Source organism: Arthrobacter sp. PvP103 (assembly GCF_017833075.1).
Taxonomy (GTDB): Bacteria; Actinomycetota; Actinomycetes; order Actinomycetales; family Micrococcaceae; genus Arthrobacter.
The window spans coordinates 3,483,533-4,406,278 of sequence record NZ_JAFIBQ010000001.1 but is presented as its reverse complement, the minus strand read 5'-3'; the positions used below and the strand labels follow the sequence as shown (position 1 = coordinate 4,406,278).

Sequence of the window (922,746 nt, the reverse complement as noted above, 5' to 3'; positions counted from 1 at the left end):
CCCGGCGGGCAGCTCACCCACGCCTCCGCGCGGCACGAAACACCCTATGGGACCGCAAGCATTTCCTGGACTTTTGGTGCCGCGGGCCTGAACGTGAACGTGGAGGTCCCCACCGGTTGCACCGCCCGCGTGGAACTCCCCGGTCAGACGCCTTTGGAGGTGGGGTCGGGGGCGTTCAGCTACGCCGTGGAGCCTGTCGCCTAAAACTTACGGCGGCGCCGGGGGCGGAAGCCGCCCCCGGCCGCGGTAAAGCCGCTTGCCAGGCGTTAGCGGCCCAGAGTGCTGGCGCGGGCGAACAAGGTAGGTTCGAGCATCAGATTGCGATGCACGTGCTGGCCGGGCTGGCTGATTTCCTCCAGGAGGAGTTTGGTCGCAACCCGGCCCATTTCGTGCCCCGGCTGGCCGATGGTGGACATAGGGATGGCGGCTTCGGTAGCGAACTGGTTATTGTCGTAGCCGATCACGGCAATATCCTGCGGTACGCGGAGCCCATATGTGCCCGTCAGCTCATGGATGATTCCGGCGGCCAACTGGTCCGACGGGGCAATGATTCCATCGGGCATCCTGCTCCGGCCCCGGCTGGCCAGGTCCCCCGCGATACGGCGCCCCTCCGGGCTGTTGAGGCTGCGCCCGAGGATCACCTCAAGGGAGACGGCTCCCCGGGTCTCCGACGTCGCGCGCATGGCGCCCTTGCGCCGGTCGTTCACGGCGTGCAGGTCATCGGGACCGCCGGCAAACACCAGCCGGCGGCGGCCCAGGTCAATGAGGTGCCGGGCCGCGAGATAGCCTCCATGTTCCTCGTCGACCAGCACACAGCAGCAGTCCGTGCGGCCGCCGGCGTAGTTGACGAGGACGATGTTCCGCCCGTGGCGGCGAACCCGGTCCACGCCGTCCAACGCAGCGTCCAACGGCGCGAGAATGATGCCGGCAACCCGGGCCTCATCAAAAATATCGAGGTAGCCTTCCTGCTTCTGCAGGTCGACGTCACTGTTTGCCAACAGCAGGGAGTGGCCGTTTTCGTGCGCGGCACTCTCGGCGCCGCGGGCAATATCCACAAAGAGGGAGTTACCAACATCGGTCAGTACGAGGCCAATCGTCCTGCTGCTGCCGGCCGCCAGGGAGCGCGCGGCGGAGTTGCGGACGAAGCCCAGCTCATCAATCGCGGCCTGGACCCGCAACCGGGTCCGTTCCGCCACGATTTCGGGTTTGTTTAGCACATTGGACACAGTGCCCAGCGAAACGCGTGCGACGCGGGCCACATCGTTCATGCTCGGTGCAGAATCGACCCCTGCCTCCGCGGCGATTTCTTTAGGCACGTTTCCCGCTGCTTCCTCTGTAGAACTTGTCCCTCATTTTTTCATACCTTCGGGCCGATACCGCACCGCTCAGAGCATGGTGTTGAGGGTTTTTGTGCGACATCTCGTCCACTGCCACTGGTTCACGCCTGAACTCTGAGCGACCTCAGAGGCACGCACAAGAGACGTAGGCAACCGATGCCGGGCATGCGTCCCTCCTGCGACAGTCGTCTGGCGCCTCTGCGCCTCAGCCATCCAGCCGCCCTTTCGCTTGAGCAACTGGGCCGAGCAAGCACTCGAGACTGTGCGGAGACGACCACCGTCCTCCTGTTTTGAACCGTTGTACAAGTCTTCTTCAGCATGCGGACCTGAGGCCCGGCGTTCACTGCCTTCGCCTGACCCAAATGAGGTTGATGTACCAGCAGCATCGCTTGGTCGACGTCCCGACGGAGATCCCTGTTCATAGTCTCCACTGGGACAATAGAGGCCGCTTTCAGAGCACCGGGCAGTCCGCTGCCCCTCCTGCGTGGACTTGTGAGGGGACGCCCGCCGTCCGGCCGACGCCGTTACGGCACGGCTGATAGAAGGCATCCATGGCAGGGGCCAGCGGCTCCAGCCGAGGAAGGCTGCAAGGTCAAACTCACTGAGGAGTCATACGGCAACACCCCACGATGACGCCGGCCTCACCAGCCGCATCATCGGACTGCTCCCCGACGCGCCACTGTTGGCCGGGACCGTTTTCGCCTCCTGGATGCGTCAGCACCCCGGCCTACTCTAGTTCACCTCAGTCGAAGGAACAGGTCGTCGCGGGTGATCGACCAACGCAGTGGCAAGGCGACCCGAGCCCAGGTCGCGGGACTATGGATTGCGGCCTCCGGCCTAGCCCTGGCGCTAGTTCGCACTGTGTTGGACGTTTTCGGTGGAATTGTCAGGCGGGCGCTCAGATCCGGGAGCCGTTGGTGGCCAGCCGGCAATTAGGGCCTATTCCGTCGGTGGCTGCCCCGTACCGGTATGGGCGGCGGCGTTCTTTGCGTCTTCTGTTTTCGTGCGGCGTTTGCGGCGCCTGCTCATGCCCGCTATCCCGGCCGCCGCTACAGCGGTCCCGGCCAGCATGGCCGCTACACCCTGGACTGGATGCTTGGGAAGGTTGCGCACGGCAACCCCGGCCAGTCCCCAGCTCACGGCGGCAGCGTAAGCGAGGGAAACCGGCCGAAGCCACGCCACGCCAGCAGCGGCTCCCCCGGCTGCGATCAGTGCCGCGGCGTTCCAGGCCTCGGCTCCGGGCCAGGGGGCGCGAATACCGCTGGCGATGAGGGCTTCCCCGCCCCCTGCAACCATCGCTACCGTAATCCAGCCACCGAACAGGCCCAGAGGAACTCGCACTAGCCACCGGTCGCGCCGCGGATGGGCGTCGGCCTCTTGCCCAGGACTCGCCCGGACGTACGCCGTCAGGGCGGCCGCCGTCGTCATGACGATGAGCGACAGTTCGACGCCCGGAATGTCTTGGGTCCACACCCAGAATCCGGACAGGCCAACTGCGCAGGCCGTAGCCCACCCGGTTCGGCGCAGAAGCGGATCGAAGCGCTGTCCCGGCAGCGCCTGGTAGATTGCATGGCTAAACAGGCCGACGTATATCGGCGTCCAGATACCGAACGCGTATCCTGCCGGCAGAACCAGGCTGGGACTGGAGACACCGTCCCCGTAGTCTCCTGACACCCCGACCAGAAAACCGCCGCCTATCGCTGCGGCGGTAGCTATCTGTCGCACAAGGTCACGATCGGGCATTGCTGGCCTGCTCTCCTCTGAACCCCTCCATGATCCCTCTCTTACCGAACCAAAGGTAGACCCCTGTCCAGATTCCCGGGCAGGCGTTCAGCAGGTCCTTAACTTCGAGTAGGACCCGGTCCAAGGTGTTGACAGTCACGTCGTAGGAGCCGGTAATCTCGTTGGCATACGTGAGGTACCGGTATACCAAGCCTTGGGATGTCCACTGATTCTTAGCGGTGAAATCTCCGGAGTACAGGGTGCTTCCGAACAGCGTCGGCGAACCACCGACCAGGAGCGTGAGCAGCTCTTCCGGCCGCCCGCGTTCCTCCAGGCTCCGCTGCACGGCGGGCATGCTGGTCCTGGTTGACGGTTCTGGTCAATCAATGACCATAGTGACACGCGCCCGAAACGGCTGAATCCATCTTGATTCCATCCGACTTCCCGCGGACCCGCTCGTTCGGGACCGGCGCGACAGTCCGGCGGCCGGCGTCGGCTCGGTGAAAGGAACCGCACGGCCCACCCTGCGGCGGTGCCCTGCCCCCAGAGCAAGAGGACCGGGCCGTGGAACAGGCCTGATCCCAGAACATGGACCCGCCGCAAGACCATGGCCAGCCAACGCCGGCCCGCCGGTGGTGACCGCTGCACGCTCTTCGCGCCGAAGGCTGGATGGAAGGCTTCTGCACCACTGCCTGCGGCGGGCTCAATGACCGAAAGGTCCGTCCTGTGAACCCGATATGCAGACACAGGGACCCTGAACGGCTGGAACCGGGAAAGCACCGGAAGTTGGTGCCCTGACGCGCCGCACCCAAAGGAAAGCAGCCATACACGGCCACCCAGTCCGTCACCACGAAAAACATGGCGAAGGCCGGCAATAGCAATAGAGCCGGCAATAAACACGAGGACGAGGGTGGTTTGTAAGTCAAAATTGCTCCCTCCCCCATCGGGGCTCAAACAAAAAGCATGTCGAAGCGACTAAACAAATCCGGGGCCAGAGCGAATTCGCCCTAGTCCCTGCTTGTGATTCTTGTAGCTGCATCCTGCCAGATGAAAACTATTGCGCCAATGTCAGCCAGAAATGCATGAAAGTCTGATCACGGCGTCCGATCAAACCTGACGCACGCCCGGTAAGCGATGGCTGGGAGCAAAATTCTTCACATGTACTCCTGCCTCTTGTGGCGTGCGGCTAGTTATCGTATGAGCCCCTCAGGGAAGCGTTCGGGATGCTAAGGGGTCCCTGCCAGGTTCGCGCCAGTACTCATCGCGTTGCCACAATGAATAATCATTGCCAAGGCCAAGGCTGACCCCTAGTAGGTGAGGCGGCGGCGGAGCCTGCGCCTCACCTCAGGGCTTGCGCTGACCGGAGGCTTGCCCGTCGTCGGCTTTCGTGGGGATCGCTCTGGCATCCCCCAGCGAAACGGTCATCGAAGAGTCCGTTCCCCAAGTAGGTCCAAGCCCCGAGTCACGGATACGACTGGAAACAGCGCCGAGTCACGTGACCGAGGCGCCCAGTACTTCTCACCTGAACGGCATCGGTCGCGCGAATAGCACCCTGAGAGGTATCTGGTACTCGCGGAGGGAGAACTCCTGGCGCCGCAGCGAGGCAACCGACTGACGCTAGGGTTGACGTTTAGCAGAGCTACCGGTTGAAGGATCATTTGGGGGAGCATGAAGCAGCCATCAGCGAGCGGAATCGGCTTTCGGGAAGTAGACCAGGACGAGAATCCTGCGGTCCACGCGCGGGACATTGCGCAGGGTTCATCCCGTCAACATAGGCACTGGTCCGTCAATCCATTTATCGCCGTGTTGTGGCTGTTGGCCGCCGTGCTGGTCGTCGGCGGCATCTCAGTCCTGTCGACCGTGACCTTCAATCCGGGCCCTGTGGGTGGGCCGCCGGCCATTTCATTCCTGATGATGACATTCGCGCCCCACGCGCTGCTCGTTGGACTTGTTGTCGTTCTTTGCCTTCTGTTCTGGCACGCATGGCAATGGCAGCGGCGCCACGCGGAACGGCCAATGCGCTAGCCTCGAACCGACCCTCCGATCGGCTGTGTCCTTCTTATCGGCCCCGAGCGCGGGGAAGTGGAGATCGCCTAGTTAGCCCCTGGGTAGGCGGAATACCCGGACGGAGTGAAAAAGGATCAACCCCACTCCAACGCTCACGAATTTGGCGTCTGGCAAGCGGGGCGGTTCTGTGGCAAGCCTGTATATGGAATTCCAGCGAGTCAAATTTTGCAAATGATTATTAAGAATAGATAGGGGTGCGCTCAGTTTTCACTCAAGGCTTTGTCCAAACCTCCATTATCGGGCACTAGCTGCCAGCCATCGGCACCTTTCTCCCGCACGAAGGGCGACAGACGACATGTCAGCCTCCGTGCAAGTGGATGATGGCTGTGACGGGCATTACCGTGTGGGTATGGAACCTGATCACAAGCCCTCAGTCATAAGCCGGCTACTGGACGAGGTGTCGTGGGAGGGCAGCAACGTGAAGCGTTACCGGGAAGGCGGTCGCGGCATGGAAAACCCGCTGACTGCAGAGGTTTTTCAGGGCCTGTCTAACCTCCCGCGAGACCTGTTTCTCGGGGAAGTCCTGCGTTGTGCCCATGGCGCCGACCAAACCCGACTTGCGGCCGCCAATGAGGCTGAAGCTGCTGACCTCGACGTGCTGCCGGGCAGTCTCCAGCTGCCGGCCCTCAAAATTGACGTTCAGCCGGACGTCTGGGTGACCGGTCCTTCAGTCCAACTGTTAGTGGAGGCCAAAGGCTTCAGGAGAGGCGCGACGTTCAATGTCGAGCAGCTTCCTCGAGAGCTGCTCTGCCTGCAGACGCACAGCGGTAACCTCACGCCCTTGCTCCTGCTGGTCCTGACCACTGCCCCACCCATCAGGCTCGCCGGCAGCGGTCGCCACGAGGTCGACGCCGGTGTTGCCGTGGGTCTTGAGTCCCTGTGCGCCCGTGCGGGAGTGACTGCTGAAGACTATGAGGCTTTGCTCGCCTCAATTCCATTCTGTCTCGCCTGGATAACCTGGTCTGAGATCTACACCATTGTCATGCGACAGAAAGGTGCTTTATCGGGTCTCCCCTCCAGCATCGCTGCGTCCCTTCACCGGACCGCTGACGGCGTGGCCCAAGCCATCAAATGGCACTCGGGTGGCCTTGGATGCGAATCTGTGGCGGTCGTTGATTAGCCCTTGGTTACCGATGAAGCACAAGGCTCGGAAGTGTGAGTTGCTGCGTGCAGGCCAATAGCGGAGAATATGTCCTGTAGTTGGGCAACTAATCAATTTTTGCCCGATCCGGCAGCCGACTGAGCGCTACTCTTCCCCAGCAGAGGACGTTAGCCGACACGGGCAGCCCGGGATCTTTGAGTGGTCAACAGTCGCCGGAATACCATCACATTGGGTCCTTCGCCCGTGTGTTCTCGGTCAACAGGTACAGTCGCCCGGTTCGACGACACGCACAAATCTTCACAAAACTCATCGAGCGCGGTGGGAGCATGGAAGAAGTCGGATGCTGCGGCGGAAGCGACGGGGGACGGGCCATCTACGCAGTGGGTCGCCTCTTTACTGTTACCCCATGACCTGCTCCCGTCGGTTCTGCTCGGCAGCGCGCTAGGGGTTGAAGATATTTGCAGAGCGCAACTCAAATCCGAGACCTTGGACCTATTCCAACGCACTTGTTTGGGAGCTATCGATGAAGCCTTTGGCGCATGACATTATCGCCGGAATTATCAGTGGGCTAGTGAGCGGTACACTTCTTTCGGTCGTGGCGCTCACGTGGGACAACAACATAGCAGTTCGTCAAGAACGAGCTGAGGATTTGAGATTTGTAAGAGACGTCTACCTTCAAGGTGACGTACCCGCGATGCCTTTCCAAGGCGTGGACCTCGAAGGGATGAGCCTGAAAGGTCTTCACTTCGGGTGCAAAGACAAAGAACTGGTGGAAAGATGCTTCGTTTACGCCGACTTCACCGGTGCCAAGCTTAAGAACGCCAACATGTCCACGATGGACTTGTCCTGGGCGGATTTCTCCGGCGCGGACTTGGAAGGAACAAATTTCAGCAACTCAGACCTGGGCGGTGCGAATTTCCGAGGCGCGCGCAATCTGGATAAGGCCAACCTTACGAACACTTGCAATGGAGCAACACAATGGCCAGAAGGATTCCATGCTCCTCCGGTCCAATATGAGAATTGCATCCCGCAAGGCTTCTAATGTGCAAGCTTCGAAGGGGTCCCGGAGTTTTTCGGGACCAACGCCAGAGTGCTGGTCCCGCTCTCGCCGACCGAGCAAACCCACCGCTAATTAGCCGGGAACACCCGGAGCGCCTCATTCATACCGGGCAACGTGTCAACGGCACTAAACGTCTGGGTTCCGCAACAGATCGAAGGCGTGGGCGGCTCGGAGGCTGCTGCTGCCACCGTCGGTATCACCGACACTGCGATGGATCACGCTGACAAACGAGCCGACGGTGATGCGTGCGCAACGATGCCGCCGAGCGTGCGGTCCAGGCTCGAGACGGAAGCGCTTAACCCGCCTGCGCCTCCGCCTGACTAGCCTCCTACGGGTGGGCAGGGATGCCCCGGGATCACGGCCGCAAGGGCTCCAGCACTCGCCATTGCCCCAGCCAGGCTTTTGCTGCGTAGTGCGGCGCCCCTTGAAATCGGCTATCCCCAGTGCCACACTGCCCTTATTCCAAGGGGGCTGGGGTCCTGCAGGAAGAAAGGACCTCGGATGCGCAGACAACCAGGCGCCAAGCTCGTTGTGAACCGTCCCGGGTTTGATGCCGCTATCTTCTGTGAGAAAGATAGTGATTATGCCCAAGCAGTTCCCGCCCGAAGTCCGTGACCGTGCAGTGCGCATGACCTTGGATCGGTTGTCCGAATACCCGTCTGTCTATGCTGCCTGCAAGGCACTGGCGCCAAAGCTCGGCGTCGGCCCTGAATCGCTGCGCCGCTGGGTTGTCCAGGCCCAGGTCGATGCCGGTGAGAAGACCGGTCCGAGCAGTGACGAGCTGGAGGAGATCAAGCGGCTGCGGGCTGAGGTGCGGGACTTGAAGGAGTCCAACGAGATCCTGAAGCAGGCCTCGATTTTCTTCGCGAGGGAGCTCGACCCTCGCCGCCGCTGATCTGCCGGTTCATCGATGAAATGCGCGCTGTTGGTTATGCGGTCGAGTCGATCTGTGCCGTCCTGCGGGAGCAGGGCGTGCAGGTCGCCGCACGAACCTACCGGGCGTGGAAGAAGCGTCTGCCGGCCCTGCGCACCTTCGAAGACGCGCGCATCATCGACACGCTCCGCAGTCTGAAAGTCCTGGATGTGAAGCGACGGCCCCGGCCGGAGATCATGTACGGGCGGCGGAAAATGACGCAGTGGCTGCGGCGGAACGGCTTCCCGGAAGCTTCCAAACACACCGTGGACCGACTCATGCGCCAAGAGCGCATGAACGGGCTCATCAGGGGCCGCCGGACCCGCACCACCATCCCGGGCAAGGACGGCCGCCGTGCCGGCGACCTGCTGAATCGGGACTTCACGGCCGAGGCCCCGAACCGGATCTGGGTCACTGATTTCACCTATGTCCCGGTCTACTCCGGATTCGTCTACGTCGCCCTGGTTATCGACCTGTACTCCCGGGCGATCGTCGGTTGGGAAACCTCCACGATCAAGGACACCGCGTTCGTCGAACATTGCCTGCGGATGGCCCTGTGGCGGCGCGAACACACCGGCCGGCCGGCGCCGGCGGGACTGATTCACCACTCCGATGCGGGAAGCCAATACACCTCGATCCGTTACACCGACACCTTGGCCCTGGAGGGCCTGCAGCCCTCGATTGGCAGCGTGGGTGATGCCTATGACAACGCCGGCGCCGAGACCGTGATGGGGCTGTTCAAGAACGAGGCCGTCGCGAAGAATTCACCGTTCCGCGCAGGGGCGTTGAAGACCGAAACCGACGTGATGGAGATCGTCTTCGAGTGGGTCCACTGGTACAACAACGAACGCCTGCACTCCGCCCTGGGCCACCAGACGCCAGAGGAATATGAGCAGACATACTACGATCTACTAACCGGCTCGTTGCCCGACGACGCCGCCAACAAACAGGCGGCATGATTCCCGGGACGGTTCATTGTACTCACGGCCGTGACAATCGCTCTTACGGGATTGGCGCGCTACAACACCGGAGAACGAGAGGCTGCCGTCCAGTTGGCAAAGGGCGCTGTATCCAAAGTATCCAGCTCACTAGGCAGAGAGACCGCCGAAATCAAGGTCGCCTCATCGGATGTTTCCAGCCTTGCCTCCTGGTACGGCGCGTCTGCCGAGGAGGTGACGGCCGTCGCCGGCCAAGCCGACACGTACCAAGGCTGGTCGATGCCGCGGGCACGCGTGGACCGGATGGCAGAAGCTGCCAAAGCCGAAAAAAACGATAAGGCAGTTTCCGCAGGCGTCGGCGTAGCGTGTGACTCGATGGCAGGGAAAATCACGAGTCCGGCACAATTCCAGAATTCTGTGACCAGCGCGATCGGAATGACTTACACGGATGCAGTTGCATTCCAGGAGGCCACCACCGACCTCGCCGAAAAACTGGCAACCATCAAGGCCCAAGGGTCACCCGAAGACAAGGCTGCGGCAGCCTTACTGTGCTACGCCTACCCGGTTGTCCCAGTAAAGTAGCACCCGAATGCGTCCCCTCCCGCCGGCCAGAGCCATCCTGCATTCACTCACCCTCATCCTCGGACTGTCCCTGGTATCTGTCCCGAACCCGGCATCGGCGCAGGTCTACGCCCAGAGTGCCGTCGTCCCCGTGTGTTCTACCGCAGAAAATCTAGTGCGCAGGGGACTTCCAGTCCACGCGTTGGCCCTCATTATTGAAGCCGCCGAAGCCTCGGCGGCCAATACCCCCAGGCCCTGCGCCGATGAAACACGCCTTGCCACACAACGGATCGACGAATCCGCCACAAAAACTCGAGAAGCACAAGAACTCCTCAAGGATCACAAATGGGCGGATGCCCAAGCGGCCGCAGACGCTGCACAAGTTGCCAATAGGGACAATGAAGCTGCACGGACAGCAGGTCAAGCGGCCAAGGACGGCGCCAAGCAAGCGGAGAAGTCCGCATTCCAAGAACTCCAAGAGAGCTGGAAAGACTTCATCGACGATGAGCTCACGCCTTTAGCCGCTCTCCTGGCCCCCTTTCTGGCTACCTTACTAGTTTTGCTTCTGGCTGCCCGGCTGCTCGTTCTCCTGATCGTGAAGTGGCCCGCACTGGAAGGCACCCCGACCGGCACCAGGCGCCGTATGGTCCTAATTGTCGGTCTACTACAACTCGTCTCCAGCTCGGCAATGCTTACGTTTGGCCTTGCCGGGCTGTTCAAACAGGGGATTTGGGTCCTCGGCTTGATCGCCCTGGTCACGACCGCTAGCGCCGCGTTCGCATTACGGGCCGACGACGACGCGCACTTCCCACTCCGACGCCGGAAGCCGCCGGAGTCACTTCGTGCCGGACTTCTGCTCGCCGCACTCATCCCCACAGGACTGGCAACCGTGCTGTACCTTCAAGGCTCGTCAGCAACGCGAAGCACCGCATTTATCCTCGCCGTTGTATCTGGGCTTCTCGGTCTTTTCTTGACAGCCTGGTGGCTCGCCACCAGGCTTCGCCTCGAAGTCAAAGTCACTCATGAGGACGACCAGGACAAACGAGCAGAGGCTGCCCTCGTCACGGCCCTGCTTTACGAACTGGGCACCAAAAAACCTGAAGGGCTGGAAGTTCCCCGTGGTGCCGACGTAACAGCACTCACGGACGCTCTAGCCGCCCTTCCTGAGAGCACGCTGGGCAAAAGCATCAGGAGTTTTCTCACGGCCTTGGCAGGTACGACTCCGTGGGTAGCTGCTATCGAAGGCGAACAAAATGGACGCACGGTGTCAATCAGCCGAAACGGCCGCGCCGTTGGGTCTGCCGTAATCGATTCTCATTCGTTTGCCTGCATCGCTGCCAATGCTGACACGAAGGACTCGGCTGACGATCGGTTGAGGGACGCTCCCCTGCACCTGGCGTCCGCATTCATACTCATGACCCTGGCCAAGGCTCACCCGTCAATAACGAATGGTCTGGCGGGCGCAACCAACTGGCAGAGCCTCGGACTCCAGTTCATCGCCGGCACGCGGCTGCAGGAAGACTCACACAAGGAACAGCGCCGGCAGGTTCTGGGTCAAGCGCTGGACCTGGACCTGAACAACGTGGCCGCACAGCTGGCGTTCCGCCATGCAATGGACCGGGATTCGACAGACCCGAGAGTACTCATCGAGTACCGGGAGTGGCTTAAAGGACGAGAGGACGAACTTACCAACATCGGGCTGTCCAACACCGCCATTCAGTTACGTACGTGCTACACCCGAACGGTCATCGCCACCAACGCGGTATTCGCAGAGGAGCCCCCAGACCCCGAGAAGACATCGGTCCGGGTAGCTAAGGCACGCACAGCCCTCGCGGACCTCGATGCACTCGTGGCCAGAACAGGACATATTGATGAACTCCAGCCGATCGTTGCCTCGATCAAAGAAAGTTCCGGCGGTCTGAGACGACTGTTTGCCCATTTGGAGACGATGAGCGGCACAGAAAAGCCGGAAGAGAAACCAGCTGAAAGCCCGACAGGAGCCTACAACGACGCCTGTTACTTCGCTTCCAAACACAGCTGGAAATTGCTGGACAGTGACATTATTCCGGGGCCCAAACCGATAGAGACGACGAACGACGATAAAGCCGCCGTCACCCTACTCCAACGCGCAGCCGTAGACCCGCGCCTGGCGAACTGGATGCTGACTGATCCGCAGCTCAGGGAATTTCGACAGCGCCATGCCTACAGGGAATCCTTCCTGCAGGATCCTGCTGCTGACCTATTTTCCTGCGGCCCAGTCAAGCCTCACACCGACCGGCTGCGCTGCGCGGGCTACGGCAACGCCTCGATCCTCGCAAAACTCCACAGCAATCCCGACCCCCTCGCTGATGTCATCCCAGCCGATGCGATGATCAGACGAGCCATCATCGATATTGCTTGCCTTCAGACCTCGTTCACAGCGGACCTCAAAAGACGCAAATGGGCTTCACAGACACTGGATGAATTGGCATCCCTGGGCCTCGCCAGTTTCGCCGCTCTTCGAGCACTGAACGACATCGAAAGGGACAGGGTCGCGAAAACCGTAGCCGAAAATATCGTAAAACGATACAAAACCGGTGAGGACCTCGCCCACCTGTCTTACAAGAGCGTCATCGAAGTGCTCAAAGTATCCATTCTGGAATGGCTCAAGTCGCTCACAAAAGGCAGAAGGACTTCGCAGCCAGCATCCGAGGACTAGAACAAAGGGTGCTTCTGGCAGCAACGCGGGCACCCGCTGGTCAGCGCTGGCGCAGCCCCGCCGCTGCGGTTTCAGTCTGGTGTAGACAGATCGGAAAAACTTGACCGATTGGTCCAAGGGGCACCGTCACCGCCCTCGGCTTAAAGCGCACATCCAAAGGCGCGGAAGAAGAATTCCCCAGCGTCCTGCCGGTGTGCAGACGGGGGAATATTCGGGCATAACTTTGGGGTGTTGCTAGCCGCGCCGCGAGGCTAGCGCGTATTGATCGGCAGCTCTCCGAGTACTACGGGCCACTTCTCACGCTGGCCAGCGCACCTGGAATCGCACCTGGAAAGAGTTCAGCGCCAAGTACCGCCCCTCGGGTCAGTTCTGGGATCAAAGATGACCGCCTACTCTTGCCGACGCCGCCGCATGGCGGTTGTGGATGAAAACGGGTGTTCATGCCAACTAACCGACGGATTCGCGACGTCATCACGGACAAGGCTGATCTGATGCTCGATGAGGAAATTCCACCGGAACTCCTAACCGTATGCGCCCAAGTGGCGTCGTACGAAGCCATCTTGAAATCTTGGTCTCACAACGACTTCAGGGAACACAAGACAGCAATTCAATAAACAGCTACGACTTCTGGAGAAGCGCTGGCTCCGAATTCCCGGCTAGTTTGACGCGAACAAGGATCAAAGAAATCGATCCAATTTCGACGCTGATAGTTGCGATTCTGTACGGTAGGACCGTTAATTAGGCGCAACGTAAATCAGGACCGGCAGTAGTTTAGCCTCCGGTCCTGATTCTCTTGACTTATGCCAAGACTCAGGGCCGCCTTCCCCCTTCCGGAGGAACGATTCCTGACAACGACGCGCTAGTGCGCTGCTGTGTAGAGTTCCATCACGTCCGCCTGAATGCGGCCCCGGCCATTCACGGGGATACCGTTCTCTATCGCCCATGCGCGGACCGCTTTGGGATCGTTGCCCCCGCCCGCACTTGCGCTGGCACGCCGTGCCGGCTTTGGGCGTCCGGCGCTCTTTCGTGCCACGGCGGTGTATCTGCTAATGACCTCACGCAGTTCGACGGCGTGGGCATTATTGAGATCAATCTCCTATTCAGCACTGTCAATGGAGAAAATGATTGTTTCATTCGCTTCGGAACCGTCAAGATCGCCTTCAAGCGTTGTTATTACTCGTTTCGCCATGCCAAATAGGTTCTCACTCAGAGTCAATTTCAAATCCGGCACTTTTCTTGCCAAATTTGTGAAACAACTCGATAAATAGGCGGAGTCGGACCGACGGAACTCATCACACCCGGCGCTAAACGGACGGGAACGGGCGAGCCGGGGTCGCCGCACATTGCAGCCGTCCACCGAGAGCTGTCGATATCTTCCTGTGGCGTCGCCACAAACCCTGGAGACCCGGTACGGAGGCGTTATCTGGATAGTAAGTCCTCCTATGTGGTTGCGTTATCCGGCCGTTAGGACGCATGAGCCATGACGCCGGGGCTCACGAGCCCCGATGCCGCCCGTCTGGCTCCACGGACTATGCAGGGTCAGGAGTTTCCTTAGGACGGACTCATCCGGACGGGCACTCAGCCGCCGGCCGGGACTTCGGTGGTCACTTTGTTGCTGTAACCGAGTCCCGGGCCGCCCCCGATGACGAATTTTTTCTCCTTGCCCGATGAGCCCGCAACACGAATGCTAAGACTACTTGCTTAATTCGCCGGGCCGACCGGCTGGCGGGTTGCGGGTCGTTCGAATGCCCCGGTTTCCGCAGTCAGGTGTTAACTGAGTCATGTTCTGCGACAGGCGTTGACGAAGATCAGTGCAGTGAGCGGTTCGAGTAGTTGGTACCCGCAAGCAAGTAGAGCGGCCTGTGTCATGAGGAAAGACGAGTACTGACACGTGTTGTTCGCCAGCTCATATCCCACCAGCATTAGGGCCATCGATCCACCGACCGGCGCCCGAAGGACTGGGGCCATCCTGGGGGAACGCATTGCCAGTCTCATCAAACGAGGAGTCTTTCCCATGCGCAAAATGACCAAGAAGAACAAGATCGCGGCCGTAGCGGCTTCCGTGGCCCTGGTGGCTGTCGGCGGCGGCGCCGCATACGCCTACTGGAGCACCACCGGTTCCGGTTCGGGATCTGCCGCGGCAGCCTCCGGCACCAACCCCGTCACCATCAATGTGACGGTCGACCCCGGGGTTGTTCCCGGCGGTCCGGCGAAGACCATCACCTACACGGCGGACAATTCGGCGAACACCAGCAGCACTCCCGTGACACTGACCAACCCTGTGGTCAGCACCACGGCGGCCGGGTGTGACGCCGCATGGTTCACTGCCACCGTTCCTGCGGGAACCACCACCGTACTCGGCGGCGCCACCAGCACAGCCCTGGGCACCGGAACCCTCACGTTCAACGATGATTCCGCCGTCAACCAGGACGGCTGCAAGAACGCCACGATCACTGTGAGCGTCAGCAGCAAGTAGCCAACCAGCGGCCGGGGGCGGGGAGTACACCAGCCCCCGGCCCGCGATCATCGAACCAGAGAGAAGGGGCACGGGGTGCGCGAACACGACGGACACCCGCGGCATCGCTTGCGTCCGGCCATCAAGGCGGCACTGATTGGCCTCGTCGTCATGCTGGCCAGCGCAGGAGGGGTATTCGCCGCCGCAGCCCAGAACCCCAAACCCGGCATCACCGTCCAGGCATCCCCGGCAAGCCAGTCCGTCCAGCAGGGCCAGGGCGCCAGCTACGTTCTTACCCTGACATCCACCGGTGGCTTCACCGGGCCGGTCGGACTTGCGGTGGCCGGGCTGCCCTCCAGCTCAACCGCCACCTTCTCACCGGCCTCGCTCACGCTGGCCGCCGGCGGCACATCGTCGGCCACCATGAAACTCACCACCGCACCAACAACGCCCGCAGGCACAAACGAACTCACAATCACAGGTACCAGCGGCAAAATCAGCGGCAGCGTCCCAGCCGGTCTCACCGTGAACTATAGGATGACCACAGCCTTTTCCCTCGGCACCGCCCCGGCCTCGGTCACCGTCCCACCGGGGGCGACAGCCGTTTACACGGTGCAAGTGACCCGGAACAACTTCACCGGCCCCCTCACCTTCAGCGTTATGGGTGGATTGCCGGCCGGCGCGACCGCATCGTTCTCCCCCAATCCGGTCACGGGCGGCGCCACGTCACTGCAGATTTCCACGGCTGCTGCTTCCCCGGACGGAAGCTACAACCTGTACCTGGTCAGTTCCGGACAGGACGCCGCCGGTAAGACCCAATACGCCTACGCGAACACCGAACTGGTCCTGGACTCCACAAAGAAGCAGTTCACGCTCTCAGCAAACACGCCAGGATCCCTGTCCCCCGGAACGTCGGCGGGCCTGGATCTTCGGATAAGCAACCCCAACACCAAACCGCTGTCGCTGACCAACATCTCCGTGGCCCTGGCAGGAGTAACCCGGAGCGCGGACGCCCTCAACCGGAACCTCCCGTGCACCGCTGCTGATTACACCCTCACCCAATACAACGGCCCCTACCCCCTGACCGTGCAGCCCGGCAGCACCACCCTTTCCGGACTCGGCATTGCACCGTCCAACATTCCCCGCGTCAGCATGCTCGACACCCGCACCAATCAGGACGGCTGCAAAGGCGCAACCCTCCAGCTCACGTACTCAGGATCAGGACAGGGGAACTGAGATGACCACCGCCGGACACACGATCCGCGCCGGCCGCCGCGGTCTCACAGCCGCATCCCTGGCCGGCACCCTCACCCTGGCCCTCGGGGCAGGGACCGCCTACGCCTACTGGACCAGCACCGGTACAGGCACCGGGTCCGAGTCCGCCGGCACGATGCAAACCGTGACCGTGGACGCCTTCATCTCCGGCGACAACCCGCGCTCAGCACTCATCCCCGGCGGAACCGCGGACGTTATCCTGCGGGTCACCAACCCGAACTTGTACACGGTCCAGGTCTACAGCGTCTCCCCCAACGGCCCCGCCACCGCCGATGACGCCCACCCAGGATGCACCACCACGGGCGTGACTTTCGCCGGGACCGGGACCCCTCTCACACCGGCGACCTTCGTCCCCCCGAACTCAACGGTGCTGATCAGTCTCCCGGCAACGGCCGCGATGGACTCCACATCACAATCCGCGTGCCAAGACGCCACCTTCCACCTCCCAGTCACCATGGCGGTCCGCAAATGAGCCCTGAACCCGAGCCCTCAATCCCCGGCCGCGGGCCGCGGCGTCGCATGCACCTGCCCTGGATCATGGGGATGGTCCTGTTACTGCTGGGCACCGGCTCGGCCGCCTATGCCTTCTGGGGATCGGTGAGCAGCAGCAATTACGCCGCCGCCAACGCGGACGCCGTCACACCGGGAACAAAACCGACCGTGACCGCCAACGGCACGGCACTAGCCGTGTCGTGGCCGGCAGGCACAACCGCCGCCGGACAGCCCGCCACAGGGTACACGGTGACCCGATACGCGACCGCCACCGGCGGAACAGGAATCCCGGCCACCGGCGCCTGCGCGGGGACTGTCACGGCCCTCAACTGCACCGAACAGAACGTTCAGGGCGGCATCTGGTATTACACCGTGACCCCGGCCATCGCCCTCTGGAAGGGCGCGGAAGGCCCCCGCAGCAATGGCGTCAGCAATGACCCCACCGCCCCCGTCGCGTCCGTGGCCTCGATCTCGCCCACGCCCAACCTCGGCGGGTGGAATAACACCAGCCCGGTCACCGTAACCGTCACGGCCGATGACGGCGCCGCTGGATCCGGTGTCTCCTCCGTCACCTACACCGTCGACGGCGGCGCGCAGCAGACGGTGGGCGGCGCCGTGGCCACGATCCCCGTCAGCGGTGACGGAACGCACACGGTGTCCTTTTCTGCCACGGACAAGGCAGGCAACGCCGCGTCCGCTAAGACGCAGACGGTCTGGATCGACCGCGCGGCTCCGGGCGCGCCGGGGTTCAGTAGCGTTCCTACCTATGTGAACTCCGCCAACGTGGCAGCGGTGCCCATCACGGGCACGTCAGAAGCCGGCGCCAAAATCACCCTTACTGCCAGCGATGCGGGCGCTGCCCACTCCGTAACCGCGACGCCAGCGCCCACCGCCTCCGGCACGGGAAACTGGTCCGCCAGCCTCGACCTGAGCAGCCTCAACCCCGGAACAATTACCTACAAGGCGACCGCGACCGACGCCGCCGACAACACCAGCCCGGGGACCACAGTCACAAACACCAAGGACACCGCAGCCCCGCTCCCGGCGCAGGGCCTGGTTGTCCCGGCCTACATCAACGTATCCAACGCCTCCACTGTCCCGGTGTCCGGATCCGCGGAGACCGGCGCGACCGTAACTGTCACGGCCTCTGATTCCGGCGCCCCCCACACGGTTACAGGCACTGCCGCATCAGGGACCGGTACATGGTCCCTCACCCTCGACCTCAGAACCCTGAACCAAGGAACGGTCACCTACACCGTCACGGTCAAGGACGCGGCAGGGAACACCAGCACCCCAGTTATCCCCATTCCGACGAGCTCGAAGGACACGCTCGCCCCCGCTCTGACGATCAGCGCACCGGCCTATGTCAACAACAACACCAAGTTCATTGCCCCCGTTAGCGGCAACACTGAGGCTGGCACCATCGTCAACGTCACCGTAAGGGATGCCGCTCTCAATAGTGTGACCAAACAGGCCACGACTTCGGGCACGTCGTGGTCGACAACGATGGATCTGTCCACGCTCGGCGAAGGCGCCCTCACCTACACCGCCGCCACTGCCGATGCGGCCGGCAACAGCACCACAACCACGGCCACGGGACCCAACACTAAAGACATCCTGGCACCGGCACTAGCAGCCAACGCAGCCATAAAACTTCAAGACAACAACGGGGTTGGTGTAGCGGCTTTGGGCGACACCATATCTATCGAGTACTCCGAGCAAATGGACGCCAGCAAGTTCTGTGCCAGCTGGAGCAACAACGGATCCGCTCAGACGCTCGGCGGCAACAACGACATCACCGTCACCATCAGCACAGCCAACGTATTGACGGTCACTAGCGCGACCTGCACGCTAAACATCGGCTCCATCCCCCTGGGGGGCAACGCCAAGTACGCCTCGACAACCGCGCTCACCTTCAGCGGCAACGGAAACAACGCAAGCTCCGTTAGCTGGAACGGGTCAAAAATCCTCACCATGAGGTTAGGGAAAGCCGCCAGCGGAACTTCAGGCACCACCACCGTCAAGGACGCACCTTCCTACACTCCGGCCCCAGGCCTTACCGATCTAGCCGGCAACCCTCTTGGGACAACCACCGTGGGCACCAACTTCGCATCGATGTTCTGACTACCGTTGTAGAACAGGCTGGCGTCAGGCCAACTCCCGATAGGCATGCCGGAAGAATCGGGTGATTTATCTGGTTCTGCCGGGGATCTACCGGAAGGTGTCACGCCGAACTCCAGCAACGGGGACAAACAAGCGCCCGATCGCGTCTGTTGGATCGCCTGATTGGGTGCTTGACGTGGACGTGGACGAGGCGCCGGTTGTGGAGGTGCCTGCGTAGTGGGTTATGAAGAACCACCCCGAAAGATATTGCTTCGTCATGTCGTCACCGCAACTCCTGACCATGAACGAGTGAAGGCCAACATCTTGTCACCGGAACAGCAAGAAGGGACGGCACATGACCCCACATCCCAGCAAGCAGAGCGCCCTGCAGCCACGGCTCTGACCCCGCCACCCACATAACTTCACAGGCGACCGCGGCGCCAGGCACAGACCGCGGACAGCGTCAGAGGGACCCAACGAGGGACAATATCCACACATTAAAGCAAAAACCCCTCTGACGAGAGGTCATGCGTGCCCAAGGTGGGACTCGAACCGGGTTCCAGCCCTTGCATTTCCGCCACTCCCCCGCAAAATCCGCAATCCGGCCCAGTCCGCCACCAGTACGACCCGATCCGAAGCTGTTATGAACCGTCCCGGGTTTGATGCCGCTATCTTCTGTGAGAAAGATAGTGATTATGCCCAAGCAGTTCCCGCCCGAAGTCCGTGACCGTGCAGTGCGCATGACCTTGGATCGGTTGTCCGAATACCCGTCTGTCTATGCTGCCTGCAAGGCACTGGCGCCAAAGCTCGGCGTCGGCCCTGAATCGCTGCGCCGCTGGGTTGTCCAGGCCCAGGTCGATGCCGGTGAGAAGACCGGTCCGAGCAGTGACGAGCTGGAGGAGATCAAGCGGCTGCGGGCTGAGGTGCGGGACTTGAAGGAGTCCAACGAGATCCTGAAGCAGGCCTCGATTTTCTTCGCGAGGGAGCTCGACCCTCGCCGCCGCTGATCTGCCGGTTCATCGATGAAATGCGCGCTGTTGGTTATGCGGTCGAGTCGATCTGTGCCGTCCTGCGGGAGCAGGGCGTGCAGGTCGCCGCACGAACCTACCGGGCGTGGAAGAAGCGTCTGCCGGCCCTGCGCACCTTCGAAGACGCGCGCATCATCGACACGCTCCGCAGTCTGAAAGTCCTGGATGTGAAGCGACGGCCCCGGCCGGAGATCATGTACGGGCGGCGGAAAATGACGCAGTGGCTGCGGCGGAACGGCTTCCCGGAAGCTTCCAAACACACCGTGGACCGACTCATGCGCCAAGAGCGCATGAACGGGCTCATCAGGGGCCGCCGGACCCGCACCACCATCCCGGGCAAGGACGGCCGCCGTGCCGGCGACCTGCTGAATCGGGACTTCACGGCCGAGGCCCCGAACCGGATCTGGGTCACTGATTTCACCTATGTCCCGGTCTACTCCGGATTCGTCTACGTCGCCCTGGTTATCGACCTGTACTCCCGGGCGATCGTCGGTTGGGAAACCTCCACGATCAAGGACACCGCGTTCGTCGAACATTGCCTGCGGATGGCCCTGTGGCGGCGCGAACACACCGGCCGGCCGGCGCCGGCGGGACTGATTCACCACTCCGATGCGGGAAGCCAATACACCTCGATCCGTTACACCGACACCTTGGCCCTGGAGGGCCTGCAGCCCTCGATTGGCAGCGTGGGTGATGCCTATGACAACGCCGGCGCCGAGACCGTGATGGGGCTGTTCAAGAACGAGGCCGTCGCGAAGAATTCACCGTTCCGCGCAGGGGCGTTGAAGACCGAAACCGACGTGATGGAGATCGTCTTCGAGTGGGTCCACTGGTACAACAACGAACGCCTGCACTCCGCCCTGGGCCACCAGACGCCAGAGGAATATGAGCAGACATACTACGATCTACTAACCGGCTCGTTGCCCGACGACGCCGCCAACAAACAGGCGGCATGATTCCCGGGACGGTTCAGTTATGTCTCGCGACATGGGTGACAGTTGTGCATCAGGACATCGGTGACAGTTCAGGGATTCTTGGTGGTGACACTTCTGCCATTTTGATGGGTGGATGAGTGGATTTGAGCCTGTTGATCCTCGTGTCCGTTTAGCGATCTCGCAGTGGCCGGATGATCCGCCGCGGGGTGCCGTCACGTCGTTCTGTAGCGAGCATGGCATCTCCCGTAAGACGTTTTACGTGTTGCTGGGCCGGGCCCGGGCCGAGGGCCCGGCCGCGGCGTTGGAACCGCGGTCCCGCCGGCCGCGCACGAGCCCGTCCAGGATCAGTGATGAGGCCAGGGAGCAGGCACTGCGGGTGCGGGCGGCATTGGAGCGCTCGGGCCTGGACCACGGACCGATCAGCGTGTTCGAGAAGATGAAGTCCATGGGCCTGGAACCGGTGCCCTCGGTCGCGTCGCTGGCCAGAATCTTCCGTCAAAGCGGTGTCGCGAGGCTGCAGCCGCGGAAGAAGCCCCGGGCCGCGTATCGCCGGTTCGTTTACCCGGCCCCGAACTGTCTGTGGCAGCTGGATGCGACCGAGTACGTCCTCACCGGTGGCCGTAAATGCGTGATTTTCCAGCTCATCGATGACCACTCCCGTTTTGCGGTCGCCTCCCATGTCGCCGCTGGGGAGACGTCCGAGGCCGCGATCGCGGTGGTGAAGAAGGGCATCACCGCGCACGGGGTACCGCAGAAACTGCTCACGGACAACGGGGCCGCGTTGAACCCTTCACGGCGGGGCCATCAAGGCCAGCTCCTCACGTACGTCACCTCCCTGGGGATCGAGGCGATCACCGGGAAACCGTACAAACCAACCACGCAGGGCAAGAACGAACGCTTCCATCAGACCCTGTTCCGGTTCCTGGACAAACAACCCCTCGCCGGGACCCTTGAACAGCTCCAGGAGCAGGTCGACGCGTTCGATGAGCTCTATAACACCGAACGCCCGCACCAGGGCCTGCCCGGGCGGATCACCCCGCGACAAGCATGGGAGGCCACACCGGCCGCCGAGGCACCACACCCGAAACCTGTCCCGGCCCTCACGCAGGACGGGACCCGCGGCATCGGACAGGCCACCCGCATCGCCTACCCCAACGGTAGAGTCACGATCAACAGCGTGGTCTACATGATCGGCAGACCCTACGCCCGGCAGGCCATCCACGCGCTCTGGGACCCCGCGACGATCCAGTTCTTCGATGACCAGGGCACCCACATCACGTCCTACCCCTACCCGCCGGCCGGGACCAAAGCAGTCGGAAACGGCAAGCCCCCAGGACGCACCGTGAAACAACCCGCAACTGTCACCGAAGTCCTGATACACGAAATGTCACCGATCTCCTGATACAGAACTGTCACCCATGTCCCGAGACATCACATTTCCGGCCCTTTTTTGCTGGTCCAGAAGTCTGCCGTGACTCTGATCACCGGAACATCGGTTACCAGCAGCATGCTTCCCACGGCGAACGAACCGAACATAGTCCGAATCAGCGGTAGGTGCCGGTTTCAATGACCAGCAAAGCGGCGAGGCCTTCTCTAGCTCGGACTGGGCGGGTCTGCTTACCAGGACGGCAGTGCCGGCGCCGGACCGTCAATATCCACATGTTCAGCGTCCCCGCGCGCCAGCCACTGGAGCAGGCCCTCACGGTCGGACACAACGCGCAATTCGCCGTCGCCGATGACCCACTCATCACGCTCTTCGGTCACCAGCGTCATGCCGGGAGCACCCTTGGCGCGCAGGGACCGCACTACGGCTTCGAGGGCGTTCAGCAGCGAATCCGGATCGGCCTCTTCGACGGTCCAGGCGGTGTTGAGGTCGTGGTGATGCACCACCACCTCGGCAATCCGGAGCGCCACGATGGACGTGGCGGGGACCGGCTTGCCGCTTACCTGCACTTCTGTGGCCGCGAGTTCGCCGCTGAGCCGTTGTGCCTGCTCAGCAAAGTTCCGGGCGGACTCCCGCAGTTCCCCGATGAGTTCCTCCCGCGGCAGGGCGGCCAAAGCAGCGATCTCCAAGGAGCGGGCCTCTCGTGAGGCGTACAGGGGACGTTCCTCGCCGGAGGTTGCCCAGTCGATGAGATTTACCAGGGCGCGTCCACTGGATGCGACGTGGGCAATAACGTCGGCACGGCTCCATCCCTCGCACAGCGAGGGAACCCTCAGCTCGTCGTCGGCAAGGGACTCAACGGTAGCCAGAAACATGTCCGTTTCCCTGCCTAGGCGGGACAGGTCCGAGTAAAGGCGTGAAGGGTTGATCATTGTGCCAGCCTACCCACGGGCCAGTTTTCAAACCACCGTTCCTGCCCCGTCTTTCCATATCCAGATCGTCTCGACTCAGAGGGGCAGCACTGCCGAGGGCTTAACTCCGCAAAGAGAGCGTTTCAGATCCACAGCATATGAATCGCCCCCGGGCGGAAAGCCGGGTATTCCCCTCATATGTCACGGGTCACACCTCTGTCAGGCTGAGAGCACCCGGAGGACGGCCCCTCGGATCCTCCCGGCGCCGCAGGCCTCCACTTGAGTCAGAGAGGACTTAGGGACCATGCCACAACCGCACGCCGTTCTAGCCGACAATCCACAGAAGGAGGCACGCACCGCCAACTGGGTGGCCTTCATTATCTGCACAGCCCTGCTGTTTGACGGCTACGACCTTGTCATTTACGGCACCGTCCTGCCAGGGCTGCTCGCGGACCCGGGCCAGATCGGAGCGTTCGATGCAGTCACCGCCGGGCTCCTCGGCTCCTGGGCTCTCATCGGGGTACTCGTCGGCTCACTCGTTTGCGGCGCTGTCGGCGACTTTTTCGGCCGACGCCGGCTGATGCTCCTGGGAATAGCCTGGTTCTCCATCGGCATGTTCGCCACAGCCTTTGCCACCAGCGTCCCTGCCTTTGGTGCCCTGCGGTTTGCGACCGGACTTGGCCTGGGAATCGTTATCGCCAGCGCCGGCGCCACCATGGCTGAATTCGCACCAGCAGGAAGGCGGCAGTTCTACAACGCAATTGTGTACTCCGGCATCCCGGCAGGCGGCGTCCTGGCCTCCATTCTGGGCATCCTTTTCCTCGACAGCATCGGCTGGCGCGGGCTTTTCATCATAGGCTCACTGCCGCTGGTCATCCTCCTGCCCATTGCCTGGCGCAAGCTCCCGGAATCACCGCGATGGCTGCTGTCCCGGGGGCGCGAACAGGAGGCCCTCGCTGCCGCACAACGCACCGGCGTCCCGCTCATCGAGGAGCGGATCATCCGGCAGGTAGGCGCCGCGCCGCAGAAATCAGGCTTTGCGGCCGTGTTTTCCCGCCAGTTTGCCGTGGCAGCGATTCTGCTGGGCCTGATGTCCTTCTGCGGTCTTCTGCTGACATATGGACTCAACACCTGGTTGCCCAAAATCATGGAGGGCTACGGTTACGGGCGGACGTACTCGCTGTTCTTCCCGCTGGCACTGAACCTCGGCGCAGTGGCGGGCGGCCTGCTTGCGTCCCGCCTCGCGGACAGAAGCGGTCCCCAGCGGGTCGTCGCGGCCACCTTTGCGCTGGCGACCATTTCCCTGATGCTCATGACCTTCAGCTTTCCGCTGCCGCTGCTTTTTGCCTTTGTCGCCCTCGCAGGCGTGGGAACGCTGGGAACCCAGGTGCTGATCTACGGGTTCCAGTCCAACTACTTCACCACCAACGCACGGGCCGCGGGCGTCGCATGGTGCGCAAGCGTGGGACGGCTGGGCGGCGTGCTCGGTCCGATTATCGGCGGGTGGTTGGCCGCCGCCGGCATTGGCGGATCCACAGCCTTCTACATCTACGGGGCCGTGGCCCTGGTCGGCGCCGCGGTCACCGTGCTGGTGCCGCGTCAGCCGAAGCTGGAGGAGGCCGAGCACAAGGTCGAAGAAATCGCAGAGGGTCGGGCAGAAGACAGCATTCCTGCTGAGCAGTTCACAACGTCTACGCGCCGCGCATGATCCACCGGCATCGCAGCAACATTACGTGGCTTGGATATCCTAGTGAGGCTTATTATGGTTATTATTTGAATAAATAAGCCACGGCCGCATCGCCGGGCCGGTTAGCTGAAGGACGGCACCACCGTGGACATCCGCCAACTGAACTACTTCATTGCGGTTGCTGAAGAGCGGCACTTCGGCCGCGCGGCCAAGCGCCTTCACATGGCCCAGCCACCACTCTCGCAGCAGATCCGCCAGCTGGAAGACCAGATCGGAGTCCAGTTACTCAACCGCACCACCCGCAGGGTGGACCTCACGGCGGCGGGGCAGCTCCTCTTGGATCGGGGACGGCAGATAGTCAATGACGTGGCGACTCTTCAGGCTGATGTTTATCAGGTGGGAAGGGGCGCAACCGGCGTCCTGCGGGTCGGCTTCTCGGGCTCGGCAACGTATGGTGTCATGCCCCAGGTAGCCCGACTTGCCAAACAGCTGCTGCCGGGCCTGTCCCTGGCCCTGCACGGCGAAATGCTCACGCCGTCCATGGAAGCGGGCCTGCGGAACGGTACTCTGGACGCCGCGTTGCTGCGGCCCCCGGTCGCAGCACAAGACATCGACTATCGGACTGTGGCCCGTGAGCCGCTCGTCGTCGCGCTCCCCTCCTTCAGTGCCCTGGCCGTGGATCGGCCCGTGGCGATGCACGAGCTGCAGGACCAGGACTTCATCGCCTACCCGCCCGAGTCCGTGCTTCACCGCACCACCGCGGACCTGTGCCGCCAGGCGGGCTTCCAGCCACGCATTACCCAGGTGGTTGGTGAGACCTCGACGATGCTGGCGTTTGTAGCTGCAGGCGGCGGGGTGGCGGTGATGCCGTCCAGCGTGCAGGCCTTCCAGCTTGAAGGCGTGGCCTACCGCGAAATTGAAGACGTCCCCGATGTGGAGCTCGCGGTCGCCTGGATGCGCGGGCATCACTCTGCGCTGCTCCGTAACTTTCTGGACATCGTGGCCACCGCAACTGCGGGACCGACGGTGCCTGCCCCGGCCCCCGACCCTGTGCCGCTTCCCACTGATGAAAGGCTTTCTCGCTCATGAAGATCGCAGCCATTGAGGCGATTCCCTACTCGATCCCATATCTTCATCCACTGCATTTCGCTTCCGGTTCCGTGCACGAGGCAGATCACGTGCTCGTCAGGCTTCGCACCGACGACGGCGTGGTGGGAACCGCTGATACCCCGCCGCGCCCCTACACCTATGGTGAGACGCAGAAGTCGATCGTGGCGGTGGTGGAGGACATTTTCGCTCCGCAACTGATCGGTGTCGATATTCTTGATCGGGAGAAGGTTCAGTCAATCCTGCACAGGACCGTTCACAACCAGACGGCTAAGGGCGCCGTAGACATCGCCCTGTGGGACGTCATCGGCAAGACTCTCGGGCAACCGGTGACAAGGCTGCTGGGCGGGTACACCGACTCGCTCCGGGTCTCCCACATGCTCGGTTTCAAGCCTGCCCGGGAGTTGCTGGCATTGGCGTTGGAGTTCCGCGAGACCTATGGCATCAACACGTTCAAGCTCAAGACCGGCCGCCGCCCGCTTAACCTGGATATTGAGGCCGCCAGGGTGTTACGCGAGGGTCTTGGCGAGGACGCTGAGCTGTACATGGACGCCAACCGCGGCTGGTCAGCCAACGAGGCCGCGGAAGTGCTACGCCGCACGGCAGACCTGGGTCTGCAGTTCCTGGAGGAGCCCGACGACGCCCGCGAAGTCCTCGGCCGCCGTCGCCTCGTGACCAACTCCGCCATCCCGATCGCCGCGGACGAATCTGCTGCCAACCTTGGCGAGGCCGCTCGGGAGATCCTCACCGGCGGTGCGAACCTCCTGGCGGTAAAGACTGCCCGGTCCGGATTTACCGAGGCGGCCAAAATCGTTGGCATGGCCGAGGGTATGGGCATCGATGTCTATATAGGCAACCAGATCGACACTCAGGTCGGCACGGTAGCCTCGGTGGTCTTCGGCGCCGCCTTTGCGCATTCAGCCAAGCGGGCAGCGGAGCTGTCCAACTACCTGGACATGGCCGACGACCTCTTGGCCGAGCCCTTGGCCATCACCGGCGGACGCATCCGTGTTCCCGAGGGCCCAGGCGTGGGCACCGCTGTTGATGAAGAAAAGCTCTCGCGCTACCGCACCGACCGCTAACAACCGCTTTACCGAAAGGACATTCATGAAGTATCTGGTCCACATGGACGTAAACCTGCCCGCAGACCTTCCCGCCGGCGAAGCCGCGGAGATCAAGGCCAGGGAGAAGGCCTACTCGCAGCAGTTGCAGCGCTCGGGCAAGTGGCCGGAAATCTGGCGGGTGGTGGGTGAATACGCCAACTATTCGATCTTCGACGTCGATTCGAACGACGAACTCCACGAGATCCTGCAGAACCTGCCGCTGTTCCCGTACATGGACATCTCGGTGGTCCCGCTCGCGAAGCACCCATCCGACGTCAAGTAGTCACCGCCGCGAGGCCTCCAAAACCGGCCGTGTTCCGGGATCAGTCCCTGGCCCGGAACACGGCCGCGAGCTCGCTACGGGAGCGGATTCCCATTTTCCGGTAGAGCCGGGTCAGGTGGTACTGCACGGTCTTCTCTGCCAGGAACAGGGTCCGGGCCGCTTCCTTGTTGGTGGCGCCGCCTGCTACCAGTTCGGCCACGGCGCGTTCCTGGGCTGTGAGCTGGCGGTGCTGGTCGCTGACGGCGGTCAGCACGGGGTCGGCAGGGTCAGGCAGGCTCCCGACGTCGAGCCCCGTTGCCTTCAGCTCCCGGTCGCACCGTTCCACATACGTGGCCGCCCCCAGGGAGTCGTAGAGGTCGCGGGCGGCCCGCAGGACCGAGGAGGCCAGGCGCCGTTTGCCCGCCCGGCGCATGCTCTGGCCGAAGGCAAAACTAATCCGTGCCCGCAGATACGGCCGGTTGAGCCCCCTAAGGTGTCCCAAAGACGCCTCAAAATGTTCCCTCGCAGTGTCCGGGTCTCCCTGTGCGGCCACGAGCCGGCCTCTTGCCCACGCCATCCGCGCCATATCCGAGGGCACTTCCCGCTCGCGCGGCACGCGTTCGAACGCCGTAAGGAATGAGTCGGCGGCGTCGAGCTGGTCGGTCATGACCAGGGCGTTGACATAGGTGTCCTGCCAGGGCCAGAAGGACACCCTGTTCTCGGTCCATGGGTCCAGCTCCGTCAGCGGCTGCAGGACAGCCAAGGCCCCTTCATAATCCGCCCTGGCCTCGTGGAAGCGGGCGCGGGCGAGGCTCGCGGGCACCTGCATGGCACGGTACGTCCCTGGCTGCACAGCCGCCTGGGAAACGTAGTACCGGGCCCGCTCCCAGTCTCCCCGCATGGACCATAGCTCCGCCGCAGTCCAGTAAAGCAACGGGCGGATCAGCGGCATCCGCGAAGTCTCAAGGCGCACGGATGCGCGCGCCACGGTGGCGGCCGCCGCATCCCAGTTTCCGAGTACCAGGTGAGTGCGGGCCAGCCAGGCCTCGGCCCACAGCGAAATCCGCATCGAGCCGCCCCGGTACTCAGTGGGAGCCGCCGACTCGAAGTTCACCAACGCTGTCTCAACGTTGTCAAGGCGCAGCGCCAGCCAGCCAGCGCCCATCTGGACCCGTTGTTTCTGGGCGTTCTCGGCAGCATGTTCGAAAGCCCGGTGATACGAGGCCTCCGCCTCGGAAAGCCGGCCCTGTGCGTACAGGCCGAGGCCGTAGATGGCCTCTGATTCTATATGGGCGGGGGTGCCCGGCTGGGTAAGTTCCATGGCCCGTTCTGCCCAGGTGGTAATGACCGGCCCGTCCCACGACGCCACGCCGTGCAGTACGAAGCGCTGCGCCACCTGCGCGGCAGCCGTTGGATCACGCTGCGGGTTGGAGGTGCGCCAGGCCATCTCCAACTGCTTCTGCGCGCTGTCGTTCTGTCCCGATGCGGTGGAGAGGTAGCCCAATACGGAGGAGCGAAGAGGCGACGGCGGCAAGGCGTCCACTGCCGCCGTCCACATCTGGGCCTGGGCGATATTGCCGGAACCCACCAGGGCATCCACGGCCCCCAGGAGCCTGTCGTTCCGGGAACGGATGTCCTGGGAAAGCCGGGAGGCGGAGAACAATGCTGTTGACGCGTCCTGCCAGGCTCCAACGAGGGCTTGGCGGCGGGCAAATTCCTCCAGCTCTATGGCGAGCGCCTCGTCCGCGCCGGGTGTGGCGGAGACACGGTGGCCCAACCTCTCGCCCTCGGGTTGCACGGCCTCGACGGCCAGCCGATGAAGCCCAATGCGCCGGCTGGGAGCGATCTGTTCATAGACGGCTGCGTCGGTGCCTGGTTCAAAGAACACGACGGCGGAACGTGCCTGGTCGACTGACAGCCCTAGCAGCCCGGCACGGTGGCCCTCGTCGAGTGCCTCCATCAGGGGTTCCACTCCGCTGACCTGGGAAACCTCTGCCATGCTTGCGGCCCGCCCGAGCACGGACGCTGCCTCCGCGACGGCAACCAGCGCCGGGGACGCTGCTTCCAGGACACTGCGCACCCGGGCGCGGACGCGGGACGTCGGAGGCAGGGAGGGAAACCACGTCTGCCAGGTTTCCGCCGGCAGCTCACGGAGCAGCTCCACGATCGGTTGCGCGAGTCCCCGGGTGTGCTGGACCAGGCCGTGTGCGGCGGTCGCGCTGAGGTCGAGGCCGAGCATCCTGCGGGCGAGATCTTGAACCTGCTGCGGGGTTAGCGGATCCAGTGGGATACTGGCTATTTGGTGGCCAGTGAGGAAGTCGAGCACACTGCTGGGGACGCGTAAAGCGTCATCGGGGTTGAGGGTGAGCACGAACAAAATCCGCTTCCCGTACAACCGGCGCATGACGAAGGTGAGGATGCGCAGGCTCTCCACATCGAGTTTGTGGACGTCATCCACGGCTACAACTACGCTGCCATGGGCCTGCAGCCCTTCGAGGTGGGTGCTGAGGGTGGACGCGTAATTAACCACCTGGGCGGCGGTAAGAGCCGGAACGGGACCCGCGGGCAGAGCAGGGCCGCCGTCGTAATCCTTTGCCGAGCGCAGCGGCGGGGTGAGCATAAGCTGGGAGTAACCCGCGAGCGGAAACTGAGCCTCCCATTCATCGCCCATGGCGGATAACACCCGGACACCGCGGGCCACAGTGCGGCAGTGCTCAAGAAAGGACTCCAGCACGGCGGTCTTCCCGGAACCGGACGGGCCGGTGATCACCACTGCGCCCACTTTGCCCTTGCGGACCGTGCGGAGAATTCCCAGCAGTTGCTCAAAGACCCTTGACCGGCCGGCCAGGGGAAAGCCCTCCGCAGTATCGCCTTGCATGGAGCCCGCCGTCATGGCCGCAACTCTACCCGAGCCGGCCGGCCGGACCTGATGTCGGACATCCATCGCAGTGGGCTCAGCCCAGGTCCCCGCCAGCAACCGGAAGGATGGTGCCGGTCAGGTATGACGCCTCATCTGATCCGAGGAAGACTATCGGCGCGGCCTGCTCGTCCAACGTCGCGTAGCGCTTCATGAAGGACGACTCCACGGTTTGGTCAACGATAACCTGGTACCAGGCCTTCTCGGTGGAGGATTCGGCCTCCGGCCCGCGCTTGACCTTGCGGGGTGGCGCCTCGGTGCCGCCGGGGGCTGTCGCCACCACGCGGATGCCGCGCCCTCCCACCTCCATCGCCAATGACTGGGTCAGGGCATTGACACCCCCTTTGGCCGCCGCATATGGCACTCGGTGCAGCCCGCGGGTGGCCACCGAGGAGACGTTGACGATGGTGCCCGAGCCCTGCAGGAGCATGGCCGGCAGAACGGCCCGGCAGGTCCACAGGGTGGGAAAGAGGGAGCGCCGGATCTCTTTTTCGATCTTGTCTTCGTCATATTCTTCGTAGGGGCGGGCCCAGATGGTGCCGCCGACGTTGTTAACCAGCACATCCACGCGGCCGTGGGCGGCCAGTGCCGCGTCCACGGCCTGCTGTGCTCCTGCGAACGTCTCCAGATCCGCAGTCACCGAGGTGGCCGAGCCACCTGAACCGGAACCCTTTGCCGCCTCCTGTATCCCGCTCGCCACCTCATGGACCAACTCGGCCCGGTCTACGAGGACGACGGCGCCGCCCTCGGCACCGATGCGCTCGGCCACCTTCTGGCCGATGCCCTGGGCGGAACCCGTCACAACAACTACCTTGCCGGCGTACCGGCCGGGAGTAACGAACTGTCCTGCATACGGCTGTGTCATCAGCGGCCGGCCTTGGCCTCGATGGCGCCGGCCATGGTTTCCTTGGCATCGTGGGCGTGGGCCATGATGACCTCCCGGACCCGCGCTTTGTCCTGGCGCTCAAAAGCCTCAACGACATCGAGATGGTCCTGTATGACCCGCTCGAAAATCCTGGTTCCCGTTTCGAAGGCCGCCGCCATCTGCGCGTGGACGTCCAGCCGGCGGTAGGACTCGAGCAGCATGGGGTTGTCGCAGACCATGAAGAGGTATTCGTGGAACTCCTCATTAGTCCGCGCGAACTCTTCCGGTTCCTGGATGGTGCCGGCAATTACAGAGCGCTTGGTTGCCTCGGCGAGGCGGCGGAACTGGTGCAGCTGCTCCTCGCTCAGGCGGCCCACCATCAGTTCGCTCACTGCGAGTTCCAGGCCCATGCGCGCGTCAAGCTGTGCGAAGCTGTCCTCTTTACGGAAATCCAGCCGGCCGGTCTCCAGGGACGAAACGGCCTCACTGCGGCTCATCGTGTCGCCGTCGGCCGCAATCTTCTCGGCGGCTGCCGGCGCACCTGTCTCCGCGTCGCCGCCAGTGGTCTCCTTCGGGGCAAAGCGCTCGAAGTAAAAGTTGGCGGGCTTGATTCCCTCGGAGTCCAGCCATTTCGACACCGCGTTGACCATGGGAGGGGGGCCGCACAGGTAGATGTCAACATCGCCGTCGTTCAGATGCTTTGGCTCGATAATCTGGGTGACATAGCCCGTGTGCGGAGCCGACGTGCCAGGTTCGGAAGCAATGTAGTCCCACGTAAATCCCGGCAGCTTCGCCTCATAGTCCCGCAGCCACTCAAGGCCAACGATGTCCGCCTCACGGGTCAGGCCATAAATCAGATGGACCGGTACCGACGCCGGGTTCTCGGAAAGCTTCTCGAGGATGGACAGGAGTGGCGCCAGGCCGGTACCTCCAGCCAGGAGCAACAGGGGCCGCTTGGGTTCACGCAGGAAGAACGATCCGTAGGGGCCCGTGAATTCGATGGCGTCTCCCACTGCCGCGCGATCGCGCAGGTACTCGGACATCGCGCCCTGTGGCGTCACCCTCACCATGAATGAGGAATCCTGAACCTCGGGGCCGCTGCTGAACGAATAGGAACGCTCCGCGTCGGTTCCGGGGACCTTGATGTTGACGTACTGGCCCGGCAGGAAGGCAAGGGCGTCCCGGTTTTCCACCTCCAAGGTAAACGACACCGTGGTTTCCGAGTGTTTGTTGAGTTCCTTCACAGTTGCAGTGAAGGAACTGGCTCCGGTTTTCGCCGATTCGGACGTGGCGGGGATTTGAATGGCCAGATCAGACTCGGGAACCGCTTGGCAGGTAAGCATGTAGCCCTTGTCGAGCTCTTCCTCCGTCATGGCGTCGTCGATGTAGTCGCCCGGATCGAAGGAGCCGGAATCGCAGAAGGCCTTGCAGGTACCGCATGCGCCGTCACGACAGTCCGACGGAATATTGATGCGGGCCTTGTACGCGGCGTCCATCACGGTCTCGTAGTCGCCGACCTTAATGACTTTGGTGACACCGTCTTCGAAGCTGAGGGCAACTTTGTGGCCCATGGTTTCCTCCTGGCTGGGGGCCGCCTCAACGCGACCCGGGAATAGTTCTGGCGTGCCCGGCGGGCACGGGTGTGGGAACCGCCGTGCGGCGCCCGGGAACTCCCGGGCGCCGCACGGCAGGTCAGATCATGTAGACGTCCACCACGTGGTGGATGTAATCGTTCTTCAGGACCACTTTCTTCTTCAGGATCACCGGCTCCGGTCCGCAAAGGTCGATCGTGTAGAAGCTGGTGCCGAAGTACGTGTCCGTCGTGTTGTATCGGAAGTAGAGGGTTAACCAGTTGAAGCGCACCTGGACCTGGCCGCCGTCGTTCGCCAAAACCTCGATGTCCGTGATGTTGTGGCCCGTGCGCGGCTCGGGAAGGGAGGTGGCAGAAGACCGGTCGGTCTTGATCCGGAACACCCGGTCCTCGATGCCGCCGCGGTTGTCGTAGTAGATAAGGGAGATTTCGTTCTGGGGATCCTGCGTCAGCCGGTCGTCGACGTCCCATGCCGGCATCCAGAACTCGGAGTCCGGGTGGTAGCACTCAAGCCATTCATCGAACTGGCGGTCGTCCAGCAGGCGGGCTTCCCGGTAAAGGAACGCCCGGACGGTCTCGAGGGTTGCGATCTCCTCCGCGGTCTTCAGGACCGGGGCGGTTTGGGTCAGGTTGGTCATGGGTTCTGCGCTCTTTCTGGTCGGCGGGCTCTGAGTCAGGCTTGGACTGGAACAGCGTCCAGTGCGGAGGTCTCCTCCTCCGCCAAGGCCCGGTCCATGACTTCCTTCCAGTACCCGTGCTGAATGGGGTAAAGCCCCTCGTCCTCGGTTCGTACCCCGGAAGCGATGACCCTGGTCATTCCCAGCGCCTGGGCCTGCTCGTCAGGGCCCGCAATCTCGTGGGTGGACCCGCGGGTCATATCGTTCCAAGGCGCAGAAGTAGCCCAGTAGGTTTTGTTGCAGGACCGGAACTCCTCGAGATCGTCGGGAGTGGCCATGCCGGTGGCGTTGAAGAAGTCTTCATACTGGCGGATGCGCTTGGACCGGTTCTCCTGTGACTCGCCCTTCGGGGCGATGCAGTAGATCGTCACCTCGGTCTGGTCCGCCGAGATGGGACGGAAGTGGCGGATCTGCGAGGAGAACTGATCCATGATGTAGACGTTCGGGTAAAGGCAGAGGTTCCGCGAAATATTGATCATGAAGTTAGCCATCTCCTCGCCGTACTTGGCGACGAGCTCCTCGCGGCGGTCCCACAGCGGGCGGTCCTCCGGGTTTGTCCATTCCTGCCACAGCAGCAGGTGTCCATGGTCATAGGAATAGAAACCGCCCTTGACCTTGCCCCACTTGCCGGCGTCCATGGCCTTGGTCTTGTTCGCGGAGTCTCCGGCGGTGCGGCGGGCCGTAGTGGCAGCGTAGTTCCAGTGGACCGCGGTCACGTGGTAGCCGTCGGCGCCGTTCTCCGCCTGCACCTTCCAGTTGCCGTCGTATGTGTAGGTGGAGGACCCACGCAGCACCTCCAGTCCCTCCGGGGACTGATCCACGATCGAATCGATCACCTTGGTGGCGTCACCCAGGTGCTCTTCGAGAGGAAGAACGTCAGCTTTCAGCGAGCCAAACAGGAAGCCCCGGTAAGACTCGAAACGGGCAACCTTGGTGAGGTCGTGGGAGCCCTCTTTGTTGAACGTCTCCGGGTAGCCCGCATTGCGGGAGTCTTTAACCTTGAGCAGTTCACCGGAATTCTTGAACGTCCAGCCGTGAAACGGACAGGTTAACGTGGTGCGGTTGTCCGTCTTACGGCGGCACAGCATCGCACCGCGATGTGAGCATGCGTTGACGATGCAATTGAGCTTTTCGTCCTTGTCACGGGTGATCACCACAGGAGTACGGCCGATGTTGGTGGTGAAGTAGTCCCCCACGTTGGGGATCTGGGATTCGTGGGCCAGGTAAACCCAGTTGCCCTCGAAGATGTGCTTCATCTCCAGTTCGAAAATCTCTTCATCCGTGAAAATCTCGCGCTTGGCCCGGATGACGCCGTTGTCACGGTCGTCGATCACGGCGTCGGCAAGGACCTCGCGGAGATGGGTCATGTTCTCGGTCATGGCTGCTCCTTCATTGGAGAGTGCTGGACGGATGGGCGGGTGGTCCGGCTAGCGTCGCGGAACGCCCAGGACGTTGTCAGGTAAGTCTTGTCCACCGTGACAGCTCTCACATCAGGCAAATACCTAGGTTCGACCTAGGGTGCCTTTATGTCGCCTTTTTGACTAAAAACAGGCTAAATCGATATTTGTAGCGTCCTTATTTGAAGCCTACGATGAGACGGACATCACCCGAGGTCGCGTGGTGGCAGGTGCAAGTCCAGCCGCCCGCCTTCGCAATGGCACAGGAGCACTTCCTGTCCTTTATTCAAAGAGGAGTATGGACATCACCATGACCGAGACCCGAGCAGACACCCGCAAAGAGGACGAAGGCACTGCCGTCGAAGCAGGCTCCAAGGCCACCGAACGCTTCACCGCCTCAGGCAAGCTCTCCCGTCTGGATGTGCCGAAGGAAAGAGTGAGCCTGCTGGCGGGGGCACTCATCAAGGCCGCCAACGACATCGTCGTCGAACACCAGGTCACCTACGAGGAATACAACGCACTCAAAGCCTGGCTCATCAAAGTGGGAACTGACGGGGAATGGCCGCTGTTCCTCGACGTGTGGCTGGAGCACACCGTGGAGGACGTCAACTCCCAGGACCGCCCCGGCACTGTGGGCACCATCGAAGGGCCTTACTACGTGCCGGGCTCCCCGGTGCTCCAGACCCCGGGCACCGTCGAAATGCGTGAGGACGAGGAGGGCACCCCGCTGCGCTTCAGCGGCCGCTTCACCGATACGGACGGTAATCCCATCCGGAACGCCCAGGTGGAAATTTGGCACGCCGACAGCGCCGGGTTCTACTCCCAGTACGCGCCGGGCCTCCCGGAATGGCTGTTCCGAGCAACGGTCAAGGCGGACGACGACGGCCGCTTCGAAATCAACACGATGCGCCCGGCGCCGTACCAGATTCCCACCGACGGGGCATGCGGGCAGCTGATCAGCGCGGCAGGCTGGCATGCCTGGCGCCCGGCACACATCCACATCAAGGTTTCCGCGCCGGGATTCCAGCCGGTAACCCAGCAGCTGTACTTCCCGGGCGACCCGCACAACGCGGACGACATCGCCTCGGCCGTCAAGCCTGAACTGATGCTCGACCCCAAGCCGCGCACGGATGGCGGCGCAGGCGAAGAAGTGGTCTATGACTACGTCCTCGCCAAAGAAGGCCAGCACAAGTAAGGACCACCGCCAATTGGTGCCGGTTCCCTCCGGCGCCACAGGGGCGCTCCGGAGGGTCACCTCCGGGGCGCCTGTATCTTGTGCACCCGTTCCCAGGAGCCAGAATGCAGCCATCCCGTCAGGACCCGCCCACCGTCCCCGCAACGGAAACTGCTGCGGCCCATGTACGCCAGCCCCTGCTGGAACGCCCGGGTGTCCGTCCCGCAGGCGTGGGACAGGTCTTCCGTGACCTCGGCATGCCTTATGTCTCCAACGGGGTGATCGGCCTCATCTTCTCCGCTTCCGGCCCGATAGCTGTAACCCTGGCAGTGGGAGCTGCGGGAGGACTTACCGAAGCCCAACTCGCGTCCTGGGTGTTTGGCATCCTATTCTCCGGCGGAGCAGCAACGCTGGTCATGTCTCTCCTCTACCGGCAGCCTCTGGGCTTCGCCTGGTCCATTCCCGGGACGGTGCTCCTGGGGCCGTCCCTCCAGCACCTGTCCTTTGCGGAAGTGGTGGGGGCCTTCTTCACGTCCGGCGTGCTCGTCCTCGCGCTGGGCGCCACCGGCGTAGTCCGCCTCATCATGGCCCGCGTGCCAATGCAAATCGTCATGGCCATGGTGGCCGCCGTGTTCCTTAAGTTCGGCACAGACATTGTTGCCTCAACGCAATCCAATCCGGCCATTGCCGGCCCGATGGTGGCAGCATTCCTGCTGCTCACTGCCGTGCCGGTCCTTGGGCGCTTCGTTCCGCCGGTACTCGGCACCCTAATGGCCGGCTGCGTGGCCGTGGCGGTAAGTGGCCAGTTCGTCCTCAGCGAGGCAGGACCCTTGCTGGCCGCACCCGTGTTCACAGGTCCCAACTTCACCTGGGCAGCCCAGCTTGAGCTGGTTATTCCCCTTGCCCTCACCGTGTTGTTTGTCCAGAACGGCCAGGGCATCGCCGTCCTCCGCGCTGCCGGCCACCGGCCGCCCGTTAACGTTTTTGCAGTCACCTCCGGAGCCTTTTCCGTGCTCAACGCTTCATTCGGCGCGGTTTCAGCGTGTGTCACGGGCCCTACCAATGCTTTGTTGACATCCTCCGGAACCAAACAGCGCCAGTACTCGGCCGCCGTCGTCTACGGCATACTGGCCGTTGCCTGCGCCGTACTGGCGCCCTTGCTCACGAGGCTGATGCTCGCCAGCCCCAAGGAGTTCGTCCTCACCCTGGGCGGAATCGCGATGCTACGGGCCCTTCAGCAGGCCTTTGTGACGGCCTTCGCCACTGCCTTCACGCTGGGATCACTGGTGACATTCGTGGTCACGATTTCCGGTCTGAACCTTTTCAACATCCACTCCGCCTTCTGGGGACTGGTAATCGGCTACGCGGTGTCCAGGCTGCTGGAGCACGCGGACCATCTCGATCTCTAGGGCGGGTCAACCCGCGGCGCCCTCCTCGTACCAGCCCACCCAGGCGGACTACGTCAATGTCGTTATGGGTCCGATATCTCAGCCTCCCACGACGCCAGGTCCCACGTACGGGACAACTGGAACAGCAGTCCTAGGTAGCGAAGCCGCACCCTCTCACGAGCGTCGCGGCGGTGGCCCGCCCCCGCGATGAACCCAGACCGCGTCTGATTCTTCGGGGTGTTCCGGGTGAGACTCTTTGGGGCGTTCACGTTGACGTTGCTTTCGGGGCCCCTGCTAGGTACACGCCAACCTGACGTCAGCTGGTCCCCCGCCACCTGTCAGATTAGGGTCGAAATCAGCATTTCAGCACACACCCGTGAGAGGGACCTAGACTTCAACCGGACCATCTTGGCTACCAGGACCGCAACAGGACCCATTCGTCGACAACCCATTTCACGGTCGCCTCAGGTGTCCGAACCGCTCCCGGGCAGTTCGAGCGGACGTGCCAAGGGCGGTGCCGATAACCTCCCAGGAGTCTCCGTTTGCACGGGCGGCGCTGACGGCGGCGTCCAGCTCGGCCTCGGCCTTCGCGGCAGCCGTACGGGCAGCAGTGATGCGGCGATAGTCCGCGGCGCCCCTGTCAACGTGAGGAGCCGGGCTCAGGCGAAGGAGCGTGCCATCCACCCGCAGCGGCACGGCTAGGTGCTCGACGTGCAGGACGTAACCTTCTTCGGGAACGCGCTGAATGTAGAGGGTGAGGACGGTCTTTCCCTCGCCGTCATCGAAGTCCACTTTCCCGTAGCTTTCAGCCGGGCCAACAGGCCAGGGGCGGGGCCTTAACCGCCCTATAGCTTCGTACTGTGTCGGCTCGTAGACGTTCTCGCCGACCCGGAAGTTGGGGGCTTGTGTTTCGCGAGGGCTCATGCCGGCCGTTCTCCTTCAGTTGTCTCGCCGCTGCGCCCCGATACGTAGGGGCCACAGCAAGGGCTCCCACCAGACGCGTGATGCTGCCTCATATTCGATTCCCCAATCCACTTCATCCTTGGTGTTCGCAGCGGCATACGGACAGTGCTCTAGTACAGATACCAGTACAAGCTGTTGCGAGTTGAAGCACACGAGTATCGGGTACTCGATCTTCCCCGGCCAAGGGGTAGACGACCATGCACGGAAGAAAGTCCGGATCCCGCACACCTTCACTCTGTCGACGGATCGTGCGCCGGCGCCTCAAACACGCCATAAGACGTGCCCGCTAACAGGAACGTCCTACGAAACCGACGATCCAGGCCGCAAAGTCATGTCGCCTACAACAGAGAACTGCATGAAGTGATGCCCGCAGAACCGGAGGAAGGGATCAAAATGCAGGTCGAAAAGCCGGATTTGGACAAGGTGGGGACATTGTCCACACCTTCTTTGGCCGGACAAACTCACGATGAGCGGACTCTCCCCGGTTCGCAGAGCAGCTATCCGAGGAAGATCATCGAAGAGAATTCGCCTTCGTCATGTCGTCACCACAACCCTTGGCGATGAATAAGTGACGGCCAACAACTGGCCACCGGAACACCCAGATAGGACAACCCATAACCCTAGCTTCCAGCAGGCGGAGGGCCCACCGCCAGGACCCTGACCCCGCCACCCACACAACCGAACAGGCCACCGCGGCGACAAGCACAGACCGCGGCCAACGTCAGAGGGACCCGCAGAGAGTAAATGTCCACACATTAAAGCAAAAACCCCTCTGACGAGGGGTTATGCGTGCCCGAGTTGGGACTCGAACTGCATTCCAGCCCTTGCAAACACTGGCAACCCGCGGAAACATGCGGAATCCGAAGCAGTCCCAAGCCAATAGGAGCCGATCCGAAGCCAAGAGTGTGGACAATGTCCACACTCTCTTCTGAGCAAATTTCAATCCGTTCGGGGTAGGAATAAGCCTCCGCCCGTGGACCGCTTAGGCGCCGCTTGGGACGTATACACTGGCAGCGCGTGCAGGGGGCCGCCGATGACGCGTGTTCCGACGCCGTTCAGCTATCCTTCCCATAAAGGACCAGCAGGTCACGGCTGAACTGGTGTGGCGAAGTTTCGCAGGGACTGTGCCCGCCGCGGTAGACGGCGATCCGGGCTCCGATCGCCTGCGCGAAACACCGGTGCAGGTGCAAGGGCCATAAGTCATGCTCACCGACCGCAACGAACTTCGGGAGTGCGGCGTCGGCCAGGAATTTCCTCAGGTCCGGTGCATTCTTCATTAGTCCATAGATGTCCCGGACAGAGGCCCGGCGGGTAAAACGGAAGCGGTAGTTGACGAACCGCCGGCGCCCCTTGGGAACCGGGACAAAACCCCTGCGAATGCCCCAAATCAGCAGGGCTGCACCGATCCGGTCATTGGCCCAGCTGCTGAAACGGCCGATCCGGCTGACGCCACGGAAGCCTTGCCCGGGCTCCGGCGGGCAGCTCAAAAGGGTTAGGGTCTTGAACAGGTCCGGTCTCTTCGAAAAGGCGATTTGGGCAACAATGGCGGCGAAGGAGTAAGCCACTATGTGCACGGGTTTGCCGGCGGCCTCGATGACTGCAAGGAAATCCTCGGCAAAGAGTTTGTAGTCGTAACGCCGCTTTGGTGGGACCAGCTTCTCCGGCCCCGCTGCTGCTGACTCATACTGACCGGCCAGGTCATAGCTCAGTACAAAAAAGCCCCCGCCGGCCAGGTCCGGCATCATGAGCGAGAAGTCCTCTTTCGAGCCAGTAGCGCCCGGAACCAGTACGATCCATGGATCGTCGGGGTCACCCATTGCCAAGGCCGCAAGTTGACCGCTGGGTACGGGGATGCGCATGGTCACGGAACCAGCAGGCGGGATGGTCCAGTCTACGTCCCCCAGTTGGGCATCCCGCAGGGCAGCCGCATCAACCCTCGCGGAGCCATTCCCCTCTGGATCGACCCCGGACGGTTCCTGACCCTGCCTCTGCGCTGCCATGGTCCAAACATAGCCCGGACGGCTGCCTATGGTGCGGGGTCATGGTCAACAGGCTGCTGTGAGACATTCCGGACGAAAGCGCGCAGGCGCCGGTATACCTCCTGGGATTCCGGATAGCGGTAGTCCTGCTGCCATGTGTGTTCAGTGTTGGCATTCGCCCAGGAGTAGATCAACATGTCCACTGGCACGGCGTTCTGTTGAAGCCGTTTTATGAAGTTCACGTTCGCCTCGTAAAAGAAGTCGCGCTCGGACGTAGTGACGAACACCGGTGGGAAGCGGCCGTCGAGCCACTCAATGGGAGACACGAAGCCGGTCGCGGCCCTTAGCCGTTCCATGCCCGGGCCAGTGGAGAAGGCCCTCTGCATCCAGCCCCTAGCCTTGCCGGCCGATGGCAGCAACATTCGGACGAAGTTCAGGCTGAGGACAAAGCCGCTCTTGAAAAACACAGAGAAATCAACCACGCTGCAGTGCTGAACCAGTCCCTTCAGGTGCTTCCCGGGGACAGCTGGCTTCAAGGAGTAGTGCGCGGCGAGCTCAGGCCTGAAGATGGTAGCGGTGAGCAAAGCCGCGATCTGACCGCCGGCGGAGTCACCCCCTAAGATCACGCATTCCGGATCCCCGCCGTATTGGCCTATGTTGGCACTTACCCACGCCAAGGCTGCATTTGCATCCCTCAGAACATGGCCCATGTGGAAACGGGGAGGCTGGCGGTAGTTGACGTTGACCACAACCATCCCGCCGAGCGCCTGGTTCGCGCAGTACTTGGTCAGCGCTGACTTGTCCCCGGACGTCCAGCCTCCGCCGTGGAAATAGACGTAGACAGGCAAGGACTTTTGGTTCCCGGCTCTCCCCTCAGGGCTGTCCACAGCCGGAGCAGCAGGGGTGAGCACGTCCAGGTGGTGCGCCCGCACATTATCGCCCAGGTAATTTATGTCGTGGACGTAGTCCACTTCCGTGATGGGTTCGCTGTTAAACCTCGTCCGCTCACGTGAGCTCACCGAGCGCATGAGGAGCCGCCATGTCCAGACCGGGACGCGGCGCACCACTCCTCGCGCCCGGCGTGCCAGCGAGAAGGCATTTTCGGAATGATGGACCGCAGTGGTCATCCAATAATGCTAGCCGGAAGACCAGAAATGCCGAACGTCGGCGGGCCCGGGGGCCTTTCGTCCTTGTTGCCTGTTTCGCCCGCCGTATCTATTGGAGGGACACCGGTCCGCTGAAGGCCCTTCCTTGCCCAGGGTCTGGGGAAGCTGTCATGTCTGATCTGCTGAAATGGTGTCCTTTCGCGACGACCCGTTGGACCTTGCTATCCAACACGCCTATGCACCCCGTCTGGGCTGGTGCACTCCCTGGACAGACTGTTTGATTCCCAGCGCTTCCGGACCGAATTCCGGTACGGACCCTTCAGCCGCAGCGTCCCGCTTCCCGACGATGTTAAGGAAGGAGTTATCAAAGCCACCTACTCCGACGGGGTATTGGAAGTCCCTCCCCACCTTTCGTACCAAGCAGCACAGCCGGCGGCCCGGAAGACACCGGCAGTGGTTCATGGACCATACCGGCGCAGCCGACCCGCCCACACCATCACCGCCGTGCTGTTCCAGGCAGCTGGCCAACTCCTGTCCCCGGGATTCACGGCCAAGTCCGGCTCGCCGCGGACGACATGCTGTTCACGCGGAACCGGGCCCAAGGCGCCTTCGCCGTCCATGACACCGAACGGCTCTTTGAAAGCTGCATTAGAACGGCCTCAGCAGCGGTCGCCACGCAAATATGCTGCCGGAGACCTGGTAAGCACACAACAGTGGACGCCCAATGGCAATGTCGAGCACAGCAGGTATGGCACCCGATTGCGATGACAGCGGCCGAGGGCCACCACCTTGGTCGGCCAAGTTACCTTGAGCCGTGGCTGGCCAGGTAGTTGACCCTGCCGTCAACCGTTGCCACGGCCGGATAGTCACGTTCCGGAATGTCCACGCCCATGGTCTTTGCGATGATTTCCACGAGGTGGAGAAATGTCGAGTGAGTCGAGCTCTAGGTCCTGTCGCAGCCGGACGCGGCCGGCGAGGTTTTCAAGCTCGACGTCGGGGGGCACCTGGCAGATAGCTGCCTGCACGGCCTGACGGGCGTCCTGTCCTTCATAACCTCCGGTGACTGCATCCTCCGGTGACTGCAGCAATTCAGTCCCTAAGGGTCGTGTCCGGCCGGTCCCGCGGGAACGATGCGAGGGGGTGGCGAGGGCCCCTCGACGCGGACGGGCAGCTCGTCGTCCCCCCGAAGAATGGCGCGGAGCAGCCGCCGCTCCTCTCCCCTGAGCGACATGAGCGCGTCGCCGCGCCGCAGTACCAGACCCCCGTCCGGGGTGGCGTAGCGCTTCTGCAGATCTCCCAGCTCCTCGGCTCGCAGCAGCGCGACCGTGCTAGCCCCAGCCAAGTCGACCACGCGGACGAGCGAGGAGGGTCCCGTCAGATCCGTCGCAACGACGCGCCGCTCGCTCTCGGCGAGTATCGTCTTCTGCGCTGCGCGTGTCACGACCAGGGGACGGGACGGCCCGTCCAGCAGTCCGGTCAGCACGTCCGCTGCAGCGTTAGGGCGGCCCGTTCTCTGCGCCGCCGCCTGCATCCGCTGCAGGCGACCCGGCTCCCGCAGCAGCTCGTCGATCTTCCAGCCGATCGTCGCGGGAGTGTTGCAGCGGACCGCCGCCCCCTGTTCCATCAGGTAGTCGCCGTTGCGAACCTCCTGCCCCGGGATGGTGTTCACAAGCACCATGGGCAGTCCTGCAGCCATGCACTCCGACGCCGACAGGCCGCCCGGCTTGCCCACAAACAGGTCGGCGCGGCGCAGCAGCTGCGGCAACTCCGCCGTGAAGCCGAGCACGCGGTAGCGGTCGCCAGCGGGCGCCACCAGCTGCTCGATACGCTGCCGCAGCGCATTGTTGCGTCCGCACATGACCGTGGCCGTGAAGGACGAGCGCATGTGCAGCGTCTGCCGCACGACCGAGACGGCATAGTCGCCGCCAGTCGCACCCGCCGAGATCAGCAGCATCGGGGGCTCGTTTGCATCGCGCGCAGGCGCTACGTTCAGCTGGGTAGCGATAGGGATCCCCGTGGCCGCGACGCGGTCGGGGGGCAAACCCAGCGCCATCAGTTCCACCCTCCCCTCCTCCCTGGCCAGGAAGAGCGCGTGGAACGCGCCCGTAAGCCATAGGCCCTGGAAGTCGTAGTCCGTTGTAACGACGGCGGTCCTCGCGTCAATCACGCCGCGAAGGAGCAGTGACGCCAGCAGTTGGGCTGGCAGGAAGTGCGTGCAGATGATCGCGGTCGGCCGGAATCGCTTGATCGCACCGATCACCGGAAGAGCGTTCACCCGTGTCCAAGGGTCTACTGGGCCCCGCCGCCGGAACGGACGGTCGTTGATGTCGTAGCCCCACTCGACCAGCCAGGGCAAGTCCTCGACCAGGACGAAGTAACCCCTGCCCAGCAGTGTGCGGTAGAGCACGCTGCTCACCTGCAGCACGTCCAGCACCTGCACCTCGTCGATGTCGGCGCGCGCGGCACACGCCTGCCGCACCGCCGCCGCGGCGCTGTTGTGCCCCGCTCCTACACCTGCTGACAGGATAAGTACGCGCTCCCTCCCAGCGGCGTCGGGGCCTCGTGCCAACGTTCTGCGCATGAAGAGAGTCTAGATGAGTAATTCCTATTGCGTAGGGCGGTGGGGACCTGGATGGGGGCACTGACGGCAGACTGTTTGGAAGGCGGCCGCGCTGGAAACCCGGCCCTGGCCTCGCGCTTCACCCCGGCCAGAAGTGAACCCGCGAGGCCCATGTTCGTTTGGCACAGGGCTGAGACTTGGAGGGATGGTCCTGGTTCAAGCCGTCACACCTTGAGTGAATTATCGGCAGTTTCCAGATGGCGGCGAAGCAAAGTCCGAAATCATGCCGCCCCGCTCCCCCGCCTCCATGAAACACCAGAAGCAACTTCGCTGTTTGTCATTCTGATCCCCATCATCGCTGGGCGGGTCCTCCACGCAACCAGGGCGCCATGCGCCGGGCTCGATCCAAAGTTTCGTTCGGCGCTCCTCCGTCGCTTATTCCCTTACGAAACGTTGAACCGCTCCCGGTTCCCCAAGTTGCACTCCGGACCCTCAAACCCAGCGCTGACTCCATGTATCAGAACGACGCACACATCTGACAGACACATCCGGTGCCCGCCAGCCGCTGAAGGAGAAGGACCATGGAACCGCTCACCATCAAAACCCCAGCCGACGTCCTCCGTTTCGTCGGGCACACCCTCGGGTTCTGACCACACGAGAGCCTCGTCTGCATCACCCTGGACAACAACCGCGTCGGCGCAACCCTCAGAGTCGACCTCCCCACACCCGGGGGCGGACTCAGATACGCCCGCACAGTCGCCGACTACCTCGCCCACGACACCAGCGCCGCCAGCGTCCTCTTCCCCGTGTACACCTCCGAAACCCCAAAACCCGGGCAACCCAAACCGCACGCAGCCACCATCGCAGCACTGACCTGCGCGCTGGCCGAACGCGCAATGACCATCTGCGACGGACTGCTCGTCGGAGACAACACCGTCTCCCGTACGACGGCGACCCCCACGACGGACTGACACTACCCCTGAAGGCAACCCAGTCCAGCCAGATCAACGCCGAATTCGTCTACCGCGGCAGCACCGTCGCACCAACAAGCCACATCACCCTGCCAGCCTCGACAAAAGAAAACCGCACAGCCGACGCCGTCGATGACCGCGTGAACACCATCCACAGGATGAACCCGGGCGAGGCCCTCGAACAAGCCAGAACACTCTGGGACGGCATGCTGGACGCTATCAGTTATCCCAACGACGACCAGACCATCGACCTGATTGCCAACTTCCAGGCCCCCGCGATCAGAGACCCATCCATCCGGATCGGAATTCCACTCCTGCGTGTGCTCCGCGGAAGGAAAAGCGAGCAGCGTTGCCAGCTCGGGTCGCCAAAGTCAGGCGGATCAACCAAACCAGGGCTGCCCGGAAGAAGAGTCCGGATCCCACACACCTTCACCCTGCCGCCGGGTCGGACGCCACAGCCTCCGATACCCCCAGACGCTCCCGTTGAACCCGGGAGCGTCCAACGACACCGGCGATCTGGCCGCGAAGTCATGTCGTCGTAGACAGAGAACTTCATGAAGTAGTGAAGGCAGAGCCAGGAGGAGGGGCATCACAATGCAAGCTAAAGAGCGGCCTGTGGACAGCGTGTGGACAATGTCCACACCCCTTTGGCCGGACAACCGGCCACATCCCCACTCCCCTACGCCACAGAAACCGCCATGCCAACAAAAATTCCTGAGGAAATGTCTCGCAAAGTCATGTCGACAGCACAACCCAGGCCCATGAACAGTTGAAGGACCAACCCCAGCCAACACAGGAGCAAGAACGGAGACCCGGATGACCGCACATCCCAGCAGGCGGAGGGCCCACAAGCCAGGACCCTGATCCCGCCACCCACATAACCGAATAGGCCACCGCGGCGCCAGGAACATACCGCGGACAACGTCAGAGGGACCCGCGTAGGGTCAATGTCCACACATCAAAGCAAAAACCCCTCTGACGAGGGGTTATGCGTGCCCGAGTTGGGACTCGAACTGCATTCCAGCCCTTGCAAAGACCGAGAAGCCTCGAAAACATGCGGAAACCGAAGTAGATCGAACCCAGTACGCCGCACGTAGAGTCGAAAAGTGTGGATAATGTCCACACTTTTAGCCGTAGCCTCCAAAGCCTCATGCATTCAAACCCGGCCCTGTCCTGTGCGGCGACCGGTCCCCCAACTTGCACTCCAGCCCTCAGCCAAGCAGCAGGCCGCCACCGTAGAACGACGCTCCATTAATGGCCGCGAGGTGGACCGCCCCCTTGGGCTCGATGCTTTTTCGAAGTAGTGGGCTCCCTCCGTGACCACCAGCGAGTCCACTGTCGTACCCCGAATAACCGTGAAGACGGGCTGTAGTGCTTAGTTAGGGAGTTGCTTGCATAACCGGGGTGGGGCCTTCCACGGGATTGGTGCCGATCCGCACCCGGGGGTCGAAGGCGATGGCTCCGGGCTCGACCGCGATCAGTCCCCCGTCCACCGGGATCGTGGCTGCGTTGACGTACGAGGCCTGATCGGAAAGCAGCCAGGCGATGACATCGGCGACCTCGGAGGATGCGGCCGGGCGCCGGCTTGGGACGAACGCCGTGGCAAGGCTATAGGCTTCCTCGCGATCGATGCCCCTGTGTTCAGCGAATTCGCCCATTTCCATGTCGGCCATTTCCGTCCGGGTCCAGCCAGGACATACTGCGTTAGCGCGGACTCCGAGCGGTCCGTAGTCGACCGCCACGGACTGCATCAACATGGCAAGGCCGGCCTTCGTGGCATCGTAACCGGCGATTCCGGCGGTAGCCCGAAGTGCTGCCGCCGATGCCACGCCTACGATCGAGCCATTGGACCTGATCAGGTGGGGCAGGGCGGCCCTGACCAGAAAGAACGGCCCGGTGAGGTTTGTGTTGACCATCGCATTCCAGTCCCCATCGGACAGCTCGCCGGCACTGCCGGCGCGGACAATTCCGGCATTCAGTACCAGGCCGTTGATGGTGCCGAATTGTTTCACGGTATCCACAACCAGCCGTTCCATATCCGAAACCGAGGCGACGTCCGCAACAACAGCGTGGGCGCCGGTCGTTTCAGCGACCTTGGCGATAGCTTCCCGCCGGCGTCCACAGACGACCACATCCCACCCTTGGCCCCGGAGTGCTGCGGCGGTGGCGGCTCCGATTCCGGTTCCTCCGCCGGTAATAACTGCGACTGGTGTGGGGGTCATTTGGATCTCCCGGTTCTGTTTCGGAGTGTGTGGTGTTGCCGTCTCACAAAGGACTATCCGTTCGAGTTGAACAACCGTGCGGCGCACCTCTATTACGCCACCCTGGTGGATTTCAATGCCAAGACATCGACACCCGGCCGATGGCGGATACCTTGCTGCCGCCAGAGGGGCGGCAGCATGGTATTCCGCGTCAGATAACTTCTTTGGCGTAGTCGATGTCGCGCTTACTCCTGCCGAACACCAGGCCGCCAAGCATCGCGGCAGGAATGAGAACGAGCAGCCACTTCGCGGCGGCGTTGTCAGGCCCAATGAGGGAGTCGTAGTTCTCGATCGTCACGTAGCCGATGTAGGAGAGGATCAGGGTGGAGAGCGTAGGTGCGATCTTGGTCGCCCAGATACTGGTGTTGTCTTTGGTCCGGACGAAGAACACGACGATGGATACGGACGCCAGGATGAGGATGGTGATGAAGGCTGCCGTTGCCAGGGCGCTGAACCAGGCGAACACGACGGTCAGTGGGTCTGCGCCGAGGATCAGGAAGGTAACCACGACGATGCCGACGGCCACGCCGTTGGACAGAGCTGCGGTGGCGGGACTCCCATTTTTGGAAACGGTGGCCAGCCTGGCCGGCAGGACTCCGGCACGGCTGAGGGCGAAAAGGTAGCGGGCGAACATGTTCATCAAGCCCAGCAGCATGGCGAGGTAACTGGTCACCACGAGGACCTGCATGGCCATGCTCAAGACGCTCCCTCCACTTTCGGAGGCGAGGTTGAAGATAAATCCTGCAGGGTCATCCGTTGCCGCCTGTTGGATGTTGTCCACCCCGATGGCCCCTCCGATAACCCAGATGGAGAGCGTGTAAAAAATTCCGACAAAGGCGATCACGGCGTAGAGGGCCCGCGGGATCGTCTTGCGGGGGTTGATTGCTTCTTCAGAAAACACCACGGTTGCTTCGAAGCTGGTGAAGCACAGGAAGGCGAACAGCAATGCAATGCCCAGGCCCGGGCTGAAGAGGTTTTCTGCCGTGAAGCCAGAGAATGTGAAGACTCCTGGCCCCTTGCTGGCAACGAGCACAATGACCAGGGCAGCCACTACGAGCGTTTCACCGATGATGAGCACGGCCAAGAGTCGGATGCTCGTGTCGACGCCCCGCATGGTGAGTGCCGTGGTGATCAGAAGCAACGCGACAATCCAGACGAGCGGGGGCACGGAGAGTCCCGTGATGCTCTCCAGCAACTGCCCGGCGAAGACGCCGAACTGTGACCAGAGCCCGACCTGAAGGCTTAGGTACATCAGCAGCGCCAGACCAGCTCCTGCCGTGGCCCATGGTGTACCTAGGCCTTTGGCGATGTAGGCGACAAAGCCGCCGGCGTTGGTGACATACCTGCTCATGCGCAGGTATCCGACGGCGAAGAGTGCGATGAGCAGGGCAGCGATCGCGTAGATCAAGGGGGCAGCCGGTCCTACGGCCGCAAAAACGACGGGACCGGTGCCGACGACGGCCGCCATGGGGGCCGCCGCTGCGATGACGAAGAAGGCGATGGCGAAGACGCCGAGTTTATTTGCGCGGAGATGGCCGGCTTGCGGCTGGACAGGTGTGTTGGACGGCGTCGTTGCCGGCAACTCGCTGACGTTATCAATCATGGGTTTTCTCTTTCGGGCAGATATTGGCCGTGGCCGTGCTTAAGCTTGCTCAGACGAGGAGCCGTGCCTTGAGTTTGTTTGTGAGCGCCGGCGTGATGCCGAGTCCGTCTTCCAAGTAGGAGTGACGTGATCCCCAGGCGTGCTCCACGCCGTGCCATGCGGCTTCAAGGTACGCTTGCCGCGCTTCCAGCAAGGGCGTGATGACTGTCCGCAGGTGCTTGTCGATGCGGGTGATACAGCCTGTGGAGTCTCTGATGAGGTATTGGTTTTCCGGTAACGAACTCTGAACGTAGTCTTCGAGAATCGCGGCTTCAGGTACTCCGAGGATGGTCAGAAGGATGGCTATTGCCCATCCGGTTCTGTCCTTCCCTGCCGAGCAGTGGACGACGACAGGCAGCTCGACTCGAACCAATGACTGAAGGAAGTTGGCAAATACCGATGGGTTGCCTGCTATGTCACGGGCATAGAGCCGTTGCATTGCCTCTTCAGCCTGCGCAGCCGTCAGCATCTTGCAAAGCTCGCCCACGCGGCCTTCGCGAACCGCAGACCACAGGTCCGCGTCCCTGCCGTCTTTAGCCTGAAGCGGCGTCTGTACAGCCTTCAGCGCAGGCACGCACCGGTCTTCGGCTTCGGATTCCCACGGACTTCGCAGATCCATGAAGTGGAGGCCAGCGGCCTCCAGCCTCTGACGATCGAGGGCTGTGGAGTATCCGAAGTGTCCACTCCTGTACACCAGGCCTTCAGCCACACGGGATCCTCCGTGCGCTGGCAGTCCTCCGAGGCTCCGGAAGTTCCGGACGCCCTCAAGGGAGTTAGGGCCAGTCAAGCCTGGTGTGACCTGTTTCATACACAAAAGGTAAACACTGAATGCTCAGTACGGCAATAGAACACACCAAATGTTTCTTAGAGGACTAGTTCAAACACTAGACATGATGTTCAATGTTTCCGACCCGATCATGCGAGCAGGCCCGCACTCCCCAAACTTTGTACAGACTGTTCACTTTTAGGAATCGATGTGCAATGATGTGAAGCAGATCACCGGCATACACACGCGAAGGACCAAAAATGAGTGCCTCCAACAAGCCCCTCTCCCTTCGGGAACGCAACCGTATGAGAACCCGCGGCGACATCCTGGACACCGCAGCTGAGCTGCTGAGTTCGGAGGGGTACGCCTCGACCGCCATCGAGGTCCTCAGCCAGATGGCGGGTATTTCGAGGGGCACCATTTATGCCCATTTCCCCGGCGGAAGGGACGAAATTGTCCGTGAAGTGTATGTGCGGGTCGCCGACGCAGTGTACGTACGAGGGATCAGCCTGCGGGATCCCCTGACGGACCCCGGCGCAAGAATCACGGCGCTGGCTACCGCGCTGGTAGAGGCGACAAAGGAGCCCAAGGGCCGGTTCTACGGGGTGATGGGACCGGACCTGGTGTCAGCACTATCGGACGTCATGGGATCGACTTCCCGGTCTTTTGAAGAGCTCATCGCGCGCGATCTGAAGGATGCCAAAGACAGCGGCAGTTTGCCTGAGGACGCGCCGACAGAGGCGTTGGCCGCAACGATAACCGGGGCAATCCGCGCTGCCGGGGCTGCTGCTGCACGTAAGCCGGAGGACGCCGAGCCGGCCGTCACGGCTATCCGGCTACTCATGGACGGACTTCTCGTACGAGCCACGGTCTGACTCACCGGGCAGAAAAAACCATCAACGGAGGAATTTGTGTCAAAACAACACTACGACGTCATCGTCATTGGATTGGGCCCCTGGGGTTCCTCAGCGGCATGGCACTTGGCGGCCCGCGGCAAGTCCGTGCTCGGCCTGGACAAGTTTGCACCACCACACATGCACGGTTCGCACGGAGGAGCCACCCGGCTGGCCCGGCAGTCCAGCAGCGCAGGAGCCCAGTACACCACCTTCACAAAGCGGACCTTTGAGTTATGGGACGAGTTGGCCGCGAAAACCGGGACCCGGCTGTTGGAACGTTCGGGAACTGTGTTCGTCGGTGAACCCGGATCGATGTGGTTCGACAAAACGGTGGCCTCCCTAAGCGCGTCCGATTTTGAGTACGATGCCCTTGACGCGTCGACGGCACGGAAGCGGTTCCCTTGGGCCACCATTGAAGACGACGAAGTCGCCGTATGGGAGCCAAACGGCACCGTTGCCCTCGTTCACCCCGCCATCAAGGCCCTGCAGTCGGAGGCTCGCCGGCTCGGCGCAACCCTGCGCACGGGAGAAGCGGTTCAAGGCTGGGATGAGAGCACTTCGGGCATCGTCGTGAGCACCGATCAGGGTAACTACTCGGCCGACAAGGTCGTCGTCACCGTGGGTGCCCGCGCCAACCATTTGATGCAACTGGATCTGCCCTACAAGGTCGACCGTCAGGTGCTGGCCAATTTCCGCCAGGACGGGCCACCGAAGCCGGCCATCTACTTCGCCAAGCCCCCAGGATCGGACGAGGCACCGGCTTACGGTTGCTCCGAGCCTAACGGTGAATGGAAGTTCTCTGTCCCCGGGAAGGGAAACTGGATCGACCCCGAGGACCTCAGTCAGGACCCCAGGCCCGGAGACCTCGAACGGATTCAGGAAGTCCTCAGCGCCAGGCTCCCGGACATCGACACCAACCCGGTATCGACCACCGTATGCATGTGGTCTGAGGTGAAGGACGGCCATTGGGTCATCGGTGGACACCCGGAGTCGTCCAATGTCGTCATCGGCGCCGGAGACATGGGCCGAGGGTTCCGCTATGCAGCGGTTGTTGGTGAAATGCTGTCTGATCATGTCGACGGCATTTCCCGCCCCGAAACAAACCTGTTCCTGCCTTCACGCTTCGCCACAGCAAAGGCGTAAACAGTGACACCGGCAGACGTCCTGACCGCACCGTTACAGAGCTTGTGGGAGCTCGTGAAACAGTGCGAACAGTGCAGCCAGGACAACCTCCGACCCCAACACAGTGCACCTGCATTCGAACATCGAAGGACATCCAATCCTAATGACCATCGTCCCTGATACCGAAATCACCAGCATTGAGGCGGTGCTTTCGACGAACCCCGACTGGGGTGGCTGTCACGTCACCGCACATTCCCTCTCCGGCGGCCAGGCCCATAAGAACTACCTCGTCGAGGACGGTTCCCGTCGTTGCGTCGTCAAGCTCTGGAACAACTACTGGGAAACAGTAGGAGTGCTGCCCGCCGCCCACGTGGTTCTGGAAAACACGAGAATTGCCGCCGAGATCGGCGTAGGCGCGCCCGTCATAACAGTCTCAAACGAACCCTTGGCGTTGGCCCTCGACTTTGTTCCGGGAGGCCACCCGAGGCTAAGGGACGACGATGACTCCGTCACCCGACTCGTCCCTGCCCTTCACCGGCTTCATCACTCCAGCCGCCGGTTCCTCAACGACATCAACCCCTTCAACCTGGCCCGGCAAAGGATGGAGGCCGCCAGAAGACAAGGTATCGAGCTGCCGCCCGGAACGTCAGCCATCCAGGCCCTGATGGACCGCCTGGAGACCGTCCTGGCCCTGGATCCTTCCCAGTTTGTTCCCTGCCATCTGGACATTTGGGATGCAAACATCATCGAGGACACCTCCTCGATGACCTACAAAATTATCGACTGGGACCTCGCCGGCAACTCGGACCCGTGCTACGAGATTGGATTTATTGCAGCGCAAAACGGATTCGGGAAAGACAAGGCACAGGCACTCTTCGAGGCCTACTTCGGCAACACTGACCCAGTAAAAATGGCCCGCGCCAGGCTCTTCATGGCGGTGGCTCATTGGTCCAACAGTGGACTGTGGATCACCGCAATGGGCAACGCTGCGCCCAACGACGACGCCGACTACGCAGGGGAACTGCGTACATGTTGGGAAGGGTTGATCTCTGAAATAACAGCCCCTGACTTCCCCGACTTAATAAAGGCAGCCGCAAAACCGGCAGCTCTCGTCTAACAAAACCCCGGCGCGCGCGTTAGCGCCTAACCAGGGCTGGCTCTACGCCAGTCAATACAACTACGCCCTTAAACAGGAAGAGATTTCGGAGCAAGAGATGAACGACATCACGCAGCAAGAAGCACACAAGATAGTTGAAACGGCACGAGAGGCAGCCCTGTCCTCGGAAACCCTGATGAACATTGCCGTTGTGGACGCCGGCGGAAACCTCAAGGCCTTCACCCGCATGGACGGTGCGTGGCTCGGCAGTATCGACATCGCCATCAAAAAGGCACGCACGGCGCGCTACTTCGACATGCCCACCGGAGAAATCGGCTCCATCTCGCAGCCCGGCGGACCGCTGTTCAACATCGAAGTATCCAATGGCGGCCTGATCACCTTTCCCGGAGGCATCCCACTGACCAAAGACGGGGTCACCATCGGCGCCATCGGTGTAAGCGGCAGCACCGTTGAAAACGACCACCTGGTCGCTACTGCCGGCGCCAACGCCCTCTAACCGGTTGCCGGGGCCGGCCATCGACCGTCCGACCCCGGCAACATCCACCGATTCATGTTCCGGACTTAGATCCGCACCAACGGCCAAGGACAGCAATGACACTCGAAACAGCCACAGAACCGGCGCCCGACGCGCTCCTTCAGGAAAGCCTCATTGACCGCCGCGAACGCACCATCGGGCGCCACTCCCCGCTGTTCTATGCCACTCCCCTGGAAATCGTGGCCGGCGAAGGCGTGTGGGTCCACGACAAAGCCGGCAATACCTACCTGGATGTCTACAACAACGTTCCCCACGTCGGACACTCCAGCCCTGTCGTCCGCGAAGCAATCACAGCCCAGCTGCAGACCGTCAACCTCCACACGAGGTACCTCAACTCCCGCGTCGTTGAGTACGCGGAAAAGCTGCTGGCGCTCTTTGATTCCCCGCTGGAGCGGGTGTTTTTCACCAACAGCGGATCAGAAGCAAACGAGCTCGCCCTGCGAATCGCACGGCAACACACCGGCAACACCGGCATCCTTATTTCGGACCACAGCTACCACGGCAACACAACCACGCTTGCCGAACTGACCACCGGTCTCCAGGTCAAAGAACCCCTCGGCGCCCACGTACGCGCCATTAGCATTCCTGACGCAGCAGGGCTGACACCGGCTAAACGAAAGCGCCTCCTCCAGGAAGCGCTGCGCGACGTCGACGCAGCCATCTCCTCGCTCCAGGCCGAAGGCTACGGAGTCTCAGCCATCCTGTATGATCCGTTGTTCTCAACCGAAGGACTCCTGCAGACACCCGACGGCTACATCGAGGCAGTCACCGAACGGGTCCATACCGCCGGCGGGCTGATCATCGCGGACGAGGTCCAGTCAGGTTTCGGACGGACCGGCAACCATATGTGGGGCCACCAGGCTTTCGGCACCACCCCTGATCTGGTGACACTTGGCAAGCCGATGGGCAACGGCCACCCGGTAGGTGGCGTCATCACCACGCAAGCACTGATGGAGGAATTCGGGGAAAACAACACCTACTTCAACACATTTGCTGGCAACCCTGTCTCGTCAGCAGCAGGCCTTGCTGTGCTGCAGGTCATGGAAGAGAACGGGCTTGTCGACAATGCACACCAGCTCGGCAGGTACATCGCTGACGAACTCGCAGCCCTCGCCAAGGGCAACCCCAGGATCAAGAGCGTACGCGGCCGGGGTCTGTTCTTTGGCCTGGAGATCGTCAATCCTGACGATTCGACGCCGGATCCTGCCGCCACCAGGGCACTCACCGAAGAGATGCGTTCCCGCGGCGTCCTCATTGGAAAGATCGGTCGCCACGAAAATGTCCTCAAAATGAGGCCACCGCTCATCTTCGAACTCAAACATGCCCAACACATGATCGAGCAGCTCCGCCTGGCACTGGAAACACTCGACGGCCCAACTGACCAACCCCAACGGTGACCATCCCGGATCCACCGGGGACCGCAACTAACCGCTCAATGAGGAGAAAGCCATGAACACCACGCCAGTCCTTACCCAGGACTCCGTTGCCACCCGAACCATCTTCAATCCCGCCACCGGGGAACCCGTTGGAGAAGCCCCGGTGCATACGGTCGCGGACCTGCAGCACGCCATCGACGTGGCAGTCGCCGCCCAGCCCGGCTGGGCCGCGCTCGGCCACGAGGCACGGTCCGCTGGACTGTTGAAGGCCGCCGACGCCATCGAAGCCCGCGCCGAAGAACTCGCCCAGCTGCTCTCCCGCGAGCAGGGCAAGCCGCTGAACGGCCCGAATGCCCGCTTCGAAGTCGGCGCCTGCGCGGCCTGGCTTCGCGCCGCCGCCGGGACACCGCTCGAAGCGGAAACCCTGGTCGATGACGGTGAAACACGCGCCGAACTGCACTACCGGCCCATCGGCGTCGTCGGGGCCATCGGGCCGTGGAACTGGCCCATGATGATCACCGTCTGGCAGGTCGCCCCCGCCCTGAGAATGGGCAACGCCGTAGTGGTCAAACCCTCCGAATACACCCCGCTCAGCGTGCTTGCCCTCGTCGAAACCATCAACGAAGCCCTGCCCGAAGGGCTCCTCACCGTGGTCTCCGGCGGACGCGATGTAGGCGAAGCTCTCGCCTCCCACCCCGCCATCGGCAAGATCATGTTCACCGGCTCCACCGCCACCGGCAAAGCGATCATCAAATCCTCCGCGGACACCGTCAAGCGGCTCACTCTGGAGCTCGGCGGTAACGACGCCGGCATCGTCCTGCCCGACGCCGACCCGAAGGCCATCGCCGAAGGCCTGTTCTGGGGCGCCTTCATCAACACCGGCCAAACCTGCGCTGCCCTGAAACGCCTTTACGTCCACGATGACATCTACGACGCCGTCTGCGACGAACTCACCAACGTGGCCAAGGGCATGCCCATGGGTAACGGCCTGGACGAAAACAACGTCCTCGGACCGCTGCAGAACAAGGCACAGTACGAGATCGTCGCGAACTTGGTCGAGGCCGCCAAGGCCTCCGGCGCCCGCGTCCTCCTCGGCGGAAACCCGGACACTGACCAGCCCGGCTACTTTTACCCCACCACGTTGGTCGCCGACGTCGACAACGACAACCCGCTCGTCGCCGAAGAACAATTCGGCCCCGCCCTGCCCATCATCCGCTACAGCACCATTGCCGAAGCAATCGAGAAAGCAAACGCCCTCGACGTCGGACTCGGCGCCTCCGTCTGGTCCTCAGACCTGGCAGCGGCCCGGGAAGTCGCGGCCCGCATCCAGGCAGGCACCGTATGGATCAACAAGCACGGCGCCGTCGACCCGCGCATCCCCTTCGGCGGAGCAAAGCAATCCGGCTACGGCCTCGAATTCGGCGTCGAAGGACTCAAACACCTCGGCGTGCCCCAAATCATCAACGGCTAAAACACGACTCGAGGGTGGGGCAGCGCCGAACAATGGCTGCCCCACCCTCAAAGGCCAAGGCTGGGGCCCGCTTCGTAGTTACAGCGACCGGTAGTGCCAAGCGATATTGCGGAGGATTCCATGAACCGCCACGCCCATGCAGTTGAAGTAGAGGACTGGTCCATGCTCCAGGCCGGCGACAGGGTAGCCGTCTCAGAAGACCTCTTCTACCAGGACGGGCTCCAAGTAGAAGAAACAGCAGCAGACATCGGCGTCATCTGGGTACGCAGAATCTCCAGTGGTGACCGCCAGCTTCTCAGCGTCGGGACCCACAGAATTTGGCATCTCGGCACCAGAGACATCTGATCCGCCCCGGTTCAACAGCAAGAACGCAAACGAAGGTACGCATTCATGGTTCATAAAGTCCAAGCAGTAGTGGTTAAGGAAAAGAACGCGCCGGTTTCGCTGGAGACCATACTGGTGCCGGATCCGGGTCCGGGTGAGGCGCTGGTGGACATCCTGACCTGCGGTGTCTGCCACACGGACCTGCATTACAAGCAGGGCGGCGTCGGCGATGACTTCCCGTACCTTCTGGGCCACGAGGCCACTGGTGTGGTCAGTGCTGTCGGCTCGGATGTAACGTCCGTGGCTCCCGGGGACCGGGTCATCCTGAACTGGCGTGCCGTGTGCGGCGAGTGCCGCGCGTGTGCCAAGGGCCAGCCGCAGTACTGCTTCAACACCCACAACGCCAAGCAGAAGACGACCCTCGAGGACGGCACGGAACTGTCTCCGGCTTTGGGCATCGGTGCCTTTGCCGAGAAGACCCTGGTGGCTGCCGGGCAGTGCACCAAAGTGGACCCCGAGGCGGACGCTGCCGCCGTCGGCCTGCTGGGTTGTGGCGTGATGGCCGGCATTGGCGCCGCGATCAACACCGGTGAAGTCAAGCGCGGCGAATCCGTGGCAGTGATCGGCTGCGGCGGCGTGGGCATCGCGGCGATCGCGGGTGCCAAGCTGGCGGGTGCGACGACGATCATCGCCGTGGACATCGACGCCAACAAGATCGAAATGGCCAAGTCCCTCGGCGCCACCCACGGAGTGGACTCCAGCAAGGAAGATCCCGTCGAAGCCATCCGGGCCCTCACCGGCGGCAACGGCGCCGACGTCGTGATTGAAGCGGTGGGCCGCCCCGAGACATACAAGCAGGCCTTCTACGCCCGCGACCTCGCCGGCCGCGTGGTGCTGGTGGGCGTTCCGACACCGGACATGAAGCTGGAGCTGCCGCTGCTGGATGTTTTTGGCCGCGGCGGTTCCCTGAAGTCCTCCTGGTACGGCGATTGCCTGCCCTCCCGCGATTTCCCCATGCTGGTGCAGCATTACAAGCTGGGCAACCTGGACCTGGACGCGTTCGTGACCGAACGCATCACCATCGACCAGGTGGAAGAGGCGTTCGCCAAGATGCACGAGGGCAAGGTGCTGCGTTCCGTGGTCGAAATCCACCCGTCCGCCGAAACCGTCACTGCCGCTGAGACTGCCCCGGAAGCGGCCGCCGTATGAGCGTGACCATCGAGAACCTTGTCACCTCGGGCACATTTTCGCTCGACGGCGGCACCTGGGACGTGGACAACAACGTCTGGATCGTTGGCAACGACGAGGAATGCGTCATCATCGATGCCCCACACGACGCCGCCGCGATCATCAACCAGGTCCGCAGCCGCAAGGTCAAAGCCATCCTGCTCACCCACGCGCACAACGACCACATCGGCGCCGCACGCGAGGTGGCAGAGGCACTGGGCGCACCGATCTACCTGAACTCCGAGGACCTGGTGTTGTGGGAGCAGGTCTACCCAGACGCCACACCGGACCAGTACCACTCAGACGGCGACGTCTTCCAGGTGGGCGGGTCAACCCTGCGTGCGATCAACACCCCGGGCCACTCGCCGGGATCCACCTGGTTCTACCTGGAAAGCGAGGGGACGGTCTTCACCGGGGACACGCTGTTCAACGGGGGCCCGGGCGCCACCGGGCGGTCCTACAGCGACTACCCCACCATCTTCGCCTCCATCAGGGGGAAGCTGCTGACCCTGCCGGCCGACACCGTGGTCCGCACCGGCCACGGCGAAGACACCACCATCGCGGCAGAGCAGGAAACGCTCAAGACATTGATGTAGAACCTGGACGTCGCTGCTGCTGCGGCAACGGTGGCCAATTTGTCAGGAGCTGTACCCGCCGAGGTCTTCGCCGAACGACAACGCCATCGTTCCGCTGCGCTTCAACGCGTCTACCACCACGGCCGGCTCGATGGCCTGCGCCCGCGTGGCCCACTCAGCCCCTTTCAGGTATGTAGAAAGTGCCGCGCGGCTGGGAAAGACGGCATCGACAACAAGCTGGAAGTCACCGGCGAGGACCGCGGCATACCGCACTGACGAAGAAGGAAGCATTTCCGCTTCCACACGGTCCAGTTCCGGAAACGGCACCTTGACCCACAGCAGAACCTCTACCGGCAAACCGAGCAGCGCAGGCTCGAAGACCGCACGGATGAACAATGTGCCCTCGCGCCGCATCCGCTCCACCCTGCGCTGGGCGGTCTGCACCGAGAGCCCAGTGATACGCGCCAGTTCCTCATAACTGGCGCGGCCATCGCGTTCCAGTACCCGGAGAATCTGCCGGTCCTCTTTGTCCAACTGCTCCACGTGCTCCAGGGCGGTGGGAGCCTCCGAGTACCGGGTTCCGCCCATCGCCTCAATCTCCGCCGGTGTCAGGACGCCGGGATTCCACTGATGCATGGTCCTGGGATAGCTGAGGACCGGATACGTGGCGGCCGACCTCACCCCCGGGATGCTCCCTATGTCCCGGATGAGCAGCTCTGCAAACTTGGAAGCAGGGCTGGAAAACTCCGCCGCACAGTCCGCCGAACCGGTGAGGATGTAGGTGTACAAGGTCTCCGGCCGTCGCGCGAGGGCCGCAGCGGCTATTCCTGCTGAGCCCGGATTGCAGGCAACCTTCAACACAAACTGTTCCAGATGCCTGAAGCGGCTCGGATTGGGCAACGCGCGTATCCGCACCCGCCCGTCCCGGAGGAGCTCGGAGCCCCTCCGCGCCACCGTCCGTTCGGCCTCCCCCAATGCTGCGGCCACTTTCGCCCACGAGGCGCGCCCGTCTACCTGGAGGGCGCCGACAATCCGTTGGTCCAGCTCATCCAGCACATCCATGTCCAGCCCCCTGTTACGACTTCTTTGTCACCTCCAACTCTAGACTTCCCGCCAGACTTTTGGCTGATTCTTCCACTTTTCCAGAAATCATTGTCGGAAACACGTGACGCAGCACACGATTGTTGACGAAGTCGATACCTAGTGAAGGAAAAGCAATGACAGGCACAGTCGCAATGACGCGTCAGGGAGCAGTTCGCGGGGTCACGAACGATGGCACCATCAGCTGGCGCGGGATCCGGTACGCCGCTCCCCCGACCGGACTCCTGCGGTGGCAGGCTCCCCAGCCACCAGAGCCCTGGGAGGGCATCCTTGACGCGGGCACGTTTCCAACGCGTGCCCCGCAGGTGCTCGCCGCCGAGCTCGTGCCGCCTGGCGGGGCAACGCCGTCGGACGATGACTCGCCCATGGGTGAGGACTGCCTCTTCCTCAACATCACCGCGCCGACGCAGCCGACAAACTCGCCCTGTCCGGTTCTGGTCTGGTTCCACGGCGGCGGATACACCTGGGGATCAGGAGCCAACTTCATCGGCGACGGGAGGGCCCTCGCCCTCGAAGGCACCATCGTTGTCACCATTAACTACCGGCTGGGAGCCCTCGGCTTCCTCAAGCTGGACCACCTCCTCGGAGAGCAGTACGCCTCGTCGGCAAACGCAGGGCTGCTGGACCAGATCGCTGCACTGAAATGGGTCCGGGACAACGTGGCCGCATTCGGAGGTGACCCCGCCCGCATCACCATCGCCGGTGTTTCCGCCGGCGCCAAAAGCGTCGCCAATCTGATGGCCGCGCCAATGGCCGACGGCCTGTTCCACCGCGGAATCATCCAAAGTGGCGGCGAGCACCTCAACACCCCCGCCACCGCAGAGCTAGTCACCGCCGCGCTGCTTCGCACCCTGGGCGTCGACCCGGAGGATGCGTCGGCGTTGCTGACAATGCCCGTTGAGGCAATCCTCGCCGCACAGCAGGAGATTGCCGCCGGCGTCAGGGCAACCTGGGTCTGGCGCCCAACCGTAGACGGACTCATTCTTCCCGAGGCCCCGGTCCACGCCTTCGCCAAGGGCCGCGCCAATGGGATCAACATCATGGCCGGCGTGACAGCCAGCGAGGCCGGAAGCTACGACCTCGCCGACCCGAGTGCATCGCAACAGTCACCACGCGTCCTACAGGAGATCTTCGGGGACAAAGCAGAACAAGTGCTGGACATTTACCGGAGCACCTTCCCAGAGGCGGACGAGCGCCGCCTCCACTGCGCCGTGCTTGCGGACGAACGGTACGGCATCCCCACCATTCGGCTGCTCGACAGCCAGTCCGAACACGCGTCCTGCTGGCGTTACCGCTTCGATGCTCCAAGCCCCGGCGCCCCCAAGGAGAAGTGGGGGTTCCATGGCGCCGACGTTCCCTTCGTCTGGGACATCGGACTCGAAGCGGCAGAACCGGCGTTACAGACTCTGGCATCAGGAATCCGGCAGGCATGGACAACCTTCATCCACCACGGAAAACCCGAAAGCCAGGATCTGTCCTTCTGGCCGGAATACCGGCAAACAGAACGCTGGACAATGTTGCTGGACACCACCTCTACAGTGGTAGCGGACCCCCGGCAGCAACAACGGCAGGCATGGGAAACGGCAAAATGGCAGCCCGACACCTGGTGGAAATTCCCCGCCCTGCACCCAACACACAACACCACCACTGACGAGTGAAAGAGTCCGTACAATGACGTACACCCACAACACAGCTTCCGAAGGCACTGGGGACCTGCCAACGACCCTTTACAAGAAGCTCGCCTGGCGGATTCTGCCCCTGGCCTCCATCTGTTACGCCGTGGCCATCATCGACCGGGTCAATATCGGCTTCGCAAAACTCGAAATGAGTGCCGACATTGGTCTCTCGGCCGCGGCCTACGGCCTTGGCGCCGGCATCTTCTTCCTCGCCTATATCTTCTTCGAAGTGCCCAGCAACATGATCCTCGAACGTGTTGGCGCAAAAGTGTGGATCGCCCGCATCATGGTCACCTGGGGCGTTGTCACCATCGCCACCGGGTTCGTTCAAAACACTGAACAGTTCTACATTGCCCGGATCTTCCTAGGCATTGCAGAGGCCGGCTTCTACCCAGGCATGGTCTACTTCCTGTCCCAGTGGTTCCCACGCAAACGCCTCGCCCAGGCCCTGGCACTGCTGGTCATCGCAGGACCCATAGGCAGCATGTTCGTCGGCCCCCTGTCCGGCTGGGTCATGTCCAGCCTGGGGGGACTCGCCGGTATCGCAGGCTGGCAATGGCTCTTCGTGATCCAGGGCATTCCGGCAGCCCTCCTTGGCATTATCTTCTTCTTTTCCGTCGCCAGCACACCGAAGGACGCCGCGTGGCTCACCAATGAGGAAAAGACCGCCATTGCGGCAAGCCTCGGCCCGGCCGGCGCGCGTGAGAAAGCAACAACGCAGTTCAAGAAGGCCATCACCAACAAGCGGGTCTGGCTCCTCGGCGTCATCCTGGCAGCCAACTACATAGGCATCTACGCCGTCGTCTTCTGGATACCAACCATCATCAAAAACACCGGCGTAACGGATGTAATGACGATCGGCTATCTGTCCTCCGTCCCGTTCGCAGTCGCTGTCGTGGCGACCATCGCCCTTGGCATCTACTGCGACCGCAGCCAGGCCCACCGGCGGGTACTGGTCACGGGCATGGTACTGGCCGCACTGGGACTGGTCGCCAGTGTGGCCACCGGCGATCAACTGGTCCCCACCCTCATCGGCATATCCCTCGCAAGTGCACTCTTCACCGCCACCGGCCCCATTATTTGGGCGGTCACCAACCTCCAGCTCAAGGGCATGACGGCGGCCGCCGCAGGCATCGCGTTGATCAACACCGTGGGCTCCATAGGGTCCTTCCTTGGCCCTTACGTCATGGGGCTCGGCCAGGACTGGACCGGCAATGTCATCGTTCCCCTCTTGTTCATCGCAGGCGTCGCGGTAGCCGGGGCACTGGCTGCCCTTGCAATCCCCCGCACCCCAACTAATCAGGAAAACATCGAAGAAGGGCATGACAGCGGCCTGAAACCGGCACCCCAAGGGAAAGCAGGAGCGGCGTCGTGAGCACCCTCTCCGAAACAGTCCGAACCGTGATGGCGGCCTACAACAACGGGGACCCGGAACCCCTGATCGCCACTTTCCACGACGACGTTCAATACAACATCGTCGATCTCGACAAGACATACCGAGGTCTGGAGGAAGTTAGCGCCTTGGCCCGCGAGGGGGCCGGACAAACCCGGTTTCACCTGCACGATGTCGCTTCGAGTGGGCCACTAATCGCCTTCACCTACGACCACCACAACCCTCTAGCCGGCATGAGCTACCAAGGCCCAGGACTGGCCGTCCAAAAGTACGATGACGACGGGCGACTACTCGCACAGTGGGCCTATCGGGCTTGAAAACCAACGCAAGGGACGACGGCGGGATTCCCGCCGTCGTCCCTTGTCGCACTGGCCGTTGTCATCGCAGCAGCCCGGAAGCTCGTAGGCCCGAGGATCTAGTGCTGTCAAGCTTTGTCAACACTACTCGCGCCTACAGGCCCTTGACCTGCGGAAACGTTGTGCCCGAGGTGGACTCGAACCGGGTTCCGGCCCTTGTGAACACTGGGAAGTCCCGGAAACATGCGGAATCCGGCCCGATGCGACCCCGGTACGGCCCAGTCCGAAGCCCAGAGTGTGCACATTGTGCACACGCCATATTCACCGCACCAAGGCTCCGGATCCCATTTGAAGGGATGCGGCGTTTGCTTGTTCTGACAAGTTCTCGGTGAAACATGTCCAGCAGACCCCACGACCGTAAAAGCGTTGGGGCGGTAGAGGCCGCGGTCACGGGTCGCAGTATCTGAACGGCCTGCACGACACCGCCTGATGGGGTGGGAAGGCCTTCGTCTCCGGTGGCCACCCCACAACCAGAGTCGAACACGCCGTCCGCACCGTAGTTTTTTGCGCTAGCCGTTGATCCAGCGCACCAGAGAACCATACGTGCCTGGACCCATCTTGCGGTCTGTTCCAGGTTTGAAAGGAAACGGCACCGAGATCAACGAGGCATTCTTGGAGTCCCGGCGAAGTAGCCGCCATCAGAGGGAGTGTTCCGAACCGCGGATGTTCCCCGAGTCATGACCCTGCTTGCAATCCTGTGCCGGTAACGGCAGGCAGCGCCCGCACCGGGACGCGCGTGCACCACTGGGTAGCGCGCTCGTAGGCATAAGCGATTGCAAGCACGGTGACGTCCGAGTGTTCGCGTCCCGTGATGTGCAGGCCCACAGGCTGCCCGTTGTCAAAGCCGCAAGGCACACTGACGCCGGGCATCCCGGTGAGGTTCGCAGCGGAAAGCATGCGCAGTGCAGCTGCCAAGGAGTCTTCGCCGGTGGAGCCGGTGAGTTCCGAGGACATCGCGGACGCAATCGGCGCAATCGCCGGCAGCGTGGGCGACACCAAGCACTCCACCCCCGCCCGGCCCATGGCTTCAGGTATAAACGACCGGAGATAGTTCCGGACCTGCCACGCCAGGTGAACATCGTCCCTGGATACCAGGGCGCCGGTTTCGAGCATGATGCGCGTGCCCGGTAGATACCGCCCGGCCGCACGCCCCAGACGCTCACGGTGGTGGCCAGCCGCCTCCGAGAGCGAAATCGCGACGCTCGCGTGCAGGGCCAGGTCCAGTTCGGGGAGCCGTAGCTCCACGATCTCCATCCCCAGCCCCGCGAGCAGGGACAGTGCGTCCTCGACGGCGGCCGTGACCCCGGGGCTCACGCCCCATTCAGACCACATCCGACGGTCAACACCGAGCCTTGCCGGAGCGGGCACGTCCCCAAGCCGGGCAGACACCGGCCCGCCAAGCCGGGCAAGCGCCTGCGGCTCCGCCATTCCATCCAGGAGTGCGGCGCAGTCTTCCACGCTCCGGGAGATCGGGCCCACATGGTCCATCGTGTGGCTGACATGCAGGACCCCGGTGGAAGGCACGACGCCGAAACTGGGCTTGAGGCCCACCAAGCCGTTGACGGACGCGGGGTTCCGGACCGAGCCCCCGGTGTCCGTGCCCAGAGCGCCGGGGATGCTTCCGACGGCGACGGCGACTCCCGATCCGACGCTGGAGCCGCCGGCATACCGACCGGGATCCCAGGGGTTGCGCGACGGCGGCCTCCCCTGCCCGAAGGCGAACTCATGGGTTTGAAGCTTGCCGAGGATGACGGCGCCGCTGGCCCGTAGTCGATGGACGACGCCGGCGTCGTCCATCGCGATGTTCCCGTGCAGGCTCTCGGAGCCGCCTTCGCTCGGCATCCTGCGGACGTCGATGACGTCCTTCACCCCCAGGGGAATGCCGTGAAGGGCACCGCTGAACTGACCTCTGGCGGCCTGCCGGTCGGCCAGCCGGGCCGCTTCGCGGGCCCCGTCCTCGTCCACGAAAGCCCAAGCGTGGGCATAGTCCTCGGTATCGCGCAGCCGCTCCAGGACCGAGCCGAGCAGTTCGACCGCAGACAGCTCCTGCCGGCGGAGGCTGCCGGCGGCCTCGGCGATGCCGAGCTCCCATGGTTCGCTCACGGTTTCACCTCTGCGCGCGTCAGCCGCTCGAATGACACCTTCAGTTCAGCCATCCCGGCGCGGAAGTCCGCATACGCTGCCTCCAGCGCCGGCAGATCCTCCCGGGAGATCTCATCGCCCACCAGCTCACGGATGACCACCAGCTGTTCACTGCTCAAGGCCGCCCCAGGGCCCACCACTTGGTTCATCGGTGGGCCTCCGGAGTGAGCTGCTTATCCCGGACCACGCAGATGCCATCCACCAGGACGGTCCGCACATCGCGGAAGTCATCCATGCGGGCCACCACCACGTCCGCCACGCGGCCGGCTTCAAGCCTTCCGCTGCCCGGGGCGATGCCCGGGATGAGGTCGGCAACCGCGGAGCTTGCCATAGCGACGGCGCCGGCCAGGGAGCGGTGCCCAGCTGCGGCGATGTCCTGGACGGCGGTGATCAGCTCGTCGTGGTCGCCGTTGTGCCCGTAGTCCGTACCGATGACCGAAATGAGGTCCGGTTCCCGCAGCAGTAGGTCCCAGTGTTCGCGCGTGGTGACGGTGTGTTTGCGGTGCAATAGGTCGAACACGGAGGCCTCCGCGGGCCAGCCCATTTTCCGGCCCAGGACGGCCAGCTGCTGGGCTTCGTCGGGGGTGTGGGATGGGTGGTTGGCATGGGCGGCAATGACCGTGGCCCCGCTGCCGTCGAGCTCCAGCATGAGCTCCCGCAGGACGCCGGCGGTGGCCGACGCGCTGTGCACGATGGCCGGCACGCCAAACTTCGCCCCCGTACGAACGCCTTCCCGGATCCCCTCGATAGCCGGGACGAAGGAGGGCATCACGGAGTCCGTAACGAGCTTTGCCAGCTGCGTGGCGGTGAAGGCCTCCGCGAGTCCGGCCTCCGCGGCCGCCTCCGCAAGAGCAACAACGTTGAGCGCGCCGGCATCGATGAACCGACCCAGCACGGCCTCCTTGATGCGTCGCGCCTGGCCGATGGTGATGCGGACGCCGGAAGCCCTGTGGATGGCCGCGGGAATGTATACAAGGTCCTGGCCCCCGCCACCAAGCGTTTGGCCTCCGCCCAGCTCTCCGATGGCGACAGCACCGTCGTCGAGCATCCGCTCAACGGTGAGTTCACGGGCCTCAACCGTCAGCCCTTGGCCGTCGGCCAGGGCCGCTGCCTGCAGGCAGCGCGGCAGGTGTGTGGTGGCGCCGCGTACATGCACGGCATGCCTGCGGTCGGCTTGGCGCACATCGTCCATGGAGGCAAAACCGCAGAGACTCAGGACGGTGGTGGTTCCGGCCAGGAGGTGCCTGTCCAGGTTGCCCATCCACCGCTCCGCGGACAGTGCCGGGGCGGCACTGGGGAACAGGGCACCGGGGGTCACGCCGTGGGTGTGGCTGTTGATGAGGCCCGGCATCACCACGCAGCCCCGGGCATCAATGACCTCGCCGTCGAACGGCCGGTCCGCGTCCCAGCGGCCTAGGACGTCCGCAATGCGGCCGTCGCGGATGACCACTGCACCGCCCTCAATGACGGTGTCCCCGGAGCCCGTTACAACGGTGCCTCCGTGAATGAGCGTAGACATTCGCTCCCCTCTCGGCTATTTTCATCATATCGAAGTTTGCTTCACTATAACCGCAACGCTGCGGTGTCGGAACCCCGGAGGGAAATACAGATGGCACTTCCGCAGACGCAAAGGGACTTTCTGGGATATGGCGAAACTCCGCCCGATTTCCGCTGGCCGGGAGATGCCCGTGTGGCCGTTTCACTGGTCATCAATGTTGAGGAAGGTGCCGAGCGGAGCATCCCCCGCGGCGATGCCGCCAATGATCTGGGGGCGCACTGGATTCCGGCCCGCGCCTCGGCCACGCGGAACCTGACCCTGGAATCGGCCTTCGAATACGGCTCCCGTGCAGGCATGTGGCGGGTGCTGCGGATGCTGCGGAAACACGAGGTCAGGGCTACCGCCTTCTGCTGCGCCGTGGCCCTGCAGCTCAACCCGGAGATCGCCGCGGCGCTGGTCCGCGACGGCCACGAGATTGCCGATCACGGCCACCAGTGGGACACGCATACAGAGCTCGACGCCGACGTCGAGGAACGACTCATCCTCGCCTCCCTCGACGCGATCGAGGCCAGCACCGGCCAGTCCCCCACCAGCTGGTACTCGAGGGACGGGCTCAAGCCGGGCACCCGCAAGGTGCTCGCCGGGAGCGGATTCGCCTACGAGTCCAACAGCTTCAATGACGACCTGCCGCATTGGGGCTCCGGTCTGGACAATCCCAGGCTCCCGGTGCTGCCCTATGCGGGAGACACCAACGATTCCGGGCTGTTCAGGCAGTTCCCCACCGCAGCATCGTTCGGCAACCACCTCATCGCAGCGCTGGAACTGCAGCTCGACGACCCCCGCGGCGGCCCCTCCGTGATGAGCGTGGGGCTGCACCCCCGCCTCATCGGACGTCCGGCGTACGCCGCCGCCCTCGACCGTTTCCTCGCGCATGCCCACGGCAAGCCCGTCTGGTTCGCCACACGCGAAGAGATTGTGAACGCCTGGAAGCGCACGACGGCGGAGCGAACGACGGCGGACGGGTCACCGGCGTGGTAGTGGCGCTGCAGCCGTCGGGCTAGTGCGCTGCGAGCAGCGCACCCCACCCGGGGATCGGGCGTGAATCGCCCGCCAGGTGAAGCAGGTGCCACAATGTGGCGATGGCGCTGTCCACGACGGGGATGCCGAACTCCTGCTCGAAAGCCTCCACCAGGTAGCCCGAGCGCAGGTTGGTGCCGACGCACACCACCGCGTCGAGGCCGTCCACAAAGGCCGGGCGCATGATGGCACCGATGGCGGCAGCGTCCAAACGGGCGATCTCCGGGTTGCTCATGACAGCCTCCGGAACCGAAACTGCGCGCACGTCGAAGCCGTGGCCGGAGTACTCGCGCTGGATCCCGGCAGCGATGGATTCGGGGCCCGGAAAGACGAGACCGATCCGGCTCGCAGACAGCGCATGGAGGGCCTCGACGACGGCCACGGAGGCGGTGGTCGCGGGCGCGCTGCTCACCGCCTTGAGCTCGGCACAGAGAGCCCGGTCGCCGGCAATCCCCGTCCATGAACCCGAGGTTCCGTGGAACGCGATGGCCTGCAAATCGGCGTCGTTCAGCAAGGCAGGAGCGTCGCCCAGAACGCCCAGGTCCACCGTGTCATCAAGGCTCGGAGGCAGGCGGAAGCGGCTGTAGTGGACCCCTAGGTCCGGCTGTCCGGCAAGGATCGACGCCGTGAGTGTCTCCGCGTTCGAGTTGCTCGAGGGGACAAGGATTCCCAGCCGCGTCCCCGGCCCGGGAACGCCCACGCTAGTGTGCCTTGCCGAGGGAGGGCGGCGTGGAGATGGCGAGCATCACCGCGGCCGAATTCGTGTGGTTGCTCCACCAGTGCGGCAGGGAGGCGTCGTAGGTCAGGCTGTCGCCGGCTTCCAGCACAAAGTCTTGTCCGCCAATGGTTGCCACCAGCGTGCCGGCCTGGAGGATGACGCATTCCTCGCCCTCGTGGGAGTGCGGAACATGGGCGCCGTCGAAATTGGCCGGAATGGTCATGCTGATGACCCCCAGCTTGCGCTCCGAGTCGGGAACGATCAGCTCCATGATGATGCCCTGCGAGGGGATTTCGATGCGGCGCCGGTCAGCTTTGCGGACCAGCATGTGGTCCTGGCCCTCGTTGGGATCCGTGAACATGCTGGACAACGGCAGTTCCAGGGAGTTTGCCAGGCGCAGGAGGGTGGCAAAGGACGGGTTGCCGATCCCGCGCTCGATCTGGCTGATAAGACCGGCGCTGACACCGGCACGTTCGGCGAGCTCCTCCACCGTGAACCGGCCGAGGCGCTGATGCTTGATCATCGTGCCGAGATGGGCGATCCAGAAGTCGCGTTCCAGGGAACCGGTTGCTTCGCTATTGGCTGTTTCCGCGGCTTCCACAACGACTCCTTCATTAGTCCTTGGTTTTGCGTCAGTATATCGAAGATGATTTCGCGTGGAGGGTTTCTTGTCGACCCTGGATTCGACGGGCGCTACACACCTGCCGGTGGCGCTCATGCGGCCCTCAGATCGGCGTAGCCGGTGAGCATGGAGGCGAGCTCCTTTTCCCAGTACACCGCGCAGCGGTCTGCTCCGCGGTCGAAGACACTGGGCGCGGCGGCCATCCCGGGCGCGGGAAGTCCGATGCTGCAGCCAGCGCCTGCGAGCACGTCTACAACCCGCTGGATGGCCTCCTGCAAGGCTTCCGGCCGCCCCTCCCCGTGGCGGAGCAGGTCGGCAGCAAGATCCGTGGGACCCACCCAGCCCCCGCCAAACGCATCGCTGCCGACGAATTCCTTGACACGTTCCACGGCTTCCACCGTCTCGAACAACACCGAGATCACGGGAGCCAAGGAGTAGTCCCTGCCGTAGGCCGAGGCCGGTGTCACCTGCCTCGGCCTCGATCCCTCCGGAGCGTAGTGCGTGGCCTCGTAGGCGCGTTCCAGCTCGTCCACTGTCCGGAGCTGCGGGAGGACGATCTCCGCCACCCCGGTGTTGGCGAAGGCCACCAGCGTGTTCGTGGCCAGGTCCGGCACCCGCACCGCCACCTTCACTCCGGAGCCGGCCAGCCGCTGCACCACATCGGCGCACTGCTGGACAGTGATCCCGGTCTGCTCGGCGTCGAGGACCAGGAAGTCCACGGTGGCGTGGGCGAGGAGGGCCAGCAGGGTCGGTGTGGGATCGGCAGTGATGATGCCGACGCTGCGCTCAAGCGGTGCGGCTGGTTCCTGGGGCATGGGAGGTTCCTCCTGGAGGTGTTGGCGCGAGGTGGCGGCGCGGAAGGGACAGCGGCTGGTGCTGGTGAGGCGGTTACTCGTCCGGGACGAACTGCCAGTCCGCGGGCTTGCTGACGCCCACAATGAGTTCCACATCATCTTCGCCGTCGTTGGTGAGTCCATGGCTGGTTCCGCGGGGGATGTAGATGCCATCGCCGGGTTTAGCCCGGTAGTCCGTGCCGCCGAGGTGGACCATGGGTGTTCCGCTTAGGACCACGTAGAACTCCGAGGCGTCCGGGTGGTGGTGGCACAGGTGGTGCTGGCCGGGCAGGATCTTTCCCCAGCTGACGCACAGGTCATCCGAACCGCTGAGGTCCCGGGAGATGAGCGTGCTCACCAGGCCCTGGTCCCGCTGCCCGTTGAGCCCGATCTTGTCCAATGCCGTGAAGCCCTGCTCGTGGACGTTGTGGACCAGGCGGGCGATGTCCACCGCGGCCGTCCCTGCCTCTCCTGCGGGCGTCATGCCGCACCTTCCAAGGCGGCTTCGGTCTTGGCCGGCACGGGCGGGTGTGCCATCCACCAGCGTGCGATCTCCTCGCGGGTGGCAAACCACACCCCCTGCTGGGACAGAGCGTATTCGAGGAAGCGGCGCACGCCGTGGGCCACGCTGGGCCGGCCGCCGATCCTCAGGTGCAGCCCCACGGACATCATCTTGGGCACGGTCTTGCCTTCGATAAGAAGGCAGTCGAGCGAGTCTTTCAGGACGTTGAAGAAGTCCTCGCCCGTGCCCAGGCTGCCGTTGCCCCAGAAGCGGGCGTCGTTTGTGTCGCCCGAATACGGAATCACGAGGTGACGGTGCGGGCCGGCGTCTACATAGTACGGAAGGTCGTCGGCGTAGGAATTCGAGTCGTACAGCACGCCTTCCTCGGCCAGGATGGTGCGGGTGTTCTCCGTAATCCCCTCGCGGACGTACCAGCCCACGGGCCGCACTCCGGAGACGGCCTCGACGGCGGCCAGGGACTTGCGGATCTCCTGCCGTTCCTCGTCCGGTTCCATCCCGACGGTTCCGCGCCATTTGTAGCCGTGGGCGCAGATCTCGTGGCCGTCCCGCACCATGGCCAGGGCGGCGTCCGGGTTCCGTTCAAGGGCGGCGCCGCAGGCCATGACGGTTGCCTGGACGTTGTACTCGCGTAGCATCCCGAGGTAGCGCCAGATGCCCACGCGGCTGCCGTACTCGAAGAAGGACTCCTTCATGAGGCTGCGCCGTGTGGGGTCGGCGGACCAGCCGCCGAAGATCGAGACGTCCTCGTCCCGCTCGTCGCCGGCTTCGATGGAGCTCTCGGCTCCTTCCTCGTAGTTCAGCACCATGGAGACAGCAACCCTTGCGCCGTGCGGCCAGGTGACAACCGGAGGGTTCTCCCCGTATCCAATCAGATCGCGCATTGGCTTCTCCTTGCTTGTTCATTAACTTGATAAGACTTCACTTCAGAGCGCCTGCCCTTCGTAGACCTTCCGGTGGGCGGCCAGTGACGTCCTGAGCATGCTGTCGACGTCGTCGATCACGTTTCCGTGGGCGGGCCCGATCATCAGGGCCGGATAGGACTCCAGGGTGTCCTCGATGGCCTGGAACGCCGTGCCGACGTCGACAAATTTGGTCCAGTAGAGCGCGCGTCCGGTGCCGTAGGCGGCCTGTTCCACCGAGGGCGGTTCAGGCATTTCGCTGGAGAGCAGGCGGCACTGTCCCGGCAGGTGCACCGGTTCGTCGTCGTCCTCCGGCCCCGGAATGTCGTGGATGTAGGAGAAGCCGTCGGAGACGAACATGATCCGTGCACCTGCGTCGTAGCCCCAGAGCGTGTTCTCCAGGTCCCGGATGTACGCCGGGAAGAAGCGGAACTCCCTGTCCCCGAGGTCCAGCGACTCGCCCGCGGCCCTGGCTTGCAGCCGCTCCCGATGCTCCGGGAAGTGGAGGGCGTAGTCGCGGACATCGCCCACCACCACAGCGGAGGGGTACGTGGCCAGCAGTGCCGGGAGATTGCCCGCGTGCGGGATCTCCGGGTGCGTCGGGAAAATGTAGTCAAGCGTCCGCCCGCCCAGTGCACGGTCCAGCTGCGCCAGCACCGTCTCCCGGTGTGCCGGATCGCCTGTATCCACCAGGATCGACGCTTCGGAGCCGATCACCAGGTAAGAGGAGACGTGATAGTGGACTTCCTGGCCTTCGGCGCTGGCCGAAAGGCAGCCACCCAGCCAGTGGACGCCGTCGGCGAGGACTCGGCCGGTACTGAGGTCGGGACTCATTGGATGCCCACCTTCCTGATGGCCTCGGCCAACGCCGTGGCCTCTGCCGCACATTCGCCTTCGCCGGCAAAGGGTTCCCCGTAGCCGGGTCCGATGGCCTTCACCCGGCGTTCGCGGATGATCTCTTCGACGTCTTGCGCAATGCCGCGCGTATCGGCCTCGGCAAACCACTGGAACTTCTGCAGGCCGGCCGTCGCGTTTGGGCTGCCGTAGGAACCGTGCGTGAAGGCATCCGAGGTCAGGAGCGCCCCGGACACGGTATCGAAGATCCACAGCGTCGGCAGGAGCCGCATCAGCGGCGACACGAACTCCAGCGTCATCCCGTCCATGACCTCCACCTCAAGCGAGGTCCCCGGGTTGACCATGATGCGCCGAGGAGTCGCCGAACTCCTCGGAACCGTGATTCCGCCCGTGTACCAGACGGATTCGACGTCGAACCGCGCCTCGATGGCGGGAAGGTTCAGGCAGCATTCCATCTCCGTCCGTGTAAGGACGACGGCGAGCCGTTCCCCCGGCTCGAGCAGGTATTCCAGCTGGCGGATGATCTCCCCCTCGTGGAGCCGGATGCCGGTGTCCACGAGCACCGAGCCGGCGCTTCCCTTGATGAGGTAGCAATTGACGGGCTGGGTGGTGCGGATGCCGGGCGGGCACCAGCTGACCTGCCCGTCCAGGGCGATGTCCGCCCCAAGGCGATGGATGCGGTCTCCGATGAGGCTGTGGACGCCGTTGACGGCGGGCGCTGCCTGGGCTGTATGCGGATTCAACGACTTCTCCTCTCTCGTTTCCGAATGGGCTTGTTCTGAACCGGCCGGCCTAGGAGGCGCTGGCCGAGTCCCAGACGGCGATGGCCTCGTCCAAGGTGGAGACATCGTGGCGTGCCCTCATGACGGTCAGCGCGGCCTCGTGGACCACGGTGTCATAGGCGCCCACGGCGTCCTCGAGCAGCACGGCGTAGAAGTCGTTGTGGACGGCGTCCCGCAGCGTGGCCTCGACGCATCCGCCGGTGGAGACGCCCACCAGGGCCACGGATTCGATGCCCTGGCTGCGCAGCAGGAGCGCCAGCTCTGTGCCCACGAATGCGCTGGGGCGGCGCTTGGTGATGATGACCTCGCCGTCCTCGGGCAGGCACTCTGCACAGAACTCCGTGGCCGGATCCCCCTTGAGGCTGAGCTTGCCCAGGTCGATGGGCCGGCCGTTGGCGGCCGTGTACAGAGCCCGCAGCCAAGCGGCAGGTGAGCTGCCGCCGTCGGGCAGGTTTTCGACCCGGATGTGGAAGACGGGAACGCCGTTCTTCCGGGCCGCTTCGATGGCCCGGCCGCAGCGCTTGGCGACGTCGGGCATCATGCTGAGGTCGTGGCCGGAGTCGCCGATCGCGCCGCCGGCGTTCACGGCACCTTCCTGCATGTCGATCACCACAAGGGCGGTGGTGGCAGGGTCAAGCAGTTCCTGCAGCGTGTCGCGGACCTGCTTTCCGCAGATTTCAATCATGGGAGGTTCCTTCTGTGGGGTGGTGCCTGTGGGGTGGTGCCGGCCGGGTTCGACATCTGCCGGCCGGCACCACGCGGGACTGCCGGCGGCCTAGCGGCCGAGGGCGTTGAAGTGGATCTGGCCGTTGGTGAGGGGCACGGCCCCGGACAGTCCGGTCTTGGTGACCAGCACTCCTCTGGTTTCGACGAGCGACAGGATGGCTGCGCCGTCGTCCACAAGTGTGGTCATCTTCTTTAGGAGGGTGCTGCGCTTGTCCGCTTCCGTGTCCGGCGTGGCGGCAAGTTCGCTGCGTGCCTTGTCGAACTCAGGGTTGGACCAGCCCGTGGTGTTGCTCGGGGCGCCGGTTCCGTAGAACGCGTAGCTGTAGAACGCGGGGTCGGCTATCACGATGGGCTCGGAGTAGAGCACGGCCTGGTAGCGGCCTTCCAGCAGCGCCGTGGAGAAGTCCGTGGAGCTGGCCACGTTCTGCAGTTCAACGCTGATACCGACGTCCTTGAGCATGGACTGGATCAGTACTGCCGACTTGGCTGCCACCGGGCCGGGGCGGGTGGCACTGTAGCTCAGTGTCATCGGGAACCCGTTCGCATACCCTGCCCCGGCCAGGAGCTTCTTGGCCTCGTCCTTGTTGAACTTGTAGATCGCCGAGTCCTCCACCATGGGGAAGATGGATCCGGCCGGTTCGCCGAAGCCGGCGTAGGCGCCCTTGATCAAGGCTTCACGGTCGATCGCCATGGAGACGGCGTGGCGGACCTTGGGGTCGGCCAGCGGACCGGTCTTGGTGTTGATCATCATCGTGTCGCGGGTCTGGCTTGGGCAGTTGAGGACGGTGACACCCGGCGCCTTCTCCAGGGATTTGTACTGGTCGTATTCGAAGCCGTTGGCCACCTGGACCTCGCCGGATTCCACCAGCTGGCTGCGGGTGGCGGTGCTCTGGACCGCCTTGACGGCCACGCGTTTCACCGTCCCCCGGGTGCCTTCCCACTTCGGATCCGCCGTGACGGTCAGCGAGGCGCCCGGCGTGAATTCTTCAAGCTTCCAGCCGCTGTAGTCGGCCAGGTTCTTCGACAGCCAAGCATTCGCCGTCGGGTCTTCCGTGGTGACGTGCTTCTTGGCCTCAGTGCTGTCATGGACGTAGAACAGGTTGTTTTGCAGGGATTCCTCGGTGTAGGACGTCAGCGCCGTGGTGTTGAGCTGGAGGGTGTGCTCGTCGATCACCTTGACGAGGTTGTCCACGTTGAAACCGCTGCTCTTGAGCGTTCCCTTCATGACCGGCTGACGCTTCATGCCGATATCGAAGCTCCAGCGGACGTCTTCGGCCGTGAGAGTGTTCCCGAACTGGCTGGTGAGCTTGCGGAGCGTGACCACGACGCCGGTGCCATCCGGGCTGGGCTTGACGCTTTCTGCCAGACGGCCGTTCAATTCCGTGGACGGCGCGGGGCAGGTCTTGCCGTCGCTGTCGGCCGCTTTGTACTCGAGAAGCTGCGAGCCGAGGCCGCTGAGCACTACGTGCGAGGCGCTGCCGCCCCAGGGCGATGGCGTGAGGCTGTCCGGCAGGGATCCGACGGCAACAACAACGCTTTCGATGGAGGGGTTGACGGCGGCCTGCGGTGAACCGCCGCAGGCGACAAGGGATGTGGCGAGGGCGACAGCGGCGCCCCCGGTGAGCAAACGCAGACGTTTCATAACAGTGACTCCGTTTATTGGGGAAAGCTACGGCTGAACAGTCTCGTAGCGGTAAGCCTGCTTGTGGCCGGCCCGGATGATGGGCTCCACATCGAGGATGTTGCTGATGAAGTTGCCGTGGGTGGGGGCCACGGATTTGACGCCAATCTCATCAATAAGATGAAGAACGCGGTCATAGACTGCGTCCGCGTCATTGGCGAAACGGGCCCAGTACAGGGCGCTTCCGGTAAAGAACGCAGCATTCTCGACGGCGATGGGCACCTGCAGTTCGCCGGTGGTCAGTCCGCATTCGCCCGGGAGGTGTACCGGGTCTTCGTCGTCGAGTTCGGGGCGGTGCATGTAGCAGAAGCCGTCGGCCGTGAAGAGCACTCCGGCTTCAGGCGCGAAACCCCATTGGGTGTTGGGCAGGTCCCGGATGAGGGCCTCCAACACCAGGAACTCCTGCCCGCCCAGATCGATCCGGTCTCCAGGCACCTTTGCGTGGAGGTTGGAAACGATCTGAGGGTAGAAGAGGTGGTAGTCGCGGATGTCGCCCACCACCTGGATGTCCGGGTACTTCTCCACGAGCCGCGGCAGGTTGCCTGTGTGGGGAAGCTCGGGGTGGGTGGGAAACACGTACGTCAGCTGGCGGCCGTCCAGCAGCTCGTCGAGCGTGCTCGAAATGATGGGCCAGCTGGACGGGTTGCCCGTGTCCACCAGGATGGACGAGTGGTCGCCCTGGACCAGGTAGGTGGAGTTGTGGCCGTGGATCACACGGTCCGCCAGGTGGAATGGGAGGCAGGAGCTCATCCATGTGACACCCTTCGCGACGCTGCGCGGGAGGTCGCTGCTCATCGTTTCTACAAGTTGTTCTTCCATGACGGTCTCCTAAACCAGCTGCGGGGTGAGCGCGTCGAGCATGAAGTCGAGGTGGCGCCGGACCACGTCGCGTCCCTTCAGGACGCATCCGCGGGACGGAGCGATGACCTCGGGGTCCAGGGTGTCGAACCTGTCCTGGAGCCATTCCCTCAGGGGCTCGCACGTAGAGCGCGGGATCCATTCGTATTTCGCATAAAGGTGACCGGCCACTTGTTCCACGGTGGTGGTGTCCTCCACCGTGGAGTCGATGATGCGCTGGCCGTCGGGCCGGTCCATCACGCCGTGGGTGAAGGTGTCAGAGGTGAACAACGTGCCCGTTTCCTTGTCCCAGCCCCAGAAGGTGGGCAGGAGGCGCAGTAGGGGCGATTCAACTTCCAGCACGCGGCCGGGAGCTATCTCGATCTCCGCGGCCCGGGCCATGGAGTCGCCCTCCGCGGTCCGCTGGGCGTCGATCTGGTGGCGGCGTCCGCGCAGTGCCAGCCGGCTCAGGTCATCGAAAGCGTCGAAGGGGTTGATGACACCGCCGGTAAAGAGCCGTTCGATGTCGAACCTGCCGGCGATCGGTTCGAGGTTGGATACACAGTCCATCTCGGGCCTGGTGAAGAAGATGGAAACTCCCCCGCCTTCGCCAATGAGCCCTGCCAGGCCGTCAAGGATCTCTTCCGTGTGGACAGCCAATCCGGAATCGACCAGGAGCCGGGAGGAGCCCTCGGTCAGGAGGTAGGCGTTGGACGGCTGGAATCCTGTCGCACCCTGCGGAACCCAACTCACGCGGCCGTCGAGCGGAATGTTTCCGCCGAGGACCGCCAATTTGTCTGCATGCAATGAAGTGAACATATCTTCAATCTATTGAATATTGGGGGAAAGTCAAGGATTTTCTTGCGGAGCTGGCTATTTAGACCCGCTTCACGGCCGGTTCCGCCGCAGGGCGGATCTTGGACGGGCTCTTTACGCCACGGATGACGTTGTTGCGCGTGCGGGGGTCCAGAAGCGTGATGAGGGCGTCCAGCAGCACATAGCCCAGGAGGCTCGTGGCACCCATGATGAGGACGAACCCCTGAATGACGGGCACGTCGCCCTTGAGGACACCGTCCAGGGACCAGCCGCCGACGCCGGGCCAGGAGAAGACGCTCTCGATGATGGCCGCGCCGCTGAGTGCCGCAGCGAACAAGAGGACCATGTAGGTCATCAGGGCCCCGCGCACATCGCTCAGCGCGTAGCGGAACACCTGCAGCGGTTTCAGTCCGCAGGCCCGGGCGAATTCGATCTGGGGTGAATTCAGGACCTGGAGGAGACCTGTCCGCACGGTCTTCCCGAACGGGGCCGCGAAGAACAGTCCCATAGTGATAATGGGCAGGACGGCCCTGCTGAAGATGGATTGCACCGTTCCCCATTGACCAGCGATCACCGCGTCCAGGGCAAGGGATCCAGTGATCTTGGGAGGAGGAATGTCCGCGCTGGACAGCATGCCCAGCGGCGCAGGCGCCAGATGGAGCTGCTGGTAGAAGATAAACAGCAGCAGCAGGGCCAGGACAAACTCCGGCATGGCCATGAGGAACGAGACTCCGGCGGTGAAAGCTCTGTCCGCTCCCCGCCCGTATCGGTAGGCCGCCAGTGTGCCCATGCCCATGCCGATGAGCAGGGCCAGGAACAGTCCGGGAACCAGGTAGACCAACGTGTTGGGCAGCCGGGTCCAGATCTCTCCCGCCACCGGGCTTCCTGTGAAGAACGAATTTCCCAGGTCACCGCTCAAGGTGCGGCCCATGTACTCCAGATAGCGTTCCCAAAATGGTTTGTCCAGGCCTAGCTGAGAATTGATTCGGGCGATGTCCGCCGGGGTGGCATACTCGCCCAGCAGCGCGATGGCCGGGTTGCCGGGAAGCAACGAGACCAGGCCAAAGCTCAGGGTGATGAGCCCCAGGAGAAGCAGGAATGCAATGACAAGGCGGGACAGGACGTAGCGGATCATGCCATGGCCTCCCTTTCTCCGGGAACGTACGGGATGGGAGGCATGGCCGCGGCCATGAGTGCCTGCGTGTAGGGCTGCTGCGGACGGGAGAGAACGTCGTCCGTGGTGCCCGTTTCAACGAACCGCCCCCGGTGCATAACCGCCACATGGGAACAGAAGTGCCGGACAGTCTCGATGTCATGCGAGACGAAGACGTACGTCAGCCCCCTGGCGAGCTGCAGCTTCGCGAGCATCCGTAGGATGGACGCCCTGATGGTGAGGTCGAGGGACGACGTGGGCTCGTCCAGCACCACCAGGGTGGGGTTCGTGACGAGGCAGCGGGCGATGCCCACCCGTTGCTGCTGCCCGCCGCTGAGGTTGGCCGGGCGACGGTCCAGGAAATCCTGCGAGAGCCCCACCTCTTCCAGGGTGTCCGTGACCCGGCGTAGGCGCTCGGCGCGGGACCCGTACGTCTTAGCGACGATCAGGGGTTCTTCGACGATCTGGCGGATGGTGAGCCGCGGATTCAGGGAGGCGAACGGTTCCTGGAAGACAATCTGCCAGCGCCGGCGCCGGTTCCGCAGCTCCGCCTTGGACAACGCACGAATGTCCTCGCCTTCGAGGAGTATCGTGCCGGAATCGGCCTCGCTGAGCCTGAGGATGAGGCGGCCGAGGGTTGACTTGCCGGAGCCGCTTTCACCGATGATCCCCAAGGTCTCGCCCTTTTCCACAGACAGTGAAATACCCTCCACTGCTGCCACGGGCAGTCCCTGCGGACTTCGGAACGTCTTCCGGACGTCCTTCAATTCAATGATGGGCATGGTCATATGCTCCTGGATTCGGAGAGTTCGGTGGGGAGTGTTGGGCCAGCCGTGTGGTGCACCGCGCCGGCAGAACCAGCCTTCGGCTGGACAGCGTCCGGGGAACCAGCCTTCGGCTGGACCACGGAATTGAGCAGCGAGACGGTGTAGGGATCCTGGGGCCGGACGAACACTTCGGACACCGCCCCCTGCTCAACGATGCGGCCGCGGTACATGACCAGGACGCGGTCGCAGTAATTGGCCACCACCCCAAGGTCATGGGTGACGATCAGCATCGAGCGGCCGCTCCCCTTCGTCAGCCGCGTAAGGGTGTCCAGTACCTGCCGCTGCACGGTCAGGTCCAGCGCCGTCGTCGGTTCATCCGCGATGACCAAGCGGGGGTTCAGGTACAAGGCCATGGCGATAACCACGCGCTGGGCCATGCCGCCGCTGAGCTCGTGCGCGTAGCCGCGCATGACGCGTTCCGGATCGTTGACGCCGGAGGAGGCCAGCAATTCGAGGGCCCGGCCGCGCGATTCGGCGTCAGCCTTGAGCCCGTGCGCTTTAGCGATGTTCGCGAACTGCTTTTCGATGCGCACCACCGGGTTCAAGGCGCTGAACGGGTTCTGCGCCACGAAGCCTATTTCCCTGCCCCTGAGGTGGCGGATCTCCCGTTCCGGCAGGCGGATCAGATCCTGGCCGTGGAATTCGGCGGTGCCATCCATGACGCGCCCGGGCGGCATGAGCAGCTTTACCACCGAGCGGACCACGGTGGACTTGCCCGATCCGGATTCGCCCACCACGCCGACGATTTCGTTTGCGCCGACCTCGAAGGAGATGCCGTGGAGGACACGGGTGACGCCCTCCCGGGAGTGGAACTCAGTCACCAGGTCCCGCACCTGAAGTCCTGTGGTCATCGTGCCCGCTCCACTCGCTCGATCTTGGTTTCTATTGCTCCGGCAATGACATTGAGTGAGCCAATGGCCAGCAGCATGGCGGCGGTGGGAAATGCGGCCGCCCACCATTCGCCGCGGATCAGCATGCTGACGCCGTCGTTGATCATGGCCCCCCACGTCGGCGTGGGCGGCTTGACCCCAACGCCAAGGAAGTTCAGTGCGGCAATGGTCCCCAGGGCGTTGGCCGCCGTCAGTGTTGCCTGCACCAGGACCACTCCATAGGCGTTGCGGAAGATGTGGTTGAACGCGATACGGACGGGCGAGCACCCGATCGCCGCAGCAGCCTCCACATAGCGCGCGGAGCGAAGGGCCATGGCCGCCGCCCGGGATAGGCGCACGAATCGTGGCGCCGCCACAATGGCGATCGCCAGGACCACATCCGTTGCGCCGCCGCCCATGAGCTTGATGGAGACGACGGCGATGACGATGATCGGCAGTGCAGCGAAGGCATCAATAACGCGCATGATGGCCTCGCCCAGCCTGCCGCTGGTGGCGAACAGGCCGAGCGGGACGCCCACCAGCAGTGACAGCGCCGTGGCTGCCAGGGCGACGGGAAGGTCCAGTTTCGCGGCCTCGATGGTCCGGGAGAAGATGTCCATCCCGTTTCCATCCGTGCCGAACCAGTGCGTCCCGTTCGGCGCGATGCCGATCGCATCGGTGTCCGGGCGGAGGGGGTCGTGCGGAAGCGGCGCCACCACGGCCATGAGGGGCAGGCCCACAATGATGGCCACCGCGATGGCGGCCATCATCGTGTTTGACCGGCCGACCAGGAGGGTCTGGCCGCGGCGGGCCCACGCCGTGGCACGGAGGCCGGGTGAGGTGCGCGGAAGTCCTTGGATACTCATGGGGCCCCCTCGGGGAATCGGCCGGAAACGACGTGGGAGACGAGATAGACGCCAGGACTCCTCGCAATGAGTCCACTCGCAATGTAATGAAGATCGTCCTGCTTCAGGACCGGTGGCTGTTGCATATTCAGCTCCTGTATTCAGCTCCTGTTCGGACCTTGATCGGCAATCGCCTCATATCAAAGTCTCATCACTTTATTGAATGTGACTGTAGCGCCAAGTGTGACGAATTGCACTCTTTTTCTCGGAAAACAGGGAACCGCCCGAAAGTGACTGCCGCCTCTCCGGGTTCTTAATGGCACACGGGGAGCCGAAACTGAACTCGGCAGGACACGGGCGATTCGTAGGCAGGCCATTGACACCACAGTGGAGTGGCTTCAATATAGTGAGCAAATGCCGACTGCGATGAAGCTCACGTGCTGCCGACGGCCCACGGAAACAGATGAGGAACGGAACCCAATGCCCAACTTTCAAGAATCAGCCGCTGCAGTAGCCCCCCAGCCGACCGCACCGGGACAGCCGGTGAAGTACCTGCTCCACGACGGCGAGCTGGTGGACTATGCCGACGCCCGCCTCCATGTGCTGAGCACCTCTCTGAAGTACGGCGTCGGAGTCTTCGAAGGGTTCCGCGCGTACTGGAGCGAGGACGAGCAGCAGCTGTACGCGTTCAGGGTGGGCGACCACATGAAGCGGCTCATCGACTCCATGCGGGTCGTGGAGATTGACGGCCCGCAGGACATCGACGAACTCCGCGAGCAGCTACTGGGGCTGATCCGGGCCAACGAGCTGCGAAGCAATCTGCACATGCGCGCCCAGGTCTTTGTTGATTCCGGTGACGGCAAGCCCGAGGACACCGGTCCCTCCACCGTATTCATGGCCGCCATTCCAATGGGTAACTATTTCGGGAGCACGGGACTCGATGTCCAGATCAGCAGCTGGGCCCGTCTCTCGGACCGGTCCATGCCGCCACGGGTGAAGTCCATCGCCAACTACCAGAACGGCAGGCTTGCCCTGTTGGAAGCCAAACGCAACGGCTATGGCGCTGCGCTGCTGCTCACAGAGAGCGGACACGTCGCCGAAGGCGCCGGCTATAACGTCTTCATGGTCCGCCAGGGACGACTCTGCACTCCCCCGGTGACGGACAGCATCCTCGAGGGCATCACCCGGGACAGCGTCCTGCACCTGGCCCGCACGGAGCTGGGCATCGACGTCGACATCCGTCCCATCGACCGCACCGAGCTGTACTCGGCCGACGAAATCTTCGTCTGCGGCAGCGCGGCCGAGGTCAACCACGTAGCATCCGTGGACCGCACCGCGATCGGCAAGAGAACGGCAGGCGAGATCACGCGCAGCCTCCAGGATCTGTACCGGCAGGCTGTCGTCGGACGCGTGGCCGCGGACCAGAAGTGGGCCACGCCCGTTTACCCGTCATGAAAGGAGACACCATGCTGGAAACACAGACGCTGCAGGAGGTGCCCTCCGAGGAATTGGCACGCGCCGGCTTCGAAGACGCCTCCCTGTCCTTTGAGGCGAGCGCCGAGCCGGTCCTCACCGTCTGCCAGGGCGAGCACTTCTGGCTGGACGCCCGGAGCCTGCTTACCGGCGGCCTCTTCGAGGAGACCGGCGAGTACGAGAAGCTGTCCATTCCCGTCACCGGGCCCGTCGCCATCCGCGGGGTGCTTCCCGGCGATGCGCTGCGCGTGGACATCCACGAGATCAGGATCGCCAGCCGCGGTGCCATGGTCACCCTGCCCGGACGCGGGGGCTTCACCGGCGGTCTGGGACGGGCCGGCCACGTGGTGGAGATCGTGGACGGCCAGGTGGTGTTCGACGGCCACATCACCATCCCCGTCCGGCCCATGGTGGGCAAGCTGGGGGTGGCGCCTGTTGGCACCGGCCCGAACTCCAGCACCGTGGGGATCCACGGAGGCAATATGGACTGCAAGGACGTGACGGCGGGCTCCGCCGTCGTCCTCCCCGTCCAGGTGCCCGAAGCGATGCTGTACGCCGGGGATCTGCACGCGGCCCAGGGCGACGGAGAGTGCTCGCTGACTGCCGTTGAGGTCGAGGGCAGCGTGCGGCTCTCCTGCACGGTGGTTCCCGGGGCTGCGGTTCCGGAGGCCGACGCCGGCCTCCGGCGGCCGGTGGTCCTGAGCGGTGGTTCCGTCATCACGATCGGCGACGGCGACACCTTGGACGAGGCGGCCCGGCTCGCCTTGGATGACATGCTGGAACTGCTCCAGACGGACCGGCATTGGTCGCGGGAGAAGACCGCGATGCTGCTCAGTGCGGCCGCGGATGTATCCGTCTCGCAGCTGGTCAACGCCCGCGTCTCGGCCAAGGTCACCCTGGCTTCGCGCTATTTCAGCGCCGAACCTTTCACCCTTGACTCTTCCGACGCAATTTCTTCCGACACTATGAATGCGCAGGTCTCCGATGTTTGATCTCCTCCTGACCAATGGACTGGTCGTCACGCCCTCCGGTGCAGCGCGTCTGGAGATCGGGATCGTTGGCGGCAAGATTGTGTCGCTCCGCGCCTCAGGTGCGTCCGGCCCGGACTCGCCCGACGAGGGCCGCCGGGTGGTGGACCTGAAAGGCCAACTTGTGGTCCCGGGCGGGGTGGACCCTCACGTGCACACCAACTCGGTGCTTCCCACCGCGGCGGAGAGCGGCATCATGTGCTTCGGTCCGGACCGCGTCAGCGAGGGCGCCATCTATGGCGGCACCACCACCCTGGTGGACTTTGCCCACTGGAAGCCGGGCGACGAACTGTCCGAGTCGTTCGCACGGAAGTCGGCCGAGTGGGCCGGCTCCACCTACACGGACTACGCGCTGCACGGCACCTTCAAGGAGCCGGAAATCCCCTTTGACGTCCTGGAGCAGGTCCCGGACGCGGTGGCCAACGGGCATGGCAGCTACAAGGTGTGGATGACCAACACGACGCCCACGCGGCCCAAGCAGAAGACGGACCTCGGCAACATGTGGGGGCTCATGGAACAGACGGCGGCCGCTGGCGCGATGCTTGCCGTGCACGCCGAGGACGACGACATTGTCATGTACTCGTATAAGAAGCTGCAGCACCAGGGCAAGACCGACCTCGCGTACATGCACCATGCCCACAACAATCTGTCCGAGAAGCTCTCCTTCCAGCGGGCCATCACCCTGGCCCACCATGTGGGGGCTCCCATCTACCTGATGCACGTCAGCGCCCGCGAGGGCGTGGACGCCATCCGCGAGGCACGCGGCCGCGGCCAGGCGGTGTACGGGGAGATCCTTCCGCACTATGCGTATTTCACCGCCGAGGACTACAAGCAGGAGAACGGCGCAATCTACCACACTTACCCCTCGCTGAAGTCCGAGACGGACCGGGATTCAATGTGGGAATCGTTGCTGGACGGCTCGCTGAGCACCCTGGCCACCGACGGCGTCTGCACGGATTTGGAGGTGAAGACGCGCGGCAAGACCATCCTCGACGCGACCGGTGGCCACGCCGGCGTCGAGATGCGCATGGCCGTGGCGTACACCGAGGGCGTCAAGAAGCGGGGCCTGGACCTGACGCGCTTCGTGGACATCACCTCAGCGAATGCCGCCAAGATCTTGGGCCTGTACCCGCAGAAGGGCGTCATCGCCGTCGGCAGCGACGCGGACCTGGCCGTACTGGACACCAACGTGGACCGCCGGATCACGGCTTCGGACCTTCACGAGGCGGACTACACGCCATGGGAGGGCTACCGGGTGGCTGCCTGGCCGAGTATGACCGTGCTGCGCGGGACCGTCATGGTGGAGGACCGGAAGCTGCTGGCCGGCCCGAGCGGATCGCTGCTCAAGCAGCGCGTATCCAGCGACGTCCTCAACCGGCCGGCATGCTGACCGCCTCCGCCATGGCTCACTAGACCGGGGCTTAGGGCACTGCTGCCAAGAACGGTTCCCTACGCCCCGGGATCTCTACATTTCCGCTGGCGAGGCCATCCACCCTCGAGCATCCACGGAAGGACCCAGACAGCCAACAGCCAGGACTTGGCACCGATCCTGACGAGATTAGGGACTAATGACCATTTCAACAGCGCTCAACAGCCTTCTCACAGCCGTTGAGAGGCGAGACGACTTGGACGCCGCATTGGACCAGGCAATTGACGCCTGTATCAATGACCGAACGAGTGGGCATCCTGATAACACGGCCCGGCCCGGGCCGCTAAGAGGTTCGGCGCAACGCTAATGTGTCGCCCGGAACGACAAGGGAACGCTGGGGCGCATTCTCCGATGGACCGAGTTGGCTTTGGCACCTCCTGGACGTCGAGCGACATCTTGATGCCGGGAGCATGCCAGACAAACAGGGGAAGCCACCTGGCATGTGCGTGCCTGTTTGCCAGCGTCCCTGATTTTGTGCGGCTACAGAAAGGACTATGACTGTCAAAGGCTATGTGCAAGATTATGAACCACGCGGCTGTCGGGTCAGAGATATAGGGGCAGTGCATTCCGCTCATGTACAAGATCTAGCCGAAGGCAGCGCCGCGGTGCCAGAGTTCGGTTTGCTCAGCCAGACTCAGAGGCCTCCGTCGTATTCGATACGAGACTGGCTGCTCTGGTCCCGACAGGGCGCGTTCAGCGATGCTGTGGCCGCTGACCCGGCCAAGACGTTACGGCCTTCACAGCCGGGCTATTCAGGTCCTTTGCCAGGCCCCTAATATATGGCCTCGGTTGTCCACCCAATGCGCCAGTTGCAGACCGTCAGACACGGACAGAACACAGTGCCGTCGGGTAGATCCTGCTGGCGGTGAGCAGCGAGCGATTCAACCGGGTAGTCACAAAATGAATCCAGGGCGATCGGTATACCAAATGGCATTTTTTGCTTGACTTGCGTAGCCAGGCCAGACACTATAAGGGCTGTGGAATTAAGATTCCGCAAAATGAAATAGGGACTCATTGCGGGCCATCCCCCGGCACGTCCCGCTCATCGTGGAAACACCGCCGGGCAAAGACGCCAGACCGGTAATTTCACCCCCAAAACTTTCCTTTCGGCCCGCAGTGGGCGCGCCCCGCCTCGGGGAAACGAAGCGCGCCCAAGGCCGCCGACGGCTATGAAAGGCGATATTCGTGTCACTAGAACAAAACAGGGAGCGGGACGCATCGTTCCCCGCACAACACTTCAGCCCGCGCCTCAGCAACGAAGATCTCTTACCTGTAAAGACAAAAACGTGGGGAACCTACAGCCTCTTCGCCATGTGGATGTCAAATGTCCACAGTGTGGCGGGGTATGTCTTTGCCGCGAGTCTCTTTGCTCTGGGCATTCCGGGCTGGCAGGTCCTCATCGCCCTGCTGCTGGGCATCGGAATCACCAACTTCTTCGTCAATAAAGTGGGCAAGATTGGACAGACTTACGGCATCCCCTTCGCCGTTTCCTGCCGCCCTAGCTTTGGTGTTCTTGGCGCCAACATTCCCGGCATCATTAAGGCAATCATCGCCACGTGCTGGTATGGCATTCAGACCTGGGTCGCTTCTACAGCGATCGTCGTCGCAGTTCTCCGCTTCTTCCCGGACTTGGAGCCACTGACCAAGGATTCCTTCCTGGGTCTGTCCACTCTCGGTTGGGCGGCGTTTTTGATCCTTTGGGCCATTCAGTTCGTAGTCTTCTATCGGGGAATCGAGACTGTAAGGCGCTTCTGCGACTGGGCTGGCCCGGGCGTCTATGTGGTCATGTTCCTCCTGGCCGGCTGGATCGTGATGAAGGCCGGCCCTGGAAACATCAGCTTTACACTCAGTTCCGAGCAGCTCGGCGGAGGCCAAATGTGGGCCATGTTCTTCACTGCAGTGGCGCTGGTTGTATCCTATTTTGCCGGGACGACATTGAACTTCGCCGACTTCTCCAGGTTGCTCAAGTCACCGAAGAGCATGACGCGCGGAAACTTCCTCGGACTGCCCGTTAACTTGATGATCTTCGCTCTCGTAACCGTCATCACTACTTCGGGCGGCTACCAGGTCTTCGGTGAGATGATCATGGACCCCGTTCACCTAGTCGCACGCATCGACCACACGACAGCCGTCCTGCTCGGAGTCCTGACTTTTGCCATCTCGACGGTGGCAACGAACATCGTCGCAAACTTCATTTCGGCAGCATTCGACCTGGCCAACCTTATCCCCAGCAAGATCAACTTCCGCCGCGGAGGCATCATCGCATCCATTTTGGCGATCGTGGTCATGCCCTGGAATTTGTACAGCAACCCGACCATGATCCAGTACACCTTGGGAACGCTCGGCGCTCTGATCGGTCCACTTTTTGGCATCCTCATGGCCGACTACTACCGCGTCCGTAAGCAGTTCATCGAGACGGAGGCTCTGTACACGGATAATCCGCGTGGCGCCTATTGGTATACCAAAGGGTTTAATCTGACAGCTGTTCGGGCACTCGCAATTGCTGCAGCTTTGTCGGTAAGCGCCGCCCTCGTTCCGGCCTTCAGTGTGGTTGCGCCCTTCTCCTGGTTTGTAGGCGCTGGTACGGCGTTCCTCGTCTACCCCTATCTGGCGAAGCATCCCAAGTACGGCCTTGCAGCCCAATCAGCCGTGGAAGATGAGCCCGCCGCCGTGGTCAGTTGAAGCGTCTACGAGAACTCTAACCACGACGAATCGTCAGAAAAAGGTCCGCCTCCTAGATGGAGGCGGACCAAGAAAGGAACTTAGATGGCCTACAGCAAAGCCTTGGAGAGAGCACTTTGGGAAGCCGAGGCCGGCGCTGCCGAAGGAGGCATGCCTTTCGGGGCAGCGCTCATTGTAAATGGCGAAGTGGTGGCGAGCGGCCGGAACCGCCAGATCCAGGACGGCAGATACTTCTCCCACGCCGAAATCAACTGTTTAGGGGAAGCCGTCCGGCGGCCCTTTGGTCGTAACGAAGACGTCGTCATGGTCGCAACTGAAGCGCCCTGCCCCATGTGCGCCGGCGCGATCGTGGTAAGCGGAATCCGACACGTAGTCGTCGGGGAGGATGTTCACTACCCAGGTGCCCTGGACTGGCTAAGGGGACGGGACGTCAACGTCCGGGTCGCCGGGCACCAGGGCTGTATTGATCTAGTGGGCCAATTCAAGAATGCCCATCCTGAACGGTGGGACGCGTTCAGCGCAGGCTAGACGCCCCTGGCTTGCTGAGCCAGATAGGACCGGATTGGACCCCCGTCTATCTCGGGCGGGGGTCCAATCCGCAGCCACTAGTTGTCCTAGTAACAAGCTGCCAGTGGCATCGCCCAGTGGCAGCTCTTAGCCACCAAGAAAGGATCAGAAACACCATGCTGCTCGAGCACGACCACATAATGGTATCGGTGCGGACCCGAAGGGAGCTGGACACCGCGCTTGACAATGCCGTGGACTTCCTGAGGCCCACAGCAACGGCTGAAAAAGTGGGCATCTCGGTGACACGCCTGGGATTCGGCCGCTATGTGGCCTCCCTGGACCGGAATGTTCCACCCGGCACAATCATGGAGAGTTGGGGCACGTCCGCGGGGTCGCGGTAGTGAACAGTCCATCGTGGCTTAGAAGCCCCGCCGTTGTTCCGGGCCAATGCCCGGCCCTCGGACGAGAAGCATGCTCACTGCACAAATCAGCCATACGGGCAGCCTCTGGCAGGAAAGGCAACAAACATTCGCTCACCGGATGCGAAATAGAAGTCTTTCTCTCGATAGCTCCTGGCGAACGCATTGCCGCAAGCAATCACGACACAGGAGAACTTTGGAACGGGCATGTCGACCTGATTTCCCAGGATCAGGGAATCGCTTGGATAGTTACCGATCTCGGCGAACGAAAGCTGGTAGACATCACTGTCCACACAATGTGGCGTCCTGGCGCGGCTTTGAAATGCTAAAGACGACATTTCTTGCCTTTCCGGCGCGGCTGGCCCGGCCCTCATTCTCCACCTGCCAAGAAACAACGGACACCTCAGGGACGCTGCCCGAACACATGCCGGGCAGCGTCCCACGAGAGATAGGCGGAGTCGGACCGACCGAACGCACCACACCGGTCACTGAGAGGAGCCGGAACGGGCGAGTTCGAGTCTCTGGACATCGCAGCCGTCCACCGAGAGCTGTCGACATCTTCCTGTGGCGTCACCGAAAATCCTGCGGTCAATCCGACCGCCGAACCAGGTTGTGTCCGCTACGGTGCAGGCATATCCGGGGAGGAGGATGCCCGGGGTCTGGAAGGTTCTGTCCTGGCAAGATCGCACGTCAAGCAAGGCGACATCCTTCGCACGGAAGTGCCGGCAACCGCGCGCCCCGGAGTTGAGCAACGAAACCGATATACGATGTCGGCCCTTGCACGGTTCCGCGACGTGCCTATTTGCCGGCGCGGACACGGCCTGCCTGGGCTGTTAGCTCAGTAAATGTTGCCTGTGGATTGTCCGGCGGAACCTTTTGCGGTACTGGCTGCCTGCGGCAGTCTAGATACGCATCCGCGACGCCGGGCTATGCGGCTTGAGCATCCGATCGCCTTCGGCGGGATCCGCTACAGGGTCGTCTTGCCGCCGCTGGTCATGGCTCTCCCTTGGACTAAGAACGTTCCAAGGTTTTGACAGCAGATTATTTGGAGTGTTCCTGGGAGAGCTTCCGGGCTTCCGGAGGCGGAAGCCTAGGGATTATCAAGGCGGATCAGGCCATATACTCAGGGGAATCGGCCCTCCTTAGGCGCCGTTAGAACTTTGGGGGAACATTGAACAGGTCACTCGTACTGCCCGCTGTCGTCGCAGCTGCACTGCTACTCTCTGGATGCGGATCAGGAGCGGCCGCGGCGGGATCGGGTTCTAAGACCACCATTCCGACGCCAACGCTGACCCCCACGCCGACAGCGACTGTTTCCCAGTACGCCAGCATTATTGCGGAGCATGAGATGGGCTGGAAGGACTACGAGGACAAGATCACGGACTGTGCCTTCGCCAGCGTGGGCACTAAGCCAATCGACCAGGTGACCAGGCTGACCTGCAGTATGACGGTTCAGACGGCAACGATTACAGCCAAGACTGCGGCCAAAAACTTGCGTGCACTCGCGAAAGCGCCAGCAGAAATCACTTCGCTCCTCGACCGGACCTTGAGAGTGCTGGATCCCCTGGCCGACAACGACGCGGCGAAGGTCTGCAGCGACGCAGAGAGTAAGGCATGCGACGCAGCCATCACTAAGGCCAACGGCGATGTGCGGTTTGTGACGAGCGTGCTTGACGCTTAGAAGCCATATCTCTAGGCGATCGCGACCTGTCTGCTAGCCCACTGTTCTCAGGTCGGCACGTGCGTAGGCGCCATCATCATGGGCCAGGAGCCAAAGTGACGGATTACAAATGGCGTGATCCGCCGCTTACCCACCGGAAAGTGAACGAACTGCGATGAGACCGACAGACATTGTACTCAGCACCATTTCGGGCGGGACGTCGGAATCAACTGAGGCTTTGTGGCTCGGTGTGTTCCTTACTGAGATCAAGCGACAAGCGGAACTCGGCAGTCGCTACGTCAAGAGGGCGTGGACGAGGGCCATGTCCGACGGGGTCGCGAGTAACGACAACATGGTCTGGGGTGACCTGCAAGCAGCGTTGTTCTCGGCGATAGTCATACAGCGGATACTCAAACCTGGGCACGTGCGTCCCTATCCGAAGGAATCGCGAGTTGCTAGGCAAACACAGGCAGACCACCGGGGCGCTCGACTTCGCGAACTTCTCGAGATCGACGACAGTTGGCCGCTATTCCTTGCCAAAGACGTAAGGGATGCCTGCGAACACTTCGATGAGAAGCTCGACGCTGTAGTCCTTGACGGCATGGTGTCGCTGATCGACTGGCACATCAGCCACGACGGAAAGTTGTTGCAAACTCCGCCGGCGCCGACGAACGGCCAGAAACTTGCCGCCGATTTACGGGCCTTCTATCCGAGAGGCGGAATCTTGCGCTTCTCGGCCCAATACGAGCTCGACATTTTCAATCTGGACGTCGCCTTCCTCAATCTTCTGGAACCGGAAGGGGTGGACCGCGCCGAGGCGAAACTGGCCGCGAGCGTGGAAGGGCCCATGATGTACGGATCGACTCAGTACATCTACCTAATGTCCGAGGAACACGAAGACTTGCGTGTCAACCAATGGCTTGCCGTTCGAGAACAGGCTGGCGTTCCCGTTGCTACATCCTTGGCGGCCAAGCGCTTCCCCAGGGAATGAACATTGTTTCACTTGTGGGTTCAGCGCCAGCGGATCTATTACAAGTAGATTCGCCGCTCGCCTGTGCTGACGCGGGTTCCGGGTCCGCGGTGGCGACAAGCTAAGCCCCCAGAACCGTGCCTGAGCAAAAAGAAACCCCACAGAGTCGGGGGCGACTCAAGCGTGGGGTTCCCTAGGGCTGCACCGGAAATGGGGGAATGCGGAGACACCGCCCCCAAACGTACCCTCGATGGCGCCGGCAGCAACTAACCTGCAAGTCCCAGACGGTTCACAGTTTCAGCGCGTATGTTCCTGCGTAGCCACAGCCGCATGGGGTGCCCACTCGCGGCCGTGGCAGGCGGCCCGCCCGGTTCTGTTGGGGGCCGGCCCGGGCCGCCAACCATCAACGACGAAATAGCCCCGCACTCCGGAGAGGCCAGGGGCCGCCGGCACGACAGCCCGGCACGCCCTGAGTGGCACGCTTGGGCAGCGAGCCCGCGACGAGATACGCGGCAACCTGGGTGACATCGGCACGGGCCGATGCCGCGGTTTCCGCGTAGAGGAACACTCTCAGGTACGACGCCGAGCTGGAGACCTGCATCGAGACGCACTTCCACATGAAGCCATCTTGTAACTGGGGCACCGGCCCGGTCACCATCGCCCTGTCGGTCGCGATCGCCGCTGCCGTCACCCTCCTCAGCCCTTCCCGGAAAACGCCCGTCGAACGGCACGTTTAGCGGTGAATTCGCGGGCTGGGGCGGATTCAAAAGATGCCCGGCTGGCCACGGTGCGACTGACCTGAATTGTCCAAAGCGCGCTGGACAATTCGTTGACCAGACGTCTCCACCCAGCGTCAAGGACGAAGTCAGCCGGCCACAGACGGAATGTGTCGACCGGTTAGGCCCTATCGGTCGCACCTTCGACTGCTTCGGTGTCCGGTTCGGCCCATTCGAGGGCGGCGACGATGTGTCCTTCATCGGGGAGGGCCTGTTGTTCGGACTGCGGAAGTTTGTCGTAGGTGTAGGCGGCGACGGCAATGGGCGAGGTTGAGCGTCCCAGGCTGTATCGGACGCTGCGGTCGTTCTTGGTGCCGCAGATGAGGATGCCGATGGTTTCGTTATGGTGCTCGCGGCGGAGTACGTCGTCGACGAGGGCGACGTAGAATTTGAGTTTGCCGGCGTATTCGGGCTGGAACTTGCCCGCTCGATGACGACGTAGCCCGTAAACCGCACTAACGACTCAGGTCTCAGTTCCTTCCTGCACCGCTCCCCGCGAGGAGTCTGCCAATCTGTGCACTATCTCTGAGGGGACCTGAAATTACGGTTTGCCCGTGAGGGATGACGCGGTCACCAGGCCCGGCATTCTGTCACTACCGCAGTCTGTAAGTCCGTTCCTGCAACTGATAATGGAAACTATGTCTTGTCGCCGGACAATGTATCGGAGCTATTGGGTGCGGAGGAGGTTCCGGGCGGCATCGGTGATATGGCGGGCGGAGATGCCGGCTGCGTCGAGCAGTTCCTGCGGTGTGCCGGAAGTGGGCAGTGTTTTGACGGCGAGCAGGGTTGCGTGGAGTTCGGGAGTGTCAGGGCCGGCCAGGGTTTCGAGCACAGCGGCTCCGATGCCGCCTTCCGGGTAGTGGTCTTCGGCGATGACGATCCTGCCCCCGGTCTCCTGACAGGACCTGAGCAGGGTTCTCGTGTCGATGGGTTTGATGGAATAGAGGTCGATGACCCGGGCATTGATCCCTTCGGCGGCGAGTTGGTCGGCGGCAGTCAGGCATTCGTGCAGAGTCACCCCGGCGCCAACAAGTGTTACCGCGTCCTCGGGTCCGGAGTGGTGGACTTTACAGCCGCCGAGCGGGAATTGTTCGTCGGGACCGTAGATGACCGGGTAAGCGCCGCGGGTGGCGCGCAGGTAGGAAATGCCCGGGGTGTCGGCCATGGTCTTCACGAGGTATGCCGTGGAGGGAGCATCGGCCGGGTAGAGCACGCTGGAGGTGTGCACGGCCCGCATGGCGGCGATATCCTCCAGAGCCATTTGCGATGGACCGTCCTGGCCGATCTCCACCCCGGCGTGTGTACCGACGAGCCGGATGCTGACTTGGGAGACTCCAGCCATCCGGATGAAGTCGAAGGGCCGGGATATCAGGAAAGCGGCGAAACTCGAGGCGAACGCGATGTAGCCGCGGACTGAGAGCCCGACCGCGGAAGCGATGAGTTGCTGTTCAGCGATGAACATCTCGAAATACCGTTCCGGAGCTGCCTTCTCAAACTCTCCGGCATGGGTCGAGTTTCCCACCTCGCCGTCCAGAACAACGACTTCGGGCCGGGCGGCCAGCGCGGACACGGCAGCGCCGAAAGCGGCCCGGGTTGCCACCTCCTCACCGACCTCCCACCGGGGCAGGCTGATGGCCGCCTGTGGATTCGGCGTGAGCGCAGGTACCCCCGGGGCGGGTAAGGCTGTGGTGATCCGCAGGTTACTGGGACCGCCGAGCGCTCCCACGGCACGGTCGGCCATTTCCTTCGGGAGCGCCTTGCCGTGCCAACCGTTTCGGTCTTCGATCTCAGGAACGCCCTTCCCTTTGATCGTCCTGGCGAGAATGACTGTTGGCTGGTCGGGCCGGGATAGTGCCCGGGTGAACGCGTCGTCGATCGCGGCAACGTCATGGCCGTCGACGATGAGGGGAAGGGCGCCAAACGCCTCAACCCGCCGGGCGTAGCGTTCCATGTCCCATTGCAGTTCGGTGGGACCGTCCTGCCCCAGGCGATTGACGTCCACGATGGCTGTCAGGTTACCCAACTTGTAGTACGCGGCCTTGTCCAGAGCCTCCCAGATGGACCCCTCGGCCAGTTCACTGTCCCCGCACAGGACCCAGGTCCGGTAGGGCAGCCGGTCCAGGTACCGTCCGGCCAGTGCGACTCCGACCGCGTCCGGCAACCCTTGGCCCAACGACCCTGTGGCCACGTCAACCCACGGCAGGGCAGGAGTGGGATGACCCTGGAGCCGGCCGCCGAACTGCCGGTAGGTGCGGATCAGTTCGTCCTCGCCGACCACCCCGACCGCCCGGTACATGGCGTACAGCAGCGGGGACGCATGGCCCTTGGAGAAGATGAGGTGGTCGTTGGTCGGCAGTGACGGCCGGTCCCAGTCATAGTGGAGGTGCCGGTCGAGCAGGACCGCCATGAGATCCGCAGCCGACAATGACGAGGTCGCGTGGCCGGAACCGGCCTGTGTGCTGCACCGGATGGAGTCCACCCGCAGCTGCGCCGCCAGCCGTCGAATGTGCCTGTCCGGCTCAGCGGTCATCGGAACTTCCGGTTCCTGAGATCCGGTCATTGCGATCACCCTTCCCGTTCAGAAGACTCCCCGGCTCTCTTGAGGCCGGACGGGCGGTCGACGATGGGCCCCATACCCGCACATGAAGTACCGCGGCGATGGCTGCCAAGGCGGAAGATTTGTCGCCAAGCCTTTGGAAATTGCCATCAGGTTTCCCTGGCGCTGTAAGCCGGAATTTGATGCACGACTGGGCGTCAGCGAGCAGCTTAAATCGGCCACAAGTGTCCTCCCGTTCTGCGGGCTCCCTGCTTCGCGGGGGGGGGTCGACGGCGGCCTCCGGTGAGCCCGGGAATGATTCACCAAGTAAAGCAACAGATTGCCTCCGGCAACCGGCCTTGCGCAAGTGCCCGGGGAAAGTCCTCGAGTATCGTCCCTGGAATCATGGGATGTGCTGACGGCCACCCGGCAGGGACGGGCGCCGGCGCACAACGTGCCCACGACGAAGCTTTCATCCGTTACCAGCGGTATGCAGGCATGGAACCTGATTGCGCTTCGACGCCCGTCAGCATAGGGATTCATTAAGGTGGCGGACATCAAGAGCCGCGTTGTCGAGAACCGATGGTTTTCCGATGAGGAATCCGACCGCACACATCGAATCTTCCCCGGAGCAGATGTGCGGTTTCCCCCTGGCGGTTGCGACCTGGTTTTGCAGGTGCTCAGTGATGATGTTGATAATGGGCGGGGAAGAAGTGCAGCTCCCGAACGATTCAGACACCCGGGACTGCGCTTCTTTTCTATTTCACAGGTTGGCGTGACTGCACTGGCAGTCCGGTCCGCGGCGGCCGCCGCTGTGATTCCCCGAGGCGACGCCTGAATCGATGCACGAGACCCACCCCGGCCAACAGCCCGGGGTGCCGCCTCTGTGTTTCCGCATCCCACGCCGGCGGCCCACCGTCCGGAATCGCGGACGGGTATGCGCTCGTGCGGGACATGCTCCCCCGCCAGGCCTGGCAAGAACCGGCCAGGTACGGTTCATGGTTCCCGTTCATAATCGACGACCGTTTCCGAGCACTGCAATTAGTCAGGCCCCTAGCCAAACCAGGCCGTGTTGAGGCGGGATTTATTAATCATTCTGCCTGATAGCCTTTTCGCATGGCAAAACGCGTAATAACAATGCTAGAAGATGATCTCGACGGTTCCGAAGCAAATGAAACAATCACATTCTCCATTGACGGCACCGAGTATGAGATTGATCTCAACGACGCCCACTCAGCAGAACTGCGCGCGACACTGAACGAATATACTGCCGTTGCCCGCAAAACAGCGGGACGCACCAAGCCGGCACGCCACCCTGGAAATGCAGGCGCTCCCGGTACCAAGACCATCCGCGCATGGGCACTTGAGAACGGAATCCCGGTCAGCACACGCGGCCGCATTCAGGCCGATGTGATGCAGCGCTACACCGCGGCACATTAAGATTAGCCCTCCGAAATACCTGCTGGCATTCCATCGCCATCGTACTGATTCGTTGAAAGAACAAAACGAAATCAGGGTCGTCGCCAATTCATCACGACCCTGATTTTCGTTTATCCCGATCGACACTTCAGATGTCTATAAGCCGTTTGACACCGAGAGACGAGTGCCCGGATGGCCGCGCCTGGACCATGCATTGCAGCAGCTCTGAGGGACGGTGACGGGCGGCGACTGACCGAACTCACTCTGGACCCGCCTCATAGCCCCATTGCTCAGCGCCCTGGTACTGGAACTCGTCTGCGTACTAACCTTCGTAAACTTTGACGTACTCATCGGCTCCTCAGGCTCCTCACCTCGTTCCTGGATCCTCCCTGCGATTGCCCTCCTGCCAGGAGCCGCTGGGCTGTGGTGGGGGCACCACGTCAAGACAAAGCCGCCCGACAGCATCGGACACGACAGTGAAGGAGTCCCTGGCCGAGAACACCCTTCCCGCCAGCCAGGATCGGATAGCGAGGTCCTGCGGGTCAACCAGACGGCGCTGACAAATGTCGGTGACGGTCGAAAACTGAGCCATTATGACGGCGGGCGGAATTCAGCGGTCGTTGCAACGGTTCATGGTTCTATCGCCGGTGAAGTCAGTCTAGCCAGGTGCTCCATGGGGCTCTTCCAACCCAGGACTTCGCGTGGCCTGCGGTTGAGTTCAGCGGCGACCATTGTGAGGTGTTCGGGGCTGTGGACGCCCAGGTCTGTTCCTTTCGGGAAGTACTGGCGGAGTATGCCATTGGTGTTCTCGTTTGATCCGCGCTGCCAGGGGCTAGCCGGGTCACAGAAGTACACCGGGATTAGCGTCTGCCGCGTGAAATCCTGGTGGCAAGCCATCTCAGTGCCCTGATCCCAAGTCAGGGAACGGCGCAGATGGGCCGGGAGGATGTTCATCGTTTCTGCCAGCCGGTCGCGCAGATTCTCAGCACCTCGGTTTCCCGCCAGATGCACGAGGATGATGAAGCGAGTGGTCCGTTCGTCCAGTGTGGCGATGGCAGAGCGGCTGCCCTTTCCAATGATTAAGTCACCTTCCCAATGCCCTGGTACCAATCTGCCAATCGCTTCTGCAGGTCTGTCCCGAATCATGACCATGTCCGGGAAGCGCCTGGTCCGGTGTTCCTTCCGGCGGCGTGGCCGGCGACCGGTACGTCCGCTGCGGAGGGAGACGGCCGGGTCCACGGCCAGGTCCAGGCTTCCGCGCCCGTAGAGGGCCTGATAAGACGGTCTCAGGCACGATATGCATTTCTGGTTGTCCCGGGAAGTCGGTGCGTAGGCGGTTGCTGATCTGGCGGGGGCTCCAGCGTTGTTTCAGGTGTTCGCGCACGAACTCCCGCAGCTCCGGGTTGCTCGAGATCTTCCCGTTTCGGTGACGGCTCCGTCTGCGCTCGGCACTGCGCTGGGCCGTCCGTGGACGGTAGTTGCCAGAGGGTTCGTGGATGTTCCGGCGGATCTCCCTGCTCACGGTAGACGGACTACGCCCCAGCTCCAGGGCAATGGCGCGGATGCTGCGCCGGGCATGCAACAGGTCCGCGATTGTGATCCGTTCCGACTCGGAGAGAAATCGGGCGGAGATCACGGCCGGTTTCTGATGGGAGATGGGAGCGTACTTCTTGATGTCTCCGGACTTCAGAACGACCGTGTGGCCGTGCCGCCAGCGAGTGCCCGAACTACGGCTGATTCCTACGATCCGGCACGCTTCGGAATTGCCCATTCCCTGTTTCATCAGCTGATCATAGTGAGCCCGGGCAGCGTTCTTTGGAGGGGCGCCCCGGGACTTTCTTGGTCTTTTCATGTCTGCCAATTGCAGCTCCTAAAAGCTCAGGTGTTGCAACGACCACTAGACGCCAAGGCGACGAAACGGCTCACTTTTCGACCGGCGCTGACAACAACTCTTAGATCGCAACCTGATGCGCCCCAGACGGAGGCGCGACGTATGGCTCAATATAGACGTTCCAAAATTCCCCGGAACCCGTGGGAGAAGTGTCCATGCCAGCCGTTTCGGCGGCCTATCCTTTGGGAGCCCGCTTTAGCCTTTGGCTCTGGGTTTGGAAGATGCGGTCGCTGAGGTCTTTGCGGGCATCAGAACCGCCTGCGGAGCGGTCAAGCGCATCGATCAGTTGCCGCCCCAGGTGCCCCTTCGGCCCAGTTGCGACGTCTCCTCGAGTTCTTCCGCCGTCAGTCGGGCCAGCACCGCATTGATTTCAGCCATGACGCACCTTCCCCAGTTGTGCAGGCGCATGTGCTCGCGCCTTGTCAGCTCGACCCCGGTTGTTGGCACCTGAGCGAGCCGGAGGCGAACAGTCCTATATGGCGTCACGCCACCACGGCAATCGCGAAGCCACCACACGCGTGCTTCCTCCTAGTCTCGCGACCGAGCTCATGCTGTTCGACGAGCGGACGCGGGATCGGAGGAGTTCGGGTTCAGCTCCCGCTCGGGGCACCTACGTTCATGTCAACAGAGCTCACTGAGTATCGGCTTCCAAGACGTCATGCCGCCCCGCTCCCCCATGTCCATGAACCACCAGAAGCAACTTCGCTGTTTGTCATTCTGATCCCCATCATCGCTGGGCGGGTCCTCCACGCAACCAGGGCGCTACGCGCCGGGCTCGATCGAAAGTTTCGTTCGGCGCTCCTCCGTCGCTTATTTCCTCGCGAAACTTTCGATCGCTCCCGGTTCCCCAAGTTGCACTCCGGACCCTCAACCCCAGCGGTGACTCCATGTATCAGAACGACGCACTGAATCTGACAGACACATCCGGTGCCCGCCAGTCGCTAAAGGAGAAGGAACATGGAACCGCTCACCATCAAAACCCCAGCCGACGTCCTCAGTTTCATCGGGCACACCCTCGGATTCTGGCCGCAGGAAAGCCTCGTGTGCATCACCCTGGACGCCAACCGCGTCGGCGCAACACTCAGAGTCGACCTCCCCACACACGAGGGCGGACTCGGATACGCCCGCACAGTGGCCGACTACCTCGCCCACGACCCCAGCGCCGCCAGCGTCCTCTTCGCCGTCTACACCTCCGAGCCCCCAAAACCCGGCCAGCCCAAACCGCACGCAGCAACCATCGCAGCCCTGACGTGCGCGCTGGCCGAACGCGGAATGACCATCCGCGACGGACTCCTTGTCGGAGACAACACCGTCTCCCCGTACGACGGCGACCCCCAGGACGGACTGACACTCCCCGTGACGGCGACCCAGTCCAGCCAGATCAACGCCGAATTCGTCTACCGCGGCAGCACCATCGCACCCACAAACCACATCACCCTTCCCGCCTCGACAAAAGAACGCCGCACAGCCGACGCCGTCGATGACCGCGTGAACGCAATACACGCGATGAACCCGGGCGAGGCGCTCGAACAAGCCAGAACCCTTTGGGACGCCATGCTGGACGCGATCAGTTATCCCAACGACGATCAGACCGTCGATCTGATTGCCAACTTCCAGGCCCCCGCCATCCGCGACCAGCTCATGGCCGACATCCCGGGAATCGACGAACCGATGGACCGGGTTCTCCTGGCCCAAACACACGGCGGACCTCAGTGGTCCCGGGTCGAATGGGCACAGCAGCTGCTGCTCCACGCCTACACGCACAGCAGCACCAAACACTCCGCCCCGATCCTCACCGCCATCGCCTTCGTCAACTGGTGGGAAGGCCGAGGCAGCAAAGCCCACCAATTCCTGCAACTCGCCCTCGAAGCAGACCCCGCCTACCGTCTGGCCAGGCTCAGTGATCTCATGATCGGCTCCGGAATGGTCGCCGGGTGGAACATGGACAAAGACCGGGCCTTCCGGCCCTGGGGCCTCGAAGCGTCCTGACCCGCAGTTATAGGGATATGGACGACGACGGCGGGACGTTCCGGAGCCAGTTCTCCACCGCCGCGTCCCATCCGTCCGGGTCGGAATTCCACTCCTGCGTGTGCTCCGCGGAAGGGAAAGTGAGCAGTGTTGCCAGCTCGGGGCGCCGGCTGACGAAGTCGCGGGAAATGGCAAAGGGTGTAGAGCGGTCCCCTTCGTTGTGGATGACAAGGATGGGAGCACGCAGTTCATCCGCCCGGGCCAAAAAGTCCAGGGCATGAAAGTTCAACGGCGCGTCCAGGCCCGTGACCCAGCGCGTTCCGGATGACCCCAGCATCTGCAGTCCCAGCCGGGCAACCCAACCCGGAAGCATGCTGGACCGGGCGTTTGCCACCAGAGTGCTTCTCCAGTCAATTACAGGTGCATTGAGCAGCAGCCCGGAAATGCGCTCCCGAAACTCCGATGATGCCGCCATCTGCAGGGCAATAGAGGCGCCGAGGGACCAGCCGAAAAGCACTATCTGGCGCGCACCCTGGCCCACGGCATACGACACCGCTGCTTCAACGTCGTGCCATTCGGTCTGCCCCAGGTGATACCGGCCGTCCGCGGAAGCAGGCGCATCCCGGTCGTTCCGGAGCGAAATAACTAAGGACGTGTATCCCAGCCGGTCCGCAACAGGCACGCCGCGGAGTGCGCCTGCTTTCGAACCGCCCAAGCCATGGATATGGATAGCCCAAGTGGAAGAGTCCCCGGACGGCTGCGCCGGTGTGAACTGCCAGGCGGGCGCCATGCCGTTCTCGACTGGCACCTGAACGTCAGAGTATGGCAGCCCTAACGGTTCCGGCGTCGCATAGACGTATCCGCTCCAGATGCCGGCCCTAGCAGTCCTGAGATCGCCGGAGTCAACCCGTTCAACGAGGCGGGTCACCGTCCCCGCAGCATCGTCAGCGGACATGACCTCTCCAATGCAGGCATGCCCTGTGCCGTTGGCAAACCAGATGCTGTAGCGGCCTGGAGCCGTCGTCCGGGCTGACGCAGGCAACTCCACCATGAGCGTTTCATCAGCGCCGTGAAACACACGACGGATTTGCAGGTCTTCCCTCCGCAGAGACTTGGGCACGACAACTTCCCGAGCGAAATAGGCCGCGGCGAGGAAGGCGGCAGCGCCGGCAGTGCCACAACCCACGGCGACAGCTGTAGCGGCCCTACGCATCGGCGTCGTCCTCAGGAGCTTTCAAGCGATCGTCTATGGCTTTGCGCAGGCGCAGTAGGGTCTCCGGAGAAATCCCCTGCAGTTGCCTTGCAGCAAAGTTTCTCACGCGGTTTTCGCGCAGGGTACGCAGCAGTTCGAGCTGCGCGTCCACCAAGTCAGGAACCTCGCCGTCGTCGTCCAAAAGGTATCCGGGGTCAACGCCGAAGAATTCGGAGAGGTTCCTTAAAAGCTGCGGGTCCGTCGCCATGGAACTGTCGCCGGCACGCATGTAGGCCCAGCGGGAGCGAGACAACGGCGTTCCGCGGTCTGACATGTGCTTGCTTATCTGCGGATACGTCAGGGGCGATGATCCCTGAGCCTCGAAAAGGTCCAGGAGCAGATTCAACTTCCGCGCGAGTTTCGCCTGCGGCTGTTCGGGGATCCCGGCGTCGCTAACGGTCACGAAGTCGTGTCCCCTTTCTGTAACAACCTCGGTCGTCGATGTCCGGATGCTGCCAACCTGGCTCCGAGATGCTGCTCCGCTTCCCGGAGTACATCCAGATCATTTTGAGTCAGCAATTGGGCAAGGTGTGGGTCCACGAACAGTGCGTCTTGGATCTCCACCAACATCCGATGCAGCCGGCGCTTGGGGGCGTCGTGGCGATCGATCGCAGTTTGAGCCAAGTCAAGTCGGAGCCCGGATCGCTCAGACGTGATTCGGTTCCAGGGCCCAGCCAGTCGCTCGACGAGGACAGCGGCGGCCCGGGCATCAGACCGGCGCTGCAGCCGACGTGCGACGGGTGGCAAGGCCAGGCCCACGCAGAGGAATACCATGGCGCCCACCTCGGCTGCGTCATAGACGTAGGAGAGACGCGTCATTGCCTCGAGCTCACCCATGAGATGAAGAACGTCCATCCCCAGCACCGCAAGGACCAACACCACAGCCAGAGCGCAGCCGAGACCGATGAACATGAAGGCGACCCGGAAGTACGGCCTTGCCATCTCGCCGCGGAACCTGAAACAAGTAAAGCCGGTGATGGCTACCACCGCGCCGATGTAAAGGAACTGAACACCCGAGTACACGGCCGCCGACCACTGGCTTCCAAAATCCCTCATAAAGGAGGTGGAAGTCCGCGGAGCATCAACCAAGCTGAAGCTGATAATCAAGGCCACAACCACAATCCCAAGGATCGAAAGCCCTGCTCTGTTGTGGATGTCCACCGTCTCGCTGACGTCGGCCGCCCGCAGGATCGCACGGGACAGGAAGTAGATACCGACAACCATAAAGATATTGGCTATGAGGTCCAGCAGATTGCGGTTTCCGAGTAGCTGGTCCCCTGCGATGTAGATTCTGTCAACGTTGAGCGTGAGTGCAGTGGCAATTGTTATGGCCGCCACCAGGATGCTCTGGTCCTTGCGCCGCTTCAGGTCCGGCAGGAGGCACAGTGCCAGACACCAGATCGCGACGGCGGAAATGTCCTGAATCATCCGAAAATCCGTTCAAAGGACCGCGGCTCGAGGCTGCTGTCCCGGATTGCAGCAGCAAAGAGATCCGCCAGGGTTTCTGCTGAAGCCTCGATATGGTCCAGGAAGTCACTTCGTCCAAGGATCCGCGACACCTTCTCGCCGGAAAGGTTCGGAAACAACGTCTCCGAATAGTTTGAGGACACCACCAGCTCATCATGACGGAGCACCATGTGGCCCAGTTCGTGGAGGATGAACTGCTGGCGATGGAGTGCCGACGGCGTCGGCGCGTGCAAGATTATCTCCGTGCTGTCCGTGGACAGCCACAGGCCACAGACCGATCCTCCGTTTAGGGATTCGGAAACGTCGACCTCGATCCGCCGATGACGGAGGTTCTCAACAATCGATATGAGCCGTTCCAACGAAAGACGGCTCGGCAGATTGAGTGCGAGGAAACCTTCTGCAGCGCATCGCGCCGGCGAATATTTGGCGGAAGCTGCACCGTCCATCGGAACCCCATCCTGGCGTCCCCCGAGCGCTGCCGCTTTGGCCGCCATCTGAAACTATCGGTCCGCTCTTCCTGGACCCTTCGAGAATCGCCTCAATTCCATTGAACGCCTCGGCTCTGGACATGTCCAGAGCCGATCAGACCCATCGACTACCCGTCATGCTGATTCCCGGCGACTCAACCCTCGGACGGGACGTAACCCCCCAAGAACCTCACACCTCTGGCATCCAAGGCACTCACCGTGAGCGCGGACTCACGGCAAGTCATGTCGTAACCAGAGCTCTCAAAGATGAACCAACGTGAGCGGGAACATTTGCGGGGAATGTGGTGAGAGCTTCGCGCCGTCGCGCTCCTCTCAGCGCTTCTGTTCCACGCGCTGCGCAAACAGACAACGCGATCGACGACGGCGGCACGCAGGTGCCGTATCGAGCCAGGCTCCCGCTGCCTCGGTTAGAGGCAGATACCTCGACAAAGAGTCCGGCCCTATGGAGACCCACCACAAGGCGTCTGCAAGGCTGGCCGCCGATCTAGCCAGAAGCCGGCAAGGCCAAGATTCCCTCCGCAGCCAACTCCGATCCCAAGCCGAGGACATCGACCGTCTCGAAGCCGAAAACACCGAGCAGCGTGACGTCATCAGGAACCTCCGTGCAGACCTGGTACGACTCCAAAATATCCAGCAAACCGATGCGCACGACCTGGTCCACCTGGCCGGCAGGCTCCTGGCTGTCTCCCAGACCACCGGCGTCGAGCTCCACAGCAGCACCAAGGCACTGTTCCGACGCCGAGGGTGGACGGCCACCAAACGGAACCCAGAAACCCAAAGCCAATGACCATGTCCATTGCCCGGCTCTCCGCTCAGTCGGGCCTGAAGTATCTCTTCAAGACCACCATGATGGACGATCTGACAATCACCCCCGCCGACGCGACCACGTACTACATGAAAGCCGGAACACCGCAGGGCCGTTGGCTCGGCTCCGGCGTGCGAGGCATCAACCGGACCGCCGGAGACGTCGTCACGGAATCGGACGCCAAGGCAATCTTCGACCACGCCACCCACCCGGACACCGGCGCTTTCCTGGGACGACCCCACGGACAACCCACGGTTGTCCAGAACAGCCACGGCCGCGCCGAAACGCGCCACGCCGTCGTCGGATTCGACCTGACCTTCAGCGTCCCCAAATCGGTCTCCATCCTCTGGGCCCTGAGCCCCCGCACACTTCAAGATCAAATCCTCGAGACCCACCACCAGGCGGTCGACGCCACCCTTGAGTGGCTCGAGACTTACGTCATCCACACGAGGGCTGGCCGCAACGGTGTCGCCCACCTCGGCACGCGCGGTGCTATCGCTGCTGCCTTCGACCACTGGGAGTCGCGGGCCGGGGATCCGCAGCTCCATACGCACATGGTCATCGCCAACCGCATCCAGCGCATCACGGACGGCGCATGGGTCACGCTCGATTCGCGGACTCTATACAAGGCGGCGGTGGCCGCCAGCGAGCACTACAACGGTCTCCTCTTCGACGCCCTCCACCGGAACCTCGGCACCGATACGGATGTCCGGGTGCCAGCCGCGAACACACACAATCCCAGCCAGCAACTGACCGGCGTCGACGAAGCGCTGATCCACGAATTCTCCAACCGCTCGCGTCTTATCGATCTCGAAACAGACCGGCTCGTGGCCGAATGGACCGCCAGTCACGGCACTCCCCCAACGGCGACGACCACCATCAAGCTCCGACAGCAAGCCACACTTTCCACCCGGACCGCCAAATCGGAAACAGCCGTCCCGCTCCACCAGCTCTCCGCCCAGTGGCGCGCAAGGGCGGCCGCCAGGGGCTTCGAATCCCGAGAGGTGCTCGCCAACACCATTCGGCGCTCCCGGATAGCGCCCTTCCGCACTTGCGACTTCACCCCGGACTGGGTGGACGCGGTGGGTTCTCTGACCCGCGAGCGCGTCGCCACCAAGCGCGCCACCTGGAACCGGTGGAACCTGCTGGCAGAAGCCGAACGTGTCTGCGCCGAAATCCGCTGCCACACACCGGCGGACCGACATACCCTGATCGATGCGATCGCCAGTGCTGCCGAAGCACAGTCCGTCCCTCTCAATGAGTATCGGTACACCCTCCCTGCGAACGCCCAGGCCGATCTCCGCTTCGCAGACCACAGCATCTTCGACTTCCACGGCTCCCGCCTCTACACGGACGCTGCCACACTCGCCAATGAGGACGTCGTTTTGGGAGCAAGGAACGACGACGGCGGCCCAGCCGTGAGCGCCTCCGTCGCCATGGAATCGCTGGCCAGCTACAAACACGGAGGTCGCCTCGACCTGCACAGCGACCAACGGGCGGCAGCAGCCAACGTCCTACTCAGCGGCCACCGGCTCGACGCCGTCGTCGGTCCTGCCGGAACCGGCAAGACAACCACCCTCGGCGCGGTCAAGGCAGCCTGGGAATCGGAGTTCGGGGCCGGTACCGTGGTCGGTTTGGCGCCGGCGGCTGCGAGCGCCGAAGTTCTTGGACGGGAGCTTGCACTGACCACGGAGAACGTCGCCAAGTGGCTCTACGAATCTGTCGGTCAGGGCGCCGGCAACCGGGCCGCACAGTTCTTCGACACCGAGCAACGGCTTACCAAGCTTGTGGCTAACGAAGGCCCGCACGCCACTCGCCTCGTTCAGAGAGCCACCCGGCTTACTGCCGAACAGGACAGGTGGCGTTTTCATCCAAATCAATTGGTCGTCATCGACGAAGCCTCCATGGTGTCCACCCTGCAACTGTCTGCACTGGTACAGCAGGCCCGGGATGCCGGAGCCAAGGTGCTCTTGGTGGGAGACCCGGCGCAGTTGGACGCCATCGACGCCGGCGGTGTCCTCGGCTGGCTGGACCGGCAAGGCAAGACAGTGCGGCTCAGCACGATTTGGCGGTTCGAACAGGCTTGGGAGCAAGACTCCTCGCTGAGGCTTCGTGCCGGGGACTTCGCGGCCATTGCTGACTACGACAGCCACGGGCGCATTCAACACGGCGCGTACCTCGACATGGTCGACCAGGCGTACCTCAGATGGCAGACCGACATCCACGCTGGCAAGTCGTCCATTCTCATCGCAGCGGACAATGACACGGTGGGCATGCTCAACCAGCGCGCCCAGGCCGATCGCCTGGTCCAAGGCGCCGTGGATGCGGAAAGCTCGGTACGGCTCAGCGACGGACTTCGTGCCGGCACTGGCGACACCGTCATCGCCCGTCACAATGACCGCGCCATAACCGACAGCAGCGGTGACTTTATCCGAAACGGAACCATGCTCGACGTCGTCCGTACAGGCAGGCACGACGGCTCACTGACCGCGGTTCGCAGGGACACCGGCGCAACGATCAGCTTGAGCCGTGACTACGTTGGGGCTTCAGTTGAGCTGGGATATGCGACGACGGCCCACCGCTCGCAAGGCATCACAGTGGACACCGGCCACACCGTGGTGACACAGGGCCGGCTGACTCGTGAGCTGTTGTACGTGAGCATGACGCGGGGACGCACAGGGAACCACGCGTACGTTAGCGAGAATGATCCCTTGGATGACGAGCCTACGGATCCCGCTATGCAAGCCTCGTGGCGGCAGATCCTGGGCGAGGTCCTTGCCGCCGAAGGCGCCGAACGGACGGCTCACGAAGTCCGCGACGCTGAGCAGTCCAAGGCGGACAGCTTGGAGCGCCTCAGTGCTGAGTACGACTACCTCGCACAACTGGCAGCGGCTGAGGATTTGAGGGAGTTCCTTGAAGCGCACTCGCCGGGAGGGGCCTCCGAGCTTCAGCAATCCCCCTCGTGGGGTGCGGCTTTAGCTGCGTGGCGCAGATCTGTTGGAGTCAGCCGGCCGAGCGCGCAACGGGTTGTTGCCGCCGCCCTAGATACAAGCTCATCCACTCGAGACACTGCGGCAGTCCTCCACTCCCGGCTCCGGCAGTTCCTGTCCGTGATGCCCGCGGGCGGAATCGAACCCTTGGCCGAGCAACTATGCAAAGCTCGTCCCGACCTTGACAACATGATCAACCAAGTACAGGCGCGGGTACACCACAGGATGGACCAAGTCACCACGGCCGCCATGATGAGTGACGCCGAATGGAAACGGAACCTCCTTGAGGCCTTGGGACCCTTCGTCACCCCCGAAGAGGCAACTGGGGTGCTTCGCCGAACTGCCATCTACAGGGACCGGTGGGGCATAGACGAATCGCCGCTTCCTCTCGGGCCAGTTCCTGCGGCATACGAGTGGGAGCAACAGGAGCAACGCGCATATATCGATCGCCTCGTTGAGAGAGCAGGCGTTTCCTCCCCCAACCCCGTAGACGCGCCTACGTGGGCTGAAGACCCGGTGACTTGGGAAGACCGCCTTATCAATGTCGGCTGGCAACTCTAAACTGGTCGGGAAGGTAATCCATGGATACGAACCCAGTCCTGAAGCCGAAGCTGGCGACACCTGCGCTGATTCTGAGCAGCGTGGCAATCACTGCGTGCGTCGTGTATCTCATCGGAGCCGCGGCCGCCAGTGGGCCGGATAACTTGTTCCTACTACTCACCGCGGCCATTACACTCCTCGCGGCTGTCGTCGCCGGGACGGTCTGGTTGGTCCGAGCACGCCGGCTGCGTTCATGGATGGCTGGCGCTGACGAACTGTGGGATCACTTCAACGAAATGAGAAGAAGCAGTGGCACGACGGCAGAGATCACAGTTGTGAGCATTGACGCTCTCGAACCCACGGGCTCTTGGATCACCATCAAGTGGAACCGCTTCGACCACGTTCAGCGCGCCTGGATCGAGGCCCTACCGGAGCCGATCTGGCCTGGATCGGTTTTGCTCATCTCACCGGATCCGGCGCAAGTCAGGCCCGGCGAACCATGGCCGGCAACTTATTACGTACGGGCTTCAGACTCCCTGGCCTGGGCACCGGGCAGCGAGGCTTGATCAAGGCCGGAGCCCAACCCTGGGGGCGGGCGAACGGCTTAAGCTGTCAGAATCCTCTGTCAGTGGCCATTACGTTCTGTCCATTGGCGGCCTGTTGATGTGCCCGCTGGTGGCCAGTAAAACTGCCCCGTGATGGCCAACAGATCTGCCCACTGATTGGTTCGGCGGGGTCGGTCATCGTTGGGGTGGATAGTTCAGGCGGGTGATTCCTTTTTCCGGCTAGGGCCTGGGTGAGGCGGACGGAATCGCCGCTAGTTTGGCAGACGTGGGCGTGGTTGACGACCCGGTCAACGGTGGCGGTGGCGAGTGTTTTGGGCATGATTTCGTCGAAGCCGGCAACGTGGTAGGGAAAACCGCTCGGCCAGCGATCTGCCGGGGCAGGAGCTTTGGGATGCCTGGTGTTGGGGCACCTCGCATTTGTCGTAGTCACGCTGCCTATGCATGCGGAACCGCGTGGCGCCGTTACCACTTACATTGCGGCTATATCTCTCTCGATGGTAAGTCTGAGCCTGCCCACTCCACCAGGACGGTCCCGCTTCGGCCCTTGTAGCCCTGACCTGTTAGGGCAAGCCGCCCCGCTTTGGTCTGGCTCTCGATAGTGGCGACGCTGGCAAGTCGCTGCCCAAAGTTGGCCACGCCACCCTATGTCTTTAATACTCCGCCGACGTCGGACGAGTCGATGTTGCGACGTTGATCAATTGGATCGGCGATCCGATAGCCCGAACGCAGGTCTGTATTCGGTCAACGTACCAGTGGCAGCGCGAAGAACCAGGCAAGGGTGGCTAGCCTCCGTGGGCAGTGGACTCAGTCGCCGGGAAAGGACACGCGCGGATACGTCGTCTTGAAATACTCGACCACGCTTTGACTCGTGTTGTGAAGCACTATCTCTGTAGTGGGTGGAAGGTCGACAATGCTCGGCTCTAAATCGGGGCCATCGCTGAAACTCAACCGGCGGTGGGGGAACACATGCACAGTAGAGCATCCTTTGAGGCTTCCTAGGACGCTTGCGAAGCCTGCTGGCGAGGTCTCAACCGCGCAGGGGTGACCCGGTCCAGCGATTCCCGCGTCTATCAGTTGGGCGGTTGCAACCGCCCCGTTATGACGGAATTTGAAGGACAAGCTGTTCCCGAATACCTTCGTCAGGTGATGCATTGCTGCCGTGCCGCCTCTACCTTGCCGCAACAGCAGTCCGCCAGGGTGGAAGTCTGTTCCATTGTGGACCAAATCGATGCGGTATCCGCGTGATCTCAAATAGACCCTGTCGGCGCCTCCGTGCTGTGTTGCGTTCAAGATCAATTCGTAGAGTGCTAGCGCGACCGCCTCGTGGTGGGTCTCGTCCCAAAATGCTGGGGCACCTGAGTCAGAAAGAAAGTTTGAAACGAAGCAAGAAATCTCGTCTCGACTAGTCGGGAGCTTGAGCCACCGCGTGAGACGGATGAGCTCCTCTCGCCGACTTGGGCGCCATGCTTCAGGTCTTCCGCGAGCGGCAAGGGCGCGTGCGCGTGCTCGCCGCTTCCACTTGTGCAGCAGATGAATGGGAAAGCGATTTTCGTCGACGTCAATCTCTCTGGCATGTGTATCACATAGCCAGAGACCGTTGGCTGCAGATTTGCGAACGGCCGGATCCATCTTCGGAAGCCACCGCGCGGCGCCCGGGGCAGCGGCGGAGATATGAGCTGCTTCGCCGACCTTTCCGACGCCGAGTTTCGTGCTGCCTGCGGCAAATGTCGGAGCACAGCAAGATGGGTTTGCGCACAGGTATCCCGTTTCGGCGGCAAGTTCTAGCTTCACTGGATCGGTGAAGTCAGCGGCCTTACGCCCTCGGACTTTGGATGCGGTATTCATGTCGAGAGTCTATGGCGGGCACTGTTGATCTCATATTCGGCGAACAACCGCAAAGCTAAGGAGGTCTTGGACGGTATCCTCACCGTAGAATTACAGGCCGTACGGAACGTCCAGAGCAACTGCCGGCCCTACTTCGCACCGGCTCGCTCTACGACTCTGCCGCCACAAAGACACTGTATATGCCGCTCGGTGTAACGCCAGCCGGGACGACCCATCTGACTGACATCGTTGGGGCCTGTCCGCTCGGCGAAAGCGGACAAGGACCTCGGAAAGATTCTGCGCCACCGGCTCTCACTGGCCCGTGCTAGGCAGGGAAATCCCTCCGATGCGCTTTGTCAGAAATCGGGCTATGGCAAGGCTCCTCGGCACTCGCTCCTCCAACGATGGTGACCACAAAGGTCAGGGCGTCTTCTTCCCTGGCCTCGCAAACCCCGGCAACCACGACACAAGGGAAAACCACCATGGAAGAACCTTAAAAGCCAGGCGACGTACTGGCCGGTCAGCCGGGGCAGTCCCAAGAGCACCCCGCGTGGCGATCTCGGGCAAGAGAATTCCGCCCTATCGCGAGTAGCAGGTGTCTGGCCGGGGCGGCGCCCCGCGCCACATATAGCACTTGGACGGGGTGGGGTCCCAAGCGCTTGACCGCATTGGTGGTGCGTAGCGTCAGCCCGTAGGGCCCAGACCCGTGTCGAAGATTGAATGGCCGGAACTTACCCCCACCATCGCCGAAACGCGCACTCGGCGCAACGCATCGGCCAGGAGATCCACATCCACCTCGGGGAACAGACTCTCCGGGCCGGCGGGAGCCGCGTCGCTGTAGGGAGACTCGTACAGCGCGCCGACGTCCACGACGCCGTTCTCGGTGAGTTGCTGGACGATCATGTCAACGAAGTGCAGCTGGTTGGCGTTGAGGGTCTTGTCCCCCACGAATTCAGACAAGGAATCCAACGCTGCCTGTCGATCCATACCCACCAGAGACCGGACGAACAGCCCCAGACCCTCAGCTTGTATGGTGGCCGCTTCAAGTTCCTCGGGTGAACCCGCCCCGCTTTCAATCAGCATACGCTGAAGTTCAGCAAGGTCCGTTTCGGTCAGGGGTAGGCCGCGGCGGAGGCGGTGGATGGCCACGTGGTCCAGGAATCCCTGCAGATACATCCGAGCCTTCTCGCGGTACCTGGCCAGATCCACTGATCCGGTCACGGTCCCCTTCAGCTCACCTTCCACGATGTCTCCGAGCGTGTCCTCGAAGTTCGTGTAGACCACCTTGCGGCGCTTCTTCTCGATCAGGTGCACCAGCCCCCGGAGCCGCACCCGGATCAGTTCAAGCCATTGCGGCGAGACCCGGCCCCATTCCTCGCCCTCCAGGATCGACTGGATCAGGAGCATCTGGGCCGCGATGGCGGGAATGTTCGGCTGATCCTGCAGGGCGGACGCAATCTCAACGATTTTTTTGCGGTACGGCTCGACGGCGGCCGCAGAGCTCAGCGAAGCCAGCTGCGCCTGGTACATCAGCAGGTCGAAGCGTTTGGCTTCCTCCATATCGGCGGCGGAAGCCAGCGTCGCCAACGGGGCTAGCTTCGTCTGCAGGTCCGTCAGATCCTGCGTGCCAAGTGTGCCCCACGATTTTGGCTGCGAGTACTTTTCCACCCACTCCATCTGCGGGCGGACCAGGAAGTTCTCCCGGGGCAGCCCCGCTATCTGGCCCACCAGGCCGGACTGGAGCGCCGGCACGTAGTCGCCGTCGAGCCCGGCCGTGCGGGCTTCGGCCAGCAGCTGTGCCCGGACGGCGAAGCTGCGGTGCGCCAGGGACTGTCCTAGGGAACCTTCGGAACCGGGCAGCTCGGCGTTGAAGTATTCAACGTTTTGGCAGACGTCGAAGATGAAGAAGTCCTGCTTGTCCTCACTAGGTCCGTACAGTTCCGGCCTGAGCCGGGTGCCCCGGCCGATCATCTGCCAGAACTTAGTCTTGGAACGCACCACCTTGAAAAAGAGCAGGTTGACCACTTCGGGCACGTCGATCCCGGTGTCCAGCATATCCACGGATACGGCGATGTGCGGGCTGTCCTCCGCGCGGGCGAAGGCGTCGATCAGGGTGGAGGCGTAGTTGACGCTGTGCGTGATGATCTTCGCGAAAGTGCCCCCGTACTGGGGGTAGTTGATGTTGAACCGCTCGGCGATGAATTCGGCATGCTTCTGGTTCTTGGCGAAAACGATCGTCTTCCCGAGCCGGTCTCCGCCGGCGACCTTGTGCCCACGGGTCATTAGCACCTCGAGTGCCTTATCCACGGTGTTGGCGTTGAACAGCCAGGTATTCAGGATGGCCGGATCCACGGCGTCGGGGACCTCCCCGTCCTCGTCCCATTCGGCGGAGTCCCACTCCTCCTTTTCCTCCTCCGAGAGTTCCTCGTAGCGGATTCCTTCGACCGGGAACTTCAGCGGAATGGACACGGTCCGGGGCGGTACGAGGTAGCCGTCGGAGATGGCCTGTGTCAGCTCATAGGCGAACGTGGGGACGTGGTCCTCGATGCCGAACAGGGAGTAGGTGTTGCGGTCCACTTCGGACTGCGGCGTGGCTGTCAGGCCCACCAGATACGCATCAAAATAATCGAATATGGCCCGGTACTTCTGGTACACGGAGCGGTGTGCCTCGTCGATGATGATCAGGTCGTAGTGGCCGATCCCGAACCGTTGCTTTAGGACCGTGCCGTCGTCGGTCCGTTCGTTGATCAGGTTCATCATCGTCGGATAGGTGGCGACGTGGATGCGGCTGTCCGCCTCCACATCGCGGCCCAGTACCACCGGGGAAGATCCGGGGAGGTTGGTCTTGAAAGCGCGGGCGGCCTGGTCGACCAAGGCGACGCGGTCGGCCAGGAACAGTACACGTTTTGCCCAGTTCGCCTGCATCAGCAGGCTGGAGAGCGCGACGACGGTGCGCGTCTTGCCGGAGCCGGTCGCCATGACGAGGAGCGCTTTACGCTCCTTATCGGTTTCTAAGGCGCGGGTGACGGCCCGGATGGCGGCCTGCTGGTAGCTGCGGCCTGCGATGTCGGTATTGATGGCTGCCGCGGCCAGGTGTTTCCGGGTGGTGCGGCGGTCCACCATGAGCTGGAGCTGGTCCAGTGTGTGGAAACCCTGGACGGGGCGGGGAGGATAGCCGGAGGCGTCGTCCCAGATCCAGTGCTCGTAGCCGTTGCTGTAGTAAATAACCGGGCGCTGGCCCTTCTCTGTCTCCAGCGCATCCGCGTAGAGTTTGGCCTGCTGCTGCCCCTCGTAAGGCGACTTGGATGACCGCTTGGCTTCGACGACGGCGAGGGGCTTGCCGTCCGATCCCCAGAGGACGTAGTCCACGAACCCGGTCCCGGTGGCGGCCCCAGCGTGGGTGGGCATGTGGTGGACCTCGAACTCACGGTCCTCGGCCTTGTCCAGGGCCCAGCCTCCTTCACCCAGGTACAGGTCGATGTAGACCCGGGTTTCCGCTTCAGAGTAGTTATGACTGTCCGGGAGCTTCCTGTTCTCCTCCTTCGCCCGGGCGATCTCTGCACGCAGGGCCGCAAGCTGGGCCTGAAGCTGCTCGTTGTCCTGCTTCTGCGCGGCCAGCGCAGCGTCCTTAGTGGCCAGTTCTTCGGCGAGTTTGGCCGTCTGGTCCGCGGTACGGGGCTTCTCGGCTGGCGCCGGAACGCCCGGCTTCGGCGTCGGGCTGAGGAACTCACCCTTGAAAGCGATGGTGGAGGCCGGACGGTTGGCCGGATCCCGGGTGTAGCGGAGCGCCAGCCAGATGCAGACGTGGAAAAGTTCCCGAATGGTCTGCTCAGAGTGCTGGACGGTGATGGCAGCATTGGTGTGGATGGCGCTGTTCGCGACCTTGCGGATGAGGTGGAACTTGCTGACGATCGTCTCGCCCGCGAGCCGCTTGAACGTCGGTTCCGACATCAGAGCGTTGAGGTCACCCTTGTAGGGCATTGTGAGAGAGCCATCAGCTTGGTAGAGCCAATCCAATAGCCCTTCAATTGACCTGCGGGCGTAGAGCAGAGATGACCGTGGGTCCTTGCGCGCGTACAGCTCGGCCAGCCGCGCTTCTTTGGCAAGTACCGGCCACTCCGCCTGCAATACGGCGAAGTTGCTGTTCACATCCCCCAATGCCACTCCTCTGTTGATCTTCTCCATGGAGCCTAGATGATGTTGCCCTCCACGCGGCCGGGCGACACCGGATTCAACTCAACCCAGGGCAATGCGAAATTGGGTTCCATGGGCCGCGGCTACTCAAAGAAGTCCTCGTCGAGCTCGACAATGTCGTAGCTTTGCTTCACCTGGACGCCCACCCGGTACTTGATCATCAGCCCCACAAGCCGGGCACCGTCGATCAGAATGACCCGCGACGGAACCGCCTGCACATAATCCCGTGCACCCGAGGTGAAAGCACTGGTAGTGATGAAAACACCACGCGAGGCACCGACACCGTGCAGGGCCCCGACGAACGCCTGGATAGCTTCACGGCCCACAGTATTGCCATCGGCATAGCGCTTGGCCTGCACATAGATGCGGTCAAGCCCCAGGGCGTCCTGGTCGATAACCCCGTCCACACCCCCGTCGTTACTGCCGCCGATACGCTTCCCCCGCTGCTCGGCACCGCCGTAACCCATCCTGAGGAGCAGATCGACAACGGCCTGCTCGAAGAAATCGGGGTGGCTCTCCCGGAGGCGGGTGAGGAGCGCGTCGCCAACGTCGGAGTGGATGCGGTTGATCCCGGATTCGATCTGCTCGATCGGGTCGACGTCCGTCACGAGCGTCTCCTCGGTGACTGACACCACCGGTTTCCGGGCATCGGACTGCGGCCAGAAAGGCGCGAAAAGTGTCCGTGCCGTGGAGAAATCACTAATCCCCTCGGGGTGTGCCGCCAACCATTCCCGCCCGGCCTCCGTAATGCGGTAGTTGGCGCGCACCGGCCGCTCGATCCATCCGGCTTTAAGTAGATTACTGATGGCCCAACCGAGGCGCTGCTCGGAACGGAGTCCACCAGTATTCAGGGTCTCCGCTCGCGCTGCCTCCGACAGACCCGCAGAGTCAATAGCACGGCTAACGATGTCGCGGCGGTGCAGCGTTTCACCGGCGGAAAGTGCGCCAAGCACATGGGTAACAAAGAGTGGCCAAATGGGCACCTCAGAGTCTGCGACTACAGAGGTTGCCTCGCTCATCAAAGTTCTCCCTCAAACGCGCGGTGCTGCAGGGAAGTGAAAAGTACGTCAAGCTCAGCGAGCTGGATACGGTGGCTTGCCCTGAGTTGATCGACTGCCACGACCCGTTCCGCGAAGATGTTCTGTCTAGACATGGGCGGTTCCGGCAGCAGTATTTCGCCAATCATAGACTGATTGACTTTGAACGTTCCATTAGTCGTCCGCGCCCGGTTCTCGAGTTGCGAGCGTGTTTCAGACGAGTTCCAAACATGCGCCAGAAAAGCACGTGTTACACGAGAAAAATCCGGCTTCGCTGCAATGACCGTGTCAGGAAATACAACATCAAGATGATCCATGGGCGGAAAATGACCCCGCCCGACGAGATTAAGGTTGCCGTTGCCTCGACAGATCAACAACGACGACGATGCGACTCGTTGCTCAATTGGAGTAGGTCTGTCAAACATGCCGATTTTGTTTGAGCCGACGTCAAAGGCCTCACCTGTAACCGCAGACAGTGTGAGAACCCGCTGCTGGACTAACCCGCGTGTAGAAGGTGAAACACCATTCCGAAAGTCTCCCCGGCACAGCTCATCGAATGCAACCTTCGGCCATTCCCGCAAGTCACCGAACACGGTGTCAAAGATGGATTGGGTAAGAACGTCGAGGTGGGCGAGGGCTTGACGGCGTTTACTGCGGAGCTCGACCGCCTTGTCCAGGATGGCCGCAATCCGCCGCTGCTCATCAAGGGGCGGGAGAGGAAGCGTGAGAGACGCTGATCTCTTCAGATCCAAGTTTGAAATGTTGGTTGTTTGATTCCCAAAACTACGGATTGTCCTCTGCACCCGGGCTGAGGAAAACCAGTGAAACAGATAGCGGGAATCGACCGAGTCGTCCCGACGCCGTAGAACTGTGACAAAGCCACCGAAAGCGGTAGGACGTGCGAGCCGCGGAACCCAACTGCATTTCCCTACGAGGTTCCAACTGTTGGCGCTTGAAATGAGTATGTCACCCTCGGTGACGTACTGATTTGGTCGCTTTACAAACGACGGGTCGATTGCCCAGACGTCTCGGGTATCAAGAGTAGCCTGGACGTTCTTCGTGCGAAGGCAGTCGACATTTGTATCAGTAGGCCCATCCTCGATGTCATCCGGCTTGAACGTGATTCCCCGGATGAACTCGGCTACATCTCCAAGGGTAGCCACGCGTGTTTGGACGATCTCAACCACTGATGAGGTCCTTCAGTTCGGCCATTCCCTGAGTAATTTCCTGCTCAAGCTTTTCAAGGTCGGCAATGATGTCGGCCGGATCCTTGTGGTCGATCGCGTCGTGCTCAACTTCCTTGTACCTGTTTAGGGAAAGGTCGTAACCGTTCGCGGCAATCTCGGCCTTGGGGACGAGGAAGGACTGGTCCGTCCGCGCGCGTTCTGCCTCCGTCGTCGTCCGCTGCTGCCAGCGGGCCAAGACGTCTTGGAGGTCAGAATTTTCCAAGGGGGTGCGCTTGTCGTCGAGGCTGAAGCCGTCCGCGGTCACGTCGTAAAACCAGACATTGTCGGTGCCGCCGGAATTCGTCTTGGTGAAGAACAGGATTGCCGTGGAGACCCCGGCGTAGGGTTTGAAGACGCCGGAAGGGAGTTTGACCACTCCGTCGAGCTTGTGGTCCTCGACCAGCATTCTCCGCAGCGTCTTATGCGCCGTAGACGAGCCGAACATCACGCCGTCGGGCACGATGACCGCGGCACGGCCGCCGGGCTTAAGCAGCCGAAGGAACAGTGCAAGGAAGAGCAACTCTGTCTTCTTCGTCTTGACCAGGGAGAGCAGGTCCTTGGCCACGTTCTCGTAGTCCAAGCTGCCGGCGAAGGGCGGGTTCGCGAGGATGACGTCGTATTTTTCCTCCTCGGTTCCGTGCAGGTCAGCCAGGGAATCCCGGTAGGTGATGTCCGGGTTTTCAACCCCGTGGAGGAGCATGTTCATGGACCCGATGCGCAGCATGGTGCTGTCGAAGTCGTACCCGTGGAACTGGCTGTGGTGGAAGAACCGACTCAGCTCCGGGGTGGTCAGCAGGTTCGGGTTCTGCTTCCGAAGGTATTCCCCTGCCTGGACCAGGAATCCTGCGGTGCCGGCGGCCGGGTCGCAGATAGCCTCCATCGGCTGGGGTGCCGTCATCTTCACCATCAGGTCGATGATGTGGCGGGGTGTGCGGAACTGGCCGTTGGTGCCGGCCGAGGCGATCTTGCCGAGCATGTATTCATAGAGGTCGCCCTTGGTGTCGCGCTCGTCCATGGGGATTTCGTCAATAATGTCGACGACTTTTTCCAGCAACCCGGCGTTGGGGATGGTGAAGCGGGCGTCCTTCATGTGCTGGGCGTAGGAGGATTCCTCGCCGCTGGCTAGCTGGACCAGTCCGGCGCGCAGGAACGGGAAGATGTGCTCGGCGAAGACGGTATACATCTCGTCGCGGGAGAAGTTCTTGAACTTGCTCCAGCGGAAGTCCTGGTATGAACGGCCCTTCTCATCCAGGCCCGCGGGGAAGACAGCGTTTTCGACAGGCTTGCCCGTGCGGTTCGCTTTGTTTTCTGCTCGGGTCTGGTTCTCGTCGAGGCGCTTTAGGAAGAGCAGATAGGTGATCTGTTCGATCACTTCCAGAGGATTGGAGATGCCGCCAGTCCAGAACGCGTTCCAGACCTTGTCTACCTGAGATTTGATTTCGCCAGTTATCACCGCCTAATCCTAATAGAGCTACAGCGACCTTCCGCACCCCAGTTCTTCGAACGATCGCGCCGCACCGTCGTATTGGAAAAAGAAATCGCCCTGAGCTGCAACGCGCCTTGGTTGCCAACCTTTTGCCGGAAACATGCGTTTTGCCAGCATCAGCTTCTGAGGAGATATGAGTGCCCAGAAGCCTGTGGCTGACTCTGCACTCCAGCCTCGCCGCATGGGAAAGCCGGTTGGTGTGCTCACCAACCGGCTTTCCCCGCCGCGCGGACTGCCCCAGCAGCTGTCAGTAGCTCATCTCACTCCCCGCCGCCGCCCCGAAAGGGGGCACCACCACCGGACTCTTCGAACTGACGTTGTACGCCGGCGCACCAACCTCAGCCGCGACGGGCGCCTCGACACCTGCACGCACTTCAGCATCCGGCGCTGCCACTGTCCCATGCGACATGCGCTGATACACCGCGGTGCCGAAGCGGAGGTCCGGTCCGATGGTGTCGGCGACAATGCGTCGGGCTTCGCGACGTTCGCCATCCTTCTCGTATGAGCGGAATTCCAGCTCGCCCGCCACAGTGACCGGGTCCCCCTTCCGCAGTGAACTCGCCGAGTTCTCCGCCAGCGTACGGAATGCAGAGACATTGTGGAAGACGGGCTCTCCGTCCTGCCAAGTGCCGTCCGCGCCCTGGATTCGCTGGTTGACGGCGACCCGGAGCTTGGCGTGAGCCACTCCGCTTTCGCCGACGCTAAGTTCGGGATCAGCAACCAGGTTGCCGGCGATGCTGATCGGGATTTTAGTGCCCATGGTTCTTGTCCTTTCCAAAGCCGGAGGGACTCTCCCGCCGGACAAATTGTTGCCAGTCGGGCTCATGGCCCGGCCATTACAGGTCCGTCAACGGACCGCAAAGGTTGGTCAACGCCCACAAAGGACGCTGAAAGGTTCAGCCGTGGGTCCGCGTCCACAGCGGTGATCTTGCCGCCGAAACTTGGCGGGCGCGTGATTTCGAGAATTCCCTTGCTGGCAGCAGTGACCCGTCCCAGTACTGACTTCGCAATATCCGCACGGGACGCCGGGGGACGACGGCCGCCGTCGTGGGCCTTCACGTCCTGCTCCGCTTCAATGACGGCGTCAGCCCATCCGGCGAGATAGGTCGCGGACTGAGGTCCGCGGTCGATCCCGTGGGCCTTCAGCACTGTGTAGGCCACGGATTCGGCTTCCACCTCAGCCAGTCCCCGGTGGTCTGCGCTGCTGCCATACAGCCGGCCGACCGCATCGTTGGGACCATGAAGCAGCACGTGTCCAAGTTCGTGTGCAAGGACGGCCGCACGCTCTTCTGGGCTGAGCCAGGCGCCCACCTGGACCCGGCGGTGAGTGAAATCCGTAAAACCGCTCGTCAGCCCATACTGGGCGTCTGCCACGTCGACGTTGAAGCCATGCCTGCCCGCCACCGCGGTAAGAGATCCGCACAGCTCAGCTACGTCCAGCACAGACTCGGCGCCGCCGCGGGGAACGAGCAGCGGTGTGCCCTGCGTTTGTGAGACGTCGAAGACTGCCTGGCCTCTCCAGCCAGTGATGACCGTCTTCTTTCCGTCGTCGACGGCGCCATGGGGCACGTTCTCACCCGCGGGGATGCGCTGCCGGGTACCGTCAGGAAGCGTGACCTGCTGGAGTCGGGCTGTGCGGGGAGCTATCACCCAGAGTGCATGCTCACCTCTCAGCACCGTACGGCCGTGGCGGGCCCATTCCTTGTACCCGGCCACCAGGGTGGGTTCGTCGGTACCGCGCTGGGCCATCTGCATCACGAGTAGGGCAACGTTGCCGCCCGAGTAACGCCACAACGTTGCCGAAGCGTCCAGCAGCACCTGCCACTGCGACGGAGATTCAACTGCCCTTTCCAGGATCCGGTGGAGGCCATCCGTCAAGGCAGAGATGCGCTCCTCGGCCGTCATGTGGGACTTGCCCGATTCATTCCGGCCAAGCGCAGCATCTGCTGCCACCGCACTCGATACGTCTTCAGATTCAGGGGCCACGACAGCCGCCCTTCATACTTCTTGGAATCCGGCCGGGACCACCCCGCGGATACTTGTTCATGTCCTGAGGCGGGACAACTGCATGACTTCAGAATTCGATGCCAACGTGGTGGGAAGCCGACTGCCACTCAACGAAGTCCGGTGCGTCGATCCGCAGGGTCCTCGACGCGGACTCCTTGTGCGCCTGCAGGCCGACACAACCGGCCGTCCGGGTATGGATCCGCAGACGCTCGACAGCGTGCGGCAGCCGTTCGTGAAACGCCAGCGGCCCGAACCCGGAATCGTCGCTGGCGTAGGAGGCCAGTTCCGCCCGCTGAAGAGCGTAGAGCTCGGCCACGATCTCGGAATGACGCCACCAGCAGTCCGGAACCACCGACGTCGTCAGCTGATAGGTGGTAACAAGCCAACGGACCCAGACCGCCAAAGAACGCCACACGCTTCCGGCCTGCTCAGCTGTCATTTCCCGCCAACGGTATGTCACGCCGGATGCCCGCCCCGGTGGCCGGGAGGCAGAGCGAAAGAGCTCCGCCGTCAGCTCATCGTCGTCCGCTCCGGCTGACGGGATCTCAAAGCGTTCGACGTCGTCATGGCTGGCCATCGGCCGGCTCCTCCGTTGCTGCCTGTCGCAGACGGTGCCCATCAGCTAGAGTCCGTTCAAGCTCCAGCTTTGACCGACCGAGCTCGGCAGCGTCTTTTCGTTTGTGCCATTCGCGCAAGTCCAAGAGGATCGGCCGGGTTCGACGTCCTAGCATGAGGGCCGTGCCGACGGGCAAACGCCTGATCTCATTAAGCGGCAGGACCGGGCTCTCCCTGATCTGTTCGCCGTCCTGCCGGCCCTGGGCAGACCAGGAACGGGTATTCAGGGTCAGGCTCCGCTCCCCCAGCAGCCCGGCCAGCGAGCGCAGGTCACGCTCGTCCGAGCCTCCGCCGAAGATCACTTTGATGATGGCCGAGTCCCAAATAGTGGCCGCCTCATCAATTGACCAGCCAGTCCGGGCCTGGGACAAGGATTGGAGAACCACCAAAGTTGAGATGCCGATGCCGCCGCCGTCCGAAAGGGCGATGGGCAGGCCCGGCCATGGGGCCAGATTGGCAATCTCGTCCAAAACTAAGGACAGCGGCGGATCCAGCCTTCCTCCCGGAGCGACGAACGCCATTTCACGCGCGGCATTGTCAATGTCATCGATCAGAGCCGAAAGATACGGACCCGCCGCAGCCGCTCCCGCGCGGGTGCCAATCAAGTACAGGGTCCCGCAGTCCCGGATGAACGTCTTTGGGTCAAATTCCTCAGACTCGTCCCGGGGATCCAGCGCGGCCAGCACTTTCGGTGACGACAGCGGTGCGACAGCAGCCGACACACCAATCCAGGAGTTGGACGTATTCCGGGGATCATCCTCAAGGATGCCCATGAGATCGGCCTGCCACCCTAGCGCCGCCGCCGGTTGGCTTAGGACCTCCAACGCCTCACGTGCCAAGACCGGGCTCGAAGACCAGCGCCGAAACGCACGGACACCCTCGCCGGACAGGGCCGCTGCATGTAGGAGGCATTGCAGGATGATCAGCGAGCGCTTTTGCCATGCAGCGTTCTCTCCCTTCATCTCCGTGTCCGCTGTGATTACGAGAGCACGGCGCGTCGCGATATCCGGGTCCTCGCAGCCACGAACGGGAGACCAGCGAAGTGTCGAAGGGAGTCCGGACATGCCTTGCGGATCGAACACTGTGACCGGCCTGCCGCGTGTAGCGCGGGCTTTCATGGTGACCACCAAGTTGTCGGCGCGGGTGGATGTCGTGACAACAGCGCCCGGCGCATCGAGGATGGCATTGATGACCACATAGAGACCCTTACCGGATCGCGGAGCACCCTGGATGACCATCGATTCCTCCGTGGAGACATGAATCGTGACACCGCGGGAACGGCCCAGCGTCCAGGCCACGTCCTGGATCCGCGGTTTGGCAAGGCCCGGCCGCGTGAACTTGCCGCGCTTCAGAACGGCCCTCGCTCCGAAATCTTGGAGGATCTCGGTACGACGCGCGATGCCCTCGCGGCTCAGGATGTCCTGGCGCAGCCACGCGCCGGATTGCTTCCACCGCCTCCAGGCAGAAACAGACCCGACGGCGAGCGCAGCCGCCAGAACGAGGACCGGGCCAACGATCCACCAGATACTGCCGGTCCCGACGTCGCATCCCTCCGGTACGGGTACCACCCAGTTGATCCGGTCGATGAAAAGTCCGACGGCGGCGGCCGGGTTGAACGGCGACGGCAGACTGCCGCCGCAGCGCCAGGCCACGACGACGTTAGCTGCCCCCTGGACCAGGAAACACAGACAGACATAACCGGCCACGGCGATAAGCCCGGCCGTGACCAACGGACTGTCGGTGCCTCGCCGCGAACTCATCTGTGGCATTCAGATCATCCGGTCGTCGGTGCCGAAAACTTCAAGCTCATCGGTCGTGACCCGGTTCGCCACAATGAAGGAACGGTTCCCGACCTTCCAGAGGCCAACACCTTTAGGTAGGTTCTCTACGTGCTCGCACTCGGCCTCAGACAACCCCAGGGCTTCTTTCGTCAGTCGCATGGCGTCGTGCTTCTGCCGATAGATAATTCTCGTATCTGCCTCGGTCAGCAGGCCGAGCGCCTTCTGTCGGTGCCCGCTGGAGCTGTCTCCGATTTCATTGAGATCCGCCACTTTGTGCATGATGAGCAGATTCGCAATGCCATAGGTGCGGGCTAACCGCCACTGCTCGCTCATTTTGGCGAGCATGTACGGGTCGGCCAGCATGCGCCAACCTTCGTCGTACACCACCAGCCGTTTGCCGCCGTCGGGATTGGTGACAGCTGCCTCCAGCCAAGTGGCACCGCACGCGGCGGCCAGCGACAATGCTTGCTCCGAGGCTCCGATGAGCGCAGAAGTGTCCATCACCATCATGGGCGCATCGGCGTCGAAAGCGACCGTAGACGGGGCGTCAAACATGCCTTCCAGGTCACCGGAGACCGTCCGCCTCAGGGAGTGGCTGACCGCCAGTCCCCCATCCTTGCCCACCAGCCCGATCGTTTCCTTCGACGGGTTCAACAGATGGTCCAGAACCATCGGCAGCGTCGGATTCGAGTTCTCGGCTACCGTCTCCATCAGAGCCATGTCCAGGGCAGTGTGCTCCACCGGACGGAGGGGCATGCCCTGCCGCATGAGAGACACCAATGCCACCAACAGGTAACGACGGCGCTGGCGCACCACCGCCTGCCACTGCGCCTCACTCAAGGCGCTCGAACGCGGCCCCGCGTCGAGTGGATTGACGCGGGCAGAGCGGCCGGGGCCCACGGAAATGACCTTGCCGCCAACCGCATTGGCGACGGCGACCCATTCACCTTTGGGATCGGAGGCAACGGCGGCCTTCCGCCCCAGCGTAATGGACCTGGCCACCAGGGACTTTCCGCACATGGATTTCCCGGTCCCCACGGTGCCGATGACAACGATCGAGGGTCCGCCAATAACGCCCTTGTCATAAAGAATCCACGGATCGTAGGAAAACGCACCCGAGCCGAAGACGTCTGTGCCGATATAGGTGCCTTCGTGGCCGAGCCCCGATTCTGTGATGAACGGATACGCCGCGGCGAAGGTCAGGGTCGACGCGCGATGCGGTGCCGGACGCAGGCGGTGCGGGCCACGCAGCGAGACAGGTTCCCTGCTCCCCCAGTCTCCGCCGTGTTCGGCGGTCTCCAGCCGGGTGCCGACCATCTCGCCAGCCCGATTTAGGGCGGCCGCCCATGGTCCGCTGTCGGCGGCACCCGACCGCCGCCGTCGTTCCTTCCGCTCCTCACGACTCCCGCCCGACGGCATGTATTCAACGGATTGGCTTGTACGCGTCATCGCAGTCCCCGCCCGAACGGGAGCGCACCGGCGACGAATGCAGCCCATTGCTGCCCGGCCAGCAGGCGCAATTCGACGAAGGCTCCCGCGGCCGCCGACTCCAGTTCCTGCCTGTGCCGGGCCAGGTCCTCCAGCGTCCCTGCAGTAACCGTCACGTAGGCAGCGGGCCTTACATCTCCGTGTCCTGCAACGATCTCCTCCTCGCGCTGGGCGACCTCTTCTTCCTCAGCCCGTTGCTCGCGGGTCAGCGGCCTGTCGAAGCGGGTATTGATACGGCGCCTGGTTTCATGGGCCTCCTGGGCGGAGCGGATATCCCGCAGCGCCTCAGTTGTGGGCACGGCCCGAATCACCTCCGTCACCGTATGCCGGAAGTCGCCCACATAAATCAGCGGATGGAGGAAACCCGGAAACACCTTCTGCCGTGGCCACTCAGCGATCCAGAACGTTTGATGAAAGCCGGAATCGGTTCGTACGTATGTCCAGTGCTCTTCCACGGCCATGGGCCCCGCAGGCATGTTGGGCGGCACGGAGTCTTGCGGTTGTGGTCGCTGCTTGGTCAGCTTCCCTGCCCCGCTTGCGACGGCGGCAGGGTCGAAGGCACCCCGAATGACGTCGAGGATTCCGCCCTCCGGCAGCCATTCCTCCACCTTGACGCTGTGCGTCCCCAGCGCGGTCGTCATGGCCTCGACCTCCAGACGAAGCACCCGTTCGACGCCGAGCAGTCCCCCGCCTGACTCTCTGATCCGGCGTCGGGCCTTGGCCGTATCCACGACCAGTGCGATCAGGAGATCGTGGCTCATCGTGGATCCCGCCGCCGAAATCAGATCCTCGTACGCACGTTGACCCCAAGTGAGTTCGCTGGCGTCGCCCGCCGGCCGCGGTGACGCGGTTTCGTAGAAGTCCCGCAGTGCGGTGGACGGATACGGAACGGTGAAGTCCTGCACTGCTATTCTCGCGAGGCTTGTTCGCTGGGCCATACCGGCCTGTACGCGGGACCAGGCCTGCACGGCCCATGCTTTGTCGTCGCTGTCTAACAGCGCAAATGACCGGGTGCTGCAGCGAAGGACGGCTATCGCCTCCCGGCCACGGGCGTCCACGATGAAACACTCCCCTCGCGAAGTCCGGCGCAATTCCAGGTTCCCCAGTCCTCCCGGAAGTGCCAGCCGTCCGGCCAGGAGTGCTCGTTCGGGCCTGGTGAGGAACCTTGTTTGTCCGGCCATGGATCGGTAGAAGAACAGGACTGCATGGCTAGCCCAGACCGGGTAGGGAATCCGTGAATACTGCAGCAGGCCGAGGAGCATCAGCCCCAGCCACAACGGTCCCGACGCGAACAAGCCGATCGGTCCTTGAGACGCCGATGCCAGACTTGCCACGACGAAGCCGGCCGCGAGCAGCAGCAATTGATACCACTTCAGTCCCATGAACAGGCCGCGGCGCTCGTAGCGGGGAAATTTGACTGCCTCGAGGGTGCGTGAAGTTTCAGACATGGAAATCACCGTCGGTTGGGGGCCGGATTACTGGTGGCCGATGGATGGGAGGCTTTGCCGTCGGGACGATCGGCGGCTCGCCGTTCGGTCGCTTCGACGACGACGGCTTTGGTGGCTCGCTAGGGGCTACGTCCCCACTTCCGCTTCCCGACGCCGGTGCGCCCGGGGCCTGGAGTGGCGGTGCGCTGCTTCCCGATAGCGAGGCTGGGCTGGCGGCCGAGGCGCCGGCGTCGAGCATCAACGCACTGGCATTGGCAGCTTGCGCCGATGACGGCGTTACACCCGTTGGCCTTCCCGGAAGAGGGGCTCCCGCCGGCAAGGTGCGTGTGGGGAATTGATGACGGCTCGACTGGATCGGACGGGTCATCGCCGAACGGTCAGCCATTGCCGCCAGGGTCAAACGGCCACCGGTCTGGCGGCTGATCTGCCGGGCAGTGAAACTAGAAGTCCGAGAGAGGACGTGACCGCCACCGGCAGTTTGTGCGGCCGCGGCCAGCTCACCTCCGGCGAAGCTCACCAGCCGCAGTGACATCAGAGGCGTACCGCAGGCCAGAGCCATGCCCACAACGCCAGCGGCCAGCCCGGCGAACGACTTCGACTCGGCAAAGAGCTTGATGGCCACGGCCAACACCGTTGCGGCAAGTGGTTTGGCGAGCAGCAAGGCAACGACGATCTCGCACCACCGACGGGCCCAGGTTTTCGTCTTCTCCCATGGCATCAGCATGAGAGCGACCGGAGCGACGGCGGCGAGCACGATGAGCGCGAAGGACCGGAAGATCATCGAACACATCAGGATGAACGCCAGGATCCACACGACGATCACGGCCATCACGGTGACCACCACCGCCCCGGCCGCGCCGCCAGTGGTTCCCGGGGCCAACGACACGACGTTCCATTCCCTGCCGGAGTCCGCAGGGGCCCGTTCGAAGCCAAAGAGCCGCATGAACACCAGGTAGGGATCTGTCCCCATGGAGTTGAGCAATGCCGTAGCTGCGGAATCGCCTAGCTTGGTGAGCTGGCGGACAAGGTAAACGGCACCGGCCACCAGGGGAATGGCTGCGGCACCTCCAACCAGGGCTCGCACCAGGCGCCGGGGCTGCTGGCTGATCAGACCGGACAGCAGCTGGAGGATCATGGCAATGACGAGTGGCGTCATCATGACGATAACCCACCAACTCGTCAGGCCTTGGACGGCCGTCCATTGCGAATCATCAACATCAGAAACACTGAACGCGCCCGTGATAAAGGACCAGATCCAGGACGCGGCGCTCTGGAGAATGTTCGCGAAGAATGACGTGATGGAACCTTGAACGCCGTCGTTCGCTTGTGAGACGAGACCGCAACCTGGCGGCCACCATCCGTCCAGGTCGCATTGAACCGGCATGACTGGCAGGATCTAGAATCCGAGATTGAACGCCGACTGGGACCAGAGGATGTAGCCATTGATGCCGCCGAGTATCGCGGCCACCGGTCCTGTCCAAAGCAGGATCATGCCGCCACCCGAAGCGAGCCTCGACGACTGGCTGAGCTTGCCTGCGAGGAGCATCGCGGCCCCAACGATCGCCACGATCGCGATCACAATGAAGGCCCCAACCAGGATGCCTCCGCCGATCTGTTTGAGTGATTCGAGAAAGGGGAAGTTCGTGTTTGGGGTGATGCCAGGATCCACTGCTGCCAGAAACATCGCGCGCTCCATCTGTCGTTTTCCAGGGGAAATGAGGGGTTTGGGCTCACGACTTCATGGAGGTGGTGGGGCGGGGCTACATGACCTCGTGCATAGGCTGATAGATGCACTCGCGCAATGTTTGCCCGGATCCGCTTCCTAAACCGGCTGGGGCCTCGCCGAACAGGAGGCAGTTTCTGCCGCACGGGGACCAGGCCGCCGCTTTTGGGGTTGCAGCGGCGCTAGGGTCATGACTTTCGTAGTCCTCGGCTTCGTCAAAACTAGTGAGGATAAAGGCAAAAGGAAATCGAAGTGGATCAGCAACTCGAAGTTGAACAGTCACGAGCGCCTTGTGGGGACGGACGCCGGCAGCGGCATGCAGCGGCTAATGTCTGGGGCCTCGATAAAAGTCGAGAAGCGTGAAGTCCCGTGGGGAAGCCATCTACGAGGAGTACAGCATGGACGTGCGGACGGATTCGAACATATGTTCTATAATTAAGACCGTGATCAAGAGTGGTTCCCCTGAGGACGTCGAGCGCATGATGGCGCGTATGGAGGCCGACAAGAGCCGCCCGATTGACGACCCAGCTCCCATCAGAGACTTCCCAAAGTATGGCCGGCCCCTTGTGTACGTAAGCGGCATCTACGGTAAGGCTGTGGCGTGGACACACACCTACGGTCTTATCGAGTGGCTTGACTCATCCGGCAAGTACCACATGGGCTGGGCACACTCATCAAGAATCAAACGGGCGACGCCGGAAGAGTGGAAGGGCAGCAGCGCGTTGTAGGGCAACAAAAGGACGGCTCTCGCATGGCCTTCCTTCATGTTTAGTTGCCCTCCCTCAGGTTGCTTGCCCCGTCCCGGAACATGCCAGCTGTCACGTTCGCGTTGGCTTCTGCATCAAAGACACTTGCTCCTGCGTAGCCGTACTTAGTTTGCTCGTGCTGGCCAGTAGCCGCTTAGATGTTGGAACAAGCCGCTAGGGTTGCCGTTCTCGCTATTGCCGTAGTTGACGGCGTTGGGATTCATCGTGCTTTTACACATGGCGCTGCCGACAGAGTAGTTCTCATCCAGGCCGAACTTACGAGCTGCTGCACGAACTATCTGTTCTACACTGCCTGAGGCTTCTGGAGAGGCCGGTTGCGGCTGTTCTGCCACGATCAGCGGCTCAGCAACCGTCTTTGGTTCTTCTGCTTCTACTGGAAGCTCTGGTGGCGTTGCAACCGTCTTGATCTGAACAGCGCTGGTAGCTGCTACTGGTCGACGGTCTTTTGAAACTATTGTCACGTCTTGGACGACTGCCTTGGCGCGCCTCTGCCTGAATGTTGGTGCTGGCGAAGTACCCAAACGGTCATCAAAATCCGCGAATTGTGGAAGCAGACGATCGCGGGAGCAAGAGTCAGCCAAAGTACCGACGCTAGTGTTCCAAGCGGCAACGAAGTCCTTGCCCCACGGCGCTTCAGCGACCTAGTAGACCTCATCGCAGAGACGAAGCGGAGTCGCGTCGAGATCAAAGCCTCAAAGAGCCCGTCATCATGACCGGAGCTGGCGAGATCGTAAAACCCGCGGACATCAAAGCCGGGCCCTCCTGCACCGAGTGGAGCGAATGCCATGGCGGCAACATGGTGAGTCCTAGATGGGAATGCAGAGCTTTGATGGGTGTCTCTAATGTGACCGATCGAAAGACTCTCACTCTTGTCCGAAGCGCCTTATATGGTCGTTGAGTGCCACAGAGTTAGCCACTTCTTGAGCTGACATGGGCTGGAACGAGACTTCAATATCGCGCCATAGCACTGATGTGGCGGCATGCTGCAGCGCTTGGCCCGCGTCCGCAGATACCGGCTTCTCGACGTTGACCAAGACACGGCGATCATCAGGGTAGGTGGTGACAACCTCCCCCAACTCGTGCAACTTTGCAGCATCACCGATAGCTTTAGCGACCACCCGCTTTTCCTCGCTATCTAGCCGCTGTTCGGCCACCCCCGTGGACCAGTTGCGCACGCTGCCCGCTCTAGAAAGCCCACGGACAACATCAAGTACCTCGTCGATCTTTTCTGAATCAGTCCGCTCCACAACCTGAGTTGATGACTGACTCTCCTTGACCTTGCGGACTTCCTTTTCAATGTCCACCCAGACGAGCTCAACACGAGTACGAAGAATCTTCTCGTTGATGTGCGGACCAAGCTCACAGGAGTTGAGATCCTTCATGATGGAGAAGAAACCATCTAGTGTCGCCATCTGCATCTGGAAGCCCGTTACGGGGCCTTCAACCTCGTTCATGGCGTCGAAGTCGATCAGCAGCACGGGCATGAGCTCACGCTTGGCGTCCACGCGGCGGGACAGAGCGCCGGCCTCGAAGTTCAACCAGGGCGCATGCTGGTTTGCCTTGGTGACGCAAATGATTCCAAAGTCGGTGTCTGTGAGCTGCTCGTCTATGGCAGGCAACCAGATGGACCCTGATCGGTTCTCCGTACTGATCCAAGGGCTAGCCTTGTCGAAAAGCGAAGGGAGTGCCTTGTTGATGGCCAGCGCCACACCCTTGCTGTTGCCTGACCAGCTAATAAAGACCTTCAAGATTTACCCCATGCTCGCTCTGACAAGACACGTAAGGCTACCAACTGGAAACGCTAATTCAGCTCATCCTTGCGGAAGACCTCGCGCCCCGAAACGTGTCGCCAGATCACGTGGTCGAGCTTCCTCGGCTGAGTCGGATAAAGCTCAGCAACTTCACGAATAAGAGTTGCCCCCTGCTTAGGGGTTATCCGTTTTCCATCAAGACCCGCATGTTCCTTAATAAAGCGGATGACCATCCGGTCGGGCTTTACTGACTGAAAGCCGGCCAGGATCAGTACGTAATCGTATGTCACGCCAGAGGACTGGCTGGGAAGATCAAGCCAGACGTCTTTGACCCGTGTCAGCTCATTGTCCTTTACGTACTCCGCGTGCATATCAGCTGTCGTCAGGATTGGTCCGCCTTCGAGATCTTTCAAGGCCAAGGCGGCTTGGTGTACAACCTCAGCCTTTAAGACAGCTCCCGGCTTGGTGTGTGCTGGCTTGTGGTTGTCAACAGCTATCGCCCATTCTGCGCTGCCTCCTGCGTTCTCAAACGACGCTAGGAGCTCTGTAACACCATCACGATTGGGATCTGCCCCCTCCGCTCTCCTACGTGCCCTGTAGGCGTTCACGACGTTGACGACGCTCTGGTAGCTCGACCCGGTCGAGAAGATGGAATCTATAATGCCCAATGCCAGGCTGTCGGGATAACCATTGGCTACAATCCACCGGGATTCGTCGCCAAAGATTGTTCGGCAGACTTCGGTCAGTCGGATTGCTTCCGCGGAATACTCACTCTTCATTTTTGGACTGTAGCAACGTTTCGTCGCAGTCATCTACAGAATTTAGGTACGAGTACCAACGGAACGTGTCTAGGCTGCGTTTGTTGATGGCGAAGCCATTGTCAGGGTCGAACGTACAGGCTGGCTCGTCGTCCCAGGATTCAACCGAGCTCGCACCGCCATCAAGAGGGTTAGAAGCCTCAGCCATCGGAACGCAGACCTGGATGCTTGACGCGCCAGTTACCCGGTGTCCAGCTCCTAAGGAAGATGTCGTCTCCTTGTGTGCCGGCAAGGCCCCACATGTTGCTCTCACCAACTCTATTCAACAAGGCTTTGATGTTGATGGGCTTCATTGAATGCAGCACGTCAAATGCTATGTCGACTTCAAGCTCATCTATGGCAATCAGCAGCGGCACGTGGTCAGGGGTTATCCCCCGCACCGTGAGCTGGAATGGAACAGCACGGGGACCTGTAAGAGTGACACCATCGCTCTGTCGCTGGAACCCATAACTTTGCGACCCCGCGGAGACATTCGCTTGCTCCATCGGAGGCACCACATCGAGCTCAAACTTCTCCCCATTTAGGGCAACTTGGCCCCGCATACCGTGGGCAGGCAAAGTGACGATGCCGCTGCCGTTATGTTCTACGTATAAGCGCATTTGTCCTGTGCACGTCAGCTCCTCTGTGTTTGAGCTGCCTGAGGACGGCGGGAAATACTCGGAGCGGAGATCTACCTCCAGTAAGACGACCTGCGGCAATCGTACCGTCGGGATCAGCATGCGAAGGAGCTCATCGCGTCGGGCACTTCTAGTCCCAGTGCCTTCACGCATTGGCACCTCAAGGCTTGGATTCGCGCTACCAGTTTTGACAACATACGGGGCACGGTCGGAAGCAACGGCAACAGCCACCACGTGTTGACCAGCTTCGCCCACCTGGACATTCAGATGTCGTACGAGTTCTGGCGGTGTGTGGTCGAACTGGGGAATGATCTGAGACCACCAGTCGAGGATGTCGGTGCCAGAGACGTCGTGGATCTCACCTGTTTTCTCGTCGATGCCAATGATGTACACCACGGGATCACCTCCCGCCCGATTCAGGCTACCGGCCAGCTGCCGCGCTTTCTTTTCTTGGGGCCAGCTTCGCTTACATTCGATCAGGTCGTGCTCCACGGGTTGACGCGCACGGATCTGATCTACAGCAGTAATTACTCTGGCTTCAAGGTCGATGGCACGCATGTATCAAACGCTACCTAACAGAGGGGAAGTTATCCGTCCCCTAGCCGCATGAAACGGAGTGTCCAAAAATGACCACTCCTAAAGCATCGACGCCCTGCCCCTTGGAAGCACGGCACAAGATACAGTGGCGCACCAGTCTAGGGGTGACTAATGGAGTCACGCTTTCTCTTGTTCGACAGCCGCTTGGTTCGATCTCGCTGCTTGTGAGAAACCTTCAAGCTTAGCAGTCTTTTCTTCAGCCACTTTTTTCGCTCGGAGCGTGAACCACGAAGGGGAGCAACAAAGTCGCCATGAACTACGGGCCACATCCCCGACCCGTCCACTAGAGATTCATTACTCAGTCCACATGCGTAGAACGTATTGATGGTGTTTCCTTGACGAGGCTCTTCGAGCTGCGTGAGGTCCCCGACAGGAGCACCGGACACAAATGGAGGAGAAGCCACGACGGACTGTCCGCTTGGCGCACATGTACCGACGCCCTCCCTGTTATAGGTGAACACGAAGGTCTGATACGCGGACGGTCCGCCAAAGTACCTACATTCTGCATAGGTGTACGCATGCGCTCCTTGTTCCTCATACTGCCCGTCGTAACGCTCTATGGATTCGGCAAAAGTCGTGTGACCAAGTTTTCCTCGGACAAGTCCAAAGGTTAAGTCCTGCAGATCAATCTTAAATTTGGCGTCTGTAACCGTAATCGACCACTCAAGGACCACCCCATCCATTTCCCTCGTCACTATCCAGGCGTGATTAGTCATGTAAAAGTAATCAACAGCACCAGTGACGCCCGGCGACTTGTTCTGCATGACGGGGACGCCGAAGAGGGACCGAACATGATCTCCCGTAACACCTACGACCATCTTGGCTACCCGTCGTTTTAGTTCCCAGCGGCTACCTACGGTCCGACGAAACCCTGCTCGGATCGTAGCGACAAAGGGAACGGCAGCCGCAATAGCTGCGAAAACTGAGGCGAATTGGCCAAGGAGATTTAGAGTCGCTGCATCCACAGCACTAAGTCTCCCGTATCGGGAGACTCCCTTGAAATTACTGTCCCGCGTCGTTATTGGTAACGCCAAAGCCCTCGGCCGGTTCCTTGAACCTACGCTGTGCCTCCTCTTGTGCCGCTCGCTCCGCCTGACGTTCCCTCCTGTACTCGGCGTCCCTTGCGTCCTTCGCATCTCCGTCCCGTGTGGTCACGCGAAGACTCCTGAACTCCGTCCACGTCTTCTGATTGTCACGGATCTCTTGCAGGGCACGAGCCGCGTGATGGACGCCGAGAACCTCTGTGAAGATGCGTGCCTTGTAAGGATGAAGATCAAGGACGACATCGCTTGTTTGCGCTTCACCGTCAATACCGTCGTAAGTAACGACGCCCTTGTAGGTCATGGGTAAGTCTTCGCGTTTGGCTCGCTCCCTGGCGAAGTCAAACACGGTCCGCCATTCCTGCCCCGGCGCCATGAAGGAGATTACCTCCGGCAGTTCCACAGCTTCGTCACCGCCATAGTCATCAGTCCGGTTGAGAGTGGGCTCGAAAGAGAGACGAACATTTCGGCCAGCGGTTTGCCCAAAGTTCTTCACGACAAGGTCCATGACATGCGAGCCCACAGCGTTCTCTTCCAAGAAGGCGACTACATAGGGCTGCGACTTTTCGCGCTCCAGTGACTTCGATTGCCGACGAGCTGCGGCCGCTTCCCGCAGCTGGCCGCAGGCAACCACGAGGGCAATTGCAGCGATGATAAACGTCAGAAGGGATGCTCCTGCCCCAATCCAGTCTGTAAGGCTGGGTTCGTTGTCCTGGATTGCTTGCAGCAGCTCGGCAAATTGCTCATCGGTCATGGGAGTAAGTCTGCCAAAGACCACTGACAGTCAACGGCAGCGCGGACTTGCTGACAGGTGTGGTGTGCCCTAGATTTGACGCCTCGTCAAGGAATAGCATTCCCCGATGCTTCCGCTAGGCGGCGCCGGCAGGGGATGGGACCGATCCGCGCCGACGAATACCCCAATCCTGGACAGCGTCCGCCGCTTCGCACAATTGACGACTCGTGTCCGGCGTAATTCATCGGCATTAACTATGCTCATATCGAACTCCCCCGAGGCAACCGCTCAGGCCGACAAGTCGATTGGAATCAAAGCGACCCGAAGCCACCGCTTCACTCCTTTGAGTTATTCCTTTTAAGGTTAGCCGCCACCGTGAAAGACACCCTAGCGGACGTGCTGATGGGGGCCGAAGGACAAGTCCGTCAAGGCGGATGCCTAGTCGGAGGAGAATGCAGGGTCTCACAATGACCATCCGCCGCCACAGGACCTCTGTTCTCTCGCAAGCTTGAGCATGCTGGGATCAGGCGGACGAAAACATCGATGCCTGGAGACGGCCATACGCCCCGGTGCCGGGACGGGACGGTACGGCGTCGATAAGGTTGTCAAGCCAGTAGATCAAAATAGGCCGTATCTGAATTCCAGGCGATCGGATGCAGCCGCGTCCCCACAGAAGGGTTTAGCGCGCTGTACATCATCCCGTCGCCGGCGTAGATGCCAACGTGTCCCCAGTTGTCCGGACCCTGAGCGTTCTGAACGACCAAGTCCCCTGGCTGCGGATTGTCCGTCCGCTTCCCAACCCTCCATTGCTCCACCCTCGGGAGGTTGATTCCAGCTTGCCGGAAGATCCATTGGACAAAGCCGGAGCAGTCCCACGCTTTGAAGGCCGTCCCGCCCCACACGTACGACCCGCCGACACCGGCTTGGGTGAACCGCAGGATATCCTTTCGGATCTGACTCAGATCTGCCGGCGCTGTTGTAGGCGCCGAGACGGGAGCCGGATCGACGCAAGGAGCGGGTGCCATACCGCCGTCGAGAACGTCAACGATGGCCAACGCTTCCGGCTCCCACCGCGCATACAGCTCAGGAAACGCCGACACCTGAACCGCCTGGGCAGCCTGGCCTTTGCTCATGGTTTGCCATCCGGGAATGTCCAACAACCCGCGAGGGCTCCCCTGGTTGGGACCGGCCGGTCCGCCATAGAAGGCCCGTACGTTATAAATGGGATTCATCAGCTCCTCAACACTCCCCCAGCCGGCAGTCGGACGTTGCTGCGCGGTGCCAAGGGAGTCGTGGTCGTTTCCAACACCGTCGTGCGGGAAGCTGAGCGATCCGGGGACGTTCACGTTGGCGAGCATTCTGAGGCTGGATTCTTGCAGAGCCATCATGATTGCGATGATCTGGCCACTACGTGGCACGCCCAGCTGCTTGCCGACGGAAACGTATCCCTTTGCAAGATCCAATTGCCGGGCCGTCAGATTGGCCGGCGCCTGGTTGCTATTGCCAAAGCTCAAAACACCACCCGCGTCGGCGCCTCGCTGACCACTCAATCCGGCTGAAGAGCAGATCGAGCCGGTGCTCATCGCATTGGCGCCGAGCACCGCAACAGCCGCGCAGAGCGCGAAGGCGCCCGCCAGGATCGCCGCCGTAACCGCGGCAACCAAAGCCCGCACGATCGTGCGCCGCCTTGCCAGAAAGGCCAGCGTCGCTGGTGCTGGCATCAGTAAAGCACCCTGTTCGGCGCGGCATAAAAGCCGACCATGATGCAATGATCCGCGGGAGCACTGGCGGCTGGCGGACAGTTGACCATGACGCTGACTGGGGCCGTATACATGTTGCGGGCAGAAATTGACTGGTCCAAGATGCGAAGAGAGATAGTGCAAACGTGGAGTCCTGTCCAGGGCGCCGGGCGCTCTCGTACCTTGGCCAGCTCACTGTCACACATCACGGATTCCGCCGTTGCCGAACGGTACGCCCGCTGCCCGGCCAGAAACTGATAGGTTCCGGCGTTGATCCCAGTCGCCTCGAACTCTTGGACAAACACGGCCAGCGGATTGGATCCGTCAGGGAGCACATGCCACCAGTTGCGGAGGCCGGAGTAAACCTCCGAGTACGACGCCCTACGCGTGTCCCATGTGTATATCGCTGTAGCCGCCGCCGCGGCCAGCTTGCGGAAGTCCATAGTGCGAGGCGCGCCATAGCTGTCGGGTGCTTCGACGGCGGCAGCCGTCTTCAGAGTTTCTGGCTGCGCCCCACCAGAGGGGGCCGCCGACATCTGGGGAGTGGGCGCCCTCGACAGCGCTGGACCCGGCTCAGATGCGGGAGTCAGGGTAGGCCGCGTCAAAGCGAACAACACCGTCGCAACACTCAAGACTACGAACACTACGAACAACCATCGCCGTCGGCTGCTTGAGCCAGGCGTTGCAATTCTCCGGGTCAACGTCATTCCACCCTCCTCGCCAGTTCATTGCAATTTGAGCGGCTGAGGACATGACTTAGCGTGGAGGTCGCCTTGCACTCTGGAGAATCCGCCAGGCGGTTTGATACAGACGCCGGGCGAATCCAATCTGGACGGCAACATAGCGCTCCGTAACGCCGAGTTCAGCGGCCAACGCCGCCAACGCCCTGGCGCGGTCCGGCCCGCTAACACCCGTACGAACGATGGTTGCCGCAGTTCGACGGAGTACCGGCGTGGGCAGGCATTCTGCCGCACGCTGGCACACGTCCCCGATGTTGCGGATCTCCTGCGGCTCAACTTCCAGCGCGCTTTGAACAGTCCTTGCCGTCTGGCGCACCACCGTCGCCGCATGCCAGCGGCGCCTGTCCTGCGGCGAAGGCGGACCGTACTGGCGTGGCCCGGTCAGGCTGTCAACGGCAAGTTCCCAAACGCCGTCCGGCACACTTGCCCCGGTCAGTTGGATAATTTTTCGCGCCCATTCCTTGTCGATGATTTTCTCAGCACTGCGATCCACACCGCCGACAACTAGCATCGCCAGAGCATCGAGCGACGCCGATCCGTCCGGATCTCCGGCTTCAATCAGCAACGGCAGCGTCGGATGGCTCAGCTCCCGGCGGATGTGCGCGGCGCACACGTTGATGCACACTCCTTGGACCCAGGCACCGAAAGGGACTCCCGGAAGCTGGCGATATTGTCCTCGGTTCACTCCATCCCACACCGCAACCCGGATGTCCTGCATAACGTCGTCCACGTCGCAGGCCCTGCCGAGCCGGGACAGATGCGAAATGACATATCGGCGCACACCGTCAACGGCGACCATGATCTGATCCACCGGGACTGCCAGCACTGCCGGCGCTGGTGGTGTGCGCAGGGAAACATCGACGGTAACTGCATTTGGTTCGTCATGTTGGGCCTGATTTGCTCTGGCTTCGACTCGCATTGGTCTTCACCGCTTCGACTAAACGCTTCCGATAAGTCCGGTGACGGCATGCCCGACACCTCAAGAATGGCCGCTAAACCAGGGCCGACCACGAATGCAATAAGGCTATGCAAACTATTCTCAAGGATAATTAAAGTATCGTCAAGACGACGAGTCTTACTTTTCTTCGAACTGTAGATAAGAATGGTTCCATGCCAAGGATTACGCAGCCTCATGACGACGCCTGGTCGGCCGACGTCGAGGCCGCCGTCGCGACCTTTGGCAACCGATCACGGAACGAGATCCTCCGCTACCTGTCGGCGCACGGCCCCGCTTCCCGTGGGGACATTGCGGCATCTGTCAGCGCCGGCGAACCGAGCGTAGCCAAGCACCTGCTCGCGCTGGAGGAATCGGGCGCAATCCTAGTCGACGTGGAACCAGGCCGTCGTCACGGCCGCTCGCCGCGCTATTCAGCCAACCCGGAACGGATCAAGGAGCTACTGGCGGCTCATCTTGAATATCTTCTGGAGGGCTAGCCGCCGCCCGCTCCCCACCAGGGTGCCGGCCAATATCCTTGTTGAGATACTCAGAGATGGCCTGCAACGTCTCCGGTGATACGTCCCCAAGAGTTCGTGCGGCGAAGGTCTTCACGCGAGCCGCACGCAGGGACTTAACGAACTCAAGCTGCGAATCGATTCGCTCCGGCAAGGTAGAGTCATCGCCAACCAGATAGGACGGGTCAACCTTGAAGATGTCGCAGAGGCCAGCCAGCAACACAGGATCGCTGACCAGACGGCCGGTCCCCTCTTTCATGTAGAACCATCGTGCCCGCGACAGCTTGATGCCCCTGCCGGCAAGGTCCGCTTGAACTTCCCTGAACGTGACCGGCTTCCCTCGTTCGGCAACAACTACATCGAGCAGCAGATTCAGACGACGAGCAAGCTGGCCCTGAGGCGACAGGCCTTCACCATGCCCTGTCTCGTCAATCCGCATAACCGCCCCTTGATCAGCCTCTTCAACACCGGCGGCCCCGCAAGCTACTTGCGGCCACCCTACCGCCCAGTATTCCGCGAGTCTCATAGCTCGGCAATCGGGCTCCACTTACTTTAGAAGATTCATGAGCAGAAATAGGCCCTTCCATCATGACCTCGGCAGGGGTAACCTGCTCCTGTAGACCCGTCTACAGCAACGCACTCCCTTCATTCCTTAGGTTCCGGTCTCCATGTCGAACATCCTGATGAACCGAACGCGAAGCCAAATTGTCCGCTTCTTACTCAAGAACGGCCCGTCAACGTGCAGCGAAATCGGAGCCGGGCTGCAGGCATCGCCGTCGACCATCCGACGGCAGCTCAGCTGCCTTGGAAACGCCGGTCTCGTCCAACGAGCCTCGAGCCAGTTCACGGCTTCTCCGGAACAAGTGCGGCGCCAGACCGATGACTTTGCAGCGACTTTCCACTGCCCGGTCATGCAGCCGGATGGCCTTGCTCCAATGAACTAGGCAGGACTCAGCATCACCCCTGCCGCAGCAAAATCACGAAAGGACCGAAGAAGGCATGAAACTCGAATTCTTCGAACCGGCCGAGGCCGCCTCGGTCCTCAAGTGCTCAGAAGCCTGGCTCCGTGACGGGGCCGCCAAGGGAGAGTTCCCGCATTCCGTCTGGGGCAAGGGAAAGATCGTCTTTACGTCTGTCCACCTGAAGGAGATTGCCCAGCTGCGCGAAGTCCGGTTAACGAGTACATCCCCCGCCTCCGTCCGAATGATCGGCACCCGGGCCCAGTCGCGCCAGAAATACTCCTAGTTTGGCGAGTGCCGCCGGCTAGCCACGCCAGACAACGGCGGACCGCTCGACGGCGTCTGCGGCATCTTGAAGAGCTTGAGGCATCAAGTGGCCGTACACCTCCTCCGTCGTACGCGTGGAGGCGTGCCCCAGTCGCCTGGACACGGTGAACAAGGAAACTCCGTCCTGGATCAGCCAGGACGCGTGGGTATGGCGCAAATCGTGAATCCGGGGCGACTTGGTCAGCCCACGGGCTTGGGCGGCCTTGACTGCGGGAACCCAATAGTGATGCCAATACAGCTTGTGAATGATCCGCTCACCCTTAGGGGTGGTGAACAAGAGATCCGAACCGGGCCTGCTGGCCACCAGGGGAATGAGCACCTCCACCAAATGAGGGTTCAGGGAAACCGTCCTCTTGCCGGCACCCGTCTTGGTGGCACCGATGTAGTACTCGGAATCAGTACCGCGCTTCCATGCCTTATTGATCCGAATTGTGGCGGGCTTGGACATGAGGTCCACGTCTGCCACAGTCACGGCAGTGGCCTCGCCAAAGCGCGTGCCGGTCATAACCAGGAACTCCGTGAACGCCCTGTACCGGTCCCCCATCGTCTCAAGGATCATCCCAAATTCGGCGTGTGTCAGGAACCGGGCTTCATCCTCTGCCTTCTCACCTGACGGGAGCTTTACGCCGCGGCAAGGATTGTCTTTCCGGTAGCGGAGCATAACCGCTGTCTCCATGGCCGCATAGATGAGGCCGTGGTTGTTCTTGATCGTTTTCGGAGACCTGCCCTTCTTCTGCATCGTCTTGATCCAGTAGGTCAGGTGACGGTAGTCGAGCTTGTCGACAGGTATGTGACCGATGACGTCAGCGATGTGCAGCTTCAACATCGTCTGGTAAGTGTGGACAGTCCCGACGGACGGGCGAACCAGAAGGTCGATGTGTTCCTGGATCACCGCAGCAACCGTGGGCTTCTTGGTCTGGTTCTTGACCATCGCATGCTGTGCGATTTCGAAGGACTGATTGTTCGCGTCAAGAAGGCGTTTCAGCGTCTGGGCTTCGGCTGACGTGGCGAGGGTGATCCCCTCTTGCTTCTTCGTTTCGGGGTTACGCCAGCGGACCGTGAACGACGTGGATCCGTCCGATTTTTTCCGTTCCCAAATGCTGGCCATGCCTCAAATTCTAGGCTTCGTGTGCACAAAAAACGAGATTTTGTGCACACTCCGGGGGTCGAAACCCCGCTGACCTGCGGAAACACTGTGCCCGAGGTGGGACTCGAACCCACACACCTTTCGATACCGCATTTTGAGTGCGGCGCGTCTGCCAATTCCGCCACTCGGGCGCGGATTACACGGAGTAACAATCTTAGGCTCACAGCTACGTTGTGAGCAACGCGATCGCTTCCAGTGCGCGAAATTACTCTACATGCAGATAGGCTGAATTCCAGAATCGCGCCAGTGAAGCCGCAACGAACCCAAGCAGTTCCAAGTACAGCGGCGGGCACAACTAAGATGGACTAGTTCCCGCCGTACCTTTCAAGGAGTTCCCGTGTCAGAACAGACGGAGTCAAACCCCAACACCCAGCCGGCGCGCCGCGTTATTGTCGCCGAGGACGAGACCCTTATCCGCCTGGACATCATCGAAATCCTCCGGGGCGAGGGCTATGACGTTATCGGCGAAGCGGACAACGGCGAGAAGGCCGTCCAGCTCGCCGAGGAACTCAAGCCTGACCTCGTCCTGATGGACGTCAAGATGCCGGTCATGGACGGCATCTCCGCCGCCGAGAAGATCGTCAAGGCCCGCATCGCCCCCGTAGTCCTCCTTACGGCCTTCAGCCAGAAGGAACTCGTGGAGCGGGCCCGGGACGCCGGTGCCATGGCCTACGTGGTCAAGCCGTTCACCCCCGCGGACCTGATCCCCGCCCTGGAAATCGCACTCTCCCGCCATGAGGAGATCAAGGCCCTGGAAAACGAGGTCTCGGACCTCCAGGAGCAGTTCGCCACCCGCAAGCTCGTGGAGCGCGCCAAGAGCCTGCTCACCACCAAGATGGGCCTTACCGAACCCGAGGCCTTCCGCTGGATCCAGAAGACCTCCATGGACCGCCGCCTCAGCATGCGCGAGGTCGCCGAAACCATCATCAACCAGGTCAACTAACTTCAGGACCCGGCAGGGCAAGTACGACGACGGCCTGCCGGGTGCCTGCCGGCCGTCACCACCCGGCGCTGGGCAGTTAGATGCAGAGACAAAAAGGGAGGATCCCCGCCATACGGCGGGGATCCTCCCTTTTTGGTCCTTAGACCTAGGCCTTCTTCTTCTTTTCCGGCCAGGGTCCGAGCTTTTCCTTGTTGCTAACACCTTCGCCGGAGCGGCCGGTGTCGGACAGGTCGCCCACCTTGTGCACCTTCAGCGAATTGGTTGAACCGGCCTTTCCGGGAGGGGAACCGGCAGCGATAACCACCAGGTCGCCGTCTTCCACCAGGTTCAGTTCCAGCAGGCTGCGGTCCACCTGCGCGGTCATCTCGTCGGTGTGGTCCACCATGGGGACCAGGACCGGCTGGATGCCCCAGGTCAGTGCGAGCTGGTTCCACACGTGCTCCACCGGAGTGAACGCGAAGACCGGACGGACCGGACGCAGGCGGGAGAGGCGGCGGGCCGAGTCACCGGACTGGGTGAACGCACAGATGTACTTGGCGTCCAGCTGGTCGGCAATTTCGACGGCGGCACGGGTGATGGCGCCGCCACGCGTCTTGGGCTTGGTGCCCAGCGGGGGTACGCGCTCCAGGCCGTGGACCTCGGTGGATTCGATGATCCGTGCCATGACCTTGACGGTCTCGATCGGGTACTTGCCCACGCTCGTCTCGCCGGAAAGCATAACTGCGTCGGCGCCGTCGAGCACTGCGTTGGCGCAGTCCGAAGCCTCTGCACGGGTGGGGCGCGGGTTGTCGATCATCGACTCGAGCACCTGGGTGGCAACGATGACCGGCTTGGCCCAGCGGCGGGCCAGTTCGATGGCGCGCTTCTGGACGATCGGCACCTCTTCGAGCGGCAGCTCCACGCCGAGGTCGCCACGGGCCACCATGATGGCGTCGAACGCGTCGATGATCTCGTGCAGCTGCTCAACGGCCTGCGGCTTCTCGATCTTGGCGATCACCGGCACGCGGCGTCCCTCTTCGTCCATGATTTCGTGGACGCGCTTGATGTCCGAAGCGTCACGCACGAAGGAGAGGGCAACCATGTCCACGCCGCGGCGCATGGCCCAGCGCAGATCGTCCTCATCCTTTTCGCTCAGCGCGGGGACGTTGACGGCAACACCGGGCAGGTTGATGCCCTTGTTGTTGGAGACCATGCCGCCGACAGTCACCTGGGCGACCACCTTGACGTCGTCGACCTCGAGGGCGCGCAAGGCGACCTTGCCGTCGTCGATCAGCAGCGCATCGCCGACGTTGACGTCGTCGGTCAGGCTCTTGAGCGTGGTGGAGCAGATGTCCTTCGTGCCCGGGACGTCTTCGGTGGTGATGGTGAAGATGTCGCCGACAGCCAGCTCGTGCGGGCCGTCAACGAAGCGGCCCAGGCGGATCTTGGGGCCCTGGAGGTCAGCCATGATGGCCACGGGCTTTCCGAGCTGCTTGGATGCCCTGCGGACGTTCTCGTACGTCACGTCGTGCACCGAGTAGTCGCCGTGGCTCATGTTCATGCGGGCAACATCCACGCCGGCTTCAACAACTGCGAGGGTGTTCTCGAAGCTGGAAATAGCCGGTCCGAACGTTGCCACGATTTTTGCGCGTCTCATATACCTACCCTATTGGTCTGTTTCTGGATTGAAGTTGTACCGCTGGTGAACTTCCGTGGTCCCCCGATTGTGACTGCAGAGTCGCGACTAGAGAACGGCGATCGCCCGGTCGGTTGGGGCAACCGGGGCAGGCAGGATCGTAGTTCCCATCAGGAATTTATCTACCGCTGCAGCACAGGCGCGGCCTTCGGCGATGGCCCACACGATGAGCGACTGTCCGCGGCCGGCGTCACCGGCAACGAACACACCCTCGGTGTTCGTCATGTAGTAGCCGTCACGCGCCACGTTGCCGCGGCCGTCGAATTCGGCGTGGACCTGATCAGTGATGCCAGCCGGCTCCGCACCGGTGAAGCCCAGGGACAGGAACACCAGGTCCGCGGGAATGATCCGCTCGGTGCCCGCCTTGGGGAGTCGCTTGCCATCCACGAATTCGGTCTCGGCAACCTTCACGCCGGTGAGCTTGCCGTTTTCGCCGACGAACTCCACCGTGGAGGCCAGATACGTCCGCTCGCCACCCTCTTCATGCGCACTCGCCACCTCGAAAAGCGTGGGGAACGTGGGCCAGGGCTGGTTCGGGGTGCGTTCCACGGACGGCTGCTTGCCGATCGCCAGCGTGGTCACGGACGCGGCGCCGTGGCGGTGTGCAGTGCCGAGGCAGTCCGCGCCGGTGTCACCGCCGCCCAGGATCACCACATGCTTGCCCTTGGCGTGGATCTGGTTCTCCACCTGCTCCCCCGCCACCACACGGTTGGCGGGAACGAGGTAATCCATCGCGAAGTGGACGCCCTCAAGCTCGCGACCCGGAATCGGCAGGTCGCGCGGCACGGTAGCGCCGGTGGCAACCACCACGGCGTCGTAACGCCGGCGGAGCTGCTCCCAGGTCACGTCGCTGCCCACGGCCACTCCGGTGCGGAAACGGGTGCCTTCGGCCTTCATCTGCTCAAGGCGGCGGTCAACCTGCTCCTTCTCCATCTTGAAGTCGGGGATGCCGTAACGCAGGAGGCCGCCGATCTTGTCGTCACGTTCGTACACAGCAACGGTGTGACCCACGCGCGTCAACTGCTGGGCAACTGCCAGGCCGGCTGGGCCGGAGCCAACCACTGCCACGGTCTTGCCCGTCAGGCGGGTCGGCGGCAGCGGGTTGACCCAGCCGTTGTCGAAGGCTTGATCGATGATGGAAACTTCAACCTGCTTGATGGTCACCGCGGGCTGGTTGATCCCCAGCACGCAGGACGCCTCGCAGGGTGCCGGACACAGGCGGCCGGTGAATTCCGGGAAGTTGTTGGTGGCATGAAGCCGCTCAATAGCTTCCTCGCCCTTGTCCCGCCACACGAGGTCGTTCCACTCGGGAATCAGGTTGCCCAGCGGGCAGCCCTGGTGGCAGAACGGTACGCCGCAGTCCATGCAGCGGCCGGCCTGGCTCTTCAGGACACCCTTTTCCTGGGCCTCATAGACTTCCTTCCAGTCCATGATGCGGACGGGAACGGGACGGCGCGGCTGGGTTTCACGCTGACGTACTTTCAGAAATCCGCGTGGATCAGCCACCGGTCACCTCCAGGATTCGAGACCACACTTCTTCGCCATCGGGGTCCAGGCCCTCTTCGATCGCGTCAAGACGGGTCTGCAATACGGCCGCGTAGTCGCGCGGCAGGACTTTGGTAATGCGGGCTGCGGTGTCGTCGAAGTTTTCGAGCAGACGCTGCGCGTGCAGCGATTCCGTCTCTTCGACATGCTTGACCAGGAGACCGTGCACGATGTCGCGGTCCTCGGCATCCAGTTCGCGCAGCTGCAGTTCGCCGGACTCCAGCGCCTGCTTGTTGACGCGGGTGGTCCGCAGGTCCAGCACGTAGGCCGTTCCGCCGGACATGCCCGCACCGAAGTTGCGGCCCGTGCGGCCGATGATGAGCGTCTGGCCGCCGGTCATGTACTCGCAGCCGTGGTCGCCGATGCCTTCGACAACTGCCGTGGCGCCGGAGTTGCGGACCAGGAATCGTTCGCCCACCTGGCCGCGCAGGAACATCTCGCCGCTGGTGGCACCGTAACCGATCACGTTGCCGGCGATCACGTTGCTCTCGGCCTGGAACACGTTGGTGCGATCCGGCCGGACGATGATGCGGCCGCCGGAGAGGCCCTTGCCCACGTAGTCGTTCGAGTCGCCGAACATGCGCAGGGTGATGCCGGCAGGCAGGAAGGCGCCCAGCGACTGGCCCGCGGTGCCGGTCAGCGTGATGTCGATCGTGTCCGTGGCCAGCACGTCCGTGCTGAACGTCTTGGTGACGACGTGGCCCAGCATGGTGCCCACGGAGCGGTCCGTGTTGATGACGTCCACGGCGATCTTCACCGGGGTGCGGTCGGTCAGCGCCTCGGCGGCCATGGTGATGAGCCGCTGGTCGAAGTGCTTGTCCAGCTCGTGGTTCTGGCCGGTCAGGTTCCGCAGCGGGGCGTCGTCGTCGAACTCGAGTCCGTGCAGGATCGGGTCCAGGTCCAGCCCTTCGGCCTTCCAGTGATTGATCGCCTCACGGGTGTCCAGCACTTCGGCGTGTCCGATTGCCTCTTCGATGCTCCGGAAGCCAAGCTCCGACAGGATCTCGCGGACCTCTTCGGCCAGGAACTCGAAGAAGTTGACCACGAACTCGGGCTTGCCGCTGAAGCGGGCGCGCAGTTCGGGGTTCTGCGTGGCCACACCCACCGGGCAGGTGTCCAGGTGGCAGACGCGCATCATGATGCAGCCTTCAACCACCAGCGGTGCCGTGGCGAAACCGAATTCCTCGCCGCCGAGCAGCGCGGCGATCACGACGTCGCGGCCGGTCTTGAGCTGGCCGTCCACCTGCACCACCACGCGGTCGCGCAGGCCGTTGAGCATCAGGGTCTGCTGGGTCTCTGCGAGCCCCAGCTCCCACGGGACACCGGCGTGCTTGAGCGAGTTCAGCGGCGAGGCGCCGGTACCGCCGTCGTGACCGGAAACCAGTACGACGTCGGCCTTGGCCTTGGTGACACCGGCGGCAACTGTGCCGATTCCCACCTCGGAGACGAGCTTGACGTGGACCCGGGCCGAAGGATTGGCACGCTTCGCGTCATAGATCAGCTGGGCGAGGTCCTCGATCGAGTAGATGTCGTGGTGCGGGGGCGGGGAAATGAGTCCGACGCCGGGGGTCGAATGGCGCGTCCGGGCAACCCAGGGGTACACCTTCTGCGCCATCAGCTGGCCGCCTTCGCCGGGCTTGGCGCCCTGCGCCATCTTGATCTGGATGTCGTCGGCGTTGCTCAGGTACAGGCTCGTGACACCGAAACGGCCGGAGGCAATCTGCTTGACGGCCGAACGGCGCTCGGGATCCAGCAGGCGGTCCACGTCCTCGCCGCCCTCACCGGTGTTGGACTTGCCGCCCAGCCGGTTCATGGCGATCGCCAGGGTCTCGTGGGCTTCCTTGGAGATGGAGCCGTAGCTCATGGCGCCGGTGGAGAAACGCTTGACGATGCTGGAGACGGGCTCCACTTCCTCAAGCGGCACCACGGGCCGCACACCAGTCTTGAACCGCAGCAACCCGCGCAGGGTCATGAGGTTTTCGGACTGGTCGTCCACGCCCCGGGTGTAGGACTTGAAGATGTCGTAGCGGCGTTCACGCGTCGCGTGCTGCAGCCGGAAGACCGTCTCCGGGTTGAACAAGTGCGGCTCACCGTCGCGGCGCCACTGGTACTCGCCGCCGCCGAGCAGCGGTCGGTGCGGCTGCTCAATGCCGCCCTCCGGGTAGGCCATCTGGTGCCGTGCGGACACTTCAGCGGCGATGACGTCGAGTCCGACGCCGCCGAGCTGGGAGTGGGTGCCGGCGAAGAATTCATCCACCAGTTCCTGGCCGAGGCCAAGGGCTTCGAACGTCTGCGCACCGGTGTAGGAGGCAACCGTGGAGATGCCCATCTTGGACATGATCTTCAGGACGCCCTTGCCGAGGCCCTTGATCAGGTTGTAGACGCCGTCCTGCGGGGTCACGCCAACAACGTCGCCGCTGCTGATGAGCTGCTCCACGGACTCCATGGCCAGGTACGGGTTCACGGCGGAGGCACCGTAACCAATCAGGACTGCCACGTGGTGCGTCTCGCGGACGTCGCCGGCCTCGACCACCAGGGCGGTCTTGGTGCGGTTGGCGCTGCGCAGCAGGTGGTGGTGCACGGCGCTGACCAGCAGCAGCGACGGGATGGGTGCCCACTGGGCGTTCGAGTCGCGGTCCGAGAGCACCACGTACTGCACGCCGCGGTTGATGGCGCCGGACACCTGCTCGCAGATTTCCGTGAGACGGGCACGCAGCGCGTTTTCGCCGCCTTCGGGGCGGTACAGGCCGCGGACCTTCATGGCGATCCTGTCGCCGTCAGGGGTTTCGATGTTGGCGATCTTGGCGAGCTGGTCGTTGTTGATCACCGGGAACGGCAGCGAAACCTGCGGCTGCCGGACCTGCTTGGTGTCCAGCAGGTTGCCGTTCGGGCCGATGGCGCACATCAGGGACGTGACCAGCTCCTCGCGGATGGCGTCCAGCGGCGGATTGGTGACCTGTGCGAAGGACTGCACGAAGTAGTCGAAGAGGAGCCGCGGGCGCTTGGACAGCACGGCCACGGGAGTGTCCGAGCCCATGGCGCCGAGGGGCTCGGCACCTGTGCGGGCCATCGGGCCCAGCAGGATCTTCAGTTCTTCGGTGGTGTAGCCGAAGGTCCGCTGGCGGATATTCACGGACGCAGCGGTGTGCACCACGTGTTCGCGCTCCGGCAGGTCGTTAAGGTCAATCAGGTTGTCCTTGACCCACTCCGCCCACGGGTTGGCGGCGGCGACCTCAGCCTTGACCTCTTCATCGTCGATGATCCGGCCGGCCTCGGTGTCCACCAGGAACATCTTGCCCGGGGAAACCCGGCCCTTTTTGACCACCTTGGAAGGTTCGACGTCGATGACGCCCACCTCGGAGGCGAACACCACCAATCCGTCTTCGGTGATCCAGTACCGGCCGGGGCGCAGGCCGTTGCGGTCAAGTGTTGCGCCCACCAGGCTGCCGTCGGTGAAGGAGACGGCGGCAGGGCCGTCCCACGGTTCCATCAGCAGGGAGTGGTATTCGTAGAACGCCTTGCGGGCAGGATCCATTGTGGCGTGGTTTTCCCAGGCCTCGGGGATCATCATCATGATCGAGTGCGTGATGGGCCGGCCGGAGAGCCAGAGCAGCTCAGCCACTTCATCGAACGACGCCGAGTCGGAGGCGCCCGGGGTGCAGATGGGGTACAGCTCCTCCGGGGAATCACCCAGGAGCGGGTTTGCGAGCTGGGACTGGCGGGCGCGCATCCAGTTCCGGTTGCCCTTGACGGTGTTGATTTCACCGTTGTGGGCGATGGTGCGGAACGGCTGGGCCAGGGGCCAGGACGGGAACGTGTTGGTGGAGAAACGCGAGTGGACGATCGCGAGCTTGGTCTTGAAGCGCTTGTCCGAAAGATCCGGGTAGAACGGCTCCAGCTGGGCGGTGGTCAGCATGCCTTTGTAGACGATGGTCCGGGAGGACAGCGACGGGAAGTACACGCCGAACTTGTTCTGCGCGCGCTTGCGGATCCGCCAGGCCCGGGAGTCGAGTTCGTTGCGCTCCAGCACTTCCCCGGTGCTGGAGGCAAAGAACGGCTGGGAGAAATACGGCATGCAGGCCCGCGCCATGGCACCGACAAGATCGGCCACGATCGGGACCTCGCGCCAGCCGAGGACCGTAAGGCCTTCGTCGGCTGCAAGGCCTTCGATGCCGGCCTTGGCGGCATCTGCTTCACGCTGCTCGGCCGGCAGGAAAGCCGTACCCGCTACGTACTGTCCGGGCGCCGGAAGCTCAAACTCGGTGACGGCGCGGAAAAACTCGTCCGGGATCTGCATCAGCAGTCCGGCGCCGTCGCCCGTTCCTTCGTCGGCACCCACGGCACCGCGGTGCTCAAGGTTGCGCAGGGCGGTTAGGGCGGCGTCGACGATGTCATAGCCGGGCTCCCCGCGGAGCGTGGCAATGATGGCCAGGCCGCAGGCGTCCTTCTCCTGCTCCGGGTTGTAGAGCCCACCGGCCTCCGGCAGCGCCGCGAACCGCTTAAACGGCGACATGGCTGCTGCAGGCTGGTTCGGTTCGGACCAACTGGGGCTGTGAAGAGTTTGGGTCATGGGAGACGTCCTTCCTCCTGATCGAGCGTATGGAAGGGACAACGTTGGCCCCACTCGCGGTGCCTGTGTGATGGGCACAACAAAGTGTTACTTACTGGAAATTGTAGGTCAGCCCGGCCTGCTGAACTAACAGTTACGCAGGCCCTGACCTGGGCTTGACCCGTCGGCAGCTCTGTGCTGACGGGAATGGGGCCCTGGTGCCACGACGCTGTGGGAACGGGCGCTGCGGGCGGTAGCCCTGCTGCCCGGTTTGCCGGCCCTGACTACTTGGTGCGGTCAGTGTCCGGCGCGGATCCGGAGTCCTGGTGAGCGGAGTTGCCGGCTGCCGGCTGGCTCTTGGCGGGCCTGGTGCCGACGGCTGGTTCCGTCACCGCTTCAGTTGGGGCGGAAGTGTGCCCCGGACCGCTTTGGTTATCAGGGAGATTATCACGTGACCCACTATCTGAGACACTCTTGTCCGAATGCCGGATGCTTTTGCCGTCGACCGGAACAGCCGCCAGTTCGCCGTCTTCGCGGTCCCCGGCCTTGGTGGCGCCGTCACTGACGGCCGCTGTAGCGCCGTCGCTGTCGGCGTCGCCGTCCGTGGCGGCCGGGACATGGCCGGCCAGGTACGGGGTGTCCGGTTCATCGCGCTTGCGGAGCCCCAGTGCAATAAACACGATCAGCGCCGCAACGAAGACGAAGATGCTGGTCCACACGTTGAGCCGGGTGGTGATGCCGAACAGGCTGATCTGTTCGGCATCGTCGATCCGCATGGCTTCGATCCAGACCCGGCCCAGGGTGTAGTACATGGCGTAGAGCCAGAACAGCCGCCCGCGGCGGAAGTGGAACTTCCGGTCCAGGGCCAGCAGGATCAGCACGCCTGCGATATTCCAGAGCGACTCGTAGAGGAACGTCGGGTGGAAGAGCGTATCGGCCGGCATGCCGGCCGGGAAGTTCGCGTTGTCGGCGTCGATCTGCAGGCCCCAGGGAAGGGTGGTGGGACCGCCGAAGAGCTCCTGGTTGAAGTAGTTGCCCCAGCGCCCCAGCGCCTGGGCGAGCAGCAGCCCGGGAGCGGCGGCATCGAGGAATGCGGTCAGCTTGACGCCTGCGCGGCGGCAGCCGATCCATGCGCCCACGGCGCCGAGCAGGACGGCCCCCCAGATCCCCAGACCGCCGCGCTGGATCTGCGGGATCAGGGACAGATCACCGGTGCCGTCAAAGCCGGGGCCGAAGTAGGCGTCCGGGGATGAGAACACGTGGTAGAGGCGGCCGCCGATAATGCCGAACGGGATCGCCCAGATGGCGATGTCCCACAGGCTGCCCTCCGGTGTACCGCGCTTGGTCCAGCGGACCGACGTCAGCCACAGGCCAACGACGATTCCGGCAAGGATGCACAGCGCGTAGGCGTGGATGCGCAGGGACCCCCACGGCAGCGGGATGTCGAATCCGGACCAGTCCGGGCTCGGAATGCTGGCGGGGAGCATGGCCGCCGCGTGGAGGACAGTCTGCATTGTTTAGGCTTCTTCCCTGGTCAGGCCGGTGCTGAGGTCTTTGGTCAGGGCGGCGACAGCGTCCACGCCGCCGTCACGGATGGCGGCGACCAATGCCGTGCCCACGATTACGCCGTCTGCATAGGCCGCGATCTCGCGGACCTGGCCGGCATTGGAGACTCCGAGGCCCACGCATACGCGTTCGGCTCCTGCAGCACGCGCGGCGGCAACGACGCCTTCCGCAGCGCTGCTGACGGAAGTCCGGGCACCGGTGACGCCCATGATGGACACTGCGTAGACGAAGCCGCGGCTGGCATCCACCGTGCGCTTCATACGCTCCGGGGAAGAGGACGGGGCGACAAGGAACACACGGTCCAGTCCGTACTTGTCCGAGGCACCCATCCATTCGGAGGCTTCGTCCGGAATCAGGTCGGGGGTGATGAGCCCGGCTCCCCCGGCTTCGGCCAGCTGGCGGGAGAACTCGTCCACGCCCATCCGGACTACGGGGTTCCAGTAGGTCATCACCAGGACGGCGGCGTCGGTCTTGCTGGTGATGCCGCGGACCACGTCGAAGACCTGGCGGACGTGGAAGCCCTTGGCGAGGGCCTCCGTGGTGGCAGCCTGGATGACCTGCCCGTCCATGACGGGATCGGAGTACGGGATCCCGATCTCGATCAGGTCGGCACCGTTCTCGGCCAGCGCGATGCCGGCGGCGATGGTGTCCTCCACGCTGGGGAAGCCGGCGGGCAGGTACCCGATGAGGGCGGCCCGCCCTTCAGCGCGTGCCTTGTCGATGGCGGCTGCCGATTTGCTGGTGCTGGTGATGTCCTGAACGCCGGTCACAGCTGTTCCCCTTCTTTGCCGATCTCGGCCTCAACGGAATCCTTGTCCAGCAGGTCGAACCATTCGGCGGCCGTGGCCACGTCCTTGTCCCCGCGGCCGGAGAGGTTAACGATCACGATCTTGCTGTCCGCGGGCTGGCCTTCGGCTGCAGCTTCGGCGGCGAGGCGCTGCCCCACCTTGATGGCTCCCGCCAGGGCATGTGCCGATTCGATGGCCGGAATGATGCCCTCGGTCCGGCACAGGACCCGGAAGGCATCCATGGCTTCGGCATCCGTGATGGGTTCGTAGCTGACGCGGCCGATGTCCGAAAGGTAGGCATGCTCCGGGCCGACGCCGGGATAGTCCAGGCCCGCGGAGATGGAGTGCGACTCGATGGTCTGCCCGTCGTCGTCCTGCATCAGGTACGAGCGCGCACCGTGGAGCACACCCGGCTTGCCCAGGCTGATGGTGGCGGCGTGCCGGCCGGTTTCCACGCCGTCGCCGCCGGCCTCGAAGCCGTAAATCCGCACGGAAGGATCGTCCAGGAAGCCGTGGAAGATGCCGATCGCGTTGGAGCCGCCGCCGATGCAGGCACAGACGGCGTCCGGCAGCCGGCCGGCCTGTTCCAGGATCTGGGCGCGGGCTTCTTCACCGATGACCTCGTGGAAGTACCGCACCATCGCCGGGAACGGGTGGGCACCGGCGGCCGTGCCGAGCAGGTAGTGGGTGTGGTCCACGTTCGCCACCCAGTCGCGGAGCGCCTCGTTGATGGCGTCCTTGAGCGTCTGCGATCCGCTGGTCACCGGAATGACCGTGGCGCCCAGGAGCTCCATGCGGGCCACGTTCAGGGCCTGGCGCCGGCAGTCCTCGGCGCCCATGTACACCACACACTCGAGGCCCAGCAGGGCGGCGGCCGTTGCGCTGGCTACGCCGTGCTGGCCCGCACCGGTCTCGGCGATCACGCGGGTCTTGCCCATGCGCTTGGCCAGCAGGGCCTGGCCCAGGACGTTGTTGATCTTGTGCGAACCGGTGTGGTTCAGGTCCTCGCGTTTGAGGAAGATGCGGACTCCCCCGGCGTGCTCCGCGAAGCGCTTGGCCTCGGTCAGCAGGGACGGACGGCCGGAGTAGTTCTTGTTCAGGTCCTTGATCTGGGCGACGAATTCCGGGTCGGCCTTGGCCTTTTCGAAAGTGTCTTCCAGCTCATCCAGGGCCGCGATAAGGGATTCGGGCATCCAGCGCCCGCCGTAGGAGCCGAAGTACGGACCCGGCGCGTGGCGCAGGGACCGGTCTCCTTGCAGAAATGCGTCCGCGGTGCCCTCATCAGAGCCGGTTGTTGGCGCGTCGACCATCGGTCTCACCATCCTGTTCCACTGTTCATAAGAAAAATCGGGTGGCACCCGGCGTCAGCAGACTGATGCCGGGCGCCCCGGTCGTCAGACCCGTGCTGCGATGGCTTCCGCCCCGGCTGCGGTAAATTCGGCAATCCGCTCACGCGGGGTTGCGTCGCTCACAAGGGCTTCACCCACGAGGACGGCGTTGGCGCCGCTCGCGGCGTAATGCCGGACGTCGTCCACGCCGCGGACACCGGACTCGGCAACGATGACCGCCTCCGGAGGGATGCCGCCGGAAAGGGAGGCAAAAACGGAACGGTCGACGTCGAGCGTCTTGAGGTTGCGGACGTTGACGCCGATAATCCGGGCGTCCGCCGCTACGGCGCGCTCGATTTCTTCTGCCGTGTGCGTCTCCACCAGGGCGTTCATGCCCAGTTCACGGGTGAGCTGGCTGAAGTCGCGCAGTTCCGCATCGGTCAGCGAAGCGACGATCAGCAGGATCAGGTCCGCACCGTGCGCGCGCGCTTCCCAGATCTGGTATTCGTCGACGGTGAAGTCCTTGCGAAGCAGCGGAACGTCGACGGCTTTCCGGACGGCGTCGAAATCGGCGAGGGACCCACTGAACCGGCGCTGCTCGGTGAGCACGCTAATAACGGACGCACCGCCGTCGGCGTATTTGACGGCCAGCTCGGCGGGATCGGCGATGCTCGCCAAATCGCCCTTGGAGGGGCTGCGCCGCTTGATCTCCGCTATGACCTTCAGCTGCTTCCGCGTCGAGTCATCCCCGCCGAGGGCTGCCCAGGCGTCACGTGCGGGCGCGGCCGCTGCGGCGCGGTCCTTCAGTTCGGCGAGGGACACCAGGCGCCGGCGGGCCTCCATGTCCTCCCGTGCACCGGCATTGATGTCATCGAGAACAGTCACTGCTAGTGGCCGGAGTTCTTCAGCTTGCTGCCGTCCACGCCGTAGCCGGCCTTCCGCATAATCCAGCCGAGCAGCAGGCCGATCACCATAACTGCCGCGCCGGCAATGAAGATCGGGGTGCTGGCGATGACAAAGGCGATGGACGCAATGAGGGCGCCCACCAGCATAACGATCACGCACGTCCAGGCGGCCGGGCTGTTGCCGTGGCCGAGGTCTGCGCTGTGGTCGACGCCGGTGTTGACGTTCTGGGCAGCAGCGGATTTGGATGCGGAAACAGTGGCTTTGCTCATGGAAATCTCCTCAGGATGAATACTGCTTACATTCTGCCATTTTTTGGCGGCACCTTGGACATCGGCCGGGTACACCGGCGGTCCCGGCTTACGTGGGATCGTCGCCCCGGGACAGCCTGTCCCAGCTGTCGATCTCGTCCGCGGGGCCATCGGAAGCACCGGCCGCTGCGGCGTCATATTTGGTCCGCGCTTTCCAGTGCCGGCCCGCCGGAATGATCAGCAGGGCACTTAGCCCCAGCAGGACGCCGGCGACGACGGCGAGTGCCGGGAAGGCTGAGACGCTCACCTGGACGCTGCTGCCGGTGATGCCGGTGGCGGCGGCGATGGACCCCTGGGCTGCTGCGAGGGGGTCCGCCATCACGGTCACGGCTGCTGCCACGATCCCCACCGATGCCAGGACAATGATCGCCGTGATGATCCAGCGGGCAATCCGGCCGGCGATCGAGGCGGCGAGGCCGCCGGCCAGCGCCACGAGTGCCAGCGCGGTGACGGTGGTGGCCGCTTTGCTGCCCTGTACCTGCAGGCCGTCCTGGCTGTTGACGGCCTGGCCCAGCTGGGCCGGGTCCAGGTGGACGGTCAGCCACGTCTGGGTTGTGGTGCCGAAGGCGGCCAGGGCCATCGCGGCTATAACCAGGACCAGCGTGGACTTCCGCGCCCACACCGGAGCGCCGGTCCGTTTCCTGGCGGGTTGGCTTGCCTTGTCTGCCATGACGCCCATCAATGGGCCGCTGTGTCTGTGCCGGCAGCATCGCCCGGCTCCGCAACGGAATCGGCCGTGATGTTGTGCAGTGACCCCGCCGTGTGGACGGCCCGCAGCGGCGCGGCAGCCTTGTTGACCGTTTCCAGGGCTTCCGTCGGGTTCACCGAGTCGGCAACGATGCCGCCGCCGGCCTGGACGTAGGCGCGGCCGTCGCGGAGCAGCGCAGAACGGATGGCGATGGCCATGTCCATGTCGCCGGCAAAGTCCAGGTAGCCCACTACGCCGCCGTAGATGCCGCGGCGGTGCGGTTCCAACTCGTCGAGGAGCCGCAGGGCACGGGGTTTCGGGGCGCCGGAGAGAGTCCCGGCCGGGAACGTTGCCTTCAGCACGTCATAGGCTTTGGCGGTCGGGGCGAGTTTGCCCACCACCGTGGACACCAGGTGCATGATGTGGCTGAAGCGCTCCACTTCCATGAACTGCGTGACATCCACCGTGCCGGCTACGCACACCTTGGAGAGGTCGTTACGGGACAGGTCCACCAGCATGAGGTGCTCGGCGCGTTCCTTCTGGTCGGCAAGGAGCTCCTCGGCAAAGGCCTTGTCCGCCTCCACGGTCTTGCCCCGGGGACGTGATCCGGCGATGGGGTGGGTGATGACCTCCTCGCCGGTGACCGTCACAAGGGCCTCAGGGGAAGAACCCACAATCGAGTACTGCCGGCCGGCGGCGTCTTCGAGGCTGAAGATGTACATGTACGGGCTGGGGTTGGTATTCCGCAACACCCGGTACACATCCAGCGGATCGGCACCGCACTCCATTTCGAAGCGGCGGGAGATGACCACCTGGAACACTTCCCCGTCAACGATCGCTTCCTTGCCGCGGTCCAGGGCAGCCAGGTAGTCGGGCTCATTCCAGCGTTCCTGGACACTGGAGGCAAAGTCCAGGGCGGCCGGTTCCAGCACCGAAATCGGCTGTTCCACGGGAGTGCTCACCTTGGCCAGCAGCGCCTTGACCCGGGCCACGGCATCGTGCCAGGCCTCATCCACGCGTTCCGTGCTGTTGTCGAAGTTGATGGCGTTCGCGATCAACAGGACAGTGCCGTCCATGTTGTCGTGCACTGCCATGTCCGTGACCAGGTTCAGGGCCAGTTCCGGAAGTTCCAGGTCGTCCTCGGGCGGGCTGGTGAGTTTTTCCCAATGCCGTACGGTTTCCCAGCCGAGGAAACCGACCAGGCCCGAGGTGAACGGCGGCAGGCCTTCGAAGCGGTCGGTGCGCAGGGCTTCCACGGTGTCACGGATGGCATCCACGGGGTTCCCGTCGACCGGCACGCCGGCAGGCGGCTCTCCCAGCCAGTGCGCCTGCCCGTCCTTGGTGGTCAGGGTGGCGCGGGACTTGGCGCCGATAAAGGAATACCTGGACCACGAACCGCCCACGGCCGCGGACTCCATCAGGAAGGTGCCGGGCTGGCCGTTCGCCAGCTTGCGGTAGAGCCCGATGGGGGTCTCGGCGTCGGCCAGGACCTTCAACCGGACGGGGATGACACGGCTGTGGCTGGCGAGCTCCCGGAATTCCTCGAGGCCCGGGCTGATGATTCCAAGGTCCTGCATGGCTATGGTTTTCCGCCTGTTCTTGAGTGGTGCCTGAATCGTGTGGTGGGGGTCCGGCGCCTGCGCCGCACCCTGCCTGAACGGTGCTAGCTGGCGTTCCCGGCGGCGCCGGCAACGACGGGAAGCCCTCGGCCGTCGAAGCAGGTGCGCGTGCCCGTGTGGCAGGCCGCTCCGACCTGGTCCACGCGGACCAGCAGGGCGTCGCCGTCGCAGTCCAGTGCAACGGATTTGACCCATTGCACGTGGCCGGAGGTGTCTCCCTTGCGCCAGTACTCCTGGCGGGACCGGGAGTAGAACGTCACCCTCCCGGAGGTCATGGTGCGCCGCAGTGCCTCGTCGTCCATCCAGCCGAGCATGAGCACCTCGTTGGTGTCGAACTGCTGGACGACGGCGGCTACAAGCCCGGCGGCGTCGCGCTTCAGGGCGTCCGCCACTTCGGCAGGCAGGACAGGTACGGGGGCGGGGGCGGGCTGCTCAGACATCAGACCAAGTCTAGTGCCTCACCGAAGTGTGACGATCAGGGTCAAAATCGGAGGCGCTTCCACTGCGCAACTCGCGGCCTCTCGTGCTAGTTTCACAAGTGATGCATTTCGTCGATCCGTCCCGAGAAGTCCTGGCCGAAACCCTGCTGGCGGCCGGCCCTGACTCCCCCACGCTCTGCAGGGGCTGGCGCACGCGCGACCTCGCCGCACACCTCTACCTGCGCGAACGCAAGGCAGGCGTCGGGCTTGGCCTGATCATCAAGAGCCTGGCCAAAGCCTCCGACGAGGCCACCGCGAAGCTTGCCGCCAAACTCAAGACCACCGAGGACTACACCCGGCTGGTCAACACCTTCCGGGCCGGTCCCCCTGCGCTGTCGCCGCTGAGGATCAAGGCCCTGGCGGAGAGCTCCAACCTCATTGAGTACTTTGTGCACACCGAGGACGTCCGCCGGGCCGTGGACCGCTGGGCACCGCGTGCCCTGGATGAGGAATACTCCGACGCCCTTTGGGATGAGCTCATCAAACGCGCAGCCATTCTGTACCGCGGGGTGGACCTGGGCATCGTGCTGGTGCGGCCTTCCGGTCCGCGTCACGTCGCCAAACGCGCTCCCGTGTCGGTGGCCATAGTCGGCGAACCGGGCGAACTGCTGATGCACGCCCATGGACGCACCCACCATGCGCTGGTGACCTTCGAAGGTCAGCCGGACGCCGTCGCGCTCCTCCAGTCAGCCGAAGTCGGACTCTAGCAGCGGCCCGTTGGTTATGTTGGTCGAAATCAAGGTTTCGGCAAGCCCAACCGCCGGAGAGCCCCAAGCTCAACCAGTGGTGGCTAGCGGACCTCGAATCCTGCTTCGCGGATGGCGGTCTTAACCTGCGAGATCATGTCCACGGGACCGAAGTGGAAAATCGACGCCGCCAGCACGGCGTCCGCTCCGGCCGCGACGGCGGGCGGAAAGTGTTCGGGCTTGCCTGCCCCGCCGGAGGCGATGATGGGCACCCTGACGGCGGCACGGACCAGCCGGATCAATTCGATGTCGAAGCCGTCCTTGGTTCCGTCGGCATCAATGGAGTTGAGCAGGATCTCCCCGACGCCACGGTCCGCGGCTTCGCGCGCCCACTCGATGGCGTCGATCCCGGTCCCCTGCCGGCCGCCGTGTGTGGTCACTTCAAAACCCGAGGCCGTGGGTTCTGATCCGGGGCGGGTACGCCGGGCGTCCACGGACAGGACCAGGACCTGGGACCCGAAATGCCGGGTGATTTCGTCAATGACGTCCGGCCGGGCGACGGCCGCCGTGTTGATCGAGGCCTTGTCCGCGCCGTAACGCAGGAGCTTGTCCACCTCGGCCACACCGCGGACGCCGCCGCCGACGGTGAGCGGAATGAAGACTTCCTCGGCAGTGCGGCGGACCACGTCGAAGGTGGTTTCGCGGTTGCCTGAGGAGGCGGTGACGTCCAGGAAGGTCAGTTCGTCCGCCCCGCCGTTGTCGTAGCGGTGGGCCAGTTCCACGGGATCGCCGGCGTCCCGGAGGCCCTCGAAGTTGATGCCTTTGACCACGCGGCCGGCATCAACGTCCAGGCACGGAATGACGCGCACTGCTACAGCCATGATGTCTCCTGAGGGTTTCGCTGGTGGGAGATGCGGTGGAGACCGCAGAAACGGGCAGGGCCTAAACGGTCAAGCTCAGATCCGGCAAGCGTGGATGCTGCTGACCAGGATGGCGCGGGCGCCCAGATCGTAGAGCTCATCCATGATCCGGTTGGTTTCCTTCTTCGGGACCATGGAGCGCACGGCAACCCAGTCGGAGTCGCGCAGCGGGGAGACCGTGGGCGATTCCAGGCCCGGCGTGAGCGCCGCGGCCTGCTCCACGAGTTCCTTGCGGATGTCGTAGTCCATCAGGACGTACTGCCGGGCCACGAGCACACCCTGCAGCCGGCGGATCAGGACCTCGATCTCCTTGGCCGTGCCGTTCGCGGCGCCTTCCTGTCCGGTGCGGCGGATCAGCACCGCCTCCGATTTCAAGATCGGTTCGCCGAAGATTTCCATCCCGGCCGCCTTGAGCGTGTTGCCGGTTTCGACGACGTCGGCAATCGCGTCCGCCACGCCGAGCCGCACCGAGGATTCCACGGCGCCGTCCAGGCGGACCACCTTGGCATTGATGCCGCGCTCGGCGAGGTAGCCGCGCAGGAGGCCGTCATAGCTTGTGGCCAGGCGCTTGCCTTCGAGCTCTTCCACCTTGGTGAAGTCACCCACGGGACCGGCGAACCGGAAGGTCGAGGCGGCAAAGCCCAGCGGCAGCAGTTCCTCAGCCTCCACCTCGGCGTCGAGGAGGAGATCACGGCCGGTGATGCCGACGTCGAGCGTTCCCCTGCCGACGTAAACCGCGATGTCGCGCGGGCGGAGGAAGAAGAATTCAATGTCGTTGTCCGGGTCCACCATGACCAGTTCGCGGGTATCGCGGCGCTGGCGGTATCCGGCTTCGGACAGCATGGCCGAAGCCGCTTCGGACAGGGATCCCTTGTTGGGGACGGCAACTCGCAGCATGGGGGTCTTTCTGGGTTAGGAAGTCTTGGTTACAGGCAATCGGCCACGCTCAGCATGGCTACAGATGCTTGTAGACGTCTTCCAGGGTCAGGCCTTTGGCGAGCATCAGAACCTGCAGGTGGTACAGGAGCTGGGAGATTTCCTCGGCGGCGGCCTCATCGGATTCGTATTCGGCAGCCATCCATACTTCGGCGGCTTCCTCCACGACCTTTTTGCCGATGCCGTGGACTCCGGACTCCAATTCTGCGACGGTGCGGGAGCCTGCCGGACGGGTGGCTGCCTTCTCACTCAGTTCTGCGAACAGCGTCTCGAAATTCTTCACGCCCTCCAGCCTACTTGCTCCGGGCCTGGCCCCGCCTCTCGGGCCGTTCCATGACGGCGTCGAAGTGAGGCAACACACAGCCACCGCGGCACCGGAGCAAGCAAGGGGCGCCTAGCTGTACTGCTTCAGGATGACTGCAGTGGCCAGCGCGGCGGTGACGGCTTCGTGGCCTTTGTCCTCCTTGGACCCGGGCAGGCCCGCGCGGTCCAGGCCCTGCTGCTCGGTGTCGCAGGTGAGCACACCGAAGCCAACCGGAACGCCGGTGTTGACGCTGACGTCGGTCAGCCCCATCGTGGCCGCTTCGCAGACGTACTCGAAGTGCGGGGTTCCGCCGCGGATCACCACACCAAGGGCCACAACGGCGTCGAAGTGCTTGGCCAGCCGGGCCGCGGCCACGGGGAGCTCAAAGCTGCCGGGAACCCGCAGGACGGTCGGTTCGCTGATCCCGGCGTCCTTGGCAGCGCGCAGCGCGCCGTCCAGCAGCCCGTCCATGATCTGGGTATGCCAGCTGGCGGCCACAATGGCCAGCTTCAACTGCGACGTCTCCGCCGGGTTGAGGGTTGTGAGGTCAATCTCCGGTGCGCCGTGTCCACTCATCTAAAGTCTCCTGCTTCGTTCTGTTTTCGTCAGTCTTATTGGTGCTGATTCAGTCTTGTTCGTGCTGGTAGGGCCCTTGGCCGGCGGCCGGCAATGCCGTCACCGGTTCGCCGTCCCGGGTGCCCAGGACGAGCCGGTGATCCATCCGGTCTTTCTTGGTCTGCAGGTACCGGATGTTCTGTTCGCGTGAAGGAACCTCAGTGGGAACCATCTCGACGACGGTGACGCCGGCATCCGCCAGCCGGTTCTGCTTGTCCGGGTTGTTGCTCAGCAGGCGCACTTCGTGCAGTCCCAGCTCGGCCAGGATCTGCGCAGCGGCGTTATAGCAGCGCGCATCGACGGGAAGGCCCAGCTGTTCGTTGGCTTCGACCGTATCGAAGCCGGCTTCCTGAAGGGCGTAGGCCTTGATCTTGTTGGCCAGGCCGATGCCGCGGCCTTCCTGCCCGCGAAGGTACAGCAGCGTGCCGCCTTCCTCGTTGATCTTCTCGAGGGCGTAGGCCAACTGCTCTCCGCAATCGCAGCGGTAGGAGCCGAAGACGTCCCCGGTAAGGCACTCCGAATGGAGCCGCACCAACGGTGCTTTGCCATCCACAGGCGGAATGGGTGAACTCACGGCGAGGTGCTCGGCACCTGTCACCAGGTCAGTCCAGGCCTGGGCCACGAAGTCCCCGAATTCACTGGGCAGCTGGACAACAGGTCCGCCGCTGACCGGGTGCGGCCGGCGTCCGGCCTTCACGTCTTTTCGTGCCTCTGAAGCCGTCATCGCATCTCCTCATTCCCCGCCGGGACCGGCGCCTGTCCGTCGGGCCGCCCTGCATCCAGGTACGCCACCAGATCCTCTATCGAGATCAGCGGGCAACCATGCTGTGCAGCGAAGCCGCGAAGTCCGTCCAGACGCATCATTTCTCCGTTGTCGTACACCACCTCGGCGATCACGCCCACCGGCTCCAGCCCGGCAAGCCGGCACAGGTCCACGGCCGCTTCGGTGTGGCCCGGGCGTTCACGCACTCCACCGTTAACGGCCCGGAGCGGGAAAACATGCCCTGGACGGGTGATCGATCCGGGGCGGCTCGCGGGATCTGCCAGGACCCGGGCGGTGAGTGCCCGGTCTGTTGCCGAAATGCCCGTGCTGACGCCAACGGCCGCATCGCAGGAAACCGTGTAGGCGGTGCCCTTGGAGTCTTCATTGACCTCGACCATGGGCGGCAACAGCAGGGCATCCGCCCGGGCTCCGTCGAGCGGTACGCAGATTACCCCGGAGCTGTAGCGGACTGTCCAGCCCATCAGTTCGGGCGTGGCGTGCTGGGCGGCGAAAATGATGTCGCCTTCGTTTTCACGGTCCTCGTTGTCCACCACAAGGACGGGGAGGCCCGCAGCCATGGCCCGGACGGCGTCTTCGATCGGGTCCAGCACCCTGCCCGTCGTCACTGCCACAGGGATGTCGAGTCCACCGCTAAATTCATGATGGCTCAGTTCATCGGTGTGCAGTTTGGGTGTGTTCTTGAGCTGGCTCACTTGGAGTCCCCCGTTCCGGCTGTGACGTTGGCGGTGCCGGCACCGCTGGTGGAGCCGCCGGCGAAGGCGAGCAGGCGTTCGGTGTACTTGGCCAGCACATCAACTTCGAGGTTGACCCTGCTGCCGAGGCTCTTCGCGCCCAGGCCGGTTTCAGCCAGGGTGGTGGGAATGAGGCCCACTTCGAACCACTGCGCCGGTTCCGACGCGTCGCTGACTGCCGTCACGGTGAGGGAGACGCCGTCGACGGCGATCGAGCCCTTTTCAGCGATGTAGCGGGCAAGCCGCACGGGCACTCCGAACCGCAGGCGGTCCCAGTTGCCGAGTGCCTCGCGCTCGAGGAGTTCCCCGACGCCGTCCACGTGCCCCTGGACAACATGTCCGTCCAGGCGTCCGCCTGCAGGAACGCAGCGCTCCAGGTTCACGGTGTCGCCCGCATCGAGCTCTCCGATGGTGCTCCGGACCAGCGTCTCGCCCATGACGTCCACGCTGAAGTCCTTGCCGTCAATCGCGGTGGCGGTCAGGCATACTCCGTTGACGGCGATCGAGCCGCCCAGGGCCAGCCCTTCGGTGCTGCCGGGCGCATGAAGGCGCACCGTGGCGCTGACGTCGCCGTTGCGTTCAACGGACAGGACCCTGCCCTGTTCGGCAATTATTCCGGTAAACATCAGTTGCCTCCTGTGGCGGTGCCCGCGCCGGTGCGGTGCGGTAAGGATTCGGGTGAGCTGGTCAAGGATAGAAAGGATTCGGGCGCGGCCGGTGCTGCCGGCAGATCTGCTTCGGCCGGGTCCGTGGACGCGGCCGTTCTTGCTGCCGGTTCGACGCTCCCTGGAAAGAGGTGGAGCCTAAGGTCCCGGCCCAGGCTCTGCACGGCTCCCCCGGATGCCTGATCCCAGTCCCAGGCCTGGGCGTCGGCGAGGGTCGTGATGCCGAGGTCGCCAAGGGCGGCAGTCCCGGATCCGAGCAGGGTGGGCGCCAGATAGACGATCAGTTCGTCCACGAGGCCGGCGGCGAGGAAGGCGCTCAGGATGCTGGATCCGCCTTCCACCATGACGTGGCGGACACCGGCGGAGAAAAGCCTCTCCAGTGCCTCGTGCGGGTCCCGGGTGGGCAGGTGCAGGACGCGGCCGTCGTCGCCGTGGATAGCGGCGTCGTCGGGAATTCCCCGGAGCCCCATGACTGCGCGCAACGGCTGGTTCCCGGCCGGCTTGCCGGACGCGTCCCGGGCCGTGAGCCGGGGGTTGTCCACGAGAAGCGTTTGCGTACCCACCAGGATGGCATCCACCCGGCTGCGGAGCCCATGGTTGTCCGCGAGGGACTCCGGGCTGGAGATCCATTGGCTGGTACCGTCCGCTGCCGCGATGCGGCTGTCCAGGGTCTGGGCGATGTGGAGTGTTACGAAGGGGCGCTGGCCGAGGACGGCTTCAAACCAGCGACGGTTAAGCTCGAACGCGGCGCGGGCGGACAGGCCGGAACGTACGCTGACTCCGGCGGCCCGCAGCGTTGCGGCTCCGCCGGCGGCGGGGTCATGGGGGTCGTCTACTGCGTACACCACCGAAGCAATGCCGGCGTCGATGATCGCCTGGGCACAGGGGCCGGTCCGTCCGCAGTGGTTGCACGGCTCGAGGGTGACCACCATGGTTGACCCGGTCAGGTCCAGGCCCTGCCTGCCCGCCTGGGCAATGGCGTCAGCCTCGGCATGCGCCGTCCCGGCGCCGCGGTGATAGCCGGTCACCAGTTGCCGGCCATCAGGGCCGATGACGACGGCGCCAACCAGCGGGTTTGCCCCGCGCGGCCCCAGGAGCGCAGCGTCGAGGGCTGCATCCATGGCATCGGTCTCGGCAGCACTGAACCGGTCGGCAGTCTGCGGCGCTGTTGTCTTCGGCGTCAAAGCGTTCGTCGTTCCTTCCCTCGAGAACCGCGTGGGCTCCGGGGGTATACGACAGCGCAATACCGCACCGCCCGAAGGGCAGTGCAGTAACAGCTGTACGTGCTTCTCTCATCCAGACTTTAACTGTCGGTACCGGAATTTCACCGGTTCAACCGTCCGCCGGAACAGTTCCTGGAGAGGATCTGTGCCGGCTCGCGGGTCGCGGACTGTCACCGCCGGTTCGGACTTACACCGACCCCGGAGCACGTAGTGTGTGTTGTTATTCTGTCACAACTGAGTCACTGGTCCGTGTATTCCCGTCAGACTCCGTCATGATTCCGAAACAGAGCGTGCCACGGCCGGAACCGCGCGTGAGCCGGCTGCCCGGAGGCGGTCAATCGCTGCAGCCGGGTCCTCCGCACCGTACACCGCCGAGCCTGCCACGAAGACGTTGGCTCCTGCCTCGGCCGCCCGGACAATGGTCTCCTCGGTGATGCCGCCGTCCACCTGCAGCGCCACCCCGGTGCCGGAACCGTCGATCGCCGCCCGGGCACGCCTGATCTTCGGGAGGGTCAGGTCCAGGAACGACTGGCCGCCGAAGCCTGGTTCCACGGTCATGATCAGCAGGAGGTCCAGTTCCGACAGCATGTCCAGGTAGGGTTCCACCGGCGTACCGGGACGCAGCGCCATTCCGGCCTTGGCGCCGCGTGCGCGAAGCTCCCGTGCCAGTTTGATGGGCGCGATCGACGCTTCAACGTGGAACGTGACGGAGGCGAGTCCGGCGTCGGCGAAGGCTGGCGCCCAGCGGTCCGCGTCGGCGATCATCAGGTGTGCATCCAGCGGCACCGGGCTGACGGCCTGGATGCGCTGGACCACGGGCAGTCCGATGGTCAGGTTCGGCACAAAGTGGTTGTCCATGACGTCAACGTGGACGGCATCGGCGTTGCTGATTCTGTGCAGCTCCGCCTCCAGGTTGACGAAGTCGGCGGAGAGAATGCTGGGGTTGATGCAGCACTGAGCCATGTCGGCTCCTTTCACTCGAGCGGAGGGATCAGGATTCGCGAAGGTGTCAGGATTTCTTGTGGATGAGGGCCAGGAACATGGCGTCAGTCCGGTGCACATGCGGCCACAGCTGGGCCGTCATTTCGTGGCCGGCCTCAAGATGCCCGGGCAGGCTGACTTTGTCCAAGGCGGCGCCGGCATCGAGCAGTTCCAGGTCGTCGCGTTTGCGCAGCGCGTCGGTCACGACGGCGGTGGTTTCGGCGGGGTGCGGCGAGCACGTCACGTAGGCCACCACGCCGCCGGGCCTGACGGCATCCAAGGCTGACTTAAGCAGTTCGCGCTGGAGCGGGCCCAGGTCCGCGAGGTCCTTGGGTGTGCGCCGCCACCGCGACTCCGGCCTGCGCCGCAAGGCGCCAAGTCCGCTGCAGGGTACGTCGACGAGAACGCGGTCGAAAGTCCCCGCCATTTCAGTTCCGACGTCGCGGCCGTCCCCGGTCCGGACATGCCAGACCTCGTGAGGGACCGCGGCCAGCGCCTGCCGGACCAGCTTGGCACGGTGCGGGGCGGGTTCGTTGGCCAGCAGGGTTGCGCCCTGCTGCCGGGCGAGGGCACCCAGCAGGGCGGCCTTGCCGCCCGGTCCGGCGCAGAGGTCCAGCCATTTTTCGCCGCCCTTGGCGCCGGACTGTCCGTCCGCACTCTCCGGACCCGGGGCATGCAGATCCCCGGAATTCAGGTCCACGGCAGCCATGGCGCGGGCAACCAGCTGCGAGCCCACGTCCTGCACCCTGGTGCTGCCTTCACGCACCGACGCCAGCCGGCCGAGGTCCCCGCCGCTGGAGAGCGCCGAGCCTTCCACGAGTTCACCGGCCGTGGCCCCGCCCTCCAGGGCTTCGTCCAGGCTCCCCAGTCCGGGCAGCGCAACAAGGTTCACTACCGGCGCAGCGTTGTCAGCTTCAAGGAGTTCGTTGATTTCGGTGACCGGGCGTCCGTGCGCCACCAGCGACTGCCGCAGGGCGCGGACAATCCACTCCGGGTGGGCGTAGCGGATGGAGGCCACCCGGGTTTCGTCCTGCTCGTCGCTGAGCAGCAGCTCCAGCCACTCGTCCAGCGTGTGGGCCGAGACCTTGCGCAGGACGGCGTTGATCAAGGCTGATGGGCCGGCGCCGATGACCGCACGGGCCAGTCCAACGGTCTGGTCCAGGGCGGCGTGGGCGGGCACTCGCATGGCCAGCAGCTGGTGGGCGCCGATCCGCAGGGCATCCAGGATGGCAGGATCCAGTTGGTCCAGCGGCCGGTCGACGCAGCGGGCCAGGACGGCGTCATAGGTTCCCTGCCCGCGCAGCGCCCCGTAGCTCAGTTCGGTAGCGAACCCGGCGTCCCGCTTGTCCAGGCCATGGTGGCGGATCCGGGCCGGCAGGACGAGGTTTGCGTAGGCGTCTTCCGATGCGACGGCACGCAGGACTTCAAAAGCCACCAGGCGGGCGGGGTCGGCACGCCGCGTACGCTGCGAAGGGGCGTTCTCGCTGAAATTCCGCTTCGGCCCGCGGTTGCGCTCCCGGCCCTGGGCGTCGCGCTGGCTGCCTTGGCGGCGACCGGAGGAAGACCCGCCGGACTGCCCGCCGCCGCTTGCTCCCCCCTGACGGGGACCCCTGCCGCGGCCGCTGCCGCCCGTTCCGGACTCGCTCATTCGAATACCACGCCTTCCAGTGCCACTTGTCCGCGCGCCCAGTCGGCGGCGGCCATCATCTTCTTGCCCGAGGGCTGTATCCGCGTCAGTTCAACGGGATGGGAACCCGTACCCACCAAAACGCTCTTTCCGTCGAGCAGCACCTGGCCCGGCTGCAGTGCCGGCGCATCGGTCCGGAGCGCAACAGGTTCGAGTTTGACCCGCTGTCCGTCCAACGTTGTCCAGGCGCCGGGTTCAGGCGTGACGCCGCGCGCCCTGCGCCCGATGGCGAGGGCGGGCGCGTGCCAGTCGATCCGGCCGTCGTCGATGCCGAGTTTGGGAGCCAGGGACACGTCCCCCGACTGCGGAAGGGCTACGGCCCGTCCCGCCTCTATGGCGGAAAGCGTCTGGGCGAGCAGCGCCGCACCGCTGTGCGACAACCGTTCCAGGAGTTCACCGGAGGTGTCATCGGGCCGGACCGACTCGGTGAGGGTCCCGAAAACCGGGCCGGTGTCCAACCCTTCTTCGAGGAGGAACGTCACGGCGCCGGTGATGTCGTCGCCGGCCATCACGGCACGCTGCACCGGGGCAGCCCCCCGCCAGGCGGGCAGCAGGGAAAAGTGCAGGTTGATCCAGCCGTGCCGCGGAACGTCCAGCGCTGCGCGCGGGATGAGGCCTCCGTAGGCCACGATGGCGGCTGCGTCCGGCGCTGCGGCGGCTATCCTGGCAGTCACTTCAGCGTCCACCTTCGCGGCGTGGATCACCTCAATGCCGAGTTCGGCGGCGCGCGCCGCAACGGGCGACGGCGTGAGCACGCGCTTGCGTCCGATCGGTGCGTCCGGCCGGGTCAGGACGGCAACGACGTCGAAGCCGGCCTGCACTAGAGCGTCCAGGGACGGTACCGCGACAGCCGGCGTACCGGCGAACAGCACCCTCACTCGGCGGCGCCGAAGCTGCCGCCGCCGAAGCTGCCGCCCCCGAAACTGGAACCGACAGTCTTCGCCCGCTTCGACGTCGTCCGTTCGGTAATCGCGTCGTAGTTGGCATTGCGGATGGAACGCAGGGCAGCCTTGCGGTCTTCGCCTTCGAGCCTGTCCGTGAAGAGGATGCCGTCGAGGTGGTCTGTTTCGTGCTGGAAGCAACGGGCCAGCATGCCCTCGCCGTCCACGGTGACGGGATGTCCATGGAGGTCGACCCCGGTGACCCGGGTAGCGCGGCGGCGCCGGACGGGGAAGCCAAGGCCGGGGATGGACAGGCAGCCTTCCACTTCGTCCGGCTGGAAGTCCTCGCTGTTTTCCAGCACCGGGTTGATGATGTGGCCTTCCACCCCGCCGATGCGGTAGGTGAAAACCCTCTTGCTGACGCCAACCTGCGGGGCGGCCAGGCCCGCGCCGTCCACGTCCTCCATGGTCTCGGTCATGTCGGCAACGAGTTTTGCGAGCTCCGGCCCGAATTCCGTCACGGGGTCGGCCACTGTGCGCAGCACAGGGTCGCCGATGATGCGGATATTCAAAATGGCCATGTGCAATCTGTCCTTCGGTAAAACGGCGGTACGGGATCCAGTCCAGTTTAGTTGGCCGGCTACCTGCCGGGCACAGCCTGCAGTGCGGGCGGTGCCACGGGCAACGATGGCGGCGCCACCGGAAGGAGGGCGGTCCCGGCGCTGGAGGTGTCCGCCGACATCTCCCAGACCCGCCGCAGGGCGCAGAACTTCCACCAGTGGTGCTTAAGCACCTCCGGGTTGGCACGCATCGGCCGGACTTCCGTCTGCCCGATTGCCACCGCCAGCAGGATGGGGGAATCGCCGTGCTGCCAGGGCTCCCACTCCCCCGCGACAGGATCAACGAGGCTTTCCTCCGCCTTCATTCCGGCCACCAGCTGCATGACCACTTTGTCGTCCAGCGGCTTGACAGTTCCGTCCCGGGTGGTGCCTTTGGTCTTGTAGTCGATGATGCAGGTCCGGCCGTTGATCCTTGCCACGAGGTCAAGGGTGCCGGCATAGCCCACGGTCTTGTTCCAGACGGTCACTTCCGGGGCAACGGGCTCCACGCCAAAGAGTTCCCACCACTCATCAAAGCGCGCCGCGAACGCTTCCTCGCCGTTTGCTGCCAGTGCCTCCCGCATTTCCTTCATCTGGTGGGGCCGGCCGAGCGCCCGAAGCGCAACCTGTTCGCAGTAGTTGTGCACGCGGTCTCCGCGCTTGGCGGCGTCGTCTCGGTAGGTTTCGGCGGCCTTCGAGGCACGGCTGACTGCCTGGCGGACCTTGGCCGGACTTCCCAGGATCCCGGGAAGCAGCGGATCGCTGGCAAGGCTGTTCGCCCCCATGTACCCGAACCACCCGTCGAGGCCGTGCGGCTGCTGGCCGATGACGGTGGTTATGGACGGAACGGAAAACGACTCGGAGGTTGAGCGTGCATACATCCGGCCATATTCCGTGGCGTGGGCAAGGAGTGGATCAGTCATGCAAACACTCTTTCATGAAGGGCCGACAGGATTGCAGGGCGCAGGAACCGTGACCGGAAAGCGAAATGGCCCGTCCCGCTGAGTCAGCGGAACGGGCCATTCATGGGTGGGCGATACTGGGTTCGAACCAGTGACCTCTTCGGTGTGAACGAAGCGCGCTACCACTGCGCCAATCGCCCCAATGCCATTGAATGCTAGCCCACCCGGGCGGCATTTGGAAATCGAAGCCTTCGACGCCGCGCCGGCACCGAATCGCGTCGCTGGTGCACCTGCCCGGCGGCGGCCTCCGGCGCTTCCGAGAGCGGCACCCTCCGCATGGCCGGGGGCGTGAATTACACGCCTGTAATTAGCAAAATCCCCTAGATTTCAACGAAGCAGGGCCATCCGTGGCAGATGGCGACCTCCCGATTTGTAAGTTCCCAGAACCTCCTATAGAGTTCTTACTCGTTGGAACGCGAGGAAATGCCGAATGCGGCACGGAAATGCTGACAATATGCGGACGTAGCTCAGCTGGTAGAGCACCACCTTGCCAAGGTGGATGTCGCGAGTTCGAATCTCGTCGTCCGCTCGCAGGACACTGTCATGGCAAAGGTTTTTCGGAACCTGGCTTACACGGTGGGTTGGCCGAGAGGCGAGGCAGCGGCCTGCAAAGCCGTATACACGGGTTCGAATCCCGTACCCACCTCGGTGAAAACCTTGGTATCCGGTGTATTCCGGAGAACAATTTGGGCGATTGGCGCAGCGGTAGCGCGCTTCCCTGACACGGAAGAGGTCACTGGTTCGATCCCAGTATCGCCCACCAGAGCAAGGTAACTTGCTTGTCGAAGTACCACCGGCCCGGCTGGCGTGTACTGAATGCGGACGTAGCTCAGCTGGTAGAGCACCACCTTGCCAAGGTGGATGTCGCGAGTTCGAATCTCGTCGTCCGCTCTCTTTTCTACAATTCCACTCCGGATCCTTCCGGTTGCGGGCGATTGGCGCAGCGGTAGCGCGCTTCCCTGACACGGAAGAGGTCACTGGTTCGATCCCAGTATCGCCCACCACGAAGCAGCTCTCCGGAGCTGCTTTTTTGTTGCCCGGATCCGGCCGACATCGGCGAAATAGGGCCCCTGGACCCTAGACAAGTCGCGGCGCGCGCCCTTGGCACGTTCAGGGACTCCGGATAGGATCGGAAGCGGAGGAGCGATCTGGCTCCGCGACAGAAGGGAGGTGCCCGTGGGTATTCTTGACGATCTAAAGGGCAAGGCTCAGCGACTGGTTGGTGGCAATGAACAGGCCATCAAGGACGGCATCGGCAAAGCCGGTGATTTCATCGACTCAAAGACCGGCGGAAAGTACGCCGACAAGATCGATACCGTCCAGAAAGGCGCAGCCGGCCTCGTGGACAAGGTCGACCCGAAGCCGCACCCGGCTCCGGTCGAAGAACCTCCCGTCGCCGGAGAGCCCCCTGTAGCCGGGGAACCCCGGCCGTAGGGCCTCTAACCCAGGAACGTCAGCGAGGTGCCGGTCCCGCCGTGAGGCGGCGCCGGCACCTTTGGCGTTTAAAGGCTAGGACGGTTCGTGGTTCTGGCCTTCGCGTGCCAGCGCCGTGAGTCGGGACACCGCGCGGTAGTACTTCTTGGTGTAGCCTCCGGTCATCATCTCTTCGGTGAAAAGCTGATCGAACGGGACCCCGCTGGCCAGGATGGGCACGTCCTTGTCATACAGCCGGTCCGCCAGCACCACGAAGCGGAGGGCGACAGCCTGTTCCGTGATGGTTTCCACATCACGCCACACAACGCCCTCGATGCCGGCCAGGAGTTGCCGGTACCGGCTGGGGTGGACGCCGGCGAGGTGGTTGATAAGGGTCTTGAAATCATCCCGCGCCACGGTCTTGCCATGGAATTCGGCCTGCATGTGGTGCGTCAGGTCTTCGTTCTTCAACGGCGCCGGCGCCGCCGGGAGTCCGCGGTGGCGGAAGTCCTCGCCGTCGATCCTGACGACGTCGAACTGATCTGCCAGAACCTGGATCTCACGCTGGAAGTCGACGGCAGCGAACCTCCCGTCCCCAAGGGAACCGGGCAGGGTGTTGGACGTGGCGGCGAGCTTGACCCCGGCGTCGGCCAGTTCCCGCATGAGCCGTGACATCAGGACTGTGTCGCCCGGATCGTCGAGTTCGAATTCGTCGATGCACACGAGCTTGTAATTGCTCAGCGCTTCAACAGTCTTACGGAACGAGAGTGCGCCAACCAGATTGGTGTATTCAACGAAGGTGCCAAAAGCCTTCGGCCCGGGTGACGCATGCCAGAGCGACGCCAGCAGGTGCGTCTTGCCCACGCCGAAGCCACCGTCCAGGTAGATGCCGGCGCGGGAGGTGTCCTTCTTTGCAAACAGTTTTTTGAAAAGTCCGGAGTTTCCATTGGCGCCGACGCCGGTTGCGAAGGATTCCAGGGCCGTCACCGCAGCGGCCTGGCTCGGCTGCGAAAGATCGGGCCGGTAGCTGGCAAAGGAAACCTCTCCGAACCGCGGGGAGGGATAGAAACCCTTGAGGAGTTCATCCACGGAAACCGACGGTGTCCGCGCGGAGAGCTGTTCGATCTGTACCAAGGTGGTCCGTTCTGCTGGTCTCGTGTCCCCAGAAAGGATACCGGCAATGCAGCACCGGCCTCATAACGCGGCGAGCCCACGTGACCAAGGCCATATTTCCCTCTGTGAACGCAGTGGCCCATTAGCGGCGGGGCGTGGTTAGTGTTGGAACTGGCCCGGCCGCAGCGACGCCTCCCGGCAGCGGGCCCCATGACCATTTCAGTGAAAGGCCATCCACATGTCCTACCCAGTTGAAGAGAACGAAAAGTTCGCAGCGTACGCGCACCCGGAGCGCCTCGTGTCCACCGAGTGGCTGGCGGCAGCGCTCGACGGCGGCGCCCTGGCCGACGGCAAGCTCGTGGTGGTGGAGTCTGATGAAGACGTCCTGCTCTACGAAACCGGCCACATCCCGGGGGCCGTCAAGATCGACTGGCACACCGACCTGAACGACGAGGTCACCCGCGACTACGTCGACGGCAAGGCGTTTGCCGCACTGGCCTCGGCCAAGGGCATTTCCCGGGACAGCACCGTGGTGATCTACGGCGACAAGTCCAACTGGTGGGCTGCCTACGCACTGTGGGTCTTCACGCTCTTCGGCCACGAGGACGTCAGGCTCCTCGACGGCGGCCGCGACAAGTGGATCGCCGAGGGCCGTGCACTCACCACGGATGCCACTGTCCCCGCACCGGCCGAATACCCTGAGGTCGAGCGCAATGACGCCCCCATCCGCGCCTTCAAGGAGGATGTGCTGGCCCACTTCGGCAAGCCGCTGATCGACGTCCGCTCCACCGAGGAATACACCGGCCAGCGCACCCACATGCCGGCCTACCCGGAGGAAGGCGCCCTGCGCGGCGGCCACATCCCCACCGCGGCCTCCATCCCCTGGGCACGCGCGGCGGCCGAGGACGGCACGTACCGCAACCGCGCTGAACTCGAGGCACTCTACCTCGGCGAGGCAGGACTCACGGAGGGCGACGACGTGGTGGCGTACTGCCGCATCGGCGAGCGCTCCAGCCACACGTGGTTCGCCCTGAAATACCTGCTGGGCTTCGACACCGTCCGCAACTACGACGGTTCCTGGACCGAGTGGGGCAACGCTGTCCGGGTGCCCATCGCCAGGGGAACCGAGCGCGGAACGGTACCGGCGTAAACTGGGCTTGATGAATACCCACGCCCTTCCCGCCACCCTTGCGGAAATAGTTGACGACTTCCAGGCCCTGACCGAACCCGAGCGGCTGCAACTGCTGCTGGAGTTCTCGCAAGGGCTTCCCGAATTGCCGGACCGGTTGAAGGACCATCCGGAACTGCTGGAACAGGTAGTGGAGTGCCAGTCGCCGCTGTTCCTGACCATTGAGACGGAAAAGAACGACGCCGGTTCGCCGGACAGCGTGCGGCTGTACTTCAAGGCGCCGCCAGAGGCACCCACGACCCGTGGGTTTGCAGGTGTCCTGCACGAGGGGCTCGACGGCCTCACGGCACCGGAGATCCTCGCAGTTCCGGACGACATGCCGGAGCTCCTGGGGCTCACCCGTGCCATCACTCCCCTGCGCATGCGGGGAATGACGGCCATGCTGGGACGCATCAAGCGCAAGGTCGCTGCGACAGCCGCTCCGACGGCCTAGGCCCAGGCACGGCGTGGCGCGCAAGCAGGTTTCCCAGGGAACGCCGGCAACAGCAGCACTCGCTGCTGCCGGCGTTCCCTTCGTGCTGCATCCGTACAGCCACGACCCCTCGGCTGCCAGCTATGGCATGGAAGCCGCCGAAGTTTTGGGCGTGGATCCCGCCAGGGTCTTCAAGACGCTGATGGTGGACGTGGACGGCCGGCTCGCGGTGGGGATAGTTCCCGTGCACGGAAACCTCGACCTGAAGGCAATTGCCGCTGCCCTGGGCGGCAAGAAGGCCGCCATGGCGGATCCGGCCACCGCCCAGCGGAGGACCGGGTACGTCCTGGGCGGAATATCACCGCTGGGGCAGCGCCAGCCCTCCCCCACTGTCCTGGATGACAGCGCCCTGGGGCAGGAGAGCATCCTGGTGTCCGGCGGCCGGCGCGGCCTGGACATCGAACTGCACCCGGACCACCTGGTGAAGCTGACCGGCGCCATTACCGCCCGCATCGGAACCGGGCCGAAAGCTACTCCGGACCGTTAACGTCGGGCCGGGCGGGGTCGGGGCCCCGGGTGCGGGCGCCGGGATTGGCGCGCGGCGCCAGCTGCCGGCGGAGCCAGGCGGTGACCAAGCCTTCCCAGCGCTCCGGATCGACATTCCATTCCTTGGTGTGCCGGGCTGTCTGGAAGGTCTCGAAGGTGACCATCTCAGGGTTCTTCTCTGCGATGCCGGCAGAGGGTCCGTAGGGTACATATTCGTCGTCGACGCTGTGCAGGATCAGCGTGGGCGTTCTGAGTTCCACGGCGCGGGAGACCCAGTCCATCGATTTCAGGTCCACCGGTGCCGCCAGCCCGGTCAGGCGCCTGCCCAGCGGGTGGCCCATCATCAGCTGTCCGTAGCGTCCCACGGCAGAGGGGATCCGGTTCAGCTGCGCATGGTGCGCCAGCACGTTCACCCAGTCCACCACCGGAGCGTCAAGCACCATGGCCCGGATCAGGTTGTGGTGCCGTGAAAGGTCCGCCGTCTGCAGGCAGATCGCCCCGCCCATGGACCAGCCGAACAGCACCACTTCCCTGGCGCCGCTGGCTATGGCAAAACTGATGGCTGCCTCGACGTCGCGCCATTCGGTGGAACCGAGGCCGTACCGCCCGTCGGGGGCCGAGGGCGCCAGCCCGTCGTTGCGGTAGGAGATCACCAGGCTGGTCAGGCCGAGCTCCCGGGCCGGGCGCAGGGCGCGCAGGCACTCCTGCCGGCTGGCGCCGCGGCCGTGGACCATGATGGCCCAGACGTCCGACGGTGCCGCCGCGCGCACCAGCCAGGCGGGCGCAGTCCCTCCCTCGACGTCGACTTCCACGTCCTCGGCCGACAGCCCGATGGACGCGGCATCCGGATAGGCGGCGCCGCTCCAGTAGCCACGGCGGGCCGTGGTGAGATCGCCGGCATAGACGGCCTCGACCTCGCGCAGCACGGTGCGTTCCGCAGGTGAGTAGGAAACGATCCTGCCGATCCGGGCGTGCCCGCGGCCGCCGTCGAAGAAGAAGCCGTACACGCCTTCCACGGTGGCGTCGTCGGTGGCGGCAAGGATGACCTGGAGGCCGTCCCCGGCACGGATAACGGCCAGCACCTCCTGGTTCTCGTCCCGGACCCGCACCGGCGTTATGACGCGGCGGGCGAAATAGAGGGCAAGGGCAGAGGATCCGGCGCCCAGCAGACCCGCAGCCGCACCTCCCGCGATGACTCCGCCCACGGCCCACTTCGCGCTGGAAGACATGCCGTCGCCGGCGGCGGTTCGGACCCTGTCCAGGGCAGGGGGCGGATTCGCTGGGGTGGCCGGGCGCAGCCCCGGGATGGATGCCATGGATCCATTCTTACTGCTGGCGGCCCTCGGGACATATTCGGGCACGCCATCAGCGAAGGGACAGCGTGCGGGAACCCCCGGGCCGGGACTAGGCTGGGGGCATGAGCGATCCAATCGTCATTCTGACAGAAGAGCCGCTGGGTGCGGACGACCGCGTAAACATCGAACGCCTGGTGGACGGGGGTGACGCGCCCCTCGTCGTGCTGGTCCCGGCCAACACGGAACGGCACCTCCTGGTGGACTTCCTCGAAAACCTGTCCCTCCTGGACGTCGCGAAGGCCTTCCGCGAACTGACCTCCCACGCCCCGGATCCTGCAACCGAGCGCGCTGCCGCCGCGGAAACCCTTGCGGTATCGCTCAACGCACTGGCAGGAATCGGCGGCGGAATCACCGGCGAGGTGGTGGACGGCGGTGCCGTGCAGGGACTGGTGGCCAAGGTCAAGGAAGTCGGTGCCGGCCAGGCCGTCGTCATCACGCGCCCGCACGCCATTGCCGACACGCTCCACACCGACTGGGCCAACAAGGCCCAGGACCAGCTGGGGCTGCCGGTGCTACACCTGTACGCCGGCTCGGGATTTATCGGGGACTCCTGAGCGTTGTTGAATCCATGAGCATCTTTAGCAACAAGCCGAAAGTATCGCCCGTCCAGGTCCAGCCGGAGGCCGCCGCTGCGGAACATGCCACTCCGCGGGTTGAAAAGACCGACGAGGAATGGCGGCAGGAGCTGACGCCGGAGGAGTACCGGGTGCTCCGTCAGGCTGGCACCGAGCGGCCCTACACCGGCGAGTACTGGGACACCCACACCGCCGGTGTCTACAAATGCCGCGCCTGCGGTACGGAACTGTTCACCAGCAATGAAAAGTTCGATTCGCATTGCGGTTGGCCCTCGTTCTGGGCACCGCTGGCGGACGGCACCGTCCGCTACATCCATGACCGCACCATGGGCATGGACCGCGTGGAGGTCCGCTGCGCGAGCTGCGATTCGCACCTGGGCCACGTTTTCGAGGGCGAAGGCTACGGCACGCCCACTGACCAGCGCTTCTGCATCAACTCCGTCTCCCTGACGCTGGTTAAGGCGGACGACGCCAGGTAGATGAGCGGCAGCCCTGCGCCCGCTAGGGCTGGGGCAGGGCTGCTGAAGCAGTTGCACAAGTCTTTCTTATGCTCAGGCTGATTTTGCATTAGCAGATCTGTTTGCTTGCTACGCTCGCCGTAGAAGCTCCAAGCAACCAGAAAGGCGATCGCCGCGATGACTACGACCGCTCTCACCGCCCCTGCCCGGCTCACCGAAAACCACCCGGAGTGGCTGCGTCTGAAGGCCGCTGCCACGGCACTCCAGGCGCTCCAGGTCCAGGACGGGTCCGTCCCGGATACCGCCAACCATGAAGCGGCTGCCGCGCACGTCAGCACCCTCTGCGCGGCTGTGGAAGCACTGGCCCCGGCGTTTCCGCACGACGCCCGGTACCTCGAACTGCTGGTCAGCGACTTCGGCCGGTGGGCCGCCGGCGGCTTCGGCGTGCCGGATTTCCTGGACTCACTGCTGGCCTTCCAGCCGCAGCAGCACCGCATCAACGGGTTGCAGCACCTGGTGGTCTTCCCGATGTACACCCAGAACGGCAGCAGCAGCCGCCTCGTGGAGGCGGTCCTGATCGAGGTCATCTGGCCGGAGTTCATTGCCGGCCTCGAGGACGGCGAGTACTCCAACAAGCTCTTCGTCCCGATCCGGTTCCTTGACTTCACGCCCGGCTACGACACCAACTCCGCGGTGCTGTTCCCGGAAACAGTCGCCGTCCGGGAAACCCCGACGTTCACCTGGGGTGCCATCTTCGCGGACCGGGAAGCAGCCCGTTTCCGCCGCGTCCTCGCAGCCGCGGCCGACATCACCCGGCTGGAGCTCCCGGCAGAGGCGGCGGAATTCCTGGAGAACCAGGAACTCACCCAGGAAACGTTCGTGATGTGGGACCTGATCCATGACCGCACCCACATGCGCGGCGACCTTCCCTTCGATCCGTTCATGATCAAACAGCGCATGCCGTACTTCCTGTACTCACTGGAGGAACTCCGCTGTGACCTGACGGCCTTCCGCGAATCCGTGAAGATCGAAAAGGACGAAGAGGCTGACCCCGAAGCGCGCCGGCACGCCAAGCTTGTTCAATATGCCGTCATCTTCGACCGGATCTTCCGCTTCGCCATCACCGGCAGCCGGGTCCGTAATTACGACGGCCTCGGCGGCCAGTTGCTCTTCGCCTGGATGCACCAGCACCGCGTCCTGCACTGGACCGACAGCAAGCTCAGCATTGACTGGGCCGAGGTCGCCGACGTCGTGGTGGAGCTCGGCGCCAGGATCGAGGAGCTGTACTGGCGCTCCATCGACCGCCCGAAAATGGCCCACTGGCTGGCCGCGTACGAACTGATCTCCGGGACCGTCACCCCGAACCCGGCGTCAGTCTGGGCCAAGGGCCCGGGCGCGCTGCCGCTGGCCGGACCGCCGCGCGGCCTCACCGACCAGGTGCTCGACGACGAATTCCCCCTGTCCATGTTCTACGAAGCACTTGAGAAGAAGATGCGTCCTGTCATCGAGTCCACTGCCGGCATCACCGGATCATCAGACACCGGCAGCGGCGCCGCCGGCGACACGCGGGCCCTGAACGCCGGATGAGTGGCGGACACCCCCTGAACGTGGTGGTCACCGGCGGCAGCGGTCCGGCCGGGATCGCCACCGCACGAGCGCTGCGCGAAGCCGGCCATACTGTCTTTTTGGTCGGTTCGGACGGTCCCCGGATCGAGGCTGCCGCCGCGGAAGCGGGCGACGGCGTCACTCCCCTGGCCTGCGACCTCGCCAGCCTGCCCGACGTCCGGGCGCTGCACGCCACCATCTCCGGCACCGCCGGAAGGGTGGACGGCGTCATCCACCTGGTGGGCGGCTGGCGGGGCGCCAAGGGCATCACGGACCAGAGCGACGAGGACTGGGATTTCCTGGAGCGGTCAGCCGTCACCACACTGCGGAACGTTACGCGGGTGTTCTACGACGACCTCGCGGCCTCGGAAACCGGCCGTTTCGCCATGGTGACCTCCGCTGCTGCTGGAACCCCGACGGCGGCGGGCGCAAGCTACGTTGCGGCAAAGGCTGCCGCCGAAGCATGGACCCTTGCGGTTGCCCAGGGCTTCAGCGGGGGGACGCACAGCGCCGCGGTCATCTTCGTGGTGAAGGGACTCGTGGATGATGCGATGCGCGAACGGTCCCCGTCCCGCAACTTCCCCGGCTTTACCGATGTTACCGACCTGGCCGCTGCCGCCGTCGGACTTTTCACCGCTCCCGCAGCGGAACTGAACGGCCGGCGGCTGGTCCTTAGCCGATAGCGGCGCACATCCCTAGACTGAAAGCGTGACCAAAGCGATGACAACCACAGTTGAAACTGCCCCTGCCGCCACCGCGGGCCGGCTCCATGACCCTGCCGTGCGGGGTTTCGCCTCCGACAACTATTCGGGCGTCCACCCGGAAGTCCTGGCGGCACTGGCAGCCGCCAACGAGGGCCACCAGGTCTCCTACGGCGAAGACGACTACACGGCACGGCTGCAGGTCCTCCTGGAGGAGCACTTCGGCGCGGGCATCGAGTGCTTCCCCGTCTTCAACGGAACGGGGGCCAACGTCCTCTCGCTCCAGTCCCTGCTCCCCCGCTGGGGCGCCGTCATCTGCGCTTCGACGGCGCACATCAACATGGATGAAAACGGCGCCCCCGAGCGGATCGGCGGCATCAAGCTGCTCCAGGTCCCCACCACCGACGGCAAGCTCACTCCTGAGCTGATCGACAGGGAGGCCTGGGGCTGGGGCGACGAGCACCGGGCCCAGCCCCTGGCCGTGTCCATCACCCAGACCACCGAACTGGGCACCTGCTACACGCCCGAGGAGGTGCGCGCCATAGCCGACCACGTCCATGCGAAGGGCATGAAGCTCCACATGGACGGTGCCCGGCTGGCCAACGCCGCAGCCCACCTCGACGTGCCGCTGCGGACGTTCACCCGCGACGCCGGAGTGGACATCCTCTCCTTCGGCGGCACCAAGAACGGGCTGCTGTTCGGCGAGGTGGTGGTGGCGCTGAACCCCGGCGCCGCACAGGGGTTGGTCTACCTCCGCAAGATGAACATGCAGCTGGCTTCCAAAATGAGGTTCATGTCCGCCCAGTTCATCGCCCTGCTTGAGGGCGACCTGTGGCTGCGCTCGGCCAGGCACGCCAACGCGATGGCTGCCCGGCTGCGTGCCGCAGTCGACGGGATCGACGGCGTGGAACCCACCCAGAAGACGGAATCCAACGGAGTGTTCGCCATCCTGCCGGAAGGCGTTGCGGACCGGCTGCGGGAATCCTTCCGCTTCTACGATTGGAACGAAGCCGCCCGGGAAGTCCGCTGGATGTGCTCGTTCGACACGAGCGAAGAGGACGTCGAGTCGTTCGTCGCCGCCATCAAGCGGGAGCTGGCGGCCGGTTGACCGAGGCGGCCGGGGCGGCGAGCCTGCCGGGATCGGCGCCACATTTTGCGTAACCTGCGAATGTGAACGAACTCGCCCAGGTTCCCGCGGAGTTCCTTGCCGCTTTGGGATCCCTTCGAAAAGCACGGTGCCGCAGTGAGCTGCATCTGGACGAGATCCCCGCGCCCTCGCGGCTGGCGCCCTTTGCAGTGGCCCTCGGAGCAGAGGTCATCGGTCCGGTCCCGGGGCCGGCCCCCGCCGCCGTGCACGGGCCGGTTTCCGCCGCCCTGGTCCGCGCTACGGGAAGCAATGACGACGATGCTGAGGAACTCGCCACCGGCAGGTTCATCCTGCTCTACGATCCAGACGGCTCGGCTGTTTGGGACGGGGAGTTCCGGATCGTCACCTACATCCGCGCCCAGCTGGAGGCTGAGATGGGCAACGACGAAATGCTCGGCTCGGTGGCCTGGACCTGGCTGGTCGAGGCGCTGGAAAACCACGGGGCCCCCTACCGTGCGGCGGGCGGAACAGCCACCAGGATCCTGTCCGAAAGCTTCGGCACCCTCGCCGACCGGCCGGGTTCCATCGACATCGAACTGCGGGCGTCGTGGACCCCCGAGGGGCCGGATATCCGGTCGCACCTGGAGGCGTGGTCGGACATGGTCTGCACGTTCGCCGGACTCCCTCCGCTGCCGGAGGGTGTCACCGCCCTGCCCCGCAGGCGGCGCAACTGACCATGGCTGGCTACGGCGGGGCGCCCTCCAGCGCGATGTCGGTAAACTGAAGGCATCATGACCCCTCAAAATCCGGAACACACCACAGCCGGCGTCCCGGCTGCTGACATTACTCCCCACATCACGGTGGAAGGCTTTGACAGCCTGGTCCCCGAGGTCATCGACCTCGACTCCCCCCGCGACGGAGTACCGCTAGTCATTGAAACTCCCGCGGGGCTGGAACGCTGCGCCGCCGCGATAGCCGCCGGAACGGGGCCGGCCGGGGTGGACGCGGAACGGGCGTCGGGCTTCCGTTACGGGCAACGGGCCTTCCTGGTCCAGATCCGCCGCGAGGGCTCGGGCACGTGGCTCATCGATCCTGAACCCTTCGGTGACCTGCAGATCATCAACGACGCGCTGGAAGGCGTCGAGTGGATCCTGCACGCAGCGAGCCAGGACCTTCCGTGCCTGTCGGAACTGGGCATGTGGCCGGACAAACTGTTCGATACCGAGCTCGCAGCGCGGCTCGCGGGGCTGCCTAGGGTGGGCCTGGCAGCAGTCATCGAGCAACTGCTCGGGTTCGGCCTCGCGAAGGAACATTCCGCCGCCGACTGGTCCACCCGCCCGCTCCCTGAACCATGGCTGCGGTACGCGGCCCTGGACGTAGAAGTCCTCACGGAGCTGCGCGAAGAACTCATCGAGCTGCTCCAGGGCGACGGGAAGCTGGAATACGCCGAGCAGGAGTTCGCCGCCATCCTCGCGGCCGGCCTCGCCCCTCCCCGCGTGGACCCCTGGCGCAAGACCTCCGGACTGCACCAGATCAGGGACCGCCGCCAGCTGGCTGCGGTCCGCGAACTGTGGCTGGAACGGGATTCCCTGGCCCGCAAGCGCGACGTTGCCCCGGGCCGGCTCATCCCAGATTCAGCCCTTGTGGCGGCCGCGAAGGCCATGCCCTCCACCGTGCCGCAGCTGCTGGGCACCAAGGGGTTCCACGGCCGGGCCGCACAGCGCGAGGCTCCGCGCTGGCTGCGGTGCATCGCAACGGCCAGGACAATGGAGGAGCTGCCGCCGCTGCACCTGCCGACCAACGCGCCGCCGCCGCCGCGGGTCTGGGCGGACAGGGACCCGGCTGCGGCCGAACGCCTGGCTACTGCCCGGCCCCTCCTGCAGGACAAGGCCGACGAACTGAACCTGCCTGTCGAAAACCTGCTCACGCCCGATTTCCTGCGTCGGGTGGCCTGGCGTCCGCCCGCCGAGCTCAGCGAAGAAGGGATCGCCGAGGAGCTCGGTGAACTCGGTGCCCGGCCGTGGCAGATCGAACTGACGGCTCCCCTGATTACTGCCGCGTTCCTCAATCCGCAGCCCCTGCCGCCTAAGGAACCCAAGGAACCCAAGGCCGCTCCCGGCACCGGAAGCTAGGCTTCCCGGACCTCCCCGCCTGGTGCCGGCGGCCCCCGGGCAAACAGTCCGCCGGGGTCCTTGCCAGCTAAGTTACTCACGAGTAACATTGAGATCAATGCCGCCCGGACCGCCGCTGCCATAGGCGTGCGTCCGGCACCCATGTCTCGATGAGGAGTATCACGTGAGCCAAGCCCACAGCGGAAAAGACAGCAGCGGAGCAAATAGCAGCAGAATCCCCCGCGCCGTCCGCGATGTCGTCTTTGTGGACGGAGTCCGCACCCCGTTCGGGCGCGCGGGCGAGAAGGGCATCTACGCCGGGACCCGTGCTGATGACCTTGTGGTCAAGTGCATCCGCGAACTGATGCGCCGCAACCCCTCACTCCCCGCGGACCGCATCGATGAGGTGGCCGTCGCCGCCACTACGCAAACCGGCGACCAGGGGCTTACCATCGGCCGCACGGCGGCCCTGCTGGCCGGACTCCCCCGCACCGTGCCGGGATTCGCCGTGGACCGCATGTGCGCCGGTGCAATGACCGCAGTGACCACCACTGCCAGCGGCATTGCCTTCGGCGCCTACGACGTCGTCATCGCCGGCGGGGTGGAGCACATGGGCAACCACCCGATGGGCGAGAGGGCCGATCCCAATCCGCGCTTTATGTCCGAGCGCCTGGTGGATCCCGCCGCGCTGAACATGGGAAATACCGCGGAAAACCTGCACGACCGTTTTCCGGCCATCACCAAGGACCGCACGGATGCCTACGCGGTGGCGTCCCAGGACAAGCTGGCAGCTGCCTACGGAAAAGGCCAGATCCAGCCGGACCTGGTGCCGGTGGCCACGATGAAGCCGGGACAGGGCTGGACGGTCAACACTGTTGATGAGCCGCCCCGGCCGGGAACTTCGCTCGAGGACCTCGCCTCGCTGCGCACGCCCTTCCGCCCCCACGGCCGGGTAACTGCCGGCAACGCCGCCGGGTTGAACGACGGCGCGACGGCGGCGCTGCTGGCCTCGGCGGATGCCGCCGCCGAGCTTGGACTGCCGGTGAAGATGCGCCTGGTCAGCTATGCCTTCGCCGGGGTGGAACCCGAAGTCATGGGGATCGGTCCGGTCCCTGCCACCGAGAAGGCACTGAAGAACGCAGGCCTCGGCATCGCGGACATCGGGCTGTTCGAGATCAACGAGGCGTTCGCCGTCCAGGTGCTGAGCTTCCTGGACCATTTCGGTATTTCCGACGACGATCCCCGCGTCAACCGCTATGGCGGCGCGATCGCCGTCGGGCATCCCCTGGCTTCGTCCGGAGTACGCCTGATGAACCAGCTGGCGCGCCAGTTCGAAGAGGACCCCTCGGTCCGCTACGGCATGACCACCATGTGCATCGGCCTGGGCATGGGCGCCACCGTCATCTGGGAAAACCCGCGTCACTCGGAATACACAGACAACAGCGGCGTCCCTTCACCAGCGGACGATGCCGCCGCAGAATCTTCCACCACCGAGACTGAAGGAGCCGCAGCATGAGCGCCGCAGATTTCCGTAAGCTTGCCGATCTTTTCCCCGACGAGACGGTCACGCATTCGTATGTGCAGGACATCCAGCTGCCGGCATCCGGCGGCAGGCCCAGCCCGGGAACCTTCGCGCTGATCACCCTGGACAACGGACTGGACCACTCCAAGCCCACCACGCTGGGCCCGAACACCCTCGTGGAGCTGGGGACGGTCCTCGAGGGCCTCAAGGACCGTGCCGCCCGCGGCGAGATCGTGGGCGTCGGCGTCACCGGGAAGCCTTATTACCTGGTGGCCGGCGCGGACCTGTCCGCCGTCAAGTCCCTCAACAACCGTGACCACGGCCTCTGGATGGCCCAGCTGGGCCATGACGTCTATGCCACGCTGGCCAACCTGGGAGTGCCCAGCTTCGCCTTCATCAACGGTGTGGCCCTGGGCGGCGGGCTGGAGATCGCCCTGCAGTCCACCTACCGCACGGTGTCCACCGGCGCCGGCGCATTGGCACTTCCCGAAGCCTTCCTCGGCCTGGTGCCCGGCTGGGGAGGCGTATACATCCTGCCGCGGCTGATCGGACCCGAAAACGCGGTCAAGGTGATGATCGAGAATCCGCTCAGCAACAACCGGACGCTCTCCGGTCCGCAGGCCTTCAGCCTGGGAATTGCCGACGCCATCTTCGAACCCGCGGACTTCGTGGAACAGTCCCTGGCCTGGGCCGCAGGCGTCATCTCGGGTGAGGCAGCCCCGGAACGGCCCAACGCCGTCGAGCCTTCCGACCCGGCCGTTGCCGAACGCTGGGCGGCGGCCGTTGCCGCCGGACGCGGGTTCGTGGAGTCCAAGACGTCCAACGCGTCGCCGGCGCCGGCAAAGGTGCTGGACATCATGGAGGCCAACAGGACCATGAGCCAGTCTGACTCGGCGGAGCTCGAGTGCGAGACCCTGTCCGGCCTCATGCAGACTGACGAGTTCCGCTCCACGGTCTACGCCTTCCTGGACCTCGTGCAGAAGCGCTCCAAGCGTCCGGCGGGTGCACCTGACCGCAAACTGGCCCGGCCGGTGACCAAGGTAGGCGTGGTGGGCGCAGGCCTGATGGCCAGCCAGCTTGCCCTGCTCTTCGCCCGGCAGCTCAAGGTCCCCGTCGTGATGACTGACATCGACCAGGCCCGCGTGGACAAAGGCGTGGGCTATGTCCACGCTGAAGTGGACAAAATGCTGGCTAAGAAGCGGATCAGTGCCGACGCCGCCAACCGCACCAAGGCGCTGGTCACCGGATCGGTTTCCAAGGATGCATTTGCCGATGCGGACTTCGTCATCGAGGCCGTGTTCGAGGAACTGAACGTCAAAAAGCAGGTGTTCGCGGAGGTGGAAGCGATTGTCTCCCCCGAGTGCATCCTCGCCACCAACACGTCCTCGTTGTCCGTCACCGCGATGGCTGCGGACCTGGCCCACCCGGAACGCCTGGTGGGATTCCACTTCTTCAACCCGGTGGCCGTGATGCCGCTGCTGGAGATAGTCCGCGCCCCCAAGACCGACGACGCCGTGCTGGCCACCGCGTTTGAGCTCGCCAAGGGCCTGAAGAAGACCGCAGTGCTGGTCAAGGATGCAGCGGCGTTCGTAGTCAACCGCATACTGCTGCGCCTGATGGGCGAAGTGACCGCCGCGTTCGACGAGGGGACTCCGGCCGAGGTGGCGGACAATGCGCTGCGCCCGATGGGGCTGCCCATGACTCCGTTCACGCTTGGCGCGATGGTGGGCCTGCCGGTGGCGCAGCACGTCCAGGAATCCCTGCACGCCGCGTTTGGAGACCGCTTCACCGTTTCCCAGAACCTGCAGAAGCTGATCGACAACGGCGTGACATCCATATGGGCGCCGGACAGGGGACCGGACGGCAAGCCGTTCATTCCGGCGGAAACCCTGGCGCTGCTGTCCTTCGGCACGTCCCCCTCGACGGGTGAGGAAGTCCTGCGCCGGACGCAGGATGCGCTGGCCGAGGAAATCGGACTCATGCTGGAAGAGGGCGTGGTGGCCGGACCGGAAGACATCGACCTCTGCATGATCCTCGGGGCAGGGTGGCCGATGTTCCTCGGCGGCATCACCCCGTACCTGGACCGGGTGGGAGCCTCCGAGCGCGTCAACGGCAAGCGGTTCCTGGCTCCGGGTGTCGCCTCCGCGGCGGCCGCGGCCTAGCGACAGGCTCCGCTGTCAGCCGGCGCCGCCGCCCGCACCACTCCGGTGCGGGCGGCGGCGCTGCTGTGTTTAGCGGCGGTCACAGTTCCCGCAGCGTGCCGTTCCTGAGGTCCAGGATGCGGTGGGCCGTGGCACGGGCATAGTCGAGCTCGTGCGTGACCATTACGACGGCGGCGCCCCGCTTCGCAGCGGCGCACATGGCTTCATCGAGGCGTTCGAGGCCGTGCCGGTCCAGCCCCACGGTCGGTTCGTCCAGTGCCAGGAGCCGCGGCTCCCGGGCGAGCACCGTGGCGAGGGCCAGGAGCCGCTGGCGGGAGGACGGCAGCTCATACGGATGGATATGAAGCTGATCACCGAGCCCGACTGCCGCCAGGGCAGCCCGTGCCTTCGTGTCCGCCGCCGCCCCGAACGTGCGGTCCAGGCCAAAAAGCACTTCGCGCAGGACGGTCCGCTCGAAGAGCTGGTCCCGCGGATGCTGGAACAGCAGGCCCACCAGGTCTGCGACCCTTCCCGTGGGAATGCCGGCGATGTCATTGCCCTGGATCCGGACGGAGCCCAGGTCCGGTCGAAGTAGTCCGTTGAAATGCCGGAGCAGGGTGGACTTGCCGGCACCGTTCGGGCCCGTCACCGCCACGATCTCACCTGCCGTTACAGCGAGGCTTAACCCGCCCAGCACACCCTGCAGCGTTTCCCGGGTTCCTCGGCGTGCCCGGCGTCCGGCCGGATAGCCGAACGTGACACTCTCCAGGTCCAGGACAGCAGCAGGGGCGTCTGCCCCACCGGGACGGCAGCTTGCCGCGGCCGGGAGCGGACCAGCGGCCGGGAGGCGCGGGCCGGAACGGAAGCCCGCCAGCGCGGGAACGACGACGCCGGATCGCAGCAGCGCGGGGCCGCCCGCCAGCTCGCCGGGCGTGCCCCGCGCGGTGACGGTGCCGCCGTCGAGCACGAGCCAGTGCCCCGCTGAGAAGGCAAGCTCATCTGCGGCCTGGCTCAGGACGATGACGGCGGTGCCGGAGTCCAGGAGGCCGCGGACCAGCGCGCGGACCGACGCCGCACCGGCGTTGTCCAGTGAGCCGAACGGTTCATCGAGGACCAGCACACCGGGGCGTGTAATGGCGGAACAGGCTACAGCCAGCCGCCGCAGTTCGCCGCCGGAGAGGGTGGCGGGATCGCGTTCCAGCAGGGCCGTCAGGCCCGCTGCGTCGGCGGCACGTGCCACTTCAGCGCGCATGAGCTGCCTGTCCATCCCCCGGTTTTCCAGGCCAAACGCCAGTTCCTCGGCAACCGTGGACGCCACGGTGGACAGCAGGGCCGCGGCATCCTGTGGAACGAAGCCCACCTGCTCCGACCAAAGCGCGGGATTGATACGGGGATCGTCCGCGCCGCCGTGGAAGTAGAGGGGCCCGCTGTCCCCCGCCGCCCCGCGGGACGCTGCCGGCAGGTGCAGGCTGCCCGTGAAGCGGCCTGAGTTCCCGCCGGACAGCCAGCCGGCCAACAGCCTGCCAAGCGTCGACTTCCCGCTTCCGGACCCGCCCAACACGGCGGTGAGCGTGCCGGGCCCCGCGGCCACCGCGAAGTCGTGGAGAACGGGCCGGTCCTCACCGTGGTAGCTGAATGCCTCAATTCTGGCTTCCAACAGCGCAGCTGCCGTCATCCGGGGACTCCCCCGAACGGCTTGACTGCCAACCACTTGACGGCGAACCACCCGATGTCGATCGCCTGGACATCCGGCCAATGGCCGGAGATCCGCAGCACCACCAGGATCAGGGCCAGCAGCAGGGCCACGGCCCGGAATCCACGCTGGCCGGCAGTATCCGGCACCTCCCGGTAGCTGGTGCGCGCCCTGCCGCCGTTGAAGCCCCGCGAATCAAGCGCCTGCGCCCGCTCCCCGGCATCCTGGATGAGCGACAGGACCAGCGGCACCATCTGCAGCCGTGCCGCCGCCAGCCGCGGCAAGGGGCCGCCGCCGAGCACCAGTCCCCGGGACTCCTGGGCCTGCCGGATCCGCGCCAGCCTGCCGGTGATGGCCGGCGCCAGCGTCAGGGTGGACGCCAGGACGAAGCCGAGCTGCGCAGGCACACGGCGCGCTGACATCACCGCCACCAGGTCCGGCACCCGCACCGTGAACGAAAAGAGCAGGAATACCATGACGTAGGCGGCCGTCCGCATACCCATGTCCAGCGCGAAACCTAGACCCTCAGCAGTAACCCGTGCGACGCCCCACTCAGCCAGCACTGTCTTACCTTCCGGGAAGAACAGCCCGTGCATGATCAGCAGCGACAGCCAAAAGGGCGCCAGGATCACTGCGGCGGCGGGCGCCATCCGCCCTGCAACCCCGGCCCGCGCCGCCAGCAAGGCGCTGCCAAGGGCCACGGCAAGGGAAACCGCCCAACTGGACACCGCCGTCGTGATGGCCGCGGCCGATACGGCCGCTGCCAATGCGGTCAGGGGGTGGAGTGCTGACGGGGCGTTCGGCACGGCGGGTTTACTCGACGGGGCAGGCACGGAATCAGGCGTCCGGAGTTCCCTGCTTCTTGCCGCCCAGCACGTTGAAGCGCCGCACAAAAGCGAACTGCAGCGCGGTCCGGCGCGGCAGGGCGTACACCAGCAGCGCGACTACTGCGAAGACAATGGCCTTGTCCATGGGATCCGAAATCAGTGCCTGCTTGGTAATGGCGGACAGGAGCGTATCGCCCATGGCCCGGAAGGCGCTGACAATGGCGCCGGTACCAACGCCGGAGGTGCCGCCGAAAACAAAAGCCGCAATAGGTGCGGAGACGACGCCGGCCAGGATGCCCGTCACGAAGCCTGCCACCGGGGCCAGGTAGAAGCGTCGGAACAGCCCGTATCGCGCGGCGAGGCCCGCCAGGAAACCGATGAGCGCCGCGCCGGCGGCGAAGGGCAGCACCGTGGGATTGATGAAGGACCAGACAACGCTGCTGAGGGCGCCTGTTGCAGCGCCCGCCGCCGGACCCGCCAGGACGGCGATGAGGACCGTGCCGATCGCGTCGAAGTAGAACGGCAGTCCAGTGGCTCCCATGATCTGGCCAAGGGCGATGTTGAGGACGAGCGCCACGGGGATCAGCACCAGCGTGGAGGTGGGAAGGGTGGGCAGCACGCCCACGATCAGGAGGAGGGCTCCCAGCAGGAAACCGCCCAGGGCCACCAGGGCGGAACCGCTCGCCAGCCCGTTGGTGATGTCCGCGGGCTGCGTCAGGACAAGGAAGATGAAGGTGGCTGCGATGGATGCCGCGCCGAGCGCTTCGAGCAGGCGGCGGCTGCGGGGCGCCGCCTGTCCAGGGGCGTGGAGGGTCCGGGATTGCTGTGACATGGCTGTTCCTTAGGCTGTGGGTTGCGTTCCGCGGGTACACCCGTACCGGGATCGGCAATCGTGCGCCTATGTCACCTCGACGCAGCTACCATCTTAGGCCAGCCGCCTGGCCAGTGCGCCCACTGAATTGATGAGCTCATCAAAGCACTGCTTCGGATTGTTCGACGTCACAATCCGGGCGTTCGGCGGCAGCCCCCACAGTCCGCGGTAATCGGCGACGGTGGTGCCCATCAGCAGCGCGGATCCGGTCTCGACGTCAACCGTTGCCAGCCGGGCGGTGTATTCCGTCCGGCCCACGGCCACACAGGCAGCGAAGGCGTCGTGCACGTGGGCCACGAAGCCCTGCTCGTAGAGCCGGTGGAACTCCATGTAGAAGCGGATGGCATCGGACAGGCACGCCACCAGGGGGTTGCCGGAGCTGCTGCGGAGTCCCTCCGGCTGGTCCGGAAGGACGAGTTCCGGACCAGTGCCGGCGGCTTCGGCCAGTCGCTGCAGGTGTTCGGGCCGCATCTCGATTAGTTCGGTGGTCTCCAGGGCACACACCACCGGCAGCTTGTCCTCCGGGAGGCCCCGGTAGGCGGCAAAGACTTCCTTCGCGGCATGCGGATCGACCGAGACGTTCCACTCTGCCGTCGGGGTGGTGTTGCCCTGGTAGTAGAAGCAACCGCCCATGATCACCAGCCCCTTGAGCAACTGCGGCAGTTCCGGTTCCCGGCGGAGGGCGAGGGCGAAGTTGGTCAGCGGGCCGGTGATAAGGCCCGTGATCTCGCCCGGGTGCTTGCGCACCTCGTCCACCCAGACGTCCACGGCGTGCCGCTCCGAGATTTGTTGCGCGGGCACCGGCAGCTCGGCGTAGCCGATTCCCTGCGGTCCGTGGGTTTCCTCCGTGGTGACCAGCGGGATCTCGAGCGGCACTTCGGCCCCGATCGCCACTTCGACTCCTGATGTGCCGCACAACTCGAGCAGGGCAAGGTTGTTCAGTGCCACCTGGCGCGCGCCCACGTTTCCGGCGGTGCAGGTGATGGCCTGCAGCCGGACGTCGGGGCGGGACAGGAGGTAGACCAGGGCCAGGGCATCGTCGATCCCGGTGTCCACGTCCATCAGGACCGAATGCATCAGAAAAGTGCCACCTTGGGCGTGCGGGGGAAGATCTCATCCAGCTCGGCGCGTTCGTCCGCGTCGGGCACCCAGGCCACAGCGGCAGCATTTTCACGGATCTGTTCCGGCCTGGTGGCGCCCGCGATCACGCTGCTGACCGACGGCTGGGCCGCCAGCCAGGAGAACGCCACCTGGATCTCACTGAGGTTCCGCTCGGCGGCAAACTTGCTGAACTTGTCCAGCTGCTCCCAGTCGGCGTCATTGACCAGGTTGGTGCGCGTGTGGCTGAGGCGGGAGCCTTCCGGAGCCTTGCCCGGCGCGTATTTTCCGGTCAGCAGCCCGTTGGCCAGAGGGAAGTACGGCAGCACTCCCAGGCCGTAAGCTTCGGCGGCAGGCGTGACTTCGAGTTCAGCGCGGCGGTCCAGCAGGTTGTAGTGGTTCTGGGTGGAGATGAACCGGGCGCCTCCACGGGCGCGGGCCACAAATTCTGCCTCGGCGATCTGCCAGCCGGCCCGGTTGGAGTGGCCGATATAGCGGACCTTCCCGCTGGTCACCAGGTCGTCGAGGGCGGCAAGGGTCTCGTCGATGGGGGTCAGCGGATCCGGGGTATGGAACTGGTAGAGGTCGATCCAGTCGGTGCCCAGCCGGCGCAGTGACGCTTCGGCTGCCTGGACGATGTAGCGGCGCGACCCGCGGGCACCGAAGTCCTTGCCGTTGGCTCCGCGCATGTCCATGCCGAATTTCGTGGCGACAATTGCGTCCCCGCGCCGGCCGGCCAGGGCCTTGCCGAGCATGGTTTCACTGACGCCGGGCTCCCTGCCGTAGGTGTCCGCGACGTCAAAGAGCGTAATACCCGCGTCCAGGGCGGCATGAACGACGGCGTCTGTCCCCTCCTGCGACTCCGTCACGGTATTGGCCCGGCCCAGGTTGTTGCAGCCGAGTCCCACCACAGAGACGGTCAAACCGGAATTTCCAAGGCGTCGGTATTCAGTCATGAAATCAGCCTATAACGGCCGCGACGAAGGTCCGGACGCCCTCTTGCCCGGGCAGTCAAAGGCAGCGCCAGGGTCAGGAAGACTGGTCAGGCAACAGGGAACTCGAGTCCGTGCTCGTCCATGGCGTCCTCAAGCTGGGCCATGGTCTTAACGCCCATTCCGTGCAATTTCAACAGTTCCCGTTGACCGAACTGGACCACCTGTTCCAGCGTTTCCAGTCCGGCATGGGCCATGGCCCGGCGGGCAGGCGCGCCGATTCCGCGGGGAATCGGGGTGTGGCCTGGTTGAACGGATTTTGGCGCCATAACGGATGCCTCCCAGTGAGTCGGTTGCCCCCTCTTAGAGAGTAAAGCCCGAAGCCGGTTTCGGCGAGTGCTTGAGCTTAAACGCTGCCGGATCTCCGAACGGTGCCGCCGCGATGCTGAGTTTCGTGAAGTCCAGGTCCTCGCCGCGGATGCAGACCTTGATCGCGTTGACAGCTTTGTTGACGTCCGGGCACAGGCAGAAGATATTGAGTTTGGCGTCGCTGAATTCACTTCGTTCCACGGTGCCGAGGCCGCGCCAGGCGAGGTGGCTGATGAGGGCGTCCTTGGCTTTTTCTTCCAGGTAGCGGTCACGGTCCGTGCCGTCCTTGGTCTTCAGGGCGTACTGCGCCACCACCCAGAACTGGTCTTCGTCGGCAAGCTCGGCATAGCCGTCCTCGGCGCACTGCACCGCGAAAGCGTCCATGAGGCCCTCTGCGGCCGCAGCGTCGGCAACATCCGTTTCGTCCGTCTTGCTCTGGTGCCCCACCACGCCGTGATTCATCACGAACTGGCTGTAGTCCTCATCGAACCAGGCCTCCCGGAACAGCAGGACCCCTTCGTCGTCGCGTTTGTAGACCCTGATAATTCCGCTCATGCCCGTCCTCTCCTGAACCACTCGGCGTCTGTGCCGTCGAACGGTGCCTGCTGCGCCTTAACGGCCTGGTAAAGCTGTTCTGTCTCCGCGAGCATGCGGTCCACGAGGTCCCGGGGGTACTTCATGCTCACCTGGTGTTCCGCGAATTCGTCCTCGTCGTCGATGTACACACCGCGGGTCACGGACCGGATCACGTCCAGGTCCATGTCAATGACGTGGAATTCCATGGTGCCGGGCCGGATGCCGTTCCAGCCGTGGCCCACGGCGAGGTCCACGTACACCCGGAAGTCCCCCGGGTAGGTGTCGTCGTAGAACGTGGCCACGTAGTCGCCCGTCCGGGGAACGAGGAGGACGGCATCGGACCTGGCATGGAAGGCTGCCCCGGGCCGTGAAATGAAGGACCCCTTGGGCTGGAAGATCCACCAGCCGTGGACGTCCTCGCCGAGGTAGTTCCCGGGTACCACCCAGTGGGCGCCGCCGTCCCATTTACGGTTCCGCGCCACCACCAGGTCTCCCGGTTTGAGGCTCTCCGGGGGTGTGGCCTCGTGCAAAATCACAGTTTCGGCAGGCTGCCCGTAGTCGGGTGTTCCTGGCCGGGCAGGGGACGGGCGAAAGGCACCTTCGTCCCCAATACCTGCGCAACGACGTCGTGCGTGATCTGGCGGGCGGTCAGTCCGACACGTTCCAGAACCTGCGCACGGGTGCCGTGGTCCAGGAACTCCACGGGCAGCCCCACTTCGTTAAGGGCGGTGTCCACCCCGGCGGCGCGCATTTCCTGGCGGATGCGGGACCCCACTCCGCCGGCCCGCACGCCGTCTTCGATGCAGATGACCAGCCGGTGGCGGGCAGCCAGCGCAATAATGGATTTCCGGACCGGCAACAGCCAGCGGGGGTCCACTACGGTGGAGCTGATGCCTTGGGCTCCCAGGCGGTTGGAAACGTCCAGGGCGAGTTCGGACATGGCGCCGACGCTCACGATCAGCACGTCGTTTTCGCTGGAGCCGGCAGGGCGGCGGGCCAGCACATCCACGCCGTCGCTGAGGCGCTCCAGGGCTTCCACTTCGGCGCCCACGTTGCCCTTGGAATACCGGACTACGGTGGGCGCGTCCTCGATGGCCACGGCCTCGCGGAGCTCCTCGCGGAGCCGGGTTGCGTCCCGGGGGGCAGCCAGGTGGAGGCCGGGCACAATCTGCACCATGGCCATGTCCCACATGCCGTGGTGGCTGGCGCCATCAGGACCGGTGACGCCGGCGCGGTCCAGGACGATGGTGACGCCGGCCTTGTGCAGCGCCACGTCCATGAGCAGCTGGTCGAAGGCACGGTTCAGGAACGTCGCATAGACGGCGACCACGGGGTGGAGCCCGCCGAAAGCCATGCCCGCGGCCGAGGTGAGCGCGTGCTGTTCGGCAATGCCGACGTCGAAGACGCGTTCCGGGTGCCGTGCGGCAAACTTGTGCAGGCCCACGGGAATGAGCATGGCACCGGTGATGCCCACGATGTCCTTACGCTCATCGGCGATGGCTGCGATTTCGTCGGCGAAAACGGACGTCCACGATTGGGCGCCGCCCGCCTCGGTGGGCACGCCGGTTTCGGGATCAATGATGCCCACGGCATGGAACTGGTCAGCTTCGTGGGCGCGTGCCGGCGCGTAGCCGTGGCCCTTTTCCGTCATTGCGTGCACGATGACCGGGCCGGCGTAATTCTTCGCGGTGGAGAGTGCGTGCTCCATGGCCTGGAGGTTGTGCCCGTCCACAGGGCCGATGTATTTCATGCCGAGGTCCTCGAACATGCCCTGCGGCGCCCACCAGTCCTTGATGCCCTTCTTCATGGCATGCAGGCTGCGGTACGTAAACTGGCCCACTGGTCCGCCGTTTTGGAGCTTCCGCTTCCACCAGTCAAGGGTGCCCTCGTAGGCCGGGGCCGCACGGAATGAATCGATGGTCGGGCGCAGCGATGCGAGATAGTCGGCGAAGCCGCCCACAGTGGGGGCATAGGACCGGCCGTTGTCGTTCACGACAATGACCACGCGGCGGCGTTTGTCCGCAGCGATGTTGTTGATCGCTTCCCAGGCCATACCGCCGGTCAGCGCCCCGTCGCCCACCACGGCAATGACATAACGGTCGCCGTCGCCGGTCAACTGCCGGGCGCGCGAGATGCCGTCGGCCCAGGAAAGCGATGAGGAGGCATGGGAGCTTTCCACGATGTCGTGCTCGGACTCTCCACGGTCCGGATAGCCGGACATGCCGCCTTCCTGCCGGAGGGTGCTGAAGTCCTGGCGTCCGGTGAGGAGCTTGTGGACATAGGACTGGTGCCCGGTGTCAAAGACAATGCTGTCGCGGGGGGAATCAAAAATACGGTGCACGGCCATGGTCAGTTCCACAACGCCGAGGTTCGGTCCGAGGTGGCCACCCGTCTGTGACACGTTGCCGATCAGGAAACTCCTGACCTCCGCAGCCAGCTGGGACAGCTGTTCTTCGGTCAACTTGCTCAGGTCCTGCGGATTCCGGATGGTGTCCAAAATTCCCAACGGGGCCTCCTTCGGGTGGTAGACATGCCTTTTAACTCTAACGCCTCGAAAGCGGGCCGGACGCAGGGACCGGCCGCCCGCAACGCAAAAGCCCCGGCCTGTCAGTGACAGGCCGGGGCTTTAGGCGGTGCCGGTTGTGACCTTCGCCGCTAGTTGCCGGAGATCTGGCGCAGCACGTACTGCAGGATGCCGCCGTTGCGGTAGTAGTCCGCTTCGCCCGGGGTATCGATGCGGAGGACCGCATCGAAGGACTTGGCGGAGCCGTCTTCAGCCGTGGCCGTGACCTTGAGGGTCTTCGGAGTGGTGCCTTCGTTGAGGGCGGTGACGCCCTCGACTGCGAAGGTTTCCGTGCCCGTCAGGCCCAGGGTTGCGGCAGATTCGCCGGCCGGGTACTGCAGCGGCAGGACGCCCATTCCGATCAGGTTGGAGCGGTGGATGCGTTCGTAGCTTTCAGCCACCACAGCCTTGACGCCCAGGAGCGCGGTTCCCTTCGCTGCCCAGTCACGGGACGAGCCGGAGCCGTATTCCTTGCCAGCCAGGACCACCAGCGGGGTGCCGGCTGCCTGGTAGTTCTGGGCAGCGTCGTAAACGTACGCCTGGGGACCGTCCGCCTGGGTGAAGTCGCGGGTGAAGCCACCCTCGACGCCGTCGAGCAGCTGGTTCTTGATGCGGATGTTCGCGAAGGTGCCGCGGATCATGACTTCGTGGTTGCCACGGCGCGAACCGTAGGAGTTGAAGTCCTTGCGCTCCACGCCGTTTGCCAGCAGGTACTGGCCTGCAGGGGTGTCCGACTTGAAGGAACCGGCCGGGGAGATGTGGTCGGTGGTGACGGAATCGCCGAGCTTGAGCAGCACGCGGGCACCGGTGATGTCCGTGACGGGCTCAGGCTTGGCCTTCATGCCTTCGAAGTACGGGGGCTTCCGGACATACGTGGACTTCTCGTCCCAGGCGAAGGTGTCGCCGGCCGGGGTGGAGAGGGCCTTCCAGCGGTCATCGCCGTCGAAGACGCCCTCGTAGCCGCGGGCAAACATTTCCTTGTCGATCGACGAGTCGATGACCTGCTGGACTTCAACCGGGTTCGGCCAGATGTCCTTCAGGAAGACGTCGTTGCCTGCTTCGTCCTGTCCGAGCGCATCCGTGTCGAAGTCGAAGTCCATGGTTCCGGCCAGGGCGTAGGCGATGACCAGCGGCGGGGAGGCCAGGTAGTTCATCTTCACGTCCGGGTTGATCCGGCCTTCGAAGTTGCGGTTGCCGGACAGCACGGCGGTGACGGAAAGGTCGTTGGCCTGGATAGCCTCGGAGATTTCAGCGTCCAGCGGGCCCGAGTTGCCGATGCAGGTGGCGCAGCCGTAGCCCACGATGTAGAAGCCGAGCTTCTCCAGGTACGGAGTGAGGCCGGACTTCTCGTAGTAGTCGGTGACCACCTTGGAGCCAGGGGCAACGGAGGTCTTGACCCACGGCTTAGCTGCCAGGCCCTTGTCCACGGCGTTGCGTGCCAGCAGTGCTGCGGCGAGCATCACGGAGGGGTTGGACGTGTTGGTGCAGGACGTGATCGAGGCGATGGAAACCGCGCCGTGGTCCAGTTCGAACTCGCGGCCGTCCGCGGTGACAACGTGCACCGGGGTGGACGGACGCCCGTGGGCGCCGTTGGCGGCGGACTCAACCCTTGCCGTTTCCGTGGTGTGGGAATCAGCGTGGGTGAACGAGGGCGGATCGGAGGCCGGGAAAGACTCTTCCAGGGACTCGTCCACGCTGCCGTCTTCGATGCTCACGTAGTTGTGGATGTCCTTGCGGAACTGCTCCTTGGCATCCGTGAGCTCGATGCGGTCCTGCGGGCGCTTCGGGCCGGAGATCGACGGAACAACGGTCGACAGATCCAGCTCGAGGTACTCGGAGAACTTGATCTCCTTGGAAGGATCGTGCCACAGGCCCTGTTCCTTCGCGTAGGACTCCACGAGGGCCACGTTCTCTTCCGAGCGGCCTGTGAGGCGCAGGTAGTCAAGGGTGACGTCGTCGATCGGGAACATGGCGGCCGTGGAGCCAAACTCCGGGCTCATGTTGCCGATGGTGGCGCGGTTGGCCAGCGGCACTGCGGCCACACCTTCGCCGTAGAATTCCACGAACTTGCCCACAACACCGTGCTTGCGCAGCTGCTCGGTGATGGTGAGGACGACGTCGGTTGCGGTAGCACCGGCCGGGATGGATCCGGTCAGCTTGAAGCCTACGACGCGCGGGATCAGCATGGACACGGGCTGGCCCAGCATTGCCGCCTCGGCTTCAATGCCGCCGACGCCCCAGCCCAGCACGCCCAGGCCGTTGACCATGGTGGTGTGCGAGTCGGTGCCGACGCAGGTGTCCGGGTATGCCCGGACGACGCCGTCAACTTCGCGGGTCATCACGGTGCGGGCCAGGTACTCGATGTTGACCTGGTGGACGATACCGGTTCCCGGCGGGACGACCTTGAAGTCGTCGAACGCGGTCTGGCCCCAGCGGAGGAACTGGTAACGCTCCCCGTTCCGCTGGTATTCGATCTCCATGTTGCGCTCCAGTGCGCCGGAGTTGCCGAATGCGTCGATCTGCACCGAGTGGTCGATCACCATTTCGGCGGGTGCCAGCGGGTTGACCCGCTTGGGGTCGCCGCCGAGTTCCTTGACGGCCTCACGCATGGTGGCGAGGTCCACTACGCAGGGCACGCCAGTGAAGTCCTGCATGATCACGCGCGCCGGCGTGAACTGGATTTCAGTGTCGGGCTCGGCGTTGGGATCCCAGCCGGCCAGTGCTCGGACGTGATCGGCCGTAATGTTGGCGCCGTCCTCGGTCCTCAACAGGTTTTCAAGCAATACCTTGAGGCTGAACGGAAGGTTTTCTGCACCTTCAACGGAGTTCAACCGGAAAATTTCGTATTCGGTACCGGCTACATTAAGTTTGCCTTTTGAACCGAAGCTGTCCACAATGCTCATCGCAGGACTCCTCTCGCAACAGTTTCATCTTTGTCGCGCGGTAGACCGCTTGCTAGTTAGGTCATCCTAATTAGTACAAGGTCATACAAAAGAGCATGGGGTCAGCCGAGAATTCGGCGCGCGACGTGGGACTACTACGCCCATCCTAGTCACATCATGCCGGGGGCGTCAGCAACGCCACTGTCTCCATGTGGTGGGTGTGCGGGTACAGGTCGAATGCCCGCAGCCCCGCGAGCTGCCAGCCTCCCTGCCGGAAGTACCCCAGGTCCCGGGCGAACGACGCCGGATCGCAGGACACGTAGGCGATGGCCCGGGGACCGGCCGCCATCAGCTGGCTGACCACTGCCTTGCCCGCGCCGGCGCGGGGCGGGTCCAGCACCAGGGCATCGAAGTTACGTGGCTTCTGGCGCAGGACCCGTTCCACGCGTCCTTGCACAATTTCCACCTGCGGTGCCCCGTGCAGGTTCTTCCGCGCGTCCCGGCTGGTGCCGGGGGCACCCTCAACGGACAGCACGGAGCCGGTCACGCCAACGGCGTCCGCAAGCGCTGCGGTGAATAGCCCCGCCCCGGCATACAGGTCCGCAACCACCGCGCCCGGCTCCAGGTACCCGCCGTCGTGCAGGAATCCCTTCACCGCCCCGACTAGTGTCTCCGGAGCATCCCGGTGGATCTGCCAGAAGCCCTCCCCCGTGACCCGGAACTCGTGCCCGGCGGCCGACTCCTGCACCCAGGTGCGGCCCCGCAGCTGCAGCGCCTCGCCCTTGGCCGGATCGAAGCTCGCCACCGAGACCTCGTCGGGAAGCTGCGCGAGGATCCCGCTAAGGCGCTTCGCGCGGGTCCCTTCGGCCGGTGCCAGCAGGACCAGCGGGCGCGAGCCGTTGGCTGGCGCGGCCACTTCAACGCGTTCGACGCCCGTGAGGTCGATGTCCCAAAGCCTGAGGTCGTTGATGGCGGACACGGCCAATGGCATCTCGCGGATGGCAATGACCTGGTCGGACCTGTGCGCGTGCATGCCCAGCTTCCCGGCGGGTGTCACGGCAAAGCTGGCCCGCGTGCGCCAGCCCAGCCCGGGCGCACCGGGGCTGTGGTCGCCTGCGGCGGCGGCCGCGCCGACAGCTTCCACCTCCGTGACGCGTTCGACGCCGGCGAGCCGCTTCAGCTGTTCGGCCAGGACGTCAGCCTTGAGGCTGCGCTGACGTCCAAGGGATACGTGGCCCAGCTCGGCTCCGCCCACCGGAGGGTGCCCGTGCGACCATGCCCGAAGCGAATCCGCCACATGCCAGAAATGGGGCATACGGTCGGGCGATGCTTCGAGCACTTCCACAACATCCGCTCGCCAAAATTTGGAGTCCTCGCCGGCATCCGTCAGACGGATCCGGACCTTCTCGCCCGGGATGGCGTGGCGGACAAACACCACACGGCCCTCGTGGCGGGCAACGCAGTGCCCGCCGTGGGCGATGGGCCCGATATCCACCACAAGTTCGGTATGCGTGCGGGTCTGGGTCTCGGGGTTCATTGGATATCCTGCAATTTCTTGGCTTCTTCGGACGATTTCAGTTGCCACGGCACGCTGGCCACCATGACTCCCGGCTCGAAATGGAGGCGGGTTTTGATCCGCAGGGCGGTCTGGTTATGGACCAGCTGTTCCCACCATTTGCCCACCACGTACTCGGGGATGTAGACCACGATCAGGTCCCGGGGCGAATCCCGCCGCATGTTCTTCACGTATTCCATGATGGGGGTCACCGTTTCGCGGTACGGGCTGGCGAGCACCGTCAGCGGCACCGGAATTTCCAGTTTCTCCCAGTCGGCCAGGGTGTGCGCGGTCTCTTCGGAGTTGATGTCCACCGTGATGGCATCAAGCCGGGAGGGCCGCGACGCCCGGGCGTAGGCGAGTGCCCGCAGAACGGGTTTGCGGACGTGGGAAACCAGCAGCACGGCGTGGACCCGTGACGGCAGGGCGCGGGGCGAGGAATCCTCATCCACGGCCAGTTCCTTGGCCACGTTGTCGTAGTGCGCGCGGATGCTCCACATGATGAGGAAGAGCACGAACATCGCCAGCAGGGCGATCCAGGCCCCCTGTTCGAACTTGGTGATCAGCACGATCACCAGGACCAGAGCCGTCATGCCGAAGCCGATCGTATTGATGATGCGGGACTTGAGCATGCGCAGCTTGACGGCGGGGTCCCTGGCGAGCTTCAGCTCCCGGCCCCAGTGCCGGATCATGCCGAGCTGGCTCATCGTGAACGAGATGAAGACTCCGACGATGTACAGCTGGATGAGCTTGGTGACGTCGGCGTTGAACGACAGGATGAGCACGAGGGCGCCTGCGGCGAGGGCCAGGACGCCGTTGCTGAACGCCAGCCGGTCCCCGCGGGTGCGCAGCTGGCGCGGCAGGTAGCCGTCCTGGGCCAGGATCGAGCCCAGTACCGGAAAGCCGTTGAACGCCGTGTTGGAGGCAAAGACCAGGATCACGCCGGTTGCTGCAACGACGATGTAGAACAGCACTGAGCCGGGTCCGAAGATGGTCTGGGCTATCTGGCTGATGGCCGGGCTTTGGATGTAGTTTTCCGGGAGCGGCTGCCCGTTGAGCAGGAATTCCGTGGCGGGGTCCAGAACGATGTGCACCTTCGTGGCGTTCGCCAGGTAGATGATGCCGGCCAGCATGGAGGCGGCGATGACGCCGAGCAGAAGCAGGGTGGTCGCGGCGTTCTTGCTCTTCGGTTTCTGGAAATTGGGGACGCCGTTGCTGATGGCTTCCACCCCGGTCAGGGCGGCTGCGCCCGAGGAGAACGCCCGCAGCAACAGGAACGCCCCGGCCAGTCCCACCAGACCTTCGTCGAATCCGGCGGCCGGAACAATCGTGAAGTCGGCGGACGGCGCCTTTCCTAACTGGCCGGTGAGGGCCTGGAAGACGCCGACGGCAGTCATCCCGAGAATGGAGGCCATGAAAATGTACGTGGGGACAGCGAAGACGCTTCCCGCTTCCTTGATGCCGCGCAGGTTCACCAACGCCAAAATGATGACGCCCACGGTGGCAATCAATGCCTGCTGGCCGTGCAGCGCCGGGACCGCGGTGGTGAGGTAGGTTGCAGCGGACGACATGGAGACGGCAACCGTGAGTACATAGTCCACCAACAATGCGGACGCGACTGTCAGTCCCGCGTACTTGCCCAGGTTTTCGTTGGCGATCTCGTAGTCGCCGCCGCCGGAGGGGTAAGCGTGGACGTTCTGCCGGTAGGACGCGACGACGGTCAACAGCACTACCATGACGGCCAGCCCCACCCAGGGTGAAAACGCCACGGCGCTCACACCCGCCAGGGCCAGGGTCAGGAGGATTTCGTCGGGCGCATAGGCCACCGAGGACAGGGCGTCGGAGGCGAAGACCGGAAGCGCGATCCGCTTTGGCAGCAAGGTATGGGCCAGCCGGTCATTGCGGAATGGCCGTCCCACGAGAACCCGTTTCACGGCATTCAATATTGTCAGCACTCCACAAAGCTAGTCTGATTCGGACGCGATGTCATGACAGCATCCGGCTGTTGGCTCCGCGGTTGCCCGCGGGGCCGCACGCGGGATCTGCCGGACACCGGAACGGGCAGCCCGGACGGCCGGTAGAGTCTTACGGAGCAACAGGAAAAAGACTGAGGAGGCACGGGTGGCGCACTTCGTGATCATGGGTTGTGGCCGCGTGGGAGCAACGCTGGCGCACACCCTCGAGGATGCGGGCCATTCGGTGGCCATCATCGACCAGGACGACCGTGCCTTTCGCAGGCTCCGCACCGGTTTTTCCGGCCGGAAGGTCACCGGAGTCGGGTTCGACCGGGAAACCCTGAAACAGGCCGGCGTCAGCGAGGCCTACGCCTTCGCAGCAGTGTCCAGCGGAGACAACTCGAACATCCTGGCCACGCGGGTTGCCCGCGAAACGTTCCATGTCCCCCACGTCGTAGCCCGGATCTACGACCCCGGCCGCGCCGAGATCTACCAGCGCCTGGGCATACCGACGGTGGCGGCAGTGCGCTGGAGCGCCGACCAGGTGCTGCGCCGGATCCTCCCCGAGCAGCACCTCGCCGGAGACTTCCGTGAGCCTTCCGGGCGGCTGGTCCTCGCCGAAATCGACCTCGATCCGTCCTGGATCGGGCACTCAGTGGCCGAAATCGAGAAGGTCGCCGGCATCCGGATCGCCTACCTGACCAGGTTCGGCGAGGGGATGCTGCCCGGCCCCGGCACCTCCTACCAGGAGGGCGACACTGTCCATGCCATGCTGCGGGTGGACCGCAGCGCCGAGGTAGGCCACATTCTTGCCAAAGAACCACCCAAGGAGCAGTAAGTGAAAGTCGTCATCGTCGGGGCAGGGAGCGTCGGTTCCTCGATCGCCCGTGAGCTTCTTTCCCACAAACACGAAATCCTGCTGATCGACCTGAAGCCGGAGGTGATCGGCCGCAGCGGGCTGCGCGGCGCGCATTGGCTGGTGGGCGATGCCTGCGAACTGAGCACCCTCCAGGACGCCAAGCTCGACGACGCCGACGTCGTGGTTTCGGCCACGGGAGACGACAAGGTCAACCTGGTGGTGTCCCTGCTGGCAAAGACCGAGTTCGGCGTCGGACGCACGGTGGGACGCGTCAACAACCCCAAGAACGACTGGATGTTCAACGACTCCTGGGGCGTCGACGTCGCGGTCAACACACCGCAGCTCATGACCGCCCTCGTTGAGGAAGCCGTGGAAATCGGTGACCTCGTCCGGCTGCTGACCCTGCAGACCGGGGTTTCGTCCCTCGTCGAGTTCACCGTGCCCCATGACTCCCACGTCATCGGAGTCACCGTGGGAGACATTGACTGGCCCGAGGATTCCACGCTGGTGGCGATCCTCCGCGACCAGGCCCCCATCACGCCCAGCCGGGATGACGTGCTCGACGGCGGTGACGAACTCTTCTTCGTCACCACCATCGCTGCCGAAGACGGTCTCAGGGCGCTACTGTCCCCCGAACGGCAGCTGGACCGGGAAGCGGACCTTCTGGAAGGGCAGGAGGACGGCCAGCCCGTCCGCGAGCAGGAGCAGCAGGCCCCCGAGGACGACGGTTTTGACGGCTAGATCCGACGGCTAAGGCAGCGGCGGAGGTCCGGGCTGCGGACGTGCGCCCGGGTCCGCCGGCGCCTGGGGCTCCACCGGAACTGCCGGCCTGGTGATGAGCCATGCCACCCAGATCCCCAGGATGTACAGCGGGGCACCCATGATGAGCCTGGTGGTGGCGAGGCCGGCCAGTCCCTGTTCGCCGAGGAGGTACAGCGGCACCTGGACCAGCAGCCGCAGGGCCAGGACACCCACGATCACCCACGTGCCCAGGCGGTAGGCCCTGACGCGGGCCGGGTCCTTGCGCCAGTCCAGGCCCTCGTTCCGGATAAAACCGAACAGCAGGCCTGCGACGGGCCAGCGGAGCGCGATGGACACCACCATTCCGGCAATGTAGGCCGCATTGGTGAAGAACCCCGGAACGTAAAAGTCCTGTGCCTTACCGGTGGTGTTCGCGAGCCAGGCGGAAATTCCGACGCCGGCGATCCCAGCCAGCGCCTGTGTCAGCGGCCGCCGTTGGACGAGGCGGGCAACAGTGAATGCGGCGGCCGCAGCGAGCGCACTTATCAAGGACAGGGTGAGCTCGCGGGTGATGGTGAACGCCACGAGGAAGACGAGTCCAGGGACGATGCTCTCCGCGATGCCCTGGACGCCGCCTGCGCTCTTGACTACGTCGATGCTGCCGTCCTTGGACCGGTGCAGGCCGGCCTTCACGGCGTAGCCTTCTGCAAGGTCGGCCACGGAAGGCGGTTCCGGGGTGGGCCGCGGCTTGCCCGGGCCCGCAGCGGGGTCCGGGTTCTCGGACGTCGTCATTCGTTCTCCTGGCGGGACAGTATTTCGTAGCGGGGATTGAACATCGTGGGGAGGCCGTCGCGCACTGTGAGCATGCCTTCGAGCCGGAGTTCGCAGCCCGGGTCGACGCCGGGTACCCGCCGCCGGCCCAGCCACACGACCCGCAGCCGGTCGCGCCGGCCCGATCCGCCGGGCTTACGGGCCGACGGCGGTTCCGCGGCAACCGGGGCAAGTCCGCCCTTGGTGCGCGGGAGGTCATGGTCCGTGACGATCGCGGTGAACGTGGCAATCTGGGCGGCCGGAACGTACGTGACGGACTCTATGAAGCCGCGGCACAGCACCCGTCCACGGTCCGGCAATCCACTAATGGAAAGTTCGGGCCGGGGATATTCGCCGGCCGGATCAGCCAATCTGGGTGATCTCCGGTCCGCGCTCGGGCTGCTCGAATTCCGGTGCGCCCTGCTGCGGTGCAGGAGCGGAATCCTTCGGCAGGCGGAGCTGGAGCAGGTCGCGCGGGGGCATCGGGCTCTCGCCCCGGACCACGACGATCTGCCGGAACAGGGATTCAAGGTTCGCGGCGGCGTCGCGGTCCAAGGCAGCTTCGCCGCCCAATACGCCGCGGAGGAACCAGCGGGGACCGTCGACGCCGATGAAGCGGGCTACGCGGTAGCCGCCCGCGCCGTCGGCGGTTCCTGCCGGAAGCTTAGCCACGAGTTCGGTGCCGAAAACACCGGGGATCTCTTCGACCTGACCGCCCTGGCTTCCCACGGACTGCCCGATCTGTTCACGGATCTCGTCCCAGAGTCCCTCGGTGCGCGGGGCAGCGAAGGCCTGGAGCTGGAGGCTCGAACCGTCAAGGTCCATAGTGACGGCGACGACCCGCTGCGTGGCTTCCTCAATCTCGAGCCGCAGCTGGAGGCCTTCCCGCGGTGCAATCAGCAGGGCGCCGAGGTCCACGTAGCCGTCGGTGCTGTCGATTTCCGAGACGTCAAAAGGTCCCGTGGCTTTCCGGCCGGTGTTCTCCTCAGCGGAGTCTGCAGTTTCCAGGCTTTCCCCGGGCTCTGCTGCCTGGTCCTTCTTGGCCTTCTTGCCACGCCCAAAAACCATCGGGTTGTCTCCTTAGTTGTGATCTTGTCCCGCCGTACCACCTGGGCCGCGCGGTAAGCCATGCAGCACCGGCACAGCCGGGCGGCTCGCGGCGGCTAGGCCTGAGGTGTAGCGACGCCGCCGGCCACACCGAATCCGCCGGTGGAACCGAAGCCGCCGTCACCGCGGACCGAGTCGCTCAATTCCGCAACGGCCACAAACTGTGCGTACTCCACGCGCTGAATGACCATCTGTGCAATTCTATCGCCGCGACGAAGCTCAATGGACTTCTCCCGGTCCGTGTTCAGCAGCGTCACGGCGATCTCTCCGCGGTATCCGGCATCGACCGTTCCGGGGGCGTTGACCACTGTCAGTCCGTGCTTGGTGGCGAGCCCGGAACGCGGGTGGATAAGTGCGACGAAACCGTTCGGCAGGGCGATCGAGACTCCGGTGGGCACCAGCCGGCGTTCACCCGGTTCGAGGACCACATCCTCGCGGGCCCGCAAGTCGGCTCCGGCGTCGCCGGGATGGGCGTAGGACGGGGCTTCGAGGCCGGCGTCAAGCATTTTCAGCTGTACGGACAGCGTGGGCGATCCGTAGGCGGCGGCGCTGCCTTCCGGGGAGTCCGACGGCAAAGTACTCACGGCTGCAGTTTCTTCAGTCACAGTCATTCACTCTAACGCCAGCGGCGCGTCGGGGCCTAGCCGCGGCTGGCGCCGTCGGGCACCCGGCCAAGGTGAAATACCCCGGGAAAAGTGGAAAGCTGGGCCTATGCCGGAATCTAGTGCAGCTGTGCCTGCCCCCAACAGCACACCCCGCGGAACAACCGTTGTATACAGCGAGAAGCTCCGCCCCAGTCCGTGGATCTGGCTGGTGGCGGCCGGGCTGTCCGGCGCCGGAATCCTTGTTTTCGCCCCGATCAGCATGACGGCCGGCATCACGGCGGCGCTGGTGCTGTTCGCCATCATCACGGTGCTGCTGGTCCTGTCCACGCCCTCCATCACGGTGACGGCGGACACGCTGCAGGTGGGACGGGCCACTATCGAGCGTCGCTATGTAGGCAGTGTGACCCCTTTTAGCGGGAAGGACGCGACGGCTGAGCGCGGCCCGCGCCTGAACGGACTGGCATACCTATGCATCCGCGGCTGGGTGGACCCGGTGGTGAGGATCGAGATCACCGATCCTTCCGATCCGACTCCCTACTGGCTGGCTTCCACACGGCGCCCGGCGCAACTGGCGGCCGCACTGACCAAGGCTTGAGGACAACCCCGGCTGTCAGCCCTCGCAATCCTTACAGAACAGCAGGCCGTCCTTTTCCCGGGCGATCTGTGAGCGGTGACGGACCAGGAAGCATGACGAGCAGGTGAATTCATCCGCCTGGGCGGGCAGGACGCGTACCAGGAGTTCCTCGCCGGACAGGTCCGCACCCGGCAGTTCGTAGCCTTCGGCCAGGTCGGATTCGTCTTCATCCACTACCGCCGTCGGTTTGTCCGCGCGCCTGGTCTTCAATTCCTCGATGGAATCCTCGTTCAGTTCCTCTTCTGACTTCCGCGGCGCATCGTAATCTGTCGCCATTAGTTTCTGTTCACACTCCGCTTTGTTCGGTGGGTTCGCCGGTTCGGGGGTACTGCGCTTCGGGAGCGTTGGCTCCCGCTGGGTGGTCCGCGGTCCGGTTCACCGATGTAAACGCCGGGTGGCCTGGTTTTGTGCCCGGCTCAGGCGCCCATTTTTCCCCAGGCGGTCCTTGAAAGCGAGAGCTTCCTCGGTGGATTCCCGGCGAACGCCTGATCAGGACGGAACGCAGGCAGGCCAGGGGCACAGGAAACCCCGGAAAGTCGCGGAATATCGCGGCGCGCCCTCTCCCCTCCCCGGAAAAGCTACTGCCGGGTGGCAGAGTTTCGAATGTCAGTAATGCCAGGGTGGAGGATTTGTATGCAGGATCTACGGCTTGTAGGCGTCCACGACGACGGAGAGCATCTCCTGTTGAGCGGCACCGGCGGCGAGATGTTCCAGCTGCCGATCGACGAAGCTCTCCGGCTCGCGGCCAGCCGCTCTCCGGCGAAAGTTGCCGCTTCGGTGGCGCCCGTCGCCATGTCCCCGCGGGACATCCAGGCGCGCATCAGAGGCGGTGCAACGGCCGCCGACGTATCAGAACTCTCAGGCATTCCCCTGGCCAAGGTCCAGCGTTATGAGGGCCCTGTGCTGGCTGAACGCGACTACGTGGCACAGCAGGCCAGAAAAATCGAAGTGGCCTCGCCGGCACCGGGCCACGACGTCTACCGCTCCGCCTTCGGGGACAACCCCGCCACGCTCGGTGACATGGTGGCTCACCGGCTCAACGCCCACGGCATCGAGTCCTCCACCGTCGAATGGGACTCCTGGCGGCGCCCGGACGGTACGTGGACAGTGGTTGCCCGCTTCGAGACCAATCCCGGCCGACACACCGGCATCGGCGAGGAACCGCCGGCCATGTGGACGTTCAGTCCTGCGCGCAAGTCGCTGCAAAACGCCAACCGCTGGGCGCAGCAGCTCAGCGAGCTGGAACCGCTCGACGGCCCGGTACCTGCCCGCCGCCTGTCAGCGGTTTCCGATCGCCCGTTCGACTTTGAGACGGACGCAGAGGCAGCGGCCGCACGGACGGCGTCCGGCCAGCCCGGAAAGGACCCGGACGGCCTGCTCGACATGCTGCGGTCACGCCGCGGCCAACGGCTGGGCGTAGACGAAGACGGCGACGACGCCTTGGCTATGCTCCTCACCAACGGTGTTCCGGCGGCCCATCCGCGTCCGTCCGAAGTAGCTGGCGAACCCGAGGCAGACGAGAGTGCGGCCGGGGCGGAAAGCGGCGAAGAAGCCGCTGCACCTGCCGCCCAGGGAGATTCTTTCACCCGCAAGCGTGAGATGCGAGCCTCCATGCTGTCCCGCCTGAGCCTGGCTCCCCGGCACACCGGCGACGACGATGAACGGCTGAAACTCCACGACGGCGTCAGCACGGAAACCCGTGAAATCACCATCGTGGCCTCACCGCTGCGCCCGGTGACAGGTCCGGACGAACAGACCGCCGAAGAGTCCGGCAGCATGCCGGAAGCACCCGGCGGCCCGCAGCGCGATGAAGCCCCCGGCGCAGAATCCGCTCCCGTGAGGGAAACGGCGCCCGCCCGACAGTCCGGCTGGAACCGCGAATCCGCGCCGAACGTGGGCCTGGATGAACTGCTGGGAGGCGGGAGCCCCCGCCGCTCCCGTGAGGATGCACCGGCCGCCGCCAGGAATGACGCAGCCCGGAGTGACACTGCGAGGAACGACGCCGCCCGGAACGACCGGGAAGCCGATCAGCCGGAACGGCAGCCCTCAAAGCCCAAACGCTCCAGCGTGCCCAGCTGGGATGAAATAGTTTTCGGCGCACGCGGCGACTAAGCCGTTCCGCCCTGCCTGAGACCGCATAGGGCCTTATGGCACCTTCCCGCCAGCCGAGTTTCCATGAGACTGGAGAACGGAAGGTAGGAGGCCTCATCGTGACCGTTCTCATCGCTTACGCGAGCGCGATGGGTTCCACCCGGGAGATCGCTCAACGGGTGGCGACCCGAATGGCGGCGGGACTCGGCGAGGTTGAGTGCCTGTCCGTGGAGGAAGTCGGGTCTGTCGCCGGCTACAAGGCTGTCGTCGTCGGAAGCGCCATCCACAACCAGGCGTGGCTCCCCCCTGCTGCATCCTTCCTCGCACGCCATGCGCCCGAGCTGGCCAAACGACCCGTGTGGGCCTTCAGCGTGGGGATGGCGGATGCCCTGCCGAAACCGTTCCGCAAGCGGGGTGCGGCGCTACAACAGGCACGTCTGGCCGGAGTTCTCTCACGGGACATTCCGTTTCGGGGCCACAGACTCTTCTCCGGCGTCTACGAGGCCGCCCAGATGCCGGCACTGCTACGGCTGGTGTTCCGGCTCACCGGCGGCCGATTCGGGGATTTGCGGGACTGGGCGGCTGTGGACGCCTGGACGGATGAGATCACTGACCAACTCAAAAAACCTGCCCGGTGAAGGCCGTCTTCGCAACTGTGGGGCCGGCGTCGGGGATCCACCCATAGTGCCTTCCCGGTCTCACGGGCGAAGGCACGGAAGGCAAATCCGGTGTGTGCTGATGACCGCGGACATCGATGAAGCCGTGCTCATTGACTCCATCCTGGCCGGCGCGTGGGGGTGCCTGTCCAAAGAGGACGGGAGCAGTGGACAGCTCGGGCTGGTCCGCCGGGCGCCCGATCAGCCAGGAGATGCTGCCTGCTTCCGAGGCACTGCCGTGCTTGGTCAGCTGTGCCGGGTTTCCCCGGAGCCGTGCCACAGGCAGGCGTCCACCTCGAACGGCAGCAACTGGTCCTGCTGGGCCATGACATTGGCTCCGTGGGCCGTGACCCGCCGCATGAAATGCCGCCGGCACAACGTCTCGTAGCCGACTACGGGGGCGTGATCCGCTGAGGCGGAGGCCGGGTCTCCGGCCATGTCGACGTCGCCCACCACCACTTGCGCCCCTTCGGTCACCATGACGCCGTCAACGGTGCGCGCGTTATGGGTGGCGCGGCGTCCGCACCAGCACAAGGCTTCCACCTGCAGGACCTGGACACGGTCCGCGAGCTCAATAAGCCGCTGCGATCCCGGAAAGAGCCGGGTGCGGAAGTCCGCGCTGATTCCGAACGCAAACACATCGACGTCGATCTCGTCCACAATCCGGGCCAGCTGTTCCACCTGCAGCGGGGAGTAGAACTGGGCTTCGTCACAGATGAGGTAGTCCACCCGGAGGCCGCGGGTGCGGCGCTCAATGACCTCGTCCCAGAAATCCGTGGTGTCCAGGACCTCCACGCAGTCCGTCTCCAGTCCGAGCCGGCTGGAGATCCTTGCCCCGCCTGCCCGGTCGTTGCGGCTGAACCGGACACCGCCGCGTCCGCGGGCCCGGTGGTTGTGATCCATCTGCAGGGCCAGGGTGGATTTTCCGCAGTCCATGGTGCCGGAGAAGAAGACAAGTTCAGCCACGCGCTCCCTTTCTGCCTTGGGCCTGGAAACAAAGAAGCGGAACCTCTCGCTCCGCTTTGGTCAGCGACCCGTGCTGCCCAACAACGTCCAACGCGGCAGCACGCACGCGGCGGGTGTCGTAGAACGCCAGGGCATCCCGGGCGGCGATCATAACGTCTCCGATGCGCGCGCTGACCTCCGGCCTGACATCGCCGAACAGCCCGGCGGCGACGGCCTCGTCCCGGGTGAACGCCCAGATCCTGTCGCCGAACCGATCCCGCCACGATTCGATCAGCCTGGCCCGGTCCTGTTCACCGGCGTCCGGCTCTAGGTACAGGTGGACCATGCGCGGCTCCCCCGCTGTGTGCCGGACTCCGGCGATGAGGGCCGGCTCGGACGAATAGTCGAGGCGCTGTGATTCAGGGACGTCGAGCATGCCGTGATCCGCCGTCAGCAGGACCGTGGTTCCCGGCGGAAGGGTTGCGTTCAGCCGCTTCACGGTGGCGTCGAGTTCTTCAAGCTGGTGTTCCCACTGGGCCGACTGGCACCCGTAACGGTGCCCGGCTTTGTCCAGGTCGTTGACGTAGAAGTACATCAGTGAGCTGTCGGCGGCAAGCATGGCGTCCGCCGCCGCGGCAGTCCGTGCGTGCGGGGTGGCGGCGGCGATGAAGCGGCCTCCCCGCAGCGCGGCCTGCGTCATGGGCGACGCGCCGAACTGCGGAAGGCTGATGGTGGTCACATCGGTGTGGGCGGCCGCGCGCTCGAACACCGTGGGAAACGGCTGCCATTCGCGGGGGTCCACGCCCGCATCCCAGTTGCCCAGCATGTTGACCACTTTGTCCTGCCCGGGATCGAGGACGTCATAGCCCACCATTCCGTGCTGGCCGGCCGGGAGCCCCGTCCCGAAACTGGCGAGCGAGGACGCCGTGGTGGAGGGAAAAGCGGAGTCCAGCGCCACCGGAACGGAGCCCTGGCCCTGCTGCATCACGGACCGGAGGAATGGGGTGTGCGCCGACTTCTGCTTGAGCAGGCTCCGGCCCAGGCCATCGGCCAGGACCACGCACACCCGCTTGGCTGCAGGCAGTTTCAACCGGTTCTCGAAACCCTCGATCCCGAGGCTGGCTGCCGCGCTGGTGAGGACCTCGGCGATGGAGCGCTGGCCGAAGGCAGGCGCCGGGGGCATCAGCGACGGTACGGAGGTGCCTTCAACGATGGCTACGGCTGACGGTTCGGAGTTGTTTCCGGACGTCATCTCAGCGCTGGTGCCCGCGGCTAAGGCGGTTACCGAAGACACCGGTACGGGGGCGCGGAGCGGGAACGGGGCTGTGCGGCACGGGCGCCGGCGAACCGGTGTTCACGGCGCGAAGCGCCCGGGCGAACAGTTTGGCATCCTGGACAGCCTGAAGACCGTCAGCTTCGGCGCTGATGCGCAACACAATGTCTTCCTGTGCGATGGTGCCGCTGTAGCCGTGATCCGCTTCGCACTGCGGATCACCGCAGCTGGCGGGCCCCATGTCCAGCCGCTGGCCCCCGGACCAGGCGATGGAGAGAGTGAGTTCCCGGACGGGGTCGGAAGGCTTGTAGTTCTGCGGCTGGGCATACATGTAGCTCAGCACCACGGAGCGGATCTGCGCCACGGGCACCGACTCCGTGGAGATCTGCGCAACGATCTGTTCTCCGGCCTCGTCCAGCTGCTGGTCGTCAACGTGGGCGATGACCAGCATGTCGTCTGTCAGCACCAGCACGGTGATGTGCCGACGCACTTCGGCCCGGTCGAAGTGGGTCTCAAGGTGCACAAGGTGCGCCATGCAATCGCGGCCGTCCAGTGCGTCGTCAACAACATCGGCGACCAGCCGGGGGTAGAAGCCTGCCTGCTGGAGGGCCCCTTCAAGGCTCTGGCCCTGGGCACCGTGGTCATGCGCGTTAGGGCTGTGGGGGGCCTGGTGACCGGTTCGGGGTGCTTGCGGCTTCGACGTGGGAGGCTGGGGACTCATTACCCCATTTTCACAGATCGGCTGGGCACTTGCTAACTGTGCTAGCTGCGCATCGCACGCCGGGCGCTGTCGGTCCGCTGGGCAGCGTTCGCGATCCGGACATCGGCCGCCAGGATCGATGCACCCCGCTGGCCGGCCAGCACGGGATTGAACTCAATCAGCGCTATTTCGGGATGGTTGTCCTTGAGGCGGGTCAACCGCGCCGCGATGTCCTCCAGTGCCGCCACATCCACGGCGGGCAGGCCCTGGTAGCCGAACAGTTTCCGGGCGGCGCGCGGCGCGCGGATGAAGTCGTGGACATCGGCGCCGGACAGCGGCGGTACCCGGTGGGCCCAGTCTTCCAGGAGGTTCACGGCATCACCGGCCAGCCCGAAGGAAACCACCGGGCCCAGCAGCGGATCCTCGATCGCCCGGAACGTGCAGGCCTGCCCTACCGGCGCCATCGTCTGGACTTCCATGGACGGCGAACCGTACGGCGCCAGCGCGCGGTGCATTTCAACGATGTTCCGCCGCAACGAATCGGCGTCCTGAATGTCCAGCCGCACGCCGCCCAGATCCAGCCGGTGGCGAAGTGCGGGGTCCGTGGTCTTCAGCACCACGGGCCAGCCCAGCCGCTCCGCGGCCGCTACAGCCTCGTCCGGCGTCTCAAAGCCTTCGGAGGGAACAACATGGATGCCGTAATGGGCCAGCAGCGTTGATGCCGTGGCCGGGTCAAGCTGCACCAACTGTTCCCCGGGGACGTCATGCAGCATGTCCTCCAGCTCCGTCCTGACACTCTCCGGGTCGCAGCCCTCCGGCTCCACGAACAGGCCCTGGTCGCGGTCCACCCACTCGGCGTACTTGACCACGGCGGCGAGCGCTGCGACGGCGGCCCCGGGGTTGGAGTAGCACGGCACTGATCCGCCTGCGGATTCGGCCTGCCCCGGTTCGGCCTGCCCGGATTCGGCCCCCACCATGCCCTCGACGTAGACGGACGGGTCCAGGATCCCGGTAAAGGCGGCGACCACCGGTTTTCCGGCCGCCGCGGAGCATTCCGCCAGGACTCCGGCAATCTTTTCCACGGTCAGGCCGCGCGCCGGCAGCAGCGCCACCACGACGGCGTGGATGGAGTCGGAGGCAAGCGTCCCGGCCAGGCTCTCGCGGAGGGCCGGCAGCGCCAGTGACATGCCGGCGTCGAGATCCACGTCGGTGACGATCCGTTCAACGCCGAGGCCGTTGGCGGCGGCACTGTCCGCCACCACTTTGCCGAGCGCCCGGGAGTTGCTGAAAACGGCGATGTCCGCCCCTGCGGGCAGCGGCTGGCCGGCGACGATCTGTGCCACGTCCATGAGCTGCTCGATTGTTTCCACCCGGATCACCCCGGACTGGCGCATCATCGCGTCCAGTGCGCCTGCGGGCGCCTGCGTGGTCCGCACCGCATGCCCGGGGGGCAGCTGGAGGCCCATGGCATCCGATTTCGCAACAATGACGGGTTTGGTGCGGGCCAGGCGCCGGGCGAGACGGGAAAATTTGCGCGGATTGCCGATGGATTCGAGGTAGAGCCCCACCGCGGCAGTGTCGGCGTCGTCCTCCCAGAACTGCATCATGTCGTTGCCGGAGACGTCCGCCCGGTTACCGGCCGAAAGGAAGGTGGAGAGGCCCAGCCGGCGCCGGCTGGAGGCTGCATACAACGCCACTCCGATGGCGGCGGACTGGCTGAACAGGCCAAGGCCGCCCCGGCGCGGCAGGCTCGGAGCCATGGACGCGTTCAGGGACACGGCCGGGTTGGTGTTGACGATACCCAGGGACGCCGGACCGATCACGCGCATTCCGTTGGACCTGGCCTGGCGGACCAGCTCGCGTTGCCGGGCCAGCCCGCGTTCGCCGTCGTCTGCGTATCCGGCTGTCGCCACCACCACGCCCTTGACTCCGGCGGCCGCGCAGTCAGCCACGACCTTGGGGACTTCTCCATACGGGACGGCGATGATGGCCAGCCCGACGGGGTCCGGCACGTCCGAGAGCCTCGCGAAGGACAGCATGCCCGCAAGTTCCAGCGCCTCGGGGTTGATGGCGTACACGGGCCCGGTGAAGCCGCCTTCGATGATGTGCTCGAGCAGCTGGTAGCCGACGGTCCCCCACTTGCGGCTGGCACCGATCACGGCGACCGACGACGGCGCCAGGAGTTCCTGGATGCTTCGCGCCTCAGCGCGGTGCTCACGTGCCTCCATCACGGCCCGGGACTTTTCGGTGGGGTCGATGTTGAATTCGAGGCTCACGACGCCGTCGTCGAAATGCCTCTTGACGTCGTAGCCGGCGTCGGAGAAGACCATCAGCATTTTGCGGTTTTCCGGCAGCACTTCGGCGCTGAATTTACGGATCCCGTTTTCGCGGGCGGCGGCGGCCAGGTGTTCCAGCAGGATGGAGCCGATGCCGCGGCCCTGGTGGGCGTCGGCTATATTGAAGGCAACCTCGGCTTCTTCGGGATCGGCCAGCCTGTCGTAGCGGCCGATGCCCAGGATTTCGCCGCCAATGGTGATCACCAGCGCCACCCGGTCCTTATAGTCCACCTCCGTGAAGCGCTTCAGCTCCTTGCTGGAGAGCCGCGCCTTGAAGGCGAAGAACCGCATGTAGATGGACTTCTGCGACTGGCCGGTGTGGAAAGCCTGCACGGCGTCGGCATCTGAGGGGTGGATCGGGCGCAGATGAGCCGTCCCGCCGTCCCGCAGAACGACATCGGCTTCCCAATATTCCGGATATACGCCGTCCCCGGGCTGATCCACCATAGGCTTAGCCTAGCTAAAATTCGCCAGTAAACCGTTAAGGATCCACCAGCCCCATGGCCCGCCGCCAAAGTTCCGCCCCGGCAGGGGACGCCGTCCAGGACTACACCGAGAACATCGTTGACATCGACGTCACGTCGGAAATGGAAGGCTCGTTCCTCGAGTACGCCTATTCGGTCATCTATTCGCGGGCCCTCCCGGACGCCCGCGACGGCCTGAAGCCGGTGCAGCGGCGCATTCTCTACATGATGAGCGAGATGGGCCTGCGTCCGGACCGTGGCCACGTGAAAAGCGCCCGCGTGGTGGGCGAAGTCATGGGCAAGCTGCACCCGCACGGCGATACGGCGATCTACGACGCCATGGTCCGCATGGCGCAGGACTTTTCGCTGCGGCTGCCTTTGATAGACGGCCACGGCAACTTCGGCTCGCTCGACGACGGCCCGGCGGCCCCGCGGTACACCGAGGCCCGCCTGGCGGCGGCAGCGCTCAGCCTCACCGATCACCTCGACGAAGACGTGGTGGACTTTGTCCCCAACTACGACAACCAGCTGACCCAGCCGGATGTCCTCCCCGCGGCCTTCCCCAACCTGCTGGTCAACGGCGCCACCGGCATCGCCGTCGGCATGGCCACGAACATGGCCCCGCACAACCTCGTGGAGGTCATCTCCGCTGCAAGGCACCTGATCGCGAACCCGGAGGCCACCCTCGAGGACCTCATGCGGTTCGTCCCCGGACCGGACCTGCCCACCGGCGGACGGATCGTGGGACTGGACGGCATCCGCGACGCGTACGCCACGGGCCGTGGCTCGTTCAAGACACGCGCCAAGGTGGAGGTTGAACAGCTGTCCGCCCGCCGCACCGGGCTGGTGGTCACCGAGCTTCCCTACATGGTGGGCCCGGAGAAGGTGATCGAGAAGATCAAGGACGCCGTCAACGGCAAGAAGCTGACCGGCATCAGCGACATCGTGGACCTCACGGACCGCAAGCACGGCCTGCGGCTGGTCATCGAGCTCAAGAACGGCTTCAATCCGAACGCCGTGCTCCAGCAGCTCTACCGGTACTCGCCCATGGAAGATTCCTTCGGCATCAACAACGTCACCCTGGTGGACGGCCAGCCGCAGACGCTGGGACTGGTTCAGCTCCTCTCCGTCTATGTCGACCACCGCATCAACGTGGTGCGGCGGCGCACGGCCTTCCGGCTGGAGAAGAAGAAGGACCGCCTCCACCTGGTAGAGGGCCTCCTGATCGCCATCGTGGACATCGATGAGGTCATCCAGATCATCCGGTCCTCCGACGAGGTCTCCGCCGCCCGCGAACGCCTCATGTCCATCTACGATCTCACCGAAATCCAGGCGAACTACATCCTGGAACTCCGGCTCCGGCAGCTGACCAAGTACTCCCGGATCGAGCTCGAAAAAGAGCAGGACCAGCTGAAGCGTGAAATCGCAGAGCTGGAGGCCATCCTGGGGTCGGACCAGCGCCTGCGCGAACTGGTGTCCGACGAGCTTGGCGAAATCGCCGAGAAGTACGGCACGCCCCGCCGGACGGTCCTCCTCGAGTCCGAGGCGGTCTCCCCCACCGTCGCCGCGCTGGCTGCTGCACCCGGCGGCAAGGGGAAGGCTGCCCCCCTCGCACTGGAAATAGCCGATGACCCCTGCTGGGCCATCCTGACCGCCAGCGGACAGATCGCCCGGACCTCCAACCAGGAGCCGCTCACCGAGTCCGGTCCGCGGTCAAAACACGACGTCTTCCGGTCCGTGGTGAAAACCTCCGCGCGCGGCGAGATCGCCGCCGTCACGTCACTGGGCCGGATGCTGCGCCTCCAGGTCATGGACATGCCCGTGCTCCCGCCGATGTCGGGGCTTCCCAACCTGGCCGGCGGCGTCCCGGCCAAAGACTTCATCACACTGCTGAAGGGCGAAACGCTGGTTGCGTTCGCTCCGCTGGACACCGTGCTGGCGATCGGTACGGCGCAGGGCATCGTCAAACGCGTGCAGCCCGACTATCCCCTCAACCGCGAGGACTGGGAAGTCATTGCCCTCAAGGACAAGGACACGGTGGTGGGCGTAGAACCCGCCGGGGCGGACGACGTCGACCTCGTGTTCCTGACCCGGCAGGCCCAGCTGCTGCGCTTCAGCGCGGCAAATGTCCGTCCGCAGGGCCGCACCGCGGGCGGCATGGCGGGAATCAAGCTGGGCGCCGGGGACCAGGTGCTGTTCTTCGGCACCGTCGCCCCCGGTGACGAGGACGCCGTCGTGGTGACGGTGTCCGGGACCGAAGGCGCCTTGCCGGGTACGGCTCCGGGTGCCGGAAAGGTGACGGCGTTCGCGGAGTACCCGCCCAAGGGCCGGGCCACTGCGGGAGTTCGTGCGCACCGGTTCCTGAAGGGCGAAGACACCCTCCTTATCGCCTGGGCAGGACACGGTCCGGCCAAGGCGTCCTCGCTGGCTGGAGTGGCGCGGTCGCTTCCGCAGGAACATGGCCGCCGGGATGGCTCCGGCATCCCGCTGTCGCAGGCAGTGGACGCCATTGGGCCGAGCATGACCTGGGCCTAGACTACTGGCATGCCTATCATCCCTGACGAAAAGGACTGGACCTGGGTGCTGACCCGGGCCTGCCCGGAATGCGGTTTCGACGCCTCAACGGTCACTCCGGCCACGGTTCCCGGGAGCGTCTCCAACATGCTTCCCCGCTGGCGGGCCGCACTTCGCCGCCCGGACGTGGCGGAACGCCCGGATGACGCCACGTGGTCCGTGCTGGAGTACGCATCGCACGTCCGGGATGTCTTCAGCCTTTTCGACCACCGGCTCAACCTGATGCTCACCGAAGACAACGCCCGGTTCGAGAACTGGGACCAGGACAAAACTGCGGTGGAGCAGGACTACGCCAATGCGGACCCCGCCGTGGTCAGTGCTGAACTGACCGCCGAGGGGGAACAGATCGCGGAGTCATTCGCCGGCGTGCATGAGGACGAATGGGGCCGGAAGGGCTTCCGGAGCAACGGATCGGAGTTCACGGTGATGACCCTCGCGCAGTACTTCCTGCACGACGTCGTCCATCACCTGCACGACGTCGACGCCTGATCTTCGCAGCTCGCCGGGTCAGCCGGGAACGGGAAATTCCTTGTCCCAGGCCAGGCTCCGGTTGACCGCGGCGTAACCCATCTTTTCGTAGAGGGCGAGCGCGCCGGTGGGATTCTCCGAGTCGACGTCCAGGGATGCCCGGTCCATCCCGGCCGCCGCAAAGCGCCGCATCGCGTCAGCGAGCAGGGCCTGCGCGATGCCCCGTCCGCGGTACTCGCGGCGGACGCCCAGCAGATCCGTGTAGCCCTCGCTGTATCCCCGGGACACCGCGCTGTCCGGGTCATGGCTGGCCAGCTGGTAGCCCGCGACGATCCCGGACGCGCGGTCCAGGACCACTGCGCTCAGGTCGGGCCTGGCCTGCGGATCATTCATCGTGAAACCCCAGGACTCCTCGTCCCTCGGCTCGCTGCCCCAATGGTCACGGAAGGCCGCGTTGTGGGCCTGCCGGACGCCTTCACTGAGCTCCGGGCGCATGGTCACGAGGGCCAGCCCGTCATCGAGCTGCACCTCGGGAAGTGGGACTCCGTCCAAGTGCCGGTGCATCTCGTTGAAATAGCGCACCACCCGGAACCCGGCTTTGCGAAGCAACTGCTGCTGGTGCTCATGCTGCTGCTCCATATGGATCCGCAGCCGCGGGACGGCGCCGCCGCCCCCGGCCGGGCTGTCCTCGGCGAAGCGCCGGACGGTCCGTTCGCTGAGCCATTCCAGCAAGGCCGTCCCGATCCCCCGGCGCTGCCAGCCGGGGTCGACACAGCCGAAGCCGTACGCTTTGTCGCCGTCCATGTTTTTCGTGATGCGGGCATAGGCCCGGGGAACCGCCCCGCGATCCAGCACCAGGAGGGTGTTGGCGGCGGGATGGTTCTTTTTCGATTGCAGGATCTGCTCGAGGTCGGCGGCCCGCTCGAACCACACCGGCTTTTCCGCCTCGGCCGTCCGGGCGATCAGGGCAGCCCACGCCTCAATGTCACCCTCCGCCGCAGGACGCCACTCCATGCCCGCGCCGGCCAGGGACGTCCGCCAGGATCCGGGCATCGGCGCATCGTCGTTCAGCATGGCAACAGGCTAGCGGCCGGTCCCGGCCCGCGCCAGAACCGTCCCGCTTTGCCGGGATGGTCCAGTCAGTGCACGCTCGTCACCGTCCCGCGGTGGCCTCCGGGCCGGGGAACGACGCCGGTGTCCGCTACTGCGTCAAGGTCCAGCCTGCGGTCTGCCGGGTCAATGTCGTCAGGATTGTGGGTGACCAATACCACGGTCCGTCCGGTGAGCCCCTTGCGAAGGTCAGCCAGCATCTCCCTGCCCGCCTCAGCGTCAAGGTGTGCGGTGGGTTCGTCCAGCAGGATCACATCCGCCCCGGTCATGAGCGTCCTGGCAACAGCGAGCCGCTGACGTTCCCCGCCGCTCAGGAACGCGCCGCCGGGCCCGATCCGGGTGTCGGCGCCATGTTCCAGCCGGCGCAGCAGGGGGTCCAGCCCCACGGCGGCCAGGGCGGCAGCCATGTCCTGTCCGTCATCGCCGGCCGTGCCTTCCGGGCGGCCCAGCACGAGGTTGCCGCGGATGGTGGAATCGAAGAGATGCGCCTCCTGTGGACACCAGGCCGCCCGTCCGCTGACTGCCAGCCGGCCGGAATGCGGCAGCAGGAACCCCAGCATCACGGCGAGCAGGGTGGATTTTCCGGATCCGGAGGCGCCTGTCACAGCCAGCCAGCGGCCGGGTTCCGCCGTCGCGGAGACGCCGGTGAAGACCTCCGGGCTGCCAGGCCACGCTGCGGACAGTGCCTGAAGCTCCAGGCCGGGCAGCCCGCCAGGGCGTGATGCGACCGGCTCCAGCCCGCCGGTTCCGGCAGCCGGCCCGGATGCGTCCTGCCGGGGACCGTTGGCGCCTGGGTCCGCGGCAGCGGGAGCGTCGAGCACGCCCGCTTCGCTGATCCGGTCCAGGACCTGGCGGAGCGCCGGATACTGGCGGACCGCCGTCGTGATGGCGGCGTACGGATCCACCAGTGCCAACTGCAGCAGGACCACGACGGCGGCGGTTGCCGGGGCCACAGAGCCGTCCATGACCGCGGGTCCGGCCAGCACAGCACTGGCCAGGGCCGCCGAGCCGCAGGCCAGGACAGTGAGCGCCTGGCCCAGTCCTTCCGCCCACGCGGACCGCTGCGAGGCAGCTGTTGCCTCCTTGTCGGCGTCGCCGATGGCGGCCAGCACCGGGCCCGCAACTCCGTTGGCGTGCAGTTCGGCCCGCGCATCCAGCGCCGCGGCAACGTCACGCAGAACCCCGGAACGGAGCCGCTGCTCGGCCTGCGCGGACATCCTGTCCGCCAGGAGGGCCGCCGCCGGTGCGGCAGCAAGGGACACCAGAGCTGCGGCGATGGCCGCCGGCAGCGCGGCCGGCAGCAGGAGGGCTGAGGCAGCCACTGCTGAGGCGCCCACTGCCACTGCGGTCACGGGCGGCAGGACCACCCGGGGAAGCAGGTCCCGGACGGTGTCGACGTCGTCGATCACCGCGCCCAGCACGTTGCCGCCCTGCAACAGGCGGCGCAGGGACAGCGCCCGGCGGCTTAGCGAATCCCACAGCCGGCCGCGGAGCCTGGTGAGCGAGGCGAAGACGGCATCGTGCAGCAGGAGCCGCTCCGTGTAGCGCAGGACCGCCCTGCCGATGCCGAAGAACCGCACGCCCACGATGGCCGTGAGGAGGTACAGGATGGGCGGCTGCTCGCTGGCCCGGATGATGAGCCAGCCGGACAGTCCCGCCAGGGCTACGGCGAAGAGGGCTGCCAGGACTCCCATGATGCCGGCTGAGCCGAATTTGAGGGACTCCGGCTGCAGGAGTCTGAAGATCCGGGCCGGCGTGTTGCCACCGGATTGTCCCGGGACGGCCCTACCGTCATCCGCGGGCGTTCCGGTGGCGGGAGCGGCGGGGGTACCGATTGGCGTGCGGCGCTCGGGGGCTTGTTTCGCCCCGGCTTCCGCCGCCCGCGCCGTCATTGCCGGCGCTGTTGCCGTTGTTGCGGGGACCTCCCGGAACCCGGCAGCGTTGTCGGGGTCAGTAACCGGCCGGGCCGTTGCGGAGCCTGCGCCCACGGCTACCAGGTGATCCGCCAGTTCGCGGGTGAGACGGTCGTGCGCCACCAGCAGGACGGTGGCCCGGCCGCGCAGTTTCCGGATGGATTCGTTGACCACGTTGGCGGATTCACGGTCCAGGTGGGCAGTGGGTTCGTCCAGCAGCAGCAGCGTCGCGCCGGCCTCAATCCGGGCCAGGCCGCGCGCCAGGGCAACCCTGCGCAGCTCCCCCGGGCTGAGTTCGGCGGGGTGCTTCCCGGCCAGATGGCCGGCTCCGGCTGCCTCGAGGCAGCGTTGTGCAGCGGCGGCAGTGCTGCTGCCGGAAGAGGCTGTGGCGGCACCATCCCCCAGGTAGAGCCGCACCTCGGCCAGAACGCTTTTCTCCACCATGACCGGATGCTGCGGCACCCACGCCACTTTCGATGGCGAAAACCCCGCAATGCGTCCGCCCACCACGGCACCGCCGCCGGTGCCCACGGTTCCCGCCAGGACGCCCAGGATGGTGCTCTTACCCGCCCCGCTGGCGCCGTCGAGGGCGGTGATCCGCCCTGCGGGCGCGTCAAAGCTGAGCGGCCCGACGGCGGGCTCCATCCGTCCGCCGTACACCACCACAAGATTGCTGACGGTTACCGCCGGAAGGTCCGCGCCGCCGTCGGACGCCAATTTTTCGGGGAGCAGGCCGTCTTCGGCACCGATGCCGGCCTGCGGCTGCAGGGGCTGGACTTCGGGTGCGTCCATGACCGCGGTGACCTCGGCCAGGGCAACACGGCCGTCGTCACTGGCGTGGTGGGCGGTGCCCAGTTCCCGCAGCGGCAGGTAGCAGTCCGGCGCCAGGATCAGGGCAAGCAGCCCGGCCTCAAGCGCCATGTCCCCGTGCACCAGTCGAACACCGATGAAAACGGCTACAACGGCGACTGAGATCGTGGCGATAAGTTCCAGGGCGAGGGCGGACAGGAAGGCTGTCCGAAGGGTTTCCATGGTGCGGGACCGGTACTGCTCGGAAATGTCCTCCAGTGCCTTCCGCTGGGCGGTGGCCCGGCCCAGGCCCACCAGCACGGGCAGGCCTTTGGCCAGTTCCAGCATGTGGCCGGACAACCTGGCCAGGGCCGATTGCGCGATCCGCACCCGGTCTTCGGTGTAGCGGCCGATCAGCACCATGAAGACCGGAACCAGCGGCACAGTCAGCACGACCACCACCGCGCTGACCCAGTCGGCGAGCAGGATCCGGGCGCCAAGCAGGAGCGGGACGGCGGCGCAGTTGACGAGGGCCGGCAGGAACTGGGTGTAGTAGCTGTCCAGCGCGTCCAAGCCCCGCGTGGCCAGGATGGCCAGGCCGCCGTCGGAGGGGCCCGCCGCACGGGTGCCGTTCCTCAACGCCCGTTCCAGCAGGGCCGTCCGCAGTTCCTCCTTGACCCCCAGGGCGGCCCGGCGGGACGCCACGCCCTGGGCCCAAACCGTCAGGGACCGAAGGACGACTCCGGCCATTCCCCAACCCAGCTGCTCGGCCCAGGCCGGGTTCTGGGCGACCAGTCCGGCAAGGACGGATGCCACGGCCTGGGCCATGAGCACCAGCGACAATGCCTTGAGGGCCGCAAGGAGGCCCAGCCAATAGAGCGCGAGACGGTTTGCGGGGCCGGCCGGGAACTGCGGTCTCATGGGGTCCTAGTCTTTGGGGGCCAGTGCCCTGGCGGCGATGGCAGGAAGGAAGCTGTGGGCTTCCGGAATGTGGGCGGCGCTGACCCGGCGGCGGAACACCCAGTAGGTCCAAGCCTGGTATGCCAGCACCAGCGGCAGTCCCACGCAGGCCACGATGCTCATCAGACCCAGCGTGTAGTCGGAGGAAGAGGCATTGGAAACGGTCAGGTTAAAGTCCGCGTTGATGGTGGAGGGAAGCACCACCGGGAAGGCGGCACCGAAGATTGAGGCGCTGCCGAGGAGCAGGAACACCCCCAGCGACACGAACGCCTTCCCTTCCAGGCCGTTCCGGCCGAATTGCCAGGCCAGCACTGCGGCCACAACCGCAGCGGCAACCGCCGCAATGGTCCAGGCCTCGCCGCTGAGAAGCTGGACGCTGATGGCCCAGCCGGCAATCGGGAGCAGGAGGACGGGCAGGAGCCGGACAAACCAGTTGCGGGCGCGGTGCCTGACGTCACCGTCGGTTTTCAGTGCCAGGAACGCCAGCGCGTGCAGCAGGGAGAAGCACACAACGGCAAGCCCGCCCAGGACGGCGTAACCGCTGAACCAGGCGAACGGTCCGCCCTCGCGGTCACCGTTCGCATTGATGGGAAGCCCGGTGGTGGTCAGCGCAAGCGCCGCACCGACGCCGAATGCAGCGACGAGGGATCCGGCCGCAATGGCCCAGTCCCACACTGCGCGCCAGCGGTCGGTGTCCACCTTGCCGCGGTATTCGAAAGCCACGGCACGGAAGATGAGGGCCACGAGGACCACCAGCAGGGGAAGGTAGAGGGCGGAGAACAGTGAGGCGTACCAGAGCGGGAAGGCGGCGAAGGTGGCACCGCCGGCCGTCAGCAGCCAGACCTCGTTGCCGTCCCAGACGGGTCCGATCGTATTGAGCAGGACACGGCGTTCGGTGTTGTTGCGGGCGAAGAGCTTCATCAGCATTCCGACGCCGAGGTCGAATCCTTCGAGGAAGAGGTATCCCGTCCACAACACCGCGATGGCCATGAACCAGATGGTGGGCAGCAGTTCCATTGTCGAATTTCCTCTGCGCTTAGTAGGCGAATGCCAGGACGTCGTCGGAGCCGCCGGGTTTCCCCGTGCCGGGGCCGGGTGTGGCGTCCTCGTTTTCGTCGGCCGGGGCGTGGGCGAGTTCGGGCATGGCGGACACGACGCCGCCGCGGATGTACTTCACGAGGAGCTTCACTTCCACCACCAACAGCACGGCATACACGGCGGTCAGGACCACCAGGGAGGTGAGCAGTTCCCCGGCGGACACGCCCGGTGAAACAGCCGCGGCGGTGAACATGAACACCTGGTCGATCCCACTGGGGTCGGGGTTGGGCGCCACCACGAACGGCTGGCGTCCCATTTCGGTAAAGATCCAGCCGGCAGCGTTAGCGCCGAACGGTGCCATGATGCCGAATACTGCGAGACGCATCAGTCCACGCGACGCCGGCACGGTGCCCTTGCGGGTCAGCCAGAGGGCCACAAGTGCCGCGAGGGCAGCCAGGCCGCCGAAACCGATCATCATCCGGAAGCCCCAGTAGGTCACCTCCATGACCGGAACGTACTCAATTTCCTGCCCTGCCCGGTCGCCGTAGATGGGGTTGTCCGGTAGGTGGGTTCCGTAGTCGGCCTTGTACTGGTCCAGCAGGCTGTTGACGCCCTTCACCTCGGTGGTGAAGTCGCCCTTGGCGAGGAAGGACAGGATCCCGGGAACCTCGATGACGGCGACGATGTCGTCACAGTTCTTCGAACCGAGGTTGCCGACGCTCAGGACGGAGAAGCCGGTGCCGTCGTGGCACGCGGCCTCGGCCGCGGCCATCTTCATGGGCTGCTGTTCGAACATCAGCTTGCCTTGGAGGTCGCCGGTGAGGGCCGTACCGGCGAATGAAATCATGGCGACGACGGCGCCGATCCGCAGCGAGCGGAGCCAGACCTTGTGGTCAGCCTTGTCCCGGCCGGGGATGTCCGCTTCGCCGGGAATGACCTTGCCGTCCGGGCCAACGGTGTCGATGCCGTCGTGGCGCCGGCGCCAGAGGTGGTACCAGGCAATGCCCAGCAGGAAGCCGCCGGCTACGGCCAGGGCGCCGAAGAGGGTGTGCGGTACCGCGACGAGGGCGGTGTTGTTGGTGAAGACTGCCCAGGCGTCAGTCATGACCGGGCGGCCGTTGATCATTTCCACGCCGACGGGATGCTGCATCCAGCTGTTGGCCACGATGATGAAGTACGCGGAGAACACGGATCCCACGACGGCAATCCAGAGGCAGGCCAGGTGGACTCCACGCTTGAGCTGCTTCCAGCCGAAGATCCACAGCCCCAGGAAAGTGGATTCCACGAAGAAGGCCAGCAGTGCCTCGAGCGCCAGCGGCGCCCCGAACACGTCACCGACGAAGCGGCTGTACTCGCTCCACGCCATCCCGAACTGGAACTCCTGCACGATGCCGGTGGCGACGCCCATGATGAAGTTGATAAGGAAGAGCTTCCCCCAGAACTTGGTCATGCGCAGGTACTCCGGCTTGCCGGTGCGGTACCAGACCGTCTGCATGACTGCCACCACGAGGCCCAGCCCGATGGTCAGCGGGACCATCATGAAGTGGTAAACGGTGGTGATTCCGAATTGCCAGCGTGCGATTTCCAAAGCGTCCAAGGCAGTCCCTACTTTTGGCTAGGCTTTCATCAGTCCAAGTCTTCTACGCTTCGTAGAAGACCAACTTCTACAGAGTGTAGAACACTTTGGGCATGCAGTGTAAACCAACAGTTCCACCGGCCGCAGGCCGTGGCAAGGGTGCGGCGCGCCGATTGTTCTACCTCATGTAGAAAGAATCTGCAAAAAGAGGTAAATTTAGAACTCAAGTATTCGAACTACGTTCCGCGAAGGCTGCTCCGGCTTCGCGGATCGAAACGTTAAGAAGGATGTACGGAATGGCAAGTCTTGGTGAACTGGAACGGGCAGTGATGGATCTGCTCTGGGCAGGTCAGGAAGCGGCCACCGCGAACACCCTGAGGGACCTGCTGGCGCAGAGCACCCAGGCCCAGGGCGGCACCGCCGGCCACGAAGGCAAGGATCTCGCCGTGACCACGGTCCTGACTGTGCTGTCACGCCTGGAGAAGAAGGGGCTTGTGGAACGCGAACGCGGCACACGTCCCCACCGCTATCAGGCCGTATCCAGCCGGGCGGACCACACCGCCGAACTCATGCATGAGGTTCTGGGATCGGCGCCGGACCGCGAAGCTGTCCTCGCCCGCTTTATTGGGTCCGTCACCGAAAGTGAAGCCGAAACGCTGCGCAAACTGCTTGGCCACATCTAATAGCGCATGTTCTGGACCTCATATTTGCTGGCGGTCCTGGCGATAGTCCTGGCTTGGCCGGTGCCTATCCTTCTTTCGCGCGCGCAATGGCCGGCCCGATCACCTTTCACCGCCATGCTGCTCTGGCAGGCGATCGGCCTCGCCGGCGGCCTGTCAATGATCGGCGCCATGCTGGTTTACGGGCTCGAGCCGATCGGTGACAATCTCCTGGCCGGACTGCGCGGTCTGGCCGGCATGGTCCTTTTCGATGCGCCCACGACGGCACTGGGGTTCTGGCACCTTTTCGCGCTGTCGGCAGCGGCCCTCCTCACCGCGCACCTCGTGTTTACCCTGCTGCTGACCTACTACCGGATCGAACGCCAGCGCAGGCGCCACCGCGAACTCCTGGCGCTTCTGGCGTCACCGTCGACGGACGGTCCGGGAACCGTGGTCATCAACCACGATTCACCCGTGGCGTACTGCCTCCCCGGCGGCGCCCGCTCCGTCACCGTCCTGAGCGACGGCCTGATGGCGGCGCTGGAGCCTGCAGAGCTTCGCGCCGTCCTGATCCACGAGAACGCCCACCTGAGCCAGCGCCACCACCTCCTGCTGTGGGCTTTCGCGGCGTGGCGCCAGGCCCTCCCCTGGCTGCCGACCACCCGACTAGCCCAGGAAGCCGTGAGCTCCCTGATCGAAATGCTCGCTGACGACGTCGCCCTGAAGACCGAAAGCAAAGCCACACTGATCAAGGCGATCGCCATCGTTGCCAGCGGACCAAGCGGTGTGCCCGCCAGCCGGGTGGGGTTCAACGGCGCCGGACTTCCGTCGGCAGCAGATGGAATAGTCGACGGCGGCATCCAGGGAGCGTCCGGCGGGGCCGGTTCTGCTGGCACCACGGCATCCAGGGTCAGCCGGCTGCTATCTCCCAAGGACCCGCTGCCGGCTCCGCTGCGGGGCCTTGTCCTCGCAGGCTGCCTGCTGCTGCTGGCACTGCCCACAGCCCTGCTGATTGTCCCGGGGCTGCTCGGCTAGCAGGACAGCCGGCCGCCGCCGGCGTCAGGCGTCGATCCGCTCCCGGTCCAGGCCCGCAGCACCGGCGATGATAAAGTCCTTGCGCGGCGCGACATCGGAGCCCATTAGCAGGTCGAACGTTTCCTCCGCCTGTTTGGCGTTTTCGATCCCCACCTTGCGCAGTGTCCGGTGGCGCGGGTCCATGGTGGTCTCCGCCAGCTGTTCGGCATCCATTTCACCCAGGCCCTTGTAGCGCTGGATGGGCTCCTTGTAGCGCTTCCCCTCCTTGGCCAGCCTGGCCAGCAGGACGTGGAGTTCGGCCTCGGAGTAGGTGTAGATCATCTCGTTGGCCTTCTGCCCGGCATTGATGACCTCCACCCGGTGCAGCGGCGGCACGGCGGCGAACACCCTGCCCTCATCGATCATGGGCCGCATGTAGCGGAAGAAGAGGGTGAGAAGCAGCGTGCGGATGTGGGCGCCGTCCACATCGGCGTCGGTCATGAGGATCACTTTGCCGTAGCGTGCGGCACTGATGTCGAAGCTGCGCCCGGACCCGGCACCCACCACTTGGATCAGAGCCGCGCACTCGGCGTTGGACAGCATGTCCCCCACCGAGGCCTTCTGGACGTTGAGGATCTTGCCCCGGATCGGCAGCAGTGCCTGGAAGTCCGAGGAACGAGCCAGCTTTGCGGTACCCAGTGCGGAATCGCCCTCGACAATGAACAATTCCGAGCGCGCCACGTCATCGGTGCGGCAATCGGCGAGCTTCGTGGGCATCGATGACGTCTCCAGCGCGTTCTTGCGCCGCTGCGTCTCCTTGTGCACCCGCGCCGAAATGCGGGACTTCATCTCGCTGACGATTTTTTCCAGGAGAAGGGCGGACTGCGCCTTGTCATTGCGGTTGGCCGAGTTCAGTTTCGCGTTGATTTCCTTCTCCACCACCCGGGCAACAATCGCCCGGACCGCGGACGTGCCGAGGATCTCCTTGGTCTGGCCCTCGAACTGCGGCTCAGCCAGGCGCACTGTCAGCACAGCAGTCAGCCCCGCGAAAATGTCATCTTTTTCGATCTTGTCGTTGCCGGCCTTGAGCTTGCGGGCGTTCGTCTCCACGGCCTTGCGGAAGGTCTTCACCAGCGCCTGCTCGAAGCCCGACTGGTGCGTCCCGCCCTTGGGAGTGGAGATGATGTTGACGAAGCTGCGGACCGTGCTGTCGTAGCCGATTCCCCAGCGAAGGGCGACGTCCACTTCACAGTCGCGCTCGACCTCGGCCAGCTGGCTGTGGCCGCGCTCGTCCAGGACCGGAACGGTTTCCTTGAACTTCCCCGAGCCGTGCAGCCGCCAGGTGTCGGTGACCGCGGGATCCGCTGCGAGGAAGTCGACGAACTCGGAGATGCCGCCATCGTGGTGGAAGATTTCCTCGTGGCCGGCCAGCTCGCCCGGGGTGCCCGCAATCCGCCGTTGATCGCGGACGGTCAGTTTAAGGCCCGGGATGAGGAAGGAAGTCTGCCGGGCCCGGGCGGCCAGCTCGTCATAGGAGAATTTGGCGTCCGGGGTGAAGATCTGGCGGTCGGCCCAATAGCGGATCCGGGTGCCGGTGACGCCGCGCTTGGCTTTGCCCACGACATCGAGGACGGAGTCATTGACGAACGGTTCGAATGCCGCCGCGGGATCGGGCTTCGTGCCCGGGTCCTTGAACCGCCCCGGTTCGCCGCGCCGGAAGGACATTTTGTACGTCTTGCCGCCGCGGTCCACTTCCACGTCCAGCCGGGAGGAGAGCGCATTGACCACCGAAGCGCCCACGCCGTGCAGGCCGCCGGACGCCGTGTAGGAGCCGCCGCCGAATTTTCCGCCGGCGTGCAACTTGGTGAACACAACCTCGACGCCGGTCAGTCCGGTCTTGGGTTCGACGTCAATGGGGATACCTCGTCCGTCATCATGGATCTCCACCGAGTTGTCGGCGTGCAGGATGATCTTGATGTCGTGCCCGAACCCGGCCAGTGCCTCATCGACGGAGTTGTCGATGATCTCCCACAGGCAGTGCATCAAGCCTCGGGAGTCGGTGGAACCGATGTACATGCCCGGGCGCTTGCGGACGGCCTCGAGGCCTTCCAGTACAGACAGGTGCCGGGCGGTGTAATCAGAACTTGGTGCCACGGGTTGTGAACTCCTTCAGTGACGGACAACTAATGCTTTTGGCGCTCTTCCTAGGTTAGTCGGCCCGCGCGGGCCCGTCCGCCAGCCACTCCAGCAGCGGGGCACGATCGGCGCACCCCGTTACGGAACGGTGATACGCGCACAGCGAAAGTGATCCATCCTTGTCATGGTTTTGCTACGAATGCTGGTTATATAGATATACAGATCTACTAAGGAGGCCGAAATGACAACAGCAGTTGCGGACCGCACGCTCAACGCACTGGACCGGTGCGATCGTTGCGGAGCACAGGCGTACGTCCGGGTTGTTCTCGAGTCCTCCGGCGGGGAGCTGCTCTTCTGCGGCCACCACGCTCGGGCAGTCGAAGCGACGCTCAAGCCGCTGAGTTCCGACTGGCACGACGAGACCGGCCGGCTCCACGAGAAGCCCACGGTATCGGTGGACTAAGCAACTCTCTGATGACAAAACAGGGCTCCTCCGCTTGGGAGGGGCCCTGTTTGTTTGCCATCGTCTTCCACACGCTGCCGCGTCATGCGAAAGGCCCCGCCATCGGCGGGGCCTTTCGCTGTTACTGACCCTGGAGCGGCCGGGCAAACGCCGGCCGCCGCCAGTCGGGGCTAGGGCCGCTTAGTCCAGGTAGTCCCGCAGGACCTGGGACCGGGACGGGTGCCGCAGCTTGGACATCGTCTTGGATTCGATCTGGCGGATACGCTCGCGCGTCACTCCGTAGACCTTGCCGATTTCGTCTAAAGTCTTCGGCTGTCCGTCGGTCAGGCCGAACCGCATGGCGACAACGCCGGCTTCGCGCTCGGACAACGTGTCCAGAACCGAGTGGAGCTGTTCCTGCAGCAGGGTGAAGCTGACCGCGTCGGCAGGAACCACAGCCTCGGAGTCCTCGATGAGGTCACCGAACTCGGAGTCGCCGTCCTCGCCCAGGGGGGTGTGCAGCGAGATCGGCTCGCGGCCGTACTTCTGGACTTCCACGACTTTCTCGGGGGTCATGTCCAGCTCGAGGGCCAGCTCCTCAGGCGTAGGTTCGCGGCCGAGGTCCTGCAGCATCTGGCGCTGGACACGGGCCAGCTTGTTGATGACTTCCACCATGTGCACCGGGATGCGGATGGTGCGGGCCTGGTCGGCCATGGCACGGGTAATGGCCTGGCGGATCCACCACGTGGCGTAGGTAGAGAACTTGAAGCCCTTGGTGTAGTCAAATTTCTCGACTGCACGGATGAGGCCAAGGTTGCCTTCCTGGATGAGATCCAGGAACAGCATGCCGCGGCCGGTGTAGCGCTTGGCCAGCGAGACAACGAGACGGAGGTTGGCCTCCAGCAGGTGGTTCTTGGCGCGCTTGCCGTCGTGGATGACGAATTCGAGCTCACGCTTGAGCTTCGGATCCATGGAACCGTCGTCCGCCGCGATCTTCTCTTCGGCGAACAAGCCCGCCTCGATCCGGAGCGCAAGGTCCACTTCCTGTTCAGCGTTCAGCAGGGCAACCTTGCCGATCTGCTTCAGGTAGTCCTTGACGGGGTCGGCGGTGGCGCCGGCCGACATGACCTGCTGGACCGGGGCGTCGTCGTCATCGGCATCGGAATACACGAAGCCGGTGCCGGTGGCGGCAGCGCCGGTCTTGCTGGCGGCTTCCTCCTCGGTCAGCTCCGATGGATCCGGAGTCACGTCGTCCAGATCTTCATCCAGTTCGACGTCCTCTGTATCGTCGTCGTCCGACGTGCGCGTCTTGCCGGCGGCCTCGGCGGCAGCCTTGGCGCCGGGCTTGGGTCCGCGCTTTTTGGGCTCGGGTTTTGCCGGGGCGCCGCCCTCGGCAGAAGTAGCATCTTTGACAGCCTTATTGGCTGCACGCGTGGCGGCACGCTTGGCGCTCGTCGCCGCCTTCTTCTCCTCAGGGGACAATTCGGCCTGGTCGGCGGGTTCCTTCTTCGCGGAAGACGGGGTCACAGAAAACCTTTCTAGCGGCGGTCTGTGGAATCACCATACGGGCAACACCACTATGACCCTGTCAAGTCCGTGATTCACATCAGGTGCGATCGCGGCCAGCAGAGTCATTAAGTAGAACTGCCGGTACGGCCGTAATGTTCCCGTTTCCGGTCATCATTACATGCACTTGATTCACGGACCCAACCGGGTCTCGGCATCCATTGTCTCATGATTTTCCCAATCGGCGCCTCACGGCGGTCAGCAGGCCCGAATGTTTCGGCCGGCCGGCCGCTCCTTGCCGGGCCCCACGCCCCGGGTAGCCCGACCCCTAGGCCGCATCCGTTTCGAACTTCTGCCAGGCGGCATCACGACGCCCGGCCCATCCGCACAGCGTCCCCCGGCTGATGAGTTCCGACAGAAGTTCAGCCAGCCGGTATCCGGGGTGCACCGCGAGGGCCTGGTCCAGCAGCGCGTGCGCAAACGACCCCCTGCCGCGGCACCACTCAATCCAGCCCCGTCCTGTCAGGGTCGCCGCACAGGCTTCGCCCCCGCCCGCCGCACCGAGCTGCCGCAGGATGACCTCCAGCGACCGCATCCCGTCCCAGCGGGGGGAACCCGGCGCCATCCCCAGCAGCACATCCCCGTAGCCGGGAACCGGGCCGGCGGCACCCTCAGCCGGGACCGCCGCCGGTAGTCCTCCCAGGGGCGGCGACACCACCGGCAGGTCGCCGTCCGGCTCGAAGATCCCGAAGTCCTCAGCGCCCTGGTCCGCGGCCTGCCGGCCCGCCGCACACATCACCAGCACAGCGTCACGCCAGTGGGGAATACGAAGGGAAGCACGCAGGTACCCCGCCAGCCCGGCCGGAAGCAGCCAGCCCGCTTCAGCCGCCAGCACGCAACCCCAGACATCCAGGACCTTCGCGAACTGGGACCGGCTCCCCCGCAGTGCCGCAAGTTCCTTGGCCCACCGCTGCTCGGATTCCAGCACTGCCGCATCGGCGTGCGCCGCCGTGGGCGGGCAAACGGCTGCGGCAGAAGGGTCCTCTCCCACGCTGCTCCCCCGGAAGACCATCTCGGCGTTTAGCCGGCTGTCCCTGATGTCGTCCAACGAACGCCCGGGAAACGGGCAGCAGGACGGATCAAAGCAATACGCGTTCCGCCAGAAGGCCTCCCCGACATACCAGGCGTCTCGGACAGGACGCCCGGACAGTTCCAGCTCGACCTCCAGCTCTACCAGCAGCCACGCCAACGTGCCCTCCACCGGCTCCCCGGCGGGGACGGCGCCAGGGCCGGCATCCGGGCCCTCAGTCCATCCTTCGTCGCTGAAAAGCACCAGCAGGGAACCGTCGGCGTCTTGGTCGGCTTCAAGGTAGTCCCTGACAGTGCGCGCAAAACGGCGCAGCCCGGAACGGGAATCGAATCGGGGCAAATCCACGCGCAGCGTGGCGCCCAGGCGTTTGCCCTGCATGGTCATGGCCACCAGGCTGTTGGCCGGCCAGTACCCAAGGGAGTGCGGAATGAAGCCCAGGATGTCCTCTGGGCCTGAGATGGTCAGTCGTTCTGGAGTCGGTCGTTCCGGAGGTGTCATGCATCCAGACTGGAACCGGCGGCGCCTGAGGTTAAGCCCCGGCTTTAGCTATGTGGAAACAGCTCCTACTCAGCCCGGCGCTCCAGGTTACGCCGGCGCTGCTGTGCGAGGGCTTTGAGCAGCGGCGGCACAACGACACCCTGGGCGGCCATCTGGCGCCGGACTTTCCTTCGGGTGGCGAGGATGGCCGCGGCTCCGATGCCGATCAGCACGAACTGGACGCTCAGCGCGATCCGGAACGGACCGAGGCCATAGAGCTCGCCCTGGGAAAAGCCGGTGGCGTGGAGGACGTCGAGCACGAGTCCGACGAGGTAGATTGCGACGAGCGCCGCAATGAATCCGCCCACGTTGACGATTCCGGTGGCTGTTCCGATCCGATGGGCCGGATTAAAGGTGCGGGCAAAGTCGAACCCGATCATGGAACCCGGACCTCCGATGGCCAGCACCACCACCAGTCCGGCGAGCATCCAGAGCGGAGACCGTCCCGGCATGAGCAGCACGGCGGCCCAGGCAGCCGCCGTCGTGGCTGCAATCAGGAGCACCATGGTGGAGCGGCGGAGGGGATGCCGCGATACGAACCTGCCGATCAACGGACCGGCGGCGATGGCCGCGGCAACGTAGATGGACATCAGGCCGGAAACCGTGGCTGCATCGAGTCCCTGGGCGGAAATCAGGAAGGGGTATCCCCAGGTCATGGCAAACACCGTGCCGCTGAACTGGATCGTGAAGTGGCTCCATAGTCCCAGCCTGGTGCCGGGCTGCCGCCAGGCGCTGGACAGCGAGATGCCGGTGGCCCTCAGTCCCTGGCCGGTTTCCGCCCGGGGGTGGCCCGGCGGCTGGTCCTTCAGCACGGCCAGCACCAGGACGACGGCGAGCGCGGACATCGCGGCAAGGGTCAGGAACGCAGGGGTCCAGCCGGCGGAGTGGAGGATCATGGCAAACGGCACAACGCTGAAGAGCTGTCCCAGCTGGCCGGACATTCCTGTCAGCTGCGTAATGAGCGGGACCTTCGTCGGAGCGAACCACAGCGGAATCAGCCTGATCACTGAAATGAACGTCATCGCGTCCCCGGCGCCCACCAGCACCCGGCCAAGCACTCCGCCGGGAATGTTGTCCGCAAAAGCCAGCTGAAGCTGTCCAAGGCCCATCAGGACAGCTCCCCCAGCGATCATGGTCCGGGATCCCAGGCGGTCAACGAGGACCCCCACCGGGATCTGCAGCCCGGCGTAGACCAGTAGCTGAAGCACCGTAAAGAACGAGATCTCCGCTGCGGTGGCGTGGAACCGCTCTGTCGCTTCGAGTCCCACCACGCCAAAGGAGGTGCGCTGGCTGACCGCAACCAGATACGCAAATACTCCGACGGTCCAGATGAGCCAGGCGCGCGGTGCAGTCACGTCTCCATTATGCCCGGTGCCCGCTTAAGTCCTATTTATTGGCGGGGCTCTTCGCGGGCGAGATAGGCCTCCACTGCGGCGCCCAGCGCATCAGCATTCGGCAATTCATCGTTTTCATCGGCCAGCAAGGACCGCCGTACCGTGCCCTCGGCCTTCTCGTCGTAACGGGTCTCCAGGCGTGAAACCACCTGCTGGACTTCTTCGGAGGCCTCGAGCTGCTCGGCAATCTGGCGCCCCACTTCGCGGCCGGCCTCCCGCAGGCGGTCAGTCGGCAGCATCAGTGACGTGGCTGCACCGAGATACTCAAGCCCGGCCACCGCTGCGTTGGGGTATTCGGCTTCGGCGAGGTAATGCGGAACGTGGATGACGTACCCGGCAATATTGCGGCCGGCTTCGCTGAGGCGCAGCTCAAGGATGTGGCCCACCGCTGCGGGCACCTCCACCGTGGGCTTCCAGACCGATATCCCTTCGATGAGCTCCGGACGGTTGCCGTGAACGGTGACTCCCACCGGCCGGGTGTGGGGAACAGGCATCGGGATGGAATGGATCCAGGTCACCAGGTTTACATCAAGGTGCTCGACGATCCGGACGACGGCGCGGGCGAACCGCTCCCACTGCAGGTCGGGCTCGAAACCGGCCAGGAACAGGAACGGCTTGCCCAGCCCGTCCACCAGCAGGTACAAGGCCAGGGTGGGGGCCTGATAGTCCTGGAGGTGGTCCTCCACGAACGTGACGTGCGGCCGGCGCGAGCGGTAGTCGATCAACTGGTCGGCATCAAAGACGGCCACGACCTCCGACTCGAGAGTGTCCAGCAGCTCGGCGGTAATCTGTTTGACCACGTGGCCGGCGTCCGCGAATCCCGTGAATCCCATCACCAGATTGAGCCCGCGGAGTTCCGGGTTGTCGAACAGCTCGGCGTTGCTCACGTAGAGAGCATCGGGGTCCAGCAGGGAGCCGGAAATCCGTTCAAGCACGGCATGTTCCTTTCGCAGTGGCGGCGGAGGCGGGTTCGTCAACACTATGGGTGGGGGGATCCGCGCAGATCCGCCGGATAATTTCTACAACGCACCGGCCGGCCGAAGCATTCCGCCCCGGCGGCGCGCAGCGGCAATGTGCTGCACGTCTCATCAGATTCAGCGCGGCCGGGAGGGAGAGACTACGATCGGAACTGGTCCTACGCACGGCCTTGCAGACACCGGGTTGCGTCTCAAGCCGACAACGGCCTGTCCCATGGCGGGGCGCCAAACATGCGATTCCTGCCGAAAATCACAGAGAATTGAGGACTGATCCTCGTGGTCAAGAATACTGAAATCAAACTTAGCGTCATTGCGCGTGACGTTAAGAAGTCGCCCACGGACGCCCTGGTCATTGGTGTGGCCCAGGGCCCCGACGGTCCCGTGCTGCTGGACAACCCGCTGACGGCCAAGTCCGCCGAGGCCATCGCGGAGTCCCTGAAGGTTCTTGGCCTCACCGGCGCGGCCGACCAGGTCCACAGGCTACCCGGCCTTCCGGAAGCAGGCGCCGCCGTCCTGGTGCTGGCAGGGGTCGGCAAGCCCGGCGCCGGAGGAAAACTCACGGAGGAGGCACTGCGCCGCGCCGCCGGCTCCGCAGTCCGCCAACTTGCAGGACTCACTACGGTGACGCTGGCGCTTCCGACGGCGTCACCCGCCGACGTCGCCGCCGTCGCGGAGGGCGCCGCCATGGGTTCGTACTCGTTCACCGAACACCGCTCAGAGGCCAACGGCCGCAAGGAACCGGTGAAGAACGTGGTGATCTTCACCGACTTTGCTGCCGACAAGGACCTGCAGCCCCTGCTGAACCGCGCGGCCCTGATCGGGAAGGCCGTCAACGCGACCCGTTCGCTCGTGAACCAGCCGCCCAGCCACCTTTTCCCCGAGTCCTTCGCCGATGCCGCCAAGGAACTCTCCAAGGGCCTGCCCGTCAAGGTCACCGTGTGGGACGAGAAGCGCCTCGAGAAGGAGGGCTTCGGCGGGATCATGGGTGTCGGCAAGGGATCCACCCGGCAGCCGCGGCTGGTCAAGGTGGAGTACGCGCCGTCCAAGGCCGCCGCCAAGATAGCACTCGTCGGCAAGGGCATCACTTTTGACACCGGCGGAATATCCATCAAGCCCGCCCTCGGCATGGGTGATATGAAGAGCGATATGGCAGGCGCCGCCGTCGTCCTTAATACGGTGCTGGCGATCGCCGGCCTGGGCCTTCCCGTGAAGGCCACCGCGTGGCTGTGCATTGCCGAAAACATGCCTTCCGGGGCAGCGCAGCGCCCGGCGGACGTCCTCACCATGTTCGGGGGCAAAACCGTCGAGGTCCTTAATACGGATGCCGAAGGCCGCCTGGTCATGGCCGACGGAATCGTCGCGGCCAGCCAGGAGTACCCGGACGCCATTATCGACGTCGCCACTCTCACCGGCGCCCAGCTGATCGCGCTGGGCAACCGGACGGCCGGCGTCATGGGCTCGGACAGCGTCACCGGCCCGCTTAAGGCCGCGGCCGACCGCGCCGGGGAACTCGTATGGCCGATGCCCCTGCCGGAAGAGCTCCGCGCCAGCATCGATTCCGAGGTTGCGGACCTGGCCAACATCGGAGAGCGCCACGGCGGCATGATGACCGCTGCCGTATTCCTGCGTGAATTCGTCGGCAAGGGCAAGGACGGCGAGCAGATCCCGTGGGCCCACATCGACATCGCCGGTCCGTCCTTTAATAACGGCAGCCCCTACGGCTACACCCCGAAGCAGGGCACCGGCTGCACAGTGCGCACCCTTGTGGCCTACGTGGAAGACGTCCTGGCGGCCTCCGCGTAACCGGCTCCGCCTCACCGGCCCTCCGCAGGGTCGGTGAGGCAGTTGGCGGCTTTGCGGCGGGTCATGATCCGTCCGCCACATAGCCGCGTGACACTGGACACAAGCCCTCCACAAACGCCGTGACAAGGTGGAGCATGGATAAGTGGTTCGCTAAGGTGAACTGCGGTAGTCACAAATGCAAGAGAACCTGCCTGCTGGCATAATCACGGCAGAGCAAGTTCCAAGACCAGATGATGCGTACTCTCGTGTCATCGTTCACGCGAGGGAGCGTCTAAGTGGCCGATCAGGCAACTGCGCAAGAATTCGACATCCTGGTACTCGGTGGTGGCAGCGGCGGATACGCCGCGGCCCTCCGCGCCGTTCAGCTTGGCCTCACCGTGGGCCTCGTGGAGAAGGGGAAACTCGGTGGCACCTGCCTGCACAACGGCTGCATCCCCACCAAGGCACTCCTGCACTCCGCCGAGCTCGCCGACCACGCCCGCGATTCCGCAAAGTACGGCGTCAACGTCACGCTGGACAGCATCGACATGGGCGCAGTCAACGCTTACAAAGACGGCATCATCGCGGGCAAGTTCAAGGGCCTGCAGGGCCTGATCAAGTCCAAGGGCATCACCGTCATCGAAGGTGAAGGCAAACTGCAGGGCACCGACACCGTCGTCGTGAACGGCACTGCTTACAAGGGTAAGAACATCGTGCTCGCCACGGGCTCCTACTCCCGCACCCTGCCGGGCCTGGAAATCGGCGGCAAGGTCATCACCTCCGACGAAGCCCTCACCATGGATTACATCCCCAAGAGCGCAATCATCCTGGGCGGCGGCGTGATCGGCGTCGAGTTCGCCTCGGTCTGGAAATCCTTCGGTGTGGACGTCACCATCGTGGAAGGCCTGCCGTCGCTGGTCCCCAATGAGGACGCTGCAATCGTCAAGAACTTCGAGCGTGCGTTCAAGAAGCGCGGCATCAAGTTCTCCACCGGCGTCTTCTTCCAGGGCGTTGAGCAGAACAACGACGGCGTCAAGGTCACCCTCGTTGACGGCAAGACCTTCGAAGCCGACCTGCTCCTCGTGGCCGTCGGCCGCGGACCGGTCACCGCCAACCTTGGCTACGAAGAAGCCGGCGTCACCATCGACCGCGGTTTCGTCATCACCAACGAACGGCTGCACACCGGCGTCGGCAACGTCTACGCCGTGGGCGACATCGTTCCGGGCGTCCAGCTGGCCCACCGCGGCTACCAGCAGGGCATCTTCGTGGCCGAAGAAATTGCCGGCCTGAAGCCGGTCATCGTTGAGGATGTCAACATCCCCAAGGTCACCTACTCCGAACCTGAAATCGCCACCGTGGGCTACACCGAAAAGGCTGCCAAGGAAAAGTTCGGCGACGACCAGGTGGAAACGCAGGAGTACAACCTCGCCGGCAACGGCAAGAGCTCCATCCTGGGCACCGGCGGCATCGTCAAGCTGGTCCGCCAGAAGGACGGCCCCGTGGTGGGCGTCCACATGATCGGTTCGCGCATGGGCGAGCAGATCGGCGAAGCCCAGCTGATCGTGAACTGGGAAGCATACCCGGAGGATGTGGCGCAGCTGCTGCACGCCCACCCGACCCAGAACGAGGCCCTGGGCGAGGCCCACCTCGCCCTGGCGGGCAAAGCCCTCCACGGCTAAATCCTCCGCCAGTACCACCGCAAGAACCCTGAGCTTAGTGCACCCGGCATGATCCGCAGGGTGCACTAAGCTCGAACACGGCAGCAATCATCCGCACTAAAGATCAATAAGGAGAACGGGGACGACATGTCTGAATCCGTTAACTTGCCCGCCCTCGGTGAGAGTGTCACCGAAGGAACCGTCACCCGCTGGCTCAAGCAGGTAGGTGACCGGGTAGAGGTGGACGAGCCGCTGCTCGAGGTTTCCACCGACAAAGTAGACACCGAAATCCCCTCTCCGATTGCTGGCGTGATTGAGGAAATCCTCGTCGCCGAAGATGAGACCGCCGAAGTCGGCGCTCCGCTCGTCCGCATCGGTGACGGCTCGGGTTCCGCCGGCGCTGCCGAGGAAGCTGCCCCCGCAGAGCAGGCACCGGCTGAAGAAGCACCCGCCCCTGAAGAGGCGCCCTCCACTGAGGCGCCCGCACCGGCTGAAGCCCCCGCCGCGGAGGCTGCCCCCGCAGCTTCCGGCGAAAGCCATGAAGTCACCCTTCCGGCTCTCGGCGAATCAGTCACCGAAGGCACCGTAACCCGCTGGCTTAAGGCCGTCGGCGACTCCGTCGAGGTTGACGAGCCCCTGCTCGAGGTATCCACCGACAAGGTGGACACCGAGATCCCGTCCCCGGTGGCTGGCACCCTGCAGGAAATCCGCGTCAACGAAGACGAAACCGCCGAGGTTGGCTCCGTTCTGGCCGTTATCGGCTCCGGCGCTGCTGCACCGGCCGCCGCTCCGGCGGCTCCGGCCCCCCAGCAGGAAGCCCCCGCTGCCGAAGCTCCGAAGCAGGAAGCCCCCGCCGCAGCTCCCGCGGCACCGGCTGCCGCTCCCGCCAAGGAAGAAGCACCGGCTCCCAAGCAGGAAGCCCCGGCTGCACAGGCTGCAGAATCCGCGGCCCCGGCCGAGTCCGGCTACGTCACTCCCCTGGTGCGCAAGCTCGCCAACCAGCAGGGCGTGGACATCTCCTCGCTGACCGGCACCGGAGTGGGCGGACGCATCCGCAAGCAGGACGTGCTTGCAGCCGCCGAGGCCAAGGCTGCTCCGGCCGCCGCAGCGCCGGCCGCTTCCACGCAGGGTGCCCCCGCGTCTGCTCCGACGGCCGCCGAATCCTCACTGCGCGGCACCGTGCAGAAGGCACCGCGTATCCGTCAGGTCATCGCCCGCCGCATGCGTGAGTCCCTGGACATCTCCACCCAGCTGACGCAGGTCCACGAAGTGGACATGACCAAGATTGCCAAGCTGCGCCTCAAGGCCAAGAACTCGTTCCAGGCACAGAACGGCGTGAAGCTCACCTTCTTGCCGTTCATCGCCAAGGCAGTCGCGGAGGCCCTGAAGCAGCACCCGAAGGTGAACGCTGCCTACGACGAGGACAAGCAGGAAATCACCTACCACAACGCCGAGCACCTGGCCATCGCCGTGGACACCGACAAGGGCCTCCTTGTTCCGGTCATCTCCGACGCCGGCAGCCTGAACCTCGCCGGCCTGGCCGGCAAGATCGCAGACGTGGCAGGCCGTACCCGCGATGGCAAGATCGGCCCGGATGAACTGTCCGGCGGCACGTTCAGCATCACCAACATCGGTTCCGTTGGCGCACTGTTCGACACTCCGATCATCAACCAGCCGCAGGTCGGCATCCTCGGCACGGGTGCGATCGTCAAGCGTCCCGTGGTGGTCACTGACGAAAACGGCGACGACTCGATCGCCATCCGCTCCATGATGTACCTCTCCCTGACGTACGACCACCGCCTGGTGGACGGCGCCGACGCAGGACGCTTCCTGCAGACCCTCAAGGCCCGCCTCGAGGCCGGCGCCTTCGAGGCGGACCTGGGGCTGTAGCCCCCGGCAGGGTCTGAACAGCAGGGAATAAGCAGTCGAAACAACGGCGGCGCAGGCACCGGTGGCCACACCGGAGGTCCTGCGCCGCCGTTGTCGCAGGGACCACATTTTGGTTACCAAATCGACGCCGTTGCCTTCCGCGGGGCTTACTACGATGCGTAGAACCAACTGGCTAGACTGGGCCCATGAACATCGTTTACAACGTCATGGTCTTCCTCCACATCATCGGTGCTGCCATGATCGTCGGCATCTGGATCGGCAACATGAAAAAGCCCACGGTGCATCCCCGCCAGTTCGACGGCGCCGCACTGCAGCTCATCACCGGCATCGTCATGATGGGGCTCATCCCTGCCCTGGACATGAACGCGAACTACGCCAAGCTCGGCGTCAAGTTCGCCATCGCACTTGCGGTGGCCGTACTGGCCTTCATCGGAAGCCGGAAATACAAGAAGAATGAGCCGATCAGCAAGGGCCTTGCGCACAGCGTGGGTGGCCTTGCCCTGCTGAACGTGGCAATCGCCACTCTCTGGCAGTAAGACTCCACACGCCCGACGACGACGGCGACGCTTCCCGCGAGGGGGCGTCGCCGTCGTCGTTTCCGCAGGGAGTCGCCGTCGAACTCCCTGGCGCCCGTGTGGACGGTCATAATCCTCTGACAGCGGACACCCCGTGCGCCGCACGTCCTGAATCCATAGGATTGATCCGGAAGGTCCGGGCGGAAGCCCGGACCGGATCGAATCTAAGCTGAGGAGTGGATATGGCAGCAACACGCACCGCGCACACCGTATGGAACGGCGACCTGTTCGAGGGGTCCGGCAACACGACGCTGGACAGCTCCGGACTGGGCACCTACGCCGTCACATGGAAGGCCCGAGCGGAACAGTCCGAAGGGAAGACCAGCCCCGAAGAGCTGATCGCCGCAGCGCACTCGGCCTGCTTCTCCATGGCGTTCAGCCTGGCGCTGAGCCAGGCCGGCTTCACCGTTGAAGAGGTCCACACCAAGGCGGATGTCACCTTCGTGCCCGGCACCGGCATCACCGGAAGCCACCTGACGGTGAACGCCACCATTCCGGGTATTTCGGAAGAGGAGTTCCAGAAGATCGCCGGGGAAGCCAAGGTCGGCTGCCCGGTCTCAGGTGCCCTGGCCAGCATCGACATCACCATGGACGCCACGCTCGCAGCCTCCTAGGAGCGGTCGGAAGCGGCCGCTCCTAGGAGCTGCCGCGCCGCCGCACGGCGAAGGCCCCGCTCCTGCCCTTGTTATTGGGGCAGGAGCGGGGCCTTCGTTTGTCCGGGGAGGGCGGACCTAGTCCTTGAGGGTGCGGGCCGGCAGGGGCGCCGGCAGCAGCCGCCGGTAGCCTTCGCGCAGCGGAGGCCGGTCCGTGGGAAGTTCCTGGATCATTTCCTTGAGCGCACCGATGCCGTACTCCAGCTGGGGGTCCCTGCCGGCGGCGTAGGCATGCGGCGGGAAGGTCACCTCGATGTCCGGCGTGACGCCGTAATTCTCGACGTTCCAGCCTACGCCTCCGCTGAACCAGGTGGCGTAGCGCGGCTGCGTCACACCGGTGCCGTCAGCGAGGGAGAAGCGGTTGTCGATGCCCACCACGCCGCCCCAGGTCCGGGTCCCGATGACCGGCCCGATGCCGCGCAGCTTGGACACCTGCGTGATGATATCCCCGTCCGAGCCGGCAAATTCGTCCGTCAGGATGACGACCGGCCCGCGTGGCGCGTGGTGCGGGTACGTCCGCGGCCTCTCACCGCGGGGCATGCTCCATCCGGTCACCTTGCGGCCAATGAGTTCGGCGACAAGCTGGGACGTGTGTCCTCCCCGGTTGCGCCTGACGTCCACGATCAGCCCGTCCAGTGCCGTCTCGGTATCGAGGTCACGGTGGAGCTGGGCCCAGCCGTTCGCCATCATGTCCGGGATGTGCAGGTAGCCGTAGGTTCCTGCCGACGCTTCGCGTACAGTCCTGCGGTTGCCGGCCACCCATTCCTGGTAACGCAGGCGCTCCTCGTCCTTGACCGGCACCACAGCAATGCGGCGTTGCCTGCCTGCGGCTTCGCCGTGGGCGGCGCCGTTGCGCAAGGTCAGCTCCACAGCCTTACCTGCGGCACCGACCAGCTGCATGGCAGGTGTCAGCCCTTCGGACAGCTCCACGCCGTCGATGGCGAGCAGGACGTCCCCCGCCTTTGCGTCTGCGCCGGGCCTGGTCAGGGGTGAGGTTGCCAGCGGGTCTGACGACTCCCCCGCCAGGATGCGGGTGATTTCCCAGCCTTTCCCGGTGAAGGCCAGATCAGCACCCAGGCGGCCCTGCCCGTTGCTGCCGTTCTCGGTGACGGCGGCCGGACGAACATAGGCGTGGGATGTCCCTAGCTCGCCGTGCAGCTCCCACAGCAGGTCCACGAGGTCGTCATGCGAGCCGAGCCGGTCCACGATGGGGCGGTACCGGCGGTGCACGGATTTCCAGTCCTGTCCGGCCATGTCCTCGGTCCAGAAGAAGTCACGCTGAAGCCGCCAGGCTTCATCGAACGCCTGGCCCCACACACTCAGCGGATGCAGGAGCACCCGGATGCGGCTGACATCCACCTTCACCAGTTGGCCGGAATCTTCGTCGCCCTTGGCATCCGCGGGCGCCACCCGGATCTGCTTGTCGTGCAGGAAGACCACCTTCCTGCCGTCGCCGGACACGCGGTAGCTGTCCAATGCGTCCACGATGGTGGTTGTCTTGCGCTTCGCCATGTCAAAACGCACCAGGCTGGGGGCGGCATCTTTGTCGTCGGTGCTGGCCCGGCCGTCGCCGGTCACGCCGGCCAGGGCGTTGTCCAGCCACAGCAGCGCTCCGGGCGTGGCCTCAAGCGCAGAGTAGTTGCCTTGGGGCACCGGAACTCCGATCACCCGGTGCGCCAGCCCGTCAGCGTCCACCCGGACAGCGGGCACGTCGGAACCGGTGCCGGTTGCGTCGGCGTTGCCGGCCGCGGAGCCGGAGGATTCACCTTCCGGACCGTCCGCGAGGTCAACCGAGGGGCCAAAGGGCGACGGCGTCTCGGCAGCAAGGGCCACGAGGTAGGGCTTGATGGGGCTGGGGAAGGACAAATCAAAGGAATGTCCGTCGTACACGGGGTCGAAACTGCGGTTGGACAGGAACGCGAGGAATTTGCCATCAGGAGTGAACGACGGCGACGCATCGCGGAATCGTCCGTCGGTGACGTCCACGATCCGGAATTCCGGATCGTCCACGTTAACGATCCGGAGACGGCTGCGCGACCCAAAGGATGTGACCGGTTCGGACCAGCCCAGCCAGGCGGAGTCCGGAGACCAGCAGAGCCCGTCGATGGTGCCCTCGCCGATGCTGGTGACGAGCTTGATGGTCCCGCTCCGGGTATCAGCCAGGTAGACGTCGCCGAAGGCGGTACCGATGGCAAGGGTGCGCCCGTCCGGGCTGGCCTCTATGGCACTGGCCCGGGTGGGCTTGGGGAAATCGATCTTTCGCAGGCGCGCGGACCCGGCCCGGTTTGCCTCCACGGCCGTGCGTTCCGGCACACCGCCGGCGACATCGCTTCCACCTTCTGCACTGTGGGGGGCGACCTGAACGGTGGCGTTGGCGTCACGCCCCGGGGCCGCGGGCTGCAGGGAATCATCGCCCGCCGGTGATGCCACGGCGGGAGTGTTCGTCCCGGATGCCGGAACGGGCCTCGGCAGGGACGTTGCGGTTTCCTGCTCCTCGGCCGCCTGGGGGCGCGGGGCCGGCGCCGGCCCGTCACCGGCCACCTGCGGTGCGATTTCCTTGATGTACAGGGCCTCCGCGCCGTCGTGGTCGGCGACGTAGGCAATTCGGCCATCGATGAGCGGACGCGGCAGGCGGGCGCGAACACCGGGAGTGGCCTCCACAACCCGCGAAGGCCCGTCCTTGTGGCGGAGCCAGTGAATGGTTCCGTGCGCCTCCACCGCGCTCGACGAGCCGCTGTGGTCGGGAATCACGCCCCCAAGGTGCCGGGTGGTCTTGAGGAGCGCCGGTCTCCGCCCCTGGGAGGCCGATCCCAGCGAGATATCAAGCTTGACTGCTTCTGAACCCAGGTCAGGGAGCACCCAGAGCTCTCCTGCGGATTCGAACACCACCCGCTTGCCGTCCGTGGCGGCATGGCGCACATAGAAATCTTCGTGATCGGTGTGGCGGCGCAGTCCGGTGCCGTTCGGCAGCACCGAATACAGGTTTCCGTAGCCTTCGTGGTCGGAAAGGAAGGCGATCCGCCCGTCCACCCACATGGGGTCCGCGAGGTTGCCGTCCAGTTCCGGGACGAGGCGTTCGAATTCCCCGTTGCCGTCGGCGTCGATCCAGAGCTTTCCGGCGGTTCCGCCGCGGTACCGCTTCCACCAGGCCGGCTCGCGCGAGAGCACACTGGCCACGACCACCGGGCGTTCATCGCCGATCTCCGGTCCGAATGCCACCGATTCGACGGGCCCGAACGGGAGTTCCTCCGACCAGCCACCCTCCAGCGGAACACTGTACGCATGCGTATGGCGGCTTTCGGCCTGCCGGAAAGCGCTGGTGACCAGGACATCGCCGGCAGCGGTGAAGCCCTTAACCCTGGTTGAAGCATGGCCGAAGTACGTCAGCTGACGGTACCCTCCGCCGTCGACCTCCGCAGTGACAACCTCAGGCGCTGTACCCTGCACGACCGTCCACACCAGGCGCTTGCCATCGGGCGTGAAGCGGGGGTTGCGGGCCGGCAGTTGAAGGGAGGAAACCCGCCAGGCGCGGCCGCCGTCCAGAGGCGCAATCCAGACGTCGTCTTCGGCCACGAAGGTGACCAGATCGCCGTGCAGATGCGGGAAACGAAAGTAGCTCGAGGAGGTCATCGTACGATCATAGTCAAAGTACGTGGGCCGGACGGGAGGTTCCGCCACCGTGCCGGACATGGTGAGATGGATCATGCGAATCATCATGGCCGGCGCCTCAGGCCTCCTCGGAAGCGACATGTCCGCCCATCTGCGTTCGGGTGGCCACGACGTCATCCGGCTGGTTCGCCGGGCACCGGCTGATGCCAACGAATTGCGCTGGGATCCGGCGGCCGGACAGCTTGATCCCGCCCACCTTGAGGGCGCCGACGCCGTGATCAACCTGGCCGGAGCAGGGATCGGAGACCGTCCCTGGACCCGCGGCCGCATTGATGAGCTGTTCCGCTCACGGCTGGACCCCACACGCACCCTCGCAGCCGCAATGGCAAGAACAGAACAGCCGCCAAAGGTCTTCATCAGCCAGTCCGGCTCCAACTATTACGGCGACCGCGGCGCTGCCGTGCTCCGGGAGAACTCTCCTGCCGGCTCCGGAATCATGGCCAGGATCTGCCAGGAATGGGAAGCCGCCGCACATGGGGCCCCCGCCGGCGTCCGTGTCGTCACCCCGCGGACGGGGGTGGTCCTCAGCAGGTCTGGTGGCGCTTTGGGCCGCCTGCTGCCGTTGCTTCGGCTCGGACTTGGCGGACCACTGGGCAACGGCAGGCAATGCTGGCCCTGGATCACGCTGCCGGACGTGTCCTCGGCCTTCAGTTTCCTGCTGACCTCCCCCTTGTCAGGTCCGGTCAACCTCTGTGCCCCCGAAACAGCGGACGTCAATGCACTGGTTGCCCAGCTGGCCGCCGCACTCCACCGGCCCGCATTCTTCCGGGTGCCCGCGCCGGTGCTGCGGCTGGTCATGGGCAAGCTGGCCGACGAACTCCTGCTGGGGAGCCAGCGCATGGAGCCCGCTCTGTTGGCCGAGGCCGGATTCGAGTGGATGCATCCATCACTTGCGCAGGCCGCGGCCTGGGCGACCGGCAAGGACTAGGCACTTTGGCGCCTACGCCGCCGGCAGGATCTCCTGGATCCTCCACCGCCCGCCGGAACTAACCAGGACCAGGCGAAGCTGCTCCTCCGGACCGGCGGGTTCCACCGCCACGACATTTCCTCGGGTGTCCGTTTCCCGGTATGCCGAGTTGGCCACAGTGATTGCCACCACCGCGCGTGAATCCGACGCGCCTGGCTCTGCCTCGGCACGCGTCAGGGTCGTGTCAAAGCCCGCCAGGACATGACCGGCATCCCTTAGCCTCCCGCTGATTCCGGCATCGGCAGCGGCCGCCGGGGAGTTGGCCTGGTTGACCTCGTCCAGCAGTTCGAAGTGCCCTGAGCTCAACGCTGCCGACCGCAGCCCCGCCAGCCCCCGTGCGGCTTCTTCGGGCTTTTGCGATAGCGCCAGCTGCCGGGCGTCAGCCGGAGCCGGGCCGGCAGCGGCCTCCGGCGGAACGTCAGAGGCCGCTGGTGCCTGCACTGACAGGGGTGCCGCCGCCTGCTGCGGGGCCTGTTGCGGCCCGGCCAGGAACCATGCCGTGGCGATTCCCGAACAGGCAAGAGCTGCAGCTGCGGCGCCGATCCACCGCCGGCTGCTCCCGGCGTGACGGCCCGGTGCGCGGCCCTTTGGCCGGAGGGGACGGCCTGAGATGCCTAGGCGCCGGCGCCAGGTGCGCAGCTTCGCCGCACGGCGGGCATTGCGTGACGGCGGAACGTTACGGCGTGTCAGCAGCTGGGGAAGCACGGTGGGGTGGACGGACCCGGAAAGGTCCACCGGGGCGGGGTCTGCGCTCCGATAGACAGCACCGGCGAACTCCAGGGCTGTCGGCCGCTCCCGCCGGTCCTCCTTCAAGCCGGACTCCAATGCGGCGGCGAGGGCCGGCGGCACGCCCGGAACCAGCAGTGATAGCGGCGGACGGCTTTGGCCGTGTTCGGGTGCCTTCCCGGTCAGGCAGTACCAGCCGATCGCCGCCGCCGAATAGAGGTCCCGCTCGGGCTGCAGCCCCGCCCGCAGTGCATCGACGGGTGCGGGGTCCACGAAGCCTTCCGTGCCGGCCGGGGCGGAATCCGCGGCGTCGCCCACCATGCGAGTGACGCCAAGGTCCGCCAGCAGGGGCTTGCCATGGGCCGTGAACAGTACGTTGCCCGGTGCGACATCCGAGTGCATGAATCCTTTGCCGTGCAGATACCCCAGCGCCTGCGCGAGGGGCGTCAGCACCGTCACGGTTTGGCCCACGCTCAGCGGGCCGCGGCAGCTGACCAGTCGGGCCAGGGATCCCCCTGCTGCGTAATCCATGATGAGCCCCAGGCCGCCATCCGCTGCGCCTTGGAGCCTGACAAGGTCGTGCGCCTTCACCAGGTGGTCGTGATCCAGTGTGGAGAGAATCCGCAACTCACGGCGCACGGCTTCTTCCGCGGCCCGCTTCTCTCTGCCGTCAGCCCCCGTGCCGGGCGCGTACCGGGCAGGGAGTTCCGGCGGGGCGAAGCACTTCACGGCAAACTCGCGACGGGTCAGCTGTTCCCGGACAAGCCATACCCTCGCGCTGGCGCCGCGGCCAAGCTCCCGTTCAACCTGGTAGCCCGGAACCTCCGGGGCCGCACCGGCGGGACCCCCGTCGGGGGCGTCCGGGGATACCGGAGCCGCCAGGGGTGCCGGACCGCCCTCGTCTGAACCGCCGTCGTACGCGTAATCTTCCATACCCAAGGAATAGCGGAATCGGCGAAATTCCGCAGAAGTTATCCACAGGCCCTGCAATGAGAGGTTAAGCACAGAACCCGGCTCCACGGCGGACGGGGTCTAAGCTGGATACCATGACTCTTGAGTTTTCCACGCTGGGTCTTGCTCCGGATTTCGTTGATTACATGAAGGGCTGGGACACCCAGCGCGAACTCCATGACAAAGTCGTCGCAGCTGAGGCACCCAGTACAGTCCTCCTCCTCGAGCATGCCGCCGTATACACTGCCGGCAAGCTCACAGAAGACCACGAACGACCGTTCGACGGGACTCCCGTTGTAGCCGTGGACCGTGGCGGCAAGCTGACCTGGCACGGGCCCGGCCAGCTGATCGCCTATCCGATCCTCAAGCTGAAGAACCGGTCCGGCATCCGCGACTACGTTGAACGGCTCGAAGCCGTCATGATCGCCGTCATGGCCGACTACGGCATCAATGCCGAGCGGATCAAGGGACGTGCCGGCGTCTGGATCAAGGCCGACAGCAAGGGCCCGGACCGCAAGATTGCCGCGATCGGCATCCGGGTCCTGGACGGAGTCACAATGCATGGCATCGCCATCAACTGCAACAATGATCTGGCGCCCTATGCCCAGATCATTGCCTGCGGCATCACAGACGCCGGTGTCACCACGATGTCCATTGAGGCCGGCAGGACCATTACCCCCGGCGATATTGCGGAGCGGGTAGTGGAAGAATTCCGTAAGCACGAAGAAGCACTCGTTTCAAGCCCCGAAGGAGCTCTACTGTGACACTGGCACCAGAAGGCCGGAAGATGCTGCGTATTGAGCAGCGCAATGCGGCTACTCCGGTGGAGCGTAAGCCGGAGTGGATCAAGGCCAAGGTCCAGATGGGCCCGGAGTTCGTCCAGCTCAAGAACCTGGTGAAGAAGGAAGGCCTGCACACCGTCTGTGAAGAGGCCGGCTGCCCGAACATCTTCGAATGCTGGGAAGACAAGGAAGCCACTTTCCTGATCGGCGGCTCCGAATGCACCCGGCGCTGCGATTTCTGCCAGATCGATACCGGCAAGCCTTCACCGGTGGACATGTTTGAGCCCACCAAGGTGGCCCGCTCGGTCCAGGCCATGCAGCTGCGCTACGCCACCGTGACCGGCGTGGCCCGGGACGACCTCGCCGACGAGGGCGTCTGGCTCTACGCCGAGACGGTCCGCAAGATCCACGAACTGAACCCGGGCACCGGCGTCGAACTCCTGATCCCGGACTTCTCCGGCAAACCCGAACACATCGCCGCGATCTGCGACTCCAAGCCCGAGGTCTTCGCGCACAACGTCGAGACCGTCCCGCGGATCTTCAAGCGCATCCGCCCCGCGTTCCGCTACGACCGGTCCCTGGACGTCATCACGCAGGGCCGGAACCTGGGCATGGTCACGAAGTCCAACCTGATCCTGGGCATGGGAGAAACCCGGGAGGAGATCTCCGAGGCCCTGCGCGACCTGCACGAGGCCGGCTGCGACCTGATCACGATCACCCAGTACCTGCGCCCGTCCGAACGCCACCTGCCGGTGGACCGCTGGGTCAAGCCGCAGGAATTCGTCGACCTCGCCACGGAGGCCGAAGAGATCGGTTTCCTCGGCGTGATGTCCGGGCCGCTGGTCCGCTCCTCCTACCGTGCCGGCCGGCTCTGGGCCACCGCGATGCGCAAGAAGGGCTGGAACATCCCGGCCGAACTCGCGCACATCGAGTCCTCCGGCAGCACCCGCCAGGAAGCCAGCTCGCTCATCGCAGCACACCACTAGGACCTTTCGTAACATTTATGCCTGAGGGCCGGCACCGGAGTACTTCGGCGTCCGGCCCTCAGGCATAAATCACGTAGAATTAAGGCACTATGGCGAATTCCCCTGATTCCAGCAAACCGACTCCGGCAGCCTCCGACGCTCCGAAGCGTGGCCTCTTCTCTCGCAAGCCGAAGGAAGCCAAGGTCAAGAAGCCCAGCAGGCTGAAGCAGATCAACGAAGTCTTCCAGATGACGCGCCGCCACGACCCCATGGTGGTCTGGATGATGCTGCTAGCCTTCCTTGGAGTCGTAGCCGTCAGCTTCCTGGTGGGCTTCCTCCTCGACAACTGGATCACGGGCCTGATCATCGGCATCCCCCTTGGGCTGCTGGCCGCCACCCTCATCCTCTCGCGCCGCGCTGAACGGGCCGCTTTCGCCCAGATCGAAAACCAGCCCGGCGCTTCCGGGGCCGCCCTGGGCACGCTGAAGCGCGGATGGATCACCGAGGACCAGCCGGTCGCGGTCAACCCCCGCACCCAGGACGCCGTCTTCCGCGCCATCGGCCGTCCCGGCGTCGTGCTTGTCAGCGAAGGCCCCACCCACCGGGTCCGGCCCCTCGTCGACGCCGAACGCAAGCGGCTGGCGCGCATCCTGCCCAACGTCACTGTCCACGTGATTGAGAGCGGCCGTGGCGAGGGCCAGGTGCCCATCAGCCAGGTCGCCAAGAAAATGAACAAGCTGGACAAGGAACTGACCAAACTCGAGGTCAACGCTGTTTCGAAGCGCATTTCCTCGCTGGGAAACCGACTCCCCATCCCCAAGGGAATCGACCCCTACAAAGCCCGGCCGGACCGCAAAGCAGCCCGCGGCCGTTAGCAGCACAGGCAACGCCCCGGAAACCGGCCATCTGGCCGGCAACCGGGGCGTTTGCTTTGGGCCATGTGCCGGCCACGCCGAAACGTCGTCAAAAGAAACCGGAGCACCGTGAAACTTCCCTCGAAAACTACCGTCACCCGGGTCTTCCGGGCCCTCGCCGTAGCCGAAGCCTTCAGCTGGGCGGCGCTCCTCACCGGAATGTACTTCAAGTGGGTGGCCCGGACCACGGAGCTTGGCGTGGAAATTGCCGGACCCCTACACGGCGCCCTGTTCGTCGCCTACGGCGTAGCCGCGCTGGCCCTGTGGCGGCTGCAGCGGTGGCCCTTCCGGGTGGCCTTCCTCGCCGGGATCTCTGCGGTGTTTCCCTTTGCCACGGTACTGTTCGAGCGCTGGGCAGGCAGGCGCGGCTACCTGACGGCAGCGGGCACCGAGCGGCGCGCAGCCAAGGAACACGAAACCGCCGGCGTCTGAGCAGGTCCCGCCGGACGCAGCCGCAGGGCGGCCTTCCGCCGAGGCGGGGCCGCCGGGCCTGCTACATGCGCACCAGGATGGTATTCATCGCTTTATCGTGCAGGCCGCGGTGATCCGGATCGAAAATTACCGCCGGGATCACCAGGCACAGCAGCAAGGTGCGGACCAGCGCAGCCAACGGCCCAGCCGGAGCGCCACCGAGGCGCACCACATGAATGCCCAGAAGCCGGTGGCCAATGCTGTAGCCAAGAGTGCCGATCAGTAGGATCTGTTCCGCCGCAAAAACGGCCAGCGTTGCCCACGGGTCCCCGCCGAACGCGTAATTGCTGATCAACAGCGCCAGTCCCCAGTCAATGCAGATGGCCAGGATTCTACGACCGGCACGGGCGATGGACCCCCGGCCCGCCTCGGGCAGGCCAAGGCGCTCCCCCGGATATTTCGAAATGCCGGAGGTGTCCGGCCCGCTCAGCCAGGAGCCTATGTCTCTGCGATCAACCACGGATCAAGCCTATCCGGTGCACGGCGCCCGTCGTTCATCGGATCTCACCGGAACTCCCCGTGAAAGTTCCGGACAAGTTCACTCTATGGATGCGGATGGACCACAGTGTGGACACCGTATAGCGTTTACATATCAGGCGGTTCTGTAACCTGCCGGAAACATAGCGGACATGGCCGGGAAATCCCGTGTCCCTAGGGTGGTAACAGTTGCTAGCGAGCTAGGAGCGGGGACACTTTTGTGTTTTCGCGCCGTCGGATTGCGCTGGACCACATGGCTTTCCAGCCAGTTATTACTTATGCGTAAGGAGCATAGATGTTTAAGACTGCGGACGAGGTCCTCAAGTTCATCAAGGACGAAGATATTAAGTTTGTCGATATCCGCTTCACCGACCTTCCTGGCGTGCAGCAGCACTTCAACGTGCCGGCTAAGAGCGTTGATGCAGACTTCTTCATCAATGGCCAGCTCTTCGACGGTTCGTCCATCCGCGGCTTCCAGGGCATCGCCGAGTCCGACATGCAGCTCATCCCGGACGTCACCACGGCGTTCCTGGACACGTTCCGCATGGAGAAGACGCTCGCATTGAACTTCTCCATCGTGAACCCCCGCACCGGTGACCCTTACCACCGCGACCCCCGCGGCGTGGCAGAGAAGGCAGAGGCCTACCTCGCGTCCACCGGCATCGCCGACACCGCGTTCTTCGCGCCTGAAGCCGAGTTCTTCGTCTTCGACAACGTCCAGTACCAGTCCTCGCCGCAGGGCAGCTTCTACAAGATCGACTCCGAAGAAGCGCACTGGAACACCGGCCGCGAAGAAGAAGGCGGAAACCTGGGCTACAAGACCCCCGTCAAGGGCGGTTACTTCCCGGTATCCCCCACCGACAAGCAGGCTGACCTGCGCGACGCCATGTGTGTTGCGCTGGACGAAGCCGGCCTTGAGGTCGAGCGCAGCCACCACGAAGTCGGCTCCGCCGGCCAGGCTGAGATCAACTACAAGTTCACCACGCTGACCCACGCGGCAGATGACCTGCAGAAGTTCAAGTACGTCATCAAGAACACCGCGGACGCCTGGGGCAAGTCGGTCACCTTCATGCCGAAGCCCGTCTTCGGTGACAACGGCTCGGGCATGCACTGCCACCAGTCGCTGTGGAACGGTGGCGAGCCGCTGTTCTACGACGAAAAGGGCTACGCCGGTCTCTCCGACATGGCACGCTGGTACATCGGCGGCCTGCTGAAGCACTCCTCCGCCGTCCTCGCCTTCACCAACCCGACGGTCAACTCATACCGCCGCCTGGTCAAGGGCTTCGAAGCTCCGGTCAACATGGTTTACTCGCAGGGCAACCGCTCCGCCGGTATCCGCATCCCGATCACAGGCTCCAACCCGAAGGCCAAGCGCATCGAGTTCCGCGCTCCGGACCCCTCGTCCAACCCGTACCTGGCGTTCGCTGCCCAGCTGATGGCCGGCATTGACGGCATCCGCAACCGCATCGAACCGCCGGCTCCCATCGACAAGGACCTCTACGAGCTCCCCGCCGAAGAAGCCAAGGACATCCCCAAGGCTCCGGGCACCCTCGAGGAAGCCCTTGATGCCCTGGCCGAGGACAACGAGTTCCTCCAGGCCGGCGGCGTTTTCACCCAGGACCTGATCGACACCTGGATCGAGTACAAGTACGAGAACGAGATCCGTCCGCTCTCCCTGCGCCCGAACCCGTACGAATTTGAGCTCTACTACGGCGTCTAGTCGCTAGCGGCTTTCCGCCACCGGATTGCACGACGACGGCCCCCACCTTTTGGTGGGGGCCGTCGTCTTTTTGTTGCATCGGCTTTTACTGCACCGGACGCCTAAGGCGTTGCCGGCTGCGAATACCGGTTCAGCGCTTGCCGTACTTCTTATGGACGGCTTGCTTGGTGACGCCGAGGCACACTGCGATGGCCTCCCAGGAAAGCCCCGCCCTACGGGCGCGGAGCACAGCTTCCGTTTCGGTGCGCGCCAGCTCCTTGTGGAGCTCCGCGACGGTGTACAACGCTTCCGCCGGACCCTTGCCGTCCATTGAACCGATCAACGTCTTCATGGCCCACCTCCTTCGTCAACCTTAGTTGACAGAGGGCCGAGCGTCAACCCAGGTTGACAAAAGGGCCAGCGCTTGAGGCGGCTTAGAAGGCCCGGTACATGGTCCGCTGCGGTCCGGCGTTGCCGCCAAGATACTGTCCGCGGTCCTCGAATCCCGCTTTGCGGTAAGCCGCCTGGCCGGCGGGGTTTCGTTCGTTCACGGAAAGGACGACGCCGGCCTCTCCCCCGCCCAGCCTGGCCGTCAGTTTAGCGGCCTCCCGGACCGCTGCGGAGGCGGCGAGGGTGCCCAGTCCCTGGCCTTGGCGGCGGCGGTCGATCAGGAATCCGCGCAGCAGCCACACTGACTCGTCGTCAGCCCAGCCGGCCAGCGAAGCCGCGCCGCGTTGCAGCGTCAGCACACCAACCGCCGTACCGCCGGAGTCCACCACATAGGGAACGCGAGAATCCTCTTCCAGGGCCACGAGCATCATCCGCAACGGATCGCCGGCGAAGTCCTGCTGGTCGGCAGCGAGCTCAAGTTCCGCGATTTCGCCGAGCTTGATTGCCCTTGCATCGTCATCGAGGTTCTTCAGGGCAATGAGCCACACGTCTTCAGGCATGCAAGAAGCCTATCCAAACCGTCCGCGGTAACCCGCCCCGGGCCGTCCGCCCGGGCCCCGGCCGGCACCACAGACCCGCCCGGAGGCGACGGGCGGGTCAGGCCACCGGATCCTTGGGTGGCCCGGCCGGGTCCATCCAGAAGACCTCCCAGAGGTGGCCGTCCGGGTCCTGGAAGCTGTGCGTATACATAAAGCCGTAGTCCTGGGCTTCTTCGGACGGGGTACCGCCCGCAGTGAGCGCCGTCCTGACCAGCTCGTCCACAGCTTCCCGGCTGTCCAGGGAGAAGGACATAATGGCCTCCGTGGCGCTGCGGGCGTCGGCAACGGGCCTGGAGGTGAATGTCTTGAAGTAGCCCTCCACCAGCAGCATGACGAAGGCGTTGTCGTTGATGATCATTGACGTGGCGTTCTCGTCCGTGAAGTCAGGGTTGAAGGAAAAGCCCAGTGCGGTGAAGAACTCCACGCTCTTGTCGAGGTCCTTGACGGGGAGGTTCAGGAACAATTGCTTGGCCATGGGCTCCAAAATAGCACCGTGGTCAAGGCATGTCAGCCCCGGAACGCTCCCCGCCGGGCCTCCCGAATTACAGCACCTTGGAAAGGAAATCCCGGGTGCGCTGCTGCTGGGGGTTTCCGAACAGATCCTCCGGGGGTCCCTGCTCGCAGATGACGCCGTCGGCCATGAACAGCACGCGGTCGGCCACTTCCCGGGCAAAGCCCATCTCGTGGGTGACCAGCACCATTGTCATCCCGTCGCGGGCCAGGTCCTTGATGACCTGCAGCACTTCGCCCACCATTTCCGGGTCAAGCGCGGACGTCGCCTCGTCAAAGAGCATGATGTCCGGGTTCATGGCCAGCGCCCGGGCGATGGCCACGCGCTGCTTCTGGCCGCCGGAGAGCGACGCCGGGCGGGCATCCGCCTTCTCGGCTAGTCCCACGCGCTCCAGGAGCTTCAGGGCACTGGCCCGGGCCTCATCCTTGCCCTGCTTCCCGGACTCCACCGGCGCCAGCATGATGTTCTCGATCACGGACATGTGCGGAAACAGGTTAAAGTGCTGGAAGACCATGCCGATGTGCCTCCGGACCTCGTTGATATCCACCTTGGGGTCCGTCACGTCGAAGCCGTCCACTGTGACGTGGCCGCCGGTGATGTCCTCCAGCTTGTTCAGGCAGCGCAGGAAGGTGGACTTACCGGAGCCGGAAGGCCCGATCACGCAGACCACCTCGCCTTCGGCGACCTCGGCGTTGATGCCTTTGAGCACCTGGTTGGAACCGAAGGACTTCGTCAGTTCCCTGACGGAGATCTTGCTGGGGGCAGTGAGTGCCGTGCTCATTTGTTGAACCTCTTATCCGCGACGTTGGCCAGTTTGGTCAGCAGCATGATGACCACGAAGTACAGGACCGCGACAATCAGCAGGGTTTCGGTGATCCGGAAGTTCCCTGCGTAGATCTGCTGGCCCTGGTAGAGCAGTTCGGCGAATCCGATGGCGAGCAGCAGCGAGCTGTCCTTGAGCATGATGATCAGCTGGTTGATCAGGGAGGGCGTCATGATCTTGAACGCCTGCGGGACCACCACTTTTTGCATGGACTTCGCGTATCCGAGGCCCAGGCTGCGGCTGGCTTCGAGCTGGCCGGGGTCCACCGACTGGATGGAGCCGCGGACGATTTCGGTGATGTAGGCGCCGGCGTTGAGGCTGAGCGTCAGCACGCCCGCCACCCAGATGTCGATGGGCTGGCCGGTCAGTTGGGGAATGCCGAAATAGAAGAAGAAGGCCCAGACCAGCAGCGGGGTTCCCCGGAAGATGCTGACGAAGGTGGTGGCGATCCCGCGCAGCACCACGCTGGTGGAGATCTTCAGGAACCCCATGAAGAGGCCGATCAGCATGGCCAGGGCGAAGGAAATCGCGGTGACCAGGACAGTGTTGCCAAGGCCCTTCATCAGTGCCGGGAAGCTGTTGGCCAGGAGGTCCCAGAAACTGGACTCGGCGGCCTGCGTGGGGTCCTTGAGGTACTTGTCCAGGATTTCCTGGTACTTGCCGCTGGACTTCAGCTCCGCCAGGCCGGTGTTGAACGCTTGGAGCAGTTCCGGGTTCTGGCCCTTGTTGACGGCGAAGCCGTAGGAGCCGCCTTTTTCCTTCTCGGACACGGCCTTGAGTCCGTTGTTCTGGCTGATGCCGTAGGCCAGGACCGGATAGTCATCGAAAACGGCGACGGCGTTCCCTGACTTTACGAGCTCGTACATGGTGGCCGACTGGTCCAGGGCCTTAACGGTAAAGCCGTACTGGCCGGCGATCGACTTGGCGAACGTTTCGCCCTCGCTGCCGGTTTTGGCCGTAACCGTCTTGCCCTTGAGGTCTTCGTATCCCTTAACGTCCGTGTTGGACTTGGCAACGGCCATCTGCACGCCCGACTCGAAGTAGGGGTCGGAGAAGTCGTAGATCTGCTTGCGGGGTTCCGTGATGGACATGCCGGCGATGACGCCGTCCACTTGGTTGGAGGACAGCGCCTGCAGGGCCGCGTTGAAGCCGAGCGATTTGATCTCGACGGCGAATCCCTGGTTCTTGGCGATCTCGCGGATGATGTCCATGTCGATGCCGGTCAGTTCACCGCCGGCATCACGGAATTCGAACGGGGCGAACGTGGTGTCCGTGCCGATGACGAAGGTCTTTCCGGAAAGGCTCGACGGCGCGGCGGCCGGATGCGATGAACCGGCAGCCTGGTGCGCTGCGCCTGCGGCGCCTGGTGCGTCCGCCGGCGCCGCGGCGGCGCCGGCGGCACCGAAGAGCATCGCGGCCAGGGCCAGCATGGCTCCGATGACTGTGGCCGTCCGAGGCCTGGCGGCCTTGGTCTGCTGGAGTCCGGGCAAGTTGATACAACTCCTAGGTAAATGCGGCAGCCGGTCCCGAAGACCGGCAAAGTACCCCTAGAGGCTACCCGCATTTCTCCATCAGGCCTGAGAAGCCTGCCTCACTGACGCTTACTGGCCATAAAATACACGGTCAAAGACCGCACGGGCCTGCCTGCTGATCCGCAGGTAGTCCTCTTCCAGCGCCGCAGCGTTGCCGGGCTGGTAGCCGCACCAGCGGGCCACGGCTTCAAGGTCCCTGCGGGAGGAGGGCAGCAGGTCGGAGGCGCGGCCGGTCCAAATCACGTTTGCCGACCTGATGCGGCTCGCCAGCCGCCAGGCTTTGAGCAGCAGTTCGGCCTCGTCCGGTTCAAGGAATCCCAGGGAGGCCGCCGCTTCCAGCGCCGGCACGGTGGACGTGGTCCGCAGTTCCGGATGCTGTCCCGCATGTTGCAGCTGGAGCAGTTGAACGAGCCACTCGACGTCGCTCAGGCCGCCGCGGCCCAGCTTGAGGTGCCGGGCGGGATCTGCACCCCGGGGCAGCCGCTCTGCTTCAACCCTGGCTTTGACACGGCGGATTTCCCGCACGTCCTTCTCCGAGAGTTCCGCCGGATAGCGGATGGGGTCTATCAGCTGTACGAAGTCCGCGGCAAGGTCGTCGTCACCTGCGATGGGCAGTGCACGCAGCAGTGCCTGGGCTTCCCAGACCAGCGACCACCGGCGGTAGTACTCCGCATAGGATTCCAGGGAACGGACCATGGCGCCGCTCTTGCCCTCGGGCCGCAGGTCGGCATCCACCATCAGCACCCGCTCGGCCAAGATGGCGGGCTTGAGCGGCTGCGTCAGCAGATTCGAAATGTGGCCCACGATCTGCGCAGCCTGGTTCTGCGCCTCTTCGTCGGAGACCCCCGGCAGGCCGCGGTGGACGTACATGACATCCGCGTCCGAGCCGTAACCGATTTCACGGCCGCCCTGCCGCCCCATGGCCACCACCAGGACGCGTGTCTTGAGGGGACCCGATGCGGCGACAATTCCCTCTGCCACCCGGAGGGCTCCAAGCACGGCTGCACGGTCCGTGTCCGCCAGGGCGGCGCCCACCTGGTCCTGGTCCAGCAGGCCGGCGCTGTCTGCAATGGCGATCCTGAGGATCTCCCTGCGGCGGATAAGCCGGATAAGCCGCATGGCGCTTTCCGGATCCTCATGCCGCGACATTTTCGACGTGATTTCCAGCCACTGGGCTTCAAATTCCAGCGGGGCCAGGTCCTTGTCGGTCCCCAGCCAGGCGACCGATTCCGGGGAGACCTCCAGGAGGTCGGCCATCAGCCGGGAGTTGGAGAGCACATGGCACAGCCGCTCGGCGGCGGCCGTCGAGTCCCGTAGCATCCCCAGATACCAGTGCGTTGTTCCCAGTGCCTCGCTGACGCGGCGGAAACCCAGCAGCCCGGCGTCGGGGTCCACACCGTCCGCGAGCCACCCGAGCAGGATGGGCAGGAGCTGGCGCTGCAGCGCCGCGCGCCGGCTGACGCCGGCGGTGAGGGCCTCGATGTGCCGCATGGCGCCCCGGGGGTCCAGGTAACCGAGGGCGGCCAGGCGGCCCTGGGCGGCCTCCGGTGTCAGCCGGGCTTCCTCGCTGCTCAGCTTGGCGGCAGTGTTCAGCAGCGGGCGGTAAAAAATGCGCTCGTGCAGTTCTCGCACAGAGCGTTTGGTCTTCTGCCAGGCGGCCAGCAGGGCATCGGGGTGCGGGCGTTCACGGGCGAACGGGCCAAGCACGGCCTTCGCGAGGGCGCGGAGCGCGTCTTCCCGCACCGGCATCAGGTGGGTGCGGCGCAGCTGGAAGAGCTGGATCCGGTGCTCCAAGAGCCGCAGATAACGGTAGGCGTGGTCGAATTCGGCGGCGTCCGTCCGTCCGATGTAGCCGCCGGCGGAGAGGGCGGCTATGGCCGAGGTTGTGTCCCGGTGACGAAGGGATTCGTCGGCCTTGCCGTGCACCAGCTGCAGCAGTTGAACCGTGAATTCGATATCGCGCAGGCCGCCGCGGCCCAGTTTGATCTGGCGCTGCTCCTCATCCGCCGGGATGTTGTCCGTGACCCGCCGGCGCATGGCCTGTACGGATTCCACGAAACCTTCCCTGTTTGCCGAACCCCAGATCAGGGGTAGCACCGCGGCCTCGTACCGGGCACCCAGCTCCGCATCCCCGGCAATGGTCCGCGCTTTCAGGAGCGCCTGGAACTCCCAGCTCTCGGCCCAGCGGGCGTAGTAGCTCTGATGGGACGCCAGGGTCCGCACCAGCGGACCGGACTTGCCTTCGGGCCGCAGGTTGGCATCCACCTCCCAAAGGCCGGGCTCCCGGCCAATGGACATGATGGCCCTCGAAATCCCTGTAGCAAGGGCAGTACCGATGGTGTTGGCACGGGCGTCGTCGAGTCCGTCTGCCTCGATCACGTAAATGACGTCGACGTCGGAAATGTAGTTGAGTTCGCGTGCACCGCATTTGCCCATGCCGATGACGGCCAGCCCGATGTCGGCGACCTCCGCCGCATCGAACTGCTCGCCTGCTTCGGCCCGGGATACGGCCAGGGCCGCTTCGATGGCCGCACCGGCGAGGTCGGCCAGTTCGGCGCCGGCAGCGGGCATAAAGTCCAGCGGATCGGCGGCACACAGATCTTTGACCGCCAGGTCCACTACCCCCCTGCGGTAGGCGGTGCGAAGCGCCACATAGGCCTCGGGACCGGACAACCCGGCCACCGGCCTGCGCGCCTTCGGGTCTGCCTGCACGGACCGCAGAAGCCGCGACCTTAGCTCCCCGGCATCCGCCGCGACCGGTTCCGGGCTCGCGACCACGTCGAAGGCGTCAAGGTGCTCCGGGTGGCGGATCAGGAATTCACCCAAAGCTTCGGAGGCGCCCAGGACCCGGTAGAGCGGCTCGCTCGTGTCGATGTCTGCGGCAGCGAGCTTCCGAAGATCGGGATGCTTTTCGATCAGCCGGACCAGCGACTGCAGCGCGGTGTCGGGGTTGGCGGCAAGGTGGAAGCCCGCGAAGAGCGCCTCCTGGTCGATGCCTTCCAGTTCCCGGGCAGCCAGGAACCGCTCCCCCTTTTCCAGGTCACTGAAACCGGCGGAGATCAGGCGACGGGCAAGGCTCACCGTTGCCCCTTACAAAATGCCGAGATTGCGCTGCAGCTCGTAGGGCGTCACCTGGAGACGGTAGTCCTGCCATTCGGCGCGCTTGTTGCGCAGGAAGTACTCGAAGACCTGCTCACCGAGGATCTGCGGCATGAGTTCGGAATCCTCCATGGCCCTGATCGCGTCATGCAGGCTGGCGGGCAGCGGATCGTGTCCCATGGCGCGGCGCTCGGCCGAGCTCAGTGACCAGATATCGTCCTCGGCGGCGGCAGGAATCTCATAGCCCTCTTCGATGCCCTTGAGCCCGGCTCCCAGCAGCACCGCATAGGCGAGGTAGGGGTTGGCCGCGGAATCGATGCCGCGGTATTCAATGCGCGCGGACTGGCCCTTGCCCGGCTTGTACAGCGGGACGCGCACCAGCGCGGATCGGTTGTTGTGGCCCCAGCTCAGGTAACTCGGCGCTTCGCCGCCGCCCCACAGCCGCTTGTACGAGTTCACGAACTGGTTGGTCACGGCCGTGAATTCGGGGGCGTGCTTGAGGATGCCCGCGATGAACTGTTTGGCCGTTTTGGACAGCTGGAATTCGGCACCGGCTTCGTAGAAGGCGTTCGTATCGCCCTCGAACAGCGAGAAGTGGGTGTGCATGCCCGAGCCCGGGTGGGCTGTGAACGGCTTGGGCATAAACGTGGCGTAGGTGCCCTGCTGCAGCGCCACTTCCTTGATGACGGTGCGAAAAGTCATGATGTTGTCCGCGGTCTGCAGGGCATCCGCGTAACGGAGATCGATCTCGTTCTGGCCCGGACCGGCTTCGTGGTGGCTGAATTCGACGGAGATCCCTACGGATTCGAGCATGGTGACGGCGGTGCGGCGGAAATCCTGTGCGACGCCGCCGGGGACGTGGTCGAAGTAGCCGCCCTCGTCGACAGGGACGGGCGAGCCATCCGGGCCCGGCTCCTGCGACTTCAGCAGGTAGAACTCGATTTCGGGGTGGGTGTAGCAGGTGAAGCCCATGTCGGCTGCTTTGGCGAGGGTGCGCTTCAGGACGTTACGGGGGTCCGCCGCGGAGGGTTCGCCGTCGGGCGTCAGAATGTCGCAGTACATTCGCGACGTCTGTTCGGTTTCCCCACGCCACGGCAGGATCTGGAAGGTGGACGGGTCCGGCTGCGCCAGCATGTCCGATTCGAACACGCGGGCCAAGCCCTCGATCGCGGAACCGTCGAAGCCCAGGCCTTCTTCGAAGGCACCCTCGACTTCGGCGGGGGCAAGCGCAACAGACTTGAGTGAACCCACGACATCCGTGAACCACAGACGCACGAACCGTACATCTCGCTCTTCGATCGTCCGCAGGACAAACTCTTGCTGGCGGTCCATTATGGCCTCTTCTCCGGATCAACATTTTGATGCCCCGGGTCCGTATTCCATAGAGCCGGCGGCAGCTCACGATTCACTTTACTAAGCATTCGCGCCGAATGTTGGTGCCGGACCTCTGCGTAACACAGCGTTAACACGCACAGCGGCACGCTGCGGCGGGCTTCGGGGATGCGACCGGCTTTCGGGGGACGTTGCTTTGTGACGCGATTCACCGGAACGGGCGGACCGTCCGGTAGCTAGGACGCACAGTACCGCATTACGCTCTAGCCATGGCCACAAGCAACAGTTCCGATTCCAGCATGTCCGCTGAAGTACCTGCTCCCTACGGCAACGGGCCCGCCAATGCGCCCGCAACGCCGTCGGACACCGCCAAAAAGCCCGTGGCACGAATCCGGACCCACCACCTGCAGCAGGCCAAAGACAAAGGTGAACACTTTGCCATGCTGACGGCTTACGAACAGTACACGGCAGAGATCTTCGACGAAGCGGGCATCGAGGTGCTCCTCGTGGGCGACTCCGCGTCCAACAACGTCTTCGGTAACGAAACCAGCCTTCCCGTCACCGTGGACGAGCTCCTTCCGCTGTGCCGGGCCGTGGCGCGGTCGGCCAAACGGGCGCTTGTGGTCGCGGACCTTCCGTTCGGAAGCTATGAGGTTTCAGCCGAGCAGGCCGTGGCCACCGGAGTCCGCTTCCTGAAGGAAGGACTCGCCCATGCCGTGAAGATTGAAGGCGGCAAGTTCTACGCTGACACCGTCCGGGCCATGGTCCAGGCCGGCATTCCGGTGATGGCGCACATCGGCTTCACCCCGCAGAGCGAGCATTCCCTGGGCGGCTACCGGGTCCAGGGCCGGGGCGATGATGCGCAGAGGCTGATCGATGACGCGGTCGCACTCGCCGAGGCCGGCGCCTTCAGCGTCCTGATGGAAATGGTTCCGGCCGCCACGGCTGCGGCCGTTGACGCCGCCATTGCAGTTCCCACCGTGGGCATCGGCGCGGGTAACACCACAACCGGCCAGGTCCTGGTGTGGCAGGACATGGCGGGACTACGCGGCGGCAAAATGGCCAAATTCGTCAAACAGTATGCTGACCTGCGAACGTCGCTGAGCAACGCGGCCAAGGCCTACGGTGACGACGTCCGGACGGGCCAGTTCCCCGGCCCCGAGCATTCGTTCTAGCCGGACTCCGGCCGGGCCGCCCGGCTGGTGCCTCAGTCCTCGTCGCCCTTTTCCCATGACTCGTTGCGTGCCCTGACCTTCTCCAGTGCATGCTCGGCTTCAGCGCGCGTCTTGTATGGCCCGATCAGCTGCGTCCAGTCGGACATGGCGTCTTCTTCCACCTCATGGGTCTTGACGTTGTACCAGTACTCGGTCATCGCTGCTCCTCGCATCGTGCAGGCTCCGCGCCCGCTGAAAGTGATCCGCGTAACGTAGGGCGCCATCGGGTTCCGATCCGGCTGTCCGTTACATGGGCTTCTGTGCCTGCTTATATGATCAATCTATGCCTTCTCTTGCCTCGACTGCACCCACCGGCACCCTGGTCCCCGGAACCGTCAGCCCGCAGCTGCCTGTCCCGGCGTCAATTCCCCGCCCCGAGTATGTGGGCAAGCCGGGTCCGGAGAAGTTCACCGGCTCGGAGGTGAAATCCGCCGAGACCATCGAGAAGATCAGGATCGCCAGCAGGATCGCGGCCCAGGCAATCGTTGAGGTCGGCAAGCACATCGAGCCCGGCGTTACAACGGACCAGCTGGACAGGATCGGGCACGAGTTCCTGCTCGACCACCAGGCGTACCCGTCGACCTTGGGTTACCGGGGCTTCCCAAAATCCCTGTGCTCCTCGCTGAACGAAGTGATCTGCCATGGAATACCGGACAGCACGGTGGTCCAGGACGGCGACATCCTGAACATCGACATCACCGCCTTCATCGGGGGTGTGCACGGCGACACAAACTTCACGTTCCTGGTGGGTGACGTCGATGAAGAGTCGCGGCTCCTCGTGGAGCGCACCAGGGAATCCCTGAACCGTGCCATCAAGGCCGTGGCCCCCGGACGTGAAATCAACGTGATCGGCCGCGCCATCCAGTCCTACGCCAAGCGCTTCGGCTACGGCGTGGTCCGGGATTTCACCGGCCACGGTGTTGGCGAGGCTTTCCACACCGGCTTGATCATTCCGCATTATGATGCCGCTCCCGCCTACAACACGGTCATGGAAACGGGCATGGTGTTCACCATTGAACCGATGTTGACCCTCGGTACGGTTGAGTGGGACATGTGGGCTGATGACTGGACCGTGGTGACGCGTGACCGCAAGCGCACTGCCCAATTCGAGCACACCCTGCTCGTTACCGAGTCCGGCGCAGAAATCCTTACCCTGCCCTGATCACCCCTCCCGGCATGTGCCGGAACCTTAGCCCACAACCCTTTGCCCGCCCACAGCCACGAACGGAATCACATTGGCCAAGAAGGACGACAAGTCAACCAAGAACGCCCCGCTGATCGGAATCGACATCGGCGGAACCGGAATCAAGGGCGGCATTGTCGACCTCAAAAAGGGCAAACTCGTGGGCGACCGCTTCCGCGTTCCGACGCCGCAGCCCGCGACGCCGGAGTCGGTTGCCGAAACGGTCGCAGCGGTGGTCGCTGAGCTCGACGCCCGGCCGGACGCGCCGTCCCCCGATTCGCCGATCGGCGTAACGTTCCCCGGCATCATCCAGCACGGTGTGGTTCATTCCGCAGCCAACGTCGATAAGTCCTGGCTCAACACGGATATTGACACGCTGCTGACCAAGCGCCTGGGCCGCCCGGTGGAGGTCATCAACGACGCCGACGCCGCGGGTCTCGCCGAAGCCCGCTACGGAGCGGGAGCGGGTGTCTCCGGGACCGTCCTCGTGATTACCCTTGGGACGGGCATTGGCTCGGCCTTCATCTTCAACGGCAAGCTGGTCCCGAACGCCGAACTCGGACACCTCGAGATCGACGGTTTTGACGCCGAGAGCAAGGCCTCCGCCGTGGCACGTGAACGCGACGGCCTAAGCTGGACCGAGTACAGCGTGCTGCTCCAGCGCTACTTCTCGCATGTTGAATTCCTGTTCTCCCCCGAACTGTTCATCGTCGGCGGCGGCATCTCCAAGCGGGCCGACGAGTACCTGCCGCACATGAAGCTGCGCACGAAGATCGTCCCGGCCGAGCTCAAGAACGACGCCGGCATTGTGGGCGCCGCCATCGAAGTTGCACTCACGCACAAACTGGCCAAGTAGGCGGGCTGCCGGTTCCATGACTGCCTCAGCGGGGGACGTTGCCCTGGTCACCGGGGCCAGCCGTGGAATCGGCGCCGCCATCGCCCTCCGCGCGGCTCGGGCCGGTTACGCCGTCCTGGTCAACTATTCCGCGGACTCCGCCGGAGCTGCATCCGTAGTGCAGGAAATTCGGGATGACGGCGGCACGGCGCTGGCGCACCAGGCAGACGTCAGCGATCCGGAAGCAGTTGGATCAATGTTCGACCAGGCGGCTACTTTGGGCGCCGTCACGGCTGTGATCAACAATGCGGGGATTACGGGCAACCTGATCGGCAACCTCTCGGACGTTCCTCCGGCAACTGTCCGACGTGTCATGGACGTCAACGTGTCAGGGCTGATCTATGTCTGCCAGGAAGCGGTGCGGCGGCTCAGCACAGCCACTGGCGGACCCGGCGGGTCCATCGTCAACATTTCTTCCACCGCGACGAAGGCCGGGTCGCCGGGCACTTGGGCGCATTACGCAGCGTCGAAGGGTGCTGTTGATGTACTCACGGTGGGGCTTGCCTCGGAAGTCGCTGCGCAGGGAATCCGGGTCAACTGCGTCGCCCCCGGGAGCACCAACACCGGCCTGCACGCAGCAGCGGGAATGCCCGACCGGGTGGAGCGCCTGAATCCGACCATCCCCATGGGCCGGGGCGCCGAACCTGACGAGGTTGCGGCTGCGGTGCTGTGGCTGCTGTCCCGCGACGCCGGTTACATTACCGGAGCCGTACTCCCAGTGGCCGGAGGCCGCTGACCGCAATCGTCCCCGGGGTTTGGTGCCGGTGGTGGCTTCGGCTTCCCCTCCGCTGCCACCACCGGAGTCTAGAGTGGGCTCTTCTCGGAGCTCTTGCCCTTGGCGGCCTTGGCTTCGACTTCCGCTTCATGGCGGAGGATGGAAATAGCTGTCTCAAAATCTTCCAGGGATTCGAATGCCTGGTACACGCTCGCGAACCGAAGATAAGCGACTTCGTCCAGTTTCTGGAGCGGGCTGAGGATGGCCAGGCCCACCTCGTGGGCCTCAATTTCCGCAGCGCCGGACGCGCGGATCGTTTCCTCGACTTCCTGCGCCAGCATGGCAAGATCGTCTTCAGTCACGGGGCGGCCCTGGCAGGCTTTCCGTACGCCGTTGATCACCTTGCTTCGGCTGAATGGCTCGCCGACACCGGAACGCTTGATCACCGTGAGGCTGGTGGTCTCCACGGTGGTGAAGCGGCGGCCGCATTCAGGACACTGCCGGCGGCGGCGGATGGCGGAACCGTCGTCGGCCATGCGACTGTCCACGACGCGGGAATCAGGGTTGCGGCAAAACGGACAGTACACGTTGCTTCCTTCCCTGGCCGGCGCTGATCGGGCCGAACGTCATTCCCAGGACTTCGATCCTGGGATACATTCGCCCGATCCCAGTTTACGACTACATGTAGCTGAATAACAAGCCTGTAATTACTACATGTAGTGGTTATTCCGTTCCGGCGAACCTCGCCGTCACGGCCTCGCCGTGGGCAGGCAGGTCCTCTGCGCCCGCGAGGCTGACGATGTGCCCGCTGACCTTCTTGAGGGCCGGCTTGCTGTAGTTGACCACCTGGATGGCACGAAGGAACGTGGTGACATTAAGGCCGGAAGAGAAAGCAGCCGTGCCGCTCGTCGGCAGCACGTGGTTGGACCCTGCACAGTAGTCCCCCAGGCTGACGGGGCTGTAGTCCCCCACGAAGATCGCTCCAGCGTTGCGGACACGGGCAGCCACAGCCGAGGCATCCGCCGTCATGATTTCAAGGTGCTCCGCGGCGTAGGCATCACAGGTCGCGATTCCCTGCTCAAGGTCGTCCACGAGCACCACGCCGGACTGCGGGCCGGACAAGGCTTCCCGTACACGTTCGGAATGCTTGGTCAAGGCAGCCTGCACGGCGAGCTCGGCGCGGACGGCCCCGGCAAGATCCTCTGAGTCGGTGATGAGGACCGAGGCGGCCTTCGGATCGTGTTCGGCCTGGCTGATGAGGTCGGCCGCCACCAGCGACGGGCGGGCGGTCCTGTCCGCAAGGATGGCGATTTCCGTGGTGCCGGCCTCGGAATCGATGCCGACAACACCTTTGACCAGCCGTTTGGCCGTGGCAACAAAGATGTTGCCCGGCCCGGTCACTACGTCCACCGGATCCAGGGCTGCCTCCGCGTCGTCGGCGGGAACACCGTAGGCAAAGGCCGCGATGGCCTGTGCGCCCCCGATGGCGTATACCTCATCAATGCCAAGCAGCGCCGCCGCGGCAAGGATGGTGGGGTGCGGGAGCCCCCCGAAGTTTTTCTGGGGAGGAGAAGCCAGGGCAATGGAGGCAACGCCGGCCGCCAGCGCCGGGACGACGTTCATGATGACCGACGACGGGTAGACAGCCAGTCCGCCGGGCACATACAGCCCCACGCGACCAACCGGCACCCAGTTCTGGCTAACGACGGCACCCTCGCCCAGTTCGACGTCGACGTTTGCCGGCCGCTGGCTGTCTGCGAACTTGCGCGCCCTGCTGATCGATTCTTCGAGGGCCGCCCGCACTGCCGGGTCCAGCTCCTCCAGCGCCGCGCGCAGCGCGGCGCCCGGCACCCGCGGGTGTGCCTGCTCGACGCCGTCGAACGTTCTTGCGAACTCACTCAGGGCGGCGAAGCCCCGGGACCGGACCGCGGTAATGATGTCGGTGACCTTCTGCTCGGCATCCGCCATGGTCTGGTGCCGGGCACGCGGGACAGCCGCCCGGAGTCCGGCGAGCGAGAGCCGCTGACCGCGCAGGTCAATGGTGCGGTAGTTGATGGCCGGGGCTGTGGTCTGTACGGGGCTGTCCGGAGAAATGGTCACCCGCCCATTTTACGTGCCGTCGGAGGACCTTCGTTCCCTGTTAAGTTGGCTCAGGAAAGGACGGCCGCCCGGGGACCGTAAGCCTACGTGTCCTGCGCCGGCGGGCTACCCAGGAGGCTGAGCAGGTTTGCCACGAAGACCGCTATTGCCACCGCCGCGGGCCAGATGGCCAGAACGGCCAAGGCGCGGAGCGAGAACGCGATGCTGGCATTCCGGGCAGTGTCTTCGGCCGGGCCCCACCATTGCCCCGCCAGCACCCCGGTTTGCCAGGCGATAAGTGCGCCGAGCGCCCCTCCCACTACGGCGAGGAGGACCGTCCCGGGCGCGGGGGCTCCGGTGCGTTTTCCGTTCAGGAGGAATCCGGTCACGCAACCCGCCAGCAGGAACAGGCCCGCCAGCACGAGGTCCCGGGGAAGCCAGCCTTCAACATTCGTACCGGTGGCCAGGGAAGGATCGCCGGACAAAAGGTTCAGCCCGCCGGGCGCCAGCAGCCACCACACGAGTCCTACCGGTATCCCTGCAGCGGCTGTGACCGCCGGCACACGCCACGAAGGTGGGTCACCACGGTAAAGTTCACCATAGGCGGGCGGGTTGCCAGCGTCCCCGGAAAACTTCGGATTCTGCGGAACCGGGCCGGTGCCTGATGGCTGTGTCATGAAACAAAGATTAACAAACGTTCACCGCCGTTAAACAAATGACGCGGCAGGTAACCAAGTCATCCACAGCATCGGGCGCCCCCTACGCTGGGCAAGCAGGACCCAACCACGATATTTTTTCAGCAGGGAGTTAGATCACAGTGACCTCAGACAACGCAGCCTTCGAAGGCACGTTCAAGGAGATGTTCCGCCGGCATGCGGCCGGCGTGGCAATTATCACCGTGAACTACAACGGCACCCCGTACGGATTCACCGCCACCTCTGTTGCGTCCTTGTCCGCCCAACCCCCGCGCTTCACCTTCAACATGGCCCGCAGCTCCAGTTCATGGCCGGCTATCGCCAACACGACCCACATCGGCGTCCATATGCTCGGACTCGACAACCAGGAACTGGCAGACCGGTTCGCCCGGACCAAAAACAGGTTTGAGGGCGACCACTGGGAGCTCGGACCGTACGAAGTGCCCATCCTCAAGGACGTGGCCGGCTGGCTGATCGGCAAAATCCAGATGCGCCTGTCCTTCGAGAACAATGCGGTTGTTGTGGTGGAAGTCGTGGAAGGACAGGTCGGCGAAGACGGAACGCCGCTGCTCTATCATTCGGGCGCCTACAGCCAGCCCGTGCCTCTCGACTACGAAATCTAGGACCCTACCAGGGCAGGGACGCGGACGATCCCAGTTCGAAGAACCGGGGACTGCCGCCGCGGCGTTCGGTGAACTCGTGCAGGAGCTCCCTGGCCGCCGTCGCGGGCTCCTTCGACGCGCCGGCCCGTCCCATTCCCGTCTTCAGTCCGCCGGGATGCACGGACCATGCGTCGAGTTCCGCGCCAAACTCTTCGTGAAGGCTCAGGGTCAGCATGTTGAGGGCAGCTTTGCTGAGGCGGTAGCCATAACTCGTCCCGAAACCGGCAAACGCGCCCTCCGCCTGCAGTGCTGCCGAACCCAACCTGGATGACACGTTGACCACCAGTGGCCTGCGACTGCCCGGACCCGGCCGGAGCAGTCCGGCGAGGGACACCTGGGTCACCCGGACGGCGCCTGCGACGTTGTTGTCCAGGAGCTGCGCGAGGGAGCCTGAATCAACTGAAGACAGCGTCTTCTGGCTGCTGCCAACCGCCGCATTATTGACCACGACGTCGATGCAGGCATCTGCCAGGACCCTGGACACGTCCTCCGGGCAGGAACGGGCGATATCCCATTCCAGGTACCTCACGCGGCCGCTGGCCCCGGTTGCTGGCGCGGATCCCGGACGGACGATGCCATACACCGTCCACTGTTCAGCTGCCAGAACGGTGGCCAGCGCTGCGCCGAAGCCCCGGCCGGCCCCCGAGATCACCGCCGTGCCCGCCGCCGCCAGAGGTCCGGGCACCTAACTGTCCAGGCAGGTCGGTCCGAGGAGCACCTTCAGGTCGCCAAAGAGTGACGGACTCGGGTTGACGCGCAGATGGACCGGAAGAGCCATCACTTCCACCCGGGTGTCGCCCTGCAGGTGCAGCCTGACTTCCGAGTTGCCGCGGTGGGTCCTCAGCACGTCACCAAGCTCGGTCACCACGGCCTCGGTGGCCTTGTGCGTCTGCATGGTGATCACCAGGGGCCCGTTCAGGCCCTCGCTGAGGTCCGGGACGGACAGCTCCATGCAGTTCAGCGCGACGGCGCCGTCGTCGCGGCGCTGCAGCCGGCCCTTGACCACGACGACAAGGTCTTCGGCCAGCACGGAGGCGATCGGACCATACACCTGGCCGAAGAACATGACCTCAATTGAGCCGCCCAGGTCTTCGATCTCCGCCCGGGCATAGGCGTTGCCGCTGGCCTTCGCGATCCGCCTGCTCAGCGAGGTGATCATGCCTGCAATGGTGATGATGGCGCCGTCGTGCGGGCCGTCCTCCGCGATGATCGAGGTGATGGACTGGTCGGCGTGCTGGCTTAGCAATCCTTCGAGGCCCTGCAGCGGGTGGTCCGAGACGTAGAGGCCCAGCATGTCCCGTTCGAAGGAGAGCTTGTCCTTTTTCTCCCATTCGGGAAGGTCCGGGATTTCGATGCTCAGGGACGCCTCGGATTCGGCTTCGTCGAAACCGGCGAAGAGGTCGAACTGACCGATCGCCTCGTTGCGCTTGAGCGTGATCACGGAGTCGATGGCTTCTTCATGGATCATGGCCAGCGCGCGCCGGTGGTGGTTCAGGGAGTCGAACGCGCCCGCCTTGATCAGGGATTCAATGGTGCGCTTGTTGCACACCACTGCGGGGACCTTCATGAGGTAGTCCTTGAAGGACGTGTAGGCGCCTTCCTTTTCGCGCGCCGCCACCATGGCTTCCACGGCGTTAACGCCGACGTTGCGGATGGCGCCCATGCCGAAGCGGATGTCGTTGCCCACAGGGGTGAAGTTAAGGGCGGACTCATTTACGTCGGGCGGCAACACCGTGATGCCCATACGGCGGCATTCGTTGAGGTAGATCGCCGACTTGTCCTTGTCGTCGCCCACGGAGGTCAGCAATGCGGCCATGTACTCCGGCGCGTAGTGCGCTTTCAGGTATGCGGTCCAGTAAGAGATCACGCCGTAAGCGGCCGAGTGCGCCTTGTTGAAGGCGTAGTCGGAGAACGGGAGGAGGATGTCCCACAGGGTCTTGACCGCGGCCATGGAATAGCCGTTGTCCTGCATGCCCTGGGAGAAGCCGGCAAACTGCTTGTCCAGCTCGGATTTCTTCTTCTTGCCCATGGCGCGGCGCAGAATGTCGGCCTGGCCGAGGGTGTAGCCGGCCAGCTTCTGCGCCACCGCCATAACCTGCTCCTGGTACACGATCAGCCCGTACGTGCCGCCCAGGATTTCGGAAAGCGGCTCCTCGAGCTCCGGGTGGATCGGGATGACTTCCTGGATCTTGTTCTTGCGCAGCGCGTAGTCGGTGTGAGCGTTCGCACCCATGGGCCCTGGACGGTACAGGGCCAACACCGCGGAGATGTCTTCGAAGTTGTCCGGCTTCATCAGCTTGAGGAGCGAACGCATGGGCCCGCCGTCGAGCTGGAACACCCCCAGGGTGTCGCCCCGGGCCAGCAGCTCGTAGGAGGCGGTGTCGTCAAGCTCCAGGGTTTCGAGGTCGAGATCGATGCCCCGGTTCATCTTGATGTTTTCCAGGGCATCCGAAATGATCGTCAGGTTTCGAAGGCCCAGGAAGTCCATCTTGATCAGGCCGAGTCCTTCGGACGTCGGATAGTCGAACTGGGTGATGACCTGGCCGTCCTGGAAGCGGCGCATGATGGGAATGACGTCGATGATGGGGTCCGAGGACATGATCACACCGGCGGCGTGCACGCCCCACTGCCGTTTCAGGCCCTCGATGCCCAGGGCCGTTTCGAAGACTTTGGCGGCCTCCGGGTCGGTGCTGATCAGCTGGCGGAAGTCGCCGGCTTCGCTGTAGCGCTTGGCTTCCTTGTTCTGGATGTCGGCCAGCGGAATGTCCTTCGCCATCACGGCCGGCGGCAGCGCCTTGGTGAGCGTTTCGCCCATGCTGAATGGGTAACCCAGCACGCGCGAGGAGTCCTTCAGGGCCTGCTTGGTCTTGATGGTTCCATAGGTGACGATCATGGCGACGCGCTCGTCGCCGTACTTGCGCGTGACGTAGTCAATGACTTCGGAGCGGCGCCGGTCATCGAAGTCGACGTCGAAGTCAGGCATCGAGACGCGGTCCGGGTTGAGGAAGCGTTCGAAGATCAGGCCGTGGTGGAGCGGATCCAGGTCGGTGATGCGCATGGCGTACGCAACCATGGAGCCTGCACCCGAGCCACGTCCGGGACCCACCCGGATGCCGTTGTTCTTGGCCCAGTTGATGAAATCGGCCACCACGAGGAAGTAGCCCGGGAAGCCCATGGAAGTGATGACTTCCAGCTCATAGTCGGCCTGCTTGCGGACCTTGTCCGGGATTCCCTGGGGATAGCGGTAATGGAGTCCCTTGTCGACTTCCTTGACGAGCCAGGACGTCTCGTCCTCACCCTCGGGGCACGGGAACCGCGGCATGTAGTTGGCGCCGGTGTTGAAGGAGACTTCACAGCGTTCGGCGATCAGAAGCGTGTTGTCGCAGGCCTCGGGGTGGTCGCGGAACAGTTCACGCATTTCCTGTGGCGACTTCAAGTAGTAGCCGCTGCCGGAGAAGGCGAAGCGCGAGCCGCCGTTGTCGTAGGTGGGCTCCAGGAGTGTGGAACCGGACTGGATGGCCAGCAGCGCCTCGTGCGCCTTCGCATCGTGCTCGTGCGTGTAGTGCAGGTCGTTGGTGGCCACCAGCGGAAGGTTCAGGTCCTTGGCCAGGCGCAGCAGGTCGCCGGTGACCCGCCGCTCGATGTCCAGGCCGTGGTCCATCAGCTCGCAGAAGTAGTTCTCGGCCCCGAAAATGTCGCGGAACTCCGCCGCCGCCTCGAGCGCTTCGCGGTACTGTCCCAGCCGAAGCCGGGTCTGGACCTCTCCCGACGGGCAGCCGGTGGTGGCGATGAGCCCTTCCGAGTACGTGTTCAGCAACTCACGGTCCAGCCGCGGCCATTTGCCGAAGACCGAGTCCAGCGACGCGATCGACGAGGCCCGGAACAGGTTCCGCATGCCCACGTTGTTGTAGCTCAGCAGGGTCATGTGCGTATAGGAACCACCGCCGGAGACGTCGTCCTTGCGCTGGCTTTCCTCGCCCCACCGCACGCGGCTCTTGTCACCGCGGGCGGTGCCGGGAGTCACATAGGCTTCGACGCCGATGATCGGCTTGATGCCCTTGTCAGTGGCCTTGCGCCAGAAATCGAAGGCGCCAAAAAGATAGCCATGGTCCGTTGTGGCCAGGGCGGGCATCCCCAGGCGTTCGGTTTCGTCGAACAACTCCCCCAGGCGGGCCGCCCCATCCAGCATGGAGTATTCGGTATGGGTGTGCAGGTGGACGAACGAGTCATTGCTGGAAGTCACCGGACCATTCTAGTGCCGGGCACCGACAGTTCTGCTCAGGCTTCCCCGGAGGCCAGAACTTCGAGTGCGTATGCAAGATCCTGCGGGTAATCGCTCGTCACCGTCACGCGCTCACCCGTCCTGGGGCTGTCAAACCCAAGCTGCCGGGCGTGGAGCCACTGACGGGTCAGGCCGAGGGTCGCGGCCAGCCGCGGATCTGCCCCGTACGTCAGGTCGCCCGCGCAGGGGTGGCGCAGGGCGGAGAAGTGGACACGGATCTGGTGGGTCCGGCCGGTTTCAAGGTGCACCTCAACGAGGGAGGCCTTGCCGAAGGCCTCGAGGACTTCGTAGTGGGTGACGGATTCGCGGCCGTCTTCGATAACTGCGAAGCGCCAGTCATGGCCCGGGTGGCGGCCGATCGGCGCGTCGATCGTGCCCGCGAGGGGATCAGGCAGCCCCTGGACCACTGCGTGGTACACCTTGTCCACCGTGCGCTCCTTGAAGGCACGCTTGAGCGCTGTATAGGCGCGTTCCGATTTGGCGACCACCATGGCGCCGGAGGTGCCGACGTCGAGGCGGTGCACAATGCCCGCACGTTCGGGGGCGCCCGACGTCGAGATCCGGTAGCCCAGCCCGGCGAGGCCACCCACCACAGTGGGTCCCACCCATCCGGGGGACGGGTGCGCGGCCACACCCACTGGCTTGTCGATGACCACGAAGTCCTCGTCGTCCAGCAGTATTTTCAGGCCTTCCACAACTTCCTCCACGATTTCCAGGGGGTCCCGCCGTTCAGGGACAACGACCTCCAGCACAGTGCCGGAGGCCAGCTTCAGGGACTTGCCCACGGCCTTTCCTCCGGAGCTGACGTTGCCCTCGGCGATCAGCGTTGCCGCCTGCGAGCGGGATATCCCCATCAGCCTGGCAAGGCCCGCATCGACGCGCGTGCCGGCAAGTTCCTCGGGAACGGTAAGTTTCTCAGGCATCCTGGCCCTCCGCCGGTTTCTGGAGCCGTGAACCGTCAAGGGATATACCCCGCAAGGTCAGCAGGCAGATGATCACGACGGCGGAGACAACAGCGGAATCGGCGATATTGAAAATGGCGAAATTCGGCAGCTGGATAAAGTCCACCACGTGGCCCATGGCGAACGACGGTTCCCGGAACAGTCGGTCAGTGAGGTTCCCCAAGGCACCGCCAAGAAGCAGGCCCAAAGCCAGTGCCCACCACGCCGAACCGAGCTTGCGCAGCTGCAGGAGAATGGCAATCGACACGGCCGCCATGATGATGGTGAACACCCACGTCACGTTCTCGCCAATGGAAAAAGCGGCTCCGGAGTTGCGGATGTAATACCAGTGCAGCAACGGGGGCAGCACGGGAATACGCTCCCCCTCCACCATGGTGCTGGTCACCCACAGCTTGGTGAGCTGGTCGAAGACGTAGGCGAAAACAGCGAAGCCGGCGAAGAGCGCCAGCAGGAACGCCTTACGCGGCCGGGCATGAGTCGTTGCTGGCTGCGCTGCGGCAGGTGCTGTTTCGTCAGTCATAGAGCTTTCATTCAAGAGCCGGTCCCGGGACAGGAAGGAAGTTGCTGGTGCCCGCCATGTGTCACACGGGTGGCGGTTAATGGCAAAAGCCGGCGGCCGAGGAGTCCTCAGCCACCGGCTTTCAGAATACTTGCTAAACGGCGGGGCTGCCGTCGCTAACCTCGGGCGCAGCCACGGAACCGCGGGCGTCCAGGTCGCGGAGCTGGCCTTCGATGTAGGCCTTCAGGCGTGAACGGTAGTCGCGCTCGAAACCGCGCAGCTGCTCCACCTTGCGTTCCAGGACGGACCGCTGCTGCTCCAGGGCACCGAGGATCTTGCGGGACTTCTCCTGCGCGTCGTTGACCAGGCTGCTGGCTTCGATCTGCGCCTCGGCGATGATCTTGTCCTTCTGCTGCTGGCCGTCGGCGACGTGCTTGTCGTGCATCTGCTGCGCCATGGCCAGCAGGCCGGCGGCGGATTCCGCCGTCGGGTTTACCGCGGCGGGGGCAGCCGCGGGAACCGGAGCGAGTGCCGTTGCCGGCTCGGGAGCCTTCTTCTTGGCTTCGGCGGCCTTGGCCTCGGCTTCCGCCTTGGCCCGGGACTCGTCCTTTTCAGCCTTGACCGGGGCGGGAACCTTCTCCACCACCGGCGCCGCTGCTGCGGAGCTGGCGGGCGTGCCTGAGCCGCTCTCGGCAAGCTTCTTGCGAAGCTCGTCGTTCTCTTGGTTCAGGCGGCGCAGTTCGACGACGATTTCGTCCAGGAAGTCGTCAACTTCGTCCTGGTCGTAGCCTTCGCGGAACTTGGTCGGCTGAAAGCGCTTGTTGACAACGTCTTCTGGCGTCAAAGCCATCTGGTCACCTCGTTGGTCTAGTTAGTCAGTAGGCCTTCCGGCCGTCAAAACTACGGTACCTAAATATGGTCTGGTTCCTCTAATTCAACACTGAGGTGTCAAACCGGAGATTCTACGCGATGCCGTGGACGGCGGTTTCCCGCCCTGTCAGTGCGCCGCAAGCTGTAATGAAAATTACGCGAGATTCTTCACGATTGCCATAGCCACGCTGATAGCGATGAACAACAGCAAAAAGCCGAGATCCAGCGAAATCCCGCCCAACCGCAAGGGCGGAATGAGGCGCCTCAGCACCTTCAGCGGCGGGTCTGTGACCGAGTAGACAGTGTGGGCCGCCACCAGTGCAGCGCCTCTTGGCCTCCACTCCCGGGCAAACATCTGTACCCAGTCGTAGACCAAACGGATGATCAATGCCACAAACACGAATAATAAAGCGATATAGATAAGTCCGAAAACAATTCCCATGAGTTAACTCATATCTCCATGTTCATTCCGGATACCCCAGTGTCCTGTTGCCGTTCTTATCTATTTCAGCACAGATGCCAGACAGGTCGCCTGCCTGGCATCCATACACGCCCGCTGCTAGCTCTGGTTGAAGAAGCTGGCCTGCGTCTCGCTGACCTTCTTGTCGTCGCCGATGACCTCAACGTACGACGGCGAGAGAAGGAACACCTTGTTGGTCACCCGCTCGATGCTGCCGCGGAGGCCAAACACCAGCCCTGCCGAGAAATCGACCAGGCGCTTGGCATCGGCCTCGCCCATGTCCGTGACGTTCATAATGACGGGGATGCCATCACGGAAGCTTTCGCCGATCAGTTTGGCGTCGTTGTAGGACCGCGGGTGGATCGTAGTGATCTGACGAAGTCCGGTGGTCTCTTCGCGGCTCGAGGCCGCGCGCTTGATAGGTGTCACAGGTGCGCGATATTCCTCTTCGGCGGCGTGTGGAGTCGGAGTTTCACGGGCGATCTCGCGGACGGGCGCCGGTGCCCGGCGTTCCTCGCGGTCATGCTCCATTGAATCGTCCTCGTCCTTGTGCGGTGTGTGGTGCTCAGACTCGTAGTGTTCATCGCCATCGGCGAGCCCAAGATAGATCATTGTCTTGCGCAGAGCGCCAGCCATGGTCGACTCCTAATCGTGTCCGTAAGCGGGCCGCTGAGTTGACTTGACAGCATTGGAATCCCCGCCATTCTCTTCCAATACTTTGACGCTACCGCAACGCAGGACGCGAACCCAATATATCCGACCCTATTCTCAGGTGTGTCGCACCCGCCCTGATGGCGGATTCCAGATCCTGGCTCATGCCGGCGGATATCCCCTTAGCCGACGGGTGCTCGCGGAGCAGCTGCGCCGATATTTCCGCCAGCTTGCCGAAGGCCGCATCAGGATCCGAACCCAGCGGAGCGACCGCCATGACGCCGGCGAGGACAAGCCCCGGCGATCCTGCCAACTGATCCGCCAGCGGGGCAACCTCCAGCCGGCTTGCGCCACCCCGATGGCTTCCGGCGTCCTCGTCCAGGCTTACTTGGATAAAGCACTCAAGCGGTGCCCTGCCTGTCCGCTCCTGCTCCGCGGCAATGGACTTGGCCAGGGCTGCTGCCAGTTGCGGTCGGTCCACTGAATGGATGGCGTGGGCGTACCGGACCACAGACTTCGCCTTGTTGCTCTGCAACTGACCCACGAAGTGCCACCGGAGCCTGAGATCACTAAGGCTGGCGGCCTTCTCCGAAGCCTCCTGGTCGCGGTTCTCCCCCACATCGGTCACACCCAGTGCTGCCAGCCTGCGCACATCTGCGGCGGGGTGGAACTTGGTCACCACGATCAGCTCCGGCGGGTTGTCCGGACGGCCTGCAGCTTCCGTGGCGGCCGTGATCCTGCGCCGGACTGCAGCAAGCCGTGACCCGATGTCGATCAGGCGGGGGTCATCCGCGGCCGTCACGTCAAGGGGCTCACTCACTGATCCACACCAACCCCGCGAACCGACCCGTGTCCGGGTTTCCGCGGTAGGAGAACAATTCTTCGTTTTCGAGGGTGCAGGGTCCGGAATAGTCCACGGTGACCCCTTGGGCTTCAAGCTGGCTGCGCGCACCGGCCGGAAGGTCAAGCCCGGGGGTGCCCCAGGATGTTGTTGACCAGGTGGCCGGTACGGCTGCGGCTACGTCAGCCCGCATGCCCTCCGGCACTTCGTAGCAGGATCCGCAGATGGAGGGACCGATCCAGGCGTGGATGTCCTTCGCTCCCTCAGCGCGCATGCGCGCCACGGTTGCCGGGATGACGCCGCTGGCCACACCCGGGCGGCCCGCGTGTGCAACGGCCAGGATCGGCTTTCCCCCCGGCGCCGAGCCTGCGAGGACCACCGGGACACAGTCCGCCACCATGACCGCGAGCGGGCGCCCGGAGGACACCATCCCGTCCGCAGTGGGACCGCCGGGTGCGGAGCTGTCCGCCGCATCACCGACATAGGCCACTGCATTGCCATGAACCTGGTTCATGTACTGGAAGCTGCCTGCGGGGAGGCCCGCTTCGGCCTCCAGGAAGCCTCTCCGGCGAAGGACTTCGGCCGGATCGTCTCCCACGTGGAGGGCGAGGTTGCCGGCCCCGGCGTCAGTGAATGCAACCCAAACGCCGGGCCGGACTTCGGTTCGCCACCAAAACAATCAAAACACCGCTAACTGACGAGCTGACAAGACGTCCCGCAAGTCCTACTTCAGGAAGTCGGGAACGTCCAGGTCGTCCGAGCGGCTGCCGGAAAGGTCCGGCTCCACAACAGACGGAAGGTCGACGTCGAATCCCGAGTCGGCGGGGACGGCCGAGGGGCGCTGCTGGCCCCAGTTACTCAGGCCGGAAGCACCGATCCCGGCGTGGACCGGCTGGACGTGCTGTGCCGGCGCCTGGGCGGGCGCGGGAGCCGAGGTAGGCGCGGCCGGGCGCTGGGGAGCGGCCTGCGGCTGGGACTGGTCCATCGAGGGCGAGGTGGCCTTGACGTCGTCAAAGCCTGCTGCGATCACTGTCACCCGGGCCTCGTCGCCGAGGGCGTCGTCGATGACGGCACCGAAGATGATGTTGGCCTCCGGGTGGGCAACTTCCTGAACCAGGCGGGCCGCCTCGTTGATCTCGAAGAGCCCGAGGTCCGAGCCGCCCTGGATGGACAGCAGGACACCGTGGGCGCCGTCGATCGATGCTTCCAGGAGGGGGGAGGCGATGGCGAGTTCCGCGGCCTTGACGGCGCGGTCCTCGCCCCGGGCCGAACCGATGCCCATGAGGGCGGAGCCTGCACCCTGCATCACCGACTTGACGTCCGCGAAGTCAAGGTTGATCAGGCCCGGCGTGGTGATGAGGTCGGTGATGCCCTGGACACCGGACAGCAGGACCTGGTCGGCAGAGCGGAAAGCGTCCAGGACGGATACATTGCGGTCGCTGATGGACAGGAGGCGGTCATTGGGGATCACGATCAGGGTGTCGACTTCGTCGCGGAGGGCGTCGATGCCCGCCTCGGCGGAACCTGCACGACGGCGGCCTTCGAAGGTGAACGGGCGTGTGACAACGCCGATGGTGAGGGCGCCGAGCGAGCGTGCAATGCGGGCCACCACGGGGGCGCCGCCAGTACCGGTGCCGCCGCCCTCGCCGGCCGTCACGAAGACCATGTCCGCGCCGCGGATGACCTCTTCGATCTCGTCGGCGTGGTCTTCGGCCGCCTGCTTGCCGACCTCCGGGTTTGCGCCGGCCCCGAGACCACGCGTCAGCTCGCGGCCTACGTCAAGTTTGACGTCGGCGTCGCTCATGAGCAGAGCCTGGGCATCGGTGTTAATTGCGATGAATTCGACACCGCGGAGACCGACTTCGATCATGCGGTTGACTGCGTTCACGCCACCGCCGCCGATGCCGACGACCTTGATGACGGCCAAGTAATTCTGCGGAGCTGCCACGTTACGTGTCCCTTGTTCGTGTCCTATTGCGAAAACTGATGGAGTCCTGCTTGAAGCTTTTAACCTTAACCTTCGACTTGAGGGTTATAGTTATGTCAAGTAACTCATGCTGTGACGCTATTTCCTATGCCTGAGACATTCAATGACCTGCTCCGCGTGTCGTAGGAATACCCGCGAAATAGAGCGGAAATCGCCTCTGACCACACCGCCGGTCCGCTGATTCCCCAGCGCGGCTGAATGTTCGTCCCGGGGTTGTCCCCGGGGGCTCGCCCACTATCGTGTCACGGGATGCCGTGGCACGCTGACATCGTAGACCTGGACGGGGTTTTTGGGGTCCGCGGGCGCCTTCAGCAGGGCAGCGAGCACCTTGGCTTTGAGCTCCTTCTCCCCCGCATTTCCCCAGACAATGGTCTGGCCGTCCACTAGTTTGAGTTCGACGGCGTCAACCGACTTCGCCGAGGCATCGGACAACCTGGCGAGTACGTCGGCGGGCAACGCGGCCAGCACGCCCGTGATGGCCTTGAAAAGGTCCTTGCCGATCACTCCGGCTCCGCCGTCGATCACCGGCAGCTGGATGCTGCCCGGGTCCTGGGTCGTGCCGAGCTGCACCCCGTCGACGTCGACCAGCTGGAACACTTCTCCCTGCTTCACCAGGGCGACTGGTGTGCGCTCATGGATGTGCACCACCAGTACCGACGGCGGCCGCGCCTCCGTGGTCACGTCCTTGACCTGGACAAGGGGCTGCAGCAGTTGCTTCACCTCGTCGTCATCCACCTGCGGCAGGGGTTTGCCATGCAACGGCTTCAGCATCTCCTGGACCTGGCCGGGAGTCAGCATTTTGGTGCCGTCCACCGAGACCGTCTGGATGGCGAACAACGGCGAGTAGACGGCTGCTGCCAGCAGTCCGGCCACCAGCGCGGCAACAATGCACGCAGCCAGGATGATGTTGCGCCGGATCCGCCTGCCCTTGGGCTCCGGGAAGGACAGCACGTTATCGGTGGCGGAGGGACGGGATGCTCCCGCGGCCGCGGCCGCGGGTGCGGCCTTGGAGGCCGATATTACGTCCGCGCGTCCGCCTCCCTGGTCGGACTTTCCCTGGTGGGACTTTTCCTGGGCGGACTTTCCCTGGGTGCCAGGCGAGCCGGTCTTGTAGGTGGGCCGGCGCGTGCTAGCCACCCGGCGCCTCCGCCAGCAGTGCCTCCACAATCAGCGGACCGTAGGCCGTGACGTCGCCCGCTCCGGCCGTGAGCACAATATCGCCGGCGGCTGCGTTGGCCACGACGGCCCGGACGGCGTCTTCTGCGGCCACCAGCCGGCCGCCCGCGGAAAGCCGGTCACCGATCAGCTTGCTGCTGACCCCCGGGATGGGATCTTCCCGGGCCGGATAGATGTCCAGGACCAGGGCGGTGTCCGCGGCGTTGAGCGCCTCGGCAAAATCGGCTGCAAACTCCCTGGTGCGGGAAAACAGGTGCGGCTGGAAAAGCACGTGCACCTTGTGGTCCCCCGCTACGGAACGTGCCGCGGCCAGCGCTGCCCGGACTTCCGTCGGGTGGTGGGCGTAGTCGTCGTAGACCCGCACTCCCCTGCCTTCTCCCTTGAACTCGAAGCGGCGTGATGCGCCGGAGAAATGGGCCAGGGCCCCCGAGGCCGCGTCGGGTGCGACGCCAAGTTCCAGGGCCACGGCAAACGCGGCTGCAGCGTTGAGCGCGTTGTGGCGCCCTGGCACCTGGAGGTCCAGTGCAAACCTTCCCGCGCCGGTGGACACCCACACGTCTCCCGGGCCGCCGTCGTGCAGCCGCAGCTGCGCGTCTTCAGCGGTGCCGTAGGTAACCACCCTGGTGTTGCCCCGTGTCCTGGTCCGCTCCGCAAGCGCGCGGGCACCGGGATCGTCGGCGCAGGCCACCAGGACGCCGTCGGCCGGGAGCAATTCCGTGAAGCGGTCGAACGACTCGTAGACGGCTTCGGCGGTGCCGTAGTAGTCAAGGTGGTCGGGTTCCACGTTGGTGACAACCGCAATGTGGGGTCGGTAGTTGAGGAATGACCCGTCGGACTCGTCGGCCTCGGCAACAAAGATGTCCGAAGTGCCGCTGGCGGCGTTAACCCCCAGGGAAGGGACGTTGGCCCCGATCGCAAAAGTGGGATCCAGGCCGGCACCCTGCAGCAACACCGTGACCATGGACGTCGTGGTGGACTTCCCGTGGGTGCCGGCCACCGTAACCACGCGGTCACCCGCCATAGCCGCCGCCAGTGCCTCCGAGCGGTGCAATACGGGCAGCCCGGCGGCACGTGCGGCCTGGAGTTCCGGATTGTCCGCGCGGATGGCGGAGCCGGCCACCACGGCCTCGGCCGCGCCCAGGTTGCCCGCGGAATAGCCCACGTGGATGCCTGCGCCGGCCGCAGCGAGGTCTGCCATGACCGGAAGGTCTTTGGCATCGGAGCCTGTCACCGGGACACCGCGGGCCACCATGATCCGGGCCACGGCGGACATGCCCACGCCGCCAATGCCGATGAAATGCACGCGGCCAAGGGATTCCAGGCTCCGCACGGCCGTGCGTGCTGTGGACATGGTCATTTGCTTACCGCTTCCAGGACCAGATCAGCCATACGGCGATCTGCGTTTCGGATACCGAGGGCTTCAGAACTCGCCGCCATTTTCGCCAGCCGGGCAGGGTCTGAGAGCAGCGGGATGATTTCCCGGCTGACCCATTCGGGCGTGAACGATTCGTCGTCAACCACCAGGGCGCCTCCCGCTTGCACCGGACCGGCGGCGTTGAGCGCCTGTTCGCCGTTGCCGATCGGGAGCGGAACGAACACGGCCGGGATGCCCACAGCAGCGGTTTCGCAGACGGTGGCCGCTCCTGCACGGCCCAGCAGCAGGTCGGCGGCCGCATAGACGTTCTCCATCCCGTCGACATACTCGACCTGGCGGTAGCCGTCTGCGGCGAGGGGTTTGCCTTCGCCGTCAAGGACCGACTTGCCCTTCCCGGTGATGTGCAGGGTCTGGATCCCGGCCTTGGCCAGTGCATCCAGGGACGCCGCAATGGTCCTGTTGATGCTCTGCGCCCCGGATGAGCCGCCGGTGACAATGAGCGCGGGCTTGTGCTGGTCCAGCCCCAGCAGCTCACGTGCGGCATGCCGGGAAGCAGCGCGATCCAGCCCGGAGACTTCCCGTCGCATCGGCATGCCGACGTGACGGGCCCCGCGCAGCTTCGTGCCGGCAAACGCGACGCCGACGTGGTGGCTGAAGCGGGCACCCACTTTGTTGGCCAGTCCGGCCCGGGTGTTGGCTTCGTGAATGACAATCGGAATTTTCCGGCGCCGGGCGGCGAGGTACAGCGGGGTACAGACGTAACCGCCGACGCCCACGAGGACGTCCGCGTGAGCGTCGTCGAGGATCCTTCCGGCCTGCTTAACAGCGCCGGCCAGCCGTCCCGGCAGCCGCAGGAGATCCAGCGACGGCCTGCGGGGAAAGGGCACGCGGCTGATGGTGGCCAGCTCGAGGCCGGCTGCGGGGACCAGCCTGGTCTCCATTCCGCTGGGCGTTCCCACAGCCAGGAGGCGAACGTCCGGACGCACGTCCCGCAACGCGGCCGCGATGGCCAGCAGCGGACTGATGTGCCCGGCCGTTCCGCCGCCGGCAAGGACTACTGACAAAGACTCGGCATTCATTAAGTGCTATTTACGCTTTCGTGTGGGGTGCGGGCGGCCGCCCTTGGTGCGGAACTTGAGCAGCCGCTTGGGCTGCACGCTTGGCGCCATCTGTTCCCGGGCCAACGACAACACTACGCCGACGGCACACAGCGACATCAGCAAGGCCGAGCCGCCATAGGAAATGAACGGCAGCGGCACGCCGATGACGGGAACGAGTCCGGTGACCACGGACATATTGACCGTGGCCTGGCCGAGCAGCCACACCATGATGGTCCCTGCAAGGACGCGGTGGAAGAGGTCCTCCTGCGCCACCACCACCCGGTAGATCGCAGCACCCAGGATGGCAAAGAGGATAAGCACGACGACGGTGCCCACCAGGCCAAGTTCCTCGCCGATGATCGCGAAGATGAAGTCGTTGTGGGCTTCCGGGATCCAGCTGTACTTTTGCCGGCTTTGGCCCAGCCCGACCCCCAGCCAACCGCCGGAGGCGAGCCCGTACAGGCCGTTGGTTGACTGATAGTTGGCGTCAATGCCTTCGCCGCAGGAGTTTCCGGTCCACCACGAAGTGATCCGGCACATCCGGTTGGAGCTCGTCACGGCCATGAACCCGGCCCCGGCCACGGCGACCAGGGCCGCGATGCCGAACATGTAGAGCGGGACCCCGGCAAAGAACAGTGCGGCGGCCATGATCATCATGATGATCATGCCTGTACCGAGGTCATTGCCGGCCAGGACCAGCCCGATAATGCCGGCGGCGGCAGGAAGGACCGGAACCACCACGTGCTGCCAGCGGTGGAGCAGTTTTGACTTGACCGCCAGCACGGTGGCCATCCAGAGTGCCAGGGCGAGCTTGGCCGCTTCTGACGGCTGGAAGGTGATGCCGCCGAATTCGATCCAGTTCTGGTTGCCGTTGGTACTGGTGCCGATCAGGAGAACGAGGACCAGGAGCACGTAGGCTCCGGCGATCCCCGGCCAGGCCAGGCGCTTGAGCCAGACCACGTTGACGCGCGAGAGGACGAACATCAGGAAGACCCCGATGGCGGCGAACATGCCCTGCTTGAGTGCTGCCGTGTACGGCGACTCCCCCGCTGCGATCGCCTCGACGCTGGACGCGGACAGTACCATCATGATGCCGATGGCCGTGAGCGCGAGGGTGGCCCCGAGGATCAGGTAGTACGTGGAACCGTTGCGTGACTTGCCGGTCCCTTCCAGCTTCGCCCAGAAACTCCGGTGCCAGCCGCGAAGCCTGGCCAGCGGCGGCACGTGGCCGGTTCCGCGGGCCTGGGTCTTGGGCGATGGCGGTTTCGAACCTGCCGCGTTTCCTGTCCGCGAAGCCGGCGGGAGCGGGGTTGCGCCCCGCTGCCTGGCAGCCGGGGCACGGGTGGGCGTGCTGACCATTGTTACTCCTCGCCGGTCTGAGCCTGCCCTTCCACGAGCCCGCGGACAGCTTCAATGAAGGCGTCGCCACGGTGAGCGTAGGAAGAGAACTGATCCATGGAAGCAGCCGCCGGGGCCATGAGCACAGTGTCTCCCGGAGAAGCCAGCTGTGCCGCTGCGGCGACGGCCTGGGCCATCACAGTTTCCCCGTAAATCGGCGAGGGCACTGTGCCGGCATCGCCCGTCCCGGCAGACTGCACATTTTCAGTGTCGCCCTTCGTGCGCCCGATCACGGGGACATCCGGTGCGTGTCGTTTGAGGGCGTCCGAGAGCGCGGTGGTGTCCGCTCCGATCAGTACTACGGCCTTTAGCCGCGGCGCCTGTTCCTGGACGAGTTCGTCATAGCTCACGCCTTTGGAGAGCCCGCCGGCGATCCAGATGACGTTGGTGAAGGCGGACAGCGACGCAGCCGCCGCGTGCGGGTTCGTGGCTTTGGAGTCGTTGATCCACAGCACATCGTTGTGCCGGGCTACAAGCTGGATGCGGTGTTCTCCCGGAATGTAAGTCTTCAGTCCCTGGCGTACCGCTTGCGGTTCCACGCCGTACGCCCGTACCAGTGCCGCCGCCGCCAGGGCGTTGGCGACCATGTGGCGGGGGGCCACCGGGCCGAGGTCCGCCATCGCGGCAAGCTCAGCAGCGCTGTCTTTACGCTCGGGGATGAAGGCACGGTCCACCAGGAGGCCCTCGACCACACCGAGCATGCTGATGGCCGGCGTCAGCGTGGTGAAACCGACGGCGCGGCAGCCTTCCACGACGTCCGCGTTCTCCACCATGCGTTCGGTTTCAATCTGCTCGGCGTTGTAGATGCAGGCCTTCTGCGTGTGCTCGTAGACCTTCGCCTTGTCGGCCAGGTACGAGGCGTAGGATCCGTGCCAGTCCACGTGGTCCTCAGCAACGTTGAGGCACACACTTGCGACCGGGGAGACGGAGTGGCTCCAGTGCAGCTGGAAGCTTGAAAGCTCTACGGCAAGGACGTCGTATTCAACCGGGTCGCGCAGGGCGTCCAGGATGGGCGTTCCCACGTTTCCGACGGCAATGGCTTTGAGCCCGGCCGCCTGCAACATGGATTCGGTAAGGCCCACCGTGGTGGTCTTCCCGTTCGTTCCGGTGATGGTCAGCCAGTCAGCGGTCTTGCGGCCCTTCCGCTCGCGCACGCGCCAGGCAAGTTCCACATCACCCCAGACCGGGATGTGGGTCCGGGCAGCCGCAGCGAGAAGGGCCTGGTCCGGGCGCCATCCCGGTGAGGTCACAATCAGGTCCGGCTTCAGCCCGTCAATTTTCGGCATCGAGTGCACGGCGTCCTCGCCGAGGAGGACATCCACGGCACCCACGATCTTCAGGGTGTCCGCCTGGGCCCGCGCCGTGGGACTGGTGGCGGCGTCAACCACCACCACCCGGGCACCGAGTTCGATCAGGGTGTCTGCGGCGGCGAAGCCGGACACGCCGATTCCCGTCACGACCACCCTGAGGCCGGCCCAGTCCGAGTCCCAGCTCACAAGGTTCTCGAGCCGGGGAGACGTCGCCAGCGGCGAAGGTATAGGGCTGCTCACAGCAGGACCACCCATTCTGCGTAGAAGATGCCCAGACCCGCGGCGACGAAGAGGCCGCCGAGGATCCAGAACCGGACCACCACGGTGACTTCCGCCCAGCCCTTGAGTTCAAAATGGTGCTGGAGCGGAGCCATCTTGAAGAATCGCTTGCCCTTCGTGATCTTGAAGTAGCCCACCTGGATGATCACAGAGAGGGTGATGAGGACGAAGAGTCCGCCGATGAAGGCGAGCAGCAGCTCGGTCCGGGACAGGATGGCGAAGCCGGCGACGGCCCCGCCGATGGCCAGCGAGCCGGTGTCGCCCATGAAGATTTTCGCCGGGGAGGTGTTCCACCACAGGAAGCCAACCAGGGCCGCACTCAAGATCGCCGCCAGCAGTGCCAGGTCCAGCGGGTCCCGGACTGAATAGCAGCCGCCGCCGGTCTGCCGCGGCGAACCGCAGGCCTGGTTGCTCTGCCAGATGCCCATCAGCGTGTAGGCGCCAAACACCATCACCGAGGCCCCGGCCGCGAGCCCGTCCAGGCCGTCGGTGAGGTTCACGCCGTTGGTGGCAGCCGTCACGATCAGGTTGGACCACAGCACGAACAGAATGGCACCGAGGACGGTGCCGCCGAAAGCGAGGTTCAGCCACGGGATGTCCCGCACCAGGGAGATCTGGGTGGATGCGGGGGTGACGCCGTCGGCGTTGGGAAAGTTCAGGGCCAGGATCGCGAAAATGATGCCGACGGCGCCCTGCAGTACCAGTTTGGCTTTGGCGTCCAGGCCAAGGCTGCGCTGCTTGGAAATCTTGATGAAGTCGTCCAGGAATCCCACCAGGCCCATTCCCACCATGAGGAACAGGAGCAGGAGCGCGGAGGCCGACGGCCCGGGTGACCTTGGATTCATCATCCACATGATGAGGTGGGTCAGCGCATAGCTCAGAAGGACCGCGAAGACCACCACGGTGCCGCCCATGGTCGGGGTGCCGCGCTTGGTGTGGTGCGATGTGGGACCGTCGTCGCGGATGAACTGGCCGTAGCTCTTCCGCACCAGTAGACGGATGAACAGCGGGGTTCCCACCAATGCAAACAGCAGGGCCAGGCCAGCGCCGATCAGCAGTGCAATCACAGCGACTCGCTCCCTTCATTGGCGGTTGCTCGGACTTGTGGGGGTAATGCTATCCGATCACCCAGATGCCTCAGCCCCACACTGTTGGAGGACTTGAAGAGGACAAGATCGCCTGGTTCCAGCTCGCGCTGGAGGAGGTCGTAGGCCTCGTCAGCCGACTCGGTGAAGACGCACTCGTCGCCCCAGGAGCCTTCGTTGACGGCGGAGACGTAGAGTGAACGGGCCTCCCGGCCAACCACCACCAGGCGGGAAATGTTGAGCCTCACCACCTGCGTGCCGACTGCCATGTGCTCTCGAATGGACTCGTCGCCCAGTTCCAGCATGGCGCCCAGAACGGCCCAGGTACGGCGTCCGCGGCCGAGGTCCGCCAGCGTCCGCAAAGCCGCGCGCATGGATTCCGGATTGGCGTTGTAAGCATCGTTGATGATGGTCACGCCGTCCGGCCGCTCGGTGCGTTCCATCCGCCAGCGGCTGGCCGCGGTCTGCGTGCTGAGGGAGGCCGCGATCCGCTCACCTGTGACTCCGGCAGCGTAGGCGGCTCCGGCCGCTGCCAGGAGGTTGGTCACGTGGTGCGCACCGATGAGGCGGCTGCGTACCTGGTGCCCTTCGGCTTCGCCGGGGAAGAAAAGTTCGAACTCGGGATTTCCGGCCGGGTTCGTTTCGACGTGGACGGCGCGCAGGGCGGCACCCGGGACGTCGTCAGCCGGCTGTGCCGAAAAGCCCAGGACGTTCGCCGTGGTCCTGCTCGTCATCGCGGCAACACGGCCGTCGTCGAGGTTGATCACAGCGGTCCCGCTGTCCGGAAGGGCTTCAAGCAGCTCGCCCTTGGCAACGGCAATATTGTCCACGCCGCCGAATTCACCGGCATGGGCGGTTCCGATGCCCAGGACCACTCCGATGGAGGGCCGGACCATGTCCGCGAGATAGCGGATGTGGCCGATCCCGGTGGCGCCCATCTCGATCACCAGGTAGCGGGTGTCGAACCCGGCCTGGAAGACAGTGAGCGGTACACCCACTTCGCCGTTGTAGGAGCCCTGGGGTGAGACGGTGTTGCCTTCGGCGGAAAGGATTCCGGCGAGGAGGTCCTTGGTGGTGGTCTTACCGGCGGAACCGGTGATGCCGATGACGGTGAATTCCGTACCCTCAGCCGCGCGGCGGGCACGGATACGGCGAACGGATTCGGCGGCCAGTGCGCCCATGGCTAGGACGGCGTCCTTCACCACGATGGCGGGGTACGGCGCGCCGGCGCCGTCGGGGCCTTCCCGTTCCACCAGGGCCAGGACGGCGCCGCGTTCAAAGGCTGCGCCGATGAAGTCGTGGCCGTCAGCGCTTTCGCCGGGCTTGGCCACATAGAGGGATCCCTCCGTGGCTTCCCGGGAATCGGTGACCACTGCCGAGGGCGTGATGGTCGGATCGGCGGCAAGGCGGCCGTCTGTAATTTCGGCAATTTCCGCCGCAGTAAATGCAATCATCTCGGTCTAGGACTCTATCCGCTCGTCATTCAGAACGGTGAATCCGCGGGCTGTCAAGGCCTCGCGGAGCTCCACCCTGTCGTCGAGCGCCAGGTTGACGCCTTTGACTTCCTGCCAGACTTCGTGGCCGCGTCCGGCTACAAGGATCGTGTCCTGCGGCTGTGCCATGTTGACGGCCTCCCGGATCGCCACGTCGCGCGGGTAGGATTCCAGGATCGTGCAGCCAAGGCCGCCGGATTCCTTCGCCTCACGCGCGCCCGCCAGGACGTCCGCGCGGATGGCGGCGGCGTCCTCGTCATGGGGATCGTCATCGCTGATGATCACCACGTCCGCAAGCCGCGCCGCGATGGCCCCCATGGCCGGGCGTTTGCCCTGGTCCCGCTGTCCGGTGGCGCCGAAGACCACGATCACCCGCGAACCGGGCTCGGTTGAGCGCACAGCCTCCAGCGCACGCTGCAGGGCGTCCGGGTTATGGGCAAAGTCGACGACGGCGGCCGGCGCCGTGGAGACGAGCTGCATGCGTCCCGGAACGGCAACGGTGAACGGATCAGCCTCGTCCAGGGCAGCCTGCAGCGTGGCCGGCTCGACGCCGCTGGCCAGGACCATTACGGTCGCGAGGGCGGCGTTGGAAACATTGAAGCTTCCCGGCAGCCCCGTGTGTACACGCAGTTCGCTGCCGTCACGGTGCCGCAGCCGGAACTCCGTGCCAAGGCCCCGGGGGGCGGCGGCCGTGACTGTCCAGTCAGCAGCCGGCGCGGCGGGATCGTTGCCTTGGGCGGTCGCCAGGGTGGTGACCGGAATGCCGGCAGCGGATGCGAGGCGCCGGCCCCATTCATCATCTACGGTGATCACGGCAGACTTGGCGTGCCGGGGCGTGAAGAGCCGGGCCTTGGTCTGGAAATATTCGTCCATGGTCCCGTGGAGGTCCAGGTGGTCCTGGGTGAGGTTGGTGAAGCCGGCGACGTCGAACTGCACCCCGTCGACGCGGTGGAACGATACTGCGTGCGAGGAAACCTCCATCGACGCAGCGTCCAGCCCGCGTTCGCGCATCAGGGCCAGAAGCGCGTGAAGGTCGGTGGACTCAGGCGTGGTCAGCAGGCTGGGAATAGGGGCACCGCCCGCCAGGATCTCGATGGTGCCGATCAGGCCGGTCCTGCGGCCCAACGCCTGCAGGAGCGCATTAATAAAGTACGTGGTGGTGGTTTTGCCGTTGGTGCCAGTAACACCGAACAGCGACGGCGAAGTTCCGCCTTCCGGCCTGCTCTGGTAGATCAGGGCCGCGAGGCCGCCCACAGCGCTGCGGGGTTCGTCAACCACCAGGACCGGTACGGGAGTGTCCGCTGACAACGCAAGCAGCCTCGCGCCGTCGTCGTCCGTCACTACCGCGACGGCGCCTGCCGCGACGGCCTGCGACACGAAGTCCGCGCCGTGCCTGGCGGCGCCGGGCAGGGCGACATAGAGATCGCCCGGCTGCACGGTCCTCGAGTTCAGGGAAATCCCGGTGACGGGGACGGAGCTGGATGCCCCGGGAACGACGACGCCGACGGACTCGCCGATGGTGCCAAGGGGCACCGCGGCAACGGCGGTCGGCCGGAACCCGGAACCGGGAACCCTGCCGCTCGTTGTTTCGGTACTGCCTGGGGCATGGTGCTCTGACAAGTGGATCTCCGTTGGTGCTAGTGGATCACACCGGGCGTAGGGGAAGTTCCCCTCGTACGAACGATGCTGTGGACGTGCTATTTGACGTATTGGGGCAGCCTGACCGGCTCGCCCGTCGATGGCGGAACGTTGTAGGTCCGCAGCGCCTGGCTCATCACGGAGCGGAATACCGGACCGTTGGTGATTCCGTAAATACTGCCCTTGGGACGCTGCAGGACAACTTCAACAATAAACCGCGGATCGTCCATCGGCGCCATCCCCACCATGGAGGCGGTGTAGCCGCAGTATCCGGACTTGCCGTCGTCGCACGGTGATTCGGAGGTTCCCGTCTTGGCGCCGACGCGGTATCCGTCGATGGCCGCGTCCTTGATCTGGCCCTCGGTCACGGCGCTCTCCAGGATGTCCCGCACCTGTTTCGCAGTTTCCTTTGACACGATTTGGCGGCTTTCCTTCGCCGGGACTTTCTCCTCGGTTCCGTCCGGGCTGATGTAGCTGTCGATCAGGCGCGGCTGCAGCATGACTCCGCCGTTGGCAATCGACTGGTAGGCGCGGACAGTCTGCAGCGTGGATTGCGACACGCCCTGGCCGAACAGGACGGTGTACTCCTGCCGGCCGTCCCACTGGTCGGCCGGGGTGAGGATGCCGCTCGCTTCTGCGGGCAGGCCGATGTCCGGTGCTTCGCCGATCCCGAACTTCTGCAGCCAGTCGTGGCGCTGTTCCTTCGTGAGGCGCTGGCCGGCCATGACCGTTCCCGTGTTCATGGACCAGCCCAGGATGCCGGCAAGGGTCCGTTCCTCGGTCCCGTGATCAAACGAGTCAGTAAAGACCTGTCCGTCCACCACGTAGGAGGGCGGGATGGTGAAATGGTCCAGCGGGCTGGACTTGCCTTCTTCGATGACTGAAGCGGCGGTGATCATCTTTTCCACGGAACCCGGCTCGTAGGCGGCCGTCACCGACCGAACGCCGCGGTCCTTGGCTGCCACTTTCCCGGGGTCGTTGGGATCCGGGGCGTTGGTGTCTGCCATGGCGATGATGTTGCCGGTCTTGATGTCCTGGACAATGATGACGCCCCACTCGGCGCTCAGCTTGTCCGACTGGTTCTGGATGGCCTGCTGGGCAAAATACTGCAGGTCGGAGTTCAGGGTAAGCCGGATGTCCTTGCCGTCGACAGCGGGCGTCAGTTCGTCCACGCCGACAGGGATGCGCAGGCCGTCGGCACCGATTTCGAAGAGCCGCTTGCCCGGAGTTCCCTTGAGGATCTCGTCCTGCGTCTGCTCCAGCCCCGCCTGACCGGTTGTGCCGTCCTGCAGGAAGCCGACGATACCGCCTGCCACTGCGCCGTTGGGGTAGACGCGCTTGCTGGTTCCAACGGTGACGATTCCCGGAATCTGCAGCTTGGAAATCCGGTCCTCCATGTCAGGCTTGAGGTCCTTCGCCACGATGTAGTAGGGCTTTTCCCCCGTCAGTGCGTCTTTGACGTCTGCCGGATCCTGTCCCAGCACGGCGGCCAGCTCCTGGATGCCCTTGTCCCTGGAAACGGTGACAAGCTCTTCCTTTTCGCCGACGGTGTCCAGGCGTTTGAATGACTCCGTCTTCGTGTTGACGCGCTGATCCACCACCACGTTGTAGCGGATGACGCTGTTGGCGAGGACCGTCCCGTTGGCATCCAGGATGCTGCCGCGCTCGGCCGGGAGTTCTATCGGGGTGAGCCGGTTGTTCAGCGCGGCCTCGGCCATTCCGCCGATGTCCAGCCCCTGTACCATGAACAGCTTTCCGCCGACCACGAGCAGCAGTGCCAGCATCATACCCAGGCCCAGGCGAAGCCTCCTGGTGGCGTTGGGCACTTTTGCGGTTGTCTTCTTGCCGGTGCTCTTCGCCACGGTGAGTCCTTGCTGGTTGCGTACTGGTGAGCAGTCCTGTCAGTTACTGTCCGGGCGTCTTTTGCTGCGGAGCCGGCACGGATCCTCCGTGGAGATTAACCGCGGGCTTTGGGGCAGCTGCGGCCGGCGCCGCCGCCGCAGGGGCCGGAGCCGCAGGAGCGGCGGCCTCAGTCGGCTTTCGGACAGCCAGCGGTTCCTTGGTCGTGGCGGGCGGCACCACCGTCAGCTGACCGGCGACGGCCGGCGCTGCAATGATGGCTCCCGGCTTGTCCCCCTTGACCGCGGGCTTCGGGGTGCCGCTGACGGTCAGTGTGGACAGGTCGATCTGGCCCTTGCCGGTGGAAGCCACCATGCCCAATTCCGTGGCTTTGGCGGCCAGGTTCTGGGGAGCGTCGAAGTTCTGGACCTGCTGTGTCAGGTCCTGGTTTTGTTTCGTCAGCGTGGACTGCTCACCCCGGAGCTGCACCAGCTGGTACTGGGCCGTGGAGACGGAAATGTTGAGTACCAGGACCGCCATGAGCGCCACGGCGAGCAGCGCGAAGCAGAGCACGACGAAAGGGGCCCTGCGCTTGCGCGGCGCGGAGCGGACCACCGACAGCGGGGTCCGCAGTTTGCGTTCGGATCCTTCCGAGGGCTTGATCCCCGTGAGGGCACGGGCCGCCGTACCTGACACGACTGGGAAGTTCTTAGCAGCGGCGGTGCTCATGCGGCCCTCCTGGCTCTGATTCGTTCAACGGCGCGCAACCGGGCGGATGCTGCACGTGGGTTTTCGGCGATTTCGTCTGCCGTGGGCACCTCGGTGCCTTTGGTCAAGGTCTTGAGCTCGGGCTTGTGCTCTTCCAGTTCCACCGGGAAACCCAGCGGCGCTGAGGACTTGGAGCCGGTCTGGAAGACTTTCTTGACGATCTTGTCCTCCAGAGAGTGGTAGGACATGACCACGACGCGGCCCCCCATGGCGAGTGCATCCACAGCGGCGGGCACCGCACGCTCCAGGACATCAAGTTCTTCGTTGACTTCGATCCGCAGGGCCTGGAAGGTCCGTTTGGCCGGGTGTCCCCCGGTCTTTGCCGCGCCGGCCGGAACGACCGCCCGGATGGTGTCTACCAGTTCACCGGTGGTGGCGAACGGCTTCGCCTCGCGTGCCGCCACGATGCGGTTGGCGATCCTGCCGGCGAACTTCTCTTCACCCCACTTGCGGATGATCCGGACCAGGTCCTCTTCGCTGTAATTGTTGACCACGTCAGCGGCTGTCTGGCCGCGGCTGGTGTCCATTCGCATGTCCAGGGGCGCATCAAAGGAGTAGGCAAAACCTCGTTCGCGCTCGTCCAGCTGCAGGGAGGAAACCCCCAGGTCCATGAGGACCCCGTGGACTTCGCTAACGCCAAGATCCCGGAGAACGTCCGGGATCTCGTCGTAAACAGCGTGGACCAGGTCGGTCCTGTCCGCGAAGGGCTTCAGACGCTCCCCGGCGAGGGCCAACGCTTCTTCGTCGCGATCGATCCCGATGAGGTGGAGGTCCGGAAACCGCTGGAGCAGGGCTTCGGAGTGGCCGCCCATTCCCAGGGTTGCGTCGATGACCACGGGCGTCTCGCCCCGCTGGCGGGCCGCTTCGATTCCCGGGGCCAACAAATTGATGCACCGGTCCTTAAGGACCGGTACATGGCGTTCGGACGTGGGTTTTGGCTGGTTGGGATCGCTCATACCTTCGTCCTTTCGTGCCGTTGTCTGCCGTGCTGGGCCTCGGTGTGTTTCTTGAACCAGATCCCCATCCGCGCCTATCCGGACGTCCGCCTGGCTCCGGGGAAGTGAGCCAGGACAACGTTCGGATGGGCGGCTGGAGATCTCATACAAGAAACGTTGCCGTTGTCGCCTCCGGGCCTCAGAAGATTCCCGGGATGGCGTCGTCGGTTTCAGAGAAGGAGGTTTCCTTCTCTGCCAGGTACTCGTTCCAGGCCTGGGCATCCCAGATCTCCGCACGGGAGCCGGCGCCGATGACGGCAAGCTCCCTGCCAAGACCTGCGTATGCCCGGAGTGCGGGAGGAATTGTCACGCGCCCCTGCTTGTCAGGTACCTCGTCCGAGGCTCCAGAGAGAAAAACCCGGATGTAGTCACGAGTCTGCTTGGAGGAGATGGGCGCCTCCCGCATTTGCTCGTGAATCCGTCCGAATTCCCGTTCACTGAAGACGTAGATGCAGCGTTCCTGGCCTCTGGTGAGTACCAATCCGCTGGCAAGTTCCTCGCGGAACTTCGCTGGGAGGATGATCCGCCCCTTTTCGTCCAAACGCGGCGAATGAGTGCCAAGAAACATGGCCACCCGCCTGTCTGTCGTCAGGAGCTGCACGTCCCCTGTGCTGCCACTACCCTCTTACCTGCTCCACTTTACTCCACATCGCTCCACAGTCAACGCGACACGGAAGTTTCCTCCCGGGATTGGAGGAATCTTGGCCCGGAAATCCGGGGTTTCCAGGTGGTGGTGCAAAGTGGAGGAATTGTGGCGTCCTTGGCGCGCATCCCGCGTGCCAGGGAATATACGACGGCGGTCTGCGGGGATCCCGGTCGTCCAGGCCCGCATTGGGGTGCTTAAATGCGAAAGACCCGCCGGGGCGGGTCTTCCTGCAGGCCTGCCCGTGGGCAGGTGGTGTGAAGTGGAGAGTTACTGGATGGCAGTCACGGGCCGGCTGTCAGGACCGGCCGGTCACGGTTCGCCGCGGCGGCGTTCGTCCCAGCGTTCTTCCAGGCCGCTCATGAACGAACTGCGCCCCTTGCCGGCCTTCTTGCCTCCGGCCGGTTTGGCTTTGCCGGCAGCGGAACTACGCATCGTTGCGAAATAGACTCCGGCTCCCATCACGACAAATCCGAGGACACCAACAAAAATGCTTTGAAGTGATACGCCCACCAGCAGGAGGAGGACACCGGCCAGGGTGGCCAGCACGCCTATCACTATATGGCGTGTGGACCAGTTACGGCCCGGATCCGATCCCATTGAGTTGGCAAACTTCGGATCGTCCTCGTGCAGCTGCTTCTCCAACTGCTCGAGCAACTTCTGTTCGTGCTCCGAGAGCGGCATCACGACCTCCTTAAGTCGGCCAACGTCCGGACCTGCCGTGGCCATTATGTTGTCAATCCAATAACGACCGGCATGCGCAGGAGGTTCCCGGCCACCGTATACCGGGCAACCGGATTCCACGCATTCGGACGGCGGGCTGATACAGACGGCTTTTGGTATGTCCAGACGTTCGAAATCTATGTATATCTAAGGATAGTTTGTTGCGCCCTGTTCTGAAAGATACTCTGACCCGGCGCACCCGCCGTCGGAGGCGGTGCATCCAAGGGCGAGGGGCGCACCGGGGGACAGCTTTTGGCGGCCGTCAGCCGGGGGAAAGTCAGTCAGCGGCGGTGTTCGGGTCCAGCAGCCGGGCAGGGAGCACCGACTTGGAACCGAACTTCTCCGCCACCCTGTCCAGGGCCTGTTCCGCGGCCCGCCAGTTGTCATCGCGGCGGTCAAAGCTCAGCTGCAGCGAGGTCTGGGCTGCATCCTCTAGCTGCTCCGCCCTTACGCCGACAAGGCGCACTGTCATGGCCCGGGGGCCGAGCGATTCCAGGAGCTGAACGGTCACGGCGTAGATCAACTGGGCACTGTCAACCGGGGCATGCACCGTCCTGCTGCGCGTGATGGTGGAGAAATCGGTGTAGCGGAGCTTCAGGGAGATGGTCCTGGCAACCATTCCTGTGCTTCTGAGCCGCTCGGCTGTGCGGTGCGACAGCCGCAGCAGCTCCCGGTGCAGGAGGGCGTCGTCGGCCGTGTCCACGGCAAACGTCTCCTCGGCACCGATGCTCTTCTCGAGGCGGACCGGAGTCACAGGCCGCGGATCAATCCCCCAGGACAGCCGGTAGACGTGCTCGCCTGACGCCCCGAGCAGCTTCTTCAGTGCGGACGGCGGGGTTGCGGCAACATCCGCCACGCTGCGGATCCCCATGCGTGCCAGCACCTCCCCCGTTTTGGCACCCACGCCCCACAGCGCATTGACGGGAAGGCTGTGCAGGTAGGCAACGGTCTCGTCCGGCCCGATCAGCAGGAGACCGTCCGGCTTACAGCGGGTGGACGCGATCTTGGCCACGAACTTGCTGGCGGCGATGCCAACGGACGCGGTGATACCGAGTTCGTCCCGCACACGCCGGCGAATAATCGCCCCGATCTCCCGCGGACTCCCCAGCCGCCGGATAGCTCCGCCGACGTCCAGGAAGGCTTCGTCGACGCTCAGCGGTTCCACCAGGTCCGTGATCGAGCCGAAGATGGCCATCAGCTGCGCGGACACCTCGTAGTAGAGCTTGTGCCTCGGCTCGATGATGACTGCCGAGGGGCAGATGCGCGCAGCCATCGCCATGGGCATAGCAGACTTGACGCCAAATTTTCGGGCCTCGTAGGAAGCGGACAGCACCACCGACCGGTCCGCCGGATAACCCACAATGACCGGTTTTCCGACCAGTTCCGGACGGCTCCGGAGTTCCACGGAGACGAAAAATGCGTCCATGTCCACATGCATGATGCTGCTTCGACGGAGCTCCCGGAGGGTCGCTTCGAGCTGCTGTTTATCCTGTTCCGACCCCACGCCTTCAATCCTATGCCGTGGGACTGACTAAACTGGAGGCTGCATCCGGCGTCAACACCAGGAGGACTGTCCCTGTGAAGGTAATTGGAAAGCTCAAGCCTGCGGGCTGCGCCGTGATTGTGGCTGGCGCGGTGCTTGCCCTGGCTGCGTGCACCCCGGCCGATTCCGGAGCCAAGGCCACCGGGACCGCCAGCGCTTCAGCTTCCGCCACCGGACAGGTATCCACCACGGCACCGGCCAGCCCTTCGGCGTCGCCGGGTACCACTGCGGTCGTTGGTGCACTCGTCGACGGGTTCCCGGAAAAGCTGTTGCCCGTAATGCCGGGGGCCAGGGTGGTTTCAAGCAGCTTCGACAAGACGTCCACTCCGGCCACTGCAGCGCTGGTGGGTAACATCAGTTCGCCGGCCGCCGCCGTCGTGGCTTTCTATACAAAGGAGCTGGAGGCCCAAGGCTTCAAAGCGGTGCCCGGTGAGAACGTGGGCGCAGTAGCGTCAAAGGACTTCCTCCGCGGCGACAACGAAACAGTGAACGTTGCAGTGGTGGAAACAGGCGGGGTCTCCACATTCACCATCGGCGCCAACGTCGCAGCTGAGTCCGCGAAGTGACGGTCGCAGAGCAGCTGCGCCTGGAGCAGGCGGCATTCGTAGCCGCCGTCGCCGGCAAGCTCAACGACTTCCTGGCCACGCGCCAGTCCGTGATGTCCGCCATTTCACAGGATATTGATCCGCTGATGGGCTCCATCTCCAACCTGGTGACCGGCGGTAAGCGGCTTCGTGCACTGATGTGCTACTGGGGCTGGCGCGGCGCCGGCGGAGAGGCTGCTGCCACCGAGGTGGTCACTGCCGGATCCGCCCTGGAGCTTTTCCAGGCGGCAGCGCTGATTCATGATGACATCATCGACCGCTCGGATACCCGGCGCGGAGGCCCCAGCGTGCACCGCCGGTTCAGTCAGCTGCATGAAGACCAGGGCTGGGCCCTGGACAGCGAACGGTTCGGCCATGCCGCAGCCATCCTGACCGGCGACCTCTGCCTCTCCTTCAGCGAAGAAACGTTCACGGACATAGGCGAAGCGGCAGCGTCGGGAAGCCAGGCCAGGCTGATCTTCAACCTGATGCGGGCCGAAGTGATGGCGGGTCAGTACCTTGACATCCTGGAAGAAGTCGCCGGTCCCATGCGCGACCGGGCGGGAGCCGTCAGCAGGGCCCAGTCAATAATCCGGTTCAAGTCGGCGAAGTACTCGACGGAGCACCCGCTCGCCCTGGGAGGTGCCTTGGCAGGTGCTTCCGACGAATTGCTTCGCGGCTATTCAGCGTTCGCCCTGCCGCTCGGGGAAGCCTTCCAGCTCCGGGACGACGTACTCGGTGTCTTCGGTGATCCGGTTACCACCGGTAAGCCCGCTGGCGATGACCTGCGGGAAGGGAAGCGTACGGTCCTGGTTGCCTTCGCCCTGGACCAGGCTTCCCCGGAGGAGTCCCGTTTCCTCGATGCGAAGCTCGGAAGCCCGGACCTGTCCGATGACGACGTGGAGGAAATCCGGCGCATCATTGTGGACTGTGGCGCGCTCCAGGCTACTGAAGTCCTCATTGAGGAATTCGGCCGAGCCGCCTTCGCCGAACTGGACCTGCTGCCGCTGGACGATCTCCCCAAGACGGCCCTGCGGAAACTGGCCGAGGCAACCGTTAGCCGCGCCGCCTGATTGTGGCGGCGCGGCCACCGCGCTCAGCCCGCATTGCGGGGATCCTGGAGGGTATTACCAGGCGAGGGACTGGGCGCGGCGGCGGATTTCGGTCTTCCGGCCTTCGCGCAGCGCATCAATCGGACGGCCCCGCAGAGATTCATCCGGGGTGAAAAGCCAGGTAATGAGTTCTTCATCGGTATAGCCGGCGTCCGAGAGGACCACGACTGTGCCTTTCAGGCTCTCTACCGGATGGCCGTCCTGCATAAAGTCGGCGGGAACGGACCTGATCCGGCGTTCGCCGACCCTGAGGGCCACCAGCGCCTTTTCGTCCAGCAATCCATGGACCTTAGTGATGGAAACGTTCATCATTTCTGCAACGTCGGGCAGCGGCAGCCATTCGCCTACAAGGCTTTCTACAGTACTCACGGATCAAGATTGCCACGGCGGGCGCTAATGCGCCTAGTCAGCGCAAAGCGGCGGCATGAACCCGCGAATCGACACTCCGAAAAAAGGCATATATCCGATGCCGCACATTTCTTGTGCTAATCGGCAATTCGTGAGAGATTCACATAGATCACATTTGCATCAAGACTAACTTTAGTAACACTAGTACCATTCGTAACAACGGCCTGACCGACAGCACTTGCCGCTGAGAAGAGGATCACTCCCATGACGACGCCCCGATCGCCAAAGCAGCACACCAGGCCGAGCCTGCCCATGATTGCGGCAACCACGGCCGCCCTCCCGGCGGTCGTCCTTTCCTCGCTGGCCATCGCCCAGCCGGCGGCGGCTGAATCCCGCCCGCGGACCGTGCCGGCGACCCTCGCGGCTGCAATACAGGCCCAGGAAGCCGCCCTGAAGGCCGGAGTCATTCCGGCAGCCTCGGTTTCGACGGCCCTCCCCGCATCCCTGCGGCCCGCCCAGCCCTCCGCACCGGCCGAATACACCATTGCCCGCGGTGACACCATCAGCGGCATTGCGGGTCGCTACGGCCTGGACACCAACGCCATCCTGAAGCTGAACAACCTGCAGCCGAACACCATCATTTATCCGGGGCAGAAAATTAAGCTGACCGGTTCGGCACCGGCCCCCTCCGCTCCCGCGGCCAAGCCGGAGGCTCCCGCTCCTGCCAGCTCCGCCGGCAGTGTCTACACCGTTAAGTCCGGCGACACGCTGGGCGCCATCGCGGCACGGCACGGCGTCAAGTTGTCCGAGGTGTTGAGCTGGAACGGGCTCAATATGAACTCCATCATCTACCCGGGCCAGAAGATCAAGATCGGCAGCGGCCAGGCACCGGCTCCTGCGCCGGCGGCTACCCCCGCTCCGGCACCGGCTCCGGCGGCCAACTCGGGCTCCTACACCGTGAAGTCAGGCGATACCTTGTCCGCCATCGCCGCAAAGCACGGGGTCAAGCTGTCAGACATCCTGTCCGCGAACAAGCTGACCATGACCAGCGTTATCTTCCCGGGCAACAAGCTGGTCATCCCCGGCGCCTCGATCCAGCCGGCAGCCAGCGTTACTCCCCTGGTGCCGAGTTCCTTCCTCGGATTCACGTACCCGGCTGCCGTGGTCTCCTCCGCCAACCAGAACAAGGCACTGCTAAACTCGTCGCCCGTGCCCACAAGGGAGCAGATGAAGTCGATCGTCGCGGACACCGCGCGTCGGATGGGCGTGGATCCCTCGCTTGCCCTTGCCTTCGCCTACCAGGAGTCAGGCTTCGACCAGCGCGCAGTCTCGCCTGCCAACGCCATCGGCACCATGCAGGTCATCCCGACGTCGGGCGAATGGGCCTCTGATCTCGTGGGCCGCAAGTTGAACCTGCTCGATCCCTACGACAACGCAACCGCAGGCGTGGCCATCATCCGCCAGCTGATCCGCACCAGCAAGGACTTGGACAACGCCATCGCCGGCTACTACCAGGGCCAGTACTCGGTCAGCAAGAACGGCATGTTCGACGACACGAAGGCATACGTCGCAGCGATCAAGGCGCACAAGAAGAACTTCAGCTAAACCGCGCCGGCGCTCGGGAAGCGGGTGCCGGGAGGGTAACGATACGGGTCCGGATTGCATGTCGATTCGGGCCCGTTTCCGTGTAGCACTTAGGATCGTAGGGTGCAGGATAAAGTGTCGGACCCCCTCGTTGGAACGCTGGTGGACAACCGTTACCGGGTTCAGTCCAGGCTGGCGCGCGGCGGAATGTCCACCGTTTACCTGGCGACGGACCAGCGGCTGGAGCGCGACGTCGCACTGAAGGTCCTCCACCCGCACCTGGTCAATGACGGTAACTTCCTGGACAGGCTGGGCCGTGAGGCCAAAGCTGCGGCCAAGCTGTCCCACGCCCACGTGGTGGGCGTCCTTGACCAGGGCAGCGACGGCCACACTGCCTACCTGGTGATGGAGTACATCAAGGGCCACACACTCAGGGACGTCATCAAGGAGAAGGGGGCGCTGTCTCCCCGGCTGGCACTGGCACTGATCGACCCCGTCGTTGAAGGGCTGGGAGCGGCGCACGCCGCAGGACTCATCCACCGGGACATCAAACCGGAAAACGTCCTGATCGCCGACGACGGCCGAATCAAAGTCGGTGACTTCGGGTTGGCCCGTGCGGTCACCACCTCAACGAGCACCGGGGCGCTGATCGGCACCGTCGCCTACCTGTCACCGGAGCTCGTTCTCGGCCGGCAGGCGGACGCCCGCAGCGACATCTACTCCGTGGGCATCATGCTGTACGAAATGATCACCGGCAGTCAGCCCTTCGACGGCGACGTCCCCATCCAGGTGGCCTACCAGCACGTGAACTCCTCCGTGGAGGCCCCTTCGGCGGTCGTTCCGGGGCTGGCAGCTGAAGTCGACGAGCTGGTGCAGTGGTGCACGGCAAGGGATCCCGAACAGCGCCCGGTCGACGGCAATGCACTCTTGTCTGAGCTCAGGCATATCCGGACCAACCTGACCGACGCCGAACTGGATCTTCAGCCCCCGGCAGCGATCGCCGCCGTCGCCCATGCTCCGTCGGAGCTCCGCCCGCCTGCGCACCCGCCGACCAGTCGTCCCTCCGAGGCACGGTCCCCGGCGCGCCAGGACCAGACGGAGATCCTGTCGGCCGGACAGCATCCAACGGAAATCATCAACCGCCAAAGCAATCCCACCACGGTGCTGTCGGCCGGGCGCCGGCCGGGCCAGTTCGGTGCACTGGCCGCCCCGGCAGAGCCGGAGCCCGCCTTCGGGGATCCGGGCGACGACGGGCCGGACACTGCGGTTCCGTTGAGTAAGCGTGCGCAACGCAAGCTGGACCGCGAGGCCGCCAGGGCGGAGTCCAAAGCAGCATCCACTCCGGTGCGCTCGCTTCGCGAAGGCAACCCGCGTCGCCGCGGCCTTCTGTGGATCATCATCCTGGTGATCGCAGCTTTGCTCGCCACCGGCGCCGGCTGGTTCTTTGGCATGGGACCCGGCTCCCCGGGGACCATTCCCCGGGTTGCCAACAAGACCGTCGCCGAGGCCCAGCAACTGCTCGGAACAGCTGGATTCCAGTCCACCACGAAGGATGTCTTTGACGACGACATCCGGGCAGGCCTCGTCGTGGGCACCGAACCTGAAGCCGGCCGGGAAATCCGCAAGTTCCAGATGGTGTCGCTGTTCGTGTCCAAAGGCCCGCAGCTCTTTCCGCTGCCCGGAGTGAGCGGCAAATCGCTGGATGAGGCAAAGAACCAACTCAACAGCGCCGAGATGGCCCTGGGCACCGTCACAGAGACGTACAGCGAAACTGAGCCGGCGGGTACCATCCTCGCCCAGGACCCCGCAGCGGGCACTCCGGCCAGGCGCGGCACGCCCGTCAGCCTCACTGTCTCAAAGGGGCCCGAACCCATTCCTGTACCAGACGTGCGCGGACAGGAACAAGGCGCCGCAGTCAAAGCGCTGGAGGCCGCGGGGTTGAAGGCTGTGATCTCACCCGAAACGGTAAACGACAAGAAGGTCCCCAAGGGCGCCGTGGTGGCCCAGGAGCCATCCAACGGCACCCTCACCAGGGGTGCGACGGTCACCCTTACGGTATCGAAGGGGCCCAAGCTCGTGAATGTGCCCAGCTACATCGGCAAGCAGGCCAATGATGCACGCAAGGCGCTGGAGAAGCTCGGTTTCGAGGTCCGCGTCAACAACATCCTGGGCGGTTTCTTCGGAACCGTGCGGGACCAGGATCCGGTGGACACCCAAGTGCCCGAAGGTTCCGTCGTCACCCTCACCGTCGTCTGAGCGCAACCGTACCCCGCTCGCAGCAGCCGCCACACCAAAAAGCTCCGCCGGCTGGACCAGCCGGGCGGAGCTTTGTGGTCAATCAGGGCAGCGGGTCAGCGCTTGCCAGCGGGTCAGCGCTTGGCCAGGGCTCCTGCGACGAGGAACGCCATTTCCAGGGACTGCATGTGGTTCAGGCGCGGATCGCAGACCGATTCGTAGCGGTCCAGGAATGCTTCCTGGTCGATCGGGTCCGCGCCGCCGAGGCACTCCGCGACGTCGTCGCCGGTCATTTCGACGTGCAGGCCGCCTGGAATGGTCCCCAGCGAGTGGTGGACTTCGAAGAAGCCGCGCACTTCGTCGATGACGTCGTCGAAGTTCCTCGTCTTGTAGCCGTTGGGCGACGTGACCGTGTTCCCGTGCATGGGATCGGTCACCCAGAGGACCTGCGCGCCGGACGCCGTGACTTTTTCGACGATGGCGGGGAGCTTCTCCCGGATGTTGCCGGCACCCATCCGGGTGATGAAGGTCAGCCGGCCGGGTTCGCGGTCCGGATCCAGCTTGTCGATGAGCCGCAGGGCGTCGTCGCCGGAGGTCTTGGGCCCCAGCTTGACGCCGATCGGGTTGCGGACGCGGGACAGGAAGTCCACGTGGGCGTGGTCCAGTTCGCGGGTGCGTTCGCCGATCCAGAGGAAATGCGCCGACGTGTCGTACGGAAGTCCGGTGCGGGAATCGATGCGGGTCAGCGCGCGCTCGTAGTCCAGCAGCAGCGCCTCGTGGCTCGCGAAGAATTCCACCCGCTTCAGGGCTTCGAAGTCCGCCCCGCAGGAAGCCATAAACTTGATGGCCCGGTCGATGTCACGCGCCAAGGACTCGTAGCGGGCGTGGGCGGGGTTCTCCGTGAAGCCCTTGTTCCAGTGGTGGACCAGGCGCAGGTCAGCGAAGCCGCCCTGCGTGAACGCGCGGATCAGGTTCAGGGTCGATGCGGAGGTGTGGTACGCCTTCAGCATCCGGCCGGCGTCGTGGGCCCGGGATTCAGGGGTGAAATCGTAGCCGTTGACGATGTCGCCGCGGTACGCCGGGAGGGTCACGCCGTCGCGCGTTTCATCGTTTGAAGAGCGGGGCTTGGCGAACTGTCCGGCCATGCGGCCCATCTTGATGACAGGCATCGCTGCGCCGTACGTCAGGACGACCGCCATCTGCAGGATGGTCTTGACCCTGGCGCTGATCTTGTCCGCAGTAGCGGCTTCAAACGTTTCTGCGCAGTCCCCGCCCTGGAGCAGGAAGGCTTTGCCCTGTGCGGCCGCGGCGAGCCGTTCACGGAGGATGTCCACTTCGCCGGCAAACACAAGCGGCGGAAGGACGGACAGTTCCTTCACGGAGGCGTCAAAGACCTCTTTGTTTTGCCAGCTGGGCTGCTGGGAAACCGGCAGTTCCCGCCAATGGTCCAGTCCCGGATAGTTGGCGGCACCGCTCTGGGCGGTACTGGTCAGCAGGGAGGCAGGTTTTGCAGATAGCTCAGTCACACTACAAGACTAGTTCCCGTATCCGGGTTTCCGCACCGTAACCGTCATTAGCCCCAAACCGCCGTCACAGAACCGGCAGCACAAAGGCGGCGTCACGCGTTTCCGGGCTCCCCGGGACCGCTGTCCCTAGGCTCTCCGGGACTGGTGTCCCCGGAGCCGGAGGGACCGGAGCCTGCGGAACCCTTGTCCCCGGAGGGACCGGCGCCTGCGGAACCGTTGTCCCCGGCACCGGTGGGGCCGTCTGTGGGTTTCCCCGCCAGCCGCAGTTTGACCACCGCCGCGTATTCGTCGACGTACTCCTGCCCGGACAGGCGCATGAGCTCGTACATGATTTCGTCGGTCACGGACCGCTGGATCAGGCGGTCGTCTTCCATGCCGTAGTACCGGCTGAAGTCCAGCGGTTCACCGAAGATCATGCCGATGCGCCTGATGTTCGGCATCCGTTTGCCAATGGGCTGGACCTTGTCGGTCCCAATCATGGCTACCGGAATCACGGGAACCCTCGCCTCCAGGGCGAGCTTGGCGACACCGACTTTGCCCCGGTACAGCCGCGAATCGGGGCTGCGCGTGCCTTCGGGATATATGCCCAGCAGCGAACCATGCGACAGGACGTCCATGCCGGCATTGAGCGACGCCGCCGAAGCCGCTCCCCCGGAACGGTCCATGGGCAGCTGGTTTGTCAGCCGGAAGAACAGTGCGGTCAGCCTGCCCTTGAGGCCGGTGCCGGTGAAATACTCCGACTTCGCCAGGAATACCACCGGACGCGGAACCATCAGGGGCATAAAGATGGAGTCGGAGAACGACAAATGGTTGGAAGCCAGGATGGCGGCGCCTTCCGCGGGCACATTGTCGAGCCCCTTGACCCAGGGCCGGAACAGGAGCTTCAGCACCGGTCCCAGGACGAAGGTCTTCATGAACCAATAAAACACGTGGTGAACCTCTCCGGAAGGCGTCTGGCCGGCCCTCCGTCGGGTCCGGCCAGGACTTCAATGCAACCCTACTCTAGTGAGATTTGCGGCGAATGGTGACACGATGGGCACATGAGAGAAAGCAGCAAACAGACTGTGCCTGCCGCTTTCAGCTACCCCGGCCACGGACCCAACGCCCGGATCGGCGTCGCCATCTGCCACGGCTTCACCGGGAGTCCGCTCAGCGTCATGCCGTGGGCACTCCACCTGGCGGAGCAAGGGTTTGCCGTCTCCGTCCCGCTCCTGCCCGGGCACGGGACCCACTGGCGCGAACTGGCCCGGTCGGGCTGGCGTGAATGGGCCGGCGCATTCGAGAACGCCTACCTTGAACTCGCCGGCCGGACCGACGCCTGTTACGTCGCCGGGCTCTCGATGGGCGGCGCTGTCGCGCTGCGCACGGCGTCACGCCACCGTGTTGCCGGTGTAGCCGTGGTCAATCCCGGACTCAGTTTCTACGACCGGCGGGTTCGTATTGTCGGCGTCCTGAAGTACTTCCAACCGACCACGCTGCCGATAGTGGAGGCCAACCCCACAGCTGCCACCACTGAGGACGGCGACTATTCGCAGACGCCGCTCTCCGCCGTCCACCAGCTGAAGAAACTGTTTGCCGCCGCCCGCCGTGGATTGCCCCGTGTGACGGCCCCGGTCCTGGTCTTCAAGTCGGACACCGACGAGGTTGTGCCGCCGTCGTCGCTCGAGCTGATCCGGCGGCGCCTGGGGTCGGCCGAACTTCGCGTGGTGCCGCTGCCCAACAGCGGCCACGTGGCCACGCTGGACAACGATGCGCCCGCGATCTTCGGGCATTCCACCACCTTCTTCCATGAGCACGCACCGCACCACGTATCCTCGGAGACATCATGAGTATTGCCGCCGACCACAGCCCTTTCAGCAGTCCCTTTACCGGCGACGGTCCCTCGATCGGCGTCGCCGTTTCCCATGGCTTCACCGGAAGCCCGCACGGTGTGCGGGCATGGGCCCGCTCGCTGGCCGACGCCGGATTTGCCGTGCGGATGCCGCTCCTGCCCGGACACGGCACCAGCTGGCAGGAACTTGCCAGGACGCGTTGGCAGGAGTGGTATTCCGCCTACGACAAGGCCTACCTTGAGCTCGAAGCCGAATGCGACCACGTCTTCACGGCCGGTCTGTCCATGGGAGGGGCCCTGGCGTTGCGGGTGGCGGCATTGCGTCCCGTGGCGGGCACTATCGTGGTCAACCCCGGCCTGGTCATCGATGATCCCCGCGCGCCGCTGGCCGGCATCCTGAAGCTGGTCCTGAAAAGCACTCCTGCCATTGCCAACGACATCCTCAAGCCGGACACGGATGAAGGCGCCTACCCCCGGACACCCGTGGCCGCGGCCCACGAGCTCAACAAGATGTTCAAGGACACCAGGCGGCTGCTGCCGCAGATCACGGCACCTGTTCGCGTGTTCCGCTCCACAGTGGACCACGTGGTGTCCGACTCGAGCATCGTGGCGCTGCGCCGGGGCCTCACCAATGCCCGGCTCGAACTGAGCGCCTTGGAAAACAGCTACCATGTGGCCACCCTGGACAACGATGCCGCAGAGATTTTCAGCGGGACCACGGACTTCATCCGCACCGTGGTCCCGGGAGCACCGGCTCCGGCAGACGTGGACGCCTCGCCCGCCAGCCCCGAAGGACACGGCCGATGACCAGATCCGACTCCAATTCCTCGGACCAGAGCGCCAACCAGGACGACGCCGTATGGCTTGACCTGGTTTCCCGGCTCGAGGGCACCGACACGCCAGCTCCTGCCGGCGACAGCAGCGAACCGCACAAACGGCCCTTCCGCGACTTCGACCCGCTGGGCCTCTCCGGTACTGCTCCGACGGAGCCATCGGCGGCCGAACGCGGGGCCGCCGTCCGTGGACCGCAGCCCGGGACGGGCCACGCAGGCGCGGACCCCGCGGAGCCAGCCAGCGGGCCCCGCGACTACGAGGCCGACGACGACGAGCCTTTCGTTCCGGAGGAACCCCCGAGCCTGGCCGGCAGCGACCCGCTGACCGTGCTGGCCTGGCTGGGCGCCGTGGGGGGCCCCGTCGCACTGGTGCTGTCCGCCATGTTCTGGCGGTCTGCGCCGCTCATGGCTATTTTGGGGATCGTCGCCGCATTCGTCGTCTCAGTGATCTACCTGATCATGCAGCTGCCGCAGGAAAAGGACGAGCACGACGACGGCGCCCGGGTCTAGCTTTCGGGCTTTGCCCGCCGGGTCCGCTGTCAGCCGTGCATCCTGCTGCTGACACGGGACAGGTCTGCGGCCCCGATCAGCCCGGCGTTGGGGCCCAGGGCTGCGAGCGCGATTTCGGCAGCCGGCCGGAATCCGCGCCCTGTCAGGTTCCGCGCAAAGGCCTTCCGTGCCGGCGCCACCAGCAGTTCACCCGCATCGCACAGGCCTCCACCGATGACGAACTTTCCAGGGTCCAGCGCGGCAGCCAGGTTGGCCAGCCCCAGGCCCAGCCACTCCCCAACGTCCTCCAGCAGTTCCCGGGACGTGGGGTCCCCCGCCTTGGCCAGTTCCGTCACGATGGCCCCGGTGATGCGGTCCACCTGACCGTCCACGGCCTTCAGGAGTTCCTGCGCCACGGGCGAATTGGCAGCAGCCAGTTCGCGGGCTTCGCGGCCCAGCGCGTTTCCAGACGCATACTGTTCCCAGCAGCCGCGGTTTCCGCATTCGCAACGGTGCCCGCCGGGCATGATGATCTGGTGGCCGAATTCTCCCGCAACCCCAAAGCGGCCGCGTTCCAGCCGGCCGTCCATCACCATGGCACCGCCGATCCCCGTGCCCAGGGTGATGCAGACGAGCCTGCTTTGCCCCTGCCCGGCACCAAAGCGCCATTCCGCCCACGCGGCGGCATCGGCGTCGTTGGTCAGCAGGACCGGACGGCGCAGCAGTCGCTGGAGGTTGTCCCGCAACGGTTCGTTGCGCCACGCGAGGTGCGGGCTGAACAGCACCGTGCCGCCGTCGAGGTCCATCCACCCGGCCGCGCCGATTCCCACCGACCAGATGCGGTGGCCGCGGCTCAGCTCCTCCACGAGTTCGACGATCACCTGTTCCACGGCCCGGGGGTCGTTCCCGGGTGTGGAGCGCCTGGCCTGGCTGAGGATCCGGCCGTCGGCGTCCACCACACCGGCCGCGACCTTGGTGCCTCCGATGTCCACACCGATCGCCAACCCTTTGCGCCCGAGCCGGAGGTGCTCCCGGAAGCCCTGGCTGGCGGCCAGCGCATCCTGCCCGGAAGGCTTCCTGCGCCGCCACGCGGCCGTCCGTCGGTAGGGTCTGGGCAGGTCGCCGGGCGAAGGTGTGTGCATGGTTGCCCATTCTATTGCCGCACCAATTTGCGGTGATGCCGGACATGCGGAAAACGTCCACTGCAACGGCCCCATGCACAGGCCGCGGCGGACCGGAGTAGCGGGTTTCAGGCACTTAACCGTAAAGTTACTCGCCAGTAGGTGAATCAGGACACACCTCCGCAGAGGGCGTACTAGTGTTAGCAGTACCCCCTGCGGGTCTATGGATAACAAAGGAGCTATCGTGCGCGAATTCAGTGTTCCGCCCTTGGTGAATGTACCCCCGGAAACCAACATCACCGACCTGGTGTTGCGGCAGGCCGCCAAGGCCTCGAACCCGTCCCTGTTTTCGCGGCTCGATGCCGCCGGACAATGGCAGGATATTTCTGCCATGGATTTCCTCGCCGACGTGCGCATCCTGGCCAAGGGCCTCATGGCCAGCGGAGTGGCAGCAGGCGACCGCGTCGGCATCATGTCCCGCACCCGCTACGAGTGGGCGCTGGTCGACTTCGCGATCTGGTTTGCCGGTGGCATCTCCGTTCCCATCTACGAAACCTCCTCCCCCAGCCAGGTCGCCTGGAACCTGGGCGACTCGGGTGCCGTCGCGGCCTTCGGCGAGTCGGCGCACCACGAGGACATCATCCGGCAGGCCGCAACCTCGGAAGGGCTTTCATCCCTGGCCCACGTCTGGCAGCTTGAGGGCGCCGGGCTGGACGAGCTCCGCGCGGCCGGCACTACCGTCAGCGACGAGGAGCTCGAAGCCCGCAGGAGCCTGGCTTCGCTGGCCGACGTCGCGACGATCATCTACACCTCCGGCACCACCGGACGGCCCAAGGGCTGCGAGCTGACGCACGGGAACTTCGTGGAGTTGTCCGAGAATGCACTGGCCACCTCGCTCTCAGGCATCGTCCACGAGCAGGCACGAACCATCATGTTCCTGCCACTCGCACACGTTTTCGCCCGGTTCATCTCGGTCCTGGCCGTGGCTGCCGGCGTCACTGTGGCGCACACCCCGGACATCAAGCACCTCCTGCCGGACCTGCAAAGCTACAAGCCCACGTTCATCCTCGCCGTCCCGCGCGTATTCGAAAAGGTCTATAACTCCGCGCTGACCAAGGCCGAGGACAGCGGCAAGGGCGCCATCTTCCACAAGGCAGCCGACACCGCCATCGCCTACTCGCGGGCCCGGCAGGCCGGTTCCATCGGCTTCGGCCTCAAACTCCGTCACGCGCTGTTCGACAAGCTTGTCTATAGCAAGCTCCGCGCGGCCATGGGCGGCCAGGTGGCACACGCAGTGTCCGGCGGCGGTCCGCTGGGTGAACGCCTGGGGCACTTCTTCCAGGGCATCGGCATGCAGATCCTTGAAGGCTACGGCCTGACCGAAACCACCGCGCCGATCACCGTCAACACTCCCTCGCTCATCAGGATCGGGACGGTGGGCGCTCCCCTGCCGGGGAATGCGGTGAAAATAGCCGACGACGGCGAGATCCTCGCCAAGGGCGTCTGCGTGATGCGCGGCTACTACAAGCGCGACGACCTCGCAGCCGACACGTTCGTGGACGGCTGGTTCCGCACGGGCGACATCGGACAAATGGACGCCGACGGCTTCCTGACCATCACAGGCCGCAAGAAGGAAATCATCGTGACGGCCAGCGGCAAGAACGTGGTGCCTGCCCTGCTGGAAGACCAGATCCGGGCCGACGCCCTCGTCTCCCAGGTGCTGGTTGTGGGCGACAACATGCCGTTCATCGGAGCCTTGGTGACACTCGATGAGGAAGCCCTGCCGGGATGGCTGCAGCGTCACGGACTTCCGGCCGGCACCACGGTCGCGGAAGCGGCAGGCCATCCGGTGGTCAAGGCTGCCGTCCAGGACCTCATCACCCGCGCCAACCAGTCAGTGTCCCAGGCGGAAGCCATTAAATCGTTCCGGATCGTACCGTCTGATTTCACCGAGGCATCCGGCCATCTCACCCCCTCCATGAAGGTCAAGCGGGCCCAGGTGATGAAGGACTTCGACGCCGTCATCGCGGACATGTACGCTACACCGCGGCCGGCCCGTACGGAGCCGTCCGGACAGCACTAGCGCAAGACACCAAAAAGGGGCCTCCCGGCGGGAGGCCCCTTTTCGTGTGTGTGGTTACTCGACGACGAGCAGCAGGTCTCCGCCCTGGACCTGTTCCACGGCGCCGACTGCGAGGCGCCCGACCGTGCCGGCCACCGGCGTCGTAATTGAGGCCTCCATCTTCATGGCCTCGATGGTGGCAACGGTGTCGCCGGCGTTCACGGCGTCGCCCACCTTGACCGTGAGCGTCACGGCTCCGGCGAAGGGTGCGGCGACGTGGCCCGGCTGGCTGGCGTCCGCTTTTTCAGCTGCCTTGACGTTGCTGACGACGGAACGGTCGCGGACCACCACCGGCCTGGACTGTCCGTTAAGCGTGCACATCACGGTGCGCATGCCCTTTTCGTCCGGCTCCGACACGGCTTCGAGGGAGGCGATCAGGCGTACGCCCTTCTCCAGCTCGATCTCGTGCTCGGCTCCGCGTTGGAGGCCGAACAGGTAGTCACGGGTGTCGAGGACCGAGAGGTTGCCGTAGGTTTCCACGCTCTTCTGGTAGTCCTTGGTGGGACCTTCGAAGAGCAGCCGGTTGAGCGTCTGCTGGCGGGTTTTGGAATCGCCCTTCAGTGCGGCGCTGTCCTCGGGGCTAAGCTCGGCGTCGCGCACCTTGATGCTGCGGCCCTGGAGGGCTTTGGTGCGGAACGGCTCGGGCCAGCCTCCGGGAGGATCACCGAGTTCTCCGGAGAGGAAGCCAATGACGGAATCCGGGATGTCGTAGTTCTGCGGGTTTTCGTTGAAGTCCGCAGGATCGGCATTGAGGCCAACGAGGTGCAGGGCAAGGTCTCCCACAACCTTCGAGGACGGGGTGACCTTCACGAGGCGGCCCAGGATGCGGTCGGCTGCCGTGTACATGTCCTCGATGGCTTCGAAGCGTTCGCCGAGGCCGAGGGCCATGGCCTGCTGCCGCAGATTGGAGAGCTGGCCGCCGGGGATCTCGTGCTGGTAGACGCGGCCGGTGGGACCCGGCAGTCCCGACTCGAAGGGAGCGTAGACGCGGCGTACAGCTTCCCAGTAAGGTTCCAGCGAGCTGACCTTGGCCAGGCCCAGGCCGGTGTCACGCGGGGTGTGGGCCAGTGCCGCAACCAGGGCGGAGGCCGAAGGCTGGCTGGTGGTGCCGGCCAGTGAAGCAGACGCGACGTCCACTGCGTCCACGCCTGCGTCCACTGCCGCCAGGAGCGTGGCCAGCTGGCCGCCTGCGGTGTCGTGGGTGTGCAGGTGGACCGGGAGGTCGAACCGTTCCCGCAAGGCCGCCACAAGCTTGGCGCCGGCCGCGGGACGCAAAAGCCCTGCCATGTCCTTGATGGCGAGGATGTGGGCGCCGGCGTCGACGATCTTCTGGGCCAGCTCCAGGTAGTAGTCCAGCGTGTAGAGTTTTTCGTCCGGATCGAGCATGTCGCCGGTGTAGCAGAGGGCAACTTCTGCGACGGCGGTGCCGGTGGCCCGCACGGCGCGGATGGCCGGAGCCATCTGGTTGACGTCGTTGAGGGCGTCGAAAATGCGGAAGATGTCGATGCCGGTTGCGGCGGCCTCGTTGACGAATGCCTCGGTGACTTCCTCGGGGTAGGGCGTGTAGCCCACGGTGTTGCGGCCCCGGAGGAGCATCTGCAGGCAGATGTTGGGCAATGCCTTGCGCAGCGCCGCCAGCCTGTCCCAGGGATCTTCGCCGAGGAACCGCAGGGCGACGTCGTACGTGGCACCGCCCCAGGCCTCCACTGACAGCAGTTCAGGAAGCAGCGCGGACACGGCGGGGCCGGCCGCCACGAGGTCGCGGGTACGGACCCGGGTGGCCAGCAGTGACTGGTGGGCGTCACGGAAGGTGGTGTCGGTGACGGCAACGGCCTGCTGCTCGCGCAGGGCCTTGGCAAATCCCTCGGGACCCAGCTCAAGCAGTCGCTGGCGCGAACCCTTGGGGGCGGGGGTGTCCCCGACTGCGGGCAGCTTGGCCGCCGGGTCGGAATGGACGGTGAGGTCGCCGTTGGGCTTGTTGACCGTGACCTCTGCCAGCCAGGTCAGCAGCTTGGTGCCGCGGTCCGCGGAAACGCGGGCCTTGAGCAGCTCGGGGCGCTGGTCGATGAAGTTGGTGGCCACGTCGCCGGCGATGAAGTCCTTGTCATCCAGGACGGCCTGCAGGAAGGAAATGTTCGTGGAGACGCCGCGGATGCGGAACTCCGCGAGGGCCCGGCGCGCCCTGGCCACTGCTGCAGGGTAGTCGCGGCCGCGGCAGGTCAGTTTGACCAGCATGGAGTCGAAGTGCGGACTGATTTCGGCACCCGAGTAGACGGTGCCGCCGTCGAGCCTTACACCGGCGCCGCCGGCGGAACGGTAACCGGTGATCTTTCCGACGTCGGGCCGGAAGCCGTTGGCCGGATCCTCGGTGGTGATGCGGCACTGCAGTGCGGCGCCCTTGAGCTGGACGGTGTCCTGCGACAGGCCGAGGTCAGCGAGCGTCTCGCCCGATGCGATGCGGAGCTGTGCCTGGACGAGGTCCACATCGGTGACTTCCTCGGTGACAGTGTGCTCCACCTGGATGCGCGGGTTCATCTCGATGAACACGTGCTGGCCGGCGCGTTCGCCGACGGTGTCCACCAGGAACTCCACGGTGCCGGCGTTGACGTAGTTGAGGGCCTTGGCGAACTTCACCGCATCCCTGTACAGCGCCTGACGGATGCCTTCATCCAGGTTCGGCGCCGGCGCGATCTCGATCACCTTCTGATGGCGGCGCTGGATGGAGCAGTCGCGTTCGAACAGGTGCATGACGTTGCCCTCGGCATCGGCCAGGATCTGGACCTCGATGTGGCGGGGGCGGAGAACGGCCTGCTCCAGGAACATGGTGGGATCACCGAAAGCGGCGTCGGCCTCGCGCATGGCGGCCTGCAGCGCTTCGGGCAGAGCCTCGCGGGTGTCCACGCGGCGCATGCCGCGGCCTCCGCCGCCGGCAACGGCCTTGGCGAAGATGGGAAAGCCGATTTCGTCCGCTGCGGCGATCAGTTCATCCAGGTCCTTGGAGGGCTGGCTCGACTTGAGGACGGGGACGCCGGCGGCGCGGGCGGCTTCGAGCGCGGCGACCTTGTTTCCGGCCAGCTCAAGGACCTCGGCCGGCGGGCCAACAAAGGTGATGTCGGCCTCTTTGGCGGCCCGGGCCAGGCGGGGGTTCTCCGAGAGGAATCCATAGCCGGGGTAGATGGCATCGGCGCCGGATTCCTTGGCCACGCGGACCACTTCGTCCACGTCAAGATAAGCCCGGACTGGGTGGCCCTCTTCGCCGATCAGGTACGCTTCATCAGCCTTCTGGCGGTGGATGGAGTTTCGGTCCTCGTTGGGGAACACGGCAACAGTCTTGGCGCCCAGCTCGTAGCCGGCACGGAAGGCACGGATCGCGATTTCGCCGCGGTTAGCCACCAGAATTTTGGAAAACATACTTCTCCTGCATCATTGCGGGTGTATCGATAAGTGGTCACAGTGTGTAAGACGGGCGCGTGGAAACACAAATCATTGTGTCGACCATCACAAGATTATCCGTCATCTCAGCGGGATTAGGCAGGGCCGACCGGTGATGCCCCGGCCGGCAGCGTGGGATGCGCCGCACACACGCCCGATGAAACGGGATTCAACACTGCGGCAACATATGATGGGTCGGGGGTGCTTACGCGCGCCCTCCGCTCCGGGGAGCCGGAGCCGGCACTACCCCAACACGGCAACCGGCGTTAGGTATTGGTTTTTCAAGTGCAAGTAGTCAGCATCAGCAGCCTCAAAGGCGGGGTCGGCAAAACTTCCGTCACCACCGGATTGGCATCTGCGGCCCTGGCCGCCGGCATCCCCACCCTTGTGGTGGACCTTGATCCGCACGCGGATGCCAGCACGGCCCTGGGTGTCCAGCCGGATGAGCAGCTGGACATCGGCCGGATGCTCAAGAGCCCCCGCCGCGCGCGGCTTTCGCAAAACGTGGTCACCAGCGGCTGGGTGGCCCGGGAAAACTACAACGGAGCCCGGCCCGCCGTCCTGGACGTCGCTGTTGGCTCCGCATACACAGGCATTTATGACCGGCCGGACCTGGGCCGCAGGGACCTGCGCAGGCTCTCGGCTGTTCTGGCCGGTCAGGACAAGTACCAGCTGATCCTGGTTGACTGCCCGCCCTCGCTGAACGGACTGACCCGGATGGCATGGTCCGCCAGCGACAAGGTGGCCCTCGTTGCCGAGCCCGGACTGTTTTCCGTGGCAGGTACAGAACGCACCATGCGCGCCATCCAGCTGTTCCGCCAGGAGTTCGCCCCGAACCTCTCCCCCGCCGGTATTATCGCGAACCGCGTACGGTCCGGGTCGTCGGAGCACGCCTTCCGCCTCGCCGAGATGCAGTCGATGTTCGGGGAACTCTTGCTGACACCGTACATTCCGGAGCAGGCGAACTGGCAGCAGATCCAGGGTGCGGCCCATTCCGTGCACCACTGGCCGGGCGATTCCGCGAAAAATGCGGCCAGCCTCTTCAACACGCTTCTTGACAACCTCATGGCTTCCAACGGCGCGGGTTCCGCCGGGGCGCTCCGCGAACGCAGCCTTCGGTAGCGGACACCCACGGAACACGGCCCGCGATGCCGGGACACGAACTGCACAGAAAGGCCGCCTTCCGGATGGAAAGCGGCCTTTCTTTGCGTGCGGGTGCCGGCTATGGAAGTGCGTCAGCCGGTGCGGCAGCAGCTTTAGCCGGTTTTGCGGGCGGCCCTGCGCTTGCTAAGTTCGTCGTCCGGAAAGGACTGCTCGACGGCGTGCTCGCTGGGAAGCGCTGCGAGGCTGCCTTCCACTTCGCGCCACACCCGTCCGACCGCGATCCCGAAAACGCCCTGGCCGCCCTGGACCAGGTCGATGACCTCATCCGCAGACGTGCACTCGTAGACGCTGGCGCCATCGCTCATGAGGGTAATCTGCGCCAGGTCCTCAACGCCGCGTTCGCGCAAGTGCTCCACGGCGGAACGGATCTGCTGCAGTGACACTCCCGTGTCCAGCAGCCGTTTGACTACCTTCAGCACAAGGATGTCCCGGAAGCCGTACAGCCGTTGGGAGCCAGACCCGGCTGCACCACGCACGGCAGGCTCAACGAGGCCGGTGCGTGCCCAGTAGTCGAGCTGGCGGTAGGTGATGCCCGCAGCTTTGCAGGCGGTCGGTCCGCGGTAGCCCGCGTCTTCGTCCAATACCGGGAGGTCTTCCGTGAAGAGGAGGCCCTGAGCACCGCTCGCAGGCAGGGCAACGCCTGCCGTTGAAGCCTGCTTTAGCTCGCCAGCTTCGCCTTTCGGACTCACGTGGACCCTCCTCGTCTTTTGCTCCCCTAAGGAAGTCACAGCAACAGCGATCACAGATCTGAAATTCACCTGTGTAATTCAGCCGGGGCTGCACATTCCAGTGTGACTTGCGCGGCTGTTGTATGCAATGGGAACTTGATATCTTCGACGTTAGGCCTGCCACGCCCCAAGGTCAAAGACGTTGGCCCCATTTCAGGGGCGTGTCGAAACTTTCAGCCTCAACTTTAACCTTAACGTGATCTCAGCCGTCGAAATCTTCCGGCTCCACGTCGTCCAGGAACTCCCGGAAGCGCCGCAGTTCACGCTCCTCGTCCACCGTGGGGCCCGGCTCGGTGTCTTCGCCCTCATCATGCTCGGTGATCCTGACGCCGGCCTCATCCATCACCGAGTCGGCGCACCAAATACGGCATTTGGCCCGCAACGCCAGCGCAAGGGCGTCCGAAGCCCTGGAACTGACCGTAGTCCCGTCTTCAAACTGCAGCTGCCCGTAGAAGATATTGTCTTCGACGGCGACGATGTTCACGCTGACAATGGAGTGGCCCAACGACTCCACGACATCGATGAGGAGGTCGTGCGTCATTGGCCGCGGCGGCACCACCCCCTGCTGGGCCAGCGCAATGGCGCTGGCTTCAGGGGTGCCGATCCAGATGGGCACATGCCGTTCTCCGTGAATCTCCCGCAACAGCACCAGTGGCTGGTTCGACGGCAGTTCGATCCGCACACCCACGATCTCGACTTCAATCATCAGATATCCATTCGCGATATACGGTCCTGCACCAGGGCACGGTGCAGTGTCAGGCAGAGATCACTGATTTCGCGGGCAGCCTCGGCGGCCCGGGCGTGCGACGCCGCATCCTTGCGGGAAGTCAGCGGCGCTACGGCCCGCTCCACCAGTCCGAACTCCCGTTCCGCGGCGGCCTGGAACGGCCGAAGGTGGCGTGGCTCCAGGCCGTGGCTTTCCAGCTGCACGCACGCGCGGGCCACCTGCAGGGCATGTTCATCGAACTTCCCGTTGACGTGTCCGATCAGGCCGAACTCGAGGAGGGACCTCAACAGCGGCACGCTGGCGCCGGATTCGGCCCGCAGCTGGTCCTCGCTGAGCCGGCGCACCTTGTTCTGCAGCTCAGTGGCGAGCTCGTCCGACACGATCCGCGGCGACACAGTGACGCCCGGCGGCAGGTTCTCCGGGCGTTCGCCGCGGTCAATGGCGTCGAGGTAGTCCTTAATGACCTTCAGCGGAAGATACTGGTCCCGCTGCAGGGCCAGCACGAACCGGAGCCGCTCCACGTCGGTGTCCGCATACTGCCGGTAGCCGGCCGGGGTGCGTTGCGGATTGATCAGGCCTTTTTCTTCAAGGAACCTGATCTTGGACGCAGTCATTCCAGGAAAGTCGTCGCTCAGCTGCGCGAGTACTTCCCCTATGTTCAGGACTTGGGGTCCGCGCCGTTCCGGTTGTGCCAGTGCCACAGGCAACTACCCCGGGATCAGACGTTGCCTGCTGCGCGGGCAGGGCTGAGGTAGAAAGTGAGCCGGAACTTGCCAATCTGGACTTCATTACCGGACTTCAGTTCCACGCTGTCCACGCGGTCGTGGTTGACGTAAGTTCCGTTGAGGCTGCCCGTATCGACAACTTCGAAGCTGCGTGCCGTCCGACGGAATTCCACGTGGCGGCGGGACACCGTGACGTCGTCGAGGAAGATGTCCGCGTCAGGGTGGCGTCCGGCGGTGGTGACGTCGGAGTCCAGCAGGAATCGTGCACCGGTGTTGGGACCGCTGTGGGCAACCAGGAGCGCTGAGCCGTAGGGAAGGGCCTCTACGGCAACCCGTTCCTCCGGAGAGAGCTTGGGCGCGATGTTGGGCTCGTCACGGATTGGCGTGAGGTGGATTGAGGTGGTCTCCGAAGCCTTCACTCCGCCCGTGCCGTAATCACCACCGCTGTGGCTATTTTCGTGACCAACCATGGATTCCTCCTCTTCCGTTGCAGATGTCCCCCTGCAAACAACGCGTGCCCTCCGGAAAAGCCTGGCAGATCCGGTCCTACGGCGTGTTGTCCGGCTGTTAATCCCTCAACAGCCGGACCTCCATGCCGGTTATCTTTAGCCTACCTGTTGTTCGTACTCCGATGCACTGAGCAGGGACTCCACCGCGTCAGCCTCAGCGAGCTTGACCTCGATCAGCCAGCCCTCGCCGTAGGGATCGCTGTTAATAAGCGCCGAGTCGGTGTCCAGGGCTTCGTTCCTGGCGACGACTTCCCCGCTGACGGGAGCGTAGATGTCGCTGACGCTCTTGGTGGACTCAACCTCGCCCACGACCTCGTTTGCCGTCACTTTGGTGCCGACTTCGGGCATCTGCGCGTACACGACGTCGCCCAGGGCGTCCTGGGCAAAATCGGTGATGCCCACCCGCACCACGCCGTCAGTGTTGGGGGCGGAAACCCACTCGTGCTCGGCAGTGTAGGACAGGTCTTCGGGAATGTTGCTCATCAGGGGGCCTTTCATCGGGTCAACCAGGAATGTTGGTCAATCAGCAATGTCAACGGAGGTCTGCAGAACAAGCCGCCGCTGAAAGTATATGCACATCGCCCTTCCCCGCAGGGAGCGCCTTGGCGGACCCGTGTGGCACAGTAGTGCCATGCCAGAACTTCCCGAAGTGGCCGGGCTGGGCGCCTTCCTGGGCGACCGGCTTCGCGGAGCTGTGCTGACGAAAATCCAGATCGTTTCGTTCGCGGTCCTCAAAACGGCGGACCCGCCATATACGGCGCTGGAAGGCCGCACCATTTCCGGCGTCCAGCGCCGGGGCAAGTTCATCATCATTGATGCCGACGGCATCTATCTCGCGTTCCACCTCGCCAAGGCCGGCTGGCTGCGGTACACCGAATCGCCGTCGAACGCCCCTTTGCCACGGGGCAAAGGGTATATAGCCGCAAGGTTCGAGTTCTCCAGGATCCGCCCTGATGCCGACGGCGGCGAAGCCCATCTGGGGATCGACCTCACCGAGGCGGGAACAAAGAAAAGCCTGGCCCTCTACGTAGTCCGCGACCCGGAGGATATCCCCGGCATCGCAAGCCTCGGCCCGGATCCGTTGAGCGCCTCGTTCACCCTTGACGCCTTCGCTGAAATTCTTTCCTCGAGCAGCCAGCAGATTAAGGGACTGTTACGAAACCAGGGGGTGATCGCCGGCATCGGCAACGCCTACAGCGACGAAATCCTCCACGCTGCCCGGATATCCCCCTTCGCCACCGCGAAGTCACTCGACCCGGAGTCCGTCCGCGTCCTGTACGACTCGGTGCACAACATTCTGGGGGCCGCCGTGGCGGAGGCTGTGGGAAAGGCTCCGAACGAATTGAAGGACGCGAAGCGGAGCACCATGCGGGTCCATGGCCGGACCGGCCAGGCGTGCCCGGTCTGCGGGGACACGGTCCGGGAGGTGTCATTTGCGGACAGGGCGCTCCAGTATTGCCCGCGCTGCCAGACAGGCGGCAAGATCCTCGCCGACCGGCGGACGTCGCGTTTCCTGAAGTAGGGCGCTGGCAGGAATGCGGTCTCGGCGGAGGGAAAAGCATAAAGAAAAAACCGCCCCGCTCCGGGATACTTCCCGGAAGCGGAGCGGTTATCTTTGCTGGTCGGGCTGACAGGATTTGAACCTGCGACCCCTTGACCCCCAGTCAAGTGCGCTACCAAGCTGCGCTACAGCCCGTTAGTTCCGCCGTTCTCCGCCTCGGTTGTCCTCCCGGGTTTCCCCGGGATTTTTACCTCAGCAGTCCGGCCGAACCACCTCCAAAAGCTTACACGATTCCGGAGGGTGCCAGTGACACTTTGCGTGTGACACGGGCGAGGTGTGTCGTAATTAACGCTTCTTGCCACGCTTTTCGCGGACACGCATGTTGACCTCGATCGGCGTTCCCTCGAAACCGAAGGTTTCGCGGAGGCGTCGGGTGATGAAGCGACGGTATCCCGGATCCAGGAAACCGGTGGTGAACAGGACGAACTTCGGCGGACGGCTGGAGGCCTGGGTGCCGAAGAGGATGCGGGGCTGTTTGCCGCCGCGGACCGGGTGCGGGTGCGCGGCCACCAGTTCGCCAAGGAAGGCGTTCAGGCGTCCGGTGGGGATGCGCTTGTCCCAGCTTTCCAGTGCGGTGTCCAGGGCAGGAACGAGGCGGTCCTTGTGCCAGCCGGTCAGGGCTGAAATGTTGACCCGCGGAGCCCAGGCCACGTGGGCGAGGTCCTGCTCGATTTCGCGCTCCAGGTAGGTGCGGCGTTCGTCGTCCAGCAGATCCCACTTGTTGAACGCGAGAACCAGTGCGCGGCCGGATTCGATGGCCAGTTGCAGGATGCGGACGTCCTGCTCGCTGAGGACTTCGTCCACCGCGAGGAGCACGACGGCGACCTCCGCCTTTTCCAGTGCGCTCTGCGTACGCAGTGAGGCGTAGAAGTCGGCGCCCTGTGCCATGTGCTGGCGGCGGCGGATGCCGGCGGTATCGACGAAACGCCAGGTGCGGCCGCCGAGTTCGATGAATTCATCGACGGGGTCGCGCGTGGTGCCGGCGGTGTTGTCCACGACAACGCGCTCGGAACCGGCCAGCTTGTTCAGCAGCGAGGACTTGCCGACGTTCGGACGCCCGATGAGGGCGATGCGGCGCGGGCCGCCGGAGCGCTCCAGGCCTTCGATGGTGGAGTACTCGGGCAGGGTGTCCATGACGTGGTCCAGGAGGTCAGCGACACCCCGGCCGTGCAGTGCCGATACCGGGTACGGTTCACCGAAGCCGAGGCCCCAGAGCGTTGCCGAGTCGGCTTCCTGCGCGAAGTCATCCACCTTGTTGGCCACCATGATGACCGGCTTCTTGGACTTGCGGAGCATCTTCACGACGGCTTCGTCCGTGGCGGTGGCGCCTACGGCGGAGTCGACGACGAACAGCACGGCGTCGGCGAGCTCCACGGCCATCTCGGCCTGCTCGGCCACGCGGGCGTGGATGCCGCGGGCATCATGCTCCCAGCCGCCGGTGTCGACGACCGTGAAGTTCCGGCCGTTCCAGGTGGCCGAGTACATCACCCGGTCACGCGTGACGCCGGGGGTGTCTTCCACCACGGCTTCGCGGCGGCCGAGGATACGGTTTACCAGGGTCGATTTGCCCACGTTGGGACGGCCGATGATGGCCAGGACCGGATCGAGCTTGACCGGACCGTCGAAGTCCTGGTCGTCGTAGCGGCCGCTCAGGAGGGCGGCGTCTTCTTCATCCAGTTCGTAGTCGTCCAGGCCCGCCCGGAGCGAGGCAGCGCGGAGCTCGGCCTCGTCATCGTCCAGGGCAGCAAGATGTTCCGCCACCTGGTCCGTGCCGGTGGGCGTGTATTCGTCTTCGCCGGCGCCAAATTTGCCGGAGGTTTGAGTCGTATCGCTCATTGCACTTTCCTTAGTGGTGATCTGCCGGCGTCCCGGCTACTTCTTTATGACGTTTTTGCGGGGAATCCGCGCCGGGCAAAGCCTGCCCGCTGAGTTGAATCGTGTGCTGGACATGCCGTGCCAGTGCAGCGCGGATCTCGTTTCCCGCCCTGTCCATTGAAACACGCCCTGTCTCGCCGGGCCTGCGCCCTACAGCCACGGCCTTGCCGAAGCTGACGTGCAGCCTCCGGCCCGGCCGCGGAACGGCGTCGAGGTGTTCACCGGCGATCCGGGTGCCCAGGATGGCAACGGGAATCACGGTCGCGCCGGAGTTCAGCGCGAGCCAGGCCACCCCGTTGTTAATGGTGGAGGCTTCGCCGCTCCCCCGTGTTCCTTCGGGAAGGATGCCGATGCAGCGGCCGGCGTCGAGCGCGCTCTTGCTCAGCTGCAGCGCGGCACGGTCGCCCGAGCGGTCCACCGGGAACTGGCCTGACGCCGTGAGGACCCGCCCGAGGATCCCCTTGAACATTTCCTGTTTGACGAGGATGTGCATGGGCCTCGGTGATGCTCCGAACATCACCGGCCCGTCCAGGAAGCTGAGGTGGTTGCCGGCGAAGATGACGGGCCCTGCTGCCGGAACGTTTTCCCGGCCGCGGACTGTTGTCCGGTAGACGACGTGGTCCAGCAACCAGCCGACAGGCCGGCTCCACGCCATGGTCCAGGCACCCGGAAGGGCGCCCCCCGCTTGGAGCTGGCCCGGACGGCGGCTGCCGGCGTCAGTCACGGTTGAGGACCTTGTTGACTATGCCCAGGGCCGCGTCAACGGTGCCGTCGAAGTCCAGATCCGAGGAATCCAGCGTGACGACGCCATCCGCCGCCGTGGTGAAGTTGACCACCGTGGAGTCCTTGGCGTCACGCTGTGTGACCTGTGCCGCCAGCTGCTCGGCGCTCTGCGTGCCGCCCAGCTGGACGCCCCGGCGGCGAAGCCGGGCCTCCTCGCTGGCGGTCAGCAGCATGCGTACTTCAGCGCCAGGCGCCACGACGGTGGTGATGTCCCGTCCCTCCACCACGATGCGGCGGTGGTGGACCTCAATCAGTTCACGCTGCCGGCGGACCAGTTCCTTCCGCGCACCGAGGGTGGTGGCGATGGCACTGACGGCCGAGGAGATGGCCGGTTCCCGGATTGCCTGGGTGACGTCCGTTCCGCCGACCCTGACGTACTCTTCGTTCGGGGTGGTGCTGACGTCCAGCGGCAGGTCCTCGGAGGCCTGTTCGATGGCCGCGGCATCGCCCAGGTCGATGCCCCGGTCAAGGCAGTACCAGGTCAGCGCCCGGTACATGGCGCCGGTGTCCAGGTAGGCGAGGCGGAGGCGTCGCGCCACTTCCCTGCTCACACTGGATTTTCCGGATCCCGAGGGCCCGTCGATGGCAACGACCAGCGGCCTGCCTTGGCGAAGCATGGGCACGGTTTCGATGAGTTCCTGTGTCATTACTGGAGTACCCGCCATCCACGGTCGTTGAGGGCTTCGATGAGCAGATCATGTTTGTTGGGCAAAACGGACAGTTCCACCATGCCTACATTCTGCCCGGAGGAATGATCCAGCCGCAGGTCTTCGAGGTTGACCCCGATTTCGCCGATCTCCGTCAGGAGGCGGGCGATCTGGCCCGGCCGGTCGTCCACCAGGACGGTCAACCAGGAATAGGCCTGCGGTGGGCCGCCGTGCTTGCCCGGAATACGGGACTGCCCGGCGTTGCCCTCACTGATGAGCTGCGCCAGGTCGAGGCGGGCACCGGGGGCAGCCGGATCTTCGAGGGTTCCGATCAGGCGGTTGAGGTCCTCGCGGACCCCGTGCAGGATTTCCACCACAGGGCCGGCATTCGCGCCGAGGATCTGCACCCAAAGTGTGGGGTCGCTGGCAGCGATGCGGGTGACGTCACGCAGGCCGTTTCCGGCCAGCGAGAGGGCATGCATGGGCGTACCCTGCAGTCGGCTGGCGACAAGCGAAGACATCACCTGGGGAAGATGCGACACGAGCGCCACGGCGTGGTCATGTTCCTCGGCGCCGAACTGCGTCACCACGGCGCCCAGGTCTGTTGCCAGGGCTCGGGCGGCCTGCAGTGCACCGGGGGATGTTTCCCCGGAGGGGCAGACCACCCACGGCATGGAGGTGAACAGCTCACCCCGCGCCGCCACCGGCCCGGACTTTTCCCGGCCGGCCATGGGATGCGTGCCCACATAGCGTGCGAGGTCCACTCCGCGGCCGCGGAGGTCGGCCAGGATGCCGGCCTTGACGCTGGCAATGTCCACCACCGTTGCGGCGGGGTAATCAGCCAGTGAGCGTTCCACCACGTCCGCTGTCACGTCCGGCGGCGCGGCCACGACAACGAGTTCGGGCTGCTCGTCGCCAAGGCGCGACAACGGAAGGCCTGCCCCGATATCGACGGCGACCGCCTGGTTGGTGGGAGACGGGTCGGACAGGAACACGGATACTCCCCGGCCCCGAAGGCCAAGGCCGATGCTGGTTCCCAGCAGCCCCGTGCCGATAACCAGGACCGGACCGTTCAGGTGCCCGCGACCATGGGTGCGAAAGGCAGACATGCGCTACAGCCCTACGGATGCCAGCAGGTGGCCGACTTCCTGCTTGCCGAGGTTGCGGATGCTCCCCTGGCGCTGGTCTCCCAGGCCGATGGGTCCCACCTTGACGCGCACGAGCCGGAGTACCGGGAAACCCACGGCGTCAAAGAGGCGGCGCACGATCCGGTTTTTGCCGGAGTGCAGCACTACCTCGATCAGCACGTGGCCCGGGGTGGAGTCCACCAGCTTGAAGGAGTCAACCGAGGCCATTCCGTCCTCAAGCTCGACGCCCGCCTTCAGCTGCGCGCCGATTCCCTGCGGGAACGGGCCGCGGACCTGGACCAGGTACGTCTTGGGTACCTCGTAGGACGGGTGCGTCAAACGGTTGGCCAGTTCGCCGTCGTTGGTCAGCAACAACAGCCCTTCGGTGGCGACGTCGAGACGTCCCACGTGGAAGAGGCGTTCGCCGTGGGTATTGCGAACGAAATCGCTGATGCACGGACGGCCGTCCGGATCCTCCATGGTGGATACAACGCCCTTGGGCTTGTTGAACACCATGTAGACCATGTTTTCGTCCAGCTGGATGCGCAGGCCGTCGACGTGGATCACTGCCGTCTTCGGGTCGACTCGGACGCCGAGCTCGGTGACGACCTTGCCGTCCACCTCCACACGGCCTTCTGAGATCATTTCCTCGCAGACGCGCCGTGAAGCGACACCGGCTGAGGCCATGACTTTCTGCAGGCGGATGCCGTCGGCGTCGTGCATTTCGGACTGCGGCACGTCCCCGCGGGGTCCGCGTTTGCGCGAAGGCTTGCGGACGGCACCGAGGTTCTGGCCGAACCGTTCGCCGCCGAAGGCGCGCGTACCGAACGTCTTGGCTGCGGCAGACCGCGGCTTGGGCTTCAGCGCGCCGGGAGTGCCGGGCACCTTGCCGGCGCCGGGCTTGCGCGAACCGGGCTTCCGGGCAGCAGGTTTGCCCGGCTTCCAGTCGCCGGCTGCCGGGCGGTCCGCCGGCGCGCCGCCGGGGCCCTGCAGGTCCGGATCGACGAATGCCTCTTCGCGAGGCTTGGGGTGCTTGAAGGGACGGTCGCCGCCGCCCTTGAAGCCGGCGCCGCCGGCCCCGGCAGCACGGCTGCTGCCGCCCCGGGCCGGGTTGCGTCCGGCCCTGTTTTGGCCATCTTTGGCCTGTCCGGCGCTGTTGCGTCCCGAACTGTTACGTGGTGAACCCTGGCGTCCCGCCTGTGTCATGACCCGTCCTTCGTTATGTTGGCCGGCATTGGCTGTCTCCCGACAACACCAGCCAGCCGGGCGAATTGCTTCCGCCCTGGTGGATACTCGTGCGCAGGCATGGATACTGCCTACATTCTTCCGGCGTCGTAGAACTCTTCGATGCCTTCAAGCCCCGGAAGATGGGGTGAAAGCTGCGGCAACTCAGCCACCGAGCCGATTCCCATGCGTTCCAGGAAATACGACGTCGTGCGGTAAAGGATGGCTCCGGATTCGGGATCGGTCCCCGAATCTTCGATCAGTCCCCGCTGCATCAGCGTCCGCACGACAGAGTCAACATTAACTCCTCGAATTGCAGACACCCTGGCCCTTGATACGGGCTGGCGGTAAGCGATGACGGCGAGCGTTTCCAGCGCCGCCTGCGTCAGCCTGGCTGTCTGTCCTTCCAGAACGAATCCGCCCACGACGTCGGCAAAATCCGTACGGGAATAGATGCGCCAGCCTCCGGCGATATTCCGCAATTCAAAACCCCGGGGTCTGGATGTGGTGCCGGCAGTGTTCATATGAGCAGTGTTGGCAACGTCCGAGTCCGGGGCATTAACAGTATAGCCGTTATACTCACGCTGAAGTTCCGCCAGGAGCTGCTCGACGGTGTCCACCGTGAGATTGAGCCCGGCGGCCAGTTCGACGGCGGTGGCCGGCTGGTCAATCACCATCAGCACCGCTTCGATGGCGGCATGTGCGCCGCCGGGCAGTTCGGTGACGTTCAAATCGCTGTCATTGTCAGCGCTGGTGGCGGGATCCGGGGCGTTGGCGCTCACGGCTGCTCCTCGTATTCCTCGGTGAGATTTTCGCTGCTCCAGTCATCGCGGTCCGCCGTCCAATGAACTGTCAGGTCGCCCAGCGGGAGGAGCTGGTCGAACGCCACCGCCTTGTCCCTGAACATTTCCAGGAGCGCCAGGAACCGGGCCACCACAACCAGCGTCGATTCGGCGTCCGCGATCAGTGCCCGGAAGGACAACGGCCGTCCTGCCTGGAGCTTCAGTCCAAGGATTTCAGCCTGCTCCTTCACGCTGACGGCACTGCCGTGCAGGTGCGCCAGGCCAACCTCGCTAGGGGCCGCTTCCTTGGGCTTCAGCGCGGCTTCGGCCAAGGCAGCGAACTGCGCGGGCGTGTGCCGCCACACGAGTTCCGGAAGCAGCGCCGCGAAGTGCTCTTCCAAGGCAACCTGGCGGGGGTAGCTGCGGGCTTCGATCTCTAAAGTGGAGTTGATCAGTCCTGCCACCTGCTTGAATGCCTTGTACTGGAGCAGGCGGGCGAAGAGGAGGTCGCGCGCTTCGAGCAAGGCGACGTCTTCGTCGTCCTCAACCTCCCCTGCCGGCAGGAGCCGGGCGGCCTTGAGGTCGAGGAGCGTGGCGGCGATGACAAGGAATTCGCTGGCCTCGTCAAGCGCCCACTCCTCGCCCAGCTGCTGGAGGTTCCTGATGTACTTGATGAATTCATCGGTCACCGTGGCCAGTGCCACCTCGGTGATGTCCAACTGGTGTTTGCTAATCAGGCCGAGCAGCAGGTCGAAGGGACCGGTGAAGTTGGCGAGCCGCACTTCGAAGCCGGGTTTCTTCCCCGGCCCGGTTTGCGCGTCAGCCGCCGGGAGTTCCGCCGGGCCGTTCCGCCGGGCGGGAGCGAGCGGGGTGCCTGCCAGTGCCACGGCCTTGGCTAGGGCGCGCCGCCGCGCGAAATCAGCTCCTTGGCCAGGCGGCGGTAAGCGTCAGCACCGATATGGTTGGCGGCATAGCTGGTGATGGGTTCCGCGGCCACCGTGGCATCGGCAAACTTGATGGAGCGCTTGATGACGGTCTCGAAGACTTTGTCCCCGAAGGCTTCCACCAGCCTGCTGATGACCTCGCGGCTGTGCAGCGTGCGGGCGTCGTACATGGTGGCCAGCACGCCGTCCACCTGGAGCCTGGGGTTCAACCGGTCCTGGACCTTGTCGATGGTTTCCACCAGCAGCGCAACGGCGCGCAGCGCAAAGAATTCGCAGATCAACGGGATGATGACGCCGTGCGCGGCCGTCAGTGCGTTGACAGTCAGCAGGCCAAGCGACGGCTGGCAGTCGATGAGGACCACGTCGTAGTCGTCTTCAACCTTCTTCAAGGCCCGGTCCAGCACCTGTTCGCGCGCCACTTCATTGACCAGCTGCACTTCCGCGGCGGAGAGGTCGATGTTTGCCGGCAGCAGGTCAACGTTTTCGACGCCGGTGTGCTGGATGGCGTCCCGGATGTCCACTTTGCGGTCCATCAGGACGTTGTACACCGTCAGGTCCAGTTCGTGCGGATTGGTCCCGAGGCCTGCGGACAATGCGCCCTGGGGGTCAAAGTCAACCAGCAGGACACGGCGGCCGTATTCGGCGAGTGCGGCAGCCAGATTAATGGTGGACGTCGTTTTGCCGACGCCGCCCTTCTGGTTCACCATGGCGATCACACGGGCGGGGCCGTGGGACGACAGGGGCGCAGGCTCGGGAAATTCGCGGTAGGGGCGCCCGGTAGGACCCATGACGGCGTCTTCCAGATCGAGTTCGGTGCCTTCCAGAGTTGCTGAACCCTGTTCGCTGCTCACGTATCTATCCACACTTTCGATGACGTTGATGTCCTGCCGCTGAATGTTCAGCGCCTATGGTTCTTCCCACCAAGGTTACAGCGCCGCATCCGTGATTCAACGGAACTTGACACGTGCCCTTGATTGAGCCTTTACCTTCTGGTAAAGGTCGAAGGTTGTCGGGCCGGACACAAAAGACCGCCCGTGCAGGATGCTCCTGCACGGGCGGTTCGAATGTCCCTCAAGCCGGCGGTTGAAGCCGGCCCTTCAGGCGGGGGCGGTTCAGGCGCGGGCCGGGGCCGGGGCCGCTACTTCCTGTTCGACGTGGTGACCGGCGATCATGGTCTGCTCGTCGAAGGGCTCTTCGCCGGACAGGACACGCTCGACCTGGCCGCCGTCGATCTCCTTGACCCAGGTGCCGATCAGGACCGTGGCCACGGCGTTACCCGTGAAGTTGGTCAGGGCGCGGGCCTCGGACATGAAGCGGTCGATACCGACGATCATGCCGACGCCGCCAAGAAGCTCGGGCTTGTGGGCCTGCAGGCCTGCAGCCAGAGTGGCCAGGCCGGCACCGGTGACGCCTGCTGCGCCCTTGGAAGCGATGATCATGAAGACCAGCAGGGAAACCTGCGCTCCGAGGTCCAGCGGGGTGCCCATGGCGTTCGCCACGAACAGGGATGCCATGGTCAGGTAGATGGCAGTGCCGTCAAGGTTGAAGGAGTATCCGGTGGGAACCGTCACGCCCACGACCGGCTTGGACACACCAAGGTGTTCCATCTTGGCGATGAGGCGCGGCAGTGCGGCTTCGGAGGAGGACGTGGAGAAGATCAGCAGGTATTCGCGGGCCAGGTACTTCATGAGGCGGAAGATGTTGACGCCGGCCACGACCTGCAGGAGGCCGCCGAGGATGACGACGATGAACAGTGCGCAGGTGATGTAGAACGCCAGCATCAGGGTGAACATGCTCACGATCGCCTGGAAGCCGGTGGCACCGACAACTGCGGCGATGGCACCGAAGGCACCAACCGGCGCCAGCCACATGACCATGATGAGGATACGGAAGACAAGCGCCTGGCCGTGGCCGATGGCCTTGAGGATGGGGGCACCCTGGGGGCCCATTTTCTGCAGGGCGAAGCCGACGAGGATCGCGGCCAGCAGGGTGGGCAGCACCGGAATGTCGCCTGGGATGATGCCCAGCAGGAAGTCAACCGTGCTGTCTGTGGCGGCCTTCTTATTGGGATCGTACGGCGTCAGCTTGAGGCCTTCACCGGGGTGGATGAGGTTGCCCACCACGAGGCCGATGGCCAGTGCGAAGGTGGACATCACGATGAAGTAGCCCAGCGCCAGGCCGCCCACCTTGCCTACAGTGGCAGCCTTCGCGATGGAGCCGATCCCCAGGACGATGGTGCAGAAGATCACCGGAGCGATCATCATCTTGATCAGCTTGATGAAGCCGTCGCCCAGCGGCTTGAGGGATTTGCCGACCTCCGGGAACATGAGGCCAATCACTGCGCCGAGGATCACGGCAACGATGACGGCAATGTAGAGGTAGTGCGACTTGTCGAGTCCTTTGCGCTTCGCCTTGACTGGCGCAGCTGACTCTCCTCGTTGAGAAGCCATGATGTGTCTCCTTATGGATAATCTGGAAGACGTTGCGGCACAGTCTCTGGGCTCTGCACGTCCGTCCGGTGTGATATCCATCATTGGGCATGGCGTGACCTGGCTCACCGTTGCGTTCATATTGGTCGTGGAAGGTTGGAATGAGGCACAAGTGGAGCATCGCGCGCCGGCTGTTCGTCGCGCATTTGCTGTTCATGCTCGCGCTGACCGCGACAGTCGGAACAGCCACCTTTATCGACGCCCGGGATCACGCCTACGACGAGGCCGGCCGGCGGATGTCCGGCATCGCCACGGCCATTGCCGACAACCCCCTGGTCCTGCAGGCAGCGGCGTCGCCCGACCCGTCTGCCGTGCTGCAGCCCTACGCCCTGCACGTGATGAGCGACGCCGACGCGGATTTCATCACCATCATGGCTCCGGACCGGACCCGGTGGACGCACCCGCGCGACGAGGAGCTCGGCAAGCCGTACATCGGATCCATTGATGCCGCCCTGAAGGGACAGATATTCACCGAAATCACGGCCGGGACATTGGGCCCCTCGGTACGGACGATTGCGCCGGTCAAGGACCAGTCGGGAAACGTCAAGGCCCTGGTGGCAGCGGGGGTGACGGTCCGGACGGTGGACGTTGCCGTCTCCGGCCGCCTGCCGGCGCTGCTGGCTATCGCCTTTGCCCTCCTGGTGGGCGGCTCGGTGGCCTCCTGGCTGCTGGGCCGGTATCTGCGCAATGTCACGCGGGGTTGGGGGCCCGAGCAGCTCGCCCAGCTGTTCGCGTACTACGAGTCCGTCCTGCACTCCGTCCGCGAGGGGGTGATCCTGATCGATCCCAAGGGCCGGGTGGTGATGTACAACGACCAGGCGGCCGAGCTCCTGGGCCTCACACCACGGCCGTCCGGGGCCGATCCGGGCGACGCAGCCCTGCTCCGCGACCTCCCCTTGGCGCCCAGCTTGAAGGACCTGTTCGAGTCCGGCCGGGCAGCCCAGGATGAAATCCACCTGGCCGGCCCGCGTGTCCTGGTGGTCAACCAGGGACCAGCGGTGGGGCCGGCCTCATCCGCCGGACGGCAGCGACCTGCAGTGTTCGGTACCGTGGCAACCATCCGCGACCGCACGGAGATCGAGTCGCTAGGCAGCGAACTGGAAACCATGCGTACGCTGTCGGACGCGCTGCGGGCCCAGACCCACGAGCACGCCAACCGCCTCCACACCATCGTTTCGCTGATGGAGCTGGGGCGGGCGGACGAGGCCCTGGATTTTGCCACCAAGGACTTGGAGCTCAGCCAGCAGCTCACCGACGAGATGGTGGGCGCCATGGAAGAGCCGGTGCTGAGTGCCCTGCTCATGGGCAAGGCGGCCGAGGCGCACGAACGCGGCGTTGAACTGGGCCTGCAGGCGAACAGCACAGCCGGGACCGCCGGTGTGGCCGTCCAGGACCTGGTGACGATACTTGGCAACCTCCTGGACAACGCCATCGACGCTGCGGCCGACGCTCCGGCGCCCAAGTGGGTCGAGCTGTCGGTGGAGTCGGGCGTCAGGGGTGTTGACATCACAGTGGAGGACTCGGGACGCGGGATTGACCCCGGCGCCATGGACGATGTGTTCCGCCACGGGTTCAGCACCAAAGCGTCCGGTTCCTACGGCCGGGGGCTGGGCCTGGCGCTGGTCCGGCAGGCCGTCCACCGGCTGGGTGGCACCGTGGCAATAACCAACCCCCGCGGGGCGCATTTCCATGTTTTCCTACCCGCAGCAGGCACCACCAAGGAGACTTCATGAGCGATATCCGAGTCCTCGTCGTTGAGGACGAGCCGGTGGCCGCGGCAGCGCACGGCGCCTACGTGGGGAGGCTCCAAGGCTTTTCCCTCGCCGGCACGGCTCCTGACGGCCAATCGGCGCTGCGGCTCCTGGCGGAATTTGCTGCCGCCGGCAACCCCGTGGAACTGGTCCTGCTGGACATGAACCTACCCGATCTCCATGGCCTTGACATCGCCCGGCGGATGCGGGCATCAGGCCTGTTGCCGGACATCATCGCGATCACGGCCGTGCGTGAACTCAATATCGTGCGCAGCGCAGTGTCCATCGGGGTGGTTCAGTACCTCATCAAGCCGTTTACCTACGCCACTTTCGCCGACAAGCTGGCCAGCTACCGGCAGTTCCGCGAGCAGCTCGCCGCCGGCGTGGGCGGAAGCAGGTCAGGCGCGTCCCAGAGCGACGTCGACCAGGCGTTCGCGAGCCTGCGGGCGCCCAGTGAGCTGCCGCTTCCCAAGGGCCTGTCGACGTCGACCCTGGACGCCGTGCAGGAGTTCATGAAGCAGCAGGCTGATGCTGTCTCCGCCACGGAAGTCATGGACGCGCTCGGGATGTCCCGCGTGACGGCCCGGCGGTACCTCGAGTACCTTGCGGATGCCGGGACCGTCTCCCGGACCGCCCGGTACGGTGCGCCGGGCAGGCCTGAAAACGAGTACCGCTGGATCAGGAGCTGACGATGGCCGGCGCCGGCGAGCGCACGGCTGGTACGTCCCCGGGCTAGTTCCGGGGCCCGGCCGGACGCAGCGTTTCGATCAGCTGGTCGATCACCCCGGCGTCCTCAATCGTGGACGGCACGACGTACTCTTCGCCGTCCGCAATCTGCCTCATGGTCTTGCGAAGGATCTTGCCCGAACGGGTCTTGGGAAGGGCATCGACCACTGCCACGTGCTTGAAGTCCGCGACGGCTCCGATGTCCCGGCGGACCAGCGCGATCAGGTCCTTGACCAGAATGTCCTCCGGCACGTCCACCCCCGATTTCAGCACCACGTAGCCGCTGGGCCGCTGGCCCTTCAGCGGATCCGCCAGGCCGATCACCGCGCACTCGGCCACGGCCGGGTGCTGTCCGATGACCTGCTCCATGGCGCCGGTGGACAGCCGGTGCCCTGCCACGTTGATGATGTCGTCGGTGCGGCCCATCACGAACACGTAGCCGTCCTCGTCCCGGTAGCCGGAGTCGCCGGTGGCGTAGGAGCCTTCAAAGGCCTGGAGGTAGGAGGAGACGTAGCGTTCGTCGTCGCCCCAGAGAGTGGTCAGCGTTCCGGGCGGCAGCGGCAGCCCGAGCACAATGTTTCCTTCCGTCCCGGTTTCGACGTCCTCCCCTAGTCCGTCCACGATGTTGAGCCTGAAGCCCGGCATCGGAACGCTGGGCGAGCCTGCCTTGATGGGGAGCTCTTCCAGCCCGCGCGGGTTGGCGCAGATGGCCCAACCGGTCTCGGTCTGCCACCAGTGGTCCACTACCGGGACACCCAGGGTCTGCGCGGCCCAGTGGAAGGTATCTGTGTCCAGCCGCTCCCCCGCGGCGAAAAGCGTTCGCAGGCTGGAGATGTCGTAGTCCCGCAGCAGTTTCGCTTCGGGGTCGGCTTTGCGGATGGCGCGCAGCGCTGTCGGGGCGGTAAAGAGGACATTGACCTTGTGGTCCCGGATAACCCGCCAGAAAGCGCCCGCATCAGGTGTTCCTACCGGTTTCCCCTCATAGAGGACGGTGGTGGCGCCGGCCAGCAGCGGCCCATAGACGATGTAGGAGTGTCCTACCACCCAGCCGACGTCGGAAGCGGTCCACATGACGTTCCCCGGGCCGATGCCGTAGACGTTTTCCATGGTCCAGCTAAGCGCCACGGCATGGCCTCCGTTGTCCCGCACCACCCCCTTGGGTGCACCCGTGGTTCCCGAGGTGTAGAGGATGTAGAGCGGGTCAGTAGCTTTGACATCCACCGGCGCCGCCGGTTCTGCGTCCGCCATCTCGGTGTCCCAGTCCAGCCAGCCCGGGTGGTCAGAGACCGAGGAGGCAAACCCCTCCCTGGCCGCGACGATCACGGGGAGCCCCGGAGCGCCGGCGAGGCGGAGTGCTTCCTCGACAGCGGGAAGGTATTCGATCCGGCGCGATGGCTCGATTCCGCCGGATGCCGTAACCACCACGGCGGGGGCGGCGTCCCGGATGCGGGCCGCCAGCTCCTTGGGCGCAAAGCCTCCAAAGACCACCGAATGGACCGCTCCGAGCCGCGCAGTAGCCAGCATTGCGATGGCGGCTTCCGGGATCATCGGCATGTAAATGACAACCCTGTCCCCCTTGCCCACACCGCGCCGCCGCAGAACCCCGGCAAAGCGGGCCACAAGCTCCGTGAGTTCCGCGTAGCTGAAGCGCCGCTGGATCCCGAGCATGGCGGAATCGTAGATCAGCGCATCCTGACCGCCACGCCCGGCTGCCACATGACGGTCGAGGGCGTTGTAGGACGTGTTGAGGACGCCGTCCGGAAACCAGCTGTACAGCGGCGCCCGGGCGGAATCAAGAGCCCGCGTCGGGGGCGTCGACCAGGAGATCTTTCCGGCAGCATCCAGCCAGAACTCGTCGGGCCTGTCCAGGCTCTGTGCGTAGCTGTCCTGATAGCTCTTGGTACCCATGAAATGCATCCCGTCCACGACATTGTGATGAGGGCCATGCTAGTCCCGGTCGGGAAGCAGATACAAGGTCTCGTGTATACAAATTTGGAGAAAAATCAACAATCTGAGGCATTTACTGGGCAATCAAGTCTTCTATGTATACACTGGGGAGCGTCAACCAATGAAGGAGGCAGAGATGCGCGCCAGCGACAGGGCCTATGCGGCATTGCGCGATGACATCATCGAATGGCGCCTCCTGCCCGGGACTGTCCTCGCGGAAGTGGAGCAGTCCGAGCGGCTGGGCATCTCCCGCACACCTCTGCGGGAGGCCCTAAGCCGGCTGACCGCGGAGGGCTTGACGACGGCGGCGGGCGGCCGCGGCGTCGTCGTCACCGATATTTCCCTTGACGACATCGACGAGCTATTCGAACTGCGCGAAACCCTTGAAGGCAAGGCCGCCGCCCTGGCCGCCGAGCGCGGCGACTCCGCGACCTTTGAACAACTCCGCCTTGAGCTCCTCCAGGCTCCGGAGCTGATCAACGGCAGCGATCCTGGACGCCATGCCTACTATGAGCTGGCGGGCCGTCTCGACGCGGCTATCGACGCGGCGATTTCCAACTCCTACCTGGCCCAAGCCATGCGCAGCCTCCGCGTGCACCTGGTCCGGGTCCGCCGACTGGCCGCCGACGACACACAACGGCTCACCGCGGCCGCCGCAGAGCACGCCGCCATCGCGGAAGCGATCGCCGCAGGCAATCCCCGGCTGGCCGAAGCGGCCACCACCCTTCATCTGCACCGAAGTCTTTCCCACGTCAAAGTCACGCATACACCTCACTAAAAGGAGCACCATGGTCAAGGAACACCACGTCCGCGTTTACAAGAGCGAGGAAAACCTGCCCCGCGAGGACCAGCTCGCGTACAAGATCGCCAAGGTTGCCACCGATCCTGTCGCCGTCACCGACGAGGTTACCGACATGGTGATCAACCGGGTCATCGACAACGCCTCGGTGGCCATCGCCTCCCTGAACCGGGCCCCCATCGTTGCCGCCCGCGCACAGGCACTCACCCATGGACCCACCACGGGCGGCAAGGGATCCAAGGTCTTCGGCATCGACGAGCGCGTGGCACCGGAATGGGCCGCCTGGGCCAACGGCGTTGCTGTCCGTGAACTCGACTACCACGACACCTTCCTGGCAGCGGACTACTCCCACCCCGGCGACAACATCCCGCCGATCCTCGCCGTCGCCCAGCACGTCGGCTCCAGCGGACACGACCTCATCCGCGGCATTGCCACCGGCTACGAAATCCAGGTGAACCTGGTCAAGGCCATCTGCCTGCACAAGCACAAGATCGACCACGTGGCCCATCTCGGCCCCTCCGCCGCCGCCGGTATCGGCACCCTCCTCGGGCTCGACGTCGAGACCATCTTCCAGTCCGTGGGCCAGGCCCTTCACACCACCACCGCCACGCGCCAGTCGCGCAAGGGCGAGATTTCCACCTGGAAGGCGCACGCCCCGGCCTTCGCCGGGAAGATGGCCGTAGAAGCCGCGGACCGCTCCATGCGCGGCCAGACGTCGCCGGTCCCGATCTATGAGGGTGAAGACGGCGTCATCGCCTGGATGCTGGACGGCCCCGAGGCTTCCTACATGGTGCCGCTGCCGACTCCCGGGGAAGCCAAGCGCGCCATCCTGGACACGTACACCAAGGAACACTCCGCCGAGTACCAGGCCCAGGCCTGGATCGACCTCGCCCGGAAGCTGCACGGCGAGCGCCCCGAAGTCACCGACCCGGCCAACGTGAAATCCGTGCTGATCAAGACCAGCCACCACACCCACTACGTGATTGGTTCCGGCGCCAACGACCCGCAGAAGTACAGCCCCACCGCGTCCCGTGAAACGTTGGACCACTCGATCCCGTACATCTTCACCGTCGCGCTGCAGGACGGCTCCTGGCACCATGTGGACTCCTACGCCCCGGAGCGGGCCGCGCGCCCCGACACCGTGGAGCTGTGGCACAAGGTCACCACGGTGGAGGACCCGGAATGGACCCGCCGCTACCACTCCCTCGACATCGCTGAGAAGGCTTTCGGCGGTACCGTCGAAATCACGCTCAACGACGGCACTGTTATTACCGACGAGATCGCCGTCGCCGACGCCCACCCGCTGGGTGCCCGGCCGTTCGCCCGGGAGCAGTACGTCAACAAGTTCCGCACACTCGCAGCTGGCCTCGTCGCCGAAGACGAGATCGAACGGTTCCTTGCCGCAGCGGCCCGGCTCCCGGAACTGGCCGCCGGGGAACTGGACCAGCTGAACATCAAGGCGGCCGACGGCGTGATCGACCTCGCTGCCGCACCGAAGGGACTTTTCTAATGCTGTATTCGAAGGTCACGCCGGAGCAGAAGCGGATCCGGTTCCGCGAACTCCTGGCGTCCGGCACCCTCCAGCAGTTCCCGGGAGCCTTCAACCCGCTCTCGGCCCGGCTCATCGAGGAGAAGGGCTTCGCCGGGGTTTATATCTCCGGCGCCGTCCTGGCCAATGACCTGGGCCTGCCGGACATCGGCCTGACCACGCTCACCGAGGTGGCAACGCGGGCCGGGCAGATTGCCCGGATGACCGACCTGCCCTGCATTGTGGACGCCGACACGGGCTTCGGCGAGCCCATGAACGTGGCCCGCTCGGTGCAGGAAATCGAGAACGCAGGCCTCGCCGGCCTGCACATCGAAGACCAGTTCAACCCCAAGAGGTGCGGCCACCTGGACGGCAAGAACGTGGTGGACCTGGACACCGCCACCAAGCGCATCCGCGCCGCAGCAGACGCCCGCCGGGACCCCAATTTCCTCATCATGGCCAGGACGGACATCCGGGCCACGGACGGGCTGGAGGCGGCGCAGGAGCGTGCGAAGGCGCTCGTCGAGGCCGGGGCGGACGCCATCTTCCCCGAGGCCATGAAGGACCTCAGCGAGTTCCAGGCGATCCGCGACGCAGTGGACGTGCCCATCCTCGCCAACATGACCGAGTTTGGCCAAAGCGATCTTTTCACCGTGGAGCAGCTGCAGGGCGTCGGCGTCAACATGGTCATCTACCCGGTCACGCTGCTCCGTAGTGCCATGGGGGCAGCTGAGCGTACTCTGGAATCGATCAGGTCCGACGGCACCCAGGAGGCACAGGTAAAGAGCATGCTGACCCGTGCGCGGCTGTACGACCTTGTGGACTACGAGGCCTACAACCGCTTCGACACCGGAGTCTTCAACTTCAGGATTCCCGGTACCAACTGACCCCCATCCATCCCGGACTTCCGGCTCCGGCCGGCACACAGCATAAGGAACGAAGGAGTTTCAGCATGGCTGAAAATGAGATCAAAAAGGGCCTCGCCGGCGTCGTGGTGGACTACACCGCGGTATCCAAGGTCAACCCGGACACCAACTCACTGCTGTACCGCGGCTACCCCGTCCAGGAACTTGCCGCCTCCTGCAGTTTCGAAGAAGTGGCCTACCTGCTCTGGAACGGCGAATTGCCCACTCCGGAGCAGCTGGCCGAGTTCACGGCCAAGGAAAGGGCCGGACGCCGGCTGGATCCGGTGGTCAAGCAGGTGATCGACGCGCTGCCCATCACGTCCCACCCGATGGACGTGTGCCGGACTGCGGCGTCCGTGATGGGAGCGCGGCATGAACTTGCCGAGGACTCCTCGCGCGAAGCAAACATGCAGAAGGCCATCGACCTGTTCGCCGCCATGCCGGCCGTGGTGGCTTACGACCAGCGCCGCCGCCATGGCCTGGAACTGGTTGAGCCCCGCGACGATCTGGGATACGACGCCAACTTCCTCTGGATGACCTTCGGCGAAGAGCAGGTGCCCGAAGTCGTGGACGCGTTCAACGTGTCCATGATTCTGTACGCCGAGCACTCCTTCAACGCCTCCACGTTCACGGCCCGCGTGATCACGTCCACGCTGTCGGACCTGCACTCGGCCGTGACCGGAGCCATCGGTGCCCTCAAGGGTGCGCTCCACGGCGGCGCCAATGAAGCCGTCATGCACACCTTCGATGAAATCGGCATCCGCTCCGAGGAATCCCTGGAGGACGCCGCCGCCCGGGCCAAGGCCTGGATGGAGGATGCCCTGGCGAAGAAGAAGAAGGTCATGGGCTTCGGCCACCGCGTCTACAAGCACGGCGACTCCCGCGTCCCCACCATGAAGGCCGCACTGGACAAGATGATTGCCCACTACGGCCGGCCGGAGCTCCTGGGGCTCTACAACGGGCTGGAGTCAGCTATGGACGAGGCCAAGGGCATCAAGCCCAACCTTGACTACCCCACCGGCCCCACCTACCACCTCATGGGTTTCGACACTGCCACGTTCACTCCGCTGTTCGTCGCCAGCCGCATCACCGGCTGGACCGCGCACATCATGGAACAGCTGGAATCCAACTCCCTGATCCGTCCGTTGAGCGAGTACAACGGTGTGGAGGAACGGCACCTGTCGTAAGTCCGCACCCCCGGGAGCGTACGACGGCGGGCTGGTCACCCTTCACAGGTGGCCAGCCCGCCGTCGTTCTTTAAGGTTATAGGTTCCGCAGGACGGTCACTGAGGACGCCACCGTTTCGTTGTCGGCGTTGAGGGTGACCACGATGTCCACTGTCCCGCCTTCCAGTACCGGCGGCAGCCAGTGGTCAGCGTCCTGCCACATGCGGTCCACCGGCAGCGACAATGCATCAAACCATTCGGGGTCGATCTCCGGACTTTCCGCCGGTTCGCCGTGCCACTCACGGGTGGTGAACAGGGTGGTGTGCATGTTCCATTCCGGGCGGTGGGGAAAGACAAACTCCACCACGCCGGCAGGGCGCAGGTCCCGCTCAAGCACCGTTACGCCGGACTCTTCCTGCACCTCCCGGCACGCCGCTTCGGCGTGGCTCTCCCCCGGCTCCACATGACCGCCAAGCCCGACGATCTTGCCCCTGCCGAAGCCGGTCTTCTTAAGGCCGAGGAGGACTTCCGTTCCGCCGTCGGGCCGGTCCCTCAGCAGGAAGCACAATGTGACGGGCGTCGAGGTCATGGACACCAGACTAGCGTTGCCGGGCTCAGCCCAGCGCCCTCGGGTGGGCGGCGGCGTAAATCTCCCGCAGGGTATCTGCCGTCACCAGGGTGTAGACCTGGGTGGTGGTGACGGAGGCGTGGCCGAGAAGTTCCTGGACCACCCGCACGTCCGCTCCGCCCTCCAGGAGGTGGGTGGCAAAGGAGTGGCGCAGGGTATGGGGAGACACGTCCTTGGTGATGTTGGCCTTGTCCGCTGCTGCCTTGAGGATGGTCCAGGCGCTCTGCCTGCTGATCCGTCCGCCGCGGGCGTTCAGGAACAGCGCCGGCGTGCCCTTGCCTTTGGCGGCCAGCAGCGGCCGGCCGCGCACCAGGTAGGCGTCAAGGGCACGCGCTCCGTAGGACCCAAGCGGCACCAGGCGTTCCTTGGACCCCTTGCCGAAGAGCCGGACGATTGCCGGGCCGGCCTGATCTGCCTGGAGCGATATGTCGTCGACGTCCAGGCCCACGGCCTCGCTGATGCGGGCACCGGTGGAATAGAGGAACTCCAGCAGTGCCCGGTCCCTCAAACCTGTCGCCGTGTCCGTGCCGGCCGCTTCCAGGATCCGGGTGACCTCGTCCACGCTGATGGCCTTGGGCAGCCGCTTGCCGGGCATGGGCGGGTGGACATCGCTGGCGGGATCCGCCGTCGTAATTCCTTCCAACGCCCAGAACTTATGGAGGCCGCGGACCGCCACGACGGTCCTGGCAGCGGATCTGACACCGAGTGCTGTCCCGCCGTCGGAACCGTCGGACAAGGCCTGTACGAATCCGGTGACGTGCCGCCGGGTGACATCGCCAGGGCGGGAGGGACCGCACGCGGCGAGGTAGTTTGCATACCGGGCAAGGTCGCGACGGTAGGCGGACAACGTGTTCGCCGCCAGACCCCGCTCCACGCCCATGTGCTGGAGGTAGTCGTTCACGGCACGGTCTATGGCGTTGCGTGGCCGTGCGGAGCCTTCTCCCTGGGGCTGTCCGGCCCGGGGCGGTTCAGCACGGACTGGTTCAGCACGGACTGGTTCAGCACCGGCACGTTCCGGCGCGGGAGTGACGGTGCTGCCCATTAACGCTGGCTGGGATGGGCGGGCCAGGGGGCATTTGCCGGACGCAGGTGCCCGAAGCCGTCCGCGCGTGCTGCCGCGGCGGCAAGAATTCCGACGACGGCGGACGGGTTGTGCAGCCGGCCCTCCAGAACGGCCGCCACCGCTTCGTCCAACGGTGTCCAGTGCAGTTCGATCTCCGCTTCCTCATCCGTACGGACGTGGAGTTCATGATCCGGCACATCGCTCAAATCCCGGGCCAGGTAAATGCGGATCGCCTCGCTCGAGGATCCCGGGGAGTTGAAGAAGTCGGCCAGCACGTTCCATGTGGCGGCCACCAGGTCTGCCTCCTCGGCGAGCTCACGTGCGGCGCCCACCACGAAGTCCTCACCCTCAATGTCCAGCAGCCCGGCCGGGATCTCCCACAGGTCCATGCCGACGGGATGCCGGTACTGCTTCATCAGCAGAACTTCGCCGGCATCGTTCATGGGCAGGACTGCTACCGCACCCGGGTGGTCGATATAGTCGCGCACCAGCTCGTCGCCGTGTTCGCTGAGCTGGAAACTGTCGCTGACAACGTCCCAGATGCGGCCTTCGTACACCTTCCGGGACGACAAAAGACGGCGCGGGCTCGGCGCATCCGAAACCTGCCGTGCAGCATTGGGGGTTTCAGGCATACCGGGCATCGCGCCGTCCTTTGATTTAGTTGGTGACTACTTGGCCGAGACCTTGCGGGCGGAGCCGCTGGCCTCAGCCGGCGCATCCGCACTGGTTGCTTCCGCACCATTGGCGGCGGGGAGGATGTCCCCGCCCTTCTGGTGATCCAGCGCGGCCTTGACCAGGCCCGCGAACAAAGGATGCGGCCGGGTGGGACGGGAGCTCAGCTCCGGGTGCGCCTGGGTAGCGACGTAGTACGGGTGGACTTCGCGGGGAAGCTCCACGTACTCCACCAGCTTGCCATCCGGGGACGTTCCGGAGAACACGAGCCCCTTCGCTGCAATCTGGTCGCGGTACTTGTTGTTGACTTCGTAGCGGTGGCGGTGCCGCTCGCTGACCTTGGTGGTGCCGTAGGTCTCGGCGATGACGGAGCCTTCGTCCAGCTTGGCCTCGTAGAGGCCCAGGCGCATGGTGCCGCCAAGGTCGCCCTTGCCGTCAACGATGTCCAGCTGCTCTTCCATCGTGGCGATGACCGGATACTTGGAATCCGGTTCAAATTCGCTGGATGATGCGCCTTCAAGGCCCACCACGTTCCGGGCGTATTCGATGACCATGCACTGGAGGCCCAGGCACAGGCCAAGGACAGGCAGCTTGGTTTCGCGGGCAAACTTGAGCGCGCCCAGCTTGCCTTCGAGGCCGCGGATACCGAACCCGCCGGGCACGCAGATGGCGTCAACCCCGGAGAGCGAGTTGACTGCGCCCTCGTGGGTTTCGCATTCGTCCGAGGGGACCCAGCGGATCTTGACCTTGGTGTCGTTGGCGAAACCGCCGGCGCGCAGTGCCTCGGTGACTGAAAGGTAGGCGTCCGGCAGGTCGATGTACTTGCCGACCAGGGCGATTTCCACTTCGTGCTTCGGGTTGTGGACCGCTTCGAGCAGCTTGTCCCAGCTGGTCCAGTCAACATCCTTGAACGGCAGGTCCAGCGCGCGGACGATGTAAGAGTCCAGGCCCTGGGAGTGGAGGGTCTTGGGGATGTCGTAAATGCTCGGTGCGTCCGGGCAGCCGATGACGGCGTCGATGTCGACATCGCACATGCGGCCGATCTTGTCGCGCATGGCCTGCGGGACTTCGCGGTCCGAACGGATCACGATTGCCTCGGGCTGAATACCGATGGAGCGCAGTGCGGCAACGGAGTGCTGCGTCGGCTTGGTCTTCAGCTCCTGGGACGGTCCGATGTACGGGACCAGGGACACGTGCAGGAAGAAGACGTTGCCGCGGCCGATATCCTGGCGCACCTGGCGGGCTGACTCGAGGAAGGGCTGCGACTCGATATCGCCGACGGTCCCGCCGATCTCGGTGATGATGACGTCCGGTGCGTTCTTGCCTTCGGCAGGAAGCCGCATCCGGCGCTTGATCTCATCCGTGATGTGCGGAATGACCTGGACGGTGTCGCCAAGGTACTCGCCCCGGCGTTCCTTGGCGATAACCGTGGAGTAGACCTGGCCGGTTGTGACGTTGGCCGAGCCTTCGAGGTTTTCATCGAGGAAGCGCTCGTAGTGGCCGACATCCAGGTCAGTCTCGGCACCGTCGTCAGTCACGAAGACTTCGCCGTGCTGGAAGGGGTTCATCGTGCCCGGATCCACATTCAGGTAGGGATCGAGCTTCTGCATAGTTACAGACAAACCGCGTGCCCGCAGCAGGTGGCCGAGGCTCGAAGCCGTCAGTCCCTTGCCTAGCGAGGACGCCACACCACCGGTGACGAAGATGTGTTTGGTCGTCTTGGACGAGCCCGGGAACCGGGAATTTACACGGGAATTTGATCGCTGCACCACGGAATTCGAGCCTATCATCAATTGAGCCTTCCACGGGTCGAAAATCGGATTCCCCAAATGACTCAGTCTCCCCCGGCGCTGGACACTGATCAAGTTTTAGCTGCAAACCGCGGGCGGCGGCCCGGCCGGTGTGACGGTTCTCGCAGTGCCGTTCAGGCCCGCTGCGGCAGCAGCTTGGCGTCGTCCAGCAGCTCCTGGGCGTGGGCCTGGGCTGTTTCGGAGTCTTCCTGCCCGGCAAGCATTCGTGCCAGCTCCTTGACCCTTTCCGGGCCGTCGAGGAGACGCACGTCGCTGGACGTGAACCCGGTGGCGGTGCCGCCGTCGGCGCCTCTGACCGATGTTTTGGTGACGGTGATGTGCTGGTCCGCGAACGCGGCAACCTGGGGAAGGTGCGTGACCACCAGGACCTGCACATGCTGCGCCAGCATGGCCAGCCGGCGGCCGATCTCGACGGCGGCCCTCCCGCCCACTCCGGCGTCCACTTCGTCGAACACGAAGGTGGGCACCGGATCCACTGCGGCGAGCACCACCTCGATGGCCAGCATCACGCGGGAAAGCTCACCTCCGGAGGCACCCTTGCCCAGCGGACGGGCGGGCGCACCGGAGTGGGGCTGGAGCAGGAACGAGATCTCGTCCGCCCCGTACGGCATCAGCTGGGCGGCGGGCTCGATGGTGATTACCAGGGTCGCGTCGGCCATGGCCAGCGCCTTCAGTTCGGCGCTGACGCGTGCAGAGAGATCTTTGGCGGCCTTGCCCCGGACCTTGCTGATCGCGGTGGCCTGCTTCTTCAGCTCCGCCTCGGTCCGGGCGACTTCCGCTTCCAGCGCCTCGATCCGGGTGGAGTCGTCCTGCAGTTCGTCGAACCGTACGCGGGCGTTCTCCGCCCACGTCAGGACCTCGTCGATGCTGGGGGCATACTTGCGGACCAGTTTGGCCAGCGCAGCCCGCCGGTCCTCGATTTCCGCGAGCCGCTCCGGCCCCTCTGAATCCAGCCCGGCCTGGTAGCTCGCCAGTTCCGTGGCGATGTCGTTCAGCAGGAAGCCGACCTCGGCCAGGCGTGCGGCTGCCGCGCCGAGTTCGGCATCGTGCTCGGCCACATGTTCCAGTGTCCGTTTCGCCGCATCCACCAACGTGGTGGCGTCGCCCTCGTCACCGTAGTCTTCCGCGATAAGCGCCTGGTGGGCGGTGTTTGCCGCAATCCTGAGTTCTTCGACGTTGGCCAGTTTCACGGCCTCCGCCTTAAGTGACTCGTCCTCACCCGGCTGCGGGTCCACCTCATCGATTTCTGCCAGTGCGATCTCCAGCGACTCTGCTTCCCGCAACCTGTCACGAGCCGCGCCCCGCAGCGCGTCCAGCTCCGCCTGGCTGGCTTTCCAGTGGCTGTACAGGGCCTGGTATGTACCCAGCGGGCCGGCCAGGGTGTCGCCGGCAAACTTGTCCAGGGCACCGCGCTGGGCAAGCGCCCCCTTCAGCCTGATTTGGTCCGACTGGCCATGGACCACCACCAGGCTTTCGCCGATCTCCGCCAGGACCCCTACAGGGGCGGCGCGGCCGCCAAGGTAGGCGCGGCTTCGTCCATCCGCACCCAGGCGGCGGGCAAGGATTAGCTCAGCGCCGCCGTCGAACTCCTCCACCTCGGCGCCCGCCTCCAAGGCGCGTAAGACGGCTGCGTGCCCGGCGTCCAGTTTGAGGACGGCTTCCGCCGAGGCGCTCTTCGCACCGCTCCGCACGGCACCCGCATCCGAGCGGGCACCCAGCAGGAGGCCGACGGCGGTGACCACCATGGTCTTACCGGCACCCGTTTCGCCGGTCACCACGCTAAGGCCCGGGCCAAGCGGAAGGGTTGCGTCGGTGATGACGCCGAGGTCGCGGATTCTCAGTTCTTCAAGCATGATTCACTTCGCAGTCGTCGGATCAGTCTCGGACGTCCCGGCGTGCCGGGCACCCGGAGGCGGTGCCATGGGCCGGGGTGTACGGATGACGGGTACGGGCCCGGTGTGGACGGACTCGGCCAGGGGCATGGGACCGCGCCAGCCGTGGATGGGAAGCTGGAACTTACGGACCAGCCTCGCCGAGAACGGTGTCTGGTGTGTCCGCGCGAGCCGCACCGGCGTGGCCGATCGGGTCACTTCCACGCGGGCGCCCGGAGGCAGGTCCACGGACCGGCGTCCGTCGCACCACAGCACACCCTGGGCGTCGGTCCGGTTCAGGACCTCCACGGCCAGCCGGGACCGGGGAGAGACCACCAGCGGTTTGGCGAAGAGCGCGTGGGCACTGATGGGGACGATCACCAGTGCTTCCACTTCCGGCCACACCACCGGACCGCCGGCCGAGAAGGCATAGGCCGTCGAACCGGTGGGGGTGGCCATCACCACGCCGTCGCAACCGAACGACGTCAGCGGACGCTCGTCGACTTCCGTGACCACCTCGAGCATCCGTTCCCGGTTGCCTTTCTCGATGGCGGCCTCGTTCAGCGCCCAGGTATGCCAGATCTTTTGTCCGCGGACCCAGACCTGGACATCGATGGTCATCCGTTCTTCCACCGTATAGTCGCGGCTGGCGATCCATTCGACGGTCTGCGCAAGGTCTGCCCGCTCGCTCTCGGCAAGGAAGCCCACATGGCCCAGGTTGACCCCCAGGAGCGGCACGTCCACTTCCCGGACGAGTTCGGCGGCGCGGAGGATGGTGCCGTCCCCGCCGAGGACCATGACCAGCTCGACGTCGGGGAGCTGGATGTGGTCGTGAAGGATCTCAACGGGGTCTTCGAGCCGGCCGAAAAACCCTTCCATGTCTTTGAGTTCGGATTTTTGCATCACCGGAACAATGCCTGAGGCGTGCAGCTGGATGCACGCCTCCCAGGCAGCCTTCAGTGATTCCTCGCGGCCGGTGTGGGCAAGGACCAGTACACGCCTGCTCATCGGGTTCCGCTTTCTAGTTGTTCGGCCAGATTGTTCCGAGCAACGCAGCAACGGCTGCGTCCCGCTCTTCGATCTTAGGCAAGTCTGAGGTGATCCTGCGCTTTATCCACAGGAAGTATTCGACGTTTCCGTCCTGGCCGGGCAAGGGGCTTGCCGCGAGGCCGCGAAGTTCGAGCCCCGCGTCGAGCGCTGCCTGGGCGACTTTTTCCACCGCCATCCGGCGTTCACGCCCGGAATTCACCACACCGGTGCGGCCCAGCCGGTCCTTGCCGATCTCGAACTGCGGCTTGACCATCAGGACCAGGTCGCCGCCGGGCTCCGTGCACGCCGCCAGCGGCTCCAACACCAGGGTCAGCGAAATGAACGACAGGTCGGCGACCGTCAGCGCGACCGGGCCGCCGATCTCTTCCGGCGTCATGTAACGAACGTTGAGGCCTTCGTGCACCGACACGCGGGGGTCGTCCCGGAGCTGGGGCACCAGCTGGCCGTGTCCGACGTCGACAGCCACCACATGATCCGCGCCGCGCCTGAGCAGGACCTCGGTGAAGCCGCCGGTGGAGGCGCCGGCGTCCAGGCAGCGTTTGCCTTCCGCAATGACTTCCGGAAAAGCTTCCAGCGCCCCGGCCAGTTTGTGGCCTGCCCTGCTGACGTACGTGTCCTGCCCGTCATCAGCAACGTCCAGGGGCGTCAGGTCATCCACCTGGGCGGAGGCTTTCGCGAGAACGGTGCCCTCCGAGCTGACTTTGCCTTCGGCAATCAGGCGCGCGGCGTGGGTGCGGGATCTCGCCAGCCCCCGGGCGACGAGCATCTGGTCAAGCCTGGCCATCCTCAGGCGTCACCCGCAGCGGACGGGTCATCGTCGTTGAGCGCATCCAGCAGGGCATCGTGAAGTGCCGCGTAGGCCTCGGCGTGCCCGCCAACCGGAAGCCCTTCGATGTCAGCCAAACGGTCCAGCGCAGCGTCGACTGACGCGTCACCGACCGGGCTCATGCTGCGGCCGGCTTCCGGGAAGTTGTTCAGCTCGGTCATGTTTCCAGTCTAGTGATCCGGTTTAGTCCGTCAGCCACTCGATGGCCGGGGCCAGGGCAGCGTCTGCCTGCGGATTGGCCGTCCACCACGCCGAGCAGGCTGCCCGCCACGAGTCGAGGTCTCCCGGGATTCCGCTGATGTGGACCGACTCTCCGCGCACGACGGCGGAGGCCGAACCGCAACGGAACGTGCCGCCGTCGTGCTCTTCCACAGCGGGGTACGGGCGGTACAGATCGCTGAGGTCATTGATGAGGAAGTCCGGCCGCTCGGCCGTGCGGGCGGCGAGGATGGATTCCCGGGTGTCGACGCCGGTGAGCACTGCCACGGTGGCAAACCCGGCGTTGTTCCCGCCGAGGATGTCGGTGTCCAGCCGGTCGCCCACGACGAGCGGCCGTTCGGAGGTGAGCCGCTTGGCGGCGGTGCGGAACAACGGAGCCTCGGGCTTCCCGGCCACCAGGGGCTGCTGTCCGGTGGCCGCAGCAACGGCAGCCACCAGGGTTCCGTTGCCAGGAGCCATGCCGCGGGCCTGCGGGATGGACATGTCCGTGTTGGTGGCAACCCACAGGGCGCCGCCGGCGATAACGTACGAAGCCTCAGCGAGGTCCTTCCAACCGATCTCGGGATTGAATCCTTGGACCACCGCCACCGGCTTTTCCTTGGCGCTGTGAACGGGTGTCAGCCCCACCAGCTCCACCTCATGCGCCAGCGCCGGGCTTCCGGTCACCAGGACCCGCGCCCCCGCCGGAAGAAGTCCCGCCAGCAGCTCGCCGGCAGCCTGCGAGGAACTGACCACCTGCGCGTCTTCGGCAGGCGCGCCAAGCTCGCGCAGGTGCGCCGCCACCTGCGCGGGAGTCCGGGAGGCGTTATTGGTCACGTACCCAAGTCCGACGTCGATTCCCGCCAGTTGGCGGAGCGCCTCAACGGCGCCCGGGATGGCGTGAGGACCGGCATAGACAACCCCGTCGAGATCGGACAGCAGGGCGTCGAACCGGGAGATCAATGAAGCACCGCTCATGCGCAGTTATTCCCTTTCGCGGTCCGACTGTGCGATGTCCGCATCGCCGGCGTCATGGACGGCGTCCTCGGTGGTGCCGTCTCCGCTTGTGCCCTCTTCGAGTTCGTCCTGCTCAACTGAGTCCTCGTCGGATTCAGCGTCGTCGGATTCAAAGTAATCCGCTTCAGCGTCGTCGGAGCCTTCGTCCAGGGCAGCAGCGTCCGAAGCGGCAGCCTCGACGACGGCCGACTGGCTGTCGTCACGTACGCCCGGCGACGGGGCAGGCGCACTGGCAGCCTGCTGCTGCGCGAGCAGGCGGCGCCTTGCTTCCTCTTCACGGGCTTCTTCTTCCTCGTCCCAGCCGAGGTCGATGATGTCAGGTTCCTCGTCCTCGCCGAGGCCCAGGGCGTTTTCAGCAACAACGGCCTGGCGCTGCCACTTCGCTGCTTCCTCGGTCCGTCCTACTGCCGCGAGGGCGTCACCGTAGGCGCGGAAGAGGCGAGGGCTGTAGGAGAAGGCGCGGTTGATGTCCAACTGGGCAATTTCCAGTTCGGCCACGGCGGCGTCCAGCTGGCCCAGGTCGGTGCGCGCGCCTGCGGCAACGATGGCCAGTTCAACTTTGCCGGGTGCGTCGAGGTCGTTGGCTTCCTCGGAGCGCGCCACGTCAAGGGCACGATCCGGCCGTCCCAGTCCGCGTTCGCAGTCGGCCATGACCGGCAGGTGCACGTTGGAGCCGCTAATCCGGCGGTAGGTGCGGAACTCGCGCAGGGCTTCACCGTAGTGGCCTGCGGCGTAGGCGGTCAGGCCTACAGCCTCGCGCACTGCGGAGAGACGTCCGCCGCGGCGGCTGGCCGCCAGGGCATGCTGGAAGGCGAGCTCCGGTTCTTCGTCGATGAGGCGGCCTGCCATCACCAGGTGGCGTGCAACCCACTCTGCGCTCTTGGGCTCGAGGGTTTTGATCTCGTGCTTGGTCGCGCGGTCCAGTTCCTGGCCCGTGACATCTTCGTCGATCTCGGGAGAGCGCTCACGATCCGGACGGTTGGCGCTGCGCAGGTCGCGGGCGTTCGGTACGCGTGCGGGACGGTCCTCGGGGCGGTCGCGTCCGAAGTCACGGGGGCCTGAATCGCCACGGTCAAAGCTGCGGGGCGCCCGTTCCTGGCGGTCACCGAACGGCTTGCGGTTGTCCCCGCCGCCGAAGCTGCGACGTTCGCCATCGCCTTCGCGGCGCGGGCGATCGCTGTAGGGTTTACGGTCGGCGCCGGCGCCACCACCGAAGCTGCGACGCTCCCCACCTTCACGGGACGGGCGGTCACCGAAGGGCTTACGGTCACGGTCGCCGCCGCTACCGGCGCCGAAGCTGCGGCGCTCCGCGCCTTCACGGGACGGGCGGTCACCGAACGGCTTACGATCGCGGTCGCCGCTACCGGCGCCGAAGGGCTTACGATCGCGGTCGCTGCTGCCGGCGCCGAAGCTGCGGCGCTCCCCGCCCTCACGGGACGGGCGGTCACCGAACGGCTTACGATCGCGGTCGCCGCTGCCGGCGCCAAAGGGCTTACGGTCACGGTCGCCGGCGCTACCGGCGCCGAAGCTGCGGCGCTCCCCGCCCTCACGGGACGGGCGGTCACCGAACGGCTTACGATCGCGGTCGCCAGCGCCAAAGGGCTTACGGTCACGGTCGCCGGCGCTACCGGCGCCGAAGCTGCGGCGCTCCGCGCCTTCACGGGACGGGCGGTCACCGAACGGCTTACGGTCACGGTCGCCGCTGCCGGCGCCGAAGGGCTTACGATCGCGGTCGCTGCTGCCGGCGCCGAAGCTGCGGCGCTCCCCGCCCTCACGGGACGGGCGGTCACCGCGATCATCCTTTGCACGGAATCCACGGGGATCGCCACCGGAATTATTCGAGGCGCGGAACGGTCCTCCGCCCGAAGGCCGGCCGCCCCCGGAGCTGCCGCGGTCCTTACCATTTCGATTTCCGCCGTTGTGCTCAGCCATGTTGGATTCCTCCCGTTATGAGCTGACCACTGGCGCGATTGCAGCCGCTCTTGTTTCGTGTTTCGTTATGCGACGCAACCCGAAATCAAGCGCTTCGAAGTCCGTACATCTCACCCAATTCTAGGCGAGGCAAAGCCCGGCGGGCACCGGGCCGAGGACAGGAGGCAGCAACAGTGAGCATCATCATAGGTTGACGAGTCAGAAGCCGGCCTTCTTCGCGAGAGCCACCACCATGTCCTTCGCACTGGTGCCCTCAGGCACCGCCGTGCCGGAGGGCACGGAGACGAGCAGCTTGGAGGCGGTCTTGTCGAGGACAGAGACCACAACGTACTCGGTGCTTCCCGTCAGCGTGTTCACACCGTACTGGGCGTCCCCGCGCAAGCCCGATATTGCCTCCGCCTTCATCAACAGGCCGAATGGAGCGCTGGCAGCCAGGTCTTGTGGGGTCTTGAACTCCCTTTGCTCGATGACAGCGCTGTGATCCGTCCCGGCTCCCGACTCCAGCGCGTAGACGCAGGAGTCTATGGCCGTTCCATCACGGTCCGTTGACACTTCTCCCTGCCCGGGCTGTAGCCCGGTGGCCCATGAGGACAACGCACCTTTGATGTCTGATTCCGCCAGCAGCGTGCAGGATCCAGCCTTGGCAGCGGGATCAACAGTCCGCCCGTCCTTGCCTACTTGAGCCGTGTTTGAGTTGGTCGGGCTCGGGCTGGCCGACGATCCCGAGGAGCCTGCCTGCGCCCCGGACGATGTTATTGCGCCGCCCGACAACGGTCCCTCGGGCGTGCACGAAACAAGCGTGGCACTGCCAGCGACAAGCGCTGCCAGGGCTGTCAGGACAGTCCTCCGGATGCGGGAGTTATTCGAAGACATCGTTGCTCACCCCCATGATGAGTCGATCCCCGGAGCTCGCTGTCTGGAGGTACTTGATGACGTTCGCCTCGCTGAGGGAAATACATCCCCACGTGGGCACCGGGTTGGCGTGAAGGAAAATTGCGAATCCGGCGTCCATGACGATGTTGGAATCCGGCGGCCTGTTGTAGTTAATGACCGCACCCTGGCGATAGTCGCCGGACGGACGGGTGGCATAATACCACATGTTCTCGTCAGGGAAGACGTCCGCACTGGACTCGAAATACTTGTTGTAGTTCGCGTTGAGCCGACCGCCCCAGCGGGAATAGGGATTGAGTGTCTGGTACGGGAGCGACGTTCCCGGGTTGGAGAGACCGAACGCCAATGTAATGGAAAATGATCCGGTCGGAGAATACTTCCCCGTTGTCGGTCCTGTTGCCACCCCGGGCCGGGCGAATCCGCTTTCGCCGGCGTACCCACCGCTTGTCCAATCATGAACATATTTTCCATCTCGCTTCACGCAGTTAGTGAAGGTCACGGGCGTGGTCCCATAGCCTTGGGACACCGCGAACGAAACCCTAGCCGCGCCGCCGCCGGAATACTTGGTCGCCCCCACATTCAAAGCGCGGCAGTAACCCCACTCAGAATACCGGAGCGACGTTCCCTGGCCGGCAGTCCAATGAATGGCACCGCCCTCGAACCGCTGGACACAGGAACTCACCTGGCAGGACTCCTCGGTTACGGGGTAACCCAGGGCTCCGTTTTGGGCCCTCTTGGAGCCCCACAATTGGCCGTAGACGCCGTACACGGAATGGAAACCGATGCCTGCGGCCCAATATACATAGCCACCCTGAAACGACTGGACGCACCCCGGACCGGAAAGTCCGCACTGCTCATTGGATACCGGGTAGCCCATACGACCGGCTTCCCTGCCGTACTGGTTCCAGATCTGTGCATAACCTCCGTACACCGCGTATGCGCCATTGCCGGCGTTCCAGTAGATGGAGCCACCAGTGAACCTCTGGAAGCAACCGCTGTTGACCAAGCCGCAGGCTTCCGCCGCTATCGGCAGGCCCAAGCGGCCGGATTCACTACCGTTGGTGGCCCAGACTGAGGAATAGATCCCGGTCAGCAGCGTCGTGCCTACCCCCGGGACCCACGCAGCATAGCCCCGCTGAAACTGCTGCACACATCCGCTTCCGGTGGGCGTGCAGCGTTCGTTGGAAACCGGGTAGCCGAGTCTTCCCGCTCCCATCCCGTTGGCAGCCCAAACGCTGTAGTAAGGATCGTAAAGGGCTACGGTGCCGCTGCCTGCCGCCCAGACGATCGAGCCGTGCTGGAACCTCTGTGAACAGCCAGCACCGCCGACGTCGCATTTTTCAGCTGAAATGGGCACTCCCAACCTCCCCGCCGCAGCACCATAGACGGTCCAAACCGCCGAGTACGGGGAATAGACGGCGAAAGCCCCGACCCCGCCGCTCGAAACGATGAACCCTCGCTGGAAGCTCTGCTGGCAGATGGAAGGGCTGGGCTGGCAGGCCACCGATCCTACCGGGTAGCCGATTCGACCGGCTTCCTCTTGGTGGACAGCCCAAACAGCACCGATGTCCCCCGCAGTCGCGAATGCGCCCGCGCCAGCAGTCCAATGGATCTTTCCATTCTGGAACTGGCGTCGACATCCGTCCTGGCTCAGTCCGCACTCTGCTGCGCTGACGGCATTGCCCAGTGCGCCCGCCGCGCCGCCCAGGCGTTGCCACTCTGCCTCGATGGCATCCTGTCCGGGTGTCGCGACTGTGGCCTCCGGAACGGTGGTCAGGGAGGCGCTACCGTGCGCCTCTGTATTTGTTGTTGTGGGCGTTACTGTGGCGCTCGGAGTTGAAATGGGTTGAGAAGGCGGGTTCGACGGTGAAACGGTTGGGTCCCCCGTCGGCGTCGCCGTGGACGGACTCAAGGTTGTCGATGGAGCGACGGCGGCCGGCTCCGCCGTCACCATCGGCGACGACGGATCAACTACCGCCGAAGCAGCGGGTGGCACCGCCAACGCCAAACCGAGCGCAAACATTGCCGCCGTAGACCAGATACCCCGATGCTTCATCGAACCACATCCCCCAAAGTTGTAGTCAGGAACGCCGCCGCAGCCACAGTGGAGTCGGTCAGCAGTCCGAACCCGAGGATATCTTAAACGTCTTCATTGCAGTGCGGACGCTCGTACCTGATATTCATTCGAGATGCACAAAAAGGTTCCACCGATTCGTTTGAGGTGAAAGAGCGTCGGTGGGGAGGGGTGCCGGATCTGAGACAAGGTCTGCGGTCGTATGGTTTTCTGAGGCCGCTTGACGGGAGCTTCACTTCAGATGACCACGCTCAGAAAAAATACGATGCCGCTTTCCATGAGGATGCGGTCCGTCTGGATTTATCCTCGGACCGGTCGGTGAAGCAGGTCGCCGAGGAGATCGGGGTGAAGAAAAGCACGCTGGGAAACTAGCTTCACCGACATCGGGAACAACAACCGAGCGCCCCTGTTCCACCCGTGGACACAGGCCCGGTTGCATGGGATGAGCACGAAAAGGCCCTGGCTGAAAACAAGAGGTTGAAGGCCGAGGACGAGTTCCAGGGAAAAGTCAGCGCCTTCTTTGCCGCGAAGCAAAAGTAGAGGGCTTCTACGAGTTCATCGAAGCGAAGAAGGCTAACCATTCCGTGGTGTGGCTGTGCCCCGCGTTGAGGGCCTCCCGGCCTCGTTGTACCGGTGGCGTAAACCTGCGTGCCCCTCGTCCCGCGCTGTCCGGCATTAGGAATAGGTCACCACGATCACCGACCTCTACCACGCGGAGGCTGGCCGGGCCGGCCGGGATCAGCTGACCCTGCTGCTGAACGCTCGCGGGTTGAAGCTTTCGGCCGCGACGTGGGGGCCATCTTGCACGCGCAAGGTTTGCGGGCCGTGCGCGCCCAGGCTTGGAAAAGGACCACGGTCCAGGACCCTCAGGCCAAGACGGCCCACATCGAGAACCACCTGCTCGATGCCCATGGCAAACGTGACTTCACCTCCGCAGTGATCTCTTCTCCGGCATGGTGATCGGCTTGGCCATGACTGAACATATGCGAGCCAGCCTGTGCACAGCCGCCCTGCGGATAGCCCGGAACCGCGACCATTTCGCTCAGCAAACAGCCGTGCTCCACTCTGACCGGGGGGCACCCAAGACACCTCGGACCGAGTTTCAGAGATGGTGCGCCGATCACAGGGTCACTCAGTCGATCGGTCCCTTTGGGGTGTGCTGGGACAACGCGGTCGCTGAGACCTTCTTCTCGCACCTCAAAACCGAGTTTTACCACCACGAACGCTTCGGTTTCAGACTCGCTGCCCGGACCGCCGTGATGGATTACATCGAGGGCTGGTACAACCGCCGCCTACCCAACCGCAGGCCGGCGGCCTCATGCCAGCGACGGCCCACGCAGACCACAGAACACGAGTCCAAGACCCCCTGGCGCCTAACCGAAACAAAGAATGAGCTATCGAACGAACTTGACGACCGCAGTCTGCCTGAAGGCGTGCAAGATGTGAGAGAGCGTGGGCAGGAAGGGGGGCCGGATGTGAGAGAGCGTCCCAGGGGGCGGTGGGGGTTTGTGGGTGGGTGTGGGGTTTTGGTGGTTAACGTGGGAGAGCCCCGACCAGTTGCCTGGTTGGGGCTCTCGACCTGAATGATGTTCCGGCGGTGACCTACTCTCCCACACCCTCCCGGGTGCAGTACCATCGGCGCTGTGGGTCTTAGCTTCCGGGTTCGGAATGGGACCGGGCGTTTCCCCCACGCTATGACCGCCGTAACCCTTTTACCCGGACCCCCGGTGCGGGGGTTGGGAAAATTAGTGGTTACAACATGCTCCTGCCGCTCAGGGCAGGTGTGGTGTTGTTATGTTGTTGTGTTTGTTCCTCAAGCAACGGGTTTGTTGTTTGGGAACCACATAGTGGACGCAAGCAGTCTTATTTTTCTTTGTACCCTTTCCATGGTGTGAACGTCTTTTGAATCCGTTCACGAAAAGGGTGTGTGGTGTAAGTTATCGGCCTATTAGTACCGGTCAGCTTCACGAGTCGTTAGTCCTCGCTTCCACATCCGGCCTATCAACCCAGTGGTCTGGCTGGGGGCCTCTCACACACAAGGTGTATGGAAATCTCATCTCGAAGCGAGCTTCCCGCTTAGATGCTTTCAGCGGTTATCCCATCCGAACGTAGCTAATCAGCGGTGCACTTGGCAGTACAACTGACACACCAGAGGTTCGTCCGTCCCGGTCCTCTCGTACTAAGGACAGCCCTTCTCAAATTTCCTGCGCGCGCAGCGGATAGGGACCGAACTGTCTCACGACGTTCTAAACCCAGCTCGCGTACCGCTTTAATGGGCGAACAGCCCAACCCTTGGGACCTACTCCAGCCCCAGGATGCGACGAGCCGACATCGAGGTGCCAAACCATGCCGTCGATATGGACTCTTGGGCAAGATCAGCCTGTTATCCCCGAGGTACCTTTTATCCGTTGAGCGACGGCCATTCCACAATGTACCGCCGGATCACTAGTCCCGACTTTCGTCCCTGCTCGAGATGTCTCTCTCACAGTCAAGCTCCCTTGTGCACTTACACTCGACACCTGATTGCCAACCAGGCTGAGGGAACCTTTGGGCGCCTCCGTTACTTTTTAGGAGGCAACCGCCCCAGTTAAACTACCCATCAGGCACTGTCCCTGACCCGGATTACGGGCCGAAGTTAGATGTCCAAAGTGACCAGAGTGGTATTTCAACGATGACTCCACCCGAACTGGCGTCCGGGCTTCAACGTCTCCCACCTATCCTACACAAGCCACTCCGAACACCAATACCAAACTATAGTAAAGGTCTCGGGGTCTTTCCGTCCTGCTGCGCGTAACGAGCATCTTTACTCGTACTGCAATTTCGCCGAGTTTATGGTTGAGACAGCGGGGAAGTCGTTACTCCATTCGTGCAGGTCGGAACTTACCCGACAAGGAATTTCGCTACCTTAGGATGGTTATAGTTACCACCGCCGTTTACTGGGGCTTAAATTCTCAGCTTCGCCTTGCGGCTAACCGGTCCTCTTAACCTTCCAGCACCGGGCAGGAGTCAGTCCGTATACATCGTCTTGCGACTTCGCACGGACCTGTGTTTTTAGTAAACAGTCGCTTCCCCCTGGTCTCTGCGGCCCCGATCCCCTCCGGACAGCAAGTGTCCATCAAGGTTGGGGCCCCCCTTCTCCCGAAGTTACGGGGGCATTTTGCCGAGTTCCTTAACCATAATTCTCTCGATCGCCTTAGTATTCTCTACCTGATCACCTGTGTCGGTTTGGGGTACGGGCGGCTAAAACCTCGCGTCGATGCTTTTCTAGGCAGCATAGGATCACCGAATCCCCCCCTAAAGGGGTCCCGTCAGGTCTCAGGCATCATGAACGGCGGATTTGCCTACCGTTCGCCCTACATCCTTGGACCGGGACAACCATCGCCCGGCTCGGCTACCTTCCTGCGTCACACCTGTTAATACGCTTACCTCCCAGGATCAGGTCCCGCGCTCCACCAAAACCCTCACACCACAAGGGTGATCGGGCAGGTCTCGGGCGGTTAGTATCCCCTGTTCAGCATGGGCGGTTTTTCGCCGGTACGGGAATATCAACCCGTTGTCCATCGACTACGCCTGTCGGCCTCGCCTTAGGTCCCGACTTACCCAGGGCAGATTAGCTTGACCCTGGAACCCTTGATCATTCGGCGGACGGGTTTCTCACCCGTCTTTCGCTACTCATGCCTGCATTCTCACTCGTGTAGGCTCCACCGCTGGTTTACACCGCGACTTCACTGCCCACACGACGCTCCCCTACCCATCCACACTCCTGAACCAACCCCACAAAGGAGGCGGCTTGGATAAAATGTGAATGCCACAACTTCGGCGGTGTACTTGAGCCCCGCTACATTGTCGGCGCGGAATCACTTGACCAGTGAGCTATTACGCACTCTTTTAAGGATGGCTGCTTCTAAGCCAACCTCCTGGTTGTCTTCGCAACTCCACATCCTTTCCCACTTAGCACACGCTTAGGGGCCTTAGTTGGTGGTCTGGGCTGTTTCCCTCTCGACTATGAAGCTTATCCCCCACAGTCTCACTGCTGCGCTCTCACTTACCGGCATTCGGAGTTTGGCTGACGTCAGTAACCTTGTAGGGCCCATTAGCCATCCAGTAGCTCTACCTCCGGTAAGAAACACGCAACGCTGCACCTAAATGCATTTCGGGGAGAACCAGCTATCACGAAGTTTGATTGGCCTTTCACCCCTACCCACAGCTCATCCCCTCCATTTTCAACTGAAGTGGGTTCGGTCCTCCACGACGTCTTACCGTCGCTTCAACCTGGCCATGGGTAGATCACTTCGCTTCGGGTCTAGATCACGCCACTGCAACGCCCTATTCAGACTCGCTTTCGCTACGGCTTCCCCACACGGGTTAACCTCGCGACGTAACACTAACTCGCAGGCTCATTCTTCAAAAGGCACGCCGTCACCAGAATCAGACTGGCTCCGACGGATTGTAAGCACACGGTTTCAGGTACTGTTTCACTCCCCTCCCGGGGTACTTTTCACCTTTCCCTCACGGTACTGGTCCGCTATCGGTCATTAGGGAGTATTTAGGCTTATCAGGTGGTCCTGACAGATTCACACGGGATTTCTCGGGCCCCGTGCTACTTGGGATACTCTCCAGGCGGTACACAACATTACGGTTACGGGGCTCACACCCTCTCTGGCCGGCCTTTCAAGACCGTTCACCTATGCCTGCACATCACACCTCACCAGTCCGGCAGAACTGATACGGAAAGTCCCACAACCCCGACCATGCAACGCCCGCCGGCTATCACACATGGAACGGTTTAGCCTGATCCGCGTTCGCTCGCCACTACTAACGGAATCACTATTGTTTTCTCTTCCTGCGGGTACTGAGATGTTTCACTTCCCCGCGTTCCCTCCACGCACCCTATGTGTTCAGATGCGGGTCACCAGGCAACTCGCGTCCCTGGCGGGGTTTCCCCATTCGGACACCCTGGGATCACAGTCCGGTTATCGACTCCCCCAGGCTTATCGCAGATTCCTACGTCCTTCTTCGGCTCCTAATGCCAAGGCATCCACCGTGTGCTCTTAAAAACTTGACCACAAAAGATCAAAAACGCTAATTTTCGAGAGAACCACAGAAACCACCGCTCCATCCCGAAAGACAGAACAACAGATCCAGGTTCATATTCTTGGAAATTGCTTCTTATAAAAGATGCTCGCGTCCACTATGTAGTTCTCAAACAACAACCCCGTACCACACACCCCACACACACAAACATGCATGATCGGTGCAGCCAGGAAACCAGAAACAAACAAACCCACACCACAACCGCATCCCCCGCAAAGGAAACCCGGCCACGCCATGGCCCTGTTGCCTCAGGACCCAACAGTGTGCCAAACACTAAACCGGAACCCCTCCCCCCGAACCCTTCCAGGACACCCTCCACACGTGAAGAACATCCGTACTAAGTCAGGAAAAAGAACCACCGGCCGCTATTTGCTGATATTCCACCCGTGAGCACCCGCCGCAGAACTTACGTCTGCGCAACGGGCGTACTCCTGACAACACCACCACACAGGCATCACGCCCGGCAGGGTTGTTGTAGGTGCTCCTTAGAAAGGAGGTGATCCAGCCGCACCTTCCGGTACGGCTACCTTGTTACGACTTAGTCCCAATCGCCAGTCCCACCTTCGACAGCTCCCTCCCACAAGGGGTTAGGCCACCGGCTTCGGGTGTTACCAACTTTCGTGACTTGACGGGCGGTGTGTACAAGGCCCGGGAACGTATTCACCGCAGCGTTGCTGATCTGCGATTACTAGCGACTCCGACTTCATGGGGTCGAGTTGCAGACCCCAATCCGAACTGAGACCGGCTTTTTGGGATTAGCTCCACCTCACAGTATCGCAACCCTTTGTACCGGCCATTGTAGCATGCGTGAAGCCCAAGACATAAGGGGCATGATGATTTGACGTCGTCCCCACCTTCCTCCGAGTTGACCCCGGCAGTCTCCCATGAGTCCCCGCCATTACGCGCTGGCAACATGGAACGAGGGTTGCGCTCGTTGCGGGACTTAACCCAACATCTCACGACACGAGCTGACGACAACCATGCACCACCTGTGAACCGGCCCCAAAGGGGAAGGACTGTTTCCAGCCCGGTCCGGCCCATGTCAAGCCTTGGTAAGGTTCTTCGCGTTGCATCGAATTAATCCGCATGCTCCGCCGCTTGTGCGGGCCCCCGTCAATTCCTTTGAGTTTTAGCCTTGCGGCCGTACTCCCCAGGCGGGGCACTTAATGCGTTAGCTACGGCGCGGAAAACGTGGAATGTCCCCCACACCTAGTGCCCAACGTTTACGGCATGGACTACCAGGGTATCTAATCCTGTTCGCTCCCCATGCTTTCGCTCCTCAGCGTCAGTTAATGCCCAGAGACCTGCCTTCGCCATCGGTGTTCCTCCTGATATCTGCGCATTTCACCGCTACACCAGGAATTCCAGTCTCCCCTACATCACTCTAGTCTGCCCGTACCCACCGCAGATCCGGAGTTGAGCCCCGGACTTTCACGGCAGACGCGACAAACCGCCTACGAGCTCTTTACGCCCAATAATTCCGGATAACGCTTGCGCCCTACGTATTACCGCGGCTGCTGGCACGTAGTTAGCCGGCGCTTCTTCTGCAGGTACCGTCACTTTCGCTTCTTCCCTACTGAAAGAGGTTTACAACCCGAAGGCCGTCATCCCTCACGCGGCGTCGCTGCATCAGGCTTTCGCCCATTGTGCAATATTCCCCACTGCTGCCTCCCGTAGGAGTCTGGGCCGTGTCTCAGTCCCAGTGTGGCCGGTCACCCTCTCAGGCCGGCTACCCGTCGTCGCCTTGGTGAGCCATTACCTCACCAACAAGCTGATAGGCCGCGAGTCCATCCAAAACCACAAAAAGCTTTCCACCCCCCACCATGCGATGAGGAGTCATATCCGGTATTAGACCCAGTTTCCCAGGCTTATCCCAGAGTTAAGGGCAGGTTACTCACGTGTTACTCACCCGTTCGCCACTAATCCCCCAGCAAGCTGGGATCATCGTTCGACTTGCATGTGTTAAGCACGCCGCCAGCGTTCATCCTGAGCCAGGATCAAACTCTCCGTTGAAGTAAAACAAAAACAGACACAACCACCACCCCCGGGAAAACGGAAGAAAGCGGCTGCACAAAATTTGAAACCAGCTGTAAAAACCAGACCACACCACGGGGTGGCGGATCCAGTCAATTCAACCAATCCATAAAATAAATTGGTATCAACAAACTTGGCACACTATTGAGTTCTCAAACAACAGACACATTCGACTACTTTTCAAACAATTATTTGAATTCCAGTGAATTCTTTGTTATCATTTCTTCGCTGCGATGTTTCTAGCTTATTTCATTCATTTCCACTTTGCAAATCCGGTTATTCTCCCGGAATTCACTTGGTGGATCGAATCCGCCCAGCAAAATGCGAAGCAATTTTTCATATCTGCGCCTTGCGCATGAAGAATTGCTTCTCATTTGTAGGGGGTTTGTCACCACTCAGCGGCGGCGACTCAGAAAACATTACACGCTCCTCCCCGGCCGCGCAAATCAGCCGGAAAGGAGTGTGTAAATGACTTCTTGGGTGCGCCCGTTCCTAGGAAGCTGCCACTTCCACGGTTGCCAAGTTTTTCTTCCCGCGGCGCAGGAGCAGGTAACGCCCGTGCAGGAGTTCGCTGCCCGGAATGACTGCATCCGGATCGGTGACCTTGGTGTTGTTGACGTAGGCGCCGCCTTCGCCGACCGTCCGGCGGGCGGCCGACTTGCTGTCCGCAAGCCCCGAGGCCACGAGCAGATCCACAATGCCCGTCCCGTCCGGGTCAACGCGCACCGAGGGGAGTTCGGCGGTCGCGGCCGAGAGGGTTTGCTCGTCCAGCGCCGCGAGATCGCCTCCGCCGAAAAGTGCCGCCGAGGCGGCGATGACCTTCTCCGTAGCCTCCACGCCGTGGACCAGCGAGGTCACTTCGAACGCCAGCCGGCGCTGGCCTTCGCGGGCGAAGGGGCGCTCGGCGATGGAAACCTCCAGGGCTTCTATCTCTGCCCGGGTCAGGAAGGTGAACACCTTCAGCCGCGCGGCAACGTCGGCATCAGCGGTGTTGAGCCAGAACTGGTAGAAGGCGTAGGGGCTGCACATCTCCGGATCAAGCCAGATGGCGTTGCCCTCGCTCTTTCCGAACTTAGTGCCGTCCGAGTTGGTGATGAGCGGCGTACCAAGCGCATGCACGTGCTTGCCCTCCACCTTGCGGATAAGTTCGGTACCGCTGGTGAGGTTGCCCCACTGGTCCGAGCCACCGGTCTCCAGGACACAGCCGTAGTCACGGAAGAGCTGGAGGTAGTCCATGCCCTGCAGGATCTGGTAGCTGAACTCGGTGTAACTGATGCCCTCATCCGAACTGAGACGGGAGGCAACGGCATCCTTGCGGAGCATGGTGCCGACCCGGAAGTGCTTGCCGATTTCGCGAAGGAAATCAATGGCGCTAAGCGGGGCAGTCCAGTCGAGGTTATTGACCATCCTGGCGGCGTTGTCGCCGTCAAAGCTCAGGAAGCGGCGCACTTGGGCCTGAAGGTAACCGACCCATTCAGAAACGGTGTCCTTGGTGTTCAAGGTGCGCTCCGCCGTCGGCCTCGGATCACCGATCAGGCCGGTGGATCCGCCAACCAGGCCCAGCGGCTTGTGGCCGGCGAGCTGAAGGCGGCGCATCAGGAGCAATTGCACGAGGTTGCCCAGGTGCAGGCTGGGTGCGGTTGGATCGAACCCGCAGTAATAGGTGATCGGGTCCCCGGCGAGCAGCTTTTCCAGTTCCACTTCATCAGTGGATACGTGGACCAGGCCGCGCCAGTTGAGCTCTTGCCAGATGTTGGCAAAGGTCGGATCGTTCTGCTGGGACTCGAGATCATTTAGTTGGGACACGTGATCTAAGTTAGCAGGATTGCCCGGGCCACAGCGCTGCGTGACAGCGCCTCCGGGGTGGCGGGAGTCCGGGACAATCCGGTCCTCCCGCCCCCGGGGTTCAGCGTTCGATGCCTGCCGGCACCGGGGCGGCAGCGATCAGCCGCAGCCGCTGGGTTGGCCGGGTCATGGCCACGTAGAGGTCGCCGACGCGTCCGTGTTCATGGTTGAGCATCATGGACGGCTCCAGCACCACCACGCCATCGAATTCCAGGCCCTTGGCTTCCCGCGGGCTGATAACCACAATGTCCTGCTCGTAACTGCCGGCCCCGGTACCGACGCGGCGGCCGTAGGCAGCGCGCAGGGCCGAAGTGGCCTGCGGCAGCAGTTCGCCGTCGGCAATCACCGCAAGCAGGCCGCCGTCGAGCGCGTCCAGCTCATCCGGAAGGACCTCAACGAGCCTGCTGACGATAGCCCCGTCCTCCACCCGGTCAATGATCGGCGACCAGCGGCCCTCGCGGACGGCCTTGGGAGCAGAGATCACCAGACCGGCGGCGGTGGCCATCCGTGCCGCCGCCTCCGCGATCTGGGATGGCGTGCGGTAGTTGACGGTGAGCTCCTCGAGCTGCCAGCGGTCGCCGAACATCGGCTCCAGCGCGCTCTGCCAGGACTTGGCCCCCGCAACGGAACTCGTCTGGGCGATGTCGCCCACGATCGTGAACGACTTCAGCGGGCAACGCCGCACCAGGAGCCGCCACTGCATGGGCGACAGCTCCTGCGCCTCATCGACGACGATGTGCCCGAAGGCCCACGTGCGGTCGCTGGTGGCCCGCTCCGCCGCGGTGAGCCGCGCTTCCCGCTCCTGGTTCTGGTCGACGAGTTCCTCGGCCGTCATCAGCACGTCCACCCCGGCCGTTTCCATGTTTACCAGGGTCTGCTTGGCGTTGGCGATATCCCGGGCACGGTCGTGCTCCTGCTGTGCCAGTCCGCGGCCGGCGGCGGGATCAAGCTCACCCAGCAATTCGGCCGCTTCATCCAGCAACGGCACGTCGGCTTCGGTCCAGGGGCTGTCGGCCGGGCGGCTGAGGAGAGCGCGTTCAGCATCTGTCAGGTGGGGCGTGCAGGCCTCCAGGATGGCCGGCTTGCTGAACAGCTCGGAGATGAGCTTCTCCGGGGTCATCGGCATCCAGCACAGATTGAGTGCAATCCGGACATCGCGTGCAGTGCGGACGTCCTCGGCGAGGTACGAACGGTCGGCATTGTTGCCGATGCTGCCGGCCTCGACGAGCTCGGTCATCTGCTCGGTGAGCTCACGGAGCAGGATCTTCACGAACGTCAGGCGCGCCTCGTTGTGCGGCTTGTGGGTGGCACGGGCTTTTTCCCGGGCCCGCCGCACCTGCCGGGGAGTCAGGACCAGCTTGCGGCCGTCAACTTCAAGGATCCGGTTCTCAGCCGGAATGCGCTGCCGGTTGGAAACGGCGTTGGCAACCACCTCGGCCATATCCAGCCTGCCCTTGACAGCAGCGACGTCCGCTTCCTGTTCGGGCACAGCGTTGATGCCGGGCATCAGCCGGCCGACACTTGCCATGACCACGCCTGTCTCGCCGAGTGACGGCAGGACGCGCTCAATGTATTTCATGAACGACGACGACGGACCCACCAGGAGCACACCGGCGGTCTTCAGCCGGTCACGGTGGGTGTAGAGGAGGTACGCTGCGCGGTGCAGCGCAACCGCCGTCTTGCCTGTACCGGGGCCGCCCTGGACGACCACGGCGCCGGAGATGGACGAGCGGATGATCCGGTCCTGCTCCGACTGGATGGTGCCCACGATGTCCGACATGCGTCCGGTCCGCTTGGAGTTCAGGGCGGCCAGCAGCGCGCCCTCCCCCTGCAGGGACTCGTTGTCGGCCAGCATGTCGGCGTCGAGGACGTCGTCTTCTATGGCCTTTACCTCGCGGCCCTGCAGAATCAGGTGGCGCCGGCGGCGCACGCCCTGGCGGTCGAAGGCAGTGGCCTGGTAGAAGTGCCCGGCCTCGGGCGCGCGCCAGTCGACCATGAGCCGCTGGAGGTCATCAGTCGTCAGACCGATACGGCCGATGTACTGTGCCTCCCCCGAGTCCAGGTCCAGGCGGCCGAAAACAAGCCGGTCGTCCACAGCATCCAGCTGTGCCAGGCGGTCCTCATAGAGCGCCGCAAAGGCATCCCGTTCGGAAACATTTTGCATGGTTCCCACGGCACCGGCACGGCGGACCTGGGCAAGTTGAGTGCGCTTTTCCTCGCGCAGCTCATCAAGGCGGGCATACAGTCCGGCAACATAGTCCCGTTCATGGGCCAAATCAGCGTCGAGCATCGAGACTTTCCCCTATCGCAAAAGACAGACCGTCCATTCTACAACCATTTTGATGAACGCGTCTGAAACATTTCAGTGAGCCCTAGAGCCGGAGGAGTGAGCGGACCCGGTGGCCGGTGAGTGCCGAGCGTCCGCGCAGTTCACCAAGTTCCATAACCACGCCCACACCGGCCACATGGACGCCGCAGCGTTCAAACAGCCGGGCGGCGGCGCCGAGCGTACCGCCCGTGGCCAGGACGTCGTCGAGAATCAGCACACGGCTCCCGGCTGGCAGATCCGCGGTGTGCAATTCCAGCGTTGCCGTCCCGTATTCCAGCGCATAGTCTTCCGAGATCACCTTGCGTGGGAGTTTTCCGGCTTTTCGCACCGTGATCACCCCAGTGTCGGTGGCATAGGCAGCAGCGGCTGCCAGCAGGAAGCCTCGGGCTTCCACCCCGGCCACGGCGTCGAATTGTCCTTTGAACGGCTCGACCAGTGCGTCCACCACCGCACGGAGGGCGGCACCGTTGGCGAAGACCGGCGTCAGGTCCTTGAAGATGATTCCGGGCTTGGGATAGTCCGGCACCGTGGCGCACAGGCTGTTGATCAGCTGGTCCACGGGAACGCTTCTTCTGGTTTGGCCCGGCTCGCTTTGATTCACGCATCCACCCTATGCCGGTGGCGGCCATTCTTCACGATCCGGGCGCCGAAGCCTGGCCCGGGCGGCCACGCCTGGGCCGCAGCGGCGGCGCCTAAGCCGGACGGGCCTTCGCGGCCTTGTAGCGGGAGACCGTGGGATCGCCGGTCAGCCAGTACCGCCACGGATAGGCGTGGCTACCGCCGGCGCCCGAAACCCCCACCCGCGGCCCGGTGCTGATGTCGCGTGCCCGCGCCACCGGCAACTCCAGCCTGAACGGCTCACCGAGCGCGTCCCGCCCGCTGTCCGCCGTCGTCAGTCCCAGTGCAGTGGCCAGCCTGGCGGGCCCGCTGGCCAGGTCTTTGGAGGATTTCGACGTCGGGCGCCGGGTACGTGCCACGTCTTCGCCGGCCACGATTTCCCCGCCCCGCAGCAGCAGGGCCGACGCCGTTCCGGGTGGTCCGCACACGATGTTGGCGCAATAATGCATGCCATAGGTGAAGTAGACGTACAGGTGCCCGGCGGGCCCGAACATGGGCTTGTTGCGGCCGGTCTGTCCGCGAAAGGTGTGGGAACCGGGGTCCGGGTGCGGGGAGTCGTGCGGGCCAAGATAGGCCTCCACCTCGGTGATCCGTACGGAAACCGCCCCCTCGGGACTGTTATGGGTGAGTACGGCGCCAAGGACCAGGGGCGCCACGTGCCGGGCGTCCCCGGAAAGTAACTCCCGCACGGCATGTTCGTGGCCAGGTCGCGGCGGACTGCTGCTCATGCATCGACTTTAACAAAGAGCGGCCTTACCGCCCCACGGCCGTGTCCGATTTCCGCTAGCACCCGGTTCCCCGAGCTGACAGGATGGAGCCATGGACTTCTGGCAGCGGTACCGGGCAATCGATGCCCGCGACCCCCGTTTCGACGGGCAGTTCTACACAGCCGTCCGGACCACAGGCATCTATTGCCGACCCTCGTGCCCGGCCCGGACCCCCAAGGCGGAGAACGTCACGTTCTACGAAACCTCCGCTGCGGCCCACGACGCGGGGTACCGGGCCTGCAAGCGCTGCCTTCCCGAAGCCGTGCCCGGAACGCCGGCGTGGAACATCCGCTCAGACATCGCGGGGCGGGCCATGCGGCTCATCAACGACGGCGTCATCAACCGCGACGGCGTAGAAGGGCTCGCGTCGCGGCTCGGCTACTCTTCGCGGCAGCTCAACCGGATCCTCACCCACGAACTCGGCGCCGGTCCGCTGTCGCTGGCACGGGCAGGCAGGGCCCAGACGGCCCGGACGCTCCTGGTGTCCACGCAGATGAAGCTCGCCGACGTGGCGTTCGCGGCCGGGTTCAGCAGCGTCCGCCAGTTCAACGAAACAATCGGCGAGGTCTTCGACATGACGCCGACGGCCCTCCGGGGCACCGCGCGCCACCACCGGACGCCTACTGCGACGACGGCTCTGACGCTGAACCTGCCCTACCGTGAACCGTTCGATCCGGGCATCTTCCAATTCCTCGCCGTGCGCTCCATTCCCGGGATCGAGACCGGCACCGGCACCTCCTACGCGCGGACCTTGCGGCTGCCGCACGCTGATGCCCGCTTCAGCGTTGAGTACGACGCCGACGCCCCGGGGCGGCCGCTGGTTCTCACCATCGGGGCCGTGGACCTAAGGGACCTGCCGTCGCTGCTGAGCCGTGTCCGGCGGCTCCTGGACCTCGACGCAGACCCCGTGGCCATCGACAACGCGCTGGAAGCCGATCCTCGGCTGGCACCGGCGGTCAAAGCCTTTCCGGGCATGCGGATGCCCGGGGCCGTGGATCCGCAGGAATTGCTGATCAGGGCGATGATCGGCCAGCAGATCACGGTCGCGGCCGCCCGGACCGCCCTCACCCAGCTCTCCGCCTGCGGAAGCGAGAGCCTGGTGCCGGCGGACGGCCTGCACCGTCTCTTCCCCACTGCGGCCCAGATCGCCGACCCGGGATTCGGCCTGCTGCGCGGTCCGCAGCGGCGGATCGACTCGGTAAGGGCCGCTGCCGGCGCCATGGCCGCCGGAAACCTCGACTTCGGTTACGGAGACGACCTGGCGGGCCTGCAGTCCAAGCTCCTGCCGCTGCCCGGGGTGGGACCCTGGACGGTGGGGTACGTTGCCATGCGCGTGATCGGTGCACCGGACGTGTTCCTGGCCAATGACGCCGCCGTGCGCAACGGCATCCTCGCCCTCGACACCGGCCCGCAGTCGGGTGAACGGCCGCCCGGCGTGCAGCCCGCGGACTTCACGGACGTGAGCCCCTGGCGTTCCTACGCCACCATGCACCTCTGGCGTGCTGCCGCCATGCGCCCTCAAGCCAGGCCGAGGCGGCAGGCTGAGTCTGCCGCCTCGATGAGTTAACCCTGAAGAGTTAATCCCGGAGATTTAACCCAAGAAAGCGAAGAAATGAAAGCCCAATTGCTGACCATGTCCACCCCGGACGGACCGTTCACCATCATTGCCCGCGACGGCGCCGTCCTGGCGTCCGGCTGGACCGCGGAGGCTGCGGAGCTGACCGGGCAGATCCATCCCGAACTGATGCCGGATGAATTAGTCCCGGTCCTGGAACTTGGCGATATCTCGGACGCCGTGGTTGCCTTCTATGCCGGCGACCCGGAGCCTGCCATGCGTGTGCGGGTCCTGCAGAAATCGGGGCCGTTCCGCAGCCACGCCTGGGATGTCCTCCGGACGGTGAGCCCGGGACGCCCGGTGACCTACACGGAATACGCGGAGCTCTCCGGGAACCCGAGGGCCGTGCGGGCCGCGGCGAGTGCCTGCGCCCTCAATGCGGCGGCCCTTTTCGTACCGTGCCACCGCGTGGTGCGGACAGACGGCACCCTGGGCGGATTCCGGTGGGGGCTCGCCGTCAAGGAAAGTCTGCTGGGACGCGAGAAAGGCTGACGGAGCCGGCAACGCTACTTGCTGGCCGGAACGCCCGCGGGCCACGGCAGGAGTTCCGGAAGATCCACATCGTCGGCAGCAGCAGACGCGCGCAGGCTGCCCAGCGAGGGCTCGCGCCCCGCCAGCCAGGCCGCGATGTCCGTCAGCATTCCGCTAATGACGGTGGACCGGTTGCCGGCGCCGATGGTCACCGGCGGAAGGCCGAGTGCCTGCAAAACGAACCGCTGCCCGTCAGGCACACGTGCTGACAGGAAATCGAACAAGTGCTCGCAGAAGGGCCGGCTCCAGGATTCCGGGCCACGTCCGGTATTCAGGTCCGAGGCATGGATCACGAGCTCCCGCCATAGGGCCATGCCGCCGTCCAGCGCCACTCCCCCGCGGTAGGAGATCGGCGCCTGCCAGCCGCCGGCATCCAATGAATCGAAGGCCCGAAGGGCGCGCTCCAGCGCAGAATCCACATCCGCCCGGTGTTGCTCCAGGGTGTGCCCGGCGGACATTTCGATGGCTTTGGTGCGGCCTTCAAAGCCGCCGTCATAAAGTTCAACTGTCTCGCCGCGGCCGGCGAACTCAAGTTGCCGGGCCATGGCATTCGAAATGCCGGCCAGGTGCGCAAGCACGTGGCCCCGGGTCCATCCCGGCAGTAAGGAAGGGGCCGTCACGTCTTCTTCGGTGAGTTTGCCGGCCTGGGAGGCAACGACGTCGGCAGCTTTGTGGAGTTCGGCGAGCAGCGCGTCCGGTGTGATTGCGGTCATACCCGCCATCGTAGCGGACAGTTAATCGCCCTTAACGCAGGTCCCTGCCGGAATCGCGACCGTCAGTGCCGGCACCGTAGCGATGGCGCACGTGGCGCCGGTCGTGCCGGGCCTGCCAGAACTCGATCTCGTGCGGCCGGACGGCGTAGAGCTGCCAGTCTGGATTGCCGCTGCCATCCGCCGCCGGCCTGGCGGCCCAGTCCGCTGCCGAGGCCTCTGCGGACAGCTCCACGACGCCGCCTGCCACGCGGACCTGCCGGCCCTGCAGCGGCCAGTAGAAATTCAGGGCCGCCTTTGGGGTCGCCGCGAGTTCCTTGCCCTTGCGCGAGGTGCGGGACGTCGCGATGCGCCAGCCGTCGTCGTCGATGTCCTTAAGGATCAACATCCGCGACGAGGGCTGGGCGCCGGCCCCGACCGTAGCCAGGCTGCACGCATGCGGCTGGGGTTCTCCGGCGGCCAGCGCCTCTGCCAGCCATTGCCGGAACAGCTGGGCCGGGTCAGCCGGCGCATCCGCCGGATCAAAATCCGGAAGGTCGTCGGGAAAGTCCGGCAGGGCACGAAGGTACTGGCGGAAGGATTCGCTCATGCACCCACCATAAACGCAGAACGCTCTCTCAGTTATTGCGGGACCATCGGCAACGCTCTCTCACTTTCTTGAGGAAAGTGAGAGAGCGTCGGCCAAATAGTTGCAACAAGTGAGAGAGCGTGCGGCTGTTAGCCTGCGTACTCCCGCACGCCGGCCAGCTCGGCTTCCAGCGCGATGAGCTGGCGCTCGACGGCGGCAGGTGCCGTCCCGCCCTGGGAGTTGCGGCTGTTGAGCGAACCTTCAGTGGACAGGACCGTGCGGACCTCCGGCGTCAGGTGCTCCGAGATGGCGGCGTATTCCTCGTCCGTCAGGTCCCAGAGTTCCACGCCGCGGCTTTCCGCCTGCTTCACGGCCGCGCCGGAGAGTTCGTGCGCCTCGCGGAACGGAACCCCTTGGCGGACCAGCCATTCGGCGATGTCCGTGGCCAGCGCGAAGCCCTGGGGTGCCAGCGACTCCATCCGTTCGGTGTTGAACTTCAGCGTGGCGATCATGCCGGAGACGGCCGGAAGCAGGACCTCCAGCGTGTCGGCGGCGTCGAAGACCGGCTCCTTATCCTCCTGCAGGTCGCGGTTGTACGCGAGCGGCAGGCCCTTGAGCGTGGCCAGCAGCCCGGTCAGGTTGCCGATCAGGCGTCCCGCTTTGCCGCGGGCCAGTTCGGCAACGTCCGGGTTCTTCTTCTGCGGCATGATCGAGGAACCGGTGGAGTACGAATCGTGCAGGGTGACAAAGGAGAATTCCTTGGTGGCCCACAGGATGACCTCCTCCGACACGCGCGAAAGGTCCACACCGATCATGGCCGTGACCCACGCGAACTCGGCGAAGACGTCGCGCGAGGCGGTGCCGTCGATCGAGTTGTGGGTCGCGGAGAAGAAGCCCAGCTCCGCGGCCACGGCTTCCGGGTCCAGGCCCAGGGAAGAGCCCGCAAGGGCGCCGGAGCCGTAGGGCGAGACGCCCGCACGCTTGTCCCAGTCCGCCAGCCGCTGCACGTCGCGCAGCAGCGCCCAGGCATGGGCCAGCAGGTGGTGGCTGAGCAGGACGGGCTGCGCGTGCTGAAGGTGCGTGCGTCCGGGCATAGCCACGCCCTGGTGTGCCCTGGCCTGGTCCACAAGGGCATCGATCGTGGCGAGCACGCCGCGGGCGATGATCCGGGCATGGTCACGCAGGAACATCCGTCCCAGCGTGGCCACCTGGTCGTTGCGGGACCGGCCCGCGCGCAGCTTGCCGCCGAGCTGGGTGCCCGCCCGCTCGATCAGTCCGCGTTCCAGCGAACCGTGGACGTCCTCATCGGACTCCGCGGGCAGATAGGCGCCGGAGGCAACGTCTGCATCCAGCCGGTCCAGGGCGTCCAGCATGCCCTCCAGCTCGGCGTCGTTCAGCAGGCCGGCCTTGTGCAGCACGCGGGCGTGCGCCTTGGACCCGGCAATGTCGTAACGGGCCAGCCGCCAGTCAAAGTGCGTGGACTTGCTCAGCGCCGCAAGGGCGTCGGCTGGGCCGCCGGCGAACCGGCCGCCCCACAGAGCGCCCGTGTTGGTCGCTTCAGACTTCGGGGTTTCGACGGACTCAGCCACAGGGGCTACTTTCCGGCGACGCGGATGTCGCGGCCGGAGGCAACCTTGGCGGACATGCCCCACAGCTCGATGAAGCCGCGCGCCATCGACTGGTCGAAGGTGTCGCCGGTGTCGTAGGTGGCGAGGTCGAAGTCGTAGAGGGAGGTCTCGGAGCGGCGCCCGTTGACCACGGCCTGGCCGCCGTGCAGCGTCATGCGGATGTCACCGGAGACGTACTTCTGGGTGTCCTCGATGAAGGCGTCCAGGGAGCGCTTGAGCGGGGAGAACCACTGGCCGTCGTAGACCAGCTCGGACCAGCGCTGCCCGACAGTGGCCTTGAAGCGTGCCTGTTCGCGCTCAACGGTGATGTCCTCGAGGTGCTTGTGCGCGGTGATCAGCGCCATGGCACCGGGGGCCTCGTAGATTTCGCGGGACTTGATGCCGACGAGGCGGTCCTCGACGACGTCGATCCGGCCCACGCCCTGGGCGCCGGCGCGGCGGTTGAGTTCCTTGATGGCCTGCAGCGGGGTGACCCTGACACCGTCGATGGCGACCGGCACGCCGGCTTCGAAGGAGATGATGACCTCATCCGGCGCCGGCGGGAATTCCGGGGTGGCGGTGTAGTCGTAGATGTCCTTGGTGGGGGCGTTCCAGATGTCCTCGAGGTAGCCGGTTTCGACGGCGCGGCCCCAGACGTTCTGGTCGATCGAGTACGGGTTCTTCTTGGTGGTCTCGATCGGCAGTCCCTTTTCCTCGGCGAAGGCGATGGCCTTGTCGCGGGTCAGGGCGAGGTCGCGGACCGGGGCAATGCACTTCAGGTCCGGGCCGAGGGTCTGGATGCCCACTTCGAAGCGGACCTGGTCATTGCCCTTGCCGGTGCAGCCGTGCGCCACGGTGGTGGCACCGAATTCACGGGCGGCCTTGACCAGGTGCTTGACGATCACCGGGCGGGAGATCGCCGAGACCAGCGGGTAGTGGCCCTGGTAGAGGGCGTTGGCCTTCAGCGTGGGCATGCAGTACTCGTTGGCGAATTCGTCGCTGGCATCGGCCACGTAGGCTTCGACGGCGCCGCAGCCCAGGGCACGCTGGCGGATGGTCTCCAGCGACTCGCCGCCCTGCCCGACGTCGACGGCCACGGCGATGACCTCGGCACCGGTTGCTTCACCGATCCAGCCGATCGCTACGGAAGTATCCAGGCCACCGGAGTAGGCCAGCACAATACGCTCAGTCACTTCAAATGCTCCTTAGTTGTTTGGTTCTTGGTTGTCTTCAAGCTTATGGCCGGCTTCTTCAGCGAACTGCAGGAAGCGGGCGGCCACTTCCCCGCCCCCCTGCGGATCCCGCGTGACCAGCAGCACGGTGTCGTCCCCGGCGATGGTCCCCAGGATGGAGGGCATGACCGAGTGGTCGATGGCCAGGGCCAGGAAGTTCGCCGCCCCCGGAGGGGTCCGGAGCACCACGATGTTCGCCGATGCCTCGGCGGTAACCAGCAGTTCCCCGCACAGCCGGGCAAGCCGGGCGTCCAGGATCTCCTGGGTGACGCCGGCCTTGGCCGCACGTTCACCGCCCTCCCCCGGGACGGCGTACACGAGCACGCCGTCCTTGCCGCGAACCCGGACCGCCCCGAGTTCCACGAGGTCGCGGGACAGCGTGGCCTGGGTGACCTGGACGCCGTCGTCCGCCAGCAACGCGGCAAGCTCGGCCTGCGAACGCACTGACTCACCGGTCAGGATCGCGGTGATCCGCGCCAGCCTGGCGGTTTTGGTCGCCGGGCTCGGGCCCGGTACCGACGGGTTGGTGGACACTAGAACGTGCTCTCCCCGGTTCCTTCAACGGGCGAGAGACCGTCGACGAAGGCCAGGCCCGACCGGTGCATGAGCCACGCCATCAGCGCCTTCTGGGCGTGGAGGCGGTTTTCCGCCTCGTCCCAGACGATCGACTGGGGACCGTCGATGACTCCTGCGGAGATCTCATAGCCCCGGTACGCCGGCAGGCAGTGAAGCACGACGGCGTCCGGCGCCGCGAGCTGCATCGCTGCTTCATCAACGGAATAGTTGCGGAACAGCTGGAGCCGGGCTTCCTTTTCGGTCTCCTGTCCCATGGACACCCAGGTGTCCGTGGCGACGACGTCGGCCCCCTTGAGAGCTTCCGCGGCATCCGTGGTGATCAGTACCGAGCCGCCCGTTTCCGCAGCCCGCTCCTCTGCGGCGGCGACGATATCCGCGGCCGGCAGGTAGCCGTCCGGACCTGCAATGCGCACGTGCATCCCGGCCGTCACCCCCGCCAGCAGGTAGGAGTTCGCCATGTTGTTGGCGGAGTCACCGAGGTAGCTCATGGTGAGGCCCTTGAGCTCGCCCTTGTGTTCCTTGACGGCCAGCAGGTCGGCGAGCAGCTGGCAGGGGTGGTAGTCGTCGCAGAGGGCGTTGATGACCGGGACTTTGGAGTTTTCGGCCATGGCCACCAGACCCGAATGGGCGCCGGTGCGCCAGACGATGGTGGAGACCATGCGTTCCAGGACTTTGGCGGTGTCCTCCACGGACTCCTTGTGGCCGATCTGTGCCTCGCCCGGGTTGATGATGAGGGCGTTTCCGCCCATGTCAGCCACGCCGGTGGCGAAGGACACGCGGGTCCGGGTGGACGTCTTGTCGAAGATGACCGCGACCGTTTTGCGTCCGCTGCCTTCTGCCGCGAACGGCTGGATGCTGTAAGGCGCGGCTTTCATGCGGACGGCGAGGTCCAGGACCTCGGCCTGTTCTGCCGGGGTGAGGTCGGTGTCCTTGAGGAAGTGACGGGTTGTTGCGGAGCTGGTCACTGGGCATCCTTTGCGGTCTGGAGGAGCGTGGGCAGTGCCTGGATGAAGCTGTCGGCCTGTGCGGCCGTCAGGATCAGCGGCGGAGCGAGGCGGATGGTGCGCGGACCCGGGCTGTTGACGATGAACCCGGCATCCAGCCCTGCGGTCACGACGGCAGGCGCGATGTCCGCGTCCAGGTCAAAGCCGATCAGGAGGCCTTCGCCGCGGACTTCCGTGACGCCGTCGACTGCCGCGAGCTTCGATCGGAGGTGATCCCCCACGGCACGGACGTTGTCCAGGACGCGCTGGCTCTCGATCGCGTGGAGCGTGGCCAGGGCGGCTGCCGTGGCCACCGGGTTCCCGCCAAAGGTGGTGCCGTGCTGGCCTGCGGTGAGGAGCGAGGAAGTTTCGGGACCGAAGGTGATCAACGCCCCGATCGGGAAACCTCCGCCCAGGCCCTTGGCGAGCGTCACTGCATCCGGGACGATACCGGCGTCTTCGCTGGCCAGCCATTTGCCGGTGCGGCCGATGCCGGTCTGGACCTCATCGAGGATCAGGAGCGCGCCCGCCTTTGTGGTCGCTTCGCGGGCAGCCTTCAGGTAGCCGGCGGGCAGGGGCCGGACGCCGGCTTCACCCTGGATCGGCTCCAGGAAGACAGCCGCAGTGGTCTCATCGATTTCCTCGATCAACGCGTCGATGTCCCCGAACGGGATGTGGACAACGCCACCGGGCAGGGGTTCGAACGGCGCCCGGTAGGCGGCCTTGGCGGTCAACGCCAGCGCGCCCATGGTGCGGCCGTGGAACGCCCCCTCGAGCGCGACGATCTTGGTCCGCCGTTTGACGGTTCCGCCCGGGCCGGCTGACACCTCGGCGCCGGAATTGCGGCGCGCCAGCTTGAAGGCGGCCTCCACGGCCTCGGTGCCGGAGTTCGCGAAAAATACTTTGGAACCCGCCGGCGCCTTGGCCAGTTCGAGCAGCTTTTCGGCCAGCGCAATCTGAGTGGGGCTGGTGAAGAAGTTGGACACGTGCCCCAGGGTGGCGAGCTGGCTGGAGATCACCGACGTCACGAACGGGTGGGCGTGGCCCATGGCATTCACGGCTATGCCGCCGAGCAGGTCGAGGTACTCCTTGCCGTCGGCGTCCCAGACCAGGCAGCCCGCTCCGCGGACGAGGACCCGCTGCGGCGTCCCGAACACACCCATGAGGGACGAGGAATAGCGGGCCAGCCACTCGGCTCCAGTCGTATGGCCTTTGGTTTCGACCAGCTCAACCACCGGGGACTTTTCTATCTGGCTCATGCGTTCGTTTCCTCGTCCGGGACCACCTGCGTGCCGATTCCGGCGGTGGTGAATGTTTCCAGCAGCATGGAGTGCGGCAGGCGGCCGTCCACAATGTGTGCGCGCTCCACTCCGTCGTCAACCGCCTGCAGGCAGGCGGCCATTTTGGGGATCATGCCCGATTCAAGCCTCGGCAGCATCTCCCGCAGCTCTGAGGCCGTGAGGGATGAAATCAGCGACGACTTGTCCGGCCAGTTCGCGTAGAGGCCCTCGACGTCGGTCAGGATGACCAGCTTGGAGGCCCCCAGCGCCGACGCGACGGCGGCGGCCGCGGTGTCGGCGTTGACGTTGAGCACCTGCCCGGTGGTGGATCCGTCGTCAGCTATTTCCGGGGCAACAGTGGAAATCACCGGGATCCTGCCGGCCGCGAGGATATCCACGATGCCCTCGGGGTTGACGCCCACGACTTCCCCGACAAGGCCCAGGTCCACTTCCTCGCCGTCCACGACGGTGCCGGTCCGGACGGCACGCAGCAGCCCGCCGTCTTCTCCGGACATGCCGACGGCGTACGGGCCGTGGGAGTTGATCAGGCCCACAAGTTCGCGGCCCACCTGGCCGGTCAGCACCATGCGGACCACGTCCATGGCCTCGGGGGTGGTGACGCGCAGCCCGCCCTTGAACTCGGACTCGATGCCGAGGCGGCTGAGCATGGCGTTGATCTGCGGACCTCCGCCGTGCACCACCACCGGGTGGATGCCCACGTGGTGCAGGAAGACGACGTCCTCGGCAAACGCCCGGCGGAGTTCATCGTTGACCATGGCGTTGCCGCCGTACTTGATCACCATGGTGGTGCCCGCGAAGCGCTGGATCCACGGCAGGGCTTCAATCAGGGTGCCTGCCTTGTCCTGGGCATCACTCATGGAGGTGGTCTCGCGTGTCTGGGTGTTCATGGTGCTGTCTCCCCGGAAGGTGGGTCTGCCACCTAGCTTGAGTAGGCGCTGTTTTCGTGGACGTAGTCGTGCGTGAGGTCGTTGGTCCAGATCGTTGCTTCGGATTCTCCGGCCTGCAGGTCGATCCCGACGTGGACCTCCCGGGGCTCCAGATCCACGAGGCTGCGGTCTTCGCCGATGCTTCCGTTGCGGCAGATCTGCACGCCGTTCATGGAAACATTCAGCTGGTCCGGCTCGAACACGGCGTCGGTGGTGCCCACGGCGGACAGCACGCGGCCCCAGTTCGGGTCCTTGCCGAAGATTGCAGCCTTGAAGAGGTTGGAGCGGGCCACGGCCCTGCTGACAATCTCGGCGTCCTTTTCGCTGGCGGCGTTGAACGTCCGGATGGCGATGTCATGGCTGGCGCCTTCGGCATCACCGATCAGCTTGCGGGCCAGTTCGGCGCAGACCTGCGTCAGTCCGGCACCGAATTCCGTTGCCGAGGGCACGGCGCCCGATGCACCCGATGCCAGCAGCACCACGGTGTCGTTGGTGGACATGCAGCCGTCCGAGTCCGCCCGGTCAAAGGTGACCCTGGTGGCGTCGCGAAGCACGACGTCGAGCATTTCCGGCTGGACGTCCGCGTCGGTGGTGATGACCACCAGCATGGTGGCCAGCCCGGGGGCGAGCATGCCGGCGCCCTTGGCCATGCCGCCGATGGTGTATTCGTTGCCTTCGGCATCCTTGCCGGTGAACACTGCTTCCTTGGACACGGAATCCGTGGTCATGATCGCCGTGGCCGCAGCCGGGCCGCCGTCGGTGCCGAGGGCCGCGGCGGCCGCGCTGATGCCCGGGACGATCTTGTCCATGGGCAGCTGCTCGCCGATCAGGCCGGTGGAGCAGACAAAGATGTCGGTGGCCGAGACGCCCAGGGCTTCGGCGGTCTTTTCCGCGGTGGTGTGGGTGTTTTGGAAGCCCTGCGGGCCGGTGCAGGCGTTGGCGCCCCCGGAGTTGAGGATCACGGCGTCGACGCGGCCGTCCTTCACCACTTCGCGCGACCAGTGGACGGGGGCCGCGGCCACGCGGTTGGACGTAAACACCGCCGCTGCGGCTTTGGACGGGCCGTCGTTGACCACAAGGGCAAGATCAGGATTCCCTGACGCCTTCAGGCCGGCTTTGACCCCGGCGGCGCGGAATCCTTTGGAGGCGGTGACGCTCACGGGGCAACTCCCTGCAGGTTGAGGCCGGCGGTTTCCGCCAGGCCAAGGGCGATATTCATGGACTGCACGGCGCCGCCGGCGGTCCCCTTGGTCAGGTTGTCGATGGCGCAGGTAACAATGACGCGGCCGGTGTGCGCATCGAACGCCACCTGCATCACGGCGTGGTTGGAGCCCTGCACGGACTTGGTGGAGGGCCACTGGCCCTCGGGAAGCAGGTGAACGAACGGCTCGTCGTCGTACGCCCCTTCCCAGGCGCTGCGCAGCTCTGCTGCGGTGACGCCGGGCTTCACCTTTGCCGTTGCGGTGGTGAGGATGCCCCGGCTCATCGGGGCAAGGGTGGGCGTGAAGGATACCGTCACAGCCTCGCCCGCGGCATTGCCCAGCCCCTGCTCGATCTCCGGAGTGTGCCGGTGGCCGCCGCCCACGCCGTAGGGGCTCATGGACCCCATGACCTCGGAGCCGATGAGGTTCACCTTCGCAGCTTTCCCGGCGCCAGAGGTGCCGGAGGCAGCGACAATCACGACGTCGTCAGGCTGCAGGAGGCTGCCGGCGAACCCGGGCGTCAGGGCCAGCAGGGCCGACGTCGGGTAGCATCCCGGTACGGCAATCCGGTTCGCTCCCTTGAGCTTTTCCCGCTGGCCCGGAAGTTCGGGCAGCCCGTAGGGCCACGTCCCGGCGTGCGCGGAACCGTAGAACTTTTCCCAGGCGGCGGGGTCTTCCAGCCGGTGGTCGGCGCCGGCGTCGATCACTACCGTGCCTTCGGGCAACTGGGCCGCAATGTCCGCGGAGGCACCATGCGGCAGGGCCAGGAACACCACGTCGTGGCCGGAGAGGTTCTCCACGGTGGTGTCCTCGAGGATGCGGCTGGCCAGACCATGGAGATGCGGCTGCAATTCGCCTAGTCTGGAACCGGCGTTGCTGTGTGCTGTGATAGCGCCGATAGTGACGTCGGGGTGTCCGGCCAGAAGGCGAAGCACCTCACCGCCGGCGTAACCGCTCGCACCGGAAACGGCAACAGAAATAGTCATGGAAACGACTATACAGGAAGACTATGCATAGAACCCGATATTTATGCATACGCTCATACCTGCCCTTGTTAGGCCAGCCAGCGTATGCTTGAAGAAGGGTGATCCTGACCGTGCGGTCCGAATGTCGGCTGCAGCGTTGCCCGTAACAGTTACGAGGCCCCGAGTCCATGACCCCCACCACCACTTCGGAGCGACCGCAATCGCGTGTCCGGCAGCCCAACCAGGTTGTCCTGAGCTACTCCGAACTCCTCAAAACCGTCAAGGCCGCAGGGCTGCTCGAACGGCGCGTCGGCTTCTACATCACGGTCTTCTCCGTCCTGGTGCTCCTGATGACAGCAGCCTGGTTCGGCTTCGCGCTCATCGGTGACAGCTGGTTCCAGCTCCTCATCGCCGCCGCCATTGGCATCCTCTGCACCCAGCTGAGCTTCCTGGCCCACGAGGCCGGGCACCGCCAGATCTTCGCCTCCCGCCGTGCAAACGACTGGGCGGCCAGGCTGCTGGCCACGTCCGTCGCCGGCATGAGCTACTCCTGGTGGGAGCAGAAGCACGGCGCCCACCACAACCACCCGAACGTCATTTCCAAGGATCCCGACATCGCGCCCGGGCCCATTGCCTTTCACACCGAAGCGGTTGCAGACCGCCAGGGACGGTTCGCATTCCTTACCAAGAAGCAGGGCTGGTTCTTCTTCCCGCTGCTGTTCCTGGTGGGCCTCGGCCTGCAGATCGATTCGGTCAAGTTCGTCTTCCGCCGCGCAAAGGTCACGCACCGCTGGGTTGAACTCCCGATCCTGCTGGCCCGCCTGAGCCTGCTGCCGGTCCTTACCTTCACGTTCCTGCCGTGGGGCATGGCGCTGGCGTTCATCGGCGTCCAGCTCGCTGTCTTCGGTTTCTACATGGGCGCTTCCTTCGCCCCGAACCACAAGGGCATGCCGGTCCTGCCGGCGGACAGCCGCGTGGACTTCTTCAGCCGCCAGGTCCTGACGTCCAGGAACATCTCAGGCGGCCGCTTCATGGACATCCTGATGGGCGGCCTGAACCGTCAGGCCGAACACCACCTCTTCCCGGACATGGCCCGCCCGCAGCTGGATAAGGCCGCAGTCATCGTCCGGGAGTTCTGCGCCAAGCACCAGGTCCCCTACACGGAGACCACGCTGCTGCAGTCCTACGGAATCATCGTGCGTTACCTCAACGACGTGGGCCTCTCCGCCGGGCGCCACTTCGAATGCCCCATGGCCACTGTTACCCGCCGCTTCTAGGCACACCCCCGATTCACCCTTGAGACGAAGTGACGGCCGGTTACCGGCCGTCACTTCGTCGTTGACGGCCGTGTCCCTAGGATGGTTCCTGTATCCGGGCCTGGAAATCCCAGCCCAGGGAAGGAGACATATGATGCACGCAATTGTTGCCCGCCAGGCAGGCGGCCCTGAAGTGCTGCAGCTTGCCGAAGTGGATCGTCCGGTGCCTGGTCCGGGCCAGCTGCTGGTGAAGGTCTCCGCCACGGGCGTGAACTTCATCGACACCTACAAGCGCAGCGGCACGTACAAAGTCGCCTATCCATTTACCCCGGGTTCCGAGGCCGCCGGCACCGTCGAGGAAATCGGCGACAACGTCACGGTGTTCTCACCGGGCGACCGGGTGGCCACCGCCGAAGGAGCCAACTGCTACGCAGGCTACATCCTCGTGGACGAGGACAAGGCCCTCCCGGTCCCCCGCGGCGTGGACGATTTCACGGCGGCAGCCCTTCCCCTGCAGGGGATCACCGCGCACTACCTGGTCAATTCCTCTTTCCGGGTGGAGCCTGGCCACACCATCCTGCTTCACGCCGGGGCCGGCGGGGTGGGCCTGCTGGCGATCCAGCTGCTCAAGGCAAAGGGAGCCCGCGTCATCACCACCGTCTCCACCGATGACAAAGCGAAACTGGCCCGCGAGGCCGGCGCCGACCACGTCATTCCCTATGACGGCTTCTCCGCCAAAGTCCGGGAGCTGACCGACGGAACCGGCGCGGATGCGGTCTACGACGGCGTCGGCAAGGACACCTTCGACGGTTCCCTGGCCGCCCTGCGGGTCCGCGGCACGCTGGTTCTCTTCGGCGCCGCATCCGGACCGGTTCCGCCCTTCGATCCGCAGCGCCTCAATGCCGGCGGCTCACTGTACCTGACCAGGCCGACCATAAACCACTTCCTCCGCAACGCCCAGGAACGCCGCTGGCGCTCAGATGAGATTTTCGCGGCGGCCGCAGACGGGAACCTCAAGGTCCGGATCGGCGGCCGCTACGACCTGGCCCGTGCAGCACAGGCGCACGACGACCTTGAACAGCGCCGCACCACCGGCAAAATCATCCTGGTCCCCTGAACCAGGGAACAGAACAACGAAGCAGGGACCGGGTAGCAGGAACCCGTTAACGGGACACAAACCCCCGGCGAACGCCGGGAGAACTGCGACACCTTCTGTTCATCTTGTGCGGAAAGAATGACCCCCGTGACTGAACAACCGCAAGCCTCCGGATCCGCGCCCGCGCCGGAGTCCGAGTCCGGCCCCCTGGAAGGACGCTCTGCTCTTCCCGCCGTCCGGAACGTGCATCTGCCGCAGCTGCCGGGCGCCGCCGCGGCACCGCCGGAGCGGACGCTGATCGACATCCTGGAGGACACGGCCCGGAAGTATCCCGAGGCGTCGGCCCTGGACGACGGCCACCGGCGCCTGAGTTACGCGCAGCTGATGGCCGAGGTCCGGGCCACGGCACGGGAGCTGCATCTGGCTGGCCTCGGCGCCGGCGACAAGATCGGCGTCCGCATCCCTTCCGGCACCAACCGCCTCTATATCTCGATCCTGGCCATACTGCTGATCGGGGCAGCGTACGTTCCGGTGGATGCTGATGACCCCGACGAACGCGCCAAGCTGGTGTTCAGTGAAGCCCGCGTCGGCGCGATCCTCAGAGGCAATGGCGAGATCGTCACGGACAGCAAGCGTCCCCGGCCGTTCCCGGCGCCGCGGAAGCCGCAGGCCGACGACGACTCCTGGGTGATCTTCACCTCCGGCTCCACGGGCACCCCCAAGGGCGTCGCCGTCCAGCACCGCTCCTCGGCGGCGTTCGTGGACGCCGAAGCCCGGCTGTTCCTGCAGGACGAACCCATCGGCCCCCAGGACCGGGTGCTCGCCGGACTGTCCGTGGCCTTCGACGCGTCCTGCGAGGAGATGTGGCTGGCCTGGCGCTATGGAGCCTGCCTGGTTCCTGCCCCTCGGTCGCTGGTCCGGACCGGCATGGACCTCGGCCCGTGGCTGATCAGCCACGGGATAACAGTGGTGTCCACTGTGCCCACCCTCGCGGCCCTGTGGCCGGCAGAAGCGCTGGAGAACGTGAGGCTGCTGATATTCGGCGGTGAGGCCTGCCCGCCGGAGCTCGCGGATCGCCTCGCCGTCGACGGCAGGGAGGTGTGGAACACCTACGGCCCCACGGAAGCCACCGTGGTTGCCTGCGCGGCGCAGCTGGGCGTGCCCGGCCCGCTTCGGATCGGCCTGCCGCTGGACGGCTGGGACCTTGCCGTGGTTGACGCCGGCGGCATTCCGGTGGAGGAGGGCCAGGTGGGCGAGCTCATCATCGGCGGCGTGGGGCTGGCCCGGTACCTCGATCCCGCCAAGGACGCCGAAAAGTACGCGCCCATGCCGTCCCTCGGCTGGACCCGGGCCTACCGGTCCGGAGACCTGGTCCGCTATGAGGCATCGGGGCTCGTCTTCATGGGCCGCGCCGACGAACAGGTGAAGCTCGGTGGCCGGCGGATCGAACTCGGAGAGATCGACGCCGCCCTGCAGGCACTGCCTGACGTTGCCGGAGCGGCGGCCGCGGTCCGCACGACGGCGGCCGGGAACCAGATCCTCGTCGGTTACCTTGCCGCCGCGGGCACCGCGGAGATCGATCTCGCGGCGGCCAGGGAGCTGCTGGGAGCCAGCCTCCCGGCGGCGCTCATACCGCTCCTCACTGTTGTGGAATCACTGCCCACCAAGACGAGCGGAAAGGTGGACCGGCACGCCCTGCCCTGGCCGCTCGCCGGCGCGGGGGCAGCAGATGCGGACAATGCACCCCTGAACCTGCCGGACGACGCACGCTGGATCGTGGAGCAGTGGGTCAGCGTGCTGGGGACACCGGCGTCGAGCCTGGATGCCGACTTCTTTGCCCATGGCGGCGGATCCCTGGCAGCCGCGCAGCTCGTGTCCGCGCTCCGTGTCCGCTATCCCACCATCACGGTGGCCGACATCTACGCCACCCCGAGGGTGGGCGCGCTCATCGACGTTGCCCGGCAATCCCTGCCCGAGGGGGCGGCCGGACCGGCGCCGGAGCGTGAGGTCCGTCCCACAGCCCTGAAATCGCAGGTCTTCCAGACTCTGATGGGGGTCCCCCTGCACATTCTGGTGGGCATGCGGTGGCTGACCTACGTTATGGCGGCCAACAACCTGTTGGCCGCCCTTGCCGGCTTCACGGCCGCTCCCGTTGTTTCCTGGTGGTGGGTGGCCGCTTCCTGGCTGGTGTTCGTGAGCCCGGCCGGCCGGATGGCCCTCTCGGTCCTGGCCGCCAGGACCCTGCTCCGGCGCGTGGTCCCCGGGACCTACCCGAGGTCCGGCAAGGTGCACCTGCGGCTGTGGCTGGCAGAACAGATCCAGGACTTGTCGGGCGCCATCAGCCTGGCAAGCGCCCCCTGGGTTCCGTACTATGCGAAAGCGCTCGGGGCAAAGATCGGCAACGACGTCCAGCTGCATTCGCTGCCGCCCGTCACCGGAATGCTTTCGCTGGGGCGCGGCTGCAACATCGAACCCGAAGTGGATCTCTCCGGCTGGTGGATTGACGGCGACACCGTCCACATCGGCCGGGTGCACGTTGGCGCCGGCGCCACAGTGGGAGCACGCAGCACGCTCATGCCAGGCGCCAGTATCGGAGCCGGCGCCCAAGTGGAGCCGGGCTCGGCGGTTCTCGGCAAGGTCAAGGCCGGGCAGCTGGTGTCCGGCTCCCCCGCCGAGCGGATCGGCAAAGCCAAACATGCGTGGCCGGACACGCCGCCGCCGGCGCATGCGCTGATCGGGCGGCTCTGGTTCGCAGGCTTTGCCGCAGCCTCGGCGGCGCTGGCCACCATCCCCTACCTGTCCGCTGCCGCCGGGGCGCTGGTGGTCTTCCTGTTCATCCGCGGCAGCGAATCACTTTCGGCAGCCATCCCCCAGGTGCTTGCCTCGCTCCCGCTCGCGGCGCTGACGTGGTTCATCACCAACCTCCTGCTGATCCTTGCCACCACCCGGCTGCTGGGTGTGGGACTCAAGGAAGGCTACTTCAGGGTGCGGAGCCGGATCGGCTGGCAGGTCTGGGCGACAGAACGGGTGCTGGACCTGGCCCGTGACGTCCTGTTTCCGATCTACGCCAGCCTGTTCACCCCGGTCTGGCTGCGCCTCTTGGGAGCCAAGGTCGGCAAGAACGTTGAGGCCTCCACCGTCCTCCTGCTCCCCAAGATGACAACCGTCGGCGAAGGCGCGTTCCTTGCGGATGACACCATGGTGGCCTCCTATGAACTTGGCGGCGGGTGGATGCGGATTGCCCCGGCCAAAATCGGCAAACGCTCTTTCCTGGGCAACTCCGGAATGACGGGGGCCGGGCGAAGCGTGCCCAAGAACTCCTTGGTGGCCGTCCTCTCCGCCACCCCGGCCAAGGCGAAATCCGGCACGTCCTGGCTGGGCAGCCCGCCGGTCCGGCTGCGGCGTACAGCAATTGCCACGGACAACACCCTGACCTTCCAGCCACCCCGGCGGCTGAAACTGGCCCGCGCCCTGTGGGAGCTCTGCCGGTTCATTCCGGTGGTGCTCACGGTGGGCCTGGCCGCCGGCGTCATGCTCGCCTTCGACCGGCTCGCCTCGCTATGGGGCTACGGTTTCGCTGCCATCCTGGGAGGCATCGTGGTCCTGGTGGCAGGAGCCGTGGCCGCGGCCAGCGCCGTTGCGGCCAAATGGCTGCTGGTGGGCAAAATCAGGCCGGGCGAACATGCGTTGTGGAGCTCCTTCATCTGGCGGAACGAGGTAGTGGATACGTTCATCGAAATGGTGAGTGCGCCCTGGTTCGCCCGCTCGGCTTCGGGCACTCCTGCGCTCGTGTGGTGGCTGCGCGGGCTGGGAGCGAAGATCGGCCGCGGCACATGGTGCGAAAGTTACTGGCTGCCCGAAGCAGACCTTGTCACTCTGGGGGAGAGCTCAACAGTCAACCGGGGCTGCGTGGTCCAGACCCACCTGTTCCACGACCGGATCATGAGCATCGACACTGTTACCCTCGAAGACGGAGCCACGATGGGGCCGCACGGTGTCATCCTTCCGCGGGCACGCATCGCGAGGGGCGGCACGGTGGGGCCGGCATCCTTGGTCATGCGCGGGGAGACTGTTCCCGCCGCGACCTACTGGATGGGCAACCCGGTCAGCCCCTGGGCGGGTCCGGCCGTACCGGCTCCGCGGCTAAAGTAGCTCCCACACGGTCGGCTCCGGCTCCCGCCATCCGCAATTCGAAGGCCAGTCTATGAGTTTTGCAGCACCAGCCAGTCCCGGCGATACACGCCGGCCGGGCGAACCGTCGGGCTCCCCGGATCCCTACGTCCCCGGGCATGGCACGAACGCCTACCGTGTCACGCGATACGAACTGGAACTGGACTACAAACTGGCCAGCAACAGGCTGAACGGGAGGGCAGTCCTGCACGCCGAGGCGGACCGGCCGTCGTCGGCCGTTGTCCTGGACCTCGCTGGACTGCGCGCCGTCAAAGTCTCCCTGAACGGCCGAAGGCTGCGGAGATTCAGCCAGCGGGCCGAACAGTTGGTGATCGTCCCTGACGCGGCGCTGCTGCCGGGAGACCGCTTCACGCTGGACATCCGGTATGAGGGGAATCCTTCTCCCCGCCGGGGCCTCTGGGGCGAGGTGGGCTGGGAAGAACTTACCGACGGCGTGCTGGTGGCGGGCCAGCCCAACGGTGCCGCCTCCTGGTTTCCCTGCAACGACCATCCGCAGCACAAGTCCAGCTACCGGATCGCCGTCACCACGGACGCAAGCTACCGGGCGGTTTGCAACGGTCTGCTGATCTCCCGCAAGACCGGCTCCAGCCGTGAAACCTGGACATACGAGCAGGCCGAGCCGATGGCGACATATCTCGCCACCGTCCAGATCGGCCGGTACGACGTTCTGACCCTGGACACCGCGTCGGTACCCGGCAGCGTCCCCCAGCACGTCGCAGTGCCTGCCTCCCTGGCCGACGCAGCACGCCGGGGCCTGGCCCGCCAGCCGGAGATGATGCGCACCTTCGTCAACAGCTTCGGCCCTTATCCGTTCCAGGAGTACACCGTGGTGGTGGCAGAGGACGAACTCGAGATTCCGCTCGAGGCCCAGACGCTGTCCATCCTGGGCCCCAACCATTTGGATACGGGATGGGAATCGCAGCGGCTCATTGCCCACGAACTGTCCCACCAGTGGTTCGGCAATTCCCTGACGGTTGCGGCCTGGTGCGACATCTGGCTGCACGAAGGCTTCGCGTGCTACGCGGAGTGGATCTGGTCCGAGGCTGCCGGGGTCATGAGCGTTGCGGACCGCGCAGCGGCTGCCTGGCGGAAGCTCGACGCCGGTCGCCAGGACCTCATGGTCGGTGACCCCGGGCCGGAGCTGATGTTCGACGACCGGGTCTACAAACGCGGCGCCCTGGCGCTGCACGCGCTCCGGATCCGGTGCGGAGACCTCGCCTTTTATGCGCTGCTGCACGAGTGGGCGGCCAGCAACCGCCACGGATCCGTGTCCACTGCCGGGTTCATCCAGACAGCGGACCGCGTGGCCGGAATCGATTCAGAAGCCCTGCTCCACCCCTGGCTGTTCGAAGAGGCACTGCCGGCCCTGCCCGAGCGGTAGCCGCCGGGGGTGGCCCTGACCGAGCGGTAGCTGCCGGGGCTTCACCCGAAGGCGACGGCGGCCGCCAAGTGGCCCGGCAGCCCCGACTCGGCTGACGCAAGGTCACGGATGCCGGCCCGGTCAAGCACGTCAAGAGTCTCAGGCGGCCGCCTCAGGCCCTCCCCGGTCATCTTCAGGAAGGCCTCCTTCCGAGCCCAGAGCCGGGCACGCTCACGCAGCAGGGCGGTCCCGCGCAACGGGGCCGCGGCCTGGCGCTCCGCGGGGGTCAGCGCCACCGCGTCGAAGCCCTCGAATTCCATCCGCTGCGGATCCTCGGCGTCGACTCCCAGCCGCTGACCCGGCACGGGAGATGTCACGGCCGCCAGCAGGGTCCAGCCGCCAGCCCGTGAGAGGCTCAGGAGCAGGGGCACCGGGACTCCGTCCAGGGTGTAGCCGGGCCTTCCATGGGGGACGCCCGGTCCAGTGCCGCATTGCGGGCAGCTGTAACTGGCGGCAAGATCATGGGCGCGCACCCCGAGCAGCTCCGCGGCGAACAGCCGCTGGGCCAGACGGCCGGCCAGGAAATCCTCGCGCGCCCCGGGCACCATGGCGCGGGCCCGTTCCAGTTCAGTCCGTTCCAGGAGCCGGCGGGCTCCGCGTTCCAACTCCGCACGTGCCGTGGCCGGATCCTGCCCGGCTGCGCGAAAGGGCGGGCAGGCACGCACAACAAGTTGTGATGCCATGGCCCGCCCTTCTGCGTGCTTAGCGCCGTTGGAACTAGCGCTGAACGGCTCCGAACCGTTCGGCGGCCACCGTCACGGCGCTTTCACGGGCAGCAGAGGCCTCATCGGCTGTGAGCGTCCGGTCAGCGGCACGGAAGCGCAGGCCGAATGCCAGCGACTTCTTGCCGTCCTCAATGCCCTTTCCTGCGTACACGTCGAACAGCGCCACGTCTTCCAGCAGCTCGCCGGCTCCTTCGCGGAGGGCGGCCAGGACGTCGTCGGCGGGAACATCCTTGGGAACCACCAGGGCCACATCCTGGGTGGCCACCGGGAAGCCGGAAATGTGCTTGGCCACGATGACATCCGCGGCGGCTTCGAAGAGGGCATCGGCGTTGAGCTCGAGTGCCACCGAGCGTGCCGGCATGTCGTGCGCGGCCAGCAGCTTGGGGTGCAGTTCACCGGCATAGCCGATGACTTCGCCCGAGCGCAGCGACAGTTGGGCGGTCCGTCCCGGGTGGTAGGCCTGGTGGTGGCCCTGGCTGATGACGATTTCGACACCCAGGACATCGCCGGCGAGGCGGGCGATGTCCAAAGCGTCGGCCCAGTCCCAGGCACGCGGTGTGTGCGACGCTGCGGCGGGCGAGTCGTGGCCCGTCAGGACCGCCGCGATGTGCAGCGGCTGGTCGGGAACGCCGTCGTACAGGGCATCCAGCACCTCATCGGAGGGCTTGACGCCAAGCGGCGGAATGGAGGGAGTACCCAGGGTGTCCCCCGGCAGGAAGACAAGTCCCGCCTCGAAGACCGCCAGGTCGCGGAAGCCGCGCGAGTGGTTGCGCTTGGCTACCTCGATCAGTCCGGGCAGGATGGACGTCCGCAGGTAGCCCTGTTCTTCGCTGATCGGGTTGGCAAGCTTGACGGCCTTGCGGCCGGCGCCCTGCTCAGCCACGCCGAAGGTGTCATTGGCGGCCTTGGACACGAACGGGTACGCGAGGACCTCGGTGAGCCCGGCGTCGGCGAGCGCCTGGACCAGGCGGCGGCGTTGCTGCTGGACGCGGGTCAGGCCGCGTCCCGGAGGCGCCACCGGAAGCGTCGCGGGAATCTGGTCGTAACCTACCAGCCGGGCGATTTCCTCGGAGAGGTCTTCCTTGGTTTCGAGGTCGTTGCGCCAGCTCGGGGCCGTGACTGTCCAGCCGGCGTCGTTCCTGGCCACGGCAGCGCCGAGGTCCTCGAGCGAGGTGACGATCTGTTCGTCGGTGAAGTCGATGCCGATCCGGGCTGCGGCGAATGCCGCCGGCAGCTCGATGGTCACGGCGTCAGGGGCCGTGCCGACGTCGGTGCCGGCTTCATCGGCCGTGCCGCCGGCCAGCTCGACGAGAAGGTCGACAACCCGCTGGGCGGCGATGCCGGCAACCTGCCAGTCCACGCCGCGTTCGAAACGCTTGGACGCTTCGGAGGGCAGCTTGTGCCGGCGGCGTGACCGTGCGATCGATACTTCGTCGAAGTGCGCCGCTTCAACCAGGACGTTCGACGTCGAATCGCTCACCTCCGTGGCAGCACCGCCCATGACGCCGGCGATGCCGATCGCGCCGGAGTCGTCGGTGATCAGGAGGTCCTCGACGTCGAGCTTCCGCTCCTTGTCGTCAAGGGTGGTGATCTTCTCTCCCGCCACAGCGCGCCGCACCACAATGTCGCCGGACAGCTTGTCCAGGTCGTAGCAGTGCGTCGGCTGGCCGAGTTCCAGCATGACGTAGTTCGAGATGTCCACCGGCAGCGAGATGGAGCGGATGCCGGCCAGCCGCAGGCGCGAGACCATCCACGGCGGCGTCGGCTTGGTGGCATCGATGCCACGGACGGTGCGTGCCACGAAACGGTCGCACCCCGGCTTGCCGTAAATGGGGGCGTCGTCATTGAGTTTGACTCCGTACCCGCCGGCCAGTTCAGCCGGTACCTGCACCTGTGAAGCCGGGTCCGTGAAAGCGGTACCGGTGGCGTGGGCATATTCACGGGCGACGCCGCGGATGGAGAACGCGTAGCCGCGGTCCGGAGTGACGTTGATTTCGGCGGCCTGGTCGTAGAGGCCGAGCAGTTCCATGGCGTCGGTGCCGATTTCGGGATCCAGCCCGATCCGGGAGAGCACCAGGATGCCGTCGTGGTCCTCGCCGATGCCCAGTTCACGGACGGAGGCGATCATGCCGGCGGACAGGTGGCCGTAGGTCTTCCGGGCGGAAATGTGGAAGTCTCCGGGCAGCACGGCACCGGGAAGGGTGACCACTACCTTGTCACCTTCCACGAAGTTGTGGGCGCCGCAGATGATGCCCTGGACACCCGACGGGTCAATGCCGTCGCCGGTGAGGGTCTGTTCCTGGCCCTCCGGGACCACTCGGACCTGGCACCAGTTGATGGTCTTGCCGTTGGTCTGCGGCTCCTTGACCAGGCTCAGTACCTGGCCCACCACAACGGGGCCGCGGAGCGCGTCCGTGGGGCGGTGGACTGCTTCTTCTTCAAAACCGACCTTGACCAGTTCTGCCATGACGTCTTCGGCCGTTGCTTCGGCCGGTACCTGCGCGAACTCACGCAACCAGGAAAGTGGGATACGCACTGTTAGATCTCCATCCCGAAGTGCTCGCTGAAACGTACGTCGCCTTCGATCATGTCGCGCATGTCGCCCACCTCGTTGCGGAACATAAGGGTGCGCTCGATGCCCATGCCGAAGGCAAAACCTGAATAGATGTCCGGATCGATGCCGGCGGCGCGGAGGACGTTGGGGTTGACCATGCCGCAGCCGCCCCACTCGATCCAGCGCGGACCGCCTTTGGCGCCCGGGTGCCAGATGTCCAGCTCTGCCGACGGCTCGGTGAACGGGAAGTAGTTGGGGCGAAGGCGGATCTGGGCTTCGTCGCCGAACATTTGCCGGGCGAAGTGCTCCAGCGTGCCGCGGAGGTCCGCCATGCTGAGCTTCTTGTCGATGGCCAGGCCCTCGAACTGGTGGAAGACCGGTGTGTGCGTGGCATCGAGTTCGTCGGTACGGAACACCTTGCCCGGGCAGAGGACATAGATGGGCACTTCGCGTTCAAGCATGGAGCGGACCTGAACCGGCGAGGTGTGGGTGCGCATCAGCAGGTGGGCCTCGGGGGGCTCCACGAAGAAGGTGTCCTGCATTTCGCGGGCCGGGTGGTCCGGCTTGAAGTTCAGGGCATCGAAGTTGAACCACTCGGATTCAACCTCGGGGCCTTCGGCGATTTCCCAGCCCATGCCGACGAAGATGTCCGCCACCCGGTCCTGAAGGGTGGACAGCGGGTGGCGCGCACCGGCACGACGGCGGCGCGGAGCTGCAGTGACGTCGACGGTCTCCTCAACGAGGATGCGTGCATCGTTCTCAGCTTCGAGTTCGGCGGTACGGTCCGCGAGCGCCTTATTGACGCGTCCGCGGGAAGCACCCATGAGCTTTCCGGCGGCGGCCTTCTGATCCTTCGCCAGGCCGCCGATTTCGCGGTTGGCAAGGCTCAGCGGCGACTTCTCACCGGTGTGTGCCAACCTCACGGCCTTGAGCTCGTCAAGGGTGGCGGCAGCGGCAATGGCGGCAACGGCGTGGTCTACGGCGGCAGTAATGGCGGCTTCATCCAGAGGATTCGGGATGGCAGCGCCCGGCAAAGTTTCAGTCATCTACTGTTCTTAGCTACGAGTCGGGTATCGCCAGCGAACTGTCCGGCTGCATTCGGGTCCACCGGCAGCGTGTCCGTCACTGGCTTGTCTTTCCGCGCGGCCGGGTTCAGGGACCGCGTGAAGCGACAAAGGGCAGGGCTCGCCGGAATTCGTCCGGCGGGCACTCTCCCCCAGTCTAGTTGAACGCGCCCGGCGGAACGCGCCACAGCCCGCAACGTGACTGCCCGCGGGCCGGAGAAGCGGGGCGGCGCGGCGGTTGCCGGCTCCCGATACCATGGCCTCATGACCGGCCCCATAACCCCAGGACAGCGGTTGCGGCAGATCACCAACGTGCTGAATGCAACGACGCTCATGGGCCTGCTGCTGGCAAGATGCGCAGGCACGGCCGTCCATGTTGGCCCGCGCGGCCTGCTCATCGCCACGGGTTACCGGTGGCGGCTCCCCGCCGCCCAGGCGTTCGCGGTGGGGAACGTCGTGCTGTTCCGGGCGGCGCCTGCGGAGGCTCTGTCCAACCCGGTATTGCTGGGACACGAGGAACGGCACAGCAGCCAATATGCCTGGTGCCTGGGCCTGCCGTTCCTGCCCCTGTACTTCATCGCAGCCGGGTGGTCTCAACTGCGGACGGGAAACCCGGGCTCCGCCAACGTCTTTGAACGCCTGGCGGGGTTGGAGGCCGGCGGCTACGTGGATAGGCGCCGCCGTGAAACGGGCAACCGCGGCACGAAAAAACCCCGGAAGGGCAGCGTTGCCCACGATGGAATTGAGGGATGACATGACCGAAAATGCGAGGACTGTAGCGGTGACCGGCTCGGGCACTGCCGAGGCAGTGCCCGACCTGCTGACTGTTTCCATCGGAGTGGAGTGCCGCCGGGAGGACGTGGGTGCCGCGTATGCGGCTGCCGGGAGGGCCGCGGCCGGGATATCGGCGGTACTGCGGGAGCACGGTGTACCCGATCCGGACATCAGCACCTCGGGCTTGAACGTCCGCGCGGACGTGGTGTGGAAGGAGGGCCAGGGCCAGACCGTCGCGGGCTACATTGCCTCAAGCATTTTGGGCGTTCGGCTGCGGGATGTTGCCGGTTCCTCGGAAGTCATCGCGGCTGCGGTGGCCGCCGGCGGCAATGACGTGCGGCTTAACGGGCTGGAGCTCGGCTTCGCGGATCCTGCCGCCGTCACGGCGCAGGCACGGGAGGCCGCCTGGCAGGACGCCCTGGCCGCGGCCGGGCAGTTCGCCTCGCTGGCGGGCGCCGAACTCGGCGCGGTGGTTTCCGTCACTCAGCTGCCCGGACCGTCAGGACCGATTCCGGTGGCAAGAATGCAGCGCGCCATGGCCACGGACTCCGTAGGGATCGAAGCGGGGCAGTCCCGCGTCTCCGCCACGGTGGACGTCGTCTGGGAGCTCCGATGACAGGCTAGTGAACGCTACCGGCCGGCAGCTTGATGTCCGCGGTGGTCGCCAGCGTGGTTCGTACGATGACGGCGAGCGCCTCCGCCATCACGGCGGCAGGCAGCGACGGGGTACCGCTGCCCCGGGGCACCTGCTGCGTCTCATACGGAACATGGATGAATCCGCCGCGGGCCGCAGGCGGACCGTTGCTGCCGGACTTTCCGCCTGCCGGACCGCTGTTTAACGCGTGCATGAGTGCGTAGAAAACGTGGTTGCAGACGTAGGTGCCCGCGCTTTGGGAAACCTCGGCCGGTATCCCCGCAGCACGGAGGGCCTCAAGCCCCGCCTTCACCGGCAACGAACTGAAATAAGCTGCCGGGCCGCCGCGGACCACTTCCTCGTCCACGGGACGGTTTCCGGCGTTGTCCGGGATGCGGGCGTCGTCGCAGTTGATGGCGACCCGCTCCAGGGAGATCCGCGGCCGGCCGCCGGCCTGGCCGGCGCAGACCACCAGCTCCGGGCGGTAACGCTGCAACGCATCCTCAAGCACCGTGATGGACTGCCCGAACACGCACGGCAGTTCCAGCGCCGCAACGGCGTGCCCCTCTTCCAGCAGGATCCGGGAGGCCTCTTCCGCCGCTTGCCAGGAAGGGTTGATGGTTTCGCCGCCAAAGGGTTCGAACCCGGTGAGGAGGATCATTGCCTCAGCCTAGCAACCCGGCACGTACGATGGTTTCCCCAGCGTCCTTGACTTAAATTCGAACATACCTTCGAATTGTATCCATGAGATGGGACGCACAAGCACTCCGGCCGGCGTTGGCGGACACCACCGCCGGCAACGCACCGGCCTCCGCCCCGGCCACCCAGGCGCTGCTGCCCCTGGCAGGGCTCATCCGTTCAGTTTCCACTCCGGAATTTGCCGGGGTCACTTTCCATGAGGTCACGGCCAAATCCGTGCTCAACAAAGTGGCGGCCGGTTCGCGCATGCCGTTCGAATGGACCGTCAATCCCTATCGTGGCTGCAGCCACGCATGCGTTTACTGTTTTGCCCGCAAGAGCCACACGTACCTGGACTTTGATGCAGGCCTGGATTTTGACAGCCAGGTGGTGGTGAAAATCAACGCAGCCGAGGTCCTCCGGAAGGAACTGGCCAAGCCTTCGTGGGGCCATCATCACGTGGCCCTCGGCACCAACACGGATCCGTACCAGCGGGCCGAGGGCCGGTACCAGCTGATGCCCGGCATCATCCGTGCGCTTGCCGATTCAGGGACTCCCCTGTCCATCCTCACCAAGGGGACGCTGCTGGCCCGGGACATCCCGCTCCTCAAGCACGCGGCCACCCAGGTGCCCGTAGGGATCGGAATTTCGCTGGCCATGACCGACGAGCAACTGTCGGAGGCGGTCGAGCCCGGCACTCCGGGGCCCAGGGCGCGTCTCAAGCTCGTCTCGAGGCTCCGCGATGCGGGGCTGCCGTGCGGCGTGATGGCCATGCCCATCCTGCCGTGGCTTTCCGACAGCGATGAAGCCTTGGACTCGCTGTTTGGCGCACTGGCTGCGGCTGGCGCCACCGGCGTCACCGCCGGGGCGCTCTACCTCAAACCGGGCACGCGTGAGTGGTTTATGCAATGGATCGCTGCCAGGCACCCCGAACTGGCGGGCCGCTACCGCCGGCTGTACGGGACCGGCTCCTACGCGTCCAAGGAATATCGCGAGTGGCTCGGGGGACGGATCCGCTACTTCAAGTCCCGTCACGGTTTTTACGGCTCGCACGGGTTCAGCCACCGAGACCTCGCCGGGGACCCCAGGGAAGAGGAAGCTCAGTACCCCGCCGGCAGCATCCCCGCAGCAAGAACGGGCGCGGGACCCGGCCAGGGTGTGGAGTCCGCCCAGCCCACGCTGTTCTGACCGTTCGTTACGATCCCGGCGAAAGGCGCTCCGAACCGGCAACGGCCGCCAGCAGGGCGCGGACAATCGGGAAATCTGCGGGTATCCACGGCAGGGCCAGAGCTTCGTCATTTCCCGCCAAGGCAATCCAGCGCAGCTCGTCGTGGTCTTCCAGGGGGCGGGGTTCTCCGTCGGCGATCTCGGCAAACCACACGCGCATCGAGGCCTTGGCATTGAGGGGCCAGCCGGCAGCTGTTTCAGCCGGCAGTTCAGCCCCGAGCCTGACCCCGATTCCCAGTTCCTCGCGGAGCTCCCGGTGCAGGGCGTCTTCCGCCGTCTCACGAGGCTCCACCTTCCCGCCCGGGAATTCCCACATGCCGGCAAACTGGGGTGGCGCCGTCCGCCGGGCGACGAGGAGCCGTGCAGGGGAACTCAGGGAATCCACAACGGCTCCGCCAACAACATTGATCAGTCCAGTCACCGCACCAGTCTATAGGGGACAATAGGGGTGGCTGGTTCCGTCGGCGAGCCGGAACGGCACTCACCGACAACGCGTTCACTCCGGAATACGGCCCCCTCCCTCAACGTTGAAGTAATCAGATTTTATGCTGCTTCCTGACTGAACCTTTGATAAATCAGAACTTTCGAGAAACAGGCCAATGACCTCCACGCCCACCATCAGCCCCGCCAAGTCCAGGGCCGGAACCAATCACCTCGCCTTAGCCATCGTGTCCCTCGCGATGGGCGGGTTCGGTATCGGCGTCACCGAATTCACCATGATGGGACTGCTCAAGGAGGTGGAACAGGGCCTGAACATCGGCACCCCGGAAGCCGGCCACCTCATCTCCGCCTACGCGCTCGGCGTCGTGATCGGCGCGCCGCTCCTCGCGGCGGTCGGCGCCAAACTCCCCCGCAAACACCTTGCCCTGGGCCTCATGCTGTTTTTCAGCCTGGCCAACCTCACGTCGTTCATCGCCCCGGATTACGGCACCATGCTGGTGTCCCGGTTCGCGGCAGGTCTGCCTCACGGAGCGTTCTTCGGCGTCGCCGCGGTGATTGCAGCTTCGCTGGTCGCTCCGACCAAGCGGGGCTGGGCGATTTCCATGGTGATGGCCGGGCTGACCGTCTCTAACGTCATCGGGGTCCCCTTCGCCACCTGGGTGGGCCAGGCATTCGGCTGGCGCCTGCTCTTCGTGCTCGTCGGCGTAATCGGGCTGGTGACGCTCGCGATGATCTGGAAGTTCGTCCCGTTCCACGAAGCGCACCCGGACGCCAGCATCCGCCGCGAACTTGGCGCCCTAAAGCGGCTGCAGGTGTGGCTCGCCATCCTGATCGGCATCGTTGGCTTCGGCGGGTTCTTTGCCACCTACACGTACATTGCGCACACCATGACCTCGGTGGCGGGAATCCCGCCCGCGTTCCTGCCCCTGGTCGTGGCTCTCTACGGCCTGGGCATGGTGGCGGGAAACATCGTGGGCGGGCGCATTGCCGACAAATCCGTGATGGGCACCATCTATTGGGTCCTGCCCGGCATCGCCGTCGCCCTGGTTGTCTACGCGGTGGCCGTCCACTGGCCGTGGTCCGCCTTCGTCATGGTGTTTGTGGTCGGCGGTGCCGGCTCGTTGCTGGTGCCGGCACTGCAGACGCGGTTGCTGGATGCCTCACCCGATGCCCCGTCCCTCGCGTCCTCGCTCAACCACGCGGCCCTGAACGTCGCGAACGCCCTGGGCGCCTTCCTCGGAGGCCTGGTGATCGCATGGGGATGGGGTTATGTTGCGCCCGCACTTGTCGGTGCCGTCCTGGCAATCCTGGGCCTCGGTGTGGCGGTAATCAGCGGCCTGCTGGAACGTAAAAGGCCGCTGGTTTCCTAGCCTGCGCCAGCAGGCAAGGAAACCAGCAGCCTTCCGCGGAACACGGCAGCCCGCGGCCGGGGTCAGACGTGCGCGCGCTCCACGTCCGGTTCAAGGTAGATGACCCGCGCAATGGGCACGGCGTCTCGGATGCGGCTCTCGGCGTCGTCAATTGCCGTGGCGATCTCCGCTCCGGTGGCGGCGGCGCCGACGCTGATCTTGGCAGCCACCAGCAGTTCCTCCGGGCCGAGGTGCAGGGTCTTCAGGTGGATGATTTTGGTGCCGTTGGCCTCGAGCGCGCTGCTGATCCTCACGACATCCGCCTTGGTGGCGGATTCGCCGAGCAGCAGCGACTTGGTCTCCATGGCAAGGACGATTGCAATAGCCACCAGCAGGAAGCCGATCATCGCGGTTCCGAGGGCGTCCCAGATACCGTTGCCGGTGACCAGCGTCAGGCTCACCCCGAACAGCGCGAACACCAGGCCCAGCAGGGCGCCCAGGTCCTCCAGCAGGATGACGGGGAGCTCGGGCTGCTTGGCATTGCGGACGAAGCGGACCCAGCTCTGCTTGCCCCGGATGTGGTTTGACTCGATGATGGCTGTCCGGAACGAGAAGGATTCCGCCATGATTGCACCGATCAGGACTGCCAGCGGAACCCACCAGAAGTCGCCTTCGATGGCATGGGGATGTTGAAGTTTCCCCCACGCCTCGTACAGGGCAAACAGGCCGCCCACGCTGAACAGCACAATCGAGACAATGAACGCGTAGATATAGCGCTCACGTCCGTAGCCAAAGGGGTGCTCGGGGCTCGCGGCACGCTTGGCCCGCTTACCGCCAATCAGCAGGAGCAGCTGGTTGCCGGAGTCGGCAACGGAGTGGATGGCCTCGGCCAGCATGGATGACGACAGCGTCAGGATGAAAGCGACGAACTTCAGTACAGCGATGGTCAGGTTTGCAGCCAGAGCCGCGACGATCGCCTTGGTACCGCCATTTGCAGCCACGTGAGCTTCACCTCTTCAGGGATTGCCGGAAAATTTGCAGGTTCGATCACCGCACAATGCTGATGCCCGCAAGGAATACCGTACCCGCCTGCCGCTGCCGGCCACACCACGGGCCACAGCGGATGACACCAAAAACATTGAAACTAAGCCTGCTGACAAGCAAACACACCCTGTGTTAGCTTGAATCCATAATCGGGACCCGTAGAGAGTTCCGACGAATATGTAGGAGGAGAAATGGGCTTCATTGGCTGGATCATTCTCGGACTCATTGTAGGAGCTATCGTCAAGGCGATCATGCCTGGCAAGGTCGGCGGCGGCTGGGTCACCAGCCTCGTTCTTGGTGTTGTCGGCGCCATCGTCGGCGGCTGGATTGGCGACCTGTTGTTTGGCGGCGGCAAAATGGAATTCTGGAACCTTGGTTCCTGGCTTCTTGCCATCGTCGGCGGCCTGGTAGTAGCCGGCATCTACGGCTTCATCACCGGCAGAAGCAAGACCACCTAACGACACCCACCACCGCTTAAGGCGCCGAGGTGCCTGATGGTGGAGATTGCGACGGCGGGGGCCCACCGGAAGGTGGGCCCCCGCCTTTGCGTTCACGCGCGCTTCTGCGAACGCGCACTTGCGTAGAGGCACACCGTGGCTGCGGTGCCCACGTTTAGGCTTTCCGCGGCGCCGTAGACGGGAACGGCCACACGGTGGTCGGCCAGCGCGAGTTCGGCGTCGGACAAGCCTTGGGCTTCATTGCCGAACAACCACGCGGTGGGCCGGCCAAGATCGTATGCCGACTCGGCGCCCGGGTTGCCCAGCCTCCGGGCAGCATTTTCGTCCTGGAGCTGGTCGAGGTCCAGCTGGCCGTATCCGTCGGCGGCCAGGACGCCGATCCCGCGTTCGCGGCAGGCAGTGGCGAGATCGGAAAGGTCCACGCCGAGGACTACGGGGAGGTGGAACAGCGAGCCGGCGGTGGAACGGACGGCCTTGGGATTGTAGATATCCACGCTCGAGGCCGTCAGGACGACGGCGTCGGCCCCGGCGGCGTCGGCTGCCCGCAGGACGGTTCCGGCGTTGCCGGGGTCCCGTACCTGGCACAGCACGGCAATCAGGCGGGGCCCGGCGTCGAGCACGGCTTCAAGGGCCACGTCCACAAAGGCGCAGACGGCGATAATGCCCTGGGGATTGACAGTGTCCGCCATGGCGGCGAGCACCTCGTCAGTGGCGAGCCTGGCGTTAACGCCCGCGGCCAGCTCCTCGAACTCGGGATAGCGGTCCAGGCAGGCCTCACTGGCGAATACTTCGTGGACCACGCCGGGCTCCCCCGCCGCCATCCTTTTCTGGTGGAGCACCAGGGCTTCGCGGACGGCCTGCGGCCCCTCAGCCAGGAACTGCCCGCGCTTTAAACGGGCCGGGCGCCCGGCAAGCTTTGCCACATCCCTCACCCGATCAGCTCGGGGGTTGGAGAGTGGAAGATCTTGCGGGCGCCCGGTTTCGTTCATATAAGAACTTTAGTGGCTATTGCCACGGGTTCTTGAACTACCCAAAGCTGGTACTACTTGGCAGCCTCTTCAGCAACAGGCTTCTTCGCTGCGGCCTTCTTGGCGGCGGGCTTCTTGGCAGCCTTTGCCTTCGGGGCGGCTTCGGCCGAGACGGCCGGCGCGGAAGTGTCGGCAGGCAGCGAGTCCTTGGCAACCTGCACCAGGGCAGCAAAAGCATTGGCGTCAGAGACAGCCAGCTCGGCCAGCATACGGCGGTCAACCTCGACCTCAGCGGCCTTCAGGCCCTGGATCAGACGGTTGTAGGTCAGGCCGTTGGCGCGGGATGCAGCGTTGATGCGCTGGATCCACAGGCGGCGGAAGTCGCCCTTCTTCTTCTTGCGGTCACCGTAGCTGTACACAAACGAGTGCAGCAGCTGCTCTTTGGCCTTGCGGTACAGGCGTGAACGCTGTCCACGGTAGCCCTTAGCGCGTTCAAGGATAACCCGGCGCTTCTTGTGGGCGTTGACCGCCCTCTTCACACGTGCCACGTGCGTACTCCTTCAGAATTCTTATCCCAAGCGACTACTGCCGGAACAACCGGCTGGCCTGAGAAGCCTTTTTGGTAGTTGACCGCTGCCAGGTGGCGAGCAGTCAGAGAACTTGGAACTTAGATGCCGAGCATCTTCCGGATGACCTTGGCGTCGCCCTTGAAGACGATCTTGTCGCCGGCAAGGCGACGGGTCAGCCTGGATGACTTGTGCTCGAGGTAGTGGCGGCGGTTGGCCTGCTGGCGGCGCAGCTTGCCGCTGCCGGTCAGCTTGAAGCGCTTCTTAGCACCACTGTGGGTCTTCATCTTCGGCATGGGAACCGATCTCCTTACGTATCCGCAGACAAGTCTGCAGTCTTTCGTGCAGCCACCCCTGCGGGCGGCGTGCTGGTTGCTTGCTGCGCTCAGGCGGTGCTTCGCGCAGCTTTGAACTAGTTGGTCTTCTTGGTACCCGGCTTGGGAGCAGCCGGCCGTGCCGCAGGCTTCGGCGCTGCGGGCCGTGCTACCGGCTTGGGCGGCGGCGACGGCACTCCTGCCGGCTTCGGCGCCACAGGGGCGGCCGCTGCAGGCCTGGGCGATTCAGGCGCCTTGGCCGCTGCGGGCTTGCTTACCGCAGGACGCGGTGCTGCCGCTGCCTTGGGGGCTTCGCGTTTCGGCGCTGCCTGCTTCGGAGCTTCCTTGACCGGTGCCGCCTTGGGAGCTTCCTGCTTCGGAGCTTCCTGCTTCGGAGCTTCCTCAACAGGTGCTTCCTGCTTGGGAGCTTCCTGCTTCGGGGCTTCCTGCTTGGGAGCTTCCGTGGCCGGAGCCTCGGCTTCCGGTGCCGCAACCGCTTCGGCGGGTGCCTGAGCGCTGGTTGAAGCCGTAGCAGCCTCGGCGCTAACCTCCGGCGCTGCCTCTTCAGTGTTCACAGCGAAACCCTCAGGAAGCAGGTCCGCCAGGGACTGCGTCATGGCGGGCTGGTCGCGGCTGACATCAACGCGGCCGCCGGCCTTGGCTTCGTTTTGCGCCTTCGCTTCAGCGCGCTGCGTTGCACGGCGCGCTTCTGCCTTGGCCTCAGCCTTGTTCTTCAGCGGACCCACGACCATAACCATGTTGCGGCCGTCGATGCGGGGGCTGGACTCCACAACACCCACTTCTGCGACGTCGTCAGCAAAGCGCTGGAGCAGGCGGATGCCCATTTCCGGACGCTGCTGTTCGCGGCCGCGGAACTGGATCATAGCCTTGACCTTGTCCCCGGCACCGAGGAAGCGGAGGGCGTGGCCGCGCTTGGTCTCGTAGTCGTGGGTGTCGATCTTCAGCCGGAAACGGATTTCCTTCAGAACCGTGTTGGTTTGGTTCTTCCGGGCCTCGCGTGCCTTGACGGCGGCTTCGTACTTGTACTTGCCGAAGTCCATCAGCTTGCACACCGGAGGCTTGGCCTGCGGTGCAACTTCAACGAGATCAAGGTCGGACTCGGCAGCCAAACGCAGGGCGTCCTCAATACGGACGATTCCTACCTGTTCACCTGCAGGGCCGACCAGCCGCACCTCGGGGACGCGGATACGCTCATTGATTCTTGGCTCGCTAATGTTAGAACTCCTGTTGTTGAGATGAGTATTCCACCGGCAAATAGAGAAGGCCCCCAATTGCCGGAGCAATCGAAGGCCTCGAAGATCGGATGTGCACTACCTCCGGAGAGGCTGTACGCGTTCCAGGCAGCTGACGCCGCCGTGGTTCGCCCGACCAGGTACCCGGCAACCTTGCTTCCATGGAAATAATTTCCGGGAAAACGGCTGACGCGGGTGGGAGAGAACTCCGCTTGCAAACTGAAGCCAATTCTACAGACAGAACCCCGAATACTGCACATTGGCAGCTGCGGGTTCCACATAGCAAAATAACGACATTCAGTCGGTCTGTGACAAGCTTACCAGTATGAGCACTTCAGACAGTAATTCACACGTTTTCGAGCCCGCCGCCGGTCAGCGGGAGGGCCAGGAGCAGGTATCGCAGCAGATCCGCGATATCTCCGAGGTCCCCGCCATCGAGGTCATCACCACCGCCGCTGTGCACCTCATGAGCGCGTCGGCCGTTAAGCTCGGCCTTGCTGCCGAGGAAAATGCCGAGGAGCTCAAGGACCTGGATGAGGCCCGGAAGCTGATCACCGCGCTGGCCGGGCTCGTGACCGCCGCAGCCCCGGAGATCGGTTCCCAGCACGCAGGCCCGTTGCGCGACGGACTGCGCTCCCTGCAGCTGGCGTTCCGCGAAGAGTCGATCATTCCGGACGCTCCGGGCAAGGGGCCGGGGGAAAAATACACCGGGCCGGTCAACTAGGCACTTCACCGGTTGCACGACGGCGGCGGCGGGCGGACCATTCCGGTCCGACCGCCGCCGCCGTCGTGTCTGTCCGGGACTTGAGCCGGCCTAGGCAATCGCGCCGCGCCGGCGCCGTCGATGCTGCAGCCCCAGTCCGAACAGGCAGAGGACAACGCCGGCTGCACCCACCGAGACAAACCCGGCGGACGGTCCGATTCCGTCGATGAACAAACCGGCCAACGGGGCGCCGAGGGCGACTCCCGCCGTGAGCGCGGACCCGTACCAGCCCATGGCCTCACCGCGGCGGGCCTCCTCCACGAGGTCGGCCACCTTTTCCGATGCAGCGGACAGGACCGGCGCACACAGCAGGCCGGGCAGCAACGACAGCAGGCACAGCGTCAGCGTGTCCCGGGCGAAGCCCATGGGGATCGTGAGGGCGGCCATGCCGAGCAAGAGGAGAATCGGTGAAACCGGCCTGTGCATGGCGCCGTAGAGAAGGCCGCCGACCACGGAAGCCGCACACCAGAAGACGAAGACCAGCCCGATCTCCGCCTGATGCCCGCCGGTCTCCAAGGCGGCCACGATCCCCACGTCCGTACCGCTGAGCACCATGCCCGCCCCTGCGGCCACGGCGAAGACCGCTGCCACGGCCGCGGTAAACCAGACGAAGTTGTGTGCCACTTTGTGCCGCAATCCTGAGCGACGGAGCTCACCTGCCGCTACTGGGGCGAGTTCCGCAGCAGCTTCCTGCAGATGCGCCGGAGCCGCCGCGACGACGGCCACTTCCGCGCCCTCCTGCTGGTCCGTTTCGTATTCGTCATCCGGCACCGCGCTGCGGGTGGGCGGGTTGAACCACATCAGGAAGAGTCCGGCCACGGAGGTGCACACGCCCACCACAGTCAACCCGAGAACCGAGTAACCGGCAGTGGCCACAATTGCGCCCGCTGCGGGGCCGAGCATAAAGACCAACTCCGTGGCGATCGCGTCCAGTGCGAAGGCCGTCCGACGCTGCTCACCGCTCGCCAGTACCCCCAGGGACTGGCGCACCACGCTGAAGATGGGCAGGGTGAGCAGGCCGCCGACGAAGACCAGCGCCAGCAGCCACTGGTACGAAACATGCGGCACCACAGACCAGATGACGGTCTCGGAAATGACGGAGGGCACAAGTGCCTTGCGAAGGCCTACGGTGTCAACCCTGCGTCCGCGCCACGGGGCGCCGAGGGCGATTCCAATAGTCATGACCGCCGCCGCAGCACCGGCGGCGGCATAACCCTCACCGAGGGTCAGGACGATGTGCAGCGTCAGGAGTACCCCGGCCGCTGAGTGCGGTATGCGGGCAATCATTCCGACAGTCAGCAGGCGCCTGATGGGCCTGACTGCCAGGAGCTCCTTGTAGAGAGCGAAATTCACGGGGTACGTCCTTCGTCCTGCCCAGGGCAGAACCGGGGTGTGACCCGCCTGCCGCCGACTACTTTGCTGCGCGCTGCAACTTTACCTCGATCGAATCAACCCGCTCGGCGAAGACCGCATTCCGGGACCACTCGGCGTTAAGACCTGCCACGATTGCCTGGACACCGGCCGCGTCCAGTCCGTCTGCCAGATACAGCACCACCCGGAGCTCCGGGCCCGGACCGCCGCCGGGCACAATGGCGCCGCCGGCTGTTGCCGAAGCGACACCGCCTCCCGCTTCGAGTTCCACACGCCTCACGGACGGGTAGCCGGCCGTTGCCTGGGCCATGGCGCGGGCAAGCTCCGGATCCGCGTAGGACGGCAGCCAATCCTGCTGCCGGGCGAGGGCCCAGACGGCCGGGCGGCGGACAACGAATGTGTACTCTGAACCGGGGTCCAGAACCAGGAGTTCAGCGCCTTCGGCCACCGCGGACAGCGCCGCCCGGGCGGCGTATACCGCCACCGGCCGGGCTTGCGGATGCCACGCGGACAACGCTGCTGCCGAGGTGAAGACCGGCATCGCCGTCCGTCCGTCCGGCGCTTTCAGTGTTACCAGCGCCATGTCTGCCTGCTTGTCCCCGTGCAGCTGGTCACCGTGGGCCTCGTCGCCATGGGCCCCGCCGCCGTGCGGGGTGTTACCTTGCGGAGCTGCCGGATGAACGCTTTCTTCGGCCAGCTGGGCAACGATCGGAACGAACACCCGGGCAGCGGCCAGCGACTCCACCACGGCAGCTTCGTCGCCTGCGGCCGAGCGGAGAGCCGCAACCGCGGCGAGGTAACCGGCGTCGGCCGTGCCGTCGTCGTCCTCGAAGTTATGGATCCTCGCATCCTCGCCGGCGAGGCTGCGGCCCGCCCAAGGCTGCCCGGCCGAATCCGTGGCGCCCCCGGAGCCAGCCAGTGCGGCTGCGATGTGGCCGGGCAGTTCCCGTGCTGGAGGTCGCTGTTCCATGATGGCTACCTGCCTAGCGGCGGCCTGCGACATCCAGCGCTTCCGGCAGCGTGAATGCACCGGCGTAGAGTGCCTTGCCAACGATGGCGCCTTCGACGCCCAGGGGAACTAGGGAGCGCAGGACCTTGAGGTCTCCCAGACTTGAGATGCCGCCGGAGGCCACCACCGGCTTGCCGGTCCGCTCCACCATCTTGCGGAGCAGCTCAACGTTGGGACCCTGCAGGGTGCCGTCCTTGGTGACGTCGGTGACCACGTACCGGGCGCAGCCGGCTTCTTCGAGACGTGCCAGCACGTCCCAGAGGTCGCCGCCTTCCTTGGTCCAGCCGCGGCCTGCCAGAGTGGTTCCTCGCACGTCGAGGCCGACGGCGATCTTGTCGCCAAAGCGGTCGATGGCGCGTGCCGTCCATTCCGGGTTTTCCAGCGCAGCAGTGCCCAGGTTGACGCGGGCAACGCCCAGGTCCAGGGCTTTCTCGAGTGACTCGTCGTCGCGCAGGCCGCCGGAAAGTTCTACCTTGATGTCCAGCCGGCCCACGACTTCGCGGAGCAGTTCCGCGTTCGAGCCGCGGCCGAAGGCGGCATCCAGGTCCACCAGGTGCACCCACTCGGCGCCCTGTTCCTGCCAGTTGAGCGCAGCTTCCAGCGGAGTGCCATAGCTTGTCTCGCTGCCGGCTTCGCCCTGGACCAGGCGGACCGCCTGGCCGTTCACGACGTCGACGGCGGGCAGCAGTTCCAGTACGGGCAGCGGCGTTTCGGTGGTCATCTTCAGGTCCTCAGGTTGTAGTGAAGCTGCGTAGATCGGGAGGTGCGGCGCCGGCTAGCCGGCCGGCAAGGTAAGCAGGTAGGCGGCCAGCAGCGCCATTCCGGCCAGAACGTAAAAAACAATTTGCGTCCAGAGGGGCTTCTGCTGCTGCCTGAAGGACAGCGCCCCGCCGACCAGCAGGCCGGCGAGGCCCATCAGGGCAATCGACCACATCTAGGCGGCCGGCCCGGCACTGGCGGGGGCGGCTGCGGCGCCCTGGCCGCGGCGCAGGCTGTTCACCCAGTTGCGGAGCAGCCGGGCACCGGCGTCGCCGGACTTTTCCGGGTGGAACTGTGTGGCGCACAGCGGTCCGTTCTCCACGGCGGCGATAAATGGTGCGCCGTGTTCGGACCAGGTGACCAGCGGCGCCGCCATGCGCGGCTGGATGACATCGAAGTCCCAGTGCTGCACACCGTACGAGTGGACGAAGTAGAACCGCTCGTTTTCGACGCCCTCGAAGAGCCTGGATCCTTCCGGAACCGTCACGGTGTTCCAGCCCATGTGGGGCACTACTTCGGCAGGCAGCAGTTCCACTTTGCCGGGCCACTCCCCCATGCCCTCCGCTTCGGTGCCGTGCTCGACACCGGCTTCGAAAAGCACCTGAAGGCCTACGCAGATGCCCAGGACGGGACGGCCGCCGGCGACGCGCCGGCCGATCATCCGTACGGCGTCCACTGCCTTGAGTTCGCGCATGACAGTTTCGAATGCCCCGACCCCGGGCACGAGCAGTCCGTCAGCATTGAGGACGTCTTCCGGCCTGGCGCTGAGGATGACCTCGGCGCCCGCACGCTCCAGCGCACGCACGGCTGACCGGACATTCCCGGAACCGTAGTCAAGGACGGTGACCGTGGGCTTGCCCTCGGGCGAAGCAGGCTTCACGTTCGCGGCGGGATCAAAAATGGCTCCGTCGCGAAGGACCGGCCCGGTCACAGTGCGCCCTTGGTGGAGGGGATGCCCTCCACGCGGGGATCCGGTTCAACGGCCGCGCGAAGTGCCCGCGCAAACGCCTTGAACTGGGCCTCCACAATGTGGTGCGGGTCCCGTCCCGCAATGACGTTCATGTGAAGGCAAATGCCGGCGTGCAGGGTGATGGCTTCGAAGACGTGGCGGGTCAGCGAACCCGTGAAGTGTCCGCCGATCAGGTGGTATTCCTGGCCCGCAGGCTCTCCGCCGTGTACCAGGTAGGGACGCCCGGAGACGTCAACCACGGCGTGTGCCAAGGCTTCGTCGAGGGGCACGGTGGCTTCGCCGAAGCGGCGGATGCCGGCCTTGTTGCCCAAGGCAGTCCGAAGGACCTCGCCAAAGGTGATGGCGACGTCCTCCACCGTGTGGTGGACGTCAATGTGAATGTCCCCGGTGGCCTTGACCGTCATGTCGATGAGCGAGTGCTTGGACAATGCGGTCAGCATGTGGTCGTAGAACGGAACCGAGGTGCTGATGTCCGAGACGCCGGTGCCGTCGAGGTTGATTTCGACGAGCACGGACGATTCGCTCGTGGAACGCTCCATGCGTGCGGTCCTGGCCTCGGCAGCAATGGATCCGTTGGTGCTCATGTGTTGTGTCCTTTGGATGTAAGGAGAAATAACGTCTGGTTACGGGGGGCGTGGGACTGGTCCCTGGGAACCGGGGGTCTGACTCCAGTTTAGGCCGGGACGCTGGGCTGGCCGGTCAGGATCAGTTCAAGGGCTTCCAGGAAGGCTGTGGTTTCCGTCTCAGTGCCTGCCGTGACGCGCAAGTGCCCGGGGATCCCAACGTCCCGGATCAGGACCCCGCGGTCGAGCAGCCCCTGCCAGACCTCGTGCGGGTTCTCCAGGCCGCCAAAGAAAACGTAGTTGGAGTCGGACGCGGCAGGCTTCAGGCCCATTCTGGTCAGCTCCGTGACAATCCGGTCGCGCTGCCGCTTGATGTCTTCGACGTCGGCCATCAGTGCCTCGCGGTGGGTCAGGGCAGCCAGCGCAGTGGCCTGGGTGATAGCGGACAGGTGGTACGGCAGCCGCACCAGCCGCAGTGCATCCGCAACCTCGGGCGCGGCAGCCATGTAGCCCAGGCGTGCTCCGGCCAGCGCAAATGCCTTGCTCATGGTTCGGGAGACGATAAGCCGCTCACGGCCCGGAAGAAGGGTGAGGGCGCTGGGCGTGCCGTCGTGCGCGAATTCGTGGTAAGCCTCATCGACGATCACGACGGTCTGGCTGGCCTCGCCTGCCGCATACACGGCCTCCACCACATCCAGTCCCAGCCCGGTGCCGGTGGGGTTGTTGGGTGAACACAGGAAAACGATGTTCGGCTGCAGTTCCCGGACCTGCTGCGCAGCGGATTCGGCACTGAGGCCATAGTCGTCCGCACGCTGGCCGACGATGTATTCGGTGTCGGTCCCGCTCGCCAGGAGGGGATACATGGAGTACGTGGGCGGGAAACCAAGTGCGGTACGTCCCGGACCGCCGAATGCCTGCAGAATCTGCTGCAGCACTTCGTTGGATCCGTTGGCGGCCCAGATGTTCTCCGCACCCAGGCCGTGGCCAAGGTACTCGGCCAGTCGCTCCCGGAGTTCGGTGAACTCACGGTCCGGATAGCGGTTCAGCCCCGCAGCAGCCGCGGTCACGGCCTCGGAAATGGCCACGAGGACATCGGCCGGAACGCCATGGGTGTTTTCGTTGACATTGAGCAGGATGGGAACGTCCAGCTGCGGCGCACCATACGGGGTGAGGCCACGCAGGTTGGTCCGGAGGGGAAGTCGGTTCAGGCGCTCTAGCTGGTCAGTCACTTCAACAGTTTAAGTGAGGGTGGCCGGGGCATTGAAACTGTGACGCTTCCGGCCCGCCGCCGGGGCTTGTCTCCGGCCCGCCGCCGGTGCGGAGCGCGGGGCGTTGGCGGCTGGGCAGGTTCCGGGGCGTCAGCGTCGGGCCTTAGCTTGCGGGGACAAAGATCTGCTGGCCCGGCATGACCCTGCCGCCGTCGAGGTTGTTGAGCTGAACGATATCGGCAACAACGTCCCGGGTGTCTCGTTCCGGCGCCACGGAGCCGGCAATCTCCCACAAGGACTGGCCCGGCTGCACCGTCACCGACACTGTGGGGGTCACGGAAAGCTCGGACGCGGAATCCGCCGCCTTCGCCGGCGAGTTCAGGAAGCCGGCCAGCGAGATCAGCAGCACCGTCAACAGGATCAGCGGCACTCCCACCAGGACGATGCGCCCCCTGCGCGTCAGGCGGAGGGGCGGCTGCGTGGACCTTGCCCTCGCCGCCTTCACGGCTTTCGCCGCGGGACGCTCCTCCCAGTTGAAGCCCTGAATTCCCGGGGCCCCGGCTTCCTGCCCGGTGGAACCCGGAAACTCCGATACGTTATCGCCGCGGCCCCGGCCGGCCGAACCCTTGAAACGCGAACCATGAATAGCGCTTGTTGCTGACATGAACTGAGCCCTCCTGGACCTGACTGTGCTGCCCGGCATGTTCCTGAAGCTGCCATCCGCCCGCCCGGTCTTCGAACATAGGACCGAACCGGGTTTTGGACTAGAACACATATTCGAACGTTGCTTGTTCTTTTCTAGCACTTATTAACGAACATTGTCGAGACTCACTAGAACAAATGTTTGAAAAAGCTGTGGGGCTGGCCTACGTTTGAGCTACAGATCAACCACTTCTGCAGTTGATCAGCAGGGTCTGACATTTTCAGGCCGGAAGTTCCCGGCAGCTGCAGCCACGGAGGCCGGGTGGAACGGAAAGGCGTTGGCGAACATGGCAGCACAAGCCACCGGCGGCAGGGCTACGCAGCGGAGCCAGCAGTCACCAGCGAAGCCGAAGGGCCTCACGGTACGGCAGAAGAAGATCCTGGAAACCATTCAGCGGTCCGTCAACGACAACGGCTATCCGCCGTCGATGCGTGAAATCGGCGACACCGTGGGCCTGGCCAGCCTCTCCAGCGTCACCCACCAGCTCTCGCAGCTCGAGAAGCTGGGCTATCTCCGCCGCGACCCGAAGCGTCCACGGGCCATGGAAGTGCTCATGCCGCTGACCCTGGATGAAGGTACTGCCAAAATCTCAGGTGTAGAGAAGCCTGCGCGGCTGCGCACTATTGGCGGACTGGCCGTCTCCGAACTGGCCACCGCAACCGACACGGCCATGGTCCCCCTGGTCGGCCGGATCGCCGCAGGCGGCCCCATCCTGGCTGACCAGGTGGTGGAGGACGTGATGCCGCTGCCACGGCAACTGGTTGGCCACGGTGAGCTCTTTATGTTGAAGGTGACCGGCGACTCCATGATCGACGCCGCCATCTGCGACGGCGACTGGGTTGTGGTCCGCCGGCAGAGTGACGCGGTCAACGGCGACATTGTGGCAGCCCTGCTGGATGATGAAGCCACAGTCAAAACGTTCCGGCAACGGGACGGCCACACCTGGCTCCTGCCGCAGAACACGCAGTATGAGCCCATCCTCGGCGACCACGCCAACATCATGGGCAAGGTCGTCTCCGTGCTTCGCTCGCTGTAGCCGCTGGGCAGCCCGCTTTCGGGGACCCGTCTTCGGGCCCCCGAAACGGTCAGGTGCCGGCGGCAACGGCACGCGTTGTCAGCCTGTGGCCGCCGCCGTCGGGGCCTGGGCCAACCTCGACAGCGCAGCAACCGCAATCGCCGGATCGGTGGTGGGCCAGAAAGGCGGCAGGGCGGCCCGCAGGAAGCCCCCGTACCGCTCCGTGGACAACCGGGAATCAAGGACAGCCACAACGCCCTTGTCGCCCGTGGAGCGGATCAGCCGGCCGGCTCCCTGCGCGAGCCGGATCGCCGCGTGGGTGGCCGACACCGACATAAAGCCGTTGCCGCCCGCCTGGGCCACCGCCCGGGATCGCGCCGTCATGAGCGGATCGTCCGGCCGCGGGAAAGGAATCCGGTCAATGACCACCAGCCGGCACGAGCCGCCGGGAACGTCGACGCCCTGCCAGAGGGACATTGTGCCGAAAAGGCAGGTGTCCGGCTCGTCCGCAAACTGCCGCACCAGGGCCGTCATCGTTGATTCGCCCTGACACAGGATGCTGACATCCAGCCGCGGGCGCATCGCCTCAGCCGCCTCCTCCGCCGCCCGCCGCGAGGAGAATAGGCACAGTGCTCCGCCGCCGGACGCCCGGATCAGCTTCTCCAGCTCATCCAGGGCTTCGGGCGACGTCCCGCGGCCGGGCTTGGGCAGATGGCTGGCAACGTACAGTATCCCCTGCTTGGGGTAGTCGAACGGGGACCCGACGTCTACGCCGGTCCAGCTGGGAGCGCCCGGCCCCACCAGCCCAAGCCCTCCCGCAGCCGGCTCGAACGCCGCTCCGATCGCGAGGGTGGCTGAGGTGAGGACCACTGTGTGGCCGGCAAAGAGCCCGTCACGGAGCTTCCCCGCCACGCTCAACGGGGCGATGTTGATCAAGGCCGGTGCTGCGTCGTCCGGCTGCGAATAGCCTTGCTGCGGGTCAAAAGTGCTGTTCCGCGAGAACCAGACCACTTCCCGGTTTTCCCGGGCGGCGATCAGGCGTTCACAGAGCTCGAGGATGACCATAAGGCGTGAGCGCGCAAGCTGGCGACCGCCGTCGGCCGTATTCGCACTGTCACCTTTCGAGTCCGAAAGGGCCGCGCGGCAGGCTTCCCGCAACTGATCGACGCAGTCGAGCTGTTCGTCGTTGAGGCCGTTGGGCAGAAGGCCGCTGGGGACTCCGGCGATGGCCAGTTCAAGGTTCGCAGCAGCGTTATTGAGTGCATCCACCGTGATTCCGGTATTTTTCCGGGCGCCGGAGGCGGCGGCGTGGACCATGGCCACGGACAGCTGGCCGGAGACCGCTCCCGTTACCCGGTCCTGCAGCTCGTGCGCCTCGTCGACCACCACGACGTCGTACTCCGGCAGGACTGCCAGGCCTTCGAAGGCGCTGACGGCCAGCATGGCATGGTTGGTGACCACGACGTCAGCCTCGGCGGCGTCCTGGCGGGCCAGTTCGCTGAAGCACTCGGCAGCCATGGGACATTTCTGCGCGCCCAGGCATTCCATCGACGTGACGGACACCTGCCGCCAGGCACGGTCCGTCACCCCCCGGCATCAGTTCATCCCGGTCCCCCGTGGCCGTTTTCTCAGCCCACTCCCGGAGCCTGACCACTTCCTTGCCCAGCTGCGAGGCCGGACCGCCCAAGGACGCGGCGAAGTGCGGGACGCTGGTGTCCTCGCCCAGGGAGAAGAGCTGTCCCTCCGAAGGCTCTTCGGAGGGGAACCCGCCGTCGAGCTTGTGCCGGCAGACGTAGTTTGCCCGGCCCTTGACGAGCGCGACCTTAACGGGGCGCTCCAGCGCGGGGGTGATGGTTTCCAGCAGCCGGGGAAGGTCCCTGCCCACGATCTGGGTCTGCAGGGCCAGGGTGGCAGTGGACACCAAAGTGGGTTTGTCGCTGACCTGTGAATGCGCAATCAGCGGAATCAAGTATGCCAAGGACTTGCCCGTGCCGGTGCCGGCCTGGACCAGCAGGTGGTCGCCGCTGTCGATAGCGCGCGCCACCTGCCTGGCCATCTCGTGCTGGCCGCTGCGGCTCTGTCCGCCCATGCCGGACACTGCCCGGTCGAGAAGTTCGATGACGAACTCCTCGCCGGCGGAGCCGCTGGTTTCTCCGGCCCCGGGATCAGACATTGCTGATGAAGGATTCCAGTTCAGCGGCGAGCCCTTCGCGCACCATGACGAGGGCGCGGGTGCCCTCCTCCTCATGATCCAGGCGAAGGATTTCGGCGTCCGTTTCGTGGAGTTTGCTGATCAGGTCCCCGCGGTTGTAGGGAATCAGCAGCTCCATCTTGACGCTCGGCCGCGGAATGGATTCGCTGATCGCCTTCAGGAGCTCCGCGATGCCCTGCCCGGTGCGGGCGGAGACCACCACGTGGCGGGGTTCGCGCTGCTTGAGGCGTTCCACGACGAAGGGATCCGCGGCGTCGGCCTTGTTCAGCACGATGATCTCCGGGACCTTGCGTGCGTCCACTTCGCTGAACACTGCCCGAACCGCGGCGATCTGGCCTTCCGGATCGGGATGCGAGACGTCCACCACGTGCAGGATGAGGTCCGAATCGGCCACTTCCTCCAACGTGGAGCGGAACGCTTCCACCAGCTGCGTGGGAAGGGAACGGACGAAGCCCACGGTGTCCGCCAGGGTGTAGCCCAGGCCATCGGCTGTTTCCGCTTTGCGGACGGTCGGATCCAGCGTCGCGAACAGGGCGTTCTCGACCAGGACCCCGGCATCGGTCAGCCGGTTAAGCAGCGAGGACTTGCCGGCGTTCGTGTACCCGGCGATCGCTACGGACGGCACGGAATTACGACGGCGGTTGGCCCGCTTGGTTTCCCGCGCCGGCTTCATCGCGGCGATTTCGCGCCGCAGTTTGGCCATCCTGGTACGGATCCGGCGACGGTCCAGTTCGATCTTGGTTTCACCGGGGCCACGGGAGCCCATTCCGGCTCCTGCGCCGCCCACCTGGCCGCCGGCCTGGCGGGACATGGATTCGCCCCAGCCGCGCAGGCGCGGGAGGAGGTACTCGAGCTGCGCCAACTCCACCTGGGCTTTGCCTTCGCGGCTCTTGGCATGCTGGGCAAAGATGTCCAGGATCAGCGCCGTGCGGTCGATCACCTTGACCTTCACGATGTCCTCGAGTCCGCGCCGCTGTGAAGGTGCCAGCTCGGCATCCACCACTACGGTGTCGGCACCAGTGGACATCACGATGTCCTTGAGCTCCTGGGCCTTGCCGGAGCCGAGGAAGGTACCGGGGTCAGGCTTGGCGCGGCGCTGGACGATGCCGTCGAGGACTTCCGAACCCGCTGTTTCGGCAAGGGCAGCGAGTTCGCGGAGCGAATTTTCCGCGTCGGCGAGGGTGCCTTCGGTCCAGAGGCCGGCCAGCACCACGCGTTCGAGGCGCAACTGCCGGTACTCAACTTCGGTGACGTCTTCGAGTTCGGTGGAAAGGCCGGCGGTACGGCGCAGGGCCCGGCGTTCCTCGAGGTCCTGCTGGTCCCCGTCGAAGATGCTGTGTTCGCTGTCCTGGCGGGAAATCGCCTGGGCCGAACCCAGAACTCCGCGCGGATTTTCCGGGGCGGAGCCGGCGGCACGTGCCGGGACATCCTTGGACAGAATCCGGTCGATGACAGCCTGGATTTCCTCAGGACTCATGTCCTGGGAGGCTGAATCTGATCCGGTATTGGGCTGGTTGGTCATGTTCTCCTTTGAAGATTCGACACTTTCAGAATAATGCTGATTGTTTGTCTGCGGGGCGGTATTCGCGCTGGGCTGACGACTATGGGTCATTCGGGCTCCTGGAATGCCGGCGGCTGCGGGGCAGCGGGCGGCTGTACGGGCGGTAACGGAGGCGGACGCCTGGAAGGCAGTCGGGGGTTGCGGATGCGCCTGTCCTGAGGGGATGCGCATGGTCAGATGATCAGCATTGCTGGACTCCAAGTAGTACGGGCGGGATGTCAGGCCGGAGAATCACGGCAGGACGGCGCACAGAGCGGAAGGTGAATACCTGCGTCGCTGCGGGACGGGCTGTGGCCCGTGCCGGCTACTCGAAGATCAAGAACATGGATTAAACACTAGCAGACCGGTGTCCGTGCTCGGTTCCCGTCCCCGTTTCCCATCGGCGCGTACGGCAACTAATCTGGCGAGTTATGGAGTCTGCACACTATTTCAGCGCCCAACCCGCCGGGCCGTTCACACGCAAGCCGCTAACCGTGGAACTTGCCGGTGAAACCCGCAGGCTGCAGACGTCCGGCGGCATCTTCAGCCCCGACGGTATCGACAAGGGAACTGCCGTGCTGCTGGCCGACGTGCCGGCCCCTTCACCCCAGGGCAACCTGCTGGACATCGGCTGCGGCTGGGGTCCGATCGCCCTGACCATGGCCCTCCGGGCGCCCCATTCGCATGTCTACGCCGTGGACGTGAACGAACGCTGCGTGGCGCTGACGAATGAAAATGCCGGCCTGCTGGGCTTGAACAACGTGACCGCGAGCCTGCCTGACGACGTCGATCCCGGCCTCCGCTTCGACACGATCTGGTCCAATCCCCCCATCCGGATCGGCAAGGACGAGCTGCACTCCCTGCTGCTGCTCTGGCTCCCCCGCCTGGCGCCGGGCGGATCCGCCTGGCTGGTGGTCCAGAAGAACCTGGGCTCGGATTCGCTGCAGCGCTGGCTGGGCGCCGAACTGGACAGCAGCTTTACCGTCACCCGGGAAAGCACCTCGAAGTCCTTCAGGATCCTTCGGGTCAGGAAAGCGTCCCGCTAGCCACGATCACAGCCGGACCGCTGAGCTCCACATGTTCGTGGCCTTCCGGCCCGGCAAAGAACTTCACGCCGACGACGCCGCCGGGAACCTTGACGTTCCAGGCGTCGGGAGCGCCCTGCCCGGCCCAGTGGCGGATGGCCACGGCCGCCGCGCAGGCGCCGGTACCGCAGGACTGCGTCTCCCCTACGCCGCGCTCGTGGACGCGCATGGTGATTGTCCCGACGCCATCGTGGACCAGGGGCTCGGACGGGACGACAAACTCGACGTTGGTGCCGTTGGCCGGCTTGGGATCCACATGCGGTGCTTTGAATAGCTGCGTTGCCTCGAGCTCGCTGAGTTCTGCGAGGGCCACCACGGTATGCGGGTTCCCCATGCTGACGGACAGGGCCGGCCGCGGTACTTCCAGGCCGTCGGCCGTCACGAGCGAGTCCATGGCCCGCGCCGTGGCCTCCCCCGGGAAAATAAATTCCCACGGGCCCATGTCCACGGCGTAGCCGTCGTCGGTCCGCACCACCGTTTTCGCGCCCGCGCGTGTTCCGATTGTCAGGGCATCGCCCACGTCCAGGCGGACAAGGCCTTGGGCGACGAGGAAGTGCACGAACACCCGCACGCCGTTGCCGCACATTTCCGACAGGGACCCGTCGCCGTTGCGGTAGTCCATGAACCATTCGGCATCCGGGTGGACTGCCTGCAGCTCACGCCCTTCGGGAAGGTAGCGCGACGGCACGGCGCGGATCAGCCCGTCGCCGCCGATGCCGCGGTGGCGGTCGCAGAGTTCCGCCACCTGTTCGGGAGCAATCGGCCAGGTAGCCTCGGGGTCGGCGACGAGCACGAAATCGTTGCCGGTGCCGTGGCCCTTGGAGAAGGCCAGGCCGCTCAGCCCCTGGAGTGTGCGGTCAGGGGCGGGTGCAAGGGTTTCGTCCATGGTCCAAGGTTACCGTCACGGCGGGACGGGCCGGAAAACCGTGCGGCCCGAATCCCAATGGACACGCGCCACAGCGCACAGCCTCGTCAGCGGCAGACAGCCAATGCTTTGGCCACCAGGTCCGGGTCCTGCCAATCGAACCAGTGGATGCGGGGGTCTGCCCTAAACCAGGTGAGTTGCCTGCGGGCGAATTTCCGCGTGGCCACGATGGTGTCCTCCGTGGCCTGGCCGGTATCCCATTCGCCGTCGAGCACCTTCAGGAACTGCGAGTAGCCCAGTGCGCGGGAGGCGGTTTTGCCGTGCCTCAGCCCGGCGGCGTCCAACCGTTGCACTTCGGCCTGGAGTCCGTTGGCGACCATGCCGTGAACGCGTTGCGCCAGCCTGTCCTTCAGCAGCTCCCGGTCCACCTCGAGCCCGATCTGGACCGCCGGCTGGTAGTACTCCCGGACGGGCATAAAGGAGCTGAAAGCGCGCCCTGTCAGTTCGAAGACCTCGAGGGCGCGGACAACCCTGCGGGCGTCGCCCAAGCGGGCGGCGGAGACGGGATCGACCGCTTCCAGCCTGCGGCGCAGCGTGGCCAGGCCGGCGTCGTCGAGCTCCTCTTCCAGCCGGCGCCGGATGCCCGGATCCGTGCCGGGAAACTCGAGGACGTCCAGGGCGGCCCGGACGTACAGGCCGGACCCGCCCGCCAGGATTGCCCGCTTCCCGCGCCCGTGGATCTCCGCGATGGTTGCCCGCGCTTCCCGCTGGAAGGCGGACACACTGGCTTCTTCGGTGACGTCCAGGGTGTCGAGCAGGTGGTGCGGGACTCCCCTGCGCTCCTCCGCCGTGATTTTGGCGGTGCCGATGTCCATTCCACGGTAGAACTGCATGGCGTCGGCATTAATGACTTCGCCGTCCAGTTCCAGCGCCAGCGCCACGGCGAGGTCCGACTTGCCGGATCCCGTGGGGCCGACCACCGCGATAACGGGAGGGACGCCCCGAGGCTGCGTTGTGGGGCCGGAGTGCTCCTGCGGGCTGGCCATCGCCTAGCTGCGGCGGACGGGGAGCGCCGGCATGCCGAGGGACACTCCGCCCTTGCCGCCGTTGCTGCCGGCACCGCCGCCGGCCACGGGCGCTCCGCAGGAGTCCGCCTGGGACCTGTCCCAGGCGTCGCCGGCTCGCGAACGGCGCAGGGAGTAGTCTGCCGCCGACGCGGGATCTGCCACCAGGTGGAAAGCCGCGGCTTCGGTGATGGTCACCGTGACAAGGTCACCGGGGCGGGGCTTCTCCGCACCCTCCGGCACCGAGAAGTGCACCAGGCGCTGGTCCTGCGACCGGCCCGACAGGCGGTGTGTTTCCTCGGACTTGCGGCCCGACTGTGCCGTGACCATGACCTCCACCCGGCGGCCCAGCTGGCGGGCGTTCTCCTCGGCGGCGATCCTGTCCTGCAAGGCGGTCAGGCGCTCAAAGCGTTCCTGGACCACGGCCTTGGGAAGCTGGTCAGGCAGGTCGGCGGCGGGGGTGCCGGGGCGCTTGGAGTACTGGAACGTGAATGCCGTGGCAAAACGGGATTTCTCGACGACGTCGAGCGTGGCTTGAAAATCCTCTTCCGTTTCTCCCGGGAAGCCCACGATGATGTCCGTGGAGATGGCCGCATGCGGGATGCGCTCCCGGACCTTGTCCAGGATGCCGAGGAACTTGGTAGAGCGGTAGGAACGCTTCATGTCCTTGAGCACCTTGTCCGAGCCTGATTGCAGCGGCATGTGCAGCTGCGGCATGACGTTGGGTGTTTCGGCCATGGCGTCGATGACGTCGTCAGTGAACGCGGCGGGGTGCGGACTGGTGAAGCGGACCCGCTCCAGTCCTTGGATTTCGCCGCAGGCGCGCAGCAGTTTGGAGAACGCTTGGCGGTCGCCGAATTCCACACCGTAGGAATTCACGTTTTGGCCCAGCAGGGTGACTTCGATGGCGCCGTCGTCCACCAGTGCCTGGATTTCGGCGAGGATGTCGCCCGGGCGGCGGTCCTTTTCCTTGCCGCGCAGGGCCGGAACAATGCAGAACGTACAGGTGTTGTTGCAACCCACGGAAATCGAGACCCAGCCCGAATACACCGAGTCCCGCTTGGTGGGGAGGGTGGACGGGAAAACGTCCAGCGACTCCAGGATTTCCAGCTGGGCTTCGTTGTTGTGCCGGGCGCGGTCAAGGAGTGCGGGCAAGGCTCCGACGTTGTGGGTGCCGAACACGGCGTCCACCCACGGGGCCTTCTTCAGTATTGTTTCGCGGTCCTTCTGGGCCAGGCAGCCGCCCACAGCGATCTGCATGCCGGGGTTGGCCGCCTTGACCGGCGCGAGCATTCCCAGGTTGCCGTACAGCTTGTTGTCGGCGTTCTCCCGGACAGCGCAAGTGTTGAAGACCACCACGTCAGCGTGCTCCCCGGACGCCGGGACGTAGCCGGCATCCTCCAGCATGCCTGCCATCCGCTCGGAGTCGTGCACGTTCATCTGGCAGCCGAAGGTACGCACCTGGTAGGTGCGTTGCGGGGCAGCTGCGGGTGCTGTATCGGTGGTGGCGGAAGTGCTGGTGCCGGACGCTGGGGAGGGAATGGTCAAACTCACCTGTTAAGGGTACCGGTTCACAGGAATTCCGTTGCCGCCCGTTCACCGGCGGCGGCCTCCAGGACCTCCCCCACAATCCGGAAGGCCTGCGAGGGCTGGTATCCCTTCCGGGCGAGCATGGAGGCCAGCCGACGGGTGACTTTGTCCCGTTCGGCCCGCTCCGTGAGGTCCGCTGAGGCCTTCAGCTTGCGTTCAACGAGTTGGCGGGCAGCCGACTCCTCTGCTTCGTCGCTGAGCTGCTCCAGGGCCCGGGCTGCAACGTCCGGCTCGATGCCCTTGTCCGCGAGCTCACGCCGCAGCGCCCCCCTGGCAAGTTTCCGGGTCTGGGACCTGCTCCGGACCCACATGTCGGCAAACTCCGCGTCATCGACGAGCCGGACTTCTTCGAACCGGTCCAGCACGGACTCAGCCACATCGTCCGGAACGTTGCGTTCAGCGAGCTTGCGGGCCAGCTGCAGCCTGCTCTTGGGCGAGTTGGTGAGCTGCCGCAGCACGATAGCCCGCGCCACCGAAGCTGGATCCGGTTCCGAATCCTGTCCAGCCTGCGGCGCCGGGGAAAACCCTGCTCCGGCAAGACCGTCGACTTCCTGCGCGGCGTCGCCGAATTCCGCCGGGCCAGGCTTCCGGGAACGGAACCCTGGCCCGCTGCGCCTGCCTCCCCCGGGCCGGTTTCCCCTAGAAACCGTCAACGGCCTTGAGCTTCGGCGACGCTTCCTTTTCAGCCTCGGCGGGCTTGACGCCGACGCCGAGCTTCTCCTTGATGAGGCGCTCCAGCTCCGCGGCAAGCTCGGGATTGTCCCGCAGGAAGCGCCGGGAGTTCTCCATGCCCTGGCCCAGCTGGTCGCCGTCGTACGTGAACCATGAACCCGATTTCTTGATCAGGCCGTGCTCCACGCCCATGTCGATGATGCCGCCCTCGCGGGAGATGCCCTGACCGTAAATGATGTCGAATTCGGCGATCTTGAAGGGCGGGGCCATCTTGTTCTTGACGATCTTTGCCTTGGTGCGGTTACCCACCGAGTCGGCGCCTTCCTTCAGCGTCTGGATGCGGCGGACATCGATGCGGATGGAGGCGTAGAACTTCAGTGCCTTACCGCCGGTGGTTGTCTCGGGTGATCCGAAGAAAACGCCGATCTTCTCGCGCAGCTGGTTGATGAAGATGGCCGTGGTCTTGGTCTGGCTCAACCGGCCGGTGATCTTACGGAGTGCCTGGCTCATCAGGCGGGCCTGCAGGCCGACGTGGCTGTCGCCCATGTCGCCTTCGATTTCCGCGCGGGGCACGAGGGCTGCCACGGAGTCGATGACGATGACATCGAGGGAGCCCGAGCCGATCAGCATGTCCATGATTTCCAGAGCCTGCTCACCGGTATCCGGCTGCGAGACCAGCAGCGCGTCAGTATCGACACCAAGCTTGGCGGCGTATTCCGGATCCAGGGCGTGCTCGGCGTCGATAAAGGCGGCGATGCCTCCCTGCCGCTGGGCATTCGCGACGGCATGCAGGGCGACGGTGGTTTTACCCGACGATTCGGGGCCGTAGATTTCCACGACGCGGCCGCGCGGCAGGCCGCCAATGCCGAGGGCAACGTCCAAGGCAATGGAGCCGGTGGGGATTACTTCGATGGGAGCACGTACTTCGTCGCCCAGCCGCATGACGGAGCCTTTGCCGAACTGCTTGTCGATCTGGGCCAGCGCTGCATCGAGCGCCTTCTGACGATCCGGGGCTGCCGCCATGGTTCACACCTCTAGTTTTCTCGCTGTGGAGTGGCCTGAGCGGCCCTTTGTCTGTCATCACCGACGCTAACGGTACCCACCGACATTGTTGCCGGATGACATTGCGTATGTGGAAAACGGTCTGAAAAAAGCATAGCCCGACCCGAACAGATATTCGAACAATTCTACGGCGTGTCAGGCCACGGACGCTCAGCTTCGGGTCGGCTTAACGTCCCTGCCGAGACGTCGATCAGCCGGGACGTCCTGCACGTCGCACATGGCAAGCCAGACCTGCCGCGGGGGAACACCCGCCGCCAGTGCCTGGTCAGCCGTCCGCCCGCCCACACCTGCGAGCACCAGGGAACTGCTGAGGACACGGGAGTATCCCGCACCGAACTCGTCGTCCATGAGCCGCCAAAAGTCGCTGATTCGCACGGATAAAGTCTCTCACGCCTGCGGCCAATAGAATGGTTGCCATGAGCAACCCAGCCGTGGAACCCGATGCTTCCGGGGCCACCGAAAACAGCGTCGACGCGGCCCTGCGAACCGTGGAGAACCAGATCAGCCTCTTCTGGCGCCGTGGACGCTCCCTCTCCCAGCAACTCTCCCGGCAGGTCCACCCGGACATGGAGCCGGCGGCCTATGGCCTGCTCACCGTGATCCGCCGTGAAGGTCCCATCCGGCTTACCGAACTGGCAACGTGCATCGGAGTCGGCAAGCCGTCCGTCAGCCGGCAGATCGCGTTCCTTGAGAGCATCGGCCTTGTGTCGAAGGAAGCGGACCCTCTCGACGGCCGGGCCCAGACGATCCGGCTGACGCCCAAGGGTGAGGAAAAGATGCACCAGGTGCAGGACGCCCGGCGTGAGGTTTTCCGTGAGCGGCTCGGGGAATGGCCGGTGGAGGACCTGCAGGCTCTCGCCGCTTACATGGCCAAGCTCAACGCGACCTATGAGCGCGACGGCTTCCCCAAGGATGAGCCGAAGTAGGTCCCGACGGCCGGCGCTCCCGCCGGGCCCGCACAAGCCTCTGGCAGCACGCATCACGACGAGGGGCCTCCGGCACAGCCGGAGGCCCCTCGCGTCTAATACGAAGATCTAATATGTGCGGGTCAGCGGGCGCCCGAGAGCAGTCCCTTGGCCAGTTCGTCAGACAGTTCAGTATTGAGTTCGCGGTCAAGGTAACGCTGCGAGAATTCCTGCGGAACGGTGTCCGGAACAGCAACGCCCTCAGCGACGGCAACGCGGTCGCTGACTTCGCGGAGCATGCTGGACAACGGGACGTCCAGGGCCGAGCAGATCGAAGACAGCAACTCCGAAGAGGCTTCCTTCTGGCCGCGCTCCACTTCACTAAGGTAACCCAGGGAAACCCGGGCACTGTGTGACACTTCGCGGAGGGTACGGCCCTGACGCTGGCGAACGTCGCGCAGCACATCACCGATTTCGTGACGAAGTACTACCATCTTGCGCTCCTTCTGTTCGCTCTTTGCCTGATCGGCGAGGCCCACATCCTTCCAGCGGACAACGCCGTTCACGGATACGGGCTGCTTTACCATCTGTATCGCCTTGCTCCCTCGTACGTCAGGTCCGCCCTCGTCAGGCGAACCATAATTATTTATTCATCCTAGGCGCCTCACTGATTCCGAAGCGACACAATGTAACAACTATTAGGAATCAAATTTTGTTCCCGGCAACTTTACGCCGGGTAAGCCTCGGAAGATAGGGCCTCCAGCAACCGCTCCAAAGCAGCCGCACATGCCTGGCCGCGGATGTCCGCGCGGTTTCCCTCGAAAACGTAACCGAACGACGTCGTACCGTCCGCGGTGGCGATGCCGACGAAAACCGTTCCCACGGCTTTCCCGCCGTGTGGTTCCGGACCTGCGACTCCTGTGGTGGACACGCCAATGTCCGCCCCGCAGACTCGCCTCGCCCCCTCGGCCATCGCTTTCGCCACGTCACCATCGACGGACCCGACGGCGTCGAGCAGTTCGCCGGGGACGCCCAGGACGTCCGCCTTGACGGAATTCTGATAGGACACCACGCCGCCCTGGAGCATGCCCGAGGCGCCGGGGGTGTCCGCGAGTACCGCCGCCACCATGCCTGCAGTCAGCGACTCGGCTGTGGCAACGGTCAGTCCGCGCGAGATGGCACCGGTGACGGCCTGTTCTGCGATGCGGTGCAGATTGCTCATGGCTGCTCTCCTTGTACGTGCTGGCTGGCTGCGCGCCTGCCGTTTGCCCGCAGCTTCAGCGCTTCTACGACGTATTGTCCACCGGTCCAGACGGTGATGGCCACGGCGGCCAGCATCACCAGGAAGGCAACCACACCCAGCCACGGAGCCAGTGACGCGAGCGGGACCACATACAGCAGGATCGCGACGGTCTGCACCACGGTCTTGAGCTTGCCGCCGCGGGACGCCGGGATGACGCCGTACCTGATCACGAAGAACCGCAGTGCCGTGATCCCCCATTCGCGGGCCAGGATCAGGATGGTGATCCACCACGGCAGTTCGCCCAGCAGCGAGAGCATCACGAGGGCGGAGCCGGTGAGCAGCTTGTCCGCGATCGGATCGGCGATCTTACCGAAGTCTGTGATCAGCCCCCTGCTGCGGGCGATGTCGCCGTCGAGCTTGTCCGTGTAAATGGCAACCGCAAACGTCAAGGCCGCGGCCCAGCGCCAGATGCCGTTCTGGCTGTCAAACCCCGGTGCGTCCGCAACGAGGAACCAGACGAAGAAGGGCACCAGGACAATCCGCAGCATCGTCAGGATGTTCGGAAGGTTCCAGATCCCGGAGGAGGAGCCTGAGCTGTTGGCTTCAGTGCTAGTCACTCTCCTAGGCTACCGTCCGGTGAGCGACCAGGCGTCTTCGGAGCCGTCTTCGTCATCACCGTAGCCTCCTGCACTGGCGTCGGCGCCGTCGTAGTACTCGACTTTCTGGGTGCGGTTGTCCAGGTCTGCCGCCACGAGGTCCTCGGCGTAGCCGCCCTGGGCGATGTTCGCGTTGGCGTTGTCGCTGAGTGCTGCGGTCTGCGAATCCGGTGCAGCAGGGGCGTCCTGGCCCTTCATGGCAGCGAGGACGGCGGCGAGGTCGTCCGGCTTCACGAGCACGTCGCGTGCCTTGGAGCCCTCGGAGGGGCCCACCACTCCCCTCGATTCGAGCAGGTCCATGAGCCGGCCTGCCTTGGCGAACCCCACGCGCAGCTTCCGCTGGAGCATCGAGGTGGAGCCGAACTGGGTGGTGACCACGAGTTCGGTGGCCTGCAGCAGCACTTCGAGGTCGTCCCCGATGTCGTCGTCGATCTGCTTCTTCTGCGCCTCGGGCGCGACGTCGTCGCGGTAGACGGCCTTGAGCTGGCCCTTGACGTGCTCAACGACCTTGTGGATTTCCGATTCCGTAACCCACGCGCCTTGGACGCGCATGGCCTTGGACGCGCCCATCGGCAGGAAGAGCGCGTCACCCTGGCCGATCAGCTTCTCCGCGCCGGGCTGGTCGAGCACCACGCGGGAGTCGGTGACCGATGAGGTGGCGAACGCCATGCGGGACGGGACGTTGGCCTTGATCAGGCCGGTGACGACGTCGACGGACGGACGCTGGGTTGCCAGGACCAGGTGGATGCCGGCAGCACGGGCCAGCTGGGTGATGCGGACGATGGAGTCTTCGACGTCGCGCGGGGCGACCATCATGAGGTCGGCGAGTTCGTCCACGATCACCAACAGGTACGGGTAGGGACGGATGACGCGCTTGGAATCGACCGGCGGGTGGACCTTGCCCGCCCGGACCGCCTTGTTGAAGTCGTCGATGTGCTTGAAGCCGTAGTTGGCGAGGTCGTCGTAGCGGGCGTCCATTTCGCGGACCACCCATTGCAGGGCCTCGGCGGCCTTCTTGGGGTTGGTGATGATGGGCGTGATCAAGTGCGGGACACCCTCGTACGCCGTGAGTTCCACGCGTTTGGGGTCCACCATGACCATGCGGACCTCATCCGGGGTGGCGCGCATCAGGATCGAGGTGATCATGGAGTTCACGAAAGACGACTTACCGGCACCAGTGGCACCGGCGACGAGCAGGTGGGGCATCTTGGCGAGGTTCGCCACCACGTAGCCGCCCTCGACGTCCTTGCCGACGCCCATGACCATCGGGTGGTCGGTGCGGCGGGCGTTCTGGCTGCGGAGCACATCGCCGAGGGACACGGTTTCGCGGTCCGTGTTGGGGATCTCGATGCCGATGGCGGACTTGCCGGGGATCGGGCTGAGGATACGGACGTCGCTGGACGCGACGGCATAGGAGATGTTCTTGGACAGCGCCGTGACGCGTTCCACCTTGGTGCCCGGGGAGAGTTCGATTTCATAACGGGTGACCGTGGGGCCGCGGCTGAAGCCGGTGACCTGGGCATCCACGTTGAACTGGTTGAGCGTTTCGGTCAGTGACGCCACGATCGCATCGTTGGCCTCCGTGCGTTCCTTCGGGATGGAGCCCGGGGTCAGCACATCCGACGACGGCAGGGTGTACGTAACGTCACCCGCGAGCGAGAGCTGCTCCGTGCGCTGCGGGATCGGCGTGGGCGGCGGGGCCGGAGCGACGGGGCGCGAGGGCACCTGCGCGGCTGAGGCAACGGCGGCAGCACCGGCTGCCGGATTGAGTGAGCCCGCAGCCACCATTCCGGGCGTCACCAGCGGGATGGCCTCGGTGGCGTTCTCGCCGTTTGCATCCTGTCCCTTGGTGCCCAGTCCCTGGGCTGCCTTGATCTTTTCGACGGCGATTTCGGCCTGCGTGGGCCGGCGCACACCAGGCGCCGGACGCGGGCCCCTGCCTGCTGCCTTGGTGCCGTTGGCGATCTCGGCCGCTTCGTCGTCGTCGATGACGGCATGTTCGAAGGCCTCGTCGCCCACATATCCTTCGAGGCGGGGGTCGGTCTCCTGGTCCTTGCCGAACAGCCTGCTGCGCCTCTTCTTTTTGGGCGCATCCTGGCCCGCGTTCTCGTAGAGGTAGCTGCGGTCGTGAACGTCGCCGGGTTCCTGCAGGTCGATGCCCATGAGGTGCTCATAGGCATCCCTGATCCGGCGGGGAATCGCGCCGAAGGGCGTGGCGGTCACGATCAGGAGGGACGTGAAGGCCAGCAAGCCGTACACGGCCACCGGCACCGCGGTATGCAGGGCAGCCAGCGGCGAGGCAGCCAGGAAGCCGAGCATTCCACCGGCCTGACGCAGTCCGTCGAAGCCGTCCGTTACGGTGGGCTGGCCGCCGATGACGTGTGCCAGGCCGCAGCCGGCAAAGGTCATGATGAGGAAGCCAATGCCGATCCTGTTGTTGCCCCGCCCGTCCGACGGCTGGCGGAACAGCCGGAAGGCACAGACGAAAAGCATGAGCGGCAGCAAAAGAGACATCCAGCCGAACGTGCCGTTGACAATCGCGAACACAGTATCGGGGAACCATCCCTTGAAACCCCACCACGCGAACGTTGCAACAAAGACGCCCAGGGCGAGGTTGAAGAGGGCGGCACCGTCCCGGCGGTCCTCGGGGGCAAGGTCGCTGACGTCGTGGCCGATCCGGCGGATGCCGCCGCCGACAACGTGCCCTATTCCCAGCCAGGCGCCTGCGGCCACCCGCACGAGCCACGGCTGCCGGGGTTCGACGGCGGCCATCTGGCGGGTGCGTGCCGTGCCCGATGATCCTCCGGTCCGGCCGGTTTTGGACGTAGCGGAGCCGGAGCCCCTGCCCGCTGAGCTGCCTGATTTGCCGCTTGAGTTGCCTCTAGGCGCGGAGGAGGTACGTGTCGCCATACCCGCCACGGTACCCGAAGTGCGGCCAAAAACCCCGGATTTCCGGGGCGTTCCGGCATGCATGTTGCGGACGGGACGGCTGGGCCCAGCGACTCCGGGGCCTCGCCCGGCTTAAACGACGGGACCCTCCCCGCAGTCCGCGGCCCGGGGGCCTGCTTTCCTGCGGGGAGGGACCCGTCAAACAATCCCAGGCGCTTACGCCTCCAGCACCACCGGAATGATCATGGGCTTGCGGCGAAGCTTGCGGTTGACCCACGTGCCGACAACACGGCGGACAACCTGCTGGAGCTGGTGCGTGGTGTGGTCCGTATGGTTCAGCACGGCCTCTTCCAGCGCAGCATTGATCTTGGGAATGATTTCGTCGAAAACGGAATCGTCCTCAGCCACACCGCGGGCGTGGATTTCCGGTCCGGAGACCACCTTGCCGGTGGCGCGGTGGATCACGGTGATAATGGAGATGAAGCCTTCATCGCCAAGGGTCTGGCGGTCCTTGAGGTCAGCTTCCGTGACTTCGCCGACGCTGGAGCCGTCAACGTAGACGTAGCCCACCTCGACCTGGCCCACGACGTCGGCCTGGTGGTCCCGGAGGTCGATCACAGTGCCGTTGTCCGCCAGCAGGATGCTCTCGTCCGGCACGCCGGACTCGAGGGCGATCTTGCCGTTGGCAATCAGGTGCCGCGTCTCGCCGTGCACCGGCATCGCGTTCAGCGGTTCCAGGATGTTGTAGCAGTACAGCAGTTCCCCGGCTGCGGCGTGGCCGGACACGTGGACCTTGGCGTTGCCCTTATGGATGACATCGGCGCCGAGCTTGAGGAGGCCGTTGATGATGCGGAAGACCGCGTTCTCGTTGCCCGGGATCAGGCTGGAGGCCAGGATCACGGTGTCGCCCTGGCCGACGACGACGCGGTGGTCACCGTTGGCCATACGGGACAGGGCAGCCATCGGCTCGCCCTGGGACCCGGTGGACATCAGCACCACGCGGTTGTCCGGCAGGTTGTCGATGTTCTTGATGTCAACCAGGATGCCCGGGGGCACGTCGAGGTAGCCGAGCTTCTCGGCGATGGCCATGTTGCGGACCATCGAGCGGCCCACGAACGCAACCTTGCGGTTATGGTTGGCCGCAGCGTCCAGGACCTGCTGGACCCGGTGCACGTGCGAGGAGAAGGACGCGACGATCAGGCGCTTGGACGCCTGGCCGAAGAGACGGTCCAGGGTGGGGCCGATTTCCTTCTCCGCGGTGGTGAAGCCCGGCACGTCGGCGTTTGTGGAGTCCGACATGAACAGGTCCACGCCTTCTTCGCCCAGCTTGGCGAAATGGCGGAGGTCAGTGATGCGGCCGTCCAGCGGAAGCTGGTCCATCTTGAAGTCACCGGTGTGCAGTACGGTGCCGCCGGAGGTACGGAGGAACACTGCCAGGGCGTCAGGGATGGAGTGGTTGACGGCCACGAATTCGCATTCGAACGGGCCGAACTTCTGCACCTGTCCCTCGGTGACGGTCTGGGTGATCGGCTTGATCCGGTGTTCCTGCAGCTTCGCCTCGATAAGGGCGAGCGTCAGCTGGGAACCCACCAGGGGGATGTCGGCGCGGAGGCGCAGCAGGTACGGAACGGCACCGATGTGGTCCTCGTGGCCGTGCGTCAGGACGACGGCGACGATGTCATCGAGGCGCTTCTCGATGTAGGAGAAATCGGGCAGGATCAGGTCGACGCCGGGCTGGGTCTCCTCCGGGAAGAGGACACCGCAGTCGACGATCAGCAGCTTGCCGTCGATTTCGAAAACGGTCATGTTGCGGCCGATCTCCCCCAGGCCGCCGAGCGGAACGATCCGCAGGGTGTCCTTGAGAAGTTTCGGTGGCGTGACAAGGCCGGGAAGGGCGGTTTGGGTCATAGTGCACTACTTTCCGGGCGGAACAGGAATGGTCTTTGCCGATCAGGAAAAGACCATGCCTGCTTCCGCCAAATCCTCGCGGATGATTGCGATCTCAGCTTCGTCCGGCTCCACGAGGGGCAAACGGACAACCGAGTTGGGCAGGACTTCCTGCCATTTAAGAATCTGCTTGGCCGCAACGGCCCCCTGCACGCGGGTCATCGTGGCCCGGATGACAGGTTCGAGTTCAAAATTGATCTTCCGGGCGGTGCCCAGGTCGTTCGCGTTCACGGCGTCGATCAATTCACGGAACCGGCGTGTGGCGACGTGGGTGGTGACGCCCACGAGCCCCACGGCGCCCATCGCCATCCACTGCAGGGTCAGTCCGTCGTCTCCGGAGTAGAACAGGAGGTCGGTCTGGGCCATGACCCGCGTGGCGGCGGCGAAATCGGCCTTGGCGTCTTTGACCGCAACGATGTTCGGGTGCTCGGCAAGACGGATCATGGTGTCCGGAGCAATCTGGATTGAGGAACGGCCGGGGATGTCGTAAAGCATCACGGGAACGTCGGTGGAGGACGCAATGGTCTCAAAGTGGGCGCGCACGCCGGCCTGGCTGGGCTTGTTGTAGTAGGGCGTGACGAGCAACAGACCGTCGACGCCAACCTCGGCTGCCTGCTTGGAAAGGTGCACGGAGTGTGCGGTGTCGTTCGTTCCGGTGCCGGCGATGATGGCGGCGCGGCCGCCGACAGCTTCCTTGACCGCACGGAACATGCCCACGTTCTCCTCGTCGGTGAGGGTGGAGGTTTCTCCCGTGGTGCCGGTGACGACCAGGCCGTCGCAGCCGTCGTCGACAAGCTTTACGGCCAGTTCCGCCGCCTGCTGGTAGTCCACTTTGCCGTCCTCAGTGAACGGCGTGACCATGGCGGTCAGGAGGGTGCCAAAAGCAGGGTTATTCGCGGAAGTGTCAGCCATAGGAAAAACGTTACCCTGTCCCCGCCTTGTTAGGACAATGGCGGCCGCGTGATCGTCGTCAAATTCACACCACGAACGTCACTTGTCAGTGCGGCGGGCCGGGCGCACCGCAGTAGCGGGCAACAGCATCCTCCCGCAGCGCCTCCGCCCACGAGGCCAGCCGCTGGGCGGCACGGACGTAGTGGAACAGCTCTGTGGGCGTGAGGGCCTCAAGGTCGCATTCAGAGAGCCGCCGCGCCAACTCGGCGCCGGGCGGCTGGGCGGACAGGGCCACGCCCTCTCTCCCCCACTGGGTATCCTCGGCCGGGTTTCCGGCCACCAGCTGCCGAAAGAGATAGTCCACCACGCCGGGGCTCATCGCCTTGAGCGGGCCAGGGGACGTCTCGCGTTCCGGGATTCGGCGTTCCGGGAGTTGGCGTTCCGGGAGTTGGCGTTCTTGGATTCGGCGTTCTTGGATTCGGCGTTCCGGCGCATCGTTCATACACCGATGCTATTCGAACATATATTCGAATACAAGAGCCTGCGGGCCGGATATGAGACGATCGGCTCATGACCTCCCGTGGCATTGTTTCCCCCTCGCGGACTGCCAAAGGCACCGGCACGACAACGAGGCTCACCGGAGTCGACGCGGCCCGGGGGCTGGCACTTCTTGGCATGATGGCCACCCACCTGCTTCCCACGTTCGAAGCAAACGCGCAGCTGACGCCCACGTGGATCGGCCTGACCTTCTCGGGGCGTGCGGCCGCGCTGTTTGCCGTGCTGGCCGGCATCGGACTTGCCCTGTCCACCGGAAAGCAGCGTCCGCCGCAAGGCCAGGAACTGAGCGGCGCACGCCGCGGCATAGCGCTCCGCGCCCTCGTGATCGCCGTCGTCGGGCTCTTCCTGGGCGGGCTGGACGTCAACGTCGCGGTGATCCTGGTCCACTACGCCGTGTTGTTCCTGTGTGTGTTGCCGTTCATTGGCCTCGGCATCAAACCGCTCTGTGCACTGGCTGCCGCCTGGGTACTGGGCTCGCCGGTGCTGGCCTACCTGCTGCGGCCTTGGCTCCTGGCCCCTTCGCCGCCTCTGCACCTGGGCCACAACCCCAGCTGGGACGACCTCACCACGCCGGGCCGCCTGCTGGGCGACATTTTCCTGACCGGGTACTACCCCGTCCTGCAGTGGATGAGCTATCTGCTGATCGGGCTGGTCATCGGCCGGCTGGCACTGACGAAGGCGCCCGTCCAGATGCTCCTGCTTGTCGGCGGGACCGTGGTGGCCGTGCTGGCCAAATGGCTGGGGGTGCTGATGATGGATGAGTGGGGCGGCAAGGAAGCGCTCCGGGCCCAGCTGGCGGACCCCCGCTACCCGCTGGACAGCCTCCTGCAGGTGAACCTCGCCGGGGTGGAGCAGTCCGGCTCCTGGTGGTGGCTGGCAGGGAGCGCCCCGCATTCGGGCACGACCCTGGACCTGCTCCACACTTCGGCCGTAGCGGCAGCCGTGGTGGGCGCCTGCCTGCTCCTCGGGAGGCTGGGCGAATGGCTTAGCCTGGACCTGCTGCTGCCGCTGCGGGGTGCGGGCGCTATAACCCTCACCCTCTACACGGCGCATGTGTGCCTGGTGGCCGCCATGTACCTGCAGCCGCTGCCCGCCGGATGGACCCGCGAAGGCGTCTACGCGGCGCAGGCACTGACCGCCGTCCTCATCGGAGGGTCCTTGGCAGCGCTCAACTGGCGGGGGCCGCTGGAGTGGGTGGCCCACGCCGCCAATGAAGTGGGCCGGTACCGGCGGGCGGGGATCCGCTAGGCGGACTGGCGGAACAGCTTCAGGGCGTCACGCATGGATGCCCGGGCGCGCTTGCGGTCGCCTGCGGCGTCATAAGCGCAGCTCAGCCGGAACCAGGAACGCCAGTCTTCCGGCGCTTCCTCGGCTTCGGTCCGGTACTTCTCAAACTCGGCGTCTGCCGATTCGCGCACAATCCGCCCCGCAGGTGTGCGCTGCAGGTTGTCAACCGGCAGCCCGCCTTCCGCCTCGAGGACCTTGGCCATCTGTTCCGTCCGTGCGCCGAACAGCAGTTCACGCACCAGGGCCCAGGCCCCGATGACCGGCAGGACCAGGTAGGCGGCACCAATGGCCTTTGCCACGGGATTGGGGTCCGCGAGGAGCAGTACGGACCGCTGGAAGGACACCACCAGGTAGAAAACCAGCAGCAGCGTCACCGCGCCGACCCAGATCTTGGTGCGGTTCTTCTTAAAGCCGGCTAGGACATTGCCCATTGCCGTCAGATTCCGAGGTCCAGGTAGCCGTCCAGGCCCACGGTCAGTCCGGGGTGGCCGGCAACGTTCCGCACCCCCAGCAGGACACCAGGCATGAAGGAAGCCCGGTCGAAGGAGTCGTGGCGCAGGGTCAGCTGCTCCCCCGGTCCGCCGAGGAGGACTTCCTGGTGGGCCACAAGGCCGCGGAGGCGCACGCTGTGGACGCGGATGCCGTCCACGTCACAGCCGCGGGCACCGGCAAGTTCAGTAGTGGTGGCGTCCGGACTGGCGCCTACGCCAGCGGCGGCGCGTTCAGCCGCGATCAGCTGCGCGGTACGGACGGCGGTGCCGGAGGGTGCGTCAACCTTGTCCGGGTGGTGCAGCTCGATCACCTCGACGGACTCGAAGTACCTGGCGGCCTTGGCGGCAAAAGCGGACGCCAGGACGGAGCCGAGCGCGAAGTTCGGGGCAATGAGAACGCCCACCCCGGCATTCCGGCCCAGCAGTTCCTCAAGCGCACCGAGCCTGGAGGCGTCCCAGCCGGTAGTGCCGACGACGGCGTGCATGCCGTGTTCGACGGCGAAGCGGACGTTCGCTTCGGTGCTTTCGGGGACGGTCAGGTCCACCACGAACCGGGCGCCGGCATTGACCAGCTCTTCGAGTGAATCACCGCGTCCGAGGGCCGCTACAAGCTTCATGTCGGGGGCCGCTTCAACGGCTTTCACGGCCTCGGCGCCCATGCGCCCGTTCGCGCCCAGGACGGCGACGGCAAGTTGTTCGGTCATGGACTTAACCCTACCGTCGGCCCGGCTGCGAGGATGAACCGGGACAGGAGGTTACTGGCCTCCGGCCCCTTGCTTCAGGCTCCGGCCCCGACCCATTCAACGGTCCCGTCGGTGAAGAACTGTTCCTTCCAGATGGGCACCTGCTCCTTGATCCGGTCAACGAGCTCCGAGCACACCTCGAAGGCCTGGCCGCGGTGCGAGGCGGACACGGCACACACCAGCGCGGGGTCGCCGATTTCCAGCATGCCCACCCGGTGCGCCGCCCAGATCCGCACTGTTTCGCCGCCGTCGCCCGCATGTTCGGCGACGAGCCGGGCAACGACGTCGGCCATCACCTGGTGGGCGGTGGGATGCGCACTGTAGCTGAGCCGGTCAACGGGCTTGCCGCCGTCGTGGTTCCTGACCACGCCGCTGAAGCTGACCACGGCGCCGGCCGTGTCCGATTCCACAGCGGCGATGGCCTGCGCCACGGAGATGGGCTCCGCGCTCAGCACGGCATTTACGATCTCGAATCCGGACTCAGTGGCCTTGTCAGTGCTCATGGCTGCCTTCCAACTGGTCGCAAAGGTGGCTGATGACCGGATCCAGCACGCTCAGGCCGTCCATGACGCCCTTGGGTGATCCGGGAAGATTGACAATGAAAGTGCGTCCGGCCGCGCCCGCGTGTCCGCGGCTCAGCATGGCCATGGGCGTCTTGGCCAGTCCGGCCTGCCTGATTCCTTCCATGATCCCCGGAATTTCGCGGTCCAGCAGGGGGACCGTCATCTCCGGAGTCAGGTCATCCGGGCTCAGGCCGGTGCCGCCGCTGGTGATGATCACGGCGGGCTGCTGTGTCAGCAGGGCGCGAAGCGCGGCGCCCACGGGTTCGCCGTCGGGCACCACCATGGCAGGGAATGTCTCGAAACCGTGCTCGGTCAGCCAATCGGTGATGACCGGTCCGGTTTCGTCGCGGTAGATGCCCGCAGCGGCCCGGTTGGAGGCAATCACGACGCCGGCCTTCCGGCCGGTGGCCTCTCCGTGCCGGTGCGGTTCGGGCTGCTGTCCGAAGGTGCTCATGCTGTCCAGTCCCCGCTCTTGCCGCCGCTTTTGGCCAGCACCCGGATATCGGTCAATACGGCATGCTTGTCGACTGCCTTGATCATGTCGTACACGCTGAGGGCCGCGACCGACGCCGCGGTGAGCGCTTCCATTTCGACGCCGGTCACGCCGCGGGTCTTGACGGTTGCCAGGACCGCAACGGCATCCAGGCCCAGTTCGAAATCGACTGTGACTTTTGAGATGGGCAGCGGGTGGCATAACGGGATGAGTTCGGGAGTCTTCTTCGCAGCCATGATTCCTGCGACGCGGGCAACCGCCAGCGCGTCGCCCTTGGGCAGGTCGCCTGCACCCAGGAGGGCGAGGACCTCCGCGGTGGTGCGGACCGTGGCGGTGGCTGTTGCCTCCCGCGTTGTCTCGGCCTTGCCGGAAACATCAACCATCTGCGCTGTCCCGTCCCGGCGCAGATGCGTCAGCCCGGCAACGTTGTCTTCATTGTTCACAGCGTCCATACTTCCACTTCTGCCCCCGCGGCGAGCGCAGATGTCCCCACCGGGACATGGATCAGGGCGTTGGAATTGGCCAGGGCATGGACCAGGTGCGAGCCTGCGCCCCCTTCGAGCCGGACCGAGCCGTCCGGAAGGAGCGTGCCGCGCCGGAGCTGGTGCTTCCCCTCGGGTGACTCCAGCGGTGCCGCCAGCCTGGCCCGGATGGCCGGCCGCGGCGCCGGTGCCCCGAACAACGAGCTGAGGACCGGGCGCAGGAACATTTCGAAAGAGACCAGGCAGCTGACCGGGTTACCCGGGAAACCCACGAAGGGGACACCGTCGAACCGCCCGAGGCCCTGGGGTCCACCGGGCTGCATGGCCACGTGCAGGAACTCCACGTCCTGTCCCGCGGCTGCCTGCCTGACCACCTCGTAGGCTCCTTTGCTGACACCGCCCGTGGTGACGATCAGGTCCACCTGCGGGGCATGCCTCCGCAGCGTGGCAGTCAGCGCGTCCGGACTGTCCGTTGAGATCGCAGCCCGCAGGACCTCCAGCCCGGCCTGGCGCATGGCGGCTTCGAGGAGTGTGCCGTTGGCGTCGTAGATCTTGCCGGGCTCCAGCGGGCTGCCGGGCTCCACCACTTCGTCGCCCGTGGTGGCGAGGAGCACCGTCAGCTTCCGGTGCACCGTGACCCGTGTGATGCCCAGTGCCGCCAGCAGCCCCAGCTGGCCCGGGCCCAGGAACGTTCCGGCGGCGAGCGCGAGCTCCCCGGCCGGGATGTCGCTGCCCGCACTGCGGACGTATGTGCCTGCTTCCGTTGCCGGCAGCCGGACGGTGGCCGCCGCTCCGGGTTCCGGGAAGGAATCCGGAACGGCTTTTTCAACGGGTACGACGGCGTCGGCTCCGGCAGGAATCATGGCTCCGGTCATGATCGGCGCGGCCGTGCCCGGTTCCAGCGCCGCTGCAGTGGCACCGGCCGGGATGGGCGCCACCACTCTCAGGTCCGTCCCGCCGTCGGGAATGTCCTGGCTGCGGACGGCGAAGCCGTCCATTTGGGAGTTCGCAAAGGGCGGCAGGTCCACGGGCGCGGGGATATCCGCTGCGAGCCCGCGTCCCAGCGCCGCCTGGAGCGGCAACTCTTCTGTACGGCCGGGACCGCTGAAGTCCGCCAGGAGCTCACGCACGGCCTCACGGTGGGCCTCCACGGTACGGGCCTGGTGGCCGTGCCCGGAGAAGCCGCGATGGCGGCCGCTGTGGGTCTGGCTGCCGCCGGTGGCGTGCCTGTTGTCGGTGCGGTGCATACGTTCCTTACCTCGGTCCGGGCGTACTGCTGTGTGTGGGTACTGCTTGTGTCTGAATACTGCTGTGTCTGAATACTGCTGTGGCGGTGTGCTGCGGGCCCTGCCCGCGGGAATTCGGCCCCGCTACGGCGTCACGTCAACTCTAATGGTGTGGAATCCGGTAGCGCCGTCCGGGGCAACCCGGGACGGCTTTTCGATCTGCGGCACACCGTTGAGGTCCGTGGCCCGGACCTGGATCTCATACTGCCCGGGCGTGAGGGGCAGTGAGAGCTGCCACTGGTACCAGGTGTCCCGGGAAATGCCGGGTGCAAGTTCCGCCGTCTGCCAGCGGCCGCGATTAACGCGGAGTTCCACTGTGCCGATTCCGGTGTGCTGGGCCCACGCGACGCCGCCGAACGCCACCGTTCCGGCACGCACCGGACGGCCGGTGCGCGGGACGTCGATGCGTGAGGACGTCTTGATGGGTCCGCGCTCACTCCAGCCGCGGGGTGTCCAGTATCCGGCGTCGTCGGCGAACCTGGTCACTTTTAGTTCGGTGAGCCATTTGGTGGCGGAAACGTAGCCGTACAGGCCGGGCACGACGAGCCGCACCGGGAAGCCGTGCTCCAGCGGCAACGGTTCGCCGTTCATACCGACGGCGAGCAGTGCGTCCCGCGTGTCCGTCAACGCTTCGAGGGGGGTGCCGGCCGTCCAGCCGTCACTGCTGCGGGACAGCACCATGTCCGCGCCGCTCTGCGGCCCGGCCATGGCCAGCAGCTCCCGGACCGGCCAGCCCAGCCACAGCGCATTGCCGATGAGGTCCCCTCCCACTTCATTGGAGACGCAGGCGATGGTGATGTGGCGTTCCGTCATGGGTTTCGAAAGCAGCGTGGCGAAATCGAGCTCGATGTCCCGTTCCACCATTCCCGTGACCCTGAGGACCCAGGTGTCCGGATCCACCGCCGGAACAGTGAGGGCAGTGTCGATCCGGTAGAAGTCCCGGTTGGGCGTGACCAGCGGACTGATGCCGTCAAGCCCCAGCTCAGCACCGGCCGGAACCGGCGGGACCGGGGATGCCGCGGACGGCAAGGCAAGTTTGCTACGGAATTCACTGACGCCGGCCGCGGCGCCGCGCAGGGCAACAGCAAGCGCGCCTCCAAGGGCCGCGACGACGGCGCCTCCGCCCAGTGCCTGCAGGAACCGGCGCCGGGCCGGGCCGGCCGTCGGCGTGCCTGCCGGGTCCCGGTTCCGGAGGCGTGACATCAGCCAGCGCAGGACAAGGATTCCGGTTCCGGCCGCAAGAAGGGGCAGCACAACGGCGTTGCCGGTTGCCTGTGCCCGGCCAAGGACCGCCGCCAGGCCCGCCACGCCAAATAGGGCGATGACTGCAAACCCGGCAAAGCGGCGCCGCCACTCAAGGATGCCGGCTAGCGCAGCGAGGGCCGCCATGGCCAGTCCCATGCCCACGAGCAGCGCCAGCTTGTCCGCCGTGCCGAACACTGAGATGGCCCAGTCCTTCACGGCCGGAGGAACAGCATCGATCACTGCACCGCCGACGCCCGTCAGGGGCGAAAGTGCGGGGCTCACGAGGGCGGCGGCGAGTTCGCCGGCCACGACTCCGACGGCCACGGCGACAACGCCTGCGGCCGCTGCCCACCGGCGGGCTACAGCGGCGGGGGCGGGGGCAGGAACAGCCGCGGGAGGCACTTTCACGGCCGCCCTTTCCTGCGGATCAGTGTCCACGGGGGACCCTCCCTTCTTTCACGTCCGGGCTGCCGGTTGAACTCCGGCGCGGGGCTTCCGTCGGGCGCTCCCTGTCCGGGGCGGGCAGGCGCAGGGAGAACCGGCAGCCGCCGTCGACATTTTCCACCGTCACGCTTCCCTCGTGGGCCCGGATGATTCCTGCAACCATGCTGAGCCCGATCCCGGCCCCGCTGTAGCCCGCGGCTTCCGGTTCTGTTCCGGAGAGGCCCGCGCCGCCGGAGCGGCCGCGCGAGGGATTCTTCTGCCATCCCGTGTCGAAGAGGTGGGGGATGTCCTCCGGTGCAATTCCGCCGCAGCCGTCCGTCACCGTAACCACCGCATCTTCCCCCTCCCTGGTGACTTCAACGGTCACGCCGGTACCGGGCTTGCTGTACAGGATGGCGTTGAGCACCACGTTGCGGACCGCCCGCCCCAGGGAGGGGCCGTCCGCGAAGGCCAGGCACTCACGGACCCCGCCGCCGTCGAGCCTCATCTGCCGCCGGGCGGCCAGCGGGGCCAGATCCGCAATCGCGTCACTGGCGAGGTCGTAGAGATCCAGCGGTTCGGCCTTGAGCCGCAGGGTGCCTGCCTGGATCTTGGAGAGCTCCAGGAGATCATTGACCATGACGGCCATCTGATCCGTCTGGCTGATGATCTTGCGGTAGTAGCCGCTGACGTCGGAGGCCATTCCGTCTTCAAGCGCTTCCGCCATCGCGCGCATGCTGGCCAGCGGCGTGCGAAGGTCGTGCGAAATCCAGCTGACGAGTTCGCGGCGGGAATTCTCCACGGCGGCCTCCCGCTCCCGGGATTCAGCCAGCATGCGGCTGCTGCGTTCCAGTTCATCCGCCAGTTCCGAGAGCTCGGAACTCATGAGCGGCGCCGGCAGCCCCGGGTGCTCGCCGCGTCCAATGCTCCTTGCGGCAGCTGCGAGGAGTTTGGCGTTGCGTGAGACACGCGCCCCGAGGACCAGTGAGATGGCCACAGCCACCGCGGACGCGATGGCCAGGACGTACCACATGACCTCCAGGTCCCGGGCGGAAATAACCATCGCATTGAAGGCGCTCACCATGCCTGCGGTCAGGACCGCAACGGTGGACAGCACCACCACGCAGATCTGGACGGCGATGGACGTTCTGCGAAGGGGTTTGAGCAGCAGCAGCGATGCTGCTCCGATGACTACGGCCCAGAGCAGCGCCCAGGCGACGATGGCGAGAAGTTCAGCTGTTTGCACCGTCAGCCCCGTCCGGGGTGTCCAGCCGGTAGCCCACGCCCCACACCGTCTTCAGGAGGGCCGGCCGGGTGGGATCAGCCTCGATCTTTTCGCGCAGCCGCCGGACGTGGACGGTGACCGTGGAGAGGTCCCCGAAGTCCCAGCCCCACACGGCCCTGATCAGCTCCTCGCGGCTGAACACCTGGTTGGGGCGGCGCAGGAAAAAGGCCAGAAGGTCGAACTCCCGGATGGTCAGCGCGAGCGGAGATCCGTGGTGCGTCACGGTCCGGGCTGCCGGGTTGAGCTCGAACCCGGCAACTTGCACCGCCGGTTCGGGGCTGAACTCCTGCACGCTGCGCCGCAAAACAGAGCGCACCCTGAGCACCAGTTCCCGGGGCGAGAAAGGCTTGGTGATGTAATCGTCCGCACCGACCTCCAGTCCCAGGATCCTGTCATCCTCCGTCCCCAGGGCCGTCAGCATAATGACGGGGACGCTCATCGTCTGGCGGAGCCTGCGGCACACTTCCACGCCGTCCAGGCCGGGCAGCATGCGGTCCAGCAGGACGAGGTCCGGGTGCCGCTCCGCCGCGAGGCGCAGGGCCGTGAACCCGTCCGCAGTGAGGTCCACCTGGAAGCCCGCCTGCACAAGGTAGTCACGGACCACTCCGGCGATGGTCTGTTCGTCTTCGACGAGGAGTATCCGCCGGTTTCCGACTGCGGCCTGGACCGGCGCCGGCTGGGACTTGTTCACTCCTCCAGCATAGGTTCGACGCCTGGGCGTGGCGCGGCTTTGCCGCCCGCCGTGGCGATCCGTAGGGATTCCGTAAGATCCGCGGATGTCATAGGCGTGATGGTTGACCCCAAGGTGGCGTAGCCTGAATTTATGAGTGTTCAGCTTGGTATGCCGCAACCCCGGGAGGGGGCAGGTTCCGACCCGGGAGCACCGTCGCTGCCGTCGAGGCCGGCGGGCATGCCCGCGGGCCTAATGGACCGGTACGGACGCCGCGCCACGGACATGAGGTTGTCCCTGACGGACAAGTGCAACCTGCGCTGCACGTACTGCATGCCGGCCGAAGGTCTTGAATGGCTGGCCAAGCAGGCCGTGATGTCCGCCGAGGAAATCGTCAGGATAGTGCGGATCGGCGTCGACATGCTGGGGGTGCGCGAGTTGCGCCTCACCGGCGGCGAACCCCTGGTCCGGGCCGACCTCCTCGACATTATCTCCGCCTTGCGCCAGGCGCACCCGGAGCTGCCGATCTCCATGACCACCAACGCGGTGGGGCTGGATAAGAAGGCGGCCGGACTGAAGGCTGCCGGTCTTTCCCGGATCAACGTTTCGCTGGATTCCCTGCACGAAGAGACGTTCACCAAGCTGACCCGGAGGCCTTTCCTGGACAAGGTCCTGGCCGGTGTGGACGCCGCGTGGGCCGCCGGGCTCGGTCCCGTGAAGCTCAACGCCGTCCTGATGCGCGGAATCAATGACGCCGAGTCCCCGTCGCTGCTGGCGTGGGCACTGGACCGCGGCTACGAACTCCGCTTCATCGAGCAGATGCCGCTCGACGCCGACCACGGGTGGACCCGCCGGAACATGATTACCGCGGCCGAAATCCGCGAACTCCTGTCCGTCGACTACGTCCTCAGCGCCGATCCGAGGGACCGTGACGGCGCACCGGCCGAACGCTTCGAAGTACGACGCCGCGCCCCGGGTTCCACGGAGGCCTCCGGACCCGTGCTGGGAACAGTTGGAATCATCGCCTCCGTCACCGAACCCTTCTGTTCGGACTGCCGCCGCACCCGGATCACGGCCGAGGGCAAGATCATGAGCTGCCTGTTCTCGCGCGAAGAAGTCGACCTTCTGGGGCTGCTGCGCGAAGGCGCCACGGATGAGCAACTCGCCGAGCGCTGGCAGGACGCCATGTGGATCAAGCCGAAAGCCCACGGCATGGACCACGTCGGTTTGGACGCTCCGGACTTTGTCCAGCCGGACCGCAGCATGAGCGCCATCGGAGGCTGAAGCATTGAACGTACGTTATTTCGCTGCCGCGCGCGCTGCCGCAGGGGTGGAAGAGGAAGGCTTTGAGCTTCCCGCCGGCTCCACTCTGGAGGCACTGTTGAGCGCTGTGCTCGACGTCGACCGCCCGGTTCCGCCGGCCGGCACCCCGCCGCTCGCGCGGCTTCTTTCGCGAAGCAGCTTCCTGCTTAACGAAGTGGCCGTCCGCGACCGGTCCGTGGTCCTGGGGCCGGATGACGTCGTGGACGTGCTGCCGCCGTTTGCCGGCGGCTAGGGATTGGGCAGCTTATTACGAGGGGCCGGCCCGCTCCGTTCCGAGGGCCAAAGCCAGCAACGAGTTCCTGCTCCGTACGCCGCAGGCAGCAAAAACCAGCTTGAACTGGTCCTGCACCGTGTAGGGGCTGATCCGGAGGGCCGCCGCCAGCGCCGCGGTGTCCAGTCCGCCTGCGGCGAGTTCCAGCAGGCTGCGCTGCCTCGGCGTCAGGCCAAAGCACCGGGCGAACACGTCGAGCCGTTCCCCCGCCGGGCATTCCTGGATGGTCACTGCCAGCCTCGCTGCCCCGTTCTCCCCCGGATCCAGCCGGAATGACCTGAGCACCGCCCACCGGCCGGAGCCGATGCTGACTCGGGCAGACGCCGGGTGGGAATCCACTCCGGCCTCCCGTGCCAGGAGTTGCGCGGCCACGTTGAAGACCTCGGCCGGTATCGCTTCAAAAGGGCGGGGCCCCGGCTGCAGCAGGCCGAGCCAATCGGCTGCGGACGCACTTCGGCTGGTGACTCCCAGCTCCGTGTCCAGCGTCAGCACCGCCTGTTGAGGCAGCCCCGCCGCGGGCAGCAGGTTGCGGCGCGGCTTCGCATCGAGCCTCATCCGGGCTGCCCTGCTTCGCCGCAGGCCAGCCGCGATGACGGGCGCCGCAGCCGCCAGGTGCTTCGCTTCGAGGTCCGAAAATTGCCCGTCATCTGCGGTCCGCCACAGGTCAAGCCAGCCCCAGCAACCGTATCTGTCCGCGAACACCGTGGACAGGACATCCACCACCCCGTACCGCCCAAGGACACCGTTCCAGAGCGGGCTCCGGACAAGGTCTCCCCCGGTTGCCGTCTGCAGCGTCACCGTGGGCGGGCCGTTCCCGATGAGCGACGTCCACCGGCCGGGCGCCGTCACGTACTTCAGCCTGATCAGGGCCGGCAGTTCCTGGGGGCAGGGAATCCGGGCCATCGGTGAGATCCCGGTGCACGTTTCGGGGTCGGTCAGGGGCCACACAAACGAGCTGAACGGGACAATGCCGGCAATCTCCGCTAACAGGGCTGCGCGCAGGTTATCGTCCTCCAGCGGCGAACCGCAGAGGTCACCGATCCTTTCCAGGCTTCGGCCCGCTGCCCGATGCGTGGTCATGCAAACAGTATGGCCCGGGAGCCCCCGCAAGTGCGGGTCACGGGCCCCCGGCCATCACTGCCCGGCCAGGGTCCCGCCCAGATTTCTGGGATACCGGCCCTTCCCGCGGTGTGCCTACCGTTGGCCCAGGGGCACGATCCGGACGGACGGCATCGGCCCACAGAAAGGAATGACATGTACACGCTCCAGATTGAGCACGGCATCAAGGACTTCGGGATGTGGAAGGCCGCCTTCGACAGGGACCCTGTCAACCGGACAGCCTCTGGCGTACTGGCCCATCGCATTAGCCGGCCAGTGGACGATCCGCACTACGTGGTGGTTGAACTTGACCTTGCCCGCCGGGGACAGGCCGAGGAACTGCTGGCCAGGCTCCGGCAGCAGGTGTGGAACTCGCCGGCCGCGGCTCCGGCCCTGGACGGTGCGCCGAAGGCGCGGATTCTGGAATCAGCAGGCTGATTCTCCCCGGGCGGGCCACAGGTGTCCGGTTGCGCTGTCAGGTGCGGCGGCAAACGGAGGTCATGAACGGCGCGAAGGCTGTGGCGCCGGCCAGGCGGACTTCGGACGTGTGCGTCAGCACGCCGTCGTCCACCCGGTACGTGTGCCGGGAGGTATCCCTGCCGGTTCGGCGTTCCACGGTGAGGACTCCGCCGTGCCAGCTGCACCGCGTAGGGGGTTCCCGGGGCAGCCCCACACTGTCCACGTGGTACCAGACCGTGTCAGGGTGGTCGGGGTCCATGGTGAACATGCCATGGCGCTCAAAACGGATACCGTCGAGTTGGGTATGCCGGTAGCTTTGCAGCACCGCGTAGCCGCCGGCGGCCTTGGTGAAGGTCATCTCTGCCGCCGCAGTCCTGGCAGGCCGCCGGGGTGTCGCCTCAATATGGGTCGTCCCCGTCCAGTGCCCGAGGAAAACCTCCAGCTCTGCCTGCGCAGTGCCCGGGTGCGTACGGTCCATTGCTCCTCCAGTGTGGCCCCGGGTTCATCATCACGCCCGCGGATGGAGTTGTCCAGCGAAGGGCGGGCGGGTTCAGAGGCCGAAGGTTTCGCGTTCCTCGAACGGACCCACCACTGTCACCGTCCGGGGTGCCGCCGCAAGCTCCAGCGCCAGTTCCCGCACCTGCTCCACGGTAACGCTCTTGATCTGCCGGAGCGTCTCCTCGATGTCCTGGTATTCGCCGGACACCAGTTCGGCCCTGCCCAGCCGCGACATCCGTGATCCGGTGTCTTCGAGCGCCAACACGATCCCGCCGCACAGCTGACCCACGGCCTTCCTGAGCTCGTCCTCGGAGATGCCGTGCTCCGCCAGCTTGTCCAGTTCGGCGCCCAGCAGCTCAACGACCTGGCGGACCTTCGAGGGCGTGCAGCCGGCATACATGCCGAAATAGCCTGCGTCGGCATAGGACGAGGCAAAGGAATAGGTGGAGTAGACCAGGCCGCGCTTTTCCCGCACCTCCTGGAACAGGCGCGAGGACATGCCGCCACCCAGCACGGCGTTAAGCACGCTCATGACGTAGCGGCGTCCGTCCGTGGCGACGATGGTGGGGCAGCCCATGATGATGTTTGCCTGCTCGACGGGCCGCTTGACCACGTGGAGTCCGGCGGTTCCGGTGATGTGGGCCCGTTCGGTGGAGCGCCGCTCCACGGGTGCTGCACCGGGCTCCAGCGCCCAGCCCGCCTGGTGGAGGGCATCCACCACCAATCCGCAGACGACGTCGTGGTCCAGTCCGCCGGCGGCGGTGATGACCAGCTCGTCCGGGCGGTAGTACCGGCGGTAGTGGTCCCAGACGGAATCGCGGGCAACGGCCCGGATGGCCTCCGGTGTTCCGCCGATCGGCCGTCCAAGCGGATGCGTTCCCAGCACTGCGGCAACAAAGTGCTCGTGGGCGACGTCCGTGGGGTCGTCGCTGTCCATCGCGATTTCCTCCAGGATGACGTCGCGTTCCTGCTCCATCTCCTGCGGGTCCAGGACTGCGCCGGTAATCATGTCCGCGATGACATCGATGGCCATCGGAAGGTCCGTGTCGAGGACCCGGGCAAAATAGCAGGTGCTTTCCTTGGCAGTGGCCGCGTTGGACTCCCCGCCGACCTCATCAAACGCGGAGGCAATTTCCAGCGCGGTGCGCCGCTTGGTGCCCTTGAACAGCAGGTGCTCCAGGAAGTGGGTGGACCCGTGCTGCCCGTGGGCTTCGTCCCGTGAACCCACGCCAACCCAGAAGCCGATGGTCGCGGACCGCTGGCCGGGCATGGCTTCCGTCAGTACACGCACGCCTCCGGGAAGTACGGACCGGCGAACCACGGACCCGCCGTCGGCTCCGTGGATCAGGGTGTCTCCGGGATGGTTCTGCACGAGCGGCAGGGGTACGACAGTCATCAAGGCCTTTCAGGAAAACGGTGCCAAATCTGCCTGCAATCGTACCAGCGGACCACTGCCGCCATGTCCGGGGAAATGGCGATTCAATCGGGCGGCTTAACGGCGGCGGGGCCGGTGGAAGTTCCACCGGCCCCGCCGTCACGCTGGTACTACGAGGTGCGCTGCAGATTACTCTGCGGCTGCCTCGGCGACCTCGGCGTTTTCAGCGCCTTCTTCCTCGGCGATGACCGGGGAGAGGGACAGCTTTCCACGATCGTCGATCTTGGTGATCTCGACCTGGATCTTCTGGCCCACGGAGACGACGTCCTCGACGTTGTCAACGCGCTTGCCGCCGGCGATCTTACGCAGCTCGGAGATGTGCAGCAGACCGTCCTTGCCCGGGGTGAGGGAAATGAAGGCGCCGAAGGTGGTGGTCTTGACGACCGTACCCAGGTAGCGCTCTCCGATTTCCGGAACCTGCGGGTTGGCGATGGCGTTGATCGCGGAGCGTGCGGCGTCGGCGGACGGGCCGTTGGTGGCGCCGATGTAAACGGTGCCGTCGTCCTCGATGGAGATGTCCGCGCCGGTGTCTTCCTGGATCTGGTTGATCATCTTGCCCTTGGGCCCGATGACCTCGCCGATCTTGTCCACGGGGATCTTGACCGCGATGACGCGCGGAGCGAACTCGGAGAGCTCGTCCGGGGTGTCGATCGCGGAGTTGATGACCTCGAGGATGTGCAGGCGTGCTTCGCGGGCCTGCTTCAGGGCGGCGGCCAGGACCGAGGCCGGGATGCCGTCGAGCTTGGTGTCCAGCTGGATGGCCGTGACGAACTCGGAAGTACCGGCGACCTTGAAGTCCATGTCGCCGAAGGCATCTTCGGCGCCGAGGATATCGGTCAGTGCTGCGTAGCGGGTCTGGCCGTCAACCTGGTCGGACACCAGGCCCATGGCGATACCTGCAACGGCCGCCTTCAGCGGCACGCCTGCGTTGAGCATCGACAGCGTGGAGGCGCAGACGGAACCCATCGACGTCGAACCGTTGGAGCTGAGAGCCTCAGATACCTGGCGGATGGCGTAGGGGAATTCCTCGCGGGACGGCAGGACGGGCACGAGTGCACGCTCGGCCAGGGCGCCGTGACCGATTTCGCGGCGCTTGGGCGAACCCACGCGACCGGTTTCACCGGTGGAGTACGGCGGGAAGTTGTAGTTGTGCATGTAGCGCTTGCGCGTTACCGGCGACAGCGAGTCGATCTGCTGTTCCATCTTCAGCATGTTCAGCGTGGTGACACCCATGATCTGGGTCTCGCCGCGTTCGAAGATGGCCGAACCGTGAACGCGGGGCAGGACCTCGACCTCGGCGGTGAGCTGGCGGATGTCCGTCAGGCCACGGCCGTCGATGCGGATCTGGTCCTTCAGGATGCGCTGGCGCACAACGTGCTTGGTCACCGAGCGGAAAGCTGCGGACAGCTCCTTCTCGCGTCCCTCGAACTGGCCGGCGAGCGACGAAGTGACGTCGTCCTTGAGCTGGTCCGAAGCGGCGTCGCGCTCCTGCTTGTCAGCAATCTGGAAGACAGCAGCCAGCTTCTCGGCCGCAGCGGCTTCAACAGCGGCGTAGGCGTCGTCCTCGTAGTCGAGGAAGACCGGGAACTCGACGGTCGGCTTGGCGGCGCGGGCGGCAAGGTCTGCCTGGGCGTCGCACAGTGCCTTGATGAACGGCTTGGCGGCCTCGAGGCCCTCGGACACAACCTCTTCGGTGGGGGCGGTGGCGCCCTGTTCCTTGATGAGGTTCCAGGAGTTGTCCGTAGCTTCGGCTTCGACCATCATGATGGCGACGTCGTCACCGGCAACGCGGCCGGCAACGACCATGTTGAACACGGAGTTCTCGAGCTGGGAGTGCTTCGGGAAAGCAACCCACTGCGAACCGTGCTCGTCGGCGACGAGGGCAACGCGGACGCCACCGATCGGGCCGGAGAACGGCAGGCCGGAGAGCTGGGTGGACATCGAGGAGGCGTTGATGGCCACGACGTCGTAGAGCTCGTCAGGGTTGATCGCCAGGACGGTGACGACGATCTGGACCTCGTTGCGGAGGCCCTTGATGAAGGCCGGACGCAGCGGGCGGTCCATGAGGCGGCAAGCCAGGATGGCTTCGGTGGACGGGCGGCCTTCGCGGCGGAAGAACGAACCCGGGATGCGGCCGGCGGCGTACATACGCTCTTCGACGTCAACGGTCAGCGGGAAGAAGTCAAAGCCTTCACGCGGGTGCTTGCCGGCGGTGGTTGCGGACAGCAGCGCGGTGTCTTCGTCGATGTACACCATGGCTGCGCCGGCTGCCTGCTTGGCAAGGCGGCCGGTTTCGAAGCGGATTACACGCTTGCCGAAGCGGCCATTGTCAATGACCGCTTCTGAGAACTGGATTTCGGGACCCTCCAAGAGAGTCACCTCCGTTTCTTGGTTAACGGAAGTCCAGCCGCATCAACCCAGTCCAGCATCTGTCTACTGGCCTGCACTGCACCCGGTCATCGATCGAGACCCACGGGCCGGGCTTCATTCTTCGAAGCCGTTCCCGGGAATCACTACCGAGGACCGCGAATGCGTGATGCGGTTGATCCTCCTGTTTAGTTTTGGTTGAAGAAGGCGGCCCTTTCCGTCACGGAAGGGGCCGCCCCTCAGGTCTGACTAGCGGCGCAGGCCGAGGCGCTCGATGAGCGCACGGTAGCGGTTGATGTCAGTGTTCTTGAGGTAGGTGAGCATGCGCTTGCGACGACCAACCATGGCCAGCAGACCGCGCTGGGTGTGGAAGTCGTGCTTGTGCTCCTTCATGTGCTCAGTGAGATCCTTGATCCGCTGAGTCAGGACTGCAACCTGGACCTCCGGTGAACCGGTGTCGCCCTCGGACGTTGCGAAATCCTTGATGATGGACTGCTTTACAGCGGCGTCAAGTGCCACAATAACTCCTAGAGATGTGCCGTGAGGCCCGAATCAGTAACTCACTGCCGGGTGTGCCAGTGCCCGAAATCCGCGGTAACCCGGGAAATCCTGCACATAACAAGAGCCAGCCGCCACGGACTGCAGCCGGATCCAACGTTTAGTTTACCGGCCCGGCCGCAATCTTGTCGAAACACGCCGTGCAGCACGACCGCTGCGGGTGGCCCTGCTAGCGGCGCGCCAGCAGATCCCGGACGGCGGCAACACCGCGGTACACCTCCATAAATGAGGTGCTGAGCGGCGAGAGCCCGATCCGGATGCCGTGCGGTGCCCGGAAATCCGGGATGACGTCCCGCGCCCAGAGCTTCGCCGTCATCTCCCGGAAGTCCGGATGGTCCACGGTGATGTGGCTCCCCCGGCGCTCCGGATCCCGCGGCGTTGCCAGCAGGACTCCGGCCGGAGCCAGCCACGCGTCATGGAGCTCGAGCGCGAACGCCGTCAGCTTCCGGGATTTTTCCCGGAGTGCGGACATGCCGGCTTCTTCAATCAGGTCCAGCGTGCCCTGCATGGCGATCATGCCCAAAATTGCCGGCGTTCCGCTGAGGAAGCCGCGGATCCCGGGAGCCGGTTCGTAGCCGGGTCCCATTTCGAACGCGTCCTTGCGGCCCATCCAGCCCCAGATCGGCTGGTTCAGCTCCGGGAGGTGCCGGGAGTTGATGTAGGCGAACGCCGGCGAGCCCGGTCCCCCGTTGAGGTATTTGTAGGTGCAGCCCGCAGCGAAGTCGACGCCGGCGGCGTCCAGGTCGATCTCCACCGAACCGGCGGAATGGCACAGGTCCCATACCACCAGCGCGCCGGCGTCGTGCACTGCCGCCGTGATCGCCGGCAGGTCGGCGAGATAACCGGAGCGGTAGGCGATCTGGCTGAGGACCACGACGGCGGTAGCCGGCCCTGCCGCCTCGCGCACCTGGTCAACGGTCACCCCGGCAGCGGGATCGGCCTCGATCCATCGCAGCGTCAGCCCCTCTTCCCGGGCGATGCCTTCGAGAAGGTAACGGTCCGTGGGGAAGTTCTCCGTATCCAGCACGATCTCGGTCCTGGCGGGGTCCTTGACCGCAGCGAGGGCGGCACGGATCAGCTTGTACAGGACAACCGTGGTGGAGTCGGCAATGATGGTCTGCCCGGGTGCGGCGCCGAGGACTGCCCGGCCCAGCTGGTCGCCGATAGCTTCCGGCAGCTGGAGCCATTCCTCGTCCCAGCCTCGGATCAGCCTGTCGCCCCAGCTGTGCTGGATGAAGCTGCCGATGTCCGTAGCTGTCCGCTTGAGCGGACGGCCCAGCGAGTTCCCGTCCAGGTAGGACAGCTCGGTGTCAGTTCCGATGAAGTGGTCGCGGTAGCCTGCCAGCGGGTCGGCGGCGTCAAGTTCGACGGCGCGCTGCCGCAGGGCGTCTGTGGCGTCCGCCGTATCCGGTGCCAGCGGGCTTGTTGCCCGCGGATCAAGTGCGTTCACTGGCCGATCTCCGTCCGGACGGCGAAAAGTTCGGGAAAGAACGTCAGTTCCAGGGCCTTCTGCAGGAACGCGGCCCCGCTGGATCCGCCGGTGCCGGCCTTCATGCCAATGGTCCGCTGCACCGTTCGCAGGTGGCGGAAACGCCACAGCTGGAAGTTGTCTTCCAAGTCCACCAGTTCTTCGCATGCCTCGTAGGCACCCCAGTTGTCAGCTGCGTTCTCGTAGATGTGCTTGAACACCGGCACCAGTTCCGGGCAGAACTGGTGAGCCTTAGTGACGTCGCGCTCCAGCAGGGACGTCGGGATGTCGAAGCCCTGCCGGTTGAGGTAGGCGAGGAATTCGTCGTAGATGCTTGGCGCCTCAAGGACGTTGCTCAGCTGCTGGTAGGCCTCAGGATCGGATTCGAACACCGGGAGCATCTTGCGGTTCTTATTGCCCAGGACGAACTCCACGGCCCGGTACTGGCTGGACTGGAACCCGGAGGAGTTGCCCAGGAACCCGCGGAACTGGGAATACTCGGTGGGTGTCAGCGTGGCCAGCACGGACCATTGTTCGGTCAGTGTCTTCTGGATGTGCTTCACTCGCGCGATCGCTTTCAAGGCGGATCCGAGGTCGTCGCTGCGGAGCCAGGCCGCGGCGCTGCGCAGCTCGTGAAGGACCAGCTTCAGCCACAGTTCAGTGGTCTGGTGCTGGATGATGAACAGCATTTCGTCGTGGTGTTCGGGGTTGCTGACCGGTTGCTGCGCGCTGAGCAGCGTGGGCAGTTGCAGGTACGACGCGTAGCTCATCCGCGAACTGAAGTCCCGGACAATGTCCTTCTCCAGTTGCCTCGTGTTCTTCTCAACGGACACAGCGGTGCCTTCCTTGCCAGTGACTGGGGTCAGCGCCGGAACAGGATGTCGTGGGCCTGGACGACGTCCAGGCGCATCTGTTCGACGAGCGCCTCCGGCCCACGGTACGCCACCATGCCCCGTAGCCGTGCAACGAACTCCACAACTACTGTCTGGCCGTACAGATCGAAGTTTTCAACCGGTTCTTCCGGACGGTCAATAACGTGTGCTTCAACCTGACGGCTGACGCCGTCGAATGTGGGGTTGGACCCGACGGAGATGGCTGCGGGCCATCTGGTGCCGGCCTGGTCCACGAGCCAGCCGGCGTAGATTCCATCGGCGGGGATGTAGCCGCTGGCTTCGGAAGCCAGGTTGGCGGTGGGGAATCCGAGTGCACGGCCGCGGGCAGCACCGTGCACCACCTCGCCTCGCATCCGGTGCGGGCGGCCCAGCACGGCACCCGCCGTGGCCACGTCGCCGTCCCGCAAGGCCTCACGAACCCAGGTGGACGAACAACGGCGGTCCTTGCCGCCGTCGTCGTGGATGGGAAAACCTTCGGAGCCGAATTCACTGATGACCTGGACGGTGAAGCCGAACTTCTCCCCCAGTTCCTGCATAGTGGAAAGGTCGCCGGAGTTGCCGCGGCCGAAGCGGGCGTCATGGCCGATCACCACGTGGCTGGCCTTGAGGCTGCCGACGAGGACGCCAGCGACGAATTCTTCCGGCGTCAGGCTGGCCAGCTCCAAGGAGTACTTCATGACCAGGACGGCATCCAGGCCCAGCTCGCCGAGGGCCACGAGCTTGTCCTCCAGGCCCATGATGAGCTCAGGAGCGGACTCGGGCCGGTGCACCTGCGCGGGGTGGGGATCAAACGTCACCGCCACAGCACGCGCGCCGTTAAGGCGGGCTGTGCGGATGAGCTGGGAGAGCACCTGCTGGTGCCCGCGGTGTACGCCGTCGAAATTGCCAAACGTGACAACGGTAGGGCCGAAGTCCGCGGGGACCTCGGACGGATCGTTCCAGATGTGGACCATCAACCTCGCCTTTTGCTGCCTGCCATTGACTCGTCCGAAACCGCGCCGGGCCCCGGAACTCTCTAAGATTACCCGCAATTGCCTCTGGAAATTACCCGAAATCACCCTGCGGCGACCGACACCGCGGCCGGTCCCGGGTTCCGGCCTACCGCGGTCCGGGGTGCCCGGCTAGGATGCAAGGGCAGCAACCGGCGCCGCAGTTGCGCGCCGCAGCCAACGATGCCCGCGGCCCTGCGCCGGGCTGAAGGAGAGCGCTATGACTGACCTCCGCGAGATTTTGGAACAGATACCCGTTGACCAGGTCGCCGGTCTGCTGGGCACGGACACGGAGTCCGCCCGGGCCGCAATCGAGGCTGCGGTTCCCACCCTCCTCGCCGGCTTGCAGAGCAACGCACAGGCGCCCGGTGGTGCCGCCTCCCTTGAGTCCGCTCTTGCCCAGCACCAGGACGGGCTGGCAGAAGGTGGCATCGACGCTGCGCAGGTGGATACCGCCGACGGCGAGAAAATTGTCAGCCATGTTTTCGGCGGGCAACAGGATCAGGTGGCACAACAGCTCGCCGGCACTGCCAACCTGGGCGGCGTGGGCGGCGACCTCGTCAGGAAGCTTCTGCCAATCCTTGCGCCCATCGTGATGTCCTATCTCGCCAACAAGATCCTCGGCGGGCGGAGTGCACAGGCTGGCGGCGGGGCAGGGGGTGGCGGGGCAGGGGGTGATGCGGCCGGCAGCCCCGGCGGAATCGACCTCGGCAGCATCCTGGGCGGCATTCTCGGCGGTTCACAGGGCGGCGCGGGTGCCGAAGGAGGACTGGGCGACATCCTCGGCGGCATTTTGGGCGGGGGCCCGCAGGGCGGTCAGCAGTCCCGCGATGCAGTCGTCCCCGAGGCCAACAAGGACTCGGCGCCGCAGCCCCCCACCGGACCACTCGGTCAGCCGATACCGCAGGCGGGGGCGCCCGTTCCGGGAGATGTGATCGACGTCGACCTCCCCGGCGACGGTTCCGACAACCGTTCCGAGGACCGCCCCGAAGAGAAAAAGAACGCCGACGGCGGCGGTCTGGGCGGCCTGTTGGGTGGACTCTTCGGCAAGAAATAGCCGTCCCGGGTCGGGCTCCTAGTGGTGCTGGCGGCCGGAACCTTCAGCAACATCCCCGGGACGTGAAGCCGCTGCTGCGACCTCCGCCAGCCAGTCGTCGAGGTCCCTGGGCCTGCGAAACGCCATCACCGGCGGCATGTCCGGGCTGGCCTGCCATTCCTTGAACACACGTCTCTTCCTGGCGAATGAATTGAAGTGCCAGTAGAAGATCGAATCCCTCGCGCATAGCCTCGCGAGCGTTTCGACGTTTCCGTTGCAGACGGGTTGCCGCGTGATAATCCGTCGCAGGGAGCGGCGGACCAGTCTGGACAGCGACAGCCAACGGGGATAATCCAAAGCGATGACCAGCTCAGCCCGGGGTACAACGATGTCGCGCCAGTGGCCATAGGCGCTGTCCAAGACCCAGCGCTCGCGCGCCGCAACATCAGCCGCGAGCTCACGTTGCTGCTCGACGCTGCGCTGCTGCCAGCCGGGAAGCCAGCCAATGTCGTCGTCGGCTGAAAACTCGGGAAGTCCCGACGCTGCTGCATAGGCGCGGGCTGCCGAGGACTTGCCGCTCCCCGTCACTCCGTAAAAGAGGACACGTGACGGGTTTACCGGGATGGGTTTCATGATCTGCTCCCCGTTTGCTCGGCGGTCCGGCCTCCCCAGAAGTCTGCACCGCGATTTGCCACGATAGCACCCGGCCGCAACAGTCGTTCCCGCAGTTGGCTCCGGCTGGCTTTGGCTACCGCGACAATCCTTCAACGAGCCAGGCCAGCGTGCGTGCTATGGGGCCCTTGGGATTCACCGAAGGCTGGGATTTCAGGCCGGAACCGCTCAGGATGTTCGCTCGTTTCCGATGGCCAATACGAGGGCACGGGTTAACTGCCGGAGTCTCACTCGAGTCTGAAGTAGCGGTTTCTTCTGGGTTGTTGGTGTGGGTCGATGTGGGGTGGCGGGATGAACCAGGTGATCCCGGTTTTGACCTGGATGTGCCACTGTTCCTTATGCATCAGGTGGTGGTGATGGGAGCAGAGCAGTGTGCCGTTCTCGGTGCTGGTGGTTCCGCCGTGTGACCAGTAGGTGATGTGGTGGGCTTCGCACCACGGGGCGGGGATGGTGCAGCCCGGGAAGGCGCAGCCCTGGTCGCGGGCGGTGAGGGCTTTGCGGATGTGGGGCGGGAAGATCCGGGTGGTGCGGCCGATGTCCAGGATCCGGCCCTGGCCGCCGAGCAGGACGGGGATGATGTCCGCGTCGCAAGCGATCTTCCGGACCGTGGCGGCCGTGACGGGCCCGGTGAACGTGAACGAGCCGGTGCCCCTGCCTGGGGTGCCCTGTTCGAGTGTGTCGAGGAGGTCGCGGTAGTCGATGGTGACCATGACCTGGGGGCGCAGGCCGCCCGCGGCGGGGAGGTTTCCGGTGGCGAGGGCGGTTTTGGCGGCGCTGACGAGGCCGTCCAGGAGTTGCTGGGGCCGGGTCCGCCGGTCCAGGTCGCCCTCGCCGCTAATGGTTCCGTCGTTGCCTTCAGCCGCTTCTGGTTGGGTGCGGGGGTTGGTGGCGGTGTTCATCACGGTCAGGAGGGGTTCGTACTGGTCCGGGGTGGCGAAGAATTCCACGTGCTGTAGTCCGCGGCGGGGTTTCCGGATGAACACGCCCTGCCGGTGGCGGAGTTCCTCCTCGGAGGGTTCGCTGCCGTCCTGGTCGATCGCCTCTGTCCACTGCCGGGCGATGCGGGTCACGAAGTCGGTGTCGTGCTCGGCCGCGGTGCGGGTCAGGGCGTGTTCCATCCGGCCGGTAACTTCCGCATCCGCGTGGTGGCGGACCCGGTCCAGGGCGAGGGTGATGATGGTCGCGGACCGGGAGCCCACGGACCCGGACGCGACGGCCGCGGCCAGGTCGGGCCGTTCCGGTTCTTGGGGGTGGCCGGTGATCCCGGCCCGGGGCAACACGGCTTCGGTCAGGGCGAGCCGGCGGCGGGCTTCGCCGGCACCGATCCGCAACCTCATACGGAGGAACTCGGTAGTGTTCCGGCACCCGTCATCGGCCGGATCCGGATCGTTCGTCTTCGGTGTTGCCGCAGGTATCCCTTCAGCCGCGTCACTTCCGGCGTCCGCGGGCTGGGCCTCCGTTCCGGCAGCCCAGCCGAGGGGTCCGTGGAGGTCCGTCTCGTTGCCCCACCCGGTGGTCCAGCCGACCGCCGCGCCACGGCCCGCACCAGCCCGTGCAGCAGCAGAAATAGCCTCCCGCCGGGACCGGTCCACAGCCCCGGCAGCAACCACCTGCAAATATTCAGCGGCGCGGGAGATGTCCTCGACCCGGGAAGCGAAGTCAGCAGCCTCCCGGAAGCGCATCCCCGCAGCGTCCGCGACCGCCGTCGAACTAATGGCCTCCAGCAGCTCAAGGCACCGGGCCAGACCACAGGAACCACCGCCGTCGAACGCTAACGGCTTCGGCTGCTGCCCGGAGGGAACACTTCGCAAACCGCGCACCGACGCGGGGAAAGCATCAGACGCGGGAGAAGCGTCAGCGGCAGCGTCCATTTTGGCCCACCGCAACGCCCCTCGTGCTGCTGCAAGTTCCCCCATAACTTCCATGGCATAACTCTGCCAAAGACCTACGACAAAAACGGGACACCGGGGTCAGAACGGCCGGACGGATGCGTCAGACCGTGCGACTCAAACCTCCCGAGGTGCCGGCCTGCGCCTGTACAGCCACACGAGGCCGAGGATGGGAAGCAGAAGCGGGATAAACGCATAGCCGCGGCCAAAGAGGGACCAGACCGTTTCGTGCGGGAAGTTGACGGAGTCGAAGATGCTCAGCGCTCCGACCACCACCACGCCCACGAGTTCCACCAGGACAGCAGCCACGGACACCGTGAACCAGGTCCTCCCGGCCTTCGCCAGGGAGACCGTGGCTACGACGTAAACGAGCGCCGCGAACGCCGAGAGCAGGTAAGCCAGCGGCGCTTCGGAGAACTTCGTGAGAATCTGGTAGCCGGCCCGGGCCGTGGCGGAGATGGCGAATACTGCATAGACCGCGATCAGCAGCCGCCCGGGTCCGGTGTTCCGGGTGTCCTTGGACTGGGCCTTGGGAGCCGCGTCGGTCTTGTTGACGGGGGTTTGCGGAGTCACGTCGTGTGCTTCTTCCACTCAGTACCAGATCTGGTTCATGCGTGCGGCCATCACAAGGGCGGTGACACCCACGGCAGCCAGGACAAAGTTGCTCCACCGGGTGCGCTCCAGGATGGACCAGTAAACGGCGCCAACCGGCAGGACCAAGGCAGTGACCAGGTAGCCCCAGAACTCCCACGGTTCCCCGGCTATCCGTTCCCCCGAGGCTACGCGGACGATCGAGCCCACAAGGTAAACCAGGAGCGCCAGTTCGACGGCGGCAACTGACAGGATGGTGGCATCGTTGGGAGCTTTCTTCATGATCCCCGCGACTGCGCAGATGACCGTGGAAAGCAGGCCGACGGCCAGAATGATATAGAAGTACGCGTCCACGCTATTTGCCCGGCTGTTCGTTGCTCGGGGCGAAGACCAGCACCGGCTTCGCGTAGCCGCCGGCGTCGGCCAGCAGGGCCACCAGCGAGCCGTCGGGAGCGAAGGCCGCGGCGGGATTGTCTGCGGTGGCAGCTTCCGGTGTTCCGGCTCCGGCGCCTGCGGCTATGCGCCGGCCGAAGGAGATTTCAGTGGCTTCGTCCTCGCTGAGCTCACGGTTCGGCATGAGCGCCCGCGCCGCCTGGGACATCTCCAGCACTTCCAGTTCCTCGGCCAACTGCTCCAGCGTCCGGGCCTGGTCAAGGGTATAGGGCCCAACCTGGGTCCTTCGAAGCGCCGTCAAGTGGCCCCCGGTCCCCAGGGCTTCACCAAGGTCGCGTGCCAAGGCACGTATATACGTACCGGACGAGCATTCCACGGTGACGTCCACGTCCAGCACTGCCCCGTCACGCTCAGGGCGGAACGCGTGGACATCGAAGCGGTGGATGGTGACCGGCCGGGCGGCAAGCTTCACGTCTTCGCCGGACCTGACGCGGGCATAAGCACGCTCGCCGTTGACTTTGATGGCGCTGACGCTGCTGGGGACCTGCTGGATCTCGCCGGTGAGGGCTGCAACGGCGGCCCTGATGGCTCCCTCCGTGACTGCAGCGGCGGAGTGGCTGCCCACCACCTCGCCTTCGGCGTCGTCCGTCACAGTGGATTCTCCGAGGCGGATGGTGGCGGTATATGTCTTGGATGTTCCCACGATGTACGTCAGCAGGCGGGTGGCCTTGTTGATTCCGAGGACGAGCACACCCGTGGCCATGGGATCCAGCGTGCCGGCGTGTCCCACTTTCCGGGTACCGGCCAGCCGCCGCATCCGTCCAACCACATCGTGGCTGGTCCATCCTTGCGGCTTGTCCACTATTACCAGTCCAGAAAGCACGCCTCCCAGTATATCCGCGCCTGCGGCTCTCCTTTTTCGTCCGCCGGCGTGCTGCCGGTCCGACGGCGGGCGGACACTCCGACGGCGGGCGGTGCCACAGCCGGGGGTCCGACAGCGGGCGGTTAGGATGGCAGACATGCCCGAGCTTGCCGCACACATCCACGACTTCCCCGTCAACCAGATCCGTGAGATCACCGAAGCCGCGTGGGGCACGCCGGGTGCCATTGTGTTGAGCATCGGCGAACCAGGCTTTGAGCTCCCCCGCCATGTCCTCGAAGCGGGCATGGCATGCCTGGACCGCGACGAAACCAACTACACGCCGAATGCCGGGATCCCTGCCCTCCGCGAAGCCTTCGCAGCCAGATTCCGCGAGCACAATGGCGTTGAGATCGGGGCCGAGCGCGTCTATGTTGTGGACGGCGCCCAGCAGGGCCTCCACTTCGCCATGAGCCTCCTGCTCTCCCCCGGTGACGAAATCCTGATTCCCAACCCGGGCTACCCCACGTTTGCGATGACCAGCCAGCTGCTGCATGCAAAGCCCGTACGGTACCCGCTGTACCCGGAGCACGACTTCCAGCCAAGGATCGAGGACATTGAGGCCCTCATTACTCCGCAGAGCAGGGTGCTGATCCTCAATTCGCCGTCCAATCCGCTGGGCGCGGTCCTGGGCGGCGACCTCACCCGGGGCCTCGTGGACCTGGCCCGGCGCCACGACCTGTGGATCATCTCCGACGAATGCTACGAGGCCTTCACGTATGACGTGCCCCATGTCAGTCCGGCCCGCTTCGACAGCGATGTCCCCGGGGAGGCCAGGGTCTTCACGTCGCTGACCCTGTCCAAAACGTACGGACTGACGGGGCTCCGGATCGGGGCCTTGGTCTGCCCGCCCGGGCTGGAACGGAAGATGAATAACGTGATGGAGTCGATCGTTTCCTGCGTCGCTTCGCCGTCCCAGTACACGGCGATCGCGGCGCTGACGGGACCGCAGGACTACGTCAGCCACGCGCACGCCCACTACCGGTCGAACCGGGACGCTGCGTCGGCGGTGCTGGCGTCCAAGGGCATTCCGTTCCTGTCGGCGCAGGGGGCGTTCTATCTCTGGGCGGATGTTTCCCACGTCAGCGGCGGTGATGTACGGTCCTGGGTCCGCACGTTCCTGGCCGATGCCGGAGTTTCCTTCGCTCCGGGCACCGCCTTCGGTTCCATCGGCGAAGGCTGGATCCGGATTGCGCTCTGCGGTGCCCAGGCGGAACTCGTGGAAGGCGTGGGCCGCCTGCCTTCCCGGGGATGATGAAACGACGCCCAAAGTGGGGCACTGAGCCCCTAGTGCAGACGCCTGCCGGGCCCTAACCTGTCCACAGGGGCGGCACCGGAGAGGAACAACATGTGGTGGCAGGACCTGCTGTGGGGCTTTTGGAACGGTTTTACGGCGTGGATCGTGCTCATCGCGCACGTGTTCGGCGCCTGGGCTGAGTTCCCCTTCTACAACAACGCACGAGCCGGTAACTGGTATGACTTCGGTTTCCTGCTGGGCATGGGATCACCGCTTCTCGGCGGGCTGGGCGTGCGCGGCGGCCGGCGGTCCCGAAGGTAGCGGCGCTCCCGAAGCTAGGAAGGCGGTGCCGCTAGGGCACGATCTCTTCCTCGAGTGGTTCTTGCTCGGGCGACCATGACATCTTGACGATGAAGTGGGCTTCAGTAACGTTCCTCGCGATGATGGCCCCCGCCGCGCCGGCCAATTTCACGCCGAACTGGATTTCCAGGTGTTCCGGCGCAAGGTCCCCCAGGACTTCCGCTGCTGCCTTGGCGGCCGGCCGTACGGAGGCCAGCGCATCTTCGAGCCTGCGCCCGGTGTCCTGGATCCCCTGCTCGTCACGCGACGGGTGTTCCACTCCGAAGCTGCTCTCCTCGGCTTCCACCAGGACCACGCCGGATCCGACTTCGTAGCGCAGTATCTCTGTCATGCTTTCCTCCCTGTGCCGAACTTTGCCGAATGTGTGCCGAAAATGACCCCTCTGGGCGCAGCCTGGGTTGGTTAGCTCAGGGTCGAGGACAGCGCGTGTTCCAGCCAGGTCCGCAGGGTCGCCGCGGGCGCGGCACCCGCTTGCCGGGCAATCACGATCCCGCCGACGATCACCATGAGCGTGGGGATCGCCTGCACCGCAAATCTCGCTGAGAGCCCGGGAGCGTGGTCTACATCCACTTTCACCAGCTTGATGCGGCCCGCTTTCTCGGTGGCCAACTGGTCCAGGACGGGGCTGACCAGGCGGCAGGGCCCGCACCATTCAGCCCAGAAGTCGATCAGGGCGGGCACCGTTGACTCTTCCGCGATGTGCTTGAAGTCCGAGTCTCCGGCGTCGACGATCCACGGCAAGTCATGGCTGCAGTTGCCGCAGCGGGGACGGCCGGGAGCGGCTGCCGGAATCCTGTTGGTCTTCCCGCAGCCGGGACACCTGATGAGCCTCGGCTCCACTGCCCCGCGCTGTCTTCCAGTCGCCCCTGAAGTCATGGGTTAATCGGACGCCTGCCTTCATAAGCCGGATAGAGTCGAAGGTCCCGCCGGCTCCGGCTGCCGGATTCCCCGATGCCGGAGCCGGGAACGAAGGTCAGTATTCGGTGCGGTCCGGGTTGGCGTCCCAGGCTTCAAACGGGGCGTTCGACGTCGGGACATCGGTTTGGTTGACCGGCATGAGTTCGGGCCGGACGCCCTCAAAGTATTCGTAGAACAGGGCGTCGTCGAAGCCGGCGGCTGCAGCGCCGTGCCTGTCCGCGGCAAAATACACGCGATCGATCCGCGCCCATAACGCGGCTGCCAGGCACAACGGGCAGGGCTCACAGCTTGCGTAGAGCACGGCCCCGCTGAGATCGAAATTGGCGGATTCTGCCGCTGCCGTCCGGATGGCCACAACCTCGGCATGCGCGGTGGGGTCGTTGTCCCGCGTCACCCTGTTGACGCCGAAATGGCGCGTCCCGTCCGCGGTGACCACAAGTGCCCCGAAAGGACCGCCGCCGGCGGCCACATTCTGAACGGCGAGGTCGACGGCCTGGCCCAGGAATTTCTGGATATCAGCGGCTGAGGGTGGGGCATCCATGCACCGATCATAGCGAGCGGGCGCGGCTTTCCAAGGAAGCCGGATGCCGGGTTTGCGGAAGCCATCGACGTTGTCGAAGGCTAAGAAATAGAATGTGCGCAGTGGGGGCGGCAGTGTTTTCCGCCAGCCGAATCCGTGGTCTCAATGAATCCTGGTAATCATCTTTGGGCATTTGGAGACCACCATGAGAAAGCACGTTCCGCTTGCCGCGGCCGCCATCAGCGCCGCGGTCTTCCTGGCGACCGGCTCTGCAGGCGTCGCCGCCCCGCCGCGAACCGAACCGGTCACCCTCGCCGACGGGCTGGTCGGTCCGCTGCACGTAAGCGCAGGCCGTGACGGCACGGCGATTGTGAGTGAGGAATTCGCCAGCCGACTGACGCGGGTAGCTTCCGACGGCACCAAGACAGTCCTGTATTCCGATCCGGAATGGGACGTGGCCGGAAGCGTGCAGCGCCGTTCGACCATCTACTTCGTGGAGAGCCAGGGGGCCGGCCCCATGGATCCCCGTCCGCTGGCCGGTCATGTCCGGACCATCGCAGCCGATGGGACACAACGGACTTTTGGTGACCTGGCGGCCTTGGAGAACGAAAAGAACGCCGATGGTGACGTCAGGTACGGATTTGAGGACCTGCCGGATGCATGCGCGGCGCAAATTCCGCCTGAGGTGCCCGTCTCCTACACCGGGACTGTTGACTCCCATCCGTATGGCGTCGCCCTCTCCGGTGACACCGTCTATGTGGCCGATGCCGGAGCCAATAGCATTGTGGCCATCGACGCCGACTCCGGAGACGCTGAAACAGTGGCGGTCCTGCCGCCGCGCCCCTTCGAAATCACCGCAGAAGCGGCCGCCACGCTGAAGCTTCCGGACTGCGTTGTGGGCCTGACCTATGTTTTTGAACCCGTTCCCACGGACGTCGCAGTGGGACCCGACGGCTGGCTGTACGTGTCTGTGCTCCCGGGCGGACCGGAGGACCCCGCACTGGGTGCCCGCGGGGCCGTGTACCGGGTGAACCCGGACAATGGCCGGGTGCGGCTTGTCGCTGACGAGGTCATGTCACCCACCGGGCTGGCGGTGGACGACGACGGCGACCTGTACGTCGCCTCCCTGTTCGGCGAGGGTGTGCTCAGGATAGATGGCAACGACAGGCAGCGGGCTGTGCTGGCAGGCAAGCTCACGGCCGACGTCGCCCTCAGGGGTTCGACCCTGTACGCAACGACCGATGCGCTGCCTGCAGAAAACCAGCCGCCCAACGGCAAACTGGTGACCGTGTACCGTGACGGCCATTCCCGCCGTTGATCCGGGTCCTTAAACGCCGTGTGGCCGGTCCCTTGCGGGTCCGGCCACACTGATGTTTCGACGGCCTATTTGTTGCCGTCTTCGTCGAGTTCTTCGTCGTCGATGAGGTCTTCGTCCTCTTCGTCGAAGTCGTCCTCGTCGATTTCCACGTCCTCGGGAATGTCGCTCTTGTACGGATCGGCATCCCCGGCGTGCTTGGCGCCTGCAGCCAGGGCGGCCACTTCAGCGTCACGCTTCTTGGCGGCGCGGAGCAGTTCTTCGAGGTTGGAAGCGTTGACCGGAATCTGGTCGGCCACGAACTCGAGGGTGGGAGTCAGCCGGACAGTAATGTTGCGGCCGACTTCCTGGCGGAGAACGCCCTTGGCTTTCTCCAGGCCCTTGGCAGCATCCGCCTGAACCACCTGGTCCCCGAACACGGTGTAGTAGATCGTGGCGTGCTGCAGATCATTGGTCACACGGGCATCGGTAACGGTGATGCCTTCAAGCCGCGGATCCTTGACCTTCCGGCCCAAAGCCTCTGCAACAACAACCTTAATCCGCTGCGCCAATTTGGCAGCGCGTGCCGGATCAGCCATTTCCACTCCTAAATATTTGGATGTACGACGGCGCGTTAGCGGCTTGCGTACAAAGGTTCGGTTAATTGCCACGCACCTAAAGCGAGTCTACGACGGACCCGCGTTGGATTTTTTCCGGCGGCCCGGGAGTGGCATCCAAAGAGCTGGCCGAGGGCCCCGACCCGAGCTTGCGAGGGTTGGGAAGGCCAGTTCCGCTACCGGAGCTGGGCGGCACAGGATCGCAGATCCAGTGCCGCCCAGCGTAGGGGCGGGGCCGCCGGAAAACTCCGACGCCCCCGACCTGTATAGCTCAGACTAGACGCGCGGCTTCTCGCGCATCTCGAAGGTCTCGATGATGTCACCCTCGTTGATGTCGTTGTACGAGCCAAGACCGATACCACACTCGAAGTCCGTGCGGACCTCGGTGGCGTCGTCCTTGAAGCGCTTGAGCGTCTCAACGGTGAGGTTGTCACCGATGATCTTGCCGTCGCGGCTGATGCGGGCCTTCGAGTTGCGTCGGATAACACCCGAGCGAACGATGGAACCGGCGATGTTGCCGAACTTGGAGGAACGGAACACTTCGCGGACCTCGGCGGTGCCAAGCTGGACTTCTTCGTACTCCGGCTTGAGCATGCCCTTGAGGGCCATCTCAATGTCATCGATTGCTGCGTAGATGACGGAGTAGAAGCGCATGTCCACGCCTTCGCGGTCTGCCAGTTCGGCAACACGCTCGGCGGGCTTGACGTTGAAGCCGATGATGACGGCGCTGTCCACCGTTGCCAGGTTGACGTCGTTCTGCGTGATCGCACCGACACCGCGGTGGATAACGCGGAGCTGGACACCTTCGCCGACGTCGATCTTGAGCAGCGCGTCTTCGAGGGCTTCCACGGCACCGGACACGTCACCCTTGAGGATGAGGTTGAGGGTGTCGATCTTGCCTTCGGCGACGGCCTGGTCGAAGTCTTCCAGGCTGATGCGCTTGCGGCGCTTGGCCAAAGCGGCGTTGCGGTCTGCTGCTTCACGCTTCTCGGCGATCTGGCGGGCGGTGCGCTCGTCAGCGGTCACAAAGAAGGTGTCGCCGGCGCGCGGGACGTTGGACAGACCCAGTACCTGCACGGGGCGGGACGGGCCGGCCTCGGTCAGGACGCTGCCGTCGTCGTCGAACATCGCACGGACGCGGCCGTGGGCCGTGCCTGCCACGATGGTGTCGCCGACGTGCAGCGTACCGGACTGAACCAGGACGGTAGCAACCGCACCGCGGCCCTTGTCCAGGTTGGCTTCGATCGCAATACCGCGGGCGTCCTTGTTCGGGTTGGCGCGCATGTCCAGGGCTGCGTCTGCGGTGAGCAGGACAGCCTCGAGCAGCTCGTCGATGTTGAGGTTCTGGCGTGCAGAGACCTCCACGAACATGGTGTCGCCGCCGTATTCTTCCGGAACGAGCCCGTACTCGGTCAGCTGGCCGCGGACCTTGTCCGGGTTGGCGCCTTCCTTGTCGATCTTGTTCACGGCCACGACGATCGGCACGTTGGCGGCCTGCGCGTGATTGAGGGCTTCAACGGTCTGCGGCATAACGCCGTCGTCCGCTGCGACCACCAGGATGGCAATGTCGGTGACCTTCGCACCACGGGCACGCATGGCGGTGAACGCCTCGTGGCCCGGAGTATCGATGAACGTAATCTTGCGTTCGGCGCCCTCGTGCTCGGTGGTGATCTGGTAAGCACCAATGTGCTGCGTGATGCCGCCGTGTTCACCCGCGACGACGTCGGAGTTACGGATGGCATCCAGCAGGCGGGTCTTACCGTGGTCAACGTGACCCATGACGGTGACAACAGGAGGACGTGCCTCGAGTTCCTCGTCGCCTTCGGCCTCCAGCTCGGCATCGAAGTCGATGTCGAAGCCGGAGAGCAGCTCGCGCTCCTCGTCCTCCGGCGACACGACCTGGAGCTTGTAGCCAAGCTCCTCGCCGAGCAGGGCGAAGGTCTCTTCATCCAGCGACTGCGTGGCCGTGGCCATTTCGCCGAGGTGGAAGAGCACGGTCACCAGTGCAGCGGGGTTTGCCTCGATCTTGTCGGCAAAGTCCGTGATGGACGAGCCGCGGCGGAGCCGGACTACGGTGTTGCCGTCGCCGCGGGGCACACTGACGCCACCCAGCGACGGAGCACTCATCTGCTCGAGTTCCTGGCGCTTGGCACGCTTCGACTTGCGCTGCTTGCCACGGCCTGCGCCGCCCTTACCGAAGGCACCCTGGGTGCCACCGCGACCGCGGCCACCCTTGCCGAAGCCACCGCCGGCCGGAGCACCGCCGCCGGCGCCGGGAGCGCCGCCGGTACCCGGTGCGCCACCGGGGCGTCCGGGACCGCGGCCTCCGCCGCCGGGACGGCCGGCACCAGCGGGTGCGGGTCGTTCGGTGCGGTTAGGCATCATGCCCGGAGTAGGACGGTTTCCGCCGCCTGCACCGGGGCGTGCACCGGGAGCACCGGCCGGACGCGGAGCGCCGGGACGTGCACCCTGGGTGCCGCCGGGACGCGGAGCACCCGGACGGGGCCCTCCTGCGCCGGCTGCCGGACGCGGGCCGCCGGGGCGTTCGCCCTCGGTGCGGCTTCCGCCCGGACGGGGCATGCCCTGGGAAGGAGCGAACGGGTTGTTGCCCGGACGCGGCGGACGCTCGTTGTCGCCGCCGCGGCCCCGGGGCATGCCCTGGGACGTGGCGAACGGGTTGTTGCCGGGACGGGGGCCGCCCGGACGGGGTGCCGAGCCCTGTCCGCCGGAGCGGGCCGGGGCAGCCGGAGCTTCAGCCTTGGGGGCCGGGCGTGCGCCGGGCTTTGCACCGGTGGACGGTGCGGCCGGAGCAGGCGCCGACGGAGCAGAGGCTGCCGCAGCCGGGGCCGCGGGAGCAGGTGCTGTCGGAGCAGGCGCCGACGGAGCGGAGGCAGCAGCCGGAGCTTCTGCCTTGGGTTCCGGAGCCTTGGGTGCTGCCGGGCCTGGCGCGGGGGCCGGTCGGGTAGCTGCGGGGCTGGCGGGCGCCTTGGGCGCTGCAGCGGGAGCTTCGGACTTCGAAGCGCCGGCGGCGGGGTATGCGTTGCGGAGTTTCCTCACAACGGGGGCCTCAATGGTGGAAGAGGCAGAGCGAACGAATTCGCCCAGTTCCTGCAGTTTGGTTACTGCATCTTTGGAAGTAATACCGAGCTCTTTAGCAAGCTCATGTACGCGGACCTTGGCCACATTTCTCCTGTCTCGGTCCGCACCGAGCCAGGCACGAACCGTCTACTTCTTACTGCGGACCTTCGCCGCGATAGCAGCTGAAAGGTCCATTGCAGAGCGCAACAAAGTTGTCATCGTTGCGCACTCATCGCTGGGAACTCATCGGGTTTCCATCAGTTTTCTGACCCGCTTTCAGGTTGGACGGTTGTTGCTGCGGCCACCGGAGTGTCCACGGCTTGCGTGCCTGCCGTTATCCGGCGTTCGACGGCGGCAGTTCCGGTGGTGCCCGGTAGGGCACGTCCGAACGCACGCCGCTTGATTGCCAGCGCCAGGCACGTTTCGCTGGGGTGCAGCCATGCACCCCGGCCAGCCATCCGGCGTCGTTCGTCCACCACGACAACGGGGGAACCGTTGCGTTCGGCGACGAGCCGGAGTAACTCAGACCGCGGGCCCTTCTTCCGGCATCCGATGCAGGTGCGTTGCGGCTGATCCTCAAGGTGTTGCACTAGCGCCACGGTGAGTATCTTCCTGCCCCTACAAATCTGCTGCCCCGAACCGGCCTGCACGTTCCGCGTTCGTGACGAACGCCGATTATGCGGGCACGCTCAAGGCGCACGAATACCGGCCATCAGGCACGGTCAATGTCTATTCTAGCCCCTCAAGTGCCCCGGCCCCGAAACGACGGGTCGAATCCGGGCGGAACAATCCAAGGGGCCGTCCGCCGAGGCAGTTCAGTTTTCGCGCGAAACCGCCGCGTCGGAGACGATGTCAATCCGCCAGCCGGTGAGCTTGGCGGCCAGGCGGGCGTTTTGGCCCTCCTTGCCGATGGCCAGCGACAGCTGGTAGTCCGGGACGACGACACGCGCGGAACGCGTTGCCTCATCCGTGATGGTGACGGAATTCACCCTCGACGGCGACAGGGCACTGGCGATGAAGGTCGCCGGGTCCTCGCTGAAATCGACAATGTCGATCTTTTCGTCGTTGAGCTCGGTCATAACGGCCCGGACGCGCGAACCCATCTCACCGATGCAGGCACCCTTGGCATTGATGCCGGGGATGTTGGCCTTGACGGCGATCTTGGTGCGGTGCCCGGCTTCGCGGGCCAGCGCCACGATCTCCACCGAGCGGTCGGCAATCTCCGGAACTTCCAGTTCGAAGAGCTTCCGGACCAGGCCGGGGTGCGAGCGGGACAGCGTAATGGACGGGCCCTTGGTGCCGCGGTGCACGTCGATCACGAAGGCGCGGAGCCGGTTGCCGTGGATGTACTTCTCGCCGGGTACCTGCTCAGGCGGGGGAAGCAGCGCCTCAACCGTTCCGAGGTTCACCTGGATCATGTGCGGGTTGTTGCCCTGCTGGATGGTGCCGGCAACCAGTTCGCCCTCGCGGCCCTTGAACTGGCCCAGGACGTTGTCGTCCTCCGCGTCGCGCAGGCGCTGCAGGATGATCTGCCGTGCCGTGCTGGCAGCGATGCGGCCGAACCCGGCCGGGGTGTCTTCGAACTCGCCGATGGGGGCGCCGTCGTCGTCGATTTCAGTGGCCCAGATGGTCACGTGGCCGCTCTTGCGGTCCAGCTCTGCGCGGGCCTTTTCAAAGGCTCCCGGAGACTTGTGGTAGGCCACCAGCAGTGCCTGCTCGATGGTCGGGATCAGGAGGTCCAGCGGGATTTCACGCTCACGCTCCAGAAGTCTCAGTGCGCTCATGTCAATATCCATCAGGCCTCCTCAGAAGGTCCATTGTTTTCATCTTCCAGACCGACCTCATCGAGGTGGCTGAACTCTATCTCGACTTTTCCATTGCGGATCCTGTCGAAAGGAATCTTCTCGGGCTCGCCTTGCTTGGGCTTCATACCCTTTTTGGCCGCGATCTCCGGAACCAGGGTCACGCCGTCGTCGTCAACGGACTGGATCCTGCCGGTGAGGTTCTCACCCTGGATGACATTCACCTTGACCATGCGGCCGCGGGCGCGGTGCCAGTGGCGCGGTTCAGTCAGTGGACGTCCAACCCCGGGCGAGGAAACCTCGAGGTCGTACGGGCGGCTGTCGTAGCTGGGATCGCCGTCCAGGATGCCGGAGAGCTCCTTGGAGATCTCGGCAATAACGTCAAGGCTTACTCCGCCGGTTTCTTCCTGCGGCAGGTCCACCACCACGTGGACCACCCGGTTGGCACCGGCGACGTGGATAGACACGTCCTCCAAGTACAGCCGGTGTGCCTGGACCGAGGGCTCCAGCAGCGCCCGGACGCGCTCGGCCTCCGGGTTATGCACGGATTCGGCCTCAGCCTTGCCCGTCCCGGTCCGGTCTGATGAAGTCGTGGCTTCTGCATTACTCACGATGCCGGCCGCCTCCCGCTAGATGATGTTGTGTGTACTAGCGTAGCGATTTTATGGGCGCCATGGTGCACTCGCTTGCTGCCGGGCATGACAACATGGTCTGTTGTGAAAGACGACACCAAGGAAAAACGCCGGCCGGGCCGCTATTTCCGGTACGGCATCCTGGCGTCATTGGCGTTGCTGGTCATCAGCCTGGGGCTGGCGCTGACACCGGGGCAGCCTCCGGAGGCGCCGGAGCCGTCGTTTTCCGAGCGGGCGCGGGCCTCGGCCCTTGCCGAAACGATGCACCTGCGCACGGCCGGCAGCCTTCTTGCGGATTCCGTTTCCGGGGCCGAGCGCCAGGCGCTGCTGCGCACTGTGACTTTGCTGACAACCCAGGCGAGGGCACTGTCCGGTCCCGACCAGAAGCCGCCTCCCGCGGCCACTGCCGCTGCATCCGGCACAGCATCAGGTGAGCCCTCAGCTTCCGCGCCCGTAAACGGAGAGCCCGTGGTGGCGGACTCCCCCGCCGGGCTGGTCGCCGCTGTATCGGCCAGCGGCAGCCGGCGCCTCAAGGACGCGGAAGCCTCCGACGGCGGGATGGCCCGGCTGCTCGCCGCCGTCGGCACCGCCCAGCTTATTCAGGCGTCCTCGCTGGCGCCGGCGGTGGGGGCAACGGCCCCGGAACTGCCCGTGCTTCCGGCGCCGGCTCCGGCACCTGCGGCGGCGGCAGCTGCATCGCCGTCGGCCGCATCTCTGCCTGCTGCCTCGCCGGCCGCCGGCGAAAGTTCGTGCCCGCCCGCCCCGGCCGCGTCCGGGCCGGCCGCAGGGTCGGCGACAACGGCAACTGCCCTGGCAATGACAGTCAAGACCGAGGCTGAGACGGTCTACGGCTACCAGGTAGCTCTTGCCCGCCTCGACGGCGCCGCCGCCGGCTCCGCGTCACAGCTGCTGGCCCGGCATGAATCAGTCCTGGCCGAAGCAGAGGCGCTGAGCCGGGCACAGTGCGTGGACATTCCCCCGCGGGAGGCCGGCTACACCCTCGGCCCGCTGTTCCTCGAGTCGCCGGCAGCCGGCCTGGGCAGCCTCGAAGCAGGCACCCTTCCGGTGTACGGCGACCTGGTGGCCTTGAGCGACGGCGGCATCCGGCAATGGGCCATTGCGGGTTTGCTGGCCGCCGCCAACCGCGCCGCGCAATGGGGCGCCGACTCCGGCCCCCTGCCGGGCATCGTGGTGGACACCGCGCAGCTTCCCGAACTCGCCACGGACAGCCCGGCTCCGGAATCCACGGCGCCGGGTGCTTCGCCGCCGCCGTCGGACGCCGGCCAATAGGCCCCGGGCCAAAGCGTGCCTTACCTTCCTTAGCCCCGTATTACTGGCAAGCCACGAACACCAGTGATTTGCTATAGGCATGGACAGCGCCCGAGTAGCAACGCAGCATGAGAACGAACCGCACCACAACGACATAGCCCATCGGCTCAACTGGCTGCGCGCCGGCGTGCTCGGGGCCAACGACGGCATCGTTTCCGTCGCTGCGATCGTGGTGGGCGTCGCCGGTGTCACCACCGATTCCGGCCCCATCCTCATCGCCGGTACGGCCGGCGTGGTGGGCGGCGCCATTTCCATGGCGCTGGGCGAATACGTGTCCGTCAGCAGCCAGAAGGACAGCCAGCAGGCCCTCATCGATAAGGAAAAGCGCGAGCTGGCCGAACAGCCGGAAGAAGAGCTCGAGGAGCTCACCGCCATCTACCAAGGCAAGGGCCTCAGCCCCGCTACCGCCCGCACTGTGGCCAAGGAACTCACGGCCCACGATGCCCTGGCCGCCCACCTGTCCGCCGAATTGCACATAGACGAAACCGACATCGTCAGCCCGTGGCATGCAGCCTTCGCGTCTGCGATAGCCTTCCTGGTCGGAGCGATCCTGCCCATGCTGGCAATCCTGCTGCCCCCGGAAAACATCCGCGTCCCCCTGACCTTCGCGGCCGTGCTGGTGGCCTTGGCGGCAACCGGTGCCCTGGGGGCCTGGATCGGCGGAGGCTCGAAAATGAAGGCCGCCGTCCGGGTGGTGGTAGGCGGCGCCCTGGCGCTTATCGCGACTTTCGCCATCGGCACCCTGCTCGGGGCCAGCGGCGTCGTGGCCTGATCCCCGGCCTGCCGGGGGCGGTCCAGCAGTTACGCTGGATCCGATGAAACCGCCCGCAGATGTCCCGATCCCGCCCGACCTTAGCCGCCGCTACAGCCGGACCAGCGGCGGACGTGCCTGGCTGGGGTCACTCCAGGGACTGATCTGCGGACGCCTGGAGCGGTGGGACCTTGAGGTGGACCTCGAACCGGGCCAGTTGCCGTGGAACGGCCACGGCGGAGTGGTTGTCCCGGTCACCCGGAAGGGCGTCCCGGCCGCCCTGAAGGTTGCCTACCCGCACGACGAAGCCCGGGTTGAGCGTTTCGCCCTCCGGCTCTGGGATGGCCAAGGCGCGGTACGGCTCCTGGAGTCCGACGCCGGCACCTGTTCCATGCTGTTGGAGAGGCTGGACGCCGGCTGCTGCCTCCAGCAGGTTCCAATGGAAACGGCCGTGGAAGTGTGGGGCGGCCTGACACGGCAGTTGAGCCTCATGCCGGACCAGCGCCCGGAGTGGCAGGAATTCCACCATGTGGCCGCCCGCGCGGAGCAGTGGAGCGATGATCTTCCGGCGGACTGGGAGCAGCTCGGCAGGCCCTTTCCCCGTTGGCTCCTGGAGGCCGCCTTGGAAGTGTGCCAGACCCGCGGAGCCGTGGGCCGCCGTGGCGGGACCGATGTGCTGGTCAACACGGACTTCCACTACTTGAACATCCTGGCCCGGCCGGAGGGCGGTTTTGCCGCAATTGACCCGCAGCCGATGATCGGTGAAGCCGAGTTCTCCGTGGCGCCGCTCCTGTGGAACCGCATCCGCGACCTCCCCCGCAGCAACCCCGGCCGGGGATTGCTGGACAGGTGCCGTGAGTTCAGCGCCGCCGCAGGCCTTGATGCCGAGGTGGCCCGGCAATGGAGCCTCGCCCGTGAAGTTGAAAACGCGCTCTGGTATGCCTCGCGCCCCCTCCACGATGGCGACCTTGCGCGTTCACTCTGGGTGGCGAGCACGCTGGCCGGGCGAACCCTTGGCGGACTGCCGGCAGCCCATGACCTTCCGGCACCGGGGGAAGCAGCACCCGGCCAAGCGGCCGGACAGGCTTTGTCCTAGCTCCGGACTGCTGCCAGGGCCTTCCGCACCGCGTCGACCGCCGCTTCGACATCGGCGTCGTCGGTTGTCCAGTTGCTCACCGAAATACGCAGGACATCCCGCCCCTGCCAGCGGGAACCGGACATCCACACGAGGCCGTCCTCGATGATCCGGGCCGTCACCGCCCGCGTGGTGGCGTCGTCGCCGAACGCCAGCGAGACCTGTGTGTAGGCGACGTCGTTGAGCACTTCAACACCGTCCAGTGCCGACAGCTGCCGCGCCAGCTGCGAGGCCCGGCTGACCAGGTTCCGCACCTGCTCAGCAACACCGTTCCGGCCAAGGGACTTCAGCGCCGCCCACACCGGAACGCCGCGTGCCCGGCGGGAAAGTTCCGGCACGGTCTGGAAGGGGTCCGGCGCCGAACCGGCATCGCGAATCATGTAGCTGGGGTTGACGCTCAACGCCGCCTCCAGCGCTTCCGTGTCCCGCACGGCAACGATGCCGCAGTCGTAGGGCACGTTGAGTGTCTTGTGCGCATCGGTGGCCCACGAGTCCGCCAGGTGCAGCCCGGCGGTGAGGGCGGCGAGCTCCGGCACCGCGGCCGCCCAGAGCCCGAAGGCACCGTCAACATGCACCCATGCGCCGTGTGCCTTCGCCACGGTGACCGCCTCGAGAAACGGATCGAACGCACCGGAATGCAGGTTTCCGGCCTGCAGGCAGACGATCGGCGGTGCAGGAGCCGTTCCCCCCGCACCGCCCGATGCTTTGACCAGGGCGCGGTCCAGGGCACAGTCCAGCTCCGCCGGATCGATGCGGCCCTGCCGGTCCGAAGGCACCGCGACGGGGTGCCCCATGCCCAGATACCGCAGCGCGAGGTCGATCGAGTCATGGCGTTCCTGCCCCACCAGGCAGCTGACAGCCGGAGCTCCGGCAAGCCCGGCGGCGTTGACGTCCCAGCCGGCTTTCTCCAGGACGCGCCAGCGCGCGGCGGAAAGGCCGGCGAAGTTGGCCATCGTCGCTCCGGTGACGAATCCGACGTCGGCCGTTTCGGGCAAGCCCAGCAGGTCCAGGAACCAGCTCCCGGCGGCCGCCTCGATGACCGCGGTGGCCGGCGTGGCAGCGCGGAGGAACGAATTCTGGTCCCAGGCGCTGACCAGCCAGTCTGCCGCCATGGCGGCGGGCAGGGTGCCGCCGATGACCCAGCCGAAGAAGCGGCCCGAGGGCATTGCCATGAGGCCGGGTTCCGCCTTGGCTGCGAGGTAATCGATCACGTCGCCCGCCGGAAGGCCGGTCTCGGGCATCGGGCCGCCGAAGTCGGCTTCCAGCTCCCCCGCTGTGGCCCGCGGCCCGACGTGGCGGGTGGGCTGGCTTTCCAGCCATTCATTGGCATGCCGGGCTGCGGCGCCCAAGGCGGCCCGGAAAGGTTCGTCCCCTGTTGACATAGGAGCATGGTACGCCCGCTCCCCTCAGGCCGGGAGGGTCTTTTCTGTCACCTTCGGCTTAAGTGCCTAGGCGAAGGTGTCCTGCCAGATGTCGTAGCCCAACTTGAGGATCAGGGCGCCGACGACGGCCATGAAGACGTTGCGGATGAAGGTGCTGCCCTGCTTCACCGCGGTCCGCGCCCCGAGGTAGCCGCCTGCCATGTTGGCGAGCCCCAGCACCAGTCCCACGCCCCACATCAGGGAGCCGTGCGGCAGGAAGAAGATGAGAGCGCCGGCGTTCGTGGCCATGTTCACGATTTTTGCCTTGGCGCTGGCTTCAAGGAAGGCGTAACCCATCGCGGACACCAGGGCGATGATCAGGAATGATCCCGTCCCGGGCCCGATCAGGCCATCGTAGAAGCCGATGGCCGCTCCAATGAGGCAGGCCACCACGTAGTGTGTCCTGCCGTCGTGGCGGAGCGAGGTCAGGTCGCCGACATTGGGCTTGAACGCCGTGAACAGCGCGACGGCCACCAACGCCGCCACGATGATGGGCTTGAAAACACTCGCCGGCAGGGTGGCGGCCAGCACGGCACCGCCGAAGCTCCCGGCCAGCGCGATAACGGCCATGGGGATGGCCGTCCGCAGGTCGGGCCGGACGCGACGGTAGTACGTCACCGCGCTGGTGGTGGTCCCGAAGATCGACCCCATCTTGTTAGTGGCAAGGGCCTGGACCGGGCTGATGCCCGGCACCAGCAGCAACGCCGGGAGCTGGATGAGCCCCCCGCCGCCCACCACGGCATCAATCCATCCTGCGGCGAAGCCCGCCACGATGATCAGGATCAGCGTGGCGGGCTCCAGCGACTCGAATCCCGAGATCACTCCTTCAGCCGCGCGGGTTACTTGCTGCGGACGGCGTTGACGACGTAGTCAACAGCCTTCTCAACTGCCACGTTCTCTGCCTCACCGCTGCGGCGGTCCTTGATCTCCACGACGCCGTCCACCAGCCCGCGGCCAACGGCCAGGATGGTGGGCACGCCAATGAGTTCCGCGTCGCCGAACTTGACGCCCGGGGACACCTTGGGGCGGTCGTCGTAGATGACCTCGAGGCCGGCGGCTTCGAGCTCGAGTGACAGCTGTTCGGCGGCGGCGAAGATTTCCTCGCCCCGGCCCACAGCCACAACGTGGACATCGGCAGGAGCCACTGCACGGGGCCAGACCAGGCCTTTGGCGTCGTGGTTGGACTCGGCCAGGGCAGCGACGGCACGGGTGACGCCCACGCCGTAGGAACCCATGGTGACCACCACCTGCTTGCCGTTCTGGTCCAGGACCTTCAACTCAAGGGCCTCGGCGTACTTGCGGCCAAGCTGGAAGATGTGGCCCATCTCAATGCCGCGTGCGGTTTCCAGCGGGCCGGAACCGTCCGGGGCTTCATCCCCGGCGCGCACTTCCGTGCACTCGATCACTCCGTCCCAGCCGAAGTCGCGGCCGGCCACAAGGCCGAAGACGTGCTTGCCGGCCATGTTGGCTCCGGTCACCCATGCGGTGCCTTTGACGACTCGGGGATCCACCAGGTACAGCAGCTTGGCGGCACCTTCCAGGCCGAGAAGCGGCGTGCCGAGGGACATTCCCGGGCCGAGGTATCCCCGGACGATCAGGGGGTTGCGGGCGAGGTCTTCCTCGCCCGCGGCTTCCACGGTGATCTCGCCGGCGACCGGCAGGTAAGCGCCGATGTTGGCCTCAACCCGCTTCAGGTCAACACCGCGGTCACCGGGTACGCCAATGACGACGATCTGGCGCTCACCGGTGGGCAGGGTGACGGCCAGGACGACGTTCTTGAGCGTGTCAGCGGCCGTCCATGCGCCGCCGTCGTTCTCATCGCGCGGAACCAGCTGGTTTGCCGCGTCCACAAGAGTGTCGATGGTGGGGGTGTTCGGGGTGTCCCGGATCTCGGCTGCAGGCGCATTGCTGAAGTCGATCTCAGCCGGGACCACAGTGGTGACGGCTTCAACGTTGGCCGCGTAGCCGCCGGCGGACCGCACGAAGGTGTCTTCGCCGATCTCGGTGGGGTGCAGGAACTCCTCGCTCCGGGAGCCACCCATGGCTCCCGCCGTGGCAGCCACCGGAATGACCTCAAGGCCGAGGCGTTCGAAGATCTTCAGGTAGGCGGCGCGGTGCGCGTTGTAACTCGCGTCCAGGCCGGCGTCGTCGACGTCGAACGAGTAGGAATCCTTCATGATGAACTCGCGGCCGCGCAGCAGGCCCGCGCGGGGGCGGGCTTCGTCGCGGTACTTGTTCTGGATCTGGTAGATGCTCAACGGAAGGTCTTTGTACGAGGAGTACAGGTCCTTCACCAGGAGGGTGAACATTTCCTCGTGCGTCGGGGCCAGGAGATAGTCCCCGCCCTTACGGTCCTTGAGCCGGAAGATGCCCTCGCCGTACTCGGTCCAGCGGTTAGTGGCCTCGTAGGGCTCCTTGGGCAGGAGCGCCGGGAAGTGCACTTCCTGGGCGCCAATGGCGGCCATTTCCTCGCGAATGACCTTCTCCACCTTGCGCAGCACGCTCAGGCCGAGCGGCAGCCAGGTGTAGATGCCCGGTGCTGCCCTGCGGATATACCCGGCGCGGACCAGGAGCCGGTGGCTCGCCACTTCGGCGTCGGCGGGATCTTCGCGCAGGGTGCGCAGGAACAGCTTGGAAAGTCGAAGGACCACGGGTAGGAATCCGTTTCTTGGGAGGTGCCTGTTCAGATGACGGGCTTGGCAAATTCGTCTGGGTACTAATCTACCGTGGCGCGGCGGGTGCCGGGTTCCCGTCGGCAGGCCGCCGGGAACCGGAGTCAATGACCCTGCCGCCCGCGCGTTCCCGCGCCGGACGGAGAAGAGCCACGCCAGAACTGAAAGGAAGCCCCTGGCCGTTGCCGGCTGGTCATCCTGTTTTGGCGTGGCTCTTACGGCCCGTCGGACCCAGAAGTCCGGAGGAAGCGCTAGGCGTGCCTGCTGGGAAGGTCAACGTCCAGTGCCATCTGCTGATTTCCCCCTGAGACCGCACGCACCCCATCGGCGCGGCTAGGAAGAACTTATGTGATCCACGGCACCATTACAAGAGTCGTCACGCAGTTTTCGGCTGTTGACTCTGTGTTACCGCGTGCGTCCCGGTGGACGGTCCGCTAGTCAATGAGGGTAGCCGCCTGGTCCAGCAGGGCTTCAGCCGACGTCAGGTCGGACGAGGTAACGCCCGTCCCGGAGGCCTGCGCCGAGATCAGGACGCCGCCTTTGACGGCAAAGGACATCACCGTTCTCTGGGTGGCGCCCGTGGGCAGCGTGACGTCCGTCTGCATGGCGATGGCGCCGGGAGTGGCGGCACTGCTGTCAAGCCGTGTGGTCTCGGCTGTCATGGACATTCCCTGGATGTTCATGATGATGCTGCTGCAGTCCTCGATCTCGCTACTGCGACGGGCAAGCGTCTGGTCCAGTTGCTCCTTCGCCACCCCTGATACCAAGGAGAGCGTCTGGGTGAGTTCCGCCGATGAAGAAGTGGAGGCACCCACCGCCATGGTGGTGTTGCTGTCCGGCTTGATGGCAGCCCCGGTGGCGATGGAATTGCACTCGGCCGGTTCCACCTGCACATCGGTCATGAGGGACATCATCTGGTCGAGCGCCTGCGAGACCTTGTCGGCAGGCAACACGGAGAGGGGTGCGCTGGCTGAGTCTTTGACGGATCCGGCGATCTCCGCGAGTTCGTCAGAGGTCAGCATGGTGAATGCAGCTTCCGGTGGCGTGGGGCTCGGGGTGACAGAGGCGGCGGACGTTTCCGGGGACGCCCCGGCGTCAACAGGGGCCGCAGGACCGCCGCAGGCGGACAGGCCAAGCACCAAGAGGGCAGAGGCCCCAAAAAAGCGCACAACGGACGTATTCATTTATCCCCCAATAAGTTCGAACGCCGGCCGTTGGGGCCAGCTAGAACAGAACTGTAGCGAACGTGCCTACCTGGTGGAAGCCAACTCGTTCGTAGGTGGCCCTCGCCCGGGCGTTGTAGTCATTGACGTACAGGCTGGTGACCGGCGCCAATTTCTGCGCCAGCAATACGACGGCGGCCATATAGCCGGCGCTGAGTCCAAGCCCGCGGGAGGAGGGGTTCATCCAGACGCCCTGGACCTGGGTCACGTCGGGAGTGACGGCGCCCAGTTCGGCCTTGAACATCACCTGGCCGCCCTGGTCGAGGTGGACGAGGGAATGACCTTGTCGGATGAGGCCTTCCACGCGCCTGCTGTAGAACTCGCGGCCGCCCAGGAACGGCGAATAGCCGACTTCTTCTTCGAACATGGCGGCGCAGGCGGGAAGGATCCTGTCGAAGTCGGCGAGCTGGCCGATGCCCAGGCTCGTGTTCGCCTGTACGGCCGGCGGCCCGGCGATGGTCATCAGGGGCTGGTCCGCCCGGACCTCGTGTGCCTGCTGCCCGAGCTGCTCCAGTTGCTCGTACATGGCCAGGACAGTATCCGCGGGGCCGAAGATGGAGGCGAAGCGGCGGCCGGAACGTTGCGCATGCTCGGCGACAAGACCGGCGAGTTCCGGGTCCAGCTGGACGGGAACAAGGTTTGCCCCGGCCCAGCACGCGCCCACCAGGGCGTCGCCGTCGAACACGCCAAAAATGCTGGCCCCGCCCACGGTGGGCGCGGCCGTCCCTGTCGCGGCCAGGTGCGACAGGATGAACACGTTGGCCACAACGTCTGCCCGGGCCAGTTCCCGCAGTTCGGCAGTGTCCGGCCCGGACAGGACCCGGATTGATATGCCGGGCCCGGCAGTCTCCTTACGAGACGCTAACCACGGGGCTACCCTTGACAGCATCTTCGCCATCGGCCTCCCCCATCTCTTCAGCGATTCGCATGGCCTCTTCGATCAGTGTCTCAACAATTTCGCTCTCAGGGACAGTCTTGATGACCTCCCCCTTCACAAAGATTTGTCCCTTGCCGTTACCGGAGGCCACGCCGAGGTCGGCTTCGCGCGCCTCGCCCGGGCCGTTGACGACGCAGCCCATGACGGCCACGCGCAACGGGATCTCCATGCCTTCCAGCCCCGCTGTGACCTGCTCGGCGAGGGTGTAGACGTCCACCTGGGCGCGGCCGCAGGACGGGCAGGAGACAATTTCGAGCTTGCGGGGGCGCAGGTTGAGGGACTGCAGGATCTGGTTGCCAACCTTGATTTCCTCGACGGGAGGGGCCGAGAGGGAAACGCGGATGGTGTCGCCGATGCCCCTGGACAGGAGTGCGCCGAAGGCGGTGGCGGACTTGATGGTGCCCTGGAAGGCCGGTCCGGCCTCGGTAACGCCGAGGTGAAGGGGCCAGTCGCCCTTTTCTGCCAGCATCTCGTACGCGGCGACCATGATCACGGGGTCGTTGTGCTTGACGGAGATCTTGAAGTCGTGGAAGCCATGCTCCTCGAACAGTGAGGCTTCCCAGACCGCTGACTCCACTAGGGCCTCGGGGGTTGCCTTGCCGTACTTCTTCAGGATCCCGGGCTCCAGGGATCCTGCATTGACGCCGATCCGGATGGAGGTGCCGTGGTCCTTGGCGGCGCGGGCGATCTCCTTGACCTGGTCATCGAACTTACGGATGTTGCCGGGGTTGACGCGCACCGCAGCACAACCCGCCTCGATGGCGGCGAAGACGTACTTGGGCTGGAAATGGATGTCCGCGATGACGGGGATCTGGGACTTCCGCGCGATGATCGGCAGGGCTTCCGCATCATCTGCGGAGGGGCAGGCCACGCGCACGATGTCGCAGCCCGAGGCCGTCAGCTCGGCAATTTGCTGCAGCGTGGCGTTGATGTCCGTAGTGGGCGTGGTGGTCATCGACTGCACGCTGATGGGCGAATCCGAGCCGACGCCCACCGAGCCCACCTTGATCTGGCGGGTCTTCCTGCGCGGGGCAAGGACGGGCGGCGGTGCTGACGGCATTCCCAGGCTGACCGAGGTCACGTGGACTCCTATTTATATCGAAGTTCGATGGTGTGTGGTGCCGGCGGGCTAGGCGGCGTGCTCGGCCAGGAGGCCGGTCACCGGGTTCCATTCCGTGGTGCGCGTGCCTGCGATGACGTTGCCCGAGGCGAAAGGATCCTGCTTGAGGATACCGTTCAGTGCATTTTCGTCTGCGGCCTTGAAGATCAGCAACGCACCGGCGCCGTCGCCGTAGGGTCCGCTGGCCAGGAGCGCGCCTTCACGGGCAAGCCCGGCGGTCCATTCCCGGTGTGCCGGACGGGCGGCGTTCCGTGCTTCGGTGGACTCGGCGGCGTATACGTACTCAACAGCAAAAACAGTCATATGGATACCCTATCGCCATGCCCGCCCGAGTACGTATCCGGTTCAGCCGAGGAAGAGGATCTTGGCGAGGGCGGCAACCCCGGCGGCCCACAGCATGGACGTCAGCGTACCGATGATGAACCTTTCCGCGGCAACGGGAGTCTCCTTCAGCTCTGCGAAGCGTCCCAGGCCCTTGATGGCCACCACATAGGCGATGGCCACCGGCTGGCCCGCCAGGATGGCCAGGCACACCGCCAGCCTTTCCAGGACGCCGATAATGGCACCGCCACGCAGTATCCGCGTGGTGGTCGCCAGCTGGGCGGAGGCCTTGTCCGCCGCGGCCTTGTGCGCCGCGGCATTGTCCACCGTGACATCCGCGGCGGGGTCGTCAGCGGACTCGCTGGCCGCCCGGTCTTCGGCTGCCCTGGCCGCGTCCGCTTTGTCGTCGATGGTCCGGGCCAGCCGGAACACCAGTGCCGTGACTGGCCAGCCGGCGAAACCCGCAGTCAGCAGGGCGAGCGTAATCCAGAGAGCGTTCACCTGTGTCCTTCCAGGACAGCATCATGGGCAAGGGCCAGGAGCATCTCAGCGGCAGGCCTCGCCGCCCATTCTTCCTGCCAGCCGGACCTCAGGACGGCACGGCTCACCGATTGCTCCGTGATTCCGAGTTGTGCGGCTGCGAGCTTCTGGCTGCCGTGCCTGGCTGACCCGTCGTGCTGCAGTCCGCGGAGGGCGTCCACCACTTTCCATTGCGCCTCCGTGCGGTCCTGCACCAGCCGGCCAATCAGACGCAGGACTGCCTCGGCGTTCGCGCAGGCCCTGATGCCGGGCCCGGCCTCAGGGTTAGCCGCTCCGCCGCGGTGGAGTCCGCCGGACACCACGGACAACGGAACATGGGCGGCAGCGGACTTGGCTTTTTCAACCGCCAGCCGGGCGGCGACGAATGCGGGCCCGGATCCTTCCCGCGGGCTGGCCGGCAGCGGGAGGTCGACGGCGCCGACTCCGATTCCGACGTACCACTGGCCGCTCCGCAGGCAGTGAAGGGCGATGTCCACGACTTCCGCCGTTTTTTCCACGACGCCCTGGACTTCGTCCCCGACGGAGCGTTCGAACCTGCCCGCGGTGGATGTCCGGTACAGCTCGGCAAGGAGGCCGGGCACGCGGTCCCGGTCACCGGTGCTGCCCCGCTGGTCGATGGTGAGCACGTACATGGGGCAACCATAACCGACTGATTTTCCAATATCAATCGTTTTCAGCTGATTTATGAAAATAAGTCAAAAGGAGCTGATGTTAGGAACAAAGCCGCTTGGAGCTGATTACCCGAAGAGATTGACGGGCTTGACGATGTCCGCATAGATCAGCAGCGCACTCATGCCCATGAGCAGCGCGGCGACCACGTACGTCACCGGCAGGAGCCTCGCGATGTCAAACGCACCGGGGTCGGGCCGGCCGAACAGCTTGGCCACCCGCCGTCGGGCTCCCTCATACAGCGCCCCGGCCACGTGGCCGCCGTCCAGCGGCAGCAGCGGAACCAGGTTGAACACCGCCAGCGCGAAGTTCAGTCCGGCAAGCAGGCCCACCAGCGCGGCGAGCCTGGACTGCAGCGGAACCTCCTCCATGGCGGCGACTTCACCCGCTACCCGGCCCACGCCAACCACGCTGATGGGTCCGTTCGGATCGCGCGGTTCTTCGCTGAAGGCCGCCTTCGCAACGCCCACCACCCGTGCCGGGAGATTCAGGACGACGCCGGCAACCTGCCGGATGTTTTCTCCCGCCATGGGCAGGACGGACGACGCCGGCTGGGCAACCAGCGCTGTTTGGGCACCGATCCCCAGGAACCCGACTTCCTGGTACTGGAGGGTTCCGTTGGCATCAGTGGCCTGCCGGCCGTCGGCGCCGACGACCGGCCGGGCCGAAAGCACCGGAGTCACCGTGGTGGTGACAGGCGAGCCGTCACGTTCCACGGTGATGCTGACTTCCCGGCCTGCGGACGCACGGATCCAGCCGGTGAGTTCATCCCAGCTGGTCACGGCTTTGCCGTCGAAGGAGGTAATGGTGTCGTTCGGTTTGAGTTGCGCCGCAGCCGCGGGCGTGGGCTTGCAGTCGGCGGAGTCCGGATCCACGGTCTCCCCGGCCTTCACCTGGCACTTGGAAACGTCCGCGATGGTGGTGGTGGGGGTGCTGATCCCGAAGCCCATCAGCAGCACGGCCGTCAGCGCCACGCCGATCAGCAGGTTCATCGCAGGCCCGCCAAGCATCACGATGACTTTCTTCCACACCGGGAGCCGGTAGAAGACCCGTTTCTCGTCGCCGGGGCCAACTTCCTCGTGCGCCATGGAACGCGCCTCGGTGGCGAGGGTCTGGAACATGCCGGTGCTGGAGGGCCGTACCGTGCCGTCGTCCTTGTTCGGCGGGTACATCCCGATCATGGACACGTAGCCGCCCAGCGGGATGGCTTTGACGCCGTACTCGGTTTCCCCCCTGCGTTTTGACCACAGGGTGGGGCCGAAGCCGATCATGTACTTGGTGACGCGCACCTTGAACAGCTTGGCGGGAACGAGGTGACCCACCTCGTGCAGTGCGATGGAGACGGCGATGCCGATCGCCACAAAGACGACACCGAGAATGAAGAGAATGACGGGACTCATGCGTAGATCTGCTGCTTCCTAGAGACTGCTCACTGCTAAACGTTCGTGGGTGCGCGCTCGTGCCCACGCTTCAGCATCCAGCACGGACTCAACTGTCAGCCCGGAAGATCCTGGGTGTTCGCTGAGTACCGCTTCGATGGTATCCACAATGTCCGTAAACCGGATCCGGCCCGCGTGGAAGGCCATCACGGCCTCTTCATTGGCCGCGTTGAAAACGGCAGGGTATGTGCTCCCCTGCTTGGCAGCGTCTTTGGCAAGGTTTACGGCCGGGAATGCCTCGGCGTCCAGGGGTTCGAAGGTCCAGCTGGTGGCCTGGGTCCAGTCGCACGGTGTGGCAGCCTTCGGCACCCGGTCCGGCCAGCCGAGGCCGAGGGCGATGGGCAGGCGCATGTCCGGCGGCGAAGCCTGGGCGATGATGGAGCCGTCCACGAACTGCACCATGGAGTGGACCACGGACTGCGGGTGGACCACCACGTCGATCCGGTCCAGCGGGATATCGAACAACAGGTGAGCCTCGATTACCTCCAGCCCTTTATTCACCAGGCTGGCGGAGTTGGTAGTGACCATCAGCCCCATGTCCCAGGTGGGGTGCGCCAGGGCCTCCTCCGGCGAGACGTTGTGGAGTTCCTCGCGGGTCCTGCCGCGAAACGGGCCACCCGAGGCGGTCAGGATGAGCCGGTCCACCTCGGCAGCGGTCCCGGAACGCAGGCATTGCGCGATCGCCGAATGTTCGGAGTCCACCGGGACGATCTGGCCATCGCGCGCGGCCGCCTTCACGAGGGCGCCGCCGACGATCAGCGACTCCTTGTTGGCCAGCGCAAGGGTGGCACCGGATTTCAGGGCCGCGAGGGTGGGTGCCAGGCCGATGGAGCCGGTGATGCCGTTGAGCACCACGTCGGCTTCGATTTCCGCGATCCGGGTTGACGCGTCCGGCCCGGTGATGATCTCCGGTCGGTAGCCTGCCACGCCGGTGGCGCGGGCGGCGTCGTCAATCAGGCGCTGCAGGGCGGTGGCGTCGCCACTGGCCGTACCGACGGCCTTGGCCTTCGTATGGACGGCCTGGCGGGCAAGGAGTTCCAGGTTGCCGCCGCCTGCGCTCAGTGCCACAACCTCGAAAAGGTGCGGGGCGCCGTCGACGACGTCAATCGCCTGGGTGCCGATGGAACCGGTGGATCCGAGGAGAACGATTCTGCGTGGCTGCATCCGTTAAGTATCCCGCACGTCAGCGCACCCGCGGGCGGCACGGACTCGGGACACCGCATCCGCCGGCGGCATGTGCCGCGGGACATTGACGCGGTGCGCGTCAGGCGTAACGTGAACAACGTGGAGTGGGCCGCATGGTTCGATGCGCCGGAGTACGAATTCGCCCGGCAGGTGCTGCAGCGCGGCGTTGCCACACTTTTCCTGGTGGCGTTCCTCTCCTGCCGCAACCAGTTCCCGGCGCTGCTCGGAGAGCGCGGCCTGCTCCCTGTCCCGGACTATCTGGACAGTTTCAGGCGCCGCCGCCGGCCCAGCCTGTTCCTGTGGCGCTATTCGGACCGGCTGCTGCGGCTGGTCTGCTGGTGCGGCATGGCCATTTCGGCCACTCTCGTCCTGGGGCTTCCGCAGCTGGGACCTCCCTGGCTGCCGATGATCGCCTTCCTGGCCCTCTGGCTGCTGTACATGTCGATCGTGAACGTGGGACAGACTTTCTACGGGTTCGGCTGGGAGATGCTTCTGCTGGAGGCCGGCTTCACTGTGGCGTTCCTCGGCTCGGACCAGACGCCGCCGCCGCGGACGATCCTGATCCTGCTGGTCTGGCTGCTGTTCCGGCTTGAGTTCGGTGCCGGGATGATCAAGATCCGCGGTGGCAGCGAGTGGCGTGACCTGACCGCACTGTATTACCACCACGAGACCCAGCCGATGCCCGGCCCCTTAAGCCGGCAGGCCCACCTTCTGCCCAAGCCCCTGCATCGGATGGAGGTCCTGGGCAACCACTTCGCCCAGCTGGTGGTTCCCTTCTTCCTTTTCGCCCCGCAGCCGCTGGCCGGCGTCGCCGCGGGCATCGTCATCTTTACCCAGCTGTGGCTGGTGGCGAGCGGAAACTTCGCCTGGCTCAACTGGATGGCCATCCTGCTGGCCTTCGCCGCAGTCAGCGATCCGGTGGCCCATGCGGTGCTGCCCGTTATCCCGCTGGACTGGCATACGTACGGTTCAACAGACAGTTCCGGCGCCGGTGCGCAGACCCCGGTGTGGTGGCTCGCCGTCGTGCTCGCCGTCACCGTGCTCCTGCTGGTGCTCAGCTACTGGCCGGCCCGGAACCTGCTGCAGCACCGTCAGCTGATGAACGCCAGCTTCAACCGCTGGCAGCTGGTGAACACTTACGGCGCCTTCGGAACGGTGACCAAACTGCGGATCGAGATCGTGGTGGAGGGCACCCTCGACGCCGAGCCGGACGACGACTCCGACTGGCGGGAGTACGCATTCCGCGGGAAACCCGGTGACGTCCGCCGGCTGCCGCGCCAGTGGGCCCCGTACCATCTCCGGCTGGACTGGCTGATGTGGTTCCTGCCCCTGCGCACCGTCCACGAGGAGTGGTTCTACGCCTTCCTGGCCAAGCTCCTGGAAGCCGACGGTGCTGTGCTGCGGCTGCTGCGCCAGGACCCGTTCGACGGCGCCCGCCCCCGGTGGGTGCGCGTCCACAGCTACCTGTACCGCTTCGCGAGCCGGGCCGAATACCGCGAGACGGGCCAGCGATGGATCAGGACCCTGCTGTACGAGGCCATTCCGCCGCTGTCCCTCCCGCCGGGGTCACGCTGACTTGAGGGCGTAGCGGCGCTCCGGACGGCCAGCACCGTATTTCAGGCGCACTTCGACCCTCGCCTCATCGTGGAGGTATTCGAGGTAACGGCGGGCGCTGACGCGGGATGTGCCCAGCAGGTCCGCGACTTCGGCCGCCGAAAGATCCGCTTCGGCGGACTCCAGTACGTCCACCACCCGGCTGAGGGTCTCCGGGCTGCACCCTTTGGGGAGGCGGTTTTCCGTGCGTTCCCCGCGCTCGGTGCGCTCCAGCCCGAAGACCCGGTTGACGTCGGATTGCTCGGCGACGTCCTTGGCAAGGTCCAGGCCCTGGTAGGCGCTGCGATAGTGCTCCAGCCGCTCCTGCAGGTCCGCCTGCGAAAACGGCTTGATCAGGTAGTGGACGATGCCGCCACGCAGCGCCCGGCGCACGGTTTCCACCTCGCGGGCCGCGCTGATGACCAGTACGTCCAGTTCCGGCGCGGTTGCCCTCAGCCTGCCCATGAGGTCGAGGCCGTTGATGTCGGGCAGGTGGATGTCCAGAAGGACAAGGTCAGGCTGCAGGCGTGCGGTTTCCGCGATGGCCTGGGCTCCGGTGTGCGCAACCCCGACGACGGCGAAACCCGGCGTTCGCTGGATGAAGCCGGCGTGGACTTTTGCCACCATGAAGTCATCATCGACGATCAGGACATTGATCATGCCCGGGTCCCCTTTCCTGTGGCCGGAGCCGTGCGTGCCGGCCCGCCTTCTGCCGGCGTCCCTTTCAGCGGCGTACCTTTCAGCGGCTTCCTTTTCAGCCGCGCCGTAAAGACTGCCCCGCCGTCGTTGGCCACTGCAAGGTCCCCGCCGCTACGCCGGCAGACCACCCGCGAGAGTGCCAGGCCAAAGCCCCGGCCGCCGGCCGGGCCGGGCTGCTTGGTACTGAATCCCTGCCGGAAGATCTCGTCGGCGGCCGCGCCGTCAATGCCCGGCCCGGTGTCCCGGACGGTCACGACCACTTCCTCGCGACGATCCTCGACGAGGACCCGGACCGATGCCTCGGCGGCTCCCGTGACGGCGTCGAGTGCGTTGTCCACGAGATTCCCCACAACGGTGGTCAGGTCACGCGAGAGCTCGTCGCCCACCGGCGACAGCGACGAAGCGGGGTCCAGTTGCAGCGGCACGCCGCGTTCCGCCGCGAGGCTTGATTTGGCGATCAGCAGGGCCGCGAGCGCCGGGTCCTGGATGCGGCTGGTCACATCATCATTCAGGCGCGTCCGGTCCACCGTGACTCCGTTGACGAACTGCACGACGGAATCGTACTCGCCGATCTGGATCAGCCCCGAAATAACGTGCAGCTGGTTGGCGAATTCATGGGCCTGCGCCCTGAGCGTGTCCGTTGCCGTCCGTGTGGTGCCCAGTTCGCGTTCCAGGGACGAAAGCTCAGTCCGGTCACGCAACGTCGCGACAGAACCCATCACCCTGCCCCTGGAACGGATCGGCACCCGGTTCAGCACCACCAGGCGCTCCCCCACGAGCACCATCTGGTCCTGCCCGGGCTGCTCGCCGGTCAGCACTTCCTTGAGCGCCGGCTCAACGGGCAGTCCGGCCAGATCTTTGCCCACGCAGTCTGCCGGCAGGCCCAACAGTGCCCGGGCGCTGTCGTTGGCCACGGTAATCCGTCCGTGGAGGTCCAGCGCCACCACGCCTTCCTTGAGTCCATGCAGCATCGCTTCGCGGTTCTCCACCAGGCCCGAGATTTCGCTTGGCTCCATGCCGAGGGTCTGCCGCTTGACCCTGCGGGACAGCAGCAGGGAGCCGGCAACACCCAGGACGCTGGCAACTCCCAGATAGGTCAACAGGTTGGGGACGGCATCCCCCAGGCGCTCCCACGTGGACGGGTAGTTCCGGCTGATGGACGCAATGCCAATCATGGTCCCGGAGTCGTCAAGGACCGGCACGTGGGCTGAAAGCACGGGGGTGGCCGTTCCGCCCACCACGCCGGTCCAGGCCCGGCCTTCCATGACCCGGCTCGCACCGAGTTCCAACGGCCGGCCGAGCAGTCCAGGATCGGACGAGGCCACCACGGTGCGGTCAGACCGGGCGAGTGCCACCTGCGCGGAACCGGAAACGGTGCGGACCGACTCGGCGACGGCGGACAGTGCCGCGCTGCCGCGCGGTTCGGCCGAGGGAAGAAGCGCACGAACGGCGGGATTGCTGCCCAGCGCCTCAGCCGCGGACAGTGCCCGGCGCCCCTCGATCCGCTCAAACGCGGCGGCCGACTGGGCCAGCGAAATGGCAACGACGGCGACGAGGACCGCCAGGACAATCAGCAACTGCAGGACCAGGTACTGCCCGGCGAGGGACATTCCTCTTCGTCGAGTCACTGTGGTTCTTTCCTCTGGTGGGTGGGGTACCGGAACTATACCCCAGCGTGCCCTGCCGGGCAGACGCGCAAGCCGCCCGTCCGGAGCCTCCGGTGGGACCGCGGAAACGTGAACGAAATGAACTTAACTTTCTCTGCGTACACAAGAGTGATGCCTGTCACTTCCGCGCCTAGCATCAGAGCACCGGTCAGTCTTGCTGACTAGCTTTACCGAGAACTTTACTGAGAAGAGGAACACCATGCGCCAGAACCGCGCATTGCGAATTGCCGCCGTCGCTGCCGGCATCGCCCTGATGGCCACCGGCTGCGGTGCCACCGGCAAGAGCTCAACGAGCGGCAGCTCCAGCGCCGCTGCCGGACCCGTCACCGGGCTGCAGATCCTGGTCCCCAATACGCCCGGCGGCGGCTACGACACCACCGCGCGTGCCGCCGCGAAGGTTCTCGACGACGAGAAGATCGCCACCAACACTGAAGTCTTCAACCTCGCCGGGGCCGGGGGCACCGTGGGCCTGGCCCGCGTGGTCAACGAAAAGGGCAACGGCGACCTCACGATGCTGATGGGCCTGGGCGTGGTGGGTGCCAGCTACACCAACAAGTCCGCGTCCAAGCTGACGGACACCACGCCGCTGGCCAAGCTCATTGAAGAGCCCGGCGCCATCATGGTCAGCAAGGATTCGCCCTACAAGACCATCGATGACCTTGTGAAGGCCTGGAAGGCGGATCCGGGTTCCATCGCCGTCGGCGGCGGCTCCTCGCCGGGCGGCCCTGACCACCTGCTGCCCATGCAGCTCGCAGGCGCCGTGGGGATCGACGCCACCAAGGTCAACTTTGTTTCCTACGACGGCGGTGGCGACCTGCTCCCGGCCATCCTCGGCAACAAACTCGGCTTCGCTGCCTCGGGCGCCGGTGAATACCTCAAGCAGATCGAATCGGGCGAAGTCCGTGTGCTGGCTACCAGCGGCGCAGAGCGGCTGGACGGCGTTGACGCCCCCACCCTGAAGGAATCCAACATCGACCTGGTCTTCACGAACTGGCGCGGCATCGTTGCCCCTCCCGGAATCAGTGACACCGACAAGGCAGCCCTCATCGCAGCCCTCGAGAAGATGCACGGTACCGCTGCCTGGAAGGAGACCCTGAAGACGCACAGCTGGACCGACGCTTTTGTCACCGGTGACGAATTCAAGACCTTCCTGACCGAGCAGGACAAGCGGGTGGCGGACGTCCTCACGAAGCTTGGCTTGGCGTGAGTTCCTCACCCACGGTGGCCTCACGGCTCAAAGGCCGCTCCGAGCTGGGGGTCGCCCTCCTGCTCGGAGCGGCCGGGGTCATGGTCTTCCTTGACGCCTACGGCCTGGCGACACCCTATTCCAAGTCGGACCCGGTGGGTCCCAAAACGGTCCCCTTCATCGTGGCCGGCCTGCTCATCGTCTGCGCCGTGCTGCTGGCAGTAAATGTAATGCGCGGCGGCAAGGGCGAGGCTGAAGGCGGCGAGGACGTTGACCTGGCGCACCCGGCGGACTGGAAAACCGTGCTCCCCCTGGTTGGCGCCTTCGTCGCGAACATCCTCCTCATCGACTGGGCCGGCTGGGTGATTTCCGGGACGGTGCTGTTCTGGGGCAGCGTGTGGGCCCTCGGCGGACGGCACTACGTCCGTGACGGCCTCATCTCACTGGCCCTGTCCATCCTGACCTTCTACGGCTTCTTCCTGGGCCTCGGCATCGCATTGCCCGCGGGCTTGCTGGAAGGGATCCTCTAATGGACGTCTTCTCCTCCCTCATGGACGGGTTCGCCACCGCGCTAACCCCCATGAATTTCCTCTACGCAGTCATCGGTGTGGTCCTCGGTACGGCCGTGGGAGTCCTCCCGGGCCTCGGCCCGGCAATGACCGTGGCCCTGCTGCTTCCGGTCACCTACGCCCTGGAGCCGACCAGCGCCTTCATCATGTTCGCCGGCATCTACTACGGCGGCATGTATGGCGGCTCCACCACCTCCATCCTGCTCAACACACCCGGTGAGTCGTCATCGGTGGTCACCGCCATCGAAGGCAACAAAATGGCGAAAGCCGGGCGGGCGGCACAGGCTTTGGCCACCGCCGCCATCGGTTCCTTTGTTGCCGGCACCATCGGTACCACGCTGCTCGCCGTCTGCGCGCCGATCGTGGTCCAGTTCGCCGTCAGCCTGGGCTCCCCCAGCTACTTCGCGATCATGGTGCTCGCCCTGCTGGCCGTCACCGCCGTGCTGGGTTCCTCCCGGCTGCGCGGGTTCGCGTCGCTGGGCCTGGGCCTGGCTATCGGCCTCGTGGGCATGGATTCAGTCACTGGCCAGCAGCGCCTCACGTTCGGGATGCCGCTCCTGGCCGACGGCCTGGACATCGTGGTGGTGGCTGTGGCCATCTTCGCCGTCGGCGAGGCACTGTGGGTGGCTGCGCACCTGCGACGCACTCCGATGAACATCATCCCTGTAGGACAGCCCTGGATGGGCAAACAGGACTGGAAGCGGTCCTGGAAGCCCTGGCTCCGCGGTACGGCTTTTGGGTTCCCCTTCGGAGCACTTCCCGCGGGCGGCGCCGAGATCCCCACTTTCCTGTCCTACGTGACGGAGAAGCGGCTCTCCAAGCATCCCGAGGAATTCGGCCACGGCGCCATCGAGGGTGTTGCCGGGCCGGAAGCCGCCAACAACGCCGCGGCGGCAGGCACGCTGACCCCCATGCTTGCCCTTGGCCTGCCCACCAACGCCACGGCCGCCGTCATGCTGGCAGCTTTCACGTCCTACGGCATCCAGCCCGGGCCGCAGCTGTTCGCCAGTGAGGGGCCGCTGGTCTGGGCGCTGATTGCCAGCCTCTTCATCGGCAACTTCCTGCTCCTGATCATCAACCTTCCGCTGGCACCGGTCTGGGCAAAGCTCCTGCAGCTCCCTAGGCCGTACCTCTACGCCGGGATCCTGTTCTTCGCTACGCTGGGCGCCTATTCGGTGAACCTGCAGGCATTCGACCTGGTCCTGTTGCTGGTGCTGGGTGCGTTGGGCTTCATGATGAGGCGCTTCGGGCTCCCCGTCCTGCCGCTGGTCCTGGGTGTGATCCTGGGGCCGCGCCTGGAAGGCCAGCTGCGCAAGACCCTCCAGCTCAGCGCCGGCAATCCGGCCGGGCTGTGGAGCGAACCGATCGCCGTCGGGATCTGGGTCATCGTGGCGATCATCCTTCTCTGGCCGCTGCTGTTCATGCTGATCCGCCGCAACCGCCCGATGCGCAGCCCACTGCTTCCCGCCACTTCCGGCGCAGCCGAACCGCGGGAAGTTAGCGGCAGCGTCAGCCACGCCAGCCGCCGTGCGGACAGTTCGTCCGGCGACGGCCACAGCGACGGCGACGGCGACGGCGACGGCGATGGCGATGGTTAGTCAGGGCCGGCCACACGATGAACCAGTGACAAACAAGTACAGCTAACAAGGAGCAACCATGACGATCGTGGTGGGATACGTCCCGACACCCGAGGGTGAAGCAGCGCTCGCCCAGGCCATCGCCGAGGCGCGGAATCGCAACGGCAGGCTGCTGGTCATCAACTCCTCCAAGGGTGATGCACTGGTGGACAACCGGTACGCACAGGAACCTGAGATCCAGAGCATCGAGGACCGGCTCGCTGCGCAGGGCATTGACCACGTGATCAAGCAGCCGGTCCGTGGCCACGATGCGGCTGCGGAGGTACTGGATGCCGCGGAAGAGCACAAGGCCGATCTGATTGTGATCGGTCTGCGCCGCCGCACCCCCGTAGGCAAGCTGATCCTGGGAAGCACGTCCCAACGGATACTGCTTGAGGCGGACTGCCCGGTGCTTGCAGTGAAGGCGGGCTAACGCCTCACGACCGTCCAGGCCGGAGTGGCGCGGAATAGCCGCAGTCCGGGAGTCCTACGACTCCCGGACTGCGGCTTTCCGCTTTGCGGGGCGGTCAGGTGTCCCGGTCTAGCGGGCGGCCCGCCGCAGGGTTGATTCAGCGTGTTTGAGGATCGGGCCGTCGATCATCCTGCCGTTGAACTGGAACACTCCGCTTCCTGCAGCAGCGGCAGCCGCCAGGAGCTCCTTGGCCGCGGCGACGTCCGACTCCGCAGGGGCGTACGCTTCACGGACCACGGCAACCTGGCTGGGGTGGATGCAGGCCTTTGAACCGAATCCCGAAGCAACAGCGTCGCGTGACTCAGCTGCCAGCCCGTCAAGGTCCGGAATGTTGACGTACACCGCATCGATGGCTTCCTTGCCGAAGGCCCCGGCCGCGAGCAGCACCGAGGACCTGGCATGCAGCGCCACCGCCCGGTAGCTGCCGTCGTCGTTCCTGCTGGACGTCCCGCCCAGCGACGCGAGCAGGTCCTCGGCACCCCACATCAGGCCCACCACGTTGGGTTCGGCGGCGATGGCCGCGGCGTTGATGATTCCCGCGGCCGTCTCGCACAACGCGATGACGCTGTAGTCCCCCAGCGCCTTGAGCTGGCCGGCACTTTCGGCCTTGGCAAGCATCACGTGGCGGTACGGGGTGTGCTTGAGGCAGTGCAGGTCCTTCTCGAATTCATCTGTGCCGGCCGGGTTGATCCGGATGATCGTCCGGCTGGGGTCCAGCTCCGGAACGTCGCCGGTGGCGCCCAGCTGGGCGAGGATGGCCCCGCGGGCGCGCTGCTTGTCAGCAGGCGCGACGGCGTCCTCCAGGTCCACGATCACTGCGTCGGAACGCTCCGCGGCCTTTTGGTATCGCTCGGGACGGTCGGCAGGACAGAAGAGCAGGGCGGGACCCATCAGGAAAGTCATGCTTCGATTGTCCCCTTTTCGGTGGCTTCTTTCTGCGTGTCCGTGTGCGCCTCGCGCGTCCACATCAGGCAGCTCCGCGAGGCCAGTGCCACCACAACGCCGTCCTGGTTCCGGCCCGTGTGCTGCATGGTCACGATTCCCTGGCCCGGCCGGGATGCGGACAGCCGCTTGCCGGTGATGACCGTCTCCGTGTAGAGAGTGTCGCCGTGGTACAGCGGATGCGGAAACGACACGTCGGTCAGTCCCAGCTGCGCGATGATGGTCCCCTGCGTCAGCTGCGGAACGGACTGCCCCACCACAGTGGCCAGCGTGAACATCGAGTTCACCAGACGCTGGCCGAAGGGCTGCCCGGCGCTCCAGGCCGCGTCAAGGTGCAGCGCCTGGGTGTTCATGGTCATGGTGGTGAACAGGACGTTGTCCGTCTCGGTCACCGTCCGGCCCGGGCGGTGGGCGTAGACCACTCCCTCCTCAAGCTCGTCGAAGTAGAGGCCCCGCTGTTCAACGACGCGCGGGCTGCCGGTGGTTGAGCCGGTCGAAACCCCATCAGCATTCGTCATACGGTCAGTTCCTGGTCCTCTTCGAAGAGTTCCGCACCCGTGGCCGCGGCGACTTCCTCGGCCGTCACGTTGGGGGCCAGTTCGCGCAGTACGAGCCGGGAGGAGCTGCCTTCGGTGACGACGTCGATTACGGCGAGGTCGGTGATGATCCGGTCCACGCACCCTTTTCCGGTCAGCGGCAGGGTGCACTGCTGCACGATCTTGGGCCTGCCGCTGCGGTCCACGTGCTCCATCATCACGATCACCTTCTTGGCCCCGAACACCAGGTCCATGGCGCCGCCCATGCCCTTGACCATCTTGCCCGGGATCATCCAGTTGGCCAGGTCTCCGTTCTGGGCCACTTCCATGGCGCCGAGCACGGCCACATCCACATGGCCGCCCCGGATCATGCCGAACGAGGCGGCGGAGTCGAAGAACGCGGCGCCCTTGTTCACGGTGACGGTTTCCTTGCCGGCGTTGATCAGGTCCGGATCCACCTGGTCCTCGGCGGGGTACGGCCCCACGCCCAGGATGCCGTTTTCCGAGTGCAGCACCACTTCTATGCCCGCCGGGATGTAGTTGGGGATCAGCGTGGGCATCCCGATGCCGAGGTTGACGTACTGGCCGTTCTGCAGTTCGGCAGCCACCCGGGCGGCCAGTTCGTTGCGGGTCCAGCCTTTCGTTTCGGGGCTGGTGCCAGCCGGATGCCCGACGGCGGGCGGCCGGTATTCATGGCGTACGGCTTCGGGACGGGGCGGGGCTCCCGGCGTGCTGTTCGATTCCACGGCTATGCTCCTGCCTGGCCAGTTGTTTGCTGGCCGGTTGTCTGGCGCTCAGTCCCCGGGGAGGGGTTGCCGGCGGAGGACACCGCGACCGTCCGCTTTTCGATGCGCTTCTCGCCCCGGGGGGCGAGGACGACCCGCTGGACGAAGATGCCGGGAACATGAACATGCTCCGGATCCAGCTCGCCCGGCTCCACCAGTTCCTCGACCTCGGCGATGGTGATCCGTCCGGCCATGGCGCACAGCGGGTTGAAGTTCATCGCCGTGGCATGGAAGACCAGGTTCCCGTGCCGGTCCCCCTTCCAGGCATGGACCAGGCCGAAATCCGGGGTCAGCGATTCCTCCAGCACATAGTCGGTGCCATTGAAGGTGCGGACTTCCTTGGGCGCCGAAGCGATGGCGATCGTGCCGTCGGCGTCGTACTTCTGCGGCAGGCCGCCGTCGGACACCTGGGTGCCCACACCGGCCGGGGTGTAGAACGCCGGGATGCCGGCGCCGCCGGCGCGGAGTTTCTCCGCGAGCGTGCCCTGCGGGGTGAGCACCACCTCGAGTTCGCCGGAGAGGTACTGCCGCGCGAATTCCTTGTTTTCCCCGACGTAGGAGCTGATGGTGCGGCGGATCCTGCCGTCCTTCAGCAGGATTCCCAGCCCCCAGTCATCGACGCCGCAGTTGTTGCTGACGGTTTCCAGGCCAGTGGTTCCGTGCCGGTGAAGGGCATCGATCAGGGCGACCGGGATGCCGCACAGCCCGAAGCCTCCGACGGCGAGCGAGGCGCCGTCGGGGATGTCGGCAACAGCGGCCTCGGCACTGGCAACAACCTTGTCAATCATCGTTGATCCTTCCTGGTTCGCTCCCTGGCGGGAAGCTAAAGGCCGAGTTCGCGGGCGATCAGCATCAGCTGGACCTCCGTGGTGCCCTCCCCCACTTCAAGGATCTTGGAGTCGCGGTAGTGCCGTGCCACGGTGAATTCGTTGATGAAGCCATAGCCGCCGAACACCTGGGTGGCGTCCCGCGCGTTGTCCATGGCTGCCTCACCTGCGACCATCTTAGCGATGGCCGCCTGGGTCTTGAACGGCTTCCCGGCAAGCATCCTGGCCGCGGCGTCGTAGTAAGCCAACCGTGCGGTGTGGGCCCGCGCTTCCATGCGGGCGATCTTGAACGCGATGGCCTGGTACTTGCCGATGTTCTGCCCGAACGCACTTCGTTCCTTTGCGTACTTCACGGACAGGTCAACACAGCCCTGGGCCGCGCCCGTGGCGAGCGCGGCGATGGCAATACGGCCTTCGTCCAGGATGGAGAGGAAGTTGGCGTAGCCGCGCCCCTGCTCGCCGAGGAGGTTTGCCTCCGGTACGTGGACGTCCTTGAGCGTGAGCGGATGGGTGTCAGAGGCGTTCCAGCCCACCTTGTTGTAGGCCTTCTCCGCCTTGAAGCCTGGCGTGTTGGTGGGCACCAGGATGGTGGAGATTTCCTTCTTGACGGTGCCGTCCTGGCGTTCGTGCTTGGCCGTTACGGCCGTCACGGTGACCAGGCGGGTGATGTCAGTCCCGGAGTTGGTGATGAATTCCTTGTTGCCGTTGATGATCCACTCACCGCCTTCGAGCCGGGCCGTGGTCTTGGTTCCGCCCGCGTCGGAGCCCGCCTCGGGTTCCGTCAGGCCGAAGCCGGCGAGCGCCTGGCCGGACGCCAGCGACGGCAGCCATTCCTCCTTCTGGGCGTCAGTGCCGAAGCGATACACAGGCATGGCGCCGAGGGACACGCCGGCTTCCAGCGTGATGGCCACGGACTGGTCCACCCGCCCCAGCTGCTCCAGCGCCAGCGCGAGGGCAAAGTAGTCACCGCCCATGCCGCCGAACTCTTCCGGGAACGGCAGGCCAAAGAGCCCCATGTCCGCCATCTGCTTCACGACCTCGTAGGGGAAGCTGTGTTCCTCGTCGTGTTTGGCGGAAACCGGCGCCACCACTTCATCGGCGAATTCGCGGACGGTGTTGCTGAGGTCCTGGTATTCCTCGCTGAGCTCAAAATCAGCCATGTTGGGACTTCCTTGTCTTAACTCTGTATCGGGTGTGTTTGATGTATTTGGTATTGACGCGGGGGCTACTCTGCCGCGCCCATGGCGATGACGGATTCTTCCACCGTGTCCTCCGCCTTCGAGGGCTCTTGCGGGTGGATGCTCGCGACGACCTGGTCCGCCTTGACGAGGTCACCGGACGTGACGCTGATATGCACGGTGCCGGCGAGCGGCGCCACGAGCTGGTGCTCCATCTTCATGGCCTCCACCGAAAGCAGGATCTGGCCGGACTGCACGGCATCGCCGTTGCTGACGTTGACGGATACCACGGTGCCGGGCATCGGCGAGCGCACGGCCGGGTCAGCGGCGCCTTCTTCGCGCTCGATCGCCGCGAGCACCCGGGCCAGTCGGGCTTCGCGGGTAAGGATGTCCAGCCGGCAGGACCAGCCGTCGTTGCCGAGGAACAATTCAGTGGGGACGCCCGGCTGCGGGTTGTACCAGTCCGGCGTGACAGGCCCTGAATAAACCGGCGCAAACGAGTACGTCCTCGCCTCGCCATCCAGCGCGACCCGGGCACTGCGACGGCTCGAGAAATCCGCGGATGCAGTCTGCCACGGGCCGCCGTCCACCGACACGGCAGTCTCCCTCGTTGCTGCCCCGCCGCGCAGTGCCACCGTGGCAACACCGCCGTCGGACGTTCCAAGGCTGATACGGCGCGGTGCGTGCCCGCCGGGCCGCCACCCATCCTTCCGTTGCCACACCCCCGCCGGGGCCTGCTGCCTGTCCTGCTCCGTTTCCCGTGCTGCAGCGAACAGAGCTGCAGCCACCAGTTCGAAGTCGCCCACGCGGCGGAACACGAACTGCGGCATTTTGCGTTCGATCAGGCCCGTGTCGAGGCGCCCGGCGCGGACGTCGGCGTCGTTGATCAGAAGCCTCAGGTACTCGACGTTGGTGTCGATGCCCAGCGCCGTGTACCCGGCGAGCGCCTCGTCCAGGGTGTCGAGGGCGGCGGTGCGGTCCTGGCCCCAGGCGATCACCTTGGAAATCATGGGGTCGTAGCTTGACGAGATCTCGAGGCCATCCATGAGCGCCGAGTCCACGCGGACGCGGCCCCGGCCTGCCCCGACCTCGTTGCGGGCAGGGGCGCTTGGCCGTTGCACGGGGCCGGGCACTTCGTCCAGGAGAAGGACATGTCCGGTTGACGGCAGGAAGTTCCGTTCGGGAATTTCGGCGTAGACGCGCGCCTCCACCGAGTGCCCGTTAAGCACGACGTCGTCCTGGCGGACGGTGAGTTCCTCGCCGGCGGCGATCCGCACCTGCCATTCAACGAGGTCGACGCCGGTGACCATCTCGGTGACCGGATGCTCCACCTGCAGTCGCGTGTTCATCTCCATAAAGAAGAATTCGTCCGGAGCGTTGTCCGAGACCAGGAATTCCACGGTCCCGGCGCCGCTGTAGCGGACGCTGCGGGCGGCGTTGCAGGCCGCCTCGCCGATCCTCGCTCGGACGGCTTCGCCGTCGGGGAGGGATTCCAGCAGCGGCGAGGGGGCTTCCTCAATGACCTTCTGGTGGCGGCGCTGCAGCGAACACTCGCGCTCCCCCAGATGGACGACGTTGCCGTAGTTGTCCGCCAGCACCTGGACCTCGATGTGCCGCGGGGTGGTGACGAGCCGCTCCAGGAACAACGTGTCGTCGCCGAAGGCGCTGGCCGCGACGCGGCGGGCGGTAGCCAGGGTGGCCTCCAGCTCGTCGGGGCGCTCGACAATATGCATGCCCTTGCCGCCGCCCCCGGCGGAGGGCTTGATCAGCAGGGGGAAGCCGACGCCGGCCGCGGCCTCGATGAGCTGCGCGTCGGTCATGCCGGGCTCGGCGATGCCCGGGACCACGGGGACTCCGTAGCCGGCGACGTGGTTCTTGGACCGGATCTTGTCCCCCATGACATTGAGCGACTCGACGCCGGGGCCGATGAACGTAATACCGGCCTTCTCCAGTTCGCGGGCGAAGTCGACGTTCTCGCTCAGGAAGCCGTAGCCCGGGTGCACGGCATCGGCGCCGGTCTCGCGGCACGCCTGGATCATCGCCTCGATCTTGAGGTAGCTCTCTGCGGCGGCGGCCGGGCCGATCCGCACGGCGAGGTCGGCTTCCCGCACGTGGCGGGCACCGGCGTCGGCGTCGCTGTAGACGGCCACCGAACGGATACCGAGCGCGCGGAGCGTGCGGATCACGCGGCAGGCGATCTCGCCGCGGTTGGCGACGAGCACGGTGCCGAAGAGCGGCTTCGGCGCGGAGTCCCGGGCGGCGGTGCGGGCCCGCGCCGGCTGCTGGGGAGCTGAAGAAGTAGTCATGGCTGTCACATCCGGAAAAGGCCGAAGGAGGTCTCCGGCAGCGGGGTGCGGGAGACGACGTCAAGCGCCAGTCCCAGGACGGTGCGGGTGTCCGCGGGGTCGATCACGCCGTCATCCCACAGGCGCGCCGTGGAGTAGTAGGGGCTGCCCTGGTCCTCGTACTGCTGCTTGATCGGGGCCTTGAACGCTTCCTCATCCGCGGCGGACCATTCCTCGCCGCGCGCCTCGTACTGGTCGCGCTTCACTGTGGCGAGCACGCTGGACGCCTGGTTGCCGCCCATCACCGAGATCCGGGACGCCGGCCACATCCACAGGAACCGTGGCGAGTATGCCCGCCCGCACATGGAGTAGTTGCCGGCGCCGAAAGAGCCGCCGATCACCACTGTCAGCTTGGGCACGCGGGCGGTGGCGACGGCGGTGACCATCTTGGCGCCGTTCTTGGCGATGCCGCCCTGCTCGTAGTCCTTGCCGACCATGAATCCGGAGAGGTTCTGCAGGAAGATCAGCGGGATGCCGCGCTGGTCGCAGAGTTCGATGAAGTGGGCGCCCTTGAGGGAGGATTCGCTGAACAGCACGCCGTTGTTCGCCACGATGCCCACCGGGTGGCCGTGCAGCTTCGCGAAGCCGGTGACGAGGGTGGTGCCGTAGTTCTTCTTGAATTCGTGGAAGCGGCTGCCGTCCACCAGCCGTGCGACGACTTCGCGGACGTCGTACTGCGCGTTGACGTCGGTGGGGACGACGCCGTAGAGCCCGTCCGGGTCAGCGACGGGTTCGACGGCGGTGTCCACGTCCCAGGCGGGGAGGGCCGGGCGGGGCAGGGTGGAGACGATGTCCCGGACAATCTGGAGCGCATGCTCATCGTTCTCGGCCAGGTGGTCGGTGACACCTGAGATCTTCGAGTGCACCTCGCCGCCGCCGAGCTCCTCCGCCGTGACGATCTCGCCGATGGCTGCCTTCACCAGCGGCGGGCCGCCCAGGAAGATGGTGCCCTGGTTGCGGACGATCACGGTCTCATCGCTCATCGCCGGGACGTAGGCGCCGCCGGCGGTGCACGAGCCCATGACTGAGGCGATCTGCGGGATCCCTGCAGCGGACATCTTCGCCTGGTTGAAGAAGATCCGGCCGAAGTGCTCCTTGTCCGGAAAGACCTCGTCCTGCTTCGGCAGGAAGGCCCCGCCCGAATCCACGAGGTAGATGCAGGGCAGCCGGTTCTCCAGCGCGATTTCCTGCGCCCGGAGGTGCTTCTTCACCGTCATCGGGTAGTACGTGCCGCCCTTGACGGTGGCATCGTTGGAGATGACCAGCACCTGGCGCCCGTGGACGAGGCCGATCCCGGCGATGACGCCGGCTCCGGGTGAGTCGTCGTTGTACATGCCGTTGGCCGCCAGCGGCGCGATCTCGAGGAAGGGACTGCCGTCGTCGAGCAGCCGGTCGATGCGTTCGCGGGGCAGAAGCTTGCCCCGCGCGACGTGGCGTTCACGGGACTTCTCCGGGCCGCCCAGGGCGGCCGCGGCGAGGCGCTCCTTCAGCTCGCGGGCCAACCCCAGCTGGGCCTCGCGGTTCGCGGCGAAGGCGTCGCTTGACGCGTCCACCTGGCTGGCGATTGTCTCCATTGACTGCTTCCGTTCCCGGACGCCCGGCGAGGCCGTCCTGAGCGATTCGGTTAGTACCGTATAACTGAGATTTAGGTTAGTCTCTATTAACTGTGATGTCCAACACGCGTTTGCATTGCTAGGATTTGCAGTTCCAAGGAGGAAATGTGCCGATCATCGAGCGCGACGCCGGCAGCCCGGCGGGGCAACGGGCCCAGACAACACTGCCCGTCCAGACAACACAGCGCAGCCAGGCCAAAGAGAGCCGGCGGCAGGCGCTGCTGTCCTCGGCCGCCACCCTTTTTGCCCTCAACGGCTTCAACCGCGTTTCACTGGAGGACCTTGGTGCCGCAGCCGGAGTTAGCGGACCCGCCGTTTACCGCCACTTCGCCGGCAAGCAGGCCGTTTTGGGTGCGCTGCTGCTCAGCGTGAGCCAAGAACTGCTGGACGGCGGCCGCCGGGTGGTGGCCGACGCCGGCGATCCCGCCGCAGCGCTGGCCCGCCTGGTTCAGTTCCACGTGGATTTCGCCCTGAGCAATCCCGACGTCATCCGGGTCCAGGACCGCGACTTCAGCAACCTGTCCGACGACGACCAGGCTGCGGTCCGGACCCTGCAACGGAACTATGTGGAGCTTTGGGTGGAGGTGCTGCAGGCGCTGCATGCCGGCACGGATACCGCCGAGCTCCGGATGCGCGCACATGCCGCTTTCGGCCTCATCAACTCCACCCCGCATTCGGTCCGCAGCCACGGCCGGAGGGTCGCGGCCAAGTCGGCCCGGCCGCTGCTGGAGAGCATGGCGCTCGCCGCCCTCCTGGTGACGGCCAGCCCCGTACCCGGCGAATAGACGCACAACTGCCGGCTGCCCGTTCCCTCGGCGACCCGGCTCGCGGCCTAGCCGGGGCACTTAGACACGGACACGCCCAAAACTGTGGCGCCGCCGTCGTAAATTGACCTCAAAGTGCCCCACGACGGCCGCCCCCGCGCCCGCGGGCCGCAACGCAGGAACGCCGCGGCCCGAGGAGGGCGCAACCCAAGAAAGCTGCCGGCCGCCAATTCCTTTCGGAAGTGGCGGCCGGCAGCTTCGTTGGCGTCAGCTTGTCGAGGTCCGCTGGTCAGACCATCGCCAGCACCATTCCCGGGTCAGCGAGGATCGCACCGATGTCTGCCAGGAAGCGTGATCCCTGCTCGCCGTCGACCAGGCGGTGGTCGAAGGAGAGGCTGAGGGTCATGACCTGGCGTAGTGCCACCTCGTCCCTGTACTCCCAGGGCATCTTCCGCACGGCACCCATGGCGAGGATGGCAGCCTCGCCGGGGTTGAGGATCGGGGTGCCGGCATCGATGCCGAACACTCCGATGTTCGTGATGGAGATGGTGCCGCCGGTGAGCTCGGCCGGGCTGGTCTTGCCGGCGCGGGCAGTCTCGGTCAGGGCGGTCAGCGCCGTGGACAACTCCGTTAGGGACATGCTGTGGGCGTCCTTGATGTTCGGCACGGTCAGTCCGCGGGGAGTTGCCGCGGCAATGCCCAGGTTCACATAGTTGTACTGCACGATCTCCTGGTTGGCTTCGTCCCACCGCGAGTTCAGCGACGGCTGGCGGCGGAGGGCGATCAGCAACGCCTTGGCCACGAGAGTCAGCGGCGTCAGCTTGAAACCCTCAAAAGTGCGGCTGGCCTTGAGCCGGGACAGCAGTTCCATGGTGGGCGTGACGTCGATGGTCAGGAATTCCGTGGCGTGCGGCGCGGTGAACGCACTGGACACCATGGCGGCCGCCGTCAGCTTGCGGACACCCTTGATGGGCGTGCGGGTTTCGCGTTCACCCGGCGCGCCGCTTGCTGCGCCGCCCGCGGCCTCCGCTCCGGCCAGGGCCCGGGCAGCAGCGGGAAGGTCTCCCCCGCCGACGAAGTTGCGCACATCGTCGCGGGTGATCAGGCCGCCGGCGCCGGTACCGGTCACCGCCGTGAGCTCAACGCCAAGGTCCTTGGCCAGCTTCCGTACGGGCGGTGTGGACCGCGGACGCTCGGCGGCGGCTGCAGGGGCCGCACTGGCCGCCGGGGCACGGGTTTCGACAGGCTCAACCACCCGGGCGGCCGGGGCAGCGAACGTGCGGGCACGCCGGGCCGGCCGCCCTGAACCTTCGACGACAGCGCCGTAGCCCACCAGATTGGGCTCCCGCTTGGCGGCCTCTGCCGGGGCCGGACTTGCTGCGGAAGGACCGCCGTCGTCGCCTTCAACCTCGAAGGAAACGATCGGCTTGCCGACCTCCACCACGGTTCCCGGCTGCTCATGCAGGGCGGTGATCACACCGGCGAACGGCGACGGCAGTTCGACGACGGCCTTGGCCGTTTCCACTTCCGCAATGACCTGGTTCAGGGCCACGGTGTCGCCAACAGCAACTTTCCAGCTGAGGATTTCCGATTCCGTGAGCCCTTCGCCAAGGTCCGGGAGCCTGAATTCCTTGATCATGGCGGCGCTCATCCTTCCAGCCCGCTGAGGGAGTTGGGACGGCCCAGGGCACGGTCCACACCGTCCAGGATTCTGTCCAGGCCCGGCAGGTGGTGCATCTCAAGCTTCGAATAGGGGTACGGGATGTCGAAACCGGTGATCCGGACGGGGGCCGCTTCCAGGTGATAGAAGCAGCGTTCGGTGATGCTCGCCGCCACCTCGGCACCGAGCCCGCCCGACTGGCCGGCCTCGTGCGTGATCACCAGCCGTCCTGTCTTGCGCACCGAGGCCTCCAAGGTTGCGAAGTCCACCGGGGCCAGCGAGCGCAGGTCGATGACCTCGACGGAGACGCCTTCATCCGCGGCGGCCAGGGCGGCGTCCTTGGCGGTTTTGACCAGCGGGCCGTAGGCGACGAGAGTCACGTCCTTGCCCTCGGTGACCACCCGGGCCTTTTCCATGGACAGGGCGGTGGCTGGATCGATCGACTCGTCCACCTCGCCTTTGTCGTGGTAGCGGCGTTTGGGTTCGAAGTACAGTACCGGATCGTCCGAGGCAATCGCCTGCTGGATCACGGTATGGGCATCCTGCGGGTTGGACACGCTGACCACCCGCAGTCCGGACGTGTGGGTGAAGTACGCCTCAGGAGACTCTGAATGGTGCTCCGGGGAACCGATGCCGCCGCCGAAGGGGACGCGTACCGTGATGGGCATCTTGACGGCGCCCTGGGTGCGGTAGTGGAGCTTGGCCACCTGGGACACGATCTGGTCGAAGGCCGGATAGATGAACCCGTCGAACTGGATTTCCACCACCGGCCGGTAGCCGCGGTAGGCCAGGCCGACGGCGGTGCCCATGATGCCTGACTCGGCGAGCGGGGTGTCCACCACGCGGTGCTTGCCGAAGTCCTTTTGCAGGCCGTCGGTCACGCGGAAGACGCCGCCGAGCGTGCCGATGTCCTCCCCCATCAGGATGACCTTGGGGTCGTTTTCAAGGGATTTGCGGAGGCCGGAGTTGATTGCCCGGGCAAAGGTCATCTGCGTCATCAGCGAGCACCTTCTTCTGAGTTGGCGGCTGCGGGATCGCCGAAGGACGCCAGGTAACGGGAGTAGTGGTCCTCCTGGCGGTCCAGCCAGGAGTTGGGGGTGCTGTAGACGTGTTTGAAGATGTCCAGCGGCTGCGGGTCCGGCATGTTGATGCAACCGGCCCGCATGTCCCGGGCCACGGCGTCCGCTTTGGCAGCCACCCTGCCCTCAAGCTCGTCCGTCAGCAGGCCCTTGCGTTCCAGTAGGCCCCTGACCCGGGCAATCGGATCCTTGGCCGCCCAGTCTTCCAGTTCGTTGGCATCCCGGTACCGTGTGGGGTCGTCTGCAGTGGTATGCGGGCCCATCCGGTAGGTGACTGCTTCGATGAACGTGGGCCCGCCGCCGTGGCGGGCCCGTTCGAGGGCCTCCCGCGTGGCCGCCATCACCGCCAGGACGTCATTTCCGTCCACCCTTATGCCGGGAATCCCGAATCCTGCCGCGCGGTCGGCGATCCTGATGTGGGACTGCAGGCGGACCGGCTCGGAAATGGCCCAGTGGTTGTTCTGGCAGAAGAAGATCACCGGTGACTGGAAGCTGGCGGCGAAGACCATCGCCTCATTGACGTCGCCTTCGCTCGTGGCGCCGTCGCCGAAGTAGGTGATGGCCACGGAGTCGGCGCCGTCATTCTGGATGCCCATGGCGTAGCCGGTCGCATGGAGCGTCTGGGCTCCGATGATGATCTGCGGCGTGGCCATGTTGATGGTGTACGGGTCCCAGCCTGCCGACGCATTCCCCCGCCACACCTTGAGGATGTCGGCCAGGTCCACGCCGCGGCAGTAGGCGACGCCGTTCTCGCGGTAGCTGGAAAACACGAAGTCATCGTCCCGGAGCGACCTTGCCGACCCTATCTGGGAGGCCTCCTGGCCCAGCAGCGGCGGCCACAGACCGAGCTCGCCCTGGCGCTGGAGCGCCGTGGCTTCGGTGTCGATCCGCCGGATGACCACCATGTCCTCATACAGGGAACCCAGCTGCTCATCACTGACATCCCGGACCCACGCGTCGTACTGCGGATGGCTGACGCGCTCACCGCCGGGAGTGATCAGTTGAACCAGGTCTTCGCCCGCCCCGCCGTGATGTCCTGCACTGTTGTCCGGGCCACCGGCGGCGTTGCCGCCCTGACCCAACTCGTCTGTAAACACAGTTGCACGCAACCTTCATACGTCGTGTCACCGGCGCTCAAGGAACTCGTGATCCCCGTGCACGCCAGCCGCCCGGGCGCCGTTGCCCCGGATAATTGTGACCATACTCACAATGCTCATTGGGTACAACCACTGTCCAAAAAACTGAGCACTATGCCCTGTCTCAGGGCCAGCTCCCGTGCTAGCCTTGCGCATTATGCAAGCTTTGGATGGCACTGACACCCGGCTCCTTTCCGCCCTCGCGAAGGACCCGAAACGGACGGTGGTTGCCCTGGCGCAGAAGCTCGGGCTCTCCCGCAACACAGTGCAGGCCCGGATGGCCCAGCTGGAGAAAAAGCACGTCTTCCTGTCCTTTGAGCGGCGGATCAATCCGGCGGCACTGGGATATCCGCTGATGGCCTTCATCTCTGTCCACGTGCAGCAGCAGAAACTGGGCCAGCTGGCAGTGGACCTGGCCGGCATCCCGGAAATCCTGGAAGGTTACGGACTGACCGGCTCCGCGGACCTCCTGCTGCGGGTAGCGGCGCTGGACGCCGAAGACCTCTTCCGCATTAACGGCAAGATTCTGGCCTGTGAGGGAGTGGACCGGACGGATACGGCGCTGGCCATGGGAGAGCTGATCCCGTTCCGGATCCAGCCGCTGCTCGAGCGCGGCCCCGCCGAAGGCTGAGGGTCCGCTTCCGGCTGAGGGGACGCCGGGGTTATAGGCTGGGTAGAGACGAACGAATCGCGGCCGTGAACGGCCCGTGCAATCAGGCACTGGCCAGGCCGGCTGCCGGAAAGGCTTGATCTTGAGCAATCCTCAGGAACCGTCCCAGCCGGCCGAACCGGGCGACGGCGGGCGGCGCCGGCGGCAGCCTCCTGCGGTCCCGCCGCGCGCGGCCTCTCAACCAGGGGTCCCTGGACAGCCGCCGCTCCCGGCGCACGAGCCTTCAGGCCAGCAGGCACCCGCTCCGCACTACGGGTCACCCGAGCTGGGAGTTCCGGGACCGCCGCCGGTCCCCCATTACGGGGAACCGCAGTACGGGCAAACGCAGCACGGTCAGCCGCCGTACGGGCCGCCGCCATCCGCGGCTCCCGGCGACGGAAACCGGCAGCTCGGGCATCCACAGTACGGAAGCGCGCCGTACGGCGCTCCTGCAGCCCCCGGACCTTACGGTGTTCCGGGCCAGCAGCCACCTGCCAGAGACCGAAAGAAACTGTGGATCATTCTGGGCATAGTCGGCGGAGTCGTGCTCCTCGCGGTGGTGGGCGTGGTGCTGCTGGTCAACCTGGTGGGCGGCGCAACCGCCAAAGCCAAGGGCCTGGCGGAGGATTTCACCCAGCTGGTCATCTCCGGGGACACCGACACCGCCTATGACGACTTCCTCGACCCCGCCCTGCAGCAGAAGCTCTCCAAGGAGGAATTCGCCGCCGGCGTCCAAAGCCTTGAACTGGACGAAACCTGCAAGCCGACGTACAACGACTTCAAGGTGAGCACCGAGAACGGCAACAACGCTGCCGACGTCGCCGGCGTCATCAGCTGCGGCAGCAAGGAAGTGGATCTGGCCTACCGCTTCGACGGCAATAAGGACATGAAGATGATCAACATCAAACTCCGTCCGAAGGCCTGATCCCCGGACAGCAAGACAAACAACAGGAGCTCCCGTAATTCACGGGAGCTCCTGTTGTTTGTGTCAGCTATGTTCAGACAGAGCAGGTTGTCAGTGGTCGACTGCCTTCTCGGCGCCCACGCCGGTCAGGGAGCGGACTTCCATTTCGGCCTGCTTGGTGGTGTCTTCCAGCGTCTTGTCCAGCACCGACCCTAGCCAGCCCAGCAAGAATGCGAGCGGGATAGAAACGATGCCGGGGTTGCTGAGCGGGAAGATCGCGAAGTTGGCGCCCGGGATCATGGACGTCTTGGCCCCTGAGACAACAGGCGACAGTGCGATCAGGATGATCGCTGAGCCAAGTCCGCCGTACATGCTCCAGATGGCACCCTGGGTGGTGAACTTCCGCCAGAAAAGCGAGTACACGATGGTGGGCAGGTTCGCCGAGGCCGCCACAGCGAAGGCGAGTGCCACGAGGAACGCCACGTTCTGGCCGTTGGCGAAGATGCCGCCGGCGATAGCCAGGAGGCCGATGACCACCACGGTGCGCCGGGCGACCTTGACCTCCGTGTCGGCGTCGGCCTTCCCCTTGGCAATCACGCTGGCGTAGATGTCGTGCGCAAACGATGCCGCCGCGGTGATGGTGAGCCCGGCGACAACCGCCAGGATGGTGGCGAAGGCCACCGCAGAGATGAAGCCCAGCAGCAGCGGGCCGCCAAGGTGGAACGCCAGCAGCGGTGCGGCCGAGTTGACTCCGCCCGGGGCACCCTTGATGGTGTCAGCGCCGACCAGTGCCGCGGCACCGTAGCCCAGGACCAGGGTGAACAGGTAGAACAGGCCGATCAGCCAGATGGACCAGACCACGGACTTGCGGGCTTCCTTGGCGGTGGGAACAGTGTAGAAGCGCATCAGCACGTGGGGCAGGGCGGCGGTGCCGAGCACCAGCGCCAGGCCCAGGGACATGAAGTCCAGCTTGGAGGTTTCGGTCTTGCCGTACTGCAGGCCCGGGTTGAGCATGTTCGGGTTGCCTGACGTTTCCACCGCTCCGCCCAGCAGGTCGGAGAGGTTGAAGCCGTAGATGGCGAGGACCCAGAAGGTCATCACGGCGGCGCCGGCAATCAGCAGCATGGCCTTGATGATCTGCACCCAGGTGGTGCCCTTCATGCCGCCGATCAGTACGTACATGATCATGAGGGCGCCGACGACGATGATCACCAGTGCCTGTCCGCCCCAGTCGCTGATGCCGAGGAGCAGGGAGATCAGGCTGCCCGCGCCGGCCATCTGCGCCAGGAGGTAGAAGAAGCAGACCGCCAGGGTGGAGATGGCGGCCGCGATGCGCACCGGGCGCTGCTTGAGCCGGAAGGAGAGCACATCGGCCATGGTGAACTTGCCGGTGTTGCGGAGCAACTCGGCCACGAGCAGCAGGGCGACGAGCCAGGCGACCAGGAAGCCGATGGAGTACATAAAGCCGTCGTAGCCGTTGACGGCGATGGCGCCGGTGATCCCGAGGAACGACGCCGCGGAGAGGTAGTCTCCGGCAATGGCGGTGCCGTTCTGCGGACCGGTGAAGGAACGTCCGGCGGCGTAGTAGTCCGCCGCCGTCTTGTTGTTGCGGCTTGCCTTGATCACGATGACCATGGTGATGGCCACGAACAAGCCAAAGATGCCCATGTTCAGCAGGGTGGTGTCCTTGAGATCCGCAACGTTTACTGCGGGAACCATAAGCGTCATTTTGTTACCCCGCTGATTTTGTTGCCTGCTTTATCAAACTCGTGGCCTTCGATTTCATGGCGGATTTCCGCCGCGATGGGATCGAGCCGCCGGTTGGAGTAGCTCACGTACCAGCCGGTGATGGCGAACGTGGAAACAAACTGCAGCAGGCCCAGGATCAGCCCGATGTTGATGTTGCCCCAGACCTTGGTGGACATAAAGCCGACGGCGTAGTCGGCCAGGAGGACGTATGCGAAGTACCAGAGCAGGAACGCAACGGCCATTGGAAAGACAAAGCTGCGGTGACGCTTGCGCAGTTCCTGGAACTGCTTCGTCGATTGGACTTGCTTGAAGTCCACGGACGCCGCTGCGTCCGGAGTTGGGGCATCGTTACCCATCATTCCTCCTCATTGAGACTTGCCGTCCACACCGGCTGCCCCGTCCACCCGCAGACAGTCCCAGCCAATGTGACTGCAATCACTGTCTCCCGTGATGCGGCTTACATCCAGAGAACCGCGCCCCGCCGTCGCTCAGCGGTCCCGATGCTGCGCCAAACGGTGCCCCGCGGCTACGCCGGGCACGTTACGCTGGGCCCATGCCGGACTCCCCCCTGTTCACCGCCGCAGCCATCGCCGTGATCGCGATGGCGATCGCCGTCGTCGTCGGTGTCGGCCTCAAAGTCCTACGGTCCTTCCGGGAGCTGGGCACGGATGCCGAACGCGCCACGTACAAGACCCTGCACGCGGCCTCGAGGGCCGGCCAGCACCTGCGCACCGGGCTCAACCCCGCGGGCGCGGCCAAAGCCAGCAGGCAGCTCCGCACCATCCTGGGCTGCGATGCCCTGGCCATCACCGACACTTCCGGAGTGCTCGCCTGGGACGGCGCCGCGGAGGAATTGAAGCCGTCCCTGATGGGACTGGCGGCCAAGGTGCTCGACGGCGGCCACACGGCAGTGATCCCGGCCGGGGAAATGCAGATGCTCGCCGGTGATGCGGCTTCCGGCGCGATCACGCCCGACATTGAACGCGCCGTCGTCATCGCCCCCATCAAGGCCGGCGCCCGCGTGGTGGGCGTTATTGCGGCGTTCGCGCCGTCGGCTGGCGCCGGGCTGGTCCGTGCCACCGGCGAAGTGGCAGACTGGGTGGCAGCCCAGGTTGAACTCGCCGAACTCGACGCTTCCCGGACCCTCCTGATGGAGGCCGAGGTCCGTGCCCTCCGCGCCCAGATCAGCCCGCACTTTATCTACAACTCGCTCAACGCCATCGCGTCCTTCATCAACACGGACCCCGTGCGGGCCCGGGAGCTGGTGGTGGAATTCGCCGACTTCACCCGCTACTCCTTCCGTCGCCATGGCGACTTCACCACCCTGGCCGAAGAGCTCCGCTGCATCGACCGCTACCTGTTGCTGGAGCGTGCGCGCTTCGGGGACCGCGTCCAGGTGAGCCTGCGGATCGCCCCCGAGGTGCTGAGCACCGTAATTCCGTTCCTCAGCCTGCAGCCCCTGGTTGAAAATGCCGTCCGGCACGGCCTGGAGGCCAAGGAGGGTCCGGGCCACATCACCATTTCGGCGAACGATTCCGGCGCCTTCGCGGAGGTCACAATAGAGGACGACGGCGTGGGGATGGATCCCGAACAGCTGCGGTCCATGCTGGCCGGGCACAGCGACAGTGACCACGTGGGGCTGCGGAACGTGGATGCCCGGCTCCGCCAGGTCTACGGCGAAGACAACGGCCTGGTCATCGAAACGGCACCCGGGGAGGGGACCCTGATCACCATGCGTGTTCCCAAGTCCCAGCCCGGCCACGACGCCTGAACCGCGGCAGTACTCTAGAACCATGATTAACGTCCTCGTCGCTGACGACGAGCTGCCCGCCGTCGAGGAACTCGCTTTCCTGCTCGGCCGGGACGGCCGGATCGGTACCATCCATCGGGCATCGTCCGGCGCAGAGGCCCTGCGCGTGCTCGACGCCGAGGCCGTGGACGCGGTGTTCCTGGACATCCACATGCCAGCTCTGTCCGGCCTTGATATCGCGCGGGCCATCTCACGAAGCAGCAACCCCCCGGCGGTTGTCTTCGTGACCGCGGACGAAGAGTGCGCGCTGGAAGCCTTCGAGCTCGCCGCCGTGGACTACCTGCTGAAGCCAGTGCGCGCCGAGCGACTTGCCAGGTCGGTGGGCCGCATCAGTGAACTCATGAAGGACGGAGCCGCGACACCGGAAATGATCACGGTGGACCTCGGCGGCACCACCCGGATGATCCGGCGCGACGACGTCACGTACGTCCAGGCCCAGGGCGATTACGCCAGGCTCCACACGGCCGATGCCAGCTACCTCATCCGCGTGCCCCTGGCCGATCTCGAGCAGCAGTGGGCCGAGGCCGGATTCATCCGCACGCATCGGTCCTACCTCATCGCCCTCAACCATGTCAGCCACATGAAGCTCGCTGCGGCCCGGCCCACCGTCACCGTGGCCGGGGCTGAGCTGCCCATCAGCCGCCGCCACCTGCCGTCTGTCCGGGAGAAACTCGAAACCACCCGGATCCGGCCGCAGGCATGACCCGGGTCAGGGTGACGGCCCCGCGGTCAGCCGCAAAGCCGGTGAGGGATTCGCGCGAAGCCGCCGAAGAGTCCGATGTGGGCCAGGTATTCGTCCGGTCCCTGATCCGTTCCCAGCTGCGCCTGGCACTTGTCGTGGCGGCGGGCTTCCTGCTGATCCTGCTGGCTTTTCCGCTCCTGCTGGGACTGGTTCCCGGTTTGGCGGAAGCGAAGATCGCGGGAATCCCGTTTGGCTGGCTCCTCCTTGGGGCCGGGATCTACCCCGTGATCGGACTCAGCGCGTGGCTGTACATCCGGACGGCCGCCCGTAACGAGGCCCGCTACCGGGACCTGGCGGAGGGCGCGTGAGGCGGCCGTGAACCCGGTGGTCGGCATTGCGGCCTTCGTGGCGGTTTCCGTGGCCACCGCCGTCATCGGGTTCTACGGGTTGCGGATTTCACGGACCACAGGCGACTTCTACGTGGCATCCCGGACGGTCCGCCCCTGGTGGAACGCTTCCGCGATTGGCGGCGAGTACCTTTCGGCCGCCAGTTTCCTGGGCGTGGCAGGACTGGTCCTGCTCTCCGGGACCGATGCCCTCTGGTTTCCCATCGGCTACACGGCGGGGTACCTGATGCTGCTGCTCTTCGTTGCCGCGCCGCTGCGCCGCTCGGGCGCCTATACGATTCCGGATTTCACGGAGGTGCGCCTGGACTCCCGGCCCGTCCGCCGGGTCACCAGCCTGGTGGTTGTGGTGGTGGGCTGGCTTTACATTGTGCCGCAGCTGCACGGCGCCGCCCTGACGATCCGCATCACCACAGGGCTGCCGTCCTGGGTGGGGTCCGTGGCGGTGGTCGTTGTGGTGTGCGTGACCGTAGTGGCGGGTGGCATGCGCTCCATCACCTTTGTACAGGCGTTCCAGTACTGGCTGAAGCTGACAGCCATGGCGGTGCCCCTTGTCTTCATAGCCCTGGTACTGGCCGGCAACGGGGTCCCTTCGGTGGCCGAAGCCAATACCAACCCCACCGGCCTGGCACCGACAGGACCGTACCAGAACATCTCACTGCTCGTGGCGCTGCTCTTTGGAACGCTGGGGCTGCCACACGTGCTGGTGCGGTTTTACACCAACCCGGACGGGCAGACGGCCCGCCGCACCACGCTGATCGTGCTGGGACTGCTGTCTGTCTTCTATCTCTTTCCCACTGCCTACGGGCTGATCGGGCGGATGTTCGCCCCGGGCCTAGCGCAGGGCGGCAGGTCGGATGCGCTGGTCCTGCTCCTGCCGGGCCGGCTGATCGGCGGCCCTGCTGGCGAGCTGCTCTCGGCGCTGGTGGTGGCGGGGGCATTTGCCGCCTTCCTGTCCACCACCTCGGGGCTGGTGGTGTCCCTGGCGGGCGTCATCAGCCAGGACGTACTGGGCGGAAGCGTGCGTGGCTTCCGGCTGGCCGCACTGATCTCGGCCACAGTTCCGCTGGGCTTCGCGTTTATGACGGACTCCCTGGCCTTGGCCGGCAGCGTGGGCCTCGTGTTCGCGTTTACGGCTTCAACGATTTGTCCCGCGCTGCTGCTGGGAATCTGGTGGCGGGGCCTCACGGATGCCGGAGCCATCGCAGGGATGGTGACCGGCGGGGTCCTGTGCGGCGGCGCCCTGGTTGCTGGTGCCTTGTCCGGTCCGGCCGCATCGGGTGCCGCGATGCCGCAGTGGCTGGCACAGCCGGCGGCCTGGACGGTGCCGGCCGCCTTCGCCGTGATGATAGTGGTGTCCCGTGCCACGAAGGACCGGGTGCCGAGGACGCTCACGAAGGTCATGACCAGGCTGCACACGCCGGAACGTCCGCTGGCCACCGAACGACAGGGAGCCGCCGAGCGCTAGGGGAACTGCCAAACGCTAGGTAACCGCCGAGCGCTAGGGGAGCTGCCGGACGCCAGGGAACCGCCGAAGGGCCGGGAACATCAGTCGATGGCCGCCATGAGCTCGACGACACGGTCCAGGAAGGCGTCCACCTGGGTTTCCTCGTAGCCATCCTTGCCCTTGGCCTGGCGGAAGACGGCGCGGCGGACATTGTCGACGCTGAGCGGTTGGTCGTGTTCAAGGTAGCCGATGAGGTCGTGGCACAGGTTGTCAACGTCCACGGAGTTGTAGCTCCGGACCCGGCCGCCGGCCGGCCGGCGGAACCGTTCGCCGTCTGGGCGGTGGAGTCTCCCCCGCAGGAGACCGGACAGCTTGCCGATTTCGCGGAGCCAGGCGTCCTCGCCGCGGGCTTCGATGAGCTCATCGCGCTCGCGCCGCGCGAAGGCGTCTTCCAGTCGGTCCAGGGCGGCGTCGACCCCGGCCGCGGCATAGCCGCCTTTGACCGGATCGAAGCAGACCGCCCGGACATCGGCGCTCTTGATGACCTGTGCGGCAGCCCCCGGATTCTCGAACGAAACCCGTGCGCGCTGGAGGAACTGGTCCACCTGCTTGGCGTTGTAGCCGTATTCGTTCCGCTGCACGCGGTCAAAAGACGCAGGTATCTGCCGTTGAATGTCCACTGTCACTTTGCTTCCTTCAGTGCTGTTCAGCTGTTTTGCTCCGCACCAGTCTAAGGTGCCGGGTTGTTTGCGGGCAGGACGCCTTTAGGCGCCGGAGACAGCCGTGAACAGGATAAACGCCGCCGGTGAGGCGAACACGATTGAGTCCAGGCGGTCCATGACGCCGCCATGACCAGGCAGGATGCTGCTCATGTCCTTGATGCCGAGTTCACGTTTGACCATCGATTCGGAGAGATCGCCGATGGTTGACGCCGCCACCATGCCCACGGCGAGAACGACACCCACCCACCACGGCTTATCCAGCAGGAACAGGCATGCCAGGACACCCACGGCGATGGCCCCGCCGATGGAGCCCGCGAACCCTTCCCACGATTTCTTCGGACTGATCTTGGGCGCCATGGGATGCTTTCCGAAGGACGCTCCCACCAGATAGCCGAAAGTATCGTTGGACACGACCAGCAGGAGCATGGTGGCGATCTGCCAGGCGCCGTGCGGAATCACGCCCCCGGGCCAGAAGCCCACCGGCGTCACGCTCCCCACGCCGTGCAGCGGCAGGATCGCGAAGCTGATGAAGAACGGCACCCAGGCCAGCGTGAACACCCCGGCGAAGATGCTCCGGGCGGACCCGGCGGCGCTCTCGATGGTCCGCCATAAGAGCACCGCCACGCTGCTGGCCAGCAGTGCGAACAGCAGGCTTTCCAGTCCGCCGAAGTAAGCAGCCAGCGGCATGCCGACCGTGCCTATCATCACCGGGACTATGGGCAGGCGGGTGCCGCTCACCTCCAGCGCCCGGAAGATCTCCCAGACGCCGAACACCGCGAACGTGGTGGTGACCAGGACAAACCCGAGCGGCAAGAACAGGAGACCCCCCAATACGGCGAAAAGCATCGCGAGGCCCACCACCGTGGCGGCAGGAAGGTTCCTTCCGGCCTTGGGTGTTGGGTTGGAGCGTTGCTTCCCCCGGACCCGGACCCTGGGTCCGGGTGCCTGCTGTGCCTGATCCATCAGACCTCGAGCAGCTCGGCTTCCTTGCGCTTGAGCAGATCGTCAATGCCATCAACGTGTGCCTTGGTGAGGGCGTCGAGTTCCTTCTCGCCGCGCGCTCCCTCGTCCTCGCCCGCTTCGCCGTCCTTGACCAGCTTGTCCAGGGTTTCCTTTGCCTTGCGGCGGATGTTCCGGATGGACACCTTGGCGTCCTCGCCCTTTGCCTTGACGATCTTGACGTATTCCTTGCGGCGTTCCTTGGTCAGCTCCGGAATGGTGATCCGGATGACGTTACCGTCGTTGGACGGGTTGGCGCCCACCTCGGAATCGCTGAGGGCCCGCTCGATGTCACGCAGGGCCGTCTTGTCGAACGGAGTGATCAGGATGGTGCGGGCGTCGGGAACGGCGAACGATGCCAGCTGCTGCAGCGGGGTGGGCGAACCGTAATAGTCCACCAGCACCCGGTTGTAGAGTCCCGGAGTGGCACGGCCGGTACGGATTGACGCGAAGTCTTCCTTAGCTACCTCGACTGCCTTGTCCATCTTGTCCCCGGCTTCGAGCAAGGTCTCTTCGATCACGGTCTCTCCTCAGAAATTGGTGCATTCCGGCTGGCCGGAGAAATGCACGGTTCGTTCCGTCTTTGCGGCCCGCCCTGCGGGCCGGCCTTCCTCAAATCATCCTAGCCGTTGCTAGGGGGTGACCACGGTGCCCAGCTGCTCTCCACGGATCGCCCGGGTCACGTTGCCTTCGCCTTCCATGCCGAAAACCACCATGGTGAGGTTGTTGTCCTTACACATGGTCATGGCAGTCTGGTCCATGACGCGGATGTCACGCCGCAGTGCCTCGTCGTAGCTGAGGTGGTCGAGCTTCTCGGCTTCAGGGTCCTTCTTCGGGTCTGCGGTGTAGACGCCATCCACGCCGCTCTTGGCCATCAGTACGACGTCGGCGTGCACTTCCAGTGCCCGTTGGGCAGCCACGGTGTCAGTGGAGAAGTACGGCAGTCCGGCTCCTGCGCCGAAGATCACGACGCGGCCCTTTTCCATGTGGCGGATGGCCCGGCGCGGGATGTACGCCTCAGCGACCTGGCCCATGGTGATGGCGCTCTGAACGCGGGTCTCCACTCCCGCCTGTTCCAGGAAATCCTGGAGCGCGAGGCAGTTCATCACGGTCCCCAGCATGCCCATGTAGTCGGCACGGGAACGGTCCATGCCGCTCTGGGAGAGTTCCGCGCCGCGGAAGAAGTTGCCGCCGCCCACGACGATCGCAACCTCGACGTCGGGAACTGCTGCGGCAATCTGCTTGGCGACTCCACGGACTGTGTCCGGGTCAACGCCCAGCTTTCCGCCGCCGAAGACCTCGCCGGAGAGTTTCAGGAGGACGCGACGCCGGCTCTTCTCTGACTGGACAGAATTGTTGACGGTTTCCATGGTGCCTTCCCGTAAATGAGCTCTGAGCTAGGTTATCGTGCCGGATGGCCAAAGGTGTCATTTCCCAGGGCCTGATGTGCAGCCCGGAAGGCTGCGGTTGCATGCAAAAGGGGCGGCCACCGAAGTGACCACCCCTTTGCGTGTCTAACTAGGAACCGACGCGGAAACGCGCGAATGCGGTGCCCTTGACGCCAGCCTCTTCGAGGACCTGCGCCACAGACTTCTTGGCATCCTTGGCGAATGCCTGGTCAACCAGCACCTCACCCTTGTAGAAGCCCGTCACGCGGCCTTCCACAATCTTGGTCATGGCTGCCTCGGGCTTGCCCTCGGCCTTGGCCGTCTCCTCGGCGATACGGCGCTCGGACTCAACCAGGTCAGCCGGAACGTCTTCGCGGGTCAGGTAGTTCGGAGCCATGGCGGCGATGTGGACGGCGACGTCGTGTGCTGCGGTGGCAGCTGCTTCGCCTTCGCCGTCAACAGCGAACAGGACGCCAACCTGGGCCGGGAGGTCCTTGGAGGTCTTGTGCAGGTAGGCGTCAACCGTGCCGCCCTCGAGGCGGGAAATACGGCGGACAACAACCTTTTCGCCCAGGATTGCGCCCTCTTCGACGACAACCTCGGACAGCGGCTTGCCGTCAACTTCGGTGGCCAGCAGGGTTTCGATGTCGGCTGCGCCGGACTCGACTGCGACGGCCAGGACCTTGTCGGCCAGCTGGATGAACTTGTCAGCCTTGGCCACGAAGTCGGTCTCGCAGTTAACTTCGATCATCACGCCAACGCCGCCGGCGACCTTGGCAGCTACCAGGCCTTCAGCGGTGGAGCGGCCTTCACGCTTGGTAGCGCCCTTCAGGCCCTTGATGCGGATGATTTCGATGGCCTTCTCGGCGTCACCGTTGGCTTCGTCAAGAGCCTTCTTGACATCCATCATGCCGGCGCCAGTGCGCTCACGCAGAGCCTTGATATCAGCGGCAGTGTAGTTCGCCATGTGAACCCCTCTGTCTAGAAATTTTGTGTGGTGTACGGACTGACAGGACGGCAGCTCACCGAGTGAGCGGCCATCCTGTCAGAAACCCCCGGCACTGCGGACAGTGCCGGGGATGGTCCAGATTTACTTGTCTGCCTACTTGGCAGCGTCGGCTTCGCCGGCTGCAGGCTCGGTTGCCTCGGCAGCTGCCGGGGCTTCCTCTGCGGCGGCGGGAGCTTCTTCTGCAGCAGCCGGAGCAGCAGCTTCTTCAGACTTGCTGCCTTCGAGGAGCTCGCGCTCCCACTCGGCCAGCGGCTCTTCCGGAGCTTCCGTGGTGCCGGTTGCGCGCTGGTTACGGGCGATCAGGCCCTCGGCAACAGCGTCAGCAACAACGCGGGTCAGCAGGTTGACGGAGCGGATGGCGTCGTCGTTGCCCGGGATCGGGAAGTCGACTTCGTCCGGATCGCAGTTGGTGTCCAGGATGGCAACAACCGGGATGTTCAGCTTCTTGGCCTCATCGACTGCGAGGTGCTCCTTCTTGGTGTCCACGATCCAGAGCACGGACGGTGCCTTGGTCAGGTTGCGGATACCGCCGAGGTTGGTCTCGAGCTTGGTGAGTTCACGGCGAAGGAGCAGCAGTTCCTTCTTGGTGTAGGCAGAGCCGGCGACGTCGTCGAAGTCGATCTCTTCGAGTTCCTTCATGCGCTGGATGCGCTTGGAGACCGTCTGGAAGTTGGTCAGCATACCGCCGAGCCAACGCTGGTTGACGTACGGCTGGCCAACGCGGGTGGCCTGCTCAGCGATGGATTCCTGAGCCTGCTTCTTGGTGCCGACGAAGAGAACGGTGCCGCCGTGTGCAACGGTGGCCTTAACGAACTCGTAGGCACGGTCGATGTAGGACAGCGACTGCTGCAGGTCAATGATGTAGATGCCGTTGCGCTCCGTGAAGATGAAGCGCTTCATCTTCGGGTTCCAACGACGGGTCTGGTGTCCAAAGTGGACGCCGCTGTCAAGCAGCTGGCGCATAGTTACGACGGGCATGCCGACGCTCCTTCCGGCAGGTCATTCATGAGAGAGCCCATGGCCCTCTTACCCTGCCAATAGTTGACGGTTGATTAGCTTCGCCCAGGCGGGCGTTGCTCCTGGCATCCATTGCACTTCTCATCAGTTCCGTTGCCGGTCCTGACCGCAAGAGGCGCAATCCTCCACAGCCTGAAGCCGGCGCTTCGGAACGGGAGGGCTGGATACGCGTAGTCAGCCACTGCTCCCCCACACCTCTGAATGAGACGTGCTGACTAGAACGTCCGGAAGGACCAGGCGACCAAGAGGTGGCATGAACCGCCGGCCGGGCATCGTTGAGGGCACAGCAAACTGCTCCGTCAAGTGTACTACAGCGGCCCCACCGGATCGGACCATTTTCGGGCCTGCCCGTTTGTCCACATAGCGCTGCCGGCACCTTCCGCCGCGGGCCCAGGGATTGCAGGCTGAGGTGATGAAAGCCCGAGCCATCCCGGCCGCCATCCTGCTCTCCGTTTCAGTCATCGCGCCGGGCTCCGGCGCAGTCGGCACGCCGGGTGCGGTCACTGCGCCCGGCAGCTGGTCCTGGCCTCTGTCGCCCAGGCCGGCAGTAGTGCGCGCCTTCGATCCCCCGGACAAGCCGTGGATGAGCGGGCACCGCGGGGTGGACCTGCGGACAGCGGCCGACGGCGCCCCGGTCACCGCTCCGGAGTCCGGAACCGTCAGCTTCGCGGGCGTCGTGGTGGACCGGCCCGTGATCACCATCGATCACGGCAATGGCCTGCGCAGCAGCTTCGAGCCGGTCGAAAGCAGCCTCCCGACCGGGGCTGCGGTGTCACGAGGGGATGTCATCGGCACGGCGGTGACCGGCCATTGCGGGTCACTGCCGTGCGTGCACTGGGGCGTGCGCCGCGGCGAGGAGTACATCAATCCGTTGTCCTTGGTGACAGACCTGCGGCCCTCCATCCTGCTTCCCGTCGGTGGACGGGGTTGAGGGTGAAGGGCCGCAACGGCAAAGGATCCGGGCCGGCTAGACGATGGCCGAAATCCCGGTGATAGCCCGCCCCGTCACCAGGGTGTTGATCTCGTGGGTGCCTTCATAGGAGTAGATCGCCTCGGCATCAGAGAAGATCTTCGCCATCTCGAAGTCCGTGACAATGCCGTTGCCGCCGAGGAGGCTACGGCCGATGGCTACGCTTTCGCGCATCCTGGCCGTAGTGAAGGCCTTGGCCAGGGCGGACTGCTCGTCCTTCGCCTCGCCGGCGTCTTCAAGCTGGGACAAGCGGACCATCATGCCCATCGAGCTTACGGCGTTGCCAAGAATCTGGACGAGCTGGTTCTGGACGAGCTGGAAGGACGCGATGGGCCTGCCGAACTGGCTGCGTTCGACGGCGTACCGCCGGGCAACGTCGAAGGCTGCCAGCTGCTGGCCGACGGCCTGCCAGGCGACGGCGAGACGGGTCACCTTCAGGACCCTGTTGGTGTCCCGGAAACTGTTGGCATTGGCGAGCTTGAAGAAGTCCGGCACCACGACATTGTCGAGCGTGATGTCGGCATTCTGGACGGTACGCAGCGAGATCTTGTTTTCAATCTTGGTGGCGCTGTAGCCCTCGGTTTTCGTGTCAACCAGGAAGCCCTTGACCTGGTTGTCGGCTTCGTCACGGGCGTAGATGACCACCCAGTCGGAGAAAGTGGCATTGCCGATCCAGCGCTTGGCACCGTTGAGGATCCAGCTGTCACCCTTTCGGCGGGCCGTGGTGCGGGTGCCGCCGGCAACGTCGGAACCGCCCAGCGGTTCGGTCAGGCCGAAAGCGCCGATCTTTTTCAGCGAGTAGATGTCCGGCAGCCAGGCCTCCTGCTGTTCCTGCGAGGCGAGGGCTTCAATGGAGCCGGTGAACAAGCCGTCGTGGACGCCAAGGAAGGTGGCGATGGAGGTGTCCGCACGCGTGGCTTCGGCATGCAGGATGCCGGCAAAGAGGTTGGAGTACCCCTGGCGCCGGACGGGGCTGACCAGGTCGATCTCGGCCAGCTTCGGGATCAGGTCCATAGGAAACTCGGCGCGGTTCCAGCAATCAACCGCGATGGGCTTGACCTCACGATCCAGGAAATCCCGGACCTCGGCGAGCCGGTCCCTCTCCTTGCCGCTGAGCAGCTGCTCGAACGCGAAGAAGTCGCCGTCGGCGTACGGCAGGTTATTGATGTCGATTGCAGCTTTGGACATGGTGTTCCTTCACGTGTGATCAGCAGCGACCAAAAGACGCGGGCGTCGCCACGGCTGGTTAAGTTACTGATGAGTAACATACCGCAGCCGGGGTGGGCGGGCAAGCGGGCACATGGCCTTGCCGGCCCGGGCCGCAAACGCAAAAGAGCCGTGGCCGATGTCTGAACATCGGCCACGGCTCCCTGTTTGGGGCCAATCGGCATACGCGCCCGGCTCCGCAGGCGGGTCTGTAACTTCTTGTAGGGCTACTCGGACTTGAACCGAGGACCTTAGGATTATGAGTCCCGCGCTCTAACCAGCTGAGCTATAGCCCCGTGCGCCCCGCGGACGGCCGGCTCCGCAGGGAGCCTCGGCACATCCGGGGCAAAAACACTCTAGCAATAGTATTCGCCTGTTACGCGCACCAGCACCCCGGCGCCGGCGGCGTTGGCTGGCACGGCGTGGGAATTACACCACTTTGTCGTCGTAGGTGGCCCCGCGGTAGAGGTCTTCAAAGGTCTGCAGCGTCCCCTGGATGCTGTGCGGCTCCACCATGCAGCGGCTGGCCTTGCCCATCGCGGAGAGCTCCTCGGCCGGAAGCTGCAGCACCCGGGTGATCTTGGCGGCGAGGTCGTCGCTGTCATTGGGGGTGAAGAGGTAGCCGTTTTCGCCGTCGCGCACCAGGTGCGGCAGCGCCATCGCATCCGCCAGCAGCACCGGGGTGGAAGCGGACATGGCCTCCAGCGTGACCAACGACTGGAGCTCAGCCGTTCCCGGCATGCAGAACAGGTCCGCCTTGATGTAGGCCTCCCGCAGTTCGGCATCGCTGGCCAGGCCCAGGAACTTCACCCGCGGTTCCAGTCCCAGCCGTGCCACCTGCGCTTCGAGGGCCGCACGGACCTCGCCTCCACCGACGATCTCCAGGTGGACATTCAGCTCAGCCGGGGTCTTTGCCACCGCGTCGATGAGGATGTTGACGTGCTTCTCCTCCGCCAGACGGCCGGCGAACAGCACGGTGGGATACGGGTGCCGCTCCATGACCTCGCCCTCGCGGAGTTCATAGGCGGCCGAATCAATGCCGTTGGAGAGCGGCAGGACCTTGCGAAGGAAGGCATGCTGATGCATGGCCTTGGCGGCGAGCGGCGTGGGCGTGGTGACGACGTCAGCCCGGCCCATCACCTTGCCCATGTCCTTCCAGGAGATGCGTCCCACGATGTCCTTGAACCACTGCGGAAACGGCAGGAAGGGGTTCAGGTTCTCCGGCATGAAGTGGTTGGTGGCAATGATCCGCACGCCGCGCCGCTCGGCTTCGTAGAGCACGTGTTCGCCGATCATGTAGTGGCTCTGGATGTGCACCACGTCCGGCTTGACGCGGTCAAACAGGAGGCTGATCTCCTTCTTGATCTCCCAGGGGAACGTGATGCGGAAGTACTCGTGCGTGGGCACTGAATGGGAGCGGATCCGGTGCACGGTGCCCTCAGTGCGGAACTCGGTGAAGCTTTTGCCCTTGTCCGGCCGGCACGCGAGCACATGGACATTGTGTCCGCGTGCGGTCATGCCCTTGGCCAGACGGTATCCGAATTGCGCGGCTCCGTTGACGTGGGGCGGGTAGGTGTCCGCAGCAATCAGGATGGTGAGTGGTTGCTGGCTGTCGGGCAAGGTCACGGGGAGAGCTCCTGGTGGTCACGGTGCGGTCAGCGCTGCTGTGGCGGCCGGCTGGCCCCCGGCGCTGTCGCGCCGGGACTTCTGGCGAAGTCTGGGTATCAGTCGCCCCTAGGACACACGCCCTGCGGCCTTGCGCGCGTCCTTCCTGCGCTTGGTCACTTCGGGATGGTGCCGCGAGAGGGCGATTACCCCCACGATAGCAAGGGAAGCGGCCGCCCCCATGGCAATCGCCAGCACGGCGTGGACATCCGGCCGGAGTTCGCCGAGGATGGCGATGCCGATGGCGATTCCAACAATGGGGTCGATAACGGTCAGTCCCGCTATGACGAGGTCCGGCGGCCCGCCGGAGTACGCCGACTGGACAAACCACGAACCCAGCCCGCCGGCCGCCACGATGGCCACCACCGAATACCACTGCACGTTGAGCAGCGCGAGCCCGTTGGGGTCGAGCAGGTGCTTGCCGATGATGCGGGTCAGGACGGCCACGAATCCGAACAGCACCCCCGCGCCGAGAATGTAGATGAAGGCGCTCATCCGGTGCTTGAACACCAGCGCCAGCGTGCCGAAGACGCCCACCGCGAGGGCGAGCAGCAGCACGATGGTGAGTTCGTCGTCGAAACTCACATGGTGGTTTTCCTGCGTCACGTTGACCGCGAGCAGGACGAACATCGCCGAGCCGGTGACGCACGCCGAGATGGCCACCACCGTGGCCCGGTTGATGCTCAGGCCCTGGTCCTTGGCGTTGACGATTGTGGTGATGACCAGGGCAATGGCTCCGATCGGCTGCACCACCGTCAGCGGCGCCGACACGAGGGCGACGGCGTTCATCGCCATGCCGGCGCATAGCAGCAGGAGCCCGAAGACCCAGCGCGGATTGCGGATGAGGCGAAGGAAGCCGTGCGTGCTAAGCGCAAGGCCGCCCGTGTCCGCTTTCACCGCGCTGCCTTGGCGCTGCGCGCCGATGGCCAGGCAAAAGGCGCCCAGCACCGCCAGGAAAACGGCGAGCCACACCATCAGCCGCGTCCGCCGTCGTTCGCGGCCTTAAGCCTGCCCTTACGGATGATGGCCCGGAAATAGTTGTAGGCGGCCACCCAGTGGCCGACCAGCCCGAGGCCGAGGAAGATCCACGCCGCTACGAAGTAGATTTCGGTCAGCGGGATGGGCAGCTTGGCCAGCACCAGCAGCGGGGTGCCCACGAGGAGGAGCGCGGTGCGGACCTTTCCGATCCGGCTGACGGGCAGATCCGGGTGGCTGTGGAAGTAGTACAGCGAAACGGCCATCAGGATGGCATCGGGAACCACCAGCGCCGTCAGGTACCACCACTCCACGACGCCGGCGATCACCAGGGTGATGGCGACGGCAATGAGGGCCATCCGGTCAGCCACCGGATCCATGATCCGGCCCAGCCTGGAGGTCTGGTTGAAGCGACGGGCGATGTACCCGTCCACCCAGTCCGTGCTGCCCATGATCACCAGTACGATCGTGGCGAGGGCATACTCTTTCTGCCACAGGACAAGCCAGATGAACAGCGGCACGCCCATGAACCGGACCACCGTCAGGATGTTGGGGATGGTGAAGACGGCATCGCTGTCCACGTGCCGCTGGCCCGGACGTGCGCCCGCGTTGATGAACTTCATCCCTAACCTCCTTCCCTTCCCGCTTCGACTGCCTGGGTGGTGCCGGTGACGCTAGCCTTTAAGGAGCTTGCGGAGGAGGACTACAAGAACGGCGGCCGACGCCGCCAGTGCAGCCAGCGGCTTCCAGCGCACTCCGGCCTGGCTCTCGCCTGCACGGTTGAGCAGGTTGGCTGCCGAGCGGCTAAGGGTTTCTGCCTGGTGGCCGGCGCGCACCTTGCCTGATTTCAGCCCGGCTTCGGCGGCGCCCAGCAGGAGTTGCGCCTGGGTCTTGAGGTCGAGTTCCTCGCCCAGCTCGTCGCGGACGCCCGTCAGGTGCCGGCGGCGCTTGTCCAGCCGGCTCCGCAGTTCGGCTTCCGTGGGGGCGGGCACGTCAACCTTTTCAGCAGCGGCCTTGGCCTCCTTCTCCGCCTTTTCCTGAGCCGCCTTCGCTTCCTTGGCGGCCTTGGCGGCCTTCGCCTGCTCGGAGGTGGGATCCAGGACAGCAGGGTTGAATTCCGAGCCTTCCTTCACGATGCCGAGATCGTGCTTGAGTCCGCGGATCGTGTCCTCGGGCACAAGCGGCATGGCTTTCTTGAATTTGCTCATGCCGATAAGCGCGCCGATGAGGGCGATGACGAGGAAGACGGCGCATACGAGCAGGGCAGCCAGCCAGGCGGGCATGATGGTGGCAAGCCCCATGATGGCCGCAACGATGAGTCCGGTGACGAGGAAGGCGACAAACACCAGTGCGACGGCCAGGAACGCTGCAGCCACCCCGACCTGGATGCCCTTGCGCTTCAGCTCGATCTTCGCGAGGGCGATTTCGTCGTTGAGCTGCCGTGGCGCGAGTTTGGCAACCAGCCTCAGAGTCTTGGGCAGCGCCGCAATACTCAGTCCGCTAGTTGTCCGGCCGCTGTGTCGTCCGCTCATCGATCCCGCCTAACTGGTTCCATCTTTGATTCGGATTCCGTCGGATTCCGGGGGCCTGCGCGGCTTCACACACACCCCGTTGACAAAACTATCATTCAGGTTCGGCCCCTTCTTCGGCTAATAACCCGTGGCGCGCCCTCCAACGCTGTAAAAGTATGATCTGAGCGCCATAGGATTGGTCCCTGTGAGCATTCCCGCCAATCCGGGCGACTCCCTGAGCCGCAACCGGAAAATCCTGTACATCCTCCTCCTCGGCGCCCTGACCGCACTGGGCCCTTTTACAATCGATCTCTACCTCCCGGCATTCCCCGCCCTTGAGGCAAGCCTCGGGGTGTCCGAGGCTGAAGTGCAGCTCACGCTGACCGGTACAACCGTGGGCTTTGCCCTGGGGCAGCTGGTGGTGGGGCCGCTGAGCGACAAGTTCGGCCGAAGGCTTCCGCTGATCCTTGCCACCGCCCTGCACATCACCGCCTCGCTCGGCGCCGCGCTGTCCACTGACCTGGCCACGCTGGGACTGTTCCGGGTCGTGATGGGCATCGGCGCCGCCGGTGGCGGCGTGGTTGCCATGGCCATGGTGCGGGACCTCTTCACGGGCTACGCCATGGTGCGGATGTTCTCCCGGATGGCGCTGGTCAACGGGCTGGCCCCGATCCTTGCGCCGGTCATCGGCTCGCAGCTCCTGCTGGTTATGCCCTGGCCGGGCATCTTCTACTTCCTGGCCGGCTACGGCACGCTGGTGATCACCGCCGCCATCCTTCTGGTGCGCGAAACCCTCCCCCGCGAACTCCGGGGTAAATCGGGCCTGACGGCGGGCCAGCGTTACAAACTGCTCTTCTCGGACCGGATCTTCGTGGGCCTGCTGCTGCTCGGCGGCATGAACTTCGCCGGGCTCTTTGCCTACCTGTCCGCTTCCCCCTTCCTGTTCCAGGATGTGTACGGGTTCTCGCCCCAGGAGTACGGCCTGCTTTTCGGAATCAACTCGCTGGGCATCGTGGCAGGCGTGCAGACCAGCTCGCGGGTTATCCGGCGGGTTCCGCCGCAGTGGATCCTGGCCTGTTCCACCGCCTGGATGTTCCTGATGGCAGTGCTGATTGTCATCTTCGACCAGCTCGGCCTGGGGCTCTGGGGCGTGATGGTGCCGCTCTGGTTCTACATCCTCGGCACAGGTTTCACCTTCCCCTGCGTCCAGGTCCTGGCACTCTCCAAGCACGGGGCGCAGGCGGGAACGGCGGCGTCGCTGCTGGGAGCAGCAACCTTCATGATGGCCGGCATAGTCTCCCCGGTGGTGGGCTGGTTCGGCGACATCTCGGCAACCGTCATGGGCGGAGTCCAGGCCACGAGCATCCTGCTGGCCGCAGCGGCACTGTGGCTGGTGGTCCGCCCCCGCACGGTCCCCTCCATCCACTAGCGCGCATCCCTCCCGGTACGCTGGAGCCATGGCCAAACGACTCAACCGCAACCGCAGGGGGCTGTTCCTCGGCGCGGTGCTCGGCGGCGTCGCCGGCTACTTTGCCGGGAGGGCGATGGGCAACCCGGCGATGGGCATCATCCTGGGGGCGATCGCCGGCTCCGCACTGCTCTACCGGGTCAATCCCGGCCCCTGGAACCGGCCCTGACACGTCTCCGGGCGAACGGGCTTAGTGGCCCTGTTCCGGCCATTGCCCGCGCGATAAAGTTGTTCTGTGCCCGACTGGCAGCAGCATCATCCGCCCCTTCCGGCCACCTGGCAGCGATGCGACACCGGCATCCTGCCCCTGTGGTGGGAACGGTTGTGCGCACAGACCAGTCCGCAGTCGGCAGCACTTTACGCGGCCGGACTTTTCACTGAGGACCGGCGTCGTCCCATCGCCCAGTGGTTCAACCCCGCGTTCAACGCTGCGCTCCTGGTGGCCCCGGAGACGTCCCCGGAGTGGCCCGTGCAGCGGTTCGGCATCTTCTATGCCCCGCCGAACAGCGGCTTCACCAGGGTGCATTCAGCGCCGCATGAATGGCATCCCCGGGAGCCGCGAAAATCTCCCACCGAGGAGGAGGCGTTCCGTGCTGCCATCGATGAGGCAGAACGCTTCCTGCAGGTGGAGATGGACTTCGTCTGAAGCCTGAATAAAAAAGGGCCCCGTGGCCGGCTGTTCGCCGGCCTCGGGGCCCGTCCGCTCCTCCTGCTGGACTTGAACCAGCAACCCTTCGATTAACAGTCGAATGCTCTGCCAATTGAGCTAAGGAGGAATGAAGCAGGTATGACATTAGCAAAGGTTTTGCCCCAATGTGAAATCGGCTGCCACAGCATGGAGGAATACCCCGCCCGGGTATAAAAAAGTCCCCGTTCCGGTGGCCCGGAACGGGGACTGTGCGCTCCTCCTGCTGGACTTGAACCAGCAACCCTTCGATTAACAGTCGAATGCTCTGCCAATTGAGCTAAGGAGGAATGAAGCGGGTATTAGCCTAGCAAACACACCGGCCGGAAGCGAAATCAGAAGTGAAATCGGGAAACCGCGGCGAGCGGCGCCGCACTTCTCCGGGCGGGTTCGCGCAGCTGAGTTCACGCATCGGAACGCAGTGAACGGCGCTCCATTTCCAGAAGCATCAGCTCACGGTTCAGCCGCTGGAACTCTTCAGGATGGGACGAGGCATCCAGCCTCTGCAGCTGCCCCATCTTGTCCGCCTTGACCCTGGTGATCTGCAGTTCGAACAGCCGCGCGAGGATGTCCCGGCAGTACCTGAGCACGCCTTCCGCGTTGCTTGCCGGCAGCGGCACCACGGCGAGCTCAGAAACCAGCGGACGGAGGGGCTCCGGCACTTCGTTCATCACCTGCTCCACCCACCGCACGGGATCGCCTGTCAGCCCCGGCCCGGAGGCGCGCATGGCGTCGTGGACGGCCTGGTAGGCAGGGGTCCGGAACCCGGCCGCACTGAACCGGTCCCAGGTCCCGCCAGCCAGCATCGCGGGCTCTTGGAGCGCCACTTCCAGCGCCTGGCGCTCCATGGACGCCACGGGGTCCCGGGGGTCCGGCCTGTTGAAGGACGGCACAACGCCCGACGCCGGCAGTTCGGCAATGCCCGGTGCTGCGCCGCTGCCTGCGGGCGTGTCTCCCTGGGCAGCCCGTTTGGCGGCGACGGCCACCGCGCGGCTGACCTCTTCGACGGGCATGCCGAGCCACCCTGCCAGTTCCCGGGCGTACCCGGGGCGGATACCTGCGTCACGGATCTGGGCCACCACCGGGGCGGACTCCCGCAGGGCCGCAATGCGGCCCTCGACGGTGTCGAGGTTGTGCCGCTTCAGCGACGCCCTGATGGCAAATTCAAACAGCGGACGGCGGCTGCTGATCAGGTCACGGACGGCGGAGTCGCCCCGGGCCTGCCGGAGGTCGCAGGGGTCCGCGCCGGTGGGTTCCACTGCAACGTAGGTCTGCGCGACGAATCTCTGGTCCTCCTCGAAGGCGCGCAGGGCGGCCTTCTGGCCGGCGGCATCGCCATCGAAGGTGAAGATGACTTCTCCCCCGGTGCCGTCGTCGGACAACAGCCGCCGGGCGATCTTGATGTGGTCGGCGCCGAACGCGGTTCCGCAGGTGGCCACTGCCGTCGTGATCCCCGACAGGTGGCAGGCCATGACGTCGGTGTAACCCTCCACCACCACCAGCTGCCGTTCCTTGGCGATGTTGCGCTTGGCGAGGTCGATGCCGTAGAGCACCTGGGATTTCTTGTAGAGCGTGGTTTCCGGGGTATTGAGATACTTGGGGCCCTGGTCGTCCTCATAGAGCTTCCGGGCGCCGAATCCGATGGTGTCGCCGGCGATGTCACGGATGGGCCAGATCAGGCGGCCGCGGAACCGGTCATAGATACCCCGGTTGCCTTCGGAGAACATGCCCGTCAGCTTCAGCTCGGCATCCGTGTAGCCCCGGCCGCGGAGGTGCTTGAGCAGCGCGTCCCAGCCCTGCGGGGCGTAGCCCACGCCGAACTGCTCAGCAGCCGTCCGGTCGAAGCCGCGGCCGTGCAGGAAGTTGCGGCCCTCCGAGGCGCCGGGAGTCAGCAGCTGGGCGCGGAAGAACTCGTCTGCCACTTTGTGGGCGTCCAGGAGGCGCTGGCGCTTGCCCACGTCCTCCCGGCTGGGGCCGGTGCCGCCGTCTTCGTAGCGAAGTTCGAAGCCGATCCTGGCCGCCAGCTTTTCCACGGCCTCATGGAACGAGGAGTGGTCCAGCTTCTGGACAAAGGAGATGACGTCGCCGTCCTCGCCGCAGCCGAAGCAGTGGTACCTGCCCACCTGGGGACGGACGGTGAACGACGGCGAACGCTCATCATGGAACGGGCACAGGCCCTTGAAGGAGCCCAGCCCGGCGCCCTTGAGCGTGACGTAGCCGTCCACGACTTCCTTGATGTCCGTGCGCTGGCGTACTTCGTCAATATCTTCGCGTTTGATCAGCCCGGCCACAGAGCCATCCTAGTCCCCGGGTACGACGCCGGTTCGCCGGTTATGGTGCCCGTCACCGGCGCGATTACCAAAGCGACGGCAGGCTGCCGACCAACCGCTCGTACATAGCCAGCGCGGAACCGTCGGTGAGTGAGGCAACCTGGTCGATGACCACGCGAAGGCGCGCGCCGTCGTCGGCCGCGTCCCGCCAGTCGGCCGCGAACATCGGCTCGAGGTGGTGGTCTCCGGTGGCGTTCAGTGCCGTTACCAGCGCATGCAGGACCTCGCGCTGGCGTTCGTAGATGGGCTGGCGGTGCTCGGTGGTCATCACGAACGTTGTGGCCAGGCCCTTCATGACCGCGATTTCCATCACGGTTTCGTCCGGGACCATCAGCTCGGCGTTGTAGCGGGTGAGGTCCTCGGGGCCGTACACGGCCCGGGTTGTCTCCAGGGCGCTCTGGCAGAACCTGCCGATCAGCTGGCTGGTCATGTCCTTCAGCGCGGCCATCGCCTTGCGGCTGCCGTCGGCCTCGCGCACCCAGACGTCCGTGGCCTCCAGCCGGGCCAGGGCGGCATCAATCGCAGCGGGGTCGTTGTGCGGCAGGTACCACTGCTTGGCGTACCCCACCACGCGGGCGCGGTGGTCCGGATTGTCCATCCAGCGCAACTGGAAGTGGCCTGCCACTATGGCGTCCTCGACGTCGTGCACTGAGTAGGAGATGTCGTCCGCAAGGTCCATGACCTGGGCCTCCAGGCAGGACCTGCGCTCCGGCGCCCCTTCCCGGATCCAGTCGAAAATGGGGAGGTCGTCCTCGTACGCACCGAACTTGCTGGTCCGCTGGCCGTGGATCACCGGGGCATTCAATGCCGACCACGGGTACTTGGCCGCGGCGTCAAGGCTGGCACGCGTGAGGTTCAGTCCGGCCGGGGTTCCGTCCGCAGCCAGGACTTTGGGCTCCAGCCGGGTCAGCAGCCGGAGGGTCTGGGCGTTGCCTTCAAATCCGCCGATGCCGTGCGCCATCTCGTTCAGCGCGGATTCGCCGTTGTGCCCGAACGGCGGGTGGCCGAGGTCGTGGCTGAGGCAGGCGGTGTCCACGACGTCGGGGTCGCAACCCAGCGTCCGGCCCAGTTCGCGGCCCACCTGGGCCACTTCCAGGCTGTGCGTCAGCCGGGTCCGGACAAAGTCGTCAGTGTCCGGGGCAACCACCTGGGTCTTGGCGCCCAGCCGGCGCAGCGCGGACGAGTGCAGGACGCGTGCCCGGTCCCGTTCGAAGTCGGAGCGGTAGGTGGTTTTGGGCGGTTCCTCCACCCAGCGGGCGGAGTCGTGGGCTTCGTAGCCCGGCAGCACGGGTGCTGTGGTCCGGGTTTCAGCCACCTGACACGTCCAGTTCCGCGGCGGAGATGTCCTGGGACTGTTCGGCGTTCAGCGCCCGGGATTCCAGCCAGTCCTTGGGCAACGCCGGCCTCTTGGGCGAACCGGCGCGGCCGCGGGGGCCTTCGGCGTCCGCACCCGGGTACGGGGAATCCTGGTCCAGCTCGGCCAGCGTATCGCGCAGCACCTGAAGGCTGGTGACCAGGGCAAGCCTGGTGCGCAGTTCGCCGCCCACCACGTATCCCTTGAAGTACCACGCCATGTGCTTGCGGATTTCCCGCAGGGCCTTGCCTTCGTCGCCGAAGGTTTCCACCATCAGTTCCGCGTGCCGGTAGACGCCCTCCGCCACTTGCCGCAGGTTCGGCCTGTGGCGGGTGTCGCTGCCTTCGAAAGCCGCCTGGAGATCCCCGAACAGCCAGGGCCTGCCCTGGCAGCCGCGGCCCACCACCACGCCGTCCACGCCGGTCTCCCGGACCATGCGCACGGCATCCTCGGCGGACCAGATGTCGCCGTTGCCCAGGACCGGAATGTCCGGCAGCGCTTCTCGCAGCCGGGCGATGGCGGACCAGTCAGCCTGGCCGGAATAGAACTGCGCCGCGGTGCGGCCGTGGAGGGCGACGGCGGCGACGCCGGCATCACGTGCGATGCGGCCCGCGTCGAGGTACGTGAGGTGGTCCTCGTCAATGCCCTTGCGCATCTTGATGGTGAGCGGGACGTTGCCCTTGGACGCCTCTTTGACGGCCGTCTGGACGATCGAGGTAAACAGGTCGATCTTCCAGGGCAGGGCTGATCCGCCGCCGCGCCGGGTCACCTTGGGAACGGGGCAGCCAAAGTTGAGGTCGATGTGGTCCGCCCGGTCCTCCTCGACAAGCATCCGGACCGCCTGCCCGACGGTCACGGGGTCCACGCCGTACAGCTGGACGGAGCGGACCTTTTCGTCGTCGTCGTGGGAGATGATCCGCAGCGACTCGGGGGTGCGCTCCACGAGGGCACGCGAGGTGACCATCTCCGCCACGTACATGCCGCCGCCGTATTCACGGCAGAGCCTGCGGAAGGCGGAGTTGGTGATGCCCGCCATGGGGGCCAGGATCACGGGGGTGTCCACCGTGAGGGGTCCCAGCTTCAGGGGCGGGAGTTCCAGCTTGGGGGCGGGAGGAGTCGCTACAACAGTCACCCGTTCATTGTCTCAAAGCCGGGCAAATCGGCGAGCCGGCCACCGGATGGCCTCTCCGGCGGGGGCGAATCCTGCTATTCCCCTTCTGCGGCCCGTCTCGCCCGCCGGCTGCCGGGCATGGGTTCCGGAGCGGGCTCACGGGGCGTCAGGGATTCCGAGGGACGCGTCCGTGCGCCGCGTGTGACCGCAGCGGCCGCCGCGAGCGCGCCGGTGTCCCCGACGTCGTCGGCCGTCACGGGCGGCCGCCCGGAAGCGTTCCGGCCGGACGCGGTGCCGGCCGGTGCCGCAGCGGCACCGGGCCTGATCCCGGTGGCCTTGACCACCAGCACCGCGATCAGGGTGGTGACGGGGATGGCCAGCACCAGTCCCACGGAACCGACGAGTGTCCTGATGACTTCCTCGGACAGTTCAGCGCTGGTCAGCGCCTCTCCGAGCGGGCGGTCGTACAGCATCACGATGATGAGGATGGGCAGCGCCGCCCCTGCGTAGGCGAAGGCGATGGTGTACACGGTGGAGGCGATGTGGTCGCGGCCGATCCGCATGGCCGAGGAAAAGAGCTGGCGGGCGCTTGTCTCCGGAGCCAGTTCGTAGAGTTCCCACACCGCCGAGGACTGGGTGATGGTGACGTCGTTCAGGACACCGAGTCCGGAAATGATCAATCCGCACAGGATGATGCCGGAGATGGAGATATTGTCCGAAATGTTCGCCAGCGTGGCGGCATCATGGCTGCCCACGCCGGCCAGGTTCGCCGCGTCGGTGGCCCAGGCCGCCAGGAGCGCCGTGATGCCCAGGCCGAACATGGTGCCCAGCAATGCCGTGGAGGTTCGCGCCGAGAAGCCGTGGGCAAAGTAGAGGACCCCGATCATGATCACAGTGGATCCCACCAGCGCCAGCAGCAGGGGCGGTTTTCCCTCCACGAGCCCGGGCAGCATGAACGTCACCAGCACCGCGTAGGCGCCCACCAGGCCGATCAGCGCCCGCAGCCCGCGCCAGCGCGCCACGGCGATCACCACGGCGGCGTAAAGGACGGCCAGAAGGATGATGGGCAGGGTGCGGACGAAGTCCACGAATATATAGGCAGGCGCACCCTGACCGGACGCGCCCTGGGCGTTGGAGAGGTTCAGGTACCGGATGTCGTCACCGACCTTGACGCCGTGGGACTTCACCACGTCCGGGTTGATCACCACCTTGACCGGGTTTCCGCCCTTGTCCGGCTCGGTGAATGCGAAGGTGCAGTCATTCCCCGGCTGCGGGGCATCCTGGGCAGTGCCCTGCCCCGTGCCGGGCTGGGCGGTGGTGTTTTGGCCGGTAGTGCCCTGCGTGCAGCTTTCCACCACCACGCGCTGGATCGTGCCGGTATCGAAGGTCACGCCGGGGGCGGCCGCGTACGGGCTGGCCAGCTTCAGGTCCGCATTGTTCCCGGACGGCCACATCATGACCATGGCCGCCAAGGTCAGGAGCGTCAGCGGAATAAGCACCGCTGCGAGGAGCCAGTTGGCCCGTTTGCGCGCGGCGAGGGCCCCGGGTGTCGGATCCGAATGGTCTGTGTGGCCGTGCGAGTGTCCGGCACCCATCAGCAGTAAAACCTCATGCCTGCACTTTACTGGGAACCACGGCATCCTCCGGCCGCCAATCTTCGCGGACTGCGGCTCCGAACACCGTGTGAAAGCCCGGAACGCGGGACGCCGGGCACTTCCGGCTGCGGCTGGATGCCGGAAGGGCACTGAACAGCGGAACTAAACACGGGAACCCGTGGGTTTATAACTGTAGGACGAGGAGTCTGGAGGCCCGCATGGGTAATCGCAGGAATGACGACGGAAAAACCAAACCCGTACTGACGGTGCGCGAGGCCGCGGGCGTCACCCGCGGCGTGGCCCTGGTGCTGCACGGCGGCCGCTCGCACAGCTACGAGCCCGTGGAGGCCCGCCACCTGAGCCCTGCCCGCATGGTGCCCTTCGCAAAACACCTGCACCGGGCCGGCGGCAGCCACGGACTGGCGGTTTGGACGCTTCGCAACAGTGTCCGGGGCTGGAACGGCCCGGACATGTCACCGCTGCAGGATGCCAGGTGGGCCCTCGCCCGGATCCACGACGAACACCCGGGTGTGCCCGTGTACCTGCTGGGGCACTCGATGGGTGGGCTCACCGCAATTTGCGCAGCCGACGATCCCCAGGTGGATGCGGTCGTGGCCCTGGCTCCGTGGCTGAGCGCCGAGACCCCGGCCGGGAATGTCACCGGGCGCCGGGTGCTCATTGTGCACGGCACCACGGACCGCTGGACCAGCCCCGCCGCATCGCTGAAATTCGCCCGGCGCGCCTCCGCCGGGGCCAAGGAGCTGCGCTATGTTTCGCTGGCGGGGGCCGGCCATTTCATGTTCCGGAAGGTCCGGCTGTGGCACACCCTGGCAACCGGCTTTGTCCTCAAGGCGTTTGCCGAAACCGCCGGCGTGGAACTGGACGGCGGCCCCGGGTTTGACGCCCTGCTGCCCGCAACCGACCCCGGTATCCCGGTAGTGCTGTGACGATGGCCGCTTTTCCCCTGAACGAATTCCTGGCGAGCCTGCCCTGGACGGCACTGGCCGTGGCATCCGTCCTGGCGGTCACCTTCGCCGTGGCCGTGGCGCAGCGGAGGCACTCCGTCATGGACGTGGCCTGGGGGCCCGGATTCGTTGCCGTCGCCGCGGTCTCGTGGCTGCTCTCCGCCGGAACGGGCGACGACGGGCGGCGGCTCCTGCTGTTGCTGCTGACGGGCGTGTGGGGCCTCCGCCTCGGTGCCCACATCGGCTGGCGCGCCCGCGGCGGCCATGAGGACCCCCGCTACGAGGCGATGCTCAGCGACGCCCCTGGCTCCCGCAATGTGTATGCACTGCGCCGTGTCTACCTGCCCCAGGGCATGGTGATGTTGTTCGTGTCCCTCACGGTTCAGGTGGGAATGTTCGCCACCGGCGCGCCGGGCTGGGTTGCCATCCTGGGAGTCGTGCTGTGGGTGGTCGGCTTCGTGTTCGAAACGGTGGGCGACTGGCAACTGACACAGTTCAAGAAGGATCCGTCCAGGAAGGGAACGGTGCTCAACACGGGGTTGTGGCGTTACACCCGCCACCCCAACTATTTCGGTGATGCCGCAGTCTGGACCGGACTTTTCCTAATAGCCGCGGACTCCTGGCCCGGAATCCTGACCGTCCTCTCCCCCGCCCTTATGGTCTGGGCCCTCGCAGGCAAGACCGGGAAGCCGCTTACGGAGAAGGCGATGTCCGCCCGGCCGGGGTACAAGGAGTACGTTGAGTCGACGTCGGGCTTTGTCCCCTGGCCTCCTCGGCGGCCGGCAGGCGGCCGCTGAGATGGCCTGGCGGCCGAAGTCCAACGACCGCTTCTACCGCGCCATTGTCCGCACCGGGCTGGCGCTTCGCCGGCTCTTCGGGATCCGTGTCATCATCACGGGCCGGGAACACCTGCCGCCACCAGGGCCGCTCAACGGCTCGTCGCGCCAGGTGGTCCCGGGCGAGGGGGCCGTGGTGGCCATCACCCATTTCGGGTACCTGGATTTTGCGTTTGCCGAGCTGCTCCTGTGGTGGAACAACCGTGCCGAGATGCGCTATCTGGTCACCCAGGGCGCGGCCGACCACTGGTTCGCGGGTCCTGCCATCAGCGCTGCCGGGCATGTTGTGGTTCCCTACGGTTCGGGCAGCGGCGCCTACGACACCGCCGTCGCGAAACTGCGCGAAGGCGAATACATCGCCATCCTCCCTGAAGCGGGCGTCAGCCGGAGCTTCACCGTCCGCGACTGCAAGACCGGAGCCGTGCGGATGGCGGCGGAAGCCGGCGTGCCGATCATCCCCGTCTCGGTCTGGGGCTCGCACCGGCTGATGACCCGGCACCACGGGTTCTCGCCGCTTCGCGCCTGGCGCGCGCCGGTACGGATCCACGTGGGCCAGCCCCTGCTGCCTGCGGACCTGCCGGACCCTGCCCACGACGCCCAGCCTGCCACCGACGAGCTGATGAAGATCCTGCAGGCCGGGATTGACGCCGCCATCGCCGATTTTCCGCTCACCCCCCGGCCCGGGGCCTGGTGGATGCCCGCTCACTTGGGCGGCGGTGCCCCCACGGAAGAGGAACGCCGGCGGCTGGATCAGGCCGAAGGGCCGCGGCGCGCGGGCGGACGGAAGGCTCAAAAGGCCGCGGCGCGCGGACGGCAGAAAGCTTAAACGGGACTGACCCGCAGTAGTCACCTACTGCGGGTCAGTCTGGACTATCAGCAGGCCGGAGCCTACGCGGGGTCGGAAACCACCAGGGTCTCTGTGCCGCGGAGGCTGGCCTTGCCGTCCTCCAGCAAAGGTTCGACGACGGCGCGCAAGGCAGTCATCGAGTCGTCCAGTTCCAGCACCACGGGATGCTGGAACGCGATGAGCGCCAGCAGGTCGCGGACGGCGGAGCGGGCTTCCTCCTCGGACAGCTTCGGCTCGTGGCCGACAAACACGTCCGTGGGCTGGACCGATGCGGCCCCTCCGCCGTCAGCCGCCGCGTTCCCGCCCCCGGGGGCCAACTCCGCGTAGCTAATGGCAAACGCCTCAAGCCGGCCCTTCCGGCTGGCCGGGACGCCCGGGCCGAAGGCGCTGGCCTTCGGTGCACGGAGCACGATCGCGCCGTGCGCCCCGCTGAGCTCGTCGAGGAACAGCCGCTGCACGGTGCCGATGCTCAGCTCGCCCGGGCTGTCCCAGCCGTGCACGGCCGTGTAGTACCGGCCCACCACGTCACTGAGCTCCACCGAGCCGGTGGCGAGGTCCTCGATCTGCTCCGAGGCCGCGGCCTCGGACCCGTCGCCGAAAACCGGCAGCTTGAGCGCCCCCGGCTCCACGACAACAAGCCGTGAGCGCTGGATGGGAACCAGGCCGGCAGCTTCGGCGAACGCGGCTCCCGGGGTGCCCGGTTCCACTTTGGTCCGCAGCCTGGACACGCCCGACGGCGCCTGGCCGGCTTCGTGCCGGAGCATGGTCAGCAGCGTGGATCCGACACCCGCACGGCGGTGGTCCTTTGCCACCTCAATGTAGGACCAGAGCCGCTCGGGATGAAGGGAGGCTTCATGGACCACGGCCGCCGCGACCGGGATGGCCACGCCGTCCACGACGTCCTCGGCCACGATGCAGCGGCGCCACGGCGAGTTGCCCGAGGGCGCCAGGGTGCCGCGGAACTGCCGTGCCTGCTCGGTCTCCGGGCCGCCCCAGAGTTCAAGCAGTGCAAGGTCATCGCCGTCGCGCCATTCACGGTATTCGATGGCCATGCTCAGGCGCCGATCAGCCGCGCGGCCAGGTAGCCCTCCACCTTGTCCAGGGAGACTCGTTCCTGGCTCATGGTGTCGCGTTCGCGGATGGTGACGGCCTGGTCCTCGAGGGTGTCGAAGTCCACGGTGATGCAGAACGGGGTGCCGATCTCGTCCTGGCGGCGGTAGCGGCGGCCGATCGCGCCGGCGTCGTCAAAGTCGATGTTCCAGTTCTTGCGCAGCTGCGCGCCCAGGGCCTTGGCCTTCGGGGACAGGTCCTCGTTGCGGCTCAGCGGAAGGACCGCGGCCTTGACGGGGGCCAGGCGCGGGTCCAACTTCAGCACGGTGCGGACGTCCACGCCGCCCTTGGCGTTCGGTGCCTCGTCCTCGGTGTAGGCGTCAATCAGGAACGCCATGAAAGAACGGGTCAGGCCGGCGGCGGGTTCGATCACGTACGGGGTGTAGCGCTCGTTGGTGGCCTGGTTGAAGTAGCTCAGGTCATGGCCGGAAGCCTTGGAGTGCGTGGTGAGGTCGAAGTCCGTGCGGTTGGCGATGCCTTCCAGCTCGCCCCACTCCGAGCCCTGGAAGCCGAAGCGGTATTCGATGTCCGTGGTGCCCTTGGAGTAGTGGCTCAGTTTCTCCAGCGGGTGCTCGAAGAAGCGCAGGTTTTCGGCTTTGAGGCCCAGACCGGTGTACCAGTCCATGCGTTCCTTCATCCAGTACTGGTGCCACTGCTCGTCCGTGCCCGGCTCGACGAAGAATTCCATTTCCATCTGCTCGAATTCACGGGTGCGGAAGATGAAGTTTCCGGGCGTGATCTCGTTGCGGAAGGACTTGCCGATCTGGCCGATGCCGAACGGCGGCTTCTTACGGGACGTGGTGAGCACGTTGTTGAAGTTCACGAAGATGCCCTGCGCGGTTTCCGGGCGCAGGTAGTGCATGCCTTCTTCGTTGGCCACAGGGCCAAGGAAAGTTTTGAGCAGGCCGGAGAATTCCTGGGGCTCTGTCCATTCGCCGCGGGTTCCGCAGTTGGCGCAGGCGATGTCCTTCAGCCCGTTTTCGGCCGGACGGCCCTTCTTTTCCTCGTACTCTTCCTCGAGGTGGTCGGCGCGGTAGCGCTTGTGGCAGGAGAGGCATTCCACCAGCGGATCGGAGAAGACCTCCACATGGCCGGAAGCTTCCCAGACCTGGCGGGGAAGGATCACGGAGGAGTCCAGGCCCACCACGTCCTCGCGGCCGCGGACCACGGACTGCCACCATTGGCGCTTGATGTTTTCCTTCAGCTCGGCGCCGAGGGGTCCATAGTCCCAGGCAGAGCGGGAGCCACCGTAGATTTCACCGGCCTGGAAAACGAAGCCCCTCCTCTTGGAGAGTGAGATGACCTGGTCGAGAACGGATTTTGCTGCCATGGGGAACTCCAATTTCTACAGGGCCGCTGGGTGCGGTCCGCGCGGTTTCTAGGCCCCTGTGCCTGGCGGTTGCCGGACGGGGCGGTACGAAGGAAAGATGTGCAGGAAGCTGCGTGTCCTAGCCTACCGGCCCGGCTGCCGCTTGAGGGCGCCGCGCGGCCAGGGAAGGGTGGCCAGGACAATCGCGCCGAGGGTCAGGACCGTGCCGAGGACTGTGGGCAGGGCCACCACGGTTCCGGGTGCGGGGAAGGCAAGATCCAGGCCCAGTGACCCCAGCAGCTGGCCCGCAATCATCCCCAGCCCGGTGACCAGCACCCCGAGGCTCCGGACCAGCAGCGCGCCCAGCCCGATGAATGCGCAGCCCATGGGCCCGCCCAGGTAATACCACCACTCCGCTGGGAGTCCGTTGCCCGCCCCAGCCACAGCCAGCTTGATCAGCCACGCCAGCCACAGCACTGTGGCACCGGAGATGAAATTCACCAGGGTGGCCGCGATGGGTGTGCCGTAATGCACCGTGGCGGTCCCGTTCATTGCCTGTTGGAAACTCATCAGGAACCCGGCAATAACCGGCAGGAGTACCGGCAGGAACAGCTGGGCCGGCTCTGCACCGCCGGCGCCCGCACCGCCAAACCGCGGGGACACTGCCCATGCTACGGCCGCGATAGTCAGCACGGTGCCCAGCACGCGTATGCCGGTGACGGACTTCTTACCGGCGGGGCCGATGCCGAGCCGGTCCACAAGCAGCCCGCTCAATGTCTGCCCGGTGACGGTGGCTACCGTGAACAGCGCCACACCCAGCAATCCCACAGTGAAGGACTGGGCAAAGACAAAGAAGGCGCCGATGCCGCCGGCCATCACGTAGACCGGCGGAAACCGGCGTTCCCGGAGCGCGGGCAGGATCTGGGCCAGGCCGCGGCGCCCCCGCGGCAGGACCAGCGAGACCACGATCATCACGATGAGTCCCGTGGTGAAACTCACCACGGCCGCGGCGATGCCGTCGTTCAAACGGGCGCCCAGCGCACCGTTGATCCGTCCTTGGACGGGGATGGCGAGTCCGGCGGCTACGGCCATCGGCAGTCCTGCAATGAGAGGGAGACGGGGTGCATGGGTCACTGGATTCACCTTACGTCAGGCATCATTGCTTGTATGAGCAACCCGGAAATCGAAGAGGTCCCCATCCGCGACGACATGATCCGCCTGGGCCAGCTCCTAAAGCTGGCCAGCCTCGTGGAGGACGGTGTCGAAGCCACGGAGCTGATCAGGAACGGGCTGGTCAAGGTCAATGGCGAAATCGACGACCGCCGCGGCCGGCAGCTGCATCACGGCGACACCGTGACGGTGAACGGCCGTACCGTGCGGATTCTCACACCCGCCGGTTCCTAGCGTTTCCGGCCGGCCCGCCGCGGCCGGCCGGCTAGGGACTACTTCTTCAGCACCTCGTGGGTGAGGAATTCGGAAACGTGGCCGATCTCCTGCTGGTTGATCCCGTGCCACATCCCTGCGTAGAGAACCTTCGTGAGCTTCACGTGCTTCCGCACCCAGCCCATGGTGTATTCGATCTTGTCCTGCGTAATGACGGGGTCCTGCTGGTCGCGACCCCAGAACAGGGGGACGGAGCCGTCCAGTTCGTCGTCGCGGAAACTCGGATCCCCTCCGGCGTTCACCACAAAGCCGGAAAGTCCGACGACGGCGGCAAAGTCAGCGGGCCGCTGCCTGAGCAGCGTGGTGGCCATCGCCATTCCCATGGAGAACCCCAGGAGGGTGACGGACGGGTGGTCGCCCTTGACGCCGTCGAGCCATTCCAGCACAAAGGCGGCGGCGTCCTTGACCGCATCGAGTGAATAGTCGGCGGAATCCGTCAGCGGGAACCAGGTGAACCCCGGACCCATGGCGATGGGGGCGCGGACGGACGCCACCGCGAAATCACCGGGCAACAGATCGGCCAGGCTGAGCAGGTCCTGTTCGTTGGCACCGTAGCCGTGCAGCAGAACCAGCAGCGGCCTTCCCGAGCGCTCTTCGTCGGGAGTGGACCACAGGACAACGGGGGCAGTGGAAACGTCGGCTTCAGTCATGGAACCATTCTTGCAGTTACTACCCGGTAACAACCTACGGTGGCGTAGCTTTGGCCTCACGAGGCAGGATGGAAACGTGAGCGAAACTGAAGCCATTCCGAACCCGCAGGACACCGTTGATACCCACCCCTGGGGCCGGTACGTCGCCATGGGTGATTCCTTTACCGAGGGCATCGGCGACCCGGAACCCGGAAGCCCGGGCGGACACCGCGGCTGGGCGGACCGCGTGGCCGAGGAACTGAGCCGGGGCCACAGCGATTTTGCCTACGCCAACCTCGCGGTCCGGGGACGGCTCCTTGAACAGATCGTTGACCAGCAGCTGGCGCCATGCCTGGCCCTCAAGCCGGACCTGGTGACGCTTTCGGCCGGAGGCAACGACCTCATCCGGCCCGGAGGGGACCCTGACGCGCTGGCCGAAAAACTGGATTCCGTGGTGCACATCCTCAGCCTGGGCGGCGCCACCGTGGTGCTGTTCAACGGCCCGGACACCGGTTCATCAGTCCTGGGCAGGGTCCGCAGCAAAATCGCCATCTACAACGAGAACCTCCGCACCGTGGCGGCGCGGCACGACGCTGTCATCGCCGACATGTGGTCGCTTCGCCAGCTCAGCGATCCGCAGATGTGGGACCAGGACCGCCTGCACTTTTCGCCGCTGGGCCACCACACCATCGCGGCCATGGTGCTCGATTCCCTCAACATCCGGCACACCCTGGAGCCGCTCTCGCCCAAGCCCCTCCCCCAGCGCAGCTGGCGCGAGGCACGGTCCGGAGACCTGGTCTGGGCGCGTGAATACTTTGTGCCCTGGGTTGTCCGCCGGCTTCGCCATCAGTCTTCCGGGGACGGCGTCACGGCCAAGCGGCCGACCCCCGGTCCGGTTTTTGGACCGGGGATGCCGCTGGGCTCTGGCGAGGCCCCGGGAATAGAGGCCGAACAGAGGTAGGCGCCGGGTGCACGCCGACGACGTCGTCCGGCTCAGGCTTAGCCGGCAGCAGCTCCGCCCTCCCCGGGCGGTTTCCGCCGAAGCGGCGGTGAAGAACCTCCTGGCTGTCCAGTCGCAGGAATTTTCCTACGCACGCTGGTCGCTGGCACAACGCACTGCCGGAGCCTCCGCCGCCGACGTCGAACAGGCCGTGGCTGACGGCCGGATCCTCCGGACGCACATCCTGCGGCCCACCTGGCATTTTGTGCACCGCGACGACCTCCGCTGGCTGCTGATGCTGTCCGCGCCCCGGCTGCACCGGGGAAACGCCGGCATGTACCGCCAGGCCGGCATCGATGCCGGGGCGGCGGCCCGGAGCGCCCGGGTCCTCGCCGAGGCCGTGGCCGGCGGCGCCCACAAAACCCGGGAGCAGCTGGCGGCTGCACTGCAGCGGAGCGGCTTCGCGGCCAAGGGACTGGAACTTGCCTACCTGATCATGCACGCGGAGATCAGCGGAGTCCTGACCAGCGGAACACCCGTCCGCAGCGCCGGCGGCTCGCTCAAACAGACTTATGCACTCTTCGATGAACGCGTTCCGTTGATGCCCGGCGGCCCCGCCGACCGCCACGCGGCACTGGCGGAGTTAGTGAGGCGCTACTTCCTCAGCCGCGGACCGGCCACCGTGAAGGATTGTGCAGACTGGTCCGGGCTGACTGTCACGGACGTCCGGCTGGGGCTGGGCCTGGCGCTGGAAGCTGATTCCGATGCATTCGGGACCGCAGTGCTGGAGGACATGGAGTTCCATTTCAGTTCCGCGGAACCCGGACCCGGCGGGCCGGCGGACGCCGCACCCGGACATGACGCGGAGGGCGGAGGACAACCCCGGATTGACCTGATCCAGTGCTATGACGAGTACGTCATGGGCTATTCACGGTCACGGTATTTCCTGGGCGGCACCGCCCCGGCGCGTCCGGAGCGGGAGACTCCGATGCATGTCGTACTGAAGGACGGCCAAATGATCGGTTCCTGGCGCCATGACCTGGCCGGCGGGCGCTGTGAGCTGGACATCCGCACCCGGCCGGAACCCGACACTGCCGCTGAGCGGGACACCAGCCGTGCGATCGATGAAGCCGTTGCCGAATACGGCGCCTTTCTGGGGATCACCACGGTGCGGAAGTAGCCGGGACGAAGCCGCCGGGCTGCCGCGGTCCAATGCCGCTGTTGAGCCGGGGGTTAAACTGAAGGGACACTTCTGAGAGGCCCTCCACCGTGAGTAACGTGTTCTTCTGGATCATCATCCTGTCGTTCCTGATTCCCTTCGCCATGCGCATGTACCGGAAGTCGGTCCGTGGCCGGAACCAGAACCAGGATTTCAACGGACAGTATCCAGGCCAGTTTCCCGGGCAACAGCCGGGCCGGCCAAACAACCAGCCGCGTGACGGCTATACCCAGCAGGACTACTTTGGCGGCGGCTTCCGGCAACTCGGCGGCGGTCAGCAGCCGCCGCTCGACCAGCCGAACCAGTACCCGGGCTATCCCGGACAGGTGCCGTACGAGGACAGCCCCGGCTATCCGGCCAACCAGTCACGCCAGGAACCGCAGCAGCCGTCCGCCCCGGCGACTCCCCCGCCGCCGTCCGCCCCTCAGGGTTTCCGTGCACGGAAACTTGCGGAACTCGACCAGCAGTACAGCAACGGCGAAATCGCCATGGAGGAATACATGGCCCGGCGCGACGAGATCATGAAGGGCTAGACGCACCCGCGTAGCCCTGCCCGGAGCCACTGTCATTCTTAGTGGCCCCGGGACGATAACCCGGGCGATGCCTGCCTGAACTTCCTGGCGCTCAGTCCACCTGCGGGAAACCGAGGTCGATCACCGATGTGGACGGATCCGGCCAGCGTGTGGTGACCACTTTGCCGCGGGTGTAGAAGCGGATGCTGTCCGGACCGTACATGTGCGTGTCACCGAACAGCGAGTTCTTCCAGCCGCCGAACGAGAACGTCCCCACCGGCACCGGGATGGGCACGTTCACTCCCACCATGCCCGCCTCGACGTCGAACTCAAACTGGCGCGCCGCGCCGCCGTCGCGCGTGAAGATCGCCACGCCGTTGCCGAACTCGTTGTCGTTCACGAGCTTTACTGCGTCGCTATAGCTGTCCGCCCGGACCACCGACAGTACCGGGCCGAAAATCTCGTCGTCGTAGACCTTCATGCCCGGCTTCACGTGGTCCACCAGGCTGACCCCGATGAAGAAACCGTCCGAATCGAACGCGTGCTTGCGCCCGTCCACCACCACAGTGGCACCTTCTTCCTCGGCACCGGCCACATAGGAGGCCACCCTGTCCCGGTGTTCCTTCGTGATGAGCGGGCCCATCTGCGAGGCCGGATCCGTGCCGGGACCGATCGTGAGGTCAGCCATCCGGGTGGAAATGGCCTCCACCAGGTCGTCGGCAATGTTGCCCACGGCCACCAGCACGGATACCGCCATGCACCGTTCACCGGCGGAGCCGTAGGCGGCCGATACGGCGGCGTCGGCGGCCATGTCCAGGTCGGCATCCGGCAGGACCACCATGTGGTTCTTGGCACCGCCCAGCGCCTGCACGCGCTTGCCGTGGTCCGCCGCCCGCTTGTAGATGGACTGGGCGATCGGAGTGGACCCCACGAAGCTGACAGCCTTGACGCCGGGATGATCCAGCAGGACGTCCACGGCTTCCTTGTCGCCGTGGACCACGTTCAGGACGCCCGGCGGCAGGCCCGCCTCAGCGAAGACTTCCGCGATGAAAACGGCCGACGACGGGTCCTTCTCACTGGGCTTGAGGAGGACGGTGTTGCCGCAGGCGAGGGCACTGCCGATCATCCACAGCGGCACCATGGCCGGGAAGTTGAACGGGGTGATGCAGGCGACCACACCCACGGGCTGGCGCACCGAGTGGACGTCCACCCCGCTGGACACCTGCTCCGAACGTTCGCCCTTGAGCATGTGGGAAAGCCCGGTGGCGAATTCGATGTTTTCGAGGCCCCGGGAGATCTCGCCTTCGGCGTCGGAAAGCACCTTGCCGTGCTCGCTGGTGAGGATTGCTGCCAGCTCGGACTTCCGCTGCGTCAGGAGTTCCCGGACCCGGAAGAAAATGTTGGTGCGTTTCGCCAGGCTGGTTGCCCGCCAGCCCGGGAGGGCGGCCTGTGCGGCCGCGATGGCTTCCTCCACGCGGGCCGTCGATGCCAGGGCCACCTCTTTGTCCTGTGCGCCGGTGGCGGGGTTGAACACGGGGCCGAAACGGTCGGCGTCGCTGATCCGGGCGCCGTTGATGAAGTGCGGAATGCGTTCCATGGGAAAGTCCTATTCGTGAAGCAGGCAGGGTTTACTTGGAGGTCTCGAGCGAGCCGTCTACAAGTTTGATGATCATGGAGCAGTCCTTGCCGGACTGCCCGGAGTCGATGAGCCGCTGGAAGAGCGTCTGCACGTGCTCGCCGATTTCCAGCGGGGTGCCGGTGTCGCGGGCGGCGCTGATGGCCAGGCCGATGTCCTTGTTGGCCAGTTCGGTGGTGAAGGTGGGAGCGAAGTCGTTGTTGGAGGCCGCGGTGGGAACTACCCCGCCTACCGGATACCAGGTCCGCAGCGCCCAGCTGTCTCCCGAGGACACCGAGGCGATGTCCCAGAAAACCTGCTTGTCCAGGCCCAGCCGCTCGGCCAGCACGGCCCCTTCGGCGGTGGAGGCCAGGTTGATGAAGAGCATCAGGTTGTTGCAGATCTTCGCTGCCTGCCCGGTGGTGGGACCGCCGGTGGGGATGATGTTGGAGGCCATGGGCCGGATGTACTCCGTGGCCTCGGCCACGGCACCCGCGTCCCCGCCGATCATGAACGTCAGGGTGCCGGCCTTCGCCCCGCTCATGCCGCCCGAGACCGGGGCGTCCACGAAACGGAAGCCGGCGGCAGCGGCGGCGTCGTGCAGCGCCTGGGCGGAGGCGATGTCGATGGTGGAGGAATCCACCAGCAGCGTGCGGCGATCGGCATGGGCCAGGACGCCGTCCTCGCCCAGGTACACGGCCCGGGCGTGTTCGCCCTTCGGCAGCATGGTGAACACGACGTCGGCGCCGTCCACCGCCGCGGCGATGCTGGCCACCGGCTTCACTCCGCCGGCTTCTGCAGCTGCCACTGCTTCCGGATTGAGGTCGAATCCGCGGACGTCGTGACCGGCTTTTGCCAGGTTTGCTGACATGGACCCACCCATGTTCCCGAGACCGATCCAAGCGACTACTGCCATGGCGAAAAGCTCCTTTGCTTCGTGTACCAGCCGGTATTGCTGGAAGTTCCGTGTCCACCATCACACCCTGTTACAGTGCAATCAAGGGGAAAAATTACAGAGAGCATGTGCATTGATGCACATAGCTCCGGAAGCCGCCTTGTGGGCCTGAAAGCATGGATGTGAAAAAGTGGATGTGAACCGGCTGCCCAGTCCGGATGACCTGTTGATCCTGTTGACCGTGGCCAGGCTCGGCCGGTTCAATGCGGTTGCGGAGACGCTGGGCACCACGCACACCACCATTTCCCGCCGGGTCCTGGCGCTGGACAAGCAGCTGGGCGGACGGACCCTGGAGCGCAGCCCGCACGGCTGGGAACTGACCGGGCTGGGCAGCCGGGCGGTTGCCGCCGCCGAGGCGATCGAGGCGACACTCGGGTCCTTGGCCGGTGCCATCGGCGACGGCGAACACTCGCTGTCCGGCATGGTCCGGATCAGCACGTCCGATGGATTCGGTGCGGAATTCGTTGCCCCGGCCCTGGTGCGCCTGCAGCAGGAGAACCCGTCGCTGGACGTCGAGATGCTCAGCGCCACCCGCAAAGTGAGCCAGAACCGTTCCGGTGTGGACCTGGAAGTGGTGGTGGGCCGGATGGAAGTCACCAACGTGCAGCCCATCTTCCTGACAAACTATTTCCTGCGGCTGTACGCAAGTCCGGACTACGTCCGGTCCCGGGGACTGCCTGACACCCTGGACGACGTCCGCGAGCACGGATTTGTCTCCTATGTGGAGTCGGCCCTGCAGGTGGCGGAACTGGGCCACCGGTCCTCGCAGCTGCCCGCCCCCAAAACAAGTTTCCAGGCGACCAGCATTTTCGCCCAGGTCGAGGCAGTCAGGCGCGGGGCAGGCATCGGCCTGCTGCCGAACTTCATGGTGGCGGACAAGCCCGGCTTCGTTCCGGTGCTGCCTGAGCTGTTCCAGCGTCAGCTCCCCATCTGGGCGGTGGCGCGTCCCGAGTCGCTGCGCTCGGCGTCCGTCCGGGCCGTGGTGGAGGCGCTCAAGGCGGAAGTGTCAGGCCGCCGGGACATCCTGGCGGCCTGACACTACGCCTGGGCAGAGCTATGCCTGGAACAGCCGGCGAACCACTTGCCCTGCGGCCAGGGCGTCAAGGCCTTCGTTGATTTCCGCGAGCGGCCTGGTGTCCGTATGCAGCAGTTCCACCGGGAGCCGCCCGGACCGCCAGTAGTCAAGATACAGCGGAATGTCCCGCTCCGGGACGGCATCCCCCATATAGGAGCCGAGAAGCCGCTTCCCCGCTCCGGCAAACTGCAGGGCTCCGACGGTCAATTCCGCCGAAGGCTTCGGCAGCCCGACGGAGACGACGGCGCCGCCGCGCGTTACGAGCTCCAGGCACGAGGCAATGACTCCCGCGGATCCCACGGCTTCGACGGCGACGTCCACGCCGTCGCCGGTCGCCTCGGCAACCAGCCGGGCGGCGTCGTCGGGAGTTCCCACTGCCGTGGCGCCGCAGTCCCGGGCGAGCTGGTGCTTGCCTTCGTTGGGGTCGATGGCGATGACGGCCGCGGCGCCGGCCAGGGACGCCGCCATCACGGCGGAAAGCCCGACGGCGCCGAGCCCGAAGACCGCCACCGACTGTCCGGCGGTGACCGCCGCCGTGTTCAGCACGGCGCCCATTCCGGTGAGTACGGCGCAGCCGAACATGGCTGCGACGGTGTCCGGGACGTCGTCGTCGATCACCACTACTGATTCCCGCGCCACCACGGCGTAGTCCGCAAAGGCCGACACGCCGAGATGGTGGTTGATCCGCTCCCCCGACGGCGTGCGCAGCAGCGCCGCCCCGTGCAGCAGGTCCCCTGAAGCGTTGACTTCGGCGGCGCGGTGGCACAGGGCCGGTCGCCCGGAGCGGCACGCCCGGCAGTCGCCGCAGCTGGGGACGAAGACGAGCACAACGTGCTCGCCCACAGCCACGTCATGGACGCCCTCACCGACCGACACCACCCGGCCCACGGCCTCATGCCCCAAGGCCATGGGCAGCGGCCGGACCCGGGAGCCGTCCACCACGGACAGGTCCGAGTGGCACAGGCTGGAGTAGGTGATGGCCACCCCCAGTTCGCCGGCGCGGGGTTCGGGCCGGTCAAGCTCCTGCACCACTAACGGGCGTGCTTCGGTATAGCTGGTTCCGGCGGGGACGGTGGCGTACAGGACTGCGGCGCGCATGTGAACTGGCTGCCCTTACTTCTTGGCGGCGGCCAGCAGGTCCGCCGTGCCCTGCGCGTCCGCGGCGTCGACGTCGTGCAATGAGATACCGCGGGTTTCCTTCAGGAAGTAGACCGCCACCATCGTGACCAGGCAGGCGCCCAGCAGGTAGACCGCCACCGGGGTGGAGGACTTGAACTGGCTCAGCAGGGCGGTGGCGATGATCGGGGCCAGGGAGCCGGCGACGATCGAGGTGACCTGGTAGCCAAGCGAGACGCCGGAGTAGCGCATCCGGGTCGGGAACATTTCGGCCATGATGGCCGGCTGGCCGGCGTACATCAGTGCGTGGAAGAGCAGGCCGATGGTGATCGCCGCGAGGATGACGAGGTCGTTCTTGGTGTCCATCATCGGGAAGGCGAAGAAACCCCAGGTGCCGCCAAGGATGGCGCCGGCCATATACACGGGCTTGCGGCCGAAGGCGTCGGAAAGCTTGCCGACCATGGGTACGGCGCAGAAGTGGATGAAGTGCGCCACCAGGAGGAGCAGGAGGATCCTCGATGTGTCGGTCTGGACCACAACCTTCAGGTAGGTGATGGAGAACGTGACCACGAGGTAGTACAAAATGTTTTCCGCGAACCGCAGGCCCATGGCGGTGAAGACACCGCGCGGGTAGCGGCGGAAGACCTCGGCCACGCCGTAGCCCTTGTTCTCAACAACAACTTCCTTGCGTGCCTCCAGGAAGATGGGGGCGTCCTGGACCTTGGTCCGGATGTAGTAGCCCACGATCACGATCACCGCGGACAGCCAGAAGGCGACGCGCCAGCCCCAGCCGAGGAAGTCGGCGGAGGACAGCGTAGAGGAGAGGGTGAACAGCACGCCGGTGGCCAGGAGGTTGCCCATGGGCACGGCGGACTGCGGCCAGCTGGCCCAGAAGCCGCGTGACTTGCTGGGGCTGTGCTCAGCCACGAGCAGCACGGCGCCGCCCCATTCACCACCGACGGCGAAGCCCTGCACGAAGCGCAGGAACACCAGGAGCGCCGGCGCCCAGTAGCCAATCTGCGCGAATGTGGGGAGGCAGCCCATGGCGAAGGTGGAAACACCCACCAGGACGATGCTCAGCTGGAGCAGCTGCTTCCGGCCGAATTTGTCACCGAAGTGGCCGAAAACGATGCCGCCGATCGGGCGGGCAACGAAGCCCACTGCATAGGTGACGAAAGCGGCGATGATCCCGTCCAGCTCAGTGCCGGAGTTGGGGAAGAACATCTTGCCGAAAACCAGGGTGGCCGCTGAGGCGTAGAGGAAGAACTCATACCACTCAACAACGGTGCCGGCCATTGAGGCCGTCACCACTTTCTTCAGCCCTGAGGCTTTGACGTCAGTCTCATCTGCGCGCCTTGCGGCGGAGTTTTGCATGCTCATTGTGAACTCCTTCGGCGTCTCCGTCGACACCATGTGGACCATTCGGTAGCGGTCGCGTGTGATGTGCACCACCAACGCGCCGGTCCCCTAGAGTATGGACTCACATTGCCGCAGGCTCAACGCCATTTTCTGCAGAACAGCTCTGCATAAATGCACATTGAGCCAAGGGGCTAGGCGAAAAAGTTCTGCCTCAGCTGCGCGCTAAGCTGCCCGATTTCAGTCAGGAAACCGTCGTGGCCGATGGGCGCCTCGATGACGTGCACCGGGACGTCGCCCGGCAGTGCCGCCGCCAGTTCGCGGGACTGTGCAGGAAAATACAGCCGGTCGGTGTTAACGGCGGCGATGAAGAACTCAGCCTTGGCCTGGGCCAGCGCGTCCTTGAGCGGGCCGCGTCCCCGGCCGACGTCGTGGCTCATGAGCGCTTCCGTGATGGCGATGTAACTGTTGGCATCGAAGCGGCGGACCAGCTTGGTGCCCTGATGGTCGAGGTAGCTCTCCACCTGGTAACGGCCGCGGTCCCCCAGCGAGACTGCCTGAAGCGGGGCTTCGCCGCCCTGGGCGCTCCGGCCGAACCGGGCCTCCAGCTCGTCTGCGGAGCGGTACGTGATGTGCGCGATCCTGCGCGCCAGGGCCAGGCCGGCCTCAGGCTCCGCGCCGCCGTAGTAATCACCGCCGTTGAAGTTGACGTCCTGGCGGATGGCGAGGGTCTGCGCCTGGGCAAAGGCGATCTGCTCGGCAGTACTGCTGGCCCCGATGGAAATGACGGCACAGCGCCGGACCCGGTCAGGGAAGCTAACGGCCCATTCCAAGGCGCGGGCTCCACCCAGGGATCCGCCCAGGACGGCGTACCAGCTGTCGATGCCAAGGGCGTCCGCCAACCGGGCCTCGGCCGCAGTGGTGTCGCGCAGGGTCACCAGGGGGAAGCGCGAGCCCCACGGCCTGCCGTCCGGCGCGGGAGTGGAAGGCCCGGTGGAGCCGTAGCAACCGCCCAGGATGTTGATGGAGACCACGAAGTACTGGTCCGTATCAACCGGGGCGCCGGGCCCGGCAAGCTGCTCCCACCAGCCTTCTTCGTCACTGGCTCCCCTGGTAACGTGCGTGCTGCCGGTCAGGGCATGCTGCACCAGCACGGCGTTGGAACGGTCCGCGTTCAGCGTGCCCCACGTCTCGTAGGCGAGTGTGACGTCCGGCAGATGCCCGCCGGCTTCAAGGTCAAGCCCGCCGATGCCCTGGAACCTGACGGTACCGTCGGGGACAGTGCCTGCGGTTTTGCCCGCGGTGGTTTTCACGTCACGGGCTGACAGGCTGTGGCTGGATGTTTCGGGTACACCGCTGCGGGTGACGGCAATCGTCATCTGAGGACCTCTTCTTCGCGCTTGCCTGCCGCCAACTGGCCGGCAGGCCAGGTCTTCACCCGGGGCACCCCGCCGCGAAAGGAGGGTTGCCGGCCAGCAAGCCGGGGCTGTCGCTGGCACTCATGACCTTTAAAGAGTCTACGAAATGCGTCCCCGCAATGGCGAAGAATGTGACAGCAATATGACTCCCGGCGTCGAGACGCCGGGAGTCACATGCGTCAGTCGCCCTTGGCGGCGCGGAAACCGGCGTCGAGGTCGGCGATGATGTCATCGATGTGTTCCAGCCCCACCGAGAGGCGGACCAGGCCCGGCGTGACCCCTGCCACCGCCTGCTGTTCCGCCGTCAGCTGGCTGTGCGTGGTCGACGCCGGGTGGATGACCAGCGAGCGCACGTCACCGATGTTTGCGACATGCGAGTGCAGTTCCAGCGCGTCCACGAACCGCTTGCCGGCCTCGGCCCCGCCAGCGATGTTGAAGGACACGATGGCTCCGGTGCCCTTGGGTCCGTACTTGCGGCCGCGCTCGTACCAGGGGCTGGACGGCAGCCCCGCGTAGGCCACGGATTCGACGTCGGCCCGTGCCTCCAGCCATTCGGCGACGCTCACCGCGTTGGCCACGTGGCGCTCAACGCGCAGGCTCAGCGTTTCCAGGCCCTGGGCGATAAGGAAGGCGTTGAACGGAGAAACGGCCGAGCCGAGGTCCCGCAGGAGCTGGACGCGGGCTTTCAGGATGTAGGAAAGGTTCGCGCCCAGGGCGCCCCCGGCGCCGAGGTCCCGCGCGTAGACAAGCCCGTTGTAGGTGGGGTCCGGGGTGTTGAAGCCGGGAAACTTCTCCGGGTCCTTGCCGAAATCAAAGTTGCCCGAGTCCACGATCACGCCGGCAATGGCGCTGCCGTGCCCGCCAAGGTACTTCGTTGCCGAGTGGACCACAATGTCGGCACCCCATTCCAGCGGCCGGATGAGGTAGGGCGTGGACAGTGTATTGTCCACGATCAGCGGGACACCCGCCTCGTGGGCAACGCCGGAAACGCCTTCGATGTCCAGGACATCCTGGCGCGGGTTGGACACCACTTCGGCAAAGAAAAGCTTGGTGTTTGGCCGGACTGCGTCCTTCCATTGCTGGAGGTTGTCCGGGTCCTCGACGAAGGTCACGGAGATGCCGAACTTCTTCAGGGTGTGGGCCAGCAGGTTGTAGGTGCCGCCATAGAGGCTGGGGCTGGCCACCACGTGATCACCGGCTTCGGCGACATTGAGGATGGCGAATGTTTCGGCCGCCTGCCCCGAACTGAGCAGCAGCGCCGCCAGGCCGCCCTCAAGGCTGGCCACGCGCTGCTCCACTGCGTCCTGGGTGGGATTGCCGATGCGCGTGTAGATGGGCGCCAGTTCGGCCAGCGCAAAGCGGTTGGCAGCGCTCTCGGCGCTCGGGAACACGAACGACGTCGTCTGGTAGATGGGGAGGGCCCTGGCGCCGGTGGCGCTGTCCGGCTCCTGCCCTGCGTGGATCTGGCGGGTTTCGAAAGACCAGGCATTGGACATTGAAGACTCCTTCTAAAGAAAGGCACCACAGGCGGACGCACGGTATGCCGGGCCGGTTCTGGTGCCGCGCTTGCCGACCGGCGATTGCCGGAGGCCAGGTCCTCACCCGGGGCACCCCACCGCGGAACGAGGGTTGCCGGCCAGCAAGCCGGGGCTCGATGCTGGCGCTCATGACCTTGACCCAGTGTAGAAACGGAGCAATCCGTCTGAACAGGTTTGTGACGAAGGACGTCGGCCGCATGATTTTCGTGGGCTTCAGGGCCCTCCGCCATGACATCCCATCTCGGTAAGCATACCCTTAGCTGAGAGCTCCATCACAAAGTGCCAAGATGAGGGCATGCGCATGGATCACGTCTCTTACGCCTGTGAACAAGATGGCTTGGCTGCCACCACCGAACGTATTGCAACCGCCCTCGGCGTCGAAGCCGTTAAGGGCGGGGTACACCCCCGATTTGGCACCCGCAACATGATTATCCCGCTCGCCGGGCACAAGTATTTGGAGGTCGTGGAGGTCCTTGACCACCCGGCATCCGACAAGGCTCCGTTCGGGCAGGCTGTCCGGGCACGCTCCGCAGCTGGCGGCGGCTGGATGGGCTGGTGCGTCGAAGTGGACGACCTGGCACCGTTCGAAGAACGCCTCGGCCGCTCGGCTGTCAACGGCAACCGCAAGTTCCCGGACGGCCGCGAACTCGTCTGGAAGCAGATCGGTATCCTGGGCCTCATTGCAGACCCGCAGGTACCCTACATGCTCAAGTGGGAAGGCGACCCGGAGCTTCACCCGTCCAACGCCTACCCGAGCAACGTCAAGATGTCCAGCCTCACCATCGCCGGCTCGGCCGAGCGCGTCACGGAATGGCTCGGGCAACCGGTCGAGAAGCCCTTGGAGGATGTGGCCGTTGAATGGGTCGCCCCGAAGGGGACGCCGGGAATCCTCTCCGTTACGTTCGAAACCGCCTCCGGGGCAGTAACCATCTAGCCCTCTTACACCGTGTGGTCCTCCGGGCCACGGGCAGCGCGCTGCCTTTACGAACTTCGGCCGCTATCAGCGGGTGCCAACGACGTCACCCACCGATAGCGGCCGAATCCTTTTAAGCGGTTGCCGGCTAGCCCAGCCCGATGGCCTTGCCGAAGAGGCTGAAGCCGACGAACGCCACAATGTCCAGCAGCGCGTGGGCGATCACCAGTGGCATGACGCGGCGGGTCTTCGTATAGATCCACGCAAATACCACGCCCATGATGGCGTTGCCGATGAACGGACCGAACCCCTGGTAGAGGTGGTAGCTGCCCCGGAGCATGGAGCTGGCGAAGATGGCCAGCGGCATGCTCCAGCCAAACTTGCCGAGCCGGTCCAGCAGGTACCCCACCACGATGACCTCCTCCACGATCCCGTGCCGTACGGCGGAGAGAATCAGCACGGGGATGGTCCACCAGTAGGCGTCGAGCGCACTGGGGATGATGGCCGTGGTGATGCCCAGCGCCCGTCCGGCGGCGTACAGCCCCAGGGACGGTATGCCGATCAACGCCGCGAGGCCCAGCCCCTGCAGCAGGTCCTTGCCGGGACGGGCGAAGTTGAAACCGAGTTTGCGGAAGGCCGAGGCCCCGGACTCCCCCGCCGTCCGGTGCTCGGTAAGGAAGTAGATGACCAGCACCACCGGCACCAGGGCGAAAACAATGTCCAGCAGCTGGTACGTGAGGTCGAAGTATTCGCGGCTGCTCTGGGAGCGGTTGAGGGTGGAGGTCCCTTCCGCCAGGGGTGCCCGCGTCAGCTTGTCCAGCAACTGCACCACCGAATACACGGCGGACTGCCCCAGCGACAGACCCAGGACAATCCAGACTTCTAACCGCAGACGACGGCGGGAGGGAACCAGCATGTTCCTATCTTGCCTTCACTTTCTGGTTCTTTCCTGTCCGCCGCTTCCGGCCGGTCGCAGGGCAACGCTTCCGCTGAGCCGCGCGGTCCGGGGCCTATGCTTGGAATTTATGAGTGCGCCCGGAAAAATCATCATGATCCGGCACGGCCAGTCCGCCGCCAATGCCGACACCTCCATCTATAACCGGGTGCCCGATTACCGCATACCGCTGACCGAACTCGGCGTGGCACAGGCCCGGGCCGCGGGCGAGGAGATCCGCCGGGAACTGGACGGGCGGCAGGTGTGTGTGTACGTCTCGCCGTACCTCCGGGCCTACCAGACCCTTGAAGCGCTCAACCTGGGACCGCTGGTGGAACGGATCATCGAGGAACCCAGGCTCCGCGAACAGGACTGGGCCAACTTCCAGATCGCCGGGGACATTGAGGACCAAAAGGAACTCCGGAACGCCTACGGCCACTTCTTCTACCGCTTCCGTGAGGGTGAATCCGGCTCCGACGTCTACGACCGGATCTCCTCTTTTATGGAAACCCTCCACCGGCACTGGTCCAAGCCCACCTACGCCCCGAACGCCCTATTCGTGACGCACGGGCTCACCATGCGGCTGTTCTGCATGCGCTGGTTCCACTGGTCCGTCGAGTATTTCGAGTCGCTCAACAACCCGGAGAATGCCGAAGTGCGGACCCTGGTGCGCACGGATAAGGGCAAGTACGAACTGGACAAGCCGTTCAGCCAGTGGGAGGACCGCCGCGTGGACGAGACAGTCCTGGACGCTCCGCCCATGGTCTTCTAGGCGCTTCCGGCCGGCGCGTCAGCGGGCACGGACGCCCGCCCGCCAGACGGCGTGGGTCAGCGGGATGCCCGGCCGGTAGGCCAGGTGGGTGGCCGAGGGTGCGTTGAGCAGGTGCAGGTCTGCGCGGTGGCCGATAGCGACCGAACCCACCGCCCGTTCGCCGTCGACGTCGTTGCCCGCCTCCCGCCGCAGCGCAAGGGCACCGCCGTACGTCGCAGCGCGGACGGCCTCATGGACGCTCAGCCGCATCTGGAGAACGGCGGTGGTCACGCAGAACGCCATGGAGCTCGTGTAGGAGGTGCCGGGGTTGCAGTTGGAGGCCAGGGCAATCGGCACCCCGGCGTCGAGCAGCTCGCGCCCGGGAGCAAGCGGCTGGCGGGTGGAGAGGTCGCAGGCCGGCAGGCAGGTGGCCACGGTCCCCCGCGTTCCGGCACCCTGCCACCCGGACCAACTCCCTGCCAGTGCCTCCACGTCCGCGGCGGACAGGTAGTTGACGTGGTCAACGCTTGCCGCGCCGAATTCCACGGCCAGCCGCACGCCCGGTCCTTCGCCGAGCTGGTTGCCGTGGACGCGGAGGCCCATACCCGCATCCTTGCAGGCCTGCAGCACACGGCGCGACTGTTGCTCGTTGAAGGCCCCCTGCTCGCAGAACACGTCCGCCCAGCTGACGTAGGGCCGGACGGCCGCCAGCATGGGCCCGCACACCAGGTCGGTATATTCGTCGGCATCGGCACCGGCGGGGACCAGGTGCGCGCCCAGGTATGTGACTTCGTCAGCCACCGTGGAGGCGATGCGCGCGCTGCGCGTTTCGTTTTCCACGTCCAGGCCGTAGCCGGTCTTGGTTTCGAGGTACGTGGTGCCCTGCGAGACCGCTTCGGCCACGCGGCCCAGGGCCAGCCTGGTGAGGTCGAAGTCGCTTGTCCCGCGGGTGGCACCGGTGGTCACGGCGATGCCGCCGGCGCTGTAGCTCTCCCCGGCCATCCGGGCCTCGAACTCCGCAGTCCTGTCACCGGCAAATATCAGGTGGGTGTGCGAGTCCACCCAGCCCGGCAGCAGCGCCCGGCCTCCGGCGTCCACTTCGTCGTCAGCGGCCGGCGCGGCCGACGACGGCCCGATCCAGGAGATGCGTTCCCCTTCGATCACCACGGCGGCATCCTTGAGGACGCGGTGCTCCGCGTCCTGGGTCATCAGCTCGGCAATGTTGGTGATGAGGGTGCTCATGGGTCCATTCTTCAGTGCCGGATGGACCAGCGGGTCGCTGCCAGCGCAACCGCTGTCCGGGATGCCGGACTGAGCCCGACGTCCTCGCCCCGGGCGACCAGGCCCGCCGACGGCCCTGCCAGGATCAGGTCCGCAGCGAGCTCCGCAATGCCGGACGAAGTCTGGAAACCGTAACCGCCCTGTCCGGCGAGCCAGAAGAATCCGGTCGCTTCAGCGTCGAACCCCACTACCGGGACGCCGTCGGCAGCTTCGGTGCGAAGGCCGGTCCACGCGGACTTGACGCTCCTGATGCCCATGGTGGTCACCGCGTTGAGCCGCGCCACCAGCGCCTCGACATCGCCCGGGTAAGGCTTCGCGTCCTCGGGCCCGCTCGGCACGGATTCCGACGGCGATATCAGCACGTCCTGCCCTTCCTTGCGGAAGTAGAACGATTCGTCCGCTGCCGCCACCATGGGGCAGGCCTCCGGGAGGGGACGTTCGACGTCGACAATCGCCGCCGTGCGGCGGTACGGCTGGAGTCCGAGCTTTTCCACGCCGCTGATCACGGCCAGCTCATCGGCCCAGGCACCGGCAGCATTGACCACGGTCCCGGCCTGGAACGCTTCCTGGCCCGCCCCGACCTCCCAGCCGGACCCCAGCCGCTGGGCGGAATGGACCTTGGCGCCGGTGATGATGTCCACCCCGCCGGCCTCGGCACGGCGCCGGTGGTCTTCCAGCAGCACGGGTGCGTTGCAGGCGAACGAACCGGTGTCCAGCCCGGCCGCGGAAAAGAATCCGGGATCCAGCACCGGGCACAGTTCCAGGGCCTCGGCATGGGAGATCCGGTGCATGTGCCCGCTGGCTTCCTCCCGGACGGTTTCTTCATCGCCGATCAGCATGAAGCTGCGGGGCGAAAGGACGGGCTCCGGAAGCTCCGCGTCCCGGGCCGCAATCAGCCCGAGCGTGCGGAGGGTCAGCTCCTGGACCACCACGGGGCCGTAGCTGGGGATCAGTTGCCGGGCCGAGCGGGCCGAGGTGTGGTAGGCCAGGGACTGTTCGGCTTCGACGAGCGCAACGCTGCATTTACCGGCGAGGGCGGAGGCGAGGGACAGTCCGGCAATGCCGCCGCCCACAATCACCACATCGTAATTTGCTGACATGACTCCATCCTTGCACCCGGCAGGACGTCACGTCAGTACCTTAGGCCTCCACCGCGTCGCGACTGTCCACGAACGCCCGGACGCAGGCTTCGACGTCCTCCGCACTGTGCGCGGCGGAGAGCTGGACCCGGATACGGGCGGCCCCCTTGGGAACCACGGGGTAGCTGAAGGCGGTGACGAACACTCCGTGCCGGAGCATCAGGTCTGCCACCTTCGCCGCCACCACGGCATCCCCGAACATCACCGGCACGATCGCGTGCTCGCCGTCGAGCAGGTCAAAGCCTTCTTCCGCCATCCGGTTCCGGAACAGCTCGGCGTTGGCGAACAGCTTGGAACGCAGTTCCGCGGAGTTCTCCACGAGGTCCAGGGCCTTCAGGGTGGCGGCCACGATGGCTGGCGCGACGGAATTGGAGAACAGGTAGGGGCGCGCCTTCTGGCGGAGCATGGCCACGACTTCGGCCCGGCCGGATACGTAGCCCCCGGAAGCCCCGCCCAGCGCCTTGCCGAACGTGCCCGTGTAGATGTCCACCCGGTGGCCCACGCCGGCATGTTCCGGCGTTCCCGCGCCGGTGGCGCCCATAAAGCCGACGGCGTGCGAGTCGTCCACCATTACCAGGGCATCGTACTTTTCGGCCAGGTTGCAGATGGCTTCGAGCGGCGCGAGGTAGCCGTCCATGGAGAAGACGCCGTCCGTGACGATGATCTTGCGGCGGGCCGGGTTCTCCTGCGTGGTCGCCTCGATCAGTTTCGCTTCGAGGTCCGCCATGTCGCGGTTGGCGTAGCGGAACCGCCGGGCCTTGCAGAGCCTGATGCCGTCGATGATGGAGGCGTGGTTCAGGGCGTCGGAGATGATGGCATCTTCCGGCCCGAACAGGGATTCAAACACGCCGCCGTTGGCGTCGAAGCAACTCGAGAACAGGATGGTGTCCTCGGTGCCCAGGAACTTGGAGACGCGCGCCTCGAGTGCCAGGTGCAGGTCCTGGGTTCCGCAGATGAAGCGCACGCTGGCCATGCCGAAGCCGCGCTCGTCCATGGCGGCCTTCGCGGCGGCAATGATGTCCGGGTGGTCTGCCAGGCCCAGGTAGTTGTTGGCGCAGAAGTTCAGCACGTCGGCACCCGCCTCGCCGATCCGGCCTGCCGTGATGTGGCTGGCCTGGGGCGAGTCGATGTGGCGTTCCGTTTTGAACAGGCCTGCCGTGCGGATCTCGTCCAGCTCGTTCTGCAGCTGGTCTTTGATGGCTGAATACATGGGGAGTGCTCCTCAGCTGGGTGAATTCTTGTGTTTTGATGCCGAAAACTTGAGGGGGTTAAAAAACGGTCCAGTCGAGGACTACTTTGCCGCCCACACCGGCGCGGGCAACGTCGAAGCCCTTCTCCCAGTCCGTGGCAGGCAGGGTGTCCGTGACCACCGCCGAGATGTTGGCATGCAGCACCGGGTTGGAGGACAGCATGGCGCTCATCGCGTACCAGGTCTCGAACATTTCGCGGCCGTAGATGCCCTTCATGGTCAGCATATGCGTCACCACCTTGCCCCAGTCGATGTCGATGGACTGGCTGGGCAGGCCCAGCATCGCAATCCGGCCGCCGTGGTTCATGTTGTCGATCATCTCCGGCAGGGCGGTGGGGTGACCGGACATTTCCATGCCGATGTCGAACCCTTCGCGCATTCCCAGCTCGCGCTGGGCATCCTTGACGCGCATCTTCGAGACGTCGATGGCAAGGTCCACGCCCAACTGTCGGGCCAGTTCCAGGCGCGGCGCGGAGACATCGGTGATGGCGATCTTCCGGGCGCCGGCGTGCCGGGCCACGGCTATGGCCATCAGTCCGATCGGCCCGGCCCCGGTGATCAGCACGTCCTCGCCCACGAGCGGGAAACTCAGGGCGGTGTGGACGGCGTTGCCGAAGGGATCGAAGATGGCGCCGAGTTCGGGAGTGACCGAGGGATCCTGGTGGACCCAGACGTTGGTCTCGGGGATGACCACATACTCGGCGAAGGCGCCGTCACGCTGGACCCCCACGCTCACGGTGTGGATGCACATCTGGCGGCGCCCGGCGCGGCAGTTGCGGCAGATGCCGCAGACAATGTGGCCTTCGCCGGAGACCCGGTCGCCCACCTTGACGTCGCGGACGTCCTCGCCGGTTTCCACCACTTCGCCGTAGAACTCGTGGCCGGCGATCAGCGGAGCCTCGATCATGCTCTGCGCCCAGGCATCCCAGGACTGGATGTGAAGGTCCGTGCCGCAGATCCCGGTGGTCATCACGCGGATCTTGACGTCGCCGGGGCCGGTTTCCGGCTCGGGCCGGTCCACCAGCTCAAACCCGGCGTGTGCGCCGGCCTTGTACAGAGCCTTCATTGGCTTCCTTACTCTTGGTCTTTATTCTCAGGAACGCGGGGCCGTCCCGGGGTGCGGCGGGGCTGGCTCCCTTCATTAGAACCACAAAGAAGCATTAGCACAACCGAATTCTTCTCAATCGACGATTTAGAAATCTCTAAGCAATAGACTCAGGGCATGGAAATCCATCAGCTGGAAATGCTCCGGGAACTCGGTGCCCTCGGCAGCGTCAAAGCGGTCGCCGAAACACTCCTGGTCACCCCCTCCGCCGTGTCCCAGCAACTGGCGGCGCTGCAGCGCAGCGTGGACGTCCCGCTGACCCGCAAGGAAGGCCGGAACCTGGTGCTCACCGAGGCCGGCCAGGCACTGGCCGACGCCGGTGCCGCCGTCGTCAGCGCGATGGCCGATGCGCGGATGGCGATCGGCGCGTACCACGGCTCCACGGTGGCACCGGTGACGGTGAGCGGCTTCCACAGCGCCGGCCAGGCACTCTTTGCGCCGCTGGCCCGGCTGCTGGACTCACCGGACAAACCCAGGGTGCTGCTGTCCGACGAGGATGTTGCCCAGCAGGACTTCCCCGCACTGACTGCCCGGTATGACCTGGTGCTGGCGCACCGGATGGACCACAGCCCGCGGTGGCCGGAGGAGCGGGTGGCAGTCATCCCGCTCGCGCACGAGCCCCTGGACGTGGCGTTGTCCGCCGGCCACCGGCTGGCGGGCAAGGAAGCCCTGACGGCGCACGACGTCGTCGGCGAACCGTGGGTGACCAGCCACACCGGCTACTCCCCCGCGGACGTGCTGTCCGCCGTCGCCGCGGTGTCCAGCCGGGAACTGAACATTGTCCACCGGATCAACGACTACTCCACGGTGGCGGGACTCGTGGCGACGGGCAGTGTCATCGGGCTGCTGCCGCGGCACACCGCACGGCCGGTGCTGAACCCGGAGATCGTGCTCCGGCCGCTGCAGGGCATCAGCACGCGGCGCCGGATCGACATCCTGGCCCGGCCTGAAAACCTCAAGCGGACCTCGGTGATGATGGTCTGCGAGGCTCTCGAGGACATCATGGCCGGGCTGGTGTCCCCTTAAACCCCGACTGGGTCGCAGTAGATGTCGTTATGAGCGTTCTAAACGACATTATCTGCGACCCAGTTGGGTTAAAACGGGTGACTCAGCCTTCGACGCCGAGCCTTTCAAGGATAAGCTCGCGGACGCGGCCGGCGTCGGCCTGCCCGCGGGTGGCCTTCATGACGCCGCCAACGATCGCGCCGATCGCCTGGACCTTGCCGCCGCGGATCTTGTCAGCGACGTCCGGCTGTGCGGCAAGGGCCGCGTCGATGGCTTCCAAGAGGGGGCCGTCGTCGGAGACCACGGCCAGGCCGCGCTTCTCGACGATCTCGGCGGGGGTGCCTTCGCCGGCGAGGACGCCGTCGAGGACCTCGGCGGCCATCTTGTTGTTGATCTTGCCGGCTTCCACCATCTTGTTCAGTTCCACGATGGTTTCCGGCTTGACGCCCAGCTGGCCGGGGTCCACGTCGGCGTTCTTGGCGCGGCCCACGATCTCGCCCATCCACCACTTGCGGGCCACGGTTGCCGTGGCGCCGGCGGCGATGGTCTCTTCGATCTCGTCCATAACGCCGGCGTTGACCACGTCGCGGAATTCCAGGTCCGAATAGCCCCAGTCGGCCTGCAGTCGCTTGCGGCGCTCGGCCGGCGGTTCCGGCAGGGTGGCGCGCAGCTCCTCCACCCACTCACGGGAAGCAACAATCGGAACGAGGTCCGGCTCCGGGAAGTAGCGGTAGTCGTCGGCGTCGGACTTGGCCCGGCCCGACGTCGTCGAGCGGGTGTCCTCGTGCCAGTGGCGCGTTTCCTGGATGACCGGCTCGCCGGAGTCCAGGACGGCAGCGTGCCGCTGGATTTCGTAGCGGACGGCGTGTTCGACGGCGCGCAGTGAGTTCACGTTTTTCGTCTCGGAACGGATGCCGAAGCGTTCGCGGCCGTGGGGACGCAGCGACACGTTCGCGTCGCAGCGCACGTTGCCGCGTTCCATCTTCGCGTCCGAAACGCCGAGGTTCTTCACGATTTCACGCACTGCCGCGACGTAGGCCTTGGCCAGCTCAGGCGCGCGGCTGCCGGCGCCCTGGATCGGCTTGGTGACGATCTCCACCAGCGGAACACCGGAGCGGTTGTAGTCCACCAGCGAGTAGTCGGCACCCTGGATGCGGCCCGCGGACCCGCCCATGTGCGTCAGCTTGCCGGCGTCCTCTTCCATGTGGGCGCGCTCGATTTCGACGCGGAACACGGTGCCGTCGGAAAGCTCGATGTCCAGGTAGCCGTCGTACGCGATGGGTTCGTCGTACTGGGAGGTCTGGAAGTTCTTCGGGGTGTCCGGGTAGAAGTAGTTCTTCCGGGCGAAGCGGCAGGTTTCGGCGATCTTGCAGTTGAGCGCCAGGCCGATCTTGATGGAGGACTCAATAGCGGTCTTGTTCACGACGGGCAGCACGCCGGGCATGCCCAGGTCCACCTCGTTGACGTTGGTGTTGGGCTCGTCGCCGAAAACGTTCGGGGCGGAGGAGAACATCTTGGTCTTGGTGTTGAGCTCCACGTGGACCTCGAAGCCCAGGACGGGATCGTACTTCTCCATGGCCTCTTCGAAGCTCAGGGTTGCGTCAGTGCTCATTATTTTGCCTCCTGGGTTTCGAGGGTCTCGGCGGGCTCGACCACCGAAGTGGCCAATTCCGGCGCCTTGTCCAGCAGCGGTCCGCCCCACTGCGCCTCAAGCAATGATTCGAGCACCGCACCCACGCGGTACAGGCGCGCATCCTGGCGCGCCGGGGCGAGGAGCTGGATGCCTACCGGCAACCCGTCCTCATCCGCCAGGCCGCCCGGCAGGGACAGGCCCGGGACGCCGGCCATGTTGGCCGGGATGGTAGCGACGTCGTTGAGGTACATGGCCAGGGGGTCGTTCAGCTTCTCGCCGAGCTTGAACGCCGTGGTGGGCGCCGTCGGGGAAATCAGCACATCCGCCTGGGCGAACGCGGCCTCGAAGTCGCGCTGGATCAGGGTGCGGACCTTCTGGGCCGAGCCGTAGTAGGCGTCGTAGTAGCCGGCGCTGAGCGCGTAGGTGCCCAGGATGATGCGGCGCTTCACTTCGTCGCCGAAGCCTGCGGCGCGGGTGGCACCCATGACGCGTTCGATGGTGAGCGGCGCATCCTTGGGCAGGACGCGCAGGCCGTACCGTACGCCGTCGAACTTGGCCAGGTTGGAGGAAGCCTCCGAGGGCATGATCAGGTAGTAGGCGCCCAGGGCGTACTTGAAGTTGGGGCAGGACACCTCGACGATTTCCGCGCCGGCTTGCTTGAGCAGTTCGAGCGATTCGTTGAAGCGGTTCTCGACGCCGGCCTGGTAACCCTCGCCGTGGAGTTCCTTGATGATGCCGATCTTCATGCCGTCCACGTTGCCCGTCCGGGCGGCCGCAACGAGGTCTTCCAGCGGGTCCGGGAGGGACGTGGAGTCGTGCGGATCGTGGCCGCCGATGACCTGGTGCAGGAGTGCCGAGTCCAGCACGGTGCGGGAGACCGGGCCGATCTGGTCCAGCGAGGAGGCCATGGCGATGGCGCCATAGCGGGACACGCTGCCGTAGGTGGGCTTGACACCCACGGTGCCGGTGACGGCGCCCGGCTGGCGGATGGATCCGCCGGTGTCCGTGCCGAGGGCCAGGGGTGCTTCAAAAGCGGCGACGGCGGCTGCGGAGCCGCCGCCGGAGCCGCCTGGGATCCGGTCCAGGTCCCACGGATTGCGGGTGGGGCCGTAAGCCGAGTGCTCCGTGGAGGACCCCATGGCGAATTCGTCAAGGTTGGTTTTGCCCAGGATGGGCATCTTGGCGTCGCGGAGGCGCTTGACCACCGTGGCGTCGTACGGGCTGTGCCAGCCTTCGAGGATCCTGGAGCCGGCCGTGGTGGGCTGGCCGATGGTGACGATGAGGTCCTTGACGGCGATGGGAACGCCGGCCAGTTCATGCAGTTCCGCAGCGGCCGTACCACCGGCGGCGCGGATGGCGTCCACCTCTGCGGCGACGGCGAGCGCCTCCTCGGTGTTGACGTGCAGGAAGGCGTGGACTCCGCGCGGTCCGCCGTCGACCGCTGCGATGCGGTCCAGGTAGGCCTGGGTGACCTCAACGGAGGTGACCTCGCCGGCTGCGAGCTTACTGGCCAGCTGGGCGGCGGAGAGGCGGATCAGAACGTTGTTCTCAGTCATGTATCAGTCCTCATCCAGGATGGCCGGAACCTTGAAGCGGCCCTCGTATGCGTCAGGGGCGCCGCTCAGGGACTGCTCGGCTGTGAAAGTGTGGCCCACAACGTCCTCGCGGAACACATTCGTCAGCGGAATCGGGTGGGATGTGGCCGGGACATCATCACCGGCGGCTTCACTTACGGACTTCACTGATTCGACGATGACGGCGAGTTCGCCGGCCATCCGGTCCAGCTCTTCAGCACTCATCTCGATGTGCGCGAGACGCGCGAGATGCGCGACGTCGTCGCGGTTGATCGCAGCCATGGATCTCCCCTGCAATGTAGTTTTGGTTTCCCCCATAGTCTACGTTGCAACAGTGTGCCCGCCTGACGACCCCCAGCGGGCGTCAGACGGGCAACACCGGCCCGCAGCGCCGGCTCCAGGCAGCGTGAGCCGCAGGCGACAGGAGCCGCAGGCAGGCTTTACCCTAGCCGATGCCGATGGCTCCCGTCAGCATTCCGACACCGAGCATGACAAGCGAGATGACGGCGGTGCGCCACAGCACCTTCTTGTGGTGGTCGCCGAGGTCCACCTTGGCGAGTGACACCAGCAGCAGGATGGCCGGAACCAGCGGGCTCTGCAGGTGGAACGGCTGGCCGGTGATGGAGGCCCGCGCCATGTCGGCGGCGCTGACGCCGTAGTGGGCAGCAGTCTCGCTCAGCACGGGGAGGACACCGAAGTAGAAGGCATCGTTGCTCATGAAGAACGTCATGGGGATGCTGAGGACGCCGGTGATTACGGCCATGAACGGGCCCATGCTCGTGGGGATGATCTGGACGAGCCAGGCGGACATGGCCTCGACCATGCCTGTGCCTTTCAGGACGCCGGTGAGGACGGCTGCGGCCATGACCATGCTGACCACGGCCACGATGGAGGGGGCGTGGGCGATGAGCTGGGCGCCCTGGTCCTTGACCTTGGGGAAGTTGACCAGCAGGGCGATGGCGGAGCCCACCATAAAGACGAACGGCAGGGGCACCAGGTCGGCCACGAGCATGACCATGACGGCGACGGTCAGGCCCAGGTTGAACCAGAACAGCTTCGGGCGCAGGGTCTTGCGGTTCGGGTCCAGGGCGGTGTCCGCCATGGCGGAGTCGTGGTCGTCCACAAGGGATTCGGTGCGCTCGAGCACGGCAACGGAGGAGCCTGCCGGTGAGAGGCCTGCAGGGGCTGTGCCGGCAGGAACGGAACCCTTGCGTCCGGTACCGGCACCGGAACCTCCGGCCGTGCGGCCACCGTCGGAGGTGCCGCCGTCGAACGGTTCCGCGGAATCAGGGACGGCCCAGATTTCCGGCGCCGTGGCGCGGAGGCGGTTACGTTCCTGCAGGCCCAGCAACCAGGCGAAGGCGAAGACCACAACCAGGCCTGCGATCAGGGAAGGAATCATGGGGACGAAGACGTCGTTGACGTCGATCTTCAGCGCGGTGGCGGCGCGGGCAGTGGGGCCGCCCCACGGCAGGATGTTCATGGTTCCGTTGGCGAGGCCTGCAACGCAGGTCAGGACCACAGGGCTCATCTTCAGGCGCAGGTAGACGGGAAGCATGGCGGCCGTGGTGAGGATGAAGGTGGTGGAGCCGTCACCGTCCAGGGACACTGCGGCGGCCAGGATGGCGGTGCCCAGCACCACCTTGGCGGGGTCGTTGCCCAGCTTGCGGAGGATGAACCGCACCAACGGGTCGAACAGCCCGACGTCGATCATCAGGCCGAAGTAGATGATGGCGAACATCAGCAGGGCTGCGGTGGACGTCATGGACTTCATCGAGTCCAGCACCATGTCCCCGATGCCCAGTCCCGCCCCGGCGAACAGCCCGAAAACGGTTGGGACGATGATCAGCGCCAGCACCGGCGTCAACTTCTTCGTCATGATCAGCACCATGAATACCGCGATCATGGCGAATCCAAGTAATACCAGCACGGCCGGCTCCTTTGTCAGTCAGTGGCACCACTCCGGTGTGATGCGCACTACAGACGTTAGAGTGGCCCGCGTCACGGCAGTGCCTTTGGCTCAATTGATTGGCATACTGCTTATTGGGAGCATTTTGCTCATTTAGCTCAGCACGCCGAAAACCCCGTCACGAACCCCGTCAGGAGGGCAATGAAGCGTCCGGCACCGAGGCAGCCGCTGCGGTTTTCCACCCAGACCCTGCTGCTGCAGCTCGGAGTGGTTCTGCTCGTGGTGCTGCTCAGCGGCGCCGTGCACGCCTGGCTGACGTACGAGCGCCTTGGCCGGGAAGCGGAGAACCAGGCGCTCACCCTGGCACGCACCGTTGCCTCGGATCCGGCTGTCCGCCAGGAGGTCCAGGCCATCAGCCGCGAGGCGGGCACTCCCCCGGCATCGGTGCTGCTGGCCGGCCCGCTAATGGCGGTGGCTGAAGGTGCCCGGACCCGCACGGGCGCGCTGTTCGTGGTGATCACCGATGAAACCGGCCTTCGGCTGGCCCACCCTGACGCCGACCGGCTGGGCGAAAAAGTCAGCACTGATCCCTCCGAGGCCCTGTCGGGCAAGGAGGTGACCACCCGGAACACCGGTACCCTGGGGCCCTCGGCGGGTGCCAAGGTGCCCGTCTTCGCGCCGGATTCGGACACAGTGGTGGGCGAAGTCAGCGTGGGGTATTCCACCGAGAACATCGTGCAGAGCCTCACCCGCGATATCACCCCTATTGCGCTGACCGCGGCAGGGTCGCTGCTCGCCGGCATCCTGGCCTCGTTCCTTCTGCGCCGCCGCCTGCAGCGGCTGACGCTCGGTCTGGAGCCGGAGGAGATCAGCACGCTGGTACATGACCAGGTGGCGGTACTCCAGGGCGTGGACGACGGCGTGATCGGCGTTTCAGCCGACGGCAGGATCAGCGTCTTCAACGCTGCCGCCCAGCGGCTCCTCGGCCGGCCCGACCTCACCGGCACGCCGTGGAAGCGGGCCCCCGTCCCGGAGCAGCTGAAGGCCCTGACCCTGCCGGACGCCGCAGAGGCCGACGCCGTCGAAGTCATCGCCGGCGGCCGCGTGCTGGTGGCCAGTGCCCGGAAGGCGCTGCACCGGCAGGAGGACCTGGGCTGGGTGGTGATGCTCCGCGACCGCACCGAGCTCCAGCACCTGACCCGCCAGCTGGATGCCGTGGGGACGATGTCCACGGCGCTGCGGGCACAGCGCCACGAATTCGCCAACCAGCTGCACACCATTGCCGGCTTCATGAGCATCGGGCAGCACCAGCAGGCGCGCGACTACCTGGCGCGGCTGGCTGCCACGGGACCGCTGAAGTTCCCCGTGGACCAGGCCGAGCTCCTCCAGGATCCCTACCTGCAGGCGTTCGTGGGCGCCAAGGGCGTGGAAGCGGACGAACGCGGCGTAACGTTGCGCATCGGCCCCGAAACGCTGGTGCGCGGCCAGGTCACCGAGCCGCAGGACGTCACCACGGTGCTCGGGAACCTGATCGACAACGCCGTGAACGCCGCTGTCGCCGGTTCCGCCGCGGACCGCTGGGTGGAGGTGGAACTGCTGGACGAACCGGGAGCCGACGGCGGCACGCTGCATATCGTCGTCGGTGACTCCGGCGACGGCCTGGCCGTCGGATCCGAGGCAGCCGGGGCGGGGGAGCCCGGAGCGGAGGCCGTGTTCGCCGAGGGGTTTACGACGTCGGCACGGCCGGCGCGTGCCGGCGGCGGGCAGGGATTGGGGCTGGCCCTGGCCCGGCAGCTTGCGCGGCGCCGCGGAGGAGACGTCCGGGTCCTGGATCCCGGTTCCCCGGGCGGACCGGGTGCCGTCTTTATGGCGACCCTGCCGCGGACCACCGCCGATTCCCCCGGACGGGACAAGCCCCCCAGGGAGAACAGTTATGTCGGAGAGGACAACAATGCCGGGAAGGACACCGATGGCTGAGGATTTAAGGGTCCTGATTGTGGATGACGATTTCCACGTCGCCAAGCTGCACGCGGCCTATGTTGATTCGGTGGCGGGTTTCATGGCGCTGCCGCCCGCGGGTTCGGCGTCGCTGGCGCTGCAGGCCATCCACAGCCTGCGCCCGGACCTTGTATTGCTGGATGTTTACCTGCCTGATGCGTCCGGGCTTGACCTGCTCGGCCAGCTGGACGTGGACACCATGATCCTGAGCGCCGCCTCGGATGCGGCGTCGCTGCGGGTGGCGTTCCGCCGCGGCGCCCTGGGCTACCTGCTGAAACCGTTCACAGCGGAGTCCCTGTCGCAGCAGCTCCGCTCCTATGCCCGGTACCGGCGAATCCTGGCGCAGCCGGGTGCGCTGGACCAGGAAACGGTGGAGCGGGCCAAGCGTTCGCTGATTCCGGGCGACGTCACCCCCTCGGCCAAGCCCCGCTCCGCCACCGAAGCCGCGGTGCTCGAATCGCTGGTGCCAGGGGAACAGTATTCGGCGGCCGAAGTCGCCGGGCGGGTAGGGGTGTCCCGGGCCACCGCCCAGCGGTACCTGTCCTCGCTGGCGGACGACGGCGCCGTCGACATCCAGCTCCGGTACGGCACCACGGGCCGCCCGGAACACCGCTACGGCCTCCCGGCTAATTAATTCCGCGACGCGGCGCGGTAACCGCCGTGGGGGGCTAGCTTGCGCTCTTCTGGGCCACGAGTTCGATCTCCACCAGCATCTTGGGATCCAGGAACGGCAGCACATGGACCAGCGACAAGGTGGGGCGGATCTCGCCAAAGACTTCACCGTGAGCGCGGCCGGCGTCTTCCCATTTGCTGATGTCCGTGAGGTACAGCTTGGACTGCACCACGTCGCTGTAGTCAAAACCGGCCTCGGCCAGGACGGCGCCCAGCTTTTCCAGGATGAACCTGGTCTGCGTGTAGAAGCCCTCGCCCACGATTCCGTTGTCACCGCTCGCCGCGGTGGCGGAGATGTACAGGGTGTTGTCCACCTGCACCGCACGGGAATAGCCGAGGGTCTGCTCCCACGAGGAGCCGGAACCGAATGTCTTGCGCATGGGTGTGCCTTTCGATGGTGCCTTGAGTCGGCACCACTTTAGGGCGGCTACACGTCGAGCCGGTAAACCAGCAGCTTTATGTCGGTGTCCGTCACGAACCAGTCGCGTTCGGGGACGCGATGGAAGCCTGTTTTCCGGTACAGCCCGTGCGCGCTCTCCCACGTGCGGCCGGTGGTCAGTGCCACGGCCCTAATGCCGTCCAGCGACTTCGCATGGTCGATGATCGCCTCGACCATGGCCTTGCCTGCGCCGCTGCGCTGGACCGCCGGGTCCACCACCAGCATGCGGAATTCGAGTTCATCCGGCAGTGCGATGTCCGCGAAAGGCTCACCGGCGACGGCGAGCGTTACCGAACCGACGATGCGTCCCGCCCGCTCGGCCACCCAGATGGTGGCCTGGCCGGCCCGTTTAGCCACGTCCTGGATCTGCAGCATGTAGGGGTGGTCGGCATTCGCGAAGTAGCCGGCGGCGAGGTAGGCGTCCCGCGTGATGCGGGCTACGGCGTCGAAATCTGCCGGAACGGCGGGGCGAATGAGGATCTGCGAATGCACTTATCCATGGTAGTCGCGGGCGCAGGCCCGGTCCCGTAAAAGGGCTGTTTCCGTGATTGAACTATCACTAAGTCCGGAGCTGGCCCATGTTCCGCGGCTTGCCTCCCGCTGGTGCCGTCCGCGTGTCCGGGCGTTGCCCCATGTTGCACGGCATTGCCCAGTATTTCCGGGTATTGCCCCGTGTTTCCGGGCATTGCCCCAGTGGTCGGCCGTGCTGGCCGCCCCGCCTTCGGCTGTGGTTGATTGGCACCACCGACGCCGCCCGACAGACAGGAACACTCCCATGGCATCCCACCAGCGCACCCTGCATCTCAACGCCTTCCTCATGAGTACCGGCCACCACGAAGCGTCCTGGCGGCTGCCCGAAAGCAACCCCCGGGCGAGCACGGACATCAGCCACTACCGCAATCTCGCCCGGATCGCCGAGCGGGGCACGTTCGATTCCATCTTCTTTGCCGACTCGCCCGTGATCTTCGGAAACGTGGGCCGCCGGCCGGCCGGAAAGCTCGAACCGACAGTGCTGCTGACCGCCATCGCCGCAGCCACCGAGAAGATCGGCCTCATTGCTACGGCCTCCACCACGTACAACGACCCGTTCAACCTCGCGAGGCGCTTTGCATCCGTCGACTTCGTCAGCGCGGGCCGTGCCGGCTGGAACGTCGTCACTACAGCCGGGCCCGACGCCGCCCGGAACTTTGGCGTCGACGACCAGCCCGCGCACGCAACGCGCTATGAGCGGGCGGCAGAGTTCCTGGACGTCGCCGGCAAACTCTGGGACAGCTGGGACGATGACGCCGTGGTGGCGGACAAGGATGCGGGCGTCTGGGCCGACCCGGACAAGGTCAGGCCGATCGACCACGTCGGAAAGCATTTCCGGGTTCGCGGGCCGCTCAACGTTCCGCGGTCCCCGCAGGGATACCCGCTGATTGTCCAGGCGGGCTCCTCCGAAGACGGCAAGGGCCTCGCCGCGCGCTACGCCGAAGCCGTGTTCACGGCGCAGCAGACGCTCGAGGACGCGCAGAGCTTCTACAGCGACCTCAAGGCCCGCACCGCAGCCGCCGGACGAGACCCTGAAGGCATCAAGATCCTGCCCGGAATCGTGCCCGTGCTGGCAGGGACAGAAGCCGAGGCCAAGAAGCTGGAGCGTGAACTCGACGAGCTGATCCGTCCGGAATATGCGCGGATCGAACTTGCCAAAACCCTCGGTCTCAGCCCGGACGACCTCCCGCTGGACCGGCAACTGCCGGCGGACCTTCCTGACGAGGGTTCCATCCAGGGTGCCAAGAGCCGCTACACCCTGATCGTGGAGCTCGGCCGCCGCGAACGGCTCACGGTGCGGCAGCTGATCGGCCGCCTGGCGGGGGCCGCGGACACCGCACGTTCTCGGGCACTCCGGAGCAGGTTGCCGATGCCATCCGGCTCTGGTTTGAAAACGGCGCGGCCGACGGCTTCAACATCATGCCCGCGGTGCTCCCCTCAGGGCTTGGGGCCTTTGTGGACCACGTGGTGCCGGTCCTGCGCCGGCGGGGCCTGTTCCGGACGGAATACACAGCCGACACGCTGCGGGGGCACTACGGACCGGAGCGCCCGCTCAACCGGTACTCCGGTGCTGCCGGACTGGCTGGCGCGCACGCCTAAGCGGGGCCCACCTTTGGGCCGGGCCCACGCCTTTGCGGGGTCCTAGCCTGGGCGGGGTCCTAGAGCGGAAACTTCCCGGACAGCTCGAGGGTCCCGGCGCACGTCCAGGCTGCGAGGCGTTCCTCGTCCGAGGGTCCGCCGTCGAGGGGGCTGGTGAGGCGGGGGCGCCGGACCCAGCAGCCGGCTTCCTCGGCAATGAGGGCACCGGCCGAGAAATCGTGCTCGTTGAGTCCGCGTTCCCCGAAGGCATCATGGGTTCCGTCCGCCACGAGGCAGAGGTCCAGGGCGGCGGAGCCCAGCCGTCGGACATCGGCGAAGCCCTCCATGAAACCGCCGAGGGCTTCGGCCTGCTCGGCCCGGACGCCGGGATCGTAGCTGAAGCCGGTGGCCAGGATCTGCCCGGCGCGGCCCGGGACGGGACCGGTCAGCTGGGTGCGCTGCCCCCGCTCCTCGAGCCAGGCACCTCCCCCGCGCGACGCATAGTAGATACGGCCAAGGGCCGGGGCATTAACGACGCCGGCCAGCCAGACGCCGTCGGGATCGGCCACCGCCACCGACGTGCCGTAATAGACGATGTTCCGGATGAAGTTGGTGGTGCCGTCCAGCGGGTCGATTGACCAGCGGTAGCCGCTGGGGTTGTCCCGGCTGAGGGTACCGTGTTCCTCCCCGGTAACAGTGTCCTGCGGCCGGACGCGGCCGATCACCTCACGCACGGCATTCTCCGCCGCGACGTCGAAGGCAGTGACCCAGTCCCCCGAGGCTCCCTTGTTGCTGACGTCCAGGGCGTCGCCGTTGCGGGTGGCGAGCACCGCGGCCCCGGCGGCGGCTGCCGCTTTAGCCACTCCCAGGAGATCCGCCGGCGTGATGCTCATTCTGCCGGCTCTTCCTGGTGGTCTTCGGGGCGGTCTCCGACGCCGGCGTCGTCGTCCGCGGAAGCGTCCGCGGAGTCAGCCGAGGCGGCCGGGCCGTTGGCCAGCAGCGCGCGGAAGCCGTCCTCGTCCAGCACCGGCACGCCGAGTTGTTCGGCCTTGTCCAGTTTTGTTCCGGCGTTCTCGCCGGCGACGACGTAGCTGGTGTTCTTGGACACGGATCCTGACGCCTTGCCGCCCCGGATGAGGATGGCTTCCTTGGCTTCATCCCTGCTGAAGCCCTCAAGGCTTCCGGTGACCACGACGGTCAGACCTTCCAGGGTGCGCGGGGTGGATTCGTCCTGCTCGTCCTCCATCCGCACGCCGTCCTCGGCCCAGGTGTCCACGATTTCGCGGTGCCAGTCCTCGGCGAACCATTCCTTCAGCGCAGCCGCGATCACCGGTCCCACGCCGTCGACGTGGGCGAGCTCCTCCTCCGAAGCCTGCCGGATGGCGTCCATCGAGCCGAAGGCCGTGGCAAGCGCCCGCGACGCCCGGGGGCCCACATGCCGGATGGACAGCGCGACCAGGACGCGCCATAGCGGCTGGGACTTGGCTTTTTCCAGCTCGGTGAACAGTTTTTCCGTGGTGGCCGTCGGTTTGGACGGGGACTTGGCTGTGCCTTTTGTATAGAAATACGGCACGAGTTCGAATTCGCCCGTGGCCACGCCTTTGGACCGCTTCTCCCGGCGGATCCGGACATCGGCAAGGTCTTCGCGGGTGAGTCGGAAGAGGTTGGCCTCGCTGGTCAGCGGAGGCGTCGCGGGTTCCGCCGGCTGGGTCAGGGCGATCGCCGCTTCCCAGCCGAGGGCCTCGATGTCGAAGGCGCCGCGGCTGGCGACGTGGAAGACGCGTTCGCGCAACTGAGCCGGGCAGGAGCGGGAATTGGGGCAGCGGATGTCCACGTCCCCTTCCTTCCCGGGGGCGAGCGGCGTTCCGCACGCAGGGCATTCGGTGGGCATCACGAAGTCCCGCACGGGCGGATCCTGCTGGTCGCGCAGGGCGAGGACCGGTCCCACGATTTCCGGGATGACATCGCCGGCCTTGCGCAGCACCACGATGTCGCCGATCTTTACGCCCTTGGCTTTGACCACGTCCTGGTTGTGCAGCGTGGCCATTCCTACTGTGGACCCGGCAACCTTCACTGGTTCCATGATGCCGAAGGGGGTGACGCGTCCGGTGCGTCCGACATTGACCGCGATGTCCAGCAGCTTGGTGTGGACTTCCTCCGGCGGGTACTTGTAGGCGACGGCCCAGCGGGGCACCCGCGAGGTGTACCCGAGTGCGCGCTGCGTTGCGAAGTCATCCACTTTGACCACGATGCCGTCGATCTCATGGGTAAGGCTATGCCGTTTGTCGCCGTAGCGTTTGATGAAGTCGAGAACGTCCTTGAGGCTGCCGAGGACCTCGAAGTACGGGCTGGTGGGCAGGCCCCACTCGGCAAGCTGGCGGTAGGTGTCCGACTGGCTGACGGTCTGCAGCCCTTCGCGGGCACCGATGCCGTGAACGTACATGCGCAGCGGGCGCTTGGCAGTTTCCGCCGGATCCTTTTGCCGGAGCGAGCCCGCGGCCGCGTTGCGCGGGTTAGCCAGCGGCGCCTTGCCGGCCTCGATGAGGGCCTCGTTGTACTCGGCGAAGGCCTTGGACGGAATGAACACCTCGCCGCGGACCTCCATCTCGGCCGGATAGTTCCCGCCGGTCAGCTGCTGCGGGATTTCCTTGATGGTCAGGACGTTGTGGGTGATGTCCTCGCCGGTGTAGCCGTCCCCCCGGGTGGCGGCGCGGACCAGCTTGCCGTCGCGGTAAAGCAGGTTGACCGCCAGGCCGTCGATCTTGAGTTCAGTGAGCCATGCGGGTCCGGCAGTGCCATTGCCGAGTTTGGCCACGGATGCTTCCGCCTTGGCGATCCACGATTCCAGTTCCTCAAGGGAAAAGACGTCTTCCAGGCTGTACATCCGCTGGAGATGTTCGACGGCGGCAAAGGCGGCGGACACTTCGCCGCCCACTTCCTGGGTGGGCGAGTCGTTGGCCACGAGTTCCGGGTGCATTGCCTCGATTGTTTCGAGGCGCCGGAAGAGTTCGTCGAACTCAGCGTCCGAAATGATGGGCGCGTCCTCCTGGTAGTACGCGAAGCGGTGCTTGCGTACCTCTTCCACCAGGTTTTCGTATTCCTCTCGGACCGCACCGGAGGGCACCCGTTCACTGGCGGTGTCCGCCTCGCGCGTGCCTGCCCCGGTCATGCTTTGCGTATCGGTATCTGCTGCCGTGTTCCCTGTGCTCACAGACCTATCCTGCCCTAGATCTCCGACATTGTCTGGCTCCAGGCGCACGGATGCCCCGCACGCTTTGTTGCGTCCGGGGCATCCGTTTCCGCGTTGCCAGCGGCGGGCGTTCCCTAGCGGGAAGCCTCTTCCTGCTGGGCGGCGTTCTTGCTGGCCTGCTTGCCGGCTTCTTCCAGCGCCCGGGCCACGCGGGCCAGGTCCGTTACGTGCCGGCCGGACCATTCGCTGCGGAACTTCTCCGCGTCCGGGCCCTTCCAGTCGGTGCTGTCAAGAGCCTTCGTCAGCTGCGACTTAGCCTTCTCGATCTCGGACGAACCAGCCTGAAGCTTGGTTCCGAGCGCCTTGAGCTGAGCAATGTCTGCACCCCAAATAGCCATTAGTTTTCTCCTTCAGTCAACGGACCCGATCCGATCGGCATCCCCAGCGGCCCCCGGCTCATCCGGAAGATCCATTACCCAGAAACTATCCCGCGGCCCGGTCACTGTCGATGGGCACCGCTCCCCATGCAGCCCTGCCCATCGGCACTCTCACCGTGCGGCTCCCACCCGGTTGAGGTCCGGATCGGCCTGGCTGCGGTTCTCCGGCGGCAGGGCAATCTGCAGCTTGCGGACCTTGCCCCGGCCCACGATGTAGCCGCGGCCCGGAATGAAATCGGAACTGATCTTGCCGAGCGAGGTGCTCAGCAGGCTGTCGCCTTCGATGTCGCCGGGGTTGATCAGGAGTCCGCGCCGTCCGGACTTGAACGGCTGCGACAGTGACCATGCGGAGGACCAGGTGGACGTCTCAGACTCCCCCACCACCCACTGGTCGGCTTTGATGGACGTCGTGACCAGCTGCTCGATGCCGGACTCGGCGCCGGTGTCCGTGAACTCGGTCAGGCCCTCGATGAAGATGGCCAGCCTGCCGGGGTTCTCCGAAGAGTAGTCAACCAGCCCGTCAATTGCCTCTTCGACGTCGTCGGCGCCCACGAGGGCACGGTTCCAGACCTTCAGCGACGCGACGGCGGACCGGCGCGAGCCGATGTAGATCAGTTCGGTGCCGGGGTTGGACCGGCGCAGGGCGTAGGCCATGGTGACCAGCGCCACCGTACGGCCGGCACCCGGCGGACCAGCAACGAGCAGCGGTCCCTTGGCCATGATTTCGGCCGGCTGGAGCGTCTCGTCGTCGACGCCGATGACCGGCAGGTCCCGGGTTCCCGCAGGGAGGATGTCGAGGTCCACCTGCTCGGGCAGGCGTTCGATCTGCGGTGCCTTTTCCACGCCCTGGCGCAGCATGGCCTCGCTGAGCTTGTGCACTTCGCGGGCCTGCAGCGCAAGGTTCGAGTCGCCACCAAGCACGGCAAGCTGGACCTCGTGCCCTCCCAGCAGGCCGCGGCCCGGGGGCGAGGCTTGGCTCAGGACATCCTTGGGCACGTCCAGCGAAATGTAGTCGTCCTCGGATGAGAGCCGCAGGACCAGGCGGCGCTGAATCGAAGCCAGCAGCGACGCCGGGACTGCGTTGGGCCGGTCCCCGGTGACCACCAGGTGGATGCCCAGCGGCCGGCCGTCCGTCGCCAGCTGAAGGAAAATGTCCCAGAGCGCTGACAGGCGGCTGTATTCGTACGCCTCCCGGAAGTTGGACATGCCGTCCACCAGGATGAAGATCCGCTTCTCATCCGGGTCATTGGCCAGTTTCCGGTATTCCACGATGGTGGAGGCGCGGACTTCGGCGTAGCGGGCAGCGCGGTCGTCGGCAACATCGCGCAGCCAACGCAGCAACCGGCCGACACGTTCGACGTCGTCGCCGTTGATGATCTCGCCGACGTGCGGGAGCCCGTCGAGCATCTTCAGTCCCGACGAACCGCAGTCGATGCCGTAGACATGCACGGGGCCACCGCGCGGAGTCACTGCCGCGGCGATGGCGATGCCGCGCAGCGCGGCTGACTTACCGGAACCGCCCGTCCCGTAGATGGCCATGTTGCCGTCCCTGTCCGGCTCATAGAAGACGGTGGGCTGGTCCTGGTGTGCCGGGTCGTCGGCCACGCCCAGGAGGAGGCGTTCATCGGTCCTGGGGTTGGGAAGCTTGGAGAAATCGTAGGTTTTGGCCAGCTCGTTGAGCCACGGTTTGCGGGGCGGCGCGATGGACAGCACTTCCGCGGCTTTGATGATGTTGGCCGTCATCCGGGCAATGTCGTTCGGCCCGGCCGGCTCCTCCCGCACTGGCTTTTCAGGCGCCGGCGCGGCCCAGCCGGGTCCCGAGCCAAAGGCCATTTCCACGATGTCGATCTGGGGTGCCTGCGGTTTGTCCGTGGTCCAGCCGCCTGCGTAGCCGGTCTGGAAGCCCTGGATCCGGCCGGGGCCGGTTTTCGCCGCGCCGCGGCCCGGGATGGAGGGGTCGAAGTACGCCGCTGTGGGCACACCGAGGATGTCCGTGGCATCGTCCTCGTCCGCCATCCGGAGGGCAACGCGGAGGTTGGTGTTGGCGCGCAGGCTTTCCTTGATGACTCCGGCGGGCCGCTGGGTGGCAAGGATCAGGTGCAGGCCGAGGGACCGGCCGCGGGCCGCCACGTCCACGACTCCGTCGACGAACTCGGGGACTTCCGTGGCCAGTGCTGCGAACTCGTCCACGATGATGATGAGGTAGGGCGGAGCTTCGGGGTCCGCTTCGCGCTGCAGGCCCAGGAGGTCCTTGGCTTTCTTCCGGTTGAGCAGATGCTCCCGGTAATGCAGTTCAGCCCGCAGGGACGTCAACGCGCGGCGCACCAGGTGCTGCGAAAGGTCGGTCACCAGGCCCACGGTATGGGGCAGGTGCAGGCAGTCGGCGAAGGCGGCTCCGCCCTTGTAGTCGACGAACAGGAAGCTCACCCGGTCCGGGCTGTAGGCCGCAGCCATGCCCATGACCCAGGACTGCAGGAATTCCGACTTCCCGGCGCCGGTGGTGCCGCCCACCAGGGCGTGCGGGCCCTCGTTCTTCAGGTCCAGGTACAGCGGTTCGATGCCCTTGGAACCCACCAGGGCCCGGAGCGTGCCGTTGTCCTTGCGGTTTGCGACGGCGGTCGCGTGGACGGAGTTGTTCTCTTTCCACCGGTCCGCCACCGCCTGGGGGTTGTCCATGAAGTCCTTGCCGATGAGGCTCACGTAGGACACCGCCCGGGGAAGGTCGGAGTCGTCATCCACGGGTTTGCCCACATCAATGACCGGCGACAGCATCCGGGCAAGCTGGGTGGCCAGGTCGGCGTCGAGGCTTTCGCAGCTGACGGGGTAAGTGTGGCGGCCCAGCCGGACCTGGCCGGTGGTGGTTCCGTGGTCGCCGTCCACCACCATGAAGTCGCGGCACGCGGCCGGGAGCGACTGGACGCTGGTGGCCACCCACATGACGTGGACGCCCGAATCCGGTCCGCGTTCCACGAGCCGTGTCAGGCGGCCGCGGTCCACCGGCGCGTCGTCTTCCACGATCAACAGCACGGAGGGCAGCACCGGGCCGGGGATGTCGCCTTTCTCTCCGTCGAGGCCGGGCCGCGGCGCGGGACGCGGTGACTGGGCGCCCGCCTCGCGCTGGTCGATGAGGTCCTCCAGCCGGGCCAGGAGGGAGGATCCGCCGGCGGGTCCTGCAGCCAGGTGGTCGCCGCTGAGCGGACTGTGTCCCGAGCCGACGTGCGGCAGCCACTGGAGCCAGTTCCAGCGCTCCCTCGATTTGGCCGATGTGATTGCCGTAACCACCACTTCGGCCGGGGAATGCAGGCCCACGGTCTGCAGGACCATACCGCGGGCTACGTCGTCTACGAGGCCGCGGGCGCCTGCGAGCCCGAATGCGCCTGCGGAGCGGAGCTGGGACACGATCGGTACGCCTTCGATGTCCTGGAACTGTTTGAGGCAGGCCTGGATTTCCTGCATATACTCAGCTTCGGTCTCATTGTTGGACGGCTCGTCGAAGGAAATGCGCGACGGCGCCGTGCCCAGCCCGAAGCGCAGGCCGAGGAACCCGCTGTGCTCGGGCCGGTGGGTCCAGAGCAACGGTCCCAGCTTGTAGATGGAATCAACGGTGTCGCTGACTGACGGAGCTTCCTGGAGGCGCACGGACCGCTCGATGTGTTGCAGCTCGGTGATGTCCTTGCGGAACGCCGCCATCGCCTCGCGGAACTGCTTGAGCTGCTCTTTGCGTTCCCGCTTGCTTTGCATCTTCTGGTCCACGTAGTGGCCGATGATGAACAGCGGCATCATCATCATGAAAAGGACCGAGAGGACGTTGCCCGTGACTGCAAACAAAATGGCGCCCATCATGAGCGGCGCGATCAGCATGATGTAGGGGAAGGGGTGGTGCTCCTGGCGTTTGGGGCCGGCCGGGAGTACGCGCTTGGGCGGGGCGAAACGCGGCACCACGCGCGGCGAGCGGTTGAAGTCCACCAGCGGCGACGTCGGTGCACCCCCGTGGTGGCCCAGCCCGACGACGGAAATGGTGGTATCGCCGAGGGTCACGGTGTCCGAGGAGTTCAGTGTTGCCCGGGTGACCGGCAACCCGTCCATGATGAGTCCGTTGGCGGAATTCGTGTCCACGATTTCAACGGTTTCCCCCACGGTGATGCGGGCGTGCCGCTTGGAGGTCATGGGGTCCGACAGCCGGATGTCAACGTCCCGGTCCCGGCCGATGTAGCTGGTGCCGGAGGGCAGCGAAAATTCCTGCCCGACGTCGGGCCCTGACAGGACGCGGAGGGTCGCCGCTGCGGGTCCGCGGTTCGCACCCGGTGCCGCGAACTGCTCGCTGACCTGTCTCAGCGAAACAATGGATCCGGGCCTGAGGCCGGATTCCAACAAGTTGTCCGTGCGGTTGAGGATGTTGCCGCGCATTCCGCCGGCGACGAATGCCTCGTCGATGCAGAGCGACAGGTTCTCCGGCGGCTGGGTGCCCCGCCGTTCGGGATCGGCAGCCCACAGTTGGGTGGCGATGTCCGCCACCGTTGCGAGGCCGTCAACGGTTACGGCGAGGTCTTTGGCGTCGGCGGGTTCCCGGCGCAGTGTCAGTCGGATTTTCATCCTTCGTCGGCCCCCTTCATCTTGTCGATCAGGTGCAGGTCCGCAGCGGTGACCAGGTGTGACGTCACGGCGTGCTCGACAAGCCGGGCACGGCGGTTGGTGGCCAGCTTTCCACCGCCGCCGCGCAGCCCCGCAACGCCGACCCGGTCAAGTTTGTCGCACACATTGTCCAGCTTCCTGTTGAACCGGGTCAGCGCCCAGCCGAGCGTCCTGGCGGCATCCGCCGACGACGGGATGGCGCTGAACCCGGTGCCGTCGCGCCGCAGCATGGGCTCGGCGAGGGCAACGATGAGGGCCTTCTGCGAATCAGTGAATACCACGGGCCCGATGGTGGTGTCCCCGCCGCTTTCGTCATCGGGGGCCTCCTGGCGGAAGGAGGGGGTTTTCAGGTGCACGGCGAACTCGTACGTGGTGGGGCCGGCGGTGAAGATCACGTTGGTGTGGCTGAAGACGATCGGAATCCGGGCCCCGGGTGAAAGCCAGGCTTGCATCCCGCCGGTGCCGTCCGCCACCGTGGCTGAGAGCATGCTCCCCACGTTGCTGAGCCACCAGATGCCGTCGTACCGGGCGATCTGGAGGAACCGCCGGTGCAGGTACGGGTTGTCGTCCACTTCGAGGTCGCCCTCGCGTCCGATGTTGAAGACGTCCTCGTCCGACGGCTCATACCATTCGCCACAGAAATCTACTGCTAGATCCCCCATTTTCCGTGCCTCCTTAAAGGTCAATGCTTAACTTCAGGACTGCCGGTCACGACGGCATGCATGAGTATGCGTCCCGGCTGGTCATCGGAGACGCGGACCCGTCACTGCGGACAATCATGACCTTGATGCAAAAGAAGTCCGCTTTGCCATAAGCCACTTCGGCCTGGGCCTCTTTGCTGGATTGGAAGGGCCCCTCCTCCTGACCGTAATTAGTCAGTTGCCACTTGTACGTGTCACCCGGTTTGGGCTGCGGGTTGGTCCACGTGAACCGGACTTTGCCTGCTTCCGTGACGGCCTTGATGTTCGTGACGTCCGGAACCGTCCCGTCCCCGATGGCATCAGCCGGCGGCTTGGAAACCTGTCCGGTGGGCTCAACCACCGGTTCCGGCCGGGACGCACCCAGCACCAACCCCACCACGACGGCGACGACGAGCACGGCGCCGCCGGCCACGGACAGCCAGAGGTTCCGTTTGCTGTGGTCGACGGGGCCTTCCGCCGTCGCCTCCTGCAGCGCCTGCGGCCTGTTGACCGTGGCGGCTACATGTTCGTCGCCCCGGTCATCCCGGCCCGCAGGGCCGCCCTGCCACCCGGCCGGGCGGCCTGGAGCACCACGGTGGACGGTCGCGTCGTCGGCGGCATCGTGGCCACCGCCGGGCTGCAGCCCTGACGCGACGCTCCCCCGCAGCATGGTGCCCTGCGACCAGTCATCGTGTAGGTCCGGACGGGCGCCCGGTCCCGGGACCGGCCCGGGGACGGGCCCTGCCGGCGGTGCCACCGGCACGACAGGAGTAAAGGCAGCGGGACGTGTCCTGGCCGGGAACGTCGGAGCGTTCCCCGTCTGGTCGGGGTCCACCGAGGCGATGCTGCGGACCCGGGTTTCTTCGAAGCCGTCGTCCGGATGGTTTTCCTCGCCGTGTGCCTCCTCGAGGACCTCGAAGGGCGTGACTGAGAGATTCAGTTCAGCCTGGATCCGCTGCAGGGCCAGCGCGAAGGCATGGGCCGAGGAGTACCGCGAGGCTGCCGACTTGGCCATGGCCGTGGCCAGCGCGAGTTCCAGCGATTCGGGAACGTCCGCACGCCCCAGCCGTGGCACGGGCGAGTTGGTAATCCGGGAAATCAGTTCGCGCTGGGAATTGTCCGCACCCGGCAGGACGAACGGGGATCGACCGGCAAGAAGGGTATACAGCGTGGCACCGAGGGCCCACACGTCCACCATCACGCCGTCCACCGGACCGTCCCGGAACTGTTCGGGCGGCGACCAGGGAATGGACATCCCGGCGTCCTCATCAGTGTCGCTGCCGAGGGTGCCGGAGATGCCGAAGTCAGTCAGTGCCGGACGGTTGTAATCGGTCACCAGGATGTTGGCCGGTTTGATGTCGCGGTGGGCAATGCCGGCGCGGTGGGCGGTCTCGACGGCGGAGGCCACCTGGATTCCGACAGCAAGGACCTCGTCCACGCTGAACCGCTGGCGCCGGTAGCGGACGTCCAGGCTGGGCCTGGAGCAGTACTCCATGGCCAGGTAGGAGTGGCCGTCTTCGGTGACCTCGGCTTCGAAGATGGTGACGATGTAGGGGTGCGAGGACAGCTGCGCCATCAGGTTCGCTTCGGATTCGAAGCGGCGCCGGGCACCCTCTGTCTTCAGGTCGGAGAGAAGCACCTTGACGGCCACCTTGCGGCGCGGCCTGTCCTGTTCATACAGGTAGACGTCTGAGAAGCCGCCCGAACCCAGCAGGCTGACATACGTGAATCCTGGAATGGCGGGCGGCGGGGCTACAGGCCGCTTGGCACTCATAGAATCTCCTCGAACCGTAGCGACACGTCATCGCCGAGTTCTGCAATATCACCGTCAAGAAGAATGGCCATTTCGTTCTGGGCGAGGCGCCTGGGCGGTTGACCCTCCCGGACCAGGAGGGTGCCGTTCGTGGCCTTGAGGTCGCACAGCATCACGTGCCAGCCTTCGAGGCGGACCTCAACGTGGGACCGGGAGATGTCACCGCTGGGACTGGCCACTTGGACGAGCCGCGGCATGCCTCCGCCCTGAACCCTGGAAACCGACGGCTGGCGGCCGATCACCAAGGACTGGTCCAGGTCGATCAGTTCACCGGTTGAAACCCGGACGCGGCCCAGCCGCGGCCTCCGGACCTGCACGGCGTCCTGCCCCAGCGCCATGCCGCAGCCGGCGCACTGCGAATGCGTGGGCGGGTTGGCGTGGCCCTGCGGGCAGACGCGGGCCAGGACCATGGGCCCGGTGGCCGGTTCGCTTCCGCCGGCCGGGGCTTGCACCTGAGGTGCGGTCCCGAGCCCGGCGAGGTCGCTCTTCATGATCGTTTGGCCGTCGTGGTCGCCTTCGAGAGCCGGCGGCAATGCGGCCGGGCTGCCGCGGTCCGGTATCTCATGGGATCCGACACCCGGGGATGCCGGAACGAACGACGGCGGCCCGGAGGTCCGGGCCGGCCTTTCGCCACCGGTGTTCCAGGGAACGGAGTCGATCAGGGCGCCCTGATCCGCAGGGATGAGGGGCTGCACGGGGGCAGGCTGCTGCTCCTGCGCTGCCGTCGGCTGCTGGTCACCGGCAACGTCGACGGCTTCTTCCGGGCTGTCTTCCTCCGCCGCCACCGCCGCCTCTGCATCGGCCGCGGCAGGTTCGTCCTCGGGCTCGTCCCGCACCGCGGCGTCCTCAATGCGCCGCACCACGGTCTTTTCCCACAGGTGGTCGTAGCTTCCAGTCAGCTCGTTCGCGGGCGCCGGATCCTGCGATTCAGCGGGAGCGGCGGCACCGGGCACGTCCGCCACGGCGTTGTCCCATCCTGCCTGCTCCGAACCTGTGTCATCCGGCAGCACCGTGACGCCGTCATCGGCATTTTCGAAGTCTTCGTCGGGTATGCCTATAACGGTTTCGGCGGATGCACCGTGTTCTGCCGAGGCACCGCTTTCGGCAGGGGGCACGCCATCAGCAGCCACGGCTTCAGCGGGCACGCCGCGGACCGGTTCGGATGCCGGGACCTCGACAGGCACCACAACCGGGACCTGGACGGAGTCCTGCTCCTGCGGCGAGGGCAGCTCCGTCAGGGGCACCTCAAGGACGGGAGCTGCCGGCCGGGACGGCCTGGCACCGGGAACACGGCCCGCAGTGAGGCTCTGCAGCAGGACAACCCCCTCCCCGAGCGGGAGTTCAGCTGCACCGGCCGCGTTGCCTGGAACCGACACTCTGTACCATTCCGGTTCGCTGAGGCGCCGCTCGGTCCACGTGGTGACGTCGCTGCCGTTCAATTCCACTTCGTCCGCGGCGAGGTGTGCCTTCAGCTCGATGTCGCCGCGGAGGAAGACCCGCAGGGATTCCCGGAAGTCCACAATGCCGAACCAGGGAATCTGCGCCAGCGAGCCGGAGGAGGCACTGGTCACCGCGTGAAGTACTTCGTGGACCTCAGGCTCGCCGCCCAGAAGTTCCCAGAGCGAGTCCACAAGCGCGTGTGGCGTCGCGGGCGGCAGCAGCACCGCGGTTCCCGCCCGGACCACGCCAAGCCAGGTGCCCGGGGTGTAGCTACTTGAGACCATCGTGGCGGCCCTCGGTGTCGGTCACGGAATCGTTCGCGGAGTCCGGCGCGTCCGCGGGCAGGACGGCACCGGGAGCCTCGGGAAGCTCCTCGGTGTCCACTTCGGTACTGTCCGGCACCTGGGCGCGGGGCAGGGTGTCCTCGTCTTCGACGCCCGCGGCGGGCCGGGGCGCGGTGTCCGTTCCGGCGTCGTTCATTACGTTTTTGGCGTCCACAACTATCACGGTGACGTTGTCCCGACCGCCGCTGCGCAGCGCGGCCTGGATCAGGGCGTCGACGGCGTCCTGGGGGTGGCCGACGGTGCTCAGGATGCGGAACATGTGATCGTCCGTCAGCTCGGCGTTCAGCCCGTCGGAGCAGATCATGATGCGGTCGCCTTCCTCAACGGGCAGCAGCCAGTAGTCGGCTTCCGTCTCGTCGCCGGTGCCCAGGGCGCGGGTCACCACGTGCCTGCGGGGGTGCACCGCCGCCTGTTCCCTGGTGATCTCACCGGCGTCCACAAGCTCCTGGACCTCGGAATGGTCAACGGTGACCTGCGCGAACTCGCCCTGGCTCAGCCGGTAGGTCCTGGAGTCGCCAATGTTCATGACCAGCCAGTACGGCGCACCCATCTGCTCAACAACCACTACTCCGGAGAGGGTGGTGCCGGCCCTGGACCCGGTGGCGGTGCGGATCCGTTCGTCGGCGCTGACCAGGTACTGCTGGACGACGGCGGCCGTGGCTGTCCTCTCCCCGGTGGCCAGCTGCGGCATTCCGGCGAGTGTCCGCACGCAGATTCCGCTGGCGATTTCGCCCGCTTCGTGGCCTCCCATGCCGTCCGCCACGGCGAACACGGGATCGGATGCAATGAAGGAGTCCTCGTTGAGTTCCCGGCGGAGGCCACGGTCTGTACCGTAGCCGCAGCTCAGTTGGAGTCCGGGCTCCCTGCCCGTTGCGGAGGTGGCGGCTGCCGGCTGGGGATTCATGCCTGTCCTAGGTGGAAGGTGCGGTCACCGAAATGCACGGTGGACCCTGGGCGTACGTAGGCGGGTTCCCCGGCCTGCAAAACAGTTCGGATGCCGTCCGGAGTGGTGACGGCGCTGCCGTTGGTTGAGTTGCGGTCGGTGACCCAGATTCCCCCGTTGTCCGCCCGAAGGTGGAGGTGGGTCTTGGAGATGGAACGGCCGGGATCGGCCACAGCCAGCAGCTGCGCGACGTGTTCGCCGGGGAGGCCGCCGGGATTCCGGCCGATGAGTACCGATTGGTCAAGCTCGAAGTCGCGGCCGTCGTCCAGCCTGATCCGGAGCACGGCCTCCGGCGCCGGCACGGTCTGTCCCCGCATCTGCGTCCGGTCGTGGTCGTCGTCGGGATGGAGGGCCCACCCCTGCGGGGGCATCTGAACGGCCGGGTTCTGAACTGCAGGGTTCTGAACGGCCGGATCCGGCAGGGTCCTGGTCGGGACCGGGTCCGGTGCGGGCTGCGCCCGGACCGGGACGGGCGCCGCAGACGGCGCGGGCGCCGCAAACGGGGCGGAGGCAGGTACGGCGGCGCCCGCCAACGGCTGGGGCATGGCAGGCGGCTGCCACTGGTTCGGGTTCAGGGGTGGCTGCGGGATGGCGACAGGCTGGTTGAACCCCTGCTGCGGCTCCGGAGCTTGAACGGGCACGGCCTGGGCCGGCCTTGCAGCCGCACCCGCAACGGGCGAAGAGACCTGCTGCACGGGGGGCAGGTCCAGCGGCGCGAAGCTGTAGGGGCCCTGGATTCCCCCGGTAGTCAGGGGGTTCCGGCCGGCGTTGACATCAAACATGAGAATTTTGGCTGCGGTATCGTGCCAGCCGCTGCGCTTGCCGTTCTTGTCCCAGGAATTGGACACCACCACGACGCAGGCCCAGGCGACACCCAGCAGGGCCAGCGGTGCGAGGATCCACAGGGCCGCCTCGAACCACTTGAAAACCACCACGAACACTGCCGCCACTACGGTCAGGAGGATCCCTGCCCCGGTGATGAGGCCGCGCAGGAACAGGGCGCCGGCGCCCGGGGCGTAGCCGTCCTGGTCCGTGCTGCGGATTCCCATCAGCCGGTTGCCGATCGTGTTGCCGGAGCGGCCCTCAATTCCGAGAAGCACCAGGATGTAGACCACGGTGAGGCCGACGGCGATGCCGCCCAGCAGTACCAGCAACCCCGTGTCGTAGATGATGAAGCCGCCGCTCTGGGTGCGCGTGATGCTGGCGAATCCAATGGTGAACATCACGATGAGAAGCGCGGCCGGTCCCACCCAGTCGAGCACGGCGGCGCCCAGGCGTCGTCCGGCCGCCGCGGGAACCACGTCCAGCTTGCCACCCATTCCGGTACCTCCCCCTTGTACGTGCCCGCCCTGTGCCTGGACCGTTTGTCCATAGGCGCCGGGGCTGGCGGCTTGTTCGTAAGCGCCGGGTCCGGCGGCTTCCGTCCGGGCCTGCACTACGGGGATACTACCGGGGATCGGGCTGCCGTGCGCGGCGGCCCGATCCATCAGCTCCCGCTGCGAGTGGTCTATGTTGCGGTCATTGCGGGCGGCCCGGTTGCTCAGCGGGGCACCACAGGCAGGGCAGAACGTCGCTCCGGGACGGATCAACTGCTGGCAGCGCTGGCAGCGCTCGGCGTCATGCGTCATGGTTCGTTGCGGTTCTCTCTCAGATCGCGCCTCAGCACGGTGTGTTCATTCTCCGGTCCGGATGGTGCGGGTGTTGGTGCCTGTCCGGGAGCCGGCGTTGCTGCCGGGACATCCGGCTGGCCGGCAACCTGGCCGGGCGCCGGGGGCGGACCGTCCACCACCCTACCCGCGGGATCATCTTTTGCCGTCCGGACAAGCCTGAAACCGCGGAGGCTGAGTGCGGTCCGGCCGTCTGCCAGGAGGGAGCGCGGCGAGAACCGGGCAGCCTGCCGTCTCCAAAAACCGACCGTAGCTGTCATTTCCTTCAGCGAGCCGTCCACAATGGTCCAGTACTCTTGGACCTCCGCTTCGCTCGGCTGGCCGGCACCGAAAATGGAGGCATCAGCGCGGCGGGCCAGCAGGGTGGTGGTGCCCGCCGTTCCCGGAAATGCCTCACCCAGGACGACGGCGGACTCCCGGCGGGTGGCCCGGGTATCGATGGCGGCGCCCATGTCCGTTGCGAGGCTGACCACTTCGTTCCAGCCGCCGCCGACACGCTGGGCTGGGTGCCCGTCGGAGAACCGGGCCTTGCGGCGCCGGCTCTTGAGCAGCGCGATGAGCAGCAGCGGCAGCGCCAGGATCCCGATGGGGATCAGGGCAATTCCAAGTGCCGCGAGGATGGGGCCCCAGAACAGCCAGGGATTGTTCTTCTTCTGGTCAGCGTCCAGTGCGTCCGGGGATGAGTCCGGCGGCAGGTCTGCCGGCTCCTGCGGCGGAGGCGGCGGCTGCAGGACCTGCGGTTTGGGCTTGGACTTGTTTTCCGGGTCCGGCGGAATCGGGACGTTGTCCTTGGGCGGCGTGGGGTCGAATGACACCCAGCCGACGCGGTCGAAAGCGACCTCAACCCAGGCGTGGACGTCCTTGCCGGTGATTTTGACTTCGCCGGCGCCGTTTTCCGGGCTCTTGGGGTCCGGGTAGAAGCCCATCACCACGCGTGACGGGATGCCCAGGTGCCGGAGCATCAGGGACATGGCCACCGCGTACTGTTCGTCGTCGCCCAGCATCTGCTTGGCGGTCAGAAGGCTGCGGATGCGTGCCGAGCCGTGCCCTGAGACGCTGGGCAGCTGGCCTTCGTCGATCAGGCCGTTGCTGAACGCGCCTTTCTTCTGGAAATGCGCCTCGATCTGCCGGACGCGGTCGATTGCCGTCGGAGCGTCGGCTGACAAATCGTTGGCCTGTGAGCCGACCACAGGCGGCACTTCAGCTGCGTCCGGGAGCGCCACCTTGGCAAAGTCGTACTGCGTCAGCTGGCCATGTTCGAGCTTGGCGGGGTCGGACACCTGGACGCTGTACGCATCGCCTTTCGCGAGGCCCCTGGTGGTGACTGCGGTGTCCGTTCCGGAGTTGAAGTAGAGCCCGGACGCTGCACCGGACGATTCGCCGGTGAAGCTGATCCCGGTGGTGCGGCGGCCGCCCGGCAGGAAGTATCCCTGGTAGTCCTCGATGGTGATGTCCAGGGTGTAGTCGTTGCTGGGCACAATACCGTCGGAGCCGGCCAGGGTGTTCAGGGACTTGGCATCCCCCACCTTGCTGAAGTTGCCGGAGCTGTCCGGGTCCATGTTGTAGTTGGTGCCGTTGAAGGCGTCAAGGGCAGCGAGCCGGACGCGCCCGTCCCGTGGCAGGCCCTTCACCACAAACAGGTTGTCGTCCTTCTTGTCCTTGACGAAGTTACGGAAGCTCGCCAGCGGGGTGATGTAGTCCTTGGGATCGAACGGCGGAACGATCACGTTTCGAAGGACCGTCCGGTCATCGCCGGCGGTGACAAGGGGCGAAGCCACAGCCGTGATGGCAACGCAGGCGGCGATGACGCCGGCGGCGGAACCGAGCCGGCGCACTTTGGCGCGGCGGGCGGTGGCGGCATCCGACTCAGGGCGGTTGACGGACACCTTGCGGGTGTCGCTGCGCCGGTGTGCGTCGCGGCGGAAGGTTGCCCACGCCACGGCCACCACCGTGAGGGAGATGCCCCGCTCCACGTTGAGGAAGCCGGCGTTGGTGCTGAACGCGATGCCGGTCACGAAGAGCACCAGGACGGGCAGGAGCGGCCAATACGGGCTCTTCAGCCGCCAGGTCATGAGTCCCGCGGCCAGCGCGGTGAGGAGGGCACTGAGGAACGGAACAATGAGCATCCCGCCGGCGGTGCCTACCGGTACACCCACGGTGAGCATGTCCTTCCAGGCGAAGACGACGCCGAGCAGAAGGGTCCGCAGTGACTCGAGCGTCGGGACAAAGCCGGCGATGGCCGCGTCCGGCACGGCGAGCAGTGTTCCAAGAACCAGGTAGGAACCGAGCACGGCGGCGGCGGTGATGAGCGTGCCGAGCCTGAAGTGGGCGTTGGCCGCGGCAATGCCAAGGCCCAGCAGGATGCCGCCGAATCCGGCGATCAAATAGTAGGGGTCGCCGCCGAAGCTCAGGCTGAAGCCCAGGACCCCCAGCCCCAGCAGGACAACCAGGGCCCCGGCGTCGAGCGCGAAATGCCAGGCGGGCTGGCCGTCGCTGAAGGCGGACGGTTGTGATTGCGCGGGCTGCCTGCGCTGGCGGAGTGCGGGCGCGGAGCTCATGCAGCCGCCTTTCTGAGGATGATGGCGAGGTCGGACAGGTCGCCCAGCGTCAGGACTGTCAGGTCCGCGATGTTGGCACGTGCAGGCGCGGCCCCGGTCTGGAGGCGGACGGCGAGGCTCCGCACTCCCGGTGGAACGGATGCGGCTGCCGAGCGGAGCTGGGCGGGGGTGACACGGCTGCCCACCACAAAGAAGACCACCGAAGCGTTCGGGACAGTGTCCGCCAGCGTCCGGGCAAGGTCGACGGCGGTCTTCCGCATCGGCATGCCCACGATCCGGGTCATGTCGTCGAGCATGTTCCGGCCGGTTTCACACCGCAGGGGACCCTTCTGGGTGAGGACATCGAGTTCGCGCTGCTCGCGAATGGCCTGGCGGCCGATGGACGCGGCGGCGGAAATGGCCATCTCAAATTCCTGCTCGGAGTCGTACTCGTCGGTGTTGATCGACAGCGAGATGGCCAGGTGGGCGCGGCGGGTCTCTTCAAACTGGCGCACCATGAGCTTGTTGGTCCGTGCGGTGGTCTTCCAGTGGATGTGGCGGCGGTCGTCGCCCGGCACGTAGTCGCGCAAGGCGTGGAACGAAACGTCGGCGCTGGACAGGTCGGTGGTGGGCATGCCTTCGAGGTCGCGGATGAAGCCTGCGGCGGAACCGGCCAGGGCAACGGTCCGCGGGTGCACGTAGAGGTCTTCCGGCTCAGTCCAGAGCACCTGCCGCCGCAGCAGGTGCAGGGGGTCGGCCCGGACGGAGCGCACCGGGCCCACCACAATGACGGCCCTGCGGGCCGTGGGGATGGTGAAGAGGTCCTCGTGGACCTGTTGCGGTTTCATCCGCGGCAGGTGGAACACGGCGGTGGCGGCTCCCACAGGGAGTTCCAAGGCAGATGGCAGAAGGGGGCGTGCGGAGGTATTGGAGACCGCGATGCTTCCGACGGCGCTGTCCCCCACGGCCACCCTTGTCCTGGCGAGGTCCAAAACCACCCCGTAGGAGGAACGGCCCAGGATGAACCCGACGGCAAGGACGAAGAGGACGAAGGCCGCCACGGCCGCCGCCTTCGCCTCCTGCCAGCCGTAGGACTGGCCGACGCTCCACAGCAGGATTGATGCGGCCAGGACGGACCAGCCCAGGACGCTCACGACCGAAAGAACCGGCCACACGTACTTCAGCCAGAGTTCCCGGACCTTGGACCAGGCGGGCGCCAGCGCGAGGCCGGCCGTGCTGACAGCCTCTGACCACATGACGGCGGGGTGCAGCCGGGAGGCCCTCCCCTCACCTGAAAACGGCCTTTTCAGGCGTTCAGCAAGCCGGGTCAACGGAGTGCTGCTGGACATATCTGTGCCTTTGTTCGCGCGGTGAATGTGCCGGAATAGTGCAGGGGCACCATCTAGACGGCGGCGCGCTGCTGCGGGGCAGCGACGTCCGTCAGAACGCGGGCCAGCACGGCCTCCGCGGTGGCGCCGGAGAATTCCGCTTCCGGGTCCATCACAAAGCGGTGGGTCCAGACCACGCTGGCGAGGTCCTTCACATCGTCCGGCAGGACGAAGTTGCGGCCCTGGCTTGCGGCCCAGACCTTGGCCGCCCGGACCATGGCCAGGGCACCTCGGACCGAGACGCCGAGCCGGGTCTCCGGGGCGTTGCGGGTCTCCTCGCACAGCCGTGAGATGTACTCCAGCACAGCGGTGTCCACGTGGGTGGTGGCGGCGAGGTCAGCCATGTCAGCGATAGCTTGGGTGGTGATGACCGCGGAGAGCTGCTTGGACCGGTCCTTGAGGTTGGCGCCACCCAGCAGCTGCACTGTGGACGCGTGGTCCGGGTAGCCGATGGACGTCTTGATCAGGAAGCGGTCCAGCTGGGCTTCGGGCAGGCGGTAGGTGCCCGCCTGCTCGATCGGGTTCTGGGTGGCCATCACCATGAACGGTCGGCCGGCCTCGTACGTGGTGCCGTCCACCGTGACCCGGGATTCCTCCATGACCTCCAGGAGCGCGGACTGCGTCTTGGGCGAGGCCCGGTTGATTTCGTCCGCGAGCACGATGTTGTTGAAGATGGGGCCCTTGTGGAACTCAAACTTCTGCGTCTTCTGGTCATAGATCGTCACGCCCGTGACATCCGACGGCAGAAGATCCGGAGTGAACTGGATGCGGTTGTTGGAGCCTTGCACCGTGGCCGCCAAGGCACGGGCCAGGGAAGTCTTCCCGGTGCCCGGCGCGTCTTCGAAGAGGACGTGCCCTTCGGCGAGCATGGCCATGAAGGTCAGGCGGATGACGTGGGACTTGCCCAGCACAGCCTGTCCTACGTTGGCAACGAGCTTCTCGAACGTTCCTGCAAACCAGTCGGCCTGCTCAGTTGTCATGGTCATGGGTGAATCCTCTTCCGGGTTCGGGTGAATCTTCGGGCCGTTGCCCGCTTAGTCCAGCGATTAGTCTATTTGTTGTTGTTGGCGCCGTCATGACCGCGCCCTACCGCCGCGGCATGCCTCCCGGCGGGTTGGTGCCTAGCGACGTGGTGTCGCCGCGCGCGAAGTTGCCGCCGGCCGCTCCCGAGGTGAGGTGGTACCAGACCCGGCCGCTCCACACCACGTAGTAGTCCGCCTGCGCGGTGTAGCCCGTGTCGAACCAGCGGCCCGGGCTAAGGCATTGGTCCGGGTTGGAATTCCGGTAGCTGTTGGTGCTGCTGTTCGGCTCCGTGCAGGTTCGGACCGGAGTAGCCCGGATGTCCCACGACGTCGGGGCCGGGGGCGGTGGTTCCGCTCCGCTCCGCGAGGTATCGCTGCCGATGCGCCCGGGCTGGTTGGCGCTGATGGCGCGGACCCGCAGCGTGTGGGTCTCGCTGAAGCCCACACTCTTGGAGAAGGACCGCTGGTCGGTGCTGACCCATCCGCCGCCGTCCAGGCTGTACTGGTAGCCCGTCACGGCACGGCCGTTGCCGCTGGGCTGGTTCCAGTTCCAGGAAACGGTCCTGTCTCCCACCCCGCTGCTGTTGCTGCCCGTCACGGTCGGCGCGAAGGCCAGCCCGTAGGGGTTCACCACGTTTGATGGCGGGCTTGCATCGCCTGCGGTGGAACTGCGGGACGAGACAGCCCACACGACGACGGCGGTATCGGTGCCGTTGGCTGCCGCGACAGTTCCGCCGCCGGCGGCGATGTTGCCGCTGCCGCCGCCCGATGTCAGCCGGTACTTGTAGGTGATCTCACCGGGAGTCGATCCGTTCCGCTGGGCATCGGTCAGGACGGGGAACCTGACATCGATCTTCCCGCCGTCGCCGCCCGTGTCCTTCAACGTCGCGGTCGGTTGGCCCACCATGTCCGGCTTGCCCACCGCCCGGACGGCCGCGGACTGCGCGCTCGTGCCGGAGGTGCCCGCCTTGTTGGTGGCCGACACGGTGAAGGTGTACCCCGACTCGGAGTTGTCCACCGTGACGTTCTGCGACGTCCCGGACACCTGCTGGGTGGTCACGACGGCACCGCCCCTCAAGGTGGTCAGCGTGTAGGCAGAGATGGCGTCGCCGTTGTTGTTCGGGGCCGTCCAGGTCACCCTGAGCTGGCTCTGCGTTCCGACAGACTGCGCTGCCGTCGCGCTCGGCGCGGCCGGGGTGACCGGGACGCCGGCGGGGGTTTCCGCGGCGGAGTAGGCACTCCACTCGGACGGCTCCTTGGCATCATTGCGTGCCAGGACCCGGACCTTGTAGGCGACCCCGTTCTGCAGCCCCTTCCAGACGTAGCTGAGCGAGGTCAGGTTCTGGATCTGGGCGTTCTGCCCGGCCGGGGCCGGAGAGATCTCCAGGTCGTAGGACTTGACCGGCGAACCCTTGCTGGCCGGGGCCGTCCACGTTACGGAGAGCTGTTTGTCGCCGAACTTGAGCGCAGGCGCAACGGGGGTGTCGGGTTTGACGTCCGGGCGGACCTCGGCTGACGCCGGTGACCGCTCGGATTCACCGAACTCGTTCGTGGCAGTGACCTGGAAGTGGTACTTCGTGTTGTTGGTCAGGCCTGTGAGCGTGCAACTGTTGGCCGGGCAGGCCTGCTGGAAGCCGCCCTCACCGTACACCGTGTACTTGGTGATGGGCGAGCCGCGGTCCGCAGGTGCCGTCCAGTTGAGCAGCGCGGTCTGGTCGCCCACGCTTTGGGCCTGCGGCGTGGCCGGAGGCAGCGGCTTGTCTTTGACCGTCAGCCGGACCCTGGCAGTGGCGTGCCGGGAGGTCTCCCCCGTCTTATCCTCCACCGTGTAGACCACAATCAGGGTCCCGGTGAAGCCTGAAGCAGGCGTGACGGTGACGTTGCTGCCGGCGACCTCCACGTTGCCGAGCCCGGTTTCAACGGACGCCTGCACGATCTTCAGCGGCGTCTCGGGGAACGGGTTGGAGTCGTTGGCGAGAACATTTACGGTCACGGGCTTACCCGCCGCCGCGTTGGGCTCGACGTCGTCGCTGGCCACCGGCTTCGGCCGGTTGGAGGCCGTGATGGCGAGCTGGAAGGTAGCCGTTGCTTCCAGTCCCCGCGGATCCTTCGCTTTGACCTGCACGGTGCCCGAGGTGCCGGTGGCCATGGCCCCGTCCACGGATGTCTTAAGCGTCTTGCCGTCGATGCGGGCATTGAAACCGGCCGGGCTGTCCCCCGCCAGCTCGTACTTCATGTTGTCCACGTCATCGCGGTCAGGGTCCGAGGTCAGCCGGCCCAGGTCGATCTCCGCGGACTCGCCCTTGGGCACGTCAACGGAGCTTCCCAGCAGCGTGGGCGGGTTGTTCCGGTTCGGGTCCGGCAGCACTTTGGTCCGGATGCTAAGGGTCGATTTCAGGCCGGCCGGGTCATCCGGTCCGCTGCCGTCGGTGACTTCGAAGCTGATGGAGCCCGGGCCCACGTAGTCCTGCCCGGCCGCGTAGTTGATCGCCGTGCCGTTTCCGGCCACAGGGTCACCGCCGTCGGCGCCGATCAGCTTGATCCGGTCAGTCTGGGTGAGGCGGGGCGACCGTCCGTCACGGACCTTGACCCACTCTTTCAGGTCCACCGTCACGGACTGTCCGGCGATGACTTCGAGTACATCGTCCTTGGCAAGCGTCGGTACCTGCTGTCCGATGCCGGGCACCCAGATGATGGCGGTGGACTTCTGGCCGTCCACGTCCTCGACCGTGTAGGGGATCAGTTGGGGCTGCTCCGTCAGTTCCACCACCATGTTGCCGTCCGTTCCCGGCCGGGCAGTGGTGGCATCCGTGGCGATCTTCAGGTTCTCGCCCACACCGTCCGGGTCTTCGTCGTTCTTCAGCACGGGAACGTCCACGGCGGTCTTGCCCAGTGTCTGCGCGGACGTCACGCGGTCGTCCCTCGCGATGGGGGCCTTCAACGGCACGTCGTTCCGCACGTTCACCCGGATGGTGGCCTGGGCAGAGGCACCGCGGTCATCGACCACCGTGTAGCGGACGTTGACCGTCCCCTCGCTCGCCGGCGCCTGCAGGATGATGCGGCCGCTCGCCTTGCTCACGGTGGCCTGGAGTTCTGCGGGCGCCTCGATTCCGTCCGCAACGACGCCGATGGGGTCGCCGTCGGGGTCGGTGTCGTTCCCGATCGCGTCCACCGCAATCTGGCGGCCCGGACGGACCTGGACGTCGTCGTCAACGGGAGTGGGTTTCTGGTTCGCATCGCCGCGGGGCGCGATGCCCACGGTGACCGTGCCGGTATTGACGGCGCCTTGCCGGTCCACCACTTTGTACCGGAATGTGTCAGTGCCCGCGCCGTCGCCCGCCGCGGTGAAGTCGATGAAGTTGCTGCCGACAGTGGCAGTACCCATGTTGGGGGTGCTGTCGATGCCGGTCAACTGGACGGAGTCGCCGTCGGGATCGATGCCGTCCAGGTCCACCGGAATGCGGACCGACCCGGCGGCCACCACCCGGGCCGTCAGGTTCTTTGGCTGCGGCCTGGAGTTCTCGGCGCCTTCCAGCGGCAGGATGTGGATGGTGACAGCCGCGGCGCTCTTCTGGCCCTGCGGGTCCACGGCGTTATAGATGGCCCGGACCGTCTTGGGCTGCGGTCCGGCGATGAACCGCAGCGTGTTTTCGGAAACGAAGCTCTTGCCGTCCGCTTCCGCCACTGCCTGCGGCAGCACCGGATCCACCGTCAGTTTCTGGCCCTGCGGATGGGTGTCATTGGCCAGCACGGGAATGGTGACGACGTCGTTGACGCGGACGTTCACCTCGTCCGGTTTCGGCTGGGGTGCTTCCACGACGGCGGGCGCCGGCACCGGGACCACGGAGACGCTGCCGGTGGCGGATTTCCTGCCGTTGGACATCGTGTACTGGAACAGGAAGGGGTCCTTGGTGCCCAGCACGTCGGTGATACGCAGCACGCTGTGGTCGATCACGCTGACCGAGGCCGTGGTGTTCTCCGGAAGCTGGACCGACTGGAGCACCAGCACCCCGCCGGAGGGATCGGAGTCGTTGGCCAGCGGGTCGAGGAGCACGCTGCCGCCCGTGGGCATCAGGGCAACGTCATGGACTGCGACGGGGTCCCCGGTGTCCTTGCCTGATTCCACATCCACACGGATGAGTCCCTGGCTGCTCTGCGGACCATTGCTGGCGATGTATGTGAGGTAGACGGGACCGGCGGTCTCGCTGCGGAACGTAAACGTGCCGCCGTCGGTCACGGGCCCGAGTTCGGCGGGGCCTGACGCTTCCACCTGGGCAAGCCGGAGGGCTCCGCCGTTGGGGTCGACGTCGTTCTTCAGCGGTGCGATCACGAGGTCCTGGCCGACGACGGCGGTGACATGGTCTGCGTTGACCACCGGCGTCAGGGCGCCCGGCGGCTGCACGTTCACCACCACCTGCCCGGTGGTGGTGTCACGGCCGTCCCATACGGACACCGTGACGGTCTTCTTGCCGGGTGCAGCCCCGGAATCCTGGTAGGTAAGCAACCCGTCGCGGCGGACCTTGACCTGGTCCTGCTCGTTGTCCGCCTTGGCGTCCAGCAGCACGAGGTCGTCGCCGTCGGGGTCGGTCCAGTCGGTCAGGATGTTCTGGCTGACGGTTTTGCCCTGCTCCACCAGCATGGTGGTGGGGTCGCCCCGCTTGAAGACTGGTGGCTTGTTCTCGTCAGCGCCGACGATGTTCAGGGAAACCTGCCCGCCGGCAGAGAGCCCGCGGCCGTCCGCCGCGTTGTAGCTGAACGTTTCAGAGCCGGGCTTGGCGTCGGCCGGTACCGTGATCTGGAAGGCTGTGCCGCCGTAGATGCTTTGCAATGTGCCCGACGTCGGCCCGGAACCGCCCACAGATGCCGTCAGGACGTCGCCGTCGGGATCGGAGTCGTTATCCAGCACGCTGAGGATGGTGGTGCGCCCGGGCCGCACGCCGACAGTGTCGGGTTTGGTTTCCGGCGGGCGGTTGGGCTTTGTGCGGTCCGGCAGGATGTTGATCGTGTTGTTGTCCGCGGACTCCTGGTCCTGGTCGTTGGACTGGTTCTTGGGCGGGACGACGTCGTCCCAGTTGTTGACCAGCTGCATGTTCTGGTTCACCAGCCACACATTGCCCGAGTTCACATCGTTCAACACCACCAGGTCCCGGTTCACCCGGAACACATACGACGGCGACGCACTCGCCTTCGGCACCTCAACGTTCTTGTCATCAGCATCATTCACACAATCACGGACATACTTGTTCGCCCCCGACCACGCCGCATGAACACACCCGCCCAGCTGCACCGGAGCCGCCGGAACACCCTCACCATCAAAGGACACCGTCTTCGCCGTCGAACCATCCAACGGCTGCTTCAACAACGCCTTCTGCGTCGCCACCGCAACCACATCCGACGCCGGACCGGACTGCTGCAACTTCGCATCCCGCGCGTTCTCCAGATCCAGCCCACGACCGCCCGGCAGGAACAACTTCCCCCGCCCCGCATCCAGGACCACCGGCTTATCCCCCACCACAGCCAGCTGCAGATCACCCGCACCCTTCAGACCGTCCCACGTGCCCGACTCTGACGACGTCGTCTCACCATTGGCATCAACAGCCGTCACAGTCACAACACCCGTCTTCGGATCCGCACTGTAAATCCGGTCATCCGTCCCGACAGCGGACACCAGGCCCTCCGAACCGACCACGGCAGGTTCAGTAGCTTCCTCATCGAAGCCGTTCACCGTGGACGGCGAAAGAGCCCACACCTTGCCCTTCGCCGCATCCGTCACCGAAATCACGGCAGAACCGAAACTAACATCAGCCGAACCCGGCAACTGCTTATCCCCGCCCAGCTGCATATTCGCCGGCGAGACCTGATTCAGAGTCGAGCCGGTCTCATCATCAACGAAAACGTTCCCGGAGTTCTGCAGGATATCGAACGTAGTACTCGCCGGCGTCACCGCACCGTCGAGGACCCGCGACGGATAATTCAACCGCCCAACAGCGTTCTTGGTCTTACTGACCACCCACACACCGCCGTCGTTCAACTCCACCTCAGTGGTCTTGAACCCCGGATAAATAATCGCACCAGCCACCAAAGCAGCACCCGCCACCGCAAAAGCGGTGCCCGAAACCAACTTTCTGCGGCGATCCCTGAGACCCAGCTTGCCGAACAGAGTAGTCACAAGTTCTCAAATCCCTCAAAATCGCAGCCGCCCCCAGGGCAGCGTTTCCAAAGACCCGGTACCGGGCTCTCTGTTTCCCGCGATAGCCTACCGAACCCGCCGCGGGACCGCGATGGGGAGCACTCCCCAACCGCTTGACCTGCGGCTACGCCCGTCATGAACATTGCGGGATTCCGTGACTCTCGGGTTCGCCCAGGGTGGTATTGCCGACCTGGATGGTCCGGCCCACGAAGCGGCCGTCAGGATGGGTGTTGATGCGGTACCACTTATAGGTCCCGCGGGCGTCAGGCACAGTGCGCCACATGAAGCAGTTGACCGTGAAGGACGGACCGGAGCCGTAGATCCAGGGATAGCCACGGATGACACCGTCGCAGGTATGTTCCGCGTTCGTCGGCGACCGCCACGAGGTTTGCCCTGAGGCAGGCGCGTCCGTGCACGTGCGGTAACCGTTGACCGCGGCATCCCAATTTGTCTTGGCCGGGCCGGACTGGGCCGTGGCTTCGGCAACGGGCCCGCCGGTGCCCACGGAGTTGACGGTCTGCACCTGAATCGAGTGCCGTTCGTCAAAGCCGCCGGTGTTCACCGTCCGCGTTCCGGACGCCGCGACAGTTTCCCAGCCTCGGCCATCGATATTGATCCGTGTGTAAGCGACGTCGTTCGTCGCCGTCGATGGTGAGGACCAGCTGAAGCTAAGGGACTTCTGGTTCTGGCCGCCGTTCTGGCCCGACGCCGACGGCGTTCCCGGCGCACCGTACGGCGTGGCCCTGGCTGCAGCGCTGGCGTCCGAGCTTGGGGCCACAGTGGAGTTGGCCACCACGGTGATGGACGTGGCATCACCATTGGTGAAGCCACCCACGGTTTGCCCCGGCTTGATGGGGCCGCCTTGGCCGGTGCTGGCGTTGTAGCTGTAGCTGACTTCACCGTAGGCAGAGCCGTTGCGTTCGGCAGCGGTCAGCTCCTTGAAGTTGACGGTCACCTTCCGCCCTGCTCCCCCGGTGTCTGCCGGGGTAACGCTGACCCCCGAGACCTGGCCGAGTTTGCCGGTGGCGCGCCGCGGCGCGGAAGGCGGGCTAACGGCACCCTTTCCCGCTTTGTTTTCGGCCTGCACCGTAAAGGTGTACTCAGCTTCGGAGTTGTTTGCCGTGAAGTTTGCGGTGCGCACTGTCCCGGCTACGGTCTGGGTCTGCGGCGCGCCGCCGCCTCCGCTCATCGTGACGAAGTAGTTCCTGATCGGATCACCGTTGGTGTCGGGTTCCGACCAGTTAACGCGCAGCTGGTTCGTGGTTCCGACAGCTGAGGCCACGGCAGACGTTGGCGCGGCTGGAGCCGCGGGCACCCCCGCAGGATTATCTTCGGACGAGTAGATGCCCCAGTCGGAGGGGCCAAGCTCGTTGACGGCCTGGGCACGGACCTTGTAGCGCACGCCGTTGGTCAGTCCCGGCCAGGTGTAGTTCAGGCCGGTGACCCCGTTCTTCACGGCAACCCCGTTGGCCGGCGGCGGCGAAATCTCCAGGTTGTAGCCCTTGACGGCTGAGCCCTCGGTCTTCGCCGCAGGCCAGGCGATGACCATGTTCTTGTCGCCGGCTTTTACCGTGGGTGCCTCCGGAGGCGAGGGCTTCTCATCCGGCCTGATCTCGTTGGACGCCACCGATGCCGCCGAGACCCCCACTTCGTTAGTGGCAGTGACGGTGAAAACGTACTTGACGTCGTTGGTCAGGCCACTGAGCGTGCAGGTGGTGGTGGCGCAGTCCTGGCTGAAGCCGCTGGACGTGACAGTGTACTTGCTGATGGCCGCCCCGTTGTCGGAGGGCGGGGCCCACTTAAGAACGGCGGTGCGGCTGCGCACGTCCGTTGCGGATGGGGCCGACGGGGCATCCGGTTTATCCCGGACGGTGACGCGCACACGGCCGCTTGCCTGCCGGGAGGGGTCCCCGGTCTTGTCCAGCACGGTGTAGCGAATCACCATGATTCCCTTGGAGCCTTCGGCGGGGGTGACGGTAATCGAGTCCCCGTTCACGGCAGGAGCACCGGCGGCAGAACCGGTTTCAACCGTGGCAGAGATGATCTTGAGCGGGTTTTCCTCGAAAGGATTGAAATCATTGGCAAGGACGTTGATGCTCTCGGTCCGGCCGGCGTTGGCATTGTCGATGACGTCCTCGTTGGCGGCGGGGAGCGGCCTGTTGGAGGCGACGACGGTCGCGGTCACCGCAGCCTTTACCGCACCGGAGCGGCCGTCCGTCACCTTGAGCGGAATGATCCCCTTGCGACCCGCGGCCATGCCGGAGTCAGCGCTGACCTTGAGCGTCTGGCCCTCAACGGTTGCCTTGAAACCTTCCGGCAGTGTGCCGTCCAGCTCGAAGGTGAGCTTCTCCTGGTCCCCGTCGTCAACGTCCTTTGCCAGGTTGCCCAGTTCCAGGCTGGCAGTTTCGGCCAGCGGCACCTCGAGGTCGGTTCCGCTGAACGTGGGCTCGTGGTTGGCATTGGGGTCCGGGATCACCCGGGTGATGACGGTCAGCGTGGACTTCAGCCCCTGCGGATCGTCCGGACCGGAACCATCCGTCACTTCAAACGTGACAGAGCCAGGCCCCACGTAGTCACTAAGCGCCGCGTAGCGCAGCGCGTTTCCGTTGCCGGTGATGATGTTCCCGGGGTCCGCTCCCTGGACGCTTACCTTGTCCGCCTGGGTGATCCGGGCGGTGCGTCCGTCCCGTACGCGGACGTACTCGCCCAGGTCGATGGTAGCTTCTTTGCCTGCCATCACTTCCAGGACGTCGGTGCGGGCCAGGGTGGGGCGTTGTTCCCCTTGACCGGGAACCCAGATGACCGCCGTCGCGCTTTGGCCGTCGACGTCGGTGACGGTGTAGGGGACCAGCTGATCCTTCGGGGCGAGGGACACGACGACGGTGCCGTCACCTCCGACGCGCGCGTTCGGATTGCCGTCCGGCAGGGCGACCTTGAGTTCGGCGGCGACGCCGTCGGGGTCCGAGTCGTTCTTGAGGACCGGGACCTCGACGGCGGATTTGCCCAGTGTCTCGGCCGGCGTGACCACATCGTCCTGCGCGACCGGGAACCTCAGGGCGGCGTCGGGACTGACCCGGACCCGGATCACGGCGCTGCCTTGGGCCTTCTTGTCATCCTGGATCTTGTAGCTGACGCTTTCGTTGCCCGCGGCGCCGGGTGCCGTGAGCAGTACTTTCCCCCCGTCTGCGCTCTCGACCCGGAGTTCGGGGCGTGCCTCAAAGCCGTTGGCCACCAGGCCGATGGGGTCCCCGTCAGGGTCCGAGTCGTTGCTGAGCGCGTCGACGGCGATCTGGCGCCCTGGCCGGACATCCACGGCGTCATCCACCGCAATGGGCTTCTGGTTGTTGGCCTCCGGCGGGGCAATGCCGACAATTACGGTGCCGGTGTTCTCGGCGCCGATCCGGTCCCGGACACGGTAGGTGAAGGTGTCGGTGCCGGCGGCCGTTGCGGTAGCAGTGAACTCGAGGTAACCGTCCTTCACCACGGCCGTTCCCATTGCCGGAGCCTTGTCCACGCCGATCAGCTGCACGGAGTCGCCGTCGGAATCGATCCCGTCCAAGGGCACCGGCATCCGCACCACCATGCCGGCCACCACGCGTGCGGTCAGGTTCTTCGGCTCGGGGCGGGTGTTCCGTTCGTCATCGCGGGCGCGGATGCGGATGGTGACCTGCTGGGAGTCCGACTGCCCGGATTCATTGGTGACCTTGTAAATCGCATAGACCGTCTTGGGAACGTCCCCGGCGATGAAGCGCAGGGTCCCGCCGGAGCGGAACATGCGGCCGTCGGCGTCGTCGGGCTTCTGCGCCAGTTCGGGTTCAAGGGTGAGCTTGCCGCCGTTGGGGTCGGTGTCGTTCTCCAGCACAGGAATGGTGACAACGTCGCCCGCCCGGACCGACACCTCGTCCGGCTTGGCCTGCGGGGCCTGGAGCTTGGCCGGTGCTGGAACCACCAGCACGGCAATGTCCCCGCTGGCGGAGGCCTTACCGTTGGAAATCGTGTACTTGACGTTGAGCTGCCCTTCTGCCCGGATGTCGGTGATCCTGATGACCGAGTGGTCCAGCACCGATGCGCTGACCGGCTGGCCCTCGGCCGCGGTGACGGACTGAACCACCAGCACCCCGCCCGAGGGGTCCGAATCGTTGCCGAGGACGTCCACCAGCACATTGCCGCCGCTGGGCAGCAAGGCGGTGTCGCGGACGGCGACCGGGGCGCCGTCGCCGTTGCCGGGAACGACGTCCACGCGTACCAGTTGCTGTGCGCTGGCCGGGCCGTTGGTCACGAGGTAGGTCACATAGTGTGCGCCCTCGGCAGTGGAGTTGAAGGTGAAGGTCTGCTGGTCCGCTCCCATGGTGGCAGTGGAGTTTCCGTCGGGAGTGACCTGCGCGAGACGGAGCGCTCCGCCCTGCGGGTCCGAATCGTTCTTCAGCGGCGCCATAACCGTGTCCACGCCGGCGACGGCGACAATGTGGTCTGCGTTGGCGATCGGCGGAAGCGCTCCCGGGGCGCGCACGTCTACGGTGACTTTGTCTTCGGCAGTGGACTGGCCGTCGGAGACCGTCACGGTGACTACTTTGCGGCCGGGCTCGGAGCCGGCGTCTTGGAAACTGAGCAGGCCGTCCGGCCGGGCCTTGACCTGGTCGCGGGGGTCGCTGCCGCTGGCACTGACCACGTAAAGGTCGTCGCCGTCCGGGTCGATCCAGTCGGTCAGGATGTTCTGGCTGACGAGCTTGCCGGCCTGCACTACGAGGGTGGTGTTCCGGTTCGGCTTCCGGCGGGGGGCCGAGTTCTCCCCCGGCGGAATGATGTTGAGGGTGACATCGGAGGAGGCGCTGAGGCCGCGGCCGTCGTCTACAGCGTATTTGAACTTCTCGGAGCCGGTCTTGTCCGCCGGTACGCTGACCTGGAAACCGGTGGAACCGTAGATCGGGGCTAGGAGCCCGGAGCTGATCGCATCCGGGGCGCGGACCGTGAGGATGTCGCCGTCGGGGTCGGAGTCGTTATCCAGGACTGGGAGGATGGCGGTCTTGCCTGCGCGGACTCCGAAGGTGTCCGGTTTGGCAACCGGCGCACTGTTGGGCTTGGTCCGGTCCGGCAGCACGGTCTGCTGCACCTCGTCCGCGGAATCCTTGTCCGCGTCATCCGAGGTCTGCTGCGGCGGGACGACGTCGTCCCAGTTGTTGACCAGCTGCATGTTCTGGTTCACCAGCCACACATTGCCCGAGTTCACATCGTTCAACACCACCAGGTCCCGGTTCACCCGGAACACATACGACGGCGATGCACTCGCCTTCGGCACCTCAACGTTCTTGTCATCAGCATCATTCACACAATCACGGACATACTTGTTCGCCCCCGACCACGCCGCATGAACACACCCGCCCAGCTGCACCGGAGCCGCCGGAACACCCTCACCATCAAAGGACACCGTCTTCGCCGTCGAACCATCCAACGGCTGCTTCAACAACGCCTTCTGCGTCGCCACCGCAACCACATCCGACGCCGGACCGGACTGCTGCAACTTCGCATCCCGCGCGTTCTCCAGATCCAGCCCACGACCGCCCGGCAGGAACAACTTCCCCCGCCCCGCATCCAGGACCACCGGCTTATCCCCCACCACAGCCAGCTGCAGATCACCCGCACCCTTCAGACCGTCCCACGTGCCCGACTCTGACGACGTCGTCTCACCATTGGCATCAACAGCCGTCACAGTCACAACACCCGTCTTCGGATCCGCACTGTAAATCCGGTCATCCGTCCCGACAGCGGACACCAGGCCCTCCGAACCGACCACGGCAGGTTCAGTAGCTTCCTCATCGAAGCCGTTCACCGTGGACGGCGAAAGAGCCCACACCTTGCCCTTCGCCGCATCCGTCACCGAAATCACGGCAGAACCGAAACTAACATCAGCCGAACCCGGCAACTGCTTATCCCCGCCCAGCTGCATATTCGCCGGCGAGACCTGATTCAGAGTCGAGCCGGTCTCATCATCAACGAAAACGTTCCCGGAGTTCTGCAGGATATCGAACGTAGTACTCGCCGGCGTCACCGCACCGTCGAGGACCCGCGACGGATAATTCAACCGCCCAACAGCGTTCTTGGTCTTACTGACCACCCACACACCGCCGTCGTTCAACTCCACCTCAGTGGTCTTGAACCCCGGATAAATAATCGCACCAGCCACCAAAGCAGCACCCGCCACCGCAAAAACCGTGGCTCGGAGAATCCCCGCACGCCGACGGTTCGGCGTCGGTTCCGATTTGGGCGTCACGGATCGAAATGGCCGTTTCATTACTGGTTTTCCCCCACGAGAAATGCATTCCGGGCACGCTGAGACCCACTGGAAACGTAGCCGGGTCAGTCCGACTATGTCATAAGACCATCAAATGTAGAAACCTGGACGGTCCGGGGCATCAGTCCAGGACGAGGCCACGGCCGCTGCCGCGCTGCAGCAGGACCGGGTGGATTTCGCCGAAGCCGCGGACTTCCTCGGCCTTTTGCGGCACCAGCACAAACCGCTCGTCGTGTTCCAAGGCGGCGGCAGTCATCGAGTCCACCAGCACCGTGCCGGGGTCGGCCAGTGCCGTCAGCCGGGCGGCGAGATTAACAGTGGGCCCGTAGATGTCGCCCAGACGCGAGAGGATCCGGCCCCACACCATGGCAACCCGGGCCTCGGGCAGGATCTCGTCCTCGGTAAAGGCCTGTGACAGGGCGAGGGAAATCTCGGCACCCGCCGCAGGCGTCTCGGCAATATAAAGGACTTCGTCGCCCACTGTCTTCACCAGGCGGCCACCGCCTACCGAGATGATTTCGGCGCACTTGTTTTCGAAACGCTGAACCAGCTGGGCGAGCGTCTTCTCGTTCATGCGCCTGGAGAGGCTGGTATAGGAGACCAGGTCGGCAAAGCCCACTGCCCTCGCGAGGGGCAATGGCGCGTCATCCTCATCGCCTTCGCGGCCCTCTTCACTCGCCTGCAGTCCGGCTTCGGCCCGCACGGCAAGACGCTGGACACCAGCGTTGAGCTGCCGGCGCCAGGAGTAAACGAGCATTTCCTCGAGGGCGTCCACGAGGGACGGGAGCTGATTGACCAGCCGCTTGCGGGCCACAGCGTCCGACACGCCCTGCCGGTGGACCATGTCCTCCACCAGGGCTTCGATTTGCCACACCACCATCCGGTCAGTCATCTGCCCGATGGCACGGGTCACCGAGATGGCCGCCTCTTCGGTGAGCTTCCCGGCGCGGACCAGGTCCACCACGGTGGACAGCGCCGCCTGGTCGCGTTCGGTGAAGGCCACGTCCTCGTCGCCGAGGTTGGGAAAGCCCAGGGCGCGCCACAACTTGCGGGCTGACAGTAGTGACAGTCCGGCACCGGCCGCCACCTCGCGGCGGCGGAGCTTTCGCTCACCGCCAAGGAGCCTGGCTTCGAGCGCCTTGGCTGCGAGCCGTTCGGCGGAGAGTGTCCCGGTGGGGGGTGCCTCAGACGGGGATGTTCCCGCCGGCCGGCCCGCCGGAGCCGGATCGTAGGGGGCGGGGTCGTGTGGTATCGGCTGGTGGGTTGCCGACGGCGTGCCGGCGGGGTCCCCGGCTACGGAGGTTTCGAGCACGGGCGCCTCCACCGAAACTGTGTCCAGCGAGGCATCTTCCAGCACAGCGGCTTCAAGGGTGGCGGTTTCCACTACTGCGTCCGGCGGTGAGGGCATCTCGGACCGCTCGGCCTCGTCCACGGGTCCGGCATTCTCAACGCTCATCTCTTCCACCTTCTCTCGAATCCCACTGCTCTCCCGTTTCCCGCGGCCGGTAGTACTGTGCTTCCCCGGCTAGTTGCCGCGCCCGGTCTGCCTCGAAGACCACACCGGGTGGCAGGTCATCGATGGCATCGAGAACGAAATTCCGGAACCTCACTGCCTCCGGCACATCCGGGATGACGGCATCCGCACCCTGTCCGGTATCCAACGATATATTCCCGGACCGCAATATGCGTTGCCAGAGTGACTGACTGACGCCTATGTGATGGACGTGAGCGAGCGGGATCTGGATGTCCCGCCTGCGCAACATGCCATAACGGGCAATTATCCGCCGGCTGGTCAGGACGTACTGCGTAGCGTGCCACCGGAGCACGCGAGGCAGGCAGTACCCCAACAGTATCCACGCGACGGCCCCGGCGCACACTGCGACGAGCCAGAACGTCCATTCCCCGGTGATCAGCGGAACCAGCCTGGCTGGCTCGCCTTTCACGATCCAGGCACTGGCGAAGGCGCCCAGGGCAGGAGCAACGATGAACAGCAGCCCCGGAAAAAAGAGCTTCCGGGGCTGCGGCCGGGTCACAGTGATGACCTGTTCACCCGGCAGGAGGTCTTTACGCATATCCGCTTTCGGCGGTGCCCGTGCCGGTGCCCGTTTCGGTTCCTGAACCGCCGCCTGTGCCAGGCGGGGTCCACGGCCGGAGGTGGACGACGTCACCGGCCGTCACGACGTGTTCGTGCCGGGCCGAATCGACCACTAGGAGGGAACCGTATTCGTCCAGGCGGGAGGCATGGCCGATGATCTCGTGGTCGCCGGGCAGTTGTGCGCGCACTTGCTTGCCGAGGGTGGTCATGACCGACTCGACCCGCTTGTGCAGCGAGGGTCCGCCTGCCATCCCGGCAGCGGGGTCGCCGTCGGCATTGCAGAAGTTTCGATAGAGCGCGGCAAACCGCGAAAGGTAACTCTTGAGGAGTACCGTCCGGTCCACGGTGCGGGCATTCTCCAGCAGCACTGACGTGGCCGTGGGAACGGGAAGCTCCCCTGCAGTAAGGGTCACATTGAGCCCCGTGCCCAGAATCACCGGCGGAACGGAGCCGTCCCCCATGGGTCCAAGCTGCGCCAGGATGCCCGCGATTTTCCGGCCGCGCACCATGACGTCGTTGGGCCATTTGATCTCGGCCGGTATTCCTGCCGTTTCCAGGAGTGCCTCACGCAGCGCAAGCGCGGCGAGCAGCGAGAACCAGGAGTAACTGTGCGTCGGCAGCGGCCGTCCTTCAGCGTTGACCGGGCGGAGGACGATCGACACGGAAACGGAGCTCAGGGGCGGCGCCTCCCAGTGGCGGTCCAGCCGGCCGCGGGCCGCGGTCTGGTGCTCCGCCGTCAACACCGAAAGGTCCGGCCAGGCGCGGGGATCCACGGTCACACCCTGCAGGAGGTCCGCGTTGGTGGAGCCTGTCGAGTCCACCACCGTCAGCTGCGCTATGCCGTTGGCGGACAGGAATTCTTCACTGCCCAACTCGGCCCTGTTGAGGCCGACGCGGGGAACCGCGTCGGGCTGAGCAGCGGAAGGAACGTCGGGGTTCCGCCGCTCCGGGCCGGGCTCGGAAGACTGCGTGTTGTTCGGGTCCTGGCCGTCGGCAGGCTGTGGGGCGTCCATAGTTGAATCCTACCGAGTTGGCGCGGCTCAGGCGGCGGGCCGAGGTGTTCTCAGAGGAAAATGTCAGGGACCAGCCGGTCCTCCGGCGCGCCCAGGCTGTACGGGGAAAAATCAGCAACTCCCGCCGCGGAGAGCACCTGTTCATCCGTGTAGAAATTGCCGCTCGGCGAGCCGCCGCCTGCCTGCAGGTTGCCTCCCGTCAGCACGGCATGCGCCGCATCCGCCATGATCTCCGGCCCGCGGGCGGCCTTCACCATGTTCTCGCCGCCGGGCATGTTGCGGATGGCTGCGGTATCGATCAGGGTGCAGGGCCAGAGTGAGTTGACGTTGATCCGGTCTTCCTTGAGTTCTTCGGCCAGGCCGAGCGTGGTGAGGCTCATTCCGTATTTGGCCATCGTGTAGGCAAGGTGCATGCCGGCCCATTTGGGATCCAGGTTCAGCGGCGGCGAAAGGGTGAGGATGTGGGCGGACGACGAACGGCGGAGGGCAGGAAGCGCGAGCTTGGAGAGCAGGAAGGTGCCCCGGACATTGATGTCCTGCATCAGGTCGTAGCGCTTCATGTCCACGGCGTCCGTCTTGGACAGGTCGATTGCGGAGGCATTGTTGATCACAATGTCGATCCCGCCAAAGCGTTCGACGGCGGCGGCAACCGCCCCGGCGACGTCTTCGTCGTTGCGCACGTCGCCCACGATCGGGAGTGCCTGGCCGCCCGCCGCCAGCAGCTGTTCCGCAGCGCTAAAGACCGTCCCTTCCAGTTTCGCGTGCGGCTGGCCGGTCTTTGCCATCAGTACTATGTTGGCGCCGTCACATGCGGCGCGGAGGGCAATAGCCAGGCCGATCCCGCGGCTGCCGCCCGACATCAGAATGGTGCGGCCCTGAAGGGAACCGGCGGCCTGGTACGGCCCTGCGGCGGTGCCCGAAGCATCGTTGCTTGAAGTCATAAGGACACTCTAGCCGAAGTATGTTACCGGCGAGTAACATACTGGTCACTGTCTCTCAAGGGCAGAAAATTGTAGGTTTTCTACAGCGGTCCGGGCCAATAGCGTCACTAGACTAGCCAACAGGGTCCTGTTTTTGTGCGGAAGCTACTTAAGCGCCGTTGCGACACAGTGCCAGCGACCATCAGCTACAGAGCCGGAGACACTTGATGAGCCACGATCTGACCACGACAGCGGGAAAGATTGCCGACTTCCGCGACCGCCAGGCGCGTGCCGAGCAGCCATCCGGCCCCGAGGCCATCGAAAAGCAGCACGCCCGCGGCAAGAACACCGCGCGTGAACGCATCGACCTCCTACTGGACGCGGATTCCTTCGTGGAATTCGACGCCCTGGCCGTGCACCGCTCCACGGCCTTCGGCATGGAAAAGAAGAAGCCCCTGGGCGACGGACTGGTGTCCGGATACGGCACGGTGGACGGCCGCCCCGTGGCCGTGTACAGCCAGGACTTCTCGGTCTACGGCGGTTCACTTAGCCAGGTTAATGGCGAGAAGATCGTCAAGGTGCAGGAATTCGCGTTGCGCAACGGCTGCCCGGTAGTAGGCATTCTCGACGGCGGCGGCGCACGCATCCAGGAAGGCGTCGCCTCCCTGGCCATGTTCGCGGACATCTTCCGCAACAACGTCCATGCGTCCGGAGTGGTCCCGCAGATTTCCCTCATCATGGGACCCTCGGCCGGCGGCGCGGCCTACTCCCCCGCCCTGACCGACTACGTGGTCATGGTGGACAAGACCTCGCACATGTTCATCACCGGGCCGGACGTGATCAAGACCGTCACCGGCGAGGACGTTGACATGGAAACCCTGGGCGGTGCGCGGCAGCACAACGCCAACACGGGCACGTCCACATACCTGGCTGCGGACGAGGCGGACGCCATCGAGTTCGTCCGCGAACTCCTGGACTTCCTGCCCTCCAACAACCTCGCCGAGGCTCCGGTGCAGGAACACCAGCAGGATCTGGAGGTCGACGACGACGATCTCGCCCTGGACACGCTCATTCCGGATTCCGCCAACCAGCCCTACGACATGCGCAAAGTCGTGGAGCAGATCGTGGACGACGGCCATTTCCTCGAGATGCAGGCACTGTACGCACCCAACGTGATGATCGGCTACGGCCGGATCGAAGGGCACACTGTAGGCGTCGTCGCGAACCAGCCCATGCAGTTCGCCGGCACCCTGGACATCTCGGCCTCCGAAAAGGCCGCGCGCTTCGTCCGCCACTGCGACGCCTTCAACATCCCCATCATCACGCTGGTGGACGTGCCGGGCTTCCTTCCGGGCAAGGACCAGGAATTCCAGGGAATCATCCGCCGCGGCGCCAAGCTCCTGTATGCCTACGCCGAGGCGACCGTCCCCAAGCTCACGGTCATCACCCGCAAGGCATACGGCGGGGCCTACATCGTGATGGGATCCAAAAAGCTCGGCGCCGACCTTAATCTGGCCTGGCCCACGGCCCAGATCGGCGTCATGGGCGCGCAGGGCGCCGTCAACATCCTGTACCGCCGTGAGCTTGCCGCTGTTGCGGAGGCCGGCGGCGATGTCGAGGCCAAGCGCGCAGAGGTCATCCGGCAGTACGAGGAAGAGCTGCTCAACCCCTACCAGGCGGCCCAGCTTGGCTATGTGGATGCCGTTATTGCACCCTCGGAGACCCGGGTACAGATCATCAAGGGCCTGCGCGCCCTGCGGGACAAGCGCGCCAGCCTTCCCGCCAAGAAGCACGGAAACATTCCGCTGTGAGCCCGGACGTGGAGCCGGCCGCAAAGGCGGCGGTTGAACCCGCGCAGACTCCGGACGGAAGCGGCGCCGAGGCCGCGGAGCCGCTGTTCTCCGTGGTCAAGGGCAAACCGACCGACGTCGAACTCGTGGCGTTGACCGCCGTCGTGCTCTCCCTCGGCAGTGCCGAGCCGGAAGGCGAGGCCAAGCCCAGTGTCCGACACTGGGTGCGCCGGCAGCAGCTGCGCCTGGCCCCCGCCCCCGGGCCGGGAGCCTGGAAGCGCAGCCGCGGCTGACGCGCAGCCGGGTGGCCGCCGTCGCGGCCGTCCGCTGACACACCGCAAAGTTCAGTGAGTCTTTCATAACCGGGTTTGCCCCGTTAGTCTCGGGGGGTGACTACCGAATCCGCAGCCTCCGCGCGCCCCCATACAGCCATCGACGCCGTCGCCGACGGCTACACGGACACCCTGATACGGCTCAATCCGAGCTTCGCCACAGTGCTGGGCGTACCGGGCCATGAGACCGAATTCCAGGACTTCTCGCCGGCCGGCATCGAAAGGTTCATGAGAGCGGCCACGGAAGCGCTCAACGCACTTGACGGACTGGAGCCGGTGGACGACGTGGACGCCGTAACGCTCGACGCCATGCGCGAACGGCTGGGACTGCAGTTGGAAATCCACGCATCGGGCTGGGATGCCGCCGAACTGAACAACATCGAATCGCCGGCACAGACTATCCGCTCCATTTTCGACCTGATGCCCACCGACACCGCCGAACACTGGGAGCACATCGCCGGCCGTGCCCACAGCGTCCCCGGAGCGATCGACGGTTATATCGAGTCGCTGCGTTCCGCAAAGGAGCAGGGCAAGGTCTCCGCTGCCCGGCAGGTGGCCATCGTCATCGAGCAGGCCACCAAATACGCCGCCGTGGACGGCTTCTTCGCGAAGAAGGCCGCCGGCGCAAAGACCCAGGACGGCCCGCTTTCCGCGGAACTGCAGGCAAAACTTGACGCCGGCGCTGCCGCGGCCAGCGCAGCCTACGTGAAACTGGCGGACTTCCTCTCCGCCGAGCTGCTCCCCGTGGCACCGGCCAAGGACGCGGTGGGCCGGGACCGCTATGCACTGGCGTCCCGGGCATTCCTCGGCGCGACTGTGGATCTCGACGAGACGTACGCCTGGGGCGTCCAGGAACTCGAGCGGCTCATCGCCGAACAGGAACGCGTGGCCAACGAGATCCGGCCCGGCGCTTCCGTGGCGGAAGCCAAGGAGATCCTGAACAGCGATCCCGCCCGGCAACTCAAAGGCACCGACGCCTTAAAGGCGTGGATGCAGGACCTCTCGGACAAGGCCGTGGCGGATCTCGCCGGTGTTCACTTCGAGATCCCGGACATCATGAAGACGCTCGAATGCCTGATCGCGCCCACGGACGAAGGCGGCATCTACTACACCGGCCCTTCTGACGACTTCAGCAGGCCGGGCCGGATGTGGTGGTCCGTACCTGCGGGCGAGGACACGTTCACCACGTGGGCAGAGACCACCACGGTGTTCCACGAAGGCGTACCCGGACACCACCTCCAGATCGCTACGGCCGTCTACCGCCGGGAGCTGCTCAACAAGTGGCGACGCAACGTCTGCTGGACGTCCGGCCACGGCGAAGGCTGGGCACTGTACGCCGAGAAACTGATGCAGGAACTGGGTTACCTCAAGGACCCGGGCGACCACATGGGCATGCTGGACATGCAGCGCATGCGTGCGGCGCGTGTGGTGTTCGACATCGGCGTACACCTGGAGCTGGAGGTTCCGGAACGCTGGGGCAGCGGCACCTGGACACCGGACAAGGGGTACGGCTTCCTGAAAGAGAACCTGGCGATCAGTGAGGGCCAGCTCAATTTCGAGTTCGCCCGCTACCTGGGGTGGCCGGGCCAGGCGCCGTCCTACAAGGTGGGCCAGCGCCTCTGGGAACAGATCCGCGCCGAGCTTGAAGCCCGCCCCGGTTTCGACCTGAAGGCCTTCCACACCAAGGCCCTGAACATCGGCTCCGTGGGGCTCGATACACTCAAGCGCGCACTGCTTGGGTAAGACCCGTCCCCGGGCGTCCCGGAGGGACGGACGTCCTCGGCGTGCTGCTCCATCGTCGCTTTGATGCACGCTGCCGGATGCCCGTTCCTCCGTTCCGCGCGAGACGTTTGCCACACGGGTGCCGGGAATAACTTCACAAAAGTGCCCGCCTACGCGATTTTCTAGGGATTTTCCGGCTGCCTTTGGAATTTATTCCCGTAATATTTCTCAACATCCGTTCGTCGTGATAACTGCACCGGTCCTAGCGTGTTCGGGTGAGCACTCAAACCAGCACCCCCTCCCCCGCAGGAAACACCGGCTTCCGGCTGCCCAAATGGGCCGGTTCATTCGGCTTCCAGATCATCGCCGCCCTGATCGTGGGCCTGGGCCTCGGCCTCCTGGCCAAGTACACGGGCAGCACCAAGGCGAGCCCCAATGCCCTCGGCGCCACCCTGCAGACCATCGGCTCGAGCTACGTCTCATTGCTGCAGACCGCCGTGGTTCCCCTTATCTTCACCGCGGTGGTCAGCTCGATCTCGAACCTCCGCCAGGTGTCCAACGCCGCAAAGCTGGCGTGGAACACGCTCCTGTGGTTCGCCATCACGTCCCTGATCGCAGTGCTGATCGGCATCGGCCTGGGTGTGTTGCTCCAGCCCGGCGCCAGCACCGGCATCACCCAGGAAGCCAAGTACTCCGGCAAGTCCGGTGACTGGTGGGCGTTCCTGGTCGGACTCTTCCCCAAGAACTTCCTGGGCCTGGGTGCCAGCTCCACCGTTGCTGAATCGGGCGCCGTGACCACCGCGGTCAGCTTCAATGTCCTCCAGATCCTGGTGATCGCGATCGCCGTCGGCGTGGCTGCCCTGAAGGTGGGCAAGGCAGCTGAGCCGTTCCTGACCCTGAACGCTTCCGCCCTCGCCGTCATCCAGAAGGTGCTGTGGTGGATCATCCGGATCGCCCCGCTGGGCACCGTTGGCCTCATTGGCAACGCCGTGGCCGTCTACGGCTGGGACACCATCGGGTCGCTCGGCAAGTTCACCTTTGCCATCTACGTCGGCCTGGCCCTGGTGCTGTTCGTGGTCTACCCCGTCCTGATCCGCACCCACGGGTTGTCCGTCAAGCAGTATTTCTCCGGTGTCTGGCCCGCTGTGCAGCTGGCCTTCGTTTCCCGCTCTTCCGTGGGCACCCTGCCGCTGACCCAGCGCGTCACCGAGCGCAGCCTGGGCGTCCCCCGGGCCTACGCCTCCTTCGCCGTGCCCCTGGGCGCCACCACCAAGATGGACGGTTGCGCCGCGATCTACCCTGCCATCTCGGCGATCTTCGTCGCCCAGTTCTTCGGCATCCAGTTGGACTTCAGCCAGTACCTGCTGATCGCCCTCGTCTCCGTGCTGGGCTCCGCCGCGACTGCCGGTACCACCGGCGCCGTCGTCATGCTGACCCTGACGCTCTCCACGCTGGGACTGCCGCTGGCCGGCGTCGGCCTCCTGCTGGCGATCGATCCGATCCTGGACATGGGCCGCACGGCGGTCAATGTCGCCGGGCAGGCGCTCGTCCCCACGATCGTTGCCAAGCGCCAGGGCATCCTGGACGAGTCGCTCTACAACGCACCGCGTAACGGCGACCCGTTCGCAGACGACTCCACCGAGGCGGTTGCCGATCCGACGGCGGCTGCAGTGGACGGCCGCGAACTTGCCGACGCGAAAGCCTGATATCAGGCTTGGTTAACGACGCCGCAGTCCCCCGGGGTGTTCCCGGGGGACTGCGGCGTTTCAGTATGTTCGGCTAACCGGGATGCCCTAGTGGCCCCCGCCTCCGATCACGCCGTTCTCCACGGCCTTAGTGACAGCGTCCGCTTCCGCCTGGGTGAGCTTGCCGTCCGCGACTGCCTTGTCCAGCCGGGTTTTGAGTGCCGCAGCGCGCTCAGACTGCGCCTCCGTGCGCAGCTCCTCGAGTGCGGCAGTGACCTTGGATTCCTCAATGCCCAGTGACTCCGCGAGGGATTTGGCCAGGGCCGCTTCCATGGCTTCCCTGTCCGGCTTCGTGCCCTCGGCTGGACGTGTGGCCGGCTTGTTCGCGTCACGGAACGTCTTGAGCGCCTCGGTGACCTTTGCCTCGTCAACACCGAGCTTGGCAGCTAGCTCCGATGCCTGCACGCCCCCTCCGTGTCCGTGCCGGCCGCCCTTGTGCCCGCGGTCGTGGCCGTCCGCATTCGTATTGGCCGACGCGCTGGTCGACGGAGTGGGCGTTGGCGTGGTTGCGGCCGACGCAATCCCGCTGATGCCGATCCCGGCCCCGACAACCAGGGCAGCGGCTCCCAGGCCGAGGCCCAACTTCTTCCTGCTTGACATGGCACGTCTCCTCGATCTGCCGCAGCAACTTTGCTGCTTCCGTTGGTGGCTACAGTTCGCCTACCTTCCTCAAGGGTGCGGCATTCACTTAGGGAACAGCTGTCATCCAGCTGTCAGGAAGCTGTGAATCGGGCTTACGACAAACTTGCACAGAGTGTAAAAATGCACGTAGTGTAATGCCGTGACCCCTTCACAGAACGCGCCAGGCCAGGCTTCCGGCGCCACCGCAACACCCTCGCGACGTGAACTCAACAAGGCGGCAACGCGCCAGGCCATTACCGATGCCGCCCTCCAGCTTTTACGCAGCAAGGGACCGGGTAACTTCACGGTGGAGGACATTGCCGAGGCCGCCGCCATTTCCCGGCGCACTTTCTTCAACTACTTCAGCAGCACGGAGGCGGCCCTGGCAGCGGTGACCCACGGTTTCCTGGACCACGCCCTTGCGCAGTTCCGGCTGCGGCCAGCCCACGAGCCCATCCTGGAGTCGGCCCGGGCGGCCCTGATCCAGCTTGCCGACCCCATGACCGTGGCCCCCATGGCCGAGCTGTACAGCCTGGCGCAGTCCAACCCGCAGCTCAACCGCTCCGAACTGGAAGCATGGGACCACTGCACCGCGGAAATCATCGATGCTGCCCGCGAACGGTTCGCCCAAACTCCCGGTGCGGAATTCGACGAACTTTATCTGCGCGCGCTTGCCGGTTCCCTCATCTCCTGCGGCAAGGCTGCAATGGATGTCTGGTTCGCCCGGTGCGGCGGGTCCCTCACCCCGGACTCCCTTTCCATCCTCAGGCAACTCCTGATCGATTCCATGAGCATGCTGGGCTCCGGATTCGCCCTCCCCGAAACGCCCCAGGCCAGCACCACGGCCAACAACTCCACCGCCACCCCTTTCGCAGATCGGCTCTGACATGGCACTTTTGCTCTACCGCCTCGGCAAGTTCTCCTACCGGCACCGCTGGCTTGTCATCTCCGTGTGGCTCGCCGTCATGCTGGCCGTCGGCGGCGCGGCTGCGGCCTTCCACGGCACCCTGTCCAACAACTTCCAGATCCCGGGCACCGAGACGCAGCGGATGGCGGACAAGCTCAAGAGCGACCTCCCCTCGTCCTCCGGCGGCTCCGCGAGCGTTGTGTTCGAAGCCAACGACGCACAATTCAGCCAAGCCGGGAAGGACGCCGTCACGGCTGCGCTGACCAAGCTCAAGACCCTCCCCGACGTCCAAGGCACGGTCGACCCGTTCGCCACCCAGGCACAGCTGGACAAGGCCGCCGCCGACGTCACCGCAGGCAAGGAGCAGTCTGCTGCCGGCAAGGCCCGGCTGGAACAATCCGCAGCCGAACTCGCCGCAGGGAAGGCCCAGCTGGAAGCTGCCGAACAGCAGATGGTGGCCGCAGGCCTGCCGCCCGCCGCGATCGAGGCACAGCTCGGCCAGCAGAAGGCAGCGCTTACCGAAGGCCAGGCAAAGCTCGACGCCGGCACAAAGGAACTGGAAGCCGGCGAGGCAAAGCTGGCCCTTGGCACGCGCCAGCTCGAGGCCTCGAAGGGCCTGCGTTTCGTCTCCGAGGACGGCAAGGCCGCGATCGCGCAGGTCCAGTTCAAGACGTCGATCAACGGCCTCGACCCCGAGGTCCGCCAGGAAGTCCAGGACATCGTCAAGGAGGTGTCCGCCGCCAACGTCACCGCGCTGCCCAGCAAGGAAATCAGCGAGGACATCTCCGAACTCTTTGGCACAGCCGAGATCATCGGCATCGCCGTGGCAGCCCTGGTCCTGATCATCATGCTCGGAACCCTGATCGCTGCCGGGCTTCCGTTGCTCATGGCCGTCGTCGGCGTGGCCGTTGGCGTGGGTGCCACGTTCGCCCTGAGCGGCGCCTTCGACATGAGCTCCATCTCCCCGATGCTCGCGCTAATGCTCGGCCTTGCCGTCGGAATCGACTACTCCCTGTTCATCGTCAACCGGCACCGCGGCCAGCTGCTCTCCGGAATGGACCCGGAGGAATCCGTGGCGCTGGCCACGGGCACATCCGGCAATGCCGTGCTCTTCGCCGGCCTGACCGTTATCATCGCACTCGCCGCCCTCGTGGTCCCGGGCCTTCCGTTCCTGGCCGTGATGGGTCTCTCGGCCGCAGCAACGGTGGGCGTCGCCGTCGTCGTGGCCCTGACCCTAACGCCGGCCGTACTCTCCCTCGTGGGCCGGAAACTGATCTCCAAGCGGGCCTGGGCCAAGGCTGCCAGGCACAATGCGGCCCCCGGCCACGAAACCGAGGACCGAGCCAGGGACGAATACCGCAGCAGCCACGGCTGGGGTGGCATCGTCACCAACCACCCGTGGCTGGCCCTGCTGGCCGGCGTGGTGCTGCTCGGAGTCATGGCACTGCCGGCGAGCCAGCTCCGGCTTGCTTTGCCTGACGCCAGTTCCGAGCCGGTCGCCTCACAGGCATTCAAAGCCTACGACGTCACCAAGCGGAGCTTCGGCGAGGGCATGACCGGCCCGATCATCGTGGTGGGCGACCTCCCCGAGGGACTCAGCGAGGCTGACGCGCAGGCCAAGCAGTTCGACGTCGCGGACATACTGCGCGAGACCGGGAATGTCACGGCCGCCGTGCCCCTGGCCCTGAGTGAGGACCGCCGCACCGCAGTGTTCCAGGTCATCCCGAATGAAGGCCCGGCCAGTGCGAGCACCGTTCAGGTGGTCTCCGAACTGCGCGCCGAAAAGGACCAGATCAAGGATTCCACCGGCGTCAGCATCGGCCTCACCGGCCAGACCGCCGGCAACGTCGATGTGTCCACCAAACTCGGCGACGCGCTGCCGCCGTACCTGGCGATTGTGGTGGGCCTCTCGTTGATCCTGCTGCTGCTCGTGTTCCGTTCCATCTGGGTGCCGCTGCTGGCCACCGGCGGGTTCCTGCTCTCGCTTGCGGCTGCGTTCGGCGCGGTCGTTGGCGTTTACCAGTGGGGCTGGCTGGGGATGGTGTTCGGCGTCGAAAATCCGGGCGCTGTGCTGAGCTTCCTGCCCATCATCCTGATCGGTGTCCTTTTCGGACTCGCCATGGACTACCAGGTGTTCATTACCTCGGGCATGCGTGAATCATTCATGCACGGCGAATCGGCAAAGCACGCCGTCCGGAGCGGTTTCAGCCATGCCTCTGCAGTGGTCACCGCGGCCGCCATCATCATGGTCAGCGTTTTCGCCGGCTTCATCTTCTCGCATCTGAACATGGTCCGGCCGCTCGGCTTCGCCATGGCCTTCGGTGTGCTGATTGATGCCTTCGTGGTCCGTATGACGATCGTCCCGGCCGTGATGTACCTGCTCGGCGAAAAGGCCTGGTGGCTCCCGCGCTGGCTGGACCGCATCCTGCCGGACGTCGACGTGGAGGGCACGAAACTCCGGAAGGATGAGACCGCCGTCGTGACAGAAGCGGAAGAGGTCGGCGCACGCTGACAATCCTCTTCGAGTCCGTTCCGGCCCGCCCGCTGATCACCCGATCGGCGGGCGGCCCTGTTTCTGTGCCCGTGTCATGAAAGGCGGTCTTAAGCGGCCGTTTCTTGCGGCCCGTGTCGTGTTTACGCCGCGCATGGAGCACCCCGCAGCGACCGAACGGTTCGCCTGTGTATCTTGGCGCGATGTCGAAGCTCTTTCCGTTGGCGAACCCCTTCCGGCTCTCCGGAGTCGGCGGCCGGGCTGCCGCGTTGGGTTCCCGGCAACGGCGGTGCAGTGGATCGGTAGCTGTGGCCGGTGGGCGTTTTCAACCGGATGGCATGCCTCGCCCCACCCTTGGCGTTTGGCGCGTTCAACGGGTGAGCCTTCCAGCCCGGCGCTTCCTTAGTGTGGTTGCAGGCCTCGCAGAGCCCGGCGCCGTTGTCCAGTGTTGTGGCTCCGCCGCCGTGCCAGGGGACGACGTGGTCCAGGTGGCGGATGGGGGCGTCGCAGAAGGGCGTGCGGCAGGTGTCGTCGCGTGCCTCGATGAAGCGGCGGAGTCCGGCGGGGAAAAGCCGGGCGCGGGAATCCATTGCCACCAGCTCGCCCGTGGCAGGGGCCGTGTACAGACGACGGATCCAAGTGTTGAAGGCTTGATCCCGGATAGCAGGCGCAGCTCCGCCACGGTCAATGATGCTTCTGGCCCAGCCGCTTGGGACCACACCGTAGCCGGGGAGGCGTGCCGGTTCGCTGTCACCTTGAAAGAGGGCCCGATCAGTCATGACGAGCTGGATTTCGATGCCTGTAAAGCCGCCCGGCGTCCCGGTGACGCGTTCGACCAGGTCATCGGCCATGATTTGTCCGCGAGAGCGAGGGTCTCCGCTGCTGCGGACAGACTCCGCGTTCAGGACAAGGGCAGCGTGAACGGCGACGCCCGCCGCGACGGGCAGCAGGGCGGTCAGGTAGCACATGGTGTCAGGAGCGGGACGAAGGCTGACGTGGCGTTCGGCTGCGGCGTGACGGGCCCTCTGGGTGACACAACGGGGGTCACGGCGGTAAGCCGCGGCTCGGACCGCGGCGATGATTCGGCGGTCCCCTGCCCCGTCAAAGGCGCCGGTGTCGGGGGCGAGTTCCTCGTCCACGGCGCAGCGGTCCTCCGCCGACAGGCAGGCGGTTTCGCGCACCAACAACGTGGCCCGCCACTCATTCAACTGCCCGGTCTCCAGGGCTGCGAGGGTCCGGGGCATCTCGGTCACCATAGCTTTGGCAAGGCCCAACAGCCGGCTCCCCTTAGCCGGGGATTCGCGACGGGCGAGCGCGATCTGCGCTCCGACACCTGCCCCGCATTGGTCTGCGGGTGCTCCGGCATCAGACCGCTGGCGGCGCTGCTGCTGGTCAAATGCGACAGCCAGCCGGGCCTGGCGGGCAGCGAGGGCAGACTTGTGGTTTTCCAAGGCCCGGATCTCATCAATCAGCCGGGCACCGTCCCCCTCAAACGCATCCCCTGCAGGCTCACGCCACCGGCCGCAAGCACAACAGCACTCCACTGCTGCCGGTACCGCTTCGGACCCCGAATTCCCGTCCACAGGTCAGGTGTCTCTCTGGGCTGTGACATTAATTGTTCTGGCACCGGCTGCCATGAGACGAATCACGGCATGCCGAAGCCGGTCAGCCGCTCGGGATGCCATCGGCGTGGTACCCACCCCGGACGTAGCTGTGGGCGCATGGCTCAGCACAGCTGCCACTTCGAGACGCGTCCTGACACTGCTCACTGCAGACGTCAGCTCGTCCAACCGCCGGTTGTATTCGATCAGCCCGGGAATATCCGGGGGCAGAGTGAATTCCTGCAGCAAACAGTCGAGCATCGCCTTCAGACTTTGAAGATCGTATTCATCGCGTCCGGCCATTGCTGGTTCCCCCTGCGGTCCCTGGTTCCCGTCCATGAACCAACTATCCAGCCGACCTCCGACAATAGGCCGAGCGCTAAAGACCTGAGCGAAAAGACCGAGCGACAATGCGACTCAGGGGGAACTAGGCTGGACCGGTGACCCGCCTCATTCTTGCCTCCCAGTCCCCCGCACGCACCAAGCTGCTGAGCCATGCCGGCATCCGGCACGAAATCCTCGTCTCCGACGTGGATGAGGACGCAGTCCAGGCCCGCTACGGCGTGACGGACCCGCACGACACCGCCCTGCTTCTGGCACGAGCCAAAGCGGAGGCCGTGGCCTCACTGCCCGAGGCGGAGGGTGCTCTGGTGCTCGGCTGCGATTCCGTCTTTGAGTTCGACGGAGAGGCACACGGCAAGCCGTACACGGCCGACGTCGCCAAGGAGCGGATGCTGCGCATGAGCGGCGCCATGGGCGTGCTGCACACCGGCCACTGGCTGGTGGACTGCCGCGACACCGAGCCCGACGACGACGCCGACGGCGACTCCGCTTCCGGCACGGGCGCCACGCTGGGCTCCGTGACCTCCGCCGAAGTCCATTTCATGGACATGAGTGTCGAAGAAATCGACGCGTACATCGGCACCGGCGAGCCGCTCCAGTGCGCTGGCTCCTTCACGATCGACGGTTACGGCGGGGCCTTCATCCGGAAGGTCGACGGCGACCCCCACACCGTCGTCGGACTTTCCATTTCCACCCTTCGCGGGCTGCTGGGCCAGGCGCAGGTGGGCATCACCGAACTGTGGACCGGCGGCGCCATAGACCCCGCCGATGTCCGCGCGGAGTGAGGCAATTCGCAGCTCTTTGTAGCATCCCTACAAAGGTCCGGAGCTTTACGCGCGGAATCCGCAAGTAATATCGGCGGAACCCTCAAAATCGCGCTAGGCTCCCTGAAGGAAAGAAGGAGACGCCTTGTCAGCAAATTCGGAGCAGTCCGCAAGTCCAGAGCAGTCCACCGCCCCAAGCCACGCAGGTGCCGCCCTGACGAGCTCCAAGCGGCTGAGCAAAGTCCTCATCGCCAACCGCGGTGAAATCGCCGTGCGCATCATCCGCGCCGCCCGGGACGAAGGCATCGCCTCGGTGGCCGTCTACGCCGACCCGGACCGCGACGCCCTGCACGTGCGTCTGGCGGACGAGGCCTACGCACTGGGCGGCAACACCGCTGCCGAGTCCTACCTCGTGATGGAAAAGCTCATCGAAGTGGCGCACCAGAGCGGCGCCGACGCCATCCACCCGGGCTACGGCTTCCTGGCCGAAAACGCACAGTTCGCCGCCATGGTCATCGGTGCGGGCATCACCTGGATCGGCCCCTCCCCGGAGGCAATCTCCGCCCTCGGCGACAAGGTCCAGGCCCGGCACATCGCCGAAAAGGTGGGTGCACCTCAGGTCCCCGGCACCGCCGATCCCGTGGAGTCCGCGGAGGAGATCCTCGAGTTCGTGGACAAGTTCGGCCTGCCCGTGGCCATCAAGGCGGCGTTCGGCGGCGGTGGCCGCGGCATCAAGGTGGCCCGCACGCGCGAGGAAATTCCGGAGCTGTTCGAATCGGCCGTCCGCGAGGCTGTGGCGGCGTTCGGGCGCGGAGAATGCTTCATTGAGCGATTCCTGGATGCCCCGCGGCACGTCGAAACCCAGTGCCTGGCGGACGCCTACGGCAACGTCGTGGTGGTCTCCACCCGCGACTGCTCGCTGCAACGCCGCAACCAGAAGCTGGTGGAAGAGGCGCCCGCGCCCTTCCTGACCGAAGAGCAGAACCGCCGCCTCTACGAGTCGTCCAAGGCGATCCTCAAGGAGGCCGGCTACCTGGGCGCCGGAACGTGCGAGTTCCTGGTGGGCCAGGACGGCACCATCTCATTCCTTGAGGTCAACACCCGCCTCCAGGTGGAGCACTGCGTCTCCGAGGAAGTAACCGGAATCGACCTTGTCCGCGAGCAATTCCGGCTGGCCCGCGGCGAAAAGCTCGGCTACGACGATCCCGAGGTCCGCGGACACTCGATCGAGTTCCGCATCACCGGCGAAGATCCCGGCCGCAACTTCATGCCCGCCCCCGGCACTATCACCACATTGAAGAACCCCACCGGCCCCGGCGTCAGGATTGACTCCGGCGTGGAGCAAGGCGACGTCATCAGCGGGAACTTCGACTCGATGCTCTCCAAGCTGATCGTCACCGGCGCCACCCGCGAGCAGGCACTGCAGCGCTCCCGCCGGGCCTTGGAGGAGATGGTGGTCGAGGGCATCCCCACCGTCATTCCCTTCGACCTCGCAGTGGTCACCAACCCCGACTTCGCCCCGGCTGAAGGCCCGTTCAAGGTCCACACCCGCTGGATCGAGACGGCGTTCGTCAACAACATTCCGGCGTGGACGCCTGACGGCGCCGAAGGTGAAGCTTCCGACGCCGGAGACCGCCAGCGCGTTGTCGTCGAGGTGGGCGGCAAACGCCTTGAAGTGGTCCTTCCGGCGTCGCTCGGCTCGTTCAGCACCGGCGGCGGCTCGGGCAAACCGGCCAAGGCCAAGAAGCGCTCCCGCTCCGGCGGACCGGCGGCTGCTGCGGGCGGCAACTCGCTGACCTCCCCCATGCAGGGGACCATCGTGAAGGTGGCCGTCGTGGAAGGTGACCTTGTTGCCGAAGGTGATCTCGTCGTCGTGCTCGAAGCGATGAAGATGGAGCAGCCCCTCACGGCCCACCGCGCGGGCACCATTACCGGTCTGGCCGCCATCGCGGGCGAGACGGTCTCCGCCGGTGCCGTGATCGCCACTATCGAGGACTAGGCCTGCGGGCCGCTCCGTCCGGCCGGCATACACAGCATTCCACGCCGCCCCCGGCGCGCCCATGGCGCCCGGGGGCGGCTCCATGCACACTTAGCGTGTGAAGCCATTTCTACTTCTTGCATCGCGTGCCGAGGACCTGGCCGCCGAGGAGGAATACGAGGCCTATCTGCGCTATGGCGGACTTGTGCCGGCGCAGCTGAGGCGCATCCGGATGGAAGCCGGACCCATGCCGGATCTGGACCTGTCCGATTACTCCGGGGTGATCGTAGGCGGCAGCCCCTTCACGTCCAGTGACCCGGCCGACCATAAGAGCGCGGCCCAGCACCGGGTGGAGCATGAACTGCGCCTGCTGCTGGACCGTATTGTGCCGGCGGATTTCCCGTTCCTCGGCGCCTGCTACGGGGTCGGTACGCTGGGCCTGCACCAGGGCGCGGTCATTGACCGGACCTACGGCGAGGGTCTGGGCGGCACCACCATCAGCCTCACAGCGGAAGGCCTGCAGGATCCCCTCCTGCGCGGCCTGCCGGAAAGCTTCACAGCCTTCACCGGCCACAAGGAAGCCGTCAGCGTCCTTCCTTCCCACGCGGTGCTCCTGGCCAGTTCCGCGGCCTGCCCGGTGCACATGTTCCGGATCAGGGCCAACCTGTACGCCACGCAGTTCCACCCGGAGCTCGATGCGGACGGTCTGGTCACCCGGATCGACATCTACCGACACGCGGGTTACTTCCCGCCGGAATCGGCGGAGGTGCTGATGGAGGACGCCCGGCAGTTCACCGCGGCGGAACCGATGAAGATACTCAGCAACTTCGTGGAGCGCTACGCAAGGTAGCGGCCGCAAACAACAAAAATGCCCGGCACCCCGCGAAGGGGTGCCGGGCATTTCCCATGACGGTTTCTCGGGTCAGGCTACGTTGTTCTCGTAGTCCAGGTCCCGCGTTTCCTTGCTCAGGAACAGTGCCACAAGCGTCAGCACGGCCATGACGCTGAGGTACACGCCAACCAGTACAGGGCTGCCCTTCGCCATTTCCCACAGCCACACCGCGATGAAGGGGGCCACGGCCGCACCCAGGATGCTGGAAACGTTGTAGCTCACCGCGGACCCCGTGTAGCGGACGTTGGTGGGGAACAGTTCCGGCAGCAGCGCCCCCATGGGTCCGAAGGTCAGTCCCATCAAGGTGAAGCCGAGGATCAGCAGGGCCATGGTGCCCACGAAGCCGCCGCTGAACAGCGGGACGAACAGCAGGCCGAAGACGAAGATTCCAGCGGTGACCGCGATGAGCATCTTGCGGCGGCCGTACTTCTCTGCCAGCGGGCCGGAAACCAGGGTGAAGATGCCGAAGAACACGACGCCGGCAATCAGCATCCAGAGGAAGTCGTTGCGCGTGAAGCCCAGGCCGGGGACGAACGCGGCGGCTGCGGCCTCGGTCATCGGCTTCCCGGCCTTTTCAGCGGCTGCCTTGGCGGCGTCCAGCGTGGCGGGGCGTGTCCCGTAGGTCAGCGTGAACGTGGTCATCAGGTAGAACAGCACGTAGGTGGCCAGCATGATGAAAGTACCCAGGATGAGCGGGCGCCAGCTTGTCTTGAAGACACGGCCGATGGGAAGCTTGGCCACTTCGTTGGATTCCAGGACCTTGGTGAAGGCCGGCGTTTCAATCAGCTTGAGGCGGACGTAGAGCCCGATGATCACCATGACGGCGCTGAGCAGGAACGGAACGCGCCAGCCCCAGGCTTCAAACGCCTGCGGCGACAGCTGGTAGCTGGCCACGAGGAAGATCACGTTGGCGATAATGAAACCGATAGGCGCACCCAGCTGCGGGAACGTGCCATAGATTGCCCGCTTGTTGGCGGGGGCGTTCTCGGTGGCCAGGAGGGCCGCGCCGCTCCATTCACCGCCGAGGGCCAGGCCCTGGGCGAAGCGCATGACCACCAGGAGTGCAGGCGCCCAGAAGCCCCAGCCCGGTACCAGCGCCGTGGGGAGGCAGCCGATCAGGAACGTTGCGATGCCCATGGTCAGCAGCGATGCCACCAGGGTGCCCTTGCGGCCGAATTTGTCTCCGAAGTGGCCAAAGACCACGGAACCGAGCGGCCGGGCGATGAACGCCACACCGAACACGGCGAAGGAGCTCAGCAGCTGAGTGGTCTCGTTCTGTCCCGGGAAGAACAGTTTGGGGAATACGAGCACAGCGGCAGTGGCGTAGACGTAGAAGTCGTAGAACTCAACGGTGGTGCCGATGAGGCTGGCGACGATCACTCGCCCGCGCGAGTTAACCTGTTTGGCTGATCCCGGCTGCGGTGAGGTGGCAGTGGATGACATGTAGTAACGCTTTCGTGAGAAACCGGGCGGGTGCCCCAAAAGACTGCCCGGCTAAGGGATACGTATCTCTCAATAATAGTTCCCGCCGTCCAGCGACTGGACAAAGGGTCCAATATGCGGACGTTTTGATTTGTCTCACTGAGCGGCGCCTCACGCCGTCACAAATGCCCCGATAGGCAAACTTCACAGCACGTTAACAAACGGCGACGGTTGACGAAACGCGCCATCCCTACCTTTGAAGAACAACAAAACCCCCGAAGGAGGTACACCGTGACTGTTGACCGCACGGCAGAGGCCGGCGCACAGCCCGGAACTACCCGCACCGTTCACGCCCCCGCCCTTGAAGTCCGCCCCGGCCGCTGGATCGCCAACTGGGATGCAGAGAACAAGGAGCAGTGGGAGTCCCAGGGCCGTTCCATCGCCCGGCGCAACCTGAACTGGTCCATCTTCGCCGAATTCCTCGGCTTTGTCGTCTGGCAGCTCTGGTCCATCGTGGTGGTCCAGCTCCCCGCCGCCGGCTTCACCTTCTCCACTTCCGAAATCTTCTGGCTGATCTCCATGCCCAGCCTGGTGGGTGCCACCCTCCGCATCCCCTACACGTTCATGGTCCCCAGGTTCGGCGGCCGCAACTGGACCATCGTCTCGGCCCTGCTGCTGCTCGTCCCCTCCATTGGGCTGGCGCTGTGTGTTTCCAACCCGGAGACACCGTTCGGCGTCATGCTCCTGGTCGCTGCCCTGGCCGGTTTCGGCGGCGGCAACTTTGCGAGCTCCATGGCCAACATCACGTTCTTCTACCCGGCCCGCGAAAAGGGCTGGGCCCTGGGCCTGAACGCCGCCGGCGGCAACATGGGTGCCGCCGTCGCACAGCTGGCTGTCCCGATCGCCATCACGCTCCTGGCCGCCGGAACCGTCAACCTTCCGGTCGCAGGCCTCATGTGGGTCCCGCTCATCCTGCTCGCGGCCTTCGGTGCCTGGAAGTACATGGACAACCTCACCAGCGCCAAGGGTGACGTGGCAGGCTCGATCGCAGCGCTCAAGGAACCGCACCTGTGGATCATGGCGCTGCTGTACATCGGCACCTTCGGTTCGTTCATCGGCTTCGCCGGGGTGTTCCCCAAGCTGATCAAGGACTACTTTCCCGCTTTCTCCTCCATCGGAGTGGGCACGGTGGCATTGTCCCTCGCCTTCCTCGGCCCGCTGGTGGGTTCACTGGCCCGCCCCTACGGCGGACGCATGGCTGACCGGATGGGCGGCGCCCGCATGACCGTTGCCGCCTTCGCCTCCATGGCCGTCATCACCCTGACCATGATCTGGACCCTGCCGCTCAAGAACTTCTGGCTCTTCCTGGTGCTCTTCCTGATGCTCTTCACCGCAAGCGGCTTCGGAAACGGCGCCACCTACCGGATGATCCCCATCATCTTCGCCACCAACAGCCGGGCGGCCCGCAACGGCGCCAGCTCGGTGGCAACCCAGCGCCTGGCTTCCTCGGCGCTGGGCCTGATCTCGGCAATCGGCGCCTACGGCGGGTTCGTTATCCCGCAGGTGCTGAACGCCTCCAACCAGGCCAGCGGCTCGTACACCCCCGCTTTCTACGGCTTCGTCGCGGCATACGTCCTGATGCTGGTGGTCTGCTGGGCCTGCTACATCCGCAACGCCAACCGAAATGCGATGGGACACGTCTAACATGACCACAAGCGCCGACACGCACTGCCCCTACTGCGCCTTGCAGTGCGCCATGACGCTGAAGTCCCCAGCGGCTCTGACCCCGGCTGTCCAGCCGGGGTCAGACCCCGTGCCGGCTCAACCTGTCCTGGAGGTATCCGGACGCGACTTCCCCACCAACCGCGGCGGCCTCTGCCGCAAGGGGTGGACGTCCGCGTCCCTGCTGAGCCACCCCGGACGCGTCACCGAGCCCATGCTGAAGGGCTCTGACGGAGTCCACCGTCCCGTGAGCTGGGATGACGCCCTGAAGCTCATCACCGCAGCCGTCAAGGACACCCGTGCCCGCTACGGCGCGGACGCTGTCGGCGTTTTCGGCGGCGGCGGCCTGACCAACGAAAAGGCCTACATGCTGGGCAAGTTCGCCCGCCTCGCCCTTGGCACATCCCGGATCGACTACAACGGCCGGTTCTGCATGTCCTCCGCGGCAGCCGCCGGCATGAGGGCGTTCGGCGTGGACCGCGGACTCCCGTTTCCGCTCGAGGACCTGGACAGCGCCAGCGCCATCCTGATGCTCGGCTCCAACGTGGCCGAGACCATGCCGCCCTTCGTGCAGCACCTGCAGGGGGTACGCGACGCCGGCGGGCTGATCGTGGTGGACCCCCGCCGTTCCGCCACTGCCGCGTTCACCTCCGACGGCGGCGGCCTGCACCTGCAGCCCCTGCCGGGCACGGACCTCGCCCTGCTGCTGGGTCTCTCCCACGTGGTGATCCACGAAGGCCTGGCCGACACCGACTTCATCAAGGCGCGCACCAGCGGCTTCGACGCCCTGGTCCGCAGCGTCAACGCCTTCTGGCCCGAACGGGTCCAGTCCCTGACCGGCGTGCCCGCCGACCTCATCCGCGAAACGGCGCGCAGGCTGGCCCACGGCGCTGCGCAGGGTGGAAGCTACATCCTGACGGGCCGCGGCGTGGAGCAGCACGTGGACGGTACGGACACCGCTACCGCCGCCATCAACCTGAGCCTGCTGCTCGGGCTGCCGGGGTCCGCCCGCAGCGGCTACGGCACACTCACCGGCCAGGGCAACGGCCAGGGCGGCCGCGAACACGGCCAGAAGGCCGATCAGCTCCCCGGCTACCGGAAGATCACCGACCCCGCGGCCCGCGCGCATGTGGCCAAGGTATGGGGCGTGCCGGAATCGCTGATTCCCGGCCCCGGCCTCCCCGCCGTCCAGCTCCTGAAGTCCCTCGGACAGCCCGACGGCGTCCGTTGCCTCTTCGTGCACGCCTCCAACATCGCGGTGGCCTCCCCCGATGCAAACGCAGTCATCGAGGGCCTTCGCAGCCTGGACTTCCTGGTGGTCTGCGATTTCTTCGTCTCCGAAACGGCCGCCGAAGCAGACCTCATCCTGCCGGTCCTTCAATGGGCGGAGGAGGAAGGCACACTGACCAACCTTGAGGGGCGCGTGCTGCGCCGACGCCGTGCCCTGCAGCCGCCCGCCGGAGCCCGCAGCGAACTCTGGATCATGGCACGACTCGCCGAAGCGCTCGATGCCCCGTCCACCTACAGCGAGGATCCCGAAACGGTCTTCGAGGAACTGCGCCTGGCCTCCGCCGGCGGGCTCGCTGACTACTCGGGCATCGACTACGCAATGCTGGACCGCGGCGAGGCCGCCTACTGGCCCTACCCCGCGGGAAGCACCGGCACGCCGCGGCTGTTCCTCGACGGTTTTGCCCACGCCGACGGCAAGGCGGTCATGACGCCGGTGGCGCCCCGCCGCCGTCGTACTCCGGCAGCAAACCCCGCCCGGGACAACACAGCCCCGGACGCCAAGACCATGACGCTCATTACCGGCCGCCTGCTGGAGCATTACCAGTCCGGGTCGCAGACCCGACGCGTGTCCGAGCTGCTGGAGTCCCAGCCGGAGGCGAAGCTGCAGATCCACCCCGCAGCCGCGGCGTCCATGGGCATTACCGACGGCGCGTTCGTGTCGGTGGCCAACGAGCGCGGCGAAGTACTGTGCCGGGCGGAACTCAGCACCGCCATCCGACCCGAGACGGTCTTCCTGCCGTTCCACTTCCCGGAGCTCGAGAGCGCCAACCGCCTGACGGAGGCCGCCACCGATCCCATCTCCGGGATGCCCGAGTTCAAATTCAACAAAGTCTGGGTCCGGGTGGCCGCCAACGGACTTCAGCACAGCGTTCTTCAGACATCGGAGGCCTCATGAGTGAGCAGATAGTAATTGTTGGCTTTGGTCCGGTTGCCGCACGGCTGGTCGATGAGCTGCTGCCCGCCGTCCGCAGCGGGCTGGCCCACCTGACCGTGATCGGCGAGGAAGCGGACGCCGCCTACAACCGCGTGCTGGTGGCAGACCTCGGCGTCGGTCGCACCACTGCGGGCGCGCTGGCGCTGTCCGACGCCGCCGCGCTGGTCGCCGACGGTGTGGACGTCCGGCTCGGCGTCCGCGTCCGCCGGGTGGACCGCGCCCGCCAGCAGGTGATCCTCACGGACGGCACCACGCCCCGCTATGACCGGCTGGTGTTTGCCACCGGTTCGCGTCCGGTCATCCCCAACCTGACCGGTCTCAACCCGGACCCGGCCCACCCGGTTCTGCCCGCCGGCGTGACCGCGCTGCGCGACCTGCGCGACGCCGAGGTGCTCCGCCAGGCTGTATCCGGCGGCAAGCGCGTGGTGGTCCTGGGCGGCGGCGTCCTGGGACTCGAGACGGCCCTGGCCGCCGCCGAGGAAGGCGCCACCGTGACCGTGGTCCACAACGGACCGCACCCGCTGGGCCGGAACATCGACCGCGGCGGCGGAGCGGTGCTGGCCGCCAGCCTGCGCAACTGCGGCGTCCGGATGGCCGGCAATGCGCGCTCCACCGGGATCGAACACACCGCTTCCGATGGCGGCTTCTCCGCCCTGCTGCTGGATGACGGTTCAGCGATCGACGGCGACCTGCTGGTGCTGTCCTGCGGCGTCCGGCCGCGCGTGGAACTGGCCGAAGGCTGCGGGCTGTCCACGGCCACGGGCATCCTGGTGGACCACAAACTGCGGGCACACCATGAGCCCCACATTTTCGCGATCGGCGACTGCGCCGAAGTCCGATGCCCGGATCCTTCCTGCAGTGAGTGCCGCACCGCGTCCGGCCCCTCCGGCCTGGTGGGTCCGGGCTGGCGGCAGGCGGAGTGGCTCGCCGAGTACTTGACGCTCCTCGCCGAGGGATCCGCTGCGGGATCCGGCGAGGCCTCTGTTGAACGCGGAAGCGACGCCGCATCGGCGGAGGTTGCCAACGCCCTGCCGGAACTCCCGATGGAAAAGCCGGGCGTCATCGTCCTCAAGGCCCGGGGCCTGAACATGGCCGTGGCCGGCGACAATGCCGCCGATCCGTGGGACGACGAGGTCTTGACGGCCGGTGCCGTGAACGGCCGCCCGCGTCTGCAGATCGCGCAGTGGGCGGATCCGGAACACGGCCGCTACGTCAAGATGACCACTCGCGGCGGAGTCCTGGAGGGCCTCGTGGCCGTGGGCATGCCACGCACCGCGGCGGAGCTGGTGTCCCTGTTCGAGCGCGGCGACGAGCTCCCCGCCGACAGGTCGCTCCTGCTGCGCCTTGACGGACCGGACCAGCTGGCCGCCCCGGGCAACAGCGACCCCGCCCGCACCGTCTGCCGGTGCGCAGGGGTCAGCGGCACCAAGATCCAGGACGCTGTTGTTGACGGCTGCTCCACCGTGGCAGAGGTTTCCGGCGCCACCCGCGCCGGCACCGGCTGCGGCGGCTGCCACTCCGACATCAAGGACATCATCGAAAAACACTTCCAGGCGGCACCAGCCGCCTGACGTGATGTGACGCGGGGGACGCCGGCCTTGCTGGCAAGCCAGGCTACCCGCTGCAATCTTCCACGGGACCTTGGCCCCTTGCCCGGCCCGTGGGACAGGGGTGTCATGGAAGCTACGGTCCGTGCTTCCGACGGAGGGTTTGCCATGTTCAGCGTCACGATCTTCCTGGCCGCTGCCGCGCTCATCGTTGCTGCCACAGTGATGGGCATCGTCTCCCTGCGGCAGCCGGACCGGTCAGTCCGGGCCCGTGCCCTGGTGTGGACGGCAGCCGCCATCATGGCAGCCTTTACGGTACTCGCCGGACTGTTCGTCAGCGGCTATGCCCTGGCTGATCCCGGCGGCCCCGAGGGCATCATGCTGGTCCTGTCGTGGGCCGTTGCCTTGGCCGTCCTGGCCGTGCTTGCCTGGCTTCGTCCCACGTGGGCCACGCCGGTGTTGGCCCTGCTGACCGCGTTGCTGGTGGTGGCGGGGATATGGTTCGCCCTGGATTCCGTCTCGTGGCGCGAGTTCGAGAACGCCAACGGCCCGGTCCGCGCCGTGGCCGTGCTGGTCCTCGCGTTCCCGGCAGCCGTCCTGGGCCTGAAACGAACGGCTGCGGCGGGCTGGCTGTTGCTGGCCCTCGGCCTGGGCCCGATTGCGTTCTCAGCCCTGGGGAACCTCGCCGGAGTGGTGTCCCTCTCCGCGGTTAGCGTGATCCCGTTGATCACCGGGCTGCTGTATCTGGTGGCAGCCCGGATGACCCGCGCCGCGGTGTCCCCGGAACACATCCGGGCCGCGGCTGCCTGACGTTACATATGAACGTGCAGGCGCCGTGCCGCTTCCGAGATGGAACCGCTGAGTGACGGGTACACCGTGAAGGTGCTGGCGACGTCGTCGACGTGCAGTTTCTGCGTGACCGCGATGGAGATCGCGAAGATCAGCTCGGACGCGTTCGGGCCCACCACCACACCGCCGATCACAGTGCCGGAGCCCTTGCGGGCGAAGATCTTGACGAAGCCGTCCCGGTGGTTGCGCATCTTGGCCCGGGCGTTGCTGCGCAGCGACAGCTTCACCACGTCGCCCTGGTACTTGCCGGAGTCGATCTCCGCCTCGGACACGCCGACGTTGGCGATCTCGGGCGAGGTGAAGATATTCGAGGCCACCTGGTGCAGCTTCAGCGGGGTAACGCTGTCGCCCATGAAGTGGGCCACGGCGATGCGGCCCTGCATGGCAGCGACGGAGGCCAGCGCAAGGACGCCGGTGCAGTCGCCGGCGGCGTAGATGTTCGGAGCCGTCGTGCGCGAGACGCCGTCCACCTTGATGTGGCCGCTCTCAGTGATTGCCACGCCGGCTTCCTCAAGGCCGATGCCGGCCGTGTTGGGGATGGACCCCACGCAGACCAGGCAGTGGCTGCCGGTGACCTTGGAGCCGTCGCCCAGGGTGACCACCACGCCGTCGTCCGTCCGTTCCACCGTTTCGGCGCGGGAGCGGGAGAGCACCTTCACGCCGCGGCGTTCAAAGACGCCTTCCAGGACCTCGGCGGCGTCGGCGTCAGAGCCCGGCAGCACGCGGTCGCGGCTGGAAATCAGGGTGACCTTGGAGCCCAGGCCGTTGTAGGCGGAGGCGAATTCCGCGCCGGTCACACCGGAACCCACCACGATGAGTTCTTCGGGGAGTTCGTCCATGTTGTAGATCTGCGCCCAGTTCAGGATCCGGTCGCCGTCGGGCCGCGCGGTGGGAAGTTCACGCGGGTGGGCGCCCACCGCAAGCAGGATGGTGTCAGCTTCCACCGTTTCCGTGCCGTCCACGGTGAGGACCTCGATGGTGTGGCTGTCCAGCAGCTTGCCGGAGCCGATCAGGATCCGCACGCCCTGGTGTTCCAGGCCGGCACGGATGTCCTCGGACTGCTTCCGCGCCAGGCCGAGCAGGCGGTCGTTGATGTGCTTCAGGTCCGCGCGCATCACGGGGGCGAAATCGCCGCCATCGACGTCGAACTTCACGCCCAGCTCCCCCGCCTCGCCGACGCGGGTCATCAGGTCCGCCGTCGCGATCAGGGTTTTGGACGGTACGACGTCGGTGAGCACCGCCGAGCCGCCCAGGCCCGCCCGCTCAATGATGGTGACTTGCGCCCCCAGTGAGGCGGCCACCATGGCGGCTTCATAGCCGCCGGGCCCTCCGCCGAGTATTGCGATGCGGGGTGAGCTGAAATCCGGATGCGTAGTCACAAAGATCCATTCTCTACCCATCGGCCGCCGCACACCAATAAAAGGGACCTGCGCCACTGCTGGGCACGGCACCGCGGGCACGATAACTTGTACCAGTGAGTAATACAGAATTCCTGAACACGGACCCTTTTGACGCCGCGCGCGCCGCCGCCGACTACATCGCCGAGGAGACCGGCGTGGACAGCCATGACGTCGCCCTGGTGCTCGGTTCGGGCTGGGGCGACGCCGCGGACCTGATCGGCGAGACCACCGCGACGCTATCCGCGGACGAGGTCCCCGGTTTCTCCGCACCGGCCGTGGAGGGCCACGTAGGCACCATCCGTTCCGTCCTGACCAGGGAAGGCAAGCGGGCACTGGTGCTGGGCGCCCGGACGCACTACTACGAAGGTAAGGGCGTCCGCGCCGTAGTGCACGGTGTCCGGACCGCTGCGGCGGCCGGCTGCAAGGTTCTGGTGGTCACCAACGGCTGCGGCGGCCTCAACGAGGACTGGGCTCCCGGCACTCCGGTGCTCATCAAAGATCACATAAACCTCACCGCCACGTCCCCGCTGGAAGGTGCAACGTTCGTTGACCTGACAGATCTCTACTCGGCACGGATCCGCCGACTGGCCCGCGAAGTTGATCCGTCCCTCGACGAAGGTGTGTACGCGCAGTTCACCGGCCCGCACTACGAAACGCCGGCTGAAGTGCAGTACGCCAAGCGGATCGGGGCCGACCTGGTGGGCATGTCCACAGCACTTGAAGCCATCGCCGCCCGCCATGCCGGCATGGAGGTTTTCGGCATCTCGCTGGTGACCAACCTTGCCGCCGGCATCAGCCCGGTGCCGTTGAGCCATGAGGAAGTGCTGGAAGCCGGGCAGGCCGCCGCTCCGCGCATCTCCAAGCTGCTCGCGGAAATCATCGCCAAGCTCTGAGGCGGCACTGCATGGCGGCGCCCGCCGGGCACTGGTTCCTGAAGAACTAGCTCCTGGCGGGCATCAGCCGGCGGAGGACGTCCTTTCGGGAGCCGGGAAACTTCCGCTCGACTGATGCGGCAATACCCGCAATGGTCTGCCGGGAGAGCGTCTGCCGCCAAGCCAGTTCGGCCTGCCGCATGGTCTGGGACACCAGGCAACTGCGTAGATAGTCTTCACCGGGATCCGCCCCGGGCGCGTTCGCGAGAATGGATTCGCACCGAAATGCGGGGTCCGGACCCTCAATGGCCAGGACAACGTCCAGCACGGTGATCGTTTCCGCGCCCCGCGCCAGCTGGAAGCCGCCGCGGGGTCCGGAGACGGAATACAGGATGCCCGCACGGACCAGCGCCTGTAGCTGCTTGTTCAGGTAAGCGGCGGGCAACTGATACAACTCGGCCAACCGGGCACTGTTCACAGCCTCCCCCGAGGGAGCCCAGGACATGTTGATGCAGCAGTGCAGCGCCCACTCAACTCCCTGCCCCATCTTCATTTTTCAGACATTACGTGTCCGGAAAATTTACTGTCAAGGTTCCCCCTGCGCTTGTCGGACAGCCAATCGCGGACGTTAGGCGATAGCTTTGTTCCTATGACGTCTTCCGATGCCGACCTTCCGCAGCTGCTGAGCGACGCCCGGGACTGGGCCGCCCAGGACCCGGATCCAGCCACTGCCGCCGCTTTGACAGAACTCGTCCAACGCTCCGGGGACGGTGTTCCGTCCGCCCGCCAGGAACTCGAGGACAGCTTCAGCGGCACGCTGCAGTTCGGCACCGCAGGCCTCCGCGCCGCGCTGGGTCCCGGGCCGAACCGGATGAACCGTGTGGTTGTCCGGCGCGCGGCGGCCGGGTTCGCGGCGTTCCTGACCGGTGCCGTCGAGGCGGCTTCGCCGGGCACCCGGCCACGCGCCGTCGTCGGCTACGACGCCCGCTACAACTCCGACATTTTCGCCGAGGAGACCGCTGCGGTCTTCACGGCCGCGGGTATCGACACCTTCCTAATGCCGCAGGCACTCCCGACGCCGCTGCTTGCCTACGCCGTCCGGGCCCTGGACTGCGACGGCGGAGTAATGGTGACTGCCAGCCACAACCCCCCGCAGGACAACGGTTACAAGGTGTACCTCGGCAGGCACGCCGTGGAGGAAAGCGGACGCGGGGCGCAGATCGTGGCGCCCTACGACGCCCGGATAGCCGCGGAAATCGACCGCGTGGGCACGCTGGATTCCATCACGCTGGCCCCTGCGGGCTGGACCGTCCTGGAGCCCTCAATCGCTGCCGGCTACGAGGCGGCGGTGGCCGCCCTGGCGCTGCCCGCGCAGTTCCCGGCCCGTGACCTGAAGATCGTCCTGACCCCCATGCACGGGGTAGGCGGCGACACTGCCGTCGCCGTGCTGAAGGCGGCAGGATTCGACGACGTCACCGTGGTGTCCGAACAGGCGCGGCCCGACCCGGACTTCCCCACGGTCAACTTCCCCAATCCGGAGGAGCCCGGCGCCCTGGATCTTGCGCTGGAAACGGCGGCCCGCGTGGACGCGGACATCGTGCTGGCCAACGACCCCGACGCTGACCGTGCCGCCGTTGCCGCCAAGGACCCGGACACCGGCGCCTGGCGCATGCTGCGCGGTGACGAAGTTGGCGCATTGCTGGGGGCACACATTGTGGCCCGGCTCGCTGCCGGCGGCGAAGGCCAGGCACACGGAGTCTTCGCGAATTCGATCGTGTCCTCGCGCCTGCTGGCACGGATCGCCACGGCGGCCGGGTACGCCCACGCGGAAACCCTGACCGGGTTCAAGTGGATTTCGCGCGTCCCGGGCCTGCTCTACGGCTACGAGGAAGCGCTGGGATACTGCGTGGCGCCGGACCTGGTCCGGGACAAGGACGGGATTTCCGCTGCCGTGCTCATCGCGGAACTCGCGGCGACTGCCAAGGCGGACGGTAAAAGCATTTTCGATACCCTCGACGAGCTGTACCTGGTGCACGGGCTGCACGCCAGCGACCAGCTCAGCATCCGTGTGGCGGACCTGGGCCTGCTGGACGCCATGATGAACCGGCTCCGGGTGGGGCCGCCGGAATCCTTCGGCGGGTCCGCCGTCGAAACGTTCAAGGACCTGGCCGAAGGCAGCGATGCTTTGCCCCCGACGGACGGCCTGCTGTACCTCACGAAAGACCTCAGCCGGGTGATCATCCGTCCCAGCGGCACGGAACCGAAGCTCAAATGCTATCTCGAGGTCATCCGGAGCGTGGGCTCGGCCGCCGAGCTTCCCGAGGCACGGCAGGCGGCACGGGCAGCGCTCGACGGCGTCCTGGTAGATGTGCGGGAGGCCCTGGGGCTTTAGCTACAGTTCAACCTCGACGAAGCCATCCACCACACGCGTGCGGAACGTGGGGAGGCGGAGCCCGGCGGTGCCGAAGCACTCACCGGTTTCGAGGTCGTAGACCTCTTTGTGCAGCGGGGACGCAATGGTCTGGCGTGTCCCGCGGGAGCCCACAATGCCGCGGGCCATCACGTGGGCGCCCGTGGCGGGGTCTTCTTGTGCCACCGCGAAAACTTCGGCGGGCGCGGTGCGGAACAATGCCACCTGGCGGCCGGCAATCAGTGCGGCCTCGCCCCAGGCCAGCTCCAGCTCCTCCACGGCACAGACGCGGTTCCAGCCCGTCGCAAATCCGGTGCCCTGGTCTTCAAGTTCAAGTATTGCGGTCATTTCCGGCCCCTCTCGCATAGCCTGCCGCCCGGCGCTCTGTGGAACGGCTGCCGGGCCCGGACCGCCGACGCGGCCACATCTCAAAGCTAGGGCTGCGGTGTTTCGGCGGCGTGCAGTCAATGTGTCCGGCACGTAAAAGGCGACTCACCTGTCCGGAAATCCGTTCGTGATGCAGAAGTTAAGTTCACGAAACATAAGGGAAACTGAAGCGAAACTGCGCGTACCTAGTCTGGAACGACAAGCTGCAGAGCACCGTCTGCGGCCCATGCGAAAGGCCCACAGTGACCGGACAGACTTCAAGCACCCAGACACCACGCCGCATCGTGGTCGCCGGCGGCGGCCCCGCGGCCCACCGCTTTGCGGACGCAATGCACGCCCGTGGCCTTGAAGGCTGGCAGGTTACCGTGCTCACCGAGGAAGCCCACCTTCCCTATGACCGCGTAGCCCTCAGCAAGGCGCTCACGGACAGCGACGTGGACCTCACCCTTGGCAGCGCCTCCATGTGGGACCACGACGCCCTGGCCCTGAAAACCGGCGAACGCGTCATCAGGATCAACCACGCTGCCAAGTCCGTGGAGACGGCAGCGGGCAACACCTATGAATTCGACGAGCTCGTGGTGGCCACCGGCTCAGACGCCGCCCGCCTGCCGATCCCCGGTGCCGAGCACGTGCACGTCTACCGCACACTCGAAGACGTGTGGGCGATCAACAAGGCAATCGCCGATCTCACCGCAAAGCTCGGCCGCAAGATCACCGCCGTCACCATCGGCGGCGGGCTCCTGGGCCTCGAATCAGCCGCAGGCACCGAACAGCTCGGCGCGACTCCCGTAGTGATCAACGGCGCCCCCTGGCTCATGAACACCCAGCTGGATGAAGGCGCCGGCCAGGCGCTCGGCCGCCTGATCGAAGCCAAGGGCTTCACCGTCCACGGCGGCGTGTTCCCCTCCGAGGTGCTCTCCGAAGACGGCCAGGTCACCGGCGTGCTGATGGCGGACGGCCGCATCATCCCCGCCGACCTCGTCATTGTTGCCATCGGCGTGAAGCCGCGCGACGAACTCTTCCGCGCCGCCGAAGGAGAGGAACAGCTGTTCGATCTCGGCCCGCGCGGCGGCGTCGTGATCACCGATGGCTGTGAAACCCAGATCCCCGGGATCTGGGCGATCGGCGAAGTGGCGAACTTCGGCGGCATGTGCCTTGGCCTCGTGGCGCCCGCCAACACCATGGCTGAAATTGTGGCCGACCGCCTGCACGGCGGCGACGCCACCTTCCCGGGATTCGACACCGCCACCAAGCTCAAGCTCTCCGGCGTGGATGTTGCCAGCTTCGGCGATGCCTTTGCCCGCACCGAACACTCACTGGAGATCGTCTACGCGGACCCGGCCCGCGGCGTCTACCAGAAGATTGTCACCACCGACGATGCCAAGACCCTCCTGGGCGGCATCTTCGTGGGCGACGCCACCCCGTACACAAGCCTCCGCCCCATGCTGGGCCGCGAACTCGCCGCCGAGCCCGGCGCCTACCTCACCGCTGCAGGCGGCGGGGACGCTCCGGAGACCGAACTGCCGGACGACGCCATTCTCTGTTCCTGCAACAATGTGTCGGCGGGAACCATCCGCGACGCCGTCAACGGCTGCGGCGCCTGCGACGGCAACGCTCCCGTGCAGGAACTCGGCGAGCTGAAGGGCTGCACCCGGGCCGGAACCAGCTGCGGTTCCTGCGTGCCGATGCTCAAGAAGCTGCTCGAGACCGAGCTGACCAAGTCCGGCGTCGAGGTCTCCAAGGCGCTGTGCGAGCACATCGAGCTCTCCCGCCAGGAACTGTTCGAGACCATCCGGGTCCTGGAACTGACCTCCTTCGAAGAGATCATGGCCAAGTACGGCACCGGCACCGGCTGCGACATCTGCAAGCCGACCATCGCCAACATCCTGGCCAGCCAGAACAGCGCCTACGTCCTGGACGCCGGCCGCGGCACCCTGCAGGACACCAACGACCGCGCCCTCGCCAACATGCAGAAGGACGGCACCTACTCGGTGGTCCCGCGCATCGCCGGCGGCGAGATCACCCCGAAGAAACTCGGCGTGATCGCAGCCGTGGCGGAGAAGTACAACCTCTACACCAAGATCACCGGCGGACAGCGGATCGACATGTTCGGTGCCCGGCTGGAGCAGCTCCCGGAGATCTGGAAGGAACTGGTGGACGCCGGTTTCGAATCCGGCCAGGCCTATGGCAAGAGCCTGCGGACCGTGAAGTCCTGCGTCGGTTCCACCTGGTGCCGCTTCGGCGTCCAGGACTCGGTGGCCATGGCCATCCAGCTGGAACTGCGCTACCGCGGCCTCCGCAGCCCGCACAAGCTCAAGATGGGTGTCTCCGGCTGTGCCCGGGAATGCGCCGAAGCCCGCGGCAAGGACGTCGGCGTGATCGCCACGGCCGACGGCTGGAACCTGTACGTCGGCGGCAACGGCGGTGCCACCCCCGCCCACGCCCAGCTGCTGGCCAAGGACCTCGACGACGAGACCCTGATCAAGTACATCGACCGCTACTTCATGTACTACATCCGCACCGCCGACCGCCTGCAGCGCACCGCCCGCTGGCAGGAAGAGCTCGCCGGCGGCATCAAGCACGTTGAGGACGTGGTGGTCAAGGACACCCTGGGCATCGCCGAGGAACTCGAAGCCGCCATGGCCAAGCACGTCGACACCTATGTCGACGAATGGGCCGACACACTGAAGGATCCCGAGCGCCTGCGCCGGTTCCGTTCCTTCGTCAACGCCCCCGACCAGAAAGACGACTCCATCACGTTCGTCTCCGACGAGCGCGGCCAGATGCGCCCGGCCACCGCTGAGGAAAAAGGCAAGGTCCTCATCGGGGCCACCATCCCGATGCGTCCCTCCACCCCGGAACTCGACAAGAACGAGGTATAGGCATGCAGCTCAGCATTGATCTCACCGGCCGCGAAGTCCTGGTCACCGGATCCGACCACGCCGCACGGCAAGCGGTCCGCCGCTACCAGGCCGCCGGTGCAGTCGTCTCGAGGCTCAGCACCCCGCAGGGCGCAAGCCACGACGGGCCGCTGCCCGAGCGCCCGTTCCTCGTGGCCGCCGTCGACGACGGCCAGCACGGCTGGGACGCGCTGCTGGAGCGGTGCCGCCTCACCGGCATCCCGGTGTCGGTTGAACCGGCTGCCGGAGCGGTGGGCCACGTCACCCTGGTGGGCGGCGGCCCCGGCGTCGGCGAATTGCTGACCGTTGCCGCCGTCAAGGCGCTGCGCGATGCCGACGTCGTGTTCTACGACCGTCTGGCCCCCTACCAGGAACTGCCGTCCCTGACCACGGCCGAGCTGGTGGATGTGGGCAAGCAGCCCGGCCACCACAAAGTCAGCCAGGGCGATATCGAGAAGCTCATGGTGCAGAGCGCCCTGGCCGGCAACAACGTGGTCCGCCTCAAGGGCGGGGACCCGTACGTGTTCGGCCGCGGCGGCGAGGAAGTTGCCGCCTGCGTGGCTGCCGGCGTGCCGGTCAAGGTCGTTTCCGGAGTCACCAGCGCCATCTCCGTCCCCGCGGCGGCAGGGATCCCGGTTACCCACCGCGAAGTCAGCCACATGTTCACTGTGGTGTCCGGCCACGCCCCGCTGACCGAGAAGGAGCTCACCCACCTCGCCGGGCTGGGCGGGACCATCGTGGTCCTCATGGGCATCGGAACGCTGCACCAGCTGGCTGCCGGCCTGCGCCGGGCGGGCATGCCGGCTGACATGCCGATGGCCGTCGTCGAACGCGGCTACCGCCCCGGACAGCGCACCACCATCGCCCAGCTGGGTACGATTGTCACTGCGGCCGCCGACTGCACAAACCCGGCAGTGCTGGTCATCGGCGAGGTGGTGCGGGTGGCTGAGGCCAACCGCGGGCACGCCGAGGCGGCGGCTGACCTCGACCGCCTCGCAGCGTCACTGATGGAACCGTGAAAGAAAAACCATGAGCGCCATGAACTCAATTGCCCCCGCTTCCGCCTCCGGCCCGCAGGACTCCCCCGCTGCCGACGCCCCCGATTCGCCCCTGGAGGGGTTCCGGATCGGCGTGACGTCGCACCGGCGTTCCCAGGACCTGATCGAGGCCCTGGAGCGGCGCGGGGCGGAGGTACTGCACGCACCCGCGCTCAAGATCGCACCGGTGCAGGAGGACATGCGGCTCATCGAGGACACCAAGGCCATCATTGCCGCCAAGCCCGATCTGTGCATCGCCACAACTGCCTACGGCATGCGCCGCTGGTGCGAGGCGGCTGACGCGTCCGGCATCGGCGACGAACTGCTGGAGACCCTCGCGGCCTGCCGCATGTTTGTCCGCGGTCCTAAGGCACGCGGCGCCGTCCGCGCCGCCGGACTCGCCGACGTCGGAATCAGCAGCGACGAAACCACGGCCACCCTGGTGGACATGCTGCTGAAGGAAGGCGTCCGCGGCAAGACCGTGGCGGTGCAGCTGCACGGCTACACGGACGTCCGCCAGCTGGAGCGGCTCAAGATGTCCGGCGCCACCGTCCTGACCGTCACCCCGTACCGCTGGGTCAAACCCGACGGCGAGGACAAACTGCCGCGGCTGATCGAGGCAGCCTGCAGCGGCAACCTGGACGTCCTGACGTTCACCAGCGCGCCCGCCGTCGACGCCATGTGGAGCACCGCCCACGAGATGGGCCTCTACAAGCAGCTCGTCGACGCCCTGAAGACCACCGTCACCACCGCCGTCGTCGGTCCCATCACGGCGCAGCCGCTGATCGATGCCGGGCTGTCACCGCTCATACCGGAACGCTTCCGGATGGGCGCCCTGATCCGGCTGGTCTGCGAACACCTTGCCCTGAACCACGTCCGCCGCCTGGACACCCGGTCCGGCAACGTGGAGCTCCGCGGACGGTCACTTCGGATCGACGGGGAACCGGTCGAAATGGCACCGGCACCCCTCCTGCTGCTGCGGGCGCTGCTGGGCGCAGAAGGCGCCGTCCTGTCCCGGGAAGCGCTCTCCGAACTGCTCGAACTGCGCGGCTCCGTGCATGCGCTGGACATGACTGTCAGCCGGCTCCGCTCCTCGCTGCCGGACGGCCGGATGGTGGAAACCGTGGTCAAGCGCGGATACCGGATTCGGGTCTAGCGGTTCCTCGCCGGCGCCGGCCGCCCCGCAGTCCGTGGACAGACCCGGGCCGCAGTGGGAACATGTCGCTATGGTTTGCGTCTGACCGCCCCGAGGCCGCCTCCGTACCGCTCTGGTGCGCGGCCGCAGGGGTGTTCGGCGAGTCAGCTCTTCCAGGGGGAATTGCGTGGAACCGGTGGTGCAAGGCGACGATGATCCCGCGGAGTCGGTGGACGCCGTGGTGGTGGGCTCCGGCTTCGGCGGATCGGTAGCGTCCTACCGGTTGGCGGCCGGCGGCCAGTCCGTGGTCCTGATGGAACGGGGCAGGGCCTACCCGCCGGGAAGCTTCGCCAGGACACCGTCCGAGATGGGCCGGAATTTCTGGGATCCGGACAAGGGCCTGTACGGTCTCTTTGATGCCTGGACCTTCCGGGGCCTGGAAGGAATCGTCTCCAGCGGCCTGGGCGGCGGATCCTTGATCTACGCGAACGTGCTGCTGCGCAAGGACAAGAACTGGTTTGTCCAGGAATCCCCCGTTCCCGGCGGAGGCTACGAAAGCTGGCCGTTCAGCAGGCAGGACCTCGAGCCCTATTACGATGCCGCCGAAGCCATGCTCCGCCCCGTGCCCTACCCCTACCAGGACACCCCCAAGACCCTGGCCATGGAAGCCGCCGCGCGCGCACTCGGACTCAGCATCACGCGACCGCCCATCGCCGTCACCTTTGCGGCTTCCCCTGGTGCGGCTCCCGCAAGGAACCAGGTGCTGCCGCCCGCCCCGTATGGAAGCGTCCATGGCGAGGGGACGGTCCGCACCACCTGCACCCTCTCCGGCGAATGCGACATCGGGTGCAACACCGGCGCCAAGAACACCCTGGACCACAACTACCTGTCCGCGGCCAAGGCTGCCGGCGCGGACATCCGGACCCACCACGACGTCCGCGGCATCCGTCCCCTTCCGGGAGGCGGCTATGAAGTCCGATACGTCGTCCACGATCCCGCCGACAACGCGCCCGGGCTCCTGCGCGAACAGCTAATCCACTGCCGCCGGCTCATCCTCGCCGCCGGAACGTTCGGCACCACGTTCCTGCTGCTGCGCAACCGCGCCTCGCTTCCCGCGCTGAGCCCCGCACTGGGCACCAGGTTCAGCGGGAACGGGGACCTGCTGGGCTTCGTCCTGGACGCCAAGGACCCCGACGGCGTCACGCGCACGCTGTCGGGCAGCGTGGGGCCGGTCATCACCACGGCTATCCGCACGCCCGACTCCACCGACGGCGGCGACGGCCGCGGGTACTACATCGAAGACGCAGGCTACCCGTCGTTCATGAACTGGCTCCTGGAAACCGGACAGTTCCGCCAGGTGGCGAAGCGCGCGGGCAAAGTGATGGTGCAGCTCCTCAAGGACCGGCTCTTCCAGGCCCAGCGCTCCAACATCTCCGCCGATCTTGCCGCGGCCCTGGGAGACGGCCGGCTGTCAGCGTCCTCCGTGCCCCTGCTCGGCATGGGCCGGGACATACCGGACGGCGTGATGACCCTCCAGGGCGGCCGGCTGGCCATCAACTGGACCCTCGCCACCTCGGCCGCGTACTTCGGCCGGATGCAGGCCACGATGCAGGCGATCGCCACGGAACTGGGCGGGAGCTTCAAGCAGAATCCGCTCTGGTGGAGCAAACGGGTCATCACCGTGCATCCGCTGGGCGGCGCCCCGGCAGGACGGAACAGCAGCGAAGGCGTGTGCGATTCCTACGGTGAGGTCTTTGGCTACCCCGGGCTGCACGTGGTGGACGGAGCCGTGATGCCCGGTCCGGTGGGAGCCAACCCCGCCCTGACCATCGCCGCATTTGCCGAACGGGCCTGCGACCGGATCCTGAACGGAACGGGAGCGGACCGGCAGCGCGGCGGCCTGGACACTGCCGGGTTCCCGCCCGGGAATACCGGCGGTGTGACTTTCGACGACGGGATTACCGGCTACCAGCCGGGGCCGCTTCGCGCCTTGGTGCCCGACGCCACGAAAGGTGCCAAGGCCCCGGCCGAAGAAGGCACGTTCGTCCCGCGGGCCGCCAGCCGCTCGCTGGGCCTGCCATCCGCAGTATCCCCGGAGGCGGGCATCTCCCCCGAAATGATGCTCCCCGAAAGCGAGGCACTGCAGGAAGCTGAGATCGAGGAGGAAACCGAACTGGCCGAAACAGGGCCGTCCTCCGTCAGCTTCACCGAACAGATGCACGGGTGGTTCAGCGCCGGCGTCACGGATCCTGAGGAGGGACGCAGCCTGGGCCGTGACCGCAGCCGCCGGATGATGTTCGAACTCACCATCACGGCCGCTGACATTGACGAGTTCGTGCGTGATCCGCTCCATCCGGCAACTGCTGAGGGCTACGTCCTGGCCGACCAGTTCGGCGGCCGCCTGCCAGTGGAACGGGGCTGGTTCAATCTCTTCGTCAAGGACGGCCCTGAACCTGCCGGCCGGAAGATGCTCTACCGGCTCTGGCTGCGCGATCCGGGCGGCACTCCGCTGACTTTCGTGGGCCACAAGGACGTCCGCAACGATGCAGGCTTCGACGTCTGGGGTGACACCACCACACTGTACGTCCGCGTCCTGCGCGGGCATGTTCCGCCCCCGGACCCGAAGCTGCCGGTCTCAACCGCTCCGCAGGCGGCCGCCCCGCACGGCCCGGCCGTGGTGGCGGGCGCAGGGATGCTGTTCATCCGGCCGTGGGACTTCGCCCGGCAACTGACAACGTTCCGCGTCGCGGGACCGAACCCTGCGAGCGCCCTGGCAGCATTCGGCAAGGTCTTTCTTGGCGAGCTCTGGCAGGTGTACGGCCGCCGGATACACGGCCGGTCCGCCGGCCGGCAGTGAAGGGCGACGGGGCATGAAACGGGCTGAGCTGGCTCAGCACAGCGACAGACTTGGCTTCACTCCGCGGGACGCAGTGCGCTGGCTCGCCCCGGCCCAGCTGGGCAGGACCGCCGTGCGGGTTGTCCTCGCGTCCGTCTTCGCCGATTTCGGCGACAAACGTGAGCTGGAGGGCGGCTTCCCCCGCTACGATCTCGACCTGGACCGGCTGCCCGTGCCCGGGCAGCCCGCGCAGCCGGTGGTCCGCGACCTGGGGCTGCCCGGAACGCAGCGCCCGTCACGCTCCGACGAACCCGCCGGGGAATCCAACGGCCGGGGAGCCGCCCTCGCGCACGGATCCGGGGACTCCGGGGCCGCGACGCTGTGGCTGGATTTCACGGCCGACCTCGGCGACGGCTTTGATGCCACCTACACGGTGGCGTCGTTGCTGGCCGAAAAGTCGCTGCTGGTGGACGGGCATGAACTGAGCCGCGGCAAAGTTCTGGTGCTGGGCGGCGACGAGGTGTATCCGGTGGCCGCGCCCGCCGCCTACGAAGACCGCATGGTGGGGCCGTACCGGACCGCGCTGCCCGGTGGCCGCTCCCCCGGCCGGGACGGCGTGCTGCTGGCGCTTCCCGGCAACCATGACTGGTACGACGGCCTGACGTCCTTCATCCGGCTCTTCACCCGGCAACGGAACATCGGCGGCTGGCGGACCATCCAGACGCGCAGCTACTTCGCGCTCCGGCTGACGGGCGGGGATGACTCGCCCGGCTGGTGGCTCGTGGGGCTGGACAGCCAGCTGGGCCAGTACATCGACGAACCGCAGCTGGACTACTTCTACAACACGGTGACCACCAGGCTGCGGCCCGGCGATGCCATCATCCTCTGCGTGGCAGCCCCCTACTGGGTGCGGGAAACCGAAAACGCGAATGCCTTCCGGCAGGTGCATTTCTTCGAGCAGGACTACTTGCGGCGCCGTTTCAACCGCCGCGCCGGGTTGTTCGAGGAAACCGGGGCGTCCGTGCGGTTGTGGCTCACCGGGGACCTGCACCACTATTCGCGTTACGAGGAACAGGCACCGGAAGAGGCCGGCGAACGGACCGGCACCCGGCCCGGGGACGACCCGCGCCGGACCCAGCTCATCACCTGCGGCCTGGGTGGCGCGTTCCTCCTGGACGCCCGGTGGCTGCCTGCGGAGCTCACGCTGCCGGCGCACCAGCCTGCACATGCCCTCACCGGCACCGAGCCCCGCGCCCCGGCCGCGGCAGAACCACGGAGCAATCCCGGCCCCGGGCGACGCTTCGCCCTGGCTCCGGGAACCTTCCCGGGCGCGGCCGAGTCACGGCAGTTCCGCGGACGCCTGGCCAATCCGCTGACGCCGTTCTGGCTTCCGCTGCGGAACCCGGGCTTCGGCTCGGCACTCGGCATCGCGCACGTGGTGGCTGCGCTGACGCTCTGGACCGTCTTCAGTGCTTTCCGCGGGCTCTCCTTCGTGGACAGCCTGCTCAGCCTGAGGGCAGGCAACACCGGGCTCCTTGCGCTGACCATCCTCGCAGTCCCCCTGTTCCTGCTCCTATTGCTGGTCACCCTCGGCACCGCGCTCGGCCTCGCCCGCGATCCCCGGGAGAACGGCGCCGGGTTCACCGTTGCCCGCGGTGCGCTGTGGCAGCTCTCGGCGCTCGGTGCGGGGATCGCCGTCGTCCTCCTCCTTCCGTGGCAGGCGGCATGGCCGCCCTTCCTGACTCTTGCGCTGGTACTCGCCATCATCTTCGCCACCGGGTTTGCTGCCGGCAGCGAAGCGTTCGCGCTCTTCATCCTGGGCACGCCACGCGGAGAAGTGGCGTCGTGGGCCATGTCCGGCCAGGCCATTGAGGACCACAAGGGCTTCCTGCGGATCCGGATCACGGCAGACGGCAACCTGACGGTTTATCCCGTGGCAGTGGACCGCGTCTGCCGGGACTGGACCCTGGCGGAAAACGACGACGGCGGCCTCCGCCCCGTGCCCGCCGGCGGCTTGCCGCCGCTCCGGCTTTTCGAACCGCCGGTCACCATCGCCAGGGAAGGATTCGGCCAATGAACAGCCCCCGCACCGTCACCCGGGCGGACCACGTCACGGAAGTCATCCCGTTTCCCGCCGGAGACGGCACGCCCCTGACCCTGGTGCACGTCACGTCCGCTGCACCGCCCGACGCCGGAGCTCCGGATAAAGGGCCGGTGCTGCTGGTCCACGGGGCCGGGGTCCGCGCCGAGCTTTTCCGGCCTCCGCTGCCGCGGACCCTGGTGGACGCCCTGCTGGAAGATGGCTGGGACGTCTGGCTCCTGAACTGGCGGGCCTCCATCGACCTGGAACCCCTCTCGTGGACGCTGGGCGACGCCGCCGTGTACGACCACCCTGCCGCCGTCGACTACGTCCTGGGAGTCACCGGCGCCGAAACGCTGAAGGCGGTCATCCACTGCCAGGGGTCGGTTTCCTTCACCATGGCGGCCGTGGCCGGGCTCCTGCCACGGGTGGATACGGTGGTGTCGAACGCAGTGTCCCTGCATCCCGTGATCCCGCTATGGTCGGTCATCAAGATCACTTACCTGGCCGAGCTGCTGAAGCCGTTCACGCCCTATCTATCACCTGCGTGGGGCTACAAATCCAACGGGTACTTCTCCCGCATCCTCAGGTCCATGGTCAAGGCCACCCACCACGAATGCGACAACCTGGTCTGCCGGCTGGTCAGCTTCACGTACGGCAGCGGCCGGCCCGCGCTCTGGTCGCACGAGAACCTGGACGAGGCCACCCACAACTGGATCAGCGGGGAGTTTGCCGAGGTGCCGTTCACTTTCCTGTCCGAGATGGGCCGCAGCGTTCTGGCCCGACGCATGGTGGCCGCGGGAAACCACCCGGAACTGCCCGCGAACTTCCTGGCCGAAGCGCCGCAGACCGACGCCAGATTCTCCTTCCTGGCCGGCCGCAACAACCGCTGCTTCCTGCCCGAAAGCCAGGAACGGACCTTCGCCTTCTTCCAGGACCACCGGCCCGGCAAGGATTCCCTGCACCTGTTGTCCGGGTACGGGCACCTTGACGTCTTCTTTGGTGCCCGCGCCTGGGCGGACACCTACCCCGTCATCCTCAAGGAGCTGAACAGATGAACAAACTCATCGGTCTTGCCGCTTCCCTGCTGCGGCTCGTGCCATCACCCGTGCCGCACCGCCAGGAGCGCCTGCGCGGACAGCATGCCTCGGTGGACGGCATCAAGTACTCCATGCCGGTCAACTCCGACGATTCCCCGGTGCTGATGGCGGCCTTCCCCATCAACAAGCGCGCGGCCGCTGCCATCCTGCCCGGCACGGAACTGCGGCCGTTCAGTCTGGGCGGCAAGGGGCTGCTGGTGGTCACCGTGGTGAACTACAAGTCGACGGACATCGGCAAATACATCGAATACTCGCTGGCCATCGCCGTCACGCACGGCTCCCGGCCCGCACCTCCGCTGCTGCCGCTGGTCTTCCAAAAGACCTTCGGACTGGGCCAGTACGTGGTGGACCTGCCGGTCAGCACCGAGGTTTCCGTCAAAGGCGGCAAGGGCATCTGGGGTATGCCCAAGCACCAGGCCAACCTGGACTTCGTGGTCACCGACGCGGCGGTTTCGGCGCAGTACGACGACGGCGGCAGGCTGGGCTGCTTTATCGAGATTGAACGGCCCCTGGCGATGGGCATCCCGGTCAAGCTCGCCGCCTCCAACTACTGCGCCTTCCGCGGGATGCTCATGAAGTCCGACATCTATTTCGAAGCCACCGGGGACATTGCCCTGGGTGGCGACGCCAGGGCCCGGCTGGTGCTGGGCGACGCGCCCGGCGTTGCCGCCCTTAAGAACCTCCAGCCGGCGGAGAACCCGGTGTTCACCGCCTACCTGCCCGAAGCCCACGGAGTGTTGGACGACCACTACGAGGCCTGGTTCCTCACGGCACCAACGGCCGAGGAAGCCGCCCGGATCCCCGGAGGCGACCCGCTCGAATCCGTCGTTGGCCTGGGCCAGGGCCAGGAATGGCTGGCCGCGCCGGACCGGAGCACCACGGCCCGCACCGGCACCGGAGACACCCGGTGAACTGGCTCCTGCTGCTGAACGCGCTGTACTTCCTGTTCGGCGCCACCATGTACGTGGGCACCATGTGGGTGCTGAAGTTCTTCCTCTACCCCACCTGGGAGTCCCTGAACCGCGGCAACGTGGACATGCACTTCGGCATCCCCACCCGCCAGGCCACCAAGTTCTTCACCGTGGTGGTCCCGCCGATGTTCATCAGCGGCATCATCCTGGTCTGGACCGAATGGGGCACGGTCCGGATCATCCCCGCGGTGCTGTGCCTCCTCGGGATCATCACCCTCACCGTGGTGGGCCAGGCCATGATCATTCCCGTCAACATCAGGATCCGGGGCGGAGACTTTGCCGACGACGCCGAACTGCGTTCCCTGCTGCGCCGGTGGATGCTGCTCAACGACATCCGCTTCTACGTTTCCACGCTCACCTGGCTTGCCATCGTCTGGCTGCTGGTGGACCGGGGCCGGCTGTGGGAGGCGTTCGCATGAGCAGGACCCAATATAAGCAGGGCACAGCATGAGCGGGGCGGTTCGTCCGTCCGGTGCGGCCCTTCCCGGCGTCGGCGCATGGATCGCGGCCGATCCGCTGCGCGCCGTCCTGGCCGCGATCGCCGTCGTCACCGTCTTTTCCGGTGCGGTGCAGATCCCGTTCGGCGGCGCCGTCCTGGAGCTGCTGGGCGCGGAGCCGACGACTTCGGCACGCCAGCTGTTCGCCACGGTGGGTATGTTCATGGTGGTGGTGGGCGGGCTTCTGCTCCACACGCTGCTGCGCCCGCAGCCCGCGGCCGAGGTGCTGCTGTGGTCCGGCGTGCAGAAGGCGGGGGCATGCGCCGCCGTCGCCATCGGTGTCCTCAACGGCGTCTTCGCGCCGGTGGCGCTGGCCGTGGCCGCGTTCGACCTTGCGACGGCGGCACTGTGCCTCATCTACCTGCGCCGCGTGGTCTACCTGCGAGGGGCCAGCGGAGGCTACGGCCCCGGTTCGGGGGCACAACCGTGAAGCGCTCGCTGGTCCTGGCCGGCGGCGGCATGCGCGTGGCGTGGCAGGCCGGAGTGGTGCGTGCACTGGCCGAAGAGGGGCTGCACTTTGACCACGTGGACGGGACGTCCGGCGGCATCCTGACGGCCGGCATGATGCTCTCCGGAGTGTCCCCGGCAGACATGTGCCGGAACTGGTCCGCTGTCAACGTCAAGGATTTCGGCTCGGCGCTGCCGCTGGGCGACTACGTCAAGGGGCCGTGGTCGCTGCCCGCGATCGGCGACGCCGGCGGCCTGCTCGGCAAGGTGTTCCCCGCCCTCGGGATCAACGAAGGCGAGATCCGGCGCCGCGCCGCCCTGCCGGGCGCCGTCGAAGGCACCTTCAACGTGGTGGAGTTCACCGAAAAACGCTGTCACGCAATCGACGCCCGCGACGTGGATGCCGAACTACTGGCGGCGGGAATGTCCTTGCCCATTTTCCTCACACCGCTACGGCGGGAGGGGAAGGTCTGGACGGATGCGGTCTGGATCCGTGACGCCAACGTGGCCGAAGCCCTCCGCCGCGGCGCGGACGAGGTCTGGCTGGTCTGGTGCATCGGCAACACCGGGTACTGGGGCGACGGTCCGCTGGAGCAGTACGTACACATGATCGAGATGAGCGCCATGGGCGCGCTGCTGGCAGATTTCGAGGCTGCGGGAGCGGCCGGACGGGACTTCATCCTCCACGTGGTCAGGCCGGAGAACCCCCTCCCGCTGGACCCGGAGTTCTACCTCAACCGGATCGATGCGGACACGCTGATCGCCATGGGGTACCGGGACGCCCGCAGCTATCTCAAGGAAATGACCGCCGAAGGCCTGCCCAAGGACGCATCCTGCACTGCGATGGCGGAACCGCCCGCCGGCATCCGCTTCACCGAGCGCCTGCGCGGTGAGGCCGGCGGTCAGGACGTTCGGCTCACGGTCACGGTGGCCCTGCCCCTGGACGGTTCAGGCGCGGCGGCCGGCCTCACGGGTTTCCTCGACCACGCGCCGTTCGGTTCCAGGATGTTCCTGGCGGGCGGACGGGTGGACGTCCGGGGCGAGTCGGTGACCTACCGGGCGTCCGTCCACGCGGGCGGCGCCTGGCACCGGCTGTCCCTGGCCAGGGTCTTCCACGACGATCCCGGACCGGACGCCTGGGAGGACACCAGGCAGGCCCGCCTCACCGTGGGCTCACTGCTGGATGCCCCGGTCACCATGGGACTGGCGGACGCGGCAGCCCTGATCGCCTCGGTGGAACCGGCAGGTGCGCACGGTCCCGGAGAACGCACCGGCGTCGTCGCAAAAGTCGTGGCCGGAGGCCTCCGGGAGGCATTCCGCCGGTATGGCTGGGCATGAAGAGCAGGGCAAGGCTGGCTACAGGGCCCTCATAGTGAGCCGGAACACATCAAAGGACACGTTTGTTGCCGGCTGGTAAACACCGTGGAACGGGCAGGGACATTCCGGCAACAACCGGGAAACACCCTCGAAAAACCGTGCGCCTAGGCTGATTCCCATCACCAACCCGGGCCTGGCAAGGGCCTCACCAGCGAAAGGGCCTTCACATGTCCGCTCCGGCACCGTCCATCTCCTCCTCCGCCACGGTCCGGGCGTCGTCCCCGGCACCACGGGTGGTCATCGCCGGCGCCGGCCCCGCTGCACGCGCCCTGGTGGGCCAGCTGGAGAGGTCCCGCTTCGCAGGCGTCATCACAGTGCTCAGCAACCGCGACGACGCCCCGTCCGAGCTCCTGGAACTGGCAGCCCTTCCCCAGGTTTCCGTCCGTTTCGGCCAGCCGGCCAGCTTCATCGATGCCGCCAACCGCATGGTGGCCACCGCGGACGGCATGGAATTCAGCTACGACCAGCTGGTGATTGCCACCGGCTCCGCCCCTGCCCTGGCTCCCGTGGACGGTGCCGGCCGGTGCCTCAGCTACTCCACCATCGACGACGCCGCCCGGATCGGTGACGCCGTCAAGGAAGTCACCCGCGTCCTCGGACGCAGGCCGCTGGGGATCCTTGTGGGAACGGGCCCTGAGGCCGGACAGGCCGAAGCGGTGCTGCGGGCCCGCGGTGTCCGGCCCATCCGCACCACGCTCCGGCCCGCCGCGGTGGTCCCCACCCTGGCGGGTTCGGTGCTCCCCGCCGCCGGGATCGTGTTCGAGGACGGCAGCAGCATGAACGGCGACCTGGTGGTCCTGGCCGAGGAGCGGGTGGCCCGCGACGGCCTGGCGGCGAGCGCCGGCCTTGAGACGGCAGCTAACGGCGGGATCGTGATCGGCAAGGACTTCCGGACGTCCGTTCCGGGAATCTGGGCCATCGGCGACGCCGCCTCGTTCGACGGCGTCCGCCTGGGCCTCCTCGTGGCGTCAGGCTCCGCGGCAGGCGTCTGCGCAGCCCAGCTGATGCAGGCCACGCGGCAGGAACCTGTGCCCGCTGCCGCCTAGCCCCGTTGTGGCAAGATGGTCACCTGAGAAGCCATGAAGAACACGGCGCCTGTTGCCCACAAGGCCCGGCAGGCCCACCAGGAAGGACCACCATGAGCAACGAAGCCACCGCGGCCGGCGTGTCTGAAGCCCCCGCCGGCCCCACAGCCCCCGGGGCCACCGCACCCGGAGAAATAGCCTCCTTCATCGACCACACGCTGCTGAAGCCCGAGGCCAGTGAAGCGGAGATCCTCAAGGTCTGCTCGGAGGCCGCCGAGTACCATTTCAAATCCGTCTGCGTGAACCCGGTGTGGGTCAAGACCGTTACCACCGCGCTCAAGGGTTCGGGCGTCCTGACCTGCTCGGTGGTGGGCTTCCCCCTCGGCGCCACTCCCACCGACGTCAAGGCTTTCGAAGCCCGCGGTGCCGTGCTGGACGGCGCCGACGAGGTGGACATGGTGATCAACATCGCGGCCGCCCGTGCCGATGACAAAGGCGCGCTGGTTGATGACATCCGTGCCGTTGCCGAGGCCGTGCACGGCAGCGACGCCATCCTGAAGGTGATCATCGAAACGGCGCTGCTCAGCGATTCCCAGAAGGTCCTCGCGTGCGAAGCGGCAGTGGAAGCAGGCGCGGACTTCGTCAAGACGTCCACGGGCTTCAACGGCGGCGGCGCCACGGTGGAGGACGTAGCCCTGATGCGCCGCACGGTGGGCCCGGATGTCGGCGTCAAGGCCTCCGGCGGCGTGCGTTCGCTGGCCGACGCTCAGGCTATGATTGCTGCAGGTGCAACACGTATTGGCGCCAGCTCCGGAATTGCGATCGTCAAAGGCGAACAGGGTTCGTCCGCGTACTGACCGGTTCCGGAAGCGCCACAGTTTTTGAGCCCTGCGGGGCGTTTTGAGCCCTGCGGGGCCGAGGAGGAATGAATGTCCAAGACCGTTGATAGCCCCAAGACCCCTCAGAACGAGAACAGCCTCGCCGGCAGCATCGCCGTTTTCGTGGTCATGATGGCCCTGTTCCTCGGCTCCATCTACTCGTTGTCCTTCCTGACGTTGGGCAACCCGTGGCCGATGGCCGTCTGCCTGATCCTCTTCGCCGCTGCGTTCTGGATCCCGCAGACCCTCCTGGGCCGTTCGGATTCGGCCGGCGAGAACTAAGACTTTCGCGTTAAACAGCTGAGGCCCCCGGATCATCCGGGGGCCTCAGCTGTTTAACGCGGTCAGCCCGTGCCGAACAGGCTGTTGACCAGGGTGCTTCCCAGCGCCAGCGCTGCCGGGAAATGTGCCCTGGCCAGCGCCCAGGCCGCCACGCACATCCCCACCATGGCGTAGGCGCTGACGGGAATCAGCACGAGCCACTCGCGCCGGGAGCCGGCCCGTCCCAGCAGCGGGATGGAGAACGCGCCGTTCGCCTTCCACACGTCGTTGAGCACCGGAAGCTTCCGCAGGAACCGGGGCGGCTTGATCACGATCGGCCAGAGCAGGGGCACTCCCCCGGTAGTGATCATGTCGCCGACGATGTGCACAGCCACCCCGGTCAGCATGGAGACGGGAAGCCAGGTCCATTGGTCCGGCGCGAACCAGGTGACCAGTCCGGCCATGGTCAGGGCGAAGAGCCAGTTGCTGATGAAGCCTGACTTGGGGAAGAACTTCAAGGCCTTGGCGGCGATGTTGATCATGAACATGCACAGCAGGCCGGCACCCACTGACAGCAGGCCCCAGTCCGTGTGCAGCTGGAGCTGCCCGGCAATGGTGGCCAGCAGCACGAAGAAGGCAGCGCCGAGCACCGAGTGCGTCCCCTGCCGGTGCCCGCCGCTGGCATTTTCGATCCCCACGGCTATCACGTTGGACAGCGGCGGCAGTGAATTGGCCACGGTGCTGTGCCGGTGGTCCCAGTCGCACACCAGCGCGGTTCCCGCCGTCGCCATGCCGCCGATCAGGATTCCGGTGGCGTCCAGCGGGTACCAGCCCAGGGTGTACGGCCCCGTCGAGGCGATAGCTACCCACGCCGCGGCTCCTGACGCGGCGTGGTGTCCTCCCATCATGCGGCTAACCGACTGCGAGCGGGGCGTCGGAGAAGATGTTCCGGATGACGCCGTTGGCCCACTCCAGGATCTCGGCGTCCTGCAGGTCGCGGCCGCCGATCCGGGCCGTCTTGGGCTTGGGGATGAGCACCGCGTCCAGGGCAGGCTTGGACTGCGAGCCCGGGTACATCCGGGCAAGCCGCATGGTCTTCGATTCGGGCAGCTGTGCCGGGGAGAACTTGATGAAGTTTCCCTGCAGGGCGACGTCGGACAGCCCGGCTTCGCGGGCTCCCACCCGGAAGCGTGCGACGGCGATCAGGTTCTGGGCGGGCAGCGGCGGTTCGCCGTAGCGGTCCACCAGTTCGGCCAGGACCTCGTCGATGGCTTCGTTCGTGAGTGCGGACGCCAGCTTTCTGTAGGCCTCGAGGCGCAGCCGTTCACCCGGCACGTAGTCGTGCGGAAGGTGGGCGTTGACGGGGAGCTCGATCTTCATTTCCGCGGCCTTCTCCTCGGCCTCGCCGCGGAAGTCCGCGACGGCTTCGCCCACCAGGCGGATGTAGAGGTCGAAGCCCACGCCCTGGATGTGGCCGGACTGTTCGCCGCCCAGCAGGTTGCCCGCGCCGCGGATTTCGAGGTCCTTCATCGCCAGCTGCATGCCGGCGCCGAGCTCATTATGCGCTGCCACGGCTTTGAGCCGTTCCAGCGCCACCTCGCCCAGCGGCTTCTCGGAGGGGTACAGGAAGTACGCGTAGGCGCGTTCGCGGCCGCGGCCCACGCGTCCGCGCAGCTGGTGGAGCTGGGACAGTCCGTACTTGTCCGCCCCGTCCACGATCAGGGTGTTGGCGTTGGAGATGTCCAGGCCCGTTTCGATGATGGTGGTGCACACCAGCACGTCGAAGCGCTTCTCCCAGAAGTCCACGATGATCTGCTCGAGGCGGCTCTCGGACATCTGGCCGTGGGCCACCTCCACCCGGGCTTCCGGCACCAGCTCACGGATCTTGGCGGCGGTCCGTTCGATGGAGGACACGCGGTTGTGGACGAAGAACACCTGGCCCTCGCGCATCAGTTCTCGCCGGATGGCCGCGGAAGTCTGCTTGTCCGTGTACGGGCCCACATAGGTCAGCACCGGGTGGCGCTCTTCCGGAGGGGTGGCCAGGGTGGACGTCTCACGGATGCCGGTCAGCGACATCTCCAGGGTGCGCGGGATCGGTGTGGCGCTCATGGCCAGGACGTCCACGTTGGTGCGCATCTTCTTGAGCGCTTCTTTGTGTTCGACGCCGAACCGCTGCTCCTCATCCACGATCACCAGGCCCAGGTCCTTGAACGCAAAGTCCTTGGACAGGAGCCGGTGCGTGCCGATCACCACGTCAACGGAACCGTTCTTGACGCCTTCCGCGGTCTCCTTGGCCTCCTTCGATGCCTGGAAGCGGGACAGCGGCTTCACCCGCAGCGGGAAGCCGGAGAACCGTTCCGTGAAGGTTTCATAGTGCTGCTGGGCCAGCAGGGTCGTGGGCACCAGCACGGCAACCTGCTTGCCGTCCTGGACGGCCTTGAAGGCGGCGCGGACGGCGATTTCGGTCTTGCCGTAGCCCACGTCGCCGGACACCAGCCGGTCCATGGGGATCTCGCGTTCCATGTCCGCCTTGACCTCGTTGATGGTGGTCAGCTGGTCCGGGGTTTCCACATAGGGGAACGCCTCTTCCAGCTCGCGCTGCCACGGGGTGTCGGGGCCGAAGGCGAAGCCCTTGGAGGCCATCCGGGCCGAATACAGCCGGATGAGTTCGCCGGCGATCTCCTTGACTGCCTTGCGTGCCTTGGACTTGGTGCTGGCCCAGTCCGAGCCGCCCATCTTGCTGAGCGCGGGAGTGTCACCGCCCACGTAGCGGGTGACCTGGTCCAGCTGGTCCGTGGGCACAAAGAGCCTGTCGCCGGGGGCGCCGCGCTTGGACGGAGCGTATTCCAGGACGAGGTATTCGCGGACGCCCTCTCCGCCTCCCGCCACCTTCCGCTGGATCAGCTCCACAAAGCGGCCGATGCCGTGCTGTTCGTGGACTACGTGGTCGCCCGCCACCAGCTGCAGCGGGTCCACGGCGTTCCGCCGCTTGGAGGGCATGCGCCGCATGTCCTTCGTGGATCCCGCGGACGTGCGTCCCAGCAGGTCCGCTTCCGTCAGCAGGCCCAGTTTCAGCCCGTCCAGGACAAAACCGCGTCCGACGGCGGCAGTGGTCACCTCGATGATGCCGGGCTGGGGCTCGTGGTCGAGCGAGTCGACCCGGGCGCAGGGGATGTCTGCGTCATGGAACAACTCGGCCAGTCGCTGGGCCGGGCCTGGGCCCTCCGTGGCCACCACAATGCGCCACTGGTCCCGGACGTGCGAACCGATGAACTCCATCATTTCCGCTACGTCCCCCTGGTAGCCGCGGGGCTCCCGGGCGTGCAGGTTGAGCACGTTGATGTCCGGCGTCAGCTCTTCGTCGGTGGCCAGCGAGGTGATGGACCACCACGAGACCTCCTGGCCGAGGGCCGAAGTGCGCGTTTCCGTGAGGGACCGGAAGCTGGCGGAGTGGAGGGCGGCCGAGGCGGCGGAGCTCAGGTCAAGAGGCGCCGTGCCGCCGTCAGAGGCAGTGGACCACGCAGCCTCGAGGAATTCCTCGTTCGTGGCGGCGAGGTCGTGGGCGCGCGTGCGGACCTTTTCCGGTTCGATCACCACGGAGATGGACCCGCCAGGCAGTTGCTCCACGAAGGGAACCATGGCGTCCACCAGCACGGGTGCCAGGGACTCCATGCCTTCCACCGTGATGCCCCCGGCGATCTTTTCGAGCATGTCGGCAGCCGCGGGCAGCTCGGTTTTGAGCGTGGCGGCCCTGGACATCACGGAGGGGGTGATCAGGATCTCGCGGCACGGCGGCGCATGCAGTTCAGTGGGGTGGTGCAGGCCGGGAGATGAGAGGGAACGCTGGTCCGCCACGGCGAACCAGCGCATCTGGTCCACCTCGTCGCCGAAGAACTCCACCCGGATCGGGTGGTCCTCCGTGGGCGGGAAGACGTCCAGGATGCCGCCGCGGACCGCGAACTCGCCGCGGTGGGTCACCATGTCCACACGGGCGTAGGCGGCGTCGGAGAGGCTGCGGACCACGTCGCTAAACGGGGCGTCCTGGCCCACCTTCAGCGTGACGGGCTTGAGGTCGCCCAGACCTGCGACGATCGGCTGAACCACGGCGCGGACAGGCGCCACCACTACGCGGAGCGGCCCTCCGGAGGCCGTCTCCGGGTGGGCCAGCCGGCGCAGCACGGACAGGCGGCGGCCAACAGTGTCTGAACGCGGGGACAACCGTTCGTGCGGGAGTGTCTCCCAGCTGGGGAATTCGGCCACGGAACCGGCCGGCAGGAACGCCCGCAGCGCCGCGGTGAGGTCCTCCGCTTCCCGGCCGGTGGCGGTGACGGCCAGCACCAGGGGTGCCCCGCCGTCGTCGTTGCTTGCCGCCGGGGACGCGCCGTCGCCGGAGTGCAGCGCCGCGAGGCCGTCGGACATCTCCGCCAGCAGCGCCGCGCGCAGCCCGGCCGGCGCACTGATCTGATAATCCTCGCTGCGGGTTCCAAAACTCCGGGACGCTTCAGCCTGCACGCGGGCAAACGTTGTGTCTCCGGCGAGCGCGCGGCGAAGGCCTGTAAGTGACGGGCCGGTGAGGCTCATGGCAGAAGCTCCTGAAATGATCACGGGAAAGCAGGCAACACGAAAACCCGAAATTCGCGAGAATCCCGGGTCTTCCCAGCCTACCGCGACCGCGGAGCCTGCGTGCGATGCCTGTGTACTAGGGCGTCAGACCGCGGCCCGGGCGCGCTGCAGAAAGGAATCAAGGATGCGTCCGGCGTTCTCCCGGGTGAACAAGGGATCCGCGCCGGGTTCCTGTCCGTGGCGGGTTCCTTTCATTGACTCGCCCAGGTACAGCAGGGCAGCCAGTGCTTCTGTCAGCTCCACATCCGCTTCGGCGCGCCGGCGGAGGAGCCGCAGGTGCGCCGCCTGAAGCGCCGGACCCGGCGCGCAGCCCAGGTCCCGGTCGAATATCCTTCGGCACCGGGCGTAGGCAGACAGGCCTTCGGCCGGAAGCCCGGACAGTTCGTAGCCCGTCACCAGCACGGTCCAGGCCCGTTCGTTGAGGGGATCGGATGCCACCGCCGACTGCGCCCAGAACACGGACTCCGTGGGGCGGTTTAGCAGGATCGCTGTTTCTGCGGCCAGGACCTGGGCCTCCACCCGTTCGGCGCTGAGCCGCGTCCTGGCTTCATCGGCCCAGTCGGAGGCCAGCTCTGACCCGAGCAGCGGATCGGCCGATAGCCGCAGGGCCTCCGTCAGCATGGCATACGCGTCCCGGGGATCTGCCTGGCCGGCATCCCGCACCAGCCGGCGGAACGTCCACAGGTCCAGGTCCACCAGCGAGGGGTCCAGGACATAACCGCCGTTGGCCGTCCGGAGCGGGCCGTTCCTGGTGTTCCCCGGCTGGATCGCCCGCCGGATGCCGCACACGTAGCTCTCCAGCGTCGCAGTTGTTCCGCCGCCGGCGCTGGAGCCCCACAGAATTTCTATGATCCGGCTCTTGGATACAGGACTGCCCAAATTCAGCAGCAGGATTTCCAGAATGTGCCGCGGTTTGCATCCGCCCATGTCGGCTGCGGCAAGCATCGCCCCATTGCGCCGGATTTCAAACATTCCGAACAATCGAACAGATATCGATGTTGATAATTCAGGAGTTGTCCCCACGATGCTCTCCAATTTTCCCCACGGAAAACGCCCCATGCGTTTTCCGGCGGGACCAGGCAGCGGTGCGATGCTTCTGGTCCGGCCTTCCAAATCCACCGTGTCACGCTGGATAAGGCCCCACCAAGCGTTCCAAATACCTGTCTTTCCGCGAAAGGAAAAGACGCGTAAATCCCTGGCTGAGCCGGGTATCCCGGCCTCCACAAACACGAGTACCCGACATGTCCTAGCAAGTAATGGGAGTGACTGGAGTGATGCCTGAGTGAGTAGCATACGCAGGTGATAGGGAGTGAAGAATTTACAGTCAAAGGCAGGCCCCAGATGCTCCGGAGCCTGCCTTTGGTTGGTGACCGGGCGCGGGTGCTAGCCGACCGCCCTGTTGCTCATCCGGTAAAGGAAAGCGGCCATCTGGTCGCGGTTAATCTTCTCGCCAGCACGGTAGCTGGCCGTGTTGTTAGCCTCCGGCCAACCGTTGGAGATGCCCTGATCGGCAAGCCACGCTATTTCCTTGTAGAACGTGTGGCTGGTAGGAACATCAATGAACGGAGACGCCGCCGGCGGCGTGTAATCGGTAGTGCCGCTCATCCGGTAGAGGAACGCCGCCATCTGGTCACGGTTGATGGTATCCGCCGGACGGAACGTCGCCGTGTTGTTAGCGCCTGGCCACCCCTGGGAGATGCCCTGATCGGCAAGCCACGAGATTTCCTTGTAGAAGGTGTGGCTGGTGGGGACGTCCGTGAAAGGCGAGACCGCAGGTGCCGTGTAGTCGGTGGTGCCACTCATCCGATAGAGGAAGGCTGCCATCTGGTCACGGTTCACATTGGCCCACGGCCGGTAGGTGAACGTACCGTCCGCTTCAGGCCAGCCCTCGGAAATCCGGCGTTCGGCCAGCCACGCGATTTCCTTATAGAACGTGTGGCTGGTGGGCACGTCCGTGAACGGCGAGACCGCCGGAGGAACAACTACCGGCGCCGTTGGCGTCACTTCGTTGGATGCGGGCGACAGCGGGCTCTCGCCTCCGGCGTTGACCGCACGGACCTGGAAGTTGTAGGCCGTACCGTTGGTCAGGCCCACCACCAGGAGGCTGGTGTCGTTGGCAGGAACACCTTCGATCGTGCGAACCACGGTGGTGCCCGCGCGGACCACGACGCTGAACGAGTCAGCCGGGAACTCACCAGCGGAAGCCGTGAAGGTCACGGTTGCCGTCGTGTTTCCAGCGATGGCTGCACCGATTACTGGGGCGGCCGGAGCCTCGACAACGGGCTCCACCGGTGCCGTCAGGTCCACGGTCTGGTCAGTGAACCGCAACCTCTCAACGTTGGTGATCCGGTCCGTGCCGTCGTCGCCGTTGCCGCCTGTGTGTGCCACGGTGGTGACGCCGCTGACGGTGGTGATGTCGTACTCGTCCATTGCCCCCGAGAACACGGCTGTGTCGATATCGGCTTCACCCGGGCTGGAAAGGATTTCCCGGACGATCCTCACGTTGCCGGGGTCGATGGTCCCGGCCATGATGTCGGCCTGGAGCTCAGTCAGCGAGGTGACCGTCCTGATCTCGGAGCCGTCTGGCCCATCGAGGACGCTCAGCCGGACGTTGAGCCACTTATCGCCGTCGATGATGTCATCGGCGCCGTTACCCCAGATCTGGTCGCTCCCGGAGCCGCCGATGATGATGTTGCCGGCTCCGAAGGTGGTGGCACCTGCAGGCAGCAGGTCGGCCAGGCCGTTGATCCGCGCAATGCCGGCCGCGTCGAGTTCATTGCTCAGGCCGTCCACATTGACCTCGGTGTTGGGAACAGAGGGCACCTCGTCGTCTCCGCGGAGCACGTCATCCTTGTCCCAGCCCGAGAGGGCCTCCACAAGGAGGAAGCGGTCCTTCAGTGCGTTGGGTCCGTCGACGATGATCTGGCGCATGTCGGAATCGGCCGGTTCGACCGAGCGTGCGTGCGTGACCCAGTCGAAACCAAACACGCCGTGGTTCCGTTCGATGCCGGGTCCGGCGACCATCACGTCGTCGCCGCCTTCAGCGTCGTAATCGTCTTCGCCGGAATCGCCGATCAGGACGTCATGGCCCGGAGCGTTGATGTCGTCGAAGAACGGCGCTCCGCTGTCGCCCTGCAGCAGGTCGTTGGAGTTGCCGCCTTCCTGCCAGTCATCGCCGCCGCCGCCGAACACCGCGTCCGGCCCGTCGCCGGAGAGGACCAGGTCGTTGCCTTCGCCGGCGAAGGTCTCGTTTCCGTTGAGTCCGCCGTTGGAGAAGTCGTGGCCCTCACCGGACATGATGATGTCCAGGCCGGGGCCGGCGTCGATCGCGTCATTTCCGGGCCCGCCCTTGAGGACGTCGTCACCGTGCGAGTCGGTAATCCGGTCGTTGCCTTCGCCGCCAAGGACGACATCGGCGCCATCGTTGCCTTCGATGATGTCGCTGCCGTTGTTACCCCAGAACGTATCGTTGTCGATGCCGCCCCAGATCCGGTCGTCGAGCCCTGTGCCGTTGAAAGTGGACTGGGCGTTGAGGCCCGGACGATCCACCGAGTTGCTGGCGCGGTACCGGATGGTGCCGTCCGCCATCCTCATGAGCAGCGCGGATTCGTCGCAGGCGGAGGCCGGGTCGTCGGCGACGGAATTTCCGGTGCTTGCCGATATGCGGCTGAGCTCGAACTCGCAGTCAGCCACGCCGAAAACATCTGCCTTGAGGGCTTCCGCATCCGTATTGCGCATGATGAGCTCGGCCAGCGAGTTGCCTTCCAGCTGTGTGCGAAGGTTCAGCCCTGACGTGCGGGACAGGTAATACATCCGGTCCCCGTCCTGGAGGTCCGTCATCTGGCGTTCAAAGATGTAGTTGAACGTCGAGCCCAGCAGTCCGCCGAAAAGGTTCTGGCGTTCCGCAAGGCCACCAACCCAGAGATCCACGTTGTCCAGGCCGGTGGGGTCTGTTGCCCAGGCTCCGGCGCTGTTGACGAACTCAAAAGAGTCAGCAGGGGTCAACGCGTCCGTCGTGTCCATGTCGAACAGCCGCTGCGCTGCAGCACGCTTGTCAATGATCGACGTTGCGGCCGTGATGGTCGGGTGGGAGCCGTAAGCAGCCATGAAGTTCACCACGGACTCCGGGTGCTTCAGGTTCTGGCCAAAATCCACCCAGCTGGTGTAGGGCTTCAGCGAGGACTCACCGGTGCTCGCGTACAGCTGTCCGCGGAAGTTGTTCAGGGACGGGATACCCGTATCCCGACCGCGGGCCAGGTTCAGCGAGGCAAGGTCCAGCGGCAGGCCCAGGACGTTGTTCCGTAGCGTATCGGTGACGAATTCGTCGAGTTCGGCACCCACCTGGTCCGTCATGCCCATGGCGATGGCGCCAGCGGCCTGCTTCGGAGTCAGCGTGCCGGCCGTGCTTTCGTAGTACGCCGGCGGGTTGAGGAACGCGTCCAGCAGCGGCATCCCGATGTCCGTGCCATCGTTCATCTTGCGATCAACGGTTTCCGTGAGCATCGAGTGGCCGAACCGGTACGTGGCATGGGCGAACTCCGCCTTGATCGCTGGATCAATGCCGGTGTCCGACTGCGTAAAGACATTGAACCCGTTGATCCCGGGCTGGATCTTGCGGGCGAAGTCCTCGAACACGATGTGCTGGTACTCCATCTCGGTCACGTAGCGTGCCGCCTGGAACAGCCGCTCACCATTCCACTGGCCGTTGGGGAGCTTCCATTCGTTGAGGTCCAGATTTTGTGATGTGAGAAGGTCCTCCATATAGCCCACCAGGCGGTTGTGCTCGGAGTGGAACACCTGGTGGATCGCCGTCAGGCCGATGTTCTCGTTGACGCGGCCGTCGCCGGCGATGAAGTGCTTGTCCAGCATCTCGTCGTCGTAGCGGCCCGCAGGACGCGGCAGGTTGACGTCATTGACGTCGGCGTCATCGTCCGGCTGCAGCGGGGCACCGGTCTGGGAGTTGAAGGGGGCCGCGTTGTGGCCGATGTCGTCCAGGAAGGCGATGCCGATCCGTTCCACGTTGGCAGGGGGAGCCACCGGGGCGGCCAGGTTTCCTTCCACGCGCCCGGTTGCGGTCTCGTACTGCGGGAGTCCGTTCGGCCCGCGCAGGAAGCGGCCGTACTGGTCGGTCGCCAGCTTGGGGACATCTGCGACGTCAACGTCGGACAGTTCGAGCCCGAGCATCGTCCGGGCCTGTTCCTTGATGTGGGCCCACGTTGCCATACCGCCCGGTTCACCCTCGATGAGTTCGCCGGTGGAGACAGGATCCCCGTTTTCGTCGAGCGTGTATTCGCGCAGGAACACCTGGTGGGACGAATGCGAGGAGTAGGTCTGGCTCTGGTCCACCCACGGCGAGTCGGTGTTGGTACCGTTCTGCTCGTCATCGGCTGTTCCCAGGACGCCGTCAGGACCGGGCTGGTTCTCGGCCCGGCTAAGCAGCATGAAGTTGGTGCGGCCGCCCGGGACGTAGAGCGGATCGTCCTCCGACAACGGCATCATGACGTAGTTCTTGGTCTTCTTGGTGAAGTCCACGCCGTGGTCGAAGAACTGGCCGAACAGCGCGAACATGCCGTTATACGGCGGGGAGAGACCAAAGTCCGTGGTGACGTTGGGAATGTCCAGGGTCTCCCCCTCTGGCACGCAGTTTTCCGGGAGTCCGTTGCCGTCGCAAGGCACAGCCGTGGGCCCGTCATTAACCGTGCGATGGGCCTGGCCCGCCGCGGCTACGGCAGCCGGGTTGGTTGCGGTCTGGTCCACAATGACGTTGCTGACGAAACGCGGGCCGTTGTCAGTGACGTTAGCGTTGACGGACTCGTAGCTCTGCCCGCCGGACGACGTGCGCCATTCCGGGTCCGACAACCGGGGGAACTCACGGCTGGCGGAGCCGTAGCCGCTTTGGCCGGCCACCAGGTTGTTATCCGTGCCGTCCACCGTGCGGAGACCATAGGGGAGCAGGGGGCTGGCAATCTGGTTCGGTCCGTTACCCAGGAGCGGCTGGCCGGGAACATCATTTCCCTGCGCATCCTCTTTTGTCGCATTGTTTTCGGCGATTTTGATCTGCTTGAGAATGAAACGCATATCGCCGGCATTGAGTGTGAATCCCTGGCCCGTCGGGGCCGCGGAGACCGCTGGTGCCAGCACTGACGGGACAACTCCCGCTCCGATCAAAAGGGCCAGCGCGCCCGCAGTGACTTTGCGAGTTACAGCTGGGGCTGAAGCTTTCGAACGGGGCATGTTGACCCCCTTACGGGACTTACGATGTTTAGCCATGACTTTCCTCCATCGAGTTCATACCGGCTCCCCCCTCAACGTGGTCGCTCGGTTCACTGGATGGCCCCAGCATCGATCAGCGGCCTTTGGAAAAACTTGGATTGCTAAGCTGGCTGTGCACCGACGCACTCCGCTTTCGTTCCAAGGAGATCCACATGAACGGCATCCCGAAAACCGTGCTTGTCACCGGTGCCACCGGCTATATCGGCGGCCGGCTGGTCCCCCGCCTCCTCGAAGCCGGGCACACGGTGAAAGTCGTGGTCCGGACACCGGCGAAGATCGCCGGCGTCCCATGGCTGGAAAAGGTGGAGGTCATCCAGGGCAGCCTCGACGACGGCGACATGCTCCGGGGGGCGCTGGACGGCGTCGACGTGCTCTACTACCTGGTCCATTCGATGGCCACCGGCGCTGGCTTCGAAGCCAAGGAGAAAGCCATGGCGGAAACCGCCGCGAAGGCGGCGGAAGACGCCGGGGTGGAGAGAATCGTCTACCTTGGCGGCCTGCACCCGGAAGGCGCGGAACTCTCAACCCACATGCGCTCCCGCGAGGCCGTGGGCAAGGTCTTCCTCGCGAGTCCGGTGGACGCAGTGGTGTTCCAGGCGGGAGTGGTGATCGGTTCCGGTTCAGCCTCTTTCGAGATGATCCGGCACCTCTCGGAGACCCTCCCCCTGATGCCCGCGCCGAGCTGGGTGCGGAACCGGATCGAGGCAATCGCCGTCAGGGACGTGCTCTACTACCTCGTTGCGGCAGCGTCGCTGGAAGGGCACATTAACCGCACTTTCGACATCGGGTGCCGGCAGGTCCTTACCTACGCCGGAATGATGAAGGAGTACGCGGCCGAGGCCGGCCTGCCCTACCGCGTGGTGCTTGCCCTGCCCATCCCGGCACCGAAACTCGCCGGGATGTGGGTGGCCCTGACCACGCCCATCCCCCTCTCCATGTCGTTGCCGCTCGTCGAATCACTCCAGCACGACGCGGTGGCGCGCGAGCACGACATCGACGACTACGTTCCGCTGCCCGAGGGCGGCCTGACACCTTACCGCCGTGCCGTGTCCCTCGCCCTGGGCAAGGAACGCGACGCGCAGGTGGAAACCACCTGGGCCAGCGCCGGCGCGGACGCCGATCCTTTGCCGAGCGACCCGGACTGGGCCGGCCACCGGGTGTACGTCGACGAGCGAAGCTACTCCAGCCCGGTGGACCCCAAGTATGTCTGGACCATCATCGAGGGGATCGGCGGCCGCAACGGCTGGTACTCCCTGCCGCTGGCATGGCAGGTCCGCGGCTGGCTGGACAAACTGACCGGAGGTGCCGGGCTGCTCCGCGGCCGCAGGCACCCCCATCTGCTTGCCGAGGGCGAGGTGGTGGACTGGTGGCGTGCAGAGCGGATTGACCGCGGCCGGATGCTGCGGCTCCGCGCGGAAATGCGCGCCCCCGGCCGTGCATGGCTGGAGCTGTCGGTCGAACCGGAAGGCACGGGCAGCCGCTACCGCCAGCGCGCCATCTTCTTCCCGAAAGGTCTCAGCGGCAAGCTGTACTGGCTCGCCGTATTGCCGTTTCATAGCGTCATTTTTCCGGCGATGTCACACAACATCACGGCGGCTGCGCAAAAGCTGGCGGAAGCCGAATCGGAGTCCGCAGGGTCCACCGCATAGGATGTGGGAGGCAAAAACCGATGCCCCATACCCCCAACCCCAATGGAGGAACAATGGCACTGAGTGCTTCCACCACCCTGCCGCACAGCGTTGACCGCGTAACGGCTGTGTTCGCCAATGAAGACTTCCAGCGCCACACCAGTGAACTGGTGGGCGGAACCCTTGAATCATTCAAGGTCGACGGCGATGTAGCCGGCGCTTTCAGCACCACCTCGGTGCGCACCCTGCCCACCACCCGGTTGCCGGAAATTGCCCGCAAATTCGTGGGCGAGCGCCTCACCGTCACCCAGCTTGAGACCTGGGAAGCCCCCGCCGCCGACGGCTCACGGCAGAGCAACATCAGCCTGAAGATCGCAGGTGCCCCGCTGGACGTCAGCGCCGTGCAGCGGCTGGTGGCCGACGGTGCCAGCACCCGTGTGGAGCTCGAGGGCAACGTGACATCCTCGGTTCCGTTCCTGGGCGGCAAGATTGCCGATGCTGCCGAGCCCATGGTGGGCAAGGCCCTGAACATCCAGTCACAGCAGGCGCAGGCCTGGCTGGAAAGCCACTGACCCATGCAGCTTCCCGTTGCCCTGGCCTGGGTCCTGGTCATTGCCGGAGTCTGGTCCCTGGTGGTCTGGCCGCAGTTCCTCAAGCGGGTGATGAAGGATCCAAGGGCACGTGACTCGGCCGGCAAGGCCACCAGGTTCCTCACGGTCCACGTCGTCCTGGTGTCCGTCTCACTGGTGCTTGGCGCCGCCACAGCGGCAATCGGCATCGCCGGAATGATCGGCTAACCGGCCACTCGAGTACCCGGAGCGGAAAATGGAGTAGCAGGGACCATAAATGAAGTGGAGGACACGCTGTTATCTGAACGTGATAAGCCCTAAATTTCTGCTATGGACGCGAACGATATGGAACGGGTTTGGCACGGTAGCCACCGTAAAATCGACCGCAGAAATTGGTCGTTGTATTTCGCACTCACCCTATTGGGGCTTATTGCGTGGGTAATAGTCATATTTCCCCACTAATCCTGGAATTTTCGGCACCATAACCTGAACTCCGGCGGGTCCCCACCTGCCGGAGTTCTATTGTCCGTGCCGGCCGATATCCGTGTCCTGCGGTATTAACGGACAAAGTCGGAGTACCCGGCCAGGACCGTGAGCACCGTGAGCACCCCGAGGGCAAGAACGCAGACAATTTCCGCCCTGTGAATCCTGTGCTGCGTCTGCCGCCATTCAGCGTCGTCCTGGATATCAACCATATATAGACGCTACGGGCCCCGCCGGCACGCCACTAGAGTAGTCACTACTTGTCTTTATCCCCATTGCGGCGCGCTCTTCACATCAAGCTCACCATGCCATAAAGTAGCCATAAGATCGGCGATCGGCTCAGCGACGTTTGTCTCAGGATTGAAGTACGTCCTCAGGATCGAACTACGTCCCAGGAGAGCTGAGAACAGTGGCCGCTGAAGGTTTTTCAAATACCCGTTTCCTGACAGTCTCGGAAGTCGCAGAAGTCATGCGGCTGTCCCGGATGACCGTGTACCGGCTCGTCAAGGCGCACGACCTGCCTGCCGTACGTTTTGGCCGCTCCTACAGGGTCCCCGAGCATGCCATCGAAGACTACGTCCAGCACCATTCCACGCTCGCGGACGATGAGCATCCGGAGGCCGGCAAGACCTAGCGGGTGGTGGCTACGGCCTGCCGCAGCGCGTCCTCGGCAGCCACCCACGCCAGCATGGCGCATTTCACCCTGGCCGGGTACTTTGCCACTCCGGCCAGGGCCGCCGCATCACCCAGAATTTCCTCGTCCGGCTCCAGCCGGCCCCGCGAACGCATGAGCTCCCGGAAATGGTCGATCATTTCGCTGAGCTCGTCCGGCGACGCCCCCTCGGACAATTCGCTCAATATTGAGGCCGAGGCCATTGAGATGGCGCAGCCGTCACCATGCCAGTGGATTCCCTTCACTGATGGCGGGTTCCCCGCGGCCTCAAGTTCCAGGCGCAGCGTAATTTCGTCGCCACACACCGGATTGAGCTGATGGCACTGCCCGACTCCTGCCTGGTGAGGCGTCTCCGTGGCTTCATCAGCCGTCAGGTCAGCTCCGCTGCGGGCTTTTGCGTGCTCCAGGATCAGCTGCTGGTACATCGCATCCAGGGCGCTCATTTGGATGTCCCCGTGCTTTCTACGCCGAAGTAGGGCCGGACCTGGGCCACAGCTTCGAGCAGCAGGTCCACTTCTTCCGTTGTGTTGTACAAATAGGTGCTCGCCCGCGTGGTGGCGGTCAGGCCCAGCCGGCGGTGGAGCGGTTGCGCGCAGTGGTGACCCACGCGGACGGCGATGCCCATGCTGTCCAGGTACTGCCCGACGTCGTGCGCATGCACGCCGGCCACGTCGAAGGCTGCCAGGCCGAGCCGTTCCACGCCGGCAGCGGGCCCCACGACCCGGACTCCGTCAATGGCGCTCAGCCCCGTGACCAGCCGCTGGCCCAGGGACGCTTCCCAGCCGGCGATTCGTTCCATGCCGGTTTCGCGCAGGTAGTTGGCGGCCGCCGCGAGCGCCACAGCCTGCGAGATGGGCTGGGTGCCGGCCTCGAACCGCTGGGGCGCCGGAAGGTACTCGGCCTTTTCCATCGTCACGGTCGTGATCATGGAACCCCCGGTCAGGAACGGAGGCATGGCATTCAACAATTCGCGCCGCCCGTACACGCCGCCGATCCCCGTGGGCGCCAGCATCTTGTGGCCGGAGAATACAGCGAAGTCCACGTCCAGGGCCTTGAAGTCCAAGGGCAGGTGCGGCGCCGACTGGCAGGCGTCCAGCACAACGAGGGCCCCTGCCGCCCGGGCCAGCCGCACGAGCTCGGGCACCGGATTGATGGTTCCAAGCACATTTGACGCATGGGTGAACGCCAGGACCTTGGTACGCCCGGTGATAAGCCACGCCGCCTCCTCAAGCCGCAACGCGCCGTCGTCGTCGATGGGGATGAATTTCAAGGTGGCACCGGTGCGCCTGCAGAGCTCCTGCCAGGGAATCAGGTTCGCGTGGTGTTCCATCTCCGTCACCACAATCTCGTCCCCGGGACCGAGGGCGAAGCGGCCGGCCTCGCCCCGGACGGTGCCGACACTGGCGTTCGAGAAGGCGTACGCGAGGAGATTGAGCCCGGCGGTGGCGTTCGCTGTCCAGACCAGTTCGTCCTCCGCCACGCCGACGAAACCGGCCACAGTGGCGCGGGCATCCTCGAAGGCGTCGGTGGCCTGGACGGCAAGGTGGTGGGCACCGCGGTGCACCGCGGCATTCCTCAGCTCGTAGAACTCCTGCTCGGCTTCGAGGACGCTGCGGGGGTTCTGAGAAGTGGCGCCGGAATCCAGGTAAACAAGGGGCCTGCCGTTGACTTCCTGGTCCAGAACGGGAAAGTCGTTGCGGAGACGCAGGACTTCAACATCACTTAGCGCGACCTGGGTGTCTGCGGTAGCGGGAGTGGATACCATGACCAAACGGGAGCTCCTTGATAGGCAAGACCTGCCGACGGCTCGCCGCCACGGGCAGGCACACCGCTTGCGTCCGCGGTGCTACTCCTCAATTGTCCCACTATTGCCCGGCGGCCGGTTCCGCATGGGCCGTCACCGCCCCGCGCCGTCCAGGCTGTTCCAGAGTTCAGCCAGCTCCTGGCGCCGGGAAACGCCCAGCTTGCCGTAGATCCGCTGCAGATGCGCGTTTACCGTGTTCACGGCGATCCCGAGTTCCGCCGCTACGCCCGCACTCCCCATGCCGGTGACAACAAGTACCGCCACTTCGCGTTCCCTTTGCGACAGCTTGGCGGCATCAGCGGCCGGCCCGCCGTTTCCGTCGCTCGACCACCGCCAGTCCGGCGGCCCGGCGGCTGATTGTTCAAACACCGCTCCCTCCGGCCTGGCCGCGACTCCGAGGTTCAGCAGTTCACGTGCCCGGCCCCTGCCGCCACCCGCCGCCATAGCTGGTTTGCGGGGCGCCCTCTGCGGTGGGCCTGCGGCGCCCGTGACGGCGGGACGTGCCACCGATGCGTAGGTTTCAGCCAGCCTCGCCGCGACGTCGCCGTCCGCTGCCCGATGCCCCGCCGTCCGATTGTCCGCTTGCCGCTGGTCTGCCGCGGCGGTACCCGCGCCTGGCAGCTGCGCCAGATCCCACGTCAGCCACTCCGCCGTGGCCTGAGCCGCCAGGGTGAGTGCCAGCAGGTCCTCAGGGCCACCTGCTGTTTCGGCGTCCGCGGCTCCGGACTCCCGCCCAGCGGCACGTCCGGCAGACTGCCGGCAAAACATCATGGCCCGGAAAAGTTGCAGCGGGCCGCCCGGGTAGCTCATCCATTTGTTGCGTCCGGGGCGCAGATCCGGACTCCCGGCGTCGGGTCCTTGGCCCAACCGGGTCAGGTTGAACGCATGGATGGTGAGCACTGTCGAGTGGAAATCGACGCTGCATCGCGGAAGGCGTTCCACGGCGTTGAGCGCCCGGGTGGAAAGCGCAACGGCGTCAGCGGACTTTCCCCGCACGGACAGCCCTTGTGAAGCCAGCGCCAGGAGCAGGATGCCTGCATGGGTATCCGGCGCATCATCCGGGCCTGACTGGCCTCCGTCGCAGAACCCGGGAGGGCAAAGCCGGTGGAAGAGCTCCCCACCCGGACTGGGCCAGTTTCCCTCCCGTGACTCCAGGTAGAGCTGCAGGACATCCAGCTCATCCTGGACGGCATTCTGGTAGGTGTCGGCGGCCGTATCACCGACGGATGCAGTTGCCGCCATGGCCAGCCGCTTCCTTGCACCGTCCAGTACGGACTGAAGTGCGTCCCGGCCCGGATTCGTGGGCATGAGGGCTTGGAGGAGCAGGCCTACTGCCCGGGCGAATTCCATGCTCAGCACGGCCGGGGTGTTCTCCACAAGGCCTCGGAGGACCTCAGCGCTCCGGCTGTACCTGTGGGCATGGAACAGGGCCCGGGCCGCTTCCGTCTGCGCCATAAGCTGGAGTTCGGGTGCCTTGATCGCTTCGGCCGCCTTCTGGGCGCGGTCGCTGTCGTAGAGGTTGTTGGCGTTGGTTGCCACCGCCAGGAGGTCCAGGTCAGCGACAGCTGTGCCGGCATTCAGTGCGGCTTCCACCCGCCGAAAAAGGTCCCACAGCGGTTCCTCCCCCGCTCTCCGGGAGCCGCCCGGCCCCGTGCCGTGCAGGTCCGCTTCACGGCCAAGGTCCAGCGGGCCGGCCCCACCCGGATAATGCCGGGCAGCAGTGGCCTCTACCTCGTGGTTCAGCGTGACATCGGCCCCGCCGTCACTCCTGATTTGGAGCCTGATGAAGTTGTCCCGTTCCAACGCGGCCAGGGCGGCCGGCGGCACGGCCCGGGCGAGCACGGAAAGCGGAGCCGGATCCGCGGCCGCCAGGAAGTCAACCACCTGGCGCCGCTCCGGCGGAAGAGCCTCGATCCGCCGTCGGGCCAGGTCGAATTGACGTACCTCCGCAAGGTCCGGCGGCCCGACAAGGGCACAGCTATCCCCGCGCTCCACAATCCGGCCGTCCGCCAACGCTTCGTCCACCAGCCAGCTGGCAGTTAGCGCATTGGCGCCCGATGCCGCGAGGATGTCCCGCACCAGGCTGCGGCCGGGCCGGGCGGGAAGCCTGTACTCAAGGAAAGTACGGAGCTGGTCCGGTGTCAGGTCTTCCAGTTCCACGATGGACAGCTGCCGGGCCACCACCGACTCCATCAGCTCCATCTGCAGCTGGCGGTCCGAACGGTGGCTTGCCAGCATCTTGATGTCCGGTTCCGCGAGGAGCTGGTTGAGAACCCAGAGGGACGTTCCGTCCAGGTGGTCCACATTATCCAGGACCACCAGAATCCCGTTTGCCCCCGGGTCCTGGCTGCGAAGCGCATCGCGGCAGGCCCGGACGACGTTTAGGGGTGACACCTTGGAATTGGCCGGCAACGCCGGCGCCAGCACACTGCCGATGCCGAACTTCATCCGGCGGCCGGATTGGGGAACACTGTGGACAATGACGGTGAGCCGTCCGGAGAGCGCTTCCGCTACGGCGGCAAGCAGCCTGGTCCGGCCCGAGCCGGCAGCACCGGTGATGATGACGCCCGAACTCTCTGAATTGGAGAGCGCATTGATTGCGGCCCGGAGTTCGGCCACACGAATGACCGGGGGGAAAGCTGAATTTCCTGCCCTAACGTCCATGGTTGCGTCGATTCCTTAGCCGCTGAGCGTGGAGTTCCGGACCGCCCCCAACCATCTGCCGGCATTAGCAACTCCTACGCTACCTAGCCACCGCGCGCGCTGGCTTGAGTAGTGACTACTCGAATATGCCGGAGCGTTGCTCGCGGGCACGTTCAGGCTACTCACAGGCATCCGTGTAAAGTGGAGCGGGTGTTAACGGTCTCTACGGGTCTCTTGACGGTCCCGCTGTCTACTTCTGGGGAGTAAGCGGTTCAGCTGATTTCACTATCAGCATCGATTCTTGGCGCGGCCACTGCCGCGCCGATCTGGCGGTCATGACCCGTGCTTGGCGTGCCCTCATTGGGTACCTGCCAACCCTGTTAATGTCCCCAACAGATATGTATCCCAAAAAAAATGAAACACATGACCACGCCCATTATGGCTGTGTTGATCCTCCTTATCGGAGTATTGACCGCAGGCTGTGCCGCCCAATCGGCGCCCGGCCCGTCGGCCTCCACCAGTCCCTCGTCAGCCAGCGCAGAAGCATCGCAGGTAACCCCGAAGGCAACACCGTCACCCACTTCGACGCCGGCCGCGGCGCCTGCGGAGAAACCTGCGCCCGCCGCGGTTTCCGCACCCGAACCTGCCGTCGCGGCTCCCGCACCGCTGGCCGTCGCCGCAGCTGAGCCCGTAGCCGCACCGGCTGCCAGCAAGTACCCGCTGCACACCAACGTCGTGAGCACCACCTTCTGGGTGGGTGAAATCTTCAACGCCAACCTTGCAGACGGTTCCCAGGTCTGCTCGACGTACAACGGCCAGTGGGCTTTCAAGCACACCGGCATCAACGCCGGCACTACTCCCGCCACTGCCTCCGGCTGCCCCGGCAGTATCTACGGCGGCTGCGACGGCGTGAGCTCGGGCTCGGGAACTTCGTTCACTTGCGCCACGGAAGCACGCGATGCCTCCAACGGGTACTTCCCCAAGAACCAGCCCGCGCCGCTTGAGAACCCGTTCTACCTTGACCTGCCTTACGACGACGTTAACGACAGCGTCGCATTCCAGCAGCGCTGCCAGGTCATCCCGTGGGCTGCCGCGGACAACGCCGCCACGGGTGTCGACCACTGCGCGGATGGCAGCTATTCGTACATGAAGAACCGGTGGGTCCAGATGACCGGGCCCAACGGCAACGTCTGCTACGGGCAGATTGAGGATGCCGGTCCTTCCAGCGGTTCCGAATACCATGACGCGAACTACGTCTTCGGTGCGACCGACGCCCGCCCGGCAAACACCGATTTCTCCGCCGACGGCACGCAGGGCGCAGGGATGGATGTTTCCCCTGCACTGAACGGTTGCCTCGGCTTCGCCGAGCTGGACGGCAGCGGAGATCACGTCTCGTGGAGGTTCGTTGACCGCGCAGATGTTCCTGCCGGACCGTGGCTGAACGTCGAAACCACCTCGGGTGTCAGCTGGTAACAGCAGCACCTGTCTGCTCAGAAACCCTGAACGCAGAAACCATGAACGCCCCTCCGGCAGGACCACAGTGGTCCTGCCGGAGGGGCGTTTTTGCGCTACCGGGTGATGCCGGCACCCGCCGTGGCTTCTTCCAGCTCGAGGCCTTCGCCCTGGATGCGCCGCATCGGACTGACCCACACGCCCGATGAGGCCGCAGAGAAGGCCCGGGGCAGCACCATCAGGCAGATCACGGAGTCCAGGATCCGCATGAACGGGAAGAGTGGCGCCATCAGCAGGATGCCAGGCCGGCGGAGGGCAAGGGCCGCGATGACGGTGAGCAGGAAGTCCGGAATGAGGACACCCAAGAGGACGTCCTGCGGGCGCATGAGACCGGACAGGTAAAGGAAGGATTCGCCGTTGTCACCGAAGGCCTGGAGCTGCATGGACGCCACCAGCGAGAGCAGGAAGACCGGGATCAGCAAGACGAAGAACAGGCAGCTGATAACGAGTTCGATGATGTAGAACACCAGAACAAACCAGAACTTTCCGGACTGCAGGCGGTGCCGCCGGACGGTCTGCCAGAAGCCGAGGATCCAACGCCGGACTTGCCGCGTGTAGTCCTGCAGGTTGTCCGGATCCTGGGTGTATGCCACGGCGGCTGAGGGGTGGAACGCAATCCGCCCTAATTTCTTGGCATGGATCTCGAAGGTCATGTTGAAGTCCTCAATGACCAGGCCCGGGGCCAGCACCTTGATTTTCGCGAGTGCGCTCGTCCGGTACATGCTGGCAAAGCCCGGCACGATCGAGACAACGTTTGCGCCCCTGGCGGCCTGGCCGTATTTGAGAAGCAGCTGCACCACAATGTACAGCCGTTCCCGATATGCCACCAGGAACCGGCCCAGCGCGGTGGGTGGAGGCGGGGTCATGATGGACTTTGCCCTTCCGGCCACAGCCACCACAGAGTGATCGAGGAAGAGCGGCAGCCCGGTCTCCAGGTAATCCGCTGTGGGCCGGGTATCCGCGTCAAGCAGCATCACCACTTTGAACTTCCGGCACAGCTCAAAATAAGCGATTCCGGCGGCCAATGCGCCGGCCTTTCCCCTGTTCGGTTCGAGGTCCAGCACTTTGACCCCCGCTGCCCGGGCAATCGCCGAGGTGTCGTCCGTGGACATGTCCGAGATCACGTGGATGTTCCTGAGCGGCACCAGCGCCGAGGCGGCCCGGATGGTCTCCCTGATGACAAGTGCTTCGTTGTGGGCGGCAATAAGCACCGCGACATTTGCGGGCAGGATCCTGGCGTCCCTGGCGCGATGGCGGCCATGCTCCCGCTGGATCTGGCCCCGGTGTGCCCTGGGCGCCGGCAACGTGTGTGCGCCATGGACTCCGGGGCCGAGCCGGTTGGCCAGCGGCCAGCGCTGCAGGAGCCCCAGCATGCGCCCGCTCAGCGGCGGGCCCAGCGTGATCCGCCGGGTGTACTGCTCATTGGCCAGGCGCAACAAGCCCACAAACGACCAGAAGATCGTGCTGATTCCAAGGACAAGGACGATGTATACGGCTATCACAGCGACGGCGCTCCAATCGTGTCGAACATGGCATAGTCATCCGTGATGAGCGTGCCATTCCTGAAGAGGTTCAGCCCGAAGCTGATCGCGGTTGCGCCGGTGGGCAACGCGGGGGTGGTGAAACTGGCCTGAGTGTAGGAACCGGCGGCAGCGAACCAGGGACTTGATGTCCAGTAGACCCAGGCTCCGGCGGAGTTCCGGTAGTAGACAGCGAACTGGGTCACCGTCGTCGAGGTGTACCAGGCGCGGAGCGAATACGTGTGGCCGGCGACCGCCGGCGGTGCGCACGAACCGGAGTCCAGCGCCTGGAGGAGTTTCGCATCACCGTTGGCGTAGTTACTCATCACCAGGCGTTCTGCCTTTGTCCCGGTCCTGGCCGTTGAGACGGTACTGAACGACGCCGTGTTGGAGCCGTAGCCCGCCGTTTGCCAGCATTGCGGCGCGGAGCCGGCACCTGCCGTTTCAAGGCTGGCATTCTGCACGAGGTTTGTACCGGCGGGCGGTGGCGGTGGCGGAGGTGTGGACGACGCGGTGTCGGTCATTTCGTAGTCGTCCGTGATCAGCGTCCCGTTACTGAAGAGGTTGAGTCCGAAGCTGATGCCGCTGGCCCCCGAAGGCAACGCAGGGGTTGTCCAGCTGGCCCTTTGGAATGTCGTTGCAGGCCCGAACCAAGGGCTCGAAGTCCAGTAGACCCAGTAGCCGAGGCCTGTCCGGTAATACAGGGCGAACTGGGTATTGGCAGTGGACTTGTACCAGGCTCCCAAGTTGTATGTGTGTCCGGGGGTTGCCACCGGCGAACATCCGCCAAGGTCCAGGGATGGCAGCAATCTAGCATCACCGTTGACGTAGCCTGTCACGACCAGGCGTTCTGCCACCGACCCCGTCCGTCCCGGGCTCACCGTACTGAACGTGCGGTTGTTTGTCCCGTAACCGGCCGCCTGCCAACATTGGGGCACACCCCCAGCCAAGGTTTCAAGGCTCGGATTCTTCACGAGGTTGCCGCTCGTGGGGGGCGGGGGGACGGCCGGACCGGCAACGGCGGGCTTGACCGTTCCGCCGATGACCTGGTCCACCGTCTTAACCGTGGTTGTGGCCGGCCGTGTCTTCAGCCAGGACGCGAATTGAGTGAAGAGCGTGGGACTAATGCTGAGTGGGCCAGGGGTGGAAGAGATGTGGTGGAAGGTGAACTGAACCCACCCGCCGACGCTTTCGGCTCTGGTCACACTATTTTGGAAATCAGCAAGTGTCCATGGGCTGTCCACTTGGTCCAAGGCAGCGGTGCGGAACGGGTTCAGCGGAGGAACAGTCTCAGCCCAAGCACACCCTGAACAGCCAAAGCGGGACTGAATGTCGCCCAGCGCACGGGCGCTGTTGTAGCCGCAGTCTCTTACCGTCGTCTGGGCAGCACTATTAACGGCGCTGAACGGATAGGCAAAGCTCGTGACACGGAAGCCCCAGTTGGTCAGGTTGACCCGGTCGTTGCAGACCTGACGGGTGACCTCGTCGGAGGGCAGGGTGGTGAGATCAGCATGGGTCACAGTATGTCCGCCGATTTCGTGGCCGCTGGCTGCGAGGCCCTGAAGATCCGAGACCGTCAGGTAGCCGGCATTGTTGATGTTTCCGGAAGGAATGAAGAACGTTCCGTCCAGACCGTAGTTGTTCATGATCTGGGCGGCGGCCATCTGGTCGGCATTGCCGTCGTCGAACGTCAACGAAACAACGGTGGGTGCCGCTGCCTGCGCCGGAAATGCCTGCGCAGCCAGGCCCGTCACAGCCAAGGCCACAATGCCCAAAACCGTGACGGCCGTCCGCGCCCGCTGTCTGGTCTCCTTCAGTGCGGGGCCAAAGTCAACCTGCCATGCTAATCGCCAGGAAGTCTGTAACTTCATGGGAATCGACTCGATTCTTGTTTTCGAGCCCGTGGAGCTTCTGCGCTGACAACGGGCGGGGCCTACGGGGCGGGCGGCGCCCCCGTGTCGAACATCTCGTAGTCATCCGTAGCCAGCTCCCCGTCGCTGAACAGATTCAAGCCAAAACTGATAGCGACGGCGTCTGCCGGCACCGGCGGTGCAGTCCACTCAGCCTGCCGGTAGGCAGCGCTGGCGGGAAACCATGGGCTGGCTGTCCAATAGGTCCAGGTGCCAACCTTGTTGCGGTAATACAACTCGAACTGTGTTGATGAAGTGGAGGTGTACCATGCGCGCAGCGTATAGCTGTGGCCGGGGACGACGCTCGGTGCGCACGCCCCGAGGTCCATGACAGGGAGCAGCTTTGCGTCCCCGGATGTGTAGCCCGTGACGTCGAGGCGCCGGGCAATAGTGCCCGAGCGCCCGGGAGTCAGCGTGCTCAGGACATGTGAATTCTCGCCGTAGGAGGAAACCTGCCAGCACTCGGGAAGGCCGTACTTTCCGGCTGTTTCCAGTCCCGGGTTGCGGAGCGCGTTGGTGCCGGGCGGCGCAGGCGGAGCAACAGGTCCCGGAACTGCGGGTTTTGCCCCGCCACCAATCACATCGTGCACGGTGCGGATGGCGGTGGTTCCCTCGTCTGTGCGGGTCACCAGCCACGAGACGAAGTCGTTGAAGAGTGCGGGGCTGACAGACCGGGGACTCCCGCTGTCATCGATGTCGAAGAAGCTCAGCTGCAGCCACCCTCCGGTGGTTTCAGCGTCCATGACTGACCGCTGGAGGTCCGCGATGGTCCACGCGGACCCGATCTCCGGCGTCGACCTCGTGCTGAACGGGTCCGCCGGCCGGACGGTTTCGGACACGGCGCAATCGGCGCACCCCAGCTTGCTGCGGAGATCACCCTGGCTGCGCGCGCTGTTGTACCCGCAGCCGGCCACCATCGCCTCGGCCTCGGGCGACTTTGCGGCAAAGGGGTAGGCGAAAGATGTGACCTTGAAGCCCCAGTCGGTGAGGTTGGTCCGGTCATTGCAGACCTGTCGGGTGGCTTCAGCAGGTTCAAGTGCCGTCAAGTCTGCAAGGGTTGCGGTGTGCCCGCCAATCTCGTTGCCGTCCGCGGCCAGCTTGTGCAGATCCTCCACCGTCATGTAGTCCTTCGCCCCCATGAAACCCGAGTTGACGAAGAACGTCCCCCGTAGCCCGTGGCTTCGAAGGGTCTCCGCGGCGGCCAGCTGGCTGGCCCTGCCGCCGTCGAACGTCAGCGTGACGGTGGTCAGCGCGAGGCTCGTGTCCACGGGTGCCGCAAAATTCTTCAGGGGACCCTGCGCATCCCGGGCCGGCCCCGGGCCGGCCTTGGGTACCAGGGCGGCGGATCCCGTCAGGAGTGCCAGCCCGGCCAGCCATGAGACTGCCCAGAGCGTTGTCCGTTTCCGCTGCCGCATCAAACCGGAACCGGGCGGACCGCCCTGTTCCCCCGGCAGTTCATGCCTCTGGCTCATGACAGATATCCCCTCTTACATCCGTATCGCCCGGCCGCAAGAGGATCCCCCCAGGCCGCAGTGCTTCATTGATTGACACCTCGAAGGGGTCGGTGACGACTGGGGGGAAGCCTTGGTCTCAAAGGCTTGTTCGCCACCGACCCCCGTTCACGGGCCCCGGGCTTGTTCGCCAGGGCTGGCTGCCTCGCGGCAGCTGTGTCGGCAGAACTGGAAAAGAAGTCACCGGCGGGTTTCGCTGGCCGGGGCATCCCTGCCGCCATGACCGTAGCGGACCGCCACTCAGGGGTATGGTTGCGTGCTTGCGCCCGCAAAGGTGCGTCCATTCCCATTTTGAGACCCGATTTCTCCCCCGGAACTCTGTATCTATCCGACACCCAAAGCCTATTAAGAGGGGCGCCTCGCGGCACGAGTGGTGCCTACCCGTCTTTCCTTTCCGGGAGGGCAGGGAAGGCCCGGCGCCACTCGCCCGGTACCCGGTTCGGTACTCGTTGCATACGCCAAGCCACCCGCGTGGGCCGGCGGACAGGAGCCACCAACAGGCGTGCCGTGGTGAAATGGTTTCTAAGTAAACCAGAGGGGGGCGTGGGAACCGGATGACAGCCATAAACCGCGGCTCGGATCCGGCCGCCAAGGCCGAAATGGAGCCGGCGCGGGAGTCCGTTCCGCAGCCCGTGCCCGGCAGATTCCGCGCCCGCCCGCAGTTTCAGCTGAGTCAGCCCTCGTCGCCCCTGATCGCAGGCATAGCCGTTGCCACCATCCTTGCCAGCGTCATCTTTTTCTGGGCCTGGCGCTCCGGTCTGGCAACGGGAGCTGCGCAAGCCACCTGGTTTGCGGGCTACGTGGACGTCACGGTCTCCCCGCCCTACGCTTTCGAGGAAGCCGCCACGCCGGGCACCAGGGACGTGGTGCTGGCGTTTCTTGTTGCCTCCCCTCAGGACCTCTGTGTGGCCAGCTGGGGAGCCGCCTACGGCCTCGACGAGGCAAACACCGCCCTCGGTTTGGAAAGGCGCATCTCCAGTCTTCGCTCTAGCGGCGGATCCGCCGCCGTGTCCTTTGGCGGCGCACGGAACAGTGAACTGGCCACCACGTGCCAGGACGAAGAGAAACTCCGTACCGCCTACCGGGACGTTGTTGAACGCTACGAACCTGCCTTCATCGACTTCGATCTGGAAGGTGCCGATCTCCTGGACCAGGCCGGCGCTGAACGCCGGGCCAGGGCAGTGGCTTGGCTACAGGGGGATCGAAACTCCTCCGGCAAAGAGCTCGCTGTCTGGCTGACTCTTCCGGCTTCTCCCCGCGGGCTCACCGACGCCGGCATAGCCGCTGTGGAACAGATGCTCCAGGCTGGCGTGGACTTGGCAGGGGTCAACATCATGACCATGAACTACGGCGCCAGCAGGAGCAGTTCCCAAGGCATGCTGGACGCCGCCAAGGCCGCCGCGGCCGCCACACATGACCAGCTGGGCATCGTCTACCAGCGCACCGGCACCAACCTCAGCCGCGAACAGGTGTGGAAGAAGATCGGGCTGACGCCCATGATCGGCCGCAACGACCTGCCGGGCGAGGTGTTCGAACTGGACGCGGCCCGGGACCTGAAGGACTACGCGGTGGAGTTGGGGATCCAACGCCTGTCCATGTGGTCACTCAACCGCGACGCGACGTGCCCTTCCAGCGAGGAGGGGCCAACTGCCAGTTTTACCTGCAGCGGTGTGGACCAGGGAAGCTCCAGGTTCTCCGACCTCCTGGGTTCCGGGCTTCCGGGCAGGATGGGCTGACCCTACTTCACCTGGCTGGTGGTGACCACATCGAGCCAAGGGCCCGGCGGAACATCCTGCCGCTCCACAAACTGCCAATCGACCTTGTCCGTTTCTCCGTTGAGGGTGCTGAAGCCGAGGCAGCCGTTGAGGGCAGGTGAAACATCCATTCCGGCACCGTTGAATTTCCTGTTGAGCGGCCGCGCGTCGTTCGAGCCGAAGACGTACTCCTTGTCCTGGTACTCCCCGGGGCCGGCATCCTGGATCTGGCCATAGCACTCTTTGCCGTTCTTGCGGATCTTGACCCAGCGGTTTTTCATGTAACTGAAGGACCGGTTGGTGGCCTGGCCTTTGTAGCCTTCGTCGTTGGCCCAGGGAATGACCGTTGCCCGTTCGCGAAAGGCTGCGGCATTGTTGATGTCGTCGTAGGGCAGGTCAAGGTAGAAAGGGTTCTCCTTGGGCTTGATGCGGGTGGGCGCAAAGCCGTTGGAACTTGACCGCGTTTCGGTCTCACAACCCTGAGCTGTGAGCCGGCCGTCGCAGCCACCGTAACTGTCCATCCACCTCGAGTCGTAGGTGGAGAAGACTTGGCTGCCGTCTGCTGCGTTGGGGTCAAAGACTTCGCCTACCCAGAAGGTGGTGGCCACGATGTTTGTGTGCCAGGGGTACTTCCCCTGCGACCGCTTCTCCGACTCCGAAGGCGTGCAGGCTGTGGCAAACAACGCCAACAGAAGTATGCCTGCCGCAAGGCCGCGGAAGCGGCGGCGCTTTAGGGCTGGATGTTTCACTCTGGTCCCCCGTGTCAACGGAATTCAGTCCTTCCAAAAGGAACAGCGGCGAAGGCGGCCGCGCAGTCAGGGGGGGCTCCCCTGGCTGCGCGGCCGCCGTAGTGTCATGCCGGTGCTGAGCCTGTTTACATTCCCTTCGGGAAGTTCAGGTTGTAGCGGTAGATGAATGCCGCCACCTGGTCACGGTTTATAGAAGCGCCCGGCTTGAAAGTGCCATCCGGGAAACCAAGCGTGATCTTCATGTCAGCCAACCAGCGCACCTCGTTGTAGAACTTCAGTGATGGCGTGACGTCCGGGAAAGCCGGGGCGGTGGCACTCACAGTAGGCTTGCCGTTCATGCGATACAGGAAGGCCGCCATCTGGTCACGGTTCACCTGCTCAAACGGGTGGTAGCCGCCGTCAGGGAACCCCTCCGTGATACCGGTTGACGCCATCCATTGGATCTCGTTGTAGAACACGTGGGTTGGCGCTACATCCGGGAACTTCTGGGCTGCCGCCGGAACCGTCGGCCGTCCGGCCAGCCGGTAAAGGAAAGCCGCCATCATTCCACGGTCCAGTGTGGTTCCCGGCTTGAAGGTGCCGTCGGGGTAACCGTTGGTTATCAGGTTGTTCGACATCCAACTGATCTCGTTGTAGAGAGGGAATGTCGCAGGGACGTCGGTAAACGTCTTGATGCCTGCTGTGTCGTACAGTTCGTAGTCGTCAGTGACCAGGGTCCCGACGCCGATCATGTTCAAGCCGAAACTGATAGCCGTTGCACCGGCCGGAACCGGGGGCGTCGTAAAGGCCAGCTGGGTCCAAACGTTATTTGTCGGGAGGTAGAGAGTGCTGTCCGTCCAGTACGTCCATGTTCCGGACGCCGTCCGGTAGTGCAGATTGAACTGGGTGTTCCCCCCGGTCGATTTATACCAGGCCTTGGCAAGGTACGTGTGCCCCGGAGTTGCACTGGGCGCGCACTCACCCGTGTCCAAGGTGGGCAACAGCTTGCCGTCGCCGTCGGTGTAGGCCGAGATCACCATCTGCTGCGACGCCGTGGCCGTACCAGCGTGGCCCGGGGTCACTGTGGAGAATGTCCGGGTGTTGTTGCCGTAGCCGCCGGCCTGCCAGCACCGCGGGAGAAGTGATCCGTTAAGGCCCGCGGTCTCCAGGCTCGGGTTCTTGACCAGGTTGCCGGTGGTCTGCGGTGCCGGTGGCGGAACAACGGCGGGCGCTGCCTTGAGAGTGCCGCCGATGACTTCCTTCACGGTCTTAACCTGGACCGGGTTGGTGGTGTTGGTGTCCCTCTGGCCGGCCAGCCAGTCGATGAACTGGTTGAAGGTGTCCGTGCTGACGGTCAGCGGATCCTTAACAGGTGAACCAATCAGGATGCCGGTACCGACGTGGTGGAACGTCAACTGGACCCAACCCCCGCCATTGGCCTGGGCCTGCGTGACCAGGCTCTGGATGTCCGCCAAGGTCCATGTTTCGTCCAGCTGGTCCGGCGCCCCGGTGTAAAAGAGGTTAGCGGGCGTCAACGATTCAGCAAACGGGAAGGTTTCCGAACCCGCAACCTTGCTCCGGATGTCCCCCAAGCCGCGGGCGCTGTTATAGCCGCACGTTCCGACCTCAGCTTCTGCGGCCGGACTTGCCGAGGCAAAAGGATATGCAAAGTTTTCCACGTTCAGGCCGTAACTCATCAGGGTGGCCCGGTCATTGCAGATCTGGCGTGCGAGCTCTTCAGTTCCTACGGCGGCCAGATCGGCGTGCGTCACACTGTGCCCGCCAATCTCGTGTCCGGCGGCCTGCAAGGCCAGTGCCTGGGCCGTCGTCATATAGTTCGTTTGGTTCATGAACCCGGAGGGCAGGAAGAACGTCCCGCGCATGCCGGCCGAGACCAGCTTGTCGGCGGCAACCACCTGGTCAACGTTGGCGTCGTCGAACGTCAGCGTCACGACAGTTTCGCCAACAGCGTTGGCGGCGGGAGCCGTGAGTCCGAGAAGGGAGGCAGCGAGCGCCACCGTTGTGGAGGCCGCCAGCCAGCGGGCCTTGCGTCGGCCGGGAGGCCGTTCAGCCCGGTGCCGGGGCTCCGAGGCCGCAGTGTAGCGTTGCAGAAGCGTCATGGAACTCAACTCTTTCGTCGAAGGTGCACATAACTTTTGACGGTTGCCGCCCCCCGTCCGGCGCGGCACCTCACGGACGGCTAGTTGGCCGCCATCGTGACTTTCCACCCGAGCGGATCGGGTGCTTTCACCGGGCGGTGGTCGGCCGCCACGTTCTGGATGATCTGGTCCAGTGTGGTCTTGGGGTCGAAGCCCACCAGATCCTTCGCCTTGCTGTTGTTTGGCACGCGCCGGCGCATATCCTCATAGCCCTCTGCGTAGGCCTCTTCGTAGGGCACCAGGGTGATGGGGCTTTCGCTGCCGAGCAACTCCACGATCCGCTGCGCCAGGGTCAAGATCGAGATCTCATAGCTGCCGCCGAGGTTGTACGCGTTGCCGTAGGCGGACTTTTCCTCCGAGATCCTGGTGATGGCCGGGACAATGTCTCCAACGTACGAGAAGCACCTGGTCTGGTGGCCGTCGCCGTAAACCGTCAACGGCTCGCCGGCCAAAGCCTGCTTAACGAGGCGGGGCACCACCATGCCGTACCGGCCCGTCTGCCGGGGGCCCACCGTGTTGAACAGACGGACTATGGCAACCGGAAGGCCGAACTGCCGCCAGTAGGCGTGCGCAAATGCCTCGTCGATGCCCTTGGCAGCGGCATAGGTCCAGCGGGACTTGAGCGCGGAGCCGAGGATCCGGTCGGACTCCTCCGACAGGCTGTCCGAGGTGTTCTTTCCGTAGATTTCACTGGTGGATGCCAGGAGCAGCGAGGCTCCGGATTCCAGGACGGCGTCCAGGACCACTTCCGTGCCGTGGATATTGGTGCGCAGGCTCTCCAGCGGGTGCTCCACGATGAGGTTCACGCCTACCGCGGCCGCCAGGTGGAATACCCGGTCAGCGCCGGCCACCACTTTGTCCACCGCGGCGCGGTCGAGGATGTTGCCCTCCACGAAGTGGAAATCCCGGTGGCCAATCACGGTCCGGAGGTTTTCCAGGCGACCGGTTGAGAGGTCATCCAAAACGGTGACTTTGTCCCCGGCCGCTAGGAGGTGCTCCACGAGATGGCTCCCGATGAAGCCGGCTCCGCCGGTGATTGCTGTTTTCACTTCTCCTACTTTCTTTTGAAACCCGGCGGGGCCGCCGGGATCACAGCTCGGATTCACAACCTCGTGACGTTCGTGGCGGCCGGGAGCCGGTAGGTGGTGTCAAGGACGGCCGGAGCGTCGCTCAGCCAGTCGATGTCCATCGCGGAGTGCCTGGTGTGAAGGATTACCAGGTCCGCGTCCCAGTCCGAGGGATCCTCCAGCGATTCCAGCGCACTTCCCTGCCCGTCTGGGGCAGTGGGGCACCACGGATCGTGGTAGGCAACGACAGCGCCGTCGGCCACCATTGCGGCGATGATTTCCAGGGCCGGAGATTCGCGGAGGTCCTCGACATCGGGCTTGTAGGCCACTCCAAGGACCAGCACACGGGCTCCGTTGATTCCGTGGTTCCGGTCGGACAGGATTCGGCGTGCCTTTTCCACCACCTGGTGGGGCCTTCCGGCAATGCCCGCCATGGCGTGCTCGATGACCGGCGCGGTGACCCTTGCCTTCCGCAGCTGCCACAGCAGGTAGTGCGGGTCGCAGGGAATGCAGTGGCCGCCAACGCCCGGGCCGGGCGTGAACGGCATGAAGCCATAAGGCTTTGTCGACGCCGCGTCAATCACGTCCATGACTTCCATGCCCAGCTCGTGGCAAATATCCGCGAACTCGTTGGCCAGGGCGATGTTCACCGCCCGGAAGGTGTTTTCGACGAGTTTGGTCATCTCGGCCACATCTGCTGAGGGCACAACGTGCACCAGCTTGGTGCTGGCCTGGAGCAACTCTGCTGCGGCCTCACCGCAAGCCGGCGTCACCCCGCCCACGACCCGCGGGACGTCTTCGTGCGAGAAGGCGTCCACGCCAGGGTTGATACGCTCCGGGGAGAAGGCCACGAACACGTCCCGGCCGGGGATCAGGCCTTTTGCGGCCAGCGGCACTGCCAGGAGATCCCTGGTGGAGCCCACGTAGGTGGTGGACGTCAGCATCAGCAGCTGGCCGGGAACCGCGAATTCGACCACGGATGCGCACGCTGCACGGAGGATGCCGAGATCCGGCACGAGGTAGGGATCCACCGGGGTGGGGACACAAACAACGACTGCCGCGGCACGGGCCAGCAGTGAGAGGTCCGTGCTGATCATGAACGACGGGTCCTCCAGCGCCTTGCCAAGCCGCACCTTGTCGGAGTCCAGCAGGTCTGCCTGCCGGGACCGGATGACAGCCAGCCTGTTCTCGGACACGTCGAGGCCCAGGACGCGGCGCCCGGAGGCGTTGATGGCAAGCGCAGTGGGCAGGCCGACGTAGCCAAGTCCGACAATCGCGACGTCGAATGTGAACGTGAGGTCCTGGGCATCAGTGTCGGCTTCCGCTGCGTCCGACTCAACGGCCTCGGGCGCCAGCTCCGGCGCCCCCGCTCCGTTTTCCGGCCACTCCCGGGAATCGTCAAGCAGGGGTGGAAGCTCGGCCCTCGTCAGCGGGGCCTTATGAGCCTTGAGTTTGGTGTTCGGTGTCATGCTAACCGACCTCCCGGTATTCGATTTGTCCCGTTTGTAAGAAAGCCGGCGACGAAGTGTGGCAGATCGCGGTCTCAGAAGACGCTGCCCGGGTCGTCGCCGGCTCGAATGGGGTGCCCGCGATCGGCGGGATGCTGGTCGCCCTGGAGGATTGTTCCAGGTGGATTGACACATGAAATTCCGAAAACCAAGTGTCAGCTGATCGATGCATTTAGAGACCCACTTCTTTCCCCAATAGTTGCCTGCGGCCCAACAAGCTACAGCGTATTAACCAACCCCCTGCCGGGGCGCGAGTGGGCTCTACCCGTCTTTGCGGGTGCATCACTGAGGTGAACGGGGTGGTACCCGCCCGGCCCGCCCCTACTACTCGCATGAATACTCGTTTGAGGACGGCGCGAACGCGGAGCGGGCTCCGACGTCAGGGCGCACGAAGATCAGTGCGGGTAGACGGACGTTTTGACTACCGTCGTGGCGGGCGCGGTTAGCTGTGCTGGCCGGCTAGCCCGCGTGGCGGGAGCCGTAGGCTACCGACGCCAGGTCTTCCCGATGGCTGATTCCGAGTTTCGCGAACATCCGGTAAAGATGGCCTTCCACGGTGCGGAGCGACAGCCCGAGCTGGAGTGCGATTTCGCGGTTGCTCGCACCGGCTTGGACAAGCGCGGCAATCTCCTGCTCGCGCCGCGTCAGCTTGTGCAGATCAGGCGGGATCTCGGCGGCGGACGAGCCGGTCTTGGTCAGCGCCGCATTGCGTTGTTTGACGAGTTTCTGGGCCTCGAACTGGCGGGGTTTATCTCCCCGCGTCTCGAGGATCCGCAGGGCCTGGGCAGCGCATTCTGCCGCTGCCAGGTCCAAACCGTCACGCGCGGCGGCATCGCTCATTTCCACGAGCCGGTTGACGTCCTTGGCGGCAAGGGCACGGCAGTAGGCGGCCAGGAACTCCGCGCTGCGCCCTTCGCAGCCCTCCGCAGTTGCGGCAAGCCGCGGCACGACGGACAGGTCACCGAGCCGGAGCACCAGGGAGAGGATCTCCACTTCATAACTGAGGAATCCGGACGCGGCCGCCGCATCCGCGAGGGCCATCAGCTTTGAGACGGCCGTCTGGAGGCCCAGGCGTTCAGCCAGGGCCGCAACTGTGTAGGCCTGCCCCAGCAGTGACGCGTGGCGGTGGTCCGATAGCAGCGCCTGATAGGCGTCCGCATTCACTTTTGCCGTTTCCGTCCGGTTAAGGATGGACGCCGCGTAGGCTGCGGCCGCAAGGGCATCAGGCAAGTCCCCACCGGCATCGGAAAGGCGCAGCACCTCGGCCGCCTGGCTGAGTTTCGGCAGGGCGGCCCCGATGGCGCCCCTGCGCAGGTCCGCAGTGCCCGCCGCCAGATGCAGCATCCCGCCGAAGTAAATCAGGGAGTTCGAGGCCTGGGCGATGTGGTTCTGCAGATACTCTTCCAGGACGTCGAATTCACCGGCATGGAGCAGCGCCAGCAAGTAGCGTCGCATCACGAACTCAGCGTATTCAAGGCGCCGGTCACCGCTATCGGCAAGGATGTCCTCAACGTCCATGATTATCTGGATTGCCGACACGGCACGTCCGGTGAGTGCCAGCGACTCTGCCAGCAACGTTCCGGCCAGCAGCCGGGACTCGTCGTCGTCCGTGGACTCCCAGATCTGCTGGAGTTCCGGCTCCGCCTCCACATGGCGACCTGCAGCCTGGTAACCCTCCAGGGCAAGAAGCCTGCTGCCGAGCCGCGCTGTCTCAAAATCCTTGGCATCCAATCCGGGCCGGGCCTCTTCCAGCCTCGAAACGGCTTCCGCCCACGCATCGGCCGCCCGCAGCACGGCCTCCGGGCCGTTGCGTTTGCCGGCGGCGAGTTGGGCCGCCAGCATGGAAGCCTGGCGGACGGTTCGAAGGTCGGTGGCTTGTTCCACCACGCCCTCAAGGCACAGGCATGCTCCCATTGGATCCCGACCGTACAGCTTGGCGCGGGCCAGTTCCACCTGGGCGGCAAGCTTCAGGGACGGATCCCTTATGGCGCCGACCACCCGTTCCACGTATTCAGGAATGAAGAGGCGGTTTGCCAGCTGGGCGGCCTCAAGGATGTCGGGGTCGGGGACCGTTGCGCCGGACTCCAGCGCCCAGGTAACGTGCCGTAGCCTGCCGTCCAGGGTCTCCGGGCGTGAGTCCATAAGGTCCACGATCCGCCTCCGGATGGTCACGCTGCGGGCGGTCGGGACCAGCTGCCTGATCACTTCACCGATCAGGGGCTGGGCCAGGCGGACATGCCTCGCCGGGTCCGCAGAGATCGCGATGAACTGGAGCTCCTTGAGCTCATCGACGGCGTGGCTGTCGCTAGCACGCTGCAGGACGCTGAGGGGGATCGCCTCAGCGAGCGCCACTGATTCCAAGGCCTGGCGCTGATCGGGATTCAGCTGCATGATCTGGTTCCTGACGAGGTCCATCAGCCGGACAGTGGCTGCTCCCGGCTCGCCCAAAAGCACCCACGTGTCATTTCGCTGCACCAGATGGCCACGGGTCTTGGCATGGGCTATCAGTTCCAGCAGGAACATCGGGTTTCCGCCGGACGACCTGAACAGGACCGCGCTCGCGCTGGGGACCAGCGGCGAGCCCAGCACACGGGTGCACAGCTCGTCCGCTTCTTCCTTGCTCAGCGGCTGCAGTTCAAAACGGTCAACCAGGCCTTCCGACCACATGGACAACACCTCGGGCGGCGGAGAGGGGTGCGGCCGGCACAGCAGCACCACCCTGGCGGCCTCCGCAGCGGCAAGCTGGGCAATGACTGCGGCGCTGCTGTCATCCAGGTGCTGGGCGTCTTCCACGACCAAGACGGCCTGCGACTGGTCCCGCAAGCCCTCCGGGTTGAGCTCCGTCACCAAGGCCTTCAGCACGGCACGCGGCTGGTCCGTCTGTCCGGGAGTCAACGCCGTCAGCAACGGCGCAAGGGCCGCGTAGGGTACCTCCGAGAGCGAAGGACCCGCATAGACGTAGAAAGGCCGGATCCGGCTGCCCAGCTCAAATATCACTTCGTTGGCGAGCGCCGTCTTGCCGATGCCCGCGTCGCCAAGAATGAGCGCACCCGGGCCATTGGTGTCCAAAAGGCAATCGACAACCGACGCAACCATGCCGAATCGCCCGATCAGCCTCTCCGCCGTGATGGTGGACTCAGTCATGGCTAGTCATCTCCTGTACTGCCGAGGGCTACCGGAAGCTCCAAACGCTCTTCGATTTTTAGCTTGCCGTAGATCTGGTAGAGGTGGCCCTCTACGGTCCGTACGGAAACGTGCAGCTGGGCTGCGATGCTCTTATTGCTCGCTCCGGCAGCGGCCAGCTGCGCTATCTGGAGCTCCCGGGCAGTCAGTGTGAGGCGGTCGTGGTTTCCGTCCTGAGGCGTCCGCAACCTCCTGCGGCAGGTCTCCGCCAAGTGCTTGGCCTGCCGTATCAGGCTCCGTTCGAGCCGTGCCTGGTCGAGGTCGAGAACTGATTCGGCGATATCCAGGGCAAACCTGTCATTGTGCAGCCTGGCCGCGAGGTTTGCAGCAGCCATCAGCTCGTCGGCTTCACCGGAAATGATGCCCCGGGCATATTGCGCGCACAGTTCCGCGAATGGTCCCTGGCTTTCAGCTGCACTATCCAGCAGCCGGGGTGCCGCAGCGGATTCCCCAAGCCTGACAGCCGAGCTCAAGCACAGCAGCTCGTGGCCTACATTGCCCGTGCCGCGGTCCTCCTCCGCCATGCGCAGCAACTCCCCGATTCCGGTCCGGGGACCATCCAGCTCCGCCCGTGCGAGTGCCGTGAAGTAACCCTCAGCCCGGGAGACCTTCCATGATTTCCGCCGGGAACCCGACTCCGTCTCTGTCAGGTAGCCGAGCGCCTGTTCACGCTCACCCTGCAGTGCGGAAGCGTAGGCCGCGGCCGCGCAGGCGAGAGTCAGCACGCCGTCGCTGTCCTGGATCCGCAATTGGCTGATACCGGGAACGAGCAGGTCCAGACCGTCACGTCCACGGCCCTGCATGCAGGCGCAGATCGCCTCCGGAATCTCAGTCGCGCTGAACCTCCGGTAGACCACGGACGACGGACCCCAGTCATCGTCAGGCAAGGCCTCCGCCGCCTCGTCCCATTTGCCGGCCACCAAGTAGGCGAAACGCAGCCGCGAAATCACCGACTGCGCCGTTGCCACCGGGATCTCCGGACGCAGGCACTGCAGCTTCAGCTGTTCAGCGAGCTCTGCGGCATCCGCCTGGCGCCCGGTCACGGCCCAGGCTTCACACAACCAGCTGCCTGCCTGAAGACGGAATTCCGCACTGTGGAACTCCACATTGTCCAGGGCTCCGGCGAGGTCGGCAGCCATTTCCCGATATGTTCCGGCGTAGCTGGCCGCTTCGGCTTCGGCCAGCGTCAGCTGTTCACGGATGCGCCTGAGCTCCGGTGCCGGCATACCGGCTGCCGGACCAGGCGCGTCGTCATAGAGTACTTTTCGCGCCCGGGCCAGGGAATCAGTGGCCTCGTGCCAGGCGCCCGGGGTGGCAAGGAACACTGAGCTCTCGGCCAGCAGGAGACCGATCCACTCAGCGAGCGCCGGGTCTCCCGTCGACGCCTTACGGTGCCGTCGGACCACCTCGAGGGCTTCGTCCACATCGCCCAGTGTCATCAGTGCCGCCACTTCCTCGGTCACTGCCGCAGCCAGCGCTTCATGTCCCGGTACCGAGCGGACAAACCGCAGGGCCAGGGCCGCATCGAGCCTCCTGTTGGCGAGGCGTGCGGCTGAAAGGGATTCTTCCGTTGACAACGCGGCACCGCAGTCAAGGGCCCAGACAGCGAACGGCAGTTCTGTCGCAGGAGTTCGGAGGGAAGGTGCCGCGGCGAGGAGGACCATTTCGCGGAGCTCGTTGCTCCGGCCGGGCGGGACGTTTTCGCGGACCACATCGGCCACCAGTTGGCTCTGGATCCTGACGCGGCGGGGAAGGGAGTCCTCGACCGCCAGGACTCCGCGCTCCTCGAGGGCGTCCACGTCGTCGGCTTCCACCAGCTTCAGCAGGGTATCCAAGGGCAGTGTCTCTGCCAGCGACAGAATTTCCAGGATGCGCCTGTCAGCCTCGCCCATCCGCCCCAGCCTGGTGGCGATCAGGTCGGTGATGGCCCGGCCGTGGACGTGGTGGTCAGCAGTCAGGACCCACACCCCGTCGCGGACCACAAGGGAACCTGAGTCAGCAAGCTCCATTGCAAGCATCTTGAGATAGTGCGGGTTACCGTCGCTGGCAGCCCAGAGCGATTGGACCGCCGAGTGCGAGACTTTGGCGCTGAGGCCTTCTTCAAGCCAGCTGACGGCCTCTCGGAACGACAGCGGTTCGAGGTTGACGCGGGTGAGGAATCCGCCGTCGCAAAGTCCCGAAATCTCTGCCGACAGCCGCAGCGGATCAGAGCATGTCAGGACCAGTCGTACGGCACGGTTTCGGGCGAGCTGGGCGATCGTGACGGCCGTCAGTTCATCAGCTTCGCCCGCGTTGTCGACAAAGAGGTAGACGGTCTTACCCTTGGCGCGTTCGCGCAGGAGCCGCATGAGGCCGGACAGTACAAGCACCGGGTGGTTCAAATACCCCGGTTCCAGGTCGCTCAACAGCATGTTCAGCGCGCCGTAGGGGGAACGGGAGAGCGCTGCACTGCACCGAAGGGTCACAACCAGGGAATCGTCGCGGAACTGTTTGAGGGCGTGGGTGGTGAGGAACGTCTTTCCGGTGCCTGAGCTCCCGGTCACCAGGACTCCCCCGGTGGACTCCGCCAGAGCGCGTGTGATGTCGCTGACCGCCTCCCTGCGCCCGATCAAAGGCCACGCGGCGCCCCGTGTCATTCCGGCGGACCTGGTGGCGTGTGAACTGGCCACATTATCGGCTGTCAACATGAGTGAGACCTCTGTATTTACGAGCGATTCCTAGTAACCCAAATTAACCAGCTGGCAGGCCCGCGGGCACCAGTAGTGAGTACTCGATTTTGCCCGGCGCCCATACCTGTACTTGGAAAGCAGGTACCCCTCGTTGCCCTGTGTCGGTACGCAGACAAGCGGATCTGACCCCGGAATGCGGCTTTGCAGGCACCTGCTGCAGCTCCGAAATAGTTAACAAGTCGCTGAGGCGCTACCGGTTCCGCCGAGCGCCCGCCCGGATGGTCGCGGGCGGTCCAGGTACCTATTTCCCGGGGGATGCTTTAGCCCGCACCGCTGCGTCTTCTCCAAGTCCTGCTGCCGCGGCCAACTCGTCGCGTCCTGCGATGCCAAGTTTCAGGTAGCAACGATAAAGGTGACCTTCCACGGTGCGGACAGAAATCTGCAGTTTGTCTGCGATCTGGCGGTCACTGAGTCCGGTTGCCGCCAGCCCCACAATGTTCCGCTCTCGTTTGGTCAAAACGGGAGCCACGGTGTCAGGTTGGGCTTCGCTTCCAGCATGGCCCAGCTCTTCATTGCACCGGGCGATGCCCGCGCGGGCCAAGGCTGCCAGTTCCCGGTCCCGACTCCGGTCCAGCGAAGTCAGCGCGGCTGAATAAGCGTCCGCGGCCAACTGGAAGACGTAGGCAGCGGAGAGGGAATCCCCCGCGCGCAGGAACAGTTCGGCGCTGCCATGGGAAAGCGCCGCACAGTATTCAGCCAGGGCAGCCGCCCAGGCGCCTTCCACCGCGCCGGCGAGTTCCTGCAGCCGCTCCAGCCTGGTCGTGTCTCCGAGGACCAGCGCCATGGCGAGGGCATTCAGCTCCAGGAACTTGGCCTCCTGTTGCGCCGCTTCCCCTGCGCTCCGGTGCAGCGCCGCGATGCCGGTTCCGTCCCCGGCCAGGTGTTCGTCACCGGCAGCCAGGAAATCCCGGGCAAAAGCCGTCATCAGGTGCATGCCCCGCTCACCCCAGGCGTCATAGTCCGACTTCAGCCTGTCGGCCTCGGCTCTTAGGCCTTGGGCGGCCGCCACGTAATAGGCCATGGCCGCGCACAGCCGGAACATCTGCTGGGGGTCACTGTCGCGGAGGGCCTCCAGACCCGTGGTCAGTAACTCCAGGGCGTCAGCGAGCTTTCCCTGCCGGACGGCTATATACCCCATTACGACGTAGGCGGCTCCGCTGAACGAAACCATGGCGGAACCGAAGGGTGTTTCCGCGTAACCCGCCAGGAGCTGCTCCGCCTCGGCCCATTCACCGGCCGCAAGATCGCAGGCAACAAGTCGGACCACGATGAACTCGGGGAGGAAGAAGATGTCGTTGTCGGGAGGCTGGGGCTGGCCGAAGGCCTCCGCGGCGAGTTGGCGCCCTTGCAGCGGATACCCCAGCGCGCACAGGCGCTCCGCCTGCAGTGCCAGGGCCATGGACCGGGTGAGCGCGCCATCGGGTGCCGCGGGCGAACCGCCGGCTGCCAGCAGGTCATCGAGCGCGGGCCCCATTTGCCTGTAGTCGCCCGCGAGCGAGTACGCCATCAGTTCCACAAGGGACGCCCGGTGTGCCGTGGTCTTGAGGATGGCGGTTGAGTCCGCGGGATTGGCCGCGGCCTCTTTTTCGCCCCATTGGCGCAGCCGGCTGGCATCTTCCGCGATTTCGGAGGCGGAGTGCCCGAGTGCCGCCCGGGTGGCCGATCTCAGGAGGCTGTTGACCACCATGTGCGTGAGGCCGCTACCGGCGTCGACGTTGACGTTCAGAAGGGCGGCAGCTTCGTCGTAGTGCCCGAGGTTGTAGTGTGAGCGGGCCATCACGGCGCGCGCAGTTTGTTGCAGTTCCGGGTCCTTGACGGCCCAGGCGATGCGCAGGGCCGTCTCGCTCTCAAACAGTTTGCAAGCGAGCACGGCAGCCCGGACCAGCAGGCGTGCAGGCACTTCGGCCCCGCAGTCCAGGGACCAGGAAACTATTCGGAGCAGCGACTCGGGTTTGTCTGCCGAGACTTCCATCCGGGACACGAGTTCCCGGTGCAGCTGGAGGCTTCGGGCTGCGGGAACGATCCGGCGCAGCACTTCGCCGTAGACGGGGCTGACCAGCCGGAGAGTCGGCTCGCTGTCCACCGACTGGGCCACGAGCCGCTGGTCCAGCAGTTCCTTGACGGCAGGTTCACCGGCGATTTCTCCCACGAGGGTCCTGTCCACCGGCTCCGCCAGCGCAATCAGGTTCAGGGCCTCGCGGCCGTCGGCCGAGATGCGCATCAACTGGACCTTGACGACGGCGGTGAGTTCCAGGGTCCGGACGTGGGACGAACCCGTGTTAAGCCACACTCCGTTGCGCCGGATCAGGTCGCCGGAGCGCTGGGCCTCGCGGACGAGGGTCTTGAGCAGCAGTGTGTTGCCTCCGGCCTCCTGCCAGTATTGACGCGACGTGCTGTTGAGGACTTTGCCGTCGAGCAGCGCCTCGCAGAGTTGATGCCCCTGTTCCATTGTCAAGGGGGCAATGTCGAATCTTTCGGCCGTACCGTCGTGCCAAAGCCTGAGCAGCGGCTGCGGTATGCCGGGCCTCGGAATGCAGGTGGCAACGAGTTTGGCCCAGCCCGCCTGGACAAGTTCGGAAATCATCTCGGCCGTGGCCGTGTCCAGGTCGTGGGCGTCGTCAACCAACAGGAGTGCGGGTCCCGGATTTTTCCTGCCGCTTTCGAGGTGCGCCCATAGTGCCCTCAGGACGGCCACCTTGGACGTGACGTCTTCAACGGAGAGATCAGCCAGGTACGGAGACAGCGCTCCGTACGGAACGGGTGCAAGGGACGGACTCCCGTGGACAGTCATCACGGACGTCCGGCCGTTTCGGGCGTCGTTCAGCTGTGCCAGCAAGGAAGAGGCGCCCAATCCGGCGTCGCCCACCACAAAAACCGCCCAGCAGTCGTCCGAGGCAAGGGCGTCCCTGACTGCGGACAGCATGTCCCCCCGGTCTATCCAGGGCTCACCAGCATTCGGACGCTTGGTTCCGGCGCGCGTCTGCGCCGAAGCCTTCCCGTCAGACTTGAGCGGATCCTTCAAGCTCACTCCTCGATGAAATCCCCATTTTCGTGAAGATCTGGTAGAGATGGCCTTCCACTGTACGGATGGAAAGCTGCAGCCGGTTGGCGACTTCCTTGTTGCTCAACCCCTGGCTGGCCATCCTGGCAACCTGCCGTTCCCGTTCGGTCAGTTCCGGTCCCACCGTGTGCGGCATCAACGGCAACACCGGCAACGTCTCTACGAGCCGGTCCAGACGGTGCTGGGCCGCGCGTGCGGATTGGGAATCTCCCTTTTCCCTGGCGAAGTCCAGCGCCAGGACGACGCATCTGGACTCCACCGCATCGAGATGGAGCTCATGGGCCACGGACGCTGCCTCCAGCAGGACCTTGGAATCCTTCTTTCTGCTCCCCTCCCCCACCAGCCGGTTGACGCTGGCCATTTTTCCTTGCCGACGAGAGGAAACTTCGGTCAGCAGGACCAGTTCTTCCTCTGTTCCATGCACCGTAGCACCGAAAAGGCTGATGGAGGCAGTGGTTGTCCGCCCTTTGGAAATGTCCTCGTGAGCTGATTCCATCAGCTTTTGCTTGGCCCCGGGATCCTTGAGCCACCGTTTGGCCATCCGGACGCAGAAGTCGGCCATCCATGAGGTGAACCAGGCGACGTGCTGCTCCTCCTGGGCGGCCAGGTCCAGGAAGTTGCGCGATTCCTGGATGTCGCCGGCCTGGGCATAAGCGAAGGCAAGCGCTGAGCAGGCAAGGGACGGACCATAGTAGCTCCGCCTGATTTCCAGTTGCGCCTGGGCACCGAGCAAGGTGTCGATGGCGAGGTCGGCACGTCCTGCGTAGGTGTAGGCCACACCGAGAGCGAGTTCGGCGGCCCCGCCGAGATACTGCATGATTTTGGGCTTCTGGTCCAGTGCTTCCGTGAGTATCCTGACGCAGTCCTCCCACTGGCCGCTGCACAGCAGCGCAGCAAAGAGGCCTTCAGCCTGCCAGCTGAGCATCCCCGGAGCCACGTTGGACTGTTCCATCCTGTGCTGGATCTCGGCCGCCAGGGCGATGGCGTCTGCTTCCCGGCCCAGGACTGCCCAGGCCATGGTCAGCAGGCAGGCACAATTCAAGACATACAGCGGATCGCCGGCTTCCTTGTAGGCCCGCTCCAGGTCGTCGGCAACAGCCGCATATTCGCCCTGATGGATCATCTGCTCGAATTCGGCAAGCCTGATCCGCTCATGGGCACGGGCAAAGTCGGCGGAGGTTTCGTTGCCGATGGAAGCCCTCTCCCGGCGTGCCAGCTCCTGCCTGGCCGCCGACAGGATGCCGCCGATCCGGCTGTATCCCCCGTGGATCCAGAGCAGCGCACTGCAGAAGTCCTGGACGTAGCTGGCGTAGGCGGTCGCCGGGAGTTCAGACAGCTGCTCGGGCGTGACTTCTTCCAGGACGGCCACGGCCGATTCGTGTTCGGCCAGGGTCATGTAGGCGGCCGCCCTCTGCTGGGCTGCCTCCGCCCAGTGCGGGTCCCCCACCCGGATCTGCGCCAGGGACTCGAGTGCGAACATCGGGTCGAACAGCTGGTTCGCCGCCGCCGCTGCGGCCAGTGCAAAGGCCGGTTCCACGGGTTCGCCGCAGTCGAGCGTCCACGCCACATAGCCGAGGAGCTCTTCGACATCCATCTCAGCGGGGGTTGCACCCACCGCCCTGGCCACAAGCTGGTGCAGCTCCTTGCGGCGCGGCAGGTCCATCCAGCCCCGGATGACTTCCCCTACATATTCGTCCTTAAGGCTCACCCAGCGCCGGCCCGTCTCACCCACCTGCAGATACCCGGCTTTTTCGAGATCGGCAACCACTGCCGGGTCCAGGACGTCAAGGAGGACGAACAGGGGAACCCTCCGGATCAGGGCCAGCCACTCCAGGCCCTCCCTGACCTTCGGGGTCTCCCGTGCCAGCCGGGACCGGACCAGGTCAACCAGGGCGTCGGCTTCTGCGAGGTTGATCCCCCCTCTCAGCGCCCAGACCTTTCCGGCCAGATGGAGGTTACCGGAACGAAGTTGTTCAATGACGATAGCCTGGAGGACCAGCGGATTCCCGCCGCTCGCTGCGTACAGCGAACTGGCCGCGGTGGCAGTTACGGGGCGCCCGAGGACTCCGGCAAGCAGTTTGCTCACTTCAGGCCGGGTGAATACTTCGAGCCGGACTTCCTCAAGTGAATTGTTTCGGAGGAGGCGGATCAGGTCTTCGGGCATGTCCGTCACATTGCGGACGGTGACCATAAGCTTTGCGGCGCCGCTCAGTATGAGGTGCATCAGGACGGCGGTGCTCATGCTGTCGATCGCCGGCAGGTCCTCGAGCACTACAAGGACTGGGCGTCCGGCGGCGTCCTCCCGGATCAGCCGGGAAATGCCGTGGACAATTTCCCCGGGGGATTCGAGCGCCTTGCCGGGGAGGCGGGCCACCAGAAACGCCAGTTGGCCGAAGGGGATCGCGGGATCGGTGGTGGTTCCGTGCAGGTGGATGACGTGCATCTTTCCCGCAAGCTGCGCTTCCACTGCCCGCACAAAGGTGGACTTGCCGACGCCTTGCGCACCGGCCACGACAACGCCGTGAAGATCGTTATCGCCAAGGATCGCAACGACGGAGGCCTGGAGGTCCTGCCTGACTAAGGACGACCACTTACGACGCTCTGAGGCTCCCATGCCCCGGCGTTCAGTCTCCAGCAGCCCGCCATGTTCAGAGCCTGGTGATGCAAGCACGATCGATCACGCTACCTTCGTGGCTCGAGCTGATGCGACTTGGCCGAGCCGTCGGGTTTTCAGTTTTCCGATGCCGCCAAACGAGGCAACAAGACCTTGAATGTGAAAATTACCATAGCAGGTATGACTAAACAATTAGGCCGCTTTATGCACTTGGTTAACCAATTGCATTGCACTCTCCGTAACCAGTCCCCCACCCGCAGGCTACCCCTCCAAAGGCAGCTTGGAGGCAACGTTACTGAACCGCAGTGTGATATTTCTGCTGTGCAGCCGCAAGGCCTTCCCTGACCACAGTCTCCACCGCATCGGCCGCGTCATCCAGGAGGAAGGGCAGGTCCTTTTTTTCGGTGGTGGCAAAGTCCTTCAGGACAAAGTCCGCAGTATCCATGCGGCCCGGCGGGCGGCCCACTCCGACGCGGACCCTGAGGTAATCCTTCGTGGCCAGGGCCTTCGAAATGTCCCGCAGGCCGTTGTGTCCGCCCTCACCACCGCCGATCTTTAGTTTGACGGTATTAAAGGGAATGTCTATTTCGTCATGGACCGCGACGACATGTTCCGGATCGATGTCGTAGAACTTCGACAGGGCTGATACCGGCCCGCCGGATACGTTCATGTAGCTCATCGGCTTGGCCAGAACAACGCGCGGGCCGCCAATGCCGAGCCGGCCCTCCAGCACGTGGGCGCGGGCCTTGTGCACCTTGAAGCTCCCGCCCACCCGGCGCGCGAGTTCATCCAGTACCATCTGGCCGACGTTGTGCCGATTGTTGCTGTATTCCGTGCCGGGGTTGCCAAGGCCTACGATCAGCCAGGTGTCAGTCATGCGTCAATCCTAGGGTTAATACAAGTGGGCTATTAACGGCAGTGGCCGGGCCCCGACGGGGACCCGGCCACGGGAAACGGGCTGCCGGAATTACTCGGCGGAAGCCTCGGATGCCTCAGAGGTGGCGCCTTCGGAAGCCTCTTCCTCGGTGACCTCGGTGGCCTCGGAGATGTTGACGACCAGGGACTCGGGGTCAGCCAGCAGGACAGAGCCCTTCGGCAGGACCAGGTCCGAAGCGTGGATGTGCTCGCCGGCGGCGCGGCCTTCGATGCTGACCTCGACGGCGGTGGGCAGGTGCGTTGCCTCGGCTTCCAGGGAAACAACGGTCATTTCCTGGTTGTAGACGTTGCCCGGAGCAAGTTCGCCGGTGACGTGGACGGGAACGTCCACGGTGACCTTCTCGCCTGTGCGGACGGTCAGCAGGTCAAGGTGCTCGATGATCTGCTTGATCGGGTCGCGCTGGATGTCCTTGACGAGCGCGAGGTGCTGTTCGCCGTTGATGTCCAGGGTCAGCAGGGCGTTGGCAACGCGGACGGCCAGCGTGGTTGCCTTGGCCGGCAGGGTGATGTGGATGGGCTCTGCGCCGTGGCCGTAGATGACGGCCGGGATGAGGTTGGCCATACGTGCGCGGCGGGCGAAGCCCTTGCCGAATTCGGTGCGTACTTCTGCTGCGAGCTTCTGCTCAGACATGAATATCTCCTTGAAATCTAAACGGTGTTCAGCAAGGGCGGAGGTCTGTTTGCGACCTTCAACGCCGGGCGGCCCGTGGCCGGCCCTTCAAGAAGGGAGATTCAGACCCAGTCGATAACGGAGACCTGCACACCGGTTGCCCGTAGAAACGGCTTTCCAGTGCTCTCCCTCGCCAAGGTATCGTGGACCAGCTTACCAGCGTTGGGCCCGCTTACTGAAAACGGGGCCCAACGCCGGGGGCTGAGAGGTCAGGACGCTTAGGCGTTGCCGTCGAACAAGCTGGTGACGGAGCCGTCGTCGAACACTTCACGTATGGCGCGGGCAATCAACGGTGCGATCGACAGCACGGTCAGCTGCGGGAAGCGCTTGTCGGCCGGAATCGGCAGCGTGTCGGTGACCACCACTTCGCGGGCACCCGACTCGGACAGCCGGCGGGCTGCGGGATCGGAGAACACAGCATGGGTGGCCGCAATGATGACGTCCTTGGCACCGGCGTTCTTCAGCACCTGGACGGCACCGGAAATAGTTCCGCCGGTGTCGATCATGTCGTCGATCAGGACGCACGTGCGGCCCTCGATCTGGCCAACCACGGTCTTGGACACAGCCTGGTTCGGAACGGTGAGGTCCCGGCTCTTGTGAACGAACGCCAACGGAGCCCCGCCGAGACGCTCGGCCCACTGTTCGGCCACACGGACGCGGCCGGTGTCCGGCGAAACGACGGTGATGTTGTCCGCTGCAACCCGGGTGCGGATATAGTCAGCCAGCAGCGGGATGGCCATGAGGTGGTCCACCGGGCCGTCGAAGAATCCCTGGATCTGCGAGGTGTGCAGGTCAACGCTCATGATGCGGTCCGCGCCGGCGGTCTTGTACAGATCAGCCACCAGACGGGCGGAGATCGGCTCGCGGCCGCGGCCCTTCTTGTCCTGGCGGGAGTAGGGGTAGAACGGCGAAACCACGGTGATGCGCTTGGCGGATGCCCGCTTCAGCGAATCAATCATGATCAGCTGCTCCATGAGGTGGTTGTTCAGCGGGGCCGGGTGCGCCTGGATGACGAAGGCGTCGGTGCCGCGGACGCTCTCCCCGGCGCGCACGTAGATTTCCCCGTTCGCAAAATCGTAGGCATCCACCGGCAACAGTTCAGTGCCCAGCTCCTTGGCGATCTCCCGCGCAAGCTCCGGGTGTGCCCGCCCAGCAGCGAGAACCAGTTTCTTCTCGCCGCGTGCCGTAATTTCGGTCATGATTGCTTGCCCTCTTCTGTAGGTGCCGGGGTGCTTGAGGAATCCTGGGGCGGCTGGGCCGCTGCTGTTTCGCTGGCCGGCGCCGTAGCCCCCGCGGCTTCGGCCAGTACTGCTGAGATGGAGCCGGGCCGGTGCGAGATGACCCAGCCTTCGGCGTTCCGCTGCTTGGCCACCGAGATTGCCAGCGCACCGGCGGGCACGTCCTGGCGGATTACGGCGCCGGCCCCGCTGTAGGCGCCGTCGCCCACCTGGACCGGAGCCACGAAGACCGTGTTGGAACCCGTGCGCACGCCCGAGCCGATCACGGTGCGGTGCTTGTTCTCGCCGTCGTAGTTGGCGGTGATGTTGCCGCAGCCGATATTAGTGTCCTCGCCGATCTCCGCATCGCCGGCGTAGCCGAGGTGCGACAGCTTCGAGCCGCGGCCGATCTTCACGTTCTTCGTCTCGTAGAAGGCGCCGATCTTGCCCGTCTCCCCCAGCACTGTTCCCGGGCGGAGGTAGGTAAACGGGCCGACGCTGGCGTTCGCGCCGATCGTGGCGCCGGAGCCGTGCGTCCGGGTCACTTTGGCGCCTTCGCCAATGGTGACGTCGGTCAGCGTCGTGTCAGGGCCGACGACGGCGTCCCTCGCCACCGTGGTGGAACCGTGCAGCTGGGTGTTGGGCAGGATCCGGACGTCCTCTGCCAGGTTCACCGTGGAGTCGATCCACGTGGTGGCTGGGTCCACCACCGTGACGCCGGAGCGCATCCAGGCTTCGACAGTTCGGCGGTTGTGTTCGGCTCCCAGCGCGGAGAGCTGCACACGGTCGTTGGCGCCTTCCACCTGCCAGCGGTCGTTGGTAACCACTGCGGCTACGCGTCCGCCGGCCGTGCGCGCAAGTCCCAGCACGTCGGTGAGGTACATCTCGCCCTGCGCGTTATCCGTGGTGACGTGCGCCAGTGCATCGCGAAGGACGGCGGCGTCGAAGGCGTAGATCCCGGAGTTGATTTCCCGAATTTCACGTTCCTCGTCCGAGGCGTCCTTGTGCTCGCGGATGCCCGTAACGGCGCCGTCCGCCGCACGGAGGATACGGCCATAGCCTGCGGCATCGTCCAGGACTGCTGTCAGGACGGTGACTGCGTTGCGTTCGTGTTCGTGGATCAGCACCAGTTCGGCAAGCAGTTCCGCCGAGAGCAACGGAACGTCTCCGTAGGTAACCACAACTGTGCCGCTCAGCGGACCTTTGGCGTCGAGGGCCTCCAGTGCCGCCTGCACCGCGCGGCCGGTGCCGGGCACTTCGTCCTGGTCCACTACCAGGGCTGCCGGATCGAGCCCGGACACGTGCGCTGCCACGAGGTCGCGTTCGTGCCGGACGACAATTGCCAGCTGCCGGGGATCGATGGTGCGGGCGGCACGCAGGGCATGGCCCACAAGCGACAGGCCGCCGATTTCATGGAGGATCTTGGGGGTACGCGACTTCATCCGGGTGCCGGCACCTGCAGCTAGGACGATGACGGCAGCGGGGCCGGTTGTCTCGGGGCTCACGTACAGGCTCTCCTTGCTTGGTGGATCTCAGTTGCGCGCACTTTCACACCTTCGCCTGTCTGTTCCGGATGCAGGACCCGTCCACAGCGGCTGTTCCGCCCATAGGATTCGAACCTATACTCCACGGCTCCAAAGGCCGGGGTGCTGCCATTACACCAGAGCGGACCGTGCCCGGGCCCTTAGCCCGGCGGCACGAGAACCAATTCTGCCACGAAGGTTGGCGCACGTGCGACTCGGTAGTCCCGGCGTCCATTAAGGCATGATTGGACGGTGAGCAAGATCAACGGTGCGCCCGATGGTGCGGGAAACCATCCAGGCAGGCCCGTCAGGGCTCCAGGGTACGTGCCCAGGGCCCGGATGACCGGGGCGCAGCGGCGCTCACAGCTGATCGACATCGGACGCGGGCTTTTCGCCATCAGGGGCCTTGACGGCACCACGATCGAAGAGGTCGCCGCTGCTGCCGGTGTGTCGAAACCCGTGATCTATGAGCACTTCGGGTCCAAGGAAGGCCTCTACACCCAGGTGGTGGAGTACGAGTTCCGAATCCTGCTGGCAGCCATCAACGACGCCCTCACGGACGAAGCCAAGCCGCGGGTCCAGGTGGAGCGCGCCGCACTGGCCCTGCTGACCTACATCGAGGAACGCACCGACGGGTTCCGGATCCTCATGCGTGACGCCCCGCCGTCCCAGCCCGAAGGCGCGTTTTCCACCTTGCTCTCCCACGTGACTGCCCGGGTGGAGCACATCCTGTCCGACGAGTTCGCCCGCCGCGGTTTCAGCGCGGCCGACGGCGCCATGTACGCGCAGATGCTCGTGGGCATGGTGGCCATGACGGGCCAGTGGTGGCTGGACAGCAGGACCCCGGACAAACGCGCCGTGGCCGCCCACCTGGTGAACCTCGCCTGGAACGGCCTCACGGGCCTGCAGAAGGACCCGGAGCTTCGCAGCGAGGACTAGGTTTACTGCCCGGCTGCTACTCCCCGAGGACTTCCAGGGCTTCGAGCCATTCGAGTTCCAGGGCTTCGCGTTCTTCGGCCAGGGTCTTGAGCTTCTTGTTGAGTTCGGCCATGGCGTCGAAGTCGTTGTCGGCCGTGCTCTTGACCATCTGGGCGTGGATTTTTTCTTCCTGCTGCGTCAGCTTGCCCAGCTGGCGGTCAATCCGGTTCTTAGCCTTGCGGGCGTCCCGCTTCTCGGCCTCGGACGGGCCGCTGGTGGCGGGGGCTGCACTGCCGCTTGCGGCGGTGACGGGGTTGCCGCCGCCGGTGATGGTGGAACCGGCCAGGGCCGCTTCCCGCAGTTCCAGGTACTGGTCGACGCCGCGGGGCAGCGCCCGGATCTTGCCGTCGCCCAGCAGCGCCATCTGGTGGTCGGTGACGCGCTCCAGCAGGTAGCGGTCGTGGCTCACCACAACGAGCGTGCCCGGCCAGCCGTCCAGGACGTCTTCGACGGCGGCGAGGGTGTCGGTATCGAGGTCGTTGGTGGGCTCATCGAGCATCAGCACGTTGGGCTCGCCCACGAGCAGGCGCAGGAGCTGGAGGCGGCGGCGTTCGCCACCTGAGAGGTCCTTGACCGGGGTCCATTGCTTCTCGTTGGTGAAGCCGAGCTGTTCCACCAGCTGGCCGGCACTGAATTCCTTGCCGCCAACGTTGAAGGACCGCTTTTCGCGCTCGATCACTTCGATGACGCGCAGGTCCTTGACGTCGTCCAGCTCCTTGACCTCCTGGGTCAGAACAGCGGTGACAACCGTCTTGCCGCGCTTGAGCTTGCCCGACGTGGGCTGGATTTCGCCGTTGAGGAGCTTCAGCAGGGTGGTCTTGCCGGCGCCGTTGACGCCGACCAGCCCGAGCCGCTCCCCCGGCGCGAGCCGCAGGGTGATGTTGTCGAAGAGTTTCTGCCCGGGCGCGCCGCCAAGGAAGTCCAGCGAAACGTGTTCAAGGTCCAACACGTCCTTGCCGAGGCGCGCGGTGGCCATCTTGCTCAGCGCCATCGAATCACGCGGTTCCGGGACGTCGGCGATCAGCGCGTTGGCTGCTTCGATGCGGAACTTCGGTTTGGCCGTCCGTGCCGGGGCACCGCGGCGCAGCCAGGCGAGCTCCTTTTTGACGAGCTGCTGGCGTTTGCCTTCCATCACGGACGCCGAGCGGTCCCGTTCGGCACGGGCCAGGACGTAGGCCGCGTAGCCGCCTTCGAACGGGTCCATGATTCCGTCGTGGATTTCCCAGGTCTTGTTGCAGACTTCGTCGAGGAACCAGCGGTCGTGGGTGACCACCAGGAAGGCGCCCTGGTTGGGCCGCCAGCGGGTCTTCAGGTGGCGGGACAGCCAGGCGACGCCTTCGACGTCGAGGTGGTTGGTGGGCTCATCGAGCATGATGACGTCATGGTCTTCGATCAGCAGCTTCGCCAGTGCAACGCGGCGTTTCTGCCCGCCGGACAGTGCGTGCACGTTCGCGTGCCAGTCGACGTCGGATACCAGGCCGCCCATGACCTCGCGGATCTGCGGGTTGCGGGCCCATTCGTAGTCAGCCTGGTCGCCAACGATGGCGGCACCGACCGTCAGGTCGCCGTCGAGCACGTCGCTCTGGTCGAGGTAACCGATGTTGACCTCGCTGCGCTTGGTCACCCGCCCCGAATCAGGGGTGGCGCGCATCGCCAGCAGGCGCATGAGGGTGGACTTGCCGTCGCCGTTGCGGCCCACCATACCGATCCGGTCGCCCTCCTCAAGGCCGAGGGTAACGCCGTCGAGGACGGTGCGGGTTGCATACGAGACTGTGAGGTTCTCGCCGCCGAGCAGGTGAGCCACTGGGAACTGCTTTCTTCGGTGGAAATTCGTTAAAAGTACTAAAGGAGCGTATCGGAGATGATGCGCGCTCCGGGCACCGGACCGTGGACGGCCAGGGCATTGAGGCCGTGATGGCCGAGGTCTTCCGCGAGGCCGGCTGCCGCCTCAGGACTGTGGGTGAGCAGAGCCACCGTGGGGCCTGAGCCTGACACTAGCCCGGCGATGGCTCCGCACGATTCGCCAAGTCCAAGGGTATCGCGCAGCCCCGGCGCAAGCTCAATGGAGGCGCGCTGGAGGTCGTTGACCAGGACGCGGCTGAGGGCGTCGGCGTCGCCGCTGCGCAGCGCCTGCAGGATCTTTGGATCGACGGCGGCGGGTTCGTCCACTGTGAGGCCTTCGGCGAGGCGGAGCCGGTCCAGGGTCCGGAAGACCTCCGGCGTGGACAGCCCGTAATCCGCAGTGACCAGCACCCAGTCCATCTGTGCTTTCGCCAGCGCCGGCGACAACTCATCACCCACGCCCAGTCCGACGGCGGTGCCCCCAAGGAGCGCAAACGGTACGTCCGCGCCGAGCTCTGCGGCCAAGTGGGCGAGCTCGTCGCGGGACAGCCCGCTGTTCCAGAGGGCGTCGCAGGCGAGCAGAGTGGCTGCCGCGTCGGCTGAACCTCCGCCCATGCCGCCGGCCACCGGGACCCGCTTGGTGATTTCCAGATGGACGCCCGTTGAGTGCTCGGAGACGTCGGCCATGATGGCGGCCGCCTTGTAGGCCAGGTTCCGTTCGTCCAGCGGGATGTCCACGTCGGAAAGGTCCAGTGTGCTGGCCGGACTGATGCTGACCGTGATCCCTTCCGTGGCAGTGCTGGTAGCGGCGACTTCCTCGTACAGGGACACCGCCAGGTAGACGCTGGCCACGGAATGGTAGCCGTCCTCACGCAGCGGGCCTACATCCAGCGAGACGTTGATTTTGCCGGGAGCCTTGACCCGGACCGTCCTCGCGGCAAAGCGCCCTCTCACTGCGTTCATGAGTCCAAGCTATGGCATGGCAGCGTCAGGCTCCAAGCATGCCCGCTCAAGGCGTCACCGCGAACGGCAGCGGCCCCAGCCTCAAGCCTGCCGGTCCTGGCGGGCTTCGGCTATCCGTGCGAACGCTGCGATATCGATCACTTCACCACGGGCGGTGGGATCCACGCCCGCAGCCAGCAGGCACTGTTCGGCCTCCGCGGCGCTTCCGGCCCATCCTGCCAGGGCAGCCCTCAGGGTCTTCCTGCGCTGGGCGAAAGCGGCGTCGATGACGGCGAAAACCTGTTCGCGGGTTGCCGAAGTAACCGGCGGCTCACGGCGGGTGAAGGCAACTAGGCCCGAGTGGATCTTGGGTGCCGGCCAAAAGACGTTCATGCCGATCACGCCGGCCTTGCGCATGCTGCTGTACCAGGCTGCCTTCACCGAGGGCACGCCGTAGGTCTTGGAGCCGGGGCCGGCGGCAAGCCGGTCCGCCACCTCGTCCTGCACCATCACCAGTCCGTGCCGCAGGCTCGGGAAGTGCTGCAGGAGATGTAGCACTACCGGCACCGCCACGTTGTACGGGAGGTTTGCCACGAGGGCGGTCGGTTCCACGGGCAGTTCAGTGACCTTCATGGCATCCGCCAGCACCAGATGGAAATCCTTGGCGGCGCCGGGCCGCCATTGCTGCACAGTGCCCGGGAGCTTGGCGGCGAGGACCGGATCGATTTCGACGGCGACCACGGACTTTGCGGCGTCCAGCAATCCCAGCGTCAGCGAACCCAGTCCCGGACCGACCTCCAGGACGGTCTCATCGGCGTGGATGTCCGCGGCGGCCACGATCCGGCGGATGGTATTGCCATCGATGACGAAGTTCTGGCCCAGTGTCTTCGTGGGACGGACTCCGATCTCCTCGGCGAGCCGGCGGACATCGGAGGCGCCAAACAGTGCTGCGGGCGCGGTGCCGGAGGCGGCGGGGATCGGTTCAGTCACCTAGGTATCCTATCCCGTTGGCCTGCCGCGGCGGCGCCTGTGAAGCGCCCTGACCAGAGCCGGGGCGGGGTACGGCGAAGGCCGGGTCCGGTAATCCGGACCCGGCCTTCACTCCGCCTGCGGCGGTGGTCAACCACCTCGGCTGTTAGCGGGAGGAACTGCTGGCTGTAAAGACCGTTAGCTGGTCGCTGCCCAGCCGCAGCCCCAAGGGGAGAGGCCGCGCTGCGCGTAAACGCGGTTGGCGATGTCGATCTGCTGGGCCTTGGTGGCAAGGCTGGCGTTGGGAGCGTAGGCGCCGCCTCCGGCACCGAGCCAGGTCTGGATGTCGAACTGCAGACCGCCGTAGTAGCCGTTGCCGGAGTTAATGGACCAGTTGCCGGTGGATTCGCACTGCGCGATCTTGTCCCACATGGCTTCATTCATCATGGCGGGGGCGGCCGCACCGGTGTTCGCGCCGGCCGCTTCGGCCTTGGGCTTTTCCTTGGTCCCGACCGAGACCTTTTCAGTCACCGGCTGGACGGAGACGGTCTCGGACACGAGGGTCCGGGAGGCTTCCCGGCCGTCCACCAGCACCAGCTTGAAGTTCTTGTCCACCTTGCCGGGGACACCGGCCTGGGTGACCTTCTTCTCGCCGACGAACAGGTCGGCGCTTTCGGAACTCAGGGTCTCGAAGGGAACCTCTTCGGAGGTTGCGGCAGTCTTGGAGGAATCCACCCGGGAAACCTTGATCGCCATGTCATTGACGACGTGCGCGTTGCGCGGCTGGGAAAGCCGGTCACCGGCACCCACGGTCACTCCGGCGTCCCTGAGGACCTCCGCCACGGTTGAAGCCGTGGTGGTTGTCTTCGACGCCTTGCCGTCCGCCAGGATGCTGACGGTCTTGGGCGTGGAGATGGCCACAAACGAACCGGAGACGGCCAGCTGGGCGTCCTTTGGCGCGGAGACTTCCGAGGCACTGGCAACGCCGAGTTCGGTGACCAGTCCTTCGACGTTGGCAGAGGTTGTGTTGATCGTCTTCTCAGCGCCGTCGAGGCTGATCTTCACTGCCTTGGCGAGATTGACGTTGATGACCGAGCCATCCTCCACGCGGGCGTCCGCCGACGGGGAAACCCGGTCCGCGGCCTGCAGCTCCACCTTGGCACTTTTGACCACTTGGCCTACCGTCCCGCCGAACGTCTGGACGGAGCTGACTTTCCCGTCCACATTCAGGGTGACTGTCTTGTTATTGCCTACGAAGGCCACCAGGCCCAGCACGAGTGCAGAGAGCACAACCAGCTGGGCACCGACCTTGACGAAACTGAACTTACCGTCCGAAGTGAAGAACTTGACCACGATTGCCCGTAACTCTAGGACCATCCGGGCACGGGGAAAAACGCACATCAGCCACCGACGCAAACACCCTCAGGGCAACTCCGGACACGGTCCGGCTGTTTGCAGCAGACGTGTGCGCCGCCACACTCAGGACTCACCGGACCCGCGGTGAGACGGGCCTGGAACTGAGCGAAATTATCCGAAGGCCTTCCCCGACCCCGGCTAATAGTTTTCCACTGTAACCGAAGCGTTATAAAGCATCCAAGATTTGGTGCATACCTGGTATTCCTGACGATCGGCTGAGCGGACCCGCTGTCAGTCCCAGGATCCGTATGCCCGCACGGAATTTTCGGCGATTTGGGCGCAAAGCCGGGACAACTCGGTGCCTGTCAAGTCGGCCATGGCCCGGACCGTGTGCGGAATCAGGTAACTGGCGTTAGGGCGGCCGCGGAACGGATGCGGGGTCAGGAAGGGCGCGTCAGTTTCCACGAGCACGCGGGCAGGGTCCGCAATGGCGAGCGCCGCGCGCAGGTTGGCCGCATTCTTGAACGTCACAGTGCCGGCGAAGGACATGTACCAGCCTTCGTTGTTGCACGTCCGGGCAAGCTGTTCGTCCCCGGAGAAGCAATGGAACACCACCCGTTCCGGGGGCCCTTCTTCCCGCAGGACCTGGACAACATCGTCGTGGGCGTCCCGGTCATGGATCTGCAGCGTCAGCCCGAGGCGCTTGGCGATGTCGATGTGGCGGCGGAACGAGTACCGCTGGTGCTGCAGCCCCTCCCCCTCCGTGCGGAAAAAATCAAGGCCGGTCTCGCCAATGGCACGGATCCTGGGGTGGGCAGCCAGTGCCTCAATCTCGGCCAGGGCGGCCTCCAGCTCCCCGCGGGCGGCATAATCCGGTGCATCGTTGGGATGGATGGCCACCGCACCGAGCAGCCGGGGGTCCACGTCCACGGCCTGCACCGTGAACCGCGAGGACTCCAGGTCGCAGCCAACCTGCACGGCTCCCTGGACACCCACTGACGAGGCGACGTCCAGGGCGGCCGCCACGTCCACTGTCACGTCGCTGTTCGGGAAGTCCAGGTGCGTGTGGTTGTCCATGACCGGGACGGGCAGCGGCTCCGGAGCGGGCGGATAGCCGTGCCGCCCGGAGCCGTCGCTTCCGGGCACGCGAAACGGGGCTGGCGTCAACGGGGTGTTCATCCTTCCACCCTAGCTGCCCGGGCATTCCCGATCCCGCCGGGAAATACCGGAACTCTCTGTCTGCTCCGGCAGTTGTGTTAGTAGTCTGGTGGCATACGGGCGAACGCCCGACGGCGGGCGCCGGCACTTCCTGCCAACCCGTGCCAGGCTTTCCCGAGGTCTGAAAGGCTGCCGATGGACTCCCACAGACGCACGACAGTAGACGAAGCCCTCCCGGACGGGCAGGTCTTCCCCGACGGTGCTGGAGTGGTGGGAAACCCACTAAACGGAACCCGGCCGCCGGCCATGGACGCAGAAGCCTTCCACGCCGCCAGCGAGCGCATCCTGTCGGCCATCAACACCGTGATCGACGGCAAGGCGGAAGCCGCGAAACTTGCCCTCACGGTTCTCCTTGCCCAGGGGCACCTGCTCCTCGAGGATGTTCCCGGCGTGGGAAAAACGCTGCTTGCCAAGACGCTCGCCCGCACCATCGACTGTTCGGTCAGCAGGATCCAGTTCACCCCGGACCTCCTGCCCTCCGACGTCACGGGTGTGTCCATTTACAACCAGGCCTCGCGGCTGTTCGAATTCAGGCCGGGCGCCGTGTTCGCGAACATTGTCATCGGGGACGAGATCAACCGGGCCTCCGCAAAGACCCAGTCCGCGCTGTTGGAGTGCATGGAGGAGCACCAGGTCACTGTGGACGGTGACTCCTACAAGCTGGATGAGCCTTTTATGGTGGTAGCCACCCAGAACCCCATTGAGATGGAAGGGACCTACCCGCTGCCGGAAGCCCAGCGGGACAGGTTCATGGCCCGGATCTCCATGGGCTACCCGGACAAGGACTCGGAGATTGAGATGCTGGAGACACACCAGGCGACGTCTCCGCTGACCAGGGTCACCGCCGTCGTCACCTCAGCCGATGTGGCCGCCATGATCGCCACCGTCCAGCGGGTGTACGTCTCGCTGGCCGTCAAGGAGTACACGGTGTCACTGGGACGCGCCACCCGGGAAAGTGCCATGCTTCGTCTCGGTGCAAGTCCCCGGTCCATGCTCCAGCTACTGCGGGCAGCGAAGGCCACCGCGGCGCTGGAGGGCCGGGACTTCGTGCTCCCGGACGACGTCGTCAGTGTGGCCGAATCCGTGCTGGCCCACAGGATCATCCTTGACCGCAAGGCCGCAGGCATGGGGGAAACTCCGCACAGCGTCATCCGCGGCATCCTGGCGAAGCTTCCGGTGCCGCAGGAGATGTCCGCGGCACCATCCCGGACCGGCAACCCGCGCAGCGGCCCGGACCAGCGGCACCCGCGCTAGCCGAAGCCGCCACGATGGCCCTCACGGACAAGCTCCCGGGACACCTCTTCAGCACCCGCGGCTGGGGGTTGCTGGCTGCCGGCGTGGTATCGCTGCTGTTGGCGCAGGTCATGGGCCGCCGGGACCTGCTCACGCTCGGCATCCTTCTGATAGTCCTCCCGATGGTCTCCCTCGCAGGGATCCGCATCCTCAAACCCCGGTTCAAGGTGTACCGGGAGTTCAGCCCCGCCAGCGTGGAAACCTCCTCGACCACCACCGTGCGGCTTGCCGTGGCCCGCACCGGCGCAGCCACCGGGCAAGTGATCATGGAGGAACGCCTTCCCTCGCGGTTCGGCGAATCGCCGGCGTTCCGGTTCCCGTCCCGCTCGGCCATCGGCGGAACCAGCCGCTATGAGTACCACCTCCGGTCCGGAAAGCGGGGCCAGTTTGTGATCGGCCCGGTGACGGCCGAATTCACCGACCCCTTCGGTCTCTCCCTGCACCGCCACGCGATTGACGACGGCGACACACTGACGGTGACGCCCGCCGCCGTCGAACTCCCCGCGACGGGGCTTGCCGGCGCACGTGGCAATGACGGCGTCACTGCCACGCGGATCCGGGCCAATCCGAGCGATGACGACGTCATGACCCGCGAGTACCGCCACGGGGATCCAATGCGCCGGGTGCACTGGGCCGCCACGGCGAGGCACGGTGCACTGATGGTGCGGCAGGAGGAATCCGTTACCACCCCGGAGGCCACCATCATCCTGGACCACCGGTGGGCGGCTTTCGCGCGCGGACCGGGTGCGGCCTTTTCCGCCACCTCCGGTGAGGACGGGCACGAGCTGGTGACCAGCGACACGTTCGAGTGGGCGGTCACAGCCGCAATGTCGGTCAGCGCACACCTGGCGGAACGCAGCTACGCCCTGCGTTTCCTCGATCCCGCGGGAGAACCTGCGTTCCTGCATTCTCCCTCGGCGCCCGAACCAGCGGCAGAGGAATACTCCGGGTCCGCAGGCCTGCAGGCCATTGCCGAGAGCCTGGCGGCCGTCCAGCTCTCCGGCGCACACCATACGCCAGGATCCGAATCAGGTCCGAGGCCCTTCGACGACAGGCTCCTGGACAAGCTCTCCGCCCACCGGCAGCGCGGGCCCATCATGGCCATCCTTGGCCATCTGCAGCCGGCAGAGGCACGCGCCCTGTCCACGGCTGCCGGCTTCGGTGCCAATGCGTTCGCCATAGTGGTCACCGAACACCCGGGCGACTGCCAGGCGGCCCTTGAGTCACTACGGTCCGGCGGCTGGCGGGCAGTGGCCGTCAGCCCTGCCACATCGGTGCCGGCGGCCTGGTCGTATTTCGACCAGCGCGATGCGGCTGCCGCCACGGCCGCAGCGGACGTGCGCCGGGGCACGGGGGTCCGGCGATGACGTTGACTCCCCAGCGACATCCCCCTCAGGAGACGGACCGCACGCCTGAGGTCCTTGCCCCGTTAGCCGCACCGGCCGCGCGGCTGCGCCGCGCTGGTGCGCAGCCGTGGGCCATGGCGGCTGCCGTCGCCCTCGCTGTGTCCGGAGCCGCCCTATCCCTTAACGGCGTACTGCGGGGCTGGGCGTGGTATCCGCCGGTGCTTACCACCGTCTGCGTTGTTGCCCTAACCATGGCCCTCCTGAGGTCGCTGCGCGCGCAGCCATTCCTCGTGGCGCTGGGCGGCTTTGTGTCCCTCGCTTTCATCCTGACTTTCACGTTCTTCCGCCGGGACAGCATCGCCGGGTTCATTCCGTCCGGGGACACCCTGGAACAGCTGGGGAGGTACCTGCGGCGGGCAAGTGAAACCGTCCTGGCCGAGAGCTCCCCGGTTGCGCCGAATGCCGGCATAGTGCTGGTCACGTGCGCGGTCCTGGGCCTCGTGGTGATCCTGGTCGATGCCCTCGCAGTGCCGCTGGCCCTGCCGGCAACCAGCGGGCTGGGACTGGTGGCCATCCTGGTGGTGCCCGCCATGGTCAAACCGCAGAGCGTCGGGGTGTGGGGGTTTGCCGCAGCAGCCGCCGGCTACCTGGTGATCCTTGCCTGCAGCCAGTGGTTCGCCCCGGACAACCGCACTACGGCGGACACCGCCCGCACTCCGGGACAGTTCCGCCGCGCTGCCCTCACCGGCGGCATCGCGCTGGTCATCACGCTCCTCCTTCCCCTGGCCGTTCCGGGTTTCGACCAGGGCACGTTCCCACAGGGTTCCAGGCTGAATCCATGGGGTTCATCCACCGGGCTCAATCCGATGATCAGCCTGGGCAACAGCCTGCGGAGTCCCTCCGGCGACGGACGCATCACTTATGCCACCAGTGCCAGCAGGCCCCCGTACCTGAGGTCCGTCACGGTGGACCGGTTCGACGGCGACTCCTGGTCACCGGACGACCGCGACGCTTCCCGGCGCGTGGGGGTCGGAAGGATGGACGCCGGGTACGAGATCCTCGCGGACGAGCAGGTCCGCCAGGTCACGGCGGTCAATACCGGCCGTTTCACCAGCCCGTACCTGCCGGTGCCGTACGCCCCGGATGCCGTCAACGGCCTGGCCGGACGATGGAGCTGGGATCCGGCCACGCTCAGCATCAAGGGGGTGGACACCAATTCACGGAACCAGCAGTACGTCGTGCAGTCGACTGCACCCAGGCTCACGCCGGAACTGTTGTCACAGTCCTCGGCACCGGTGCGCGGGATCTCCGAGGAGTTCCTCCGGGCGCCCAACAACGTGCCGGACATTGTTCGGAGCACGGCGGATAAAGTGACCGCCGGAAGCAGTACGGCGTATGCCAAGGCGATGGCCATCCAGAACTACCTGCGCTCGCTGGAGTTCACGTATTCCTTGCAGTCCCCGGTCCAGGGCGGCTACGACGGCAACGGACTTTCCGTACTCGCGGACTTCCTGACGCAAAAGAGCGGCTACTGCATCCATTTCGCTTCGGCCATGGCCGTGATGGCCAGGCTGGAGGGAATCCCAAGCCGGATCGCCGTGGGCTACGCCCCGGGCCGGTCCACGGGTGCCACGGTTTCGGTTCCCGGGCAAGGTGCACTGACGGAATACGAAGTCGACTCCAGGGACGCGCATGCCTGGCCCGAACTCTATTTTCAAGGACTCGGATGGGTGGCATTCGAACCCACGCCTTCACGCGGCGTGGTGCCGGACTACGCGTCGCAGACCTCCACGCCGGGGGGTGCCAGCACGAACGAAAACAACGACGACCTCATCCCGTCGAACGCCGCAACGCCCGGCGCAACGCCAGGCGCCACCCCGACGCCGCTGCCGGGGTTGGAATCAGCCGGTGAACCAGGGCACCCGCTGACTCTGCCGCTCTACGGCACCGCCGCTGTACTCCTCCTTGCCCTGATCGCCGGGTCGCCGCGGATGGTGCGGGCCGGCCTGCGGTCGCGGCGGCTCAGGAGCGTGCCGGCCCTCGGGGGCAACACGGCCGCAGCGGCCTGGGCCGAACTGCGGGACCTGGCTACCGACTACGGGCTGGCTCCCGGCCCCAGCGAAACCCCGCGTCACTTTTCCAGCCGGCTCAGTGGATCGGGTGCGCTTGGCGCGCGCGACAACGCCGGAATCCGGGCTGTCGCCGCACTCACCACGGACTTCGAACGTCAGCAGTACGGGCCGCCTGCCGGCCGTGCCGGGGGCGCTGAAGACGTCGCGGCGCCTTCAGCAGCAGAGAGGATAGCCGTGATCCAGGCATCCCTGCGAAGGCATTCCCGCCGGGGACGGCAGCTGCGGGCGGAGTGGCTGCCGCCGTCGGTCATGAATCGCTGGGGGCGCATCGTTTCCGCGCCCTTCCGTGCCGTCCTGCGGGCCGCCGCCAAACCCGCGCAGGCCGCCGCGCGGTCCTGGCGGACGGTGCGCGACGGCCTGCGGCGGCTGCGACGGGGCTAGCTGTGCTGCGCCCCGGACGGATTAGCCTGCGTACGGGTCGGCTATGCCGATGTACTGGGTGTAGAGGTATTCCTCGATGCCTTCGAGGCCGCCTTCGCGTCCCAGGCCGGACTGCTTGACGCCGCCGAACGGTGCGGCTGCGTTGGACACGACGCCGGCGTTCAGGCCCAGCATGCCGGTCTCAAGACGTTCGCCCATCCGGATGCCGCGGTTCAGGTCGCGCGTGAAGACGTAGGCCACCAGGCCGTACTCGGTGTTGTTGGCAAGGCGGACTGCCTCGTCCTCGCTGTCGAAGGTGATGATCGGCGCGACCGGGCCGAAGATTTCCTCGGACAGGATCCGCGTGCCCTCGGTGACGCCCTTGAGGATGGTGGGCTGGTAGAAATAGCCCGGGCCGTCCACCGGGCCCCCGCCGGCCACCGCCACCGCACCCGAGGCCACGGCGTCGGTGACGAGCTCGTGGACCTTGTCCCGGCTCTTCGCATCGATCAGGGGTCCCACCTTGGACTCCGGCTCGGTCCCGCGGGCCGTGGTCATGTCCGCCATCTTCGCGGCGAACTTCTCCGCGAACTCGTCTGCGACGGACTCGTGCACGATGAAACGGTTCGCGGCCGTGCAGGCCTCGCCCATGTTCCGCAGCTTCGCCAGCATGGCCCCAGCCACGGCGGCGTCGACGTCGGCGTCCTCGAACACCACGAACGGGGCGTTGCCGCCGAGTTCCATCGAGGTGCGCAGCACGGTTTCGGAGGCGTCGGAGAGCAGGCGGCGGCCCACTTCGGTCGAGCCGGTGAAGGAGAGCTTCCGCAGCCGGGAGTCCTTGATCAGCGGTCCCGTAGTGGCACCGGCCGTGGAGGTGGGGATGACATTCAGGACACCGGCAGGCAGGCCCGCTTCCTGCATCACGGCCGCGAACAGCTGGGAGGTCAGCGGAGTCAGGTTCGCGGACTTGAGCACCATGGTGCAGCCGGCAGCTACGGCCGGGGCGATCTTGCGGGTGGCCATGGCCAGCGGGAAGTTCCACGGGGTGATCAGCAGGCAAGGGCCCACGGGCTTCTTGGTGACCAGCAGGCGGGACTTGCCGTCCGGCGAGACGGAGTAGCGGCCGAACGCGCGGACGGCTTCCTCGGAGAACCAGCGCAGGAATTCGGCACCGTAGGTAACCTCGCCGCGGGCCTCGGCCAGGGGCTTGCCCATCTCCAGGGTCATCAGCAGCGCGAAGTCTTCCGCCCGTGCCGTGACCATCTCGAAGGCGCGGCGCAGGATTTCCCCGCGCTCACGGGCCGGAACCTTGGCCCAGGAGTCCTGGGCGGCGGCGGCCGCGTCCAAAGCGGCTGCGCCGTCCTCGGGGCCGGCATCAGCGATGCTGAGCAGGACCTTGCCCGTGGCCGGGTCCTCGACGTCGAACGTCTTCCCGGACGCCGCCGGGCGCCATTCGCCGTTGATCAGCAGGCCGGTCGGAACGGAGGCCAGCAGCTCGCTCTCGCGCTCCGCAGTAACGGTGGGCTGTGCAGTTACAGTCACGATGACTCCCTCGTCAGCAATTGGGGTTGGGGATGGGTTCAGCACTCGGCTGCTTTACAGCCACGGTACTGCCGTGCGCTCCGGAGCGTCTATGCATGTGCGCACTACACACTCCGGACGTTGCTGTGCAGCTGCACAAGATCTGCGTCCGCATCCTAGCGGGCAGCCAGGACCGCGGAATAGAGTTCCCTCTTGCTGACTTTTGCGTCCTCGGCCACGGCTGCCACGGCTTCCTTCAGCCTGATGCCTTGCGCGATCAGGCCGTTGACAGCAGCCACATGGTCCTCCGGCCTGCCCGGCTCACGTTCCGGGGCCCCGCCCACCACCACGGCTATTTCGCCGCGCACTTCGTTTGTTTCTGCCCATTTAAGGAGGTCGGTCAGCGGGCCGCGGATAACTTCTTCGTATGTCTTGGTCAGCTCACGGCACACCGCGGCCGGGCGGTCGCCGCCGAAGCGCTCACGCAGCGCCCGAAGCATCGGTTCCAGCCGGTGCGGCGCCTCGAAGAAAACCATCGTCCGGCGTTCCGCGTCCAGCTCGGACAGCCGGGAGGCGCGCTCTCCGGCCTTGCGGGGAAGGAATCCCTCAAAACAAAAACGGTCCGTGGGAAGGCCGGAGAGGGCGAGTGCTGTCAGGACGGCCGACGGCCCCGGCACGGCGGTGACCGTCAGCCCGGCGGCCACAGCACCCTCAACCAGCCGGAAACCCGGATCCGAGACGGCGGGCATTCCGGCGTCGGTCACCATCACGATGGTCTTCCCTGCCCGCACCTGGTCCAGGAGTTCGGCGGTCTTTACGGCTTCGTTGTGCTCGTGGTAGCTGATGATCCGCCCGGCCACGGCGACTCCCAGGTTCTGCACCAGCCGGTGCAGGCGCCGGGTGTCCTCGGCGGCAACGATGTCAGCCGTGGTGAGGAGTTCAACCAGCCGGGGTGACGCATCGCCGACATTGCCGATGGGTGTCGCCGCGAGCACGATCCTGCCCGGCTGCCCTTCCGCGGGGCGGGCCGCACCTTCCGTGGCCGGCGACCAAGCTTCATCCGTGGCGCCTGCCGACCCGGGCGGGGTCTCGGACGGGGTCGAACCTGCCTCTAAAGCCGAACCTTCCCCTGAAGAAGTGCCGGCATCATCGGAGCCGCTCGCGCGGGAAGTACTGAGTTGTTGGTCCACACGACCAGCCTACTGCTGGCAGGCTCTTCCAGCGCCAAAAGGTAGCATGGGCACGTGACGCAGACCTCCGTACCACCTGTCGAGGCCGACCCGGCCAAACCGGCGCAGCCGGCGTCCAGGGCTTTGGGCCGCAACCTTGAGGGCCACCGGTGGATCCGCCGTCCGCGGGAAGCGTTCACGGAAAGTGCCCTGCGGGAGCGGCTGCTCCGGGACATCCGCAGCTGGCGCGACTATCCGCCGTCGCTGCGGCTCTGGTTCTGGCTCATTCCGGCCATCACGGCGGCGATCGGCGGGATCCTTCGCTTCGTCCGCCTCGAGAGTCCACGCAGCCTGGTCTTCGACGAGACCTACTACGTCAAGGACGGGTATTCGTTCCTGGTCAGCGGTTATGAGCGCAGCTGGCCGGACAAGGCCAACGACTCCTTCATAGCTGGCAACCCGGGCGTCATTCTGTCCTCCCCCGAGTATGTTGTGCACCCGCCGGTTGGCAAGTGGATGATCGCCGCGGGAATGTGGCTGTTCGGCCCGGACAACCCGTTTGGCTGGCGGTTCGGTGCAGCGCTGACGGGGACGCTGTCCGTCCTCCTGATCACGCTGATAGCGCAGAAACTCTTCCACTCACTGACACTGGGGGCCGTCGCTGGCCTCCTGCTGGCAGTGGACGGCCACCACCTGGTGATGTCCAGGACCTCCCTGCTGGACATCTTCCTGATGTTCTGGCTCCTCGCCGCTTTCGGCGCGCTGCTGATGGACCGTGACGACGGCCGGCGGCGGCTGGCTGCCCGGCTGGGGCGACAGGCCGGCGCCGCGGACGGCAGGCCCTCCGTGGTCCAGCTGGTTTCCGGGCCGTGGCTGGGGATCCGCTGGTGGCGCATCGCAGCCGGAATCTGCCTGGGACTTGCTGTCGGCACCAAGTGGTCAGCCCTGTTCTTCATGGCCGGCTTCGGACTGCTGACCGTCTTCTGGGACCTGAGCGCGCGCCGGATCGCTGGCATCCGTGGGTGGATCAGTGGCGGCATCATCAAGGACGGGATTCCCGCGTTCCTGAGCATCGTTCCGGTGGCCGCCCTGGTCTACGTCTCCACCTGGGCCGGCTGGTTCCAGTCGAAGGATGCCTACTTCCGCCACTGGGCCGACACCAACCCGTCAGCCCAGTGGGGATGGGTGCCCGGCCCGCTGCGTTCCCTGGCCCACTACCATCTGGAAGCATACAAGTTCCACCAGGGACTCAGCTCAGACCACCCCTATGAGGCGAGCGCCTGGAGCTGGCCGGTGATGGGGCGCCCCACGTCATTTTTCTACGAGTCCCCCAAGCAGGGAAGCCCCGGCTGCGACGTCGCCAGCTGCACATCGGCCATCCTTTCGGTGGGCAATCCCCTGATCTGGTGGAGCGCTACGGTTTCGCTGGTGATCCTGCTGTTCTGGTGGGCGGGCCGCCGCGACTGGCGTGCCGGTGCCATCCTGGCGGGGGTCGCCGTGGGCTACCTCCCGTGGTTCATGTATCCGGAACGGACCATGTTCACGTTCTACGCCGTGTCATTTGAACCGTTCCTGGTACTTGCCCTGACCTATTGCCTTGGCCTGGTGCTCGGACGGCCGCAGGACCCGCTGTGGCGCCGGCGATCCGGGCTCTACCTGGTGGCATTGTTTGTGGCCGGGGCAGTGCTGCTCTCCGCGTTTTTCTATCCCGTCTGGACCGCGGAAATCATCCCCTACCAGGAGTGGCGGTTCCGAATGTGGATGCCGTCCTGGATCTAGGGCAGTATGGCAGGGGTGCCGCGGGCCACAGAACCGCAGGAGATGGAACGGGTACCGGGAGACCAATCACGGATCCGGAACGGAGACTGGCTGTGAGAGAAGCAAGCACTGAACTGCTCGTGGAGCTGGATCAGGACAGCAACGTGACTGACCTTTTGCTCGGGCAGCACGCCAAAGACCCCTCCCATGCCGTGTACGCCCGCAAGGGCCCCAACGGCTGGGTTGATATCCCCGTCCAACAGTTCCTGGACAAGGTCGTGGCACTGGCGAAGGGGCTGATCGCTGGGGGCCTGGCCCCGGGCGACACCGTGGCCGTGATGTCCGGAACCCGGTACGAATGGACCCTGGCCGACTTCGCCATCTGGTTCGCCGGCGGCGTGACCGTTCCAGTGTATGAAACCTCCTCGGCAAGCCAGGTCGAGTGGATCCTGCATGACTCCGGCGCCCGCAGGGTGTTCGTTGAGGACCAGGCCAAAGCTGAGCTCGTGGCCGGTGTCCTGGCCCGCTCCGAACTGCTCGGCGACGCCGTGGTGACTGTCGTGAGGATGGACGACGACGGCGGCGCACCCAACCTGGCCAGCCTCGCCGCCGCTGGTGCCGGCGTCACCGACGGGGAGCTGGAGAGGCACCGCAGCACGGCGGGCCTCGCCGACGTCGCCTCGCTGGTGTACACGTCCGGAACCACGGGCAAGCCCAAGGGCTGCGAGATAACGCACGGCAACTTCGCCCTGGTGGCCACCAACATCGTGGAGTTCCTCCCCGAGATCCTGCGGCAGGAGGGCGCCAGGACGCTGATGTTCCTCCCCCTCGCGCACGTTCTGGCCCGCGCCGTCCAGGTGGTGTGCCTCAGCGCCGGGGCCACCCTGGGCCACACCGCCAGCGCCGCCCAGCTGCTGGAGGACCTGGCGACGTTCAAACCCACGTTCCTGCTGGTGGTACCCAGGATCTTTGAGAAGGTCTACGCGGGGGCCAGCCACAAGGCCGCCCTGGCAGGCAAGGAACGACTGTTCACCGCTGCGTCCGCGGTGGCCATCGACTACTCCAAGGCACTTGACGCCGCGGCCCGCGGAAACGGCAACGGCCCCGGCTTCATGCTCCGCGCCAGGCACGCCCTCTTTGACCGGGTGCTGTACCCCAAACTCCGACAGGCCTTCGGCGGGCAGGTGAAGTACACGGTATCCGGCGCCAGCCCGCTGAGCTCCCATGACGCGCACTTCTTCCGTGGCGCCGGCATCCCGGTGCTGGAAGGCTACGGACTCACCGAAACCACGGCCCCCTGCACGGCCAACACCCCATCACGGACCAAGGTGGGCACTGTGGGCATTCCCGTGCCGGGCACCACCATCCGGGTGGCCGACGACGGCGAGATCCTGGTCAAGGGCATCGGCGTTTTCAAGGGCTACCACGCCAACGAGGCAGCCAATGCGGAAGCGTTCGTGGACGGGTTCTTCCGCACCGGAGACCTCGGTTCGCTGGATGAAGACGGTTTCCTCACCATCACCGGGCGCAAGAAGGACCTCCTTGTCACTGCCGGGGGCAAGAACGTGGCACCCGGGCCGCTCGAGGAAAAGATCCGGGAGCACCCGCTGGTGGCCCAGGCAGTAGTGGTGGGCGACGGCCGGCCGTTCGTCTCCGCGCTGGTCAACCTGGATCCGGAAGGCCTGGAGAACTGGTGCTCCGCCCAGCGGATCGCGGTCATGGGCCTGGCGGAGGCCACCTCCGACGCCCGGGTCAGGGAGGCCGTCCAGGGTGCAATCGACCAGGCCAACCTGCTGGTCTCGAAAGCGGAGTCGATCCGCAGCTTCGTCCTGCTGGATGCCGATTTCACCGTTGAGTCCGGTCATCTGACGCCGTCACTGAAGCTGAAGCGGGCCGCCGTCGTGCGTGACTTTGAGGCGCACATCAACGGCCTGTACGCCTAGTACAAACAGTGAAGCAAGTACAAACAGTGAAGGCGACCGGCACTTGTGCCGGTCGCCTTCACTCTAAGGTCCAGGGTCCGCCCTTACAGGGCGGCGGAGTTTCCCCGCGCGCGTCCCGGCGCGGCGTCCGGACGAACCGCGGTGCCGGTGTCGCTGTCCTTTGACGGCGCCTCGGCGGCGTCTGCATTGCTGGAGTCTGCATCCTTGGCAACGACGTCCTTGGCAATTCCTCGGCGCTTCCTGGTGGGCCAGGTGAGGATCAGGGTGACTACGGAAGCGATCAGCACCAGGGCCCCGATGACAATCCCGGCGTCGACCCAGAACTGGCCCGGGAACAGCCGGATGAGGGTGTCTTCCAGTGCGAACGTCCAGGTCCCGTTGGCGAAGAAAATCCGGTGGAACTCGGTGAAGAACTGCTGCCAGCCGAGCGCCGCCAACGTGCCCAGGCCAAGGATGACCACGAGCGTGACGATGGAGCCGGCAAAAAGCCCGCGGCGCACTCCCCCGGTGCTTCGGCGGCGAAGGTAGACAATAGCGACGATGCTCAGCAGGATCAGCAGCGCACCGCCGGCGAAAGCCGACAGGATCACGAGTTTGACGTCCGCCATGTGGCTGACCTCGCCGTCCTGGAACAGCGCATCGCCGCTACGGTTGACGAGTTCGCCAAGATACCGCGGACCGGACCAGTTGCTGAGGTAGTCCACTGCGTAGGACCCGTAGGTCATGCGGTCATCCGTGCTGAAGCCGTAGCCGTCGCCGGGGAAGCCCGGACGGTTGTACTCCACCCAGAGGAACAACGGGCTGGTGACGGCCCGGACGGCGAGGACCAGGAGGATCAGCGGATAGAAGACGGCCAGCAGGACCTGCATCACCCGGGGCAGGACGGGCTTGGTGTTGGCCGCAAGCTCACGCTCGGCGTTCCGGCGCTCCACTTCGTCCTGGGGCGGCCGCACCTGGAGGGCGGAGGTGGGCAGCGGTTCCCGGAAATGCGTCCCCCTCCCCTGCGGTTCGGGGGCAGGCTCGACGGCGGCCTCAGCGGCCTTGCGGTCGGCGCGGCTCCCTGCCTGCGGCGCAGCGGTGCCGGCGGACGCTGCCGGCTGGTCCTTACCCGCGTCGGGGGAGGTCTTTTCCGCCGGGATTGATCCCTTGGCCGCAGCCGCAGTGCCTGCCCCGGCACCGGCGGGCTTCATCCAGTCAAAAGCGGGTTCATCGGTGTCATCGGCCGGATCCAGGTGCGGATCCTGCCGGTTCGGCGGGGTGGGCGTCTTCTCAGTCACTGCAGTTTCACTTCCGTAGGCGTCCGCGTCGCCGGGAACCGCCAGGCAACGCTACTTATCTCCAGATGAGCCTACCGTCAGGCACTCCGTGGCGGCAGGTGCCACCCCGTTCCGGAACGTATTCAGGCAGCCGACGCCGTGTATCCGGCATCGGCGCCTTCCAGGTCGCCGGTGGCACCCGAACGGTATGCACGCCGGCCCCACACCAGGACATAGGTCCAGTAGGCAGCGAGGACGCACGCGCCGATGCTGATCTTGGCCCACACGGGAAGACTGCTGGGTGTGACGAAACCTTCCACGAGGCCGGAGACAAACAGCACCAAAACAAGGCCCAGGGCAACGGTAATCAGGGAGCGTCCCTCCGCCGCCACCGCCTGGCCCCTCGTCCGAGGCCCCGGTGAAACCAGCGCCCAGAAGATCCTCAGGCCCCCGGCGGAGGCAATGAACACTGCGGTGAGTTCCATCAGCCCGTGGGGAAGGATGTAGCTGAAGAAGACGTCCGACTGGCCGACGGCGGCAAAGACGCCCGCGGCGACCCCGAGCCCCTGGGCGTTGCCAAAAAGGATCATGGGAACCCAGAACCCGGTGATGCCCAGGGCCACCGCCTGTGCCGAGATCCAGGCATTATTGGTCCAGACGGCGCCGGCGAAGGACGCGGCAGGATTCTCTGAGTAGTAGTCGATGAAGTCCTGTTCGACATACTGCTTGATGGCGGCATCCGAGCCGAGGGCCCGGAGCGCATCGGGGGACGTTGAGATCCACAGTGCGTACGCGCCCGCCACCAGGCAGAAAGCCACACCGCACCAGACGGTGAGCCAACGCAGCCGGTAAAACGCGGCTGGCAAAGCTATGACGAAGAACCGGGCCAGGTCGTCCATGAAGTTGGAGCGGGCACCGGTGAAGCGTGTGCGGGCTTGGGCCAGTGTGGCCGACAGGGAGGCGGACAACCCGCTTTCGGGTGCCACGGAGCGAATCAGGGAAAGGTGCGCGGACGTGGTCTGGTAGAGGCGCAGCAGTTCATCCGCTTCGCTTCCGCTAAGCCGCCGCTTGTACGCCAGCACGTGCAGCCGCGCCCACTTGTCCCCGTTGACCGCGGAGAACGCATCCATGTCCACGGCACTACCCTAGCGCTCCCGGATTAGACTGTGAGCGTCCGTAGGCGGCGTGTAGGGGACGGGGATCCGGCTTGAGCTCAATCATCACAGGTGAAGCAGTAGTGCTGGAGCTCCGTCCGGCGTCGTTCGCTGCGCGGGCACTGGGCCTAATTCTGGACGTCGCTGCCAATGTTGTCCTCCTCATTGTGATGATCACGGTGATTTCGTCGGCCTACAACGACCTGGACGGTGCGGCGGCCCGCGCCCTGGTTCTGGTCAGTGTGGTCTTCTGCTTGGTGATCCTCCCGGTGGCGGTGGAAACCCTCACCCGCGGCCTCTCGCTGGGGAAGCTGGCGGCGGGGCTTCGGATAGTACGGGACGACGGCGGCGCCATCCGCTTCCGTCATGCTGTGATCCGAGGGCTGATCGGTTTCCTGGAGATCTATCTGACGTTCGGCGGCCTGGCCATCGCCGTGGCACTGTTCAATGACAAGTCCAAACGGCTCGGCGACATCGTGGCCGGAACCTACGCCCTGCGGCGCCGGGTCCCGGCGGAACCATCGTTCGTCCCGTTTGTACCGCCGCACCTCCGGGCCTGGGCGGCGCTGGCTGACATCGGCCGGATACCGGACGCCGTGGTCCGCCGCTCGTCGCAGTTCATCCGCCAGGCAGGCCGGATGTCGCCGGCGTCGCGCGCTTCCATGGCCGCATCGCTCGCCACGGAGGTCTCAGCCTGTGTCGCTCCGCCGCCTCCGGCCGGCACGGGACCGGAAGAGTACCTGGCCGCAGTGCTGGTGGAACGTCGCGAGCGGGAACTGGCCAGGCTGAGCCGGGCACGGGCGCGAAGCACGGGTGTAGGGGAACGGTTGAACCGGCTGCCCTACAGCCGTGACACACCGTAGCCCGCAGTTCCTAGCGCTTGGCGTACTGCGCCCAGGGAATGTTCCAGTCGCCGTAACCCTCCAGCGGTTCCACGGGAGGAGCGCCCGTGTTGAGGGTCTGGACGACGTCGCCGGTCTTCATGTTGTTGAAGAACCAGGCCGCGTCCGCCGGCAGCAGTCCGACGCAACCGTGCGAGACGTTTGCCTTTCCGACGTAACTCCACGCCGATTCGAGTGCCTGGTGGACGTAGACGCCGGATGAGGTGAGCCGGTTGGCGTATTCCACGGTCAGCGGCGGGTAGTAGCCCTTGTCGCCGGGCTTCAGGCCGATGCTTCCGGCGTTGAACTTGGAGTGACGTTCCTGCTCCATGATCACGGCGTACCCGGTGGGTGAGAGCCACTCGGCATCGCCGAGCGTCACGGGGGCGGTCCTGACCAACTGGCCGTCAAAGTAGACGTTCATGGTCTTTGTGACATCATCCACGATGGCTACGCGCTGCGGCCCAACCTTGAAGCTGACCTTGGTGTCGACGTTGCCTACCATCTTGTTCCCGAAGTCCACGCCGAACAGCTTAAGGTCAACGGTGACCTGGCTTCCGGATGCCCAGAACGCCTCGGGACGGATGCGTACGCGCTGGTCCGAGTACCACCGCCAGGCGACGGCCTGGCCCGAGGACGAGGAGACGGTGACGGCCTTCTCCATGGCCTCCTTGTTCAGGACCGGCTCGGAGAAGACGATTTCAATCGGCTGGCCCGAACCCACGGTGGAACCGTTCTGCGGGTAGACGGCCGCGTCGGCCTCGTTGGCCGTGGCCACCGTGGTGAAGGTCTGCGTCTTCTTCGTTTCGCGGCCCGCCTGGTCCACGATCGTAAAGGCGTAGTCGTAGGCCGCGTCGAACTCCAGGGGGTCCAGGGCGGTCCAGGTGGAACCGTCGGCGCTAAGGGTGCCCTTGACGGGTTCGCCGCCGTCGGCAGTTGCCAGGACAACGTCCTTGACAGTGCCGTTGACGGCTTTGACGGACGGCGCGACGGCGGGATTGACTCCCGTGGCGCCGTCCGTGGGGGTTACGCCGAGCTCGACCGCCTTGACGACGGGAGCAGCGAGCCCCGGTTCGTTCCGGACCGGGCTGGAAGACTCCGACTGGAACGCGGGCTCCGCCCAGCTGGGGGCCGTGGCAACGCCGATGCCGCCGGCTGCAACCGCGGCGCAGATGGCCACGACGCCCAAAATTTTCATGGTTTTCCGCTTGTGGACTACAGTCATGACCTTCTCCATGTCCCCCGACAGGCCATTGATCAGCCCCAATACCGTCTCGGTCTCATTCAGTGGGGCGGCCTTAAGCTCCCAGCACTGACCAGACGATTTTACCGCACGGCGGACGGGTCAATTGGCGTACTGGGCCCAGGGGATGTTCCAGTCGCCGAATCCGTCGTCAAAGTTGGCATTCTCGCCCTCGGTGTTGACCACCTGGACGACATCCCCGGTGGTCATGTTGTCGAAGACCCATTTGGCTCCGTCCGGGCCGAGCCCGATGCAACCGTGCGACAGGTTGGCCACACCGACGTAGGGCATCGCGGAGTCCGTGGCCTGGTGGATGAACTCTCCGCTGGGCGTGAGGCGCGTGGCGTAGTTAACGTCCAGCTCGCCGTAGTATGCCGGGTCGTCAGGCTTCAGCCCGATGCTGGAGGCAGACATGTGCTCCACGCGGTACTTCTCCATGAACACAAGAAAGCCCCGGGCCGACGGGAACCGGGTGTCACCCATGGTGGCGGGCCATGTGCCTGCCGGTTTGTCATTGACGCTCACCGAAAAGGTGTGCGCCGTCGCGTCGGCTACGGCGACCTTCTTGTCGCCGACGCGGACCGTGACTTTCTTGTCGAAGTTGCCGATCTGCCCGTTGCCGAAATCGACGCCGAACAGCTGCATGTCCATGGTCACCGTGCTGTTGGCAGCCCAGAAGTTCTCGGCCCGGTACCGCACCATGCTGTCGCTGAACCAGTGGAATGCGCCCGCCTGGCCGGACGTGGACGAGACCTTGATGGCTTTCTCCACTGCATCCTTGTTCAGCACGGGTTCGCTGAACGTGATCTGCAGCGGCTGCGCTACGCCAACCGTCATGCCGTCCAGCGGGTAGATAGCGGCATCCGCTTCGTTGGCCGTTGTCACCGTGGTGAATGTGCGTGTGTCGTTGGTCTTGCGGCCTGCAGCGTCGGTCACCACGAAGTTGTAGGTGTAGCTGCTGTTGAACTGCAGGGGGCCGGCGGCTGACCAGCCGGTTCCATCCGGGCTGAGGCTCCCCTCGACGGCTTCCCCGTTGCCGTCCGTCAGGGCCACGCGTTCAATGGTTCCGTTAGTGACGCGGAGCGAGACCGGCGCTGCCGGATTCACCTGCTGTGCGCCGTCTGCCGGGGAAGCCGCAAGCTGCACCGGCACCACCACCGGTGCAGCCAGTCCCGGCGCCGACCGTTCAGCGGAGCCGGCCTCGGATTCAAAGGCGGCGCGGCCGGAACCGGGCGCGACGGCGGCGAATACTCCCCCGCCCGCCGCCAGCAGGCAGAGCGCTCCCACCAGGAGCATCTTCCTGGTGGCGGTCCGGTGTTCCCGTGCCGTCATGGCCCGGGGACCATTGCAGTCATCATGGCTCCAGCCTAGGCCACCCACCTTGGAGTTCACGGGGAACCCGGCAACGCAAGGGTCACGAAGATGGGCCCCGGATCTCGTTCCGGGGCCCATCGGGTTCAGCTTTCTGCCGGGGTGGCAGCCTCAGTCCTAGTAACGGTAGTGGTCCGGCTTGTACGGGCCTGCAACGTCCAGTTCCAGGTACTCGGCCTGTTCCTTGGACAGTTCCGTCAGCTCGACGCCCAGGGCATCCAGGTGCAGCCGGGCGACCTTCTCGTCGAGGATCTTCGGGAGCACGTAAACCTGGTTTTCGTATTCCCGCTCGCCCTCGGGCTGGTCACGCTTGGTGAAGAGCTCAATCTGCGCGATGGTCTGGTTCGCGAACGAGTTGCTCATCACGAAGGACGGGTGGCCGGTGGCGTTGCCCAGGTTCAGCAGGCGGCCTTCGGAGAGGACGATGATGGACCGTTCATCCGCGGTGCCGGCGTCGAGGACCCACTCGTGCACCTGCGGCTTGATTTCAACCTTCTTGATGCCCGGAATCCGCGCCAGGCCGGCCATGTCGATCTCGTTGTCGAAGTGGCCGATGTTGCCGACGATCGCCTTGTCACGCATACCGGCCATGTGCTCGGCCATGATGACGTCCTTGTTCCCGGTGGTGGTGATGAAGATGTGTCCTTCGCTGAGGACGCTCTCCAGTTTGGCCACCTGGTAGCCGTCCATGGCTGCCTGCAGCGCACAGATCGGATCGATCTCCGTGACAATCACACGGGAGCCCTGCCCGCGGAAGGCCTCTGCTGCGCCCTTGCCGACGTCGCCATAGCCGCAGACGACGGCAATCTTGCCACCCATCAGGACGTCCGTGGCCCGGTTGATGCCGTCGGGCAGTGAGTGGCGGATGCCGTACTTGTTGTCGAACTTGCTCTTGGTCACCGAGTCGTTGACGTTGATGGCCGGGAAGAGCAGCTTGCCCTGCTCCGCCAGCCGGTAGAGACGGTGTACGCCGGTGGTGGTTTCCTCGGTCACGCCCAGCAGGCGGGAGCCGATGCGGGTCCACTTCTGTGGATCTGCTGCCAGCGACGCACGCAGGACGTCAAGGAAGACGCGCCCCTCATCGGACTCGTCCTCTGCTGCCGCCGGGACGGAACCGAGGGCTTCGAACTCGACGCCCTTGTGCACCAGCATGGTGGCGTCGCCGCCGTCGTCGAGGATCATGTTGGGGCCAAGGTCCGGGTTGCTGTCCGCCCCGGGCCAGGTAAGGATCTGCTCGGCCGTCCACCAGTATTCTTCGAGGGTCTCGCCCTTCCAGGCGAAGACGGGGACGCCCTGCGGGTCCTCAACCGTGCCGTTGCCCACTACGACGGCGGCAGCGGCCTCGTCCTGGGTGGAGAAGATGTTGCAGGAAGCCCAGCGGACCTCGGCGCCCAAAGCTGTGAGGGTTTCGATCAGCACGGCGGTCTGGACCGTCATGTGGAGTGAACCGGCAATCCGGGCACCCTTGAGGGGCTGGCTGGCGCCGAACTCTTCGCGCAGGGACATCAGCCCGGGCATCTCGTGCTCCGCGAGGCGGATCTGGTGGCGGCCGGCCTCAGCCAGGGAGATATCAGCAACCTTGTAATCGAAAGTCATGTGAGTCCTTGTGTTGTATCCGGGAAATTCTGGAACGGCGGAAGTGGATGCCGTTCGGCGATCTATGGGAAGTTCGGCGCCAGATGGTCGCGCGATGGGCCGGGCGGGCAGTTATTCGGCGCCGGAGGCGCCCGACGCTGCGTTGCCGGTCTCTGCAGCACCGGAGCCGCCGTCGTGCTGGTCCGAAGGCGCAGCGTTCGCGGCGGAGACCAGTTCCGGCGGCAACAGCAGCGGGATGCCGTCCTCGATGGCGTAGCGCAGCTTTTCCCCGGACTGCCCGGCGGCGGTGGAGACGAGTTCCTCGCCCTCCTGCACCAGCGTCGAGCCGGTAACGGGGCAACGCAGGACAGACAACAGGTCAGGACTGATCTTTGGCATGGTGGATGCTCCCTGATGGGCGCCGCAGCAGGCGCCGGTGGCCGATGGATTTGCAGCTTCCAGCGTACAAGCTTCGTGGCGGCGCCGCGGCTTAGGACGGCTCGCGGAGGATTCTCAGGTGTCCCCTGCGGGCGCCTTCGGCGGGCGGCGGGGCCTCAAGCGCGGCGTGCGCCGAGCGCTGGCCCGGCGCGGAATCCCCGGACGACGGCCGCAGTGCCGCCTCGCGGACGGCGTTGGCGAGGGCCAAAAGGTCATCGGGCCCCGGCTGGGGCGGCGTGGCGGGCATGGCCAGGCGCAGCACTTCCCAGCCCCGCGGCACTGTCAGCGACCCCGCGTGCTGTTCGCACAAATCGTAACAATGGGGCTCCGCGTACGTAGCCAGCGGACCCAGGACAGCCGTGGAATCCGCATAGACGTACGTCAAAGTTGCCACCGCCGAGTTGCGGCAGGCTGATCTTGAACATTGACGAATAGCACCCACGACATCACAGACTACTCCCCGTACGCCGCGGCGCCGCGCATTCCGGCCCGCAGTGTCCAGCAGTGTCGCGAAGCGCACGGATGCCCAGTGTGGCGTTGCCGGTCATGTCGCGTATTTCAGGCGGCGGGTTTAGAGTCAATATATGCAGCAATCGCACCACGTTCCGGGTTTCACGGTCCGGTTGGCTGACCCGGGAGCCGGCCAGCCGGCGGACGACGCCGCGCCCTCAGTAGCGGTCCGCGGGAAGAGCTTCAGGGAGCGCCGCAGGAACCGCCATGGCCGCGGCCTGCGCGGTGAATTGATGCTGCCCACGCTGCCCGGCTACCGCACCCGTTCCGACCGCTTCGACGAGATGGTCATGGACTCCGCCCAGCGTCTGCATGACATCTGGGGAAAGCCCTTGGACGGTGTCAGATTTGCTGTCGACGAGATTCCGCAGGGCCTGGAACAACTGGTTGCTGACCGGTCCCCTGCGCCCATGGGCCTGTACGAGCCCGCCACCGCCGGTGAAGGTCCCGTGATCACCCTCTACCGCCGGGTCATCGAGAACGCCTGCTCCAGCCGCGAAGAACTCCAGGACCTGGTGCATGACGTGGTGGTTGAGCGCACCGCCGAAATGCTCGGGGTGGCACCCGAGACACTGGACCCCGTATACCGCCGCCGCTACTAGCCGCGCGCTAGTAGCCCAGTTTTACGGCGACCTGTTCCTGGCCCGCAGCACCCGGGGCAACCGCCACCGTGGCGACGTCCGCGCGTCCGTTCTGTTCCAGCAGCACCGTGCCGTAGGCGGCATCGCCAGAGGCTGACACCACGTACCCCAGCACCTCAGCACCGTCCACTTCCCCCGGCACCTTGATAACCGTCGTCGTGCCGCCCGCAATGTCCGCGGTGGCGGCCGCGCGGACCTTGCCGTCAGCCGTAACAGGCGTGTAGGTGATCTTGGCCCGGTCCCCGGGTGCGCCGAAGACCAGGTAGCGTTCTCCCCCGCGCGGTACGGTGACCACGTGCTGGCTGCCGAGCCTGGCGGACGCTGCCGACCATGCGAAGTCCGTGGCACTGTCCGATTTGAGGCCGCGGGCAAGCCGGGCAGCCGCGGCGAACGACACATCCGAACTGGCTGCGACCGTGTACTGGCCGGCCGGTACTCCGGCCAGCGAAACCTCGGTTACGGACCCGCCCTTGGCTGTCACGACTCCGCCGCCTGGCAGCGCCTTTTGGCCGTCACGTCCGTACAGCTTGATCTCCACCACGGCATCGGCCGGACCGGGAACAGCGATCTGGAGGGCCGCCGAGGCATCGGCAAACCCCTGCTTGGCCGTGAGCGCCTTGGCCGATGCGGGATCCTGGATATCCAGTCCGGACATCACCTGACGGGTCGCGGGTGCCGCGCCGGGCACGATGAAGTCCACACCGCCGGGCGTGAGCCCCCGAAGGACGCTCTGCTGAATGACGGCGGTCACCGGCCCGCCGGCACTGCGCGCATGGATGCTGAGCTTCTCCTGGTCCGGAGCAAGTCCGGCCAGCACGATGGACCGGGTGGTTCCCGGCGCAACCAGGAGTCCCCTGCTGCCGGGCGCCTGAATCTGGCCCTGCGCGCCGTACAGCTCCAGGCTGACGGTTGCCGGAGTGCTGGAAGCATTGCTGAGGTTGAGGACCGCTGTCCGTCCCAGCGACGTGTTCGCCCCCACCAGCCACAGGTCGTTAGCCGGCTGCTGGCAGCCTGCCGCCGCCGAGCCCTGGAGGTCGCCGTCCGTGGCGGTGTAGCTCATGACCGCGCCTGCGGTGGCCTGCTGGTTACCCACGGCGTCCGCGCTCAGGACACTCACGGAATCCACTATGCGCTGCGAAACGACGCCTGCGAGCAGCGCAGGCGGGGCAGCCGAAGCGGTGGGGCTGCCGGGGTCCTTGGCAATTTCGGTGAGGGGATTGCCGTTGAGCTCCGCAAGCCGGCTGCCGGGTAGCGCACCGGAATTGGTGCTCAGCACGGCGGCATTGACCAGGCTCTTGGCCGTGGCCGATTCCGGGCTGAACTGAGGGTCGGTGCCGACGGCGGTGCCCTCCAGCAAGCGGGCCGGACCGGGGCAGATCCCCACATTGCTGCCCGCGGGGACTGCAGCCAACGGCGCTTCAAGCGGGCGGCTGCCTGCGCTTTGGGGGCCCATCGACGCTGCCGCCACCAAGCTGCCGGCGGCGGCCACGATGATCACGGCTGAGGCCATCCCGGCAACCGTGCCGCGGACGGAAAGTCCGCGGGCATTGAGGCTTTTCAAGCTGCCGGCCGCGGGAGCTGCGTTCGCCGTCGCGCCCGCTGCGCCGGAGCCGTCCGCCGCATCCTGTACACCCGTAACATCCGCCGCGGAGTTTACGTCCTCATGAGGCTGCGGCACGGCGTCGTTCCCGTCCTTATGCATGCTGATGTTCCTTACGCAGGGAGCCTTCATCCCGGGAGAGGCCGGTGTTCGGCCGGCGGGCGGGCACAGGGATGGCCAGCAGGACAGTGAGTCCGATCACCGTTGCCTGCACGACAGCGGACCACACTGCCCACGGGTTGTCATAACGGATGGTGAGCTGGCCGCCCTGGGCGGGGAGGGTGAACGCCTGGGACCAACCGGACGTTGTGGACGTCAGCCGCCGGCCATCCATCCACGCGGTCCATCCCGGATCGGAACGTTCGGCGAGAACCACGAGCCTGCCTTCGGGCCCTTCCGGGACAGCGGCATCAACATTTTCCAGGCCCGAGGGCAGGAGCCCGATGGCAGCGCCGGCACCGTCCACGATGCGCACCCGGTGCGCAACGTCAGCGGCGTCGATGACCGGCTGGTTGAGCGGGCTGATCCGCCAGAGCCAGCCGACGTTGGTCTGCCCCACCGCCACCAGTCCTGGCACGGCATCCATGCGGCTCGCGGTCAGCTGCGCAGCAGAATCCGAGGCCCGCAGGACAACAAATCCTGCGCCAAGGCGTTCCAGCTCCGGCCGCGGGTCCACACCCTGGCCTGCGACCACGGTGGCGACGACGCTGCGAAGCGCTGCCGTGACGGCGTCGTCATCCCTGACCGTTTCCTTGCCGGGTTCACCCATGATGTTGCGGGCGGCCGCAATGGTGGACAGTCCGTCGAGGGTGGTCCCCGCACCCCTCACGATCGAGGCGTCGAAGCTGCCGTCATCCGCCGTGTCGATGACCAGCGTCCGGGTCTGCTCGGGCCCCTGGCCGCGGTCGATGGCCGTGGCCGGGAGGGTGCGCGCGGCCGTGGGAGCAATCTGCCGCGGTGTTCCGAGGGCGGTCGGGCCCGGAGGGGTCATGCCCTCCGCTGCCAGGGCTGCCCCGGATGCGGACTGCAACAGGTTCCCGGCTGCCCAGGCGGTCAATCCGGCCACGGGCCCGGCGAGGAGCAGCACCATGGCAAGGACGGACAGGGCCTGGAGGACGATCCGGCGGGCGGCCGGGGCTTCGGCTGCCTTCTCAGAGAAGCAGAGCAGGCCGTCGGCCCCGATCAGGGCGGCGCCCAGCAGCAGGAAGCCGGATGCGGACACAACCGGCCCGGTGAAGGGGGTGACGAGGGTGTCAGCGCTGGCACCGCTGGCCACGTGGCCCGCGAGCCAGCCGCCCGCAAGGATGATCAGGGAAGCAACCCACAAAGCGCGGGCCACGCGGGTGCGCCTGCCCGGGACAAACAGTGCCGCCGTTGCAAGTGCCAGGACGGGAAAGCCGATTAGCAGTGCCAGGAGCAGCGCCCACGGCGCGGCAGACCCCTCAAAGACCGGAAGCCCGGCCAGACCGCCGTCGGCATCGAAATACAGCGGCTGTCCCAGAACCTGCTGCCATAACGGTGCGCCGTCAAAACCGAGCGGGACGCCGGGGTCCGCGAGCAGTGCCCGCGGGCGGTCAAGCACGGAAATGCCGAACGGAACGAAAAGCGCGGCGCTCGGCAGCAGCGCCCACCATACGGTGCGGCCGCGCCTGCCCAGCAGGACCCCGGCCAGGACAACCACGACGGCGGACGGAAGCAGTAAGGACGGTGCGGACGCTGCCACAACAGCCAGCGCCAGGCCGGCAGCCGCGGCGGCTGTCCAGGAAGGCGTTCCGTTGACGCCCGGCTTGGCCGGAGGCTTGTCCGGGAAGCGCCGATCCCCAGGCTCAGGAACCGCGAAGCGGCCCTGCCCGCGGGCGGTGCCGGTGGCGCGCAGCAATGCCACTGCCAGCAACGGCACCATGATGTGCGCAAGCAGGGCGCCAAGGCGCCCCTGGTTCAGTGCAACCTGCAAGGCGGGCGCCCCGCCCCACACAACTGCGGCCACGAAGCGGAACCGCCGCCTCGTGGTCAGGGCTCCGGCCGCAAACCACGCAGCGAGAGCGGAGAGCGGCATGGCAAGGATCAGCAGCCACGCCAGGGCGCTGTTGGCATCGCCACCGCCGGCTAGACCAAGGATCCACAGAAGTAGGGCGAAGGGGTCGCCGTGGCCGGGCAGCCCGGCACCGAGTCCGATCCACCAACTGGTGGCGTGGTGCCAGATGTCCGATATCTTCGACGAGACCGGGATCAGGGCGCCACCGGAGACGGCTTCGGCGCGGAAAAACCCGGAGAGCCCGATCAAGGAAGCCGCCGCTGTGAGAATCACGGCCAGGAGGGCGCCGTTGCCAACCCAGCCGCGTTCCGAAGTGGTCAGTGCGGCAAAGTCATCCGTGGAGTCCCCGCTGGGCTGTTCGGCCAGCGGATCCGTCCGGGCCGAGTCCCCGCCCGGATCGTCGGAGCCCAGGGCTTCAATAAGGGAACGCCGGTGGGCCCAGACCTCGCGGCGCGGCGTCTGCAGTCCCTTGATCACCGAGCGGCGGATCCGCCGCGTCCGGGCTGCGTCGCGGCGTCCGCGGATCACAGCCCCCGGCCGGCCCAGCGCAACGAACGTCGCCATCAGTTGGGAGAATCCGTGGCCGGGATCCTTGACGGCAATACTCAGGACCAGCTTGAAGATGCTCCCCAGCAGCGCACCTGCCACATGCAGTGGTACCTTCCACCACACTGTGTGCTTGAGGCGCAGGTAGACCTGGGCTTTCCGGGCAGCACTTGCACTCCCCAGCGCATGCGGCCGGTGCGAAACGTGGAACATCCGGGCGGTCGGCACCACCACTACGCGGTGCCCGGCCAAGCGGTTGCGCCAGCAAAAGTCCACATCGTCACCGGTGCCGGGAAGCGCGGAGTCAAACCCGCCCAGTTCCTCCCAGACGTCCCGGCGGACCAGCATGCCGGCGGAGTTGACCGCGAAGGTATCGCTGCGGCCGTCGTATTGCCCCTGGTCGAGTTCGTCCGCCTCAATGAGGGTCAGCCGTTCAGCCCAGCGGCTGGTGGAAAGCCCGACGTCGATCAGCCGGCGCCTGGCATCCCAGTCCAGCTGTTTGCACCCCGCCACCGTCACCGACGGCGCACGCTCCACGGCGTGGAGCAGTTCGGCAAGCGCCTCCGGCGCGGGAGCGGCGTCGTCGTGCAGCAGCCAGATCCACTCGGTGTCGTTACGGGAGTCCGCGTTCCGGGGGGCAAGGGCCGCAAGGGCGGCCTTGACCGCCTCCCCCATCCCGGTCCGCCCCTGCTGGAAGGTGGTCACGTTGGATTCGCCGAACGCCTGGTCAAGCAAAGCCAGGGAATTGTCCCGCGAGCCGGTGTCCACGCCAATAGACGCATCCACCGGACGGGTTTGCTGTGACAATGCCGCCAAGGTCCTGGGAAGATAGTCACCGCCGTTGTGGGCGACCACAACGGCGGTGACATGTACTACTTGAAGAATTAGACTGCTCGCTTCCTCAGCCGACGGCGCTCGCGCTCGGAGAGGCCTCCCCAAATGCCAAAGCGTTCGTCGTTCGACAGCGCGTATTCCAGGCACTGTGAGCGTACGTTGCAGGCGCCGCAGACTTTCTTGGCGTCGCGGGTGGAGCCTCCCTTTTCAGGGAAGAATGCCTCCGGGTCCGTCTGGGCGCACAAGGCGTCCGTCTGCCATCCGAGTTCGCCTTCGTCGTCGAAGTTCTGCTCGAAAGGAAGCCCGATCCAGACCGGCTGCGCGGTCGTTTCCGAATGGAGGGTCTGCAACTCCATCGGAGGATCGTGGAGATCGTTGTCCTGGTCCGGGTTGCCCGCCAGAAGGGCCTCGTGCGCTGCAAGGAAGGCCGTGGCCTGGTCCTGCAGTAAATCGCTGGTGCTTTGGTTATACCGCTCGGCCGCGTCCGGATCAGCCGGATCTACATACCAATCGCTTGGCACGCCGCGTGAGCGGTACTTTGCCGACGCCTGACCGGCAACGACTGCATCTTCCTGGATACGCTCAACTTGCCCCATTTGTGGCGTCCCTCCTGAATTGCTGCCCATGGCTGAATACTTGGACACTCGGTTGTGTGGCCTGCATTTTGCGCTTGGCGTTCGATAACTAATTACACGTGTGTAAGTAGTCGGGAGTCAAGCGGCAGACGGGATAATAATCAACATCGCGTGAAATCCGCTGCCACGCCACGCCCGGGATTTTTTGACTGACTCGCCGTCATCACGGGAATTTTGACAGCATACTGACTAGTTTTCTGTGAATTTTCCGGGAATTCCGCGGAATCCGCCCCCAATCGGGATTTACGCCAGCAAAGTTAGCAAAACTGACGTGGCGCAGATCACATGACCCTGCGGGCCGTGCCCGGCTCCCGCGGCACCGCCTGGCACCTCCCCGCCCGGCGGGCACCGTGGCAAGATGTTGGCATGAGTATCCCGGCGATCGACCTGATGACCGCGCTGCGGTCCGGCCACTCCACCTCACCGCGACTGACCTGGTACGGACCGGACGCCGAGAGGGTGGAACTGTCCGGCCGCGTCCTGGACAACTGGGTGGCAAAGACGAGCAACCTGCTGCAGGACGAACTGGACGCCGAGCCCGGGATGCGGCTCCGGCTGGACCTCCCGGCGCACTGGAAGTCCATGATCCTGGCCCTTGCCGCCTGGCAGCTCGGCATGGAAGTTGTCCTTGACTCCGCCGACGCCGAACTCCTCGCCACAGAATCACCGGACGCGGGGCAGGAGCACGGCGCGTACGACTCCGTTATCGCGGTGCCGCTGCCGGCATTGGCCATGCGCTGGCCCGGGGAGCTGCCGCCCGGCGTCGTCGACTTTGCCGCAGAGGTGCGTTCGCACGGCGACGTCTTTATGGCGCACGAAGAACCTGAAGGTTCCAACCGGGCCATCGTGTCATCGGCCGGCACCCTGCACGCGCACTCTGACCTGCTGGAAGGGTTCGCTGCCGCCCACGACACGGGAGTGCGGTTGCTGGTCCGGGCCGGCGACGGACTGGAAGCAGCCCTCGCGCAGTCGCTGGGGGCCTGGCATCGCGACGGGTCCGTGGTGCTGGTCCACCCTGACGTCACAGTGACGGACAAGCTCCTCAACGACGAACGGGTCCAGGGAGGGTAGTCCCCCGGCTGCTACGGCCCTAGCTGCTGCGGGGCGGGCCGGGAAGGTCGGTGTCCTCCACCTTGTCCGGCGCCTCGTTGGCAGGCACGCGGACCGGGTGCTGGTTCTGGTGGTGGTGCAGTTCCATGATCTCGTGGTCGTGCGAGAATGCCGGCTCTTCGTCGAGTTCCTTGTTGAAGACGAGGAACCGGTACGCGAAGAAGCGCACCACGGTGGCTACCAGGATGCCGGCGACGCCCGCCAGGAACAGCATGTTCTTGTCCGTGATGCCGAAGGAGTACTTGGCCAGGGCCGTGAACCCGGTGGAAATGCCGATTCCGATGCCGTTGATCAGGATGAACATGAAGAACTCGCGGATCACGTTGTCCTGGCGGCGGTGGCGGAAGGTCCAGAACCGGTTCGCGATCCAGGAGAAAATCGTGGCAATCGTGGCGCCCACGAACCGGGCCTTGGCCTCGCTGTCCGTCATGGGGCCGTGCATCAGGTAGTAGGTCAGGCCGTTGTCGATAACGAAGGCGACACCGCCAACGGCGCCGAACTTGGCCACCTCGCGCCAGAAAAGCGAGGCGAGTCCGCGCAAACGTTCTGCAAGTGTGTAAAACATGACCCTCCATGGCCGACTGAAATTTCAGGCCACAGGGCCGAGAGTCCATTTTAGCCCGCAAAGCTGGGAGCCGCCCCGCCGGGCCGGGAGCGCGGTCTCCTGCGACGCGGCCATGACGCAAAATTCCCGGTTGAAACAGTGGTGAAGCCCGGAACACCCCTGCTCTTCTGTAGGCTGGCTCTTGTGACTTTTCCAGTAATAGGCGTAGTTGGCGGCGGCCAGCTAGCCCGCATGATGGCCCCCGCCGCAACGGCCCTGGGCTTTGAACTCCGTGTCCTGGCCGAAGGCGAGGACGTTTCCGCGGTTTCCGCAGTGCCGACGTCGCCGGTGGGCGACTACAAGGACCTTGACGCCCTCCTCGAGTTCTCCCGGGGGCTGGACGTCATGACCTTTGACCACGAGCACGTCCCCAACGACCACCTGCGGGCACTGCAGGAGGCCGGCGTCAACGTCCAGCCCGGCCCGGACGCCCTGGTCCACGCGCAGGACAAACTGGTGATGCGGGCAGCCATCGACCGGCTTGAGCTGCCCAACCCGGCCTGGGCCTCCGTTGCCGACGTCGAGGCCCTGGTTGCCTTCGGCGAGAAGACCGGTTGGCCGGTGGTGTTGAAGACGCCCCGCGGCGGTTACGACGGCAAAGGGGTCCGCATGGTCGGATCGGCTGAGGAAGCCGCCGACGCCGCCGACTGGTTTGCGGCCATGACCCCGCTGCTGGCCGAGGCCAAGGTGGAGTTCAGCCGCGAGCTGTCCGCACTCGTAGCGAGGACTCCTGACGGTGAATCCCGCGCCTGGCCCGTGGTCCACACCATCCAAGTGGACGGCGTCTGCGACGAAGTGATCGCCCCGGCCCAGGATATTCCGCTTGAAGTCGCCGCGGCCGCCGAAGACGCCGCAATCCGCATCGCCAACGAACTCGGAGTCACCGGCGTCATGGCCGTGGAGCTCTTCGAAACCCCCGGCGTCGGCTCCGGCTTCCTGATCAACGAGCTCGCAATGCGCCCGCACAACACCGGCCACTGGACCCAGGACGGATCGGTCACGAGCCAGTTCGAACAGCACCTGCGTGCCGTGCTGAACCTCCCGCTCGGTGCCACCGACGCTCTGGGACAGATTGTTGTGATGAAGAACTTCCTTGGCGGCGAGAACCAGGAACTGTTCTCGGCGTATCCGCTGGCCATGGCCAGCGAGCCGGCCGCGAAGATCCACTGCTACGGCAAGGCCGTCAGGCCCGGCAGGAAGATCGGCCACGTCAACCTGGTGGGGGCAGCCGCTTCCGATGTCGACTCCGTCCGGCAGCGCGCCACCACCGTAGCCAACATCATCAGGGACGGCCGTGCTCCGGCCCGACCAGCACCAGGGAACTCCGAGGAGACCGTATGAGCACGCCCGCATCGATTCGCCCGGCGGACACGGACAACGCCGCTCCCCTGGTGGGCCTTGTGATGGGCTCGGACTCCGACTGGCCCGTCATGGAAGCCGCAGCTGAGGCCCTTGCCGAGTTCGGCATTCCGTTCGAAGCCGATGTTGTCTCAGCCCACCGGATGCCCACCGAAATGATCCGCTACGGCCAGACGGCCCACGAGCGCGGACTGCGCGTCATCATCGCCGGAGCCGGCGGCGCCGCACACCTGCCCGGCATGCTGGCGTCCGTGACACCCCTGCCGGTCATCGGCGTCCCCGTCCCGCTCAAGACCCTGGACGGCATGGACTCGCTGCTGTCCATCGTCCAGATGCCCGCCGGCGTTCCCGTGGCCACAGTGTCGATCGCAGGCGCACGCAACGCCGGCCTGCTGGCCGTCCGGATGCTGGCATCCGGAACGGACGACCTCGCCGTCCGCCTGCGCGATGACCTGATCGAGTTCGCGCAGGAGCTCAACGACGTCGCCACCCGCAAGGGCGCGGCCCTGCGGCACAAAGTCAGCGAAGTGTTCTCCGACGGCAACGTCGTTCTCCGGGGCAGCCGTTAGGAATCAGTAGATGACCACCAGCCACTCCCGCCCCCAGGCGCCGCAACAGGCCCTGACGGACCCCGTCCGCAACCCGGCGAACGCCCCGGCGCCCGTCAGGACCAAACGCGCGTTCGTCCTCCTGCTGCTGACGTTGTTCGTCCCGGGCAGTGCCCAGATCGTCGCCGGCGACCGGAAGCTCGGAAGGATCGCCCTCCGGGTGACCCTCACTGTCTGGGGCCTGGCGCTTGCGGGACTGGTGCTGCTGCTGGTGAACCGCACCCTCCTGATCGGCATCCTCACCAACACGGTGGCCGCACTCCTGATCATCGTCGTCCTCATTGCGCTCGCACTCGGCTGGGCTGCGCTGTTCGTCAACACCCTCAGGCTGATCCGGCCGGTCCTGCTGGCACCCGGAATGCGGCCGGTCGTCGGCGTCACACTGGTCCTGGCTATGCTGCTCAGCAGCGGGACACTCGGCTACGCCGCCTACGTTCTGAACGTGAGCCGGAACGCGATCGGCAGCATTTTCTCGGCGGGCCCTGCAATCGACCCCGTGGACGGCCGCTACAACTTCCTGATGATGGGCGGCGACGCCGGAGACGACCGCACTGGCCGGCGCCCGGACAGCCTGTCCGTCCTCAGCGTCGACGCCAAGACAGGCCAGACAGCCATCATCTCGGTGCCTCGCAACCTGCAGAACGCACAGTTCAGCGAGGGTTCCCCCATGCGGCAGATCTATCCGGACGGCTACGACTGCGGCAACGAGTGCCTCATCAACGCGATCAACACCGAAGTGACCAACGAGCACGCGGACCTCTACCCCGGCGTCGCCGATCCCGGGGCCCAGGCAACCCTTGAGGCTGTCTCGGGTACGCTCGGAATCACCGTCCAGGCCTATGTCCTGGTGGACATGGACGGCTTCGCCAAGCTCATCGACGCCATGGGCGGCATCAAGATTAAGGCCGGCGGCTGGGTGCCGCTCAGCGGCGACATGGTTGACGAGGCCAACGGCATCCACGGAATGCCCCTCGGCTGGATCCCGGCCGGTGAACAGCACCTCGACGGCTACCATGCCCTCTGGTACGGCCGCTCCCGGGAATTCGTTGACGACTACGCACGCATCCAGCGTCAGCAATGCGTCCAGCAGGCCATGCTGAAGCAGCTGGACCCCGCAACGCTGCTCTCCAAGTTCGAAGACATCGCCAACGCGGGCACCAAGGTGGTTGACTCCAACATTTCCGCGAGCCAGCTCGGCAGCTTCGTGGACCTGGCCATGAAGGCCAAGGGCAAGGAAGTCAGCCGGCTGACCATTGGACCGCCGGACTTCGACGCATCGTTCTCCACGGTGCCGGACTTCAACCAGATCCACGACAGGGTCGACCAGCTGCTGGCCGCGCAGTCCGAGTCGGCGGGAGCCGCGGGTAATCCTGCCGGGGAGGACAGCATCGTGCAGGCCGGCCCGGCCGCGGGCCCCCTGATGGCGGCCGCACCGGCGGCGCCCCTTACCCAGCCGGCACCGTCGCCGTCGTCGTCGGACTTCACGCCAGTGACCACCACCCCCGACGGCGAGCCCATCACGGAAGAGATGCTCAACCAGTTCAAGCGTGAGGGCAACGAGCAAGCGATCCGCGACCTTGTGGCCACGAACGGCCAGTGCCGCCCGCTGTAGGCGCCCCCGCCCGATCGCCTGACGCCGTAACTGCTGCAATGAGATAAAGGACACCTGGCTGTGTACGAAATTGAGAATGTCCTCCGGCCCTACGCCTGGGGCTCCACCACGGCCATTGCCGGCCTGCTCGGCAGGCAGGCCTCCGGCGGCCCGGAAGCGGAGCTGTGGGTGGGCGCCCACCCGGACTCGCCGTCCGTGGCAGCAGCGGCCGACGGCGGTCCGCTGGCTTTGGATACGCTGATCAGTTCCGACCCCGGCCACCATCTGGGCAGTGCCAGCGTGGCGGAGTTCGGCCCCCGCCTGCCGTTCCTCCTCAAGGTCCTGGCCGCGGAAAGTCCGCTGTCCCTGCAGGTCCATCCGACGCTGGAACAGGCACGGGCGGGTTTTGCCCGCGAGGAGGCTGCCGGCGTCGACCGTTCCGCGGCGGAGCGGAACTACAAGGATGACAACCACAAGCCGGAGATGATCTTTGCCCTGACGCCGTTCGAGGCGCTCTGCGGGTTCCGTCCGGCCGCATCCTCGCGTGCCCTCTTCGAGCATCTGGCCACGTCCATGCGGGCCATGTCTCTGGAGGTTCCGCACGTGTTCCTCGACGTCGTGGCGGACCTTTCTGCCCCGGTGGAGCACGACGCCCTGAAGGCCGCGTTCACCCGGCTCATCGGCGGAGGCCACGCCGTCTCGCACGCGGTGCGGGAGCTGGTCGCCGCGCTCAGAGCCGGGCTGCCGATGTCTCCCTACCAGACCGAACTGTCCACGGCAGTCAGCCTGCACGGCCACTATCCCGGCGACCCCGGCGTGCTCATCTCGTTGCTGCTGAACAGGATCTCGCTGGCCCCCGGGGAGGCCGTCTACCTGCCGGCAGGAAACGTCCACGCCTACCTGCATGGCCTTGGCATCGAGGTCATGGCGTCCTCGGACAACGTGCTCCGCGGCGGGCTGACGCCCAAGTTCGTGGACGTTCCCGAACTGCTGGCCACCATTGAGTTCGAGTCGGTGGGCGTGCCGATGCTGCCGGCGGAGACGTCGGAGCTGGGCCAGGAGCTCTACCGGCCGCCCTTCCGTGAATTCCAGCTGCAGCGGATCGAGCTGGAGCCCGACGGCGGGCCCGTCCCGCTGGCGCAGTCCGGTGCGGCCGTGATCATCGTCGTCTCCGGTTCCGTGCTGCTGGACTCCCCCAAAGGCGATCTCCATCTGGACCGCGGCGCGAGTGCCTTCCTCCCCGCCGCTGAGGCTCCGGTCAACGTGCATCCGGCGGCCGGTTCCTCCGGGATCTCTGTTGCCTTTGCCGTAACCACCGCGCTGGGGGCCTGATCCGATGGAGTACTTCCTGCAGACCCCGCAGTGGGCCGATTTCCAGCGCTCCCTGGGCCGCACGGTCCACGAACAGTCCGGCCCCGGTTGGAGCTTCCTCGCCGTGGAAGAGAAGAATCCGGCGGGCAAGGTCCTTTACGCGCCGTACGGTCCCGTGGCAGAGTCCCTGGAAGCGTTCGACGCCGCCCTGGCCGCCCTTGTGGCTCTGGCCCGCACGCGCGGCGCCGCGTTTGTCCGGATAGAGCCGGCCAGCGCCGGATTCGACACCGCTGAATCGCAGTCCGTGCTGCGAAGCCGTGGCCTGCGGCCCGCACCCGTCAACCAGCAGCCGGAACTGAGCTGGATCGTGGACCTGGACCGTGATTTCAAGGAAGTTCTCGCCGCCATGAAACCGGTGAACCGGAACCTGTACCGGAACATTCACAAAAAGGATGTGACCTTCCGGGCATCGCAGGATCCCGACGATATCCGCGTGCTGTTGAATTTCCTGCACATGACAGCCAAGCGAAGCGGGTTCAAGCCGCAAAGCGATGAGTACCTCAGCCAGGTGGCCCGGTCCCTCATGCCTGTGGGTGCGGCCACGCTGTTCATCGCCGAACGCCACGGCGGCCCCATTGCCGCGGCCCTGGCCTACGACTCCGCCGATACCCGTACCTACGCGCACGCGGCCCTTGATGACTCGCACCGCAAGCTGAGCGCGGGCATACCGTTGCTGGTTACCCTTATGGCGGATGCCAAGGAGAAGGGCCTGAAGCACGTGGACCTGTGGGGCGTGGCCCCGGAGGACCAGCCGAACCATAAGTGGGCCGGGTTCACGGCGTTCAAGAAGTCGTTCGGCGGGCGCGAAGTCACCTACCCCGGGACGTGGGACCTGCCGGTGAAGAAGGTCCGTTACGGCGCGTACCAGCTCGCCCGGAAAGCCCGAGAAAAGCTCCGCGCCCTCCGCAACTGAGCCGATCGCCCCTGCCCTGAACGCGAACTGGCAGCTCACAACCCCAAATCCTGGATCTGAGGTCGTTTGCTGCCAGTTTGCGCTGAATAGAAGCGGGTGACTCGGGTGACTAGCTCTTGCGGGCGTAGCCTTCCCACTTGCTGGCCTGGTGCTCGCCGTCCACAAAGCGGATGGTCCCGGACTTGGACCGCATAACGATCGACTGGGTCAGAACCTTGTCTTTGGAGTAGCGCACGCCCTTGAGCAGGTCGCCGTCAGTGATGCCCGTGGCCGCGAAGTAGCAGTTGTCGCTGGAGACCAGGTCGTTGGTGGAAAGAACACGCTCAAGGTCGTGCCCGGCGTCGATGGCCTTCTGCTTCTCGTCGTCGCTGGTGGGCCAGAGGCGGCCCTGGATGACGCCGCCGAGGGACTTGATGGCGCACGCGGCGACGATGCCTTCCGGCGTGCCTCCAATGCCCATGAGCGCGTCAACGCCGGTGCCGGAGCGGGCGGCGGCGATGGCCCCGGCAACGTCGCCGTCCATGATGAACTTGGTCCGGGCACCGGCTTCGCGGATTTCCTCCACGAGGGGACGGTGGCGGTCCCGGTCCAGGATCATGACGTTCAGCTGGTTGACCTTTACACCCTTCGCCTTGGCGATTAGGTGCAGGTTCTGCTTGACCGGCAGGCGCAGGTCAACCATGTCCGCAGCTTCCGGGCCCGTGACGAGCTTCTCCATGTAGAACACGGCGGAGGGGTCGAACATGGAGCCGCGTTCGGCGACAGCGAGAACGGCGAGGGCGTTGTTGATGCCCAGTGCGGTCAGGCGGGTTCCGTCAATGGGGTCGACGGCGACATCGCACTCGGGACCGGTGCCGTCACCGACGTGCTCGCCATTGAAAAGCATGGGAGCTTCATCCTTCTCGCCTTCGCCGATTACCACAACACCGTTGAAGTGGACGGTCTGCAGGAAGGAGCGCATGGCGTCGACTGCTGCGCCGTCAGCCTTGTTCTTGTCGCCGAATCCAACCCAGTGGCCGCCGGCAATCGCCGCGGCTTCGGTGACGCGGACAAGTTCCAGGGCAAGGTTACGGTCCGGTTCGTCAATGCCTACGGCAAGCGACGGCGAAATTGTGGAGTACTGCTGGGTCATAGGCGTTGGTGACACGTGAACCTCTTCTTCGAGTGGCGATCATTGAACCCGTACGGCCGGTCTGAGTCCGTCACGGTGATTCCTCTGCTACTGATCATAGTCGCGGCAGCATCAGAAGGTCATGGGATGACCACCCCGTGAAACACGGCTTTTCCTCACCGGCTGAACGGCAGGAATGTGAGAACGGCATTCAGATGCGCGACTATAGAAGCGTGAGCGAAACGCAGGACAAGTCCACCTTCAACAACCAGACGGCCGGCCCGGGCTCCCCCGCCAGCTCCGAGGGCACACCGGATGCACCGGTGGTTAAGCCCGTTATCCGCGCGGCTGCGGCGAAAAGGGCCAACGCCTCCGTGATCGGAATGATGATCGCACTGGTGGTGAGCGTCGCCGCGTTTCTGCCCATCGTGTTGATGAATCCCTCGCCGAAGTCAGACGGCTACCGGCCGAACGTCAATGTGAGCGCGGTGGCGCAAAACGCCGCCGGTGTGGCGGGATTCACACCCGTGACGCCCGAGGCCGGCGACACATTCAGGCCGAATTACGCCCGCTGGGAGTCCGGGACCGGCAGCGGCGTGCCAACGTGGGAGGTCGGATACCTCACGCCGAAGGAGTCATTCATCGGTTTGGTCCAGACCGCCCGGGCGAACCCGACATGGCTGCTCCAGCAGACCAAGAATGCCCCCGTGACCGGAAGCCGCAATGCCGGCGGCCTGGACTGGGAACTCCGCGACACAGGCAAGGGCGAGCGAAGCATGGTCCTCGCCCACAAGGGCACCACCGTTGTGTTGACCGGCACAGCCCAACTTGACGAGTTCGCCGTGCTGGCGGACGCCGTCGTGAAGTCCCTGGAAAGTAATCCGGCCGCAACGGTTTCCCCTTCAGCCGCTCCTTCGCCGTAAAGTGGCCCCGTGGCTACTTACTTGACTCCAGCTCTGGCATGGCGGCGACTGCGCGAAGGAAACGAGCGCTTTGTCGCCGGAGAATCTTCGCACCCCAACCAGGACGCATCGCGCCGGTCCTCGCTCGTGGAGAACCAACACCCGTTCGCGGTCATTTTCGGCTGCTCGGACTCGAGGCTCGCGGCTGAGATCATCTTCGACCTCGGGCTGGGCGACGCCTTTGTTGTCCGCACCGCCGGCCAGGTCATCGACGACGCCGTGCTGGGCTCGCTGGAGTACAGCATCGGTGTGCTCGGTGTGCCGCTGATCGTGATCCTGGGCCATGACAGCTGCGGCGCGGTCAGCGCCACGAAGGACGCCGTCGAGACGGGCCAGATGCCGGCGGGATTCATCCGCGACCTCGTGGAGCGCATCACGCCGTCGGTGCTGACCTCCCTGCGCAACAACGAAACCGAAGTCAACGACATGGTGGTGGAGCACGTGAAGCAGACCTCGCAGCGGCTCGTGGACAGCTCCCGTGTGATTTCGAACGCCATCGAAACCGGACGCGCAGCCGTGATCGGCCTCTCCTACAGCCTCAAAGAGGGCCGGGCGGACCTCGTTTCGGGGATCGGCGAACTCTAAGGCACTTGCCCGGTCCGCGGACGCTGTGGGCCCGACGCAAGCGGTTCACGGTTTTCGATGCAGCCGCCAATCGCCCTAAGCTAGCCCCATGACTTCCACTGAAGAATTCCGCATTGAACATGACACGATGGGCGAAGTCCGCGTCCCCGTGAACGCCCTGTACCGTGCCCAGACGCAGCGTGCAGTTGAAAACTTCCCCATTTCCGGCAAGACCCTGGAACGCGCGCACATCGAAGCCCTTGCCCGGGTGAAGAAGGCTGCCGCCCAGGCCAACGCAGAACTTGGAGTGCTCGACGGCGAGCTGGCCAAGGCGATCGCGGATGCCGCCGATGAGGTTGCTGCCGGGAAGTACGACGGCGACTTCCCGATCGACGTCTTCCAGACCGGCTCCGGCACGTCCTCCAACATGAACACCAACGAGGTCATCGCGGAGCTTGCCTCCCGCGCCCTCAAGGCTGCCGGCAGCGACAAGGTTGTCCACCCGAACGACCACGTCAACGCCTCGCAGTCCTCCAACGATGTCTTCCCGACGTCCGTACACGTGGCCGCCACGTCGGCGCTGATCAACGACCTCATCCCGGCCCTCGGCTACCTGGCCGACTCCCTGGACCGCAAGTCCGTCGAGTTCAAGGACGTCGTGAAGTCCGGCCGCACGCACCTCATGGATGCCACCCCGGTGACCCTGGGCCAGGAATTCGGCGGCTACGCCGCACAGGTCCGCTACGGCATCGAGCGCATCAACGCCTCGCTTCCCCGCGTGGCTGAAGTTCCCCTCGGCGGAACCGCTGTGGGCACCGGCATCAACACGCCGGCAGGCTTCCCGGAGCGCGTCATCGAACTGCTCGCCACCGACACCGGCCTTCCCCTGACCGAAGCACGCGACCACTTCGAAGCACAGGCCAACCGCGACGGCCTCATCGAAGCCTCCAGCCAGCTGCGCAACATCGCGATCTCCTTCATGAAGATCAACAACGACCTCCGCTGGATGGGCTCCGGCCCCAACACCGGCCTCGGCGAAATCGCCATCCCGGACCTGCAGCCCGGTTCCTCGATCATGCCGGGCAAGGTCAACCCCGTCATTTGCGAAGCATCCATCATGGTCTGCGCGCAGGTCATCGGTAACGACACCGCCATCGCCTGGTCAGGAACCAACGGCGCCTTCGAGCTGAACGTCGGCATCCCCGTCATGGCCGCCAACCTCCTTGAGTCCGTGCGTCTGCTGGCCAACACTAGCCGCGTCATGGCCGACAAGATGATCGACGGCATCACCGCCAACGTCGAGCGCGCCCGCTTCCTCGCCGAGGCTTCGCCCTCCATCGTCACCCCGCTGAACAAGTTCATCGGCTACGAGAACGCCGCCAAGATCGCCAAGAAGGCCGTCGCCGAGGGCCTCACCATCCGTGAGACCGTCGTCGCCATGGGCTTCCTGGAGCGCGGCGAACTGACCGAAGAGCAGCTGGACACCGCCCTCGACGTTATGTCGATGACGCGCCCGCCGCACAAGGCATAAGTCCCCACCGGCCTAAGTACGACGGCGGCCGCCCACCTTCCCGGCGAAGGCGGGCGGCCGCCGTCGTTTAAGCGAGCCGTGGCCGGAGGGTCCATTCGCGGCTAAAATTGCACTAATTATAAATTGATGCAAAAATTTACTTTGTGAATAATAGTGCAATAAGCGACGGCGGGCTCCGCGAGCGCAAGCGGGCCGCCACCCGGGCGGCGATCACCGCCGTCGCACGCAAGCTGACCGCCGCACGCGGCCTGAACGGGTACACGGTGGAGGAAGTCTGCAGCGAAGCGGGCATTTCGCGCCGCACCTTCTTCAATTACTTTCCGGCCAAAGAGGACGCCATCATCGGCCACGCGGCCGACGAGCTTCCCCACGATGTCATCGACGAGTTCATCGCCGGCGGCCAGTCATCACCGCCAGGCATCATCTCCCCCACACTCCTACAGGACTTGGTCACCCTTTCCTTGAAGCTGTCCGAGAACATGGCCGCTTCCGAGGAGGACACCCGCCAGCTGATCGGCGTCATCAAGAAGGAGCCCCAGCTAATCCTGCGGATCATCGGGGCCACCGAGCAGCGCGAGGCAGAATTCGCCAAAGACGTCGCCCTCCGCGAAGGCGTTGCGCCGGACCACCCTGTGGTCCAAATGGCCGTTGTCCTGCTGGGCACTATCGCCCGCAAGACCAGCATGGTCTATTTCTCCGAGGGCAACACCCGCCCCTACCGGGAGCTGCTGCTGGAGAACATCTCGGCCGCCCGCCGGCTTTTTTCCCAGGAATTTCAAGAACCCGCCCCCGCAGAAGGACACCCATGAGCACCGCCGTCACTTCCAGGCCAGCAGCCGGGCCGCTGCTGCTGACCCAGAAACGCATCTGGATCATTTTTTCCGCCCTCATCGCCGGCATGCTGCTTTCCAGCCTTGACCAGACCATCGTCTCCACTGCCATGCCCACCATCGTGGGGAAGCTCGGCGGAGTGGAACACCAGGCGTGGATCACCACCGCCTATCTGCTGGCCACCACCATCGTGATGCCCATCTACGGCAAGTTCGGCGACGTGCTGGGCCGCCGAAACCTGTTCCTCGTGGCCATCGCCCTGTTTACCCTCGCTTCCGTCGGCTGCGCCTTCGCCACCGATTTCTGGGGCTTCGTGGTCTTCCGAGCCATCCAGGGCCTGGGCGGAGGCGGACTAATGATCCTCTCCCAGGCCATCATCGCGGACATCGTTCCCGCCAAAGACCGCGGCAAGTACATGGGTCCGCTGGGCGCCATCTTCGGCCTCTCCGCCGTCGCCGGCCCGCTGCTGGGCGGTTACTTCGTGGACCACCTCACCTGGGAATGGGCCTTCTACATCAACATCCCCATCGGCATTGCGGCCTTCGCCATTGCGTGGTTCACACTGACCCTGCCGAACAAGAAGGCCGAGAAGCGGATCGACGTCCTGGGCGTCCTGCTGCTCTCCGCAGCCACCACCTGCCTGATCCTCTTCACCGATTTCGGCGGCAAGAAGGACGAAGGCTGGGATTCGCCGCTGACCTGGGCATTTGGAGCCGGACTGGTTCTTGCCGCCGCCGCGTTCGTCATGGTGGAACGCCGGGCCGAGGACCCGATCATCCCACTGGGGCTGTTCAAGAACCGGATCTTCGTGAATTCCACAGCCATCGGCTTCACCCTGGGGCTGGGAATGTTCGCTGCCATCGCTTTCGTTCCCACGTTCCTGCAGATGTCCTCCGGCACCTCCGCCGCCGAATCCGGGCTGCTGATGCTTCCGATGATGGTGGGCCTGATGGGCATGGCCATCTACTCCGGCGTCCGGATCTCGAAGACCGGCAAGTACAAGATGTTCCCCATCGTGGGCGCCGCCCTCACCATGGGCGCCATGCTCTGGCTGACCACGCTGACGGCCGACACCCCCATCTGGGTCATCTGCGTCCAGCTGTTCGTGTTCGGCGCCGGCCTGGGCTCCATCATGCAGGTCATCGTCCTGGTGGTGCAGAACTCCGTGCCCGCGGAACAGATCGGGACGGCCACCAGCACCAACAACTACTTCCGCGAAGTGGGCGCGTCCCTTGGCGTGGCCGTGTTCGGCTCCATCTTCACCTCACGGCTGGCAGAGGCCCTGACCAATGCCTTCACCGGGGCCGGGGCCTCAGCCGACCAGGCCGCCCGGTCCACCCGGACCCTGGACCCGCAGGCCCTGAGCCAGCTCCCGGAACAGCTCCGGGACGCCATTGTGAACGCCTATGCCGATTCGCTGGCGCCGGTATTCTGGTACCTGCTGCCGTTCCTGGGCATCGCATTGGTCCTCGCACTGACGCTGAAGCAGATCCCGCTGTCCGACACCGCCGGAATGGTGGCCCGGGGCGAGGCTGTGGGCGGCGAAGAGGCGGAACGCCTTGAGGCCGAACGCCAGTCCGCGTCCGCCTAGGAGGCTCCTAGGGTTCGTAGTGGACGGCGTCCTCGGGCAACAGCGCCCGCCGGATGCACTCGCGGTCCCCTGGCCGGAGTTCCGGAAGCCCGTCCAGGGGAAACCAGTCCACGGCCAGGGATTCGTCGTCGTTCACACGTGCTTCGCCGGAGACGTGGCGGCAGCGGAACACAATATCCAGGAAGTCGCATACATCCCCGTTGGGAAAGGTGACCGGCCCCACGACGCCGACTGAAACCATGCGTTCCGTTTCCGCCACGACCGCTGTCTCCTCGAAAATTTCCCGCACGAGTCCCGGGGCCGGATGCTCTCCCGGCTCCAGCATCCCGGAGATCAGCGCCCACCTGCCGTTGTCGGAGCGCTGGCCCAGCAGGACGTGGCCGTCGTCGTTGAAGACCACCCCGCGTACGGCGGGAATCCACAACGGATCATGGCCGATTTTTTCGCGGAGCTTGATGATGAAGTCGGGTGCTGCCATGGCTTCAGCCTAGCGGGATCCGGCGGTCGGATCAGCGCAAGTGCACGACGCCGATTTACGCCGTCAGCCCGCAGGCAGGAGCAGCATGGCCACGGCCGAGCCCGCCAGCATGAAGGGGCCGAACGGGATGTCCGATTTGAGGGTGCCGCGGCGGGCAGCGAGCAGGCCCAGGCTCCAGAGACCGCCCAGGAGGAAGGCTGCGAAGGTCCCGGCGAACACGTGGCCCCAGCCGAGGTAACCGAGGTACAGTCCCAGCACACCGGCGAGTTTCACGTCGCCGAATCCCATTCCCGGCGGATAAACCATGCGCAGGATGAAGTAGAAGAGCCACAGCACCGCTCCCCCGGCGAGGATGCGTACACCCGGCAGCCCGAAGAGCCGGGCGGCGCCGTCGGGCACTGCCTCGGCGTCCGCGCCGGCCACCAGGACGGTGGCAACCGCAGCCAGCAGGAGCAAACCGCCCACCGCGTAGGACGGGAACACAATCCTGTTCGGCAGCAGGTGGTGCCTGACGTCGATGACCGTGAGCCGCACGGCCATCACGCCGAAGTAGGCGCAGGCTGCCAACACCAGCCAGAAGGCCAGCGGGGTGGATTCCCAAAGTTCGCCCAGTCGTTGGATCACCCTCGGATGCTACTGGATTTTCCCGCTCGGCCGCTGAGCCCGCGCGTAAACTGTGGATATGTCGACATGGGACGCGAGGCGCCAGGGGGAAGCCGGTCAGCGGAACAAGCCGGCGGACATGGCCATGACGTTCCGGAATCTGTGCCGGTCCTCGCCCTGGAAGTGGCAAAGCCTCCGTTTCGAGTATGTGGACCGCGCCGCGGCGGACTCCCCGAACCTGGACCCCACTGGCACGGACGCCGAAAACCCGGACCCCGACAATACAGTGCAAGCCTGGCTGCGCCGGCCCGGCGCCCTCCGCCTTGAATCCGCGGCCGGCGTGGTACTGCACAGCACCACGGGCATCAACGACTCCAGGGACGGCTTCTACGTCAGCTCCACCAGGAAGTCGTGGCTCCTGCCTCCGCAGCTGGTCACCCCCGTGTATGACGACGGCGGACTGGTCCGGCGCCGCCCGGAGGCCGCCTACGGCGAACCGTGCTTTGGAAACGGCCGCTTTGCCGCGGCTTTGGACCCGGTGGAACTCGCCGGCAATGCCCCCGTACCCATCGAATTCCCTAACACCAACGCCGTGGAGCTCGGCCCCATCACCGCCGTGGACCATCAGGGCCGCCCCGCTCTGGAAGCCGTCGTGACTCCCAATGCCGCCTACCGGCCGACGGACCCCTTGGCGCCGTTGTGCGGACCGGGGCGGAACCTGATCAGGATCGACGTCGGAACCGGAGTCTGCGTCTCAAGCCGCTCGCTGGATAACGAATCGAGGGGTTCCGGGCACTGGCTCCGGATCCTGGCAGTGGACGAGTACATGCTCGATGACCTGTTCCTGGCCGAATCGATGAACTTGACCGATGTGCGCCGCCACATCACCTGGGACATTTCCCGGGGCGCGTGACTGGCTGCCCGCGGGTCCCCCGGCTAAGCTTCCCTGATGACTGAGCCCGCGACCTTCTGGCCCCCGTTCGCCCTCACCCTGGCGACGCCCCGCCTCACCCTCCGTCCCATCCGGGACGAAGAGATCCCGGCGGCGGTACAGGCGGCCCTGAGCGGCGTCCACGAGCCCGGCCAAAGCCCTTTCAGCCGGCCCTGGGCAGAGTCCCCGGCAGAGGAGCTCGGACCGAACATGGCGCAATGGTACTGGCGCTGCCGGGGCGGAGTGACCCCGGAAGCCTGGACGCTCCTGCTCGGCATCTGGCATGACGGCGGGTTCATCGGCTGCCAGGACATCGAGGCCAGGGACTTCGCGACGCTCAGGACGGTCTCCACCGGCTCCTGGCTCAGGAAGTCCGTGCAGGGCCGGGGCTTCGGCAAGGAGATGCGGGCCGCCGTCGTCAGCTACGCCTTCGACCACCTGAAGGCTGAAGTGGCCGAATCCGAGGCCGCGGCCTGGAATGAAAAGTCCCTGGGCGTATCCCGCGCCCTCGGCTACGAGCTGAACGGCGTCGCCCGGGCCTCCTGGGGCGGCAAGGTGCAGGAAGTGCAAAAGGTCCGGCTCACCCCGGCCACCTTCAAACGCCCCGACTGGTCGCTGAAAGTGGAGGGCCACGAAGCCACGGCAAAGTTCCTCGGACTCTAGGCGGAACCAGCTACAGCGATTCCGCCTCCCCGACGGGCCAAGGCTTTCCCAAGCCTGCCGGGCTTGAATGGCGACATGACCAAGACCGTAATCGAGGCCCGGGCCCAGGCTCCAAAGACCAGGGCACGGCGGATGCTCATTCCCGCTGCCCTCCTATGCTCCATTGGTATTGCCTTGGCGTACCTATTCCTGACGGCGACACCGCTCCCGAGTGTTCCTCTCGGTGCCGCGGCGTCCATCCCCGGCGGCATGGCAAGCATCAGCGGCATAGTTCCGTTGGAGGTCGATGACTGGGAACCACCCGGGGACGATGACTTCCTCGACGCCAGTCCGCCGGCAGGGAGCCACCGCGTGAAGATCATAGTGCGGATCACGGCCCTGGAAGAGGATGGTGTCCAATTCCATACCGGCGATTTCATGGTGACCGGCTTGGGTTCCACCGGCGTGGATCCGGTGTGGAGTTCAATTGGGGCAGCCCGGCTGGGCCAGGGCGAATCCGTGGCCGAGACCCTTGTATTCGAAGTGCCGGACAAAGCCGTAGCGCTGGTCCTGGAAGGACCGGGAGACGCACGGCTGTCCTTGGGCCTGGCACATCACACGGGCTAGGCCGCACCGAAGGTTTTCCCAAGCTCGTTGGGTCACTCTAACGGAACACAAAGGCGGCATAGAGAAAGCTGACTATCATGGCCATTTCACGGAGGCAGGCGCTCATTCTTGGCGGAATTGGAATCGTCGGGGCAGGCATTGTGACGGTCCCCATTTCGGGCGTCAGCGCCAAATCTGCCAGCAAGCTCAGTGACAGCGATATGCCGCGGCCTTACAGGACGCCGCTGACGCTTGCCCCGCCGCTCTCTTTCCAGACGACCGTTGACGCCAACGGCGTCAAAACGCAGCACTACACCCTGACGCAACGGCTGGCCACCGCGCAAATCCTCGCCCGACTGCGCACGCCAATCCTGGGCTACAACGGCATCTTCCCCGGACCCACTATCCGCATTGACAAGGACACCCGGGCGGTCGTCCATCTCAGGAACCAACTGCCGGCCAAGCACCCAAAGCTGGGCTACGCACTACCGACATCAACCCACTTGCATGGCTCTGCCTCGCTTCCCCAGTTCGACGGCTACGCCAATGACCTCACGCTGCCGGGGTTCTACAAGGACTATCAGTATCCGAACTTCCAGCCGGCCAGATCGCTCTGGTACCACGACCACTCGGTCCACTTCACCGCCCAGAACGTTTATTCGGGGCTCGCCGGCCAGTACCTCATCTCCGATCCGGTAGAGAAGGGCCTGCTCCCCCAGGGCGCCTTTGACGTTCCGCTGACAGTAAGCGACGCCATGTTCGCGGCTGATGGCACCCTGGGGTTCGACGATCGCCAGCACTCAGGCCTTTGGGGCGACGTCATTCTGGTTAACGGAAAGCCCTGGCCCGTTATGAAGGTTCAGAGGAGGATCTACCGTTTCCGGATCCTCAATGCCTCGGTCTCGCGTTCCTACCGCTTCACGCTTAGTACCGGCGACCCGGTCACCGTGGTGGCCACCGATGCCGGCCTGATGCCCGCGGCACAGACGGTCGGGTCCTGGCGCCACGCAGGTGCCGAACGCTACGAGGTCCTCATAGATTTCCGCAAGTACGCCGCAGGAACGCGAGTAGAGCTCCGGAACCTCTCCAACGACAACAACCGGGATTTCGACAACACCGGCAAGATCATGGCGTTCGACGTCGTTGCCGATGCCGTCAACACTGCCGACCCCACCTGGAACAAAATTCCGACCACGCTTGCATCGAGCCATCCGATGGACCTCACCTCCGCAGCTGCAACCAAAACACGCAAGTTCAAGATCAAGCACGATGACGTTACGAACATCTGGACCATTGACGATCTGACCTGGGAGGAAGTCATCGCGAGCGGTTTCAAGCGGGTGATGGCCGATCCTGCGCTGGACACAGTGGAAATCTGGGAACTCCAGAACAGCTCCGATGGCTGGTTTCACCCCATGCATTTGCACCTCGTGGACTTCCAGATCCTCAGCCGCAACGGACAGCCTCCGTTTCCCTACGAAAAGGGCCCAAAGGACGTCGTGTATGTCGGGGAACGGGAGACTGTCAGGTTGCTGGTACACTTCGGACCGCACCGGGGCCGTTACATGGTCCATTGCCATAACCTCACCCACGAGGACCACGCCATGATGCTGCAGTTCAGGGTGGGGCTGGGTCCCGACGAGGCCGATCCCAATGATCCGATCACGTCCTCGCCAGCGGTCTGGGATCCGGTTCAGGGCTAGGCGCGGTAAGGATGAACCGGCGGACGCTGGCCGGGGCCGGAGCATGCCTCGGGGTGCTGCTGGCGGCCCGTCTCTGGGTCCTCGAACCGGTCATGGTGAGCTCAGACAGTATGGAGCCCACCGTCAAGGCCGGTAGCCTGGTCTGGCTGAACAAGGCCGCCCCCCGCTTCGGCGGATTTCACACCGGGCAGCTGGTCATGTTCAGCGGGCCGGACGACGACCAGGTGTTCAACGACGGCATGCTGCTCAAACGCGTCGTGGCGCTCGAAGGACAGGAGGTCTCTATGCGTGACGGCGTCCTGTTCGTGGACGGGGCGCCTGTTACGGAACGGTTCGTGGACCAACGGACCATCGATGGCGTCTTCTTCGGGACACTGACAGTTCCCGCGGACCACCTCTTCGTGCTGGGTGACAACCGCGAAACGTCAATCGACTCCCGTCACATCGGCGCAATCCCCGCCTCAGACGTCCTAGGGACGGTGGTGGGAGCCGGATGATCGAATACGACGGCGAAGGGCCGCGGCCCGGGACACCCGGCCACGGCCCTTTGCTAAGGCAGTTTGCCTAGATTTCCGCCCCCTCGAGCAGTTCCGTCACCAGGGCCGCGATCGGCGAGCGCTCGGACCGGGTGAGGGTGATGTGCCCGAAGAGCGGGTGTCCCTTGAGGGTTTCGACGACGGCGGCCACGCCGTCGTGCCGGCCGACCCGCAGGTTGTCGCGCTGGGCGACGTCGTGGGTCAGGACGATCTTCGAGTTCTGGCCGATCCGGCTCATCACGGTGAGGAGGACGTTCTTTTCCAGGGACTGCGCCTCGTCGACGATCACGAACGCGTCATGGAGCGAGCGGCCGCGGATGTGGGTCAGCGGCATCACTTCCAGCATGCCGCGGTCCATGACTTCCTCGACGACTTCCTGGCTGACCAGGGCGCCGAGGGTGTCGAAGACGGCCTGCGCCCAGGGGTTCATCTTCTCCGATTCGGAACCGGGCAGGTAGCCGAGCTCCTGGCCGCCCACTGCGTAGAGCGGCCGGAAGACAATGACCTTGCGGTGTTCGCGGCGTTCCAGCACGGCTTCGAGGCCCGCACAAAGAGCCAGCGCGGACTTTCCGGTGCCGGCACGGCCGCCGATCGACACGATGCCCACTGACGGATCCATCAGCATGTCGATGGCCAGCCGCTGTTCCGCGGAACGGCCGTGCAGTCCGAAGACGTCGCGGTCCCCCTTGACCAGCCGGACCTGTTTGTCGGCACCTACACGCCCCAGTGCTGAGCCCCGGTTTGAAAGCAGCACCAGTCCGGTGTTGACGGGCATCTCTGCCGCGGCCGGGATAAAGACGGGCTCGTGGCCGTAGAGCGTGGCGACGTCCTCCTCGCTGGCTTCCACCTCCGCCATCCCGGTCCAGCCGGAATCCTTCACCAGTTCGTTGCGGTACTCGTCTGCCAGCAGCCCCATGGCTGAGGCCTTGACGCGCATTGGCAGGTCCTTGGAGACCACAGTGACGTTGCGGCCCTCGTTGGCGAGGTTCTTCGCGACGGCGAGGATGCGGCTGTCGTTGTCCCCGCCGCGGAATCCCATGGGGAGCACTTCTGTGGAGATGTGGTTCATCTCCACCATGAGCGTGCCTCCGTCGTCACCCAGCGGGATCGGGCGGTCGAGACCGCCGTGCTGGACGCGGAGGTCGTCCAGGAGCCGGAGCGCCTTGCGGGCGAAGTATCCCAGTTCGGGGTCGTGCCTCTTGCCCTCAAGTTCCGTGATGACCACGATCGGCACAATGACTTCATGTTCCGCGAACCGCAGCAGGGCGCGGGGGTCCGAGAGCAATACCGAGGTGTCGATGACAAAGCTCCACAGGGTGTCATCTGTCGCGGCACTTTCGCCGGATACAGCAAGACCGGCCGCAGCGTCATAATTGGCTGCACCGGTCTGTGAGGTTGCTCGCTTGGCGCGAGAGGTAGCTTTCTCTCCCTGGTCGGAAATGACGTCGGGCAGTTGTTCAGAAATAGCCACATCGACTCCAGCCCCGGGGCGCACGCCCGGATATCTATAGGTGAGGCGGATCGGCCACGAGGCCGGTTCCGGCCTCCCATACATCCGGTGCGAAAATCCGCTCCATGTACTGGCCTCCCCGATTAGCCGGCAGTGTGCCTGCTAATGAGATCAACGTAATTCCCCGCCTCTTTGTTTCCCAAACTATTTCTCGGCGATTCTTGTTGCGAACACGTGAACTCCGCGTGAACCGGCCGGGAGCGGGCTCTGCCGGGCACGGATGTGCACCGGACGCCGGGCGCGGGCACCGGCGGCAGGTGTCAGGAGCCGAACCGCCGCTGCCGGCCTGCGTAGTCGCGTAATGCGCGCAGGAAGTCCACCTTGCGGAAGGCCGGCCAGAGCGCCTCGCAGAAGTAGAACTCGCTGTAGGCGCTCTGCCACATCAGGAAGCCGGACAGCCGCTGCTCCCCGGAAGTGCGGATCACCAGGTCCGGGTCCGGTTGGCCCCGGGTGTAAAGGAAACGCGAGATGTCGTCCACGCTGAGTTCGTCCGCGAGCTTGCCGATGTCTTTGCCACGGGCAACGGCGTCATGGAGGAGCTCCCTGACGGCGTCCACGATTTCGCGGCGTCCTCCGTAGCCCACGGCGACGTTGACGTGGAGTTTTTCGTGGGCCGGCGTCCGCGCCGTGAGCTTATTGAGACGCTCGGCGAGGTAATCGGGAAGCAACTCCGGAGCCCCCATGGCGTGCACGGAGATGTCTGCGTCCTCGTCCAGCCGGTCAAGTGTGTTGGCGATGATCCCCATCAGCAGGTCCAGCTCCTCACCGGAGCGGCTCATGTTGTCGGTAGAGAGCATGTAGAGCGTGACTACCTTGATGCCGAGTTCCTGGCACCAGCCGAGGAACTCATGGATTTTGTCGGCACCGGCCTGGTGTCCCTGGCTGGTGGGGGCGTTGAACTGTTTGGCCCAGCGGCGGTTGCCGTCCACCATTACGCCGATGTGTTTGGGGATGCGGTCCTTGTCCAGCGAGCGCAAGAGCTTGCGTTCATAGAAGCCATAGAGGATCCCGGGCAACTCCATCCGGAGACTCACCTGACTTCCTTGATGTATGACGGCAGTGCATTCCTAGGCTACCCGCCCACAACGGGGGCGGGGTGCAACAGGCCCTCGCAATTCAGCGCGAGCATTATTACTCACGGGTAACTTACTGGAACGTAGTTTATTCTTGAGCCATGGAAAGCAAATCTCCCCAGCCGGGCGCGGGAGCGGGCCGCGGCCGGAAATCAGGCCCCATGGACGATGCTGCAGTCCGCATCGCGGAGCTGCTGACGATCAAACCTAAATGGCGGGGGTGGATCCATACCGTCACGGCGCCGCTTGCTTTCGCCGCGGGGCTGGTCCTGATCCTGTTGGCACCCACCACCGACCTGAAAATCGCTTCCACCGTCTACGCAGTGACGGGTGTGCTGCTGTTCGGAATCAGCGCCGTGTACCACCGCGGGAACTGGTCCCCCGCCGTCAAGATCGTCCTGAAGCGCCTCGACCACACCAATATCATGCTGGTGATCGCCGGCAGCTACACTCCCTTGGCCTGGGCCCTGCTGGAACGGCCCAAGGCAGTGGTGCTGCTGTGGGTCATCTGGTCCGGCGCCATTCTGGGCGTGCTGTTCCGGCTGCTCTGGACTCATGCGCCGCGCTGGCTGTACGTGCCCATCTATATTGCCCTGGGCTGCGGTTCACTGTTCTACCTGCCGGACTTTTTTGCGGCCAGCATTGCTTCCGCTGTGCTGATCTGCGTGGGCGGCGCCTTGTACATCGCCGGCGCGGTGTTCTACGCGCTCAAAAAGCCGAACTTCAGCTACGAACATTTTGGCTTCCATGAGCTCTTCCACGCTTTCACCGTGTTCGCTTTTGCCGCGCACTTCGTCGCCATCGCCATAGCGGTCCTCAGCAGGCCGGCTTAACGCCAGCTGGCAGAACCCGCGGCAGGCCTTCCCAGTGTGCGCGCGGAGCGGCAATAAGGTCCGGAAGCTCCCTCATCTGCTGGAATACCGTGGTTCCCGGGCCCGCCAGCTTCGCAGCCGGCGTCACTCCCCCGCCAAAGGCGAGGCCCTGAAGATCCGTCCTTCAAACTGCTGAAGCAGCCCCGTCTGCCCGAGCGTCCGCCGCCCACCCTGATGGCAATGACTCGGAATCGACCAGGACGCCGTCGCAGGCGAAAATCACCAGTTCAAAGCGGCCCGGGTCCCGCGGAACACCGGACTCCGGATGCGGCAAAGACGTTATCCGGCCAGCGTAGCCAGTCGCTCCAGCAGTTCCGCCACGGAGGCCACCGGGCGTTCGCACACCATCCCGCGGCAGAGGTACACCTGCGGCGAGCCGTCCGGCGCCGCCGTCCTGCCCTCCAGCAGCGGCACGGCAGGTGGGGCGGCACCGGCCGCCGGGACCCCGGCGTCGGACGCAACCGCCACAACCAGGCCAGGGCTGGCGGACATCATGAGGGCGTGGTGGAGTTCCGCCCGCGCGGAATCGGCGGGTCCGACGACGGCGGCCTCCACGGGCCCTGCCAGCGCAGCCTGCGCCGTGGCCAGGAGCCAGCCTGCCGCCCGCGGCGCCCGGGTTGCCAGCGGCGGCAGCAGCGACAAGATGTTGCCGGCCATGACGCGATGGTCGCTGGAACCGGAAAGCGCGGCATGGCCCAGGAGGGCCCCGGCGAACGCGGCCGCGCCGCTTGGCGTGGCATTGTCGAAGGGTTCGAGGCCGGCCCGCTGCCCCTGGGCGTTGAATACCTGGGACGACTCTCCGGCAGTGTCCACGAGTGTTCCGTCCGCGGCGAACCGCCGGCAGGCAGCCTGCAGGATGTCTTCGGCGAGCCGGTACCACCGGTCACTTCCAGTCACTCCGTAAAGGGCCAGGAGCCCGTCCACGCAGAAGGCGTAGTCTTCGAGCAGGCCGCCGATACCCTTGGCACGGCTGCCGTGCGAAACCCGCACCAGGGTGCCGGGTTCCGTGCCCTGGTCCCCGGCGCGAGGCGGCTGCCAGTGGACGCGTTCAAGGTAGGCGGCAGTTCGCTCTGCAGCAGCGACGAGCCCGGGCCGGTCCAGGACGGCCCCTGCTTCAGCGAGCGCGGCGAGGGCCAGCCCGTTCCAGCCGGCCACGACCTTGTCGTCCCTGGCGGGCTGGGGACGCGCCGAACGCGCCGCCAGCAGACGCGGCCGCGCCCGATCCCACAGCTGCTGCCCGGCGTCGTCGGACCGGCGGCCCGGATGCAAGGGGGAAGCCGTCGGGGTCACGGTTCCCTCGGCACGGACATTCATCAGCCGCGCTACTGCAGGTCCGTCGTCCGGTCCCAGGACCTCCACCAGCTCCTCCGGTGTCCAGAGGTAGCTGGCGCCCTCGAGGTGCCGGCCGTCCACCACGGTGTCCGCGTCCAGCGAGGACGCGAAGGCCTCGACCTGCTCCGCTTTGGAACCCTGGTCCGGCCCCTCGTCCGGCTCCGCCGCGTAACCGGCAAGGCCCAACGAGGCGATCATCCAGTCCGCCGTGCGGGACGCGACGTCCGCCGCTTCCCCGGCGGTATATACGGCATCGCCCCCGAGTCGGACCCAGTGGACATAGGCGCGCAGCAGCTGGGCGTTGTCGTAGAGCATCTTTTCAAAGTGCGGAACGGACCAGTCGCGCGTCACGGAATACCGTGCAAATCCGCCGTCCAGCTGGTCGAACAGCGCGGACCGGGCCATCGCTGCCAGCGCCCTGCCGGCCATGTCCTTTGCCGCGTCGGCGGTTTCCGACGCAACTGCGGCGTGCCGGATCAGGAATTCCAATAGGGGCGACGGCGGGAATTTCGGCGCGGTGCCGAACCCGCCGTCGATCTGGTCTTCGGAGCGGGCCAGGACGCGGACCGCCCCGGAGAGCAGTGCGGCGTCCACCGGGTCCGGCACCCCGGCCAGCCGGACAGCGGCGGCAAGCTGAGTTTCGGCCATCCCGCGGGCCAAGGTCTCGGCGTTGTGTTCGACGGCCTCGCGCCGTTCCAGCCACGCTTCGCGGACCGCCTCGAGAACCTGGCGGAACGAGGGCCGGCCGGGCATGGGCCGTGGCGGGAAGTATGTTCCGGCATGGAAGGCGCGGCCGTCCGGCATAAGGAAGACCGACATCGGCCAGCCGCCCTCGCCGCTGATCGCCTGGGTCGCGGCCATGTAGACGGCGTCCACGTCCGGGCGCTCTTCCCTGTCCACCTTGATGGCCACGAAATTGGCATTCAGGAAGTCCGCGGTTTCCTGGTCTTCGAACGATTCGTGTGCCATCACGTGGCACCAGTGGCAGGCGGCGTAGCCGATAGACAGGAACACGGGGACGTCGCGCTCAGCTGCGAAACCGAAGGCTTCATCGCCGAACGGCCGCCAGTGCACGGGGTTGTTCGCGTGCTGCCTCAAGTAAGCCGATGGTTCGCCAGCCAGGGAGTTGGCTGCACCCGGCCAGGCTGCGCCGGGCCGGGAGCCGACAGGGCCGCCGTTAGCGCTGTCCGCGGCCTTCATCACCGTTGTGTTCCGTTCGGAGATCGGCGCCGCCCTGGCGTCCGCCGCGGGTGCCCGGCCCATGCGTGCCGGAATCCTCTGCATCCGGAGCCTGCGCAACCGGAGTGCCGGTTCCAGGCATGTCCTGGCTTCCGCCAGCAAGTGCGGCCAGACGCTCCTCCTCCACCTGGGCCCGGTAGCGGACCCGGCGGATGCGCCGCACCATGTCCACGATCAGCAGCGTGGTGGCCAGCACGAAGAACGCGGTCATGATGAAGCCCCACATACCCGGAGTCACCTGGTCTTCGGAGAGGCCCGGGCGCAGGGAGGGCGTGGGGCTGGGCGCCGGGGCCGTCGCGAGGGCAATGAGCAAGTGATGCACGGTTAAACCTTCTGTGGAACGTTTTGAGGGCTCTGACTTCTACAGGACATAGAAATGAGCCTGGTTCTATCTTAGCCCGGCGAAGAGATCCTTTTCCGGCAACTCCACCGGCACCCGTGACTGGATCAGGCTGTAGTCTTCCCAGGGCCAGGCGCGGCGCTGCATGTCCGGAGACACCGCGAAGAAGAAGCCCAGCGGATCCACCTGGGTGCGGTGGGCGCGGAGCGCGTCGTCCCTGGCTTCGAAATAGTCCCCGCACTCAATCTGGGTGGTGGTGGGGTGGGTCGGGGGCGGCGGTGTATGGCCTTCGGCATCAGCCTCGAGCCAGGCTGCCAGCCGTTCGGCGTAGGGCGACTGCAAGCCCGCCTCTTCAAGGGCAAAGTGCAGTGCGCGGAACCGGTCAGGGCTGAAGGCACGGTCGTAGTACAGCTTGCCAGGCGCCCAGGGTTCGCCGGCCCCCTGGTACCGTTCCGGATCGCCCGCGGCTTCGAAGGCCTCCACGGCCACCCGGTGGGCCATGATGTGGTCCGGGTGCGGATAGCCACCGTTCTCGTCGTAGCTCACGATCACGTGGGGCTTGAAGTCGCGCACCAGCCGGACCAGCGGAGCCGCAGCCACCTCCAGCGGCTGGAGGGCGAAGGAGCCCGGCGGCAGCGGCGGCAACGGGTCCCCTTCAGGCAGTCCTGAGTCCACGAAGCCCAGCCAGCGCTGGCGGATTCCCAGCACCTTGGCGGCATTGTCCATTTCGAGCCGCCGGGCGCCGGCCATGTCGCGCTTGGGGTGTGGCTCGTGCTCCATGGCAGGGTTCTGGATGTCGCCCCGCGACCCGTCGGTGCAAGTGGCCACCATGACGTCAACACCGGCCGCTGCGTACATCGCCATGGTGGCTGCGCCCTTGCTCGACTCGTCGTCAGGGTGAGCGTGGACTGCCAGCAGGCGGAGCGGTTTTGACTGGCTTGCAGACGCTGTCATCTGAAACGGCTCACTTTCTTCGAATTTTGGCGTTGCGGGTTCACGGCGGCAGGGACGCGGAAATATCCCGTTCGGATCCACACTAAACTGGAACGGTGACTTCCGAGGATCAGCCGGCTACTTCGGCGCCGGCAACTACCACCCTAGCCAATCGTTACGGGGGCCAAAAGCGTGTCCTCTCGAGTAAGGCCAAGCGCAACATCGGAATCGCTGCGCTGGTCGCCGGGATCGGCTTCATGGCGTGGATCTCCACCTCCCTGAACACCGAGACAGTGTCATTCAAGGACATCGGCTACAGCACCACGGACGCCACGCAGGCGGAGATCGATTTCCAGGTCACCAAGGAGCCCGGAACCGCCGCCAAATGCGCGGTCAAAGCGCTGGATGCCAAGTTCGCGGTGGTCGGCTGGAAAGTGGTTGACATCGGGCCGAACCCTGCGGACGCCACCGCTGACGGCGGACGCACCACGGTGCACCGCGCGGTGGTTCGCACGGAGTCGTTGTCCGTTTCCGGCGTGGTGGACAGCTGCTGGATCCCCGACGGAAACAAGTAGCTGGCCGTAGTTTTGCCGGCGATTTCGCCTGCGGCCTGTGACCCACGCCGCAGGCCTTCTTTGGTTTGTCCAGCGCATTGACTACAATGGATCAATACCTTCTACCCCGCTGAGCTGGTTGCTGAGTTCCATGAGTGGCCACCGTGGCGGGGTTTTACTTGTTTGACCACAAACTTGTTTGACCACGAAAAAGGAGAAGTCCGTGTCTACCACCAACAGCGCAACTGCAGCTTGGCTTACCCAGGAAGCTTTTGACCGCCTGAAGGCAGAGCTGGACCACCTCTCCGGCGCCGGCCGGGCGGAAATCGTCCAGAAAATCGAAGCTGCCCGCCAGGAAGGCGACCTCAAGGAAAACGGCGGTTACCACGCCGCCAAGGAGGAGCAGGGCAAGATCGAGGCCCGCATCCGCCAGCTCACCGTACTGCTCCGGGACGCCCACGTGGGCGAGTCCCCGGCCGACGACGGAATTGTGGAGCCCGGAATGATCGTTGTCGCCAGGATCGCCGGCGACGAGGAGACCTTCCTGCTCGGATCCCGCGAGATCGCCGGCGATTCGGACCTTGACGTCTTCAGCGAAAAGTCCCCGCTTGGCTCTGCGATTGTCGGCCACAAGGAGGGCGACAAGCTCAGCTACACCGCCCCGAACGGCAAGGACATCACGGTGGAGATCCTCTCCGCCAAGCCGTACGCAGGCTAGGAGCGCAGCTCCGGGACCACTGCAAAGCCTTTACGCACGACGCCGGCCCTCCCCTTCCGCGGGGAGGGCCGGCGTCGTGCGTTAAGGCTTAATTCTTGGGGCCCGGTCTTCCGCGACCTGGCGTTCCTGCGGAAGCCGCCGGGGCCTCAGCAGCATGGCGGCGGCGACGCCGCCCAGCGCTCCGCCCAGGTGCGCCTGCCAGGAAACGAACCCTGCCACGCCGGGAAGGATGCCGAACAGGATTCCGCCGTAGCTGAGGAACAGGAGTACTGACAGCGCTATCTGCCACCAGCTGCTGTTGAAGAAGCCCCGGACCAGCAGGAAGGCAAACAGGCCAAACACCAGGCCCGACGCGCCCACCGTGATCCCCCAGCCGCCGATCAGCCACACGACCAGGCCCGAACCGAGCCAGCTGAAGGCCACCGCGGTGACGAAGACCCGGAGCCCGGACATAAAAACGAGGAAGCCGAAGATGATCAGCGGCAGCGCGTTGGAGACAACGTGGCCAAGATTGGCGTGGAACAGCGGGAACGTGAGGATGTCCAGCAGTCCGTCGGCGCTGCGCGGACGTAGCCCGAACGTCCGGTTCAATGCATGGAACGTTGCCGCGTTGACGAACTCGATCACAAACAGGAGGACTACGAACAGTCCTGTGATCAACAGTCCGCCCTGGGCGCGTGCGGCAGCGGTGTGCCTCACTTGCGGTCGGCCCCCCTGAGCATCCAGCACCATGGTCCCTAGTGGACCACGATCGGCTGGAAGCCTTCGGCACGGAGCGCACCCAGGACCTGCTCGCAGTGCTCATGGCCCTTGGTCTCCAGGTTGACGGTGATGGAAACGTCTCCCATGCTGATGGAACCGCCCACGCGGGTGTGGTCCAGGCCGGTCACGTTGGCATCGTTCTCTGCGATGATCCGGGCGATCGTGGCCAGCGAGCCGGGCCGGTCATCCAGCATCATGCGTACCGTCATGTAGCGGCCGGCGGCCGAGAGGCCCCGCTGGATCACCTTGAGCATCAGCATCGGGTCGATGTTGCCGCCGGAGAGGATCACGGCCGTGGTGCCGGGATTTTCGATCTTGCCGTCCATCAGGGCGGCGACGCCCACGGCGCCGGCCGGCTCCACCACCATCTTGGCGCGTTCCAGCAGGAAGATCAGCGCCCGGGCCAGGGAGTCCTCGCTGACCGTGACGACGTCGTCCACGAGCTCACGGATGATGCTGAACGGCAGCTGGCCCGGTCGGCCCACGGCAATGCCGTCGGCCATGGTGGAGACCTTCTTCAACGGCACCAGGGCGTCTGCGGCGAGCGACGGCGGGTACGCCGCGGCGTTTTCGGCCTGGACGCCGATGATCCGGATCTCCCGGCCCAGCTCCCTGGCCCTGGCCTTCACGGCCACCGCCACGCCGGCCAGCAGCCCTCCGCCGCCTACTCCCATCAGGATGGTGTCCACATTGGGAATCTGTTCCAGGATTTCCAGTCCCACCGTGCCCTGCCCGGCAACAACGTCAACGTTGTCGAACGGGTGGACAAAGACGGCACCGGTCTCATCGGCGTAGCGCTGCGCTTCGGCGAGTGCCTCGTCCACGTTGTGCCCGTGGAGGACCACTTCGGCGCCGTGGCTGCGGGTTGCGGCAAGCTTGGGCAGAGCCACGCCCACCGGCATGTAGATGCGCGCCTTGATGCCCAGGCTCTTGGCTGCAACTGCCACGCCCTGGGCGTGGTTTCCGGCCGACGCCGCCACCACGCCGCGCTTTTTCTCTTCGGGGGAAAGCTTCGCCATGCGGACGTACGCGCCGCGGACCTTGAAGGAACCCGCCCGCTGGAGGTTCTCGCACTTGAAGAACACCTCGCCGCCCACCATGCCGCCCAAGGCCCGGGACGATTCCACCGGGGTCCGCGTAATAATGCCCTCAAGCAGCTTCTGCGCCTCAAGGACATTGTCCAACGTGACGGGCAGGCTATTGAGGGTTTTCACGAACTAGTCTCCTTTGGGGAATTCGGCTGGGGCGTCCGGGCCGGCATGTCCGGCGGGATTTCCCGTTGGCTGTGCGGCGCCCTTGCCGCGGCCCGGGTTTGCACCGGGAAGGTAGACATCCTTGAAGGTGTTGTCCTGGCTGGATCCGGAGTCCCCGGTTACACCCGGGCCATCCGCCACCAGCACTCTTTCATGTTCCCACGTTCTGGCAGCAATATATCGAATCGCCGAGTTTGCTACGGCGAGGATGGGCACCGAGAAGAGAGCGCCCGGGATGCCGGCGAGGTAGGAACCGGCCGCCACGGACAGGATAACGGCCACCGGGTGCAGGGCCACCGCCTTGCCCATCACGAGCGGCTGCAGGATGTGGCTTTCCAGTTGCTGGACCAGCAGAACGATCCCGAGCATGACCAGCGCATTGACCCACCCGTTGGCCACGAGGGCAAGGAGGACAGCCACGGCTCCGGTGACCAGGGCACCCACAATCGGGATGAAGGAACCGATGAAGACCAGCACGCCCAGCGGAAGCGCCAGCGGGACGCCGATGATGGCTGCGCCCACGCCGATACCAACGGCATCCACGAAAGCCACGAACATCTGGATGCGGGCGTAGCTGACCATGGACGCCCAGCCCTTGCGGCCTGCTCCGAAAGTGGCGGCGCGGGCCTTCCGTGGCAGCAATCGGACCAGGAAAGCCCAGATCCGGTCGCCTTCGAGGAGGAAGAAGATCAGGACGAACAAGGCCAGGATGAGTCCCGCGGCAAAATGTCCGGCGGTGCTGCCGAAGGACAAGGCGCCGCTGAGGATGCTGCTGCTGTTGTTCTGCAGGGCAGCGGTTGCCTCCTGCAGATACTGGTCCATCTGCGCCGCTGTCAGGTGGAGCGGTCCGTCCGCCAGCCAGCCCTGGATCTGCTGGATCCCTGTCAGCGCCTCGCTCCACAGCTCGCTGAATCCGGCGACAAGCTGCCGTCCCACGAGCGCCAGGGAACCTCCGATGAGTCCGAGGAAGCCCAGCACGGTGATGGCCACGGCGCCTCCGTTGGGGACGCGGCGTGCCTTGAGCCAGCGGGTCACCGGACTCAGCAGCCCTGCCAGCAACGCTGCCACCATCACGGGGATGATCAGGAAGCTGATCTTGCTCAGCATCCAGATCAGTGCGGCAACGACCAGCAGGATGAGCCCGAGCCGCCAGGCCCATGACGCGGCGATCCGCACACCGTAGGGAATGTCCTGGTCCAGTTCACGGTCGGTCACCACGCGCAGCGGGGCCGAAGGCGCGGGGCCCGCAGGTGCAGGGCCGTCGTGGGCTGCGGGCAAGGCCGCGCCAATGTTGGCATCCGGTCTCTGGTTTGGTACGGAGTCCTCAGCTGGCGTCATAGCCTAATACTTCCCCAGCAGCGCCTCGATGGGAAACCGCCACGTCGGCCCCGGCTGCCATTGGCACTGTTGTCCCGGCAGGGCACTACTCCGCCGGCGTGGGGGCTGAAAAGCAGGCGGCTACAGGGAGGCGCTGATGCCCCAGGTCATGGTGAACGACTCCCCTGCCGGCAGCCAGCGCAGCCCGTCGCCGCTGTTGAACGCATTTGCCGGGCCGGTCATGGGTTCAATGGCAACGGCTTTGGCCCTGCCGGGGTACTGATCGGTGACAAAGACGTGGACGTAGCTGCAGTTTTCGTCCTGCCAGAGGCTTACGCTGCGGCCGTCCGATGCCTTCAGCGTTTGGCGTGCCACGCCGCCGTCGAACGTAAGGTCTGTATAGGCGACGTCGATATCCAGTTCGGACACCGTCCGGCCGCCTCGCAGGTCCGTAGCGCCGTCGACCTGTTCCGAGCTGCGGGGTATGAGGCGCTCATCTGCCACGAGCCGTCTACCGGCGCCTACCGTGAGGACCAGGTCCGAGGCGGGCACGTCACCCAGCCTGAGGTAGGGGTGGGCTCCGAGGACGAAGGGGGCGGGTGCCTGGGAATCGTTGAGCAGCGTCTGGCGTACTACGAGCCCCAGGTCCTCGGCCAGGAGGTACTGGACCCGGTGCCGCACAAGGAAGGGGTATCCGTGCTGCGGGAAGACCGGAGCCTCGAGGGTGACCGAGAACTCTGCTTCGTCCACGAGCTCGTAGGCGGCGTTCCGCAACAGGCCGTGGCTGGCGTTGTTGCGCGAAACTTCGGTGATGTCCAGTTGCTGTTTCTTGCCGTTCAGGTACCAGACGCCGTCTTCCACCCGGTTGGCCCAGGGCGCCAGCGTGATTCCGGTGGCGCCCGGCGGGATGTCCCCGTCTCCGTACGTCTCCGTCAGCTGGACACCACCCCTGGAATAGAGCCGGAGGCCTGCGGCCAGCTCCGTGACCACGGCAAGGGCATCGCCGCGGCGGAGCTCGTACTGCCTGCCCGAGGCGTAGCGGCGCGGCACCCCCTCGCTGGCGCCTGACGCGGCGGTGTCGCTGTGCTGGGGGTGGCGTGAGCTCGGATTCATGGGCACAACGGTACCTCCTCCGTTTGCCCCCACTCCTCCGCCGGGACCTCACAACCGGCCGTTGTTAACTTTTGTTCGAAACTATTTCTTTTTGATCGTTTTGTGGGAGAATTGAAGTGCCTGCTGTTCCGCCTCTCGAGGGCGTGACTCCGATGGCCGCCGCTCGTAAAGGACAAGACGCATGACTCACATCACCAGCACCAACCTTGCCGATGGCCGGGAGCTGCTCTATTTCGATGACGCTACGGCAGGGGCCCCCGGGGGCGGAAACACCCGCCGGCCGGAGGAGACTCCGGACCGCCGCGAACTGCCGGCCCGGAGCGAGCCGGGCGAAGTCAGGTTCGACGCCCTCACCGGCGAGTGGGTGGCCGTGGCTGCCCACCGCCAGAGCCGCACCCACCTTCCCCCGGCGGATCAGTGCCCCATCTGCCCGACGACCCCGGCCAACCCCTCGGAGATTCCGGCACCGGACTACGACGTGGTCGTTTTCGAGAACCGCTTCCCCTCGCTCGGGCCCGCCCTCGGGCCGGTTCCCGCCGACGCCGGCTGGGGAACCACCGGCACGGCGTTCGGCCGGTGCGAGGTGGTGTCCTTCACCCCGGAGCACACCGGTTCCTTCAGCGGACTGAGCGAAGTCCGGGCACGCACCGTCGTCGAGGCCTGGGCACACCGCACCGGGGCCCTCAACGCGCTTCCGGGCATCCGGCAGGTATTTCCGTTCGAGAACCGCGGCGCGGACATCGGCGTCACCCTTCACCACCCGCATGGCCAGATCTACGCATACCCCTACGTCACGCCCCGCGCCGCGGTGATGGGCGCCGCGGCAAGGAAGTTCTACGACGACGCCGACGGCCGCCAGACGCTGACCGGCTCGCTGTTGCGGTCTGAACGTGAAGACGGCAGCCGAATGGTCCTCGAAGGCGAGAACTTCAGCGCCTACGTCCCGTTCGCGGCCCGCTGGCCGCTGGAAGTGCACCTGGTCCCGCACCGCCAGGTACCGGACCTCGCGGCGCTCAGCGGCGAGGAGAAAGACGAGCTGGCGCACGTGTACCTGGACCTGCTCAAGCGTCTCGATGCGCTCTATCCGACGCCGACCCCCTATATTTCGGCCTGGCACCAGGCCCCGCTCGACGACCTGCTCCGCCCGGCCGGCTACCTCCACCTCCAGCTGACCTCCCCGCGGAGGGCCGAGGATAAGCTCAAGTACCTGGCCGGGTCCGAAGCGGCCATGGGTGCTTTCATTAACGACACCACCCCGGAACTCGTGGCGGAGCGGCTGCGCACCGTTACGGTTCCGGCATCAGTCCCCAAGCCACTCCCGGAAGGCGCACACGCATGACCGCCCCAACAGGCAGCAACACTCCTGGCAACAGCAACCCCCGCGACAGCAAGCTGGGAAACAAGGACCTCGAAGCGCGGTTCCGGGACGCCTTCGGTTCCGTCCCAGACGGCGTCTGGCAGGCGCCGGGCCGCGTGAACCTGATTGGCGAGCACACCGACTACAACGACGGCTTCGTGCTCCCGTTCGCCATCGACCGGACAGCCCGGGTGGCTGTCCGGGTGCGCTCCGACTCCACGCTCCGGCTGCTGTCCACCTACGGAGACCAGGGCATGACCACGGCGGACACCTCGTCACTGGACGGCTCGCGCGCCAAGGGCTGGACCAAGTATCCGCTCGGCGTCATCTGGGCACTCCAGGAGCGCGGGGTCGCGGTGCCCGGCCTTGACCTGCTGCTGGACTCCAACGTTCCCCTCGGCGCCGGACTCTCCTCGTCCCACGCCATTGAGTGCGCCGTCATCTCCGCCCTCAACGAGCTGACCGGCGCAGGGCTTACAGCCGAGGAAATGGTCCTGGCCACCCAGCGCGCCGAGAATGACTTTGTCGGAGCGCCCACGGGCATCATGGACCAGTCCGCCTCGCTGCGCGGGGCGAAGGGCCATGCCGTCTTCCTGGACTGCCGGGACCAGAGTGCCCGCCTGGTGCCGTTCGAGACGGAGCCGGCAGGCCTGGTGCTGCTGGTGATCGACACCAAGGTTTCCCACTCCCACGCCGACGGCGGCTACGCGTCGCGCCGCGCCTCGTGCGAGCTCGGGGCCGAAGTGCTGGGCGTCAAAGCGCTGCGGGACGTCGGGGTGGAGGACCTGGACGAAGCTAGCGGTCTCCTGGATGAGGTCACGTTCCGCCGGGTCCGGCACGTCGTCACCGAGAACGACCGCGTCCTGCAGACCGTGGAACTCCTCGGCTCAGCCGGACCGGGCGCCATCGGGCCACTCCTCGATGCCAGTCACCTCTCCATGCGTGACGACTTCGAGATTTCGTGCCCCGAACTGGACCTTGCCGTCGACACCTCGCGGGCCAGCGGAGCCATCGGCGCCCGCATGACAGGCGGCGGTTTTGGCGGCGCAGCCATCGCCCTCACACCGGTGGCCGCCGAGCAGCAGGTACGCACCGCCGTCGAGCAGGCTTTCTCCCGCGCGGGGTTCAGGAAGCCGGACATTTTCACGGTTACCCCTGCGGCCGGGGCGATGCGGGTCGTATAGCTCGGGCGTAGGCTGGGCGCATGTCAGAAGCAGTCATTGTTTCCACTGCCAGAAGCCCGATCGGACGCGCCTTCAAGGGATCTTTGAAGGATGAGCGGCCGGATGACCTTGCCGCCGCCATGGTCACCGCGGCTCTGGACAAGATTCCGTCCTTCGACCCCCGCGGAGGGGACGGCAAGGGCTTGGACGACCTTTACCTGGGCTGCGCCGAACCGAGCGGTGAAGCGGGTTCCAACATGGCGCGGGTGGTCACCATCCTGGCCGGACTGGATAATGTTCCCGGCGCAACCATCAACAGGTTCTGCGCCTCCAGCCTGCAGACCATCCGCATGGCGTTCCATGCCATCAAGGCGGGCGAAGGCGACGCGTTCGTTGCGGCCGGAGTGGAGTCTGTGTCCCGTTATCCGAACTGGACCGGGGCAGGAGAAACCGATGCCGGCAACCACAACCCGCGCTTCGACGCTGCCCGCCGCCGGACGGAGGCCCGCGCCGCGTCCAACACGCCATGGACCGATCCCCGGTTGGGCGGCCGGATGCCGGACATCTATATCGCGATGGGACAGACTGCGGAAAACGTGGCCACCACCTACGGTATTTCACGGGCCGAGCAGGATGAATGGGCTGTCCTAAGCCAGAACCGTGCTGAAGCGGCCCGGGCCTCGGGATTCTTTTCGCGCGACATCACACCGTACACACGCCGCGACGGCACCTTAGTGGACCGGGACGACTCCCCGCGCAGCGGCGTCACCCTCGAAGGTGTGGCCGGTCTCCAGCCCGTGTTCCGGAGTGAAGGGACAGTCACCGCCGGCAACGCGTGCCCGCTGAACGACGGCGCTGCCGCCCTAGTGGTGATGAGTGATGGCCGCGCCCGGGAGCTCGGCCTGGAGCCGCTGGCACGGATCGTGTCCACGGGCGTCAGCGCACTCTCCCCCGAACTCATGGGCATGGGCCCGGTGGAGGCGACCCGGCAGGCGCTGGCGCGGGCCGGGCTGGGCATCGGGGACATCGACCTTGTCGAGCTGAACGAGGCGTTTGCCGTCCAGGTCGTAGCCAGTGCCCGCGAACTGGGCATCGACCACTCACGGCTCAACGTCCACGGCGGGGCGATCGCCCTCGGGCATCCGTTCGGCATGACCGGCGCGCGCATGACCACCACCCTGCTCAACGGGCTTCAGGAGCGCGACGGCTCGCTCGGGCTGGCGACCCTGTGCGTCGGCGGAGGCCAGGGCATGGCAGTGGTTTACGAGCGGTTGAGCTAGGTAGGACCAGCTAAAACGGGAATGAGCCCCGCCGTGTGGCGGGGCTCATTCCAATTAGAGCACGACGGCGTTTGCCGGCTAGGGTCCTAGTCGTCGCCGCGGAGGATCGCCAGAAGACGGATGATTTCCACGTACAGCCAGACCAGGGTCACGGTCAGTCCGAACGCGGCGGTCCAGGAGAACCGCTCCGGTGCGCCGTTGCGGACGCCTTCCTCGATGCTGGTGAAGTCCATGATCAGCGAGAAGGCGGCGAGGCCAATGGCCAGAACGCCGATGACGACGCCAATGATTCCGCTGCGCAGGCCGAACGGTTCCGTCGTCAGGCCTGTCAGCATCATGACGAGGTTCACCACGGAGAACAGGGCGTACCCGGCAATGGCGATCATAAAGAACTTCATGGCCTTGGGCGTTGCCCGGACCTTGCCGCTCTTGAACAGCAGCAGCGTCACCGCAAAGACGGACAGCGTGCCGATGACAGCCTGCAGTCCGACTCCCGGATACATTCCGTCAAGGACACGGGTCAGGCCACCAAGGAAGAGTCCTTCGAGGCCTGCGTAGGCCAGGATGAGGGCCGGTGACGGCTGCTTCTTGAACGTGTTGACGAGGGCGAGGACGAAGCCGCCCAGCGCACCGACGATCATCAGCAGTGAGGCCAGCGGCATGCTCACGAAGAGCGTGACAGCTGCGCCGGCAATCAGCACACCGAGGCAGGCGGCCGTCTTGATGATGACGTCGTCGAAAGTCATCCGCCCGGTCTCGGCCGGGCCGGCTGCCGGCTGGTTGTACATCTGCTGCAGCTGATCATGGGTCATGTTCTGCTGCTGGGCCATCCAGCCGCCCTGCGCGTCCATGACCTGGCCCGGGGCGCGGCCCGGAGCCTGGCCATAGGGGTTCTGGCCATACTGAGCCTGGCCGTAGGGGTTCTGGCCGTACTGAGCCTGCGGAACAGGCGGTGCCTGGGTGGCTCCACGGAGATTCTTTCCGTTGAAGATCGGGTTTCCGCCAAGTGCCATTGCGGGTGTCCTCCAAATAAAGGGGGTAGGTGGTGATCCTGATAACTCAAGGTACCAATTCCCACGCGCAGGGGGCAGGGATAGTTCCCCGGCCGGGCCAGCCGAAACCCAACCGTGACATGGGTGGCCGGCAGGCGTGACGCACACCACCGGTATCCAGCAGGTTCGACTGTTTAGGAATACTCAGGCTCAACAAAAGTTTTCTTTAGCAGAACTGCATCAAACCTGAGGTTGAGCTTCACTGTTGTTATCTGATCGCTATCTTAGGGGTGCCCGTGCGAGGCTCCATTGATCCCCGCTGGCTGTAACATAAGCCCAAGCAGGGTGACTGACATCACAAGGTATCCGGTTTGTCTACCGCATATTTAGCGCCACGACTACGTCCCCCGCTCCGTTCGCAGTGGTTGTAAAGGCGCAACCCAGTCCACCCCCATGTGGAGGTTTTCATTTTGAGAAGCACACCGAGAGGCCTGTCGCACAGACGGCGCGGCGGATTGCTGAAGACGTTGGGGGCTATATTTGCCGCCGTCGTTGCAATCCTCCTCGTCGTAGCCCCGGCATCGCAGGCCACTACCCCCTCGCCGACACCATCCCCGTCGAACCAGCAGTTCCAGAACAGCATCAGCGGCTTCCTGCGGGACGACGCTCGGGCCCCTATCGCTGACGTTACGATCACTGCCAAAAGCGGGGATTTCACCGGGACCGCAAAATCAGGCGCCAACGGCTCGTGGACCATCGGAGTCCCGGTCCAGGGCACCTATGAAGTAGAGCTAGACGAGTCCACTCTCCCCGAAGGCATCAAGCTCGCTGACGGCCAGGAGAATCCCCGCAAAGTCACTTTCAGCCAGACTTCCAACCTCTCCGTGATCTTTGCCTTCGGCAAAGGCATTGTGGTCCAGCAGCAGGACTTCGGCCAGAACCTGCTGAACAGGCTCGTGGCCGGCCTTAGCTTCGGCCTCCTGCTGGCGCTGGCCTCGGTGGGACTCTCGCTGATTTTCGGAACTACCGGCCTCACCAACTTTGCCCACGGCGAGATGGTCACCTTCGGCGCCGTTCTGGTCTTCGCCTTCAACGCCATGAGCCTTCCGTTCTGGCTGGCGGTGGTCCTTGCGCTGCTGGGCGGCGGCCTGTTCGGTTACGTCCAGGATGCCGGCCTGTGGAAACCGCTGCGCCGACGCGGGACGGGCCTGGTCCCGATGATGATCGTCAGCATTGGCCTCGCACTCGCGGTCCGCTATGTCATTCAGTTCTACTTCGGCGGATCGACCCAGCAGCTGCCCTACGCCCAGAGCGCTGAAATACAGATTGGGCCGGTATCGATCTCGCCCAACAACCTGTGGTCGCTGGTCATCAGTGCCGTCGTGATCGCACTCATCGGTTTCATCCTCCTGAAGACCCGCCTGGGCAAAGCCACCCGCGCAGTCGCCGACAACCCCGCCCTCGCGGCCGCCTCGGGCATCGATGTCGACAACGTGATCCGGATTGTCTGGGTTGCGGGCGGAATGCTGGCCTCCCTCGGCGGCATTCTCTGGGCCTACTACCGGCCCGGCGTCACCTTCGATATGGGTTCGCAGATCCTGCTGCTCATCTTCGCCGGCGTGACCCTGGGCGGCCTCGGCACGGTCTTCGGTGCACTGATCGGATCCATCATCGTCGGCATCTTCGTGGAGCTGACCACCGTGTTCGGCCTGGCCGCCGACCTCAAATATGTGGGAGCACTGTTCATCATGATTGTTGTCCTCTTGTTCCGGCCGCAGGGCATCCTGGGCCGTCGCGAGCGCGTGGGTTAGGAGACACAGCCATGGACTTTGGATTCATTTTTTCCAGCGCTGCCGGTGAACTGTTCAGCCCGACGACGGCGGCGTACGCGCTTGCCGCCCTCGGCCTCGCCGTTCACTTCGGCTACTCCGGCCTGCTGAACTTCGGCCAGGCCGGCTTTATGGCGGTAGGCGCCTACGGCTTCGCCATCTCGACGCTTAGCTTCGGCGTCCCGTTCTTTGTAGGCCTGCTCATTGCCGTCGTCTGCTCGGCTATTTTCGCGTTGCTGCTGGGCATTCCAACCCTTCGCCTGCGCGCCGACTACCTGGCCATCGTGACGATCGCGGCCGCGGAAATCGTCCGCTACATCGTCACCACCAACCAGCTCACGTCCGTGACCGGCTCCGCCAACGGCCTGGCCGCCTTCGAAGGCGGGTTCTACTCCATGAACCCGTTCCCCGAAGGCTCCTACTTTGGAATGAACAACAGGGACTTCTTTATCCGCGTAGTTGGCTGGGGCCTCGTGATCGTCTGTTGCACCCTGGTGTGGCTGCTGATGCGCAGCCCGTGGGGACGCGTCCTCAAGGGCATCCGCGAGGACGAGAACGCGGTCCGCTCGCTGGGCAAGAACGTGTACGCCTATAAGATGCAGGCGCTCGTCATCGGCGGCGTCCTCGGCGCCCTGGCCGGCATGATCTTCACCCTTCCCCGCGGTGCAGTCCAGCCGGCGAACTACGGCACCGAGCTGACGTTCTTCCTGTACACCTGCCTGCTTTTGGGCGGACTCGGAACAGTGCTTGGCCCGGTAGTAGGCGCCATGATCTTCTGGGTGGTGCTCTCGCTCACTCAGGGCATCCTCTACGGCCTCATTGAATCAGGGGCGGTGACATGGCTGAACACGGTCCAGGCCGGGCAGCTGCGTTACATCCTCGTGGGTGTCGCGCTGATGCTGCTGATGATCTTCCGGCCCCAGGGCGTTTTCGGCAATAAGAAGGAGTTGGCGTTCGCATGAGTGAGCAACGCAATGTGCCAACAGCAAGTGGCACCGGGAACAGCGGTGACACCGCAGGAATTGACTACATGACGGATACGCGGCCGATCGCCGCCGGCGAGACCGCCCCGGGCTGCAAGAAGCGGGATCCGATCGTCGTCGCCGAAAACGTCACCCGCAGCTTCGGCGGCATCAACGCCGTCGACGTCGAATACCTTGAGATCCCCCGCCACAAAATCACTGCACTCATTGGACCCAATGGTGCCGGCAAGACCACCCTGTTCAACCTGCTGACCGGCTTTGACACACCCAACTCCGGAAAATGGCAGTTCGAAGGCAACAGCCTCGCCGGCGTCTCCCCCTACAAGGTGGCCCGGATGGGCATGGTCCGCACGTTCCAGCTGACCAAGGTGATGGGCAAGCTGACTGTCATGGAAAACATGCGGCTGGGAGGCTCTGAGCAGCCCGGTGAGCGGCTTTCCAAGGCCCTGTTCAAGGGCATGTGGGGCGGCCGCGAAAAGGAGATCACCGCCCAGGCGAACGTCCTGCTGGAGAAGTTCAAATTGGACGCGAAGAAGGACGACTACGCGGCATCGTTGTCCGGCGGCCAACGCAAGCTGCTTGAGATGGCACGATCGCTGATGGTCAGGCCCAAACTAGTGATGCTTGATGAGCCCATGGCCGGCGTCAACCCGGCGCTTACCCAGTCCCTCCTTGACCACATCAAGAACCTCAAGGCAGAAGGCATGACCGTGCTCTTCGTCGAGCACGACATGAACATGGTGCGCCACATCGCCGACTGGGTGGTGGTGATGGCCGAAGGCAAGATCGTCGCTGAAGGGCCGCCACAGGACGTGATGAAGAACCCCGCCGTGATCGATGCCTACCTGGGCGCCCACCACGATGTGGACCTGGGCGACGCCGAAGGCATCAAGGAACTGGCCGCCGAGCTCGTGGCCGACGAAGAGTCAATCGTGGGCACCGAGAACGCCGGAATTATCGCCGTCGACGTCGTTGCCGCCGAAACGGAGCCGCGGCCCGAAACCCGGAAGAAGGACACCGAATGAGCGCCACCAGTGCGGCAGCAGCCGCCACACCAGCCGCCGCGGACCAAGCGGTGGTCACGGTCACCAACCTGGTGGCTGGCTACATCCCCGGCGTCAACATCCTCAACGGCTGCAGCATTGAAGCCCGCAAAGGCGAACTGATCGGCATCATCGGTCCTAACGGCGCCGGTAAGTCCACGCTGCTGAAGGCGATGTTCGGGCTGGTGAAGGTGCACTCGGGCTCCGTCGTGGTCAGGGGCCAGGACATCACCGGGCTCAAGGCCAACAAACTCGTGGCCAAGGGCGTGGGCTTCGTCCCGCAGAACAACAATGTGTTCGCTACCCTGACCATCGAGGAGAACATGCAGATGGGCATGTTCCAGCGGCCCAAGGACTTTGCCGAACGGTTCGACTTCGTTACCAGCCTCTTCCCTGAGCTCGGCAAGCGCCGCGCCCAGCGTGCCGGCTCGCTCTCCGGCGGGGAACGCCAGATGGTGGCCATGGGACGTGCCCTGATGATGGAGCCCGCCGTCCTGCTGCTCGATGAGCCGTCGGCAGGCCTCTCCCCCGTCAAGCAGGATGAGACCTTCCTGCGGGTCCACGAGATCAACCGGGCCGGCGTTTCGGTGATCATGGTGGAGCAGAACGCCCGCCGCTGCCTGCAGATCTGCGACCGCGCCTATGTGCTGGACCAGGGCAAGGACGCGTACACCGGTACCGGCCGGGAGCTCATGAAGGACCCCAAGGTGATCCAGCTGTACCTCGGAACGCTGGCGGACGAAGTCTAAGCCGCCCCTACGAGCCGCAGGGGGGCCGTCACCGCTTGGTGGCGGCCCTTCTGCATGCCCTGAGCCGTGCACTGCCTCCGCCGGGCGTTTGATGGGTGGTCAGGGGACCGAGGCCGCGCTCGCGCCCGGGCGACGGAAAGCCCCCGTCCGGCTGGACGGGGGCTTTCGCGCTATCTAGGTTGAGTCGGCTTTACAGCTTGCCGAATTCTTCCTTCGACGGCTTGTAGGTGTTGTCATCCTGGTACTCGTAGATGCCGATGTAGGCTTCCGTCGGGTCACCGGCGTCGGAGAAGGTCACCGGACCGGACTGGCCGTCGTAGTCGATGTCCTTGCCGTTGCGGAGCAGCGTGACGCAGGACGGGAAGTCGTTGCACTTCTCGCCGCTTTCGGAGACTGCCTTGAGCTGCTTGGCGATGTCGGTACCCTTGGTGCTCTTAGCGGCTTCCGCAGCCAGCGCGATCAGGTTGACGGCGTCGTACGACTCGCCTGCATAGCTGTAGTCCTTAAGCGCCGGGTCGATGGCCAGCAGCTTCTTCTTGAAGTCGTCCTTGGCGAACGTGCCCGGGATGGTGCCCTGGGCGCCCTTCAGCGTTCCCGCCTGGAAGTCCTTGCTGTAGTCCGAGGTGTTGCCGTCAACCAGGAACATCTGGGTCGCCTTGACGCCCTTGCCGGTCATCAGGGGCACGATGCTCTTAGCCTGGTCGAAGGTGATCAGGGCAATCGCATCCGGCTTGGCTGCAATGACCTTGTCCACCTGGCTGCTGAACTGCGAGTCGCCCTCGTTGAAGAGCTCCTCGGCAACAACCTTGCCGCCGGCAGCTTCAAACGCAGACTTGACGTTCTTGGCCAGGCCGGTGCCGTACGCATCGTTCAGAACGATCATGCCGACGGTCTGTGCGCCACAGGTAGCCATGTAGTTGCCGAGCACCTTGCCCTGCAGCACATCGGAGGGAGCCGTGCGCCAGTAGAGGCCCTTGTCATCCCAGGTGGTGAAGTCGGGAGACGTGTTCGCGGGCGAGAACTGGATGACACCGGCACCGGTGATCTGGTTGATGACGGTCTTGGAAACCCCCGATGATGCAGCGCCGATAATGGCGCTGACGCCGCTGCCCAGCAGCGCGGTGGTGGACTGCGTTGCAATGTCGGTCTTGGTGTCACCGGAGTCGCGGTGGATCACTTCGACGGGCTTGCCCAGGACGCCGCCTGCGTCATTGACTTCCTTGATGCCCAGGTTCACACCGGCAATTTCGGGCGGCCCGAGGAACGCCAGCGAGCCCGTGGTAGGCAGAAGCGAGCCGATCTTGAGCGGAGTATCCGTAGTAGTGGTAGAGGCCGGGACCGAGCCGCCCGCGCCTGCTGCGGTGGTGGCGCCGCCGCTAGCGCTCGGCGCCGGGCAGGCGATTCCGGATGCCGCCGGAGTGGTGGAGCCTGTCGAACTCGGGGTGGACGAGCCGCCACAAGCCGTAGCCAGAAGGGCGACGCCGATGCTAAGCGCTGTGAGCTTAGCGACTCGCGGCGCCGCCTGGGGGAGTGAAATCATTAAGAGTCTCCTCGATCGAAAGGTGCGAACGGCCTTTGATGCGAATTACCAGGTGTTCCTGATTTAACTTCAAGCTAGTGCAATTTCGCCCCGAACATAAGTGACTATGGTCACATCCTTATAACAGTCGTTGCATATGGGACACCATGGCGCGGAAGCGCTGAAATGCGGAAGGAGCGGGCCGGAAGCAGGCATTGTGAAGCGCGGCACGGCGAATAAACAGGAGTACCCCAGGTGGGACTCGAACCCACAACACGCGGATTTTAAGTCCGCTGCCTCTGCCAATTGGGCTACTGGGGCGCCCGGTCAATGGTATCCCGTCAGAGCCGCTGAAAGGGCCTGGCATACCGGAACGTGCCGTGGATACCACCGGGCCAGACAGCGAGCGGGAGGAACTGGAAGGCATCTCCCCATTCAGCGCTGGGCGGTTCAACGCCCAGGGACACGGACGGCACAAAGCCGAAACGGGAGTAGTACTCCGGGCTGCCCAGCAGGGCGATGCCCCTCTCCCCCGCCGCGTTGGCGCGCGAGACGGTTTCCTGCATAAGTGCCGAGCCGATGCCGTGGCGTTGCAGCCGCGGCACCACACTAATGGGGCCAAGCCCCAGCAGCTCAAGGTCCCCAACCCAGCCCCGCGTGCTGATGACGTGGCCCACCACTTCACCATTCTGTTCGGCGACGATGCTGAACTCAGGCAGATACTCGTCGCAGTCGAAAAGCTGCTTCAACAGCCCCACTTCCACGGGTTCACCGTCCACGGGAAGCCCGGTAACCGGCGACACCGAGAAAGCAGCCGCCGTGAGCTCCAGGATGGCGGGCCTGTCCGCCGGCTGTTCAGTGCGCAGGACAAGCTTCGGTGCAGGCTGCTCGGTACTTGCTGCAGCCAGTTCGTGGAGTATCTCCAAGGCGCGGTCCGCATCAGCCACCGGAACCAGGAGGTGGTCGTGGTGGAACCCGGCGAGGACGTTGCAGCTGATCCGGGAGTTGGTGAGCGCCGCACTGACCGCTGCAGTCAATCCGATGGCTTCGAGGGACGAATGCACCTGAAGGGTGATCCAGGAGGCAACGAAGTCGTAGCGAAGCTCCAGCCTGTCCGCCTCAGCCCGGGGCAGCACCACGGTGAGCCCTTCCGCTTCCCGGACTGCGGCTTCGATGCCTGGAACCAGCGGCCTGCCGTAGGGCCACAGGACGTACACGTATTCCCCCTCGCGCAGGACGGGGTGGATGGATGCCAAGAGGGCACGGATGTCCTTTTCACCAGTCATTGAGCCATTAAACAACAATGGCGGCCGTTCCCCGCGGGGAACGGCCGCCATCGGCGTTGGGTGGCTACTTGGTGTCAGCCGATACAGTCTGCTTCTGCTGGCTGTTGCTGCCGGATTCGGTCGGCTTGTCAGCCGCCGGAGCGACTGTAGCCGCGGCCGGCTTGGGAGCAGGAGTGGCCGCCGCGACGAAAGCTCCGCGCGGGTTGTCCAGGTCCAGCAGCTGGGTGGTGTCGCGGCCTGCGAAGAAACTGATGATCCAGTTGATGATCACCCGGAACTTGCGCTCGAACGTGGGCATGGCCATGCCGTGGTAGCCGCGGTGAGCCAGCCAGGCGAGGGGGCCCTTGAGCCCGATGCGGCCCAGGAGGTTGATGTTGGCAACGCCCTTCCATTCGCCAAAGCCGGCAACGGCGCCCAGGTTCTTGTGCTTGTAGTCCTTGAGTTCCTTGTCCCAGCGGGAGGCCCAAAGGTTCTTCGCGAGGCGCTTGGCCTGGCGAAGGGCGTGCTGCGCATTCGGCACGCAGGTGCCGTCCGGCAGGCCGCTGCCCGTGAGGTCAGGCACGGCGGCAATGTCGCCGGCAGCCCAGGCATTCTCGATGATGCCTTCGTCACCGGCGATACGCAGGTCCGGAAGCACGCGGACGCGGCCGCGCGGCTCCAGCGGGAAGTCGGTGGAGCGGACCATCGGGTTGGCCTGCACGCCTGCAGTCCAGACGAGGGTATCGGCTTCGAATTCCTGGGCCGGGGTCTTGTCCGGCAGGTTGATGAGCTTAAGGGAGCCCTCGGCGTTGTCCAACGAGGTGTTCAGCAGGACTTCAATGCCGCGGCTACGCAGGTGCTCCACGACCCACTCGGCCTGCTTGGCGGTGACCTCGGGCATGATGCGGCCCATGGCTTCCACCAGGACGAAGCGGACTTCCTCCTGCTTGACGCGGGGATTGTTCTTGACCGCCGCGCGGGCAAGGTCTTCCATCTCGGTGATGCACTCGATGCCGGCGAAGCCGCCACCAACCACCACGAAGGTGAGGGCGCGGGCGCGCTCGGCAGGATCAGTGATGGTGGAGCCGGCTTCGATCCGCTCGAGGACCTTGTTGCGCAGCGCAACGGCTTCCTCGATGGTCTTCAGGCCGATTCCCTTGTCCGCAAGGCCCTTGATGGGGAAGGTGCGGGTAATGGCACCAGCGGCCAGTACGACGTCGAAGTACGGGACCTCAAAGTTCGGGCCGCCGTCGGACGGGGCAACCACCGCGGTCCGGTTGGCGTGGTCGATCGAGGTGACGCGGCCCTGGATGAGTTCCGTCTGCTTCAGGTGCTGACGGTGCGAGACGACAGCGTGGCGCGCCTCGATGTTTCCGCCGGCAACTTCCGGCAGGAAGGGCTGGTAGGTCATGTAGGGCAGCGGATCAACGACGGTGACGATGCCACCGGCATTCGCGATCTTGTTCTGCAGTTTGAGGGCTACGTACAGGCCGACGTACCCGCCGCCGACGACGAGTACCCTGGGACGGTCCTGGAGCTGTGGGGTTGTTGCCATGGTTCTAGAATACAGTAGTTTGTGAAAATCTTCACTAACTAATCCGTCGCCGTTACGTTCCGTTCGAGTCCACCTTGTCCAGCACCCCGGTATCCGGCTCATCGCGCAGATTCCCGGGATTCCTGGCCGCCCGTCGCAGTTGATAGACGGCGCCACCGATGATGGCCAGGAACAGCATTCCGAAGCCGATGACGACCATGGCCGGAACCGCACTGTCCAGCTGGGACGGAGCTTCGGCCACCGGAACGGTGGCGGCGGGCAGCGTGGCCGGCGCACTCGTGGGGCTGCTGCCAGGTTCAGCCGCGGGGGTGGTCGCGGCGGACTCGCCACGGCGGTGGACCCTGATCCAATCAGCCACCGTGCCCAGCGGATTGACCTTCGTATCAGGAACATCGTCTTTCAGGGCGGCTTCCGCGTTGAGCACGCCAAAGCCGTAGATTGGGTCCTTGCCCGGTGCCCCGGCATCCTTGGCCGTCGTGACAATCCTGTTGATGACCTGGCTGGCTGTCATCTCGGGCCACTTCGAGCGGATCAGCGCCGCCACCCCGGACACGATCGGCGTGGCGCCCGATGTTCCCGCCCATTCCGCATAGCCGTCCCCGGGCATGCCGCCGATCAGGTCTTCGGCCGGTGCGGCCACGCCAATACTGATGCCCTGGGACGAGGAATCGATGCTGGCGGCGCCCTTGCGGTCCAGGCCTGCCACCGTCAGGACGCCGGGGATGGTGGCGGGGGCTCCCACCTGCACGTTGCCGCCCACGCGGTTCCCTGCCGCGGCGACAATAACCACATCCTTTTGTTCGGCGTAGAGGAACGCTGCGTCCCAGCTCTGCGGCCATTCCGGCGAGGTGCTGCCCAGCGATATGTTGATCACACGTGCGCCATTGTCCACGGCCCAGCGGACAGCGGCCGGGATCTGTTCCTGGTCGGTCTTGCCGCCGGGGTTCGGGGAGCCCAGCCAGGTGGACACCGACAGGATCTGCGCTTCGGGGGCGACACCCACAATTCCGTCCGGGCCCGGCGCCGGAGGGGCGCCGGGTGAGGGGGTAGCCGTCGACTTTGGCGGCTGGTGGCCGCGGCCCGCCAGCATGGTTGCCACCAGGGTCCCGTGCTCAGGTTTCGAGCCGATGCTCTTCTGTCCGTCCGCGCTGCCGGCCCCGGAGGCATCGCTTCCGCCAACGACGGCGCCCTTCAGGTCGGGGTGCTTCGCATCCACGCCGCTGTCGATGACGGCCACTTTGACGTTGGCGCCCTTAGAAACTTCCCACGCTTTGGTGATGCCGGATTCGGCCAGCCAGTACTGTTTGTCCCGCCATGCGTCGGCCCGGGCTTCCGGTGCCGCGATCAGCGACGTCGCCAAGCTAGCTGCGGCCAGGGCAAGTGCAGTCACGGCGGAGGCCATCCGGTCCCGGCGGGTTGTTGCTCTGGTCATTCGGGTCCAATCGGCTTTACATGGGATGGCGCGGCACGGAGGCAGGCTCCGGTCGCGTGGCATCGGCGGGACGAGGATCCGGCTGTTGCGGAACCCGGCCGATGCGAAGTCAGTGGCTGATACCAGCGCGCTAGCTGATACTCAGGGCGATTCCGTCGAGAATATCGTGTTCACTGGCGACAGCCGAAGTGATCCTTCCCTCCGTTACCTCCGCGAGGTGCTCCAGCACGCGGCGCCAGACCAGTCCTCCGGCGCCGATGACGTCCACCCGGCCAGGATGCATGTATGGAAGTCCGGCCCGTTCGGCCTTGGACATCCCGAGGAGTTCCGTGCACGCCTCGCCGACTGTGCTGAGGGGAAGTTCCGCGCCGTGGATCGCCGCGGGCGAGTATTCGGGCAGCCGGAGCGCATGGGCCGTAATGGTGGTGACGGACCCTGCCACGCCGACGACGGCGGTGGTGCGTTCCAGCGGAACGGCCAGTTCCGCCTCGGTGATGGCGGCGTCGACGTCGGCCTCCGCCGCGGCGATCTGCTCCGGTGACGGCGGATCGTTGCGAAGGTGGCGTTCCGTCATCCGGACACAGCCGACGTCCACGGATTTGGCGGCAATGACGCCGCTGGCGTCGCCGAGCACGAATTCGGTGCTTCCGCCGCCGAGGTCCACTACCAGCACGGGGTCGGCGCCGCGGGACGGAAGGACGCTGCTTGCGCCTGCAAAGGACAGGGCCGCCTCTTCATCGCCGGTAATCACCTCCGGCTCGACGCCTAGGATCTCGCGGATACCGTCCACGAACACGTTCCGGTTGCTGGCATCCCGGGTGGCGGAGGTGGCAACGAAGCGGACCTTGCCCGCCCCGTGTTCGCGGATCAGCGCGGCGTAGTCCGACGTGGCGGCGAAAGTGCGCTCCAGCGCCTCCTGTGCCAGTTCGCCGGTGGCGTCCACACCCTGGCCCAGCCGGACCACACGCATTTCGCGCACGACGTCGGTGAGCTTGGAACTGCTTCCGCTTCCCTCCACATCTGCGATCAGGAGACGGATGGAATTGGTTCCGCAGTCAATGGCGGCAACGCGGTTCACTGGGCAGCCTCCGTGGTGTTCCCGGTGTTCCCGTCAGCGTGGCTACCATCAGCGTGGTTACCATCAGCGTGCCGCTGGGTCTTGCGGACGGGCGCCGGACGGCCCACGATGTCGGGGAGCCCCTGCGGCCCGTGACGGCTGAGGTCCCTGGAGGGCGCTTCTCCGCCGGTATCCCAGGCGCCGTCGCAGTAGCAACGGTCCGCGGTCCACCATTCACTGATGGCGGCAATGGCCTCATCACCGAGGGGATTGACGCCGGGGCCGGCGGCCAGGGAATGGCCCACCAGGACGTGGAGGCATTTCACCCGGGTGGGCATTCCGCCGGCGGAGACGCCGTCGATCTCGGGCACGGCGCCTATTCCGGACCGTTCGCCAATCTCCGCCCGGGACACGAGGTACGCCTCATGGGCAGCCCGGTAGCTTGCGGCGAGGGCGGAGTTCTCAGCGAGCTGTTCGTTCATCCGGTTCATCAGGCCGGCAGCCTCGAGCCGTGATACCGCCGAAGTGATGACGGGGTGGGTCAGATAAAACGTGGTGGGGAACGGCGTTCCGTTGCTGAGCCGCGGTGACGTCGCCGCGACCAGGGGGTTGCCGCAGACACAGCGGGCGGGGATCTCGACGACGTCGCGCACGGGACGCCCGAGCTGGCGGCTCAGCACATCCAGGTCCCGGGCGGACGGGTGGCTGGACGCGGGCACGGTCGAGGCGTCTTCTGTCACGGGCAACCCGCCCAGGGCGTTGTCGCCTACTGCATTCTGGTCCACTGGCGCGGCCGCCTTCCTGCCCTTGGAGGCTGACCCGTGGGAAAGCCGGCGGAGGGCACCGCCTCTAGTCTGTTGCCGAGCGCCTGATGGACTCCCAAAGCGAATCCACCCATGGCAGGTTGGCCGGGTCCTGTGCTGTTCCTGTTCCGGCCTGGCCACTGGCGGTCCCGGCCGGCAGATCGCTGCCAAACACCCAGTAGCCGGTTTCTCCCGGCATAACCATGTTAATGCGGTCGCGGGCCTGCTGTTTCACGTAGTTCGGGTCCTGCCAGCGCGAGACCTGGAGTTTCAGGCCGTCCTGTTCGGCTTTCCGTGCGGCGATATCGGCCTCCAGCGCGGCGATCTCGGCCTTTTTGTCGATGAAGATCTTGACCGTAGGGGCCAGCATGATGGTGATGGCAATCATGACGACGGCCAGGGCCAGCATCCGGCCGGAAAAGGCCTTTGCGGGCACGGGATCCTGGCTGTCGGCTCCGTCCTTGACAGCAGCACCCGGGGCTTTGGCGCCGGCGTGACTTCCTGGCGGCCGGCCGGCCGCCTGCTTACCTGCGGCGACCCCGGCTTTGACGGACGCGCCCAGCCGTCCGGCCGTGGTGGATTTCGCGGGCTCGACGGGCGTTTTGGCTTCGCCGTCAGCGGGCACGTGGCGCGTCGCGCCGAAATCCGCGCGGATGACTTCAGCGCCGTCGTCGGCATCCTTGGACTGACGCACCGCGGGCGTGGCGCGGGGAACCTTGGGACGTCGGGTGGCCATGACACTCCTTCAAAAGCGGACCACAAACAGAACCGGTGGCCATGGTCTTTCAACCATAGCCACCGGTCAGCTGTTTTTTTGGATGCTAGCCCTTGAAACGCGGGAAGGCGCTGCGTCCGGCGTAGCGTGCGGCGTCGTCGAGTTCTTCTTCGATGCGCAGCAGCTGGTTGTACTTGGCAACGCGCTCGGAGCGCGCCGGGGCACCGGTCTTGATCTGGCCCGCGTTGGTGGCAACGGCGATGTCAGCAATGGTGGTGTCCTCGGTTTCGCCGGAGCGGTGCGAGGTGATGGTGGTGTAACCGGCACGCTGGGCCAGTGAAACGGCGTCCAGGGTTTCGGTCAGCGAACCGATCTGGTTCACCTTGACCAGCAGGGAGTTGGCCGTAGCGGTGTCAATGCCGCGCTGCAGAATGGACGGGTTGGTGACGAAGAGATCGTCGCCGACGAGCTGCACCTTGTCACCGATGGCGTCGGTGAGGGTCTTCCAGCCTTCCCAGTCGTTTTCGTCCAGGGGATCCTCGATGGAAACCAGCGGGTAGTCGGCCACGAGCTCCGCGTAGTAAGCGCTCATTTCGGTGGCGGAAAGGGCCTTGCCTTCGAACTGGTAGGCGCCGTCCTTGAAGAACTCGGAGGAGGCAACGTCCAGTGCCAGGGCAATGTCCTTGCCCGGGATGTAGCCGGCGTTCTTGATGGCTTCCTGGATCAGGTCCAGTGCCGCACGGTTGGACGGCAGGTTCGGAGCGAAGCCGCCTTCGTCGCCCAGGCCGGTGGAGAGGCCCTTGGCCTGCAGGACGGACTTGAGGTTGTGGTAGACCTCAACACCCCAGCGGAGGCCCTCGGAGAAGGTCTCGGCGCCGATCGGGGCGATCATGAATTCCTGGATGTCCACATCCGAGTCGGCGTGCGAGCCGCCGTTGAGGATGTTCATCAGCGGAACGGGCAGGACGTGCGCGTTGGGGCCGCCGAGGTACTTGTACAGCGGCAGGTCAGCCGACGCTGCTGCGGCGTTGGCCACTGCCAGGGAAACGCCCAGGATGGCGTTGGCGCCGAGCTTGGACTTGTTGGGGGTGCCGTCCAGGTCAATCATGGCCTGGTCGATGCTGCGCTGGTCCGTGGCGTCGAAACCGGTCAGTGCCGGGGCGATCTGGTCGATGACGGCGTCGACGGCTTTCTGGACGCCCTTGCCAAGGTAGCGTCCCTTGTCTCCGTCGCGCAGCTCAACAGCCTCGTGTTCGCCGGTGGAGGCGCCGGAGGGAACTGCCGCGCGGCCGATCTGGCCATCGGAAAGCAGAACTTCAACTTCTACGGTCGGGTTGCCACGGGAATCGAGGATCTCGCGGGCGTGAATGGCATCGATAAGCGCCATGAATATGCTCCTTATGGTGAAGCGATTTACTGGGAAACTAGCGGAAAAACTCGACGTCCTCGTCAGGGACTAGCGTAGTCGAGAGTGGTGCAGGTTACGGAAACCTATCCAGCACCCGGACGTCATGATCCCGTCCGGGGCAGGTCAGGGTGAGCAGTGCGGTGGCCGCCCTGGTAGCGCCGGACAGCCCCGCGGAGGGCGCGTTCGGCGTCGAAACCGCTGGTGCGGGCAGCGGCGACCAGCTCGAACAGGAGATCGCCGAGCTGCTGTTCGGAGTCCATGGTTTCGACAAGCTCAGCCACAGGGCCGGCCTGATCACCCACCGGAGGTTGAGGCCGTTGAAACCCCGCCCTTGCGGCCCGGTCCAGCGACTTTTGGGCCCTAGCGAGGGCCGGGAGCCCTTGCGGAATTCCCTCGAAGGGATCACCGCGCTCCGGCTTCTCGGCCTGTTTGATGGAGTCCCAGTTCCGGACGATCTCCTCGACGCTGGCCGGGAAGGTGTCCTGGAGCGAGCCGTCCGGCCGGAAGACGTGAGGGTTCCGGCGGATCATCTTTGCCGTGAGGCCCTGGACGACGTCGTCGAATCCGAAACTTCCGCGTTCCTCCGCGAGGCGGGCGTGCAGCACGACCTGGAGCAGGACATCGCCCAGCTCGCCGCGGAGCTCTGCCTCGTCTGCGCCGGTTTCGATTGTTTCGGCCACCTCAAAAGCCTCCTCGAGGAGGTACTCCACCAGCGACTCGTGCGTCAGCGCCCCCATCCAGGGGCAGTGCTCCCTGAGGGCGGCTATGACGCCCACCAGGGAGGCAACCGGAGCTGGACCGTCGTTAGGCAAGATTGGCGTAGGCGTCGTTGATGTACTCAACGAGGGCTTCCTTTTCCTCCAGCGGCAGGAAGGCGGCTTCGGCGGCATTGAGCGTGAGCTCCAGGATGTCGTCAAGGTCGTAGTCGAAGGTCTCCACAAGCAGTTCGAACTCGTCGGTGAGGGTCACGCCGCTCATCAGCCGGTTGTCCGTGTTGATCGTGACATTGAAGCCGAGCTGGTACAGCATGTCTAGAGGGTGGCTTTCGATGCCCTCGCCGAAGCCGGCGATGGCCCCGGTCTGCAGGTTGGAGGAGGGGCAAATTTCCAGCGCGATGCCGCGGTCGCGGACCCAGCTGGAGAGCTCGCCGAGGGTCACCATGCCGATGTTCTCATCGGCTTCCTCTGCGGAGTCCTCGTCATCGAATTCGACCGTGATGTCCTCGGCGATGCGCACGCCGTGGCCGAGGCGCAGGGCACGGCCGTCGACGAGGGCGGACTGGATGCTTTCGAGGCCCGCGGCTTCGCCGGCGTGGACCGTGGCGGGGAAGTTGTGCTGGGCGAGGTACGTAAAGGCATCGCGGAAGCGGGACGGCAGGAACCCGTCCTCGGCGCCGGCGATGTCGAAGCCCACTGCTCCGTTGTTACGGTGGCGGACTGCCAGTTCGGCGATCTCCTGGCCCCGGTCGGCGTGGCGCATGGCCGTGATGAGCTGGCCTACCTGGATCTCCCGGCCGGTTTCGGCAACGGCGTCCACACCGGCGTCGAGCCCTTCCTGGATGGCCTCGACCACTTCGTCGAGCGTCAGGCCCTTCTGCAGGTGCTGTTCCGGTGCCCAGCGGACTTCGCCGTACACCACGCCGTCGTCGGCGAGGTCTTCCACGAATTCCTTGGCCACCCGGAAAAGACCCTCTTTGGTCTGCATCACGGCGATGGTGTGGTCGAAGGTCTCGAGGTAGCGGACCAGGGAGCCGGAATCGGCGGACTCGCGGAACCACTCCCCCAGCGCCACGGGATCGGTGGACGGCAGCGTGTGTCCAACGGCTTCCGCCAGTTCGATGATGGTGGCCGGGCGCAGGCCGCCGTCCAGGTGGTCGTGCAGGGATACCTTGGGGAGGCTCTTGAGGTCGAAGTCGATGGCAGGGGCAGCGTCAAGAATAGGCTCAGTCACGGTTCCAACCTTAGGGTCGGACAGCGTCAGGCGCCACCCGGTGGGCAACGGCCTTGGCCGAAGCCCCGTTCAGCGGCCCGTTTCCACTTCGGCGACGGCGGGCATGGCCGGCGGTGCGACCTCGACGGCGGCGTCCCTCTCGGCGCGCATTCCAGGTTCCGGGGAGGCTTCCCTGCCGGCTCCCTTGGTGGATTCCGCCCCGGGACGTGCATCATCGTGGCGTCCCAGCCGTTTGTGCCACCAGCGCAGCAGGTGGTCGATGATGATGCCGAGGATGATGGCGAACACCACCGCAATGCCGGCACCGAGGAGCGGATTGTCATGCAGCAAGGGGAAGGAACTCGCCAGCAGGCCTATCCCGATCGAGTAACCCACCCAGGTGACGCAGGCAAGGGCATCCAGGACGAAGAACCTGCGGTGCGGGAAAGCCGTGGTGCCGGCAACGTAGTTGACCGCCACGCGGCCCCACGGGATGTACCGTGCAGTGAAGATCAGGACGGCGCCGCGCTTCTCCAGCTCATAGTGGGCCCACGCGAAGACCTTCTGTACCTTGGGCTTGCGCATCCAGCGCCAGCGTTCAAGCCCGATCTTCCGCCCGAGCATGTAGGCCATGTTGTCGCCGGCGATGGCACCGACCAGCGCCGTGACGCCAAGGATCCAGAGGTTGGGTTCACCGCTTTGGCGCGAAAATGCCGCAAGCGCCACGATGAGTGTTTCGCTGGGGACAACCATCGCAAAGCCGTCAACAAAAAAGAACACCAGCAGGATGGGATAGATCCACCATTGACCTGCGGCATGGAGCACTGCCTCATTGATAAATTCCACGCGGGGCCCTGCTCCTATAAAGTGACGGAAATCGCTATTTAGTGTCCCATGTCAGCGGCATGATCCGCTACGCTACGGCCGGGAAAAGCTGACCCGCGGTCCGGTGCTTCCACGCACCGTTCAGCGGACGCCGGACAGCCCGGTCAGGGTCCCGGTGCTGCTTCCCCTGCAGGCTCCTCAGGCAGCCGGCCGCGGAGGCGGCTGATCAGGATGTCCACGAGGATGCCGAGGAGGATCGCGCAGGCGATGGCGATGGCGGCACCCAGCAGGTGGTTGTCTTCGAACCATTGCCCGAAAAACAGCCCGATTGCCACTGAGTAGGAGGACCAAAGCGCTGCGGACAGGACGGTCAAGCCCACGAAACGAAGGTGCGGAAAATGGGTGGCGCCCGCCGTGAGGTTGACGGCCACCCGGCCGATCGGAACAAACCGGGCCACGAGGACCAGCGACGCCGGCCGTTTCCGGAGTTCCCTCCCGGCCCAGTGAAAGGCGGTCTGCATTCGCGGTCCGCGCATCCACCGCCAGCGGCGGGTGCCCACCTTCCGTCCGATCAAGTAGGCGATGTTGTCGCCGCCGAAGGCCCCCAGTGCGGCCATGAGCATCAGCAGCCACGGGTTGGGGACATCGGCGGTCGCAGCCACGGCCGCCAGGCCAACGACCACCGACTCGCTAGGGATCGGCGGGAAGAACCCGTCGATCACGCAGCATGCCAGCACCAGGAGGAGAACCCAGGGCTGTCCCGCCGCCGCGAGAATGAAGTCGTTGATAGCCTGCACAGTTTCCTAACGGCCGGGACCACCCGTTTTCTCCCCGGCCGGTCCACGGGCGGCCACTGGCCTCGCTGCCACAGCAACCCGGCCGGGGAGAATCACGGGATCAGGCGATGCGGTCGATGATGAGTTTCTGCGCCGGCCGGGAGCCCTCCGGTGCGATGACGACGGACCCTTCGAGGGCTTCCTTGGCCCGCTCGAACTTCTCCGGGGTGTCCGTCAGCAGCGTCATCAGGGGCTCGCCTGCGCGGACCACGGCACCGGGCTTGGCGTGCAGCCGGACGCCGGCACCCGCCTGGACCTGGTCCTCCTTGCGCGCCCGGCCGGCACCCAGCCGCCACGCGGCCACGCCAACGGCCAGTGCATCCAGCTCCACGAGGACACCGTCGGCCGGCGCGTAGACGACTTCGGATTCCCTGGCAACGGGAAGCTTGGCCCGGGGGTCCCCGCCTTGTGCCTCGATCATGCGGTTCCACACGTCCATGGCCCGGCCGTCCTTGAGCGCGGCGCGCGGGTCGGCGTCATGAACGCCGGCGCAGGCGAGCATCTCCTCCGCCAGCCGGACCGTCAGTTCCACGACGTCTTCCGGACCGCCGCCGGCCAGCACCTCCACGGATTCCTCAACCTCGATCGAGTTTCCGGCGGTCAGGCCCAGTGGCGTGTTCATGTTAGTCAAAAGGGCCACGGTGTTGACACCGGCATCCTTGCCCAAGGCCACCATCGTCTCGGCCAGTTCCCTGGCGCGGGCCTCGTCCTTCATAAAGGCGCCACTTCCCACCTTGACGTCGAGGACCAGTGAGCCGGTGCCCTCCGCGATCTTCTTGCTCATGATGGAGGACGCAATCAGCGGGATGGCTTCCACCGTTCCCGTGACGTCGCGCAGGGCATAGAGCTTCTTGTCCGCAGGGGCCAGCCCGGCACCCGCGGCGCAGATCACTGCCCCGACGTTTTGGAGCTGAGCCATCAGTTCGTTGTTGCTCAGCTCTGCGCGCCAGCCCGGGATGGCTTCCAGCTTGTCCAGTGTGCCGCCGGTGTGGCCCAGGCCTCGGCCGGAAAGCTGTGGAACAGCCACGCCAAATACAGCAACAAGCGGTGCCAGCGGCAGCGTGATCTTGTCCCCCACTCCCCCGGTGGAGTGCTTGTCTGACGTCGGCTTCACGCTGCCGTCGGCCCGCCTCAGTCCGGAGAAGTCCATCCGTTCGCCGGACGCGATCATCGCGGCGGTCCAGCGCGAAATTTCCGCGCGGTCCATGCCGTTGAGCAGGATGGCCATGTTCAGGGCGGCCATCTGCTCGTCGGCGATCGCGCCGCGGGTATAGGCGTCGATGGTCCAGTCGATCTGGGCCGGGCTCAGGACTCCCCTGTCCCGCTTGATGCGGATGATGTCGACGGCGTCGAACGCTTCGGTGTTGCTTGGGGTTTGTGTCACCGGGGTTCCTCCAGGTGTTGGGGACCAAAGGCATCGGGTAGCACCTGGTCCATTGTCTTAATTCCCTGTGCGGTCATGAGTTCCATGTCCGGCGCCCGGAATTCGTACAGCAGCTGCCGGCAGCGCCCGCACGGCATCAGGATGTTGCCTGCGGCATCCACACAATAGAAGGCGCGCAGCAGGCCGCCTCCGGTCATGTGCAGGTTGCCCACCAGTGTGCATTCGGCGCACAGCGTCAGGCCGTAACTGGCGTTTTCGACGTTGCAGCCGCTCACCATCCGGCCGTCCGCGGTGAGGGCCGCCGCCCCCACCGCGAACTTCGAATACGGTGCATATGCGTTCTTCATGGCGTCAACGGCGGCCGCTTCGAGTGCTGCCCAGTCGACATCGCTGCCTTCCATGCCGGTGCCCGCGCGGGTCGAATCCTCGTCCACCGCCGTCAACCCTTGACGTACGGTATGCCGTCAGCCGCCGGCGGCCTGGAGCGGCCCACCAGTCCAGCCACGGCGAGCACCGTCACCAGGTAGGGCAGCATGGCCATGAACTGGCTGGGAACCGGCGTGCCGATGATAGTCACGATGCTCTGCAGGTTGTCCGCGAAGCCGAACAGCAGGGCCGCGAAGAAGGCCCCGATCGGGTTCCACCGGCCGAAGATCAGCGCGGCCAGGGCGATGAAGCCGCGTCCGCCCGAGATCTCCTTGGTGAAACTGTCGATGGCCACCAAGGTAAAGAAGGAACCGCCGATGCCTGCCACCGCTCCGCCGAGGGTGACGTTCCAGAAGCGCGTGGCGTTGACCTTGATGCCCAAGGTGTCGGCGGCCTGCGGGTGTTCCCCGACGGCCCGGACGCGAAGGCCCCATTTGGTCTTGAAGAGGCCGACCCACACCACGGCGACTGCGATGTACATCAGGTAACCCACCACGGACTGCTTGAAGAGGATGGGGCCGATCACCGGGATGCTGGACAGCACGGGGATGTCGATGATGGGCAGCCGTCCCGGAGAGTTGAACTGTGCCTTGTTGGCCTGCATCACGGTGCTGAACAGGAAACCTGTCAGGCCCGAAACCAGGACGTTGAGGACCACGCCCACGATAATCTGGTTGACCAGGTATTTGATGCTGAAGACCGCCAGGACCATGGAGACGACGGCGCCGGCAACGGCCGCCGCCAGCAGCCCGATGAAGGGGCTCTTGGTCAAGGTGGCCACCATCGCGGCCGTAAACGCACCGCCCAGCAGCTGGCCCTCAATCGCGATGTTGACGACGCCCGCGCGTTCACAGAGCACACCGGAAAGGGAGCCGAAGACGAGCGGGACCGCGAGCGTCACGGAACCGGCAATGAGCCCGGCCAGCGAGATGCTCGGCGTGCGGGCGCCGCCCACCACCCAGATCAGGAACGCTGCCACGAAGAGCACGATGAAGACGATGGGCAGCCAGCCGGGAGAGGCTTCGTTACGGGTCTTGAGATACACCGCGTAGGCGGCGAGTCCCAGCATCAGGACCGACAGAACGATTCCGCCCAGAAAAGCTGGAACTTCGATGGCCGGAAGCTGGAAGAAGTCGCCGCTCGACGAAATCCCGAACTTGGCCGTCTGGTTGGGTCCCATGACACCGAAGAAAATGAACGCCACGACGCCGAGAACGGCGAGCAGTACCGGCACCTTCCACGTCACGGGCTTTGCCGAGACCGCAGGAACGCTGTCCGCGGCCGGCCGCGTTCTTCCGGGCTCCGGCTTTCCCTGCTGCGGCTTTCCCGGAACGGGCGATGTTGCTGTTGTGCTCATGCTGCACCTCCGGTGGTGGCTGCCTTCTGGGACTTACCGGCCGCTACGGCCTTCTTCTTGCGCGGGTTAAGCCCGAAGACGGCCCGCACCAGCGGCGGTGCCGCGATGAACAGCACGATCAGTGACTGGACCACGAGCACAATGTCGATCGGGGTTCCGGTCTGGATCTGCATCTGCACCGCGCCGGCGCGGAAGGCGCCGAACAGCAGTCCGGCCGCGAAGGTGCCCCACGGCGTCGAACGTCCCAGGAGTGCAACCGTGATGGCGTCGAACCCGTAAGTGGCGGCGACGCCGTCGGTCAGGACCTTTTCGGTTCCCGCCACCTGCGCCACGCCGGACATCCCGGCCAGGGCACCGGCGATCGCCATGACCAGGACCGTGGCCCGGGGCACGTTGATGCCCGCGGTCAGGGCCGCCTTGGGGTTGGCACCGACCGCGCGGAATTCAAAGCCCACGGTGGAGCGGTTAAGCAGCCACCAGACGAGAACGGTGGCGGCGATGGCCAGGACAAAGCCCAGGTGGAGCCGGTACTGGGTCCCGAAAATCTGCGGGTACACAGCGGTGGGATCCAGGATCGGCGAGATGGGGTTGGACTCCCCCGGCCGCTGGAATGCCGGCGTGTTCAGCAGGTAGCGCAGGAAGTACAGGGCGATGTAGTTGAACATGATGGTCAGGATGACCTCATGGGCCCCGGTGCGGGCCTTCAGCAGGCCCACCAGCCCGCCCCAGAGCGCGCCGCCCACGATGCCGGCAACGAGTACCAGCAGCAGGTGCAGTCCCAGCGGCAGGTGCAGGGCGAAGCCGGCCCAGGCGGCGAGGATGCCGGCCATGATGATCTGGCCCTGGGCACCGATGTTGAACAGGCCGGCGCGGAACGCCAGTGCCACGCCCAGGCCTGCCGTGATCAAGGGCGTGGCGATGGTGAGGGTCTCCATCAGCGGAGCGAACTGCACCGCAACGCTGGAACCGCGGGGGTTGAACACGGACCCCTGGAACAGCGCGACGTACGAACGCGTCGCGGCGGTCCAGACAGCCGAGAGGAAATCCGAGGGCCGGGCAAAGAGGTAGCTTGCCGTGGCCCCCACCTGCTTGTCCGTGCTAGCAATCAGTAGTCCGCCGAGGATCAGGGCAAGCAGGACCGCCAGCACCGACACCATGCCGCTGCCGGTGAAGATCCGCCGGACCAGCGTGTCCGCCCCACTCGGAACGGTGCCGCTCTGGGCCGAGACGGGAACAGCCGAAGGCTGCATCACCCCGCCGGCTGTGTCCAGCGCGGCCGCGGCTGCGGCTGCTTCGGCAGGCGCCTGGGGCTCGGAGCTTTGGGGATCGGAACTTCGGGGTTCGGGCGCCGGGGTTGCCCTGCGGTCCGCCGCGTTTTCGTCAGCCATGTGCTTGGGCTTGTCCTGTTCAGTCATGGTCGCCTCCTTCGGCACCGGAGGTGGACGTCTGGACGGGTGTGTACCCGCTGGTCGCGCCTGCGTCCGCGTGGGCCGCGTCCGCGTGGGCTACGGCCGCTTGGGCGGCATCCGCGTGGGCGCTTTCCGGGGACAGGCCCGCCATCATCAGGCCCAGGACGTCGCGTCCGGTGCCGGAAGGGACGATGCCCACCAGCTTGCCCTTGTAGAGCACTGCGATCCGGTCCGCGAGCTCGATGACTTCGTCGAGTTCCGTGGACACAATCATCACCGGTGTTCCCTGGTCCCGTTCAGCAACAATGCGTTTGTGCAGGAACTCAATGGAACCTACATCCACGCCTCGGGTGGGCTGGGAGGCGATAAACAGCCGCAGCGGCCGGGACAGCTCCCGTGCCATCACCACTTTTTGCTGGTTTCCGCCGGAGAGGGTCCCTGCGGCCAGCGCCCCGGACGGGGTCCGGACGTCGAACTCGTCGATCCGGGACTTGGCGTTCTCAAGGATCCGGGCAGGGCTCATGCTGATGCCTTTGGCGAATGGCGGCTGATCGTAGCGGTCCAGGACCAGATTCTCCGCGATGGAGAACGTGCCGATCAGCCCGTCAACGGTCCGGTCCTCCGGGACAAAGCCGACGCCGGCCCCGAGTACTTCCTTGACGCTGCGGCCCAGGAGTTCTTCGCCGTCAAGCAGGATGGAGCCGTGGACGCGGTCCTGCAGGCCAAGGATGGCTTCCGTCAGTTCGGTCTGGCCATTGCCCTGCACTCCCGCGATGGCCAGGATTTCGCCGCGGGCAATGTCGAAGCTGATCCCGTCCACCACATGCTGGCCTGTCGGGGCGATCACGGTGAGGTCCTTGACCTGGAACGTGGTTTCCTGCGGCTTGGCCGGTGCCTTGTCCAGGGTCAGGTTGACTGCGCGGCCCACCATCATGGATGCAAGCTCGGTGGTCGAAGCACCGGGGTCCGCCGTGCCCACCACCTTTCCGCGCCGGATGACCGTGATCGTGTCGGAAACGGCCTTCACTTCGCGGAGTTTGTGGGAGATGAAGACGATCGAGGTGCCGTGGCTTTTCAGCTGGCGCATGATGTCCAGGAGTTCGTCGGTGTCCTGCGGTGTCAGCACGGCGGTGGGCTCGTCGAGGATGAGCACCTTGGCGTCGCGGACCAGGGCCTTGATGATTTCCACGCGCTGCTGGACACCAACGGGAAGATCCTCGATCAGGGCATCGGGGTCGACGTCGAAACCGTATTTGTCGGAGATCTCCTTGATCTTGCGCCGGGTGTCATCCAGGTTCAGGAAACCGCCGGCCTTGGTGGTTTCAGCGCCCAGGGCCACGTTCTCCGCAACTGTAAAGACCGGAACCAGCATGAAGTGCTGGTGCACCATGCCGATGCCCGCAGCCATCGCGTCACCCGGGCCGCGGAAGGTGACGGCCTTGCCGTCCACCAGGATTTCGCCCTCACTTGGCTCGTACAGGCCGTACAGGACATTCATCAGCGTGGACTTGCCAGCGCCGTTTTCACCAAGCAAACAATGAATTTGCCCGGGTTCAACAACCACATCGATGTGATCGTTGGCAATAAGGGAGCCGAAGCGTTTGGTGATCCCTCTGAGTTCAAGTTTCAAAACTCTGACCAATCTCGAAGCGTCCGGAAAATGTGCCCGGACGGGATATGTGGCTGCAGCACCAGCCTAGTGCCTGCAGCCTTTGGCGGAGCGGGCGGCGCCCGTTGGGAAAAGCCCGCGCCCAACGAAAAGCGCCACCGCCCGGAAGTCAGTGACCAACCGGGTGGTGGCGCTTTGCGGAGGGAACTAGGCCTTCGGGCTCGCCGCCGACTCGACCTTCAGCTTGCCGTCGACGATGTCCTTCTTGATCTGTTCCAGTTCGGTCTTCAGTTCCGCGGGAACCTGGGACTCCAGATCGTGGAACGGAGCCAGCTGCACGCCGTCGTTCGCGAGGGTGCCGACGTACGGCGTGTTGCTGAACTTGCCGTCCTTGTCTTCCTTCACGACGGTCTCCACTGCTTCGCCCATCTGCTTCATGACGGAGGAGAGCATGATGTCCTTGTAGTCAGGGGCGGTGAGGAAGCCGTCCGAGTCAACCCAGATGAGCTTGACGTCCTTGCCTGCGGCCTTGGCTTCCTTGAGTGCTGCCCCTGCTCCCTTGCCGACGGGGCCGGCAACGGGCATCACGATGTCTGCGCCCTGGTCCAGGAAGTTCTGGGTCAGCTGCTTGCCCTTGTCCTGCTTTTCGAAGTCGCCCGTGAAGCTGCCGTCCTGCTTCGCCTTGTCCCAGCCAAGGATCTTGACGTCCTTGCCCTTCTGTTCGTTGTAGTACTTCACGCCGTCGGCGTAGCCGTCCATGAAGATGGTGACAGTGGGGATCTTGATGCCGCCGAAGGTCGCCACCGTTCCGGTCTTGGTGGAGCCTGCCGCAAGGTAACCGGCCAGGAAGGCAGCCTGGGCGGTGTCGTAGATGATCGGCTTGACGTTGGTGATGGGGGTGTCGTAGCCGAAGTCGATGATGGCGAAGTGCTTGTCCGGGTTGGCGGTGGCCTGGGCCTTGGTGGCGTCCCCGAGGAGGAAGCCGACCGTGACGGTCAGGTCGCAGCCTGCAGTGACCATGGCGCGGAGGTTCGGCTCGAAGTCGTTGTTGGTCTTGGACTCGACCTGGTTGACCTTGATCCCGAGATCCTTCTCAGCCTTCTTCAGGCCTTCGTAGGAGGACTGGTTGAACGACTGGTCGTCGAATCCACCCGAGTCGGACACGATGCAGCCCGTGTAGTCGCTGGCGGTGGCGCTAGCGGTGCTGCCCGCTTCCGGGGCAGCACCGCAGCTGGTCAGCAGGAGAGCGGCCGCCCCGGCGGTGGCAACGCCGGTCATTGAACCGCGCTTGAGGGTTGCACGCAGTGAGTTCTTCAATTTTCCTCCAGGAACAAAGAGATAGGCGCTACGACGGGAGTTCAATGAGTGTCCGTTTCGAATGCTCCACACTGAAATTCTGTTTTCACTGATGGTTTCGCAGCACTGCGCCGAGGCGCACTGATGACAGCTACTGTAGTGGCCTGGAACACGTCCGGGCAGCACGCCGCCACCCAAGCGCGGAGATTGTTGAGAACTTGTTACCTACCGGTAGCCGCCACCGCAAGTCACGTCCATTTCCCTAGATTCGGACCAGCATCTTCCCGGTGTTGGCGCCGTCGAGGAGGTCCATGAACGCCTGCGGTGCGTTTTCCAGGCCGTCCACAACTGTTTCGTCGTAGCGCACGGTGCCGTCAGCAACCCAGGCTGACACGGTCCCGACGAACTCCTCCATGTGCTGCCAATAGCCGCCGACCAGGAATCCCTTGAGGGTCAGCTGCTTGCCAATGGCCAGCATGAGGTTACGGGGGGCGGGAGTCGGTTCGGTCGAGTTGTACTGCGCAATGGCGCCGCACATGGCCACGCGGCCGCCCACCGTGAGTGCAGACAGCGCTGCTTCAAGGTGCTCACCGCCGACGTTGTCAAAGTACACGTCTATCCCGCGCTCCCCTGCCGCTGCCGCGAGCTGCGCGGCCACCGGGCCGTCGTTGTAGTTGAACGCGGCGTCGAAGCCGAGCTCCAGCAGTCGTGCCACCTTTTCCGGCGACCCGGCACTGCCGATAACCCGGGACGCACCCATCGCTTTGGCGATCTGCCCCACGAGCGAACCGACGGCACCCGCGGCTCCGGAAACGAAGACCACTTCTCCGGGCTTGAATTCAGCAACTTTGAGGAGGCCCGCGTAAGCCGTCAGGCCGGTCATGCCCAGGGCTCCGAGGAACGCCGACGCGGGCGCCAGGTCAGTGCGCGCCAGGGATGTGGCGGCGGCATCAAGCACCGCGAACTCGCGCCAGCCGAGGGAATGTACGACGACGTCCCCCACCTTGCGTTCCTCCGACCGGGACGCGATCACCTCACCGACGGCGCCGCCGTCGAGCGCTGCATCAAGCGCAAACGGCGCTGAATAGGACTTGACGTCGTTCATGCGGCCCCGCATGTAGGGATCGACGGAGATGAACTGGTTGCGGACCAGCACCTGGCCGTCCTGCAGTTCCGGAAGCTCCGACTCGGCCAGACGGAAGTTCTCCGGGACGGGCCGGCCGTGCGGACGGGATGCCAGCTGGATCTCGCGGGTTGTCCGGGGAAGGGTTGCGGTGTTGGCGCTCATGCGGCCAGCTCCAGGATCTTGATGTCTACGTTGATGTTGCCGCGGGTGGCATTGGAATAGGGGCAGATCTGGTGCGCCTTGGCCACCAGCGCCTCCGCCGTCGCCAGGTCCAGGGCGGGCAAAGCAATTTCGAGCTCAGCGGCGAGGCCGTAGCCCACGCCGTCCTCGAGCGCGCCGAAGTGGATCTTGGCCGCCACGGCGGAGTCCGTGAGATCGGCCTTTTCCTTACGGCCCACCAGGCGCAGGGCTGAGTGGAAGCAAGCAGCGTACCCGGCAGCGAACAGCTGTTCCGGGTTTGTGCCCTGGCCGTTCCCGCCCAGTTCCACCGGGCTGGCCAGGGTGACGTCCAGCTTGCCGTCTTGGGTGCGGGCGCTTCCGTCCCGTCCTTCGCCCGAGGCGAGGGCTTCTGCTGTGTAAAGAGTCTTCACGTGGTTCCGTTCTGTTGGAGGGAAATTCTGTTCGATCGAAATCCTGCTAGCGGGATGAATGGAGGGCGGCCGTCAGCCTGCCCAGGGTTTCCCGGAGCTGGTCGAGCTCTGCCGCGGACAGGCCGGCGGCATCTGCGAGTTGCTGGGGAATGGCCGTGGCCCGGGCGCTCAGTGCGGTGCCGGAGTCCGTGAGGAAGACCTCCACCCGGCGCTCATCCTCGGCCGAACGCCGCCGTTCCACCAGCCCCAGCGATTCGAGCCTTTTCAGCAACGGGGACAGGGTGCCCGAATCCAGGCCCAGCTCCTCCCCCAGCTCGCGGACGCTGCGGGGCTGCTCCTCCCAGAGCACCAGCATGACGAGGTATTGGGGATAGGTCAGGCCGAGCTCGTCCAGCATGGGGCGGTACACGGCCGTGGCCGCCTTGGACGCGGAGTAGAGCGCAAAGCACACCTGGCGGTTGAGTCTGGGAGCGTCGGTCATAAGAAAAACGATATCGCACAATTAGATTGTGCACAACTTATCTTGGCGAAAGAAGAGCGCGAACTGGCAGCTCAAGCCCGCAGATCCGGGATTTGAGGGCTTGAGCTGTCAGTTCGCGCTCCAGGGGGTGTTGCCTAGAGGTCGCGGATGGTGCGGAGGGCTGCCGCGGTCAGGACCTGGATGCCGTACCCCAGCGCGCGCTCGTCCAGGATGTAGTCGCCCCGGTGGAGGTCGTATTCCTCACCGCCGGGAGTCTTGGTGCCGAGCCGCATCATCGCTCCCGGCAGCTCGGCCAGGAACCAGGCGAAATCCTCCCCGCCCATGGACTGGGGCGTGAGGACCACGGCACTTTCTGCGATTTCAGCGCGTGCGGCCGCCTCGATCAGGGCTGTCTCATGTTCGGAGTTGACCACCGGTGGAACGCCCCGGGTGTGCTCCAGGCGAACGTCCACGTTGTAGGGCGCAGCAACCTGGTGGACCACTTCGTCCAGGAGTTCGCCAGCACTGTGCCAGGCGTCGCGGTCCAGGCAGCGCATGGTGCCTGCCATATAGCCCGTGCCCGGGATGGCATTCGGTGCGGAGCCGGCCGAGATGTGGCCCCACACCACGGAGACTCCGCTGCGAACATCCACGCGGCGCGAGAGGACGGCCGGCACGTTGACGGCGATCTGCGCCAGCGCGAAGACGAGGTCCTCGGTGAGGTGGGGCCGTGAGGTGTGGCCGCCGCGTCCGGACAGCTCAATCCTGATCGTGTCCGACGCCGAGGTGATGGCACCGATCCGGGTGCCGATCTTGCCTACCTCGATGCGAGGGTCGCAGTGCAGGGCAAGGATGCGCGGCACGCCGTCGAGCACGCCCTGTTCGATGCAGGAGTGCGCTCCGCCGGGCATGGTCTCCTCGGCAGGCTGGAAGATGATCCGCACCGTGCCGCCCAGCGGGGATTCCTGGTGCATGCGGTGCAGCACGAGGGCGATCCCCAGCATGGTGGTGGTGTGGACATCGTGGCCGCAGGCATGGGTGACACCGTGGTTCTTGGACGCGAACGGCAGCCCGGTTTCCTCAATGATGGGGAGGGCGTCGATGTCGCCGCGAAGGGCAGTGGCAATGGGGCCCTCCCCGACGTCGACAGTAAGGCCTGTGCCCTCAAGCCGTCGCGGCTTGAGCCCGGCAGCTTCGAGCCGTTCCGCCAGCTTGTTTGTGGTCCGGAATTCCTTGAAGGACAGTTCAGGATGCGCATGGAGGTCACGGCGGAAATCGATCAGCTCCGGCAGCAGCGGCTCCAGCCACGGCCCCACGAGGGCGGTGGGCTCGGCTTCAGTAGTGTAATTGCGCACGAAACAACTCTAGCGAGGCTGCCTCGAATACCCGCATCAGCGCCGGAGGTTACGCATCCGGGAGCCGGCTCCCGGCGCCTGGAACGGCTCAGCCCAGGCTTCCCGGGGGGCCGGGAAGCCTGGGCTGAGTAGGGTCTGCCGGGTCCGTTTAGAGGACGTCGGTGTCGCCGCTGGCCTTGAGCGCGTCCACGGCTGCTTTGACCCGCTGGGAGTGCGCCATGGTGGTGACCAGCAAGGCGTCCGGCGTGTCAACGATGACCACGTCCTTGATGCCGATCAACGCGATGACGCGCTTGGTGTCCGTGACAACCACGCCGCTGGCGTTTTCGGTGAAGACGCGGGCGCCTTCGCCGAGGACGGTCACATCGTCCACCTCCTTGGCGCTGTTGAGCCGGCCCACGGAGGCAAAGTCGCCGACGTCGTCCCAACGGAAAGTTCCCGGCACGACAGCGACGTCCCCGGCGGCGGCGGCAGGCTCAGCGACTGCGTAGTCGATGGCGATCTTCGGCAGGGTGGGCCAGACGCGGGCGGTGACCTCATCGCGTTCAGGGGTGTCCCAGGCCTGCGCGATTTCCGTGAGCCCCTTGAAGAGTTCAGGCTGGTTCGCCTCGAGGTGCTTCAGCATCAATGACACCGGAGCAACGAACATACCCGCGTTCCAGACGTACTCACCGCTGTCCACGTACTGCTGGGCGACGTCCTCGCTGGGCTTCTCCACGAACTCCACTACGGCCTGCGCGCTCGGGGCGTCCGCAATCGACAGCTTCTGGCCCGCGCGGATGTAGCCGAACCCGGTGGACGGGTGCGTGGGCTTGATTCCGATGGTGACGATCTTTCCGGCCGCAGCCGTGTGGATGGCTTCGCGCACGGCGTCCTGGAAGAGGTCGTCGGGGCTGATCACCTGGTCCGCGGCGAAGGAACCCATGATGATCTCCGGATCCCGCTGGTACAGGATGGCGGCCGCGAGGCCGATGGCCGCGCCGGAGTCCTTGGGCTCGCTTTCCAGCACAAGATCGGACTCCTGGATCTCAGGGAGCTGGCTGCACACGGCGTTCCGGTGGGCAACGCCGGTGACAACCAGCACGCCTTTACCGGCAAGCGGCTCCAGTCGGTCGTAGGTCGCCCGCAGCAGCGTGCTGCCGGAACCGGTGAGATCGTGAAGAAATTTAGGGGCTGCTGCACGTGACAGGGGCCAGAGGCGGGTCCCCACTCCGCCTGCAGGAATTACCGCGATAAAACGGTCCAGCGGTGAATTCCGGCTTGTCACTATGTCTGTACTCATCACGGCCTACTTTAGCCGACCACCGCCCCGACACCGGCAGATGCGCTTCCGGCGGCGCCGCCGCGACAGCCATAGTGTGGCGTTCGTCTCAAAAATGCGCAAAAACCGCGCGGGGAGGCGTCACCAAGGAGTTCCTGAATTGAATAAGCTGTGAGCGAAGCCTAGATTTAGGCTTGAGCTTACGAGTGCTCTCGCAGCAGGCGTTCCCCCCGCGTGGATCCCATGCCAGCGCCGCTGTGTTGCAGGGAGGTTTATTCAGTGCCGACAAAACCAGCTGGCACCTTGTACCGCGGCCGTGAAGGCATGTGGTCCTGGGTTGGACACCGTATTACCGGTGTAGTGATTTTCTTCTTCTTGTTGGTCCATGTGCTGGACACCTCATTGGTGCGCGTGTCCCCCGAGGCATACACCGCCGTGATCGGCGCCTACAAGAACCCCCTGATGGCCCTGGGTGAAACGGGCCTTGTCGCAGCGATCGTGTTCCACGCCTTCAACGGCCTGCGGATCATCGCCGTCGACTTCTGGAAGAAGGGCGCGAAGTACCAGCGCCAAATGCTGTGGACGGTCCTGGTCCTCTGGGTCATCGTCATGGTGGGCTTCTCCATCCGCCACCTTTCCCTCGCCTTCGGAGGTCACTAAGCCATGACTGCAACCATTCAGAGTCCCCGCAGTGGAAAAGACGGCGGCAAGCCGGGCGCAGGACTGATTGCCCCCAAGTACCGCCGCAGCGGCGCTTCCAAGGGCAACTTCGAAATGGCTGCCTGGCTGTTCATGCGGCTTTCGGGCGTTGTCCTGGTAGTCCTGATCTTCGGGCACCTGTTCGTCAACCTCATGGTGGGCGAGGGCATCCATGCCATTGACTTCGGTTTCGTGGCCGGCAAGTGGGCCGATCCGTTCTGGCAGTTCTGGGACCTGGCCATGCTCTGGCTTGCCATGCTGCACGGCACGAACGGTGTCCGCACCATCATCAACGACTACGCCGAGAAGGATTCCACACGCTTCTGGCTGAAGATCGTCCTTTACGCCGCAACGGCTGTCATCATCATCCTGGGCACCCTGGTGATCTTCACCTTCAACCCGTGCCCGCTGGACGTCAACGGCGTACCGCTGCCCGGCGGCTTCTGCCCCGCAGCCTAGCGGCACCTTCCTCCCAGGGGGATCAGCCGTGCCCGCACTGAGCGGGCCGACGGTTTTACGGTGCAGGCTCCGCCCGCCCGTGGTTTTATAGCGAATTTTGAGAGAAAGAGCGTCTGGTATGCAGGTCCATAAGTACGACGTCGTCATCGTCGGTGCCGGTGGCGCTGGCATGCGCGCCGCGATCGAATCCGGTCAGCGCGCGCGCACAGCAGTACTGACCAAGCTCTACCCCACCCGCTCGCACACCGGTGCGGCGCAGGGTGGCATGTGTGCGGCACTGGCCAATGTCGAGGAAGACAACTGGGAGTGGCACACGTTCGACACCATTAAGGGCGGCGACTACCTGGTGGACCAGGACGCGGCCGAGGTCATGGCGAAAGAAGCCATCGACGCCGTGCTGGACCTGGAAAAAATGGGCCTGCCGTTCAACCGCACGCCGGAAGGACGGATTGACCAGCGCCGCTTCGGCGGCCACACCCGTGACCACGGCAAAGCCCCTGTCCGCCGGGCCTGCTACGCGGCTGACCGCACGGGCCACATGATCCTGCAGACGCTGTACCAAAACTGTGTCAAGCACAACGTTGAGTTCTACAACGAGTACTACGTCCTGGACCTCCTGACGGTTGAGGAAGACGCAGTCCGCGAAGACGGCACGCCGTACAAGCAGAAGCGTGTCGCCGGCGTCGTGTCCTACGACCTCGCTTCCGGCGAACTGCACGTGTTCCAGGCCAAGTCGGTGGTGTTCGCCTCCGGCGGCGCCGGCAAGGTCTTCAAGACCACGTCCAACGCCCACACCCTGACCGGCGACGGCATGGGCATTGCGTTCCGCCGCGGCATTCCCCTGGAGGACATGGAGTTCTTCCAATTCCACCCGACCGGCCTTGCCGGCCTGGGCATCCTGCTGTCGGAAGCCGCGCGTGGCGAAGGCGCCATCCTGCGCAACTCCGAGGGTGAGCGCTTCATGGAGCGCTACGCCCCCACCATCAAGGACCTTGCACCGCGTGACATCGTGGCCCGCTCCATGGCGAACGAAGTTCGCGAAGGCCGCGGCTGTGGACCGAACAAGGACTACGTGCTCCTTGACCTGACCCACCTCGAGCCCGCGCACATCGACGCCAAACTGCCGGACATCACCGAGTTTGCGCGCACATACCTCGGTGTTGAGCCCTACACGGAGCCGGTTCCGGTGTTCCCGACGGCGCACTACGCCATGGGCGGCATCCCGACCAACATCACCACCGAAGTCCTGCAGGATAACGACACCGTGGTGCCGGGTCTCTACGCGGCCGGCGAAGTGGCCTGTGTTTCGGTTCACGGCTCCAACCGCCTGGGCACCAACTCGCTGCTGGACATCAACGTGTTCGGCAAGCGCGCCGGCATCGCCGCCGCGGAGTACGCCAAGACGGCTGACTTCGTCGACCTCCCGGCCGACCCGGAGGCGTACACCATCGAACTGCTGGACATCGCCCGCAACGGCACCGGCGACGAGAAGGTGGCCGTGATCCGCAAGGAACTCCAGGACACCATGGACGCCAACATGCAGGTGTTCCGCACGGCTGACACGCTGAACCAGGTCCTCAGGGACATCGAGTCCTTCGAAGAGCGGTACAAGCGCATCAGCGTCCAGGACAAGGGCAAGCGCTTCAACCTTGACCTGCTCGAGGCCGTTGAACTGGGCTTCCTGCTGGAACTGGCCAAGGTCATGACGGTTGCAGCCCTGCACCGGGAGGAGTCCCGCGGCGGACACTTCCGCGAGGACTTCCCGGAACGTGACGACGAAAAATTCATGAAGCACTCCATGGCGTACAAGGACGACCACGCCCCGGCTGACGGCTCTGCGGAAGCAATTGCCGGCATCCGCCTGGCCACCAAACCGGTTGTCTTTACCCGCTACGAGCCGATGGTGAGGAAGTACTAAGATGTCCGCCGAACTTGCTGAGCCAGCCTCAAAGATCGAACTGCCCGCGCACATCGGAGGCGGCGGAGAGATCCCGACATTCGACGTCACCCTGCGCGTGCGCCGTTACAACCCTGAGGTTTCCGAGGAAGCCACCTGGGACGACTTCAAGGTCACCATGTACGGCACCGACCGCGTGCTGGACGCCCTGCACAAGGTCAAGTGGGAAATTGACGGCAGCGTCTCCTTCCGCCGCTCCTGCGCCCACGGCGTCTGCGGTTCCGACGCCATGCGCATCAACGGCCGCAACCGCCTCGCGTGCAAGACCCTGCTGAAGGACCTGGACACGACCAAGCCCATCACCGTGGAACCCATCAAGGGCCTGCCGGTGGAGAAGGACCTGATCGTGGACATGGAGCCGTTCTTCCAGTCCTTCCGTGAAGTCATGCCGTTCCTTATCAACAAGGGCCACGAGCCCACCAAGGAACGCCTGCAGTCCGCCGAGGACCGTGAGCGCTTCGACGACACCACCAAGTGCATCCTGTGCGCCGCGTGCACGTCGTCCTGCCCGGTCTTCTGGACCGACGGCCAGTACTTCGGCCCGGCAGCGATCGTCAACGCCCACCGCTTCATCTTCGATTCCCGTGATGACGCCGGCGACATGCGCCTGGAGATCCTCAACGACAAGGAAGGCGTGTGGCGCTGCCGCACCACCTTCAACTGCACCGAAGCATGCCCCCGCGGCATCCAGGTCACGCAGGCCATCGCAGAGGTCAAGCAGGCAATCCTCTCCCGCAAGATCTAGCACCCGCTAACCACGAAAACCACGACGACGGCGCCTCTCACCTTTCAGGTGGGGGCGCCGTCGTCGTTTCAAGGCACTTTAGCGCCACCCAACGAAAGGGTCCCCATGTCCCGGTCCGAAAAAGTCAGTTTCGAAGGATCCACCGGCGAATTGCTCTCCGGCATTGTCGACATGCCGGAAGGCCCGGTGAAGGGCTGGGGTGTGTTCTCGCACGGGTTCACGCTGGGCAAGGACAGCCCGTCGGCGTCCAGGATGTGCAAGGCGCTGGCCGACAACGGGGTGGGGATGCTCCGCTTCGACAACCTGGGGCTGGGCGATTCCGCCGGTTACTGGTCCGAAGGCTCCTTCAGCCACAAGGTGGCGGACACCGTCAAGGCAGCGGAGTTCATGCGCGCCGAAGGACGGCCGGTCTCGCTGCTGGTGGGGCATTCGTTCGGCGGAGCCGCCGTCCTGGCGGCGGCAAAGGAGATTCCGGAGCTTGACGCCGTGGCCACCGTGGGAGCCCCGTTCTCACCCAAGCACGTGGCCCATGTGTTTGATGCAGCGCTGGACCGGATCCTCAACGAAGGCAGCGCGGAGGTGGACCTGGGCGGCAAGCGCGTGGAAATCCGCCGGCACTTCGTGGAGGACCTGGAGAACGCGGACCTGACCGACTGCATCAAGCGGCTCGGAAAGCCCCTGATGGTGCTCCACTCCCCCACGGACAACACAGTGGGAATCGAAAATGCCAGCACAATCTTCCAGACGGCACGGCACCCGCGCAGCTTCGTCTCGTTGGAAGGGAGTGACCACCTGCTGACCGGCAAGGGTCAGGCCGCCCGGGCTGCGAAGATCATTTCCGCCTGGGCCGACCAGTACCTCGACGCCGGGCGGTAGCGGCGAGCTACTTGCCGATGGCCGCCTTGCTTTCGCTGATCCACTGCTCCGCGGCTTTTTCCGGCGAGAGCCGCTTGAACAGGACATCGGTGTTGATGCGGGCCGTGATCTCGGAGACGGCTGTTGAACCGGTGGGGCCAATGAAGGTAGGCGCAAAGTCCATCTTGCCTATCTGGTCGATGTAAGCTGCCTCGATCTTGCCCTGCGGCGTCAGCATGTCCTGGATCGCAGTGCGCATTCCGGAGTTACTGGGCACGCCGCGGTCGCTCTGAATAATCTTTGCGGCGGATGCGTCGTTCACCAGGAAGTTCACCAGCTTCGCGGCGGCATCGGTGTGCTTGCTGCGGGCAGAGATCGTGTAGAACTGCGAAGACTGCAGCCAGATGCCCGGGGTCGGGGTTTCGCCGGGGAGCCTAAGAAGCTTCAGGTCCGCCCCCGAGGCCTTGCTGAGTGCGGCGAGAGAGTTGCTCCACGTGAGCATCATCCCGGCCTTGCCCATGCCCATCAATGTCTGCTCGGTGCTGACGTTTAGCTTTTCCACGGTCTCCGAGGCACCGGGCGCAGCTCCCGATTCACTCAGCTTCACCGAGTAGTCGAAGTAGTCCTGCACCGTCTCCTTGCCCAGTCCGAGCTGCCCGTCCTGGGTGTAGAGCGACTCGCCGCGTTGGCGGGCAAAGGCGTCCAGCGAATCGTGCGTGAGGACGGTTGCCGTCCCATAGGTGCCCTAGGGGCTCTTGGCTGTCACGTCGGCAGCCAGCCTGGCGAAATCATCCCAGGTCCACGTGCTGTCATCCGGAAGCGCAACGCCGGCGGCCTGCAGGACGCCGGGGTTCACGACGATCGCCAACGCGTTGGCTCCGGTGGAGACCCCGTACTGCTTGCCTTGCACCTGGCCGTTCTCCAGGGCTCCCTGGTCCGTCTTGGAGAGGTCCAGGGAGCCGCTGACCTTGGACAGGTCCAGCAGTGCGCCGCGGTTGGCGTACTCGGCCGGATAGGCGCCGCCCATGGTGATCACGTCGGGTGCATCGTTGGCGGCCATCTGCGTGGCCAGTTTGTCGAAGTAGCCGCTAATGTCCCCATACTCAGGTTTGACCTTGATGGTGGGGTTGGCGGCTTCGAACTCCTTGATGGCCTTGTTGGTCAGCTCGGCGCGGCCCGCGTTGCCCCACCAGGAGAAGCGGATTTCAACGTTGCCGTCCTCGGGCTGGTTGGTCGACGGACTGGAACACGCTGTGAGGCCGAGCAGGCTCAGCGCAGAAACTACGGCGATCGTTTTGCGGAGGGTTCGGGTAGTTATACGCGCCATTGGGCAGACATCCTTAGCTGTCAGAAAACGGTTCCTGAAACGTATCAAGAGGCCCTTCCGGCGTCAATAGACCCCAGCGTGCCGCACGGGTTGACACCGCTCGTCGGAGGGACAACGATTGAATCGTTTCGGAAACCGGTTTCTAATATCGCCGGATCAGACCCAGCAGCAGTCAAAGCAGACAGCCCAGGAGGGCATGCAGCGTGCATAGCCAGAGCATCAGCGGCCCATCGGAATCCGCCACCACACCCGCCGACGCCATCGACAGGAAGGCACTGGTCCGCCGGCACAACGTTCGGCAGGAGAATCTCGATCCGCAAAGCCCGGTGTCCGTCGGCAACGGGGAGTTCGCCTTCACCGTGGATCTGACCGGACTCCAATCGCTGCCGGATGCCTACCCGGTCGGGGCACGCGATGATCTGCCACCGGGGACACTGCTCGGCACGCAGGCGCAGTGGGGATGGCATGCCAGTCCTCCTCCCCGCCCGTACGGGCTCGCCGGATCGACGGTCCTCTACGACTCGCCCCGCGGGCCGGTTCCGTACGTGGACATGGCGGGCGACATCGTCAACGACCGCGAGACTGACGCCTCCCGGGCGGAAACCTGGCTCCGGGCCAACCCCCACCGCCTCGACCTGGCACGCATAGGCTTCCGCTGGGCGGACGACGGGTCAGAGCGTGCCCTCACCGAAGCCGACCTTTCCGGTGCCGTGCAAACGCTCGATCTGTGGACGGGAGTGGTGACCAGCAGTTTCACGCTGGGCGGCCACCCGGTAACGGTCACCACCGCGTGCCACCCCGATCGGGACGAACTCGGGATCCGGGTGGATTCACCCGCTCTCGCTAAGGGCCTGATGGTTGGCGTCAGCTTCCCGTACGGCTCTGAAGCGTGGCACGACGCCGCCGACTGGAACCGCGAGAACGCCCACAGCACCTTCCTGGAGGGGCCGGTAGCGCCGGCCGCGGATCCCGGAGCCGCCAGTTGGACGGTCCGCCGCCAACTCGACAACGCCCGGTACCGCGTGGTGATCTCAGGGCGGGACGTGAGCGTGCAACAGGCCGCCCCGCACAGCCTCCGGATCGTTCCCGAGGCACCGGCCGGCAGGGACAAACCTGGCCTCCTCGATCTCTCCATCGCCTTCATCTCCGCCGGAGACGGCGACTGCATTCCGCGGGGTAACAACAGGCTGACACGGGTAGCCCCCACACCCGGGCAGGGGGCTGCAGGCGGGAGCGCCGTCGGGCTTTCCGCGGGCAGCAGTGCCATCGCCGCATCGGAGGCCTATTGGCCGCAGTTCTGGACCTCGGGCGGGGCCATTGAGCTTGACGCGACGGACGATCCCGGGGCGAAGGAGCTGGAGCGGCGGATAGTCCTCTCCCAATACCTCACGGCCGTCAACTGCTCGGGGTCGCTCCCGCCGCAGGAAACCGGCCTGGTCTGCAATTCCTGGCGCGGCCGCTTCCACTTGGAAATGCACTGGTGGCACGCGGCGCACTTTGCCCTCTGGAACCGCGCGGACCTCCTGCTTCCGTCGCTGCGGTGGTACTCCACCGTCCTGGAAAGCTCGCGCCGGACCGCAAAGGCCCAGGGCTTCGACGGCGTTCGCTGGCCCAAGCAGGTCGGCCCTGAGGGCAGGGAGAGCCCCAGCCCCATCGGGACATTCCTTATCTGGCAGCAACCGCACCCAATCCACCTCTCCGAACTCGTCTACCGGGCCAATCCCTCCCGGGACGTTCTGGAGGAGTTCGCCGAGATCGTCTTCGAATCCGCCGATTTCATGGCCGGCTTCGCCCACCCCACGGCCCGCGGGTTCGAACTGGGGCCGCCCCTGGTTCCTGCCCAGGAAAGCTACGGGTCGATGCGCGCAACGGTCACGAATCCCACCTTCGAGCTTGCCTACTGGCAGTGGGGTCTCCGGATCGCATCGGAGTGGCGCGAACGGCTGGGACTCGAACCCGTCGACGCCTGGACAGAAGTTGCCGACGCCTTGGTGTCCCCGCGCATCGTCAACGGCGTCTACGCTGCGATCGACGTGGAACCCTTCACGATCCGCACCGACCACCCCTCGATGCTCTGCGCCCTGGGGGTCCTGCCGAAGACGGACCTGATCGACACGGACGTCATGCGGGCAACGCTCGCCGACGTCCTGGCAGGCTGGGACTGGGACAGCACGTGGGGCTGGGACTACCCTGTCATGGCCATGACCGCAGCCCGCCTCGAAGACCCGGAGACCGCCGTCGACTCCCTGCTGCTGGCTGCCGGCAAGAACGTAGTGCTCCCAAACGGCCACAACCGCCAAACGGATTCCTTGCCGCTCTATCTGCCCGGCAATGGCGGGCTCCTTGCCGCCGCGGCGTTGATGGCGGCAGGCTGGGACAACGGCCCCGGGCGGCATGCCCCCGGATTCCCGGCCGACTGGACGGTGGCCTGGGAGGGATTGGTGGCTGCGCCTTAAGCCGCGGGGCCCGTCAGGTCTGGGGAGGCAGGCGGCGCGAACCCAGGACCTTCTTTCGGGGGAGGTCCGACGTCTTCAGGTCCTCTTCCCTGACGGCCGACCAGGCCGCTGACACCAAATAGACCTGGCTGACAAGGTTGAACCAGATGAGCAGCCCGATGATGATCGCGAAGGGCGCAAGAATCGGGTTGCGTCCGGCGCTGGCAAGCAGCTCAGTGCTGAAGATCTGTAGCACCGTGGTTCCCACGGCAGACAGGATGGTTCCTTCAAGCAGGGCCTGCCGGGAAAGTTTCAGGCCCGCCGCCAGCCGGAACATGATCAGCGCGGTCACCCAGCCCAGCGCCAGCGGCACGCCCACCTTGATGGCCGTCGTCAGCGGCCAGGCCATCACCGGATCGAGCTGCAGCTGCTCAGTAACCCACCCGGCTGCGGTACCGAAAATCAGCGAGGCGGCGGCGCTCAGCACCAGTGCCACGCCGAGCAGCAGCAAGATGCCGGCGTCCCGCAGTATCTGCAGGACCGGGTTCATCCCGCGGGGGCCGAGCTGCATCATGCCCCGCACGCCGTCTCGGATGCCGCTGATCCAGCCCAGGGCTGTGAAAACCGTCACTGCGGCTGCGATCACCGCGGCCCAGCCCAGTCCCGAGGGGTTCAGCAGCTGATAGGGGTCCACCAGCCCCTCGCCGCCGTCGACCTTCATGAGGCCGGGCGCAGCCTTGGCAATGCTCTTGATGACCTGATCCAGCAGGGCCGGCTGCCCGCTGAGCACGAGACCGGCGAGGGAAAGGCCGGTGGCCAGCAGACCCGTGATGGAGAAGAACATCCTGAAGCCGATACCGGCCGCCATGAGCGGACCGTGCTGCAGGTTGTAGTGCTGGAAGGCACGCATGGGACGGAAAGAATTGAGGCGCGCAAGCAGCCACTGGAACATGGCGGACAGGCCGGCCAAGGCGCCGCTGCCGGACCTGCGCGCCCTGCTCCACTCGACCTTCTTCCGGCTCACTTCCAGCTTCAGCCGGGCGCGCTCCGTGGGAAGCGGAGGATTATCGCCGGCGTGCGCCGCCTGGGCCGCTAGTGCCGGACGTGCCTCCGGTGGGGTCAGTTTCGATGCCAAAGTCGAGTTCTTCCCGTAGCTGCCAAATGCCGTTGATGTCGTGCTCGTACAGCCCCATGCTAACCACAGGGAACGTGGCCCGGTAATCCTTCAGGACCGCTTCGGCCTCGTCCAGGCTCTCCGGCGCCACGTCGTGGGCAATGGTCACATGCGGGTGGTAGGCAAAGGGCAGTTCGCGTTCCAGCGGCCCGGTCTGCAGCTGTTCGTGCAGGTTGACGCAGTGCCCGAAGCCGTCTTCGACGTTGAGGAAAACCACCGGGGACACGGGCCTGAACGATCCGGTACCCGCGATGGTGACGGTGAACGGCTGCTGCCTGCGCGCGACCTCGCGGACGTGGCTTCGTGTGGCCTCCCAGTCCTTGGTGGGAGTGGTGGTGACCAGCGTGATGTGGGCAGGAATGACGCCGGCCATGGGGTCCCCGAACGATGCCCGCCAGCGCTGGAGTTCCTCGGCAATGTCCGGCGGGAAGCCCAGGATGACACCGACGCTCATCTCGTCGGTCCTGGCTTGCCGTTTGCGTGGCGCTGTGCCCCGGATCATGGCAGCGTCATCATCGGCGCCAACGAATTTTCCCTCTCCGCGGTATGCAGGGGAGGTTTCGTTTGCTGTGACTTTGCTGGCTGATGACATGGGCCTAGCGGACTCCTGCGAGGGTGAGGGACGGCAGGAAGCCCATGCGCTCATAGACCTGGCCGAGGGTCACGGACGCGATTTCCCGGGCGCGTTCGGCACCCTGGGCCAGCAGCCTGTCCAGTTCCGCCGGATCCGCCATCAGTTCATTGGTCCGGTCCCTGAGCGGCGTAATGAAGTCCACCATGACGTCCGCGAGGTCCTTTTTGAGGTGGCCGTACATCTTGCCCTGGTATTCCGCCTCGAGCTCGGGCACGGACTTCCCGGTGAGCGTCGAGTAGATGGTGAGCAGGTTGGAAACCCCCGGCTTGGCTTCGGCGTCGAACCGGATTTCCGTTCCGGTGTCAGTCACTGCGGACTTGATGCGCTTCGCGGCGATCTTGGGGTCCTCCAGGAGCTGGATGGAACCGTGGGGCGATCCGCCTGTCTTGGACATCTTGGCAGTCGGGCTCTGGAGGTCGTAGATCTTGGCGGTGGCCTTCAGGATGGTGGCCTCGGGCACCGTGAACGTGTGGCCAAAGCGGGTATTGAAGCGCTGGGCCAGGTTTCTGGTCAGCTCCAGGTGCTGCCGCTGGTCCTCGCCGACCGGGACGAGGTCGGTCTGGTACAGGAGGATGTCCGCGGCCATCAGGGTCGGGTAGGCGAACAGGCCAAGCGTTGCGGAGTCCGCGCCCGACTTCTGCGTCTTGTCCTTGAACTGCGTCATGCGCGAGGCCTCGCCGAAGCCGGTGATGCAGTTCAGCGCCCAGGCCAGTTGGGCATGCTCGGGAACATGGGACTGGACGAAGAAGATGCTCTTATCCGGGTCGATGCCCGCCGCAATGTACTGGGCAGCCACCACACGGGTGCGCTTGGCCAATTCTGCCGGTTCGAAGTCCACGGTGATGGCGTGGAGGTCAGGAATGAAGAACACGGCGTCGTATTCAGCCTGCATGTCCACCCAGTTGCGGACGGCGCCTATGTAGTTGCCCAAGTGCAGCGAGTCCGCTGTGGGCTTGGCACCGGAGAGGATGCGTTTCTTGGTCACCGTGGAAGTCGAGCTAGTCATTGTGCGAAAAACCTTCGGGCTTAGAGCTGGTAGTCCACTACCAGCGGTGCGTGGTCGGAGAAGCGGGTGTCCCATGACGGTGCCCGGTCCACGGTCGCCGAAATGGCGGCGGCTGCGAGGGCGGGAGTGGCCATGTGGTAGTCGATGCGCCAGCCTGTGTCGGTGTCAAAGGCCTTGCCGCGCTGGGACCACCAGGTGTAGGGGCCGTCGACGTTTCCCGCCAGGCCCCTGTGGACATCCCTCCATCCGATGTCTTCGCCAAAGAAGCGGTCAAAATAAGCGCGTTCCTCAGGGAGGAAGCCGGCCCGCTTGACGTTGCCCTTCCAGTTCTTGATGTCCAGCTCAGTGTGGCCCACGTTCAGGTCACCCACCACAAGGGCGTGGTCGCTGTGCTTTGCCAGCTCGGGAAGACGGTTCTCCATTACGTCCAGGAAGCGGAACTTGTCGTCCTGCTTGGGGGTCCCGGCCTCTCCGGAGTGAACATAGGCGCTCACCACCGTCAGCTGGACCGGGGCCCCGGCGGCGTCCGTCAAACGGAAGTCGGCCTCAACCCAGCGGCCGGCGGTGGCAAAGTAGTCGTCTCCGATGTGCGGACGGGTGGCCAGCGGCTCGGTACGGGAGGCAATGGCCACGCCCGCACGCCCCTTGGCTTCGGCTTCTTCATGAAGGACGAACCAGCCCTCGCCCAGGAGTTCACGGACGATTTTGTCCGGCGCCCTGACCTCCTGCAGGCAAAGAATGTCCACCTCGCGCGGCTCAAGCCACTCCGCCATGCCGTTCCGGTAGGCAGCACGGAGGCCGTTGACGTTGACTGATGCGATGCGAAGGTGGTCCTTCTTCAATGCCGAGCTCACCCGCTCCACTCTAGTCGATGATGGTTCCGCTGACAGGTTCGTCAGCACCACCGGAGGACTTGATCATGTCCCTGGCATTGGTGGCCGTGATTTCGATGGTTTCCAGGGCGCGGCGGATAGTGTCCTGGTCCGCGGCGGCGTCCTTGGCCCGTTCCTGCTCCACGACGCGAACCTGGACCTGGACGATCTTGAAGGAGTGGTCCAGCTTCATGTCACGGACCTCTTCAGATTCGCTGCGGGTCCGGACCAGTCGGGTGCCGCCGTGGTCGGCACTGCCCGACGACGGCGCCCGGCCGGTCGCGGCGTTGAAGGCGTTCTGCGCCTCGTTCAGCTTGGCGGTCGCCTTCTTGGCTGCCTTCTGGATACTGAAGACGACGAACGTTGCCAGCGCGAGCCAGAAGCCGGCAATGACCGCCACAACCCAACCGACGACGTCGTTCTGGTTGGCGGCAAAGATGACGGCCACAACGAAGGCGACGACAAACACCATCATTCCCGGGCCGCTGATTCGCAGCATGGAGAACCCGCCCTTGGCCGGGTTGGACGCAGAGTGAGGGTTACCCAAAGTTCGCATGGCTCCATTGTCTCAAACCCCGGGGCACGGGAAAGGACGCTTCCACCCCGGGCGAACGTTACTTCAGGAACAGCTTGCGCAGGCGACCGGCCGTGAGCATAACGCCCAGCACGATCATCACCAGGTAGTACCCGATGTGGATGGCGGTTGCGGGGGTGAAAATTCCCACGCTGATCTGCCGGAGCAGCTCCACGCCGTGCCACAGCGGCATGGCCTGGATCAACCACTGGATGTACTGCGGGTAGACGCTCAGCGGGTAGAACGTTGCGCTGAAGAGGAACATCGGCAACATCACGAAGTTGATCCAGTCCATTTGCTGGAAGGTCTTCATGAAACTGGTGATGCCCATGCCGAAGCTTGCGAAACCGAAGGCGATCAGCACCGAGGCGGGAATCATGAGGATGGCCCAGGGTGTAGTGATCAGCCCCATGACACCCATGACAGCGGTGAACCCGGTGGCGTACAGCATGCCCCGCAGCAGAGCCAGGAAGATCTCCCCCATGGCAACGTCCAGCGGGCCCAGCGAGGTGTAAAGCATGCCCTGGTACAACTTGGCGAAGTTCATCTTGAAGAAGACGTTCCACGTGGAGTCATACACGGCGCCGTTCATTGCGGAGACCGCCAGTAGCGCCGGTGCGATGTAGGCGGCGTAACTGATTTCCTGGCCGCCGGGCCCCTGTACGGCACCCACGATCGCGCCCAGGCCAACCCCCATGGAGATCAGGTACAACACCGGCTCGAAGAAGCCGGAGAGCATCACCATCCAGTTGCTGCTCTTGGTGGCCATCAGGCCACGCGCGATGACGGCTTTGACGTTGCGTGAGTACAACGGCCCGAAATGGCGGTTCCGCGCCGCCTCGGTGACGCTGTGGCCTCCCGGGCCGTGGCTTTCAGCCAGGATGCTCATTGCCCCAGCCTCCGGACGAACTGTCTTTTGGTGAGCATCCATCCTGCGACGGAGAGGCCCACCAGGAACACGAGGTGCAGGATGGTGAGCAGCGGTGGTTCCTCATAGCCGTAGCTGAAGACGCGGCCCAGTTCGGTGCCGTGCCAGATCGGAGAAATCCAGCCGATCCACCGCACCGCGAGGGGCAGGGTATCGAGCGGGAAGAAGGTTCCGGAGAATAGGAACAACGGTGTCACGATAAACCTCATCACCATGGCGAACTGGCCCTTGTCGTCCTTGATGGAAGCGGCATAGGCCATCAGCGGCAGGCCGAACGAAAGACCTGCGAGAGTGGCGACCAGGATGGACACCCAGCCCCAGCCGCTGGGTGAGGCGCCGAAGAGCGCCACCACTGCGAAGTAGATGGCGGACTGCAGCAGGAACCGCAGCGTCACGGCCATGATGTGGCCGGACGCGATCTGTTGCGGCGTCAGCGGCGAAGCGTGCGGCCCGTAGTAAACGCGCCGCCATTTGAAGCCGTCCATGACCGGGAACGTGAATTCGTTGGCGGCCGTCATCACGGCGGCCGAGATCAGCAGTGCGGGGGCAATGAATGCCAGGTAGCTGACCCCGCCGAACGCTGCACCGCTGTTGGTGTCCACCAGGGTGGCCAGGCCCACGCCCATGGCGAACAGGTAGGCGACAGGCTGGCCCACGCCGTACATGACGATGGTCCAGCCGTAGCCCTTCATGACGCGGAGGACCTGCTCCGCGTAGTAGAAAGATCCCCAGCGGCGGGCCCGGGCCGCTGAGACGGCCGGCGAGTGGGCGCGTAGCGTGGCAGGCCCGGCGGCTCCGTGGCCGCCGGGCTCCGCCACGGCGGGTGCGGACGGCTCAGTCAACGAGGCTCCTGCCGGTGAGGCGGAGGAAGACATCCTCCAGCGATGACCGGCGCACCAGCGACGTGAGCGGACGCAGGCCGCGGGCGGACACCTGCTCCAGGGCCGCCTCGCCGTCGTGCGCGTAGATCAGTACGCGGTCCGGGAGCGTCTCCAGCCGCTCTCCGATTCCCTCGAGTTCAGCACCGATCGTGGCGTTGCGTTCCGAGCCGAAGCGCAGCTCCAGGACTTCCCGGGTGGAGTATTCACGGATCAGGCTGGACGGGGAGCCCTCGGCCATGATGCGTCCCTTGTCCACAACGATGAGGCGGTCGCACAGCTGTTCCGCCTCGTCCATGTAGTGCGTGGTCAGGATGAGCGTGACGCCCTGTTCCTTGAGCCGGAAGAGCCTGTCCCAGAGGATGTGCCGGGCCTGCGGGTCCAGGCCGGTGGTGGGTTCGTCCAGCAGCAGGATCCTCGGTTCGTTGATCAGCGAGCGCGCAATGGTCAGCCGCCGCTTCATGCCGCCGGAGAGTGCGTCGACCTTGGATTTTGCCTTGTCCGTGAGCTGGGCGAACTCCAGCAATTCGTCGGCCTTGGGCCGGAGGTAGCTCATGGGCAGTCCGAAGTAGCGGCCGTAGACAAGGAGATTGTCGCGGACCTTGAGCTCTTCGTCGAGGTTGTCCTGCTGCGGCACCACACCGAGGTGTGCGCGCACTTCCGGGCCGTGGCTTTCCGGATCCAGCCCCATGATGGACAAGCTTCCGGAAGTGCGCTGGGAAACGCCGCCGATCATCTTCATGGTGGTGGACTTGCCTGCCCCGTTCGGGCCAAGCAGTCCGAAGGCCTCGCCGGCCGGAACGCTGAAGGAAATGCCGTCGACGGCGGTGACGTCGCCATACGTCTTGGTGAGGTTTTCGGCGGTGATGACGTACTGCATCTGGTCGCCCCGGGTCTGGCTGCGGGTTTGTTTGCTTGAGAGTTCTTCGTTGGACACAAGTTCAGGCACCCACACAACGTTAGTACGCACGTTCGAACAAAGAAAGAGCTGGATCTCAAAAAATCCATTCGATGTGGATGGCCGGCAAGCGTCCCGGGGTAGTGCCGCTAGGCCTCCCTTTAAAGCCCGCAGGGCGCTTGCTCCCTGGGGAGCAGGCGCCCTGCGGGCTTCCTTCAAGATGGCAGGCCTAGGCGGTACCGGCGCTTTCCGCTGCCAGCTTGCGTTCCGCGGCTTCGACCACGTTGGTCATGAGCAGCGCCACGGTCATGGGACCGACGCCGCCAGGGTTCGGCGAAATCCAGCCAGCTACCTCGGCAGCTGCGGGATCGATGTCTCCGTGGACCTTGCTCTTGCCAGTCTCAGGATCCGTTTCACGGGTGACGCCGACGTCGAGCAGGGCCGCACCCGGTTTGACGTCCGCGGCCTTCACAATGTGCTTGGCACCCGCCGCGCCCACAATGACGTCCGCCTGCCGCAGGAGCTGCGAGAGGTTCTCGGTGCCTGTGTGCGTCAGGGTCACGGTGGCGTTCACCGACCGCCGGGTGAGCAGCAGCCCGATCGTGCGGCCGATGGTGACACCCCGCCCGACCACAACGACGTGCTTGCCGGAGAGGCTGTAACCGTTGCGCTCCAGGAGCTCGATGACGCCGCGGGGCGTGCACGGCAGCGGCGAGGTGATCTCGCCGCTGACATTGAGCACCAACCGGCCAAGGTTCGTCGGGTGCAGGCCGTCGGCATCCTTGGCGGGGTCAATCCGTTCAAGGATGGCGTCGGTATCCAGGTGCTTGGGCAGCGGCAGCTGCACGATGTAGCCGTGGCAGGTGGGATCCGCATTGAGTTCGTCAATGAGGGCCTCAACCTGGGCCTGGGTGGCATCCGCCGGAAGCTCACGCTGGATCGAGTTCATGCCGATCTCTACGGACTGCTTGTGCTTCATGGACACGTACAACTGCGAGGCAGGGTCCGCGCCCACGAGCACGGTGGCAATGCCCGGAGTAACTCCGCGGGCCTTCAGCTTGGCGACACGCTCAGCCAGCTCGGACTTGATGGCGGCAGCGGCGGCCTTGCCGTCAAGGATCTTCGCGGCCTGCGCCATGGACGGGGTCACCACTGCTCGTGCTGCGGGTACAGCGGGAAGTCGGCGGCGAGCTTGTCCACGCGGGCCTGCAGGGCTTCCACGTCGGTGGCGGAGCCGGCCTTCAGGGCGGTGGCGATGATCTCCGCAACCTCGGTGAATTCCTCGGCGCCGAAGCCGCGCGTGGCCAGGGCGGGAGTACCGATGCGCAGGCCGGAAGTGACCATCGGCGGGCGCGGATCGAACGGAACGGCGTTGCGGTTCACGGTGATTCCCACCGAGTGCAGGAGGTCCTCTGCCTGCTGGCCGTCCAACTGCGAGTTGCGCAGGTCCACCAGGACCAGGTGCACGTCGGTGCCGCCGGTGAGCACGGAAACCCCGGCCTCGGCGACGTCAGCCTGGTTCAGGCGGTCGGCGATGATCTTGGCACCTTCGAGGACACGCTCCTGGCGCTCCTTGAATTCAGCGGTGCCGGCGATCTTGAAGGCAACGGCCTTGGCTGCGATGACGTGCATGAGCGGTCCGCCCTGCTGGCCTGGGAAGACGTTGGAGTTGAGCTTCTTGGCCCATTCCTGCTTGGCCAGGATCACACCGGAACGGGGGCCTGCGAGGGTCTTGTGCACGGTGGAGGTGACGACGTCTGAGTGCGGCACCGGGCTGGGGTGCAGGCCTGCGGCGACGAGGCCGGCGAAGTGCGCCATGTCGGTCCAGAGGAGTGCACCAACTTCATCGGCGATGGAGCGGAAGGCTGCGAAGTCCAGGTGGCGCGGGTAGGCGGACCAGCCGGCGATGATTACCTGGGGCTTCTCGGCGATTGCCTGTTCGCGGAGCTTGTCCATGTCGACGCGGAAGTTGTCCTGCTCCACCTGGTACGCGGCGACCTGGTACAGCTTGCCGGAGAAGTTGAGCTTCATGCCGTGCGTCAGGTGGCCGCCGTGGGCCAGGGAGAGGCCCAGGATCTTGTCGCCGGGGGTGATCATGGCGGACAGCGCTGCTGCGTTGGCCTGCGCACCGGAGTGCGGCTGGACGTTGGCGTATTCGGCGCCAAACAGGTCCTTGACGCGGTCGATCGCCAGCTGCTCGGCGATGTCCACGTATTCGCAACCGCCGTAGTATCGGCGGCCCGGGTAGCCCTCGGCGTACTTGTTGGTGAGGACGGAGCCCTGGGCTTCCATGACAGCGCGCGGGGCGAAGTTTTCGGAAGCGATCATTTCCAGGGTGCCGCGCTGGCGGCCAAGCTCCTGGTCAAGTACGGCGGCGATCTCGGGGTCGAGCTCAGCCAGCGGCAGGTTACTGACGGTCGAGGAAGTGCTGACGGAAGTCGGTGAAGTGGTCACGAAGAACTCCTGGCTAGGGATGGGCGCTGCTAAGGTCAGGCTACCGGCTGTGACGCGGCTCCGCCCCTTGGTTACGGGCAAGGCAACGCCAGGGTGTGGCAGCGGTTAAACTGCCGTCCGGCAAAACATGACCCTCGGCCCAGGCGTACGATCCGTGGTCTTCGTCAGTGCCGCTCCCTGATGGTTAGCCATCCAACGCCAGTTGCGACCGGTTAAGACTATCAAAACCCTTCCGAATTCCGTCGAAAGCACAGCCTCCGGCGCGGGTAGGCTGTTCTTCGTGACTGAAGACCAGCTTTCCTCCGCCTACGTACTGACCCTCTCCTGCCCTGACCGGCCCGGCATCGTGCACGCCGTAGCGGGCGCGCTGCTTGTGGCCGGCTGCAACATTACGGACTCTCAGCAGTACGGCAGCCAGACCACCGGCACGTTCTTCATGCGGGTGGAGGTCACTACTGCGGCTTCGCAGTCAGACGTCCACGCTGCGCTGGAGCCGGTGGCCGTGGCCTTCGGCATGCAGTGGAGCCTGAACCCCGCGGGCCGGAAGGTCCGCACACTGCTGATGGCCAGCAAGTCCGCGCACTGCCTCAATGACCTGCTGTTCCTCCAGCGCTCCGGCACCCTCCCCATCGAAATCCCCGCCATCGTCTCCAACCATGAGGACCTGGCCGGGCTGGCGGAGTTTTACGGCATTCCGTTCCACTACATCCCGGTCACCGCTGACACCAAGGTTCAGGCCGAGGACCAGCTGCGGAAGATCATCGCAGAGGAAGACGTTGAGCTGACCGTCCTGGCCCGCTACATGCAGATCCTGTCCAACGAACTGTGCACCGAGCTCACCGGCAAGGCCATCAACATCCACCACTCGTTCCTGCCGTCCTTCAAAGGCGCGAAGCCGTATCACCAGGCCCATGCCCGCGGCGTGAAGCTGATCGGTGCCACTGCGCACTACGTCACAGCCGCCCTGGACGAGGGGCCCATCATCGAGCAGGAAGTCATCCGCGTGGATCACCGCCGCACGGCAGAACAGTTTGTGCAGATGGGCCGGGATGTGGAAGGCCGCACCCTGGCCCAGGCCGTCCAATGGCACGCCGAGCACCGGGTGCTGCTGGACGGAAACCGCACCGTCGTCTTCAACTAGGCCGGGCAGGACGTGGCACAGGCCGGCGAGGACCCCCCAGCGCTGCACCACAGCGGGGAGGAGCGGCTGGCCGCGTTCTACAACCAGCGCGCCGTGCTTCATCCGGAGCATCCGCTGACACCCCAGCGGGTGCAGCAGCGGGAGCGGTTCATTGCGCGGCTGAAGGCCGAAGGCAGGCACGCCGTGCTGGAGATCGGTTCCGGCCCGGGGGTCGACGGGCTGAAGTTTGTCCAGGCCGGCATCCACTACACGGGCGTGGACATCTCCGAAGAGCAGGTGCGCCTCGCCACGGCCAAGGGACTGAATGTCTCGGTCGCCAGCACGCGGAACCTGCCCTTCGCCGACTGCGCCTTCCCCGCGGTGTGGACCATGAGCACCCTGCTGCACATTCCCAACAGGGACATCGACGACGTCGTCCGCGAACTCGTGCGGGTGGCCTCGCCGGGGGCGCCGATCGCCGTCGGGCTCTGGTCCGGGGACGATGAAGAAGTACTCAACCCCGAGGACGAGATCCAGCCCCCGCGCTTCTTCAGCCGGCGCAGCGACGCGGCGCTCCGGCGGATCTTCGGCCGGCACGGCGAGATCGAGGAATTCGTCACCTGGCCGGAGGGCGCGGGTGCGGAATCCGGGCCCGGTGCCGGCCAGTGGACGCAGCACTACCAGTTCCTGGTATTCCGCACTCCCCTGGCCTGACCCAACTGACTGGGAATTGACGTCGCGAAACCCGCGATTGACGACGTTACGTGCGAGTCAGTCGGGGAAGCGAGTCAGGCCGGGGCGCGAGTTGGTTGGGAAAACCGGGAGGGTCTACGCTCCCCTGCGGGTGCTGCCCATATATCCGCCGAGGAAAGCGCCGGCGATAACCACGAGTGCCCCGAACCTCGCCAGCCCGACGCCGAGCCTGCGCCTGCCCCGGAGCCGCGCAGCCCAAGATCCGGCGAAGATCAGCACGGCCGCGGCGTTCAAGCCCGCATGGACGATGCCAACCCGCTGCGTTCGCCGGTCGGCCAAAGCCCACTCGGCCCATCCCGACAGCGCGGTGGGCACTGCTGAGATGACGCCGAGGCCCATCAGGCGGGTTGCCGCCCGCTGGGTCCCTTCATCCGGGTACAGGTCGAGGAACATGGCCATGAACCATGCGCCGAAAGGCAGATCGGTAAGGACGCCGTGGACCGGTAGACCGGTTGCGTCGCCGTGGAAGAAGCTGCGAAGATGCCTGTTTTGGACCAGGCGGCCGGCCTTCGGCTCGGCCGCACGGACAGCAGGGTCAAGGGCCTCCAGCTGTTCAATCCGGCGCATCAGCCGGCGGAACCGGCTGAGCCCGCCCCATCTGTCCTTCCGCAGGTGAAGCCCTGGCAACTGCAGTCCTTGAAGGTCCAAACGCCGTAGTTCCATGGCCCAATGTTAATGAGGCACGTCAGGGGCGTCACTAGGCAAAAAGTCCGCGGTGCGGTGCCCTCCTCTGAAGGCTGACGGGACGGGTGTCCTAGGCTGGGCTCATGGCTCCTCTATATCCATTCGCCGGCACCAGCCCGGACGTCCACCCTTCCGTTTTCGTCGCCCCCAGCGCATCAGTGATCGGCAACGCCACCCTTGCCGAGGACGCCAGCGCGTTCTACGGCGTCTCGGTGCGCGCGGACACCGCCGCCATCACCGTGGGGGCGGGCAGCAACCTGCAGGACAACGTGGTGCTGCACGCCGACCCGGGATTCCCCTGCAGCGTCGGGGACCGCGTAAGCGTGGGGCACAGCGCCGTCGTTCACGGGTGCACCGTTGAGGACGACTGCCTCATCGGCATGAGCGCAACCATCCTCAACGGTGCGGTGATCGGCGCCGGCTCGCTGGTGGCGGCCGGCGCGGTGGTGCTCGAAGGAACCGTTATCCCGCCGCGCTCCCTGGTGGCCGGGGTCCCGGCCAAAGTCCGGCGTGAGCTCACCGACGAGGAGTTCGACGGCGTGAAGCGCAACGCCGCGCACTACCGCGAACTCGCGCAGGCGCACCGGGAGCTCCATGCCGGCTAGCAGCTGATTGATCCCGTCGGGAAACAGGCTTCGGCGGGCTCAACAACCCACTGTCAGTCCAGGCTGATCGGTCCCAGCGCGTCCAGCAGCTCCCCCGGGCCGGGGTTCCCGGCCGCTGAGCGGCCGCCGAGGTGGTTCACCACTCCCCACACCGCGTTGAGGCCCGTGGTAACGGCGCCTTCGGCCCAGCCGGCAGTGAAGGAAACGTCGTCGCCGGCCAGGAAGATTCCGCGCTGGGACTCCGGAAGCCTGTCCTGCTTGAAGTGGGTGAACAGCCGCTGCTGGTACCGGTAATGGCCGGGCAGGTTTGCCTTGAAGGCGCCCATGAAGTTGGGGTCCGCCTCCCAGGAGACCGTGATGGGCTGGCCGATGATGTGGCTGGCGATGTCCACGCCCGGGTAGATCTGTTCCAGGGAATGCAGCATGAGCTCCACCCGCTGGTCCGCGTCAAGCGCGAGCCATTTCAGGGCGTCGTCGTTCCAGGTGTAGGAGAGCAGGATCACCGCGGGCTTGTCCGGCCCGTTGTCCAGCAGGTAGGTGGCGCGGTTCAGCCGGTCCGTCAGTGTCATGGACAGGACGTCGCGGCCGGTGTCCGGGTCGGTGTCCTTCCAGAACGGGCGGTCCACCATCACGAAGGTCTTGGAGGACTGCATGTAGTGCGAGCGTTCAATCGCCGTCCACAGCTCCGCCGGGAACAACGCTTCCTCGGTGTGGATCCGGGTGGACAGCAGCCAGGACTGGCACGTGGTGACGACCGCGGCGTAGCTCGCTTCCCTGCCCCAGCGTTCGCGGAGGCGGAGATCGCCGTTGGCGTCCCGGCTGATCCGGTCCACGGCACCGCGCGGTGAGCCTGAGTGCAGGGACGCCAGTGACGTCCCTTCCGGCCAGTGGGCCATGCCCGACGGCGTGTGCTGCCACAGTGCCTCGGGGAGCCGCTGCGCTCCTCCGGCAATGAGGCGGTGCTGGTCATCAGCGTCCGTATATACGACGCGCAGGATTTCCAGGATGGAGTTGGGGAAGTCGGTGTCCCAGCCGCCGGTCCCGAATCCCACCTGTCCGAACGCCTCGCGGTGGGCGAAGCCCGCTTCCTTGAAGGACTCACTGGCTGCGATGAAGCCGTAGAACGTCTGTTCGTCCATCAGCGGCAGGAGCTCGTTCCAGATCTCCTTGATCCTGGCTGTGTCCCGGGCCCGGATGGCGTCCTGCATTTCAGCGAACATGGCGCCGTCGTTCACTGCGGCCTTCCAGGCGTCGGCCACTTCACGGAAAAACGGCGGCAGGTCCGAGGGCGTGCTTGCGTAGTGCTTCTGTCCGGCCAGTTCGATGACGGTGCTGGAGGTGGCAGCGGCCAGCGGGTTCGGGAACTCCTGGGTCTGCAGGCCCAGCAGGTCCACGTAGTGGTAGAACGCCTTGCCGGACACCGGGAACCGCATGCCGCCGAGGTCAGCCACCACCCCGGGGGCCGACGGGAAGCTGGCGGTCCGCAGCCGGCCGCCGATCTGGTCCGCTTCGTAGATGACCGGGCGGAGGCCCAGCTTCATCAGTTCGTATGCCGTGACCAGGCCGGACAGACCCGCGCCGACCACTGCCACTTCAGTCCCGTACAGCTCGGGCGGGACGGAGCCGAGGCCGTCCGGGTGGGCCAGGTAGTGGTCATAGCTGAAGGGGAAGTCCGGGTTCAGCATGGTGATGGGGGCGTCAGCTGCCCGCGCCGCTGCGGCGGCGGCTTCCGGGCCCGGGGCCGCAGCGGGATCGTTGGCCGGCAGTTCGGTGGCGATGGTCATGAGAGGTCTGCCTTCGTCGGTTCGGGGGTGGACAGTGTTGAAGCTTGGGGCCCGCTCAGTTCACGGTATTCCTCGTGGCCCAGCGCCGCCACCCTGGAGTTCTTCCGGCCGTAGCCGAAGTAGGCGGCCAGGCCCACCAGCATCCAGATGCCGAACACCGCCCAGGTGTCGGCGCCGAGGTTGGCCATGAGGTAGGCGCACATGAGGGCACCGAGGATGGGCGTCAGCGGGAACAGCGGCACGCGGAAGGTGCGCTTCAGTTCGGGCCGGTTGCGGCGCAGGTAGATGACGGCCACGTTGACCAGGGCAAAAGCGAACAGCGTTCCGATGCTGGTGGCGTCCGCGAGGTCGCCAAGCGGTACCAGCCCGGCGGTGAGGGCCACGAGGACGCCCACGATTACGGTCCCGGCAACCGGGGTTCCGGTTCGGGAGGAGACGCGTCCGAAGATCCTGGGGATGAGGCCGTCGCGGGACATGGAGAGCAGGATGCGGGTCTGGCCGTAGAGGACAGTCAGGACGATGCTGGCGATGGCCAGGACGGCGCCGACGGCGAAGACCAGCGCGATCCAGGGCTGCCCGGTGGTCTCTTCCAGGATCTTGACGAGCGCTGCCTCGGTGCCGTCGAACCAGCCCCAGGGACGGGCGCCGATGGCGGCGACAGCCACGAGGACGTAGATGGTGGTGACGATGACCATGGAGAGCATGATGGCGCGCGGCAGGTCCCGTTTGGGGTTGCGGGCTTCCTCACCGGCGGTGGAGGCGGCGTCGAAGCCGATGTAGGAGAAGAACACCGTGGAGGCAGCGGCGGAGACACCGGCGGCGCCCATCGGCAGGAGCGGTTCGAAGTTGCCTGCGTTGAAGGCCGTAAAGGCCACGGCACAGAAGAAGAGGAGGATTGCCACCTTGACCACCACGATCGCGGTGTTGATCCAGGCGCTTTCCCGGGCGCCGCGGACCAGCAGGATGGTGGCCAGGACCACGATGACCATGGCCGGGATGTTCATGATGCCGCCGTCGCCGGGCGGCTGCGAAACGGCGTCCGGCAGGACCTGCCCGAAGACTGCCAGGGTTTCGTTCACGTACTGGCCGGCGCCGACGGCCACAGCGGCCACGGACACTGCATACTCCAGCACCAGGCACCAGCCGCAGATCCAGGCCATGCCTTCGCCCATGGTGGCGTAGGTATAGGAGTAGCTGGATCCTGCCACCGGGACCAGGCCGGCCATCTCGGCGTAGGAGACGGCGGAGAGCAGGGCGGCCAGGCCGGCGATGGCGAACGAAATCCAGATGGCCGGTCCGGCCAGCGGCACCGATTCGCCGAGGATGACCAGGATGCCGGTTCCCAGCGTGGCGCCCACGCTGATCATGGTCAGCTGCAGGACTCCGAAGCTGCGGACCAGCTTGGTCCCGCCGTGGCCGTTTTCAGCTTCGCTGACCATCTGGCCGATCGGCTTGCGGCGCAGCAACTGCGCGGCAAGGCCCGGACGGCGGGCAGCTGCCGGCGGCCGGCCGGTAAGTGTAGGCACAGTCATCATTGACGTCCGTTCGTGAGTAGTTATCGGCTTTCCCCTGGACCAGCTTAGGTTTGTGAGCCACCTCTCACTGTTGTGCAAAATGCCCTATAGTGTTCTGGCATGAGACTTAATGCACACATTGAAAGCGCGCGGAATGCCGCTCTCACCGGGCAGGTCAGCGTGGACCTGTCGGCCATTTCGGACAATATCCGCACCCTCCGCCAACGCTCCGCGGCTCCCCATTTCATGGCCGTGGTGAAGGGGAACGCCTACGGCCACGGGCTTGTTGACGTGGCCCGGACGGCGCTCTCCGCGGGCGCGGACTGGCTGGGAACGGCACAGCTTCACGAGGCCATCGCCCTGCGCCGGGCGGGCATCACCGCCCCGGTGCTGTCCTGGCTGTACCTCGCGGCGGCCTCCAGCGAGACGATCCGGGAAGCGTTGGAGTATGACGTCGATGTCTCGCTGGGTAGCGTCGCCCAGCTCGACGTCGTGGCCGGCATCGCGCGCCGGCTGGGTCGGCCCGCCGTCGTCCATCTTGAACTCGACACGGGCCTCAGCCGCGGCGGAGCACGGGCGGAGGACTGGGCGGAGCTCGTGGCCGCTGCCCGAACGGCGGAGCGTGACGGCACGCTCTCGGTGCGGGGAGTCTGGACGCACCTGGCCTGGGCCGATGTTCCCGCGCACCCGGCAAACCTGGCGGCGGTGGCCGCTTTCGAAGAAGCCGTCCTTGCGGCCAGGGCGGCAGGGCTGGAGCCGGAACTGCGGCATGTCTCGAGTTCGGCCAACATCCTGGACCGCCCCGAATTCGCGTTCGACATGGTGCGGGCCGGACTGGCTTTCTACGGACTCGCTCCGGCGGACCACCTGGCCCCCGCCGACTTCGGCCTGCGCCCCGCCCTGACCGTGACGGCGCCGGTGGTGCTGGTCAAGAAGGTCCCCGCCGGGACAGGCGTGAGCTATGAACACCAGGCGATCACGCACGAGCCGCGGTACCTGGGGCTGATCCCGCTTGGCTATGCGGACGGCATCCCGAAGGGCATTTCAGGCCGCAGCCTCATCCTCCTTGGCGGCCGCCGGGTTCCGGTGATCGGCAAGGTCTGCATGGACCAGTTCATGGTGGACCTCGGCCCGGATGCCAACGGCGTGGCAGTTGGTGACACAGCCGTGCTATTTGGCGATCCGCGCACCGGTGCGGCGAGCGCCGACGACTGGGGCGCAGCGATCGGCAGCCACGGCGACGAGATCATCAACCGGATCGCCCCGCGCCTGCCCCGGGCCTACGAATGCCCGGACTACCAGGAAGCCGGTGCTCCCGTTGGCGCCTGAGGCAACCGCAGAGCGGCTCGGCTTCGTCACGCTGGAGCAGTTCCTGCACAAGCTGCCGGCAGAGCTGAAGATACTCCACGACGGCGGCAACGGTGCCGGGATGCTCCGCTGGGTGGAACCCAGCGAACTGGAGGACCCCACGCCCTACCTGCTCGACGGCGAGTTCATCCTCACCGCCGGGCTGCCCTTCCTCGGCGACGGCGGCAGCGAGGCGAAGGTGGATGCCTACGTCCGGCGGCTGGTTGGCGCCGGGGTGGGGGCCCTGGGGTTTGGGCTGGAACCGTATTTCGCTGCCGTGCCCGAGACCGTGGTGGCGGCCTGCCGGCGCCACAACCTGACCCTCGTGGAATTCCCCAAGACTGTTCCGTTCGCCGCCATCGGGCTGGAGTTTTCGCAGCTGCTGGAGTCGGATAACGCCAGGGTGTTCCGGCAGCTCGCGGACACCAACCGCCAGCTGATGCGGGCTGTCCTTTCGGCCAGGCCGGAACACGAGCTGCTGGCGGCGCTGGTGCAGCGGGTTCCGGTCTGGGCGCTGCTCGTCGGAGCAGACGGCCGCATCCGCGCCCGGGCCGCGGGCAGCAACGGCGCCGGCAGCAACGGCGGGGGCGCCGCCGTCGAACTTTCCGCCCTGCAGCCGCTGCTGAAACGGCTGCTGGCCGGCAGCGGCCCCCGCGTGGAAATGGAGCAGCTGGAGGAGCCGGGGGCCACCATGGTGTTCGGCCATCCGCTCCGCAGCACCCGGGACGCCAACCTCGGCGCCCTGGTCCTGGGCTCGGAGGGCCCGCTCACCCCCGCGCAGAACAGTGTGGTGTCCTCCGTCGTGGGGCTGCTGGAATTGCTCGTGCGGCAGCGGACCAGCGGCTCGCTGGCCCCAAGCCAGCTTGCGACGGCGCTGCTGCTGCACCCGGACAGCGCGGCCTCCGGCAGCACGAAGCACGTTAACGGCCTCAAAGACCTCCTGGCGCAGAGCATGTCCTCCACGCGCTCAGCGCCGCTCCGGGTTGTCCAGGGCGTGAAGGCGGAGGCCGGCGGCCCCGCCGGCGAAAGCCCTGTGCGGGAACTGCTGCAGTGGCGCCGGATGTTCGACACCAAACTCGTCGAGATCACCGACTACGGTTTCGCCGCCATCACCCGTCTCAAGGTGGACGACGCATTGCTCGCCGAGACGGAGGCGCTGGGCTGGCGCCTGGTGATCGGCGACGCCACGGAGTTCCACGGGCTGTCCTCTGCGTACCGTCGGGCCACCTCCCTGCGGGCGCGGGTTCAGGCAACCGGCCGGAGCGCCCGGGTGGACGAGGTGACCTGGTCCGTGGCCGGACTGCTCGGCCGCGAAGCCGGGACCATGCTTGCGGCCCGGCTGCTGGAACCGGTCCTCAACCAGGAGGATCCCGAGCGGCGGGCCGGACAGCTGGCGGTGCTGCGGACATGGCTGGGCGAGAACGGGAGCTGGGACGCCACGGCCAAAGCCATGGGCCTGCACCGCAACAGCGTCCGCCGCCAGATCAATGCCCTCGCCGAACTGTTGGACACCGACCTCAACCAGGCCCAGGTGCGGGCGGAACTCTGGTTCGCCCTTCAGTATGTGGACGATTCTCCTGCCCCGGCCTCCCCCGGCGCTGCCGGCCTGGCAGACGCAACCAGCCCGGAATCCGGAACACCCGACTCCCAGTCGCGGTAGAGGTCCGGCCGCCGCTCCCGAAGGTACGGCACACCCTCACGCGCGTCGCGGGCGCTTGCTGCGGAGACCTTCGCGAACAGCAGCTCCGGCGCCGGACCGGCCGCGGCCAGCAGGGAGCCGTCGGGACCGGCGATCACACTCCCGCCCAGGAACTCGCAGCCGTCCTCCTCCCCTGCATGGTTTGCGTAGGCCACGGTCAGCTGGCTCTCCAGCGCCCGGGCCCGCAGCAGGATCTGCGGGACGGAATCAAACCCCTGGGCCAGCGCCGTGGGAACCAGCAGCAATTCGGCGCCGCGGGTGGCCGCGGCACGCACCGCTTCGGGAAATTCAACGTCGTAACAGATCACCATGGACGTCTTGATCCCGTGGAAATCCACGACGGCGGGAGGTTCGGACGCGGGGCTGAATGCCTTGCGCTCCTCCGCACCGAACAAGTGCACCTTGGCGTAGTTCAGCAGTTCAGTGCCCTCGTGGTCCACCAGGGTGGCAGTGATCTGCCACCGGCCGTCTGCGGTGATGGCGGGCAGGCTGTAGACCAGCGCGATCCCGTTCCTCCGGGCGATGTCTGCCAGCTTCCGGCGAATCGATGGAAGCCTGGCCGGGTCCAGCCCGTCCCGGACCCGGAGGGGCGCATAGCCCACCGGAAACAGTTCCGGGGTGAGCAGCACCCGGGCGCCGGCGGCAGCCGCAGTCCGCGCGGCGTCATCCACCGCCCCGCAGTTGGCTTCCACATCAAGTACGGCGGCGTTCGCCTGCAGGAGTGCCAGCAGCACCATTACCACCTCTATAGTCTCCGGGGCGGCCGCGGAAGGTGCGGACCACCCTGTCTTGCAGCCTCTTCCTACCAGCGTAGCCAGGGTGCAGACTGTGCCCTAGGTGCATTTCCACCTGGCGACCGGGGCCCGCGGTGCGGATCGTCCGCGACTGCGGCCCGGGCACCGCACTTGCGCCCTTGCGTTAACTTCTTGACTACAACGGTGCAGATGGTGCACGCTTCATTGCATGCCCTCAACACCGCGCTCAACGAGGAGCCGAACCAAGAACCCCGGGTCACAGTCCGCTTTGAGGCACCTGAACCAGCAACGGATCATCGAGTGCCTGCTGAACGGTCCGTCAACCCAGGCTGAACTCGCACGGCAGACCGGCCTGTCCACGGCAACGGTCTCCAACATCGTCAAAATCATGCAGGACGCCGGCCTGGCGTCCACGGAACCGATCACCAGCTCCGGCCGCCGGGCCCTGAATGTCCGCCTCAACAGCAACGGGGCAGTTGCCGTTGGCATCGACTTCGGCCGCCGGCACCTCCGGGTGGTCCTGGCGACGCTGAGCTACCACATCATCGCCGAGGAATCGGTGCTGCTGCCGCTGGGCCACCACGCGGACGAAGGCATCCGCGCCGCCGTCGAACTCCTCGCCAAGCTGCTGGACGAAAGCGGCGTGGAGCGCAGCGCCGTGGTGGGCGCCGGCGTCGGAATCCCCGGCCCGATCGACCGTCGGACGGGCACCGTGGCGCAAGGCGCCATCCTCCCCGAGTGGGTGGGCATCAACATCCTGCAGCACCTCGAGGACACCCTGAATTTCCCCGTGTTTGTTGACAACGACGCCAATCTCGGCGCCCTGTCCGAGGTCACATGGGGTCCCCATAGCGGCATCAGCAACCTGATGTTCCTGAAGATCGGCTCGGGCATTGGTGCCGGGCTGATCCTCAACGGCGCCCCGTACTACGGCAACGTGGGCATCACCGGCGAAATCGGCCATGCCACCATCCATGAACACGGCCTCATCTGCCGCTGTGGAAACCGGGGGTGCCTGGAAACCATCGCCTCCACCACCACCATGATCGAGCTCCTGGGCCGCGGCGAGGAGAAGCCCCTCAGCGCTGAGGACATCGTCCGCAAGGCGCTGGAACGGGACTCCGCAACGCTCCGGGTCATAGACGACGCAGGCCTGGCCGTGGGCCGCGCACTGGGCAACGTGGCCAACCTCATCAATCCGGAAGTGATTGTGGTGGGCGGCCCGCTGGCAGGCCTGGGAGACCTGCTCCTGGACCCGATCAGGCGGGGCCTGGTCCGGCATGCAGTGCCCGTGATCGGCGAGACCACGACGCTCACCATGTCCTCGCTCGGGGACCGGGCCGAGGCTCTCGGTGCGGCCGCGCTGGTCTTCCAGCACGCGGGAATCCGGCGCTCCTGAATCTATTCGTTATCGGCCCGTTGCGTTAAAGACTTGACGACAAGGGTTGTGATCCAGTTTACTTTTTCATCAGACGGCCCTGCGGTTTGCGGGGCGGACAACGAAGTCATGCATTGGAGGCGTAAGGGCAAATGACGTCCCAGACCACGCAAAGTGATCCGATCCTTCTCGAGATGCGGTCCATCACCAAGGAATTCCCCGGCGTTAAAGCTTTGTCCGAGGTGAGCCTGCGGGTGAAGGCGGGCGAAATCCACGCCATCTGCGGCGAGAACGGCGCCGGCAAGTCCACCCTCATGAAGGTCCTCTCGGGCGTGTACCCGTACGGCAGCTACGACGGCGACATCGTGTACCAGAACGAGGTCCAGCAGTTCAAGGACATCCGTGCCAGCGAGCAGGCCGGCATCGTGATCATCCACCAGGAACTCGCGCTTATCCCGGAACTCTCCATCATGGAGAACATCTTCCTCGGCAACGAGCCCACCAAGCGCGGCATGATCGACTGGGCAGAAGCCCGGCTGCGGTCCACGGAACTGCTGGCCCGGGTGGGCCTGCGCGAAGATCCCGATACCGCCATCAAGGAGATCGGCGTCGGCAAGCAGCAGCTGGTGGAAATCGCCAAGGCGCTGAGCAAGTCAGTGAAGCTCCTTATCCTCGACGAGCCCACGGCGGCACTGAACGAGTCCGACTCCCAGCACCTGCTGGACCTCATGCTGGGGCTCAAGGGCCGCGGCATCACGTCCATCATCATTTCCCACAAGCTCAATGAGATCGAGCAGATCGCGGACTCCATCACCATCATCCGTGACGGCAAGTCCATCGAGACCCTCGATGTCAAGGCCGACGGCGTGGACGAGGACCGCATCATCAAGGGCATGGTGGGCCGCACGCTTGAGTCACGCTTCCCGGACCACGAACCGAAAATCGGCGAAGTGTTCTTCGAAGTCAAGGACTGGAACGTGGGGCACCCGCAGATCCAGGACCGCCTGGTCTGCAAGAATTCCAACTTCTTCGTCCGCCGCGGCGAGATTGTCGGCTTTGCCGGGCTCATGGGCGCCGGACGCACCGAGCTGGCCCGTTCAGTGTTCGGCCGCTCGTACGGCCGGTTCATCTCCGGCCATATCTACAAGGACGGCAAGGAGATCACCCTCCGCACCGTGAAGCAGGCTATCGATGCCGGGCTGGGCTACGTGACCGAGGACCGCAAGTCCCTGGGACTGAACCTCCTGGATGACATCAAGACCACCACCGTTGCAGCGAACCTGAAGAAGATCAGCAAGCACAACATCGTGGACCCCAACAAGGAATTCACCGTTGCGGAGCAGTACCGGAAGTCATTGCGCACCAAGGCGCCCTCAGTGGAAGAAGGCGTCGCCAAGCTCTCGGGCGGCAACCAGCAGAAGGTGGTACTCGCCAAATGGATGTTCACCGACCCGGACCTGCTGATTCTTGACGAACCGACCCGCGGCATTGACGTGGGCGCCAAGTACGAGATCTACGGCATCATCCAGCAGCTGGCCAACCAGGGCAAGGGCGTGATTGTGATCTCCTCCGAGTTGCCGGAACTGCTGGGACTCTCGGACCGCATCTACACCATCTTCGAAGGCGCCATCACCGGTGTCCTGAACAAGGATGAAGCCAGCCAGGAAAACCTGATGAAGCTCATGACATCCGCCCGCAAGACCGCCGCCTGACCTTCTGGATACCTCCAGAACCTTCCAGACACAAGGACCGAAACAATGAACGCGCTCAAGAAGCTATTTGGCGGAAACACCCGTCAATTCGGCATGATCTTCGCCCTGGTTGCACTGATCGTCTTTTTCCAGATTTTCACCGAGGGCCGCACGCTCACCCCGGGCAACGTCATCAACCTCTTCAACGGCAACTCCTACATTCTGATCCTGGCGATCGGCATGGTGCTGGTCATCATTGCCGGCCACATCGACCTCTCAGTGGGTTCCGTGGCGGCCTTCGTCGGCGTCACCGTGGCCCTGGCCATCCGTGACTGGGGCATCCCCTGGTACGCCGGCGTTCTCCTGGGCCTGGCCCTCGGGGCGCTGATCGGGGCGTGGCAAGGGTTCTGGACCGCCTATGTGGGCATTCCCGCCTTCATCGTGACCCTGGCCGGTATGCTGCTCTTCCGCGGCTTCAACCAGTTCGTCGGCAAGTCCAACACCATCCCGGTCCCCGCCGATTTCCAGTACCTCGGCTCGGGCTATCTTCCCGAAGTGGGCCCCAACACCAACTTCAACAACCTCACGCTGCTCCTGGGCTTGCTGGCCGTGGCCTTTGTGATCTTCAGCGAAATCCGTGCCCGCCGGCGGGCCCTTGCCCTCGGCGCCGAGGTGCCGGAAGCCTGGGTAATGATCCTCAAGCTCGTCCTGATCTGCGGCGCCATCCTGTACGCCACGTACCTGTTCGCCACCGGCCGTCCGGGAACGTCCTTCCCCATTCCGGGCCTGATCCTGGCCGTCCTGGTCCTCATCTACGGCTTCATTTCCTCCAAGACCATCGTCGGCCGCCACATCTACGCCGTCGGCGGCAACAGGCACGCTGCCGAACTCTCCGGCGTGCAGTCCAAGAAGGTCAACTTCCTAGTGATGATGAACATGTCCATCCTGGCCGGCCTGGCAGGCATGATCTTCGTGGGCCGCTCCACCGCTTCCGGACCGTTCGACGGCGTCGGCTGGGAACTGGACGCCATCGCAGCCGTGTTCATCGGCGGCGCCGCCGTGACCGGCGGCGTGGGTACCGTGATCGGCTCGATCGTTGGTGGCCTGGTGATGGCCGTGCTGAACAACGGGCTGCAGCTCCTCGGCGTCGGCGCCGACCTCACCCAGATCATCAAGGGCCTGGTCCTCCTGATCGCCGTTGCCTTCGACGTCTACAACAAGACCCAGGGCAAGAAGTCCATCATCGGCATGATGATGAAGAACTTCGGCCGCGGCAGCACCGAGCTCCAGCCGGACGAGACGACGGCCACCAAGGACGTCATCCGCAAGGAAGCCTGAGCGCTTCCCCACGATTCTCCGCACACCATCTATAGAAAGTGAACCAAGCAATGCAAATGATTGGTAAAGCAGGAAAGGCAGCAGCAATCGCTGCTATTGCGGCACTGGCGCTGACAGCCTGCGGCCGCTCCGAGACCGGCACCACGGGCAGCAGCAGCGGTGGCGAGGCGTTCCCGAAGAACTCCTCGATCGGCGTCGCGCTCCCGCAGAAGACCAGTGAAAACTGGGTGCTGGCCGAGAAGCTGTTCAACGACGGACTCAACGGAGCCGGTTTCAAGGCTGATGTGCAGTTCGCCAACGGCGGCGTATCCGAGCAGCAGAACCAGATCAGCGCCATGGTCACCAAGGGTGCAAAGGTCATCATCGTGGGTGCCATTGACGGCGCCCAGCTGGGTACCCAGCTCAAGCAGGCCAAGGACTCCGGCGCCACCATCATCGCCTACGACCGCCTGCTCCTGAACACCGAGAACGTGGACTACTACGTGGCTTACGACAACTTCAAGGTGGGTGAACTCCAGGGCCAGGCGCTGCTGGACGGCATGAAGGCCAAGAAGCCTTCCGGCCCGTACAACATCGAGCTCTTCGCCGGCTCCCCGGATGACGCCAACGCGAAGGTCTTCTTCGACGGCGCCATGAGCGTGCTCAAGCCGAAGATCGACGACGGCACCCTCAAGGTTGTCTCGGGCCAGACCTCGTTCGAGCAGGCCGTCACCCAGGGCTGGAAGGCTGAGAACGCCCAGCGTCGCGCCGACACCCTGCTGACCGGCAGCTACGGCACCGCTTCCCTGGACGGCGTCCTGTCCCCGAACGACACCCTGGCACGTGCAGTACTGACGTCCGTCAAGGCCGCCGGCAAGCCGCTCCCGATCATCACCGGCCAGGACTCCGAGGTTGAGTCCGTCAAGTCCATCATGGCCGGCGAGCAGTACTCCACCATCAACAAGGACACCCGCAAGCTCGTAGAGCACGCGATCACCATGGTCAAGGACATCCAGGCCGGCAAGACGCCTGAGATCAACGATGACAAGTCCTACAACAACACGGTCAAGACCGTTCCGGCCTACCTGCTGGATCCGGTCATCGTGACCAAGGAGAACGTCAAGACGGCCTACGTGGACGATCCGGTACTCGGCCCGATCACCAAGTAGTCCGCGCCTAGGCGCCTGTAGCTGCAGTCAAGGGCCCCGGCTCACCCGAGAGGGTGGGCCGGGGCTTTTGGTTTCTCGGCGGTCCCGCAGCCGCGACCGGGCGTCCCGCAGTCCGGACGGGGTTCCCGCAGTCCAGCGCGTCTTCACAGCGGAAACATAGCTTCGGCCCGTTCCCTGCACAGCCACGCGCACCACTGTTGGATCAGCAGCCGGTCATTCCGTCCGGCCAGAGATCCTAGGAGTACCGTGAGCGTCCTCGCCCGAAGTGTAGGCAATGCCTTCAGAAACAAGGTCCGAACAGGGGCCGTGGTGGCGGTGTTGGCCGTGGCGATCGGCCTGGCCCTGTCCATGCTGGTGGCCAACCAGGCGGTTGCCGCCAAAGTCGCTGAACTGAATGCCTCCGTGGGCACCGTCCTGACCGTCAATCCGGCTGGCGGCCAGGGCTTCGAGGGCGGCGGCGAACCGCTCACGGCGGAGCAGGCAGCAACCGCTGCCGCAGTACCGAACGTGACCAGCGTAGTCGGCACAAAGGCGCTCAGGTTGCGCAATGCCACCGAGGCGGCAGCACAGTCCGCCGCCGGAACCCAGACGGCCGGCCCCGGCGGAGGCCAGGGCGGACCCGGCGGACAGGCCACCACCACGCTGACCACCAGCCTCACCGCCGCCATCGACGCCGGAACGCTCGGCAACCGCAACCAGGCCGCGGAGGGAACAACCGGCTCAACCGGAACCACCCAGCCGGCCCGGACCATGTCCCTGCCGATCACCGCCACCGGCATCGGCGCAGAGGTGGACAGCACGGGCAAGGCCCTGGACATCACCGAAGGCACCGGCCTGGGCGACTACAACGCGGAATCCGCCACCGCGATTCTCGGCACCACGCTCGCCGAGAAGAACAGCCTCAAGGTCGGCTCGACGTTCACCATCAATGACCAGACTTATACGGTTGCAGGCCTTTTCGACGCCGGCACCACCTTCGGCAACAACGCCCTCTACGTCACGCTTCCCTCCGCCCAGGCCCTCGCTGAACTGCCCGGCGAGCTGTCCACCATGGTCGTCACGGTGAACACCATGGAAAACGTGGATGCCGCCAAAACCGCCCTCCAGGACGCCCTCGGTACGGACAAGGCCGATGTCACCCAGGGCCAGCGCAACCTCGAGACCGCCGTCAGCTCCCTCGACAGCGTCAAGAACATCTCCCTCATCGCCTTCGTTGCGGCGCTTGGCACCGCCGGGCTGATCATCCTCCTGATCATGGTGATGCTGGTCCGCGAGCGCCGCCGTGAAATCGGTGTGCTGAAAGCGATCGGCGCACCCAATCGCACCATTGGGCTCCAGTTCGTCCTGGAAGCACTGGTCCTCGTGGCGCTGGGCAGCGTGGCGGGTGCCGCCATAGCGTCGTTCGCCAGCGGCGGCATCGCCTCCGCGCTGATCAGCTCCAACACCAGTACGACGACGGCGGCAACCACCGGGCGCGGCATGCCCGGCGACGGCGCCGGCTTCCCCGGCGGCGCTGGTCTTCCCCAAGGGGGACCCTTCGGCGGAGCCTCCCAGCTGCTCACCACCGTCACCGCGAGCGCCTCCCCCGGCGTGATCGCGGCCGGCATCGCCGCAGTGTTCGGCGTCGCCATCATCGGTGCGCTGGTCCCCGCGCTCCTGACTGCCCGCATCCGCCCTATCGAAGTCCTCCGAGGAGAGTAGCCATGATCGAAGTCAAGAATCTCGTCCGCACCTTCAAGTCCGGCGACCGCACCATAAAACCCGTCAACGACGTCAGCTTCGAACTCGACCAGGGCACGCTCGCGTCCATCGTGGGCAAGAGCGGCAGCGGCAAGAGCACACTGTTGTCGCTTCTGGGTGCGCTGGACAAGCCCACCAGCGGAGACGTCGTCGTGAACGGCGTCAGCCTGGCCAGCATGCCGGACGGCAAGCTGACCGAGTACCGGCGCCGGGACATCGGCTTCGTGTTCCAGCAGTTCAACCTGATCCCCAACCTGTCCGCCGTGGACAACGTGATGCTGCCGATGGAGTTCGCGGGGGTCCGCAAGGCCGCGCGGCTGGCCCGGGCCAAGGAGCTACTGGAGCAGGTGCAACTGGATCCGGAGAAGCACGTGCGCCGCATCAACCGCCTCTCCGGCGGCGAGCAGCAGCGTGTGGCAATTGCCCGCGCACTGGCCAACGAGCCAAAACTGATCCTGGCCGACGAGCCCACAGGCAACCTCGATGAACAGACCGGCGAGCACATCATCGAACTCCTCAGCTCGCTGAGCCGGGACCACAACACCACCATCCTGGTGGTGACGCACGACCGCCAGCTCGCCAACAAGACGGACCGCCGCTTCAGGCTGCAGCAAGGGCGCCTCACGGAGGAGCCCTCCCGTTCCAGGGCGTCAGCGGCAGCAACGGCCTAGGTGCAGCCGGCCGGCGGGGCTGAGGGAGGGCTGATTTCAACCCTCTCTCAGCTCCTGCCGTCTTTAACCGAACGCTCTCTCACCTTTCGCACGAAATTTTCTGACGCTCTCTCACTTTCTGCAGGTATCTCCCCGACGCTCTCTCAGCCGGATGAGAGGATGGCACCATGAGTGCCCCCATCGCGAAGCCGTGGCTGTTCAGCCAGGCCGATCAGGATCCCCGTTCCGCTACAGGACAAACGCTGCGGTGGGGAGTGGTGGCTACCGGCGGAATCGCCCAATCGGTGACCCGGGATCTTGCCCTCTTGGCCGATGCGGAGCTGTATGCCGTCAGCTCCCGGAGCCAGGCGTCAGCTGACGCGTTCGCGGCGGAGTACGGTTTTGCCACAGCGTACGGTGACGACGCCGGCGGGGCGGGCTACCACCGGCTCCTGGCCGACGAGTCCGTGGATGTTGTTTATGTGGCCACGCCGCACGCCCAGCACTATGAAGTGGCACTGGCAGCGCTCACCGCCGGCAAGCATGTGCTGTGCGAGAAGGCCCTGACCATCAACGCCCGGGAAGCCGCTGAACTAGTGGCCCTGGCGCGCTCCAAGAAGCTGTTCATGATGGAAGCCATGTGGAGCCGCTTCCTCCCCAGCATGCAGCGCGCCTTCGACATCGCGGCTTCCGGGGAGCTCGGAACGGTCCAGTGGGTCACCGCGGATCTCGGCTTCCCGGCAGTCTATTCCCCCAGCGCACGGCTTTGGGCCCTCAACGACGGCGGCGGCGCCCTCCTTGACCTGGCCGTTTATCCGTTGCTTTGGGCTCTCGGAACCTTGGGTTTTCCGCAAACCGTAAGTGCCACGGGGTCAGTGAACGACGACGGCGTGGATGCCCAGAATGCGTTGACGCTGGGCTACCACCATGGCGCGCAGGCCCAGCTGACGTCATCGTTGACGGCCTACGGTCCGCGGGCGGCAACCATCGCAGGAAGTCTCGGGTATCTGCAGACCATCGGTTCCGTGAACAATCCCAAGGAAATCCACGTCAGGATCGGCATGGCGGAGCCTCGGACCGAACACTTCGACGTCGTGGGCCGCGGCTACTCTTATGAACTCCGCGAGGTGACCAGGTGCATCCAGCAGGGGCTCACGGAAAGCCCGGTTATGCCGCTTGAAGATTCGTTGAACATCATGCGGCTGTTCGATGGTGTCCGCGCCCAGCTCGGCGTGAGCTACCCGAATGACGCGCGCTGACGTCAGGCGCCCCCTCGGGAAATAATCAATTCGCCGGACTATTTAGCGAAAAACACTGGACTCGGTCGCTGGTTCGTGCCTAGGCTGATAGGCAATCGTCGAATTTTCGAGGAGCCTGGGGGGTGTTTGCGCATGGAATTAGCAGGTTTGTCATGGCGCGCGCTCCGCCCGCTGCTGCTCGCTGGCGCCGCAGCCACAGCCTGGCTGACATTTTCGGCCCCCGCCGCCAGCGCCGATACCGCGTCTGATTCCGCTTCCCTGCTTGGAAGCGTCAGCTCCTCCGTCACTTCAGTAACCGACGCCGCAGTCAATCCTGTTGAAGACGTCCTGGCCGCTGCGGTTTCCGGCGTCGGATCGGGCGCTCCGGCTGATGATGCAGTACTTGCGGCACAGCCCAGCTCCGCTAAACCGGGCAGTCTGCTCCAACCTCTTGCCGGCGCTGCAACCGGCACCGTGGATTACCTGATTGAAGCTGTTCCGGTGGTGAACGAGATAGTCCCCTCCGGCACAGTTGGCGCCGTCGCGTCCCCCGTCACGGCGGCGGCCGACGGCGCCGTCACCGGAATCGCCGACGAAGTCTTGCCGATAGCAGGGGATGCCCTTCCAGTGCTGGACCCCGTTGTGGAACCGGTGGGCGACATCCTGACAGGCGTCGGTCCGCTTCCGGGTACGGTGGTCCCGATACCGGATCTCCCAGTTCCTGACATCGCCGCAGCTGAGGACACAGCCACCGCCAGCATCGCGCCGGCCGGGGTCCCGCCCGTCAGCGCGGACGCCTCAAGCGCCCGTGATCTGCCGGCCGCCCCGGCCATATCAAGCTCAGTCATGTCGAAGTCAGCGGCACCCTTCCAGGCCTACGGCCCTGGCACGCTGCAGACGGCTCCGGCACAAGCCGGAGTTCTTGAAGATCCCCTCCCCCGAGACGGAACCCCCAACCGGACAGCGTTGCCCGCTGTTCCGGGCTCCGGTTCGGGGAGCAGCCAGTCTCATAGCGGAGGCGCCGGCGGAGCAGCCTGGCTATCAGTTTTCCACCTGGGCGTTCCGCTGACCGGTGTTCTTCCCGTCAGCGGCCCCCTGCAAAGTGCTCCCGCCCCGGTGTCTTTCGACCCCGGTTCATCTCCTGACTAGTCAAGCCGCCCTGCGCTTTTGCGCGGATACGGCCATTCGGGCTGCCTTGGGCGCCCTCACAACGACTTTCAGGAGATATCACCATGCACGCGAATATGCGCAGAGGGCTGCTTAGCACCCTCTTTGCCGGAGGACTACTAGCCCTCGGCACCACCGCTGCCAGCGCAGCGGATACAACGAGCGGCTCCGACGGCTTCGCCTCCGGAACCCAGGTCGTCGCACCGGTGACCGCACCAATCACCCTGGGTACGGCGTCGTTGGGCCTGCTGGGTGACTCAACGGCCACCACCCAAGGCGACACCACCACCGACAACCGCACCGCGCCGGCGGGAGCCACCACCCCCGCCGCATCGACCAACGGCTCCGACGGTCTCGCCTCCGGAACCCAGGTCGTCGCACCGGTCACCGCACCAATCACCGTAGGGACGACGTCGTTGGGCCTGCTGGGTGACTCAACGGCCACCACCGAAAGCGATAACGGCGGCAGCACCGCACCGGCGGGAACCACCGCACCGGCGGGAACCACCACCCCCGCCGCATCGACCAACGGCTCCGACGGTCTCGCCTCCGGAACCCAGGTCGTCGCACCGGTCACCGCACCAATCACCGTAGGTACGACGTCGTTGGGCCTGCTGGGTGACTCAACGGCCACCACCCAAGGCGGAACCACCACTAACGGCACCATCGCACCGGCGGGAACAACCACCCCCGCCGCATCGACCAACGGCTCCGACGGCCTCGCCTCCGGAACCCAGGTCGCAGCACCGGTCACCGCACCAATCACCGTAGGTACGACGTCGTTGGGCCTGCTGGGTGACTCAACGGCCACCACCGAAAGCGATAACGGCGACAGCACCGCACCGGCGGGAACCACCACCCCCGCCGCATCGACCAACGGCTCCGACGGTCTCGCCTCCGGAACCCAGGTCGTCGCACCGGTCACCGCACCAATCACCGTAGGTACGACGTCGTTGGGCCTGCTGGGTGACTCAACGGCCACCACCCAAGGCGGAACCACCACTAACGGCACCATCGCACCGGCGGGAACCACCACCCCCGCCGCATCGACCAACGGCTCCGACGGTCTCGCCTCCGGAACCCAGGTCGTCGCACCGGTCACCGCACCAATCACCGTAGGTACGACGTCGTTGGGCCTGCTGGGTGACTCAACGGCCACCACCGAAAGCGATAACGGCCACAGCACCGCACCGGCGGGAACCACCACCCCCGCCGCATCGACCAACGGCTCCGACGGTATCGCCGCCGGAACCCAGGTCGTCGCACCGGTCACCGCACCAATCACCCTGGGTACGACGTCGTTGGGCCTGCTGGGTGACTCAACGGCCACCACCCAAGGCGACACCACCACCGACAACGGCACCGCACCGGCGGGAACCACCACCCCCGCCACATCGACCAACGGCTCCGACGGCCTCGCCTCCGGAACCCAGGTCGTAGCACCGGTCACCGCACCAATCACCCTGGGTACGACGTCGTTGGGCCTGCTGGGTGACTCAACGGCCACCACCGAAGGCGATAACGGCGGCACCGCACCGGCGGGAACCACCACCCCCGCCGCATCGACCAACGGCTCCGACGGCCTCGCCTCCGGAACCCAGGTCGTCGCACCGCTTTCGTTGCCGATCGGGGTCCGAGGCGCGTCGGTAGGGATCGTCGGTGACTCGTCGTCCACGGTGGTCACGCCGCCGCTGGTCTTCGGCCCGGCAGTTGCCCCTCCGGTGACAGTTACCGAAGGTCCGTCATTGCTGGCTGTAGCCGGTACGAACACGGCGTCGGCCGGTATCCAGATGGCGCCTGCCGCTGCAGGAGCTCCCTCGGCCGCTCCGATGCTCGCCAACACGGGGGCTAGCCTTGGGCTGGTCACCTCAGCCCTTCTCCTGCTGGCCGGCGGCATGATCATCATGTTCGTCCTGGGCCGGCGGAAGAAGGCCTAGGCCGCCAGCGGGCAGGGCGGCGGCGCTGCCCGCATCCTGCCCGCCAGGTCTGCTGAGATCTTGGACTGGTCTGGTCCGGGGAGCCGCTCAGGGCTTCCCGGGCCAGACCCCTCCGCGGCATGCTTATCCACCTCCGGCAAGCGTAATTACCAAGCACCCTTATGAAAATGCATACCCGTCCCCGTATCATCTTTAGAGTGCGTTCCGAGGGAACGCTGAAGAGGATGGGGACATCGTGGAGAGTTCGCGCAGCGAGACGGCAGAGGTCCTGGACGGCCGATACCGCCTGGGCGAGGTCATCGGGCGCGGCGGCATGGCATCGGTGTACTCAGCCCGGGACGAGAACCTCGGCCGGGACGTGGCATTGAAACTCTTTGCCCCGCAATCAGCCGACGCGGACGAGCTGAAGCGTCAGGAAGCCGAGATCCAACTGCTTGCCACCCTGAACCACCCCAGCCTCGTGACTTTGTTCGACGCCGGAATCGACTCCCGTGTGCCGGAGGAACCGCGTCCGTTCCTCACCATGGAACTGGTTGAGGGGCAGGACCTCCGGAGCAGGATCCGGCACAGTCCCGTCCCCCTGGATGAGCTGGCAGTCATAGGCGCCGGGGTGGCCGATGCCTTGGCGTACGTCCACAGCCTGGGCATCATCCACCGCGATATCAAGCCGGCCAACATCCTCCTGGTCCAGGTCCGCCCCGGCGAGCCCCTGCGCCCCAAACTGACCGATTTCGGCATTGCCCGGATCGTGGACGGCACCCGCCTGACCGCCACGGGGACCATGGTAGGAACAGCTGCTTATCTGAGTCCCGAACAGGCGCGGGGCGCTGATCTTGGTCCCGCCAGCGACATCTATTCCCTTGGTCTCGTGCTTCTCGAGTGCATCAAGGGGGCCGTGGAGTATCCGGGAAGCGCCATTGAATCTGCCGTTGCGCGCCTGCACCGTGCCCCGGAAATCCCGGGCGATGTCCCGGCCGAGTGGGCCACCCTGATCAGGTCCATGACAGCACTGGAGCCCATGGACCGCCCGACGGCGCCTGATCTCGAGACCGCCCTTCGCCAGGCTTTGGTCTCCCCGGAGTCGGTCCCCGGGGCCCTCGCTGAGGAACCCACGCGCATTCTCCCGGCACCGCCGTCGCGTCCACCACTGGTTGCTTCGGAGACAGCGGGGCCACCGGGCACGGCGGGGTCAACGGTCAAGGCACTGCCAACGGACGCGCAGACCGGACGCCGCACCACGGCTCCTTTGCGGGCTGTGGGTAACAGCCTGCCCCGCGCCGGAAGCCGCCGACGCCCCCGCTCCGCACGCCGCGGCAGGCTGGTTGCCGCGCTGGCGGCCGCTGCCGTGCTTGCGGTCGCCGCCATTATTTTGCTGCCCACCCTTACGCCCAAATCACCGGAGCCTGTTCAATATCCTGTGGTCACCGGCACCTTGGGAGAGCACCTCGACCAACTACAGAAGAGCGTGGAACCGTGACGTTACTTGCCGTCAGTCGCCTTCGCGCGTGGCCAGCACAGCGATGGCACCTGGTCCTCGCAGCAGGCGTGCTTTCCGCCGCCCTGGCCGGCTGCAGTTCCGCAGCTCCGGACCTGGACGTGGAAGCCGCGCAGCAGTTGCAGGCCAAAGTACTGACCGTCTCGCAGTCCGCTGCCGGCAACGATCCGGCCGGTGCCCTCATATCCCTCGATGAGCTGGTGGCACAGCTCGACGCCGCAGCAGCCGAGGGAGACGTTTCGTTCAAGCGCCACCAGAGCATCATGAAGGCGATCGAGGCGGTGCGGGCGGACCTTTCCGCAGCGAAGGCCCAGGCTGAGGCTGACGCGGCAGCAGCCCGGGCCGCCGCGGACGCAGCCAAGGCCGCCGCGGACGCGGCAGCGGCAGAAGCCGCGAAAGCGGCCGCTGTTCCCGTCGCAGAACCGCCGGCGCCGGTCGCGCCGGCGCCGGCCCAGCAAAACCAAGGTCCGGGCAAGGGCGAAAAAGGCAAAGGTAAGGACGGCTGACTCCAACACTTGCCGGAGTCAGCCGTCCTGCTTCACGAAACCCGGCTTTGCCGGCGCGCCACCCCGCCAGGTGCTACGACGACGTGGAGCCTGATGCCGGGAAACGGTCCCAGGACCGGTGTGCGGCAAGCAATTCCTGAATTTGGGTGACGACACCGTCAGCCCCGTCGCCGAGAACAACCCCGGAGGCATCCTGCGGGATGCTTGCGGCGTCCACGACGGCGGAACCTCCGCCCCAGCCGCCGATCGCCTTCGCGTGGCGGAACGTCTCGGAAAGCAAAAGAACCACCCTCGGATCGAGGGATACCCCGGGCTCTCCGGCCTTGGCATCAAGGCCCTGGTCAGCGTCCGGAGCCGGGTCAGCCGCCCCGGCCACCAGCACGGCGTCGAACTCCGTCGAGCGTGCGGTGAGGTAGGTGCGCTGAACGGGGATCCCGCCGTCGGCCTCCTCTCCCAAGTAGCCTCCGGAGGGTGCAATGACCAGCGGCACGATCCCCGCCGCATCCAAGGCCGTGCGTGCGGCACGCACCGCGTCAAGGTCGCTGGACGCGTCGGCCACAATTCCCACCACACGTCCTTTCACCGGCCAGGTGCCGCCGATCTGCGACAGCGCGGGGCTCGGCTCAGCGTCGGCCACCTCCACCAAAGCTGCGGGCGCCGGCATGCCCAGCCCCTTGGCGACGGCAGCGCACAGTCCGGCGTCAACGTTGGCCAGGTTCTGCAGCTGCCGTTCCCTGATGGCTTCCTCCCGGCACTTGCCGAGCTCAAAAGTGTAGGCCTGGATCACGTGGTCCTGCTCCACCGGGCTCAGGCTGCGGAAGAATAGCCTGACCTGGCTGAAGTGGTCATCGAACGACGCCGGCGACTTCCGTTCCTTAACCGCCGCCGCCAACTGCTCGGGAACGTCGACGAACGCGCCGAGGTCCGCCCCGGCGAGAAACGGGCAGCCGCCGTCCAGCGAATTCGGGTGGTACGGTGCCGCTCCCCCGTGCACCGCCTGCTGGTGCATTCCATCGCGGAGCATGTCGTTGACGGGCGCCTGCGGCCGGTTGATGGGGATCTGCCCGAAGTTAGGACCGCCGAGCCGGGAGATCTGCGTGTCGATATAGGAGAAGAGCCGCACCTGCAGCAGCGGATCATTGGTGACGTCAATTCCTGGCACGAGGTGGCCGGGATGGAAAGCCACCTGCTCCGTCTCGGCGAAGTAGTTCACCGGGTTGGCATTGAGGGTCATCAGGCCGATGGGCTGCACCGGCGCAAGCTCTTCGGGGACGAACTTGGTGGGGTCCAGGAGATCGATTCCCTCGAAGAACTCCTCCTCCGTGTCCGGAAAGACCTGCACTCCCAGCTCCCATTCCGGGTAGGCGCCGGACTCGATCGCGTCGGCAAGGTCGCGCCGGTGGAAGTCCGGGTCCATGCCGTTGATGAGCTGGGCTTCCTCCCAGAGGAGCGAATGGACGCCCTGTTTGGGCTTCCAATGGAATTTCACCAGCACTGTCTCCCCTGCGGCATTCACGAAACGGAACGTGTGGACGCCGAAGCCTTCCATAGTGCGGTAGGAGCGGGGAAGGGCACGGTCGGACATGTTCCACATGGTGTGCGCCTGCGCCTCGGTGTGGAGCGAAACAAAATCCCAGAACGTGTCATGGGCGCTCTGCGCCTGCGGGATTTCGCGGTCCGGGTGCGGTTTGCCGGCGTGGATGATGTCCGGGAACTTGATGCCGTCCTGGATGAAGAACACCGGGATGTTATTGCCGACCAGGTCGAAAGTGCCCTCATCCGTGTAGAACTTCGTGGCAAAACCGCGCGTATCGCGGACAGTATCGGCGGAGCCGCGGGACCCCAGCACCGTGGAGAACCGGACAAATACAGGTGTTTCGACGTCCTTGGCCAGGAATCCCGCCCGGCTGATGTTGGCAGCGGAGCCGTAGGAGCGGAAAATGCCGTGCGCTCCGGCGCCGCGGGCATGCACCACACGTTCCGGGATGCGCTCGTGGTCGAAGTGGGTGATCTTCTCGCGGAGATGGTGGTCCTGGAGCAGTACCGGGCCGCGCCGGCCTGCCTTCAGCGAGTGGTCCGTATCCTGGAGCCGGAGCCCCTGCGCGGTGGTGAGGTAGGCGCCGGACTGGGCCCTCGAATGGACCGGGGCGCCGCTCGGCGTTCCGGTGGGCGAGACCGCCTCGGGGCCCCGCTGGTCCGGCTTGGGCGGCAGCGGTTCGCGCGGTTCCGTCGGCTCGGCAACAGCGGGTGGCTCGCTCGACGTCGCGCCGGGAATGCGGATGTTGCTGTCAGCTGGCATGGTTCGTTCCCCTTTGATGAGCAGTTCTTAGCCACAGGCGGCCGTTCGGCCAGAAACTAAGCTTGCTTATCACTCTAGGGAAGGCGACACACAACCACAACGGACCCGCGGGAGATTCGTCAGCAAACTTACTATTTGCCGCCAATGTCGCTAGGTTGGTTAAGTGCGCCCACGAGGCGCAGCGAGATCAGAACCGCGGGCCGGCGGCCCGCCAGCTGAAGGAGTGATGTACGCATGGCAACTGTCCAGGAATCCATCAACGTAAGTGTCCCGCTGAGCCAGGCCTACAACCAGTGGACCCAGTTCGAGGACTTTCCGCACTTCATGAGCGGCGTGGACGCTGTCCGCCAGCTCGACGACACTACGGTGCACTTCCAGACCAGCGTCGCCGGAGTCAAGAGGGAATACGACGCCCGGATCACCGTGCAGCAGCCGGACCAGCGCGTCACGTGGGAGAGCCTCGACCAGCCCCGCAACGCCGGAACCGTATGGTTCGAAGCGCTCAGCCCGACCGAAACAAAGGTCAGCGTTGAACTCGCCTGGGAGCCGGACTCCGCCGTTGAGAAGGTGGGAGCAGCAGTGGGGCTTGATTCCCGGCAGGTCGCCTCGGACCTCAAACGCTTCAAGAAATTCATCGAGGAACGCGAAGTGGAAACCGGCGCATGGCGGGAACGCGTCAGCGACAGCGCAGTCTCCGGGAGTGCCGCCGGAACGGTCGCGGCGGGTCCGACAGCGGAAATTCCGCACGCTGCCACCACCGCCGTCCCCCTCGAAGAGGAAGTGGGCTACGACGCGGTGCCTACGGAGCAGCCCGTAAACGCCGATCCCGACATGGCGACGGAGCCTCCGTTCGGCAAGCACGTACAGCGCTGACACTGTTCCGGCCGGCAACCCTGTAGTGGCTGCCGGGCCGTGGCGGCCGCAACGCCTGCGGCGCCTGCCGGCCGCGGTTGCCAGCCAAGCAAGAACGCCCCGCCTCCCGTGATGGGAGGCGGGGCGTTCTGGCGTTCAGCGGGTCCGGCTACTTGGTCAGGCCGGACAGAACTTCGGTGAACTTCGCGGACGGACGCATCACCGAGGCGACCTTGGCAACGTCCGGGTGGTAGTAGCCACCGATGTCCACCGGGGAGCCCTGCACTGCGAGCAGTTCGGCAATGATCGTGTCCTCGTTGGAGGTCAACGCCTCGGAGACAGCTTCGAAGTCGGCGGCCAGCTCGGCGTCGTCGGTCTGCTTGGCAAGCTCCTGCGCCCAGAACTTGGCGAGGTAGAAGTGGCTGCCACGGTTGTCCAGTTCCCCGACGCTGCGGCGCGGAGACTTGTTCTCGAGCAGGAACGTGCCGGTCGCGCGGTCCAGGGTATCGGCGAGCACCTGGGCACGCTTGTTGCCCGTGGTGGTCGCCAGGTGCTCGAAGCTGACGGCGAGGGCCAGGAACTCACCAAGGCTGTCCCAGCGCAGGTGGTTTTCCTTCAGCAACTGCTGGACGTGCTTCGGGGCGGATCCGCCGGCGCCGGTCTCGAAGAGTCCGCCGCCGTTGATCAGCGGAACCACGGAAAGCATCTTGGCGCTGGTACCCAGTTCGAGGATCGGGAAAAGGTCCGTGAGGTAGTCGCGGAGCACGTTGCCGGTCACCGAGATGGTGTCCTCGCCCTTGCGGATGCGCTCGAGGGTGAAGGCTGTGGCCTTTTCCGGGGACATGATTTCGATCTGGAGGCCCTCGGTGTCGTATTCCTTGAGGTATTCCTTCACCTTGGCGATCAGGTTGGCGTCGTGGGCGCGCGTCTCATCCAGCCAGAACACAGCGGGCATTTCGGAGGCGCGGGCGCGGGTAACGGCGAGCTTGACCCAGTCGCGGATCGGCACGTCCTTGGCCTGGCAGGCGCGCCAGATGTCGCCCGGTGCCACCTGGTGTTCGATCAGGACGGTGCCCTTGCTGTCCACGAGCTGGACGGTGCCGGCGGACTGGATTTCAAAGGTCTTGTCGTGGCTGCCGTATTCCTCCGCGGCCTGGGCCATGAGGCCGACGTTCGGCACGGTGCCCATGGTGGTGGGGTCGAAGGCGCCGTGGGCGCGGCAGTCGTCAATGACGACCTGGTAGATGCTTGCATAGCTGCTGTCCGGAAGAACGGCCAGCGTGTCGGCTTCCTTGCCGTCCGGGCCCCACATGTGGCCGGAGGAGCGGATCATGGCGGGCATGGAGGCGTCCACGATGACATCGGAGGGAACGTGCAGGTTGGTGATGCCCTTGTCCGAGTCCACCATGGCCAGCGCGGGACCCTCTGCGAGGCCCTTCTTGATGGCTGCCTGGACGCCCTCACGGACGTCTTCCGGGAGCTCTTCGAGTCCGCCAAGGATGGAGGCCAGGCCGTTGTTGGGGCTGAGGCCGGCGGCGGCGAGCTGCTCGCCGTACGTGTCGAACAGTTCGGTGAAGTAGGCCTTGACCACGTGGCCGAAGATGATGGGATCCGAGACCTTCATCATGGTGGCCTTCAGGTGTGCGGAGAACAGCACGCCCTCTTCCTTGGCGCGGGCAACCTGGGCAGCCAGGAATTCATCCAGGGCGGCGGCGCGCATCACGGTGCCGTCTACAACTTCGCCGGCCAGGACGGGGAATCCGCGCTTCAGGACCTTGACGGTGCCGTCTTCCCTGACCAGCTGGATCTTGACGGTGTCATCGGACTCGATGACCACGGACTTCTCGTTGGCTCGGAAGTCATCAGCGCCCATCGTGGCCACATTGGTCTTGGACTCCGGCGACCAGGCGCCCATGGAGTGCGGGTTCTGGCGGGCGTAGTTCTTCACGGAGAGGGGCGCGCGGCGGTCCGAGTTGCCTTCGCGCAGGACCGGGTTGACGGCCGAACCCTTGATCTTGTCGTAGCGTGAGCGGATGTCCGTCTCGGTGTCGGAGGACGGGTTGTCCGGGTAGTCCGGGAGGTCGTAGCCCTGGGACTGGAGTTCGGCGATGGCTGCCTTCAGCTGCGGAATGGAAGCGCTGATGTTGGGCAGCTTGATGATGTTGGCTTCGGGCTTCTTTGCCAGGTCGCCCAGTTCGGCCAGGGCATCGCTGATCCGCTGCTCTTCGGTGAGGTAGTCACCGAACACCGAAATGATGCGGCCAGAGAGCGAGATGTCGCGGGTCTCCACTTCCACACCGGCAGTCGACGCGTAGGCCTCGACGATCGGCAAGAACGAATAGGTGGCCAGCATGGGCGCTTCGTCTGTGTGGGTATAGATAATCTTGGCCATTGCTTGGGCGTCTCCTGAAGGTATACATACATCTGGAACTCTGGCGTTATTTCAACATACTTAACTTACCCGAGCAGGCCGCGTCGGCGCCCATCGGGGCCTCCAGAGACGCGTAGCATGACCCTGCCGGTCGCTGACAGCGCAGCGATGACACGGGACTCCGCGTAACACCAGGCACAATACAAAACTCGGGTTTCTATTTACAACAATTGTCACAGTGGGTAGGTTGATCACCACCAGCGGCGGCCACCATCTGAGGGCGCCGCATTCACTTCTGTTGAGGACACACCCATGACGAAATCGAAGACTCTGGCCGCCAGCCTCCTGAGCCTGTCCGCCGCCGCGCTGCTGGCCGTCTGCGCAGCCGGCGGGGCTAGTGCGGCGCCCGCATCACAGAACGCCTCACCACAGGACGGCGTTCAGGTTGCCAGCCAGTCGGTGGACACCACTAACGCCGCCGACTACTGGACGGCCGACCGCATGCGCGCAGCGGTTCCCGGGGACGTACTGGCCGCCAAGGCGCTGCAGCGCGGCAACACCTCCTCAGCCGCGGCGGTGGAAAAGGGTTCGAGTACCAAAATCACGGGCAAGGCAGGCAAGGGAAAGGCCGTCCTGCACGTCGACGAGAATCCGGTGTCCCACATTGGCAAGGTCTTCTTCACCATGGGCGGCAGCAACTACGTCTGCTCCGGGAACTCCGTGGTGTCCAACAACAAGAGCACCGTGTCCACAGCCGGCCACTGCGTCAATGAGGGTCCCGGCGCCTTTGCCACCAACTTCGTCTTTGTTCCGGCCTACCTGGACGGCGCCGCGCCGTACGGCAAATGGGCAGCCAAGGCCCTGTACACCCCCACCCAGTGGAGCTCGGCCGGAGACATGCAGTACGACACAGGCTTCGCCGTCGTCTCGCAGCTCAACGGCCAGAGCCTGGCCGACGTGGTGGGCTCATCCGGAGTCCAGTTCAACGCAGCGCGCGGGCTGACCTACAAGTCCTACGGCTACCCGGCCGCGGCCCCGTTCGACGGACAGTCGCTGGTCAGCTGCACCGGCCCGGCCAGCGATGACCCGTACAACCCCCAGTTCAATACGCAGGGCATCCCGTGCGACATGACGGGCGGTTCCTCAGGCGGTCCGTGGTTCATCGGCACAAGCTCCAGCGGCTATCAGAACTCCATCAACAGCTACGGCTACAGCGGCGCCCCCTCCAAGGTCATGTATGGACCGTACTGGGGTTCCGTCATCCAGCAGGCGTACTCGAGTGCATCGTCGGCGAACTGACGGCACCGGGCCCTCGGATGACGATGCCGTGAGCCACAGCGATGTCAGCCAGGCCCCGGCGGACATCCTCGCCTACTGGACGCCGGAGCGGATGGCCGAAGCTAAACCCCGCGAGGTCCGGCTCCCCGAACCTGAGGCGGAGGCGGAACCGGAAGCGGAAGACAACTAACTGAATATTCGACGACGGCGACCGTCCCCTTTTCGGGGGCGGTCGCCGTCGTGTGTGGCGCTTAACTCCTAGTGGAAGAAGTGGCGCGCACCCGTGAAGTACATGGTGATGCCGGCCGCGTTCGCCGCTGCAATCACTTCGTCATCCCGGACGGAACCGCCGGGCTGGACCACGGCGCGGACGCCGGCGTCGATCAGGATCTGCAGTCCGTCGGCGAACGGGAAGAACGCGTCCGAGGCTGCCACGGCACCGCGGGCACGCTGCGGGGCTGCGCTGGCCTCTGTCGTCGACGGACCGGCTGCACCCCCGGCGCCCTCGACGTCGGACTCGACCTGCACACCCAGGGTGTTGGCGCGTTCCACAGCCAGCTTGCAGGAGTCGAGCCGGTTGACCTGGCCCATGCCGATGCCGACGGCAGCGCCGTGGTCTGCGAGCAGGATGGCGTTGGACTTGGCGGCACGGCAGGCGGTCCAGGCGAACGCGAGGTCGGCCAGCGTGGCTGCATCCGCTGCCTCGCCGGCTGCGAGGGTCCAGTTGGCGGGGTTGTCGCCTTCGGCGTCGACCTTGTCAGCAGCCTGCACCAGCATGCCGCCGGAGACCTGGCGGAACTCGGTCGGGTAGCGGCCGTAGCCTTCCGGCAGGGCCAGGAGGCGGATGTTCTTCTTCTTGGACAGGATCTCCACGGCCTCGTCCTCGAAGCCCGGCGCGATGACGACCTCGGTGAAGATGCCGGCAACGGTGCGCGCCATTCCGGCGGTGACCGTGCGGTTTGCTGCGATAACGCCGCCGAATGCGGACACGGGGTCGCAGGCGTGGGCCTTGGCGTGGGCGTCGGCGATGGGGTCCGCGGCGTCGGCGGAACCGACTGCCACGCCGCAGGGGTTGGCGTGCTTGATGATGGCCACGGCGGGCTCGGCGAAGTCGAATGCTGCACGGAGGGCGGCGTCGGCGTCCACGAAGTTGTTGTAGCTCATGGCCTTGCCGTGGATCTGGTCAGCCTGCGCGATGCCGGCGGGAGCGGCCTTGTCCACGTAGAGGGCGGCCTGCTGGTGCGGGTTTTCGCCGTAGCGGAGGACCTCGGAGCGTTCCAGCGCCAGGCCGGCGTAGGCCGGCCAGTCGATCACGCCGTCGCCGTCCTCGTCCAGGAACTGGCTGGCCGTCCACGTGGCCACTGCGGTGTCGTAGCTGGCAGTGTGGGCGAAGGCCTTCGCGGCCAGGCGCTGGCGGGTCTTCAGGTCGAAGCCGCCTTCAGCGGCAGCGCGGACAACGTCGCCGTAGAAATTCGGGTCGGTAACGATCGCGACGGCGGCGTGGTTCTTCGCGGCGGAGCGCACCATGGCGGGGCCGCCGATGTCGATCTGCTCCACGACGTCATCCTGCGCGGCACCGGACTTGACGGTCTCCACGAACGGGTAGAGGTTCACGACGACGAGGTCGAACGCCTCGATCTCCATGCCGGCCAGGGTTTCCATGTGGGCGGGGACGCGGCGGTCGGCCAGGATGCCGCCGTGCACGCGCGGGTGGAGCGTCTTGACGCGGCCGTCCAGCATCTCCGGCGAACCGGTGACTTCCTCGACCTCCTGGACGGGGATGCCTGCAGCCGCGATCTTCTTCGCGGTGGAGCCGGTGGAGACGATCTTGACGCCTGCTTCGTGCAGGCCCTTCGCGAGCTCCTCCAGACCGGTCTTGTCGTAGACCGAGATCAGGGCTCGGCGGATGGGAACACGGTCTAGCTGCGTAAAGCTCACAAAGGTCTCCGTCTTTTGACACGGTGGGTGCCGCGGTTGGTGGGGATGTGGCCAGTTTATCGCGTCCCGCGGGATGCCCTCCCTGCAGGCCCGAGTGTGAAGTCCGCTCGCGCACCCGCGAGCGCAACGTAGAGTTTTCCCAGGAGGCCGAGATGAATACTTACACCACTGTGCCCAGCGGCGAACAAGTGGTCCAGGAACTGCCGTGGCGGTGGAAAGTCCAGGGCCGGATCTTCGTGATCGGCGGCCTGGGTTTCATGTTCGACGCCTGGGATGTGACGCTGAACGGGATCCTCATCCCGTTGCTATCCACCCACTGGGCGTTGGCCCCCGGCGATGCCGCATGGATCGGCACGGCCAACCTGGTGGGCATGGCCCTGGGCGCGTTCGCGTGGGGCACGATTGCGGACACCATCGGGCGCAAGAAGGCTTTCACGGCCACCCTGCTGATCTTCTCGCTCTTCACGGTGCTGGGGGCGTTCTCCCCCGACTTCATCTGGTTCTGCGTGTTCCGCTTTATGGCAGGTTTCGGCCTGGGCGGGTGCATCCCCGTGGACTATGCCCTGGTGGGTGAGTTCACGCCGCGGAAGCAGCGCGGCAAAGTGCTGACCGCGATGGACGGCTGGTGGCCTGTGGGCGCCGCGCTCTGCGGCTTTGTTTCCGCCTGGCTGGTTGCGGCCTTTGCGGACTGGCGGCTGACCATGCTGGTGATGGTGCTGCCAGCCCTGCTGGTCTTCTGGGTGCGTCGCAGCGTGCCGGAGTCGCCGCTGTTCCTGATCCGCAAGGGCCGCCGCGACGAGGCAGCCAGGGTCATCGACGACCTGGTCAAGGCCACGGGCGCCGAACCCCGCGCCTACAGCCTCCCGGATGCGCAGGACGCCCCGAAGCTTTCTGCCGGCAGCGCCTGGCTCCAGCTGGTCCGCGTCTGGCGGTTCAACTGGAAGATCACCGCGGCTGCCTGGTCCCTGTTCTTCAGCATCCTGCTGGTCTACTACCTGTCCCTGACGTGGATGCCGCGGATACTGATCGGCGCCGGGTTCCAGGACTACAAGGCCTTCCTCACGACGGCGTCCATGGCCGCCGTCGGCCTCCTGGGCGTGGTGGTGGCGGCCGTGCTGGTGGAGCGCGTGGGCCGCAAGTGGATCCTGGCGATCACCGGGCCGCTGTCCGCGCTGACGCTGGTGATCGTGGCATTCGTGGTGGACATCCCGTCCGCCGCAGTGTTCTGGCTGCTGGTGTTCGGCTTCATCGTCCAGGTGGCCATTCCGGTGCTTTACACCTATGTCTCCGAGCTGTACCCCACGGACCTGCGCGGCACCGGCTTTGGCTGGGCGTCCACGTTCTCGCGGCTCGGGGCGGGCTTCGGCCCGCTCATTTTCGCCTCGGTCCTGTGGCCGCAGCTGGGCCTGGCAACGTCCTTCGCACTGGCCGGCGGCCTCGTCCTGCTGTCCGTGCTGTGGATGGCGTTCTTCTCCCCCGAGACAAAGCAGCGCACGCTGGCGTAGGCAGCCCCATCCCCTACCCAGCCGCGGCTCCAGTCGGGCCAGGAATCAGGCGGCGGCGAGCTGCGCCAGGGTGGAGACCAGGAGCCTGCGCTCCACCACCTTGATGCGTTCGTGCAGGGTGTCCTCGGTATCGTCGTCGAGGATGGCAACGGCTTCCTGGGCGATGATGGGGCCTGTGTCCACGCCGGCGTCGGCCCAGTGAACGGTGCAGCCGGTGACCTTGACGCCGTAGGCCATGGCATCGCGGACGCCGTGTGCCCCTGGGAAGGCAGGCAGCAGGGCGGGGTGGGTGTTGAGGTACTTGCCGTCGAACGCGTCGATGAACTCCGGGCTGACGATGCGCATGAACCCGGAGGACACCACCACGTCCGGCTCATATGCGGCTACGGCTTCGGTCAACGCCGCATTCCACTCGGCGCGGTCGGCGTAGGCCTTGAAATCCACGACAAAGGTCGGGATTCCGGCGGCCGCGGACCGTTCCACGCCGTAGGTCCCCGGCCGGTCAGCGCCGACGGCGGCGATCTCCACGTCCAGTTCGCCCGCCTTGACGGCGTCAATGACAGCCTGGAGGTTGGAACCGGTACCGGACACGAGGACAACGATGCGCATGGCTCTAGCTTATGGGGCCGCTCGCGTAGGCTGGAAAACATGAATCCCCCGAAGGACCCCGCAGGTCCCCAGCAGGCCCGGCAGCCCCTCAGCGAGGCTGCCAAGACGTCACTGCTGAAGACACACAACCTGTTCCGTGCTTTCATCGTTGCCGTCCTGGGCGCCTTCTTCGTCTACCAGCTGGACGTCACCTACCTGTGGCTGACCGCCCTCCTCACGGCCGTGAGCCTCGTGCTTGGCATCATGGTGCTGGTCCGGTCCATCAAGCTGAAGGAATCCAAGCTGGTGCTTTTCGGGACCATTTCAGGGCTGGTGGTCTCGGCGGTGATGGTCCTGCTGGTCATGGTCTCCGCAGTGTTCTTCAACCAGGTCCGGGACTTCCAGCAGTGCTCGCGAAATGCGCTCACCCAGCAGGCCATGACCCAGTGCCAGACTCAGCTGCAGAACTCTCTGCCCGCCCAGCTCCGCTGAGCCGCACCGCCGGCTAACCCTCCGGAAGTAAACGCCCGACGGCGGAACTCCCTAGGGCTTGGCTGTGTCCAGGTTCGCTTCACGCAGCTTCTGCTGGCGTTCCAGCCAAGGGCCCGCCGCGTAGCCGACCACGACGCCGATGCCCACCTCGGCGGCCACCCACAGTGACGTGTTCAAGGGGTCCGGCCCGATGTCGGTGAGGCGGCCGATCCCGGCTGATCCGCGCGCCATCCAGGCAAGGCCGCCGGCCATCAGGCCCGCCGCCACGCCGATGATCGCGCCGAGGACAATCGTTGACGCCGATGCCGTGAACCAGCGTGCCCGGACCTTGATGGACAGCCATTCGTCGAAGTGGTTTTCGCCTTCGCGCAGGAACCACCAGCCGGCCAGGGCGCCGGCCAGGACGGGGACCACCAACGCCACGAAGCCGTAATCGAGCGGACCGGCAGGCAAGGCGGCGAAAACCGGAATGGACGGCAGCGGGCCAACGGCGGTTCCCAGCGGGCCGGCCTGCGAACCGACGCCCAGGGCGAAACCGGAGCCGGACGTCCAGGCGAGCGCAAAGACGGCAAGGTTGGGGAGGAAGCCGAGCTGCGCGATGGTGAGCACGGCACCGCCCATGGCGCCGGCGTCGAGCCCTTCATACACGGCGATGACCAGGTCCCAGTGGATAAAGAGGTCCACCGCGAGCAGCCCGGCGGACATGGTGAAGGCGGCCATCAGCGCGACGAAACCGGCCTTGATGGCGGAACCCAGATAGGACCCGGCCCAGCGGGAGTGCTGGCTGGTCCGTGCGATCCAGTCCACGGCATCGACACCGATGAGCCTGCTCCACGACCCCGCTTCGCGCCGGGCACCCACCACCATGCCCAGGCCGAACGGGACCAGCGGCATCAGCCCGGCAAACCACAGAAAGATGGCTACGTCGTCCGTGCGGCACACGAAGCCCGTGGCCATGCCGAACCCGGCGTACACCAACCAGGAACCCAGGAGTGCCTGCCAGAGCTGGTCCGTGTAGGAGGCCCGCGCCAGGCGCCGGCCCGCACGCCACGCGAGCAGGAACGGGATGAGCGTCAGGCCCAGGGGAATGAGCGACAGGGTGCCCGATTCCGGCTGCGCCGCGGACTCCCCGGCCACCATCGTCAGGTGCAGCGGAACCCCGTGAATCAGCAGCCAGGCCTGGCCGCCAAGCCGGGCAAGGGCGTCGAAGTTGTTGTTCTGGAATCCGGCCGTGGCCCACACCGCGACGATGGGCGTCAGCACTACCAGCGCGGAAATGACCGCCGCCTGTGCTGATTCGAGCGCTCCCTGCAGCCACAAGGGCATGGGAATGCCACGGTCTCCGGTCTGATCAGCGCGCAGTTTCATCGTGCTCCATGGTGTCACGGGAGGCGCCCCGGACCCGTCTTCGACAGGCTCAAACCCCCGGAGTTACCAGAGCTCGTAGTTCTCCTTGCTGATCATGAAGCCGTGCCCCGTCCGCAGATGCGCGCAGGTCATGGCACCCGGCGCCCGTTCGCACACCATGTTGCCCAGCCGCACGGTCTGGCCGTCCCGGATCCACGGCCCCGGGAAGGCCGGCCCGGCCACTTCCTCCGCCTCCATGGGTGACGTTCCCTTGCCACACAGCCCGTACTGGGCCCCGCCGTCGAGTGTTACCACCGCGTATCCGCCAAAGTATTCGCTGAGCCCCGTGCACTGACCCTTGATGTCGCCCGGCCGGGGCGCCACGTCCGTGAGCAGGTGACAGGCAGCACCGTCCGCATCAATGGAGCACTGCATGTCCTTGCTGGCCGACTGCACCACCACGGGCAGCGGCGCCGCCCACGGCTGCGCGTTCACCTTGGGCAGGAGCTGTTCGGCCCGGTTGAGGGGCCTGGAGTTCAGCGGACGGGAATTCGGGGGACGGGCGCCGCCGGCTTCCGGGACGGCAGTCTCCTCGCTCATCCTCAGCGCCCCCACCGCGGGCGCCGTTTCAGCCGGCACGGCCACGCTGCAGCCGGCGATAAGCAGAAGCACGACGGCGGTCGCAAAGGTTCGGAGGATCACTGTTACAGGGCGCATGGTGGTGTCAGTTCACCAGACAGGAGCGGTTCTGTCGCTGGGCAGAAGTCCCCATCCCCCAGCGCTTTTTTCGTTACCCAGCCGTAAAATTGGAATGTCCGCAATCAGTGGTTGGAGGCAGAAAATGACTACCGCATCCCCACATGCACATGGCGTTCACTTTGGACGTACGGATGTCCAAAACGTCGGCATGGGTGTAGGTATTGTCCTGATGTTGGTCGGTGTCCTGGGATTCATCCCGGGCATTACCCAGCAGTACGGCGAACTGAGGTTCCTTGGACCTGATTCGCACGCCATGTTCCTTGGCCTGTTCCAGACGTCCATGCTGCTGAACATCGTGCAGCTGGTCATCGGCGCAACGGGCTGGGCAATGTCCCGTAATGGAATGGGCGCCCGGAACTTCCTTATGGGCTTTGGTCTGCTGTACATCGTCCTCAGCATCTTCGGGCTCATTGTCGGAGTAGGTTCGGCGGCCAATTTCCTGTCGCTGAACACTATGGATAACTGGACCCACATGGTGCTGGGTGTGCTGATGATTGGCGCTGGCTGGATCCTCTCGAGGCATCTGGCCGAGGACCGCAGATAACCCGGATCGCGTAGCCGGGACATAAGGAGCCGCTAATGAGGAACGCTTCATAGCAATCTGAATGTTTTAACCACCGGTTGGTGCAGTTGCCCTGCGAAGTCGCAGGCGGCTGCACCAGCTTTTTGCTGCAAGGGCCGACGGCGGGCGGGCGCCGGGGCGCGGATCGCCCTCCGAAAACTTCATTCCTGTGAATTTTTTTACTTTAGTCAAGACAAATCATTGACTCGCTGAATATCTTCACTATAGTTGTGTGAGTTAGCTCACCAACGAAGGATGCGGCAATGACCACCGAGACCCCCGCCCCGCCGGCCACCAGCGAACTTCTGGCGACTGTCGGAAACAAGGTGCGCACCATGCGCAAGGCAAAGGGCATGACCCTCGCCCGGCTCTCGGACATCACCGGCCTCAGCCAAGCGATCGTCAGCCAGATCGAACGCGGCCTGGCCAACCCTTCCTTCACCACGCTGGCACAGCTGGCTCACGGATTGGACGTTCCCGTTGGGAGGTTCTTCATCGGCCAGGATGAATCCAAGTCGCCCGTCGTTCGAAAATCCGATCGACGCAACCTGAAAAACGTCACCCGCGAGTCGGTAGGGGAAGCAGTTCACGAACTGCTGACCCCGAACCGTGACGGAAACATCGAAGCGCAGTGGATCAGCACGCCCCCGGGCCATGACACGAGCGGAACACCCTTCACCCACAGCGGAGAAGAGTTCTGCTACATCATCTCGGGCCGCAAGGACGTCTTCCTGGACGGCGTCTGCTACAGCCTTGAGGAGGGCGATTCCATCACCTACTCCTCAGAGATCCCGCACTGGTACAAAAACAGCTACGAAGAGGTATGCGTAGCCATCTGGGTCAACGCACCACACGCGTGGTAACCCTGCCGCCCCCAACCGGCACCAGCGTTTTCCCCTAACTGTCCGGACACACACCGTGGCCGCAGACACTCCTTGCATCGTTCGCATCTTCCGCCCTGCCTCCAGGGCGTCGATGCGTCATACCCTCCCACGCCCTCATCGGCGTCAGCGTAAGGACACTTCCATGCTCGAAACACAAACGACGGACCCCCGAGGGACGGACAACGTTGTCCCGTCACCAGGCACCAGCCACTCATCCCCCACCCGCTCCAACGAAAAATTCACCCCCGAGGTCCGCAAGGGACTGCTGGGCCTTGGCCTCGGCAACGCCCTGGAATGGTATGACTGGATGGTCTTCGGCCTCCTCTCGGCCTTCATCGGGCCCAACTTCTTCCCCAACACCGATCCGCTCTCCGCCACCTTGAATGCTTTGGCCGTGTTCGCCGTCGGATTCGCCTTCCGTCCGCTGGGCGGGATCCTGCTCGGCACCCTGGCGGACAGGGTGGGCCGCCGCCGGGTGATGCTGCTGTCCATCATGCTGATGGCCGGCACCACGCTGATCATCGCCGTCACGCCGAGCTACCAGCAGATCGGCGTCTGGGCCGGCATCATCCTGCTGGTCTGCCGCGTGCTGCAGGGCATTTCCACGGGCATCGAAGCCCCGCTTTCAACGTCCCATGCCCTGGAGCTGGCGCCCGAAGGCCGTGAAGGCTACGTCGCCGGCCTGATGAGCTTCTACGTGAACATCGGCATACTGCTGGCCTCGCTGATCAGCTTCCTCTGCAGCCTCACCCTCGGCGGTGCCGTCATGGCCGAGTGGGGCTGGCGCGTGCCGTTCATCATCGGCGCACTCTTCGGTTTCGTGGTCCTCTACCTCCGCCGTTCGCTCCCGGAAACCCTCGAGGCCGAGGAAATGGCCAGCAACACTCCCCGCGCCGTCTGGTCCGGAGTCCGCAGGCACTGGCTCTCCGTCCTGGCCATCATCTTCGTGGTGGGCGCAGCACAGGCCTACAACTACGCCTGGAACGTCGGCCTTCCCAGCGCTGCCCGCAGCGGGTTCAAGGAAGACCCCACCGCCGTCTTTGCCCTCACCACCGTCCTGGGCGTCATCCTGGTGGCAGGCAGCTGGATCATCGGCAAGCTGACCGACGGCAAGTCGATGTCCCGCTGGTTCCTGATCACCCGCATCCTGGCGATCCCGTCTGTGTTCCTCATGCTCTTCTACGTCCAGCCGGGCATCGGCGGCTTCGCAGCCGTCCTCCTTGGCGGCTCCGTTGTCCTGGTGCTCAACATGACCCTCTACAACGTGGTCAGCTCCTCCCTGATGCCCAAGAACATCCGCGGCACAGGCGTAGCCCTGGGCTATGGAATCGGCGTCGCACTCTTCGGCGGCACCGCCTCCTACCTGCTGGTCTGGTTCCAATCCCTGAACCTCAGCTGGATCTTCCCGGTCTACGTGGCCGTTCTCTCCATCCTCAGCATCGTTTTCTACCTCGCCGCACGCCGCTCCAATGGCATCTTCGTCGGAAAGTAAGGACTCCCCCATGACCTCCCCCGCAACTTTCACCTCCCTGGAACTCAGCACCACGACGGCGGACCTCACCGCCCCGGTCATCTCACGTTCCAACGTCCTGGTGGTCGGCGGTGGCCCCGCAGGTGTGGCCGCAGCCGTCACCGCAGCCCGCTCCGGCGCCAAGGTCACCCTGCTGGAACGCTACTCATCCCTCGGCGGCCTCGCTTCCGGCGGAATGGTGCTGGTGTTGGACGACATGATCAACGGCCAGGAAATCACCGTCACCGGCATCGTGTCCGAATACGTGGAGCGCCTGCAGAAGCTGGGCCTCGCCGTCGTACCGCCGGCGGATGACCGCAAGACCTCCGAGGGACTCTGGAACAAGTGGGGCCGCTACGGCACATTCGACTTCCACTCCCACACCAACCCCAAGCCCATCTGCTACGCCGCGGCCTTCGACCCGGACGGCTGGAAGCGCGTCTCCAACGACCTGGTCCGCGAGGCCGGCGTGGACCTCCGCCTGCACTCCTGGTTTTCCCGCCCCATCGTGGACAACGGCGTGATCAAGGGCGTCATCTGCGAGACCAAGCTGGGCCCGCAGGCCTTCATGGCGGACGTCGTCATCGACACCACCGGCGACATCGACGTCGCTTCCCGGGCCGGCGCCAGCTACGCCAAGGACAACTACCTCACCACGCTCGTCTTCCGCCTGGGCAACGTGGATACCGCCGCGGCAGAGGCGTTCGAGCAGGCCAACCCGAAGGAAGCCCGCGCCATCAACCGCAAGATCAAGCGCCTCCTCGGCGGCGCCTGGGAACTGTGGTGGCTCAAGACCCCCATCGACGGCGTGGTCTGGTGCAACGCCCCGCACATGACCGGCTTCGACGGCACGGACCCGGCGGACATGACGGCCGCCGAGTTCGCCGCCCGCGACCGGATCTCCGAGGCAGTGGACTACGTCCGCGCCAACCTCCCCGGCTTCGAGAACTGCTACATGCTGGACGTCGCCTCCCAGATGGGCGTCCGCCAGACCCGCCTGCTGCAGGGCGAGTACGTCATGACCAAGGACGACGTCACCCAGCGCCGGCACTTCGCCGACACCGTGGCCCGCGGCCGCGACTACTACTACCCGTACCGCTCGCTGCTGCCCAAGGAAGTGGACCAGCTCCTCGTCGCCGGACGCCACTACTCAGCCACCCCGGAGGCGCAGAAGATGTCCCGCGAGATCCCGCCCTGCATGGCCATGGGCCAGGCCGTCGGCGTCGCCGCGGCTCTCGCCGTCGAGAACAGCCTTCTGGTCCGCGACGTGTCCGCCCTGGACATCCAGCAGGGCATGCGCCGGCACGGCGCCGACCCGGGCGACGTCCCGTCGTCGAACGCCACCGTTGACGCCGATGCGGCGGTCCCGGCATGAGCACCGTGACCCTGGAAACGGCAGAGCTGGAACGCACGACGGCGGCGCCCGCCGCCGCGGGGGAACCCACCGCCACCCCGCTGCCGCTGGACGGCATCAAGATCGTGGACTTCACCCAGGTGTTCATGGGCCCGTCCTGCACGCAGATGCTGGGCGACTATGGCGCGGACATCATCAAGGTGGAACGCCCCGGCGCCGGGGACATCTCACGCAACTCGTTCCCGGACAAGGACGGCCAGGACAACCCGATCTTCCTGTCCATCAACCGGAACAAGCGCAGCGTCTCCATCGACACGCGCACCGAGGAAGGCCGGAACGTGCTGCACGCCATCATGGCGGACGCCGACGTGGTGGTCAGCAACTTCCGCTCCGGTGTGATGGAGCGGATGGGCTTCGGCTACGAGGAACTCAAGGCCGAGAACCCCGGCATCATCTGGGCCTCGGGCACCGGCTTCGGCCCCGTGGGCCCGTACTCGCACAAGGGCGGCCAGGACGCGATCGCGCAGGCCTACTCCGGTGTGATGTGGCGGCGGGAATCGGACGAGCAGAAGCCGTCCATCTACCCCACCACCCTCTGCGACTACATCACCGGCATGCACCTCATGCAGGGCATCCTGCTGGCACTGCGCACCCGGGAAACCTCCGGCGTCGGCCAGAAGGTGGAGGTGACCATGTACGACTCCATGCTGCACCTGCAGATGCAGGAGGCGTGCATGCAGCTCAACCGCGGCTACGAGGTCAACTGGGGAGCCATGCCGCTCAGCGGAGTGTTCGAGACCACCGACGGCGCCGTCTGCATGGTGGGCGGTTTCACTCCGGACCCGCTGGCCCGCATCTCCGAAGCCCTCGGGCTGGACGAGGACCTTACGCAGCGGCCCGAGTTCGCCAACCTGGAGCAGCAGTTCGCGCACAAGCCGGCGCTGCAGGCCATCTTCCGCGAGCGCATCGCCACCAACACCACCGAGTACTGGACCGGCAAGCTGGAGGACCAGGGGCTGCTCAACGCCCCGGTCCACACCCTGGAGCAGGCCCTGGCCGATGCCCAGACCGAGGCCAACGGCATGATCGTCGAGGCCGAACATCCCGGCGTCGGGACCGTGCGCATGCTCAACGCGCCCATCCGGCTCTCCGCCACGCCTCCCACCGTCCGGCGCGCGGCGCCCCGGCTGGGCGAGCACAACGTGGAGGTCCTGCTGGAGAACGGGTTCGATGAGGAGACCATCGCGCGGCTGCAGCAGCTGGGGGTGCTCCGGTGACGGCGATTTCCGAGGCTCCCGCGGCGACGGCCGTCTCGAACGCAGTGGACCAGGTCACCCTGACCATCGAGAACCATGTGGCCACGGTGGTGATCGACCGGCAGCACGTGCTCAACGCCGTCGACGGCACCGCCCAGGCCCGGCTCAACGGGATCTGGGACCAGCTGGAGGCCGATCCGGACGTGCGCGCCGTGGTGATCACCGGCGCCGGGACCCGCGCCTTCTGCGTCGGGGCGGACATGTCCGCCGCCGCCGTGGACAAGACCGGCTTGGAGTATTGGGCCGGCCTGGACCCGAACGGATTCGGCGGGTTGAGCCTGCGCACGTCGCTCGACGTGCCGGTGATCGCCCGGGTGAACGGCTATGCGCTGGGCGGCGGCATGGAGATCGTGCTCGGCGCGGACATCGTGGTGGCGTCGGAGAACGCAAGGTTCGGGCTGACGGAACCGCGCGTGGGGCGTTTAGCGCTCGACGGCGGCATCCACCAGCTGGTGCGGCGCATCCCCCACACCCAGGCGATGGGTATGCTCCTGACCGGCCGGAAGGCGGACGCGGCGGAGATGCAGACGATGGGGCTGGTCAACGAGGTGGTCCCGGCAGACGAGCTCGACGCCGCCGTGCAGCGCTGGGTGGACCAGATCCTGGCCTGCGCCCCCACGTCCGTCCGGGCAGTGAAGCAGATGGTCACGCAGACCGGGCATTTGACCGCCAAAGAGGCCCGCGGGCTCCGGCTGCCGGCCCTCATGGCCGCACTGGACAGCGAGGACTCGGCCGAAGGCGTCCGTGCCTTCCAGGAAAAGCGGCGGCCGGTCTGGCCGGGCCGCTGATGCAGAACGAGATGCATAACGAACGAAAGGAGAACCCGATGCAAGACGCACCCTCAATGGACACCCCGGCACGCGAGTCACTGTCACCGGGCGTCTGGGGCGTGGTGGCAACACCCTTCCAGGGCAGCACGCTGGACGTGGACCTGGACAGCCTGTCCGGGCTCGTGGAGCACTACGAAGCCATCGGCGCTACCGGGCTGACCGTCCTGGGTGTGTTCGGCGAGGCCGCAGCGCTGACCGCGGAGGAACGCCGCCAGGTCCTTGACATCGCGGTCGAATGCACGGACCTCCCGCTGGTTGTCGGCATCACTGCGCTGTCCACCCGCCCCGCCATCGACGAAATCAAGGCTGCCCAGGCCGTGGCCGGCGAGCGCCTGGCCGCCGTGATGGTCCAGGCCAACTCGCCCCGGCCCGAGGTGGTGATCGCCCACCTGGACGCCATCCACCGGGCCACCGGCGCCAAGGTGGTGCTGCAGGATTACCCCCTGGCCAGCGGCGTCAGCATCAGCACCCCTGCACTCATTTCCGTGGCGAAGTGGTGCAGCTTCGTGGTCGCGGTGAAGGCGGAAGCGCCGCCCACCAGCGTGGCCATCGCGGAGCTGACAGCCGCGCTGGTTGGCAGGGTGTCCGTCTTCGGCGGGCTCGGCGGGCAGGGACTGCTGGACGAGCTCATGGCCGGCGCGGCCGGCGCCATGACCGGTTTCTCCTACCCGGAGGCGCTGATCGCCTGTGTCCGGGCCTGGCAGCGCGACGGCTATGAAGCCGCCCGCGACCAGCTGCTGCCGTACCTGCCGCTGATCAACTTCGAGCAGCAGGCAAAGATCGCCCTGGCCGTCCGTAAGGAATGCCTGCTGAAGCGCGGCTTAGTCAAGGACGCGGGCGTCCGGGCTCCGGCCGCGGAGTTCCCGGAGAGGCTGCGCTACGGCATGCTCACGCACCTGCGGGAAGCCGCTGCCGCGCTGGAAGCACGCGCGGACGCACCCGCCGGTGCACCGCACATTGCGGACCACCACAGCTCAGTAGGGAGTTTCTGATGGACTTGGGAATCGCCGGAAAAACCGCACTCGTGGCCGCCTCAACCGGCGGTCTGGGCCTGGCCGTGGCCCGCGCCTTGTCCGCAGAGGGCGTTCGCGTGGCGGTCACCGGCCGCCGCCGCGACCGTGCCAAGGAGATCGCTGCCGAGCTGCATACCGCTTATGGCACGGGTGCGATCCCCATCGAGGCGGACCTCACCACGGCGGAAGGCATCGAGGCCGCCGTCGAACAGACCGTTGCGGACCTCGGCCCCGTCGACATTCTGGTGCTGAACGGCCCCGGCCCCAAGCCCGGGGCCGCCGCAACGCTCAGCTCCGAGGACATCGCCGCGGCCTTCGAGCTGCTGGTCAAGCCGCACCACGCCCTGATCTCCCGCGTTCTTCCGGGCATGCGGGAACGGCGCTGGGGCCGCATCCTCGCCGTCGGATCCAGCGGAGTGGTGGCGCCTCTGCCCAACCTGGCGGTCTCCAACACAGGCCGGGCCGCACTGGCCGGCTACCTCAAAACCCTCGCCGCCGAGGTGGCCCTGGACGCCGTCACGGTGAACATGCTCCTGCCGGGACGGATCGCCACCGACCGCGTTGCCCAGCTCGACCAGGCCGCAGCCAAACGCCGCGGCACCACGGTTGAGGACATCCAGCTCGAGTCCCGCAAGACCATCCCCGCCCGCCGCTACGGCGAACCCGAGGAGTTCGGCGCCGCTGCCGCCTTCCTCTGCAGCGCCCCGGCGTCGTACATCACCGGCATCGCGCTCCGGTGCGACGGCGGCCTGATCCGCAGCCTGTAGCGCCCCCACTCACGATCTTTCTAAGGAACACCATGACTTCCACAGCGACCGACGTCTCCACCGCCACCGATTTCACTGCCACGTCCGCTTCCACCGAACGCGAACTCCTGACCGCCCGGCACCTCATCAACGGCGAATGGCTGGGCCAAGCCGACACCGAGCGGTTCAACCCGGCCCGCCCGGACGAGCTCGCGGCCCTCTCCCCCAGCGGAACGGCCGCGGACGTGGACGCTGCCATTGCCGCCGCCACTGCCGCGCAGCCGGCCTGGGCCGCCCTGCCGGCACCGTCCCGCGGCGCCATCCTCATCGCCGCCGGCAACCTGCTGATCGAACGCCAGATCGTCATCGCCGAAGACCTGGTCCGCGAGGAAGGCAAGACCTTCGCGGAAGCCAAAGGCGAGGTCAAACGTGCCTCCGACGTGCTGCGCTTCTTCGGTTCCCTGGGCTGGGCCGCCACCGGCGAGGTGCTGCCCAGCGGACTGCCGGACACCACCATCACCACCCGCCGCGAGCCGCTCGGCGTCGTCGGCCTCATCACCCCGTGGAACTTCCCCATCGCCATCCCCGCGTGGAAATCCGCCCCCGCACTGATCAGCGGCAACGCCGTGGTTATTAAGCCTGCCGAGCTGACGCCGCTCTCCGCCACCCACCTCGCCCGTGCCCTGCAGGACGCGGGGCTGCCCGCCGGAGTGTTCAACGTGGTGCACGGCAAGGGCCGCGTGGTGGGCGACGCCCTGGCCCGCGACCCGCGCATCGCCGGGCTGTCCTTCACCGGTTCCACCAACGTGGGGCTGGGACTGCAGGAAATCCTGAACACCCGCCGGGCCCGCGTGCAGCTGGAAATGGGCGGCAAGAACGGCGTCCTGGTACTGGACGACGCCGATGCCCGCAAGGCCGCCAAGGTGGTGGCCGCCGGCGCGTTCGGGCTGACCGGCCAGGCCTGCACCGCAACCTCCCGCGTCTACGTCACCCCGGGCATCCGCGCCGCATTCCTTGACGCACTCACCGAGGAAGCCGCTGCGTACACCCCCGGCGACGGCATGGACGCCGCCATGGGCGCCGTGGTGAGCAGCCAGCAGTTCGCGCAGAACACCGCGGCGGTGCGTTCCGCCGTCGAACGCGGAGCAACGCTGCTGGCCGGTTCCGGCATCCTGGACGGAACGCACGACGGCGACGCGAACCGTCCGCTGTTCTTCCCGCCTGCCGTGCTCACCGGCCTGCCGTTCGACGACGCCGCCGTTACCGAGGAAATCTTCGGACCTGTGGTGACGGTGCTGGAAGTGTCTGACTATGAGACAGGGCTCGCTGCCATCAACGATTCCCGCTACGGCCTCACCGCCGGCATCTGCACGGATTCCCTGGCGCGCGCCACCGACTTCGCCGCAAGGGCCCAGGCCGGCGTGGTCAAGGTCAACCGGCCGACGGCAGGCCTGGACCTTAACGTGCCGTTCGGCGGTGTGAAGGACTCCTCCACCAACACGTTCCGCGAACAGGGGAAGTCCGCACTCGACTTCTTCACCTGGGGCAAGACCGTTTACACCGGTGTGTAGCGCGCCATGACCTACGTGATCGCGCAGCCGTGCGTGGATGTGAAGGACAAGGCCTGCATCGACGAGTGTCCGGTGGACTGCATCTACGAGGGCGAACGCTCGCTCTACATCCACCCGTCCGAGTGCGTGGACTGCGGCGCGTGCGATCCGGTGTGCCCGGTGGAAGCCATCTACTATTCCGACGACGTCCCGGACGAATGGGCGGACTACATCCGGGCCAACGTGGAGTTCTTCGAGGAGCTGGGGTCACCGCAGGGCGCCTCCGGCCTGGGCAACCTGGGCCGGGACCACCCGGTGGTGGCGGCCCGGCCGGTTTCAGTCCGCTAACCGGGCCGGTCGCCGCCGGTGGTCGAGCCTGTCGAGATCCCGGTCCACTACCAGCTCACCCCGCGGACCAGACCTGCCGGAATTTCCCGCTGGGGTCGGGGCGGGGCTGCTCATCCGTATGCTCAATCGCAACCGGTCCGGCGCCAAGGGCTGCGAAGTATTCATTCAGCCGCTCCGTGACCGCCCTCCGCACCTGGGCCGGATCGGCACCCGGCCAGGTCTCGAGCCGCACGGTCAGGTTGCCCGGTCCCGTGCGGATGGCCTGGAACCTGCGCACCCCTGGCGTCTCCTCGATGACCGTGCCAAGCGCAAGCGGCAGGACCGTGACAGTGCCACCGTCAGCGGCCCGGAACGAAACCAGGTCACCTGCGCGGCCTTCGATGCCTACTGCAGGAAAGGGACTGCCACAGGGGCACGGTTCCGGTGCCAGCGTTACCCGGTCGCCGAGGTCGTAGCGGATCAACGGCTGCACACGGTTGGCCAAGTTGGTGACGAGCACGGTGTGGGAGGTGGTGCCGGCCGGGACCGGCCGGTAGTCCGCGTCCACCGGTTCGAGGATGTACCAGTCCGTGTTGACGTGGAATGCGCCGTTCCGGCACTGGCTGGTCAGGGCCGGAACTTCGGAGGAAAGATAGCGTTCGGTGACGCGGCAGCCGAATGCCGTTTCGATCGATTCGCGTCCGGCGGCGGAGAGGTTCTCCCCGGAACAGATCGCCAGGACGGGCCGGATCCCTAGCCGCCGGGCTTTCTGTTCCGCGGCGAGTTGGATCATCGCGCTCGGATACCCGAAGAGCAGGGTCGGCTTGAAGGTGTTGAGTTCTTCGACCAGCTGCGGGAGCGGCCTCAGCACCGAGAAGATCCGGAGGCGCCGTGCAATGGCGGGGGCCCGGCGTCGGGCGTTTTCGGTCAACACGACCCCCGCGAAGTGGCCCCCGCCAGCGACGAGGGCCGCCGCCCGCAGGCCGCGGAGCAGGAAGTCCCGCACTTCCCCTGCCCTGATCAGGGTACGACGCTCCCGGATCCTGACCACGACGTTCACCGCCACCCAGGAGGACCGGTCATGGATCAGGACGGCCGGCTCACCCGAGGTGCCGGACGTCGTGACCACCAGGTACTGCCCGCGGTACAGGGTCCCCAGCCGGGAGAGGTCGGAGAGCAGTTCCGACTTCAGCTTCGCCAACGTGATGTGCGGGTCGGTCACCCAATCGTCAAAGTTCGCCATCAGCTCCCGTTTGCCGACCGGAGGCAGCTGGCCTGGGTCCGTCACTGTGTCCGGCACGTCCCGGTACAAGCGCCGATAATACGGCGACGCGGACCGGGCAAACTCCACCAGATCCGCCAGCCGGGCCTGCTGCAAGCGGCTGATCGCATCCGCGCCGCCACGCTCAGCCCGCCAGGTATCCCACGCGACTTTGAGTGTCCGTCCGGATACGCCACGCATCGGGAAGCTCCTCTCCGGATCAGTCCGCGGTCCCCTGCCCACCCTTCCACAACGGCAGGCGCCATAACAGGGGCTTGCTGCTCTGCACCGCCGAATTGCTGGACTTCCCGGCGGGTGCCAATCAGACTGGCTACATCAGCTGGCCCGGCAGGCCTGAATTACCCGCATTTTGACCGGCAGGGAATGAACAGCTGCATCAATTGGGGCTTTACCGCGATGCCTGTTCCATAACCTGAAAGGACCTGGGCCATGCCGGACTTGTCAGCATTCTTCCCGTTAATTGCCGCTCTCATCGGGGCAATTGTTGTCATCGGCTTTATCTGGGTGGCAATAAAACTGATGTGGAAAGTGGCTGAACCCAACGAGGCCCTGATCATCTCCGGCCTGACCCGCGGAACCCTTGAAACGCGGGCCGGAATGGACTTCAAGATTGTCACGGGCAAAGGTGCGCTGGTGTTTCCCGGGCTTCAGACGGTACGGACCCTGTCCCTCACGCTGAATGAAACTGAGCTCAAAGTTTCCTGTGTTACCTCGCAGGGCATCCAGGTAATTGTGGAAGGTGTGGTGATTTACAAGATCGGCGATGCCCCGCCCTTCATTGCAAATGCGGCCCGGCGTTTCCTGGGCCAGCAGCCCAAAATGGAAAGCCAGGTGTACAACGTCTTTGAAGGGCACCTGAGGTCCATCATCGGCAGCATGACCATGGAGGAGATCATCCGCGAGCGGGACAAGCTCGGTTCGCAGGTCCGCAGCGCCAGCGGTGTGGAAATGGAGAAGCTGGGTCTGGTGGTGGATTCGCTCCAGATCAAGGACCTGCAGGACCCCACCGGCTACATCCAGAACATCGCCAAGCCGCACATCGCCCAAGTGAAGATGGAAGCCCGCATCGCCGAGGCCACCAGGAACCGCGAAGCGGCCGAGAAGGAAGCGGAGGCGGCGGCGCTCATCGCCGACGCCCAGAGCGTCTCCGCCATCAGGCAGTCGGTGGCGCAGGCCAATGCCGAACGGGCGAAGGCCAACGCCGCCCAGGCCGGGCCGCTCGCGGATGCGACGGCGCGGCAGCAGGTTGTGGTCCAGGAAACCGAGGTGGCCAAGCTCGAGGCTGACCGCGAAGAGCAGAAGCTCCAGACCACCATCCGCAAGCCCGCCGACGCCAAGGCCTACGCCAAGCGCACGGACGCCGAAGGCCAGAAGGCCGCGGACATCAGCGCCGCAGAAGCGCTGGCCCGCCGCACCGAACTAGAAGCCCAGGTCAACGCCCGGCGGACGGAACTGCAGGCCCAGGCAAATGCCACGGCTGCCGCGGCCGCGGCCGGCGCCACGAAGGTCACCGGCGAGGCGGAAGCCGCAGCCACCCGGGCGCGCGGCGATGCCGCCGCCTCGGCCATCAAGGCCAAGGCACTGGCGGAGGCGGAGGGCATCAAGGCCCGCGCCGAGGCACTCGGGACCAACCAGGATGCCGTCATTTCGCAGCAGCTGGCCGAGAACATGCCGGCCATCATCGCCGCGGCGGCTGAGCCGTTCTCGCACGTGGGACAGATGACTGTGCTCAACGGCGGGGAAGGCGTCAACAAGATGCTGGGCGGGATTCTGGCCCAGGTGGGCGACTACCTTCCGGCCCTCTCTTCGGCGCTGAAGAACAGCAGGGAAGGCAAGCGGCCGGCGAAAGCCCCAGATGCGTAAGGACGTTGACCGCAGCCTCACAGGCAAGATCGGGCGGGTGACGGGGCGCATCGGCCCGGGCACCATCGGCGAAGTCATGCTGCCGTATCTTGGCGGCACCATGGCCTTCCACGCCCACCCGTTCGACAAAACCAGTGTTTTTTCCGTGGGCGAGGAGGTCCTGGTTATCTACTACGACCCGCCGCAGACCGTCTACGTGGATGAACTGCCGGAGGTGTTGAGGCACGACGGCGGGCGGTGAGCCGCGCTCCCGGCCGCCCCTTGCGTTCCGATAACCCCCTGGTCCGCTCTCTTCTACTCCGCAAGCGCCGGGGTCTGGACGGTCGGACAGCACCGGGCGTATCCTGATTTTCCATTGCCTCTGGGGGTGATCTGGATGGGCGGAATTTTCCGTGATCGGTTCCGTGGTGCCGTGCGCCCATTCGTGATTGCTGCGCTTCTCTGCGCCGCCTGGATGGTTTGGTCTGCCGGGACCGCGAATGCGGCATCCGATGATCCGGACACGCTTGGCACCCCTGTTGTGACAATCCAGGACGTTCCGGTTCCGGTCGCCGCTGTGCCGCTTCCGGTCTCCGACACAGCGGCGACGGTCGTCGACGTCGTGGACCCGGTGGTCAGCGGAACAACAGAAGTGGTGGCCAACGTGGCGGACACTGCCGCTCCGCCGGCCGCGGACATACCCCTCACGGACTCGCCGCTCGTTGACACGGTCAGTGCAACGCTCACCGGCACAGCCGACGGGGTCGTGTCGGTGGTTGATTCCCTCGCACCCGCGTTGCCGGACGTTACTGTGCCACCAGTGCCGCTTCCAGCCTTGCCTGTTCCCGCTCTGCCGGGACTGTACGTTCCACTGCCGGAGGTTCCGCTGCCGGACGTTCCGGTGCAGTTACCGGAGACGGCCGCCCCCGGACGTCCGGCCGGAACTGCCGTCCCGCCGTCGGCAGTTCTCTCGCAAGCGGCGGAACCTGTCAGCGTCGAGGCGGTCTCCCCCGCCAGCCAGGTCCGGCCCGCCGAAGTCAGCACCGCTCCGCTGCAGGTTCGCGGCGCGGTTTCACCACTGCAGTTCCTGGCGAATACGCAGGCAATGCGGGCCTTGGCCGCCACGATTGGCTACGTTGTATCGGCGGCGCCGGCACCCGCGCAGGACACGGAACTCCGTTTCGCCGGCCCCCAGAACCAGTCCGGTTCGGGGTCTACGGGCACCGGCAGCGCCGGCGCCGAGGCGTCGGCCGACGTCGCCGGGTTCTGGAACCTGCTGCACGATGCCGGACGCTGCCTGGCGCCCGACGCGGCGCTGGTCCGTGCCGCGAGCCCGTCCTTCGATCCGGGGTCTTCCCCCGACTGAGCAGGTAACCTCTGCGCATTTTCAGGCAGAGCATGCCCACCCACGCCGTCGGCGTCGGGAATCAAAACTCAGTCAGGAGAAAAGTCATGTCCTTCCACACTCAGCCCTTCAGCACCACGGCAATCGTCCGCTCCGCTCCGGCCCAGGCCCGCATCGGCAACTGGCCCGACCCCATGAAGGCCCGCATCGGCAACTGGCCCGACCCCATGGGCCGGGCAGGTGAGGCGACCAGCCACTGACGCCGGGACCGCCCGGATGCTGTCCCTTGCCTACCTGGGGGTGGCAAGGGACGGTGTCCTGGCCCGGGTGTCCGCGGCAGCAGCCTCCGGCGGCGAGTACCGCCGTCGTCGTGCTTCAACGCTGCCCGGCTGTTAACCCAACCTTCCTTTTCAGGTCATGCCCGCTCCCCCTCGGCGCAACGCGCCGCCCGCACCGTGGAGGGGTGAGGATCGCAATCGTTGCTGAATCATTCCTGCCACTGATGAACGGGGTTACGCACTCCATCCTTCGGGTGCTTGAGCATCTGCAGGAGCGGGGCGATGACGTCATGGTGATCGCCCCGTCGACACAGGACACGGAGGTCCTGGACGTAGTGCACGGCGCGTTCGTGCACCGGCTTCCGTCGGTGCCGCTGGCCGGCTACTCGAACGTGCGGGTGGCGTTGGGCGGTGTGAACCGGGTCAAGAGAATCCTTGCCGATTACGCGCCCGACGTTGTCCACCTCGCGTCCCCGTTCGTGCTCGGCTGGCGGGCGGTGCAGGCCGCTCACCAGCTGGGGATTCCCACAGTGGCCATCTACCAGACCGAGGTCCCCAGCTACGCGGCGCGCTACGGTGTGCCGTTCATGGAGAACTGGGCCTGGAACCGGGTGGAGAACATCCACCTGCTGGCGTCCCGGACGCTGGTGCCATCGACTTTCGCGCTGAACCAGTTGCGCGGCCGCGGAGTTCTGCGGGTGGACATGTGGCGGCGCGGTGTGGATACCGCGCGGTTTGCGCCGGAAAAGCGCGACGACGGGTGGCGGGCCTCCGTGGCCCCCGGCAGCGAGCGGATCATCGGCTATGTGGGCCGTCTGGCCGTTGAAAAGCAGGTGGAGGACCTGGCCGTGCTGGCCGATGTGCCGGGCACGCGGCTGGTGATCGTGGGCGACGGACCGCAGCGCGAGGCGCTGCAGGAAGCCCTGCCGAACGCCGTGTTTGCCGGGTTCCTGGGCGGTGAGCAGCTGGCCAGCGCGGTGGCGTCCTTCGACCTGTTCGTGCATCCGGGCGAGTTCGAGACCTTCTGCCAGACCATCCAGGAGGCCATGGCATCGGGCGTGCCGGTGGTGGCCACGGGACGCGGCGGCCCATTGGACCTGGTGGAGAATTCCCGCACTGGCTGGCTGTACAGGCCGGGCGACCTCGCCGGGATGCGGGCACATGTCATGGACCTGATGGGCGACGACGCCAAGCGCCGCGCGTTCGCTGCCGCAGCGCACGCTTCGGTCCAGGGGCGGACATGGCCGGCGTTGAGCGCGGAGCTGGTGCGCCATTACCGGGCTGTCATCGCCGGTGAACCGGTGGTTGAGCCTGTCGGGCGAATGCCGGTGGTTGAGCCCGTCCGACGGGTACCGGCGGTTGGGCCTGCCGAAACCAAAAGAGGAGCAACGCTGTGAAGATTTCCGTGATCGGCTGCGGGTACCTCGGTGCCGTGCACGCCGCAACGCTGGCGTCGATGGGCCATACAGTGGTGGGCATCGACGTCGACGCCGCCAAGGTGGAACAGCTGGCCCGCGGCTTCGCCCCGTTCTTCGAGCCGGGCTTGGACGAGCTCCTGCGGGACGGCCGGGCCACCGGACGGCTGACCTTCTCCGCCGACTTCGCGGCTGCGGCCGGCGCGCGGGTGCACTTCCTCTGCGTGGGCACTCCGCAGTCCAAGACATCCGACGGCGCCGACCTCAGCTACCTGGTGTCCGCCACCGAAAGCCTCCTTCCGCACCTGGACCGGGGCTCCGCCGTCGTGGGTAAGTCAACGGTGCCCGTGGGGACTGTCGACATGTTGGCGGGCATTCTGTCGGGCCGGCCTGACGTGCTGCTTGGCTGGAATCCGGAGTTCCTGCGGCAGGGCACCGCGGTAAAGGATTCGCTGGTGCCGGACCGGCTGGTTTACGGCGTGCCGGGAGGAAAGGCTGGCGCGTTTGGCCGGTCAGGCGGTGCCGCACGTGGTGTGACCGAAGCCCTGGATGCCGTGTACGGGCCGCTACTGAGCGCCGGGATTCCGCGGCTGGTGTGCAACTTTGCCACGGCGGAACTGATCAAGTCGGCGGCCAACGCGTACCTCGCCACGAAGGTCAGCTTCATCAACGCGATGGCCGAGCTGTGTGACGCATCAGGGGCCGACGTCACCGAACTGGGCGAGGCGATGGGCCTGGATCCGCGGATCGGCAGCCGGTACCTTCATGCCGGGCTGGGGTTCGGCGGTGGATGCCTGCCCAAGGACATCCGCAGTTTCCGTGCCCAGGCGGCCGCCCTCGGCGTAGGGTCCGTGGACGAGTGGATGGGCCTGGTGGATGCCATCAATCTTGACCAGCGATTGCGGACAGTGGAGATCGCCCGCGGGCTGTGTGGCGGTACTCTGTCAGGCCGGACGGTGGCGGTGCTGGGTGCGGCGTTCAAGCCGGACACGGACGACATCCGGGACTCCCCCGCCCTGGACGTCGCCCTGCAGCTGTCCGCGGCCGGCGCGCAGGTTACCGTGACGGATCCGAAGGCTGTCACCAACGCGACGATGCGGTACCCGCAGCTGCGGTTCGAGGCGTGCACGGACCGGGCGCTCGATGGCGCCGAACTGGTGCTGTTGCTGACGGAATGGGACGAATACCGTTCGTTGTCGCCGGTGGTTGCGGGGGCACTGGTACGACGCCGCACGGTGCTGGACGCGCGCAATGTCCTGGACGCCGCAGCGTGGCAGGCGGAGGGCTGGACGGTTCGCGGGCTCGGGACGGGGGCTGGGCTGATTCCTCAGCCGATCACGTAACAAGCGGTTCTTGCCTTAGCGCTCTATGATGTGCGGAGGGGAGGACATTCGATGAAGCAATTGCGGTCTCATTTTGTGTTTAAGGCGCTCTGATGGCGCCGCAGGGAAGCCGGGATCCGGGGTCCGTTTCGGGCCGGGATTACCAGGCCATCATTGATTCGCTGCCCGATGCCCTGTTGGTGCTGGCCCAGGACGGCACCGTGGTGCTCATGAATCCTTCCGCTGAGCGGGTGTTCGGTTACTCCCGGCAGGAACTCGTTGGCCATGATCATCGGATTGTTCTTGCCGAGGGCTACCGTCTGGGCTTCCAGCGGCTCTTCAAGGCCCTTCGTGCGGGCGGTCCGGAGTCCAGCTTCGGTTCGCCCTTCGAAGCGTACGGGCTCAGGAAGGACGGCACGGAGTTCAAGGGCGAGATAGCGTGCGGTCTGCTGGATATAGCCGCCGGCCTTTGCATGTCCGTGTCGGTGCGGGACATGACTCATCGCGAAGAACCCGACGACGGGTTGCGCGAGGCGATGTCCCTGCTGAGCGCCACTCTCGAATCCACGGCTGACGGCATTCTCGTTGTGGGTACGGACGGCCAGATCGCCGGTGTGAACGAGCAGTTCGTGTCCATGTGGGGTATTCCGCGCGAGCTGTTGGCAACCCATGATGACGAAGCAGTGATCAGATACGTGCTCGGGCTGCTGAAACGGCCCCAAAGTTTTCTCGACAAAGTCCGTGAACTTTACGAGCACCCCTTGGCCGAGAGCAACGACATCCTGGAATTTACCGACGGCAGGACCTTCGAGCGGTATTCGCGTCCACAGAAGGTAGCTGACAAGGTGGTGGGCCGCGTGTGGAGCTTCCGCGACGTCACCCCGCGGCTGGCTGCCCAGGACCAGGCGAAGCAGGCCCTGGCCGATCTCGCCGAGCAGGCAGAACAGCTCAAAGCGCTGGCGTTCCAGGACCCGCTGACCGGACTGGCCAACCGAAAGCTGTTCCATGACCAACTGGCTGCATCGCTCCGCGGCACCGGGCCCGGGACCGTGGACGTCCTGCTGCTGGACCTGGACGACTTCAAGGAAGTCAATGACATCCTGGGCCACCATGCCGGTGACGAGATGCTGACTGAAGTGGCGCGCAGGCTCCGTTCCTGCGTCCGTCCCGACGACACCGTTGCCCGCCTGGGCGGGGACGAGTTCGTGGTGCTGCTGACAGGTTCGCCGGAGCCTGATGCCATCGCGGAACGCATCGTCGACTCGCTGAATGTCCCCATGTGGATCGACGGGACAATGCTCCGTCCAAGCCTGAGTCTCGGATTGGCCTCGGCGGGCCCGAACGTAGCAGCGTCCGAGCTGCTCCGCCAGGCTGACGTCGCGATGTACGCAGCAAAGGCCGCAGGCAAGAACCGGTACATGAGGTTCGAACCGGAAATGATGACGGCGCTGGTACAGCGTACGGACATGGAGGCCGGCCTCCGGCTTGCCGTGGAATCCGGACAGATCACGGTCCACTACCAGCCGGTGATTTCGCCGAGGCTCGGTGAAGTGGTGCAGTTTGAAGCCTTGGCCCGGTGGAAACGGGACGGTGAGCTGGTCCCGCCCGGGCAGTTCATTCCGACGGCGGAGCGCAGCGGCCAGATTTCGGCCATCGGCATGCAGGTCATGCGGCACAGCTTCACAGAGCTGCAGCCGTGGCTCGCCGGGGATGCCACCCGCTCTGTGGCGGTCAATATTTCGGGGGTGCAGCTGAAGGACTGCAAGTTCGCCGACGGCGTCCTGCGGCTGGCAGCATCCTGCGGTGCGGATCCCCGGCAGCTGGTGCTGGAGGTGACGGAGAGCGTCTTCTTTGACCCGGACGCACATGTGATCCGGCAGCTGGACTTGCTCCGCGATGCTGGCGTGCGGGTGGCGCTGGACGATTTCGGCACCGGGTACTCGTCGCTGGGCCGGCTCCAGGAACTGCCCGTGGACGCGGTGAAGATTGACCGTTCTTTCGTGTCCATGGTGCGTACCGGCGCGGAGAAACTGCCCATCCTGAACTCGATGATCAATATGGCCCACAGCCTGGGCCTGACGGTGACAGCGGAAGGAATCGAGACCGCGGCCCAGGCCAGGCACCTGACCAACCTGCATTGCGATTCCCTGCAGGGCTACCTCTTTTCCCACCCGGAGCCCCAGTCCGGAGTGGAGCTTGCGCTGCTCCGCTCGGCAGATGCGATTGACGAGATGCAGGGACTTCGTCTCGAGGGCTGACAGGGCCCGGTGAAAAGGCCGCCTCACCTGTCGAGTCCCTCGACCACAACGATTCCGGTCAGTTCATAACAGGACCGACGCAGCGCCGCGATGTGTCCCCTGGTCTCTGCCGGCGCGCGTCAGCTTCGCTGGTTGAGCTTGTCCGTGCTGACCAGGACTTCGCTGCGGTCCCAGAGCCGCCGGGCAAGCTCGGCGTCGTAGGCCTGCTTGTTGGCTTTGGCCAGCGCCCGCTTGGCATAGTAAGCACCGGACATCCAGTCCCGCCCCGGCTTGGCGGTGGCAAGCCACACGAGCGTGTCAGCGCCTTGCTCCGGAGTGAGCATGAACCGCTTGATAATTGTCTTATAGGCGAACCGGAACCAACTGGTGGATTCTGCCGCGAAATTGGTGGCCACGCCTCCGGGATGGAATGCCGCCGTGGAAATGCCCGCGTTGTTGTACCGGTGATGCAGCTCAGTGGTGAACAAAATGTTCTCGAGCTTGGAAGTGCCGTAGGCCTTGTTGGTGGAGTACTTGCCGGCGGCCTCAAGGTCATTTATGTCCACGTATCCGAACGCGTTCGCCGCGCTCGACGTATTTATCACTGTCGCATTGCTTGCCGTCAGGACATCCATCAGCTCCGTGGTGAGGAGGAAGGGCGCCAGGTGGTTTACCTGGAACGTCTTTTCGTGGCCGTCCACCGTCAGCTCGCGCTTGCCCATGATGCCGCCGGCATTGTTGGCCAGGACGTCAATCCGTGGGTACTTCTCCTTCAGCTGGACCACCAGCGCACGCACTTGGGAGAGGTCAGCGAAATCGCTGACGAAGTAGTCAGCGCCGATCTCCTGCGCCACGGCTCGGGTCTTTTCCGCAGAACGCCCGACGACGACCACCTGCTCCCCTGCCTTGGCCAGCGTCCGCGCGGCGGAAGCTCCGATGCCGTCGCTAGCCCCGGTAATGACGATGGTGCGTGCAGCCATGAAGTATCTCCCAATCGATGATGGACTTGCCGATACCCGGCGTCCCAAACCCAGTGAGTACAACGACGGCGGCACAGGTGGTGTTCCGCCCCTTGGCGACGCTCTGCCGGTTGTGGCGGGTTATGGGCGGACGCTCTGCCGGTTGTGGCGGGTTGTTGGCGGACGCTCTGCCGGTTCCCGGGGTTTTGGTGGTTAACGTGGGAGAGCCCCGACCAGTTGCCTGGTTGGGGCTCTCGACCTGAATGATGTTCCGGCGGTGACCTACTCTCCCACACCCTCCCGGGTGCAGTACCATCGGCGCTGTGGGTCTTAGCTTCCGGGTTCGGAATGGGACCGGGCGTTTCCCCCACGCTATGACCGCCGTAACCCTTTTACCCGGACCCCCGGTGCGGGGGTTGGGAAAATTAGTGGTTACAACATGCTCCTGCCGCTCAGGGCAGGTGTGGTGTTGTTATGTTGTTGTGTTTGTTCCTCAAGCAACGGGTTTGTTGTTTGGGAACCACATAGTGGACGCAAGCAGTCTTGTTTTTCTTTGTACCCTTTCCATGGTGTGAACGTCTTTTGAATCCGTTCACGAAAAGGGTGTGTGGTGTAAGTTATCGGCCTATTAGTACCGGTCAGCTTCACGAGTCGTTAGTCCTCGCTTCCACATCCGGCCTATCAACCCAGTGGTCTGGCTGGGGGCCTCTCACACACAAGGTGTATGGAAATCTCATCTCGAAGCGAGCTTCCCGCTTAGATGCTTTCAGCGGTTATCCCATCCGAACGTAGCTAATCAGCGGTGCACTTGGCAGTACAACTGACACACCAGAGGTTCGTCCGTCCCGGTCCTCTCGTACTAAGGACAGCCCTTCTCAAATTTCCTGCGCGCGCAGCGGATAGGGACCGAACTGTCTCACGACGTTCTAAACCCAGCTCGCGTACCGCTTTAATGGGCGAACAGCCCAACCCTTGGGACCTACTCCAGCCCCAGGATGCGACGAGCCGACATCGAGGTGCCAAACCATGCCGTCGATATGGACTCTTGGGCAAGATCAGCCTGTTATCCCCGAGGTACCTTTTATCCGTTGAGCGACGGCCATTCCACAATGTACCGCCGGATCACTAGTCCCGACTTTCGTCCCTGCTCGAGATGTCTCTCTCACAGTCAAGCTCCCTTGTGCACTTACACTCGACACCTGATTGCCAACCAGGCTGAGGGAACCTTTGGGCGCCTCCGTTACTTTTTAGGAGGCAACCGCCCCAGTTAAACTACCCATCAGGCACTGTCCCTGACCCGGATTACGGGCCGAAGTTAGATGTCCAAAGTGACCAGAGTGGTATTTCAACGATGACTCCACCCGAACTGGCGTCCGGGCTTCAACGTCTCCCACCTATCCTACACAAGCCACTCCGAACACCAATACCAAACTATAGTAAAGGTCTCGGGGTCTTTCCGTCCTGCTGCGCGTAACGAGCATCTTTACTCGTACTGCAATTTCGCCGAGTTTATGGTTGAGACAGCGGGGAAGTCGTTACTCCATTCGTGCAGGTCGGAACTTACCCGACAAGGAATTTCGCTACCTTAGGATGGTTATAGTTACCACCGCCGTTTACTGGGGCTTAAATTCTCAGCTTCGCCTTGCGGCTAACCGGTCCTCTTAACCTTCCAGCACCGGGCAGGAGTCAGTCCGTATACATCGTCTTGCGACTTCGCACGGACCTGTGTTTTTAGTAAACAGTCGCTTCCCCCTGGTCTCTGCGGCCCCGATCCCCTCCGGACAGCAAGTGTCCATCAAGGTTGGGGCCCCCCTTCTCCCGAAGTTACGGGGGCATTTTGCCGAGTTCCTTAACCATAATTCTCTCGATCGCCTTAGTATTCTCTACCTGATCACCTGTGTCGGTTTGGGGTACGGGCGGCTAAAACCTCGCGTCGATGCTTTTCTAGGCAGCATAGGATCACCGAATCCCCCCCTAAAGGGGTCCCGTCAGGTCTCAGGCATCATGAACGGCGGATTTGCCTACCGTTCGCCCTACATCCTTGGACCGGGACAACCATCGCCCGGCTCGGCTACCTTCCTGCGTCACACCTGTTAATACGCTTACCTCCCAGGATCAGGTCCCGCGCTCCACCAAAACCCTCACACCACAAGGGTGATCGGGCAGGTCTCGGGCGGTTAGTATCCCCTGTTCAGCATGGGCGGTTTTTCGCCGGTACGGGAATATCAACCCGTTGTCCATCGACTACGCCTGTCGGCCTCGCCTTAGGTCCCGACTTACCCAGGGCAGATTAGCTTGACCCTGGAACCCTTGATCATTCGGCGGACGGGTTTCTCACCCGTCTTTCGCTACTCATGCCTGCATTCTCACTCGTGTAGGCTCCACCGCTGGTTTACACCGCGACTTCACTGCCCACACGACGCTCCCCTACCCATCCACACTCCTGAACCAACCCCACAAAGGAGGCGGCTTGGATAAAATGTGAATGCCACAACTTCGGCGGTGTACTTGAGCCCCGCTACATTGTCGGCGCGGAATCACTTGACCAGTGAGCTATTACGCACTCTTTTAAGGATGGCTGCTTCTAAGCCAACCTCCTGGTTGTCTTCGCAACTCCACATCCTTTCCCACTTAGCACACGCTTAGGGGCCTTAGTTGGTGGTCTGGGCTGTTTCCCTCTCGACTATGAAGCTTATCCCCCACAGTCTCACTGCTGCGCTCTCACTTACCGGCATTCGGAGTTTGGCTGACGTCAGTAACCTTGTAGGGCCCATTAGCCATCCAGTAGCTCTACCTCCGGTAAGAAACACGCAACGCTGCACCTAAATGCATTTCGGGGAGAACCAGCTATCACGAAGTTTGATTGGCCTTTCACCCCTACCCACAGCTCATCCCCTCCATTTTCAACTGAAGTGGGTTCGGTCCTCCACGACGTCTTACCGTCGCTTCAACCTGGCCATGGGTAGATCACTTCGCTTCGGGTCTAGATCACGCCACTGCAACGCCCTATTCAGACTCGCTTTCGCTACGGCTTCCCCACACGGGTTAACCTCGCGACGTAACACTAACTCGCAGGCTCATTCTTCAAAAGGCACGCCGTCACCAGAATCAGACTGGCTCCGACGGATTGTAAGCACACGGTTTCAGGTACTGTTTCACTCCCCTCCCGGGGTACTTTTCACCTTTCCCTCACGGTACTGGTCCGCTATCGGTCATTAGGGAGTATTTAGGCTTATCAGGTGGTCCTGACAGATTCACACGGGATTTCTCGGGCCCCGTGCTACTTGGGATACTCTCCAGGCGGTACACAACATTACGGTTACGGGGCTCACACCCTCTCTGGCCGGCCTTTCAAGACCGTTCACCTATGCCTGCACATCACACCTCACCAGTCCGGCAGAACTGATACGGAAAGTCCCACAACCCCGACCATGCAACGCCCGCCGGCTATCACACATGGAACGGTTTAGCCTGATCCGCGTTCGCTCGCCACTACTAACGGAATCACTATTGTTTTCTCTTCCTGCGGGTACTGAGATGTTTCACTTCCCCGCGTTCCCTCCACGCACCCTATGTGTTCAGATGCGGGTCACCAGGCAACTCGCGTCCCTGGCGGGGTTTCCCCATTCGGACACCCTGGGATCACAGTCCGGTTATCGACTCCCCCAGGCTTATCGCAGATTCCTACGTCCTTCTTCGGCTCCTAATGCCAAGGCATCCACCGTGTGCTCTTAAAAACTTGACCACAAAAGATCAAAAACGCTAATTTTCGAGAGAACCACAGAAACCACCGCTCCATCCCGAAAGACAGAACAACAGATCCAGGTTCATATTCTTGGAAATTGCTTCTTATAAAAGATGCTCGCGTCCACTATGTAGTTCTCAAACAACAACCCCGTACCACACACCCCACACACACAAACATGCATGATCGGTGCAGCCAGGAAACCAGAAACAAACAAACCCACACCACAACCGCATCCCCGCAAAGGAAACCCGGCCACGCCATGGCCCTGTTGCCTCAGGACCCAACAGTGTGCCAAACACTAAACCGGAACCCCTCCCCCCGAACCCTTCCAGGACACCCTCCACACGTGAAGAACATCCGTACTAAGTCAGGAAAAAGAACCACCGGCCGCTATTTGCTGATATTCCACCCGTGAGCACCCGCCGCAGAACTTACGTCTGCGCAACGGGCGTACTCCTGACAACACCACCACACCCGCATACACGGGGCAGGGTTGTTGTAGGTGCTCCTTAGAAAGGAGGTGATCCAGCCGCACCTTCCGGTACGGCTACCTTGTTACGACTTAGTCCCAATCGCCAGTCCCACCTTCGACAGCTCCCTCCCACAAGGGGTTAGGCCACCGGCTTCGGGTGTTACCAACTTTCGTGACTTGACGGGCGGTGTGTACAAGGCCCGGGAACGTATTCACCGCAGCGTTGCTGATCTGCGATTACTAGCGACTCCGACTTCATGGGGTCGAGTTGCAGACCCCAATCCGAACTGAGACCGGCTTTTTGGGATTAGCTCCACCTCACAGTATCGCAACCCTTTGTACCGGCCATTGTAGCATGCGTGAAGCCCAAGACATAAGGGGCATGATGATTTGACGTCGTCCCCACCTTCCTCCGAGTTGACCCCGGCAGTCTCCCATGAGTCCCCGCCATTACGCGCTGGCAACATGGAACGAGGGTTGCGCTCGTTGCGGGACTTAACCCAACATCTCACGACACGAGCTGACGACAACCATGCACCACCTGTGAACCGGCCCCAAAGGGGAAGGACTGTTTCCAGCCCGGTCCGGCCCATGTCAAGCCTTGGTAAGGTTCTTCGCGTTGCATCGAATTAATCCGCATGCTCCGCCGCTTGTGCGGGCCCCCGTCAATTCCTTTGAGTTTTAGCCTTGCGGCCGTACTCCCCAGGCGGGGCACTTAATGCGTTAGCTACGGCGCGGAAAACGTGGAATGTCCCCCACACCTAGTGCCCAACGTTTACGGCATGGACTACCAGGGTATCTAATCCTGTTCGCTCCCCATGCTTTCGCTCCTCAGCGTCAGTTAATGCCCAGAGACCTGCCTTCGCCATCGGTGTTCCTCCTGATATCTGCGCATTTCACCGCTACACCAGGAATTCCAGTCTCCCCTACATCACTCTAGTCTGCCCGTACCCACCGCAGATCCGGAGTTGAGCCCCGGACTTTCACGGCAGACGCGACAAACCGCCTACGAGCTCTTTACGCCCAATAATTCCGGATAACGCTTGCGCCCTACGTATTACCGCGGCTGCTGGCACGTAGTTAGCCGGCGCTTCTTCTGCAGGTACCGTCACTTTCGCTTCTTCCCTACTGAAAGAGGTTTACAACCCGAAGGCCGTCATCCCTCACGCGGCGTCGCTGCATCAGGCTTTCGCCCATTGTGCAATATTCCCCACTGCTGCCTCCCGTAGGAGTCTGGGCCGTGTCTCAGTCCCAGTGTGGCCGGTCACCCTCTCAGGCCGGCTACCCGTCGTCGCCTTGGTGAGCCATTACCTCACCAACAAGCTGATAGGCCGCGAGTCCATCCAAAACCACAAAAAGCTTTCCACCCCCCACCATGCGATGAGGAGTCATATCCGGTATTAGACCCAGTTTCCCAAGCTTATCCCAGAGTTAAGGGCAGGTTACTCACGTGTTACTCACCCGTTCGCCACTAATCCCCCAGCAAGCTGGGATCATCGTTCGACTTGCATGTGTTAAGCACGCCGCCAGCGTTCATCCTGAGCCAGGATCAAACTCTCCGTTGAAGTAAAACAAAAACAGACACAACCACCACCCCCGGGAAAACGGAAGAAAGCGGCTGCACAAAATTTGAAACCAGCTGTAAAAACCAGACCACACCACGGGGTGGCATAATCCAGTCAATTCAACCAATCCATAAAATAAATTGGTATCAACAAACTTGGCACACTATTGAGTTCTCAAACAACAGACACACCCGGCACCACCACAACCACACGGTCAAGGATCGCTCCGGAGCAACTTCCCAAACTTACCCGATCCCGCAACACAATGCAAACCGGCATTCCGCCAGCCACAAGCACCACAGGAAGGATCCCCACCCGGATTCCGCACGCCATAACAGCGCCGTTTTCCAGGCCATTCAGAAGGGGGTCGGTCGCAATCTCTCCGCATCAGCGGCGGCGACTCGAATTACTTTACACGCCCACAGCACCCCACACAAATCCACCCCCACACAGCAACCCAAGCACCCCAAAGCCCCGGAATCATGCGGATTACGGGACCTCTTGGTCCCCCGGAAGCCGGCATTCCGGCGTCGGACGATTTTGTGGAGCCCGTCACACCAGGCGGGTCGCGCCGGGTAGGAATGCCCCAGCCCCTGCGCGGAACCTCCCAACTGAGGTACGGGGCCCGGCAGCCCGCCCCCGTTGCGGCTCCCGCACACCCTCGCTAGGGTGAATTGGTAAGCATGCTTAGCATGCGTCGGAACCGACCGACTGGCACCGACCGACTGTCCGTGTTGAGAGCAACCCTTCCGGAGGAGCACCATGACCGACCAGTACACGTTCAAGAACCCCGTGACGGCCTACGAGCATATTGAGCCGCCCAAGCAGCACCAGCCCGAGCCCGGCCTGGACGCGAAGCTGACACCAAAGGCGGACCTGGGCGAGGACACGTACCGCGGCACCGGACGGCTGGAGGGGCGCAAGGCCCTTGTCACCGGCGCGGATTCCGGGATCGGCGCCGCCACGGCGATTGCCTTCGCACGGGAGGGTGCCGACGTCGTGCTTTCCTACCTGCCGGAGGAAGAAGAAGACGCCGCGCGGATTGCGAACCTGATCGAGAAGGCGGGCCGCAAAGCCGTCAAGGCTCCCGGCGACCTGAAGGACGCGGCCGTGTGCCGCGAACTGGTGGACACCGCTGTGCGCGAACTCGGCGGCCTGGACATCCTGGTGAACAACGCCGGCAAGCAGGTGGCGCAGGAGGACATCGAGGAGATCAGCGATGAGCAGTTCGACCACACGCTGAAGACCAACGTCTATGCGATGTTCTGGCTGACCAAGGCAGCGGTGCCCCACCTGCCCGCCGGATCAACCATCATCAACACCACGTCCATCCAGGCCTACAACCCGTCGCCCACATTGGTGGATTACGCCACCACGAAGGCGAGCATCAACAACTTCACCAAGGGCCTGGCGCAGCAGCTCGCGCCGAAGGGGATCCGCGTCAATGCGGTGGCACCCGGGCCGATCTGGACTCCGCTCCAGGTCAGCAGCGGCCAGCCGAAGGAGGCCCTGCCCGAATTCGGCAAGGACACTCCCCTGGGCCGCGCCGGCCAGCCTGCGGAACTCGCGCCGGCCTATGTGTTCCTGGCCTCGGCCGAGTCCAGCTATGTTGTGGGCGAAACGCTGAACGTCAACGGCGGCAGCCCCACACCGTAGGCGAGCGAGGCGCCTACGGCGAAGCGGCCGTAGCAGCGGTGGCCGTCGGGGCCGCAACGTCCGTCGCAGCGGTGGCCGTCCCGGCGGCGGTCACCGCCGTCGACTGCGGCAGGGATGCTCCGCGGCCGCTGCCACAGGCACCGGCAGCCCTATCCGCCCACGTGGTGAATGGTGAAGGCGGACAGGAAACCCACGGACGCGACCAGTCCGGTGAGGTTGTGGTGCTCTTCGAAGGCCTCCGGGATCATGGTGTCCGCCAGCATGGCCAGGATGCCGCCGGCAGCCACGGCGGTGATGAACGCCACGGCTTCGTCGGGCGCGTTCTCCAGCGCCGTGTAGCCCAGCAGGGAGGACAGCCCGCACAGGACCGCGATGCCTCCCCAGACGCCGAAGACGTACCCTGCGCTGCGGCCGGCTTTTTTCATTCCCGCCGTGCTGGAGAGGCCTTCGGGAACGTTGGAGATGAACACGGCGGCGAGCATTGCGGGGCTGACGGCGCCGGCAGTGATGAGTCCAAGGCCCAGCACCACCGATTCCGGAATGCCGTCCAAGAGGGCGCCGACGGCGATGGCCGTGCCGCTGCCCGGGCTGTCCTTCTCGGAGGGCTGCTGTCCCTTGGACCGCTTGCGGTGCTTGGCCCCGGAGCGTGCCAGCAGGGCGTTGGCGCTGACGTACACCACGGCACCGGCAAGGAACCCGGCCACCGTCGGCCACAGACCGCCGCCGTCCACCGCCTCGTCCACCAGCTCAAAGGCGAGTGCGGAGATGAGCACGCCGGCGCCGAAGGCCATGATGGAGGAGACCAGCTTCGCGGGGATGGTCCACTTCCACGACAGCCAGGAACCAAGCACCAGCGCACCGCCGGCAAGGGTCCCCCAGAACATGGCCTGCGCCCACATCGGCATCCGTACAACCTTCCGCGGCCGCGAAGCCTGGCTCAAAACAGACAGTGCCGAGCGCTGAGCCGCCCGGCACCTCCAGCATTGTTGCAGACTCCGGCGGCAAATTAGGCCAGCGGCGCTGTGCAAACGCAAAAGTGACGCACGACGCCGGGTGGCCGGCCCGCCGTCGAACGCGCCGTCGGCCCGCGCTGCCGGCCCCCTTGAAAGCTGCCCGGCCCGGCGTATGGTTTCTTGCATGGGACCGATTCTGGACACCCTTATCGTTGGCGCCGGGCAGGCTGGCCTGGCCACGAGCTACTGGCTGAGCAGGGCCGGCGTCGAACATCGGTTGCTGGAGCGGCGTGCCGCCCTGGGCGGTGCATGGCAGGACCGCTGGGATGCGTTCTGCCTGAACACGCCCAACTTCTCGCTGGCTTTACCGGGCAGGCCGTATGACGGTCCCGAACCGGACGCCTTTATGCCGCGGGACGAGCTGATCGGGTACTTCCGGCAGTACGCGGCGAGCATCGGAGCGCCGGTCCGGACCGGCGCGGACGTCACCCGGATCGCGCCGGCGGAGGACGGCGGCTTCATCGTGGAAACCACCGAGGGCGTCCGGCGGGCGCGCAACGTGGTGCTGGCCACCGGCGGCTACCAGAAACCGAAAATCCCCGCGTTGTCCGCGCGTTTCCCGGGCCACGTCCTGCAACTGCACACCGATAGCTACCGCAACCCGGAGCAGCTGCCGGACGGTGCCGTCATGATCGTGGGAACCGGACAGTCGGGCGGGCAGATCGCCGAGGAACTGCTCGCCGTCGGTCGGGAAATCCACCTGGCGGTGTCCAGCTGCCCGGAAGCGCCGCGCCGGTACCGCGGCCAGGACCTCCTGTTCTGGATGATGCACCTTGCCGAGCACGGGCCACAGTACGGACTCAACGGCCTCACCGTGGGGCAGTTGCCGTCCCCCGCAGCACGCTTCATGTGCAACCCGCTGGTTTCCGGCTCCGCCGGCGGCCACGACATCCACCTGCGCGACCTCGGCCGCAAAGGCGTCCGGCTGCACGGGCACCTGGAAGCAGCCGACGACGGCGAACTCACCTTCAGCGACGACCTTCCGGAGCGCTTGGGCGTTGTTGAGCGCACGTTCCACCAGCGCATGAGGCCGATGTTCGATGCCTACATAGCCGCTGCAGGGATGACGGCACCGGATGCGGATCCCCCACGCAAGGACGACTGGCTGCCGTCCGAACCGGCGCGGCTGAACCTCGAGGCTGCGGATATCACGTCGGTCATCTGGGCCACCGGTTACCGGCTGGACTTCGGCATCCTGGACATCCCGGTGCTGGACGAGTGGAACTACCCGCGCCATCAGCGAGGGGTCACCGAGCACCCCGGCCTGTACGCCGTGGGGCTGCCGTGGCTGACCGGGCACGGTTCGTCGATCGTCGCGGGTGTGGGTCGCGACGCCAAGTACATTGCGGAGCACATCGCGGCGCGGAATTAAGGTGCCGGCCGAATGGGCAGGAACCCGGTGGCGCCCAGGAGACCAGAGGTTTCGGGCGGATCCCACGGGTACAGCAGCGGATCAAGTCAGCCGGTGGCCGTCGAAGTCAGTCGCCCATGCCGGGGTGGACGGGGACGAACTCGATCTTATTTCCGGAGCTGGTCTTCTTCTTGGGCGAGCGCGAGTATCCCCTCGCGTCCAGGTGGTTCTGCGCGCGGTATTCGGCCAGGGCGGCGTCGTAGGCCTTGTTGAGCCTGCCGCCGGAGAGTTCCTCCGTGGTGCCGTCGGCAAAGGTGACGGCGATGCGGACTTTTTCCGGGAAGTGCCTGTTCATCCGGATGTAGCCGTCGGCATCCTGCTGGAGATTAATCAAAGTGTGGTCCGCTTTCGTGGTGGTGTGACTTCCAGTGTCCCGCACTTTCGGGCGCGGTGGGGCGGAGACGGGACCGCAAAGGCCCGACGGCGGCGCGGGGCCGGTATGCCTGCGCCCTGACTGCTCCGCCGGTACGATCTGTTTCACTGGCTACCGCACCGGCTTCGTCAACGGAGCCGAAGTGTTCATTGGGGGAATCACCATGGTGGAACTGAAGCGCATCTATTGGACACGCCAGGGGCTGCGGCTGCTGGTGCTGCTCGCGGGACTCTGGCTTTTTGCGTCGGTTTACCTTGCACTCATGCCGAATGCGTCAAAGCCGGCCCCGACCCCGCAGGCAACGACGGTCACCGGCGTACTGCAGCAAACGTTCGGTGGCGTGCTGCCAGTCATCGTCGGCCCCGGCGTGCTGGTCGCCGCACTGATGATCGTCGCCATCATCATGCAGAGCCGGGACGTCCGACGCCGGGATCCGGTCCGCCGTTTCTCCCGCCACCAGCGCCGCGAGGGGATGGCACGCGCGGACGGGCAATGTGAAATGGAAGGCCCCTTTCGACGGCGGTGTTCCCGCCCCGCGGAGCACGGCGACCATTTCTACCCGTGGTCCAAGGGCGGCGCCACCTCCCTGCAGAACTTCGTTGCCGCCTGCAGCAGCTGCAACCGTGCGAAGGGCGCCCGGATCCCTTCGCCGGGGCAGCAAGCGCGGCTGCAGAACCGCCGTCGCGATTACATCCCCGTCGAAGAAGCGGTTCTGGCCGGTGAGCGGCGGGAGCTGGGCTAGAGGCGGGGAACCCTAGCCGTGCGGCAGGCCCGAGGGGCCGCAGCCTGCGGCCGCCCAGCGCCGACGGTGCCGGAAACAACCCAAGGCCCGGTTGGGGGAACCGGGCCTTGGGCGTTGCGGGGAGCCGGGCTCAGCGGCTCCCGGGGAAAGGCGTCAGTTCGACATTGAAGTGACGCCGCTGTAGTACCAGCCGGTGTATGGGGACCAGACGCCGTTGCTGCCTTCCTGGAAGCTGACCTTCTGGTACACCTCTTCGTTGCCGATCTCACCGTCCACCAGGGTCCGGACGTTGTGGATGGTCACGGTTCCGCTGTACTGGTTCAGGTGTCGGCTGAACGTGGAGGTGCCCAGGTGGTCGTCGCCGTTGGGCCAGTCGTCTTCCTCCCAGCGCTCCTGGGTGATGTTGACGTAGCGGTCCGTGTTGCAGCGGACCTGGATCTGGTAGTCCACCAGCTTCACACCGGAGGAGTTGTGGCCGGCGAACACGGGCCGGAGCGGGGTGACCGAGCAGGCGTAGTTGGTGCCGGCGGCCTGGGCCGGTGCGGCCAGCGCGAACGGTGCCGCCACCGCCCCGAGCCCGATGGCGGTCAGCAGGGCCATCTTGCGGCGGACGGTGTGGGACTTCTTGGTGGTTGGTGCGTTGGACATGCTGGTGCTCCTGACGGGGAAAGATGCGGTGTGGATGAAGCGTGCTGCCCGGCGATTCCGGGGCTTCGGATCCGCCGGGATTTCCCGCGCGTTCCGATGTATCCATAGTGGCTCCGGGCACCCCTCCGGCACTTCCGTGCTAGCACGGAATCTACTGACCGGTACGGAAACGCACCCGCGCTCGTCAGCCTGCGCGGGCATCTTTACATCCCGCCGGTCCCCGGCCAAAATAACTCACACCACAGCCTCCACTGGGCTCACAGCGCGCTGTCACTCAGAACCTGCCACAGCAGAGGGGTGCCACAATGAATGACCAGACCGATGCAATCGCGGCGGACCGGGAGCTGAAGCGGAAGCACCGTGCCATGTGGGCGCAGGGCGACTACCCGGCCCTCGCCAGCGAGCTGATTTCGGACCTCGGAGCGATCCTCGTCGAAGCCTGCCGCATCAAGCCCCACCAGCGCGTCCTGGACGTGGCCGCCGGCGCGGGCAACGCGGCCATTCCGGCCGCAATGATGGCAGCGGAGGTGATAGCGTGCGACCTCACTCCGGAAATGTTCGACGCCGGCCGCCGGCAGGCTGCCGACCGCGGCGCCGAGCTCGAATGGAAGGAAGCGGACGCCGAGGCGCTCCCGTTCGGGGACAACGAGTTCGATGTGGTGATGTCCTGCCTGGGCGTGATGTTCGCCCCGCACCACCAGGCGGCCGCCGACGAGGTGGTGAGGGTCTGCAAACCCGACGGGACCATCGGCCTGATGGGCTGGACACCCGAAGGGTTCATCGGAAAGATGTTCGCCGCCATGAAGCCGTTCGCTCCCCCGCCGCCGCCCGGCGCACTGCCGCCGCCGCTCTGGGGCACCGAGGACCATGTCCGCGAGCTCTTCGGCGACAGGATCACCGATGTCCAGGCCGTCAAGAATACAGTGGCCATCACCAGCTTCCACCACCCGGAGGACTTCGTGCACTACTTCAAGTCCCACTACGGTCCCACCATCTCCGTATACAAGTTCCTGGGCGACGACGAGGACAAGGCGAAGGCCCTGGACAAGGCACTCACTGACCTGGCCGGCACGTCCCTCGAGGCGCAGGGCGATTCCAAGGCGAAAATGGACTGGGAATACTTGCTGGTCACCGCCAAGAAGGCGCGCACCTCCTAGCGGTTGAGCGTTCGGGGGTGAGCCTGTCGAAACCCCCGCCTGCATTCACACGTGTCATTTCTCTGTTGTTTGTTCTAACATAAGGACAAACTAGCCCCGGGCAGCGCGGTCTGAGGGCACAAAGGAGATCTTGTGAATCTTGGACTAGTTGGATTCGGCTTTGGCGGCCGGTTCTTCCACGCTCCGTTCATCACCGCCGCGGACGGAGTGGAACTGGCCGGCATCGTGACGCGCTCTCCCGCCCGCCGTGCGGAGGCCGCGTCGGAGTATCCGGATGTACCGCTCTACGATTCCCTGACGGAGCTGCTGGCCGCCGGCGTTGACGCGGTGGTGATCACCACGCCGCCGGAAACCCGCCGCGCGCTGGTCCTCGAGGCGGTTGCGGCCGGCGTCCATGTGGTGGCGGACAAGCCCTTCGCCCCGAACGCCGAGGTGGGCCGCGAGCTGGTCAAGGCGGCCGCGGACGCCGGCGTGATCCTCAATGTGTTCCACAACCGCCGCTGGGACACGGACATCCGGACGCTCCGCTCGGTGCTGGGCTCCGGCGCGGTCGGGCAGGTGGCGCGCTTCGAGTCCCGCTTCGACCTCGACCAGCCGGACACCCTCGAGGCCGGCCCGGCAGGCGGGCTGCTGCGCGACCTCGGCAGCCACCTGGTGGACCAGGCCCTGTGGCTCTTCGGACCGGCCGCCACAGTCTTCGCCACGCTCGACTGGGTGGACCTGGACGCTGGCCGCACCGACTCGGGCTTCTTCGTGACCATCGCGCACCGGAGCGGCGTGACGTCCCACGTGTCGGCCACCAAGAGCAACCGGCTGGTCGCGCGGGAAATGCGGTTGCTCGGCTCCGACGGAAGCTACGTCTCGCAGCAGAGCGACGTGCAGGCCGTCGCGGCCATCGCGGGCCGACGCCCGGCGGACGACCCCGCCGGATGGGGTTATGAGGACGAGTCCCGCTGGGGAACACTCACGACGGCGGCAGGCCAGGTCCGCGTGCCGTCCGAGCAGGGCGCGTATCAGGCCTACTACGAGCAGTTCGCCCTGGCCGTTGCCGGCAAGGGACCCGAGCCGGTCCCCGGCAGCGAGGGCGTGCAGACCCTCGAGGTCCTGGACGCCGCCCGGCTCAGCGACGCCGAGTGCGTCTCGGTGGACATCGAGGACTGACCGCCCCCGTCATACGTTGCTACCGCGCCGGCTGGAGCTCCTTGCTCCAGAGGACGGTGCCGTTGGCGTTGCGGAGGCTGACGGTGAAGACGTCGCCCTCGTTCAGGTCCACGTGGCCGAAGAACTGGTTTTCTCCGGTGCGCGGGGACTGGTTGGCGTAGGCGCCGGTCTTGTAGAACACCCGCTCCGGACCGAAGGTGCCGTCCAGTTCGCCGGGGCCGAAGCTGCCGGCGTTGATGGGGCCGGCCACGAATTCCCAGAAGGGGTCGAAGTCGGGGAAAGCGGCGCGCTCGGGCGAGTAATGGTGGGCGGCGCAGTAGTGGACGTCGGCTGTGAGCCACACCACGTTTTTAACCCGGTTGCGCTTGAACGCTGAAAGCACCCCGGCGATCTCGAGTTCCTTGCCCAAGGGGGCGCCGGCGTCGCGGTTGGCCAGGGATTCCTGGTTGACCGTGCCGTCCGGGACGACCAGGCCGAGCGGAAGGTCGGCGGAAATGACCTTCCAGGTGGCCTTGGACTTGCTGACTTCGCGGATGAGCCATTCCGCCTGTTCCTGGCCCAGGATGTGGGTGAGGTGCGTTTCCTTGCCGTCGGTGTTGGGGTCCTTGAAGGTGCGCATGTCCAGGCAGAACACGTCCAGCTGGGGGCCGCGGGAGATCTTGCGGTAGATACGGGCGGGTTCAAAGCCGGTGCTGCCGTCGCCGATCCGGGTGCTGAGGCCGGAGACGGGCTGGTATTCCTGCCAGGCCTGGCGGCCGCGGGCGGCGAGCACGTCCACGCGGCGTTCGGTGTAGCGGGGGTCGGTGATGACCTCGCCGGGGTACCAGTTGTTGTGCGTTTCGTGGTCGTCCCACTGGGCGATCACCGGCACCTCGGCGTACAGGGCGCGGACGTTCCGGTCCATGAGGTTGTAGCGGTGCCGTCCGCGGAACTCGTTGAGGGTCTCGGCCACCTTGGAAACTTCTTCGGTGACGAGGTTGCGCCAGATCTGCCCGTCCGGCTCGGTGACCTGCGCGGCGATGGGGCCGTCGGCGTAGATCGTGTCGCCGGAGTGGATGAAGAAGTCCGGCCTGGTGGCGTGCATGGCCGCGTAGCCGCGCATGCCGCCGATCTCCTCGTTGATGCCCCAACCCTGGCCGGCGGTGTCGCCGGTCCAGACGAAGCTCTGCTTGCGGGCTGCGCGGCCGCTGCTGATGAGTCCGGTTCCGGGGGCGGTGCTGAAGGAGCCCTGCGCGGTTTCGCCGGCGTTGCCCTCGGCATCCTCGAAGTGCAGGGTGAGCGCGAAGCGGGTGCCGGAGGGGAGGTGCTCGGCATTGATCCGTGAGGTGAAGTCGGTGGCTTCGCTGGCGGCGCTCCCCCGCAGCACGCGCTGGAAGGCGCGGCCGCCGCGGAGGGGGGCACCGTCGTCGTCCACGGCGAGCAGGCCAGCCACCAGCCGGCCCGGGCCCGACGCGCGGGACCACAGCACGCCGGAATCGGCGGTGACATCGCCGGTGGCGATGCCGGACGGGAGGGTCAGTCGGTTGCGGACCAGCGCGACGCCGGCGTGAGCGGGGGTTGAGCCCGTCGAAAGCGCGGCGGGCACGACGGCGGCGGCACCGGCGGCGGCCAGCGCACCTTTGAGGACATTACGGCGGGTGAAAGCAGTCATGCTGCCCATCGTTGCCGGGGCGGGTGAACCGGCGGTGGCGGCGGTGTGAATTGCCCGTTGCCCGGGCCTGTCGGGATGCCGCCCGCGACGGCGGGAGGCGGGCAGTGACGGCCGGCCTCCCGCCGTCGTTCCTTGCGGCGGGGGGCCGGCATCAGGCTAGATCCGCGGCGATGCGTATGGCGCGCTGGGAAGGTTGCCCGCCGTCCACGGCGCTGTGGAGCGGATGTCAGGCGTGTGGCCGCGGCCGTCGGTCAGGACGGCTCGAACGGTAACGCTGAGAACCCAGAGTCCAAGTAGCAGGATGCCGAGAAATTCCATGATGTGCACCTCTTGTGAGTGTGTGCGGATTGGGTGATTTCAGTGTGTGCGGCCTGCGTGTGAGCAAACGTGTGAGCCCCGCAGACGCCGGCACCCCCGCGGCGTACCATGAGCCGTATGGCCGAGAATTGGATTCGGCTCCTCGGTCCGCCAACGATCGAGTCCCCCGGTACAACTCTCCTGCAGCCCAGAGGCCGGAAGGCCTGGGCCCTGTTGGCCTACCTCGCGCTGCAGGCGGACGGCACCGGCCGGTCCCGCACGGCGTCGCTGCTGTTTCCCGATGCCGCCGACCCGCTCGGTGCCTTGCGCTGGAACCTGTCCGAGCTTCGCCGGACGCTCGACGGCGTCACCGTGGCCGGCGATCCCCTGCGGCTGACCCTGCAGCCGCCGTGGCGCTGCGACGCGCTGGAAGTAGTGGACTCGGCCGCCCGTCCTGGCGTTGATCCGCGACGCTTCGGCGGCGAGCTGCTGGAGGGCCTGTCCTTCGCCGATTCCCCGGTTTTCGATTCGTGGCTTGCGGACCAGCGCTACCGGCTCGACAACTGCGCCCAGTCCCTGCTCTACGAGGCCGCACTGGCCGCACTGGCATCAGGCGCTCCCGGCGAGGCGGCGGAGCTGGCGACGCTAGCGTTGCACCGCGATCAGTTCCATGCGGACTGCAACGTCGTCCTGGTCAAGGCGCTCGTGGCCCTGGGAGAGCACCGCCGGGCACGCGACCATGTCACCAAATGCGGGAACCTCTACCGTCAGGAGCTTGGCCTGCCGCTGCCTGCGGAAATCCGCCGGGCCCTGTCCAATGCTGCCCCGCAAGCAGACCCCGCGATGCCGGCCACCGCGGCGACGGTGCGGTCCTATCTCGACGCCGGCGGGGCGTCGCTCTCGGCGGGAGCCGTGGACCGGGGACTGGAGCAGCTGCGGCTCGCGGTGGTGCTGGCCCAGCGCAACGGCGACGGCCATTTGATCGCCGAGTCCCTCGTGACGCTGTCCGGGGCGCTGATCCACCAGGCCGGCGGCCGCGGGGCGGAAGTGGCGGACTTCCTGCACCAGGCGCTGCAGGCGGAAGGGCCCGACGGCGCCTCCCGGACTGCCGCTGCCGCGTACCGCGAGCTGGGGTACCTGTCCGTACAGCGCGGTGTCCCGGACCGCGCGGCCGGGTGGCTGGACCGGGCGATGCGGGCCGCGGAGGGATTCCCCGACGAGCAGGCCCGGATCCTGGCGATCCAGGGGATGCTGGCCTCGGACACGGCGCGGTATGAGGATGCAGTGGCGGCGCTGACCGAGTCCGGAAGGCTGGCCACCGCTGTCGGGAACCGCAGGCAGCAGGCGTTCAGTGAGGCCCTGCTGGGGCGGGTGTATCTGCTTCGCGGGGAACTGGAGCAGGCGGCCGCCTGCCTGGACCGGTCCCTGGCCTTGATAGCGGAGGAACACTGGACGGCGTTCGAGCCGTTCGTCGCCGGGGTCCGCGGCGAGACCTACCTGGCAGCCGGGCAATTGGAAGAAGCCGCGGCCATGATTGACCGGTCCTGGGTGATGGCAGAGCTTGCCGGCGACCACTGCTACATGGCCTTGGCGGCGGGAGCCGAAGCGCGGCTGTTCCTGGTCCACGGCGATCTCGCGGCAGCCGAGCACTGGATCAACCGCGGTCTTGAACCCAAGCCGTGGTACCTCTGGTACTCGGCCCGGCTCCTGGATACGGCGGCGGAGGTTGCCATTGCCAGCCGCTCGCCGCGGGCTGCGAAGTTCGTCGAACGCCTGGCCGAGCTGGCGAGCCGCAGCGGGATGCGGGAGTTCACCGTGCGGGCGCAGTCCCACCGGGCGGTGCTCGGCGACGAGGCGGCGGCGCAGGCGGTGCAGTGGCTGGCGAAGGAGATCGTGAATCCGGCGCTGGATGCGTTCCTGAAGCAGCGGCACGGCGTCCGGTGATCGAGCCTGTCGCGGTAAAAGCACGCCCGGGTTAAACAAAAAGCAGGGCCTGCCAAACGGCAGACCCTGCTTTTATAGGAAACCTAACGGTCCCGGGTATCTAAGAAATTAGATAGCCTGGATGTTGGTGGCCTGGGGACCCTTGGGGCCCTGCTCGGTTTCGAAGGAGACCTTCTGGTTCTCTTCGAGGGAGCGGAAGCCGGAGGAGTTGATCGCAGAGTAGTGTGCGAAAACGTCCTGTGAGGAGTCATCGGGGGAAATGAAGCCGAAGCCCTTTTCAGCGTTAAACCATTTGACGGTACCAGTAGCCATTATTTATGTCCTTCGTGAAGGTGGAGGAACTGTCCCGACTTTCGGGTCCTCCGGTGTGGGGTGTTCAAAACCGCTACTTCAGAAGAACGAGGACTTTCGACCCCGCGTACTGCCTGAACTACCAAATACAAACACAACAACGATCTCTACTGTACACGAGTTTTCAGAGCGGAGTTACCACGGGCATCAGCGGGATGTCCGGGACGGTGATGGACCGCGGTCCGTCGAACCCCTGCATGAACACCGTGACGAAGCTGAGCGACACCGTGCCGCCGGATTCGGGCAGCTGGCTCTCGAAGTTAATGGTCCCCTTCCGCTGGCCCCCTGGCGGTATTTCGGGCTGCCAACTGCTGCGGAAGGAATCGGCGTCGAACGTCGTGCCGTCCGGGCCGGTGAGGACGGCGTTGTGAAACAGCGGCAGTGACATTGAGCTGCCGGTCCCGTTCCGCACATGGATCTCCACCCGGGTGAAATGTGCGGTGCTCTGGATGCCCAGGACGGTCACCGTGACGCCCTGCGTTTCCGTCACCACCTGGCGTGCCAGCCTCTGGGTGCCTTCCTCATTCCCGGAAAAATAGCCGACGGCGTAACTCGCGCCGGCGGCCAGCAGCCAGCCTCCACCGCCGAGCAGGAGCAACGTCACCAGCACCGTGGCGATGACCGGACGTGACCGCGGCGCCGCCTTGACCGGCGGGGAAGGATAGGTGGTCGCGTGCGTATTCGGCTGCCCGGGCCGCACCGGGCGCGCGGGCCGTGCCGGCTGTCCCAGGCTGGACGGGCGGTAACGCCGCGGAGGCGGCTTGGGCGCCGGCTTTCCCTTGTCTTTGAGGTAATCCAGCGTCTCCCCGCCCAGAGCCACAGCCAGGCCCATCGCCGGGGTGACGAACCACGTCCAGGTGGGCGTCAGCTCGGTCAGGAAGGCGGTCAGGCTGTTGCCGATCAGCCCCACCACATTGATCGCAGCCGCGAACAGCAGGGCCGAGCCTAGCCCCTTTTTCCTGGCAGCCGCCGGGGCGGTCCGGGGTTCGGCCCAACCGCCGCCTTCGGGCGGCGGCGCGCTGCCGCCGTCGTACGTCCCTTCAACAAAGCGGAGCCTGACCTGCCCGAACTGGACCTCATCGCCGTCGGCGAGCTCTGTGGGCGAGGTGATGGTGTGGCCGTTCACCCAGGTGCCATTGCGCGAGTTTTGATCGTCGAGGATCGTCCGGCCGTCCGCCGAGGTCAGCAGCGCGTGCCGGCGGCTCACACCGGAAACGGGCAGGCGCAGCCGTGAACCCTCGTCGCTGCCGACGGTCGTTTTGCCGTGCGGGATCACAATCCGGGTGCCCGCCGCCTCCCCGTTGACGACGACGAACGCGCTCCGTGACCCCGATGCATCCACGACTTCCCCGACCAGCCAGGAGGGCGCCGGCCCCCGCAAGGAGAAACACCGCCGCCGGCTCTAGCGGACGGCATACAGTAAGTCTCCTCGTGGCGGGTGGGGCTGACAAGAACGGGCTCGCGCAGCGGCGGTCTTTTGCGGGCCCCGCCGGGGGCGCGGGCGGTCGTGCAGGCAGTAGCCCGTTTGGCCGCCCGGGCGTAGCATCCTGGCATGGGACCAACTCGGGTCATCCTTCTTCCCGGAAGCGTGCTCCCGGCCCAGCCTGCCTACGGTGCGCTCCTCGAGGCGCTGGGACAGGGCGTCGAAGCCATTGCCAAGGACCTGGAACTCTATGCGGGCAACGTGCCTCCGCCCGGCTGGAGCCTGGATACGGAGGCAGACGGCGTGGTCCGCGAATCTGATGCGCGCGGCTGGGAGGCGTTCCACCTCGTAGGGTACTCGGGTGGCGGCGCGGCTGCCTTGGCCACCGCCGCCTGGCACCCGGAGCGCCTGCTGAGCCTTGCCCTGCTGGAGCCGGCCTGGGCCGGCAGTTGGGACTGGAGCCCGGCCCACACCGAACTCTGGAAGCAGTACGGTCAGCTGGGCGGGCTTCCCCTGGAGGATTTCATGGGCGCCTTCATGCGTTTGCAGGTGAGGCCCGACGTCGTCCTTCCTTCTCCGCCGCCGGGTCCGCCGCCGCCGTGGATGGCCAAGCGGCCGGCGGGGATCCGGGCGTTCCTGCAGACCTTCAACACCTACGACCTGGACCGCGAACGGCTGGCCTCCTTCACGAAGCCGGTGCTGTTCGTCCTGGGCGGGTTGAGCAGCCCGGACGATTTTGGCGACAACGCGAAGCGCCTCGGGAGGGTCTTTCCTGACTACCGCCTCGAGGTGTCCCCGGACCGCCACCACTTCGATCCGCCGCACCGGGTGGAGCCGGAGCGCGTTGCCGGGCTGCTGCGCGAACTGTGGGCGCGGGATTGATAGGCCGGCAAGGCTAGATGCAGGCGGGCTGAAAGGCCGGGTCTGCAGGACCCGAAGGCTTGCCCAGAGCATGGGCCACGATCTGGTGCACCACGGGGTCGTTCGGCGTCTGGTCATGCGCGAAGAGATCGGCCGGGCACTTGTCCTGGATGGTGATGTTCGTGACCTGCCGCGCCGGGCCGGCGAGGAACTGGCTGTTGTAGGGAATGACCACTTCGTCGTGGACCGTGGAAATGACTGTGTACGACGGTCCAGCCACGGTGTCGCCAATGGAATTAAGGTTCTGCATGAACGCCGAGCCCGCCTGCTGGTCGGCGCAGGCCGCACAGCCCAGGCCGGTGTAGTCCGGATCAGCGACAAAGCCAGGCGGGGGGACGATGACGCCTTCGGTGCCGTGGTTGGAGGGTGCGATCCCGATGAGCTTATTGACATTCTTGGCACCGCCGAGGAAGCCCATGTAGTAGCGGGGCATCATTCCGCCCTGGCTGTGGCCCACAAGATCCACCTTCTTGGCGCCGGTGGCAGCACGTACCGCATCCACGAACGGGGCGAGTTCCTGCGCGGAGTCGGCCACGGGGGCGGTGGCATACACACCGTTCGTCTCGCCGTAGTTGAGGGCGAAGACGCAGTACCCGGCGCTCTTGAGGTAGGGCGACAGAGTGGACCAGTTCTTGACCATGCTCTCAAACGTTCCAGGCACAAGAATGACCGGATACGGATGCTCGGCGCTGGGTTTGCAGGACCAGTCGTTGGCACCCGGCGGGGCCACGTCCAGGGTGTCCGCCTGGGCGGGAACGACGGACAGGGACCCCGCGAGGACGGCGGCTGCGGCGATGGACAGAGTTTTGGATAGCAGTGACATTGAGGATCTCCGGAAGCTTCCTGCACAAATGTTCACGCCCGGATAGCCGGGGCGCGTAGCGCCTAACGGACGGCCCGGTCCGCGTTCACGCGGCCATAAGCCCAGTACGTGCCCGTACCGGAAATCTTGTCAGCGGTTGATTCGATATTTGCGCGGACTGAGGTTTGGGTGGCGCCAGGATGCGAGCTCCAGGCAAGCGCGGCCGTGGCAGCGACGATGGGTGAGGACATTGAGGTCCCGTTGCCGACGTCATAACCGAATGAGCGGTTGTTCTGCGTCCCAAGGACGAAGGTGTGGTTCGGGAACGTTGAATAGACGTTGACTCCGGGCGCCGCGACGTCCACCCAACTGGCTCCGTAGGTGGAGAAGGATGCCTTGGCGTCGTTGTTATCGGTTGCGGCGACGGCAATGACGTTGGGGTAGGCGCCCGGGTAGATCTTGGTCTGGTTGCCGCCGTTGCCTGCTGCGGCAACGAGCACCGCGCCCTTGCCCCAGGCGTTATTGACGGCCGTTTCGAGAGTGCGTGACGCCCGCACTCCGATGCTCATGTTGATCACCTTCGCGCCGTTGCTGACCGCCCAGTTGATGCCGTTCGCAAGGCCCGAACTGGATCCAATCCCGCTGTCGTTGAGAACTTTTCCGGCCAGGATCGTGCACCCCGGGCACAAACCCGCCACACCCATCGTGTTGTTGGCAGTGGCGGCAACGATGCCGGCGACGTGGGTGCCGTGGCCGTAGTTGTCTTCGTTGGTGGCCGCGCCGCTGAAGTTGCCGCGTGCAACAACCTTCGGGTTGATGTCGGGGTTGTCGCTAGCGACACCTGAATCGAGAACGGCAACTCTTATGCCGCTGCCGGTCGTGACGGACCACGCTTCAACGGCGTCCACATCGGCGTCTGCTGTGCCTCCGGCGACTGACAGGGTGCCGGCGGTGTTGGTGTACGACTGGCCGTTGTTCTGCAGGGCGTACTGGCGGGGGAAATACTCGTCCGCCGTAGCGGCAGTGACAAGCTCGTCCGGCTCGGCATACTCAACTGCCGGGTTCCGGCTCAGGGCGTCAATGAGTTGAAGTTCTTTGCCGGCCGGTACTTTGATGAGCTGGGCGCCGGTACTGCCGATGCCAGGGCCCTCGCTGAGGCCATGCTGGCGCAGAGCGCCTCCCGCGGCGCCGGGGTCACGGAATTTCACCATGATCTGGCCCGCGGCGGGTGACGGCTCGGCGGCCGCGCTACTCGGAACTGCCGCGGCAATTCCGCCGAGGCCCATGACTACCGCTGCTAAACCGGCTACAAAGATCTTTTTCATCCAGTTATCTTGCGGCAAACTTCAGCAGCTGGATAGTGCCTTTCGGCTGCACTACTTGAGGCTGAGCACTTCGTCGATCGGGCGGCCGTTGACGAACACCTGGGCGCTCGTTGCCCCGGCCGCGGCCATGGCGGTGTACTCCAGTTGTGCTTTGGCGCGCGGGATGTCGCACACGCCGCCCAGCATGAACTGCCCGGAGAGGTAGATCGTGATCGTGCTGCCGTCCAGCTCGCCGCCGACGTAGCTGAGGTTCGACTGGTACAGGACGTTCACGAGCCCTGACAGGCCGACGTCGCGGCTCTTGTTCGCGAGCAAGGTCCCGATGCTGGGGCCAACCTGGTCCGTGAAGCGGACCGGGGCGGTGGTCGTAGCGACGAGGCTGTCGCCGCAGCCGATCCTGGGGCCCGATATGCCGTTGTCTTCGATGGCTACGTAGTAGATGGTCAGCGGGGCCACCTGCTCGGGCAGCCCGGGGGACGTCGGTTCCTGCGTCGCCGGCGGGTTCGCGGGGGCGGACGACGGCGGGGCAGTCGCTGTCGGGGTCGGGGTCGCCGACGGGCTGCCCGTGGCAGTCGGGCTCGCCGTCGTCGTCGGGGTTACAGTCGGGGCGGCGGAGCTGCTCGTGGGCGACGACGTCGTGGCCTGCGTTGTGGTCGCGGCGGCGGAGCTGCCCGTGGGCGCCGGGGCCGGCGGGCCGAAGCAGCCCGAAAGCGAGAACAGGGCGCAGAGCCCCAAAACGCTGAATGCCGTAAGCCTGGGCCTGGTCATGGTGCCCCCTTGGGTGCGGTCCCCGACGGTTCGGGACCTGCCTTCAAAATACGCCGGAGCCGCCCTCCACAACAGGGACTTAAGTCCGACGCCAAGGCAGGCACCGACCGGCCGGATGGGCGGCCAAGCACCCCGGCGAAACTAGGCGGCCTGGCCATTGTTCGGCATGAGGGCAAGCGATACGATGCTGCCGGGGGAGGTCCTGGTTTCGGTTGATTGCCGTTAGGGGCCACCCAATGACTGACTTCTTCACCATGCAGCCCGGCGAGACCGCAGCTCCGCTGCCACCGGGGCCCGTCCTCTGCACCGGGTCGGCGGCCATGCGGCGCATCCACCGTTTTTTCCTTTGGGCGTACCACGAGGCACCGGGCCTGGTGCGCTCTGCCGGGGCCGGTGACATCTCCCGGGCCGCGTATGTGGGCGAAGTACTGGGCAATTTCGACAAGGTGCTCCATGTCCACCACGAGGGCGAGGACCTGCTCATGTACCCGCAACTGGCGGAGCGGGCGCCGGCGTGCGGGTTGCACATAGCGCAGATGCTCGAGCAGCACAGGCAGGTCACACAACGGCTTGAGGGCATCCAGCCAATCCGCCTCCGCTGGATGGAGACGGCTGGCGCAGAGGCCGGTGAGGAACTCGCCAGGCGCTACGAGGACCTGTCCGTTGTCCTCAAAGTGCACCTGCGGCGCGAGGTCACAGAGGTCATGCCCACCGTGGACAGGGTGATGGACGAGAAGGAAATGAACGGGGTTGGCCAGCACGGGATCGAGCAGTTCGACAAGAAGTTCATGGTCGCCTACCTCGGCATGGTGCTTGCCACGAACCCTCCCGCAGACCGGAAGGAGCTGTTCAAGGAGATCCCTCCGCCGGTCCGACTTGCCTACCGTCTCGTCGGGCGCAGGATGTACCGCCGGCAGTACTCCACGCTCTTCCCGGGACGCACCATACCCGAGACACTCTGAAAGACGATGATTTTGCCGGTCGCCCTAATGGGGATACTGCTGTGGGCTGCACTATTTGTCGTGGTATTGGTCCGGCGCGTGTCCGAAGAACCGGAGGGCCCTGTCGGCAATCAGCTCAGGGCGGTGGTCCGCGAGGAAGTGGCCCTCGCCGGGAAGGATCTCCGTGGTCACGTTGCCCCCGCGCCCGGGCCGGTGGCCCATCTCCTGAAGAGTCGCGGACGGCTCCCTGGCACCGATGAGGGCGAGGGTCGGCACCGTGAAGTCGCGTTTGGCGTATGCACCGAAAATGATGCCCATGAACGCCGGGAGGATGGTGCCGCGGTAGAGGGCTGAGCCTGCCCGTGCCCTCTCGGGCTGGGCCATCCCAACCGTGTAGAGCTCCATGTCTTCCTCCGGCACGCCGCCTGCGGGCTCGAAGGCCATGAAGAGGTGCCGCGTGAACTTCTCGTTCCGCTGGAGACGCGGACCGATTACTGGAGCCGCGAGCGCGAAGGCGTGCCAGAGCTTGGGGAAAAGCCCCAACAGCCCGGCGTTCGGTCTGATGTGCACGTCCGGGGCACCCGTGACAACGAGCGCCTCAACCAGATCGGGCCGTTCCATGGCCAGGAGCTGGGCAACGACCGAACCCCAGTCATGGGTGAGAAAGCGCGCCCGCGGGATATCCAGCTCGTCCATGAGCAGGACGATGTCTTCGATGAGGGTGCGGGCGTTGTAGCCGTCCGCGGGGGCATCGGTCCAGCCGAAGCCGCGCTGGTCGACGGCAATCACCCGGTAATGCTCGGCCAGGCGGGGAATGACGCCATGCCACTCCCACCAGTGCTGCGGGAAGCCATGGAGCAGGAAAATCGGCTCCCCGTTCCCGGCCTCCGCGATATGCATGGTTATCCCGCGCACGTCGATCCACCGGTGGGTAACACCGTCGAGTTGCGGCATGGCGGCGGCTGGGCCTCGCATGAACCCAAGGTATTACTCGGGGGCTCAACCTGTCACCACTTTTGTGGTGGAAGAGCAAACCGCTACGGAACGCCGGCCGCCTGTTCCGCTGCTGCCAGCGTCTGCGAAAACCTGTCCACAGCCAGCTTGTAGTCGGCCGGTTTACCTGTGGTTCTCTCTTGACCAGCGGTGTGCCTAGCCCTGATCATTGCCGAGGTTGTCGGAAGGGAAGCATCAGTCATGGCGGGAAAATCGAACTGCAATTGAGGGTCCATCTCGTATTGGCGCCATCGGCGCTCAAGCAGATCGTGACGGTCGGCAGTACGCCCATACTCCCTGACATCCGCGAGGGAAAGATGTGCCAACAACCTCGCGTCAGCGCCCGTGGTCAGGGACACCGTCCTGACCGCTTCAGACTGGCGGCCAAGAGCTTCTTCGGTCCCCAGCGCCAACGGGGTAATGCCCTTCTGGATGAACTGGGCGTTGTACTGGTAGGCGCGGATCTCCGCCGGCGTCATGTAGTCCAGATCGCCGGGAGACTTCCTGGCCAGCTCCTTAGAACCATATCGGCTCGCTACGCTGCTGCGAGGAACTGGGAAGAGGAACTTTCCCACGACAAATCCGAGAGCGATGGCAATCCAAAACGCCCAGCTGGGAAAATCCAACGCGGAAGCCGCTACTGCCGCACCCACAATGCAAGCGGCATGGCCACCCGAAAAGATGACCTTGGTGCGGCCGAGCCGGTACACCCGGCGGGGACGGTCCAGTTGTTTCTCGTGGAATGCCCTGAGCGTGGCAGCCCATTCGCTGGCGTTACTCACCAGTCACTCTCCTCAGTCATGATCACGACATCGCTGTCGACGCTGACACCGGAAATGTGCTGCTGCTCGGCCGTGCCGTGGGCAAACTCAGACACCGGTGTAGGACTTGACCGGTACGGCCCCCCTGCCCAAAGATACCCCTTCGGAACAGCATCCCGGCCGCGGCAGTCGGTAATAACAACAGGCAAATCCCGGCCCTAAGCCGCCTCGACAATGTTTGTCACGCAGTTAACCATCCATTCACACCGCTCTCACAGCCTGTCCAACCGGCCTTCTTACGGTCGACAATATGGAAAATATTTCACGCAGATCCCTTCTTTCCGCCAGCCTTGGGGCCGGCCTCGTGGCCGCCCTGCCGGGTGCAGCGTTCGCGACGTCAACCGCGGACGACGCCGGTCTCCGCACCGATCCGTTCCTGCTCGGCATCGCTTCCGGCGAGCCGTGGCCGGACGGCTTTGTGATCTGGACCCGCCTGGCCGTTGACCCCGTAGCGGAGGACGGTCTGGGCGGCATGCCCTCCCGCAACGTCGCGGTGGCGTGGGAAGTGGCTGAAGACGCGGGCATGCGCACTGTAGTAGCCCGCGGCGTCGAGCACGCCCGGATCGAAACCGCCCACTCGGTGCACGTCGAACTCAAGGGACTGCGGCCGGGCCGGGAATACTTCTACCGGTTCCGTGCCGGCAAGCACATCAGCCCGGTGGGACGCACCCTCACCAGCCCGGCGCTACATGAGACGCCGGCGGCGCTGGCCATGGCGTTCGCCAGCTGCGCGCAGTTCGAGCACGGCTACTTCACCGCCTACTCCCGGCTGGCGCAGGACCACCCGGACCTCGTACTGCACCTCGGTGATTACCTGTACGAGTACAAGAAGGGCAGCTACGTGATCGGCGGCGGCAACCCGCGCGACCACGAGGGACCCGAAACCACCACCCTGCAGGGCTACCGGCAGCGGCACGCGCAGTACAAGGCCGACGCCGACCTGCAGTCCGCGCACGCGATTGCGCCCTGGCTGGTGGTTTGGGATGACCACGAGGTGGACAACAACTGGGCGGACGATGTCCCGGAGAACACGGACGCCGGGCAGCTGAATGACACCACCGAGCACTTCCGGCAGCGCCGGTCCGCTGCGTTCCAGGCGTACTACGAGAACATGCCGCTTCGCCCGTCGTCCCTCCCGGCCGGGCCCGACATGAAGATCTACCGGACCCTGCAGTGGGGACAGCTGGCCAACTTCCACATGATGGACACCCGGCAGTACCGCGACGACCAGTTGGCCGGCGACGGTTGGAAGAAGAACGTGGCCGAGCGCCTCGCCGAAGACCGCACCATCACCGGTGCCGAGCAGGAAAAGTGGCTGCTGGACGGCTTCAGGAACTCCACCCAGCGCTGGGACATCCTCGGCCAGCAGGTCTTCTTCGCCGAAAAGGACAGGAACGCCGCGCCCGAGATCGACGACGTCTCCATGGACGGGTGGGACGGCTACGCCGCCTCCCGCCGCCGCATCACCCAGGGCTGGGTGGACGCGAACGTCCGCAACGCCGTGGTCCTCACCGGCGACGTGCACCGCAACTGGGCCAACGACGTCAAGGTGGACTACAAGGACCCCGCCTCCCCCGTGGTCGGCTCCGAACTGGTGTGCACGTCCATCACCTCCACCGGCAACGGGACCGGCTCCACCACGGATGCGACCATGGCCTGGAACCCGCACCTGAAGTTCTATAACGACAACCGCGGCTACGTGAACACCCGCATTACGAAGGATGCGCTGACCGCTGACTTCCGCGTCCTGGATTACGTCACGACGCCGGGATCCCCCGTCAGCACGAAGGCCTCCTTCGCGATCCAGGACGGCGTTCCGGGGCTGCAGGCACGCTAGCCGCAGAACCCCGAAACGAGAAGCACAGATAGGACGCTCTCTCACTTAACGGCGGTTTTTCAGCGACCCTCTCTCACTCTCTTCAGAAAAGTGAGAGAGCGTCCGGAGGACAGGGGGCCAAAAGTGAGAGAGCGTCGCAGGGGGTTAGAGTGAGGCTCCTCCGCAGATGACGTAGTTCTGGCCGGTGATGGACTTCCCGTGGGGTCCCAGCAGGAAGGCGGCCAGCGCGGCCACGTCCTCCGGGTCCACCAGGGCGCCCAGGGCCGGCATCCGCACCGGGGTGGCTGCGCGGCCGGGGTCGTTCAGCATCGGGGTGTCGGTCGGGCCCGGGGAGAGCACGTTGACGGTGATCCCCCGCGGCGCGAGTTCCTGCGCCCAGGTCCGGCCGAGACCCATCAACGCAGCTTTCGTGGCTGCGTAGTGGCTCTTGCCCGGCATCCCCGTGGAGGTGCGGCTGCCCAGCAGCAGCACCCTCCCGCCGTCGGGCATGGACGGCACCAGGGCGTTGGCCAGGACACTGGCCGCCGCCACGTGGACGGTGAACATGCCCGTCAGCGCAGACGGGTCCAGCTCGCCCAAGGGCGCGGTCCGCTGGAACCCGGCGGCGTGGACCAGGGCGTCGGCCGGCCCGATGGCCTCGACCACGCTGGCCAGGGACTCGGGCTCGGACAGGTCCGCCTGCTGCCACTGAAACCCCTCCCCCAGAGACGACTCGGTCCGGCTCAGCCCCGTCACCCGCCACCCGTCGGCGAGCAGGCGTTCGGCGATCGCTTTGCCGATTCCAGAGCTCGTGCCGGTGACAACGGCGTGCTTTGTCATTCGTCCCCGCCAGGGGTGGTGGTGCCTTCGTACGCCCACTGCGGGTCCACCCGGACGAACTTGATGGCCTGCCGGAAGTACGTGTACGCGATATTCAGGGAACCGTCCGGGCCCTGGTGGATGGACGGGTAGGAGTACTCACGGTTCAGCCCGTCGCGGGAGTTATTGGACAGGCAGTACCCGTCCCCCACATCCAGGTTCCGGCGGATGGGCCACGAGCGGCCGGAGTCCTCGGAGATGGCCAGCGTCATCGGCGAGCGCGGCGTCCCCCAGAATGCCTTCCGCGAACCGTCGTCCTCGGAGAAAGCGGAAGCGTCCGGCTCGGCCACCTGGCCCTGCTCCTCGGCCAGGCCGTCGTCGTCAATTTCGTCGTAGAGGGACAACCGGCGCTCAGTGGAAGCCTCCGCCCGGCTGTGGTTGTAGACCAGGGCCAGGCGGCCGTCGGCGAGCGCGGTGAACTGGATGGAGGAGTTGTTGTTGGGCAGCTCGGTGGGCACCGGCTCGCTCCAGGTGGACCCGTCGTCGGTGGAGCGGGATTCGTAGATCGAGTCCGCCCAGCGGCTGCGGAACAGGGCCAGCAGCGAGCCGTCGGCCACGGGCTGGATGTTCATGTGGACGCAGCCCAGGCTCCCCGGCAGGACATGCTCGGTCCACGTGGCGCCGGCGTCGTCGGAGATCATCACGGCGCTGTCGTCGCTGTTGCCCACCCATTTCTCCCCCGGCGTGGTGATGCACCGGAAGATCGGCACGATCAGGCGGCCGGACGGCAGCACCACCGGGAGCTGCCGGACGAACACGCCGCCGGTTTCGTTCGCGGGGAACAGCGTCTCCACCTCGCCCCAGGTGCGGCCGCCGTCCATGGACGTACGACGGCGGACCTCGGCGGTGTCCTGGTTGCCCGCCTTCTGCGCGGTGTACAGCAGCCACAGCGCGCCATTCGGCGCAGTGAAGAGGATGGGGTTCTGTTCGGACCGGGTGGAGTCGTTGGAGAGCTGCTGCGGTTCGGACCACTGGCTGCTGCCGGGTTCCAGGGCGGAGAACCAGATGGAGATGTCCGGCACGCCTTCCTGGGTGCCGCCGAACCAGACGCAGCCCAGCCGGCCGTCCGGCAGCGTGAGGAGGTTGGCGGCGTGGCTCTGCACGGTGGGGGCCGGGAGGTAGGCGAAGTCCGCCCCGTCCGCCCGCTTTACGGTCCCGTCCGGGGTGATGGTGCTGTACGCGTCGGTGGTGGTGTTTGTCATGGGTCAGCTCTCCTTGGTTCCGGCGTCGAAGCGGGCGGCGTCGAGATGGGATTTCGCGATCTGTTCCAGGTGCGTCAGGTCCGAGGCGATGGTGGCGAAGGTGTAGCCCTGGCTCAGCCGGAGGGCCGCCACCTCCCCCGCCGGGGTGTGGATGCCGGCGGCGATCCCGGCCGAAGCGGCGGCCTCGCCGATCGTCTCCAGCGCGGCGTTGAATTCGGCGTCGACGGCGGGATCCCCGGGGAAGGCCCCGCCCACGGCGATCGCCAGGTCCGACGGTCCCACGTAGATTCCGTCCAGGCCGGGGGTGGCGCAGATTTCCTTGACGTTGGCCAGGCCTTCGGGGGTCTCGATCATGGCGAAGACCAGGGTGGTGGCGTTGGCGTCGGCGGGCTTGGGGCCGATCCGCAGGGCCGAGCGCATGGGGCCGTAGGAGCGGCCGCCCAGCGGCGGGTACTTGGCGGCCGCCACGGCGGCGGCGGCGTCTGCGGCGTTGTTGATGAGCGGGACGATGACGCCCACGGCGCCGGCGTCGAGCGCCTTGCCGATCGCGGTGAAGTCGTTGGCCTCCACGCGGACCATGCCGACGGCGGTGTGCCCGGCGTCGATGGCCATCAGCCCGTTGAGCACGCCCGAGTAGCCGAGCAGGCCGTGCTGCGCGTCCAGGGCCACGTAGTCGTAGCCGAGCCGGCCGATGCGTTCGGTGGCCACGGGCGCGTCCAGCACGGCCCAGTAGCCCACCGCCTGCTCACGGGCGCGGATCTTGCGGGCGAATTCGAGGGCCAGTTGGGAGGTCATCAGAGTCCTTCAGTCAGTGTCGGTTCAGGGAGCAGTCGGTACAGGGAAGCAGTCGGTTCAGGAAGTTAGTGAGGAAATCAGCGGTTGTAGGCGGGCATCGGGCCGCGCAGCGAGGTGCCCACGGCGTCGCAGGCGTCCACGACGTCGGCGGGCAGCGGCCCGTTGGCCACTGCGGCGATGTTGGACTGCAGTTGTTCCACCTTGGAGCCGCCCAGCAGCATGGAGCCCACGCCGTCCCGGTAGGCCAGCCAGCGCAGCGACAGCTCGGCCAGGGAAATCCCTGCACCGTCAGCGATGCGGGAGAGCTCCCCGATGGCGTCGAACAGCTGCTTGTCCCAGTAGCGCTGGGTGTACATGGCGGCCAGCTTGGAGTCGCCGTAGCGGCCCTCGGTGGGCTTGGCATCGAAGCTGTGCTTGCCGGTGAGCAGCCCGCCGCCCAGCGGGTTGTAGACCATGGTGTGGACGTTGTGGGTGGCCGCGAATTCGAGGTATTCCTCCTCCACCCGGCGTGCCACCAGGTTGTACAGCTGCTGCGCGACCACCGGCCGCGGCGCCCCCACTTCGCGTGCCGTGTGGATGACGTCGGCAATCTGCCAGGCCGCGAAGTTGGACACGCCCAGCGCGCAGATCTTCCCCTCGGCGAACAGCTCGGCCACGGTGGCCAGTGTGTCGCGCAGCGGCGTGGCGCGGTCCGGCTGGTGCAGGTAGAACAGGTCGATGCTGTCCACGCCGAGCCGGCGGAGGCTCCCCTCCACGCTGGCACGCAGACCCGCGGGCGACAACGGCGAGTTGGAGCCGTGGTCCGCGTGCGGCATGCCCGCCTTGGAGGCGAGAATAACGTCGCCGCGGCGACCCTTGAGGAGGCGGGAGAGCATTTCCTCGGTGGTTCCCCCGACGTAGGCGTTGGCGGTGTCGATGGTGGTGATGCCGGCGTCGAGCGCTTCCTCCACCATCCGCCCCGCGGTGGCCTCGTCGACCGTGTCGCCGAACGTCATGGTCCCCAGGACCAGCCGGGAAATGGGAAGTTTCAGGCCGTCCACCTGGGCGCCTTCGGGCTGCTTGCTCATGCGTTGATTCCTTGCGGTTGCGTTGGTTCAGGAAAGTAGGTTTAGGCCTGGTTGGCCAGGGCCAGGGAGCGGACCAGGTGCCGGGGCTTGAGGCCCGTCATGGTGGAGGGGTCCAGCGCGGCGCGGCGGAGTTTGCGGGTGTAGTCCTCCTTGGGGGCGGTCAGGACGGACGCGGTGGAGCCGTATTCAACCAGCTTGCCGCGCTGCATCACCATGACGGTATCGCTGATCTCCTGCACCACGCCCAGGTTGTGCGAGATGAAGACGTAGGTGATTCCGGTTTCGTCCTGGATGGATTTCAGCAGCCGCAGCACCTGCGCCTGAACAGAGACGTCCAGCGCGCTGGTGGCTTCGTCGCAGACCAGCAGTTCCGGCTTGGACGCGAGCGCCCGGGCAATCCCGATCCGCTGGCGCTGGCCGCCGGAGAACTCGGACGGGTGCTTGTCCAGGGACGCCACGGGCAGGCCCACCTGGTCGATCAGCTTGGCGGCTGCCTTGTGCCGCTCCGCCTTGGACCGGACGCCCTGCAGCTTCAGCGGCTCGGCCACGATCTCCTGCGCAGTCATGTGCGGGTCCAAGGAACCGTACGGGTCCTGGAACACCATCTGGAACTTGGACCGCATGGGCCGCAGCTTCGCCTCGCTCATCGAAGCGATGTCCGTTCCGTCCAGCTCGATGCGCCCGCTGGTGGGGGTGACCAGCCGCATCAGCGCCTTGGCGATGGTGGATTTTCCGCAGCCGGATTCACCCACGACGGCGATCGTCTTGCCTTTGTCCACGGAGAAGGACACGTCGTCAACGGCCCGGAAGGTGCCGCCCGGCACGTGGTAGTCCACCACGAGGTTTTCGACGGCGAGGAACGGCTTAGTCATGGCTTGCTCCAGTTGTGGTCAGGGTGGTGGCGGCGGGGGTTTCGTCCCACGGACCCAGGACGGGCACGGCGGCCAGCAGGGCCCGGGTGTACTCGGTGGCGGGGTGGTCCACAATCTGCTGGACGTCGCCGGACTCCACGAACCGGCCGTCCTTCATCACGTGGATGCGGTCCGAGATCAGCCGGGCCACGCCGAGATCGTGCGTGATCATCAGGATGCCGATGCCGCGCTGTTCCTGCAGTTCCAGGAGCAGGTCCAGGATGCCGCCCTGCACCGTGACGTCCAGGGCCGACGTCGGTTCGTCCGCCACCAGCAGCTGCGGCTCACTGGCCAGCGCGATGGCGATCAGCACGCGCTGCAGCATGCCGCCGGAGAGCTGGTGCGGGTACTTCTTCAGCTGCTTCTCCGGGGTGGGGATGTGCACCTGCTCCAGCAGCCGGACGGCCCGGGCCTGCAGGGCGCCCTTGTCCTTGGCGGAGGCAGCGCCGGCGATCCGGATGGCCTCGAAGAGCTGGCTGCCGATCGAGTGCACCGGGCTCAGCGCCGTCATGGGGTCCTGCGGGATCAGTGCCAGGGTCTTGCCGCGCACCTTGTCGATGGCCTTGGGATCGGCGGTCACGTCGACGCCGTCGATCAGCACGGTGCCGGAAAGCACCGCCAGGTCCTCGGGCAGCAGGCGGAGGATGCCCATCGCCGTCGTCGATTTACCGGAACCGGACTCACCGATGATGGTGACCGTCTCGCCCCGGTGGATGCTGAAACTGACCGAATCAACGGCGCGGATGATGCCGGCGTCGGTGATCAGTTCCACCTGGAAGTCGCGGACCTCCAGGAGCGGCTGCTCGGTGAACTTCGGCTGCTCGGAAGCGGGCTGCGCCCGGCGGCCGGAAGCGGGAGTTTGTGCGGTCATGTCAGGCACCCTTCTTCTTGCGGCGGGGACGGTCGCGGAGGCCGTCGCCCAGCAGGTTCACGCCCACCACCATCAGCACGATCACCAGGCCGGGCAGGGTGACCATCCACCAGGAGGTGGTGATGTAATCCTGGCCGTCGGAGATGATGCGGCCCCAGGTGGCGAAGGGGCGCTGCGGGCCGGCGCCCAGGAAGCTGAGTGCGGATTCGAGCAGCACGGCCTGGGCCAGCAGGAGGAGCACCACCAGGGTGGCCTGCTTGATCACGTTGGGGATGATGTGCTGGATGAGGATCTGGATCCGGTGCAGGCCCAGGATCCGCGCGGCGGAGACGTAGGGCTTTTCGCGTTCCACCAGCACCATGGAGCGGGTGAGGCGGGCAACTTCGGGCCACTGGGCGATGGCGATCACGAAGGTGATCACCGGGATGGAGGGGCCGAACAGGGCCACCACCAGCAGCAGCATCATGAGCAGCGGCAGGGACATCTGGGCCTCGAGGACGCGGGAGACGATGGTGTCCACCCAGCCGCCGAAGTAGCCGGCGGCGGAGCCGAGGATGATGCCGATGGCGCCGGAGACCAGCACGGCCAGCAGGCCGATGGTCAGCGAGACCTGGCCGCCGTGCAGGACGCGGGAGAGGAGGTCGCGGCCCAGCTGGTCGGTGCCGAACAGGTGTCCGTCCGTGAACGGCGGCAGGCGCCGGGCGGAGAGGTCCTGGAAGTTGGCGTCCGGCAGCGGCAGCACCTGGGCCAGGATGATCGGGATGATCACCAGCAGGGTGCAGACGGTGCCCACGATGAGCTTCCATTTGGCGGCATTACGACGGCGGGTGGCGCCTGCCTTGGCGATGTCCGCCTTGGTGACGGCGCTGGGGCTCGGCTGCCGGGCGGGTTGCCCGGCGGCAGTTGGGGTTGCGGTGTCGAGGCTCATGCTGTTGCCGCCTTTCCAAGACGAACGCGGGGATCAAGGAGCGGGTAGGCGAGGTCGATGACCAGCTGGACGGCCACGGCCAGCAGCGCGGTGAGGAGGACCGTTGCCTGGATGAGGGGGTAGTCGCGGGTTTCAAGTGCACGGACGATCAGGGAGCCGACGCCGGGCCAGGCGAACACCACTTCCACCACCACCACGCCGTTGAGCATGGCGGCGAAGCGGGTGCCCAGGGCGGTGAACACGGGGATGGCGGAGTTGGCCATGGCGTAGCGCCAGGTGAGCACGGAGTTCCTGACGCCGCGGGAGCGGGCCACGGTGAGGTACGGCGCGGCGAAGTTGGCCGTCATTTCCCGCCGGACCATCCGGGAGATCAGCGCGATCTGCAGGATGGCGATGGTGATGGTGGGGAGCACCAGGCCGCCCCAGGTGGCGAAGCCGGACGCCGGGAAGATGGGGATCAGCACGGCGAAGCCGGTGAGGAGCATGATGCCGGTCCAGAAGTCGGGCATGGACTGCCCGGCGATGGTCAGCACGTTCACGCCGAGTTCCTTGCCGGTGTCCGGCCGGCGGGACATCCACACACCCAGCGGAATGGCGACGACGGCGGTGAGCAGGATGGATGCCGTGGCCAGGGTCAGCGTGTACGGCATCCGTTCGGCCACCACCTGCATGGCGGGGGCCTGGAAGGAGTAGGACGTTCCCAGGTTGCCGCTGAACAGCTGCTGCAGGAAGATCCAGTACTGCTCCAGCAACGGCTTGTCCAGGCCGAACTGTTCGCGCACCCTGGCGAGCTGTTCGGAGGTGGCCAGCGGGCCGGCGTAGGACACGGCGGGGTCGCCCGGGGCCAGCCGGATGAGGATGAACACGGTGGATACCGTGAGGAACACGGTCAGCAGGCCTTGTCCCAGGCGCTTCAGGATGTAGTTCGTCATGGCTCAGGCCTCCAGCCGGACATCAACGAGCGGGTAGGAATTGGTGGGCGCCAGGTTGATGCCGGACACCCGCTTCCGGTGGGCGAGGACGGATTTGGGCACGAACGCCCAGGCGCAGGGCCAGGTGTCCCAGACGGCCTGCTGTGCGTCGTTCAGCAGTTCGGTCCGGCGGGCCGGGTCCGCTTCGGCGGACGCGGCCTGGATCTTTGCGGTGACCTCGGGGATCACGTAGCCCTGGTAGGTGTCGCGGGTCTTTTCCTTCTCCGGGGTGCCGGAGTACATGCCCTGCAGCATGGTGATGGCCAGGCCGGTGGGGCTGGGGTAGCCGTTGCCCAGAAGGTCCCAGTCCCCCTGCTTGCCCTGGCGCCAGGCCAGGATGTTGCCGCCGGGTTCGAACTGCTGCAGCTCGGCCTTCACGCCGATCTTGCCGAACATTTCCACCAGGGCCTCCATCACGGAGGTGTCGGACGGGAACTCGCCGGTTTCCCAGATGATCTTCAGGGTGAGGTCCTTGACGCCCAGTTCCGCGAGGGTGGCCTTGGCCATTTCCGGATCGTAGGTGTAGGTGCCGGTCTTGTGGTAGCCGGTGAGGCTGGAAGGCGTGACGCCCTCAGCCTGGGTGACGGAGTCCACCAGGACGTTCTTCACCAGTGCTTCGCCGTCGATCGCCATGCTCAGGGCCTGGCGCACCTTGGGGTTGGCCAGGGGGTGGCCGGCGGGCTTGCGGAAGTTGAAGAAGATCTGGTTCAGCCGGAGGCTTGAGGCCTCTTCGAGTTCGACGCCGGGAAGTCCGGCCAGTTGTTCGCGCGAGTCCGGCGTAATGGAGTCGATGATGTCCACCTCGCCGCTGCGCAGCGCGATCACGCGGCTGGATTCCTCGGGGAGGAACCGGACTTCCACGTTGTCCACCTGCGGTGCCGGGCCCCAGTAGTTCGGGTTGCGTTCCAGGCTGTAGGTGCCGGCGCCGCGGTTGAACTTGGTGACCACGTACGGGCCGGTGCCCACGCCTTCCTGCAGTTCCTCCGGCTTGTTCTGCGCGGCCGGGGTAATCAGGATCATGCTCATGAGCGAGTCCAGGATGGGGACGGGCTTCTTGGACACCATCTTGAAGGTGCGGTCATCCACCGGCACCACTTCGGGGAATTCGGGGAAGAAGCCGGCCACGAACGAGCCCTGCACCTGCTGGTACATCTTCAGCGCGGTGGCCACGTCCTCCACCTTGACCGGGCTGTTGTCCGAGTAGCGGATGCCTTCACGGAGCCGGACGGTCCACTCGGTGGGGCCGGTCATCTCGAAGCGGTCCGCGAGGACCAGCACGGGCTTGGTTTCAGGGCCGATGGCGGTGAGGCCCTGGCGGACGGCGCGCTGCACGGTGACGGCGGCGTCGAACTGGTTGAGCTTGTTGTCCAGGCTGACCAGGGACCGGTTGAGGGCCAAGGTCAGGGTGCTGGGTCCCGGCAGGCCAGTGGGGCCGGCGCAGCCGGCGAGGCTTCCTGTGCCCAGCAGAAACCCGGCCGCGGCGCCGAACTGCAGCAGCCTGCGGCGGGAAATCTCACTTCCTTGAGGAAGAACGGTCATCGTTGACCTCTCGGTAGAACGGGGACGGCCTGCCGATTGGCTGCGCCGAATGTTGTCTCCATCACTTTGCCACTCCTGCGCAAATTGCGCAACCCCTCTAGCGCGATTCGCGCAACCATGCCATGATGAATGCATCCCCGCACGTGGCGGGGGTCAACCGACTACAAGCGCGAGAGGAGCAATGTGGCTTCCGTATATGTGCAGGCCGACGATTTCTCCGGCGCCGCCGAGGTTGGCTACTGCTTTGTGCAGCACGGGCTGTCCGCGCGGGTCCTGCTCGGAACGGGCAATACAACGCACGACGGCGGCGCCTCCACTTCGGGGAACGTCACCGACGTGGTGGTCGCCGACACCCACTCACGCGGACTTTCCGAAGCCGCAGCCGAAGCGCTGGTGGCCGAGGCTTTCTCCAGTTCTGTGGCTGCGGCTGCGCACGTGACGTTCAAGAAGATCGACTCGCTGTGGCGCGGGAACGTTCGCGCCGAAGTCGCCGCGCTGAAGGGCCTGGGATTCCATGCCGTTGTTGCCGGGGCACTCCCCCAGCTGCAGCGTTCGGTCCGGAACGGCCAGCCCTTTGTTGCCGGGACTCCCCTCGCGGAGACGGGGCTGTGGCAGGCCGAACTGTCCGTGCCGCCTGCCGACGTTCCTTCGCTCCTCCGCCCGGAGGACGCGGGCTCGGTGCGGATCCTGGACCTGGCCGCGGTGCGGTCCGGCTCGCTTCCCGCGAAGCTTGGCGCGCTGCTGGAATCCGGGCAGCCAGAAGTGGTGGTGGCGGACGGCGAGACCGTGCAGGACCTCGAACACGTGGTAGATGCCCTGCTGGAACTCGGCTTCATCGCCGGCGGCCGCCGCGTCGTCCTGGTGGGTACCGGCGGGACGGCTGATGTTCTGGCACAGCGGCTCGCACAATCTGCGCGAAATGCGCAATCCGGGACACCGGCCGAAGCAGCCGCCCCGGAACCGCAGGGGGCCGCCAAACCGGTGCTCGCCGTCGTCGGCTCCGCTTCCGGAACCGCACAGGCGCAACTGGCGCAGCTGGAAACGCGAGGCTTCACCATTGTCCGGCTGCACCCGTTGTATGCGGGCGCCACCGGTGCGTACCAACCGGAACTGGCCGAAGTCCGGCAGGCACTGGCGGCAGGCAGCAACGTGGCCGTCACCCTGGCCGCCGGAAAAGTGAACCCGGCAAAAGCCGCCCGCATCGTCCGCGCCCTTTCAACGTTCGCCGCCAAGGCAGCCAAGGGAGCAGGCGCTGACCTGCTCCTCACCGGCGGCGAGACGGCCCGGGAAGTCCTGGACGCCGTCGGCCTCCACCGGCTGGTGCCGCTCGCGGCCGTGCAGCACGGGGCGGTGCTGAGCCGCGCCGAGGACGGAACGCTGGTGGGCACCAAGCCCGGCAGCTTCGGCGATCACCTCGCCCTCCTACAGCTTTACGACGAAATCCGGGAGCGCCGCGGCCGGTCCGCGCACGCTCCCGCCAACACCCTTCCCCGCAAGACTTCCGAACGATCTGGAGCAGACATGACCACCGAAGCAGCAAGCAAGACCGAGCAGGACGCCCTCCCCTATGTGGCCGTCACCATGGGCGACGGCGCCGGGGTGGGGCCGGAGGTGGTGGTGGCCGCCGTGCTGGATCCGCAGAGCAACGCCGAGTGCCGGCCCGTGGTGATCGGCGACGCGCTGCGCCTGCGCCAGGCCGCGGAGGTCCTGGGCATCGAGGCGGACATCCACACGATCGAAAAGGTGGAGGACGCGGTGTTCACGCCGGGCCGGGTGAACGTGATCGACCTGGCGCTGCTGCCGGAGGACCTGCCGTGGGGGCAGCTCTCCCCCGTGGCCGGCCACGCGGCGTACGAGTACATCCGGGTGGCGAGCGAGCTGGCGATGGCCGGGACGGTGCAGGCCATCTGCACGGCGCCGCTGAACAAGGAGGCGCTGCACGCCGCCGGGCACATCTTCCCCGGGCACACCGAGTTGCTGGCGCAGCTGACGGGCACGGAGGAAGTGTCCATGATGCTCTCCACGCCCAAGATCCGGGTGATCCACGTGACCACGCACATCGGGCTGATGGACGCCATCCGCAAGATCAACCCGGACCTGGTGGAACGCACCATCCGCCGCGGGCATGAGGCGCTGGTCCGTGCGGGCATCCCGAACCCGAAGATCGGCGTGTGCGCCATCAACCCGCATGCGGGCGAGAACGGGCTGTTCGGCCAGGGCGAGGAAGCGGAGAAGATTGAACCGGGCGTGAAGGCGGCGCAGGCTGCCGGGATCGACGTGACGGGCCCGTTGCCCGCGGACACGCTGTTCTTCCTGGCCGGCCGGGGCGATTACGACCTGGTGGTGGCCATGTACCACGACCAGGGGCACGGCCCGGTGAAGGTGCTGGGCATCGAGGCCGGTGTGAACATCACCGTGGGCCTGCCGGTGATCCGGACGTCCGTGGACCACGGCACCGCCTTTGACATTGCCGGCAAGGCGATCGCGGATCCGCGCAGCATGGTGGAGGCGCTGCACCAGGCGGCGGAGATGGCCACGCGGCCCAGCGTGGCCGTGTAGCAGCACAGTTTTGTTGGGGGCCGGAACTAGCATGGTAAGCACGCCCACGCGAAGGAGACCGGGAATGCTGAGCGCAAATGCCAGGCGCGAGGAGATCTACCACCTCGCCGTCACCACCGGCCTGGCCTCCGTGGAGGAACTGTCAGCCCGGTTCGAGGTGACAGCCTCCACCATCCGCCGCGACCTGGCGCTGCTCAACGGGCAGGGCCGGCTGGCCCGCACGTACGGCGGGGCCATGGCGCTGGGCGCGCACCCGGAGGCGTCGCTGCGGCAGCGTACGGGCGAGTCGTTTGAGCAGAAGCATGCGATCGCCCGCTGGGCGGCGTCCGTGATCCGGCCCGGGGAGAACATCCTGCTCGACGCCGGCTCCACCGTGGGTGCCCTGGCGCATGAACTGCGGGGCTTCGACAAGCTGTCCGTGACGACGCCGGGCATCAACACAATGCAGGAACTGGCCGATTCGGAGGGCATTGAGGTGGACTGCCTGGGCGGCCGGCTGCGGAGCCTTTCGCAAAGTTTTGTGGGCCCGCTGGCCGAGGCGGCGCTGGAGCGGATGAGCTTTGACCGCGTGTTCCTTGGCGCGGACGCCGTCACCGCCGAAGACGGCATCTGCGAGGCCGACCACGCCCAGACCCGCCTCAAGGAGCTGATGGCCCGGCGCGGCCGGGAGGTGTATGTGCTGGCTGACTCTTCGAAGCTCGGGTTGCGTCCTTTTCACGCATGGGCGCGGTTGGCTCTGCCTTGGACTTTGGTGACGGACGACGGCGCGGATCCCGGGCAGGTGCAGAAGTTTAGGGACGCGGGGGTTGAGGTTCAGGTGGCGGAGGTTTCGCGCTGAATCGAGCTTCAGGCGGGACTAAAATGAGCCACGCCCGGACCAGAACGCCAGGACTCGCTCGGTGACTTCATGGGGTGCCACGAGTAGTGGAGCGACATGGCCGGCTCCGGTGACTCGTCCGAAGCGGCCGTCAGGAGCGCTCAGGGCCGCCCGTTCGGCCTCCGCTGCGTCAAGCAGTTCATCGTCGCGGCCCGCCAGCATCAGGACGGGCACCTGCAGGCGGGGTAAAACCGGGCGAAGGTCGGGGCGGTGCATCATCACTGATTGCATGGCCCAGTATTTGCCGGGCTTGTCCCCTGCCATAAAAGCAGCTTTCACCACCGCCGCAGCCTGCGGGGCGGAGGCGGCCACGCCCTTGCCAGCCAAGGCTTCCACCATGATCCGGCTGAAAGGTCGGGGTCCCACCACACGGTACAGGTAGACGAGGAGTGCGTTTTGCCTGCGCTCCGACTCGGTGAGCGGGTACGGCGGCGTACCGATAGTGGTGAGTGTCCTGCAGCGGGAGGGGTAGTTATGCGCGAAGACGATTCCGACGTGGCCGCCCCATGCGTTGCCCACCCAGTCCACGGGCCCCGGAATCTGCACCGCATCCAGAATCTGGATGGCAGCGGCAGCGCAGTCCTCCAGCGTGTAGCGTCGGCGCGGCCCGGGGCTGTCGCCGTGCCCGGGACCGTCGATCACCACAAGCTCACGCTGGGCACCCAGGTCCGGCAGGATGCCGTCGAACGTGCTGGAATCGACAAACAGGCTGTGCCACAGGAGCGCAGGAGCGCCCGCGCCGGCCCGCCGCACCCTGAGGGACCCCAGGAGGGTCTCCACCATCACTGAGGAAGTATCCAAAACCACGACGACCTCCTGATGTCGCTGCTTCAGGCGCACTCCTGGCTGGAATGCCGTGCGATAAAGACTGCTCTCAGCTTCTAGCGCCGTCAAGGACTCAGCCGGCCGGTTGAGTCTTCCCAACTCTGGTCTCCCATTCCGAGCCTGCTTGCCGTGCGGAATGAGCCGTGGACCGCGGGCCTACTCGGCGATGTCCTCTGCCCAGAGATCCGGATGGTCAGCCTGGAAGGTGCGCATCATGTCCACGCAGCGCTGATCGTCCAGCATGGTGGGCGGTGCGGTCCAGTTCCGGCGCGGCTGATTCATGCCGCTCGTGGGTCATGGCGTCATTGTTGGACGCGCTTACGTCAAAGATCCCGGAGCACCGGACGCCTGGAGAACCTGCTGCAGATCGGTGACGGGGATGTCCGGAAACTCTGCGCGCGCAGGGCCAAACTCGAAAGAAGCGGCCCCCGATTCCTCCCAGACACCGGCTCCCGCCACCCGGGCAAGGAACGGTGAAAACGGCCTGGCCGCCAAGGACAACAGCCGTACGGCGGCTGCCGGAACCCGCTGAACCGATCCATGGCCGGCCCGGGCAAACAGAGCCTCGGCCACCTCATTTGCAGTGAGCGTCTGCGAGCCCCATTCGATGACGCGGTTCCGCAGCACGGGGTCGCGGAGGGCACGGACCACGACGGCGGCCGCGTCCTGGACCGAGGTATAGGTCACCGGGGCGGACCCCGAGCCGAACACGGGCACCTTGCCCTTCGCCTCAAGCGGCGTCCCTATGATCTCAAGCCGCTGTTCCAGGAGCGCCCCGATCCGGACAATCGTCCAGTCCATGCCGGACAAGCGGACAGCGTCCTCGGCGGCGGCCTTGCAGCGCAGGTAATCAATGGGCCCGTCCGGGGCGGCGCCGTGCATGGACATCATCACCACGTGCCGGACTCCGGCCGCGGCCGCCGCCCGGACCAACCGGATGGCCCCATCGCGGTCAACCTCGCGTGGACTGGAGTCCTTGATCCCAAACCCCGAGGCCGCGAACACCACCTCAGTGCAGCCCGCCACCGCTTTTCGGCAGTCAGCTTCGGAGGCGAGGTCCCCGTGGAGGAGTTCGACGCCGTCGGCCATCTTTTGCGGGAACGGCTGGGACTTGCCGCGGGCCATGATGCGGACCTGGTGCCCGGCGGCAACAAGCAGGGAATCCACGGCGCGGCCCAAGCGGCCCGTACCGCCGACCACCAGGATCATGACCGGTCACCTCCCGCTGCCCCATGGACTGCCTCCCGGACGGCTTCGTTCACGTCGCCGGAGTCCTGGTCCACGGGTTCAAGGTAGAACTGGGCCGCGGCGATTTTGTCGTCGCGGAGGGTGAAGATGGCCACCCCTGCGGCCCGCTGCACGGATCCGTCCGGCCGGGTGCCGCGGTTGCTCCATTCCATCCAGAGTTTGCCGTCGGCTCCGGTGGCCGCGTCGTAGACGGTGAGGGTGAGGTCCGGCATGCCGGCAAAGAGCGCCGTCCAGTTCTTCCGGACCTGGGCGGAGCCGGTGAAGCTGCGGGCCGGGTGGACGGGAGTGGTGTTCCGGTAGTCATCCGCGAACTGCGACACCATGGCCTCAAGGTCGTGGCGGGCGGCTGCGGCCAGCATGCGCCGGACCGGGCCTTCCGGGACGCGCTCGATTCCTGAAGCGTCCATGATCTGCTCCTTAGGTTCAGTCGCGGGAGGCGGAGAGGCTGGTACGCTGAATTTGATACAGTCAGCTGTATTTAACTGACACAAGGAGTTTAAGCCCGATGGGACCCGCGGTCAACAGTGCGCCACCCCGCTCCCGCAGCTACGACGCCCGGCGCCGGAAGGAGGCCGCCGAGGAGTCCAGGAAGCGGGTGCTGGCCCAATCCCGGGCGCTGTTCCTGGCCCACGGGTACGGCCGGACCACCATTGCCGCCATCGCCCACGCCGCCGGCGTCTCCAAGGAGTCCGTGTACAAGGGGTTCGGCGGAAAGCCGGGGCTGGTGCGGGCCATCTACGAGCAGAGCCTGCTGGGCGCCGGCGGGCCGCCGGCGGAAGAGCGCTCGGACCGCGCGCAGGCCACGGTCACCGATCCCAGCGAGCTCATGGAGCAGTTCGGTCGGTTCATTTCCGAGGTGAGCCCGCTGGGCTCCCCCGTCTACCTCCTCATCCGGGACGCCGCGGCGAGCGGGGACCAGGACATGGCCGCGCTCCTTCGTGACGTGGACGACGAGCGGTACCAGCGCATGCTGCACAACGCGCGGCAGGTGCTCGGAAGGGGATTCCTGCGGCCGGGCCTGACGGCGGAGGAGGTGGCCGACGTCTTCTTCATGAGCACCTCGGCCGAGCTCTACGAGACCCTGGTCCTCAAGCGCGGCTGGAGCGCGGAGCGCTTCGGGAGGTTCATGGCCAGGACCTTGGCGGCCAGCCTCCTGCCGGACGGCTGAAGCAGGCAGGGAGGAAGGCCGACGGCGGCGGCCCCGCCAGGCGCAGAAATTCCGGGACACGGAGGTCCGGGCCGGGGTGGTTGCCGTTTCCGGCTAAGTCCCGCTGGATACGCTACTTCTACAACGAGCGAAAACCCTCAACGAAATGGACGGATTCCCATGCACGCCGCGCTCGAATACACCTACGCGGACCACTACCTTCAGACCCGCGAGCAATACCGCTCAGACCACCTCAGGTTGGGCTGGGAAGCCGTGGAACGGGGCGAGCTCCTGCTGGGTGGAGCCGTTGGTGACGGCCCCTTCACCGGGTTGCTGATCTTCACCGGCGACAACGCGCTCGAGGCCGCAAAGGCCTTTGCAGCCGCCGATCCCTACGTCACCGGCGGCGTGGTGAATTCATGGACCGCCCGCCCTTGGACAACGGTGCTAGGAGAAGAGGCGGCCACACCCGTTCGACCCTGAGACCAAGCTGGGAGGCCTCCCGCCTGCCGGGATATGCAAAAGCCGTGCACGGAGAGTCAAGTAACCAGTAGCACGGCAATTTAGTGTTGTGATCCAAAGCACCTTTAGGGACTGGGATTATGGATAACACAGCTGACCTTCTTCTGATCAACGGCGTCATCGACACCCTGCACGATGAACGCCCCCGCGTCACGTCACTTGCCGTGAAGGCCGGGAAGGTCCACGCCGTCGGATCTTTGGCCGAGGTTGCGGCGGGACCGGGCACTGAGATCATCGACCTCGGCGGCGCCTACGTAATGCCCGGGCTGCTTGACGTCCACAACCACCACATGCTGGCAGGGCAGATGGACTTGTTTGAACTCAACGAGGTGCCCACCAAATCGCTCGATGACCTCCTCACCGCCGTCGCGGAGTATTCAGGGAGCCTGGGCCCCGACGAGTGGGTGGTCGGCGGCAGCTGGGGTTCCGGTCTCCTGGCCGAACTCAACTCCGTGGAAACGCTCGCCCGTTTTGATGCCGCAACCGGCGGACGGCCCGCCATCCTGAAAGACGACAGCAAGCACAACAGGTGGGTGAATTCACGGGGCCTGGAGCTGGCAGGGATCGACAAGCACACTCCGGATCCCGAGGGTGGCCAGATTATGCGGGATGCTACGGGGCGTGCCACCGGTGTCCTCATCGAGGCCGGAGGTGTCCTGGTAGAACAGACGCTGGCGCGGTTGCAGCCACGGTCCACCCAGGACCTCGCCCGGGCCGCAGCACGCGGCATCGACATTCTGCACTCCTACGGCGTCACGGGCTTCCAGGATGCGGCCTCCTCCCTCCAGTTGCTGCAGGCCCTGAAAGAGCTCGACGACTCCGGTGAACTCGCTGCCTGGGTGGTGACGTCCATGCAGGCCAATGATTTCATTTTCGGCACCACGCCGCTCGGCGAGGGCATCATCGCCCACCGCGAGGAGTCGCGGTCGGAGCACCACCGGCCGGACTTCATCAAGATCTTCCTTGACGGGGTGCCTCCGGCAGGGACCGCGGCGTTCATCGAACCCTATTTGCCGGATGCCGGCTTCCCGGAGTGCCACTGCGGCGGCACCACCATGCCTGCAGCGGAGCTGGAGCGCTGGCTGATGGGCACGGCGGAGCGTGGTATTTCCGCCAAGATCCACTGCACGGGCGACGCGTCCGTGCGGGTAGTGCTCGACACCGTGGCCAAGGTCCGCGCAGCCGGACACACCACGCCGAAGTACCACATCGCCCACGGCCAGTTCGTCCAGGAACAGGACATCCCCCGGTTTGCCGAACTCGATGTCACCGCCGACATCTCCCCGTCGTTGTGGTTCCCGGGCGTCATCTCCGAAGCCATTGCCACGGTGCTACCGGCGGAAAGAGCGTCGAAGATGCAGCCCAACCGCTCCCTGCTGGACGCTGGGGCCCGAATCGCCGGCGGCTCGGACTGGCCGGTCAGCGTGTCGCCCAACGCGTGGGAAGGGATTTACGGCTTGGTAACCCGGCAGGATCCAACAGGAAAGTTCCCTGGGACACTCTGGCCCGAACAGGCCATTTCACTCCCGGAAGCCATCCGGGTGTACACCACCAACTCGGCCCAGGCGATGGGCCTGGAAGACGTCACCGGCTCCCTGGCCCCGGGAAAGTCGGCGGATTTCATCGTCCTGAGTGCTAATCCGTACGAGATCGAAACCGAACAAATCGCGCACATCAAAACCCGCCAGACCTGGTTCGCGGGCCGCAAGGTCTTCGATGCAGGATCAGCGGACGCCACAGCGACTCCGGCTGAAGGACGCCCAACGCAGCGCGCCTGACGGCTTCCGCATAAACCCCTGCTCCTTACGTGCCTTGCAGGGGCGCACCACCCCCATTTCCCGCCGACGGCGGCCTTCGCCGTTTCGTCCTGCCCGAAAGACAAAACCATGGCCACTACCGCACACGCTGCTCCGGCAGCTATCTCCTCAGACAAGGGGACGTACACCTATATCGCTGTTTTCAGCGCAGTCCTTTATACCGTCCTGCTGATTGCCCCTGTCATCGCAGGCAAACTTATCGAGCAGTTCGGCCTGACACCGGTCCAGGTGGGGACGCTCTTTTCCCTGGAGCTCGGCGCCTTCAGCCTGGCCACCGTGCCGGCCTATCTTTGGCTCCGGCGGGTGAATCTGAGGACGGCGAGCTATATCTTCACCGCGATCGTCATTGCCGGCAACGTGGTCTCCGGCTTTGTGGACGATTTCGGCCTGTTGATGATCGCCCGGGTGGTGACCAGCCTCGCGGCCGGCTCCATCACCGTGATCATCCTGACCCTTAGCGGCAAAACCGCCAACCCCAGCCGCGCCTTCGGTATATTCGTCGTTTTCCAGCTGGCCATGGGTGCTCTGATTCTGGCGGTCTTCCCCTCCCTGTTCGCGGGAGCGCCAGTTTCAGCGATCTACTGGACACTCGCCGGACTTGCAGTGCTGTGCCTCCTGGTGGTCAACCGCATCGACGGCGAAGTGCTGCGGACCGCCGCCGCACCCGTCCCAGGGCATGCTGCGAACCGCGTCCCGGTGTTCAAAGCGGCCGCGGGAATGGCCGCGGTGCTCCTTTTCTACATCGCGCTCAGCGGTGTCTGGTCGTTCATTGCCCAGATCTCGGCGGGCTCGGGAATCGACCTTTCCGCCAGCAGCCTTGTCCTTTCCCTCGCTACCGTCGGCGGCATCCTGTCCGCCCTTGTTGCCACCGCACTTGGTGAGACGCCGCGCCGGAAGCTCTACCTGGCGGCAGGTTACGCAGGCATGGCCCTCAGCATCGTGCTTCTTTTCGGTTCACCGGCCCTGATCCAATTCGCCGTCGCGGCCGTGATCTTCAAGTTTGCCTGGACCTTCATCCTGCCGTACCTGCTGTCCACGTTGTCCTCGCTTTCCAGCGGGGCACACCTGATGAACACCACCAACCTGATGATCGGCACCGGGTTCTCCATCGGTCCGATTGTCAGCGGGGCATTGATCCAGTCAGGCGGTGGTTCGTTCACGGGCATGCTCGTCTTCGCCCTCGCCGGCGTGCTGGCGTCGTGCGCCCTCGTCCTGATGGCCCAGCGCCGCTAGTCCCCGAGGGGCGGGCCGACCATGCGAACCAGCCCGCCCCGGAGCGCCCTGGGGCAGTGCGTCGAGGGGCCCGCAATCAGGCCGATCTAACCCTTCGCCAGCGTGAAGATCCCGTACCGCATCGCACCGGTGCGGTAGGCCAGGATCAGGCGGGGAATGCCCAGAAACGAGTTGCGGTTGCGTGCACCAAGAGCCAGTCGGCGCATCTCGCTGTCGACGAGCAAGGCCTTCACGAGCCGGCGAGCGCAGATTGGCCAGGTGCGGGCGACGCGGCGGCTGACATCCTCGTAGCCGGTGACCGTAAAGCCGGCCTGCCTTGCCATCTCCTCATAGTCCTCGCGCGTGCCCATCGAGGGCAGGCGCCCTTCGCGGCAGATCGGCTCGAGCAGGTGGCGGACCTTCCACCCGCTGGCGCCGGTCTCGGCGAGCCACGCGCAGATGACGAAGCGGCCGCCGGGCGCCAGCCCGCGGTGCGCCTCGGCGAAGAACCTGGGCTTGTCCACCATGTGCTCGCTCGACTCGATGGCCCAGGCGGCATCGGCCGAGGCATCGGCCAGCCCGTTGTCGAGCCAGTCGCGGACCTGGATGTCCACGCCTGGTACGGGATGCGCGGCTGCATAGTTGGCCTGCTCGGCCGAAAGGGTGAAGCCGGTGACGCTGACCCTGCGTGTCATAGCGAGCCGCCGTGCGGTGGAGCCGTAGCCGCAGCCGATGTCGACGCACGCTTGGCCGGGCAGAAGGCCCAGCCTATCGCCGACTGTGTCCACGAGCGTCTCGACGGCTTCGCCGGGTGTCTCGCGGCCCGTCGTCCACAGCCCGTGATGGACATGGTCGCCCCACACGAGACGGTATATGGGATCGAGTTCGTCGTAGTGATCCGCCACCGCCGCGGCGTTCTGGGAAATTTCGGGGATGATCACGGCACGACCCTACATCGGCGCTCTACAGCGAAGGAAGAGGAAGGACGACGACGCTGCGTCCTTGTGGTTGATCAGGGTGTCGAAGCCCTGCTCCACCAGGTCCTCCAGCGCGATCCGGCCGGTGATGAACGGCTTCAAATCCACCTTGCCTCCTGCACCATCTTGATGACCGCGGGGTGGTCGCGGACGTAGGCGATGGTGCCGCGCAGGTCGATCTCCTTGAGCACAATCTTCTGCACGTCGATGGTGGCGGGCGCGTCCCAGCTGGACACGTTGACCACCACGGCGCCTGGCCGGACGGCGTCGAGCATGGTGTCCAGCACCGCGTTTACGCCGGCGCATTCGAAGGCGACGTCGGCCCCGGTCCCGCCGGTGAGCTCGCGCACCCGTGCGGGGACGTCCTCCTTGCTGGGGTCCAGGACGTGGCCGGGGGCGCCGCTGAAGGTGGCCTTCTCCTTGCGCGCCTGGGTCAGCTCGCTGATGATCGTGGTCACCCCCATACCCTTGAGCACGGCTTGGGTGAGCAGCCCGATGGAACCCGACCCGCCCACCAGCGCCGTGTCGCCTGCCTTCACGCCGCTGCGCGCCACCGCGTCGTGGGCCACGGACAGCGGCTCGATCAGCGCCGCCTCGTCCAGCGGAATGTCGCCGATGGGGTGCACCCACCGCTGGTCCACCCTAAGCGATCCTAAACCCGCGGGCAGGCCGGAGCGCTTACGGCCTGGTGGTGGCCGTATACCACGACCACGCGAGGAGATCTACCACCTCGCCGTCACCACCGGCCTGGCCTCCGTGGAGGAACTCTCCGCCCGGTTCGAGGTCCACGGCTTCCACCATCCGCCGCGACCTGGCGCTGCTGAACGGGCAGGGCCGGCTGGCCCGCACCTACGGCGGGGCGATGGCGCTGGGCGCCCACCCGGAGGCGTCGCTGCGGCAGCGTACCGGCGAGGCGTTTGAGCAGAAGCATGCCATCGCCCGCTGGGCGGCGTCCGTGATCCGGCCCGGGGAGAACATCCTGCTCGACGCCGGCTCCACCGTGGGTGCCCTGGCCCACGAACTGCGCGGCTTCGAAAAGCTGTCCGTGACGACGCCCGGCATCAACACGATGCAGGAGCTGGCGGATTCGGAGGGCATCGAGGTGGACTGCCTGGGCGGCCGGCTGCGAAGCCTTTCGCAAAGTTTTGTGGGTCCGCTGGCCGAGGCGGCGCTGGAGCGGACGAGCTTCGACCGGGTGTTCCTGGGCGCCGACGCCGTCACAGCCGAGGACGGCATCTGCGAGGCCGACCACGCCCAGACCCGGCTCAAAGAGCTGATGGCCCGGCGCGGACGGGAAGTGTATGTGCTGGCGGACTCGTCCAAGCTCGGCCTGCGGCCTTTCCACGCCTGGGCGCGGCTGGCGTTGCCCTGGACGTTGGTCACGGACGACGGCGCGAATCCGGGGCAGGTGGCGAAGTTCAGGGACGCGGGGTTGAGGTTGAGGTGGCTGCGGTACACCTGAACAACGGATAACGTCGCAAAAACAGCGAGGACACGCCTCGCAGTTGCACTGCGCGCAAGTGCGAGCAAGGTCGGAAAGCAATCATGCCCAGCCCACGCCAACCTAATCGGCTGCCTAATATTCTGTGGATCAGAACGTGACCACCCCCCACGGTGGGAGTGGCCACAATGACTGGAACATGCCCTCCCCGTGTTCGGCTAGTGCGCGCAGCGAGGGGCTAATCAACGATCTACTTAAGCGGCACCCCTGCAGCGTCACGGCTGAAAGTATTGGCCTTGCATAGGATCATGATGCCCTCGATGACACCCCACAAGGCCACAAGGCCGAAAGTAAATGCGAACGTCAGGACGAACACGGCAACCTGCAACACGCCCCAGCCCTTGTCGCCCAAGTAGAAACGGTGTGCGCCAACGAAGCCGAGAAGGCCTCGTTCGGCCTCTTGCGCCCCTTTGCCACGGCACGGTCGGTGCGGGCCGCCAGCAGGGTATAGTCCGCCTGACCCCGTGTGATTCGCCCCTGTGCCACATCCCGGTCGGTACGGTTCAGAAGTCGGTCATAGTCGCCTTCGTAGGCCTGCTGCTTCTGGATCTCCAACTGTTTCTCCTGGATCAGCATCGCGGCTGCAGTGTTAGCAGCGATCGCTCTTTGTTGCCGGAGCTGCTGGCGCCCCGTCGCAAAGCTGCCGACATTTGCAGCGGTGTTGAGGCGGTTGCCCTTCATTTTACCCAATTGGTTTCCACATTTATTGTTTTGATTTGTCCAAATACTTATGCGTCGTCAGCGTACATACGAAACAGCCGTATCAAGAGAAGTCTTAATAGACAGCCCAGATTCCGTTCAGGCACCGTGCATAATCAGCGTCACGAGCAGGTCAGGGACTTCGCCCGAAGACATTGGAGGAAATAGGCAAGATCTACGGTGTCACCCGCGAGCGAATCCGCCAGATCGAATCAGAAACGATGTCCAAACTGCGGCAGCCCACGCGGTACCAAGTCCTGTTCGACTATCTCGACTGACTCAGCGTTTCCTAGCGAATCCCGGGTCGGACGGCTGCTTTGCGATCGAGGAATGCCGTAACTTCGTCCACCAACTTTGCGCTTGCGGCCACCTCGCACTCCCAAACGTCCAGATATGCCCAACCCATTTCGAGCAGCTGCAACCTCTGGTTAGAATCTCGCGCCTGGTTCCGGCGCCGCTTCTCCGCCCAAAATTCGGTGTTCGATTTGGGTAAGCGGCTGCCGACAGGACAGTCGTGCCCATGCCAGAAGCACCCATTCACAAAAATGACCTTTTTCCGACCCGCAAACACTAAGTCGGGCCGCCCCGGAAGAGCCCGGTCGTGGAGACGGTAGCGATATCCAGCCGCGTGCAGAGCACGCCGAAGCCGCAATTCCGGCTTGGTGTTCTTCGATCGAATCTTTGCCATATGTGCGCTGCGCTGCGCTGCGGTCATGAAGTCCGCCATGACCCCATTTTACTTCCCCTTACCCTCAAAGGGGAGTCGCAGGGGCCCATACTCTGATCCGTGGCTGCAGCTCGCGCAAAGTTCCGACCGACGTGACTCTCGTGGCCCTTCGACCAATCAGTCAGACAGAAGAGTGCTCATCTTTCTGCCGACCGCAAGAGCAAGCCACGGTGAGACAGCATTTCCGACCTGAGAGTACTGCGGAACTTCAAAGCGGCGGCGTTGAGAGCCAGTGGTTTCTTTGCCAAGGAATTCAAAGTGGTCAGGGAATCCTTGGAATCGTGCCATTTCTCGAACTGTGAAAATCCGCGGTTCGAGGGGGTGGACGTAGTCGTCCGGGAGCGTCACCACTGTCCTGGCAGGTTCACCCCAGCTAAGCACCTTTTGGGAGTGTTTCCTCGTGGCAAGCCCGTAAGCGAGTTCAACGAGATCTTCCAGGGACTCAGCAAGGCAAACACCGTCCGGCGCTCTCGCAGGCAGGGGCGCCTCCAGAAGTCGGTGCTTCAACAAAAGCTTTGCGTCGTCCTCCGGAAGCCGCGCGGCGTGGCTCAAGAGCCGCTGGTCGAGGCCGCTCTGCGAAAGGTACTGGTAGAAGCGGAACCGCTGTGTTGTGCGCTCGCCGTGCCGGCGCCGGACATGGTTTCGCAGTTCAGCCGGGGCTGGGTTGCGTCCTGGCCAGAAGTCTTTGGACAGCGACCGCACGTAGGCCACGGAATCAGCATCCGCGATGGCGGCTCCACGTGCCGTGAGGTCACCAACGGCATGGCCAACGGCCTCCATCTCCGACATCAGCTTCGTAGGGCGAGGCGCCAATGACGGGACGTCGCCCTCGATTTGGTCGACGAAAGCGGAACGCCACGTTTCCCCCGTCGCAGTAATGCCGCGGTCGGCCGCGACGTCCGTCCGAACGGCGATAATCATTAGCCGCGGACGGTGCTGCGGCGCACCATAATGAACCGCGTTGACGTGCACGCCTTGGACTACATATCCTTCGCCGGTCTCAGCCAATGCTTGCTGCAACTGGCGGAACGATGATGCCTCACCCTTTGCAAAGCTTCTATCCATGCCAACGACATTTTCGATCACAACCGCTCGCGGGCGAGTTGCGCCCACAAACTTCAGGTACTGCCAAGGAAGCTCATTACGGATATCAGCAGGGTTACGACGTCCGGCCAGAGAGAAGCCCTGGCACGGCGGCCCGCCGACGACGAGGTCTAGTCCGTCGGAGCGCATGTCCCTCATGGCGGCGGTGTTTTCGAGCAAGACGCTGAGTTCGCGTACGAGAAGGCGCGACGCGATCTGATTGTTTTCTTCAGACGCGACGTACCGCCCCCACTGCACCGCGTCGGAGGCATCGTCTATGAGGTTGTGGTAAAACGTGCGGGCAGCCATGTCGGACTTCTCGACAGCGAGCACCAACTGGCCGCCGGCTCGCTCGATACCCAGGGACAGGCCCCCGCAGCCGGAAAACAGGTCAACGTATTTCATAAGACTCCTATTCTCCCCCACCTAACCTCATGCCTCCGACATCTTGGCCTCACGTCGCGGATACGTCTCGAGGCTGGGACGTGATGGCTACCTCCGAAATCAAAAGCCGGGCGTCCGTCGGGCTAGGCACGAGTTGGGTCGCCACCCGTGCCTCCGCCGATCAGCTTGAAGAAGGGCACTTCCTCAATGAACTTTCCTGAGAAATTCAATGAGCTATACAGGGCATGATGCACCTTCTGGCTTGAGATCTTGCCAGCGATATCGGCCGTGACGTTGGGCAGCCCCAGCTGCTGAAGCTCTTTCAAGGTTACCGAAGGAACCTTGTGGAGGAACCAGGTCAGAAGCGGCTGCCCGTAGTTACGCCCATCTTTTTTGAAATGGTCGAGGTATTGCGAGGCGAGAATAACGCCGAAGCCGAATTCTCGGCCCTGCAGCATGAGGTTCATGAGCACCGGGAAGTTGTACTTCATGATGTTGACTGCTTCGTCCACAAGAAGGAAGGAGTTGAGCCTCCTTAACTGGGGCGAGTTCCCAACGAACGGCCACTTGGTGGAGTTGAGCATGTAGTCGTAATACAGATTTAGGAACAGAACGACCAGGGCGTTCTTCCCGTTGTCGTCCGTGCCAAAATCGTTAAGCGCAACGATGACGACGCTGTCTTCCATCATTTGTTCAAAGGACATCATTTCGTTAGGGTCATCGCTGAAGATCTCGCCGAGTATGAACGGCTTGAGAATAGAAGTCACGGCGTCGGGCTTTTGGCCGTCACTGTATGCTGCCAGAACCTCGGCCAATGTGGGAGGCTCGCCCTGCTTCTCCTTGTAAAGGTTGACGATGGACGTGACTAGGCGATCCGTCTGCACTGGACCGATGTTGCCATAGATCTTATCGAGTACGTCTGCGAACTGCTGGGCACGCTGGTACGCGGCCAGAGGGGAATAACCCTCTCGGAGAGCAAAGACATTTATCGGAATACGGTAAGGCTTTAGTACCTTTCCGCCAACGGCTTCCAAGAAATCAGGAGATTGGAAGTCCCGCTTATAGTCAAATACGAGCATCGACAGCGGCGTCTCCTGATTAGTCCTGCTGCCTTCCCTGAGTTGGTAGACAAGGGCCTTCAGCAGTTGGGTCTTCCCGGTTCCAAGGTCGCCCACAACGCCGATATTCATCTGGTTCAGTTCGGTATTGCTTGGCCAGTACTCCGCCATTGAGTCTCCGAGCGTCCCAAGGACCCGGCCAACGCGGAATCGAACACCTGTTCCCCGAATACCACCGGCGAAAGAAGTGTCGCCAGATACTCCGGTTGTCCCAGCTCCTCCGACGCCGGGCTTCGCGACTGGCATCAGGACGGCCTCTGCTTCCTCTGCTTCTGCTTGGGTGGGCTCCGTTTCTACGGGGCCTTCCCCTGTGATTTCAGCTGGCAGATCACGCTTTACTTCGACGACGTCCGGTTCCTGGGCGTGCGTCTCCTCCGGCACGTTCGCCTCATCAGTTTCTTCATGAGAAGGCGTTGTGGCGACGGCCTCTATCGGGTTGCCCAGCGACCAGTGAACTAGGCGGTTCCACTCTTGGACCAACTCGCTTTCCGGATCGGTGACTGCCTCGAAGGCATGCCCTGCATTGGCCGCCAGAAGGCCAAACCCAGCACCGGGCAATGCACCGTCCACCTCCGATGAATGCACCGCTCGGAAGTTTCCGCCTTCTGAAGTGGTGGCGTCATGCTTGAAATAGCACACCAACGGCTGACCAGTTCGGACTTCGAGATTCCCGTTGACTAGGTTGTCCAGGTGCCTTGCTAGAACTTCTGGCTCGGCGCTTCCGCCTGGCCTCAAACGAATCGCCGCTTCAATCAGCGCCGCGAGGCCATTGGACCACAATGCCTTATCCGCGCGCGATCCTCTGACCGAGATCTGGCGCGAACTTTCTGCCACACTAAGCAACAATTCTTGGGTGGCGCGCACTTGGTCCAACGGCTCATTCATGGCCGCATCGTTCGGCCCGGGCAGGTTGCCGTTAGTGTCTTCCGATCCCAGACCGTAGAACTTGATTTCGACTGGAGACAGTGTGACGCCCTCGTCGTTCATTCGAACGATTAAGAGGTCTGCACGGCGCA

778 protein-coding genes, 13 tRNA genes, 6 rRNA genes, 9 pseudogenes and 3 riboswitches (2 of these 809 only partly in view) are annotated in these 922,746 nt (G+C 65.3%); of the genes and pseudogenes, 303 read left to right on the top strand and 503 right to left on the bottom strand.

Going from position 1 to position 922,746, the window contains the following annotated elements:
• Positions 1 to 204 carry the 3' end of an alpha-L-rhamnosidase gene (locus tag JOE41_RS20100; RefSeq protein ID WP_209753385.1) on the top strand. 2,379 nt of this gene lie to the left of the window's left edge, so 204 of the gene's 2,583 nt are visible here — the last part of the coding sequence; the start codon falls outside the window, past its left edge; it ends in the stop codon at positions 202 to 204.
• Positions 205 to 266: 62 nt separating this feature from the next.
• Here the strand turns inward: JOE41_RS20100 and JOE41_RS20095 are convergent, their stop codons facing one another.
• The 3 genes from JOE41_RS20095 to JOE41_RS20085 form a co-directional block, all read right to left on the bottom strand.
• Entirely contained in the window at positions 267 to 1,316 is a 1,050-nt protein-coding gene (locus tag JOE41_RS20095; RefSeq protein ID WP_307800726.1) for a LacI family DNA-binding transcriptional regulator, read from the bottom strand.
• Positions 1,317 to 2,276: 960 nt separating this feature from the next.
• Complete coding sequence (locus JOE41_RS20090; RefSeq protein WP_209753384.1) at positions 2,277 to 3,062, bottom strand: hypothetical protein; 786 nt, start codon at positions 3,060 to 3,062, stop codon at positions 2,277 to 2,279.
• Positions 3,063 to 3,066: 4 nt separating this feature from the next.
• On the bottom strand, positions 3,067 to 3,414 hold the full coding sequence (locus tag JOE41_RS20085) for a hypothetical protein (RefSeq protein WP_209753383.1): 348 nt from the start codon (positions 3,412 to 3,414) through the stop codon (positions 3,067 to 3,069).
• Between the two features lie 1,313 nt (positions 3,415 to 4,727).
• Here JOE41_RS20085 and JOE41_RS20080 point away from each other — a divergent pair.
• From JOE41_RS20080 to JOE41_RS20050, 7 genes are all read left to right on the top strand, one after another.
• A complete protein-coding gene (locus JOE41_RS20080) occupies positions 4,728 to 5,084 on the top strand; it encodes a hypothetical protein (RefSeq protein WP_209753382.1) in 357 nt (118 codons plus the stop codon).
• A 391-nt stretch (positions 5,085 to 5,475) separates the two neighbouring features.
• Positions 5,476 to 6,246 (top strand): hypothetical protein, encoded by a 771-nt coding sequence (locus JOE41_RS20075; protein WP_209753381.1) that lies wholly within the window; start codon positions 5,476 to 5,478, stop codon positions 6,244 to 6,246.
• Positions 6,247 to 6,751: 505 nt separating this feature from the next.
• Positions 6,752 to 7,270, top strand: coding sequence for a pentapeptide repeat-containing protein (locus JOE41_RS20070; RefSeq protein ID WP_209753380.1), 519 nt, complete (start codon positions 6,752 to 6,754; stop codon positions 7,268 to 7,270).
• A gap of 132 nt (positions 7,271 to 7,402) precedes the next feature.
• Positions 7,403 to 7,612 (top strand): hypothetical protein, encoded by a 210-nt coding sequence (locus tag JOE41_RS20065; RefSeq protein WP_209753379.1) that lies wholly within the window; start codon positions 7,403 to 7,405, stop codon positions 7,610 to 7,612.
• Positions 7,613 to 7,871: 259 nt separating this feature from the next.
• Positions 7,872 to 9,160 (top strand): IS3 family transposase gene (locus JOE41_RS20060; protein WP_209753372.1). Its coding sequence is split into 2 segments (ribosomal slippage): positions 7,872 to 8,145 and positions 8,145 to 9,160, totalling 1,290 coding nucleotides; the frame shifts between segments, so codons are not numbered across the junction.
• 30 nt (positions 9,161 to 9,190) lie between these two features.
• Positions 9,191 to 9,721, top strand: a complete 531-nt coding sequence (locus tag JOE41_RS20055; RefSeq protein ID WP_209753378.1) for a hypothetical protein — start codon at positions 9,191 to 9,193, stop codon at positions 9,719 to 9,721.
• 181 nt (positions 9,722 to 9,902) lie between these two features.
• Complete coding sequence (locus tag JOE41_RS20050) at positions 9,903 to 12,398, top strand: hypothetical protein (RefSeq protein ID WP_209753377.1); 2,496 nt, start codon at positions 9,903 to 9,905, stop codon at positions 12,396 to 12,398.
• Between the two features lie 859 nt (positions 12,399 to 13,257).
• On the opposite strand, the gene JOE41_RS21075 is transcribed toward JOE41_RS20050, so the two are convergent.
• Entirely contained in the window at positions 13,258 to 13,491 is a 234-nt protein-coding gene (locus JOE41_RS21075; RefSeq protein ID WP_307800747.1) for a histone-like nucleoid-structuring protein Lsr2, read from the bottom strand.
• Between the two features lie 921 nt (positions 13,492 to 14,412).
• On the opposite strand from JOE41_RS21075, the gene JOE41_RS20040 reads away from it, so the two are divergent.
• The 6 genes from JOE41_RS20040 (at position 14,413) to JOE41_RS20015 (ending at position 22,088) form a co-directional block, all read left to right on the top strand.
• Positions 14,413 to 14,874 (top strand): hypothetical protein, encoded by a 462-nt coding sequence (locus tag JOE41_RS20040; protein ID WP_209753376.1) that lies wholly within the window; start codon positions 14,413 to 14,415, stop codon positions 14,872 to 14,874.
• A gap of 75 nt (positions 14,875 to 14,949) precedes the next feature.
• Positions 14,950 to 16,089, top strand: a complete 1,140-nt coding sequence (locus JOE41_RS20035) for a hypothetical protein (RefSeq protein WP_209753375.1) — start codon at positions 14,950 to 14,952, stop codon at positions 16,087 to 16,089.
• Between the two features lies 1 nt (position 16,090).
• Positions 16,091 to 16,600: a hypothetical protein gene (locus tag JOE41_RS20030; RefSeq protein WP_209753374.1), complete on the top strand. Its 510-nt coding sequence runs from the start codon at positions 16,091 to 16,093 to the stop codon at positions 16,598 to 16,600.
• Entirely contained in the window at positions 16,597 to 18,744 is a 2,148-nt protein-coding gene (locus JOE41_RS20025; RefSeq protein WP_209753373.1) for an Ig-like domain-containing protein, read from the top strand. The genes JOE41_RS20030 and JOE41_RS20025 overlap by 4 nt, the downstream gene beginning before the upstream one ends.
• A gap of 674 nt (positions 18,745 to 19,418) precedes the next feature.
• Positions 19,419 to 20,707, top strand: a protein-coding gene (locus JOE41_RS20020; protein ID WP_209753372.1) for an IS3 family transposase whose coding sequence is annotated in 2 segments (ribosomal slippage) — positions 19,419 to 19,692 and positions 19,692 to 20,707 — 1,290 coding nt in all. Because the reading frame shifts where the segments join, the coding sequence is not laid out codon by codon here.
• Between the two features lie 112 nt (positions 20,708 to 20,819).
• Positions 20,820 to 22,088 carry an integrase core domain-containing protein gene (locus JOE41_RS20015; RefSeq protein ID WP_245200770.1) on the top strand — a complete coding sequence of 423 codons (1,269 nt, stop codon included), beginning with the start codon at positions 20,820 to 20,822 and terminating at the stop codon, positions 22,086 to 22,088.
• A 215-nt stretch (positions 22,089 to 22,303) separates the two neighbouring features.
• Here JOE41_RS20015 and JOE41_RS20010 read toward each other — a convergent pair whose 3' ends face one another.
• Positions 22,304 to 23,002 (bottom strand): maleylpyruvate isomerase family mycothiol-dependent enzyme, encoded by a 699-nt coding sequence (locus JOE41_RS20010; RefSeq protein WP_209753371.1) that lies wholly within the window; start codon positions 23,000 to 23,002, stop codon positions 22,304 to 22,306.
• A gap of 283 nt (positions 23,003 to 23,285) precedes the next feature.
• On the opposite strand from JOE41_RS20010, the gene JOE41_RS20005 reads away from it, so the two are divergent.
• The 4 genes from JOE41_RS20005 (at position 23,286) to catC (ending at position 27,161) form a co-directional block, all read left to right on the top strand.
• Positions 23,286 to 24,689: an aromatic acid/H+ symport family MFS transporter gene (locus JOE41_RS20005; protein ID WP_209753370.1), complete on the top strand. Its 1,404-nt coding sequence runs from the start codon at positions 23,286 to 23,288 to the stop codon at positions 24,687 to 24,689.
• A 123-nt stretch (positions 24,690 to 24,812) separates the two neighbouring features.
• Positions 24,813 to 25,757, top strand: coding sequence for a LysR substrate-binding domain-containing protein (locus tag JOE41_RS20000; protein WP_209753369.1), 945 nt, complete (start codon positions 24,813 to 24,815; stop codon positions 25,755 to 25,757).
• The gene (locus JOE41_RS19995) at positions 25,754 to 26,857 is read left to right on the top strand and encodes a mandelate racemase/muconate lactonizing enzyme family protein (protein WP_209753368.1); all 1,104 of its coding nucleotides are present in this window, start codon (positions 25,754 to 25,756) and stop codon (positions 26,855 to 26,857) included. The genes JOE41_RS20000 and JOE41_RS19995 overlap by 4 nt, the downstream gene beginning before the upstream one ends.
• A 25-nt stretch (positions 26,858 to 26,882) precedes the next feature.
• Complete coding sequence (gene catC, locus JOE41_RS19990) at positions 26,883 to 27,161, top strand: muconolactone Delta-isomerase (RefSeq protein WP_043481034.1); 279 nt, start codon at positions 26,883 to 26,885, stop codon at positions 27,159 to 27,161.
• Between the two features lie 40 nt (positions 27,162 to 27,201).
• On the opposite strand, the gene JOE41_RS19985 is transcribed toward catC, so the two are convergent.
• The 5 genes from JOE41_RS19985 to benA form a co-directional block, all read right to left on the bottom strand.
• The gene (locus JOE41_RS19985) at positions 27,202 to 30,033 is read right to left on the bottom strand and encodes an AAA family ATPase (RefSeq protein WP_209753367.1); all 2,832 of its coding nucleotides are present in this window, start codon (positions 30,031 to 30,033) and stop codon (positions 27,202 to 27,204) included.
• A 61-nt stretch (positions 30,034 to 30,094) separates the two neighbouring features.
• A complete protein-coding gene (locus tag JOE41_RS19980; protein WP_209753366.1) occupies positions 30,095 to 30,922 on the bottom strand; it encodes a 1,6-dihydroxycyclohexa-2,4-diene-1-carboxylate dehydrogenase in 828 nt (275 codons plus the stop codon).
• Positions 30,922 to 32,493, bottom strand: coding sequence for a benzoate 1,2-dioxygenase electron transfer component BenC (benC, locus tag JOE41_RS19975; protein WP_209753365.1), 1,572 nt, complete (start codon positions 32,491 to 32,493; stop codon positions 30,922 to 30,924). The genes JOE41_RS19980 and benC overlap by 1 nt, the downstream gene beginning before the upstream one ends.
• Positions 32,494 to 32,614: 121 nt before the next feature.
• On the bottom strand, positions 32,615 to 33,151 hold the full coding sequence (gene benB / locus JOE41_RS19970) for a benzoate 1,2-dioxygenase small subunit (protein ID WP_209753364.1): 537 nt from the start codon (positions 33,149 to 33,151) through the stop codon (positions 32,615 to 32,617).
• 35 nt (positions 33,152 to 33,186) lie between these two features.
• Positions 33,187 to 34,569: a benzoate 1,2-dioxygenase large subunit gene (benA, locus tag JOE41_RS19965; protein ID WP_209753363.1), complete on the bottom strand. Its 1,383-nt coding sequence runs from the start codon at positions 34,567 to 34,569 to the stop codon at positions 33,187 to 33,189.
• Between the two features lie 316 nt (positions 34,570 to 34,885).
• Here benA and catA point away from each other — a divergent pair, with 316 nt between their 5' ends.
• The gene (catA, locus tag JOE41_RS19960) at positions 34,886 to 35,782 is read left to right on the top strand and encodes a catechol 1,2-dioxygenase (RefSeq protein ID WP_209753362.1); all 897 of its coding nucleotides are present in this window, start codon (positions 34,886 to 34,888) and stop codon (positions 35,780 to 35,782) included.
• Positions 35,783 to 35,886: 104 nt separating this feature from the next.
• Positions 35,887 to 37,170: a benzoate/H(+) symporter BenE family transporter gene (locus JOE41_RS19955; protein ID WP_209753361.1), complete on the top strand. Its 1,284-nt coding sequence runs from the start codon at positions 35,887 to 35,889 to the stop codon at positions 37,168 to 37,170.
• Positions 37,171 to 37,602: 432 nt separating this feature from the next.
• Here the strand turns inward: JOE41_RS19955 and JOE41_RS19950 are convergent, their stop codons facing one another.
• The 3 genes from JOE41_RS19950 to JOE41_RS19940 form a co-directional block, all read right to left on the bottom strand.
• Positions 37,603 to 38,073 (bottom strand): hypothetical protein, encoded by a 471-nt coding sequence (locus JOE41_RS19950; RefSeq protein WP_209753360.1) that lies wholly within the window; start codon positions 38,071 to 38,073, stop codon positions 37,603 to 37,605.
• Between the two features lie 1,094 nt (positions 38,074 to 39,167).
• On the bottom strand, positions 39,168 to 40,112 hold the full coding sequence (locus JOE41_RS19945; protein WP_209753359.1) for an alpha/beta fold hydrolase: 945 nt from the start codon (positions 40,110 to 40,112) through the stop codon (positions 39,168 to 39,170).
• A 26-nt stretch (positions 40,113 to 40,138) separates the two neighbouring features.
• Positions 40,139 to 41,155 (bottom strand): alpha/beta hydrolase, encoded by a 1,017-nt coding sequence (locus JOE41_RS19940; protein WP_307800725.1) that lies wholly within the window; start codon positions 41,153 to 41,155, stop codon positions 40,139 to 40,141.
• A gap of 297 nt (positions 41,156 to 41,452) precedes the next feature.
• Between JOE41_RS19940 and JOE41_RS21135 the strand changes: the two genes are divergently transcribed.
• Positions 41,453 to 41,965: an Hsp20/alpha crystallin family protein gene (locus JOE41_RS21135; RefSeq protein WP_307800724.1), complete on the top strand. Its 513-nt coding sequence runs from the start codon at positions 41,453 to 41,455 to the stop codon at positions 41,963 to 41,965.
• A 328-nt stretch (positions 41,966 to 42,293) separates the two neighbouring features.
• Here JOE41_RS21135 and JOE41_RS19925 read toward each other — a convergent pair whose 3' ends face one another.
• A complete protein-coding gene (locus JOE41_RS19925; RefSeq protein WP_209753358.1) occupies positions 42,294 to 43,778 on the bottom strand; it encodes a glycosyltransferase in 1,485 nt (494 codons plus the stop codon).
• 641 nt (positions 43,779 to 44,419) lie between these two features.
• On the opposite strand from JOE41_RS19925, the pseudogene JOE41_RS19920 reads away from it, so the two are divergent.
• Positions 44,420 to 44,728 (top strand): annotated as a pseudogene (locus JOE41_RS19920) (DUF4192 family protein); the annotation flags it as partial.
• A gap of 1,379 nt (positions 44,729 to 46,107) precedes the next feature.
• Here JOE41_RS19920 and JOE41_RS19915 read toward each other — a convergent pair.
• The 3 genes from JOE41_RS19915 to JOE41_RS19905 form a co-directional block, all read right to left on the bottom strand.
• Complete coding sequence (locus JOE41_RS19915; RefSeq protein ID WP_209753357.1) at positions 46,108 to 46,950, bottom strand: SDR family NAD(P)-dependent oxidoreductase; 843 nt, start codon at positions 46,948 to 46,950, stop codon at positions 46,108 to 46,110.
• Positions 46,951 to 47,140: 190 nt separating this feature from the next.
• Positions 47,141 to 48,592 (bottom strand): APC family permease, encoded by a 1,452-nt coding sequence (locus JOE41_RS19910; RefSeq protein ID WP_209753356.1) that lies wholly within the window; start codon positions 48,590 to 48,592, stop codon positions 47,141 to 47,143.
• 49 nt (positions 48,593 to 48,641) lie between these two features.
• On the bottom strand, positions 48,642 to 49,439 hold the full coding sequence (locus JOE41_RS19905) for a tyrosine-protein phosphatase (protein ID WP_209753355.1): 798 nt from the start codon (positions 49,437 to 49,439) through the stop codon (positions 48,642 to 48,644).
• Between the two features lie 218 nt (positions 49,440 to 49,657).
• Between JOE41_RS19905 and JOE41_RS19900 the strand changes: the two genes are divergently transcribed.
• The 9 genes from JOE41_RS19900 (at position 49,658) to JOE41_RS19860 (ending at position 58,061) form a co-directional block, all read left to right on the top strand.
• A complete protein-coding gene (locus tag JOE41_RS19900; protein WP_209753354.1) occupies positions 49,658 to 50,272 on the top strand; it encodes a TetR/AcrR family transcriptional regulator in 615 nt (204 codons plus the stop codon).
• Positions 50,273 to 50,308: 36 nt separating this feature from the next.
• On the top strand, positions 50,309 to 51,436 hold the full coding sequence (gene solA, locus JOE41_RS19895) for an N-methyl-L-tryptophan oxidase (RefSeq protein ID WP_209753353.1): 1,128 nt from the start codon (positions 50,309 to 50,311) through the stop codon (positions 51,434 to 51,436).
• Positions 51,437 to 51,578: 142 nt separating this feature from the next.
• The gene (locus JOE41_RS19890; protein WP_209753352.1) at positions 51,579 to 52,532 is read left to right on the top strand and encodes a phosphotransferase; all 954 of its coding nucleotides are present in this window, start codon (positions 51,579 to 51,581) and stop codon (positions 52,530 to 52,532) included.
• Between the two features lie 97 nt (positions 52,533 to 52,629).
• The gene (locus JOE41_RS19885) at positions 52,630 to 53,028 is read left to right on the top strand and encodes a heme-binding protein (protein ID WP_209753351.1); all 399 of its coding nucleotides are present in this window, start codon (positions 52,630 to 52,632) and stop codon (positions 53,026 to 53,028) included.
• Positions 53,029 to 53,123: 95 nt separating this feature from the next.
• A complete protein-coding gene (locus tag JOE41_RS19880; RefSeq protein WP_209753350.1) occupies positions 53,124 to 54,464 on the top strand; it encodes an aspartate aminotransferase family protein in 1,341 nt (446 codons plus the stop codon).
• Between the two features lie 52 nt (positions 54,465 to 54,516).
• The gene (locus JOE41_RS19875) at positions 54,517 to 55,914 is read left to right on the top strand and encodes an aldehyde dehydrogenase family protein (RefSeq protein WP_209753349.1); all 1,398 of its coding nucleotides are present in this window, start codon (positions 54,517 to 54,519) and stop codon (positions 55,912 to 55,914) included.
• Between the two features lie 120 nt (positions 55,915 to 56,034).
• Positions 56,035 to 56,259 (top strand): hypothetical protein, encoded by a 225-nt coding sequence (locus tag JOE41_RS19870; RefSeq protein ID WP_209753348.1) that lies wholly within the window; start codon positions 56,035 to 56,037, stop codon positions 56,257 to 56,259.
• A 45-nt stretch (positions 56,260 to 56,304) separates the two neighbouring features.
• The gene (locus JOE41_RS19865; RefSeq protein WP_209753347.1) at positions 56,305 to 57,447 is read left to right on the top strand and encodes an S-(hydroxymethyl)mycothiol dehydrogenase; all 1,143 of its coding nucleotides are present in this window, start codon (positions 56,305 to 56,307) and stop codon (positions 57,445 to 57,447) included.
• Positions 57,444 to 58,061, top strand: coding sequence for an MBL fold metallo-hydrolase (locus JOE41_RS19860; protein WP_209753346.1), 618 nt, complete (start codon positions 57,444 to 57,446; stop codon positions 58,059 to 58,061). The genes JOE41_RS19865 and JOE41_RS19860 overlap by 4 nt, the downstream gene beginning before the upstream one ends.
• A 42-nt stretch (positions 58,062 to 58,103) precedes the next feature.
• On the opposite strand, the gene JOE41_RS19855 is transcribed toward JOE41_RS19860, so the two are convergent.
• Positions 58,104 to 59,102, bottom strand: coding sequence for an Lrp/AsnC family transcriptional regulator (locus JOE41_RS19855; RefSeq protein WP_209753345.1), 999 nt, complete (start codon positions 59,100 to 59,102; stop codon positions 58,104 to 58,106).
• Positions 59,103 to 59,257: 155 nt separating this feature from the next.
• Between JOE41_RS19855 and JOE41_RS19850 the strand changes: the two genes are divergently transcribed.
• From JOE41_RS19850 to JOE41_RS19840, 3 genes are read left to right on the top strand one after another with little or no spacing between them, the layout of a single operon-like run.
• A complete protein-coding gene (locus JOE41_RS19850) occupies positions 59,258 to 60,799 on the top strand; it encodes a carboxylesterase/lipase family protein (RefSeq protein WP_209753344.1) in 1,542 nt (513 codons plus the stop codon).
• 13 nt (positions 60,800 to 60,812) lie between these two features.
• On the top strand, positions 60,813 to 62,192 hold the full coding sequence (locus JOE41_RS19845; RefSeq protein WP_209753343.1) for an MFS transporter: 1,380 nt from the start codon (positions 60,813 to 60,815) through the stop codon (positions 62,190 to 62,192).
• A complete protein-coding gene (locus JOE41_RS19840; protein ID WP_209753342.1) occupies positions 62,189 to 62,527 on the top strand; it encodes a nuclear transport factor 2 family protein in 339 nt (112 codons plus the stop codon). The genes JOE41_RS19845 and JOE41_RS19840 overlap by 4 nt, the downstream gene beginning before the upstream one ends.
• A gap of 714 nt (positions 62,528 to 63,241) precedes the next feature.
• Here the strand turns inward: JOE41_RS19840 and JOE41_RS19835 are convergent.
• The 3 genes from JOE41_RS19835 to JOE41_RS19825 are packed head-to-tail and all read right to left on the bottom strand — an operon-like array spanning position 63,242 to position 66,227.
• Positions 63,242 to 64,669: an amidase gene (locus tag JOE41_RS19835; protein WP_209753341.1), complete on the bottom strand. Its 1,428-nt coding sequence runs from the start codon at positions 64,667 to 64,669 to the stop codon at positions 63,242 to 63,244.
• Positions 64,666 to 64,827 (bottom strand): hypothetical protein, encoded by a 162-nt coding sequence (locus JOE41_RS19830; RefSeq protein WP_209753340.1) that lies wholly within the window; start codon positions 64,825 to 64,827, stop codon positions 64,666 to 64,668. The genes JOE41_RS19835 and JOE41_RS19830 overlap by 4 nt, the downstream gene beginning before the upstream one ends.
• Positions 64,828 to 64,853: 26 nt before the next feature.
• Positions 64,854 to 66,227 (bottom strand): amidohydrolase family protein, encoded by a 1,374-nt coding sequence (locus JOE41_RS19825; protein ID WP_209753339.1) that lies wholly within the window; start codon positions 66,225 to 66,227, stop codon positions 64,854 to 64,856.
• 90 nt (positions 66,228 to 66,317) lie between these two features.
• On the opposite strand from JOE41_RS19825, the gene JOE41_RS19820 reads away from it, so the two are divergent.
• Positions 66,318 to 67,244, top strand: a complete 927-nt coding sequence (locus JOE41_RS19820) for a polysaccharide deacetylase family protein (protein ID WP_209753338.1) — start codon at positions 66,318 to 66,320, stop codon at positions 67,242 to 67,244.
• 19 nt (positions 67,245 to 67,263) lie between these two features.
• On the opposite strand, the gene JOE41_RS19815 is transcribed toward JOE41_RS19820, so the two are convergent.
• From JOE41_RS19815 to JOE41_RS19745, 15 genes are all read right to left on the bottom strand, one after another.
• Entirely contained in the window at positions 67,264 to 67,983 is a 720-nt protein-coding gene (locus JOE41_RS19815; protein WP_209753337.1) for an aspartate/glutamate racemase family protein, read from the bottom strand.
• Between the two features lies 1 nt (position 67,984).
• On the bottom strand, positions 67,985 to 68,602 hold the full coding sequence (locus JOE41_RS19810) for a cupin domain-containing protein (protein ID WP_160144480.1): 618 nt from the start codon (positions 68,600 to 68,602) through the stop codon (positions 67,985 to 67,987).
• Between the two features lie 113 nt (positions 68,603 to 68,715).
• Positions 68,716 to 69,438: an aldolase/citrate lyase family protein gene (locus JOE41_RS19805; RefSeq protein WP_209753335.1), complete on the bottom strand. Its 723-nt coding sequence runs from the start codon at positions 69,436 to 69,438 to the stop codon at positions 68,716 to 68,718.
• A 73-nt stretch (positions 69,439 to 69,511) separates the two neighbouring features.
• The gene (locus tag JOE41_RS19800; RefSeq protein ID WP_209753334.1) at positions 69,512 to 69,940 is read right to left on the bottom strand and encodes a cupin domain-containing protein; all 429 of its coding nucleotides are present in this window, start codon (positions 69,938 to 69,940) and stop codon (positions 69,512 to 69,514) included.
• Positions 69,937 to 70,860 carry a polysaccharide deacetylase family protein gene (locus JOE41_RS19795; protein ID WP_209753333.1) on the bottom strand — a complete coding sequence of 308 codons (924 nt, stop codon included), beginning with the start codon at positions 70,858 to 70,860 and terminating at the stop codon, positions 69,937 to 69,939. The genes JOE41_RS19800 and JOE41_RS19795 overlap by 4 nt, the downstream gene beginning before the upstream one ends.
• Before the next feature lie 42 nt (positions 70,861 to 70,902).
• Complete coding sequence (locus JOE41_RS19790; RefSeq protein WP_209753332.1) at positions 70,903 to 71,712, bottom strand: MBL fold metallo-hydrolase; 810 nt, start codon at positions 71,710 to 71,712, stop codon at positions 70,903 to 70,905.
• Complete coding sequence (locus JOE41_RS19785) at positions 71,709 to 72,476, bottom strand: hypothetical protein (RefSeq protein WP_209753331.1); 768 nt, start codon at positions 72,474 to 72,476, stop codon at positions 71,709 to 71,711. The genes JOE41_RS19790 and JOE41_RS19785 overlap by 4 nt, the downstream gene beginning before the upstream one ends.
• Before the next feature lie 49 nt (positions 72,477 to 72,525).
• Entirely contained in the window at positions 72,526 to 73,200 is a 675-nt protein-coding gene (locus JOE41_RS19780) for a cysteine hydrolase family protein (RefSeq protein WP_209753330.1), read from the bottom strand.
• A gap of 90 nt (positions 73,201 to 73,290) precedes the next feature.
• On the bottom strand, positions 73,291 to 74,883 hold the full coding sequence (locus JOE41_RS19775) for an ABC transporter substrate-binding protein (RefSeq protein WP_209753329.1): 1,593 nt from the start codon (positions 74,881 to 74,883) through the stop codon (positions 73,291 to 73,293).
• 27 nt (positions 74,884 to 74,910) lie between these two features.
• The gene (locus JOE41_RS19770) at positions 74,911 to 75,741 is read right to left on the bottom strand and encodes an MBL fold metallo-hydrolase (RefSeq protein WP_209753328.1); all 831 of its coding nucleotides are present in this window, start codon (positions 75,739 to 75,741) and stop codon (positions 74,911 to 74,913) included.
• 9 nt (positions 75,742 to 75,750) lie between these two features.
• Positions 75,751 to 76,578, bottom strand: a complete 828-nt coding sequence (locus JOE41_RS19765; RefSeq protein WP_209753327.1) for a hypothetical protein — start codon at positions 76,576 to 76,578, stop codon at positions 75,751 to 75,753.
• 58 nt (positions 76,579 to 76,636) lie between these two features.
• The gene (locus JOE41_RS19760) at positions 76,637 to 77,710 is read right to left on the bottom strand and encodes an ABC transporter permease (RefSeq protein ID WP_209753326.1); all 1,074 of its coding nucleotides are present in this window, start codon (positions 77,708 to 77,710) and stop codon (positions 76,637 to 76,639) included.
• A complete protein-coding gene (locus tag JOE41_RS19755; protein ID WP_245200769.1) occupies positions 77,707 to 78,510 on the bottom strand; it encodes an ABC transporter ATP-binding protein in 804 nt (267 codons plus the stop codon). The genes JOE41_RS19760 and JOE41_RS19755 overlap by 4 nt, the downstream gene beginning before the upstream one ends.
• Before the next feature lie 2 nt (positions 78,511 to 78,512).
• Positions 78,513 to 79,406, bottom strand: coding sequence for an ABC transporter ATP-binding protein (locus tag JOE41_RS19750; RefSeq protein ID WP_209753324.1), 894 nt, complete (start codon positions 79,404 to 79,406; stop codon positions 78,513 to 78,515).
• Complete coding sequence (locus tag JOE41_RS19745; RefSeq protein ID WP_209753323.1) at positions 79,403 to 80,290, bottom strand: ABC transporter permease; 888 nt, start codon at positions 80,288 to 80,290, stop codon at positions 79,403 to 79,405. The genes JOE41_RS19750 and JOE41_RS19745 overlap by 4 nt, the downstream gene beginning before the upstream one ends.
• Positions 80,291 to 80,749: 459 nt before the next feature.
• Between JOE41_RS19745 and JOE41_RS19740 the strand changes: the two genes are divergently transcribed.
• From JOE41_RS19740 to JOE41_RS19715, 6 genes are all read left to right on the top strand, one after another.
• Positions 80,750 to 81,724 carry a branched-chain amino acid transaminase gene (locus JOE41_RS19740; RefSeq protein ID WP_209753322.1) on the top strand — a complete coding sequence of 325 codons (975 nt, stop codon included), beginning with the start codon at positions 80,750 to 80,752 and terminating at the stop codon, positions 81,722 to 81,724.
• Between the two features lie 11 nt (positions 81,725 to 81,735).
• A complete protein-coding gene (locus tag JOE41_RS19735; RefSeq protein WP_209753321.1) occupies positions 81,736 to 82,734 on the top strand; it encodes an acetamidase/formamidase family protein in 999 nt (332 codons plus the stop codon).
• Entirely contained in the window at positions 82,727 to 84,160 is a 1,434-nt protein-coding gene (locus tag JOE41_RS19730) for a dihydroorotase family protein (protein ID WP_209753320.1), read from the top strand. Before JOE41_RS19735 ends, JOE41_RS19730 begins: the two co-directional genes overlap by 8 nt.
• A 1,224-nt stretch (positions 84,161 to 85,384) precedes the next feature.
• Positions 85,385 to 86,881, top strand: a complete 1,497-nt coding sequence (locus JOE41_RS19725) for an NCS1 family nucleobase:cation symporter-1 (RefSeq protein ID WP_209753319.1) — start codon at positions 85,385 to 85,387, stop codon at positions 86,879 to 86,881.
• Positions 86,882 to 86,965: 84 nt separating this feature from the next.
• Positions 86,966 to 87,409, top strand: a complete 444-nt coding sequence (locus JOE41_RS19720; RefSeq protein WP_209753318.1) for a nucleoside deaminase — start codon at positions 86,966 to 86,968, stop codon at positions 87,407 to 87,409.
• Positions 87,410 to 87,564: 155 nt separating this feature from the next.
• Complete coding sequence (locus JOE41_RS19715) at positions 87,565 to 87,789, top strand: hypothetical protein (RefSeq protein WP_209753317.1); 225 nt, start codon at positions 87,565 to 87,567, stop codon at positions 87,787 to 87,789.
• An 86-nt stretch (positions 87,790 to 87,875) separates the two neighbouring features.
• Here JOE41_RS19715 and JOE41_RS19710 read toward each other — a convergent pair whose 3' ends face one another.
• Positions 87,876 to 88,100 carry a hypothetical protein gene (locus JOE41_RS19710; protein WP_209753316.1) on the bottom strand — a complete coding sequence of 75 codons (225 nt, stop codon included), beginning with the start codon at positions 88,098 to 88,100 and terminating at the stop codon, positions 87,876 to 87,878.
• A gap of 1,055 nt (positions 88,101 to 89,155) precedes the next feature.
• Here JOE41_RS19710 and JOE41_RS19705 point away from each other — a divergent pair.
• On the top strand, positions 89,156 to 89,488 hold the full coding sequence (locus JOE41_RS19705) for a hypothetical protein (RefSeq protein WP_209753315.1): 333 nt from the start codon (positions 89,156 to 89,158) through the stop codon (positions 89,486 to 89,488).
• A gap of 301 nt (positions 89,489 to 89,789) precedes the next feature.
• Positions 89,790 to 90,458, top strand: coding sequence for a hypothetical protein (locus JOE41_RS19700; protein WP_209753314.1), 669 nt, complete (start codon positions 89,790 to 89,792; stop codon positions 90,456 to 90,458).
• An 876-nt stretch (positions 90,459 to 91,334) separates the two neighbouring features.
• On the opposite strand, the pseudogene JOE41_RS19695 reads toward JOE41_RS19700, so the two are convergent.
• Together JOE41_RS19695 and JOE41_RS19690 are read right to left on the bottom strand one after the other, a co-directional pair.
• Positions 91,335 to 91,580: pseudogene (locus JOE41_RS19695) on the bottom strand (PDDEXK nuclease domain-containing protein); the annotation flags it as partial.
• 300 nt (positions 91,581 to 91,880) lie between these two features.
• Positions 91,881 to 93,773: a transketolase gene (locus tag JOE41_RS19690; RefSeq protein ID WP_245200768.1), complete on the bottom strand. Its 1,893-nt coding sequence runs from the start codon at positions 93,771 to 93,773 to the stop codon at positions 91,881 to 91,883.
• Positions 93,774 to 94,865: 1,092 nt separating this feature from the next.
• Here JOE41_RS19690 and JOE41_RS19685 point away from each other — a divergent pair.
• Positions 94,866 to 95,189: an Lsr2 family protein gene (locus JOE41_RS19685; RefSeq protein ID WP_209753313.1), complete on the top strand. Its 324-nt coding sequence runs from the start codon at positions 94,866 to 94,868 to the stop codon at positions 95,187 to 95,189.
• Between the two features lie 609 nt (positions 95,190 to 95,798).
• Here JOE41_RS19685 and JOE41_RS21260 read toward each other — a convergent pair.
• Positions 95,799 to 96,939 (bottom strand): annotated as a pseudogene (locus JOE41_RS21260) (IS30 family transposase).
• A 1,077-nt stretch (positions 96,940 to 98,016) separates the two neighbouring features.
• Between JOE41_RS21260 and JOE41_RS19670 the strand changes: the two are divergent.
• Complete coding sequence (locus tag JOE41_RS19670; RefSeq protein ID WP_209753310.1) at positions 98,017 to 99,048, top strand: DUF4192 domain-containing protein; 1,032 nt, start codon at positions 98,017 to 98,019, stop codon at positions 99,046 to 99,048.
• A 7-nt stretch (positions 99,049 to 99,055) separates the two neighbouring features.
• Here the strand turns inward: JOE41_RS19670 and JOE41_RS19665 are convergent, their stop codons facing one another.
• From JOE41_RS19665 to JOE41_RS19645, 5 genes are all read right to left on the bottom strand, one after another.
• The gene (locus JOE41_RS19665; RefSeq protein ID WP_209753309.1) at positions 99,056 to 99,982 is read right to left on the bottom strand and encodes an alpha/beta hydrolase; all 927 of its coding nucleotides are present in this window, start codon (positions 99,980 to 99,982) and stop codon (positions 99,056 to 99,058) included.
• A gap of 250 nt (positions 99,983 to 100,232) precedes the next feature.
• Entirely contained in the window at positions 100,233 to 100,682 is a 450-nt protein-coding gene (locus JOE41_RS19660) for a hypothetical protein (RefSeq protein ID WP_307800722.1), read from the bottom strand.
• Complete coding sequence (locus JOE41_RS19655; protein WP_209753308.1) at positions 100,679 to 101,707, bottom strand: hypothetical protein; 1,029 nt, start codon at positions 101,705 to 101,707, stop codon at positions 100,679 to 100,681. The genes JOE41_RS19660 and JOE41_RS19655 overlap by 4 nt, the downstream gene beginning before the upstream one ends.
• A complete protein-coding gene (locus JOE41_RS19650; protein ID WP_209753307.1) occupies positions 101,704 to 102,192 on the bottom strand; it encodes a hypothetical protein in 489 nt (162 codons plus the stop codon). The genes JOE41_RS19655 and JOE41_RS19650 overlap by 4 nt, the downstream gene beginning before the upstream one ends.
• A gap of 526 nt (positions 102,193 to 102,718) precedes the next feature.
• A complete protein-coding gene (locus tag JOE41_RS19645; RefSeq protein WP_209753306.1) occupies positions 102,719 to 102,946 on the bottom strand; it encodes a hypothetical protein in 228 nt (75 codons plus the stop codon).
• Positions 102,947 to 103,017: 71 nt separating this feature from the next.
• Between JOE41_RS19645 and mobF the strand changes: the two genes are divergently transcribed.
• Complete coding sequence (mobF, locus tag JOE41_RS19640; RefSeq protein WP_209753305.1) at positions 103,018 to 106,590, top strand: MobF family relaxase; 3,573 nt, start codon at positions 103,018 to 103,020, stop codon at positions 106,588 to 106,590.
• Between the two features lie 20 nt (positions 106,591 to 106,610).
• Positions 106,611 to 107,135: a hypothetical protein gene (locus tag JOE41_RS19635; protein WP_209753304.1), complete on the top strand. Its 525-nt coding sequence runs from the start codon at positions 106,611 to 106,613 to the stop codon at positions 107,133 to 107,135.
• An 804-nt stretch (positions 107,136 to 107,939) separates the two neighbouring features.
• On the opposite strand, the gene JOE41_RS19625 is transcribed toward JOE41_RS19635, so the two are convergent.
• From JOE41_RS19625 to JOE41_RS19565, 13 genes are all read right to left on the bottom strand, one after another.
• Positions 107,940 to 108,980 (bottom strand): hypothetical protein, encoded by a 1,041-nt coding sequence (locus tag JOE41_RS19625; RefSeq protein ID WP_209753303.1) that lies wholly within the window; start codon positions 108,978 to 108,980, stop codon positions 107,940 to 107,942.
• A gap of 663 nt (positions 108,981 to 109,643) precedes the next feature.
• A complete protein-coding gene (locus JOE41_RS19620) occupies positions 109,644 to 113,144 on the bottom strand; it encodes a DEAD/DEAH box helicase family protein (protein WP_209753302.1) in 3,501 nt (1,166 codons plus the stop codon).
• Positions 113,145 to 113,236: 92 nt separating this feature from the next.
• On the bottom strand, positions 113,237 to 114,172 hold the full coding sequence (locus JOE41_RS19615; protein WP_209753301.1) for a restriction endonuclease: 936 nt from the start codon (positions 114,170 to 114,172) through the stop codon (positions 113,237 to 113,239).
• Entirely contained in the window at positions 114,172 to 115,377 is a 1,206-nt protein-coding gene (locus tag JOE41_RS19610) for a restriction endonuclease subunit S (RefSeq protein WP_209753300.1), read from the bottom strand. Before JOE41_RS19610 ends, JOE41_RS19615 begins: the two co-directional genes overlap by 1 nt.
• Entirely contained in the window at positions 115,370 to 116,869 is a 1,500-nt protein-coding gene (locus JOE41_RS19605) for a class I SAM-dependent DNA methyltransferase (RefSeq protein ID WP_209753299.1), read from the bottom strand. Before JOE41_RS19605 ends, JOE41_RS19610 begins: the two co-directional genes overlap by 8 nt.
• Positions 116,870 to 117,149: 280 nt before the next feature.
• Positions 117,150 to 117,662 carry a single-stranded DNA-binding protein gene (locus tag JOE41_RS19600; protein WP_209753298.1) on the bottom strand — a complete coding sequence of 171 codons (513 nt, stop codon included), beginning with the start codon at positions 117,660 to 117,662 and terminating at the stop codon, positions 117,150 to 117,152.
• Positions 117,663 to 117,724: 62 nt separating this feature from the next.
• Complete coding sequence (locus JOE41_RS19595; protein WP_209753297.1) at positions 117,725 to 118,888, bottom strand: ImmA/IrrE family metallo-endopeptidase; 1,164 nt, start codon at positions 118,886 to 118,888, stop codon at positions 117,725 to 117,727.
• Between the two features lie 88 nt (positions 118,889 to 118,976).
• Positions 118,977 to 119,486, bottom strand: coding sequence for a hypothetical protein (locus JOE41_RS19590; protein WP_209753296.1), 510 nt, complete (start codon positions 119,484 to 119,486; stop codon positions 118,977 to 118,979).
• Positions 119,473 to 121,254: a type IV secretory system conjugative DNA transfer family protein gene (locus JOE41_RS19585; RefSeq protein WP_209753295.1), complete on the bottom strand. Its 1,782-nt coding sequence runs from the start codon at positions 121,252 to 121,254 to the stop codon at positions 119,473 to 119,475. The genes JOE41_RS19590 and JOE41_RS19585 overlap by 14 nt, the downstream gene beginning before the upstream one ends.
• Positions 121,255 to 121,293: 39 nt before the next feature.
• Entirely contained in the window at positions 121,294 to 122,622 is a 1,329-nt protein-coding gene (locus JOE41_RS19580; protein WP_209753294.1) for an ATP-binding protein, read from the bottom strand.
• Positions 122,623 to 122,750: 128 nt separating this feature from the next.
• Positions 122,751 to 124,241 carry an SCO6880 family protein gene (locus JOE41_RS19575; protein ID WP_209753293.1) on the bottom strand — a complete coding sequence of 497 codons (1,491 nt, stop codon included), beginning with the start codon at positions 124,239 to 124,241 and terminating at the stop codon, positions 122,751 to 122,753.
• Positions 124,234 to 125,400: a type IV secretion system protein gene (locus JOE41_RS19570; RefSeq protein ID WP_209753292.1), complete on the bottom strand. Its 1,167-nt coding sequence runs from the start codon at positions 125,398 to 125,400 to the stop codon at positions 124,234 to 124,236. The genes JOE41_RS19575 and JOE41_RS19570 overlap by 8 nt, the downstream gene beginning before the upstream one ends.
• A gap of 237 nt (positions 125,401 to 125,637) precedes the next feature.
• Positions 125,638 to 125,925 carry a hypothetical protein gene (locus JOE41_RS19565; RefSeq protein WP_043480665.1) on the bottom strand — a complete coding sequence of 96 codons (288 nt, stop codon included), beginning with the start codon at positions 125,923 to 125,925 and terminating at the stop codon, positions 125,638 to 125,640.
• A gap of 398 nt (positions 125,926 to 126,323) precedes the next feature.
• On the opposite strand from JOE41_RS19565, the gene JOE41_RS19560 reads away from it, so the two are divergent.
• A complete protein-coding gene (locus tag JOE41_RS19560) occupies positions 126,324 to 126,692 on the top strand; it encodes a hypothetical protein (protein WP_209753291.1) in 369 nt (122 codons plus the stop codon).
• 143 nt (positions 126,693 to 126,835) lie between these two features.
• Here the strand turns inward: JOE41_RS19560 and JOE41_RS19555 are convergent, their stop codons facing one another.
• The 8 genes from JOE41_RS19555 to JOE41_RS19520 all read right to left on the bottom strand — a co-directional run bounded on the left by JOE41_RS19555 (position 126,836) and on the right by JOE41_RS19520 (position 135,565).
• Positions 126,836 to 127,192, bottom strand: a complete 357-nt coding sequence (locus tag JOE41_RS19555) for a hypothetical protein (RefSeq protein WP_209753290.1) — start codon at positions 127,190 to 127,192, stop codon at positions 126,836 to 126,838.
• Between the two features lie 402 nt (positions 127,193 to 127,594).
• Complete coding sequence (locus JOE41_RS19550) at positions 127,595 to 128,479, bottom strand: toll/interleukin-1 receptor domain-containing protein (protein WP_209753289.1); 885 nt, start codon at positions 128,477 to 128,479, stop codon at positions 127,595 to 127,597.
• Positions 128,480 to 128,532: 53 nt separating this feature from the next.
• On the bottom strand, positions 128,533 to 129,261 hold the full coding sequence (locus JOE41_RS19545) for a hypothetical protein (protein WP_209753288.1): 729 nt from the start codon (positions 129,259 to 129,261) through the stop codon (positions 128,533 to 128,535).
• A 179-nt stretch (positions 129,262 to 129,440) separates the two neighbouring features.
• Positions 129,441 to 130,475 (bottom strand): hypothetical protein, encoded by a 1,035-nt coding sequence (locus JOE41_RS19540; protein WP_209753287.1) that lies wholly within the window; start codon positions 130,473 to 130,475, stop codon positions 129,441 to 129,443.
• A 137-nt stretch (positions 130,476 to 130,612) separates the two neighbouring features.
• A complete protein-coding gene (locus tag JOE41_RS19535) occupies positions 130,613 to 131,479 on the bottom strand; it encodes an ETEC_3214 domain-containing protein (RefSeq protein WP_374068582.1) in 867 nt (288 codons plus the stop codon).
• A 37-nt stretch (positions 131,480 to 131,516) separates the two neighbouring features.
• The gene (locus JOE41_RS19530; protein ID WP_209753285.1) at positions 131,517 to 132,308 is read right to left on the bottom strand and encodes a hypothetical protein; all 792 of its coding nucleotides are present in this window, start codon (positions 132,306 to 132,308) and stop codon (positions 131,517 to 131,519) included.
• A 584-nt stretch (positions 132,309 to 132,892) separates the two neighbouring features.
• On the bottom strand, positions 132,893 to 134,008 hold the full coding sequence (locus tag JOE41_RS19525) for a C40 family peptidase (RefSeq protein WP_209753284.1): 1,116 nt from the start codon (positions 134,006 to 134,008) through the stop codon (positions 132,893 to 132,895).
• Between the two features lie 774 nt (positions 134,009 to 134,782).
• Positions 134,783 to 135,565: an RNA polymerase sigma factor gene (locus JOE41_RS19520; RefSeq protein WP_209753283.1), complete on the bottom strand. Its 783-nt coding sequence runs from the start codon at positions 135,563 to 135,565 to the stop codon at positions 134,783 to 134,785.
• 311 nt (positions 135,566 to 135,876) lie between these two features.
• On the opposite strand from JOE41_RS19520, the gene JOE41_RS19515 reads away from it, so the two are divergent.
• Positions 135,877 to 136,200 (top strand): helix-turn-helix transcriptional regulator, encoded by a 324-nt coding sequence (locus JOE41_RS19515; RefSeq protein WP_209753282.1) that lies wholly within the window; start codon positions 135,877 to 135,879, stop codon positions 136,198 to 136,200.
• Here the strand turns inward: JOE41_RS19515 and JOE41_RS19510 are convergent.
• Positions 136,154 to 136,657 carry a hypothetical protein gene (locus JOE41_RS19510; RefSeq protein WP_209753281.1) on the bottom strand — a complete coding sequence of 168 codons (504 nt, stop codon included), beginning with the start codon at positions 136,655 to 136,657 and terminating at the stop codon, positions 136,154 to 136,156. The genes JOE41_RS19515 and JOE41_RS19510 overlap by 47 nt on opposite strands.
• 229 nt (positions 136,658 to 136,886) lie before the next feature.
• Between JOE41_RS19510 and JOE41_RS21255 the strand changes: the two genes are divergently transcribed.
• Positions 136,887 to 137,162 carry a winged helix-turn-helix domain-containing protein gene (locus JOE41_RS21255; protein ID WP_209753280.1) on the top strand — a complete coding sequence of 92 codons (276 nt, stop codon included), beginning with the start codon at positions 136,887 to 136,889 and terminating at the stop codon, positions 137,160 to 137,162.
• 55 nt (positions 137,163 to 137,217) lie between these two features.
• Entirely contained in the window at positions 137,218 to 137,463 is a 246-nt protein-coding gene (locus JOE41_RS19500) for a hypothetical protein (RefSeq protein ID WP_209753279.1), read from the top strand.
• Between the two features lie 18 nt (positions 137,464 to 137,481).
• Here JOE41_RS19500 and JOE41_RS19495 read toward each other — a convergent pair whose 3' ends face one another.
• Together JOE41_RS19495 and JOE41_RS19490 are read right to left on the bottom strand one after the other, a co-directional pair.
• On the bottom strand, positions 137,482 to 138,612 hold the full coding sequence (locus JOE41_RS19495; RefSeq protein WP_209753278.1) for a site-specific integrase: 1,131 nt from the start codon (positions 138,610 to 138,612) through the stop codon (positions 137,482 to 137,484).
• A gap of 88 nt (positions 138,613 to 138,700) precedes the next feature.
• Positions 138,701 to 138,782 (bottom strand) — tRNA-Leu (locus JOE41_RS19490).
• Between the two features lie 206 nt (positions 138,783 to 138,988).
• Here JOE41_RS19490 and JOE41_RS19485 point away from each other — a divergent pair.
• Positions 138,989 to 139,594: an ANTAR domain-containing response regulator gene (locus tag JOE41_RS19485; protein WP_011691554.1), complete on the top strand. Its 606-nt coding sequence runs from the start codon at positions 138,989 to 138,991 to the stop codon at positions 139,592 to 139,594.
• Positions 139,595 to 139,739: 145 nt separating this feature from the next.
• On the opposite strand, the gene pyk is transcribed toward JOE41_RS19485, so the two are convergent.
• The 11 genes from pyk to hisI form a co-directional block, all read right to left on the bottom strand.
• Positions 139,740 to 141,230, bottom strand: a complete 1,491-nt coding sequence (gene pyk, locus JOE41_RS19480) for a pyruvate kinase (protein ID WP_011691553.1) — start codon at positions 141,228 to 141,230, stop codon at positions 139,740 to 139,742.
• A gap of 87 nt (positions 141,231 to 141,317) precedes the next feature.
• The gene (locus tag JOE41_RS19475; RefSeq protein ID WP_011691552.1) at positions 141,318 to 142,775 is read right to left on the bottom strand and encodes a glutamate synthase subunit beta; all 1,458 of its coding nucleotides are present in this window, start codon (positions 142,773 to 142,775) and stop codon (positions 141,318 to 141,320) included.
• Positions 142,768 to 147,384 carry a glutamate synthase large subunit gene (gene gltB / locus JOE41_RS19470; protein ID WP_043429663.1) on the bottom strand — a complete coding sequence of 1,539 codons (4,617 nt, stop codon included), beginning with the start codon at positions 147,382 to 147,384 and terminating at the stop codon, positions 142,768 to 142,770. Before gltB ends, JOE41_RS19475 begins: the two co-directional genes overlap by 8 nt.
• A gap of 263 nt (positions 147,385 to 147,647) precedes the next feature.
• Complete coding sequence (gene lgt / locus JOE41_RS19465) at positions 147,648 to 148,877, bottom strand: prolipoprotein diacylglyceryl transferase (RefSeq protein WP_209753277.1); 1,230 nt, start codon at positions 148,875 to 148,877, stop codon at positions 147,648 to 147,650.
• A gap of 3 nt (positions 148,878 to 148,880) precedes the next feature.
• Entirely contained in the window at positions 148,881 to 149,699 is an 819-nt protein-coding gene (gene trpA / locus JOE41_RS19460) for a tryptophan synthase subunit alpha (protein ID WP_209753276.1), read from the bottom strand.
• The gene (gene trpB / locus JOE41_RS19455) at positions 149,696 to 151,027 is read right to left on the bottom strand and encodes a tryptophan synthase subunit beta (protein WP_011691548.1); all 1,332 of its coding nucleotides are present in this window, start codon (positions 151,025 to 151,027) and stop codon (positions 149,696 to 149,698) included. Before trpB ends, trpA begins: the two co-directional genes overlap by 4 nt.
• 84 nt (positions 151,028 to 151,111) lie before the next feature.
• The gene (gene trpC, locus JOE41_RS19450; RefSeq protein WP_209753275.1) at positions 151,112 to 151,930 is read right to left on the bottom strand and encodes an indole-3-glycerol phosphate synthase TrpC; all 819 of its coding nucleotides are present in this window, start codon (positions 151,928 to 151,930) and stop codon (positions 151,112 to 151,114) included.
• Positions 151,931 to 151,932: 2 nt separating this feature from the next.
• On the bottom strand, positions 151,933 to 152,220 hold the full coding sequence (locus JOE41_RS19445; RefSeq protein WP_011691546.1) for an HGxxPAAW family protein: 288 nt from the start codon (positions 152,218 to 152,220) through the stop codon (positions 151,933 to 151,935).
• A gap of 88 nt (positions 152,221 to 152,308) precedes the next feature.
• Positions 152,309 to 152,938, bottom strand: a complete 630-nt coding sequence (locus JOE41_RS19440) for a Trp biosynthesis-associated membrane protein (RefSeq protein ID WP_374068578.1) — start codon at positions 152,936 to 152,938, stop codon at positions 152,309 to 152,311.
• Entirely contained in the window at positions 152,938 to 154,524 is a 1,587-nt protein-coding gene (locus tag JOE41_RS19435) for an anthranilate synthase component I (RefSeq protein ID WP_209753273.1), read from the bottom strand. Before JOE41_RS19435 ends, JOE41_RS19440 begins: the two co-directional genes overlap by 1 nt.
• 86 nt (positions 154,525 to 154,610) lie before the next feature.
• Positions 154,611 to 155,006: a phosphoribosyl-AMP cyclohydrolase gene (gene hisI / locus JOE41_RS19430; RefSeq protein WP_209753272.1), complete on the bottom strand. Its 396-nt coding sequence runs from the start codon at positions 155,004 to 155,006 to the stop codon at positions 154,611 to 154,613.
• Between the two features lie 101 nt (positions 155,007 to 155,107).
• Between hisI and JOE41_RS19425 the strand changes: the two genes are divergently transcribed.
• Complete coding sequence (locus JOE41_RS19425) at positions 155,108 to 155,752, top strand: TIGR03085 family metal-binding protein (protein ID WP_209753271.1); 645 nt, start codon at positions 155,108 to 155,110, stop codon at positions 155,750 to 155,752.
• Between the two features lie 83 nt (positions 155,753 to 155,835).
• Here JOE41_RS19425 and hisF read toward each other — a convergent pair whose 3' ends face one another.
• The 14 genes from hisF to JOE41_RS19355 all read right to left on the bottom strand — a co-directional run bounded on the left by hisF (position 155,836) and on the right by JOE41_RS19355 (position 167,159).
• Positions 155,836 to 156,612, bottom strand: coding sequence for an imidazole glycerol phosphate synthase subunit HisF (gene hisF, locus JOE41_RS19420; RefSeq protein ID WP_011691541.1), 777 nt, complete (start codon positions 156,610 to 156,612; stop codon positions 155,836 to 155,838).
• A 75-nt stretch (positions 156,613 to 156,687) separates the two neighbouring features.
• On the bottom strand, positions 156,688 to 157,548 hold the full coding sequence (gene hisG / locus JOE41_RS19415; RefSeq protein ID WP_011691540.1) for an ATP phosphoribosyltransferase: 861 nt from the start codon (positions 157,546 to 157,548) through the stop codon (positions 156,688 to 156,690).
• Between the two features lie 58 nt (positions 157,549 to 157,606).
• Positions 157,607 to 157,870, bottom strand: coding sequence for a phosphoribosyl-ATP diphosphatase (locus JOE41_RS19410; RefSeq protein ID WP_028270786.1), 264 nt, complete (start codon positions 157,868 to 157,870; stop codon positions 157,607 to 157,609).
• A gap of 111 nt (positions 157,871 to 157,981) precedes the next feature.
• On the bottom strand, positions 157,982 to 158,467 hold the full coding sequence (gene ribH, locus JOE41_RS19405) for a 6,7-dimethyl-8-ribityllumazine synthase (protein ID WP_209753270.1): 486 nt from the start codon (positions 158,465 to 158,467) through the stop codon (positions 157,982 to 157,984).
• 49 nt (positions 158,468 to 158,516) lie between these two features.
• Positions 158,517 to 159,230: a GTP cyclohydrolase II gene (gene ribA / locus JOE41_RS19400; RefSeq protein WP_011691537.1), complete on the bottom strand. Its 714-nt coding sequence runs from the start codon at positions 159,228 to 159,230 to the stop codon at positions 158,517 to 158,519.
• The gene (gene ribB, locus JOE41_RS19395; protein WP_083812747.1) at positions 159,227 to 159,907 is read right to left on the bottom strand and encodes a 3,4-dihydroxy-2-butanone-4-phosphate synthase; all 681 of its coding nucleotides are present in this window, start codon (positions 159,905 to 159,907) and stop codon (positions 159,227 to 159,229) included. Before ribB ends, ribA begins: the two co-directional genes overlap by 4 nt.
• A gap of 71 nt (positions 159,908 to 159,978) precedes the next feature.
• Positions 159,979 to 160,647, bottom strand: a complete 669-nt coding sequence (locus JOE41_RS19390) for a riboflavin synthase (RefSeq protein ID WP_209753269.1) — start codon at positions 160,645 to 160,647, stop codon at positions 159,979 to 159,981.
• Complete coding sequence (gene ribD, locus JOE41_RS19385) at positions 160,647 to 161,807, bottom strand: bifunctional diaminohydroxyphosphoribosylaminopyrimidine deaminase/5-amino-6-(5-phosphoribosylamino)uracil reductase RibD (RefSeq protein ID WP_052309769.1); 1,161 nt, start codon at positions 161,805 to 161,807, stop codon at positions 160,647 to 160,649. The genes JOE41_RS19390 and ribD overlap by 1 nt, the downstream gene beginning before the upstream one ends.
• Before the next feature lie 158 nt (positions 161,808 to 161,965).
• Positions 161,966 to 162,120, bottom strand: a riboswitch (FMN riboswitch).
• 59 nt (positions 162,121 to 162,179) lie between these two features.
• Entirely contained in the window at positions 162,180 to 162,872 is a 693-nt protein-coding gene (rpe, locus tag JOE41_RS19380; RefSeq protein WP_011691533.1) for a ribulose-phosphate 3-epimerase, read from the bottom strand.
• A gap of 46 nt (positions 162,873 to 162,918) precedes the next feature.
• Positions 162,919 to 164,538, bottom strand: a complete 1,620-nt coding sequence (locus JOE41_RS19375; RefSeq protein ID WP_011691532.1) for an RsmB/NOP family class I SAM-dependent RNA methyltransferase — start codon at positions 164,536 to 164,538, stop codon at positions 162,919 to 162,921.
• Positions 164,535 to 165,455, bottom strand: a complete 921-nt coding sequence (gene fmt, locus JOE41_RS19370; RefSeq protein WP_209753268.1) for a methionyl-tRNA formyltransferase — start codon at positions 165,453 to 165,455, stop codon at positions 164,535 to 164,537. Before fmt ends, JOE41_RS19375 begins: the two co-directional genes overlap by 4 nt.
• Positions 165,452 to 166,039, bottom strand: coding sequence for a peptide deformylase (def, locus tag JOE41_RS19365; protein ID WP_043429660.1), 588 nt, complete (start codon positions 166,037 to 166,039; stop codon positions 165,452 to 165,454). Before def ends, fmt begins: the two co-directional genes overlap by 4 nt.
• Positions 166,040 to 166,098: 59 nt before the next feature.
• Entirely contained in the window at positions 166,099 to 166,980 is an 882-nt protein-coding gene (locus tag JOE41_RS19360) for a PD-(D/E)XK nuclease family protein (protein ID WP_209753267.1), read from the bottom strand.
• A gap of 107 nt (positions 166,981 to 167,087) precedes the next feature.
• A tRNA-Val gene (locus JOE41_RS19355) sits at positions 167,088 to 167,159 on the bottom strand.
• Between the two features lie 316 nt (positions 167,160 to 167,475).
• Here JOE41_RS19355 and JOE41_RS19350 point away from each other — a divergent pair.
• From JOE41_RS19350 to JOE41_RS19325, 6 genes are all read left to right on the top strand, one after another.
• Positions 167,476 to 167,548, top strand: a tRNA-Gly gene (locus JOE41_RS19350).
• Positions 167,549 to 167,594: 46 nt separating this feature from the next.
• Positions 167,595 to 167,665 (top strand) — tRNA-Cys (locus tag JOE41_RS19345).
• 42 nt (positions 167,666 to 167,707) lie between these two features.
• Positions 167,708 to 167,782, top strand: a tRNA-Val gene (locus tag JOE41_RS19340).
• Positions 167,783 to 167,837: 55 nt separating this feature from the next.
• Positions 167,838 to 167,910, top strand: a tRNA-Gly gene (locus tag JOE41_RS19335).
• Positions 167,911 to 167,948: 38 nt separating this feature from the next.
• A tRNA-Val gene (locus tag JOE41_RS19330) sits at positions 167,949 to 168,023 on the top strand.
• Between the two features lie 172 nt (positions 168,024 to 168,195).
• Positions 168,196 to 168,453 (top strand): antitoxin, encoded by a 258-nt coding sequence (locus JOE41_RS19325; RefSeq protein ID WP_011691528.1) that lies wholly within the window; start codon positions 168,196 to 168,198, stop codon positions 168,451 to 168,453.
• Positions 168,454 to 168,528: 75 nt separating this feature from the next.
• On the opposite strand, the gene zapE is transcribed toward JOE41_RS19325, so the two are convergent.
• Entirely contained in the window at positions 168,529 to 169,566 is a 1,038-nt protein-coding gene (gene zapE / locus JOE41_RS19320) for a cell division protein ZapE (protein WP_011691527.1), read from the bottom strand.
• Between the two features lie 217 nt (positions 169,567 to 169,783).
• Between zapE and JOE41_RS19315 the strand changes: the two genes are divergently transcribed.
• Genes JOE41_RS19315 through ybaK form a run of 3 tightly spaced genes read left to right on the top strand, consistent with a single transcriptional unit; the run spans position 169,784 to position 171,693 of the window.
• A complete protein-coding gene (locus JOE41_RS19315; RefSeq protein WP_209753266.1) occupies positions 169,784 to 170,695 on the top strand; it encodes a sulfurtransferase in 912 nt (303 codons plus the stop codon).
• A gap of 10 nt (positions 170,696 to 170,705) precedes the next feature.
• A complete protein-coding gene (locus tag JOE41_RS19310; protein WP_011691525.1) occupies positions 170,706 to 171,167 on the top strand; it encodes a SufE family protein in 462 nt (153 codons plus the stop codon).
• Positions 171,168 to 171,180: 13 nt separating this feature from the next.
• Complete coding sequence (gene ybaK / locus JOE41_RS19305) at positions 171,181 to 171,693, top strand: Cys-tRNA(Pro) deacylase (protein ID WP_011691524.1); 513 nt, start codon at positions 171,181 to 171,183, stop codon at positions 171,691 to 171,693.
• Here ybaK and JOE41_RS19300 read toward each other — a convergent pair.
• A complete protein-coding gene (locus tag JOE41_RS19300; protein ID WP_374068576.1) occupies positions 171,677 to 173,008 on the bottom strand; it encodes an alpha/beta hydrolase family protein in 1,332 nt (443 codons plus the stop codon). The two genes, ybaK and JOE41_RS19300, sit on opposite strands and share 17 nt — an antisense overlap.
• Before the next feature lie 101 nt (positions 173,009 to 173,109).
• Here JOE41_RS19300 and JOE41_RS19295 point away from each other — a divergent pair, with 101 nt between their 5' ends.
• The 9 genes from JOE41_RS19295 (at position 173,110) to JOE41_RS19255 (ending at position 183,268) form a co-directional block, all read left to right on the top strand.
• The gene (locus JOE41_RS19295) at positions 173,110 to 173,601 is read left to right on the top strand and encodes a hypothetical protein (RefSeq protein ID WP_011691522.1); all 492 of its coding nucleotides are present in this window, start codon (positions 173,110 to 173,112) and stop codon (positions 173,599 to 173,601) included.
• A 14-nt stretch (positions 173,602 to 173,615) separates the two neighbouring features.
• Positions 173,616 to 174,101, top strand: a complete 486-nt coding sequence (msrB, locus tag JOE41_RS19290) for a peptide-methionine (R)-S-oxide reductase MsrB (protein WP_209753265.1) — start codon at positions 173,616 to 173,618, stop codon at positions 174,099 to 174,101.
• 156 nt (positions 174,102 to 174,257) lie between these two features.
• Positions 174,258 to 175,667, top strand: coding sequence for a DUF6421 family protein (locus tag JOE41_RS19285; protein WP_209753264.1), 1,410 nt, complete (start codon positions 174,258 to 174,260; stop codon positions 175,665 to 175,667).
• Positions 175,664 to 176,368 carry an SDR family oxidoreductase gene (locus tag JOE41_RS19280; protein WP_011691519.1) on the top strand — a complete coding sequence of 235 codons (705 nt, stop codon included), beginning with the start codon at positions 175,664 to 175,666 and terminating at the stop codon, positions 176,366 to 176,368. The genes JOE41_RS19285 and JOE41_RS19280 overlap by 4 nt, the downstream gene beginning before the upstream one ends.
• Positions 176,369 to 176,405: 37 nt before the next feature.
• A complete protein-coding gene (locus tag JOE41_RS19275) occupies positions 176,406 to 177,494 on the top strand; it encodes a low specificity L-threonine aldolase (RefSeq protein WP_209753693.1) in 1,089 nt (362 codons plus the stop codon).
• 62 nt (positions 177,495 to 177,556) lie between these two features.
• Complete coding sequence (locus tag JOE41_RS19270) at positions 177,557 to 178,207, top strand: DUF3000 domain-containing protein (protein ID WP_209753263.1); 651 nt, start codon at positions 177,557 to 177,559, stop codon at positions 178,205 to 178,207.
• A gap of 57 nt (positions 178,208 to 178,264) precedes the next feature.
• Complete coding sequence (locus JOE41_RS19265; RefSeq protein WP_209753262.1) at positions 178,265 to 179,605, top strand: HRDC domain-containing protein; 1,341 nt, start codon at positions 178,265 to 178,267, stop codon at positions 179,603 to 179,605.
• A 163-nt stretch (positions 179,606 to 179,768) separates the two neighbouring features.
• A complete protein-coding gene (locus JOE41_RS19260) occupies positions 179,769 to 181,100 on the top strand; it encodes an acetyl-CoA C-acyltransferase (RefSeq protein ID WP_374068575.1) in 1,332 nt (443 codons plus the stop codon).
• Positions 181,097 to 183,268 carry a 3-hydroxyacyl-CoA dehydrogenase NAD-binding domain-containing protein gene (locus JOE41_RS19255; protein ID WP_209753261.1) on the top strand — a complete coding sequence of 724 codons (2,172 nt, stop codon included), beginning with the start codon at positions 181,097 to 181,099 and terminating at the stop codon, positions 183,266 to 183,268. Before JOE41_RS19260 ends, JOE41_RS19255 begins: the two co-directional genes overlap by 4 nt.
• Positions 183,269 to 183,347: 79 nt before the next feature.
• Here JOE41_RS19255 and JOE41_RS19250 read toward each other — a convergent pair whose 3' ends face one another.
• The 12 genes from JOE41_RS19250 to JOE41_RS19195 form a co-directional block, all read right to left on the bottom strand.
• Entirely contained in the window at positions 183,348 to 184,922 is a 1,575-nt protein-coding gene (locus tag JOE41_RS19250) for an ABC transporter ATP-binding protein (RefSeq protein ID WP_209753260.1), read from the bottom strand.
• Positions 184,919 to 185,746: an energy-coupling factor transporter transmembrane component T gene (locus JOE41_RS19245; protein WP_209753259.1), complete on the bottom strand. Its 828-nt coding sequence runs from the start codon at positions 185,744 to 185,746 to the stop codon at positions 184,919 to 184,921. The genes JOE41_RS19250 and JOE41_RS19245 overlap by 4 nt, the downstream gene beginning before the upstream one ends.
• A gap of 31 nt (positions 185,747 to 185,777) precedes the next feature.
• Positions 185,778 to 186,599, bottom strand: a complete 822-nt coding sequence (locus JOE41_RS19240) for an ECF transporter S component (RefSeq protein ID WP_209753258.1) — start codon at positions 186,597 to 186,599, stop codon at positions 185,778 to 185,780.
• A 93-nt stretch (positions 186,600 to 186,692) separates the two neighbouring features.
• The gene (locus JOE41_RS19235) at positions 186,693 to 187,715 is read right to left on the bottom strand and encodes a nucleoside hydrolase (protein WP_209753257.1); all 1,023 of its coding nucleotides are present in this window, start codon (positions 187,713 to 187,715) and stop codon (positions 186,693 to 186,695) included.
• Positions 187,715 to 188,692 (bottom strand): aldo/keto reductase, encoded by a 978-nt coding sequence (locus tag JOE41_RS19230; protein WP_209753256.1) that lies wholly within the window; start codon positions 188,690 to 188,692, stop codon positions 187,715 to 187,717. Before JOE41_RS19230 ends, JOE41_RS19235 begins: the two co-directional genes overlap by 1 nt.
• Positions 188,693 to 188,778: 86 nt before the next feature.
• A complete protein-coding gene (locus tag JOE41_RS19225) occupies positions 188,779 to 188,997 on the bottom strand; it encodes a hypothetical protein (protein ID WP_011691508.1) in 219 nt (72 codons plus the stop codon).
• A gap of 34 nt (positions 188,998 to 189,031) precedes the next feature.
• Positions 189,032 to 189,592, bottom strand: coding sequence for a hypothetical protein (locus JOE41_RS19220; RefSeq protein ID WP_011691507.1), 561 nt, complete (start codon positions 189,590 to 189,592; stop codon positions 189,032 to 189,034).
• Positions 189,589 to 190,143 carry a DUF402 domain-containing protein gene (locus JOE41_RS19215; protein ID WP_043430545.1) on the bottom strand — a complete coding sequence of 185 codons (555 nt, stop codon included), beginning with the start codon at positions 190,141 to 190,143 and terminating at the stop codon, positions 189,589 to 189,591. The genes JOE41_RS19220 and JOE41_RS19215 overlap by 4 nt, the downstream gene beginning before the upstream one ends.
• Before the next feature lie 2 nt (positions 190,144 to 190,145).
• A complete protein-coding gene (gene dxs, locus JOE41_RS19210; RefSeq protein WP_011691505.1) occupies positions 190,146 to 192,119 on the bottom strand; it encodes a 1-deoxy-D-xylulose-5-phosphate synthase in 1,974 nt (657 codons plus the stop codon).
• A gap of 149 nt (positions 192,120 to 192,268) precedes the next feature.
• Positions 192,269 to 195,079, bottom strand: coding sequence for an aconitate hydratase AcnA (acnA, locus tag JOE41_RS19205; protein ID WP_011691504.1), 2,811 nt, complete (start codon positions 195,077 to 195,079; stop codon positions 192,269 to 192,271).
• 154 nt (positions 195,080 to 195,233) lie between these two features.
• A complete protein-coding gene (locus JOE41_RS19200) occupies positions 195,234 to 196,595 on the bottom strand; it encodes a class I SAM-dependent RNA methyltransferase (protein ID WP_209753255.1) in 1,362 nt (453 codons plus the stop codon).
• The gene (locus JOE41_RS19195; RefSeq protein ID WP_043429654.1) at positions 196,592 to 198,568 is read right to left on the bottom strand and encodes an APC family permease; all 1,977 of its coding nucleotides are present in this window, start codon (positions 198,566 to 198,568) and stop codon (positions 196,592 to 196,594) included. Before JOE41_RS19195 ends, JOE41_RS19200 begins: the two co-directional genes overlap by 4 nt.
• 166 nt (positions 198,569 to 198,734) lie before the next feature.
• Here JOE41_RS19195 and JOE41_RS19190 point away from each other — a divergent pair, with 166 nt between their 5' ends.
• Both JOE41_RS19190 and JOE41_RS19185 read left to right on the top strand, forming a co-directional pair.
• Complete coding sequence (locus JOE41_RS19190; protein ID WP_011691501.1) at positions 198,735 to 199,406, top strand: TrkA family potassium uptake protein; 672 nt, start codon at positions 198,735 to 198,737, stop codon at positions 199,404 to 199,406.
• Positions 199,407 to 200,168 carry a TrkA family potassium uptake protein gene (locus JOE41_RS19185; protein ID WP_011691500.1) on the top strand — a complete coding sequence of 254 codons (762 nt, stop codon included), beginning with the start codon at positions 199,407 to 199,409 and terminating at the stop codon, positions 200,166 to 200,168.
• Between the two features lie 9 nt (positions 200,169 to 200,177).
• On the opposite strand, the gene JOE41_RS19180 is transcribed toward JOE41_RS19185, so the two are convergent.
• The 4 genes from JOE41_RS19180 to dut all read right to left on the bottom strand — a co-directional run bounded on the left by JOE41_RS19180 (position 200,178) and on the right by dut (position 202,690).
• Complete coding sequence (locus tag JOE41_RS19180) at positions 200,178 to 200,960, bottom strand: DUF3159 domain-containing protein (protein WP_209753254.1); 783 nt, start codon at positions 200,958 to 200,960, stop codon at positions 200,178 to 200,180.
• Positions 200,957 to 201,349 (bottom strand): hypothetical protein, encoded by a 393-nt coding sequence (locus tag JOE41_RS19175; RefSeq protein ID WP_011691498.1) that lies wholly within the window; start codon positions 201,347 to 201,349, stop codon positions 200,957 to 200,959. Before JOE41_RS19175 ends, JOE41_RS19180 begins: the two co-directional genes overlap by 4 nt.
• Positions 201,342 to 202,046 (bottom strand): DUF3710 domain-containing protein, encoded by a 705-nt coding sequence (locus JOE41_RS19170; protein WP_209753253.1) that lies wholly within the window; start codon positions 202,044 to 202,046, stop codon positions 201,342 to 201,344. Before JOE41_RS19170 ends, JOE41_RS19175 begins: the two co-directional genes overlap by 8 nt.
• A gap of 95 nt (positions 202,047 to 202,141) precedes the next feature.
• On the bottom strand, positions 202,142 to 202,690 hold the full coding sequence (gene dut, locus JOE41_RS19165) for a dUTP diphosphatase (RefSeq protein WP_011691496.1): 549 nt from the start codon (positions 202,688 to 202,690) through the stop codon (positions 202,142 to 202,144).
• A gap of 106 nt (positions 202,691 to 202,796) precedes the next feature.
• Here dut and JOE41_RS19160 point away from each other — a divergent pair, with 106 nt between their 5' ends.
• Positions 202,797 to 203,285: a DUF3093 domain-containing protein gene (locus JOE41_RS19160; protein WP_011691495.1), complete on the top strand. Its 489-nt coding sequence runs from the start codon at positions 202,797 to 202,799 to the stop codon at positions 203,283 to 203,285.
• A gap of 15 nt (positions 203,286 to 203,300) precedes the next feature.
• On the opposite strand, the gene JOE41_RS19155 is transcribed toward JOE41_RS19160, so the two are convergent.
• Positions 203,301 to 203,600 (bottom strand): DUF4193 domain-containing protein, encoded by a 300-nt coding sequence (locus tag JOE41_RS19155; protein WP_011691494.1) that lies wholly within the window; start codon positions 203,598 to 203,600, stop codon positions 203,301 to 203,303.
• Positions 203,601 to 203,957: 357 nt separating this feature from the next.
• On the opposite strand from JOE41_RS19155, the gene sepH reads away from it, so the two are divergent.
• Positions 203,958 to 205,436, top strand: a complete 1,479-nt coding sequence (sepH, locus tag JOE41_RS19150) for a septation protein SepH (RefSeq protein WP_209753252.1) — start codon at positions 203,958 to 203,960, stop codon at positions 205,434 to 205,436.
• 98 nt (positions 205,437 to 205,534) lie between these two features.
• The gene (locus JOE41_RS19145) at positions 205,535 to 206,053 is read left to right on the top strand and encodes a flavodoxin domain-containing protein (RefSeq protein WP_307800721.1); all 519 of its coding nucleotides are present in this window, start codon (positions 205,535 to 205,537) and stop codon (positions 206,051 to 206,053) included.
• Between the two features lie 264 nt (positions 206,054 to 206,317).
• Here the strand turns inward: JOE41_RS19145 and JOE41_RS19140 are convergent, their stop codons facing one another.
• The 4 genes from JOE41_RS19140 to JOE41_RS19125 form a co-directional block, all read right to left on the bottom strand.
• Positions 206,318 to 207,037 (bottom strand): thymidine kinase, encoded by a 720-nt coding sequence (locus JOE41_RS19140; RefSeq protein ID WP_011691491.1) that lies wholly within the window; start codon positions 207,035 to 207,037, stop codon positions 206,318 to 206,320.
• Positions 207,030 to 208,199, bottom strand: a complete 1,170-nt coding sequence (locus JOE41_RS19135) for an alkaline phosphatase family protein (protein ID WP_232223648.1) — start codon at positions 208,197 to 208,199, stop codon at positions 207,030 to 207,032. Before JOE41_RS19135 ends, JOE41_RS19140 begins: the two co-directional genes overlap by 8 nt.
• Before the next feature lie 70 nt (positions 208,200 to 208,269).
• Positions 208,270 to 209,010, bottom strand: a complete 741-nt coding sequence (locus JOE41_RS19130) for a DUF5998 family protein (RefSeq protein ID WP_011691489.1) — start codon at positions 209,008 to 209,010, stop codon at positions 208,270 to 208,272.
• A 41-nt stretch (positions 209,011 to 209,051) separates the two neighbouring features.
• Complete coding sequence (locus JOE41_RS19125) at positions 209,052 to 211,772, bottom strand: GNAT family N-acetyltransferase (RefSeq protein ID WP_209753250.1); 2,721 nt, start codon at positions 211,770 to 211,772, stop codon at positions 209,052 to 209,054.
• Between the two features lie 53 nt (positions 211,773 to 211,825).
• On the opposite strand from JOE41_RS19125, the gene JOE41_RS19120 reads away from it, so the two are divergent.
• Both JOE41_RS19120 and JOE41_RS19115 read left to right on the top strand, forming a co-directional pair.
• Positions 211,826 to 214,324, top strand: a complete 2,499-nt coding sequence (locus JOE41_RS19120) for a DNA topoisomerase (ATP-hydrolyzing) subunit A (RefSeq protein ID WP_209753249.1) — start codon at positions 211,826 to 211,828, stop codon at positions 214,322 to 214,324.
• 9 nt (positions 214,325 to 214,333) lie between these two features.
• On the top strand, positions 214,334 to 214,852 hold the full coding sequence (locus JOE41_RS19115; RefSeq protein ID WP_011691486.1) for a DinB family protein: 519 nt from the start codon (positions 214,334 to 214,336) through the stop codon (positions 214,850 to 214,852).
• A gap of 18 nt (positions 214,853 to 214,870) precedes the next feature.
• Here JOE41_RS19115 and JOE41_RS19110 read toward each other — a convergent pair whose 3' ends face one another.
• The 4 genes from JOE41_RS19110 to JOE41_RS19095 all read right to left on the bottom strand — a co-directional run bounded on the left by JOE41_RS19110 (position 214,871) and on the right by JOE41_RS19095 (position 222,238).
• A complete protein-coding gene (locus tag JOE41_RS19110) occupies positions 214,871 to 215,905 on the bottom strand; it encodes a GNAT family N-acetyltransferase (RefSeq protein ID WP_209753248.1) in 1,035 nt (344 codons plus the stop codon).
• 65 nt (positions 215,906 to 215,970) lie between these two features.
• Positions 215,971 to 219,564, bottom strand: a complete 3,594-nt coding sequence (gene cydD / locus JOE41_RS19105) for a thiol reductant ABC exporter subunit CydD (protein ID WP_209753247.1) — start codon at positions 219,562 to 219,564, stop codon at positions 215,971 to 215,973.
• 6 nt (positions 219,565 to 219,570) lie between these two features.
• On the bottom strand, positions 219,571 to 220,620 hold the full coding sequence (gene cydB / locus JOE41_RS19100; protein ID WP_209753246.1) for a cytochrome d ubiquinol oxidase subunit II: 1,050 nt from the start codon (positions 220,618 to 220,620) through the stop codon (positions 219,571 to 219,573).
• A 19-nt stretch (positions 220,621 to 220,639) separates the two neighbouring features.
• Entirely contained in the window at positions 220,640 to 222,238 is a 1,599-nt protein-coding gene (locus tag JOE41_RS19095) for a cytochrome ubiquinol oxidase subunit I (protein WP_011691482.1), read from the bottom strand.
• Positions 222,239 to 222,513: 275 nt separating this feature from the next.
• Here JOE41_RS19095 and JOE41_RS19090 point away from each other — a divergent pair, with 275 nt between their 5' ends.
• Positions 222,514 to 222,900 (top strand): BlaI/MecI/CopY family transcriptional regulator, encoded by a 387-nt coding sequence (locus JOE41_RS19090; protein ID WP_011691481.1) that lies wholly within the window; start codon positions 222,514 to 222,516, stop codon positions 222,898 to 222,900.
• Positions 222,901 to 222,906: 6 nt separating this feature from the next.
• Positions 222,907 to 223,911 (top strand): M56 family metallopeptidase, encoded by a 1,005-nt coding sequence (locus JOE41_RS19085; RefSeq protein WP_209753245.1) that lies wholly within the window; start codon positions 222,907 to 222,909, stop codon positions 223,909 to 223,911.
• Between the two features lie 24 nt (positions 223,912 to 223,935).
• Here the strand turns inward: JOE41_RS19085 and JOE41_RS19080 are convergent, their stop codons facing one another.
• A complete protein-coding gene (locus JOE41_RS19080; RefSeq protein ID WP_011691479.1) occupies positions 223,936 to 226,044 on the bottom strand; it encodes a type IIA DNA topoisomerase subunit B in 2,109 nt (702 codons plus the stop codon).
• Positions 226,045 to 226,267: 223 nt separating this feature from the next.
• Between JOE41_RS19080 and JOE41_RS19075 the strand changes: the two genes are divergently transcribed.
• Positions 226,268 to 226,489, top strand: coding sequence for a hypothetical protein (locus JOE41_RS19075; protein WP_011691478.1), 222 nt, complete (start codon positions 226,268 to 226,270; stop codon positions 226,487 to 226,489).
• A gap of 180 nt (positions 226,490 to 226,669) precedes the next feature.
• Here JOE41_RS19075 and JOE41_RS19070 read toward each other — a convergent pair whose 3' ends face one another.
• From JOE41_RS19070 to JOE41_RS19055, 4 genes are all read right to left on the bottom strand, one after another.
• On the bottom strand, positions 226,670 to 227,995 hold the full coding sequence (locus JOE41_RS19070) for an RNA polymerase sigma factor (RefSeq protein WP_011691477.1): 1,326 nt from the start codon (positions 227,993 to 227,995) through the stop codon (positions 226,670 to 226,672).
• Positions 227,996 to 228,302: 307 nt separating this feature from the next.
• Entirely contained in the window at positions 228,303 to 229,562 is a 1,260-nt protein-coding gene (locus JOE41_RS19065) for a DUF4192 family protein (protein WP_209753244.1), read from the bottom strand.
• 65 nt (positions 229,563 to 229,627) lie between these two features.
• Positions 229,628 to 230,956 (bottom strand): nitrate/nitrite transporter, encoded by a 1,329-nt coding sequence (locus tag JOE41_RS19060; RefSeq protein WP_209753243.1) that lies wholly within the window; start codon positions 230,954 to 230,956, stop codon positions 229,628 to 229,630.
• A 35-nt stretch (positions 230,957 to 230,991) separates the two neighbouring features.
• Positions 230,992 to 231,930: a proteasome assembly chaperone family protein gene (locus JOE41_RS19055; protein WP_209753242.1), complete on the bottom strand. Its 939-nt coding sequence runs from the start codon at positions 231,928 to 231,930 to the stop codon at positions 230,992 to 230,994.
• Positions 231,931 to 232,248: 318 nt separating this feature from the next.
• Between JOE41_RS19055 and JOE41_RS19050 the strand changes: the two genes are divergently transcribed.
• From JOE41_RS19050 to JOE41_RS19030, 5 genes are all read left to right on the top strand, one after another.
• A complete protein-coding gene (locus tag JOE41_RS19050; RefSeq protein WP_011691473.1) occupies positions 232,249 to 233,775 on the top strand; it encodes a leucyl aminopeptidase in 1,527 nt (508 codons plus the stop codon).
• Between the two features lie 275 nt (positions 233,776 to 234,050).
• Entirely contained in the window at positions 234,051 to 235,433 is a 1,383-nt protein-coding gene (gene lpdA / locus JOE41_RS19045) for a dihydrolipoyl dehydrogenase (RefSeq protein WP_011691472.1), read from the top strand.
• Positions 235,434 to 235,559: 126 nt separating this feature from the next.
• Positions 235,560 to 237,302, top strand: a complete 1,743-nt coding sequence (gene sucB, locus JOE41_RS19040) for a 2-oxoglutarate dehydrogenase, E2 component, dihydrolipoamide succinyltransferase (RefSeq protein ID WP_209753241.1) — start codon at positions 235,560 to 235,562, stop codon at positions 237,300 to 237,302.
• Between the two features lie 185 nt (positions 237,303 to 237,487).
• Positions 237,488 to 237,838, top strand: coding sequence for a hypothetical protein (locus JOE41_RS19035; protein WP_011691470.1), 351 nt, complete (start codon positions 237,488 to 237,490; stop codon positions 237,836 to 237,838).
• Positions 237,839 to 238,059: 221 nt separating this feature from the next.
• Positions 238,060 to 238,491, top strand: a complete 432-nt coding sequence (locus JOE41_RS19030) for an OsmC family protein (protein ID WP_011691469.1) — start codon at positions 238,060 to 238,062, stop codon at positions 238,489 to 238,491.
• 117 nt (positions 238,492 to 238,608) lie between these two features.
• Here the strand turns inward: JOE41_RS19030 and JOE41_RS19025 are convergent, their stop codons facing one another.
• Positions 238,609 to 242,160, bottom strand: a complete 3,552-nt coding sequence (locus JOE41_RS19025) for a S41 family peptidase (RefSeq protein WP_209753691.1) — start codon at positions 242,158 to 242,160, stop codon at positions 238,609 to 238,611.
• A gap of 73 nt (positions 242,161 to 242,233) precedes the next feature.
• Here JOE41_RS19025 and JOE41_RS19020 point away from each other — a divergent pair, with 73 nt between their 5' ends.
• Positions 242,234 to 243,127, top strand: coding sequence for a TIGR01777 family oxidoreductase (locus JOE41_RS19020; RefSeq protein ID WP_209753240.1), 894 nt, complete (start codon positions 242,234 to 242,236; stop codon positions 243,125 to 243,127).
• A 12-nt stretch (positions 243,128 to 243,139) separates the two neighbouring features.
• Here the strand turns inward: JOE41_RS19020 and JOE41_RS19015 are convergent, their stop codons facing one another.
• Entirely contained in the window at positions 243,140 to 244,825 is a 1,686-nt protein-coding gene (locus JOE41_RS19015) for a serine/threonine-protein kinase (RefSeq protein ID WP_209753239.1), read from the bottom strand.
• 104 nt (positions 244,826 to 244,929) lie between these two features.
• Here JOE41_RS19015 and lipB point away from each other — a divergent pair, with 104 nt between their 5' ends.
• The 4 genes from lipB (at position 244,930) to JOE41_RS18995 (ending at position 247,936) form a co-directional block, all read left to right on the top strand.
• A complete protein-coding gene (lipB, locus tag JOE41_RS19010) occupies positions 244,930 to 245,607 on the top strand; it encodes a lipoyl(octanoyl) transferase LipB (RefSeq protein ID WP_374068733.1) in 678 nt (225 codons plus the stop codon).
• Positions 245,604 to 246,611: a lipoyl synthase gene (gene lipA, locus JOE41_RS19005; RefSeq protein ID WP_209753238.1), complete on the top strand. Its 1,008-nt coding sequence runs from the start codon at positions 245,604 to 245,606 to the stop codon at positions 246,609 to 246,611. The genes lipB and lipA overlap by 4 nt, the downstream gene beginning before the upstream one ends.
• Positions 246,612 to 246,700: 89 nt before the next feature.
• The gene (locus JOE41_RS19000; protein WP_011691463.1) at positions 246,701 to 247,465 is read left to right on the top strand and encodes a DUF4191 domain-containing protein; all 765 of its coding nucleotides are present in this window, start codon (positions 246,701 to 246,703) and stop codon (positions 247,463 to 247,465) included.
• Between the two features lie 108 nt (positions 247,466 to 247,573).
• Entirely contained in the window at positions 247,574 to 247,936 is a 363-nt protein-coding gene (locus JOE41_RS18995) for a DUF3817 domain-containing protein (protein WP_209753237.1), read from the top strand.
• A 61-nt stretch (positions 247,937 to 247,997) separates the two neighbouring features.
• Here the strand turns inward: JOE41_RS18995 and JOE41_RS18990 are convergent, their stop codons facing one another.
• Positions 247,998 to 248,435, bottom strand: coding sequence for an RDD family protein (locus JOE41_RS18990; protein WP_011691461.1), 438 nt, complete (start codon positions 248,433 to 248,435; stop codon positions 247,998 to 248,000).
• A 312-nt stretch (positions 248,436 to 248,747) separates the two neighbouring features.
• Here JOE41_RS18990 and glnA (JOE41_RS18985) point away from each other — a divergent pair, with 312 nt between their 5' ends.
• Positions 248,748 to 250,172 (top strand): type I glutamate--ammonia ligase, encoded by a 1,425-nt coding sequence (gene glnA, locus JOE41_RS18985; RefSeq protein WP_011691460.1) that lies wholly within the window; start codon positions 248,748 to 248,750, stop codon positions 250,170 to 250,172.
• Between the two features lie 130 nt (positions 250,173 to 250,302).
• Here the strand turns inward: glnA (JOE41_RS18985) and JOE41_RS18980 are convergent, their stop codons facing one another.
• The 7 genes from JOE41_RS18980 to glnA (JOE41_RS18950) form a co-directional block, all read right to left on the bottom strand.
• Positions 250,303 to 250,503 carry an AsnC family protein gene (locus JOE41_RS18980; RefSeq protein WP_209753236.1) on the bottom strand — a complete coding sequence of 67 codons (201 nt, stop codon included), beginning with the start codon at positions 250,501 to 250,503 and terminating at the stop codon, positions 250,303 to 250,305.
• An 82-nt stretch (positions 250,504 to 250,585) separates the two neighbouring features.
• On the bottom strand, positions 250,586 to 251,101 hold the full coding sequence (locus JOE41_RS18975; RefSeq protein ID WP_209753235.1) for a GNAT family N-acetyltransferase: 516 nt from the start codon (positions 251,099 to 251,101) through the stop codon (positions 250,586 to 250,588).
• Between the two features lie 97 nt (positions 251,102 to 251,198).
• Positions 251,199 to 251,615, bottom strand: a complete 417-nt coding sequence (locus JOE41_RS18970) for a VOC family protein (protein ID WP_043429647.1) — start codon at positions 251,613 to 251,615, stop codon at positions 251,199 to 251,201.
• A 67-nt stretch (positions 251,616 to 251,682) separates the two neighbouring features.
• Positions 251,683 to 252,432 (bottom strand): amino acid ABC transporter ATP-binding protein, encoded by a 750-nt coding sequence (locus tag JOE41_RS18965; RefSeq protein ID WP_209753234.1) that lies wholly within the window; start codon positions 252,430 to 252,432, stop codon positions 251,683 to 251,685.
• A complete protein-coding gene (locus JOE41_RS18960) occupies positions 252,429 to 253,886 on the bottom strand; it encodes an amino acid ABC transporter substrate-binding protein/permease (RefSeq protein WP_209753690.1) in 1,458 nt (485 codons plus the stop codon). Before JOE41_RS18960 ends, JOE41_RS18965 begins: the two co-directional genes overlap by 4 nt.
• A 189-nt stretch (positions 253,887 to 254,075) precedes the next feature.
• Positions 254,076 to 257,087, bottom strand: coding sequence for a bifunctional [glutamine synthetase] adenylyltransferase/[glutamine synthetase]-adenylyl-L-tyrosine phosphorylase (locus JOE41_RS18955; protein ID WP_209753233.1), 3,012 nt, complete (start codon positions 257,085 to 257,087; stop codon positions 254,076 to 254,078).
• Between the two features lie 9 nt (positions 257,088 to 257,096).
• Positions 257,097 to 258,437, bottom strand: coding sequence for a type I glutamate--ammonia ligase (gene glnA, locus JOE41_RS18950; protein WP_011691452.1), 1,341 nt, complete (start codon positions 258,435 to 258,437; stop codon positions 257,097 to 257,099).
• A 269-nt stretch (positions 258,438 to 258,706) separates the two neighbouring features.
• On the opposite strand from glnA (JOE41_RS18950), the gene panB reads away from it, so the two are divergent.
• Positions 258,707 to 259,612 (top strand): 3-methyl-2-oxobutanoate hydroxymethyltransferase, encoded by a 906-nt coding sequence (gene panB, locus JOE41_RS18945; protein ID WP_011691451.1) that lies wholly within the window; start codon positions 258,707 to 258,709, stop codon positions 259,610 to 259,612.
• A 32-nt stretch (positions 259,613 to 259,644) separates the two neighbouring features.
• Here panB and JOE41_RS18940 read toward each other — a convergent pair whose 3' ends face one another.
• A complete protein-coding gene (locus JOE41_RS18940) occupies positions 259,645 to 259,809 on the bottom strand; it encodes a hypothetical protein (RefSeq protein WP_011691450.1) in 165 nt (54 codons plus the stop codon).
• A gap of 125 nt (positions 259,810 to 259,934) precedes the next feature.
• On the opposite strand from JOE41_RS18940, the gene map reads away from it, so the two are divergent.
• The 3 genes from map to JOE41_RS18925 all read left to right on the top strand — a co-directional run bounded on the left by map (position 259,935) and on the right by JOE41_RS18925 (position 262,465).
• Entirely contained in the window at positions 259,935 to 260,813 is an 879-nt protein-coding gene (gene map / locus JOE41_RS18935; protein ID WP_209753232.1) for a type I methionyl aminopeptidase, read from the top strand.
• Between the two features lie 73 nt (positions 260,814 to 260,886).
• A complete protein-coding gene (gene ppgK / locus JOE41_RS18930; RefSeq protein WP_011691448.1) occupies positions 260,887 to 261,690 on the top strand; it encodes a polyphosphate--glucose phosphotransferase in 804 nt (267 codons plus the stop codon).
• A gap of 16 nt (positions 261,691 to 261,706) precedes the next feature.
• Positions 261,707 to 262,465, top strand: coding sequence for an SDR family oxidoreductase (locus tag JOE41_RS18925; protein WP_209753231.1), 759 nt, complete (start codon positions 261,707 to 261,709; stop codon positions 262,463 to 262,465).
• A gap of 68 nt (positions 262,466 to 262,533) precedes the next feature.
• Here the strand turns inward: JOE41_RS18925 and nrdR are convergent, their stop codons facing one another.
• The 3 genes from nrdR to JOE41_RS18910 all read right to left on the bottom strand — a co-directional run bounded on the left by nrdR (position 262,534) and on the right by JOE41_RS18910 (position 265,200).
• The gene (gene nrdR, locus JOE41_RS18920) at positions 262,534 to 263,031 is read right to left on the bottom strand and encodes a transcriptional regulator NrdR (protein WP_011691446.1); all 498 of its coding nucleotides are present in this window, start codon (positions 263,029 to 263,031) and stop codon (positions 262,534 to 262,536) included.
• 136 nt (positions 263,032 to 263,167) lie between these two features.
• Positions 263,168 to 264,544 carry a histidinol dehydrogenase gene (gene hisD, locus JOE41_RS18915; protein WP_209753230.1) on the bottom strand — a complete coding sequence of 459 codons (1,377 nt, stop codon included), beginning with the start codon at positions 264,542 to 264,544 and terminating at the stop codon, positions 263,168 to 263,170.
• 83 nt (positions 264,545 to 264,627) lie between these two features.
• Positions 264,628 to 265,200 (bottom strand): hypothetical protein, encoded by a 573-nt coding sequence (locus tag JOE41_RS18910; RefSeq protein ID WP_209753229.1) that lies wholly within the window; start codon positions 265,198 to 265,200, stop codon positions 264,628 to 264,630.
• Positions 265,201 to 265,382: 182 nt separating this feature from the next.
• Between JOE41_RS18910 and JOE41_RS18905 the strand changes: the two genes are divergently transcribed.
• On the top strand, positions 265,383 to 265,841 hold the full coding sequence (locus JOE41_RS18905) for a flavin reductase family protein (protein ID WP_245201285.1): 459 nt from the start codon (positions 265,383 to 265,385) through the stop codon (positions 265,839 to 265,841).
• Between the two features lie 4 nt (positions 265,842 to 265,845).
• On the opposite strand, the gene JOE41_RS18900 is transcribed toward JOE41_RS18905, so the two are convergent.
• The 24 genes from JOE41_RS18900 to dinB form a co-directional block, all read right to left on the bottom strand.
• Complete coding sequence (locus JOE41_RS18900) at positions 265,846 to 266,565, bottom strand: SDR family NAD(P)-dependent oxidoreductase (protein ID WP_209753228.1); 720 nt, start codon at positions 266,563 to 266,565, stop codon at positions 265,846 to 265,848.
• The gene (gene dnaE / locus JOE41_RS18895; protein WP_011691441.1) at positions 266,566 to 270,123 is read right to left on the bottom strand and encodes a DNA polymerase III subunit alpha; all 3,558 of its coding nucleotides are present in this window, start codon (positions 270,121 to 270,123) and stop codon (positions 266,566 to 266,568) included.
• Positions 270,124 to 270,158: 35 nt separating this feature from the next.
• A complete protein-coding gene (locus JOE41_RS18890) occupies positions 270,159 to 271,085 on the bottom strand; it encodes an RluA family pseudouridine synthase (protein WP_011691440.1) in 927 nt (308 codons plus the stop codon).
• Positions 271,078 to 271,644 (bottom strand): signal peptidase II, encoded by a 567-nt coding sequence (gene lspA / locus JOE41_RS18885; protein ID WP_209745972.1) that lies wholly within the window; start codon positions 271,642 to 271,644, stop codon positions 271,078 to 271,080. Before lspA ends, JOE41_RS18890 begins: the two co-directional genes overlap by 8 nt.
• 133 nt (positions 271,645 to 271,777) lie before the next feature.
• Positions 271,778 to 272,473, bottom strand: a complete 696-nt coding sequence (locus JOE41_RS18880; protein WP_209753227.1) for a DivIVA domain-containing protein — start codon at positions 272,471 to 272,473, stop codon at positions 271,778 to 271,780.
• 174 nt (positions 272,474 to 272,647) lie between these two features.
• The gene (locus tag JOE41_RS18875) at positions 272,648 to 272,935 is read right to left on the bottom strand and encodes a YggT family protein (RefSeq protein ID WP_011691437.1); all 288 of its coding nucleotides are present in this window, start codon (positions 272,933 to 272,935) and stop codon (positions 272,648 to 272,650) included.
• 117 nt (positions 272,936 to 273,052) lie between these two features.
• Entirely contained in the window at positions 273,053 to 273,589 is a 537-nt protein-coding gene (locus tag JOE41_RS18870) for a cell division protein SepF (protein ID WP_011691436.1), read from the bottom strand.
• 88 nt (positions 273,590 to 273,677) lie between these two features.
• The gene (locus tag JOE41_RS18865) at positions 273,678 to 274,424 is read right to left on the bottom strand and encodes a YggS family pyridoxal phosphate-dependent enzyme (RefSeq protein WP_011691435.1); all 747 of its coding nucleotides are present in this window, start codon (positions 274,422 to 274,424) and stop codon (positions 273,678 to 273,680) included.
• Positions 274,417 to 275,124 carry a polyphenol oxidase family protein gene (locus JOE41_RS18860; protein WP_209753226.1) on the bottom strand — a complete coding sequence of 236 codons (708 nt, stop codon included), beginning with the start codon at positions 275,122 to 275,124 and terminating at the stop codon, positions 274,417 to 274,419. Before JOE41_RS18860 ends, JOE41_RS18865 begins: the two co-directional genes overlap by 8 nt.
• Before the next feature lie 45 nt (positions 275,125 to 275,169).
• Positions 275,170 to 276,393, bottom strand: a complete 1,224-nt coding sequence (ftsZ, locus tag JOE41_RS18855; protein WP_011691433.1) for a cell division protein FtsZ — start codon at positions 276,391 to 276,393, stop codon at positions 275,170 to 275,172.
• 273 nt (positions 276,394 to 276,666) lie between these two features.
• Positions 276,667 to 277,569: an FtsQ-type POTRA domain-containing protein gene (locus JOE41_RS18850; protein WP_209753225.1), complete on the bottom strand. Its 903-nt coding sequence runs from the start codon at positions 277,567 to 277,569 to the stop codon at positions 276,667 to 276,669.
• Complete coding sequence (gene murC, locus JOE41_RS18845) at positions 277,562 to 278,965, bottom strand: UDP-N-acetylmuramate--L-alanine ligase (RefSeq protein ID WP_209753224.1); 1,404 nt, start codon at positions 278,963 to 278,965, stop codon at positions 277,562 to 277,564. The genes JOE41_RS18850 and murC overlap by 8 nt, the downstream gene beginning before the upstream one ends.
• Positions 278,962 to 280,062 (bottom strand): undecaprenyldiphospho-muramoylpentapeptide beta-N-acetylglucosaminyltransferase, encoded by a 1,101-nt coding sequence (gene murG / locus JOE41_RS18840; RefSeq protein WP_011691430.1) that lies wholly within the window; start codon positions 280,060 to 280,062, stop codon positions 278,962 to 278,964. Before murG ends, murC begins: the two co-directional genes overlap by 4 nt.
• A gap of 6 nt (positions 280,063 to 280,068) precedes the next feature.
• Positions 280,069 to 281,442, bottom strand: a complete 1,374-nt coding sequence (gene ftsW / locus JOE41_RS18835; protein ID WP_209753223.1) for a putative lipid II flippase FtsW — start codon at positions 281,440 to 281,442, stop codon at positions 280,069 to 280,071.
• Between the two features lie 2 nt (positions 281,443 to 281,444).
• On the bottom strand, positions 281,445 to 283,046 hold the full coding sequence (murD, locus tag JOE41_RS18830; protein ID WP_209753222.1) for a UDP-N-acetylmuramoyl-L-alanine--D-glutamate ligase: 1,602 nt from the start codon (positions 283,044 to 283,046) through the stop codon (positions 281,445 to 281,447).
• Complete coding sequence (mraY, locus tag JOE41_RS18825) at positions 283,028 to 284,137, bottom strand: phospho-N-acetylmuramoyl-pentapeptide-transferase (RefSeq protein WP_011691427.1); 1,110 nt, start codon at positions 284,135 to 284,137, stop codon at positions 283,028 to 283,030. Before mraY ends, murD begins: the two co-directional genes overlap by 19 nt.
• The gene (gene murF, locus JOE41_RS18820) at positions 284,134 to 285,609 is read right to left on the bottom strand and encodes a UDP-N-acetylmuramoyl-tripeptide--D-alanyl-D-alanine ligase (RefSeq protein WP_011691426.1); all 1,476 of its coding nucleotides are present in this window, start codon (positions 285,607 to 285,609) and stop codon (positions 284,134 to 284,136) included. Before murF ends, mraY begins: the two co-directional genes overlap by 4 nt.
• Before the next feature lie 6 nt (positions 285,610 to 285,615).
• Positions 285,616 to 287,268, bottom strand: a complete 1,653-nt coding sequence (locus JOE41_RS18815) for a UDP-N-acetylmuramoyl-L-alanyl-D-glutamate--2,6-diaminopimelate ligase (RefSeq protein ID WP_209753221.1) — start codon at positions 287,266 to 287,268, stop codon at positions 285,616 to 285,618.
• 77 nt (positions 287,269 to 287,345) lie between these two features.
• Positions 287,346 to 289,148 (bottom strand): penicillin-binding protein 2, encoded by a 1,803-nt coding sequence (locus JOE41_RS18810; RefSeq protein ID WP_011691424.1) that lies wholly within the window; start codon positions 289,146 to 289,148, stop codon positions 287,346 to 287,348.
• Between the two features lie 43 nt (positions 289,149 to 289,191).
• Positions 289,192 to 289,854, bottom strand: coding sequence for a hypothetical protein (locus tag JOE41_RS18805; protein ID WP_209753220.1), 663 nt, complete (start codon positions 289,852 to 289,854; stop codon positions 289,192 to 289,194).
• Positions 289,851 to 290,849 (bottom strand): 16S rRNA (cytosine(1402)-N(4))-methyltransferase RsmH, encoded by a 999-nt coding sequence (rsmH, locus tag JOE41_RS18800; RefSeq protein WP_011691422.1) that lies wholly within the window; start codon positions 290,847 to 290,849, stop codon positions 289,851 to 289,853. Before rsmH ends, JOE41_RS18805 begins: the two co-directional genes overlap by 4 nt.
• Positions 290,850 to 291,027: 178 nt before the next feature.
• Positions 291,028 to 291,456 (bottom strand): division/cell wall cluster transcriptional repressor MraZ, encoded by a 429-nt coding sequence (gene mraZ, locus JOE41_RS18795; protein WP_011691421.1) that lies wholly within the window; start codon positions 291,454 to 291,456, stop codon positions 291,028 to 291,030.
• A gap of 387 nt (positions 291,457 to 291,843) precedes the next feature.
• Positions 291,844 to 292,215: a DUF3040 domain-containing protein gene (locus tag JOE41_RS18790; RefSeq protein ID WP_209753219.1), complete on the bottom strand. Its 372-nt coding sequence runs from the start codon at positions 292,213 to 292,215 to the stop codon at positions 291,844 to 291,846.
• A gap of 316 nt (positions 292,216 to 292,531) precedes the next feature.
• Positions 292,532 to 293,692, bottom strand: a complete 1,161-nt coding sequence (gene dinB, locus JOE41_RS18785) for a DNA polymerase IV (RefSeq protein ID WP_083812744.1) — start codon at positions 293,690 to 293,692, stop codon at positions 292,532 to 292,534.
• Between the two features lie 140 nt (positions 293,693 to 293,832).
• Here dinB and JOE41_RS18780 point away from each other — a divergent pair, with 140 nt between their 5' ends.
• On the top strand, positions 293,833 to 294,363 hold the full coding sequence (locus tag JOE41_RS18780) for a hypothetical protein (protein WP_011691418.1): 531 nt from the start codon (positions 293,833 to 293,835) through the stop codon (positions 294,361 to 294,363).
• Complete coding sequence (locus JOE41_RS18775; protein ID WP_209753218.1) at positions 294,360 to 295,454, top strand: polyprenyl synthetase family protein; 1,095 nt, start codon at positions 294,360 to 294,362, stop codon at positions 295,452 to 295,454. The genes JOE41_RS18780 and JOE41_RS18775 overlap by 4 nt, the downstream gene beginning before the upstream one ends.
• A gap of 54 nt (positions 295,455 to 295,508) precedes the next feature.
• Here the strand turns inward: JOE41_RS18775 and JOE41_RS18770 are convergent, their stop codons facing one another.
• On the bottom strand, positions 295,509 to 295,862 hold the full coding sequence (locus JOE41_RS18770) for an Rv2175c family DNA-binding protein (RefSeq protein WP_011691416.1): 354 nt from the start codon (positions 295,860 to 295,862) through the stop codon (positions 295,509 to 295,511).
• A 243-nt stretch (positions 295,863 to 296,105) separates the two neighbouring features.
• On the opposite strand from JOE41_RS18770, the gene JOE41_RS18765 reads away from it, so the two are divergent.
• Both JOE41_RS18765 and JOE41_RS18760 read left to right on the top strand, forming a co-directional pair.
• The gene (locus JOE41_RS18765) at positions 296,106 to 297,446 is read left to right on the top strand and encodes a lytic transglycosylase domain-containing protein (protein ID WP_209753217.1); all 1,341 of its coding nucleotides are present in this window, start codon (positions 296,106 to 296,108) and stop codon (positions 297,444 to 297,446) included.
• A 102-nt stretch (positions 297,447 to 297,548) separates the two neighbouring features.
• Positions 297,549 to 299,681, top strand: a complete 2,133-nt coding sequence (locus tag JOE41_RS18760; RefSeq protein ID WP_209753216.1) for a Stk1 family PASTA domain-containing Ser/Thr kinase — start codon at positions 297,549 to 297,551, stop codon at positions 299,679 to 299,681.
• Positions 299,682 to 299,794: 113 nt separating this feature from the next.
• Here the strand turns inward: JOE41_RS18760 and JOE41_RS18755 are convergent, their stop codons facing one another.
• Both JOE41_RS18755 and JOE41_RS18750 read right to left on the bottom strand, forming a co-directional pair.
• Positions 299,795 to 301,186 carry a class II 3-deoxy-7-phosphoheptulonate synthase gene (locus JOE41_RS18755; RefSeq protein ID WP_209753215.1) on the bottom strand — a complete coding sequence of 464 codons (1,392 nt, stop codon included), beginning with the start codon at positions 301,184 to 301,186 and terminating at the stop codon, positions 299,795 to 299,797.
• Positions 301,187 to 301,278: 92 nt separating this feature from the next.
• On the bottom strand, positions 301,279 to 302,115 hold the full coding sequence (locus JOE41_RS18750; RefSeq protein ID WP_209753214.1) for a 1-acyl-sn-glycerol-3-phosphate acyltransferase: 837 nt from the start codon (positions 302,113 to 302,115) through the stop codon (positions 301,279 to 301,281).
• Positions 302,116 to 302,226: 111 nt separating this feature from the next.
• Between JOE41_RS18750 and JOE41_RS18745 the strand changes: the two genes are divergently transcribed.
• The 3 genes from JOE41_RS18745 to JOE41_RS18735 are packed head-to-tail and all read left to right on the top strand — an operon-like array spanning position 302,227 to position 304,360.
• Entirely contained in the window at positions 302,227 to 303,015 is a 789-nt protein-coding gene (locus JOE41_RS18745; RefSeq protein WP_011691411.1) for a carboxylesterase, read from the top strand.
• Complete coding sequence (locus JOE41_RS18740) at positions 303,012 to 303,824, top strand: carboxylesterase (RefSeq protein WP_209753213.1); 813 nt, start codon at positions 303,012 to 303,014, stop codon at positions 303,822 to 303,824. The genes JOE41_RS18745 and JOE41_RS18740 overlap by 4 nt, the downstream gene beginning before the upstream one ends.
• The gene (locus JOE41_RS18735; RefSeq protein WP_209753212.1) at positions 303,821 to 304,360 is read left to right on the top strand and encodes a hypothetical protein; all 540 of its coding nucleotides are present in this window, start codon (positions 303,821 to 303,823) and stop codon (positions 304,358 to 304,360) included. Before JOE41_RS18740 ends, JOE41_RS18735 begins: the two co-directional genes overlap by 4 nt.
• Before the next feature lie 29 nt (positions 304,361 to 304,389).
• On the opposite strand, the gene JOE41_RS18730 is transcribed toward JOE41_RS18735, so the two are convergent.
• A complete protein-coding gene (locus JOE41_RS18730; RefSeq protein WP_011691408.1) occupies positions 304,390 to 305,481 on the bottom strand; it encodes an ROK family glucokinase in 1,092 nt (363 codons plus the stop codon).
• A 223-nt stretch (positions 305,482 to 305,704) separates the two neighbouring features.
• On the opposite strand from JOE41_RS18730, the gene JOE41_RS18725 reads away from it, so the two are divergent.
• Positions 305,705 to 307,543, top strand: coding sequence for a long-chain fatty acid--CoA ligase (locus tag JOE41_RS18725; RefSeq protein WP_209753211.1), 1,839 nt, complete (start codon positions 305,705 to 305,707; stop codon positions 307,541 to 307,543).
• Between the two features lie 54 nt (positions 307,544 to 307,597).
• On the opposite strand, the gene JOE41_RS18720 is transcribed toward JOE41_RS18725, so the two are convergent.
• On the bottom strand, positions 307,598 to 310,993 hold the full coding sequence (locus JOE41_RS18720; protein ID WP_209753210.1) for a pyruvate carboxylase: 3,396 nt from the start codon (positions 310,991 to 310,993) through the stop codon (positions 307,598 to 307,600).
• A gap of 306 nt (positions 310,994 to 311,299) precedes the next feature.
• Between JOE41_RS18720 and JOE41_RS18715 the strand changes: the two genes are divergently transcribed.
• On the top strand, positions 311,300 to 312,136 hold the full coding sequence (locus tag JOE41_RS18715) for a ParA family protein (protein ID WP_209753209.1): 837 nt from the start codon (positions 311,300 to 311,302) through the stop codon (positions 312,134 to 312,136).
• Positions 312,137 to 312,270: 134 nt separating this feature from the next.
• Here JOE41_RS18715 and JOE41_RS18710 read toward each other — a convergent pair whose 3' ends face one another.
• The 5 genes from JOE41_RS18710 to gcvH all read right to left on the bottom strand — a co-directional run bounded on the left by JOE41_RS18710 (position 312,271) and on the right by gcvH (position 315,350).
• A complete protein-coding gene (locus JOE41_RS18710) occupies positions 312,271 to 312,867 on the bottom strand; it encodes a MerR family transcriptional regulator (protein ID WP_011691404.1) in 597 nt (198 codons plus the stop codon).
• A gap of 241 nt (positions 312,868 to 313,108) precedes the next feature.
• Complete coding sequence (locus JOE41_RS18705) at positions 313,109 to 313,612, bottom strand: bifunctional nuclease family protein (RefSeq protein WP_011691403.1); 504 nt, start codon at positions 313,610 to 313,612, stop codon at positions 313,109 to 313,111.
• Positions 313,612 to 314,328: a MerR family transcriptional regulator gene (locus tag JOE41_RS18700; RefSeq protein WP_043430536.1), complete on the bottom strand. Its 717-nt coding sequence runs from the start codon at positions 314,326 to 314,328 to the stop codon at positions 313,612 to 313,614. Before JOE41_RS18700 ends, JOE41_RS18705 begins: the two co-directional genes overlap by 1 nt.
• Positions 314,329 to 314,351: 23 nt before the next feature.
• On the bottom strand, positions 314,352 to 314,828 hold the full coding sequence (locus JOE41_RS18695) for an FHA domain-containing protein (RefSeq protein WP_209753208.1): 477 nt from the start codon (positions 314,826 to 314,828) through the stop codon (positions 314,352 to 314,354).
• A 135-nt stretch (positions 314,829 to 314,963) separates the two neighbouring features.
• Positions 314,964 to 315,350: a glycine cleavage system protein GcvH gene (gene gcvH, locus JOE41_RS18690; protein ID WP_043429635.1), complete on the bottom strand. Its 387-nt coding sequence runs from the start codon at positions 315,348 to 315,350 to the stop codon at positions 314,964 to 314,966.
• Positions 315,351 to 315,498: 148 nt separating this feature from the next.
• Between gcvH and JOE41_RS18685 the strand changes: the two genes are divergently transcribed.
• The gene (locus tag JOE41_RS18685; RefSeq protein ID WP_209753207.1) at positions 315,499 to 316,389 is read left to right on the top strand and encodes an Fpg/Nei family DNA glycosylase; all 891 of its coding nucleotides are present in this window, start codon (positions 315,499 to 315,501) and stop codon (positions 316,387 to 316,389) included.
• A gap of 97 nt (positions 316,390 to 316,486) precedes the next feature.
• Here the strand turns inward: JOE41_RS18685 and JOE41_RS18680 are convergent.
• The 10 genes from JOE41_RS18680 to JOE41_RS18635 form a co-directional block, all read right to left on the bottom strand.
• A tRNA-Pro gene (locus tag JOE41_RS18680) sits at positions 316,487 to 316,563 on the bottom strand.
• Between the two features lie 150 nt (positions 316,564 to 316,713).
• The gene (gene der / locus JOE41_RS18675) at positions 316,714 to 318,264 is read right to left on the bottom strand and encodes a ribosome biogenesis GTPase Der (protein WP_209753206.1); all 1,551 of its coding nucleotides are present in this window, start codon (positions 318,262 to 318,264) and stop codon (positions 316,714 to 316,716) included.
• Between the two features lie 10 nt (positions 318,265 to 318,274).
• Positions 318,275 to 318,958, bottom strand: coding sequence for a 1-acyl-sn-glycerol-3-phosphate acyltransferase (locus JOE41_RS18670; protein WP_011691397.1), 684 nt, complete (start codon positions 318,956 to 318,958; stop codon positions 318,275 to 318,277).
• 61 nt (positions 318,959 to 319,019) lie between these two features.
• Complete coding sequence (gene cmk / locus JOE41_RS18665; protein WP_209753205.1) at positions 319,020 to 319,733, bottom strand: (d)CMP kinase; 714 nt, start codon at positions 319,731 to 319,733, stop codon at positions 319,020 to 319,022.
• The gene (locus JOE41_RS18660) at positions 319,733 to 320,842 is read right to left on the bottom strand and encodes a prephenate dehydrogenase (protein WP_209753204.1); all 1,110 of its coding nucleotides are present in this window, start codon (positions 320,840 to 320,842) and stop codon (positions 319,733 to 319,735) included. The genes cmk and JOE41_RS18660 overlap by 1 nt, the downstream gene beginning before the upstream one ends.
• Positions 320,843 to 320,845: 3 nt before the next feature.
• Positions 320,846 to 322,066 (bottom strand): pseudouridine synthase, encoded by a 1,221-nt coding sequence (locus tag JOE41_RS18655; RefSeq protein ID WP_011691394.1) that lies wholly within the window; start codon positions 322,064 to 322,066, stop codon positions 320,846 to 320,848.
• Between the two features lie 110 nt (positions 322,067 to 322,176).
• The gene (locus tag JOE41_RS18650; RefSeq protein WP_043430534.1) at positions 322,177 to 322,815 is read right to left on the bottom strand and encodes an SMC-Scp complex subunit ScpB; all 639 of its coding nucleotides are present in this window, start codon (positions 322,813 to 322,815) and stop codon (positions 322,177 to 322,179) included.
• 47 nt (positions 322,816 to 322,862) lie between these two features.
• On the bottom strand, positions 322,863 to 323,753 hold the full coding sequence (locus JOE41_RS18645) for a ScpA family protein (protein WP_374068564.1): 891 nt from the start codon (positions 323,751 to 323,753) through the stop codon (positions 322,863 to 322,865).
• An 8-nt stretch (positions 323,754 to 323,761) separates the two neighbouring features.
• Entirely contained in the window at positions 323,762 to 324,661 is a 900-nt protein-coding gene (locus tag JOE41_RS18640; RefSeq protein WP_028271698.1) for a ParA family protein, read from the bottom strand.
• A 261-nt stretch (positions 324,662 to 324,922) separates the two neighbouring features.
• Entirely contained in the window at positions 324,923 to 326,260 is a 1,338-nt protein-coding gene (locus JOE41_RS18635; protein WP_209753203.1) for a cation:dicarboxylate symporter family transporter, read from the bottom strand.
• Positions 326,261 to 326,400: 140 nt separating this feature from the next.
• Between JOE41_RS18635 and JOE41_RS18630 the strand changes: the two genes are divergently transcribed.
• The gene (locus JOE41_RS18630) at positions 326,401 to 328,032 is read left to right on the top strand and encodes a sensor histidine kinase (RefSeq protein WP_209753202.1); all 1,632 of its coding nucleotides are present in this window, start codon (positions 326,401 to 326,403) and stop codon (positions 328,030 to 328,032) included.
• The gene (locus JOE41_RS18625) at positions 328,029 to 328,739 is read left to right on the top strand and encodes a response regulator (RefSeq protein WP_011691388.1); all 711 of its coding nucleotides are present in this window, start codon (positions 328,029 to 328,031) and stop codon (positions 328,737 to 328,739) included. The genes JOE41_RS18630 and JOE41_RS18625 overlap by 4 nt, the downstream gene beginning before the upstream one ends.
• Before the next feature lie 43 nt (positions 328,740 to 328,782).
• On the opposite strand, the gene JOE41_RS18620 is transcribed toward JOE41_RS18625, so the two are convergent.
• Positions 328,783 to 330,684, bottom strand: coding sequence for an AMP-binding protein (locus JOE41_RS18620; RefSeq protein WP_209753201.1), 1,902 nt, complete (start codon positions 330,682 to 330,684; stop codon positions 328,783 to 328,785).
• 175 nt (positions 330,685 to 330,859) lie between these two features.
• On the opposite strand from JOE41_RS18620, the gene JOE41_RS18615 reads away from it, so the two are divergent.
• The 4 genes from JOE41_RS18615 (at position 330,860) to JOE41_RS18600 (ending at position 335,142) form a co-directional block, all read left to right on the top strand.
• A complete protein-coding gene (locus JOE41_RS18615; RefSeq protein ID WP_209753688.1) occupies positions 330,860 to 331,501 on the top strand; it encodes a GntR family transcriptional regulator in 642 nt (213 codons plus the stop codon).
• Positions 331,502 to 331,511: 10 nt separating this feature from the next.
• On the top strand, positions 331,512 to 333,032 hold the full coding sequence (locus tag JOE41_RS18610; protein WP_209753200.1) for an MmgE/PrpD family protein: 1,521 nt from the start codon (positions 331,512 to 331,514) through the stop codon (positions 333,030 to 333,032).
• Positions 333,032 to 333,937, top strand: coding sequence for a methylisocitrate lyase (gene prpB, locus JOE41_RS18605; protein ID WP_011691384.1), 906 nt, complete (start codon positions 333,032 to 333,034; stop codon positions 333,935 to 333,937). Before JOE41_RS18610 ends, prpB begins: the two co-directional genes overlap by 1 nt.
• A gap of 65 nt (positions 333,938 to 334,002) precedes the next feature.
• Positions 334,003 to 335,142 carry a bifunctional 2-methylcitrate synthase/citrate synthase gene (locus JOE41_RS18600; RefSeq protein ID WP_011691383.1) on the top strand — a complete coding sequence of 380 codons (1,140 nt, stop codon included), beginning with the start codon at positions 334,003 to 334,005 and terminating at the stop codon, positions 335,140 to 335,142.
• A 76-nt stretch (positions 335,143 to 335,218) separates the two neighbouring features.
• Here JOE41_RS18600 and JOE41_RS18595 read toward each other — a convergent pair whose 3' ends face one another.
• The 12 genes from JOE41_RS18595 to JOE41_RS18540 form a co-directional block, all read right to left on the bottom strand.
• Positions 335,219 to 335,710 carry an 8-oxo-dGTP diphosphatase gene (locus JOE41_RS18595; RefSeq protein ID WP_011691382.1) on the bottom strand — a complete coding sequence of 164 codons (492 nt, stop codon included), beginning with the start codon at positions 335,708 to 335,710 and terminating at the stop codon, positions 335,219 to 335,221.
• Positions 335,711 to 335,735: 25 nt separating this feature from the next.
• A complete protein-coding gene (gene xerD, locus JOE41_RS18590; RefSeq protein ID WP_209753199.1) occupies positions 335,736 to 336,791 on the bottom strand; it encodes a site-specific tyrosine recombinase XerD in 1,056 nt (351 codons plus the stop codon).
• A complete protein-coding gene (locus JOE41_RS18585) occupies positions 336,791 to 337,453 on the bottom strand; it encodes an NUDIX hydrolase (RefSeq protein WP_209753198.1) in 663 nt (220 codons plus the stop codon). The genes xerD and JOE41_RS18585 overlap by 1 nt, the downstream gene beginning before the upstream one ends.
• A 27-nt stretch (positions 337,454 to 337,480) precedes the next feature.
• Positions 337,481 to 339,274 carry a CTP synthase gene (locus JOE41_RS18580; protein ID WP_209753197.1) on the bottom strand — a complete coding sequence of 598 codons (1,794 nt, stop codon included), beginning with the start codon at positions 339,272 to 339,274 and terminating at the stop codon, positions 337,481 to 337,483.
• A 134-nt stretch (positions 339,275 to 339,408) separates the two neighbouring features.
• Positions 339,409 to 341,148, bottom strand: a complete 1,740-nt coding sequence (gene recN / locus JOE41_RS18575; protein ID WP_209753196.1) for a DNA repair protein RecN — start codon at positions 341,146 to 341,148, stop codon at positions 339,409 to 339,411.
• A gap of 3 nt (positions 341,149 to 341,151) precedes the next feature.
• Positions 341,152 to 342,174, bottom strand: coding sequence for an NAD kinase (locus JOE41_RS18570; protein ID WP_011691377.1), 1,023 nt, complete (start codon positions 342,172 to 342,174; stop codon positions 341,152 to 341,154).
• A gap of 13 nt (positions 342,175 to 342,187) precedes the next feature.
• The gene (locus JOE41_RS18565; protein ID WP_209753195.1) at positions 342,188 to 343,000 is read right to left on the bottom strand and encodes a TlyA family RNA methyltransferase; all 813 of its coding nucleotides are present in this window, start codon (positions 342,998 to 343,000) and stop codon (positions 342,188 to 342,190) included.
• Positions 343,001 to 343,002: 2 nt separating this feature from the next.
• Positions 343,003 to 343,203, bottom strand: a complete 201-nt coding sequence (locus JOE41_RS18560) for a hypothetical protein (RefSeq protein ID WP_209753194.1) — start codon at positions 343,201 to 343,203, stop codon at positions 343,003 to 343,005.
• Between the two features lie 22 nt (positions 343,204 to 343,225).
• On the bottom strand, positions 343,226 to 344,218 hold the full coding sequence (locus tag JOE41_RS18555) for an HAD-IIA family hydrolase (protein ID WP_011691374.1): 993 nt from the start codon (positions 344,216 to 344,218) through the stop codon (positions 343,226 to 343,228).
• Positions 344,219 to 344,224: 6 nt separating this feature from the next.
• Positions 344,225 to 346,189, bottom strand: coding sequence for a hypothetical protein (locus tag JOE41_RS18550; protein ID WP_209753193.1), 1,965 nt, complete (start codon positions 346,187 to 346,189; stop codon positions 344,225 to 344,227).
• Positions 346,190 to 346,387: 198 nt separating this feature from the next.
• Positions 346,388 to 346,741 (bottom strand): hypothetical protein, encoded by a 354-nt coding sequence (locus tag JOE41_RS18545; RefSeq protein ID WP_209753192.1) that lies wholly within the window; start codon positions 346,739 to 346,741, stop codon positions 346,388 to 346,390.
• Positions 346,742 to 347,048: 307 nt separating this feature from the next.
• Positions 347,049 to 349,103, bottom strand: coding sequence for a L,D-transpeptidase family protein (locus JOE41_RS18540; RefSeq protein WP_209753191.1), 2,055 nt, complete (start codon positions 349,101 to 349,103; stop codon positions 347,049 to 347,051).
• A 198-nt stretch (positions 349,104 to 349,301) separates the two neighbouring features.
• On the opposite strand from JOE41_RS18540, the gene JOE41_RS21250 reads away from it, so the two are divergent.
• The 3 genes from JOE41_RS21250 to JOE41_RS21245 all read left to right on the top strand — a co-directional run bounded on the left by JOE41_RS21250 (position 349,302) and on the right by JOE41_RS21245 (position 350,737).
• Positions 349,302 to 349,526: a transposase gene (locus tag JOE41_RS21250; RefSeq protein ID WP_374068731.1), complete on the top strand. Its 225-nt coding sequence runs from the start codon at positions 349,302 to 349,304 to the stop codon at positions 349,524 to 349,526.
• 453 nt (positions 349,527 to 349,979) lie between these two features.
• The gene (locus tag JOE41_RS21130) at positions 349,980 to 350,114 is read left to right on the top strand and encodes a hypothetical protein (protein ID WP_280873606.1); all 135 of its coding nucleotides are present in this window, start codon (positions 349,980 to 349,982) and stop codon (positions 350,112 to 350,114) included.
• The gene (locus tag JOE41_RS21245; protein WP_374068561.1) at positions 350,108 to 350,737 is read left to right on the top strand and encodes an IS3 family transposase; all 630 of its coding nucleotides are present in this window, start codon (positions 350,108 to 350,110) and stop codon (positions 350,735 to 350,737) included. Before JOE41_RS21130 ends, JOE41_RS21245 begins: the two co-directional genes overlap by 7 nt.
• Before the next feature lie 6 nt (positions 350,738 to 350,743).
• Here JOE41_RS21245 and rrf (JOE41_RS18525) read toward each other — a convergent pair.
• The 7 genes from rrf (JOE41_RS18525) to JOE41_RS18495 form a co-directional block, all read right to left on the bottom strand.
• Positions 350,744 to 350,860 (bottom strand): 5S ribosomal RNA (rrf, locus tag JOE41_RS18525).
• 221 nt (positions 350,861 to 351,081) lie between these two features.
• Positions 351,082 to 354,219 (bottom strand): 23S ribosomal RNA (locus tag JOE41_RS18520).
• A 518-nt stretch (positions 354,220 to 354,737) separates the two neighbouring features.
• Positions 354,738 to 356,261 (bottom strand): 16S ribosomal RNA (locus tag JOE41_RS18515).
• The 16S, 23S and 5S rRNA genes sit together here, the layout of an rRNA operon.
• Positions 356,262 to 356,774: 513 nt before the next feature.
• Positions 356,775 to 358,088, bottom strand: coding sequence for a tyrosine--tRNA ligase (gene tyrS / locus JOE41_RS18510; protein WP_011691372.1), 1,314 nt, complete (start codon positions 358,086 to 358,088; stop codon positions 356,775 to 356,777).
• 100 nt (positions 358,089 to 358,188) lie between these two features.
• Positions 358,189 to 360,417, bottom strand: a complete 2,229-nt coding sequence (locus JOE41_RS18505; RefSeq protein WP_011691371.1) for an AAA family ATPase — start codon at positions 360,415 to 360,417, stop codon at positions 358,189 to 358,191.
• Positions 360,418 to 360,499: 82 nt separating this feature from the next.
• Complete coding sequence (locus JOE41_RS18500; RefSeq protein WP_011691369.1) at positions 360,500 to 361,057, bottom strand: adenine phosphoribosyltransferase; 558 nt, start codon at positions 361,055 to 361,057, stop codon at positions 360,500 to 360,502.
• A 91-nt stretch (positions 361,058 to 361,148) separates the two neighbouring features.
• On the bottom strand, positions 361,149 to 361,802 hold the full coding sequence (locus tag JOE41_RS18495; RefSeq protein WP_209753188.1) for a DNA-3-methyladenine glycosylase: 654 nt from the start codon (positions 361,800 to 361,802) through the stop codon (positions 361,149 to 361,151).
• Positions 361,803 to 361,893: 91 nt separating this feature from the next.
• On the opposite strand from JOE41_RS18495, the gene JOE41_RS18490 reads away from it, so the two are divergent.
• Together JOE41_RS18490 and JOE41_RS18485 are read left to right on the top strand one after the other, a co-directional pair.
• Positions 361,894 to 363,408 (top strand): DNA-3-methyladenine glycosylase 2 family protein, encoded by a 1,515-nt coding sequence (locus JOE41_RS18490; RefSeq protein ID WP_209753187.1) that lies wholly within the window; start codon positions 361,894 to 361,896, stop codon positions 363,406 to 363,408.
• A 45-nt stretch (positions 363,409 to 363,453) separates the two neighbouring features.
• A complete protein-coding gene (locus JOE41_RS18485) occupies positions 363,454 to 363,948 on the top strand; it encodes a methylated-DNA--[protein]-cysteine S-methyltransferase (RefSeq protein WP_209753186.1) in 495 nt (164 codons plus the stop codon).
• A 14-nt stretch (positions 363,949 to 363,962) separates the two neighbouring features.
• Here JOE41_RS18485 and JOE41_RS18480 read toward each other — a convergent pair whose 3' ends face one another.
• The 10 genes from JOE41_RS18480 to argC all read right to left on the bottom strand — a co-directional run bounded on the left by JOE41_RS18480 (position 363,963) and on the right by argC (position 374,078).
• Complete coding sequence (locus JOE41_RS18480) at positions 363,963 to 364,700, bottom strand: maleylpyruvate isomerase family mycothiol-dependent enzyme (RefSeq protein ID WP_209753185.1); 738 nt, start codon at positions 364,698 to 364,700, stop codon at positions 363,963 to 363,965.
• A gap of 31 nt (positions 364,701 to 364,731) precedes the next feature.
• The gene (locus tag JOE41_RS18475; protein WP_209753184.1) at positions 364,732 to 365,286 is read right to left on the bottom strand and encodes a pyridoxamine 5'-phosphate oxidase family protein; all 555 of its coding nucleotides are present in this window, start codon (positions 365,284 to 365,286) and stop codon (positions 364,732 to 364,734) included.
• Between the two features lie 128 nt (positions 365,287 to 365,414).
• Positions 365,415 to 366,854, bottom strand: coding sequence for an argininosuccinate lyase (argH, locus tag JOE41_RS18470; protein WP_209753183.1), 1,440 nt, complete (start codon positions 366,852 to 366,854; stop codon positions 365,415 to 365,417).
• A 5-nt stretch (positions 366,855 to 366,859) separates the two neighbouring features.
• A complete protein-coding gene (locus JOE41_RS18465; protein WP_011691362.1) occupies positions 366,860 to 368,065 on the bottom strand; it encodes an argininosuccinate synthase in 1,206 nt (401 codons plus the stop codon).
• A 12-nt stretch (positions 368,066 to 368,077) separates the two neighbouring features.
• Complete coding sequence (locus tag JOE41_RS18460) at positions 368,078 to 368,638, bottom strand: arginine repressor (RefSeq protein ID WP_011691361.1); 561 nt, start codon at positions 368,636 to 368,638, stop codon at positions 368,078 to 368,080.
• Complete coding sequence (gene argF, locus JOE41_RS18455) at positions 368,638 to 369,645, bottom strand: ornithine carbamoyltransferase (protein WP_011691360.1); 1,008 nt, start codon at positions 369,643 to 369,645, stop codon at positions 368,638 to 368,640. Before argF ends, JOE41_RS18460 begins: the two co-directional genes overlap by 1 nt.
• Entirely contained in the window at positions 369,642 to 370,922 is a 1,281-nt protein-coding gene (locus tag JOE41_RS18450) for an acetylornithine transaminase (RefSeq protein WP_209753182.1), read from the bottom strand. The genes argF and JOE41_RS18450 overlap by 4 nt, the downstream gene beginning before the upstream one ends.
• On the bottom strand, positions 370,919 to 371,851 hold the full coding sequence (argB, locus tag JOE41_RS18445) for an acetylglutamate kinase (protein WP_011691358.1): 933 nt from the start codon (positions 371,849 to 371,851) through the stop codon (positions 370,919 to 370,921). Before argB ends, JOE41_RS18450 begins: the two co-directional genes overlap by 4 nt.
• Positions 371,852 to 371,883: 32 nt before the next feature.
• On the bottom strand, positions 371,884 to 373,050 hold the full coding sequence (gene argJ, locus JOE41_RS18440; protein WP_209753181.1) for a bifunctional glutamate N-acetyltransferase/amino-acid acetyltransferase ArgJ: 1,167 nt from the start codon (positions 373,048 to 373,050) through the stop codon (positions 371,884 to 371,886).
• Positions 373,047 to 374,078: an N-acetyl-gamma-glutamyl-phosphate reductase gene (gene argC, locus JOE41_RS18435; RefSeq protein WP_209753180.1), complete on the bottom strand. Its 1,032-nt coding sequence runs from the start codon at positions 374,076 to 374,078 to the stop codon at positions 373,047 to 373,049. Before argC ends, argJ begins: the two co-directional genes overlap by 4 nt.
• Positions 374,079 to 374,245: 167 nt before the next feature.
• Between argC and JOE41_RS18430 the strand changes: the two genes are divergently transcribed.
• The 4 genes from JOE41_RS18430 to JOE41_RS18415 all read left to right on the top strand — a co-directional run bounded on the left by JOE41_RS18430 (position 374,246) and on the right by JOE41_RS18415 (position 381,981).
• Positions 374,246 to 375,334 (top strand): acyl-CoA desaturase, encoded by a 1,089-nt coding sequence (locus JOE41_RS18430; protein ID WP_011691355.1) that lies wholly within the window; start codon positions 374,246 to 374,248, stop codon positions 375,332 to 375,334.
• A gap of 130 nt (positions 375,335 to 375,464) precedes the next feature.
• On the top strand, positions 375,465 to 376,430 hold the full coding sequence (locus JOE41_RS18425) for a quinone oxidoreductase (protein ID WP_011691354.1): 966 nt from the start codon (positions 375,465 to 375,467) through the stop codon (positions 376,428 to 376,430).
• A 117-nt stretch (positions 376,431 to 376,547) separates the two neighbouring features.
• Positions 376,548 to 380,561 (top strand): Pls/PosA family non-ribosomal peptide synthetase, encoded by a 4,014-nt coding sequence (locus JOE41_RS18420; protein ID WP_245200763.1) that lies wholly within the window; start codon positions 376,548 to 376,550, stop codon positions 380,559 to 380,561.
• Positions 380,562 to 380,613: 52 nt separating this feature from the next.
• Positions 380,614 to 381,981 carry a M1 family metallopeptidase gene (locus JOE41_RS18415; RefSeq protein WP_209753179.1) on the top strand — a complete coding sequence of 456 codons (1,368 nt, stop codon included), beginning with the start codon at positions 380,614 to 380,616 and terminating at the stop codon, positions 381,979 to 381,981.
• A 41-nt stretch (positions 381,982 to 382,022) separates the two neighbouring features.
• On the opposite strand, the gene JOE41_RS18410 is transcribed toward JOE41_RS18415, so the two are convergent.
• Genes JOE41_RS18410 through pheS form a run of 3 tightly spaced genes read right to left on the bottom strand, consistent with a single transcriptional unit; the run spans position 382,023 to position 386,345 of the window.
• Complete coding sequence (locus JOE41_RS18410; protein ID WP_011691351.1) at positions 382,023 to 382,703, bottom strand: 4'-phosphopantetheinyl transferase superfamily protein; 681 nt, start codon at positions 382,701 to 382,703, stop codon at positions 382,023 to 382,025.
• 34 nt (positions 382,704 to 382,737) lie between these two features.
• On the bottom strand, positions 382,738 to 385,281 hold the full coding sequence (pheT, locus tag JOE41_RS18405) for a phenylalanine--tRNA ligase subunit beta (protein ID WP_209753178.1): 2,544 nt from the start codon (positions 385,279 to 385,281) through the stop codon (positions 382,738 to 382,740).
• Between the two features lie 2 nt (positions 385,282 to 385,283).
• Positions 385,284 to 386,345, bottom strand: a complete 1,062-nt coding sequence (gene pheS / locus JOE41_RS18400; protein WP_011691349.1) for a phenylalanine--tRNA ligase subunit alpha — start codon at positions 386,343 to 386,345, stop codon at positions 385,284 to 385,286.
• Positions 386,346 to 386,627: 282 nt separating this feature from the next.
• On the opposite strand from pheS, the gene JOE41_RS18395 reads away from it, so the two are divergent.
• Positions 386,628 to 387,116, top strand: a complete 489-nt coding sequence (locus tag JOE41_RS18395; protein ID WP_011691348.1) for a hypothetical protein — start codon at positions 386,628 to 386,630, stop codon at positions 387,114 to 387,116.
• Between the two features lies 1 nt (position 387,117).
• Positions 387,118 to 387,753, top strand: coding sequence for an SIMPL domain-containing protein (locus tag JOE41_RS18390; protein WP_209753177.1), 636 nt, complete (start codon positions 387,118 to 387,120; stop codon positions 387,751 to 387,753).
• Between the two features lie 4 nt (positions 387,754 to 387,757).
• Here JOE41_RS18390 and pcp read toward each other — a convergent pair whose 3' ends face one another.
• Entirely contained in the window at positions 387,758 to 388,432 is a 675-nt protein-coding gene (pcp, locus tag JOE41_RS18385; protein WP_209753176.1) for a pyroglutamyl-peptidase I, read from the bottom strand.
• A gap of 83 nt (positions 388,433 to 388,515) precedes the next feature.
• Here pcp and JOE41_RS18380 point away from each other — a divergent pair, with 83 nt between their 5' ends.
• Positions 388,516 to 389,637, top strand: coding sequence for an Rv2578c family radical SAM protein (locus JOE41_RS18380; RefSeq protein WP_209753175.1), 1,122 nt, complete (start codon positions 388,516 to 388,518; stop codon positions 389,635 to 389,637).
• 7 nt (positions 389,638 to 389,644) lie between these two features.
• Here the strand turns inward: JOE41_RS18380 and JOE41_RS18375 are convergent, their stop codons facing one another.
• Entirely contained in the window at positions 389,645 to 390,097 is a 453-nt protein-coding gene (locus JOE41_RS18375; protein WP_209753174.1) for a (deoxy)nucleoside triphosphate pyrophosphohydrolase, read from the bottom strand.
• A 178-nt stretch (positions 390,098 to 390,275) separates the two neighbouring features.
• Between JOE41_RS18375 and JOE41_RS18370 the strand changes: the two genes are divergently transcribed.
• The gene (locus tag JOE41_RS18370; RefSeq protein ID WP_209753173.1) at positions 390,276 to 391,487 is read left to right on the top strand and encodes an MFS transporter; all 1,212 of its coding nucleotides are present in this window, start codon (positions 390,276 to 390,278) and stop codon (positions 391,485 to 391,487) included.
• A gap of 62 nt (positions 391,488 to 391,549) precedes the next feature.
• Here JOE41_RS18370 and JOE41_RS18365 read toward each other — a convergent pair whose 3' ends face one another.
• On the bottom strand, positions 391,550 to 392,467 hold the full coding sequence (locus JOE41_RS18365) for a cation diffusion facilitator family transporter (RefSeq protein ID WP_209753172.1): 918 nt from the start codon (positions 392,465 to 392,467) through the stop codon (positions 391,550 to 391,552).
• A 234-nt stretch (positions 392,468 to 392,701) separates the two neighbouring features.
• On the opposite strand from JOE41_RS18365, the gene JOE41_RS18360 reads away from it, so the two are divergent.
• Positions 392,702 to 392,968: a GlsB/YeaQ/YmgE family stress response membrane protein gene (locus tag JOE41_RS18360; RefSeq protein WP_011691341.1), complete on the top strand. Its 267-nt coding sequence runs from the start codon at positions 392,702 to 392,704 to the stop codon at positions 392,966 to 392,968.
• 92 nt (positions 392,969 to 393,060) lie between these two features.
• Here the strand turns inward: JOE41_RS18360 and JOE41_RS18355 are convergent, their stop codons facing one another.
• From JOE41_RS18355 to infC, 4 genes are all read right to left on the bottom strand, one after another.
• Entirely contained in the window at positions 393,061 to 393,957 is an 897-nt protein-coding gene (locus JOE41_RS18355) for an RNA methyltransferase (RefSeq protein ID WP_209753171.1), read from the bottom strand.
• 53 nt (positions 393,958 to 394,010) lie between these two features.
• A complete protein-coding gene (gene rplT / locus JOE41_RS18350) occupies positions 394,011 to 394,484 on the bottom strand; it encodes a 50S ribosomal protein L20 (protein ID WP_011691339.1) in 474 nt (157 codons plus the stop codon).
• Between the two features lie 119 nt (positions 394,485 to 394,603).
• Entirely contained in the window at positions 394,604 to 394,798 is a 195-nt protein-coding gene (gene rpmI, locus JOE41_RS18345) for a 50S ribosomal protein L35 (protein WP_009358635.1), read from the bottom strand.
• Positions 394,799 to 394,914: 116 nt separating this feature from the next.
• Entirely contained in the window at positions 394,915 to 396,108 is a 1,194-nt protein-coding gene (infC, locus tag JOE41_RS18340; RefSeq protein WP_245201264.1) for a translation initiation factor IF-3, read from the bottom strand.
• 286 nt (positions 396,109 to 396,394) lie between these two features.
• Here infC and JOE41_RS18335 point away from each other — a divergent pair, with 286 nt between their 5' ends.
• Positions 396,395 to 396,793 carry a DUF1844 domain-containing protein gene (locus JOE41_RS18335; RefSeq protein ID WP_011691337.1) on the top strand — a complete coding sequence of 133 codons (399 nt, stop codon included), beginning with the start codon at positions 396,395 to 396,397 and terminating at the stop codon, positions 396,791 to 396,793.
• A gap of 90 nt (positions 396,794 to 396,883) precedes the next feature.
• Here JOE41_RS18335 and JOE41_RS18330 read toward each other — a convergent pair whose 3' ends face one another.
• The 8 genes from JOE41_RS18330 to JOE41_RS18295 all read right to left on the bottom strand — a co-directional run bounded on the left by JOE41_RS18330 (position 396,884) and on the right by JOE41_RS18295 (position 403,376).
• A complete protein-coding gene (locus tag JOE41_RS18330) occupies positions 396,884 to 398,185 on the bottom strand; it encodes an MFS transporter (protein WP_209753170.1) in 1,302 nt (433 codons plus the stop codon).
• A 58-nt stretch (positions 398,186 to 398,243) separates the two neighbouring features.
• Entirely contained in the window at positions 398,244 to 399,173 is a 930-nt protein-coding gene (locus JOE41_RS18325) for an SseB family protein (RefSeq protein ID WP_209753169.1), read from the bottom strand.
• Between the two features lie 13 nt (positions 399,174 to 399,186).
• Positions 399,187 to 399,933 (bottom strand): bifunctional 1-(5-phosphoribosyl)-5-((5-phosphoribosylamino)methylideneamino)imidazole-4-carboxamide isomerase/phosphoribosylanthranilate isomerase PriA, encoded by a 747-nt coding sequence (priA, locus tag JOE41_RS18320; protein WP_209753168.1) that lies wholly within the window; start codon positions 399,931 to 399,933, stop codon positions 399,187 to 399,189.
• A 54-nt stretch (positions 399,934 to 399,987) separates the two neighbouring features.
• Positions 399,988 to 400,146 (bottom strand): hypothetical protein, encoded by a 159-nt coding sequence (locus JOE41_RS18315; protein WP_209753167.1) that lies wholly within the window; start codon positions 400,144 to 400,146, stop codon positions 399,988 to 399,990.
• Entirely contained in the window at positions 400,147 to 400,902 is a 756-nt protein-coding gene (hisH, locus tag JOE41_RS18310; protein WP_011691333.1) for an imidazole glycerol phosphate synthase subunit HisH, read from the bottom strand.
• Entirely contained in the window at positions 400,899 to 401,525 is a 627-nt protein-coding gene (hisB, locus tag JOE41_RS18305) for an imidazoleglycerol-phosphate dehydratase HisB (RefSeq protein ID WP_011691332.1), read from the bottom strand. Before hisB ends, hisH begins: the two co-directional genes overlap by 4 nt.
• 89 nt (positions 401,526 to 401,614) lie before the next feature.
• The gene (locus JOE41_RS18300) at positions 401,615 to 402,733 is read right to left on the bottom strand and encodes a histidinol-phosphate transaminase (RefSeq protein ID WP_209753166.1); all 1,119 of its coding nucleotides are present in this window, start codon (positions 402,731 to 402,733) and stop codon (positions 401,615 to 401,617) included.
• 142 nt (positions 402,734 to 402,875) lie between these two features.
• Positions 402,876 to 403,376 (bottom strand): LysM peptidoglycan-binding domain-containing protein, encoded by a 501-nt coding sequence (locus tag JOE41_RS18295; protein WP_374068557.1) that lies wholly within the window; start codon positions 403,374 to 403,376, stop codon positions 402,876 to 402,878.
• A gap of 325 nt (positions 403,377 to 403,701) precedes the next feature.
• Here JOE41_RS18295 and lexA point away from each other — a divergent pair, with 325 nt between their 5' ends.
• On the top strand, positions 403,702 to 404,451 hold the full coding sequence (gene lexA, locus JOE41_RS18290) for a transcriptional repressor LexA (RefSeq protein ID WP_209753165.1): 750 nt from the start codon (positions 403,702 to 403,704) through the stop codon (positions 404,449 to 404,451).
• A 78-nt stretch (positions 404,452 to 404,529) separates the two neighbouring features.
• Here lexA and JOE41_RS18285 read toward each other — a convergent pair.
• Positions 404,530 to 406,603: pseudogene (locus JOE41_RS18285) on the bottom strand (ATP-dependent DNA helicase).
• Entirely contained in the window at positions 406,596 to 408,164 is a 1,569-nt protein-coding gene (gene hflX, locus JOE41_RS18280) for a GTPase HflX (RefSeq protein ID WP_011691327.1), read from the bottom strand. The pseudogene JOE41_RS18285 and the gene hflX overlap by 8 nt, the downstream one beginning before the upstream one ends.
• A 449-nt stretch (positions 408,165 to 408,613) precedes the next feature.
• Between hflX and JOE41_RS18275 the strand changes: the two genes are divergently transcribed.
• On the top strand, positions 408,614 to 409,228 hold the full coding sequence (locus JOE41_RS18275) for a class I SAM-dependent methyltransferase (protein WP_209746144.1): 615 nt from the start codon (positions 408,614 to 408,616) through the stop codon (positions 409,226 to 409,228).
• Here JOE41_RS18275 and dapF read toward each other — a convergent pair.
• The 6 genes from dapF to JOE41_RS18245 all read right to left on the bottom strand — a co-directional run bounded on the left by dapF (position 409,209) and on the right by JOE41_RS18245 (position 414,895).
• On the bottom strand, positions 409,209 to 410,153 hold the full coding sequence (gene dapF, locus JOE41_RS18270) for a diaminopimelate epimerase (RefSeq protein WP_011691325.1): 945 nt from the start codon (positions 410,151 to 410,153) through the stop codon (positions 409,209 to 409,211). The two genes, JOE41_RS18275 and dapF, sit on opposite strands and share 20 nt — an antisense overlap.
• Positions 410,154 to 410,239: 86 nt before the next feature.
• Entirely contained in the window at positions 410,240 to 411,178 is a 939-nt protein-coding gene (gene miaA, locus JOE41_RS18265; protein WP_209753164.1) for a tRNA (adenosine(37)-N6)-dimethylallyltransferase MiaA, read from the bottom strand.
• A 3-nt stretch (positions 411,179 to 411,181) separates the two neighbouring features.
• Entirely contained in the window at positions 411,182 to 412,750 is a 1,569-nt protein-coding gene (gene miaB / locus JOE41_RS18260; protein ID WP_209753163.1) for a tRNA (N6-isopentenyl adenosine(37)-C2)-methylthiotransferase MiaB, read from the bottom strand.
• Between the two features lie 17 nt (positions 412,751 to 412,767).
• Entirely contained in the window at positions 412,768 to 413,259 is a 492-nt protein-coding gene (locus JOE41_RS18255; RefSeq protein ID WP_209753162.1) for a regulatory protein RecX, read from the bottom strand.
• 166 nt (positions 413,260 to 413,425) lie between these two features.
• Positions 413,426 to 414,481 carry a recombinase RecA gene (gene recA, locus JOE41_RS18250; protein WP_011691321.1) on the bottom strand — a complete coding sequence of 352 codons (1,056 nt, stop codon included), beginning with the start codon at positions 414,479 to 414,481 and terminating at the stop codon, positions 413,426 to 413,428.
• A gap of 189 nt (positions 414,482 to 414,670) precedes the next feature.
• Complete coding sequence (locus tag JOE41_RS18245) at positions 414,671 to 414,895, bottom strand: DUF3046 domain-containing protein (protein ID WP_011691320.1); 225 nt, start codon at positions 414,893 to 414,895, stop codon at positions 414,671 to 414,673.
• Positions 414,896 to 414,936: 41 nt separating this feature from the next.
• Here JOE41_RS18245 and JOE41_RS18240 point away from each other — a divergent pair, with 41 nt between their 5' ends.
• Entirely contained in the window at positions 414,937 to 415,446 is a 510-nt protein-coding gene (locus tag JOE41_RS18240; protein WP_209753161.1) for a MarR family winged helix-turn-helix transcriptional regulator, read from the top strand.
• A gap of 122 nt (positions 415,447 to 415,568) precedes the next feature.
• Here JOE41_RS18240 and JOE41_RS18235 read toward each other — a convergent pair whose 3' ends face one another.
• The 7 genes from JOE41_RS18235 to JOE41_RS18205 all read right to left on the bottom strand — a co-directional run bounded on the left by JOE41_RS18235 (position 415,569) and on the right by JOE41_RS18205 (position 423,553).
• The gene (locus tag JOE41_RS18235; RefSeq protein WP_043429615.1) at positions 415,569 to 416,012 is read right to left on the bottom strand and encodes a helix-turn-helix domain-containing protein; all 444 of its coding nucleotides are present in this window, start codon (positions 416,010 to 416,012) and stop codon (positions 415,569 to 415,571) included.
• 140 nt (positions 416,013 to 416,152) lie between these two features.
• Positions 416,153 to 416,647 (bottom strand): CinA family protein, encoded by a 495-nt coding sequence (locus tag JOE41_RS18230; RefSeq protein ID WP_011691317.1) that lies wholly within the window; start codon positions 416,645 to 416,647, stop codon positions 416,153 to 416,155.
• Positions 416,644 to 417,285: a CDP-diacylglycerol--glycerol-3-phosphate 3-phosphatidyltransferase gene (pgsA, locus tag JOE41_RS18225; RefSeq protein ID WP_011691316.1), complete on the bottom strand. Its 642-nt coding sequence runs from the start codon at positions 417,283 to 417,285 to the stop codon at positions 416,644 to 416,646. Before pgsA ends, JOE41_RS18230 begins: the two co-directional genes overlap by 4 nt.
• A gap of 9 nt (positions 417,286 to 417,294) precedes the next feature.
• A complete protein-coding gene (locus JOE41_RS18220; protein ID WP_209753160.1) occupies positions 417,295 to 420,234 on the bottom strand; it encodes a DNA translocase FtsK in 2,940 nt (979 codons plus the stop codon).
• 195 nt (positions 420,235 to 420,429) lie between these two features.
• Positions 420,430 to 422,121 (bottom strand): ribonuclease J, encoded by a 1,692-nt coding sequence (locus JOE41_RS18215; protein ID WP_011691314.1) that lies wholly within the window; start codon positions 422,119 to 422,121, stop codon positions 420,430 to 420,432.
• A 42-nt stretch (positions 422,122 to 422,163) separates the two neighbouring features.
• Positions 422,164 to 423,072: a 4-hydroxy-tetrahydrodipicolinate synthase gene (gene dapA / locus JOE41_RS18210; protein ID WP_209753159.1), complete on the bottom strand. Its 909-nt coding sequence runs from the start codon at positions 423,070 to 423,072 to the stop codon at positions 422,164 to 422,166.
• An 85-nt stretch (positions 423,073 to 423,157) separates the two neighbouring features.
• A complete protein-coding gene (locus JOE41_RS18205; RefSeq protein ID WP_245200762.1) occupies positions 423,158 to 423,553 on the bottom strand; it encodes a hypothetical protein in 396 nt (131 codons plus the stop codon).
• A gap of 68 nt (positions 423,554 to 423,621) precedes the next feature.
• Here JOE41_RS18205 and JOE41_RS18200 point away from each other — a divergent pair, with 68 nt between their 5' ends.
• Positions 423,622 to 424,857 (top strand): heparan-alpha-glucosaminide N-acetyltransferase domain-containing protein, encoded by a 1,236-nt coding sequence (locus tag JOE41_RS18200; protein WP_209753158.1) that lies wholly within the window; start codon positions 423,622 to 423,624, stop codon positions 424,855 to 424,857.
• Here the strand turns inward: JOE41_RS18200 and JOE41_RS18195 are convergent.
• The 9 genes from JOE41_RS18195 to JOE41_RS18155 form a co-directional block, all read right to left on the bottom strand.
• Complete coding sequence (locus JOE41_RS18195; RefSeq protein WP_209753157.1) at positions 424,854 to 425,327, bottom strand: hypothetical protein; 474 nt, start codon at positions 425,325 to 425,327, stop codon at positions 424,854 to 424,856. The two genes, JOE41_RS18200 and JOE41_RS18195, sit on opposite strands and share 4 nt — an antisense overlap.
• A 5-nt stretch (positions 425,328 to 425,332) precedes the next feature.
• The gene (gene dapB / locus JOE41_RS18190; protein ID WP_209753156.1) at positions 425,333 to 426,091 is read right to left on the bottom strand and encodes a 4-hydroxy-tetrahydrodipicolinate reductase; all 759 of its coding nucleotides are present in this window, start codon (positions 426,089 to 426,091) and stop codon (positions 425,333 to 425,335) included.
• 74 nt (positions 426,092 to 426,165) lie between these two features.
• A complete protein-coding gene (locus tag JOE41_RS18185) occupies positions 426,166 to 426,633 on the bottom strand; it encodes a molybdenum cofactor biosynthesis protein MoaE (protein WP_209753155.1) in 468 nt (155 codons plus the stop codon).
• Positions 426,623 to 427,147 carry a MogA/MoaB family molybdenum cofactor biosynthesis protein gene (locus JOE41_RS18180; protein ID WP_011691307.1) on the bottom strand — a complete coding sequence of 175 codons (525 nt, stop codon included), beginning with the start codon at positions 427,145 to 427,147 and terminating at the stop codon, positions 426,623 to 426,625. The genes JOE41_RS18185 and JOE41_RS18180 overlap by 11 nt, the downstream gene beginning before the upstream one ends.
• A complete protein-coding gene (moaC, locus tag JOE41_RS18175) occupies positions 427,144 to 427,638 on the bottom strand; it encodes a cyclic pyranopterin monophosphate synthase MoaC (RefSeq protein ID WP_011691306.1) in 495 nt (164 codons plus the stop codon). The genes JOE41_RS18180 and moaC overlap by 4 nt, the downstream gene beginning before the upstream one ends.
• Positions 427,626 to 428,915, bottom strand: coding sequence for a gephyrin-like molybdotransferase Glp (gene glp / locus JOE41_RS18170; protein ID WP_245200761.1), 1,290 nt, complete (start codon positions 428,913 to 428,915; stop codon positions 427,626 to 427,628). The genes moaC and glp overlap by 13 nt, the downstream gene beginning before the upstream one ends.
• A gap of 123 nt (positions 428,916 to 429,038) precedes the next feature.
• Complete coding sequence (locus JOE41_RS18165; protein WP_209753682.1) at positions 429,039 to 430,601, bottom strand: molybdopterin-dependent oxidoreductase; 1,563 nt, start codon at positions 430,599 to 430,601, stop codon at positions 429,039 to 429,041.
• A gap of 25 nt (positions 430,602 to 430,626) precedes the next feature.
• A complete protein-coding gene (locus JOE41_RS18160; RefSeq protein WP_209753154.1) occupies positions 430,627 to 431,868 on the bottom strand; it encodes a cell wall metabolism sensor histidine kinase WalK in 1,242 nt (413 codons plus the stop codon).
• Positions 431,855 to 432,598: a response regulator transcription factor gene (locus JOE41_RS18155; RefSeq protein ID WP_209753153.1), complete on the bottom strand. Its 744-nt coding sequence runs from the start codon at positions 432,596 to 432,598 to the stop codon at positions 431,855 to 431,857. Before JOE41_RS18155 ends, JOE41_RS18160 begins: the two co-directional genes overlap by 14 nt.
• A 132-nt stretch (positions 432,599 to 432,730) precedes the next feature.
• On the opposite strand from JOE41_RS18155, the gene moaA reads away from it, so the two are divergent.
• Complete coding sequence (moaA, locus tag JOE41_RS18150; RefSeq protein WP_198011542.1) at positions 432,731 to 433,861, top strand: GTP 3',8-cyclase MoaA; 1,131 nt, start codon at positions 432,731 to 432,733, stop codon at positions 433,859 to 433,861.
• Positions 433,862 to 433,865: 4 nt separating this feature from the next.
• Positions 433,866 to 434,132 carry a MoaD/ThiS family protein gene (locus tag JOE41_RS18145; RefSeq protein WP_011691300.1) on the top strand — a complete coding sequence of 89 codons (267 nt, stop codon included), beginning with the start codon at positions 433,866 to 433,868 and terminating at the stop codon, positions 434,130 to 434,132.
• A 15-nt stretch (positions 434,133 to 434,147) separates the two neighbouring features.
• Here the strand turns inward: JOE41_RS18145 and JOE41_RS18140 are convergent, their stop codons facing one another.
• Positions 434,148 to 435,251, bottom strand: a complete 1,104-nt coding sequence (locus tag JOE41_RS18140) for a LuxR C-terminal-related transcriptional regulator (RefSeq protein WP_209753152.1) — start codon at positions 435,249 to 435,251, stop codon at positions 434,148 to 434,150.
• Positions 435,252 to 435,425: 174 nt separating this feature from the next.
• Between JOE41_RS18140 and JOE41_RS18135 the strand changes: the two genes are divergently transcribed.
• Positions 435,426 to 435,707 carry a hypothetical protein gene (locus tag JOE41_RS18135; RefSeq protein WP_209753151.1) on the top strand — a complete coding sequence of 94 codons (282 nt, stop codon included), beginning with the start codon at positions 435,426 to 435,428 and terminating at the stop codon, positions 435,705 to 435,707.
• Positions 435,708 to 435,744: 37 nt separating this feature from the next.
• Here JOE41_RS18135 and JOE41_RS18130 read toward each other — a convergent pair whose 3' ends face one another.
• The 7 genes from JOE41_RS18130 to JOE41_RS18100 form a co-directional block, all read right to left on the bottom strand.
• Entirely contained in the window at positions 435,745 to 436,206 is a 462-nt protein-coding gene (locus JOE41_RS18130) for a DUF1579 family protein (protein WP_011691297.1), read from the bottom strand.
• A gap of 72 nt (positions 436,207 to 436,278) precedes the next feature.
• Entirely contained in the window at positions 436,279 to 437,622 is a 1,344-nt protein-coding gene (locus JOE41_RS18125) for a pitrilysin family protein (protein WP_209753150.1), read from the bottom strand.
• Positions 437,623 to 437,790: 168 nt separating this feature from the next.
• Positions 437,791 to 440,031, bottom strand: a complete 2,241-nt coding sequence (locus JOE41_RS18120; protein WP_011691295.1) for a polyribonucleotide nucleotidyltransferase — start codon at positions 440,029 to 440,031, stop codon at positions 437,791 to 437,793.
• Positions 440,032 to 440,277: 246 nt separating this feature from the next.
• A complete protein-coding gene (rpsO, locus tag JOE41_RS18115) occupies positions 440,278 to 440,547 on the bottom strand; it encodes a 30S ribosomal protein S15 (protein ID WP_011691294.1) in 270 nt (89 codons plus the stop codon).
• 208 nt (positions 440,548 to 440,755) lie between these two features.
• A complete protein-coding gene (gene kynU / locus JOE41_RS18110) occupies positions 440,756 to 442,036 on the bottom strand; it encodes a kynureninase (RefSeq protein ID WP_374068555.1) in 1,281 nt (426 codons plus the stop codon).
• Positions 442,033 to 442,887: a tryptophan 2,3-dioxygenase gene (gene kynA, locus JOE41_RS18105; protein ID WP_209753149.1), complete on the bottom strand. Its 855-nt coding sequence runs from the start codon at positions 442,885 to 442,887 to the stop codon at positions 442,033 to 442,035. The genes kynU and kynA overlap by 4 nt, the downstream gene beginning before the upstream one ends.
• A 29-nt stretch (positions 442,888 to 442,916) precedes the next feature.
• Positions 442,917 to 443,900, bottom strand: a complete 984-nt coding sequence (locus tag JOE41_RS18100) for a bifunctional riboflavin kinase/FAD synthetase (RefSeq protein WP_011691291.1) — start codon at positions 443,898 to 443,900, stop codon at positions 442,917 to 442,919.
• Positions 443,901 to 444,156: 256 nt separating this feature from the next.
• Here JOE41_RS18100 and JOE41_RS18095 point away from each other — a divergent pair, with 256 nt between their 5' ends.
• Positions 444,157 to 444,993 carry a DUF937 domain-containing protein gene (locus JOE41_RS18095; RefSeq protein WP_209753148.1) on the top strand — a complete coding sequence of 279 codons (837 nt, stop codon included), beginning with the start codon at positions 444,157 to 444,159 and terminating at the stop codon, positions 444,991 to 444,993.
• 18 nt (positions 444,994 to 445,011) lie between these two features.
• Here JOE41_RS18095 and JOE41_RS18090 read toward each other — a convergent pair whose 3' ends face one another.
• The 5 genes from JOE41_RS18090 to truB all read right to left on the bottom strand — a co-directional run bounded on the left by JOE41_RS18090 (position 445,012) and on the right by truB (position 449,400).
• On the bottom strand, positions 445,012 to 445,605 hold the full coding sequence (locus tag JOE41_RS18090) for a hypothetical protein (protein ID WP_011691289.1): 594 nt from the start codon (positions 445,603 to 445,605) through the stop codon (positions 445,012 to 445,014).
• 266 nt (positions 445,606 to 445,871) lie between these two features.
• Positions 445,872 to 447,569 carry an HNH endonuclease signature motif containing protein gene (locus JOE41_RS18085; protein WP_209753147.1) on the bottom strand — a complete coding sequence of 566 codons (1,698 nt, stop codon included), beginning with the start codon at positions 447,567 to 447,569 and terminating at the stop codon, positions 445,872 to 445,874.
• 81 nt (positions 447,570 to 447,650) lie between these two features.
• On the bottom strand, positions 447,651 to 448,106 hold the full coding sequence (locus tag JOE41_RS18080) for a hypothetical protein (protein ID WP_209753146.1): 456 nt from the start codon (positions 448,104 to 448,106) through the stop codon (positions 447,651 to 447,653).
• A gap of 18 nt (positions 448,107 to 448,124) precedes the next feature.
• Positions 448,125 to 448,478 (bottom strand): hypothetical protein, encoded by a 354-nt coding sequence (locus tag JOE41_RS18075; protein WP_209753145.1) that lies wholly within the window; start codon positions 448,476 to 448,478, stop codon positions 448,125 to 448,127.
• A 1-nt stretch (position 448,479) separates the two neighbouring features.
• Positions 448,480 to 449,400, bottom strand: a complete 921-nt coding sequence (gene truB / locus JOE41_RS18070; protein ID WP_209753144.1) for a tRNA pseudouridine(55) synthase TruB — start codon at positions 449,398 to 449,400, stop codon at positions 448,480 to 448,482.
• A 136-nt stretch (positions 449,401 to 449,536) separates the two neighbouring features.
• Here truB and JOE41_RS18065 point away from each other — a divergent pair, with 136 nt between their 5' ends.
• On the top strand, positions 449,537 to 450,691 hold the full coding sequence (locus JOE41_RS18065; RefSeq protein WP_209753143.1) for a pyridoxal phosphate-dependent aminotransferase: 1,155 nt from the start codon (positions 449,537 to 449,539) through the stop codon (positions 450,689 to 450,691).
• Between the two features lie 93 nt (positions 450,692 to 450,784).
• Entirely contained in the window at positions 450,785 to 450,994 is a 210-nt protein-coding gene (locus tag JOE41_RS18060; protein WP_011691283.1) for a hypothetical protein, read from the top strand.
• A gap of 31 nt (positions 450,995 to 451,025) precedes the next feature.
• On the opposite strand, the gene JOE41_RS18055 is transcribed toward JOE41_RS18060, so the two are convergent.
• The 3 genes from JOE41_RS18055 to JOE41_RS18045 all read right to left on the bottom strand — a co-directional run bounded on the left by JOE41_RS18055 (position 451,026) and on the right by JOE41_RS18045 (position 452,492).
• Positions 451,026 to 451,364, bottom strand: a complete 339-nt coding sequence (locus tag JOE41_RS18055) for a CU044_2847 family protein (RefSeq protein WP_011691282.1) — start codon at positions 451,362 to 451,364, stop codon at positions 451,026 to 451,028.
• 71 nt (positions 451,365 to 451,435) lie between these two features.
• Positions 451,436 to 451,909, bottom strand: a complete 474-nt coding sequence (gene trxA, locus JOE41_RS18050; protein WP_245200760.1) for a thioredoxin — start codon at positions 451,907 to 451,909, stop codon at positions 451,436 to 451,438.
• 97 nt (positions 451,910 to 452,006) lie between these two features.
• Positions 452,007 to 452,492: a nucleoside deaminase gene (locus JOE41_RS18045; protein ID WP_011691280.1), complete on the bottom strand. Its 486-nt coding sequence runs from the start codon at positions 452,490 to 452,492 to the stop codon at positions 452,007 to 452,009.
• A 184-nt stretch (positions 452,493 to 452,676) separates the two neighbouring features.
• Between JOE41_RS18045 and JOE41_RS18040 the strand changes: the two genes are divergently transcribed.
• Positions 452,677 to 453,789, top strand: coding sequence for a ScyD/ScyE family protein (locus JOE41_RS18040; protein ID WP_209753142.1), 1,113 nt, complete (start codon positions 452,677 to 452,679; stop codon positions 453,787 to 453,789).
• Between the two features lie 65 nt (positions 453,790 to 453,854).
• Here the strand turns inward: JOE41_RS18040 and rbfA are convergent, their stop codons facing one another.
• The 5 genes from rbfA to rimP form a co-directional block, all read right to left on the bottom strand.
• The gene (gene rbfA, locus JOE41_RS18035; protein WP_011691278.1) at positions 453,855 to 454,364 is read right to left on the bottom strand and encodes a 30S ribosome-binding factor RbfA; all 510 of its coding nucleotides are present in this window, start codon (positions 454,362 to 454,364) and stop codon (positions 453,855 to 453,857) included.
• 294 nt (positions 454,365 to 454,658) lie between these two features.
• On the bottom strand, positions 454,659 to 457,565 hold the full coding sequence (infB, locus tag JOE41_RS18030; RefSeq protein ID WP_209753141.1) for a translation initiation factor IF-2: 2,907 nt from the start codon (positions 457,563 to 457,565) through the stop codon (positions 454,659 to 454,661).
• 152 nt (positions 457,566 to 457,717) lie between these two features.
• Positions 457,718 to 458,059, bottom strand: a complete 342-nt coding sequence (locus JOE41_RS18025; protein WP_043429599.1) for a YlxR family protein — start codon at positions 458,057 to 458,059, stop codon at positions 457,718 to 457,720.
• Positions 458,060 to 458,275: 216 nt separating this feature from the next.
• Complete coding sequence (gene nusA, locus JOE41_RS18020) at positions 458,276 to 459,256, bottom strand: transcription termination factor NusA (RefSeq protein ID WP_011691275.1); 981 nt, start codon at positions 459,254 to 459,256, stop codon at positions 458,276 to 458,278.
• A complete protein-coding gene (gene rimP, locus JOE41_RS18015; protein WP_011691274.1) occupies positions 459,256 to 459,873 on the bottom strand; it encodes a ribosome maturation factor RimP in 618 nt (205 codons plus the stop codon). The genes nusA and rimP overlap by 1 nt, the downstream gene beginning before the upstream one ends.
• A gap of 105 nt (positions 459,874 to 459,978) precedes the next feature.
• Here rimP and JOE41_RS21195 point away from each other — a divergent pair, with 105 nt between their 5' ends.
• From JOE41_RS21195 to JOE41_RS18000, 3 genes are all read left to right on the top strand, one after another.
• Entirely contained in the window at positions 459,979 to 461,184 is a 1,206-nt protein-coding gene (locus JOE41_RS21195) for a ferritin-like domain-containing protein (protein WP_209753140.1), read from the top strand.
• 79 nt (positions 461,185 to 461,263) lie between these two features.
• The gene (locus tag JOE41_RS18005; protein ID WP_011691272.1) at positions 461,264 to 461,995 is read left to right on the top strand and encodes a VIT family protein; all 732 of its coding nucleotides are present in this window, start codon (positions 461,264 to 461,266) and stop codon (positions 461,993 to 461,995) included.
• Between the two features lie 43 nt (positions 461,996 to 462,038).
• Positions 462,039 to 463,070, top strand: a complete 1,032-nt coding sequence (locus JOE41_RS18000; RefSeq protein WP_209753139.1) for an aminoglycoside phosphotransferase family protein — start codon at positions 462,039 to 462,041, stop codon at positions 463,068 to 463,070.
• On the opposite strand, the gene JOE41_RS17995 is transcribed toward JOE41_RS18000, so the two are convergent.
• The 11 genes from JOE41_RS17995 to dxr form a co-directional block, all read right to left on the bottom strand.
• Positions 463,067 to 464,491: a pyridoxal-dependent decarboxylase gene (locus JOE41_RS17995; RefSeq protein WP_209753138.1), complete on the bottom strand. Its 1,425-nt coding sequence runs from the start codon at positions 464,489 to 464,491 to the stop codon at positions 463,067 to 463,069. The two genes, JOE41_RS18000 and JOE41_RS17995, sit on opposite strands and share 4 nt — an antisense overlap.
• 66 nt (positions 464,492 to 464,557) lie before the next feature.
• Positions 464,558 to 465,352, bottom strand: a complete 795-nt coding sequence (locus JOE41_RS17990; RefSeq protein WP_209753137.1) for a TSUP family transporter — start codon at positions 465,350 to 465,352, stop codon at positions 464,558 to 464,560.
• A 17-nt stretch (positions 465,353 to 465,369) separates the two neighbouring features.
• Positions 465,370 to 467,181: a proline--tRNA ligase gene (locus JOE41_RS17985; protein ID WP_011691268.1), complete on the bottom strand. Its 1,812-nt coding sequence runs from the start codon at positions 467,179 to 467,181 to the stop codon at positions 465,370 to 465,372.
• Positions 467,182 to 467,636: 455 nt separating this feature from the next.
• Entirely contained in the window at positions 467,637 to 468,386 is a 750-nt protein-coding gene (locus JOE41_RS17980) for a hypothetical protein (protein WP_209753136.1), read from the bottom strand.
• Between the two features lie 40 nt (positions 468,387 to 468,426).
• Positions 468,427 to 469,314 carry a GNAT family N-acetyltransferase gene (locus JOE41_RS17975; protein ID WP_209753679.1) on the bottom strand — a complete coding sequence of 296 codons (888 nt, stop codon included), beginning with the start codon at positions 469,312 to 469,314 and terminating at the stop codon, positions 468,427 to 468,429.
• On the bottom strand, positions 469,277 to 470,443 hold the full coding sequence (ispG, locus tag JOE41_RS17970; protein WP_011691265.1) for a flavodoxin-dependent (E)-4-hydroxy-3-methylbut-2-enyl-diphosphate synthase: 1,167 nt from the start codon (positions 470,441 to 470,443) through the stop codon (positions 469,277 to 469,279). The genes JOE41_RS17975 and ispG overlap by 38 nt, the downstream gene beginning before the upstream one ends.
• Positions 470,444 to 470,491: 48 nt before the next feature.
• The gene (locus tag JOE41_RS17965) at positions 470,492 to 470,785 is read right to left on the bottom strand and encodes a YciI family protein (RefSeq protein WP_011691264.1); all 294 of its coding nucleotides are present in this window, start codon (positions 470,783 to 470,785) and stop codon (positions 470,492 to 470,494) included.
• A 42-nt stretch (positions 470,786 to 470,827) separates the two neighbouring features.
• Complete coding sequence (locus tag JOE41_RS17960; protein WP_209753135.1) at positions 470,828 to 471,304, bottom strand: hypothetical protein; 477 nt, start codon at positions 471,302 to 471,304, stop codon at positions 470,828 to 470,830.
• A complete protein-coding gene (locus JOE41_RS17955; RefSeq protein WP_209753134.1) occupies positions 471,301 to 471,975 on the bottom strand; it encodes a MarR family transcriptional regulator in 675 nt (224 codons plus the stop codon). The genes JOE41_RS17960 and JOE41_RS17955 overlap by 4 nt, the downstream gene beginning before the upstream one ends.
• A 105-nt stretch (positions 471,976 to 472,080) precedes the next feature.
• Positions 472,081 to 473,412 carry an RIP metalloprotease gene (locus tag JOE41_RS17950; RefSeq protein ID WP_011691261.1) on the bottom strand — a complete coding sequence of 444 codons (1,332 nt, stop codon included), beginning with the start codon at positions 473,410 to 473,412 and terminating at the stop codon, positions 472,081 to 472,083.
• A gap of 18 nt (positions 473,413 to 473,430) precedes the next feature.
• Complete coding sequence (dxr, locus tag JOE41_RS17945; protein ID WP_209753133.1) at positions 473,431 to 474,615, bottom strand: 1-deoxy-D-xylulose-5-phosphate reductoisomerase; 1,185 nt, start codon at positions 474,613 to 474,615, stop codon at positions 473,431 to 473,433.
• 120 nt (positions 474,616 to 474,735) lie between these two features.
• Here dxr and JOE41_RS17940 point away from each other — a divergent pair, with 120 nt between their 5' ends.
• The gene (locus tag JOE41_RS17940; RefSeq protein WP_209753678.1) at positions 474,736 to 476,211 is read left to right on the top strand and encodes a lipase maturation factor family protein; all 1,476 of its coding nucleotides are present in this window, start codon (positions 474,736 to 474,738) and stop codon (positions 476,209 to 476,211) included.
• Here the strand turns inward: JOE41_RS17940 and JOE41_RS17935 are convergent.
• Both JOE41_RS17935 and JOE41_RS17930 read right to left on the bottom strand, forming a co-directional pair.
• Positions 476,203 to 476,889 carry a response regulator gene (locus JOE41_RS17935; RefSeq protein ID WP_011691258.1) on the bottom strand — a complete coding sequence of 229 codons (687 nt, stop codon included), beginning with the start codon at positions 476,887 to 476,889 and terminating at the stop codon, positions 476,203 to 476,205. The genes JOE41_RS17940 and JOE41_RS17935 overlap by 9 nt on opposite strands.
• Positions 476,886 to 478,538 carry a sensor histidine kinase gene (locus JOE41_RS17930; RefSeq protein WP_052309655.1) on the bottom strand — a complete coding sequence of 551 codons (1,653 nt, stop codon included), beginning with the start codon at positions 478,536 to 478,538 and terminating at the stop codon, positions 476,886 to 476,888. Before JOE41_RS17930 ends, JOE41_RS17935 begins: the two co-directional genes overlap by 4 nt.
• Positions 478,539 to 478,794: 256 nt before the next feature.
• Between JOE41_RS17930 and JOE41_RS17925 the strand changes: the two genes are divergently transcribed.
• Genes JOE41_RS17925 through JOE41_RS17910 form a run of 4 tightly spaced genes read left to right on the top strand, consistent with a single transcriptional unit; the run spans position 478,795 to position 482,399 of the window.
• A complete protein-coding gene (locus JOE41_RS17925) occupies positions 478,795 to 479,802 on the top strand; it encodes a tripartite tricarboxylate transporter substrate binding protein (RefSeq protein ID WP_011691256.1) in 1,008 nt (335 codons plus the stop codon).
• Positions 479,799 to 480,311 (top strand): tripartite tricarboxylate transporter TctB family protein, encoded by a 513-nt coding sequence (locus JOE41_RS17920; protein WP_209753132.1) that lies wholly within the window; start codon positions 479,799 to 479,801, stop codon positions 480,309 to 480,311. The genes JOE41_RS17925 and JOE41_RS17920 overlap by 4 nt, the downstream gene beginning before the upstream one ends.
• Positions 480,311 to 481,948 carry a tripartite tricarboxylate transporter permease gene (locus JOE41_RS17915; protein WP_209753131.1) on the top strand — a complete coding sequence of 546 codons (1,638 nt, stop codon included), beginning with the start codon at positions 480,311 to 480,313 and terminating at the stop codon, positions 481,946 to 481,948. The genes JOE41_RS17920 and JOE41_RS17915 overlap by 1 nt, the downstream gene beginning before the upstream one ends.
• 58 nt (positions 481,949 to 482,006) lie before the next feature.
• Positions 482,007 to 482,399: a universal stress protein gene (locus JOE41_RS17910; RefSeq protein ID WP_011691253.1), complete on the top strand. Its 393-nt coding sequence runs from the start codon at positions 482,007 to 482,009 to the stop codon at positions 482,397 to 482,399.
• Positions 482,400 to 482,507: 108 nt separating this feature from the next.
• Here JOE41_RS17910 and JOE41_RS17905 read toward each other — a convergent pair whose 3' ends face one another.
• The 7 genes from JOE41_RS17905 to JOE41_RS17875 form a co-directional block, all read right to left on the bottom strand.
• Positions 482,508 to 483,341 (bottom strand): CoA ester lyase, encoded by an 834-nt coding sequence (locus JOE41_RS17905; RefSeq protein WP_011691252.1) that lies wholly within the window; start codon positions 483,339 to 483,341, stop codon positions 482,508 to 482,510.
• Positions 483,338 to 483,898, bottom strand: coding sequence for a MaoC family dehydratase (locus tag JOE41_RS17900; protein ID WP_011691251.1), 561 nt, complete (start codon positions 483,896 to 483,898; stop codon positions 483,338 to 483,340). The genes JOE41_RS17905 and JOE41_RS17900 overlap by 4 nt, the downstream gene beginning before the upstream one ends.
• Positions 483,895 to 484,662, bottom strand: a complete 768-nt coding sequence (locus JOE41_RS17895; RefSeq protein WP_307800720.1) for a CoA transferase subunit B — start codon at positions 484,660 to 484,662, stop codon at positions 483,895 to 483,897. The genes JOE41_RS17900 and JOE41_RS17895 overlap by 4 nt, the downstream gene beginning before the upstream one ends.
• Before the next feature lie 2 nt (positions 484,663 to 484,664).
• On the bottom strand, positions 484,665 to 485,489 hold the full coding sequence (locus JOE41_RS17890; protein ID WP_209753130.1) for a CoA transferase subunit A: 825 nt from the start codon (positions 485,487 to 485,489) through the stop codon (positions 484,665 to 484,667).
• Positions 485,490 to 485,524: 35 nt separating this feature from the next.
• Positions 485,525 to 486,688, bottom strand: a complete 1,164-nt coding sequence (locus JOE41_RS17885) for an acyl-CoA dehydrogenase family protein (protein WP_209753129.1) — start codon at positions 486,686 to 486,688, stop codon at positions 485,525 to 485,527.
• Between the two features lie 65 nt (positions 486,689 to 486,753).
• Positions 486,754 to 489,012: a biotin carboxylase N-terminal domain-containing protein gene (locus JOE41_RS17880; RefSeq protein ID WP_209753128.1), complete on the bottom strand. Its 2,259-nt coding sequence runs from the start codon at positions 489,010 to 489,012 to the stop codon at positions 486,754 to 486,756.
• A gap of 5 nt (positions 489,013 to 489,017) precedes the next feature.
• Complete coding sequence (locus tag JOE41_RS17875) at positions 489,018 to 490,625, bottom strand: carboxyl transferase domain-containing protein (protein ID WP_209753127.1); 1,608 nt, start codon at positions 490,623 to 490,625, stop codon at positions 489,018 to 489,020.
• Between the two features lie 155 nt (positions 490,626 to 490,780).
• On the opposite strand from JOE41_RS17875, the gene JOE41_RS17870 reads away from it, so the two are divergent.
• Positions 490,781 to 491,449 (top strand): TetR/AcrR family transcriptional regulator, encoded by a 669-nt coding sequence (locus JOE41_RS17870; RefSeq protein ID WP_374068730.1) that lies wholly within the window; start codon positions 490,781 to 490,783, stop codon positions 491,447 to 491,449.
• A 268-nt stretch (positions 491,450 to 491,717) separates the two neighbouring features.
• Here JOE41_RS17870 and JOE41_RS17865 read toward each other — a convergent pair whose 3' ends face one another.
• The 3 genes from JOE41_RS17865 to pdhA are packed head-to-tail and all read right to left on the bottom strand — an operon-like array spanning position 491,718 to position 495,264.
• Positions 491,718 to 493,067 carry a dihydrolipoamide acetyltransferase family protein gene (locus JOE41_RS17865; RefSeq protein WP_209753126.1) on the bottom strand — a complete coding sequence of 450 codons (1,350 nt, stop codon included), beginning with the start codon at positions 493,065 to 493,067 and terminating at the stop codon, positions 491,718 to 491,720.
• Between the two features lie 8 nt (positions 493,068 to 493,075).
• On the bottom strand, positions 493,076 to 494,086 hold the full coding sequence (locus tag JOE41_RS17860) for an alpha-ketoacid dehydrogenase subunit beta (protein ID WP_209753125.1): 1,011 nt from the start codon (positions 494,084 to 494,086) through the stop codon (positions 493,076 to 493,078).
• Positions 494,086 to 495,264: a pyruvate dehydrogenase (acetyl-transferring) E1 component subunit alpha gene (gene pdhA / locus JOE41_RS17855; protein ID WP_011691242.1), complete on the bottom strand. Its 1,179-nt coding sequence runs from the start codon at positions 495,262 to 495,264 to the stop codon at positions 494,086 to 494,088. The genes JOE41_RS17860 and pdhA overlap by 1 nt, the downstream gene beginning before the upstream one ends.
• A 196-nt stretch (positions 495,265 to 495,460) precedes the next feature.
• On the opposite strand from pdhA, the gene JOE41_RS17850 reads away from it, so the two are divergent.
• The gene (locus JOE41_RS17850; protein ID WP_209753124.1) at positions 495,461 to 495,934 is read left to right on the top strand and encodes an Lrp/AsnC family transcriptional regulator; all 474 of its coding nucleotides are present in this window, start codon (positions 495,461 to 495,463) and stop codon (positions 495,932 to 495,934) included.
• Between the two features lie 562 nt (positions 495,935 to 496,496).
• Positions 496,497 to 496,877: a hypothetical protein gene (locus JOE41_RS17845; protein ID WP_232223602.1), complete on the top strand. Its 381-nt coding sequence runs from the start codon at positions 496,497 to 496,499 to the stop codon at positions 496,875 to 496,877.
• Positions 496,878 to 496,967: 90 nt separating this feature from the next.
• On the opposite strand, the gene JOE41_RS17840 is transcribed toward JOE41_RS17845, so the two are convergent.
• Positions 496,968 to 498,584, bottom strand: a complete 1,617-nt coding sequence (locus tag JOE41_RS17840) for a cation acetate symporter (protein ID WP_209753123.1) — start codon at positions 498,582 to 498,584, stop codon at positions 496,968 to 496,970.
• Positions 498,581 to 498,961, bottom strand: coding sequence for a DUF485 domain-containing protein (locus tag JOE41_RS17835; protein WP_011691238.1), 381 nt, complete (start codon positions 498,959 to 498,961; stop codon positions 498,581 to 498,583). The genes JOE41_RS17840 and JOE41_RS17835 overlap by 4 nt, the downstream gene beginning before the upstream one ends.
• A gap of 197 nt (positions 498,962 to 499,158) precedes the next feature.
• Between JOE41_RS17835 and JOE41_RS17830 the strand changes: the two genes are divergently transcribed.
• The 4 genes from JOE41_RS17830 to JOE41_RS17815 are packed head-to-tail and all read left to right on the top strand — an operon-like array spanning position 499,159 to position 502,969.
• A complete protein-coding gene (locus tag JOE41_RS17830; protein ID WP_209753122.1) occupies positions 499,159 to 500,376 on the top strand; it encodes a sensor histidine kinase in 1,218 nt (405 codons plus the stop codon).
• Positions 500,377 to 500,398: 22 nt separating this feature from the next.
• Entirely contained in the window at positions 500,399 to 501,118 is a 720-nt protein-coding gene (locus JOE41_RS17825) for a LytTR family DNA-binding domain-containing protein (protein WP_011691236.1), read from the top strand.
• Positions 501,115 to 501,465 (top strand): DUF485 domain-containing protein, encoded by a 351-nt coding sequence (locus JOE41_RS17820; protein WP_043429589.1) that lies wholly within the window; start codon positions 501,115 to 501,117, stop codon positions 501,463 to 501,465. The genes JOE41_RS17825 and JOE41_RS17820 overlap by 4 nt, the downstream gene beginning before the upstream one ends.
• Positions 501,466 to 501,472: 7 nt before the next feature.
• A complete protein-coding gene (locus JOE41_RS17815) occupies positions 501,473 to 502,969 on the top strand; it encodes a cation acetate symporter (RefSeq protein ID WP_209753121.1) in 1,497 nt (498 codons plus the stop codon).
• 80 nt (positions 502,970 to 503,049) lie between these two features.
• Here JOE41_RS17815 and JOE41_RS17810 read toward each other — a convergent pair whose 3' ends face one another.
• The 6 genes from JOE41_RS17810 to rpsB all read right to left on the bottom strand — a co-directional run bounded on the left by JOE41_RS17810 (position 503,050) and on the right by rpsB (position 508,044).
• Positions 503,050 to 503,634, bottom strand: a complete 585-nt coding sequence (locus JOE41_RS17810) for a DivIVA domain-containing protein (RefSeq protein ID WP_209753120.1) — start codon at positions 503,632 to 503,634, stop codon at positions 503,050 to 503,052.
• A gap of 78 nt (positions 503,635 to 503,712) precedes the next feature.
• Positions 503,713 to 504,633, bottom strand: coding sequence for a phosphatidate cytidylyltransferase (locus JOE41_RS17805; protein ID WP_011691232.1), 921 nt, complete (start codon positions 504,631 to 504,633; stop codon positions 503,713 to 503,715).
• Positions 504,633 to 505,190 carry a ribosome recycling factor gene (gene frr / locus JOE41_RS17800; RefSeq protein WP_011691231.1) on the bottom strand — a complete coding sequence of 186 codons (558 nt, stop codon included), beginning with the start codon at positions 505,188 to 505,190 and terminating at the stop codon, positions 504,633 to 504,635. The genes JOE41_RS17805 and frr overlap by 1 nt, the downstream gene beginning before the upstream one ends.
• Before the next feature lie 111 nt (positions 505,191 to 505,301).
• On the bottom strand, positions 505,302 to 506,039 hold the full coding sequence (pyrH, locus tag JOE41_RS17795; protein ID WP_011691230.1) for a UMP kinase: 738 nt from the start codon (positions 506,037 to 506,039) through the stop codon (positions 505,302 to 505,304).
• 148 nt (positions 506,040 to 506,187) lie between these two features.
• Complete coding sequence (gene tsf, locus JOE41_RS17790) at positions 506,188 to 507,024, bottom strand: translation elongation factor Ts (protein ID WP_011691229.1); 837 nt, start codon at positions 507,022 to 507,024, stop codon at positions 506,188 to 506,190.
• Between the two features lie 135 nt (positions 507,025 to 507,159).
• Complete coding sequence (gene rpsB, locus JOE41_RS17785; RefSeq protein ID WP_209746296.1) at positions 507,160 to 508,044, bottom strand: 30S ribosomal protein S2; 885 nt, start codon at positions 508,042 to 508,044, stop codon at positions 507,160 to 507,162.
• A 451-nt stretch (positions 508,045 to 508,495) separates the two neighbouring features.
• Between rpsB and JOE41_RS17780 the strand changes: the two genes are divergently transcribed.
• On the top strand, positions 508,496 to 509,014 hold the full coding sequence (locus JOE41_RS17780; protein WP_209753119.1) for a murein hydrolase activator EnvC: 519 nt from the start codon (positions 508,496 to 508,498) through the stop codon (positions 509,012 to 509,014).
• A 36-nt stretch (positions 509,015 to 509,050) separates the two neighbouring features.
• On the opposite strand, the gene JOE41_RS17775 is transcribed toward JOE41_RS17780, so the two are convergent.
• The 6 genes from JOE41_RS17775 to JOE41_RS17750 form a co-directional block, all read right to left on the bottom strand.
• Positions 509,051 to 510,241, bottom strand: coding sequence for an acyl-CoA dehydrogenase family protein (locus JOE41_RS17775; RefSeq protein ID WP_209753118.1), 1,191 nt, complete (start codon positions 510,239 to 510,241; stop codon positions 509,051 to 509,053).
• Positions 510,242 to 510,481: 240 nt separating this feature from the next.
• Positions 510,482 to 510,555 (bottom strand) — tRNA-Ile (locus tag JOE41_RS17770).
• A 133-nt stretch (positions 510,556 to 510,688) separates the two neighbouring features.
• Complete coding sequence (locus JOE41_RS17765; protein WP_209753117.1) at positions 510,689 to 511,885, bottom strand: glycosyltransferase; 1,197 nt, start codon at positions 511,883 to 511,885, stop codon at positions 510,689 to 510,691.
• A gap of 108 nt (positions 511,886 to 511,993) precedes the next feature.
• Positions 511,994 to 512,899 carry a DMT family transporter gene (locus JOE41_RS17760; protein WP_209753116.1) on the bottom strand — a complete coding sequence of 302 codons (906 nt, stop codon included), beginning with the start codon at positions 512,897 to 512,899 and terminating at the stop codon, positions 511,994 to 511,996.
• Entirely contained in the window at positions 512,899 to 513,522 is a 624-nt protein-coding gene (locus JOE41_RS17755; protein ID WP_209753115.1) for a CDP-alcohol phosphatidyltransferase family protein, read from the bottom strand. Before JOE41_RS17755 ends, JOE41_RS17760 begins: the two co-directional genes overlap by 1 nt.
• A 51-nt stretch (positions 513,523 to 513,573) precedes the next feature.
• Positions 513,574 to 514,431, bottom strand: a complete 858-nt coding sequence (locus JOE41_RS17750; protein ID WP_209753114.1) for a phage holin family protein — start codon at positions 514,429 to 514,431, stop codon at positions 513,574 to 513,576.
• Positions 514,432 to 514,615: 184 nt separating this feature from the next.
• On the opposite strand from JOE41_RS17750, the gene JOE41_RS17745 reads away from it, so the two are divergent.
• The 3 genes from JOE41_RS17745 (at position 514,616) to JOE41_RS17735 (ending at position 516,524) form a co-directional block, all read left to right on the top strand.
• Entirely contained in the window at positions 514,616 to 515,839 is a 1,224-nt protein-coding gene (locus JOE41_RS17745; protein ID WP_011691202.1) for a multidrug effflux MFS transporter, read from the top strand.
• 28 nt (positions 515,840 to 515,867) lie between these two features.
• The gene (locus JOE41_RS17740; RefSeq protein ID WP_209753113.1) at positions 515,868 to 516,047 is read left to right on the top strand and encodes a hypothetical protein; all 180 of its coding nucleotides are present in this window, start codon (positions 515,868 to 515,870) and stop codon (positions 516,045 to 516,047) included.
• Positions 516,048 to 516,113: 66 nt separating this feature from the next.
• Positions 516,114 to 516,524 (top strand): hypothetical protein, encoded by a 411-nt coding sequence (locus JOE41_RS17735; RefSeq protein WP_011691200.1) that lies wholly within the window; start codon positions 516,114 to 516,116, stop codon positions 516,522 to 516,524.
• A 57-nt stretch (positions 516,525 to 516,581) separates the two neighbouring features.
• On the opposite strand, the gene JOE41_RS17730 is transcribed toward JOE41_RS17735, so the two are convergent.
• From JOE41_RS17730 to JOE41_RS17705, 6 genes are all read right to left on the bottom strand, one after another.
• A tRNA-Asn gene (locus JOE41_RS17730) sits at positions 516,582 to 516,654 on the bottom strand.
• Between the two features lie 126 nt (positions 516,655 to 516,780).
• Positions 516,781 to 516,853, bottom strand: a tRNA-Asn gene (locus JOE41_RS17725).
• Between the two features lie 114 nt (positions 516,854 to 516,967).
• Positions 516,968 to 518,854, bottom strand: coding sequence for a DNA primase (gene dnaG / locus JOE41_RS17720; RefSeq protein ID WP_011691199.1), 1,887 nt, complete (start codon positions 518,852 to 518,854; stop codon positions 516,968 to 516,970).
• 64 nt (positions 518,855 to 518,918) lie between these two features.
• Positions 518,919 to 520,208 (bottom strand): deoxyguanosinetriphosphate triphosphohydrolase, encoded by a 1,290-nt coding sequence (locus tag JOE41_RS17715; RefSeq protein ID WP_209753112.1) that lies wholly within the window; start codon positions 520,206 to 520,208, stop codon positions 518,919 to 518,921.
• On the bottom strand, positions 520,201 to 521,379 hold the full coding sequence (gene dusB / locus JOE41_RS17710) for a tRNA dihydrouridine synthase DusB (protein ID WP_011691197.1): 1,179 nt from the start codon (positions 521,377 to 521,379) through the stop codon (positions 520,201 to 520,203). Before dusB ends, JOE41_RS17715 begins: the two co-directional genes overlap by 8 nt.
• Positions 521,380 to 521,453: 74 nt before the next feature.
• The gene (locus JOE41_RS17705) at positions 521,454 to 522,953 is read right to left on the bottom strand and encodes a YibE/F family protein (RefSeq protein ID WP_209753111.1); all 1,500 of its coding nucleotides are present in this window, start codon (positions 522,951 to 522,953) and stop codon (positions 521,454 to 521,456) included.
• Positions 522,954 to 523,171: 218 nt separating this feature from the next.
• On the opposite strand from JOE41_RS17705, the gene JOE41_RS17700 reads away from it, so the two are divergent.
• The 3 genes from JOE41_RS17700 to JOE41_RS17690 are packed head-to-tail and all read left to right on the top strand — an operon-like array spanning position 523,172 to position 525,580.
• Complete coding sequence (locus JOE41_RS17700; protein WP_209753110.1) at positions 523,172 to 523,900, top strand: alpha/beta hydrolase; 729 nt, start codon at positions 523,172 to 523,174, stop codon at positions 523,898 to 523,900.
• A gap of 2 nt (positions 523,901 to 523,902) precedes the next feature.
• On the top strand, positions 523,903 to 524,715 hold the full coding sequence (locus tag JOE41_RS17695; RefSeq protein ID WP_011691194.1) for a DUF1295 domain-containing protein: 813 nt from the start codon (positions 523,903 to 523,905) through the stop codon (positions 524,713 to 524,715).
• A gap of 1 nt (position 524,716) precedes the next feature.
• Entirely contained in the window at positions 524,717 to 525,580 is an 864-nt protein-coding gene (locus tag JOE41_RS17690) for a 1-acyl-sn-glycerol-3-phosphate acyltransferase (RefSeq protein WP_209753676.1), read from the top strand.
• 62 nt (positions 525,581 to 525,642) lie between these two features.
• Here JOE41_RS17690 and JOE41_RS17685 read toward each other — a convergent pair whose 3' ends face one another.
• The 3 genes from JOE41_RS17685 to JOE41_RS17675 all read right to left on the bottom strand — a co-directional run bounded on the left by JOE41_RS17685 (position 525,643) and on the right by JOE41_RS17675 (position 529,154).
• Entirely contained in the window at positions 525,643 to 526,653 is a 1,011-nt protein-coding gene (locus tag JOE41_RS17685) for an N-acetyltransferase (RefSeq protein ID WP_011691192.1), read from the bottom strand.
• A gap of 2 nt (positions 526,654 to 526,655) precedes the next feature.
• A complete protein-coding gene (locus tag JOE41_RS17680; RefSeq protein WP_011691191.1) occupies positions 526,656 to 528,041 on the bottom strand; it encodes a glycine--tRNA ligase in 1,386 nt (461 codons plus the stop codon).
• A gap of 123 nt (positions 528,042 to 528,164) precedes the next feature.
• Positions 528,165 to 529,154, bottom strand: coding sequence for a DMT family transporter (locus JOE41_RS17675; RefSeq protein ID WP_043429570.1), 990 nt, complete (start codon positions 529,152 to 529,154; stop codon positions 528,165 to 528,167).
• 33 nt (positions 529,155 to 529,187) lie between these two features.
• Between JOE41_RS17675 and JOE41_RS17670 the strand changes: the two genes are divergently transcribed.
• Positions 529,188 to 529,424, top strand: coding sequence for an RNA-binding S4 domain-containing protein (locus JOE41_RS17670; protein WP_043429568.1), 237 nt, complete (start codon positions 529,188 to 529,190; stop codon positions 529,422 to 529,424).
• 38 nt (positions 529,425 to 529,462) lie between these two features.
• On the opposite strand, the gene JOE41_RS17665 is transcribed toward JOE41_RS17670, so the two are convergent.
• The gene (locus JOE41_RS17665; protein WP_209753109.1) at positions 529,463 to 530,113 is read right to left on the bottom strand and encodes an alpha/beta hydrolase; all 651 of its coding nucleotides are present in this window, start codon (positions 530,111 to 530,113) and stop codon (positions 529,463 to 529,465) included.
• Between the two features lie 148 nt (positions 530,114 to 530,261).
• Between JOE41_RS17665 and JOE41_RS17660 the strand changes: the two genes are divergently transcribed.
• The 3 genes from JOE41_RS17660 to JOE41_RS17650 all read left to right on the top strand — a co-directional run bounded on the left by JOE41_RS17660 (position 530,262) and on the right by JOE41_RS17650 (position 532,784).
• Positions 530,262 to 531,053 carry an SGNH/GDSL hydrolase family protein gene (locus JOE41_RS17660; protein ID WP_232223643.1) on the top strand — a complete coding sequence of 264 codons (792 nt, stop codon included), beginning with the start codon at positions 530,262 to 530,264 and terminating at the stop codon, positions 531,051 to 531,053.
• Positions 531,054 to 531,060: 7 nt separating this feature from the next.
• Entirely contained in the window at positions 531,061 to 532,212 is a 1,152-nt protein-coding gene (locus tag JOE41_RS17655; protein ID WP_011691186.1) for a winged helix DNA-binding domain-containing protein, read from the top strand.
• Between the two features lie 89 nt (positions 532,213 to 532,301).
• Positions 532,302 to 532,784, top strand: coding sequence for a hypothetical protein (locus JOE41_RS17650; protein WP_011691185.1), 483 nt, complete (start codon positions 532,302 to 532,304; stop codon positions 532,782 to 532,784).
• A 91-nt stretch (positions 532,785 to 532,875) separates the two neighbouring features.
• On the opposite strand, the gene JOE41_RS17645 is transcribed toward JOE41_RS17650, so the two are convergent.
• On the bottom strand, positions 532,876 to 534,360 hold the full coding sequence (locus tag JOE41_RS17645; protein ID WP_209753108.1) for a CoA-acylating methylmalonate-semialdehyde dehydrogenase: 1,485 nt from the start codon (positions 534,358 to 534,360) through the stop codon (positions 532,876 to 532,878).
• 31 nt (positions 534,361 to 534,391) lie between these two features.
• On the bottom strand, positions 534,392 to 535,294 hold the full coding sequence (mmsB, locus tag JOE41_RS17640) for a 3-hydroxyisobutyrate dehydrogenase (RefSeq protein WP_011691183.1): 903 nt from the start codon (positions 535,292 to 535,294) through the stop codon (positions 534,392 to 534,394).
• 175 nt (positions 535,295 to 535,469) lie between these two features.
• On the opposite strand from mmsB (JOE41_RS17640), the gene JOE41_RS17635 reads away from it, so the two are divergent.
• Positions 535,470 to 536,369 carry a LysR family transcriptional regulator gene (locus JOE41_RS17635; protein ID WP_043430508.1) on the top strand — a complete coding sequence of 300 codons (900 nt, stop codon included), beginning with the start codon at positions 535,470 to 535,472 and terminating at the stop codon, positions 536,367 to 536,369.
• A gap of 18 nt (positions 536,370 to 536,387) precedes the next feature.
• Here the strand turns inward: JOE41_RS17635 and JOE41_RS17630 are convergent, their stop codons facing one another.
• From JOE41_RS17630 to JOE41_RS17615, 4 genes are all read right to left on the bottom strand, one after another.
• Positions 536,388 to 537,506: a zinc-dependent alcohol dehydrogenase family protein gene (locus JOE41_RS17630; RefSeq protein WP_209753107.1), complete on the bottom strand. Its 1,119-nt coding sequence runs from the start codon at positions 537,504 to 537,506 to the stop codon at positions 536,388 to 536,390.
• 15 nt (positions 537,507 to 537,521) lie between these two features.
• On the bottom strand, positions 537,522 to 538,904 hold the full coding sequence (locus JOE41_RS17625) for an MFS transporter (protein ID WP_043429566.1): 1,383 nt from the start codon (positions 538,902 to 538,904) through the stop codon (positions 537,522 to 537,524).
• 170 nt (positions 538,905 to 539,074) lie between these two features.
• Positions 539,075 to 540,259, bottom strand: coding sequence for a homoserine O-acetyltransferase (locus tag JOE41_RS17620; RefSeq protein ID WP_245200759.1), 1,185 nt, complete (start codon positions 540,257 to 540,259; stop codon positions 539,075 to 539,077).
• Positions 540,260 to 540,271: 12 nt separating this feature from the next.
• A riboswitch (SAM riboswitch) is annotated at positions 540,272 to 540,387 on the bottom strand.
• A gap of 90 nt (positions 540,388 to 540,477) precedes the next feature.
• Positions 540,478 to 541,794: a bifunctional o-acetylhomoserine/o-acetylserine sulfhydrylase gene (locus tag JOE41_RS17615; RefSeq protein ID WP_011691178.1), complete on the bottom strand. Its 1,317-nt coding sequence runs from the start codon at positions 541,792 to 541,794 to the stop codon at positions 540,478 to 540,480.
• Between the two features lie 61 nt (positions 541,795 to 541,855).
• A riboswitch (SAM riboswitch) is annotated at positions 541,856 to 541,970 on the bottom strand.
• A 161-nt stretch (positions 541,971 to 542,131) separates the two neighbouring features.
• Between JOE41_RS17615 and JOE41_RS17610 the strand changes: the two genes are divergently transcribed.
• Entirely contained in the window at positions 542,132 to 542,770 is a 639-nt protein-coding gene (locus tag JOE41_RS17610) for a VOC family protein (protein WP_028272557.1), read from the top strand.
• 127 nt (positions 542,771 to 542,897) lie between these two features.
• Here the strand turns inward: JOE41_RS17610 and JOE41_RS17605 are convergent, their stop codons facing one another.
• Positions 542,898 to 543,665 (bottom strand): CPBP family intramembrane glutamic endopeptidase, encoded by a 768-nt coding sequence (locus JOE41_RS17605; RefSeq protein WP_011691176.1) that lies wholly within the window; start codon positions 543,663 to 543,665, stop codon positions 542,898 to 542,900.
• A 109-nt stretch (positions 543,666 to 543,774) separates the two neighbouring features.
• Between JOE41_RS17605 and JOE41_RS17600 the strand changes: the two genes are divergently transcribed.
• Positions 543,775 to 544,455: a histidine phosphatase family protein gene (locus JOE41_RS17600; RefSeq protein ID WP_011691175.1), complete on the top strand. Its 681-nt coding sequence runs from the start codon at positions 543,775 to 543,777 to the stop codon at positions 544,453 to 544,455.
• Between the two features lie 18 nt (positions 544,456 to 544,473).
• On the opposite strand, the gene hutI is transcribed toward JOE41_RS17600, so the two are convergent.
• Genes hutI through tdh form a run of 4 tightly spaced genes read right to left on the bottom strand, consistent with a single transcriptional unit; the run spans position 544,474 to position 549,169 of the window.
• Positions 544,474 to 545,676, bottom strand: a complete 1,203-nt coding sequence (hutI, locus tag JOE41_RS17595; protein WP_011691174.1) for an imidazolonepropionase — start codon at positions 545,674 to 545,676, stop codon at positions 544,474 to 544,476.
• A gap of 11 nt (positions 545,677 to 545,687) precedes the next feature.
• Complete coding sequence (locus tag JOE41_RS17590; RefSeq protein WP_209753106.1) at positions 545,688 to 546,815, bottom strand: FAD-binding oxidoreductase; 1,128 nt, start codon at positions 546,813 to 546,815, stop codon at positions 545,688 to 545,690.
• Between the two features lie 40 nt (positions 546,816 to 546,855).
• Positions 546,856 to 548,064, bottom strand: coding sequence for a glycine C-acetyltransferase (locus tag JOE41_RS17585; protein WP_011691172.1), 1,209 nt, complete (start codon positions 548,062 to 548,064; stop codon positions 546,856 to 546,858).
• A 58-nt stretch (positions 548,065 to 548,122) separates the two neighbouring features.
• Entirely contained in the window at positions 548,123 to 549,169 is a 1,047-nt protein-coding gene (tdh, locus tag JOE41_RS17580) for an L-threonine 3-dehydrogenase (protein ID WP_011691171.1), read from the bottom strand.
• 156 nt (positions 549,170 to 549,325) lie between these two features.
• On the opposite strand from tdh, the gene JOE41_RS17575 reads away from it, so the two are divergent.
• The gene (locus JOE41_RS17575; protein WP_011691170.1) at positions 549,326 to 550,234 is read left to right on the top strand and encodes a LysR family transcriptional regulator; all 909 of its coding nucleotides are present in this window, start codon (positions 549,326 to 549,328) and stop codon (positions 550,232 to 550,234) included.
• Between the two features lie 82 nt (positions 550,235 to 550,316).
• Here the strand turns inward: JOE41_RS17575 and gatB are convergent, their stop codons facing one another.
• From gatB to JOE41_RS17555, 4 genes are all read right to left on the bottom strand, one after another.
• Positions 550,317 to 551,825, bottom strand: coding sequence for an Asp-tRNA(Asn)/Glu-tRNA(Gln) amidotransferase subunit GatB (gene gatB / locus JOE41_RS17570; protein WP_011691169.1), 1,509 nt, complete (start codon positions 551,823 to 551,825; stop codon positions 550,317 to 550,319).
• Positions 551,825 to 553,402, bottom strand: coding sequence for an Asp-tRNA(Asn)/Glu-tRNA(Gln) amidotransferase subunit GatA (gene gatA / locus JOE41_RS17565; protein ID WP_011691168.1), 1,578 nt, complete (start codon positions 553,400 to 553,402; stop codon positions 551,825 to 551,827). Before gatA ends, gatB begins: the two co-directional genes overlap by 1 nt.
• A 3-nt stretch (positions 553,403 to 553,405) precedes the next feature.
• The gene (gatC, locus tag JOE41_RS17560; RefSeq protein ID WP_011691167.1) at positions 553,406 to 553,702 is read right to left on the bottom strand and encodes an Asp-tRNA(Asn)/Glu-tRNA(Gln) amidotransferase subunit GatC; all 297 of its coding nucleotides are present in this window, start codon (positions 553,700 to 553,702) and stop codon (positions 553,406 to 553,408) included.
• Between the two features lie 163 nt (positions 553,703 to 553,865).
• Complete coding sequence (locus tag JOE41_RS17555; RefSeq protein WP_209753105.1) at positions 553,866 to 555,350, bottom strand: CitMHS family transporter; 1,485 nt, start codon at positions 555,348 to 555,350, stop codon at positions 553,866 to 553,868.
• A 180-nt stretch (positions 555,351 to 555,530) separates the two neighbouring features.
• Here JOE41_RS17555 and JOE41_RS17550 point away from each other — a divergent pair, with 180 nt between their 5' ends.
• Positions 555,531 to 557,306, top strand: coding sequence for an ATP-binding protein (locus JOE41_RS17550; protein ID WP_209753104.1), 1,776 nt, complete (start codon positions 555,531 to 555,533; stop codon positions 557,304 to 557,306).
• Complete coding sequence (locus tag JOE41_RS17545; protein WP_011691164.1) at positions 557,299 to 557,961, top strand: response regulator; 663 nt, start codon at positions 557,299 to 557,301, stop codon at positions 557,959 to 557,961. The genes JOE41_RS17550 and JOE41_RS17545 overlap by 8 nt, the downstream gene beginning before the upstream one ends.
• A 34-nt stretch (positions 557,962 to 557,995) precedes the next feature.
• Here the strand turns inward: JOE41_RS17545 and JOE41_RS17540 are convergent, their stop codons facing one another.
• Positions 557,996 to 558,379 (bottom strand): RidA family protein, encoded by a 384-nt coding sequence (locus JOE41_RS17540; protein WP_011691163.1) that lies wholly within the window; start codon positions 558,377 to 558,379, stop codon positions 557,996 to 557,998.
• 47 nt (positions 558,380 to 558,426) lie between these two features.
• Positions 558,427 to 558,930, bottom strand: a complete 504-nt coding sequence (locus tag JOE41_RS17535; protein ID WP_011691162.1) for a GNAT family N-acetyltransferase — start codon at positions 558,928 to 558,930, stop codon at positions 558,427 to 558,429.
• 283 nt (positions 558,931 to 559,213) lie between these two features.
• On the opposite strand from JOE41_RS17535, the pseudogene JOE41_RS17530 reads away from it, so the two are divergent.
• A pseudogene (locus JOE41_RS17530) lies at positions 559,214 to 560,568 on the top strand (LLM class flavin-dependent oxidoreductase).
• A gap of 59 nt (positions 560,569 to 560,627) precedes the next feature.
• Here JOE41_RS17530 and JOE41_RS17525 read toward each other — a convergent pair.
• The 18 genes from JOE41_RS17525 to JOE41_RS17440 form a co-directional block, all read right to left on the bottom strand.
• Positions 560,628 to 561,440 carry an inositol monophosphatase family protein gene (locus JOE41_RS17525; RefSeq protein ID WP_209753103.1) on the bottom strand — a complete coding sequence of 271 codons (813 nt, stop codon included), beginning with the start codon at positions 561,438 to 561,440 and terminating at the stop codon, positions 560,628 to 560,630.
• Positions 561,437 to 563,716: an NAD-dependent DNA ligase LigA gene (gene ligA / locus JOE41_RS17520; protein ID WP_245201235.1), complete on the bottom strand. Its 2,280-nt coding sequence runs from the start codon at positions 563,714 to 563,716 to the stop codon at positions 561,437 to 561,439. The genes JOE41_RS17525 and ligA overlap by 4 nt, the downstream gene beginning before the upstream one ends.
• 155 nt (positions 563,717 to 563,871) lie before the next feature.
• Complete coding sequence (locus tag JOE41_RS17515; RefSeq protein ID WP_011691158.1) at positions 563,872 to 564,135, bottom strand: hypothetical protein; 264 nt, start codon at positions 564,133 to 564,135, stop codon at positions 563,872 to 563,874.
• Between the two features lie 150 nt (positions 564,136 to 564,285).
• Positions 564,286 to 568,767, bottom strand: coding sequence for an FtsK/SpoIIIE domain-containing protein (locus tag JOE41_RS17510; protein WP_011691157.1), 4,482 nt, complete (start codon positions 568,765 to 568,767; stop codon positions 564,286 to 564,288).
• Positions 568,764 to 569,468 carry a hypothetical protein gene (locus JOE41_RS17505; RefSeq protein WP_011691156.1) on the bottom strand — a complete coding sequence of 235 codons (705 nt, stop codon included), beginning with the start codon at positions 569,466 to 569,468 and terminating at the stop codon, positions 568,764 to 568,766. Before JOE41_RS17505 ends, JOE41_RS17510 begins: the two co-directional genes overlap by 4 nt.
• 46 nt (positions 569,469 to 569,514) lie before the next feature.
• The gene (locus tag JOE41_RS17500) at positions 569,515 to 571,260 is read right to left on the bottom strand and encodes a serine/threonine-protein kinase (RefSeq protein WP_209753101.1); all 1,746 of its coding nucleotides are present in this window, start codon (positions 571,258 to 571,260) and stop codon (positions 569,515 to 569,517) included.
• The gene (locus JOE41_RS17495) at positions 571,257 to 573,023 is read right to left on the bottom strand and encodes an FHA domain-containing protein (protein ID WP_209753100.1); all 1,767 of its coding nucleotides are present in this window, start codon (positions 573,021 to 573,023) and stop codon (positions 571,257 to 571,259) included. The genes JOE41_RS17500 and JOE41_RS17495 overlap by 4 nt, the downstream gene beginning before the upstream one ends.
• Positions 573,010 to 573,987: a PP2C family serine/threonine-protein phosphatase gene (locus tag JOE41_RS17490; protein WP_011691153.1), complete on the bottom strand. Its 978-nt coding sequence runs from the start codon at positions 573,985 to 573,987 to the stop codon at positions 573,010 to 573,012. Before JOE41_RS17490 ends, JOE41_RS17495 begins: the two co-directional genes overlap by 14 nt.
• The gene (locus tag JOE41_RS17485) at positions 573,984 to 575,654 is read right to left on the bottom strand and encodes an RDD family protein (RefSeq protein ID WP_209753099.1); all 1,671 of its coding nucleotides are present in this window, start codon (positions 575,652 to 575,654) and stop codon (positions 573,984 to 573,986) included. The genes JOE41_RS17490 and JOE41_RS17485 overlap by 4 nt, the downstream gene beginning before the upstream one ends.
• Positions 575,651 to 578,251 (bottom strand): transglutaminase domain-containing protein, encoded by a 2,601-nt coding sequence (locus tag JOE41_RS17480; protein ID WP_011691151.1) that lies wholly within the window; start codon positions 578,249 to 578,251, stop codon positions 575,651 to 575,653. The genes JOE41_RS17485 and JOE41_RS17480 overlap by 4 nt, the downstream gene beginning before the upstream one ends.
• Positions 578,248 to 579,579, bottom strand: a complete 1,332-nt coding sequence (locus JOE41_RS17475; RefSeq protein ID WP_209753098.1) for a DUF58 domain-containing protein — start codon at positions 579,577 to 579,579, stop codon at positions 578,248 to 578,250. Before JOE41_RS17475 ends, JOE41_RS17480 begins: the two co-directional genes overlap by 4 nt.
• Positions 579,580 to 579,632: 53 nt before the next feature.
• Positions 579,633 to 580,604: a MoxR family ATPase gene (locus JOE41_RS17470; protein ID WP_209753097.1), complete on the bottom strand. Its 972-nt coding sequence runs from the start codon at positions 580,602 to 580,604 to the stop codon at positions 579,633 to 579,635.
• A gap of 100 nt (positions 580,605 to 580,704) precedes the next feature.
• Positions 580,705 to 586,809 (bottom strand): Ig-like domain-containing protein, encoded by a 6,105-nt coding sequence (locus tag JOE41_RS17465; protein WP_209753096.1) that lies wholly within the window; start codon positions 586,807 to 586,809, stop codon positions 580,705 to 580,707.
• Positions 586,810 to 586,963: 154 nt separating this feature from the next.
• Complete coding sequence (locus tag JOE41_RS17460; RefSeq protein ID WP_209753095.1) at positions 586,964 to 593,119, bottom strand: Ig-like domain-containing protein; 6,156 nt, start codon at positions 593,117 to 593,119, stop codon at positions 586,964 to 586,966.
• A 121-nt stretch (positions 593,120 to 593,240) separates the two neighbouring features.
• Entirely contained in the window at positions 593,241 to 594,575 is a 1,335-nt protein-coding gene (locus JOE41_RS17455; RefSeq protein ID WP_245200758.1) for an adenylate/guanylate cyclase domain-containing protein, read from the bottom strand.
• Positions 594,565 to 595,191, bottom strand: a complete 627-nt coding sequence (locus JOE41_RS17450; protein WP_209753094.1) for a PH domain-containing protein — start codon at positions 595,189 to 595,191, stop codon at positions 594,565 to 594,567. The genes JOE41_RS17455 and JOE41_RS17450 overlap by 11 nt, the downstream gene beginning before the upstream one ends.
• Positions 595,184 to 596,227, bottom strand: coding sequence for a biotin--[acetyl-CoA-carboxylase] ligase (locus JOE41_RS17445; RefSeq protein WP_011691144.1), 1,044 nt, complete (start codon positions 596,225 to 596,227; stop codon positions 595,184 to 595,186). Before JOE41_RS17445 ends, JOE41_RS17450 begins: the two co-directional genes overlap by 8 nt.
• A 50-nt stretch (positions 596,228 to 596,277) precedes the next feature.
• A complete protein-coding gene (locus JOE41_RS17440) occupies positions 596,278 to 597,168 on the bottom strand; it encodes an NAD(P)-dependent oxidoreductase (RefSeq protein WP_011691143.1) in 891 nt (296 codons plus the stop codon).
• 206 nt (positions 597,169 to 597,374) lie between these two features.
• On the opposite strand from JOE41_RS17440, the gene JOE41_RS17435 reads away from it, so the two are divergent.
• The 4 genes from JOE41_RS17435 (at position 597,375) to JOE41_RS17420 (ending at position 602,697) form a co-directional block, all read left to right on the top strand.
• Positions 597,375 to 598,958 carry an acyl-CoA carboxylase subunit beta gene (locus tag JOE41_RS17435; protein WP_011691142.1) on the top strand — a complete coding sequence of 528 codons (1,584 nt, stop codon included), beginning with the start codon at positions 597,375 to 597,377 and terminating at the stop codon, positions 598,956 to 598,958.
• Positions 598,955 to 599,230, top strand: coding sequence for an acyl-CoA carboxylase epsilon subunit (locus tag JOE41_RS17430; RefSeq protein ID WP_011691141.1), 276 nt, complete (start codon positions 598,955 to 598,957; stop codon positions 599,228 to 599,230). The genes JOE41_RS17435 and JOE41_RS17430 overlap by 4 nt, the downstream gene beginning before the upstream one ends.
• Positions 599,231 to 599,326: 96 nt before the next feature.
• Positions 599,327 to 601,012: a DUF885 domain-containing protein gene (locus JOE41_RS17425; RefSeq protein ID WP_209753093.1), complete on the top strand. Its 1,686-nt coding sequence runs from the start codon at positions 599,327 to 599,329 to the stop codon at positions 601,010 to 601,012.
• A 254-nt stretch (positions 601,013 to 601,266) separates the two neighbouring features.
• The gene (locus tag JOE41_RS17420) at positions 601,267 to 602,697 is read left to right on the top strand and encodes a dicarboxylate/amino acid:cation symporter (RefSeq protein WP_011691139.1); all 1,431 of its coding nucleotides are present in this window, start codon (positions 601,267 to 601,269) and stop codon (positions 602,695 to 602,697) included.
• Between the two features lie 87 nt (positions 602,698 to 602,784).
• Here JOE41_RS17420 and JOE41_RS17415 read toward each other — a convergent pair whose 3' ends face one another.
• Positions 602,785 to 603,336, bottom strand: a complete 552-nt coding sequence (locus JOE41_RS17415; RefSeq protein WP_011691138.1) for a hypothetical protein — start codon at positions 603,334 to 603,336, stop codon at positions 602,785 to 602,787.
• Positions 603,337 to 603,517: 181 nt separating this feature from the next.
• On the opposite strand from JOE41_RS17415, the gene JOE41_RS17410 reads away from it, so the two are divergent.
• Positions 603,518 to 604,243 carry a TetR/AcrR family transcriptional regulator gene (locus JOE41_RS17410; protein WP_209753092.1) on the top strand — a complete coding sequence of 242 codons (726 nt, stop codon included), beginning with the start codon at positions 603,518 to 603,520 and terminating at the stop codon, positions 604,241 to 604,243.
• A 1-nt stretch (position 604,244) separates the two neighbouring features.
• Positions 604,245 to 606,776, top strand: coding sequence for an MMPL family transporter (locus JOE41_RS17405; protein ID WP_209753091.1), 2,532 nt, complete (start codon positions 604,245 to 604,247; stop codon positions 606,774 to 606,776).
• 122 nt (positions 606,777 to 606,898) lie between these two features.
• On the opposite strand, the gene JOE41_RS17400 is transcribed toward JOE41_RS17405, so the two are convergent.
• Both JOE41_RS17400 and JOE41_RS17395 read right to left on the bottom strand, forming a co-directional pair.
• Positions 606,899 to 608,227 carry an HNH endonuclease signature motif containing protein gene (locus JOE41_RS17400; protein WP_245201232.1) on the bottom strand — a complete coding sequence of 443 codons (1,329 nt, stop codon included), beginning with the start codon at positions 608,225 to 608,227 and terminating at the stop codon, positions 606,899 to 606,901.
• Between the two features lie 114 nt (positions 608,228 to 608,341).
• Positions 608,342 to 608,695, bottom strand: coding sequence for a hypothetical protein (locus JOE41_RS17395; RefSeq protein ID WP_209753089.1), 354 nt, complete (start codon positions 608,693 to 608,695; stop codon positions 608,342 to 608,344).
• A 101-nt stretch (positions 608,696 to 608,796) separates the two neighbouring features.
• Between JOE41_RS17395 and JOE41_RS17390 the strand changes: the two genes are divergently transcribed.
• The 3 genes from JOE41_RS17390 to JOE41_RS17380 all read left to right on the top strand — a co-directional run bounded on the left by JOE41_RS17390 (position 608,797) and on the right by JOE41_RS17380 (position 612,290).
• Positions 608,797 to 609,483 (top strand): nucleoside triphosphate pyrophosphatase, encoded by a 687-nt coding sequence (locus tag JOE41_RS17390; protein ID WP_209753088.1) that lies wholly within the window; start codon positions 608,797 to 608,799, stop codon positions 609,481 to 609,483.
• A 124-nt stretch (positions 609,484 to 609,607) separates the two neighbouring features.
• On the top strand, positions 609,608 to 611,461 hold the full coding sequence (locus JOE41_RS17385; RefSeq protein WP_011691132.1) for a biotin carboxylase N-terminal domain-containing protein: 1,854 nt from the start codon (positions 609,608 to 609,610) through the stop codon (positions 611,459 to 611,461).
• 97 nt (positions 611,462 to 611,558) lie between these two features.
• A complete protein-coding gene (locus JOE41_RS17380) occupies positions 611,559 to 612,290 on the top strand; it encodes a glutamine amidotransferase (RefSeq protein WP_011691131.1) in 732 nt (243 codons plus the stop codon).
• A 72-nt stretch (positions 612,291 to 612,362) separates the two neighbouring features.
• On the opposite strand, the gene JOE41_RS17375 is transcribed toward JOE41_RS17380, so the two are convergent.
• A complete protein-coding gene (locus JOE41_RS17375) occupies positions 612,363 to 613,775 on the bottom strand; it encodes an MFS transporter (RefSeq protein WP_011691130.1) in 1,413 nt (470 codons plus the stop codon).
• Positions 613,776 to 614,045: 270 nt separating this feature from the next.
• Between JOE41_RS17375 and JOE41_RS17370 the strand changes: the two genes are divergently transcribed.
• The 4 genes from JOE41_RS17370 (at position 614,046) to JOE41_RS17355 (ending at position 620,057) form a co-directional block, all read left to right on the top strand.
• Positions 614,046 to 615,458, top strand: a complete 1,413-nt coding sequence (locus JOE41_RS17370; RefSeq protein ID WP_209753087.1) for an MFS transporter — start codon at positions 614,046 to 614,048, stop codon at positions 615,456 to 615,458.
• A 1-nt stretch (position 615,459) separates the two neighbouring features.
• Positions 615,460 to 617,661 carry a molybdopterin oxidoreductase family protein gene (locus tag JOE41_RS17365; protein ID WP_209753086.1) on the top strand — a complete coding sequence of 734 codons (2,202 nt, stop codon included), beginning with the start codon at positions 615,460 to 615,462 and terminating at the stop codon, positions 617,659 to 617,661.
• Positions 617,658 to 619,271 carry an FAD-dependent oxidoreductase gene (locus tag JOE41_RS17360; protein WP_209753085.1) on the top strand — a complete coding sequence of 538 codons (1,614 nt, stop codon included), beginning with the start codon at positions 617,658 to 617,660 and terminating at the stop codon, positions 619,269 to 619,271. Before JOE41_RS17365 ends, JOE41_RS17360 begins: the two co-directional genes overlap by 4 nt.
• 144 nt (positions 619,272 to 619,415) lie before the next feature.
• Entirely contained in the window at positions 619,416 to 620,057 is a 642-nt protein-coding gene (locus JOE41_RS17355) for a hypothetical protein (RefSeq protein ID WP_043429553.1), read from the top strand.
• A 2-nt stretch (positions 620,058 to 620,059) separates the two neighbouring features.
• Here JOE41_RS17355 and JOE41_RS17350 read toward each other — a convergent pair whose 3' ends face one another.
• Positions 620,060 to 621,475, bottom strand: coding sequence for an NAD(P)H-quinone dehydrogenase (locus JOE41_RS17350; RefSeq protein WP_043429549.1), 1,416 nt, complete (start codon positions 621,473 to 621,475; stop codon positions 620,060 to 620,062).
• A gap of 95 nt (positions 621,476 to 621,570) precedes the next feature.
• Between JOE41_RS17350 and JOE41_RS17345 the strand changes: the two genes are divergently transcribed.
• The gene (locus tag JOE41_RS17345) at positions 621,571 to 622,389 is read left to right on the top strand and encodes a purine-nucleoside phosphorylase (RefSeq protein WP_209753084.1); all 819 of its coding nucleotides are present in this window, start codon (positions 621,571 to 621,573) and stop codon (positions 622,387 to 622,389) included.
• Positions 622,390 to 622,435: 46 nt separating this feature from the next.
• Here the strand turns inward: JOE41_RS17345 and JOE41_RS17340 are convergent, their stop codons facing one another.
• Complete coding sequence (locus tag JOE41_RS17340) at positions 622,436 to 622,921, bottom strand: Rrf2 family transcriptional regulator (protein WP_209753083.1); 486 nt, start codon at positions 622,919 to 622,921, stop codon at positions 622,436 to 622,438.
• A gap of 96 nt (positions 622,922 to 623,017) precedes the next feature.
• Here JOE41_RS17340 and JOE41_RS17335 point away from each other — a divergent pair, with 96 nt between their 5' ends.
• The gene (locus JOE41_RS17335) at positions 623,018 to 624,760 is read left to right on the top strand and encodes a phospho-sugar mutase (protein WP_209753082.1); all 1,743 of its coding nucleotides are present in this window, start codon (positions 623,018 to 623,020) and stop codon (positions 624,758 to 624,760) included.
• On the opposite strand, the gene nirD is transcribed toward JOE41_RS17335, so the two are convergent.
• Complete coding sequence (gene nirD / locus JOE41_RS17330) at positions 624,761 to 625,126, bottom strand: nitrite reductase small subunit NirD (protein ID WP_209753081.1); 366 nt, start codon at positions 625,124 to 625,126, stop codon at positions 624,761 to 624,763. It lies immediately after the preceding gene.
• 281 nt (positions 625,127 to 625,407) lie between these two features.
• Here nirD and nirB point away from each other — a divergent pair, with 281 nt between their 5' ends.
• From nirB to JOE41_RS17270, 13 genes are all read left to right on the top strand, one after another.
• The gene (nirB, locus tag JOE41_RS17325; protein WP_209753080.1) at positions 625,408 to 628,047 is read left to right on the top strand and encodes a nitrite reductase large subunit NirB; all 2,640 of its coding nucleotides are present in this window, start codon (positions 625,408 to 625,410) and stop codon (positions 628,045 to 628,047) included.
• A 2-nt stretch (positions 628,048 to 628,049) separates the two neighbouring features.
• Complete coding sequence (cobA, locus tag JOE41_RS17320) at positions 628,050 to 629,084, top strand: uroporphyrinogen-III C-methyltransferase (protein WP_209753079.1); 1,035 nt, start codon at positions 628,050 to 628,052, stop codon at positions 629,082 to 629,084.
• 19 nt (positions 629,085 to 629,103) lie between these two features.
• On the top strand, positions 629,104 to 630,258 hold the full coding sequence (locus tag JOE41_RS17315) for a uroporphyrinogen-III synthase (protein ID WP_209753673.1): 1,155 nt from the start codon (positions 629,104 to 629,106) through the stop codon (positions 630,256 to 630,258).
• Positions 630,259 to 630,436: 178 nt separating this feature from the next.
• Positions 630,437 to 633,094 carry a GMC family oxidoreductase gene (locus JOE41_RS17310; RefSeq protein ID WP_307800719.1) on the top strand — a complete coding sequence of 886 codons (2,658 nt, stop codon included), beginning with the start codon at positions 630,437 to 630,439 and terminating at the stop codon, positions 633,092 to 633,094.
• A gap of 13 nt (positions 633,095 to 633,107) precedes the next feature.
• Complete coding sequence (locus tag JOE41_RS17305) at positions 633,108 to 635,150, top strand: hypothetical protein (RefSeq protein ID WP_209753077.1); 2,043 nt, start codon at positions 633,108 to 633,110, stop codon at positions 635,148 to 635,150.
• Positions 635,147 to 636,211 (top strand): triacylglycerol lipase, encoded by a 1,065-nt coding sequence (locus tag JOE41_RS17300; protein WP_209753076.1) that lies wholly within the window; start codon positions 635,147 to 635,149, stop codon positions 636,209 to 636,211. Before JOE41_RS17305 ends, JOE41_RS17300 begins: the two co-directional genes overlap by 4 nt.
• Positions 636,208 to 637,164: an acetoacetate decarboxylase family protein gene (locus tag JOE41_RS17295; protein ID WP_209753075.1), complete on the top strand. Its 957-nt coding sequence runs from the start codon at positions 636,208 to 636,210 to the stop codon at positions 637,162 to 637,164. Before JOE41_RS17300 ends, JOE41_RS17295 begins: the two co-directional genes overlap by 4 nt.
• Complete coding sequence (locus JOE41_RS17290) at positions 637,161 to 637,643, top strand: hypothetical protein (RefSeq protein WP_011691112.1); 483 nt, start codon at positions 637,161 to 637,163, stop codon at positions 637,641 to 637,643. The genes JOE41_RS17295 and JOE41_RS17290 overlap by 4 nt, the downstream gene beginning before the upstream one ends.
• A gap of 28 nt (positions 637,644 to 637,671) precedes the next feature.
• The gene (locus JOE41_RS21065; protein WP_245200757.1) at positions 637,672 to 638,151 is read left to right on the top strand and encodes a hypothetical protein; all 480 of its coding nucleotides are present in this window, start codon (positions 637,672 to 637,674) and stop codon (positions 638,149 to 638,151) included.
• Complete coding sequence (locus tag JOE41_RS17285; RefSeq protein WP_307800718.1) at positions 638,148 to 639,506, top strand: patatin-like phospholipase family protein; 1,359 nt, start codon at positions 638,148 to 638,150, stop codon at positions 639,504 to 639,506. The genes JOE41_RS21065 and JOE41_RS17285 overlap by 4 nt, the downstream gene beginning before the upstream one ends.
• 206 nt (positions 639,507 to 639,712) lie before the next feature.
• Positions 639,713 to 640,591: an FAD-dependent oxidoreductase gene (locus JOE41_RS17280; RefSeq protein WP_209753073.1), complete on the top strand. Its 879-nt coding sequence runs from the start codon at positions 639,713 to 639,715 to the stop codon at positions 640,589 to 640,591.
• Between the two features lie 92 nt (positions 640,592 to 640,683).
• The gene (deoC, locus tag JOE41_RS17275) at positions 640,684 to 641,427 is read left to right on the top strand and encodes a deoxyribose-phosphate aldolase (protein ID WP_245200756.1); all 744 of its coding nucleotides are present in this window, start codon (positions 640,684 to 640,686) and stop codon (positions 641,425 to 641,427) included.
• 72 nt (positions 641,428 to 641,499) lie between these two features.
• Positions 641,500 to 641,730, top strand: coding sequence for a hypothetical protein (locus JOE41_RS17270; RefSeq protein WP_011691108.1), 231 nt, complete (start codon positions 641,500 to 641,502; stop codon positions 641,728 to 641,730).
• A gap of 62 nt (positions 641,731 to 641,792) precedes the next feature.
• Here JOE41_RS17270 and JOE41_RS17265 read toward each other — a convergent pair whose 3' ends face one another.
• From JOE41_RS17265 to JOE41_RS17250, 4 genes are all read right to left on the bottom strand, one after another.
• Positions 641,793 to 642,617, bottom strand: a complete 825-nt coding sequence (locus tag JOE41_RS17265; protein ID WP_209753072.1) for a metal-dependent hydrolase — start codon at positions 642,615 to 642,617, stop codon at positions 641,793 to 641,795.
• Positions 642,618 to 642,621: 4 nt separating this feature from the next.
• Positions 642,622 to 646,290, bottom strand: a complete 3,669-nt coding sequence (gene mfd / locus JOE41_RS17260; protein ID WP_209753071.1) for a transcription-repair coupling factor — start codon at positions 646,288 to 646,290, stop codon at positions 642,622 to 642,624.
• A 126-nt stretch (positions 646,291 to 646,416) separates the two neighbouring features.
• Positions 646,417 to 647,304: a BTAD domain-containing putative transcriptional regulator gene (locus JOE41_RS17255; RefSeq protein WP_245200755.1), complete on the bottom strand. Its 888-nt coding sequence runs from the start codon at positions 647,302 to 647,304 to the stop codon at positions 646,417 to 646,419.
• 411 nt (positions 647,305 to 647,715) lie between these two features.
• Positions 647,716 to 652,566 (bottom strand): peroxidase family protein, encoded by a 4,851-nt coding sequence (locus JOE41_RS17250; RefSeq protein ID WP_245200754.1) that lies wholly within the window; start codon positions 652,564 to 652,566, stop codon positions 647,716 to 647,718.
• Between the two features lie 191 nt (positions 652,567 to 652,757).
• Between JOE41_RS17250 and JOE41_RS17245 the strand changes: the two genes are divergently transcribed.
• From JOE41_RS17245 to JOE41_RS17235, 3 genes are read left to right on the top strand one after another with little or no spacing between them, the layout of a single operon-like run.
• Positions 652,758 to 654,254, top strand: coding sequence for an SDR family oxidoreductase (locus JOE41_RS17245; protein ID WP_209753068.1), 1,497 nt, complete (start codon positions 652,758 to 652,760; stop codon positions 654,252 to 654,254).
• Between the two features lie 53 nt (positions 654,255 to 654,307).
• Positions 654,308 to 654,805, top strand: coding sequence for a DUF2505 domain-containing protein (locus tag JOE41_RS17240; RefSeq protein WP_043429542.1), 498 nt, complete (start codon positions 654,308 to 654,310; stop codon positions 654,803 to 654,805).
• Positions 654,806 to 654,808: 3 nt separating this feature from the next.
• Entirely contained in the window at positions 654,809 to 655,030 is a 222-nt protein-coding gene (locus JOE41_RS17235) for an SCO4848 family membrane protein (RefSeq protein WP_209753067.1), read from the top strand.
• A gap of 329 nt (positions 655,031 to 655,359) precedes the next feature.
• Here JOE41_RS17235 and JOE41_RS17230 read toward each other — a convergent pair whose 3' ends face one another.
• Positions 655,360 to 655,497, bottom strand: coding sequence for a hypothetical protein (locus JOE41_RS17230; protein ID WP_209753066.1), 138 nt, complete (start codon positions 655,495 to 655,497; stop codon positions 655,360 to 655,362).
• Positions 655,498 to 655,694: 197 nt separating this feature from the next.
• On the opposite strand from JOE41_RS17230, the gene JOE41_RS17225 reads away from it, so the two are divergent.
• The gene (locus JOE41_RS17225; protein WP_011691098.1) at positions 655,695 to 655,919 is read left to right on the top strand and encodes a helix-turn-helix domain-containing protein; all 225 of its coding nucleotides are present in this window, start codon (positions 655,695 to 655,697) and stop codon (positions 655,917 to 655,919) included.
• Here the strand turns inward: JOE41_RS17225 and sufU are convergent.
• The 3 genes from sufU to JOE41_RS17210 all read right to left on the bottom strand — a co-directional run bounded on the left by sufU (position 655,916) and on the right by JOE41_RS17210 (position 660,426).
• On the bottom strand, positions 655,916 to 656,401 hold the full coding sequence (sufU, locus tag JOE41_RS17220) for a Fe-S cluster assembly sulfur transfer protein SufU (protein WP_011691097.1): 486 nt from the start codon (positions 656,399 to 656,401) through the stop codon (positions 655,916 to 655,918). The genes JOE41_RS17225 and sufU overlap by 4 nt on opposite strands.
• On the bottom strand, positions 656,398 to 657,729 hold the full coding sequence (locus JOE41_RS17215; protein WP_209753065.1) for a SufS family cysteine desulfurase: 1,332 nt from the start codon (positions 657,727 to 657,729) through the stop codon (positions 656,398 to 656,400). Before JOE41_RS17215 ends, sufU begins: the two co-directional genes overlap by 4 nt.
• A gap of 126 nt (positions 657,730 to 657,855) precedes the next feature.
• Positions 657,856 to 660,426, bottom strand: a complete 2,571-nt coding sequence (locus JOE41_RS17210) for a LuxR family transcriptional regulator (RefSeq protein ID WP_209753064.1) — start codon at positions 660,424 to 660,426, stop codon at positions 657,856 to 657,858.
• Positions 660,427 to 660,828: 402 nt separating this feature from the next.
• Between JOE41_RS17210 and JOE41_RS17205 the strand changes: the two genes are divergently transcribed.
• Positions 660,829 to 661,878: a hypothetical protein gene (locus JOE41_RS17205; RefSeq protein WP_245200753.1), complete on the top strand. Its 1,050-nt coding sequence runs from the start codon at positions 660,829 to 660,831 to the stop codon at positions 661,876 to 661,878.
• 95 nt (positions 661,879 to 661,973) lie between these two features.
• Here JOE41_RS17205 and JOE41_RS17200 read toward each other — a convergent pair whose 3' ends face one another.
• The 3 genes from JOE41_RS17200 to JOE41_RS17190 all read right to left on the bottom strand — a co-directional run bounded on the left by JOE41_RS17200 (position 661,974) and on the right by JOE41_RS17190 (position 666,819).
• Positions 661,974 to 663,419: a glycosyltransferase family 2 protein gene (locus JOE41_RS17200; protein WP_209753062.1), complete on the bottom strand. Its 1,446-nt coding sequence runs from the start codon at positions 663,417 to 663,419 to the stop codon at positions 661,974 to 661,976.
• Positions 663,416 to 665,308, bottom strand: coding sequence for a polysaccharide deacetylase family protein (locus JOE41_RS17195; protein ID WP_209753061.1), 1,893 nt, complete (start codon positions 665,306 to 665,308; stop codon positions 663,416 to 663,418). Before JOE41_RS17195 ends, JOE41_RS17200 begins: the two co-directional genes overlap by 4 nt.
• 62 nt (positions 665,309 to 665,370) lie before the next feature.
• Positions 665,371 to 666,819 (bottom strand): polysaccharide deacetylase family protein, encoded by a 1,449-nt coding sequence (locus JOE41_RS17190; protein WP_209753060.1) that lies wholly within the window; start codon positions 666,817 to 666,819, stop codon positions 665,371 to 665,373.
• Between the two features lie 593 nt (positions 666,820 to 667,412).
• Between JOE41_RS17190 and JOE41_RS17185 the strand changes: the two genes are divergently transcribed.
• Positions 667,413 to 668,594, top strand: coding sequence for a chitinase (locus JOE41_RS17185; protein ID WP_209753059.1), 1,182 nt, complete (start codon positions 667,413 to 667,415; stop codon positions 668,592 to 668,594).
• Between the two features lie 2 nt (positions 668,595 to 668,596).
• On the opposite strand, the gene JOE41_RS17180 is transcribed toward JOE41_RS17185, so the two are convergent.
• The 13 genes from JOE41_RS17180 to JOE41_RS17120 all read right to left on the bottom strand — a co-directional run bounded on the left by JOE41_RS17180 (position 668,597) and on the right by JOE41_RS17120 (position 690,154).
• The gene (locus tag JOE41_RS17180) at positions 668,597 to 669,220 is read right to left on the bottom strand and encodes a hypothetical protein (protein WP_307800717.1); all 624 of its coding nucleotides are present in this window, start codon (positions 669,218 to 669,220) and stop codon (positions 668,597 to 668,599) included.
• Between the two features lie 266 nt (positions 669,221 to 669,486).
• The gene (locus JOE41_RS17175; protein ID WP_209753057.1) at positions 669,487 to 671,460 is read right to left on the bottom strand and encodes an S-layer homology domain-containing protein; all 1,974 of its coding nucleotides are present in this window, start codon (positions 671,458 to 671,460) and stop codon (positions 669,487 to 669,489) included.
• An 80-nt stretch (positions 671,461 to 671,540) separates the two neighbouring features.
• A complete protein-coding gene (locus JOE41_RS17170; RefSeq protein WP_307800716.1) occupies positions 671,541 to 672,548 on the bottom strand; it encodes a GDP-mannose 4,6-dehydratase in 1,008 nt (335 codons plus the stop codon).
• 53 nt (positions 672,549 to 672,601) lie between these two features.
• On the bottom strand, positions 672,602 to 674,035 hold the full coding sequence (locus tag JOE41_RS17165) for a nucleotide sugar dehydrogenase (protein ID WP_209753055.1): 1,434 nt from the start codon (positions 674,033 to 674,035) through the stop codon (positions 672,602 to 672,604).
• Between the two features lie 498 nt (positions 674,036 to 674,533).
• Positions 674,534 to 677,218 (bottom strand): LuxR family transcriptional regulator, encoded by a 2,685-nt coding sequence (locus JOE41_RS17160; protein WP_209753054.1) that lies wholly within the window; start codon positions 677,216 to 677,218, stop codon positions 674,534 to 674,536.
• Positions 677,219 to 677,220: 2 nt separating this feature from the next.
• Complete coding sequence (locus JOE41_RS17155) at positions 677,221 to 679,893, bottom strand: LuxR family transcriptional regulator (protein ID WP_209753053.1); 2,673 nt, start codon at positions 679,891 to 679,893, stop codon at positions 677,221 to 677,223.
• Between the two features lie 334 nt (positions 679,894 to 680,227).
• A complete protein-coding gene (locus JOE41_RS17150) occupies positions 680,228 to 683,008 on the bottom strand; it encodes a LuxR C-terminal-related transcriptional regulator (protein ID WP_209753052.1) in 2,781 nt (926 codons plus the stop codon).
• Entirely contained in the window at positions 682,986 to 685,718 is a 2,733-nt protein-coding gene (locus tag JOE41_RS21190; protein WP_011691082.1) for a LuxR family transcriptional regulator, read from the bottom strand. The genes JOE41_RS17150 and JOE41_RS21190 overlap by 23 nt, the downstream gene beginning before the upstream one ends.
• Before the next feature lie 235 nt (positions 685,719 to 685,953).
• Positions 685,954 to 686,538, bottom strand: a complete 585-nt coding sequence (pth, locus tag JOE41_RS17140; protein ID WP_011691081.1) for an aminoacyl-tRNA hydrolase — start codon at positions 686,536 to 686,538, stop codon at positions 685,954 to 685,956.
• A 90-nt stretch (positions 686,539 to 686,628) separates the two neighbouring features.
• Positions 686,629 to 687,228, bottom strand: a complete 600-nt coding sequence (locus tag JOE41_RS17135) for a 50S ribosomal protein L25/general stress protein Ctc (RefSeq protein ID WP_011691080.1) — start codon at positions 687,226 to 687,228, stop codon at positions 686,629 to 686,631.
• 257 nt (positions 687,229 to 687,485) lie between these two features.
• On the bottom strand, positions 687,486 to 688,466 hold the full coding sequence (locus tag JOE41_RS17130) for a ribose-phosphate diphosphokinase (protein ID WP_011691079.1): 981 nt from the start codon (positions 688,464 to 688,466) through the stop codon (positions 687,486 to 687,488).
• On the bottom strand, positions 688,463 to 689,989 hold the full coding sequence (glmU, locus tag JOE41_RS17125; protein ID WP_209753051.1) for a bifunctional UDP-N-acetylglucosamine diphosphorylase/glucosamine-1-phosphate N-acetyltransferase GlmU: 1,527 nt from the start codon (positions 689,987 to 689,989) through the stop codon (positions 688,463 to 688,465). Before glmU ends, JOE41_RS17130 begins: the two co-directional genes overlap by 4 nt.
• A gap of 93 nt (positions 689,990 to 690,082) precedes the next feature.
• A tRNA-Gln gene (locus JOE41_RS17120) sits at positions 690,083 to 690,154 on the bottom strand.
• A gap of 192 nt (positions 690,155 to 690,346) precedes the next feature.
• Here JOE41_RS17120 and JOE41_RS17115 point away from each other — a divergent pair.
• Complete coding sequence (locus tag JOE41_RS17115) at positions 690,347 to 690,946, top strand: TetR/AcrR family transcriptional regulator (protein ID WP_043429539.1); 600 nt, start codon at positions 690,347 to 690,349, stop codon at positions 690,944 to 690,946.
• 16 nt (positions 690,947 to 690,962) lie between these two features.
• On the opposite strand, the gene JOE41_RS17110 is transcribed toward JOE41_RS17115, so the two are convergent.
• The 5 genes from JOE41_RS17110 to JOE41_RS17090 all read right to left on the bottom strand — a co-directional run bounded on the left by JOE41_RS17110 (position 690,963) and on the right by JOE41_RS17090 (position 697,273).
• Complete coding sequence (locus JOE41_RS17110) at positions 690,963 to 692,789, bottom strand: ABC-F family ATP-binding cassette domain-containing protein (RefSeq protein WP_209753050.1); 1,827 nt, start codon at positions 692,787 to 692,789, stop codon at positions 690,963 to 690,965.
• 38 nt (positions 692,790 to 692,827) lie between these two features.
• Positions 692,828 to 693,790 (bottom strand): 4-(cytidine 5'-diphospho)-2-C-methyl-D-erythritol kinase, encoded by a 963-nt coding sequence (locus JOE41_RS17105; RefSeq protein ID WP_011691075.1) that lies wholly within the window; start codon positions 693,788 to 693,790, stop codon positions 692,828 to 692,830.
• Positions 693,791 to 693,871: 81 nt separating this feature from the next.
• The gene (rsmA, locus tag JOE41_RS17100; RefSeq protein WP_209753049.1) at positions 693,872 to 694,759 is read right to left on the bottom strand and encodes a 16S rRNA (adenine(1518)-N(6)/adenine(1519)-N(6))-dimethyltransferase RsmA; all 888 of its coding nucleotides are present in this window, start codon (positions 694,757 to 694,759) and stop codon (positions 693,872 to 693,874) included.
• Between the two features lie 177 nt (positions 694,760 to 694,936).
• The gene (locus JOE41_RS17095; RefSeq protein WP_245200752.1) at positions 694,937 to 696,115 is read right to left on the bottom strand and encodes a resuscitation-promoting factor; all 1,179 of its coding nucleotides are present in this window, start codon (positions 696,113 to 696,115) and stop codon (positions 694,937 to 694,939) included.
• A gap of 270 nt (positions 696,116 to 696,385) precedes the next feature.
• Positions 696,386 to 697,273 carry a TatD family hydrolase gene (locus JOE41_RS17090; protein WP_209753048.1) on the bottom strand — a complete coding sequence of 296 codons (888 nt, stop codon included), beginning with the start codon at positions 697,271 to 697,273 and terminating at the stop codon, positions 696,386 to 696,388.
• A gap of 174 nt (positions 697,274 to 697,447) precedes the next feature.
• Here JOE41_RS17090 and JOE41_RS17085 point away from each other — a divergent pair, with 174 nt between their 5' ends.
• Genes JOE41_RS17085 through JOE41_RS17075 form a run of 3 tightly spaced genes read left to right on the top strand, consistent with a single transcriptional unit; the run spans position 697,448 to position 702,464 of the window.
• Positions 697,448 to 698,566 (top strand): MoxR family ATPase, encoded by a 1,119-nt coding sequence (locus JOE41_RS17085; RefSeq protein WP_011691071.1) that lies wholly within the window; start codon positions 697,448 to 697,450, stop codon positions 698,564 to 698,566.
• Between the two features lie 14 nt (positions 698,567 to 698,580).
• On the top strand, positions 698,581 to 699,972 hold the full coding sequence (locus tag JOE41_RS17080) for a DUF58 domain-containing protein (RefSeq protein WP_011691070.1): 1,392 nt from the start codon (positions 698,581 to 698,583) through the stop codon (positions 699,970 to 699,972).
• Positions 699,969 to 702,464 (top strand): DUF3488 and transglutaminase-like domain-containing protein, encoded by a 2,496-nt coding sequence (locus JOE41_RS17075; RefSeq protein WP_209753047.1) that lies wholly within the window; start codon positions 699,969 to 699,971, stop codon positions 702,462 to 702,464. The genes JOE41_RS17080 and JOE41_RS17075 overlap by 4 nt, the downstream gene beginning before the upstream one ends.
• Positions 702,465 to 702,485: 21 nt before the next feature.
• On the opposite strand, the gene JOE41_RS17070 is transcribed toward JOE41_RS17075, so the two are convergent.
• Positions 702,486 to 703,985: an NAD-dependent succinate-semialdehyde dehydrogenase gene (locus JOE41_RS17070; RefSeq protein WP_043429536.1), complete on the bottom strand. Its 1,500-nt coding sequence runs from the start codon at positions 703,983 to 703,985 to the stop codon at positions 702,486 to 702,488.
• 155 nt (positions 703,986 to 704,140) lie between these two features.
• Positions 704,141 to 704,962, bottom strand: coding sequence for a 16S rRNA (cytidine(1402)-2'-O)-methyltransferase (rsmI, locus tag JOE41_RS17065; RefSeq protein ID WP_052309760.1), 822 nt, complete (start codon positions 704,960 to 704,962; stop codon positions 704,141 to 704,143).
• Between the two features lie 246 nt (positions 704,963 to 705,208).
• Between rsmI and JOE41_RS17060 the strand changes: the two genes are divergently transcribed.
• The gene (locus JOE41_RS17060; RefSeq protein WP_209753046.1) at positions 705,209 to 706,912 is read left to right on the top strand and encodes a dolichyl-phosphate-mannose--protein mannosyltransferase; all 1,704 of its coding nucleotides are present in this window, start codon (positions 705,209 to 705,211) and stop codon (positions 706,910 to 706,912) included.
• 92 nt (positions 706,913 to 707,004) lie between these two features.
• Positions 707,005 to 708,834, top strand: coding sequence for a long-chain fatty acid--CoA ligase (locus JOE41_RS17055; protein WP_209753045.1), 1,830 nt, complete (start codon positions 707,005 to 707,007; stop codon positions 708,832 to 708,834).
• Positions 708,835 to 708,917: 83 nt separating this feature from the next.
• Here JOE41_RS17055 and JOE41_RS17050 read toward each other — a convergent pair whose 3' ends face one another.
• Complete coding sequence (locus tag JOE41_RS17050; protein WP_209753044.1) at positions 708,918 to 710,111, bottom strand: TIGR01906 family membrane protein; 1,194 nt, start codon at positions 710,109 to 710,111, stop codon at positions 708,918 to 708,920.
• Between the two features lie 122 nt (positions 710,112 to 710,233).
• Complete coding sequence (locus JOE41_RS17045; protein WP_209753043.1) at positions 710,234 to 711,226, bottom strand: stage II sporulation protein M; 993 nt, start codon at positions 711,224 to 711,226, stop codon at positions 710,234 to 710,236.
• A 71-nt stretch (positions 711,227 to 711,297) separates the two neighbouring features.
• Here JOE41_RS17045 and JOE41_RS17040 point away from each other — a divergent pair, with 71 nt between their 5' ends.
• Positions 711,298 to 712,107: an RDD family protein gene (locus tag JOE41_RS17040; protein ID WP_209753042.1), complete on the top strand. Its 810-nt coding sequence runs from the start codon at positions 711,298 to 711,300 to the stop codon at positions 712,105 to 712,107.
• A 10-nt stretch (positions 712,108 to 712,117) separates the two neighbouring features.
• Here the strand turns inward: JOE41_RS17040 and JOE41_RS17035 are convergent, their stop codons facing one another.
• The 5 genes from JOE41_RS17035 to JOE41_RS17015 form a co-directional block, all read right to left on the bottom strand.
• Positions 712,118 to 713,350 (bottom strand): Ig-like domain-containing protein, encoded by a 1,233-nt coding sequence (locus tag JOE41_RS17035; protein ID WP_232223597.1) that lies wholly within the window; start codon positions 713,348 to 713,350, stop codon positions 712,118 to 712,120.
• A 120-nt stretch (positions 713,351 to 713,470) separates the two neighbouring features.
• Positions 713,471 to 714,700, bottom strand: a complete 1,230-nt coding sequence (locus tag JOE41_RS17030; RefSeq protein ID WP_209753041.1) for an Ig-like domain-containing protein — start codon at positions 714,698 to 714,700, stop codon at positions 713,471 to 713,473.
• Positions 714,701 to 714,856: 156 nt separating this feature from the next.
• Positions 714,857 to 716,335, bottom strand: coding sequence for an adenosylhomocysteinase (gene ahcY / locus JOE41_RS17025; protein WP_011691059.1), 1,479 nt, complete (start codon positions 716,333 to 716,335; stop codon positions 714,857 to 714,859).
• Positions 716,336 to 716,446: 111 nt separating this feature from the next.
• Complete coding sequence (locus JOE41_RS17020; protein WP_209753040.1) at positions 716,447 to 716,713, bottom strand: Trm112 family protein; 267 nt, start codon at positions 716,711 to 716,713, stop codon at positions 716,447 to 716,449.
• A gap of 91 nt (positions 716,714 to 716,804) precedes the next feature.
• Complete coding sequence (locus tag JOE41_RS17015; protein ID WP_011691057.1) at positions 716,805 to 717,194, bottom strand: DUF3499 domain-containing protein; 390 nt, start codon at positions 717,192 to 717,194, stop codon at positions 716,805 to 716,807.
• Between the two features lie 142 nt (positions 717,195 to 717,336).
• On the opposite strand from JOE41_RS17015, the gene JOE41_RS17010 reads away from it, so the two are divergent.
• Positions 717,337 to 717,864 carry a metallopeptidase family protein gene (locus tag JOE41_RS17010; protein WP_011691056.1) on the top strand — a complete coding sequence of 176 codons (528 nt, stop codon included), beginning with the start codon at positions 717,337 to 717,339 and terminating at the stop codon, positions 717,862 to 717,864.
• 7 nt (positions 717,865 to 717,871) lie between these two features.
• Here JOE41_RS17010 and JOE41_RS17005 read toward each other — a convergent pair whose 3' ends face one another.
• The 3 genes from JOE41_RS17005 to JOE41_RS21055 are packed head-to-tail and all read right to left on the bottom strand — an operon-like array spanning position 717,872 to position 723,514.
• Positions 717,872 to 719,605, bottom strand: a complete 1,734-nt coding sequence (locus JOE41_RS17005) for a DUF5719 family protein (protein ID WP_209753039.1) — start codon at positions 719,603 to 719,605, stop codon at positions 717,872 to 717,874.
• Positions 719,598 to 722,939 (bottom strand): glycosyltransferase, encoded by a 3,342-nt coding sequence (locus tag JOE41_RS17000; RefSeq protein WP_209753038.1) that lies wholly within the window; start codon positions 722,937 to 722,939, stop codon positions 719,598 to 719,600. Before JOE41_RS17000 ends, JOE41_RS17005 begins: the two co-directional genes overlap by 8 nt.
• 29 nt (positions 722,940 to 722,968) lie before the next feature.
• On the bottom strand, positions 722,969 to 723,514 hold the full coding sequence (locus tag JOE41_RS21055) for a WhiB family transcriptional regulator (RefSeq protein ID WP_011691053.1): 546 nt from the start codon (positions 723,512 to 723,514) through the stop codon (positions 722,969 to 722,971).
• 405 nt (positions 723,515 to 723,919) lie between these two features.
• Here JOE41_RS21055 and JOE41_RS16990 point away from each other — a divergent pair, with 405 nt between their 5' ends.
• A complete protein-coding gene (locus JOE41_RS16990; RefSeq protein WP_043430458.1) occupies positions 723,920 to 724,624 on the top strand; it encodes a TIGR03089 family protein in 705 nt (234 codons plus the stop codon).
• A 19-nt stretch (positions 724,625 to 724,643) separates the two neighbouring features.
• Here JOE41_RS16990 and JOE41_RS16985 read toward each other — a convergent pair whose 3' ends face one another.
• The gene (locus tag JOE41_RS16985) at positions 724,644 to 725,228 is read right to left on the bottom strand and encodes a GtrA family protein (protein ID WP_209753037.1); all 585 of its coding nucleotides are present in this window, start codon (positions 725,226 to 725,228) and stop codon (positions 724,644 to 724,646) included.
• A 183-nt stretch (positions 725,229 to 725,411) separates the two neighbouring features.
• Here JOE41_RS16985 and JOE41_RS16980 point away from each other — a divergent pair, with 183 nt between their 5' ends.
• From JOE41_RS16980 to JOE41_RS16960, 5 genes are read left to right on the top strand one after another with little or no spacing between them, the layout of a single operon-like run.
• Positions 725,412 to 726,608 carry a 5-(carboxyamino)imidazole ribonucleotide synthase gene (locus tag JOE41_RS16980; protein WP_083812669.1) on the top strand — a complete coding sequence of 399 codons (1,197 nt, stop codon included), beginning with the start codon at positions 725,412 to 725,414 and terminating at the stop codon, positions 726,606 to 726,608.
• Positions 726,605 to 727,195 (top strand): 5-(carboxyamino)imidazole ribonucleotide mutase, encoded by a 591-nt coding sequence (gene purE, locus JOE41_RS16975; protein WP_209753036.1) that lies wholly within the window; start codon positions 726,605 to 726,607, stop codon positions 727,193 to 727,195. Before JOE41_RS16980 ends, purE begins: the two co-directional genes overlap by 4 nt.
• A 10-nt stretch (positions 727,196 to 727,205) precedes the next feature.
• The gene (locus JOE41_RS16970; protein ID WP_209753035.1) at positions 727,206 to 728,846 is read left to right on the top strand and encodes an LCP family protein; all 1,641 of its coding nucleotides are present in this window, start codon (positions 727,206 to 727,208) and stop codon (positions 728,844 to 728,846) included.
• 60 nt (positions 728,847 to 728,906) lie between these two features.
• Positions 728,907 to 730,157 carry a mannose-6-phosphate isomerase, class I gene (gene manA, locus JOE41_RS16965; protein WP_209753034.1) on the top strand — a complete coding sequence of 417 codons (1,251 nt, stop codon included), beginning with the start codon at positions 728,907 to 728,909 and terminating at the stop codon, positions 730,155 to 730,157.
• 4 nt (positions 730,158 to 730,161) lie between these two features.
• A complete protein-coding gene (locus tag JOE41_RS16960; RefSeq protein WP_209753033.1) occupies positions 730,162 to 731,109 on the top strand; it encodes a peptidoglycan bridge formation glycyltransferase FemA/FemB family protein in 948 nt (315 codons plus the stop codon).
• Positions 731,110 to 731,218: 109 nt separating this feature from the next.
• Here the strand turns inward: JOE41_RS16960 and glpX are convergent, their stop codons facing one another.
• Positions 731,219 to 732,241 carry a class II fructose-bisphosphatase gene (gene glpX, locus JOE41_RS16955; protein ID WP_175417425.1) on the bottom strand — a complete coding sequence of 341 codons (1,023 nt, stop codon included), beginning with the start codon at positions 732,239 to 732,241 and terminating at the stop codon, positions 731,219 to 731,221.
• Between the two features lie 194 nt (positions 732,242 to 732,435).
• Between glpX and JOE41_RS16950 the strand changes: the two genes are divergently transcribed.
• From JOE41_RS16950 to JOE41_RS16930, 5 genes are all read left to right on the top strand, one after another.
• Positions 732,436 to 733,143 (top strand): DUF4245 domain-containing protein, encoded by a 708-nt coding sequence (locus JOE41_RS16950; RefSeq protein WP_209753032.1) that lies wholly within the window; start codon positions 732,436 to 732,438, stop codon positions 733,141 to 733,143.
• Positions 733,144 to 733,152: 9 nt separating this feature from the next.
• Positions 733,153 to 733,767, top strand: coding sequence for a carbonic anhydrase (locus JOE41_RS16945; protein ID WP_011691043.1), 615 nt, complete (start codon positions 733,153 to 733,155; stop codon positions 733,765 to 733,767).
• Positions 733,768 to 733,855: 88 nt separating this feature from the next.
• Positions 733,856 to 735,277, top strand: coding sequence for a class II fumarate hydratase (locus JOE41_RS16940; RefSeq protein ID WP_011691042.1), 1,422 nt, complete (start codon positions 733,856 to 733,858; stop codon positions 735,275 to 735,277).
• A 143-nt stretch (positions 735,278 to 735,420) separates the two neighbouring features.
• Positions 735,421 to 736,086, top strand: a complete 666-nt coding sequence (locus JOE41_RS16935) for a TetR/AcrR family transcriptional regulator (RefSeq protein WP_209753031.1) — start codon at positions 735,421 to 735,423, stop codon at positions 736,084 to 736,086.
• Positions 736,083 to 737,699 (top strand): MDR family MFS transporter, encoded by a 1,617-nt coding sequence (locus JOE41_RS16930; RefSeq protein ID WP_209753030.1) that lies wholly within the window; start codon positions 736,083 to 736,085, stop codon positions 737,697 to 737,699. Before JOE41_RS16935 ends, JOE41_RS16930 begins: the two co-directional genes overlap by 4 nt.
• 7 nt (positions 737,700 to 737,706) lie before the next feature.
• On the opposite strand, the gene JOE41_RS16925 is transcribed toward JOE41_RS16930, so the two are convergent.
• Together JOE41_RS16925 and JOE41_RS16920 are read right to left on the bottom strand one after the other, a co-directional pair.
• The gene (locus JOE41_RS16925) at positions 737,707 to 738,177 is read right to left on the bottom strand and encodes an NUDIX domain-containing protein (protein ID WP_011691039.1); all 471 of its coding nucleotides are present in this window, start codon (positions 738,175 to 738,177) and stop codon (positions 737,707 to 737,709) included.
• A gap of 63 nt (positions 738,178 to 738,240) precedes the next feature.
• Positions 738,241 to 738,801 carry an A24 family peptidase gene (locus tag JOE41_RS16920; protein ID WP_209753029.1) on the bottom strand — a complete coding sequence of 187 codons (561 nt, stop codon included), beginning with the start codon at positions 738,799 to 738,801 and terminating at the stop codon, positions 738,241 to 738,243.
• 58 nt (positions 738,802 to 738,859) lie between these two features.
• On the opposite strand from JOE41_RS16920, the gene JOE41_RS16915 reads away from it, so the two are divergent.
• From JOE41_RS16915 to lepB, 5 genes are all read left to right on the top strand, one after another.
• Positions 738,860 to 739,693: a hypothetical protein gene (locus tag JOE41_RS16915; protein WP_209753028.1), complete on the top strand. Its 834-nt coding sequence runs from the start codon at positions 738,860 to 738,862 to the stop codon at positions 739,691 to 739,693.
• A 36-nt stretch (positions 739,694 to 739,729) separates the two neighbouring features.
• Positions 739,730 to 740,374, top strand: coding sequence for a GNAT family N-acetyltransferase (locus tag JOE41_RS16910; RefSeq protein WP_209753027.1), 645 nt, complete (start codon positions 739,730 to 739,732; stop codon positions 740,372 to 740,374).
• 75 nt (positions 740,375 to 740,449) lie between these two features.
• Positions 740,450 to 740,980: a hypothetical protein gene (locus JOE41_RS16905; RefSeq protein ID WP_209753026.1), complete on the top strand. Its 531-nt coding sequence runs from the start codon at positions 740,450 to 740,452 to the stop codon at positions 740,978 to 740,980.
• A 77-nt stretch (positions 740,981 to 741,057) separates the two neighbouring features.
• A complete protein-coding gene (locus JOE41_RS16900) occupies positions 741,058 to 742,662 on the top strand; it encodes a multicopper oxidase family protein (RefSeq protein WP_209753025.1) in 1,605 nt (534 codons plus the stop codon).
• A gap of 11 nt (positions 742,663 to 742,673) precedes the next feature.
• Positions 742,674 to 743,159, top strand: coding sequence for a signal peptidase I (lepB, locus tag JOE41_RS16895; protein WP_209753024.1), 486 nt, complete (start codon positions 742,674 to 742,676; stop codon positions 743,157 to 743,159).
• A 67-nt stretch (positions 743,160 to 743,226) separates the two neighbouring features.
• Here the strand turns inward: lepB and JOE41_RS16890 are convergent, their stop codons facing one another.
• Together JOE41_RS16890 and JOE41_RS16885 are read right to left on the bottom strand one after the other, a co-directional pair.
• A complete protein-coding gene (locus JOE41_RS16890) occupies positions 743,227 to 744,669 on the bottom strand; it encodes a PhoH family protein (RefSeq protein WP_011691035.1) in 1,443 nt (480 codons plus the stop codon).
• Positions 744,670 to 744,968: 299 nt separating this feature from the next.
• Complete coding sequence (locus JOE41_RS16885; RefSeq protein WP_011691034.1) at positions 744,969 to 745,730, bottom strand: isoprenyl transferase; 762 nt, start codon at positions 745,728 to 745,730, stop codon at positions 744,969 to 744,971.
• 212 nt (positions 745,731 to 745,942) lie between these two features.
• Between JOE41_RS16885 and JOE41_RS16880 the strand changes: the two genes are divergently transcribed.
• Positions 745,943 to 746,614, top strand: coding sequence for a hemolysin III family protein (locus tag JOE41_RS16880; RefSeq protein ID WP_198011573.1), 672 nt, complete (start codon positions 745,943 to 745,945; stop codon positions 746,612 to 746,614).
• A gap of 318 nt (positions 746,615 to 746,932) precedes the next feature.
• Here JOE41_RS16880 and JOE41_RS16875 read toward each other — a convergent pair whose 3' ends face one another.
• The 3 genes from JOE41_RS16875 to mca form a co-directional block, all read right to left on the bottom strand.
• Positions 746,933 to 749,185 carry a thioredoxin domain-containing protein gene (locus tag JOE41_RS16875; protein ID WP_209753670.1) on the bottom strand — a complete coding sequence of 751 codons (2,253 nt, stop codon included), beginning with the start codon at positions 749,183 to 749,185 and terminating at the stop codon, positions 746,933 to 746,935.
• Positions 749,163 to 749,546 (bottom strand): hypothetical protein, encoded by a 384-nt coding sequence (locus JOE41_RS16870; protein ID WP_209753023.1) that lies wholly within the window; start codon positions 749,544 to 749,546, stop codon positions 749,163 to 749,165. Before JOE41_RS16870 ends, JOE41_RS16875 begins: the two co-directional genes overlap by 23 nt.
• Before the next feature lie 66 nt (positions 749,547 to 749,612).
• The gene (gene mca / locus JOE41_RS16865; protein ID WP_011691030.1) at positions 749,613 to 750,518 is read right to left on the bottom strand and encodes a mycothiol conjugate amidase Mca; all 906 of its coding nucleotides are present in this window, start codon (positions 750,516 to 750,518) and stop codon (positions 749,613 to 749,615) included.
• Between the two features lie 95 nt (positions 750,519 to 750,613).
• On the opposite strand from mca, the gene JOE41_RS16860 reads away from it, so the two are divergent.
• Positions 750,614 to 751,072 carry a DUF4307 domain-containing protein gene (locus JOE41_RS16860; RefSeq protein ID WP_011691029.1) on the top strand — a complete coding sequence of 153 codons (459 nt, stop codon included), beginning with the start codon at positions 750,614 to 750,616 and terminating at the stop codon, positions 751,070 to 751,072.
• A 202-nt stretch (positions 751,073 to 751,274) separates the two neighbouring features.
• Positions 751,275 to 751,769: a transcription elongation factor GreA gene (gene greA / locus JOE41_RS16855; RefSeq protein ID WP_011691028.1), complete on the top strand. Its 495-nt coding sequence runs from the start codon at positions 751,275 to 751,277 to the stop codon at positions 751,767 to 751,769.
• Positions 751,770 to 751,850: 81 nt separating this feature from the next.
• Here greA and JOE41_RS16850 read toward each other — a convergent pair whose 3' ends face one another.
• The 4 genes from JOE41_RS16850 to JOE41_RS16835 all read right to left on the bottom strand — a co-directional run bounded on the left by JOE41_RS16850 (position 751,851) and on the right by JOE41_RS16835 (position 756,214).
• The gene (locus JOE41_RS16850) at positions 751,851 to 752,501 is read right to left on the bottom strand and encodes a rhomboid family intramembrane serine protease (RefSeq protein WP_209753022.1); all 651 of its coding nucleotides are present in this window, start codon (positions 752,499 to 752,501) and stop codon (positions 751,851 to 751,853) included.
• A gap of 5 nt (positions 752,502 to 752,506) precedes the next feature.
• A complete protein-coding gene (gene ilvA / locus JOE41_RS16845; RefSeq protein ID WP_209753021.1) occupies positions 752,507 to 753,745 on the bottom strand; it encodes a threonine ammonia-lyase in 1,239 nt (412 codons plus the stop codon).
• Positions 753,746 to 753,748: 3 nt separating this feature from the next.
• Complete coding sequence (locus JOE41_RS16840; RefSeq protein WP_245200750.1) at positions 753,749 to 755,122, bottom strand: AI-2E family transporter; 1,374 nt, start codon at positions 755,120 to 755,122, stop codon at positions 753,749 to 753,751.
• 120 nt (positions 755,123 to 755,242) lie between these two features.
• Positions 755,243 to 756,214: an aldose 1-epimerase family protein gene (locus JOE41_RS16835; protein ID WP_245200749.1), complete on the bottom strand. Its 972-nt coding sequence runs from the start codon at positions 756,212 to 756,214 to the stop codon at positions 755,243 to 755,245.
• Between the two features lie 181 nt (positions 756,215 to 756,395).
• On the opposite strand from JOE41_RS16835, the gene galT reads away from it, so the two are divergent.
• Genes galT through JOE41_RS16820 form a run of 3 tightly spaced genes read left to right on the top strand, consistent with a single transcriptional unit; the run spans position 756,396 to position 760,014 of the window.
• The gene (galT, locus tag JOE41_RS16830) at positions 756,396 to 757,553 is read left to right on the top strand and encodes a galactose-1-phosphate uridylyltransferase (RefSeq protein WP_209753020.1); all 1,158 of its coding nucleotides are present in this window, start codon (positions 756,396 to 756,398) and stop codon (positions 757,551 to 757,553) included.
• Positions 757,550 to 758,755 carry a galactokinase gene (galK, locus tag JOE41_RS16825; protein ID WP_245200748.1) on the top strand — a complete coding sequence of 402 codons (1,206 nt, stop codon included), beginning with the start codon at positions 757,550 to 757,552 and terminating at the stop codon, positions 758,753 to 758,755. Before galT ends, galK begins: the two co-directional genes overlap by 4 nt.
• Before the next feature lie 20 nt (positions 758,756 to 758,775).
• A complete protein-coding gene (locus tag JOE41_RS16820; RefSeq protein WP_209753019.1) occupies positions 758,776 to 760,014 on the top strand; it encodes an acetyl-CoA C-acetyltransferase in 1,239 nt (412 codons plus the stop codon).
• A gap of 86 nt (positions 760,015 to 760,100) precedes the next feature.
• On the opposite strand, the gene JOE41_RS16815 is transcribed toward JOE41_RS16820, so the two are convergent.
• The gene (locus tag JOE41_RS16815; RefSeq protein ID WP_209753018.1) at positions 760,101 to 761,027 is read right to left on the bottom strand and encodes a Bax inhibitor-1/YccA family protein; all 927 of its coding nucleotides are present in this window, start codon (positions 761,025 to 761,027) and stop codon (positions 760,101 to 760,103) included.
• A 494-nt stretch (positions 761,028 to 761,521) separates the two neighbouring features.
• On the opposite strand from JOE41_RS16815, the gene JOE41_RS16810 reads away from it, so the two are divergent.
• Genes JOE41_RS16810 through JOE41_RS16795 form a run of 4 tightly spaced genes read left to right on the top strand, consistent with a single transcriptional unit; the run spans position 761,522 to position 765,610 of the window.
• On the top strand, positions 761,522 to 762,817 hold the full coding sequence (locus JOE41_RS16810; protein ID WP_232223596.1) for a branched-chain amino acid ABC transporter permease: 1,296 nt from the start codon (positions 761,522 to 761,524) through the stop codon (positions 762,815 to 762,817).
• An 11-nt stretch (positions 762,818 to 762,828) separates the two neighbouring features.
• Positions 762,829 to 763,797, top strand: coding sequence for a branched-chain amino acid ABC transporter permease (locus tag JOE41_RS16805; protein WP_209746614.1), 969 nt, complete (start codon positions 762,829 to 762,831; stop codon positions 763,795 to 763,797).
• Positions 763,794 to 764,843 (top strand): ABC transporter ATP-binding protein, encoded by a 1,050-nt coding sequence (locus JOE41_RS16800; RefSeq protein WP_245200747.1) that lies wholly within the window; start codon positions 763,794 to 763,796, stop codon positions 764,841 to 764,843. Before JOE41_RS16805 ends, JOE41_RS16800 begins: the two co-directional genes overlap by 4 nt.
• The gene (locus tag JOE41_RS16795) at positions 764,840 to 765,610 is read left to right on the top strand and encodes an ABC transporter ATP-binding protein (RefSeq protein ID WP_011691016.1); all 771 of its coding nucleotides are present in this window, start codon (positions 764,840 to 764,842) and stop codon (positions 765,608 to 765,610) included. Before JOE41_RS16800 ends, JOE41_RS16795 begins: the two co-directional genes overlap by 4 nt.
• 190 nt (positions 765,611 to 765,800) lie before the next feature.
• Here the strand turns inward: JOE41_RS16795 and JOE41_RS16790 are convergent, their stop codons facing one another.
• The 24 genes from JOE41_RS16790 to JOE41_RS16675 all read right to left on the bottom strand — a co-directional run bounded on the left by JOE41_RS16790 (position 765,801) and on the right by JOE41_RS16675 (position 791,248).
• The gene (locus tag JOE41_RS16790) at positions 765,801 to 767,150 is read right to left on the bottom strand and encodes an ABC transporter substrate-binding protein (protein WP_209753017.1); all 1,350 of its coding nucleotides are present in this window, start codon (positions 767,148 to 767,150) and stop codon (positions 765,801 to 765,803) included.
• Between the two features lie 226 nt (positions 767,151 to 767,376).
• Positions 767,377 to 767,450: transfer RNA gene (locus JOE41_RS16785), tRNA-Leu, on the bottom strand.
• 20 nt (positions 767,451 to 767,470) lie between these two features.
• Positions 767,471 to 768,415: an N-acetyltransferase gene (locus JOE41_RS16780; protein ID WP_209753016.1), complete on the bottom strand. Its 945-nt coding sequence runs from the start codon at positions 768,413 to 768,415 to the stop codon at positions 767,471 to 767,473.
• Between the two features lie 64 nt (positions 768,416 to 768,479).
• Complete coding sequence (locus JOE41_RS16775) at positions 768,480 to 769,949, bottom strand: NAD(P)/FAD-dependent oxidoreductase (RefSeq protein WP_209753015.1); 1,470 nt, start codon at positions 769,947 to 769,949, stop codon at positions 768,480 to 768,482.
• A 52-nt stretch (positions 769,950 to 770,001) separates the two neighbouring features.
• Positions 770,002 to 771,381, bottom strand: a complete 1,380-nt coding sequence (locus JOE41_RS16770) for a S8 family serine peptidase (RefSeq protein ID WP_245200746.1) — start codon at positions 771,379 to 771,381, stop codon at positions 770,002 to 770,004.
• 130 nt (positions 771,382 to 771,511) lie between these two features.
• On the bottom strand, positions 771,512 to 772,459 hold the full coding sequence (locus tag JOE41_RS16765) for a Ppx/GppA phosphatase family protein (protein WP_209753014.1): 948 nt from the start codon (positions 772,457 to 772,459) through the stop codon (positions 771,512 to 771,514).
• Positions 772,456 to 773,157, bottom strand: a complete 702-nt coding sequence (locus tag JOE41_RS16760; RefSeq protein WP_209753664.1) for a DUF501 domain-containing protein — start codon at positions 773,155 to 773,157, stop codon at positions 772,456 to 772,458. Before JOE41_RS16760 ends, JOE41_RS16765 begins: the two co-directional genes overlap by 4 nt.
• A 130-nt stretch (positions 773,158 to 773,287) precedes the next feature.
• Positions 773,288 to 773,977: a septum formation initiator family protein gene (locus JOE41_RS16755; RefSeq protein WP_209753013.1), complete on the bottom strand. Its 690-nt coding sequence runs from the start codon at positions 773,975 to 773,977 to the stop codon at positions 773,288 to 773,290.
• A gap of 85 nt (positions 773,978 to 774,062) precedes the next feature.
• Positions 774,063 to 775,343, bottom strand: a complete 1,281-nt coding sequence (eno, locus tag JOE41_RS16750) for a phosphopyruvate hydratase (RefSeq protein WP_011691008.1) — start codon at positions 775,341 to 775,343, stop codon at positions 774,063 to 774,065.
• Positions 775,344 to 775,465: 122 nt separating this feature from the next.
• Complete coding sequence (locus JOE41_RS16745; RefSeq protein ID WP_245201201.1) at positions 775,466 to 776,101, bottom strand: MazG nucleotide pyrophosphohydrolase domain-containing protein; 636 nt, start codon at positions 776,099 to 776,101, stop codon at positions 775,466 to 775,468.
• A gap of 67 nt (positions 776,102 to 776,168) precedes the next feature.
• Positions 776,169 to 777,314 carry an adenosine deaminase gene (locus JOE41_RS16740; RefSeq protein ID WP_011691006.1) on the bottom strand — a complete coding sequence of 382 codons (1,146 nt, stop codon included), beginning with the start codon at positions 777,312 to 777,314 and terminating at the stop codon, positions 776,169 to 776,171.
• Between the two features lie 69 nt (positions 777,315 to 777,383).
• Entirely contained in the window at positions 777,384 to 778,139 is a 756-nt protein-coding gene (locus tag JOE41_RS16735) for a DedA family protein (RefSeq protein ID WP_209753011.1), read from the bottom strand.
• 143 nt (positions 778,140 to 778,282) lie between these two features.
• Positions 778,283 to 778,915, bottom strand: coding sequence for a DedA family protein (locus tag JOE41_RS16730; RefSeq protein ID WP_209753010.1), 633 nt, complete (start codon positions 778,913 to 778,915; stop codon positions 778,283 to 778,285).
• Between the two features lie 100 nt (positions 778,916 to 779,015).
• Complete coding sequence (locus tag JOE41_RS16725; protein WP_209753009.1) at positions 779,016 to 780,338, bottom strand: thymidine phosphorylase; 1,323 nt, start codon at positions 780,336 to 780,338, stop codon at positions 779,016 to 779,018.
• Positions 780,335 to 780,739 carry a cytidine deaminase gene (locus tag JOE41_RS16720; protein WP_043430441.1) on the bottom strand — a complete coding sequence of 135 codons (405 nt, stop codon included), beginning with the start codon at positions 780,737 to 780,739 and terminating at the stop codon, positions 780,335 to 780,337. The genes JOE41_RS16725 and JOE41_RS16720 overlap by 4 nt, the downstream gene beginning before the upstream one ends.
• Positions 780,740 to 780,777: 38 nt before the next feature.
• A complete protein-coding gene (locus tag JOE41_RS16715; RefSeq protein ID WP_209753008.1) occupies positions 780,778 to 782,121 on the bottom strand; it encodes an ABC transporter permease in 1,344 nt (447 codons plus the stop codon).
• Positions 782,118 to 783,536: an ABC transporter permease gene (locus JOE41_RS16710; protein ID WP_209753007.1), complete on the bottom strand. Its 1,419-nt coding sequence runs from the start codon at positions 783,534 to 783,536 to the stop codon at positions 782,118 to 782,120. The genes JOE41_RS16715 and JOE41_RS16710 overlap by 4 nt, the downstream gene beginning before the upstream one ends.
• Positions 783,529 to 785,160, bottom strand: a complete 1,632-nt coding sequence (locus tag JOE41_RS16705) for an ABC transporter ATP-binding protein (protein WP_245200745.1) — start codon at positions 785,158 to 785,160, stop codon at positions 783,529 to 783,531. The genes JOE41_RS16710 and JOE41_RS16705 overlap by 8 nt, the downstream gene beginning before the upstream one ends.
• A gap of 186 nt (positions 785,161 to 785,346) precedes the next feature.
• A complete protein-coding gene (locus tag JOE41_RS16700) occupies positions 785,347 to 786,417 on the bottom strand; it encodes a BMP family protein (RefSeq protein WP_209753663.1) in 1,071 nt (356 codons plus the stop codon).
• A gap of 280 nt (positions 786,418 to 786,697) precedes the next feature.
• Positions 786,698 to 787,723 carry an NADP-dependent oxidoreductase gene (locus JOE41_RS16695; protein ID WP_011690997.1) on the bottom strand — a complete coding sequence of 342 codons (1,026 nt, stop codon included), beginning with the start codon at positions 787,721 to 787,723 and terminating at the stop codon, positions 786,698 to 786,700.
• A complete protein-coding gene (locus tag JOE41_RS16690; RefSeq protein ID WP_209753005.1) occupies positions 787,720 to 788,151 on the bottom strand; it encodes an organic hydroperoxide resistance protein in 432 nt (143 codons plus the stop codon). The genes JOE41_RS16695 and JOE41_RS16690 overlap by 4 nt, the downstream gene beginning before the upstream one ends.
• Before the next feature lie 46 nt (positions 788,152 to 788,197).
• Complete coding sequence (locus JOE41_RS16685) at positions 788,198 to 788,632, bottom strand: MarR family winged helix-turn-helix transcriptional regulator (protein WP_011690995.1); 435 nt, start codon at positions 788,630 to 788,632, stop codon at positions 788,198 to 788,200.
• Positions 788,633 to 788,766: 134 nt separating this feature from the next.
• Positions 788,767 to 789,966 carry an amidohydrolase gene (locus JOE41_RS16680; protein ID WP_011690994.1) on the bottom strand — a complete coding sequence of 400 codons (1,200 nt, stop codon included), beginning with the start codon at positions 789,964 to 789,966 and terminating at the stop codon, positions 788,767 to 788,769.
• Positions 789,967 to 790,114: 148 nt separating this feature from the next.
• The gene (locus JOE41_RS16675) at positions 790,115 to 791,248 is read right to left on the bottom strand and encodes a mannose-1-phosphate guanylyltransferase (RefSeq protein WP_011690993.1); all 1,134 of its coding nucleotides are present in this window, start codon (positions 791,246 to 791,248) and stop codon (positions 790,115 to 790,117) included.
• 258 nt (positions 791,249 to 791,506) lie between these two features.
• Here JOE41_RS16675 and sdhC point away from each other — a divergent pair, with 258 nt between their 5' ends.
• The 5 genes from sdhC (at position 791,507) to JOE41_RS16650 (ending at position 795,963) form a co-directional block, all read left to right on the top strand.
• Positions 791,507 to 791,887, top strand: coding sequence for a succinate dehydrogenase, cytochrome b556 subunit (sdhC, locus tag JOE41_RS16670; protein ID WP_011690992.1), 381 nt, complete (start codon positions 791,507 to 791,509; stop codon positions 791,885 to 791,887).
• Between the two features lie 3 nt (positions 791,888 to 791,890).
• Positions 791,891 to 792,385, top strand: a complete 495-nt coding sequence (locus tag JOE41_RS16665) for a succinate dehydrogenase hydrophobic membrane anchor subunit (protein WP_011690991.1) — start codon at positions 791,891 to 791,893, stop codon at positions 792,383 to 792,385.
• A 118-nt stretch (positions 792,386 to 792,503) separates the two neighbouring features.
• Positions 792,504 to 794,303, top strand: coding sequence for a succinate dehydrogenase flavoprotein subunit (gene sdhA / locus JOE41_RS16660; protein WP_011690990.1), 1,800 nt, complete (start codon positions 792,504 to 792,506; stop codon positions 794,301 to 794,303).
• A 1-nt stretch (position 794,304) separates the two neighbouring features.
• Positions 794,305 to 795,087, top strand: a complete 783-nt coding sequence (locus JOE41_RS16655; RefSeq protein WP_011690989.1) for a succinate dehydrogenase iron-sulfur subunit — start codon at positions 794,305 to 794,307, stop codon at positions 795,085 to 795,087.
• Positions 795,088 to 795,192: 105 nt separating this feature from the next.
• Complete coding sequence (locus JOE41_RS16650) at positions 795,193 to 795,963, top strand: S9 family peptidase (protein ID WP_011690988.1); 771 nt, start codon at positions 795,193 to 795,195, stop codon at positions 795,961 to 795,963.
• A 7-nt stretch (positions 795,964 to 795,970) separates the two neighbouring features.
• Here the strand turns inward: JOE41_RS16650 and JOE41_RS16645 are convergent.
• A pseudogene (locus JOE41_RS16645) lies at positions 795,971 to 797,269 on the bottom strand (ABC transporter substrate-binding protein).
• 203 nt (positions 797,270 to 797,472) lie between these two features.
• Between JOE41_RS16645 and JOE41_RS16640 the strand changes: the two are divergent.
• Complete coding sequence (locus tag JOE41_RS16640; protein ID WP_209753004.1) at positions 797,473 to 799,725, top strand: hypothetical protein; 2,253 nt, start codon at positions 797,473 to 797,475, stop codon at positions 799,723 to 799,725.
• Positions 799,726 to 799,738: 13 nt separating this feature from the next.
• Here the strand turns inward: JOE41_RS16640 and JOE41_RS16635 are convergent, their stop codons facing one another.
• From JOE41_RS16635 to glyA, 10 genes are all read right to left on the bottom strand, one after another.
• Positions 799,739 to 800,839, bottom strand: coding sequence for a YihY/virulence factor BrkB family protein (locus JOE41_RS16635; RefSeq protein ID WP_209753003.1), 1,101 nt, complete (start codon positions 800,837 to 800,839; stop codon positions 799,739 to 799,741).
• A complete protein-coding gene (locus JOE41_RS16630; RefSeq protein ID WP_156810772.1) occupies positions 800,769 to 801,380 on the bottom strand; it encodes a 2'-5' RNA ligase family protein in 612 nt (203 codons plus the stop codon). Before JOE41_RS16630 ends, JOE41_RS16635 begins: the two co-directional genes overlap by 71 nt.
• 94 nt (positions 801,381 to 801,474) lie before the next feature.
• Positions 801,475 to 802,518, bottom strand: coding sequence for a tryptophan--tRNA ligase (gene trpS, locus JOE41_RS16625; protein WP_011690983.1), 1,044 nt, complete (start codon positions 802,516 to 802,518; stop codon positions 801,475 to 801,477).
• 20 nt (positions 802,519 to 802,538) lie between these two features.
• Positions 802,539 to 803,372 (bottom strand): exodeoxyribonuclease III, encoded by an 834-nt coding sequence (locus JOE41_RS16620; RefSeq protein ID WP_043430432.1) that lies wholly within the window; start codon positions 803,370 to 803,372, stop codon positions 802,539 to 802,541.
• A gap of 10 nt (positions 803,373 to 803,382) precedes the next feature.
• Positions 803,383 to 803,946, bottom strand: coding sequence for a hypothetical protein (locus JOE41_RS16615; RefSeq protein ID WP_011690981.1), 564 nt, complete (start codon positions 803,944 to 803,946; stop codon positions 803,383 to 803,385).
• Positions 803,947 to 804,004: 58 nt separating this feature from the next.
• Positions 804,005 to 804,853, bottom strand: coding sequence for an ABC transporter permease (locus tag JOE41_RS16610; protein WP_209753002.1), 849 nt, complete (start codon positions 804,851 to 804,853; stop codon positions 804,005 to 804,007).
• Positions 804,850 to 805,734: an ABC transporter permease gene (locus JOE41_RS16605; RefSeq protein ID WP_245200744.1), complete on the bottom strand. Its 885-nt coding sequence runs from the start codon at positions 805,732 to 805,734 to the stop codon at positions 804,850 to 804,852. Before JOE41_RS16605 ends, JOE41_RS16610 begins: the two co-directional genes overlap by 4 nt.
• A complete protein-coding gene (locus JOE41_RS16600; protein ID WP_043430427.1) occupies positions 805,727 to 806,650 on the bottom strand; it encodes an ABC transporter ATP-binding protein in 924 nt (307 codons plus the stop codon). The genes JOE41_RS16605 and JOE41_RS16600 overlap by 8 nt, the downstream gene beginning before the upstream one ends.
• A 247-nt stretch (positions 806,651 to 806,897) precedes the next feature.
• The gene (locus tag JOE41_RS16595) at positions 806,898 to 807,806 is read right to left on the bottom strand and encodes a bifunctional methylenetetrahydrofolate dehydrogenase/methenyltetrahydrofolate cyclohydrolase (RefSeq protein WP_209753661.1); all 909 of its coding nucleotides are present in this window, start codon (positions 807,804 to 807,806) and stop codon (positions 806,898 to 806,900) included.
• A gap of 8 nt (positions 807,807 to 807,814) precedes the next feature.
• Positions 807,815 to 809,122 (bottom strand): serine hydroxymethyltransferase, encoded by a 1,308-nt coding sequence (glyA, locus tag JOE41_RS16590; RefSeq protein WP_307800715.1) that lies wholly within the window; start codon positions 809,120 to 809,122, stop codon positions 807,815 to 807,817.
• A gap of 280 nt (positions 809,123 to 809,402) precedes the next feature.
• Between glyA and purU the strand changes: the two genes are divergently transcribed.
• Positions 809,403 to 810,263: a formyltetrahydrofolate deformylase gene (gene purU / locus JOE41_RS16585; protein ID WP_011690975.1), complete on the top strand. Its 861-nt coding sequence runs from the start codon at positions 809,403 to 809,405 to the stop codon at positions 810,261 to 810,263.
• Between the two features lie 12 nt (positions 810,264 to 810,275).
• Complete coding sequence (locus tag JOE41_RS16580) at positions 810,276 to 810,956, top strand: class I SAM-dependent methyltransferase (protein WP_209753001.1); 681 nt, start codon at positions 810,276 to 810,278, stop codon at positions 810,954 to 810,956.
• A gap of 114 nt (positions 810,957 to 811,070) precedes the next feature.
• Here JOE41_RS16580 and JOE41_RS16575 read toward each other — a convergent pair whose 3' ends face one another.
• A complete protein-coding gene (locus tag JOE41_RS16575) occupies positions 811,071 to 811,658 on the bottom strand; it encodes a DUF2231 domain-containing protein (protein WP_209753000.1) in 588 nt (195 codons plus the stop codon).
• A 104-nt stretch (positions 811,659 to 811,762) separates the two neighbouring features.
• On the opposite strand from JOE41_RS16575, the gene JOE41_RS16570 reads away from it, so the two are divergent.
• Positions 811,763 to 812,284, top strand: coding sequence for a gamma carbonic anhydrase family protein (locus tag JOE41_RS16570; protein WP_011690972.1), 522 nt, complete (start codon positions 811,763 to 811,765; stop codon positions 812,282 to 812,284).
• A 53-nt stretch (positions 812,285 to 812,337) separates the two neighbouring features.
• Here the strand turns inward: JOE41_RS16570 and JOE41_RS16565 are convergent, their stop codons facing one another.
• Both JOE41_RS16565 and JOE41_RS16560 read right to left on the bottom strand, forming a co-directional pair.
• Positions 812,338 to 814,068 carry an NAD(P)/FAD-dependent oxidoreductase gene (locus JOE41_RS16565; protein WP_209752999.1) on the bottom strand — a complete coding sequence of 577 codons (1,731 nt, stop codon included), beginning with the start codon at positions 814,066 to 814,068 and terminating at the stop codon, positions 812,338 to 812,340.
• Entirely contained in the window at positions 814,065 to 815,600 is a 1,536-nt protein-coding gene (locus JOE41_RS16560) for an amino acid permease (RefSeq protein ID WP_043430421.1), read from the bottom strand. Before JOE41_RS16560 ends, JOE41_RS16565 begins: the two co-directional genes overlap by 4 nt.
• A gap of 102 nt (positions 815,601 to 815,702) precedes the next feature.
• Between JOE41_RS16560 and alr the strand changes: the two genes are divergently transcribed.
• Both alr and JOE41_RS16550 read left to right on the top strand, forming a co-directional pair.
• Positions 815,703 to 816,911, top strand: a complete 1,209-nt coding sequence (gene alr, locus JOE41_RS16555) for an alanine racemase (protein WP_011690969.1) — start codon at positions 815,703 to 815,705, stop codon at positions 816,909 to 816,911.
• A complete protein-coding gene (locus tag JOE41_RS16550) occupies positions 816,892 to 818,589 on the top strand; it encodes a PucR family transcriptional regulator (RefSeq protein ID WP_209752998.1) in 1,698 nt (565 codons plus the stop codon). The genes alr and JOE41_RS16550 overlap by 20 nt, the downstream gene beginning before the upstream one ends.
• Here JOE41_RS16550 and JOE41_RS16545 read toward each other — a convergent pair.
• The gene (locus JOE41_RS16545; protein ID WP_011690967.1) at positions 818,487 to 819,365 is read right to left on the bottom strand and encodes a nitrilase-related carbon-nitrogen hydrolase; all 879 of its coding nucleotides are present in this window, start codon (positions 819,363 to 819,365) and stop codon (positions 818,487 to 818,489) included. The two genes, JOE41_RS16550 and JOE41_RS16545, sit on opposite strands and share 103 nt — an antisense overlap.
• A 226-nt stretch (positions 819,366 to 819,591) precedes the next feature.
• Between JOE41_RS16545 and JOE41_RS16540 the strand changes: the two genes are divergently transcribed.
• The 11 genes from JOE41_RS16540 (at position 819,592) to JOE41_RS16490 (ending at position 833,671) form a co-directional block, all read left to right on the top strand.
• Complete coding sequence (locus JOE41_RS16540; protein WP_011690966.1) at positions 819,592 to 820,782, top strand: ROK family transcriptional regulator; 1,191 nt, start codon at positions 819,592 to 819,594, stop codon at positions 820,780 to 820,782.
• A gap of 131 nt (positions 820,783 to 820,913) precedes the next feature.
• Positions 820,914 to 822,473: a multiple monosaccharide ABC transporter ATP-binding protein gene (gene mmsA / locus JOE41_RS16535; RefSeq protein WP_011690965.1), complete on the top strand. Its 1,560-nt coding sequence runs from the start codon at positions 820,914 to 820,916 to the stop codon at positions 822,471 to 822,473.
• Between the two features lie 45 nt (positions 822,474 to 822,518).
• Entirely contained in the window at positions 822,519 to 823,790 is a 1,272-nt protein-coding gene (mmsB, locus tag JOE41_RS16530) for a multiple monosaccharide ABC transporter permease (protein ID WP_011690964.1), read from the top strand.
• A gap of 50 nt (positions 823,791 to 823,840) precedes the next feature.
• Positions 823,841 to 824,938, top strand: coding sequence for a sugar-binding protein (locus tag JOE41_RS16525; protein ID WP_011690963.1), 1,098 nt, complete (start codon positions 823,841 to 823,843; stop codon positions 824,936 to 824,938).
• A gap of 246 nt (positions 824,939 to 825,184) precedes the next feature.
• The gene (locus JOE41_RS16520; protein WP_209752997.1) at positions 825,185 to 826,639 is read left to right on the top strand and encodes an ABC transporter permease; all 1,455 of its coding nucleotides are present in this window, start codon (positions 825,185 to 825,187) and stop codon (positions 826,637 to 826,639) included.
• Between the two features lie 2 nt (positions 826,640 to 826,641).
• On the top strand, positions 826,642 to 827,349 hold the full coding sequence (locus tag JOE41_RS16515; protein WP_209752996.1) for an ABC transporter ATP-binding protein: 708 nt from the start codon (positions 826,642 to 826,644) through the stop codon (positions 827,347 to 827,349).
• A gap of 167 nt (positions 827,350 to 827,516) precedes the next feature.
• Positions 827,517 to 828,587, top strand: coding sequence for a Gfo/Idh/MocA family protein (locus JOE41_RS16510; protein ID WP_011690960.1), 1,071 nt, complete (start codon positions 827,517 to 827,519; stop codon positions 828,585 to 828,587).
• Between the two features lie 132 nt (positions 828,588 to 828,719).
• Positions 828,720 to 829,715: a hypothetical protein gene (locus JOE41_RS16505; protein ID WP_209752995.1), complete on the top strand. Its 996-nt coding sequence runs from the start codon at positions 828,720 to 828,722 to the stop codon at positions 829,713 to 829,715.
• Between the two features lie 83 nt (positions 829,716 to 829,798).
• A complete protein-coding gene (locus JOE41_RS16500; RefSeq protein WP_209752994.1) occupies positions 829,799 to 831,670 on the top strand; it encodes a cell wall anchor protein in 1,872 nt (623 codons plus the stop codon).
• Positions 831,671 to 831,905: 235 nt separating this feature from the next.
• Entirely contained in the window at positions 831,906 to 833,147 is a 1,242-nt protein-coding gene (locus JOE41_RS16495; RefSeq protein ID WP_209752993.1) for a serine/threonine-protein kinase, read from the top strand.
• On the top strand, positions 833,144 to 833,671 hold the full coding sequence (locus tag JOE41_RS16490) for a mucin-associated surface protein (RefSeq protein ID WP_209752992.1): 528 nt from the start codon (positions 833,144 to 833,146) through the stop codon (positions 833,669 to 833,671). Before JOE41_RS16495 ends, JOE41_RS16490 begins: the two co-directional genes overlap by 4 nt.
• A 73-nt stretch (positions 833,672 to 833,744) precedes the next feature.
• Here JOE41_RS16490 and JOE41_RS16485 read toward each other — a convergent pair whose 3' ends face one another.
• Positions 833,745 to 835,970: a catalase gene (locus JOE41_RS16485; protein ID WP_209752991.1), complete on the bottom strand. Its 2,226-nt coding sequence runs from the start codon at positions 835,968 to 835,970 to the stop codon at positions 833,745 to 833,747.
• A 234-nt stretch (positions 835,971 to 836,204) separates the two neighbouring features.
• On the opposite strand from JOE41_RS16485, the gene JOE41_RS16480 reads away from it, so the two are divergent.
• Positions 836,205 to 836,843 (top strand): SRPBCC family protein, encoded by a 639-nt coding sequence (locus tag JOE41_RS16480; protein ID WP_209752990.1) that lies wholly within the window; start codon positions 836,205 to 836,207, stop codon positions 836,841 to 836,843.
• A 148-nt stretch (positions 836,844 to 836,991) separates the two neighbouring features.
• On the opposite strand, the gene JOE41_RS16475 is transcribed toward JOE41_RS16480, so the two are convergent.
• Complete coding sequence (locus JOE41_RS16475) at positions 836,992 to 839,214, bottom strand: NADP-dependent isocitrate dehydrogenase (protein WP_209752989.1); 2,223 nt, start codon at positions 839,212 to 839,214, stop codon at positions 836,992 to 836,994.
• A 291-nt stretch (positions 839,215 to 839,505) separates the two neighbouring features.
• On the opposite strand from JOE41_RS16475, the gene JOE41_RS16470 reads away from it, so the two are divergent.
• Together JOE41_RS16470 and JOE41_RS16465 are read left to right on the top strand one after the other, a co-directional pair.
• Positions 839,506 to 840,492, top strand: a complete 987-nt coding sequence (locus JOE41_RS16470; protein WP_209752988.1) for a serine protease — start codon at positions 839,506 to 839,508, stop codon at positions 840,490 to 840,492.
• 28 nt (positions 840,493 to 840,520) lie between these two features.
• The gene (locus JOE41_RS16465; RefSeq protein WP_245200743.1) at positions 840,521 to 840,661 is read left to right on the top strand and encodes a hypothetical protein; all 141 of its coding nucleotides are present in this window, start codon (positions 840,521 to 840,523) and stop codon (positions 840,659 to 840,661) included.
• 68 nt (positions 840,662 to 840,729) lie between these two features.
• Here JOE41_RS16465 and purH read toward each other — a convergent pair whose 3' ends face one another.
• On the bottom strand, positions 840,730 to 842,409 hold the full coding sequence (gene purH / locus JOE41_RS16460; protein ID WP_011690951.1) for a bifunctional phosphoribosylaminoimidazolecarboxamide formyltransferase/IMP cyclohydrolase: 1,680 nt from the start codon (positions 842,407 to 842,409) through the stop codon (positions 840,730 to 840,732).
• 152 nt (positions 842,410 to 842,561) lie between these two features.
• On the opposite strand from purH, the gene JOE41_RS16455 reads away from it, so the two are divergent.
• Positions 842,562 to 843,914, top strand: coding sequence for an MFS transporter (locus JOE41_RS16455; protein WP_209752986.1), 1,353 nt, complete (start codon positions 842,562 to 842,564; stop codon positions 843,912 to 843,914).
• Positions 843,915 to 843,959: 45 nt separating this feature from the next.
• Here the strand turns inward: JOE41_RS16455 and purN are convergent, their stop codons facing one another.
• On the bottom strand, positions 843,960 to 844,523 hold the full coding sequence (purN, locus tag JOE41_RS16450; protein WP_011690949.1) for a phosphoribosylglycinamide formyltransferase: 564 nt from the start codon (positions 844,521 to 844,523) through the stop codon (positions 843,960 to 843,962).
• A gap of 39 nt (positions 844,524 to 844,562) precedes the next feature.
• Here purN and JOE41_RS16445 point away from each other — a divergent pair, with 39 nt between their 5' ends.
• Positions 844,563 to 844,994: a hypothetical protein gene (locus JOE41_RS16445; RefSeq protein WP_011690948.1), complete on the top strand. Its 432-nt coding sequence runs from the start codon at positions 844,563 to 844,565 to the stop codon at positions 844,992 to 844,994.
• A gap of 51 nt (positions 844,995 to 845,045) precedes the next feature.
• Here JOE41_RS16445 and JOE41_RS16440 read toward each other — a convergent pair whose 3' ends face one another.
• Together JOE41_RS16440 and JOE41_RS16435 are read right to left on the bottom strand one after the other, a co-directional pair.
• Entirely contained in the window at positions 845,046 to 846,362 is a 1,317-nt protein-coding gene (locus tag JOE41_RS16440) for a DUF6350 family protein (protein ID WP_011690947.1), read from the bottom strand.
• A gap of 63 nt (positions 846,363 to 846,425) precedes the next feature.
• Complete coding sequence (locus JOE41_RS16435; protein ID WP_209752985.1) at positions 846,426 to 847,058, bottom strand: hypothetical protein; 633 nt, start codon at positions 847,056 to 847,058, stop codon at positions 846,426 to 846,428.
• 124 nt (positions 847,059 to 847,182) lie between these two features.
• Between JOE41_RS16435 and JOE41_RS16430 the strand changes: the two genes are divergently transcribed.
• From JOE41_RS16430 to fdxA, 10 genes are all read left to right on the top strand, one after another.
• Positions 847,183 to 847,644, top strand: a complete 462-nt coding sequence (locus JOE41_RS16430; RefSeq protein WP_011690945.1) for a DUF4383 domain-containing protein — start codon at positions 847,183 to 847,185, stop codon at positions 847,642 to 847,644.
• Positions 847,645 to 847,925: 281 nt separating this feature from the next.
• Positions 847,926 to 848,525 carry a helix-turn-helix domain-containing protein gene (locus JOE41_RS16425; protein WP_011690944.1) on the top strand — a complete coding sequence of 200 codons (600 nt, stop codon included), beginning with the start codon at positions 847,926 to 847,928 and terminating at the stop codon, positions 848,523 to 848,525.
• 163 nt (positions 848,526 to 848,688) lie between these two features.
• Entirely contained in the window at positions 848,689 to 850,038 is a 1,350-nt protein-coding gene (locus JOE41_RS16420) for an MFS transporter (RefSeq protein WP_011690943.1), read from the top strand.
• A 10-nt stretch (positions 850,039 to 850,048) separates the two neighbouring features.
• Positions 850,049 to 851,431, top strand: a complete 1,383-nt coding sequence (locus JOE41_RS16415; protein WP_209752984.1) for an FAD-dependent oxidoreductase — start codon at positions 850,049 to 850,051, stop codon at positions 851,429 to 851,431.
• Positions 851,428 to 852,687, top strand: coding sequence for a CaiB/BaiF CoA-transferase family protein (locus JOE41_RS16410; protein WP_209752983.1), 1,260 nt, complete (start codon positions 851,428 to 851,430; stop codon positions 852,685 to 852,687). Before JOE41_RS16415 ends, JOE41_RS16410 begins: the two co-directional genes overlap by 4 nt.
• The gene (locus JOE41_RS16405; protein WP_307800714.1) at positions 852,684 to 853,514 is read left to right on the top strand and encodes an enoyl-CoA hydratase-related protein; all 831 of its coding nucleotides are present in this window, start codon (positions 852,684 to 852,686) and stop codon (positions 853,512 to 853,514) included. Before JOE41_RS16410 ends, JOE41_RS16405 begins: the two co-directional genes overlap by 4 nt.
• A 38-nt stretch (positions 853,515 to 853,552) precedes the next feature.
• Positions 853,553 to 854,548, top strand: a complete 996-nt coding sequence (locus JOE41_RS16400) for a dihydrodipicolinate synthase family protein (RefSeq protein ID WP_245200742.1) — start codon at positions 853,553 to 853,555, stop codon at positions 854,546 to 854,548.
• Positions 854,548 to 855,336, top strand: a complete 789-nt coding sequence (locus JOE41_RS16395; protein ID WP_011690938.1) for an SDR family oxidoreductase — start codon at positions 854,548 to 854,550, stop codon at positions 855,334 to 855,336. Before JOE41_RS16400 ends, JOE41_RS16395 begins: the two co-directional genes overlap by 1 nt.
• A gap of 32 nt (positions 855,337 to 855,368) precedes the next feature.
• On the top strand, positions 855,369 to 856,886 hold the full coding sequence (locus tag JOE41_RS16390) for an aldehyde dehydrogenase family protein (RefSeq protein ID WP_209752982.1): 1,518 nt from the start codon (positions 855,369 to 855,371) through the stop codon (positions 856,884 to 856,886).
• 6 nt (positions 856,887 to 856,892) lie between these two features.
• Positions 856,893 to 857,213 carry a ferredoxin gene (fdxA, locus tag JOE41_RS16385; protein WP_011690936.1) on the top strand — a complete coding sequence of 107 codons (321 nt, stop codon included), beginning with the start codon at positions 856,893 to 856,895 and terminating at the stop codon, positions 857,211 to 857,213.
• 55 nt (positions 857,214 to 857,268) lie between these two features.
• Here the strand turns inward: fdxA and JOE41_RS16380 are convergent, their stop codons facing one another.
• Entirely contained in the window at positions 857,269 to 858,654 is a 1,386-nt protein-coding gene (locus tag JOE41_RS16380; protein WP_209752981.1) for a phenylacetate--CoA ligase family protein, read from the bottom strand.
• A 249-nt stretch (positions 858,655 to 858,903) separates the two neighbouring features.
• Here JOE41_RS16380 and JOE41_RS16375 point away from each other — a divergent pair, with 249 nt between their 5' ends.
• The 8 genes from JOE41_RS16375 (at position 858,904) to JOE41_RS16340 (ending at position 866,934) form a co-directional block, all read left to right on the top strand.
• A complete protein-coding gene (locus tag JOE41_RS16375; protein WP_011690934.1) occupies positions 858,904 to 860,337 on the top strand; it encodes a flotillin family protein in 1,434 nt (477 codons plus the stop codon).
• Positions 860,330 to 860,578, top strand: a complete 249-nt coding sequence (locus JOE41_RS16370) for a hypothetical protein (protein ID WP_011690933.1) — start codon at positions 860,330 to 860,332, stop codon at positions 860,576 to 860,578. The genes JOE41_RS16375 and JOE41_RS16370 overlap by 8 nt, the downstream gene beginning before the upstream one ends.
• A 279-nt stretch (positions 860,579 to 860,857) precedes the next feature.
• Positions 860,858 to 861,682: a hypothetical protein gene (locus JOE41_RS16365; RefSeq protein ID WP_209752980.1), complete on the top strand. Its 825-nt coding sequence runs from the start codon at positions 860,858 to 860,860 to the stop codon at positions 861,680 to 861,682.
• 86 nt (positions 861,683 to 861,768) lie between these two features.
• On the top strand, positions 861,769 to 861,921 hold the full coding sequence (locus JOE41_RS16360; RefSeq protein ID WP_156810626.1) for a hypothetical protein: 153 nt from the start codon (positions 861,769 to 861,771) through the stop codon (positions 861,919 to 861,921).
• Complete coding sequence (locus JOE41_RS16355; RefSeq protein ID WP_209752979.1) at positions 861,902 to 862,057, top strand: hypothetical protein; 156 nt, start codon at positions 861,902 to 861,904, stop codon at positions 862,055 to 862,057. The genes JOE41_RS16360 and JOE41_RS16355 overlap by 20 nt, the downstream gene beginning before the upstream one ends.
• Before the next feature lie 67 nt (positions 862,058 to 862,124).
• Complete coding sequence (locus tag JOE41_RS16350; protein WP_307800713.1) at positions 862,125 to 863,336, top strand: glycosyltransferase family 1 protein; 1,212 nt, start codon at positions 862,125 to 862,127, stop codon at positions 863,334 to 863,336.
• Positions 863,333 to 864,697, top strand: a complete 1,365-nt coding sequence (locus JOE41_RS16345) for a UDP-glucose/GDP-mannose dehydrogenase family protein (RefSeq protein ID WP_209752978.1) — start codon at positions 863,333 to 863,335, stop codon at positions 864,695 to 864,697. Before JOE41_RS16350 ends, JOE41_RS16345 begins: the two co-directional genes overlap by 4 nt.
• A 92-nt stretch (positions 864,698 to 864,789) precedes the next feature.
• On the top strand, positions 864,790 to 866,934 hold the full coding sequence (locus JOE41_RS16340) for a bifunctional diguanylate cyclase/phosphodiesterase (protein WP_209752977.1): 2,145 nt from the start codon (positions 864,790 to 864,792) through the stop codon (positions 866,932 to 866,934).
• 119 nt (positions 866,935 to 867,053) lie between these two features.
• Here JOE41_RS16340 and JOE41_RS16335 read toward each other — a convergent pair whose 3' ends face one another.
• From JOE41_RS16335 to JOE41_RS16320, 4 genes are all read right to left on the bottom strand, one after another.
• Positions 867,054 to 867,893, bottom strand: a complete 840-nt coding sequence (locus JOE41_RS16335) for an SDR family NAD(P)-dependent oxidoreductase (protein WP_209752976.1) — start codon at positions 867,891 to 867,893, stop codon at positions 867,054 to 867,056.
• Positions 867,894 to 868,141: 248 nt separating this feature from the next.
• Positions 868,142 to 868,258 (bottom strand): 5S ribosomal RNA (rrf, locus tag JOE41_RS16330).
• 221 nt (positions 868,259 to 868,479) lie between these two features.
• Positions 868,480 to 871,617 (bottom strand): 23S ribosomal RNA (locus JOE41_RS16325).
• 516 nt (positions 871,618 to 872,133) lie between these two features.
• A 16S ribosomal RNA gene (locus JOE41_RS16320) occupies positions 872,134 to 873,657 on the bottom strand.
• A gap of 762 nt (positions 873,658 to 874,419) precedes the next feature.
• Here JOE41_RS16320 and JOE41_RS16315 point away from each other — a divergent pair.
• A complete protein-coding gene (locus tag JOE41_RS16315) occupies positions 874,420 to 875,313 on the top strand; it encodes an SDR family oxidoreductase (protein ID WP_011690926.1) in 894 nt (297 codons plus the stop codon).
• Positions 875,314 to 875,462: 149 nt separating this feature from the next.
• Here the strand turns inward: JOE41_RS16315 and JOE41_RS16310 are convergent, their stop codons facing one another.
• On the bottom strand, positions 875,463 to 876,218 hold the full coding sequence (locus tag JOE41_RS16310; RefSeq protein WP_011690925.1) for a ZIP family metal transporter: 756 nt from the start codon (positions 876,216 to 876,218) through the stop codon (positions 875,463 to 875,465).
• 232 nt (positions 876,219 to 876,450) lie between these two features.
• Here JOE41_RS16310 and JOE41_RS16305 point away from each other — a divergent pair, with 232 nt between their 5' ends.
• Positions 876,451 to 877,698 carry an NAD(P)/FAD-dependent oxidoreductase gene (locus JOE41_RS16305; protein ID WP_209752975.1) on the top strand — a complete coding sequence of 416 codons (1,248 nt, stop codon included), beginning with the start codon at positions 876,451 to 876,453 and terminating at the stop codon, positions 877,696 to 877,698.
• Between the two features lie 106 nt (positions 877,699 to 877,804).
• Here JOE41_RS16305 and JOE41_RS16300 read toward each other — a convergent pair whose 3' ends face one another.
• On the bottom strand, positions 877,805 to 878,071 hold the full coding sequence (locus tag JOE41_RS16300; RefSeq protein ID WP_043429483.1) for a hypothetical protein: 267 nt from the start codon (positions 878,069 to 878,071) through the stop codon (positions 877,805 to 877,807).
• Positions 878,072 to 878,252: 181 nt separating this feature from the next.
• On the opposite strand from JOE41_RS16300, the gene JOE41_RS16295 reads away from it, so the two are divergent.
• Entirely contained in the window at positions 878,253 to 878,852 is a 600-nt protein-coding gene (locus tag JOE41_RS16295; protein ID WP_307800712.1) for an HNH endonuclease, read from the top strand.
• A 153-nt stretch (positions 878,853 to 879,005) separates the two neighbouring features.
• On the opposite strand, the gene JOE41_RS16290 is transcribed toward JOE41_RS16295, so the two are convergent.
• Positions 879,006 to 879,500 (bottom strand): hypothetical protein, encoded by a 495-nt coding sequence (locus JOE41_RS16290; protein ID WP_209752974.1) that lies wholly within the window; start codon positions 879,498 to 879,500, stop codon positions 879,006 to 879,008.
• A 305-nt stretch (positions 879,501 to 879,805) separates the two neighbouring features.
• On the opposite strand from JOE41_RS16290, the gene JOE41_RS16285 reads away from it, so the two are divergent.
• Positions 879,806 to 880,657, top strand: coding sequence for a class I SAM-dependent methyltransferase (locus tag JOE41_RS16285; protein WP_209752973.1), 852 nt, complete (start codon positions 879,806 to 879,808; stop codon positions 880,655 to 880,657).
• 132 nt (positions 880,658 to 880,789) lie between these two features.
• Complete coding sequence (locus JOE41_RS16280) at positions 880,790 to 881,818, top strand: Gfo/Idh/MocA family oxidoreductase (protein WP_209752972.1); 1,029 nt, start codon at positions 880,790 to 880,792, stop codon at positions 881,816 to 881,818.
• Between the two features lie 19 nt (positions 881,819 to 881,837).
• On the opposite strand, the gene JOE41_RS16275 is transcribed toward JOE41_RS16280, so the two are convergent.
• The gene (locus JOE41_RS16275; RefSeq protein WP_209752971.1) at positions 881,838 to 883,478 is read right to left on the bottom strand and encodes an alkaline phosphatase; all 1,641 of its coding nucleotides are present in this window, start codon (positions 883,476 to 883,478) and stop codon (positions 881,838 to 881,840) included.
• A 147-nt stretch (positions 883,479 to 883,625) separates the two neighbouring features.
• Positions 883,626 to 883,787, bottom strand: coding sequence for a hypothetical protein (locus tag JOE41_RS16270; protein ID WP_198011536.1), 162 nt, complete (start codon positions 883,785 to 883,787; stop codon positions 883,626 to 883,628).
• Positions 883,788 to 883,904: 117 nt separating this feature from the next.
• On the opposite strand from JOE41_RS16270, the gene JOE41_RS16265 reads away from it, so the two are divergent.
• Entirely contained in the window at positions 883,905 to 885,710 is a 1,806-nt protein-coding gene (locus JOE41_RS16265) for an SARP family transcriptional regulator (RefSeq protein ID WP_245200741.1), read from the top strand.
• A gap of 108 nt (positions 885,711 to 885,818) precedes the next feature.
• Here JOE41_RS16265 and JOE41_RS16260 read toward each other — a convergent pair whose 3' ends face one another.
• Together JOE41_RS16260 and JOE41_RS16255 are read right to left on the bottom strand one after the other, a co-directional pair.
• A complete protein-coding gene (locus tag JOE41_RS16260) occupies positions 885,819 to 886,022 on the bottom strand; it encodes a cold-shock protein (protein ID WP_011690916.1) in 204 nt (67 codons plus the stop codon).
• A 163-nt stretch (positions 886,023 to 886,185) separates the two neighbouring features.
• Complete coding sequence (locus tag JOE41_RS16255; protein ID WP_209752969.1) at positions 886,186 to 887,403, bottom strand: FHA domain-containing protein; 1,218 nt, start codon at positions 887,401 to 887,403, stop codon at positions 886,186 to 886,188.
• Positions 887,404 to 887,613: 210 nt separating this feature from the next.
• Here JOE41_RS16255 and JOE41_RS16250 point away from each other — a divergent pair, with 210 nt between their 5' ends.
• Positions 887,614 to 888,366 (top strand): alpha/beta fold hydrolase, encoded by a 753-nt coding sequence (locus JOE41_RS16250; protein WP_209752968.1) that lies wholly within the window; start codon positions 887,614 to 887,616, stop codon positions 888,364 to 888,366.
• 13 nt (positions 888,367 to 888,379) lie between these two features.
• Here the strand turns inward: JOE41_RS16250 and JOE41_RS16245 are convergent, their stop codons facing one another.
• From JOE41_RS16245 to JOE41_RS16235, 3 genes are all read right to left on the bottom strand, one after another.
• Positions 888,380 to 889,228, bottom strand: coding sequence for a triacylglycerol lipase (locus JOE41_RS16245; protein ID WP_209752967.1), 849 nt, complete (start codon positions 889,226 to 889,228; stop codon positions 888,380 to 888,382).
• 62 nt (positions 889,229 to 889,290) lie between these two features.
• Positions 889,291 to 890,532 (bottom strand): S8 family serine peptidase, encoded by a 1,242-nt coding sequence (locus JOE41_RS16240; protein WP_209752966.1) that lies wholly within the window; start codon positions 890,530 to 890,532, stop codon positions 889,291 to 889,293.
• A gap of 51 nt (positions 890,533 to 890,583) precedes the next feature.
• Positions 890,584 to 890,988, bottom strand: coding sequence for a hypothetical protein (locus JOE41_RS16235; protein WP_209752965.1), 405 nt, complete (start codon positions 890,986 to 890,988; stop codon positions 890,584 to 890,586).
• Here JOE41_RS16235 and JOE41_RS16230 point away from each other — a divergent pair.
• Together JOE41_RS16230 and JOE41_RS16225 are read left to right on the top strand one after the other, a co-directional pair.
• Positions 890,972 to 891,445 (top strand): hypothetical protein, encoded by a 474-nt coding sequence (locus tag JOE41_RS16230; protein ID WP_209752964.1) that lies wholly within the window; start codon positions 890,972 to 890,974, stop codon positions 891,443 to 891,445. The two genes, JOE41_RS16235 and JOE41_RS16230, sit on opposite strands and share 17 nt — an antisense overlap.
• 91 nt (positions 891,446 to 891,536) lie before the next feature.
• Complete coding sequence (locus JOE41_RS16225) at positions 891,537 to 892,262, top strand: hemerythrin domain-containing protein (protein ID WP_209752963.1); 726 nt, start codon at positions 891,537 to 891,539, stop codon at positions 892,260 to 892,262.
• Positions 892,263 to 892,313: 51 nt separating this feature from the next.
• Here the strand turns inward: JOE41_RS16225 and JOE41_RS16220 are convergent, their stop codons facing one another.
• Together JOE41_RS16220 and JOE41_RS16215 are read right to left on the bottom strand one after the other, a co-directional pair.
• Positions 892,314 to 893,216, bottom strand: coding sequence for an alpha/beta fold hydrolase (locus JOE41_RS16220; RefSeq protein ID WP_209752962.1), 903 nt, complete (start codon positions 893,214 to 893,216; stop codon positions 892,314 to 892,316).
• Between the two features lie 62 nt (positions 893,217 to 893,278).
• Positions 893,279 to 894,016, bottom strand: coding sequence for a hypothetical protein (locus JOE41_RS16215; protein WP_209752961.1), 738 nt, complete (start codon positions 894,014 to 894,016; stop codon positions 893,279 to 893,281).
• A gap of 289 nt (positions 894,017 to 894,305) precedes the next feature.
• Here JOE41_RS16215 and JOE41_RS16210 point away from each other — a divergent pair, with 289 nt between their 5' ends.
• Positions 894,306 to 895,892, top strand: a complete 1,587-nt coding sequence (locus JOE41_RS16210; RefSeq protein WP_209752960.1) for an alkaline phosphatase — start codon at positions 894,306 to 894,308, stop codon at positions 895,890 to 895,892.
• A 144-nt stretch (positions 895,893 to 896,036) separates the two neighbouring features.
• Here JOE41_RS16210 and JOE41_RS16205 read toward each other — a convergent pair whose 3' ends face one another.
• The 9 genes from JOE41_RS16205 to JOE41_RS16165 all read right to left on the bottom strand — a co-directional run bounded on the left by JOE41_RS16205 (position 896,037) and on the right by JOE41_RS16165 (position 905,034).
• The gene (locus tag JOE41_RS16205) at positions 896,037 to 896,711 is read right to left on the bottom strand and encodes an SDR family NAD(P)-dependent oxidoreductase (RefSeq protein WP_209752959.1); all 675 of its coding nucleotides are present in this window, start codon (positions 896,709 to 896,711) and stop codon (positions 896,037 to 896,039) included.
• Positions 896,708 to 897,952 carry an exo-alpha-sialidase gene (locus JOE41_RS16200; protein ID WP_209752958.1) on the bottom strand — a complete coding sequence of 415 codons (1,245 nt, stop codon included), beginning with the start codon at positions 897,950 to 897,952 and terminating at the stop codon, positions 896,708 to 896,710. Before JOE41_RS16200 ends, JOE41_RS16205 begins: the two co-directional genes overlap by 4 nt.
• Positions 897,953 to 897,955: 3 nt before the next feature.
• Entirely contained in the window at positions 897,956 to 898,747 is a 792-nt protein-coding gene (locus JOE41_RS16195; RefSeq protein WP_209752957.1) for an HpcH/HpaI aldolase/citrate lyase family protein, read from the bottom strand.
• A gap of 77 nt (positions 898,748 to 898,824) precedes the next feature.
• Positions 898,825 to 899,814 carry an aldo/keto reductase gene (locus tag JOE41_RS16190; RefSeq protein ID WP_209752956.1) on the bottom strand — a complete coding sequence of 330 codons (990 nt, stop codon included), beginning with the start codon at positions 899,812 to 899,814 and terminating at the stop codon, positions 898,825 to 898,827.
• Positions 899,815 to 899,855: 41 nt separating this feature from the next.
• On the bottom strand, positions 899,856 to 900,686 hold the full coding sequence (locus JOE41_RS16185; RefSeq protein ID WP_209752955.1) for an ATP-binding cassette domain-containing protein: 831 nt from the start codon (positions 900,684 to 900,686) through the stop codon (positions 899,856 to 899,858).
• Positions 900,679 to 901,596: an ABC transporter ATP-binding protein gene (locus JOE41_RS16180; protein ID WP_209752954.1), complete on the bottom strand. Its 918-nt coding sequence runs from the start codon at positions 901,594 to 901,596 to the stop codon at positions 900,679 to 900,681. The genes JOE41_RS16185 and JOE41_RS16180 overlap by 8 nt, the downstream gene beginning before the upstream one ends.
• Before the next feature lies 1 nt (position 901,597).
• Positions 901,598 to 902,524 carry an ABC transporter permease gene (locus JOE41_RS16175; RefSeq protein WP_011690899.1) on the bottom strand — a complete coding sequence of 309 codons (927 nt, stop codon included), beginning with the start codon at positions 902,522 to 902,524 and terminating at the stop codon, positions 901,598 to 901,600.
• Positions 902,521 to 903,456, bottom strand: coding sequence for an ABC transporter permease (locus JOE41_RS16170; protein WP_011690898.1), 936 nt, complete (start codon positions 903,454 to 903,456; stop codon positions 902,521 to 902,523). The genes JOE41_RS16175 and JOE41_RS16170 overlap by 4 nt, the downstream gene beginning before the upstream one ends.
• Positions 903,457 to 903,459: 3 nt before the next feature.
• Positions 903,460 to 905,034 (bottom strand): ABC transporter substrate-binding protein, encoded by a 1,575-nt coding sequence (locus JOE41_RS16165; RefSeq protein ID WP_209752953.1) that lies wholly within the window; start codon positions 905,032 to 905,034, stop codon positions 903,460 to 903,462.
• Between the two features lie 183 nt (positions 905,035 to 905,217).
• Between JOE41_RS16165 and pdxA the strand changes: the two genes are divergently transcribed.
• Positions 905,218 to 907,593, top strand: coding sequence for a 4-hydroxythreonine-4-phosphate dehydrogenase PdxA (gene pdxA, locus JOE41_RS16160; protein ID WP_209752952.1), 2,376 nt, complete (start codon positions 905,218 to 905,220; stop codon positions 907,591 to 907,593).
• 64 nt (positions 907,594 to 907,657) lie between these two features.
• A complete protein-coding gene (locus JOE41_RS16155; RefSeq protein WP_209752951.1) occupies positions 907,658 to 908,431 on the top strand; it encodes a DeoR/GlpR family DNA-binding transcription regulator in 774 nt (257 codons plus the stop codon).
• 18 nt (positions 908,432 to 908,449) lie between these two features.
• Here the strand turns inward: JOE41_RS16155 and JOE41_RS16150 are convergent, their stop codons facing one another.
• The 4 genes and pseudogenes from JOE41_RS16150 to JOE41_RS16135 form a co-directional block, all read right to left on the bottom strand.
• Positions 908,450 to 909,277, bottom strand: a complete 828-nt coding sequence (locus tag JOE41_RS16150) for an alpha/beta fold hydrolase (RefSeq protein ID WP_209752950.1) — start codon at positions 909,275 to 909,277, stop codon at positions 908,450 to 908,452.
• 174 nt (positions 909,278 to 909,451) lie between these two features.
• A pseudogene (locus JOE41_RS16145) lies at positions 909,452 to 909,538 on the bottom strand (nucleoside deaminase); the annotation flags it as partial.
• Between the two features lie 75 nt (positions 909,539 to 909,613).
• Positions 909,614 to 910,504 carry an NAD(P)H-binding protein gene (locus JOE41_RS16140; protein ID WP_209752949.1) on the bottom strand — a complete coding sequence of 297 codons (891 nt, stop codon included), beginning with the start codon at positions 910,502 to 910,504 and terminating at the stop codon, positions 909,614 to 909,616.
• The gene (locus JOE41_RS16135; RefSeq protein WP_209752948.1) at positions 910,501 to 910,950 is read right to left on the bottom strand and encodes a nuclear transport factor 2 family protein; all 450 of its coding nucleotides are present in this window, start codon (positions 910,948 to 910,950) and stop codon (positions 910,501 to 910,503) included. Before JOE41_RS16135 ends, JOE41_RS16140 begins: the two co-directional genes overlap by 4 nt.
• Positions 910,951 to 911,048: 98 nt before the next feature.
• On the opposite strand from JOE41_RS16135, the gene JOE41_RS16130 reads away from it, so the two are divergent.
• The 4 genes from JOE41_RS16130 to JOE41_RS16115 all read left to right on the top strand — a co-directional run bounded on the left by JOE41_RS16130 (position 911,049) and on the right by JOE41_RS16115 (position 915,262).
• Positions 911,049 to 911,711 (top strand): TetR/AcrR family transcriptional regulator, encoded by a 663-nt coding sequence (locus tag JOE41_RS16130; RefSeq protein WP_209752947.1) that lies wholly within the window; start codon positions 911,049 to 911,051, stop codon positions 911,709 to 911,711.
• Between the two features lie 159 nt (positions 911,712 to 911,870).
• Positions 911,871 to 912,173 (top strand): YciI-like protein, encoded by a 303-nt coding sequence (locus JOE41_RS16125; RefSeq protein ID WP_209752946.1) that lies wholly within the window; start codon positions 911,871 to 911,873, stop codon positions 912,171 to 912,173.
• 119 nt (positions 912,174 to 912,292) lie between these two features.
• The gene (locus JOE41_RS16120) at positions 912,293 to 913,990 is read left to right on the top strand and encodes an amidohydrolase (protein ID WP_209752945.1); all 1,698 of its coding nucleotides are present in this window, start codon (positions 912,293 to 912,295) and stop codon (positions 913,988 to 913,990) included.
• A gap of 108 nt (positions 913,991 to 914,098) precedes the next feature.
• The gene (locus JOE41_RS16115) at positions 914,099 to 915,262 is read left to right on the top strand and encodes an MFS transporter (RefSeq protein WP_209752944.1); all 1,164 of its coding nucleotides are present in this window, start codon (positions 914,099 to 914,101) and stop codon (positions 915,260 to 915,262) included.
• A gap of 86 nt (positions 915,263 to 915,348) precedes the next feature.
• Here the strand turns inward: JOE41_RS16115 and JOE41_RS16110 are convergent, their stop codons facing one another.
• Positions 915,349 to 916,182 carry a class I SAM-dependent methyltransferase gene (locus tag JOE41_RS16110; RefSeq protein ID WP_209752943.1) on the bottom strand — a complete coding sequence of 278 codons (834 nt, stop codon included), beginning with the start codon at positions 916,180 to 916,182 and terminating at the stop codon, positions 915,349 to 915,351.
• Between the two features lie 9 nt (positions 916,183 to 916,191).
• Positions 916,192 to 916,889: pseudogene (locus JOE41_RS16105) on the bottom strand (zinc-binding dehydrogenase); the annotation flags it as partial.
• Positions 916,890 to 916,909: 20 nt separating this feature from the next.
• Between JOE41_RS16105 and JOE41_RS16100 the strand changes: the two are divergent.
• Positions 916,910 to 917,680 carry a DeoR/GlpR family DNA-binding transcription regulator gene (locus JOE41_RS16100; RefSeq protein ID WP_307800711.1) on the top strand — a complete coding sequence of 257 codons (771 nt, stop codon included), beginning with the start codon at positions 916,910 to 916,912 and terminating at the stop codon, positions 917,678 to 917,680.
• A gap of 229 nt (positions 917,681 to 917,909) precedes the next feature.
• Here JOE41_RS16100 and JOE41_RS21240 read toward each other — a convergent pair whose 3' ends face one another.
• Both JOE41_RS21240 and JOE41_RS16090 read right to left on the bottom strand, forming a co-directional pair.
• Entirely contained in the window at positions 917,910 to 918,071 is a 162-nt protein-coding gene (locus JOE41_RS21240; RefSeq protein ID WP_209752942.1) for a hypothetical protein, read from the bottom strand.
• Entirely contained in the window at positions 918,023 to 918,409 is a 387-nt protein-coding gene (locus JOE41_RS16090; protein ID WP_209753715.1) for a hypothetical protein, read from the bottom strand. The genes JOE41_RS21240 and JOE41_RS16090 overlap by 49 nt, the downstream gene beginning before the upstream one ends.
• Positions 918,410 to 918,561: 152 nt before the next feature.
• Between JOE41_RS16090 and JOE41_RS16085 the strand changes: the two are divergent.
• A pseudogene (locus tag JOE41_RS16085) lies at positions 918,562 to 918,696 on the top strand (sigma factor-like helix-turn-helix DNA-binding protein); the annotation flags it as partial.
• An 11-nt stretch (positions 918,697 to 918,707) separates the two neighbouring features.
• Here JOE41_RS16085 and JOE41_RS16080 read toward each other — a convergent pair.
• The 3 genes from JOE41_RS16080 to JOE41_RS16070 form a co-directional block, all read right to left on the bottom strand.
• Positions 918,708 to 919,145: a very short patch repair endonuclease gene (locus tag JOE41_RS16080; RefSeq protein WP_209752941.1), complete on the bottom strand. Its 438-nt coding sequence runs from the start codon at positions 919,143 to 919,145 to the stop codon at positions 918,708 to 918,710.
• 117 nt (positions 919,146 to 919,262) lie between these two features.
• Positions 919,263 to 920,633, bottom strand: a complete 1,371-nt coding sequence (locus tag JOE41_RS16075) for a DNA cytosine methyltransferase (RefSeq protein ID WP_209752940.1) — start codon at positions 920,631 to 920,633, stop codon at positions 919,263 to 919,265.
• A 122-nt stretch (positions 920,634 to 920,755) separates the two neighbouring features.
• Positions 920,756 to 922,746, bottom strand: partial view of a hypothetical protein gene (locus JOE41_RS16070; protein ID WP_209752939.1) — the final stretch only. 3,586 nt of this gene lie beyond the right edge of the window; 1,991 of the gene's 5,577 nt are visible here — the last part of the coding sequence; its start codon lies off the right edge, out of view; it ends in the stop codon at positions 920,756 to 920,758.

Excerpts from the sequence above, each read along its gene's own strand:
- JOE41_RS20085 (WP_209753383.1), bottom strand. The coding sequence starts at position 3,414 with ATGCCCGCCGTGCAGCGGAGCCTGGAGGAACGCGGGCGGCCGGAAGAG.
- JOE41_RS20080 (WP_209753382.1), top strand. The coding sequence starts at position 4,728 with ATGAAGCAGCCATCAGCGAGCGGAATCGGCTTTCGGGAAGTAGACCAG.
- JOE41_RS20075 (WP_209753381.1), top strand. The coding sequence starts at position 5,476 with ATGGAACCTGATCACAAGCCCTCAGTCATAAGCCGGCTACTGGACGAG.
- JOE41_RS20070 (WP_209753380.1), top strand. The coding sequence starts at position 6,752 with ATGAAGCCTTTGGCGCATGACATTATCGCCGGAATTATCAGTGGGCTA.
- JOE41_RS20040 (WP_209753376.1), top strand. The coding sequence starts at position 14,413 with ATGCGCAAAATGACCAAGAAGAACAAGATCGCGGCCGTAGCGGCTTCC.
- JOE41_RS20030 (WP_209753374.1), top strand. The coding sequence starts at position 16,091 with ATGACCACCGCCGGACACACGATCCGCGCCGGCCGCCGCGGTCTCACA.
- JOE41_RS20025 (WP_209753373.1), top strand. The coding sequence starts at position 16,597 with ATGAGCCCTGAACCCGAGCCCTCAATCCCCGGCCGCGGGCCGCGGCGT.
- JOE41_RS20015 (WP_245200770.1), top strand. The coding sequence starts at position 20,820 with ATGAGTGGATTTGAGCCTGTTGATCCTCGTGTCCGTTTAGCGATCTCG.
- JOE41_RS20010 (WP_209753371.1), bottom strand. The coding sequence starts at position 23,002 with ATGATCAACCCTTCACGCCTTTACTCGGACCTGTCCCGCCTAGGCAGG.
- JOE41_RS20005 (WP_209753370.1), top strand. The coding sequence starts at position 23,286 with ATGCCACAACCGCACGCCGTTCTAGCCGACAATCCACAGAAGGAGGCA.
- JOE41_RS19995 (WP_209753368.1), top strand. The coding sequence starts at position 25,754 with ATGAAGATCGCAGCCATTGAGGCGATTCCCTACTCGATCCCATATCTT.
- catC (WP_043481034.1), top strand. The coding sequence starts at position 26,883 with ATGAAGTATCTGGTCCACATGGACGTAAACCTGCCCGCAGACCTTCCC.
- JOE41_RS19985 (WP_209753367.1), bottom strand. The coding sequence starts at position 30,033 with ATGACGGCGGGCTCCATGCAAGGCGATACTGCGGAGGGCTTTCCCCTG.
- JOE41_RS19980 (WP_209753366.1), bottom strand. The coding sequence starts at position 30,922 with ATGACACAGCCGTATGCAGGACAGTTCGTTACTCCCGGCCGGTACGCC.
- benC (WP_209753365.1), bottom strand. The coding sequence starts at position 32,493 with ATGGGCCACAAAGTTGCCCTCAGCTTCGAAGACGGTGTCACCAAAGTC.
- benB (WP_209753364.1), bottom strand. The coding sequence starts at position 33,151 with ATGACCAACCTGACCCAAACCGCCCCGGTCCTGAAGACCGCGGAGGAG.
- benA (WP_209753363.1), bottom strand. The coding sequence starts at position 34,569 with ATGACCGAGAACATGACCCATCTCCGCGAGGTCCTTGCCGACGCCGTG.
- catA (WP_209753362.1), top strand. The coding sequence starts at position 34,886 with ATGGACATCACCATGACCGAGACCCGAGCAGACACCCGCAAAGAGGAC.
- JOE41_RS19955 (WP_209753361.1), top strand. The coding sequence starts at position 35,887 with ATGCAGCCATCCCGTCAGGACCCGCCCACCGTCCCCGCAACGGAAACT.
- JOE41_RS19950 (WP_209753360.1), bottom strand. The coding sequence starts at position 38,073 with ATGAGCCCTCGCGAAACACAAGCCCCCAACTTCCGGGTCGGCGAGAAC.
- JOE41_RS19945 (WP_209753359.1), bottom strand. The coding sequence starts at position 40,112 with ATGGCAGCGCAGAGGCAGGGTCAGGAACCGTCCGGGGTCGATCCAGAG.
- JOE41_RS19925 (WP_209753358.1), bottom strand. The coding sequence starts at position 43,778 with ATGCGCAGAACGTTGGCACGAGGCCCCGACGCCGCTGGGAGGGAGCGC.
- JOE41_RS19915 (WP_209753357.1), bottom strand. The coding sequence starts at position 46,950 with ATGACCCCCACACCAGTCGCAGTTATTACCGGCGGAGGAACCGGAATC.
- JOE41_RS19910 (WP_209753356.1), bottom strand. The coding sequence starts at position 48,592 with ATGATTGATAACGTCAGCGAGTTGCCGGCAACGACGCCGTCCAACACA.
- JOE41_RS19905 (WP_209753355.1), bottom strand. The coding sequence starts at position 49,439 with ATGAAACAGGTCACACCAGGCTTGACTGGCCCTAACTCCCTTGAGGGC.
- JOE41_RS19900 (WP_209753354.1), top strand. The coding sequence starts at position 49,658 with ATGAGTGCCTCCAACAAGCCCCTCTCCCTTCGGGAACGCAACCGTATG.
- JOE41_RS19890 (WP_209753352.1), top strand. The coding sequence starts at position 51,579 with ATGACCATCGTCCCTGATACCGAAATCACCAGCATTGAGGCGGTGCTT.
- JOE41_RS19885 (WP_209753351.1), top strand. The coding sequence starts at position 52,630 with ATGAACGACATCACGCAGCAAGAAGCACACAAGATAGTTGAAACGGCA.
- JOE41_RS19880 (WP_209753350.1), top strand. The coding sequence starts at position 53,124 with ATGACACTCGAAACAGCCACAGAACCGGCGCCCGACGCGCTCCTTCAG.
- JOE41_RS19875 (WP_209753349.1), top strand. The coding sequence starts at position 54,517 with ATGAACACCACGCCAGTCCTTACCCAGGACTCCGTTGCCACCCGAACC.
- JOE41_RS19870 (WP_209753348.1), top strand. The coding sequence starts at position 56,035 with ATGAACCGCCACGCCCATGCAGTTGAAGTAGAGGACTGGTCCATGCTC.
- JOE41_RS19865 (WP_209753347.1), top strand. The coding sequence starts at position 56,305 with ATGGTTCATAAAGTCCAAGCAGTAGTGGTTAAGGAAAAGAACGCGCCG.
- JOE41_RS19860 (WP_209753346.1), top strand. The coding sequence starts at position 57,444 with ATGAGCGTGACCATCGAGAACCTTGTCACCTCGGGCACATTTTCGCTC.
- JOE41_RS19855 (WP_209753345.1), bottom strand. The coding sequence starts at position 59,102 with ATGGATGTGCTGGATGAGCTGGACCAACGGATTGTCGGCGCCCTCCAG.
- JOE41_RS19850 (WP_209753344.1), top strand. The coding sequence starts at position 59,258 with ATGACAGGCACAGTCGCAATGACGCGTCAGGGAGCAGTTCGCGGGGTC.
- JOE41_RS19845 (WP_209753343.1), top strand. The coding sequence starts at position 60,813 with ATGACGTACACCCACAACACAGCTTCCGAAGGCACTGGGGACCTGCCA.
- JOE41_RS19825 (WP_209753339.1), bottom strand. The coding sequence starts at position 66,227 with ATGTCTACGCTCATTCACGGAGGCACCGTTGTAACGGGCTCCGGGGAC.
- JOE41_RS19820 (WP_209753338.1), top strand. The coding sequence starts at position 66,318 with ATGGCACTTCCGCAGACGCAAAGGGACTTTCTGGGATATGGCGAAACT.
- JOE41_RS19805 (WP_209753335.1), bottom strand. The coding sequence starts at position 69,438 with ATGCCCCAGGAACCAGCCGCACCGCTTGAGCGCAGCGTCGGCATCATC.
- JOE41_RS19800 (WP_209753334.1), bottom strand. The coding sequence starts at position 69,940 with ATGACGCCCGCAGGAGAGGCAGGGACGGCCGCGGTGGACATCGCCCGC.
- JOE41_RS19795 (WP_209753333.1), bottom strand. The coding sequence starts at position 70,860 with ATGCGCGATCTGATTGGATACGGGGAGAACCCTCCGGTTGTCACCTGG.
- JOE41_RS19790 (WP_209753332.1), bottom strand. The coding sequence starts at position 71,712 with ATGAGTCCCGACCTCAGTACCGGCCGAGTCCTCGCCGACGGCGTCCAC.
- JOE41_RS19780 (WP_209753330.1), bottom strand. The coding sequence starts at position 73,200 with ATGATTGAAATCTGCGGAAAGCAGGTCCGCGACACGCTGCAGGAACTG.
- JOE41_RS19775 (WP_209753329.1), bottom strand. The coding sequence starts at position 74,883 with ATGAAACGTCTGCGTTTGCTCACCGGGGGCGCCGCTGTCGCCCTCGCC.
- JOE41_RS19770 (WP_209753328.1), bottom strand. The coding sequence starts at position 75,741 with ATGGAAGAACAACTTGTAGAAACGATGAGCAGCGACCTCCCGCGCAGC.
- JOE41_RS19765 (WP_209753327.1), bottom strand. The coding sequence starts at position 76,578 with ATGTTCACTTCATTGCATGCAGACAAATTGGCGGTCCTCGGCGGAAAC.
- JOE41_RS19760 (WP_209753326.1), bottom strand. The coding sequence starts at position 77,710 with ATGATCCGCTACGTCCTGTCCCGCCTTGTCATTGCATTCCTGCTTCTC.
- JOE41_RS19755 (WP_245200769.1), bottom strand. The coding sequence starts at position 78,510 with ATGCCCATCATTGAATTGAAGGACGTCCGGAAGACGTTCCGAAGTCCG.
- JOE41_RS19750 (WP_209753324.1), bottom strand. The coding sequence starts at position 79,406 with ATGACCACAGGACTTCAGGTGCGGGACCTGGTGACTGAGTTCCACTCC.
- JOE41_RS19745 (WP_209753323.1), bottom strand. The coding sequence starts at position 80,290 with ATGAGTATCCAAGGACTTCCGCGCACCTCACCCGGCCTCCGTGCCACG.
- JOE41_RS19740 (WP_209753322.1), top strand. The coding sequence starts at position 80,750 with ATGCCCAACTTTCAAGAATCAGCCGCTGCAGTAGCCCCCCAGCCGACC.
- JOE41_RS19735 (WP_209753321.1), top strand. The coding sequence starts at position 81,736 with ATGCTGGAAACACAGACGCTGCAGGAGGTGCCCTCCGAGGAATTGGCA.
- JOE41_RS19730 (WP_209753320.1), top strand. The coding sequence starts at position 82,727 with ATGTTTGATCTCCTCCTGACCAATGGACTGGTCGTCACGCCCTCCGGT.
- JOE41_RS19720 (WP_209753318.1), top strand. The coding sequence starts at position 86,966 with ATGGCCTACAGCAAAGCCTTGGAGAGAGCACTTTGGGAAGCCGAGGCC.
- JOE41_RS19715 (WP_209753317.1), top strand. The coding sequence starts at position 87,565 with ATGCTGCTCGAGCACGACCACATAATGGTATCGGTGCGGACCCGAAGG.
- JOE41_RS19705 (WP_209753315.1), top strand. The coding sequence starts at position 89,156 with ATGGGCTGGAAGGACTACGAGGACAAGATCACGGACTGTGCCTTCGCC.
- JOE41_RS19700 (WP_209753314.1), top strand. The coding sequence starts at position 89,790 with ATGTCCGACGGGGTCGCGAGTAACGACAACATGGTCTGGGGTGACCTG.
- JOE41_RS19690 (WP_245200768.1), bottom strand. The coding sequence starts at position 93,773 with ATGACCGGATCTCAGGAACCGGAAGTTCCGATGACCGCTGAGCCGGAC.
- JOE41_RS19685 (WP_209753313.1), top strand. The coding sequence starts at position 94,866 with ATGGCAAAACGCGTAATAACAATGCTAGAAGATGATCTCGACGGTTCC.
- JOE41_RS19670 (WP_209753310.1), top strand. The coding sequence starts at position 98,017 with ATGGAACCGCTCACCATCAAAACCCCAGCCGACGTCCTCAGTTTCATC.
- JOE41_RS19665 (WP_209753309.1), bottom strand. The coding sequence starts at position 99,982 with ATGTCCGCTGACGATGCTGCGGGGACGGTGACCCGCCTCGTTGAACGG.
- JOE41_RS19655 (WP_209753308.1), bottom strand. The coding sequence starts at position 101,707 with ATGATTCAGGACATTTCCGCCGTCGCGATCTGGTGTCTGGCACTGTGC.
- JOE41_RS19650 (WP_209753307.1), bottom strand. The coding sequence starts at position 102,192 with ATGGACGGTGCAGCTTCCGCCAAATATTCGCCGGCGCGATGCGCTGCA.
- mobF (WP_209753305.1), top strand. The coding sequence starts at position 103,018 with ATGACCATGTCCATTGCCCGGCTCTCCGCTCAGTCGGGCCTGAAGTAT.
- JOE41_RS19635 (WP_209753304.1), top strand. The coding sequence starts at position 106,611 with ATGGATACGAACCCAGTCCTGAAGCCGAAGCTGGCGACACCTGCGCTG.
- JOE41_RS19625 (WP_209753303.1), bottom strand. The coding sequence starts at position 108,980 with ATGAATACCGCATCCAAAGTCCGAGGGCGTAAGGCCGCTGACTTCACC.
- JOE41_RS19620 (WP_209753302.1), bottom strand. The coding sequence starts at position 113,144 with ATGGAGAAGATCAACAGAGGAGTGGCATTGGGGGATGTGAACAGCAAC.
- JOE41_RS19615 (WP_209753301.1), bottom strand. The coding sequence starts at position 114,172 with ATGAGCGAGGCAACCTCTGTAGTCGCAGACTCTGAGGTGCCCATTTGG.
- JOE41_RS19600 (WP_209753298.1), bottom strand. The coding sequence starts at position 117,662 with ATGGGCACTAAAATCCCGATCAGCATCGCCGGCAACCTGGTTGCTGAT.
- JOE41_RS19590 (WP_209753296.1), bottom strand. The coding sequence starts at position 119,486 with ATGGCCAGCCATGACGACGTCGAACGCTTTGAGATCCCGTCAGCCGGA.
- JOE41_RS19580 (WP_209753294.1), bottom strand. The coding sequence starts at position 122,622 with ATGGTCGGCACCCGGCTGGAGACCGCCGAACACGGCGGAGACTGGGGG.
- JOE41_RS19575 (WP_209753293.1), bottom strand. The coding sequence starts at position 124,241 with ATGTCTGAAACTTCACGCACCCTCGAGGCAGTCAAATTTCCCCGCTAC.
- JOE41_RS19570 (WP_209753292.1), bottom strand. The coding sequence starts at position 125,400 with ATGATGACGCCACTCGTCATTGCCATGATCCTCCAGCTGCTGTCCGGT.
- JOE41_RS19565 (WP_043480665.1), bottom strand. The coding sequence starts at position 125,925 with ATGTTTCTGGCAGCAGTGGATCCTGGCATCACCCCAAACACGAACTTC.
- JOE41_RS19545 (WP_209753288.1), bottom strand. The coding sequence starts at position 129,261 with ATGAAGAGTGAGTATTCCGCGGAAGCAATCCGACTGACCGAAGTCTGC.
- JOE41_RS19540 (WP_209753287.1), bottom strand. The coding sequence starts at position 130,475 with ATGCGTGCCATCGACCTTGAAGCCAGAGTAATTACTGCTGTAGATCAG.
- JOE41_RS19530 (WP_209753285.1), bottom strand. The coding sequence starts at position 132,308 with ATGACCGATGAGCAATTTGCCGAGCTGCTGCAAGCAATCCAGGACAAC.
- JOE41_RS19525 (WP_209753284.1), bottom strand. The coding sequence starts at position 134,008 with ATGCCAGCACCAGCGACGCTGGCCTTTCTGGCAAGGCGGCGCACGATC.
- JOE41_RS19520 (WP_209753283.1), bottom strand. The coding sequence starts at position 135,565 with ATGGTCGCCGTTGACGGTGTGCGCCGATATGTCATTTCGCATCTGTCC.
- JOE41_RS19515 (WP_209753282.1), top strand. The coding sequence starts at position 135,877 with ATGCCAAGGATTACGCAGCCTCATGACGACGCCTGGTCGGCCGACGTC.
- JOE41_RS19510 (WP_209753281.1), bottom strand. The coding sequence starts at position 136,657 with ATGCGGATTGACGAGACAGGGCATGGTGAAGGCCTGTCGCCTCAGGGC.
- JOE41_RS21255 (WP_209753280.1), top strand. The coding sequence starts at position 136,887 with ATGTCGAACATCCTGATGAACCGAACGCGAAGCCAAATTGTCCGCTTC.
- JOE41_RS19500 (WP_209753279.1), top strand. The coding sequence starts at position 137,218 with ATGAAACTCGAATTCTTCGAACCGGCCGAGGCCGCCTCGGTCCTCAAG.
- JOE41_RS19495 (WP_209753278.1), bottom strand. The coding sequence starts at position 138,612 with ATGGCCAGCATTTGGGAACGGAAAAAATCGGACGGATCCACGTCGTTC.
- pyk (WP_011691553.1), bottom strand. The coding sequence starts at position 141,230 with ATGAGACGCGCAAAAATCGTGGCAACGTTCGGACCGGCTATTTCCAGC.
- gltB (WP_043429663.1), bottom strand. The coding sequence starts at position 147,384 with ATGACCCAAACTCTTCACAGCCCCAGTTGGTCCGAACCGAACCAGCCT.
- lgt (WP_209753277.1), bottom strand. The coding sequence starts at position 148,877 with ATGCAGACTGTCCTCCACGCGGCGGCCATGCTCCCCGCCAGCATTCCG.
- trpB (WP_011691548.1), bottom strand. The coding sequence starts at position 151,027 with ATGGTCGACGCGCCAACAACCGGCTCTGATGAGGGCACCGCGGACGCA.
- JOE41_RS19445 (WP_011691546.1), bottom strand. The coding sequence starts at position 152,220 with ATGAGCAAAGCCACTGTTTCCGCATCCAAATCCGCTGCTGCCCAGAAC.
- JOE41_RS19440 (WP_374068578.1), bottom strand. The coding sequence starts at position 152,938 with ATGGGCGTCATGGCAGACAAGGCAAGCCAACCCGCCAGGAAACGGACC.
- JOE41_RS19435 (WP_209753273.1), bottom strand. The coding sequence starts at position 154,524 with ATGCAGGACCTTGGAATCATCAGCCCGGGCCTCGAGGAATTCCGGGAG.
- hisI (WP_209753272.1), bottom strand. The coding sequence starts at position 155,006 with ATGTCTGAGCAGCCCGCCCCCGCCCCCGTACCTGTCCTGCCTGCCGAA.
- JOE41_RS19425 (WP_209753271.1), top strand. The coding sequence starts at position 155,108 with ATGCATTTCGTCGATCCGTCCCGAGAAGTCCTGGCCGAAACCCTGCTG.
- hisF (WP_011691541.1), bottom strand. The coding sequence starts at position 156,612 with ATGGCTGTAGCAGTGCGCGTCATTCCGTGCCTGGACGTTGATGCCGGC.
- hisG (WP_011691540.1), bottom strand. The coding sequence starts at position 157,548 with ATGCTGCGAGTTGCCGTCCCCAACAAGGGATCCCTGTCCGAAGCGGCT.
- ribH (WP_209753270.1), bottom strand. The coding sequence starts at position 158,467 with ATGAGTGGACACGGCGCACCGGAGATTGACCTCACAACCCTCAACCCG.
- ribA (WP_011691537.1), bottom strand. The coding sequence starts at position 159,230 with ATGACGGCTTCAGAGGCACGAAAAGACGTGAAGGCCGGACGCCGGCCG.
- JOE41_RS19390 (WP_209753269.1), bottom strand. The coding sequence starts at position 160,647 with ATGTTTACCGGAATAATTGCCGAACAGGGCAGGGTCCTGTCCGTTGAA.
- ribD (WP_052309769.1), bottom strand. The coding sequence starts at position 161,807 with ATGGATGCAGCCCTCGACGCTGCGCTCCTGGGGCCGCGCGGGGCAAAC.
- rpe (WP_011691533.1), bottom strand. The coding sequence starts at position 162,872 with ATGGCTCAGTGCTGCATCAACCCCAGCATTCTCTCCGCCGACTTCGTC.
- JOE41_RS19375 (WP_011691532.1), bottom strand. The coding sequence starts at position 164,538 with ATGAGCGAGTCCGGAACGGGCGGCAGCGGCCGCGGCAGGGGTCCCCGT.
- def (WP_043429660.1), bottom strand. The coding sequence starts at position 166,039 with ATGGCCATTTTGAATATCCGCATCATCGGCGACCCTGTGCTGCGCACA.
- JOE41_RS19360 (WP_209753267.1), bottom strand. The coding sequence starts at position 166,980 with ATGACTGATCCACTCCTTGCCCACGCCACGGAATATGGCCGGATGTAT.
- JOE41_RS19315 (WP_209753266.1), top strand. The coding sequence starts at position 169,784 with ATGTCCTACCCAGTTGAAGAGAACGAAAAGTTCGCAGCGTACGCGCAC.
- JOE41_RS19310 (WP_011691525.1), top strand. The coding sequence starts at position 170,706 with ATGAATACCCACGCCCTTCCCGCCACCCTTGCGGAAATAGTTGACGAC.
- JOE41_RS19300 (WP_374068576.1), bottom strand. The coding sequence starts at position 173,008 with ATGGCATCCATCCCGGGGCTGCGCCCGGCCACCCCAGCGAATCCGCCC.
- JOE41_RS19295 (WP_011691522.1), top strand. The coding sequence starts at position 173,110 with ATGAGCGATCCAATCGTCATTCTGACAGAAGAGCCGCTGGGTGCGGAC.
- msrB (WP_209753265.1), top strand. The coding sequence starts at position 173,616 with ATGAGCATCTTTAGCAACAAGCCGAAAGTATCGCCCGTCCAGGTCCAG.
- JOE41_RS19285 (WP_209753264.1), top strand. The coding sequence starts at position 174,258 with ATGACTACGACCGCTCTCACCGCCCCTGCCCGGCTCACCGAAAACCAC.
- JOE41_RS19280 (WP_011691519.1), top strand. The coding sequence starts at position 175,664 with ATGAGTGGCGGACACCCCCTGAACGTGGTGGTCACCGGCGGCAGCGGT.
- JOE41_RS19275 (WP_209753693.1), top strand. The coding sequence starts at position 176,406 with ATGACAACCACAGTTGAAACTGCCCCTGCCGCCACCGCGGGCCGGCTC.
- JOE41_RS19265 (WP_209753262.1), top strand. The coding sequence starts at position 178,265 with ATGACCCCTCAAAATCCGGAACACACCACAGCCGGCGTCCCGGCTGCT.
- JOE41_RS19255 (WP_209753261.1), top strand. The coding sequence starts at position 181,097 with ATGAGCGCCGCAGATTTCCGTAAGCTTGCCGATCTTTTCCCCGACGAG.
- JOE41_RS19250 (WP_209753260.1), bottom strand. The coding sequence starts at position 184,922 with ATGACGGCAGCTGCGCTGTTGGAAGCCAGAATTGAGGCATTCAGCTAC.
- JOE41_RS19240 (WP_209753258.1), bottom strand. The coding sequence starts at position 186,599 with ATGTCACAGCAATCCCGGACCCTCCACGCCCCTGGACAGGCGGCGCCC.
- JOE41_RS19235 (WP_209753257.1), bottom strand. The coding sequence starts at position 187,715 with ATGCATTCGGTCCTGATGGACGTGGACACCGGGATCGACGATGCCCTG.
- JOE41_RS19230 (WP_209753256.1), bottom strand. The coding sequence starts at position 188,692 with ATGACTGAATACCGACGCCTTGGAAATTCCGGTTTGACCGTCTCTGTG.
- JOE41_RS19225 (WP_011691508.1), bottom strand. The coding sequence starts at position 188,997 with ATGGCGCCAAAATCCGTTCAACCAGGCCACACCCCGATTCCCCGCGGA.
- JOE41_RS19220 (WP_011691507.1), bottom strand. The coding sequence starts at position 189,592 with ATGAGCGGAATTATCAGGGTCTACAAACGCGACGACGAAGGGGTCCTG.
- acnA (WP_011691504.1), bottom strand. The coding sequence starts at position 195,079 with ATGAGCATTGTGGACAGCTTCGGTTCAAAAGGCAAACTTAATGTAGCC.
- JOE41_RS19200 (WP_209753255.1), bottom strand. The coding sequence starts at position 196,595 with ATGAACCCCGAGACCCAGACCCGCACGCATACCGAACTTGTGGTGGAT.
- JOE41_RS19180 (WP_209753254.1), bottom strand. The coding sequence starts at position 200,960 with ATGACGACGTCCGAGAACCCGGACCCCGCTGCGGGCCCGGGCAAGCCG.
- JOE41_RS19170 (WP_209753253.1), bottom strand. The coding sequence starts at position 202,046 with ATGGTTTTTGGGCGTGGCAAGAAGGCCAAGAAGGACCAGGCAGCAGAG.
- JOE41_RS19160 (WP_011691495.1), top strand. The coding sequence starts at position 202,797 with ATGCCGGAATCTAGTGCAGCTGTGCCTGCCCCCAACAGCACACCCCGC.
- JOE41_RS19155 (WP_011691494.1), bottom strand. The coding sequence starts at position 203,600 with ATGGCGACAGATTACGATGCGCCGCGGAAGTCAGAAGAGGAACTGAAC.
- sepH (WP_209753252.1), top strand. The coding sequence starts at position 203,958 with ATGCAGGATCTACGGCTTGTAGGCGTCCACGACGACGGAGAGCATCTC.
- JOE41_RS19135 (WP_232223648.1), bottom strand. The coding sequence starts at position 208,199 with ATGCCCCCGGCGCCTGCCTTCGGCCAGCGCTCCATCGCCGAGGTCCTC.
- JOE41_RS19130 (WP_011691489.1), bottom strand. The coding sequence starts at position 209,010 with ATGAGTCCCCAGCCTCCCACGTCGAAGCCGCAAGCACCCCGAACCGGT.
- JOE41_RS19125 (WP_209753250.1), bottom strand. The coding sequence starts at position 211,772 with ATGGTGGATCAGCCCGGGGACGGCGTATATCCGGAATATTGGGAAGCC.
- JOE41_RS19120 (WP_209753249.1), top strand. The coding sequence starts at position 211,826 with ATGGCCCGCCGCCAAAGTTCCGCCCCGGCAGGGGACGCCGTCCAGGAC.
- JOE41_RS19115 (WP_011691486.1), top strand. The coding sequence starts at position 214,334 with ATGCCTATCATCCCTGACGAAAAGGACTGGACCTGGGTGCTGACCCGG.
- JOE41_RS19110 (WP_209753248.1), bottom strand. The coding sequence starts at position 215,905 with ATGCTGAACGACGATGCGCCGATGCCCGGATCCTGGCGGACGTCCCTG.
- cydD (WP_209753247.1), bottom strand. The coding sequence starts at position 219,564 with ATGAGACCGCAGTTCCCGGCCGGCCCCGCAAACCGTCTCGCGCTCTAT.
- cydB (WP_209753246.1), bottom strand. The coding sequence starts at position 220,620 with ATGGAACTGCTGCCCACCATCTGGTTCATGGCCATCGCGGTGTTGTGG.
- JOE41_RS19090 (WP_011691481.1), top strand. The coding sequence starts at position 222,514 with ATGGCAAGTCTTGGTGAACTGGAACGGGCAGTGATGGATCTGCTCTGG.
- JOE41_RS19085 (WP_209753245.1), top strand. The coding sequence starts at position 222,907 with ATGTTCTGGACCTCATATTTGCTGGCGGTCCTGGCGATAGTCCTGGCT.
- JOE41_RS19075 (WP_011691478.1), top strand. The coding sequence starts at position 226,268 with ATGACAACAGCAGTTGCGGACCGCACGCTCAACGCACTGGACCGGTGC.
- JOE41_RS19065 (WP_209753244.1), bottom strand. The coding sequence starts at position 229,562 with ATGACACCTCCGGAACGACCGACTCCAGAACGACTGACCATCTCAGGC.
- sucB (WP_209753241.1), top strand. The coding sequence starts at position 235,560 with ATGTCTGAATCCGTTAACTTGCCCGCCCTCGGTGAGAGTGTCACCGAA.
- JOE41_RS19035 (WP_011691470.1), top strand. The coding sequence starts at position 237,488 with ATGAACATCGTTTACAACGTCATGGTCTTCCTCCACATCATCGGTGCT.
- JOE41_RS19030 (WP_011691469.1), top strand. The coding sequence starts at position 238,060 with ATGGCAGCAACACGCACCGCGCACACCGTATGGAACGGCGACCTGTTC.
- JOE41_RS19025 (WP_209753691.1), bottom strand. The coding sequence starts at position 242,160 with ATGACCTCCTCGAGCTACTTTCGTTTCCCGCATCTGCACGGCGATCTG.
- JOE41_RS19020 (WP_209753240.1), top strand. The coding sequence starts at position 242,234 with ATGCGAATCATCATGGCCGGCGCCTCAGGCCTCCTCGGAAGCGACATG.
- JOE41_RS19015 (WP_209753239.1), bottom strand. The coding sequence starts at position 244,825 with ATGGAAGATTACGCGTACGACGGCGGTTCAGACGAGGGCGGTCCGGCA.
- JOE41_RS19000 (WP_011691463.1), top strand. The coding sequence starts at position 246,701 with ATGGCGAATTCCCCTGATTCCAGCAAACCGACTCCGGCAGCCTCCGAC.
- glnA (WP_011691460.1), top strand. The coding sequence starts at position 248,748 with ATGTTTAAGACTGCGGACGAGGTCCTCAAGTTCATCAAGGACGAAGAT.
- JOE41_RS18980 (WP_209753236.1), bottom strand. The coding sequence starts at position 250,503 with ATGAAGACGTTGATCGGTTCAATGGACGGCAAGGGTCCGGCGGAAGCG.
- JOE41_RS18975 (WP_209753235.1), bottom strand. The coding sequence starts at position 251,101 with ATGCCTGAAGACGTGTGGCTCATTGCCCTGAAGAACCTCGATGACGAT.
- JOE41_RS18970 (WP_043429647.1), bottom strand. The coding sequence starts at position 251,615 with ATGGCCAAGCAATTGTTCCTGAACCTCCCCGTCAAGGACCTCGACAAG.
- JOE41_RS18965 (WP_209753234.1), bottom strand. The coding sequence starts at position 252,432 with ATGAGCACGGCACTCACTGCCCCCAGCAAGATCTCCGTCAGGGAACTG.
- JOE41_RS18960 (WP_209753690.1), bottom strand. The coding sequence starts at position 253,886 with ATGCTCTTCGGTGCCGCCGGCGCCGCCGCGGCGCCGGCGGACGCACCA.
- glnA (WP_011691452.1), bottom strand. The coding sequence starts at position 258,437 with ATGGACCGCCAGCAAGAGTTTGTCCTGCGGACGATCGAAGAGCGAGAT.
- panB (WP_011691451.1), top strand. The coding sequence starts at position 258,707 with ATGGCCACAAGCAACAGTTCCGATTCCAGCATGTCCGCTGAAGTACCT.
- JOE41_RS18940 (WP_011691450.1), bottom strand. The coding sequence starts at position 259,809 with ATGACCGAGTACTGGTACAACGTCAAGACCCATGAGGTGGAAGAAGAC.
- map (WP_209753232.1), top strand. The coding sequence starts at position 259,935 with ATGCCTTCTCTTGCCTCGACTGCACCCACCGGCACCCTGGTCCCCGGA.
- JOE41_RS18925 (WP_209753231.1), top strand. The coding sequence starts at position 261,707 with ATGACTGCCTCAGCGGGGGACGTTGCCCTGGTCACCGGGGCCAGCCGT.
- JOE41_RS18910 (WP_209753229.1), bottom strand. The coding sequence starts at position 265,200 with ATGACACAGCCATCAGGCACCGGCCCGGTTCCGCAGAATCCGAAGTTT.
- JOE41_RS18905 (WP_245201285.1), top strand. The coding sequence starts at position 265,383 with ATGTTCCGCCGGCATGCGGCCGGCGTGGCAATTATCACCGTGAACTAC.
- JOE41_RS18890 (WP_011691440.1), bottom strand. The coding sequence starts at position 271,085 with ATGCCTGAGAAACTTACCGTTCCCGAGGAACTTGCCGGCACGCGCGTC.
- lspA (WP_209745972.1), bottom strand. The coding sequence starts at position 271,644 with ATGACTGACGAAACAGCACCTGCCGCAGCGCAGCCAGCAACGACTCAT.
- JOE41_RS18880 (WP_209753227.1), bottom strand. The coding sequence starts at position 272,473 with ATGGCTTTGACGCCAGAAGACGTTGTCAACAAGCGCTTTCAGCCGACC.
- JOE41_RS18875 (WP_011691437.1), bottom strand. The coding sequence starts at position 272,935 with ATGGGAATTGTTTTCGGACTTATCTATATCGCTTTATTATTCGTGTTT.
- JOE41_RS18870 (WP_011691436.1), bottom strand. The coding sequence starts at position 273,589 with ATGGCTGGCGCTCTGCGCAAGACAATGATCTATCTTGGGCTCGCCGAT.
- murC (WP_209753224.1), bottom strand. The coding sequence starts at position 278,965 with ATGACCATGTCCACAGCACGCACGGCCGTGCGGAGCCTGGAATCCCTT.
- murG (WP_011691430.1), bottom strand. The coding sequence starts at position 280,062 with ATGAATGCCGAGTCTTTGTCAGTAGTCCTTGCCGGCGGCGGAACGGCC.
- ftsW (WP_209753223.1), bottom strand. The coding sequence starts at position 281,442 with ATGGTCAGCACGCCCACCCGTGCCCCGGCTGCCAGGCAGCGGGGCGCA.
- murD (WP_209753222.1), bottom strand. The coding sequence starts at position 283,046 with ATGGGTGGTCCTGCTGTGAGCAGCCCTATACCTTCGCCGCTGGCGACG.
- murF (WP_011691426.1), bottom strand. The coding sequence starts at position 285,609 with ATGATTGCATTTACTGCGGCGGAAATTGCCGAAATTACAGACGGCCGC.
- JOE41_RS18805 (WP_209753220.1), bottom strand. The coding sequence starts at position 289,854 with ATGAGCACCGCCGCTGCTAAGAACTTCCCAGTCGTGTCAGGTACGGCG.
- rsmH (WP_011691422.1), bottom strand. The coding sequence starts at position 290,849 with ATGAGCGATCCCAACCAGCCAAAACCCACGTCCGAACGCCATGTACCG.
- mraZ (WP_011691421.1), bottom strand. The coding sequence starts at position 291,456 with ATGTTTCTTGGCACTCATTCGCCGCGTTTGGACGAAAAGGGGCGGATC.
- JOE41_RS18790 (WP_209753219.1), bottom strand. The coding sequence starts at position 292,215 with ATGCCGCTCTCGGAGCACGAACAGAAGTTGCTCGAGCAGTTGGAGAAG.
- dinB (WP_083812744.1), bottom strand. The coding sequence starts at position 293,692 with ATGCATGTGGACATGGACGCATTTTTCGTCTCCGTGGAACTCCGGAGC.
- JOE41_RS18765 (WP_209753217.1), top strand. The coding sequence starts at position 296,106 with ATGACGACGCCCCGATCGCCAAAGCAGCACACCAGGCCGAGCCTGCCC.
- JOE41_RS18745 (WP_011691411.1), top strand. The coding sequence starts at position 302,227 with ATGAGAGAAAGCAGCAAACAGACTGTGCCTGCCGCTTTCAGCTACCCC.
- JOE41_RS18740 (WP_209753213.1), top strand. The coding sequence starts at position 303,012 with ATGAGTATTGCCGCCGACCACAGCCCTTTCAGCAGTCCCTTTACCGGC.
- JOE41_RS18735 (WP_209753212.1), top strand. The coding sequence starts at position 303,821 with ATGACCAGATCCGACTCCAATTCCTCGGACCAGAGCGCCAACCAGGAC.
- JOE41_RS18730 (WP_011691408.1), bottom strand. The coding sequence starts at position 305,481 with ATGCACACACCTTCGCCCGGCGACCTGCCCAGACCCTACCGACGGACG.
- JOE41_RS18720 (WP_209753210.1), bottom strand. The coding sequence starts at position 310,993 with ATGTTTTCCAAAATTCTGGTGGCTAACCGCGGCGAAATCGCGATCCGT.
- JOE41_RS18705 (WP_011691403.1), bottom strand. The coding sequence starts at position 313,612 with ATGATTGAAGTCGAGATCGTGGGTGTGCGGATCGAACTGCCGTCGAAC.
- JOE41_RS18695 (WP_209753208.1), bottom strand. The coding sequence starts at position 314,828 with ATGGTTGGTCACGAAAATAGCCACAGCGGTGGTGATTACGGCACGGGC.
- gcvH (WP_043429635.1), bottom strand. The coding sequence starts at position 315,350 with ATGAGCAACATTCCCGAAGACCTGTCCTACACTGCCGAGCACGAGTGG.
- JOE41_RS18685 (WP_209753207.1), top strand. The coding sequence starts at position 315,499 with ATGCCAGAACTTCCCGAAGTGGCCGGGCTGGGCGCCTTCCTGGGCGAC.
- der (WP_209753206.1), bottom strand. The coding sequence starts at position 318,264 with ATGAGCGATACGACTCAAACCTCCGGCAAATTTGGCGCCGGCGAAGAC.
- JOE41_RS18670 (WP_011691397.1), bottom strand. The coding sequence starts at position 318,958 with ATGGCGTGGAGCCGGCCTGTCGGCTGGTTGCTGGACCACGTCGTCTAC.
- cmk (WP_209753205.1), bottom strand. The coding sequence starts at position 319,733 with ATGACACAGGAACTCATCGAAACCGTGCCCATGCTTCGCCAAGGCAGG.
- JOE41_RS18660 (WP_209753204.1), bottom strand. The coding sequence starts at position 320,842 with ATGTCTGCCTTTCGCACCCATGGTCGCGGGCACCTGAACGGTCCGGTC.
- JOE41_RS18655 (WP_011691394.1), bottom strand. The coding sequence starts at position 322,066 with ATGACACAGGCGGGACGCCAGGGTTCACCACGTAACAGTTCGGGACGC.
- JOE41_RS18635 (WP_209753203.1), bottom strand. The coding sequence starts at position 326,260 with ATGGCTTCTCAACGAGGAGAGTCAGCTGCGCCAGTCAAGGCGAAGCGC.
- JOE41_RS18630 (WP_209753202.1), top strand. The coding sequence starts at position 326,401 with ATGAGGCACAAGTGGAGCATCGCGCGCCGGCTGTTCGTCGCGCATTTG.
- JOE41_RS18625 (WP_011691388.1), top strand. The coding sequence starts at position 328,029 with ATGAGCGATATCCGAGTCCTCGTCGTTGAGGACGAGCCGGTGGCCGCG.
- JOE41_RS18620 (WP_209753201.1), bottom strand. The coding sequence starts at position 330,684 with ATGGGTACCAAGAGCTATCAGGACAGCTACGCACAGAGCCTGGACAGG.
- JOE41_RS18615 (WP_209753688.1), top strand. The coding sequence starts at position 330,860 with ATGCGCGCCAGCGACAGGGCCTATGCGGCATTGCGCGATGACATCATC.
- JOE41_RS18610 (WP_209753200.1), top strand. The coding sequence starts at position 331,512 with ATGGTCAAGGAACACCACGTCCGCGTTTACAAGAGCGAGGAAAACCTG.
- prpB (WP_011691384.1), top strand. The coding sequence starts at position 333,032 with ATGCTGTATTCGAAGGTCACGCCGGAGCAGAAGCGGATCCGGTTCCGC.
- JOE41_RS18600 (WP_011691383.1), top strand. The coding sequence starts at position 334,003 with ATGGCTGAAAATGAGATCAAAAAGGGCCTCGCCGGCGTCGTGGTGGAC.
- JOE41_RS18595 (WP_011691382.1), bottom strand. The coding sequence starts at position 335,710 with ATGACCTCGACGCCCGTCACATTGTGCTTCCTGCTGAGGGACCGGCCC.
- xerD (WP_209753199.1), bottom strand. The coding sequence starts at position 336,791 with ATGGGCAGCACCGTCACTCCCGCGCCGGAACGTGCCGGTGCTGAACCA.
- JOE41_RS18585 (WP_209753198.1), bottom strand. The coding sequence starts at position 337,453 with ATGCCCGGTATGCCTGAAACCCCCAATGCTGCACGGCAGGTTTCGGAT.
- JOE41_RS18580 (WP_209753197.1), bottom strand. The coding sequence starts at position 339,274 with ATGATAGGCTCGAATTCCGTGGTGCAGCGATCAAATTCCCGTGTAAAT.
- recN (WP_209753196.1), bottom strand. The coding sequence starts at position 341,148 with ATGCTTGAAGAACTGAGAATCCGCGACCTCGGCGTCATCACCGACGCA.
- JOE41_RS18570 (WP_011691377.1), bottom strand. The coding sequence starts at position 342,174 with ATGAGCAGGCGTGTACTGGTCCTTGCCCACACCGGCCGCGAGGAATCA.
- JOE41_RS18565 (WP_209753195.1), bottom strand. The coding sequence starts at position 343,000 with ATGGCCAGGCTTGACCAGATGCTCGTCGCCCGGGGGCTGGCGAGATCC.
- JOE41_RS18560 (WP_209753194.1), bottom strand. The coding sequence starts at position 343,203 with ATGACCGAGCTGAACAACTTCCCGGAAGCCGGCCGCAGCATGAGCCCG.
- JOE41_RS18555 (WP_011691374.1), bottom strand. The coding sequence starts at position 344,218 with ATGAGCGGTGCTTCATTGATCTCCCGGTTCGACGCCCTGCTGTCCGAT.
- JOE41_RS18550 (WP_209753193.1), bottom strand. The coding sequence starts at position 346,189 with ATGGCTGAGCACAACGGCGGAAATCGAAATGGTAAGGACCGCGGCAGC.
- JOE41_RS18540 (WP_209753191.1), bottom strand. The coding sequence starts at position 349,103 with ATGTTTGCGCTCGGTTTGGCGTTGGCGGTGCCACCCGCTGCTTCGGCG.
- JOE41_RS21245 (WP_374068561.1), top strand. The coding sequence starts at position 350,108 with ATGGTGATCGGCTTGGCCATGACTGAACATATGCGAGCCAGCCTGTGC.
- JOE41_RS18505 (WP_011691371.1), bottom strand. The coding sequence starts at position 360,417 with ATGCTCGACGCTGATTTGGCCCATGAACGGGACTATGTTGCCGGACTG.
- JOE41_RS18495 (WP_209753188.1), bottom strand. The coding sequence starts at position 361,802 with ATGAGCAGCAGTCCGCCGCGACCTGGCCACGAACATGCCGTGCGGGAG.
- JOE41_RS18490 (WP_209753187.1), top strand. The coding sequence starts at position 361,894 with ATGGACTTCTGGCAGCGGTACCGGGCAATCGATGCCCGCGACCCCCGT.
- JOE41_RS18485 (WP_209753186.1), top strand. The coding sequence starts at position 363,454 with ATGAAAGCCCAATTGCTGACCATGTCCACCCCGGACGGACCGTTCACC.
- JOE41_RS18480 (WP_209753185.1), bottom strand. The coding sequence starts at position 364,700 with ATGACCGCAATCACACCGGACGCGCTGCTCGCCGAACTCCACAAAGCT.
- JOE41_RS18475 (WP_209753184.1), bottom strand. The coding sequence starts at position 365,286 with ATGAGCGAATCCTTCCGCCAGTACCTTCGTGCCCTGCCGGACTTTCCC.
- JOE41_RS18450 (WP_209753182.1), bottom strand. The coding sequence starts at position 370,922 with ATGAGCCAGATAGAAAAGTCCCCGGTGGTTGAGCTGGTCGAAACCAAA.
- argB (WP_011691358.1), bottom strand. The coding sequence starts at position 371,851 with ATGAACACCCAGACACGCGAGACCACCTCCATGAGTGATGCCCAGGAC.
- argC (WP_209753180.1), bottom strand. The coding sequence starts at position 374,078 with ATGACTATTTCTGTTGCCGTTTCCGGTGCGAGCGGTTACGCCGGCGGT.
- JOE41_RS18430 (WP_011691355.1), top strand. The coding sequence starts at position 374,246 with ATGACCCCCACCACCACTTCGGAGCGACCGCAATCGCGTGTCCGGCAG.
- JOE41_RS18425 (WP_011691354.1), top strand. The coding sequence starts at position 375,465 with ATGATGCACGCAATTGTTGCCCGCCAGGCAGGCGGCCCTGAAGTGCTG.
- JOE41_RS18420 (WP_245200763.1), top strand. The coding sequence starts at position 376,548 with ATGACCCCCGTGACTGAACAACCGCAAGCCTCCGGATCCGCGCCCGCG.
- JOE41_RS18415 (WP_209753179.1), top strand. The coding sequence starts at position 380,614 with ATGAGTTTTGCAGCACCAGCCAGTCCCGGCGATACACGCCGGCCGGGC.
- JOE41_RS18410 (WP_011691351.1), bottom strand. The coding sequence starts at position 382,703 with ATGGCATCACAACTTGTTGTGCGTGCCTGCCCGCCCTTTCGCGCAGCC.
- pheS (WP_011691349.1), bottom strand. The coding sequence starts at position 386,345 with ATGACTGAAACTTTGCCGGGCGCTGCCATCCCGAATCCTCTGGATGAA.
- JOE41_RS18395 (WP_011691348.1), top strand. The coding sequence starts at position 386,628 with ATGACCGGCCCCATAACCCCAGGACAGCGGTTGCGGCAGATCACCAAC.
- JOE41_RS18390 (WP_209753177.1), top strand. The coding sequence starts at position 387,118 with ATGACCGAAAATGCGAGGACTGTAGCGGTGACCGGCTCGGGCACTGCC.
- pcp (WP_209753176.1), bottom strand. The coding sequence starts at position 388,432 with ATGATCCTCCTCACCGGGTTCGAACCCTTTGGCGGCGAAACCATCAAC.
- JOE41_RS18380 (WP_209753175.1), top strand. The coding sequence starts at position 388,516 with ATGAGATGGGACGCACAAGCACTCCGGCCGGCGTTGGCGGACACCACC.
- JOE41_RS18370 (WP_209753173.1), top strand. The coding sequence starts at position 390,276 with ATGACCTCCACGCCCACCATCAGCCCCGCCAAGTCCAGGGCCGGAACC.
- JOE41_RS18360 (WP_011691341.1), top strand. The coding sequence starts at position 392,702 with ATGGGCTTCATTGGCTGGATCATTCTCGGACTCATTGTAGGAGCTATC.
- JOE41_RS18355 (WP_209753171.1), bottom strand. The coding sequence starts at position 393,957 with ATGAACGAAACCGGGCGCCCGCAAGATCTTCCACTCTCCAACCCCCGA.
- rpmI (WP_009358635.1), bottom strand. The coding sequence starts at position 394,798 with ATGCCGAAGATGAAGACCCACAGTGGTGCTAAGAAGCGCTTCAAGCTG.
- JOE41_RS18335 (WP_011691337.1), top strand. The coding sequence starts at position 396,395 with ATGAGCACTTCAGACAGTAATTCACACGTTTTCGAGCCCGCCGCCGGT.
- JOE41_RS18325 (WP_209753169.1), bottom strand. The coding sequence starts at position 399,173 with ATGGAACAGCGACCTCCAGCACGGGAACTGCCCGGCCACATCGCAGCC.
- priA (WP_209753168.1), bottom strand. The coding sequence starts at position 399,933 with ATGACCACCGAAACGCCGCTGCCCGTACTGGAACTGCTGCCCGCCGTC.
- JOE41_RS18315 (WP_209753167.1), bottom strand. The coding sequence starts at position 400,146 with ATGTGGTCGATTGCCCTGATGGGCCTCGCCGGCCTGCTGGTCGGCGGG.
- hisB (WP_011691332.1), bottom strand. The coding sequence starts at position 401,525 with ATGAGCACCAACGGATCCATTGCTGCCGAGGCCAGGACCGCACGCATG.
- JOE41_RS18295 (WP_374068557.1), bottom strand. The coding sequence starts at position 403,376 with ATGTCAGCAACAAGCGCTATTCATGGTTCGCGTTTCAAGGGTTCGGCC.
- lexA (WP_209753165.1), top strand. The coding sequence starts at position 403,702 with ATGGCAGCACAAGCCACCGGCGGCAGGGCTACGCAGCGGAGCCAGCAG.
- hflX (WP_011691327.1), bottom strand. The coding sequence starts at position 408,164 with ATGACCAACCAGCCCAATACCGGATCAGATTCAGCCTCCCAGGACATG.
- JOE41_RS18275 (WP_209746144.1), top strand. The coding sequence starts at position 408,614 with ATGGAGTCTGCACACTATTTCAGCGCCCAACCCGCCGGGCCGTTCACA.
- dapF (WP_011691325.1), bottom strand. The coding sequence starts at position 410,153 with ATGGACGAAACCCTTGCACCCGCCCCTGACCGCACACTCCAGGGGCTG.
- miaA (WP_209753164.1), bottom strand. The coding sequence starts at position 411,178 with ATGGCCAGCCCGCAGGAGCACTCCGGCCCCACAACGCAGCCTCGGGGC.
- recA (WP_011691321.1), bottom strand. The coding sequence starts at position 414,481 with ATGGCGGCAGCCCCGGATCGTCAGAAGGCGCTCGATGCAGCGCTGGCC.
- JOE41_RS18240 (WP_209753161.1), top strand. The coding sequence starts at position 414,937 with ATGAGCAACCCAGCCGTGGAACCCGATGCTTCCGGGGCCACCGAAAAC.
- JOE41_RS18235 (WP_043429615.1), bottom strand. The coding sequence starts at position 416,012 with ATGGTAAAGCAGCCCGTATCCGTGAACGGCGTTGTCCGCTGGAAGGAT.
- JOE41_RS18230 (WP_011691317.1), bottom strand. The coding sequence starts at position 416,647 with ATGAGCAATCTGCACCGCATCGCAGAACAGGCCGTCACCGGTGCCATC.
- JOE41_RS18220 (WP_209753160.1), bottom strand. The coding sequence starts at position 420,234 with ATGGCGACACGTACCTCCTCCGCGCCTAGAGGCAACTCAAGCGGCAAA.
- JOE41_RS18215 (WP_011691314.1), bottom strand. The coding sequence starts at position 422,121 with ATGACCCAAACCGCCCTTCCCGGCCTTGTCACGCCACCGAAACTTCTC.
- dapA (WP_209753159.1), bottom strand. The coding sequence starts at position 423,072 with ATGGCTGACACTTCCGCGAATAACCCTGCTTTTGGCACCCTCCTGACC.
- JOE41_RS18205 (WP_245200762.1), bottom strand. The coding sequence starts at position 423,553 with ATGAACGATGCGCCGGAACGCCGAATCCAAGAACGCCGAATCCAAGAA.
- JOE41_RS18200 (WP_209753158.1), top strand. The coding sequence starts at position 423,622 with ATGACCTCCCGTGGCATTGTTTCCCCCTCGCGGACTGCCAAAGGCACC.
- JOE41_RS18195 (WP_209753157.1), bottom strand. The coding sequence starts at position 425,327 with ATGGGCAATGTCCTAGCCGGCTTTAAGAAGAACCGCACCAAGATCTGG.
- dapB (WP_209753156.1), bottom strand. The coding sequence starts at position 426,091 with ATGACCGAACAACTTGCCGTCGCCGTCCTGGGCGCGAACGGGCGCATG.
- JOE41_RS18185 (WP_209753155.1), bottom strand. The coding sequence starts at position 426,633 with ATGAGCACTGACAAGGCCACTGAGTCCGGATTCGAGATCGTAAATGCC.
- JOE41_RS18180 (WP_011691307.1), bottom strand. The coding sequence starts at position 427,147 with ATGAGCACCTTCGGACAGCAGCCCGAACCGCACCGGCACGGAGAGGCC.
- moaC (WP_011691306.1), bottom strand. The coding sequence starts at position 427,638 with ATGGACGCTGTGAACAATGAAGACAACGTTGCCGGGCTGACGCATCTG.
- glp (WP_245200761.1), bottom strand. The coding sequence starts at position 428,915 with ATGCACCGCACCGACAACAGGCACGCCACCGGCGGCAGCCAGACCCAC.
- moaA (WP_198011542.1), top strand. The coding sequence starts at position 432,731 with ATGAGTGTTCAGCTTGGTATGCCGCAACCCCGGGAGGGGGCAGGTTCC.
- JOE41_RS18140 (WP_209753152.1), bottom strand. The coding sequence starts at position 435,251 with ATGACCACGCATCGGGCAGCGGGCCGAAGCCTGGAAAGGATCGGTGAC.
- JOE41_RS18135 (WP_209753151.1), top strand. The coding sequence starts at position 435,426 with ATGTACACGCTCCAGATTGAGCACGGCATCAAGGACTTCGGGATGTGG.
- JOE41_RS18130 (WP_011691297.1), bottom strand. The coding sequence starts at position 436,206 with ATGGACCGTACGCACCCGGGCACTGCGCAGGCAGAGCTGGAGGTTTTC.
- JOE41_RS18125 (WP_209753150.1), bottom strand. The coding sequence starts at position 437,622 with ATGACTGTCGTACCCCTGCCGCTCGTGCAGAACCATCCCGGAGACACC.
- JOE41_RS18100 (WP_011691291.1), bottom strand. The coding sequence starts at position 443,900 with ATGGTCCACATCTGGAACGATCCGTCCGAGGTCCCCGCGGACTTCGGC.
- JOE41_RS18095 (WP_209753148.1), top strand. The coding sequence starts at position 444,157 with ATGACTGACCTCCGCGAGATTTTGGAACAGATACCCGTTGACCAGGTC.
- JOE41_RS18090 (WP_011691289.1), bottom strand. The coding sequence starts at position 445,605 with ATGAAACCCATCCCGGTAAACCCGTCACGTGTCCTCTTTTACGGAGTG.
- JOE41_RS18085 (WP_209753147.1), bottom strand. The coding sequence starts at position 447,569 with ATGGAAGTTATGGGGGAACTTGCAGCAGCACGAGGGGCGTTGCGGTGG.
- JOE41_RS18065 (WP_209753143.1), top strand. The coding sequence starts at position 449,537 with ATGCCCGAGCTTGCCGCACACATCCACGACTTCCCCGTCAACCAGATC.
- JOE41_RS18060 (WP_011691283.1), top strand. The coding sequence starts at position 450,785 with ATGTGGTGGCAGGACCTGCTGTGGGGCTTTTGGAACGGTTTTACGGCG.
- JOE41_RS18055 (WP_011691282.1), bottom strand. The coding sequence starts at position 451,364 with ATGACAGAGATACTGCGCTACGAAGTCGGATCCGGCGTGGTCCTGGTG.
- trxA (WP_245200760.1), bottom strand. The coding sequence starts at position 451,909 with ATGACTTCAGGGGCGACTGGAAGACAGCGCGGGGCAGTGGAGCCGAGG.
- JOE41_RS18045 (WP_011691280.1), bottom strand. The coding sequence starts at position 452,492 with ATGGATGCCCCACCCTCAGCCGCTGATATCCAGAAATTCCTGGGCCAG.
- JOE41_RS18040 (WP_209753142.1), top strand. The coding sequence starts at position 452,677 with ATGAGAAAGCACGTTCCGCTTGCCGCGGCCGCCATCAGCGCCGCGGTC.
- rbfA (WP_011691278.1), bottom strand. The coding sequence starts at position 454,364 with ATGGCTGATCCGGCACGCGCTGCCAAATTGGCGCAGCGGATTAAGGTT.
- nusA (WP_011691275.1), bottom strand. The coding sequence starts at position 459,256 with ATGGATATTGACATGAGCGCACTGAGACTTCTGGAGCGTGAGCGTGAA.
- JOE41_RS18005 (WP_011691272.1), top strand. The coding sequence starts at position 461,264 with ATGGACAGCGCCCGAGTAGCAACGCAGCATGAGAACGAACCGCACCAC.
- JOE41_RS18000 (WP_209753139.1), top strand. The coding sequence starts at position 462,039 with ATGAAACCGCCCGCAGATGTCCCGATCCCGCCCGACCTTAGCCGCCGC.
- JOE41_RS17995 (WP_209753138.1), bottom strand. The coding sequence starts at position 464,491 with ATGTCAACAGGGGACGAACCTTTCCGGGCCGCCTTGGGCGCCGCAGCC.
- JOE41_RS17980 (WP_209753136.1), bottom strand. The coding sequence starts at position 468,386 with ATGAATACGTCCGTTGTGCGCTTTTTTGGGGCCTCTGCCCTCTTGGTG.
- JOE41_RS17975 (WP_209753679.1), bottom strand. The coding sequence starts at position 469,314 with ATGCTGTCAAGGGTAGCCCCGTGGTTAGCGTCTCGTAAGGAGACTGCC.
- JOE41_RS17965 (WP_011691264.1), bottom strand. The coding sequence starts at position 470,785 with ATGACTGTTTTTGCTGTTGAGTACGTATACGCCGCCGAGTCCACCGAA.
- JOE41_RS17955 (WP_209753134.1), bottom strand. The coding sequence starts at position 471,975 with ATGTACGTGCTCACCATCGACCAGCGGGGCAGCACCGGTGACCGGGAC.
- JOE41_RS17950 (WP_011691261.1), bottom strand. The coding sequence starts at position 473,412 with ATGAGTCCCGTCATTCTCTTCATTCTCGGTGTCGTCTTTGTGGCGATC.
- dxr (WP_209753133.1), bottom strand. The coding sequence starts at position 474,615 with ATGCAGCCACGCAGAATCGTTCTCCTCGGATCCACCGGTTCCATCGGC.
- JOE41_RS17935 (WP_011691258.1), bottom strand. The coding sequence starts at position 476,889 with ATGATCAATGTCCTGATCGTCGATGATGACTTCATGGTGGCAAAAGTC.
- JOE41_RS17930 (WP_052309655.1), bottom strand. The coding sequence starts at position 478,538 with ATGTCCCTCGCCGGGCAGTACCTGGTCCTGCAGTTGCTGATTGTCCTG.
- JOE41_RS17925 (WP_011691256.1), top strand. The coding sequence starts at position 478,795 with ATGCGCCAGAACCGCGCATTGCGAATTGCCGCCGTCGCTGCCGGCATC.
- JOE41_RS17915 (WP_209753131.1), top strand. The coding sequence starts at position 480,311 with ATGGACGTCTTCTCCTCCCTCATGGACGGGTTCGCCACCGCGCTAACC.
- JOE41_RS17910 (WP_011691253.1), top strand. The coding sequence starts at position 482,007 with ATGACGATCGTGGTGGGATACGTCCCGACACCCGAGGGTGAAGCAGCG.
- JOE41_RS17905 (WP_011691252.1), bottom strand. The coding sequence starts at position 483,341 with ATGACTTTCCTGATGGGTCCCGCCCTGCTCTTCTGTCCTGCCGACCGT.
- JOE41_RS17900 (WP_011691251.1), bottom strand. The coding sequence starts at position 483,898 with ATGACGAATGCTGATGGGGTTTCGACCGGCTCAACCACCGGCAGCCCG.
- JOE41_RS17890 (WP_209753130.1), bottom strand. The coding sequence starts at position 485,489 with ATGATTGACAAGGTTGTTGCCAGTGCCGAGGCCGCTGTTGCCGACATC.
- JOE41_RS17885 (WP_209753129.1), bottom strand. The coding sequence starts at position 486,688 with ATGGCTGATTTTGAGCTCAGCGAGGAATACCAGGACCTCAGCAACACC.
- JOE41_RS17880 (WP_209753128.1), bottom strand. The coding sequence starts at position 489,012 with ATGACTACTTCTTCAGCTCCCCAGCAGCCGGCGCGGGCCCGCACCGCC.
- JOE41_RS17875 (WP_209753127.1), bottom strand. The coding sequence starts at position 490,625 with ATGGAGACAATCGCCAGCCAGGTGGACGCGTCAAGCGACGCCTTCGCC.
- JOE41_RS17865 (WP_209753126.1), bottom strand. The coding sequence starts at position 493,067 with ATGATCAAGGAATTCAGGCTCCCGGACCTTGGCGAAGGGCTCACGGAA.
- JOE41_RS17860 (WP_209753125.1), bottom strand. The coding sequence starts at position 494,086 with ATGACGCAGATGACCTTTGCCCGGGCAATCAACTCCGGCCTCCGCAAA.
- JOE41_RS17850 (WP_209753124.1), top strand. The coding sequence starts at position 495,461 with ATGCAAGCTTTGGATGGCACTGACACCCGGCTCCTTTCCGCCCTCGCG.
- JOE41_RS17840 (WP_209753123.1), bottom strand. The coding sequence starts at position 498,584 with ATGACGCTTATGGTTCCCGCAGTAAACGTTGCGGATCTCAAGGACACC.
- JOE41_RS17835 (WP_011691238.1), bottom strand. The coding sequence starts at position 498,961 with ATGGGTAACGATGCCCCAACTCCGGACGCAGCGGCGTCCGTGGACTTC.
- JOE41_RS17830 (WP_209753122.1), top strand. The coding sequence starts at position 499,159 with ATGCCGGACTCCCCCCTGTTCACCGCCGCAGCCATCGCCGTGATCGCG.
- JOE41_RS17825 (WP_011691236.1), top strand. The coding sequence starts at position 500,399 with ATGATTAACGTCCTCGTCGCTGACGACGAGCTGCCCGCCGTCGAGGAA.
- JOE41_RS17820 (WP_043429589.1), top strand. The coding sequence starts at position 501,115 with ATGACCCGGGTCAGGGTGACGGCCCCGCGGTCAGCCGCAAAGCCGGTG.
- JOE41_RS17805 (WP_011691232.1), bottom strand. The coding sequence starts at position 504,633 with ATGGATCAGGCACAGCAGGCACCCGGACCCAGGGTCCGGGTCCGGGGG.
- pyrH (WP_011691230.1), bottom strand. The coding sequence starts at position 506,039 with ATGGAAACCGTCAACAATTCTGTCCAGTCAGAGAAGAGCCGGCGTCGC.
- tsf (WP_011691229.1), bottom strand. The coding sequence starts at position 507,024 with ATGGCGAACTACACTGCCGCTGATATCAAGGCTCTGCGTGAGCGCACT.
- rpsB (WP_209746296.1), bottom strand. The coding sequence starts at position 508,044 with ATGCCCGTCGTAACTATGCGCCAGCTGCTTGACAGCGGCGTCCACTTT.
- JOE41_RS17780 (WP_209753119.1), top strand. The coding sequence starts at position 508,496 with ATGAAAGCCCGAGCCATCCCGGCCGCCATCCTGCTCTCCGTTTCAGTC.
- JOE41_RS17775 (WP_209753118.1), bottom strand. The coding sequence starts at position 510,241 with ATGTCCAAAGCTGCAATCGACATCAATAACCTGCCGTACGCCGACGGC.
- JOE41_RS17760 (WP_209753116.1), bottom strand. The coding sequence starts at position 512,899 with ATGGTGTGGCTCGCCGTTTTCCTGGCGGTGCTGGGCGCCTTTTGCCTG.
- JOE41_RS17755 (WP_209753115.1), bottom strand. The coding sequence starts at position 513,522 with ATGAAGTTCATCAACGCGGGCGCACGTCCGGGCCAGCGGCACGTGGAC.
- JOE41_RS17750 (WP_209753114.1), bottom strand. The coding sequence starts at position 514,431 with ATGAGCGGACGACACAGCGGCCGGACAACTAGCGGACTGAGTATTGCG.
- JOE41_RS17740 (WP_209753113.1), top strand. The coding sequence starts at position 515,868 with ATGGCCAAACGACTCAACCGCAACCGCAGGGGGCTGTTCCTCGGCGCG.
- JOE41_RS17705 (WP_209753111.1), bottom strand. The coding sequence starts at position 522,953 with ATGGGTGCCGGACACTCGCACGGCCACACAGACCATTCGGATCCGACA.
- JOE41_RS17700 (WP_209753110.1), top strand. The coding sequence starts at position 523,172 with ATGGGTAATCGCAGGAATGACGACGGAAAAACCAAACCCGTACTGACG.
- JOE41_RS17695 (WP_011691194.1), top strand. The coding sequence starts at position 523,903 with ATGGCCGCTTTTCCCCTGAACGAATTCCTGGCGAGCCTGCCCTGGACG.
- JOE41_RS17690 (WP_209753676.1), top strand. The coding sequence starts at position 524,717 with ATGGCCTGGCGGCCGAAGTCCAACGACCGCTTCTACCGCGCCATTGTC.
- JOE41_RS17685 (WP_011691192.1), bottom strand. The coding sequence starts at position 526,653 with ATGGCCATCGAATACCGTGAATGGCGCGACGGCGATGACCTTGCACTG.
- JOE41_RS17680 (WP_011691191.1), bottom strand. The coding sequence starts at position 528,041 with ATGGCAGCAAAATCCGTTCTCGACCAGGTCATCTCACTCTCCAAGAGG.
- JOE41_RS17670 (WP_043429568.1), top strand. The coding sequence starts at position 529,188 with ATGAGCAACCCGGAAATCGAAGAGGTCCCCATCCGCGACGACATGATC.
- JOE41_RS17665 (WP_209753109.1), bottom strand. The coding sequence starts at position 530,113 with ATGACTGAAGCCGACGTTTCCACTGCCCCCGTTGTCCTGTGGTCCACT.
- JOE41_RS17660 (WP_232223643.1), top strand. The coding sequence starts at position 530,262 with ATGGGTGATTCCTTTACCGAGGGCATCGGCGACCCGGAACCCGGAAGC.
- JOE41_RS17645 (WP_209753108.1), bottom strand. The coding sequence starts at position 534,360 with ATGGAACGCATTCCGCACTTCATCAACGGCGCCCGGATCAGCGACGCC.
- mmsB (WP_011691183.1), bottom strand. The coding sequence starts at position 535,294 with ATGGCAGTAGTCGCTTGGATCGGTCTCGGGAACATGGGTGGGTCCATG.
- JOE41_RS17630 (WP_209753107.1), bottom strand. The coding sequence starts at position 537,506 with ATGCGCGCCGCAGTCCTGTACGCCACCGTCCCCGCCGGAACCAGCTAT.
- JOE41_RS17625 (WP_043429566.1), bottom strand. The coding sequence starts at position 538,904 with ATGAGCATGCAAAACTCCGCCGCAAGGCGCGCAGATGAGACTGACGTC.
- JOE41_RS17620 (WP_245200759.1), bottom strand. The coding sequence starts at position 540,259 with ATGACGATTGCCGTCACCCGCAGCGGTGTACCCGAAACATCCAGCCAC.
- JOE41_RS17615 (WP_011691178.1), bottom strand. The coding sequence starts at position 541,794 with ATGTCCAATGCCTGGTCTTTCGAAACCCGCCAGATCCACGCAGGGCAG.
- JOE41_RS17610 (WP_028272557.1), top strand. The coding sequence starts at position 542,132 with ATGCGCATGGATCACGTCTCTTACGCCTGTGAACAAGATGGCTTGGCT.
- JOE41_RS17605 (WP_011691176.1), bottom strand. The coding sequence starts at position 543,665 with ATGCTGGTTCCCTCCCGCCGTCGTCTGCGGTTAGAAGTCTGGATTGTC.
- JOE41_RS17600 (WP_011691175.1), top strand. The coding sequence starts at position 543,775 with ATGAGTGCGCCCGGAAAAATCATCATGATCCGGCACGGCCAGTCCGCC.
- hutI (WP_011691174.1), bottom strand. The coding sequence starts at position 545,676 with ATGAGCACCCTCATCACCAACATTGCCGAGCTGATGACCCAGGACGCG.
- JOE41_RS17590 (WP_209753106.1), bottom strand. The coding sequence starts at position 546,815 with ATGTCAGCAAATTACGATGTGGTGATTGTGGGCGGCGGCATTGCCGGA.
- JOE41_RS17585 (WP_011691172.1), bottom strand. The coding sequence starts at position 548,064 with ATGTATTCAGCCATCAAAGACCAGCTGCAGAACGAGCTGGACGAGATC.
- tdh (WP_011691171.1), bottom strand. The coding sequence starts at position 549,169 with ATGAAGGCTCTGTACAAGGCCGGCGCACACGCCGGGTTTGAGCTGGTG.
- JOE41_RS17575 (WP_011691170.1), top strand. The coding sequence starts at position 549,326 with ATGGAAATCCATCAGCTGGAAATGCTCCGGGAACTCGGTGCCCTCGGC.
- gatB (WP_011691169.1), bottom strand. The coding sequence starts at position 551,825 with ATGAGCACTGACGCAACCCTGAGCTTCGAAGAGGCCATGGAGAAGTAC.
- gatA (WP_011691168.1), bottom strand. The coding sequence starts at position 553,402 with ATGACTGAGAACAACGTTCTGATCCGCCTCTCCGCCGCCCAGCTGGCC.
- gatC (WP_011691167.1), bottom strand. The coding sequence starts at position 553,702 with ATGGCTGCGATCAACCGCGACGACGTCGCGCATCTCGCGCGTCTCGCG.
- JOE41_RS17550 (WP_209753104.1), top strand. The coding sequence starts at position 555,531 with ATGAAGCGTCCGGCACCGAGGCAGCCGCTGCGGTTTTCCACCCAGACC.
- JOE41_RS17545 (WP_011691164.1), top strand. The coding sequence starts at position 557,299 with ATGGCTGAGGATTTAAGGGTCCTGATTGTGGATGACGATTTCCACGTC.
- JOE41_RS17540 (WP_011691163.1), bottom strand. The coding sequence starts at position 558,379 with ATGCGCAAGACATTCGGTTCCGGCTCCTCGTGGGAGCAGACCCTCGGC.
- JOE41_RS17525 (WP_209753103.1), bottom strand. The coding sequence starts at position 561,440 with ATGAGCATCACGCCGGCGGATCTCCTGGGAGTGGCTAAAGCGGCAGCC.
- ligA (WP_245201235.1), bottom strand. The coding sequence starts at position 563,716 with ATGACCGGGGCAGGCACGCGCGAGGCGGACACCGCCAGTGAACGGGTG.
- JOE41_RS17515 (WP_011691158.1), bottom strand. The coding sequence starts at position 564,135 with ATGGCTATTTGGGGTGCAGACATTGCTCAGCTCAAGGCGCTCGGAACC.
- JOE41_RS17510 (WP_011691157.1), bottom strand. The coding sequence starts at position 568,767 with ATGAAAATCCGACTGACACTGCGCCGGGAACCCGCCGACGCCAAAGAC.
- JOE41_RS17505 (WP_011691156.1), bottom strand. The coding sequence starts at position 569,468 with ATGGGGGATCTAGCAGTAGATTTCTGTGGCGAATGGTATGAGCCGTCG.
- JOE41_RS17500 (WP_209753101.1), bottom strand. The coding sequence starts at position 571,260 with ATGAGTGCCAAGCGGCCTGTAGCCCCGCCGCCCGCCATTCCAGGATTC.
- JOE41_RS17495 (WP_209753100.1), bottom strand. The coding sequence starts at position 573,023 with ATGGTCTCAAGTAGCTACACCCCGGGCACCTGGCTTGGCGTGGTCCGG.
- JOE41_RS17490 (WP_011691153.1), bottom strand. The coding sequence starts at position 573,987 with ATGAATCCCCAGCCGGCAGCCGCCACCTCCGCAACGGGCAGGGAGCCC.
- JOE41_RS17485 (WP_209753099.1), bottom strand. The coding sequence starts at position 575,654 with ATGACGCATGACGCCGAGCGCTGCCAGCGCTGCCAGCAGTTGATCCGT.
- JOE41_RS17480 (WP_011691151.1), bottom strand. The coding sequence starts at position 578,251 with ATGAGCTCCGCGCCCGCACTCCGCCAGCGCAGGCAGCCCGCGCAATCA.
- JOE41_RS17475 (WP_209753098.1), bottom strand. The coding sequence starts at position 579,579 with ATGTCCAGCAGCACTCCGTTGACCCGGCTTGCTGAACGCCTGAAAAGG.
- JOE41_RS17470 (WP_209753097.1), bottom strand. The coding sequence starts at position 580,604 with ATGACCATGACAACTGAGCAGGCCGACTGGTTTGCAGGAACGTTCGAG.
- JOE41_RS17460 (WP_209753095.1), bottom strand. The coding sequence starts at position 593,119 with ATGAAACGGCCATTTCGATCCGTGACGCCCAAATCGGAACCGACGCCG.
- JOE41_RS17455 (WP_245200758.1), bottom strand. The coding sequence starts at position 594,575 with ATGAGCGTTGAGAATGCCGGACCCGTGGACGAGGCCGAGCGGTCCGAG.
- JOE41_RS17450 (WP_209753094.1), bottom strand. The coding sequence starts at position 595,191 with ATGCGTAAAGACCTCCTGCCGGGTGAACAGGTCATCACTGTGACCCGG.
- JOE41_RS17445 (WP_011691144.1), bottom strand. The coding sequence starts at position 596,227 with ATGGACGCCCCACAGCCTGCCGACGGCCAGGACCCGAACAACACGCAG.
- JOE41_RS17440 (WP_011691143.1), bottom strand. The coding sequence starts at position 597,168 with ATGACTTCAAGCAACGATGCTTCGGGCACCGCCGCAGGGCCGTACCAG.
- JOE41_RS17435 (WP_011691142.1), top strand. The coding sequence starts at position 597,375 with ATGAGCCACGATCTGACCACGACAGCGGGAAAGATTGCCGACTTCCGC.
- JOE41_RS17415 (WP_011691138.1), bottom strand. The coding sequence starts at position 603,336 with ATGTCAAGCAGGAAGAAGTTGGGCCTCGGCCTGGGAGCCGCTGCCCTG.
- JOE41_RS17405 (WP_209753091.1), top strand. The coding sequence starts at position 604,245 with ATGGCACTTTTGCTCTACCGCCTCGGCAAGTTCTCCTACCGGCACCGC.
- JOE41_RS17395 (WP_209753089.1), bottom strand. The coding sequence starts at position 608,695 with ATGGACGGGAACCAGGGACCGCAGGGGGAACCAGCAATGGCCGGACGC.
- JOE41_RS17375 (WP_011691130.1), bottom strand. The coding sequence starts at position 613,775 with ATGTCATCCACTGCCACCTCACCGCAGCCGGGATCAGCCAAACAGGTT.
- JOE41_RS17365 (WP_209753086.1), top strand. The coding sequence starts at position 615,460 with ATGACCACAAGCGCCGACACGCACTGCCCCTACTGCGCCTTGCAGTGC.
- JOE41_RS17360 (WP_209753085.1), top strand. The coding sequence starts at position 617,658 with ATGAGTGAGCAGATAGTAATTGTTGGCTTTGGTCCGGTTGCCGCACGG.
- JOE41_RS17355 (WP_043429553.1), top strand. The coding sequence starts at position 619,416 with ATGTTCAGCGTCACGATCTTCCTGGCCGCTGCCGCGCTCATCGTTGCT.
- JOE41_RS17340 (WP_209753083.1), bottom strand. The coding sequence starts at position 622,921 with ATGAAGATGGGGCAGGGAGTTGAGTGGGCGCTGCACTGCTGCATCAAC.
- JOE41_RS17335 (WP_209753082.1), top strand. The coding sequence starts at position 623,018 with ATGACGTCTTCCGATGCCGACCTTCCGCAGCTGCTGAGCGACGCCCGG.
- nirD (WP_209753081.1), bottom strand. The coding sequence starts at position 625,126 with ATGACCGCAATACTTGAACTTGAAGACCAGGGCACCGGATTTGCGACG.
- cobA (WP_209753079.1), top strand. The coding sequence starts at position 628,050 with ATGCAGCTCAGCATTGATCTCACCGGCCGCGAAGTCCTGGTCACCGGA.
- JOE41_RS17315 (WP_209753673.1), top strand. The coding sequence starts at position 629,104 with ATGAACTCAATTGCCCCCGCTTCCGCCTCCGGCCCGCAGGACTCCCCC.
- JOE41_RS17305 (WP_209753077.1), top strand. The coding sequence starts at position 633,108 with ATGAAACGGGCTGAGCTGGCTCAGCACAGCGACAGACTTGGCTTCACT.
- JOE41_RS17300 (WP_209753076.1), top strand. The coding sequence starts at position 635,147 with ATGAACAGCCCCCGCACCGTCACCCGGGCGGACCACGTCACGGAAGTC.
- JOE41_RS17295 (WP_209753075.1), top strand. The coding sequence starts at position 636,208 with ATGAACAAACTCATCGGTCTTGCCGCTTCCCTGCTGCGGCTCGTGCCA.
- JOE41_RS21065 (WP_245200757.1), top strand. The coding sequence starts at position 637,672 with ATGAGCGGGGCGGTTCGTCCGTCCGGTGCGGCCCTTCCCGGCGTCGGC.
- JOE41_RS17280 (WP_209753073.1), top strand. The coding sequence starts at position 639,713 with ATGTCCGCTCCGGCACCGTCCATCTCCTCCTCCGCCACGGTCCGGGCG.
- deoC (WP_245200756.1), top strand. The coding sequence starts at position 640,684 with ATGAGCAACGAAGCCACCGCGGCCGGCGTGTCTGAAGCCCCCGCCGGC.
- JOE41_RS17270 (WP_011691108.1), top strand. The coding sequence starts at position 641,500 with ATGTCCAAGACCGTTGATAGCCCCAAGACCCCTCAGAACGAGAACAGC.
- JOE41_RS17265 (WP_209753072.1), bottom strand. The coding sequence starts at position 642,617 with ATGATGGGAGGACACCACGCCGCGTCAGGAGCCGCGGCGTGGGTAGCT.
- mfd (WP_209753071.1), bottom strand. The coding sequence starts at position 646,290 with ATGAGCCTCACCGGCCCGTCACTTACAGGCCTTCGCCGCGCGCTCGCC.
- JOE41_RS17255 (WP_245200755.1), bottom strand. The coding sequence starts at position 647,304 with ATGTTTGAAATCCGGCGCAATGGGGCGATGCTTGCCGCAGCCGACATG.
- JOE41_RS17250 (WP_245200754.1), bottom strand. The coding sequence starts at position 652,566 with ATGCCCCGTTCGAAAGCTTCAGCCCCAGCTGTAACTCGCAAAGTCACT.
- JOE41_RS17245 (WP_209753068.1), top strand. The coding sequence starts at position 652,758 with ATGAACGGCATCCCGAAAACCGTGCTTGTCACCGGTGCCACCGGCTAT.
- JOE41_RS17240 (WP_043429542.1), top strand. The coding sequence starts at position 654,308 with ATGGCACTGAGTGCTTCCACCACCCTGCCGCACAGCGTTGACCGCGTA.
- JOE41_RS17235 (WP_209753067.1), top strand. The coding sequence starts at position 654,809 with ATGCAGCTTCCCGTTGCCCTGGCCTGGGTCCTGGTCATTGCCGGAGTC.
- JOE41_RS17230 (WP_209753066.1), bottom strand. The coding sequence starts at position 655,497 with ATGGTTGATATCCAGGACGACGCTGAATGGCGGCAGACGCAGCACAGG.
- sufU (WP_011691097.1), bottom strand. The coding sequence starts at position 656,401 with ATGAGCGCCCTGGATGCGATGTACCAGCAGCTGATCCTGGAGCACGCA.
- JOE41_RS17210 (WP_209753064.1), bottom strand. The coding sequence starts at position 660,426 with ATGGACGTTAGGGCAGGAAATTCAGCTTTCCCCCCGGTCATTCGTGTG.
- JOE41_RS17205 (WP_245200753.1), top strand. The coding sequence starts at position 660,829 with ATGACCACGCCCATTATGGCTGTGTTGATCCTCCTTATCGGAGTATTG.
- JOE41_RS17195 (WP_209753061.1), bottom strand. The coding sequence starts at position 665,308 with ATGAAGTTACAGACTTCCTGGCGATTAGCATGGCAGGTTGACTTTGGC.
- JOE41_RS17190 (WP_209753060.1), bottom strand. The coding sequence starts at position 666,819 with ATGAGCCAGAGGCATGAACTGCCGGGGGAACAGGGCGGTCCGCCCGGT.
- JOE41_RS17185 (WP_209753059.1), top strand. The coding sequence starts at position 667,413 with ATGACAGCCATAAACCGCGGCTCGGATCCGGCCGCCAAGGCCGAAATG.
- JOE41_RS17175 (WP_209753057.1), bottom strand. The coding sequence starts at position 671,460 with ATGACGCTTCTGCAACGCTACACTGCGGCCTCGGAGCCCCGGCACCGG.
- JOE41_RS17165 (WP_209753055.1), bottom strand. The coding sequence starts at position 674,035 with ATGACACCGAACACCAAACTCAAGGCTCATAAGGCCCCGCTGACGAGG.
- JOE41_RS17160 (WP_209753054.1), bottom strand. The coding sequence starts at position 677,218 with ATGACTGAGTCCACCATCACGGCGGAGAGGCTGATCGGGCGATTCGGC.
- JOE41_RS17155 (WP_209753053.1), bottom strand. The coding sequence starts at position 679,893 with ATGACACGGGGCGCCGCGTGGCCTTTGATCGGGCGCAGGGAGGCGGTC.
- pth (WP_011691081.1), bottom strand. The coding sequence starts at position 686,538 with ATGACTGACACCTGGCTGATCGTAGGCCTTGGCAACCCCGGCACGGAA.
- JOE41_RS17135 (WP_011691080.1), bottom strand. The coding sequence starts at position 687,228 with ATGTCTGAGCAGAAGCTCGCAGCAGAAGTACGCACCGAATTCGGCAAG.
- JOE41_RS17130 (WP_011691079.1), bottom strand. The coding sequence starts at position 688,466 with ATGACCGAAATTACGGCACGCGGCGAGAAGAAACTGGTTCTCGCTGCT.
- JOE41_RS17115 (WP_043429539.1), top strand. The coding sequence starts at position 690,347 with ATGACCGGGGCGCAGCGGCGCTCACAGCTGATCGACATCGGACGCGGG.
- JOE41_RS17105 (WP_011691075.1), bottom strand. The coding sequence starts at position 693,790 with ATGAACGCAGTGAGAGGGCGCTTTGCCGCGAGGACGGTCCGGGTCAAG.
- JOE41_RS17095 (WP_245200752.1), bottom strand. The coding sequence starts at position 696,115 with ATGGTCCTAGAGTTACGGGCAATCGTGGTCAAGTTCTTCACTTCGGAC.
- JOE41_RS17090 (WP_209753048.1), bottom strand. The coding sequence starts at position 697,273 with ATGAACACCCCGTTGACGCCAGCCCCGTTTCGCGTGCCCGGAAGCGAC.
- JOE41_RS17085 (WP_011691071.1), top strand. The coding sequence starts at position 697,448 with ATGGACTCCCACAGACGCACGACAGTAGACGAAGCCCTCCCGGACGGG.
- JOE41_RS17080 (WP_011691070.1), top strand. The coding sequence starts at position 698,581 with ATGGCCCTCACGGACAAGCTCCCGGGACACCTCTTCAGCACCCGCGGC.
- JOE41_RS17075 (WP_209753047.1), top strand. The coding sequence starts at position 699,969 with ATGACGTTGACTCCCCAGCGACATCCCCCTCAGGAGACGGACCGCACG.
- JOE41_RS17035 (WP_232223597.1), bottom strand. The coding sequence starts at position 713,350 with ATGACTGTAGTCCACAAGCGGAAAACCATGAAAATTTTGGGCGTCGTG.
- JOE41_RS17030 (WP_209753041.1), bottom strand. The coding sequence starts at position 714,700 with ATGACGGCACGGGAACACCGGACCGCCACCAGGAAGATGCTCCTGGTG.
- ahcY (WP_011691059.1), bottom strand. The coding sequence starts at position 716,335 with ATGACTTTCGATTACAAGGTTGCTGATATCTCCCTGGCTGAGGCCGGC.
- JOE41_RS17020 (WP_209753040.1), bottom strand. The coding sequence starts at position 716,713 with ATGCCAAAGATCAGTCCTGACCTGTTGTCTGTCCTGCGTTGCCCCGTT.
- JOE41_RS17010 (WP_011691056.1), top strand. The coding sequence starts at position 717,337 with ATGCAGCAATCGCACCACGTTCCGGGTTTCACGGTCCGGTTGGCTGAC.
- JOE41_RS17005 (WP_209753039.1), bottom strand. The coding sequence starts at position 719,605 with ATGCATAAGGACGGGAACGACGCCGTGCCGCAGCCTCATGAGGACGTA.
- JOE41_RS21055 (WP_011691053.1), bottom strand. The coding sequence starts at position 723,514 with ATGGGGCAAGTTGAGCGTATCCAGGAAGATGCAGTCGTTGCCGGTCAG.
- JOE41_RS16990 (WP_043430458.1), top strand. The coding sequence starts at position 723,920 with ATGAGTATCCCGGCGATCGACCTGATGACCGCGCTGCGGTCCGGCCAC.
- JOE41_RS16985 (WP_209753037.1), bottom strand. The coding sequence starts at position 725,228 with ATGTTTTACACACTTGCAGAACGTTTGCGCGGACTCGCCTCGCTTTTC.
- purE (WP_209753036.1), top strand. The coding sequence starts at position 726,605 with ATGAGCACGCCCGCATCGATTCGCCCGGCGGACACGGACAACGCCGCT.
- JOE41_RS16970 (WP_209753035.1), top strand. The coding sequence starts at position 727,206 with ATGACCACCAGCCACTCCCGCCCCCAGGCGCCGCAACAGGCCCTGACG.
- JOE41_RS16960 (WP_209753033.1), top strand. The coding sequence starts at position 730,162 with ATGGAGTACTTCCTGCAGACCCCGCAGTGGGCCGATTTCCAGCGCTCC.
- glpX (WP_175417425.1), bottom strand. The coding sequence starts at position 732,241 with ATGACCCAGCAGTACTCCACAATTTCGCCGTCGCTTGCCGTAGGCATT.
- JOE41_RS16950 (WP_209753032.1), top strand. The coding sequence starts at position 732,436 with ATGCGCGACTATAGAAGCGTGAGCGAAACGCAGGACAAGTCCACCTTC.
- JOE41_RS16940 (WP_011691042.1), top strand. The coding sequence starts at position 733,856 with ATGACTTCCACTGAAGAATTCCGCATTGAACATGACACGATGGGCGAA.
- JOE41_RS16930 (WP_209753030.1), top strand. The coding sequence starts at position 736,083 with ATGAGCACCGCCGTCACTTCCAGGCCAGCAGCCGGGCCGCTGCTGCTG.
- JOE41_RS16925 (WP_011691039.1), bottom strand. The coding sequence starts at position 738,177 with ATGGCAGCACCCGACTTCATCATCAAGCTCCGCGAAAAAATCGGCCAT.
- JOE41_RS16915 (WP_209753028.1), top strand. The coding sequence starts at position 738,860 with ATGTCGACATGGGACGCGAGGCGCCAGGGGGAAGCCGGTCAGCGGAAC.
- JOE41_RS16910 (WP_209753027.1), top strand. The coding sequence starts at position 739,730 with ATGACTGAGCCCGCGACCTTCTGGCCCCCGTTCGCCCTCACCCTGGCG.
- JOE41_RS16905 (WP_209753026.1), top strand. The coding sequence starts at position 740,450 with ATGACCAAGACCGTAATCGAGGCCCGGGCCCAGGCTCCAAAGACCAGG.
- JOE41_RS16900 (WP_209753025.1), top strand. The coding sequence starts at position 741,058 with ATGGCCATTTCACGGAGGCAGGCGCTCATTCTTGGCGGAATTGGAATC.
- lepB (WP_209753024.1), top strand. The coding sequence starts at position 742,674 with ATGAACCGGCGGACGCTGGCCGGGGCCGGAGCATGCCTCGGGGTGCTG.
- JOE41_RS16885 (WP_011691034.1), bottom strand. The coding sequence starts at position 745,730 with ATGGAGTTGCCCGGGATCCTCTATGGCTTCTATGAACGCAAGCTCTTG.
- JOE41_RS16880 (WP_198011573.1), top strand. The coding sequence starts at position 745,943 with ATGGACGATGCTGCAGTCCGCATCGCGGAGCTGCTGACGATCAAACCT.
- JOE41_RS16875 (WP_209753670.1), bottom strand. The coding sequence starts at position 749,185 with ATGAAGGCCGCGGACAGCGCTAACGGCGGCCCTGTCGGCTCCCGGCCC.
- mca (WP_011691030.1), bottom strand. The coding sequence starts at position 750,518 with ATGACAGCGTCTGCAAGCCAGTCAAAACCGCTCCGCCTGCTGGCAGTC.
- JOE41_RS16850 (WP_209753022.1), bottom strand. The coding sequence starts at position 752,501 with ATGGTGCTGGATGCTCAGGGGGGCCGACCGCAAGTGAGGCACACCGCT.
- JOE41_RS16840 (WP_245200750.1), bottom strand. The coding sequence starts at position 755,122 with ATGACGCCAGCTGAGGACTCCGTACCAAACCAGAGACCGGATGCCAAC.
- JOE41_RS16835 (WP_245200749.1), bottom strand. The coding sequence starts at position 756,214 with ATGAATCCGAGCTCACGCCACCCCCAGCACAGCGACACCGCCGCGTCA.
- galT (WP_209753020.1), top strand. The coding sequence starts at position 756,396 with ATGACTCACATCACCAGCACCAACCTTGCCGATGGCCGGGAGCTGCTC.
- galK (WP_245200748.1), top strand. The coding sequence starts at position 757,550 with ATGACCGCCCCAACAGGCAGCAACACTCCTGGCAACAGCAACCCCCGC.
- JOE41_RS16820 (WP_209753019.1), top strand. The coding sequence starts at position 758,776 with ATGTCAGAAGCAGTCATTGTTTCCACTGCCAGAAGCCCGATCGGACGC.
- JOE41_RS16815 (WP_209753018.1), bottom strand. The coding sequence starts at position 761,027 with ATGGCACTTGGCGGAAACCCGATCTTCAACGGAAAGAATCTCCGTGGA.
- JOE41_RS16805 (WP_209746614.1), top strand. The coding sequence starts at position 762,829 with ATGGACTTTGGATTCATTTTTTCCAGCGCTGCCGGTGAACTGTTCAGC.
- JOE41_RS16800 (WP_245200747.1), top strand. The coding sequence starts at position 763,794 with ATGAGTGAGCAACGCAATGTGCCAACAGCAAGTGGCACCGGGAACAGC.
- JOE41_RS16795 (WP_011691016.1), top strand. The coding sequence starts at position 764,840 with ATGAGCGCCACCAGTGCGGCAGCAGCCGCCACACCAGCCGCCGCGGAC.
- JOE41_RS16790 (WP_209753017.1), bottom strand. The coding sequence starts at position 767,150 with ATGATTTCACTCCCCCAGGCGGCGCCGCGAGTCGCTAAGCTCACAGCG.
- JOE41_RS16780 (WP_209753016.1), bottom strand. The coding sequence starts at position 768,415 with ATGACTGGTGAAAAGGACATCCGTGCCCTCTTGGCATCCATCCACCCC.
- JOE41_RS16775 (WP_209753015.1), bottom strand. The coding sequence starts at position 769,949 with ATGGCAACAACCCCACAGCTCCAGGACCGTCCCAGGGTACTCGTCGTC.
- JOE41_RS16770 (WP_245200746.1), bottom strand. The coding sequence starts at position 771,381 with ATGACCAGAGCAACAACCCGCCGGGACCGGATGGCCTCCGCCGTGACT.
- JOE41_RS16755 (WP_209753013.1), bottom strand. The coding sequence starts at position 773,977 with ATGGCCACCCGACGTCCCAAGGTTCCCCGCGCCACGCCCGCGGTGCGT.
- eno (WP_011691008.1), bottom strand. The coding sequence starts at position 775,343 with ATGGCGCTTATCGATGCCATTCACGCCCGCGAGATCCTCGATTCCCGT.
- JOE41_RS16745 (WP_245201201.1), bottom strand. The coding sequence starts at position 776,101 with ATGGGGGCGCTGACGCACGAGTCGCTGGTGGAGTACCTCCTCGAGGAG.
- JOE41_RS16720 (WP_043430441.1), bottom strand. The coding sequence starts at position 780,739 with ATGGAAGGCAGCGATGTCGACTGGGCAGCACTCGAAGCGGCCGCCGTT.
- JOE41_RS16715 (WP_209753008.1), bottom strand. The coding sequence starts at position 782,121 with ATGAGCACAACAGCAACATCGCCCGTTCCGGGAAAGCCGCAGCAGGGA.
- JOE41_RS16710 (WP_209753007.1), bottom strand. The coding sequence starts at position 783,536 with ATGACTGAACAGGACAAGCCCAAGCACATGGCTGACGAAAACGCGGCG.
- JOE41_RS16700 (WP_209753663.1), bottom strand. The coding sequence starts at position 786,417 with ATGACCGGCGTTGCCACCGCCGGGGCGGCCGCTCTCCTGCTGACCAGC.
- JOE41_RS16695 (WP_011690997.1), bottom strand. The coding sequence starts at position 787,723 with ATGAGCGCCAACACCGCAACCCTTCCCCGGACAACCCGCGAGATCCAG.
- JOE41_RS16685 (WP_011690995.1), bottom strand. The coding sequence starts at position 788,632 with ATGACCGACGCTCCCAGACTCAACCGCCAGGTGTGCTTTGCGCTCTAC.
- JOE41_RS16675 (WP_011690993.1), bottom strand. The coding sequence starts at position 791,248 with ATGAGTACAGACATAGTGACAAGCCGGAATTCACCGCTGGACCGTTTT.
- JOE41_RS16665 (WP_011690991.1), top strand. The coding sequence starts at position 791,891 with ATGACTGCAACCATTCAGAGTCCCCGCAGTGGAAAAGACGGCGGCAAG.
- sdhA (WP_011690990.1), top strand. The coding sequence starts at position 792,504 with ATGCAGGTCCATAAGTACGACGTCGTCATCGTCGGTGCCGGTGGCGCT.
- JOE41_RS16655 (WP_011690989.1), top strand. The coding sequence starts at position 794,305 with ATGTCCGCCGAACTTGCTGAGCCAGCCTCAAAGATCGAACTGCCCGCG.
- JOE41_RS16650 (WP_011690988.1), top strand. The coding sequence starts at position 795,193 with ATGTCCCGGTCCGAAAAAGTCAGTTTCGAAGGATCCACCGGCGAATTG.
- JOE41_RS16630 (WP_156810772.1), bottom strand. The coding sequence starts at position 801,380 with ATGATCCGGGGCACAGCGCCACGCAAACGGCAAGCCAGGACCGACGAG.
- trpS (WP_011690983.1), bottom strand. The coding sequence starts at position 802,518 with ATGACTAGCTCGACTTCCACGGTGACCAAGAAACGCATCCTCTCCGGT.
- JOE41_RS16615 (WP_011690981.1), bottom strand. The coding sequence starts at position 803,946 with ATGCGAACTTTGGGTAACCCTCACTCTGCGTCCAACCCGGCCAAGGGC.
- JOE41_RS16610 (WP_209753002.1), bottom strand. The coding sequence starts at position 804,853 with ATGAGCATCCTGGCTGAAAGCCACGGCCCGGGAGGCCACAGCGTCACC.
- JOE41_RS16600 (WP_043430427.1), bottom strand. The coding sequence starts at position 806,650 with ATGCAGTACGTCATCACCGCCGAAAACCTCACCAAGACGTATGGCGAC.
- JOE41_RS16595 (WP_209753661.1), bottom strand. The coding sequence starts at position 807,806 with ATGGCGCAGGCCGCGAAGATCCTTGACGGCAAGGCCGCCGCTGCCGCC.
- JOE41_RS16575 (WP_209753000.1), bottom strand. The coding sequence starts at position 811,658 with ATGGAACTACGGCGTTTGGACCTTCAAGGACTGCAGTTGCCAGGGCTT.
- JOE41_RS16570 (WP_011690972.1), top strand. The coding sequence starts at position 811,763 with ATGGCTCCTCTATATCCATTCGCCGGCACCAGCCCGGACGTCCACCCT.
- JOE41_RS16565 (WP_209752999.1), bottom strand. The coding sequence starts at position 814,068 with ATGACCATCGCCACCGAACTGCCGGCCAACGATCCCGCTGCGGCCCCG.
- JOE41_RS16560 (WP_043430421.1), bottom strand. The coding sequence starts at position 815,600 with ATGACTGTGCCTACACTTACCGGCCGGCCGCCGGCAGCTGCCCGCCGT.
- alr (WP_011690969.1), top strand. The coding sequence starts at position 815,703 with ATGAGACTTAATGCACACATTGAAAGCGCGCGGAATGCCGCTCTCACC.
- JOE41_RS16545 (WP_011690967.1), bottom strand. The coding sequence starts at position 819,365 with ATGGTGCTGCTGGCACTCCTGCAGGCGAACGCCGCCGTACTTGATGTG.
- JOE41_RS16540 (WP_011690966.1), top strand. The coding sequence starts at position 819,592 with ATGCCCTCAACACCGCGCTCAACGAGGAGCCGAACCAAGAACCCCGGG.
- mmsA (WP_011690965.1), top strand. The coding sequence starts at position 820,914 with ATGACGTCCCAGACCACGCAAAGTGATCCGATCCTTCTCGAGATGCGG.
- mmsB (WP_011690964.1), top strand. The coding sequence starts at position 822,519 with ATGAACGCGCTCAAGAAGCTATTTGGCGGAAACACCCGTCAATTCGGC.
- JOE41_RS16525 (WP_011690963.1), top strand. The coding sequence starts at position 823,841 with ATGCAAATGATTGGTAAAGCAGGAAAGGCAGCAGCAATCGCTGCTATT.
- JOE41_RS16515 (WP_209752996.1), top strand. The coding sequence starts at position 826,642 with ATGATCGAAGTCAAGAATCTCGTCCGCACCTTCAAGTCCGGCGACCGC.
- JOE41_RS16510 (WP_011690960.1), top strand. The coding sequence starts at position 827,517 with ATGAGTGCCCCCATCGCGAAGCCGTGGCTGTTCAGCCAGGCCGATCAG.
- JOE41_RS16505 (WP_209752995.1), top strand. The coding sequence starts at position 828,720 with ATGGAATTAGCAGGTTTGTCATGGCGCGCGCTCCGCCCGCTGCTGCTC.
- JOE41_RS16500 (WP_209752994.1), top strand. The coding sequence starts at position 829,799 with ATGCACGCGAATATGCGCAGAGGGCTGCTTAGCACCCTCTTTGCCGGA.
- JOE41_RS16485 (WP_209752991.1), bottom strand. The coding sequence starts at position 835,970 with ATGCCAGCTGACAGCAACATCCGCATTCCCGGCGCGACGTCGAGCGAG.
- JOE41_RS16480 (WP_209752990.1), top strand. The coding sequence starts at position 836,205 with ATGGCAACTGTCCAGGAATCCATCAACGTAAGTGTCCCGCTGAGCCAG.
- JOE41_RS16475 (WP_209752989.1), bottom strand. The coding sequence starts at position 839,214 with ATGGCCAAGATTATCTATACCCACACAGACGAAGCGCCCATGCTGGCC.
- JOE41_RS16470 (WP_209752988.1), top strand. The coding sequence starts at position 839,506 with ATGACGAAATCGAAGACTCTGGCCGCCAGCCTCCTGAGCCTGTCCGCC.
- JOE41_RS16455 (WP_209752986.1), top strand. The coding sequence starts at position 842,562 with ATGAATACTTACACCACTGTGCCCAGCGGCGAACAAGTGGTCCAGGAA.
- purN (WP_011690949.1), bottom strand. The coding sequence starts at position 844,523 with ATGCGCATCGTTGTCCTCGTGTCCGGTACCGGTTCCAACCTCCAGGCT.
- JOE41_RS16445 (WP_011690948.1), top strand. The coding sequence starts at position 844,563 with ATGAATCCCCCGAAGGACCCCGCAGGTCCCCAGCAGGCCCGGCAGCCC.
- JOE41_RS16440 (WP_011690947.1), bottom strand. The coding sequence starts at position 846,362 with ATGAAACTGCGCGCTGATCAGACCGGAGACCGTGGCATTCCCATGCCC.
- JOE41_RS16435 (WP_209752985.1), bottom strand. The coding sequence starts at position 847,058 with ATGCGCCCTGTAACAGTGATCCTCCGAACCTTTGCGACCGCCGTCGTG.
- JOE41_RS16430 (WP_011690945.1), top strand. The coding sequence starts at position 847,183 with ATGACTACCGCATCCCCACATGCACATGGCGTTCACTTTGGACGTACG.
- JOE41_RS16425 (WP_011690944.1), top strand. The coding sequence starts at position 847,926 with ATGACCACCGAGACCCCCGCCCCGCCGGCCACCAGCGAACTTCTGGCG.
- JOE41_RS16420 (WP_011690943.1), top strand. The coding sequence starts at position 848,689 with ATGCTCGAAACACAAACGACGGACCCCCGAGGGACGGACAACGTTGTC.
- JOE41_RS16415 (WP_209752984.1), top strand. The coding sequence starts at position 850,049 with ATGACCTCCCCCGCAACTTTCACCTCCCTGGAACTCAGCACCACGACG.
- JOE41_RS16410 (WP_209752983.1), top strand. The coding sequence starts at position 851,428 with ATGAGCACCGTGACCCTGGAAACGGCAGAGCTGGAACGCACGACGGCG.
- JOE41_RS16400 (WP_245200742.1), top strand. The coding sequence starts at position 853,553 with ATGCAAGACGCACCCTCAATGGACACCCCGGCACGCGAGTCACTGTCA.
- JOE41_RS16395 (WP_011690938.1), top strand. The coding sequence starts at position 854,548 with ATGGACTTGGGAATCGCCGGAAAAACCGCACTCGTGGCCGCCTCAACC.
- JOE41_RS16390 (WP_209752982.1), top strand. The coding sequence starts at position 855,369 with ATGACTTCCACAGCGACCGACGTCTCCACCGCCACCGATTTCACTGCC.
- fdxA (WP_011690936.1), top strand. The coding sequence starts at position 856,893 with ATGACCTACGTGATCGCGCAGCCGTGCGTGGATGTGAAGGACAAGGCC.
- JOE41_RS16380 (WP_209752981.1), bottom strand. The coding sequence starts at position 858,654 with ATGCGTGGCGTATCCGGACGGACACTCAAAGTCGCGTGGGATACCTGG.
- JOE41_RS16375 (WP_011690934.1), top strand. The coding sequence starts at position 858,904 with ATGCCGGACTTGTCAGCATTCTTCCCGTTAATTGCCGCTCTCATCGGG.
- JOE41_RS16370 (WP_011690933.1), top strand. The coding sequence starts at position 860,330 with ATGCGTAAGGACGTTGACCGCAGCCTCACAGGCAAGATCGGGCGGGTG.
- JOE41_RS16360 (WP_156810626.1), top strand. The coding sequence starts at position 861,769 with ATGTCCTTCCACACTCAGCCCTTCAGCACCACGGCAATCGTCCGCTCC.
- JOE41_RS16340 (WP_209752977.1), top strand. The coding sequence starts at position 864,790 with ATGGCGCCGCAGGGAAGCCGGGATCCGGGGTCCGTTTCGGGCCGGGAT.
- JOE41_RS16335 (WP_209752976.1), bottom strand. The coding sequence starts at position 867,893 with ATGGCTGCACGCACCATCGTCATTACCGGGGCTAGCGACGGCATCGGA.
- JOE41_RS16315 (WP_011690926.1), top strand. The coding sequence starts at position 874,420 with ATGACCGACCAGTACACGTTCAAGAACCCCGTGACGGCCTACGAGCAT.
- JOE41_RS16310 (WP_011690925.1), bottom strand. The coding sequence starts at position 876,218 with ATGCCGATGTGGGCGCAGGCCATGTTCTGGGGGACCCTTGCCGGCGGT.
- JOE41_RS16305 (WP_209752975.1), top strand. The coding sequence starts at position 876,451 with ATGGGACCGATTCTGGACACCCTTATCGTTGGCGCCGGGCAGGCTGGC.
- JOE41_RS16290 (WP_209752974.1), bottom strand. The coding sequence starts at position 879,500 with ATGTCCAACGCACCAACCACCAAGAAGTCCCACACCGTCCGCCGCAAG.
- JOE41_RS16285 (WP_209752973.1), top strand. The coding sequence starts at position 879,806 with ATGAATGACCAGACCGATGCAATCGCGGCGGACCGGGAGCTGAAGCGG.
- JOE41_RS16275 (WP_209752971.1), bottom strand. The coding sequence starts at position 883,478 with ATGGGCAGCATGACTGCTTTCACCCGCCGTAATGTCCTCAAAGGTGCG.
- JOE41_RS16270 (WP_198011536.1), bottom strand. The coding sequence starts at position 883,787 with ATGGAATTTCTCGGCATCCTGCTACTTGGACTCTGGGTTCTCAGCGTT.
- JOE41_RS16265 (WP_245200741.1), top strand. The coding sequence starts at position 883,905 with ATGGCCGAGAATTGGATTCGGCTCCTCGGTCCGCCAACGATCGAGTCC.
- JOE41_RS16260 (WP_011690916.1), bottom strand. The coding sequence starts at position 886,022 with ATGGCTACTGGTACCGTCAAATGGTTTAACGCTGAAAAGGGCTTCGGC.
- JOE41_RS16250 (WP_209752968.1), top strand. The coding sequence starts at position 887,614 with ATGGGACCAACTCGGGTCATCCTTCTTCCCGGAAGCGTGCTCCCGGCC.
- JOE41_RS16245 (WP_209752967.1), bottom strand. The coding sequence starts at position 889,228 with ATGTCACTGCTATCCAAAACTCTGTCCATCGCCGCAGCCGCCGTCCTC.
- JOE41_RS16240 (WP_209752966.1), bottom strand. The coding sequence starts at position 890,532 with ATGAAAAAGATCTTTGTAGCCGGTTTAGCAGCGGTAGTCATGGGCCTC.
- JOE41_RS16230 (WP_209752964.1), top strand. The coding sequence starts at position 890,972 with ATGGTCAGCGGGGCCACCTGCTCGGGCAGCCCGGGGGACGTCGGTTCC.
- JOE41_RS16225 (WP_209752963.1), top strand. The coding sequence starts at position 891,537 with ATGACTGACTTCTTCACCATGCAGCCCGGCGAGACCGCAGCTCCGCTG.
- JOE41_RS16220 (WP_209752962.1), bottom strand. The coding sequence starts at position 893,216 with ATGCGAGGCCCAGCCGCCGCCATGCCGCAACTCGACGGTGTTACCCAC.
- JOE41_RS16210 (WP_209752960.1), top strand. The coding sequence starts at position 894,306 with ATGGAAAATATTTCACGCAGATCCCTTCTTTCCGCCAGCCTTGGGGCC.
- JOE41_RS16205 (WP_209752959.1), bottom strand. The coding sequence starts at position 896,711 with ATGACAAAGCACGCCGTTGTCACCGGCACGAGCTCTGGAATCGGCAAA.
- JOE41_RS16200 (WP_209752958.1), bottom strand. The coding sequence starts at position 897,952 with ATGACAAACACCACCACCGACGCGTACAGCACCATCACCCCGGACGGG.
- JOE41_RS16195 (WP_209752957.1), bottom strand. The coding sequence starts at position 898,747 with ATGACCTCCCAACTGGCCCTCGAATTCGCCCGCAAGATCCGCGCCCGT.
- JOE41_RS16190 (WP_209752956.1), bottom strand. The coding sequence starts at position 899,814 with ATGAGCAAGCAGCCCGAAGGCGCCCAGGTGGACGGCCTGAAACTTCCC.
- JOE41_RS16185 (WP_209752955.1), bottom strand. The coding sequence starts at position 900,686 with ATGACTAAGCCGTTCCTCGCCGTCGAAAACCTCGTGGTGGACTACCAC.
- JOE41_RS16180 (WP_209752954.1), bottom strand. The coding sequence starts at position 901,596 with ATGACCGCACAAACTCCCGCTTCCGGCCGCCGGGCGCAGCCCGCTTCC.
- JOE41_RS16175 (WP_011690899.1), bottom strand. The coding sequence starts at position 902,524 with ATGAGCCTCGACACCGCAACCCCAACTGCCGCCGGGCAACCCGCCCGG.
- JOE41_RS16170 (WP_011690898.1), bottom strand. The coding sequence starts at position 903,456 with ATGACGAACTACATCCTGAAGCGCCTGGGACAAGGCCTGCTGACCGTG.
- JOE41_RS16165 (WP_209752953.1), bottom strand. The coding sequence starts at position 905,034 with ATGACCGTTCTTCCTCAAGGAAGTGAGATTTCCCGCCGCAGGCTGCTG.
- JOE41_RS16155 (WP_209752951.1), top strand. The coding sequence starts at position 907,658 with ATGCTGAGCGCAAATGCCAGGCGCGAGGAGATCTACCACCTCGCCGTC.
- JOE41_RS16140 (WP_209752949.1), bottom strand. The coding sequence starts at position 910,504 with ATGATCCTGGTGGTCGGCGGTACGGGCCGCTTGGGCCGCGCCGTGGAT.
- JOE41_RS16135 (WP_209752948.1), bottom strand. The coding sequence starts at position 910,950 with ATGGACGCTTCAGGAATCGAGCGCGTCCCGGAAGGCCCGGTCCGGCGC.
- JOE41_RS16130 (WP_209752947.1), top strand. The coding sequence starts at position 911,049 with ATGGGACCCGCGGTCAACAGTGCGCCACCCCGCTCCCGCAGCTACGAC.
- JOE41_RS16125 (WP_209752946.1), top strand. The coding sequence starts at position 911,871 with ATGCACGCCGCGCTCGAATACACCTACGCGGACCACTACCTTCAGACC.
- JOE41_RS16120 (WP_209752945.1), top strand. The coding sequence starts at position 912,293 with ATGGATAACACAGCTGACCTTCTTCTGATCAACGGCGTCATCGACACC.
- JOE41_RS16115 (WP_209752944.1), top strand. The coding sequence starts at position 914,099 with ATGGCCACTACCGCACACGCTGCTCCGGCAGCTATCTCCTCAGACAAG.
- JOE41_RS16080 (WP_209752941.1), bottom strand. The coding sequence starts at position 919,145 with ATGGCGGACTTCATGACCGCAGCGCAGCGCAGCGCACATATGGCAAAG.
- JOE41_RS16075 (WP_209752940.1), bottom strand. The coding sequence starts at position 920,633 with ATGAAATACGTTGACCTGTTTTCCGGCTGCGGGGGCCTGTCCCTGGGT.